The sequence below is a fragment of the Rosistilla carotiformis genome (genome assembly GCF_007753095.1).
In the GTDB taxonomy this organism is placed as follows: domain Bacteria; phylum Planctomycetota; class Planctomycetia; order Pirellulales; family Pirellulaceae; genus Rosistilla; species Rosistilla carotiformis.
This window is the reverse complement of sequence record NZ_CP036348.1, coordinates 1,903,160-2,825,905: the sequence shown is the minus strand read 5'-3', so window position 1 is coordinate 2,825,905 and position 922,746 is coordinate 1,903,160. Positions and strand designations below refer to the sequence as shown.

664 protein-coding genes, 4 tRNA genes and 1 riboswitch (2 of these 669 only partly in view) are annotated in these 922,746 nt (G+C 57.4%); of the genes, 313 read left to right on the top strand and 355 right to left on the bottom strand.

Going from position 1 to position 922,746, the window contains the following annotated elements:
- The 5 genes from Poly24_RS10405 to Poly24_RS10385 form a co-directional block, all read left to right on the top strand.
- Nucleotides 1-1,225 carry the 3' portion of a glucose-1-phosphate adenylyltransferase gene (locus Poly24_RS10405; RefSeq protein WP_145094320.1) on the top strand. The gene continues 68 nt to the left of window position 1, outside the view, so 1,225 of the gene's 1,293 nt are visible here — the last part of the coding sequence; the start codon falls outside the window, past its left edge; its stop codon occupies nt 1,223-1,225.
- Nucleotides 1,226-1,238: 13 nt separating this feature from the next.
- The gene (locus Poly24_RS10400; RefSeq protein WP_145094317.1) at nt 1,239-2,798 is read left to right on the top strand and encodes an AMP-binding protein; all 1,560 of its coding nucleotides are present in this window, start codon (nt 1,239-1,241) and stop codon (nt 2,796-2,798) included.
- A gap of 12 nt (nt 2,799-2,810) precedes the next feature.
- On the top strand, nt 2,811-4,448 hold the full coding sequence (locus Poly24_RS10395; protein ID WP_145094314.1) for a DUF6798 domain-containing protein: 1,638 nt from the start codon (nt 2,811-2,813) through the stop codon (nt 4,446-4,448).
- A gap of 116 nt (nt 4,449-4,564) precedes the next feature.
- Nucleotides 4,565-5,698, top strand: coding sequence for a hypothetical protein (locus Poly24_RS10390; protein ID WP_197452477.1), 1,134 nt, complete (start codon nt 4,565-4,567; stop codon nt 5,696-5,698).
- 341 nt (nt 5,699-6,039) lie between these two features.
- Nucleotides 6,040-8,250 (top strand): bifunctional SulP family inorganic anion transporter/carbonic anhydrase, encoded by a 2,211-nt coding sequence (locus Poly24_RS10385; RefSeq protein ID WP_231753566.1) that lies wholly within the window; start codon nt 6,040-6,042, stop codon nt 8,248-8,250.
- 517 nt (nt 8,251-8,767) lie between these two features.
- On the opposite strand, the gene Poly24_RS10380 is transcribed toward Poly24_RS10385, so the two are convergent.
- Both Poly24_RS10380 and Poly24_RS10375 read right to left on the bottom strand, forming a co-directional pair.
- On the bottom strand, nt 8,768-10,141 hold the full coding sequence (locus Poly24_RS10380) for a glycerate kinase type-2 family protein (protein ID WP_145094308.1): 1,374 nt from the start codon (nt 10,139-10,141) through the stop codon (nt 8,768-8,770).
- 339 nt (nt 10,142-10,480) lie between these two features.
- The gene (locus Poly24_RS10375; protein ID WP_145094305.1) at nt 10,481-11,755 is read right to left on the bottom strand and encodes a putative sensor domain DACNV-containing protein; all 1,275 of its coding nucleotides are present in this window, start codon (nt 11,753-11,755) and stop codon (nt 10,481-10,483) included.
- A 557-nt stretch (nt 11,756-12,312) separates the two neighbouring features.
- On the opposite strand from Poly24_RS10375, the gene Poly24_RS10370 reads away from it, so the two are divergent.
- Together Poly24_RS10370 and Poly24_RS10365 are read left to right on the top strand one after the other, a co-directional pair.
- Nucleotides 12,313-13,053 carry a c-type cytochrome gene (locus Poly24_RS10370; protein ID WP_315852235.1) on the top strand — a complete coding sequence of 247 codons (741 nt, stop codon included), beginning with the start codon at nt 12,313-12,315 and terminating at the stop codon, nt 13,051-13,053.
- Entirely contained in the window at nt 13,037-13,636 is a 600-nt protein-coding gene (locus Poly24_RS10365) for a DUF3124 domain-containing protein (protein WP_145094302.1), read from the top strand. Before Poly24_RS10370 ends, Poly24_RS10365 begins: the two co-directional genes overlap by 17 nt.
- 91 nt (nt 13,637-13,727) lie before the next feature.
- Here the strand turns inward: Poly24_RS10365 and Poly24_RS10360 are convergent, their stop codons facing one another.
- The 7 genes from Poly24_RS10360 to Poly24_RS10330 all read right to left on the bottom strand — a co-directional run bounded on the left by Poly24_RS10360 (nt 13,728) and on the right by Poly24_RS10330 (nt 22,297).
- Nucleotides 13,728-14,408 (bottom strand): hypothetical protein, encoded by a 681-nt coding sequence (locus Poly24_RS10360; protein ID WP_145094300.1) that lies wholly within the window; start codon nt 14,406-14,408, stop codon nt 13,728-13,730.
- Between the two features lie 59 nt (nt 14,409-14,467).
- Nucleotides 14,468-16,072, bottom strand: coding sequence for a prenyltransferase/squalene oxidase repeat-containing protein (locus Poly24_RS10355; RefSeq protein WP_231753565.1), 1,605 nt, complete (start codon nt 16,070-16,072; stop codon nt 14,468-14,470).
- Nucleotides 16,073-16,416: 344 nt separating this feature from the next.
- Complete coding sequence (locus tag Poly24_RS10350; RefSeq protein WP_145094297.1) at nt 16,417-17,247, bottom strand: hypothetical protein; 831 nt, start codon at nt 17,245-17,247, stop codon at nt 16,417-16,419.
- 195 nt (nt 17,248-17,442) lie between these two features.
- Nucleotides 17,443-18,609 carry a phosphorylase family protein gene (locus Poly24_RS10345; RefSeq protein WP_145094294.1) on the bottom strand — a complete coding sequence of 389 codons (1,167 nt, stop codon included), beginning with the start codon at nt 18,607-18,609 and terminating at the stop codon, nt 17,443-17,445.
- Nucleotides 18,610-18,674: 65 nt separating this feature from the next.
- The gene (hemQ, locus tag Poly24_RS10340; protein WP_197452476.1) at nt 18,675-19,535 is read right to left on the bottom strand and encodes a hydrogen peroxide-dependent heme synthase; all 861 of its coding nucleotides are present in this window, start codon (nt 19,533-19,535) and stop codon (nt 18,675-18,677) included.
- A gap of 155 nt (nt 19,536-19,690) precedes the next feature.
- Nucleotides 19,691-20,776, bottom strand: coding sequence for a hypothetical protein (locus tag Poly24_RS10335; protein ID WP_145094291.1), 1,086 nt, complete (start codon nt 20,774-20,776; stop codon nt 19,691-19,693).
- 15 nt (nt 20,777-20,791) lie between these two features.
- Nucleotides 20,792-22,297: a hypothetical protein gene (locus tag Poly24_RS10330; RefSeq protein WP_145094287.1), complete on the bottom strand. Its 1,506-nt coding sequence runs from the start codon at nt 22,295-22,297 to the stop codon at nt 20,792-20,794.
- A gap of 35 nt (nt 22,298-22,332) precedes the next feature.
- Between Poly24_RS10330 and Poly24_RS10325 the strand changes: the two genes are divergently transcribed.
- Both Poly24_RS10325 and Poly24_RS10320 read left to right on the top strand, forming a co-directional pair.
- Nucleotides 22,333-22,926: a hypothetical protein gene (locus Poly24_RS10325; RefSeq protein ID WP_145094284.1), complete on the top strand. Its 594-nt coding sequence runs from the start codon at nt 22,333-22,335 to the stop codon at nt 22,924-22,926.
- A 248-nt stretch (nt 22,927-23,174) separates the two neighbouring features.
- The gene (locus Poly24_RS10320; protein ID WP_145094281.1) at nt 23,175-23,666 is read left to right on the top strand and encodes a hypothetical protein; all 492 of its coding nucleotides are present in this window, start codon (nt 23,175-23,177) and stop codon (nt 23,664-23,666) included.
- A gap of 68 nt (nt 23,667-23,734) precedes the next feature.
- On the opposite strand, the gene Poly24_RS10315 is transcribed toward Poly24_RS10320, so the two are convergent.
- Together Poly24_RS10315 and Poly24_RS10310 are read right to left on the bottom strand one after the other, a co-directional pair.
- The gene (locus Poly24_RS10315; RefSeq protein ID WP_145094278.1) at nt 23,735-26,344 is read right to left on the bottom strand and encodes a hypothetical protein; all 2,610 of its coding nucleotides are present in this window, start codon (nt 26,342-26,344) and stop codon (nt 23,735-23,737) included.
- A gap of 131 nt (nt 26,345-26,475) precedes the next feature.
- Nucleotides 26,476-27,777 (bottom strand): cytochrome c, encoded by a 1,302-nt coding sequence (locus Poly24_RS10310; protein WP_197452475.1) that lies wholly within the window; start codon nt 27,775-27,777, stop codon nt 26,476-26,478.
- A gap of 374 nt (nt 27,778-28,151) precedes the next feature.
- On the opposite strand from Poly24_RS10310, the gene Poly24_RS10305 reads away from it, so the two are divergent.
- Together Poly24_RS10305 and pncA are read left to right on the top strand one after the other, a co-directional pair.
- Nucleotides 28,152-29,627, top strand: coding sequence for a nicotinate phosphoribosyltransferase (locus tag Poly24_RS10305; protein ID WP_145094273.1), 1,476 nt, complete (start codon nt 28,152-28,154; stop codon nt 29,625-29,627).
- Complete coding sequence (pncA, locus tag Poly24_RS10300; protein ID WP_145094269.1) at nt 29,624-30,241, top strand: bifunctional nicotinamidase/pyrazinamidase; 618 nt, start codon at nt 29,624-29,626, stop codon at nt 30,239-30,241. Before Poly24_RS10305 ends, pncA begins: the two co-directional genes overlap by 4 nt.
- Nucleotides 30,242-30,507: 266 nt before the next feature.
- Here the strand turns inward: pncA and Poly24_RS10295 are convergent, their stop codons facing one another.
- A complete protein-coding gene (locus tag Poly24_RS10295; protein WP_391556915.1) occupies nt 30,508-33,036 on the bottom strand; it encodes a right-handed parallel beta-helix repeat-containing protein in 2,529 nt (842 codons plus the stop codon).
- A 419-nt stretch (nt 33,037-33,455) separates the two neighbouring features.
- Between Poly24_RS10295 and Poly24_RS27720 the strand changes: the two genes are divergently transcribed.
- The 3 genes from Poly24_RS27720 to Poly24_RS10280 all read left to right on the top strand — a co-directional run bounded on the left by Poly24_RS27720 (nt 33,456) and on the right by Poly24_RS10280 (nt 37,389).
- Nucleotides 33,456-34,556 (top strand): bifunctional transcriptional activator/DNA repair enzyme AdaA, encoded by a 1,101-nt coding sequence (locus Poly24_RS27720; RefSeq protein WP_197452474.1) that lies wholly within the window; start codon nt 33,456-33,458, stop codon nt 34,554-34,556.
- 186 nt (nt 34,557-34,742) lie between these two features.
- The gene (locus tag Poly24_RS10285; protein WP_145094262.1) at nt 34,743-35,714 is read left to right on the top strand and encodes a mechanosensitive ion channel family protein; all 972 of its coding nucleotides are present in this window, start codon (nt 34,743-34,745) and stop codon (nt 35,712-35,714) included.
- Nucleotides 35,715-35,922: 208 nt separating this feature from the next.
- Nucleotides 35,923-37,389: a sulfatase gene (locus Poly24_RS10280; protein ID WP_231753625.1), complete on the top strand. Its 1,467-nt coding sequence runs from the start codon at nt 35,923-35,925 to the stop codon at nt 37,387-37,389.
- A gap of 60 nt (nt 37,390-37,449) precedes the next feature.
- Here the strand turns inward: Poly24_RS10280 and Poly24_RS10275 are convergent, their stop codons facing one another.
- Nucleotides 37,450-40,356, bottom strand: a complete 2,907-nt coding sequence (locus Poly24_RS10275) for a coiled-coil domain-containing protein (protein WP_145094259.1) — start codon at nt 40,354-40,356, stop codon at nt 37,450-37,452.
- 544 nt (nt 40,357-40,900) lie between these two features.
- Between Poly24_RS10275 and Poly24_RS10270 the strand changes: the two genes are divergently transcribed.
- Nucleotides 40,901-41,263: a hypothetical protein gene (locus tag Poly24_RS10270; RefSeq protein WP_231753564.1), complete on the top strand. Its 363-nt coding sequence runs from the start codon at nt 40,901-40,903 to the stop codon at nt 41,261-41,263.
- A gap of 129 nt (nt 41,264-41,392) precedes the next feature.
- Here Poly24_RS10270 and Poly24_RS10265 read toward each other — a convergent pair whose 3' ends face one another.
- Nucleotides 41,393-43,426, bottom strand: coding sequence for a dipeptidyl-peptidase 3 family protein (locus Poly24_RS10265; RefSeq protein ID WP_145094256.1), 2,034 nt, complete (start codon nt 43,424-43,426; stop codon nt 41,393-41,395).
- Between the two features lie 427 nt (nt 43,427-43,853).
- On the opposite strand from Poly24_RS10265, the gene Poly24_RS10260 reads away from it, so the two are divergent.
- The 8 genes from Poly24_RS10260 (at nt 43,854) to Poly24_RS10225 (ending at nt 55,264) form a co-directional block, all read left to right on the top strand.
- On the top strand, nt 43,854-45,575 hold the full coding sequence (locus Poly24_RS10260) for an ATP-binding cassette domain-containing protein (RefSeq protein ID WP_197452473.1): 1,722 nt from the start codon (nt 43,854-43,856) through the stop codon (nt 45,573-45,575).
- A 78-nt stretch (nt 45,576-45,653) separates the two neighbouring features.
- Nucleotides 45,654-47,354 carry a DUF4070 domain-containing protein gene (locus Poly24_RS10255; protein WP_145094250.1) on the top strand — a complete coding sequence of 567 codons (1,701 nt, stop codon included), beginning with the start codon at nt 45,654-45,656 and terminating at the stop codon, nt 47,352-47,354.
- Between the two features lie 23 nt (nt 47,355-47,377).
- Complete coding sequence (locus tag Poly24_RS10250; RefSeq protein WP_145094247.1) at nt 47,378-49,702, top strand: S9 family peptidase; 2,325 nt, start codon at nt 47,378-47,380, stop codon at nt 49,700-49,702.
- 74 nt (nt 49,703-49,776) lie between these two features.
- A complete protein-coding gene (locus Poly24_RS10245; protein ID WP_145094244.1) occupies nt 49,777-50,586 on the top strand; it encodes a lysophospholipid acyltransferase family protein in 810 nt (269 codons plus the stop codon).
- Nucleotides 50,583-51,719, top strand: a complete 1,137-nt coding sequence (locus Poly24_RS10240) for a glycosyltransferase (protein WP_145094241.1) — start codon at nt 50,583-50,585, stop codon at nt 51,717-51,719. The genes Poly24_RS10245 and Poly24_RS10240 overlap by 4 nt, the downstream gene beginning before the upstream one ends.
- Before the next feature lie 75 nt (nt 51,720-51,794).
- Nucleotides 51,795-52,634: a UbiA family prenyltransferase gene (locus tag Poly24_RS10235; protein WP_197452472.1), complete on the top strand. Its 840-nt coding sequence runs from the start codon at nt 51,795-51,797 to the stop codon at nt 52,632-52,634.
- Between the two features lie 243 nt (nt 52,635-52,877).
- Nucleotides 52,878-53,105: riboswitch (cobalamin riboswitch) on the top strand.
- A 278-nt stretch (nt 53,106-53,383) separates the two neighbouring features.
- Nucleotides 53,384-54,334, top strand: coding sequence for a DUF1559 family PulG-like putative transporter (locus tag Poly24_RS10230; RefSeq protein ID WP_197452471.1), 951 nt, complete (start codon nt 53,384-53,386; stop codon nt 54,332-54,334).
- Between the two features lie 96 nt (nt 54,335-54,430).
- The gene (locus Poly24_RS10225) at nt 54,431-55,264 is read left to right on the top strand and encodes a DUF4465 domain-containing protein (protein WP_197452470.1); all 834 of its coding nucleotides are present in this window, start codon (nt 54,431-54,433) and stop codon (nt 55,262-55,264) included.
- Nucleotides 55,265-55,287: 23 nt separating this feature from the next.
- On the opposite strand, the gene Poly24_RS10220 is transcribed toward Poly24_RS10225, so the two are convergent.
- Together Poly24_RS10220 and Poly24_RS10215 are read right to left on the bottom strand one after the other, a co-directional pair.
- Nucleotides 55,288-55,977, bottom strand: coding sequence for a 3-keto-disaccharide hydrolase (locus tag Poly24_RS10220; RefSeq protein WP_145094235.1), 690 nt, complete (start codon nt 55,975-55,977; stop codon nt 55,288-55,290).
- A gap of 122 nt (nt 55,978-56,099) precedes the next feature.
- A complete protein-coding gene (locus tag Poly24_RS10215) occupies nt 56,100-57,107 on the bottom strand; it encodes a hypothetical protein (protein ID WP_145094232.1) in 1,008 nt (335 codons plus the stop codon).
- A gap of 296 nt (nt 57,108-57,403) precedes the next feature.
- Here Poly24_RS10215 and Poly24_RS10210 point away from each other — a divergent pair, with 296 nt between their 5' ends.
- From Poly24_RS10210 to Poly24_RS10200, 3 genes are read left to right on the top strand one after another with little or no spacing between them, the layout of a single operon-like run.
- Nucleotides 57,404-58,486, top strand: a complete 1,083-nt coding sequence (locus tag Poly24_RS10210) for a KpsF/GutQ family sugar-phosphate isomerase (protein ID WP_145094229.1) — start codon at nt 57,404-57,406, stop codon at nt 58,484-58,486.
- A gap of 12 nt (nt 58,487-58,498) precedes the next feature.
- Nucleotides 58,499-59,017 carry a KdsC family phosphatase gene (locus Poly24_RS10205; RefSeq protein WP_145102750.1) on the top strand — a complete coding sequence of 173 codons (519 nt, stop codon included), beginning with the start codon at nt 58,499-58,501 and terminating at the stop codon, nt 59,015-59,017.
- 7 nt (nt 59,018-59,024) lie between these two features.
- The gene (locus Poly24_RS10200) at nt 59,025-62,114 is read left to right on the top strand and encodes a hypothetical protein (RefSeq protein ID WP_145094226.1); all 3,090 of its coding nucleotides are present in this window, start codon (nt 59,025-59,027) and stop codon (nt 62,112-62,114) included.
- Nucleotides 62,115-62,152: 38 nt separating this feature from the next.
- Here the strand turns inward: Poly24_RS10200 and Poly24_RS10195 are convergent, their stop codons facing one another.
- From Poly24_RS10195 to Poly24_RS26995, 5 genes are all read right to left on the bottom strand, one after another.
- On the bottom strand, nt 62,153-62,821 hold the full coding sequence (locus Poly24_RS10195) for a hypothetical protein (RefSeq protein WP_231753563.1): 669 nt from the start codon (nt 62,819-62,821) through the stop codon (nt 62,153-62,155).
- 167 nt (nt 62,822-62,988) lie between these two features.
- Nucleotides 62,989-63,552 carry an orotate phosphoribosyltransferase gene (gene pyrE / locus Poly24_RS10190; protein WP_145094223.1) on the bottom strand — a complete coding sequence of 188 codons (564 nt, stop codon included), beginning with the start codon at nt 63,550-63,552 and terminating at the stop codon, nt 62,989-62,991.
- 240 nt (nt 63,553-63,792) lie between these two features.
- Complete coding sequence (locus Poly24_RS10185) at nt 63,793-64,581, bottom strand: DUF5077 domain-containing protein (RefSeq protein ID WP_145094221.1); 789 nt, start codon at nt 64,579-64,581, stop codon at nt 63,793-63,795.
- 191 nt (nt 64,582-64,772) lie between these two features.
- Nucleotides 64,773-65,000: an FmdB family zinc ribbon protein gene (locus Poly24_RS10180; protein ID WP_145094218.1), complete on the bottom strand. Its 228-nt coding sequence runs from the start codon at nt 64,998-65,000 to the stop codon at nt 64,773-64,775.
- Nucleotides 65,001-65,094: 94 nt separating this feature from the next.
- The gene (locus Poly24_RS26995) at nt 65,095-65,256 is read right to left on the bottom strand and encodes a hypothetical protein (protein WP_197452469.1); all 162 of its coding nucleotides are present in this window, start codon (nt 65,254-65,256) and stop codon (nt 65,095-65,097) included.
- Nucleotides 65,257-65,404: 148 nt separating this feature from the next.
- Here Poly24_RS26995 and Poly24_RS10175 point away from each other — a divergent pair, with 148 nt between their 5' ends.
- Entirely contained in the window at nt 65,405-65,797 is a 393-nt protein-coding gene (locus Poly24_RS10175) for a RidA family protein (RefSeq protein ID WP_145094215.1), read from the top strand.
- Nucleotides 65,798-65,831: 34 nt separating this feature from the next.
- Here the strand turns inward: Poly24_RS10175 and Poly24_RS10170 are convergent, their stop codons facing one another.
- Complete coding sequence (locus Poly24_RS10170; protein WP_145094212.1) at nt 65,832-66,425, bottom strand: HdeD family acid-resistance protein; 594 nt, start codon at nt 66,423-66,425, stop codon at nt 65,832-65,834.
- Between the two features lie 632 nt (nt 66,426-67,057).
- On the opposite strand from Poly24_RS10170, the gene Poly24_RS10165 reads away from it, so the two are divergent.
- The gene (locus Poly24_RS10165; protein ID WP_145094209.1) at nt 67,058-68,374 is read left to right on the top strand and encodes a Na+/H+ antiporter NhaA; all 1,317 of its coding nucleotides are present in this window, start codon (nt 67,058-67,060) and stop codon (nt 68,372-68,374) included.
- A 118-nt stretch (nt 68,375-68,492) separates the two neighbouring features.
- On the opposite strand, the gene gnd is transcribed toward Poly24_RS10165, so the two are convergent.
- The 4 genes from gnd to Poly24_RS10145 form a co-directional block, all read right to left on the bottom strand.
- On the bottom strand, nt 68,493-69,968 hold the full coding sequence (gene gnd, locus Poly24_RS10160) for a decarboxylating NADP(+)-dependent phosphogluconate dehydrogenase (RefSeq protein ID WP_145094207.1): 1,476 nt from the start codon (nt 69,966-69,968) through the stop codon (nt 68,493-68,495).
- Between the two features lie 150 nt (nt 69,969-70,118).
- Entirely contained in the window at nt 70,119-71,099 is a 981-nt protein-coding gene (glpQ, locus tag Poly24_RS10155) for a glycerophosphodiester phosphodiesterase (protein ID WP_145094204.1), read from the bottom strand.
- Between the two features lie 30 nt (nt 71,100-71,129).
- A complete protein-coding gene (locus tag Poly24_RS10150; RefSeq protein ID WP_145094200.1) occupies nt 71,130-71,561 on the bottom strand; it encodes a SufE family protein in 432 nt (143 codons plus the stop codon).
- Between the two features lie 5 nt (nt 71,562-71,566).
- Nucleotides 71,567-72,127 carry a thioredoxin family protein gene (locus Poly24_RS10145; RefSeq protein ID WP_145094197.1) on the bottom strand — a complete coding sequence of 187 codons (561 nt, stop codon included), beginning with the start codon at nt 72,125-72,127 and terminating at the stop codon, nt 71,567-71,569.
- Nucleotides 72,128-72,395: 268 nt separating this feature from the next.
- On the opposite strand from Poly24_RS10145, the gene sucC reads away from it, so the two are divergent.
- Together sucC and sucD are read left to right on the top strand one after the other, a co-directional pair.
- Entirely contained in the window at nt 72,396-73,583 is a 1,188-nt protein-coding gene (gene sucC / locus Poly24_RS10140) for an ADP-forming succinate--CoA ligase subunit beta (RefSeq protein WP_145094195.1), read from the top strand.
- An 82-nt stretch (nt 73,584-73,665) separates the two neighbouring features.
- On the top strand, nt 73,666-74,547 hold the full coding sequence (gene sucD / locus Poly24_RS10135) for a succinate--CoA ligase subunit alpha (RefSeq protein WP_145094192.1): 882 nt from the start codon (nt 73,666-73,668) through the stop codon (nt 74,545-74,547).
- A gap of 113 nt (nt 74,548-74,660) precedes the next feature.
- Here the strand turns inward: sucD and Poly24_RS10130 are convergent, their stop codons facing one another.
- From Poly24_RS10130 to Poly24_RS10100, 8 genes are all read right to left on the bottom strand, one after another.
- Nucleotides 74,661-75,314: a phosphoribosylanthranilate isomerase gene (locus tag Poly24_RS10130; RefSeq protein WP_197452468.1), complete on the bottom strand. Its 654-nt coding sequence runs from the start codon at nt 75,312-75,314 to the stop codon at nt 74,661-74,663.
- Nucleotides 75,315-75,358: 44 nt separating this feature from the next.
- Complete coding sequence (locus Poly24_RS10125; protein WP_145094186.1) at nt 75,359-76,447, bottom strand: lactonase family protein; 1,089 nt, start codon at nt 76,445-76,447, stop codon at nt 75,359-75,361.
- Nucleotides 76,448-76,657: 210 nt separating this feature from the next.
- On the bottom strand, nt 76,658-77,065 hold the full coding sequence (locus tag Poly24_RS10120) for a bifunctional nuclease family protein (protein ID WP_145094183.1): 408 nt from the start codon (nt 77,063-77,065) through the stop codon (nt 76,658-76,660).
- A gap of 116 nt (nt 77,066-77,181) precedes the next feature.
- Complete coding sequence (locus Poly24_RS10115; RefSeq protein ID WP_145094180.1) at nt 77,182-78,855, bottom strand: ATP-binding protein; 1,674 nt, start codon at nt 78,853-78,855, stop codon at nt 77,182-77,184.
- A 177-nt stretch (nt 78,856-79,032) separates the two neighbouring features.
- Entirely contained in the window at nt 79,033-80,358 is a 1,326-nt protein-coding gene (locus Poly24_RS10110) for an MJ0042-type zinc finger domain-containing protein (RefSeq protein ID WP_145094177.1), read from the bottom strand.
- A gap of 156 nt (nt 80,359-80,514) precedes the next feature.
- Nucleotides 80,515-82,827 (bottom strand): efflux RND transporter permease subunit, encoded by a 2,313-nt coding sequence (locus Poly24_RS10105; protein ID WP_145094174.1) that lies wholly within the window; start codon nt 82,825-82,827, stop codon nt 80,515-80,517.
- Nucleotides 82,828-82,856: 29 nt separating this feature from the next.
- Nucleotides 82,857-83,018 (bottom strand): hypothetical protein, encoded by a 162-nt coding sequence (locus Poly24_RS26990; RefSeq protein WP_197452467.1) that lies wholly within the window; start codon nt 83,016-83,018, stop codon nt 82,857-82,859.
- 287 nt (nt 83,019-83,305) lie between these two features.
- Nucleotides 83,306-84,766, bottom strand: coding sequence for a sialate O-acetylesterase (locus Poly24_RS10100; protein ID WP_197452466.1), 1,461 nt, complete (start codon nt 84,764-84,766; stop codon nt 83,306-83,308).
- A 339-nt stretch (nt 84,767-85,105) separates the two neighbouring features.
- Here Poly24_RS10100 and Poly24_RS10095 point away from each other — a divergent pair, with 339 nt between their 5' ends.
- Nucleotides 85,106-87,034 carry a family 16 glycoside hydrolase gene (locus Poly24_RS10095; protein ID WP_145094168.1) on the top strand — a complete coding sequence of 643 codons (1,929 nt, stop codon included), beginning with the start codon at nt 85,106-85,108 and terminating at the stop codon, nt 87,032-87,034.
- 152 nt (nt 87,035-87,186) lie between these two features.
- On the opposite strand, the gene Poly24_RS10090 is transcribed toward Poly24_RS10095, so the two are convergent.
- The 6 genes from Poly24_RS10090 to Poly24_RS10065 form a co-directional block, all read right to left on the bottom strand.
- On the bottom strand, nt 87,187-88,032 hold the full coding sequence (locus tag Poly24_RS10090) for a YciI family protein (protein WP_145094165.1): 846 nt from the start codon (nt 88,030-88,032) through the stop codon (nt 87,187-87,189).
- 371 nt (nt 88,033-88,403) lie between these two features.
- The gene (locus tag Poly24_RS10085; RefSeq protein ID WP_145094162.1) at nt 88,404-88,877 is read right to left on the bottom strand and encodes a DUF1579 domain-containing protein; all 474 of its coding nucleotides are present in this window, start codon (nt 88,875-88,877) and stop codon (nt 88,404-88,406) included.
- A 167-nt stretch (nt 88,878-89,044) separates the two neighbouring features.
- Nucleotides 89,045-92,467 carry a WD40 repeat domain-containing serine/threonine protein kinase gene (locus tag Poly24_RS10080; protein WP_145094159.1) on the bottom strand — a complete coding sequence of 1,141 codons (3,423 nt, stop codon included), beginning with the start codon at nt 92,465-92,467 and terminating at the stop codon, nt 89,045-89,047.
- A gap of 410 nt (nt 92,468-92,877) precedes the next feature.
- A complete protein-coding gene (locus Poly24_RS10075; protein WP_145094156.1) occupies nt 92,878-93,939 on the bottom strand; it encodes a hypothetical protein in 1,062 nt (353 codons plus the stop codon).
- Between the two features lie 198 nt (nt 93,940-94,137).
- A complete protein-coding gene (locus Poly24_RS10070) occupies nt 94,138-96,942 on the bottom strand; it encodes a serine/threonine-protein kinase (RefSeq protein WP_145094153.1) in 2,805 nt (934 codons plus the stop codon).
- Nucleotides 96,939-97,568, bottom strand: coding sequence for a sigma-70 family RNA polymerase sigma factor (locus Poly24_RS10065; protein ID WP_145094150.1), 630 nt, complete (start codon nt 97,566-97,568; stop codon nt 96,939-96,941). Before Poly24_RS10065 ends, Poly24_RS10070 begins: the two co-directional genes overlap by 4 nt.
- 242 nt (nt 97,569-97,810) lie before the next feature.
- On the opposite strand from Poly24_RS10065, the gene Poly24_RS10060 reads away from it, so the two are divergent.
- Complete coding sequence (locus tag Poly24_RS10060) at nt 97,811-98,728, top strand: cobalamin-binding protein (RefSeq protein WP_145094147.1); 918 nt, start codon at nt 97,811-97,813, stop codon at nt 98,726-98,728.
- 63 nt (nt 98,729-98,791) lie between these two features.
- Here the strand turns inward: Poly24_RS10060 and Poly24_RS10055 are convergent, their stop codons facing one another.
- The 3 genes from Poly24_RS10055 to Poly24_RS10045 form a co-directional block, all read right to left on the bottom strand.
- Nucleotides 98,792-100,132 carry an alpha/beta hydrolase family protein gene (locus tag Poly24_RS10055; RefSeq protein WP_145094144.1) on the bottom strand — a complete coding sequence of 447 codons (1,341 nt, stop codon included), beginning with the start codon at nt 100,130-100,132 and terminating at the stop codon, nt 98,792-98,794.
- Between the two features lie 192 nt (nt 100,133-100,324).
- Complete coding sequence (locus Poly24_RS10050; RefSeq protein ID WP_197452464.1) at nt 100,325-102,868, bottom strand: arylsulfatase; 2,544 nt, start codon at nt 102,866-102,868, stop codon at nt 100,325-100,327.
- A gap of 456 nt (nt 102,869-103,324) precedes the next feature.
- On the bottom strand, nt 103,325-104,449 hold the full coding sequence (locus tag Poly24_RS10045) for an Lpg1974 family pore-forming outer membrane protein (RefSeq protein ID WP_145094141.1): 1,125 nt from the start codon (nt 104,447-104,449) through the stop codon (nt 103,325-103,327).
- Nucleotides 104,450-104,875: 426 nt separating this feature from the next.
- Between Poly24_RS10045 and Poly24_RS10040 the strand changes: the two genes are divergently transcribed.
- A complete protein-coding gene (locus Poly24_RS10040; RefSeq protein WP_145094138.1) occupies nt 104,876-106,015 on the top strand; it encodes a DUF1559 family PulG-like putative transporter in 1,140 nt (379 codons plus the stop codon).
- A 222-nt stretch (nt 106,016-106,237) separates the two neighbouring features.
- Here the strand turns inward: Poly24_RS10040 and Poly24_RS10035 are convergent, their stop codons facing one another.
- Nucleotides 106,238-107,335, bottom strand: a complete 1,098-nt coding sequence (locus Poly24_RS10035) for a GTP-binding protein (RefSeq protein ID WP_231753562.1) — start codon at nt 107,333-107,335, stop codon at nt 106,238-106,240.
- 128 nt (nt 107,336-107,463) lie between these two features.
- Nucleotides 107,464-107,793 carry an ArsR/SmtB family transcription factor gene (locus Poly24_RS10030; protein WP_145094133.1) on the bottom strand — a complete coding sequence of 110 codons (330 nt, stop codon included), beginning with the start codon at nt 107,791-107,793 and terminating at the stop codon, nt 107,464-107,466.
- A 392-nt stretch (nt 107,794-108,185) separates the two neighbouring features.
- Between Poly24_RS10030 and Poly24_RS10025 the strand changes: the two genes are divergently transcribed.
- On the top strand, nt 108,186-108,644 hold the full coding sequence (locus tag Poly24_RS10025) for a ferritin-like domain-containing protein (RefSeq protein ID WP_145094130.1): 459 nt from the start codon (nt 108,186-108,188) through the stop codon (nt 108,642-108,644).
- 37 nt (nt 108,645-108,681) lie between these two features.
- On the opposite strand, the gene Poly24_RS10020 is transcribed toward Poly24_RS10025, so the two are convergent.
- A complete protein-coding gene (locus Poly24_RS10020) occupies nt 108,682-108,981 on the bottom strand; it encodes a hypothetical protein (RefSeq protein ID WP_145094128.1) in 300 nt (99 codons plus the stop codon).
- A 169-nt stretch (nt 108,982-109,150) separates the two neighbouring features.
- Nucleotides 109,151-110,692: a 3-keto-disaccharide hydrolase gene (locus Poly24_RS10015; protein ID WP_145094125.1), complete on the bottom strand. Its 1,542-nt coding sequence runs from the start codon at nt 110,690-110,692 to the stop codon at nt 109,151-109,153.
- A 242-nt stretch (nt 110,693-110,934) separates the two neighbouring features.
- On the opposite strand from Poly24_RS10015, the gene Poly24_RS10010 reads away from it, so the two are divergent.
- Nucleotides 110,935-113,229: an AMP-binding protein gene (locus Poly24_RS10010; protein ID WP_145094122.1), complete on the top strand. Its 2,295-nt coding sequence runs from the start codon at nt 110,935-110,937 to the stop codon at nt 113,227-113,229.
- A gap of 97 nt (nt 113,230-113,326) precedes the next feature.
- Here the strand turns inward: Poly24_RS10010 and Poly24_RS10005 are convergent, their stop codons facing one another.
- Nucleotides 113,327-113,911 carry a carboxypeptidase-like regulatory domain-containing protein gene (locus Poly24_RS10005; protein ID WP_145094119.1) on the bottom strand — a complete coding sequence of 195 codons (585 nt, stop codon included), beginning with the start codon at nt 113,909-113,911 and terminating at the stop codon, nt 113,327-113,329.
- 404 nt (nt 113,912-114,315) lie between these two features.
- Between Poly24_RS10005 and Poly24_RS10000 the strand changes: the two genes are divergently transcribed.
- From Poly24_RS10000 to Poly24_RS09945, 12 genes are all read left to right on the top strand, one after another.
- On the top strand, nt 114,316-119,013 hold the full coding sequence (locus Poly24_RS10000; protein ID WP_145094116.1) for an outer membrane protein assembly factor BamB family protein: 4,698 nt from the start codon (nt 114,316-114,318) through the stop codon (nt 119,011-119,013).
- Between the two features lie 284 nt (nt 119,014-119,297).
- A complete protein-coding gene (locus Poly24_RS09995; RefSeq protein WP_145094113.1) occupies nt 119,298-120,353 on the top strand; it encodes an AAA family ATPase in 1,056 nt (351 codons plus the stop codon).
- Nucleotides 120,322-121,227 carry a DUF58 domain-containing protein gene (locus Poly24_RS09990; RefSeq protein WP_231753561.1) on the top strand — a complete coding sequence of 302 codons (906 nt, stop codon included), beginning with the start codon at nt 120,322-120,324 and terminating at the stop codon, nt 121,225-121,227. Before Poly24_RS09995 ends, Poly24_RS09990 begins: the two co-directional genes overlap by 32 nt.
- A gap of 128 nt (nt 121,228-121,355) precedes the next feature.
- Nucleotides 121,356-123,668 (top strand): BatA domain-containing protein, encoded by a 2,313-nt coding sequence (locus Poly24_RS09985; RefSeq protein ID WP_145094110.1) that lies wholly within the window; start codon nt 121,356-121,358, stop codon nt 123,666-123,668.
- Nucleotides 123,665-126,415, top strand: coding sequence for a vWA domain-containing protein (locus tag Poly24_RS09980; RefSeq protein ID WP_145094107.1), 2,751 nt, complete (start codon nt 123,665-123,667; stop codon nt 126,413-126,415). The genes Poly24_RS09985 and Poly24_RS09980 overlap by 4 nt, the downstream gene beginning before the upstream one ends.
- A gap of 74 nt (nt 126,416-126,489) precedes the next feature.
- Complete coding sequence (locus tag Poly24_RS09975) at nt 126,490-128,832, top strand: polyketide synthase (protein ID WP_145094104.1); 2,343 nt, start codon at nt 126,490-126,492, stop codon at nt 128,830-128,832.
- An 85-nt stretch (nt 128,833-128,917) separates the two neighbouring features.
- Nucleotides 128,918-130,819, top strand: a complete 1,902-nt coding sequence (locus Poly24_RS09970) for a hypothetical protein (RefSeq protein ID WP_231753560.1) — start codon at nt 128,918-128,920, stop codon at nt 130,817-130,819.
- A 12-nt stretch (nt 130,820-130,831) separates the two neighbouring features.
- Complete coding sequence (locus Poly24_RS09965; RefSeq protein ID WP_145094101.1) at nt 130,832-131,026, top strand: hypothetical protein; 195 nt, start codon at nt 130,832-130,834, stop codon at nt 131,024-131,026.
- 38 nt (nt 131,027-131,064) lie between these two features.
- Complete coding sequence (locus Poly24_RS09960) at nt 131,065-132,105, top strand: hypothetical protein (RefSeq protein WP_145094098.1); 1,041 nt, start codon at nt 131,065-131,067, stop codon at nt 132,103-132,105.
- 119 nt (nt 132,106-132,224) lie between these two features.
- Nucleotides 132,225-132,587 carry a DUF2752 domain-containing protein gene (locus tag Poly24_RS09955; RefSeq protein WP_145094095.1) on the top strand — a complete coding sequence of 121 codons (363 nt, stop codon included), beginning with the start codon at nt 132,225-132,227 and terminating at the stop codon, nt 132,585-132,587.
- A 47-nt stretch (nt 132,588-132,634) separates the two neighbouring features.
- Entirely contained in the window at nt 132,635-133,288 is a 654-nt protein-coding gene (locus tag Poly24_RS09950) for a hypothetical protein (RefSeq protein ID WP_145094092.1), read from the top strand.
- Nucleotides 133,289-133,428: 140 nt separating this feature from the next.
- On the top strand, nt 133,429-134,121 hold the full coding sequence (locus Poly24_RS09945; RefSeq protein WP_231753559.1) for a zinc metallopeptidase: 693 nt from the start codon (nt 133,429-133,431) through the stop codon (nt 134,119-134,121).
- A gap of 79 nt (nt 134,122-134,200) precedes the next feature.
- Here Poly24_RS09945 and Poly24_RS09940 read toward each other — a convergent pair whose 3' ends face one another.
- From Poly24_RS09940 to Poly24_RS09915, 6 genes are all read right to left on the bottom strand, one after another.
- Nucleotides 134,201-135,358 carry a GTPase gene (locus Poly24_RS09940; RefSeq protein ID WP_145094089.1) on the bottom strand — a complete coding sequence of 386 codons (1,158 nt, stop codon included), beginning with the start codon at nt 135,356-135,358 and terminating at the stop codon, nt 134,201-134,203.
- Nucleotides 135,355-136,149 carry a type III pantothenate kinase gene (locus tag Poly24_RS09935; RefSeq protein WP_197452463.1) on the bottom strand — a complete coding sequence of 265 codons (795 nt, stop codon included), beginning with the start codon at nt 136,147-136,149 and terminating at the stop codon, nt 135,355-135,357. Before Poly24_RS09935 ends, Poly24_RS09940 begins: the two co-directional genes overlap by 4 nt.
- The gene (gene obgE / locus Poly24_RS09930; protein ID WP_145094083.1) at nt 136,146-137,279 is read right to left on the bottom strand and encodes a GTPase ObgE; all 1,134 of its coding nucleotides are present in this window, start codon (nt 137,277-137,279) and stop codon (nt 136,146-136,148) included. Before obgE ends, Poly24_RS09935 begins: the two co-directional genes overlap by 4 nt.
- 153 nt (nt 137,280-137,432) lie before the next feature.
- Nucleotides 137,433-137,681, bottom strand: a complete 249-nt coding sequence (gene rpmA, locus Poly24_RS09925; RefSeq protein ID WP_145094080.1) for a 50S ribosomal protein L27 — start codon at nt 137,679-137,681, stop codon at nt 137,433-137,435.
- A 90-nt stretch (nt 137,682-137,771) separates the two neighbouring features.
- Entirely contained in the window at nt 137,772-138,752 is a 981-nt protein-coding gene (locus Poly24_RS09920; RefSeq protein ID WP_145094077.1) for a hypothetical protein, read from the bottom strand.
- Nucleotides 138,753-139,074: 322 nt separating this feature from the next.
- Nucleotides 139,075-140,058, bottom strand: a complete 984-nt coding sequence (locus tag Poly24_RS09915) for a hypothetical protein (protein ID WP_145094074.1) — start codon at nt 140,056-140,058, stop codon at nt 139,075-139,077.
- Between the two features lie 316 nt (nt 140,059-140,374).
- Here Poly24_RS09915 and Poly24_RS09910 point away from each other — a divergent pair, with 316 nt between their 5' ends.
- Nucleotides 140,375-146,716, top strand: a complete 6,342-nt coding sequence (locus Poly24_RS09910; RefSeq protein WP_145094071.1) for a hypothetical protein — start codon at nt 140,375-140,377, stop codon at nt 146,714-146,716.
- Between the two features lie 114 nt (nt 146,717-146,830).
- Nucleotides 146,831-147,937, top strand: coding sequence for a hypothetical protein (locus tag Poly24_RS09905; RefSeq protein WP_145094068.1), 1,107 nt, complete (start codon nt 146,831-146,833; stop codon nt 147,935-147,937).
- A 142-nt stretch (nt 147,938-148,079) separates the two neighbouring features.
- On the opposite strand, the gene Poly24_RS09900 is transcribed toward Poly24_RS09905, so the two are convergent.
- Nucleotides 148,080-149,399, bottom strand: coding sequence for an ATP-dependent 6-phosphofructokinase (locus tag Poly24_RS09900; protein ID WP_145094065.1), 1,320 nt, complete (start codon nt 149,397-149,399; stop codon nt 148,080-148,082).
- Nucleotides 149,400-149,972: 573 nt separating this feature from the next.
- Between Poly24_RS09900 and Poly24_RS09895 the strand changes: the two genes are divergently transcribed.
- The 7 genes from Poly24_RS09895 (at nt 149,973) to Poly24_RS09865 (ending at nt 157,388) form a co-directional block, all read left to right on the top strand.
- Nucleotides 149,973-150,587 (top strand): hypothetical protein, encoded by a 615-nt coding sequence (locus Poly24_RS09895; RefSeq protein ID WP_231753558.1) that lies wholly within the window; start codon nt 149,973-149,975, stop codon nt 150,585-150,587.
- A 416-nt stretch (nt 150,588-151,003) separates the two neighbouring features.
- Complete coding sequence (locus Poly24_RS09890; RefSeq protein ID WP_145094059.1) at nt 151,004-152,029, top strand: DUF1559 family PulG-like putative transporter; 1,026 nt, start codon at nt 151,004-151,006, stop codon at nt 152,027-152,029.
- A gap of 61 nt (nt 152,030-152,090) precedes the next feature.
- Entirely contained in the window at nt 152,091-152,897 is an 807-nt protein-coding gene (locus tag Poly24_RS09885; RefSeq protein WP_145094056.1) for a DUF4198 domain-containing protein, read from the top strand.
- Nucleotides 152,898-152,991: 94 nt separating this feature from the next.
- Nucleotides 152,992-154,320 (top strand): outer membrane protein assembly factor BamB family protein, encoded by a 1,329-nt coding sequence (locus Poly24_RS09880; protein WP_145094053.1) that lies wholly within the window; start codon nt 152,992-152,994, stop codon nt 154,318-154,320.
- A 182-nt stretch (nt 154,321-154,502) separates the two neighbouring features.
- Nucleotides 154,503-155,378 (top strand): polysaccharide deacetylase family protein, encoded by an 876-nt coding sequence (locus Poly24_RS09875; protein ID WP_197452462.1) that lies wholly within the window; start codon nt 154,503-154,505, stop codon nt 155,376-155,378.
- 57 nt (nt 155,379-155,435) lie between these two features.
- Nucleotides 155,436-156,662 carry a glycosyltransferase gene (locus tag Poly24_RS09870; RefSeq protein ID WP_231753557.1) on the top strand — a complete coding sequence of 409 codons (1,227 nt, stop codon included), beginning with the start codon at nt 155,436-155,438 and terminating at the stop codon, nt 156,660-156,662.
- A gap of 120 nt (nt 156,663-156,782) precedes the next feature.
- Entirely contained in the window at nt 156,783-157,388 is a 606-nt protein-coding gene (locus Poly24_RS09865; RefSeq protein ID WP_145094045.1) for a lysophospholipid acyltransferase family protein, read from the top strand.
- A 75-nt stretch (nt 157,389-157,463) separates the two neighbouring features.
- Here Poly24_RS09865 and Poly24_RS09860 read toward each other — a convergent pair whose 3' ends face one another.
- Complete coding sequence (locus Poly24_RS09860) at nt 157,464-158,600, bottom strand: hypothetical protein (RefSeq protein ID WP_145094042.1); 1,137 nt, start codon at nt 158,598-158,600, stop codon at nt 157,464-157,466.
- 192 nt (nt 158,601-158,792) lie between these two features.
- Here Poly24_RS09860 and Poly24_RS09855 point away from each other — a divergent pair, with 192 nt between their 5' ends.
- The 5 genes from Poly24_RS09855 (at nt 158,793) to pepF (ending at nt 167,137) form a co-directional block, all read left to right on the top strand.
- On the top strand, nt 158,793-159,752 hold the full coding sequence (locus Poly24_RS09855) for a hypothetical protein (protein WP_145094039.1): 960 nt from the start codon (nt 158,793-158,795) through the stop codon (nt 159,750-159,752).
- A gap of 167 nt (nt 159,753-159,919) precedes the next feature.
- Entirely contained in the window at nt 159,920-160,888 is a 969-nt protein-coding gene (locus Poly24_RS09850) for a UDP-glucuronic acid decarboxylase family protein (protein ID WP_145094036.1), read from the top strand.
- Between the two features lie 114 nt (nt 160,889-161,002).
- A complete protein-coding gene (fba, locus tag Poly24_RS09845; protein ID WP_145094034.1) occupies nt 161,003-162,013 on the top strand; it encodes a class II fructose-bisphosphate aldolase in 1,011 nt (336 codons plus the stop codon).
- Nucleotides 162,014-162,606: 593 nt separating this feature from the next.
- On the top strand, nt 162,607-165,123 hold the full coding sequence (locus Poly24_RS09840) for a DNA gyrase subunit B (protein WP_145094031.1): 2,517 nt from the start codon (nt 162,607-162,609) through the stop codon (nt 165,121-165,123).
- Nucleotides 165,124-165,337: 214 nt separating this feature from the next.
- On the top strand, nt 165,338-167,137 hold the full coding sequence (gene pepF / locus Poly24_RS09835) for an oligoendopeptidase F (RefSeq protein ID WP_145094028.1): 1,800 nt from the start codon (nt 165,338-165,340) through the stop codon (nt 167,135-167,137).
- Between the two features lie 457 nt (nt 167,138-167,594).
- Here the strand turns inward: pepF and Poly24_RS09830 are convergent, their stop codons facing one another.
- Nucleotides 167,595-168,383, bottom strand: a complete 789-nt coding sequence (locus tag Poly24_RS09830) for a PhzF family phenazine biosynthesis protein (RefSeq protein ID WP_145094025.1) — start codon at nt 168,381-168,383, stop codon at nt 167,595-167,597.
- 352 nt (nt 168,384-168,735) lie between these two features.
- Here Poly24_RS09830 and ald point away from each other — a divergent pair, with 352 nt between their 5' ends.
- The gene (gene ald / locus Poly24_RS09825) at nt 168,736-169,842 is read left to right on the top strand and encodes an alanine dehydrogenase (protein WP_145094022.1); all 1,107 of its coding nucleotides are present in this window, start codon (nt 168,736-168,738) and stop codon (nt 169,840-169,842) included.
- 21 nt (nt 169,843-169,863) lie between these two features.
- On the opposite strand, the gene Poly24_RS09820 is transcribed toward ald, so the two are convergent.
- Together Poly24_RS09820 and Poly24_RS09815 are read right to left on the bottom strand one after the other, a co-directional pair.
- Nucleotides 169,864-170,793: a CBS domain-containing protein gene (locus Poly24_RS09820; protein ID WP_145094019.1), complete on the bottom strand. Its 930-nt coding sequence runs from the start codon at nt 170,791-170,793 to the stop codon at nt 169,864-169,866.
- 283 nt (nt 170,794-171,076) lie between these two features.
- Nucleotides 171,077-172,051 carry a D-2-hydroxyacid dehydrogenase gene (locus Poly24_RS09815; RefSeq protein WP_231753556.1) on the bottom strand — a complete coding sequence of 325 codons (975 nt, stop codon included), beginning with the start codon at nt 172,049-172,051 and terminating at the stop codon, nt 171,077-171,079.
- Between the two features lie 173 nt (nt 172,052-172,224).
- Here Poly24_RS09815 and Poly24_RS09810 point away from each other — a divergent pair, with 173 nt between their 5' ends.
- Complete coding sequence (locus tag Poly24_RS09810) at nt 172,225-173,307, top strand: TIGR00266 family protein (RefSeq protein WP_197452461.1); 1,083 nt, start codon at nt 172,225-172,227, stop codon at nt 173,305-173,307.
- Nucleotides 173,308-173,695: 388 nt separating this feature from the next.
- Nucleotides 173,696-174,538, top strand: a complete 843-nt coding sequence (locus Poly24_RS09805; RefSeq protein ID WP_145094013.1) for a GIY-YIG nuclease family protein — start codon at nt 173,696-173,698, stop codon at nt 174,536-174,538.
- Nucleotides 174,539-174,594: 56 nt separating this feature from the next.
- Here the strand turns inward: Poly24_RS09805 and Poly24_RS09800 are convergent, their stop codons facing one another.
- Complete coding sequence (locus tag Poly24_RS09800) at nt 174,595-175,125, bottom strand: hypothetical protein (protein ID WP_145094010.1); 531 nt, start codon at nt 175,123-175,125, stop codon at nt 174,595-174,597.
- Between the two features lie 538 nt (nt 175,126-175,663).
- Here Poly24_RS09800 and Poly24_RS09795 point away from each other — a divergent pair.
- The gene (locus tag Poly24_RS09795; protein ID WP_145094007.1) at nt 175,664-176,473 is read left to right on the top strand and encodes a ParA family protein; all 810 of its coding nucleotides are present in this window, start codon (nt 175,664-175,666) and stop codon (nt 176,471-176,473) included.
- A 143-nt stretch (nt 176,474-176,616) separates the two neighbouring features.
- Here Poly24_RS09795 and Poly24_RS09790 read toward each other — a convergent pair whose 3' ends face one another.
- A complete protein-coding gene (locus Poly24_RS09790) occupies nt 176,617-177,411 on the bottom strand; it encodes a 3-keto-disaccharide hydrolase (protein ID WP_145094004.1) in 795 nt (264 codons plus the stop codon).
- A gap of 106 nt (nt 177,412-177,517) precedes the next feature.
- On the opposite strand from Poly24_RS09790, the gene Poly24_RS09785 reads away from it, so the two are divergent.
- The 3 genes from Poly24_RS09785 to Poly24_RS09775 all read left to right on the top strand — a co-directional run bounded on the left by Poly24_RS09785 (nt 177,518) and on the right by Poly24_RS09775 (nt 179,313).
- Nucleotides 177,518-178,207 (top strand): DUF2293 domain-containing protein, encoded by a 690-nt coding sequence (locus Poly24_RS09785; RefSeq protein WP_231753555.1) that lies wholly within the window; start codon nt 177,518-177,520, stop codon nt 178,205-178,207.
- Nucleotides 178,208-178,687: 480 nt separating this feature from the next.
- Nucleotides 178,688-178,987 (top strand): hypothetical protein, encoded by a 300-nt coding sequence (locus Poly24_RS09780; RefSeq protein WP_145094001.1) that lies wholly within the window; start codon nt 178,688-178,690, stop codon nt 178,985-178,987.
- Between the two features lie 131 nt (nt 178,988-179,118).
- On the top strand, nt 179,119-179,313 hold the full coding sequence (locus Poly24_RS09775) for a hypothetical protein (RefSeq protein ID WP_145093998.1): 195 nt from the start codon (nt 179,119-179,121) through the stop codon (nt 179,311-179,313).
- Nucleotides 179,314-179,543: 230 nt separating this feature from the next.
- Here the strand turns inward: Poly24_RS09775 and acnA are convergent, their stop codons facing one another.
- The gene (gene acnA, locus Poly24_RS09770) at nt 179,544-182,249 is read right to left on the bottom strand and encodes an aconitate hydratase AcnA (protein ID WP_145093995.1); all 2,706 of its coding nucleotides are present in this window, start codon (nt 182,247-182,249) and stop codon (nt 179,544-179,546) included.
- Between the two features lie 334 nt (nt 182,250-182,583).
- Between acnA and Poly24_RS09765 the strand changes: the two genes are divergently transcribed.
- A complete protein-coding gene (locus Poly24_RS09765; RefSeq protein ID WP_145093992.1) occupies nt 182,584-183,447 on the top strand; it encodes a hypothetical protein in 864 nt (287 codons plus the stop codon).
- A 625-nt stretch (nt 183,448-184,072) separates the two neighbouring features.
- Here the strand turns inward: Poly24_RS09765 and acs are convergent.
- Complete coding sequence (gene acs, locus Poly24_RS09755; protein WP_145093986.1) at nt 184,073-186,037, bottom strand: acetate--CoA ligase; 1,965 nt, start codon at nt 186,035-186,037, stop codon at nt 184,073-184,075.
- A 276-nt stretch (nt 186,038-186,313) separates the two neighbouring features.
- On the opposite strand from acs, the gene Poly24_RS09750 reads away from it, so the two are divergent.
- Nucleotides 186,314-188,752: an ammonia-forming cytochrome c nitrite reductase subunit c552 gene (locus tag Poly24_RS09750; RefSeq protein WP_145093983.1), complete on the top strand. Its 2,439-nt coding sequence runs from the start codon at nt 186,314-186,316 to the stop codon at nt 188,750-188,752.
- Between the two features lie 393 nt (nt 188,753-189,145).
- On the opposite strand, the gene Poly24_RS09745 is transcribed toward Poly24_RS09750, so the two are convergent.
- The 6 genes from Poly24_RS09745 to Poly24_RS09720 form a co-directional block, all read right to left on the bottom strand.
- Nucleotides 189,146-191,038 (bottom strand): DUF4340 domain-containing protein, encoded by a 1,893-nt coding sequence (locus Poly24_RS09745; RefSeq protein ID WP_145093980.1) that lies wholly within the window; start codon nt 191,036-191,038, stop codon nt 189,146-189,148.
- A gap of 51 nt (nt 191,039-191,089) precedes the next feature.
- A complete protein-coding gene (locus tag Poly24_RS09740; protein ID WP_145093977.1) occupies nt 191,090-193,993 on the bottom strand; it encodes a Gldg family protein in 2,904 nt (967 codons plus the stop codon).
- A gap of 105 nt (nt 193,994-194,098) precedes the next feature.
- Complete coding sequence (locus tag Poly24_RS09735; RefSeq protein WP_145093974.1) at nt 194,099-194,842, bottom strand: ABC transporter ATP-binding protein; 744 nt, start codon at nt 194,840-194,842, stop codon at nt 194,099-194,101.
- Between the two features lie 668 nt (nt 194,843-195,510).
- Nucleotides 195,511-197,631, bottom strand: coding sequence for a hypothetical protein (locus Poly24_RS09730; protein ID WP_145093971.1), 2,121 nt, complete (start codon nt 197,629-197,631; stop codon nt 195,511-195,513).
- Between the two features lie 390 nt (nt 197,632-198,021).
- Nucleotides 198,022-200,997 carry a PVC-type heme-binding CxxCH protein gene (locus tag Poly24_RS09725; protein WP_145093967.1) on the bottom strand — a complete coding sequence of 992 codons (2,976 nt, stop codon included), beginning with the start codon at nt 200,995-200,997 and terminating at the stop codon, nt 198,022-198,024.
- Nucleotides 200,998-201,052: 55 nt separating this feature from the next.
- Nucleotides 201,053-201,550, bottom strand: coding sequence for a hypothetical protein (locus tag Poly24_RS09720; protein WP_145093964.1), 498 nt, complete (start codon nt 201,548-201,550; stop codon nt 201,053-201,055).
- Between the two features lie 462 nt (nt 201,551-202,012).
- Between Poly24_RS09720 and Poly24_RS09715 the strand changes: the two genes are divergently transcribed.
- The 4 genes from Poly24_RS09715 to Poly24_RS09700 all read left to right on the top strand — a co-directional run bounded on the left by Poly24_RS09715 (nt 202,013) and on the right by Poly24_RS09700 (nt 206,383).
- Nucleotides 202,013-202,999 carry an HD-GYP domain-containing protein gene (locus tag Poly24_RS09715; protein WP_231753554.1) on the top strand — a complete coding sequence of 329 codons (987 nt, stop codon included), beginning with the start codon at nt 202,013-202,015 and terminating at the stop codon, nt 202,997-202,999.
- On the top strand, nt 202,960-203,403 hold the full coding sequence (locus tag Poly24_RS09710; protein WP_145093958.1) for a hypothetical protein: 444 nt from the start codon (nt 202,960-202,962) through the stop codon (nt 203,401-203,403). Before Poly24_RS09715 ends, Poly24_RS09710 begins: the two co-directional genes overlap by 40 nt.
- Before the next feature lie 218 nt (nt 203,404-203,621).
- Complete coding sequence (locus Poly24_RS09705; protein ID WP_145093955.1) at nt 203,622-204,797, top strand: GTPase family protein; 1,176 nt, start codon at nt 203,622-203,624, stop codon at nt 204,795-204,797.
- Nucleotides 204,794-206,383, top strand: a complete 1,590-nt coding sequence (locus Poly24_RS09700) for a GTPase family protein (RefSeq protein ID WP_145093952.1) — start codon at nt 204,794-204,796, stop codon at nt 206,381-206,383. The genes Poly24_RS09705 and Poly24_RS09700 overlap by 4 nt, the downstream gene beginning before the upstream one ends.
- A gap of 51 nt (nt 206,384-206,434) precedes the next feature.
- Here the strand turns inward: Poly24_RS09700 and Poly24_RS09695 are convergent, their stop codons facing one another.
- Nucleotides 206,435-208,435, bottom strand: a complete 2,001-nt coding sequence (locus Poly24_RS09695) for a DNA methyltransferase (RefSeq protein ID WP_145093949.1) — start codon at nt 208,433-208,435, stop codon at nt 206,435-206,437.
- 290 nt (nt 208,436-208,725) lie between these two features.
- Between Poly24_RS09695 and Poly24_RS09690 the strand changes: the two genes are divergently transcribed.
- The 3 genes from Poly24_RS09690 (at nt 208,726) to Poly24_RS09680 (ending at nt 213,291) form a co-directional block, all read left to right on the top strand.
- Nucleotides 208,726-209,034 carry a hypothetical protein gene (locus Poly24_RS09690; RefSeq protein ID WP_145093946.1) on the top strand — a complete coding sequence of 103 codons (309 nt, stop codon included), beginning with the start codon at nt 208,726-208,728 and terminating at the stop codon, nt 209,032-209,034.
- An 802-nt stretch (nt 209,035-209,836) separates the two neighbouring features.
- Nucleotides 209,837-210,943, top strand: a complete 1,107-nt coding sequence (locus tag Poly24_RS09685; protein WP_145093943.1) for a glycosyltransferase family 4 protein — start codon at nt 209,837-209,839, stop codon at nt 210,941-210,943.
- 152 nt (nt 210,944-211,095) lie between these two features.
- Complete coding sequence (locus Poly24_RS09680) at nt 211,096-213,291, top strand: amylo-alpha-1,6-glucosidase (protein WP_145093940.1); 2,196 nt, start codon at nt 211,096-211,098, stop codon at nt 213,289-213,291.
- Between the two features lie 82 nt (nt 213,292-213,373).
- On the opposite strand, the gene Poly24_RS09675 is transcribed toward Poly24_RS09680, so the two are convergent.
- From Poly24_RS09675 to efp, 4 genes are all read right to left on the bottom strand, one after another.
- Nucleotides 213,374-214,699 carry a L,D-transpeptidase family protein gene (locus Poly24_RS09675; protein WP_145093937.1) on the bottom strand — a complete coding sequence of 442 codons (1,326 nt, stop codon included), beginning with the start codon at nt 214,697-214,699 and terminating at the stop codon, nt 213,374-213,376.
- A 162-nt stretch (nt 214,700-214,861) separates the two neighbouring features.
- Nucleotides 214,862-215,872, bottom strand: a complete 1,011-nt coding sequence (locus tag Poly24_RS09670) for a DNA polymerase III subunit (protein ID WP_145093934.1) — start codon at nt 215,870-215,872, stop codon at nt 214,862-214,864.
- Nucleotides 215,873-215,916: 44 nt separating this feature from the next.
- On the bottom strand, nt 215,917-216,531 hold the full coding sequence (tmk, locus tag Poly24_RS09665; protein WP_145093931.1) for a dTMP kinase: 615 nt from the start codon (nt 216,529-216,531) through the stop codon (nt 215,917-215,919).
- 107 nt (nt 216,532-216,638) lie between these two features.
- Complete coding sequence (gene efp / locus Poly24_RS09660) at nt 216,639-217,208, bottom strand: elongation factor P (protein ID WP_145093928.1); 570 nt, start codon at nt 217,206-217,208, stop codon at nt 216,639-216,641.
- 123 nt (nt 217,209-217,331) lie between these two features.
- Here efp and epmB point away from each other — a divergent pair, with 123 nt between their 5' ends.
- Complete coding sequence (gene epmB / locus Poly24_RS09655; RefSeq protein ID WP_145093925.1) at nt 217,332-218,363, top strand: EF-P beta-lysylation protein EpmB; 1,032 nt, start codon at nt 217,332-217,334, stop codon at nt 218,361-218,363.
- A 58-nt stretch (nt 218,364-218,421) separates the two neighbouring features.
- On the opposite strand, the gene typA is transcribed toward epmB, so the two are convergent.
- Entirely contained in the window at nt 218,422-220,242 is a 1,821-nt protein-coding gene (gene typA / locus Poly24_RS09650) for a translational GTPase TypA (RefSeq protein ID WP_145093922.1), read from the bottom strand.
- A 544-nt stretch (nt 220,243-220,786) separates the two neighbouring features.
- On the opposite strand from typA, the gene greA reads away from it, so the two are divergent.
- From greA to Poly24_RS09635, 3 genes are read left to right on the top strand one after another with little or no spacing between them, the layout of a single operon-like run.
- Nucleotides 220,787-221,266: a transcription elongation factor GreA gene (greA, locus tag Poly24_RS09645; RefSeq protein WP_145093918.1), complete on the top strand. Its 480-nt coding sequence runs from the start codon at nt 220,787-220,789 to the stop codon at nt 221,264-221,266.
- Nucleotides 221,250-221,957 carry a hypothetical protein gene (locus Poly24_RS09640; RefSeq protein WP_145093915.1) on the top strand — a complete coding sequence of 236 codons (708 nt, stop codon included), beginning with the start codon at nt 221,250-221,252 and terminating at the stop codon, nt 221,955-221,957. Before greA ends, Poly24_RS09640 begins: the two co-directional genes overlap by 17 nt.
- An 8-nt stretch (nt 221,958-221,965) precedes the next feature.
- On the top strand, nt 221,966-223,480 hold the full coding sequence (locus tag Poly24_RS09635; RefSeq protein WP_145093912.1) for a serine/threonine-protein kinase: 1,515 nt from the start codon (nt 221,966-221,968) through the stop codon (nt 223,478-223,480).
- 43 nt (nt 223,481-223,523) lie between these two features.
- On the opposite strand, the gene Poly24_RS09630 is transcribed toward Poly24_RS09635, so the two are convergent.
- The 7 genes from Poly24_RS09630 to Poly24_RS09600 form a co-directional block, all read right to left on the bottom strand.
- Nucleotides 223,524-223,955, bottom strand: a complete 432-nt coding sequence (locus Poly24_RS09630) for a hypothetical protein (RefSeq protein ID WP_145093909.1) — start codon at nt 223,953-223,955, stop codon at nt 223,524-223,526.
- A 153-nt stretch (nt 223,956-224,108) separates the two neighbouring features.
- A complete protein-coding gene (locus Poly24_RS09625; protein WP_145093906.1) occupies nt 224,109-224,396 on the bottom strand; it encodes a hypothetical protein in 288 nt (95 codons plus the stop codon).
- A 246-nt stretch (nt 224,397-224,642) separates the two neighbouring features.
- On the bottom strand, nt 224,643-224,948 hold the full coding sequence (locus tag Poly24_RS09620) for a hypothetical protein (protein WP_145093903.1): 306 nt from the start codon (nt 224,946-224,948) through the stop codon (nt 224,643-224,645).
- A 297-nt stretch (nt 224,949-225,245) separates the two neighbouring features.
- On the bottom strand, nt 225,246-226,709 hold the full coding sequence (locus Poly24_RS09615; protein WP_145093900.1) for a DUF1501 domain-containing protein: 1,464 nt from the start codon (nt 226,707-226,709) through the stop codon (nt 225,246-225,248).
- A gap of 226 nt (nt 226,710-226,935) precedes the next feature.
- Nucleotides 226,936-228,561 (bottom strand): sigma-70 family RNA polymerase sigma factor, encoded by a 1,626-nt coding sequence (locus tag Poly24_RS09610; protein ID WP_145093897.1) that lies wholly within the window; start codon nt 228,559-228,561, stop codon nt 226,936-226,938.
- A 321-nt stretch (nt 228,562-228,882) separates the two neighbouring features.
- Nucleotides 228,883-229,227, bottom strand: a complete 345-nt coding sequence (locus tag Poly24_RS09605; RefSeq protein ID WP_145093893.1) for a phosphoribosyltransferase — start codon at nt 229,225-229,227, stop codon at nt 228,883-228,885.
- A 109-nt stretch (nt 229,228-229,336) separates the two neighbouring features.
- Nucleotides 229,337-230,599: a 3-hydroxyacyl-CoA dehydrogenase family protein gene (locus Poly24_RS09600; protein WP_145093890.1), complete on the bottom strand. Its 1,263-nt coding sequence runs from the start codon at nt 230,597-230,599 to the stop codon at nt 229,337-229,339.
- 137 nt (nt 230,600-230,736) lie between these two features.
- Between Poly24_RS09600 and Poly24_RS09595 the strand changes: the two genes are divergently transcribed.
- From Poly24_RS09595 to Poly24_RS09585, 3 genes are all read left to right on the top strand, one after another.
- Nucleotides 230,737-231,762: an acyl-CoA desaturase gene (locus Poly24_RS09595; protein ID WP_145093887.1), complete on the top strand. Its 1,026-nt coding sequence runs from the start codon at nt 230,737-230,739 to the stop codon at nt 231,760-231,762.
- Between the two features lie 231 nt (nt 231,763-231,993).
- On the top strand, nt 231,994-233,256 hold the full coding sequence (locus Poly24_RS09590) for a beta-ketoacyl-[acyl-carrier-protein] synthase family protein (RefSeq protein WP_145093884.1): 1,263 nt from the start codon (nt 231,994-231,996) through the stop codon (nt 233,254-233,256).
- A 191-nt stretch (nt 233,257-233,447) separates the two neighbouring features.
- On the top strand, nt 233,448-233,633 hold the full coding sequence (locus Poly24_RS09585; RefSeq protein WP_231753553.1) for a hypothetical protein: 186 nt from the start codon (nt 233,448-233,450) through the stop codon (nt 233,631-233,633).
- 148 nt (nt 233,634-233,781) lie between these two features.
- Here the strand turns inward: Poly24_RS09585 and Poly24_RS09580 are convergent, their stop codons facing one another.
- Both Poly24_RS09580 and Poly24_RS09575 read right to left on the bottom strand, forming a co-directional pair.
- On the bottom strand, nt 233,782-234,990 hold the full coding sequence (locus Poly24_RS09580; RefSeq protein ID WP_145093881.1) for a hypothetical protein: 1,209 nt from the start codon (nt 234,988-234,990) through the stop codon (nt 233,782-233,784).
- Nucleotides 234,991-235,367: 377 nt separating this feature from the next.
- Entirely contained in the window at nt 235,368-236,525 is a 1,158-nt protein-coding gene (locus Poly24_RS09575) for a 3-dehydroquinate synthase (protein WP_145093878.1), read from the bottom strand.
- 208 nt (nt 236,526-236,733) lie between these two features.
- Here Poly24_RS09575 and Poly24_RS09570 point away from each other — a divergent pair, with 208 nt between their 5' ends.
- Complete coding sequence (locus Poly24_RS09570; protein WP_145093875.1) at nt 236,734-237,327, top strand: thioredoxin family protein; 594 nt, start codon at nt 236,734-236,736, stop codon at nt 237,325-237,327.
- A gap of 104 nt (nt 237,328-237,431) precedes the next feature.
- Nucleotides 237,432-238,307 carry a deoxyribonuclease IV gene (locus Poly24_RS09565; RefSeq protein WP_231753552.1) on the top strand — a complete coding sequence of 292 codons (876 nt, stop codon included), beginning with the start codon at nt 237,432-237,434 and terminating at the stop codon, nt 238,305-238,307.
- A 223-nt stretch (nt 238,308-238,530) separates the two neighbouring features.
- Here the strand turns inward: Poly24_RS09565 and Poly24_RS09560 are convergent, their stop codons facing one another.
- Nucleotides 238,531-239,514 (bottom strand): AAA family ATPase, encoded by a 984-nt coding sequence (locus tag Poly24_RS09560; protein ID WP_145093872.1) that lies wholly within the window; start codon nt 239,512-239,514, stop codon nt 238,531-238,533.
- Nucleotides 239,515-239,931: 417 nt separating this feature from the next.
- On the opposite strand from Poly24_RS09560, the gene Poly24_RS09555 reads away from it, so the two are divergent.
- Nucleotides 239,932-242,889: a CHAT domain-containing protein gene (locus Poly24_RS09555; RefSeq protein ID WP_145093869.1), complete on the top strand. Its 2,958-nt coding sequence runs from the start codon at nt 239,932-239,934 to the stop codon at nt 242,887-242,889.
- Nucleotides 242,890-242,931: 42 nt separating this feature from the next.
- Here the strand turns inward: Poly24_RS09555 and aqpZ are convergent, their stop codons facing one another.
- The 5 genes from aqpZ to Poly24_RS09530 all read right to left on the bottom strand — a co-directional run bounded on the left by aqpZ (nt 242,932) and on the right by Poly24_RS09530 (nt 261,239).
- A complete protein-coding gene (gene aqpZ, locus Poly24_RS09550; RefSeq protein ID WP_145093866.1) occupies nt 242,932-243,678 on the bottom strand; it encodes an aquaporin Z in 747 nt (248 codons plus the stop codon).
- Between the two features lie 211 nt (nt 243,679-243,889).
- Nucleotides 243,890-248,821, bottom strand: a complete 4,932-nt coding sequence (locus Poly24_RS09545; RefSeq protein WP_145093863.1) for an Ig-like domain-containing protein — start codon at nt 248,819-248,821, stop codon at nt 243,890-243,892.
- A 497-nt stretch (nt 248,822-249,318) separates the two neighbouring features.
- Complete coding sequence (locus Poly24_RS09540; protein WP_231753551.1) at nt 249,319-250,824, bottom strand: BBP7 family outer membrane beta-barrel protein; 1,506 nt, start codon at nt 250,822-250,824, stop codon at nt 249,319-249,321.
- Between the two features lie 690 nt (nt 250,825-251,514).
- Nucleotides 251,515-253,962, bottom strand: a complete 2,448-nt coding sequence (locus Poly24_RS09535; protein ID WP_145093857.1) for a sensor domain-containing diguanylate cyclase/phosphohydrolase — start codon at nt 253,960-253,962, stop codon at nt 251,515-251,517.
- Nucleotides 253,959-261,239 (bottom strand): DUF4347 domain-containing protein, encoded by a 7,281-nt coding sequence (locus Poly24_RS09530; protein ID WP_197452459.1) that lies wholly within the window; start codon nt 261,237-261,239, stop codon nt 253,959-253,961. The genes Poly24_RS09535 and Poly24_RS09530 overlap by 4 nt, the downstream gene beginning before the upstream one ends.
- Nucleotides 261,240-261,797: 558 nt before the next feature.
- On the opposite strand from Poly24_RS09530, the gene Poly24_RS09525 reads away from it, so the two are divergent.
- The 4 genes from Poly24_RS09525 (at nt 261,798) to Poly24_RS09510 (ending at nt 268,061) form a co-directional block, all read left to right on the top strand.
- Entirely contained in the window at nt 261,798-263,432 is a 1,635-nt protein-coding gene (locus Poly24_RS09525; RefSeq protein ID WP_197452458.1) for a TolC family protein, read from the top strand.
- 176 nt (nt 263,433-263,608) lie between these two features.
- On the top strand, nt 263,609-264,514 hold the full coding sequence (locus tag Poly24_RS09520) for an efflux RND transporter periplasmic adaptor subunit (RefSeq protein WP_145093848.1): 906 nt from the start codon (nt 263,609-263,611) through the stop codon (nt 264,512-264,514).
- A 12-nt stretch (nt 264,515-264,526) separates the two neighbouring features.
- Nucleotides 264,527-265,945 (top strand): efflux RND transporter periplasmic adaptor subunit, encoded by a 1,419-nt coding sequence (locus tag Poly24_RS09515; RefSeq protein WP_145093845.1) that lies wholly within the window; start codon nt 264,527-264,529, stop codon nt 265,943-265,945.
- A gap of 1 nt (nt 265,946) precedes the next feature.
- On the top strand, nt 265,947-268,061 hold the full coding sequence (locus Poly24_RS09510) for a biotin/lipoyl-binding protein (protein ID WP_197452457.1): 2,115 nt from the start codon (nt 265,947-265,949) through the stop codon (nt 268,059-268,061).
- A gap of 35 nt (nt 268,062-268,096) precedes the next feature.
- Here Poly24_RS09510 and Poly24_RS09505 read toward each other — a convergent pair whose 3' ends face one another.
- On the bottom strand, nt 268,097-269,158 hold the full coding sequence (locus Poly24_RS09505; protein WP_197452456.1) for a calcium/sodium antiporter: 1,062 nt from the start codon (nt 269,156-269,158) through the stop codon (nt 268,097-268,099).
- Nucleotides 269,159-269,232: 74 nt separating this feature from the next.
- Complete coding sequence (locus Poly24_RS09500) at nt 269,233-270,381, bottom strand: S1C family serine protease (RefSeq protein ID WP_145093838.1); 1,149 nt, start codon at nt 270,379-270,381, stop codon at nt 269,233-269,235.
- A gap of 439 nt (nt 270,382-270,820) precedes the next feature.
- Here Poly24_RS09500 and Poly24_RS09495 point away from each other — a divergent pair, with 439 nt between their 5' ends.
- From Poly24_RS09495 to Poly24_RS09475, 5 genes are all read left to right on the top strand, one after another.
- On the top strand, nt 270,821-272,821 hold the full coding sequence (locus tag Poly24_RS09495) for an ABC transporter ATP-binding protein (RefSeq protein ID WP_145093835.1): 2,001 nt from the start codon (nt 270,821-270,823) through the stop codon (nt 272,819-272,821).
- Between the two features lie 172 nt (nt 272,822-272,993).
- Nucleotides 272,994-275,183: a sulfatase-like hydrolase/transferase gene (locus Poly24_RS09490; RefSeq protein WP_145093831.1), complete on the top strand. Its 2,190-nt coding sequence runs from the start codon at nt 272,994-272,996 to the stop codon at nt 275,181-275,183.
- Nucleotides 275,184-275,415: 232 nt separating this feature from the next.
- Nucleotides 275,416-276,174, top strand: coding sequence for an ABC transporter ATP-binding protein (locus tag Poly24_RS09485; RefSeq protein WP_145093828.1), 759 nt, complete (start codon nt 275,416-275,418; stop codon nt 276,172-276,174).
- A complete protein-coding gene (locus Poly24_RS09480; RefSeq protein WP_145093825.1) occupies nt 276,171-278,414 on the top strand; it encodes an ABC transporter permease subunit/CPBP intramembrane protease in 2,244 nt (747 codons plus the stop codon). Before Poly24_RS09485 ends, Poly24_RS09480 begins: the two co-directional genes overlap by 4 nt.
- 186 nt (nt 278,415-278,600) lie before the next feature.
- Nucleotides 278,601-278,909: a hypothetical protein gene (locus Poly24_RS09475; RefSeq protein ID WP_145093821.1), complete on the top strand. Its 309-nt coding sequence runs from the start codon at nt 278,601-278,603 to the stop codon at nt 278,907-278,909.
- Between the two features lie 84 nt (nt 278,910-278,993).
- On the opposite strand, the gene Poly24_RS09470 is transcribed toward Poly24_RS09475, so the two are convergent.
- From Poly24_RS09470 to Poly24_RS09455, 4 genes are read right to left on the bottom strand one after another with little or no spacing between them, the layout of a single operon-like run.
- Nucleotides 278,994-279,962: a GDP-L-fucose synthase family protein gene (locus Poly24_RS09470; RefSeq protein WP_145093818.1), complete on the bottom strand. Its 969-nt coding sequence runs from the start codon at nt 279,960-279,962 to the stop codon at nt 278,994-278,996.
- The gene (locus Poly24_RS09465) at nt 279,959-281,242 is read right to left on the bottom strand and encodes a glycosyltransferase family 4 protein (RefSeq protein ID WP_145093815.1); all 1,284 of its coding nucleotides are present in this window, start codon (nt 281,240-281,242) and stop codon (nt 279,959-279,961) included. The genes Poly24_RS09470 and Poly24_RS09465 overlap by 4 nt, the downstream gene beginning before the upstream one ends.
- Nucleotides 281,239-281,970 (bottom strand): YdcF family protein, encoded by a 732-nt coding sequence (locus tag Poly24_RS09460; RefSeq protein ID WP_145093811.1) that lies wholly within the window; start codon nt 281,968-281,970, stop codon nt 281,239-281,241. Before Poly24_RS09460 ends, Poly24_RS09465 begins: the two co-directional genes overlap by 4 nt.
- A complete protein-coding gene (locus Poly24_RS09455; protein WP_145093808.1) occupies nt 281,970-282,701 on the bottom strand; it encodes a hypothetical protein in 732 nt (243 codons plus the stop codon). The genes Poly24_RS09460 and Poly24_RS09455 overlap by 1 nt, the downstream gene beginning before the upstream one ends.
- Nucleotides 282,702-282,948: 247 nt before the next feature.
- Here Poly24_RS09455 and Poly24_RS09450 point away from each other — a divergent pair, with 247 nt between their 5' ends.
- The 5 genes from Poly24_RS09450 to Poly24_RS09430 all read left to right on the top strand — a co-directional run bounded on the left by Poly24_RS09450 (nt 282,949) and on the right by Poly24_RS09430 (nt 287,507).
- Nucleotides 282,949-283,734, top strand: coding sequence for an SDR family NAD(P)-dependent oxidoreductase (locus tag Poly24_RS09450; protein WP_145093805.1), 786 nt, complete (start codon nt 282,949-282,951; stop codon nt 283,732-283,734).
- Nucleotides 283,735-283,931: 197 nt separating this feature from the next.
- Nucleotides 283,932-284,621, top strand: a complete 690-nt coding sequence (locus Poly24_RS09445; protein WP_145093802.1) for a class I SAM-dependent methyltransferase — start codon at nt 283,932-283,934, stop codon at nt 284,619-284,621.
- Entirely contained in the window at nt 284,618-285,412 is a 795-nt protein-coding gene (locus tag Poly24_RS09440; RefSeq protein ID WP_145093799.1) for a thymidylate synthase, read from the top strand. The genes Poly24_RS09445 and Poly24_RS09440 overlap by 4 nt, the downstream gene beginning before the upstream one ends.
- Nucleotides 285,413-285,461: 49 nt before the next feature.
- Nucleotides 285,462-286,346, top strand: coding sequence for a phytanoyl-CoA dioxygenase family protein (locus tag Poly24_RS09435; RefSeq protein ID WP_145093796.1), 885 nt, complete (start codon nt 285,462-285,464; stop codon nt 286,344-286,346).
- A gap of 210 nt (nt 286,347-286,556) precedes the next feature.
- Complete coding sequence (locus Poly24_RS09430; RefSeq protein ID WP_231753550.1) at nt 286,557-287,507, top strand: hypothetical protein; 951 nt, start codon at nt 286,557-286,559, stop codon at nt 287,505-287,507.
- A 16-nt stretch (nt 287,508-287,523) separates the two neighbouring features.
- On the opposite strand, the gene Poly24_RS09425 is transcribed toward Poly24_RS09430, so the two are convergent.
- Complete coding sequence (locus Poly24_RS09425; protein WP_145093793.1) at nt 287,524-288,048, bottom strand: gamma carbonic anhydrase family protein; 525 nt, start codon at nt 288,046-288,048, stop codon at nt 287,524-287,526.
- Nucleotides 288,049-288,267: 219 nt separating this feature from the next.
- Here Poly24_RS09425 and Poly24_RS09420 point away from each other — a divergent pair, with 219 nt between their 5' ends.
- Nucleotides 288,268-289,908, top strand: a complete 1,641-nt coding sequence (locus Poly24_RS09420) for an alpha/beta hydrolase (protein ID WP_145093790.1) — start codon at nt 288,268-288,270, stop codon at nt 289,906-289,908.
- A gap of 34 nt (nt 289,909-289,942) precedes the next feature.
- Here Poly24_RS09420 and Poly24_RS09415 read toward each other — a convergent pair whose 3' ends face one another.
- From Poly24_RS09415 to Poly24_RS09390, 6 genes are all read right to left on the bottom strand, one after another.
- Complete coding sequence (locus tag Poly24_RS09415) at nt 289,943-290,506, bottom strand: elongation factor P (protein ID WP_145093786.1); 564 nt, start codon at nt 290,504-290,506, stop codon at nt 289,943-289,945.
- 81 nt (nt 290,507-290,587) lie between these two features.
- Entirely contained in the window at nt 290,588-290,830 is a 243-nt protein-coding gene (locus Poly24_RS09410) for a hypothetical protein (RefSeq protein ID WP_145093783.1), read from the bottom strand.
- Nucleotides 290,831-290,918: 88 nt separating this feature from the next.
- On the bottom strand, nt 290,919-291,734 hold the full coding sequence (gene proC, locus Poly24_RS09405; RefSeq protein WP_145093780.1) for a pyrroline-5-carboxylate reductase: 816 nt from the start codon (nt 291,732-291,734) through the stop codon (nt 290,919-290,921).
- Nucleotides 291,735-291,843: 109 nt separating this feature from the next.
- Nucleotides 291,844-294,009, bottom strand: coding sequence for a LamG-like jellyroll fold domain-containing protein (locus tag Poly24_RS09400; RefSeq protein ID WP_145093777.1), 2,166 nt, complete (start codon nt 294,007-294,009; stop codon nt 291,844-291,846).
- Between the two features lie 371 nt (nt 294,010-294,380).
- Nucleotides 294,381-296,408 (bottom strand): putative bifunctional diguanylate cyclase/phosphodiesterase, encoded by a 2,028-nt coding sequence (locus Poly24_RS09395; protein ID WP_145093776.1) that lies wholly within the window; start codon nt 296,406-296,408, stop codon nt 294,381-294,383.
- 2 nt (nt 296,409-296,410) lie between these two features.
- The gene (locus tag Poly24_RS09390; RefSeq protein ID WP_197452455.1) at nt 296,411-298,321 is read right to left on the bottom strand and encodes a CHASE4 domain-containing protein; all 1,911 of its coding nucleotides are present in this window, start codon (nt 298,319-298,321) and stop codon (nt 296,411-296,413) included.
- A gap of 297 nt (nt 298,322-298,618) precedes the next feature.
- On the opposite strand from Poly24_RS09390, the gene rlmN reads away from it, so the two are divergent.
- Nucleotides 298,619-299,716, top strand: a complete 1,098-nt coding sequence (rlmN, locus tag Poly24_RS09385) for a 23S rRNA (adenine(2503)-C(2))-methyltransferase RlmN (RefSeq protein ID WP_231753549.1) — start codon at nt 298,619-298,621, stop codon at nt 299,714-299,716.
- 29 nt (nt 299,717-299,745) lie between these two features.
- Here the strand turns inward: rlmN and Poly24_RS09380 are convergent, their stop codons facing one another.
- The gene (locus Poly24_RS09380) at nt 299,746-300,228 is read right to left on the bottom strand and encodes a CinA family protein (protein ID WP_145093771.1); all 483 of its coding nucleotides are present in this window, start codon (nt 300,226-300,228) and stop codon (nt 299,746-299,748) included.
- A 169-nt stretch (nt 300,229-300,397) separates the two neighbouring features.
- On the opposite strand from Poly24_RS09380, the gene Poly24_RS09375 reads away from it, so the two are divergent.
- Nucleotides 300,398-300,655, top strand: coding sequence for a DUF4404 family protein (locus Poly24_RS09375; RefSeq protein WP_145093769.1), 258 nt, complete (start codon nt 300,398-300,400; stop codon nt 300,653-300,655).
- A gap of 60 nt (nt 300,656-300,715) precedes the next feature.
- Here Poly24_RS09375 and Poly24_RS09370 read toward each other — a convergent pair whose 3' ends face one another.
- Complete coding sequence (locus Poly24_RS09370; RefSeq protein WP_145093767.1) at nt 300,716-302,092, bottom strand: hypothetical protein; 1,377 nt, start codon at nt 302,090-302,092, stop codon at nt 300,716-300,718.
- A 4-nt stretch (nt 302,093-302,096) separates the two neighbouring features.
- Nucleotides 302,097-302,825 (bottom strand): penicillin-binding protein activator LpoB, encoded by a 729-nt coding sequence (locus Poly24_RS09365; protein ID WP_145093764.1) that lies wholly within the window; start codon nt 302,823-302,825, stop codon nt 302,097-302,099.
- 297 nt (nt 302,826-303,122) lie between these two features.
- Here Poly24_RS09365 and Poly24_RS26985 point away from each other — a divergent pair, with 297 nt between their 5' ends.
- The 4 genes from Poly24_RS26985 to Poly24_RS09345 all read left to right on the top strand — a co-directional run bounded on the left by Poly24_RS26985 (nt 303,123) and on the right by Poly24_RS09345 (nt 308,397).
- Nucleotides 303,123-303,506, top strand: coding sequence for a hypothetical protein (locus tag Poly24_RS26985; protein WP_197452454.1), 384 nt, complete (start codon nt 303,123-303,125; stop codon nt 303,504-303,506).
- A gap of 161 nt (nt 303,507-303,667) precedes the next feature.
- Nucleotides 303,668-307,138, top strand: a complete 3,471-nt coding sequence (gene ileS, locus Poly24_RS09355; RefSeq protein WP_145093761.1) for an isoleucine--tRNA ligase — start codon at nt 303,668-303,670, stop codon at nt 307,136-307,138.
- A 162-nt stretch (nt 307,139-307,300) separates the two neighbouring features.
- The gene (gene purN / locus Poly24_RS09350; protein ID WP_145093758.1) at nt 307,301-307,933 is read left to right on the top strand and encodes a phosphoribosylglycinamide formyltransferase; all 633 of its coding nucleotides are present in this window, start codon (nt 307,301-307,303) and stop codon (nt 307,931-307,933) included.
- Entirely contained in the window at nt 307,930-308,397 is a 468-nt protein-coding gene (locus Poly24_RS09345) for a hypothetical protein (RefSeq protein WP_145093755.1), read from the top strand. Before purN ends, Poly24_RS09345 begins: the two co-directional genes overlap by 4 nt.
- On the opposite strand, the gene coaD is transcribed toward Poly24_RS09345, so the two are convergent.
- From coaD to Poly24_RS09320, 5 genes are all read right to left on the bottom strand, one after another.
- Nucleotides 308,360-308,854: a pantetheine-phosphate adenylyltransferase gene (gene coaD, locus Poly24_RS09340; protein WP_145093752.1), complete on the bottom strand. Its 495-nt coding sequence runs from the start codon at nt 308,852-308,854 to the stop codon at nt 308,360-308,362. The genes Poly24_RS09345 and coaD overlap by 38 nt on opposite strands.
- 141 nt (nt 308,855-308,995) lie before the next feature.
- Complete coding sequence (locus Poly24_RS09335) at nt 308,996-309,643, bottom strand: sensor histidine kinase (RefSeq protein ID WP_145093749.1); 648 nt, start codon at nt 309,641-309,643, stop codon at nt 308,996-308,998.
- A gap of 78 nt (nt 309,644-309,721) precedes the next feature.
- Complete coding sequence (locus Poly24_RS09330; protein WP_231753548.1) at nt 309,722-310,270, bottom strand: STAS domain-containing protein; 549 nt, start codon at nt 310,268-310,270, stop codon at nt 309,722-309,724.
- A gap of 7 nt (nt 310,271-310,277) precedes the next feature.
- Nucleotides 310,278-311,309 (bottom strand): aldose epimerase family protein, encoded by a 1,032-nt coding sequence (locus Poly24_RS09325; RefSeq protein WP_145093746.1) that lies wholly within the window; start codon nt 311,307-311,309, stop codon nt 310,278-310,280.
- Nucleotides 311,310-311,420: 111 nt separating this feature from the next.
- Nucleotides 311,421-311,936, bottom strand: coding sequence for a MarR family winged helix-turn-helix transcriptional regulator (locus Poly24_RS09320; protein ID WP_231753547.1), 516 nt, complete (start codon nt 311,934-311,936; stop codon nt 311,421-311,423).
- 363 nt (nt 311,937-312,299) lie between these two features.
- Between Poly24_RS09320 and Poly24_RS09315 the strand changes: the two genes are divergently transcribed.
- From Poly24_RS09315 to Poly24_RS09290, 6 genes are all read left to right on the top strand, one after another.
- The gene (locus Poly24_RS09315; protein ID WP_197452452.1) at nt 312,300-312,764 is read left to right on the top strand and encodes a hypothetical protein; all 465 of its coding nucleotides are present in this window, start codon (nt 312,300-312,302) and stop codon (nt 312,762-312,764) included.
- On the top strand, nt 312,749-314,236 hold the full coding sequence (locus Poly24_RS09310; RefSeq protein ID WP_145093740.1) for a sodium:solute symporter family transporter: 1,488 nt from the start codon (nt 312,749-312,751) through the stop codon (nt 314,234-314,236). The genes Poly24_RS09315 and Poly24_RS09310 overlap by 16 nt, the downstream gene beginning before the upstream one ends.
- Nucleotides 314,237-314,367: 131 nt before the next feature.
- Nucleotides 314,368-315,444, top strand: a complete 1,077-nt coding sequence (locus tag Poly24_RS09305) for an aspartate/ornithine carbamoyltransferase family protein (RefSeq protein ID WP_145093737.1) — start codon at nt 314,368-314,370, stop codon at nt 315,442-315,444.
- Between the two features lie 85 nt (nt 315,445-315,529).
- Complete coding sequence (asnB, locus tag Poly24_RS09300) at nt 315,530-317,449, top strand: asparagine synthase (glutamine-hydrolyzing) (RefSeq protein WP_145093734.1); 1,920 nt, start codon at nt 315,530-315,532, stop codon at nt 317,447-317,449.
- Between the two features lie 61 nt (nt 317,450-317,510).
- Nucleotides 317,511-318,749 (top strand): Zn-dependent hydrolase, encoded by a 1,239-nt coding sequence (locus tag Poly24_RS09295; protein WP_145102715.1) that lies wholly within the window; start codon nt 317,511-317,513, stop codon nt 318,747-318,749.
- Nucleotides 318,750-318,799: 50 nt separating this feature from the next.
- A complete protein-coding gene (locus Poly24_RS09290) occupies nt 318,800-319,543 on the top strand; it encodes a cysteine hydrolase family protein (RefSeq protein ID WP_145093731.1) in 744 nt (247 codons plus the stop codon).
- 67 nt (nt 319,544-319,610) lie between these two features.
- Here Poly24_RS09290 and Poly24_RS09285 read toward each other — a convergent pair whose 3' ends face one another.
- The 3 genes from Poly24_RS09285 to Poly24_RS09275 all read right to left on the bottom strand — a co-directional run bounded on the left by Poly24_RS09285 (nt 319,611) and on the right by Poly24_RS09275 (nt 321,210).
- Nucleotides 319,611-320,180 carry an antibiotic biosynthesis monooxygenase gene (locus tag Poly24_RS09285; RefSeq protein ID WP_145093728.1) on the bottom strand — a complete coding sequence of 190 codons (570 nt, stop codon included), beginning with the start codon at nt 320,178-320,180 and terminating at the stop codon, nt 319,611-319,613.
- Between the two features lie 131 nt (nt 320,181-320,311).
- Nucleotides 320,312-320,509 carry a DNA gyrase inhibitor YacG gene (locus tag Poly24_RS09280; RefSeq protein WP_145093724.1) on the bottom strand — a complete coding sequence of 66 codons (198 nt, stop codon included), beginning with the start codon at nt 320,507-320,509 and terminating at the stop codon, nt 320,312-320,314.
- On the bottom strand, nt 320,506-321,210 hold the full coding sequence (locus Poly24_RS09275) for a hypothetical protein (protein ID WP_145093721.1): 705 nt from the start codon (nt 321,208-321,210) through the stop codon (nt 320,506-320,508). The genes Poly24_RS09280 and Poly24_RS09275 overlap by 4 nt, the downstream gene beginning before the upstream one ends.
- Nucleotides 321,211-321,400: 190 nt before the next feature.
- Here Poly24_RS09275 and tsaE point away from each other — a divergent pair, with 190 nt between their 5' ends.
- Nucleotides 321,401-321,853 (top strand): tRNA (adenosine(37)-N6)-threonylcarbamoyltransferase complex ATPase subunit type 1 TsaE, encoded by a 453-nt coding sequence (tsaE, locus tag Poly24_RS09270; protein WP_197452451.1) that lies wholly within the window; start codon nt 321,401-321,403, stop codon nt 321,851-321,853.
- Between the two features lie 29 nt (nt 321,854-321,882).
- Here the strand turns inward: tsaE and Poly24_RS09265 are convergent, their stop codons facing one another.
- Nucleotides 321,883-323,148, bottom strand: a complete 1,266-nt coding sequence (locus tag Poly24_RS09265; RefSeq protein WP_145093715.1) for a PQQ-binding-like beta-propeller repeat protein — start codon at nt 323,146-323,148, stop codon at nt 321,883-321,885.
- 190 nt (nt 323,149-323,338) lie between these two features.
- On the opposite strand from Poly24_RS09265, the gene ispG reads away from it, so the two are divergent.
- The 10 genes from ispG (at nt 323,339) to Poly24_RS09220 (ending at nt 332,986) form a co-directional block, all read left to right on the top strand.
- Nucleotides 323,339-324,481, top strand: a complete 1,143-nt coding sequence (ispG, locus tag Poly24_RS09260) for a (E)-4-hydroxy-3-methylbut-2-enyl-diphosphate synthase (protein ID WP_145093712.1) — start codon at nt 323,339-323,341, stop codon at nt 324,479-324,481.
- A gap of 66 nt (nt 324,482-324,547) precedes the next feature.
- Complete coding sequence (locus Poly24_RS09255; RefSeq protein ID WP_197452450.1) at nt 324,548-325,219, top strand: GDSL-type esterase/lipase family protein; 672 nt, start codon at nt 324,548-324,550, stop codon at nt 325,217-325,219.
- 111 nt (nt 325,220-325,330) lie between these two features.
- Nucleotides 325,331-325,495, top strand: coding sequence for a hypothetical protein (locus Poly24_RS26980; protein WP_197452449.1), 165 nt, complete (start codon nt 325,331-325,333; stop codon nt 325,493-325,495).
- Between the two features lie 92 nt (nt 325,496-325,587).
- The gene (locus Poly24_RS09250; protein WP_197452448.1) at nt 325,588-326,697 is read left to right on the top strand and encodes a hypothetical protein; all 1,110 of its coding nucleotides are present in this window, start codon (nt 325,588-325,590) and stop codon (nt 326,695-326,697) included.
- 172 nt (nt 326,698-326,869) lie between these two features.
- Complete coding sequence (locus tag Poly24_RS09245) at nt 326,870-327,190, top strand: hypothetical protein (RefSeq protein WP_145093708.1); 321 nt, start codon at nt 326,870-326,872, stop codon at nt 327,188-327,190.
- Nucleotides 327,187-329,409 carry a hypothetical protein gene (locus Poly24_RS09240; protein ID WP_145093705.1) on the top strand — a complete coding sequence of 741 codons (2,223 nt, stop codon included), beginning with the start codon at nt 327,187-327,189 and terminating at the stop codon, nt 329,407-329,409. Before Poly24_RS09245 ends, Poly24_RS09240 begins: the two co-directional genes overlap by 4 nt.
- A complete protein-coding gene (locus Poly24_RS09235) occupies nt 329,406-330,356 on the top strand; it encodes an ABC transporter ATP-binding protein (protein ID WP_231753545.1) in 951 nt (316 codons plus the stop codon). Before Poly24_RS09240 ends, Poly24_RS09235 begins: the two co-directional genes overlap by 4 nt.
- Nucleotides 330,353-331,975, top strand: coding sequence for a hypothetical protein (locus Poly24_RS09230; RefSeq protein ID WP_145093702.1), 1,623 nt, complete (start codon nt 330,353-330,355; stop codon nt 331,973-331,975). The genes Poly24_RS09235 and Poly24_RS09230 overlap by 4 nt, the downstream gene beginning before the upstream one ends.
- A gap of 55 nt (nt 331,976-332,030) precedes the next feature.
- Nucleotides 332,031-332,594: an RNA polymerase sigma factor gene (locus Poly24_RS09225; RefSeq protein ID WP_145093699.1), complete on the top strand. Its 564-nt coding sequence runs from the start codon at nt 332,031-332,033 to the stop codon at nt 332,592-332,594.
- Nucleotides 332,591-332,986, top strand: a complete 396-nt coding sequence (locus tag Poly24_RS09220) for a hypothetical protein (protein WP_145093696.1) — start codon at nt 332,591-332,593, stop codon at nt 332,984-332,986. The genes Poly24_RS09225 and Poly24_RS09220 overlap by 4 nt, the downstream gene beginning before the upstream one ends.
- Nucleotides 332,987-333,146: 160 nt before the next feature.
- Here Poly24_RS09220 and Poly24_RS09215 read toward each other — a convergent pair whose 3' ends face one another.
- The 4 genes from Poly24_RS09215 to Poly24_RS09200 all read right to left on the bottom strand — a co-directional run bounded on the left by Poly24_RS09215 (nt 333,147) and on the right by Poly24_RS09200 (nt 338,411).
- A complete protein-coding gene (locus Poly24_RS09215; RefSeq protein WP_145093693.1) occupies nt 333,147-335,036 on the bottom strand; it encodes a c-type cytochrome in 1,890 nt (629 codons plus the stop codon).
- Between the two features lie 140 nt (nt 335,037-335,176).
- Nucleotides 335,177-336,247: a hypothetical protein gene (locus tag Poly24_RS09210; RefSeq protein ID WP_197452447.1), complete on the bottom strand. Its 1,071-nt coding sequence runs from the start codon at nt 336,245-336,247 to the stop codon at nt 335,177-335,179.
- A gap of 68 nt (nt 336,248-336,315) precedes the next feature.
- The gene (locus Poly24_RS09205) at nt 336,316-336,966 is read right to left on the bottom strand and encodes a peroxiredoxin-like family protein (RefSeq protein WP_145093690.1); all 651 of its coding nucleotides are present in this window, start codon (nt 336,964-336,966) and stop codon (nt 336,316-336,318) included.
- Nucleotides 336,967-337,439: 473 nt separating this feature from the next.
- On the bottom strand, nt 337,440-338,411 hold the full coding sequence (locus Poly24_RS09200) for a TIGR01212 family radical SAM protein (RefSeq protein ID WP_145093687.1): 972 nt from the start codon (nt 338,409-338,411) through the stop codon (nt 337,440-337,442).
- Nucleotides 338,412-338,562: 151 nt separating this feature from the next.
- Here Poly24_RS09200 and Poly24_RS09195 point away from each other — a divergent pair, with 151 nt between their 5' ends.
- From Poly24_RS09195 to Poly24_RS09165, 8 genes are all read left to right on the top strand, one after another.
- Complete coding sequence (locus Poly24_RS09195; RefSeq protein WP_145093684.1) at nt 338,563-339,018, top strand: FHA domain-containing protein; 456 nt, start codon at nt 338,563-338,565, stop codon at nt 339,016-339,018.
- A 16-nt stretch (nt 339,019-339,034) separates the two neighbouring features.
- Nucleotides 339,035-339,343 (top strand): Dabb family protein, encoded by a 309-nt coding sequence (locus Poly24_RS09190; RefSeq protein ID WP_145093681.1) that lies wholly within the window; start codon nt 339,035-339,037, stop codon nt 339,341-339,343.
- Between the two features lie 71 nt (nt 339,344-339,414).
- Nucleotides 339,415-340,251, top strand: coding sequence for a 3-deoxy-8-phosphooctulonate synthase (kdsA, locus tag Poly24_RS09185; protein WP_145093678.1), 837 nt, complete (start codon nt 339,415-339,417; stop codon nt 340,249-340,251).
- Nucleotides 340,252-340,257: 6 nt separating this feature from the next.
- Nucleotides 340,258-342,003 carry a tetratricopeptide repeat protein gene (locus Poly24_RS26975; RefSeq protein WP_197452446.1) on the top strand — a complete coding sequence of 582 codons (1,746 nt, stop codon included), beginning with the start codon at nt 340,258-340,260 and terminating at the stop codon, nt 342,001-342,003.
- A 55-nt stretch (nt 342,004-342,058) separates the two neighbouring features.
- Nucleotides 342,059-344,281 carry an NfeD family protein gene (locus tag Poly24_RS09180; RefSeq protein ID WP_197452445.1) on the top strand — a complete coding sequence of 741 codons (2,223 nt, stop codon included), beginning with the start codon at nt 342,059-342,061 and terminating at the stop codon, nt 344,279-344,281.
- A gap of 162 nt (nt 344,282-344,443) precedes the next feature.
- Entirely contained in the window at nt 344,444-345,235 is a 792-nt protein-coding gene (locus Poly24_RS09175; RefSeq protein ID WP_145093672.1) for an inositol monophosphatase family protein, read from the top strand.
- A 343-nt stretch (nt 345,236-345,578) separates the two neighbouring features.
- The gene (locus tag Poly24_RS09170) at nt 345,579-348,749 is read left to right on the top strand and encodes a hypothetical protein (RefSeq protein ID WP_145093669.1); all 3,171 of its coding nucleotides are present in this window, start codon (nt 345,579-345,581) and stop codon (nt 348,747-348,749) included.
- Nucleotides 348,746-355,216 (top strand): hypothetical protein, encoded by a 6,471-nt coding sequence (locus Poly24_RS09165; RefSeq protein WP_145093666.1) that lies wholly within the window; start codon nt 348,746-348,748, stop codon nt 355,214-355,216. The genes Poly24_RS09170 and Poly24_RS09165 overlap by 4 nt, the downstream gene beginning before the upstream one ends.
- A gap of 31 nt (nt 355,217-355,247) precedes the next feature.
- On the opposite strand, the gene Poly24_RS09160 is transcribed toward Poly24_RS09165, so the two are convergent.
- Both Poly24_RS09160 and Poly24_RS09155 read right to left on the bottom strand, forming a co-directional pair.
- Nucleotides 355,248-355,778 (bottom strand): adenine phosphoribosyltransferase, encoded by a 531-nt coding sequence (locus tag Poly24_RS09160; RefSeq protein ID WP_145093663.1) that lies wholly within the window; start codon nt 355,776-355,778, stop codon nt 355,248-355,250.
- A gap of 54 nt (nt 355,779-355,832) precedes the next feature.
- Nucleotides 355,833-356,252, bottom strand: coding sequence for a hypothetical protein (locus tag Poly24_RS09155; RefSeq protein ID WP_145093660.1), 420 nt, complete (start codon nt 356,250-356,252; stop codon nt 355,833-355,835).
- A gap of 317 nt (nt 356,253-356,569) precedes the next feature.
- On the opposite strand from Poly24_RS09155, the gene Poly24_RS09150 reads away from it, so the two are divergent.
- The 6 genes from Poly24_RS09150 to pheT all read left to right on the top strand — a co-directional run bounded on the left by Poly24_RS09150 (nt 356,570) and on the right by pheT (nt 364,493).
- Nucleotides 356,570-358,789 (top strand): multiheme c-type cytochrome, encoded by a 2,220-nt coding sequence (locus Poly24_RS09150; protein ID WP_231753544.1) that lies wholly within the window; start codon nt 356,570-356,572, stop codon nt 358,787-358,789.
- A gap of 38 nt (nt 358,790-358,827) precedes the next feature.
- Nucleotides 358,828-360,549, top strand: a complete 1,722-nt coding sequence (locus tag Poly24_RS09145) for a hypothetical protein (protein WP_145093657.1) — start codon at nt 358,828-358,830, stop codon at nt 360,547-360,549.
- A 101-nt stretch (nt 360,550-360,650) separates the two neighbouring features.
- The gene (gene rpmI / locus Poly24_RS09140; RefSeq protein ID WP_145093654.1) at nt 360,651-360,854 is read left to right on the top strand and encodes a 50S ribosomal protein L35; all 204 of its coding nucleotides are present in this window, start codon (nt 360,651-360,653) and stop codon (nt 360,852-360,854) included.
- 124 nt (nt 360,855-360,978) lie between these two features.
- Nucleotides 360,979-361,332 carry a 50S ribosomal protein L20 gene (rplT, locus tag Poly24_RS09135; RefSeq protein ID WP_145093651.1) on the top strand — a complete coding sequence of 118 codons (354 nt, stop codon included), beginning with the start codon at nt 360,979-360,981 and terminating at the stop codon, nt 361,330-361,332.
- 63 nt (nt 361,333-361,395) lie between these two features.
- The gene (gene pheS, locus Poly24_RS09130; protein ID WP_145093648.1) at nt 361,396-362,427 is read left to right on the top strand and encodes a phenylalanine--tRNA ligase subunit alpha; all 1,032 of its coding nucleotides are present in this window, start codon (nt 361,396-361,398) and stop codon (nt 362,425-362,427) included.
- Between the two features lie 44 nt (nt 362,428-362,471).
- Nucleotides 362,472-364,493 carry a phenylalanine--tRNA ligase subunit beta gene (gene pheT / locus Poly24_RS09125; RefSeq protein WP_145093645.1) on the top strand — a complete coding sequence of 674 codons (2,022 nt, stop codon included), beginning with the start codon at nt 362,472-362,474 and terminating at the stop codon, nt 364,491-364,493.
- 743 nt (nt 364,494-365,236) lie between these two features.
- Here pheT and tnpA read toward each other — a convergent pair.
- The 3 genes from tnpA to Poly24_RS09110 all read right to left on the bottom strand — a co-directional run bounded on the left by tnpA (nt 365,237) and on the right by Poly24_RS09110 (nt 367,576).
- Nucleotides 365,237-365,692, bottom strand: a complete 456-nt coding sequence (gene tnpA, locus Poly24_RS09120) for an IS200/IS605 family transposase (RefSeq protein WP_145093642.1) — start codon at nt 365,690-365,692, stop codon at nt 365,237-365,239.
- A gap of 568 nt (nt 365,693-366,260) precedes the next feature.
- Nucleotides 366,261-367,247, bottom strand: a complete 987-nt coding sequence (locus Poly24_RS09115; RefSeq protein WP_197452444.1) for a diacylglycerol/lipid kinase family protein — start codon at nt 367,245-367,247, stop codon at nt 366,261-366,263.
- A gap of 254 nt (nt 367,248-367,501) precedes the next feature.
- A tRNA-Pro gene (locus Poly24_RS09110) sits at nt 367,502-367,576 on the bottom strand.
- Nucleotides 367,577-368,038: 462 nt separating this feature from the next.
- On the opposite strand from Poly24_RS09110, the gene Poly24_RS09105 reads away from it, so the two are divergent.
- The 3 genes from Poly24_RS09105 (at nt 368,039) to Poly24_RS09095 (ending at nt 371,893) form a co-directional block, all read left to right on the top strand.
- Nucleotides 368,039-370,297, top strand: coding sequence for an FAD-dependent oxidoreductase (locus tag Poly24_RS09105; RefSeq protein WP_145093636.1), 2,259 nt, complete (start codon nt 368,039-368,041; stop codon nt 370,295-370,297).
- Nucleotides 370,294-371,277, top strand: coding sequence for an EF-P lysine aminoacylase EpmA (epmA, locus tag Poly24_RS09100; protein ID WP_145093633.1), 984 nt, complete (start codon nt 370,294-370,296; stop codon nt 371,275-371,277). The genes Poly24_RS09105 and epmA overlap by 4 nt, the downstream gene beginning before the upstream one ends.
- Before the next feature lie 352 nt (nt 371,278-371,629).
- Nucleotides 371,630-371,893, top strand: coding sequence for a carbon storage regulator (locus Poly24_RS09095; protein WP_145093630.1), 264 nt, complete (start codon nt 371,630-371,632; stop codon nt 371,891-371,893).
- Between the two features lie 90 nt (nt 371,894-371,983).
- On the opposite strand, the gene surE is transcribed toward Poly24_RS09095, so the two are convergent.
- Both surE and Poly24_RS09085 read right to left on the bottom strand, forming a co-directional pair.
- On the bottom strand, nt 371,984-372,694 hold the full coding sequence (gene surE, locus Poly24_RS09090) for a 5'/3'-nucleotidase SurE (RefSeq protein WP_197452443.1): 711 nt from the start codon (nt 372,692-372,694) through the stop codon (nt 371,984-371,986).
- 101 nt (nt 372,695-372,795) lie between these two features.
- Entirely contained in the window at nt 372,796-373,911 is a 1,116-nt protein-coding gene (locus Poly24_RS09085; RefSeq protein ID WP_145093623.1) for a DegT/DnrJ/EryC1/StrS family aminotransferase, read from the bottom strand.
- A gap of 228 nt (nt 373,912-374,139) precedes the next feature.
- On the opposite strand from Poly24_RS09085, the gene yajC reads away from it, so the two are divergent.
- From yajC to Poly24_RS09070, 3 genes are all read left to right on the top strand, one after another.
- The gene (yajC, locus tag Poly24_RS09080; protein WP_231753623.1) at nt 374,140-374,505 is read left to right on the top strand and encodes a preprotein translocase subunit YajC; all 366 of its coding nucleotides are present in this window, start codon (nt 374,140-374,142) and stop codon (nt 374,503-374,505) included.
- A gap of 72 nt (nt 374,506-374,577) precedes the next feature.
- Nucleotides 374,578-377,748, top strand: a complete 3,171-nt coding sequence (secD, locus tag Poly24_RS09075) for a protein translocase subunit SecD (RefSeq protein ID WP_145093617.1) — start codon at nt 374,578-374,580, stop codon at nt 377,746-377,748.
- Between the two features lie 392 nt (nt 377,749-378,140).
- Complete coding sequence (locus Poly24_RS09070) at nt 378,141-379,466, top strand: SMI1/KNR4 family protein (protein ID WP_145093614.1); 1,326 nt, start codon at nt 378,141-378,143, stop codon at nt 379,464-379,466.
- 41 nt (nt 379,467-379,507) lie between these two features.
- Here Poly24_RS09070 and Poly24_RS09065 read toward each other — a convergent pair whose 3' ends face one another.
- Nucleotides 379,508-380,404 carry an AAA family ATPase gene (locus Poly24_RS09065; protein ID WP_145102707.1) on the bottom strand — a complete coding sequence of 299 codons (897 nt, stop codon included), beginning with the start codon at nt 380,402-380,404 and terminating at the stop codon, nt 379,508-379,510.
- A gap of 205 nt (nt 380,405-380,609) precedes the next feature.
- Here Poly24_RS09065 and bshB1 point away from each other — a divergent pair, with 205 nt between their 5' ends.
- A complete protein-coding gene (gene bshB1, locus Poly24_RS09060; RefSeq protein ID WP_145093611.1) occupies nt 380,610-381,317 on the top strand; it encodes a bacillithiol biosynthesis deacetylase BshB1 in 708 nt (235 codons plus the stop codon).
- 35 nt (nt 381,318-381,352) lie between these two features.
- Here the strand turns inward: bshB1 and Poly24_RS09055 are convergent, their stop codons facing one another.
- A complete protein-coding gene (locus Poly24_RS09055) occupies nt 381,353-382,687 on the bottom strand; it encodes an outer membrane protein assembly factor BamB family protein (RefSeq protein ID WP_145093608.1) in 1,335 nt (444 codons plus the stop codon).
- A 323-nt stretch (nt 382,688-383,010) separates the two neighbouring features.
- Between Poly24_RS09055 and Poly24_RS09050 the strand changes: the two genes are divergently transcribed.
- Together Poly24_RS09050 and Poly24_RS09045 are read left to right on the top strand one after the other, a co-directional pair.
- The gene (locus Poly24_RS09050; protein ID WP_145093605.1) at nt 383,011-383,565 is read left to right on the top strand and encodes a cysteine hydrolase family protein; all 555 of its coding nucleotides are present in this window, start codon (nt 383,011-383,013) and stop codon (nt 383,563-383,565) included.
- A gap of 246 nt (nt 383,566-383,811) precedes the next feature.
- Nucleotides 383,812-384,774: an NAD(P)/FAD-dependent oxidoreductase gene (locus Poly24_RS09045; protein WP_145093602.1), complete on the top strand. Its 963-nt coding sequence runs from the start codon at nt 383,812-383,814 to the stop codon at nt 384,772-384,774.
- Nucleotides 384,775-384,789: 15 nt separating this feature from the next.
- Here Poly24_RS09045 and Poly24_RS09040 read toward each other — a convergent pair whose 3' ends face one another.
- Nucleotides 384,790-386,301 carry a carboxypeptidase M32 gene (locus Poly24_RS09040; protein WP_145093599.1) on the bottom strand — a complete coding sequence of 504 codons (1,512 nt, stop codon included), beginning with the start codon at nt 386,299-386,301 and terminating at the stop codon, nt 384,790-384,792.
- Between the two features lie 245 nt (nt 386,302-386,546).
- Here Poly24_RS09040 and Poly24_RS09035 point away from each other — a divergent pair, with 245 nt between their 5' ends.
- A complete protein-coding gene (locus Poly24_RS09035) occupies nt 386,547-387,935 on the top strand; it encodes an arylsulfatase (RefSeq protein WP_145093596.1) in 1,389 nt (462 codons plus the stop codon).
- Nucleotide 387,936: 1 nt separating this feature from the next.
- On the opposite strand, the gene Poly24_RS09030 is transcribed toward Poly24_RS09035, so the two are convergent.
- Complete coding sequence (locus tag Poly24_RS09030; protein WP_145093593.1) at nt 387,937-388,839, bottom strand: leucine-rich repeat domain-containing protein; 903 nt, start codon at nt 388,837-388,839, stop codon at nt 387,937-387,939.
- A 641-nt stretch (nt 388,840-389,480) separates the two neighbouring features.
- Between Poly24_RS09030 and Poly24_RS09025 the strand changes: the two genes are divergently transcribed.
- The 4 genes from Poly24_RS09025 to Poly24_RS09010 all read left to right on the top strand — a co-directional run bounded on the left by Poly24_RS09025 (nt 389,481) and on the right by Poly24_RS09010 (nt 394,602).
- Nucleotides 389,481-389,900, top strand: a complete 420-nt coding sequence (locus Poly24_RS09025; protein WP_145093590.1) for a GntR family transcriptional regulator — start codon at nt 389,481-389,483, stop codon at nt 389,898-389,900.
- 63 nt (nt 389,901-389,963) lie between these two features.
- On the top strand, nt 389,964-390,899 hold the full coding sequence (locus Poly24_RS09020) for an ABC transporter ATP-binding protein (protein WP_145093587.1): 936 nt from the start codon (nt 389,964-389,966) through the stop codon (nt 390,897-390,899).
- A complete protein-coding gene (locus Poly24_RS09015; RefSeq protein ID WP_145093584.1) occupies nt 390,896-393,241 on the top strand; it encodes a hypothetical protein in 2,346 nt (781 codons plus the stop codon). Before Poly24_RS09020 ends, Poly24_RS09015 begins: the two co-directional genes overlap by 4 nt.
- Before the next feature lie 5 nt (nt 393,242-393,246).
- The gene (locus tag Poly24_RS09010) at nt 393,247-394,602 is read left to right on the top strand and encodes a hypothetical protein (RefSeq protein ID WP_197452441.1); all 1,356 of its coding nucleotides are present in this window, start codon (nt 393,247-393,249) and stop codon (nt 394,600-394,602) included.
- Nucleotides 394,603-394,669: 67 nt separating this feature from the next.
- Here Poly24_RS09010 and Poly24_RS09005 read toward each other — a convergent pair whose 3' ends face one another.
- From Poly24_RS09005 to truB, 3 genes are all read right to left on the bottom strand, one after another.
- Nucleotides 394,670-395,812 (bottom strand): SGNH/GDSL hydrolase family protein, encoded by a 1,143-nt coding sequence (locus Poly24_RS09005; RefSeq protein WP_145093578.1) that lies wholly within the window; start codon nt 395,810-395,812, stop codon nt 394,670-394,672.
- A gap of 255 nt (nt 395,813-396,067) precedes the next feature.
- Nucleotides 396,068-396,727 (bottom strand): hypothetical protein, encoded by a 660-nt coding sequence (locus Poly24_RS09000; protein WP_231753543.1) that lies wholly within the window; start codon nt 396,725-396,727, stop codon nt 396,068-396,070.
- Between the two features lie 141 nt (nt 396,728-396,868).
- Entirely contained in the window at nt 396,869-397,756 is an 888-nt protein-coding gene (gene truB, locus Poly24_RS08995; RefSeq protein WP_197452440.1) for a tRNA pseudouridine(55) synthase TruB, read from the bottom strand.
- A gap of 152 nt (nt 397,757-397,908) precedes the next feature.
- Here truB and hemL point away from each other — a divergent pair, with 152 nt between their 5' ends.
- Nucleotides 397,909-399,234 (top strand): glutamate-1-semialdehyde 2,1-aminomutase, encoded by a 1,326-nt coding sequence (gene hemL, locus Poly24_RS08990; protein ID WP_145093572.1) that lies wholly within the window; start codon nt 397,909-397,911, stop codon nt 399,232-399,234.
- Here the strand turns inward: hemL and Poly24_RS08985 are convergent.
- The 5 genes from Poly24_RS08985 to Poly24_RS08965 form a co-directional block, all read right to left on the bottom strand.
- Nucleotides 399,231-399,977 (bottom strand): class I SAM-dependent methyltransferase, encoded by a 747-nt coding sequence (locus tag Poly24_RS08985; protein ID WP_145093569.1) that lies wholly within the window; start codon nt 399,975-399,977, stop codon nt 399,231-399,233. The two genes, hemL and Poly24_RS08985, sit on opposite strands and share 4 nt — an antisense overlap.
- A 63-nt stretch (nt 399,978-400,040) precedes the next feature.
- Nucleotides 400,041-400,448, bottom strand: coding sequence for a Minf_1886 family protein (locus Poly24_RS08980; RefSeq protein ID WP_145093566.1), 408 nt, complete (start codon nt 400,446-400,448; stop codon nt 400,041-400,043).
- Complete coding sequence (locus Poly24_RS08975; RefSeq protein WP_197452439.1) at nt 400,445-401,386, bottom strand: PSP1 domain-containing protein; 942 nt, start codon at nt 401,384-401,386, stop codon at nt 400,445-400,447. The genes Poly24_RS08980 and Poly24_RS08975 overlap by 4 nt, the downstream gene beginning before the upstream one ends.
- 64 nt (nt 401,387-401,450) lie before the next feature.
- On the bottom strand, nt 401,451-402,896 hold the full coding sequence (locus Poly24_RS26970; protein WP_197452438.1) for a WD40 repeat domain-containing protein: 1,446 nt from the start codon (nt 402,894-402,896) through the stop codon (nt 401,451-401,453).
- A gap of 202 nt (nt 402,897-403,098) precedes the next feature.
- Nucleotides 403,099-404,187 (bottom strand): prenyltransferase/squalene oxidase repeat-containing protein, encoded by a 1,089-nt coding sequence (locus tag Poly24_RS08965; protein WP_145093563.1) that lies wholly within the window; start codon nt 404,185-404,187, stop codon nt 403,099-403,101.
- A 199-nt stretch (nt 404,188-404,386) separates the two neighbouring features.
- Here Poly24_RS08965 and Poly24_RS08960 point away from each other — a divergent pair, with 199 nt between their 5' ends.
- Nucleotides 404,387-404,788 (top strand): hypothetical protein, encoded by a 402-nt coding sequence (locus tag Poly24_RS08960; RefSeq protein WP_145093560.1) that lies wholly within the window; start codon nt 404,387-404,389, stop codon nt 404,786-404,788.
- An 89-nt stretch (nt 404,789-404,877) separates the two neighbouring features.
- On the opposite strand, the gene Poly24_RS08955 is transcribed toward Poly24_RS08960, so the two are convergent.
- From Poly24_RS08955 to Poly24_RS08945, 3 genes are all read right to left on the bottom strand, one after another.
- Nucleotides 404,878-405,570: a HEAT repeat domain-containing protein gene (locus Poly24_RS08955; RefSeq protein WP_145093557.1), complete on the bottom strand. Its 693-nt coding sequence runs from the start codon at nt 405,568-405,570 to the stop codon at nt 404,878-404,880.
- Nucleotides 405,571-405,652: 82 nt separating this feature from the next.
- On the bottom strand, nt 405,653-406,846 hold the full coding sequence (locus tag Poly24_RS08950) for a DUF481 domain-containing protein (RefSeq protein ID WP_197452437.1): 1,194 nt from the start codon (nt 406,844-406,846) through the stop codon (nt 405,653-405,655).
- A gap of 282 nt (nt 406,847-407,128) precedes the next feature.
- The gene (locus Poly24_RS08945) at nt 407,129-408,418 is read right to left on the bottom strand and encodes an Nramp family divalent metal transporter (RefSeq protein WP_145093550.1); all 1,290 of its coding nucleotides are present in this window, start codon (nt 408,416-408,418) and stop codon (nt 407,129-407,131) included.
- Nucleotides 408,419-408,831: 413 nt separating this feature from the next.
- Between Poly24_RS08945 and Poly24_RS08940 the strand changes: the two genes are divergently transcribed.
- Entirely contained in the window at nt 408,832-409,587 is a 756-nt protein-coding gene (locus Poly24_RS08940) for a carboxylesterase family protein (protein ID WP_145093547.1), read from the top strand.
- Nucleotides 409,588-409,642: 55 nt separating this feature from the next.
- On the opposite strand, the gene Poly24_RS08935 is transcribed toward Poly24_RS08940, so the two are convergent.
- The 6 genes from Poly24_RS08935 to Poly24_RS08910 form a co-directional block, all read right to left on the bottom strand.
- The gene (locus Poly24_RS08935) at nt 409,643-411,457 is read right to left on the bottom strand and encodes a hybrid sensor histidine kinase/response regulator (protein WP_145093544.1); all 1,815 of its coding nucleotides are present in this window, start codon (nt 411,455-411,457) and stop codon (nt 409,643-409,645) included.
- Nucleotides 411,458-411,549: 92 nt separating this feature from the next.
- Complete coding sequence (locus Poly24_RS08930; RefSeq protein ID WP_197452436.1) at nt 411,550-414,948, bottom strand: PAS domain S-box protein; 3,399 nt, start codon at nt 414,946-414,948, stop codon at nt 411,550-411,552.
- Nucleotides 414,945-415,877, bottom strand: coding sequence for a cytochrome-c peroxidase (locus tag Poly24_RS08925; protein WP_197452435.1), 933 nt, complete (start codon nt 415,875-415,877; stop codon nt 414,945-414,947). The genes Poly24_RS08930 and Poly24_RS08925 overlap by 4 nt, the downstream gene beginning before the upstream one ends.
- 595 nt (nt 415,878-416,472) lie before the next feature.
- Nucleotides 416,473-417,387, bottom strand: coding sequence for a UDP-2,3-diacylglucosamine diphosphatase (locus Poly24_RS08920; RefSeq protein WP_145093535.1), 915 nt, complete (start codon nt 417,385-417,387; stop codon nt 416,473-416,475).
- 13 nt (nt 417,388-417,400) lie between these two features.
- Entirely contained in the window at nt 417,401-418,234 is an 834-nt protein-coding gene (locus tag Poly24_RS08915; protein WP_145093532.1) for a class I SAM-dependent methyltransferase, read from the bottom strand.
- Between the two features lie 30 nt (nt 418,235-418,264).
- Complete coding sequence (locus Poly24_RS08910) at nt 418,265-419,452, bottom strand: DUF3419 family protein (protein WP_145093529.1); 1,188 nt, start codon at nt 419,450-419,452, stop codon at nt 418,265-418,267.
- A 230-nt stretch (nt 419,453-419,682) separates the two neighbouring features.
- On the opposite strand from Poly24_RS08910, the gene Poly24_RS08905 reads away from it, so the two are divergent.
- Complete coding sequence (locus Poly24_RS08905) at nt 419,683-420,189, top strand: hypothetical protein (RefSeq protein WP_145093526.1); 507 nt, start codon at nt 419,683-419,685, stop codon at nt 420,187-420,189.
- On the opposite strand, the gene Poly24_RS08900 is transcribed toward Poly24_RS08905, so the two are convergent.
- The 9 genes from Poly24_RS08900 to Poly24_RS08860 all read right to left on the bottom strand — a co-directional run bounded on the left by Poly24_RS08900 (nt 420,183) and on the right by Poly24_RS08860 (nt 430,037).
- A complete protein-coding gene (locus Poly24_RS08900) occupies nt 420,183-420,920 on the bottom strand; it encodes a (5-formylfuran-3-yl)methyl phosphate synthase (protein ID WP_231753542.1) in 738 nt (245 codons plus the stop codon). The genes Poly24_RS08905 and Poly24_RS08900 overlap by 7 nt on opposite strands.
- A gap of 102 nt (nt 420,921-421,022) precedes the next feature.
- The gene (locus tag Poly24_RS08895; protein ID WP_145093520.1) at nt 421,023-422,186 is read right to left on the bottom strand and encodes a TIGR03364 family FAD-dependent oxidoreductase; all 1,164 of its coding nucleotides are present in this window, start codon (nt 422,184-422,186) and stop codon (nt 421,023-421,025) included.
- A 6-nt stretch (nt 422,187-422,192) separates the two neighbouring features.
- Complete coding sequence (locus tag Poly24_RS08890) at nt 422,193-422,849, bottom strand: histidine phosphatase family protein (protein WP_145093516.1); 657 nt, start codon at nt 422,847-422,849, stop codon at nt 422,193-422,195.
- Nucleotides 422,850-422,852: 3 nt separating this feature from the next.
- Entirely contained in the window at nt 422,853-423,164 is a 312-nt protein-coding gene (locus tag Poly24_RS08885) for a hypothetical protein (RefSeq protein ID WP_145093512.1), read from the bottom strand.
- Nucleotides 423,165-423,336: 172 nt separating this feature from the next.
- The gene (locus tag Poly24_RS08880; RefSeq protein WP_197452434.1) at nt 423,337-424,368 is read right to left on the bottom strand and encodes a DUF6807 domain-containing protein; all 1,032 of its coding nucleotides are present in this window, start codon (nt 424,366-424,368) and stop codon (nt 423,337-423,339) included.
- Nucleotides 424,369-424,532: 164 nt separating this feature from the next.
- Nucleotides 424,533-424,733 (bottom strand): cbb3-type cytochrome oxidase assembly protein CcoS, encoded by a 201-nt coding sequence (gene ccoS, locus Poly24_RS08875; RefSeq protein WP_145093505.1) that lies wholly within the window; start codon nt 424,731-424,733, stop codon nt 424,533-424,535.
- Nucleotides 424,730-427,354 (bottom strand): heavy metal translocating P-type ATPase, encoded by a 2,625-nt coding sequence (locus Poly24_RS08870; RefSeq protein WP_231753541.1) that lies wholly within the window; start codon nt 427,352-427,354, stop codon nt 424,730-424,732. Before Poly24_RS08870 ends, ccoS begins: the two co-directional genes overlap by 4 nt.
- 47 nt (nt 427,355-427,401) lie before the next feature.
- Nucleotides 427,402-428,859, bottom strand: coding sequence for an anthranilate synthase component I family protein (locus Poly24_RS08865; RefSeq protein ID WP_145093499.1), 1,458 nt, complete (start codon nt 428,857-428,859; stop codon nt 427,402-427,404).
- A 56-nt stretch (nt 428,860-428,915) separates the two neighbouring features.
- Nucleotides 428,916-430,037: a 3-oxoacyl-ACP synthase III gene (locus Poly24_RS08860; protein WP_145093496.1), complete on the bottom strand. Its 1,122-nt coding sequence runs from the start codon at nt 430,035-430,037 to the stop codon at nt 428,916-428,918.
- 705 nt (nt 430,038-430,742) lie between these two features.
- Between Poly24_RS08860 and Poly24_RS08855 the strand changes: the two genes are divergently transcribed.
- A complete protein-coding gene (locus Poly24_RS08855) occupies nt 430,743-431,495 on the top strand; it encodes a gamma-glutamyl-gamma-aminobutyrate hydrolase family protein (protein WP_145093493.1) in 753 nt (250 codons plus the stop codon).
- A 290-nt stretch (nt 431,496-431,785) separates the two neighbouring features.
- The gene (locus Poly24_RS08850; protein WP_145093490.1) at nt 431,786-432,613 is read left to right on the top strand and encodes a phytanoyl-CoA dioxygenase family protein; all 828 of its coding nucleotides are present in this window, start codon (nt 431,786-431,788) and stop codon (nt 432,611-432,613) included.
- Between the two features lie 603 nt (nt 432,614-433,216).
- Here Poly24_RS08850 and der read toward each other — a convergent pair.
- A complete protein-coding gene (gene der, locus Poly24_RS08845) occupies nt 433,217-434,578 on the bottom strand; it encodes a ribosome biogenesis GTPase Der (protein WP_145093485.1) in 1,362 nt (453 codons plus the stop codon).
- Nucleotides 434,579-434,778: 200 nt separating this feature from the next.
- On the opposite strand from der, the gene Poly24_RS08840 reads away from it, so the two are divergent.
- Nucleotides 434,779-435,795: a hypothetical protein gene (locus Poly24_RS08840; RefSeq protein WP_145093481.1), complete on the top strand. Its 1,017-nt coding sequence runs from the start codon at nt 434,779-434,781 to the stop codon at nt 435,793-435,795.
- Here the strand turns inward: Poly24_RS08840 and Poly24_RS08835 are convergent.
- Nucleotides 435,780-437,009 carry a DUF1015 domain-containing protein gene (locus Poly24_RS08835; RefSeq protein ID WP_145093477.1) on the bottom strand — a complete coding sequence of 410 codons (1,230 nt, stop codon included), beginning with the start codon at nt 437,007-437,009 and terminating at the stop codon, nt 435,780-435,782. The genes Poly24_RS08840 and Poly24_RS08835 overlap by 16 nt on opposite strands.
- Before the next feature lie 352 nt (nt 437,010-437,361).
- Between Poly24_RS08835 and Poly24_RS08830 the strand changes: the two genes are divergently transcribed.
- Nucleotides 437,362-437,598, top strand: coding sequence for a hypothetical protein (locus Poly24_RS08830; protein WP_145093474.1), 237 nt, complete (start codon nt 437,362-437,364; stop codon nt 437,596-437,598).
- A gap of 134 nt (nt 437,599-437,732) precedes the next feature.
- Here Poly24_RS08830 and Poly24_RS08825 read toward each other — a convergent pair whose 3' ends face one another.
- Entirely contained in the window at nt 437,733-438,203 is a 471-nt protein-coding gene (locus tag Poly24_RS08825; RefSeq protein ID WP_145093471.1) for a TadE/TadG family type IV pilus assembly protein, read from the bottom strand.
- Nucleotides 438,204-438,259: 56 nt separating this feature from the next.
- The gene (locus Poly24_RS08820; RefSeq protein WP_197452433.1) at nt 438,260-438,703 is read right to left on the bottom strand and encodes a TadE family protein; all 444 of its coding nucleotides are present in this window, start codon (nt 438,701-438,703) and stop codon (nt 438,260-438,262) included.
- Nucleotides 438,704-439,040: 337 nt separating this feature from the next.
- On the opposite strand from Poly24_RS08820, the gene Poly24_RS08815 reads away from it, so the two are divergent.
- The 3 genes from Poly24_RS08815 to Poly24_RS08805 all read left to right on the top strand — a co-directional run bounded on the left by Poly24_RS08815 (nt 439,041) and on the right by Poly24_RS08805 (nt 442,423).
- Nucleotides 439,041-439,661: a hypothetical protein gene (locus Poly24_RS08815; RefSeq protein WP_145093466.1), complete on the top strand. Its 621-nt coding sequence runs from the start codon at nt 439,041-439,043 to the stop codon at nt 439,659-439,661.
- A gap of 222 nt (nt 439,662-439,883) precedes the next feature.
- Complete coding sequence (locus Poly24_RS08810; protein WP_145093463.1) at nt 439,884-440,453, top strand: glutathione S-transferase family protein; 570 nt, start codon at nt 439,884-439,886, stop codon at nt 440,451-440,453.
- Nucleotides 440,450-442,423 carry a sodium:solute symporter family transporter gene (locus Poly24_RS08805; RefSeq protein WP_145093460.1) on the top strand — a complete coding sequence of 658 codons (1,974 nt, stop codon included), beginning with the start codon at nt 440,450-440,452 and terminating at the stop codon, nt 442,421-442,423. Before Poly24_RS08810 ends, Poly24_RS08805 begins: the two co-directional genes overlap by 4 nt.
- A 168-nt stretch (nt 442,424-442,591) precedes the next feature.
- On the opposite strand, the gene Poly24_RS08800 is transcribed toward Poly24_RS08805, so the two are convergent.
- Nucleotides 442,592-444,865 (bottom strand): TolC family protein, encoded by a 2,274-nt coding sequence (locus Poly24_RS08800; RefSeq protein WP_145093457.1) that lies wholly within the window; start codon nt 444,863-444,865, stop codon nt 442,592-442,594.
- Nucleotides 444,866-445,266: 401 nt separating this feature from the next.
- Here Poly24_RS08800 and Poly24_RS08795 point away from each other — a divergent pair, with 401 nt between their 5' ends.
- The 7 genes from Poly24_RS08795 to Poly24_RS08765 all read left to right on the top strand — a co-directional run bounded on the left by Poly24_RS08795 (nt 445,267) and on the right by Poly24_RS08765 (nt 459,464).
- Complete coding sequence (locus Poly24_RS08795) at nt 445,267-446,559, top strand: hypothetical protein (RefSeq protein WP_145093454.1); 1,293 nt, start codon at nt 445,267-445,269, stop codon at nt 446,557-446,559.
- Between the two features lie 480 nt (nt 446,560-447,039).
- The gene (locus tag Poly24_RS08790) at nt 447,040-450,786 is read left to right on the top strand and encodes a family 16 glycoside hydrolase (RefSeq protein ID WP_145093451.1); all 3,747 of its coding nucleotides are present in this window, start codon (nt 447,040-447,042) and stop codon (nt 450,784-450,786) included.
- Between the two features lie 53 nt (nt 450,787-450,839).
- Nucleotides 450,840-452,444, top strand: coding sequence for an NPCBM/NEW2 domain-containing protein (locus tag Poly24_RS08785; RefSeq protein WP_145093448.1), 1,605 nt, complete (start codon nt 450,840-450,842; stop codon nt 452,442-452,444).
- 107 nt (nt 452,445-452,551) lie between these two features.
- A complete protein-coding gene (locus Poly24_RS08780; RefSeq protein ID WP_197452432.1) occupies nt 452,552-455,698 on the top strand; it encodes a protein kinase domain-containing protein in 3,147 nt (1,048 codons plus the stop codon).
- 26 nt (nt 455,699-455,724) lie between these two features.
- Complete coding sequence (locus tag Poly24_RS08775) at nt 455,725-456,558, top strand: FHA domain-containing protein (protein WP_145093442.1); 834 nt, start codon at nt 455,725-455,727, stop codon at nt 456,556-456,558.
- Nucleotides 456,555-458,861 carry an FHA domain-containing protein gene (locus Poly24_RS08770; protein WP_145093439.1) on the top strand — a complete coding sequence of 769 codons (2,307 nt, stop codon included), beginning with the start codon at nt 456,555-456,557 and terminating at the stop codon, nt 458,859-458,861. Before Poly24_RS08775 ends, Poly24_RS08770 begins: the two co-directional genes overlap by 4 nt.
- Before the next feature lie 180 nt (nt 458,862-459,041).
- Entirely contained in the window at nt 459,042-459,464 is a 423-nt protein-coding gene (locus Poly24_RS08765) for an ASCH domain-containing protein (protein ID WP_231753540.1), read from the top strand.
- Nucleotides 459,465-459,614: 150 nt separating this feature from the next.
- Here the strand turns inward: Poly24_RS08765 and Poly24_RS08760 are convergent, their stop codons facing one another.
- The 4 genes from Poly24_RS08760 to rsmG all read right to left on the bottom strand — a co-directional run bounded on the left by Poly24_RS08760 (nt 459,615) and on the right by rsmG (nt 465,345).
- Nucleotides 459,615-461,183, bottom strand: a complete 1,569-nt coding sequence (locus Poly24_RS08760) for a BBP7 family outer membrane beta-barrel protein (RefSeq protein WP_145093433.1) — start codon at nt 461,181-461,183, stop codon at nt 459,615-459,617.
- Nucleotides 461,184-461,487: 304 nt separating this feature from the next.
- Complete coding sequence (cysN, locus tag Poly24_RS08755; RefSeq protein WP_145093430.1) at nt 461,488-463,437, bottom strand: sulfate adenylyltransferase subunit CysN; 1,950 nt, start codon at nt 463,435-463,437, stop codon at nt 461,488-461,490.
- A gap of 141 nt (nt 463,438-463,578) precedes the next feature.
- Nucleotides 463,579-464,490, bottom strand: a complete 912-nt coding sequence (gene cysD / locus Poly24_RS08750; protein WP_145093427.1) for a sulfate adenylyltransferase subunit CysD — start codon at nt 464,488-464,490, stop codon at nt 463,579-463,581.
- A gap of 195 nt (nt 464,491-464,685) precedes the next feature.
- Nucleotides 464,686-465,345 (bottom strand): 16S rRNA (guanine(527)-N(7))-methyltransferase RsmG, encoded by a 660-nt coding sequence (gene rsmG / locus Poly24_RS08745; RefSeq protein WP_145093424.1) that lies wholly within the window; start codon nt 465,343-465,345, stop codon nt 464,686-464,688.
- Nucleotides 465,346-465,575: 230 nt separating this feature from the next.
- Between rsmG and tsaD the strand changes: the two genes are divergently transcribed.
- A complete protein-coding gene (gene tsaD, locus Poly24_RS08740; protein ID WP_145093421.1) occupies nt 465,576-466,598 on the top strand; it encodes a tRNA (adenosine(37)-N6)-threonylcarbamoyltransferase complex transferase subunit TsaD in 1,023 nt (340 codons plus the stop codon).
- Between the two features lie 26 nt (nt 466,599-466,624).
- On the opposite strand, the gene Poly24_RS08735 is transcribed toward tsaD, so the two are convergent.
- On the bottom strand, nt 466,625-467,242 hold the full coding sequence (locus Poly24_RS08735) for an OmpH family outer membrane protein (RefSeq protein WP_197452431.1): 618 nt from the start codon (nt 467,240-467,242) through the stop codon (nt 466,625-466,627).
- Nucleotides 467,243-467,641: 399 nt separating this feature from the next.
- On the opposite strand from Poly24_RS08735, the gene Poly24_RS08730 reads away from it, so the two are divergent.
- From Poly24_RS08730 to Poly24_RS08720, 3 genes are all read left to right on the top strand, one after another.
- On the top strand, nt 467,642-468,808 hold the full coding sequence (locus Poly24_RS08730; protein WP_145093415.1) for a cysteine desulfurase family protein: 1,167 nt from the start codon (nt 467,642-467,644) through the stop codon (nt 468,806-468,808).
- Nucleotides 468,809-469,946: 1,138 nt separating this feature from the next.
- The gene (gene rho / locus Poly24_RS08725) at nt 469,947-471,278 is read left to right on the top strand and encodes a transcription termination factor Rho (RefSeq protein WP_145093412.1); all 1,332 of its coding nucleotides are present in this window, start codon (nt 469,947-469,949) and stop codon (nt 471,276-471,278) included.
- Nucleotides 471,279-471,361: 83 nt separating this feature from the next.
- Nucleotides 471,362-471,444 (top strand) — tRNA-Ser (locus tag Poly24_RS08720).
- Between the two features lie 154 nt (nt 471,445-471,598).
- Here the strand turns inward: Poly24_RS08720 and Poly24_RS08715 are convergent.
- Entirely contained in the window at nt 471,599-472,807 is a 1,209-nt protein-coding gene (locus Poly24_RS08715) for a tyrosine-type recombinase/integrase (RefSeq protein ID WP_197452430.1), read from the bottom strand.
- A 443-nt stretch (nt 472,808-473,250) separates the two neighbouring features.
- Nucleotides 473,251-474,195, bottom strand: coding sequence for a hypothetical protein (locus Poly24_RS08710; protein WP_145093406.1), 945 nt, complete (start codon nt 474,193-474,195; stop codon nt 473,251-473,253).
- A 1,259-nt stretch (nt 474,196-475,454) separates the two neighbouring features.
- On the opposite strand from Poly24_RS08710, the gene Poly24_RS08705 reads away from it, so the two are divergent.
- The 6 genes from Poly24_RS08705 to Poly24_RS26955 all read left to right on the top strand — a co-directional run bounded on the left by Poly24_RS08705 (nt 475,455) and on the right by Poly24_RS26955 (nt 487,023).
- Nucleotides 475,455-478,805: a DrmE family protein gene (locus Poly24_RS08705; RefSeq protein ID WP_145093403.1), complete on the top strand. Its 3,351-nt coding sequence runs from the start codon at nt 475,455-475,457 to the stop codon at nt 478,803-478,805.
- Nucleotides 478,793-480,580 carry a nuclease-related domain-containing DEAD/DEAH box helicase gene (locus Poly24_RS08700; RefSeq protein WP_145093400.1) on the top strand — a complete coding sequence of 596 codons (1,788 nt, stop codon included), beginning with the start codon at nt 478,793-478,795 and terminating at the stop codon, nt 480,578-480,580. The genes Poly24_RS08705 and Poly24_RS08700 overlap by 13 nt, the downstream gene beginning before the upstream one ends.
- A 26-nt stretch (nt 480,581-480,606) precedes the next feature.
- Nucleotides 480,607-483,993 carry a helicase-related protein gene (locus Poly24_RS08695; protein ID WP_197452429.1) on the top strand — a complete coding sequence of 1,129 codons (3,387 nt, stop codon included), beginning with the start codon at nt 480,607-480,609 and terminating at the stop codon, nt 483,991-483,993.
- Between the two features lie 12 nt (nt 483,994-484,005).
- Nucleotides 484,006-485,862: a DUF1998 domain-containing protein gene (drmB, locus tag Poly24_RS27355; RefSeq protein WP_145093393.1), complete on the top strand. Its 1,857-nt coding sequence runs from the start codon at nt 484,006-484,008 to the stop codon at nt 485,860-485,862.
- Between the two features lie 81 nt (nt 485,863-485,943).
- Entirely contained in the window at nt 485,944-486,516 is a 573-nt protein-coding gene (locus tag Poly24_RS27845; RefSeq protein ID WP_391556907.1) for a hypothetical protein, read from the top strand.
- A 33-nt stretch (nt 486,517-486,549) separates the two neighbouring features.
- Nucleotides 486,550-487,023, top strand: coding sequence for a restriction endonuclease (locus Poly24_RS26955; protein ID WP_261343106.1), 474 nt, complete (start codon nt 486,550-486,552; stop codon nt 487,021-487,023).
- On the opposite strand, the gene Poly24_RS08680 is transcribed toward Poly24_RS26955, so the two are convergent.
- Nucleotides 486,988-488,001, bottom strand: a complete 1,014-nt coding sequence (locus Poly24_RS08680; RefSeq protein ID WP_145093390.1) for a DNA cytosine methyltransferase — start codon at nt 487,999-488,001, stop codon at nt 486,988-486,990. The genes Poly24_RS26955 and Poly24_RS08680 overlap by 36 nt on opposite strands.
- Nucleotides 488,002-488,218: 217 nt before the next feature.
- Between Poly24_RS08680 and Poly24_RS08675 the strand changes: the two genes are divergently transcribed.
- The gene (locus tag Poly24_RS08675) at nt 488,219-488,617 is read left to right on the top strand and encodes a hypothetical protein (protein ID WP_231753539.1); all 399 of its coding nucleotides are present in this window, start codon (nt 488,219-488,221) and stop codon (nt 488,615-488,617) included.
- 309 nt (nt 488,618-488,926) lie between these two features.
- On the opposite strand, the gene Poly24_RS08670 is transcribed toward Poly24_RS08675, so the two are convergent.
- Entirely contained in the window at nt 488,927-490,453 is a 1,527-nt protein-coding gene (locus Poly24_RS08670; protein ID WP_231753538.1) for a transposase, read from the bottom strand.
- Nucleotides 490,454-490,964: 511 nt separating this feature from the next.
- A complete protein-coding gene (locus Poly24_RS08665; RefSeq protein WP_145093381.1) occupies nt 490,965-491,297 on the bottom strand; it encodes a four-helix bundle copper-binding protein in 333 nt (110 codons plus the stop codon).
- Nucleotides 491,298-491,413: 116 nt separating this feature from the next.
- Here Poly24_RS08665 and Poly24_RS08660 point away from each other — a divergent pair, with 116 nt between their 5' ends.
- From Poly24_RS08660 to Poly24_RS08625, 7 genes are all read left to right on the top strand, one after another.
- Nucleotides 491,414-493,861: a heavy metal translocating P-type ATPase gene (locus tag Poly24_RS08660; RefSeq protein ID WP_145093378.1), complete on the top strand. Its 2,448-nt coding sequence runs from the start codon at nt 491,414-491,416 to the stop codon at nt 493,859-493,861.
- 206 nt (nt 493,862-494,067) lie between these two features.
- Entirely contained in the window at nt 494,068-495,522 is a 1,455-nt protein-coding gene (locus Poly24_RS08655; RefSeq protein WP_231753537.1) for a TolC family protein, read from the top strand.
- 103 nt (nt 495,523-495,625) lie between these two features.
- Nucleotides 495,626-497,143 carry a multicopper oxidase domain-containing protein gene (locus Poly24_RS08650; protein ID WP_145093375.1) on the top strand — a complete coding sequence of 506 codons (1,518 nt, stop codon included), beginning with the start codon at nt 495,626-495,628 and terminating at the stop codon, nt 497,141-497,143.
- 74 nt (nt 497,144-497,217) lie between these two features.
- Complete coding sequence (locus Poly24_RS08645) at nt 497,218-497,496, top strand: metal-sensitive transcriptional regulator (RefSeq protein ID WP_145093372.1); 279 nt, start codon at nt 497,218-497,220, stop codon at nt 497,494-497,496.
- Nucleotides 497,497-497,541: 45 nt separating this feature from the next.
- Nucleotides 497,542-498,540, top strand: coding sequence for a potassium channel family protein (locus Poly24_RS08640; RefSeq protein WP_231753536.1), 999 nt, complete (start codon nt 497,542-497,544; stop codon nt 498,538-498,540).
- 108 nt (nt 498,541-498,648) lie between these two features.
- Complete coding sequence (locus Poly24_RS08635; protein WP_231753535.1) at nt 498,649-499,029, top strand: hypothetical protein; 381 nt, start codon at nt 498,649-498,651, stop codon at nt 499,027-499,029.
- A gap of 606 nt (nt 499,030-499,635) precedes the next feature.
- Complete coding sequence (locus tag Poly24_RS08625) at nt 499,636-501,084, top strand: PP2C family protein-serine/threonine phosphatase (RefSeq protein ID WP_145093366.1); 1,449 nt, start codon at nt 499,636-499,638, stop codon at nt 501,082-501,084.
- Here Poly24_RS08625 and Poly24_RS08620 read toward each other — a convergent pair.
- The 5 genes from Poly24_RS08620 to Poly24_RS08600 all read right to left on the bottom strand — a co-directional run bounded on the left by Poly24_RS08620 (nt 501,076) and on the right by Poly24_RS08600 (nt 509,131).
- Entirely contained in the window at nt 501,076-501,531 is a 456-nt protein-coding gene (locus tag Poly24_RS08620) for a GNAT family N-acetyltransferase (protein ID WP_231753534.1), read from the bottom strand. The two genes, Poly24_RS08625 and Poly24_RS08620, sit on opposite strands and share 9 nt — an antisense overlap.
- A 235-nt stretch (nt 501,532-501,766) precedes the next feature.
- Nucleotides 501,767-502,042, bottom strand: a complete 276-nt coding sequence (locus Poly24_RS08615; protein WP_145093360.1) for a hypothetical protein — start codon at nt 502,040-502,042, stop codon at nt 501,767-501,769.
- A 134-nt stretch (nt 502,043-502,176) separates the two neighbouring features.
- Complete coding sequence (locus Poly24_RS27350) at nt 502,177-503,556, bottom strand: hypothetical protein (RefSeq protein WP_231753533.1); 1,380 nt, start codon at nt 503,554-503,556, stop codon at nt 502,177-502,179.
- A gap of 113 nt (nt 503,557-503,669) precedes the next feature.
- Nucleotides 503,670-507,185, bottom strand: coding sequence for an efflux RND transporter permease subunit (locus tag Poly24_RS08605; protein WP_145093357.1), 3,516 nt, complete (start codon nt 507,183-507,185; stop codon nt 503,670-503,672).
- Between the two features lie 11 nt (nt 507,186-507,196).
- Nucleotides 507,197-509,131: an efflux RND transporter periplasmic adaptor subunit gene (locus tag Poly24_RS08600; protein WP_197452573.1), complete on the bottom strand. Its 1,935-nt coding sequence runs from the start codon at nt 509,129-509,131 to the stop codon at nt 507,197-507,199.
- A 1,268-nt stretch (nt 509,132-510,399) separates the two neighbouring features.
- Here Poly24_RS08600 and Poly24_RS08590 point away from each other — a divergent pair.
- On the top strand, nt 510,400-511,920 hold the full coding sequence (locus Poly24_RS08590; protein ID WP_315852234.1) for a TolC family protein: 1,521 nt from the start codon (nt 510,400-510,402) through the stop codon (nt 511,918-511,920).
- 239 nt (nt 511,921-512,159) lie between these two features.
- On the opposite strand, the gene Poly24_RS08585 is transcribed toward Poly24_RS08590, so the two are convergent.
- Together Poly24_RS08585 and Poly24_RS08580 are read right to left on the bottom strand one after the other, a co-directional pair.
- Nucleotides 512,160-515,918: a HEAT repeat domain-containing protein gene (locus tag Poly24_RS08585; RefSeq protein ID WP_145093348.1), complete on the bottom strand. Its 3,759-nt coding sequence runs from the start codon at nt 515,916-515,918 to the stop codon at nt 512,160-512,162.
- Nucleotides 515,919-516,724: 806 nt separating this feature from the next.
- Complete coding sequence (locus tag Poly24_RS08580; protein ID WP_145093345.1) at nt 516,725-517,282, bottom strand: RNA polymerase sigma factor; 558 nt, start codon at nt 517,280-517,282, stop codon at nt 516,725-516,727.
- A 213-nt stretch (nt 517,283-517,495) separates the two neighbouring features.
- Here Poly24_RS08580 and Poly24_RS08575 point away from each other — a divergent pair, with 213 nt between their 5' ends.
- Nucleotides 517,496-517,972, top strand: coding sequence for a DUF305 domain-containing protein (locus Poly24_RS08575; protein WP_145093342.1), 477 nt, complete (start codon nt 517,496-517,498; stop codon nt 517,970-517,972).
- A 14-nt stretch (nt 517,973-517,986) separates the two neighbouring features.
- Here the strand turns inward: Poly24_RS08575 and Poly24_RS08570 are convergent, their stop codons facing one another.
- The 15 genes from Poly24_RS08570 to Poly24_RS08500 all read right to left on the bottom strand — a co-directional run bounded on the left by Poly24_RS08570 (nt 517,987) and on the right by Poly24_RS08500 (nt 536,259).
- Nucleotides 517,987-520,461, bottom strand: a complete 2,475-nt coding sequence (locus tag Poly24_RS08570) for a heavy metal translocating P-type ATPase (protein ID WP_145102695.1) — start codon at nt 520,459-520,461, stop codon at nt 517,987-517,989.
- The gene (locus Poly24_RS08565) at nt 520,442-521,938 is read right to left on the bottom strand and encodes a trypsin-like peptidase domain-containing protein (RefSeq protein WP_145093339.1); all 1,497 of its coding nucleotides are present in this window, start codon (nt 521,936-521,938) and stop codon (nt 520,442-520,444) included. The genes Poly24_RS08570 and Poly24_RS08565 overlap by 20 nt, the downstream gene beginning before the upstream one ends.
- Nucleotides 521,939-521,976: 38 nt before the next feature.
- Nucleotides 521,977-522,210: a BON domain-containing protein gene (locus Poly24_RS08560; protein ID WP_145093336.1), complete on the bottom strand. Its 234-nt coding sequence runs from the start codon at nt 522,208-522,210 to the stop codon at nt 521,977-521,979.
- Nucleotides 522,207-522,968: a methyltransferase family protein gene (locus tag Poly24_RS08555; RefSeq protein WP_145093333.1), complete on the bottom strand. Its 762-nt coding sequence runs from the start codon at nt 522,966-522,968 to the stop codon at nt 522,207-522,209. Before Poly24_RS08555 ends, Poly24_RS08560 begins: the two co-directional genes overlap by 4 nt.
- Nucleotides 522,969-523,166: 198 nt before the next feature.
- Nucleotides 523,167-523,850: an ABC transporter ATP-binding protein gene (locus Poly24_RS08550; protein WP_145093330.1), complete on the bottom strand. Its 684-nt coding sequence runs from the start codon at nt 523,848-523,850 to the stop codon at nt 523,167-523,169.
- Between the two features lie 57 nt (nt 523,851-523,907).
- Nucleotides 523,908-525,134: an ABC transporter permease gene (locus Poly24_RS08545; protein WP_145093327.1), complete on the bottom strand. Its 1,227-nt coding sequence runs from the start codon at nt 525,132-525,134 to the stop codon at nt 523,908-523,910.
- A 116-nt stretch (nt 525,135-525,250) separates the two neighbouring features.
- Nucleotides 525,251-526,033, bottom strand: coding sequence for a hypothetical protein (locus Poly24_RS08540; RefSeq protein ID WP_145093324.1), 783 nt, complete (start codon nt 526,031-526,033; stop codon nt 525,251-525,253).
- Nucleotides 526,034-526,172: 139 nt separating this feature from the next.
- On the bottom strand, nt 526,173-526,703 hold the full coding sequence (locus tag Poly24_RS08535; RefSeq protein WP_145093321.1) for a hypothetical protein: 531 nt from the start codon (nt 526,701-526,703) through the stop codon (nt 526,173-526,175).
- A 57-nt stretch (nt 526,704-526,760) separates the two neighbouring features.
- Nucleotides 526,761-527,423, bottom strand: a complete 663-nt coding sequence (locus Poly24_RS08530) for a hypothetical protein (RefSeq protein WP_145093318.1) — start codon at nt 527,421-527,423, stop codon at nt 526,761-526,763.
- A gap of 41 nt (nt 527,424-527,464) precedes the next feature.
- Nucleotides 527,465-530,716: an efflux RND transporter permease subunit gene (locus Poly24_RS08525; protein ID WP_145093314.1), complete on the bottom strand. Its 3,252-nt coding sequence runs from the start codon at nt 530,714-530,716 to the stop codon at nt 527,465-527,467.
- Between the two features lie 11 nt (nt 530,717-530,727).
- Nucleotides 530,728-532,215 (bottom strand): efflux RND transporter periplasmic adaptor subunit, encoded by a 1,488-nt coding sequence (locus Poly24_RS08520; protein ID WP_231753530.1) that lies wholly within the window; start codon nt 532,213-532,215, stop codon nt 530,728-530,730.
- Between the two features lie 247 nt (nt 532,216-532,462).
- A complete protein-coding gene (locus Poly24_RS08515) occupies nt 532,463-532,963 on the bottom strand; it encodes a hypothetical protein (protein WP_145093311.1) in 501 nt (166 codons plus the stop codon).
- Between the two features lie 369 nt (nt 532,964-533,332).
- Entirely contained in the window at nt 533,333-533,662 is a 330-nt protein-coding gene (locus Poly24_RS26950; protein WP_197452425.1) for a hypothetical protein, read from the bottom strand.
- A gap of 104 nt (nt 533,663-533,766) precedes the next feature.
- Complete coding sequence (locus tag Poly24_RS08505) at nt 533,767-535,623, bottom strand: serine/threonine protein kinase (RefSeq protein ID WP_145093304.1); 1,857 nt, start codon at nt 535,621-535,623, stop codon at nt 533,767-533,769.
- A 6-nt stretch (nt 535,624-535,629) separates the two neighbouring features.
- A complete protein-coding gene (locus tag Poly24_RS08500; RefSeq protein WP_231753529.1) occupies nt 535,630-536,259 on the bottom strand; it encodes an RNA polymerase sigma factor in 630 nt (209 codons plus the stop codon).
- Between the two features lie 161 nt (nt 536,260-536,420).
- Here Poly24_RS08500 and Poly24_RS08495 point away from each other — a divergent pair, with 161 nt between their 5' ends.
- The 3 genes from Poly24_RS08495 (at nt 536,421) to Poly24_RS08485 (ending at nt 543,006) form a co-directional block, all read left to right on the top strand.
- Nucleotides 536,421-537,260 (top strand): hypothetical protein, encoded by an 840-nt coding sequence (locus Poly24_RS08495; protein WP_145093301.1) that lies wholly within the window; start codon nt 536,421-536,423, stop codon nt 537,258-537,260.
- Between the two features lie 72 nt (nt 537,261-537,332).
- Nucleotides 537,333-539,396, top strand: coding sequence for a caspase family protein (locus tag Poly24_RS08490; RefSeq protein WP_197452424.1), 2,064 nt, complete (start codon nt 537,333-537,335; stop codon nt 539,394-539,396).
- Nucleotides 539,397-539,565: 169 nt separating this feature from the next.
- Nucleotides 539,566-543,006, top strand: coding sequence for a caspase family protein (locus Poly24_RS08485; protein ID WP_145093295.1), 3,441 nt, complete (start codon nt 539,566-539,568; stop codon nt 543,004-543,006).
- A gap of 27 nt (nt 543,007-543,033) precedes the next feature.
- Here Poly24_RS08485 and Poly24_RS08480 read toward each other — a convergent pair whose 3' ends face one another.
- Both Poly24_RS08480 and Poly24_RS08475 read right to left on the bottom strand, forming a co-directional pair.
- Nucleotides 543,034-544,503 carry a TolC family protein gene (locus Poly24_RS08480; RefSeq protein ID WP_231753528.1) on the bottom strand — a complete coding sequence of 490 codons (1,470 nt, stop codon included), beginning with the start codon at nt 544,501-544,503 and terminating at the stop codon, nt 543,034-543,036.
- Between the two features lie 385 nt (nt 544,504-544,888).
- Nucleotides 544,889-545,452, bottom strand: a complete 564-nt coding sequence (locus Poly24_RS08475) for a hypothetical protein (RefSeq protein ID WP_145093290.1) — start codon at nt 545,450-545,452, stop codon at nt 544,889-544,891.
- 294 nt (nt 545,453-545,746) lie between these two features.
- Between Poly24_RS08475 and Poly24_RS08470 the strand changes: the two genes are divergently transcribed.
- The gene (locus Poly24_RS08470; protein WP_145093287.1) at nt 545,747-546,112 is read left to right on the top strand and encodes a hypothetical protein; all 366 of its coding nucleotides are present in this window, start codon (nt 545,747-545,749) and stop codon (nt 546,110-546,112) included.
- A 170-nt stretch (nt 546,113-546,282) separates the two neighbouring features.
- Entirely contained in the window at nt 546,283-546,948 is a 666-nt protein-coding gene (locus tag Poly24_RS27345) for a hypothetical protein (protein ID WP_231753527.1), read from the top strand.
- 9 nt (nt 546,949-546,957) lie between these two features.
- Here Poly24_RS27345 and Poly24_RS08460 read toward each other — a convergent pair whose 3' ends face one another.
- The 10 genes from Poly24_RS08460 to Poly24_RS08415 all read right to left on the bottom strand — a co-directional run bounded on the left by Poly24_RS08460 (nt 546,958) and on the right by Poly24_RS08415 (nt 562,736).
- The gene (locus Poly24_RS08460; RefSeq protein ID WP_231753526.1) at nt 546,958-547,518 is read right to left on the bottom strand and encodes a sterol desaturase family protein; all 561 of its coding nucleotides are present in this window, start codon (nt 547,516-547,518) and stop codon (nt 546,958-546,960) included.
- A 324-nt stretch (nt 547,519-547,842) separates the two neighbouring features.
- The gene (locus Poly24_RS08455; protein ID WP_145093281.1) at nt 547,843-548,175 is read right to left on the bottom strand and encodes a DUF3147 family protein; all 333 of its coding nucleotides are present in this window, start codon (nt 548,173-548,175) and stop codon (nt 547,843-547,845) included.
- A gap of 95 nt (nt 548,176-548,270) precedes the next feature.
- The gene (locus Poly24_RS27340) at nt 548,271-549,182 is read right to left on the bottom strand and encodes a hypothetical protein (RefSeq protein ID WP_231753525.1); all 912 of its coding nucleotides are present in this window, start codon (nt 549,180-549,182) and stop codon (nt 548,271-548,273) included.
- 69 nt (nt 549,183-549,251) lie between these two features.
- Complete coding sequence (locus tag Poly24_RS08445) at nt 549,252-552,728, bottom strand: efflux RND transporter permease subunit (RefSeq protein ID WP_145093278.1); 3,477 nt, start codon at nt 552,726-552,728, stop codon at nt 549,252-549,254.
- Between the two features lie 12 nt (nt 552,729-552,740).
- Nucleotides 552,741-554,165, bottom strand: coding sequence for an efflux RND transporter periplasmic adaptor subunit (locus Poly24_RS08440; RefSeq protein WP_145093275.1), 1,425 nt, complete (start codon nt 554,163-554,165; stop codon nt 552,741-552,743).
- A 350-nt stretch (nt 554,166-554,515) separates the two neighbouring features.
- The gene (locus Poly24_RS26945) at nt 554,516-554,680 is read right to left on the bottom strand and encodes a hypothetical protein (RefSeq protein WP_197452423.1); all 165 of its coding nucleotides are present in this window, start codon (nt 554,678-554,680) and stop codon (nt 554,516-554,518) included.
- Nucleotides 554,681-554,882: 202 nt separating this feature from the next.
- Nucleotides 554,883-555,470: a glycosyltransferase family protein gene (locus Poly24_RS26940; RefSeq protein WP_197452422.1), complete on the bottom strand. Its 588-nt coding sequence runs from the start codon at nt 555,468-555,470 to the stop codon at nt 554,883-554,885.
- A gap of 9 nt (nt 555,471-555,479) precedes the next feature.
- A complete protein-coding gene (locus Poly24_RS08425) occupies nt 555,480-559,457 on the bottom strand; it encodes an efflux RND transporter permease subunit (RefSeq protein WP_145093269.1) in 3,978 nt (1,325 codons plus the stop codon).
- Nucleotides 559,458-559,472: 15 nt separating this feature from the next.
- Nucleotides 559,473-561,800 (bottom strand): efflux RND transporter periplasmic adaptor subunit, encoded by a 2,328-nt coding sequence (locus tag Poly24_RS08420; RefSeq protein ID WP_145093266.1) that lies wholly within the window; start codon nt 561,798-561,800, stop codon nt 559,473-559,475.
- A 9-nt stretch (nt 561,801-561,809) separates the two neighbouring features.
- Nucleotides 561,810-562,736 (bottom strand): zf-HC2 domain-containing protein, encoded by a 927-nt coding sequence (locus Poly24_RS08415; RefSeq protein ID WP_145093263.1) that lies wholly within the window; start codon nt 562,734-562,736, stop codon nt 561,810-561,812.
- A 185-nt stretch (nt 562,737-562,921) separates the two neighbouring features.
- On the opposite strand from Poly24_RS08415, the gene Poly24_RS08410 reads away from it, so the two are divergent.
- From Poly24_RS08410 to Poly24_RS27335, 3 genes are all read left to right on the top strand, one after another.
- Nucleotides 562,922-563,317, top strand: coding sequence for a hypothetical protein (locus Poly24_RS08410; RefSeq protein WP_145093260.1), 396 nt, complete (start codon nt 562,922-562,924; stop codon nt 563,315-563,317).
- Between the two features lie 33 nt (nt 563,318-563,350).
- Nucleotides 563,351-564,022: a class I SAM-dependent methyltransferase gene (locus Poly24_RS08405; protein ID WP_145093257.1), complete on the top strand. Its 672-nt coding sequence runs from the start codon at nt 563,351-563,353 to the stop codon at nt 564,020-564,022.
- Between the two features lie 93 nt (nt 564,023-564,115).
- Entirely contained in the window at nt 564,116-564,964 is an 849-nt protein-coding gene (locus Poly24_RS27335) for a hypothetical protein (RefSeq protein ID WP_231753524.1), read from the top strand.
- Between the two features lie 313 nt (nt 564,965-565,277).
- On the opposite strand, the gene Poly24_RS08395 is transcribed toward Poly24_RS27335, so the two are convergent.
- Entirely contained in the window at nt 565,278-566,075 is a 798-nt protein-coding gene (locus tag Poly24_RS08395; protein ID WP_145093253.1) for a hypothetical protein, read from the bottom strand.
- 711 nt (nt 566,076-566,786) lie between these two features.
- Between Poly24_RS08395 and Poly24_RS26935 the strand changes: the two genes are divergently transcribed.
- Nucleotides 566,787-567,395, top strand: a complete 609-nt coding sequence (locus Poly24_RS26935; protein WP_197452421.1) for a GIY-YIG nuclease family protein — start codon at nt 566,787-566,789, stop codon at nt 567,393-567,395.
- Between the two features lie 30 nt (nt 567,396-567,425).
- On the opposite strand, the gene Poly24_RS08385 is transcribed toward Poly24_RS26935, so the two are convergent.
- The 5 genes from Poly24_RS08385 to Poly24_RS08365 form a co-directional block, all read right to left on the bottom strand.
- The gene (locus Poly24_RS08385; protein WP_145093247.1) at nt 567,426-568,685 is read right to left on the bottom strand and encodes a TIGR02679 family protein; all 1,260 of its coding nucleotides are present in this window, start codon (nt 568,683-568,685) and stop codon (nt 567,426-567,428) included.
- Nucleotides 568,682-572,539, bottom strand: coding sequence for a TIGR02680 family protein (locus tag Poly24_RS08380; protein ID WP_261343114.1), 3,858 nt, complete (start codon nt 572,537-572,539; stop codon nt 568,682-568,684). Before Poly24_RS08380 ends, Poly24_RS08385 begins: the two co-directional genes overlap by 4 nt.
- 7 nt (nt 572,540-572,546) lie before the next feature.
- Nucleotides 572,547-573,929, bottom strand: coding sequence for an IS4 family transposase (locus Poly24_RS08375; protein ID WP_145093241.1), 1,383 nt, complete (start codon nt 573,927-573,929; stop codon nt 572,547-572,549).
- Nucleotides 573,930-574,393: 464 nt separating this feature from the next.
- Nucleotides 574,394-575,683: a TIGR02678 family protein gene (locus Poly24_RS08370; RefSeq protein ID WP_145093238.1), complete on the bottom strand. Its 1,290-nt coding sequence runs from the start codon at nt 575,681-575,683 to the stop codon at nt 574,394-574,396.
- Nucleotides 575,676-577,235 carry a TIGR02677 family protein gene (locus tag Poly24_RS08365; RefSeq protein WP_145093235.1) on the bottom strand — a complete coding sequence of 520 codons (1,560 nt, stop codon included), beginning with the start codon at nt 577,233-577,235 and terminating at the stop codon, nt 575,676-575,678. The genes Poly24_RS08370 and Poly24_RS08365 overlap by 8 nt, the downstream gene beginning before the upstream one ends.
- Nucleotides 577,236-577,591: 356 nt before the next feature.
- Between Poly24_RS08365 and Poly24_RS08360 the strand changes: the two genes are divergently transcribed.
- A complete protein-coding gene (locus tag Poly24_RS08360) occupies nt 577,592-580,993 on the top strand; it encodes an NERD domain-containing protein (RefSeq protein ID WP_145093232.1) in 3,402 nt (1,133 codons plus the stop codon).
- 192 nt (nt 580,994-581,185) lie between these two features.
- Here Poly24_RS08360 and Poly24_RS26925 read toward each other — a convergent pair whose 3' ends face one another.
- From Poly24_RS26925 to Poly24_RS08350, 3 genes are read right to left on the bottom strand one after another with little or no spacing between them, the layout of a single operon-like run.
- Nucleotides 581,186-581,323, bottom strand: a complete 138-nt coding sequence (locus tag Poly24_RS26925) for a hypothetical protein (protein ID WP_197452418.1) — start codon at nt 581,321-581,323, stop codon at nt 581,186-581,188.
- Between the two features lie 9 nt (nt 581,324-581,332).
- Nucleotides 581,333-582,115: a ThiF family adenylyltransferase gene (locus Poly24_RS08355; RefSeq protein ID WP_231753523.1), complete on the bottom strand. Its 783-nt coding sequence runs from the start codon at nt 582,113-582,115 to the stop codon at nt 581,333-581,335.
- A complete protein-coding gene (locus tag Poly24_RS08350; RefSeq protein WP_231753522.1) occupies nt 582,052-582,729 on the bottom strand; it encodes a hypothetical protein in 678 nt (225 codons plus the stop codon). The genes Poly24_RS08355 and Poly24_RS08350 overlap by 64 nt, the downstream gene beginning before the upstream one ends.
- Before the next feature lie 298 nt (nt 582,730-583,027).
- Between Poly24_RS08350 and Poly24_RS26920 the strand changes: the two genes are divergently transcribed.
- Nucleotides 583,028-583,357 (top strand): hypothetical protein, encoded by a 330-nt coding sequence (locus Poly24_RS26920; protein WP_197452417.1) that lies wholly within the window; start codon nt 583,028-583,030, stop codon nt 583,355-583,357.
- Between the two features lie 367 nt (nt 583,358-583,724).
- Here the strand turns inward: Poly24_RS26920 and Poly24_RS08340 are convergent, their stop codons facing one another.
- The 11 genes from Poly24_RS08340 to Poly24_RS27835 form a co-directional block, all read right to left on the bottom strand.
- Nucleotides 583,725-583,946 carry a MoaD/ThiS family protein gene (locus Poly24_RS08340; protein WP_145093226.1) on the bottom strand — a complete coding sequence of 74 codons (222 nt, stop codon included), beginning with the start codon at nt 583,944-583,946 and terminating at the stop codon, nt 583,725-583,727.
- A 137-nt stretch (nt 583,947-584,083) separates the two neighbouring features.
- Entirely contained in the window at nt 584,084-584,302 is a 219-nt protein-coding gene (locus tag Poly24_RS08335; RefSeq protein WP_145093223.1) for a hypothetical protein, read from the bottom strand.
- A 354-nt stretch (nt 584,303-584,656) separates the two neighbouring features.
- Nucleotides 584,657-585,601, bottom strand: coding sequence for a hypothetical protein (locus Poly24_RS08325; protein ID WP_145093218.1), 945 nt, complete (start codon nt 585,599-585,601; stop codon nt 584,657-584,659).
- Nucleotides 585,602-585,652: 51 nt separating this feature from the next.
- Nucleotides 585,653-587,146: an AAA family ATPase gene (locus tag Poly24_RS08320; RefSeq protein ID WP_145093215.1), complete on the bottom strand. Its 1,494-nt coding sequence runs from the start codon at nt 587,144-587,146 to the stop codon at nt 585,653-585,655.
- Nucleotides 587,147-587,171: 25 nt separating this feature from the next.
- Nucleotides 587,172-587,384 carry a hypothetical protein gene (locus tag Poly24_RS08315; RefSeq protein ID WP_145093212.1) on the bottom strand — a complete coding sequence of 71 codons (213 nt, stop codon included), beginning with the start codon at nt 587,382-587,384 and terminating at the stop codon, nt 587,172-587,174.
- A complete protein-coding gene (locus Poly24_RS08310; protein WP_145093208.1) occupies nt 587,381-587,575 on the bottom strand; it encodes a DUF2997 domain-containing protein in 195 nt (64 codons plus the stop codon). The genes Poly24_RS08315 and Poly24_RS08310 overlap by 4 nt, the downstream gene beginning before the upstream one ends.
- Nucleotides 587,572-587,940: a DUF1257 domain-containing protein gene (locus tag Poly24_RS27840; protein WP_145093205.1), complete on the bottom strand. Its 369-nt coding sequence runs from the start codon at nt 587,938-587,940 to the stop codon at nt 587,572-587,574. Before Poly24_RS27840 ends, Poly24_RS08310 begins: the two co-directional genes overlap by 4 nt.
- A gap of 31 nt (nt 587,941-587,971) precedes the next feature.
- The gene (locus Poly24_RS08300; protein ID WP_145093202.1) at nt 587,972-588,541 is read right to left on the bottom strand and encodes a hypothetical protein; all 570 of its coding nucleotides are present in this window, start codon (nt 588,539-588,541) and stop codon (nt 587,972-587,974) included.
- 506 nt (nt 588,542-589,047) lie between these two features.
- Nucleotides 589,048-590,982 carry a recombinase family protein gene (locus Poly24_RS08295; RefSeq protein WP_145093199.1) on the bottom strand — a complete coding sequence of 645 codons (1,935 nt, stop codon included), beginning with the start codon at nt 590,980-590,982 and terminating at the stop codon, nt 589,048-589,050.
- 676 nt (nt 590,983-591,658) lie between these two features.
- Nucleotides 591,659-592,273 (bottom strand): hypothetical protein, encoded by a 615-nt coding sequence (locus Poly24_RS08290; protein WP_145093196.1) that lies wholly within the window; start codon nt 592,271-592,273, stop codon nt 591,659-591,661.
- The gene (locus Poly24_RS27835; protein ID WP_391556914.1) at nt 592,252-592,497 is read right to left on the bottom strand and encodes a helix-turn-helix domain-containing protein; all 246 of its coding nucleotides are present in this window, start codon (nt 592,495-592,497) and stop codon (nt 592,252-592,254) included. The genes Poly24_RS08290 and Poly24_RS27835 overlap by 22 nt, the downstream gene beginning before the upstream one ends.
- 402 nt (nt 592,498-592,899) lie before the next feature.
- Here Poly24_RS27835 and Poly24_RS08280 point away from each other — a divergent pair, with 402 nt between their 5' ends.
- The 8 genes from Poly24_RS08280 to Poly24_RS08250 all read left to right on the top strand — a co-directional run bounded on the left by Poly24_RS08280 (nt 592,900) and on the right by Poly24_RS08250 (nt 599,743).
- On the top strand, nt 592,900-593,385 hold the full coding sequence (locus tag Poly24_RS08280; RefSeq protein ID WP_145093190.1) for a hypothetical protein: 486 nt from the start codon (nt 592,900-592,902) through the stop codon (nt 593,383-593,385).
- A 111-nt stretch (nt 593,386-593,496) separates the two neighbouring features.
- Nucleotides 593,497-594,111, top strand: a complete 615-nt coding sequence (locus Poly24_RS08275) for a hypothetical protein (RefSeq protein ID WP_145093187.1) — start codon at nt 593,497-593,499, stop codon at nt 594,109-594,111.
- A 109-nt stretch (nt 594,112-594,220) separates the two neighbouring features.
- Entirely contained in the window at nt 594,221-595,276 is a 1,056-nt protein-coding gene (locus tag Poly24_RS08270) for a hypothetical protein (protein WP_145093184.1), read from the top strand.
- Between the two features lie 123 nt (nt 595,277-595,399).
- A complete protein-coding gene (locus tag Poly24_RS08265) occupies nt 595,400-596,269 on the top strand; it encodes an HNH endonuclease (protein WP_145093181.1) in 870 nt (289 codons plus the stop codon).
- Between the two features lie 639 nt (nt 596,270-596,908).
- A complete protein-coding gene (locus Poly24_RS26915) occupies nt 596,909-597,967 on the top strand; it encodes a hypothetical protein (RefSeq protein ID WP_197452416.1) in 1,059 nt (352 codons plus the stop codon).
- 110 nt (nt 597,968-598,077) lie between these two features.
- A complete protein-coding gene (locus tag Poly24_RS26910; protein ID WP_197452415.1) occupies nt 598,078-598,437 on the top strand; it encodes a hypothetical protein in 360 nt (119 codons plus the stop codon).
- Between the two features lie 12 nt (nt 598,438-598,449).
- Complete coding sequence (locus Poly24_RS08255) at nt 598,450-598,893, top strand: hypothetical protein (RefSeq protein WP_145093175.1); 444 nt, start codon at nt 598,450-598,452, stop codon at nt 598,891-598,893.
- Nucleotides 598,894-599,008: 115 nt separating this feature from the next.
- A complete protein-coding gene (locus Poly24_RS08250; RefSeq protein WP_145093172.1) occupies nt 599,009-599,743 on the top strand; it encodes a hypothetical protein in 735 nt (244 codons plus the stop codon).
- 101 nt (nt 599,744-599,844) lie between these two features.
- On the opposite strand, the gene Poly24_RS08245 is transcribed toward Poly24_RS08250, so the two are convergent.
- The 8 genes from Poly24_RS08245 to Poly24_RS08210 all read right to left on the bottom strand — a co-directional run bounded on the left by Poly24_RS08245 (nt 599,845) and on the right by Poly24_RS08210 (nt 606,546).
- Nucleotides 599,845-600,165, bottom strand: coding sequence for a hypothetical protein (locus Poly24_RS08245; protein ID WP_145093169.1), 321 nt, complete (start codon nt 600,163-600,165; stop codon nt 599,845-599,847).
- Between the two features lie 38 nt (nt 600,166-600,203).
- Complete coding sequence (locus Poly24_RS08240; RefSeq protein WP_145093166.1) at nt 600,204-600,689, bottom strand: hypothetical protein; 486 nt, start codon at nt 600,687-600,689, stop codon at nt 600,204-600,206.
- Between the two features lie 16 nt (nt 600,690-600,705).
- The gene (locus tag Poly24_RS08235) at nt 600,706-601,245 is read right to left on the bottom strand and encodes a helix-turn-helix domain-containing protein (RefSeq protein ID WP_145093163.1); all 540 of its coding nucleotides are present in this window, start codon (nt 601,243-601,245) and stop codon (nt 600,706-600,708) included.
- A 328-nt stretch (nt 601,246-601,573) separates the two neighbouring features.
- Nucleotides 601,574-601,741 (bottom strand): carbon storage regulator, encoded by a 168-nt coding sequence (locus tag Poly24_RS27830; RefSeq protein ID WP_197452414.1) that lies wholly within the window; start codon nt 601,739-601,741, stop codon nt 601,574-601,576.
- A gap of 39 nt (nt 601,742-601,780) precedes the next feature.
- On the bottom strand, nt 601,781-602,092 hold the full coding sequence (locus tag Poly24_RS08225) for a hypothetical protein (RefSeq protein WP_145093160.1): 312 nt from the start codon (nt 602,090-602,092) through the stop codon (nt 601,781-601,783).
- A 22-nt stretch (nt 602,093-602,114) separates the two neighbouring features.
- On the bottom strand, nt 602,115-603,677 hold the full coding sequence (locus tag Poly24_RS08220) for an arylsulfatase (protein WP_145093157.1): 1,563 nt from the start codon (nt 603,675-603,677) through the stop codon (nt 602,115-602,117).
- Nucleotides 603,678-603,935: 258 nt separating this feature from the next.
- Nucleotides 603,936-605,381, bottom strand: a complete 1,446-nt coding sequence (locus Poly24_RS08215; RefSeq protein WP_145093154.1) for a Gfo/Idh/MocA family protein — start codon at nt 605,379-605,381, stop codon at nt 603,936-603,938.
- Nucleotides 605,382-605,445: 64 nt separating this feature from the next.
- A complete protein-coding gene (locus Poly24_RS08210; protein ID WP_145102671.1) occupies nt 605,446-606,546 on the bottom strand; it encodes a dihydrodipicolinate synthase family protein in 1,101 nt (366 codons plus the stop codon).
- Nucleotides 606,547-606,889: 343 nt separating this feature from the next.
- Here Poly24_RS08210 and Poly24_RS08205 point away from each other — a divergent pair, with 343 nt between their 5' ends.
- Nucleotides 606,890-608,026: a cellulase family glycosylhydrolase gene (locus tag Poly24_RS08205; protein ID WP_145102669.1), complete on the top strand. Its 1,137-nt coding sequence runs from the start codon at nt 606,890-606,892 to the stop codon at nt 608,024-608,026.
- Between the two features lie 127 nt (nt 608,027-608,153).
- On the opposite strand, the gene Poly24_RS08200 is transcribed toward Poly24_RS08205, so the two are convergent.
- The 5 genes from Poly24_RS08200 to arsB form a co-directional block, all read right to left on the bottom strand.
- Entirely contained in the window at nt 608,154-610,022 is a 1,869-nt protein-coding gene (locus Poly24_RS08200) for a hypothetical protein (RefSeq protein ID WP_231753520.1), read from the bottom strand.
- Nucleotides 610,019-610,918, bottom strand: a complete 900-nt coding sequence (locus tag Poly24_RS08195; protein WP_197452413.1) for a hypothetical protein — start codon at nt 610,916-610,918, stop codon at nt 610,019-610,021. Before Poly24_RS08195 ends, Poly24_RS08200 begins: the two co-directional genes overlap by 4 nt.
- Before the next feature lie 137 nt (nt 610,919-611,055).
- Entirely contained in the window at nt 611,056-612,630 is a 1,575-nt protein-coding gene (locus Poly24_RS08190) for an FAD-dependent oxidoreductase (protein ID WP_145093151.1), read from the bottom strand.
- Between the two features lie 80 nt (nt 612,631-612,710).
- Entirely contained in the window at nt 612,711-612,959 is a 249-nt protein-coding gene (locus Poly24_RS08185) for a hypothetical protein (RefSeq protein ID WP_145093147.1), read from the bottom strand.
- Nucleotides 612,956-614,221: an ACR3 family arsenite efflux transporter gene (arsB, locus tag Poly24_RS08180; RefSeq protein WP_145093144.1), complete on the bottom strand. Its 1,266-nt coding sequence runs from the start codon at nt 614,219-614,221 to the stop codon at nt 612,956-612,958. Before arsB ends, Poly24_RS08185 begins: the two co-directional genes overlap by 4 nt.
- A 618-nt stretch (nt 614,222-614,839) precedes the next feature.
- On the opposite strand from arsB, the gene Poly24_RS08175 reads away from it, so the two are divergent.
- The 5 genes from Poly24_RS08175 to Poly24_RS08155 all read left to right on the top strand — a co-directional run bounded on the left by Poly24_RS08175 (nt 614,840) and on the right by Poly24_RS08155 (nt 625,030).
- Nucleotides 614,840-615,667: a hypothetical protein gene (locus Poly24_RS08175; protein ID WP_145093139.1), complete on the top strand. Its 828-nt coding sequence runs from the start codon at nt 614,840-614,842 to the stop codon at nt 615,665-615,667.
- 60 nt (nt 615,668-615,727) lie between these two features.
- Nucleotides 615,728-616,945 carry an ABC transporter permease gene (locus Poly24_RS08170; RefSeq protein WP_145093136.1) on the top strand — a complete coding sequence of 406 codons (1,218 nt, stop codon included), beginning with the start codon at nt 615,728-615,730 and terminating at the stop codon, nt 616,943-616,945.
- A 3-nt stretch (nt 616,946-616,948) separates the two neighbouring features.
- Complete coding sequence (locus tag Poly24_RS08165; protein ID WP_145093133.1) at nt 616,949-617,644, top strand: ABC transporter ATP-binding protein; 696 nt, start codon at nt 616,949-616,951, stop codon at nt 617,642-617,644.
- Between the two features lie 119 nt (nt 617,645-617,763).
- Nucleotides 617,764-618,168, top strand: coding sequence for an ArsR/SmtB family transcription factor (locus tag Poly24_RS08160; protein WP_231753519.1), 405 nt, complete (start codon nt 617,764-617,766; stop codon nt 618,166-618,168).
- Between the two features lie 439 nt (nt 618,169-618,607).
- On the top strand, nt 618,608-625,030 hold the full coding sequence (locus Poly24_RS08155; RefSeq protein WP_145093130.1) for a PAS domain S-box protein: 6,423 nt from the start codon (nt 618,608-618,610) through the stop codon (nt 625,028-625,030).
- Nucleotides 625,031-625,116: 86 nt separating this feature from the next.
- On the opposite strand, the gene Poly24_RS08150 is transcribed toward Poly24_RS08155, so the two are convergent.
- The 3 genes from Poly24_RS08150 to Poly24_RS08140 all read right to left on the bottom strand — a co-directional run bounded on the left by Poly24_RS08150 (nt 625,117) and on the right by Poly24_RS08140 (nt 629,597).
- The gene (locus tag Poly24_RS08150) at nt 625,117-626,700 is read right to left on the bottom strand and encodes an arylsulfatase (RefSeq protein WP_145093127.1); all 1,584 of its coding nucleotides are present in this window, start codon (nt 626,698-626,700) and stop codon (nt 625,117-625,119) included.
- Nucleotides 626,701-627,032: 332 nt separating this feature from the next.
- Entirely contained in the window at nt 627,033-627,383 is a 351-nt protein-coding gene (locus Poly24_RS08145) for a DMT family protein (protein WP_145093124.1), read from the bottom strand.
- A 126-nt stretch (nt 627,384-627,509) separates the two neighbouring features.
- A complete protein-coding gene (locus Poly24_RS08140) occupies nt 627,510-629,597 on the bottom strand; it encodes a catalase (RefSeq protein ID WP_145093121.1) in 2,088 nt (695 codons plus the stop codon).
- 234 nt (nt 629,598-629,831) lie between these two features.
- Between Poly24_RS08140 and Poly24_RS08135 the strand changes: the two genes are divergently transcribed.
- On the top strand, nt 629,832-630,725 hold the full coding sequence (locus Poly24_RS08135) for an SDR family oxidoreductase (protein WP_145093118.1): 894 nt from the start codon (nt 629,832-629,834) through the stop codon (nt 630,723-630,725).
- 183 nt (nt 630,726-630,908) lie between these two features.
- Here Poly24_RS08135 and Poly24_RS08130 read toward each other — a convergent pair whose 3' ends face one another.
- Nucleotides 630,909-631,430 carry a hypothetical protein gene (locus Poly24_RS08130; RefSeq protein ID WP_145093116.1) on the bottom strand — a complete coding sequence of 174 codons (522 nt, stop codon included), beginning with the start codon at nt 631,428-631,430 and terminating at the stop codon, nt 630,909-630,911.
- A gap of 447 nt (nt 631,431-631,877) precedes the next feature.
- Here Poly24_RS08130 and Poly24_RS08125 point away from each other — a divergent pair, with 447 nt between their 5' ends.
- Both Poly24_RS08125 and Poly24_RS08120 read left to right on the top strand, forming a co-directional pair.
- Nucleotides 631,878-632,330, top strand: a complete 453-nt coding sequence (locus Poly24_RS08125) for a hypothetical protein (RefSeq protein ID WP_145093114.1) — start codon at nt 631,878-631,880, stop codon at nt 632,328-632,330.
- Between the two features lie 295 nt (nt 632,331-632,625).
- Nucleotides 632,626-633,234: a class I SAM-dependent methyltransferase gene (locus tag Poly24_RS08120; RefSeq protein WP_145093112.1), complete on the top strand. Its 609-nt coding sequence runs from the start codon at nt 632,626-632,628 to the stop codon at nt 633,232-633,234.
- A gap of 222 nt (nt 633,235-633,456) precedes the next feature.
- Here the strand turns inward: Poly24_RS08120 and Poly24_RS08115 are convergent, their stop codons facing one another.
- Nucleotides 633,457-633,792: a hypothetical protein gene (locus Poly24_RS08115; protein ID WP_145093109.1), complete on the bottom strand. Its 336-nt coding sequence runs from the start codon at nt 633,790-633,792 to the stop codon at nt 633,457-633,459.
- Nucleotides 633,793-633,992: 200 nt separating this feature from the next.
- On the opposite strand from Poly24_RS08115, the gene Poly24_RS08110 reads away from it, so the two are divergent.
- Nucleotides 633,993-635,396 carry a DUF1501 domain-containing protein gene (locus Poly24_RS08110; RefSeq protein WP_197452412.1) on the top strand — a complete coding sequence of 468 codons (1,404 nt, stop codon included), beginning with the start codon at nt 633,993-633,995 and terminating at the stop codon, nt 635,394-635,396.
- A gap of 74 nt (nt 635,397-635,470) precedes the next feature.
- Here the strand turns inward: Poly24_RS08110 and Poly24_RS08105 are convergent, their stop codons facing one another.
- Nucleotides 635,471-636,793, bottom strand: coding sequence for a metal ABC transporter permease (locus Poly24_RS08105; RefSeq protein WP_145093103.1), 1,323 nt, complete (start codon nt 636,791-636,793; stop codon nt 635,471-635,473).
- A gap of 323 nt (nt 636,794-637,116) precedes the next feature.
- Between Poly24_RS08105 and Poly24_RS08100 the strand changes: the two genes are divergently transcribed.
- From Poly24_RS08100 to Poly24_RS08090, 3 genes are all read left to right on the top strand, one after another.
- Entirely contained in the window at nt 637,117-641,058 is a 3,942-nt protein-coding gene (locus tag Poly24_RS08100) for a cadherin domain-containing protein (RefSeq protein WP_145093100.1), read from the top strand.
- Between the two features lie 233 nt (nt 641,059-641,291).
- Complete coding sequence (gene hisF, locus Poly24_RS08095) at nt 641,292-642,077, top strand: imidazole glycerol phosphate synthase subunit HisF (RefSeq protein ID WP_145093097.1); 786 nt, start codon at nt 641,292-641,294, stop codon at nt 642,075-642,077.
- Nucleotides 642,078-642,170: 93 nt separating this feature from the next.
- Nucleotides 642,171-643,358 (top strand): type IV pilus twitching motility protein PilT, encoded by a 1,188-nt coding sequence (locus tag Poly24_RS08090; protein WP_231753619.1) that lies wholly within the window; start codon nt 642,171-642,173, stop codon nt 643,356-643,358.
- 225 nt (nt 643,359-643,583) lie between these two features.
- Here Poly24_RS08090 and Poly24_RS08085 read toward each other — a convergent pair whose 3' ends face one another.
- Both Poly24_RS08085 and Poly24_RS08080 read right to left on the bottom strand, forming a co-directional pair.
- Nucleotides 643,584-644,516, bottom strand: coding sequence for an N-acetylglucosamine-6-phosphate deacetylase (locus Poly24_RS08085; RefSeq protein ID WP_145093093.1), 933 nt, complete (start codon nt 644,514-644,516; stop codon nt 643,584-643,586).
- Nucleotides 644,513-645,280 carry a glucosamine-6-phosphate deaminase gene (locus Poly24_RS08080; protein WP_145093090.1) on the bottom strand — a complete coding sequence of 256 codons (768 nt, stop codon included), beginning with the start codon at nt 645,278-645,280 and terminating at the stop codon, nt 644,513-644,515. Before Poly24_RS08080 ends, Poly24_RS08085 begins: the two co-directional genes overlap by 4 nt.
- 345 nt (nt 645,281-645,625) lie before the next feature.
- Here Poly24_RS08080 and Poly24_RS08075 point away from each other — a divergent pair, with 345 nt between their 5' ends.
- The gene (locus Poly24_RS08075; RefSeq protein WP_145093087.1) at nt 645,626-645,874 is read left to right on the top strand and encodes a response regulator; all 249 of its coding nucleotides are present in this window, start codon (nt 645,626-645,628) and stop codon (nt 645,872-645,874) included.
- Between the two features lie 139 nt (nt 645,875-646,013).
- On the opposite strand, the gene upp is transcribed toward Poly24_RS08075, so the two are convergent.
- From upp to Poly24_RS08055, 4 genes are all read right to left on the bottom strand, one after another.
- A complete protein-coding gene (gene upp / locus Poly24_RS08070; RefSeq protein WP_145093084.1) occupies nt 646,014-646,643 on the bottom strand; it encodes a uracil phosphoribosyltransferase in 630 nt (209 codons plus the stop codon).
- 83 nt (nt 646,644-646,726) lie between these two features.
- A complete protein-coding gene (gene zwf / locus Poly24_RS08065) occupies nt 646,727-648,175 on the bottom strand; it encodes a glucose-6-phosphate dehydrogenase (RefSeq protein ID WP_145093081.1) in 1,449 nt (482 codons plus the stop codon).
- A 159-nt stretch (nt 648,176-648,334) separates the two neighbouring features.
- Nucleotides 648,335-649,264 (bottom strand): peptidylprolyl isomerase, encoded by a 930-nt coding sequence (locus tag Poly24_RS08060; RefSeq protein ID WP_145093078.1) that lies wholly within the window; start codon nt 649,262-649,264, stop codon nt 648,335-648,337.
- Entirely contained in the window at nt 649,261-650,757 is a 1,497-nt protein-coding gene (locus Poly24_RS08055; protein ID WP_145093075.1) for a hypothetical protein, read from the bottom strand. The genes Poly24_RS08060 and Poly24_RS08055 overlap by 4 nt, the downstream gene beginning before the upstream one ends.
- 73 nt (nt 650,758-650,830) lie before the next feature.
- On the opposite strand from Poly24_RS08055, the gene Poly24_RS08050 reads away from it, so the two are divergent.
- The gene (locus Poly24_RS08050) at nt 650,831-651,916 is read left to right on the top strand and encodes a DUF1570 domain-containing protein (protein WP_145093070.1); all 1,086 of its coding nucleotides are present in this window, start codon (nt 650,831-650,833) and stop codon (nt 651,914-651,916) included.
- Here Poly24_RS08050 and ettA read toward each other — a convergent pair.
- The 3 genes from ettA to Poly24_RS08035 all read right to left on the bottom strand — a co-directional run bounded on the left by ettA (nt 651,913) and on the right by Poly24_RS08035 (nt 654,619).
- Complete coding sequence (gene ettA / locus Poly24_RS08045; RefSeq protein ID WP_145093067.1) at nt 651,913-653,583, bottom strand: energy-dependent translational throttle protein EttA; 1,671 nt, start codon at nt 653,581-653,583, stop codon at nt 651,913-651,915. The two genes, Poly24_RS08050 and ettA, sit on opposite strands and share 4 nt — an antisense overlap.
- A 112-nt stretch (nt 653,584-653,695) precedes the next feature.
- Nucleotides 653,696-653,998 carry a polyhydroxyalkanoic acid system family protein gene (locus Poly24_RS08040; protein ID WP_145093063.1) on the bottom strand — a complete coding sequence of 101 codons (303 nt, stop codon included), beginning with the start codon at nt 653,996-653,998 and terminating at the stop codon, nt 653,696-653,698.
- A gap of 54 nt (nt 653,999-654,052) precedes the next feature.
- Nucleotides 654,053-654,619, bottom strand: a complete 567-nt coding sequence (locus tag Poly24_RS08035) for an isochorismatase family protein (RefSeq protein ID WP_197452411.1) — start codon at nt 654,617-654,619, stop codon at nt 654,053-654,055.
- Nucleotides 654,620-654,938: 319 nt separating this feature from the next.
- On the opposite strand from Poly24_RS08035, the gene Poly24_RS08030 reads away from it, so the two are divergent.
- On the top strand, nt 654,939-656,051 hold the full coding sequence (locus Poly24_RS08030; RefSeq protein WP_145093056.1) for a glycosyltransferase: 1,113 nt from the start codon (nt 654,939-654,941) through the stop codon (nt 656,049-656,051).
- A gap of 810 nt (nt 656,052-656,861) precedes the next feature.
- Entirely contained in the window at nt 656,862-657,806 is a 945-nt protein-coding gene (gene rsmH, locus Poly24_RS08025; RefSeq protein WP_145093052.1) for a 16S rRNA (cytosine(1402)-N(4))-methyltransferase RsmH, read from the top strand.
- 206 nt (nt 657,807-658,012) lie between these two features.
- Here the strand turns inward: rsmH and Poly24_RS08020 are convergent, their stop codons facing one another.
- The 3 genes from Poly24_RS08020 to Poly24_RS08010 form a co-directional block, all read right to left on the bottom strand.
- A complete protein-coding gene (locus Poly24_RS08020; RefSeq protein WP_197452410.1) occupies nt 658,013-660,241 on the bottom strand; it encodes a serine/threonine-protein kinase in 2,229 nt (742 codons plus the stop codon).
- Between the two features lie 68 nt (nt 660,242-660,309).
- Nucleotides 660,310-660,876, bottom strand: a complete 567-nt coding sequence (locus tag Poly24_RS08015; protein WP_145093043.1) for an ECF-type sigma factor — start codon at nt 660,874-660,876, stop codon at nt 660,310-660,312.
- 374 nt (nt 660,877-661,250) lie between these two features.
- Nucleotides 661,251-664,694 carry a pyruvate carboxylase gene (locus Poly24_RS08010; RefSeq protein ID WP_145093039.1) on the bottom strand — a complete coding sequence of 1,148 codons (3,444 nt, stop codon included), beginning with the start codon at nt 664,692-664,694 and terminating at the stop codon, nt 661,251-661,253.
- A 189-nt stretch (nt 664,695-664,883) separates the two neighbouring features.
- Here Poly24_RS08010 and Poly24_RS08005 point away from each other — a divergent pair, with 189 nt between their 5' ends.
- Both Poly24_RS08005 and Poly24_RS08000 read left to right on the top strand, forming a co-directional pair.
- Nucleotides 664,884-666,827, top strand: a complete 1,944-nt coding sequence (locus tag Poly24_RS08005; RefSeq protein ID WP_145093036.1) for a S1C family serine protease — start codon at nt 664,884-664,886, stop codon at nt 666,825-666,827.
- A 249-nt stretch (nt 666,828-667,076) separates the two neighbouring features.
- Nucleotides 667,077-667,820: a hypothetical protein gene (locus Poly24_RS08000; protein WP_145093031.1), complete on the top strand. Its 744-nt coding sequence runs from the start codon at nt 667,077-667,079 to the stop codon at nt 667,818-667,820.
- 82 nt (nt 667,821-667,902) lie between these two features.
- On the opposite strand, the gene Poly24_RS07995 is transcribed toward Poly24_RS08000, so the two are convergent.
- The 3 genes from Poly24_RS07995 to panB all read right to left on the bottom strand — a co-directional run bounded on the left by Poly24_RS07995 (nt 667,903) and on the right by panB (nt 670,238).
- Entirely contained in the window at nt 667,903-668,541 is a 639-nt protein-coding gene (locus Poly24_RS07995) for a hypothetical protein (protein WP_145093028.1), read from the bottom strand.
- 140 nt (nt 668,542-668,681) lie between these two features.
- On the bottom strand, nt 668,682-669,401 hold the full coding sequence (locus Poly24_RS07990; RefSeq protein ID WP_145093025.1) for an FkbM family methyltransferase: 720 nt from the start codon (nt 669,399-669,401) through the stop codon (nt 668,682-668,684).
- Between the two features lie 39 nt (nt 669,402-669,440).
- Nucleotides 669,441-670,238, bottom strand: a complete 798-nt coding sequence (gene panB, locus Poly24_RS07985) for a 3-methyl-2-oxobutanoate hydroxymethyltransferase (RefSeq protein ID WP_261343105.1) — start codon at nt 670,236-670,238, stop codon at nt 669,441-669,443.
- 276 nt (nt 670,239-670,514) lie between these two features.
- On the opposite strand from panB, the gene Poly24_RS07980 reads away from it, so the two are divergent.
- Together Poly24_RS07980 and Poly24_RS07975 are read left to right on the top strand one after the other, a co-directional pair.
- The gene (locus Poly24_RS07980) at nt 670,515-672,149 is read left to right on the top strand and encodes a tetratricopeptide repeat protein (protein ID WP_145093017.1); all 1,635 of its coding nucleotides are present in this window, start codon (nt 670,515-670,517) and stop codon (nt 672,147-672,149) included.
- 39 nt (nt 672,150-672,188) lie between these two features.
- Nucleotides 672,189-673,487, top strand: coding sequence for a polysaccharide biosynthesis/export family protein (locus tag Poly24_RS07975; RefSeq protein ID WP_197452409.1), 1,299 nt, complete (start codon nt 672,189-672,191; stop codon nt 673,485-673,487).
- A 3-nt stretch (nt 673,488-673,490) separates the two neighbouring features.
- Here Poly24_RS07975 and Poly24_RS07970 read toward each other — a convergent pair whose 3' ends face one another.
- Entirely contained in the window at nt 673,491-674,150 is a 660-nt protein-coding gene (locus tag Poly24_RS07970) for a metallophosphoesterase family protein (RefSeq protein WP_231753517.1), read from the bottom strand.
- A gap of 341 nt (nt 674,151-674,491) precedes the next feature.
- Between Poly24_RS07970 and Poly24_RS07965 the strand changes: the two genes are divergently transcribed.
- From Poly24_RS07965 to Poly24_RS07950, 4 genes are all read left to right on the top strand, one after another.
- Entirely contained in the window at nt 674,492-676,624 is a 2,133-nt protein-coding gene (locus Poly24_RS07965) for a vWA domain-containing protein (protein WP_145093008.1), read from the top strand.
- A gap of 29 nt (nt 676,625-676,653) precedes the next feature.
- A complete protein-coding gene (locus Poly24_RS07960) occupies nt 676,654-677,028 on the top strand; it encodes a nucleotide pyrophosphohydrolase (protein ID WP_231753516.1) in 375 nt (124 codons plus the stop codon).
- A gap of 178 nt (nt 677,029-677,206) precedes the next feature.
- Entirely contained in the window at nt 677,207-679,990 is a 2,784-nt protein-coding gene (locus Poly24_RS07955) for a hypothetical protein (protein WP_145093003.1), read from the top strand.
- A gap of 171 nt (nt 679,991-680,161) precedes the next feature.
- Nucleotides 680,162-680,743: a hypothetical protein gene (locus tag Poly24_RS07950; protein WP_145093000.1), complete on the top strand. Its 582-nt coding sequence runs from the start codon at nt 680,162-680,164 to the stop codon at nt 680,741-680,743.
- A gap of 20 nt (nt 680,744-680,763) precedes the next feature.
- Here Poly24_RS07950 and Poly24_RS07945 read toward each other — a convergent pair whose 3' ends face one another.
- The 3 genes from Poly24_RS07945 to Poly24_RS07935 form a co-directional block, all read right to left on the bottom strand.
- Nucleotides 680,764-681,243 carry a DUF1569 domain-containing protein gene (locus Poly24_RS07945; protein ID WP_231753515.1) on the bottom strand — a complete coding sequence of 160 codons (480 nt, stop codon included), beginning with the start codon at nt 681,241-681,243 and terminating at the stop codon, nt 680,764-680,766.
- An 18-nt stretch (nt 681,244-681,261) separates the two neighbouring features.
- The gene (gene flgK, locus Poly24_RS07940) at nt 681,262-682,956 is read right to left on the bottom strand and encodes a flagellar hook-associated protein FlgK (RefSeq protein WP_145092997.1); all 1,695 of its coding nucleotides are present in this window, start codon (nt 682,954-682,956) and stop codon (nt 681,262-681,264) included.
- A 145-nt stretch (nt 682,957-683,101) separates the two neighbouring features.
- A complete protein-coding gene (locus tag Poly24_RS07935) occupies nt 683,102-683,584 on the bottom strand; it encodes a hypothetical protein (RefSeq protein ID WP_145092994.1) in 483 nt (160 codons plus the stop codon).
- A 276-nt stretch (nt 683,585-683,860) separates the two neighbouring features.
- Here Poly24_RS07935 and Poly24_RS07930 point away from each other — a divergent pair, with 276 nt between their 5' ends.
- Both Poly24_RS07930 and Poly24_RS07925 read left to right on the top strand, forming a co-directional pair.
- Complete coding sequence (locus Poly24_RS07930; RefSeq protein WP_145092991.1) at nt 683,861-684,832, top strand: AAA family ATPase; 972 nt, start codon at nt 683,861-683,863, stop codon at nt 684,830-684,832.
- Nucleotides 684,829-686,190, top strand: coding sequence for a DUF58 domain-containing protein (locus Poly24_RS07925; protein WP_145092988.1), 1,362 nt, complete (start codon nt 684,829-684,831; stop codon nt 686,188-686,190). The genes Poly24_RS07930 and Poly24_RS07925 overlap by 4 nt, the downstream gene beginning before the upstream one ends.
- A 17-nt stretch (nt 686,191-686,207) precedes the next feature.
- Here the strand turns inward: Poly24_RS07925 and Poly24_RS07920 are convergent, their stop codons facing one another.
- Nucleotides 686,208-687,482: an OmpP1/FadL family transporter gene (locus Poly24_RS07920; RefSeq protein WP_145092985.1), complete on the bottom strand. Its 1,275-nt coding sequence runs from the start codon at nt 687,480-687,482 to the stop codon at nt 686,208-686,210.
- A 231-nt stretch (nt 687,483-687,713) separates the two neighbouring features.
- Nucleotides 687,714-689,114: an SAM-dependent methyltransferase gene (locus Poly24_RS07915; RefSeq protein ID WP_145092982.1), complete on the bottom strand. Its 1,401-nt coding sequence runs from the start codon at nt 689,112-689,114 to the stop codon at nt 687,714-687,716.
- A gap of 523 nt (nt 689,115-689,637) precedes the next feature.
- Here Poly24_RS07915 and Poly24_RS07910 point away from each other — a divergent pair.
- Both Poly24_RS07910 and Poly24_RS07905 read left to right on the top strand, forming a co-directional pair.
- Entirely contained in the window at nt 689,638-695,628 is a 5,991-nt protein-coding gene (locus Poly24_RS07910) for an ATP-binding protein (protein WP_145092979.1), read from the top strand.
- Between the two features lie 183 nt (nt 695,629-695,811).
- Complete coding sequence (locus tag Poly24_RS07905) at nt 695,812-696,351, top strand: methylated-DNA--[protein]-cysteine S-methyltransferase (RefSeq protein ID WP_197452408.1); 540 nt, start codon at nt 695,812-695,814, stop codon at nt 696,349-696,351.
- Nucleotides 696,352-696,409: 58 nt separating this feature from the next.
- Here Poly24_RS07905 and Poly24_RS07900 read toward each other — a convergent pair whose 3' ends face one another.
- On the bottom strand, nt 696,410-696,634 hold the full coding sequence (locus Poly24_RS07900) for a hypothetical protein (protein WP_145092972.1): 225 nt from the start codon (nt 696,632-696,634) through the stop codon (nt 696,410-696,412).
- Nucleotides 696,635-696,982: 348 nt separating this feature from the next.
- On the opposite strand from Poly24_RS07900, the gene Poly24_RS07895 reads away from it, so the two are divergent.
- The 3 genes from Poly24_RS07895 to Poly24_RS07885 all read left to right on the top strand — a co-directional run bounded on the left by Poly24_RS07895 (nt 696,983) and on the right by Poly24_RS07885 (nt 700,370).
- Nucleotides 696,983-697,201, top strand: coding sequence for a small basic protein (locus tag Poly24_RS07895; protein ID WP_145092969.1), 219 nt, complete (start codon nt 696,983-696,985; stop codon nt 697,199-697,201).
- A gap of 165 nt (nt 697,202-697,366) precedes the next feature.
- Nucleotides 697,367-699,460, top strand: coding sequence for an excinuclease ABC subunit UvrB (gene uvrB / locus Poly24_RS07890; RefSeq protein WP_145092966.1), 2,094 nt, complete (start codon nt 697,367-697,369; stop codon nt 699,458-699,460).
- A 211-nt stretch (nt 699,461-699,671) separates the two neighbouring features.
- Nucleotides 699,672-700,370, top strand: a complete 699-nt coding sequence (locus Poly24_RS07885; RefSeq protein ID WP_145092963.1) for a pirin family protein — start codon at nt 699,672-699,674, stop codon at nt 700,368-700,370.
- Nucleotides 700,371-700,433: 63 nt separating this feature from the next.
- On the opposite strand, the gene Poly24_RS07880 is transcribed toward Poly24_RS07885, so the two are convergent.
- Nucleotides 700,434-701,150, bottom strand: a complete 717-nt coding sequence (locus Poly24_RS07880) for a ZIP family metal transporter (protein ID WP_145092960.1) — start codon at nt 701,148-701,150, stop codon at nt 700,434-700,436.
- A gap of 588 nt (nt 701,151-701,738) precedes the next feature.
- On the opposite strand from Poly24_RS07880, the gene Poly24_RS07875 reads away from it, so the two are divergent.
- The 4 genes from Poly24_RS07875 (at nt 701,739) to Poly24_RS07860 (ending at nt 704,479) form a co-directional block, all read left to right on the top strand.
- Entirely contained in the window at nt 701,739-702,473 is a 735-nt protein-coding gene (locus Poly24_RS07875; protein WP_197452407.1) for a metallophosphoesterase family protein, read from the top strand.
- Nucleotides 702,470-703,183, top strand: a complete 714-nt coding sequence (locus Poly24_RS07870) for an HTH domain-containing protein (protein ID WP_197452406.1) — start codon at nt 702,470-702,472, stop codon at nt 703,181-703,183. The genes Poly24_RS07875 and Poly24_RS07870 overlap by 4 nt, the downstream gene beginning before the upstream one ends.
- 80 nt (nt 703,184-703,263) lie before the next feature.
- Nucleotides 703,264-703,641: a hypothetical protein gene (locus Poly24_RS07865; protein WP_145092950.1), complete on the top strand. Its 378-nt coding sequence runs from the start codon at nt 703,264-703,266 to the stop codon at nt 703,639-703,641.
- Nucleotides 703,642-703,675: 34 nt separating this feature from the next.
- Nucleotides 703,676-704,479 carry a PGN_0703 family putative restriction endonuclease gene (locus Poly24_RS07860; RefSeq protein WP_145092947.1) on the top strand — a complete coding sequence of 268 codons (804 nt, stop codon included), beginning with the start codon at nt 703,676-703,678 and terminating at the stop codon, nt 704,477-704,479.
- Between the two features lie 13 nt (nt 704,480-704,492).
- Here Poly24_RS07860 and Poly24_RS07855 read toward each other — a convergent pair whose 3' ends face one another.
- The gene (locus Poly24_RS07855; protein WP_145092944.1) at nt 704,493-704,897 is read right to left on the bottom strand and encodes a hypothetical protein; all 405 of its coding nucleotides are present in this window, start codon (nt 704,895-704,897) and stop codon (nt 704,493-704,495) included.
- Nucleotides 704,898-705,065: 168 nt separating this feature from the next.
- Between Poly24_RS07855 and Poly24_RS07850 the strand changes: the two genes are divergently transcribed.
- Entirely contained in the window at nt 705,066-705,395 is a 330-nt protein-coding gene (locus Poly24_RS07850; protein ID WP_145092941.1) for an efflux RND transporter permease subunit, read from the top strand.
- 170 nt (nt 705,396-705,565) lie between these two features.
- Here the strand turns inward: Poly24_RS07850 and Poly24_RS07845 are convergent, their stop codons facing one another.
- The gene (locus Poly24_RS07845; protein WP_145092937.1) at nt 705,566-706,216 is read right to left on the bottom strand and encodes an IPTL-CTERM sorting domain-containing protein; all 651 of its coding nucleotides are present in this window, start codon (nt 706,214-706,216) and stop codon (nt 705,566-705,568) included.
- Nucleotides 706,217-706,684: 468 nt separating this feature from the next.
- Here Poly24_RS07845 and Poly24_RS07840 point away from each other — a divergent pair, with 468 nt between their 5' ends.
- On the top strand, nt 706,685-707,116 hold the full coding sequence (locus tag Poly24_RS07840; protein ID WP_145092934.1) for a Fur family transcriptional regulator: 432 nt from the start codon (nt 706,685-706,687) through the stop codon (nt 707,114-707,116).
- Between the two features lie 892 nt (nt 707,117-708,008).
- Here the strand turns inward: Poly24_RS07840 and Poly24_RS07835 are convergent.
- Nucleotides 708,009-708,725, bottom strand: coding sequence for a ThuA domain-containing protein (locus Poly24_RS07835; RefSeq protein WP_197452405.1), 717 nt, complete (start codon nt 708,723-708,725; stop codon nt 708,009-708,011).
- A gap of 198 nt (nt 708,726-708,923) precedes the next feature.
- On the opposite strand from Poly24_RS07835, the gene Poly24_RS07830 reads away from it, so the two are divergent.
- From Poly24_RS07830 to Poly24_RS07815, 3 genes are all read left to right on the top strand, one after another.
- Nucleotides 708,924-709,394 carry an FxsA family protein gene (locus Poly24_RS07830; protein ID WP_145092927.1) on the top strand — a complete coding sequence of 157 codons (471 nt, stop codon included), beginning with the start codon at nt 708,924-708,926 and terminating at the stop codon, nt 709,392-709,394.
- A 973-nt stretch (nt 709,395-710,367) separates the two neighbouring features.
- Entirely contained in the window at nt 710,368-711,111 is a 744-nt protein-coding gene (locus Poly24_RS07820; RefSeq protein ID WP_145092919.1) for a tetratricopeptide repeat protein, read from the top strand.
- Between the two features lie 256 nt (nt 711,112-711,367).
- Entirely contained in the window at nt 711,368-712,585 is a 1,218-nt protein-coding gene (locus Poly24_RS07815; RefSeq protein ID WP_197452404.1) for a HEAT repeat domain-containing protein, read from the top strand.
- 261 nt (nt 712,586-712,846) lie between these two features.
- Here Poly24_RS07815 and Poly24_RS07810 read toward each other — a convergent pair whose 3' ends face one another.
- The 4 genes from Poly24_RS07810 to Poly24_RS07795 all read right to left on the bottom strand — a co-directional run bounded on the left by Poly24_RS07810 (nt 712,847) and on the right by Poly24_RS07795 (nt 716,291).
- Complete coding sequence (locus Poly24_RS07810; protein ID WP_145092909.1) at nt 712,847-713,584, bottom strand: outer membrane protein; 738 nt, start codon at nt 713,582-713,584, stop codon at nt 712,847-712,849.
- A gap of 613 nt (nt 713,585-714,197) precedes the next feature.
- A tRNA-Cys gene (locus Poly24_RS07805) sits at nt 714,198-714,269 on the bottom strand.
- A gap of 130 nt (nt 714,270-714,399) precedes the next feature.
- Nucleotides 714,400-715,038 carry a TerB family tellurite resistance protein gene (locus Poly24_RS07800; protein ID WP_197452402.1) on the bottom strand — a complete coding sequence of 213 codons (639 nt, stop codon included), beginning with the start codon at nt 715,036-715,038 and terminating at the stop codon, nt 714,400-714,402.
- A 77-nt stretch (nt 715,039-715,115) separates the two neighbouring features.
- Nucleotides 715,116-716,291 (bottom strand): 3-keto-disaccharide hydrolase, encoded by a 1,176-nt coding sequence (locus Poly24_RS07795; RefSeq protein WP_145092903.1) that lies wholly within the window; start codon nt 716,289-716,291, stop codon nt 715,116-715,118.
- A 525-nt stretch (nt 716,292-716,816) separates the two neighbouring features.
- Between Poly24_RS07795 and Poly24_RS07790 the strand changes: the two genes are divergently transcribed.
- Together Poly24_RS07790 and pepT are read left to right on the top strand one after the other, a co-directional pair.
- Entirely contained in the window at nt 716,817-718,262 is a 1,446-nt protein-coding gene (locus Poly24_RS07790; RefSeq protein ID WP_145092900.1) for a Gfo/Idh/MocA family protein, read from the top strand.
- 137 nt (nt 718,263-718,399) lie between these two features.
- On the top strand, nt 718,400-719,644 hold the full coding sequence (gene pepT, locus Poly24_RS07785) for a peptidase T (RefSeq protein ID WP_145092897.1): 1,245 nt from the start codon (nt 718,400-718,402) through the stop codon (nt 719,642-719,644).
- 1,141 nt (nt 719,645-720,785) lie between these two features.
- Here the strand turns inward: pepT and Poly24_RS07780 are convergent.
- Nucleotides 720,786-721,151: a GxxExxY protein gene (locus Poly24_RS07780; protein WP_145092894.1), complete on the bottom strand. Its 366-nt coding sequence runs from the start codon at nt 721,149-721,151 to the stop codon at nt 720,786-720,788.
- Nucleotides 721,152-721,477: 326 nt separating this feature from the next.
- Between Poly24_RS07780 and Poly24_RS07775 the strand changes: the two genes are divergently transcribed.
- The 14 genes from Poly24_RS07775 to Poly24_RS07710 all read left to right on the top strand — a co-directional run bounded on the left by Poly24_RS07775 (nt 721,478) and on the right by Poly24_RS07710 (nt 748,003).
- A complete protein-coding gene (locus Poly24_RS07775; protein ID WP_231753514.1) occupies nt 721,478-723,961 on the top strand; it encodes a M1 family metallopeptidase in 2,484 nt (827 codons plus the stop codon).
- Nucleotides 723,958-724,482 (top strand): DUF6702 family protein, encoded by a 525-nt coding sequence (locus Poly24_RS07770; RefSeq protein ID WP_145092890.1) that lies wholly within the window; start codon nt 723,958-723,960, stop codon nt 724,480-724,482. Before Poly24_RS07775 ends, Poly24_RS07770 begins: the two co-directional genes overlap by 4 nt.
- A 627-nt stretch (nt 724,483-725,109) precedes the next feature.
- Entirely contained in the window at nt 725,110-726,525 is a 1,416-nt protein-coding gene (locus Poly24_RS07765; protein ID WP_231753513.1) for a DEAD/DEAH box helicase, read from the top strand.
- A complete protein-coding gene (gene ribD / locus Poly24_RS07760; RefSeq protein ID WP_145092884.1) occupies nt 726,522-727,637 on the top strand; it encodes a bifunctional diaminohydroxyphosphoribosylaminopyrimidine deaminase/5-amino-6-(5-phosphoribosylamino)uracil reductase RibD in 1,116 nt (371 codons plus the stop codon). Before Poly24_RS07765 ends, ribD begins: the two co-directional genes overlap by 4 nt.
- A gap of 574 nt (nt 727,638-728,211) precedes the next feature.
- On the top strand, nt 728,212-729,966 hold the full coding sequence (locus Poly24_RS07755) for a GspE/PulE family protein (protein WP_145092881.1): 1,755 nt from the start codon (nt 728,212-728,214) through the stop codon (nt 729,964-729,966).
- A 635-nt stretch (nt 729,967-730,601) separates the two neighbouring features.
- Nucleotides 730,602-731,708 carry a type IV pilus twitching motility protein PilT gene (locus Poly24_RS07750; RefSeq protein ID WP_145092878.1) on the top strand — a complete coding sequence of 369 codons (1,107 nt, stop codon included), beginning with the start codon at nt 730,602-730,604 and terminating at the stop codon, nt 731,706-731,708.
- Between the two features lie 61 nt (nt 731,709-731,769).
- Complete coding sequence (locus Poly24_RS07745; protein ID WP_145092875.1) at nt 731,770-733,482, top strand: GspE/PulE family protein; 1,713 nt, start codon at nt 731,770-731,772, stop codon at nt 733,480-733,482.
- A 101-nt stretch (nt 733,483-733,583) separates the two neighbouring features.
- Nucleotides 733,584-735,023: a type II secretion system F family protein gene (locus Poly24_RS07740; RefSeq protein WP_145092872.1), complete on the top strand. Its 1,440-nt coding sequence runs from the start codon at nt 733,584-733,586 to the stop codon at nt 735,021-735,023.
- A 390-nt stretch (nt 735,024-735,413) separates the two neighbouring features.
- On the top strand, nt 735,414-736,523 hold the full coding sequence (locus tag Poly24_RS07735) for a prepilin-type N-terminal cleavage/methylation domain-containing protein (protein WP_197452400.1): 1,110 nt from the start codon (nt 735,414-735,416) through the stop codon (nt 736,521-736,523).
- A 4-nt stretch (nt 736,524-736,527) separates the two neighbouring features.
- Nucleotides 736,528-737,670 (top strand): type II secretion system protein, encoded by a 1,143-nt coding sequence (locus Poly24_RS07730; RefSeq protein WP_145092866.1) that lies wholly within the window; start codon nt 736,528-736,530, stop codon nt 737,668-737,670.
- Between the two features lie 3 nt (nt 737,671-737,673).
- Nucleotides 737,674-738,948: a prepilin-type N-terminal cleavage/methylation domain-containing protein gene (locus Poly24_RS07725; RefSeq protein ID WP_145092863.1), complete on the top strand. Its 1,275-nt coding sequence runs from the start codon at nt 737,674-737,676 to the stop codon at nt 738,946-738,948.
- Nucleotides 738,949-738,963: 15 nt separating this feature from the next.
- Complete coding sequence (locus tag Poly24_RS07720; RefSeq protein ID WP_145092860.1) at nt 738,964-740,190, top strand: type IV pilus modification PilV family protein; 1,227 nt, start codon at nt 738,964-738,966, stop codon at nt 740,188-740,190.
- A 59-nt stretch (nt 740,191-740,249) separates the two neighbouring features.
- Nucleotides 740,250-746,024, top strand: a complete 5,775-nt coding sequence (locus tag Poly24_RS07715; protein WP_145092858.1) for a hypothetical protein — start codon at nt 740,250-740,252, stop codon at nt 746,022-746,024.
- A gap of 5 nt (nt 746,025-746,029) precedes the next feature.
- Complete coding sequence (locus tag Poly24_RS07710; RefSeq protein WP_145092855.1) at nt 746,030-748,003, top strand: PulJ/GspJ family protein; 1,974 nt, start codon at nt 746,030-746,032, stop codon at nt 748,001-748,003.
- Nucleotides 748,004-748,218: 215 nt separating this feature from the next.
- Here the strand turns inward: Poly24_RS07710 and Poly24_RS07705 are convergent, their stop codons facing one another.
- A complete protein-coding gene (locus Poly24_RS07705; RefSeq protein ID WP_145092852.1) occupies nt 748,219-749,403 on the bottom strand; it encodes a Gfo/Idh/MocA family protein in 1,185 nt (394 codons plus the stop codon).
- Nucleotides 749,404-750,053: 650 nt separating this feature from the next.
- Nucleotides 750,054-751,826, bottom strand: a complete 1,773-nt coding sequence (locus Poly24_RS07700) for a 30S ribosomal protein S1 (protein ID WP_145092849.1) — start codon at nt 751,824-751,826, stop codon at nt 750,054-750,056.
- Nucleotides 751,827-752,185: 359 nt separating this feature from the next.
- On the opposite strand from Poly24_RS07700, the gene rpiB reads away from it, so the two are divergent.
- The gene (rpiB, locus tag Poly24_RS07695) at nt 752,186-752,659 is read left to right on the top strand and encodes a ribose 5-phosphate isomerase B (RefSeq protein ID WP_145092846.1); all 474 of its coding nucleotides are present in this window, start codon (nt 752,186-752,188) and stop codon (nt 752,657-752,659) included.
- Nucleotides 752,660-752,865: 206 nt separating this feature from the next.
- Here the strand turns inward: rpiB and Poly24_RS07690 are convergent, their stop codons facing one another.
- From Poly24_RS07690 to mqnB, 3 genes are all read right to left on the bottom strand, one after another.
- Nucleotides 752,866-754,527: a putative manganese-dependent inorganic diphosphatase gene (locus Poly24_RS07690; protein WP_145092843.1), complete on the bottom strand. Its 1,662-nt coding sequence runs from the start codon at nt 754,525-754,527 to the stop codon at nt 752,866-752,868.
- Between the two features lie 160 nt (nt 754,528-754,687).
- Entirely contained in the window at nt 754,688-755,530 is an 843-nt protein-coding gene (locus tag Poly24_RS07685) for a menaquinone biosynthesis family protein (RefSeq protein ID WP_145092840.1), read from the bottom strand.
- Nucleotides 755,527-756,228, bottom strand: coding sequence for a futalosine hydrolase (gene mqnB / locus Poly24_RS07680; protein ID WP_197452399.1), 702 nt, complete (start codon nt 756,226-756,228; stop codon nt 755,527-755,529). The genes Poly24_RS07685 and mqnB overlap by 4 nt, the downstream gene beginning before the upstream one ends.
- Nucleotides 756,229-756,520: 292 nt before the next feature.
- Here mqnB and Poly24_RS07675 point away from each other — a divergent pair, with 292 nt between their 5' ends.
- On the top strand, nt 756,521-756,985 hold the full coding sequence (locus Poly24_RS07675; protein WP_145092834.1) for a DUF2203 family protein: 465 nt from the start codon (nt 756,521-756,523) through the stop codon (nt 756,983-756,985).
- Nucleotides 756,986-757,218: 233 nt separating this feature from the next.
- On the opposite strand, the gene nqrF is transcribed toward Poly24_RS07675, so the two are convergent.
- The 7 genes from nqrF to Poly24_RS27320 all read right to left on the bottom strand — a co-directional run bounded on the left by nqrF (nt 757,219) and on the right by Poly24_RS27320 (nt 764,521).
- Complete coding sequence (nqrF, locus tag Poly24_RS07670) at nt 757,219-758,439, bottom strand: NADH:ubiquinone reductase (Na(+)-transporting) subunit F (protein ID WP_145092829.1); 1,221 nt, start codon at nt 758,437-758,439, stop codon at nt 757,219-757,221.
- A 90-nt stretch (nt 758,440-758,529) separates the two neighbouring features.
- Nucleotides 758,530-759,129 carry an NADH:ubiquinone reductase (Na(+)-transporting) subunit E gene (nqrE, locus tag Poly24_RS07665; RefSeq protein ID WP_391556912.1) on the bottom strand — a complete coding sequence of 200 codons (600 nt, stop codon included), beginning with the start codon at nt 759,127-759,129 and terminating at the stop codon, nt 758,530-758,532.
- A 16-nt stretch (nt 759,130-759,145) separates the two neighbouring features.
- Nucleotides 759,146-759,772, bottom strand: coding sequence for an NADH:ubiquinone reductase (Na(+)-transporting) subunit D (locus tag Poly24_RS07660; protein ID WP_145092823.1), 627 nt, complete (start codon nt 759,770-759,772; stop codon nt 759,146-759,148).
- Nucleotides 759,773-760,576 (bottom strand): Na(+)-translocating NADH-quinone reductase subunit C, encoded by an 804-nt coding sequence (locus Poly24_RS07655; protein ID WP_231753512.1) that lies wholly within the window; start codon nt 760,574-760,576, stop codon nt 759,773-759,775.
- Between the two features lie 4 nt (nt 760,577-760,580).
- Entirely contained in the window at nt 760,581-761,939 is a 1,359-nt protein-coding gene (locus Poly24_RS07650) for an NADH:ubiquinone reductase (Na(+)-transporting) subunit B (protein ID WP_145092817.1), read from the bottom strand.
- 143 nt (nt 761,940-762,082) lie between these two features.
- Nucleotides 762,083-763,420, bottom strand: a complete 1,338-nt coding sequence (locus Poly24_RS07645) for a Na(+)-translocating NADH-quinone reductase subunit A (RefSeq protein WP_145092814.1) — start codon at nt 763,418-763,420, stop codon at nt 762,083-762,085.
- Between the two features lie 561 nt (nt 763,421-763,981).
- Nucleotides 763,982-764,521: a DUF2617 family protein gene (locus tag Poly24_RS27320; RefSeq protein WP_145119612.1), complete on the bottom strand. Its 540-nt coding sequence runs from the start codon at nt 764,519-764,521 to the stop codon at nt 763,982-763,984.
- A gap of 301 nt (nt 764,522-764,822) precedes the next feature.
- Between Poly24_RS27320 and Poly24_RS07635 the strand changes: the two genes are divergently transcribed.
- Nucleotides 764,823-765,404, top strand: a complete 582-nt coding sequence (locus tag Poly24_RS07635; RefSeq protein WP_145092808.1) for an anthranilate synthase component II — start codon at nt 764,823-764,825, stop codon at nt 765,402-765,404.
- A 76-nt stretch (nt 765,405-765,480) separates the two neighbouring features.
- On the opposite strand, the gene Poly24_RS07630 is transcribed toward Poly24_RS07635, so the two are convergent.
- A complete protein-coding gene (locus Poly24_RS07630) occupies nt 765,481-766,950 on the bottom strand; it encodes a sulfatase (protein ID WP_145092805.1) in 1,470 nt (489 codons plus the stop codon).
- 204 nt (nt 766,951-767,154) lie between these two features.
- Here Poly24_RS07630 and Poly24_RS07625 point away from each other — a divergent pair, with 204 nt between their 5' ends.
- The gene (locus Poly24_RS07625; RefSeq protein WP_145092802.1) at nt 767,155-770,112 is read left to right on the top strand and encodes a PSD1 and planctomycete cytochrome C domain-containing protein; all 2,958 of its coding nucleotides are present in this window, start codon (nt 767,155-767,157) and stop codon (nt 770,110-770,112) included.
- 112 nt (nt 770,113-770,224) lie between these two features.
- Here the strand turns inward: Poly24_RS07625 and mutM are convergent, their stop codons facing one another.
- Complete coding sequence (gene mutM, locus Poly24_RS07620) at nt 770,225-771,094, bottom strand: bifunctional DNA-formamidopyrimidine glycosylase/DNA-(apurinic or apyrimidinic site) lyase (RefSeq protein WP_145092799.1); 870 nt, start codon at nt 771,092-771,094, stop codon at nt 770,225-770,227.
- Nucleotides 771,095-771,324: 230 nt separating this feature from the next.
- Between mutM and trpB the strand changes: the two genes are divergently transcribed.
- Together trpB and trpA are read left to right on the top strand one after the other, a co-directional pair.
- On the top strand, nt 771,325-772,551 hold the full coding sequence (trpB, locus tag Poly24_RS07615; RefSeq protein ID WP_145092796.1) for a tryptophan synthase subunit beta: 1,227 nt from the start codon (nt 771,325-771,327) through the stop codon (nt 772,549-772,551).
- 123 nt (nt 772,552-772,674) lie between these two features.
- Entirely contained in the window at nt 772,675-773,484 is an 810-nt protein-coding gene (trpA, locus tag Poly24_RS07610) for a tryptophan synthase subunit alpha (RefSeq protein ID WP_145092791.1), read from the top strand.
- 491 nt (nt 773,485-773,975) lie between these two features.
- On the opposite strand, the gene Poly24_RS07605 is transcribed toward trpA, so the two are convergent.
- The 4 genes from Poly24_RS07605 to Poly24_RS07590 all read right to left on the bottom strand — a co-directional run bounded on the left by Poly24_RS07605 (nt 773,976) and on the right by Poly24_RS07590 (nt 778,768).
- On the bottom strand, nt 773,976-774,839 hold the full coding sequence (locus Poly24_RS07605; protein WP_145092787.1) for an ABC transporter permease: 864 nt from the start codon (nt 774,837-774,839) through the stop codon (nt 773,976-773,978).
- 81 nt (nt 774,840-774,920) lie between these two features.
- Nucleotides 774,921-775,898 carry a c-type cytochrome domain-containing protein gene (locus Poly24_RS07600; RefSeq protein ID WP_145092784.1) on the bottom strand — a complete coding sequence of 326 codons (978 nt, stop codon included), beginning with the start codon at nt 775,896-775,898 and terminating at the stop codon, nt 774,921-774,923.
- Between the two features lie 316 nt (nt 775,899-776,214).
- On the bottom strand, nt 776,215-777,009 hold the full coding sequence (locus Poly24_RS07595; protein WP_145092781.1) for a DUF1559 domain-containing protein: 795 nt from the start codon (nt 777,007-777,009) through the stop codon (nt 776,215-776,217).
- Between the two features lie 157 nt (nt 777,010-777,166).
- The gene (locus Poly24_RS07590; protein ID WP_145102656.1) at nt 777,167-778,768 is read right to left on the bottom strand and encodes a glycine--tRNA ligase; all 1,602 of its coding nucleotides are present in this window, start codon (nt 778,766-778,768) and stop codon (nt 777,167-777,169) included.
- 241 nt (nt 778,769-779,009) lie between these two features.
- Here Poly24_RS07590 and Poly24_RS07585 point away from each other — a divergent pair, with 241 nt between their 5' ends.
- The gene (locus tag Poly24_RS07585) at nt 779,010-780,455 is read left to right on the top strand and encodes a TIGR00341 family protein (RefSeq protein WP_145092777.1); all 1,446 of its coding nucleotides are present in this window, start codon (nt 779,010-779,012) and stop codon (nt 780,453-780,455) included.
- 145 nt (nt 780,456-780,600) lie between these two features.
- Here Poly24_RS07585 and Poly24_RS07580 read toward each other — a convergent pair whose 3' ends face one another.
- The 6 genes from Poly24_RS07580 to Poly24_RS07555 form a co-directional block, all read right to left on the bottom strand.
- Entirely contained in the window at nt 780,601-781,230 is a 630-nt protein-coding gene (locus Poly24_RS07580) for a hypothetical protein (protein WP_145092774.1), read from the bottom strand.
- Between the two features lie 240 nt (nt 781,231-781,470).
- Nucleotides 781,471-783,348 (bottom strand): phosphatase PAP2 family protein, encoded by a 1,878-nt coding sequence (locus tag Poly24_RS07575; protein ID WP_197452398.1) that lies wholly within the window; start codon nt 783,346-783,348, stop codon nt 781,471-781,473.
- A gap of 55 nt (nt 783,349-783,403) precedes the next feature.
- Nucleotides 783,404-794,122: an RHS repeat-associated core domain-containing protein gene (locus tag Poly24_RS07570; protein WP_145092769.1), complete on the bottom strand. Its 10,719-nt coding sequence runs from the start codon at nt 794,120-794,122 to the stop codon at nt 783,404-783,406.
- Between the two features lie 209 nt (nt 794,123-794,331).
- Complete coding sequence (locus tag Poly24_RS07565; protein WP_145092766.1) at nt 794,332-795,159, bottom strand: ExeA family protein; 828 nt, start codon at nt 795,157-795,159, stop codon at nt 794,332-794,334.
- A 64-nt stretch (nt 795,160-795,223) separates the two neighbouring features.
- Entirely contained in the window at nt 795,224-796,504 is a 1,281-nt protein-coding gene (locus Poly24_RS07560; protein WP_145092764.1) for an AAA family ATPase, read from the bottom strand.
- 22 nt (nt 796,505-796,526) lie between these two features.
- Nucleotides 796,527-798,098 carry a hypothetical protein gene (locus Poly24_RS07555; protein WP_145092761.1) on the bottom strand — a complete coding sequence of 524 codons (1,572 nt, stop codon included), beginning with the start codon at nt 798,096-798,098 and terminating at the stop codon, nt 796,527-796,529.
- Nucleotides 798,099-798,485: 387 nt separating this feature from the next.
- Between Poly24_RS07555 and metH the strand changes: the two genes are divergently transcribed.
- Nucleotides 798,486-802,178, top strand: coding sequence for a methionine synthase (gene metH / locus Poly24_RS07550; protein ID WP_145092758.1), 3,693 nt, complete (start codon nt 798,486-798,488; stop codon nt 802,176-802,178).
- 135 nt (nt 802,179-802,313) lie between these two features.
- Here metH and metG read toward each other — a convergent pair whose 3' ends face one another.
- The 9 genes from metG to Poly24_RS07505 form a co-directional block, all read right to left on the bottom strand.
- On the bottom strand, nt 802,314-804,359 hold the full coding sequence (metG, locus tag Poly24_RS07545; RefSeq protein ID WP_145092755.1) for a methionine--tRNA ligase: 2,046 nt from the start codon (nt 804,357-804,359) through the stop codon (nt 802,314-802,316).
- A 168-nt stretch (nt 804,360-804,527) separates the two neighbouring features.
- A complete protein-coding gene (locus tag Poly24_RS07540; protein WP_145092752.1) occupies nt 804,528-805,391 on the bottom strand; it encodes a hypothetical protein in 864 nt (287 codons plus the stop codon).
- 131 nt (nt 805,392-805,522) lie between these two features.
- The gene (locus Poly24_RS07535; RefSeq protein WP_145092749.1) at nt 805,523-806,245 is read right to left on the bottom strand and encodes a hypothetical protein; all 723 of its coding nucleotides are present in this window, start codon (nt 806,243-806,245) and stop codon (nt 805,523-805,525) included.
- On the bottom strand, nt 806,242-806,769 hold the full coding sequence (locus Poly24_RS07530) for an RNA polymerase sigma factor (protein ID WP_231753618.1): 528 nt from the start codon (nt 806,767-806,769) through the stop codon (nt 806,242-806,244). Before Poly24_RS07530 ends, Poly24_RS07535 begins: the two co-directional genes overlap by 4 nt.
- A 143-nt stretch (nt 806,770-806,912) precedes the next feature.
- Nucleotides 806,913-808,118, bottom strand: a complete 1,206-nt coding sequence (locus tag Poly24_RS07525; protein ID WP_145092744.1) for a nucleoside monophosphate kinase — start codon at nt 808,116-808,118, stop codon at nt 806,913-806,915.
- Between the two features lie 64 nt (nt 808,119-808,182).
- The gene (locus Poly24_RS07520; RefSeq protein WP_145092740.1) at nt 808,183-809,613 is read right to left on the bottom strand and encodes an oxidoreductase; all 1,431 of its coding nucleotides are present in this window, start codon (nt 809,611-809,613) and stop codon (nt 808,183-808,185) included.
- Nucleotides 809,610-810,569: a dihydrodipicolinate synthase family protein gene (locus Poly24_RS07515; RefSeq protein ID WP_145092737.1), complete on the bottom strand. Its 960-nt coding sequence runs from the start codon at nt 810,567-810,569 to the stop codon at nt 809,610-809,612. Before Poly24_RS07515 ends, Poly24_RS07520 begins: the two co-directional genes overlap by 4 nt.
- Before the next feature lie 262 nt (nt 810,570-810,831).
- On the bottom strand, nt 810,832-811,653 hold the full coding sequence (gene larE, locus Poly24_RS07510; protein WP_231753511.1) for an ATP-dependent sacrificial sulfur transferase LarE: 822 nt from the start codon (nt 811,651-811,653) through the stop codon (nt 810,832-810,834).
- Nucleotides 811,640-812,524, bottom strand: coding sequence for a class I SAM-dependent methyltransferase (locus tag Poly24_RS07505; protein ID WP_145092734.1), 885 nt, complete (start codon nt 812,522-812,524; stop codon nt 811,640-811,642). Before Poly24_RS07505 ends, larE begins: the two co-directional genes overlap by 14 nt.
- A 368-nt stretch (nt 812,525-812,892) precedes the next feature.
- Between Poly24_RS07505 and Poly24_RS26905 the strand changes: the two genes are divergently transcribed.
- From Poly24_RS26905 to Poly24_RS07495, 3 genes are all read left to right on the top strand, one after another.
- A complete protein-coding gene (locus Poly24_RS26905) occupies nt 812,893-813,048 on the top strand; it encodes a hypothetical protein (RefSeq protein ID WP_197452397.1) in 156 nt (51 codons plus the stop codon).
- Between the two features lie 109 nt (nt 813,049-813,157).
- Complete coding sequence (locus tag Poly24_RS07500) at nt 813,158-814,840, top strand: proteasome accessory factor PafA2 family protein (protein ID WP_197452396.1); 1,683 nt, start codon at nt 813,158-813,160, stop codon at nt 814,838-814,840.
- A gap of 310 nt (nt 814,841-815,150) precedes the next feature.
- A complete protein-coding gene (locus Poly24_RS07495) occupies nt 815,151-816,122 on the top strand; it encodes an Lpg1974 family pore-forming outer membrane protein (RefSeq protein ID WP_145092726.1) in 972 nt (323 codons plus the stop codon).
- Between the two features lie 554 nt (nt 816,123-816,676).
- Here Poly24_RS07495 and Poly24_RS07490 read toward each other — a convergent pair.
- Nucleotides 816,677-819,211 (bottom strand): protein kinase domain-containing protein, encoded by a 2,535-nt coding sequence (locus tag Poly24_RS07490; RefSeq protein WP_197452394.1) that lies wholly within the window; start codon nt 819,209-819,211, stop codon nt 816,677-816,679.
- A 337-nt stretch (nt 819,212-819,548) separates the two neighbouring features.
- Here Poly24_RS07490 and Poly24_RS07485 point away from each other — a divergent pair, with 337 nt between their 5' ends.
- Entirely contained in the window at nt 819,549-821,240 is a 1,692-nt protein-coding gene (locus tag Poly24_RS07485; protein WP_145092719.1) for a hypothetical protein, read from the top strand.
- Between the two features lie 190 nt (nt 821,241-821,430).
- On the opposite strand, the gene Poly24_RS07480 is transcribed toward Poly24_RS07485, so the two are convergent.
- The gene (locus Poly24_RS07480) at nt 821,431-824,925 is read right to left on the bottom strand and encodes a PVC-type heme-binding CxxCH protein (RefSeq protein ID WP_145092716.1); all 3,495 of its coding nucleotides are present in this window, start codon (nt 824,923-824,925) and stop codon (nt 821,431-821,433) included.
- A 344-nt stretch (nt 824,926-825,269) separates the two neighbouring features.
- Between Poly24_RS07480 and Poly24_RS07475 the strand changes: the two genes are divergently transcribed.
- A complete protein-coding gene (locus Poly24_RS07475; RefSeq protein ID WP_145092713.1) occupies nt 825,270-825,542 on the top strand; it encodes a hypothetical protein in 273 nt (90 codons plus the stop codon).
- A 93-nt stretch (nt 825,543-825,635) separates the two neighbouring features.
- On the opposite strand, the gene Poly24_RS07470 is transcribed toward Poly24_RS07475, so the two are convergent.
- Both Poly24_RS07470 and Poly24_RS07465 read right to left on the bottom strand, forming a co-directional pair.
- Complete coding sequence (locus Poly24_RS07470; protein ID WP_145092709.1) at nt 825,636-826,841, bottom strand: thioredoxin family protein; 1,206 nt, start codon at nt 826,839-826,841, stop codon at nt 825,636-825,638.
- 264 nt (nt 826,842-827,105) lie between these two features.
- Nucleotides 827,106-827,194 (bottom strand) — tRNA-Ser (locus tag Poly24_RS07465).
- A 371-nt stretch (nt 827,195-827,565) separates the two neighbouring features.
- On the opposite strand from Poly24_RS07465, the gene Poly24_RS07460 reads away from it, so the two are divergent.
- Nucleotides 827,566-828,252 carry a hypothetical protein gene (locus tag Poly24_RS07460; RefSeq protein WP_145092706.1) on the top strand — a complete coding sequence of 229 codons (687 nt, stop codon included), beginning with the start codon at nt 827,566-827,568 and terminating at the stop codon, nt 828,250-828,252.
- On the opposite strand, the gene carA is transcribed toward Poly24_RS07460, so the two are convergent.
- Together carA and Poly24_RS07450 are read right to left on the bottom strand one after the other, a co-directional pair.
- Nucleotides 828,234-829,364, bottom strand: a complete 1,131-nt coding sequence (carA, locus tag Poly24_RS07455) for a glutamine-hydrolyzing carbamoyl-phosphate synthase small subunit (protein ID WP_145092703.1) — start codon at nt 829,362-829,364, stop codon at nt 828,234-828,236. The two genes, Poly24_RS07460 and carA, sit on opposite strands and share 19 nt — an antisense overlap.
- 95 nt (nt 829,365-829,459) lie before the next feature.
- Nucleotides 829,460-829,735 carry a hypothetical protein gene (locus Poly24_RS07450; RefSeq protein WP_145092700.1) on the bottom strand — a complete coding sequence of 92 codons (276 nt, stop codon included), beginning with the start codon at nt 829,733-829,735 and terminating at the stop codon, nt 829,460-829,462.
- Nucleotides 829,736-830,014: 279 nt separating this feature from the next.
- On the opposite strand from Poly24_RS07450, the gene Poly24_RS07445 reads away from it, so the two are divergent.
- Nucleotides 830,015-830,620 carry a 5-formyltetrahydrofolate cyclo-ligase gene (locus Poly24_RS07445; protein WP_145092697.1) on the top strand — a complete coding sequence of 202 codons (606 nt, stop codon included), beginning with the start codon at nt 830,015-830,017 and terminating at the stop codon, nt 830,618-830,620.
- Between the two features lie 151 nt (nt 830,621-830,771).
- On the opposite strand, the gene Poly24_RS07440 is transcribed toward Poly24_RS07445, so the two are convergent.
- On the bottom strand, nt 830,772-831,299 hold the full coding sequence (locus Poly24_RS07440; RefSeq protein ID WP_145092694.1) for a DUF2062 domain-containing protein: 528 nt from the start codon (nt 831,297-831,299) through the stop codon (nt 830,772-830,774).
- Between the two features lie 322 nt (nt 831,300-831,621).
- Between Poly24_RS07440 and Poly24_RS07435 the strand changes: the two genes are divergently transcribed.
- The gene (locus tag Poly24_RS07435) at nt 831,622-832,179 is read left to right on the top strand and encodes a hypothetical protein (protein ID WP_145092690.1); all 558 of its coding nucleotides are present in this window, start codon (nt 831,622-831,624) and stop codon (nt 832,177-832,179) included.
- 90 nt (nt 832,180-832,269) lie between these two features.
- Here the strand turns inward: Poly24_RS07435 and Poly24_RS07430 are convergent, their stop codons facing one another.
- From Poly24_RS07430 to Poly24_RS07395, 8 genes are all read right to left on the bottom strand, one after another.
- Nucleotides 832,270-833,364, bottom strand: a complete 1,095-nt coding sequence (locus Poly24_RS07430) for an ATP-binding protein (RefSeq protein ID WP_145092687.1) — start codon at nt 833,362-833,364, stop codon at nt 832,270-832,272.
- Nucleotides 833,365-833,554: 190 nt separating this feature from the next.
- Complete coding sequence (locus tag Poly24_RS07425) at nt 833,555-834,448, bottom strand: DUF1559 domain-containing protein (RefSeq protein WP_145092684.1); 894 nt, start codon at nt 834,446-834,448, stop codon at nt 833,555-833,557.
- A gap of 94 nt (nt 834,449-834,542) precedes the next feature.
- Nucleotides 834,543-834,929, bottom strand: a complete 387-nt coding sequence (locus tag Poly24_RS07420) for a hypothetical protein (protein WP_145092680.1) — start codon at nt 834,927-834,929, stop codon at nt 834,543-834,545.
- Nucleotides 834,926-835,525, bottom strand: a complete 600-nt coding sequence (locus Poly24_RS07415; RefSeq protein ID WP_145092677.1) for a PulJ/GspJ family protein — start codon at nt 835,523-835,525, stop codon at nt 834,926-834,928. Before Poly24_RS07415 ends, Poly24_RS07420 begins: the two co-directional genes overlap by 4 nt.
- Nucleotides 835,518-835,877 (bottom strand): PB1 domain-containing protein, encoded by a 360-nt coding sequence (locus Poly24_RS07410; protein ID WP_145092674.1) that lies wholly within the window; start codon nt 835,875-835,877, stop codon nt 835,518-835,520. The genes Poly24_RS07415 and Poly24_RS07410 overlap by 8 nt, the downstream gene beginning before the upstream one ends.
- A 140-nt stretch (nt 835,878-836,017) precedes the next feature.
- Nucleotides 836,018-837,181, bottom strand: a complete 1,164-nt coding sequence (locus Poly24_RS07405) for a type II secretion system F family protein (RefSeq protein WP_145092671.1) — start codon at nt 837,179-837,181, stop codon at nt 836,018-836,020.
- Nucleotides 837,182-837,260: 79 nt separating this feature from the next.
- Nucleotides 837,261-838,259, bottom strand: a complete 999-nt coding sequence (locus Poly24_RS07400) for a type II secretion system F family protein (protein WP_145092668.1) — start codon at nt 838,257-838,259, stop codon at nt 837,261-837,263.
- A 4-nt stretch (nt 838,260-838,263) separates the two neighbouring features.
- On the bottom strand, nt 838,264-839,307 hold the full coding sequence (locus Poly24_RS07395) for a type II secretion system F family protein (protein ID WP_145092665.1): 1,044 nt from the start codon (nt 839,305-839,307) through the stop codon (nt 838,264-838,266).
- A 243-nt stretch (nt 839,308-839,550) separates the two neighbouring features.
- Between Poly24_RS07395 and Poly24_RS07390 the strand changes: the two genes are divergently transcribed.
- Nucleotides 839,551-841,236, top strand: a complete 1,686-nt coding sequence (locus Poly24_RS07390; protein WP_145092662.1) for a cation:proton antiporter domain-containing protein — start codon at nt 839,551-839,553, stop codon at nt 841,234-841,236.
- A 275-nt stretch (nt 841,237-841,511) separates the two neighbouring features.
- Entirely contained in the window at nt 841,512-842,495 is a 984-nt protein-coding gene (locus Poly24_RS26900; RefSeq protein WP_197452392.1) for a hypothetical protein, read from the top strand.
- Between the two features lie 370 nt (nt 842,496-842,865).
- On the opposite strand, the gene Poly24_RS07380 is transcribed toward Poly24_RS26900, so the two are convergent.
- The 10 genes from Poly24_RS07380 to Poly24_RS07335 are packed head-to-tail and all read right to left on the bottom strand — an operon-like array spanning nt 842,866 to nt 850,394.
- On the bottom strand, nt 842,866-844,575 hold the full coding sequence (locus Poly24_RS07380) for a Na(+)/H(+) antiporter subunit D (protein WP_145092657.1): 1,710 nt from the start codon (nt 844,573-844,575) through the stop codon (nt 842,866-842,868).
- On the bottom strand, nt 844,559-844,837 hold the full coding sequence (locus Poly24_RS07375; protein WP_231753508.1) for a hypothetical protein: 279 nt from the start codon (nt 844,835-844,837) through the stop codon (nt 844,559-844,561). The genes Poly24_RS07380 and Poly24_RS07375 overlap by 17 nt, the downstream gene beginning before the upstream one ends.
- Nucleotides 844,834-846,327, bottom strand: a complete 1,494-nt coding sequence (locus Poly24_RS07370; RefSeq protein WP_145092654.1) for a proton-conducting transporter transmembrane domain-containing protein — start codon at nt 846,325-846,327, stop codon at nt 844,834-844,836. The genes Poly24_RS07375 and Poly24_RS07370 overlap by 4 nt, the downstream gene beginning before the upstream one ends.
- A complete protein-coding gene (locus tag Poly24_RS07365; protein WP_231753507.1) occupies nt 846,327-847,808 on the bottom strand; it encodes a monovalent cation/H+ antiporter subunit D family protein in 1,482 nt (493 codons plus the stop codon). The genes Poly24_RS07370 and Poly24_RS07365 overlap by 1 nt, the downstream gene beginning before the upstream one ends.
- Nucleotides 847,805-848,308, bottom strand: coding sequence for a sodium:proton antiporter (locus Poly24_RS07360; RefSeq protein WP_145102648.1), 504 nt, complete (start codon nt 848,306-848,308; stop codon nt 847,805-847,807). Before Poly24_RS07360 ends, Poly24_RS07365 begins: the two co-directional genes overlap by 4 nt.
- A 2-nt stretch (nt 848,309-848,310) precedes the next feature.
- The gene (locus Poly24_RS07355; protein ID WP_145092651.1) at nt 848,311-848,748 is read right to left on the bottom strand and encodes a Na(+)/H(+) antiporter subunit B; all 438 of its coding nucleotides are present in this window, start codon (nt 848,746-848,748) and stop codon (nt 848,311-848,313) included.
- Entirely contained in the window at nt 848,745-849,296 is a 552-nt protein-coding gene (locus Poly24_RS07350; RefSeq protein ID WP_145092648.1) for a DUF4040 domain-containing protein, read from the bottom strand. The genes Poly24_RS07355 and Poly24_RS07350 overlap by 4 nt, the downstream gene beginning before the upstream one ends.
- Nucleotides 849,293-849,628: a monovalent cation/H(+) antiporter subunit G gene (gene mnhG / locus Poly24_RS07345; protein ID WP_145092645.1), complete on the bottom strand. Its 336-nt coding sequence runs from the start codon at nt 849,626-849,628 to the stop codon at nt 849,293-849,295. The genes Poly24_RS07350 and mnhG overlap by 4 nt, the downstream gene beginning before the upstream one ends.
- Entirely contained in the window at nt 849,625-849,906 is a 282-nt protein-coding gene (locus Poly24_RS07340) for a monovalent cation/H+ antiporter complex subunit F (RefSeq protein WP_145092641.1), read from the bottom strand. Before Poly24_RS07340 ends, mnhG begins: the two co-directional genes overlap by 4 nt.
- Nucleotides 849,907-849,911: 5 nt before the next feature.
- Nucleotides 849,912-850,394 carry a Na+/H+ antiporter subunit E gene (locus Poly24_RS07335; RefSeq protein ID WP_145092638.1) on the bottom strand — a complete coding sequence of 161 codons (483 nt, stop codon included), beginning with the start codon at nt 850,392-850,394 and terminating at the stop codon, nt 849,912-849,914.
- Between the two features lie 377 nt (nt 850,395-850,771).
- On the opposite strand from Poly24_RS07335, the gene Poly24_RS07330 reads away from it, so the two are divergent.
- A complete protein-coding gene (locus Poly24_RS07330) occupies nt 850,772-852,451 on the top strand; it encodes a hypothetical protein (RefSeq protein WP_145092635.1) in 1,680 nt (559 codons plus the stop codon).
- A 1,074-nt stretch (nt 852,452-853,525) separates the two neighbouring features.
- Here the strand turns inward: Poly24_RS07330 and Poly24_RS07325 are convergent.
- Complete coding sequence (locus Poly24_RS07325) at nt 853,526-855,637, bottom strand: sulfatase family protein (RefSeq protein WP_197452391.1); 2,112 nt, start codon at nt 855,635-855,637, stop codon at nt 853,526-853,528.
- A 301-nt stretch (nt 855,638-855,938) separates the two neighbouring features.
- Here Poly24_RS07325 and Poly24_RS07320 point away from each other — a divergent pair, with 301 nt between their 5' ends.
- Nucleotides 855,939-857,258 (top strand): hypothetical protein, encoded by a 1,320-nt coding sequence (locus Poly24_RS07320; protein ID WP_145092629.1) that lies wholly within the window; start codon nt 855,939-855,941, stop codon nt 857,256-857,258.
- Between the two features lie 1,060 nt (nt 857,259-858,318).
- On the opposite strand, the gene lptB is transcribed toward Poly24_RS07320, so the two are convergent.
- From lptB to ilvB, 3 genes are all read right to left on the bottom strand, one after another.
- Entirely contained in the window at nt 858,319-859,179 is an 861-nt protein-coding gene (lptB, locus tag Poly24_RS07315; RefSeq protein ID WP_145092626.1) for an LPS export ABC transporter ATP-binding protein, read from the bottom strand.
- 65 nt (nt 859,180-859,244) lie between these two features.
- Nucleotides 859,245-861,104, bottom strand: coding sequence for a signal peptidase I (gene lepB, locus Poly24_RS07310; RefSeq protein ID WP_145092623.1), 1,860 nt, complete (start codon nt 861,102-861,104; stop codon nt 859,245-859,247).
- A gap of 218 nt (nt 861,105-861,322) precedes the next feature.
- Complete coding sequence (gene ilvB / locus Poly24_RS07305) at nt 861,323-863,098, bottom strand: biosynthetic-type acetolactate synthase large subunit (RefSeq protein WP_145092620.1); 1,776 nt, start codon at nt 863,096-863,098, stop codon at nt 861,323-861,325.
- Between the two features lie 265 nt (nt 863,099-863,363).
- Between ilvB and Poly24_RS07300 the strand changes: the two genes are divergently transcribed.
- Entirely contained in the window at nt 863,364-863,744 is a 381-nt protein-coding gene (locus Poly24_RS07300; RefSeq protein ID WP_231753505.1) for a fluoride efflux transporter FluC, read from the top strand.
- Nucleotides 863,745-863,805: 61 nt separating this feature from the next.
- A complete protein-coding gene (locus Poly24_RS07295) occupies nt 863,806-866,748 on the top strand; it encodes a YCF48-related protein (RefSeq protein ID WP_145092614.1) in 2,943 nt (980 codons plus the stop codon).
- An 86-nt stretch (nt 866,749-866,834) separates the two neighbouring features.
- On the opposite strand, the gene Poly24_RS07290 is transcribed toward Poly24_RS07295, so the two are convergent.
- Nucleotides 866,835-869,825: a secretin N-terminal domain-containing protein gene (locus tag Poly24_RS07290; protein WP_145092611.1), complete on the bottom strand. Its 2,991-nt coding sequence runs from the start codon at nt 869,823-869,825 to the stop codon at nt 866,835-866,837.
- A gap of 124 nt (nt 869,826-869,949) precedes the next feature.
- Nucleotides 869,950-871,026: a coiled-coil domain-containing protein gene (locus Poly24_RS07285; RefSeq protein WP_145092608.1), complete on the bottom strand. Its 1,077-nt coding sequence runs from the start codon at nt 871,024-871,026 to the stop codon at nt 869,950-869,952.
- 263 nt (nt 871,027-871,289) lie between these two features.
- Here Poly24_RS07285 and Poly24_RS07280 point away from each other — a divergent pair, with 263 nt between their 5' ends.
- The 4 genes from Poly24_RS07280 to Poly24_RS07265 all read left to right on the top strand — a co-directional run bounded on the left by Poly24_RS07280 (nt 871,290) and on the right by Poly24_RS07265 (nt 874,378).
- Nucleotides 871,290-872,138 carry a Spy/CpxP family protein refolding chaperone gene (locus tag Poly24_RS07280; protein WP_145092603.1) on the top strand — a complete coding sequence of 283 codons (849 nt, stop codon included), beginning with the start codon at nt 871,290-871,292 and terminating at the stop codon, nt 872,136-872,138.
- A gap of 258 nt (nt 872,139-872,396) precedes the next feature.
- On the top strand, nt 872,397-873,017 hold the full coding sequence (locus Poly24_RS07275) for a ClpP family protease (RefSeq protein WP_145092600.1): 621 nt from the start codon (nt 872,397-872,399) through the stop codon (nt 873,015-873,017).
- Nucleotides 873,018-873,086: 69 nt separating this feature from the next.
- Nucleotides 873,087-873,680: an ATP-dependent Clp endopeptidase proteolytic subunit ClpP gene (gene clpP / locus Poly24_RS07270; protein WP_145092596.1), complete on the top strand. Its 594-nt coding sequence runs from the start codon at nt 873,087-873,089 to the stop codon at nt 873,678-873,680.
- 110 nt (nt 873,681-873,790) lie between these two features.
- Complete coding sequence (locus tag Poly24_RS07265) at nt 873,791-874,378, top strand: cytochrome c oxidase subunit 3 (protein WP_145092593.1); 588 nt, start codon at nt 873,791-873,793, stop codon at nt 874,376-874,378.
- Between the two features lie 52 nt (nt 874,379-874,430).
- Here the strand turns inward: Poly24_RS07265 and Poly24_RS07260 are convergent, their stop codons facing one another.
- The 3 genes from Poly24_RS07260 to Poly24_RS07250 all read right to left on the bottom strand — a co-directional run bounded on the left by Poly24_RS07260 (nt 874,431) and on the right by Poly24_RS07250 (nt 877,580).
- Complete coding sequence (locus Poly24_RS07260) at nt 874,431-875,558, bottom strand: patatin-like phospholipase family protein (RefSeq protein ID WP_145092591.1); 1,128 nt, start codon at nt 875,556-875,558, stop codon at nt 874,431-874,433.
- Between the two features lie 189 nt (nt 875,559-875,747).
- Nucleotides 875,748-876,566 (bottom strand): hypothetical protein, encoded by an 819-nt coding sequence (locus Poly24_RS07255; protein WP_145092589.1) that lies wholly within the window; start codon nt 876,564-876,566, stop codon nt 875,748-875,750.
- A gap of 159 nt (nt 876,567-876,725) precedes the next feature.
- Complete coding sequence (locus Poly24_RS07250; protein WP_145092585.1) at nt 876,726-877,580, bottom strand: hypothetical protein; 855 nt, start codon at nt 877,578-877,580, stop codon at nt 876,726-876,728.
- A gap of 308 nt (nt 877,581-877,888) precedes the next feature.
- Between Poly24_RS07250 and Poly24_RS07245 the strand changes: the two genes are divergently transcribed.
- Nucleotides 877,889-878,386, top strand: coding sequence for a hypothetical protein (locus Poly24_RS07245; protein WP_145092582.1), 498 nt, complete (start codon nt 877,889-877,891; stop codon nt 878,384-878,386).
- A 94-nt stretch (nt 878,387-878,480) separates the two neighbouring features.
- Here the strand turns inward: Poly24_RS07245 and Poly24_RS27825 are convergent, their stop codons facing one another.
- Nucleotides 878,481-878,666 (bottom strand): GxxExxY protein, encoded by a 186-nt coding sequence (locus Poly24_RS27825; RefSeq protein ID WP_145092579.1) that lies wholly within the window; start codon nt 878,664-878,666, stop codon nt 878,481-878,483.
- A 339-nt stretch (nt 878,667-879,005) separates the two neighbouring features.
- Nucleotides 879,006-879,302: a hypothetical protein gene (locus Poly24_RS07235; RefSeq protein WP_145092575.1), complete on the bottom strand. Its 297-nt coding sequence runs from the start codon at nt 879,300-879,302 to the stop codon at nt 879,006-879,008.
- A 511-nt stretch (nt 879,303-879,813) separates the two neighbouring features.
- Between Poly24_RS07235 and Poly24_RS07230 the strand changes: the two genes are divergently transcribed.
- From Poly24_RS07230 to Poly24_RS07200, 7 genes are all read left to right on the top strand, one after another.
- A complete protein-coding gene (locus tag Poly24_RS07230) occupies nt 879,814-881,346 on the top strand; it encodes a sulfatase (RefSeq protein WP_145092572.1) in 1,533 nt (510 codons plus the stop codon).
- Nucleotides 881,347-881,390: 44 nt separating this feature from the next.
- Nucleotides 881,391-886,202, top strand: coding sequence for a tetratricopeptide repeat protein (locus Poly24_RS07225; RefSeq protein ID WP_145092569.1), 4,812 nt, complete (start codon nt 881,391-881,393; stop codon nt 886,200-886,202).
- Between the two features lie 169 nt (nt 886,203-886,371).
- Nucleotides 886,372-887,688 carry an MFS transporter gene (locus Poly24_RS07220; RefSeq protein WP_145092566.1) on the top strand — a complete coding sequence of 439 codons (1,317 nt, stop codon included), beginning with the start codon at nt 886,372-886,374 and terminating at the stop codon, nt 887,686-887,688.
- A 22-nt stretch (nt 887,689-887,710) separates the two neighbouring features.
- On the top strand, nt 887,711-888,634 hold the full coding sequence (locus Poly24_RS07215) for a D-hexose-6-phosphate mutarotase (protein ID WP_197452390.1): 924 nt from the start codon (nt 887,711-887,713) through the stop codon (nt 888,632-888,634).
- Between the two features lie 47 nt (nt 888,635-888,681).
- Nucleotides 888,682-889,392 (top strand): 3-keto-disaccharide hydrolase, encoded by a 711-nt coding sequence (locus Poly24_RS07210; RefSeq protein WP_145092560.1) that lies wholly within the window; start codon nt 888,682-888,684, stop codon nt 889,390-889,392.
- Between the two features lie 2 nt (nt 889,393-889,394).
- Nucleotides 889,395-889,871 carry a tRNA adenosine(34) deaminase TadA gene (gene tadA / locus Poly24_RS07205; RefSeq protein ID WP_145092557.1) on the top strand — a complete coding sequence of 159 codons (477 nt, stop codon included), beginning with the start codon at nt 889,395-889,397 and terminating at the stop codon, nt 889,869-889,871.
- A 9-nt stretch (nt 889,872-889,880) separates the two neighbouring features.
- Nucleotides 889,881-890,903, top strand: coding sequence for a succinylglutamate desuccinylase/aspartoacylase family protein (locus Poly24_RS07200; protein ID WP_231753504.1), 1,023 nt, complete (start codon nt 889,881-889,883; stop codon nt 890,901-890,903).
- 86 nt (nt 890,904-890,989) lie between these two features.
- On the opposite strand, the gene Poly24_RS07195 is transcribed toward Poly24_RS07200, so the two are convergent.
- The gene (locus Poly24_RS07195) at nt 890,990-892,585 is read right to left on the bottom strand and encodes an MFS transporter (RefSeq protein ID WP_145092554.1); all 1,596 of its coding nucleotides are present in this window, start codon (nt 892,583-892,585) and stop codon (nt 890,990-890,992) included.
- Between the two features lie 336 nt (nt 892,586-892,921).
- On the opposite strand from Poly24_RS07195, the gene Poly24_RS07190 reads away from it, so the two are divergent.
- The 4 genes from Poly24_RS07190 to Poly24_RS07175 all read left to right on the top strand — a co-directional run bounded on the left by Poly24_RS07190 (nt 892,922) and on the right by Poly24_RS07175 (nt 897,836).
- The gene (locus tag Poly24_RS07190; RefSeq protein ID WP_145092552.1) at nt 892,922-893,428 is read left to right on the top strand and encodes a glutathione peroxidase; all 507 of its coding nucleotides are present in this window, start codon (nt 892,922-892,924) and stop codon (nt 893,426-893,428) included.
- Between the two features lie 283 nt (nt 893,429-893,711).
- Complete coding sequence (locus Poly24_RS07185) at nt 893,712-894,602, top strand: hypothetical protein (RefSeq protein ID WP_145092549.1); 891 nt, start codon at nt 893,712-893,714, stop codon at nt 894,600-894,602.
- Nucleotides 894,603-894,858: 256 nt separating this feature from the next.
- Nucleotides 894,859-897,186 carry an ExeA family protein gene (locus Poly24_RS07180; RefSeq protein ID WP_145092546.1) on the top strand — a complete coding sequence of 776 codons (2,328 nt, stop codon included), beginning with the start codon at nt 894,859-894,861 and terminating at the stop codon, nt 897,184-897,186.
- Nucleotides 897,187-897,194: 8 nt separating this feature from the next.
- Entirely contained in the window at nt 897,195-897,836 is a 642-nt protein-coding gene (locus tag Poly24_RS07175) for a hypothetical protein (RefSeq protein ID WP_145092543.1), read from the top strand.
- Between the two features lie 112 nt (nt 897,837-897,948).
- Here the strand turns inward: Poly24_RS07175 and Poly24_RS07170 are convergent, their stop codons facing one another.
- Nucleotides 897,949-899,055, bottom strand: a complete 1,107-nt coding sequence (locus tag Poly24_RS07170) for a polysaccharide deacetylase family protein (RefSeq protein ID WP_145092540.1) — start codon at nt 899,053-899,055, stop codon at nt 897,949-897,951.
- Nucleotides 899,056-899,678: 623 nt separating this feature from the next.
- Between Poly24_RS07170 and Poly24_RS07165 the strand changes: the two genes are divergently transcribed.
- The gene (locus Poly24_RS07165) at nt 899,679-901,424 is read left to right on the top strand and encodes a hypothetical protein (RefSeq protein ID WP_145092537.1); all 1,746 of its coding nucleotides are present in this window, start codon (nt 899,679-899,681) and stop codon (nt 901,422-901,424) included.
- Nucleotides 901,425-901,456: 32 nt separating this feature from the next.
- Here the strand turns inward: Poly24_RS07165 and Poly24_RS07160 are convergent, their stop codons facing one another.
- Nucleotides 901,457-903,910 carry a PVC-type heme-binding CxxCH protein gene (locus tag Poly24_RS07160; RefSeq protein ID WP_197452389.1) on the bottom strand — a complete coding sequence of 818 codons (2,454 nt, stop codon included), beginning with the start codon at nt 903,908-903,910 and terminating at the stop codon, nt 901,457-901,459.
- A gap of 395 nt (nt 903,911-904,305) precedes the next feature.
- Here Poly24_RS07160 and Poly24_RS27925 point away from each other — a divergent pair, with 395 nt between their 5' ends.
- The 4 genes from Poly24_RS27925 to queG all read left to right on the top strand — a co-directional run bounded on the left by Poly24_RS27925 (nt 904,306) and on the right by queG (nt 908,010).
- Complete coding sequence (locus Poly24_RS27925) at nt 904,306-904,668, top strand: cold-shock protein (protein WP_449314249.1); 363 nt, start codon at nt 904,306-904,308, stop codon at nt 904,666-904,668.
- 265 nt (nt 904,669-904,933) lie between these two features.
- Entirely contained in the window at nt 904,934-906,088 is a 1,155-nt protein-coding gene (gene eboE / locus Poly24_RS07150; protein ID WP_231753503.1) for a metabolite traffic protein EboE, read from the top strand.
- A complete protein-coding gene (locus tag Poly24_RS07145) occupies nt 906,039-906,830 on the top strand; it encodes a pyridoxine 5'-phosphate synthase (protein WP_145092531.1) in 792 nt (263 codons plus the stop codon). Before eboE ends, Poly24_RS07145 begins: the two co-directional genes overlap by 50 nt.
- 13 nt (nt 906,831-906,843) lie before the next feature.
- Nucleotides 906,844-908,010: a tRNA epoxyqueuosine(34) reductase QueG gene (queG, locus tag Poly24_RS07140; protein WP_145092528.1), complete on the top strand. Its 1,167-nt coding sequence runs from the start codon at nt 906,844-906,846 to the stop codon at nt 908,008-908,010.
- A gap of 42 nt (nt 908,011-908,052) precedes the next feature.
- Here queG and cmk read toward each other — a convergent pair whose 3' ends face one another.
- From cmk to Poly24_RS07105, 8 genes are all read right to left on the bottom strand, one after another.
- Complete coding sequence (gene cmk / locus Poly24_RS07135) at nt 908,053-908,712, bottom strand: (d)CMP kinase (protein WP_145092525.1); 660 nt, start codon at nt 908,710-908,712, stop codon at nt 908,053-908,055.
- A gap of 27 nt (nt 908,713-908,739) precedes the next feature.
- Complete coding sequence (locus Poly24_RS07130; protein ID WP_145092523.1) at nt 908,740-911,061, bottom strand: transglutaminase TgpA family protein; 2,322 nt, start codon at nt 911,059-911,061, stop codon at nt 908,740-908,742.
- The gene (locus Poly24_RS07125) at nt 911,051-912,235 is read right to left on the bottom strand and encodes a DUF58 domain-containing protein (RefSeq protein WP_145092520.1); all 1,185 of its coding nucleotides are present in this window, start codon (nt 912,233-912,235) and stop codon (nt 911,051-911,053) included. Before Poly24_RS07125 ends, Poly24_RS07130 begins: the two co-directional genes overlap by 11 nt.
- Nucleotides 912,236-912,445: 210 nt before the next feature.
- Nucleotides 912,446-914,482, bottom strand: coding sequence for a YgiQ family radical SAM protein (locus tag Poly24_RS07120; protein WP_145092517.1), 2,037 nt, complete (start codon nt 914,480-914,482; stop codon nt 912,446-912,448).
- Nucleotides 914,483-914,680: 198 nt separating this feature from the next.
- Nucleotides 914,681-915,415, bottom strand: a complete 735-nt coding sequence (locus tag Poly24_RS07115; protein WP_145092513.1) for a PIG-L family deacetylase — start codon at nt 915,413-915,415, stop codon at nt 914,681-914,683.
- Nucleotides 915,416-915,520: 105 nt separating this feature from the next.
- Complete coding sequence (locus tag Poly24_RS07110; RefSeq protein ID WP_145092510.1) at nt 915,521-916,222, bottom strand: hypothetical protein; 702 nt, start codon at nt 916,220-916,222, stop codon at nt 915,521-915,523.
- A gap of 130 nt (nt 916,223-916,352) precedes the next feature.
- Complete coding sequence (locus Poly24_RS26895; RefSeq protein WP_197452388.1) at nt 916,353-916,523, bottom strand: hypothetical protein; 171 nt, start codon at nt 916,521-916,523, stop codon at nt 916,353-916,355.
- A gap of 46 nt (nt 916,524-916,569) precedes the next feature.
- Nucleotides 916,570-918,147: an ABC transporter permease gene (locus Poly24_RS07105; protein ID WP_145092506.1), complete on the bottom strand. Its 1,578-nt coding sequence runs from the start codon at nt 918,145-918,147 to the stop codon at nt 916,570-916,572.
- A gap of 636 nt (nt 918,148-918,783) precedes the next feature.
- On the opposite strand from Poly24_RS07105, the gene rplM reads away from it, so the two are divergent.
- The 3 genes from rplM to Poly24_RS07090 all read left to right on the top strand — a co-directional run.
- On the top strand, nt 918,784-919,245 hold the full coding sequence (gene rplM / locus Poly24_RS07100) for a 50S ribosomal protein L13 (RefSeq protein WP_145092503.1): 462 nt from the start codon (nt 918,784-918,786) through the stop codon (nt 919,243-919,245).
- Nucleotides 919,246-919,329: 84 nt separating this feature from the next.
- Nucleotides 919,330-919,743: a 30S ribosomal protein S9 gene (gene rpsI / locus Poly24_RS07095; protein ID WP_145092500.1), complete on the top strand. Its 414-nt coding sequence runs from the start codon at nt 919,330-919,332 to the stop codon at nt 919,741-919,743.
- A 321-nt stretch (nt 919,744-920,064) separates the two neighbouring features.
- On the top strand, nt 920,065-922,746 hold the 5' portion of the coding sequence (locus Poly24_RS07090; protein ID WP_145092497.1) for a hypothetical protein. 180 nt of this gene lie beyond the right edge of the window; the window shows 2,682 of its 2,862 coding nt (coding positions 1-2,682); its start codon is at nt 920,065-920,067; the stop codon falls past the right edge of the window.

Here is a 922,746-nt window from a genome sequence, read left to right as displayed (position 1 = left end):
TCGTGCGAAACCCGCCGTTCCCTTGGCCGCGAAGTACCGCCTGATCGATATCCCGATCAGCAACTGTATCAGCAGTGGTGTTAACAAGATTTACTGTCTGACACAGTTCCTGTCGGTCAGTCTGCACCGGCACCTCCGACAAACCTATTCGTTCGACCACTTTAACGGTGGCTTCGTCGAACTGTTGGCTGCACAACAAACCGAAAGTTCCGGTACCGATTGGTACGAAGGAACCGCCGACGCGGTCCGCAAGAACCTCAGCTATATCGAACAGGACTTTGTCGAGCATGTGCTGATCCTGTCGGGCGATCAATTGTATCGCATGGACTATGGCGACATGATGAAGACGCACATCGAATCGGGGGCCGATGTGACGATCGCCGGAATTCCCGTTTCGCGAGACGATGCCCACGCGTTGGGAATCATGCGAGTCAACGATGCGGGTCGCGTCGTCGGTTTTTTGGAGAAGCCGCAGACGCCTGAAGAGATCGACATGGTCAAAATGGATCCGGCGTGGCTCGACAGCCAAGGCGTTCCCAGCCACGGTCGCGACTGTGTCGCCAGCATGGGCTTGTACATCTTCAATCGCGATACGCTTGTCGATTTCCTGCAAAAAACGCAGTACCAGGATTTTGGCCGGGAAGTCTTTCCCGCCGCCATCCGATCGCGAAAAGTGCAATTGCACTTGTTCGATGGCTATTGGGAAGACATCGGAACGATCAAGGCTTTCTATGAATGCAATCTGAGTTTGGCGCAGCACAACCCTCCTTACAACTTCAACGATTCGGAATCGCCGGTCTACAGCCGACCACGCTTCCTGCCACCGACGTTGATGGAAGGGGCTCAGGTCACGGGCAGCCTGATCGCCGACGGTTGTCGGATCGAAAAGGGCGCTGTGATCGAAAACAGTGTCATTGGTTTGCGTTGTATCATCGGTGAAGGGGTGGTCATTAAAGACAGCATCCTGATGGGAGCCGATGATTACGAGACCTCCGCCCGCCAACAAACCGCTGCGTCGCAAGGCAAGCCGCCAGTCGGTATTGGCGCCGGGAGCGTCGTTCAAGGTGCGATCCTGGACAAAAATTGTCGCGTCGGCAAAAACGTGCGGATCGTCAACGATTCGAAGATCCAAGAAAGCGACACGCACGAAGAGTGCCCGATCCGTGACGGGATTCCGATCGTTTGTAAAAACGCGTCGCTACCCGACGGTTGGAAGCTATCGTAAAGAGCCCGCGTCGATGTCTTTGATTGAGCAACTGTTAGCCAATGCTGTCCAACACGGCGACGCTTTGGCTTGGATCGATCCGCTCGATCGTCACACGGCCCAATCGTTCAATTGGTCCGACATCGGTTCGCAAACCCTCCAGGCCGCCGAACGTTTGGCGGCCAAGGGCGTCTCGCCCGGACATCATGTCGCGATCGTCTGCGACAACAGTCGCCAATTGGCGGTCCTGCTGGGAGCACTGCGGTTGGTCGGATTTTTCCGTGACCAGGCTCAACCGCCGCAAAGCGCCGTCGATATCGTCATCGATGTGCGATTGCCCGATTCCCACGTCGCGGCGTTGATCCAGCACTGCGACGCACAGTTTCTGCTGCTTGGCGCGGGGCATCGCGATCGCCCTCTCGCGCTCCCTAACGGTTGCCAAGCGTTGGCCATCGATGCGATTTGTTCCGCGGCGGCCGCGCTCCCCGAGGACAGCACCCGTTTGCAACGGGCAGTGAACTGGGCATCAGGTTTGGAGCCGACGCAGCCCGAAGCGATCATGTATACGTCGGGAACCACCGCCGATCCCAAAGGCGTCGTCTTAACGCACGGCAACCTTGCCTCCAACGCCGCGGGAAAACTGGCCGCCGTGCCGCAAACGCCCGATGATCGGCGGCTGACGTTGCTGCCGATCTCCCATGCCTACGCGCGAACGTGCGACCTGGGGACATGGATTCTCAGCCGCAGTGTCCTGGCGGCCGCCAGCGGATACGAAGGACTGCTGCAATCGGCGATCGCCGTCAGACCAACCCTCATAAACCTTGTTCCCCATCTCGCCGAAAAGATCGCCCATCAGGCGCGGTCCGCCGCAAGCCCGCAGCAAGGACTGGCCAGCTTGGGACTCGATCGGCTGCGGATGTTGGGTTGTGGTGGCGCCGCGATGCCCTCCGCGACTTTCAAAGACTTTACCGATTGGGGCATCACCGTGATTCAGGGTTATGGGTTGACCGAATCCTCCCCCGTGATCTGCTCCGCCACTCCCCAAGACGCTGCCCCCGGCGTGGTCGGTCGGCCGGTCGCAGGCGTGGAAATCAAGCTCGATCCTCAGGGACAAATCCTTTGCCGCGGTACGGGCCTCGCAAAAACCTATTACAAGCAAGATGCGGCAATGGCCGCGCGGATGGTCGATGGCTGGCTGCAAACCGGCGACCTGGGGCACCTCGACGACAACGGATGTTTGCAGGTGCTAGGTCGGATCGACGACATGATCGTGCTGAGCACCGGCCGCAAAGTGATGCCGGCGGCGATCGAAACGCGGATCTGCCAGATGCCGGGGATCACCCACGCCCTGGTCTCCGGACAGGATCAACCGGTCCTCACCGCGTGGATCGCCACCGAAGGCGCCCCAATAACCGCCGCCGACACGGAACGCTGGCAAGCAAAAATCGCCGACCAGTTGAACGATCTGCCGGCGCACGCGATCCCTAGGATCGTGCGTGGCATCGAGGTTCCGCTGGCCGTTGAATCGGGAACGTTGACCGCCAAGGGAACCGTTCGTCGTCGCTTGCTGATCTCTCAGTTGGAACACGCGTAACCCAAAATTTCGATGGAGCCTGTCATCTCAACCACCGCCACCGATCCGCCGACCGGCGCGCACGTCGCACCACGTCTCTCGATGACGCGGCAGCTGTGGGAGGTGTCGTTGTTGATGTTGTTATTTTTTGTCCACGCCGGCGATCCGCCGCCGGGAATCAACGAAGCGCATTATCTGACCAAAGCGAAAAACTATTGGGATCCCACTTGGTGCGCCGGGGATATGTTTGTCACGTCGGGGAAAGCCCACGTCGTGTTCTATTTGACGATCGGTTGGCTGACCAAGTTCACTTCGTTGTCCGCCACGGCTTGGATCGGCCGCATCCTCGGTTGGGCGATGATCGCGTGGGCGCTTCAACGGCTCTCCTGGGCAATCGCTCCGCTGCGATACGCCAGCCTGTTGGTTGGCTTGGTTTGGATCGTGGGCGTCGAACAAGCGGACCTGGCGGGCGAGTGGGTGATCGGCGGGATCGAAGCCAAAGTCTTTGCGTATGGTTTTGTGCTGCTGGCGATGGAGTCGATGGTCCGTCAGCGATGGTGGGCGGTCTGGCCTTTGCTAGGTGCCGCTAGCGCGTTCCACGTCTTGGTGGGGGGCTGGTCGGTTGTCGCGGCGATGATCGCCTTGCTGGCAACAACGCGAGAGTGGACGCTTGCCGAAGTCAAACGTCAAGCGATTCCGTTGGTGATCGGCGGCGCGATTGCAATGTTCGGCGTGGCGCCGGGGATGGCGACGATGCAAGGAGTCGACCCGGCCGATGCCCGGCAGGCAGCTTCGATTTATACGTATCAACGGATCTCGCATCATCTCTATCCAGCCAGCTTTGCTCCGCGGCGCTACATCGGCCATCTGTTGCTGATCGCGGTCACGGTAGGATTGGCTTGGCCGTTGCGACGTCGCGAATCGCTGCGTCCGGTGCTATGGTTCACGGTCGGTGCGGTCTCGATCGCGGCGATGGGAATGTTGGTGGCAATGCTGCCCGCGGTCGCACCCGACTTGGCCGCCAGTTTGCTGCGGTATTATTGGTTTCGGCTAACCGATGCGATCGTGCCGCTGACCACGGGCTTGTGCTTGGCCGCTTCCTTGACAGCGACGCAGGTCTCGCGATCTGCCGGCTTACGCGTCGGCTTCGCCGCGACCGTTTGCGTGCTGGTGTTCAGCAGTATGTTTCTGGTTCGTCAGCGCGCGGTGATGCCCGATGCCTGCCGTCAGTCGTTGATCAGTTTTGATGTGAACCGGCCGCCAGAGTATCAATTGCGGGTCTATTCCGATTGGCGCCAAGTGTGTGATTGGGTCCGCGACAACACGCCGCCAGAGGCCGTTTTCCTAAGCCCTCGCCATCAGCAGACCTTCAAATGGTTTGCCCAACGGGCCGAAGTGGTGAACTGGAAGGATGTCCCTCAAGACGCGCCCAGCTTGATCGAATGGAAACGTCGAATGGCGGAGATCTTCCCGCGACGGTTGGGTGGGGTGCGGGTAACGATTCGCTACGACCAGCTGCGACAATTCCGCGAAGAATATAAGACGGAATATCTGATCGTCGATCGGCGGATCAGTCCGGGGAATCTGCCGCTGGTGATGATTTACCCAACGGGGAACGAACAGAACGAGACGTACCGCGTTTACAGATTACCAGAATTGGACGGTTCCTAGCGTTCGACTGTCGGCCCGGTCGAACGGGAGCCTTCGCGGGCGTTGCCGATCTGCTACACTGCCAGCGAAACCCTGCCCTTTCCCGCCTCTTTACCCCGCCTTGGGAGAATCCTGCTTTGCACCGTTTGATCCTTACCCCCGCTTGCTTGTTCACGCTTGCCCTTTGTGGTTGCAACTCCCAAACTGCATCAAAGCCCACCGACGCCGAACCGAAGTCTGCGACCAGCGCCCCCGCAGCGACGAAGCCCGCCCCGACGGTCAGCGACGATGCCGAAGCGGTTGCGGCGATCATGAACGTTACCGAAAAGGTCCGCCGCGATGGCGATGGGTTGATTATCGAAGTCGATTATCGCGGCACGTCGGTCTCCGACGCCGATCTGGCTCCGCTGACCAAACTGCCTCGCCTGCGTTCGGTGCTTCTGTTGGGAACGCCGATCACCGCAGAAGCTTTGCCGACACTGGCACAGATCGAATCGTTGGAGAACCTGGATCTCCGCGATACCGCGGTCGACGATGCCAGTTTGGAACACTTGGTTGGACATAAACGACTCAAAGCGCTGCGACTGTCGGGCAAGAGCGGCGATTGTTCGGTCGGCGACGACGGGATGGCTCACGTCGCTCAGATTCCGAACCTAAAGGTCCTGGCACTCGACTTCTTGTGGGTCAGCGAAGATGGGCTCGACGCGTTGGCGCCGCTGCAGCAACTGCAGGAGATCTACCTCGCCGAAACGACGATCGGCAACGAAGCGATCGCCAAACTGGCTCAATTCCCTCAGCTGAAGAAGGTCCGTTTGGCTCGCAACCAAATCGATGCCTCGGGATTGGCCGACATGCCCAAGCTGACCAATCTGGAAGAACTCGACCTCAGCGAATGTTCGCAGATCTTGGACGACGCGATGCCGCCACTGGGGCAATTGACGAAGCTCAAGAAGCTGAACCTGTGGCGTGTGAACCTGACCGACGCGGGGATCGAACCGCTCAATACGCTTGTAAACATGGAATGGTTGAATCTGGACAACACGCGTTTGACCGACGCGGGAATGCCCTATCTGAGCGGGATGACGAAGCTGTTGTTCCTGCATCTCGGTTCGACTTTGATCACCGATGAGGGACTGGAACCACTGAAGAATCTCAAGTCGCTCGAAGACTTGAAGGTCACTCGGACCGCGGTCACTCAGGAGGGCGTCGACGCGCTCAAGCCCTCGCTTCCCAACACCGATATCCAGCTGCGATATCTGGGCGGCGAATAAGCCGCAGGCGCTGGGGCTTCCCCAACCGCAAGACGCTGTCTCGCGGTTGCTTGGACGCATGGGGCGTTGGCCCACGCGGTTAAACAATTGAAGGGGGCGGTATCCGCGCGGCGATCAGCGGGCGCGGAGAGCATGCAGGCGCTATTCCTGTCCGCACCTTTTCACGTTCCCAGCCTGTGCGTTTCGCCGCGGGGACAAACGGAAAGATCCGCCGTGGCAATTCCGGCGGCAACAGGAATCGATGCAACGCTAACGGACAGATAATGGAATCCACGACGGACGATACACGCGAACCCACATCACCGGCAAATAACTCTCAGCCAAACAACGTGTTTCGAGATTTGTCAGCATCTTTGGTCGTTTTTCTTGTCGCTTTGCCGTTGTGTCTCGGCATCGCCTTGGCCTCCGGAGCGCCGCTATTTTCTGGAATTGTCGCCGGTGTCGTTGGCGGAATTGTGGTTGGCGCCCTGAGCGGTTCGCATACCAGCGTGAGCGGTCCTGCGGCAGGCCTAACCGCCGTGGTCGCTGCGCAGATTGCAAACCTGGGAGCGTTTGATGCGTTGCTGCTTGCTGTCGTTATCGGCGGAGTGATTCAGATCGGGCTTGGCATCGCCAAAGCGGGAGCGTTATCGGCCTTTTTTCCGTCGAGTGTCATCAAGGGACTGTTGGCCGCGATTGGAGTGATCCTGATTCTCAAGCAGCTTCCTCACTTGCTCGGCCACGACAATGATCCCGAAGGTGAAATGTCGTTCTCGCAGCCAGACCACGAAAATACGTTTTCTGAGATCGCAACGATCTTCCAGGGCGAGATACACTACGGTGCGGCCGTCGTCGGGTTCGCATCACTTGCGTTGCTGGTGCTTTGGGCACGACTGAAAGTGCTCAAAAATTCAGGCATTCCAGCTCCGCTTGTGGTCGTGCTGGCCGGGGTGGCGATCCAGTTCATGTTGTCGCGGTTTGGCGAGGGATGGTCGATCGACACAAGTCACTTGGTGCAGATTCCGATTGCCAAAAGTCTCGCGGAGTTTGGCAGTTTCCTGACCTTCCCCGACTTTTCTCAGTGGACGAATCCAGCGGTCTACGTCGCCGGTGTGACGATTGCCATGGTCGCCTCATTGGAAACGCTGCTCAATCTCGAAGCAGCGGACAAACTGGACCCCCGTCGCCGCAATTCTCCCGGCAGCCGAGAGTTGTGGGCGCAAGGTGTAGGGAATATGGTTGCCGGATTCATCGGTGGAATCCCGGTGACCTCGGTTGTTGTCCGCAGTTCGGTCAACATCAACGCGGGGGCGACGTCCAAACTCTCTGCAATCCTTCACGGTGTTTTGTTGCTGGTTTGTGTGGGACTGTTTCCCGTCTACCTCAACATGGTTCCGTTGGCGGCGTTGGCAGCCATCTTGATCTACACCGGATCGAAATTGGCTAGCCTCAAGTTGTTCCGTGACATGTGGAAACAGGGACGATATCAGTTTGCCCCGTTCGTCATCACCGTTGTCGCAATCATCTTCAGCGATTTGCTGATTGGAATTCTGATTGGGTTGGCCGTCAGTGTCCTATTTATTCTGAACAGCAATTTGCGACGTCCGATTCGTCGCGTCGTGGAGCCGCACATCGACGGCGACGTGGTGCATGTCGAATTGGCGAATCAAGTGAGTTTTCTGAATCGTGCGGCACTGGACACGATGTTTAATCAAGCGAAGCCCGGGTCGAAGATGCTGCTGGACGCGTCGGAGTCCGACTACATCGATCCCGATGTTTTGAGTTTGATCCGAGAATTCAAAGAGGAAACAGGTCCGACCCGCGGCGTGAGTGTCCGATTGCGAGGTTTTCGAGACAAGTACGCTCTGCCGGATGAAACCCAATTTGCCGACTTTTCAACCGGAGCGGTCCAAGATCGCCTGACTCCGAAACAAGTGCTCGACATCCTTGCCGAAGGCAATAAACGGTTTCATACCGATCGTCGAATTTCGCGTGGCTACGGTCGGCCAATCGACACAACCGCCGGTACTCAAAGCCCGCTTGCCGCCGTGCTCAACTGTATCGATTCACGCGTTCCAGCCGAACTGGTCTTCGATCTTGGCGTCTGCGACATCTTCAGCGTGCGTGTGGCCGGCAATGTCATCGGCACCAATTCACTGGGCAGTCTCGAGTACGCGGTGACCGTAGCTGGTGCCAAACTGATTCTCGTCATGGGGCACACCCGCTGTGGCGCCGTCGCGTCGTCGGTGAACTTCTTGGAAGCGTCCCAAGACTCCGAACACGATAACGGCCGTCCGCATTTGCATGCGATCGTCTCTGAAATCCAAGAGTCGGTGGAAGGTGATGAATGTCGCGGCGTCGCGACGATGCCACCGGAAGTTATGGATGATTTTGTCGATCGGATTGCCGAGAAGAACGTCGAGCGTACGGTTCGCGAAATCTTGACTCGCAGCCACGCGATCCGCAGCGCAGTCGATGCCGGCGATCTACTCGTCGTCGGCGCGATGTACGATGTAAAAACGGGGGTCGTTTCCTTTTTGACCGCCGACACGGTCTCGACCAGCTCCACGTAGGAACCGTAAACCGTCAGACATCACTTAGCGTTTGTCCCGAACCAACGGACCGCTTGGTCGTAGGATGGCGGCCAGTACGGCAAGAAAAGAGAGTGGTCAAGATGAGGCCCAAGTCGTTTAAACTCATGCGGACTCCAAGAAACCCGCACCAAAATCGTCTTGCCACAACAGGTTACGCCTACCTACGTGCCATTCAGCCCTGCCCCCCTGTGCCTTAGTGCCTCCGTGAGAGGCCTCGTACTGGGACCCGAAAAACTCTCACGGAGGCACGGAGATTAGACGGAATGGGAACAGCCGCGAAGGTACAACGGTGTCGGGACCAATGCTGTGTGCTTTTACTAGCACGAAGCGCAAGTTTTGATGTTGCGCGTTGATGGGGTTGCTAGTGAGAATTGGTATTGCAGAAAGAGGTGAGACATCCTGAGTTTGTGAGTTACACCCTCCGCGAGGCGTTGCCCACGTGGTTAAACGCGTGTGTGGGCGAGGGCCACACTGTTGGGGGGAAGGTGTCACGGTGTTACTTGGCGATCGTGACGACGCGGACGTCGCAGACGTTGGTGTTGGTTGGGCCGGTGAGGATCAGCCCGCCGCAAGCCTCGAAGAAGGTGTAGGCGTCGTTGCGGCGCAAAAAGTCTTGCCAGTCGAGTTGTTGGTCTTCGGCGCGACTCCAGACCTCGGCGTTAAAAAACGCGCCGGCGGCATCGGTTGGACCATCTTCGCCATCGGTCCCGCCGGAGAGGATCGTCAACCGAGAGCGTTCATCGGTTGTCAGATCCCCATGTTCGATCAGCCAACCGAGCGCAGCCAATACCAATTGTTGGTTGCGTCCGCCGCGGCCGCGTTCGGATTGAGGAGCCAGTTGGACGACAGGTTCGCCGCCGGATATCAGACAATCGGGACCGGGCTGCCGCAACATCGAAAGGGCCATTTTGGCCAAGTGCACTCCGACATGTTCAGCTTGTCCTTCGCTTTGTCTGGCCGACTGCATCGCGTGTGAATATCCAAGCTGTTCGGCCCGCACGCCTGCCGCGTCAACGGCCGCCGCATTGTTTCCGATCACGTGTAGATGAGGAATGCACTCTCCGCCAGCGGGCTCCGCGGATGACGCTGTCGACAGCACCCGGTAGATCGATGCGGGCAATTCCTGCTGCGGATCAAATTGTTGCAGCACCGCCAAAGCGTCGGCGGCGGTCGACGAATCGGCAACGGTGGGGCCCGAGGCGATCGTATCCAATGGATCGCCTAAGACATCGCTGATCACCAACGTAACAAGATTCGCCGCTTTGCAGGTGCTCAGCAGGCGGCCGCCTTTGACGTCGCTGAGTTGTTTGCGGACGGTGTTCAATTGTTCGATGTTGGCTCCGGCGCCGCTGAGCCACCGCGTGACGGCAATCTTTTCATCGAGCGTGATGCCGGCGCGCGGCGCGGTCAACAGCGCCGATCCGCCGCCGGAAATCAGCGCGATACATAGATCGTTCGGCTCCAAATCGGCGACGATCTGCAAAATCTCGGCGGTCCCTACGGCGGCCGCCTGCGTCGGCTCGTTGACTCCCGCTGGTCGAGCGACATGGGCGTGGATCGATTGCAACGGTCGCTGCGTGCCGTCGGGGATGTTGACCCAGCCGTGCAGTTGCTTGCTTTGGCAAAGCTGCTCGCCCAGAGCCGCCTCCAATCCCGCCGCCATCGCCGCGGCCGCTTTGCCACCTCCCACGACGGCAATCCGTCCAATACCGGCCAGGTCGAACGGTTCGTCTTCGAACATCAGCTGTTGCCCGTCGACGCAAACGGTTTCGGCGACCAGCCGATCGGCGAGCACTGCATCGACACCCGCTTGCCAAATCTGGTACGCCTGGCCGGCGGAAGTTTTCCATGAATCCGAAACTGTCGTCATCAAAATCCTCTGAAATCGCGTCTGCTGTTTCGTCCCGGCTGCTGATCGCAAGCTATCGATTGGCAATGGTATCGGATCGAGAGCTACGCGTGCTGCGTCGCGGTCGCCTGCCCCGATAGATAGGCCAGTTTTTTTGTCGACTCCATCGCCACCGGCTGGATCGCACGGCCTGCCAATGCCAATGCGACGCGTCGCTTCGGGGACGCTTGGAATCGCCCCGCCGAATTCGCACGCGTGATTGCGTGAATACGAGTACGAGCAAAAGTAAAAGTACCGTCGCAATGCGACCGAGCACGACTGAAAGCTTGCGAGCAGGGAACGAAGTCGCGGAGTCGTCGCTTACGGCAGGTAGGGCCAGTAGGTGAGTTTATCTTTGTGGTGGGCGACGAAGCGGACGTCGCCATCCTGCGAGACGACGACCGCAATGGTTTCGCGCAGCCCGCTGACCAAACGGTAAGCCGATCGATGCCGCGTGCCCGACGAATCGGCGGGTTCGGGAACGGCGTTGATCGCCTCGAGATCAAACGCGCGATGAATGCTGGTGACATGCGAATCACCAAGAATTTCAGCACCAAAGCCGATCAAACGGAAGCTGCGATCGACGACCAATGATCCATCGGCACTCATCAAATCGGCCAGAAAGTGCCCAAATTCGATCAACGCCGCATCCAGTTCGGCAAGTTCGCCATGCCGCATTTGCAGGTAGTGTTCCCACGTCACCTCTTTGATTCCGCGGGCTTCACCAAGTCGCCGCCCCTGTTGCATCAGGTTGACGATCAAACGCCGGAATCGCAACGTCGAATCATCGCCTTCGAAACGAACGCGAAAGCGGAACCAGCGATCGATCAACGGGCTGGTGTCCAAACCGTTGGGCAGGAAGACCAGCATCCCGCCGTGGCCACGGGTGCGCACCAAATGCAGCACGCGGCGGACGATGCTTTGCGCGATGTCTTTGACAAACGTATCGCACATTCGGGTTGTCGAGTCGTCGGGCTCCAGCTGCGCCAGTTCTTCGATCAACGAGGTGCGGACGAGCCGGAATTGATGTGACAGCCAGCTGGATCGGAACGGATCGAAGCCATCGGTCAGCAGTTTGCCGCCGGACGATTCCAGGATCCGATTGTAGCCGGCGGCGACAATCAAATGACCGGGTCCCACACAATGAATCACCGGGCGTACAGGGAGCCAGAATTCGCCCGCGCGCTCCCCTTCGACACGATTGACCCAATCGGTTCCCGTGATCACCATCCCCCAGATCGATAGCGTCCCCTCGACGTCAAAATCGACAGCAAGCAGCGCGCGGTAATACCCCGCAGCGGCGGCCAACTTGCGCAATTGATGGGGCGTAAAATCGCGAGGCTCGGTGAACCGTAGCACATGCAACTGGCTGGCACCGCTGGAAAGCTGATCGACAAAATCACTCGGCGGCCCGACGATCAATCGACAACGAACGCCGTTCCCCTCTTCACGCAACAGACTCGCCTGATACATCGTGTCGATCAACCGTATCACGGCATCGGAACAGGGGAGCGCGTCGGCTGGCAGTTCCTTTGCCGCCCAGCGCTTCTCCAATGCCGCAGCGATATCAACCGGATAAGACGCAATCGAAGTCATCAGTTCCTCAGATCCTTGGGTGGGGGCACCGACGCGGCATGGTGGCTTGGCAGGTCGGTTCGGCGATCCATCGAGTTTCATCGTAACAAACGCCAGTTGTCCTTCAGCAGGGGGCTTGAACAGGTCGGCCGCTATTTTTGGTCGGCACTCACCTCGCGAGGCAACGTGATAGCATGCATCGTTTATCTCCGGGCATGCGGTTGCCGTTGGGTTGATGTTTGTCTTGAATGAACCCCCACGGCGGGCAAGGGTTTCGTCGCCGACGGGCTTGGTGCGTCGGTGCCCTCGCCGTGTCGAAGGTTGCATCTCCGTCTGCCTAGGCTATTGCAACGCCCGCGCAAGCATCAAAATAGAAGGAAGCGTGTTGCGACGCGGAAGCGTGCCACTGTGGGCGGAGGCTACGGACGAAACAAAATACTTTGCGGAATAAGGAAAATCGAACGATGCGATGCTTGGGTTGGATGGTGGTTGTCTTGGTCGGAGTCTCAATACTCGAGAGGATCGAGGCGGACGATTCGAATGCGTCACAAAAGGAACAGAGAGCTCCCCAAACGCTCGTGCCACAACGTTTACCCGCAGGCGAATTGGGACGCGTGATCGAACTGGGCCGCGACATCGTTCGCAACACAAGCACACATCCGTTGTCGAAGCCCTACGTGGGCAACGCACTGAATTGCACGTCGTGCCATTTGGAGGATGGACAACATCCACGGGCGGCTACCTTTCGGGGAATTGCCACTGCCTATCCGGCCTGGTCTCCGCGAGAGCAACGGGTCGTGACGCTGCAGGATCGGGCATTAAATTGTTTTATGCGGAGCCAAAATGGAACGCGGCCGCCGGTAGGCAGCGAGGTCGCCGTGGCGGTGACCGCTTATATCACGTGGCTGTCGACCGACCTACCAATCCGACAAAATCCAGACAAGCCGTTGGGCCCGTGGCATGTTCCCGGATTAGACGGGACGGATGTGCAACCGAGTGTTTCGCGCGGGGCCGCCTTGTATGCCGAAAATTGTGCTGCGTGTCATGCAGACAACGGGCTCGGGACCGATGACGGGCCTCCGGTTTGGGGCGATAAGTCGTACAATGATGGGGCGGGGTTGAGTCGCGTGCCCAAACTGGCGTCATGGTTAAAAGTCGCGATGCCACCAGATGACACTCATCTGTCGACCGCCGAAGCGTTTGACATCGCGGCGTTCATCAACAGCCATGACCGTCCCCACTTCAAATTGAGCGAACATCTGCCTGCCGCAACGATGCGAGGCGAGTACAACGGAGTTAGCGATGAAGGAAATGAGTGACAAAGCGGCCGGCAAAATGGTCCGGCAAATCAAGCTGATCGTCTTCCTGACCGTCGTGCTACCGATCGTTGCGCTCGCGTTTTTTGTCGAGTGGCGTTTTTCAGCGATCAAAGACGATCTGCACTTCCGCGAACCAGGCGTACGCGATGCCGCTCGGATGGATCTGGATTCGCTACCTTGGTCGCCGATTCAGGGGCAAACCCTTTATATCCCCGCCTATTCCCACATTTTTCAACAGGGAGGCCAGCCCCGTTTGTTGACCGTCACGTTAAGCGTTCGGAACACCGATCAGGCCAACGAGATCGTGATTACGTCGGTGCGGTATTACGACACCGCAGGAAAGGAATTGCGATCGATGGTGGAAAAGCCGCTGCGGTTGGGTCCGTTGGCGTCGACGGAGTTTGTGATCGAACAGAAAGACAAATCGGGCGGAAGCGGAGCGAGTTTCATCTTGGAATGGAAAGCGGGCAAACCGGTCACGCATCCGGTGGTCGAGAGTGTGATGATCGACACCAACAACGCCCAAGGCATCTCGTTTGTTCGTCCCTCCAGCGTGTTGGAAGAGACGCGGCCGGAATCTTGATCAAGCTGTGGCTTTGCGACTCCATCGCGAAGTCTTCTATAAGATTCCTTGGCGCGATCCCGGAATCCCTTCCAGCCGATTTGCCTTAACGCTAGTTCTTGAGAAATCGGGACGAAGTCGCAGTGCCACTTCTTGTGCCATGGTCGGTGATCCGATCCAGTTCCTTGTAGCGAATTTCAACTAACGCAACGATGTTGCGGTAAATGGAATCGACATGTTCCTGCGCGGTGCGATTAACCTCCGCCGCCACAGCGGATGTGTAGGTCGGTTGATCGATCTGAGTAACCACGGGCGGATCTTCCACTTGAGATTTGAAGATCGTTTGGAGTCGAGGATCGCTGGAGATCGCAACGTGATCGAGTTCGTGCAGCACCAATCGATCGCTCCAAAACGTTGCCGCGGCGGGAGCTTCTCGAAACCAGACGGTGTGTTGGCAGGTCAGGCCTTCGCCGCGCAAGCGGATCTTCGCCTCCACGGTCGGCCGTCGACTGCGGTTTCGCAACCGACTTTGATGATCAAACTTGTAAGCCAATTTGAACACCGTGATGCCATCCAAACGTCTTCCCGTGTCTGTGGGCATCGACGCCGGGCGCAGCTTACTTCCGTAGACGAACCGCACGTTCGCTCGGTCGAGCAGTTCGATGATTTCTGCGGGAGGTGGTGGCAGTTCGGAAAGCGGGATGATCCCCGATTCCCCCTGCGCGCTGCATGTTCCGACGCAAACCAAGGCGGTCCACGCGACGCAAACGAGGCGATGCATCCGATCCAACATGAGCGTTCCAGAAGTGAGAAGAGAGTAGGAGCGGTAAACGCTTGGGACTTGCACCCATCTTACCAAACATTCGCCTGGTCGGAGGCGTACAGCGGCATGTGTCGGTAATAGACTTCGAGGTTGTATAACGCAAAACAGGTGGTGTAGAGACGGCCGCCCAGACGTCCCCAGGCATCGCGTTGCGGAGACCAGCTGCCACGTTCGGGCCCTTGCTTGTCTTGCATCGCCGGCACAGCGACACGCAGCTTTGCGTTCCAATCGTCCCACAGCGGGCCGCCATAATGATGCATCGCTTGGGTTGCGTAATACCAGTAATAAACATCGGGTTGGCCCGGATCGATCGGATAATTCGCCTCCAGCGTGATCAGGCCGCGCGACATCGCCGGATGATTCCGTTGCCAACCGAGGTATTGTCGGCAGAGTAGACCGACGGCGGTCATCGTTGGCGACGATCGTTCCCCCTGCATGTAGGCATACCCTTCGTCGTATCCACCGCCGACCGTATCGAGGAACTTGCCGACGCGAAGCAAAACGTCTGGATTCACCTCCAGTCCCGCCGTCTGGCCACTTTTAAGTCCCATCAAAAACCAACCGGTCACCGAGGTATCCGAATCGGTCCGCGGTTGGTACCGCCAACCGCCGGCGGGCGATTGCGAGTTGTCGGCGAAATCGCACGAGGCTTGCGCGTACGGACGCAGCCAGGAATCCTTGGTCATCGCGTAGAGTTCGCACAGGGCGATCATCGCTTGCGCCTGAGCGTACATCTTTTCGTGCGCGTTGGCGCGGTGAGCCATGAATCCGTTGCGGTCCTGTTGCTTGACCAACCACCGGACTGCGCGGAGGAGTTCTTTTTCATAAGGGCCACTCAGATGCGTGCTCCCCGCTCCCATGAATGCGATCATCGCCATCGCTGTCGCAGCGGTTTCGTTTTCGCTGAAACTGCCCGTCGTATAAGGACCGCGCATGCTCCAGTTTCCGGCATCCAATTGCTGGCGTTTGAGCCACGCCAATCCGAGTGCGACGGCATTTTCGGTCACTTCGGTGCCGCCGTATTTCTTCAGCAGTTCGGCTTTCAGCGGTCCGCTGCGTCCTGCAAACATCGCGGGATGAGCCGCGCGGATCGGCGTGGTGAGATCGGCCGACGGCGTCGTTTTCGCGATCAGTTGGTCCAACATGGGGGAGCTCGCGACCATCGTGAACGACTCGACAGTCGGCTGTTCAACTTGCAGCGAGCGGAGATCGAACTCGGGTTCGTGTTGAACCTCCGCGACCGCTTCGATGGGCAATTCCAGCGGCTCGATCGGCTCGATGAAAAATTCAGCCAGCTCCGCTTGCGGTTCCCATTCCCCTTGCCGCAACGTCAGCACGGTGCGATCGACCCCACGGGCGGCTAGCGTGATAAAAGCCAACGCCAACAGCAAGCTCAAGTGAAGCACCATGCTGATCACCCAAGGAGGCGCATTTTCCGGTCGCCAATCGATCTTGCGCCAATCGAATTTCCGCAGGTCGCCGATCTTATCGAACAGCCGACGGAAGACCGAAGACGGCACCGCGGCGTCGGCTGCCGACGCGCTCGGTTCAGTCCGCCAGCGATCGCGCGGCGGTGGAACGACGCTTGTCGGAATTCCCACGGCCGGGAAGGAAGGACGCAGTGGCGCTGACATTAGTTTTCCCTTCGGCTTTCATCGCCTTGCATCGGTCTGGGCATCGACTCTCTAACTTACAAGTGCGATTTTCTCCGAGGAATGTCACTTCCAACGCGTGCAATTTTAGTATGCCGAGCGAAAAAACAGCGAATCGAACCAAAACCGCCCCCGGATTCGACAAGGTTTTTCTCACCGCAGCGCCTGATTGGGATACGCTCTGCCCCTTCGCCCCTTCACGCGGCTACGGATGGACGGCCTTGCGGGTGGACGCATGCCCAACGCAAAATGCCCGCGATTGGAACAACCGCGGGCATTGGCGAGGTAAATCAATTCTCCACCGCGAGGGCGGCGGCCAGCGGAGGCTATTCCGCTGGCGGACGGCGAGGACGTTCGCCCCCTTCGGTTGGCTTTTCTCCGTCGGGACGGCGGCGGCCTTCACCGCCACCTTGGCGACCGCGACGCTCTGCCATTTTCATCAGTTCCTCTTTGCTCAAAGCATCGTCGCCATCGACATCGGCGCGACTCAGCATCGCCCGCATCCGTTCTGGCAACTCGTCGCCGCTCAGTTTTCCGTCGCCATCTTTGTCCAGCTTCATGATCCGTTCAATAAACTGTCCTGGATTCCCGCCACGGCGATCGCCCTCCCCATCGGGACGATCTGGCCTTCCTTCCCCATCGGGACGTCGCGGACGTCCTTCTCCATCGGGACGATCGCGTCCCTCACGCATCTCTGGGCGATCGCCAGGACCGCGAGGTCCGTTGGGGCGACCTTCTCCATCACGCATTTCAGGACGGTCGCCAGGACCTCGGGGGCCTTCGGGGCGGCCGGGACCACCGGGACCGCGATCGCCACGTGGCGCGGGCATCATTTCTTGAAATGACAACACGCCGTCGTTGTCGCCATCGAGCGATTTGAGCGCTTTGGCAGCCTGTTCGATCTCGGTCGCATCCAACTGGCCATCACCGTTGCTATCGAGCGCTTCCAGGATGGGGATCGGAGGCAGACGTGGCGCCCCATCGCGAGGCCCTCTGTCTCGTGGGCCACCCTCGCGAGGTCCGCCCTCGCGGGGTCCACCCTCACGGGGACGCGGACGATCGCCGTCGCCTGGACCATCCTGAGCAAGGGCGATGCCAGCGGAAACACCTACAGAGACCAATAGCGCCGCGGTGACGGCGAAATGACGGTAACGCATGTTTTTGACTCGGGGCTGAATTTCAAGAAGAGATCTTTCGAGTACCGAGAAGGTTTCAGGCGATCAAAAATCGCCCCATCCTCAGTACGATGAATATAACCCCAGAGGGAGGCGAACGTTTCGCAAGAATTTATGCGATTGATTTTGCGGTTCCCGCCGACACATACCGTTCATTGCACGATTTGCAGTGGGGGCCTACGATTCCGGGCCGCCCAGCAGCGGTTCATCCATCGCCCGGATGTCGCTGTTCGGAAATCCACAGGGGAATTCCTGTTTGGCCAGTTCGATCGCAGCGACAGCAACCGCCAGATGCTGACTCTTGGTCTTCTTGTAGAACTCGAGCGCTTCGGCGGCCAGTTTGGGTTTGCCGTGCAGCGGTTTATCGGAAACGCACAGCAGGGTCGCCGAGGGGATGCGGTATCGGAAGCCGTTGGCGGCGACGGTCGCCGATTCCATGTCAACGGCGATGCTGCGGCTCGCCCGCAGATCGGCCAACGTCCCTCGCAACGTCAGTTCCCAGTTGCGATCGATCGTCGTGTAGACGACGCCAAATCGGTAGGGAAGCTGGCGTTCGCCGAGAACGCGGGCCAGGTTGCGATTCAAGACAAAATTCGGCGTCAGCGGGACCGACGTGGGCAGCGTTTGATCAAGCAAGCGATCGGCCCGCATGTATCCTGACCCCAGCACAAAATCGCCAATCTCTTGGTGATTCCGCACTCCCGCGCAATGTCCAACCATCAGCATCGCATCGGGACGCAGCACGGCGATGTGATCGGTCAGGTTCTTGGCATTGCTGGGGCCGACGCCGATGTTAATGATCGTAAAGCCATCGTTGTTGAGCGTTCGTTGATGCAGCGCCGGCATCTGCACATCGGGCCGCTGAGGGCGGATGCAATCCGGATAGGCTTCGATAAATGCATTCATATGCATTTGATAATTGGTCAACAGCACATAGCGTTGAAAGTCTTCGACCTGAGTGCCGGTGTAATGTTCCAGCCGTTGGATCGACAGTTCCGCCCGCTCGGGGCCAAACAGGAAGACCTTCTTCCGCGTGTGATCAAAGTCGCTCTCGTCGATCAATTGCAGCAGCTTGGGAGCATTTAAATCGACTCTCGCCCGCGACGGTGCGACATGCAGATGGGCCCCGCGCGCAGCCAGCTTGGTCAGTTCGCGGCGAAGATACCAACGAAAGGCCGAGGGCCGCGCGATCGAACCAGAGATCGTTGGGTTGTGCTTCGACCAGCTGCGGACGACGGTGATCTTCGAATAGACACCCGATGCGTAGTGCCGCTCCATCAACGCGCACGCCGCTTCGATCTGGCTCTCCAGATCGGATTGCGACGAGCCGGGCAAAATTTGCATGGTCTCTGACACGTCAAACCTCCAGTGCTCACAACCTCCGATCGATGCCCGCCCGAACGCCTCGGTTAATCCGTGATCCGGCAGTGGTCGAGGATCTCTTGCCCGGTCGCGCTATAGCCGACGTAAAACGGACCAAATTCGCCGTATTTGGCGCTCGCTTGATCGAATCGCATTCGGTAAACGATCTCTTTGAGATGTTCGGGATTGCGGCCCCAAAGCGTGACCATCCATTCCCAGTCGTCCAGTCCGACGCCAACGGTGATCAATTGCGACACGCGGCCGGCGAACGCCATCCCGCTCTGGGCATGTTCGGCCATCAGCGTCTGCCGCAGCGACGACGACTCCATGAACCAATTCGCTCCCGGCACGCGGGATTTGTTCATCGGATAGAAACAGGCGGCGGGCCAATCGGGGATATCGGGGGACAGCCGCTGTTGGTTCATCATCGGCAAGCGACGTTCATACGCGGCCACCTTGGCGGCCAGTTCGGGCGAATCGGGCATGTTCCCTTCGCGAATCAATTTCTCGCGATACTGCGGAACCGTGGGGACGTATTCGGAGATTTCGCTCATCGAAACAAACGACCAAGTCGCTTCCACAGCCGCTCCCAACGGGCCCGACACGACCGCTTGATGCACTGCGTCGATCTTGAGCGGATCGGCGTCCATCATCATCAAGGCGAAGTCGGCTTTGTGACCGCTGATGATATAGCGCTGCAGCTTCGCGGGCCGGGTCGCTTCCCCCGGATCGACAGCCGCCAGGAATTGACGCATGCCGTCGCGCAGCCGCCGCTTTGAGAGACCCGCCAAAATATCGCGCCGAAAACGATACATGAAGTGCGAACAATGCAGTCCTTCGGATGGCGTGCGGCTTGGTTCGGGCAGGCTTTGCGAGGCGGCGTGGGGACGTCCAGCGGGTTGGTTCATGAGCTTCGTCTAAGGGTGGATTGGAAAGGCGTGGCGGGCGGGAACGCCGTTGCCGGCAGCCCGCGATTCTACCGCCGAGTATACCGGGCAGGGCGGTTTGCGGCAAAGCGTCTGAAAGCCCACACAGCGCCAGACGAATCTGCCACCGTGGCCGATCATTCCACCAGCATGGCGTCTGTCCGCTTGGCCAGCGCGGGATCGATGCAGGCCAACATGCTCGGTCTCAATTGGGAATAGTGCGCCACCCCCAGGCCATGAACGTAGGTCAACGCTTCGTTCAACAAGGCATCGATGATCGGCGATATCAGCTGCGTCGTCGTTGTCGCGGCAGCCGCTGCATGCGCAACCGCCGACGCATGGGCAAAGCTGGCATGAGCGTCACCAGCGGCGGGCGGCAGGTCTGCCGCTGGCCAATTATGTAAGACCAAGTAGTCGATGCTGACGGCCGACGCCCCGAGCGCCAACAGTTTCACCAGGTCCAGCGGCGACGTGGTCGGTGCGGAAACCCAGAGTGCGATCCCGGCGGCTTCGCTGGCGTCGATCATCCGCCGGCAGACAGCGGTTTGCGCGGCGATCAGGTTGCCGACGCTAGGGGATGTCGGATCGAGATCGAACCGCAGGACGATGCCATCGGGGCGAGCAGCCAGCAGGTTGGGAAGGTCCTGTTGCAAATGGAATGGGCTGATCGCGACGAAGATCGCCGCCTGGGGCGCGAGCGCCCTCAGTTGTTCGATTTTGCGTCCCAGTTTGTCCGGGCTGGCGACATCAGCGGGCCAACGCGATCCCGTGATGACGGTCGAATCGGGCAGCGAATCGGCGCGGTGATCCCATCGTCGCAATTGGTCCATCGTATAGACGCTGCCATCGCCGACCTCGCTGTTTAAACGCAAATCGACAAACGCGGCTCGCGACAGATCGTCGATCGTGACGCCATAGCGTTCGGGACGGTAGGGGCACATCACCAGGTCGGCCGGTCGATCCTCGTCGACATCCAGATCCAATAGACTGGTCACCACCGAGGTTGCCGTCAGTTCCCGCGCTAGCGCTGCACAGGTCGTGGAGGGCAGCAACGACCATGGCAGGTCGTAGGCGAACAATGGACAGCGGAGGGGAATTGGAGCGCCGTGAGCGCGACGCACTTCCGATGCTGGCACCACGCGGTCGCTGGTCGATCGCGGCCCGGTCGGTGGCGGGGCGAGATGCAAATCGCCCAGCAGGGAGCGGTTGGTGTCCAGATGCATCGTTCGAACGTCCTGTTACAGTTTGCTGAGAATCTGTGCCGCTTTCGCTTCGTAAAGCGCCTGCCAAGCCGGAGCCAACACGCAATCGCTGTCCTCTTGCGCATTCCCCACGTTCCGCAATTGGTCGGCGGTGGGGGCGTAATAAATGTAGCCGTTGGTGTACCCGGCGACAAAGGTGTGCTGGTGCGGCGAGGCTTTTTTGATGTTCTTGCCAATCTGGACCGTCAATTCACCGGGAAACGTCGTCAACACAAAATCGCCGACGCGCAGCCCGACCAGTTCGACATCGATCATCCGCTTGCCGCCGTCGACCAAGTCGGCCTGATGCTTTCGCAGCAAGCGCATGTTCGTGTTGACGCGCGTGATCTGTTCCATCGTGTGGATGTTGTCGATGTAGCGGGCCATGTTCTTGCGGTTTTCGATGTCCAAATGGCGTAGATCGCTGCGACCGAGCGCTTTGTCGTGCAGATAGCGATGCGAATAGTAGGAGGGAAATTCTTCGGACAGCCGATACTTCACAACCAATGGCAAAAAGGTCTTCAAGTTCAGACTGGTACCGGTCAGCGAATTGACCAATTTGTCCCGTTCGGCTTCCATTTCGATGATCCGCTGTGCCAGATCGGCGCGCGGCAGCGGCAGCGTTTCGTTGACAACGCGCAGCGCGGCGCCAGGCTTCGTTTCGATCTTGCGAGCCGCCTGCAACGTGCTCAGCCCCAGCAAATTGCCCAACGTCTGCGCATGCCGCGGATGATCGACATCTTTGTAGTCGACCGGATTGATGTCGCCGGCACAGCCTTGGACAAATAACGCAACCGTTCCGTCGCTCATGTTTTGTTCGATCACATCCGACGCATAGCCGGTCATGTCGGCAGTGTTCGCGCCGCCGGGGACACCCTGAATCGGATGGCAGGCAAAGTTGTAGACGATCGCCAACACCTCCCCTTCGAGCGTGTCGACTCGCAACACGCCGATCTGCGGATCGATCGGACCGACCGCGGCAACCGCTTCATCGGGGGGCAGCGAATAGGCGTGGCGGACATCGATCTGTCGGCCATCGGCCAACTGCAGTCGACGGTTTTCCATGATCCGATCCTCGTGGCCGACGCCAACGCCGACTTGCACCGGGACCATCTTGGCGGCAGCTTGCGAAATCGCCTGGATCGTCAATTCGTCGACGTCGGTCCGGACAACGCTGTGGCAGTGACTGGCGTTGATCATCACGTTGGCTGGCGAAATGCCAAGCGTCTTCTCGACCTGGCTTCGAACCTTGCCGAGGTATTCGTTGTCGATCCGCCCGATTTCGCCGATCGCCACCGCATCGACGGAGACGATTGCCGTGGTGGTCGTCCCATCGCTGATCACCAACGCCCGCACATACGACCGATCGTTTACCGGTCCGGCCTGCATGTCGGTAATGTCGACTTTGGCCACTCCCGCGGTTAGCGGTGCCGCAGCCAAGGGGAGCACGAAAACGAGGGTCAGGAAACCAAGGAGACTAGTAAAAGCAAGCTGTCGCAACATGCGGAGGGCCTTGAACGTTTAGGAGGGATGGCGAGGTGGGAGATTTGATAAGTTTGGCCGATCGCTCGTCCGTTGTCGAGCAATTTTTGATCCGCCGGAGAGAGCCAACCAGCGATAACGCGTCGAGCCAACGTTTGAATCAAGGGAGGAACCCGAACGAAATCTGTGCTTTGTTGCCAGAAGAGTTGAGCGGACGGCTTCGCCACAAAGCCCAATCCGATGCAGACGGGTTGGGCGACCGGGTGGTTTACAGCGGATGTCGCCAGGCCCGCCGGGAACCGTTAAGGCTTGATGGCGGGGACCTTAAAGATTTTCGCACATCCGGGGCATTTGACCGCTTTGCCGGCGCTGGCGGCGGAAATCTGCAGAACCTTTTCACATCCTGGACATCGGATCTTGATCTTCTCCTTGCTCCCGGCGAACGCTTTGGCGGCGGACTGCTGGATCTCTTCCAGATCCGCTTCGTAGGGAACACTGACCGTTTCTTGACAGCTTGGGCAACGGACTCGTTTTCCCGCTTGTTTAAGCGTTACTTGCAACTGATTTTTACAAGTGCGGCATTGAATTGCGATCGACATCGATACAGCCTCTTACACAAAATTCCCTCGCCGTGGCGGCTAGTTTCCTAAGTTCAAAGGGTGAACCAAAGCGTACCCTGGAACGAAACGAGTTCATCGGCGGCGCTACCGAACGGCGTCAACGCCCCATTTGGCGGATGACCGGAATGGGATAAAACCATGAATACCCTGAAGTTACCAAGCAGCTGCGATTTGCGATAGTGAATGCGAACGACCGACGATCTCCGCATCGTGAACGTTTTCCCGACGCACCGCAGCGACACGCCCCAATCCTCTTCCGCAACGAAACGACAAGCTCAATGGACACTCAACTTTTGATCGACACCCTGTCTCGGGTGATCCATGTCGCCACGGCGATCACGTTGGTCGGTGGCAGCGCGTTCATGTTGCTGGTTTTGATGCCAGCGGCCCAAAACCTATCCGACGAACAACACGATCGTTTGCGCACCGCGTTGACGGCGCGATGGAAGCGGTTCGTCCACGTCGGCGTCACGCTGTTCCTAATCAGCGGAATCTACAATTACTACCGGGCCATCCCCTCCCACAAAGGGGATGCGTTGTACCACGCGTTGTTGGGAACCAAGATGCTGATCGCGCTGGTGATCTTTTTTATCGCCGCCGCGCTGGTCGGACGATCCACCGGTTTGGAAGCGATCCGTCGCAAACGAACCCTGTGGTTGAAAGTGCTGCTGGTCGCGGCGCTGATCGTCGTGACGATCTCCGGCTTTTTGAAAGTTCGCGGTCCGCAACCGCCCGCCGAGGACCGTGTCCCGGCAACACAAACCTCTTGATTTTTTGAGCTAGAAATCTCGCTCCGCCGTGGCGTTGGGTGCGGGTCGCACGCTGCGAGCCCCCCTTCCTATCTCGTCGCCCGCTGCACATCGACTTCGATGTCGACCAGAAGTCGGTTGTCGACGACGTCGACCGAAGCTTGCAGCCCACGGAACCACCGCATCACCGCGGCAGTCGGCGGCGTTTCGACTTCGGACGCGGTCGAGCACCAGTGTCCGTCGCCGCGACAGCGAAATTCACCTCGCAAAGGACACTGTAACGCCGCACCAAGCAATTCCTCCGCAAACAAAGGCGTCGTTTCGCGATCGATTCCCAGTTGTTCGGTCAGCCGCGAAAGCAGGTCACAACCGGCTTGCGATTTACGTCGCTCGGCATCCAAAAGCGTGTCGCTAACCCACTGGCCCAGCTGCGTCTGCGACAGATCCTCAATCTTCAGGTGGGCCCGCCGGGTCGGTTGCTTGTCCAGCACCGCGAGGTCGGGAATGCTCTCCACCAAGACTTCGCGATCGAACGACAGCAAACTGACACGTTCCGACTGGTACCGGTACGCGCCACCGACCAGCCGCGTCATGTTCGGGCCGACCGGACTTCCCCGCCCCAACCCCAACGGCAAGCGGTCGATCAAACCGGGATCAGGCCAAGCGGCCAAATAACCGCGGAGCGTCGAGATCGCAAAGATCCGGTCGATCGGGGATTCGAATTTCGCCAACGCCGCCGGGTAGCAATCCTTCAATCCACCGAACAAATAGTGCGGTGGAATCGATCCGTTTAATTTGTCGCTATGAATGTTGGCGTGGAACGAAATCAAATCGGTCTTCGAAAACTGGACGCCGATATCGGTTGGGGGTCCCAGCTGGTCGACGATCCATGCTTGTTTGCCAAGCATCGCCGGAACGACATCCACCGCGATCGTCAACCGCTCGCGGTCGGGCGATTGCGGATCGGCCGCCGAACGATCGATCTGGATGAAGACGGGTTCCAGCAATCCCGGTTGCGCGGTTCGCATGCGATCGATCTGGTCCTGCCAAATGCGTTCGGCCGACGTGATCTTGTCGATCGCAACATCGTCGATCGGCAGCAACGTCTGACGTCCGCCGCGGCGAGAATCCAGCACTCCGTCGTCGGTCAGAATCAATCCGCTGCGATCGACGCGATGGCCAAATCCACCGGGAAGATAGCCGGCAGCGATCAGGTCGTCGGCCATTACCAGCGACTGGCCTTCGTTGGATGCCGCGGCGCGGGCGGCGACCAGCACCGCCATCTCGGCAGCGGCACGACAGCGTCGCTGAAGTTCGATCTGAAAATGGGGCGTGTAGAGCGTGCTCAGAAAGCGTCGCGGAAGAAACAACGTGATCGCCGGCTTCTCGCCATGGGGGTACTTTTCGCGAAAATGTTGAAATTCAGCAGTCGCCGCCAGGGGTGTTCGCGCCTTCCGCGCGGCGATGAACCGCGCGGCCAGATGTTCGCTGCTGGTCAAGAACATCCAATCGCCATTGGCCACCCAAAACGAACGGACACGATTGTCGGGAGTCGATAGCAGCGAGACCTCAATCCCTTCGATCGTTTTGGTTTCTAGCGTGCAATCGGGAAACTGAGCGACGGTCGCTTGGCGGTCTTGTCCCAAAAACGTCGAGAGTAAAAACGCGTTTTTGGCCTGCATCAAGACGCCAATCGAAGGCCCATCGTCGAGCAAGAAATCGTTCCCAACCAGTGCCACGTCACCGATCAAGGCATCGCCAAAGAGATCGGCCAATTGCGTGTACCGGACGTTTAATAGCTCTTCGATCCGCTGGCTACCGCGGCGATCCAGGATCGGCCGACCAACCATGTTCTTAACATCGCCATCGTGTTCTTGTGCCAGCTTTTGAAACCACAAAAAATTGGCAAAGCTACCAAAACGCAGATAAAAGCACTCCGGCGGAACCATCCTCGCGATCGGTTCGATTCCCTCCGGCACCGCGTCGTCGTCCATCGGTGCGATCTCCGCGACTTCGACAGCTGCGGGCAAGGTGTCGAACGGTTCGGACACTTCATGCGGTTCACCTCGCAAAACGTCCGCCAGTGCGATCCGCTGCAGTCCGCTGGAATCGGCCATCATTTCGATTGCCACCGGAGGTTTTTCCAACCGCATCCGCGACAGCGCTGCGGGGCGGGGCAGGTCCAACCGACGGGCGAGATACGACAACAGGTAGGCGTCGACGACAGGAAGCATTGGCGCCCCGGCGATCTCTGATTCGGCCTGCGCCTGATAGGACTGCCACCAACCTTGCAGCGCCGCCTGGTGGTCATCGGCGGCTGCCGCGACGGGCACGATGGGAATCGTGGCGACGGCGGGTCCTGAAATCTGCAAATCGAACGGGCGATCACCTTGGAACAAGAACCAAATTTCGTAACCCGTCACCTGTTGGCGTTCATCGGCGGTGACCGCCGCTTTGACGACTTGTCCCAACCGCTCCAGGATCTTGCCGCGCCCAAATTTCAGTTCCCGCGGTGCGGGATCCAAACGCATGGGGTCGCGAACGGTAACGGTCAACGGTTCGGCGGCTGGATAAAACAGCCGCCCTTGAGGTGACGAGACGCGAACGCGGGAGAGTCCTTCGACCGGTTCGGGCCACTGGGCCCGAACGAAACCGACACCAAACGGTTCCCCGTGAATCGCAACGACTTCTTGTCCCAACGCGACGGGGCCCTCAAGCAGGATTGCGAGGCAAGTCAGAACACAAAATGACAACTTGCAATGGCGCATCGCGTTCAATATTCCAGGGTTCTGTCGGAAGGAGCGTTTGCCGTTTCGAGAAGACGGCGCGTTTATTGAATCGTCATCGCGGGCGTTTCACGCAGCGAGCGAACAAAGTTGACAAGGTCCCAGATTTGATTCGTTTCAAGCGTCGCCGATGGCATGGGCGTTCCATCGATGCCCGCCGAGATGCGGAGGTAGAGACGCTCGGGTTCGGGACCGCCACGGAACAATCCTTCGCGGAAATCACGCGGCACGATCAACCGAGGTGGCAAAACGCCGCGGGCGATCAATGGAATTTGAGCCGCTTCATCGGTTGGGTCGATGCCATGCTGCAGCGTCCAGTCTTTAGTCCAATCGTCGTAGTCTTTGTTCTTACCGTCTCCCCAACCCTTGGGGCCGTGGCATTTGGCACACGCGGCACGCTCGGTCACAAACAGGGCTCGACCTCGTTCGATCGATTGCTTCAGCGGCGAATCATCGGCCGACTGCGCGGCAGCCACCACTTCATCGATCGTCTCGGGAACGGGGACCTCTTCAGGTTCGGGAACTTCGATCACCGCATCTTCCGCGTCCAACCAACCTTCCACGGCACCAAACGTGATGTCGGTGATGAACTCCCACTGCTCAACAAACAGCTCGTACTCTTCTCTCTTGGCTTCGTCGGTGATCGTTTCCGGATCGAAGTCATCTTTGTATTGCTGAAGGTACTTGTTGACCATCTGGTTGTCGAACAACGTCTCCCCCGCCGCAAAATCGATCACTTCCGCCTCTTGCAGCATCGCCCGTTCGACTTCGCCACGCCAGGTCAGATACATCACGTAATCGATCAACGCTTCGACCTGCTCTGGCTCGGCGTTCAATTCCGGAATCGCTTTCATCGCGGTTCCATCGATCCCGTGGGTGATCGAATAGTGCAGGTCCTCGCGGACCGGTTTCGATCCGCGGCGAGTGCTTTTGAATTTGAATTTCCCCATCCGATAGTCGCGAGGATAGGGGTCCAACAACGCCGCCGTGGTTCCACGACCGTTGCCCGTGATTCCGTGACAGGTCGAACAATGTTGGCGATACAGGCCGCGTCCCTCTTCGCTAGGCGACCCCGAGGCAGCGACCAGGTTCTCCATAGTGACCAGCGTTCCGAGATCGGGATCTTCGAGAAGGAAGTCGGGAAGTTTCGGATCGTCGGGAGTTCCAAACAGTCGCGTCAATGCGATTTGAGTTTCCGCCAGCGCTTGATCCATCGGTTCTTCGACCGACATCGACACCAACTTGGCGTAAACCATGTTGGGTTCGAATTCCGCAACATAGGGCTTCTCGCAGCCTACAAGAGCCGCCAAACCGATCAGCATCGTTGAAAGGTGAATCGTTTTCATGATCATCCTGTGGGGGGAGTCGTCTTTTTTTTATTGTATCGCTTGCGCTGCCGCGTCGTCTTGGGGGCCACGCTCGTTTCCGGGCGAATCAAGTTTCCAATGGAGCCTGGGGAACCGCATCGGCACGCCGCCCCCCGCTTCCCTGTACCTTAACATCTCCGGCAAATCCCGTCATCAATGGCCTGCGTTTTGCGCACGGCGACTGCGATTTGCTTTCGGGCAGGAACCTTGCGTCAAACCATGCGATGGATCGGTTCGGCGACCGTCACGCTCCATCCTTCGAGGGGCTATAATAGTCGCCTGAGCGTGGGGCCAGCACGCTCTGGGGGCACGTCGCTGGCTGCAAACGTTCTGTCGGGGAATAGGGGAACGCAATGAATCTGCTGCAGCAGTTGTATCGTCCGTCGTTGGCGATGCTGACCGATTTGTATCAATTGACGATGGCCTACGGTTATTGGAAACATGGCTTGGCCGAGCGCGAGGCGGCGTTCCATCTTTTCTTTCGCAACCATCCGTTCGATGGCGGCTATTCGATCGCTTGTGGACTGCAAACGGCGATCGAATACTTGGAAAACTTCCGCTTCGAGGCCGCCGACCTCGCCTACCTGGGCGCGTTGCGAGGTGCCGATGCCGAGCCATTGTTCGACGATGGCTTTCTGGAGTATTTGGGGGACTTAAAGTTTGACTGCGACATCGACGCGGTTCCCGAAGGGACCGTCGTTTATCCCCACGAACCGTTGCTCCGAGTGCGCGGCCCGATCCTGCTGGGCCAGTTGCTCGAGACGCCGCTACTGAACATCCTCAATTTCCAGACCTTGGTCGCGACCAAAGCCGCCCGAGTCTGCCAAGCTGCTGCCGGCGATCGAGTGATTGAATATGGGCTGCGACGCGCCCAAGGGATCGATGGCGCGCTGTCGGCGTCCCGAGCCGCTTGCATCGGCGGTTGTTCGGGCACATCGAACGTTCTGGCCGCTCAATTATTCGACCTTCCCGTCTTCGGCACGCACGCCCACAGCTGGGTGATGACGTTTCCAACCGAGCGCGAGGCGTTTGACATGTACGCCAGCGCGATGCCCAACAACAGCCTGTTCCTTGTCGACACTTACGATACGTTGGACGGTGTGCGGACAGCGGTTGAGACCGGCCGAACGCTGCGTGCAGCGGGGCACGAGATGCTGGGCATACGACTCGATTCGGGCGACTTGGCTTGGCTCAGTATCGAAGCCCGGAAGCTCCTCGACTCGAGCGGTTTCCCGGACGCTCGGATCGTCGCCAGCAACGATCTCGACGAACATTTGATCGTCAGCCTCAAGCAGCAAGGCGCCCGCATCGATACCTGGGGTGTTGGCACCAAGTTGGTGACGGCGTTTGATCAACCGGCGCTGGGAGGCGTCTATAAGCTGGGTGCGATACGTGATTCCGATGGCACCTGGCAATACCGGCTGAAGCTGTCCGAGCAAACGATTAAGGTGAGCAATCCGGGGATCTTACAAGTCCGGCGTTTCGAAAATGAATCGGAGCATCGTGGAGACATGATCTACAACGAAGCTGCCGAGATCGATTTCGGCCAGGGTGCAACGATGGTCGATCCCGCCGATCCCAATCGTCGCAAGCGGTTTGATTCGAGCGTCGCCTCCTCCGACCTGTTGGTTCCCATCTTTCGCGATGGCGCGAAGATCTATGAAGCTCCGAAATTGGAAACGATCCGGCAACGAGTCCAACAAGAACTTCAGAAGACCCCGGCGGCGAGTAAACGATTTGAGAACCCGCATTCCTATCCGGTGGGACTCGAGTTGTCGCTACATGAACGAAAAACGTCGATGATCCAAACAGCCCGGGGGCAGGCATGAATGCGTTAATTTTGGTTGACCTGCAAAACGATTTCTTGCCCGGTGGAGCACTTGGGGTCCCTCGTGGCAACGAGGTGCTGCCGCTGGCGAACCGCTTGCAACCGTTCTTCCCGTTGGTCGTCGCGACGCAGGATTGGCATCCCGCAGACCATTCCAGTTTCGCCAGCCAATACGCAAACCATCGGGTCGGTGATACGATCGATATCGACGGCATCGCGCAAGTCCTGTGGCCAGACCACTGCGTGCAAAATAGCGAGGGGGCGGAACTGGCATCCTTGTTGAAAACGCATTCGATCGCGAAGGTCTTCAGCAAAGGGACCGACCGCAGATTGGACAGCTACAGCGGGTTCTTTGACAACGGCGGCGTGCATGCCACCGGTCTAGGCGATTATCTGAAGCAGAACAAAGTGACCGACACCTACATCCTTGGACTGGCCACCGATTATTGTGTTCGCGCCACCGCGTTGGATTCCCGTCGATTAGGATTCCGCACCTGGTTGATCGAAGACGCCTGTCGCGGTGTCGATTTGCAGCCGGGCGATTGCGCGGCGGCGATCGCAGAGATGGAACATGCCGGGGTACAACGCGTGACCAGCGACCAGTGGCTGGCGTAGCAAGCGAAGACCGCCCGAAGCATCGCGTCGGATCCGGAGCGGCCGAAAGCCAGACCCCCAGTAGCAAGCCTCATAGGGCCGTAGGGTCGGCAATTTGCATAGCCCAGGCCAACGGGCGGGGCGCCGCGGCAGCCGGCCGCAAATCGACGCGAGTCCAGGGCCGAAGGCTCGGCGATTTGCATAGCTCGATCAAATTGCCGAGCCGTCGACCCTGGGAATCCCCATTGGCGCGGGGAACACATATCCCCGGCCCTGCGACGCGGCGTTTATTGCGCCAATTCGAGATCGTCGATGTAGACGACGGCGTCGTCCTTGGCTTGGCTGACGAAGCCGACCCAGTCGAGGTTTTGCCACCCCGGACTGGTCGTTGTCAGGTCGCGGAACGTTTGCGGTTCTTGTCCCGGAACGGTTATTCGCAGATGCCAATGCCCCGCCTCTTGCCCCAGCTGCGCTGCGACTTCGATTCGGATCCATTCATCGACGGGCAATTTAACCGAGACACCATCCTTCGCTCTTAACACGCCTTTTTCGATCCACAGGCTTGGGCCGATCTGAAACGGATTGGCAGCGTCGCGCCATTCGTGTTGGAAGACAGCCCCTTCACCCAGCCGGATCATAAACCGGCAACGCGTCGTCCCACTGCTGTGCTTTGGTGCCAAAGACATCATCGGATAATAGGCGTGCGGTTGATCGGGAGTGTCGGTGAACCGGAGTGCTTTGCTGCCGCGAAAGGCGAAGTCGACATCGACGACTTCGATCCCGCCTCGCTCTTTGTCGGCGCTCACCCTCGCTCCCACCGGCAGCTCGCCCGATTCAAAGTCCTCGCGGACCGAATAAGCGGGTGGCTCGGGCGCCCTCAACATCTCGGGCATCGGCAGCGATGCGGCTTTTTCCTTCCATGCCGGTTCGCCGTAAACACCGGCTGCCGAAACATCGAATGGCTTAAAACCGATCTTGTCGGCTGCGGAGGTGTCGATGAATCGGAAATCATCGTGCTTGGGATCGACAAATCGCGGATCGGCAATCACCGACTCGCCACTCTTGTCCGCTTTGCTGATGTCGACCTCCGCACCTCCACGCCAATAAAGGTTCCGCCCGACCTTCACACCGTCGTCGCCCCAGTGGCCGTGGAACAGTTCTTCGCTGTCGAACAGGACGATGTTCTGTTCGTACGTGAACGACACATGGTCTTCGACGCGGCTACGCCGCACTTGGTATTCGCGTCCGTAGGCGAAGATGTTGTTACGGATGATGTTATCGCGACCGTAATGCTGGTGGTAACCGCCCGATTTGGTTCGGTAGACCAAGTTGTTTTCCAGCAGGATGTCGGTGCTTCCTTCATCATTGTACAAGCCCCAGCCGCCGTAGCCCCACGAATCGATGTCGTGGATTCGGTTGCCGCGAAGGACCGTTCCGGGAGCGGGGCCCAGCGTGTAGATCCCTCCCATATCGCTCAGCCAACCCTGGCCGATGTGATGGATATGGTTGTCTTCGATGCGATTTCGCGACGCCAGGCTTTCGGAATATCCCCAACGCCAGCCGACGGAGATGCCAGTGTAAAACAGATCGGCGATCTCGTTGTGCGTGATTTGATTGTCGCCACTCTGACCGATCCAAATCCCCACGGCACAGGGGAACATGTGACCGGCGTGATTGACGATACTGTTGTCGACAACGATATGGCTGGTTCGTTCCGCAGCCTCCTTGGCGATTCGGGTTTCGCCGATCCGCACGCCACCGGCACCCAGGTCGTGGATCCAACATCGCTCGACGCGGCTATCGCGACAACCCTTGCGGAACCAAAGACCGTACTGGCCGGTGTGGCCAATTTCGCAATCGGCCAAGACGATGCCTTGGGCTCCGTCGATCTGCACCGCCGCTTCGATCGGCGACGCGGCTTGCGAAGGCTCAAATCCTTGGGGCGGCGTGATCAGCCCACTGTGACGAAACGCCAATCCGTGGAACTCGAGATTCTTCACCGACTTGTCGCTCGCCGCATCGCCACGGATCACAACCAGCTTTTCGCTGACCGGCGCGATGCACTCGATCGTGTCCATCGATTCCCCTTCGCGGGGGCGGTAGCTGAGCAGACCATCGGGGGCGAGGAACCATTCGCCCGGCTCGTCCATCGCTTCGCGGTAGTTCTCTAAGATGTAGCCGGTGTTCAGGGTCAGCGGATTGTGCGACTTCATCCCTCGTCCAACGCTGACCAAGCGTCCCGCGTCGGCATCCGCCGATTCGAGGAACCGCCGCGTGGTGTCCCATTTATGGAAGGCCAGGAATTGCACGTTCTGGATCTGTTCGGGGCTGAGTCCCTGCAAGCTGGCGACGTCTTCGGGGCGGACGGTGAAGGTCTGCCGCGCACGACGCGCGTTTTCGATCAGCGTCTCTTGGCCGCGCAACATGTAGTGGAAAAAGTGATCCGGTTCGCGGGCGCGCGTCGCGTGGTTACCGTTGATCCAGAGTTGATCAAAACGCCAATCGGGAGGCAGTTGAGTCGACCAGACGCCCGATTCGGTGGCGGTCCATGGCATTGTGATGACGCGGCCGCCGGAGATCACCGGGGCAGCTCCTTCCGCGGCTTGGTAGACCACGTTGCCGTCTTTCGCTTCGAATACGATCGGTTCGCTGATTTCATAGCGTCCGTCGGCGACGATCACTCGAAACGTTTCGTCCGGTGCGGCCGCGCGTCGCTGGCGAATCTCGTCGCGAGCTTCGGTCAGCGAGTGCAGCGGACCGGCGGGCGCGACATGCAGCGTCGTTTCCGCGGCGTCGCAAACAATCGCCGCGCCGATCAGGATCGCGATCGCCACGGCAGGTCGGTGGGCAGATCGCACGCCTATCGATTCAAGGGAAAACTTTTTAGGGATCGCTCGCGCGCGCTTTAAAAACATTGTGGGGAACTTTCAAACAGGGGTGAGTATCGAGTTGGGGGACCGCACAAGTTAGGCGGATCGTTGATTAAGTTCAACGGGATAGCGACGTGGCCGTTTGCTGGCACAACCTGCAGCTGCCGGGAAGGCTGACAATAAACGGGGTGACTGTCGAGCTAGCGTTTGCGGCAACGCAACAAACCAATTGCTTGTCGCTTTCGCGGTTGTGATCGCCGCGCGACGTGGTAACGTCATTTTAAGTCAGCCACCCAATGATTGGAGGGCTTTCGGAATTGAATGCTCCTAAACCTGCCAGGTTTCACGAGGAAAGCGAATTTCGCATGAAGAGAGTTGCCCCAAACGAGCTGCCTTCGTTGCCAAGCCGCGAGACGATGTATGCCGCTCTGGTCGCCAAGGACTCTCGTTTCGAGGGGGTGTTTCTGGCGGGGATTCGCACGACGGGGATCTTCTGTCGCCCGTCGTGTACGGCGCGGAAACCGAAGCCGGAGAATGTCGAGTACTTTCGCGATGCCCAGTCGGCGCTGGCTCACGGTTTTCGAGCGTGCAAAATCTGCCGCCCGTTGGCGGCGCTGGGAGCTTCGCCCGATTGGTTGCAGCCGTTGATCGATGAATTAGAAAGCGACCCGAATCTCCGTTTGCGAAGCGAAGACTTGCGATGCCGGGGACTCGATCCGGTTCGCGTTCGCCGTTGGTTTCAAAAGACCCACGGGATGACCTTTACGGCGTATCAGCGGATGCGTCGGATCAATCAGTCGTTCGGACAGATTCGCGATCGACAATCGGTGACCGAGGTCGCGCTACAGAGCGGATACGAATCGCTGAGCGGATTTGGCGACGGATTTAAGCGGGCGATCGGCGCGGCGCCGGCCAAAAGCGACGGCCGACAAGTGATTGCGATCTCGCGGCTGCTGACACCTTTGGGCCCGATGTTGGCGGGTGGATCGGACGCGGGGATCTGTCTGCTGGAGTTCGCCGATCGGCCGATGTTGGAAACGCAGTTGGATCGGCTGCGTCAGCGATGTCGGGCGACGCTGCTGCCCGGCCCAAGTCCGCTGTTTGCAACGCTACAGTCCCAGCTGCAAGAATACTTCGCCGGTCGACGGACTCGATTTGAGATCCCTTTGGACACCGCCGGGACTCCGTTCCAACAAAGGGTTTGGGAAGCGTTGCGGCAGATACCATTTGGCGAGACGCGCTCGTATGCTCAGCAAGCCACCGCGATCGGCAAACCGACAGCGGTCCGCGCGGTGGCACGGGCCAACGGCGATAACCGGATCGCGATCCTGATCCCCTGTCACCGAGTGATCGGCGCCGACGGAACGCTGACCGGATACGGCGGCGGACTGTGGCGGAAACAGCGGCTGTTGGAAATCGAGCGTCAGCCCTCGTGGACTTCAACGCTAACAAACGGAGCCGATTGACCAACAAGTCATACAAACTCACCCCTGATTTGCTGGCGGATGCCCTGGAATGTCAGGGGAAGATTCTGTATGTATTTGGTTCGGGCAATGCAGGGTTCAATGGCACCCAACGGGCATCATCTTTGATCCCATCGCCCGCGTCCGCGAGGGGCGTTCTATTTGAAAGCAATTAAAGGGAGTATCTCGATGCAAAACGAAGAGCCAGGAAATGCGGGGGAAGCCGCGGCCAATGGGGTGAACGAAAACTTAGAAGTGCTCAAGGAAGAAGCGAGCAACGCCTTTAGCAATGCCATGCAAGGGGATTTCTCGGGGCTGATCGAGATGTCGATGATCTATCTGCCAAAGGCCGTGTTGGTCGTTTTAGGTGTGATTGTCGCCTATTTTGTTGCGAAATTTGTCTCGCGGATCGCCGGTACGCCGGTCCGACGCCGAGTCGACGAAACGCTCGGTCGCTTTGTATCGAAGGTGGTTTTTTATGCGATCATGGTCTGCGTGTTGTTGGGAGTTGCGGGGTCGGTTGGCATCAATGTCACCAGCTTTGCAGCGATCTTGGGTGCCGCAGGCTTTGCGATCGGGTTGGCCTTCCAAGGGACGCTGGGGAACTTTGCCTCGGGGATCCTTTTGCTGGTCTTCCGTCCCTTCAAAGTTGGCGATGTGATCTCGGCAGCTGGGATCGTCGCCAAGGTGAATGAGATCGATCTCTTCACGACGACTTTCGACACGCCTGACAATCGCCGGATCATCGTTCCCAACAGCCAGATCGCCGGTGGCACGATCGAGAACATCACGTTTCACAAAGAGCGACGCGTCGACGTCTCGGTCGGCACCGAATATTCGGCCAGCCTGGACCTGACCCGCGAGACGCTTGCCAAAGCTGCCGAATCGCTCAGCGACAAGATGCTCACCGGCGAAGGCCGCGGATACCAGATCGTCTTGGGCGAACTGGGGGACAGCGCGGTCGCTTGGACCGTCCGCTTCTGGACTCGCGCCGAAGACTTCTGGGGTGTCAAAGAAGCTTTGACTCGAGCTGTTAAAAACGGTCTCGACGAAGCGGGCATCGGGATTCCGTTCCCTCAATTGGATGTCAATTTGACGGGGGCCCCAGCTGATACCGAAGGCTCTGGCGACGGCAAGATCAAGCCGCGTCTGCGCCAGTAGTCGTCGCACAAACGAAAACTGTCCGCCCGCATCGACCGATGCGGGCGGATGGATCGCCCGTCAGGGCGTTCACACGACGGCAAATGCTTGCACGCTGCAGCGCGATCGACTTGAATAGGGCAGTCAAAAACACTCCCTATTGGTCGAAAGGTCTCCCCCCGTGCTCCTACCCCATTTTTCTGCGCTACCGCGAGGGCGGTTTCTGTTCTTGGCGATCGCTGGTCTGATCGCGGTTCAGGCAACACGCAGCGACGCGGCCGATGCCCGTCCCAACGTGTTGTTCATCATCTCCGACGATCTGAACAACTCGCTCGGTTGTTACGGCCATCCGATCGTTAAATCGCCCAACATCGATCGACTGGCCGCTCGCGGCGTTCGGTTCGATCGCGCCTATTGCCAGTATCCGCTGTGTGGCCCGAGCCGCAATTCGATGCTGACCGGTCTATATCCCAACAGCACCGGGATCCACGCCAACAGCCTAATCTTTCGCCAAACCATTCCGCAGCACCACAGCCTCTCGCAAGCCTTCCGCTTGGATGGATATTTCGCGGGCCGGATCGGAAAACTGTATCACTACAACGTTCCCAAAAGTGTTGGGACCAACGGTCACGATGACCCCGGATCGTGGGAGCTGGAACTGAACCCTGCCGGATGCGATCGGCTGGAAGAGGAACCGGAGATCTTCTCGTTGCGGAAGGGGAGTTTTGGCGGCACGCTCAGCTGGCTCGCATCGTCGCATCCCGACGAAGATCATACCGATGCGATGTTGGCCGAGGATGCCCAGTGGGTGCTGGAGCGGTGTGCCAAGCGTCGCGATCGCCCGTTTTTCTTGGCCGTTGGTTTCTACCGACCGCACACGCCCTACGTCGCGCCCAAGAAGTATTTCGAGCCGTACCCGTTGGATCAAATGCCGGTCGTTCAAGGTTGGGAAGAAGATCAGAAGGACATCCCAAAGCTGGGATTGGGGAGCCATAAGAAAGATCACGAACTGTTGACCGACGACCTGCGGCGGCAAGCGATCCAAGCCTATTACGCCAGCATCTCGTTCATGGATGCTCAAGTCGGCCGGCTGTTGGATTCGCTCGACGAACTGGGACTATCGGACAACACGATCGTCGTCTTCACGAGCGACCATGGCTACCACATGGGCGAACATGGGTTGTGGCAGAAGATGAGTCTGTTCGAGGAGAGCGCTCGTGTGCCGTTGATCATCGCGGGCCCCGGAGTGGCCAAGCCGGGTTCGGTGGCCGAGTCGCCCGTTGGGCTGATCGATTTGTATCCGACGCTGACCAAAGCGTGCGCCGTTCCGAGTCCGGAAAACCTGCAAGGGCAGAACCTGCAACCGATGTTGGCCGATCCTTCGGCAATGGGCCGCGGATGGACAATCAGCCAAGTCAAACGTGGCGGCAAACCGCCGGTCTTTGGTTACACGATCCGCACGCCCGATTGGCGTTATACGCAGTGGGGCGATGGGGGAGCCAAGGGGGAAGAGCTGTACGATCATCGCAGCGATCCGCAAGAGCTGACGAATCTTGCAGGGGATTCGGCTCATACCGCGACCATCGCTGACCTCAAGCAAAAGATCGACCAAGCGATCGGGCAAACGTTCCCCGAGTCGGGCGAAATCCCCAGCGTCCGAAACGCGGTCTGGGCCCCCAATCTCACCGATCCTTAACGAACCGCCACTGCGTTGGCATCCCCAGTGCCGAGCGTCATCCGCCGGCACAGGAAGCCGTTAGGCCGCTTCGTCTCTTTGCTTGAAGGGGATGACGTCGGGGGCATCGTTCGCATCGACCACCTCGCTGATTTCGACGGCGCCTCGACTGCGACGCAGTTCCCGAATGGTTTCGGCCCGTTCGGACAGTCGGGTTTGCAAGTCAATGATCCGACGCTCTGCTTCGGCGTTGGCGTCCAGGCTGGCGTTGTAGTCTTCGGTCACGTCACGTAAGTGTCCCGTCGTATCTTCCAGCTGTTTGCGAAGCGATTGGACTTGAGGGTGCAACTGGGAAAACTCGGCAATCTTGGTTTGCAACTCCTGGACGCGGTTCGATTGCCGCTCCAGCAGCTTCGCCGTTTCCAGATGTTCCTCCACCGCTTGGGTCAGCTGTTGCTTGGTCTGTGTTTGCAACTGCTTCAACGGTTCGATCTGCTGAACCTGTCCCAACAATTCCTTGTGTTCTGACTTCAGTTGTTTAACAGTGCTTTGAAGTTCAGTGTTACGACCTTCGGCAGCTTCCAGCGTTTTGGTCATTTCGGCCAACCGCGGTCGCAGTTTCTCCAACGCCGCGAGATCATTCGTCAATTGCGCGATTTGCGAACGCAGCGTCTTGGTCTCCGACTGCAACGATTCGGCGTCGGCGGTCAACGTGTCGCGACTGGCTTGCAGATCTTCCATCGTTTCCAATTGACTCTTCAGGCTGCGTTCCTGTTCGTTCAGTTTCTTCTGCAGGCTGGCGTTGGTCTCGTTCGCCGACTGTAGCTTCAACGTCGCGTCGTCGCGTTGATGTTCCAATTCGGTCAGCATCGCCGCCTTGACCGCGAGTTGTTCCAATTCGGTCGACGTGGCTTCGACCTGCTTCTTCAGTTGCTTGTTGGAATCGGTTAATCCGTTCAGTTTGGCCAACACCGCCGCGCGTTCGGTCGTGACTTCATCAAGTTCCTGCTTCAATTGATCGATCGATTGATCGCGAGCGATCAACTTCTCATCCACTTCCGCCAACGATGCCTCCAGACCATTCGCCCGGTCCATCGCGTTGTCGCGTTGACCGACCAACTGCTTGATGTGGGCGGACTGTTGTTCCACCGTCGCCTGCAATTCGTCCGCAGCCTGAAGATCGGTCTGCAAATCATCGCAATGCTGTTGCAATTCTTGCCGCTGCAACTTCAGTGTTTCGAGTTCGGATTTCAGACCATCACGGTCGACTTGCACCTTGTGAATTTCTTGATGCAGATTTTCCAAGGCTTCGTCTCGGACCTTCAACTGGTCGACGAGCTTTTCGGATTTGGTTTCGCTTTCGCTGACCAAACCTTGCAACGCTTGGCACTGTTCGCTCAGCCGCTTGATCGTGTTGGTTGCCGCATCCTGTTTCGATCGTGATTGGTTGTTGACCGCTTCCAGTTCGGCTGCCAGATCGTCGATTCGTTTTTCAAAATCGGCAGTCGCGTCGGCCAGCGCCGATTTTCCTTGCTCGCCATACTGCTGCGTCAAACGCTTGATTTCCTGTTGATGCTTCGTGGCCGCTTCGGTCACCGCCGCTTCGTGTTCACGCGTTAATCGCGTCTTCAATTCTTCCAGCTGCTGCTTGAGCGTGGTCGCTTCGCTTTCGCTGCCGGCGGCACGCTGCATCCATTCGTCGCGTAAGGCTTCGACTTCCTGTTGATGCTTTTCCTTGGCTTGCGTCAGTACGGTTTCCTGTTCACGCGTCAGACGCAGCTTCTGATCTTCTAACTGTTTCTTCAGCGTAGCAGCCTCGCTTTCGCTGCCAGCGGCACGCTGCATCAGTTGGTCGCGTAATGTTGCGATCTCTTGTTGATGCTTGGCTGCCGTTTCGGTCAGTGTGGTTTCGTGCTCGCGAGTCAAACGCGTCTTCAAGGCTTCCAGTTGTTGTTTGAGCGTGGCGGCTTTGCTCTCGCTGCCCGCAGCTTGCTTCGACCATTCGTCCCGCAATGCGTCCAATTCCTGCTGATGCTTGGCTGCCGTTTCGGTCAGCGCGGCTTCGTGGTCGCGAGTCAAACGCGTTTGCAGGTCAGCCAGCTGCTGTTGGAACGTCGTCGCGTTGGTTTCCGCGGCGGTTGCCTGCTGGGCAATCTGGTTTTGCAATGCTTCGACTTCTTGGCGATGTTTCGCCGTGACAGCGTTCAACTTCGCTTGCTGTTGTTCGTTCCATCGTTCGCTTAGCGTTGCGATCTCCGACGCATGGGATTTCTCCGCCACGTCGCGCTGCGTTTCCACATCGGCCAGTTGGCGTTTGACAGCCGCGATCTCCTGGTCGTGCTGAGCGGCGATCTCGCCGAGCGATTGTTCGCGTTGCAGACGGAGCTGTTCGAGTTCGGCATCCAATTGCTGATTTTCGCTTTGCAAGCTCGTGACTTGTTGTCGCGATTGATCAAGCAAGCGTTGCAACGATTCCCGTTTGTCGGTGGTCTGTTTCAGTTCGTTCTGTCGAACTTCGTGATCGTGTCGCATTTGGTCCAGCTGTTGACGCAGCGAATCCAGTTCGCTGTCGAGCCGCTTGGCATCCGCTTCTGCATTCGATTTGGCCAGCTGTGCATCAGCCAACTCTTTCATCAAGCGATCGCGCTCGGCTGCTTCTCGGGATGCCTGCTCCACCGCCTCATGCGTTTGCTGGCTTAATAGCGTTTGCTGCGCGGTGGCTTCCTTCGCCTGGATCTCTAGCTCTCGCTGGATCCGAGTAAGTTCTTTGTTTTGGTCACGAATCCCCTCCCACTGGGCGCGGGATTCCTTCCAATCGCGATCTTGTTGTGCATGTTGGCGTTTGCGTTGCCGCGTGATCGCGCGAAGCTTCCGGTATCGGGCCTCGATGTGCAGCATCCGCGCCTCCTCTTCGGATCGATCGCGATACCAAATCAGGTGGCCGATGCCCATTCCCACAAGAATGAAGAGGACGATTGAGATGACCATGAATGACTCCGGACCGATTTCACCGATGTGACGATTGGATTGCTGAACCGCGTGGCTGCTGCTTCTAACAAATCGTCCGAAACGGTAGTAGACGAATTGTCACTGCAAGCAATTCGAAAGTCGCAGCGCACGACTTTAACGGTTTTGCCTTTTATCACGCTTCGGCTACCTGGGGGTACTAGCTTGAGCTTTGCGCGGGGAATCGGTGGGAATCCCGCAGGCTGTCATCAATCCAACACAAGGTGTCATCGATTCGACGACATTCGCCGATCGTAGCGACAACCGTTCCACGGAGTGAGAAATTCGGTTAGCCAGCAAATCCCGGGCTCCACGCTATCGCGTGCCGCTTTGGTAGCGCGCGCTGCAAAACTTGGCACGCTGCTTGCGTCATCTAGTACACAACGTGAAGACGCCCCGAGTTTGGGGAGTCGCGAGTTTTTCAAAGTGATCAAAACGCGGCCCGAAGCGATTTGAAACACCTCTGCATGGGTAATGCAGAAAAGATTCAACGAGCGGACGCGGAAAAGTTCTAGGGAGGTAACTGATGATGTTACGTGCAATTCGATGGTTCGGAATTCCATGCCTCTGTTTGGCAGCGGTCGCATTCGCCGACACCCCCAAAGCCCAAGCGCAGGGAGGAGGATTTAGCATCCAATTTGGGACGCCTAGTTATGGTTATGGCGGCTACAGCCGCAGCTATCGACCTTCGTATGGTTACGGTTACGGTTCGCCAAGCTATGGCTACAACCGACACCAGTCGTATTATCGTGGTTACAGCGGACATCATCCGCATCGCCCACATTACGACTACCACGGGCCAAGGGTCGTACCACACGGTAACCACTACCACTATGTTCCCGGCCACTATGATCTCCACCGTGGTCATCGCGGACACCATCGCCACTAGTAGGCGTAGACAAGCGTTGACCGTTCTGAGTTCAGATTGCTGGGCAACCGGTCAGTCGCACTTACTCTAGCATCGTCGGGGCAGCGATGCTTTGCATTTTCTTTTCTATCAGCTGCCGAGGCGGAGCGGTCATTTGACGCGTCCCGACCACCGCAGCATCTGCGCTTCCATGTCCTGCGGATAATCGATCGCCACGTCGATCGGCGTCCCTTGCGGATCGCTCACCAGCGTCAATTGGGGCATCACGAAACCTGTATAGGCCGGCTGGTCCAACGCTTCGTAGCGCTGCAATACCTCATCGCGTAGTTTCGTATTGATCTTGATCGCATAGTCTTCCATTAATCGCTCCGCCGCAGCCCGATCCCCTTCGCTCTTGATCCGCTGCACCTCTTTCAACAACCGCCCCACGCCATCGTGCCAGCCGTCGACGTCGATCACTTGGTAATAGGTTTTGCCATCCTTTTCGATCACATCGATCGCCGCGGTGTTCGCCGCTAACCAATGCACGATCATCTGCCGGTTCCGCATGTGATCCTCTTCGATCGTCGTGCTGGTAGGCAATCGCCGCAACTGAGTCATCGCGTTGCGCGTGTATTCCTCATACGCAGTCCGTTGAATTTCACGCAGATCCTCGGCGTTATCGACAAGTCCCAGTTCGACGAGTTTTGGATTGCCGATGAAGTAGAGAGCAACCAGATCGGCGCGGCCCTCTTCCAACGCGGAATAATATTCTTTGATCGCGATCGACGGATCGACTTTCAAGGAATCGGCGTTGCGTCCCGAGGCGTGGCCGATCACCTCGTGCATGTTCACCTCCAACGCCAACGTCAGACTCTTCCATTTCGCGCTGCGTCGGTACTCTTCTTCATTTAAACAGAACTCCGCTCGCGCGCTCTTGGAACTCGCCCGCTCATAGGCTTCGACCACGTTGCTCAACGAGACCGATTTACTGCCGTACTGCTCGCGAATATCGCCCGCGTTGGGCAGGTTGATGCCGATAGGCGTGACCGGTCCCGAATCGCCGGTCTCGATCACCACCTGGATCGCTTTGGCCGAAATCCCTTTCACTTCCGGTTTGCGAAACCGCGGATCAAACGGCATCTGATCTTCGAACCACTGAGCGTTTTCCGAGAACGCGGTGATCATCGCCATCTTGGCCGGATCGTTAAAATAGACGACCGATTCCCACGAACCCTTCTGTCCGCGAGCATCCATATAGACTTCGATGAAGCCGTTGATGGTGTCGACCGGAGAGTCTTTGTCGTCGACCCAGGCGATGTTGTATTCGCGAAAGTCGACAGCTTCGCCGGTGTGGTAATAGTGAATCAGCAGCCCCAGCGCACGGGCCATCTTGGGCGTGGCGTAGGGAATCGCAGCTTCCAAATGTTTGCAGACCTCGGTCAGCTCGGGCGCGTACATTCCGCCGGGGATCACGTGGTCGAAGCCCGCTCGATAAACCTGCTCCTCCAGCGTCCCATCGGCCTTTTTAACCAACCGCGAATTCAACGGGTACTTTTCTTCAAACCCCTCCAGGTCGCTGCTGACCACGCCGTCGTACAAATTATTCGCACTCGCGGTCAGAATGTCCTCGCCGTCCTCTGGCGACTTCTGCGTCACAAACGCATCGAACTTCGGATCGAACAGCACCGCCTGGAGACTCGACAGCAGCCCCGCGAGATCCTGCCCCTCGGCAAGCGGAATGTCGGCCCCGTTGTCGACGGCGGTTTGAACCGCTGCGGTAAAGGCCTCGGGCGAACAGCGGAGGATATTTTTCTGCGACGTCAGCGCACTGTGCGGGCCGTTGTTAACCCAAAACAATTTTGCGTAGCGACGGATTTCGGCAAGGACCTCGGGATCGATACCGTCGGCATGCGTCAGCGTCTCTTCGATCAGATCGCGCAACAGCAACGAATGTTTGTACTTTTGGTCGATGAAGATATCGCGGCCGGCGATCGAGGCTTGGGTCAGATGGTAGATCAGCAGTTTGTCGTTCAGTGGCAACTGCTCGAATCCATCGACATACAGCTGCGCGATCGCGACATCATCGACGCGGTCCAACAAGTACTTTCGCGTCTCCGGATCGTTCGCTTGCGGCGACTCGTCCGCAGCGGCCAGCGTGGCACTCAGTAGACATCCAATCAGCGGCAGCCAAATTCGATTCATCGGGGGTCATTCCTTTGCACGGGTTTCGAAACAAGATGCGGCCATTGTAGCGAAGCGAAGGCTGGTTGCGGTTCCAACCAATCGGCAATCAATAACCGCGTTTGACATCCCTTAGCACGCCAAAACCGTATCGCCCCCTTGCGGTGCATGTTGCTTTCAGAAGCACCAGACATCGGTTTGCAACGGGGCCGGTGAAAACACTCCCTGCCGCTGGGTTTCGGCGGACTGCCGATGACCGCAGGGCCTGGTTTGCGGTTATAATAGCGGCTGGCTTATGGCTGAAACCTTTGCCGATATCATCTTGTCCATTTTCTTCCGTTGCTGAGTGTCAGGTTATCACATGCCATCGAGCGCGTTTTCGCGAGCACGCCAAGTGCCCAGCGGTTCATCGTCCCTCATCGGAAATTTTTGTGCGATTCTCTCGGGGTTGCTGATTCCGTTGGGGTTTCTGGTTGCCGGAATCGCAACCGTCTTACTGCAGGATCGCGGGCTGCACGCTTCACCGGTTGTCTTGGGCCGTTATCTGTCGGTGCCGTTGCCCGAATGGCTGTTGAAAATGGAGCCGCTGCATCAATTGATCTTGATCGGCAGCGTTGGCGTCGCGATCGCGCTGACCCAAGCGCTGTTGTTGTCAATCTTCTACCGGATCGTCTTCCTCCGCGCCGACAGCGTCGTCGCCCAACTGCACCGCGACACGTTGACCCGCTGTATCGAACACGCTTCGACCGAAGGGGTCACCGCCCAACGCCGCCGCGCCGAACACTTGATCCTCAACTCGCTCCCCGAACTGCGGTGCGGACTGATCGCTTGGTATCGCACCACGCCCCGCCGCGTCGTGATCCTGATCGGCTGTATCCTGTTGGCCGGACTCGTCGATGTCTGGTTGGCTCTTTTGGCAGTCGTCAGCTGGTTGCTGGTCTGGAAATTTTATCGCTGGCTCGAAGGCATGGATGAACCCGAGGGGAGCCAATGGGAACTGCCGCGGTCGCGCGAACGGCTGGTCGAGATGGTTCAAGAGGGACCGATGCTGGCTCGGCTGCAGACCGGCGAAGAGTTTAACCTGCTGTACAACGCTCAACTGCAACAGTTGATGGATCTGCAAGCGGTCCGCGACAAGACGACGATCCGCCGCGTTCCGGTTCTTTTATTGGCCGCTACGCTGGCGATCGGCCTGCTCTTTTTCGCCCTTGGCGTCAACCTGCTCGACCCGACATCGGGGCTCACGTTGCCAGCGGCGATCGTTTTGGCGCTCAGCCTGTTTGGCGCCGGAATGGCAGCGGCTAGCCTCGCCAAGACGCAACATTTGATGCAAGTCGCCGCCGATTCTGCAGCGACCGTCTTTTCGTTTCTCGATCAACCGACGCGAGCCGGCGCCAGCGAGCGACTGGGAATCGGCGGACTCAACGACGCGATCGAACTCTCGCACGTCACGCTGCATGACGGCCAACAGCAGGTGTTGGCGAACGATATCTCGCTGCGGCTGGAACCAGGCAGCTTGGTCGCCTTGATGGGATCCGACGTCGCCGCGCTCCGCGCGATTGTCGAACTGCTGCTCGGATTTGGCCGCCCCGCCTCGGGCAAAGCGACACTCGACGGGATGGCGATCGCCGACATCCATCCCAGCGCCCTGGGCAAACAAGTCGTTTGGGTCGGCAGCGATGGCCCGATCTGGACCGGTTCGATCGAAGAGAATTTGCGAGCCAACACCGACGGAGTGACCACCGCCGACCTAGCCGATGTGACTCGGAAAGTTGGCATCTACGAAAAGATCCAACAACTCGAAGAGGGCTTCTCGGCAGAGATCTCGCCGGGCGATTCGCGGTTGGAAGCTAGCGGCCGCTATCAAGTCGCCGTCGCTCGGGCGCTGCTGGCCAAGCCGGCGGTCGTGATCGTGGAAGAACTCTCCGCCAGCCAGACCGATCTGCCCGAAGATCCCTGCCTCGATGCGCTGCAGGAGCTTGTCAAAACGGGAACGTTGGTCGTGATCCTTCCGCATCGACTGCGAACGCTGCGAGCTGCCGAACGCGTGGTCCTTCTCAGCAATGGGCAGATCGCTGGCGAAGGGCGGCACGAGGAACTGCTCACTAGCAGCGACTTGTACCGTCACTTGAACTATCAACTGTTCAACCCGTACCGCGATTTAAAATAGCGAATTCCGATCCGATCGCCAGTCGCTTGCCCTACAATAGTTTGTGTGTTGTTCAAACTCGTGTCGGGGGGAGTCGAGATGGCTACGATTGCGATCGTCAATCCGCTGTTTGAAGTGTCGTATTGGGGAATGGAACACGCTCAAGCGATCATGGGAACGCGAGCGAACATGCCGGTCGCCAGCCTGCCGCTACTGGCGGCGCTGACGCCCGAAGAGCACGACGTCACGCTGATCGATGAAAATGTCGAACCGCTCGACTTCGATCGACTCGCTCAATTCGATATCGTCGGCGTCACGGGGATGAGCGTCCAGCGGTTCCGGATGGACGAGATCATCCAGGAACTAAAATCCCGCGGCGTCTTTGTCGCTCTCGGCGGCCCCTGGGTGACGGTCGAAGAGGATTACTTCCACGGCCTACCCGATGTGATCTTTGTCGGCGAAGCGGAAACGACCTGGCCCCAGTTTCTCGAAGAATGGAAAACGGGAGACCACCAAAAACGCTACGAACAGGCCGATCGGACCGACATGACGACGGTTCCCACCCCGCGGCACGATCTGCTGAAAAACAAACACTACATGTTTGGCAGCCTGCAATTCTCTCGTGGCTGTCCGTTCCAGTGCGAGTTCTGCGACATCATCGTCACCTTCGGCCGCAAGCCGCGGATCAAGCTCGCCTCGCAGATCATTAACGAATTGGAGTGCCTGCGCAGCGAAGGAATGCGGATCGCGTTTATTGTCGACGACAATCTGATCGGGAATAAGCGTGGCATCAAACCGGTGCTGGAAGAGGTCGCCCAGTGGCAGGAGCGAAACGGGTACCCGCTGGCTTTTATGACCGAAGCTTCGTTGGACCTCTGCGAAGACGAAGAGTTGATGGAATTGATGGCCCGCTGCAACATCCAAGCTGTCTTCATCGGAATCGAAAGCCCCAACGAGGAATCGCTCAAGGAGACGAAGAAGTTTCAAAACGTCCGCGAGCGAGGCGGCACGCTGCTGGAAAAGATCCACCAGATTCAAGACTTCGGAATCGAAGTCTGGTGCGGGCTGATCGTCGGATTCGACAACGACAAGCCCGACATCTTTGCGATGCAGACGAAGTTCTTGAAAGAGTCGCGGATCGCGTTGGCGATGGTCGGGCTGTTGCATGCGATTCCCAAGACGCCACTGCACGCCAGGCTACGGCAGGAGGGACGGTTGGATCTGAACGACGACCAGCCTTTTGGGACCAATGTGATCCCAAAACAGATGTCACGCGAAACGCTCCGCGCCGGATACATGAAGACGATGTTCGACGCGTATACGCCCGACGTTTACTTTGACCGCTTGGACCAACTGTACATCCAAGACCGATTCCGGCTAAGAGCTTTCGAAACCGAAGCGTTCCGCAAACGGCCCCTGATGCGCCTGCGTCACGCCACGTTTTATACAGTCGGCTTTGGCGTCCTGTTTTGGAAATTGATGCGTGGGACTCCCGATCGGGAGCTCCGCAAAATCTATCGCCAGCGGATCTTCAACCTTGTCAGGCATCGTTTCACCAACCCTTCGGTCTGTTTCTATTACCTCACCAAGTGTGCGATGCACTACCATCAACACAAGATGACCCAACAGATGATCGAACATCCGGACACCTTCGTTTCGACGATCGGAAAGTCGATGCGCACCCGTCGCGAAGCTACAATAGAGCAGCAGGCTCCGCTGCCGGTTTTGAGGAACGATCCTCCGCATACTGCATCCGCCGCTGAATGTCCGCCGCACGCGTCCCGATCCCACTCACGTTGACTCCCCCACCGCGACCGACACCTATGACTTCACGTTTTGCCTACCTCGGCCTGTTGGCTGCTCTTTGTCTCCACGTCGCAGTGGCATCCGCCAAGTCGCCCGACGCTGCCAAACCGGCGTTGCTGAGCGTCGATCAGATCTATGGTTCCAGCGAGTTTTCATCCCGTTCGTTTTCAGGCGACTGGCTCCCCGAAGGGCATCGCTACACCAAGCGGTTGCCGACCTCCGACGGATCATCCGACAAAGGGATCGTCGCGATCGATGCCAGTGACAAGCATCGCGATGTCTTGGTCCCTGCCGGCAGCCTGATTCCCGCGGGACAGACGAAGCCGTTGGACGTCGCATCGTTCTCCTTCTCCGCAGACCAATCGCGCGTGCTGATCTTCACCAACACTCGACGCGTTTGGCGACGCCACACCCGTGGCGATTATTGGGTGCTGGACCGATCGGCGCGAACCCTGAAGAAGCTCGGCGGCGATCGTCCCGAATCGACGTTGATGTTTGCCAAATTCTCTCCCGACGGCCAGAGTGTCGCTTGGGTCCACGAGCGGAATATCTATGTCGAAAGCTTGCTGACGGGCGAGATCCGGCAGGTGACGAAGACCGCCTCGGACAAGATCATCAACGGAACAGCCGACTGGGTCAACGAAGAGGAACTGGGGATTCGCGACGGGTTCCGTTGGAGTCCCGATGGATCGCGGATTGCGTATTGGCAATTCGATACTACCGGCGTGCCGACGATGACGATGATCAACAACACGCGGCAGATGTATCCTCAAACGATCACCTTCCCCTATCCGAAAACCGGCCAACAGAACTCCGCTTGCCGCGTTGGCGTCGTCGATATCAAAACCGCCGAAACGAAGTGGATCGAATTGGGCGATCCTCGCCAACACTACATCGCGCGGATCATGTGGGCTCCGCGTCGCGAACGTCGTGGCGATCGGGAGCCGGTCGACCGCGTCGCACCTCCGGTTGTCGACACCGCATCACCCGACGACCTGGTATTGCAAGAATTCAATCGATTGCAAAACGAAAACCGAGTGATCGTTTGGGATGTGGATTCGAATCGCATGCGAACGGCGCTGACCGAAACCGACGCCGCCTGGGTCGATGTGCACGACGAGATGTTCTGGCTCGACGATGCCACGCGTTTCACCTGGATCAGCGAACGCGACGGATGGCGACGCGTCTACCTAGCCTCCCGCGACGGCCAAGCGCTGGTGCCGATCACGCCCGAAGGAATCGATGCGATCGAGTTGCTGGGGATCGACGAGGCACAGGGGCTCGCTTATGTGATCGCCTCGCCGGAGAACGCCACCCAGCGGTACTTGTACACCGCGTCGCTGACCGGCAACCAATGGAAGCGGTTGACGCCAGCGGATCAACCGGGAACGCATCGCTACCAACTGTCGGCCGATCGCAAGTTCGCCTTCCACACCTATGCGACACTCAACACGCCACCGCAGACCGATCTGATTTCGCTGCCCGATCACCAGCGGATCGAAATGTTGGAATCGAACGATGCGCTGCGGAAGAAACTGGCCAAACGGAAACTGCCCAAGGCGGAACTGTTCCGCGTAGCGATCGAGGACGGCGTCGAATTCGATGCGTGGTGCATCAACCCGCCCGATCACAAGCCGCGAAAAAGGTATCCGCTGTTGATCTATGTCTATGGCGAACCGGCGGGGACCACGGTCCACGATCGCTGGGGCGGATCGAGTTTCCTGTGGCATCAGATGTTGGCACAGCAAGGCTACGTCGTGATCAGCATCGACAATCGCGGGACGCCTCAGCCGCGAGGACGCGATTGGCGTAAGAGCATCTATCGCAAGATCGGCATCAACGCGCCGCAGGACCAAGCCGCGTCGGTCCGGCAGATCTTGAAGGATCGCAAGGATATCGATCCCGATCGCGTTGGCATCTGGGGTTGGAGCGGTGGCGGTTCGATGTCGCTGTGCGCGATCTTCAAATTCCCCGACCTCTACAAAACAGCCATCGCGATCGCTCCGGTTCCCAACCACCGCTATTACGACACGATCTATCAAGAGCGTTACATGGGATTGCCCAGCGACAATGTCGATGGTTACCAGGAGGGTTCGCCGATCACGCACGCCCACAAACTGGAGGGCAATCTGTTGTTGATCCATGGCACCGGCGACGACAACTGCCACTATGCGACCAGCGAGATGTTGATCAACGAATTGATTCGGCACAACAAACCGTTCGACATGTGGGCCTACCCGAACCGCTCGCACAGCATCTCCGAAGGGAAAAATACGACTCGGCATTTGCGAGCGTTGATGACGCGGTACTTGAACGACAAACTTCCGGCGGGCGGACGATAACGCTCGATGGAGTTTCAACCGACGTCGACGCTCGACTTGTTTTTTACAGGCGGCCGACCTAACCTGGGCTCCGCATGAGCGAGACGCCCACAAACCCGCCGGTTCCCGAAATCAGCCGCTTCCTGTTGCGCGGCTTTCGTCGCTACAGTCGGCGGATGATTCGTAAGCAGTTCCACGCGGTGGCGATGCTGCGCGAAGGCCTTGCTGCTGTCCGTGGCATCGCGCCGAATCAACCGTTGATCGTTTACGGAAACCATCCCGGATGGTGGGATCCGTTGGCCGCACACCTCGTTTGCGAAACCTGTTTTCCCGATCGCGACTTCTTCGCTCCGATCGATGCGGCGGCGCTGCAGCGTTACCGGATCCTCGCTCGCTTGGGCTTTTACCCGCTGGAAATGGGAACCGCCACGGGTGCTGCAAGCTTTCTTCGCTGCAGTCGTGCGATCTTGGATCGTCCCGCCGCTTCGCTCTGGTTGACTCCCGAAGGCCGCTTCTGCGACCCTCGCGATCGCTCCGCCGAACTGATGCCCGGCCTGGCCCATTTGTGCAGCCGATTCGAACGAGGCGCGATCGTCCCGTTGGCGATCGAGTACCCGTTTTGGGAGGAACGACTTCCCGAAATGCTTGTGGCTCTCGGCGATCCGATCGACGTCGCCGCGCATCGCGACATGAACAAGTCGGACTGGAGAGGACTGTTGACGCAGCGGCTTCGAGGGACGCAAGATCAGCTCGCCCGCGTGGCGATCGATCGCGATACCAAAGCCCTGGAGATCGTCCTTCGCGGCGGGCGTGGTAGCGGAGCGGGCTACGACATGGCGCGGCGAGTCCGTTCGCTGTTCAGCGGCACGCGGTACCAAGCATCTCATGGCGGAAAACTACAGTGATCGCGATCGTCTTGGCTAGCCTCTGTTTGCTGTTAACCGGTATTCCCGCCGCAATGATCGCTTGGAATCTTTGCTGTTTCCGCCGCTTGCCGACGCAGGTCGACGATCGTCCAACGCCGGTCAGCGTGTTGATCCCGGCGCGAGACGAAGCCGCGGGGATCGCGGCGACCTTGGAACATCTGTTGGCCAGCGAGGGCGTCGAGTTGGAGGTCGTTGTCCTGGACGACGATTCCCAAGACGCGACCGCAGCGATTGTTGCGGAGATCGCCGATAAGGACTCGCGACTGCGGATCGCCCATGGCAGCAAGCTGCCACGCGAATGGAACGGCAAGCAGTTTGCCTGTTGGCAGCTATCGAAGCTGGCTCGCCACGATCGTTGGTTGTTTTTGGATGCCGATGTCCACGTCGAACCCGACGCGATCGCTAGGCTCTCGCACTGCATGGACCGCCGCGCGGGCCAGGCGCAACCGCTAGCCCTTTTAAGCGGCTTCCCGCATCAGGAAACCGTCGGCTGGATCGAAACGGCGATCGTGCCGCTGATGCATTTTGTCCTGCTGGGATTCCTGCCGATCTGGCGAATGCAGCGCGTCACCGATCCCTCCTACGCCGCGGGCTGCGGGCAGATCTTCATGACCGACCGCCAAGCGTATGAATTGGCGGGCGGTCACGCCGCGATCGCTCGATCGCGGCACGATGGGATCAAATTGCCGAGAGCGTATCGGCAGGCGGAGTTGATGACCGACGTGATCGATGGGACTGATCTGGCGAGCGTTCGGATGTACCGCAGCGGGGCGGAGGTGTTTGATGGCGTGATCAAAAACGCCGACGAAGCGCTCGCCCGCCCGGCGTTGATCGTCCCTGTGACGCTCTTCTGCTTGGCACCGCTTGCCGCGGCGATCGCTATGATCGGGTTTACGATCGCGGGAGCATGGATTGCCAGTGCGATCGCGGCGTTTGCTTTTTGTATCGCAACGCTGTCGCGAGTCGCTTCGGTCCGACGGTTTCGCCAGCCACTATCGTCGGCTTGGCTGCATCCCTTTGCGTTGGTGCTGTTTGCCGGGCTGCAATGGATCGCGTTGTGGCGGCACAGCCGCGGTCGCCGAGTTGCGTGGCGCGGCCGCATTGAATCATAGTTTCGTTGTTTTCCTGTGGCGATGCCGGTTGGTAGATTGTCGTCGACATCGTCTTACCGCAAGCGAACCCAAGACATGCTGGAAACCATCAAAATCGCTCGGCCTGGATTCTGGCCAACGCATGTCTGGTTCTACCTGCTTCCGTTTGCGGGGCGTGACATGTTCGGATCGACTCCGTTTTGGCTCGGCTGCTTTTACGTCAGCTTTCCTCTTGGCTTGCTGTTGTATGGTTGGAACGACCTGGGCGACTACGTTAGCGATCGCTGCAATCCGCGAAAGGACAGCTGGCTGTTTGGCGGGCGTCCCGACGAAGCGATGCGGCAACGGTTGCCATGGATCATCGCCGCGGTGCAGGTCCCGTTTCTGATCGCATTTGTGATCATCGGCGGCTGGTGGATGCTGCTCTGGTTCGCCGCGGTGCTACTGACCAACGCGACCTACAACACGCTCGGCTTCAAGCGCCTGCCGGTCTTGGATCTACTGAATCAGATCGGCTACCTATTGATCTTTCTCCTGGGCAGTTGGCTCTGTGGCGTACCTCAGTTGAATGCGGCGACGATGGTCTTCAGCGCGTTGTTTGCGATGCAGAGTCATCTGTTTGGCCAGTTGATGGATATCGAAGAGGACCGCATCGCCGAGCGTCATAACACCGCGATCACGCTCGGCGCGGTCCCGTCGAAGTGGTTGTTGGTCGGGATCATGCTGGTCGAGGTCGCGATCTCGTGGACCTACTTCCAATCGCCGATCGTCGCGGGATTCATGTTCGCCGGCGCGATCTTCTTCAGTCTCGATGCACTCGCCGGCCCCAAACAATACCCGCCCCTGTTCACCAAGCTCTTTTTCGTCGCCTGGAACCTAATCGTGATCGCCACCATGCACTTCGTCTGGCGCTACGGCGTCTTCCTCGTCGATTGATCCAGCACAACGAACGCCCCCAGAATCGATCGAACCACGCCCCAATTGCTCCTTCCGTTTATCAACGGCATACCAAAATTTGCATGGTTTGGCGAAGCGTGTGGTTTCGAAATCTGAAACGAAACCGCCAAACGGCAGCGACGCATATTGGCATCCCACACATCCCCAAACGGCGGAATCCCGCCGAAGGCTTGGCCGTCGCTTCAGCCAAAAGAGGCGGTTGACGCTGGAAATCGCGGTACTATCATGTGACTCGTTCGTGGTGACTTGCGGTGCTTCTGCACTGCGAGCGAACAGGGAACTCCGGTGAAAAACCGGGACGGTCCAGCCGCTGTGAACTGCTTCGAGTGCCAACGCATTCGATTCGATGCTCCTTCTACCGAAGTGCCATTGCTTGGAATTCCAGGCGAGAAGGCTGTGAGTATTCGAAAGGCAGTGAGTCAGAAGACCTACCACGCGCAAGACGATTGAGTGCCTTCTTGGATTGAGGCGGTCGTTGCAATGTGTTCTGTCCCCAATTGCTCGTGCAATCACGGCCGTTTCGTCGTTTGCGCCGCGTGGTGTCGTCATAACACATTGATTTGTTTCATCGTTTGTCGATACGTTCCCGCCTCTCCTTAGCCGCTGCGCGCTCACACTTTCTGAAAATCGAATACGGTTCTCAGTAGACAGGGAAGCTGCGCGCCGAGGTTTCGTGGCGAAGCGTGTTTCGACGCAGCAGCGAAGGGATCGGGACAGAGATGCCCAGCGTGAAGGAACCACCAATTGCATCGCCGTGCACCAATCGGTGCCGGTTGGATTGCCAAGCGATTTGCAGCGGATGCGGCCGCACGAAAGATGAAATCACCGGTTGGTCAGCCGCCTCGCCGGCGGAGCAACTGACAATCGTTCGGCTCGCGAAATTGCGTCAGCCCAAATTCCAAGCGGCCGGATTCACCTTGATCGAATTGCTTGTTGTGATCGCGATCATCGGAATCTTGGTCGCCCTGCTGTTGCCGGCCGTTCAAGCAGCTCGCGAAGCCGCTCGCAAGATGAGCTGCAAGAACAACTTGCGTCAGCAGGGAATCGCGTTGCACAACTACCACGACGTGCATCAAACGCTGCCAACCGGATGTATCGAGTGGCGGTCGTGGGGCGCACCGCCAACGCAGCGACAATTCGCTTGGTCGGCGATGCTGTTGCCCTTCTTGGAACAACAAAACGTCCATGCCCAAATCGATTGGTCGCTGCCGTACGACGCTCCTGAAAATCTGCCCGCCGCGTCGACGCGGCTGAGCGTCTACGAATGCCCCACGGCGATCGAGCGTCCCGCGACGCGGGGCAGGTCCGATTACGGCGGCATCTACGGCGAGCGGATGGTCGATCGCGATCCGGAAGATGGCCTCTTCTTGTACGAGCGGTCGGTGCGGTTTCGCGACATCCGCGATGGGCTCACGCAAACGCTCGCAGTCGCCGAAGACGTCGGCGGCCCGGACAGCGAATGGATCAATGGCCGCAACGTCTTTGTGCAGGCCTACGGAATCAACGATCCCGACGCCTGGATCGGCGACAACGAGATCCGCAGTCTGCATAGCGGAGGGGCAACCGTGCTGTTTGCCGATGGCCGAACGATCTTGATGGCCGAAACGATCGATAAACAGCTGCTTGGAAAACTGATCACTCGCGGCAAGGGCGAAGTGGTCGACTCCAGCGCCTACTGATTTTTAACCCTCGATGGAATGCTTGGCTGCCGACTTGCGACGCAGCTCGCGATTCCATCGACCACTGAATTCCACAACTCTGACGAAACCACAACAATGAAAATTCAACTGCTTGCCTTGATGATCTCGCTCGCTTCGGCGGCACCTTCTTTTGCCGACATCGTAATCGATTTCGATGAACTGTCCGGATACACCGACTCCACTGCCGACGGTAGCTATTTGAACGGCTACGGTTTTGGAGCCGCTACCGGCAGCTGGACTTCCGGTGGCGCGACTTTCGGGACAAACCAATGGGGGCCGGGATGGAGTTACTCCAACGTTGACAACACGACCATGGCGGACTACACCAACCAGTTCGCAGCGTATCCAGGAACTGGTGTTGGCGGCATGGGCAATTACGTGATCGGGACGACGTTTTCCCCAAACGGCGCCTACTTCAACCTGTCGGCCAATCTGCAAGCGAAGTCGATCGCCGTCGCCAATTCAACCTATGCCGCTCTTTCGATGCTCAACGGCGATGGTTTTGCCAAGCCGCACGGCGGAGATACCGGAAGCGACCCCGATTACTTCCGCGTCACCTTCACCGGCTTTGAACAAGCCGATGTCGGCGGAGCGAGTACCGGAAGCGTCGAGTTCTACTTGAGCGATTTCCGATTTAGCGACGACTCGTTGGACTACATCGTCGAGGACTGGCAGACCGTCGATCTGACGGGATTGGGCGACGCGCGTTCGATCGGGATCACGTTGGACGGCAGCGACGTCGGCAGTTACGGACTCAACACGCCCGCTTACGTGGCGATCGACAATCTTGCCGTCACCGCAGCCGTTCCCGAACCGGGAAGCATGGCGATGCTGTCGGTTGCCTTGGTCGCCGGCGGAATCGCCCGGCGACGTCGCAGCAAACGACAGCAGAAAATGAAAACCAGCTGACCTCAGCCGGGACGCTCCGTCGGCTAGCTCTGCGGCTTCAGTTCCTTGATCCGCAGATTGCGGAAGCGGTAGGTCTGCCCTTTTTCGCCGTGGTGTTGAATCGCGATGAAGCCACTCGCATCGGTGTCGTCTTCGATCTCGGTCGTGACGACGCCGTTGACCTCGATCTTCAGCGAGTCGCCTTGGCAAGTGATTCGGTACTTGTTCCAGCCGTTGCGGTCCAACGCGCCGGCGACTTCGGGCTTTTTAAAGTAGGCTTGCGATTCCTCGGCATGCTCCAAGAACTTTGCTTCTTTGGTGCGGCCCTTGATGCTCGGCCAGATCCATCCGCGGCGACTCTCGTCATACAGACCGCCCGACCAGCGGCGATCCGATCCATCGCATTCGGCTTGGTAACCGTAGACCTTGTTCTTTTCGGAGTGACAGCGGAACATGAAGCCCGAATTCGCTTGCCCCTCGGGGATCATCACCTCGCCTTCGAAAACAAAATCGCCGTATTTCTTGTCGGTGACCAGGAAAAATTTCTTCGACGCTGTCAGATGGATCTCGCCGTCGACGACGTTGACTTCGCCCCATTCATACGGATTGTTCCAGCCGCTGGTGTCTTCGCCGTTAAAGAGGTCGGTCCATTGATCGTCATCCTGTCCGATCGCCGCGCCGGAGATCAGGAAGGCCGAGAGCAGCAGGGCTGCGATGTTGGTCGTTGCTTGCATGCGAATCGTGTTTCTCTAAGAGTTGATAAAAAAGGAGCGTGCCGTGCGCACGCGCTCGTAGGGGTGAGTTGCTTATTGTAGTCGCCCAGTCAACGTTTGTAGGGATCCGTCCACTCTAACGCTCAAGTTGTCTCGGCGATCGCTTCGTCGCTACGATCCCCGCGAGGGGACAAACGCACAAATTGCAGTCCCATTCTCCGTAGCACCCACAGGCTCAACATACACCCGACAACTTGGGACACCGCCAAGACGAGTCGAGGCACAAGTTCAGCTCCCACCGCGACCGGGAAGGGATTGCTGGAGATCATTTGATAGATCGCTAGATTGACGACCATAAGCGCCGCATAGACGCAAACGCCCAGAACCAATCGGATCCAAACGCGACGCTCCCGCATCCAAATCAAAAACAGGATCGTCCCCCACAGCACCGCCGCGCTAAGCACGGTCGTGACCAGGACGACCAGTAGCGTGGGGGCGACCGCCGCGCTCGTTCCCAGTTGCAGCGATTGATAGACCCGGTTGAGTGGTCGAGCGATCGCCATCACGACGGCGACCAAGCCGATCCATCCGAACAGTTCGGCGATCGTGATCGGCTGTTTTACAGGCAGTTGGGGGAGTCCCGCGTCGACAAGACAATATCCCGTGATCCGCCGGAGCAGGACAAAACCGCCGATCGCCAGGATGAATCGCATCAGGTCCCATCCCACCTGCAGCACCGCGATCTGCGAATATTGGAACTCTAAAAATTCGCGGACATTATAGAGTTGAAGCAGCGTCGGCACCTCGCAGGCGATCAAGCCTAGCAACAGATATCCGATCACGGGCCAGCCTTGCCGCCCCAGCACCGGATACCGCCACGCGATCCAAATCGGCACGATCAGATAGTAGAAGAACTGTATGCCGCTCAGAAAATAGCTCAGCAGGCCGATCCACACGTTCTGGATCGTGTATTCGTTGACCAATTGGCTGCCAAAGCTGAGAGCGGCCAAGCTGGCCGGACCAACGGTTGCTAGCAACAACACAAATCGTTCGGCGCTCCGTTGTCGATCGACCGACTCCGATTCCGCCCGATCGTCGCTGAGGCGCGTTGGTTGAGGTGAATCGTCAGCGGGCGTTTCGTCTGCGGTCATCGTTTTCTCGTCACGGCAATCGGAAGTTCATTTGTCGACAAACGGAAACCGGCTGCCGCGAGCATCGATTGTAAGTGATTTGGTTCTCCGCCTGCGATTGCAATGCATGCAATTGGTTCTAATCTTCCACCACTCGCCCGAAACGCTAGCGTTCGACCGCGACGCCGGAAGCCGTTGGATTTGCAAGCATTATTTATGCCCGGTTCGCGTTGTGGCGAACGGATCAAATGAATAGACTCCGCTTCGTATGTCGATAGACAAACGTTAGACCATTCGACTCCGATCAAGGATGATCCATGAGTGCCCAACCAATCCCCAAGCCTGCGGGCGATTGCGCGAACGATTCGCTAGCCGCCGCGACGCCGATCGAACAATTGCGATTCGCTCGCAATGTGATCCGTGTCGAGGGACAACACCTGACCCGATTGGCGGCTGAGATCGACCAAAGGATTGTCGCCGCTGCAAATCAATTGCTCGCCTGCAAAGGTTCGGTGATCATCTCGGGAATCGGCAAAGCGGGAATCATCGGGCAGAAGCTGTCGGCGACGCTATCGAGCACCGGCACGCGGTCACACTTCCTGCATTCAGCCGAAGCGGTTCACGGCGACTTGGGCAAGGTCCAAGCTGACGACGTGGTCGTGCTGCTTTCGCACAGCGGCAAGACCGAAGAGGTCGTCCGCCTGCTGCCCGCCCTGTCGGCTCAATCGCAGTCGTTGATCGCAATCACCGCCTCGGCCAACAGTCCTCTCGGGCAAGGCGTCGACCTCGTGATCGAGATCGGTTCGACGCAGGAGGTCTGCACACTGGGACTCGCACCATCGACAAGCACCACGGCGATGCTGGCGGTCTGCGATGCATTGGCACTGCTGACCAGCGAACTCCGCGGATTCACCTCCAGCGATTTCGCTCGCTACCATCCCGGCGGCAGCCTCGGACAAAAACTCTCTTCCGTCGACGACGTGATGCGACCGGTTGGGCAATGCCGGATCGCATCGGACAGCACTTCGGTCCGCGACGTGTTGGTGATGAACAGCAAATCGGGAAGACGATCCGGCGCGGTGATGCTGACCGATCAAGAGGGACGCCTGTCGGGAATCTTTACCGACAGCGATTTGGCTCGTCTGTTGGAACGCCGTCGCGAGCGAGCGTTGGACGGGCCGATTGTCGAAGTGATGTCGAGCCAGGTGACGCGCGTCCGCAGCGGTTCGTTGCTCGCCGACGCGATTCAAATCCTCGCCCAGCGAAGGATCAGCGAACTGCCAGTCACCGATGCAAATCAACGACCCGTTGGTCTGATCGACATCACCGACATCGTCAGTTTGTTGCCTAACGACGAACCGAATCCGCCTCAGATCCTGCCCATGCGTCCCCAGGTTTGAACAACATTGAGTATGAAATCGGATAGCGAAATCGCAGCTCCCATTAAGTTGATCCTGTCGGATGTCGACGGCGTGTTGACCAATGGGCAGATCATCTACGACGCGGCGGGCTTCGAAACGAAAGCCTTCCATGTCCGCGATGGCTTGGGGATCAAGCTGTGGCAGCGAGCGGGGTTCTCGTTTGGGATCATCACCGCACGGAACAGCGAGATCGTTACGCGTCGCGCCGAGGAACTGGGGATCACCGGCCTGCGGCAAGGCTGCCAACAGAAGTGGGACGCAGCCGTCGAACTGATGCAGGAGGCGGGATGTGGCCCCGAGCAGACGGCTTACATTGGCGACGACCTGCCCGATCTGGCGGTCATGACACGTGTCGCTTTACCGGTTTGTGTTTCCGACGCGGCCAGCGATGTACGCAAGGCGGCGACCTGGATCACTAAGCTGCCCGGCGGAACGGGAGCCGTCCGCGAAATGATCGAACGCTTGCTGCACGCTAAATCAAAATGGGATTCGCTGGTCGTTCAGCGTTAGGATCGGGATGCCCACTTCACCGTTGGATTTTATCAAAGCGCTTGTGGTCTGCTTGTTGGCAGCCTGGGGCTACGATTATGCAATCGCGCCAGCGTTGGTGGGGCAAAAGCAGCTTGCCGAGATCCCGATCCGCGCGCCATCGGACGTCGGCGATTCGAAGATCGCTGAATATTTCAAACCGGGATCGTGGCAGCGAGAATCGCCCAAGCAGATCGAGACCGAGATCGGTGTGCTGTTATTCAAAGACTGGCAACGGTTGAGCGATAATCGCTGGAAGCTGTCTCCCGTCACGCTGTTGCTGCGCAGCGAAGATTCGGGGGAGGAAACGCCTAGCGGCGAAGTCAACATGCGTCGTCCGATCTTGTTGGAAGCCCCCGGTGGCGCGGAAATCGAATTCGCCGAATCACTATCGGTGATCGATGGTAGCACGCCGCCGGTTCAGGGAGGCCATCTGATCGGCAACGTGCAGATCATCGGTCCGGCCACCAAAAGCGACGGCAGCGATCGGTTGCAGATCAATGCCAGCGACGTCCGTATCAATGGCAAGAAGATCTGGACGACGGCACCGGTCCGCGTGCAGGTTGGCAACGCCGTCGCCGAAGGCCGCGACTTGACGATCGCATTAGCTGGCGGCGGCAAAATTCCGACTCAGCGTTCCGATTCACCGCTGGCGGTGCTGAACGAACTGACGTTGATCTATCTGGATCGACTGCATGTCCCGTTGGAACAGGGAACCCTCTGGCCAGCGCTGCCCGAAGTCTTGGCCGCGCGTCCGCCGGGATCGATCCCGCCATCGGGCGTTGGCGGCAGTCTAGACGTTCGCTGCGGCGGCGCGATGAGGTTCGATTTCGCCACCTACACGTTGTCGCTAAGCAATCAAGTCACGATCGAACATCGCGGTCCCGGCCTGCCGGTCGATGTGATCCGGTGTCCCAATTTGGCGATCGAGCTGGAAGATCCGTTTGGCAACTCGGTCGCCAAACCGTCTCCCGATCGGATGATCCGTCGCGTTCGCGCCTTTGGTGGCCCAGTCACCTTCGACGCGCCGACGTTGATGACGCGCGTCTCCGCCGAATTGATCGACGCCGATTTCCGCAGCGGAGTGATTCGAATCGCCAGTTCGCGCGGGATCGATATCGCCCATCGCGCGATGCAGTTGGTGCTGACCGATTTTGAATACCGCTTCACTCCCGGCGCTCCGACCGACTTGATCCAATTAAAAGCCGCGGGCGAGGGACGCTTGATCGCTCACGACCCAACGATGCCCTTTCGATCTTTCGGATGGCAGGATCAGCTGCGGATCACGCCCCAGACCGAACCGAATAAGTATCAGTTGTGGATGCTGCAAGCGTCGGCGATCCTGCCCGACGATGGCCGGATCCGCACCGACAGCCTCGGCTTAGGCTTCACGCTTTTGCCCGAAACGCCTGAGTCCAAGCAAGGTGATGACGACGCACCGCTGAAGGGACGATTCCGTCCCGAGAGTCTGGTCGCCAAGGGGAACGTGCTGTTCGACACGCGCGAGATCTACGCCAAGACCGAACAGCTGGATCTGTTCATCGAACAAGTCACCGCCGATTCGCCGCCCGAGCAACAACTGCGGCTGAATCGCGCTTCGGGAGAGACGCTGAAACTGTGGACCAAGGAACCCGAATCGTCGGTCGCCGCGACGGGAGGTTTGGGCGCAGGCTTTGGTCAGCCCGCCGCCGCCAGCCAGCCACGGCCTCATATCAGCGGTCGCACGTTGTCGGCGAACATTTTGACCGACGGCAAGAACGCTGTCGCGCATGAGTTTTCGATCAACGAAGACGTCCGCATCGAACACGTTCTCGAGTCGCAGCAAGGCCCGTTGCCGGTCGTCTTGACCGGACGCGAATTGATTTTTGTCGACGGCGCCGAAGGGCGGATCGTCCAGGTTTCCGGCTTTCCAGCACAGATCGAGATCGCCGACGGCTACTTCCGCGGCCCGATGGTCCAATTGCGAATGGGCGACAATTCGCTGTTCATGGACCGCGCCGGCGAATTCCAGATGCCGACCTCGGTTCTGTCAGCCGCGGGTGAATCGAACTTCCGCTGGGTCGCGCCGCCGCGCTGCACTTGGGAAGGTCAGATGCAATTCAACGGCCGCACCGCTCAGTTGATGCGTGGCGTCAAGATGACCGGAGCGGTGACGACGCTGGACGAACCGACGCGTTGGGACCTGCACGTCGGTTGCGATTTGTTGGAAGTCAGCTTGGCACAGCGGATCAACTTCACAGCCCCCGACGCTTCGAAGCAAGCCGATGTCGAAAGGATCTCGTTTCGCGGGATCGATGCAAACAGCAATGGAGTCTTGCTGTCGGCGGTCCAACGCGATCTTCGCGGCAATCTGATGGGAAGCCACCAATTGCAATTGCCCACCCTCGACGTGACCCCAGCCCAATCGCAGCTGTTGGGAAGCGGACCGGGTTGGTACCACATGTGGAGCAAGCCGGAAGTGACCGACTCCGGCCCACTGGCAACGCTCTCGAAAACCGGCGGCTGGCTGGCCGCTCACCTGGTCTACCAGGAGAAAATCGAAGGCAACTTCGCCAACAAGGTGTTGCGATTTGTCCGGGGTGTCCGCGTCGCAACCTCTCCGGTCGCCAACGAGGAGCAACGGATCGACGCGCGTCAGATCGTCGAAGCTCAGGACGGGCAAGCCGTCTTGGACTGCGACCAGTTGGAGTTTTCGCAAACGCCGTCGGCACATCAGTTTAATTTACGTGGCCAGTCGTTTGGGCAATGGGAAGCCAAAGCGATGTCGAACGTTGCGTTCCAGGGTCGCAACGAGAAGGGCTTGTTCCGCGGGACCGCCGACCGAATGGGCTACATCGCCGACAAAGACCTGTTCGTAATCGAAGGTGTTCGCAACCGCCCGGTCGAATTGCAGCGGCAATACGCCAACGGCCAATCGGGCGGATCGTTCCAGGCCGAGATTTTGAAGTTCAAACCGCGAACGCTGGAAATCATCGATCTGCAGATTCAGAACTTGAACCTCGGCGACCTACAGCAAGGCTTCGGCGTTCCACCTCAGCCTCAAACCGCGACACCGAATCCCCAGCCGCCAAGATTTTAAACCGCCGGATCAATACGCCGGCAGGCCGAGACGATACGCTAGGCGGCGCGATAGAGGATCGCATTGCCTCGTTTTCCGCAGGCGTCGACGGCACCGGTCTTACGCAAACAGTAGGCGATCTGTTGAGCGGTTCCGCGGCCACATTCGATATGCCCCGCAAGGTCGGAGGTGTCGAAGGGATGCGGAAGTTGATCGCTGCCAATCAACCGCAGAAGATCCTTCGTCGTGCGGAATTCATGCGTCGATTCGATGCTTTCGAGCACGTAGTCCTTCGTTTTGTAGTCTTTCCCGTAGCGGCGACGCTTGCGGCGATCCGGCGGCAGACGCCAATGTTGGACGTTGACCATCGGGACTTCGATCGTAAGCCGCGGATGGGGAAAGAGCCTCGTAAAATACATCAGTTCAGCAAAGACATCGATCAACGCACCGCGTTTGGGACTGAGCCGTCGGCCCAGCACCGGACCATCGGCGGTTGCCTGCCTTACGATGCGGGTGCGGAAGACGATCGGCTTCACCACGCGGACATCGTGTCGCCGTAGCAGTGACTGAATCTTGGGCCGGATCGAGCTCAATGAGGCGAACTGAATCTCGATCAGTTCATCGCCCCGAATCGCATCGATCCGATAACTCCCCAACCGCACCTCGGTATCCGCTTCCGAAGCGGCATACATTCCTTTGAGCGATCGGTGCAGCGATGTCTCCATCATTCCATCCTTGGATTGAGTCTTGCGACCATACCAGCACGACGCGCGAGCGAGAGAAACCCTGTCGGCCAGACAAACCAATCACTCGTTTGCGCTTCGTGCTCGTAAGCTTCCGTACGGGTAACTGATCCGGGGCTTCACGGCGATCGGGGCGCTCGTCTCGCGAGCGTTTATTCGGGTTCGATTCCGAAGTCGCGGATGGTCAACAGCGTTTCGAGCTTCAAGCCACGCTCGGCAAACTTTGCTTCCCCCCCCGCCAAGCGATCAATGATCCCCAGCACACCAAGGACGTTCAAACCGAAGGCCTCAGCAGCGTCGACAGCCAACAGCGCGCTGCCGCCGCTGGTGATCACATCTTCAACGATATAAACACTTTGTCCTGCCGCGACGGGGCCTTCGACCTGACGCCCAGCGCCGTGCCCCTTTGGCTCCTTGCGAACCATAAACCCACGCAGCGGCAGCCCTTTCTGCCCCGCCAGTGTGACGATCGACGCGGTGATTGGATCGGCACCAATCGCCATTCCACCGACTGCCGAGATCTGGTTCACGCGGTCACCCAACATCGCCAGCATGCCCGCAGCGATCTGATTGGCCCCTTGGGGATGCAGCGTGATTTGCCGGCAATCGAGGTAATAAGAAGCAGTTTTCCCACTGGCCAACGTGAAGGTTCCGGTTTGCAGGGCAAATTCACTGACGAGTGCTTTGAGGGCTTCGCGGTCGTAATCAGCTGACATGGGTTCGTTTTAATAGATGGATAGGATACGGGTTCGGGACGCGCGTCGCGGTGGAGTTCCGCGCTGGCATAGCAGCTTAATGCCATCGGCGAACCGGTACCACGCCAAAATTGCTTGTGAAGGCCGATTTGCCGTGCCGATTGCATGGCCTCGGCAGCTCGCGAGCCGGGGCGACATGGATTCGGTGGCGAACTCGCGTCGCTCGCACGGTTCTCGGCGTTTGTCCGCAGGCGTCCCCGCCTACGGGACCGGAATCAAGCGGATTTGGCGGATATCGCAGACTGCCCCTTTGACTTTTTCAATCGCGCGAACGTCCAGCGAATAGTCGCCGGGAGACTCGACACGCAGCGTGCCGACGTTGCGCGGTTTAAAGTTCTGAAAGTGACCGGTGTCTTCGACGGTGAACTGGCACGTTTGCCCAGCCAGTTCGATCGCGACAGTGCTGCCGCCATGCCCCTTGCCACAGCCCTGCAACACCTCCACCTGAAACTCCATCGGGCGGGCGATCTGCACCTGCCACTGAGCCCAGTCTTTCGCATTGGCCCAGTATCCGATCGTGTTTTTGTGGGACTGCGGTTCGTATCGCAATAACACGCCATGCGTGACGGCATGATGTGCCGGCAGCGTGATCGACCCATCTTCGGACTGCGACACTCGATGCGGTTGCTTGGCCCAAAGCACCGGTTCGATCGTTTCAAAAACCACGACACGCCCCTGAGGATCGACATCCTTGGGAAATCCGATGTCCCAGGTTTCCGGCTCGGGGCGGAAGGTCAGCTTCGTCTGCTCAGGCGATTCGCCTTCAAAGTGCAAGCTTTTCATCTGGTTGTTCAGCCGCGGGAACGAGATCTTGCGATCCTTGGGCAACGACTCCACGTGCAATTCCAACGAACTCGGCTTCCAAACGATCTTGCCCCACGACTCCTTTGTCGTGGAGGGCGTGCCCGTCGAGTCATCGGCCAGCCCGACGCTACACGCCATGATCAGAATGCCCGCCGTCGTCATGCAGCTGCGTAAAAGTGCCATCATCAGTTCGCTCGTTTGCCTGGGAAGAGAATCGTCGAGTCCTGCAAAATGCTACTCACCCAGACCGTGCGACGCAAACTGCCCACGGGGAAATCGAACCGGAGGCCCGGAGCCCCTCCAGCCGGTTCCGCTCGCCGACACCCCAACGGGGCCGCGACGAATCGCCAAGCCCCCGCCTCGCCGACGAAGCCAGTTTACATTTGACATCCGCCGCCACAGCAGCGCGGCATTCCACACGCTTCACCGGAGCTTGCCACGGGCAATTGTCCGCCACCACCGGTCGAAGGGGACGCGGGGACGCTCATCAGTTTGTCCAACTTGCTTCCACCACAGTCGGGACATTCGGGCTGCTCGTCGAACCGACGCAGCAGAACTTCGACGGCGTGTCCGCAGCTTTCACATTGATATTCGTAGATCGGCATGGTTCAAAAACTGGTTGGTAATGTGGGTTGAGGAAATCGAAACAACCGAAACACTTTCGTCACGGCAATTTTAATCAAAAAACGGAAATGCGTGCTACGACAGCAAGCTGTCCTTTTCGCGCCGCGGTGGCAATGCAACGCCCCATCCGGTGGATGGGAAATCAGCCAGCGTCGCCGCCGCAAGGTACCCGACAGTAACTTGAGGCGGACATGTCAACGGACTGCCATGGCCGACGACGTTTATCGCTTTCAACATGGCACGACAGACCAGCCAGAGAACGACGCCCGCGGTCGAGAATGCAAAGGCTGATGGCGTCGGGCGTGGTAGCAGATACTCTCGATTTCACTATGCTGTGACGGCACGTATCGCCCCCCTCCAAAAACCTCGCCCCCAAGGAACTCCCATGAAACCATTCCAGGCAATCCACAATCCCGACGTGCCTATCAGTCACCTGCCGTTCAGCCCGGCGGTTCGAGTTGGACAATTCGTCTTTGTCTCTGGGCAGGCGTCGGTCGATGAGACCGGCAAACTGGTTCCCGATTCATTCGCTGGCGAAATGCGACGTAGCATGGAGAACATCCGCAAGGTCCTCGCCGGCGCGGGACTGACGCTCGGCGACGTCGTGCAAACACGCAATTACGTGGGCGCCCAAGAGGACCTCGCGGAGTTCAATCAGATCTACGCTGAATACTTTGAGAAGCCGTATCCAGCGCGGACCACATTGATGGGCTGCTTGGGGACGCTACTGAAATTCGAAATTGACGTCGTGGCTGTCGCGCCCACCGAAGCGTCGTAAAAGAAGCCTGTTCCGATTGCCAAGCCTCAGCTGATCAGAGGCTCTTGAGTTTGCGGAATTGGAAGCTGCAATAGATCGCGACGAGGCCAAACAAAATGGCAAAGCCGCCACTGATTCGGATCAGCAAACTGGCAGTGAACAGCGGGGCCATCGCGAGAACGACGCCAAACAAGATCGAAAACACACCGTCTAGGATCATCCATCCCTCTCCCTCGATCGCTTTGCGTTCGCGAATCGCGACGACAATCTCCAGGATCCCGCTGAAGATCGAACCCGCGGCGATCAACAACACAACCGTCAGCGCCGCAACGGCGCCAATCAACGCCGGATGCCCGGCAGCAAAGGCTCCAGCGACAATCGCCAACACGCCACGCAGCACGGTCCAGCCACGCGACTGGGTCCAACCTGCAAGCGCCGCGACAATTGCCAAGACACCATCGGCGATCAAGAAGCAACCGATCATAAACGCCCAGGCCAGCAAGGTCAGACCGGGATTCACCAATGCGTAAATCCCCAGCACGATCAACAGGATGCCGCGGATGAGCAGCACCCACCAGTTGGCTCCGATTGCGTTGAGGATCGGATTGTCGTTGCGGATGGGGGCCGGTTGATCGCTGGTTGTGGACATCGTTGGATGTTGCCTTTCGCTTACGTCACATGCGCCGATGGAACAACCATTGGACACGTTGTAACGTTTTCTGATTTTGAATATCGATGGGGGCGGTCACGCGATTGCGCCGCTTCGCCGTCAAGCCATGGTGCCCGAACAGACCACATCCGACGCCACCACAGCCCCTTAACAAGACACCTCAGAACGATGCCGTCACGAGAACCGTGCATCCCACCGGACCTGCGTCGCGACCGTTTTGCCGCCCCAAGCTGATAGATTAACGGATCGCGGGTAGCTCGGGCACGGGGGTGCCGAATAGCTCACCAAACACCATCGCTGCGACATGGATTTTACGAAAGCATTACTGAACGGGATTGCTAACGGCTGCAGGAACGCGCGACACCGATCTTTATTGAGTCCAAACCCTGTTAAAATCGCTATAATAGGCGCGCGATTTGCGGCAGGCGTTGTCGCCAACGAGAACACCACGCCATCGCTCAGGTCGCCGAATCCAAGCCTCGATTGCGTGGTGCTCTCCAGCTCCCATTCACGGCATACCCGAAGGTTAATTTGTATTTAAGGTTCCGCAACCTATGCTTCCCTCAGGGCAATTCTCATCTCATTACTCTCCACACGGTTAGGGCTACCCGATGGAATCTTCTCGATCCAATAGCGCCAAACGAATCGATCTAAGTTTTTTCTTTGAAAACTCGCTGTTTCTAGTCCTTGGCGCGGCGATCGCGCTGATATGGGCCAATGTCGCCAACAGCTACGCTTCGGACGGCTACAACGCATTTGTACACTGGGACATCGCCCACTTTTTGGGCTTCGGCCACGGAGATGCTCACGGCGGCGAAGCGGGCGGGCATCACGGCTTCACGATCCATTTCTTGGTAAACGACATTTTGATGGCGATGTTCTTTGCCATCGCCGCGAAGGAAGTTTGGGAAGCGTTACTGCCGGGCGGACCGCTGTCGAATCTTCGCAAAGCGGCCACGCCACTGTTGGCAACGCTCGGTGGCGTCGCCGGTCCCGCACTGATCTATTTGGCCGGCACCACGTTGCTGGGGCGCAACGACACGCTCGGCGCAGGCTGGGCTGTTCCTTGTGCAACCGACATCGCATTCAGCCTGCTGGTCGCTCGAATGATCTTCGGCGGTGGACACGCAGCGATCTCGTTTCTGTTGTTGTTAGCGATTGCCGACGACGCGATTGGCCTGATGATTCTGGCAGTCTTTTATCCATCGGCCGAAACGAATTTCGCCTGGCTTGGATTCACCGTCGCCGCCATTGCTTCGGGGATGGCGATGAACCGCGCCGGTGTCCGTAACTTCTGGTGGTACCTGGCGATTCCTGGTGTCCTCAGCTGGGTCTCGTTCTACATGGCTGGCATCCACGCCGCGTTGGGATTGGTTCCCATCATCCCCACCTTGCCTCATGCGAAGACCGACCTTGGCTTCTTTGCCAAAGGCGAAGACGCGCGGACCGATACTTTGAACGCCTTTGAACACTGGTGGAAGCATCCGGTCGAACTGATCTTGGGCATGTTTGCCTTGGTCAACGCGGGAGTCGTCTTCAGTAGCGTCGGAACCGGCACGGGCCTCGTTCTGCTGGGACTGTTTGTCGGCAAGCCGCTTGGTATCGGCCTGATGACTCTGCTGGCCGTTCGATCGTTCAAGCTGGAGATGCCCGAAGGAATGAACATGCGACATGTCATCGTCCTGGGCTGCATCGCCAGCCTCGGATTCACCGTCGCGTTGTTCGTCTCGACGGCAGCCTTCCCAACGCCCGGACCGATTCAAGATTCGGTCAAGATGGGTGCGTTGATGAGCTTCCTGGCTCCGGTAACTGCCTTTGCGATGGCGTGGGTATTGGGGATTCGCCCGGCCTGCTTCGGAGAGCGAAAACGAGCCGCAGCAACGCGAGCTCACAAGCAACCGAAGGCTCACAAGCAACACGCCCTATAAAAAAACGACCGGTCAATAAAACGGTCGCTTGGCAACGATCCGGCGCCGCGTGGCGGCACCGAATGAATGATAGAAGCGACGGCGCGAGAGTGCCGTCGCTTTTTTTGTACCGCCAGAACTAGCTGGTCGGTTGCTTGCGAAGGTCCAACCACTCGGTGTGGAAGACGCCATCTTTGTCGGTTCGCTTGTAGGTGTGAGCACCGAAGTAATCACGTTGAGCTTGCAGCAGGTTCGCTGGCAAGCGGTCGCGGCGGTAGCTGTCGTAATAAGCCAACGCGGTGCTGAACGCAGGAACCGGAACGCCCAACTGAGTTGCTGCCATGACGACGGCACGGAAATGAGGCTGAGCGGTTGCCATCGCATCCTTGAAATAAGGATACAGCATCAGGTTTTCCAGGTTCGGTTGATCGTCGAACGCTTCCTTGATGCGATCGAGGAACTGGGCGCGGATGATGCAACCGCCACGCCACAGCAGGGCGCATTGGCCGTAATCGAGATCCCAATCGTGCTCTTGCGATGCGGCTTGCAGCTGGACGAAGCCTTGGGCGTAGCTGACGATCTTCGATGCATACAGACCTTGGCGAACCATCTCGATGAAGGTCGCTCGGTCCCCCGCCAATTCGGCAACCGCCGCGGCCAGCTTCGGGTTGTCTCCTTCAGCCGGTCCGGGAAGGATGCTGCTTGCGCGAACGCGAGCTTCCTTTTGAGCCGAGATGCCGCGAGCGAAGACTGCCGATGTGACCAGGGTGCTTGGCACGCCCAGATCCAACGCCAATTGGCTCATCCATTTACCGGTCCCCTTGGCGCCAGCGACGTCCAAGATGCGATCGACCAAGTGGTCGCTGGTGTCGCCATCTTTGACGCTGAAGATGTCGCGAGTGATCTCGATCAAGTAGCTTTGCAGTTCGCCCTTGTTCCATTCGTCGAAGACGTCGTAAAGCTCGTCGTTGGTCAACCCACCGACGTCTTTCAGCAATTGATACGCTTCGCAGATCAGCTGCATGTCGCCGTATTCGATCCCGTTGTGGACCATCTTCACGTAGTGGCCGGCACCGCGTGGGCCAACCCAATCGCAACAAGGGATATCGTTGTTCGGTCCGACCTTCGCCGAGATCGCTTGGAACATTTCCTTGACCATCGGCCAAGCATCTTTCGAACCGCCTGGCATCAGGCTTGGGCCCTTCAGAGCGCCTTCTTCACCACCAGAAACACCGGTGCCGATGAAGTGGAAGCCCTTGGCCTCGACTTCTTTGGTGCGGCGTTCGGTATCGGCGTAGTGGGTGTTTCCACCGTCGATGATGATGTCGCCCGGTTCCAGATACGGGGTCAATTGTTCGATGATCGCGTCGACCGCTGGGCCCGCTTTGACCAACATCATCAACTTGCGCGGGCGAGCGCACGACTTCACAAATTCTTCGATCGAGTGGCAACCGACGAAGTTCTTGCCAGCGGCGCGGCCTTCGATCAGGGCATCGACCTTGTCGGTCGTTCGGTTGTAGACGGCAACCTTGTAACCGCGGCTCTCTACATTCAGGGCCAGGTTCTCGCCCATAACAGCTAGGCCGATCAGCCCGAAATCGCAATCACCACTCATTTTTTGTGCATCCCAATGGATTATTTATTGAAGCAGCCCGAGGCCCCCCAGCAGGCACTCAAACATATTAAAACGCTTGCTATACGCGAGCGAATGATAGCCGACGACCCGATTTCCATCAATATGCCAGCGATCCTGGGCCGCCCCGGGCTACGTGGCTTGGAATAAACGATCTCGCGTCGCGACGGTCACGTCGGGAAAATCGCTGAAGACCCCGTCGGCATCGGCTTCGAACAACGCGATCTCGATCAACCGCTCGAAGCTGTCGACATATTCGGGCAGCGCATCGGCTCGCAATGTCCACGGATGGACCTTCAAACCACAGCGATGAGCCAATTCGACCAACGGCGTGCACCGATACCCTTGGCGACTGGCATGGGGAACGACGACAACGTTCATCGAAGGACCGATCGCATCGGCGTATTGAGCGATCGTCTGCAGGTCGGTCTCCGCCGCGGCGAGGTCGTAGTCCGCGGTGGTTCGCCCCCAGTCGTCGTCTTCCAGCAACTGCACCAACCGCATTTGGCAGTCGAGTTCGTCGCGCATCCGACGGTTTTCCGCCGCATCAAAACACTGGACGTAGACGTTGTCCGATCGATCGCTGTAGCCGTATTGGTTCAGCACCGCCAACGTGATCCGGCTGATGTCTTTCCCCTGCTGGCGATGCCAAGCCGGCCGTTTGATCTCCGTATAGATCCCAACGTCGCGACCGGTGCTGTCGTTGAGCCCCTGGATCAGCTCCAACTCTTCGGCCAGCGTTGCGATCCGAAACTGCGACAGCCCCTTCGGGAACCGGTTGGGAAAGATGGCTTGGCCGGTCGACGGATCGAAGCGTTCGCAAACCGACAACGACTTCAATTCGTCGAGCGTCAGATCGATCGCATAAAAACGCCCATCGTCGCGGGCTCGGTCGGGAAATCGCTGACGGACGTCGGTTACGGTATCTAGGTGGACGTCGTGCAAAACCAGCGGCACGTCGTCTTTGCTGAGGACGACGTCCTGTTCCAGAAAGTCGGAACCGACAGCGTAAGCGAACGCCTTGGCCGGCAATGTGTGCTCGGGCAGATAGCCCGATGCGCCGCGGTGAGCGATCACAATCTTTGCGTGTTCGATCGGCGATCCGTTACCCATCGTGAGAGCCTTCCTTGCCAGCGAGGTCAACTACAACGCGGCTTCCGCCAGTTCGCGAACGCGGCGAACCATCGACCGCAGCCCATTGCTGCGCGATCGGGTCAGATGCCCCTGCAGATCCAATTCGGTGAACAGCCCATCGATGTCGATCGCCAGGATCTCCTTCGCCGACTTGCCACTCAACAACGCGACGATGATCGCGATCAGCCCGCGCGTGATCACCGCGTCGCTATCGGCTTCGAAGTCGACGATCGGCGAATCGTCCGCCGATTCGCCGGGGCGTTGGCTGGCAACCAACCAAACGTTGCTGACACAACCCTGCACGCGATTCGGTTCGACGCGATGTTCCGCCGCCATTTGCGGCAGCCCATCAGCGAACTCGATGATGTATTCGAGCCGTTCGTCGTAGTCGTTGATCTCTTGAAATTCTTCCCGCAGTTCGTCGGGGGTAATCGTTTGCATCGGGTTCAATCTCCATGCTTCTCGCGAAGCCGAGCCGAGGTTCGCAACATCAGCTGGGTCCGTTCAAATTCATTTATCCATTCTTGGATCACCGCCGCCTGAACCGGATCGTCCGCGGTGACGATCCCCGATCCACAAGCCGCGCCGGCCAATTGGTCCGCCATCTGACGATATCGTGCCAGCGTGCGGTCGCCGTAGTGACCGACAAAAAAGTCCTCTTCGCTGAAGAATGCAACTTGCGGGACGCGAGCGGCACCGCAGATCGACATGATTCCCTTCAGCTCTTCGCTGGCATCGCGATCGATATAGCGAACGGTGATCTTCTCGCTGGCCTGTTCGATCCGTCGCAGGATCGGGCACTGTTGCACGCAATCGCCACACCAAGCTCCCGCGAAACAGAGGACTCGCATCTCGCGAACAAACCCGCCGATCAACGCGGTTTGCGCGTTGGACAGTTCACACACATCGTAGACAGCCGCCCACTTGCGCCGATCGAGATCCGATCCGTGTTGGGCCAGAAAGTCGTCGTAGGGAAGACCTTGGTGGAAGTAGCTCGCGGGGATCATCTTTTATTTTAGTTTCCATAGGGCATGCAGGGCAGTCGCCGCAGCGACGATTTCAGTCCAATGTTGCGAGTCTGTGCGACACTGACAACCTGTGTCATTCGAATTGCCTCCCTTGAGTCGCCCTCAGGGTGACCGCAGAGCGGATTGCCGGGCGCGAACCTGAAGAAATCAGAACCCGCCCCGCCCGGACGCCTTTAAGGGGAAAGCATCGGGTCCTATAATCCGTCCCAGCGTGCGGTCGTCCTGTTTCCTGTAAGGCCTCCATCTAATGAAAATCCACGAATATCAAGCGAAAGAACTGTTTCGAGCCGCTGGCGTCCCCGTGCTGCAAGGCATGGTCGCCCGCAATGCGGACGAAGCCAAAGACGCATACAACAAGCTGGGCGGCGCGATTGCGGTTGTCAAAGCTCAGATCCATGCCGGCGGTCGCGGCAAGGGTACGGTTACCGAAAAGCCGGAACAACACGGTGTTGAATTGGTCAAATCGGCCGACGACGCAGCACGCGTTGCCGAGAACCTGTTGGGCAACCACCTGGTCACGATCCAAACCGGTCCCGAAGGCCAACGCGTCAACCAAGTCTTCGTCGAATCGGGCTGCAACATCGCTCGCGAATTGTACCTCGGCATCGTCCTGGACCGCGCCGCCTCGCTGCCCGTTTTGATGGTCAGTACCGAAGGTGGTATGGAGATCGAAAAGGTCGCCGAAGAGACCCCCGAAAAGATCTTGAAGGAACACTTTGATCCGCACGTTGGATTGGAGAGCTACCAGGTCCGCAAGCTGTGCAAGGCGATGGGCATCAGCGGGAAAGCCGCCCGTTCGGCCGACCTGTTCATGAAAAAGATCTGCCAGCTTTACGTCGATCTCGATTGTGCCCTGCTGGAAGTCAACCCGTTGGTAATCACCGGCGACGACGAGATGATCGCATTGGACGCGAAGGTGACCTTCGACGACAACGCGATGTTCCGCCACAAAGACATCGCCGAACTACGCGACGATGCCGAAGAGGAACCGAGCGAATTGCGCGCTGCCGCGTCGGGGCTGAGCTTTGTCAAGCTCGATGGCAACATCGCTTGCTTGGTCAACGGAGCCGGACTGGCGATGTCGACGATGGACATCATCAAGCATCACGGTGGCGAACCCGCAAACTTCTTGGACGTTGGTGGCGGAGCGAACAAAGCCCAAGTGACCGAAGCGTTCCGAATTCTGTTGGCCGATCCCCACGTCAAAGCGGTACTGGTCAACATCTTCGGCGGCATCGCCCGTTGCACGACGATTGCCGATGCGTTGATCGCGGCCAGCAAAGAGGTCGGATTCAACGTGCCTTTGGTCGTTCGATTGGAAGGGACCGAAGTCGAAGAAGGTCGACGGATGCTCGAAGAAAGCGATGTCGAAATCATCAATGCCGTCGGCCTGACCGATGCTGCAAAGAAGGTTGTCGAGGCGGCAGGCGTCTAAAGTTGACGACTGTTTTGATTTGAATCGTTTACAACTCACAACAAATCGTTGACCTACACGATTTACGGGATTCGGAATAACAATGTCCATTTTGATTGACAAAAACACGCGCGTCATTTGCCAAGGCATCACTGGCGGCGCGGGAACCTTCCACACCAAAGGTTGCAAAGAATACGGCACCCAGATGGTCGGCGGTGTAACGCCGGGCAAATCGGGCCAAGACGTCGACGGCGTCCCCGTTTTCGACACGGTTGGTGAAGCTGTTGAAAAAACGGGTGCCAACGCAACGATGATCTTCGTTCCGCCGCCGTTTGCGGCCGACGCGATCCTCGAAGCGATCGACGCGGGAATCGAAGTCATCGCGGCGATCACCGAAGGCATTCCAGTGCTCGACATGGTCCGCGTCTTCAAGGCGGCCAAGGCGAGCGGTTCGGTCCTGATCGGCCCCAACTGCCCCGGTCTGATCACTCCTGGCCAGTGCAAGATCGGCATCATGCCCGGTTACATTCACCAACCAGGCAACATCGGCATCATGAGCCGCAGCGGTACGTTGACCTACGAAGCGGTTTGGCAAACGACCAACTTGGGTCTCGGCCAAAGCACCTGCGTCGGTCTCGGTGGCGATCCGATCGTCGGCACGTCGTTCATCGACCTGCTGGCTCGCTTCCAGGAAGATCCGCAGACCGAAGCGATCTTGATGATGGGCGAAATCGGTGGCTCGGCGGAAGAAGAAGCCGCGGCGTTTGTTAAAGAGAACGTCACCAAGCCAGTTGCCGCCTTCATCGCCGGTCGCACCGCACCTCCCGGAAAACGGATGGGGCACGCCGGTGCGATCATCACCGGTGGCAAGGGAACCGCGACCGAGAAGGTTGCCGCTTTAGAAGACGCCGGAATCGTTGTCGCTGCTTCGCCAGCCGACATGGGTGCGGCAGTTGTCGAAGCGATGAAACGCCACGGCAAATAGAGCCTTTGTTCGAACAAGCGACGCGGCCAAAGTGCCGCGCTGCGTTGCTAGAACAGCTAATGTAAAAACGATCGACGGGCGGATGGCAACATCCGCCTGTTTTCGTTTGTTCCTTAAGCCCAAGCTGCTTTTGCGTTGTCGACAAACGCCGCGATCTTTGCCGGGTCTTTCTGGCCCGGAGCACTCTCGGTTCCGCTGGCGACATCGACTGCTGCGGCACCACTGCGACGAATCGCATCACCGACGTTATCGGGATTCAGTCCGCCGGCCAGGATCCAGTCGTTAAGAGACGTCTGAGCAGCCCAGCGTCCGATGCCGTCCCAGTCGAGCCGTTGGCCGGAGCCACCAAATTGTGGACCGCCATCGGCATCCAACAGGATCCGGGCTCCGATATCCGCCCACGGCAAGACGATCGCGTCGATCGTCGCGGCCGTCAGCTCCGTCGTCGGCAATCGAACCGCTCGGATCACCGAAAGGCCAGCGGCGATCAGATCGCTGCCGGTTTGAAGCGTCTCGTCGCCGTGCAGTTGCACCCAGTCGAGCTTCACCGCCGCGGCGATCTCTCGGACCCGATCGACTGGTTCATTGACGAACACGCCGGCGCTTTGCAGCGTCGGCGCGACACCAACCAGTTGCGCAGCGGCTTCGGGCTGCAGATAGCGAACGCTGGGAGGATAGAAGTTCAGTCCGATGCAATCGGCGCCGGCGGCTTCTGCCGCGCGAACGTCTTCGGCCGCGCGGACGCCACAAATCTTGATACGGAACACGTCTTCATTCTCCCTGTCGCTGGCAACGGTAGGCCGGCGAGGTGTTACGGCTTGCTGAACAGCACGCAGATTGGAGTTGGAACCATCGCGCTGTGCTGCGTGAAGGTCAGTTCGCCTGTCTCCTGATCGATCGAAAAGACCGCCGCGGTGTTGCTGTCGCGGCCGGCGGCGATCAACCACTTGCCGGTTGGATCGACATTAAAGTTGCGGGGCCAGCTGCCGCGAATCGCTTCCTCTTCGATCAACGTCAACTTTCCATCCTCCGGGTCGACCGAATAGGCAGTGATCGTGTCGTGCCCGCGATTGGCGGAGTAAACAAACTTGCCCGATGGGTGCACGCGAATCTCCGATCCGCTGCTGTGATTCTCTTTCGTTTTCGATTCTTCGGTGACCGTTGGAATCGTTTGAATCGCCGTCATCGTTCCCGCTTCGGGATCGTAATCGAAGACCGTGACCGACAGTGCCAACTCATTCAGGACGTAGACACGCTTGCCATCGGGATGGAACTTCATGTGGCGTGGACCGCCGCCGGCAGGAACGCTGCCAAAACCGTGGTCGTTCAGTTTCAGTTCGTCCAAGTCGAGTTCGTAGATCACCACCTTGTCGAGTCCCAAATCGGGAACCATCACAAATCGGTTGTCGGGCGATGTGCCAACCCAGTGGGCGTGTGGTTTGTCTTGGCGATTGCCAACAACGCCCGAACCGCCGGAGTGCTTTTTCAGATCGCTGCGTTGCAAGATCTCGCCATCTTCGGCCAGTTCAAACATCGCTGTCGATCCGCCGCCGTATTGGGCTGAAAAGAGTGCCTTGCCGGTTTGATCGACCGACAGATGGGCCGCGCCGCCGTCGCCAATCGCAGCCGCGTTGATCAACTTCAACTTCTCGCCATCGGCACCCGATTCGATCGACAACGCCGTCAACAGCGGCTCGCCGTCGATCGTGCCGGTGCAATAGAGCACCTTGCCGTTGGGATGGAGCGCCAAGAAACCGGGGCTTCCGATTCCAAAGGCCAGCTCCGGCGTCGTCAGCTTCCCCGTCTCGGTGTTAAACGAGGCGTGGTAGATGCCTTTGCTCAGACCGTCTTTCGGGGTCGTCGTACCGAACCAAACATCCAACGTCTCGGCGGTTCCCATCGATGGCAATCCAATTATCAAAGCAAGGGTCAGAAGTCGGAAAACACTGTGCATCAGCTGAGGTCTCCAGGAGTAAAGGTAGGGTGAGTCTTGGTAGGCAAGGGATCGAGCGGTTTGCAGCTTGCAACGATCCCATCCGAACCACGCCGCGACGCGACGCGTTAAGCGGTTATGAATGCCGGAGGCGGGGGGAGCTTACAAAGACGCGAACTACGATTTGATCGCGTCGTCGAGAACTTCTTCGGCCACGTAGATCGGCAGCGGCGGGCTGAAGGTCACCGCGACGGCGATCGCGTCGGAGGGACGCGAATCGATCTCGATGATCTCTCCATCTTTCTTCAACCGCAGATGGGCGAAATAGGTATGCTCTCGAAGTCCGCTGATCACGACGCTGTCGACCTCGGCCCCCAGCGCTTCGGCAACATTGACGACCAAATCATGGGTCAACGGGCGAGGTGGTTTGTAGTCTTCCTTCACCCGTCGGTCGATATTCGTCGCTTCGAAGATGCCGATCAAAATCGGAAACTGACGATCCCCGTCGACCTCTTGAAGGTAGATCACTTGGTTGTCGCTGATCTCGCTGATGATGATCCGAGCCAGTTGCATCTGGACAGGCATGACGTGTCTCGATGGAGAGAGGAAGGAAGAAATACGCAGGCCGCTATTATAGCCGTTTCGCCGATCGACGACCGCTCCAGATCGACGGAAAGTTGCCCCGCACTGGCGGTTCCGAACTAGATCATCGTTTCGGGAGCCGAATCGACTGCGGGCAGGTGCAAGCGGAACTTGGTGCCGCTGCCCCGCTGGCTTTCCAGCAAGATTTCGCCGCCATGTTCCTGCATGATCTTTTGGCTGACCGGCAAACCGAGCCCGGTCCCGCGAGCCCCTTTTTTCGATTCAAACAGGGAGAAGATTTTTTCGATGTCGGCGGGGTCGATCCCCGGTCCGTTGTCGGCGATATCGATGTAAAAGCCATCGCCGGCGACGTAGCTGGTTGAAATTCGAACGCTTGGCTGGCGTTCCCGTTCTTCGCTGTCGGAACCGTCGACGGCATCGATCGCATTGGTCACGATGTTCAACACCGCGCGATGCATCGCGTCGGCGTCGAAGCAGGCTGTCGGAAGCGATTGGTCCAGCTGGACTTCCAGGTGGCAATCGGCTTCGTCGGCGCGAACCTGCATCAGTTCGACGACGTCGGCGACGGTGGCGTTCAGATCCCCTTCGACCAGTTCCGGCTCCCGTTCCTTGCTGAACGTGAGCATGTCGAGCACGAGGTTGGAGATCTTGTCTTGGTTCTTGTCGACCATCGCCCAGCCCTTGCGGACCGCTTCGTTATCGTTGCGATCCAAACCTGTCTCGATCAGGTAGCTGCCGCCTCGAATCCCCTGCAAGATGTTCTTGATGTGATGCGACAGCGTCGCGATCGTCTGCCCCATCGCCGCCAAACGTTCGCTCTGCAACAGCGACGAATAATAGAAGGTGTCTTCGATCGCTAGCGCCGCCTGATGCCCGATGGCGGTCATCAGTTTCAGATGCTCATCGACAAACCGTCCCTGTTCGTCGGCGTCGACAAACCGCCCCGGGGGCGTGAAGGTATCGACGTACATTGCGCCAACGACGTCGTAACGTCCTTGCAACGGAACGCAGATCGCTTCGCGGATGCCCATTCGGACGATCGATTGCCCGCTGTCCCAACGCCCATCATCTTTGGCGTCGCGTGTTCGCACCCCTTCGTTTTTTTCGATCACGTAATCGAGGATCGTGCGGCTGATCGCAATCCGGTCTTTGATCGGCCCCTCGCTGCGATCGCAGCGTGCGGCGGGGCGAAGTTCTTTGGTTTCGGGATCCGAGAGCATGATGCAGCCGCGATCGGCGGCGACCCAATCGAACACCAGACGCAAGATCCGATCCAACAGCTGTGGAATCTCTAACGTCCGACCGACGGCGAGCGCCGTGTGGTACATCACCTCCACGCGCGCATCGATCTTCACCTGCGACGACTCCATCTCGGCGTCGTTGTCGACGACGCGTGAGAGCGAGGAAACGATCTGCGATCCTTCCATCTGACGCGATTGTTGGATGATGTCGACGCCGTGTTGGCCCTCCATCGTCGTCGGTTCACCGTTTCCGGTGAAGATCATCATCGTCCCACCCACTTGCAGTCGATCGCCACTTTTTAGAATGCAGCGGTTGATCGGACTGCCATTGACCGACGTCCCGTTGCTGCTGCCCAGATCCATCACCTCGAAGAACTCCCCTTCGGTGAAAACCTGCGCGTGCTGTCGGGAGACCTCCGAATCGATCAGCTGGATGTCGTTGCTGATATCGCGGCCAATCGTGTACCGCGCGTTGTCCAGCGCGTAGTGCTTGCCTTGGTCTCGCCCACGAATTACGAACAACGAAGCCATGCTTGTGAGAACATCCAGAAACGGTCGGTGACAATAAAACGAGACGCGGCAACTCTACCAAGAATGTGAGCCCGCCTTTCCACCACAATGGCAAGGAACTGGCCGACGAGTCGACCGCGGCGATTATAACCGACGTGGTGCCGCTTGAATACTTTGCTTCAGCCTGTGCAAACCGCTTTACCGTGTGGCCCAGCTCTTGTCGTTCCCTTCGGTGATGATCTCTCCCAGCTGTTTGTCCGTTAGCCCGTGCAGGACCATGAACGCCTGCGTTTGACTCTCGTTGACTTGTCCCAGCAAGCGATCAACGGCATCACGCGCATGGACTCCCGGCAGCGGCGCACGCGTCGTATTGGCTCCCGCATATCGGCGGTACTCCAAATAAATCTTATAGCGTCGGGCTTCGTCACCGGTCAGCGGTTGTGTTGCGGCAGCCGTCACAGGCGGGGAGCGGGGCGACGCCTTCGCCAGATCGGTGTCAGCGGCTGCCGAGGTGCTGTCGACGGTTCCAGCCGAAAGTGTCAGCGAGGCGAAGAACGCTTCAGCTCGCTTGGCATTTGCTGGCTGAACCGACGCCACCACCATTCGATCGGGAAGCACAAAGACTTCCAGCAGTGGATCCATTTGTTCACCATCACGTGCCAGCAAGATCCGTTTCCCCGCGACTCCGCTGCGGCGGACATCGACGCGTTCCTCTGCCGTGGCGCCCGAATATCGATAGAGATTGCGGAGCCACATGTCGCGACGGATTTCGGTTCCCGCGGCGACGGGCATTTCGGTTAGCCAGAACTTTGCTCCACTGTCGGGATCGGTTCCATCGACACGCAACACCAGCTGGCCTTGAATTGGCGACGCCACTTCACGAACGGTTGCCGTCGATGGCATCCGCACCGTCACGCCGCGTGCTCCCTGCGCTTCCCAACTGGGAGGCAACGGATCGGCCTCCGCCAGCGTCTGCTGCTCGGCGATCGCAGCGGCCGACAACTCCGCATTGGCCGCAGCCTTGGCAGCCTGATTTTCAGCGACCGCTGCGTCGACCGACCGCGTGTAGGCAAGATAGCCGATGCCGGTCATTCCGACCAACGCGACCATCATGAACGCACCCGCAACGATTACCGCGATCAGCCAATTGGGCCTACCAGCAGACGCCGCGGGTGTCGCGGATTCGTCATGTTGCTTCCGCTGCGGCTGAAACGAGGATGCAGCGGAAAACCCGCTGGAAGCGGCGGTGTAGGGCGTCGATGCTGAAAACGGATCGTCAGCATCCGCTGTATCGAAGCTGCCAAACGGCTCATCGCTCGCCGCGGTCACAGGCTGGCGCGGCGGCGGAGCGCTGGCTGGCGCAGACGCTGGGCTGGCGATCGGGGCGGCCTCCGCCGCACGCGGGCGGGCCGGGATCGCAAGCACCTTTTTGCATTGGCTGCAGCGGACTTTCGATCCGGCAGCTGTCGCTGGAACTCGCAACGCAGCCTGACAGCCAGGACAGCGAACTTGCAGAACGCTCATTATTCATCGAGATCCAATAGTGTTTCAAAGTGGTAACGGCGCCGACGCCAGTCGATTGTACCGTCTCGGCAGCGGCACCGCGGCAGAAGAATCCGCAACTTAATCAACTTCGAATCCCACCGCACGGGGACTTGCGTGCCTGCGGGATGTTTACCGCTACCGCTTGCGTCCGGGGAACATCGTCAGCAAGGCGGGCAGGAAGATCAGGTCGGCAAACAATGCGGACGTGATCGTCAGAATACCCATCGTGGCAAAGATTTGGTGATCACGTGTGTCGCTCGACAGCGCGGTGACGAACCCGGCGACCAAGACGATCGTCGTAATGATCAATGCCGTCCCTACGGCAACAAACGAGCGACGAATCGCTTCGGCTTTGTCGTCGGTCTTCTTGCGTTCTTCATTGTACCGGGTCAGGAAATGGATCGTGTCGTCGACGGCGATCCCCAGACAGACAGTGAAGGCACAGACACTGACGATCTCCAGCGATTGCCCGGCAAAGACCAATAGCGTTCCGGTTGCGGCCAACGGAAAGACGTTGGGAACAATCGAAATCAATCCGATCCGCAACGATCGATAGACGATCGAAAGGACGATGAAAATGATCACGATCGCCGTTCCCAAACTGAGCGCTAAATCGACCACGATTTGATAGAGATTATGCCACCGCCAAACCGCATCCCCAGCCAACTTAAGCGTGAAGTAAGGGTGCTGCGCGGCGATCGCTTGCAGTTTCTCGTCGACGCGTTCAAAGACCGGGCCGTATTTGGCAATCCCCAAATCCTGGACGCGGAACATCGCCATCGCCGTCCCATGTTCAGGCGTGAAGAAGGCGCGCTTCAGCGGCGGCGGCAGCAGTTCGATCAGGCTGACTCGATCGGCCGCATCCCCTTCGCCCGGCATCGCGGCCACCAAGGTGGCGATCGAAATCGGGAAACCGATCAGCGGTTCGGCCTGCAACGCCGCATCGACCTGCTGCATCACTTGCAACACTTCGGGAGAGTCCGACGGCACCGCATCGGTCCATTCGATCTCCACTTTCGCCGTTTCTAGCCCACCAAAATCGTGGTCCATCGCCTGCAGCGCTTCCAGCTCTTCGCCCGTGCTTGGTAGCGCACTGTTCCGCCGTTCGTCCGGCCTCAACAGACTGCTAATTCCGACCATCACCGCCAGTCCCAACATGCCGCCGATCGCAAACCGGCGATGGTTACGGATCACAGCGTCGATGATCCATTGGGCGCGGCCAAAGTTGCGGTCGACCCAACCACGGCTATGCCCCGATTGCACGCGCAGTCCCAGGGGCGTCATACACAACAAAGGGATCACGGTGACAACGGCGATAAAAGTGACGACCACCCCCAACACGCAACACCATCCAAATTCCTGAACGATACGGTGATGCGCGAGGCTCAGCGAGCCAAACCCGATCGCTGTGGTCAGCGAGGTCAACCCACACGCCAGTCCAACTTCCGAAAGTGCCCGCCGTGTCGCTGCCCGTGGCGGCATTCCCGCGGCGCGGTTGGCGCGGATCTGAACCATCATGTGAACACCGTCGGTAAAGCCAACAAGACTTATCAAGATTGGCAGGACGACATGATTGAACGGATTGTCTTGCAAATCAAAATAATTCAGCAACCCGAGCGTCCAATAGACTCCCAGTCCCGGTGCAAGGGCCACGATCAAAACCGCGATCACTCCGCGAAACAAGATGATCGCCATGATCATTGTGAACACGTTGGCAATGATTTGATACGTGCGTTCGTCGGACCGATTTCGTTTCCTCAGCGAAAGTTCCAACGGCACGCGGCCGGTCATTTGGAACGTCAGGTCGCTGCCTTGGATCTCACTGGCGGCTTGCTGCGCCGCCTCGCGGATCGCCGTCGTGCAGTCCTCATCGTTGCGAACAAACAACCAATCGATGTTCACGTTAATCAACGTCGAACGGGCATCTCCCGACAACAAGAAGCCGCCAATCATCGGATTGCCTAAGGCCTTGGTCTTGGCGGCGTCAAATCGGGAAGCCGAAGCTGTCGAATTTGGAAAAACGGGTTCGCGAAGACCGAAAATGTTCAGAGGTGGCGCACGATCCATCCAGTGCACGCTATCGACCTGAGGCAAGGCTTCAAGCCGATCAACCACATGCCGCAGCGCCGCAGCGGAGGCAGGGGTGAAGAGGTCTTGGGAATGGACCAGCAAAACCAAATCGAATCCCGCCAGTTGCGCAATCCGAACTTCGGGCGTCGCACGTTGCTTGCGACTGGCCGCTTCGGAGGTGGTCGAATGATCGACCGCTTTCTCCGCTGCGGGTGAAACCAACATTGTCGGATCGACGTAGCCGATGGTCGCTATCCCTGTGATCAACACGATCACCGCCGCAACGATCCAAGCGTGATCCACCAAACGACCGAAGCCACCGCTTGGGACTTCCGCATTCGATTGCCGGTCGTTGAAATCTAACGTGGGGTTTGGCATGCGGCGAAAAGGGTACGATCGTCCAGGAATCAGTCTTGGACGGCTTCGATCGGTTCGTCGTGGGAGGCATCGTCATCATCCGACACCGACGTTTCGTCATCTTCTGGATCGGTGTCGTAGACAACCGGTGGGGCATCCTTGGCAGCGATGCGGCGAGCCCGTTTGGCATCCGCCTTCATCTTTTTGTCCATTTCACGTTGACGCTTGGCGAAGGTGTTTTGATTTTTGGCGATGCTCGCTCTCCCGTTTGTGTGACCTGCGTCCCATGCGTTGACAAGAACGTCAACGTGGCCATGTGCTCGCGTTTCCCACCCCTTGCATTGGTTAGCAAGTCGCGGAAACGCGCAGACGCGCGTTGTCGAGAGTATATACTGTCGACAACCACCCCCGTAACCGGGCTCAGGCGGTTGGCTAGGCCAAAGGGCCGCCATCGAGTCCGGTCGCAAGGATTCTCCGACCGAGCGAATCGCCGCGATTCCTACCAGGCGTCGGTGCGGAACGGCGAGGCTGGCAAGCCTTCTTTGTTATAAAGGTTTGCTCCCTCTGGGTTCATCGAATAGGCGTACCGGACCGCGACGGGTTCCGCGACCGCCGCCGATTTGACGACCACGCTATCGCCGTCGATCGTAGCATCGGCCCAATGCCATTGCTTATCGGCGCCAGCAATGGCAAAACGCTCCAGCTTGCCCTGCTTGACCTCTTCAGTCGGTTGCAGCCCTTCCTTTTTACCGACGATCAAACCACCGCCGACGTAATCGAAGCTCAAGCGGATCGAAGCCCCTTCGATTTCTTGGCTCTTGAACAACGGCCCCGCAGGCACGATCTGCTGCTTTTCGTAGGTTTGATGGAGCGCCCACTGAGCCAGCCGATCTCCGACGTCCTGCTTATTTCGCGGGTGAATATCGCCAGCTTCCCCGATGTCGATGATCACCGCCATTCCGGTGTGGTCGATATCGAGTGCCTTGGTCTGCGCTTCACGCAGCTTCGCCCAACCGTCGCCTCCCGCCGGATCCTCCGTCGGCTGCTTGAAGTTGGCCAACTGGACCCAGTAGAACCCGAGGTTGGGATTAAACAGTTCGCGCCAACTGGAAACCAATGCTTGGGTTTTGTGATAATACGATTCCCCTTCGCCGCCATTGGATTCCCCCTGGTACCAGATCGCGCCTCGCATCGCAAAAGGTGCCAACGGATGGACCATCGCGTTGTAGATTGCCGACGGCGAACTCCCCCCCACCTTCGTCTCCGCGGTATACGCATCGACTTGGTCGGCGATCGCTTTCAATTCAGGAACGTGATGAAACCCCGCTGGGGAGATCCAAGGTTCAATCCGTGTGCCGCCCCAGTTGGTGCCGACCAAGCCAATGGGAACCTTCAGATCGTTTTGCAAACGTCGGCCGAAGAAATACCCCACCGCTGAAAAGCCGCCTACCGTGTTCGGTTTGCAAACTTGCCAAACGCCAGGACACGTTTCTTTGGCAACCGGCGACGTGGTGTGTCCGGGAACATTAAACAACCGGATTTCCGGATGGTCCGCGGCAGCGGTCTCCTGAGCTCCGTTCGTCGCCCCCTTAACGGCCCATTCCATGTTGGATTGGCCCGAACAGATCCAAACTTCACCGATCAGGACGTCTTTGACCTCCAGGGTGTTGCTGCCGGCGACGACCAATTTTTGGCCTTCAGCATTCGCTTGCAACGGTTCCAATTGAACCTTCCAACGACCGTTGTCGTCGGCCGTCGCCTGCTGAGTTTGTTCGCCGAACGTGACGCGAATTTGTTCGCCAGGTTCTGCCCAGCCCCAGACCGGAATGGGCATCTGTTGTTGCAAGACCATCGAATCACTGAAGATCGATGCGAGCTTGACTTCAGCGTGCAACGTCGTTGCCACGCAGGCAAACACCAGCGCGGCGGTAAACACAAACATTCGGTAGCGGTAGAGCATCGGGGAACCTATTGTCCTGGAGGGGGTTGTGACTGGGGTAGCGATCGCAAATGCAATCGCTGAATCCGCCATGGTCCCCAAACAGGGGAAGCGGCAGTGGCCGCCAATATAGCCCTTGCTGCGCGGTGCTGCGACAAATCCAAGAAGAATCGTTTGGGCAAGCCGACGGGATCCCATACGTATCGCGGGATCATTCCCCAGATGAGCGTGGCGTTGGCGAAGCGGCGGTAGCTTCGATCGACGCGATCCTCCATAATCTTGGGGAATGCTGGAGCGCGGCGCGCGGTTGGCGTGCGTATGAATTCCGACTCCAGGCCCTTCACGATTCCCTCCTTTACCATGAAAAAGCCCATGATTGTGACCGCTCGTTTTTTAATCGCTCCGCTGACAGTGCTTTGCCTGTTGTCTGGACGTCTGTCTGCGGAGGTGCCGTTAAACCAATTGACGGATTCAGAAAGTCGCAGCGGCTGGAAACTGCTGTTCGACGGCAAGACGTTTGATGGTTGGCGGAACTACAAAAAAGAAGGTGTCTCCGATGGCTGGAAGATCATCGACGGCGCGATGGTCCGCGAGGACAAAGGTGCGGGCGACATCATCACCGATAAGAAATACAAAGCCTTTGAGCTTTCGTTGGAATACAACATCAGCCCCGCCGGAAACAGTGGCCTGATGTTCCATGTGACCGAAGAGAACGATCGGCCATGGAAAAGTGGTCCCGAGATCCAAGTTCAGGACAATGTCGACGGACACGATCCGCAGAAGGCAGGCTGGTTGTATCAACTGTACAAGCCGCAACCGCCACGCTGGGCTGCCAACCAAGATGAAAACATCGATGCCACACGCCCCGCGGGACAGTGGAACCAATTGTATGTGCGGATCGCCGCCGACAATTGTGAAGTCGTCATGAATGGCGTCCGTTACTACACATTCAAACTTGGCAGCGAAGACTGGAAAAAACAGGTTGCTGCCAGCAAGTTTGCGGCGTACGACACATTCGGAACGGCAGGAACCGGCCACATTTGCCTGCAAGATCACAACGATCTGGTTTCCTACCGAAACGTCAAAATTCGCGAACTGGGCGAAAATGGTTCTGTCCCCCAACCGATCGACGGAACCTTGGAATTGAAGTCGACTCTGGCTTTCCCCGAATTGAAGTGGGAGGACTGGAATGCAGTCGACGAAGCGGGCAACCTGCGTCCGTTGCGGATCGTCGAACTGGCCGACGCGGGTGACGGCAGCGGCCGGTTGTTTGCGATTTCTCAACAGGGCGGGGTTTGGATTTTCGAGAATCGCGCAGACGTCAAAGAAGCCACGTTGTTCTTCGATCGTCGCGGCAAGGTGAAGGATTGGAAGAGCCGCGGCGCTAACGAAGAAGGACTGCTGGGACTCGCCCCCCACCCCGACTTCAAGAACAACGGCCACGTCTACATCTATTACACCCATCCCACCGAAAAGAAGTCGGTGATCTCGCGGATCACGGTTTCGGAAGACAATCCCAACCGAGCCGATCCCGATTCGGAAACGGTGATCATGGAGATCGATCAACCATTCCAAAACCACAATGGCGGTAGCATGGAATTCGGTCCTGACGGCTTCCTCTACATTGGATTGGGAGACGGGGGTGACCGCAACGATCCTTATGCCGCGGGACAAGATCTGGCCAAATTGCTGGGCAAGATCTTGCGGATCGACGTCGACAAAACCGATGGCGATCGCAAGTATGGGATTCCCACGGACAATCCGTTTGTCCATCACAAAGGTGCCCAAGGTGAGATCTATGCGTATGGCCTACGGAACCCGTGGCGGATCGCTTTCGACTCCAAGACCGGCGATCTGTGGTGCGGCGATGTCGGCCAAGAATTGTGGGAAGAGGTCGATCTGATCACCAAGGGAGGCAACTATGGCTGGAGCATGCGGGAAGGATCTTATCCGTTTGGTAACACCGCCGTTGAATCTCCCAATCCACCGATCGGCCCGGTCTGGGAATACGACCATCGCATCGGACGTTCGATCACCGGGGGACGCGTCTATCGCAGCGACCGTTTGCCAGAACTTAGTGGTAAATACCTGTATGCCGACTATGTAACCGGATGCGTGTGGGCGTTGGATTACGATCACGAGGCGGGTCGCGTACGGAAGAACTTGCAGATCTTCGGCGGCGATGTTCCCGTGTTGGCCTTTGGCGAAGATGCAGCGGGAGAGGTCTATTACCTAACCCAAAGCGCACGCGGCGAATGCATCTACCGCTTTGATGCGGCCGGTAAATAAGATTCCTGCGTCACCCGCGTTGCACGACGGGATGTGGAATCGCCGAAAAGCTCAACGGAGCCATCGCCATAACCTTGGCGATGGCTCCGTTTTTTTTGACACATCCCTACCCACAAATTTTCGTTCACGAGGACGCCGTGCCGATGGCGGTTCTAGCTGCATTCACCGGGAACCATCACCATCCAACCGAGTCCAAATTTGTCGGTCACCATTCCGTAACGCGGCGACCAAAAGGTTTTTGTCAGCGGCATATCGACAGTTCCCGATTCAGCGAGCGCATTGAATGCGAGATCGCAAGCCTCTTCGGTCGGCACCGAAAGCGACAACCGCAGACCATCAAACTTCACGACGCCCCCGCATCCATCGGACGCCATCAAGTTCATCTTCCCCACGCGGAACGACGCATGCATGATCTTGTTCTCAAAACCGGCCTGCAGCATCCCGTCGGGAACGGGATCGGGGCTCTCGTTGAACCGCAACTTCATCTCGATCTTGGCGCCAAGCGCGGTCTCGTAAAAGGCCAACGCTTCTTCGCAGCGACCGCCAAAAAACAGATAGGGCTGAACCACCGCCTCCTGCAACGCCATTGTCCGTTTCAGTGAATCTTCTTGAGCCCGAACCGTTCCGTCGGGATCATGCTCGGCGAAGTCATCCATTTCGTATAGCGGGCGAATGTCGACGTCCGATTCTTCGATCATCGGATTGGGACAGCGTTTAACCCAATCGATAGCTTCCTGCATCGAAGCCACCTCCCACAACCAATAGCCCGCAATCAATTCTTTGGTCTCGGCAAACGGACCATCGGTCACTGTTCGATCTTTGCCGCTGAAGTGAACCCGCACCGCATCCGAACTCGGCCGCAATCCCTCCCCCGCTCTCATCACTCCGGCGCTTACCAATTGCTCATTGAACTTCCCCATCTCCGTCAGTAATTCCTGACTAGGCAGGATCCCCGCTTCCGAACTTTTTGTCGCTTTGACAATAACCATAACCTTCATCGATCAACTCCTCGCGTGTTTTACCCTTTGGGGATGTAGCCAGTTTCCAACATTAGTCGAGTGGCCTTACCGGTAATCGACAACAAGCCAAAACTTTTTCATCGCTCCGAAAGTCGCCGACGTCAAACCTCGTTGGCTCAAACGGTCCGCGAAGCCTGCCGGATCTCAGCGTGTCAACACCGACGGGACAATCCATGCGTCCGCATTGTCCTTCGTCGATCACGAACGATTTGAAGACCTTCGCATCAACAGACAACACGTCCCCGTCTTGATCGGCGATACAGCGATGGCGGTGACGAAAGCAATCGCAAGCGAATCGAGGTGTCCCGGCGAGGAAAACCGACAGCCTGATGTCCGCGCCATCGGCGTCGTCAGATGCGGCGGTGAGGCGCTTCTAAGAACTTTACCCATTCCCCGGCTTCGCTCTGCAATTCGCTCGTAAAGAGCCAGTTGTCGGCATCGAGGATCTCGATCGTATCGCGATACTTGCACGTTCCGGTACCGTCGAATTTTGGGCCGATGCTTTGCAAGGGCAAACGTTTCCCCGAATCGTCGAGGTCGCCTTGGTAGAGCCACAGGTTGGACATCATCGACCCAATAAAGCTACCGATATACCGGCTTTGTTTCACATCGAAACCAAGCGTCATGATCGACGACCATGGCTGACCGTCCTCGGACACTCCGCTGCTTTCGCTAATCAACCACATGCCTTCCAACGACCGACAGACCATCTTCCCCTCGGTCGCCGACTTGGTCCCGTCGGGCATTTCGCATTGATGCTCGAAAGTCCAATTGCCGACCAGTTGATCGAGCCAATGATGTTCTTGATGTGGTTTGGCAAACATAAAATGCGCTCTCTATAAATCACAAGGGGAATGGGGGGACGAATGACTCTGCGTCCGTGGTCTGCCGATGAATGATCGATTCAACCAATAATCGATTGAGAACGCCATCGATCGACCGGATTGCGCACCGTTTTCCCCAAAAATTTCGTCGCCCCCGGTCCCGCAAATCAGCCATCGATTCGCATGATCTGTAAGCCGCGTTGGGGGCATCCGGGGGTATCGGACTGATGATAGCTCCAAACCCTGCCGTCGTCCGAAACTCCGATATCTGAAATGCCCCCCTGCTCATCCGCAACCCGAACGGTCCCAACAAACTGCAAGTCCTCGACATTCCAGATCGCTATCGATCCATCGCTCCCTCCGGTCAACAGACTCTTTCGATCGGGGGTCAGCGCGATGCAACGGGGTTCTAACCCTGAAACACTCGGTTGTTGCGAATCCCAACGATCGCTGGCAGCGATCAAACGGCCATCCCAATCGTAGCTGCGAATCCGACTATCTTGCGATGCGATGTACACCAGCTTTCTAGGAAGATCATTGCAAATCCCACCTGCGGCACCGGTGTTCACGCGATCGAAAACCTTCGTCTCCCGCGAGGCGCAGTTGAAGCTACTGACAAACTCCCCAAACAATAGAATTCTATTGTCACCAAGCAGCGTGGCGAACCGGTTGGCCACCGGGAACTCTTGCTGATCCACCTTAACCCCGTACGCGCTGCCATCCAGTCCAGTGGTTGAGACCATATCAAATCGGATCAGCCAATTTCCCCCACGCGTGAGTGCAAAGAGCTGATCACCGCTGGCGTTGAAGCCCACGCTGACGACCTGGGGCGTGTTGCCCTCGTGAGGAGGCGACGGATGCTTCATATTCAAGTTGGATGAATCGCGTGCGACCAGATAGGTGTTGCCATGGTGATCACCGAACGCCAACCACTCGCCATCGGGAGAAATTTCCATGGAAAGAACGCGGCAATTAGGGATATCCGCAACGGCCTCGATCACCTTGAACGAGGTGGTATCGATACGTTGTATTCTTCCAATGGATTCATTCGCGATGAATGCCTGACGCCCATCCACCGCAAGCACGGCATGCAGCGTTTTACCTTTCACGATTTGCGGTGAATCGGGCACGGGATCGAGGGAACTGATCGCTACCGATCCGTCCTCACCACCGCTGATGATGCATCCGTGATTATCGATTGCAACTTGGGAGACCTCTCCGTTGTGAAGGATTTGCAAAGAGGAGTGTTCCCAGAATGGAAGCTCCGACTCCTCATCGGCAGCCGGCCCCGCTTTGCTTGGATCGGACAGATCCCAGCCGACGATTCCGCCATTCCGCATCCCGGCAACGATTCGTTGCCCATCGGGCGAAATCGCGACAGCCTCGGCAATGCCATACGATTGTCGTAAATCAACCGCACTCAGATCCTCCGACTCGAGATCAAATCGCCGCAAAAAGGTCTCGTGACCAAACGCCAAGACCAACCAGCGTCTGTCGTAGGAGATTGCCATCGATTCGATCTGATAATCTGTCTGCACAACGACATCAGGCTTCTGAGCATGCAGGCTTGCCAAGATTGGTGTTTGATGATCTTGAAGCGTCAGCAGCCGTGTCGAATCGGGAAAAAATGCGATGAGTTCGTTGCGACGCTGAGACTCAACCGTTTCGATGACCGAGCCGGTGGCGAGCTCATAGATCGGGATCGGTTCATACCGGCAACCTACCGCAAGCCATTTTCCATCGTGGGAAAACGCAAGCGATTCGACCGTCGTGGGAAGGTCGACGATTGCTTGTGGCGGTTCATCTTCGCCCAGCGATATAAAGTGAACCTCGTTCAGGTTATCTAACCAATTCGGGTCGGTAGCGACCTGCCGCCCCACGGCGAGCGTGTTTTCGTCGGGCGAAATTGCCAGCGCAAACACTCGGGTCCCCGGGACCGGGGCGATCTCGCGCAGAACCTCTCCAGATGACAACTCCAGGATACGAATCGTCCCATCGATATCCGCAACCGCTGCGGCCTCTTGGTTGGGAAGCAGCACGATCTCGCTGATCGTTGACCGATGCGCTGCACACCGATGCCATCCGTGAAGTGCTCTCGATCTCAACAGTTTCAGGTCGAACCCGATCGGGACCACATCCTTTGCGTACTCTTCGATTCGCGCTGCGATATTTAATGCTTTGGCGCGATCATTTTTTGCCCACGCCGAATAGGCTTGCCGAAGATCGGATAGATACGCTGTTTTCACGGCGGCGGTGCGGTTCGCTTCGGCCTCGGTCTGATGCGCACTGGCATCGCGTTCGGCGGCGATCGCTCGACGTTCGCTCAATTGAACATCGGTCAACGCCACCTGCAGCGAGCTGCGTTCGGCAGCCAACCTGCGGTTGCTGTGGGCCAGAGCGAACAGGCTGGCGGCGATCAATGCCGCAATCACGGCCAGCAAGCTGGCTTCGAAGGGAGAGCGTTTGACGGCACGCCACGTTCGTTCCGAAAACGATTGCGGTCGGGCTTTGACCATTCGCCCTTGTTGCCAACGGATCAAATCGTCTTTCAGTGCGGTCGCCGACGCGTATCGAAGTTTGGGATCCTTGGCAAGGCATTGCATGCAGATCGCATCGAGATCGCGTGGGATCGTGCTGACGAGTTTACGTGGCGGTTGAGGTCGACGGGCACAAATGGATTTGACTAGTTGCAAGCCATCCTGCCCGCGGTGTGGCAATTTTCCGGTCAGCAAGCGATACATCACCACGCCGATCGAAAAGATGTCGCAGGCTTCCCCGTGCGATTGTTCGTTGTCGAGCACTTGTTCAGGGGACATGTACAGCAAGGTACCGATCAGCCGGACGGGCGATTCCAAGTCGGCGTTGTCCAACAAGTCGCGGACCAAGCCAAAGTCGGTCAAGCGAGGTGTCCAGGTAGTGGAACCTGTGGACGACGTGGTGGCGTCCAGCAAGATGTTACCGGGTTTGATGTCGCGATGGACCAAACCACGTTCATGGACATGCACGATCGCATCGACCAAACGGACCAGAAGGTCGCAAACCTGTTCGTGGGGCACGGGCCCGGGATGCTCCTTCAACCATCTTTCCAGCGTCGGTCCCTGACAAAATTCGGAGACCAAGTAGACCGATTGTTCATCTTGAAAGACTTCATATAACGGAACCAGGCACGGATGGCTCAAACGCGCCGCGGCCCGGGCCTCCAGCAAACGATCGTCTTCGCTGACGGCCGTTTTCTCGACACGCCGACGGATCGATTTCATCGCAACAATCCGCCGTAAAAAATCGTCTTCCGCTTTGTAAACGGTTCCGAATCCTCCGGCGCCGATGATTCCCAAGATGGTGAACCGCCCAATTCGCTCGGGCGGATCCAATTCAATCTCTTCTTCGGACGAATCCATCGTTTGCGTCGACGACGCGTTGACGGTCCGTTCGAACAATCGAACGACCGCCGCCAAGCGTGGATCGCTGGGGGCGATGCTGTCCGCCATCGCGAAGGTGCCGCTTTCAAGAAGTTCTTGGTAGAAAGATTCGGCCCGACTGGGAAGATCAAGCGATGGATCTTCGGGGGGCAGGTCGCAGCTAGCACTCATGAAAAGAAGACTTCAACGAAGGGGAGCAAGCAAATGTTATCGTGCCAGCAAGCAAAAAGGTCCTGTTCTCGGCAGCTGCTCAACGATCGGTCGCATCCGCAATTCCCGTCCCAATGACTTAGTATAACGTCGCGGAAACGTGCCATCGTTACCCTGGACACCAACCCAGTAAAACGAGGACGGCTTGCATTCTCTACAGAAACGATCACAAATCATACCCGGGACACATAGCTTAGGTAGCAGAGCGATCCAATTCAAGTGACATCCCACGCATTCCGGACATCAAGAAAGCAGCCACGAGAGGGGCAGCAGGCAAAGGAGCTGACGTTTTGCCGTCGTGAAAGATGGGCAGGCCTCCGGCCAGGCCTGGGCGTTGTCACGCCTTCGGAAGTGTCACAATCGAGTCCGGGCTAGGATCGCCGATCGCAATCCCCGCCAGATCGTTCCGCGATTCGATTCCTACGCCGCAAAGGTCGACCTTGGGTATTGGCGACGCGTTCCCATTGGCGCTGCCTATCGGGGGCTGTCGATCGAATCGAAAACAGGATCGAAACCATACCGACCAGCCCCAGTTTCAGATTTCCACGCAACGAATCGTTTGCGTTTGGAGGAACGATCGCCCCCGGCATGTCGGAGGCTGCGCAGCAGTCGGCATGACCTGTCGGTCGCAAGCTATCGCGATTGGAGGATGGCGTCGTGGCCCCGTTAAGCGACAACCGGTCGCGAGCCGCGTCGGCCGTATCGACCATCTTGGTCGCCAACCGAAGCGCACGCTCCGCCGCTTGAATGGCTTGGGCTTCGTGCTGCCGCGTGGCATCGTCTTTCAGGACGGCTGCGGAAGCGGATTCCAACCCTACCGCGAAGACGGTGGGTCGCGGCGCCGTGTCTGCAACTTCCGGCGTTGTGACCATTTCGTCCAATTCCGCCAACTCCAACAGCGGGAAGGAAACGTAGGTCTCCTGCGTCGCATCGCGTGCCAGCGGTTCGGTTTTCAACGACGGTCCCAGGGGCTTACCCGCGGCGGACAACGTACTGAAGTAGTGGTACGTTCCGGCACGCCCGGACGCTGCCTGCGCATTCGAGCTCGACCCGATCGGAATTCGCGTTTCCAGCAAGAGGCTTGGAGCCGCATAGATTGAAAAGAGAGAGCGATCCTGGATTCGATCGTCGGCGAACGGGGCGAGCCGCGAAAGGGAATCTTCGCTAGCCGTAAACGCTGCACGGTCGGGGTGGGTTTCGATCATTGCCTCACTTTCGTCCGACCGTTCTTCTTCGTGCTTCGGATCGTCACAGCCCCCCAGCGACGGGTCGATTTTCGAATCTCCGTCGGTTGTTTCGTGAGTCCCATCGCCCCAATCGCAATCCTCCGACCAGACAATGTCCTTCGCGTCCGACGGATCCGCGTCGAAAACGCCGACGTCTTCAGGCTTCGGCAGCGAGCTTTCGATCCAGGCCTCCTGGGAACGATTCAAAACAGTCCGATTCACTTCAACAGACACGTCGCTGATCGGCGTCGTGCCCGAATCCAACATGGTATCACATACACTCACCAAGCCCGTTAGCAAGGAACGCGATTCGAGACGTTCGATTCCTTGCATCGCACGGCTCCGCCGAGGCATGACACGGCTGCGATGAGTCGTTCTCCGAGAGGCCATCCACCACACTCCTTCCTAGTTTCCGCCGCCGAAATGTTCATCGCGCGCATCAGCCAGCGCGCGCGTTTCCGGGGCTCGCGATTCCTTCAACTGACTCAAAATTCGATCGAGCAGTTCGCGATGTTTTTCTAAATGATTTCGATATCCCTGATGAAAAGGGGCCTGCTTTACCGCCTGGGCCTGCAGTTCGAGGGCTTCGGTTAAATAGTCGATCGCCTCTGCGGAACGGCCACTTTGCTGGTCGACCGTACCCAAATTATGCAGCACTCCCGCCAGACGGCTCAAGGGCTCCGGCGTGGAAGCACATCGATCGGTTTGAGAGCGCAAAAGTGTCTCGGCCGCCTTGAAGGCCGTCACGGCCGCTGCGCGTTCGGAGGCCGATTGCGTTGAGGAACCATCGGTGCGCCGTCCGTTCCAAATCAACTGACCAAGGTTGTTTTGAGCGACCGCTAACTGCTCTGTACTGATTCGGTCCATCGGATCCGCTTCCACAGCATCCGTCAGCCGAACGATCACCGCTTGAACAAGCGTCCGTCCCTCATCCCAATGACCGCGCCGCCCCAAGACGGAAGCCAGATTGTTTTGCGATACCGCCAACTGCATTGCAATCGATTGAGCAGGCTTTCCGCGGCCCGAATCTAGAGGCAACGCCTTCATCGACGCCCCTGCGGCAGACATCGTCTTCAAATCGGTGATGTTCGCGCGCAACAGCGTCTCGGATTGTTCCAGGTCTTGATCCATGTTGGTGGCGACCAGAGAGTTGCGGCATTCGATCAATTGTTGTTGCAGCGCAAAATCTCCGCGAGCATTCCCCAACGCTGCGGTCAGCCGCCTTTGAACTTGCCGCAACCGTTCGACAGCCTGTTCGACATCGGCAATCTTCCACAGCAGCAGCGCGAAATTGTTTTGCGTCATCGCCCATTCGCGGAGGATTCGCGGCGGTAACGCATGGGCTTGAATCAGCGGTTCCTGCAAATGGATCGCCCTTTGGTAGTTGCAGACCGCTTCGGGAACGCGGCCTTGTTCGGCTTGCAATGCTGCGAGATTGTTTAAACAAATCGCGAAATCCGCCTGATCCTCGTCGCTCCACGTCAAATGGTCGCGAAGTTTTTCGTACGACGCGATCGATGCTTGGTATTTTTCTTCCGCCGCAACGAAATCCCCCAGCTCCCGATACGTCGCTGCCAGACGGAACTGTACCTTGGCCAGCTGAGCATGAAATTCGGGTTGGTGATCGGCGTATGCCAAAAAGTCCAGGTAGTAGCGTTCGGCTTCATGAAGCACTTCGATTCGGATCGGTTCCCCGCCAGGCAGACTGGCCAACCGCTGGGACATCAGCCCGCCAAACCGATCGACAAGGGCGTGGGCTTGATCCAGGTGCAGATGGGCGCGGGCCGTCGCTTCATCTTTCAGCCGACTCTGCTGTGAGATCAACAGGGTCGCCGTGCTCAGCCCGGCAATCGACAGTATCAACAAACAGAAGACCGCCGCCACGAACCGCTGCCGCCGGACAGCCCATCGGAACGCCAGCTCGACGCGTGTGGGGCGGCGTGCCAACGTCGGCTTCCCCTCCAAGAACCGGCGCAGGTCTTCCGCCATCTCCCCCGCGGTGGCGTAACGATCATCCTTCCGCTTGGCGATCGCTTTGAGCACGATCGTTTCGAGATCGAGCGCGACGGCGGGATTCATTCGTCGCAGCGGTATAGGACCGCAATACTGGATCGCATGAAACAACGTTTCGCGATCTTGGTTTTCAAACGCGGGACGCTTGGTCAGCAACTCATATAACGTGATCCCGAGCGAATAGATGTCGGTGCGGTGATCGATCTCCTGCTGTCGCCCGGCGATCTGTTCGGGACTCATATACCTGGCCGTTCCCATCACCTTCCCTTCGGCGGTCAGGTTGCCCAGCCCACGGACGCGCGCCAATCCAAAGTCGGCAACCCAAACCTTGCCTCCCGAATCAACTAACAAATTCGAAGGCTTCACGTCGCGGTGGACGACTCCCTGTTGATGCGCGAAATCGAGGGCATCGGCGACGCAGATCATCAACTCCACCGTCCGGCGGATCTCGTCGGGGCCACAGCCCGTGTTGCCCACCTGCGTGCGATCGCCGGCCCCCGCTTGAGTCGACCGGTCGGCAAAAGGAACCGGTTGTTGCCATCGAACCGCTGCCGCACCGCGTGGGTTGCCGCCGAGCAACGGGGCGTCGAGTGTCGTTTGGTTGTGTGGATTGTCGTCGCGACCGGATGCATCGACGCTGCGGGAGTTCGCGGGATGCGAGCCCGACGGCGCGTCGAAGACCTGTTCCAACGATTGGCCGTCGATCAATTGCATACTGTAATAATGGACGCCCCGTTCGCAGCCGACAGCAAAAACCGGAACGATATGGGGATGATGTAGCGAAGCCGCCGCTTGGGCTTCATTGCGGAAACGGGCAACCTGCTGGCTGTCCAACACCGCTGCGAAAGGGAGGACTTTCAAAGCCACATTGCGTCGCAGTGACAACTGAGTCGCTTCGTAGACGACTCCCATCCCTCCCCGACCGATCTCGCGCCCCAAACGATAATCGCCTAGCGTTGCCCCATCGATCGCAACCTCTTCGGGCGTGTGTGACGCACCGGGTTCGACATCGCGCGTCGCACGGCACAAGGCCCGCAAACTTTCCAGATGCATCCCCCACGAACCATTCAGCTCAGGGTGGTCGGCCAGCAAACGCTCGGCTCCCGTTTCGTCCCCTTGCTCCAAGCGGCACGCGTAATCATCCAGCAGCTGTGCGATTTGCAGGTGTTGCCCATCGGTCCGTTCTTGCGTTTTCATGCCTGCGATTCCATTGCTACGCGAAGTTGCTCGATCGCGCGGAGCCACAACATTCGCACCGCGCCGGTCGACCGCTCCATCCGCTGGGCCACGTCGCCAAAGGGAAGTCCTTCTAAGTGCCTCAAGACGATCACCGTTCGATAGTCGGCGGGCAGCTGTTCTAAGGCCGCCGCCAGTTCGGAGAGCGATTCCCGATGATCCGCTTCCGACGCCGGAGACCGCTGTGGGTCGGCAGCCAATCGCGCGAGTCGATGGTGCGATCGGTCGACCGATGCCGACAGATTCCCCACCACCTGTTCGGCACGGACGCTCCGTTTGGCCGCCACCAGATGCGTTTCCACCGCCTCGGCGATATTGTGAACCAACACCTGACGCAGCCAACCGGTGAACTCATCGATCTGCTGACCTCGGAAACCAGCAAAATCGCGATGCGCCTCCAGCAGCGTTTCCTGAACGATGTCCGACGGACTGACGCGGTGCTGAATGCGACGATCTAAATGGAGCCGTGAAAGTACATTCAAATAGCCCGAATAGCTAGCAAGCAGACGGTCGAGGCTTGCGCGATCGCCATCGGCGGCGCAGCGAATCAGCTCGTTTGCGGTGTCGGACGTGATTTGATCTGCCATCGGCGCTCTCCCTCTTTTCCCCTGGCGGGATGCAGGCGGATTTGTCACGCGAAAAATTATAGAAGTTTCCGAAAACGATACAATTCGCCCAATCAACCGCTGTTGGAATGGAACGCCCCCGGCAGCGGAAACTGCCAGTCCTCGGTATGCTGGCAATTCGAGCGGCAACCTATCTGCCGACTCGGGCACCGGAAATCGCTCCGGCCAACGTGTCTCTCCAACAACGGCTTCCTCAATCTGCCATGCGCATCGTTTCCCTGCTGCCCAGCGCGACGGAGATCATTTGTGGGCTCGGGCTGCGCGACCAATTGGTCGGTGTCACGCACGAGTGCGACGATCCCGCCGACGTGCTCCAGTTGCCCAAGGTCACACGAACATTGATCCCCGCCGACGCGAGCAGCAACCAGATCGACGCCTTGGTCCGTGAACGCTTGAAGACGGAACACGCGCTCTATTCGCTGGACATGCCAGTCTTCGAATCGTTGGCCCCCGACCTGATCGTCACGCAAACACTGTGCGATGTGTGCGCGGTCTCACAGCGCGAAGTTAGCGACGCAGCCTGCGCATTGCCCAACGCAGCGCGAGTGCTGAATCTCGAACCGACTCGCCTTGCCGACGTCTTGGCCAGCATTGGACAGGTCGCCGAAGCGGCTGGATGCGTCTCCCAAGGCGAACGCTATTTGGAATCGTTGCAGCGGCGGATCGATGCGGTCGCCCGCCGCAGCGAATCGATATCCCACCGTCCCCGCGTGATGCTGCTGGAATGGATCGATCCGCCCTTTAGCGCCGGACACTGGAATCCCGAACTGGTTGCGATCGCCGGCGGTGAGGAAGTCGTTGGCGTCGCCGGAGAACGTTCGGTGACCACGCCGTGGGAATCGATCCTCGCCGCCGATCCCGAGGTGATGATCATCGCGTGCTGCGGATTCGATGTCCCCCGCGCGGCACAGGACCTACCGATCCTGAGATCCTACGACGGCTGGGATCGCTTGCGTTGCGTTCGGAACAACCGCGTCTACATGGTCGACGGATCGGCCTACTTCAGTCGCCCGGGGCCGCGACTTGTCGACAGCCTCGAAATCCTCGCCCACGCCTTACATCCCACCACGCACCCGTTGCCCGCCGGCCTTCCCGCCCCCGTTACCGTCGACGTCCGGTGACGAGCAATGGTCCCCGGCTCAAGCGAGCGAACATCGCAAGCTCACGTTTCTCGGGCCGGATGACTACGGAGAGACCAATCCCGCGGTGTTCTTCGCGCGCACCCGGTAGGGGTTCTTCTGCCCTGGCTCCAATTTGTCGACGGTCCATCGCATCCTCGCCAACGGAACGGCGGGCGTGTCGCTGTACTGCAGCCCTTGGAACAGCGGCCGGCCAAAGGGATTCTTGGGCTTATCGGGAACGGTCGCCACGGTCTTGCCGTCGCGTTCGATGATGAACTGGGCGATGCCGCTTTCCAGATCGGCAGCGGCTTGCCAAGTCAATTCGTCGCCGACGAGCTGGACGTTCGTTGGCGCCGGCGGCGGCGTCACGTCGGCCACATTGGAATCGGTGACAAATTGTTTCCACGCCGTTGCGACCGCTTCGTTGGGCAGCCAGATCGACGTGGCGAGATCGCCCTCGTATTGGCCCGCAGGAACCGCTGCGGTGAAAGCGGCTTCCTCGACAGGAAGCGGTGCCAGCATAGCCGACTGTTGTGGCATCGGCCGGATCGGCTGGCCGTCCTCTTCGGGCAAGCGTTGGCTCAGACAGGCGTCCATCCAAGGGATCGCCAGGTAGCGTGAGTTGCCACATTCGTGGCTGGTCAACGGATCGATCGCAATGCCGAGCAAGGCACCACGGCCCCGCATCGTTCTAAAAAAGGTTTCGTTGCTGGGCCAGACGCCTTTGAAACGGCTCTCTTTGTCGGTGTAGCCTTCTTTGGTTCCGAAGTTACACATCGTGGGAACCGTCAGCGCCGCTTCGGGCAATGTGTGCGGTTGAATGTTGCGGCCTTCGACCGCTTCGAACAACGGAACCCCCGATCGCAGCCAAGCCGCCGCGACGCGGTCGGGATGCAACATCAACATCCCACCAGCCCAATGCCCACCGCCGCTGTGCCCCCACAGCGCCCAGGGAACTTCGGCAAGTTCCGGATGCCCCGACTGTTTCCCCAGGTCGACCAAGGCCTTTTGAAACGCACGATCCGATCCGTTGCGTGGATCACACCACATCTGACAATCGGTGCCTGCGGGCTGTTCGTACGCAGGGGACAACAACGCACACTGATGCTTCTGCGCGAGCGCTTGCCAATGCAAATCGAACGCCCCGGTCTGCCCCGATTTGCACGAACCCTCGCCACAACCGTGCTGGTGGACGATCACCCCGCGCAGCGTCGGAACACCTGGAGGCGTCCACACGGTGTAGGCAACCGGATAGATTAGCTCGCCCGGCTGCGATGAGGCAGCGTAACGAACGCGAAAGTAGGGAGCAGCGACAGCCGGAGGATTGTCGTAGGGTGCGTTCTGGGCGAACGCGACAAGTTCCATTGCGGCAAGAACAAGGACGAGCGGGGCGAGGCATTTCATGAGGATCGACTCGGGGCTACGGGGCGAGCAAACGATACACGGAAACCGTGCTGCGGGGAGAAACCGTTCTCCGCCGCCCCGTAGTTTAATCAACCCGCCGAGCGCAGGTGAACGGTCCCGTCGAAGCCACCGCAGATTGTAGGCCAGCCACTGTTCCGGCCTACAATCGTTTTGATGCTTCGGCGGCGTCGACTATTCGCTGGCCTTGTTGTTCCGCTCGGCTGCTTCGAGCTTGCGGACGTCTTCGGGACTCAACTGGGGCCGGTTCAATTTCAACGTCAGCTTGTTGAGCGTTCCGGTGAACGCAAACGGCGTTTGATAGTCGCGGTCATCGACAGGTGTGCCGGTATCCGATCCGATATCAAACGTTTCGTCCCATTGCAAAATCAATGGGATCGTATGAGGCAGCGTCTCGGTAGCGACTTCTTTGCCGTCGACTTTAAGAACACCAGTGCCGCTTTGGCCGATGCCGCTGAGGCTATTGAACGCCAAGGTGCCCATCCCCGTTCCGTCGTACGTGAACTCAAACTCCAACACGTGTTTCCCAGGAGCGAGCGCGTCGGGTCCTTCCCAACGTTGGCGTTTCAGATCGACGAGGTTCCACAGAAAGACCGGCTTGCCTTTAAGCAGGTAGAAGCCATAGCCACCGAATCGTCCGCCCGAGGTCAGCAGCATCCCTTCGGCACCGTTTTCAGGCACTTCGATGTCGGCGGTGATCGAATACGAACAATTGATCAGTACCGGTGAATCGCCTTGTGGAACGCCCGTCATCGGCCGCGTGTAGGTGAATTCGGACCGTCCGGCGGTGATGTTCGGTCGCGGCGCGACCAACCGGGTCGCCACGGTGGCGTCCAACGGAAGCACTTGGTACTTGCGAGCTTCCGACAGGAACAAAGCCTTCATCTGTTCAAGCTTTTCGGGATGCTCGGCGGCGATATCGTTGCTCTGCGTCCAGTCTTTGGTCAGGTCAAATAGTTCCCAGGTGACATTGTTGACGGGATCTTGATTGACCGCGCCAACGATCTCCCATGGTGGACGGACGACCTTCGTGCTGGCCATCCAACCCTCATGATAGATCGCGTGATCTCCCATCATTTCGAAGTACTGCGTCTTGTGTGTCGAGGGTGCGTTGGCGTTGGATTCGTCGAACGTGTAGGCGAAGCTGACGCCTTCGATCGGCTTCTGTGGAATGCCATCGACTTCTTCGGGAGCCGCGATGCCGGCCGTTTCCAGAATCGTCGGGACGACATCGATCACATGATGGAACTGGTGCCGAATCCCACCTGCATCTTTGATCTTCGCCGGCCACGAAACGCACATGCCCTGGCGTACGCCGCCCAGATGCGAAGCAACCTGCTTGGTCCAACTGTAAGGCGTGCAGAACGACCACGACCATGGAACGGCCATATGATTGTAGGTCTGATCGGATCCCCAAACGTCGTAGAATTCTTTCAGTTGGACATCGACAGGAACGTTGACGCCGTTAAACGATGCCACTTCGTTCGGTGTTCCAAGCAGCGTCCCTTCGACACTACCGCCGTTGTCGCCACTGATGTAGATGATCAGCGTGTCGTCCAGTTTCCCCATATCTTCGACGGCTTGAATGACGCGGCCAATTTCGTGGTCGGTGTAGGCCAGATAGGCGGCGTAGACTTCGACTTGGCGAATGAACAGCTTCTTCTCGTCAGCGGTCAATTCGTCCCAATGCTTCAACAGATCATCGGGCCATGGCGTTAGTTTGGCATCCGCCGGGATCACTCCCAATTTCTTTTGGTTGGCGAAAATCGTTTTGCGAAGTTCGTTCCAGCCTTCGTCAAAAAGATGCATGTCGCTGATCTTCTTGATCCACTCGGGCGTCGCGTGATGGGGTGCGTGCGTGCCGCCGGGGACGTAATAACAGAAGAACGGTTTGGTCGGATCGATCTGATTCAGTTGGTTCAGTTTCGCGATCGCGTCGTCCGCTTGCGCGGTCGTCAGGTTCCACTCGGGATTATCGACATAAGGATAGATGGGAGTTGTTTGACGGTATAGGTTCGGTTGCCATTGGCTCGTATCGCCACCGACGAACCCGTAGAAATAGTCGAATCCCATGCCGATCGGCCATTGGTCAAACGGGCCGACTTGGCTCGCTTCAAACGTAGGCACATTGTGATCTTTGCCGAACCATGACGTGCTGTAACCGTTGTCTTTGAGGATTCGGCCGATCGTGGCTTTGTCCTTTTCAATGATGCTGTTGTACCCAGGGAAACCCGTCGATTGCTCGGAGATCACACCGAAGCCAGCGGAGTGATGGTTGCGGCCGGTGATCAACGCAGCCCGCGTTGGCGAGCAGAGCGATGTCGAATGGAACTGCGTATAACGCAGGCCCGCTTTGCCGATTCGATCCAACGCGGGCGTTGGGATGACGCCGCCAAAGGTGCTTGGTGCGCCGAAGCCGACGTCGTCGGTCATGATCAACAACACGTTGGGAGCGTCTTTGGGAGGCACGATCCGCGGTGCCCACCACGCCTTCGACTGGGCCGCGTTGTCTTTGATCTTTCCGCCAAACTTCTCCGCCGGAGCGGGCAATTGTTTGCCGTCGATCGTAGTGGTCGCCGCGGGAGAACCAAGTTCACCGATGACTTGTGGGACAAATGCGGATTCCTCCTGAGACCAACCGGGCGTAGCCGCAATCACTGCGACCGCCAACACATAAAACATTCGACGAGAGAGCGAATAGGGGCAACAGTATCTCATGGCGACGACTTCCTACCTAGTTCGGGGGGGCAAAATATCCGCCGGATTGTAGCCAACTTCCCAACCAAAGTCTTCCAGTTTCTCCGCAACTTCATATTGCCATGCGAGCTGACGTAACGCTGACGACAGCTGCCGAGGATTGTAGCGTCCCCCTATCGAGACGCTCTCGCCATATTGCGCGAGGGCGAGGTGAAATTCCTCGTTGCGATTTCATTGGGGTGCGATTCGCCTGGGAGCGCCGACGTGCGGTCGGTCGAGCAATCGCAAGCGGATGCCAAGAAGGTGGCAGTAGAGGGAGTCAGCGGTGACGGTTTGCTGATCGCTTCACGCTATTGGAAGGCCGCTGGCACCTCGGACTTTTTGATAAGCAAGCAAGTTGGCGCGGTGCACTTGCGGTTGTCGCCGCCGCCATCGGGACACAATGGCGGCGACGTCTTCGAGGGACGAGAGTTCGAGTTAGAACCGGAACTCGAGCTGAGACGTCAGTCCGACGAACGCTATCGATTCGTCGACATCGAGATAGCTTCCGCTGCGAACCGCGTCGACATAGGACCGCGTGCTTAATGCGTTGTACCAGCATGTGGCGGTGTAGCCGGCGGTAGCGCGGATGCAGCCCGAGTCGCTTTGCCATCCGACGCCGAGGCCCGCTTCGAGGACGGGCGTGATGCGGAAGTCTTCGTATTGATTGGCAACAACGCCGCCGCCGCCAAGCTGATTCGATTGACGATAACTTCCCGACCACTCGCCGCCTAAGAACGACGCGACGCCTTTGGTGTAGCACAACATGCCGGTCTTGCAGCTGCGGCGTTCGGCGTCGATCCCCATCAGCAAACCAAATCCGTTGAAGTCGATATCGGTGTCGACGGTCACCAAGCCGGTCGCCACCGAGATGTCTTGTTGCGACTGCAAGCCCTGCTCCATCTGTCCATACCGGAAACCGCCCGACCAATTGAAAATCGTCGTGTCGGTGCAAAACAGCTTGTGTCGATAGACGCCATCGATCTGGTCAAAGCTCATGCTCGACGACGCACTCGATTGCAAACTGTTGCCGCCCGTGGTGAAGGTACTGGGGTGGATGATTTGAGAGTTCAGGACGTTAGTGCCGTTGCGAGCAATCGAGCTTTGCGAATCGCCTTCCCAGTGGGTGTAACTGACAACCAAGCTGGTCGTGTAGGTGTTGGCCAGCGAGACTCCAACACGAAAGCCGGCGGAGAAGTCGACAGCGGTCGTCCCCACCGGGCCGGTTGGAAAGGCGTTGGCAGTGGTGTCATTTTGTTCGATCGCGTAAACCGTGTCGGTGCCGCCCGGTCGCAAAAACAAGAATTCGCCAAACACTCCCGTGCGATGGGACCACCATGGTGGCGTGCACGCGGCATCGGGAATAATGCTATCGCAACCGCCGGTTTGACAGATGTCACAGCTGTCGCAATTGCCATCCCCGCAGATCGAATGGTACCCGACCTGCTGGAAAACGCCTGCGTCGTCGGTTGCTTCAATCGCACTGACGATGGGTTCGACGCCCCCCTGACCAATAAACGTTTCAAAGGATTCTTGAGCATCGGCGACGTTCCACGTCAGCATACAGCCCATTGCTATTGCTAGCCCGTTTAACAGGTTCCGTGTCCCCATCGCTCTGCTTCCTTAACGTGTCGATTTGAAACGCCGAGCTCCACCCCCCGCCGGGGCTTGTTGACTGTTAGGCGTTCCAGCAAACGAAATGATCCGAGTTATTGCTACAATCCATCGACCCGGAGCAGGCAGCACCAGCAGAATCGAAGGCAAAGGCGGCAAGAATGCCGTAGACTGCCCATTTTGCATTCCATTGGTGGGGAATGCCGTTGGGACGACGTAAACCCTGAAAATCATGCGGGTTACGTTCCCGTTTACCGCTCGAAAATTTAACGTTTGTTTGCTGGACTTTGATTCACCATTGTGAGACAATTCCCGTACCAGGGACTGAAAAAAACACACCCCAAATTCTTATCTTGATATCAGAGGAGTGGAGAGATGGTGCAGCGTCAACGGTTAGGTTTTACATTGGTCGAGCTGCTGGTGGTGATTGCCATCATCGGAATCTTGATGGGGCTGCTTGTCCCCGCGGTCCAGCGAGCTCGGGAAACCGCTCGTAAGACGCAATGCGCGAACAACATCCGCAACCTCGGACTCGCAGCAATTCAATACGAAATGCGCAAGGGTCAGTTTCCTGGGTACATGCAACACTACGGCGACTACGATGCCGTCACCACCGATCCGCTGATTAACGGCGTCACGCCTTCGGCGCACGCCAAGTTTGGTACCTGGGCAGTTGCCTTGTTGGCCGACTTGGACAACCAACCGGTTTACGAATTCTGGACCGTCAATAAGTATTCGTTGCTCTCGACTGACTCCGCGTTTGCGTCGGCCGATGGATACGACGGACGGAAGATTCCCAACATGGAAATCTTCCAATGCCCTAGCGATGTTTCAAATTCCACCGAGGAATTTGGTATGAACAGCTACATCAGCAACAACGGCACTTTCTACAACGCTTTTCCTGGTGGTACAGCACCGTCGTCTCCATCGACGGTTGATGTCAGCAGTCCAGCAAATGGTGTTTTCAATCTCCGTACCTTGCCAGGGGATGCGGCTGGTGTTGATCCGGCGACTGTCACGCAGTGGGCGGATGGGATTACAGTGCAGGGGCCGAAGGTTCGCATGGAAAATATCCGAGATTCGAAAGCGCAAACCATGCTGTTTTCAGAAAGTGTTCAAGCGCGGCAATGGTATTGGGTCAGCTCGACTCCAGCAGCTCACCTTGTACCAGGGGGCGTTGGCAGCATGAGTGCTCAAGCAGTGGAAGCGAGCACAGGTTCGTTGTGGTGGTTTGCTGATCCACAGAATCGTTCAGGCGCCGCGACTCCAACCGAGCCAATGAAAATCAACGGCGGCGATATTTACACGGAAACGCTTGCGTCGGGTACTTTGCAAGAGCGTGCTCGTCCTAGCTCCTATCACACCGGCGGTGCAAATGCTGCATTCGCTGACGGTGGCATGCGGTTCATCAATGATGAAATCGATTACCGCGTCTACCAAGCGTTGCTGACCCCTTACGGCAAGGGATCCGGCGTGCCGTTCAACGAATACGTGCTTTCGGACGACGATCTATAGTCGATAACTGACTGCCAATCGAGAAATCAGAACGAACTACCCAGGTGTCGCAGCCTGGGTTTTTTATTTCCCCGGAAGGTTTCCGCATCGACCTTTGACGCGGCCCTAGTGGCTCTGGATTGCCAATTAAGCCCCGAAGTGGCACAAGCGCTCATCCAAAGGCACGCTCAAACCAACGCGAACGATAAGGCTGTCGCGACCGCACAAACGGACGCTCTCAAGCTATCGCTGCACACGATGGGTGGGCGTGGGGCGCCCGGGACGGAAGCTTTCCGACAGCGGCACGTCGAACGTTGCAGCGAAGCATTTCGCCGTCGCAGCGACCGCTTCGTTGACCAGAGAGCTTAGCTGCTCCGGAGCCAGCCGAACGCGGGCGTTGATGATCGCCGTGGCCTTGGGAACGTGGACTTCACTGGAGACCGACAACACGGTCGCCGAATCGCTATCGATCAGATTGGCGACGCTGACGCTGTCGTTGCCGCTACAGAGCACCTTTAAATGCCCCGGTTCGGCACCGACCTTTGCCAAGCTTTGCCGCAGGTGCTCGACGAGTTCAACGGCAACCCGATCCAACGGCATCGGCGAGGGGCTTTCCAAGACGGCGGTGGCATTCAGCCAGCCAAGCTCCGCTTCGCCATCGGCGTAGACGTCGTAATCGACTTCCATGGTCGTGTCGCGCGGCGAGGCGAGCTGTTGAAACGCTTCGTACAACGCGTCCAGGTTCTCGCCCGTCTTGGCTGAGATGCAAATCACTTGACGCCCCGGATACTGTTCGTCGACGCGAGCCTTCAGCTCTTCGACTTCCCCGTCGCTCAGTTCATCGATCCGGTTCAGCAGGATGATCTCCGATTCTTCCAACTGCTTGCGGAAGATGTATTCCGCCTTTTCCGAGAACCCACCGCCGGAACCCGAAAGGATCTTTAGACCGTGCTTCGGTTTTAAGATCACCGCATAGGGGCTGTGAACGAATTTTTCCCCCAACCGCTCCATCATCGGAATCGCAATCGTGGCAATCAGATCGGTGCAGCTGCCCACTGGTTCGGCAAGGATCACGTCGGGGCGACGACGCGATTCGAATTCGTCCATCGCGTCGGTCAGCCCGTCGAAGTTGCAGCAGAAGCAGGAACCGGCGACCTCGTTGACTTCAAAGCCCTGGCTCTTCAGCAGCTCTGTATCGACCAGCCCGGCGGCTTGGTCGTTGGTCACGATGCAAACGTGTTTGCCATCGGCTTGGAAGCGTTGGGCAAGCTTCTGGATCAGCGTTGTCTTGCCAGCGCCAAGGAAGCCGCCAATCATGATGAAGCGGATAGGAGATGTCATCGTGGGAACCTCAACGGATACAGGGCGCATTCGAGCGTGCCATAGGCGAACGCTTGAAAGAAGGGGGCGGAAACCGAACGTGTGTAAACACCGACATTCTCACGAACGTCAGAATGTTTGTCAATCATTCAGTCTCCTGATGCAGGGCCCATATCCAACTTGCAGCAACCGAAGTCCAACGCGCCGCGCCGCGTTTTCGCCTGCCCGCCCAGAACACCTTGGTTCAGTGAGTAATAGATAAACTTCCCCTCGCGCTGCGTGGTAACAAGGTTTGCGTGGTAGAGTACGCGCAGATGGTGCGAAACGGTCCCGACCTCTTGGTCGAGCGCCAACGCGAGGTCGGAAACGCTCAACGGCCCCGCCTGCAACGCGCGGACGATTTGCAACCGCAGCGAATCCGCGATCGCCTTGAGGTAAACAGCACAACGGTCTTCATCGGAGGGATTTGAATTTGCCACAGATCGGTTCCTGCGTGAGTGAGTGCATTGCCGCCTGGCAATTTATCAGAATATCCGTTCCGCGTTGAGGACGCGAAGTCACAATACCCCGGCGGTTTGTGGTGTTAGTCTACAGCCGGCCTCTGGTCCGATCGGCGCTCTCGAGGATGCTTTGGCGGGGGAGCCTTTTGAAGGCAATTATTGAGTCTTTCCGAAGCGTCCGCCGGAAAGTTTCATCCGCCCAACCGACACTCGATCGTGGGCAACTGAGACTCACTTTCAAGACCACGAATTATATCGAAAAACCAGCGGATTACGCCATTTTCTGGTCTTCTGCTTGGCCTGTAATCTCGATAGGCTTCAAGTGTACCCCAACGATTACAGACGACTTCCAGCTCTAAAGGAAACTCATCATGGCAAGCCAAGAACTAATCACTCAACTGAACGAAATTCTCAAGCACGAATGGACCGGCGTCGCGCAATACTCGCAGGCCGGATTCATCATTGAAGGTGTCTGGCGCGAAGTTTACGCCGACCGTTTTCTCGGCGACGCGAAGGAATCGTTTGGCCACGCCCAACTCGTCGGCGACAAGATTGTCGCATTGGGTGGCGTGCCCGTTGCAACGCGCAACGAGATCCGACAATCGCGCGACCTGCAAGAGGTTCTGCAATTCAGCCTGGAATTCGAAGCCAAGGCGGTAGAAATGTACGAAAAAGCCTTGGAACTCGCAGAAGGAAATCGCCCCTTGGTGATCTTCCTGGAAGATATCCTCAAGGACGAACAAGAGGGTGTGGACGAATACACCAAGCTGCTGCGTAATTCGTCAGCTGCCGGTGCCGCTGCAACCCACTCCGCCAAGAAGTCGGGCTAAGCGACCTGGGCTCGCCGGAATTGAACGGCGGCGAAAGTTAGCCGACGCGGCTGGCTGCGGCTTCGCTGAAACTGAGTACCGCTGGTGACGCTCCACCGCTCCGGCAGGGGCGTTGAAGCTTGCGAGCGGTATTGCTGGTCAGAGCCATCTTTAAACCGGGCAATTGCTCCGGCTCGATGGCAATGCAGCTCTGCGTGAACCAGCCCACATCTTGAGAAAACGTTTCTTGACGCAGCACCAAGCGGTCTGCGTCGCCATCGCATCGTTGAATTGCAACGACCAAGCGGTGGCGTTCGTCGTCGGTCGGGAAAACGTTTAAGAGGGTTTCGTTACTCAAGGGAATCGCCAATAGGGATCTGTTGATAACCGGTCTCAATATCACCATGGTATCCAGACAATCCCTGCCGTCAACGAGCGCTCGACTCGCGACAGGAATTATTTTGGAAATCATGTGAAAAGTCTCTCCGCCGCGGCCGCGATCGCGCCGGTCGCAAGGAATCTCGCGATCAATAGGGGAGTTCGCGGAGGTAGATGTTCTTGAAGAACAGCTCGCTGCCGTGGTGTTGCAGTTCGATCTGGTCCGCTCGGGCGAGCGGTTGCTTGCGGGTCTTGTCCCAGTAATTTTCAAGCACCACGCGATCGACGATCTGCTTTTTGTTCAGCCAGATGCTGACCTTTTCTCCCACCATGCGAATGAAAAACGTGTTCCACTGCCCCGGCGGGTTGTCGGCCAATGTGGTCGGCGCGTTTCGCCAACGCTGGTTGTTCCAAAGTCCTCCCGAACCGAGATTGCGGCCGTTGCGGTAGGCGGCGACCCAGGCGAGGGCGTCGGCGGGGGGCAATTCGCCCGGTTTGACGCGTGGATCCCAGGGGTCCCAGATTTGAACTTGCGGCGTGCCGCGCAGATACAGCCCCGAATCGGCTCCGGGGGGAATCTTCCAATCGATGTACATTTCAAAGTCGCCGTAGTCTTTGTCGGTACACAGGCTTTGCCCCTTGCCGTCATAGGTCAGCACGCCATCGACGACGCTCCAGTGCGCCTGCATGACCTCGTCGGCAGCCGCTTGGGCCGCTTCGAGTTCCTTGCCCGCTAACGCTCGGCGGCGGTTGGCGTTGCCATCGGCGAGCCCCTTCCAGCCGCTGAGGTCTTGGCCGTTGAACAGGCTGACAAAACCGGGGGGCGGTGTGTTGTCGGCTTTCGATTGGGCGACAGGGGGCGAGACGCTGTAGTCGGCGATCTTCAGGTTCCGGAATTCGACATGGTCGTTGTGCCCGGACAACACCAGGTGCCCTTTGCGTCGATCTTTGCCGGGGTGCGCTTTGCCATCGATCGGCATCTGGTCGTCCAGGAAGACGTCGACGATCACCGCGCCGTTGAGGATCACGATGACGTGGTCTTCGATCGCGACAATCGTCTGCGTGTTCCATTGGCCAACCGGTTTCAGGTACCCTGTTTTTGCGGGGAAGATGCCGTAGACCGAACCATGGACCTGCCACGGCTTCAGTTTGTTGATTCGCTGCGTTTTCCCATTGGCCAGTTCGATCTGGGCGTTGTATTTGTCCCCGTCGTGATCGAGGATTTGAATCTCCATGCCATCGGTCGAAGGGTGTCCATCGGCGGGAACGCGAATCCCGATTCCATTGTTGCCGCTCGGTTCCAATTTGAAATCGAACTGGAAGGCAAAGTCGCCATACTCCTTCTCGGTGAGCAGCAGCTTGGCGCCTTTCTGACAGACCAGCAGGCCATCCTGAGCAACGTAGCCCTCGGTGTCTCCCTGCCAGCCGGTGAGGTCTTTGCCGTTAAATAGATCCGTCCAGGTCGCCGCATCGGTAAACCGGGCAGCGACCGCTTGGGCCGCCGTCAAGTTCGGGTCGGGCTTCGCCTCTTTTGCGAGCGCCGAACCGGCGACCAGGCTGACAAAGAGCCAAGCGAACGGCCACCGCTTCAAGCCGGCCAGCTTGCCAAGCCTTGAAGGCTCGGAGGGCGAAGTCGATGGGAAGTCTGGGGAGATGGAGCGCGAGACGCCGGGGATGCGGAACCTGTTCATGGCAGCAGATCTTGGGCAGCGGGGTGGGCAAATAGTTCAGGTAGGAGAGAGCGGAGCGAAGACTCCGCCGGAGAGCAAGTATAGCAAGTTCTCTCTAAAGTACCGAAACCCGCTCCCAAAAAGAGGCTCTCTCGTTACAGCGAAAAACTCGTCTCCTTCTGGAGCCGATTTGTCTATAAACTGGGGAATAGGTCCCCATCATTCATCCATTGTTCTCGAACTCGTTCCCAACACGGTCCAAGATGTTGCTTCAAATATTGCTGGCCATTGTCCTGTCGGTCATCGCTCTTCACGCGCTGTTGGTGTTGGCGATTTTCATGCAATGGGAATGGTTTGTCCGGCTTTACTTTCGCGGCTTGTTCGCCTGTCTTTATCGCAAGCGGGTTGTCGGACTCGAGAACCTGCCCGCCGAAGGAGGCTATCTGTTGTGCTCGAATCACGTCTCGTGGCTCGACGGATCGTTGATGTTGTGGTTCATCCCACGGCCGGTACATTTCATCGTCGACGCGAGCAACTTCCGCGGCAAGTTCATGTTTGCGTTGGGGAAGGTGTTTGGTTCGATCATGATGACCAGCAGCCCCAAATCGATCGCCCGGGCGCTGAAGGCGGGGCGCGACGGACTGAACCAAGGCAAGGTGATCGGCCTGTTTCCCGAAGGGGGAATTTCACGCAACGGACAACTGCAAGCCTTCCGTCCCGGGATGGAGAAGATCCTCAAAGGGACCGAAGCCCCGATCGTGCCCGTTTATTTGGATGGCATGTGGGGAAGCATCTTCAGCAATTCGGGCGGCCGATTTTTGCGGAAGATGCCGCAACTGACGCGTCGCACGTTGACACTTTATATCGGTAAACCGCTGCCTACGCAGACGCCCGTCGCCACGGTCCGCGAGAAGGTGCAGCAATTGAACGCGGAAGCTTCCAAGCAAAATGGCACGCGAACCCCTGTCTTAACGCGCCGATTGATCCGTTCGTTGCGCAGCAGTGGCCGTGGCATTAAGTCGGCCGATTCGACGGGAACGGAACTCAGCGGCAAGACGTTGCTGGTGCGGATCTTGGCGCTCCGTAAAATGTTGCGTCGCGAAATTTTGGCCGACAACGAAGTCAATGTTGGGATCTTGCTTCCACCCAGCGTGCCCGCCGTCGCCGTCAACTTTGCAATGGCGATCGATCGGCGCGTCGGCGTGAATTTAAACTACACGGTCTCATCGGACGTGATGAACAAGTGCATTCACACCGCCGGGATCAAGCATGTCTTAACAAGTCGCCGATTCATGGAAAAGTTCGACTTCAACCTCGATGCAGAAATGGTTTACCTGGAGGACATCAAGGACCGTGTCGGATGGATGGACAAACTTTCAGGCATCCTAGGCGGCTTTGTGTTTCCGGCGCGGCTCACCGAATGGCTACTGGGTTTGCAGAACGTCCAAGGGGACGACATCCTGACCGTCATCTTCACATCCGGTTCCACCGGAACGCCCAAGGGAGTGATGTTGACGTATGCCAATATTGGCCACAACGTCGACGCGATCGACAGCGTGGTTCGGTTGAAGAAGGACGACACCGTGCTGGGTGTGCTTCCGTTCTTCCATTCCTTTGGATATGCGATCACGCTGTGGGGCGTCAACGCATTGCCCGCAACGGGGGCGTACCACTTCAACCCGCTGGATGCCAAGCAAGTCGGCAAATTGGCGGAGAAATACAAGGCGACTGTCATGCTGGGGACGCCGACATTCCTGCGTGGTTACCTGCGACGGATCGAACCCGAGCAATTCAAGACGCTGGACGTCGTCGTCGTGGGAGCCGAGAAGATGCCGATCGCCTTGGCCGACCAGTTCGAGAAACGCTTCGGCGTCCGTCCGGTGGAGGGTTACGGTGCAACCGAATTGAGCCCGCTGGTCTCGGTCAACGTGCCGCCGTCGCGGAGCGTTGAGAAATTCCAAATCGATTGTCGCGAGTGTTCTGTCGGGCGCCCCGTTAACGGCGTAGCGGCAAAGGTTGTCTCGCCGGACGATGGAGAAGACCTACCGGCCGACACCGACGGCCTATTGATGATCAGTGGGGCGAACGTCATGAAAGGCTACATGGGGCGTGACGATCTCACATGCGAAGCGATTCGCGACGGTTGGTACGCCACGGGAGATGTTGCCAAAATTGATAAAGAGGGCTTCATCCACATCACCGGGCGTGTTAGCCGATTTTCAAAAATCGGTGGCGAAATGGTCCCTCACATCCAAGTCGAAGAGGAATTGGCCAAGGCGCTTTGTGAAGGAGATGAGGACGACCAAATTCGTGTGATGGTGACCGCGGTCCCCGATTCGAAGAAGGGTGAACGGCTGGTTGTTTTACACCTGACCACCGACAAGGATCCCGACGATTTGCGAAAGCAGCTGGCAGCAGCAGGACTGCCGAACATATACATCCCTTCGCGAGACAGCTTTGTTGAGGTCTCCGAGATTCCATTACTGGGGACGGGAAAACTCGATTTGAAGGCAGCTCAAGACCTCGCGCTCGAATTGACAACGGCCGTGGCTCGCTAGTTCGTTCGGCTTGGCCAACTAATAAACGCAAAGAGCCGACTCGATTACCGAGTCGGCTCCAATATGATTTGCTCGACCATCTGCGAACGCAATGCGATCAGCTAGCGTCGTCATCGTCATCGAGAGCCAACGGGATGGCGATTGCTGCGGCGATCACGACAGCCCAAGTCAATGGGTTGGTCGCAACACGCTTCAGCAGACCAAAGCGATTGCCGCTGCATTGGTCGCAACCGGGGCAGCTGGGCCCCGCTGCACAGCACTGACCACGCGAAATGCCAGCTTGATCGATCACCTGAACAACACCGTCAACCGAGTCGGCGGGGGCGTTGTCGGCATGCACACGGATGGTTTGCACGCCAGCGTAGCTAGCAACTTGGTAAACGCCGGGGGTGGCGGTTGCCAATTCGTAGCGACCGTCGGCTGCGGTGTTCAGCTCAGCAACAATTTTGCCCTGCTGTCCAACGACCACAGGTGCTCCAGCAACTGGATTGCCGTTTTGGTCAACAATCGCGCCTCGCAGCGCTCCGGTTTTGGCCAAACGGACATTTTTGATGCTTTGGCTTACTTGGATGCCATCCACAATCTGGGTCGAACGTGCCGCCGCCAAGGCGGGATGAGGCACGATCATTGCTGCACAGGTCACGATCGTGACAACAGCCTTTAGGAGTTTTGTAATTCGCATTGGACTCACTGCTCTTTTTTGAATCGTAGGTCGGACAACCACGCTGTTTGCACGATCCACAAAAGAAACTTTGACCGATCCATCGGTCAAGAATTTCGGTGCAGTGCAAACAATGGATTTCAAATCGGTTTAAGCGTTTTCATAGTGCTCTACGCCCCCCTAGAGATCGACCCAGTCACAAAAGGGGTTTGAACGAAACTTCCAGATTTAGGAGGTCCGGTGGCGAATCCAACTTGTTGGGGGAGGGCTGGTACCGGTTATATCGATTGGCGAACTCGCGGATTCGCTCGCATTCCTTCGCAATCCTGATACGCTACAATTTGTCGTATGATGATGTTGCGGCTGGGCCACCAGCTGATTATTTGTGCCCATGCGATGCGCGCTTTGCAATGGATTTCTGAAATATGCTTCAAGCTTTGCTGCCCTTCCAAGCATCCCAAGCCCTCTGGGGCCCGCGGGCCTGGTCGATCCTCTTGCTCGCGCCGCTCTTGCTAGCGTTCCCTCATTTCGCGGATGACGCAGCGGCCCAGTTTGGCGTCCGCGATGGTCAAGCATCGATCGGTGGTCAATTCATCGAACCCGATCGGTCATTGCGACAAGAGATGTCCGACGCGCGCGAAGCGATCGACGAAACGCGCTATGGCGATGCGATCATCATTTTGGGCGAACTGCTGTCCCGAAAGTCGGATCCTGGGATCAGTGAGATGCAGGGGCAGGACTTCTTCTTTGAAACCGAACAACCCACGCTCGCCGGCAGCAGCCTGTTGCGCGAGGCGGAAAACTTGTTGGGACAATTGCCCAGCAAGGGGATGGAAATTTACGACCTGCGTTACGGCAGCCGTGCTGCCGCAGAACTTAAAGAGGCCGTCGAAGATCACGATTGGCAGGGGATCGCCAAGGTTTCTCGTGAATACCTGCACACCGATGCTGGACTTCAAGCGACATTGCTGTTGGGGTATCACGATCTAGTGCAAGGCCGACCGCTTGCCGCTGCGTTGATGTGGGACCGCGTGTACCGCTACGAACGTTTGCGAAACAAACTTGGCGCCAACCTCATCGTTGCCCTGGCGGGCAGCTGGTACCAGGCGGGGAACACCGACCGGGCCGTCGATGTTTTGGTCTCGTTGAACAGCCTGTCCGCTCAAAGGGTCCCGTTAGATGGCCGCGAAGTCGATCTGCCCAAATCGGCAGGGGATGCCTCTGTGCTTACCGATTGGCTTTCGAAACACTTTCCAAAAACGACACCAAGCCTAGACGACCATCCGCTCAACCAACCCCTTGCCGGTGGCAATGCCGCCCGCAATGGATACCGCGGCAGCGAATTGCCGATGCGTAACGAACGCTGGATGAAGCAGACAACGTGGAGCGTTCGGCAACAGGAATTCCTGGAGAGCTTCCAAGCGGCCCGCGAGGCATCGGGGACGTTCCCGATCCCCACCTGGCAACCGATCGTCGTCGACAACACCGTCCTCGCCAAGACGACCGAAGGAATGGTCGCGATCGATTTTGAATCGGGCAAATATGTCTGGGAGTATCCTTGGTTCTCCGACACCCTTGACGGCACCGCGATCCCAACCGACGAGATCCCCGACGATGAACAGCGTCATCGTCTGCTGGTCCAACGGGTTTGGAACGATTTGCCGTTTGGCCGCGTCAGCAGCGACGGGACCCGCGCGTTCATGCTGATGGATCTGGGGGAGGTCCGACCGGCCACCTTTAATCAGTTCGGCGGCATGGGCATTCAGGGGATTCAGAGATCGACCGGCGGCACCAACACGCTGGTTGCCTTGGATATCGCCACCGAAGGCAAGTTGGTGTGGACGATTGGCGGCGAATATTCGGCCGAACCACAATTGGACGATACGTTCTTCCTAGGTCCACCGCTACCGATCGACGACCAGTTGTACGTGATCGGTGAACAGAAAGCCGACCTGTTCCTGTTCTGTTTGGATTCGGCGAGCGGTGCGTTGCAGTGGCGGCAGCATTTGGTTGCTGTCGAAACGGGCACGATCGAAGACGACCCCATCCGTCGCATTGGCGGCGCCGTTCCGGCCTACGCCGATGGCACGCTTGTCTGCCCAACCGGGCATGGCGCGATCGTCGCGATCGACCTCGCGACTCGAACTTTCCGCTGGGGCTTCCGCTACCCGCGCACCGACATGATGAACCAGATGTCGCGTTCATTTGGAGGCCGTGGCAACCGGGACAGCAGTTCCTACCTAGCGCGTTGGAACGACGGAACTCCTCTGATTTCCCAAGGCCGCGTGCTTGTGACGCCAATCGAAGGAGACCGCTTATATGCGCTGGACCTCCAGACGGGCAAACCCGCTTGGGCGACGATCCCTCGCGAGGATTGGCACTACCTGGCCGGGGTCGCCGACGGTACGGCGATCCTAGTAGGCAACGACACGATCCGGGGTCTCGATGTGACCACCGGCAACCGCCGTTGGGATTATGAGGCTCCGTTGACCCGAGGGGAATCGATTGTCGGCCGCGGTGCTTTCGGACCGGGACAATTTATGTTCCCGACCAGCGGGAATCGCTTGGTGTCGATCGGCACCCTCGATGGACGCGAGCGCAGCAGCCAGGAGGTGCACTATCCATTGGGAAACCTGGTTTCGGTGCGGGGTCAATTGTTATCTCAATCGGCCACTCATATCGCGATGGCGCGCGGTCGCAAAAGTGCGGCGGAGAGCGTGGCCAGCGCGTTGCTCGTTGATCCCAACAATGTTTGGGCAACGATCTGTAAAGGCGAATTGCTGCTGGAGGAAGGGAACCGCGACGAAGCGTTGCAATGGCTGCGCCGCGTTCCCGCCGACGCGCCCGAATATGAGGAGGCCCGTGTATTGATCGTCGAAGCGATGGTCAGCGCGTTGCGGAGCGATTTTGCCGCCAACGTCGAACTGTTAGACGAACTCGAACGGGTTGCCGAACTTCCTCAAGAACGCGCCGAAGTCCTGCGATTGAAGGCGACAGGGTTGCTGGAATCGGGAGATTTTGTGGCCGCAGCGCAAGCGTTGCTCGACTTGTCGGCCCCCGAAGTGAATTTCATGGGCGTTCAAGTCTTCGACACCGCGCAGCGAATCGAACTGTCCGACGGTCGGACGGCCAACCTGGATGGCTGGATCGGAGCCCGCGTCGATGAAGTGGTGCAACGGGCCGATTCCGATGCGCTCGCCAAGATTAATGAACTGGTGGCCGCCCGACTGCAGAACCTTTCTTCCGTGACCGGGCCACGGGGACAACAATTGCAACGGCACTTCGGTCACTTCGAAGCGTGTGACCCCATCCTGTTGGCGGTCGCCGATCGATTCCGAAAAGAGGGTTCGTATTTGGCCGCCGAACGCTTGCTACGTGGAGCGATCGCGGCAGCCGATTCGGATGCACGGCGCGATCGCTGGCTGGCGACGCTGGCCGGATTGTATTTGAACGTTCAATGGGAAACCGACGCGTTGGCGACCTTTGCTGAGATCAAAGCTCCCGAAGCGATCACCTTGGACGACAACTGGGGACGCGACCAACTGAAGCAACTGATTCGTTTGGCAGCGGAAAACCAAAACGCCGGCTTGGCGTTGGCCGATTGGCCTAAACATGCCAACGCGCAACCGATGCAATTCCCCAACGAGATGGGGAGCGGAGCGGACCTGTTGGACGTGATGCAGCGCGATGGTTTGGCCTTTGCAAACTGGAAAGTGCTGGCCAGCGAAAGCACTGACAGCCTGCAAATGCAAACGCCTCAAGGGACGTTGGGCCCCATGTATCGGTTGGAAACCGAGAACAATGGGCGGAATGGGCCCGAAGAAGTTTACATCGATCACGGCATGATGATCGTCGTGTTGCCGTCGGCGGTGATCGGGATCGATCTGTTCCAAGCGATGCAAAACCCGAACGACATGGAGGTTTGGCGTCGCGTGTGGCGATCGGGCAGCGGCAACAATGACATCCAAACCCGCCGCGCGCCAAACGTTTGGGGCCAGCTGCGGCAGCGTCATTTTAACGCTCAAAACCAACCGGCGCTGCGAACCAGTTCGATTCAAGGCGGAAGATTCATGATGCTGCAGGCGCGAACGTTGTCGGCTGTCGATGTGTTGACGGGCAAGGATCGCTGGCGGGCGACGCTGGACGTCGACGATGGGTATCTTGCGGCGAGCGATTCGATCGTCTCGGTCGTCAGTCCGTCGACACGCCAAGTCTTCCGTTTCCGTTCCAGCGACGGCCAGCCGCTGGAAACCGAATCGTGGATTGAACCCGGCGAACAAATATGGGCGACCAACGAGTCGCGTCTACTCACTTACACCGAAGCGCCCGCGGGGACCGACGGCCCCGCGTCGCTGAAGCTGCGACTCTGGGATGCGACCACCGGCAAGCCGTTGATCGAAACGCAAACACTTCCTGCAGGGACAAAAGGGCAGGTGGTCGAGAATCGGTTTGTTGTCACCCTGCAGCCCGAAGGGGATCTTCAGATATGGGATCTGAAGGCAGGAAAGGCTTTGGAAAGTTCGTCGCTTCCTCCCGGAGGACCACTGCTGAATGTCCAAGCGATGTTGTGGGAGGATCGCTTGATTGTGCTCCCCAACGTGGAATTGCCTGAAGACAAAGAAATGCGATTCAGCCGCAGCGCCAAGGACCAACAGCATGTCGAAGTTGCAGGCCCGGCGATGGCGTTTGACCTCGCCACAGGCAAACCGCTCTGGGAGGCTCCTTTTCAAATGGAAGCCTTTGGCGTGACCCTGGGGCAGCCCGTCGGTGGCCCTTTGATGTTTCTGTCGCGACGCCAACGACCGACCCGCTCCGGCGATGGGATCCCATCCTGGAACATTACATTGCAGGCGATCGATGTCCGCGACGGACGTCTGGTCCACGAATCCAAAGGTCTTGTGGCGCGGACCGTGCCAATGGAAGTGGTCACTCATGTGAGTATCAATCCGACCGATTGGCAATACATTGTGGCGATCGATCGCAACCAATTGAGTATCAAAATGCAAGATGAGCCACCACCCAAATCGGTCGACGGTGCGATCCAAGTTGTCCCCGACCCAAAGGACGGCGCACGCGTTGAGCGGCGACGTGAACCGTTTGGTTTGTTCCAGCCAGTCGAATAGTTCCGCGGATCGTGCTATGTTGATTGGGCAAGTTTGGGGTAAGCTTGTTCCAACGGTTTCCATGGGCTGCCCCAGGGAACGATTGGTTTTGGAATCGGGATTGTCTCAACGACGTGTCGATCGAAATCCAACCCGTCCGTTGAAGACGAATAATCCCTGCATCAACCTCCCCATGCCTGGGTAGGTTGCGATGCGTAAAAGTTTTGCAAACGTTAGATCGATGAATGTCGCAACCGGCAATCGCTGGTTATGGCTTTTTACTTAATAGACTCGAAAGGATCTGGATGAGCACACAGGCGCCTCCTGAGTTCACCGAAGAAGACGCGCAACGATTGCACGACGCTCGCAATCGTGTTCGCGATCAGCTTGGCAAGGTGATCGTCGGCCAGCAAAACGTGATCGATCAATTGATGATCAGCCTGTTCAGCCGCGGGCATTGCATGCTCGAAGGCGTCCCCGGATTGGCCAAGACGTTGATGATCAGCACGCTTGCGAAGTGCTTGGATCTGTCGTTCAACCGGATCCAGTTCACCCCCGATCTGATGCCGGCCGACGTGACCGGAACCGAGATCATCGAGGAGGACCGGGCGTCGGGGCACCGCCAGATGCGATTCATGCCGGGTCCGCTGTTCGCCAACTTGGTGCTCGCCGACGAGATCAACCGAACGCCGCCCAAAACCCAGGCTGCGTTGTTGGAAGCGATGCAGGAACGGCAGGTGACCGTCAGCGGACAACGCCATCCGATGGCCGATCCGTTTTTCGTTCTGGCCACACAAAACCCGATCGAACAAGAAGGAACCTATCCGCTGCCCGAAGCGCAACAGGACCGGTTCATGTTTAAGGTCTACGTCGAGTACCCGAACTTCGATGAAGAGTTTGAAGTAGCACGAAGAACCACCGGCGCCAGTGTGAGCGAAGTCGAACCGGTGCTAAAAGCCGAAGAGATCGTTCGGTTGCAACAACTGGTACGCCAAGTTCCCGTCAGCGACCACGTTGTCCGTTACGCTTTGTCGATCGTTCGCCAGACCCGCGTGGGCAGCGAAGGAGTCCCTGACTTTGTTAACGATCTCGTCGGATGGGGTGCGGGACCGCGTGCGGTTCAAAACTTGATTCTAGGCGGCAAGGCACGCGCGCTTCTTGAAGGTCGCTTCCACGTCCAGCCATCGGATATCCAAGCGCTCGCTCCAGCGGTGCTGCGACATCGGATGGTTGTCAACTTCGCCGCGGAAAGCGAAGGGGTTACAAGCGACGATGTGGTCGCTCGGATCTTGGCTGTTACTCCAGAAAACGAAGACGAGCTGTCACGCGATGCCCGATTCAAAAAGATTTTTGCGTCCTGAAGCCGCTCGTCGCGTCGCCCGTCTGGAACTCAAGGCACGACGCGTCGTCGAAGGGTTTCTGTCGGGAATGCACCGCAGCCCCTACTTCGGACAATCGATCGAATTCCTTCAGCACCGGCAGTACGTCGCCGGTGATGACATCCGCCACATCGATTGGAAGGTGTGGGGGCGGCAGGATCGTCTGCACATCAAGCAATACGAAGAGGAAACCAATTTCCGGATGCACTTGTTGGTCGATTCATCGGCCAGCATGCATTACGGCAGCGGCAGTGAAAATAAGTTTGAATACGCCGCTTCGATCGCCGCCTGCCTGGCGTTCTTGGCGAATCGTCAACAGGATGCGACCGGCCTGGTCACCTTCGACGATAAGATCCGCCGCAACCTAGCCCCAAGGACCAGCCGGTATCAATTGGCGCGGATCCTCGACGCGCTCGACGGCGCATCGCAAAACAGCACCACCGATTTGTTTGCAATCGCTCGTGAAGTGGCCGAATCGGTCCCTCGCCGCGGCGTGATTGTGTTGATCAGCGACCTGTTGGGGGTCGGAGAGTCCTTAGTGAAAGCGCTCAGCCTGTTGCGGAAACGGGGCCACGACGTGATCGTCTTCCAAACGCTTCACGATGAGGAACTTGAGTTTCCGTTTTCGGGGGCGACGCGGTTCGAAGGACTCGAAAGCGAACAGTTCCTCAATTGCAATCCCCGCGCCCTCCGCGAAGGCTACCTGGAAGCCATGAACGCTTTCCTGGACAATACCCGTCGGACATGCGCTCGACTGAGCATCGAATATGAACTGGTCCGCACCAACCAACCGTTGGATGCGGTGTTGGCCAAGTTCCTCAGCGCTCGGGCCAACATGCCCACTTTAAAAGGATGATCGTTCACGACCGCACATCCGAACATGTGCACGCAAACCGCTATCCCTCCGCTATGAACCCCGATGACTTGGGTCGACGACGTTCGTGGCTCGGTTTTTCCCACATCGCCCCTTAACGCTCATTCCTTATGCAGTTCCTGTTCCCCACGTTAACGATCGGCTTTGCGTTGCTGGCGGTACCGTTCCTGGTCCATCTGATCAACGTCTTGCGCCAACGACGTCGGCAATGGGCGGCGATGGATTTTCTACTGGCCAGTTATCGCAAACAGCGTAAATGGATCTGGTTGCGTCAGTTGCTGTTGTTGCTGATGCGAACCGCCGTTGTTGCGGTGTTGGTGGCGATGTTGGCTGGTTGGGCGGGACGCGCTGGATGGCTGGACGCCCTAGGTGGGCAAACCAACCATCACATCGTGCTGTTGGACGACAGCCTTTCGATGTCGGACCAAAGCGGTGGCGGATCGGCGTATCGCCGTGCCTTGAGCGCCTTGGAATCGCTCGGCAAACGGCTCGCGACCGCCGACGGCACGCATCAATTGACCGTGATCCGAACCAGCCGCGCGCAATTGGTTGTCGGGGCGGGGTCCAAAGCGGGAGATGCCGCGGCGGATCTCAGCGCCCAAACCGTCGGTGCCGAAAACCGTGCCCTGGATCGGTTGATGGCAACGGCTCCCAGTTCACTCGCCGGCGGGATGGAACAAGCGGTCGAATTGGCCGCCGGTTTGGCCGAAGCGACGTCGTCGGACCGTACCGTGTTGTACGTGCTGAGCGATCTTAGGCAGCACGACTGGGAAAGTCCCGAGCGGATCAACGCCAGCCTACAAGAGCTCAGCAAGTCGGGGACCGAGATCCGAATGGTCGATTGTGCCTCGGTTCCGGCAGCGAACCTAGCGATCACCCAACTGCAACCTGTCGAAGACGTTTGGGTTGCCGGAGTGCCGGTGATGGTCGAAGCGAAGGTTCGCAATTACGGCACCGAAATCGCAACCAATGTGACGCTGGACGCCAAGCTGATTCGTTACGGTCGGGAGGTCGGGACACCGCGCACCGACCAACTGTATTCGGGACCGACCGCCGCCCTGCCGGCAATGGTCTTTGAGAAGATCGAGCCGGGAAAAGAAGCGACCAAACGATTTCAAGTCTATGTCGCCGAACCTGGCACGCATGGGCTAACCATTTCGATTCCCGAGGACATTTTGACGGCCGACAATTCACGCAGCTGCACGCTGCCGTTGATCGACCAACAAAAAGTGCTGATCGTCGATGGCGATGTCGAAGGACGTGGCGCCTACTTTGTCGCCAGCGTCTTGAATCCCGGCGGCCAGGTTCGCACTGGGGCGATTCCGGAAGTTCGACCGGTCAGCTTTTTGAATTCCGTCCGCAGCGATGAACTAGCGCAGTACCGAGTGGTGTACCTTCTAAACTTGCCGCGGATCGAAGACTCTGTGGCGCGCGTCTTGAACGATTACGTGAACGATGGTGGCGGTTTAGCGCTCTTTTTGGGTGATGCCACCGATCGTGAAAACTATAACCGCTTGATCGCCAAGTATCCCGGACTGTTACCCGGAACGCTGAACGCCGCCAAAGACTTGCCCTTGCCCAGCGACAGCGAAACGCCCGACCTGTTGCCCGACAATTCGCATCCGATCGTTGAACCATTGGCCGCTGCCGGGGAAGGCGCGTTTGGATTGGTCCGCGTCCTGCGGTCATTGTCTTTGGAAACCGATCGCGACCTTGCGTTGGGTGTCCGGACGGTGATTCGACGCCGCGATGATGCACCCTTTGTTGTCGAACATCGACTGGGGCGTGGCCGTATCGTGACCGCCCTGACCGATCTGGGAAACACGTGGACCAACTGGACTGGCGACCCGACGTTTGTCGTTTTTCTATTGCGAACCAATGCATTTCTGTGGTCGACCGCCAACCCTGCGACTTCGCGACTGGTGAGTCAACCGTTGACGATGGTGATGGGGAACGAATCCTATGGCCGCAGTGTCGACTTAATCGGCGCCGCGACCGCGCCGCCGCGATTGTCGATTCAACTGCAAGCCGAACCCGACGCGGAGAATCAAGATTTGGAAGTCGAAGTCTCACCATCGGCCGCGGCGATCGACCGCTCGGTCGACGTCACGACGCTGCTGCAACCGGGAATCTTCGAATGGTGGCTGACGCGTTTAGACGGTTCGCGAGAAGTTCGCCCCGTGGCATCGGTAATCCCCGACGGCGAAGGAGATTTGCGTCGCGCGGTTCGGTCGGAAATCGACCGGGCGCTGCGGCCCACAATGGTCACGTTTTTTGATGCCGGACAAATGGCCAGCGCCAGCGAATCCGAAAGTGGTGGTCGAACGGGGATCCTCTTGGCACTGCTGGCGGCGATGATGGTCGGCGAGCAGGTGCTCGGGTACTTCGGCAGCTACCATCCACCATTGAGGGCCAAGGCATGAACGAGGCCACAAGCGAAAACGCAAAAGAACAGATTGTCTACCAGTTCGAGCGATTGATCTCGCTGACTGGATGGTGGACGTGGGCGGCAATCGTTGTCGGCAGCATCGCGTTGTTGTTTGCAATTGCAAAGCTGTACCGCCGCGACACTGCCGAATTGCCGCGAGCCACAGGACTGGCGCTGCTGATCCTGCGTTTGTCCGCGATCGTCGCTCTCATGTTCTTCTTCTTGAACTTCGAACGCCGCGCCCAACAACAGGTCACACGACCATCGGAAGCGGTTGTCTTGATTGACACCAGTCAAAGCATGTCGCTGCCCGCCGACCAACGCCCCGAATCGCAAGCTCGAATCGCTGCGGTTGCGAATCTGTTGCAAGACACGCCTTGGCTGGAATCGGTGGCGGCGGAACATCGGGTATCCGTCTATGGGTTCGACGATTCGACGGAGATCCGCGAACTGGCATCGATTTCAAAACGAGAATCGATTGCGACCGATTCCAACGAGGTGTCCGCGGGAGAAACGACGAAAGCCACGCCGCCGACGCGGTCAGGATTCGTTCGGCTCGCGTTGGTCGGGGCGGTTGTGTTGGGCTTCGGGCTGTTGACGCTGTTGGTTTCCGCATTGGCGCCGATGTTCCATTGGCGTTGGGCCAGCGGACTAATCCTTGCCAGCACGATCTGCTTGCTGTTGGGAACGGTTTTGCTGACATCGGTCTGGAGCGTTGAGACGTCGCTCTCGTTCCGACAGTTGTTGGGCTTTGCGGCGCCGCCGATCGCGGAGGCCGAAACGACCGAAGAAACGCAAAACGACGAGTCGCAAGAAGCGAAAGACTGGCGAAATACGTTGATCGCGGCCGGATCGAGCAGCCGGATCGGGGATGCGGTTCGAGGGGTGCTTGGTCGCCACGATCCGTCGACGTTGGCCGGTATCTTGTTGATGACTGATGGACAAAACAACGCGGGGATCCCGATCGATGACGCCGCGGCGTTTGCCGCCCGCGACGGCGTGCCCGTCTATCCGATCGGTTTTGGATCGCCCAAGCCACCGGTGAACGTCCGAATTGTCGACCTGGATCTGCCGAGAAGGGTTTACCCCGGCGATAAGTTCGCGCTTTCGGTGGTCCTGCAAGCCAGTGGCATGATGGGCAAAAAGGTCGATCTGGAAATCCTCGAAGGCCCCGATAGTGAAACACCCCCTAGCGAGATCATTGAATCGAAGACGATTTTGTTGGACGCAGATGGCAAGTTGACGGGGATCCGATTCGATCTCGACCCGCCGTCGATCGGCGCTCGCAAAATCGCCGTTCGGATTCGTGGAGCTGCAGGGGACCAAAGCCCCGAAGACAACCAACGCGACGCGCGGTACGAAGTGGTCGCGCGGAAAGTCCGCGTGCTGTTGATCGCCGGTGGCCCCACCCGCGAGTATCGGTTTGTTCGCAATCTGCTGCACCGTGATCGCGAGGTGTCGGTGGATGTGTTGTTACAAACTGGCCAGGAGGGGATGAGCCAGGAGGCGAGCGAAATCCTGACCGAATTGCCTTCGTCGGCTGAACAATTGTTTGAATACGATGCGATCGTCGCATTTGATCCCGATTGGATGGCGTTCGAACCGGCGCAGATTGAACTCTTAGATCGATGGTTATCGGACATGTCTGGCGGGTTAATTCTGGTCGCTGGACCAGTCCATTTGCCAGAATGGAGCCGGCTGCGAGGCGACGTGCGAGCCACGACGATCAAAGGCTTTTTCCCGGTCAGCTTGGCCGGCCGTGGCCCGTTGATCGACAACGGACGCGTTGGTGGCACGACACCCTGGCCCTTGAAGTTCACTGCCGATGGCCAGCGCACCGAGTTCCTGTCGTTGACCGACAACCCCGCCGATAGCGCCAGCGTTTGGGAAGAGTTCAGCGGGGTCTACGATTTCGTGGGGGTTAAAGACGCGAAACCAGGGGCCAAGGTGTTGGCCTATTTCTCCGATCCGACGAGCTCGGTCGACCAAAGGTTTCCCATCTACTTGGCCTCCCAGTTCTACGGCTCTGGCCGCGTCTTCTTTCAAGGCAGCGGCGAGATGTGGCGACTGCGCGCCGTTAGTGACGCCTACTTTGAAACCTACTACACCAAACTGATCCGTTGGGCGACCGAGGGCCGGTTGTTGCGAGATTCGACCCGCGGTGTCTTGTTGGTCGACAAACCGCGGGCGATGGTCGGCGAAACGATTGCCGTTCGCGCGGTCCTGACCGATGCACAATATCGGCCTTTGACCGAACCTCGCGTCACCGCCGAACTGGTCTCCCCCTCGGGTGCGAAGCAGGAAGTCGTCCTGCGACCGTTGGAAGGCCAGCCACGGCCGGGGACGTACGGTGGGCAATTTGTCGCCCGCCAGTCGGGCAGTTTCGAATTGCAGTTGCTGCTGGGAGACGCCTTGGACGAACAGATGTTACGCCAACCGGTGCAGATCCTGTTGCCGACACTGGAATTGGAAAGACCGCAGCGCGGCGATGAACCTTTGATGTCGCTGGCCTCCGCGACCGGCGGGCTGTTCGCCGAAGGGTCGGGTAGCGAAGGGCCGCAATCGGCGACGCGCAATCCCCTGGATCTCGTCGATGCAATCGAACCGCGACCGCAGACGACGATCTTGCCAGGGACGCCCGATCGCGATTTCCATCGCCGCCGCAATGCCAGTCTGCTGTGGCTGATCGGTGGCGCACTGACGTTGGAATGGCTGCTGCGGAGACTCAATCGTTTGGCGTAGCCTCCACCCAGCGGTGCGGTGACGCCGCCGCAACCTCCCTGTAAAACGGAACGAACAACGTAATTAACCGCCCCATGCCTGAACCAAATCACTCATCATCGATTCATCCTCAATTGCAGGCCGTCTTAACGCGGTTGCGATCGATGGTGCGAAAGTACATTGTCGCCGACTTTGTGCTGACGGCGTTGGTCGCCATCGGTGCCGCCTTCTGGGGCGGACTGTTGTTGGATTACGGCCCGATCCTGCTGGGCGGATTGGAGATGCCGCGTTCGGCGCGGATCTTGTTGTTGGTTGCGTTATTCGTTGTTCTGGTCGTGTTGGCGATCCGTTTGTTGGGCGAACGCCTGTCGGCCGAACTGCCCGATGAGAGCCTCGCGTTGTTGTTGGAACGGCAGCATCCAGAACTGGGCGAACGCTTGATGACCAGCGTCCAATTGGCCCACGCCGAATCGAATCTCGACGCACATTCACGACCGCTGTATGAACACGTTCGCCGCGAAGCCGCTCAGTTGAGCGATGGGTTGGACATTCGCCGCGTTTTCCAATGGAAGCCGTTGATTCACAAAGCGATCGCGGCGGGGCTGATGCTACTGGCGGTGATGGTGTTTGTCGTGGTAACCCCGTCGATCGCTTCGCACGCAATCTCGCGGTTGTTGACGTTGAGTGATGATCCCTGGCCGCGGAAGGCCAAATTGGAGATGGTGGGTGTCGAAGTTCCGATCGTCTCGTTTGCCGATCCCGATAGTTCGGCGCCGCCGGAAGTGAAACTGCTGACGTTTGAAGATCGCAGCCTGCGGTTGGCCCGCGGCGGTTCGGCAACCTTGCGCGTTCGCGCGATCGCCGAAGACCGCGTGGTTCCGGAATTATGTACCGTGCATTATGAAACCGCTTCGGGACAGCGCGGCCAAGCGAATATGCGACGTGTGGGCGGACAGCGGAACGGGTACCAAGAGTTTTCGCTCGACGGTCCGCCGTTGGATGGCCTGGCCGAAGACGTTCGATTTACGGTCCGCGGGCTGGACGACCGGCTCAGTGATTTCCGAGTCCGGGTTGTCGACCCGCCCGCCATTGCGCAGCTAGAGATCCAGTGCCGGTATCCAGAATACCTCCGCGATCCGCAAAACACCTCGGACGCTGCCGACCTGATCGTCAACTACGCGCCCGGCCTCCGGATTCGCGAAGGCTCCGACCTGAAAGTGGTCGGGTACAGCAGCAAGCCGCTCTCTCGGGTCGATGTGATGTTGCGATCGGCCGATGGCGACGGCAAAGTGGAATCGGCCAAGGTGGCCTCCGACGGAATGTCGTTCGCACTTTCGCTGCCCCGTTTTTCCGAAGACCAAACGCTACTACTGTTGCCAGTGGATCGATTGGAGATCAGCGCCGGCGCACCGTTTCGGTTCTTCCTGGGAGTCGTGAATGATCAACCGCCTGAGATTTCGCTGAATCTCGTGGGCATCGGTTCGGCGATCACGCCGGTCGCAAAGATTCCGTTTATGGGAACGGTCAAAGACGACTACGAACTCAGCCGCACCGAGATCGCGTTGGCCGCGGCAAATCAACAAAACGTGCAACCGGTACTTCGCGACGTTCAACCACAGCGCGATGGATCGTTCGAAGGTCAAGTCGATCTGCGAGCGTTGGTGGCCGACGACGTGATGAAATCGATGGCGCCCGGTGAACGATTGAATCTATTTGCCGAAGCGACCGATCGCTACAGCCTAGCCGACCGGCACGTCACGCAAAGCGATCTTTACGGGCTGGATGTTGTATCGCCCGAAGAGTTGTTGGGACGTCTGGAACGTCGTGAATTGGGTTTGCGGGCACGGTTGGAGCAATCGATCGATGAAATCCGCCAACTACGCGATGTTTTAAAAACGATCTCCAGCGACGATTGGCAGGCGCCCGAATCGGCCACCGCCATGGTGCAAGATGGCGACGAAGAATCGTTGCGAGCTGAACAACTGCGTGTTTTGCGAATCCAACAATCGTCGTTACAAGCCAATAAAACGGGCGAAGAATTGACGGGAATTGCCGCTTCCCTAGGCGATATCATTCTCGAGATGGAGAACAACCGCGTCGATTCGGTCGATCGCCGGCAGCGGATCACGAGCCAAGTGCGGCAACCGCTGGAAGCTGTTGTTGGCGGCGAATTGAAATCGTTGCGAGCGTTGATCGAAGAACTAAGTCGGGTTGCCCGCGATCCCGCATCGGGACCGGAAGTTGCTGGCCAAGCTGTCGAAGCGGCCGAAGAAGTTCTGTTGCGATTGACGGCAATCCTTGACAGCATGTTAGACTTGGAGAGCTACAATGAGATCCTGGATATCGTCCGCGACCTGATCGATCGGCAAAACCGCTTGATCGATGATACCAAGGATGAACAGAAACGCCGGGTGTTGGACCTATTTAAACCGCAATAGGCGAAACGTCGGCAAACCACCGACGCTGGCGACGTCGAACAATTGAACCGCGGTCACCTGTTCCAGTTTGCGGGATCAAAGAACCATGAAACCATCTTCTCTGCAAATATTGACCTGTGTTGCGGTCGTCTCGCTGTTCCTTTTGGGATTTGCCCCGGTTGAGGGCGTCGCTCAAACGCCCGCCTCTGGCGAACCGGCGCTCGCTGGTCCCGACATCCAGCAGCGGCAAACACAAGTCGCCGAGAACTACAAGCGCTTGGAAGAGCTGCTGATCCGATTGGCCGATGTCGAAGCAAGCACTCATCCCGAACGGGCGGCTCTGCTGCGGCGAGCGGCTCGGCAATCGAGCGAAACCTTTGTGCTCAAGCAGCTCGAAGAAGCCTCCCAAGCTTTGGACCGCAAACAATTTCAACTGGCGATTGAAAATCAATCCTCCGCCAGCCAGAACCTCGCCGGGCTGTTGAAGCTACTTTTGACCGAAGATCGCCAGGAACGGATTCGCGAAGAGAAGGATCGCATCAAACGGATCAAACAGGATATCGAACGTCGCTTGCGTCAGCAGACCGCCACGCGCGCCCGAACTGAAAACGGCGTCGATACGGAGGAACTCAAGGATGAACAGGGAGAGATCGCAGAGAAGACCAAAGCGTTGAGCGAAGAGCTGAGCGGCGAAGAAGAAGGCTCCGATACGTCGCAGGAGTCGCAGTCCGACCAGCAATCGCAAGAAGGAGAGTCGGGCCAGTCGAAGGATTCCGATCAACAATCGATGCCCAGCGAAGGGGAAGGGGCTCAAGAATCATCGGGAACCCCGAAGCCTTCCGACGAACAGAAGCCCTCGGGAGACCCTAAGTCGGACGATCCAAAGCCAGCCGGCGAGGAAAAAGAATCCTCTGGCGACGACAAAAAGCCGACCGACGATTCGAATTCCAAAGACGGATCCAAGCCTTCGGACGGCAAGCCATCGGAGCAATCCAAGGAATCTGCTGGCGAGCCAAAATCCGACGCGGAGTCCAAACCGGGGGGCGATCAGAAGCCTTCGGAGTCTGGCAAACCTCAACAGGGTCAGCCGCAACAAGGCCAACCTCCACAGGGACAACAGGGTCAAGATTCCGAACAACAGCCGCCACCGGACGAACAACAAGACCAACCTCAGACGCCACAAGACTCCGCAGCACAGCGTCTGGACCAGGCGCAACAGAAGATGCGTGAAGCCGAACAGCAACTCGACGACGCCAAACGCGAAGGGGCTGTGGAAAAGCAACGCGAAGCGGAGCAGTTGCTGCGGCAAGCGATCGAAGACCTCGACCGAATCCTGCGTCAGTTGCGCGAAGAGGAAAAGGAACGCGAATTGGCCAGGCTGGAAGCACGGTTCCGGAAAATGGCCGAGATGCAAACCGAGGTCTACGAACGGACAAAGGAGCTTGATGAGATTCCGGCAGACGTCCGCGATCGGTCGGTCGACATCCGCGCCGGCAACTTGGCTTTCGAAGAGAAGAAGATCATTTTGGAAGCCGATCGGGCGCTGTTGGTGTTGAAGGAAGAAGGTTCCAGCGTGGCCTTTCCCGAGGTGGTCCAACAAATGCGCGGCGACATGCAGCGGGTCAGCGAACGTTTGACCGAATCGAAGATCGGTCCGATCACTCAGGGCCTTGAAGAGGACATCCTGGCGGCGATCGAAGAGATGATCGCGGCGTTGCAACAAGCCCAACGAGAGCAGGAAGAAAAGAAGGATAAACCCAAACCACCAGGACAACCGCAACAGGGTCAGCCTGGCGAATCGCCTCTGGTCCAGCCGATTGCGGAACTGAAATTGATTCGCACCTTGGAAACACGGATCAAAACGACTACCGAACGTTACGCCAAGATGCTGCCCGACGGCACCTCACAATTGCCCGAGGAATTGGGGGAATTGGTCGACGAACTGTCGCAACGTCAATTGAGGTTGTACCGGGTGACCCGTGACATCGTCCTGAAAAAGAATCGTTAAACGAATGGCACCGTGATCGCACGCATCGTGGGTCTATTGGTTGGTGCTCAGCCCTTGAACGATTTCAGCGACGAAGGAATCGGCGGACGACTCGACTCCAGTGTTTATGTCCGTACCATGGAACTGTTAAACCCAACCGATGGGGATCGTACGCCAAGACGTCTGCCGCTTGCTGGCGACTTGGTGATCCGGCTTGTGCTATGCTGAAATGTTCTGCCGCTGAACTCTCACAAATGGATCGCCCGATGAAACGCGCTGCTGCCCACGTTGCCATTCTGTTGGTTGTCTGGACGTTTTCATCCTCCCTGCGGTCACATGCCGCGGACGATTCGCTGCAGCAGGAAGCCCAATGGGCGTTGGCCGACGATGCACGGATCGCCGAAACGATGCGATCGGGCTTGACCGAACAGGGGCTCGATCCGGCCAAACTGGCCGCCGCGCTCGCTTCGCTCGGGGAGATGATGCAAGCGAACGAAGCCGATCGGTTGGATATGTTTATGGAAGCGAGCGTCGCCGCGCTGCCAAAACTGGCCGATAAATTGCAACAGATCGAACGATCCCCCGGTGCGATCGGCGACGATCCCTTCATCGCATTTGCCCCGTCGGTGCGCGACCAAGCGCGGCTGTGGGCGGGTCGGGCGCTGGTCCGCGTGCGGTTGTTCGACGAGGCCTTGCCATTGATGCAATCGCTGGACCCCATCGATGTCGTCGCCCCCGCGGAATTGCTGTTCTATCGCGGAGCGTGCTATCACGCGCTGCTGAAGAAGGACGAAGCGATCGAAGATCTTACGGCGTTATTGCAACGTAAAGAACAGATTCCTCAACGGTTCACACGGACCGCGGAATTGATGCTGGCCGACATCGAACCGCTCAAAGAAGACTCGCTCGACGAGATCGCACGACTGATGAACGATGTCTCCCGTCGTTTGGACCTGGGCCGTTCGGGTGATCCGGTTGTGGAACGCGAGCAACAAATCATCGATAAATTGGACAAGATGATTGAGAAGATGGAGGAGCAGCAAAAACAACAACAGCAGCAAATGCAGCAAGCTCAAAGCGGCAGCCAAGGGGGTTCGCAGTCCAAAGCGATGGAGGATAGCCAAATCGCGGGCGGCAGCGGCCCTGGGGACATCGATCGCAAGAAATTGGGCGATCGCGATGGTTGGGGCAATCTTCCGCCAGCCCAGCGACAAGAGGCGTTGCAAAAGATCAGCCAGGATCTGCCGACGCATTACCGCGAAGCGATCGAAGCCTACTTCCGAAAATTGGCGACCGAGAAGCGGTGACTAGCGAAGCCGAACGTTCGGCGAACGTCTCTTGCGTCGAGACGTCTCAAACCGCTAAGGTCGCCACAGCAAGAAGGCTTTTCGGCTGGCGAGGTCGAACGATAGCGATAGGACTGGCGATGTGTTTGTTCGCAATGCTGGCAACCGCCGCTTGGTTGCGTCCCGCTGCGGCGGGACTTGGAACTCACCACCAGCTCGGATTGCCTCCTTGTTCGTTTCGTGTGTTGTTGGGAATGCGTTGCCCAGCCTGTGGTATGACGACATCGTGGTCGCACTACGTGCGTGGGCAATGGGTTTCCAGCCTCCGCGTGAATCCTGGCGGATTCATGTTGGCGGTGCTAGCCACTGTCGTTGGCGTGGGGGCCGCCCGCGTCGGATACAGCGGCCGGCAAGTCGATCCACAGCAGACCTGGTGGATTGCAATCAGTTTGATCGGTGCGCTATCCGTTGCCCTGGTCGACTGGATTATCCGGCTCGTTTGAGCGGTACAGAATCAATTTTGGAAGTCGCATTGGCGAAGGGAATCCCCATGAGACCTCGTTTCACGCAGCTGATCGGTTGCGTTTTATTGGCGTTGGTAATCTTTGCTCAACTCGGCTGCACCAGCGCTCTGACGTCGATCATGTACGCCGTCGGTGCGGACCTTGAACCGGCCGAATACAAAGATCTCGCTCGCACCAAAACCGCGGTCGTCGTGATCACCGATGGCAGCCAGTACAGCGACGACATCACCTCGCGGACGCTCACCCGCAAAGTGAGCGAATACCTGGAGATCGAAGTCGACGGGATCAAATTGATCGCTGAAGAAGAGATCGACAGCTGGAAAGACATCAACGGCTGGGAACAGGTCGACTTCATCGCCCTGGGCAAAGGGATCAAGGCCGACAAAGTGCTGGGGATCGAGCTGACGGGCTTGAAACTGCGCGAAGGGCAAACACTTTATCGCGGCCGAGCCAATGTGACGACCACGGTTTACGATGTAAAAAGTGGGCGAAAAGAATTTCGCCGCAGCCTGGACGATTTCACCTTCCCCGTACACACCGGCAAGTATGCCTCGGAAACGACCGAAGCCAAGTTCCGTCGCGATTTTCTGGACGTCCTTTCGCGTCGCGTCGCGCGTTATTTCCACCGCTACGATCCTCGCGACAGCGTCGCCTTGGACGCCGTGATTGTGAATCTTTAGATCGGGCTGGCGTCGCCTGGCCCCTTGCTCGGTGGGAAGCCACGTGGTTTGGGTGAATTGGCACGCAAGTTGCATTTAGCAAGGGAACCGTTGACGTCGCCGTGCCATCGTGGCAGGCTTCCGTTCGCGATTTCATATCCTTGGCAGTTACCGAAATGTACTTCGATCCGATTTGGTTTTTGTTTGTCATCCCGCCGATGCTGTTGGCAATGTTTGCCCAGTGGCGGGTCAAAAGCGCCTACCATGAAATGAGCCAGATGCCGGCCCGGATGACCGGCTTCCAAGCCGCCCGCGCGATGCTCGATTCGGCCGGATTGACACAAATTGGCATCGAACAGACGCCGGGAGAGTTGTCCGATCACTACGATCCTCGCGCCAAGGTGTTGCGTTTGAGCAGCAACGTCTATAGCGGCAATTCGATGGCCGCCGTCGGCATCGCTTGCCACGAAGCAGGGCACGCGATGCAAGACGCCATGCATTATGCACCGCTGGTGATCCGTAACGCGGCAGTTCCTGCGGCCAAAATCGGTTCGGGGCTCGGCGGCACGGTCGCCATGGTCGGATTGGCGTTTGGTTTGCAACCGCTGGTTTGGGTGGGAGTGATCGCATTTGCTGCGGTCGCGTTTTTCCAAGTCATCAACTTGCCCGTCGAATTTGACGCCAGCAACCGCGCCAAACATCAGTTGGTCGCTCAGGGAATCATCGCCGAACGGGATCTGCCCTTCGTCTCCAAGGTTCTCAACGCTGCGGCGTTGACCTACGTCGCTGCCACGCTGCAAGCACTGATGACGCTGGCCTACTTCCTGTTCCGGGCGCTTGGCGACCGTCGCTAGGCCTGGGCAGCTGAGTTCGCTTCGCTGGCCACATGAGTCAGCGAAGCCGTAGACGCTCCCGCTCCTCAGCGTTGAATGCTTATCCTTGCAGCAAACGCTGCAAGGGAACGATTGCGGACGCCATGTCGCCTGATGCGATTGCAGTTCGAGCCTCATGCAGGCAATCAATCTGCCGCTCAGTAATGGGTACAGCCATTCCAGGTGTCGGAGGCAGCGGGATCAGTCGCTGCAAGAGCGCTGTGATCAGGTCGTCGATACCCGCCTGCGACACCGTGCTGGTAAAGACCCTTTCCTCGGAATACAGCATCGCCTTGGGATCGATCAAGTCGGCTTTGTTCCAGACTCGGATGGGATCCGATACCAGCTTGGCAATCTCGTCATGTTGAATTGTCCAACCGATCGACGCATCGACGACCACCAAGACCGCGTCGGCCGACTGAACTTCGCGACGAGCCGACTGAACTCCCTCCCGCTCGATCGCTTCATCGGTCTCGTGGATCCCCGCGGTATCGCGCAACTCGATCGTCCAGCCGCCAAGCGTTGTGCTGGCAGATAACACGTCGCGGGTGGTCCCAGGTTGATCGTAGGCGATCGCGCGATCGTAACCGAGCAACCGGTTCAACAGACTGCTTTTGCCGACGTTCGGCGGTCCAGCGATCACGACGCGAAATGGTTGGCGAACGCCGCGCCCGAGCGAGGATCGATCGATCAGGTCTTGAATCGCTTGGCCCGGTTCTTGAACGTTCCCCGATTGAAGTTGTTCGATCGCCGCTTGCGTTGCGGTCGCCAAGGCGCCGCGGATTTGATCCAACACGATCCCCGCAGTTGTTGATGTCTGCGTCGCGGCCAAAGCGACCTGACATTCGCTGCTTAAATAGCTATCCGACCGTCCCTGAAGCCATTGTTCACCGCGGATCCGCTCCGCTCCCGACGCGACGAGGTCGCCGACGATTGCTTCGACCGCCGCGCGGCCGCCATGGCAATGGATTTCGAGCTCCGTTTCGCTTGTCGCACAGACGACGATCGATTCACCGATCTCGCCGTCGGGCTCCCGGCTCCAGATGCCGTAACGGATGCGATCGATCGGCAACTGATTGCTTCCCGCGTTGGGACGGAAGAATGTACCAACCACCTCGCTGGCCCTTGCGCCACACAGGGCGATCGTTGCGATCGCGCCACGGCCGATCGCTGTCAGTACGCAGGTACGCAGCAGGGGATCGTTTGCCGAAGCGTTCATGGCGAATGGGGGGCGGAAAGTTCGATGCCGTAGAGTCCACGCAGCGGCATATCGGCGACGATCCGGTGAGAACTGCGAATCGCCGGGGACAACCGCTTCGCATCACCACCGGTTAAGAAAATTTGTGACACGTCGCACTGGGTTTGGAAAGATTCGATCAAGCGATCGATCGCCCCGACAATGCCCGATACAACGCCCAGTTCCATCGCGGCTTGCGTATCACGGCCCGGCGATTCCATGTTCGCGAGGTCGTCGGGAGGCTCCAATCGCGGCAGCTTGTCGGTCGCTTCGTGGAGCGCTCGAAACTGTAGTCCCAGACCAGGCAAAATAGCGCCGCCGCGGAAGACGCCTGCGGCCGAAACAAGATCGACGGTGATCGTCGTGCCGGCGTCGATCACGATCGCCGAACGTTCGCTCGCCAGATCAAAGCCGCTTTTGGCGGCCAGCAATCGATCGATGCCGACGCGATGTGGCATCCGGACGTCGGTTTCGATCCCCACATCGGCGCGATCGATGACACGCACCTGATCCGTTGGCCGGTGCTGTTGGATCCAAGTTGTTAATCGATCGCACCCCACCGAATTAACGCTTGCGATCAACCACTGAACCGAGCCGCTCGATTCCGGGAAAGATCCCGCCAGCGCCGCCATCTGCGATTGCCAATCGGTCCCCGTTAACGAGACCCGGACAATGCACAGGTCGACATCGTGCTGCGTATTTTGCGGCGGAGTGTGTGCGATTTTGATCGAGGAATTGCCAACGTCCACGGCGATGCGAAACCGTTGGCTCACGGAGATTCTTCCTCGTGAACATAGTCCTGCGCCTGAACCTCATTGGAAAGCTTCGACGTTGGCCCCGCCAAGTGCGGTGGAAGACGTTTCGGTTTGGGGCTTTCGTCGGCCGTCGGCGCGACACCGGAAACCGGTTCGGTCGGACGCTTGAGAAGTTCGGCGACAATCGCTTCCAACAGATCTTTGAGCCCCTCGCCCGTCATCGCGCTGATGCGATGGATGCGTTGGTCGACGACCTCGGCCATCCGTTGGCAGACCTCATCGGCCGATGGGAGTTCACATTTGGTGACGGCGACGATCTCCGGACGCTCGCTCAACTGGCTCGTGTATTCGGTCAGTTCGTGGCGGATCGACTTGTAATTCTCGATCGGATCGGTCGCGTCGGCCGGTTCGGGCTCGACCAGATGGACAAGAATTCCGGCCCGTTCAACGTGCCGCAAGAACTCGTGCCCCAGACCAACTCCCTCGTGAGCCCCTTCGATCAAACCGGGGATATCTGCCAGGATAAACGATCGATCGCGATCGACTTTCACCTGCCCAAGATTAGGATGTTTCGTCGTGAACGGATAATTGGCGATCTCTGGCCGTGCATGGCTCAACCGACTCAACAGCGTGCTTTTTCCGGCGTTGGGCATACCGATCAAACCGACGTCGGCGATCGATTTCAGTTCCAGGATCAGATTGCGCACCTCCCCCGGTTCCCCCAACGAACGCTCACGCGGCGCTTGGTTGGTGGCCGTCTTAAACGCCGTGTTTCCCTTTCCGGCTCGACCGCCTCGCGCCACCACAACGGTGTCGTCGATGTTGATCATGTCCTTAATGACAAAGCCCTGCTGGGCATCGATGACCGTCGTGCCTGGAGGCACGTACAGGACCAGATCATCACCATGTCGGCCCGTTCGCTTGGCACCGGAGCCATGGTATCCGCGTTCGGCTTTCCAGAACTTGCGGCCCGCGAAATCGTTCAGGCTGTTCACGCCGTCGCGTGCGACCAGGATCACGCTGCCGCCACCGCCACCATCCCCACCGTCGGGACCGCCGCGGGGGACGAACTTCTCTTTGCGGAAGCTCATGCAACCATCGCCGCCTTTGCCGCCGGTTACTTCGATTTCAACGCGATCAACGAACATAGTGAGAGGCCTAATGATGGCGCCGAGAACTCTTGCCCGCCGCACGAACATGGAACAATTGGAAGAATACCAATGCAAAACGGCTGTCCCGCGATAGACGCGATACAGCCGTTGATCGTTTTAACTTAAATCGGATGCGTGAAACGCGGTCGACTAGGCAGCGTCAACAACGTTGACACGGCGACCTTCACGGTCGAATTTGATCACGCCGTCGATCAACGCAAACAGCGTGTAGTCGTTGCCCATGCCAACGCCACGTCCTGGATGCACCTTGGTGCCAACTTGACGGATGATGATGTTGCCAGGAGTGACCTTTTCACCACCAAACTTCTTGACTCCGCGACGTTGTGCGTTGCTATCGCGACCGTTACGGCTGGAGCCTTGTCCCTTTTTATGCGCCATTGTGGGGCTTCCTGTATCTTTGCTTGCGGACCAATCTGCGACGCAGACAAGCCCAGGTGGTTTGGGATTTTGTGAATTGAAGAGGGGAATTTACCTGAAAAGCCACTGATAATCAAGCCGTTCGGTAAGTCCATATTGCTTCAATATGTAGCTTTGTTCGGTCGGATCCTCGTAAGCGGGGACACCGAACCTGATTTCATCGGCCAGTTGACGCACACTGTCGCCAGGCCGATAGAAATTTAATTGCAAAATTTTTCGCAAAACCTTCTCTTCGCCGTTCGATTGGGCGGTTCGGAAAGCATTTGTCAAACCGTGAACGTAGACGGAGAAAAAGTCGGTTGAAGGATCGACGTCTTCCCAAGTCGCCACGCCCCAAACGCCAGGAGCATCCGGATCGGTGGTTCGCGGAATGTTTAACGTTCCAATTTCCACGGTGTTATGCAATTTCGAACGGATCTGTTCGCGCCGTGCGATCGGTTCGCGAGCGGTTGGCAACACTCGATCGATGTATTCTTTCCCCTTGGCGTGATTCGAAAGGACCAGCATCGGGAAACAGCGGCGTTGCTTGTAGGCGATCGCTTCGATATCGGGGTAGGTCTTGTTGCCAAAATCGTCGACAACTTCCTTCGATCGCAGGTCGCCACCACGGTAGCGGACGCGGAAGACCATGTACCAGATCAGCTTGCGTTTCATCACGCCGGTGGCCTGCGGAATGTCGACATAAATCTGTCGCATCGGTTTGAAAGCAAATTCAAACCCATGGATTTCGCGGCGCAACGTGACTTGCTTTGCTTTTTCGATCAGGGTTCGGCTGCGCGAGTTGAAAAAAGGCTGCCCCTCGGGGAAATCGGGAGCCTTCCAATCGATTTGCGGATTGTTGGCGAGGAATTCTTGCAGCGGAAGCGGACCAGAAAACGTCTCGTCAGGCTCCGGCGGGGGCTCGATCACGCGAACGATTCCCGGAGCGAAACGGGCCGCGTCGTCGATCGCTGCGGGGGCTTGAGCCAATGAAGCGGCGACGCCCACGAAGAGACTGGCGGTCAGGACAATGAAAGTGCACAGTTGATTCATGGAAGCCCAAGAAAACTTGACAAGCGAAGAGGGAGACCGCCGTTGAGTGGATTTTGCTACTGATGAATCCTAATTGCCACGACGGTCAAAGCCAAATCGTAAGCCACATTCTCGCCCGAATTCGGCTCAAAAGCAACGATTCTTCCGAGTTTCACGACTGGGAAACCAGAACCGGTATGACAAAACCGCCGCGTTGGGTCGTACCCAAGCGGCGGTTGGCCGTTCTTTTTACCGTGAGTTGCCCCACGATTGGGGCAGCCTCTGTTCGCTCAAACCGACATCCGAACGACTTTCGTTCCGACGTCACCGTCATCTATTACTGCTATTGATTCCTTCGGTCTTTCCCGCGATCCCCGTCGCGATGCTTCTTCTTTCCGTTTCCCTTCCCTTTCCCCTTCTTTGAGCCGTCGCGTTTTCCATCCTTCGATTTCGCCGAAACCTTTTTATCTTTGCCGCCACGATGCTTGGCTGATTTCTCGTGCCGCTTCGACTTGTCTTTCCCCTTCTTCAAACCCTTTTCCCCCTGATGACGCGTCCCCGTCGCTTCGCAATCACGATCTCGACGGTGGTGCCTTGATTCCATCGCGCCGGGTCCCTGTTCACTACGCGCCACGCGATACGAACGATGCCACGGCGCGGCTTCTCCACGCTTCATCTTGTGGTGACGCGATTCCAACGCGTCGCGCCCCCGGCCGTCACGCGGCCCACGACGTTCGCCATCAAAGCGATCTCGCCGCGATTCATCGCCACCTTTCATGTCGCGACCACGCGACTCCACCGAACCAGGACCTCGGCCGTCACGCGGCCCACGACGTTCGCCATTAAAGCGATCTCGCCGCGATTCATCGCCACCTTTCATGTCACGACCACGCGACTCCATCGACCCCGGACCCCGGCCGTCACGCGGCCCACGACGTTCACCATCAAAGCGATCTCGCCGCGATTCATCGCCACCTTTCATGCCACGACCACGCGACTCCATCGCACCCGGACCTCGGTCCCCACGCGGCCCACGACGTTCGCCATCAAAGCGATCTCGCCGCGATTCATCGCCACCTTTCATGTCACGACCACGCGACTCCATCGAACCCGGACCTCGGTCCCCACGCGGCCCACGACGTTCGCCTTCAAAACCATGCATCGGCGTTTCACGATCTCCGCTCGGTCGACGGTGCTCGCCAGTAGGGCGACGCGGAGGCGCGTCGTCGCCACGCTCTCGATCTTCGTCCTGCGCGAAGACTGCGGACGTTGTTGCGATCGCGATCGCCGTTCCGAACAGAGTTGCCTTTAATAGATCACGAAGCATGCTTATGGACCTCCAATGTGAAGCGGGCAGCGGAGCCCGAACCGACATCGGCCCGGCGTGCTGCTGTTGATTTAGAGAACGGATGAGTTGATGCTTCTTAAACCCACACGGCGCTCCAAGGTCTCGGAGAAATCCCTTAGCCCCCCGCAAATTTGGCACATTTATCCGCTCGTCTTCTTTTTTGGGAACCGGCCCCCCAAGCTTGCGTCTGTCTTGATGTAAACTGGACCGGATGCCATCGATCTGGAACGCGAGGCGGCGAACCTTGGCTGTCCCGTGGTTGTCAACCACTTCTTCTCTTCTGAAAGACACGTTCATGTCACTTCACGTCGTTGAACAATGGGTGCTGCTGATCGGATTGTTCATTGGAATGGTTTCGATCCCCCATCGAACGGCGCGGGCTGCCGAGATCGGATCGATCGAGCGTTACGCATTGGCACTCGACCGCCAACGATTTTTGCAGGACCTGATCCCCGGTTCGGCAGACTATTACTACTTCCATGTCTTACACCATCAAACGATGGGGCAGCCCGAATTGGCGGCGGCCTACCTTGCCGACTGGTCCGCCGACAACGTTTTCAAGCAAGACCCGCGGCTGCTGGGGATGCAGCATCGACAGCATCTGCTCGAATTTGAAGCGACTCCCGATCGGACGCTCGAATACCTGCGGCGTCACCTGAACGTCGACCTCGACCACCAACCCCCTCGCGTCCGCGGCCAACGGCAATTGCCTGCAACCTTAAATAGGGCGTTGATCGATGGCGATGAACTGTTGCTCGAAGCTGCCAAGCGCCGCGAGACGCTCACACCCGCGGGGCTGCGAAGGTTGGTGCAGATCTGGACTGAAGTGGAGCAACCCGAAGACGTCGTCTCCCCCAAGACCTTGCGTTGGTTGTTGGAACGTCTCGACCAACCGGGGCTCCCCGGAATCGTCGATCTTGTGGTCGCCGAACTGCAACAGCGGCGTCCACAAGACCGGATGTTTGGCGATCTTCCGGTGCACGACGTCCTCACGCTGGATGAATTGCGACAAGTCCGCCAGCAGGTCAAAGAAGTCGCCAGCGACGATGAACTTGTTTCCGCGATCCTGCTGCGATTGCGTCCGTCGGCCGACAGCGATCCGAGCCAACAACCTGAGGTCTACCAAGACTATCTACAGCGTGCCGAAGAGTTTGTCCGGACGCTGCCCGATGCTTACAACAGCCTGAAGGCGTCGGTTCTGTATCATCGCCTTGCCGCCGATCTACAGAATGAACAGTTCCAGAAGCAGCGGTTTCTCGACTACCTGGCGCTGCCGCGGCAAAGTCCGATCGTTTTGCCGAAACTGATCGAACGCAGCCTCGGCGGCGCGATCGCGGAACTGGACCACGACTACCGGTCGCAAGCGATGCTGCCACCGATCGGCGACGACCAACCGCTGGTCCGTGCTTATCTGGAACACTTTCTCCGCGATGCCGCTTCGCCCGATGCCTTCGCCCAATACCTGCGCCCTGAATATCTTCGCAGTCTGTTTGCCGAAACGAAGCTGCTGGCCGGGATCGAGCCGCGCGACCAATGGTTTGCCCTGTTGACGGCGGAAGAACAGAAGGCGTTGCAAGAGCGAGTCGAAGTCACGTTGGCGGCGACCAATTCGCAGTACCAATCGGTCGCTGAACCGGCAGCGTTGCATGTCGATATCAAAAACGTCGACGAGTTGATGATCCGCATCTATCGGATCAACACCGAAGCCTATTGCCGCGCAGGACGCAAACCGCTGAGCACGGCGATCGATCTCGATGGACTGGTCGCCAACCACAGTCGATCGCTGAAGTACGACTTGCCCGCTTTGCGGCGTCATCGCCAGCGGATCGAACTGCCCGAGATTCAGGGGCGTGGTGTCTGGGTTGTCGATCTGTTGGGAGGCGGGCGGCGATCGCGTGCCCTGATCCGCCGTGGCGACCTGCGATTTGCAGAGACCATCGGCGCGGCGGGGCATCGCTTCCAAGTCCTCCGCGAGGATGGAAAACCTGCATCGCAAGCGCGGCTGCAAATTGGAACGCAGGAATTTACGGCGGATGAATCGGGCACGATCATCGTTCCCTTCGCCGCAGAGACCACCACGCGCGATGCGATTTTGATCGACGACGCGATTGCGATGCCGATCAAGTTCCGCCACCGCGACGATAGCTACAAATTGGAAGCGGGCTTCCACACCCATCGGCAACAATTGCAACCGGGCAAGTTGGCCGAGATCTTGATCCGCCCGCGACTGTGGGTCGCCGATCGGCCGATCGATCCCAAGCTCGTCGAAGACATCGAAGTTCAAGTGACCGCGACCGATCTCGATGGCGTCGTCACCACCAAACGGTATCGGGAGCTCGAGTTCGCTCTCGACCGGGAACTCGAAATCCAATTCCGCGTCCCACGGCGGACGGTAGAGATCACCGCGAGCGTCAGTGGCCGAGTGCCCAGTCGCAGCGGAGGGGAGCGAGTCGACGTTTCGACGATCAAGTCGTGGAAGATCAACGAAACGGAGAAGACCGACGCGATCGCCGACCTGTTTTTGGCGCGACACGACGGCGGTTGGTCCATCGAAGCCCGCGGCCGCAGCGGCGAACCCTTGGTCGGCCAAGCGGTCCGGTTGAGCCTTCGCCATCGCTACCGCAACAACAACGTCGATGTGACGTTGCAAACCGATGAAACCGGGACGCTGCATCTGGGGCCGCTGTCGGGCATCGATTCGCTGGCCGCCGTCTCCAGCGGCTTGCCCTCGCGCAATTGGTCGCTGCGTGAATCGGGATCGCATTGGCCCGCAGAGATCCACGCCTTGGCGGAGACCGAGATCGCGATTCCTGCGAGCGATCTCGAGGGGGACGCCGATCGATTCCGAATCTGGGAGGAACGGGCTGGCCAACCGTACGCCAGCGTCGACGAAGCGTTATCGGTTCGCGATGGTGCGGTGCGACTGAAATCGCTGCTGGCAGGTGATTATCGGTTGGTCGACAACGATCAGAACCGTTCGCTTGCGATCCGCGTCACCGCGGGCGTTGCCGCCGGCGATTATTTGATGGGCCCGACGCGCGAACTGGAACGCCGACCGCCGCTCAGTACATCGATCGCCAAAGCGGCTGTCGAAGGGGACGCCTTTGTCGTTCAGCTGGCCGGTGCCAATCCGCTCTCGCGCGTCCATCTGTTTGGCGGCCGCTACCTTCCCGGCGAATCGCCCGCTGCGGCCCTCGGCTTGGACGATTATTCGCCTCGAATCAAACCGCGAGTGATCGCGGCCAGCGGTTTTGTCAGCGACCGACGGTTGGACGAGGAGTACCAATATGTGTTGCGGCGTCGCAATGCGACCAAATACCCGGGCAATCTGTTGCCCCAGCCCTCGCTGATCCTCAATCCGTGGGAAACCGACACCACCGAAAACGCTCGCCAAGATGCGATGGCTGGCGATGTGATGGAGAGTCGCGCCGCGGCCGCACCGCCGATGGCCGCCGATTCGATGCACCGCAATGAGCCCTTTGGACACCCGCTTTCGCTCTCCGCCAGCTGGGACTTTCTGCCGACGCAGGGAATCGTGCTGACAAACTTGGAAGTTGACGCCAACGGGCGTCTATCGATTCCGTTGAACGCGTTGGGCGATGCCTCGCTGATCCGCGTCGTCGTCAGCGACCCGATCGCGATCGTGCAACAGACCGTCACGCGCGACCTTCCGCAACTGCAACCGAACGACCTCCGTTTGCGAACGATCTTGGATCCGGCAAAACGGCTGTCACAGACCCGCGCCGTCTTGATCGCTTCGCAAGCGAATCCCTTGGATCTCAGCGAACTGGGAGCCGCACGGATGCAGATCTATTCCACCATCGGCGATCTGTATCGGTTGTACAGCAGCGTCGTCGAAGACGAACGATGGATCGAGTTCGAACCGCTGTCGCGATGGCATGAACTGAGCAATGAAGAGCGTTTGGATCTCTACGGACGCTTGGCGTGCCACGAGCTGCATCTGTTCCTGTATCACAAGGATCGCCCCTTCTTCGATGCCGTCGTGCTTCCCTATCTGAAGAACAAGCTGGAGAAGACGTTTGTCGATCGCTGGCTGTTGGAAGAGGATCTGTCGGCTTACACCCAGTTGTGGAAATATGAGCAGTTAAACGCTGCTGAAAAAGCGTTGCTGGCGATGCGGCTCGATTCGGCTCGAGCCGCGGTCGTGCGCGAGTTCGCCAATCGGATCGCACTTCAAGACGAAGACCTCGACGCGGTCCGCAGCCGGATCGATGCGGCGCTGCTGGGACTGGAACTGGACGACCAGGGGGGCGCTGTGATGTTCGGATTTGGAGGGGGCATGGGGGGCATGGGCGATGCATTCGCCGACGGCGTGGTCTCCGAATCGCTCTCCGCAATGCCCGAAATGGAAGCCGATGAAAAAGCGGGGTCCGCAGTCCGCCAATTGATGCGACGCAAGAAGCGTTCAGTGGAAGCACAGCTATCCAAAGACGAAGCTTCCGACATGAGCCTGTTCTATGGGGAGAGCGACCTGCAGCGCGTTGCCGGTCGCGGCTTTTTCCGGCCGCTGCCCGCCACGCGTCAGTGGGCCGAAAGCCAATACGATCGGATCCGACGGATCGAACAAACACCCGACCTCGTACCGGTCGGTCGGTTCTGGCAGCATCTTGCGGAGCACGATCGGACGCAACCTTTTGTCAGCAGCGAACTGCTGGTCCCCACCGAAACGCGGACCGCCGCGTTGATCGCCCTTGCGACGACGGGACTCCCTTTCGCCAGCGACGCCGATCTGCCCACCGGAGAGGACCAGCCGCAGTTCGCGCCGGCACATCCCGTGGCGGTCGTGACCGAACAATTGCGCGAAGTGCGTCCTCTGGATGGGGATTCGCCGGTGCTGGTCGGCCAACGTTTTGAAGCCGACAGCGAGCGAGACGATGAGAAACCGACAGCGTTCGCGCCGGAGGAGTTTTTGGTTGGGCAGCCCTATCTCGGCCAGATCGTCTTGACCAACCCGACTCCTACGATCCAGCGGATCGATGTCCTGTGGCAGATCCCCGCCGGCGCGATGCCGCTGGGGGGCGGCCGCGAGACCGACAGCCGGCAACTGGAATTGGAACCGTTTGCCACGCAGACGCTCGAGTACCAGTTCTACTTCCCATCGGCTGGCCAGTTCAAACATTATCCGGCCAGCGTTTCCGCCGACGGCATGGCGCTCGCCTCGGGCGACCCGCGCACCTTTGGCGTCGTCGACCATCCGACGCAGATCGATGAAGAGACGTGGGAATACATCGCGCTGCGTGGCGACGCCGCGAAGATCGCCAACTTTTTGAAGACCGCCAACCTGCGGAAGCTCGATTGGACACACGTCGCCCCCCGTTTGCGCGACCGCGCGATCTACGACGTCGTGCTTCGCGCGATGACCGAATTCCAGGTTTGGGATGAAACCGTTTGGGGATACGCGGTGTATCACAAGGATGCACCGCGGATCACCGAACTGATTTCCAACGACAACGAATTTGTCGCCGCTTGCGGTCCGGTGTTGCGGTCGAATCTGCTGACGATCGATCCTGTCGACCGCGATCTGTACGAGCACTTGGAATACGCGCCGTTGGTCCGGTCGCGAATCCATCCGCTTCGCGATCAGCCGGAGATCATGAACGATCGACTGCTGCAGCAGTATCGGCATCTGATGACCGTCTTGTCGCATCAACAAAAGCCTTCGACCGAGCAACAGCTTGCGCTTTGTTATTACCTGTTGATTCAGAACCGGATCGAAGAAGCGATCCAGCGGTTTGAAGCGGTTGCTCGCGACGAAGCGACGCCGCAGTTGCAATACGATTACCTGGACGCCTACTTGGCACTGTTCGCTCAGGATTACAGGCGGGCTGCAGCGATTGCCGACAACTACCAAGGCTTCCCGATCCCACGCTGGCGTCAGCGGTTTACCGAGCTGAGCAACCAATTGGAGCAGCGGCGGGTGCTGATGTCGGGAGCGGAAATCGCGGGGGCGGAGCGTCCCGTCGACGCGCTGCCGACCGCCGACGCTGCCGACCTCTCGGTTTGGGGACGCGACAACGCGCAGAGTCAATCGGCGGCCAACGAGCCGAAGATCGAATTGGCTTTGCGGCAAGATACCGTTCTGATCCGGCACCAGAACATTCGGCAAGCGGAGATCCGTTTCTATTCGATGGATCTCGAACTGTTGTTCAGCAAGACGCCGTTCATCCAGAACGACGTCAGCCAATTGGCAATGATCGCCGCCAATGCGAGCGAACCGCTGACGCTGCAAGCGGCCAGCGGGACGCTCGAATATCGGTTGTCGCCCGAACTGGTGAAACAGACGCTGCTGGTCGAAGTCTCCGGACAGGGCGTGCGGCAAACGATCTTCTACTACGGCGGGAATCTCACGACTTACGTAGCCGAAGCGTTTGGGCAGGTTCAGGTGCTGCAGGCCGGCAACCGCAGCCCGATCAGCGGTGCGTATGTGAAGGTGTATGCGAAACACCGCGACGGCCAAATCCGGTTTTATAAAGATGGCTACACCGACCTGCGCGGCCGTTTCGATTACACATCGCTCAGCACACCAGAACTCGCGACAACCGAGAAGTTTGCAATCCTGGTCGTCGCGGAAGACGTCGGCGCGACGCTGCATGAAGTCGCCCCACCGGCTCGTTAGCCTCGGCCCTACCGGAACGGAAGTGCTCAAGACAGGCGACGTTACCTAGACCCCATTCGGCGTGATATACTCGCGGGGTCAAATCTCCCCACCTCGTTACAAGGAATCTGTCGGATGTCGATTCGCAATGGTCGGTTTGGTGTCATGCTCGCCGCGCTGCTGGCAATCTCACTTGGTTCGGCGACAAGCTACGCCGCCAGTGGACTTTCTCCTGGCCCCGTTGAACTGCAATCGTTGGGCCCAATGACGTTCGCCACTTCCGGCGTTCTGATCATTGGCGATCCGAAGGCTGCAGCCGTTTACGCGATCGCAACCGAGGACAAACAGGTCGATGGCGATCTGCAAAACTCGCTGCCCAAAGATCTGCGCGGCCAGTTAGCCGCAGCGATCGGCGCCGAAGCCGACGCGCTCGAAATTGGTGACATGGCGGTCAATCCAGAGACCGGCAACGTGACCTTTTCGGTGAAAGCAAACAATCGCTGTGGCTTGGTTCGCATGAATCGCGACGGCCAGTTTCAGAAGATCAACTTGGACAAGATCGATCACGGCCGCAAGCAGCTGCCCAACCCGCCGGCCGACAAGATCAGTGGCGAGGGGCGACGCAAACGCAACCTCCGCGACCAATCGATCACCGACGTCGCCTACTTCGATGGCAAGGTGATCGTCTCGGGGCTGTCGGCTGGCGATTCCCCTTCGGCAGTGGTTGAGTTCCCGTTCCCATTCGCCGACAACACGATCGTCTCCAACGTCGAGATCTTCCACGCCGCGCATGGCCGCGTCGAAGATGCAGCGATCCAAACCTTTGTTCCGCTGAACATCGATGGGGAACCGTCGCTGCTGGCCGGATTCACTTGCACGCCATTGGTTAACTTCCCGATCGGCAAGTTGGATGGCGGTGAAAAAGTTCGTGGCAAGACGGTCGCTGAACTCGGCAATCGCAATCGCCCAATCGATATGATCGTCTATGAGAAGGAAGGCGTCACGCACTTGCTGCTCAGCAACACTGCACGCGGCGTGATGAAGGTCAGCACCGAAAAGATCGACGACGGCCCCGGCCTGACCGAACCGGTTCGTGGCGGCGGGACGGCTGGCCAACCTTTTGAAAAGATCGAATCGCTTGTTGATGTCACTCAAATGGACAAGCTGAGCGATACGCAAGGCATCGCGCTGATCGGCAAGCCGGGCGACGCACCTCAGTTGAAGATCTTCGATCTTCCTTAACACGCGTCGTTCACATCACGCGGTGCCAGATCCAAAAGATCGATTGGGGCTGGCGTGAGAACCCAAGGACTTCGTAGTCCACCGGCACATGAAAGCTCCGTCGTCAGCGTTTGTCGACGGAGCGTTTTTTGTTTTGCAGGTCCTATTCAAAACGCGGCGGCTGGCCGGTCGATTCCAAGACCGTCATCCAAAGATCCCCGTTGGGATCGACGCAGTTTCGCTGGCGAATCGCCAAGCTCATCGGGACGTTGACGAATTTGGTGTGCCAGCGGCTGACAACCATCCGCGTGCGGCCGCTCATCGCAGCATGCACCGCGTTGTGTGCTAGACGCGAGCAGAAGACGCTGTCGTAGGGATTCGCCGGCACGCTACGGATGACATAGCTGGGGTCGATGTATTTAAGATTCAGCTCTTTTCCTTGGGATGTGAAGTGGCTTTCGATCTGCTGTTTCAGCCAAACTCCCACATCGCCCAGCCGACTGTTTCCCGAGGCATCGGTCTTGCCGGACGACTGCATCAGATGTTGGCCAGCGCCTTCGGCGACAACGATCACGGCGTGTCCCGCGTCGTCGAGGCGTCGTTTGAGACAGGCGAGCAGACCATGCGCTCCCTCTAACGAAAACGGCACTTCGGGAATCAAAACGAAATTCGCGTCGTTCACCGCCAACGAGGCATAACAAGCGATGAAGCCGCTGTGCCGCCCCATCAACTTCACCAACCCCACTCCGTTGGGCGCGCCGCAAGCTTCGACATGCGCGGCGCGAATCGCTTCGGTCCCCTGACTGAGCGCCGTCTGGAAACCGAAACTCTGGTCGGCAAACATGATGTCGTTGTCGATCGTTTTGGGAATCCCGATCACCCCGATCTTGCGATCCCGTTTGGCAATCTCATCGGCGATCGCCATGGAGCCCCGAATCGTGCCGTCGCCCCCAATCACAAACAGGATGTCGATCTCCAATTTTTCGAGATAATCGACGATCTCTTCGGGACGTTGATCCCCTCGGGAAGATCCCAGAATCGTGCCGCCATGCTCGTGGATATCGGCGACACAGTGAGGCGTCAGTTCAACAGTGGGACGATTACAGCGTTCGACCAATCCTTGATATCCGTTGCTGAATCCGAGTACTTGAGCGATCCCGTAGCGGCAGGTCAATTCATTGGTCAACGAGCGAATGACATTATTGAGTCCAGGGCACAAGCCACCACAAGTGACGATACCGGCGCGGGTGTGCGGTGGATTGAAGAAGATCTTTCGCCGCGCGCCGGCCGGTTCGAGTCCAAACAGTTCGCTGGTTGTCTCTCGCAAGTGCGCGACCGACGAAGCGGTGTTCTCAGCCAGAATTCGGTCGGACTCTTCGACGTAGTTGACCGAATGTTGCCGGTAATCGAGCAGTGGCAAGAGGGGCGAGTCGAATCGACATTCGCCCAATCGTTCGACATGAAAATCATCTTTGCAATACATCTGTGCCTTTCATGCGGTATGTCCCCAGGCAGTCCGTCCCCCCAGTCTGTTGGCCGGAGGATAGGAACATCCAAACCGATTCGCCAACAAAGATCAAGCACAAGATTTCAGCGGTGCTGAATCGTCCTTTTATTCGCATCAACGGGGCTCCACCCACCGTTGCAAATCGGCTGCAGAATTTCATCTTGTCTTCGCTCGCCCACCACGATGCGAGCTGAGTCGAGCGCAAGCCCCATGTCCGGACCAGTGCTCGCAAACGAAGGTGTCTTCGCGCTCAGCTTCTCCTAGTCCATGTTGGATTCTCTGCACTCCGTTCACAAACTTCGGAAGGGACCTCCCACGAGCTCGCTTTGCGGTCGCGTGGCACGCTGTCCGTGAGCCTGAACTTCGCAACGCAACGGTTGCTTTCGGAGCGATCCGGCACAGTGTGAAGGGAGAGGGTGGGCCGGTGGATGCGGCATCATACCGCGGCCCTTTCACGAAGCTGGTGATTTACGAACCGGCCTGCCTTGATTAGGATCGGAAGCGTGAGGAGCGAGCTGACTTGGCACGCCTTAGTAGATTGAAGCTATCTTGGATTTCATTCATCCAATTCGATCGACGACAACCCGACGTGGCATCTGCCTGACGTTGCTGGTTGTGTTGGCGTGTGGCATAATCGGTTTGCCCACCTACGCTCCGATTTCCGAGAAAACCGGGCGATTCCCTTGCGAAGCTTGCCCCTGCGGCTGCTCTTCTGCGGAATTCTGCTGGGATAAGTGCTGCTGCCACAGCGATGTGGAGAAGCTGCAATGGGCGGCGGAAAACGACGTCCTGCCTCCCGCTTTCTTGATCGCTCGCGTTCAAAGAGCTTCAAAAGAAGCGGTTGCTGCCAACGACGCTCCCGCTAAAAAGTCGTGCTGCTGCTGTTCGACGAGTGGTTCCCAGTGCGAGACGACGCAGGCGGCTGCGGACGAACCGACGGCGGATACGGCAAATGTCGAGTCTCCTAAAATGCGGATCGTCCGCTTGGAGGATGCCGCACGATGTCGCGGTATCGATAGCTTCTGGAACGTCCTTTCGAGCGTCGTTGTCGAGATCGTTCCAGCGACGCTGGCGCTTCCCACGCCGCCGCTATTGTTCTGGACGTCGCTCGACGATCAGTTCGCCCATCCTCTGAAATTTGCTCCCGCGCAGCCCTACCCGTAGGCGCGTTCTTCTTTGCCGAAGAAATCCTCGGATGCTCCGTTGCGCCGTTCCTGCCGTCCAACGCCCGGGAGGTTCGGGTCTTGAGTGAATGAAATCAGTGTGGCTGCGCGGTTCCTTGGCGAACCGGACGTAAACGCCTGCTGGCTGATTCATCCCTTCAAATCACGGATCGCCCCCCGCGCCGTCGCTGCAGCGTTTGCAGCGGGGGAGCTTCCAGATCGTTTCATCGGTTTCTTGATTCCGTCGGAATTCCATCCCAGGGACCGTTGTGCGCTGCTTGGCACCGATCAAGTCGCCACGCGTGCCGAGATGCTGGATCCGACGTCTGTCCTCCGTCGCTTGCCGCGCGCCGAAATGCGATCGCGCCGTGGCTATCGATCCACCCAATCTCCATAGACAAAAGACTTTCCATACTCATGAAATCAAACTCCCCCTTCACCTCACCTGCCAAACGTCCTCGCGCCGGCTTCACGCTGGTCGAGCTGTTGGTTGTGATCGCGATCATTGGCATCCTCGTTGGGCTGCTGTTGCCGGCGGTTCAGGCCGCTCGCGAGGCTGCGCGGCGGATGTCGTGCAGCAACAACATGAAACAGATCGGGCTGGCGCTGCACATGCACCACGACACGCTGCAGCGGTTTCCGTCGCAGCGAGACCAAGCCAAAGCACCGGTTCCACCTTCGGAACAATCGTTCTACCGCTGGGGACCGTTGGCACTGCTGACTCCCTATTTAGAGCAATCGGCGATTTATCAAGCGATCGATTTGCAGCAGCCGCTGTTGATCTATTCGGTGGGACCACCCCCGAGCGTCGTCACGCACCCCGACTTGGGCGCCGCTGTCGCGACGCAGGTCTCGACTTTCTTGTGCCCTAGCGATGTCCATGAACGGATCAGCGACGAATGGGGCGCGACCAACTACCACGCCAATAACGGGACGGCTCAAGATGGCGGTCTGTACGTCCATTGCGACGGCCTGTTTTACATCGATTCGCAAAAACGATTCCGAGATATCCTTGATGGGACTTCGCATACCGCCGCCTTCAGCGAGACGTTGATTGGTTCGGGACGTCCCGACAGCACCCGAGGCGTCGCCAACAACAGCCCCGAAGGTTTGCTCGCCTCCGTCTGGAATGCATCGGCGGCAACGATCGACGATTCTTGGTGCTTGAACGACTCGAGTCCCGTGATCTTTCGTCGCGGCGAAAAGTGGGCCGACGGATCGGTCAACGATACCGGCTATCATCATTTCCGAGGGCCCAACGCTCTGGAGAACGATTGCTATTCACGATACGCCGCGAGCAAGAGCGCTCGCAGCCGTCACCCCGGCGGCGTCACGCTGCTGCTAGCCGATGGTTCGGTGCGATTTGTCGCCGAATCGATCGACCGGTACACCTGGCAACTGATCGGCTCGATCGCCGACAACCAAGTGATTCCCGAGTATTAATGGGCTATCGCGATATCAGATCTAGAATCAAACCAAACCAAACTTCTGGGATTAAAAAACGATGAATCGAAAACTGACCTACTTGCTGACAAGCCTCTTCGCATTGGCTCAACTAACAGCCTCGGCCCACGACATCTGGACGCAAACCAACGTTCCGGTCGTGCCACCGGGCGAAATCGTACACGTCGATCTCTGCTTGGGAAATCACGGCAACCACCACCGCGACTTTAAGCTCGCCGGCCTCGTTTCGCTCGACTGGGTCTCGGCCGATCATCAATTGCCCGACGGCACCCGCGTCGATCTACGCGACCAAATGACATCGACAGCGATGGCGGAAAAGGAAGGTTACTGGACTCAACCTCTGTTAGCAGAAGCCCCCGGCGTCCACTGCATCTCCGTACAACTGGATCGTGTCATGCAGCACGGCAAGAGCGTGCGAGGTGTTCGCACGGCGAAGAGTTACGTGCTTGTCAGCCAATCGATCGACGATGCGAAGGTCGTTGGCCACGCGCACGAAAAGCCGCTCGGCATGCCGTTTGAGGTCGTGCTGCAAACGTGCCCGTTCACCGAAACGGCCGTTGGTCAGCCAGTAACGGTGCAGGTTCTGCATCAAGGCAAACCGAAGGGAGATGTCGTCGTCAGCTTCATCCCTCAAGGTGCCGAACTGCGGGGCGAATTCGATCCCGAATTCCAGTTCCGCACCGACAGCGACGGGCTGGCCACGTTTGTCCCCAAGGCGGGCAATCGGTATCTGATCGTCGCTCACTATACAGCGGACGACGAGAAAACCGACGAATACGAGTTCACAAGTTATGCCGCAACGGTCACGCTGCACGTTCCCGTCCGAGGACCGTTGGCAACTCAATAGGTTTGCAGGTCAGAAAATCAACCAGCGGACCGATCGCGAATCGCGGCCGTCCGCTGGTCCCTCGCCCCGACTTTGATCATTGAAAGGTAAAAGCATGTTTTGGTTCCTGACAATTTTTATCGCCATGGCAAATGGCGAACCCGTGCGGTGGCCCGCATTTCTTGGTGCGGGGGCCCAGACCAGCGCAACCCAATCGCTTCCGCAGGAATGGACCGCGACCGAGAACATCGCCTGGCGCGCGACGCTGCCGGGACACGGACAATCGAGTCCGGTCGTCTGGGGCCAACGGGTCTTTGTCACCGGTGTCGAAGGTCCCAACAAAGAGACCTACCACACGGTGTGCGTCGATTTGAAAAGTGGCGAAGAATTGTGGAGGCGGAGCATCGAAAACTCGGCTCCTGTTGCTAACAGTTACTACGTCAGCCGTGCCGCTCCAACGCCGGTGGTTGATCAGGACCGATTGATCGTTTTTTTTGAGAGTGGCGATTGCGTCGCCTATTCGCACGCTGGCGAAGTGCTTTGGAAGCGGTCGCTGGTGGATGAACTCGGTGATTTTGAAGCGGAGTTTGGGATCGGGGCTTCCCCCTGCCAAACCGCGTCGAAGATGTTCGTCTTGATCGAACACGACGGTCCCAGCGGGCTGTTGGCGATCGACAAGGCGACCGGGAAAACGGAATGGAAAGTCGACCGGGAGTCTCGCCGCAGCTGGAGTTCACCGGCGGTGATCCATGTCGACGGTGCGACGCAAATCGTCGTCAGTTCCGCTGGCAGCGTCGATGGTTATGATCCCGAATCAGGCGATGTGTTGTGGTCGTTCACCGATGTCGGTGGGAACACCGGTACGTCGCCGATCGATTATGGAAACGGACGCGTTCTGATCGGCGCGTCCCCCGGTCGCAATGGCGAAAACGCCGGCTCGGCGGCCGATTCGAATTGTCTGTTGCAGATCGCTCGGCAAGACGACGGCTGGACCGTGGAACGCAAATGGATTGCCGAAGACGCTGTCCCGAGCTGGGCTTCGCCGATCGTTCACCAAGGTTTGGCGTATTGGATCAATCGCGCCGGCGTCATCTATTGCTTCGATGCACAGACGGGCGAATCGATCTATTCCAAACGGACCAAGCAGTCGTGTTGGGCGACGCCGGTCGGGATCGGCGACCGGATCTATCTGTTTGGCCAACATGGGATCGTCTCAGTCATCGCCGCGGGGCGGGAGTTCAAGGTGTTGGCGGAAAACGAATCGTGGAACGACGAGACCCTGCCAGCCGAACCGCTGTTGGCCGAAGAGGAATCTCCCGAACGCCGCCGCGGCGTGGCGATGTTCAGCAAGCCGACACTTTACGGAGCGGCGGTCGTTGAGAATTCGATCGTGCTGCGCGTCGGCAATTGTCTGATCTGCGTCCGCGCGGCCGATGGCGGCTGACCGCCGATCGGATCGACAACGCTAATCTCGGCACAGAGCAAACGATCGTTGTAATCCGTAGCGATCGTTGTCGGATCGGCGGTCAGGTGGTCACGAGCGACCGGTTTGATTTGCCAGCGGCGTCGGAAGACGTATCCATTGGGAATATGTCCTGTTCCCTAGATACACGCGCTGTCGCTTCCATGTCCAATTTCCGTCAACTTGCAATCGACCTCCGCCGCGTCGTTTCAACCCCTTGCCGACAGCTTCAGCTACGTCGCCTGGGTGCGAAGGGCCAAGCACCGATCTCGGTGCTGTTCTATCACCGCGTCGCCGACGAACATCCCAACGACTGGACGATTCCCTGCGATCTGTTCCAGGAGCAGATGGAATGGATTCGCGAGCGGTTTGAAGTGATCGACATGCAGGAGGTGCAGCGACGCATCCGCCGGCAAGACAGTCGACGCCCCGCGGTCCACATTACGTTCGACGACGGGTATGCGGAGAACTGCCGGTTTGCGTTGCCCTATCTGATTCGCAACAAGATTCCCTGCACCTACTTCGTTTCGTACGGCAACTGTGTCACGGGAGATCCGTTCCCACACGATGTCGCCGCCGGCTGCCCGTTGCCAGTCAATTCGTTGGATGAATTGAAATCGCTCGCCGGCACGTGCGTCGAGATCGGGTACCACACGCGGACGCATTGCGATTGCGGAGAACTGATCACCGCCGACGCGTTCCGCGACGAAATCACCGACGGTGCCGCGGAGATGCGGGCTGCTTTGGATATGCCGCTGCGATACTTTGCGTTTCCTTACGGGCTGCCCGACAACATTCCGATCGCTGGCATCCAAGCGGCTTATGCCGCTGGATTCCAAGGTTTTTGCAGCGCTTACGGTGCGTACAACCTGCCCGGCCAAGATGCCTTTCACATCCGCCGCATCCACGGCGATGCCGAGATGTCCCGATTCAAAAACTGGCTATCGTTCGACGCTCGCAAGCTGCACCAGCGACCCGAGATCCGGTACTGGTTGCCGCCGGCAAGCAACTGGGAACAAACCAAAGAACTCGTCGGCTGATCCGTTTCGCAAAACGCTCCGACCTCAAACCTTTCGCATTTCGTTGATGGAACCCAAATGATGATCCGTCTGTTTCGACGCCAACTGCCGCGCAATCGCCGCGGCCCGCTGAAAACCATGTTTGTGATCACCAGCATGCCGGTCGGCGGTGCGGAAACGCTGTTGGTCAACATGATCGATCGCTTCGATCGCAATCGAATCGTTCCCGAGGTCTGTTGTCTCAAAGAACCGGGGCCATTGGGCGAAGCGATTCGCGACCGTGTCGAGGTGCACAGCCATCTGTTGGCGTCGAAGTTCGACCCGCGGACGCTGCCGCGTTTGATCTCGCTGTTCCGCCGCCAAAAGATCGACGCCGTCGTGACCGTTGGTGCTGGGGACAAAATGTTTTGGGGAAGGTTGGCCGCCTGGTTTGCCGGTGTCCCCGTGATCGCCAGCGCGTTGCATTCGACCGGCTGGCCCGATGGAGTCGGACGTTTGAACCGTCTTCTGACACCGATCACATCGGCTTTCATCGGAGTCGCGGCATCGCATGCCGACTACTTGCGCAATCAGGAAGGTTTTCCCGACGCCAAGGTTTTTGCGATTCGCAATGGCGTCGATGTCCAGCGTTTCTCTCCCGATCCCGATGCAGCGCTCGCGGTCCGGGAAGAGCTGCAGATTCCTGGCGACGCACCGCTGGGAATCATCGTCGCCGCCCTGCGTCCGGAAAAGAATCACGCGATGTATGTCGACGTCGCCCGACGCGTGAGCCAGCAGATTCCTGGCTCACATTGGTTGATCGTTGGCGACGGTCCCGAGCGTCCGGCGATCGAAGCGGCTTGCAGCGAAGCGGGCGTCAGCGATCGAGTTCATCTGTTGGGAACACGTCATGACACGCCGCGGTTACTGGCGGCGAGCAACCTGTTTTTGCTGTGCAGTCACAACGAAGCGAGTCCGGTTTCGATCCTCGAAGCGTTGGCGTGCCAGACGCCGGTTTTGAGCACCAATGTCGGATCGGTCAAGGAATCGGTGCGGCAAGGCGAGACGGGATTTCTTGTTCCGCCCGGCGATGCCGCCGCGATGGCGCAGCACGCGGTAGAGCTGTTGCAGACGCCCCGGCTAGCCGAGCGGCTGGGGGAAGCGGGACGCGAGCTTGTCGTCGGGACCGGTTCGTTGGAAGCGATGGTCGACGGATACGAAAGCCTGATTCAGGAGCAATACGACGCCCAAGTCCATTCGCCGCGATCGATTTGGCCCCAATGGGAACCACTGGCTGGCCTGGGCTCGCGGCGGGCCAGAGGATAGAATGCGGGGCGGAAGACCGCAGTCCCCCAGGGTCCTCTGTTGGAGGACTGCCAGCTCGCATTTCATCTCCCTGGGGGAACCGCTGAGGACAGCAGTTCTTCTCGCAAATTGTTCGCCTCGATGCAACTCACGAGTCACGCGATTGTTCTGTTGGCCAAAATGTTCAGCGGATTTACCGTCCGCTGGGTCGATTGCCAGCCGGAAACATGTCAGCGCGTGTATTTTGCGAATCACACCAGCCATCTGGACGCTGCCGTTTTATGGAGCGCTCTGCCGCGTGAGATTCGCGCGCTGACGCGCCCCGTTGCGGCCAAAGATTATTGGGACAGCAGCCGATTCCGCCGACACATCGCCGAATCGTTTAACGCTTTGCTGATCGATCGCAAAGAGATCAAGGTGCATCAAAGTCCGGTGCAGATCATGATCCGCGAGATGGGAGACGTCTACAGTTTGATCGTCTTTCCCGAAGGAAGCCGCAGCAGCGGGGACGAGATGGGAACGTTCAAGAGCGGGCTGTATTATCTGAGTAAGAAACGCCCCGACCTCGAATTGGTTCCCGTTTACATCGACAACGTCAACCGTATCCTGCCTCGCGGCGAATTTCTTCCGGTGCCACTGCTCAGCTGCATCACGATCGGGGCCCCGATGTGGCTCGAAGCGGGTGAACCGAAACACGATTTCCTGGCCCGCGCGCGGGACGCCGTTCGCGCGTTAAAAGACAAATAGTGCTATCGGTTGCGAGATTTGCAATCGCCGCGAAACACACGGTTGCCTCATCCACGGCGTCTCCGTCGATCGTCGCTACGCCGGATCCGTCGGCAGGTCGAGATCGGGCAACGGTTTGGCTGGCGGCTGTGGAGGCTCCCAAACCTCTTCGATGTCCTGATGATTGGCGTCGCGCCGCAGCAACAGATAGATCCCGGCGGAGAAGGCCCAAAACAGATTGAAGGCGATCGCTGTAGGCACGTGCTGGGCGATCGTTTGCACAGCAATCGGCAAATGGCTGTCGGCGGCCGCGGTCAGTCCAAACGCAGTGCTTGCCAAAGCGAGGCCGCTGGAAAAAATACCGCTCAAAAGATTGGCGATCACAATCGACAAAAGCCAGACCATCACAACATAGGCCGTAAATCGGAAGGGGCGTTGGATGATGTACTCAAACCCGCGGCTCGCCGCATCGAAGCCGTCGGCGTACGGTTCGACGACCACCGAACTCCACATCAGCGGAAACGAGATCAGCGATCCGAACATCAAAATGCCCGCAAGGATCAGGACGGGCAATCCTAACAGACCGCCGATCGTGGCGAGGATCGTTCCCACGGCAGGGATTCGGTCGACGAAGCCCAACAGCAGGAAGTAGGTCAGACAGAAAAGCATAAAGCCGAGCGTTAGCGCGAGTCCGGACAAAAAGCTTGGCGAACGTTTCACGACCAGCTTGAGGGAATCGGGCGTCGACATCCGCTCACGTCCGGCAACGTTCAGCGCCGCCGCACGGATGACAAAACCAGCGGGTAAAATCCAAACGGCAAACAGCCAAAACTGCTGCAGCAGGCGAAGCCCCACGACCAACGGGTCGTGTTGTTCGACCGCCAACTGGCGAAGCGGGCTGGTCAGATAGAGATGGACACCGGCGACCGATGGGCCGCGGACTTGCGAAAGTTCCGCCGGCAGCAGGTTCACGCTCCCGGTTAGAGGAACGCGAACAGGGATCGCCGCGCAATCGGGAAACGCTTCGTAGTTCCGTTGCTCGATCGTGCGTTCCAGGGCAAACGCCCCCCAAGATCCCGCGAACAAGGCTGCCAGCGCAAGGATCAAAGCCACAATCGACGTCGCCGATTGCAGACACTGCGCCAGGACCAACCAAGGCATCGCATCGCGCCAGTTCCGAAGCCGTTTCAGAAATCCTGGTTCGCTAAATTCATTTGATAAAATATCGGGCATCACATGCTCCAAAGGGAATCGCGACAGGGAATCTACCCGTTTTACCAACGTTTCGCAGCGCCACGGATCCATTGAAATTGGATATAATGCCAGACCGACCCAATTTCACGATTGCCTGGCATGGCCAACGGCGGCGACCTGTGCCATGATTTGCTGTCACAAGAACGCCCCGCATGATGCAGGAAAACTGTTGTGGCTTTGATTCGCCCATTCCAAAATAGTGATACGAACCGGCTGGCGGTTGCTTGGCGCGAGCATTGGCAGACGGTAGGTCCGATCGTTACAACGACCGCCGCGCAGTTGGAACAGGCGATTCTCGATAAGCCCTTTTTCGAGTTCGACCACATGCTGGTGATCGAAGAAGCGGGCCAACTTGTCGGATTTTCGCATCTGCAAACCGACCCCAGCGACGACCCTCCCGTCCGGGCTCGGATCGCCAGCTTTTGCATTGGACAATGTGAAGACCGGCATGCGTCGGGAACCGCGTTGCTGCAAGCGTCGATCGATCTCTCCGCGGCGGGCGGAATCCGAGACTTTGAAGTTGGCACGGTCCTGGGCGACCTGTCGGGCTTGGTCGGTTTGGAACCCTACTCGGGCGTGATTGGAATCCCCGACAGTGATCACTTGATGGTCGACCTGTTGACCACCGCCGGCTTCCTACCGCGCACGCCGATGATCGCGATGGAGTTGGATCTGACAACGTTCCGGGCGCCTGTCGATCGCGAATTATTACTGCTGCGGCGGATGGCAACGATCGACGAACGCCCGCTGCAACTGCCGACCGAGTGGCGTGCCGCGTGCGCTCATTCGCACTTCGACATCACCGAATTTGTCGTCTCCAACCGGACGGGCCAAGAACTGGCTTCGGCAACGTATTATTTGGCCGATCGCGACGCCCTGGTGATGGATCGCGGGCTTCTGTATCTGGCCAGCTTCATGAGCCTGACCGGGAATCCGTTGGACGTCGACCTCGCGGCGGAGGTGCGTTACGCGGTTGCCGGTTCGCTACCATCGATGGTTCAACGCCGTTTTCACACCGTGCGGGCGATCATCAATTCGGAAAAACCATCGTCCCCGGCGAGAGTCGATTTCCTAACCCGACTCGGGTTTCACCACGTGGCCGCCGGATCGGCGTACCATCGCACGCTTTAGTTCGACTGTCGTTAGCCCAACGTGCGTGGATTCCACGGGGACGACAGCCTGTACATGGGCTGATTTCGGAATACACTTAGCAATCCACGGCATGCCTGGTTGGCCGGTTATGTCTTCCCGGCATCCAAGGCCGGTTCGTCTTCATCTCCCAGCAGTAGAGCAACAAGATGCAACGTATTCTCGTCACCGGTGGTGCCGGCTTCCTTGGTTCGTTCATGTGTGAACGTTTGGTTGCCGAGGGGCACGACGTAATCTGTTTGGACAATTTTTTCACCAGTCAAAAGACCAATGTCGCCCACCTGCTGGGGAAACCAAACTTCGAACTGATCCGCCACGACATCACGTTGCCGATTTTCTTGGAGGTCGACCAGGTCTACAACATGGGCTGTCCGGCGGCTCCCGGGCACTACCAATACAACCCGATCAAAACGATGAAGACTTCCGTGATGGGAGCGATCAACATGCTGGGCTTGGCCAAACGCTGTGGCGCCCGAATTTTGCAAGCCAGCACCAGCGAGGTCTATGGCGATCCTGAAGAGCATCCGCAGACCGAATCGTATCGCGGCAACGTCAACCCGATCGGACCGCGTGCTTGTTACGACGAAGGCAAACGAGCGGCTGAGACGCTGTTCATGGATTACCATCGGATGAACAAAGTCGATGTCCGGATCGTGCGGATCTTCAACACCTATGGGCCGCGAATGCATCCTTATGATGGCCGCGTGGTCTCGAACTTCATCCGTCAAGCGTTGCAGAACGAAGACATCACGATCTTTGGCGACGGCCAACAGACCCGGTCGTTCTGCTTCCGCGACGACCTGGTCGACGCGATCATTCGGATGATGAACAACACCGACGGTTTTGTTGGGCCGGTGAACATCGGTAATCAAGGGGAATTCACGATCCGTGAATTGGCAGAACTCGTGATCGAATTGACCGGATCGAAATCGAAGCTGATCCAACAACCGTTGCCTGCCGATGATCCGACGCGCCGCAAACCCGACATCACGTTGGCCACAAAGCATCTGGGCTGGACCCCCACGACACCGCTTCGCGATGGCTTGGCGAAGACCATCGATTGGTTCCAATCGATCGACCTGAACGACTACCGGCCACCGACGCCAAACTACGTCTAAACGTCGGTGGCGGCACCCTTGCGTCGCAGCGATCCAACGGGATAATGCGGAGGATGAAACGAGCAGGTTGACTCGTCTTCCTTATTAAACCAATCTGAAACCGAGGATTTCCCGATGCCTCTCGTACCTCTTCGCGTCGTCCTGGATCATGCCGCCGAAAACAATTACGGCGTTGCAGCGTTCAATGTGAACAACATGGAACAGATTCAATCGATCATGGAAGCTGCTAACGAAACCGATTCGCCGGTTATCGTGCAAGCCTCTCGTGGCGCTCGCGCCTACTCGCAAGACAACTACCTGCGTCACCTGATGTTGGCTGCGGCTGAACTGTATCCGCACCTGCCAATCGTGATGCACCAAGATCACGGCAACAGCGTTGAGACGTGCATGAGCGCGATCGCAAACGGCTTCACCAGCGTGATGATGGACGGTTCGTTGGAAGAGGACGGCAAGACCCCCGCTTCTTATGAATACAACGTTAAGGTAACCGCCGAAGTCGTCAAACAGGCGCACGCCAAGGGCGTTTCGGTCGAAGGCGAACTCGGTTGCCTGGGATCGCTTGAGAGTGGCGAAGGCGAACAAGAAGACGGCCACGGTGCTGTCGGCGAATTGACCCACGATCAATTGTTGACCGACCCCGAAGAAGCCGAACGCTTCGTCGCTGAAACCAACGTCGATGCATTGGCTGTTGCGATCGGAACCAGCCACGGTGCTTACAAGTTCTCTCGCAAGCCCGATGGTGAAGTGTTGGCGATGAGCCGCATCGAAGAGATCCACCGTCGCCTGCCCAACACGCACTTGGTCATGCACGGCAGCAGCAGCGTCCCGCAAGAACTGCAAGACATCATCAACGCCTTTGGCGGCAAGATGAAGCAGACCTACGGCGTGCCTGTCGAAGAGATCCAACGCGGTATCAAGAGCGGTGTTCGCAAGATCAACGTCGACACCGACAACCGGATGGCAATCACCGGAGCGATCCGCAAAGTATTGCAAGAAGACCCATCGGCCTTCGATCCTCGCGCCTACCTGAAGCCATCGCGTGAGGCAATGAAAGAAGTTTGCGTAGCGCGAATGGTCGCTTTCGGCCAAGCCGGCAACGGATCGAAGCTTGGCAAGACCCTGTAAGCAAAAGGGCCATCGCAAGCCGCGTTGGGACAATCTTACCCCGCGGCGATCGTGATCCTCACGTTTCGGTGAAGCGGCTGGGCCGAACACCGAAACGAAGGAACCGATATCTGAACACCCACCGGAATGAATATAAGAGGGCGAGGCTGAGCCCGGAGGCTCAGCCCCGCCCGCACGGGGGTGAGAAAGCCGAATGCGAAGGACCGAGAAACGGCCACTCGCTGAATACCTGAAACCTATCTTCCACCTCGACTTGGGGTCGGAGGAATTCATTTTTTCAGGTTGCCGTGTCGGAATTTGCAGCGTTCCACCAACGGACTTTAACGGCTAGACGGCTTGTGCCACATCGCTCCGTCCCCGCGACGAAGCCAACCAGTGGTGACGTTTCCGCACTCCACCTCGCCGTCCTTCTTGGATGAAATCTTCAGGCTTTAGATGGGGCAATTTGCATTGTCACCATTTAGCCCCCGAATTCGACCTGATTCGCGTCGGAAAGGGACTCTCGGAGGGTTAGTGGCATCGTCATCGAGACGCGATTCTGATAGAATTCTGCCCTGTTATCGTTCTCTTTTCGGTCCCAACGCAGGAATTCAATGAGCGACGCCGCCCCGGAATCCGACGCAGCTTCACAACCCGTTCGACGCGAAGCCAATGCCGACTACAATTCGGCCGATCTGACGCACTTGTCGGATTTGGAGCACGTCCGCGAGCGGCCCAGTATGTACATCGGTGACACCACGGGGCGCGGCCTGCACCATTTGGTCTACGAAGTCGTCGACAATTCGATCGACGAAGTGATGGCCGGATTCGCGAAGCTTGTCTTGGTGACGGTCCACAACGATGGCTCGGTCACGGTGGAAGACGATGGCCGCGGTATCCCCGTCGCACGCCACGATCAATTGTCGGAAGAACTCGACCGAGAAGTCAGCACCCTCGAGGGGGTGATGACCGTCCTGAAATTCGGCGGCAAGTTCAAAGAAGGTGCCTACCAAACATCCGGCGGTTTGCACGGTGTGGGGGTCACGGTCGTGAACTTCCTGTCGCAGTGGTGCGAGGTGGAGGTTCATCGCGAAGGGATGACCTGGACTCAGAACTACGAGCGTGGCATCCCCCAAGGGCCCGTCCAAAAGGGACACGAGACAAAGAAGACGGGCACCAAGACGACGTTCAAACCCGATTCGCACATTTTTCAAACGACAAAGTTTAACTTCGATACGTTGAACAAACGCTTGCAAGAGCTGGCGTTCTTGAACAGCGGTGTGCGGATCAAATTCCTGGACGAACGCAACGGCGAAGAAGCGGACTTCTGTTACGAACGCGGTATCGTCGAATTTGTCGAACACTTGAACCGTGCCAGCGATGCCTTGCATCCCGAAGTGATGTCCTTCACCGGCCATCGCGACGATGTGGAATACGAAATCGCACTCCAATACTCGACCGAATTCACCGAAAACGTCCAGTCGTATGTGAACAACATCCATACGATTGAAGGCGGCACGCACGTCTCGGGCTTCCGCAGCGCGCTGACCCGAACACTGAATAACTACGGCAAAAAGGAAGGTCTCTTCAAAGGCATCGCGCCGACCGGAGACGATTTCCGCGAAGGTCTAACCGCCGTGATCAGCGTTCGTGTTTTGCATCCGCAATTCGAAGGCCAGACCAAAACGAAGCTGGGCAACAGCGAAGTCGAAGGGATCATCACCAACGGCATCGGCGAAAATCTAACGAAGTATTTGGAAGAGAATCCGAAGGTCGCCAAGACGATCGTCCGCAAGGGCTTGCTGGCCGCCGAAGCCCGCGAAGCGGCTCGCAAAGCGAAGGACTTGCTGAGAAAACGTAAAGATGCCCTCGGCGGCGGCGGCTTGCCCGGCAAGCTCCGCGACTGCATCAGCAAGAACATGGAAGAATGCGAGATCTACCTGGTGGAAGGTGATTCGGCCGGTGGATCGGCCGAAGGCGGGCGGATGCGTGACTTCCAAGCGATCCTGCCGCTTCGCGGTAAGATCATCAATGCCTACAAGAGTCGCGAAGACAAGGTGTTGGCGAACGAAGAAGTTCAGAGCATGATCCAGGCCTTCGGCACCGGCATCGGCGCCGACCAAGATCTGACCAAACGCCGCTACAACAAAATCGTCATCATGACCGATGCCGACGTGGATGGATCGCACATCCGTACCTTGTTGTTGTGTTTCTTTTATCGCCAGATGTACCAATTGGTTGCCAGCGGACACGTCTACTTGGCTCAACCGCCGCTGTTCCGCGTCGTCAAAGGGAAGCATCGCGAATACGTCCAGACCGATGAAGAAATGAAGCGTCAGCTGCTCGACCGCGGTCTTGCCGAAGGGGTTCTTGAAACCGAAGACGGCCGTCGCGTCGAAGGTGCCGAGATGCGGACGCTTTGCGAGACCTTGGCTGAATGCGAAGAGTCGATTGTCGCCTTGGAACGCCGTGGTATTAGCCTGCGAGCCCACTCGTTGCGGATGGACCCCGTGACAGGACGCTTGCCTCCGCTGCACTTGTTTATCGGTGGCGAGGAGCATTGGTTCCAGGACCAAACCGAGATGAGCGCGTTTATGGAAGCCAACAACGTCACGTTGGATGCGCCCGAAGAAATCGAAATTCCTTCGGTGAACGCAACGGGCGACGAGGTACCAGCGGCCGCTGCCGAAAACAAGCCGACCTTCGGACGACTTGTCGAATTGCACGAAGTCCGCACGATCAATTCCGCCCTGAAAGAGATCGCCCCGCTGAACTTCGGTATCGAAGACCTGATCCCGCAGGAACGAACCGGAGCGACCGAACCGCGGTTCAAACTGGTCCGCGATGAGAACGTCCGCGGCTTGGAAGACCTCCGCACACTGTTGGCCGAAGTTCGGGCCGCGGGTGAAAAAGGATTGACGCTGACACGCTTTAAAGGTCTGGGCGAAATGAACGCCGAAGAGCTTCGCGAAACGACGCTCGATCCGGCGAACCGAACGCTGATCAAGGTGAACCTAACAGATGCCGGTGCAGCCGATGAGATGTTCCGCCTGCTGATGGGCGACAAAGTCGAACCGCGTCGCGAGTTCATCGAAAAGCACGCCCTCGACGTCCGCAATCTGGACGTCTAGATCTTCGGCTTTGCCGCGGTTGGAACCAACGCACGCCTGCACCGATGCTTGTCGGCGCAGGCGGTTTGGCCTCTTGCTTTCAACCGATTCGTGGCGGTCCCTGCGGATTTGCCCTCCCCACAAACGCCCTCGCCGTTTCGCGAGCCGGGCGTTTTCGTAGAATGACGATCGCAAGTTCACTCGATTTCACCACGTACAACGGATTTCCAAACTGATGAGCGTTGAGATGCTTCCCAATCGTGACCAAGTTGCAACCGAAGACACCTGGGATTTGCAGCGTTTATACGCCGATGATGCGAGCTGGGAAGTCGATTTCAAGCGGTTCGACGCACGGATGCCCGAATACGAATCGCATCGTGGACGCTTGGCAGAATCCGCGGCCGTGCTGGCGGAAGTGCTGCGTTTCGATAGCGAGATGGACCGGCTGGCCGAACGTCTGGGAACCTACGCTTTTCTAAAGACGACCGAAGACCAAACCAACGGCCAGTATCAAGCGATGCAGGCCCGCTTCCAGAACTTGGCCGTCCGTGCCAGCCAAGCCTCCAGCTGGATGCGGCCTGAATTGCTGGCGATTCCCGACGATCGGATTCAAGAGTTCATCGCTTCGGAAGAGCTGGCACCCTTCCGTCGCCAACTGGAACAAACGCTCCGCTACAAACCACACACATTGTCCGATGGCGAAGAGCGACTGTTGGCGATGCAAGGCGAAATGGCTGGCGCTGCGGGGAACGCGTTCCGCCAACTGCACGACGCCGATCTCAAGTTTGGCACGATCACGGATCACACCGGTCGCGAGCTGGAACTTTCCAACGCCACCTTCGGACAGTTGATGGTCAGTCCTGACCGCAGCGTTCGCAAGCAAGCTTTTGAACAATATTATGAGCAGTTCGAAGGACACAAACACGCCCTCGCCGCGACGCTGGTCGGCAGCATCCACCGCGACGTTTACTACGCTCGGGCTCGAAATTACGACAGCGCGCTGACCAGTTCGCTCTTCCCCGACAACGTCCCGCAAACGGTCTACGACAACCTGATCACCGCCGTTCGCGAATCGCTCCCGAGCGTCCATCGCTACTTCGACGTCCGCCGTCGCAAGATGGGACTCGATGACATCCATCAATACGACACCTACGTACCGGTCCTCGATTCGATCAAGAAGCATCACACCTGGGACCAAGCGGTCGAGGTGGTTCTCGAATCGTTGAAGCCGCTGGGCGACGAATACTGCACGACCTTAGGCAAGGGACTCCGCGGACGATGGAGCGATCGTTATCCCAACCGTGGCAAGCAGAGCGGTGCGTTCAGCTGTGGCAGCTACGACGGCGATCCCTACATCATGATGAACTACAAAGAGGAAGTGCTGAACGATGTCTTCACGCTGACTCACGAAGCCGGGCACTCGATGCACAGCTGGTATTCGTCAAAACATCAGCCATACGAATATTACAACTACACGATCTTCGTCGCCGAAGTCGCCAGCACGTTCAACGAACAATTATTGACCGAACACCTGTTGTCGATCGCCGACAGCGATCAAGAGCGTGCTTACCTGATCAACCAAGAGATCGACAGCATCCGCGCCACGATCGTGCGGCAGACGATGTTTGCCGAGTTCGAAAAGAAGACTCACGAGATGGCCGAAGCGGGCGAACCGTTGACGGTGCAAACGTTCAAGGAAGTCTATCGCGGATTGTTGAACGACTACTTCGGTCCCGACTTTGCGATCGATGAACAACTGGAACTCGAGTGCTTCCGGATCCCTCACTTTTACCGCGCGTTTTACGTCTACAAGTACGCGACCGGATTAAGCGCCGCGATCGCCCTGTCGCAGCGCGTGCTGAGCGGCGGCGCGAGCGAGCTGAACGATTACTTGAGCTTCCTGAAAGGAGGCTGCAGCCAAGACCCGTTGGATCTGCTGAAGTCCGCCGGTGTCGATATGACCCAACCGAGCCCGGTCGCCACCGCGTTGCAGCGGTTCAATTCGCTAGTCGATCAACTCGACGAGCTGCTGTAACCGAGCGCCGCACGCGCTGGAGTCAAGGCTTCAGCCGACCAGACGCAAATATCAAGCGCGCGCTGGAGTCGAGGCTTCAGCCGACCAAGCGCAAATTTCAAGCGCGCGCTGGAATCAAGGCTTCAGCCGACCAAGCGAAAATATCAAGCGCGCGCTGGAGTCGAGGCTTCAGACGACCAAGCGCAAATATCAAGCGCACGTTGGAGTCGAGGCTTCAGCCGACCAATCGCAAATATCAAGCGCACGCTGGAGTCAAGGCTTCAGCCGACCAAGCGCAAATTTCAAGCGCACGCTGGAGTCGAGGCTTCAGCCGACCAAGCGCAAATTTCAAGCGCAAATTTCAAGCGCACATTGGAATCAAGGCTTCAGCCGACCAGACGTTCTTCTACCCGTGCGCGTATTCGGCTGAAGCCTGCGACTCCAGCGCAGGGCGTTGCCGCCACGGTTAAACGATTCATCAAACCAACTCGCCTCGCAAAACGGTCACCGCAGCGCCCGAGAGCAGGATCCGGTCGCCCGCGATCTGCGTTTTCACGACGCCACCGCGCGACGAGGCTTGGTAGCCGAGCATCTCCGTCTTCCCAAGCTGCGGTCCCCAATAGGGCGCAAGACAACAGTGCGCCGATCCGGTCACGGGATCTTCGTCGATGCCGACGGCGGGACCGAAGAAACGTGAGACAAAATCGAATTCAGGCGATTCGCTGCGGCAGGTCACGATGACGCCTCGCGTGGCGATCTTTGCCAATCGGCTGAAATCGGGCTGCAGCGCACGCAGCGTCGCTTCGGATTCGATCACGACCAAGCTGTCGAACTTCGTCTTGCCCACAAAGACCGGATCGACTTGTAGTGCGTCGATCAAACCGGCTGGCGGATCGCATGCGTGAGCTCGCGTGGCGGGGAAATCGAGCTGGATCAACGCCCCGCGACGCGTTGCCGTCAGCTGTCCGCTGCGCGTTTGAAAACGAAGCGTTTCGTTTGTAGAGATCCCTGCTTCGGTCCAGAGTGCGTGCGCGGCGGCCAAAGTGGCGTGGCCACACAGATCGACTTCGACCTCCGGCGTGAACCAACGCAACTCGTAACCGACGTCGATCGGTCGGACAAACGCCGTTTCCGAAAGGTTCATCTCCGACGCAACATCCTGCATCCAATCCACCTCGTGCTGCGCTTCCAATAAGCAAACCGCAGCAGGGTTTCCGGCAAACGGCCGATCGGTAAACGCATCGATTTGAAGGATTCGGATCGACATGCCAACGGGTCCCTAAAGATTGAGTTGCCTGTTTATAAAACGAATACGATCGGTACCGCCGTGGGTCTCGCCGATCGTTGACGCGCGTGATCGATCGTCAAAAGGCAACCACACCCCAACCGTCCTGTTGACGCTGTAGACAAGTCGCCGAGATCGAAGGTTCGCATACCATCGAATTTCGATTGACGGGGCCGGCAGCGACGCGTGCCGATTCACGCTTCAATGGATATGATGATAACAAAGCAAGTCCAGTGCGACTCGCAGAACGCGAAGCGGATGTTTGTTGTCGGGGCTTACCTTCGACCGCATGGCCCCGCATCCGATGTGCAAACCATTGACGAAGGAATGACAAATGATTGTTGGAGTGCCTGCGGAGACCAAGTCGGATGAATATCGTGTGTCGATGCTGCCGGTCGGCGTCGAAGAGCTCACTCGACGCGGACACACCGTGGTCATGCAGGCCGGCGCCGGGCTGGGATCGGGGCTGTTCGACCATGACTACTTAAAAGCGGGTGCCGAACTTGTCGCGACGGCCAAAGAGGTCTTCGATCGGGCGGATCTAATCATCAAAGTCAAAGAGCCGCTGGAACCGGAATGGCCGCTGATTCGCGAGGGGCAAACGCTGTTCACTTACTTCCACTTTGCTGCCAGTCAAACGTTGACCGAAGCGATGATCCAAGCCGGGGCCAACTGCCTCGCCTACGAAACGCTTCGCGATCAGAACGGCCGCTTGTCGCTTCTGACGCCGATGAGCGAAGTGGCGGGACGGATGAGCGTCCAAGAGGGAGCGAAGTATTTGGAGAAGCCACAGATGGGACGCGGCATCTTGTTGGGAGGCGTTCCCGGAGTCGCTCCGGCACACATCACTGTCTTGGGTGGCGGGATTGTTGGAGCCAATGCCGCTCGGATCGCGGCAGGTTTTCAAGCCGATGTGGCGATCTTGGATGTCAGCTTGGATCGCTTGCGATATCTCGACGACGTGATGCCCGCCAACGTGAACGTCTTGTTCAGCGATCGGCATACGATTCAGGAGCAGCTGAAGCGAGCGGATCTCGTGATCGGAGCGGTCTTGATTCCCGGCGCTAAAGCGCCGCATCTGGTTCACGCCGAAGACCTGCGGATCATGAAACCGGGCAGCGTGATCATCGACGTCGCCGTCGATCAGGGCGGTTGCGTCGAAACCAGTCGACCGACGACGCACAAGGAACCAACCTTTATCGTCGACGAAGTCGTCCACTACTGCGTAACCAACATGCCAGGAGCGGTGGGGCGCACGAGCACCTTTGCGTTGTGCAACGCCACACTGCCATGGGTCCTGGCGTTAGCAGACAAAGGAACCGAGGCGGCGGTTCGCGAGATCGAACCGATCCGCCACGCAGCCAACATCCTCGGCGGTGCGGTCACGAACCTAGCGGTCGCCAGCACGTTCGATCTGGCCTATACCAATCTTCATGGATGATCCAACCGATCCGATGGGTCGCTATCCAAAACGGGGAAACTCCCCTCCCAGTGCGCTCAGATAAAGCGAGGTGCCATGTGGTTCGGCAGGGACCTGCTTTGTTTCATCCATGACAGCCTGCAGTACATCGCGGCGGCTGATCTGGCCCACCAAGCGTCCATTTTCAACGACGGGCAATCGCCGGTAGGGGGTGCTGAGAAACAACCCCAAGATCGACAGCAAGTCCAAATCGGGGCCGATCGTATTGGCCGTTTTGTCAGCGAACGAGAGGACGTTGTAGTCGACATCACGCATGGGGTCGGGATGGGGATGGTCCGACAGTTGCCCAATCCATCGAGCGATCTTCGGTTGCTTGATCACGTCGCGGCGCGACACCTGTCCCACAACCTGTCCTCCACGCAGCACCGGCAAGCGGCGGAAATCGGTCTTCACAAACGTCTCGACGATCTGCGTCAACGGCGTCGATTCCTCAACGACCCGGCCGCGGTCGCGATCGGCAAAGCGGCCGATCTGAGTCGATGGCAAGTTATCGAAGACCGATTGAATCAGCACGCTGACACTCGTCTTCTCCGAAAAGATTCCGACGAACTGTTCGTTGCGATTGAGAACGGGAGCCCCTGAAACACGGTGGGATAACAATTGTTCGATTCCATCGAAGACATCGTCCTCTTCGTGCAGCGTCAGCAAGCGAGTCGCCATCGCATCGCTGGCAACCAGCGGCGTTAACGCCGACGGATCACAAAGCGAGGGACAGTCTTGCACGATCCGCAAACAACACTTCTCCGAAAACATTCCCAGATAGGTTCCGTCCGCTTCAACGATCGGTAGCCCCGACACGCAGCGGCGAACCAACATCGCGACGGCTTCGGAAAAATGCACCGAAGGGCCAACCGTGGTCAGCCGAGTTTGCATCACCTCTTTAGCACAAGTGGTTTTGGGCACGAGAAACATAGCGTCAAACTCCTCTGCGAAGACAAGAAACCCCAACCACGAACGTAGCGAAGATGGCGAGAGCCGGTCAAACAAAAAAGAGGGTGTTTGTCGAGGATTGCTTGTGATACTTATCGCAAGACTTCGCCAGCTGAGCAGGGCAGGCCCAAACGCTGGAGTCGCGGCGTCAGCCGATCGATCCTTGCCGCACCAGGCCCGCTGAGAAAACACTCGCCACGGTCGGCGAGAGCCTCGACTCCAGCACGCGCCGCGATTTAGCAGTGGCAAAACGATGCGGCTCGGCTTATCCGTGCCAGACGACTTCGGGGCTCGGGAAACCGAGCTGCTTGTCGACGGTGTTGTACAGCGACTTGCCGGCTTGGAAGCGGCGTAGGTTCTCGCAAACCATAACCGTTGTGTCGTCGACACGCCAGCGGCTTTGCGCACCGACATGGGGCGTGATGATTACGTTCTCACGATCCCACAACGGACTCTCGTCAGGCAGCGGTTCGACTTCCGTTACGTCGACGCCCGCACCGCGCAAGTGACCACTGTCCAAGGCGTCGACCAACGCCGATTCGACGACAACTTGTCCGCGGGCAACGTTGATGAAGTAACTGCCCGGCCGCATTTTGGCGAAACGATCGGCATCGAACATCCCGCGAGTTTGTGCGTTTAATGGCAGTGCCAAGATCGCGATATCGACCTCGGCCAACATCTCGTCGACCGCATCGGCTGGCAACAAACGATCAACTTCTGCAGGTGGGTCGAACGAAAAATAGTCGGTCGCAACGATCGAGACATCAAACGGTTTCAAGACCTTCGCGATCCGTCGACCGTTTCCACCAAGACCGACGATTCCGATCTTTTTTTGACGAAGATCGTCGGTCGGCAAACGAATGAATTCGTGACGTGCATTGGCTCGCGTAAAACGGCCTTGGCTTCGCAGTAAATCCAGCAGCAAGGTCATCGTTTGTTCGGCAACTTGTGGAGCGAACAAACCGCTGGCACTACTGACCACGATCTCCGAATCGATCACTCCCGGAACCAAACAATGATCCAGCCCCGCCGCCGACGACTGAATCCAACGCAATCGATTCGCCTTCAGCACACGCTCCCAATCGACAGGCACCTTAGCGTGCCCGATGAAGATGTCGGCGGTTGGCAGCAGTTCGTCGATCCGTTCCTGCCCGGCGTCAACGACTTCGCAATCGGGAGCGGCAGCTTGAATCTGTGCGATATGATGCGGTTCGACGGGATAACACAATACGATGCGCACGAGAGACGTTCCTGTTTTCCGAGAGCTTTTCAATGACCTTGGCCAGACAGGCTGTCCGACCGCCTGGCGCGTTGTAAACTGCGGACAGATCATACCATCGCGACGAAAACGTGACGATATCCTGCGTTGCGACTTTCGATTTCCTCGTTTTCCTCCGTGCAAGGAGCCCACCGATGAGCAACCTGAACGTTCGCTGCCCGCAATGTGGCAAACAATATACCGCTCCACCCAACCTGGCCGGACGCACCATCCGCTGCAAAGCCTGCGGGGCGTCGTTTGCGATTCCCATCGAGGAAGATTTGATCAGTGCCGAGATCATCGACGTCCCGTTTGAAACGCATCCCCCCGCGACCGGAGCGCTCTCGGTTCCGCCGCTGCCATCGCAAAGCGGCGGCAATGCGTCGGGCATGCCGGGCGGTGGGCACCAATCGACTTCATACGCCGGGACCAGCAGCCCTGTCTATGCCGACGAGATCGACTACGAAATCTTTGGCACCGAATCGCAGTACGTGGAGATCACTCTGGATCCTGGTGAGACCGTGATCGCGGAAGCTGGAGCGATGATGTACATGGATCAAGGGATCGAAATGCAAACCGTTTTCGGCGATCCTTCACAATCGGGGGGCGGTTTTTGGGCGAAAGCAATGAGCGCCGGAAAGCGAGCGTTGACGGGCGAGTCGCTGTTCATGACAACCTTCACCCACCGCGGACACGGCCGCGCGAAGGTTGCCTTCGGATCGCCTTATCCGGGCCGAATGCTTCCGCTGCATCTGGACGAGTTGGGAGGGGAGATCATCTTGCAAAAAGATGCTTTCCTGTGTGGTGCCAAGGGGATCAAAGTCGACATCGCGTTCCAGAAAAAGATTGGCGTCGGTCTGTTCGGCGGCGAGGGCTTCATCATGCAACGCTTGCGTGGCGACGGGATCGCGATCGCACACGCTGGCGGCACGATGCTGCACCGCGTGTTGGCTCCCAACGAACAAGTGAGGATGGATACCGGTTGCCTGATGGGACTCGGCCCCAGCGTCCGCTACGACGTGCAGATGGTCGGCGGCATCAAGAACACGATCTTCGGTGGCGAGGGATTGTTCCTGGCGACCCTGACCGGGCCGGGGCCGGTCTGGATGCAATCGTTGCCCTTCTCCCGATTGGCGGGCCGCGTGATCGCGTGCGCCCCTGGCGTTGGAAGCACCAGCAAGGGCGAAGGCTCTCTGTTGGGGGGACTCGGAGATATGTTGATGGGCGATAACAACTGACCTCCCAGACAACAAAGTGTCGCCGTTTCCTAATGATACGGCGGGGCAGATAGGGTGCAAGTACCGCTGCCGACGCTGTTTCGCGGCGTGCTGTCGATACAAATTCAGCAACGCGACCGCTCCGCTTGCATGGCAACGCGTTGGTGGAAGGTCGCTAGGACAAAAAAAAGAATTGAGAAACGGTTCCTGTCGCCAACGTTTTATCTGGCTATCCAAGCAGGTTTTCGCATTCCTCTTGACGCTCCGCCACGAACATCCCCACAAAGCATTCGGTTCCTCGACGGCCAATGACGCGATATAGGTAGAACCATGACGAACGTGTAGCACCAAGGATGCTGGCGAACGGCTGTTTGGCTTGCCGCCGCCTCCTTTGACCGGAGATGCAACCGTGCGAAACCTGACTGCCTCGCTGCTGCTGTTCTGCCTACCAGCCATCGCCGTCGCACAGACGCCGTCGGAACTATCGACGATCGTCATCGATGCGTTTGCCAAGTCGAGCGACGGATGGAGTAGTGACGAAGTGCTTCTGGACGACGCGCGGCGCGCGCGGTTCTTGGCCGCGGTTCGCACGCATCGGCCGGATGCCGATGAAACGACATGCAATCTCATGTTGCTGAAGCTGCGTAAGTCGGGCAAATTGACCGTCAAAGCGACTCGGCGTGGCAAGCCAGCCGACGACCGTGTACTGCCAATTGCGGAGATCGCGGCGCGGACCATCATGGAGAAGTTCGACATCGCGACCGACACCATGATCGCCGATCCAATGTTGAGGCAGGCTTTTGATGCCGCAGCCCTAACGGTCGACTCCGACGTATCGTTGTACGACGTTCGCAAAGCCGCCTTTCAATTGAGGAAGTCGCGACGGCTGAAACCAGAGCTCGTCTTGCGTGTCGCCGACTGGGAAAAAGAGGTCGTCGTCAAACCGTTAGCGGAGGTCCGCGCTGACCTGAAAGTCGTACCGACACTGCCGGGCGTCTATCTGTTCCGCGACCAAACCGGATACATCTACATCGGCGAAGCGGCAAACCTGCGCGTTCGGTTGACGCAGCACCTCACCGATTCCGATCGCCGCAGCTTAGCTGACTACATCCAGCAGACCGCCGTTGAGGGACTGTCGATCGAATGGCACGCATTTCCGAAGACCTCCCCAGCCAGACAAGTTGCGGTGCGGAGAGCTTATGAAAGCGAACTGATCCGCAGCCGCAATCCGCGACTGAACGTGCGTCCCTAACGCTGCAGCGAAAGTAATTCGATCCTATAACCAAGTTCCGAATGGCCAAGGAAATGCTATCGCGTCTGCGATGTCGGCGTCACCAGTTGGGGCAGTGTTTGCGGCAGTTGACTGGTCTGAGCGTCGGGACTGGGGCGAAGCCCTTTAAACAGTTCGTCCGGTGGCGTCAGCCCGCCGCGATGTCTGACGGGGACCGAATCGTGGACCCCAACCGCCGCTTGGCCCAAGGAGGTTTTAGCGTGGCCAAGACGTTGTTCGAGACCGTCGACCGTGCGGGCCAAGCCAAGCATCGTTGGAGATTGGCTGCGCGTCGCTTGCTCGCTGATCTGTTGCTGCAGCATCGCGAGCTGTTCTTTGACGTAGTCGACTTCCGACGCGGCATCGGAGGTCTGCTGGTTCGCCGCTTCGATTGCATCGACGTCGAATTCAAGCCCAGCGACCGATGAAATCCCGGCCCGTTCTAAGATGCTGTGAAACGATGTCGGCGCGACCAACAACAACACGATCGCTCCCACGATAGCGACTTCTCGGACCGCCGCGCATCCATCGCGCAGCTCGGCCCACATTCCATTTTTTTCTTTCGACATCGGTCTCACCTCTTGCTCGGATTTTCCGCAGCGAGATGTATTCGATCCCCGACATCTCTGCGGTTTCACAACCGATTGAGATTTTCGTCAAATGAAACCGTTCGCGTCCAGATCGCTTTTTCTGAAGCCCCGCTAGCAACCCTGGAGCGTCCGCCAAGCAAACTTCACCTTCTCCAAACGCCGCTTGAAAGGGAGGGGGAAGCGAGGTCATTATTTGTACGCCGAAAACCACGGCGACAAAAGAACCTGAAGACCGGACAACCTGGTTCGTTGGGCGGGTGGAGTGCTTCGTCGCAATCGACCGGCTTCACCCTCGTAAAGCGAAGTTTGCGGTGGCGGCAGAGAACCGACTGCGTGAGGGAGCGGATGCGTAGTGTTTTAACGTTCCCTTCGTGGGGGCACTTCGCCGTTACGATCTCATCGGGAATACTTGCAACTGCAGCACCTTTTAACTGCTCTGGCTTGGAAACCGGAAACGCTGTTATAAGTGGTGGCAACAGTCAATCGGTCTACACCGCTCACGGAGGAGTCGTCGGATATGCGTACGATCGCAATCATTAATCAGAAAGGTGGCGTCGGCAAGACAACCACCGCGGTCAATCTGTCCGCTGCGTTGGCCGAAGCGGGGAATCGCGTTTGCGTCGTCGACCTCGACCCGCAAGCGCATGCGTCGCTGCACCTGGGGATTTCGGTCCTCGATGGCAAGCCCAGCACCTATGAAGTCCTGTGTGGTGAAATCAGCCTGGGGCATGCCCGGCAATGGGTCAGCCCCAACCTGGCCGTTGTTCCAGCGCACTTGGATCTGGCCGCTGCGGAAATGGAATTGGCGGGCGAAGTGGGCCGCGAGATGATTTTGCGCGACAAGGTCGCCGAAGATGACGAATCATTTGATTACATGATCCTCGATTGCCCGCCATCGTTGGGCGTGTTGACGCTGAACGCCTTGGTCGCTGTCGAAGAGGTCTTCCTGCCGCTGCAGCCTCACTTCCTGGCGTTGCACGGTTTGAGCAAGCTGCTGCGAACCGTCGAGATCGTTTCGATGCGATTGAACGAATCATTGCGGATGAGTGGCGTGGTGCTGTGCATGTACGATTCGACCACGCGATTGGCTGCGGAAGTTTCCAGCGACGTCGAACAGTTCTTTAACACTTCCCAAGGAGGACGCCACATCCTCGATGGCGCCAAATTCTTCGACACACGGATTCGTCGAAATATTCGATTGGCCGAAGCTCCCAGTTTTGGGCAATCGATCTTGGAATACGCATCGACATCCAACGGCGCCGAAGACTATCGATCGTTGGCAGGCGAAGTCCAAGCTCAGATCGCTCGCGTCGCCGCCGCAGCGTAACACATGCGATGGGGGCCTAGCCCGTCACGCTCCACCGAAATGCAAATCGCCCCGCGAGGCTTCCGGCAAACGATGCCGGAAACCGCAAGGGGCGAATTTTCGTTGAGACGCTCTCGTCGCAATCCGCGACTCCGATCCGTCGGTTACTTTTCGATCGGTTTCTCGTTCCCTTTACCGTCCTTCAAGAACGGTTCGCGAACTTGTTCGCCTTCGGCTGGTTGCAGTTCGCGAACCCAGATGTTGCGAAACCGCACGGGATTGCCATGGTCCTGCAAACGTAGCGGCAAGCGATCGGCATGTTGCTTGTATTGCGGCGGACGATGGTAGGGCGTGTCTCCTTGGAGTTCGAAGTGGTTTTGTACGACCACGCCGTTGTGAATCGCGGTGATGTAGGCGGGGGATTTCAACGATCCATCTTCGTTAAAGCGTGGCGCGGTCCAGATCACGTCGTACACGTTCCATTGGCCGGGAGCGCGCATCGCGTTGACTTGTGGTGGTGTCTGTTTGTAGATCGCGCCGGCCTGGCCGTCGTGGTAAGTTTCGTTTTCGAACGAATCGAGGATCTGCAGTTCATAGGTGTTCATGAAGAACAGCCCGCTGTTGCCACGCCCCTGACCGCTGCCGCTGGCCGGCGTCGGCGCGGACCATTCGATGTGCAACTGGCAATCGCCAAACGCTTCTTTAGTTCGGATGTCCCCTTTTCCCGAGACCGCCGCGCCATCGACAATCTTCCAATTGTCGGTCCCTTTCCACGCTGACAGATCGGTGCCGTCGAACAGCACGACGGCGTCCGAAGGAGGTTGGTTATTTTCGCCCGGTGTGACGACTGCGGGAGCCTTCCATTGGATACCGTTCAGGTATTCGTCAGCCGATGCCAGCGGCGCCACCAGCGCGGCCAGTGTGGCGGTGCAAAGCAGGGTTTGATTCATTCGTTTCATTTGGGTTATCCTTCGGGGATTCAAGTTGAGGGTACAGGGTGCCAATGCCGTCGTGGGCATCTCGAAGTGGGTTGAGGTCCACCAAGATAAACACCCCAACCACGTCGTGCTAGGAAAGATTGCCAAGATGTTTAGCCCCGGCCCCACTCCCAATACCGTTCGCACGCCCGATGGCACCGTCATGTCGGCACCGGCCGACTGGCGGTTGCTGCCACCGGGCGATCCTGGGCTCACACGACGCGTCAAAGCGGCCGGTGTTCACTGGGTGGTTCAGGAGAAAAAGGGACGTAAGATGTTCTCCCGTGGCGTCTGGGCTCCGGCCGCGACGATCGATCGGATCCAGCAAGATCTCGATGCGGAACGGTCGACCGATGCGTATGCCAAACGGCAGGCCGCCAGCGCCAAGCGGCGTGAAAAGGTGCAGTCCGAATACGTCGACGATTTCTTGGGGGCCGTCGTCCGTTTTTTGAACTTCCACAGCAGCCACGCAGCCCTGGCGGATCAGTTGGCCAAAGCGGTCACCGAACATGCCACGCCGGTCGGCAGCGGCACCGTCGCACGGACCAAGCGCATTCCGGTCGAACAGCGCGCCCAAGCCGCAGTGATCGCATGGATGCGGCACCAAACGACCGCTTACGATTCGATGAAGATCCCTCGCGAGAAAGGAAAGCGTCGCGAGGTCCGGCGGATGCTGGCGGCGCGTTCGAATGAACTGCTAGCCCAATACCGTCGCGGCGATCCGCCATCGATACATTGCCCCTTGCGGAAATCACTTTCGCAGAGTTCGGCCGGGTAAGACGGCGGGCGGTTCCGGAGCTGCATGGACACTGCCCCCGTTCCGGTTCGATTGCGGATCGATTGCCAAACTCTCGCTCGCTGAGAGTCTGAGGAGTGCAAGTTCATGCATTGGAGCAAATGTCGCGTTGCGCGATCATTCACGGTTCTGTCGAGTTTTGGTCGAACGGCGACGGCCATGCAGAGAAGACGATTCGCGTCAGCCTATATCGCGTCGGGCCGGGCGATTTTCGATCGGGTCGGCTGAGCGGTTTTCGACCATAGCGCGCGTCATGGACCGACACCGCACATCCATTGGCAAGTGCGACCTCGCCAAAATGCGGGGCGTCTGGTGTCACTTCCAGCCGGTTCATGTTTCGTGACCAAGCGACACCCCTTTCGAAACTTTGGCATGAAAGATGCTTGGGACTGGACAGAGGTCTACAGTCCTTTTGTTGGGCGCTCGTCGTCGATATCCCGCGTGGTCAAGGTTGCCATCCACATGCCAATGGAAATCCATCTCGTCAATACATTGTGTGAACCCGAGCTATCCAAATACCTGCACACTCGGATCATGGGGGCGATTGGTTCCCTGCAGCATCAGCTCGATTACATCGAGGTGGAGTTGCGTGACGATCCGGCGACCAAGTCGGGCCCGCGCGTTTGCGACATCGACATGAAGCTGTTTCCGCGCGGTTGGATCTACGTCAACGCACGCAGCGACGACTTTCGCAACGCGATCGATTTAGCGGTCCAACGTGCTCACGCGGTTGTTCAAAAGACGATCGCCATGGACGACTAAGTCGAAGAACTCTTGATTGCGACGTGCACCCATGGTTGACCAATTCCCACCGCTACGATAACAAACAGCTACATATCGATAGTGGCAGCGGATGATTGCCGCACAACTGAATCACGAGGGAGAAGAATAAAGTGACGATCACGCGAGTTGGCAGCAATGGAGCCTACGCCGATGGCTGGAGCAAGGCGTTTGGAAGCGGAAAGGCTGCACCAAGCAAAGCGACTAAAAAAGTAGCGACAGCGAAGAAGGCGACCAAGAAGGTTGCAACGAAGAAAGCAACCGCTTCGAAGGCCGTCAAAAAGACGACCAAGAAAAAGAAGGCGTAACGACGACTTCAAATACTCCGCCAGCGCTTCACGCGGCGGACGGCGGTGTGGGCAAGCCAAGGTGGCTCGCTTCGCTGCCGAAAAAGAGATTCGCATGACCGCCGTCGCTTGCCAATCGCAAGTTGCGGCGGTTTTGCTTTTTGTGCCTCAACGTTCGTCACTCGCGCAACGCGATTCGACATCGGCGCCGCTCCAGCGGAGCGACGCGTGTTCACGAGATCCGTTTGGATCTACGCCTGTGCCAAGCTTCGCAGAACCGTTGGCAAGATCCCTTCGTTGCGATAGTAAACCATCTCAACGGGCGTATCGATGCGGACCAAGCATTCGAATTCGGTGACCTTCCCATCGGCAGCGGTTGCCGTGACGGTGACGGTCGATCGTGGTTGCAGGTCGTTGGAGAGGCCCTGGATGTCGTAGACCTCTTCACCGGTCAGCCCCAGCGATTGCCAGTCGTTTCCTGCGGCCATCTGTAACGGCAACACGCCCATGCCGACCAAGTTGCTGCGGTGGATCCGTTCGTAACTGGTCGCGATGACCGCTTTGACGCCCAACAGCAGCGTTCCCTTGGCAGCCCAGTCGCGGCTGCTGCCGGTGCCATATTCGGCTCCCGCGATCACGATCAATGGAGTTCCTTGCTGTTGGTACTTCATCGATGCGTCGTAGATCGACATCGTTTCGCCATCGGGCAGGAAGCGGGTCACGCCCCCTTCGGTTCCCGGTGCGACTTGATTTCGGATCCGGATGTTGGCGAACGTGCCGCGAACCATCACGCGGTCGTTGCCGCGGCGGCTACCGAAGCTGTTGAACTCTTTGGGACCAACGCCATGTTCTTGCAAGAATCGACCTGCGGGTCCGTCCTTGGCGATCGCACCGGCTGGCGAGATGTGGTCGGTGGTGACCGAATCGTTCAGCAACGCCAAAACTCGGGCGCCACGAATCGGTTGGATATCGGGAACGTCCGCGGTCACCGACGACAAGAACGGCGGTTCTTGAATGTAGGTGCTGTCGTCGGACCATTGGTAGATGTCGCCACCGGAAACCTCGATCGCGTTCCAGCGCTGGTTCCCCGTCATCGCTTGCGCGTATTGCGTGGTGAACATTTCGGGCTGGACCGCTTCGTCGATCACTTGACGAACCTCGTCCGACGATGGCCAAATGTCCTTCAAGAAGACCGGCTGGCCGTCTTTGCCAGTTCCCAATGGCTCGGTAGCCATATCGATATCGGTCGTTCCGGCCAAAGCAAACGCGACAACCAACGGAGGGCTGGCCAGGTAGTTTGCCTTGGTGTGCGGATTGACGCGACCTTCGAAGTTGCGATTGCCGCTGAGCACGCTCGAAGCGACCAAATCGGCTTCCACGATCGCCGCCGAGACCGCTTCGGGCAGCGGACCGCTGTTACCGATGCAGGTCGTGCATCCGTAACCGACGGTTTGGAAGCCCAGTGCGTCCAGGCTTTCACTGACACCGGCCTTGTCCAAATAATCGGTGACGACTCGCGAGCCTGGGGCAAGGCTGGTTTTGACAAACGGCTTGACCGTCAGGCCCGCTTCAACCGCTCGCTTTGCCAACAGGCCTGCGCCCAACATCACCGATGGGTTGCTGGTGTTGGTGCAGCTGGTGATCGCGGCGATCACGACCGATCCGTGCGTGATTTCCGACGAGTGTCCGTTGTCCTTGACCGTGGCGGTGTTCTTCAGCTTGGCCGTGTCCAATCCAAAGCCCTTGGCGCCAACGGGGGCAGTCAAGGAGCTGTTGAAGTCACGCTTCATGTCGGCCAGGCGAACGCGGTCTTGCGGACGCTTGGGGCCGGCAAGGGCCGGTTCAATCGTCGACAGATCCAGACTCAAGCGTTTGGTGTACTGGCACTTGTCCGAATCATTGCGCCACAGCCCTTGTTCCTTGCAGTAACGCTCGACCAGTTGGACTTGAGGTTCGGGACGTCCCGTGCGGCGAAGATAATTCAGTGTTTCAGCATCGACGGGGAAGAAGCCCATCGTGGCGCCGTATTCGGGAGCCATGTTGGCCAACGTGGCGCGATCGGCCAGTGTCATCGCCTGCATGCCTTCGCCAAAGTACTCAACGAACTTGCCAACCACGCCTTCGGCACGCAACACTTCGGTCACGCGAAGCACGAGGTCGGTTGCGGTCGCTCCCGGTGGCAACGCCCCGGTCAATTCCATGCCGATCACTTCGGGCATCAACATGTACAGTGGCTGTCCCAACATCGACGCTTCCGCTTCGATGCCGCCGACGCCCCAGCCCAACACGCCCAAGCCGTTGATCATTGTGGTGTGACTGTCGGTGCCGACCAACGTATCGGGAATCGCGATCGGTCCCTGTGCGTCTTCACGCAACCAGACGACGTTGGCCAGATATTCCAGGTTCACCTGATGCACGATGCCGACGTTGGGGGGCACGACGCGGAAGTTGTCGAATGCTTGTTGGCCCCAACGCAGGAATTCGTAGCGTTCGCCATTGCGTTGGAATTCCATATCGACGTTTTGCTGCAACGATTGAGCGCTGCCGAAATAATCGACTTGCACGCTGTGATCGATCACCAGGTCGACGGGGATCAATGGATTGATGCGTTTGGGATCGCCGCCCAAGCGGCCCATGGCCGATCGCATCGCCGCCAGGTCGACAACCGCCGGAACGCCAGTGAAGTCTTGCAGCACCACGCGGGCGGGCTTGAAGGGGATCTCTTCAGCAGCCGGAGCGGCGGCATTCCACGCGGCAAGATTTTTGACGTCTTGTTCGGTCACGCTGAATCCGTCGCAGCCGCGAAGGACGGCTTCCAGAAGGATTCGGATCGAATACGGAAGTTTGCTGACATCGCCCAAGCCAGCGTCTTCCAGTCGGCTGATGCGATAGATGCCGGCGGTTCCGTTGCCAGTGTCAAACGTGTCACGCGCGTTAAATGGATCGGTTTTCGTCACGGAGGTAACCTAATCGAGTGTCTTAATAAACGAGCCAAAAATGGAATCAACACGACTCGAAACCGCGAACGGTTTAAAGCAGCACCCTTCCGCCTTAAATGGACGTGTTAGTGTCATTCCCAACCAGGAGGAGTATAGCGTTTTGCGATTTGTCTGTCTGCTAGGGCAGACCGCTGCGAAGTTCACAATAGTCAATCTGGGAAGGGTTTTTGCAATTTTCCGATTCTGCGGCTCGATCGGATTGTTCTGTTGCCGCAGGCTCTGCCGTTCCGATCGATTACTCCAACGACCCGATCGACGACCGATCAGCCTGCCTCGATGGAGCGACGAAGCGATGAGACCTCAAATGTTGTGTGCCCACGGAAAAGCCAAAGCCTCTTTTAGCGCTGTCGCGATCGTCGCCATGCTGGTCGGTTCCAGTGTCGCGTGCGGTACCGCCGCGGCCCAATCTTCCCATGGCGACGTGCAGCAGTGCTCTTGTTCCCTGCTGACCGGGTTGTGGAACGGGTATCGTGGAAGCGGAAAAAACAGCTGCGATGACTGTGACGCCGGTTGCGAACCGGTTTGCGGCTGTGAAGCACCGACCTGCGGATGCGATCAACCTAGCTGCGGCATCGAACAGCCCGCCTGTGGTTGCGAAGCAACATGCGACGGCGGTTGTGACGGTGGCTGCAGCTCCAAGAAGGGCTGCGGATTATTGTCGGGCAGCTCCGGTTTGATGTCCAAGTTCAAATCCAAACTGACCACGATGTTGCGTCCGACCCCGAGCGATTGCAACTGCTGCAGCAAGAATACGCCCTGTCAGCACGCTTGCGGGTGTGGCAAGAAACCGCAGGCTCACAGTAACGCAAACAGCTACCGACACAGTGAGCCTCAGCCGATGTTTGTGCCACCGGCGCCGATGATCGTCGAACCGATCGATTCCAACATGAATATGGAAACCATGCCGCATCGCCACTTGGAAGAATCCGCGCTGCCAGCTCCGAAAGCCGACATGACCAACGATCCTTTCCGGGACGATTCGGTCCGCGTACGACGCACCGCGGTACCACAGAAGCACGCTCCCGTGAGTCATGTGGAGTCCACGACGACACGCAATTCATCGTCGCAATCACTTCGCCCGGCAGTCTATGAACAAGCCGCTTCGGGAGATCGTTGGACCGCACCGCTGCATATCGCGTCGATGAAGCGCAAGTAAGCCACATCGATGGCTATTGGAACACGCTGCCGCCATCCGAAGGCAGCAAGCGCCCAAGCAAACGGATTCCGGTGCTTGAAATGGTGAGCTGCCGCGCATTGGCGGGTCGGTCTCCGCGAGCGACACCCGGGCAACGGACCTCTAGGCCATGGCGCCGGTTTCTTCGCGAAAGAATCTTCGATCCGAGGGGTGCCACAACGGTAATCCCTTTTGGACACGTCCTTGAAGCACGTGAAGCTTTTCCGGACTGCCAGGGAGCGCTCCGGTCGGTTCGTATTGCTCTTTGTCGCATGGCACCGGCTCAAATGCCCAGTCGCCCTCTTGGACAGCTTCAAGAATGGAACGTCTCATTTCGCGAATCTCCGCAACCATTATGTCGTACCACGGTGAACAATCAAACGTCCTCCTCACTCGACAGTCGCATGGATTGCTTGCGGTTTCCCGATTCAATCGGCTCGCCATCCTTAGCTGAGCTATCTGCGTTCGCCTCTGTCGCCACAAGTATCGAACGATCCGCGACCGAAGTCAAGCAAATCGCAACGAGGCTTCGCGTCCGCCGAGCCATCGCGCCACGCGATGCGTGGTCCGCGATTGTCCTCGTCCGGAGAAACGACGATCGCCGCGATCAGCTCTCGTCGTTCTCACGAAGCTTTGCGATGACCGCGTAATCTTCCAGCGTGCTGGTGTCGCCGGCGGTTTCAATTCCGGCCGCAATGTCACGTAACAGACGACGCATGATCTTGCCGCTGCGGGTTTTGGGAACCGACGCGGCGAAGCGGATTTCGTCGGGTTGTGCCAACGCGCCGATCTCTTTGCGAACATGCATCCGCAATTCCTGACGCAGTTCGTCGGTCGGTTCGCCCGATTTGAGCGTCACGAACGCGGCGATTCCTTGACCCTTGATTTCATCAGGCCGTCCGACCACAGCGGCCTCCGCGACCGCGGGGTGGCTGACCAAAGCACTCTCTACTTCGATCGTGCTCAAGCGATGCCCGGATACATTGATGACATCGTCGATACGCCCCATGATCCAATAATATCCGTCGGGGTCGCGGCGGGCATTGTCCCCTGTCAAGTACTTGTTAGGAAACTTGCTCCAGTACTGCTCGACATACCGTTCCTCATCGCCCCAGATGCCACGCAACATGCCTGGCCAAGGCTGAGCGATGCACAACATGCCTCCTTGATCGACGTCCAATTCTTCGCCCGCTTCGTCGACCACAACCGACACCACACCAGGCAACGGCCGAGTGCAGCTGCCCGGCTTGGTCGCCGTCACCCCCGGCAATGGACTCATCATGATTCCGCCGGTTTCGGTCTGCCACCACGTGTCGACAATTGGGCAACGCTTGCCACCAATCTTTTCGTGGTACCACATCCAGGCTTCGGGGTTGATCCCTTCGCCCACCGATCCCAACAACCGCAAGCTGCTGAGGTCGTGTTTTTCGACGTGTTCGTCGCCCCACTTAATGAAAGCTCGGATCGCTGTCGGCGCGGTATATAGGATGGTGACTTTGTACTTCTCGATCAATTCCCAGAAGCGATCTTCGGCCGGATGGTTAGGGGCGCCCTCGTACATCATGCATGTCGCACCGGCCGCCAACGGACCGTAGACGAGATAGCTGTGGCCGGTGATCCAACCGCAATCCGCGGTGCACCAATAGACATCGCTGTCGCGATGGTCGAAGACCCATTCGAAGGTCCGTTTGGCCCACAGCGTGTAACCGGCGGTGGTGTGGCGAATCCCCTTGGGCTTGCCGGTGCTGCCGCTTGTGTACAGGATGAACAGCGAGGTTTCGCTATCCAGCGGCACGGCGGGAAAATCTTCGGGCTGGTCGGCGACCAGATCGTGCCACCAGATGTCCCGTCCTTCGGTCATCGGCGTCGCTTGATCTTCGATCCGCTGCAGCACGACACATTTTTCGATCGTGGGGGATTTGGCCAACGCTTCGTCGACGGTTTCTTTCAACGGCAAAACCTTGCCGCGGCGATACAGCCCATTGGCCGTCAACTGAACCTTCGCTTGAGCGTCGTTGTTGCGATCGGCGATCGCTTCGGCGCTGAAGCCGGCGAAGACGACCGAGTGCACTGCGCCGATCCGGGCACAGCCAAGCATTGCGATCACCAGTTCGGGAGTCATCGGCATGTAGATGCTAACGACGTCCCCCTGCTGGACTCCGATCGATTGCAATCCGGCGGCGAACTTGGCGACTTCTGCTTGCAGTTGGGCATAGGTTAACGTCCGCGCGTCGCCCGGCTCCCCTTCCCAGATCAACGCCGCTTTGTCACCGCGGCCGGCCGCGACATGACGGTCGACGCAGTTGTAGCAGGCGTTGGTTTTTCCGCCGACAAACCACTTCGCGTTGGGGCTGTTCCAATCCAGCACTTGCGAGTACGGTTCGAACCAATGCAGGTGCTCTTTCGCTTCGGCATCCCAAAATGCATCGGGGTCGTTTTTAGCCGCTTCGTAAAGCGCTTCGTATTGGGCTTGAGATTGGATTACAGCTTGCTGTGTGAATTCCGACGGCGGCGGGAACAGCCGGGATTCGGATAAGACGTGGTCGAGGTTACCACCGGCGGATTCTGACATGCGTATTCTCTGAGCGACGAAACGGTAGGATTTAGGTGAGTGCAGGTGACGATTCTAAATTGACAGCAACTCGACTGTCAACGAACAGAGCGAATTGAGCCCCACGTTATCGCCGCTACGGGTGCCGGTCTGCCCAAACCGACCCGAATATCCCGCAGCTTTTGTCACCGACTTGGTGCTTCTCGCCGATTGCGGCTAAACTTGAGGCTCCCATCCCCAACCGTTCCCAGCCCCGCTGCGATGAATCAACGACCGTCCCCTTGCCGAGTGCTCTGAGTGAATCGCATCGAAGAACCCTCCGTCTCCAGGCCCCAAGCTTCCAAGATCATCAAACGCCGCGGGCTGCTTGTCGCTGCGGGGCTGTTTACATTGGCTGCCGGAGGGTTGTTTGCTGACTATTGGTCGGCAGTCCCTCGCGATGCCAAGGCCAGCTATGTAGGCCGTGACGCTTGCATCCAGTGCCATCAAAAAGAGGCGGAGCTGTTCGCCGGTTCGCACCATGATCTGGCGATGGATCTTGCGACCGACCAGTCGGTGATCGGCGATTTCAGTGGCGTGGAGTTGACGCACTATGGGATCACCAGCCGGATGTATCGCGATGGCGATCGGTTCATGATCCACACCGAAGGCCCCGACGGGAAGCTGGACGATTTCGAGATTAAATACGTCTTTGGAGTCGATCCGCTGCAGCAGTACCTGGTGGAATTCGATCGTTCCGCCGGGATGGCAGACAATGAGGTGGGGCGTTTGCAAGTGCTGCGCGTCAGCTGGGATACCCATGCGAAAAAGTGGTTTCACCTGGATCCGCCGGATGTCCAAGAAAAACTTGCTCCTGACGACGACCTTCACTGGACGGGAATCGCGCAGCGTTGGAACACGATGTGCGCCGAATGCCATTCGACCAACCTAAGGAAGAATTTTGATCCCTCGACGGCGCGCTACCACACGACTTGGTCGGAGATCGATGTCAGCTGTGAAGCTTGCCACGGGCCGGGCAGCTTGCACGTGGAATTGGCAAACAGCAAGTCGCTGTTCTGGGATCGGCACCACGGTATGGGGCTGGCCGAATTGAAAGGCGTCGATGCAATTCCCCAGATCGAAGCGTGCGCGCCGTGCCACAGTCGTCGTCGCGTTTTAAAATCGGGATTCCAACCGGGGCAACGATTTTGTGACTTCTACGAACCCGAATTGCTGCAGGAATCGACCTACCACGCCAACGGGGAGATCTTAGACGAGGTCTACGTCTACGGTTCGTTCATCCAAAGCAAGATGTACCACAAGGGGATTCGTTGCAGCGATTGCCACGACCCGCATTCGCTGAAACTGAAACAACCCGGCAACGCGACCTGCACCTCGTGCCACGCGCATCCGGCGGGCAAGTACGACACGCCATCGCATCACCGGCACGAACCCGGCACGGCAGGGGCTTCGTGCGTCGAATGCCACATGCCCGAAACGACCTACATGGCGGTCGATCCGCGTCGCGATCACAGCATCCGAATTCCCCGCCCCGATCTGTCGGTCGCGCTGGGGACTCCAAACGCCTGCACCGGTTGCCATGTGGAGTTGGAACAGGAGAAGCAGCCCGAAGAGATTCGCAAACGGTTGCCCAAGTTTGCTGAGTTCGTCGCGTCGAGCGAGCATCTGCCCGACGATTCGTATTCAAAATTGACCGAATATGCGAAGTGGTTGGAACAAGCTCGCGACGGCGACACAAAAATTAAGGCGGTACTGCACGAGATCGATCAGTGGTGCGATGAGGCTTGCGATCGCTGGTACGGCGAGCAACGCAAACGCCCCGATCACTTCGCTACGGCATTACATGCAGCGCGGACACAGCAGCCCGACGCGCTGGCGCAGCTCGCCTCGGTCGCACTCGCCAAAGAGGGAGTACCCGATTTGGCGCGGGCGACTGCGATCGAAGAACTGCGGCGAGCCGGAGGCGGTGGCGATGCGATCCGCGTGGCCCGCGAAGCACTCCAAGACACCAACCCGATCGTTCGCGTCGCAGCGCTGCGAATGTTCGAAGGTCGCGATCCGAATCAAATTCGCCGAACCGTCGTTCCGTTCCTGAGCGATGATTCGCGGCTGGTCCGCAGCGAAGCTGGACGCATCTTGACAACGATCCCCGCTGACGATCTCTCGCCTGGGCAACGTGAACAGCTGAGGGGGGCGTTGGAGGAGTATCACGAGGCGTTGATGGAGACGTCCGATCGCGGGAGCGCGCATCTTGTCTGGGCCGTGGTGCTTGAAAACCAAGGTCGCTTCGACGAAGCGATCGAGGCTTATGAAACAGCGATTCGCGTGCAGCCTGGAGCGGTGGGGCCGCGCAGTAATCTGGCGGCGTTATTAGAGTCGTTGGCGCAATCGGGACGTCTGCCGCCAGCGGAATCCAACGAGATTCAGACGCGAGTCGCTCGATTGCGTGCCGATGAGTTGCCGTTGCTTCAACGCGATGCGAATCTCGCTCCCGACAACGGCCCGCTTCAGTATCGACTTGGCCTCGCGTTGTACCTCCAAGGCGATGCCGAAGCCGGACTGGAACGAATCCAAAAAGCTGTCGAGTTGGAACCCGAGAACGAGCAGTTTTTGTTGGCCTTGGTGCTATTGCTGCAAAAGTTGGAACGCATCGATGAAGCCAGAGCGGCTTGTGAGCGACTGATCCAGCGATCTCCCAACAACCCGCAGTACCAAAACCTGATACGTCAGTTGTAGTTGCGTGTGAGAAGCGACAGCGAGAGGTGTACCGCGATCGCAGAGGGGATTGGTGGAGAACAAATAGCGCTGCGTCTTTGCGTTTCAAACGCAATACCGTTCAACGAAGGAGCCTCGGACCGTCGCAATCATTAGCGGCGGGATGTAGTGGACGAGGTTACGAGTCCCAGCGATTTGGTCTGATGCATGCAAAAGGACTCTCAGCCTCGTCCACGACGCTTCGTTGAACGGTATTGGATTTGAACCGACACCGCTCGGCACGAAGCGTGAAGCGGAGCAACTGACCGTGACCGCATGCGTTTTAAGAACGTCGACTCCGAAAACGAAAACAGCACGGTCCTGGCGAACCGTGCTGCGAGTTGTTCCTAGGGAGCCGGTCGGCTCCTACTGCGATCAATTGCCTGGTGGAGCGGGCGTTGTCTGGATCGGTTCTTTCTGTTTGATCAGATTGTCACGCGACAGATGGATCTTGCGGTACTCGCTTTCAGGGACCACATAGTACCAGTCCGCGAAGCGTTCGTTGAGGCTGCGGACCTTCTTGCGTGCTTCTTCCAATTGGTCGTTCCGCTCGTCCAACTTGCGTTGATTCGCTTTCCGGATCGACTCCTGAGCGACCTCCAGTTCCTCCTGCTTCTCCTCCGCTGTCAGTTCCGACTTCGCAGGCTTAGCCGCTTCTTCGGCCGCTGGCTTCTCATCGGTTTCGGTCGCTGGCTTGGCAGCCTCGGCTGCGGCCTGGTCGTCCTCTTCGTCTTGCAACAAAAGCGTTGGTTCCGCTTCATCGGAAGCATCGTCGCTGGGCGCTTCACAACCATCCACCTCTTCGTCCGTAGCCTCTTCAGAGGCATCATCCGCAGCCGGTTCAGTATCCGAATCGGCCGCAGGCTTGGACTCTTCTTTCGGCTCTTCCGTCGCCGGCTTGTCAGCCTCGTCGGCCTTTGTGTCCGCTGGAGCGGCGTCGTCCTTCGGCTCCGTTGCGGTGGGCTTATCGGTTTCGGCCGGCTTCGGTTGTTCGGCGGGTTGATCGGTCTTAGGGGCTTGAGCCGCTTCGACTTCCGGATGCAATTGCTCCCACGTTTCGGGAACGGTTTGCAATTCGGGTTCCGGGAAGGTCGCTTCATTGACCCGCGCGGTGACCAACAGGTAACGGTTCACCCCGGTCACGTTGTCCTCTTCGCCCGCTTCGGTCTCTTCTTCGGAGTCCATGCTCTGCTGATCGATTTCACCGAAGCGGAGCAGATACTCGACGCCGTTCTTCAATGTTGCGATCAGTTCGCCGTTGGCAGCGAACACTTCGCCTTTGCCATCTTCGGTCGGTTGCGGGTAGAAGCCGCGAGTGATCAGCGAACGGACCGCATCGTCGTTCTTCATGAATCCCGAATCCGCTTTCAGATCCCCCGAGAGTCCATCGGGTTTGCGACGAACGTCGACGATCTTCAGGTCATCCAAGGCGCTGCGAAGTTCGCCAAGCTTGGTGCCATCGAGTTCTTGGTCGTCGGCCAGCGTCTGCGCGACCGGCTTCCCCTTTTCGTAGACATCCAACTTATCCAGTTGCCAGGTGTCGTCTTCGGTGAGGACGACGTCGGCGTCAAAGTTTGGTTGCATGCTGGCACCTTGCAAGGTGCGAACGATCGAGTAGTCGCGAATGCCAATTTTCTGGATATCGAACGAACTCAAATCCAAAAGGTTGTCTTCGATCCATGCATCGAATTTAGTCGTCAACGGCTTGTCATCGAACTTCACGACGTAGGTAACATCTTGAGTCGGGATGCGAACGAAGCGTTGGTCTTCGGAGTCTTTGACCATGCTGCCGATGATCAGATTGACCAGGACTTCCCCTTGATCATTTTCAAACTGCACCAACCGGCCGACCCCCTCATCGCCGACTTTCAACGAGCTGGCGTTGGGTTCTAGGACACCGAACTTCTCGTGATCGTCTTTGACTTCGCTGGCCACATCCAAAATTTCGAGGTTCAAGAACGCGGTGGCAGCATCGCGAATCTGTTCGGTCGCATCGGCCGGATAACCGTCGTGCGATGGAATCGACCATTGGTTCGTTTTCGCGTCGCGTGTGACCTCGAAGGAACTCAGCTGGCCCAGTTCCTCGTCGAAGCGATCGATCTTAAGCATCGACACGTCCAACACATCGTTGAAGTTTTCGAAGATCGGTTTACCGACCAACGCGGCCAGATCGGTCTCGGTCGAACGAGGCCACGCAACGATTGCCGCCATCGCGACCACAACCGATGCGACTAACCAAAAGACGCCTGTCTTTCCACTTTCAGTCACGTTTCTATTCTCCGCAAATCTGTCTTGTTATCGGTGTGTTTGAAGTCGGGATTATCGCAGCCGGCTTTTGGAAATATTCTCTCGTTCGCGCAAGCGACGCGACGCAAAGACGATCACGCCAATCAAAAGCGGCGGGATGCACGGCAGCGTCACCGCGGCAGCTTTGACGCGATTCTGTCGCGCCCGAACCGTCAGGTCGGCGTTGCGGCGTTCCTTTTGGATCTGGCTGTCACGTTCGCGTTCAAGCTTCTCGCGACTGACGGTTAACATCCGTTCCAGCTGCTGTTGCTTCATCATGAATCGGGTTTGAATCGCTTGGAACGCACCGAGATCGATCTTGCCGTCTTGGTTGTTCTTTTTCGCGTCGTCCAATTCCTTCTGCAGCTTCTGCAGTTCTTCGGTGTTCTTTTCTTCGATCTCGCGAACCTTTTCCTTAAACGCCAGATCGAATTCCGCTCCCGCAGCGCTCTCTTTTTCGCGGGCTTCGTTCTCGACCTCTTCAATCCACTGCAGCGTGCTGAAACGCGGTTCGTGCTTGCGGACGTCGATGAACAGATCCTCGTTGGCCAACCAATCGACGATGTTCAAGACGAAGGTCACGTTTTGAACACGGAGATCGACTTCGGCGAACAATTCGGGCTGGGCCCGGATCGCCAAAAACTCTTGGATCAGCAAATCGGTGTCGGCCACGTAGACCGCTTTGATCGTTTCTTCCCCTTCGTGAGCATCGGCACCCTCTTCCGGCTTGGCGTCGGCGTCGTCCGATGTCTCTTCTTTGGCAGCCGACTTGGTGGAACCTTCAATGGCCATCGCAATCGTTTGAATGCCTTTGAAGTCGCCTTGTTCGGCCCGCAACGCATTGGGGTCGCGCAGGCTAGGTTGCAGTTTCGCCAACGGAATCAGCCCCGTCGCCATACCCGTTTGAACAAGTGGCGTGTGCTTCAGCACAGAATCCTTTTTCGCGTTGACGGCCCCCGCGTAGATGAACAAGATTTCGCGAAGCCCCGCCGTAATCGGGTTGGCTTCCGAAAGCGCGTCTTCCGCTCCAGGAGCCTCTTCTTTGGCGAACAACCATTGGTCGTCCAGCCCCAGCGCGGCCATCTTCGGATAGGGGTTGTATTGTTGCCAAACGATATCGGGCGAGAACAAGGCCGTCATGCCTGGCATGCCGGGGGATTCGATCTCCAAGACATCCCACAGCTTGCGGATGTCTCCCTTTGGCACTGGGCCACCTTGCTGTCCAAACATGCCGCCTGGAGACTGCTTGGGTTCGCCCGTTCCGGGGATCCCGCGGATCGTCATCGGATCTTCGAAGATCGCCATCGGGATGCCCGCTTTGACCCCTTCGACCAATCGATCGAATTGATCGGGAGCCAGAGAAGAGGGTTGAACCGCGACAACCGCATCAAACCGTTGGGGGTCCAATGGCGACGACAGGTCGACCTCGTCGACTTGGTATTGTTTCTCCAATTCCACGACCAAAGGATGCTTTTCGATTCGCCGTGGCGATCCGCCCGCCATCGAAAAACCACCCATCATGTTGGCGTCGGTATTCACGATTCCCAAGCGTTTCCGGGTGCTTTGCGAAACGGTTTTGATCGATCGAACCAATTCGTATTCGACGGGAATGCCGTAATCGAAGAAGGGGACCACGACTTTCTCCAAGCCGCTGCGGAATGCCGCTCCCAACAGGATGTCTTGGTTCTCCATCGATCCTTGAGATCGCACAAAACGTGGAACCGGTTCGATTCCAAAGCGTTCCGAAGCGAGGGCCGCTTCGTCGCTAAACAGTTCCAAGTCTTGATACAGGTTGACGTCGATCGTCTTGCCACGCTTGGCCGCTTCGGCGCGGAACTCTTTAAGGACGCTGACCAATTCGTACCGCGTGCGGGCATACTGTTCAGGGATGTCGGTCGAGATAAACGCATCGACCACGATCGGTCGATCCGCGTCGAGGTTCTTGATCAATTCAATCGTCGCCGGCGCCAACGAACTGACGTTCCCTTCGGTCGTGTCGAGTCGTTGGTCCCAGTTGCGAAGCAAGACCACCGCACCACCGGTCAGCACAATCAAGGCGAGTGCGCGGGCTGCATAGTGCCAAAACATCGTGTTGCCATCCTTGCTGCCCGACCAGTGCCGGCGGCCGATCAGGACCATGCATAGATAGATTCCGATCAACGCCACCAAGGCGAAATAGACCGACGATGAAAGACTGATTACGCCGCGACCAAAATCGTCGAATTGGGCGCTGAGGCCCGAACCGCTGACAATTCGTTGGAACCAACCGGAGGGAATGATCACATCGGCCATCGATGCAAATGCCAACGGTGCGTTGAACAGGGCTCCCAAGATGAAGCCGACCGTCAAGTTGCCGGTGAGGAACGACGCGACCATACCGATCGCAATCATCGTCAGACCGACGAACCAATATCCCAGGTAGGTCGTGAAGAACAGCCCCGTATCGAGATTGCCGTAGCTGAGCACGGCCAGGGTGATGAAATTCGAAAGCTGTGAGAAGATCAGCGATGCGGTGAAGATCGCCGACGCCGCGAGATACTTTCCGATCACGATGTCGAAGTCATCCGCGGGGAGCGTGAGCAGCAATTCGTCGGTACCTTGGCGTTTCTCTTCCGCCCAGATGCTCATCGTGATCGCCGGAATGAAGAACAGCATGATCAGCGGAAGGTAGCGATTCAATTGGTCCAACGTAGCCAAGTTGTCGTTAAAGAATTCGTATGGCCAGAAGGCGGCCAGCGAAGTCAAAAAGACAAAGATGCACAGGAACACATATCCGGTTGGGTTGCTGAAATAACCGAAGAAGTTCCGACGCAGGACCGCAAACGCAGCCCGTTTGGTGCGTGCCAGGAGACTGATCAGAACAAACAGCACGCCGACGAAGATCAGGTCGATCAGGAGCAGTTTGATCAGGGCCAAAAGGAGAGTTGCTAGATCCATTCTTCTACACTATTTCAATTGCGAGAACTGGTGATTTGATTTCAACGGCAGGTTCGCGATCCCCTACCGGAATCGCGATTCAGATGGAAACAAAGTGCGGCCGAATCAGCTGATGCTTTCGCCGTGGGTCAGTTTGTGGAAGGCTTCGTCCAATTGCCCCTTATGCCCCAGGTCGTCGACGGTTCCGTCGTACACCTTGCGTCCCTCGTTGATCAAAACGACACGCGTCGCCATCGCTTCGACCTCTTGTAAAATGTGCGTGCTCAGCAGAATCGTTTTGGTTTCGGCCAACTTGGCCATCGTGGCACGCACGCCGCGAATCTGGTTGGGATCCAGGCCGGCGGTAGGTTCGTCCAAGATCAGCACGTCGGGATCGTGTAACAATGCCTGAGCCATGCCCACACGTTGCTTAAAACCTTTGGAAAGCTTGCTGGTCGCTTTGTGCATGACGGTCGAAAGGTCGCAGATTTCGACAACCCGTTCGACATGTTGTTTGCGTTCGCGGAGTCCCATGCCACGGGCATCGGCGAAAAATTCCAGCAGACTCGCGGGAGTCATTTCGGGGTACAGCGGGCCATTTTCGGGCAGATAGCCCAACCGCTTGCTGCCTTCGATGCGATCCGAAAGCATATTATGTCCGGCGATCCGCGCTTCCCCTTCGGAAGCCGCGATGTAGCCGGTCAACATCTTCATGGTCGTGCTTTTGCCGGCACCGTTGGGCCCCAAAAATGCGACCAATTCCCCTTCGTTGACCGTGAAACTGATGTCCCGTGCCGCCGCAAACGGACCGTAGAACTTGCTCAGTCCCACCGCCTCGATCATCGGTCGCTTTCCGTTCGATTCGCTCATGTCTTTCGTTGTCTTTATCTTCAGAGGTCAAAAGGGCTTCCAAGGGCAGGTGTCGCCGTTGAACGTCTCTTCGCTGGGCCCAATCGGTCAGTTCATTCGGGGTGGACCACGATCTTGTCAACGCTCGGACGCCTGTGAACCGTCGCCTGTCGGCAGCCGAAATCGCTTGATTCTAAAAGCAAGCGAAAGGCTTCCGAGGCAAACAACACCCGATTTATCGTTTGTTTCATCTTCCAATTTCGTTGGCTTGAAACGGATCCGTCGATAACAATCGTTGCCCAAACCTTGGCTCAGAGGTAGGTCGGCCGCCCCGCGTTCTCCAAGGTGCGTCGCAGAGCACTCGCAAAACGCCCGCCCCTTGGGCCCAATCCGCCACAGCGCAGCTAATATAGCCGTAATCCCCGCCCACTCAACGGGCTGTCGGTAGGGGCAGTGGGTGTTAGGTGCGGTCAAGCCTAGGAAAACGACTTCCGTTTGACCACTTCCTACGCAGCTTGGGGCGATGCGGTTCGAGAAAAGAACCGAAAAGAAAACCGGCCTCATGGGACCGGTCGAAGCGATGGAAACCAAGCGGGCGAGGGGCGTCGCGAATCCGATCAGGCAGAAGGATTGCAGCCATCCTCCCGCCTTATCCGCTGCGAAAAACAGCCCCGCGGTTGGCTTCTTGCCTAGCGATACGTGCGGCCGGCAGGTTGCGCCAGCTGGGTGTCGTTCGCCCAAGGACGCGCGTCGCCGTAGACGCGGCGATGGTAGACGGCCAAGGCCCGCAGGACGTGTCCTTTAGGCCCCGGTTGCCATTCGTGCGTGCGGTATCGGCTGAAGGCATTCGTCAAAAACTGGACGCTGCGAACAAACCGTGGATCTTGCAGTTCGTCCTGGTCGGCGGTGAAGATCAGCCATTCCAGGATGTGCCCGGTGGTCTGAATCTTGCGATCGATTTCGCGATTGTCCTGCGGTCCTTCGAACCAATTAGTGCTGAACGAACCGTCGCGATTCTGCAGCGACCATGCGTAGCTGACAAAGTCTTTAATGAACGCATCGGCTCGCAACCATTGCCCTTCGATCGGCAGACCTTCCATGCGACGTTGTCGCAGGGCGTAGCTGAGTCCCATCAAACGATGGGTTCCGCCGCATGCGGCACCGACGATTGGCTGGGCCAATTCTTCGGCCAACAAGGTTTCAAAACTCCAGACGCTGCCGTCGGAAGCCCGCCATCGCGTATCGGTTGGCAGGTAGTGTGACAGTCCGATCAACGAAAACGTCAGCTCCTGGCCGCGGCGGCAATCCGCCATTTCAGCGCGGATTAGATCTTCGATCGTAAACCGAGTGCGGCCATCGGTGATCGGGTACGTCGCTTCCACGTTGACCTGAGCCAGCATCGCCAACAACTGGGCTTGGTGTCCTTGCAGTCCAGGACCTTGGCGAACATAGATTCGGCCACTCTTGGTGGTCGTGATCAAACGTTGCCCGCGACATGGCCGGTTGCTGCATAGCCAAGCGATCGAATTTTGAAGGCTTCGGCCCGCTTGCACATTGGCATCGGCCCCAAACGGTAGCATCAGGTGGAACGTACCCCAGGGACTGCGTTGAGCCACGTTTTCAGGGCGACGGTGGTAATCGGTCAGAACCCGAGCGATGTGGGGCTGCAGCGATTGGACCTCGCGGCTGACGACCAAGGAACGGCGTCGCTCTGGGGCTTGGGAGACGTCGGTTGAGGACGAAGCGGTCCCCTCGTCTTGAACCTCGTGATCGCTAGGCGATCGGGCCACGTCGTGCTCCTCTTGAGCGGCCGATCGGCCCGGGAAGCTGCGGATCGCAGCCCGCAATTTTTCCAGCGATTCGGCATCGATGTCGCCATCGGTGTTCTCTTCCTGCGGAACCGGTTGCAGTTCACTGGGTTCCACGATGTCTTCGGTGGGTTCGTTCGAATCGAGCGGCTTCACAGGAACCAGTGCGTGGATCTCCAGCTTCTCAAGTTCACGAGGCCCTCCCGATCGCACGGTTTCGGTTTCCGTGGACTGATGCGAACTGGAGTGCTGTTCGGTCACCGAATGTGTCGACTCTCGACGGGCGATGCGCGTGCGACGCGAACTCTCGGTGGTCGCTTCCAACGTCTGGGTCGTTTCCGACCGCTGGTTCAGCATGCTGGGCAACGGCGCTGGCGCCGGATCATCTTGTGTCGGACGGACAAGGATCGCTTCGGGAGCCGCTTCGTTCCGTTCGACGGGTTCCGGCGCGCGGAGCTTCGAAGGAGCTTCGGACACGCGTTCCATGCTCGGCGGTGTTTGTCCCCCCGAGGTGTGGGAGCGGGTCGATTCGGTGATGGTTTCGGTAGTCGTTTCCAAGGTCGACAGATCGTTCGATCGATCTGCGACGTGGATCCGCTGTGTCGATTCAGTCGACTTGGTCGTCGATCGGCGATCGATCGTCGGAGTCGTCCACGGGGTGAAACGCTGGGACGTGGTGGTCCGGAGGGAGTGGCTGCCCCGCGGGACCCAAGTTCCCTGCTTGGGGGTCGTGGTTTGATTGTCGGCAGCGGTCCAATCCGACGCCGCTTTGGTCGCGGGCGGTTCCAATGGCAACGGGGAAGCGTCGCGGGCGACCGTGCGTCGCGAGGATTCGAATTGCGATGGGGACGGCGCATCGTCCGACGCGGAAATCGCTTGCACGGGCAGGAACGTTGGATTGACGCCCGATGGCCGCAGGGGCAATGGTTCGTCGCCAACGGCGATGCTAAACAATCCTCCCCAGGTGATCGATGTGCCGATCGCCAAAGAGTGGAGCAGCATGGTGCGCGTGCGTCGTCGGTTGCGGTTTGTCATCATGAAATCACGGCCTGCCAATGTCGTCAGAACATCCATCGACGCGTCGACCTGGAACGGTCGTGCTGATCGATACGATGGTATTGACTATCGGAACGCCAACGGTCGCAGTTCAGTACGACTTGGAATTCCGTTGACAGGGGTGTCGGTTAGCCAATGCAAGCGATCTAGAAACACCAGGCGAACCAGTCGAAGTGGGCAACCTGCTGGTGCCGCGTTAAGCTTTAACGCCAATCGCATCCCAAAGTTGCAAAATCTGTGACGTTTCGATCAAGATCGGCCCTGCCAAACGCGACGCATTTTCAGTCGAGCCCCGGCCGCTGCCCCCCAGATCAGGAACGAACACCATCGGTCGCCCTAATGGGAGCCCGTGGCGTGGTGCTGCTGCAAATAACCAATGAGGTCGCGGATATCGGCCTCCGACATCGGGTCTAACAATCCGCTGGGCATGATCGATACGGGCGATTCGGTTTGCAGATCGATATCGTCACGCAGGATCACGCTGCGGTCGTTGACCGTCCGAATCGTGATCGATTGATCGTCGGAGGATTCCACCAATCCGGTGATCACCCGGCCATCGATCAATTGCAGCACCTGCATCCGATAATCTTTGGCGACCGCCGCGCTGGGATCGACGATGTTTTCCAGCAAATAATCGAGGTTGCTGCGTTGGGCACCGGTGATGTCCGGCCCGATGTCCCCTCCGCTGCCGAAGAATTTGTGGCACGTGGCGCAATTCTTGGTGAACAGTTCGCGACCGTGCGCTGTGTCGGCGGTGGCGATCAATTCGGCAGTCAGCCACTTTTTGTAGCCACCAATCTGCTTTTGCCGATCCTCCCCGGCCGGACGTGCTTTGCCCCACAAGCGGTCCAGATCCGCAGAGACTTGTTGGTCGTTCAGCGATCGCAATTGCCGCACCGTAAACGCCGTGAGATCTTTGGCCGCGATCTGGTTGTCGTCGATTGCCATCATTAGTTGGCGGGCCCACTGCGGCCGCGACGCTAGCGTCTGCAAGACATCCTGTTGTTCGATCGGTTCCCATTTCGAGTAGGCCGCAATCAACTGAGACGCCGTCGTTTCGTTGGCGTATCGGGCCAATCCACGGACTGCGGCGCGACGGACGTCAGGATCGTCGATCAAGGAGAGCAGATCGGCATCCAGACCGACAGCACCCCGTGCGACTAAGGCGTCGATCGCTTGGTTGCGATCAACTGCCGCAGACTGCCGATCGACAGCGACGCGGCGCAATCGCGAGATCGCGCCGGGATCGTTTAAGGCGAGTGCGACGCGCGTCGCCAGCGAGCGTACCTCGGCGCTGTCGCTCGCTTGAAAGGCTTTGTAGGCGTCAGCCCAAGTCGCCGGCAACGCGACCTTGCGACCGCTGAGCCCTTCTAACAATCCATCCAGAATGTTTGCGGTGATCGCATCGTCGCGTCGACTGTCCGAACCGCGATCGATCAGCAACGGGATGCCCTGGTCCGCCAGTGGCGACGACGCGATCCGGCGGGCGATGTTCATCCGCAGGCGTGGAATTTGAGCGTTCCGTGCAAGTCGAGCGTAGCGGGGCAGATCGTCGTCGATCAAAGGTTCGGTTGCATACCACAACATCAGTGGCAGATTTTGGTCGTCGGCATCTTCGCCGCGCTGCGCCAACGCTTCGACCAAATCCCAACGCGCCGCCAGCGGCATCCGCTGCAGCGCGCTGGTGATCGACAACCGGACCAGTGGCGAATCGCCGGTTGTGGCGCGATCGAGCATCATCGCCATCGCGGCGGCGGACGGTTGCCGATCTTCGCACAACTGCGTGATCGCCCACGACCGGATCGCTTCCTCGGGATCGTCGATCAATTCGGTCAACCATTCGTCCGACGCACCACCGGTAACATGCAGCGCCCAGAGTGCCCGCAACCGCTTCGGCGCCGCGGTTTGCGAACGAAACATCTGATGCAAATCGCGATGGACCTTCCGCATGTCCGCGCCGCTGGCAGCCCGTTCCTGCAATCGTCGTCGGGCATGGCGGACGTGCCAGTCGTTGTCGTGCAACTGAGCTGCCACGCATTGGTCGTCGGAATAACGGCTCAGATCGACGCGTGGGATCGACTCCTGCTTGTACGTGATCCGAAAGATTCGGCCGGTTTGACGCTGCGTGTTCCGCACGCTATGGCATTCGCCAGTGTCGCTCCAATCGCTGACATAGATCTCACCCGCGGCGCCATACGCCAACGTGACTCCCATAAACCAAGGGTCTTGCGAACGCATCAGGTCGGGGCCGTGGGAGGCGATGTAGCCCGATCCGCTGCGTCGCGGGATGTCGTTGTTAATCCGGCGGCCATGCAGGTTGTTGGTCATCAACGTGTTACGGTAGGGTTCGGGCAGCGCATCGCCCAAATAGATGATCGTGCCACAATGGGCGTGACCGCCGCCGGCGGCATCTTCGTCGGCCGATCCGATCCCGCGGCGAACATCGCTGATTCCCACATAATGCAAATGGTCGGCGATCGTATCGATCCGTTGATATGCGTGTTGGCTGGATTTTCGACCGCGCCACGGTTCGTAGTGCGCTCCTTGGATCACTTGGAACAGGTGCGGATTGACACAGTTGCAGATGAAGGCATGCCCCAAGTCGTTCCAATCGATCCCCCATGGATTGGTCGTACCATCGGCATACGCTTCCCAGCGATGCTGCACCGGATGGTATCGGTAGACGCCACCGTCGAACCGTTGGCGATCGGCTTCGGCGGTTCCGGGGCGCCCGATCATCGACCAATTGGTTCGCCCGTGGGTACCGTACAACCAACCGTCGGGTCCCCAGGCGAAACCGTTCGCTAAATTGTGAGCGTTGGCATGGTTGCCAAACCCATCGAGGATCACCTGCGGCGGCCCATCGGGGATGTCGTCGGCGTTACGATCGGGGATGAAGAGCATCGAGGGCGGGGACATCACCCAAACGCCGCCGAACCCGACTTCGATCCCGGTGACATAATTGAGTCCTTCGTAAAAGAGGGTTCGCCGATCGTGACGGCCATCTCCATTACTGTCTTCAAGGATCACGATCCTGTCACTTTTTCCTGTACCGTGAACCGGATAGGCGTAAGCTTCGGCGACCCACAGTCGATTGCGGTCATCGATGCAAAAACCGATCGGTTGCTGTACCGCAGGTTCACCAGCAAACAATTGCACTTGGAAGTCGGGAGGAACTTGCATGCTGCTCGCCGCTTGGTCGGCTGGCAGCGGTTGGTCGGATTCTTGCCCCTGAGACGGTGCCGGGCATGCAAGTGTGCAACCGAAAAGAACACCAACGAATAGCGTAGGGAAAGGATGCTTTATGGACATGGATTGTCTTGAGAAAAAGTTGCGAAGCCGAAAAGCAGCAAAACGGAGGTCGCGGTCAGATCGCCACCGATTGGATCCTTTGCGAACGTTCGGCGAACAGCTGCGTAAGATCGTTCACCGCATCGTTCAATCTGCCAATCGTTTCAAGGCTCGACGTATCGTGTTTGGGCAAGGCTGTCGCAATCTCACCGATCGAAATGCTTGTCATTATTAAAGAAGACTCGATCGCATCGATTTCGCTTAGCAAGCGATCGCTGCATTCTCGCGAATCGAAAAACGGCGCGTCGCAGTTCGATTGAATCGTTTGCAGCAATTGGTCGATCCGCGATTTCAGGCGCTCGCCAGCGGCGAGGCAGTTGAGAATTCCTTGATCGACTTGCCGCGCCAAATGTCGGTCGACAATACGCTTCGATGCGACCAGCAAGTCGCAGAGCTTATCGCGGACCCGTCGATCGCTTTCGCGTCGATGCAGCGTCTCCCTGTAGCCTTGGAAGCAGGGGATCTGCTGTGCAACAACGCTCGGTGTGCGGATGGGATCGGTGTCGTGATTCATTTCACTTTGTCGCGGCCATCTGTTGCGGAAACAAAATTGCGATGGTCCCTCTTAAACTACGTCCTGCCAACATAACGTATTTCGTTGTCGCCTGCCCCACCCAGGGAAAATCGGGATACAACGCGATCGCAACGGTCCATCCGGAGCATGCATCCACCTAGAACCGATGGGGAACATTTGCCACCCATAGGAAAGCTTTGACAACGGCCGTGGGCGTGCTAGGTTTGAGAGTCGAAGTTTCGTCGAAGCCACTTTGGTAGTGATTCGATCGCGGCGATTTAATCATTGGCCACGTCGTGCCTAGGCGTGTTGTCGCGCGTTTTCAACGTTTGGCAACTCGTTGAGGAAAATCGAGATGATCAACCACGCTGTCCTCAATTCGTCTTCGTCACACGTGATTCGACCTGTGCGTATTTTGCAATTCCATCGGTTGCTCCTACGATCCACGTTAGGGCGCCCCTCATGTCGGCAACTGTTCAGGATTCCAGCGTAATGGACGACCTCGTTTCTAGTTTTATTCCAATCAGTGTATCGACGTTGGTTCCTTCGTCGGTTGTTGGAATCGAGCTGTTTCAGGAGGAACAAGATGATCGGCGCTACGTGCTGTACCGAGGGAGTGATTATCCGCTGGAACAGATCGATCTGGTGAAACTGCGCAGCCGCGGCGTCAACAAGCTCTATATCCGCAAGAACGAACAGGCGTCGTATCAAAGTTATCTACGTGAGATGATCGACAATCCGGGGGCGAACGTTCCCGTCTCCGCACGCGCCGGGGCTTTAAACGAAGTCGTCCGTGATTTGTTGGGATCGGCGTTTAGATCGGGTGATCCAAATGCTTCGGTCTCCACGGCGACCTACCTGGGCGAACAGACCGCCGACATCGTCTGCAGCGATCAATTCGCCAGCATCGATCTGTTCCGTGTCCTTCACCACGATTACGCCACGTTCACACATTCGGCCAACGTTGCGTTTTACGCGGGCATGTTGGCAGCGGAAATCGGCTTCAGCCAGGAGGACGTTGCCCAAATCGCATCGGGCGGCTTAGTCCATGATCTGGGCAAACTGCAGATACCCGACAAGATCTTATGCAAGCCAGGGCGACTGACCGAACTCGAATTTCGCGAGATCAAGATGCATCCGGTAACCGGATTTCGACAATTGGTCCACCGCGAAGACTTGACCGAAGGCCAATTGATGATGGTTTATCAGCACCACGAACGTGTCGACGGTGGAGGCTATCCCGTCGGTATCTCGGGCGATGAAATCCATCCGTGGGCCAAGATCTGCGCCGTGGTCGACGTCTTTGAGGCGTTGACTAGCAACCGTCCCTATCGAACGCCGATGCCGAAACGCCGCGCGATCGAAGTACTGGAACATGAACGCGATGGATACGAACAGGAATTTTTGGAATGCTGGAAGAAAATTACAAACAAGCTTTGGCAAAGCTGATTGAAAACGCCGTTTGGGATATCGAATTGACCGAAGGTCACGAAGCGTTCTTTGGTGACAATGGCGCAATGTCACCTTGCGCTTTCGAAACCAGGGCTTCACCGCGGATGCGAGCCCGCGGTCGGGGTATCTTGTTTTTCGAAGAAACGTTACACGCATTCCCACGATCGCCAGCCCCGCTGGGAATCTATACGATGGATTTCTCCAAGATGGGAATCGGCTTTGTCGCGTCGCGCCAATTTTTCCCAGAGGAGATCGTGCGGATCGTGTTGCCGACTTTTTGGGCGCGGCTGAGGATCACGCGATGTCAACGCAACAACCCTCAACGCTACGATTCCGGTGGCGTTCTGATCTCTTGGCACGAACCGAGTGCCGATGCGTTTGAAACGCTTGTGGTCTCCTGATTTGTTCCTTCGGCTCGCATTGGACCTGCAGCGTTGCGGTCGGTAGATCGCTGCGATCGCCCGTTTTGCCGGCAATTCCTCCGCGAACGGGCGTTGCGTGGGGTGCTGGCGGTCGCCACAACTGTCACAATTGTCGGTGGAAGTTCCGCTGGCCGATCCGAGGTCGCGGAGCTGTTTACAATCACCTTCGGTTCGACCATGGATTCCCCCAAAATTCGATGAGCTCAGTTTGGCAGCGTTGGCGGAACAAGATCCCGCAATCCGATAGTGAATACCAGCAACAGATCGATCCGCTGCGGGCCGCCGCCCCAATCCCCGTGCTGTGGTTGTTTGGTAAGACCGGCAGCGGCAAGAGCTCGGTGATCCATTCGTTGACCGGCGCCGAACAGGCGACGATCGGCGAGGGCTTTCGTCCCGAGACCAAGTCGTCGCGGCGGTTTGATTTTCCCGATCCGGTCGATCCTCTGCTGACCTTCTTGGATACGCGTGGTTTGGGCGAAGCGGCTTACGATCCCGTGGGCGACATCGCAAAATACAGCGAATCGACTCAGTTGATGATCGTGACCGTCCGGGTCGCCGACCAGGCGTTGGCCGATGTTCTCGAACCGCTCCGCCGGATTCGCAAATCGGCGCCCCAGCGTCCCGTGCTCCTGTTGCTGACCTGCCTGCACGAAGCGACCGGCGCGATCGATCTTTCCGAAGGCATCGATCCGTTTGCCACCGAACATCCCGACGGCGAATCGCCCCCGCCGATCCCCGACGCGCTGCAAACCTTAATCGATCGCAAGACCGAACAGTTTGCCGGGCTCTACGACCAGATGATCCCCGTCGATCTGACGCGGCTGGAAGATGGATTCGCCGATCCCGATTTTGGTGGACCGCGGCTTCGGCAAGCGATCCTGCAATACCTGCCGCATGCCTACCGCCAAGCGCTGTTGTCGTTGGGAACGGAGGATCGCGGCCATCGCAGCAAGCGTCAGCGACGGGCCCGTTGGCAGGTGCTGGCGTCGAGCAGCTTGGCCGCCACAGCCGGCGCGGTCCCGGTTCCGTGGGTCGATATTCCGGTCGTGCTGGCGATCCAGTCCCATCTGGCGCTCCGGCTGGGGAAGATCTATGAACAGGAATTGACGGCGTCGCACTGGGCCGCACTCAGCAGCGCCGCCGGTTCGCGAATCGCCACGCGGATGGCGCTCCGCGAGGTATTGAAATTGATCCCCTGGGTCGGGATGGCCGCCGGCGCCGCCAGCGCGTTTTCGTTTACGTATGCGTTGGGGATGTCGTGGGATTGGTACTTCGCCAACCTGCGCGATGGTCGCACGCCCAGCACCGACCAATTGCGTGAGATCTTTGCGGACGAATTGCAACGCGGTCACGAACTCTGGACGGCCAAATGAAGTATCTGCGTTTGCTGCGTCCGCGCGCCATCGTGCTCTTCGTGCTGTGGCTTCTCCCCGTGGCGACCTATCTCGTTGTCGGCACGCTGGCGGTTTATCGCGCCGGTTGGTTGGGGTGGCTCGCATGGGTGCTGCCCGTGATGGGAGCTGTCGCGTGGATCGTCGGCTGGTTGTGGAAGCCGCGGCGGCTGTCCGAATCGGCGACCGGCGCACCGTTGACCGCTCCCGAATTCTGGACGCCTCAAGATACGGCGGCGATCGCCGTGGTCGAACAGTTCCGCCGCGAATTGCCGGAGATGAACCGTTCGAATATCGCCGATACCCATCGCTACCTGTCCGATGCCCAAGCGATGGCCAAGCGTCTGGCAGGGCATTATCACCAAGGCGGCTCCGCGAGCGAATTGAATCGGCTGACGCTGGTCGAAGTGCTGGCGGTCGTGCATCTAGCGGTCGAGGACATGGAAGCTTGGGTGTTGGAGAACGTGCCGTTGAGCAACGTTGCGACGGTCGGGCAATTGCAGACACTGCCGGGGCTGGCCCGCGTCGTCGAAGTCGGTCGGCACCTCGGCTATTGGACCTCGGCGATCGTCAACCCGGCCAAACTGCTGACCTACCCGCTGTGGCGTCAGGCGGGCCAGATCGGTCTGGATTTGCAAGACGAACTGATCGGTGTCTTCTACCAAGCCTATCTGCGTCGGGTCGGATATTATCTGATCGAAATGTACAGCGGCCGGTTGAAGGGGGGCTCGCGACGCTACCGCCAACAATTTGGGACGCTGGCATCGGCGATGCACCACAGCGGCGGCAATGTCCAGGCGTTCCAACAGCTCGAAAACGTCAGCACCACGATCGCGGTGATCGGGCAAGTCAAAGCGGGCAAGTCGAGTTTGATCAATGCGCTGATGCAAGATCATGTCGCCGCCACCAGCGTCCTGCCCGAGACGCGTGCGGTCGCCCGGTTCGAATATAAATTGCCCGGCGTGAACAATTCGATCACGCTGTTGGACACCCCCGGTTACAGCGAAGCCGATTTCGATCGGCAGCAGGCCAAAGAGATCCGAACGGCGTCCGAAGCGGCCGATATCGTGCTGTTGGTGATGGCGGCGAATTCCGCCGCGCGACGCAGCGATGTGCAAGCGATCTCGGAATTGACCAAACACTATCGCAGCAAGCCGCATCTCAAACCGCCGACGATCATCGCCGTGCTGACACATGTCGATCGCTTGCGTCCCGTCCGCGAATGGGAACCTCCCTACGACTGGACGACGCCCACCTGTTTGAAAGAGGAATCGATGGCCCAAGCGGTCGCTTATTGTCGCGAACTGTTTGGCGACGCGATCGCCCAGACCGTTTGCGTCTATACCGGGGACCAGCATCCCAACGAGACGAGCGTCGCCGACAACTTGGTCCCCGCGTTGATCGGCAACCTGGACCACGGACATGCCGCCGCGATCCTGAAGGCGTTTTACAAACAGCTCAGCGCCAATCGGCTCGACCAGCTCCGCGGGCAATTCACCAGCCTATTGAAGTCGGTCGGCCGCACCCTGTTCGATTCGGCCGTCGGCGATCGACAGCCCAAACCGTAATCGGGGCGCGCCGCAAACCTCTCCGATGCGCTCAGGATCAAGCGGCAAGCATTAAAACAGAAACAGCTCAGGTTGCCGCACTTTGGGTGGCGTATCGACCGGCTTGGGACTTTCGGTCGCCACGGGCTCGGTTTCCAACGGCTTCGATTCGGCTGGGGGTTCAATTTCCGGCCGTTTTTCGCTTTGCGCGGCCTTGGGTGGAACTCGCTTCGCAGCCCCCTTCTTCTTCGTTTGCCCCTTCTTCTTCGTTTGCCGTTTCTTCGTCGGCTTCGCTTCCGCGGGCGTCGTCTCGGCGGCCACTTTTTTCTTCGTCGTCACCTTAGCGACCGCCGACTTTTTCACCGTCCGTTTCTTGACCGCAGCTTTTTTGGGAGCGGACGTTTTCACAGGCTTTGCCTCGGCCGCAACCTTCTTCGTCGTCCGCTTCTTTACCGCAACCTTCTTCACAGCCCCCTTCTTAGTCGGTGGCGTTTCGGGCGCAGCCGCGTTCGACTTCTTCACCGCAGCGGTCGCCGTTTTCGTCGCTCGCTTCTTTACGGCAGCCTTTTTGGTCGGAACCGACTTTGGCGCGGGCGTCTTCTTCCTCTTTGCAGCGGCCGACTTTTTCGCTCCCCGCTTCGTCGCCGTTGCTTTTGCGATCGGCTCGGTCGGCGTCACTGCGGTCGATGCGACCGCTTTCTTCGCCTTTGCCTTCACCGCAGCGGACTTCTTCACCACGGCAGGCTTCTTAACGGCAACCTTCTTCTTCGAAGGGCTCTTCTTCGCTGAACGCTTCTTGGTCGCGGGCGGTTCTGTCGGCGCTCCCTTGGCGGCGACCTTTTTCGTCTTCACCTTCTTGGTGGCCGACTTGGGAACTACGGCTTTCTTCGCTTTCGCGCCGGTCGAATTGGTCGCTTTCACAGCCTCCGCCGCGGCCTGCTTTGTTGCAGCTTTCTTCGCAGGAGTCTTTTTGGCCAGCTTTTGAGCGGCTTTCTTCTTTGCCGCGGCCGACTTCTTCTTGGATGCCGCCGCCGATTTCACCTTCGGCTTTCCATTGGTCAGCGGTTGGCCATTGGCTGCGCCGCGATGGCGTTTGCCATTAGCGGTGTTGGGAACACTGGTCAGCGGGTTTTCGACACCGCTCAACGGATCGCCAATCTGCGTCTCGTCGAGCCGTTGCGCGATCCGAGCGGCATATTCCTCGGACAGCTCCGCCCCCAACCACTGCCGCCCCAGCTTCTTGGCGACGACCAGCGTGGTGCCGCTACCGGCAAACGGATCCAAAACCGTATCGCCTGGGTTGGAGCAGGCGCGGACGATTCGACCCAACAGCTGTTCGGGCATCTGGCAGCCGTGGAAACCTTGTCGTTCCTTAAAGGTTCCCGCGACGCGAGGGAAGTACCACGTATCGCCATCGCTCTGAAAGCCCTCGGGGAGATCCTGAGGTCTCAATACCCAAGTGTTGTCGGGCAGACGCCCCTTCGGATTGGCGCGGCCATCGCCATAGACCAACTGCCGCGCCGACGGAACGCGGATCGCCGGATCGTCTGAATTAAAGGTGAACGATTTGGGATCTTTGACGAAGTGGAACAGATGGGTGTGCGAGCGGCTGAAACCGTTTTTGCAGTTCACGCCAAAGGTGTAATACCAGATCACCCAGCTGCGGCAGACGAAGCCGAGTTCGCGGGTCGCGCGGACCTTCAGTTCCGCAGCGTATTCGTCGCCGATCGCCAACCAAAAGGTGCCGTTGGGGCGAAGCGCACGATGCACCCCCGCCATCCATTGTTGGCACCAATCGAGATAATCGGCATCGTCTTGGCGATCGTCGTAAACGTCGTATTGGTAACCGATATTAAACGGCGGATCAGCGAAACAGAGGTCGATCGTCCCCGCTTCGATCTCCGCCAGCTTCTCGACACAATCGCCTTGATGCAATTGATTTATTTCCAGTGCCACAGAGTCTCCCTGGTTTGCACGTTTTTGATTGATTTGTTGAGGTTTCGTGGTCTTCCGAGCGGGGGCGATGATCGACTCGCCGCCGGGATACACTCGTTCCGCAGCACGTTGGTTCATCGTAACGGATCGCTTGGGGGCATCAACAGCGTGCCAAAAGGCAGGTCGGTGCGGTCGGATCCCGGCCCCACGCCCCTCCGTTGGGGAGGGTCCGGTATCGCGGGTCTCGACATGCCAGTCCGGTTTTGCGTGGAATGACGCCACAGAACAATCGAGTCATTGTATTTGCTAGCGTCGGCCGATGAATACAAAGTGACGGTTGAAATCGCGTTTTAATATCTCCCTTCCATGAGCGCGTCGCAGGTCGTCACCCCTTCCTTCCATCCCAGCGAAACCGCTAAGGAGGCGTCATGGCCCACAAAGACACATTTCGAATCGTAACACGTGCCAGCGATGGCAATTTACAAATCCGCGACTTCCCCAACGCCGATCCGATTTTGCACATGCATTCTCAGATCGGGATCGACGACTGCAGCACCGATCTGGGACTTCGCGGGATGCCCGTTTTCCGCGGCCTGGTTGGCCCGATTCCCGAAGGGAAGAACGTGGTCCGTTACGAATCGCCGGAAGTCTTTGAGTCGTTGACGAAGGAATGGGGAGCGGAGAAGAAGAAACGCCGCACCCGCCTGCGAACCGCCGCGCCGACACCGGCCAAATAGGTTCCCCTTTAGTGCACCACACCTTGTAGTATTTCGTTTGTACTTCAACGCGGTTTGGAACTTCCACCGTGCTAGGCCAGCATCGTTCTGCCACGTCGAAGTACAATTGCCTCCGACGGCATACCACCCTCCCATAGCAATATGTCGTCGTCGAGCGAAAAGAGACCGCCGAGTTCACTCGGCGGTCTCTTTTTTTGCGCGCTCTCTCCCCCCACCACGGCGAAGCGATTCTTGGGCGCAAGCACCTCTTGCCGGCCGGTTTCTTGCCACCCCATCGATGCGGTTTTGCAGCCACTCGATGCAACTTGCGGATTTCTACTCTCCGCCACTGGTAATCACCTTCGCTCGCCGCGTCGTTCGATCTGAACGGACCGAACCTCTCACACCAACCGACGACGGTTGGTTATGCGGTGCCCCTTCCAGCGAGGCACCGTTGCGTTCCTCCACAGGAAGCGAGCGTCCTCGTTTCTCGAGTGCAGGTGCAAGTTCTTGTATATGAAGGCGGCCGATTTCCGTATAATGAGGCCACACGCCGCATCCAGGACAGACGGTCCCATCTCGCGACGACAAACCGATGCGAACCCCGTTCAGACGTGTCGCTGCTGTGGACCGGTACGTCGGGTGATCGCCATCGATTGGAAACGCGATGTTTTGGCACGCCGGTTGCAAACTGCGGTTGCGATCTAATTTTCGGTTGTTTGACGTGAGCCGAGAAGGTGGTGCTGATCGAATACCGGTCATCGTCCCTTTTCCGCTGGTCGCTAAACGAGCTTTCCAAGGACGCTGATAACGGAACCCAACAATGAGAATTGCTCAGGTCGCTCCACTGATTGAAACCGTCCCGCCGAAAACCTATGGCGGTATCGAGCGGGTCGTCCATTACTTGACGGAAGAACTGGTTCGGCAGGGGCATGATGTGACGTTGTTCGCCAGCGGCGACTCGCGGACCACTGCCGATCATGTCGCCGTCGTCCGAGAATCGCTGCGCTGCAGTCGGGTGCCTCAAGATCCCATCCTCTGGCACCAACGGCAATTGAATCAGGTGCTGCGGATGGCGGATAAATTCGACATCATCCATTTCCACACCGGATTCAGCCACTTCCACTCGATGCAATATCTGAGCACACCTCATGTCACGACGTTGCACGGCCGGCTCGACCTGCCCGAATTCCAATCGGTCTTGGAGGAATTCCCTGACATTCCCGTCGTTTCGATCAGCAATTCCCAACGGCATCCGATCCGGATCGCAAACTGGGTCGACACGGTTTACAACGGCACCCCGGGGGAGAACTACATGTATCAGCCGGTCCCCGAACCCAATGAATACTTTGCGTTTTTGGGACGTTTCTCACCCGAGAAGGGTCCCGAACGAGCGATCGAAATCGCAAAGCGGTTGGGCATCAAACTGAAGATGGCGGCGAAGATCGATAAGGTCGACGCGCATTATTTCGCCGAACGGATTCAACCGCTGTTGGATGATCCGTTGATCGAATACATCGGAGAGGTCGACGAGAATGGCAAGAACCAGTTGCTGGGAGGTGCCAAGGCGTTGTTGTTCCCGATCGATTGGCCCGAACCGTTTGGGCTGGTGATGACCGAATCGATGGCCTGTGGGACGCCGGTGATCGCGTTCCGCAACGGCAGCGTCGACGAAGTGATGAAGGAGGGGGTCAGTGGCTACATCGTCGAAAGCGTCGATGAAGCGGTGGCTGCCGCGGCGAACATCGACAAGATCAGCCGCCGCCGATGTCGGCTCTATTTCCAAGAGCGATTTGACGTCGAACCGATGACCCGAGGTTATCTTGCTGTCTATGAAAAACTGCTCGCTCCGCAAGCAACGATTCCCATCGCATCGCGGCCGGGAATCGTCAATCCAGGCGATCAACCGTTGACGATGGAGACGGCCTAGCCCATGCGGCGTCCGCTGGGATGAGAGACGTCCAGGAATTTACGGGGGGGTTCGCTCGGCAACCAGCGCGTGCAAACGTGTTCATCGGTTCCTGGACTCTCTCTGTGAGATGATTCAATGGTTTTCTAACGGCACTGCAATGCGAGATCACGATGAATACACCTCTGCCAGGGAAAGTTGAAAACGGGACGACCGATTGGGACGTTCAAGCCCAAACCAATCGCGCTCCGGCCGACATTCAAGTTCTCAAACAAGGAGACACGTTTGCGATCTTCGACCGATTGGGCGAAGTGGGAACGGCGGGGGAATCGGAACAGGGGCTGTACCATCTCGGCACGCGCTTCCTCTCGAATTGGGAACTGTTGATCAACAACAAGCGTCCGCTGTTGCTGAATTCGACGATGAAAGAGGACAACAGTTCGCTGGTCGTCCAGATGACCACACCGGAACTTCCTCAAATCGGGCACGTGCTGCCGCAGGGAACGCTGCATGTCTTCCGCAGCATGCTGCTCGACGGCGGCGGATTCTACGAACATCTGCGACTGAAGAATTATTCTCGCTGTCCGATCGAACTGACCATCGAGTATCGCTTCGATGCCGATTTCCGCGACATCTTTGAAGTGCGTGGGGAACGCCGCGAGAAGCGGGGCGAATTGCTGCCCCCCGAGATCGTCGACTCGATCGTCAAGCTGGCGTATCGCGGGCTGGATGATCAACAGCGGCACGTCAGCCTCGCGTTCGAAGGGGAGATCGAATCGATCGACCGCCACCGCTGCATCCTTCGCGTGCGACTTGACGGCGGCGGCGAGACAACGCTGCACGCGATGGCGGAATGCCGGACCGAAAGACCGGGACATGTGAAGAAACCCGAAACGCCCCCTCGCAATCACGCCGAAGCGGTCGCGGGTTGGACGTCGCGAATCCGCGAAACGGAATCCGAACGGACCGAGATTTTTACGTCCAATGAAGAGTTCAACGGTTGGTTGAATCGCAGCAATGCCGACCTGGACATGTTGATCTCCGACACGATTTACGGACGATATCCGTATGCCGGGGTCCCTTGGTTCGCGACGCCGTTTGGCCGCGACGGGATCATCACCGCGTTGGAGACGCTGTGGGTGCGACCCAAGCTGTCGCGCGGGGTGCTGAGTTTTTTAGCGGCGACTCAGGCGACAGAGGTCGATCCGCTGGTCGAATCCGAACCGGGAAAAATCGTGCACGAGATGCGCGATGGGGAGATGGCGACGCTGGGCGAAGTGCCCTTCAAACGCTACTACGGCACCGTCGATGCGACTCCATTGTTCGTCGTGCTCGCCGGCCAATACTTCCGCCGCTCCGGCGACCGCGGATTCATCGAATTCATCTGGCCCAACATCCGCCGCGCGATCGCATGGATCGACGATTATGGAGATGTTGACGGGGACGGCTTCGTCGAATACCAATCGCACAACGATCGCGGCCTCACCCACCAGTGTTGGAAAGACAGCAACGATTCGATTTTTCACAGCGATGGCCGCGCAGCCGGGGGCGCGATCGCAGCCAGCGAGGTGCAGGGATATGTCTACCAGGCGAAGCTGCTGGCGGCAGAGCTTGCCGAAGTCATGGACGACGATGCTTGGGCGGGCGAACTTCGCCAACAAGCGGATGAATTGAAACTCAAGTTCAACGAAGCGTTCTGGGTCCATTCGCTTGGTACCTACGCGATCGCGTTGGACGGCGACAAGCAACCTTGCGAAGTGCGGAACAGCAATGCGGGGCACTTGTTGTACAGCGGCATCGTCGACGAAACTCACGCGACTTCGGTCGCCGCCACCTTGCTCGATCCGCGGACATTCAACGGTTGGGGCATTCGCACGATCAGCGACGGCGAGGTGCGATTTAATCCGATGTCTTATCACAACGGATCGGTCTGGCCGCACGATACCGCGATCTGCGCTGCCGGCCTGGCGCGGTATGGTTTCCGCGAGGAATGCGCTCGCGTGACCACGGGCCTGTTCGACGCTTCGCTATTCAACGACCTGCATCGACTGCCCGAATTGTTTTGTGGCTTCGATCGAATGCCCGGTCATGCACCGACCTTGTATCCGGTCGCCTGTTCGCCCCAAGCGTGGGCGACTGGGGCGGTCTTCCTGCTGCTGCAAAGCATGCTCGGTCTCGAGTTTTCGCCGACGAAACCACAGATCCGGTTCGAGAACCCGCGCTTGCCCGACTTTCTGAATTGGGTGCGGATCCAAAATTTGCGGGTTGGCGAAGGGGTGGTCGATCTCGCATTCCACCGCCACCGGCGCGACGTCGGCATGAACGTCGAACGCAAGGAAGGAGACGTGCAGATCGTCGTCATCGGCTGACGGGGACGCATGGCATGCGTCGTCAGGCATCCTGTCCGAACGCAGCCGCGCTAGCCGCCTGACGTTATTTTCTCGCCAGCGGTTAGCGGCGAATCGTCACCGATGAGCCTTCCGATAGGATGCCGTAAACATCGCGTGCGTCGGCAGTATTCATCTGAATGCAACCCAATCCACTGACACCCGGCTGCATGCTAGGGCTGCCGTGAATGCTCAAACGATCGCCCAAGTCGATCCAGAAGTCCCCATACGGATTCCGCGGATCACCGGCGGCAAAGGTCGTGCCGTCCATGCCGTAGTAGGCACGCGCCTTCTGCTTGGCTTGGATTGCAAAAGTGCCTTCGGTCGGCGCGGGGCTGGTCCCCGTTTTTACAGTAAACGATCCGGCAAACAGATCGCCCAAGAACAGTGCCAATTGCGACTTGGAAAGGTTAACCTCGGCTCGAAACGGCCCGGTAAAGACTTTTAATTCGGTTCCGGGAACGAGCGACGCAGGATCGGAAATGCCGTTGATGTTCGCTAACACCTGCACCGGCACGCGACGAGCTGCCGCGATCGCTTGCAGTGTATCGCCGGGTTGAACGCGGTAGGCCGATTCGACCAGGTGGCGTTGTGAGTAGACGACTTCACCGGCCAACGCATTCAAGCGAGGCATCAGTTGCGCGGTTTGTTCCGCAGTCAGATCGGGGCTGCCATAAAACAGACTCAACGTAAACAAAGCTTCACGCAACTCTCCCGCCGCGACTTGGCGATCGGCAGTTTGAATCGCGTTATCGATACCCGCAGCGGAATCGCTGCTAGGCGTTTCGGCTGCCGGTGCATCCGCGGGCGGCGAAGCCGGCCCCGATGGCATCTGGAAGCCGGATCCGGAATCCGAGAGCGAGGCCTCGGCAGGTTGAGGGGTTTCCTCGGGTTGGGCTTCTTCGCTAGCGGTTCCACCGGGACCGCTCAACGACAACCCAGCCATGGGAGTTTCGGGATATGATTGCTGTGGATCGGCGACGACCGCGGGGCCTTCATCGGTTGGCTTGGGAAGTGCCAACGTCATCAAAGGTGCCGCCGAAGGGTCGTCTTTTTGGGACTCGGATTCATCGGAACCAAAATTCAGTGGCGGCAGCCCGCTGAGCGCGTCGGAATTTGTCGACGTATTGTCCGATTCGGGTACCGAAGACAGCGAGGCGACGACACCATCTTGCGTGGCGCTGATCGTTCCACCGAACGAATCGCCAAACGGCGGGACTTCGATCTCAGGGACATCGATCGCGCCATCATCGATCTGCAATCCATCCTGTTCGACTAATGCCTGCAATTCATCAGGCATCATCACCGGAGGCGTGTTGATAGCAACATAAGCCCCGTACAAGACGACAAGCAATAATATGGTTACGACGGCAGTTTTTATCGTTTGCACGTGCGTCCTCCCTGACACCCGGCAATGGTTTAAAAATCACGGACACGGTACGCAGCGTCCAGCAAGAACGTTAGACAATTCCTAAAGTTTGCGTCCAGTGCAAAATTGCCAGTAAATCAAATGCATTCACTTTTCCCGCAACATTCGCCGCCAAGTTTGCGGTTAGATCAGCGGTTTTCCGCGTTGCAGATCCCAAGACCAACTTTCGACCAAGGTCTGCTGGTTCGCATTGCGATCGACTTGGTTGATCGCTTCGACACAACGATCCATCCGATACAGAATCCGTTCCATCGCCGGATCCGACGCTTGCTGCGTTTGGCAGGTCTGAAGCATTTGCGTTCGGTAGAATTCGATCACGGTGCGGAAGACCTGTCGCATCCGCCCACGGCGATCGGTTGCGTCTTGCCCGGCAGCGTTCACATAGTCTGAAACGAGGCTGGCCAGTTCGATCGCGTTGATCGGGTGGGGCTGCAACGTTTCCGCCAACGCAGTGCGGAATTGCTGCGATTCTTCGTTCAAGATCTCGGCGGCTTGGGAGAGGTCGCCGCCGGCGAGTTGCAGCGCCTGTTCAATCGCCGCCTCATCGGCTTCGATCTCGCTACGCTGCAGCAGCTGTTTGGCTTCGGCGGGCTCTAGTTCGGCGAACCGAATCGCTTGAGCGCGGCTGCGAATCGTGGGCAGTTGCCGCTGCAAGCTGGTTCCGATCAAGATCACGATCGAACCCACAGGGGGCTCTTCGAGCGTCTTCAGCAGGCAATTGGCCCCCTCTTGGTTCAAGTGGTCGGCGTCGTCGAGGATTGCAATCTTGCGGCGTCCGTAATAGGAACGCAAACGGATGTCGTGACACAGCCCTTCTTGCATTCGCGATTCTCGGGGCCCGACTAATTTTTCCACCGGGATCACCGATTTGTCGGCCGGCTTTTCGACTCGCAAAAGATCGGGGTGCGTTTTCGCGTCGACTTGAATGCACGATTCACAGTGACCGCAGGGCTGCATTTGATCGGGAGGATTGTTAACGCACAGTAGCGTTTTAGCCAGCAAGGTCGCAAAGGTTTGTTTGCCGATCGCAGCGGGGCCGACAAACAAAAACGTGCTTCCCAGCCGCCCGTTGCGGAGCGCCGTGGCGAACCATTCCTTCTGTTGCGCGTGACCGATGTAGTCGTCCCATTGCATGACAGCAGCCTTCGACGTGATTTGAGCTTCTCGGACTGGCGAATTCAAAGGACTTGCTGGCCTACCGTGGCGGCGACCGCCTGGCGAATCGCCTCCCAAACGGCATCGATCTCCTGCCCCGCGTCGATCACCGCGGTCGCGCCTTGGCAGCGTGGCAGTTGTTTCAGGAACGCTTGCCGGACCTGTTCCATATATTCGACGCCGCGTCGTTCCACGCGGTCGGCGGGGCCGCGACGCCGCAGCGCCGCGGTTTCGGCAGGCAGATCCAACAGGATCGTCAGGTCTGGCGCGATCCCCGCGGTTGCGATCTGTCCCAGTTCCCACAGCTGATCGGGCTCTGTCTCGCCACCGACACTTTGGTAGACAACATTTGCTAACAAGTATCGGTCCGAGACCACCGTCTTACCGGCCGTGATCGCAGGCCGAATCCTGGCTTCCACCAACTGCGCTCGGGCGGCCATGTACAGCAACGCTTCGCAGCGACGGTGCATTTCCAAATCGCTGTCCAACAACAGCCCGCGGATCGCTTCCCCCGCTGGGGTGCTGCCCGGGTCACGGACAAATTCGACGTCCGTTCCCGCCGCGCGCAACCCGGCGCACAAACGCTCCAATTGAGTCGTTTTGCCCGCACCATCAATGCCATCGATCGACAAGAACATGAGACGTGAAGGCCTTTGGAATCGGGAAGCGTAGGGGAAGCGTCAACGAAAACGTTCGCTGCGATCCCAAGGTATCGCAGTGCCAAGTTGACGCGAGGGCGAATAACTTAGTTGTTGACGCGTTCGACGTACGCGCCGGTTCGTGTATCAATTTTGATCACGTTACCCTCTTTGATAAAACCAGGGACCGTGATTTCGGCACCTGTTTCTACCTTGGCTGGTTTGGTGACATTGGTCGCCGTGTCTCCCTTGGCTCCCGGTTGGCATTCGATGATTTCCATCTCGACATGGTTCGGAGGACTCATCACGATCGGGTTGCCGTTATAAAGCGTCAGCGTGCAGGAGATACCATCTTTGAGGTACTTCCACGCATCGTCAACTTGTTCGGCGGTCAGTTCGTATTGATCGAAAGTCTTGCTGTCCATGAAGACAAATCCATCGCCTTGGCGATAGAGGAACTGGGTGTCGATTTCTTCGACATCGGCCGACTCCAGCGAATCGCCCCCTTTATAGGTACGGTCAAGCGACGTGCCACGAACAAGATTTCGCAGCCGGCATTTATACATGGCGTTCCCCTTGCCGGGCTTGACGAACGTCATCTCGGTCATCAGGTAGGGTTCGCCATCGATCTGAACCTTGAGGCCCCTACGGAAATCGCTTGTGTTGTACGTTGCCACTGGTCCTAAACTCCCAAATTGATTTGAATACAGGCCGGCATGCCTCGCCTCCGAACCCGTCGCCCAGTTCCCACGCGGGAGCTTCAAGCCCCACCGCACCAAGTTTCTAAGAGAACTGTCTAAATGAAGGTTCCGATTCTAGCGAATCCGACAAATCCTGTCCGCGCCCGGTCGGAGAGTTCTGCGCACTGGCAGTTTCAGCTGAAAAATGCCATCCGTTCGGGGCAAGAACTGGTCGAATTGCTGGGTCTACAAGGCGCGATCGCTCCTTCCTCTCAAGCCGCCACCGACTTTCCGGTCTTCGTAACGCGTGAGTTCCTGTCGCGGATTCGTCCCGGCGATCCGCGCGACCCGCTCCTGCGGCAGGTCTTTCCGGCGGCCAGCGAAACCGAGGCGGTGGAGGGGTTTAGCGGCGATCCGCTGCAGGAGGCGAACTTCACACGCTGTGGCGGGTTGATCCATAAGTACGCCGGTCGTGTTCTGCTGGTAACGACCGGGGCGTGCGCGATCCATTGTCGCTATTGTTTCCGCCGACATTTCCCTTACTCCGAAGTCCCCCACTCGATCGACCAGTGGCGGCCGGCGCTCGATGAAATTGCCGCTGACGAATCGATCGAAGAAGTCTTGCTCAGCGGCGGCGATCCGTTGATGCTGACCGATCCGGTCTTGGCTCGTTTGATCGATGCCCTGGAATCGATTCCGCATCTGCGGCGGTTGCGGATCCACAGCCGATTGCCGATCGTGCTGCCGTCGCGGGTCAACGATGCTCTGGTCACGATGCTGACCGCTTCGCGGCTAACCGTGTGGATGGTCGTGCATTCGAATCACGCCAACGAACTGGACGACGAGGTCGGGCAAGGACTGGGGCGTTTGATCGATCGCGGCATCCCGGTGATGAACCAGGCGGTGCTGTTGCGCGGCGTCAACGACGACCTCGACGCGCTGACCGATCTCTGCCGGCGGCTGATCGATCTCCGCGTGACCCCTTATTACCTGCACAAGCTGGATCAGGTCGCCGGGGCAGCTCACTTTGACGTCTCAAAAGAACGAGGTTGCGAGCTGATCGAAGGATTGCGAACGAGGTTGCCCGGATACGCGGTCCCGCGATTTGTGATCGAACAGCCCGATCAACCCTCCAAGACCGCAATCGTCTAAACCGGCCAACCGGTTCGCTCTGCCCGCGATCGGGCAGAGTCTTCCAAATCGGATCGCGTTACGCGTTGGACCCCGAACGGCTGATGCGGCGGCGATCGGATTCCCGCAGAACCGCTTTTCGCAGCCGGATGCTCAACGGGGTGATCTCGACAAGTTCATCGTCTTCGATGAACTCAAGCGCTGCTTCGAGGAACAGCTCACGCGCCGGCTTGAGGACGACGTTGTCATCACTTCCCGAGGCCCGCATGTTCGTCAACTTCTTCTCGCGGGTTGGGTTGACGGTCATGTCGTTGTCGCGCACGTTTTCGCCAACGATCATCCCCTCGTAAATTTCATCGCCGGGGCGGACGAACAATTCGCTGCGGTCTTGCAGCGTAAACAGCGAAAACGGAACTGCTTTGCCGCTGGTCATCGAGACCAACACGCCGTTGCTGCGCGTCGGCACTTCGCCTTCGACGGGACGGTAGCTGTCGAAGCGATGGTGAATGATCGCGGTCCCTTGGGTGGCGTTGAGCAACCGGGTTCGCAAGCCGATCAGACCGCGAGCGGGAATGTTGAAACGCAGCAATTGGTAGCTGCCGCGCGGCGAAATGTCTTCCAACAATCCGCGGCGGTGGCCGACCAATTCCATCACGGGCCCCATCCGTTCTTCGGGGACTTCGACGTTCAGGATTTCGTAGGGTTCATGCTTCTTGCCGTCGATCTCTTGGAAGACCACGCGCGGCTTGCCGACACTCAATTCATAACCTTCGCGGCGCATCGTTTCGATCAAAACCGACAGGTGCAGGACACCGCGGCCACGCACTGCGTAAGCTTCGGTTCCTTCGATCGGTGCGACGCGGAGGGCGACGTTTCGTTCGAGTTCTTTTTCCAGACGCGTCTTCAATTGGCGCGTGGTGACGTATTTGCCTTCGCGGCCAACCATCGGGGATGAATTGATGCTGAAGACCATCTCCAACGTGGGTTCATCGACTTTCAGTCGAGCCAAAGGCATCGGATGGTCGGGATGGCAGATCGTGTCGCCGATCTCGACGTCGTCCAGACCAACGATCGCGACGACTTCACCGGCCGAGGCCTTTTGGACTTCGACTCGTCCCAATTTGTCAAAGATATACAGGCCGCCGATCTTGCGGCGTGCGATTCGGTCGCGCGATTGATGCACGGCGACGGTTTGTTCGGCCGACATCGTTCCCGATGTGATCCGGCCGATCGCAATTCGGCCGACGTATTCGGACCAATCGAGGGTCGTTACCAACATTTGCAGCGGTGCATCGACTTCGACATCGGGGCCGGGAAGATCGTCGACCAAACGATCCAGCAGCGGTGTCATGTCGGTCCCCGGCTTGGTCGGGTCGTCGGTGGCGTAGCCTTCTTTGCTGGAAGCGAAGACGTACGAAGCGTCGTCGAGGAAATGTTCGCCGCCAAGTTCCGCCAGCAATTCGAGGGCTTCGTCGAGCACCTCCATCGAACGGGCATCGGGGCGATCGATCTTGTTGATAACAACGATCGGCTTGACTCCCGCTTCCAACGCCTTCTCCAACACGAAACGTGTTTGAGGCATAGGGCCTTCGGCGGCGTCGACCAACACCAACGCACCGTCGGCCATCCGGACGACGCGTTCGACCTCGCCACCAAAGTCGGCGTGGCCCGGGGTATCGATGACGTTGATTTTCACGCCGCGATAGGGAATCGCGATATTCTTCGAAAGGATCGTGATTCCACGCTCCTTTTCGAGATCGTTGGAATCGAGGATTCGTTCCCCGCGGAGATCGGATTCACGTTGTTCGCTGCTTTGCCGCAGCAAGCAATCGACGAGCGTCGTTTTACCATGATCAACGTGGGCAATAATAACGACGTTGCGTAGATCATTTCGACGCATAGGACAGGCTGCTTTCCAGAAAGGTTGGTTCGCCGCGAATGGATCGCCGGCAAGTATTCGCTGCTTCGCAAACCGAGTTTGGTGACGACATCACAACGAATCCCTGGAAAGAATTGTGCATATCCCTTCGACGCTGACTAGGCCATATTGAATGTTTGGCACAGGAATTGCCATCAATCCCCCTTCTCTTGGGTGGCGAATTGCGGACTACGCACCCAACGGTTTGCGTTGCGGTTTTGCTGGTTTCCCATTTTTTTATGGCCGCGTTGTCGTCGATCGGTCGTTCGCCAGGCCGTCGGGTCGGCAGAGCTTACATCCCGGACAACCGGACAACGGGGGATAACCGAACTGCCATGCCCCGCCACTGGCGTTATATACTGCTTTGCCAAGACTCTCCATTCCGATCGGGTTGCACAATAGATGCAAAACCTTGAAAATGTGTTCAAACGACAGTTTCCGTCTATCGAGCGGTCGACTTCTTGACTCAAGAATCGATCGCTTTAATTTTGAATGAACTCACTTAAAGCAGGAAGGAACAGGTGCCATGAGTGGATCGGTACCAATGACCCGCGAAGGTTATAATCGATTGAAAGCGGAGGTCGCCCATTTGGAAGGGGTGCTGATGCCCGACATCACCGAGAAATTGGCGGCGGCGCGCGAAGAGGGAGATCTGAAGGAGAATGCCGAATACCACGCCCAACGTGAGAATCAGGGGCTGTTGCAGGCGAAGATTAACGAACTGAAAAGCAAGATCGCTCGAGCGGACATCGTGGATGTTTCTCAGCTGCCCAAAGACGAAGTCGTGTTCGGCTGCAAAGTGACGGTGAAGGATCTGAAATACCAAGACGAAGAGGAGTTTACCCTGGTCGGAATGGGGGATGACGACTTGGACGCTGGCAAGATCCTGGTGACCAGTCCGATCGGGCAGGGGCTGTTGGGTAAGAAGGTCGGTCAGGTTGCGGAGATCGACGTCCCCGCGGGAATTCAAAAATTTGAAGTCGTGAAGATTGAACACCCAGAATAAAACCGATCCGGCAACCGCTGCTGAGAAAAATCCCGAGCCGTCGGGTTGCGCCGCCTGGGCCCCTGCGCTGATCGCGGGGGGCGCGTTGTTGGCGATGCTGTTTTTTATCAGCTGTGCCGGGGGCACGTATTATCTTTTCCAGCAACGCGGTGAATTTGCGTTGCGGACGATCGATGGCACGTTGATCCCGTTGATCGAACAATCGCGTCTGGAACCGGACGACAAGGCGACCACGATCGCGGAGTTGCGGCGTTTTATCCGACGCGGCCAATCGGGAGATCTGGAAGATTGGCAGATCGCCGGCGTGATGCAGCGTCTGGTCCGCTCGCCGATCCTCAGTTGGGGCGATCTGCAATATGTCGATTCGGTTATCGCACAGCGCGAATCGTTTTCCGACGAAGAGAAAGCTGCCGGCCATCGCGATCTCTCGCGATTGCAGCGAGGGGCGGAATTGGACAAAGTCATCCAGCTGGACATGACTGATATTTTTGAACCGATCTCCACCAAAGCGAATCATGAATCGGGGTATTCGTTGGACCAAGAGTTCTCCGATGAAGGCTTGCGAGAGTTCCTGGTGCGCGTTCGCTTGGTCGCCCACCGGGCGGAGGTTCCCGAAAAGCAGTACGATGTAAAACTGGTTTCGATTGTCAAAAGACAGATCGAAGCCGGGGTCGAATCGGGCATGAAGTAACTTCGATAATGACCGACACTCCCAACACTCCATCTGGCGACGCGCTCACCGCTCACGATATCGGCAACGATCTGACCGGTTGCCAATTGGGCGATCTGCAAATTCTGCGACGGCTGGGTCGCGGTGGCATGGCGGATGTCTACCTGGCCAAGCAGGTCTCGCTGGAACGCCAGGTCGCCGTAAAGATTCTGCGGGCATCGTTGGCCAACGACAACAGCTACGTCGAACGCTTTCGCCGCGAGGCCCGCGCGGCGGCCAAGTTGTCGCATCCCAACATTGTTCAAGTCTATGACGTCGGCCGGTCCGATGGCCGCTATTTCATCAGCCAAGAATTTGTCGATGGTCGCAATTTGCGGGAGCAGATCGATCGCGAAGGGCCATTGTCGCTACAGCGTGCTTTGGATGTGATGGTGGGGGTCGCCGCCGCGCTCGACGCCGCTTCAGAACAAGGCATCACGCACCGTGATATCAAGCCTGAAAACATCATGCTCAGCAACAAAGGGGATGTGAAAGTCGCCGACTTTGGGCTGGCGCGGATTGCCAACCCCGGCTTCCAGAGCGATTTGACGCAGGTTGGATTGACGCTGGGCACACCACTGTACATGAGTCCCGAACAGGTGCAGGGGAAACCTGTCGATGTGCGGAGCGATTTATATTCCTTGGGCGTGACGATGTTTCATGTCATGACCGGAAGGCCGCCGTTTGAAGGGGAGACCCCGTTGGCGATCGCGGTGCGGCACCTGCACGAAGTGCCGCCGCGGATCAGCGCCCTGCGGATGGACGATCATATTCCCCCTTGGATCGAAGAAGTGGTTGCGCGTTTGATGGCCAAAGCGCCCAAAGCACGCTTTGATACGCCGGCGCGACTGGTCGAATACCTTCAGAAGAAGATCGTTGAATCGGGTGGGCAGGAAACGCTTGGAACGCTGCCGGTTCGGCTGGCAGCGACCAATACGTTGCAGAGCGTGATGTCGGCGGAGCCTTCCCCGAACACGGGACGTTTGCTGTGGACGGCCGCACTGCTATTGCCGCTGTTGGGGCTGGCCGCGGGGGTCGTATCGGCGCGGCATCGAGCCGATGTTGCCGAGTTGTTGAGTACTGAAGCAGCGACGGTCGAGCCGCAGGATACGGTTCAGCGACAATTCTTCGAGGCGATGCGGATTAACACTCCCGTCGCATGGCAAGCGGTTTGGGGCAGTTTTCCCCCGGCCGACAGCACTGAAAATAAGATCTATGCCGCCAAAGCACGCATCCAACTGGCGCGGCTATACGATCACCAAGGCTTGCCCGAAAGTGTCGAACGGCTCGCCCGGCAGGTGATGAACGATCCCGACCTGCCGCCCCATCTGACAGCGATCGCAATGGCCCAGTGCGAAAACAGCTTGCGAGGAATGAACAAGCACGACGAAGCAGCGCTGTTGGGCGATTCGCTGAATCGAAAATGGAAAGAGCTGTCTGTCGAAGGGCAAAGTCTGTTTCGGCTGGCTGTCCCGCGAGGCGTCTTGGATCGGCTGGATCTCTAATTGCGTCGCGGCGGCTGCGGCGTGTCCCTGAGGCAACCAGTGGTTACGGTGTCTCTTTTTTGAGTTCCGTCCGCTTCGACTGGGAGGTCCGTGTGGCCCGCGTCAGCTCCAGATAATTTTCGTCCATAAACTCCGTAATCGTGCCGTCGATCGTCCAGTGGCTGTCGGCGTGGTCGCGACGCAATGAGCGGACGATCCGTTGTAGGGCCAGGTTTTCGTGGATGCGATACGTGCGTTGGTCGCTGCCAACAAACGCCCATCGGTTCCCTACCGGTACCACTTCGCCAACCGATTCGGTTAGCTTCGATCCTTCCCGTCGCAACGCTCCGCTCTTGTTATCCTCGAATTGCGCCCCCAGTCCCGCCGAGGTGGGAATTCCGAAAACGAACAGCGCGGTGAACATTACGCTGATGACCGCTCGCGGTTCATAAGGGGAGACGCGGAACAGCAGGATCACGATTGGCAACAGGAACATAGGGGAAGGACTCCGATGATCAATCGCCCGCCAACGACGGTTGGGGGGATTGCGCTCGGTGGTTCGATCCGTCGAAGTCACGTGAGGCGGTAGGTGTGGTTTGGTGTGCAGCCAATCCTTGCTGCGGCGTGCGGTCAGGGGCGGGGCGTGGGCTCAGTGGCGACGGAGCGAAAAACTGTGCAACGAGATTACGATTCCACTGACAACCATTGCGGCGCCGATCCAGCGCGGCGGGCGGACGCGTTTCGTCGGATTGGGATGTACCTGCATCACAAACGACGAAAATGGATCGTTGCTGGCCACGGGCGTGTTTCGCATCACGCGATCCAACGCCTTGGTGCAGCGTTCGTTGAGCACAAACGAATCAACTAGACGAAACTGAATTCCAAACAAGATCAGCAGGATGCCGATCAAAAAATAGTGGTTTCGTGTGAACTTCATCGTTGGACAAACCTCATGGCGGCGACCGTGCCAAAGCAGCGAGGGTGAGGCCAGGCGGGACAACCGGCATCAACCACGCGATACGCATTAGCCGCAAATCGCTGGGGACGGGAGAGGGGGGCTTGTAACGCGAGATGCACGCTAGCAAATCGCTCCTAGAAGAAGCATCGGCCAAAAGAGAGGGCGTTCACGAGCCGGTCGTAAAGAGTAGCGGTTGAACCGCTGGTAGCGAACGCAGCGAACGGGTTACTGTCGATGCCCCAAGACACCACCAAAAATCGATCCGACTCGCTGCTGAAGGCTCTGCGTTGGCGTGGCGGGCATCAGTTCCGAGCGCTGGGCTTGAAGCATCGCTTGGGTTAGTTGCGGCCGCTGCCGCCAATCCGTCATGCTGAATTCGCGGATATCGGCATACGTGCCGCCGAGACCGACTTCGGTCTTGCGGACCAGGTGGGTTCCGGCATCGGAGCGGACGACGTGGTAATTCATGGCGGTATAGAGTGTTCCGGCACCTACCGCGACACCTAGCAGAAATGATCCAGCGCGTCCCATCGATTCCATCCTCCAAACAGCGAACTCCGCCCAAAACATCCATTTCGTGCGGCACCGAAGTGCTTTCAGCACTTCGGCTCATCAACGCTGCCACGTTAAGTCCATCGAGATATACAACAAGAAGCGTTTCGCTAGCAAGTGAGATTCCCTTGCTTTGCGAACCGGCCAAGCGAAGTATTCGCAGATGTCCCGCGGCGGGCAAGGTCTCAGTCGCGTTTCCGTCCGGCCTGGCGACACGCCGCGCGTCAAATTGCCAGCAGCTTCCGCTAGCAATCTTGGAGCGAAACCTTCGCCACGCTAAATCAATTCGGAGATTGGGCGTCCGTTTTCTTGGACGGCAAAGTGCGGTCGGCCGCGCGTATCCTCATAGGTCACGTTTTGAGGGACTTCCATGTGGTGATAGATCGTGGCCGCCAAGTCTCCCGGCGTTACCGGGCGGTTCTTGATCTGGCCGCCATCTTTTTCGGTCGCGCCGATGATTTGACCGTGTCGCATTCCGCCACCTGCTAAGCACATCGACATCACTTGAGGCCAATGGTCGCGTCCATCGGTGCTGCCCTGAGTTCCCATGTTGGGCGTGCGGCCGAATTCACCCATCGCGATCACCATCACGTCGTCCAACATGCCCCGCTCGTCGAGGTCGGAAACTAGTGTAGTGATCAGTCGGTCGAACAGAGGCAGCAACGGCTTCAAGCCTCGTTCGATCCCACCGTAGGGCGGGATGTTATCGCCGTGGTTATCCCAGGTTCCCGAGGAGGGATGGTAGCTGAGATCGATCGTCACAAACGAGACTCCCGATTCGACCAGTCGGCGAGCCATCAGTGCCTGCTGGCACCACAGATGGTTTCCGTAGCGATCGCGCGTCGCCTGGGATTCCTGTTGCAGGTCAAACGCTTGTTGGACATGAGTGCCCGTCAAGGTTTGGATGGCTTGCTGTTGGAATTGGTCCATCGTTTGAACGGCTGGCGAATGGTCCAGGTTTCGGCGAACCTGGTCCAACTGTCGCAGCAGTTGTTGCCGTTGTTCGATCCGTTGGAAGCTCAAGTCCTTGGCGAAATTGAACATCGACGCGTCGGAAATTCGTCCGCTGTCCTTGCCGACGACATCATAGATTGGCAGCTTCGCCGCATCGTTGCCTTGGAACGGATCGAACGCATGTCCAAGATAGCCCGCGTGGCCGACGTGCCCGGCGGCTTTTTGGAAAGCGACGTAGGCCGGCATGTTGGCTTGGTTGGGGCCGCGTTCCTTCGCGACGATCGAGGCGATCGATGGGTAATTGGCTCCCACTCGATTTGTTCGCGGGGCGGCGTCGCGGTTTCCTGTTTGCATCACCATGTTCGGTTCATGGCTGCTGTTGCGGCAATCGACCGAGCGAATGATCGTGAATTTGTCCAGCATCGCCGCTTGCCGCGGCAGGTGCTCGCAGATGAATTCGCCGGGGATGGCGGTGCTGATCGGCGAAAAGGGGCCACGGTTGTTAAGTGGCCGATCGGGCTTCATGTCCCACGTGTCGATGTGGCTGGGACCACCGGTCATCCACAACAGGATCACCGACTTGTTAGATGAGATCCCGCGCCCGGCCTGTGATGCTGCGGCTCGCTGTTGGAGCAATGTAGGGAGCGAAAGACCAGCGATCCCGGCGGCGCTTGCCTTTACGAAGTTGCGACGGCTGGCCAGGCAAAGGCCTTCGTGCGTGGTGCCGCCAAACGATTCGAATGCGTGTCGCGCATGAGCCGAGCCACAAATGCCTTGGTTATGCATCTGTTCAATTCCTCGTCAATTAGGGTGAACCGCCTTCTGTTCGTTTCCGAAGCAGAATTGTAGCCGATTCAGCCCTTTGTTCCTAACGAGATAACGCGGTTTGTGGCGATCGCCGCGTGTTTCTGTCCGGCACGATCCAGCGTTCGCGTGAACGCTGGATCACCGTCGCGATGGGATCGGCTCGCGACGGCATGATCATGTCCCCAAGGTCGGCGAGAGTGGTGCGTTACACCTCGCTTTTCAGGAACCCCTCCAAGTGGTCGGCGCGGTTGGGGCTTTGCAATTTTCTGACAGCTTTTGCTTCGATTTGTCGAACGCGTTCGCGAGTTACCTTAAAGATCCGCCCAACTTCTTCGAGAGTGTAGCTGTAGCCATCGACTAGGCCGTAACGCAGTTTGATGATCTCGCGTTCGCGATAGGTCAACGTCTTCAGCAGGTCTTCGATCTTCTGACGCAGGATTCCGTTGCTGGCACATCGGACCGGGTTGTCGCTCTCGTTGTCCTCGATGAATTCACCGAAGCTGCTGTCTTCCCCTTCGCCGACGGGGCGGTCGAGGCTGACGGGATGGCGGCCGATGTCCATCACACGGCGGACCTCTTCGACGGGGATCTCGGTCTCCAGTGCGATCTCTTCCATCGTCGGTTCGCGACGCAATTCTTGCAGCATCCGCTTTTGAACTTGTCGCAGTTTACTGAGCACATCGATCATGTGGACCGGGATCCGGATCGTCCGTGCTTGGTCGGCGATGGCACGCGTGATCGCTTGCCGGATCCACCACGTCGCGTACGTGCTGAACTTAAATCCGCGTCGGTATTCGTACTTGTCAACCGCACGCATCAAGCCGGTGTTTCCCTCTTGGATCAAGTCGAGGAAACTGAGCCCACGGTTGCGGTACTTCTTGGCGATCGAAACGACCAGTCGCAGGTTGCCGCTGGACAGCTCGCGTTTCACTTTTTCGTAGGCTTCGAAATGTTTGCGGAACTTGGCGACACGATTTCGCAGCGAAGTTGGGCTCTCTTGAGTGACGCGAATCAGTTCGCGCAATTCCTGACGCAGGTCGGCGTCCTCGTCACGCGACAACGCGTCGTTGCCCAGTTGGGTCATGCGTTGCTTGATGTAATCCATCCGCGACGAGAAATTTTCCAGCTGTTTCATCAGCGGGGTAACTCGGCGGCTGCGAAGGCTCAGTTCCTCAACCAGTTGCAGGCACTTACGGCGTCGGCGGATGAAGCTGCATCGCGCGGTGGCACGATCTTCGTCGCTGCTGCTCTTCCGCACGATCACATCGAAATCTTGTTTGTTTTGGTCCATCAAGATGCCAACGGTTCGCAAATTGTGCGGCATCCGAGCACTCACCTGCTCCTTGGTCAATCGCTCGGTCAGCGAGACCTTGATGGTGCGGTCGAAGGGCAGTTTGCCTTCGTGAACGTTGCGAAGCGTTTCCACGGTGGCTCGCAAAGCAAAGTCAGATTCCAAGATCGCACGACGAAACTGGCGACGGGTGACTTCGATCTTTTTGGCCAACGCGATCTCTTCGTCGCGGGTCAGCAACGGGATCTCTGCCATCTGGCTCAGATACATCCGAATCGGATCGTCGCTGGCTTTGGGCAGTTCGGAAGAGGGGACAAACGCATCGACTTCCGAAAGTTTTCCCTTGGCTAACAATCCGCCAGCTAACGATTCGTCGACCAGTTCAATTCCTTGGTCTTCGATAGCCAGCAATAGGTTGTCGAGTTTTTCTGGACTTGCATCCTCGTCGGGAAGATAGTTATTGACCTCTTCGTAAGTCAGATAACCCTGGGACTTTCCCTTTGCGATCAGATCAACGAGTTCCTTCTCCATCACTTCCATGACAAACCTCCGTTTTTGTCACCGACGCCCTGTATTCGGGATTAGGATGTCGGCCCCTTGCGGGATTGAATTGAGTTGTGACCTGTGCGGATAAGTTCACAACGGTCGGGTCGCACTTCCTTGGCGAACTCAAGTGCAACATTCTACGCATATCTCTCTTGCAGACTAGACATGATTCAACCTAAACCGATTCCTTTTTCGCAAAAATACTAACTTTCGCTCAATGCTCGCAAATCCATCTACCGGGCGTCAAAACCACGTGCTGTTAGCTAGCATTTGTGATCTGTCGGTGTCCAGGCAACGGGAATGGCCGACGGAGATCTAGAGTTCGGGAAACAATTGCGATAGGCCGCGATCGAGTTGGCCGCGTGTTAGGACGAGGTCGAACCCGGCTTCGCGAGCTGCATCCAATCGGCCGGTTTGAACATGAGGTCCGAATGCGATCAGCTTTGCCGTGGGTGTCTGTTGATGGATGTGTTCGGAGATCGCTTCAACCGTGCTGCCTGTGGTGGCGAGGTCGACGATCACGACGCGTAAGTCGTCTTTGAGTGTCACCTTTTCGACTGATTTTCCCATCGACATTTCGTAACCCGCTTCGGTGGCGGCTGATTTAATCCGACTGGCAAAAAAGAGGTCGGTCGACAGCAGTAACGCATGAGGCATCATCGGGGTTCCGTTTCGGTTTTGTTGAGGAGTCGCAGGCAACGATGCTTGCGAAAATTGAAGAAGCGGGTCGAGACGCCGAAATCTGTCGACGTGCTCGGTTGGCATGCGGTCACGATGAGGCGGCGGTATGCGGTTGCTGGGTATCACCCAACCGACAAAGTTGCTGCAACGCATCGGTCGTCGAGCTGGTCGCTTGCAGTGCAGCAAGCAGTTCCGGTGGCGCGGTGAAGCGACGACCAAGCGTCGATAATTGCGACAGTTCTTCCAGGCATTGTGCATTGCCGAACGCATCGAATCGATGGATAAACCCGTTCGCATCGCGGAACCCGAGCCCACCGCGGAACGCTCGTTCAATGGAATCCAGGTCGCCGACAACGCGTTCGAGCAGGATACAGGCGGCTTCGATCAGCATTGGGAAAAACAGCCGCACCGCGACTTGGGCGTCCGATCTCGCCACCGTTTCGCGAGTGTAGCGTTCCACCAACATCTGGGCTGTCGGCCCCAGCGTTGCCGATCTTTGATCCGCTTTGTAAACGTAAAACCCTTCGCCGCCGGCGCGTCCGGGCAGTTTCGCCTTGACCATTGCTGGGGTGAGCGGCGACGGTTCAATACGACTGGGAAATGCTTGCCAAATCGCTCGCCCTGCATGGAATCCTGTCTCCATCCCAATCCAGTCCATCAGCTCCAACGGAGACATTGGCATGCCGTTCTCCGTTGCCACGCGCTGGATCTGTTCGGCGGGCGTTCCGCTGCAAAGCAGTTGAACCGATTCATTAAGATAGGGCACCAACATCCGATTGACGACGAAGCCGGGCGCGTCGCGTACGATCAAGTGCTGTTTGCCCAATGCGGCGGCGTAGCGTTTGGCGATCGCCACGGTCGCCTCGGAGGTTGCGTCGCCGGTGATGATCTCGATCAGCGGCCGTTGGTCGACCGGCATGAAGAAATGTAGGCCGCAACACCGTCCCTGCGAAAGAACTCGTTGTGTCACATCGGCCAAAGGAATTGTCGACGTGTTGGTTGCCAGGATCGCATCGTCGCCGGACAACTGTTCAGCCAACGCCAGAACTTGCTGCTTGGGTTCTCGGCGTTCGACGATCGATTCGATCACAATCGATTGTCGTGGCGTCGCACCACGCTGCGAGCCATTGGGGAGCAATTCGGTTGCCCAGCAGGCGTCGCCCCATCGTTTCGGAGGGCACTCCGCTGCGTGGGACTGCGATGCGAGTGCATCGACGGCGGCGGCAAGCTGTTGCGGGTTGGAATCGATCAAGCGGATCGCAAGTCCATGCTGCAAATGGTCGCTAGCGATCGCGCGGCCAACAATCCCAGCGCCGATTAAAGAAATGTCCCAAGCCGATTGGTCGTTCAAAAGTATCGATCCTTCCAAGATTTAACTTCTCGACAACGCGGACAAACCCCTCGTTGGGCTGGAGCCCTGTCGCCGCGTAACGTATATGTTAGATTCAAGCGAGCGATCTCTTCACACGCCCCAACACAAGGTCTTCTATGAGTCCCTCTTCCGTCGTGACCGATAGGCCGCAAGCCCGTGCCGTAGTCCAGGAGGAGTCCAACTTAACAAAGTCGACGGAGTTGGAGTATCCAAGCGGCGTCGATCTGAAGGATGTGCAGTGGGGCTACACCATTTCGTTTTTGGTCATTCATGCCGGCGCGCTACTGGCGCTGCTTCCGTGGTTTTTTTCGTGGTCCGGCGTGATCGCGTTTGCTGTGGGAACGGTGGTCTTCGGGCAATTGGGGATTCCCATCTGTTACCACCGGTTGTTGACGCACCGCAGTTTTAAGACTCCGAAATGGTTCGAACGCACGCTGGTTACGTTTGCGATGTGCAGCGCTCAAGAAACACCGGCGCGTTGGGTCGCTTGGCACCGCATCCACCACCAGCACAGCGACCACCGCGAGGACATGCACAGCCCGTTGGTGAACTTTCTCTGGGCGCACGTCAATTGGTTGGTCTACCGCAACCACAGCGTGCAGAATTTTTCGCTGTATCAGAAGTACGCCCGCGACATCCTCAGCGATCGCTTTTACATGTGGTTGGAGAAAATCCCTTACCCGATGACGGTCTTCTATCTCGGGCACGCAGTCCTCTATTTAGCAATCGCGGCTGGTGCTTCGGTCGCTTGCCTAGGAGCGAATCAACAAGCGTTGCAGTTGACGGCTAGCCTGTTCGTTTGGGGGGTACTACTGCGTACCGTTTGGGTCTGGCACATTACCTGGAGTGTCAATTCACTGTCACACATGTTTGGGTACCGCAATTATCCAACGACCGATGACAGCCGCAACAACTGGTTTGTGTCGCTAATTACCGGCGGCGAGGGATGGCACAACAACCACCACGCCGATCAAGCATCGGCATCGGTACAGCACCGTTGGTGGGAACTGGACCCGAATTACTACGTAATCCGGCTGTTTGGGCTGTTTGGGTTGGCGACGAACATTGTCCCGCCGGCGCACCAGCGTCGCAGGGGAAGCGTCGCAGCCGCCGCAAGCGATCGTGGCGATCTGGGAAGCTGATTTCCCAGGGCGGAACGCTGAATTAAATTCGTGGCGTATCGTGGCGACGCCCTTGCAACGGCTTGTCACCACGCGCCAGCAAAGGTCATACTATTGCAGCGACGTTGTCGCAGGCGATTGCAAGGGGCGGCAGTTGGCGGCGAATCGCCACAGTCATCGATCGTATTGTCAGCGCCAGCTAGTCGCTATTGCCGTCCGTATCCAAGCCGAATCCTACGACACGTAACACTGATGGTTCTTCGCAAAGACGTTGTTATCACCGGAATCGGAGTTGTCTCACCGATCGGCACGGGGGTCGATCGGTTTTGGTCGAGCTTGATCGAGGGGCGCAGCGGGATTCGCAATCTAACCCACGTTACGGCGGATATGCTGCCGTATACGTACGGCGGTCAATTAACCGATTTTGATCCCAAAGCGTACGTGCGCCCACGTAAAACACTCAAGGTGATGAGCCGCGAATTGCAAACGGCCTTCTCCGCCTGTGTGATGGCAACGCAGCAAAGCGGCTTTGATGTCGCGGGAACTCCCAAGGAACGGATCGCCACGGTCTTCGGTTCAGAGATGCTATACGGCGAACCCGAAGAGATACAGCCGACGGTGGCTCGCAGTAGTCCCGAAGGGCGGTTTCAGCCCGAACTGTGGGGTCCATCGGCGATGAAAGAGATCTTTCCGCTGTGGATGTTGAAATACTTGCCCAACATGGCGGCCTGTCACTATGGAATTGCGATCGGTGCGTTGGGGCCGAACAACACCATCGTAATGGGGGATACCTCTGGATTGTCGGCGGTCGCGGAATCGATCAGCGTCATCCAGCGCGGCGCCGCTGATGTGGTCGTCACCTGTTCCACCGGAACGCGGATCAGTCTGACACGTTTGCTGTATCAAGGTAGCGTCCCCTACGGTTCGCTACGCGATCCGGTTGGTTCCAGCTGTCGTCCGTTTTCATCGGATCGCGATGGATTGATCGGTGGGGAAGGGGCTGCGGCGGTGATCTTAGAATCGCGTGAGCATGCGGAGCGCCGCGGCGCAAAACCACTCGTCAGCATCGGCGGATATTCCTGTAATTACGGAGCACCCGCAGCGGGACGGCGCGGGTCGCCCGAGGCGCTTTCGCTAGCGATCGGCAGCGCGATCGAGCGCGCCGGTGCCACTCCGGAGGAGATCGGGATCGCCGTCAGCCACGCGATGGGGGATCCGATGCTCGATCAGATCGACGCGCAGGTCCATCAATCGATCGTTCCCCAAGCGATCGTCACGGCTCCCAAAGGGGCAATGGGGCACCTGGGGGCTGGGTGTGGCGTGATGGAGATGAGCATCGCCGCGCTGGCGTTGCAACACGGTATCGTTCCCCCGACGGTCAATGCCGAATCAAAAGATCCGCAGTATGGGATCGATCTTGCCGCAGCGCCGCGGCCAACGAATGCTTCCCTGGCAGTGCAATCGAATCACAGCGCCACGGGCAACGCAATCGCGGTTGTGCTGCGGAAGGAATAGACTTTGCGGCCGCGGTGTCGCGAAGAATTGACACCAAAAATCTATTGCCGCATTATTCGACTTGGCGCAAAAATTCACTGGCCTAAAATGGTTTCTTGTCGCCAGCAGGTGCCTATCGATTTGATCGCAGGCACTCTGTTGCTCTTAAGCGTGTGTGAGCATCGGCGTTAAAACCATAAAGAGGGAGGTGTGTGTTGCTATCTGAGTCGTCTGTTGAAGCAAGTGTCCGTCGATTACTGAACGATGGCGGACAGAATGAAGAGACTTATGATCGCGTTGAGGAAATGCTGGACGAACTGCGTCCTGAAAGTCCTTTGCGTCATCGTTTGTCGCAAGAATTGGATGAATTGCGTGCCTTGGCTGCCAGCAGCAAATAATTGCCATCCGTAGCAAACGCGTCTCCCCACAACGTCGCGATACCGCTGTTTGTTCGATCCAGCGGCTGCCATCAAACGAAATCAGGGCGTCTACCATCGGTCGATGATAGACGCCCTGAATCTTTTCCCGCCAGTCGTCGACGTTCGACTAGCGATTGATTGTGATACCGAAGGTGTATCCGACAAGCCATACGTTTTGATCGCTCACCGCACTTGTGCCTTCCAACTTCGTTGTGTTGCCTCCGCGAACTTCGCCTCGCAACACGCCTTGGGCGTAGTCGATCAATTGCAGACCGCCTCGCAGGTGGATGTCGCGAGTCAATTGAAGCGAGGTTTCCGCACGGAGATCGAAGCCAAACACAAACTCGGTGCCGTGCTTGTAAACCGTGGTGTGTCGCGAATCGTCAAACGCGATCTCGCCGTCGATCTCACCTTGCAATTGGATGTCATAGAAGGTGTCGGTTGTTCGGTTGGTGTACGAGCTGTTTTGGAAGTTTTGCATCGCAAACGCTCGCAGGTCCAACGAGTGGGTGAACCGATTGTGGAACTTGATGTAGCGGAATCCAATTTGACCGCCGTACATTTCGTTTTCGTTTCGGTCGATCTGTTGGTTAAACGATTCCTGAATCAGTTCGGCAAAGGAAAGATCGGCTTGCTGAACCAGTGCGGGCTGCACATCGTAAGCGTCGTTTTCGGTGTGGTCGCGAATTTTCACGTATTTCAAACCGACCATCGGTTCCAACAGGCCGCCCTTGCGGTACGACTCCAGTCGCCACGTTCGGTTCAATTCGAAGCCCTTCATCTCGATCACGTTTAAGCTGTCTTTGACCTCATAAACGCGTTCCAGGTACTCGTGGTCGTCCCGGTCGCGACGTGGCAACAACTGGCCATACTCGTCGAACACATCGGGCGTTTCAGCACTTGGAAGCTGAGGGTCTTCCGTGTTGATCACATTCGCACGGTATTGGACGTCGATGTCGAAAACATTGGGCCCGGTGAGGCTCCAATAGGTCATCGCCCAACCGCGATCGTCGTCACCCATGTAACCGAAGTCGAGGCGGTTTGCCCACCCGAAATCTCCCTGAGTGTAGGAGTCTTCCGTATCGGAACGGTTGACCATGATGTAGCCCCGGTCAAACGTTCCATACCAACCGTGGTTAGCGCGGTGTTTGGGGCTGAGTTCCTCGATGTCCGCGTTGTACGCAGTCTCGAACCAACGAAAGTCGGTATCGAGTTCCAAGATCCCGTCGGGTTCCCCCCACGTGCCAGGTGGTTGCTCCTGAGCTCCGACCTGATGTCCTCCGATCACCGTTGCAATAACGGTGACCAAGAAAGCGGCGAGTTTACGTACTGGCATGTCTCTGTCCACTTGTAATGTATGCACGCGGTGCATTTCAATCCGCACGGCAGCGTCTAAAGCTGCTGTTTCCAATTTGACGCCCCAAGCTGATGCGCCGTCGTATAACGCAAAAGTTCTGGTTGTGCGGGTAGTATCGGTTGGGATCGTGACGAAAATCCAACGAGAATGACGTCACTAACGTCAAAATCGGCAAAACCTAGCATCCGACGGTCGCTAGCACTCTTTATTCCCCACCGTCAGCACGACGTTGCCACCCGACACAGAGAATCACGCAACCCAAAAGGCAATGGCCTTTTGTTCACGTCACAAGCGGGCGTTGATTGTGGGAGGATGCAGCGGCAGGGAGCCAGAACAGCTCCGGCCTGACAGGCGATCTACTGTGCGAGGTGCCGGGTCGCTGCGATCGCATCGCGCATCGCGGCAAAGTCGATCTCGTGCACATCGACGGGGCTACCGATCGCGTCGATCAAAGTGATCGTCAAACGCCCGCCCAGATGCTGGCGAAACTCTTCCAAGCCCTGCAACAAAGCGTCCTCATCGCGGAGCGCCGCGTGATGGATCGGAAGACCAAGGCGTTGCAAACAATCGAGGACCCGGTCGCAATCCGCTTGCGGAAGCCCTAAGACGCGGGCCGAATAGAGGCAATCGATGGCTAGCCCGATCGACACCGCTTCGCCATGTCGAAGCTGATAATTGGTCAACGATTCGAGCCGATGGGCCGACCAGTGTCCGAAATCCAACGGTCGGGCTTCGAGCGTCTCAAACGGATCACCGCCTCGTGTGATGTGATCCAGATGCATTTGCACGCTGGCGCGAATCGCGCCGGCAGCGGCCTGCGGATCGCGTTGACAAATCTTCTCCGCATCGCGGCAGACCTGTTCAAACGCCGTGGTTTGCTTCAATAACGAGACCTTCACAACTTCGCTGAATCCACACCGATAATCGCGATCGGGAAGCGTTTCTAAGATCTTCGCATCGTTGATCACGCCCCACGGAACGGCAAACGTTCCTTTCCAGTTCTTCTTGCCAAACCAATTCACCGCGTTTTTTACGCCGACTCCCGAATCGGCTTGCGCAAGCGTTGTCGTCGGAATGCGGATCAATCGAATACCGCGATGGGCGATCGACGCGGCATATCCGACGGCGTCCAAAACCGCCCCGCCCCCGATCACGATGACGTAGCTGCGTCGATCCAAGTCGTGGTCGTTAAAATTCCGCAGCAGATTGTCGATGATGGCCGGATCGTTTTTGCTGGCTTCTCCCCCCGCGATTACCTGTGGAGGTTGGGTCAGCAGGACATGATCGTTCGCCGCGTTCAGTGTGTTGACGATCCGGTGGCCAATTCCCGGATTGGCATCGGCAACGTGCTGGTCCAGCCAGATCTGCGCTCGTGCTGGCATGTCCCCCGAGGGTTCCAGCAGATCGGTCAGCACTTGCGAATCGTCACCAAAGACGTCCGCAGTAAAACGCAGCCGTTGAACCAAGGGCAACGAAAATGAAATATCAATCGAATCCGAAGACTTCATCAGCATGGCAGAAGAGGTGCGGCAGCGGGTGGGGGGTGTTCGCAAACGGGGAGATCGAGGATTTGCTTCGACCATGGGTCTTATTGTACGTCAAAACAACGCGTAATGCTGCGCTGTCATCCAAGGCACTTGATTGCATTTGGCGGGTGGGGGATAACCAGTCGACGAAATCCAATGCTCCGTCCACAAACCCCTACGACAGGATTTGAACGCTATGGTCCGCACCGCAAGCACGATGTTGCCGCTGGGCACTCCGGCACCTTCGTTTTCGCTGCCCGATACCGAAGGCAAGCTGGTTTCGACTAGCGACTTTGCCAACTCCCGAGCGCTGTTGGTGATTTTTTTGTGCAACCACTGTCCGTATGTAAAACACGTCGCGCCCGAACTGGCTCGTTTGACGGCTGAATACGCCGCCAAAGGCGTTGCGACGGTCGGAATCAGCAGCAACGACGTCGAAAATTACCCCGACGATTCGCCCGAGAAAATGATCGAGGAAAAGGCGGCCCAAGGCTATGCCTTCCCATACCTCTACGATGCCGACCAGTCGGTGGCCAAGGCGTACCGCGCCGCCTGCACTCCCGATTTTTTCGTGTTCGATGGGCAACAGAAATTGGCTTACCGCGGCCAACTGGATGACAGTCGCCCCAAAAGCGATATCCCGCTGTCGGGCAGCGACCTTCGCGATGCGCTGGACGCGGTTCTGTCGAGCGCCGCGGCTCCGGAGCCGCAGAAACCGAGTATCGGTTGCAATATCAAGTGGAAGGCTGGAAACGAGCCTGATTATTTTAATTCGTCTGGCATCATCTGATTTCGGCCCCCATCGGTCCGCCGAATCCGACCCCGCGGCACGACGTTGCCGCCGGGGTTTCGTTCGCTTCTGTTTCATGTTCTTCAAGAGTAGATATTCCATCGATGCCAAAAGCACCTTCGTTGCGTCTGGGCGCTCACATGTCGATCGCCGGTGGGCTGGAAAAGGCGGTCCAACGGGCGCGCGATGCAACCTGCGACGTCGTCCAGATATTCACCAAAAACAACAACCAATGGGCCGCCAAACCGCTGACCGATGCGATGGTGCAGGCTTGGCGGTCGGCATTAACCGAATACGCGATCGGGGCGCCGATCGCGCACGCCTCGTATTTGATTAACCTCGCCTCGCCGAATCCCGAATTATTTCGGAAGTCGATTGAGGCGCTGATTGTCGAATGGCAGCGGGCCGAACAATTGCAACTGGAAGGATTGGTCGTTCACCCTGGCGCGTTTACCGACAGCAGCGAAGAAGAGGGCTTGGCGAAGATTGTCGAAGCGGTTCGTGAAATCATCGACCGCGTGCAACCACAGCATTGCCGCTTGTTGCTCGAGAACACCGCAGGGCAAGGTTCGTGCCTGGGGCACGCAATCGTGCACTTGGGAACAATGTTTCGCGGGGTCGGTAACACCGAAAACCTTGGTGTATGTTTTGACACCTGCCACGCATTCGCGGCCGGGTATGACCTGACGACCGACGCCGGGTATGCGGCAATGCAGTCGGAGATCAACAGTGAGTTGCCTTCCGATGCGATCCGCGCAGTGCATATCAACGATAGCAAGAAGGGGTGTGGGTCGCGGGTCGATCGGCATGACCATATCGGTCAGGGGATGATCACGTTGGATGGTTTCCGTCGCGTGCTCAGCGATCCGATCTTCAACGTTTGCCCGATGTATCTCGAGACTCCCAAGGGAGTCGATACCGAGACAGGCGAGGACTGCGACACTAACAACCTCAACACCCTGCGCAGTCTTTTGGGGTGACTTGCATGTCCAAATGTGGCTTCGGAAAACCACACGTTTGCGGAAGGTTTCCGCCAACTATGAGCTTCTTTGGATAATCGGTTGATTCAGATGCGTCGATGTCCCGAAAAAACTAATAACGAGTCCGCGGCTCGTTAACGACAGGGGCAGCGGCACTGTTTGGTGGAAACCGAACAGTGCCGCGTTTTTTTTGCGCCTTGGTCTTTTCTGGCGTGGGTCAAAATTACATACCCAAGTCTTCTTCGTCGACTTCGTCTTCATCGTCGCGATCCGGGTGCAACGGATCATTGGGATCAAAAAAGAAGTCGGCCAACCCCATCGGAACCGAATTGCCACCGAGTGTACGCTGTTTGCGTTCGGCCAACGATTCGAGGTCGAGTGCGTCGGGACCTAAGCAATTTTGCAGCGCTTCGTGCCAAGCTTGATCGCGACTGAGGGGATGGGCGCGATCTTGGGAGAGTCGCTTCAGCGCGTAGCGCAACATATTGATACCATCGCGAGGCGAGAAATCGAGTTTCAGCTGATGCGAGCGCTGTAAGAAGTCGACAGTCAGGGCGAGCATCTCCGCTTCGGCAAACGGCAGATGATATTGCAGGATCGCCATCTCGTCTTGTGGATCGGGAAAGCCCACCTCAAGGGTTGGCTGCAATCGGCTGAGGATGTAATCGGGAATCTCGAAGGTCGATTCGTCTTGGTTCATCGTGACCGCAGCACGAAAATTCTCATTTGCACTGATCGTAATCCCCGCCACGATCGATTCGACGTAGCGGCGTTGGTCGAACAGCGGCGCCAGGCTAGCCCAGGACTTTTCGTTCATCCGGTTGCCTTCGTCTAAAATGCAAACGCCCCCGCACAACATCGCGGTTACCAACGGCGAAGCGTGGTAGGAGATGTGTCCGTTCTGGGCGAGCACGGGCGTGACCAGCAGATCCTCGGGGCGCGTATCGGCGGTGCATTGATAGATATAGATCGGCAGTTCGCGATGCTGGGCACCGGCGATCGCCAACTGGGTCTTTCCGACACCGGGAGGTCCCACGAGTCGTGGGGTCAGCGGTAGGTCGGTTGGATCGACCGTCAACCAACATGCCAATAATTGCGTCAGGATTTCGCCTTGTCCGATCCATTGGCTGGTCGCCTGGTGTGGCGCGGACAGCTTCAGGCGTACTCCGTCAATTTCGACAAAGCCTTTGTCGGCTTCAGCATTCATGATCAAATCCAAGGTCAGACGGGGGTGATTGCGGAATCGAGACGCAGGCTTCGAATCGCGCCGCAGAGCGTGTGATCGCGATGCCCAATCATGGTTTGCCTGGGGCGACAACCGGGCCGCGGCAAGCAGTCCAGCATTGCATTCTATGGTATCGCTTGTCGCGGCGCGTCGAAAGTAGTCGCAGGACGCGCGGTCGTCGCCCGCCAATTTTCGCATGCACCGTCTCACCACACGTTGGAGACAGTAAAGCAGCTCGCGACGTGTGTTGAGACGCAACGACACCGAGACATTAAATTGCTTTCACCTGGGCCTGCGGCGAGGAAGCTTTTTGACAAGATGTATCATTACGAGGTAGGTTTGAGGGCAGGCGGCTTGCGTAAGGGGCGCCATTGCGCGCAGTTTCCAAGGAACTTCTCGATGACGACGAACGGACGACGCTGGATTCCTGCACTGTGTTGTGCCCTGGTGATGTGGATGCTGGCCCCTGCGATGGCGCAAAACGCGGCACGGACCTACCCATCGCAACAGTATTACGTCGGCTTGGCGATGCTTCGTGAAGGGGCGTTGCCCGACGCTGTCGAATTGTTCGAGGAAGCCGTTCGCGCCGGCCGTACCGATCCTACGGGCAAATGGATCGATTCGATTCCCGCTTACGCGATGTTAGGGGAATGCAATTACCAACTGGGAAATCTTCCCGCCGCACACCAAAACTTTGATGCCGCAATCGGTTTGATGTTACGCCATGGCCGTTGGCTTGAATCGGTGCAATGGCCGCCGTCGTTGGCGGGGGTGAAAGCGAACATCGGCGTCGGATCGTGGGCCGTCAGCGGAAGACGCAGCACGCTTGCCAACATTCCCGACACCATGCAGATCATGACTGGAAGCCAGGATGTGTTGGGGCAGATCCAACGTGGCGGAACGCTCCAGACGGCGCAGTTAATGAAAGTGGATGTGGCCGAGATCGTCCGCGCGTTGGCTTGGGCCGTCTATCGTCGCAGCCAAGTTCTCGGCGGGCTTTCGATCGATGATCCGCTGAACGAGGAATTGCTGACATCGTTGGCTCGCACCAAATTGCCACCGGGTCCAGGGCAAGCGTGGGTCGATCTCGTGCGGGCGATCGCGCTGATCGCCGACAACCAACCGCAACAGGCCGTCGGGCTGGTCGATCGCGCTGTCATGTTACCGGGCAATTATGATCATCCACTGACGTCGATCGGGCTGTTGGTGGGGGCGAATTTGTTGATGATTTCAGGCCAGCCGCAAGCGACGACTCAGTACATCGAAGCCGCTATTTCGGGAGCCACGTACGGACAATATGAGATCGCCGCCGAAGCGATGCGAATCGCAGTGGGTCCACTAGCCAGCCAAGGCTCGGGCGTTTTGACGGCGCGGGCCAATGCGGCGGCCCTGCAATTAGGACGCAAGTCGCGGCTGATGGCGGCAACCTGTTACTTGGTGGGGGCTGAATCGGCGGCAAATTCGGGGCAGCCGCAAGACGCGCAGCGGAGCCTGGCCGATGCGAGATCGATCCTTGCGCGTCGCAACACGGTTTTGCCACGGTTGGAAGCCTACGCCAACTATTGCGTCGCCCTGACAGCGTTTCAAACCGGTGACACCAAAGCCGCTGCGGTCGCGCTCGATAAAGTGATGGCTTTTGCCTTGAACGGTGCGACGCCAACGTGCCCCCACACCTATCAGCTGGCGATCGTGCAATCCGCCATGTCCGGCGGAGGGATTGGCGGTCGTACGGCCGACGATCTGTTGACCGCGTTGGCCCAGGGGCCATCGCTGGGGCAATGGTATCTCGACCCCGTCAATGCGCTTTCGGCGACGCGTCCCAATCAGGCGGTCGACCAATTGCGATTTTCTGGTTTGATTCAACGTCAAAAATTTGAAGAAGCATTGCAGGTGGCCGACGAGGTGTTGGGGAACCGCTTTCGCAGCCAATTGCCGTTGTCGGGGCGGATGTTGGACGTGCGTTGGTTGGTTGCCGGCCCCGAGGACCAATTGTCTACCGCGGCACTCGCGGTGCGCGCGAAGCCACCGGCTATGCTCAAGTCGATTGCGGGTGTGGCGTCGGTGATGGCCGATGCGCAAACGGCGCTTGCGGCGCTTCCCTTTGAAGCCGCCGACCCGCCCCAAGCGGCTCAGCTGCAAGCGAATTGGACCGATCTCGCCACCGCAGCGGATCGGGTGGAAACGCTGGTGGGACAAGCGGCGATCCAACGGATGAACGTTCCGCGGGTGTTCCCGCCGGCAATCGGTGACAAAAGCATGTGGCCCCAATTGTCCGCAGGCAATGCGGTGTTGACGTTCTGCCCGGCCGGTGCGGACCTGATCGGTTTGCTTTACAGCAATGGCAAGGTAACGGCTTGGCAAGTCGAACGTCCGGCAAGCGTGCTGCCCCAGATCTCTCAGTGGATCAAAGCCTTGGGGGTTATCCGACGTCGCGGTGGCGCGGCGCAACTTTCCCAGCCCGACCAATGGCAACCGATCGCACAAGCGCTGCGTCGCCAGCTCTTCCCCGGCCTCGATACCAAGACCTTGGCCTCCATTCAACGGATGGTGATCGTGCCCTACGGACCGCTTTGGTACCTTCCATTCGAATTGCTTCCGGTGGGCGAGGCGGCAGGATCGACGCTTGGCGATGTGATCTCGATCAGCTATGCGCCAACGCCTGGCCTGGCTCTCCATCCCCCGGCGCTTTCGACGAACAAGATATCGACCGGAGCGATTGTCGGTAGGTTCCTGGCCCCTGCCGATGTCGAACTCAACGATCAACTTTCCCAAGATTTGGTCGACGCGGTTCCCGAGACCCAACGCTTGCCGGGACAGGCAAAACTGCCGGGGGCGTTGCTTGCGCCACGATTTGGGCGGGTTTGGGTCGCGGCGCCGGTGAAGCCTCAGGCCAAGGCCCCGCTGCTGGTAAGTCCGTTTGCGTACGATCAAGGAAAGCCCGGCGGCGATCTTAGCAGCTGGCTGCGATTCCCTTGGGGCGGTCCAGGAGAGCTGTTGCTTCCGGGTTTTCAATCCAATATCAGCACCGCAGGAGGTGCGCCCGATGGAGACGATCTGTTTTTGATGGCCTGTGGGTTACAGGCTGCGGGAGCAAAGCAGGTGCTTCTGTCGCGCTGGGCCGTTGGCGGTCGCAGCACGGCGGCACTGTTGCGGGAGTATCTTGGCGAGGTGGAATTTTCGAGTCCGTTGGATAGCTGGAAGCGCAGCATGGTCCTGCTGCGGAACCAGGAACTCGACCCCAGTGGCGAACCCTTGTTGAACGATGGCGACGCCAAAGCGGGCCCCGCCAGCGGAGCGAATCCGCTGTTCTGGTCAGGCTATCTTTTCATCGGGGCCGATATCGAACGTCTGCCCTGATCAAACGGCATGGTTATCGATGCCAGCAGCGTAGGGCGGGCGTTACGCCGATTCGGGTTCTGCTTTACCGATACATTGATAGACCAGTGCGCCGAGCACGCCGCCGGCGATCGGTGCCAGCCAGAAAAACCACAATTGGGTCAACGGCATGCCGCCAACAAACAGCGCCGGACCGGTGCTGCGAGCGGGATTGACCGACAGATTGGTGACGGGAATACCAATCAGATGGATCAGGGTCAGGCCCAGGCCGATCGCGATTGGGGCAAAGCCAGCTGGGGCGCGCTTGTCGGTTGCTCCCATGATGATCAGCAAGAAGAATGCGGTCAGCACGATCTCGGCAACCAAGCAGGCGAGCATCGAATACCCGCCGGGCGAGATTGCCCCAAATCCATTGGTCGCAAAGGCGCCCGCGTCGGCGTTGTTGACCGCGAAGCCTTCTTTGCCCGAGGCGATCATGTACAGCGTTCCCGCTCCAGCGATCGCGCCGAGAACCTGAGCGATCACATAGGGCACGAGATCGGAAACCTTCGACCGCCCCCCAACCGTTAACCCCACGGTCACTGCGGGGTTCAGGTGACAACCCGAGATGTGACCGATCGTGTAGGCCATCGTCAAGACGGTCAACCCGAAGGCCAACGAGACACCAACCAGACCGATCCCGATGTTGATCGGCGTGTCCGCTTCGGGCGTGATGACTTTGGCGGCCAGAACCGCACTTCCGCATCCGCCGAACACCAACCAAAACGTTCCGAAGAACTCCGCAGCCGAACGAGTACCAATTCCTGCCATCTCAAACTCGCAAATTAGGGGCAAATACTAAGAACGGCGATACCCATGATCGCTCGTGGAAGAAAGTATATCGATCGCCTCGTTGGTCGGATACCGCCATTTGTAGTGCCGCGCACGAAACAAGGCGTTCTCTTGCGAGAACGCCTTGTTCGAAATTCGGTCGTGGAATACCAACCGCTTGCGCGATTGTGGTCCGTTTCAAGCCGGGGTCTTAGAGGCCCCATTCCTGAGTGATGTCGTCGACGAATTGATCGATCGCATCCTCTTCGTCGTCGCTGTCAGTCGATGCCAACCAGCCTAACGATGCAGCGTCTGAAGACGTCGTGGAATCGAACTGCGACGTTTTTTCAACGGCCAATTCGGCGAACACTTGATCGTTGGCAGGAGCCTCCGATTCAGCGGTAACGCTGGCGGCGATGCTTGGTGCTTCGCCACTGGCAAACAATCCAGCTTGGTTGTTCAAGGCGTTGATCACCATCAGAGCATCGATGGGAGATACAAATTGATCGCCGTTAACATCCACAAACCGTCGGTTGGCGTTCGCCGATTCGCCTTCGGCCATCAGCTGGCTGGAGCCGTTGAGATTCAATTGATTGATCACGCTCAACGCATCGATCGGCGAAACGGTCCCGTCGTTGTTGACGTCATATCGATTGACCGGGTTTTGGTATTCCGGGCCGATGGTTGTCGTCGCCGCAGAGATCGTGATCGATTTACGGTCGTATCGGATCTGGTCGATCGGCACGACCTTTGGATCCGCTTCGAACAGCAACGTGTCTTGAGCTGGCGAGATGTCCGCGGGGTCACCGACAAAGGTTGCGATACCCGTTGCCGTCGCAACAAATTGGATCGCCATCAAATCGCGTAGTTGCGAACCCAACGGGGCTCCCGAGCCATCGGTGTTGGTGAATTGTGTCGCACCGACCTCGTTGATGATGCCAACGGTCCCCGCCGTGCCTCTTTGCACGTTGGTGTAGAACTCTCCGAATTCAATGTTGAAATCCAACGCACTGGTTTGCGTCGTCGAGCGTGGTGATACGGCCAACGTACTTGCGCTGTACAGGATGTCCTGGTAGGCCGAGAAGACACCGGTGTCGAGTGTAACACCGGTGCGTAGGTCATCGACATTGACTTGCAGCGTCAAGGTATCACCAACGCGAACGGTTCGGATTTGGTTGCCCGCCGCATCGAGGATTGCATTTCCCGAGGCGTCGAATAGTGTAAATGGCAAATCGACGGTGTCGTTGGCATTCAATTGCGCGTCGGTGCCGACAAACACGGTGATCGTCGCTGTGCTGCGGAATCCATCGGGCGAAAGGATCGTGTAGGTAAATTGATCGACGCCCGTGAACGCGGTTCGCGGCGTGTACAGGATCGTATTTCCCGAAACGCGAGCACTACCGTTGGCGGGAGTACCGATGGCGGCGATCGACGACGCCCCGGCGGCGCCTTGGATGTCGTTGCCTAGCACAAGCATCGGGAACTCAATCGCTCCCTGGCTCACGCGATAGGAATCGTCCACCGCTGTCGGGATCGGAAGCCCGGCGGGGATGATGTTCAGCGTTTGCTTGCCAAACAGTTGACGGTTGACGGGGACTTCCTGACCTGGATCGTTCAGGAAGACCACGTCGTTGGTGATCGCTTCATCGGCAGGGTCGGTTTGGAAGACCGCGGTTCCCGCCCCGATCGCTCGCATCGTCAGCGTGAACAATTCCGCCGGGCCCGAATGGAATTGCTGATTCCCAATCGAAGCCTGCGACGCCCCGACTTCGTCGATCATGTTGGGCGTCAGTGCGTTGCCGGTTTTCAGCTGTTGAAACAGGGGCCCATAGGTGATGTCAAACGAAGAGGTATTGCCGGGAGCCGTTGGTGCGACCGTCGTTACGATATTGCTATACAACAAATCGATGTAGGCCGCCCCCAAACCTTGTTCCAAGATGGACGCCGAGGCGCGAATATCGTCGACCCAAACTTGGACCTTAAAGGTATCGCCGACGTTGATCGAACTGGTGGGGTTGCCGTTAGCGTCCAGCGTTCGGACGCTGTATTCGACTTGATTGGCCAGCGAATTCGGATTGATCTGAACCGTCACGGTCGCCGTATCCGAGAAGCCCGAGCTATCGCGAACGGTATAGGTGAACTGTTCAGTACCCGAGAACCCTGGAGCGGGGAGATACGACAATGTTTGCGACGCGAAATTAACGGTGCCGCCAAAGTTTGTGGGTCCCACGTCAACGATTTGCAAGCCGCCTAGGTTGCTGGGTGAATCGTTGGCCAGCACTGCCAGGGTCGTCGCCGCACTTGCGTTCAAAGGCACTTGATAAAGGTCGTCGACCGCGATGGGAGCGTTGTTCAGCAAGACAATATTCACTGTCACGGTCGTCGTGGCTTGCAGCCCCGAATCGGTAATGACGGTGTATTCAAAAGTGTCTTCGCCAGTGAAACCGCTGCGTGGGGTGTAAATTACCGATTGCCCACCACTGCCGATGTTCAACGTCCCGGTGGTTCCGGCAAGCGGGTCGACACTGACCACGCGAATTGAACTGTCGAACTTCGAATCGTTCTCCAGTACCCGAAGATTCGCGTTCAACGAATTCCGCGGGATCGTGAAATCTGCAAAGACCGGATTCGTCAGGTCGTCATAGCGGTCCGGCTGAGCCAAGGAGGTCGTGGCTTGGACCGTGAAAACGTAATCTTCGACTTCGCCCGCTGTTGAGAAACCAGTGGTTCCAAGGTTCAATTCGGGTCCGTAGCGGAAGCGGGCATATTTAGGGCCGTCGGTCGTCCCGGCGGGGACCGCGATTTCGGTGGTTAAGGTCTGTGCACCGTTAAACAAGGTGCGATTGCTGAAGACCTTCTCGCTGGCACTGAACACGCCATCGCCGTTGAAGTCGATCCAGCCTTGCAAATAAGCCGTTTGACCGATGTTGCGGGCGGTGATGGAAAAGTCCGCGGTCGCACCGGGAGCAAGTGGCGAAACGATCACGATGCCGTCTTCGTCATCGCTACCATTGTTGTCGTCGCCATCGGCATCGGTCGACGGGATGCCGTCCGCTTCGATGTCGGTCAACGATCCCAAGCCAAGGGTGCTGCTGAATCCGTGGCTCGCACCGTTGGAGGCCAACAACGTTGAATACGGAGCGGGAAGATCACCAAAATCACGAGCGGCTTGATTTCCGAAGTTCAGGTTCGTATTCGGAATCAGTTGGGTGCCGTCGTACGTGACAATATGTTCCCCGGAGGCAGGGAAGATTTGGCGGAAGCCAGGTTCGACCACTTCGCGAACGGTATAGGTGCCTGGGCCAGGGAACTGAAGGCTGTAGGTACCGTCGGCGGCTGTGATGGCCTGAGGCTCAAACAGGTCGATTCGATCGTCGCCATCGGTGTCGATATAAATGTAGACACCCCCAATACCCGGCTCTCCAGCATCTCGAACACCGTTGCCGTTGGTGTCATTCCACTTGACGCCCGTGATGTCCGCAAGAACCTGTTTAAATCCAAAATTGGGACCCGTGGCAGTTCCGTTCACCGTGGTCACGACCACGGAAGTTGCCGTGGTGGCGGAGTAATTACTGGGAACTTGAGCGATGATCGGGAACGTACCTGCGACTGCACCCAGCGAATAAGTGCCGCTGGTGCCGGTGACCGCACGGGGTTCACCTGGATCGAGAACGCCGTCACTATCGAGATCGCCAAAGACCGTGACTCCCGCCAACCCGATATCTGAAGTGCTGCGGCCGTCACCATTGGCGTCGTTGAAGACAAACCCGCTGATCGATCCGCCCGCGGTGCCGGTTGCCAAACTGTAGGCTAGCGTGTTGATCGAATCTTGGATGCCGAGCGTATCGAGTTCACCCGTGTCATAGGTATCGGTGCCGAAATCGGTGTCGAGATCGTCTACGGTTCCAAAGATGCCGTCGGGACCGACGCCAAGACGCCCCGGAAGGTCTCCCCCGGTATCGATCATCTGATCGCTGGCGTTAGCGTTGTTGGTATGGCGGAGACCGAAGAAGTGCCCTGCTTCGTGGGTAGCGGTAAGGCCGATCGCTTTTCCAAGCATGTCGACGGTCGAAACGCTGATCGAATGGGGGACGGCAAAGACGTCGCCGACATTCGTCAAGCCAAAGAACTCTTCAGCAAAGATAAACGCCGTCTCTTCGGTATCAAAGTTTCCGACGTCCAAGCTCGGTGCGATACCAAAAGCTCCGACGATGTTCAGGTCGGCACCGGCTCCGGTCATCATCAAGCGACTGACGTTCGGCAAGCCCCAAGGGTCTTCGTGGTCGCGGCTGTTTAAAATTTGCAGCTTGTATTGGCCTGGGACTCCGGTCGCATCGTAATCGCCGTTGGTACCAAACGTCGCCACGTCGCCGAAGTTCTCTTCCATCTCCGCAACGATCACATCGATCAAGCGGTCTTCGTTGGTCACTTCGAAACCGAGATCATAGAGCGATTCGGCCAGCGAGGGCAGGCGAACCGAACCGAACTGGGTTTCGTCGATATCGTTCAGGTCGACAAAGCCGCCATCGAAATCGAGGAACAGGATCTGGTGCGTGCCGATCGGTTCGGCTTCCAACGGCGAACGCAGCGTTTGGAATTCCAGTTGATAAGAACCAACCGGAGTGATATTCGGGTTGGCGCCGGAGTTACCGGTGCCGACGCGGAAACTGTAGGTTCCCGACGATGGAATCACGTAGTTGAAGTAAACGTCACCGCCAGTCAAAACAGGAGACGAAGCGGGGACCAGACGTTGTCCGCCGAGATACAGGTCTCCGGTGGAATTGTTGCCACGCATTTCAGTCGACGAAGTGCCGTTGGCGTTGACTTTGCCTAAGCTGATATCGATATCGTTGAAGGAGGTGTTGGTGCCTCCCACCGTGACACGTGTGCTAAACACGTCCCCGGCCGATAAATCGAACTTATAATAGTCAGCCGATCCGCCGTCGAATGTTCCCGTGACGGTCACCTCGGGCGTCCGACCAGTGGCGGTTCCCAACGTCAGAACCTGCGCCTCACGAACAAAATTGTTCGGCTCCAATTCGGATACGATCACGGGTGCGAGCAACCGCCGATCTTCCAACGATTCACATTGGATTAGCCGCCGACGCAGTTGATTGCGATTCTTCACCGAACGTCGTCGCATTGCCTGACTCCAGAAAGCCTTTTTTGTCTTCACGGACAAAACCTCGAGCGTATCAAACGTATTTGTTTACAGATGCTGACCAGACAGCATGGTTGGCCAACAACCAAAGTTCTTCAAAATCACGGATCGCGGATCCGATGGGCATCGAAACCGGAAGGTTTCATGTGATCGACAAGACGATTTGCATTCGCGTTGATTTCGATGAGCCGGGAACCTGATTCTAATTCGGGCCAATCGACTGTCAACAAAACGCATGGTTTACGACGCGAGGCGGATCGCGTTAGTTCCGGTCGATTCGAATTTTAGGATTTCATGCCCGCACGATTTTCCAATTTTGCTGATATTCACTTCGATTTCCGCCCCCATCCGCTTGCCCACGATGGTTCCACGATGTCGGCAGAGAAGCCACCTAACAAAAAAACGCCCAGGGATTTCCTGGGCGTTTATCGTTATTGTAAGTCGGTTTGTCGCGGCACGCGGCCGATTTGAAGGACTTTTTACCAGAGGTATTCCAGGCCGACCGAAAAGCCGTGCATCGTGATCGAATCGTCGATGTTGATCGATACGTCGCGAGGAACTGCGGGGTTGGAGAACAGCTGTGACGCTTGCGAGGTGTTGATGTTTCCCGCCCCCAAGGCCAGGCCGTCGACGCCGATGAACCAGTAGGCCGCGGTGAACGTCCACGAGTAGCTGAGGCGATAGGCGAGCCGGGCTTGCAGTTCGCTCATCAACGCCGTGGTCGAATCGGAAGCCGTTTCCCACAGCTGGCTGACGCCGAGGTTGTTAATCGAATTGGAGCGAATCGCCGTGTCCTGTTCCGCTCGGTTGCCAAAGATTCCACCCTTCCAGCCGACGCCGAGGTTGATTCCTGGATGCACGTTCCACCAAAGATCACCACCCAATTGAGCACCGACCAGAGCGTTCCGCGTTTGCGTCGCACTGCTAAAGAAGTCGGGTTGGGTCATCGCGGCGGCCGAATCGATCGCATCGCGTGCCTCGTAGTTGAAGACTTCGTCGACATCAAAGTATCGGAAACCCAGCAACCACGATCCTTGGAAGCGACAGTACGGCCCCACCCACCGCCGGCGATAATTCACTTCGCCACTGTGGATGTCCGACTTGTTTACCAGCGATTGGATTGCCGATTGGTCGGTATCGTCGAAGCCGCCCGAAGGTGCGGTGCCAAAGTTGCTAAAGGCGGAGTACAGCGTGTTGGTCGGATCGACATAGGAGGCCGACTGCGAAAAGTGCTGCGAACCGAAGTAGGTCGCTTCGATGTTGCCACCGGCACCAAACATCATGCTGGCGGTCAAGCGAAACCCGGGTGCAAGTTCATTAAAGGAAGCGCTGTCGGTTCCCAACACGATATTTGCGTCGACCACACCGGTCGTAGGATTGGCCACGCCTTGGCCAAAGCTGGTTAAAGCTTGGTTGGTCGACGACCCATTCATCGACAAGAACATGACTTCCGCTTGGAAATCGTACCATCTTTGGGCACATAATCCCGCTTCGGTATAGGGCGCCAAGATTCCCAAGCAACCCAACAGGCTGCCGGCATTGTTGGGGGCTTGGCAGACACTACATCCCGATCCGCGGCAGAATAAGCACAGGTTTTGCAAGCCATTGAGGGCCCCGCCCTGGCAAATTTGCCCGATCAGACCGCCAGGTCCGCCGCCGCACCCACACCCACCGCAGCAGCCGCCAGAGCAGCCACCGCCACCGGAGCAGCCGCAATAGCCGTCGCAACCGGAATCACACGCTCCGCCACCGGCGAGGTTACAGAAGCCCACCTGAGCGACAGCACCAGGGGGCTGTTGGCCTGTGGGTTGGTACATTGCCTGTGAAACCCCAGGCGACATGTTTTCGGGGACCATAAAACTGGTCTGCGAAACCATCGGGGGATACCCTTGCATCGATGGCATCTGTGCCTCAGCCTTTGTGGTCAGCAGTGCCCACATGAGACCTAAACACAACCCTGTTGTCGTCAACGCTTGAATTTGCATCGCGTGATTCTCCGCAGCTTCCAGGCTGCATGCCTCGTCCGGGATTCCGGGGGTGCAAAGGATCACATGACACAATACGAAATCGCATTGTGTTGAACGCACCCCCCGTTCTCATTGCAGCCCCACAGCCGGTCGTTCCGAATCGGATCGACGGAACAACGCGCCGTTGCATTCGTTGGGACCACTTCCACCGGACTTATCGGCACAATTGGCCTTGCGTATTCGCATATTCCGGTCGCTACGCTCAGGAAAAGTTGAACGATTCCACCGACGCTAGCAACCAACCGGGGTGCGCAACGAGACCGTTCGGCTACCACACAGATAACCGAGCGCGTTGACAAGAGAAACGGCACGCTGAGAAAGCGTGAGCGGTGCCGATTTGTTCAGAAGGGCTTCAGCCCATGCAAACCAAGAGTTCTACTTCTTGCGATGGCGGATTTTCGCGCGCATACGCCGTTTCTTTCGACCTACTTTGCGACGACCCTTACCTGTTTTCTTCGTTCCCAATTCTTGGCTCCAACAAAACGGAATGCGGACATATTTTCTAAACGGACCGTTAATGTAACCGGAAACGCCCCGTAGGCAAAGGGAACTGTTCCCGCCCCCCAACGAAAACCCTTGCGAAGTCGATCCAGTCGCAACTGCCAACCGGCGTGATCGCTGCGATCGGCCCGCCCACGTCCGTCAAAATCAAACCTTGCCAGCCGCCACGGGGGGCGATGGCACGTCGAGCTCCCGGCCATCGAATTGGTTCCTAGCGATATTCGATCGCATCGCACGGCACACTGTCAGCAGTTCGAACGATTGTTCGACCAATTGCTGCAGCTGCTGATCTTCGTTGACAATCTGGATCGCATGGTTGGCTGCTCGGGCCAACGATGCGACGTTAGAATGTTCGGCGGTCAGCCGCAGTCGTTCGGCCAGGGCGACAAACGTTTTTCGATCGCCCGCATCGGCTGCGTCGATCAGACATTCCACCTGCTCGCCAATCGATAGGACCAATTCGTTGGACATCGTTTCCTTCGCCCGGGTCGAAAGCACTGCGCCGCGAGCGGCGATCAATTCGACAAAGATCTCGACCAATTGAGGATCGAACTGAGTTCCCGCGCAGCGCCGAAGTTCGGCGACCGCGTCCTCGATCGCCATTCCCTTACGGTAGGGACGATCGGACGTCATCGCGTCAAACGAATCGACGATCGTTAAGATCCGCGCGCCCACGGGAATCGCTTCACCCACGGGATCGTTAGGATTGCCTCCGCTACCATCAAAGCGAACATGATGAAAGCGAACGATATCGGTCAGACGGGGATGCTTAAACGATTTGTTAATGATTTCGACGCCAATCCGATCGTGCTTCTCCATCTGCAGCCACTCCTCTTTCGTGAGCGGACCGGGCTTCAACAAGATCGCGTCGGGGACACCAATTTTCCCGATGTCGTGCAGCAACGCAGCGATTTCGACAACGTAGACCTCACGCGGTCCAAGCACGCGTTGCGCCAACATGGCAGCGTGGTTGGAAACGCGGATCGAATGCTGGGCCGTCTGGTTGTCGCGGTATGACATCGCCGACAACAGCGCCGAGACAGCTGGGAAAGGAATCGCGGGTGGAGGGGCGGTCTGAGGATGCGTTCGACTGATTTGCGATTCGTCGACGACAAGCTGCTTGGGCACCGTGTCGAATCGGACGACCTGGTTGCGGCCATTGCGTTTGGCGACATAAAGGCATTTGTCCGCCTGATCCAACAGCCCTTGAGGGTCGTCGGCCCCACACTCAACCCCGGACAAGCCAATGCTCGCGGTAATCGAAAATTTGGAGAACTGCAGTTCGCTGACCCGACGCCGGACCTGTTCTCCGATCCTTTCGGCTTCTTGCAACGTGACTCCCGGCAACAACAGACTGAACTCTTCACCACCATAACGACAAACGACATCGTTATCACGGGCGATAGAATTCAATAACGCGCCGGTTTGCCGCAACACTTCATCCCCCGCGCTATGTCCGTAGTTGTCATTGATCGACTTAAAAAAGTCGATGTCGACCATCACCGCGCACAACGGAGCGTCCGTTGTTTTTGCTTGGGTCCAATGTTTGTCGAACAACTCGAAAAACGTGCGACGATTGAGACATCCGGTCAACGGATCGCGCGTGGCAAGATAGCGCAGTTCCTTATTTTGGTTACTGATCTCTTGTTTGGATCGATGCAGGTCTTCCAGGGCGGCCGCCAATTGAGCGCGTTTGCGTTCCAACGGGGTGACATCGGCGAAGGCGGCCATCAAGCCTTGATAGTTCCCCGCGTCGTCGGTCACCCGCGTGACGTTGACGGAAAAGATCGCCGTGACATGTCCTGCAGGATCGAGCAATTTGGTCGTTACGCCCCGTAGTTCGGTTTTCTCGCGAGCCGCTTTCCAGAGCGCCGCGAGTCCCCCTTCACTCTCTTCGGTCGATTCAAAGGGAAGATTGGAAAACTTCGCGCCCAACAACGCGTCGACCGGACGTTGCAAGTGTTTGGCGAACGCGTCGTTTGCCAACACAATTCGATCTTCGTGATCCAACAAAACCACGCCTTCGGCAAAGCTGTCCAACGTTTGGCGAACACGATTGGGGACTACTCGTTTTGGATCCAAGAAACGCAGGATTCGGTTAAAATGAAAGTGGCAAACGATGGCTAACAACGGTGTAACCAAGGCTAACAGCTTTAACAACGAACTGCTGGTGTAGCGATTGATCCCCGCGTACAGCGGCGTGAATTGAATTTCCAATTCGCCCCAGCGACCGTTGTTGGCATCGATCGAAACGACGTAGCAACCATCTTCGCGATTGGTGACCCCGCGCGACCAATGCACTTGGTGCCCACCGGTTTGCGCAACCAGCGTCATGTTGTTGTATCGGAGTCCTGTCGAAACCACATCGTCATGCCGTTGACCGAACAGCTCCATTTGCATTTGCGCTTGTTCGGTCTCCCCCTTGCTGACCAAAAACGTGACGCTGGTCGCCAACGCTTCGCAGAGATCGAGACGGCTTTGTGCTCGCAGTTTGCGTTCGTCGGGAAGCAATTCTGTCAGGCTGGCAACCATGATCGCCGAGACGCACAACAGCACGATGCTCGCTGTCAGCTTAGTTTTTGTACTGAGTTTCATTCTGTCGCCTCTTGGGGCCGCTGGGCGTTTTGGTGGATAATTCCTGCAACCGATAAGTCCTCGTCGTCTTTGCTGACCAGGCCGTCGCGGACGATAAAGATCGGGTCGAAGCGTGCCCAAGCGGGAACCGCAGCGCGGACGAACCCGATCAACGCAGTCGAATTCAACACCCAGACCGCGATCCCTACACTGGCTCCGGCAAACAGACAACTTGCCGTTCCTGAGACGAGATGAAGCGACGCGGGATCTTCGTATTGGTCCGCAAATCGATCCAACGCCCCCTTCAAGAGTGTCACGTCAAAATCAAAGGTCTCATAAATTCCAAACGTCACCGACTCCGTCGTGCCCAAGCGATCCCATCGCGGAGGTGCGATGGTCATCGAAATACGGTTGGCAGGTAGGAGGTTGGGGTGGAATACAGAGCGGGATTCCGAATCGACGTCCTCCCCGTCCAGCAGCGAGATTTGTAATTCGGGAATTCCCGTTCGTCGTCCGAACGAAGGTTCGGCGTGGTCCAATTCGTCGACAATCGGTGGAGCGAGGAGCTTCTTCAAGTCCTCCTGCTCGCTGTCGTCATCATCGTTGCGTTCGACAGGAACTTCGGAAGCGACGGACGTTGTTCCCCCGGTCCCTCCCCCCGAGCCTCCATCCGATGGAAGCACTGACGTGTTGGTCGTGGTCGGCACCCCTTCAATCACGTCAGTCAATTCGATTTCTATCGTTTGAGTCGAGGTGCTGAGATCCGACCCCGTCGCCAGGACACGAACCGTATGCCGGGCGCTTACTTCAAAATCGAGCACCGCGCCGTCGGCAACTCGGATCTCACCGGTCGTCTCGTCGATCGTGAATCGCCCCTCTGCATCGTCGATCAATGAAAAGAGGACGGCGTTATCGGTGGCATCGTTGTCGACTGCGGTCACCTTAATTCCGACCAACGTTCCTGCGACGGCATTCTCCAAGACGCTATCGACGGTCGTATCGAGATCGACAATGGGGCCAACGCCGAATTCATTGGCATCGGCGACCGCGATGACCAAAGTCTGCGTTTGGAACGAACCGTCACTGCTGGTCGCGCGAATGGTGATGCTGCGGTGGACACCATCACTCTCGCGGTCGATCGGTCCGGCAACCCGAACAATTCCCGTGATGCTGTCGATTGCAAAACGGCCGCCGTCGTTATCATCCAATGCGTAGTGGATCGTATCCTGTGCGTCGCCATCGCTGGCGATTGCGGTGAATCCGACCGCGGTACCGATCGCTGCATTCTCAGAAACACCGTCGATCGTTACGTCGCCATCGAAGATTGTCGACGTCGTGTGATCGTTGACAGGAACGACGGCAATCGCAAATCGACCCGCTGCCGGCATCGCTCCGTCGGCTCCATCGTCAGCCAACGTGAACTCAAAGGCATCTGTCGTCGTTTCGCTGTTATCGTGCCTGTAGCGTAAGCGACCCGCGTTGATGTCGGCTTGCGTGAACGTGTCGTTCCGCTGCAAGTCGCCTCTGCCGATCAATGACAAGGTTCCATGGCCGGTCGCATTGGTCAACGTATAAACCAATCCGGAATCGTCGTTGTCGGCATCGCTGCCCGAGAGCATCGCGTTGGTAATCGCGGTGTCCGTTGCCCCTTCGAGCACGGTTGCGCCGGTGTTCACAGCGATCTGGGGTGCGTCGTTGACGGCAGTGAGATCGACGTCGAACGTTCCCAAGTGAATCGTTCCGCCACCGCCGATCCCGACGTTTCCATTGTCGGTGACGTCGATGCGAATTGCGTCGGCGGCAACCCCAAAGTTTTCGGGAGCACCGAGGTACTGGACTTGCCCGGGATCGTCAAGGTAAGCATTCAAGGCGTGGAGCGTTCCGGTAAGCGTCATCGAATCGCCTCCGCTGCCGAACGCGACGACTCCGCCTCCCGATCCGGCCCACAGCGTCCCGGCGGATCGTGTCGATAGGGTTAAGGTGAGATCGTTAGAGCCCGCATCGACGTCGGACAATTCGAGGCCTTGGAGGTCCACATCCACGGCCTGGTTCTCCCAGGCGTTGACGGTTTCCGGTACCGTCCCCAGATTCTTGGGATCGTCATTAACCGCGGTGACTTCGATGTCGAGGGTATGCGATTCGGTGACCGGAGTCTGCGTGGCAGCCCAGGCAAAAATGTTAGCTACGAGAATGTCATTGGTGGTCGCAACAGCGCCGCCACCGGTCATCCCCGCTCGGAAGATCCCTTCGTCACCTGTAAACAGGATCCATCCGTCTCCATGCTGTCGGACCACGATCGTGGGTTCGCCCGTGACCGAATCGATCGCTAAAACTTGGTCGCCGACTTCGAGATCAGAACTGGAAAAGTAGCCGATCGCACCGGTTGCCTGAATAGGGCTGCCGACGCTTCCCACTTTGCCAAACGGGCCATCGATGATCGGATGCGAGGCGTCGGCGACATTCCATGTGCTGCTGCCCCAGCCGACAACGGCGAGTCCGAAATGGAACGAGACGCGATCGTAAGCCATCGAGTCGCTGTTGACGATAAAGATTCCGCCGGCCTGGACCCAGGTATCCACGGCCGCCATCTCCTCGGGAGTCCAGTTGGCATCGGGAACGTAGCCATTGAACAAGACATCTCCTTGAGCCAAGTAGTCGGCGTCGATCATCGCCGATGCGGGAACGACCGTGACCGCGCTGGGAACGGTTCCTGCAGAACCAAAGTTCGCGGCGTTCGCAAGGAGTTCGTCGGTTGGAAGCAGGTAGCCACCATCAAGCGTGAAGCCATTGGGCTCTCCGGCGAGCACCTGCAACGAGGCTGGAGGAGAGATCACGTTGAAGTCAAACGAAGCGTATAGCGTCCCATTACCATCGGCGGCGGGCATGAACTCCAACAGTCCGGCGGCAAGTTCCGCTTGGGTGATCCGCTGTCCCACGATCGCAGGAACGCCCGCAAGTGTCAGCGACCCCGCGGCGGGCAAACGCGTTATTTCAATCGTCGCTTGGGCATGATGGGCGAGATGGGTGTGGTCGAAATCGCTGATGCTAAATCGATGCGTTCCATCTTCCGAAACAGTCACTCCCGTCTCATCAAATGCAACCAGAGTCACCGTGACCGTGCTGGTCGCACTAACTTGGACGCCTCCGTCGGCAACTCCATCGCCATCGTCAAACGCAAACGCGACGGTCCGTTCCCCCAAGAGAGTCGAACTCGATCGGAAGCGGAACGATTGCAATATCGCTTCGACATCGCGACCGCTGGCGTTCCCGTTAAATGTTAACGTCTGACCGCTCGTTGAAGTGCTCGACAATGTGGCCACCGCGATTCCGTCAACCTCGACCACCGAACCGTTGGTGATCCCCGCCGAAAGTGAGACCGTCCCACCGGTATCGATGTCGAGAAGGTCGGCCGCGTCGAATCCCGTTCCCTGGACCAATAACGTGGCGCCGCTGTAATCCGTCGGCGCGTCGGCATCGACAAGGCGGACGGTTCCGAATCGATCGAACTGCGTGGCGCTGCCGTCGTTGCTGGCCACGACGGTGACACCTTCCAAGCCGATGATCTCGGGCCGGTCGTTAACATCTCGAACTTCGATGGTAAAGACTTCGGTTTGATACGACCCGTCCGCTGATGTCGCGCGCACGACGACGTCGTGCGACGTGGCCGCTTCGAAATTCAAGAGGCTGCCGTCGGCAACACGGACCACGCCAGTGACCGCATCGATCGCAAACCGTCCTCCGGCGTTGTCATTTAATGAATACGTGATCGCGGACCGGGTCGCGTCTGCATCGATCGCGCTAGCGGTCACGCCGACCCACGTTCCGTTCGCTGCGTTTTCATAGATCGCGTTCGTGGCCAGGTCGCTGTCGGTGATTGGACCGACAGAAAATTCGTCAACATCGTTGATTGCGATGCTGTACGTTTCCGTCGTGAACGATCCGTCGCTGGATGTGGTACGGACGATGATGGTTTGCAATGGATCATCGACCTCGCGGTCGATGGCGGCCGCTACGCGTACGATACCGCTGACCGCATCGATGCTGAAGCGTCCCGCCGCATCGTCATCCAAACGGTACGTAACCTGGTCCCCGATGTCGGCATCGGTCGCCCGCGCAGTGATCCCGACCTGCGTTCCCACATTCGCCCCTTCGTCGACCATCGCAGCGGTTGCGTCGATGTCGGCAATCGCGGAGATCGGGTGGGCGTCCAATGGAGTGATTGTCCAATCAAAGTTGGCTGCGATGCTGCTGCCAACGCCATCGTCGACAGTAAACGCCAAGCGATCGGCAATCGTTTCGCTGCCGTCGTGGTCATATAGAATCAACCCCGCATCGATATCCGCTTGCGTGAAGGTTTCGCCAACGGACAGGACCAACCCGCCGCGCGTCAGCACGCCATGACTCACGTTGGTCTCGATCGTATAAACCAAGTCCGCGGGTGCGTGATCGAGATCGGTTGTTTTCAGTAGTGCGGCCCCCAGCACATTTCCCGTCGAACCTTCGACAATCGTGTCGCCGGCGTTGGTGATCAATGTTTGTTCATCGTTGATCGCCGAAACCACGAGCCGACGCGTGCCGACGTTGGAGTCCACTTCGCCATCGTTCACGTGGAAGGTGATCGTTCGCGCAGACGCGGTGGGATCGTCATGGGTGTTTTCATAGCGGATGCTACGCAGCGCCGTCTCGTAATTGGCGAGCGTCTCGGATCCGGTCAACGTGAGTGTCCCGGTCGCCGCATCCCAATCGCCGCGGATCGCACCGCTGTCGACAAAGACCAGCCGGTCCTGATCGCTGGCGTACCCGATGCTGAAATGAATCACTGCCGATTCGATCGTGGTGTTATCTGCATCGGTGATCGCGAGCGTGTTGCTGAGCTGCGTGGCAGGATCGTTTTCGCGGAAGGTGATGTTCGCCGATTCGACCGACGTCACCATGGGAGCATCGTTGACGGGCGTCAAGGTGATCGTCGAGGCGATCTCGAAGACACCATCGTCATCGCCGCCATCGGCGTTACCGCCATCGTCCTGAATGTATTCAAGCGATACGATCCGCGATCCGCCACGTGGATCTTCGCTGCGATTTTGATAGAGCAACCCGTCGAGTAATTGCTCCGCGTCGCCAACGTCAAAACCTCCCGTTTTCTTCACCACAACGTGGGCTATCGCTCCCGCGACACTGACCTGAAGGTCGTAGCCACCGATGAGTGTGGTCGTCGCGTAGCCATCGGTCAGGGTGATGCTTTGGCCATCGAGATAGATGATTTCGTCAGCGCCATTTTGCACCCCTTCGACACTCAATGTTAAAGTCTTCACCGCGTTGCCCGCTTCGATCAAATCGATAACGGTCGCGGCAAAAACACCGACCGGCGGTCCGTTTTCCACATACGTGGGATTCACGGGCGTCGCGCTCGCCATCGGCGCTTCGTTGAGATCGTTCACACCTATCGTTAGCAATTCGTCGTAGAAGAGTCCCTCCGAGTCGGTCACACGCACTTCCACGCGATAGGTCGACTGGGATTCAAAATCCAAGCGTCCCGCCGTTAAGATCAATTGGTCGCCACCGGCGATCGAGAACTTCGCTTGATCGAGCCCACCGATGATTGAATAGGTTGCAGTGTCGCCCGCGTTCAGATCGCTTGCTGTCATGGTTGCGACGGCGTAGCCACCGCTTGTATCGATGTTCTCGTTGACCGTTGCTCCGTTGGGAGCGATATCGGTGGGTGCAAAACTAGGACGATAAAACGCAATCGCGTCGACACTCTCGGCGGCGGAGTCCAGGTTCATGTCGCTGCCATCAAAGAACATCGCCGCCGTCGCCACGCCATTATTGGCGCCAGAGACCATCGTCGTCTTGGTCACGTCTAGAACAAAGATATCGTTGCGCGTTGTCGCCAAACCATTCTGCCCCACCGCGCCATCACCATCGGTCGTTAACAGAATCTGGCCAGCGGTGAGATCAAAGCCACCGACTTGCGTATCGGATTCGATCAGTTCGATTCCGAACAAAGAACTTCCAATCGCAATGTTCGTATCGGTGACGTCCAATAGAACGGCTTCGGTTCCAACGGTATGGGCCCCTTCCCCGACATCCTCGGTTTGGAACAGCTTGATCTGTTTTTTGGAAAGCGAAGAGACAAACAGAAAATCACCGGCGTTCACGGTGTAGTCGCCAATCCGTGTATCGCGTTCGATCAAAGTGAGTGCTTGCAGCGGACCGCTGGGTAGATTGTCCAATACGATCGTAAAGGTGCCGGTGCTGTAGTCGCCAGCCGTTGTCGGTGAGAACAGGACGACATCACTCTCGTTGACATGCACCGAATTCAGGCTCGTCAGCGTCACAGACGTCTCGCTGGAAAACAGCAGGTCTCCCGCTTTCAGATCGATCCCGGCAAACGTCGATCCTCCCAATGTCTGGCTGTGGTTGACGACATGCAGCGCATCCAACGTCGCCTTTAGATCGCTGAAAGCATTCAGATTCAATTGAATATTGACCGATCCCGATGTCGACGGACCGAATTGGACCCCCGGATCGACGATCTCCATCACGTTGCTTTCGTCAAGGAACAAATGGCCGTCAAAGCCCGAGATGTTGTCGTCGTCTTTTGTCGAAAGCCAGATCGACGCACTCCCCGGCGTGCCCATTTCCAAGCTGTGTTGCCACTGAGCCTGCGCTGCCGCCGAAACCACGACCTTCGCTTCGATCCCTCCGACATGGTATTCCAAGTCCCAGTCGCCCCCGCGTTGGCTGCCACCGGTGACATCTTCGCTGGCCGCTACATCGCAATCGCACAGCGCGGCGATCGATGCCAGTAGATCTTGGCCGGCGACGCTGCTTGCCAAGTCGCAACCATAGATCAACACGTCGGCATCGACATCCAATGCACTCGCCCAGCCGGCGATCTGGCCGGCGTAGGCCTGGAGCGCCTGGGCATCCAGTCGCGTTTCCCCCAGTTGAACCCCAGATCCGTCGCCGTGACTGAGTATATGGATCGCGTCGATTCCCGAGCGGCGGTTGAGTGCGGCGGTGATTTGATCGATCCCGTCTTCGCCACCATCCAACATCACGACTTCCAGTTCGCGATCGGCATCGTCGCCCGCCAGCAGATCGGACAACAACGTATCGATATCGTCGACGGCCGCGTCGATAAAGACGATCTCTTTGCGGACCGCGGGGTCGACCGACACGTCGGCCAATGTGGAAACGTCAAACGTTACAACGTCGTTAGACGCATCCAAGGGATCGGCGTTTTCGATAACAAACGCGGCACCGTCTGCGTCGACAGGTTCCATAGAATCCATCGCAGAATCGCCTTGGGGGGCGGAAGCTTCCACCATCGGCACGGCGCTATATAGGATGCGATCTTCCAATCGCATCACATCGATCACTGGGTTCGGCGTCGGATCCGTCGCTACCCGCGACTGCGTGCGAAGACGGCCATCCAGGCGGCCAAGAAGTTTTCTAAACAAGTCATATGCCCCGGTTAACTTAGCGTGCTTGCGCTGCCATCGCGCACGCGTCGCCGTGAAAACTTAGCCCGCAGTATCGCGTGACGTAGACCCGCGCTAGCGATCGCTACACGTTTTCTTTGGGATCTTGAAGTCCCGCCATGCAGGGGTTGCGTCTGTCGCGAATGATCGAGGAATTGCGATTGTTTTGAATGTCACATTTGCCTCAGCTGGGGAGGGTGAGCCGACGATATAGACAAAACCTGATCGTCTTTGATTCAAGAATTGCCGCCCGTCATGACACCTGTTCACCATGCGAAACTACATGTTGTTGTAGTGACACTCACGATCATCGTGAGTGTCTCTAGGTGTGCTAGCGCGCAGGTAAGCGCTCCCGCGACACGATTGTTGTTGCCCCGCTTGAACGCGACTTCCGTGGCTACGGCGCGGCAACCGATCACGGCGCGGACCTCGCAGATGTTAGCCGCCTGGGCATCGGACGCTGTCGAGGTTTCGGGAAGCCTTGAGCCGTCAACGCTCCCGGCCGACGTGGGACCGATCGAATGGTGGATCCCGGGAACCGCCCGGCCGCTGCGGAGCGCTCCGGCCGCACTGCCGATCGATCTGATGACGTTGTTCGAATGGACGGTTCAACATTCAGCCCGTGTCCAAGCGGTGGCGCAAGCGCCGTGGATCAGCGGCACGCAGATCGAACAAGCTCGCGGCGTATTCGACCCGCGAATCTATAGCGACAGCGACTACAACAGTTCCAGCGATCCGGTCGAAAACATCCTGACCACCGGTGGCCCGCCGCGATTGGAAGATCAATTGCTGGGAACGGAAGTTGGCGTCCGTGGTCAAACCTCGTCCGGCGGCAGCTATGGGATCGGCCAAGGCCTGGGACATAAGAACAGTAATTCCACGTTCTTCTTGCCCAACAACCAAGGCTCCGCTGGCTTGTTTGCCAATTGGAGCCAACCGTTGTTGCAGGGTCGCAGCATCGACGCCAATCGAAGTTTGATCCTGACAGCCCAATTCGACACCGCGGCGGCGCAGGCCAAATATACCGACGCGATCTTGACCCAATTGTTTGACGTCGCCAACGGCTATTGGTCCTTATATGTCGAACGTGCCAACCTATTGCTGCGGCAACGGCATCTGGAACGCGCCCAACGGATCGCGGTCCAGTTGGAACACCGACAATCGCTCGATGCGGTCCGCAGCCAGGTGTTGCGAGCCCAGGCGGCGGTGGCCAACCGTCGCGCAGAATTGTCGCTGGCCGAAGCCAACATTAAGAACGAGGAATCGCGGTTGCGAGCCCTGGTCAACGCGCCTGCTTTTAGCGACCAAGGGCACGCGGAACTGCTTCCCGTCCAGCCCGCGGTGATCTCTCCGATCGATTTTGATATCGAAAGCGAAGTGGCGCTGGCGATCAACCGGCGTCCGGAGATCCTCGAATTGCATGAGTTGGTCAATGCAACGCAGGTCCGTTTGAATTTGGCGCAAGATCAAACCCGCCCACAATTGAATCTCGTCCTGCAAGGACAGCTGGCCGGGCGACAGGGCGCGTCGGACATTGTCGGTGCCTGGTCGAATCAATTTACCGAGGGACGCCCGGGCGTGGGAGGCGGCCTGCAGTATCAGTTGCCCTATCGCAATCGGACCGCCCACGGCCAAGTTCGCCAACGGCAATATGAGCTAACCCAATTGACGATGTTGATCCGCGAAAAGTCGGCCAACATTCGCGCCGAGGTGGAGATCGCCGTCCGAAATCTCCGCGCATCGCACGCCGCCGCGATCAGCCGTCGCGAATCGTTGGCCGCCGTGCACGCCGAACTCGCCTACCTCGAAGACCGCTGGCAATTACTGGGGAATGATCCGCGATTGGGGCAACTGCAGCTGGACGATCTGCTCAATGGGCAAGACCGTTTACTGCGCGAAGAACAAGCACTTTTGCAATCGATCACCCAGTACAACCGCAGCTTGATCGAAGTCCAACGCGCCACCGGCGCGCTCGTCTACTTCTCGGACGCCGTTGCAAACTAGAGGTCTCGGGACGTTCGCTACATTCGGCAAGGTTTTCACGCCACGCCGGAATGCTTTCGCCCGTTTTGTTTGAACCGATCAAATTCTTGCGGATTTGGACTGTACGTTTCCCTGGCGAACAAAGCCCTTCGGTTTTGCGCTGTTAACGTTCCAACATTCCTATCCCAGATCGCGCGATGACCCACCGATCTCTCCAATTCCTGCTCGCTGTCGTGACGTTGGCGAGTCTTCCTTGCCAAGCTTGCGTTGCGCAGGCCGGTTCTCCCGCCGCTGTCAGCGATTACGAATACAATCCGATCGAAGGCTTTAGCCAGCCGTTCCGCACGGCGCGAGTGGCGACTTCGGTTTCGGGAATCGTCGAAGCGCTAGCGGTCGCCGAAGGGAGTGAGGTCCGCGAGAACGATTGCCTTGTCGAACTCGACTCCAGCGTCCATGAGGAACTGCTGGCAATTAGCCGGACGGCGATGCAAGCCCGCGGTGAATTGGCGACCGCTCAAGCCGAACTGACAGCCCGCCGTTCACGGCTCGAACGCATTGAATCACTGGCGGCGCGTCAGCACGCCACGCCGGTCGAATTGTTGCAGGCTCGTGAACAGGTGGCCTTGGCCGAAGCCAATGTCTTGTCGACTCAAGAGAAGCAACTGCAACGGACCGCCGAGTTTAAAAAGCTGACCGCCGAAGCGAATCAGTTCTGCATCACCGCTCCCTTTGATGGCGTGATCGTGCGTTTCCTCAAAGAAGAGGGAGAATACGTGGGTGCTGTCGATCCGGAGGTCTGTGTGCTGGCTCAGTTGAACGTGTTGTCGGTCAACTTTTTGGTTCCCCGCGATCGCCGCGACGAATTTGAACTGGGAGGCCAGGCGACGATCCTGTTTCTCGATTCGAAACGTCGAGCCAGCGGAGCGATCTGCTTTGTCTCGCCGTTTCCCGATGGCGAAACCAATATGTTCAACGTCAAGGTCCGTGTCGACAATGTCGATCGAACGCTGAACGCTGGCTCGCGATGCCATCTGTTAAGTCTCGATGGGAATCCCAACGATCTCGGCGCCCCGCAGCCGCAACTGACCATGCAATTGAAATAGGTGGGGCCAATCGTGCTACTCGATTCCCCTCTCGCCGGCTCGGTCGTGACACCGTCGCTACCAGCATTTGTAAGTGCCGCGGCACCGATCGATTCCGCGGTGCCCGAGTCGACGCCAACGCAGGGCTGCAGCGGATCCGCATCGGTGCGATCGATGACCGCGCTGATCCAGCGATTGTTTTCCCGCTACGACGCGATCAGCCTGACGCATTGGACGCGGACCTCGACAGGTCAATTGACAGGCAATTCGTTGCACGGTGCCAGCAGCGCCGAGGTCCGCAAGAAAGCTGCCTCGGTGGCGCTTCAGTCGCTTGCCACGGCGGAAACACAATCCCAGATCCTCACCGCTGGCGGCCAACAGTTTTTAGTTGCCGCCTCGCTCCCATCGATACCTGGCGAAGCGATCTCCGTCCTCTTTCGTTGTGAGAACTGCGGTAACGCGGCCCAGTGGTTTGAGTCCCGCACGCGTGAAGTAGAGCTGGCCGCAGCGCATTTGGCGATCATCACGCGGTTGGAAACGGCAGCCGTCGATCGAGGCGACGTCACCGCAGCGGATCCGAGCGAACATCGCGATGTCCCATCGCCGCCGACCCTACCGCTGCGAACGCGTTTGCTTCGCGCCGTGGCTGACAAAAAACAAGACGCGCGGTGGATCGTCGGTATCTGTGCCGCAACACTCCTGATCGGAGCGATCCCCTGGCAACACTCGATTCGTTGCAACGTGATTTGCGAACCGGCAGAGCGCCGATTTGTGGTCGCGCCGTTCGATGGAAGGCTGCTGAAGTCGCTTGTGGGACCGGGAGATCAGGTCGCACCACAACAAGTCCTGGCGACGCTCGACGGTGGCGAACTGCGGACACAGATCGCCAGCCTGCAAGCCAAGCTTGATCAAGCGGTCCAACGCCGTTCCGCCGCACTTTCCAGCGGCGACGGTTCCAAATCGCAACTGGAACGGTTGGAAGTGCAACATCTGCGCAGCGAAATTGCTCTGTTGACATCGCGACAAAACCATCTTGAGATTCGATCACCGATTGCCGGCATTGTGATCAGTGGTGATCTGAAGCGAGCCGAAGGGATTCCGTTGCAGGTCGGTGAAAACCTGTACGAGATCGCTCCCTTAAATCGCTTGGTTGCCGAAATCGCGATCCCCGAATCGGATGTCTCCAACGTGCAAATCGGCATGCCGACGACGATTCGGTTGGATGCTGTCGCCGGGACGTCGCATCAAACCAGCCTGACACAGATCCATCCTCGTGCGGAGATCCGCGACAACGAAAGCGTCTTCGTCGCCGAAGCTGCGATCGACAATCACGATCTCGCGCTGCGACCGGGCATGCATGGCACGGCCAGCATCGCTGCGGGGCAACGATCGATCGCGTGGCTTCTGTTTCATCGTCCCTACGACGCCTTGCGCGGTTGGATCGGATGGTGAAATGACTGCAGTGAACGCACCAGAACGGACGATCGAACTGCCACCGAAGCTCTGTTTACGCGACGATCTCTTGTTGCATCCGCGCGGCGACGCCCCGTCGCGATGCGTCCTCGAAGACCCTCGCAACCAGAGTTTCTTTCGACTTGGTCCGCAAGAACAAACCTTCGTCCGCTGGCTGGCCGACGGTGCTTCTCCGGAAGAGGCTTGGCGAGCGATGCAACCCAATGCAGCGGATGGCCGCGCGGCAAACTGGCCGCGTGAATCGGCGGCAGCGCTTTGCCAATGGCTGACGAAAAACGGATTAACCGCGGAGGCCGCCCGATCGCCTGTTCCCTCGTCGCCCGACAAAGCGTTGCCGGCGCGATGGTTATCGATGTTGGGGCACTGCTATTTCTGGAAGATCTCGCTGTGCGATCCCGATCGTCTCCTGACAGCTTGGGTCCCCCGGGCGCGTTGGCTGTTCGCGTGGCAAACATTGTTGATTGGCGTCGCGGTCCTGATGGTCTCGACAGCGATGATGGTTGGTCAATGGAGCGACTTTTTTGCATGTTATGAAAACTTGCTGACGCCGTGGCGAGGGCTCTGGCTGGCGATTGCTTGGATCGGCTTGAAAGCGGTCCACGAAACGGCGCATGCAGGAACCTGCAAACGTTACGGCGGATCGGTTCGTGATGCGGGGTTGGCGTGGATCCTGTTGATGCCGATCGCTTATGTCGACGTCTCCTCTGCTTGGCGTTTCAAATCGCGTTGGCAGCGGTTGCACGTAACCCTCGCTGGCGTCGGCATCGAACTGTTCGTCGCCGGTCTGTCGCTATTGGTGTGGAACTTCACGGACCATTTGCCGCTGCAGCAAGCAGCAGCTGATGTCTTCCTGTTGGCTTCGGTCAGTTCGCTACTGTTTAACCTGAACCCGCTGTTGAAGTTTGATGGCTACTTTGCCTTGGCGGACATCACTGGTGTCGACAACCTATCCAGCTACGGTCAATCGTACGCCCGGTATTGGGGCGCTCGGTACGTGTTGGGACTCGACCGAACAATGCCGCCGATGCCCACGGGGGATCCCCGTTGGGTCAAAGGTTATGGCCTTGCCGCTGCGATCTACCGCGTCTTCACCGTTGCGGGGATGTTACTGACCGCGGCTGCAATTTTTCATGGCGCAGGGATTTTGATCGCAGCTGCCGGCGCGGTCTCTTTTGCCCTAATCCCGTTGTGGCGGCTGGCACACGACTTGATCGAACTGTATCGTCGCGGCGAATTGTTTGCCGCACGGCTTGCGTTTCGGTTGGTCGGTCTGGCAGCGCTCGCCACGCTGTTGCTGTTTCTTGTTCCCACCGAACTGCGTGGGACAACACCCGCCATCGTGCAGTATGATCCGCCGGCAGTCGTCCGCGCGCCGTTGGCCGGATTTGTCGACCGGGTGCATGTCCAGGATGGCGACGCCGTCGTGGCCGGGCAACCGATCCTCACACTTCGCAACGATGAACTGCGACACCAGTTGGCCGCGCTGATCAAAGAGCGTTCGCAGGTCGAACAGGAGGTGCGTGGGGCGCGATGGAACAGCGATCTTTCTTCGCTGGGGGATGCGCAATCGCGGCTGATTGGATTGCAGCAGCAGACGCAGCAGAAACAACAGGAGGTCGACAGCTTGGTCGTTCGCGCCCCCGGGGATGGCCGCATCGTTGCGCGACGTTTGCGGACACTGTTGGGCTGTTACGTTCAGGCGGGGGACGAGATTGGGGCCGTGGGATTCGAGGAACGCAAGCGGCTGAAGATTTCGCTGAGCCAACGCGAGGCAGGACTCAGCGAAGATTGGAGCCGGGCCGCGGTGACGGTGATCGTTTCTCGACAGCCCAGCTGGAACGCGTTTGTCTCGCACGCCGAATCGCGAGCCTCCGACACGGTTCCCGACGACGCGTTACTCGCAAGCAACGGCGGCAGATTATCAGTGATCCAAGACGACGATCGGATTCGATTGTGTGAGCCGCGTTTGAACGCGTATGTCTCGCTGACCGAGGAGCAAAGCCTTCGGTTGCGTTGTGGTCAACGCGCTTCGGTGCGACTCGGCTGTCAACGGTTGACGTTAGGCCGCGCGATCTGGGACTACTTCAGCGGTTGAAGCACGGAAATAACAGCCGCCGACCGGCGCGAGGCTTACCGCATCACAAAGCTAAAGCCAAGGTAGGCGAAATAGAACCCGACCAACAGAAATCCTGCCCAGCGTGGCAATTGATCTCCTTTGGCGAACATGATCGCGATCCGAAACGTGATCAGCACCGCAAGCATCGCTGGAAATTGGACACGGAAAAATTCGGGGGCAGCCGTCAACCCCACCGGCGTAACCGCCGCGGCAGCTCCCGCGACAAACAGCACGTTCAAGATGTCGGCACCGATCACGTTGCCGATCGCCAGTTCACCACGTCCTTTTAAGCTGGCGGTGATCGCGATCGTCAATTCCGGCAGCGAAGTGCCGAAGGCGACCAACGTCGCTGCGATCACTCCTTCGGGAACATTCAACCTCGCCGCCGTTTCAATTGCCGCAGAGATCAAGATCTCCGACGAAACGACGACAAAAAAGGTAGCCACGAGCAGCATGAAGACCATCGCGACGGTCGACTTTGATTCCTCGGCATCCTCCGCGTCCTCAGCCGGTTCGTCGCTGATCCCTTTCGATTTGGCGACTCGAATCGACCACATCACATAGACGCCCAAGAGGGCCAGGAACAGAAAGCCGCCCCACTGTGGCAACAGCCCACCCTGGGTCATCATCGTATCCAGCCGAGTCCACGGGACACACATCGCGATCAACAGTAGCCCGGCACCAAATTGAACCATCCCCTGGCGATTGACCAACCAACGGTCCAACGGAATCGGCGCGATCAGGCATGCGATTCCGAGGATCAACCCGGTATCGCAGATGATCGATCCGACGGCATTTCCCAACGCCAAACCGGGCGTGCCGCCAACCGCCGCCATCACGCTGACAACCGCTTCGGGAGTCGTCGTGCCGAGACTGACAATCGTGGCTCCCACGATCACGCGTGGCATGCCCAGCTTCAGCGACAGTTCGGTCGCTTCGTCGACCAACACGTCGGCCGATTTCCCCAGCATCAAGACCCCCACGACCAACCCCAACGCGATCAGAATCCAGGGAGCGCCGTGCAACCACGTGACGAGATCAAACGCAAAAAAATGTTCAAAGAAGGCTTCGAGCACGATAGGGATCGCTAGGGTTTGAGTGTGGCTTGGGGGAGAGACAGCGAGGCAGGTTTCGAGACCGACCGAAGATTCTACAACGCGGCTTCGAGGGTGACGGTCAGTTCCAACCGCTCGCCTTTGCGAAACACCGTCAACTTTTGCGTCGATCCAATCGGTTCCCGCTCGATCGCTTCTTGTAAGTCGCGTGGCTTAACGATTGCTTGGCCGTTAAATTCCAGGATCACATCATACGGTTCAACGCCCGCTTTGGCTGCGGCATGGTTCTTGGTCACCGCGACGACCAAAATCCCCGTTTTCATCGGCAGTTCCAACTGGCGGGCGATCCGAGGATTCAGCATCGCCAAAGACAATCCGATCGAAGCCCGGCGGACTTCGCCATACTCCGCCAATTCGCGTGCGATCCAATTAGCTTGGTTGATCGGCACTGCAAATCCGATTCCTTGATAGCCCCCGCTGCGGGTAGCAATTGCCGTACTGATCCCGACCACTTGGCCATCGAGGTTAATCAGTGGGCCGCCTGAATTGCCGGGATTGATTGCCGCATCGGTCTGCAGCAGTCGCCCGCGCCGAATCGCGTCCAGCCGTCGGCCAATCGCGCTGATGATCCCCGCGCTGACGGTCGCGTCCAAGCGGAAAGGGCTACCGATCGCCAACACCCATTCCCCGATTTGCAAGTCTTTGGAATTCCCCAGTTGCGCTGGAACAAGAGTTTCGTCGGTTTCGATTTGAATGATAGCGATGTCGCTGGCGGGATCCCCCAGCACCTTCGTGGCGGTCACTTCGAGGCCGTCATGCAGACGAACGATCACGCGTCGCGCATCGCGAATGACATGATTGTTGCTGATGATTAAACCTTCGGCCGTTAGGATCACTCCCGATCCCAAGCCGGTCGCCGGTAACATCTCTTTCGTGTGCGGAATTTCGTCGAGTTCAGAAAAGCCTTCGTCCTCCTCAGGCGATTCGATATTAAATTCGTCCTCCTCGGACGATTCGATCGGCAACCCCTGTTCGTCGACGTTCTGTCCATAAGAAATCACCGTGACGACCGACGCAGTTGCCAGTTTTGCCGCACTTTGGAACGCTCGCGACAACGCCCGAGGGCCCGTGTCGACCTGGGCGTGCGTGCTAGCAAACGGAAAGCAAATGATAGCTGCTGCCAGAGAAGGACGCAGCCAATTCAGAATGCCAATCGGTTCGGAAATTTTGGGCGTGAGCATCATACGTTTGTCCAGCTGTCACCAGGGAATCGATCGTTGACGGTAGCCGCCTATCTTAAACCGGTGGGGGCGAATCTGCATGGGGGCACGATGGCATTCAGGGGGCGCCCCTCGCAAAGACGACGGCGCCAACGCGCGGGCTACAAAAGCACGGCTGACAATCATTTTGGGGGCTCGATGGATCCGGCCGGCGTGCGCTGCGGCCATGGGAAGGTTCGGCTTAGGGCGGTCCAACGGACCGCCGAGCAACCTTCAAGATTCCTCGGGGGCCCCGATCGCTACAAGCCCCACAATCGTTCCGGCAGACAAAACTGCCATCGCTAGCAAAAACGTTGCGACTGAAGATTTCCCTTGCGTCAAACGATAAGCATTCCTACGATTGCGTCCGTTGCGTCATTGGATTCCTGTTTTTTCTCTCGCGATCAAGGACGGTCGCTTATCCATGCGAAATTTTTGCCGCATCCTGCGGATCTCATTTCGGCAACGTTTGGCGATCGCTGGCGTTGTCCTATCGTCGGCCTTTGTCGCTTTGTTGTGGGGTTTGAACATCGGAACGTTGTATCCGATGATCGAAATCGTCTTCGAGGGGGATGGTGTCTCCAGCTACGTCGAGAAAGAACAGGCCAAGCTCGTCACCGAGATCAGCCAGATTCAGGCCGACCTTCAGCAACTCGCTGATGAACGCGGGCTAGCGACGACCGATGAAGAACGCACTCGGATCGATAGTGTGATCCTATGGAACGAATCGAAGCTTGCCGTTGAAAACCGCAAGTCCGAGGCGCTGGCTTGGGCTGCTCCTTTAGCCGCGAAGTATTTGCCGAACCGGCCGTTTCAAGTGTTGGTCATGTTGATCGTGGTGCTGATGGTGGGCACGGCGATCAAGTTAGTTGCCCTGACGGCCAACTTGATGTTGGTCCAGGAGGTCTCTGAACGCACCTGCATGGACGTACGGAACATGCTGTTTCGCCAATCGTTGCGTTTGGATTTAAACAGCTTTGGCGACAACGGCTCCAGCGGTTTGACCGCGCGATTGACCAATGACGTTGGAAACTTAGCCACGGGGATCAACGTCCTGTTTGGACGCACGATTCGGGAGCCGATGAAGATGATCGTTTGTGTCGCGGGTGCGGCGATTGTCTGCTGGCGGTTGTTGCTCTTGATCATGGTCATCGCCCCGGTGATGGGTTGGGTGATCTCGATGCTCAGCAAATCGATCCGCCGCGCGAGCCGCCGCGTGATGGAGGAGATGACCCAGATGTACAGCGTGCTGACCGAAGCGTTCGCGGGCATCAAAGTGGTGAAAGCCTATAACACGCAAGGTTTTGAACGGGCCCGTTTCGCCCGCTCCGCTCAACTTTGTTACAGCAAGTCGATGAAGGCCTCTTGGTATCATTCGTTGACGCGTCCGGCGACCGAAATGTTGGGGATGGCGATGATCGCATTGGCGATTATCGCTGGCGGATATTTGGTTCTCAACCAAAAGACCCACTTGCTGGGAATTCGCATGACCTATACCGAATTAGGTTTCGCGGAGGTCCTGCTGTTTTTCGCCTTCTTGATCGGAACGACCGACCCGGCTCGGAAATTGACCGACGTATGGAGCGTCCTACAACGTGGGATCGCGGCGGCCGACCGGATCTATGAAATTCTGGATCAACCGATTCGTGTCGTCGATCCCGCACAGCCGGTGACGCTGCAAGGACGCCATCAAAAGATTGCCTTCAACGACATCAAGTTCTCTTATCCATCGGGACCGCTGACGCTAAATGGCTTGAATTTGGAGATCCACCAAGGTGAAAACATCGCCATCGTGGGACCGAACGGTTCGGGTAAAAGCACGCTGATCAATCTGTTGTGCCGGTTCTACGATCCACAGGGCGGCAGCGTCACAATTGACGACGTGCCGGTCAGTCAGCTGCGGCTTCGCGATCTGCGACGCCGGATCGGCTTGGTTACTCAACGCACATTCCTGTTCGAAGACACGATTCTTAACAACATTCGCTACGGATCTCCTGGTGCCACCGAACAGCAGGTGATCGAGGCTGCCGAGCGTGCCCATGCTGACGAGTTCATCATGAGCAAGATGCCCGACGGCTATCAGACGCTGTTGGGCTGCGGAAGCATGCACCTTAGCGGTGGACAGATGCAGCGGATTGCTTTGGCTCGGGCAATTTTGCGAGATCCTGAGATTTTGATCCTCGACGAAGCGACAAGCCAGATCGACTTGGAAAGCGAAGCCTTGATCCACGACGTATTGGCTGATTTCTTGAAAGATCGTACCGGGATCATGATCACCCACCGTCCCACGACTTTGGAACTGGCCGATCGAATCGCGATCATTGAACAGGGGGAACTGTCGGAAATCGGCACCCATCATCAATTGATCGGGAATAACGCCTTCTACAGCAGTTTGGTCGGTAACGAAATCAGCAAAGCCGCATAGTCTCCTTCGCTGTGCCTTCTGGCTGCGGCAACGCGCATCGGCAGCAAACTTCAGTTAAACTCGATTCACTCTTTCGGTCCCGGCCGACGCAGTGGGCGTCGCCATCGAGCGATTTCGTTCGTTGGATCGATGGAGTCCCCCACTCCCAACGAATCGAAGCTGACGGACTGCCATGAAAAACTTGCTGCTACTGGCTGCGCTAACGCTGCTCTCCCTGAGTCGACTCGGCGCCGCCGATCCTCCCAATATCGTCTTCTTCTTCGCTGACGACCAAACCAGCAGTTCGATCGGCTGCTACGGAAACGAAGTCGCGCAAACTCCGAACATCGACGCGCTGGCGGCTCGTGGGACGCGCTTTGAAAACGCGTTTGTTAGTCATTCGATCTGCTGGGTCAGCCGAACAACGGTGCTGACCGGACTGACAGGCCGCAGCTATGGCACCGCCGCAAACCCTGAACTGGCCCGTCCCGACGCGGTCGAAACACTCTATTCCGACATCCTGCGATCCAACGGGTACCGCACGGGATTCTATGGAAAATGGCATGCCAAGATGCCGGCTGGATTTCGCAACGCGGATCACTTCGACGAATTTGAAGCGATCTCAAGGAATCCTTATTACAAGCCACAGCCCGACGGCAGTCTTCGCCATGAGACCGACCTGATTGTCGATCGCGGAATCGAATTCATCAAGAACCAACCGGCTGGCAAACCGTTTGCATTGAACCTCTGGTTCAATGCATGTCACGCCGAGGATAGCGATCGCCGGCCGGGGATTGGTGCCTTTCCGTGGCCACAATCGGTCGACGGCAAATTTGACGACACAGTGCTCGCGCCGCCACGCTTGAACGACCCCGCGATCTTCGACGCGTTACCCGATTTTTTACGAACGACGATCAACCGAGAACGCTTCTTCTGGCGTTGGAATACCGACGCGAAGTACCAAACGAATATCCGCGCCTACTATCGGATGGCCAGCGGAATCGATCACGCGGTCGGGCGTTTCATGGCTGAATTGGAAGCTGCCGGCTTGGCCGACAACACGATCATCGTGTACACCGCCGACAACGGCTACCACATGGGCAATCGAGGACTCGCCGGAAAATGGTCGCACTTTGAGGAATCGCTTCGCGTTCCGTTGATCGTTGCCGATCCGCGTGTCGCGGAACCACGACGCGGTCAGGTAAGCGACGCGATCGCGTTGAACCTGGACCTGCCAGCGACCTTCCTTGATTGGGCTGGAGTGGAAATTCCGAAGCGTTATCAGGGCCACAGTTTGCAACCGATCGTTGCCGATCAACCGCCCGCGAACTGGCGAACCGAGAGTTTTCACGAACACTTCGCTGTCCGCAATCGCATCCCCGCGTTTGAAGGCGTCCGCAACGCCGACTTCAAGTACGTCCGCTACTTCGATCACCACAACCATGAATTTTTGCACGATCTTCAAACCGATCCCGACGAACTCACGAATCTTGCGAACGATCCCAAGCACGCCGAAACGTTAGCCGCGATGCGAGCCCGCACGACCGCACGTGTCGCGGAACTTGGCGGACCGTTGGATCCGTTGAAAGCCCCGTTCGTGGCGTCGACGGTTCCCTATCCTGAAGCGTCCGCAGCGGTGGGGGCACGTGTTGACAGCGAGGGCTTCGTCCACGTGTTTGACGGCAAAACGCTGCGTCATTGGTCGGGCGATCCCAAATATTGGTCGGTGAAGGAGGGGGCGCTGACGGGTGTCACCGATGGCTCGCTGAAGATGAACCGCTTCCTGACTTGGGAGGATTCGACGATCCGCAACTTCGACCTGCGGGTGAAAGTTAAAGTCACCGCCGGAGGCAACAGTGGCATTCAATACCGCGGCACCTCGCGCCCCGATCTCGGGCTGGATATCGTGACCGGATACCAGTGCGACGTGGTCGCCAACGTACCGAAGTACAACGGCATGCTGTACGAAGAACGGGGCCGACGAATTTTATCGCATACTGGCGAACAGGTGGTCATCGCCCCCGATGGGCAACCTTGGATCGTCGGCACGATGCCGGTCAAAGAATTCGCGGCCGATCAGTGGCACGATTATCGCGTTCTGGTCCGTGGCAATCATCACGAACATTGGATCGACGGTCACCAAACCGCCGACCTGATCGATCTCGATGAAAATGGCCGCGCATTGGAAGGAGTGCTTGCAGTTCAGGTGCATGTCGGACCGGCGATGAAGATCCAATACAAGGATTTCAAGATTAAGCACTTGCCCGATGACTTACCGTTGCAGACTGCGGAGACCGTCAAGATTCCCGAAGATGCGCAAGGCGTCCGCCCACAAGGACGTCTGCCCAAGGATTGGAAACCGCCGGTCTATGGCGATCGCTGATTCGCAGCTCTGTTTTCCATTGGCAAACCACGGCGACGTGTGCCAATGGCTGCCAAGTCGTGTGAGGCTGAAACCCGGCCAGCAGGTCTGGTTTCAGCCCCCCCTCAGCCCGTTTGTAAAAAATTGCTCAAATTGGGTGGGGGCGATTTCCGCGGCTGCCTTCGATAGTCTAAAATCGCGGCACCCTCGCCTGGAAGCGAGCGACCTCATCTCAAAATATGATCGACGCGATTTGATTTCAGCAAATCATTTAACGAAGCGTTTTAACAACGGCAACCAACAGGTGACCGCCGTCGAGGATCTCTCCTTCGATGTGCAACCGGGGCACGTTTTTGGATTGCTGGGGCCCAACGGGGCCGGCAAGACGACGACGCTGCGTATGGTCTTAGGCCTGATCGAACCCACCTCCGGCGACGCGCAAATCCATGGCTTTCAGGTCAGTCGCGACGCGGACGAAGTCAAACGACGGATCGGTTTCGTTTCGGCAAGCGTGGGCGTTTACCCTTGGCTAACACCGCGCGAAGTGCTGCATTTTGTCGGCGAACTGTACGGAGTGCGTCACCAGGTTGCGAGCCAGCGGATCGAGAAACTCTCCGAATTATTGGGCCTCCGCGAAATCCTCGATCGTCGGTGCGCTGTCCTTAGCACGGGCCAACAGCAACGCATGAACCTGGCCCGCGCGCTCGTGCACGATCCACCAGTGATGTTGATGGATGAACCGACGCGGGGATTGGACATCGTGGGCAGCCAGGTCGTCTTCGACTACATCGTCCATCTGCGGAGCGTCGGCAAAGCGGTGATTGTTTGCACGCACCGCTTGGACGAAGCCGAGCGGTTTTGCGATTCATTCGGCCTGTTGAACCACGGCAAGTTGTGCCAACACGGCAGCTTGCAAGACCTGCAATCGCGAACCGGCCGAACAACTTTAACTCAAATGTTTGTGGATCTTCTGGCGGCTGATTCCACGCAGCCCATGGAGCAGACGACGTGAATTTGCCAGCCGACGACGATCGCGAACGCGACACCCCTCGCGAGTCCGCGGAAGGTGCTGTGGAGAACGAACTCCGTTCCCGTCCCATGTCGATCCGGACCTCCCGTCTGGCTCAAAAAGAGCTTCGCGAAATTCTGCGCGACCGCCGCACGATCATGACGCTGATCTTGATGCCGTTGTTGGTCTATCCCTTGTTGGGTGTCACGGTTCAAAAATTCTTGCTCAACAGCCTGAAGCAGCAACAAACAACCGTGTATGACATCGGCGTTGCTAACGAACCCGACGGTCATTTTTTGTTGAACCTGTTGCATCAAGGCAAGCTGCTGCTGGATGAACAACAGCCTAAGTCCGAAAAAACGAATCGGTCCGATCCGATTGAGTCGCTGATGGGGGGCAATGGCGACGAGCCGGTCGATCTGAACATCATCCAACCCTTTGAACCGTCTGGCACGCGGGAGCAATTGCAGCGTTTGATCGCGGATCAGATTTTGCAGGTCGGTGTATTGGTTCAGTGGAGCGGTGCCGAGGCCGACCCACGCAAGCAGGCGCGTTTCGAATTGATCTACGACAAACGACTTGCCTCCGCGCGATCGGCTCGCGACGAATTAGTTCGCCGATTACAAGCGGTCAATGACACCTGGACACGTCAGGTGTTGCAACAAGCGAAGATTGCCGACGACATCCCCGCACCGTATACCGAACACTACATCGTCTCCAAGACGCAATCGTTTTCGATGGTCACGTTTGTCCCGTTGATGTTGGTCTTGATGACGATCACCGGTGCCGTTTATCCCGCGATCGATCTGACGGCGGGGGAACGGGAACGGGGAACGATGGAGATTTTGATCGCTGCGCCCGTTCCGCGCATCTCACTGCTGATCGGAAAATTTGTCGCGGTCTTAGTTGTCGCCATGCTGACCGCGGTCGTCAATTTGATCGCGATGTTGATCACGGTTTATACGCTGGGGATCGACGGGATGATCTTTGGCGACGGTGGCGTTTCGGTTGTTGTGGTCTTGCAAATCCTGATGTTATTGCTTGTCTTCGCCGCCTTTTTTTCAGCGATGATGCTGGGGCTGACGAGCTTCGCCCGGTCGTTTAAAGAGGCTCAAGCGTATCTGATTCCGCTGATGCTTGTCGCCCTGGCGCCAGGGATGTTGAGCTTGATGCCGGAATTGAAATTAAACGCGACACTGGCGCTCGTTCCGCTGGTTAATATCGTCTTGGCGGGACGCGATCTGCTGCAAGGGACGTTGGTACCGGCGATGTTCGCGATCACGTTGATCTCGACGTCTTTGTATGGACTGCTGGCATTGACACTCGCGGCGCGGGTGTTTGGAACCGATTCAATCCTCTACGGCAGCGATGGTTCATGGGCCGATCTGTTCCGCCGTCCGACAACACCTCGTTCGGCACCGTCGATGCCTGCGGCGATGTTCTGTTTGGCGGTGCTGTTCCCCTGTTTCATCGTGATCGGCGGGATGTCGTCGCGGATCGAAGGATCGATGAGTGCCAAACTGGTCGCCAACGCAATGGTTACGGTGTTGTTGTTTGTAGGTTTGCCGTGGCTATTTGCTCGATTCAATCACGTCCGGATGACAGCGGCTTTCTTTTTGAAAGTGCCTCGCTGGCCAGCGTTCCTCGCCGCCGTGCTGCTGGGCTGTTCGGTCTGGACGATGGCGTATGAGCTGGAGATCCTGACGCTTTCGGCCGACCGCATCGAACTGCTGAAAAAGATCTTTGAAGCGATGAAATTTGATTTCGCCGCTATCCCATGGCCGGTCAAGTTGTTGACGCTTGCCGCGGTGCCAGCGATCTGTGAGGAGTTTTTCTTTCGTGGTTTCCTGCTCAGCGGATTCCTCCGCAACGGCAAGCCCTGGGTCGCCATCGTCGCCACCGCCGGGCTCTTTGGACTGTTTCACGTGATCGTCCGCGATTCGTTGCTCTTCGAGCGTTTCTTGCCAAGTTCGCTGATGGGGTTGGTGTTGGGATTCGTTTGTTATCGGACCGGGAGTCTCTATCCTGGAATCGTGCTGCATGCGTTGCACAACGGAATCTTGGTTTCGATGAGCCATTTTGAGAAGAAGCTTCTTGAACTTGGCATCGGTGTCGAATCGCAGAGCCATCTGCCGTTGTTGGTGATGGGAGCGGCGGTTCTGATGATCGTTGCCGGGGCAGCAACTTTAGCCCGGTCTCCGTCGCGCCGCGTTGCGGTCGACCCGCAGCCAGCGGCGGGATAGGTTGAGGATTCCGCGTCCGCCGCTCTGGCCCGACGCTACCTACCCCCAAGCCCCCAGATTGGCGATACACTTGAAGCGTCTGCGTGCTACAATTGCGACCAGCAACGGTATCAGTTAGTGCACCGTGGAATGCGAGGCGAGGCTTTATTGACCTCAGCTTTCGCTGTCTTTCCCAATATTTTAAGCATGATTCGTCATCAAACGATTAAATCAAAATGGTGTCGTCGCTGTCGCGACATGACGCCCCACGAGGTGTACGAAATCATCCCTCCGTGGTTGTTTTGGTCGGCGTTGGTGGCCTCCTTGGGAATCGCCTATCCAATGCTGATGTCGATTCAACATCGATCGACGAATCAATGCACGCACTGCGACGCCCGCAACAACGGACGCTACTTCGCCAAGAAACGGCATAAGCGACCCTCCGATTCGCAAAATAGCGAAACTCACCGGCGAACCAAACGGCGGCGGCGGCGCGTCGTCTCCAGCGAGAGCTAGCGTGCGCCAACAAGTTCGCTCAGCTTGCTGCCAGTTGTCGCGAACGACGGATCGTGGGGCACCTTCATTTCGGATCGACGTCCGCTAAGCTTGCCGCATCGTGCTTTCGGCACACTCTTTTAAGAAGCTCGTATAGGTTTGCCGAAGCCCTTGATCGAGTTCAACTTGGTGCCGCCATCCAAGCTTATGAATTCGCGTGACGTCGGTCACCTTGCGAGGTGTCCCATCGGGTTTCGTAGGATCGGTTTTGATTTCGCCTTCAAACCCAACCACCGCGGCGATTTTTTTTGCCAACTCAAGAATCGTTAAATCTTCCCCGGTGCCAACGTTGACCCAGTCGGGCGGTTCGACGGCGGTGATTAGATGCATCACAGCGGCTGCAAGATCATCGACATATAAAAACTCGCGACGCGGCGAACCGCTTCCCCAGATCGTCACGCTGTCGGTACCCTCCTCTTTCGCTTCGTGAAACCGACGAAGCAGTGCCGGCAAGACGTGACTGTTTTCGGGGTGATAGTTGTCGCCGGGTCCATATAGGTTGGTCGGCATCGCGGAATGAAACATCACGCCGTATTGCTGACGGTAGTACTGACACAGCTTCAAGCCGGCGATCTTTGCGATCGCATAGGCTTCGTTGGTCGATTCCAGAGGTCCCGACAAAAGCGCCGATTCCACCAGCGGTTGCGCCGCGTCGCGAGGGTAGATACAGGTGCTTCCCAGAAACAACAACCGTCGGACACCGTGCCGATATGCCGATTCGATGCAGTTGACTGCGATCTTCAAATTGTCGGACATGAACTGGACAGGGTATTGGCTGTTCGCAAAAATGCCGCCCACCTTTGCCGCGGCAACAACGACCGCATCGGGACGGTTCTCGGCATAGTACGCGTCAACAGCTTCCGCATCGCAGAGGTCCACGACTTCGCGTCCAGCGGTCAGCAGTTCGATCGAGGGATCGGTCGCGACGTTTCGACAGATCGCGTCCCCCACCATGCCTCGGTGGCCTGCGACAAACAGTCGATGGATCGGCGGATTCGTGGAGTTTGCGTTCATTGCGATTCCAAATGCGTGGCAATAGTCGAGGGCGTTGGATGATCGAAGTTCGCGAATTGACATACCGAATTCAGCACATCGGCGAATTGCTGACAGGCTATTTTACGATCGTATCGGGTCTGTGCCAGAGTACGTGCGTTTTGTCCACTGGCTGCCAATTCGTCGGGATGTTCGACGCACCAGCGAACGTAGTCAACGATCTGTGCCACGTCGCCCGGCGGAACCGCGCAACCGATGCGATGGGAACGAATCTCGCGGGCGATGGAAAAGGTTTCCGGGGCGATCGCCAGCACCGGAGTTCCCGAGGCGAGGATGCCGTACAGTTTGCTGGGGGCCAAGCACCCACGAATATTGGCATCCATCGAAACGACGTGTAAATCGGCTGCGGTCAAGCTCTCCGTCAGACGTTCGATCGGTTGATATTCGATGAACCGAACGTGTTGAGCCCCACGTTCGGCTGCATAACGTTGCAGCGCGGCTTTCCGAGCGCCGTCGCCGACCAGCGCGACCACCGCATGGTCGGGCCAGTTGGGATGACACGCCGCATTGATCAAGACTTCTAACCGTTGGCTCATCCCCATATTGCCCGAGTGCATCACGACAAAGCGGTCGTCCAAATCGTGGGCAACGCGAAACGGATTGGCTGCTGCCAGCGGCCGAATCGCTTCGGTGTCGACCCAGTTGGGAACGATCGAGAACTTTTCTCGCGGCAATCCCCAGCCGACCAAGCGATCGCGCATGTCGTCGTCGAGCACCACGATCCGGTCGGCTTGGCGATAGGCGGCCAGCAGTCGTTGCCGGATCTGCCGAGTGATTGTCCCCTCTTTGATCACGCCCAACCCGATCGCGATATCGGGATAGACGTCTTGCGTGTAGACGATAAATTTTGCCCCCATCTTCCGTGCGATCGGAGCAGCCACGATTGGCAGAAAAAAGGGATCGGATTCGCTGACGATCACATCAAAGGCTTTCGACGCCGCGCCGCGGCGGCCCCAACGGCGGGCTTGCCAAGTGAAGGACAGGAGGTTGATCAAGCGACCAATCTTCGACCGTTTGGGCAACGTCGTGTGAGGCAGTCGATCGATCGTGACGCCGTCGCGTTTCTGCTGACCGCGTCGAACAAACGCCTCACCGCTAAGGTTCTTGTTCGGTTGGCCCGCCACGACGGTGATGTCCCATTCGGGCGACAGCGAACCACACAACTGTTCCAACAATTGCCCCGTCGCTTCGATGTCGGGCCAGTAGCAGCGATTCAGAAATGCGATGCGGGGACGACTCATGCGAGGTCTGCGGCCTGAGATTGTGGGGTAAGAACGTATCGCCGACGACGCATCAGCAGCAGCACGACCATCACGATAGCCGCTAGAACGATCGCGACCGCCGTCACGCGTTGCATCGTCGTAGAATACTTCACGATGTAATAAACCAATTTCAGATATTCGGCCAGGATCATTTCCAGCCCTTGCGGAGATTCCCACCAAGTGTCCCACAAAAACGCGTCTGACGGAGTCCCCACGAAACAGAACTGGTCCAGCTTGTCGCCGTAGAGGTTGGCTGCCGCCCAACGCGCCCGCCGCGTGTGGAAACGGTTTGTCACGATCGCGATGGTTGCTTCGGGTTCGTTGTCAAAGATCGAATCGATCAACTGCAAATCGCTGTACGTCGTGCGACTCTCCCCGTCCAGGAACAACATTCGATCGTCAGCGATACCGCGTTTTTGCAAGATCCGCTGCGTCACCACATGCGTCGGCAGACTCAGCCCTTCATCGACAGCACTGGAGTCCGGGTTGCGAAGGATCGCCGTTTTGGCGGCGAGACCTTCGCGCAAGATCACCACGGCGGCAAAGGTTCGCGTTTCCGGGCCGCCGGGCAATACAACGACATAGTCGGCCGGGAAGTGGGGATCGGTCGCATCCAAGACGTTGGCGAATTCGCGCAATAGGTAAGCGTGGCTGGCCCAAAGCAGTCCAATCAACAGTAGCAGCAGTAAACCAACGCGGCGGACCATTAAGAGGCTCCCACTGGCGAGAGTTCGGTCGGTGGCAGCGGCTCCGATTCGGTCGGTTTTAGATCAACGCCCAACGATTGCAACCGCTGGCGAAACGCCTCTTCGTATTCCTGTGGACTTAGGTCGTCCGCGATGGGAATGCCCTCCGGAGACAACCAACCCCAAAATCGTCCAATCGCTTTTCCATAAAAAGCCTTCCAACCGGTCGTGGACCGCCACCATCGATCGACGGGATATTCGATCGGCTGCAGCGGCTTGATCTTCACACGGCCCGCCACTTCCACACTCAGTTCGCCGTCGATTTGACGTCGTAATCCGCCACTCGACAACGCATCGGACAACATGCAGACGACGGCCTCAGGATTCCGATCCAACCAGTCACCAAGAAACTGAATGCGTTCGCGACGATCGCGCGCTCGTCCCGAAACGCGAATCCATTGGTCGGGCTCCGCTCCCAGGTCGGCCAGCAGCCGGGGCAACAGGTCGTCAGAGGCGGGGACGGCACCGCATTGAACCGATCGCGGGGCCCAGACTTCAGGTAGCAGGATCACGATTCCGTCGTGCGACATCTCCATCGCGGTTTCCAACATACGGTCGCCCCCCATCATATAAACATGCGTGGTGGCGACGTCATCGATGAGATCGTTGCTTAGGAATCCACGGGTGACCGCCGACAACAGAGGCTCGTGAAGCAAACCCGCCGAGACCAATGTGATGACCGCGAAAATCAACCATTTTCGTCGTCCCGGCAAATCAAAACCCTTTCAATTGTGTACGCTGTGCGGTGCCACGTAATGACAACGCGGCAGAAGTCGGCAAAAAACGCAACCGCCCTCGCGACAGCCGTCATGGCGTTCGGACTTTTTCCGCTTCAAACGCCTGCGGTTTGCGATTGCTCATCCTAATTACTACCTCTCGCAACGCCAATCGCCAAACCGGTACCGCGGGAAATCCCCGCTTCAACAAGGAATTGATGTGATGGTTCGATGGCGTCCGGCGGATGCGACCACAATCGTGACGGGAGCGTCCAGCGGAATCGGCAGGGAACTCGCCGCGCAACTGGCCCGTCGTGGAGCCACCATTGTCGCGGTGGCTCGCCGAGCCGAGCGGCTACAACAGTTACAAGCGGATGCCGCAGCCGCCCCTGGCGCAATCATTCCGATGGCGGGGGATCTTACCGACCCGACGTTTCGCCAGCAGATCATCGATCGAGTTCAATCGATTTCGCCGCGCCTAGATCTATTGGTCAACAACGCGGGGATCGGGGGGATCGGTCCGTTTGCCGAGGCAACACCGCAGCGTTTGCGGCAGATCATGGAAGTCAATTTCTTCGCCCCCGTGGAACTGACTCGTCTCGCATTGCCGATGCTCCGCGTCGCCAGCCACCCGGTGATTTGCAATATCAGTAGCGTCCTGGGGCATCGTGGTGTGCCGGGAAAAAGTGAATATTGTGCCAGCAAATTTGCGATCCACGGGTGGAGCGACGCGCTGCGCGCCGAACTGGCTTCGTCCGCCATCCAGGTCACGCTGGTCAGCCCCAGCACGACAGCGAGCGAATTTTTTGACGTCGCAATCGAAACCGAATCGGCTCAATCGCAACACCGCCGCAGCGCGATGAGCCCCGCCTCAGTGGCTCGGCAAGCGATTCGGGCCATCGAAAAACGCCGCGACGAAATTGTGCTCAGCCCCGGCGGCAAGCTGCTGGTCTACCTCGACCGCTGCTGTCCCTGGCTCGCCAATCGCTTGATCGCTCGATTCGGGTGACCGGTCCGCAACACCCGCCGGAGGCAGCGCGCGGGTTCCCATCCCACGCGTTTCCTCGCACCGCCGACCGCCACGGTGCGGCTGACGAATCGCCGCGGCATCTGATATCATGATCGGCGGACGACCGACGTCGCGGTTTGAATCCGTCCTCAATACTCCCTAAGAAAAGCCCTCCAAACCTGCCTTCCAGAAAATCCATGCTGCCACGCACGCTCGAACCCGAATCGATGGACGACCCGGCCGAAGCGGCCAGCTACGACGACATGAACCATTCGTCGGTCAACCTTCGATTTGTCGACGATCTGTTGGCGGGGGGATCGATCGGCAATGACATCTTGGATCTGGGGACCGGCACGGCACAGATTCCGATTCTGTTATGCGAACGGATGCCTGAAATTCGGATCATGGCACTCGACGCGGCCGCCAGCATGTTGGAACTGGCGATCTACAACATCGAGATCGCCAGCGCCGTCGAACGCATCCAGTTGATGCAGGGTGACGCCAAAGCGATGGATGATTTTGAAGACGAGATGTTCGATTGCGTGATGTGCAACAGCCTGATCCATCATCTGCCCGAGCCGCAGCCGACGTTTGCCGAGATCTTTCGATTGACAGCGATTGACGGACGGATTTTTGTCCGTGATCTCTGCCGCCCCGAATCGGCGGATGCGGTGGAAGCCTTGGTTGCACAATATGCCGGCGGCGAATCGGAAGTTGCTCAACAATTGTTTCGCCAATCGCTGCACGCCGCACTGACATTGAACGAAGTTAAACAGATGGTTGTCGCCGCCGGACTGCCCGCCGATGCGGTGCGGATGACGAGCGACCGGCATTGGACGTTGGACGTTCGTAAGACAGCCGCTCCCCCGGAAGAGACTGCATCGTGAAGACCTATCTCGATTTGCTGAACCAAATCATCGAACACGGCACCGATCGTCCCGACCGTACGGGAACCGGCACGCGCAGCCAATTCGGAGCGCAGATGCGGTTTGACCTGTCGGCCGGCTTTCCGTTGTTGACGACCAAACGACTGCATCTACGGTCCATCTTGTACGAATTGTTGTGGTTTTTGCGTGGCGATACCAACATCGCCTGGCTCAAAGAGCATGGCGTTTCGATCTGGGACGAATGGGCCGACGAAAACGGCGATCTGGGACCGGTCTATGGCCATCAATGGCGCAGCTGGCCAACACCCGACGGCGGAACCATTGATCAGATTGCGGAAGTCGAATCGCAGATCCGCAACAATCCCAACTCGCGTCGCTTGATCGTTTCGGCTTGGAACGTCGCCGAAGTTAACCACATGGCGCTGCCACCGTGCCATTGCCTGTTTCAATTTTACGTCGCCGACGGCCGGCTCAGCTGTCAATTATATCAACGCAGCGCCGACTTCTTCCTTGGCGTTCCCTTCAACATCGCCAGCTATGCGCTGCTGACGATGATGATGGCCCGAGTGACCGGGTTGCAAGTTGGCGACTTTGTCCACACCCTGGGCGATGTGCACCTGTATCACAATCATTTTGAGCAGGCGCGGTTGCAATTAAGCCGTGAGCCGCGACCGCTGCCAACGATGCAGATCAGCGGTCAGCAGATAAGTCTGCTCGACTTTAAATTTGAAGACTTCGAATTGATCGGTTACGATCCGCATCCGCACATCAAGGCAGCCGTGGCGGTTTAACGCTTTGTGATCGATTCTCCCTCCCGTCATTCAAACCCTTGGGCACAACATGGCGACCGATTATTCGACTTGTCACGAACCGACAAGCGATCGATTCCCACGACTTACGTCGGCGATCGGGCAGGCCGATTTCCGGTTAACCGACGAACAGATCGCTCACTATCACGAGTTCGGTTATCTAGCGGGTGTCCGAATTCTCGACGACGCGCAGATCGAACTTTTGCGCAGCGAACTGGCGGAACTGACGCAGCCCGATCACGAAGGCCGCGAACTGTGGTATGAATACAACAGCAATGAATCGGCCGATCCCGATTTGGTGTTGTTCCACGCTTTGGGAGCTTGGCGAACGCGGCCCGGTTTTCACGATATGTTGTGGAATCCTGCGTTTACGGTCGCGGCCAGTCAATTGCTCGATGGAGCGGTTCGATTCTGGCACGATCAGCTCTTTTGCAAGCCCGCAAATCATGGCGGCGTTGTCGCCTGGCATCAAGATTATTCGTACTGGACGCGCACCCAACCCATGGCGCATTTGACCTGTTGGATTGGTTTGGATGATGCCACCGCCGACAACGGTTGCTTGCAGTATGTACCCGGCAGCCATCGCTGGCCGCTGTTGCCGATCACCGGATTGGCGGGCGACATGCAGGCGATCGCGGAAGTGCTCAGCGAAGGACAGATGCAGCAGTTGCAAAATCCCACGGCGATAGAACTGAAGGCCGGAGAGTGCGCGTTCCATCATCCTTTGATGGTGCATGGATCGTTTGCCAACCGAACCGACCGCCCTCGTCGCGCGGTGGTCTTAAATGTGGTTCGCGACGGCGTCTGTTCGGCGGATGACAAACCGCTGCTGGACGGAACCGATCCGGTCGCCGCGGGGCAACCGCTCGCAGGCCGCTTCTTCCCGCTGTTGTACGACGGTGGGAATGCGAGCTGATTTTTGTCGAAGCCTTGGCGGTACGTTCGTGTTCGCTGCGTTGAATATTACGAAACTCAAGCGAGCTTTCGCGTGAGCCAATGCCCTGCGTTCGCTTTACGTTCCCCTTGTCACGGCCTATCTTTAAAGTACAGGCGATGTGCGACTGCGGAATCGACGCAGTTGGCTGCTTTGGGCCTGATCGCACCTGACTATCGGAGGAAGAAGGAAATGCACGCGTTGCAATCTTGGTTCAAGACCATGCTGTTGGCCATGGGGCTGATCGTTATGGCGCTGGTTGGGGCGGTTAGTGCGTTTGCACAGTCGGCAGTCGCTCCGATCGAAACCACGGAAGCGGAAAAGGGAGCCACCGCGAAAAAGGCGACCAGCGAGTACCTGCGAATCACCAAGCTGGACAATGGTCGTCCCGATGCGATGGAGACCTCAATCGTTCGTTTTGAGGGCCTTCCGGGCAGTAAATACGCCGGTCGAATCGTTGATCTGATTGGCGTCGTGCACATTGGACAAAAGGAATATTACGAACAATTGAACCAGCGATTCGCCGATTACGATCGAGTGCTCTACGAATTGGTCGCGCCCGAAGGGACAACGGTCAGCAAAGAGCAAGCGGGCGAAGTCCGTGGACCGTTGGGAGCGATGCAGTTGGGAATGAAGGACATTTTGAATCTCGACTTCCAGCTGGAGCATATCGACTACCACGCGAAGAACTTCCGTCACGCCGACATGAGTCCCGAAGAGTTTGCCGCCGACATGGCCGACCGGGGCGATAGCATCATGAAAATGGTCTTTCGGATGTTGGGCTCGGGCATGGCGACTCAAGCCGCCGCCGAACCGGCCGCTTCGGATACCGCGCTGTTGTTCGCGTTGTTCGCTCCCGATCGATCCCGCCGCATGAAACAGATCATGGCGGCTCAATTCGAGGACATGGAGATCGCCACCGCCGCGATGGCCGATGCCACCGGCAAGAGCACGATCATCACCGAACGCAACGCCAAGGCAATGAGTGTGTTGGCCGATGAGCTTCAACAGGGAAGCCAAAAGGTCGCCGTCTTTTATGGTGCCGGCCACTTGCCAGACATGGCCGATCGGTTGCGGAACGAATTCCAAATGAAGAAGACCCAAACCGAATGGTTTCAAGCGTGGGATCTGCAAAAGAATTGAAGCCCTGCCTGGGAAACTAATCCAGCCGAACGAGGTTCTCGCGATAGTCGCGGCCTCGCTTCACGTAGCGTTCGGCCGTCGTCGCTAAGTTCTCGATCTCTTCGGCGGTCAATTCGCGGACCCAGCGAGCGGGTGCTCCAAGGATCAGCGAGTTCTCTGGAAACGTTTTGCCTTCGGTGATCAAAGCGCCCGCGCCAACCAATGAATTGCGTCCGATCACGGCGCGGTTGAGCACGATCGCCTGCATTCCGATTAGCGCGCCGTCGCCGATCGTGCATCCGTGCAATGTCGCTTGGTGTCCGATCGTGACTCCTTCGCCCACGGTCAACGGACAGCCGGGATCGGTGTGCATCACGGTTCCATCCTGAACGCTGCTTCGCGCTCCGATGTCGATCAATTCGATATCGCCACGCAACACAGCGCCGGGCCAAACGGTCGCCTCGGCGCCAATCGCAACCCGACCGATCAACGTCGCCTCCTGAGCAACAAAACAGTCGGGGGCCAGGGTGGGGATGCGGTCGCCAAGTCGATAGATCGCCATGATAGGAAGGTTCCCAAAGCTGAAAGTTCGTGATGAAGCGTCGATGTGTTGGCGATTGTACAGTAGCCGCTCAGAACGGGGACCAGTGCAAAGCGGGCGCGTCGCGATAGCAAAAAGAACGGTGCCCCACTGAATTTGCCGTCGACCTCTCCCTCGCTAGGTTGCTATACGGGAGTGACACCGTCTTGCATCCGATTCGCTCCCAGGGAACTTCTTCCGATGTTGCTCACTCACAACTTCCCGCAGACCACCGGGCCCCGAGCGCTCACCCTCGCGCTGCTTGGATTGATTGCGATCGCCAGCGGATGCTCCGACCGCGTGGCGGAGGAGTCGACGCTGCGGTACGAAAACTACGAGAATCAACCGGCGTCATCGTCCCCTCCGCCCGCGTTGGCCGAAGCGCAACCTGCCCCCCCACAGCCATCGATGGCATCAAAGCAACCGAAGTTCGCGCCAGCCGAGTCGCCGGCGATGCCGATGCCACCACAAGCAACGCTGCCTCAAGCGATGCCCGCTCCCGGTCCAGCCCCCAAAGCGGCCAACGCAACCGTCGCCCCGCCCCAAGCTTTGGAATACTCCGTCGCTGCGGAGCCGACCGCTCACGAACCGAACGCTCACCTTCAGCGTCTGCCCGCGGGCGCGGAGCATGATGCCGAAGCGGGCTTTGCGACCGTGGAGGTCTTCTATGCGACCGATCGCATGCGGACCGAAGTCCCTTTGTCGTCGTACCAGCTCAGTGGGCAAAAATCTGCATTTATGATGTTCGCGGGATTCGCGATCGTGCTGGCGCTCTACGGGATGATGAAATGGATCACTGGAAGCCCGCGGGTCGGAATTGCCGCGATGGTCGCTTCATGTTTTGTTGGTGTCTTGGCCAGCGGATGGATCGCGTTGGGGCAAGCGAATATCGAAAAGCATGGCGTCACCTACAATGGGGATCGCGGGACGTTGGTTCGCGGGATTTGCGAGGTCACCGTTCCCGACACGCATCAGCGTGGGATGGTCGAACGCCCCAGCCTGTTGCGATTTGAACTGCGCGAAGATCAGACGCAGCACATGGTTTTGACAAGCGCCACCGAGCTAGCAGCGGCTGATTTTCAACAGCGTCTTGCCGATCGTGTTGCCAGCGCCCCCGAGGGAGATCTGTTGGTCTTCATTCACGGCTACAACGTCGACTTCGAATCGGCCGTCCAAAGGACCGCACAGATCGCTGTCGATCTTCCCTTTGAAGGCGTTCCGGTCTGTTACAGTTGGCCTAGCCAAGCGTCGTTGGTGGGTTACACCGTCGACGAGAACAACTCCGAATGGACGATCGCACACCTGAAAGAATTCCTGCTGGAATTGGTTCACCAAAGCGGTGCCAAGAGCGTGAATGTCGTAGCCCATAGCATGGGCAATCGTCCCATGACCGCAGTGATGCAGCAGATCGGTTGGGAGATGGAAGCGGAGACCACGCCGTTTGATCGGATCGTGTTAGCCGCCCCCGATGTCGATGCCGATCGATTCCGTCGCGACCTAGCACCGTCGCTGTTGAAGGTCGCCAACCAAGTCACACTGTATGCGTCCAGCGACGACCAGGCGTTGATCGCCAGCAAGAAGGTCCACGGGCATCCGCGGGCCGGAGAGAGTGGCGATCAAATCGTTGTGGTGCCCGGAATCGAAACGATCGACGTCAGCGGTATCGATCTGAGCCTGCTGGGACACAGCTACTATGGCGACAACGAAACGATGCTTCGCGATCTTTACGAACTCGTTCGCCAACGCCTCCCCGCCACACAACGCGCGATGCTGATCGCTCGGCAGGCGGGAGACCTAATGTATTGGCAACTGGCCCAACAGGAAAATTCACTGGTACGTTGACACGTGCCGGCAACCGCTGCGAACCGACATCTTTCTAAGCTCTCGACAAGAAATCGCCCGTTCGAGAGTCGACCTTGATCCGTTCGCCTTCCTTGATGTATTCGGGCACTTGAACCACCAAGCCGGTCTCCAACGTGGCCGGTTTGTTGCGCGACGTCGCCGAATTGCCTTTGACGGCCGGATCGCACTGCGTGATGTTCATTTCGATCGACGACGGCAGATCCAATCCCACGCACGCATCGTTGTAGATCAGAGCGCGGATTCCTTCGAGCCCTTCGGCCAAATACAACAATTGCTCGCCAACGTCTTCCAAATCCATGGCGTATTGATTGTAGTTCTCCGTATCCATGAGGTGGATCTGTTCGGAGTCACGGTACATCACCTGGACTTCGCGTTTGTGGAAGTCAGCCATATCGAGTGAGTCGGTTCCCTTAAGGGTCAAGTCGACCTTTTGGCGGGTAACGAGATTGCGGCCGCGAAACTTGTAAAGCGTTGCCGCACCACGCGCCGACGGCGACTGCACCTGAACAGCGAGCATCAACAAAGGGTCGCCATTGTGAACGACCACCGTACCGGTTTTGATTTCTTTTGCCTGCATGGGCTGCTTATTCAGTTGAAAGAGGGTCTTGGGACGAGAGTGTCGATCGCGAGCGGAAGGGCTGCGCGATCGGGGGGCCATCTACCAGGGGCTATCTTCTTCGCCGGGGTCGACTCCGTCGCGGGAACCGTTGATCGATTCGAGCACGCTGTCGCGTTCGGCTCGCGAAGCCCAGACCGATTCGTCCAATTCCAAGCGGACTTCGTATTGACCTTCGCGGGTGCAGTCCTCTTCGCCACAAAAGTGCGGCGTGTCAGCGACCCACATGATCCGATACAACGGAACGTGCTTGTCGTCGATCAAAATGGTGATCGAATTATTCATGGCTTTAACACTCCCAAAACATGAATATCGCGTAACCCCGTGGGGTTCAGCAAGACGCCATCATCGGTTGCGCGAGAAAAATTTGAACTCAGTTTTTGCCGAGCTCTTCGCTCCGCCGCGTGGCGGTTTCGACAGCGGAAATCATTGTGTTTCGCAACCCTCCCCGCTCCAATGCGGCGATTCCGGCGATCGTTGTCCCACCGGGACTTGCCACGGCGTCTTTCAGTTCTCCCGGATGCGTACCGGTCTGCTGGACTAACTTGGCGGTCCCCAGCACCGTCTGGGTCGCCAGCTGCATCGACAGCTCGCGAGGCAAGCCGGACAAGACGCCTCCGTCGGCCAGAGCTTCGATGATCATGCAGACAAACGCCGGGCCGCTGCCGCTGAGTCCCGTGACCGCGTCCATCGCTTTATCGTCCACGCGAAAGGCCTTGCCGACCGACGACAGCATCCCATCGACAAAAGCTGCGTCTTCGCTGCTGACATCGTCGCCACAGCAGTAGGCGCTGGCGCCGGCTCCGACCAGCGAAGGTGTATTAGGCATCACGCGGATGACGCGGCTACTGCCGAACTGACGGACCAACGCGTCCAACGGAATCCCCGCAGCGACCGAAATCAGCAGCGATTTGCGGGCGGTACGTTTCAATTCGCTGACAGCCGCCAAAACGACTCTCGGCTTGATCGCCAACAGGACGACATCGGCCCCTTCGACAGCTGACTTGCTGTCCGGCGTGACGGTCGCCTGAGGGACGTTCTGTTTCCACCAAGCCTGCGAAACGGGATTATGGTCCCCCACCGTTACCCGGTCCGCCGTCGTGAAACCTGCATCGATCATTCCTTGGACCAACGCCCGCCCCATCTTGCCGCCACCAATCAATGCCAGTTGCGGTTTGGTATTTTCCATGGATCGTGATCTTTTAAGAGAGTGCAAGTAGGTCGCGGACCGGTACATTCCAGGACGCGCCTATAGCGTACCGGTTCATCGGCAACCGACTCAACACCCCTTGATCCAGCTACTCGATCGGTTCAACCAACAGCGTTTCGAGCTGCGACTGGTCGAGCGCCCGATCAAAGATCGCAACCTCGTCGATTCGGCCTTCGAAATTCGAATCGTCGTCGCTGCGCCCGCCGATGAAGAGTTCGCCCACTTGAGAAACTCCCGTCGCCGAAGCGGTGGTTTCGATCTCAGGCTGCTTCGATCCGTTCAAATAGACCTGCACCTTGTCGCCGCTGCGAGTCATCACGACATGATTCCAGCTCCAACGCTCAAGCGTCGTCTGCCCCGTCACCGGCGGGTTGTTGCCGTTGACGAAGATCAACTTGCCCGGTGTGGTTGCCGTGCCGCCGATTCCAAGATGGTCCCCAACCGGGCTTGCTTGATAGGGGCGATCGCGAGAAACGAACCACCCGGTGGTCTCGCGACCATCATTGGGCATCCCATTCCAAATCCACATCGCCACGCTGTAATCCGATTGTCCGATCGGCAGACGTGTTTGTAATCGTCCGCCAGCCAAGTGGATCGCGCGGTTAATCTCATCCGCTTCGCAAACCCCCGGCTGGGCGGGCCCTTCGAGAAACAACGCATAGCCGGGCGAGACGCTGGCGTCGCGGTGATGCTTCGAACTGTCGATCGCGATCGATCCGCCCATCTGATCCAGTCGGTAAAAAGCATAGGGATCCGCAGCCTGGATCGCCTGGGTCCGCTTCCCCACGCTTTGCACAAACGGACGTCGCGGCTTGCCAGCTAATTGTTCCAATAACTGCAGATTCGCCTCGGCAATCTTCGGCTCCGCCTGAACCTCCAATCCGGCCGATCGCGCAGCCCAGGTGTTGTAGCCGCCCAAGTGATGCTGTTCGGGCGGCGGAATGTAACCGTCGCCACCGTTGGCCAATTCGATAACCATCTGTTTGGCGAATGGACTTTGCAGTTTCAACTTCAACCCGGTCAACGCGTATGTCTCGTTAGGCGTCGTCGAAATCCCGATATCACCGATCCGGATCCCTTGAACCACCACGTCGGTCGATTGCAGTTCGTGCAAGATCACCTGTTCACGGGCATACACCTGTTCGATGTTCTTAGGCAATTCGCCCTCCATCGATTCGACGATCTGTTGAGCCCATTGCAAGCGTTGGGCATCGGGAAGACGGTACATCAGCGGCAAGCGGGCTTCGGCCATCGCGATCGAATCGACCGGATGATGCTCAATTTTCTCGAACGCGCCGTAGATAAGGTCCAACAATTCGGTGGTGTAGGTTTCCAGCGTCGGGTTGTAGTTCCCATCGGGCCCGGCGGTGTAATCGCGTCGCCAGATGTCACCACTGCAACCGTGCGACAACATCGCTACCATCGATGGTGTCGCCGTGTCTTGTGGTTTGGAGTTGTCCGGATTGGCCGGCTGTTGCGATTGCGTGACACGATCTTGGAACGCATTGCACAGCAGTCCAAAGTAGTCGGCACTGATTTGAGAATCGCCAAAATAGTGCATTGAAAAGTTTGCTAACACCGCGATCGGTTCTCCTTCAGGAGAAGCAAACGAGATCATCGAGACCTCAGGATCTTCGGGCCCCGATGGTCCGGTGACGTTCTCGGGAACGCGAGCGGAGTGCATGTTGGCGCGGACCGTGGGGTTGCCGAAAGGATCGTCGTCGACGCGGTCGGGACGACGAATCCAGCGACGCAACGCGGTGAATTTATCGGCGTTCACGGTGGTCCAGCCGACATGCGCGGGGGCGAGCTTGGCTTCCGCCGTGGCAATCGCTTCGGCTAACTTTTCCCGCAGATAGGGAACGTAGCGTGGATCGGCGTCGGTTCCCAAAGCTCCCATCGCCGATGGCGCCGTATGGGTGTGGGTGGCGGAGATCAGCATGTGATCGGGCTTGATCTTCGTTCGTTGGGCGGCCAACGCTTTGGCATCGTCCAATAGGAAAAGAGGCATCATGCAGCTGTCGACGACCACGATCGCGAGCCGCTGTTTGCCATCATCGACGACAATCGCGCGGGCGTTGATCGGCGTTTTAACTTGATCGACCGTTCGCGACAAAATCCCACCGTTGACAATTACCGGCATGTCGGGGGGAGTCACATCGACGACGACGGCACCCACACGAAGTTCCGCCGCAACCGGTGGGGCCAACAGTAGCGTACAAAGGGCAAGCGCGAACACAGAAAGTGGTCTCATGGGATTCCCGAAGCGTCGGAGGGGGAGGGGAGGGCAAAAGGTAGGAGAACTGTGGGCCCGTTTTACCCATGCGATGCGGCCAATGCAACCAATTTTCCGCAAGGCAGTCCACGATGTGGGTGCGATGAGCAGCGGCGCGAAGCGTGGGACGCGCGTTCGGATTGCGAAGTCAGCGTTCCGGTGATGTCTTCGGCGGACTTAATGCTTGCCGAATGGACGTTAACGTGGATGCTAAAGAGATTCATTCGCCGCAAGTGGGCGGGGTTCGCCGGGTGGGATCGGGCGGTCGTGGAAGCGCCGCCGATCTTTGGGCCGCATCCCACGACGAAATCTTTCCTGCAAAAGGCGTTCGGCAATCGCTAACGCCCGTTCTAACAGGGTTCCAGATCGGGGAAGTCCGCCGGGCGGGGTGGAACGGGCAGCGTCGTTGTTCGCGATTGAGCGATCTGTTCCAAACGATCCATCAACGCGATCACTTCGTCGAGCGTCTTCGGTTCGGAAAAATAGTACCCCTGCCCAAGGTCGCACTCCAGATCGCGAAGCCGTCCCAGTTGACGCTGCGTCTCGATCCCTTCGGCGATCACGGTCACACCCAAATTGTGCGCCAGTGTAATGATCGCATGGATAATCGATTCATAATCGACATTCGATTCCATGGTGGACACAAACGACCTGTCGATCTTCAGCACATCGATCGGGAACCGATGCAGGCAGCTGAGCGACGAGTGCCCGGTGCCAAAGTCGTCCATGTGCAATTCGACACCCAAGTTGCGAATTTCATGCAAGCGATCGACGATATGTTCGGGGTTCTGCATGATCAACGACTCGGTGATTTCCAGATTGATCAGTTTTCCCGGAAGGTCAAAACTCTTGAGGATTTTACCCAGCATCACCACGAAACCAGGATCGATGATCTGCCGTTTGGAAACGTTCACGCTGACCGAGATCGGACGTCGTCCATGGCCGGGGTTCAACCGCTTCACCGTCCGGCATGCCTCTTCGAGAACCCATCGGCCAATCGGCACGATCAATCCGGTCTCTTCGGCGACGGGAATGAATTCGGCCGGACTGATTAATCCGTTTTCGGGATGGTGCCAACGCAACAACGATTCGACTCCCGTAACCGTGCCATCTTTCACGTTAAAGATGGGTTGGTAGACCATCCTCAACGCGTTGTCTTGCAGCACGGTTCGAAGCGACGCTTCCATCTCCAATTGTTTGAGCACCGACGAATGCATGTTCCGGTCAAAGACCGCCAGGCAGCGTTTGCCGGAGAATTTAGCGCGATACATCGCCAGGTCGGCGTTCCGCATCAGGTCTTCGGGCGTGGCGACGTCGGAGTTCGCAAACGCGATCCCCAAACTGGTTCCGACGCTCAGTTCTTGATTTGTCAACACGTAGGAATTGATCAGATCGTCGCGAATGGTTTCGGCGAACCGAATCGCCAACGCTTCGGTTTCGACATTGGCCAGAAAAACAACAAATTCATCCCCACCCAAGCGAGCGACGAGGCTGTGCGGTGTGTTCGAATCTCGACCGATCCCCACGGCGGCGTCACCACACATCGAACGCAACGTGTCTTGTAAACGTTTTGCAATCTGGACCAATAATTCATCACCTACGATATGCCCCAGGCTATCGTTGATCAGTTTGAAATTGTCCAAATCCAAAAAGATTAGCGCATCGCACTTGTCGCTGTTGATCTCGCGTCGGCGAAATTGTTCCGCCAAGACGTTCTTCAAATAGTTGCGGTTGGGCAACTTGGTCAAATGGTCGTGTGTCGCCGCGTGCTGCAGTTCGCTTTCAGCGGTCTTCCGTTGGCCGATCTCTTCCTGCAGCTTATCGTTGGCGTTTTGCAGTTGTTGCAGCCTCAATTGGCTGGCCACACTGCTGCGCTGCTTTTGCGTCATCGCCATCGCCAATTGCAAAACCTCTTCGCTGGCGAATGGTTTTTTCACAAACAGCAGATTGTCGCGATGCCCCAACCGTTCAATGATTTGTGGCCAGGAGTAGTCCGAGAACGCGGTGCAGATAATCACCTGCAGCGACGGATCGACCTGCCACAATCGGACGATGGTTTCCAGGCCATCGATTCCCGGCGGCATCCGCATGTCGACAAAAGCCACTTCAAACGGCTTGCCCTGGGCGAGTGCTGCGGTTGTTAACTCAACGGCTTGCAAGCCTTGCATGGCATGGGTCAATTCAAACGTCATCAACGCCTGTTGGTTGGCAGATGAAGATCCCGATGGCCCATCGCCAAACAGTTCGGCTTCCAGGTCATCCAGGTCCGAATCGTTGTGGTCGTTGCGCAGCAACACGGTTCGATAGGCATCGTGAATCGATTGCTGATCGTCGACAAGTAAGATTCGTCCCGGTCGGTTTGCATGATCGTGGCTCATGTTTACACCGCCTCTGAAACAGAGTTATTCGGCAGTGACAGAATGAAAGATGATCCCAACCCAACCCCTTGGCTTTGAACCGTGAGTGAGCCTTTCATCTGCCGGGCGGCATTGGCACAATAATGAAGGCCGTGGCCATGCCCAAGTGGTTTGGTGGTGAAGCCGCTGGAGAATATTTTCTCAAGGTTCTCCGATGAGATCCCACAGCCATGGTCGACAACTTCAATACACAGTTCCTGGGTATCCGAAAGCGTCACCTCGATCAGAATCTCTCGGTTTTTGGCGTCGTAGTCTTTGATCGCGTCCTTGGCGTTGGCGATCAGATTGACCAACACCTGAATCACCTTGCCCCGATCCAACCGAACCTCGGGTAGATTCTCACATTGCACCTTAACCTTCACGTCGTGGCCGTCCAGCGAAGCCTGCAGCATGCCGATCGCATCGCTGATCAATTTCTTCGGTCGAACCGATTCAATCACTTGCGCTCCGGTGGCCAGCTTTTGTTGGGCCTCCAGGATTTGACCCGCATGCTGAAGGTTGGCCGACATCGACTGCAGTTGTTCCAAAATTTCCAGATGTTCGATTTCCAAGTGGTCGGTCACCTGGCAGATGTAGTTGGGCAGTTTTTGGCCACGTGGGTCGGATACCAAAAAATCATTCATCTGGTGCTCATGGGCTCGCAACAGATCCACCGACTTTTTCAGCCCCAACAGCTTCGATCGCTCCAGCCGATTCGACATCGAACTGGACAAGACGTTGACGTTGGTCATCACATTGCCCACGTTGTGAAGCACGCCCGTTGCGACGTCCGACATCCCGGCGCGACGCGACAGTTCGATCAGGCGGCTTTGCGTGTCGGCAAGGTTGTCGACCATTCCATTGAAGTGGCGGGCAAGGTTGCCGAATTCATCCGAGCGACGGACGTTCACGCGAACGCTCAAGTCGCCGGTCTCGCCGATATGGCTCGCCCGGTCCGATAGATGGGTCAACGGCGAGATCACAATGTTTTGCAGCAGCACCAACAGGATCGTCAGGACAACAAAGGCGGCGACCAATAGTGATCCCAAGGCATAACGCATCGCGACGCGGCCGGTTTGCGAGATGTTTCGATAGACCATCGCGTGCGTTCGCAGGATGGGTTGACCCGAGATATCCAACAGCATCGATTCGACCGCCAGACGTTCTTCATCGATCTCCGTGATAGAGACCGGGACATCGCGTTGCTTGGAATCGGACACCGCGGCGTTCTTGGCCGGTCGTTCTTCGCCCGTCAGTGGCTTCACGGTGAACGCGACGGAAATTTGATCAGCGATCGATTTCACGACCTTCGCGTCCAGGAACCGCCCCATGATTAATGTACCGTGTCGCGGAGAAAGCCCGCCGGTCCGAAGAATCGGCCGCGCAGCGACTTGGATCGGGCCGTATTCGGTCATCAACAAACCGCCGATCGCAGCATCCTTCGGCGCTACCGAAGCATCGCCACGTTTTAACAACGGATGCGTCAATGGCCAGTTGGCGGTCGGAAAAATGGACGAATCGAGCGATTTGCTGGAGCCCTCTTTCCGAAAGCTGCGGTGGACCACTTTGCCTTCGTTATCGATCACGGCCAACAGATTCAGATTGGTATCCTGAAACATCGAATCGACGTACTCTTCGGCCCCCAGCTGGCGCTTTGGGTCGACCACGAACTGATGCAGGTCGTCCCACGAGGCGCAATCGTGAACAAAAAAGTCCAAGTGCTCGATGTCGCGTTCGATGGCCTGATGGCAGCGCTGCAGGTTTTGCGTCGCTTCGCGCTGCTCCAGCGAGACAAACTGCGGAAAGACCACTAATTGCTGAATCGCCGCGTCGATCACGACGTACAGCGAAAAGACAGCGATCAGGGTTAGCAGGATTTTTAAACGCAGGTTCATAATGGAAGTTGCTCGACTCGCGGACGACTTGCGACGTTGTTGTTTATTTCCATGCACGGGAGGCGATTTGCGGCTGATCGCTTTGACCCTCCGAAGACTAGGCTTCATTCCGGTGCCTGCCGTTGGCTTTCAGAGCAATTTGGCGGCTTTCAAAAGTCCGGCTTCGAGGCGCGTCGTTGTAATCCGAACCAGCCGCGCAACCCGCCCCCACCTGCGGTACGCCGTTTGCGTCTTTTGAGGCGTTCTGCTTTAATCGATCGGCTTGAAGAAACCTTCACAATGGCCGACTTTTTACCAATGACTGATACCCCGCGCGATCTCGAAACCTCTCCCCCGCAACGCCGCAGCCTGCTGGACTTGCATCGCGACGAATTGGTCAGCTGGTTGGCCGAGCAGGGCCAGCCGAAGTTTCGTGCGGCCCAAATCCTTCGCTGGGTCTATCAACAACGGGCGATGTCGTTTGGCGAGATGACCGATCTGCCGGCAAAGCTGCGGCAGCGGATGTCCGAAGACTTTGATCTGTTCACCGCCGACGTCGAAATCGAACAGGTCTCCCACGACGGCACCGAAAAACTATTGCTTCGTCTCCGCGATGGGGGGGAAATCGAATGCGTTCTGCTGCGCGACGGACCGCGTCGGTCGATCTGCGTCAGCAGCCAGGTCGGCTGTGCGATGGGGTGCGTCTTTTGCGCCAGTGGGCTCGATGGTGTGAAACGCAATTTGACCCGCGGCGAGATCATGGAACAGATGCTGCGATTGCAGCGGCGTCTCCCCGCCGACGAACGACTCAGCCACATCGTGATGATGGGGATGGGGGAACCGCTAGCGAATCTCGACAACGTCCTGGCCACACTGGACATCGCCCGCGACGCCGATGGTTTAGGAATCAGTCCCCGCCGGATCACGATCAGCACCGTCGGGTTGCCGCCAGCGATCGATCGGTTGGCACGGCACGGCGTTCCCTACAACCTCGCCGTCAGCCTACATGCCCCCAACGACGAATTGCGAAACCGCTTGGTGCCCGTCAACGTGAAGGTCGGAATCGACAAGATCCTGACAGCTGCCGACCGTTATTTTTCGATCAGCGGCCGCCGATTGACGTACGAATATGTGCTGCTGGGTGGCGTAAACGATTCGATGCAACAAGCGCATGAACTCGTCCGCCTGCTGCGCGGCCGATCGGCCTTACTGAACGTGATTCCCTACAACCCCGTTGCCGGTCTTCCCTACAAAACCCCCAGCACCGGGGCGATCACCCAGTTCCGTGAAGCGTTGGAACAAGGGGGCGTGAACGTGCAATTCCGGACTCGCAAGGGGAGCGACATCGATGCCGCCTGCGGTCAATTGCGCCGCAATCGCGGCATGCTTGACGAATCCCAACTGCCGCTGGCCTGAACCGCGTGCACGATCCGTCGGTGCCCGCGTTACAGTCGCTTCAACAGATCGGCCAACAGACAATCGACAGCTTCCCGCTGGCGATCGGTTCGCGTGGCGGTTTTCAGTTGATGCCGGGACGTTTCGATTTCCAGCGAGCCATCGCTGCGGCGTCGGGCGATCGAGACGAAGACGATGCCGTCGAGTTCTGGCGGCGCGTCGGGCCCCAGATGTCCAGTAATCGCTGCAGCCAGATCGGCATCGCCCGTCTTACCAAGCACTCCGGCCGCCATCTGTTCGGTCACCGGTGGGCTGACCGCGGTGAAACGAAGTAAGTCCGCTTCGTCGACACCCAACCAAACCCGCTTCATCGATTCGCGATAGGTCACCACCGAACCACACAACCAACGGGAAATGCCCGGAATCGAAGCCAGCGTCGCAGCGACTAACCCCGCCGTGCAGCTCTCGGCAAACACGATCTTGGTTTGTTGTTCGGTCAGACGGTCGGCAACGCGCTGTGCGAGTGGGATCATGCATGTCATAATAACGGACCGGTGACTCGGTCGAAACCGCTTTGCCTTCCACGATTGCGAATCGCGTGGGTGACGACAGATTGACTTGCTGTGTGGCGTGATGGTCGTCCCTGGCGTAAACTAACCGCTTCCCCTTTCCCCTAAAGAATTGTCGATTGAGAGACGCCCGATGCCCGAGGATCAACTAGGTCAAGAGCTGGAACGCTTGCACGCGATGCTGGCCGCGCAAGAGGAACTGACCGACGAGCAACGCGAGAAATTGCAGCAATTGGCCGACGACATCGAAGCGGCATTGGGCAAGTCCGATGCTCCGACCGATTTCGGTGACCAGATCGATGAATTGATTCGAGATTTCGAGGTGAACCATCCCACGGTGACCGATTTGTTGCGGCGGATCGTCGATGGCCTGGCAAATCTTGGAATTTAATCCGTCCCCGTCGCGGTAACCGCTCGACCGTCGAGAGGTCCGTTTTCCGAGGAACAACGTCTACCGGGCCGCCGCGGCGATGACGCGGTCGCTTGGCGCCGTGGCCAAGATGTAGGTGTTGCGGCCATCTTCGATTTCGACGCTTCGGATCATCGGATCCAAATGCAACGGGCTGCCGCGACCAAACGCTTGCATTTGGATCGCGTGCGTTCCCACGGGCAGTTCGGCGCGGAGGACTTGGATCTCGCGAGGCAGCAGACTCCAACATCGCGTATCGGTCTTTTCAGTCGCCTCCCACGCGCTGCCAGCCAGATCGACGACCAATTGCAACATCGGGTCCTGGATTCCGAAAGCGTCTTTCCCCGCGGCGACCGCCGATTTCTTGACGATCCGCCGCGCCACCGCCCGGACCAGCAAATCGGTCTTCTCCGCTTCGTACTGCTGCACCGCCATCTGGCCGACGTTGGTGATCGACTGTGTCAGCCCCAGCGTTTGACCGTCAGCCATCACGAACACGGTATCGATTGCCGTTTCGGGAATCGCCACGGCAGGGATCTCGATCGGAGCCATTGTCGGCGGGACGCTGTACTTACCGATTGCCGAAACGATCCGATCGGCGACCAGCAACACATCGCTGGTGACCGGTGCCCGCTGAGCGACCCGTTGCGGCCCCTGGCCGACCAGAGCAAAGAGATACACGACGCCATGCCCCGGTTGGCAATGGACACCGCTTTCGGCACGGGCGATGTCGATCTCCGCCGGAGCGAAGCTGGGCTGGATCTCCGAGACCAAACGATACGCCCGCGAAGCATCGTCGTAATCGCGGTAGTTCATCTCGCGAAGCACGCCGCGCATGTAAGGGGCTAAGGCCAACGGTTGATAATGCTTGTCGGCGTCCAGCATGCCGGCATCGATCGCCGCCTGCTGCAACTCCATCTGCTTGCTTTGCGCCTGCAACGCGTACGCTTCGGCATCGACCGCGTCGGACATCATGCTCGAAAGCGCCAGCATCGCCCGAATCATCACCTGTTCATAACCCCAGCCGCGGTATTGACGCGCGGTATCGTCGGTGATGTAGCTGATCGTTCCGGCGACCGGATCGGCCGCCTGGTTTTCGTCCAGCCTGGCACGGGCTTCCAGCAGCAATTGCTCGGCGTCGTCGGTCTCTCCGGCGGCCAAGTGGACCATCGCTAAATCGAGCGTTGAGACGACCGATGCCTTCCGATCCGACTCTTTGATCTTCTCGAGTGTCGCTTGCGAATCGTCGAACGCGCCGTGGTAGAACTGGTTGCGAGCCGTCGTCAGCGGCATCCCACCACGACATCCCGTCGGCAGACAGCACAGCAGTGCCAGCCCCCCCAAACACCAGCGATGCAGCATCGCCATCGGCCTGCCCAATTGGGGCCGGCGGTGAATGTCGCTCTTCACAGCGGCCACGCGATCAACCATCGCCCTGTTGGAAGACTCCGTATTGCCACCACTTGCCACCACGCGAATTGTGATAGCCCTTGCGGATGGTCGCCGATTCCTTGAAGTATTCGCCGGTGTGGATGTTAGTGATCTCCAGCGACAGCAGATAATCGCGCTGTGTCGACTTGTTCCGCTCGGTCGTTCCCGACGTGATCGTTGCGTACATTAAGAAATCGATCGGCGAACCCTGGCGCCCCAGTGTTCCGGCAAAGACATCGCGATTGGTCGGCAGGAACAACGAATCGGGGCGCAGCCGTGTTTCGCGAAGCGCCGCTTCGACCATCCGGCGGCTCACCAATTGGAACGAATCGTGCCCAGAGACCTGCGAATCGATCCGCTCGTACAACTGGTCCTTGAAGTCGCCGATCTCTTCGGAACTCTTGTTCTCGATCCCGACAAAGCAGACGGTCGCGGGGCGCGTTCCCACCAAAGGCAATTGGTGGCTGGCGGGCATCATCACCCCTGGGGGGATCTCCTCGGGGCCCACGGGTTGGATCGCTTCGGCCCCCGGCAAACATCGGCTCATCAACTTGCCGACCGATTCGTCGACCAACGGATTCCAGACCGCGGCGCCGGCCTGATGGCTGCCAACCAGGTCGATGTCGTCCCCTTTGAGGATATGGGCATAATTGTGGCTGCGGCAACCGCTTGATGCGGCAGTCGCTGCGGCGGTCAGGCACAGAAAAGTTCGGCGATCCATCGCGCGGGCTCCATTGCTAGCTAATTGCAGGCGAATCGTTCCCCTGGGGGGGCAGCGGCAAGCGCTGCACCGATTGGCTGCTGAATATATAGGGTCCTACAGGCATGATCGGTCATCGATCAAGCTCGGCTTTCGGATTCTGGCCTTCGCAGTCCCAAATTTGGCCAAAACCCGCAGATCTAAACTGTAAACTGGCATGAAGTTGCGTTGACAAACCAACCAGGTTGACGAAACTTTGATATCTTCTTGAACCCAATTGCACCCAATCCCCCAATCGCGTACCGGAACCGCCACCCTATGCTCGCCTCGCTAGCTGCCCCGATCGTACCGGAAACCTTCATCTCGCCTCTGCTGCCAGGAATGCCGGCCTCCCCCGGTTGGATTGGCGACGGCTCGCAAGCGGAGCTTTCGAACTTCGACGACGATGATGACGACAGCGACGACGATGATGACGACGACGAAGAAGAGGACGATGAATTCGCCGACGATGATTTCGGCGACGACCTCGATGGCGACGACCTGGACGACTTCGAAGATATCGACGACGATGATTTCGATGACGACTTCGACGACGATTTCGAAGAAGAACTCGAAGACGATTACGAATTGGATCTCAACGATGATCTCTCTACCGGCAACGACAAAGACGATGCCGATGGCGATTTCGAAGACATCGACTAAAGCAACGCTCGGCCGCCGCTGCCCCAGCGGTGCGCTTCGATGATCGATCGATCCCCGCTGAGTGGTTGCGGGGATTAAACGGCGGTTGGGATCCCCACGGCGGCATGTCCCAACCGAGCCGACGCACAACAAATTCTTCGCCAGAGCACGCGACTAAACTCATGTTTAAAGCAGTTTCCACGGACGTAAACTTCCCCGCGCAAGAACAACAGATCTTGGAATTCTGGGACCAGAACCAGATCTATGAGGAATCGCTGAAGCTGCGCAAGGACGCCCCGGCGTTTGTCTTCTACGAAGGTCCGCCAACCGCCAACGGGATGCCGCACCCTGGCCACTGCTTGACCCGCGCGATCAAGGATCTGTTCCCGCGATACCGCACGATGCGAGGTTATCTTTGCGAACGCAAAGCGGGCTGGGATACGCACGGGCTGCCGGTCGAAGTCGAAGTCGGCAAGGAACTGGGGATCCACAGCAAGGAACAGATCGAAGCGTACGGCGTCGAACCGTTCATCCAGAAATGCCAACAGAGCGTTTGGCGTTACATGCAGGAATGGGAACAACTGACCCGCCGGCTCGGCTTTTGGGTCGACCTGCAGAAGGCGTACGTCACCTACCACCAGAGCTACGTCGAAAGCGTTTGGTGGAGCCTGAAGAACTTCTTCGATCGCGGCCTGCTGTACAAAGGGCACAAGATCGTTTGGTGGTGGTCGCAAGGGGGAACCGCGCTGTCGGCGGGCGAAGTCGGCCAGGGATATCGCCAAGTTGCCGACCCCAGCGTTTACGTTCGCTTCCCTTTGGTCGACGATCCCAACACCAGCCTGCTGGTTTGGACGACGACTCCTTGGACGCTGCCGAGCAACATGTTTGCCGCGGTCCATCCGGAGCTGGAATACACGTTGGTCAAAGACGCCGATTCGGACCAACAGTTCTACGTCGCGAGCGCATTGGTCGAGACGATCGCTGATAAGGCGAAGCTGACGTTGGAAGTGGTCTCGACCTGCAAGGGGACCGATCTGATCGGCCGGCGCTACACGCCGCCATTCGATATCTATTCGAAGGAGCTCGCCGACGCCGAGGGAACGCTGGCCGATGGCTCGGGGAAACAGCACCTGTATTGGCGCGTGGTCGCTGCCGATTTCGTGACGACCGACAGCGGAACCGGCTTGGTCCACCAAGCCCCTGCGTTTGGTGAAGTCGATTACGACGTGTTGGCTCAACAGCAATCTCGCTTCGCCGACGGCCAAGCTCCCGAACTGCTCTACTGCGTCGGCCCCGACGGCAAGTTCACCGCCGCCTTCCCCGAATTCGAAGGCCAGTGGGTCAAGGATGCCGACAAAGCGATCAGCCGCGAACTGAAAGACCGCGGCCTGCTGCTGCACCAAGAACAGTACCTGCATGATTATCCGTTCTGTTGGCGAGCCGATCAGGATCCGTTGATCCAGTACCCACGCGAGAGCTGGTTCGTGCGGACGACCGAGTTCAAGGACGCGATGCTGGCCAACAACCAAAAGATCAACTGGTTGCCGGGCCATATCAAAGAGGGACGGTTCGGTAACTTCCTCGAATCGAACGTCGATTGGGCGTTGTCGCGTGAGCGCTACTGGGGAACGCCGCTGCCGATCTGGGTCTGCGATGAGACCGGCCAGATGGAAGCGATCGGCTGCTACGACGAACTGCTCGCCAAGCCAGGCATCACGGGGACCGAAGTCTGGGCCGAAGCGAAAGCGAAGAACCCTGAATTGGTCGACGATCTCCGCGTCCACAAACCGTATATCGATGAGGTCTCCTACGACTCGCCGTTTGCCGCCGGATCGCGGATGCGACGCGTGACCGAAGTCATCGACTGTTGGTACGACAGCGGTGCGATGCCGTTTGCCCAGTGGGGATACCCGCACCAAAACGCCGACGAGTTTAAGTCGCAGTTCCCAGCCGACTTCATCAGCGAAGCGTTGGACCAAACCCGCGGTTGGTTCTACAGCCAACTGGCGATTAGCACGCTGTTGAACGCGGATGATCCGAAGCATCCCGTCGATTACCCGCATCCGTTCAAGAACTGCATCGTGCTGGGGCTGATGCTGGCCGAGTGGTACGAAGACAAGAAAGATCCCAGCAAGCGATACCTTTCCGAAGACGAAGCCCGCCAAGCGTGCGGCGACAAAGGCTTCAACAAGAAGACGGGCAAGATGTCGAAACAGCTGCGGAATTACCGCAGCCCTAACGAGATCTTCGACCAGTACGGCGCCGACGCGCTGCGGTGGTACTTCTTCGCCAACCAAGCGCCTTGGAATTCGATCATCTACAGCGAGCGGACGATCAAGGAATCGATCCCCGAGTTCCTGCTGCGACTGTGGAACGTCTTCAGTTTCTTCAGCATCTATGCCGAGATCGACGGGTTCGATCCGACCGCGGGCATCGCTTCGGTCGACCAATTGTCGCCAGCCGAACTCGCTTCGGCCAAGGGATACCGCCCCGTTGCCGAGCGAGCGGAGATCGATCGTTGGATCCTTTCGGAACTGCATCGCAACGTGGCGATCGTCGTCGATCGGATGGATGCCTACGACAACTACGCGGCCTGCCAAGCGATCAACGAACTTGTCGATGGACTGAGCAACTGGTTCGTCCGCCGCAGCCGCGATCGTTTCTGGGCCGCCGACAAACAAGACCAGAACAAACTGGACGCCTACTGGACACTATACGAAGTGTTGTTGGAAGTCTCCAAAGTGATCGCGCCGTTTGTGCCATTCCTGGCCGAAACGCTGTGGCAGAACCTGACGGCCCCCTTCGCCGAATCGGAAGCTTCGGCTTCGGTCGGGACGCCGCGCAAGAGCGTCCATCTGTGCGATTACCCCGCCGCCACCGAAGGCTACATCGACGAAACGCTTTCGCAGCGGATGAGTCTGCTGCGCGAGATCGCTTCGCTGGGCCGTTCGGCTCGCGCCAACGCAAAGCTGAAGGTTCGCCAACCGCTGGCATGCGTCGAAGTGGTCCTGGCGGACAACTCGCACCAAGCGTGGTTGGAAATGCACGACGCCTTGCTGCGTGAAGAACTGAACGTCAAAAAGGTCGAATACACGACCGAAGCGGACAAATACGTCACCTACAACGTCCAGCCGAACTTCAAACGCCTGGGCCCACGCGTCGGCAAACTGATCCCGCAAGTCAAGCAATTGCTGGGCAAAGCCGATGGCGGTGAAATGATGGCTCAAATGCAGGCCGATGGCAAAGTGACAATCGAAGTTGGCGGCACTGCGATCGATCTGGACAGCGATGACATTCAAATCAGCCTGACAGCGCGCGACGGATGGACCGCAGCTCAAGGACGCGGCTGTGTCGTCGTCTTGTCGACCGACCTGACGCCGGAACTGGTTCGCGAGGGAATGGCTCGCGACTTGGTACGTTTTGTTCAAGAACGCCGCAAGGGAATGGACCTGCAGTTCACCGATCGCATCCGCGTTGGCGTCGAGACCGACAGCGACGATGTCCGCCAAGCGATTCAAGAGAACAACGCCTTCATTTGCGAAGAGACGCTGGCCGAAGATCTGGCCCTCGCCTCGCTGCCGGAAACCGAATCGGTCGCCGCGACACTCGGCGATTTTGAAGTCCAGTTCTACGTCACCCTGGCCGGGAAATAGGACAAGCAGACCGGCGGCGCGGCTGTAGACACGTTGCTCCCAAAGCCAAGCGTTCTCAAGCCCGGAGGGCGACACAAGATTTGCCGGTGGTGTAAGCCACCGGCAAACAGACCAGCTCACTTTGCCATCCCACAACTCCTTCTTTCACCCAACCAACTTTCCATGTCACTTCCAATCGCTGTTTTCATTTCTGGTGGCGGAACGACGTTGCGCAACCTGATTGCCTGGCAACAGCGAGGCCAGTTGGATGTCGACTTTCGGTTGGTGATCAGTAGCGCCGCAAACGCCAAGGGGCTCGAGTTCGCTGCCGGGGAATCGATCCCGCAGCAGGTGATCGTCAAAAGCAAATTTGCCGACGACCAGGCTTATAGCGAAGCGATGTTCCAACCCTGCCGCGATGCTGGCGTGAAGCTTGTTGTGATGGCGGGCTTCCTGAAACACGTTCTGATCCCCGCCGATTTTGAAAACCGCGTCGTCAATATCCACCCGAGTCTGATCCCGTCGTTTTGCGGAGCGGGGATGTATGGGACGCGGGTTCATCAGGCGGTTCTCGATTTTGGCGCCAAGCTGAGCGGCTGCACCGTCCATTTTGTGGACAACGATTTCGATCACGGACCGATCATCGCGCAGCACGCCTGCGAAGTCCGCGGCGACGACACCGCGGCATCGCTTGCAGCGCGTGTCTTTGAGCGCGAATGCGACGCCTTGCCACGTGTGGTTCAAGCGATCGCCGAAGGCCGCGTTTCGGTCACCGGTCGCCGCGTTCACACTCAACCCACAGAGAGTTCATCGTGAGACCTGGCCCTCGCTTAAGTGGCCCCAAGACGACACTGTTGTTGTACGGGTTAATCTTCATCACAATCACCACCGTCATTGGGACCACGGTTTGGATGGGGCGTGCATCGGATCAGCCGCTGCCTGTCAAGGCAGAGCTCGATCAACGCATGGTCGACGTTCCCGATGGCAGCGGAGCGACCCTGACCGACGTGATCGTGCTGACCAATCTCAGCGAACACGAATTGCCGAAAATCGATATCTCGATCAATTCGCAATACTTCCTTTACCGCGATTCGCCCCTGGGACCGCACGAGGAATTGGTGCTGCCTCAGTCGATCTTCTCGACCAAAAGCAGCCTCCGCTTCAACCCAGACAACTACCCGATTCAAACGATCACCGTGACGGGGCGGTTACCCAGCGGATCGCGCGGTGTCTACGAAGTCTCTATCGGAGACGCAGCTTCTCACGCAACTGAGGAATGATCGCGGCGGGGACAAACTTCGCCAATCGCGAGTCGTCGTCGCTGAGCGCGGCGATCTGCTTGAGCAGCGAACTGCTGATGTGAGCGTATTCCTCGTCGGCCATTAAAAAGACGGTTTCGATCGAATCGTCCAACTGGCGGTTGGCCATCATCATCGTAAACTCGCCGGCGATATCGGTCAGCGGACGGATCCCGCGCACCATCGCCGCGGCGTTGCTGTTGCGAACAAAATCAACCGCCAACCCGTCGAAGGTCTCGATTCGAAGATTGGGAATATCGCGAGTCACCTCGGCGATCAACTCGATCCGTTCCTGGCTTTCAAACAGCGACCGCTTCTCCGCGTTGATGCCGATCCCGATGATCAATTCGTCAAACAACCGCGTGGCACGACGGATGATATGCAGGTGGCCAAGGGTCACGGGATCGAAGGAGCCCGTGTAAACACCGATTCGTTTCATGCGAGCGGTTTCGTAGAGGAGAGGGGAGGGCGGATGGAGCCCCAGAAGCCTGCGGCGAAGTAACCATTGCTGTCAATGGCGAGCGGACGCCGCTAGCCGAATCCATTTTAATTAAAACGCAGCCAACTTGCGACGCACGTTTCATCGGGGCAGGGAAACTTCGACAACCGTTCCGCTGCCGGGTTTCGACGAGATCGTCGCCGAACCATCCAACAGTGCAGCCCGCTCATGGATTCCTTTGAGTCCGTAGCGGTCGACCCCCACCTCGGCTTTATTGAAACCGATTCCGTTATCCTGGATCGAAACGATCAGATTGCTGTCGACAAATTTCGCGTCGACTTGAATGGTTTCGGCCTTTGCGTGCCGCAGTGCATTGCCGACCGACTCTTGGACGATCCGGAAGACGCCGCGTTGCATGGCGTCACTGATGCTACGCGTGGCAGGTTCGAGATGGAATTCGATCGCGGTTTGACCGCCCGCCCCCGCGATATTTGCCCATTGCGCAATCGCAACATGCCAGTCCGATTCGTCCAGTTCCGGCGGACGCAGTCCCGCCATCAACCGGCGTCCTTCGAGCACTGCACGGGAAAGCAGCGTGCATAGATACTGCAACTGTTCCGCCGTAGGAGCTTTGCCATCCATGCTCCTCGCCTGCAGCGATTCGGCCTGCATCTTCGCCCCCACCACCCACTGCATCAATCCGTCGTGCAGTTCGTGGGCCATCCAGGTCCGTTCCAGCTCGGCTAGTTCGGTCGCGGATTGTTGGGTCGGATCTTTTGGATTGTCCATCACGCTCGCAGTTGCTCTCTAGCGATTACAGCTGCAAGATTTGAGTCCTCGTTGGGAGACTTTCAATCTGGCCAGCTGTTAACCGAACCAGCTCTTCTTGCCGAAACTAGCGATTGCCTTGTCTTCAGCAGGTTTGATGTCGAACACTTTGTTCAATTTAGTAATTTTAAAGACTTCCATGACGTTCGGCGATACCTCACAGAACTTCATCTCAACGCCCGCCGCCTTGCATGACTTGCTCAGCGTGACCAGCTTGCTGATCATCGCCGACGACATGAAGGAGACGCCGCGGAAGTTCAGCAGCAGCTTTTTGTGGATCGCTTGAGGAACCGCGCTCTGAAGTTCTCCGCCGACCTGTTCGATGCGTTGGCTGTCCAGAATCTTTCCATCGGAAAAATAGACAACCACGACTTCTTCTTTGACTTCGATTGTGGTAGCTGCCATAGCTCCTGCTTTCAATTGATCGGAGAACGAGGAAGGAGATCGCGCCGCTGCCGTGGCAGGGGGTAGATCGTGATCTGCGACAAGATTACCACGCCGCCAAAGACGCTGCAATCGACCCCGTCGCAGCGGTATGCCGATTCCCACAGATATGCCAAACTCCGTCCTGCGCGGCACATCGGCCATTGCAAGACTAGGCCAAACCAAACCGATGGACTGTCGTTTCGCGGAACGTCTCGCCAGGATTCAACCGCGTCGATGCAAATGCCGGCTGATTCGCGGCATCCGGAGGATGTTGGGTTTCAAAACAGAACGCTTCGTGCTGCCCAAAGCCTCCAGCGTCGGCCTGGCCACTCAAATGATTGCCGGTATACAGCTGCATGCACGGCTGGGTGGTCAGGACTTCCATCGTGCGACCGCTGGAGGGATCAACGGCCAGCGCCGCCGACCGCAACTGTCCCGGCGTGCCGCGCACGACGTAACAATGATCGTAGCCTTTGGTCTCGGGCAACTGATCGATCCGATCGCCGATCGCTTGCGGTTCTCGGAAGTCCAACACGCTACCAGCCACATCGATCTGGCGACCGGTCGGGATAAGGTCGTCATTGACCTCCAACGATTGATCGGCTTGGATCGTCACGATGTGTGTTCGCGCGGTCCCCGAACCGGCCAGGTTCCAGTAGGCGTGATTGGTCAGATTGAGATGGGTCGGCGCGTCGGTCTGTGCGGTAAAGGCATACGCCAATTCGTTGTCGTCATTCCAAGTGAATTCGACCGTCGTGTCGAGCTTTCCTGGATAGCCTTCATCACCGTCGGGACTGACCAACCGCATCCGCACTCCCACATGGGATGGCGTCTGGATCGGTTCGGCGGTCCACATCAACGCGTCGAAGGCGACCAAGCCGCCATGCAAATGATGAGCCCCCAGATTCTTGGCGACCTGGTATTGGCGTCCATCGATCGAAAACTGGCCGTTGGCGATACGATTGCAAACTCGACCAACGGTCGACCCGAAATACGGATGCCTCTGCAGATAACCTTCCAGTGACGAAAAGCCGAGATTCACGTTGGCAAGCTTGCCTTCACGATCGGGGACGTTGACGCTGACGATCGTCGCGCCGCGATCGATCAATTCCACCGAATTGCCGTGATCGTTCGTCAATTTAAATCGCGTCACCGGCTGGCCGTCAGTTGTCATGCCAAACGGAAATTGTTCAATCTTCATGTCTCTTGTCTTTAACTTGTGGCCGTGGCGGATCGTTCGAAGTTGGACGCGCCGATAACGCAGCAACTTACCAATTGCCGCCCCGGTTTGCCACTCGTTGTACGGCCCGGTTCACGCTTTCGCCGCAGGCCCCGACAAATCGTCGTGGGCGGTCGGAATGTCGCCCGAGGTCAGGTGGGGCGAGGCGTCGATCTGATCGGCATCCATCAACGACGCCACGCGCTGCAGTGTCGAGAGGATCTGCAACCGTTCCCAATCTTCAAGCGTCGAAAGTGCACCACGAAAACGGTCTTGAAGCAGCGACGGCGAACCGCTCAGAAATTCAATGCCCGCGTCGGTCGCTTGAACATGGACCGAACGCCGGTCCGAAACGCTGGGTTGACGTTGTATCAAGCCACGACGCTCCAATCGTTGCAAGATTCCTGTAATCGTTGCTTGGCTCAAATGCACCGCCCGCGAGAGTGACGTCGGCGACACCGGTCCCAAACGTTTGATCTCTTGAAGTACGGCCAGTTGCGGGCCTGTCATTCCATGCCCATTAACAAGCTGGCGCGAGTGGAGATCGACCGCGCGGATGATCTGCCGAATCGCGGCCACAATTTGATCTTCGTTCGAAAGCTCAGGCACCTTAGTCATCATTCCTATCGTTCACGGGGCGCCATCGGTCCCTCGGAATCGCCCCCTTCGAATACGGTATTCCGGCGACGTCGGCAGCTCCGACAACCCTCTTCGCTTGGTGTCAATTGGCCGCGGCAATTGCAATGAGGCACGATTGTGACTCCTGCCGCCACCGTTCGCAACACAACGGAGCTAACCTGCGGACATTACTTTCAGCTCAAAGCATTTTCTGCTACGATGGATCGCGCCGCCAGTAGTGGCATTGCTTTCATTCGATGATGAGACACATTCCATTCGCCTGATCACCGCGAACTCATCATTCGTGTGCTTACAGCACGAACTAGATAATGCCACCACAATGAGGACGGTTGCTTGCGATTGGCTGCTGTTGCCCTAGCGTTTCTCTTCTACATTTCCTTCGCTGCTGCCGCGGAAGATCCGCTGCGATTTTCGGAAACCGAATTCACGGAAATCCAAGAAGGATATCTGACGCTGCGATGGAACGAGATCGCCGACGCGGCGGAGTACCAGGTGGTCGACGACGCGGAGGTCTCCCGTTACAAGGGCTTGTTCCCCGAAGCGTTCGTTTCCGGGCTAGCCAATGGAGACTACCGTTTTCATGTCCGCGCCTTCGATCGCGACGGCAACCTCTTGGCTCAGTCGACGATTCCCGCGGAGGTCCACGTTCAACATTGGTCGCTGTCGTTTTCGTTGATGTTGATGGGATGTGGATTCATCGTCTTCTTAGTAATCATTGGATTGATCGTCGTCGGAACGTGGCAGACGAGGCAGACGGGACCTCGACGCGAAGGGAGTGAAGCATGTTCGATGGATTGATTTTTGCCAACACAATCCTCAGCCCCAATGCCGGCTACGCGTTGCTGATCATCTTTGGTGTGGTCTGGGTTGCTCTAGGCGTCTGGTGGGGCCGACAAGCGAAATCGTACGACGGGTTTGCCGTCGCCGGCCGTAACGTCGGACTCGCCCTGGGAACGGCGACCGCTGTGGCGACGTGGATCACGTCGAACACGACGATGCTCGCACCACAGTTCGCGCTGCAGCTGGGTGTCTGGGGCGCGTTGACCTATTCGACTGCCAGTTTTGGATTGTTCGCCTTTGCGCCGATGAGTGGCCGGATTCGGCAACTGATGCCTCACGGTTATACCGCCGTCGAATTTGTACGCCGTCGCTATGGACAACTCGGGGCGATCCCGTTCCTGGTCATCTCGCTGTTCTATGCGATGACGTGGTTGATCTCGATGGCGATGGCGGGCGGTAAGCTGTTGAATGTTTTGTCGGGCATTCCCTACGAAGTGGGCATGACGGCGGTGCTTGGGGTCTGCGTCCTCTACACGCTCTTCGGCGGGATGTATGCGGTGATTGGAACCGATTTCATTCAAAGCCTCATTATTCTGGTTGGGCTTGTGGTCGTCGCCGTCGCGGTGCTGTTGCACGTCGACGTTGCCGATGTCCATAGCAACCTGGAAGTCCAGCGGCCGATGCTGTTGTCGGTCCTTTTTCCCGCTGCGATGATGGCCGTGTTCAACAACATGTTATTCGGGTTCGGTGAGATCTTTCACAGCAATGTTTGGTGGAGCCGAGCGTTTGCGATGCGTGAGGGGGTTGGCCCGAAGGCTTACGCACTGGGCGGCCTGTTGTGGTTGCCGGTGCCGATTGTCGCGGGCTTCTTGGGACTGGCTGCCCCGGCGCTGGGGATTGGGATCAGCCAACCTGATATCGCCGGTCCGTTGGTGGCGGCGACGCTGCTGGGAACCGGCGGTGCGCTGTTTGTGTTTGTGATCGTCTTCTGTTCATTGGCTTCGAGTATCGACAGCCTATTGGCCGCGACCAGCGACCTGATGGTGAACGATATCTTCGAACGCGCCGCCGGAAACCCACTCTCCGACGCGACCAAACGCAGACTGTCGGTGCTTAGCATTCTAATTCTGGGGCTGATCGCCTGGGCCGTTGCGTGGGCCAATATCGGCACGCTAGCAACCGTCCTCTTTTTTGCCGGTCCGATGGTCGGCAGCTGTATCTGGCCAATCGTTGGCGGACTCTATTTCCGCCGACCTAGTCCGTGGGCTGCAGGAGCGGCGATGGTGGTCGGGAGCAGCGTCGGTCTGGTTGCCTACTTTACTATCGGCTGGTTCGTCGCATCATTGATTGGTGCGACGGCATCGGGAATCGTTTTCGCGTTGCTGACGTGGCTGCTTCCCGATCGTTTCGAATTTGACCAGTTGTCGCAACCCGTGGCACCACCGGGTGAGTCGCCATTGGTGGCGGCGGTGGAAGGGAAGATTGTATGATATTTTCGGTCTGGTTCTTAAAAGTCATCGTTTACGGTGGCCTGCTGTTATGTGCTGCTGGGGCAGTGCTGTTAATTGTGTTCCTGGTTTGTGACTCACTGAAAAAACGCATCTGGTAGGACATCGATTCGATGAATGCAGAACAACAACGATCGCTTGCGTTGCAAGCCAACGCGAGGAATTCCAAAGGGCGGTTGCTTGATCCTCAACAACTGTTGGATCGGACCGACGGGAAAGTCGACCGCGATGCGCTCGAAGCGCTTGCGGGACAATCCATCTTAAACCCCCGTCAGTTCGACCGCCGCACGGTAGTTGCGATCGCGCAACTCGCGGCGTTGTTGGAGTCGCGGAACGTCGAGATGGAAAAGCCGTTGGACGGCAAGATCGCGATCACGGCGTTTTTCGAAGCGAGCACCCGCACGCGACTCTCCTTCGAAAGCGCTCTGCTGCGACTCGACGGCAAAGTCCTGTCGGTCCCCGATGGGCAAGTGACCGGAATCGCCAAGGGGGAATCGCTGGCGGACATCGGCGAGATGTTCAACACCTACGGCGATATCGTGATCATGCGGCATCCCGATACCAATTCGCTCGAAGAGATCCAGAAGAACCTGCAGCGTCCGTTGATCAACGCCGGCAATGGCAGCGGGCATCACCCGACTCAAGCGTTGATCGATTGGTACGCGCTGCTGAAATGGCGTCCGGAACTGTGCAGTCCCGATTGTCCTCCCGAGCGGAGGATCCACTTGGGAATCATCGGCACGCCCGGATCGATGCGAGCGGTAAAAAGCTTCCTGCGGTTGTCGTTGATGTTCGCTGGCGCGGTTTCCAAGATCACGCTGGTCTCGGAAATGGCCGATCCAGTCGGGCTCGATTTGACCGAACCGATCGAACAATCACCGATTCCGATCGAAGTTACCAACGATGTGCAGAAAGTTCTGACCGAACTGGATGTCGTTTATGTCAATTCGATCGCCTTCCTCGGCGACAGCTATCGAAACCTCGATGGCCGCTACAAATTGGAACTCGCCAGCGATCTGAAGCCGGAGGCGGTGGTGATGCATCCATTGGCCCGCAACGATGAACTCTCCGAAGACCTCGACGACACCGATCACAACCTCTACTTCGCCCAAGCGGCCGGTGCGGTCTTCGTCCGCCAAGCGCTGCTGGTCTCGGTGCTCCAGCGACTCAATCGAATCAGCGATCTTTAGCACCGCCGGAACGTGCGCGCGACCCTCGGCGTCGCGCCACCGCTGAAACCCACTTCGACACGAACTGTACAAAGCGAACTCAATCATGTGTGGAATCACCGGATTCTGGAACCCATCGCGAACCAGCGAACGTCAATTGCGAACGGCGCTCGACCAAATGCTCGACGTCTTGGATCACCGCGGTCCCGATGATCGCGGCAGCCGGCTGTACGTGGAACAAGGGCTCGCCCTGGGACACACTCGGCTATCGATCGTCGGTTTGGATCACGGCCATCAACCGATCGAATCGCGCGATGGCGACCTGGCGGTCACGGTCAACGGCGAACTGTACGGCTACAAAACGCTGCGAACTCAGTTGGCGTGTGAGACGCTGACGACCAGTGGCAAGAGCGACAGTGCGATCACGCTGCCGCTGTACCGCAAATACGGCCTCAGCTTTGTCGAACATCTGCGCGGCGAATTCGCCGTCGTACTTTACGATCACCGCGAAAAACGGCTGATCCTGATCCGCGACCGGTTTGGCGTCAAACCGCTCTACTACTCCGTCAACGACAACGGAATCGCTTGGGGATCGGAGGTCAAATCGATCCTCAAACATCCCGACATCCAGCCGCGGATGTGCCCCAAAGCGGTCATCCATCAGATGATGCAGGTGATGGTGCCGGGCTCGACAGCGTTCGAAGGGGTCCAGGCGTTGCAGCCGGGGCACATGTTGATCGTCCAAGAGCGCGATGGTCGCTTGGAAACCTCGCTGAAGCGGTGGTGGGACCTGGAATTCCCCGAATCGCACGTCGAAAACGCCGATCCGGCAGAATACGTGCAAGGCGTTCAAGATCGCTTGATCGACGCGGTCGCGACGCGGTTGGAAGCCGACGTGCCGGTTGGTTGTTATCTGTCGGGCGGGATCGACAGTTGTTCGATTCTCGGGTTGGCGACGACGCTGCAACAATCGCCGATCAAAGCTTTTACGATCGCGTTCGACAGCGACGAATACGACGAATCGAACATCGCCAAACTGATGGCCGAGCGTACCGGGGCGGAGCAAGAGTTGCTGCTGCTGACCGAAAAGGAACTCTACGGTCCTGCCTTCGAACGAGCCACGTGGCACGCCGAACGAACCTTCTACAACACCCTGGCGGTTGCCAAGTGGCACATGAGCCGCCGCGTGCGCGCTTGCAATTACAAAGCGGTGATCACGGGCGAAGGGTCCGACGAACTCTTTGGCGGCTACCCATTCTTCAAACGCGATTGGCTCGGGCGTGAGGACGACGCGGGGATCTTTGCCGGTGCGATCCTGGCCGAAGAAGACCTCCAACACACGGCTTGGAACGATCTGTGCGGCTTCACGCCTTCGTGGATCCAACCCTGGATGATGACGCTGGCCCGCGTGCGGCCACTGTTATCGTCGTCGATGCAAGATCTGATGCAGCAGTACGATCCGGTGGCCGAAGTCGCCGGAGCGATCGATCCGAATCAGGTCCGCGGCCGGCATCGCTTGGACGTCTCGCAATACACCTGGTGCAAGACGATGCTCGAAGGGCAGATCTTGACTTGGGGTGGCGACCGAATGGACATGGCCAACAGCATGGAAGCTCGCCCGGCGTTCCTGGATCACCACATCGCCGAATACGCGGTCACGATTCCGCCCGACGTGCGGATCCGCGATGGAATCGAAAAGTGGGTGTTGCGAGAAGCGATGGTCAACGTCTTGCCACGCGAACTGTACGAGCGAAAGAAGTTCGCCTTCATGGCTCCGCCAGCCCATACGTCGCCGGTGATTCGAGCCGCGCTGCAAGACATGATCGATCATTGGTTGACGGACAGTCGGATCGCGGCCTTGGGCGTCTTCGACACGCAAAAGTTGCGTGATTTCATCGACCAAGCGTGGAAGGAGACCGATCATACGATCGCTCGCCGCAACGACATCATCATGAATCATGCGTTGCAGTTGCACATCCTGCACGGCCAATACATCGAAGGCATGCCGTTGCCCGCTGTCGATTGATTCATTCAGTGCGGCAGCTTGATTTGCCGGCAACGTTATTCAAATAGGAACCATGATGGAAATCCGCGTCGACCTCGAACGCATCAAACGAGACATCCTGACGCTTGCCAAGATCGGCCGCCGCGAATCCGATCGCGGGATCTATCGGATGGCGTTCACCGACGCCGATATCCAGGGCAAACAGTGGCTAACACAACAGATCGAACAAGCGGATCTGGTCGCGTCGACCGACGGAGCGATGAATATCTCGGGAGAGCTTCCCGGAACCAGTGACGCCCCGCGTGTGCTGGTCGGTTCGCACATCGACACCGTGCCGTGCGCCGGTGCACTGGACGGAACGCTTGGCGTCGTGGTCGGTTTGGAGTGTCTGCGGACGCTGCGAGAAAACGGTTTCCAACCCGAGCGGACGCTCGAATTGATCGCGTTCAGCGACGAAGAGGGCCGTTTTGGTGGGATGTTTGGTTCGCAAGCCGTCTGTGGCCAACTGAACCCTCAATCGTTGGAAACGACGACCGACATGAACGGCGTGCTGTTGCGCGAAGAACTGGCGCGGCACGGCCACGATGCGTTGGCGGCCTTGGACGCGGCGCGGGTCCCCGAATCGATCGCCGCCTATATCGAACTGCACATCGAACAGGGACCGGTCTTGGATCGAACCAAGAAGGCGGTGGGAGTGGTCGACGAGATCACCGGCCTGTTCACCTGGGCGGTCACACTGCGCGGCGAAGCGAATCATGCCGGGACGACACCGATGGAGATGCGAAACGACGCCTTCATGGGCTTGGCCGATTTTGCACATGAAATCCCACGGATCTTGGAAGAGAACGGCAGCGAACGCAGTCGCACGACGATCGGCAAAGTGCAGATCCTGCCGGGGGCTACCAATACGGTCCCCGGTCTGGTCGAATTCTCGTTGGACGTACGCGATACCAGCGAAGTGGTACTCGAGGAACTCGGAGCCGCCTTCCGCAAAGCGCTCTCGGCAATCGCTCGCCGCCGCAATCTGATGTTTGAGTTTGCGCAGAAGAGTTATCTGCGGCCGGTCGCTTGCCATGACGCAATCGTCCAGCTTCTGATGAACCAAGCCAGCGAACTGGGCCTAGATCACCTGAGGATGCCCAGCGGAGCCGCGCACGATGCCCAGATTATGGGAAGCATGGTCCCGGTCGGGATGATCTTTGTGCCCAGCAAAAACGGGCAGAGTCATTCGCCTGCCGAATGGACCGCCTGGTCAGACATCGAAGCGGGAGCAAACTTGATGTTACAAACCTTGGTGCAGCTGAGTTCCGCCACCAACTGAAAACTCTTATTCCCAACCCGTTCAAAAACCGCTCCCAGGAAAAGTTGCCGATGACCGATAACGAACACGTCGATCCGCTCAAAGAGGTCTATCACGAATCCTTTGTCGAGAACCCCGCCCATCGAGAGTTTTTGGTCGAGGGGCGGACAGCGCTGTTGTGTATCGATCTGCAATACCTCGATGCCGCTCCGGGGCACGGCGTTTTTAAAGATGCGATGAACAGCGGAGTGCCTAAGGCGGCGCAGGAATATTACTTCGATCGTCTGCAGCAGACCGTGTTGCCGAACGTTCGCGGTCTCCAAGATCGTTTCCGCGGCCACGGTTTAGAGGTCATTCACACGCGGATTCAAGCCCTCACCCACGATGGCCGCGACCGTAGCAAAGGACACCGGCGGCTTGGATTGTTGGCGGCCCCAGGATCGCGTGAAGCCGATTTCCTGGAGATCGTCGGGCCCGACGAATCTCGCGATGAGATCGTGATCAACAAGACAGCCAGCGGCGTCTTTTCGTCGACCAACCTGCACTATGTGCTAAAAAACATGGGGATCGAATCGCTGTTTGTCGTCGGTGTCTACACGAATGAATGTGTGGAAACAACCGTTCGCGACGCCTGCGATCTTGGATACCTGGTGACCGTCGTCGAAGACTGCTGTGCCACAGTGACGCCCGAACTGCACGAAGCTTCGTTGGCAACGCTCCGCGATCGCTACTGTCGGATTTTAACGTTCGCCGAGGCAGCAAGTATGCTCGAACCGTTAATCCCTGCGCCTTCGAAAGTCGGCAACTCTCATTAGGCGATCGACCGAACGCATACCTTTCGGGGCCATCGCTCAGCGAGCGTCGACCGCTGCGACAGCCCGTTCAATGCTTGTGCAACCACGGTCGCATCCATTTCGTTAAACATGGCATCACAAACCAAGTTAACGTGATCACGATCGCCAACGAGACCACGGCGGAGACGGCGACCGGATGCAACAGCGTCAAACGGGGACCAAGCAGGTGCGACCAAAGTAACGCGGTCGGGAAGACACCACACCATGTAACCGCCGCCATTTTCCAGCGTGGTAGCGCGGCGGCTCCAGTGCCTCGAAAGAACGCTTCGAGACCATGCAAGGGTCGGATCACCGGTTCCCCCTCCACCAGTTCCGCCGTATCGATCTTGTACTGTTTGAACATGTCCGAGCTGTAAAACTCGCGGCTGTGCGCCTCGCTTTGGAACGATCGCAGGATGCCGAACTCGCGGCTGCCGCTACCGGGCGCGGGGCGAATCAGGTGGACTCCGGTCGTACCTCGATAATCGAGTGAGCGTTGGACGAACCGAATCAACACCTCTTCAAATTCCGCCTCCCTGCCTTCACGCACGTTCAATGTGATCGCACAGTGAACTCCCGCTTCAGCTGCGGAGTGTTTTTTTACAGCGCCCAGATTCATCCTTGACCGTTCCTACGTCGTTGTTTTTCAAGGCGCCCCGCCCGATCTCGCCGGATTCCATGCTTTTCAAAAGCGCTGTAAAACATCGGCCGAATGGAGCATCGCAGCAACCGTCTCCAGGCTGCCAGCGATCACTCTTCGTTGCGATATTCCACCGGCACGTCGCCGGGGTCCCCTTCGTGCGGCAAGCCGTGTTCTTCGTCCAACCAGCGGCCGAGGTCGACCAATTGGCAGCGTTCGCAGCAGAACGGTGGCGTCTCGGTTTCGTCCATCACAAACCGGGTTTGGCAGGTGGGACAGCTGACCCATTGGGGCGTTTCAGGTGTCATTGCGGGAATCCTCCAAGCGCGTGCAGTAGGGACTGGATGTCTTCGTGAACGCGCGACGTCGCACGAACGACCATCACGCGGTGCATGCCATAATAATGAACGGCTCCCGGCCCGCCTTGAGCGCTCCAAAAATCGGGAGATACCGTCCGCGTGATCAGTTCGATCAACAGGAATCCATTATCGGGACCGGGAGCAAATCCGCCACCGGGCAGACGCGTTTGCGGCGCGTCGGACGAACCTTCGTTGGGCGAATCCCCTGCCGCCGTGGAAAGCGTTTCTGGCACCAAGTCCTTCCCCGCCGCAGCCCGCTCGTCCAGCAACCGCTCCAATTTTTCCAGCTGCTGATCGAAGCCGGCCGGTTTTTCGATCTCGTCTCTTTTTAAAGCAACTTGGATGTCGTAACGCACGTCCAACAGCCGTCGGCGGGCTCGCGCGGCCAGCCCTTGCAGGACTTCGCTGGTCGAATAGCGGTCGTCGCTTCGCATCGCCGCACACATTTCGCACAGCTCGATCACCGCCGCCGAATGCGCCGCCGTCGCGCGAGTTGTCGCTTCGCGTTTGAGGGCACCACGCAGTTCGAGCGTCCATTTCGACAGGTTGGGGCCCGCGTCGGGATGCTCGCCGCCAGAGGCTAGCGACGCCCAGGCCGCCACGACAATTGCTAGTGCAGCGTTGCATCGGCGCGATTTAACGGTAATCATTAGGTTTCAATCCTTTCCTCGATGCCCCTTTCCATCCTACCGGATCCGTCCCCTCCTGGGACGTTGCCGCTATTGTTTGCCAGTGGCCGCCTCGAAGTTTTTTGCTCCCATTCCAAACGCTTCCCAGTCAAACATTCAGACTACCCGCGGAGTCTCTTCCTCTCCGATGCACAACCATCAACTATGTCGAATGTCGATCCACTCGCTGGACGACACCGATCGTCTGGGACGAATGCTCGCCCAGCGGTTGCCCGACCGCGCCACGATCGGCTTGGTCGGGACCTTGGGTGCCGGCAAGACGAGGTTGGTGCAAAGCGTCGCCGCCGCGATCGGCGTCCCCGAGGGAACGGCGACCAGCCCGACGTTTACGCTGATCCAGCCCTACCACGCGGCGAACAAAAAGATCTATCACGTCGATGCCTACCGCGTGAACGATCTCGACGAGTTCCTGGAACTGGGGATCGAAGAGTTGATGGAGGAACCAGGCGCTTGGGTCTTCGTCGAATGGGGCGATCGGGTCGCCGATGTTTTTCCAGACGAGACACTGTGGTTACGGATCGAAGTCGCCAGCCCGACGCAGCGCGAGGTGACCTTCTTCGGCGATCCGGCGGTTTGGGAGTCGCTGTTTTTCAACAGCCTCTAATTCCCAAAGCTTCGCCTCTCAAGAAGCTTCTATTTTAAAGCGACACAGACGACGCTGCCGCTGGCGGTGCGACAGTAGATCAATCCATTGGCCAGCACCGGCACGGTCCAACACCTGCCGTCGAGCACCTTCATTTCGGTCAGCGGTTCAAAACCTGAGGTCGATGCGGGGCCGATCAACAACTCTCCGTCAGTCGTGAGCACGATCAAGTGCTCGCGCGTCGCAGCGATCGCTCCGGGGCGAATCGAATCGTCAGCCCAATGGACTTCGCCGCTTGCCCAGTCGATGCATTTGAGCGTTGGTTCCGCCTCCAGATCGCCGTCGACACCATACAGCGCGTCGCCGATCCGGACGCAGCCATTCATCTGATTTTGCATCAGCTTGTGTTTCCAGACGATCTCGGGTTTGTCATCGGTCAATCGCAGCAGCGCACATCCGCGGTTGTATCCCGAACAAAGGAAGACGTGCCCGTCGTGAACGATCGGATCGGCCGCGTTGCAACCAAAACTGGTCAGCCACCGCTGTTGCCAGATCGCTTCTCCGGTCGCCACATCGACGGCCGAAAAGCTGCGTCCCGAAGGGAACATCGCTTGCGTCTTGCCCTGCCAGTCGAAAATCACGGGCGACGCGTATCCCGCCTCTTTGTCCCCCGATTGCCAAACCAATTTGCCGTCGTCAAGGTCGACCGCAACGCCCGCTTCGCCGACGGTCAGCAGCAACCGATCGCCAAACACTTGCGGCGATCCGCCAAACCCCCAGCCGGGGATTCGGATGTTCGTAGCGTCGACGATCTGTTGCTGCCAGACGACTTTGCCGGTCGCCAAGTCCAAGCAGAAGAGATCTCCCTGCCGCGCCAAAACGTAGACTCTTCCTTCGTGGACCGTCGGCGTCGACGTGGGGCCCCCTTCGAAATCGCGATTGTCCAACGGTGCATCATAAGAATGCCGCCACTTCAACTTTCCCGACTCGGCGTCGAAGCAGAATAGGGTGTCGACCGATTCGGAATTGCCGATTGTCAGCGCGTTCCCATCGGCGACGACAAAGGTCGAAAACCCCGTCCCCACCTCGCCGCGCCAACGCACTTGCAGCCCGTCAGCGGCCAGCTTTTCCGCGGGCAATGATTCGTGGGAAACGCCGTCGCGGTGAGGCCCTCGCCACGCGGGCCAATCATCTGCTGCTGCGTCGACCAGACACAATGGCACCCACAGCAGCGATGCCAGCAACAAGCGAGGGACACGTCGACCGCCGGCCAGGAAACCGGAGCGTTGGTTCGTTTTAGAAAAGCAAATTTTCATCGATGGCGTTGGGGAGGCTGCGGGAATCGGATGGGCCAGGATTTTCAGTCGGAGGGCTGTGAAGATCGTCAGACCATGATAATCGCTGCCGCTAGCCCGACTGCCCGAGAATCGGATATCGATTAGAATGGTTGGCGGCTGCCCCCGCGGCGGCGATTCATTTCAGCATATCAGAACAGGTTGATTTTTTGTGACTATTCAACGCAATCCAACCCGCCGCGTGCAAATCGGCAGCGTCGTTGTGGGCGACGGCAACCGGATCGCTGTTCAAAGCATGACGGCCACGAAAACGCAGAACGTCGAAGCGACCGCCGCTCAGGCAAACGCATTGCACGCCGCCGGAGCGGATGTGGTGCGAATCGCCGTCGATAGCGAAAAAGATGTCGCCGCGTTGGCGGAGATCCGCAAGTTGACCCAAGCGAATTTGGCCGTCGATCTGCAGGAGAACTTCCGCCTGGCCGAGCTGGTCGCCCCCCATGTCGACAAGATCCGCTACAACCCAGGGCATCTCTACCACCACCAAAAGGATAAGCCTTGGCAGGAGAAGGTGGAGTTCATCATCAATCAGGCCAAACGCCACGATTGTGCGATTCGGATCGGTGTCAATTGTGGCAGCGTCGACCCGGAGAAGGCGAACAAATACGATCCCGAGGATTCGATCACGCCGATGCTCGAGAGCGCCTGGGAGCATTGCGAATTCGTCGATTCGTTGGGCTTCGATCGCTACGTCGTTTCGCTCAAGGACAGCGATCCCGATAAGGTCGTCGAGGTGAATCGGCGGTTTGCGGAAAAACGCCCCGACGTGCCGCTGCATCTGGGAGTGACCGAAGCGGGAATGCCGCCCGACGGAATCATCAAGACGCGGATCGCGTTTGAACAATTGATCGGCCACGGGATCGGCGACACCGTTCGCGTTTCGTTGACAGTCCCCAACGATCGCAAGCAAGAAGAGATCGAAGCGGGCCGCGGGATCGTCGACGACATCGCGTCGGGACGCGTCCGCAGCGTCGTCGTCTTCGATCGCAATTCGTTGAACATCATCAGCTGTCCCAGCTGCTCGCGTGTCGAAAACGAAGCCTTCGTCGATCTGGCCGCCAAGGTCAAAGAGATGACCGCCTACGCCAAAGAACATGCAATCACGATCGCCGTGATGGGCTGCCGCGTGAACGGGCCGGGCGAGACCGACGACGCCGATCTTGGGCTTTGGTGCGGTCCGAATCACGTCAATCTGAAACGGGGCCCCGAAGCTTTGGGAGCTTACAAATACGATGAGATCCTGCCGGTCTTGAAGCAGGAACTCGACCAATTAATTGCGGCACACCACGCCGGCTGAGACTATACTCGGGCTCTTTCAAATCCCCTGCATCATTGAACCCCAGCTGCCCTCGGAGTCTTTCACGTGATCCTCAGTCCTCGCCGAATCGTTGCCCTGGCCATTCTCTTTGTCGCCGCTGGAGTTAGCATTTCCGAGGCGCAACAAAAAGCGAGCCGCTGGGAAAAGACGATCGCTGGATTTGAAGCGGCCGACGCCAAAAATCCGCCTCAACCCGGTGGAATCGTCTTCACCGGCAGCTCCAGTGTGCGGATGTGGGACTTGAAGAAAAGCTTCCCCGACCTGCAGCTGGTCAACCGCGGCTTTGGTGGTTCGGAGATCGCCGATTCGACCGAATTTGCTCCCCGTTTCCTGATCCCTCACAAGCCGCGACAGATCATTTTGTACGCTGGCGACAACGATATCGCCAAAGGGAAAGACGCCGCGGCGGTGATCGAAGACTTCCAACAATTCGTCAACACGATTTCGACGGCGTTGCCGGAGACCAAGATCGCTTTTTTGGCGATCAAGCCGAGCATCAGCCGGTGGAAGTTGTGGCCGACGATGAAGGCGGCCAACGAAGGGATCGCGGCGATCTGCGAGGCCAATCCGAAGCTGGATTTCATTGACATTTCGCCCGACATGTTCGGCGACGATGGAAAGCCCGATCCGGCGTTGTTCGCCAAGGATGGATTGCACATGACTCCGGCGGGATACGAGCGTTGGACCGCTAGAGTCCGAAAAACACTTGGCTGGTAAGCGATTCTACGCTTTACTGCTGCAGGGCCTCTTCGGCGATTACGCTCGGCAGCACCACCACCCTCCCAGTCCGGTTTCTCCATCGGGGTCCGCCCTCGCCGGCGCGATCCGATGCGACCGGGAACTGCCGCCGCGATCCCCGGCCTGCCCGCCGCCCAGGTGTCCGACGACAAGGTTTCACTCACTGGAACAACCATCGTCGGCGAAGTGAAATTTGCCGCGATGCGGTCGAAGAAGCTGATCTCGCTGGTTCCCGCGAGGCTTCGATTTTCCTAGCCTGATGGTGCGGTTGCCGATCGGCTTGAAGAGGTTCCCACGCGACCCAGCAACACGTTAACGACATCCAAACAGGAAGAGCAGAATCAGGTATGGAAAACGCGATCCCAACCAACCAGGACATCGAAACAAGCAGCACCGATACGTCTGCCGAAGCGAGTACCACCGATCAGATGAGTGCAACGGCGACCGAAGTGGTTTCCAGCGACACCGCAAGCGATTCGAGCAGCAGCGACGCCGTGATCTCCAGCGATGTTGCAGCCTCCAGCGAAATGGAAATCTCCGGCGATGATGATTCCAACGTTGCCGTTGTCGCGATGAACGAATCGGATGCGAGCGATGAAGATGTCACCGAGGCAGCTTCGGATGCCGCGGAGGATGATCAGGCGGGGGAACCGGACGTCATCGCGATCTCCAGTTTCGAAGAACTCGATTCGGCGAGCGAGCCGTTTGTTGGGCGTTGGCAAAACCTGATCAGCACGACCAACTGGGAAAAGGGACGGATCATCCATGAGTGGCGCGAGGCGTTGATCGAATCGGATGCTCCCGCGACGGAATACTCCGACGAAGCGTGGGCGAAGCGCGTCGGCGGCGTCACCAGCCCGCACGTCGGTCGTCTGCGACGCGTTCACGAAACGTTTGGTTCGTCATACGAAACCTATCCCGGTCTGTACTGGAGCCACTTCCTGGCGGCTCTCGATTGGGACGACGCTCCGATGTGGCTCGAAGGGGCGATGCGAAGCGGTTGGTCCGTCTCGGGGATGCGTGAACAGCGTTGGCAATCGATGGGAGCCGTCGACCAGGACCGCCCGCAAGCCGAAGACATCGTCACCGCCGATCCCGACGAAGATGTCGTCCTGCCCGCTCAAGGTGGCAGCAACACAAAGTTCGATGACGAATCGGGCGATATCTCGGCCGGACCGGCTCCCGAAGGTCCCGACTTTGGCGACGAGGACGAACAGGATCTGGGCGGCAAGCCGCTGCCGACCGCTGAGTTCGAAAAGGGGGACGACATCGAAGCCGCTCCCGTCGCTCAGCCGTTCGCCGGCCTGCCCGAACTGCCACCGGACATGTCCGAAGCGCTTGAGATGTTCAAACTGGCGATCCTGCGTCACAAGGCCGCCCAGTGGGGCGACGTCTCGCAAGAGACGGTGTTGAAGGTGATCAGCGGCTTGCAAGCTCTGGCAACAAACGAAGTTTAGTCGCCGCCGCGATCGAGCGATCGAAATCAATGGCAGACCACCGCGTCTGTCGGTTGGACAGGACAAGGCAGACGACGCGTCTGCCTCACGGTTCCCTGCGAGCATGTTTCAGCAGAACACGCTACACTAGACGCTTCTTTTCGAATCGATCCACGCATCGATAGCGTCTGCCATGTCCAACATCTCATCGGAACCCCATGCATCGTCCGAGCGAGCGATGCCACAGTGGTCGCTGCGTTTTTTAATGCTTCTGGTCACGCTGTGCGCGATGCTGATGTGGGTCTTTCGCGCCGCGATCCTCGAAAACGTTTTCTGGGCTCAATGTGTCGCGGTGGTCTTGGCGACGGCGATCGGTTGTTTTGCGATGTACGCGTTGGCCTTTGCGCTGGCGTCACTGTTTGCATCGATGACCGGATCGATCTTGCAACCGACCCGTTCGCGGTTGCAGCCGCCGGTCGTTGATCAACGCGATGCCGCGGAGGAGCCACAGTGATCCGATGCGTCTGTTTCTATTGGCTGCTTGGGGCGACTGCGATCATTGGCAGCGGTCCGTCGTTTGGCCAGGATGGTGCCGGTTTGGTCCATATCGGCGCGCTGTCGACGTTGCCGCGACAACGCAGCGTGGGGATGACGATTGCGACTCCCAAGCTGGCTGCCAACGGATACCAACCGCTGTATTTGCGTTTGTTCCCAAAAACGCCAACGTTCCCCGCCGACCGAACCTTTGATGTCGTCTTGTCGCCACGCGGCAACGATACCACGCAACTCGATTTCGATTTCCATGTTCGCTGCACCGTTCCGCAGGATTCGACGGGGGAGCGGTTTGTCGTCTACGTTCCTTATTATGTTCCTTGGAGCCAGCTGACGGTCCAGTTGATCGAATCGGGGGAGCCGGTCGAGAAGGGACGAGGGACGTTTTCGATCGATAGATTGGAGACGCGTTACGCGGAACAGCACACGTCGGTTGGCATCCTGCATCCATCCCGCAACGTTGCAAACGCAAAAGCAGCAATGGCAGCAGCGCCGTCGGCGCGATACCCCGACGTGCGCTCGCTGGTCACGCTGCTTGGCGATGGTCCACTCGACGAATCGACCGACAAGAAAAATCTTAGCGACACGGAGTTGCGAGACCTTGCGACACGAGTCCAGTCGGCTTGGGTTCAGTTCCGTGCGATCGACAGCGATCCGCACACGATGTACCGATCTTGGTTGGGGTATTCGCAGTTGGACGCGATCATCGTCCAGGCATCGACGCTCCAGGAGATCGCGCGTCATGCGGAGCCTTTTAAGGCGTTGACCGATTGGATTGCCGCCGGTGGGAATCTATGGATCTACGACGCCCAAGGTTTTGAATTTCCCATCGGTAGCGTGCAATTGAAACCGGTGGCGGCGGGAAAAGTCGCCGACGCGTCGGCTGTCCGACGATCGCTCGATCTGAACGCGGCCAACGATACGACCCCGTTGGAGTTGGAACATTGGGGCGAAGTGACAAAACAGTCTCAGAATTGGGAATGGCAGCAGCTTGGCGTGGAACTGTCGCTGCGGAAAGAGGTCTTCGAAGCGATGGAGAAGGAGAAGCATCCCGCCGCGGCGATTCAATCGCCATCCGAACTGAGCGCGATGTTGAGGACGACGCGCATGGGGCTGGGGACGATCACTGCGATCGACGATCCCTATCCCTTTCCCGGTTCGTTTCAGTTGTGGCAGACGGTTCGCGATCTCTACGGTCCGAAACAACTTGTTTGGACGCAGCGCAACGGAATCGATGTGCGTCGCGGCGACGATCATTATTGGAAGTGGTTGATCGAAGCGGTGGGCGGGCCGCCGGTGAAGTTGTTCTTCGCTCTGAACACCCTGTTTGTGATCGTGATTGGGCCGGTCGGCTACCTGTTTTTCCGCAGGCACGCGCGGCTTCACTTGCTCCTCTTTTTCGCTCCCGCCTTGGCGTTGTTGTTGACGTTGGGATTGTTCGCTTACGCATTGCTGGCCGACGGATGGCAGACGCGCGTCCGCGCACGGCAACTGACCTGGCAGGATACCGATGCCGGCTATTGCGTTTCGCAAAACCGGCAGACCTATTTTTCTTCGTTTGGTCGCGCCGATGGCATTCAATTGCCGGATCAGACGGCGCTCTTTCCGATCCGCAACACCGCGGTTCAGAACCGCTATCGCCCTCCCAGCAACCAGAGCTCGCGGCGCGCGATCGATGCTTCGGAGACCGACTACCGCTACACGGGACAGTTTTTGCCGGCACGGACTCAGGTGCAATACATGACGCTGCAACCGCAAGCGGTCCCGCCAAAAATCGGCTTCGATCGGTCGGACGATTCGTTGTTGGTCCGCAATCAATCGGCGCACCCGCTGGCGTGCGTTATCGCTGCCGACGCGAAGGGGCAGTTGTGGGTTGCACGCGACGTACCAGCGGGTGAAGCGGCCACGATGAATCGATCGCAAAGCACCTCGCCCAACACGTTGATCGACGTCGCCCCATTGCGGATCGATTCGCCGGTCCCCGTTCTTCATAACGATGGTTACAGCAATCATTCGACCAACGCGGAGCTCACGTCATTGGAACAGCAGTTAAATCAATGGCTCGGTTCGCTGCCGAACGATCATTTTTTGGCGACGACGCAGTTGCAGAGTGATGCGTTGGGCGTCAGCGACGCTCGGACCGAGGGAAGCGTCCACGTGATCATGGGAGAGCTGCCATGACCACCGGATACGACGGACCGATGATCGAAATCCGCGACCTCTGCCGCAGCTTTGGCGATACGCAAGCGGTCGACCATGTTTCGTTTGAGGTCCCCCGCGGCAGCGTGTTCGGCTACATCGGCCCCAACGGAGCCGGGAAGACGACCAGCATGCGAATCCTCGCGACGCTCGAACTGCCCACCTCCGGCGACGCCTTGGTCGAAGGACTTTCCAGCGTGAACGATCCCGATCGGGTGCGCGGTCGGTTGGGATTCATGCCCGACAGCTTTGGCACCTACGGCGATACGAACTGCATCGAATACCTCGACTTCTTCGCCCGTTCTTATGGTTTGGTCGGTCGCGATCGTACGCGGCGGTTGCGTTGGGTGATGGAATTTACGGGGCTGCGTCCGCTGGCGACCAAGCCGATGCGGGGACTCAGCAAAGGGATGCGCCAGCGACTTTGCCTGGGACGCGCCTTGATCCACGATCCGGCTGTCTTGGTGTTGGACGAACCGGCGGCGGGGCTGGATCCGCGAGCCCGCATCGAATTACGTCAGATCATTCGGGCGCTGGCAGCCGATGGCAAGACGATCCTGATCAGCAGCCATATCCTGACCGAACTGGCGGAGATGTGCGACCGGATCGGGATCATCGAGCGAGGCAAATTGTTGGCGACTGGAAGCGTCGATGACATTCGTCGCACGCTGCAACCGACGCGTGACCTTTTGGTTCGCGTCGCGTCGGACGACGCCCGAGCACTCGAGATGCTGCAGTCCGATTCGCGAGCGAACAACGTTCGCCAGGTCGATGGCGCGATTCGGTTTTCGATCGCGGGGGACGAGGCGGATCAGGTGGCGATTTTGCATGCGATGTGCGACGCGAGGTTGGAGGTTTTGGAATACACGCCGCAGCACAATTCCTTGGAAGACGTGTTCCTTCAAGTGACCAAGGGGCAGGTGCAATGAACGAACCAATCACCGCGGAACTGGTCGCTGAGGACCTTCCAACGACCGAACCGGTCGAATCCGACGACGCTTACCATCGCTACGTCTGCGACGTCGATCGCACCGGATTTTGGGGTACGATCGATCGTTGGAGCGATCGCGCGGCCCGGTGGCTGAATCCGATCTTGATCAAAGAAGCGCGGCAGTCGCTGAAGAGTCGTCAGTTCAGCGGAACGTTTTTCTTGCTGCTGATTGCCTCGCTGTTTTGGATGACCGTGGGGGTCGTCACGCTCGCCCCGGATATCTATTACGTGCCGTCGGGTGTCTACATGATGACCGGCTACTATTTCCTGTTAGCGATTCCGATGCTGGCGATGGTCCCTTTAGCTGCTCACCGTTCCTTGGCGGCCGAACTGGATGAGGGAACGTTTGAGATGCTGGCGATCACAAAGCTCTCGGCGCTGCGGATCGTGACCGGGAAGCTGGGAAGTGCACTGCTGCAAATGCTTGTCTATTTTGCGGTGCTGGTCCCCTGCTTCGCCTTCTGTTACCTGTTGCGAGGTGTCGACCTGCCGATGATCGCGACAACGATTGTGGTCGTCTTCACAGTTTCGGTCTTATTGACGACCTGGGGACTGCTGTTGTCGACGGTCGCGGAAACCCGAGCGACCCAGATGTTGACGCTGCTGATGCTGTTGGCGACGATCTTTCTTGCCGAGATCTTTACGGCGATCTTCGTGTTAAGCGCTGTCTATTCTCAGGAATTGATCTGGGATCTCGAAGCGTTGTTGTTCACCGCACTCTTCGGTCTGGTTGCGGTTTCGTGCATGGTGCTGTTTGTCAAAGCGGCGGCGTCGCGGATCGCTCCGGTCACCGAAAACCGATCCACGCCGCTGCGTTGGATTATGTTTGCGCAACAATTGATCTGGATCGGCAGCATCGCCACGTTGGCTCTTTGGTCCAACGACGACGATGTGCTGATGTTCGGCTGTCTCATGTTGGGCGGCTATTGGCTGTTGATGGGAACGTTGATGTTGGGAGAGTCGGTCGATTTGAGTCCCCGCGTGCTTCGCACATTGCCCGAAACGACCTTGGGCCGAATGTTTCTGCTGTGGATGATCCCCGGCCCCGGCACCGGATACATGTTTGCGTTGACCACGGCGGCGACGGGGATCTTGTCGTTGGGAATGTGCAGCCTTTTGGTGGCCCGATCGATTCAACCGCTGGTCTTTGCGCTGTTGATGATCGGATACCTGCTGATGTATTTGTCTGCCGTCCGCTTGATTATGCTGGTTCTATCGCGGCGATTTGGGCATTCGATGGGGCTCGCGCTTGCCGCGATGTGCAGTCTGTTGGTGCTGGGAATCGTGGTCCCGTCGGTCTTCATGGCGATCGTGACCGGTTCGCCGTCGTCGTTCTATGGCGTTCAGGAAACGACCAATTGGATGTGGACGATCTTCCGCGTTTTCGACGATCAGAAATTGGATGAAGCTGTCGTGGCCGCGACTTTGGTTGTCGGAGGCGCCTTGGCGATGATCAATCTGTTCCTGTTGTTCCGCGAGTTTTCGTTCCGCCATGTCGCGACACCAACGCGCGTGAGTGAAGACGAAGCGGCCTCGGCGATATTAGACAATGGGTGAGACTTTTAAAGATTTTTAGACAAATCTTCCCGGTTCGCGCATCGAGCATGGCAGTATGAGTGACATCGACCCCATTTCCGAGCAGGTTCGCGAATGTGCTGACCGCATCGCTGAAAGCGGTGCTGCGGCGCTCTCGGGGCTCTACGATTTGACCTCCAGCCGGTTGGTTCGGTTTGCCACAACGATCACTCGCAACCAACACGATGCCGAAGATGCGGTGCAGTCGGCGCTCGTCAAAGTGGCCGACAACCCGCGGACGCTTCGCCGCGCCGAACGTCCCTGGCCTTACCTGTTGCAGATGGTTCGCAACGAGTCGTTGCTGATTTTGCGACGCAAGAAACGCTGGCGGTTCGCAACGGGGATCCTGGATCTGTTGACTCGATGTCCGGTCGATGAATTGGAACAGGAGGAGACGTATCGGCTGGTTTGGACGGCGATGCGCCGTTTGCCACCGAAACAAAGCGAAGTCGTTGCCCTGAAAATTTGGGAGAACTTTACTTTTGCACAGATCGGCGAGGTCTTGATGATCTCGCCGGCGACCGCAGCAAGTCGATACCGCTATGGAATCGCCAAGCTGGAGATCGAGTTGCGGGGTGACGAAGTGGAGGAGCGGCGATGATGGGCGACCACGATTTTGTCGACGCCGATCCTGGCGATCCGCCTGCGATCGAAGCGATCATCCGATCTGCCGGCGAGTACGTTGTCGTCTCGGACGATCTCCGACCTCGCACGATCGAAGCGGCGATGGATCGGCAGGGGCTCGCTGCGACGCGCCGCCGCGTCCGCTGGGCTGCGTTGGGAGCGGCGTTGTTTCTGGCGGTGTCGATCCCGTGGATCCGTTCGTACGATGGCGGCGGGCTGCATTCGGTTTCCCCCACGACGGCGGAGATTCATCAAGCCGCGTTGCGGTACGCAGCGGAAGCAAACATCTCGCCCGATTGGGCGCTGCAAAAAGTGCTCGACGACCTCCGCCGTTCGCAAGCCGAGCGACTGGGCCAATCGATGCGATAGCCGCTAAATAACGCTTCGCATCCCATTGCCCCCGACGCAATAGCTACCGGCAACGTCCTCGCTACCGCTCGGTTACACCCTCTCGCGGCGAAGCCATGGGAGGGCCCAAAAACGAACGTTTCGTAAGCTTTTCGGAGGGGCATTCCATTTCGATCGTTGCCTATGGCTTCGCCGCTTCGGCCGATTCGAGGTAGGACATCAGTTCGTAGATCTCGTCTTGAGTGAAGCGATCCATCAGCGCCTTGGGCATCATCGACTGCGATGATTTGTTCATGATGTCGATGTCGTCGCGATCGATCACCGTCGGCTCTTTCGATTCGGGATTGGCCAACAGCGAGATCGTCTTCTTGTCCTCTTCGACGACGATTCCCGAGATCGCTTTGCCATCGAGGGTCAGGACGACGTGGACGACATATTTGGGGTCGATCTTGTGCGAAGGATCGAGGATCTCCTGCAAGACGCCCAACCGGTCTCCCTTCCAACGCGCGACGACGTCGGTCAGGTCGGGACCGACCGCCCCCCCTTCGCCTTGCATCTTGTGGCACTGTGCACAGCTGGCTTCGGTGAAGATTCGCTTGCCGATCTCTGGGGACCGACCGCGGAGTGCGAGGTCGAGATCCTGCTTAAAATCATCGACCGTCCAACTCTTGATAAACGCCCGATCGTTGCCGATCGGATCCTTCGGTTCGACGGGATTCTTCAGCCACAGATCGAGATCTTCGACCACGACCATCACGCCGTACATCCGCATCCAGTGACGAGGAAAAGTGCAGACATAAGGATATTCCCCCGGCTGCTCCGGCGCGGTGAAGGTCAGCGCCTCGCGCTGGTGCGCTCCGACCATCGATGTCGAATGCAGCACTTTGTCGCTGTCGGGAACGTGCATTTTTCCGGACGGCCCGGGAGTCGAATCCATGGCCGAACCAAGCTCCGCAACCTCTTTCAAGTCGCCCGGCGTGGTGATCACCAGGTTGTGCGGCATCAGGTCTTCGTTGACCAAAACGACCTGCACCTCGCTCCCCGCTTGAACGACGAAATAGGGAACGTCGTATCGCATCTCCTCTTCCACCGCGTGGATCTGGACGACGCGGACGGCGATTTCACTGAGTCGCTTGCGGACGTCGCGCGCCTGGTCGACCGGCATCAGGCCGATCAATTGATCGACCAATTGCATCGCGTTCAAAAAAGCGGGCTTGGTCCGATCGGCGGCGGGGGTTGCTTCGGCCAGCTGCATCAGCTTGGCGACGACTTGTTGAGCGATCGAGGGATCGCGGTCGTCAGCGGGGACCTTTAATAGCGTCGAGACCGCTTCGGCGACCAGCGGCTTTTCGGCGATCGTTTTTGCAACGCGGCGAAACGTGTCGGCTTGGTCGGCCGGAATGCTGCGGAGCGCACCGATCGCAGCGCGACGCATTTGCTTCTCATTTGATTGCTCAAACAGTTCGATCACATGCGCTCGCTGCGACGATCGCAGCTTAGGTTTGGGTAGCAGCGAAATCGAATCTAAATAGTCGAGCTTGCTGTTCGAGCTGGCGGTTGCCAGTTCCCATGCCTGATCCGATTGATCTCCCGCGATCAGACCGGCGTATCCGACGGCGCGAAGCATCGCCGAATCGGAAGCGACCGCGTCGATCAAGGCTTGCTTTTGAGCCGCCAGGTCTGCGGTCGACTGAGCCAGCAGCATCGCGGCCAACTGGCGGCCGACTTCTTTCTCTTCGGAATCGCTTTCATCGAGCCCCGAGATCGCAGCGAGCAGTTCGGTCGCCGGGCTGGTACCGTTGAGCACCGCCAATCCTTCGGCGGCTTGTTGGCGGTCCTGTCGAGACAGGCCACCGCGAGTCAGGATCGTGGCGAAGACAGGTTTGTATTTGGGATCGTCGGTGGCGCGAGGGACCATCACCAATTGCTCGTTGGAGAGCCGATTGAGTTGGAACATCACCACCCGCTCGCTCTTATCGAGGAAGAGCCGAGGCGGCTTGGGATCGGCTGCCGTCGCGGTCGATGTAAGGACAAACAGGACGATGCCGAGAGTCAGCGCGTGAAGCTTCATACGTGTGAATCGATTGAAAGGAACGATTGGGAGCGACCAGAAACGTTACGGGCTCCCGAATCGCCTGAGTGTAGCAAATTGTGTCGCAGCGGCCACCACAAGGCGAGACGACCGACCGGGACCGACGCGGCTTCCGTTGGCTATTTGCCTATCGTGGTTCGCATCAGGACGAGATTGTCATGCACCAGACTGGATGACCAGATGAATTTTGCGTCGGCATCGGGCGCGTCGAACAGGTCGGTGAAGTTGGTGTAGGCCGGCTTGTTGTTGACCCCGACGAAGTCGTTGGTGAAGGTGACGGCGTTGGGCCAATGATGATCCTTGAAATCGGCGGCAGCCCAATTTTGCGGGATCGGCCAATGAGCGGCGAACCAAGTTGTCCCATCCTCAACATCTTCGGTGCTGCATTTGGAACTGTCTCGGTGGCTGCCGTCGACGACGAGGCAGTCGGGCGACTTCAGCGGTGCGACATAAAACGTCTGAGCCTTCCAGGGCTCGTCGGTGATGGAAACCGTTTCGCCAGCTGCGTTCTTGATGACGGCGACCAAACCGGCATCCCCTTGATGGAAGGGAGCCCCGCGGAATTGTTCAAAGCCGAGCCCGAGTCGCTCCTCCCAATCGACCCCCATCACGCCAATCGTAACCGGCCGCTGGGCTTTGAAGCGAATCACATTGCTGTTGAACGGCGTCATCGGAACGGGGTCGACCGCCAGCAGTTTGCCATTGACGTAAAACTCAAAATAGTTGTCCCCAAAAACATAGGCGGTGAAGACTTCGTCTCCTCCAGCGTCGATCACGGGTATCTGATTCACGTCGACATCGGCCAGTCCTGCAGGCGTCACTTTGTTGGCCTCGTTGTAGAGATCGAACGCTTTGGGGGCGAACTGAAAATGGGTCCTTGCGGGAACCGTCCACTGGCGACCGTCTGTCGATTTGATCTTGGCGATTTTTGCCGTTCGCGGGTTGGCTCCTGTCCATTCAAACAGAGTGACGACATCACTTTGCGATTCGCCCTGAGTGAACGAAGGCTGTTCGGAGACTGGCTGCTTTTGCGAAACCGTGATGAAGTCGGGTGTCGCCCCATTGCCGACCTTGGGACTTTTGCTGTCGTCGATCCCGGCGCCGGAGGATGGCGTTTGCGCCATCGTAGTCGAAGTCGCCGCGGCCAAAATTGCGAACGCAACGAGTAGAGAAAGGTTTGATTTGAGCATCGTAAATTTCCTTGAGGTACCTGTCTTTAGGTTGTTAGATTCGACCGCCCCATCTTGCCCATTGAAATTCATGAGAGCTCCTGCAGCGCCGCCAGGACGTCATCGGGTTCCGCACGTTTGCGATAGTCAACATCGACGAACCGCCAAGCCACCTTTCCATCGCGGTTCAGCACAAAGGTTGCCGGGATGGGCAACACGCTGCCGTTGCCGCCGTTAATCTCTGCCAGATCAAGCTTGCGATCGTTCCGCATGTGATCCAGGATCAGATCGGGGACCTGCCAAGCGACACCGTACTGAGCTGCGACGCGAGCGTCCTGGTCGGAAAGAACAGGGAACTCCAACGCCACTTGTTCGGCATGCGTCATCGATTGATCGGGCAATTGCGGACTGATCGCAACCAGTTCGGCTCCGACCGAATGAATGTCCGCCAACCGCTGCTGCATCGCTCGCAATTGCAGATTGCAATACGGACACCAGCTTCCGCGATAGAACGTCACGACGACCGGGCCCTTCGACAGCAAGCCGGACAACGAGACCGTTTCCCCTTGCGGATTGGGAAGCTCAAAGTCGGGAGCCGGCTGTCCGGTTTCGATCGCCAGGGAACCCGATTGGAATGCTTCGGCAGACGACAGAATCTCATCGACTTGCTTTGCGAACGCTGGATTGTTCTTCCGTGTGTTCGCAAACTTTGCCTCGGTTTGTGCTCGAAGGCTGGACATCCTGTTTCTCCTGAAGGGGCGGGGGCTATCGATTTTGTGTTTTGAGCTTCAACGCGTCGTCGTTCGGCCAGCCCAACATCGATCGTTGCTTTTGTCGGGAAGTAGCCCTCCCCCCGCAGACGGCTCTACTGCAATTCCGCCAGCAGGGCGAGCGTTTGCGTGCAGCGTGCTTCTTTATTATTCAGTCTACCAACGCGTCCAGTGCTTGCCGGAACCGTCGCGATTGACCGATCGGCGAACACCAGACAGGGAGGCGGATCGCCAGCAGCACGCAAACTTTGCAGCGCGCAGCACCCGAGCACCGGAAGATCGTATCGACGCCCCCATCAACGCAAGCTAGCCGCGGGATGGGGCATTGGTGCGCGGCACGTCGACGCTCACCTCTCCTGCGCCGCGCCGGCTTCTTACTTCCGAGACGCAATCGCAAGGTTGTTGCGTCCCACGTTCAATGACGCCGTGACGGATGGAATTTACTAGGGCGACGCCACGTAGCGACTGCCTTGCCGCGTGCCACGCTGCTTGAATTCCTGCTCGATCGCATGTCGCAGACTCGACTTCTGCAAGCACCATTCCGGAGCGATCAGGTAGGCCGGCGGGGCTTCGCCGCTGACCCGTTCGATGATCATCGTTTCGGGCAGGCGTTCGATGAAATCGACGACTGTTTGGACGTATTCGTCCCGGGGCATCAATTCCACCTCCCCCGCAGCGACTTCATCCCCCAGACGCGTATTTTTGACGGCGTAGAGGTTATGGATTTTGACGGCGTCGAGGTTCAGCCGGGCGACTTCGACGGCGGTCTCCATCATGTCGGCGTGCGATTCGCGTGGGATACCCAGGATCACATGACCGCTGATCTCGAACCCGCGGCCGCGGCTTCGCTCGACCGCATCGATCATCGAGTCGTGGTAGTGGGCGCGGTTCATCCAATCGAGACTCTCCGCATGGATCGTCTGCATGCCGTATTCGACCGAGACGTACCGCTGCTGAGCCAATTCGCTGATCAGATCCAACACATCCTCGCCAACGCAGTCGGGACGGGTGCCGATCGCCAGGCCGACCACTTCCGGATGCGACAGCGATTCCTCGTACAACGCGCGCAGATGGTCGACGTCGGCGTAGGTGTTCGTAGCGGGCTGGAAGTAGGCGATGAAACCCTTGATGTTGGTGTATCGCCGCTTTAGGGCTTCGATCCCGCGATCGATCTGTTCACGAATCTCGTACCGCCGCGTCCGCCGGCTGGGACTGAACGAAGGGTTGTTGCAGAAATTGCAGCCCCCTTTGGCAAGCGTTCCGTCGGCGTTGGGGCAAGTGAAACCGGCGTTGATGCTGACCCGTTGAACGCGACCGCCGAAGCGATTCCGCAAATAGGCGCTATAAGGGAAATAGAACGCACCATCGAGCCGCCAATCGAAGTGATCGTGCCCCGGCGGAATTGAGGATTGCATGTTTGAGAGCTATTATAGTTAGGTGAAGTGACAATAAATGGAGCGCTAAGGGACTTTGAAAAAGGCTACCATTTTTCAGCAACCTGAGTGTAAGGTCCACTATTACTCAGCGCATAGATAGCGCCAACGGCGTGGGCAGGCAAGGGAACCGATGGACGATATTGGCAAAGTTAAACGTTACGGGATGCTCGAACCCTCCAGCGGCGGCGATCCGGTGCCGTTGTTAAAGGAGCGATTGACGGTCGGACGCCGCGATTCGTGCGACATCTGTTTGAAGTTCGCAAATATTTCGGGGCAGCATTGTCGGCTGACGCTCGAGAATGGATACTGGTTCGCTCGCGATATGGACAGCCGCAACGGCACCAAGGTCAACGGCAGCCGGATCTTGCGCAAACGACTCGATCCCGGATCGGTGATCTCGTTTGCCAAGCACGAATACACCATCGAATACAACCCGCAGGACCTGGGGGCGTTTGGCCCACCACCGCCGGACGAAGACCAATTGTCCGACGTTCTGCGACGTTCGTTGATGGACCGCGCCGGCATGAACCGCCGCAGCGAGTCGAATCGCTTCAAGAACGAACAGCACGACGACCTCGATTTTTAATTAGGAATCCGCACCGATGAAGTTTGCACATTGTGTTTTTTTTACGCTGAACGATAAGTCCGATGTGCAATGCGAATCGTTGATCGCCGCGGGATTAAAGTATCTCAAGCCCCACGATGGCATCGTCAGCTATTCGATGGGGCGTCGCGAACCGGAGATGCAACGCCCGGTCAACGACCAGGAGTTCGATGTTTGTTTGGCGATCGTGTTTGCCGACCGCGCAGCGCACGATGCCTACCAAGTGTCCGACCCGCACAACGAATTCATCGCCGAACAAAAAGAGAACTGGAAACAGGTTCGCGTCTTCGATTCCAACGTCGCTTAGACGGCTGCGGCAAGCAGGAATCCGGCGCCCGCCAAGCGGGGGCGATCCAATCGAAAAGGGACTGAGAAACGATGCATCAGGATGGCATAACCCCGGCAAAAATCGGCAATTACACGTGTGGCCCCGGCAATCCATTGCTGTTGATTGCCGGCCCGTGCGTTCTGGAGACGCGCGACGCCGCGATCGAGATCGGTTTGCGGTTGCGCGATATCAGCCAAGAGCACGGTGCCTCGATCGTCTTTAAAGCTTCGTTTGATAAGGCGAACCGGACCAGCTTGAGCAGCTACCGCGGGCCGGGGCTCGAAGCGGGCCTCGAGATTTTGCAAGCCGTTGGCGAGGCGACTGGCCTGCCAGTGACCACCGATATCCATGTGCCGGAACAAGCCGAGGCGGCCGGGCGGGTTTGCGATCTGCTACAAATCCCCGCGTTTCTCGCACGTCAGACCGATCTGTTGGTCGCGGCAGCCGAAACGGGCAAGGCGATCAACGTGAAGAAGGGGCAATTTATGGCTCCCGGCGACATGCGATACGTCGTCGAAAAGCTGCGGGAGAGCGGATCCGAAAACATCCTGCTGTGCGAGCGGGGAACGTTTTTCGGTTACGGACGCCTTGTCAACGACATGCGTTCGATTCCGGAGATGCATGCGTTGGGCGTCCCTGTCGTTTTTGACGCAACGCACAGCGTCCAACAGCCGGGTGGTTTAGGTGGCGCAACGGGTGGGAATCGCGCGATGGTTGAACCTTTAGCTCGGGCTGCCGTAGCAATAGGAACCGACGCGTTATTCTTTGAAACCCACCCCGACCCCGATAAATCACCGAGCGATGGTCCGAACATGGTTCCGCTGGATCAGTTTTCGGGATTGGTGGGCCGGATGCTTGCAATCCGCCGGGGTCTTGAGGCCCTATAAAATCGAATGATGATCTGGATCACAAACTCTCGTTACCGCATTGGCTTGGTCTACCTTTTGATCGCTGCCAATGCGGCTCTTGTCGGCTGCAACAACGAAGCGGAGATCGTCCGCCAAGCGCGGCGCAAACAAAAGCAGCAGCTGGCGAACGAAGCGGCCACCGTCGACCACTTGAACGAGGCGGCTGGCTATATCAGCCGGATGGTCGAACTCGATCCGCAAGCGGCGACGCGCCAGATCAATTACCATCTGAACGCTTGGTTGGAAGCTTCGCCGCCGAAGGTCGATCGCCAGCTCTCCCCGTTGGCTGCGCAGCGGAAGCAGTTGTTTCCCGACGAATTCGACGCGGTGCGTCCCGATTCGGACACCTTCCTGCCAGGCGACATCGCTTATTTTCGCCGCTGTTATCTGCTCAGCCGAATTGCCAATTGGGCGGGCGACCGACCACTACACGACCCGCTGCTGGCGGCTTGGTTCGCCGACGCAGACTCGGGACTCGACGCCAAACAAGTGCAAACGCTTGAGAAGGCCTCTCGACTGTTCGATTGGACGCTTCGCAACATTCAATTGCAGCCGATGCAATTTCCCGCCAACCCGCCCCGCGTCGGGCCCAATGAATTGCCCGCCGGGTTAATTGTCGATGGCCCCGGCTATCGGCAAACGCTGGAAGAATGTTTGTGGCGGGGCACCGGCGATGGCTTGCAGCGATCGCGTGTCTTCATGGCGTTGTGCCAACAAGCGGGAATCGATTGCTGCATGTTGGCGATCAAGCAACCCGATCGCGAGAATGTCGTGCCGTGGTTGGTCGGCGTCCGCAGTGAACAGCAGATCTTTCTTTTCGACGCGATGCTTGGAACGTATGTCCCCGGACCGGGACAACAAGGAATCGCGACCTTGGCGGATGCTAAATCCGATCCGTCGGTTTTGCGGCGGATGAAAATTGCGGGACTTTTTGACTATCCGGTCGATCCGTCTTGGTTGAAGAAGGTCGTCGCTTTCGTCGACGTTCCCAGCGAGGCGTTTTGTTGGCGGATGCAGGCCTTGCAGCGGGGGCTGACCGGCGACGCGCGGATGCGGTTGAGTTACGATCCAGAGACCTTTGAATCGTTGAAGGCGCTCGATTCGATCGATGATGTGGAAGCATGGTCGATCGATGCGTTGGCACGGCGTTATCAGTTTGCCATGCAGCGCGCGATGGCCGACGATCTGAAGGTCCTCATCGACCAACAGATGCGTTGGGGAATGTTGGCACCCAATTTCCCGCTTGCCAAGGCGCGCTGGAATCATCTGACCGGTGCCTTTGATGGCGGCGAACAGGACGGAGCGCGGATTCAGTACATGAACCTGCGGATCCCGGATACCGACATCGAAAACCTACCCTACGACGTGAACCTGCAAGTGCAACTGAACGCTCGCCGCCAACCCGGCCAGCCTCAGGAAGCGTACGACCAGCAGTTGCGAATCATCCAGGCTCAATATCGCCAAGCCAAACAGGCGGCAACGTTTTGGTTGGCTTTGATCCAGTTCGAAGACTCGCGCTACGAAAACGCAGCGACCTGGCAGCAGAAACGCGTCTTGGGCCGCGACATCCAGTCCCCTTGGGCGTCATCGGCTCGTTACAATGTGGCACGCGCGCTGGAGCATCTCGATCGTGATAAAGAAGCGATCGAATACTACAAGACACAACGAGATCCTCAAGAACATGGAAACCGTATTCGCGCTCGATTGCTGTCGCGCGAAGCGGATGAATGACACGATAATGACGATCGGGTCGCCTATAATCAAAGCTGGAAAAGGAGGATTATCCATGATGTTCCAGCAGTCCGCGCAACGAATCATTCGATGGGTTGCGGTGCCGACGAAAGCTTGGTGTGACGCATTTTTGCGTCTGCGGCGAGTTGCGATTTCGTTGTTGCTTGTTGCGTTTTTCCTCGTCGCAAACGTATTCAGCCAGGATGCGCAGCCCGGCGTGGTGGTCAACGTCGGGTTGCCGATCGACGACGCCGCCCAGCGACAGGTGGAATCGGCGATCAATACGCTTCGCCTGGCGGCCACACCGCAAACCGGACGCCAAACCATTGTCTTGCAGTTTGGCAATCCAGGGGATCCGGCTAGCGGAGCCGACACCGCATTCGAGCGTGGATTGCAGCTGGCCCGTTTCTTGACCAGCGAATCGGCAACCGATGTAAAGACCGTGGCCTATGTGGCTGGCGATGTTCAAGGGCATGCGGTATTGCCTGTGCTCGCATGCGATCAGATCGTCGTGGCGCCGGGAGCCCGATTGGGCGCGGCCGGAATCGATCAAGCCGCTGTCGATCCAGTCGTTCAATTGGCCTATGAATCGATTGCGGAACGACGGCGAACGATTCCGATCGGCGCGGTTCGAGCCATGCTGAATGCCGATTTGGAGCTGGCGCGGATCAGCCAGGTCGATGGTGGCGATCTATTCCTTTCGGGAGCGGAACTGACAGCGCTCCGCGATCAAGGAAAGGTCTGGAAAGAGGAACAACTTGCGCCCCAGGGTGAACTGGCAAACTTTGTCGGTTCGCAGATGAGGACCTATCGTTGGGCAACGCACGAAGTCCGCGATCTGGATGAACTGGCCACCGCGCTCGGATTGTCGCAATTGATCGAACCGCAATCGCTGTCCACAGAAAAATCACATGCCGTGCTGGCGGAGATCAACGGACCGATCAACCGACGCCGCATGCGTCGGGTCCACAACAACCTCGCTGACGCGATTGCGCGGCACGACTTGAATTACGTACTGCTGCATCTCAACAGTCCCGGAGGGGATTTGAACGAATCGCTGCAGTTGGGCGCGACGATTGCCAGTTTTCCAAGGCAGGGAATTCGAACGGCCGCGTTTGTCGACACGCAAGCGATCGGCGATGCCGCCTTGGTCGTGTTGGCGGCCCAGCAGGTCTACATGTCTCCAGATGCCTTCCTCGGAGGGCCGGGAGCCGCTTCGATTGACGCCGCGGCGTTGGATGATCTTGGCGAGGCGATCGACCAGATCGCACGTTCGACAGGCCGCAGTCCCGCGCTCTTGCGAGGACTGTTGGATCGAGATTTGAACGTCTTCGAATACCGGGACGCCCGCAGCGGTCGTGTTGCCTATTTTTCCACAGCGGAACATGCCGCCCGCGACGACGCACCACGCTGGACGCGGCAGGGAGAGGTTTCCCTGGCCGATGGAATCGCGGCCGAACAGGCGCTGCAGCTGGGGTTGATCTCGGGAATCGAATCCGATCTATCCAACGTTTGCCAGACCGTTGGACTCGATGAAATTCCCCAACGATTGGACGAACGGCGGATCGTGAATTTTGTTGAGAACCTAGGCCGTCAGGTTTGGTTGCCTCGCGTGCTGTTGTTTGTGGGATTCTTCATGTTGTCGGTCGAGATGGGCGCACCGGGGATCGGATTCCCCGGGTTCCTCGCACTGGTCAGCCTGATGCTGTTCTTTTGGATCCAAGCCGCTGGCGGAACCGCGGAATGGTTGGAGATCTTTTTGTTTGTCGGAGGCGTGGTCTGTCTGGCGGCAGAGGTGTTGCTGTTTCCCGGCTTTGGTGTGTTTGGCGTCGGCGGTTTGGTAATGCTGGTGGCCAGCCTGATCCTTGTCAGCCAAACCTTTGTGGTGCCAAACAATGCGTATCAATACAACCAATTGACCGGCAACTTGATCGGCGTGTTAGCGGCGATCGGCGGGATGTTGGGGGGCGGCCTGGCGCTTCGTTGGATGCTGCCTCAGCTACCCTTCTTCCGCCATCTAATGATGGTCGAAGACGAAGAGGAGAAGCAGATTCGGGCCGAAAACGAAGCGATCGTGCATTGGGATCATTTGCAGGGCCAGCGAGGAATAACGACGACACCGTTGGTCCCCTCGGGAAAAGCGCGGTTCGGCGAGGAATGGATCGCTGTGGTCAGCGATGGGCCAATGATCGATGCCCAGCGACCGGTGATCGTAAAACAGGTCTACGGGAATCGCGTCGTCGTCGAAGAGCTGTTCGACGAGGGAGCCGGCCCATAGGCTGCTGCCGGCCTACCAACCCGAGCAACCGATTTCTGAATCTGGCGCAAATTGGGGGGCTTGGCGGGTGGTCCTCTTACGGGATATCCCTTATCAAACAGGGAAGCTTACCGGTGGGGATCGCTTCCAATTATCGAACCGACGGCATGGAGCAACGTGGGTATGAACGACAACTATTTGAAAGTGGCACGTCTGGCAGCGGCTGCCGGCGCCGAGGTGCTGCTTTCCTATCAAGGACGGTTTTCGGTCCGCGAAAAGGCACCGCGCGATCTGGTCACCGAAGCGGATGTCGCGGCGCAGCAAGCGATCCAAAAGATCCTGCTCTCTAATTTTCCCGACCACGGATTTGTCGGCGAGGAGGAGGGGCATGACCAGGTCTCCGCCGAGATGTTGGCCGATCCGAAACACCCGCCGATCTGGATTGTCGATCCGTTGGATGGGACCGTCAATTACGTCCATCAATTGCAGAGCTTTGCGGTTTCGATCGCGATGTACCACGCCGGTGAACTGCAGATCGGGATCGTCCACGATCCGGTAACGAGAGAGATTTTCTGGGCCCAGCGCGGCGCAGGGGCGTTTCTGAACGATTGCCCGATTCAATGCAGCCAGACCGATCGCTTGGACCAAGCGCTGCTGGCGTGCAGTTTTTCAGCAGGCACGCAGCACGATTCGGCTGAATTAGGCCGTTTTGCCGCTGCCTTGGACGGAGCGCAGTCCGTTCGGCGACTGGGATCGGCGGCGTTGAACCTATGTTATGTCGCGGCCGGTCGACTCGATGGATACTGGGCGACCTGCGTCAAACCGTGGGATGTCGCTGCGGGAGCGTTGATCGTAACCGAGGCGGGGGGGCAGATCCGTGCCCTCTCGGGCGACCGCTTTGATCCCTGGAACCCGCGATTCGCGGCAACCGCCACCGAACCACTGAACGATCAGCTCCTTCGCTGCATTGCCTAACCCCCTCTGGCTGCGGTGATGGTCTTCGCAAGGCTTTCCGGTCTTGAGGATTATTTGGAGAAAATCAGTCCGTTTTGCAGCTGAAATCGCTAGATTACCCAATCCGATTAGTCGCAAGCTTTTTACTGGACGGCGAATGGCTTAAAATGGTGAAAGCTTTTCTGCGTTATACCGTGCCTGAACCGAAATGACACGTTCCCATCGATATGAAGCGACATGTGCCATTTCGGACCGCGTGATGTATAACCGTTTCCTCTCTTCCGATGGGTTTCGAGTGCGATTCAGGTCTGCAAATCGATTCGATTTCGCCCGAGTGTGGTGCACCTGGATCGTCTGTGCGCTGGTGTGTCTCGCGGTTCTCCCCTGCAATGCGCAAACACCCCCTCCGCTGAAGTTCCCCGATGGCATCGACGACCTGATCACACCTCAGGATGGATTGCCACCAGCGATCTATATGCTCGACGAAGGGACCCGGGTCTTCATCCCGATCACTCCCTATCGCGAGTTTGAGCGTCGCAACCAGGTTGTCGGCAGCACGCCCACGGGCCGGGCTCCCTTTACGTTTGATTCGATCGAAATTACCGGCGAGGCCAACGGCGGTCGCGCTGAATTGGACGTCGTGATGCGGATCGATCTCGATGCCAGCCTCAAGGGGGAGGTTGAAATCCCGCTGCAGATGAAGAACTTCCATCGCTTGAGTCCTTTCCAGGTCGATGGCCTTAGCGATTTCCGCGGAATGACCGATCCCAAGTTGGGCAGCCAAACCCTCCTGGGAACGCCGACAAAGCAACGGATCGTGGTGCAAGCGAAGTTTTCGGTCCGCGTGAATCAAACCGATGCCCGCCACAACATCGACTTTCGTTTGCCGATTGCCGCAACGACGATCAATTTAACCGTCGACCAGGAGCGCCCGTTTGCGGTCGTCACCGGGGCGACCAGCGAAGAGATCGTTCGGGCGCCGCAACCTGTCGACAAAGGGAAGAGCTTGATCCAACTGGAGGCCGCCGGCGGAGACTTCACGATGGCATGGGGGGCTTCCCAAGAGAAGGCTCCCGAAACCCAATCGCTGGAGGTTGAAGGGGACTGGAAAATCGATTGGCAGGATCCACAACAAACGCCCCAGATCGAGGTCACCTACAAAGTCCGTAATCTATCGGGCAACATCCAACCGTTTGAGATGCGGATTCCATCGCAATTTTCGATCTCGCCCCTTTCGTTTTCCGATGTCGCGATCAGCCCGATGGGAGACGATACGTACCGGATCACCCCGGCGCTATCCGAAACGCCGCGACTGACGTTTCAAATTCAGGTCGACGTTCCCGGTGCGGACTACCGAACCGAATCGCCGTTGCCGCTGGTGGGAATGTCGATCGCAGGAAGCGTGCGCGAAACCGGCACGATCAAAATTCAAACAACTCGCGATCATCGACTGCGTTGGTTGGAAGGCAATTTTGTGCGGCCGTTGATCTCCGCATCGAACAGCGAAGGGGACGGCCGCGCTTATGATTTCCGTTACGATCGCGGCGACTTTACGTTGCCGATTTGGTTGGCGGTCAAAGCCAGTGGGATGCGAATGCAGGTCGACTATGAAACCTCGATCGGCCCCGAATCGGTGAACCTGGATGTGTTGGTGAACGTGGCCGGATCGGGCACCACAGGACAGAGCTTGACGCTCGACTTCAAGCAGTGGGAACTGCAACGCATCAACGATCAATTGCTGGTCGATTTGGACATCGCGGGAGTCGAACCGGCGGCCGAAACGGTGCAGATCGAAGTCGATGAATTGATCGAAAACCTGAATCCAATTTCAGGTCAGCGCCGCCAATTGAAGCTGCAGTTCATTCGCGCACTTTCGGGCAGCGAGGGGAAAGTCACGTTCGACATCCCTACGATCAATCGGCCCGCCAAGCGACGCAGCGATGTGATCTATACACCGGGCCAAGTGCGCGTGCTGGAGAAAGAAAACGTCACCATCGCTTTTAATCCCGCCAACAGCAACGGCTTGGAGCAATTGGTCGACGGAACGTCGACCGGTGCACGCGTCTATCAATTGCTGTCGACCTTTGGCAAAGCGCGATTGACGCATACCGTCGCCCGCCGCAAGACCCAGGTCCGCACTGCCGTGGCCGCCGAACTAGCGATCAATGGCGATCAGTGTTTCTTCAGCCAACGGCTGGCGATCGAATTCACCGAAGGCACGCTCGCTTCGTTGCAATTGACTTCGCCGCGCGACGATTTGAAAAATTGTTCGGGCACGATCGATGGCAACCCCGTGTTCTTGAAGCGTGAAAGCGACACGACCTATCAAGTTCGCTTCGATCCTTTGCCGCCAGGCAGTTATGTATTGGAACTGACGCAACCTTTTGCGTTTCCCAGCCAGGTCGACGAGGATGTCGCCACAGTCGACCTGCCGCTCAGCCTGCCCTTGGAATTGGCTTCCGGTGGCGAATTCGAAATGCCATTGAATGTCGTTGCGGAGGCTTGGTCGCGCGATGAACAAGAGAGTTCCGATAAACAGCCGGGCGCGATCCTGGTCATTCCCGGTCTGACCCCGACGATTCAATTGGTCCGGCAACGCCAACGCGACGAGGCTTCGCTGTACGTCGACCGGTTGTGGATCCAATCGATGATAGGCAGCAGCGTGCGGCGGGAAAAAATTGTCGCCCGCGTTCAAGGATTTGCTTCGCATTTAGAATTGGAAAGCCAGCAATGGAATGAAGACATCCAAGTCCGCGCGATCGTCGATGGCGTCGATCTACGCGACTTTGTGCATCAGGGAAATCGTCTGCTAATTCCACTGCCACAGGGCCGGGACAGCGCGATGGTGGAGGTCTGGATTTGGGATCGCAATCAGGCAACGCCGGGAATCGTGGATGAAATCACCCCGCACGTCAAATTGAACGCCCCCTACGGGGAGTGCTATTGGCAACTGGTGCTTCCTTCCGGACAGCATTTGGTTTATGCAAGTTCCGAGGCGGGACGGGCGATGCAATGGCAGTGGCGGGGACTGTTCCTAGCCCGCCGACCGATCCTGTCGACGGCTGAATTGGAGCGACAATTCGAGATTAGCACGTCGGAGACCTTGCCGCCGTCGAATATCTACCTGTTCACGCCCGTGGATTTAAATACGTTGCGGGCGACCGCAGCGCCTCGAAGTTCGATCTGGTTGTTTGTCGGGGGGATCACGCTGATCCTGTCGACGGCGATTGTCTACATCCGTCGCTTGCGAACTCCCTTCACGTTCTTGGTGCTTGGGTTTGTTTTGATCGGAATGGCGGTAACGTTTCCCGATCTGGCGGTGATCTTCGGCCAAGTGAGTTTGTTGGCGTTGCTGTTGACGGTCGTTTTGTTGGCCATCCGATCGGCCATCGCCGGTTGGCCTCAAGCCAGCGTGTTCGAAAGTACGCGGCCCCGCGAGGGTTCGACGCGCAGCGTTCCCAACCCCGTGGTTGTCGGATCGACCCAAAGCCTCGATCCGCGACGCATTGGGCCTTCCGTCGAGGCGCACTCATGATCGCCGCGTTTTGCGTCCCACCGCGGTTGCTACAAGCGACGCTAGTCGGCATCGCGCTGGTGACTTTCGCCGCAAGCCTTGCGAGTGCCCAGGAACCGTTGCCCCCCGACGATCCAACGCGCGTCAAATACCGTCAGATCTTCATCCCCAAACGGGATGAAACCAAACTGATACCGCCCGACTACGAACCGATCTCAAGGAGTGAACTGAAGCGTGCATTGAGCAATCTGCAAGGTTCGTCCGACGACAAAACGGTGGTTCCCGAACTGGTCCAATTGCAGCTGATGGCGCGTTATTCCGAGAATGCGTTGCAATCGATAGGAACTTCTTTTCTTGAATTCCAATATCAAGATGATGCACCGGGGAAGGTCAGTTTAAGTCCTTTGAATCTAGCGGTGTTGCCAACGGCATCGTTTGCCGGATCGACGACGGCGCGGCTGAGCACGTCGTTGGACGGCCAAGCCACAGCACGGGTCAGTGGCGATGAACGGATCGAATTTGCATGGAGTCTGCAGGGGCAATCGATCGCTGCCGGCACTCGATTCTCGATGCGGTTGCCAGCGACCGGGACAGGCAAGGTTTATCTTGCGCTTCCCAAAGGCTTTGAGATTGAAACGCAAGCCGGCGCGATCCAACCCGTCGATTCTGCGTCCTCCGTTCGAGACAACCTCCTGCTACGCGACGATGAAGACTTTTTTTTGTTGGAACTAGGCGGCAGCAACCTGATCGAATTTTCGATCGTTAAGACAACGTCGTCTCCGGTCTTGAGCGAAGTCGTGATGCGGGAGGCGTTTGGGAAATATCAGATCCGCGAGGACAGCGTCGGCTGGGATTTTACGTTTGATTTCACTTGGCCACGGGAGAACGGTCCGTTAACGTTGCAATTGCCCAACGGTAGCGCCCCGACGTCTCTAATCGTCGATTCGATGGCACGTCCTTACGAAACGACGACCGACAACGGGCAAACGTTGATCTCTTTAAATCCAAGCGACTGGACCGACGTAACGTCGTCGATCGATCACCGTTTGCAAATCGTCGGTCTTTCAGCGCCACTCAAGTCGGGCTGGGTCACGCTCCCCAAGATCAGTTGGCGGAACAGCCAAGTGGTGATGTCGGGGAGTGGATCGATGTTGCGATTGGACCTTTCGTACCCGATCGAATTGATCGATGTCGACACGTCGACACGGTGGACCATCGAAAATTCATCGCGCACCGATGTCGAAGAGAGCTACCAGTTTTCGGGAGCCTCCTGGGACGCGCCGTTGCAATTGTTCTTACAGCGCGACGATTCTCAAGCGACGGCAACCAATGCGTTGCGAATGAACATCGGAAGCGATTCGTTGCAAGCGACCTGGGATAGTTTTGTCGAATACAAGGTTGCCATGCTGCCTGCCGAAGATGATCAAGAACCCGCGCTGCGGTTGCCGACGATCGGACCGATCTCGCTGGAAATCGAAGACGGTTGGGAGATCACCAGCGCTGTCGTGGTATCGAGCGGACGGGAGGTCGAGCGCGTCGGGGGCAAAATCGATCGGTTGACAATCTGGCCCGAACCGGACGAAGTCAACGGCAAGGTATTCCATGTCCGTGTGAAAGGACGCCGGCCGCTGCCTCCGCAGGATCGAGTCAGCATCCCGCCGATCTTCTTTGTTCGCTGGGAAACGATCCCGACCAGCGAGTATGTGATGTTGAGCGCTTCATCGCGGATCCAATTCCGTAGCAACCAGGGACTGCAGCAGAACCGGATTTCAAATAAGCAATTGCCAACGATCGTCGCCGAATTGTTTGGGGATCCCAACACGGCGCAGTGTTATTTGGCAATCGATTCGACCCGCATGCCATCGATTGAATTCGATCGCCCCGCGTCGCGATTTGATGCTCGCGTCGATGTTTCGGCAACATTTCACGATGGCCGAATCACCGAACAATTTACGATTGGGATCGAAAACGTCTCGGGCAAGTTAGAAGACTTGGTGGTCCGATTTCCCGAATCCCGGCAGGAACCGATCCGGTGGTCGGTCGCCGACACCGCACGCAACCACGATGATGCCACAGGGCGTAAATCGATATTGGCCAAGCGACAGTCGACCGAAGATGGTGCGGAGGTCTGGCAGTTGCGGGCGCATGATCGCTTCGACGACGGAACCGTGATCGTGGGAACGCGCGAGATCGGCGAAGCGGAACTGCGGATCGATTTGCCGAGCATTCCGCTGGCGTTTAATCAGCGTGGGATCGTTCGCACCGACCGGTCTGTCGAAGTGGTTTCGGTCAGCCCCAATATCGTGCGAATCCCAGAGCCCAAGCGGATACAAACCGAAGTCCCCCTGCCGGTGCTGCGCTACGATCCGACCGTGGACGGCCAAGTGACCGTTCAGGCGCGGAAAAACAAAGCATCACTACCGATCATCCAACAGCAACAGATCACCGTTGTCGCCGATGCATCGGGGGCCGAACGCATTTTTGTCGAGATCAATCCTGATTCCTCTGGGTTGATTATCGTCCAACACGAACCGGCGTTGCGATTGGAACGGGCGATCGGTGAACAATCCGAATTGCCGACCGAAGCGGTCCGTGTCTCCGAATCGGCAGTGACCTGCAAGTTGGCAACCCAGAGATCGCTGCTATTGGTGTTTACGGTCAATCGCGCCGCTCAAGTTTGGGGACGTGTTTGGCAACCGCCACGCGTGCAGTGCCAGAACGCGGTCCTGCAATCGAGCCTACGATTGTTGTTGGGCCCCGACAGTGTCGACATTCACCGCGACGTGTGGCGGCGAGACAACCAATTTCCGCAGGACGAACCGCCGGCCTACGTTATCGAATCGGTCTCGGTTCCACTGACCTCCGCAGCCGCATCGCTGGAGGCGCGATCGCCAATGATTTTGCTGCGCAGCGAAACGATGACCGGCTTGCAATTTGGGGCCGCCATCCTGCTGGTGGCGTTTGGATGGGCGACCGCACAGTGGCGAATCTTTGGAATCTTGGGATCGGCGTTTTTGCTGATTTGCCTGCTCGGCGTGCTGGCCGACTGGCAGATCAATTGGATGTTACTGCCATTACTACCCTATGCCATCGGTGCGTTGATCGCATCGCTTTTGGAATGCCGTTCGGTCGCGCGGATCGAAGAGGACGCAGCGGGGGAAACCGGTAGCCGATCTTTGGTGATGCGCGTCTTGATCGGTTGGGCCCTTATTGTTTGCTGGGCAGTCGCCGCCAACGCGCAAACCCCACCGATAACGCATTCGCTGTTGATCCCCACCGACGACGGAGGCGCCCCGAGTGACAAGGTCTATATACCGCCGACGCTCTACCAGCAACTGCTGCAACGCGAATCGAAGGCCTTTCAACTCTCCAACGCCCACGTCTCCTCGGCCCGCTACATCGTCGACATTCGCTCCAACGCATTTGTTGCCGAACGCGACGCGGCCCGAGTTCAGGCAACTATCGGAATCGAAAACCCTGAACTGGCCAACTCGGTGGTGCTGGCGATCCGGCAGCAGCCATTCCGCCAAGCGATTCGCCGCATCGACCTGTTAGTGGCAGGAGACGTGATCGCGATCCGCCGCCCCGCGCTGGGTGACGACAAGATCATTTTGCAGTTGAACGGCCAACCCAGTGCGACGGTTCGATTTTCGTTGTCGGTACCAACGCAGATCGACGAAGCGACCGGACGACGTGAATTGCTGCTGGAGATTCCACCGGTCTTAAACTCTCAATTGGCTGTGATGTACGACGATGAGGTCCGGGACGTCGAAGCCGTGTCGAGCCTTGGTGTCGTCGTCGCCAATGCGGCGACCCAGTCACTGTCCGCGGATTTAGGGCCGGTAGAAAACCTGCAGGTCGTGTGGCGGAAACAGAACGCGGCCCCGACGGTGCCCTTGGTCAACACCCGCCGCTGCTGGTACCTGCATCTAACGCCCCAGCAGGTGGCTCGCGAGGTGCAACTGGATTTTGTTCAACCCGCCGATGGATCGACGGTCGATCGTGTCGAATTGAATTTCGACACAACTTCGATTCCCGTCGTCACGTCGGCTGGATGGCGACTGGAGGCGTCGCGGCTGTTGGAGGGGGAACGAACGGCATTAACGTTTGTGTCCACCGGAGACACAAACGAAGGCCTGCGATTGCTGTGGTCCAGTTCCCGCGACGGCGAACTGTCACAAACGATCCGCTTGGTTGACATCCGATCGGCGGCGACCGAGGAACATAGCCCCGAAGTCTTGGTGGCGATCGCGGCACCGGCCAATTGGACGATTGAAGATCCGTTCGAATCGCTGGCCACGGTGGTCGATGCCAATGCGTTTTTATCGCATTGGCCGACGCGAACCGGTCCGTTGAGCAAGGTGTTCCGCAGCGAATATAAAGGACCGATCCCCTTCCGATTGCGGAAGAACGATGTCCGACACGCGCTTGCCGACGATTTGCATCAGATCAACTTCGAAACCGATCGGCTGGATATCAATTACAAGGTTTCAGTCCAGGACTACGCGACCGCGGGTGAAAGCATCCGCTTGCGTGTTCCTAAGAACTTGCAAATCGAGAGTTCGATTCTGCAGGGAGAATCCGTCCCTCACAAACGCCTGCCATTTGACGACCACGACGAAATTGTGATCCGTTGGCGAGCGAATCCCGATCCGTTTGTCGAGTTATATGTCAAGGCATCGGTGGCGGTCAAACTAGACGTTCCGCTAAGCGTACCGCGAATCTTCCCGAGCCAATTTACGCTGACCAGCAGCGAATATCAGTGGAGTCGCGTTTCGGACGTCGCGTTGGAATGGTTGAAACAAGAAGCGTTTGAAGACTTGCGGTTCGATGTGACGGGGGTGGAACAACTGCATGCGCAAATGTTTCCCGTGACTCGCTGGAACCTAGACGTTCAATGGCTTTCCGAACCCGTGTTGCCTGGGGAATTTCGGTTGCAAAAAGTCACGCCGCGAATCGAATCCGAATCGGTTACGGTCGTCAGCTGGAAAGACCGCGCCTGGTCGGCCAAGGCCTATTTCGATATCCATGTTCAACAGGGCAACATCGATTACTTTTCGTTTGAAGTCCCCGCCAGCTGGTTCGGCGAAGTTTCTATCGACGACGACCTGCCCTGGATTGCCATGCCTTCGGTGAATCGCGATTCGAAGATCATCCTTGTCTTACCGTCGCGGCAGGCTGCCAATCGCTATCGGATCACAATCCGCGGCGGGCCAAGGGCCACGGCCAGCGAAAGCGTCACGGTTCCCACCGTCCGTATTTTGGAAACGGGCAAACATCGACACTTCTTTGCCGTCCCTCGCCGATTGACCAATGAAGCGATCGCGTGGAAAGTCACGTCGGCCAATGAGATCACGCTGCGAACACCGTTGGCAAGGGCATCGGGAGTTCCCGATGACCACGTGACCTACGAAGCCAACCCCAACTTTTCGGCCAGTCTAAATCCGGTGCTGGACCTAACGATCGAACCTTTGGTCTCGTTGGCCTCGTTTGAATACTTCGAAACCGCAATCGCCGCCCACGTTCGCTGCAAGTGGGATTTTGTTCCCGCCGGCCGCGATCTGTTGTCGGTGCAGATTCCTGAGGAATACAAAGTCGTCGCCGCGCGGATCAACGATATGGAGGCCGATCTTCATCGTCGTCCTGCGGGCGTCCTCGATGTGCAACTGCTGTACAGCCAGTTGCCCCAACAGATCGAATTATTGGTGGAGGTACCGCGAAGATCCGATCCGAAGTTCGCGGAATTGCGGATGCCCAAAGTTGTGGGAGTACCGGTAAAAGAAACGTGGTTCGTGGTTCAGGCAACCGCCGGCGGTGGGGCATTCCAGCGAACTCCTCAAGAAACGGTGGCACCGTCTGGATGGGACGTCGTGACCGCGCAAGAACGGCTACAGGCTCAAGCCGAATCAATCATCACCTGTTTGGACAACGCCACCGAATCGTTACAAGAACGAACCTCGTACGAATTGGTCCATTGGTTGACCCCCTGGCTGAACCGTTTCGAAGACGCGGTGGAAAGCTTGGCGACCTACGGTACGGCGGTCGAGCCGACGATTGAAGATTTAAGAACGCGGATGGATCAGTTGGTCGAACAAGCGGGAGTGGAAACGTTGGTCCGCCAGGCGTTGGAACCTGCGGCAAAGATCGCTTACTCTCCCGAACAGGAAGGAGGCGTCTATCACGCCGAGGGCCAACAAGACCAGATCCTCATCACTTTCCACGCCGCTGAGGACTTCAACCAATTCGCTCCACTGGCCCAAGCGGCCGCGATTTGGAGCGGCCTGTTTTTGCTGCTTGCCGCGATAACGTACGGTTTGCGAGTCCGTGATCCATCGCTTGGCAACTTGATTTGGATTGCAATGTTGGGGCTGGGAGTCTACACCTTTTGCCCCCGTCCCTGGGCGAATGTGTTATTGGTCGTCTTGGCCGGGATAGCTATTTTAGCGGTGCTGATGATCTTCCGCCGTGGCCGCGTGGTGAGCGTCTAACGGGCTCCACCACGAAGCAAGTGGGCGGCGATTATTCGTAGGTTAACAGCGAGTGCAGTGGATATTTTTTTAACCGCTGTTCACCGCCAAGGCCCTTCAGGTTGATCACGAACGCACAGCCCACAATCTCCGCGTCACACTTTTCCAACAACTGGCAACAAGCGTCCACGGTTCCACCGGTGGCCAGCAGATCGTCTAACACCAGCACCCGTTGCATCGGTGCAACCCCATCGACATGCATCTGAACCGTGTCGGTTCCATATTCGAGTTCGTAGGTCAGCGAATGGGACGCAAAGGGAAGCTTGCCAGGCTTGCGAATTGGCACAAACGCCGCATTCAACCGGATCGCCAATGGCGCTGCGAAAATAAATCCTCGGGCTTCGGCAGCGGCGACGACCTCAATGTTTTGCCCTTCAAAAGGAGCGGCCAAGCGATCGATCACCGCCGACATTGCGGCAGGGCTTTTTAGCAGCGGAGTGATGTCGCGAAACAAGATCCCTGGTTTTGGGAAATCGGGGACGTCGCGGATGTAGTCGCGGAGGTCGATCGAAGCGTCGGTCATGCGGATTTCCTGGTGGAGGGACGCGAAACAGAGGACGCTCAATTTATCAGGTTGTCAAGAATTCAGAAACTGCCGAACCGACATCCCTAGATGACGTAGCCCGTCGCGTAGAAAGGACCGAACCCAAGGCGCGGTTCCAAGGTCGTCGCCAATTCCGGGCAGGCAGATCATCGCGACGATCAGCAGAAGCATGCCGCCGAGTGCGATTCCAGAAACACTCGACCCGGCATCTTTGGGCACACTGCTCCAAAACACCCAACTCCGTTTGACGCCCTCTTGAGGCGTCGCATCCTTTCCGCGGCTCACGCCAATCTTGGCGTCTCCATTGGCTTCGGTGCACATCCATTGTGGGTGGACCTGCGTTCGTTCATCGAGCAACGTCAACATCCATTCGTAGTCGCCGCGGACTCGCTGAACGAAACGCTTCTCAACGCGCAGCGTGAAGCCTTCGATCGATGTGTCTTGCACGGTCACCGGAATCCGTCTCCGTCCTACCTTTAACGAACCCGTGGCACGCTTCCCGTTTACCGGGCATCGAAAAAACGAAACATTGTTGGTGGGAACACTCATGCAGTTCGCTCAGGCAAGATTCGCGGGGCGGTATCTAAACCCTAGTTCCGTTTTGACGACAACGATCGCCCCAATAACCTTTGATAGCAGTTCTTGTTTAACTTTGTGGCAAGCTTTGACGGTCGGGAAAGACACTCGGATTGTTCTCAGCAATTTCGATTTGATGGTCGGAATAGTCGATCCAACAAAGGAATACATATCTAAACAAAGGAACGGCTGGGATGAATGTAATCGATCGACGAGTCTTTTCGACCTTCTGGGTCGTAGCATCGTTCGTCGCAAGCAGCTTCGGTCAAAGTCCACCGCAGCCGGGAAACCCGCCGCCGCGCAGTTCCGGAATTGGATTGACCAGTGAAGATGTGGTGCCCGAGATTCCAGGAGAGATCCTCAGCCAATTGCCCCCTGGTTGCACGGCAACATGGAACGGTCAGTCCCCGTCAGCTCAATTGTTGATGCCACAGATGTCGCCCCCCGCTAGCAATGCCCCCGCCCCGGTCGATCCGTACACGGCGGCAGCGAATTCCGTGGGCAACCGCAGCCACATGATCCATGGAAGCTACCGATACGAAGCGGCAAGCGTTCCCGATAATTCGATCCGCGCCCAATTGGCCGCCGCGCATCGAATGGCTCAATTGGAAAAGGACGACCCGCTATCGCTAGCCCCAAGCGACGATCCTCTTTCACTCGGCGGAGGAGATGATCCACTGGGCGGTTTGGGTCCACGAAATCGCCGATCGCGCGGCGGCGGTGATAGCGCCGCGCCTGCCACAAAGGCGCCCAAGACTCCCGACCCGCACGAGGCCTTGTGGGCCGAAGACTGCTATCCCTCGGCGGCAACCTGCGCCAAATGCCATCCAAAACACTACGAAGACTGGCGAGCGAGCAGCCACGCCTATGCGGGAATCTCGCCGATGTTCCAGGTCTTCGAACAGACGATCAGCGAATTGTCCCAGGGGACGGTCGGTTACTTCTGCGTCCGCTGCCACATGCCCGTTGCGACGCAGATGAAAACGGTCGAGCGATCGACGACGATCCTCGACGCACCGGTCGTGATTCGCGAGGGGATCACCTGCATCGCCTGCCATCGCGTCAACGAGATGTACAACAAAGTCAACGGAGCTCGTCGGATCGAACCGGGCGATATCCACGCCCCGGTCTATGGAAACGTCGGTGGTTCGGGCGTCGCTCAAGCGATTGCAGAAAAGGATAAGCACAAGCTGAAACTGAGTCCCGACGACAAGGGACCCGGCCAGGCGATGCACCTGGAGGGACGCTTCTTCGAACCGCTCTCACGCAGCGAGTTCTGCATGCCATGCCACCAGGTGGCGGTCCATCCGGGGATCGCGTTGGAGGTCGTTTGGAACCAATACCGCAACTCACCCGCCTGGAAAAACGGCGTTTCGTGTCAGGATTGCCACATGGGGCACACCCCTGGCAAAGCTTACGGATACGCTTGCGAACCGATTGCTGAACTGGCGGGCAAGCCGTTTGGTCCCCCGCGGAAATTCTCCAATCACAATTTCTGGGGCCCCAATTATTCGATCGCCCACCCCGGCGTCTTCCCTCACAATCCCAAGGCCGACCGCTGGTCGCCTCGCGAATGGTTATCGTTCGATTGGCGCGCCGGTTGGGGAACCGAGGAGTTCGAACGCAGTATCCGAGGCGTTCAAGGAATGCATTTCCCGCCGCCGTGGGACGATGCCGACGACCGCCGCGACGCGCGGAAGATCATCGATGCCAACTTGAAACGCGCCGTGCAGAAACGAGATTCCGGCATCGCGACGCTCTCGGCTGCGGTGCGGTTGGATGGACCTCACTTGAAGACGCAACCACGCGTCAACAAACCGTTGCGATTCAAAATCCATGTCCACAACGGAAGCGATGGGCACAACTTGCCGACCGCGTCGTTGGGAGCCCAGCCGCAACAATGGCTTAACGTTTCGTTGATCGATCCCTTTGGAAGGATCGTCTGGGAATCGGGCTACTTGGACAGCAACGGCGACCTTGCGGAGCTGATGAGCGAAGATGTGGTTAACGGGAAGATACGCCCGGACCTTCAGTTGTTCAACTTGCAGACCAAGTTTTTGATCACGAACGTCAAAGGCCCCGATCGCGAATTCCCGCTGCCGGTCAATGTCGACGTCGACCAAATACCTTTCCTGCGTCCGGGGAACGTTCCGTTTTCGGTCCTCAACCACCCGCCGTTCATTCGCATGGAAGCCCACTCGATTCCACCCGACGGTGTCAAAACCGCAAGCTATCGAATCCCTGCCGACGCGTTCCGTCAACCGGGAACCTACCGGATCTCGGCCCGCTTCCGCGCTCGCTTGGAACCGCCCTACTTCATGCGGTTGTGCAAATCGACCCCCGAAATGATCCGTCGGATGAACGAACAGATCATGGACATCGCTCCGCAAACGACGGAAATTTTCGTTCGCTAACCATGTTCAATTTACTTCCCCTATCGAACCGAGCAGCCATGCATGCCTCAGCGATCCCAATCGTCAGCCGCCCCGCTGCGATGATCTTCGCCAGCCTGCTGATCGTTGCATCGCTGCTGGCGACAACCGCTCGCGGCCAGTATGCGACCGCCAGCAGCGGCGTGCAGCTTGGGGTGCCGGTGATCCGCGATCAAGCGGCCGACGCAACTCCGACGCGTCTGCCCGCTCCGTCGGCGGCTCCTGCCGCTGCAGCCACGCCCGCGACCCTGGCTGCCTCGCGGCAACCTGCGCAACCGGCGACCTCTCGCAGCAGCGAACCGATGCCCGGTCGGCTCGCTTCGGCAGTCGAGTCCAGCACGCTCGATGGGGGCAGCATCTACGCGCCTCAATTGGTTCCGTGGGCGGGCGATTTTTCGCCGACGCCACTTCCCGATGCGGCCTTCACCTACGATGCGGCCGAATCGCGACGTCCCTACGATGGCAAGAGCCCGGTTCCGGTTCAGCGTCCGCTGATCGAATGGGGGCTGCCGTTTTTCCTCAACGGCATGATCCCTCCCAGCCAAACCTTCCTCGGGGAGACGAACCTCGTTCAACAACACTTCTACATGTATGGCGATTACCGCATCGGATACGGTGGAGGCCGAAACGCTGGCGGCGATTTTCACAACATGGCCACTCAGTTCCGGCTCGACTTCGACTGGGGAATCACCTCGACCGAACGCTTCCACGCCTTCATGCAGCCGTTCAACCGCAACGGCAATTTAACGGGCATCAACTTCGTCAACGACGACTTCGAACTACAAGATGCGTTTAACGTCGACTTTATCACCGCCTTCTTCGAAGGCGACCTGGGCGCGATCACCGGCGGACTAACCGATACCTGGTATCCGTTCGATCTTCCCTTCACCGCTGGCCTGATCCCGCTGCTGTACCAAAACGGCATCTGGATGGACGATGCCGTTGCGGGAGCGGCATTTGCGTTGCCTTCGAAGAACAGCAAATTCCTACGATGGTCCAACTTCGACGCAACATTTTTTGCCGCCGTCGACCAGATCAACAGCGATGCCTTCCCCGGTGACAAAAACGCGGCGCATCTGTTCGGCACCGCCTGGTTTATCGAAGCCTATGAAGGCTATATCGAATCGGGCTACGCCTACGTTGATGACCGCACGAACAGCGATCGCAGCTACCACAACGTGACACTCAGTTTTGCGAGGCGGTATTTCTGGCGATTGGCGAACACCGTCCGCGTGATCGGCAATTTCGGACAGGACCTGCCGCGTGAACAGCGGACTGCCGATGGAGCTCTGGTGCTGATCGAAAACGCTTGGGTCTCGCGAGATGCCCTTCGATTTGTACCGTACCTGAACGCATTCGCTGGCTTTGGCCGCCCTCAATCGGTCGCCCGCGCGGCGGCGGCCGGTGGCGTGCTAAGAAATACCGGCATCAACTTTGAAACCGATGGGATTAACGGCTTTCCGACGCTCGACGCCACGGCGAACAATACGTATGGCGGTGCGGTCGGCATCAATATGCTGGGCCCCGCCTTTGATCACCAATGGGTTGTCGAAGCGGCCTACGTCGGAGTGATGAATAATGCGGACGATCGCAAGGCGGCCGGCGAGGAGCTTGCGTTTGGAACGCGGTACCAAATACCGATCAGCCACCGGACACTGATCCGTCTGGATGGGATGTGGGCTTGGCGTGACAACGCTAGCGATTTGACTGGTGGACGGATCGAGTATCGTTGGAAGTTCTAATTGGGGCTTTTGAAGAAGCTTTGTTATCGCTATAGTACGCGATTCATTCTGACCGAAGATTGCAACTGTTGCATAATCCATAATTTGAAAGGCTCCCGAAAATGCCCAAAATGAAGACCCACAAAGGCACGAAGAAGCGCTTTCGTCTTTCGGCCACAGGCAAAGCGATGCACCGCAAGAGCGGCACTAGCCACTTGCAAGCCCGCATGTCGCAAAAACGCAAGCGAAATTTGCGTGGAACCGGCGCGATGGACGTTTGCATGGAAAAGACGATCCACGCGGCACTCAACGGCAACAGCTACTAATCGCAGCTGACCGTCGCACAGTCCGCAGAACGAAAAGAATCCCATTCACCAAGCAGCCGGGCAGAAACAGTCTCGCCGATAGAGCGGGGCGGCCCGAGGTTGCCAAACACGCTAGGAAAGATCAATGCGTACGACTAAAGGTGCAGCTCGCACCCAAGCTAAAAAACGTTTATTTAAACGCGCCAAAGGTTTTGTCGGTGGCCGCGGAACCCTGTTGCGCAGCGTCAAAGAGACTTTGCTGCGAAGCGGTGCGTACGCCTACCGCGACCGTCGCGTCAAGAAACGTGAATTCCGTCGTCTGTGGATCACCCGTATCACTGCCGCTTGTCAACAACGCGACATGCGATACAGCCAGTTCATCCATGGCCTGAAAAAGGCCGACATCCAACTCGATCGCAAGCAACTGTCGGAATTGGCAATTCACGATCCGCAAGCCTTCGACGCGATCGTAGAACAGGCCAAAGCCGCGATCGCCTGATCGCCGCTGATTCCCCGCAGCCCGGGCGATTCCGGGCAGCCGCGAAAGTAATTTCTTGGACCTATGGCACTCGCAGACTTCATTCGATCGCTCGACGATCTTGAATCCCAAGCGGTCGCGGCGTTTCGCGAAGCGACCGATAACGACGGACTCGAAGAAGTTCGAATCCGTTTTCTCGGTGCCAAAAACGGCCAGTTGAAATCGGTCCAGCAGCAGATGAGTTCGGTCGATGGACCGGACAAAAAAGCGGCTGGCATGCGACTCAACGCGGCCAAGGGGAACATCCAAGCATCGTTCGAACAAGCTGTCGAACAGCTTTCTCAGCGGGCCCAGAAATCGGGCCCCGCTCCCGACCCAACGCTCCCCGGCAATCCTGTCCGCTTGGGACACGTTCACCCCGTCACTCAGACGATCGAACACCTCAAAGAGATCATGGGGCGGATGGGCTTTGAAGTCGTCGAAGGTCCCGAAGTCGAGGACCCTTGGCACAACTTCGTCGCTCTGAACATTCCCGAGGATCACCCCGCTCGCGATCCGCTGGATAACTTCTACCTGGCCACGGCAGAACGCAATGGCAGCGGCAAGACGTACGCCGAAGGGGACCGGTTGCTGCGCAGCCAAACCAGCACGGTTCAGATACGCGTGATGGAAAACCGCCAGCCGCCGATCCGCGTGATCTCGCTGGGCCGCGTCTACCGTCCCGACGAAGCCGACGCCACGCACTATCCGATGTTCCATCAAATGGAAGGTCTGTTGATCGATCGCGGCGTCACGATGGCCAACCTGAAGACCGTACTGAACATGTTCGCCACCAGCTATCTGGGCGAAGAGGTGAAGGTCCGCTTCCGGCCGTCGTTTTTCCCGTTCACCGAACCGAGCGTCGAAGTCGATTACTGGTGGAACGGCTCCTGGATCGAATTTGGCGGCGCCGGCATGGTCGACCCCGCCGTTCTCACCGCAGTCGGTTATGACCCCGAAGAGGTCACCGGATTTGCATTTGGCCTGGGCGTCGAACGCCTCTGCATGCGACGCCATGCGGTCACCGATATCCGCGATCTTTTCAGCGGCGACATTCGGTTCCTCAGCCAGTTCTGATCGGCGTTTTCACCGACTGATCCAACACACGAAGAGTTGCCCCGATGCTTGTATCTTGGAATTGGCTTCGCCGTTACGTCGATCTTCCGATGACCGAACCCGAACTCTCCGAACGCTTGAGCATGACGGGGCTGAATCACGAGGGGACCGACGTCGTCGATGGCGAAACGGTCATCGACCTGGAAGTCACCAGCAACCGCGGCGATTGCCTGGGACACATCGGTGTCGCCCGCGAGATCTCGGTGCTGTACGAATTACCGCTCTGCAAGCCGCAGCCCGAACCGGCTGAAGGGTCTGGAAAAGCGAGTGATTCGATTCGCGTCACCAACGTTTTTTCCGACGCCTGCCCGCGCTATACAGCTCGCGTGATCCGCGGCGTCAAAGTTGGCCCTAGCCCCGATTGGCTGGTCGACGCACTGCGTGCTGTCGGCATCGGCAGTGTCAACAATGTCGTCGACATCACCAATTTTGTCCTGATGGAATGCGGCCAACCGCTGCACGCGTTTGACCTCGCCAAGCTGGCTGGCGATGAGATCGTCGTCCGCCCGGCTCGGCCCGAGGAAGAGATCGAAGCGATCGATCACAAAACGTACACGTTGGATCCGGAGATGTGTGTGATTGCCGATCGCGATCGCGCCGTTGCAGTCGCGGGAGTGATGGGTGGCGCGTCGTCCGAAGTCACCGAGTCGACGACCAATCTGTTGATCGAATCGGCCGTCTTCACGCCGCTCAGCGTCCGCCGGACCGCTCGCAAGTTGAAACTGCACAGTCCGTCGTCGTTCCGTTTTGAGCGGCGCGTCGATCCGCAAGGCGTCGATTGGGCCAGTCGTCGTTGCTGCGAATTGATCCTCGAAATCGCTGGCGGAACGCTGGAGCAGGGTGTTGTCGATACGGAACCACAACTCCCCGCACCGACCAACGTCTGCCTGCGGCTAGCGCAAGTCGAACGCGTCCTGGGCGTCAAAGTCCCCGACGACGAGATCCGCAAGATCCTCACCGCGCTGGGCTGCGATGAGCAGACTGCGGATGTCGACAAGATCCACACCTGCCCGCCGTCGTGGCGGCACGACCTGACGCGCGAGATCGATCTGATCGAAGAGATCGCGCGGATCTACGGCTACGAAAAAATTCCCGACGACAGCCCGATCCCGGTCGCCCCCAGCCAGAAGCGTCCGTTTGACGAAGCGGTCTCCAAGATCCGCGACGTCCTTGTCGGATCGGGAATCAGCGAAGCGATGACACCTAGCGTCGTTCCAGCTGACACCGATGAACTCGTCAGCCCCTGGACCGATCGCCAGCCGCTGACAACAGAAACGGCACTTTTAAAGGGAGCCAAGACGCTCCGCCGCAGCATCCTGCCAAGCTTGCTGGACAGCCGGCACGCTAACCAAGCTGCCTCCGGCGCCGATGCGGAACTGTTCGAAGTCGCTCACATCTACGTTCCGCCAGCGGAAGTCGACGGCTTACCCGAAGAGCAGTACTGCGTCGCCGGCGTTTCGGGGCAGGACTTCTATCAAGTCAAAGGGATCGTCGAGACGCTGTTGCGACGACTGGGAATCGCCGCGGTTCCCGACGTTCGCCAAGTCGAAGTACACGGGCTCGATAAAGCCTGGTCGATCGAACTGACGATCGCAGGCGAATTGATCGGATACGTCGGTCAGCTGTGCCCAGCGGTCCAGAAGAGCTTGAAGCTCGAAAAAACAACGACCTGTTTCGAACTGAACCTCGACGCGATGCTCGCCGCGGCGCACCTGGTCCCTCAGTTCCGCAGCGTCAGCCCCTTCCCATCGGTCTCACGCGACCTGAACCTTGTCGTCGACGAAGCGATCCGCTGGGTCGATCTGGCCGCCAGCGTCCGGGCCGCCGTCGGCCCCGTTTTAGCCGACCTCAAGTATGTCGAAACCTACCGCGATCCAGCAAAAGATGGCGAAGGGAAGAAGCGGATCCTGATGAGCATCGATCTGCAAAGCCCCGACAGCACGCTAACCAATGCTCAAGCCGACGCAATGCGAGGCGACGTCGTCGACCGCTGCAACGCCGATCACGGCGCCGTCCTGTTGGGCTAAGCCACATCTTCCGGCCCGATCTATTCCCAGGGCCCAAAGGCTAGCCGACTTACGCCGTCAGGGCCGAAGGCCCAATAAGAATCCCCAGGGCCGAAGGCTCGACAATTTGCATAGCCCAGGCCAACGGCCTGGGTAATCGGGCCGCAGCGTAAATCGGTTAGGGCCGAAGGCCCGGCAACGTGTCCGAGGGCCGAAGGCTCGGCAATTTGCATAGCCCAGGCCAACGGCCTGGGTAACCGGACCGCGGCGCAAAACGGTTAGGGCTGAAGGCCCGACAACTGGGAAGAGGCGGACAAACCACCGGACCTTCGGTCCTCGACTCGGGGGGAATTCGTGTGGGGCGCCTGGCCCCCAGGCCGATGGCCTGGGCGATGCAAATTGCCGGACCTTTGGTCCTCGACTCGCGGGAATTCGTGTGGGGCGTCTGGCTCCCAGGCCGATGGCCTGGGCTATGCAAATTGCCGGACCTTTGGTCCTCGACTCGCGGGAATTCGTGTTCGACGCCTGCCCACCCAGGCCGTTGGCCTGGGCTATGCAAATTGCCGGACCTTCGGTCCTCGACTCGCGGGAATTCGCGTCGGACGCCTGCCCATCCAGGCCGATGGCCTGGGCTATGCAAATCGCCGGACCTTCGGTCCTCGACTCGCGGGAATTCGTGTTCGACGCCTGCCCACCCGAGGCCGTTGGCCTGGGCTATGCAAATTGCCGAACCTTCGGTCCTACAGAAATCGCTTTCTGGAGCGTTAATCCCACACGTAACGCTCGTCGATTTCAATTTCATGTCGCTTGCAAATGGCTCTGAACTCATCTCTGAATCCCAACCGTTGGTGGTGTTGCTCCTGATTCCGAATGTACGCATCGACCACTCCCCGCTGGGAATGACTGACCGAAAACGCGCCATATCCAGCTTGCCACGAGAAACGGGACGAGCAGTTTTTGGCTGTTTTCGCCCATTGTGAGGTTTCGGTTTTGATGTGTTCGACCAAATTTGCGATGGTGACGGTTCTCGCCAGGCCAACCAACAGGTGAACATGATCAAAATGCCCACCAACCGATGCACTGAAGCACTTCGCCTCCTTCACTCGATATGCCAACATGCAGAACATTTCGTCGCGAACCGCATCATCTTGCAGGAACGGACGACGCTCTTTGGTGGAGAAAACGATGTGGAGCCAGACCTGAGCAAGCGACTGCGACATAGCGACAATCCTCCAACAATGGATTCACAGACACGAAGATGCCGGAGCGTGAAGCCAAATCGCCTCTATACTCCCAAACATTTCGCGTACGTTGGGGCACCGTCCCGGCAATTTGTTCTCCAAGGGCCGAAGGCTCGGCGATTTGCATAGCCCAGGCCAACGGCCTGGGTAACCGGACCGCGGCGCAAATCGGTTAGGGCTGAAGGCCCGACAAGGTGCCCCTGGGCCGAAGGCTCGACAATTTGCATAGCCCAGGCCAACGGCCTGGGTGATCGGGCCGCAGCGCAAAACGGTTAGGGCTGAAGGCCAGGCAGTTGGGAAGAGGCGGGCAAACCACCGAACCTTCGGTCCTCGACTCGGGGGGGGAATTCGTGTGGGACGCCTGGCTCCCAGGCCGATGGCCTGGGCTATGTAAATCGCCGAACCTTTGGTCCTCAGCTCGGGGGAATTCGCGTGGGACGCCTGCCCACCCAGGCCGATGGCCTGGGCTATGCAAACTGCCGAACCTTCGGTCCTCTACTCGGGTGGATTCGCGGCGGGCGGCCGAAACCTGCGCCGTTGGCCTTTGCTACGTTAGCTGCCGGGCTGATGGTTCTCGGCTGGGCTGGGCGTTTGTTGGGTGATGGCCGCCGGTGTCGGTTTTAAATTCGACGGGGCAATTCTGAGGCAGCAGCATCGTGACTCGCGATGGCTGGATTGCGATCTCGACGGGGAGGTTTCCGGCGTAGTCGCCGTCGAGCTGGTAGGGGATCGTGGCGCCCGGATCGGTCGGTTCGATCGTAAAACGTCGGCTGCGGCCGATGACGGTTCCGTCCAGTTTGTGATGCGACCGCCGGAAGATATGCGCCAGATAGTGTAAGCCGCGGCAGACCGATCCCTTGTCGAACGTGACCGAATCGAGCCAGCCGTCGGTCCCGTCGGCCCAGGCTGCGATTGGCAGCCCAACAGCGTAACGGGGCACATTAAAAACGAACGCCCATCGCGCCGGCTTCGGCGGTTCGTCGCTTTCGCGATCGATCAGTCGCAGCGACGGAAAGTGGTAACCAATCATCGATCGCAGCACAGGGGCGAGGTAGCTGAGCTTCCAGATGTGACCGCTGCGCGTTGTGTGCAGCCGCCGGACCACCTCTGCGTCAAAGCCGCAACTGCACATGATCAGGAATAACCGTTCGTCGGCGAGTGCCGCATCCATCACGACGGTCCGCTGCCGCATCATCGTGTCGACAGCATCCTCGACGCTGGGGCGATGCCCCAGGTAGCGAGCCATCAAATTTTCGGTCCCAAGCGGCAGCGGCATCACGGGCGATTCGGCGGGCAGTCGCGATACAACAAGCGATAACGTTCCGTCTCCCCCCGCAGCAACCACCCCCTTCAATCGCCCCGCGGCGGTCAATGACTTCGCATCGGCGGCCAATTGGTCGATGCTCGAAGTGCTCCGCACCTCCAGCCCGCGGTCGGTGAGCGCATGAGCCAGCTTCGGGACCAGGTCGCGCCGCTGCCCCGAACCCGCTTTAGGGCTGGTGCAGATCAATACGACTTCAGGCGACTCGTTCATCCCGGTCGACCACCGCTGGGAAGGAATTGAGAAATGGGTTCGGGCACTTGCTTGCGGCCATCGAAGTGTGCCGCAAACGCTCATTCTAAAGAGCCTGCGGAATCGCAAAACCCACGAACAAAAAGAGGGCTTCACTTTCCCAATCAAGATTTTCGCAGCAATCCGCCGCCAAAACGACATCTGCTGCGGCAAATTGGCACCGAACGCGCACGAAAAAAGCCTGGAGACCACAAGGATCTCCAGGCTTTAAAAGGTCGGGGCGAAAGGATTCGAACCTTCGACCCCCTGGTCCCAAACCAGGTGCGCTAGCCAGACTGCGCCACGCCCCGCGACCAGGCGATATATTACCGATCTTGGCTCTCGGAGGAAAGCCGGGATTGGCATCGATTCGGTTAGATTTTTTAGAATCGTCGCAAATCAAAGTCCGATTCTAGCGACTTTGCTAGCCGATTCTCGAACACGCATTAGATGGACAATCGCCGCTCAGCCAAGGTTCGGCCGCGCCGGGCAACGCGATGAAGCACCCGGTGGTGTTCGCTACGCTCCTACCACCGGCTACCTTCTAAGATCCCTGCGGGATCCGTTGACATCGACGACCCTGAAAGGATCCCTGTCCATTGTCCGCTACGCAGGATGTGTGGCACTAAACGGGCAATCGCGAGCGAATCTCGCCAGACGCGATGGGATCGATTAGAATCGGAAGCGATTCAAGGAGCGACCGACTGCCCTTATCGAGCCTTACGGCGTTCCGCCCCCACAACCTTTCCTCTGCAACCCCGTCGAATCCAATCATGCGAATCGCAGCCCTTATACTTTTGACGACCTTCCCGGTCTTCTCGTCGGCAGCCGAACTGTTTGTCGAAGCGGAAAGCTTCCAAAACCAAGGGGGCTGGAAACTGGACACTCAGTTCATCCAAGAAATGGGCTCACCGTATCTGCTGGCGCACGGCATCGGCACGCCGGTCGATGATGCCACGACAGAGGTGACGGTTGCCGAAGCGGGCACCTACCACGTGTTTGTTCGCACCAAAGATTGGGTCGCCCGCTGGAATGCTCCCGGCACTCCGGGCCGCTTCCAATTGGCGATCGACGGGAAGAAACTGGCGACCGAGTTTGGCACCCAAGGGGCCGATTGGGCTTGGCAATCGGGCGGCACCGTCGACTTGCCCGCCGGCAAAACCGAGCTGCGATTGATCGATCAGACCGGCTTCGATGGCCGCTGCGACGCGATCTACCTCACCACCGACAAGTCCAACGCGCCGCCAAACGACTCCGAAGTGCTGTCGAAGTGGCGACGCGAGCAGCTGGGAATTGCAGACGAACCGGCCGAACGCGTTGGATACGACTTGGTCGTTGTCGGCGGTGGTTACTCGGGATTGGGAGCGGCGATTTCAGGAGCCCGCATGGGTTGCAAAGTCGCTCTGATCCAGGATCGCGGCGTCTTGGGAGGGAACGGTTCGAGCGAAGTCCGCGTCTGGGCGATGGGCAATATCCGCCGCGGCCGCTACCCGCGGATCGGCGAGATCATCGAAGAGATCAGCGATCACGCAACCAAATCGCCTGGCAAGAAAGAAGAGTTTGTCGACGAACTGAAAGAACAGGTCGTCCGCGCGGAAGAGAACATCGATCTCTTCTTGAACCATCGCGCCTTCGCTGTCGAAACCGAAGGGGACCGAATCGTGTCGGTCGATGCCTTTGATACTCGCAACGGTGCGGTCAGCCGATTCAAAGGGATGCTGTTCGCCGATTGCACCGGTCACGCTTGGATCGGTGCCTGGGCCGGCGCCGATCTCGAGATGACTCCCGAGGGTCGGATGGGGATGAGCAACATGTGGGCCTGGGACGAACGAGCCGAACCGGCGGAGTTCCCCGAAACTCCTTGGGCGCTGCCGCTGAAGATGGCCGATTTCCCCTACCCCCGCGACCACCATGGGCAATGGTTTTGGGAGAGCGGTTTCGATAAGGATCCGCTGGGGGATGCTGAGGGAATCCGCGACTGGAATCTGCGCGCCGTCTACGGTGCCTTTAACGCGATGAAAAATGGCGATGGCGCCGAAAAACACAAGACTGCTTTCCTGACCTGGGTCGCCTACATCGGCGGGCCGCGGGAGAGCCGGCGGCTGATCGGCGACGTGTTGCTGAACGAAGAGGACATCGTTTCGAAGCGAGATTTCCCCGACGGAACCGTTCCGAGCACTTGGTCGATCGATCTGCACTATCCGAAGAAACAATACGCAGAAAAGTTCCCCGACAACCCGTTCATCTCGATCGCCGTGCATGGCAAGGGAGTCGACCGGATGTACGGATATCCGATTCCCTACCGCTGCTTCTATTCGCGAAACATCAGCAACCTGTTCATGGCGGGGCGTTGCGCCAGCGTGACGCACGAAGCGTTGGGAACCGTTCGTGTGATGAAGACCTGCGGAATGATGGGTGAAGTGGTTGGCAAGGCGGCTGCGATTTGCGTCGAACGCCAATGCTTGCCTCGCGGCGTCTACACCGACTACCTGGACCAATTGACCGAGATGCTGGAACTGCCCGGCAAGGCGTACCGCAAGCAGGTCGGTGGCGAAACGATTATCCCCGACGACGCGCTGCCGTTGGCCGGCCCGGCGGGTCTCTTTGAGGGACTCGATCCGGCAAAAATGAAGGGGCTCGTCATCGACGACGAAAAGGCGAAGGTCTCCGGCCCGTGGGTCAAAGGCCAAGGTCTCAAGGGCTACGTCGGTTACGGATACCGCTATGCATCGCCGGGGAGCGGCGCGACGATGACCTTCGAAGCGGCGGCTCCGGAAGCAGGCAGCTATGACATCCGCGTCCTCTATGGACCGCACCCCAACCGCGGCACCACCGTCCCCGTTTCGCTGGAGGCAGGCGGCGAGACGATCTCGCGGCGCGTCGACATGCGAGGCGAACCAACCGCCGAATCGAAGTCCGAAACGTTTGCTGACGTTTCGCTGGAAAAGGGAGCCAAGGTGCGAGTCACGATCAGCAGCGATGGGGCTGGCGGTAACGTGCACGCCGACGCGATTCAGTTGATCGCCAAGTGATCGAGCCTCCTTTTCAATCGACCGCTGCGATCGAGACGCTTCGCCAGCGGGCAGCGATCCTGCGGTCGATCCGCGGCTTTTTTGACGACGCTGGATTTTTTGAAGTCCAGACGCCGACGCTTTCGTCCGAAACGATGGTCGATCTGCATATCGATCCGGTTCCGGTCGCTCGCGACGCGCTGCAGTTGTCGCTGCCCCATGCGCACGACGACCTGTATCTGCAAAGCTCGCCCGAATTTGCGATGAAGCGACTGCTGGCCTGCGGTGCCGATGCGATCTACCAGATCTGCCCCGCTTTTCGAGCGGGAGAACGGGGGACGAACCACAATCCAGAGTTCACGATGCTGGAGTGGTATCGCATGGGGGACCGCTTCGAAGAGGGAATCGAACTGCTGGCGCAACTCGTCGACCGCGTGACCGATCGCCCCGCGTGCCAACAGATGACCTACCAGGCGGCGTTCAAGGACTTTGCTCAATTCGATCCCTTAACCGCGACGCTGCCTCAGCTTCGCGACGCGGCCGCGCGGCTCGGGATCGACTTGACCGGCTTGGACTTCAAACACGTCGACGACTGGTTGAATCTGATCTTCGACCACGCCGTCGTTCCGAATCTGGGGCGTGGCCAGCCGACGATCCTGACCCATTACCCCAGCTCCCAAGCGGCTCTGGCGTTGATCTGCCGCGACGATCCGCGGACAGCGAAGCGGTTTGAACTGTTTATCGACGGGATCGAGCTAGCCAATGGCTACGGCGAACTGCTGGATGCCGAGGAACTGCTGCGTCGCTGCGACGAAAACAACAGGGCGCGGATGGAAATGGGCAAACCGGGCCTGCCGATGCCCCGGCAGCTCTACCGGGCCATGCAGCACGGCATCTCCACTTGCTCTGGATGCGCCCTCGGCGTCGACCGCTTCGTCGCGGTCCTGCTGGGCAAGCGGGAGCTTTCTGAAACGCTGACCTTCCCGATCGACAGAGCCTAGTCCAGAGACAGGCGATCGGCTCGTGACCTAAGTTGTCACACCTCGATGCGATGATACTTGTGTCGAGGGGGGAAGCAAACAACGCGACTCAACACCGACAAATTCTCAGGCTGAGAAATGTGTCTCAGATTGAGATAAAAGTTCCTTTTGTCGCTTTGCCGACTCCAAGGTGGCCTCTCGGTTTTCGGGAGGCTGTGGATGAGCAAAAAGGCTGAAAAAACGTTTTTTCTTGTAAATGCGCACGCAAAATCATGAGAGACGTACTGTCGGCATAGCGATTGCAGAAGGTGTTCAGCGAATCAGCACGGCTGGTTCCAGTATTCGAATCCCATGGAATGGAGGCATCACGAAGATGTTAGTTTTAAGTCGAAAAGAAGGCGAGCGTTTGGTCATCGGTGACAACATCACAATCACCATCAATCGGATCTCGGGGAATCGAGTGACGATCGGTGTCGATGCACCTCGCGAAGTTCGCATCGTACGTGGTGAGCTGACGGTATTCGAAGAAGAGCCGAAATCCGAAGCGGAATCTTTGGGCTCGTGTGCAATGCCCGCACTGGACTTGGTTCACTCGGGACGCAATCGAGTTTCTGTATTCGCCAAGGAAGAACGCTAACCCGGCAGGCCAACGCTGCCGGGCGTGCCGCGGACTGCGGCGACGCAACAACGTGCCCGGCAGCAGCATCGATCGTGAGACACGCAAGTGTCAGAGCGGGGTTGATGCGAGGTCGACTGGTCGCTTGTCGAGCAAACTGATCGATATTCGACCACCAAAGCAGACGTCGATGTCTTCGTTGGGTGTTCTTGGACGCCCGTGATAGTCGGCTTCGAATTGATAGCCTACGGTAGTTTGTCGGTAGCTGAATGGGAGTGCTTTGCCGTCGGTTGGACAGCAACATATCCCGGGAATCGTTTCGGCGTCAGTCGCTGGGAGGTTTATGTTCCACAACGCAACTTCTTTACTGGATCTTCCGATCGCAAATTGAATCGCCTCGCAGGCGAACCTTGCCGATCGGTCCCAATCGTCGTCGATCCCCTTTCGCCGTACCTGCGAGACGGCGATCCCGCGTTGGCCGCGGAGATACGCTTCGCGAGCTGCAGCGACCGTTCCCGACATCCAAATGTCGGCGCCCAGGTTGCCGCCGTGGTTAATTCCCGAAATCACAAGTGCCGCATCTCGCGCAAGTTCGCGCAACCCAATCCGCACACAGTCCGCTGGCGATCCGTTTACCGAGTACTCCGCGTCGGCATATTGCTTGACGGCGAGAGGCCGGTTTGTCGTCACTCGATGACCGCACTCGCTTTGTTCGGTTTCCGGAGCGACCACGACAACGTCCATCGACGAGCGAAGCGCTGCCTTGAGGGCTTGGATCCCCGCCGCGTGGATGCTGTCGTCATTCGTTAACAGTACTTTCAAACTACCTAACTCCCTTTTCTTATCGCATGTGTGCTCAAGCAAACTGCGGCTCGCAGGCGACCGATGGCCAGGACGCGACACTCTGAAGGCTCCCGAACGCTTTACCCGTCGACAGTGACTCCAATCGCGTTTTCGATCGCTAGCAACCGTTCGGCGACGCAGTCGATCACCTCGGCATTGGCCAACAGGACGCGGTGATCCATGACGACCGATCGTTCGCCGCAAATTCCGCTTTCACGAAGCTCTCCAAGTGTCCGATAACGGCGCCGGGCGCGACGCAGGAATCCGTTGAACCCTGGCCCCAATGGGATTCCGGCCGCGAGCCCCGCTGCGATCACCGCCTCGCGATCGACGGCCGGAGGCAAAAACCAAGCGACTTTGAAATAGGTGGTTTCAGCCTCACCGGGTGTCTCTTCCGCGAACCGCCACAACCGACTAGGCCGCAGTCGATCCTTCAGCCTTCCCACCGCTACACGCCGCTGCGCATTCCACGCTGGCAAGGTCGACAGTTGAGGAAGCAGCGCGGCCGCTTGCAGTCCGCACAGCGGGGCGACAGGGCTGGGCCTCTCAGCCGCCAACGTCGCGCGTTGGGCGATCCGATCGTCGGACATCAGCATCGCGCCGCCGGATCCGCTGGTCATCAACTTGGAACCGCCAAAGCTAAGGATGCCGACATCTCCCCACGATCCGGCGGGGCGCCCCGCAAGACTTGCTCCGTGGACTTGGCAGGCGTCTTCGATCAACGCGATTCGGTGCGTGTCAGCAATCGCTCGCAACCTCTCGGCGTCAAACAGGTTACCGTATAGATGAGACGCCAAGATGGCCGACGTGGAATCGTTGATCGCATTCTCCACTTGGTCGACATCGATCACCCAGCGTCCCGGTTGCGTATCGACAATCACCGGTTTGCCGCCAACCGATTCGATCGCTCGGATATTTCCGGGGTAATCGTATCCGGCCAGAATGACTTCCGATTCCGGGCGAACTTGGACAGCTTGGAGTGCCAATTCGATCGCGGCGGTTCCGCTGCCACAAAGCCGAACGTGCTCGACCTGAAAGGCCGAAGCCAGTTGGCTGGCCAGCAACTTGGCTGCCTGCGCTGTGTAACTCCCCCAGTCTCCAGATTGGACCACATCGCGGATCGAATCGGCGATCGCTGCGGTGGCCGGTGGCCAATTGGGCAACGGCAAAGAATCGGTGCTAGCGACGTGTGGCATAAGGAATTGTGGGCTTGTTAGCGTGTTCGTAAGGTCTTATTATGCCCCGATTAAGGATCGGTCGATCGGTCGTTGGTTCGTGATGTCGCCCCGATCGGGCGTATTCAAGGAGCAACGGTGGGGCGTGCCGAACCACGTCGCTCGACCGGATATCTTGGTCGGACATCGACCTAGCATCCATCAGGTGGAAGGACTCCGGAAGTGCTGGAGAGTCATTTTTTGACATTTGTGGTCCCGATTGGGAATCGATTTGCATTGCTTGCGCAGGAGCCTGTCCCCGTGGACGGGCCGCCGTGGCAGCAAATCCTTTTTAATCCGATCGGTATGATCACGATTTTGGTTGTCCTTTTTTATGTGATGGTACTCCTGCCCGAGCGTCGCAATCGCAATGAACTCACCAAGCGTCTGGCGGCACTGAAAAAGAACGACCGCGTGGTCACCGTGGGCGGAATTCATGGGACGATCGTAAACATTACCGATTCGGACCAAGTGGTGATTCGCGTCGACGAGAACAACAATACGCGACTGCATGTCAATCGCAGCGCGGTCTCGCGAGTGATTTCCGAAGACGACGACAAAAATGTCAAACCGTAATTAGCCGTAGTGATTATCGCCGGGCGAACCGCAGACCGTTCGCTAATCCCAACCAAACAAGAAATCGATTCGATGTTGGATCTAAACGTGATTGAAACTCTTTTAGCACAAGCCGAACCCGGCAAGTTAGGCACGCAGATCGGTATCATTGCGATCATGTTGGCCGTATTGATTGTTCCCTTCCTGGTGGGAGCGTTTTTGGCCAAGAGCTTTCGGATGCCCAATTACGGCACTCGAATCGGCGTCGTCTTGTTCGCAATGACCGCTGCCGCAGCGACGATTACGTTTGGGCAACTGAAATACGGCGTCGATCTGAAGGGCGGAACGATCCTGGTTTACGAGATCGATCCGACCGCCGGCGGGGGCGAGAGCGAAGATCCTTCCTCACGCGTGACGGCTGAAGAGTTGGTCGGTGCGTTGACCGAACGGATCAACCCCAGCGGTACCCAAGAGATCGTGATTCGCCCTTACGGCGACCGACAAATCGAAATCATCGTTCCAAACGTCGAAGAATCGGGCGTGAACGAAATCAAAGACAAAGTTCAAACCGCCGGTATGCTGCGATTTGCCATCGTGGCAAATGAACGCGATCACTTGGGTTTGATTGAAACCGTACGTGCCACCGGCCCAACCTTGGACGACGTGGTTAAAGATGACGCTGGAGAGGTAATCGGTCGTTGGGTGAAGGTCGATCGCGAGAACGAAGAGGTTTTGGGCGGTCTGCGTCCGTTGCGAGTCGACGTTTCGGGTGACATCATTCGCGATTCGCGCACCGGAACGCTGTTGTCGCCTCAAGGACTTCAGGGAGAAAACGGACTCGTCAAATGGCTCAGCGCCAACGGAATCGAAGACATCGATGTCCTGATGCGTATCGAAAAAGAGTTCGACATCACAGGTGAAGATTTGGCGATCGTCGCCAGCGATCATGATGGCCAGGGAAATCCCGCCGTTCGCTTCACTTTGAATGCTGCAGGTAAGCAACGCTTTTACGTTTTGACACTGAACAACGCACCCGATGGTTCCTTCCTGCGACGCTTGGGAATCGTCTTGGACGACAAATTGCTGTCCGCTCCCGTCATCCGATCGCCGATCAACGGCGACGGACAGATCACCGGCAACTTCTCGCGTGCGGAAGTTGAATTCCTGGTCGGCATTTTGCGTGCGGGACGTTTGCCTGCGGCGCTCAGCAAACAACCAATCAGCGAAAACCAAATCGGATCGACTCTAGGTGACGATACGATCGACAAGGGAGTCATGTCGATTGGAACGGCCTTCGTTTTGGTGCTGGCGTTCATCGCGATCTACTATCGCTTTTCGGGTCTCGTTGCCTGCGTCGCGTTGCTTTTGAATCTGGCGATGATTTTGGCCATGATGATTTTGATCAACCAACCTGCAACCCTGCCCGGTTTGGCAGGCCTTGTATTGACCGTGGGTATGTCGGTCGACGCAAACGTCTTGATCTTCGAACGTATCCGCGAGGAATTGAAACGCGGAGCTGCTCCGCGAATGGCCATTCGCAACGGATTCGGCCGGGCGACAACGACGATTGTCGACGCGAACTTGACCACATTGATCACCGCGATCGTTCTGTACGCAATCGGAACCGACCAGATTCGCGGCTTTGCCGTCGCCCTGATCTTGGGCATTCTGTTCAGTATGTTCACGGCAATCTACGTTTCACGAACGTTCTTCGATATCGCCGAACGTTGGGGCAAAGCCAACCTAACGATGTCCGATTTCATCACCTCGATTCGTGGTGCCCTCACCGGCAACGATGACTTTGATTTCATCGGCAAGCGTGCTCCGGCATTCGTACTTTCGGGCATCCTTTTGATCGCCGGGATCATTGCCCTTGCCTATCGTGGCAGCTCGATTTTCGACATCGATTTCGCAGGCGGAACCTCGGTTACGTTCTGGCTACAAGAAGAGGCCGAAGCGGACGACGTGCGGAAGATCGTCGAAGCAAGTCTCAACACCGACCCCGAGTCGAAGGTTCAATTTTCGCTGAACCGCGTCGACATGGCGGGAATGAAAAACCGCGTCTTTGCGATCTACACCTCGGTGGAAGATGTCGACGATCTGAAGCATCGGATCCGCGACGGTTTCGAATCCGCCGAAGGCCTTGGCTTGGTCACCTTTGAAACCGCCATCACGGAAGGCGATGCCGAGCCGGCACCGGCTGCCGAGCAGACCGGACAAATCCGGCGCAATCAGCAACCGTTGATTCGCACGGTCGCCTATCGCCCGCAAGACGAAGCCGAAACCAAAGAAGACGCTGCCGCGGCTACAGATAACGAAGCTGCCGAGACTCCAGCGGAAAAAAGCGAGCAAACGTCGATCTCTGCCGCAGAAGACCGGCCCAAGGTGGAATCGACATCGCGAACGATCTCGCTGGGAGTTGCCGGCGGAGACCAAAATGATGCCAAGATCAACCACGATGCGTTGGTCGCCGCAGTCATCAAAGCAGCTGCAGCGACCGAGGTTCCGTTGCAAGAAGAAGGGATCCGTGTCGTTCCGCAAGGCTCCGGAAGCGAAGACTGGACCAACGAGTCCAAAATGGGCTTCGCTCAATGGAAAATTGATTTGGACCTTCCCGAAGCTCAATCCCTTACCGTACTCAACGGTCTGAAATCTGAACTCGACGCCGGACCGGTTTGGTTGTCATCGAGCAAGGTGGGTAGCCGGGTGGCCGGAGACATGACCCGTCGTGCGATCGCGGCCATGTTGGCCAGCTTGGTCTTCATCGTGGGATATATCTGGTTCCGATTCCAACGTGTTGCCTTTGGTTTAGCTGCCGTGGTCGCTTTGGTGCACGACGTCTTGATCACCTTGGGTGCAATCGCCGTCAGCTTCTGGGCTGCTCGCTATCTCGGCTTCCTGCTGGTCGATGAATTCCGCATCAGCCTCGCAGTTGTCGCTGCGTTGTTGACGATCATCGGTTATTCGTTGAACGATACGATCGTGGTCTTCGACCGAATTCGCGAAGTCCGGGGAAAGAGTCCCAAGCTGACTGCGGACATGGTCAACACCAGCATTAACCAAACGCTCAGCCGTACGTTGTTGACATCGTTGACGACCCTGATCGTGGTTGTCCTGCTGTACGCCTTCGGCGGTGAAGGCATCCACAGCTTTGCCTTCGCCCTAACCATCGGCGTGATTGTCGGAACGTACAGTTCGATCTTCATCGCGTCGCCAACGTTGCTGTGGTTATTCAATCGAACCGAAGCGGCCCCGACTCGCTAGTTCGCTTAGCCAACGCAGCGTGGACACCCACGGGTCCACTAACATCGATACGGCTCGGAAAGCGGCGTTAAAGCCTTTTCCGGGCCGTTAGCGATTGCGGATTTCACCATGTGGACCAGGCCAAATGGGCTTCTGATTTTCCAAATGGCAGCGGTGGGGGCCTTCGTCACGGTGGTGCATCCCCCCGAGACGCATGGGGAGGCAGGTTTTGGGGCATTTATTCGCCTTTAATCACTTGACGCGTGTTGCTTTTTTCACGCCAATTTCACAGCGTCTCTGGTCGTAGTGATTGCTTTCATGTTAGATTTATAGGGCTCCGGTAACACACCATCGGGAGCTTCGTATCTCGGTGTTGCCTTACGGTTCGTTATCAATTGAACTGCAAACTCTCTTTGACGCACTCTACTACCCTGACAAACGAGCCGAATCATTGGTGTTGCGCGCTGCGTGATCGCTATCGGTTTGCGCTACCGACCGATCTGTTGGACTGGTTTGGACGCGAAGTGTGGTTGCGGGAACTCGGGGGGGAGTTTGACCAACCGGTTTCCCCAACCGAATTGCTGGCCGAGACTCCCGATTTCATTTGGCCAGGCTTCATGCTCCCCGATTCGCTGCCATTGGTAGGGAACCGATATGGCGATTGGCTCTGCTTGCGTGTCGGTGCCGACGACACCATCTCCGAAGTGATCCATTGGTATCACGGTGGCGGAGACTGGATGCCGTGGGGCAAATCGCTCGCCGAAGCGATAGCGTTCGACAGTCTCCGCAGTCGGCTGCCGGGACGTTGGCAATACTATGCCAACATTGCCGCTCAGTTTGATCGGCAAGAAGGACCGGGAACAATTCCCGGTTGGGCGGCGGAGCATTTGCCGTGCCCCGTCGGTCAATGGTTGCTGGATCCGTCCGGCGATAGCAATGAGATTCCGGGCTTGGCGGAATTGTTAATCCAGCACGACGTTGCGACAACGGCGGTGCATGGTGAATGTGCATTGGCGGCATTGGATAGTTTGCTGCGGCAGAGACTCGAACCATGGGTTGCGCGTGAGTTAGGAATCCAATGGGACCAGGACGCGGTTCGTTGGCTGTTCGACAATGAATTGCTGCCACCAAGCGTTTGCGAGCGTTTGGCGAAAGAGTTTGATTGTGAGTGCGGTGACTTATGCGGTCAAGATTGGGAAGCGGCCCGCGTGCACGCGGCAGCAGTCGCCGCCCGACGAAGCGATTTAGGCTGGGCCAATGACCTGCTGGGCTGGACGGCCGAGCGAGCGAAGGATCCGAAAGCGGCAATCACTGCGTATCGCCAGGCCTTGCTCTGTTCCTCGTTCGCGGACCAATCGATTCGCTTCCGAACACATTGGTTCCGTGAAGCGGAGGGCAAATTCGCAGCGGCTCGCCTGCAAGACCTCAGCGCGCACTGGGACGCCAACCTACGAGACGATCCTTACTTGCGGCTGTTCCTAGAAAGCAAAGAACAAGGCCTGCGAAGTCGCGTCACGAACCATTGGATGCGGTTGGGAGAGCAGGCCGCCAGCGATGGTCGCTGGGCGGATTCCTACGACGCCTACTACCGGGCCGGATGGGACATGGGTTGCGACGACTTGCATGTCTACGAAGAACTGCTGCAAAAACTGGCCAACGCGGCGACCCGCAGTGGCCAGCGTTCGCGGGCCGAATTGGCGAAAACGCATTTAGCATGCCTGGGAAATCGGATGCGATAGACGATTTTCATCCGCTGCGGTCCGCAGAGGACCGAAGCCCATCAAACCGGCACGGTCACGCGCTGTACGATCTCATGGACGACCTGTTCGGCCCGCGAGCGATCCCCCGTCATGAAACTGTCTTTCAGGACGACGCGATGGGAGAGCACGGGGACGGCCAGCGATTTGATGTCGTCCGGGACGACGTAGTCGCGCTCCATGCAAACCGCCCGAGCCTGGCAGCCACGGAAATAGCTGAGCGCCGCCCGGGTGCTCACGCCCACTTGCAAATCCTCGCTCTGCCGCGTCGCATCGACAACGGCCAATAGGTAAGAGATCAACGAGTCTTCGAAACGGACCTTGCGAACCGCCTCTTGGCTCTCCAAAACCTCGTGGCAGCTGACCACCGGCGACAACTGGTCGACAGGTTCCCCATTGCAATGCGAACGCAACACGTCGCGTTCGACATCGGGCTGGGGGTACCCGACGCTGGTGCGCAGAAGAAACCGATCGAGTTGGCTTTCGGGTAACCGATAGGTTCCTTCGAACTCGATTGGATTCTGTGTCGCGACGACCGTAAACGGTTTCGGTAGGGCGCGGGTGGTGCCGTCGATCGACACTTGGCCTTCGCTCATCGCTTCCAACAACGCGCTTTGCGTCCGCGGTGGAGCCCGATTGATCTCATCGGCCAGCACGACGTTGGCGAAAACCGGCCCCTGATTGAATTCAAACTCGTGAAGGTCGGAACGGTAGAGATTGCTGCCCAGGATGTCGCTGGGCAGCAGGTCGGGCGTAAACTGGACACGCGTAAATACGCCGTCGAGGCTGCGGGCGAGTGCTTTGGCAGCCAGCGTCTTCCCCACGCCGGGTACATCGTCCAACAAAACATGTTCACCCGCCAACACCGCAATCAACAGCGAACGGACCACCTCGGGCTTACCGAGAACGACCTTCTCCATGTTCTCTTGCAAACGTTTGGCAGTCGAAAAAGCGACGTCGATCATCCACACCTGCTTGCGAATCGCGTTTGAATATGACAGTTTCCTGATGAGTGGTTGTCTATGCTAAACGCACGCTCGCGATGATTCCAGGCGGCAGCTTCGTTTGGCATCAAGTTTCCCGACAAGATCCCGATTCCGCCTCCATTAAGAAAGGAAAACCCCGATGATCGAAAACCCTCCGCAACTTGATGCCTTGGTGATCGCACCGCACCCCGACGACGCGGAACTTGGGATGGGCGGGGCGATCGTGAAGATGTTGTCCGAGGGCTTGAAGGTGGGTGTGTTGGACTTAACCTCGGGCGAACCTACACCCTTCGGATCGCCCGAAATACGGCGTGAGGAAACCGCGGCTGCGACGCAGGCCCTCGACCTTACGTGGCGTTACAACGCGGGACTTCCAAATCGTTCGCTCGAACCAACCCTGGCGGCTCGCGAACTGATCGCCGGGATCTTTCGCTTGACCAGACCCCGTTGGCTGTTCGCGCCCTACTGGGAAGACGCCCACCCCGACCACATTGCGGCGACGGCGCTTGTCGAAGCGGCACGTTTTTGGTCCAAACTCAGCAAGACCGAGATGCCGGGCGACCCGTATCATCCCGAACGGATCTATTACTACTACTGCGTCCACCTTAAGCTCACCCCCCAGCCCGATTTCATCCTCGACATCTCCGATCAATGGGAGACCAAGTTGAAATCGATCGAAGCGTATCAGAGTCAGTTTGTGGTCGGCCGCAGTGCAGAACCGCCCACATTTGTCGACCGCTTGCGCGACGAAGCCGCGTATTGGGGCAAGGCGATTGGATGCCGTTATGGCGAACCGTTTGCCAGTCGCGAACCGATCGCGTTGCGTTCGCTGCGTGAGCTGTTCTGATGCGGGACTCCGCTTCACTGCGACTTTCCCGACGCCTATTCGGCGATCCGATACAGGGCAGTATCGGATCGAATTAGCAGGTAATCGTCGAGCGCTGCGGGAGAGGCCATCAATTGCCCGTCCAGTTGATTTTCCGACAAAAGCGTAAACTCGCGGCCTGGCTTGAAGACCGTGACTTTGCCTTCGTGGCTGCACAAATAGATCTTCCCGGCGGCCAGGATGGGCGATGCCGAATACTTGCCGCCCACGCGCTCCTTCCAAACCAGTTCGCCACTGGCCGCGTCGAAGCAGCTGGCGATCCCATCGTCGCTGACCACGTACAATTCGTGCCCCAACAGTAACGGGGACGGCTTGGCCGGAATCCCTTTCTTCTCGATCCAAGCGACATGGGTATCGGTCACGTCGCCGCTGCCGTCAACACGAACCGCCCACAACTGAGGCTTACCGTAGCCGGTCGAGATATAAACCGTACCGTCGCCGTAGACGGGACGCGGGACAACAGAAAATCCCTTGCCGTGACGGAGCTTCCAAATCTCGCTACCATCGACGGGATCGTAAGCGACCAACCATTGCGGTCCCATGCAGATGACTTGCTCGCGTCCTGCCGCATCGACGATCGCAATCGGCGTATCGTACGACTTCTTCTGTTCGCCCGAAGCCGCGTCCAACGGCGGGCGCTCGGTTCGCCACAGCGATTCGCCGGTCGCTTTATCGAGCGCCGTGACGTACTGCTGATCCATTCCGTCGCAGATCAAAATCAACGCATTTTTAAAAATAAATGGAGAACTGCCCGGTCCGACACCGTGCTCCAACGGCAAGGTCTTCCGCCAAACTTCGACCCCCTTTTTTCGATCGACACAAATGGTGCCGAACGTTCCGAAATGACAATAGATGTTATCGCCATCGATCACGGGTGTCGGTGATGCATAACTGTTAATCGTGTGGATCGGATCGGGTTGGTCCAAGCGTACCAGATCGATCTCCAACACCTGCGATCCAGTGGCTAGATCGACGGCGATCAATTGCAACGTGATCGCCTTGGCCAGTCGAAACTCACCAAATCGGCGAGGATTTTCGACCAATCGCTCCAAGGTCGCCAGCCGCTCTTCTTCACTGGCCTCCTCCTCGATCGCCGTGGTCATCCAAACCTTCCCATCGGCAACCACTGGGGAAGACCAGCCCTTGCCGGCGATGGGCGTTTTCCAAACCACGTTTTCCGTCTCGCTCCACCGCGTCGGCGCCTGGCTCACGTTGGCGATCCCGTCACCGTGGGAGCCACGAAATTGTGACCACTGCTCAGCACCAAACGTTGCGGTTGTCAGCGCGATCGCCAGGACGATCAGGCAGCGACAGAAGGGATCGATGTTCATGGAGAATTTGCGTCGGATAGGCGTTGCGGAAGGAAACAATCGGTCGCCAGATTATACTCAACTCGCCAGGCGGTTGCCGCACGGCAGCCGATGGAACTGGAAGGTAAACTTTTTCTTGGTATCGGCTGGCTTTCGACGACAAGGGTTCCTCCGGCGTGGTCCTTCCGACGAAGCGACGACCGATTGATCCCGCTTGCAAACCGGCAGTTTCCTTCCAATGAAGGAGTGGAACTTGCCAGGGGCATGCTAAAGGGTCATCATGAGCGAAATGGATTGGTTTGCTTGGCGGTCCCTATTTGGAATTATGCGTGAACGATAGCCCTATGAATCAGCACACTGCATTGATTGTCGTCGACCTACAAAACGACTACTTCCCCGCGGGAAAGTGGGAACTCGACTCCGTCGAGTCGGCTTCGGCGAACGCCGCACGTCTGCTGGATACCTTCCGTAAACGCAATCAACTTGTGGTCCATGTCCGTCACGAATTTCCCACCGACGATGCCCCCTTTTTTGTTCCCGGATCCCAGGGGGCGGAACACCATACATCGGTTCAACCTGCCGACGGTGAACCGGTCGTGGTCAAGCATCAAATCAATAGCTTTCGCGATACCGATCTGAAGGCGATTCTCGACGATGCGGGGATTAAAAGAGTGGTTATCGTTGGAGCGATGAGCCACATGTGTATCGATGCGGTCACGCGTGCGGCAAATGATTTTGGTTACCAATGCACCGTGGCTCACGACGCCTGCGCAACGTTGGCATTAGAATTTCTGGGCAAAGAAGTTCCATCGGATCAGGTGCATGCCGCATTCATGGCCGCGCTGGCATTCGGTTATGCACAGGTCATTTCCACCAACGAAGTCTTGGAAAGTTTGTAATTCGAAACGGCCGAGGCTGTCGCAGCAATGCTTCCAACGACGGGTGAGACCGCGTCGCAGTATCCAACATTCTCTGTCGCGTGATGCGCGGGCTGACGACCTGCCGCGTGCGCGACTTGTCAACAAAAGGGCGCTCTCGGCCGATGTGTCGGCGCAGAGGGGAGAGCGTTCTCACGGCGCGTTAAGACAGCGACTCCATTTTTTGAGTGGCTGGGGTTTGATTTCCGCTGATCCGAAAGGAAGCTTGTGTCTCGAAAAATTGCTGTCGTCGGACAAGGACTGATGGGGCTGACATCCGCCGCGAAGTTGCTCGATCAAGGCTTCGAGGTCACTGTTTTTTCGAAGGAACCGTTCGAAGAGACGACGTCGATGTCGGCCGGGGCGTATTGGTGGCCCCATCGCGCGTATCCGCTTGAAAGAGTTCATGCGTGGGCAAAAATCACCTACGACGAATACTCGCAAGCGCGATCAGAGCCCGAATCGGGAATCCATTTCGAGCAACACTTGCGGTTCTGTATCGATCCCGACGACAGTGCTCAAGTGTTGCAGTATGTCGAGCAGTGGCAACGCGTCGACGGGGCGGAGTACGGGATCGCATGTCCCGAAGCCTTTCTTGTCACTTTACCGGTCATCGACGTGCCGATCTTTATGAGGAATCTTAAACGTCGTGTTGAAGCCCAAGGTGTCACGACGGTGATCCAATCGCTAGCCTCCGTGTCCACGCTGTTTCCTGAATTCGATCTTGTCGTCAACTGTACCGGTGTCGGTGCGCGCGATTTCGTCGGCGACTCTCAGGTGTTTCCAATTCGTGGACAGGTCGTGCGGGTTAAACGTCCCGAAGGGCTCGAGCGGTCGACTCGCATCTACCAAAAAGAAGATAAGTTCACGTTGGTACTGCCCCGCACCAACGACGTGATTCTCGGCGGGACCGCTCAAGATGACGACTGGGACCGAAGTGTCCGAGCTGACGAATCGAAGGCGATCGTGGAGCGTTGTGCTGCGATTGTTCCCGAGATTCGCGACGCCGAAATCCTCGGCGCGACCGTCGGACTTCGGCCCGGCCGCGATCAGGTCCGGCTGGAATTGGACCTCAGCGAACCCAACCGGCCGGTGGTTCACAATTACGGACATGGCGGCGGTGGCTACACCATCGCATGGGGATGCGCCGACGAAGTCGCAATGCTTGCCCGCGACTACTTCGCCCGATAGCCACACGACACAAGCTCAAAGGTTGTACAACGCGCCGAACTTCTGTTTCAGGTAACCGACCAACGGTTGGGAGGAGAGCGGTTTTCCGGTCGCTCGTTGGACCAGTTCGTTGGGCGAGTAAACGCATCCGTGGCGATGGATGTTTTCATTCAGCCAAGTTCGCAGCGGGCTAAACTCTCCCTTGGCGAACATCGCGTCGAGGTCGCCGAGCGCTTCGCCCGCGGCGTCGAACAATTGGGCGGCGATCAGATTGCCTAGCGTGTAGGTTGGGAAATATCCGAGCAGACCTGCGCTCCAGTGAACGTCTTGCAGCACGCCATCGGCGTTATTCGGCGGCGTGATCCCCAGGTATTCCTGATACTTCTGATTCCAAGCCTCGGGCAGATCCTTCGGTTTCAGGTCGCCGGAGATCAAGGCCTGCTCCAGTTCAAAGCGGATGATGATGTGCAGGTTGTAAGTCACTTCGTCCGCTTCGACGCGGATCAAGCTCGGCTCGACCGTGTTGACGGCGAAGTGGAAGGCGTTGACGTCGACATCCGACAACGCTTCGGGAAACGTCCGCTGCAGTTCACCATAGAAGTGCTGGCAGAAAGGCAGGCTGCGTCCGACCATGTTCTCCCACATCCGCGATTGCGATTCGTGGATTCCCAGCGAGACGTACGTTCCCGGCGGCAAACCGAATTGGTCACCACGCAGTCCCTGGTCGTAGATCCCGTGTCCCGCTTCGTGTAGCGTTCCGTACAGTGCCCCCGGAAACCAATGCGCGTCGTAACGCGTGAGGATTCGGCAATCGCTTGGTCCCAGGCTGGTGCAGAACGGATGCGAAGTCTCGTCCAGTCGACCTCGGGTGAAATCGAAACCAACAGCCTCGGCAACCTGTTTGCAAAACGCACGCTGTGCGTCGACGGGAAAGTTTCGTCGCAGCAGATCGGTGTTGGGTTGAGTCTTCGAGTCGCGGATCGCCGCGACTAACGGAACCAATTCGCTGCGCAGATCGCGAAAGACTTCGGTCAATTGTTCCGACTTGGCGTCTTCTTCGTATTCATCCAACAGCGCGTCGTAAAGGTTGCCGCCGTCGGCCAATCGCTCGGCCGATTCGATCTTGAGGCGAATGATCTCTTCCAAGGCGGGCAAGAACGCTGCGAAGTCGTCCGCTTTGCGCGCATCTTCCCATCGCTGCTGCCCGACCACGGTGGCTCGCGAAAGCCCTTCGACCAGATCCTGCGGCAATTTGCACGCCCGCTCAAAATCGCGACCGATGCGATGGATCGTCGCCCCTGCGTCGCTGTGTCGATCGCCCGCCAGTTCACTCTGCTGCAATTCCGCAATCCAATCTCCCATCTGCGGATCGGTGCGGCGACGATGCGCCATCCCGGCCAGATAGGTCACCTGATCGGCGCGGTAGGCGCGGCCACCGGTCGGCATGTACGTTCGCTCATCCCATTCCAGGGTGTAGCTGATCGATTCGAGCAGTGCGGTTTCACGTGTGAATTTCGCAAGTTGATCAAAGGTTTCGTTGCCATTCATTCGGAAGGGACTCGTTGGACAAGAGGCTCGAAAATCAGTTTGGAAAACATCCGGCGCCGTTGGCGGACCGATGCGCAAGTCTAAAACGTCGCCCGCTGGCTGGCAATCGAGCTGCGAGCCGTCGCCTCGACAACTATGCTAGACTGGGCAATCCTGACGTCGTCGCCTGCTATCGTTCAATGTCGGTTCGCGGCGACGGTCGCTATCGAAAATATTCAAATCCCCCAACAATTCTCTTCGTGCTCATGAAAACTCGCCCCCTTTCTTTGCTGCTTTCATTTTTGGTCGTTGCGTTTGGGACGCTCACCGCCGACGCCGCCGACGCTCCGCCCAACATCGTCTACATTTTGTTGGACGATGCGGGCTACGGCGATCTGTCATGTTATGGGCAGCAAAAATTCAAGACGCCCAATATCGATCGCCTGGCGGCTGAGGGGATGAAGTTCACACAGCACTATTCGGGCAGCACGGTCTGCGCTCCGACACGCTGCTCGCTGATGACAGGCCTTCACACCGGGCACGCTTATGTCCGTGGGAATCGCGAGATCAAACCGGAGGGACAGGCGCCGATGCCGGCCGATATCGTGACGATCCCACGGTTGTTGAGCGATGCGGGCTACCAAACCGGCGCGTTCGGAAAGTGGGGACTCGGCGGGCCGGGATCGGCGAGCGACCCGGCCGAACATTTTGATCTGTTTTTCGGCTACAACTGCCAGCGGGAAGCACACAACTACTACCCCGACCATCTCTGGAAGAATCGCCAACGCGTTCCCTTGGACGGCAAGACCTATACCGCCACGATGATCGGCGATGAAGGACTCGACTTCATTCGCGAGAACAAAGACCAGCCCTTCTTTGCGTTTTTCCCTGTCGCGATTCCGCACGCTGCGATGCATGCGCCGGAGTCCTATATCGCTCCATTCCGCGAGAAGTTTCCAGAGTTTGAAAACAAGATCGGCAAGTATGCCGGTCCCGAAGTGAAAAATCCAATCGCTGCGTTTGCTGGCATGATGACGCTGGTCGACGAACAAGTCGGACAGATCATCGCGCTGTTGAAAGAACTCAATCTGGACGAGCGGACGATCGTGATGCTCAGCAGCGACAACGGTCCGCATCGCGAAGGCGGTCACGATCCCGACTTCTTCGACAGCAACGGACCGTTCCGCGGATACAAACGCGACCTGTACGAAGGGGGCATCCGAGCGCCGCTGATCGCGCGTTGGCCCGGCAAGATCTCGCCCGGTTCAACCTCCGATCTCGTCTCCGCCCACTGGGATATGTTGCCAACCTTTTGCGAGCTTGCCGGAGCCAAAACTCCCAACGGGAGCGATGGTATTTCGCTGGTTCCCACGCTGTTAGGCGATGACGATAAACAACAACCTCACGAATTCATGTACTGGGAATTTCATGAGCGTGGCGGAAAGCGAGCGGTTCGTTTTGGCGACTGGAAAGCGGTCCAGTTGAACCTGAACAAGAAACAGCGAGGCGAGATCGAGCTTTATCATCTACCTAGCGATCGCGGCGAACAGAAGAACGTCGCCGCTGAGCATCCCGAACTCGTGGCCAAAGCGAAAGCGATCATGTTGTCGGCGCACCAGCCATCGGAGCATTGGAAGTTCAAAGATGATAAATAGTTTACTTTAGATACAGCTCGAGCTTCTTGCGTTGATCGTCGGTCAACGGCTCAAAGCCGATCTGCACCCCTGGCAAAACAGACTTCAGCGCTTCGATGTCAGCTTCCGAAAGGTAGGTCCGATCGATCTTTAGTTGCTTCAGGCGAGGCAGTTTCGCCAACTGTCGCAGCGCTGGCAGATGGAAATCGGCTTCACCAATCTCCAGCGTTTCGAGCGTCTGGATTGTCGCCAATGTTTCCAACGCTGCATCGCTCAAGCTCAGCGGCGCATCGCCTCGCTGCGGCAATCGCTGCCCTAGCTTCAGCGTCGTCAAACGGGGCAGCTTAGCGATCTCCGCATTGCTCGCTTCGGTCCGGTAGGTATGCCAGGTTCGCAGCTGACGCAGGTTGGTCAGCGTAGCGATGGCGCGGAAACCGTCATCTCCCATCGACATCCCCGCCACGGTCAGGCTCTCCAGGTCGGGCAGTTCGGTCCAAGCGGAAAACCCTTCTCCCGTGAAGCCATCCTTTCGAAACGAAAGATGAAAGAAGCTAACACGCTTGAGTCCTTTCAACTCGGCAAGCTTGCGCAGTCCCGCGTCGCTCAACTGTGCGCCGTCGAGCGACAGCGACTCCAATTCTTGCAGCCCCACCAAAAATCCAACGGTCTCATCGTTCAGTCCCTTCGCGCCGCCGTAGGCAGTCAACTTTTTCAAGTGAGTCAGGCTGCCGATCTCCCGCCATTGCTCGCGTCCTAATCGCTTGCTGTCACGAAACGATAGTTCCACGACGCTGTCAGCTTTGAGCCCAACAGTCGCTCCCAAAGCTTCAAGCCGACGCGCAGTGGCCGCTTCGGTTTCGGCATGCAATTGAGCGGAAGGAGCAACCGAAATAGCGACAAACATCGCCAAGCAATAGAGTTTCATCGTCCGCCTTTTCATTGGCGCACCTCGAGGGGAAGGGATGGTGAAGCAAGTTACCAGAGCATGTAAACGGCTGTGTCCAGGCAATATCGCCAGCACGTACAAACGGCGTGCCGTTGCAGGGAGTCGGGCGCAATCGGATACCGCACAGCGAAAGATTCACTTGTGCTGATCCATCAACCGCAGCGACAGACCTCCCAAGTATAGACGCGGGGCCCAAAGCCGTTTGAAGCACTGCTACCCCAATGCTACGCATATTGGTCGGCGAGATTCCTGGTTCGTGGAGCCTGGCAAGTTGTCACGAGGATGTGACAAAGCACCATGGATTAAATCGGATCCCGTCGGGCTTGCCATGGATCCTTGTGCTCCGACATTCGATGGCCCCCTGCGAGGCTCGACGCGCAAGTGCCGTTGCATGAATTGCCGAATGCCTTGGGTTGGTGCGCCCGGACGAAGAGCAACAGGGGATTGCAAAGATCGATCCTTTCCACACCGCCTGTCATCAGTCTCGTTTCGGAGGTATTGCGATGAATCAATACGACGCACATGCAACGGGTCCAAATATTTTGCTTGACATCTTCTCGCATATCGCTGTACTATGTGAACGGTACACCAACACAGTGGTAAGGCGATCGAGGAATCCGATGTTAATAACCGTCGAACCGGCATCAGGCGAAGCGATCTACGCTCAGATCGTTCGTCAGATCAAATTTGCCATCGCCGACCAGACGTTGCGGCCGGGGCAGTTGCTGCCCAGTGTTCGCCAACTGAGTCAGCAGGTCACGGTGAATCCGAATACCGTGGCGCGGGCATATCAGCAGTTGCAAGCCGATGGGATCATCGAGACGCTGCGCGGCCAAGGAGTTGTCGTCTGCAAAGGAGCCCTGCAAGCCTGCCGCAAGCAACGCAAGCAGATCGTGGCGCAACGGATCGAAGGGGTGCTGACCGAAGCGTTGCACGGCGGCCTTAGCGTTCAAGAGATCGATCAGATCGTTCAGCAGAAATTGAAATCGCTCGATGGCAACGTGGCCACGATCGGCTCGTCGAGCGATGCAGTTCCTTAATCCGCCGAGCGTCACCGTCTTTAACCGGCATGCATTTTCTTGTCCTCCAATCCAGTGACTGCCATGAATCCAGTGATAGAGACCCAGCGATTAACGATGCGTTTTCGCGGTTGCGATGCGTTGACCGATGTGAATTTGCGTGTTGAACCGGGGACCGTGTTTGCCCTGCTTGGCGAAAACGGAGCGGGCAAGACGACGATGATCCGGATCTTGGCCGGTTATCAAAAGCCGACCTCGGGATCTGCCACGGTCTGCGGCGTCGACCCGGGTAGCGACCCGCTGGGCGTCCGACGCCAGATCGGCTACGTCTCCGATGCGCCCGCTCTTTACGACTGGATGACGGTCGCAGAGATCGGTTGGTTCGCCGCGTCATTCTACGACGTTCCTTTCCTCGATCCCTATCTTGAATCGGTGCGGCGATACGGTTTGCCGGAGGATCGCAAGATCAAACATCTCAGCAAGGGGCAACGAGCCAAAGTGGCGTTATCGTTGTCACTGGCTCATGCGCCGCAGTTGCTGATCTTGGACGAACCGACTTCGGGACTCGACCCGATGGTCCGCCGCGAGTTTCTAGAAAGCATGATCGATCTGGCCGCCACGGGACGGACCGTCTTTCTTTCAAGCCATCAGATCTCGGAAGTCGAACGCGTCGCCGACACGATAGCGATCGTGCATCAGGGACGCTTGCGATTGTGCAAACCATTGGCTGAACTGAAGGACTCCGTCACCGAGATTGTCGTTGCGTTGGACGATCCGCTGGTCGGACTGCCGGCCCTGCCAAGCCCTGCCGAACTATTGACCGAAGAAAGCTTCGGCCGCCAACGTCGGATGGTCGTGCAAGACCTGCCCGCCTCCGCTTTGCCACTGCTGCGCGAGGCGACCGGAGTGTTGGACGTGCAGCAGCGTCAGCTGACTTTGGAGGAGATATTTATCGCTGCGACGAAAGGATCATTGGGTCCGATCGCCGACCACGCTGTAACTCGGGAGGAGGTGCTATGAGTGCGATTGCATCGCCGCTGCGCTCAACGCAAGTGCGGGCGTTGATCTGGAAGGAAACTCGCCAATTGTGGCCGCTGGTCGGCGTGCTATTGGCGATGGGAGTGACGCTTGAAATCTTGTGGAGCCTGATGCCGATCGGCGTCCATTCTCAACAGTTTTTTGCATCGGTGATTCCGATTCTGCTACCGGCACTCTATTGCGTCGGCGCTCCGTCGGTGCTCGTTAGCCAGGAGCATGAACTGCGGACGATCGACTGGCTGATCTCGCTACCGTTAGAACCGCGGAGGTTGATTGGTGCCAAGTTGGGCGTTGCGTTGGGCGGACTAGTCGCAATGTGGATCGTTTGCGGAATTATCCTGTTGTGCCAGTCGAAGTTCACGGGAGTTGCGAGCTGGAATTGGTTGCCGACAGGCGTGGTTTCGCACCCCTCCAATCCACTTGGCGATGGCTTGTTCGTGCTCTTGCATTCGTTGTTTGTGCTGCTGTGCGCTTTTTATACAACGTGGAGAATCCGCAATCCGTTGGTCAGCCTGATCGCGGTCCTGCCGCTGGCGATGCTACCCACCATGATCACATTGCTGGTATACGAGCTCTACGAGCGGACCACCGGCCGTGGCTTTGTCCACCCGGCAGCCGCCACCGTTTGGTCGCACGGTGTTTTGGCAACTGCATGTTTGGGGCTCTATTGGCTCGGTCGTGCCGCCGCGCTCGCGGCGCTGCACCCTCAACAATCGGCGATTGCAAAGAACCAAAATTCTTCACTGGCGAAATCTTCGGTTCGCAGTGGCGCTCGCAGTCTCGCCCCCTTTCGGTTTTCGATTTCCACGGTCTGCTGGCAAATGATTCATCAGAACCGTTGGGGATTTGCCGCGATCGCCAGCCTGATCACTACCGGGGCGATCTGTATGCTGCTGGTGACAGGCCACCAATCGCCGCCGAACCGCTGGGATTTAAGCGCAGGCATGATCGCCGGCCCGTTGGGCGTTGCCTGGCTCGGCGTGTACGTTTTTTCTGGAGACGGAACGCCACAAAAACTGAGGTTCTTGGCCGACCGTGGCGTCTCGCCCACTGTCGTCTGGTTGGGGCGACATCTGATCGGCATCGCGGTACTGTCGACGATTGCGGCGACCTGTCTGCTTCAGCATCACCCCGCCGATCCCCACTCAATGCACTTCGTGCTTTCGCTGGCATTCATCGCACTATTGCTGGCAAGTATCTATTCCGCAGCCCAATGGACCGCGCAAATATGCCAGTTGATGGCCGTTTCGTTTGTGCTTGCGCCGCCATTGGCGGGAGCGTTTGTTTTTTGGCTCGGCTATTCCGCCGGCAATCTTGCGGCACCGTTGTGGATTGTGTTGTTAATGATCGGGCTGCCGATGCTGGCCACGTGGATATCGATGCGAGATTACATGGACAGTCGCCGCAGCTGGTTTCGCTGGTCGATCGCCGGGCTGACGCTGCTGCTAATTATTGGACTGCCATGCCTACCGCTGGCCGCTCGCTACTGGAGCCTGCCGGGATTGGATCGACAGCAGGTGGTTCAGTGGAGTCAGGAAGCGGAGCGTATCGCTCGAGCGACTCCGGTTGCGACAGGGATCGTCGTCGATGCAACCGCTGTGGACACTGTCGATATCGAACAGCCCGGCTTGCTCGATCCCCATTGGATGAACGATGCCATGGGGAAAGCCAATCTCCAATGGCTGGCGGTGCAGAGTCGTCCCGACGACGAGGCCACGATCGGACAGCTGGAACAATGGATGGAAGCGCTATCGATCGCAGCCCATCGGCTGCGATTGAATCCACGATTGGTCAGTGCTCAGCAGGCCGACGGGATCGAAATCTGGTTGGCACGCGTGGTCGATAGCCCCGTGCTTCGCGAGCACCGAGACCGGCCACTTATCGCGAGTGTTCAGAAGCGTTTGGATGACGACGACTTCCGAAATCATTCGCGACGGCAAGCCGTCTTGTCGACCTGGCACGCCACGACCCGCGCAGCGGCAACCTTCGATCCAGGATTCGCATCGGAAGAATTCAAGATGATCGCCTGGAACCATATGTATTCGGACATCGCTCGTTTGATGCTGACACGACGGCGAATCGACGCCGTTTGCTCCGCGTTGATCGAGATGATCGATGCGGGAAGCCGCGGGGAGTCGACCGAGCCGATGCGTCGCCAGCTGCATCGCTTGGTGATTGGCAACTCGCTTGATTTCCGCAACGGCCCCTACTCGGAACGTTTTCGCGCTCCGTCACAAAATCACTCGATCTCGCTGTCGATCGACAACAGTTTGTTGAACTACCCCGGCTCGCAGTGGTACGCCGGATGGGAGCAAAGCCAATGAATACCATGGATCGTCGATCATCGTTTCCTTTCGAGCTGGGATATCTGATGCTGGCCAGCCTGCCTCTGATCGGCGTCATCGCGATCCTCGGCGGCGATCATTTGCGTCAGCGATCCGCTGCGGCCGCGCTGCAGCAGCGCACCGAGGACGCGCTTCGCGCGGGGATTCCCATCGACAATGATTCGATGAGCGAAGTGTTTGCCCGCACGACTTCCAATGCCAACACCGCTGCGTGGCAAGAGCTCCAATCCGCAGCGATCGCTATCCAAAACGATCGTCCGCTACGCGACGAACCCTCCGAATCGACGCCCGAAATTTCTCCGGAAGAGATCGAACGGATGCAGCGTGCCGCGCCGGTCATCGAAGCAATCGATCGGTTGACGCGCGACCCGAGGCCGATTTGGCAAAGTATCGTGTTTAACGGTTTCCAAACCCCCTTGGAATCGTTACAGGATTCGAGAATCCTCTCCCAACTGTTGCACGATGAGTTTCGAGTCGCGATGGCGCAACAGGAACCGCAGCGAGCACTCGATGCGCTACGATTGACGCAAGCGGTGGCGCTATCGCTGCGGGAAGAGTTCTGCATCGTGACCGATCTGGTCAACATCGCCCATCGCAAGCAGCATCAAGCGATGGTCCACGAGTCCTTGGCAGCAGGGTTCTGGACCGCCCCCGAATCACTCGATGCGATCGCCAACCAGGTGGCGTGGGACGACGATCCGCAACAGCGGTGGGAGGATGCGTTGCGCGGCGAGCGGGCGTTTGTGATGCAAGCGTTAAACACGCAAAACGAGGATAGCGTCGATATGCAACTCACTCCAACGCTAAAAGCATTTCCGTTTGGAATCGCCCCGACCCAACGCCAAGCATGCAGAACGCTCTACAATCGCTTGATCGCGTTGACCGGAGCGGGCACGGCGGCGCATTCCAGCAGCGCCCAAGCGGTGTGGACCACGGCTTTGATGGGCAGCAATCGAGGCGTCGCTTGGTCGGCGATCCCATTCGCCAACACCGGCCCCGTGTTGAAAACTTTCTCTCCCGCAGCCCATCAGTTTGCAAACGCCTTGGCTCGCGAACAACAAGAACGACACTGGACGCTGTTCGGTGTTGCGATCAAACGTTTTCAATTGCAGAAGGGACGCTGGCCGCTGGGACTGGATGAATTGAGCGGTCTGGAGATGCTGAAATCAGCGGGCATCGATTTTAATAGCGAACCGATGGGCTACGAAGTGGCCGCCGACGGCGACGTGGCGTATCTGTGGATTACCCCACCCGATTCCATCGAACATTCAAAAACGCGTCCTGTGGAGTCAGATCAGCAACCGGGCGTAATCAAAAATTACACATTGGAAGTTCGCTAGAGAATCCCAAGGCACCGCCCTGGGAATCGAATGCGGTCTACCACGCCGAAGTCAGATCGGAGAGTGTTTACTGGGGATCAACCAAGAGCGCTGATAGGACTTGAGCGTAGACGCGATGTCCGAAATCGTTGGGATGGTTGACTCCGTTGCCGGTCAGGTCGGCGTCTTTTTTGCGTTTGAAAAACTCTTCCCAAACGCTGGTCATGTCGGCAAGTGCAACTCCGGTTTCGCAGAGCGATGCCAGGGCGTCGCGGTATTTGGGAAAGACGTCGTGGTTCAATCGGATCCAGTCGCGATTGCCAAGCATCGTGGCGATCAAAATGAATTCGGCATCGGGCAACTTGTCGCGCGTCTTGGCAATCATCTCGGCTGTGTTCTTGCCGTAATTTTCCACGGAGATGCCGGCCGAGTCATTCATCCCAAACGCGATGATCACAAGATCGGGCTTGTGCGACGCTACCTCGTCAATCATCGACACGCCCCACGGCGTCGCTTTGCCGCCGATCGAAAGATTGGTCAAGGTGATGTTGGCCGAATAGTGTGCCTTCAGATGCTGCAGCAACAGATCTTGGTAGGCGGGTTGAAACGGAGCGCCGCCGCCCCAGCCCGATGCGTTGCAACCGGTCGAGATGCTGTCCCCTAGCAATACGATCGACAACGGCTTTTCATCGCGCAGCTTTCCGATCGTGGTCGGCAGCGCGGCCGGATCGAACTTTGGCGTCGCCGCGGGCCAGTTCTTCTCCGATGTTTTGTAGGTCACCAGCGTTTGCATCTTGTGATATTCCAGCTTGGCACCAAACAGGATCTCGCCGTTGCCGTCGCGATGCGTCAATTGATGCCGCTGCGATTTCGCTGGCCGACGCAGTTCCTCGGGGAGCGTCGTGACGATCTGCGATCCCGCGGGAACAACGATCTCGCGCGTGCCGGGGTCGAAGCGATAATCGGCCCCCTCGCGATAGGTGATCTCGCCCGATGAACTCTTCACCGATTCGATCTCCGCGATCGGAAACAGCAGCGAACCGAGAGCTTCTCCCGTTTTCGCGTCGCGAAGAAACAGCACCGATTCCCCTTCGATTCGCTCGCCCGCCCAGAACGGTTGCAGCGCCGCAGGGTGATACTTCCACGATGCATTTTCCTCGGCCGGCGCATTTTGCGTAGGCCACGCAATGCAAACGAACAACAGAACGATATTGAATAACTTAATTTTCATCGGAGCTTTAAATAAGTTGAAGGAACCGAAGACTTCGCGTTGTCAGTAGAGTCACGGAAGAAGGAGGCTTGGGTGGGTGCGAGGGAGAGTACTTCAGGCCAGCGCCGGAGCCTCAAAGCGTCCGATCGGTACCGAACGCGTCCATCCGATTTTAACGGACGCGTTTGTTGAATCAAACTCGTTGCGCGGCGTGGAGAAATCAATGCTTCCTTCGTTCGCCGACGTATTTGACCGGACGCACCGGAAAAAGTGCGTTTACTTCGACTGCGACTCGACCGAAGTCGTGCCTCGGATGACGACATCGTCCCACAGCCCCAAATCGTCGAAGGACCCCAGACCAATCTGTCCCCATGTGAACTCACGGTTGTGGGTCACCATTTGTGGTTTGTCCATGTCGTCGAAGTAGATTTCGATTGTGCCATCGGCAACTCGGCGGACGACTTTCACTTGATGCCAGGTTTCATCTTTCCAAGGAGTTCCTGCGTTGGTCGATTCACTGATCGCGACCCGCGGGGCATCGTTGACGATAAAAATTTGATTAGCGTGCGGATCGGTTTTCTGGCCCAAATGAACGTAATAGAAATTGGCGGGATCTTGATATCCAAAGATGACACACATATCACGATGTCCACGCGAGGTTTGTAGTGTTTGCACCCGCGCGGTCAGTTCAAAGTCACCGACAACGAGATCCTTGAGCAAGGAAATGCTGTGCGGACTGCGATGGGGCGGTGCGTAATCGCTCTTGCCCAACAGCTTGTAGGCATGGGAACCATCGGGCAGTTTGGCAAGTTCCCACTTCGCCGGATCGGTCGGCTGCCAGCGTTCGACGCCTTGTTCAAAGTCATCTTCGTAAACAACGGGCAACTCTTCGGCGTGGGTCGGTTGGAGGGGAAGCCCTCCAACACAGAGAGTCACGGTGATCGTCCATAGGGTCTGACATTTCCAATGGCTTAAAATCATCAAAAGATTTCCGTAGGGGGTGCGTGAAGTGGTTGGGGTGCGACCGCCAGGAAGTCAAAACATCGTCCCGATCCGCCGGCCGGAGAATTGACGATTCTAGTCCATCGATTCGGGAAAAACACGCTTCGGGCCTAAACCACCATCGCGCGAATACAGGATCCCGCGCAATCGCCCCGCCTGATCCAGCGCGGCGATCTCTTGCGGATCGTTGATACATCCGGGCCCCGACCAGCGAAACGGAATCATTCGGCCATTGATGATCTCGGTCACTTCCGCGTCGTCCAGGACGAGCTGCGGCATGTGCATGATGCCCCGCGCCGCAGGCTGCAGTGCAGCCCGGGCGGCTTCGGGAGTGAGCCGATCGATCGAGATCGAATCCTCGACCGTGAACGGTCCGATCGCCGTTCGGACCAATGATGTCATGATCGCTTCGGTTCCCAAGCCCTGAGCCAAGTCGCGGCCGATGCTGCGGACATAGGTTCCCGAACCACAATCGATCTCCAGTTCCAGTTCTGGAAATTCGTAGCGCAGCATGGTGATCTGATGGATCTGCACCGGTCGTTCAGGCAGGCTTTGGAGGTCACCGTGGCGGGCCATCTTATAGGACCGCTTTCCGTCGACTTTGATCGCCGAATAGGCGGGTGGCCGCTGCATGACTTGTCCCCGCATCGCATCGCAGGCCTGTTCCAGTTGGAGCCGTGTGGGTGCGGGCAAGTGAGGGTGTTCGGTGACTTCGGTTTCGGAGTCGTCCGACGGACTCGACTTGCCGAACGCGAACTTCGCGACGTAGCGTTTAGGCAGCAGATGCAGGTAGGGAACCAACCGAGAAGCGCTGCCAATCGGAACCAAAAGAACACCGCGAGCCAATGGGTCAAGCGTCCCGGCATGGCCAGCTTTGTTCGGCCGCACGGCGCGATAGACACGATTCACTGCCGCCCGCGACGTGATCCCTTGAGGTTTGTGAACGTTCAAAATTCCGAACATGAATCTATGCTTACCGCAGTCAAAGAGATTGGCGTGACGACGCCTGAACATCGATCTTGAATTCGTTTAAGATGGAGCCTCGACAAGCGTCCGGCTTGTCCCGTTTTCTTCGGCGTGAATTCCAGCCACCGAGCCTCCCTCACAGCAAAACCATGTCAGAACCTCAAGCAAAAGCCGTCACCGCCGTAGGCCCGAACAGTGTAGCCGCCTTTGAGCGCGCGTGTCAGTTGATGCCCGGCGGTGTCAACAGTCCGGCCCGCGCATTTGGGGCAGTCGGCGGATCGCCTTTGTTCATCGAATCCGCCAACGGCCCCTACCTGTACGATATCGATGGCCGTCGCTATCTGGACTACATCGGCTCCTGGGGACCAATGATTCTGGGGCATCAGAATCCCGCTGTCGTGGCGGCGGTTCAAGCGGCGGTTTTGCGAGGCACCAGTTACGGCGCGCCGACCGAAGCGGAATCGGAACTGGCCGAAAGAATCATCGAAGCGGTTCCAAGCATCGATAAAGTTCGCTTGGTCAATTCGGGAACGGAAGCGACGATGAGTGCGATCCGCGTTGCTCGGGGTTACACCGGTCGCGAGAAGATCGTGAAGTTCGCAGGCAATTACCATGGCCACGTCGACAGCCTGTTGGTCTCTGCCGGAAGCGCCGCGGCGACTCTGGGCGTTCCCGATTCGCCGGGAGTCACCAAGGGTGCTGGTGGCGATACGATCGTCTTGCCGCACAACGATTTGGCCGCCGTGGAAGCGGCCTTTGCCGCCCATCCCGGGCAGATCGCCGCCGTGATTTTGGAACCGGTCGTCGGCAACATGGGATGCGTGCCGCCGAACGATGGTTTTCTGCAAGGCCTTCGCGACCTGACCGCTCGTGACGGGGTCGTGTTGATTTTTGATGAAGTCATGACAGGGTTTCGTGTCGCGTTTGGCGGCGCACAAGAACGCTATGGCGTAACGCCTGACATGACAACGTTGGGAAAGATCGTCGGTGGCGGGATGCCGTTGGGCGCTTATGGCGGCCGCCGCGAGATCATGGATCAAGTTTTGCCCGCAGGAAAAGTGTTCCAGGCCGGCACCCTCAGCGGTAACCCGGTTGCCGTGGCTGCAGGTAACGCCACGCTGAAGCGTTTGAAGGATCAGCCGCCGTATGCCTACTTGGAACAAATCGGGACGCGTTTGGCAAACGGATTCCGCGACGCAGCCACCGTTGTCGGGTTACCGCATCAAGTGCAGCAGGTTGGCAGCATGTTGACGTTGTTCTTCAACGATGCCCCGGTCACCAATTGGGAACAATCCGACCGCAATGACCGGCAGCGCTACGCAGCATTTTTCTGGGGACTGATCACCCGCGGGGTCTATCCGCCGTGCAGTCAATTCGAAGCGATGTTCCTTTCGGAAACGCACACCGAAGCCATGATCGATGAAACGATCGCGGCGGCCAAAGAAGTGTTAGCAGAGATCGCCGCAACCGCTTAGCGATTCGGATCGACGCGATTCGCCTTGGTCCATCGCGTCGCTTCGATTTCTGGTAACGAAGAATCGCTGCGGGCGAAGAACATCAAATGCTGCCATGGCAAGTCGTTGAACTCGCGGACCAACTTGAGGTCGTTGGCGGCATACTCACGCAGGATTTGCGTTTTGGACATTTTGTGCAAGCGTTTGATTGGTACCGTTGGATCTTCCATGCGGTATTCCAGCAATGCGATTAGTCCGGTATCGGTCAATGCATTGCGAATCGAACGTAGCATCGGTTCGGGATGCGAAAACTCGTGATAGACATCGACCAGCAAAACCAGGTCGACCTCACCTTTGGGAAGATTGGGATCGTCGATATCGCCCAGGATCGGGACCACATTGCCGTGCCCCTCTTGTTCAGCTCGAGCCCGAAGGAGTGTTAGCATCTCGGGCTGGATGTCGACCGCAAGCACCTTGCCCGTGGGGCCAATTTGTTGGGCCAATTTGAGCGTGTAGTATCCGTTGCCGCAGCCCAGATCACACGCCGTGATGCCTTCGCGCAACTGCAATTGCTGCATCACCAGATCGGTGTTTTCTTCCTTGTTGCGATCTTGACGGATCAACCACGGCGCCCCGTGATATGACATCGTTTGCGCGATGACGCGACCTAGGTACTGGGTCGCCTGGTCGGACGGTTGCTGCCCGGGTGCCACCGCAGCGGTGAACATCAGCGATGCGAGGAGGAGCCCACGGACGTTGGCCATAACGTTCACCTGCAAGCGTTGCGGTTGATTGGAAATCGATGTCCCGGCGCTCCGAAATGTCGGTTACACGCGCGCTTTAGACAGCGATTCAAATTCGGGTTGAAAAGCCGTCTCAAACGCAAAGACATCGTCGAAATCTTCTCGCCGGTCGGAATCACTTTTCCGCATCTGTTCGATGCGAATCAAGTTGTAAACAATTTCGCCCAGGTCGCTGGTCGTGAAGATGCCCCAATCGTTGAGCACCAACTTGGCCAGGAAGCCGTATTGTTCGAGGGCGTAACGTCGGCAGGCTTCACACAATTGTTGCCCTGTCAGATGCCGGCTCTCTTCATCACTAAAAGCCGGATCGTCGCTGACTCGCAAAACATCGTGGGCGTACGACAGCGACTCGCGAACAAATTGATACGCTTCAAATTTGAAGCGTTGGTCATGTTCCAGTAAATCGGCAAAGGCGCGTATTCCAGTGTTCATAGATTCTCTTCTCCCCCCGCATCGGAAGGCGTATCAAGCTTTTTGGACTTCTGCTTCTTCTTGCTCTTAGACGTCGTTCGATTGTCGTTTGTCGCGTTCTTCTTGACAACCGACAGCACATCGGAAAGGTCGATCAATACTCGGCGATTGTCCTCGGTCTGCACCAACAATTGTTGGGCTAAAATCTCTTGGAAGATCACCGTCGCTTTTCCGTCGCGGGTGAGCACCTGGGCTCCCGGCGGCGGCAACTCACGCTGCAGTTCTTCGTAGGTATCAAATTCGTATCGCAGGCAACACTTCAGTCGCCCGCAGCGTCCCGAAATTTTTGAAGGATCGAGCGTCGCTTTCTGCAACTTGGCCATCCGCATCGAAACCGGAGGCATTGCCGAAAGGTGGGTATTACAGCAAACCGGTTTGCCACAGTCACCGTAATCCGCCAGCAATTTGGCTTCGTCGCGGACTCCGATCTGTCGCATTTCGACGCGCGTCTGAAACTCCGCCGCAAGGTCGCGCACCAGTTGCCGAAAGTCGACTCGTTTGTCGGCCAAATAATAGACAACGACCCGCTCACCGCCAAAAAGATGTTCGATGTCGACAAGTTTCATATCCAGCCGGAGTCGCTGGATATGGCGTTTGCAAGCGTCGAACTCTTGGCGGCTTTGATCGGAAATGTGGCTAAGATCGTTGACATCGTCACCGCTGACCGAACGCAATATCTGACCGCCGGGGGGATCGGCCATATGCGACAGCGTGTGCTCTGTCGCTTCGACCAACACTTCGCCGGTCTCCATGCCGCGGTCGGTCCGCACGATCACTTTTTCGCCGTAATGGAAGCTTGATTTCGAAGTCGCCACGTGCAAGGTGCGCAACGAACCGCATCGCACCACGTATTTCATGGGAGACGACTTGGTTTCGTCGGTAGGGGGCGCAGTGGACATGGAATGTGAACTCAAGCAAGCGTTGTCAGATCATCGATGAACAGCCGGCCAGCAAACGCTGGCTCTACTTTTTAAGCTCCGCGATATCGGGGGCGACATAGCCCGATTTCCAGGAAGGAACGAAGCTAGCGACCATATGCTTGCGCGTCGCAGCCAGCAATTTGCCATCCGCGAAGACGACCGACCAGATCCCGCTGGGGACTTTGCCGATCATGTCGAAGTTGTTTCCATCGCTTGTATACATCGTACCATCCATCGATCCAATCGCTATCTGGGTTGTTCCCGGATTGCGGTCGATCGCTGTGATCCAATCGGAAGCCTGTCCTAATAATGTCGGTTCGCCAGCACCGTCGACATCCAACCGTCGTAACTGTCGGTCGGTGCCGCCAGCGAAGATTTGTTTGTTGTCCGCAGAGAAGCGGACTGCCCAAATCGGAGCTTCACCACACGCTACTTTTTTCACGGATTCCAGTCCTGCAAACTTCAAGACATGGACGGAGCCGGCACCATCACCCGCTGCCAAAAGTTGGCCATCATCCGAAAAGGCGACCGCATAAATCTGCTGGCCATCCAGTTCGACACTTTGGGTGACTTCCCCTTTTGCGATGTCATAAACGAAGACCTTCCCCGCTTCATTGGCCGCTACGAGAACGTTGCCGTCGGGTGCAAACGCCAACGCGCGGGTCCATCGTTCGAAGACCGCTTCTTTCATCGTCCGCTGCTGGCCTTCAAAATGATAAACGGCGAGGTTGCCCTTGTAATCTGTGCTAGCAACCGCTGAACCGTCGGGTGAGACCGCCACCGCCCAGACACTCGTCGGGTGCGAATAGAGCGTTTCACTGGCCGAAGGATTTGCACTGGCGACACTGACAACACTCGACTCACGCAACAACAGTCCATCGGCGACACCGGCACAAACTCGCCCCGAATGCGCCGACAACGAAGTTACCCAGCGATGCGGCCAAGAGGTGACCGCATCGGAATTGTCGTCCGCCGGTTTCGCATCCGCCGGTTTCGCATCAGCCGGTTTCGCATCAGCCGGTTTCGCATCAGCCGGTTTCGCATCAGCCGGTTTCGCATCAGCCGGTTTCGCATCAGCCGGTTTCGCATCAGCCGGTTTCGCATCAGCCGGTTTTGCATCAGCCGGTTTTGCATCAGCCGGTTTCGCATCAGCCGGTTTCGCATCAGCCGGTTTCGCATCCGCTGGTTTCGCGTCAGCCGGTTTTGCGTCAGCTGGTTTTGCGTCAGCTGGTTTTGCGTCAGCTGGTTTTGCGTCAGCTGGTTTCGCGTCAGCTGGTTTCGCATCCGCCGGTTTCGCATCCGCCGGTTTCGCATCAGCCGGTTTCGCATCCGCCGGTTTGGTGTCGGCAACGGGAGTGGCCGGGACGTCGGCGGCTTTTTCGGATACTGCGGGTTTCGGTTCTTCATCCACCGCCATCAGCGGCGTTACAACGACGAACAAAACGAAAAGCGAGAAGCTAGCGCATCGGACGCCACGGACAGATTTCATGGGTGGGGAAAACACAGGCAGGGAACCTCCAAAGTTGTCAATCAAGTTTCGCATCGATCCGACATGAGGGAGCCAGTACAGGACGCGACCAACAAAATATCGCGTCGGCGCACTGGCGGAAGAGGATGGATCAAGGATGGTGGGCGGGATTTCTTAGTTTTTGCATTTCGGGAATAGCAGCTTCAGTGATTCGCAAAACGATCTATTTGCAGTAGCTGAGCGCCATCAAGGCATACGCGGTGACCAGATTACGATCGCCTTCGAGCCAGCGGTTGTTCTCGCGGTTCACCCAGGCACCATCTTCCAGCTGCAACGAGACAAGCGTGGCGGCCAATTCCGAGCGCCAGTCATGTTCCATTCCCGATGCATCGGTGACAGTCTTCAATTCGGTGGCATCGAGCGCTTTGGCAAAGGTGTGGTAATAATAGTAGAGTCCCGCGTCTCCCATGCCTGGATTCTGCTTCAGCGAATAGGTTTTGCTGATAAAGTCCATCGCCGCTTTGACGCGTTGATCGTCTTTTTCGAGACCAGCAAAGATCATGCTTTTCAGCCCCGCGTAGGTCATCGATCCATAGCTGCGAAGGCCACCGTCGGGCGTTTGCCCTGCTTGGCTCTGGCCCCCGGCGGCGGATGTGTAATAGAAGCCGCCATCGCCTACTTTCGCAGCATGCGGCGTATCGTTGTGCTCGGATTCCAGGTTTTGGCAGCGAGAAACGAATTTCAGCGCCTTTTGGATCGCAGGATCCTCTTCGCCAGCTCCCAAGCTACGCAGCGCGTCCATGAAGAACGTGGTGTTCGAGAGATCCGGGCGAGCATGTTTTCCGTACCCCGAACCACCGTAGGCTGGATCGGACGATTCGATCCCTTCCCCTTCATCCCACTGGATTCCGCGCAGGAAGGCCTCAGCCCTCTTCAAGCGTTCGTCGTATCGATGATCGCGATTGGCCAACGTTAGCGCCTGGATGGCGATGCTGGTTTCATAGTTACGATACAGCGAATCGTTGACATAGATTCCGCCGTCCTGTTGGAAGTGCTGTTCCAGATACTTCAGCGACTTTTGGACCGAAGGCGATGACAACGCTGCCGGTTGATTCTGCAAAATCGCTGCGACGCACAAACTCGTCACTCCCGTTCCCGCTTGTGGACTGTAGGCACCATTGTCGGTCGCCGCGCTACGGGTCAGGAATTCGATCCCCCGCGCAACCGCTGCATCCCGATCCTGTTGCCGATCAGCCGCCAGGCTCGGGAGCGTTAAGACGGCAGCAAAACAGCATAACAACGATCGTAGCATGAGTATTTCCTGGCATTCGGGTTTGTCGGGAGCTCGGTTCAATCAACTCTGGCGATTGTCCGATGCTTCATTCTAGCAGCAATTTCTGTGAAAGTTAATCAATCGACCACAGATCGGAGGTTTGCCGGACCTCCCGCGCCCTCCTGGCGGGCAGCCAATCCCTGTGTCAATCCAACGCAAAACGGGGGCCGAGAAGACGATGTGCACTCAACCCGAACCGCAGCCGCTGGGGCAATCCCATCGCATCGACACCGCCCATCCCGAATTCCGCCTATCGCGACGGCCCATTGTGGCGGTGCCCGAAACCGTCGGTGGTGAAGACGACGCGCCGGTGCCTCATCCCTTAGAAGCTTTGCTGCCCAATCACCTGCGAGAATTGATCGACAAGCTGCAGGACTGGGGGACGACGCTCGATCGCCGCGAAGCGGAGCTCAACGCACGGATGGCAATGTTTGAGCACCGCCAAAGGACCAATCGGATGCGTGAACAATCCAAGACGGTTGCGATCAACGAATTGGAGCGGTCGGTGGAACGGCATCATCAGGCAATGCACGATGACCTCAGGCGAATGGCCGTGGGAAACATCCAAGTGCCGCGTTGAAGCGGCGAGCGATCGCGATCGTAATCGGCCGTGAGGTCGCCGAGCGATGGTCCCGATCGGCGGATGGTGAGACAGTCTGAATGCTGCCGTTAGAAAAGGTCGCGCATCTGACGCGTCAGACTCTTCTTTTCCTCATCGACTTCTTTGCCATCCAGATAGGCAACCCAGACTTGCGGATCTTCTCCCAGATTTTTGCCGGTGCATTCTCCCAACGATTCAACCGAAGCAACTCGGACTGCGGGGTTTCGCGATCGCAAGCTTGCCTTCAACGCCTGAGCCGCTTCGGGCGAGCGATGTTTGCCCACCGCCGCAATGGCTGCCATCTGAACGTCTTCGTTCGATTCGCTGCCGATGGTTTCGCCTAACAACTGGGTTGAACGGGCTTCGTCGCGTGTCGCCAAGACATCGCAGACGGCCATCCGAACCTTGATGCTTTCGTCGGACAATTGCTTTTCGCACAGATCGATCACGCGCTGGCTACGGCAGCCTTCCAATGCGCGAATCGCAAGGGTGCGCATCTCTGGATTCTTGTCGTTCTCCAGAAGCGCTTCGACATGCTTCAGCCAATACTCTTGGTCCGCGTCCGACAGGCTCGGCATCGACGTCACCAGACGCTGCAATTCCTCACGGCGCTGCACATCGGTGGGGCCGAGTTTTTGATCTTCGGCCCATTGCGATCGATAAACGGGGTTGATCGTTTTTAAGGCAAACAGCGGCCCATCGTGGCAACCCGCTAGCAAAGCGCAGGTTGTCAGAATTGCCAAAGGGGTCAATCTGTGCATTCATTAGCTCCTGAATTTCACCGCGTGTACCATATCTGCCGGCCGCGTATCCAGGTCAATCGGAATCGGCTTACCACTAGCATTAGAACTTGTACAGCAGAGTTGCGGTGTAATCGATATCTTGTGGTTCAAGGCCCAAAGGAGTGCTGTCATATCGGTTGGTCGCTGCCAATTTCAGACTGAAGTTTTCCGCGTCATCCAAGAGAATTTCCCATCCAGCATCGGTCACGACGCGGTAGTCGGAAAAATCTGCGAAGGCAGGAAAGTAATCGGCTTTGACATAGATCTTATTTCGTTTGTTGACCTGTTGTTTTAGATCCAGGCCAAACAGCATTTCCGGTTTCCAATCGGGATCGACCGATCCGATCTCCTGCGACGCACCAGCACCGACCCGGGTGACAAAAGTGACGTCGTCGGATTTTGCCAGGAAGTACGAGAGACCCGCGTTGACGTTCACCCGCGCATCAAACGCCTTGAACTCGTCGTATTCCAGGCCACTCTTGAGGAACGTCGAAAAGTCGGAACTGGCGATCGCGCGATCCAAGTCGAAATTCGCTCGGGCGTTGTTCTGCGTGTCCACGCCGCCGCTGCTGGTTTTGCGGTAGTTCAAATTCACGCCCAGATTGTAGAGATCGCTTTTGCGGGCCAAATTGGCACCGGCGGCGTAGCTGAGCGAGTTGGTATTTCCCTCGGACCCGTTCAAACCAAATTCAACGCTGCTATCCCAGCCATCGCGAGGAATCCAGACCCACGGATAGTGATACCAGCTGTATTCCTTCTCCATCGCGTCCATCTGGTCGGGTAGCGGTGTCAACATCGACATGTCCGTGGCAGAACTTGTTGTGTCGGGGTCGGGAACCGGCAGCGATTCTTGGCTTGCTCCCGAACCCACCACGCCACCGTCTTGATAGCTTGCCGGATCACTCATCGGTACCGGCGGCACGTAATTCTGAGCTGGTGCGGTCAGGTACTGATTCTGGGCGTACGTCGCGTTTTCGTTGGCCGTTTGGTAATACGACGATTGAACCTGCGGGTCGTACGACGGATTGACGGTCGCTGGCATCGAGTATGAACCGCCCGCAGGAGCGGTTTGCTCGAGCGAAGGATACGAAACACTTTGCCCACCGACGGGGGGAAGATAGGTTGGCGTGCTGCTGCCGTACGCTCCCGGTTGGTAACCGGTTCCCGGCAACGACTGGATCGATGTTTGCGCGAATGAACGGCTGAACCCGGTCGTCAGCAGAATCAGCGCGATGAGAATAATTCGAATTAGCATGGGAGAAGACATCTCTCTGAACTCCGGAAGATTTGTTCACCTGTGATCTATGTTCGGAGGCTATAACAAACCGAGTTAACCGGAACAAAGAGCATTCTCGGAAACAGCCGGAAATTCTTTAAATAACCCCCAATCCGCGTCAGCGCAACGGGCCAAGATTCACCGCCGCAGGGATCCTGCAGGCGGGCGGTGGATACGAACCTGTACACGCTCGTTCGATCTGCGGCGATCCCCGATGGCATGCAAGCAAATGCCTAGCCAGGGCGATTCCAGAAGCACAAGCTATTGATCTTCTGCATCCGCCGTGGCAGCTGCCGGAGCATAGCTCTCCAGCTTTTTGGGGAGATCCGAGAAGGCAGTCTTGCCGGCCATTGCAAGCAATAGCCCCAAGCCGATGAGGCCAAAAACGATCGTAACGGGTCGATTCACGTGGTCGCCCATCACATCGCGCGAACTGGTCAACCACAGCAAAACACCCGCGATCAACGGGGCAGCGACCACGGTCACCGCTTGCGCGGCAATGATCGTCGGGGTGCGATCAAAATCGAAGATTAGCACTGCCACCCCCACCGCCATGCCCAACAGCAACGACGCCGCTGTCAGCAGCCGAGGCACAAGATCGGTAGGCCGGCTGCCGAGGTTCAGTCCGTCGGCCGCCATAAAACCGCCGATCATGGCGTTCACCAAAAACGAGGAATAGGCCGCGGAGAAGAGCCCAAAGCAGAAGATGACTTTGGCGGCCGGCCCAAACGTCGCCTCCAGTGCGACCGCGACATCGACAGGACTGTTCAGGGTGATGTCTTCGCGTCCTGACAACCCTGCCGCAGCGGTCGACATCAACATCACGGTGATCAGAAACATGATGATCGATCCAATTCGGGCGTCGACCATCCCGCTCTTCACTTCATCGATCCCCCAGCCTTTCTGCCTGACGAGATAGGCTTGGTAGAAAGCGGCGGCGCTGATGAAAGTGGTACCGATCAAGCCTAAGACGGGCAACAGATCCCCCGACTTGCCAAGCGAAGGTGTGACCAAGCCCTTGCCCATTGCAACCAGATCGGGCCGCAGACTGATCAGATTGATTGCAAACGAGATCAGCATCAGGCCCACGAACGCCATCATCACGCGTTCCAGCATTTTGTACATGTCTTTGAAGACAAACAGAAACGCGATCGCCAGTAGATTGAAGACGACCACCATCACGGCCACTAGTTCTTTGGAATCGATGAACGCTTCGAACGTCGCCGCAACACCAATGTTGTTTCCCGATTGAAACGCCGTGGCGATGAAGAACACGCTGAGGCCAACCAGAACCGACAACCAGCGTCCCGCTTTGGCGGCGATCAAATCGCACGGTGCAGCCGATCCGACAGCCCCCAATTTTGCCCCAAGCGTCATGTACAGCATCATGAAGGCAACCGATACCACCACGACCCACAACATTCCATATTGCTCGGACGCGCCAACCTTCGAACTGGTCACCAAACTGCCCGGTCCAATGACAACGCAGGCGGTGATCAATCCGGGGCCAATGCGACGGTACCAAGGCAGATTTGAGGGCGGATTGTTCATCGGCAGCTCTTTTCGAATGGAGGTGGGAATAGAAGGGTGGGATTAGGGCGGGGGCTTCAGTGTGAGCGAAACCCGATTCCTCTGCAACGGTCGGATTTATCCGCAGCTAGGTTTCGGGGCAATTCTTCGCGTTCCCCTCCTCTGTTGACGTTGCGAGGCCGGACAGATCGCCGACCGAGAGGGTGGTTGCAATCCCCGTCGATCGCAAGGCAATGGCCGATGATCAGCCGACACGCCTGTTGCGACGGCGCCGACGAACGTTCGCCGGACAAGATTGACGTCACCCACCGGGGCAACGAAAATGCAACCAATCGAATTTGCCAACGTCCCTGGCGACGTAAAGACACGACCAAGGAACCCCCATGCCACATCTCGCTTTTTTCCTTCTTCTCCTGCTCACTTGCACTCCTATCATGGCGGATGAACCCTTCGAAATTCGTAGCATTCCGCGCTCCGCGGGGGATGACAAACAACAACCGCTTGCGTATCGCTTGGTTTCACCGGCAAAGATCGAACCCGGCACGAAGTATCCGCTGGTGCTGTTCTTGCACGGCGCAGGGGAGCGTGGCGAGGACAATGCCCGGCAATTAAAGTACTTCCCCGAACAGATGGCGAAGGACGCCCAACGCGAAAAATATCCCTGCTTTGTGCTTGCCGCCCAGTGTCCAGCCGGAAAGCAATGGGTGAACGTTCCCTGGGGCGACCGCGTTTCGTCGCGGTTGCCGGCTGAGCCGTCGGAGCCGATGCAGGGGGTGATTTCCATGTTGCGGCAGACACTCGACGAACAACCGGTCGACCGATCACGCGTTTATCTGACGGGGCTCTCGATGGGCCGATACGGATCATGGGACCTGGCGTCGCGTTATCCCGAATGGTTCGCCGCGGCGATCATCGTTTGCGGTGGTGGCGACGAACAACAGGCCGCGCGGCTGACAGGGCTTCCGATTCGGGTATTCCACGGGGGCGCCGATACCGTCGTTCCGACCGAGCGTTCGCGTTCGATGGTCCAAGCCATTCAGGACGCGGGGGGCTCCCAGATCGAATATTTCGAATTGCCAGGCGTCGGACACAACAGCTGGACGCACGCCTATTCCGACGCGGCGGGTGCCATCGATTGGATGTTCACTCAAGTTCGCCAACCGATCTCAAATCAGCCTGCAGGAAATTGATCCGCGTGGCAGCCGACCGCGTTGGACAAGCAACCCGCGTCGTGCGAGGCGGAACTCACGAAACGCCAGCACCCGCAACGAGTGCCTCGGAGATGACGGATTCATGGGAATTCGCCATCGCGGAGGTGGGCAGGTCGACAACAAATGTCGTGCCGACACCTTCCTCGACATCAAACGAGAGCTTGCCGGCATGCCGTTGGACGACCACGGTATGCGCGATCGCAAGTCCTTGACCGGTTCCCTTGCCCACTTCCTTGGTGGTGAAAAACGGATCAAACACACGTCCTCGAATACTTTCCGGGATGCCCCCTCCGTTGTCGGAAATCTCGACTTTGACAAATCCTTGATGCTGCGACGATCGGATGTGGATATTGCCAAGTCCGTTGCTGCCCCCTGCGGTGACGTCGGAAATCGCATGGGCCGCGTTGACGATCAAATTAAGGAAGACCTGATTCAATTCGCCAGGATAGCCCAGCACCGGTTCGATACTGGGATCGAGATCCGTCTCGATTTTTGCGACGTATTTCCATTCGTTAGTCGAAACGGCTATCGTGGTTTCCAACGCCCGATTGATATCGACCGCCGAGGCTTCTTCACCTCCGGGATGCGACAATTCCTTCATCGCACGGATGATTCGGGAAACGTGTTCGACACCGTCGATCGAATCGGCAAGGGCTTGAGGGATTTGCGTGTAGAGTTTTTTTAAGCTCAACGTGTTTGCTTGCTCCCGCAACTCGGCGACGAGATTGCAGTCGACACTTGAATGGTCCGCTTGCTCCAACAGATCACACGACGACTGCAAATATCCGATCAATTTGTCGAACTTGCTATTCAGATAGGCCAGGTTGTCTCCCAAATACTGCATCGGCGTGTTGATCTCGTGCGCAACCCCAGCCGCCAACTGGCCCACCGATTCGAGCCGTTGCGCGTTTTGCAACTGCTGTTCCAAGACACGATGTTCGGTCACATCGGTGCCGAGAATCAATGTGCCATATCGAATCCCCGCCTCCACGACCGGATAGCTGGAAAACGAAATCACGCGCAGCACGCCGTGAGGATCGGGAAAGCTGGTTTCAAGCTGCATCGACGTCTCGTGATTTTGATTGTGAAGCAAATGGTCCACCAAACCGGGTGTCTCCCATTGGATCGGTAGCGCTTCGAGCGGTGTTCCCATCGCGTCCTCCGCGCGAATTCCAAAAATCGCGACCGCGTTTTCATTCCAACGCTGAACGATTCCGTGAACGTCGGTCCCCACCATCATCGAATCAATCGCCGCCAACAATTGTTCCGATTCCTTTCGCGCTTCGCGCAGATGGCGTGTCCGTTCGGTTACGGTGCGTTCCAACGATTCGCGTTTCGTCGACGCGGCATCGATCAGTCGCCGTTTTTCGATCAGCGCCACAACGATCTGTAGGACTTCGGCATTGTCGAACGGCTTTTTTAAGATCAGCAAACGATCCGAAAGTCCCAGCCGTTTGGAGATATCCGACCAGGTGTTATCGGAATAGGCACTGCAAATGACAACCTGCAAATTGGGATCGGCCTTCCACAGATTTTCGATCGTCGTCAATCCGTCCCAACCGGGCGGCATCCGCATATCGCAAAACGCCAAGGTGTAGGGACGTCCCGCGGCGTGGGCGTCGCGCACCTTGCGATAGCCTTCTTCGCCTTGATGGGCGGAATCCAGTTGCACGTCGAGCTTGTCGGAGACCTGCGGTGTCGGCTCTTCCTCGCCAAAAAAAGCGGAGGCGGCATCCAACAGGTCGCGTTTGTCACCTGCGGAGATGAGAATTTTGTGAAAGTCGTCGTGGATCGCGGGGTTGTCGTCGATGACAAGGATTCGTGGTTTGGATTGGACGCTGGTGTTCATGGGAATTCCTGGAATGGGATCTGCGGACGAAATGCTACATGGATGCTGTTGGCTGCGGCTTCTCGACCCAATGGGGCTGCGCCGCTTCGCGGTTACGGGATGCCCGGTAGCGGCAAGGCAGTAATTTCGGAGGTTTGCAAAATTGAAACGGGCGTTCGAGCAAACGTCGATTCGAAGTACCCAACGCCGGAAGTCTCCTTCCGATCTTGAAGTGGCAGCTTTAGAGTAAACGTCGCGCCTCGACCTTCACCGTCGCTATGGACCGACATGCAACCTCCCATTTCACGCGCCGAATTGGCGCATGAATGGAGTCCAAATCCGTGTCCGGTCGTCTTGGTTGTGAAACCGTGTTGGAAGATATTTTTTAGATTTTCGGCCGAGATCCCGATGCCGTTGTCCTGCACTTCCAGACGCACATGTTCGCCTTCGGTCCGGGCGGTCAAGCGAATGACCTTCTCGCTGGCATCCGCTTTGTCGACAGCTTGTTTTGCGTTTTTGATCAGGTTGATCAAGATCTGCAGAACTTCGTGTCTACGGACTTGGATATTGGGTACGGCATCGAATTCACGGACCAGGTCGACACCATGGCGGACCAAGCTGGCGTCATTGATTTTGATGGCGTCTTCGAACATTTCGATGGGGTCGACCGATTCGGTCATGCCACTCTTTCGGGCGAACGATTGCTGCATCGACACGATCTCCTTGATGTGTTCCACGCTTTTGGCCAACGCTTGGATCTCTTCGTTTTGGGCGTCGCGTTCGTTCTGAAAGCTCGTCGCCAATTGTTTCAAGAGTGCGGGGAAGTGTTTGCCACGCTTGTCATTGGTCAGAAAGTTTCCGAGGTCCGCTTCATTTTCCGCGATCACATTGGCGGCTTTGGACAGATGCTCCACCGGGCTGGCCTGAATTCGATCGCGGATCAAATTCGTTGAGACGTTAACGCTATTGAGAACGTTTCCGACGTTGTGCAACACGCCGGTTGCAACCTCCGCCATCCCCGCCTGCCGGGCAGCGTTTTGCAGTTCGCCTGCCAATTGGTCGCGTTCCCGTTCGGCCAGTTTGCGTGCGGTGATATCCCGCGCAAAACAGCAAGCGTATTGGATTCCGCCAAAGTCGCTGTAGTTGATCGTGACTTCCACGGGGAAAGTGCTGCCATCGATTTTGCGGTGTTTGCTTTCCAACACCATCGCTTTACGTTGTTTCAGTTGGCTCCAGAAGTCGGGCCATTTTTCCGCTGGAACCCCAGGGTCGATATCGGAGACGACGAGCTTCAACAAATCTTCGCGAGCGTACCCCAGTCGTTTGCAGCTAACTTCATTGGCGTCGATGATCCGTCCGACGCTCTCGCATACAAACATCGCATCCTGCGCAAAATCGAGCCCCTCGCGGAGCATCCGTTGGTTGAGGTCTCGCTTCCATTGTTGGGTGATATCGAGAACGGTAATCACCGCCCCCTGTTGTCCGTCCGACGCCAACGGTATGGCATTGATCGAGACCAGCACATCTTTGTCCTTTCGCCGGACCAACAGTTCTTCATTGCGAACCTGTTCCCCTTGCAATGCTCGTATCATCGGCAATTGAATCAAGGGGATAGGATCGTAGGTGATCGGGTCGACGATCTCGACCGCCTCCAATTGTTCCAACAGTGACTCGGACTTGAGCCAATGTTCTCCAAAGATTTCCTCGGCCGCCGGATTAAAGCTGACGATATCCCCTTGATGATTGACCGACACAATCCCCGCGGCAACGCTCTCGAGAACCGCGTCGAGCGTCTGTTTTTGTGTTTGTAAAGTTTGAGTCACGGCGGTGAGTCGGGCCTCGGACTCCTTGCGGTCGGTGATCTCGCTATCGACGGCGACGTAGCGAACAAGTGCGCCATTCTCGTTGTGAATCGGACGGGCCCCGATCGCCACCCAATAGGGTTCGCCCGATTTACGATAATGAAGGATCTCTGCGTCGAAGCCTTGCTTTTTTAAGATTCGTTCCTGGATCTGCGCGATCGCCGAAGGATCGGTCTTCTCACCGTAAAGGATGTTTCCGGGAACTTTGCCTTTGACGTCCTCAAACGAATACCCGGAGACTCGTCTGAATCCATCGTTGACCCATTCGATACATCCGTGGGCGTCCGTGATCACCACCGAGTTGTCGGTATATTTGGCGACTAATGAAAGGAGTTCCAGATGTTCGGACGTTTCCAAAAGTTTGCGCTGCGCTGCAACACGGTCGGTGATATCCAAATGTGTCACCACTGCGACCCCTGCTTGATGGTCGCGAAGCGGGGTGACGTTCACTTGGTACCAGAATTTGTCGGTTGGGGATTCGCATTCGTATTCCGAGACATGCTGGCCATCGTGTCCTGCGATGACCGCTTCGATCGCGTCGGCAAACTGTTTCGCGCCGTCATCCTGCCCGTCCTGCACTCGACGGCGACACTCCTGCAGATAATTGCTGCCGATCCCCAGTCGATGCGAGTTCTGGTTCTGTGAAAATTCTCCCCAAGAGGCATTGGTCTCGACGATCCGGCCGGTCGAATCCAGGACGCAGATCGGCGCATCGATCGCATCGAGAACTCCTTGGAAGAAATCCTTCGATCGTTGCAAGTCCGCGGTTTGGTCGTCGCCTCGTTGTTCCAATGCCTTATTGATGACATTCAGCTCGTGGGCGTTCTTCCACAGAGCCATCGCTTGGGTAGCGCAGTAGCCCAGCAACACCATGATCGCAACGATCATCCCGGCGTGGTAGCGATTCTGCGTACTCCATTGCCGCTGATAGATCTTGATCGCATCGTCCATCACCGCCAGCGTTGCCGGACGAACCGGAATGGCCACCAGCCGCGAAACGGTCTCGTCCAACGCGTGCCGAAGCTCGATAAGTTTCGTACCATGGCGGATGGTCCAGTCGATCTTCGGATAGGGCGCGTCCCCATTCGTAGCCATCCATTCGCTTTTGAGCTTCGCAAGGGTGTCGCTAAACACTTTGCGATCGGTCGATTTCCCCGACACGCTGAATCGGTATCCCGAAGACTCTAAGTCGGCGAGTACAAGCTTGAGGTTCGCCGGTAGCGTCGGGCTTTGTTTGGCCAATTCGACATTTCGCAGCAACGCGGCAATCGAATTGCGGACAATCGCGTGGGTCGCTTTGAATTCATGTGACAGCACCAACTTGTCTTGAACCAACGACTCCACATTGTCGATCCGTCGGTGCAATTCAGGCGTCAACAACCGCGGGGCTGCGAGCTTGCCGAGCCCATTGGAAACGGTGCTATGGAGCGACTGTTCATAATACGTCAGTTGATCATAGTCTTGACGGATCCCCAACCGCAGCGAGAGCACCGCCGAATCGAGATCGACGTTGTGTTGCATCGTAACCCGCGTCGCGGTTGCCAGCCTCGCATAGTCTCCGCTGACCCGGTCGATCGAACGGAGGTAGAGTCCCATGATCGCAAGAAGCGTCAAGGTGAGGAATAACAAGTGGGAGAGTCGTCGATTCATTCCCATTCCTTCTTGATTTGGCCGGTGAGGCTTATCAGAAACGCTTCGATAAGAGCGATTTCGGTTTCGTCCAAATCGGTTCCCAGTTGATGTTCCGCCATGATGGCGATCGCCTCACGAAGTGTCTTTGTTTTGCCGTGGTGGAAGTACGGTGCGGTCAATGCGATGTTCCGCAGCGTCGGCACTTTGAATCGGTGGAGATCCGATTTCCGCTTGGTAACGTTGAAACGTCCTTTGTTCGTGAGCGCGTTGGCTTCTTCACCACAAAAATAGTCTTCCATCACCCCAAACTTTTGGAACATGTTTCCTCCGACGGCGCTGCCTTGATGGCAGGAGATGCAGCCGAGGTTCTTAAACAACTGATAGCCGTCGGCCGCGTCGTCGCTGATCGCCGAAGGGTCTCCCAGAAGATACCGGTCAAACGGGGAATGCAGCGTGAGCAACGATTTTTCAAAGGTCGCGATCGCATCAACGATCGTCGCTTCCGTAAAACCGCGAGGATATTTTTTCACAAACGCACGTTGAAACGCTTTGTCTCGTTTCAACTTGGTAATCACATCAGGCCAATTCGTCGCCATTTCGATTGGATTGTGGACCGGTCCGGACACCTGTTGTTCCAAACTTGCAACGCGGCCATCCCAAAACTGGGCCAGCGACAAACTGCAATTGAAAACCGTTGGTGTGTTCAAAGGCCCCCGCTGGTTCTTGTAGCCAATCGCAGTCTCTAATCCGTCGCTTCCTCCTTGGGCGAAGTCGTGGCACGACGCGCAGGAAATCGAATTGTCGGCCGACAATCGCTTGTCATGGAACAGACGTCGCCCCAGTTCCACCTTCCCCGCGGGGAGGTTTCGATTTTCAAGCAGTGGCGTTATCGGCTCGGTAGAAATCGACGACATGACCGCGCGAACCGGCAACGGAACCGTGTTCATTAGCCGGGCGGTTTCTTGCGAATTACAGCCGCCCAGCGTACAGAGAACGACAATCCACCGACTGCAATAAGCGATGGGAAGGTCCCCATGCCCCCGAACGCCCGGCGTCGCAAAGTGCGCGCGCACCGACGCGTCCATCGCGACGGGAGTCGGCTGAGATAGACGCCGATTCGCGACTCTCGACGTGGTGTTCGGATTCATTCGGTTGCCCCAGTGGTTAACACTCCCGAGGGCAATCGTGGTGTGGTGAAGTCAACGAAGTGACGTCAATAGCCGCGCGAATCCCAACGCCGGCAGAGATGCGTCTCCGTCGTCAATCAGGTATTCAATATGCCCCATATGAACTGTAGTTAAACTTTAGCACGAATTTTCACACACAGAGCAAAGCTTGGCATTTAATAGAAAGGCGGAGTGCGAGGAACGATCGAAGACGCAGACAGCACCACATGTGGAACGGACAATCGAAGTGTTCAAATGAACAGAGAGCTTCGCCGCTCACCATCGCATTCCACTGGGCAACACGGGTTACCCGCTTTGTGATTTCCAGCGAAGCCCGATCCGGATCTTGCTTCCGATCCGTAGCTTCGCGCGATCGCTATCCCTTACGGGGAGAGCTTTCTGTTGGTTGAGTGTCGTCCACCCTGCTAGGAACATTCGGTCGGATCGATTCTCCCAACCGACGCTTTAAGCGGTGGAAGATCGGGCGGCGTCGGCGCTGCCCCGAAAGTTCGTTGGCGCGAATCACCTGCAATCGACCATCGGGCCACTCGACCATCGCGGTGCAATGTTCGATCCAATCGCCAGTGTTGCAATACAGGATGCCATCGATCGATCGCATCTCCGGGTTGTGTATGTGACCGCAGACAACGCCGTCACACGCGTTTCGCCGCGCGTAATCACGCACTTTGTCATGAAAGCCACTTTTGCGTTGGACGATTTTTTTGACGCCCACTTTCAAACGTCGACTCAAAGGAACGGGACGAGCGCCCAGTAAACGCAAGATCCAATTGAGCCCACGATCGGTCGCCAACAGGATTTCATAGGCGGTTGAGCCCAATTCCGAAAGCCACCGGAACTTCTTTTCGACCACATCAAATTGGTCGCCATGCAATACGGCCAACCGACGCCCATCGGCGCACTGGTGAACAAACGAATCACGGATCTCGAGCAATCGATAATCCTCGGCGAAACCACGTAGAAACGTATCGTGATTTCCCGGAGTGTAGTGGATCGAAGTTCCCGAGACGCCGAAGTCGAACAAACGTGCAAGCAAGCGTGTATAGTCTGCCGTCCAACGAAAACGGCGACTGAGGCGGCGGTCATCGAACAGATCGCCAACGAGATAGATGTGCTGAGGAAGACAGCGATCCAACAGGTCCAACAGCGGGCCGACTTGACTAAATCGACTCCCCAAATGAACGTCGGAGATAAACAGCGTCCGCACATCCGATAGATCCCATGGGCCCGCATCGCTATCGGTAGCGTTCAGTGCGGCATTTTCGTCGATCATCGTCAACTCCTTTTTAGGGACACAGTTCAGCCGAACAATGGTTGGTCTCACAGACCGCCCCCTTGAGGGCGTTTTGCTGCCTTGTCTGTGATGAACCCCCCTCCGTGAACTGAGTTTTCACGGGGAGCGGTTTCTTACCGACAAACCGGTAATACGGAACCGTCAGCAAGGGGACAAAGGGGAGCCCGCCGCGATCCTCGTGCAGTTCGGAGGATTCGCATTTTGATTCCAGGTAGGGCAGATGATCGGGTGACAGAAAGACATTGTCCTTCGCGAACCAAGTCGGCCAAAACGAACGTGTTAGGGGACCGTGGCGTCGGTGGGATTCTGCCGGATATTTCCGAGAGACGTAGAAGTCGACAACGCCTATCGTTCCCCCAGGTTTTAAAATCCGCAGCGCGTTTTCAACGGCAGCAAACCAGTCGGGAATCATCGTCAATGAATAACTGAACGTGACGATGTCGACCGGTGCGTCGGGCGTGAATGTGGTCACGTCACGACAATGGGTGACGACATTCCGCCAACCACGATCGGCGATCCGTCGATCGGCAACCTGCAACAGCGAAGCCGACAGGTCGACGATCTCCAAGCGTTCTAGGCGGTTCAATTTGTCGGCGATGTTTTCGACATTGGCGCCCGTGCCGCCACCAAAATCGACCCATCGCCCTCCCTCAGGAATTTCGATCGATTGCCACAACGGTTCGCGTCCATGCAGCAAACGCCTACGAAATACGTCGTAATTGTCTGCTTGTTTGCCATAGAAGTTCTCAAGCCGTTGCTGATGCGTGTTACCACGAATGGGCAACGCCAATTGCAACAACGTCTTTAGGTCTCTGAAAAATGTCACGCGTGGACTCCGAAATTCGTTGCCGAAACCTTAGCCAGCCAGATGGCCGATAAAAAACGAACCGTAGGTTCCAACCCGATCTTGTTGATGCAGCCGCGCCGCCAAATCGGATTGCATCGACATCAGTTCGGGAACTCGCACCTTCGAGCCGCGATGATTCACTTGGATGTCGTTGAGATAATCGGTTCGCAATCCGCCGCTACGCCAAATCAAACGCGCTTCGGGACAAGCCTTGTCGGCGATATGTTGCCACTCGTCAACCAATGCCGCTTGGCGATGTTCACTCATCCAATCCATATGGTCTAACAAGATGAAGCGACTGGGGCGCACCGAGGTGTTGCTCAAGAAATCGGTCAAGGTTGTCGTATGCACGTTCACACGATCGACCAAACCGCCACGCAAGCGGTCCAGATTTTCTGGCTTCAAATATTCGGGGCAACAGTTGGGACGATATTGCCCCGACAGATAGACGCGCCAGAAATAGTTGTCGGATAAGGGCAACCGAGCAAACACGTGGTTCAGCGAATGTTCGATGAATCCAGCGATCCCACCCCCAAAGTCGCGTTCGACCTGTCGGCGTTGAGCGCGCGGCACGCCCAACATCGAAAGCGTTGAATCCCGTCCCATCGCCATCCGCACCGGCCGCTTCCAAATTTGTGGAAAGACATGAGAATGATATTCTTCGCGCTGTTGCTCCAAAGTCTCCGCGTTTAGCATGCGATCGACACCCGCCCGCGCCTTGGCGACGCGATCGATATACTTATTGATCATCCAAGCAAACGCGCCGGAGGAGCCGCGAAAGTAGAACGAACGATTGGGATTCGCAAAGAAGTTGATGTATCGATCCCAGTAGCCTCTGGCGAAGCCGGAGAGGTCGGCCCGCAGAGCGTCTTGATAGGCATCGACCACCGTTGGCAGGTACCCCCGACCGAACATCGAAAAGACTTCGTCGTTGGGCAACCGGCGAATCGCTGCCAGCTTCAGCTCTAACAAAGCGTTTTGCCGTGGGTTCATATCGACAGCGTGGACCGACCGGACGTCGCACAACGCGTAATCGAGTGCATTACATCCGGCGGACGTGATCATCACGACATCATCGCTTGGGCCAAGATCCAACGCCTCGCGATCCAATCGAGGATCCTCCCAGCAGGTGTTGTAGATAAGCTGGTTTCGATGCACCAAATTGAACATCTGCTCGCTAATCCAGCGTCCGATCATGATCACGTTCCTTAACTCTCAATGTAGGAAATGCTAGTGACGTAGATCGGCATCGTGCGCGATCGATCGACCGCTGCAAACCGTTAAACACCCGCTTCGCGGAAAATTAAACGAACGCTCTCGGCAACTCAATGTTTGCCCCGTCGGACACGCATTGTCATTCATTTTCACAGGTGAAGATTTCGTGAATGCCGATGGACGGTCGCCCGAGACTTGGCACAATCATCGACATGAAAGCAATCACAGAAATTGTCGGCGTCTCTACGATTGGGATCACGTGCCTGCTGGGGTCGATCACCTTGGCGAGTGCGATCTATTTGATCGTGAAAGTTCGTCGCTTGCCCGCGATGGCAGCCTTCGTTCCCGTCGCGGCAGCTCCCGCCGTGCTTGGACTATTTCAAACAGCGGTCAGTTTTGTCCGCGAACTGAGCCTATGCTTGGAGTCAGGTTCCAACGACATGAACCTCGTGCTGCTGTTAGCGCTCTGCTGTGTGCCCACCCTCTTTGGACTGTTAGCCAGCCTTCCGGCTTATCTGGTGATTAGCATCGGGCTGTTTGTACAGACGCTGAAGATTCCACAAGCGACGGCAAGCCCCGCGGTCGGCAGCGGCAAGCCACGTTCGAGTTCCAAGTGGCCGATTTCGGCGCGCAGTGCAGCGAAGAACGATCGTCGCGAAGCGATCGCTGAGAGTGGCTCCTACCTAACGCTCGACCCACCCGAAGACATCGATTACTGATCGAACAAGCCCGCTGCCGACGGAAACGCTCGACACCAAAAATCGATCTTTTCAGGATCGATCGCGGTCCGGCGTCCCGCTTCGCAGACAGCTCCGCGAATACCGAACAGATCGGGTTGCAACGCGCGCAGCGGCGCGACATCCCCCAGCGCTAGCGAACCAGCCAACACCGTGCGGACTCCGTGGACGCGACAGCGCCCGATTAGATCTTTTAAACGCGCGGCCGATATCCAATCCAACAACCGCCGGCCATCCTTGCTTGCCGTGTCGATCAGCAGCCACGGAGTCCGGGATTCGATCGCCAGGTCGGCAATCGTCTCCGCGGGCAAGCACTGCGCTTCGACATGATCGGCGTACGCAACTGCGACACTTGTCACCGCGTCGGGCAACGCTGATCGAAACTGCTGCATAGCGTCCCGCATCGTCGACACACTGGAAATTCCGGCGGGACCTGCTTTAGCAAACTGAAATCCGGCGGGTAATTGAAAATCATCCCACCGCAATTCTTTTAATTCGCCACAAGCGGCACTGAATCCCAGTCCGCGAGTCTTCAGTTGCGAAACCTGTTCGAGCACCCCGTCGTCGCACCGCCCCAATGCTCCCGCGCTGGGGTTCTTGAAATCGATGATCGCCAACGGGAATCGGCACGCCAGCCGCGCTTCGGCGATCGAACGGACACTGATCAGCAGCGGTACCGTGTCGGCATCGTCGGGCGAATCGCTAGCGATCATATCCTGCCCCCCAAGGGGCTCGTTTGTGTCGGCAAACAATCGAAACTCATTTCGTGAATCGAGGTGACTCCAGCCCGACAAGGCCACCCCGGGGTGACAGGCTCAGTTTTCATTGCTACCGATGAGGCGGTCTCCAGCGATCGATTGCCAGAAGCGGTCGGCGATTCCAAACGACATCGTCATGCCGGCTCCGCCAGGAGCAACACAGACATGAACGCGTTCCCTGGCTTCGACTTCGAACATCGCGTGCTGCGGGTGTTTGGCATAAAAGCCATGCCATCGTCGCTCGATCGTCCAGTCAGGCAAGACAAACTGCCGTCGCAGTTCGCGGAGGATCCATTCGTCGATTTCGGCCCGATCAAAGACGCTTATTTCGGTGTCATATTCGTGGGAATCCCCCAGGACCACCTGCCCCAATTCGTTTTGCGATGCCATCACATGGATGCCGAAGCGATCCAGTTCCGGTGTCTCGTCGCGAACGCGCTGCCGCAATGCCGCGAGCGATGGGCAGCCTTCAAAGGAACGGTAGTGACGCAGCGTGAGTCCACTGGCCAGATGCGGTCCGATTCGCCAGCCATTGGCCTGAGGCACCGTTCGCATCATCTGCAACTTGCAAATCTTTAACGGCGTCCCGGCGAAGACCTCGGGCAGCAAGGTTTGGAAATCGACCCCGCTGCAGACCACCACGCGCTCCGATTGCCAATGCCTGCCGTCACTGGCACGTAGCGTTCCATCAGGCAGCTCGCAAATCGTCGTCTCGAATTCACAATCGACGCCGTAACGCTGGTGCAGCCATTGGGGAATCGCGGCAATCGCGGCCGGCGGGTTGACGCACAACTCGGATTCGCTGTGCATCGATCCCAACAAACCATCGGGATTCGCCGCCGGCGTCCGCTGCAAGGTTTCACGTGCGCTCAGCATCCGAACATTGATCTCGCCATCGCGATGCTGTTCGACAAACTCTTCGAGGACCGCCAATTCATCGGCGCGGTGCGCCAAATGGAGCGATCCGCACGTGCTGGCCCAAATCCTCGACTGCTTGGCAAGTTCCAACCAAAGTTCTCGCGAACGCATGGCGACGCGGTGCAATTCCCCCGCTGGCTGCCCAATCGGCCAAACCATTCCGAAGTTGCGGATCGATGCCCCCGTAGCGACTGGAGAGCGTTCGACAAGCAACACTTTCATGCCACGCGAGGCTGCCATCCAGGCGTGCGCAAGCCCCACGATCCCCGCCCCAACGATGGCGACATCATATGTTTTGGCCATCGGCGGTCAACTCATCTGATCGTTGGTTAGGTGCGTGATCGAATTCAGGATATCCAATCGCCATCCAGCTTCGGAAAACGTGAACTTCGTTAAGCCCGTGTTCAACATCGGGCCGATGTGCCGTTGGGTAAACTCCTGCCCCAGAATATGTCGTAGCAAACAAACCTTGAAATCGGCATGGATCACTGCGACGACCACCTTCTGCGTGGCAGCAAACTGTTCAACGATTTGAGCCAACATCTGTTGGCCACGCTGCATCGCTTGGTCGTCGGTTTCATATGGACGGCAGCCCCACCAACCTTCGGCCCCAATGGAATCCTCGATCGTGACTCCAGGGAATTCAGCCAGTATCGCATCCCGATTCATCCCCGGCGCTCCCTGTTCCTGGCCCGGGATGTGGCCACGATAACAGCCTCCGACCTCGTGCAAATCGCGCCACACATTCACCGGCGCCTGCAACGCTTCGGCCAAATAACGCGTTGTCTGAAGTGTCCGCAGGAATCCGCTGGTGACTAAGTAGTCGACCTTCTGAGTGGTCAACGATCGCGCCAGCGCCGCGGCTTGCTGGTGTCCCAGTTCGGTGATTTCGGGATCCTCGACACGCTCCGCTTCGGGTTTGCTGTTATTCGCGCTTTGGGCATGGCGAATCAGATAGAGCTGCATGAATCAGGCTTTCGTCGAATCGACGCGATGCGAATCGATCGGTGTTGGGGAATGGGAAGACTCGCCGCGGCGATCACGGCCAACCAGATCGATCAAAGTCCACTGCAGGATCAACAGCAGCACGGGGCCCACGAACAACGCGAATTGTGACAGGCTGCGGTTACGCATCCATTCAGGACCATCTTCGGCGATCGCGAAATAAACCGCTGCCACAACGCCGCCGTTCAGGATCAGCAACAGGCAACCAAAGACAGCACTGGCAAGAGCGAAACCGCACGTGCCCAGGTTGCCGCGAAGTTTTGCCGATCGTCTCACTGAAGCTCCACTGTGGTTGAATCGTCCGTCGCGTTCATCGGTTGCAACCCAACGGCGTTACAAGCCGTGAGGCACGACCTCCTTTTATGCCGCCGCAGCGGTCTGTGCAAGCCGACCAACCGGCAATGCACAGGTTCTTCATCATTCCGATCCATCCGCCGATTCTCAATCATCAAGGGATGCGACGGGTCTCGAATTGCCGATGATTTCGCTGGCCCTTGATGATCTCAAACCCTTGACTCGCCGCGAATTCGGTGTGGACCTTCTGGGAAGCTTGTTGATCGTAAGGGCCCGAGTGGATAAACAACAGATACCGCAGGCGAAGCGGCTTCGCTGTCGTGATCTCCAACGCTTCGTGCATCCCAAACGAAGCCCCCATCCAACCGTCGGCACGGACATGCCAATGCGTTGGGTAGCGTGGATTATCGGGATGGTCGAAGTAGGTGATCCCTTCGATTTGTGTCGTCCGTTGCGAACCGCTGCCGACGGCCACCGGTCCACTGTAATCGACCCACCGCGCCGGTTTGCCGAAAATCTCGGGCTCCCCCACGCCTCCTTCGCTGCTGGACAATTGTCCGCCGCCGAAATGGGTCGAAAGTGTCTTGGCGACACGGACGGCGAGGAATCCAAAATTGGTCTTCCCCAGTTGGACCGCGTCGCGATCTTCGCCTGGCCGGAATTCCGCTTGCAGTTCCAACGCGTACTGTCCCGCCGTCCCCGGGATCAGCGCAGCGACCAAATCGTGCTGCATTAATTCGTTCCCTTCAGGATCCAACCAACCGCAGGTCGACGACATGATCGCGTGGTCGTCGCCATCTTCGTAAGCGTACCAATCTTTTTGACGGATCGACGTTCCCTTGCCATCGGCCCAGAACGTGAAGCCGTCGACATCGTTGAAGGCAAACCAAACGCTCCGGTGGTGATCGTGGTTCGCGGCTCCCGGATGCCCCATCCGCGTCAACGACGTTCCCGATGGACCCAATAACGGATAGAAGAACGGACGCGGATATTTGGCGTCGTAGTGCCAGCGCGTGCGTTGCACGCCATCGATTTGAAAGTCGACCTGATGATCGGGCAACGGTATCAGCTCGCACCGTTCCAGCTGAAATGGCTTCGACGCCGCCGGTTCATCTGCCGACAACGGCCACGCGGCGACTAACAGCAACAGGAACCAAGGGGCATATCGAACTCGGGTGTCGCGCATGGCAAGCTCTCGGCGGTGGGACGTTACGTGCGGGTTGGCGGCGGTTGCCATCTTCCCACGCCTCTCGCCATGCCGCAACTCGCAGCCTCGCAGTTCACGCGGGGCCGCTCCGATTTTAGCGGATCGGCGATTTTGAAAAACAAATCCTCACGCGCTCGCCGCGTTCAGGCATCGGGATTCGAACGACGATCGGAATCGGCATCCATCGCAGGCTTGGATCGCGTGTCGCGGTCGTCGATCAAGATCCTTACCGCCGGGGTTTCCAAGTCGTCGTATTGTCCGCCGCGGATGCAGTACACGCAGGCGATCATCCCAGCCGCTCCCAGGGCCAGCGCCAGCGGCAAGGCGACAAACAACACGCTCATTTTGTCCTCTCGGGTTCATCTCGTTCGCGGAAACTGCGCGAAGCGAGCGTCAACGACAACACGCTCACACTGCTCAACGGCATCAACACCGCAGCGACCAGCGGGCTGATCCGGCCGGCCATCGCCAGGCCGACAGCGATCACGTTGTATCCTAGCGAAACGGCGAAGGTGATGTGAATCAGCCGAGCGGTTCGGCGGGCGCCGCGGACCAGTTCGACAACGCTTCCCAGTCTACCCGATGCGATGAAAATTGGCGCCGCTTGCAAACTAACTTCCGCTCCGCCGCGGACCGCAATCCCGACATCCGCCGCGGCCAAAGCTGCCGCGTCGTTGGCTCCATCGCCGATCATCACCTGCAATCCCGGGGCTGGTTCGGGGAGATGACGTTCCGCCGAGCCAGGTTCGGCCGGGCTGTGATGCGACACAATGTCCAGTTTGTTTTCGGGAGAAAGCCCGCCGATCGCCAGCGATTGCGGCACGCCCACGCGATCGGCAACGCTGCGGACGACGCCGGGATGGTCTCCCGAAAGGATGCCGACTCGCCATCCGGCCCGCTTCAGTTCCGCAATCGCCACGTCGGCACCAGCTCTCAACGGATCGTCGGTCCCCAGCACGGTGATCGCGATCGCGTCGCGAGCGACCACGATCGCCGTGGTCCCTTGAGCGGTCAACCGCTCGGCTGCCTGCGACAATTTAGCCGGGATTTCGATCCCCTGGGACTGAATGAATTTCAGACTTCCGGCCGCGATCGCGGTACCGCGATGTTCCCCCAAGACGCCGCCGATCGCAATCTGCGTTCGCGCGGTTGCTTCACTTGACGCATCGACTTCGTCGGTCGAGTTGTCTTCGCCAGTTGCCGCCACCCCTTCGAAGTCGTCGGGAAGATCGGCGGCGGCCAGGATCGCATCGGCGATCGGATGGCAGACATCGCGTTCGATCGCCGCGGCGCTCGCCAAGCCGTCGCGATCACCGATGACTTCGACGACGCGCGATCGCCCCTCGGTCAGCGTTCCCGTTTTGTCGAACCAGATCGTCCCGGTTCCGGCCAGCTGTTGCAGCGAGCTGCCGTCGCGGATCAATATCTTCCGGCGAGCGGCTCGGCCCAGCGAGACCGCGATCGCCAGCGGCGTTGCCAGCGCCAAGGCGCAGGGACAGGCGACGATCAACAGCGCCGTGGCATTGGCCGCTCCCTGTTGCCAGTTGTCGCGAGCACTGAGCGCAAACGCGACGAGCGCCAACGTGGTGACGACGATCACAAAGATCCCGCCGATCCGATCGGCCAATTGAACGATCGGCGTCTTGCGGGCTGCGGCGGCTTCGACAGCTTGCATCACCCGCCCGATCCGGCTCGCATCGCCGCTCGCCTCGACGCAGACATCGATCGACCGCGTGACGTTCACCGTGCCGGCAAGGACCGTCTCCCCCACCGCGGCGCGAATCGGCTGGCTCTCCCCCGTCAGCAACGACCTGTCGATCGTCGTCTCTCCGGCGATGATCTCTCCGTCGGCTGGAAAGCTTTCGCCCGCGGCGACGCGAATCCGGTCGCCCGCTTGCAAGTTGTCGGCCAGCACCGCCTGCGTCTGGCCATCGTCCAGGATCCGGCTGGCGTGGCGCGGCGTGATCCGCAGCAGTAGATCGACCGAGCGCGCGGCGCGATGCTGCTGGCGGAACTGAATCCAACGGCCGATCAACAAAAAGAAGACCAGCACGGCCAGCGAGTCGAAGTAGACGTCGCCGCGGCCGGTGATCGCGTTGATCAGCCCGGCGACCGAACCGACCGAGAGGCCTAACGCGACCGGTAGATCCATGTGTGGTGTGCGGGTTCGCAGCGACGCGAGCGCGCCGCGGAAGAAGGTTCGGCCAGGCACCGCGACCGCCAGCAGGCCCAATCCCGTTCCGATCGTTCTCAAAAACATGCGGTGATCGGCGGCGACGCCCGAGGCTTCCCCGGCGTACAGACCGATTGCAATCCACATCGCGTTGGCGGCACAGAAGCCGGCGATCGCGATCTGGATCAGCAGTCGCCGGTTTTCGCGAGCGAAGTGATCGTCGAGCTGTTTGGTGAGCGGAGCGACTTGGTAGCCCAAGCGGTCCATCGTGCGAGCGATCTCACTCAACGGAACCCGCTGCGGATCGAAGACGATGCGGATCGTATGATCGCTCATTTTGACGCGGGCCAATTGCCAGCCGTCGATCCGCGCCGCCGCGTTTTCGATCAACCAAGCACATGCGCCGCAGTGCAGTCCGTGGAGCGCTAGATCGGTCGAAAGCAGACCGCCCGATTGCGACTTCGGTGCCGAATCGCCTAAGAATTCCGGCTGGTCGAAGACGTCGTATCGCGACCGTTGGCCGGGGACGCCTTGAGCCGCGGCGGAGGTCATCTGATCGCGGAGGGCGTAGAAATCGGAGAGGCCCCAACCGTTGATCAGGTCGTACGCGCCGTGGCAACCGTTGCAGCAGAAGATCCGCTGCGGATCGGCATCGGCGCGGACTCGCGTCGGCAGTCCACAATGGACGCAGGGAAGTTCGACGATCGCCGGACACGCGGCTTCGTCGGCGCTGGCGGCCGAATCGGCTGGCGATTCAGCTGCGCTGGAATCAGAGAACGCTTTGGTATTCAACGCCTTTTCCTTATCCTCTTCCCGGTCGCTTCTTATTTCACCGTTCATTAAAGGACCGCTCGCAACATGCCTTCGGCCTTGTCCCACGTCTCCTGTTCCTCTTGCTCCGGTTTGCTGCGCGATGTGATCCCGCCGCCGACGGGCATCTGCAGCCAGCCGTCGCGGCAGGTGACGGTGCGGATCAAGATGTTCAAGTCGCCGCGGCCGCCGGTCGAAAGGTAGCCGAGCGATCCGCAATAGGGACCGCGGGCTGTCGGTTCCAGTTCGGCGATGATCTGCATCGCGCGGACCTTCGGAGCTCCGGTGATCGATCCGCCGGGAAAGCTGGCTCTCAACAGATCGACCACGTCGACATCGTCTCGCAGCCTGCCGTGGACGCGCGAGACCAAGTGCTGGACGCATTCATATTGTTCCAGTTCGCAGAGCCCCGCGACGTCGATCGAATCGTCGTTGCAGACCCGCGACAGATCGTTTCGCATCAGATCGACGATCATCACGTTTTCGGCGCGATCCTTGAGACTGGACAGCAGTTGCGCACCAAGTTGTTGATCGACCGCGGCGTCGCCGGTCCGCGGGCAGGTTCCCTTGATCGGTCGAGTCTCGACGAAGCGGTCGTCGATTTGCAGGAACCGCTCCGGCGAAGCGCTGACAACTTGCCAATCACCGCCGTCAAAATAGCCGGCAAATGGAGCGGCGTTTCGCGATCGCATCCGCAGGTAAGCGGCAACCGCTCCGTGCTGGTCGGGGTACAACAATCGCTGGGCGAGGTTGACTTGAAAGGCATCGCCGCGGCGGATGTAGTCGATCACGTCGCCGACTGCGGTGCGAAATTCACCGGGGGCGAAGTTGCTGGTCAGCGAAGGGTCGATCGGCGTGCGGAACTGCGGCGCGAGCGCGTCGTGCGCCCGCGGAGCGGATCGGGGCGGTCGCGGCATCGCCGTCGGCGTGCATCCCAGCCACCATTGGATCTGTTGCATCCGTCGCGCGGCGGCGATGCGTCGCCGATCGGGATCGGTCTCGGGCCAACCTTGGCTGATGATCCAGCCGCAGTTCTGTTGGTGATCGACCGCGATCGTCCAATCGTAAAGGCCCAGGCAGAGCGGTGGTGTCGGAAGGTCGTTGAACCGCGGTGCGGGGATCGGTTCGAGCAAGCGGCCCAGTTCGTAGCCCAGGACGCCGGCGAGGCCTCCTTGGAAGGGAGGCAGTCCCGGCGCGGCAGATTGGCTGAGCAAGGGGATGAATTTTTGCAGCTTGGCCAGCGGATCGTCGTCGTCGTCGGTGGCCGATACGATTTCGATCGGATCGGCGGTGAGGAACGAATACCGGCCCAGATCGGGCATCGGTTTGGCGCTGTCCAACCAGAGGCAATGGGGCAGATGGCACAGCCGCAGGAAGACCTCGCGGAGATCGGTTTGCGGCGGCAGTGGTGCGATCAACGGGCAATCCCCCGCCGACGTGAAGTCGGGCGTGGCGGGGTGCAGGTCGGCGGGCGTGGGGATCACCATCTACAGCAAGTCGGTAGGGAGAACCAGCGACGCGGGCGTTCGCTGGCGGTGGGAAATCAAGCTTCGACAGCAGTCAACGATTCTTGCCCCATCACGGGTTCAACCGCTGGCAAATTGCCAGCGACCCGCGTCTCCTGCCACTTGCACCCCAGCATCACACAATTGATTCCCGAACCAATGCCGAGCAGCCCGATTCGTTGGTCGGGTTGAACATGTTGGTATTGGCCCGCCGCGGCCAGCGCCAGCGGCAACGCGACCGAACCGGTGTTGCCCAACCATGGGAAGACGGCGGTGTCATTTTCCGGGGGCAGACTCAGCGTTTCCAACATCAGCGCGCGATGGCGTCCGCCCACTTGATGGCAGATCGTACGATCGATGTCGGCGCGATCCCATTTGGCATCGGCAAGCAGTTTCTCGAACCCGGCGGCTCCGGCGGCAACTCCGGCGGCCAAAAGGCGTTCGGAATCGGTATCCATCAACGGCGCCATGTTCGCGCCAGCTGAATCGGTGTCGCTGCGGCAGAGGTTATGTCCGTCGGTGGCGGCGTGCGAAACGGCGTGTTCCAGCCGCGAGCCCCCTTGGCTAATCCGGCGGTGGGTCAGCAGCACGGCACAGCTGCCCGAACCGATCGTCAGCGAAGCGAAAGCCGGTTTGACCGTCTTGCGCGTGATCGATTCATCGGTGTTCAGATTGTTGATCGTCGCTTCCAACAGCGGACGGCTGTTCTCGGTCCCGACGACGATTCCGGCTTCGATCGCTCCCTGTTCGATCAGGGTCGCGATTTGCACGATCCCGTTGAGCAGACCGAGGCAGGCGTTGGAGACGTCATAGACCCAGCAATTTGGCGAAAGGCCAGCGCCGTGATGGACGCGCGACGCCGTGGCGGGTTCTAGAAAGTCGCGGCAGACGCTGGCGTGGATCAGGCATCCGACGCGGGCGGGATCGATTCCGGCGGCGGAGATCGCCGACTTGCAGCTCTCGATACTCGGACCGCTGGGCAACGTGCCGGCGGGCCAAACGCGGCGCTGGGCGATCGAACTCATCAATTCCAGGCGGCCTTCGGGCAGACGCAGCCGGCTGTAGAGCGGTTCCAAGCGGCGTTCGATCTCGTCGCTAGTCCAAACTTCTTCGGGCAAATGGACTCCCAGCGATTCGATGCAGACGTTTTCAAATTGCAATGGAAGCCTCGTCGTGCGGGTGGTTGCGGCGGATTCAGGCCCGGGGCGAACGGAATCGGTCCCGGAAAAAGCTGGTCTCACGCTGAAATGGACGTGTCTTTGGGACGCTCAAACGAAGCGCACGGCGACAGATCCGTCCGTGAAGGAATCTAAGATACCGCATATGGCAGGCGTTGGTAAAGCTGCGAAACGGTCAGGAGCCAGGGGGCGACAAAACGCCCGAACGGCTCTGCGGACCAGGTAAACAATGCTAGCAAGGGTTTGCTAGCACAACGGGTAGTAGCAGCAAATGGGACCGGGCGTCAAATGTAGAAACTGCTTGCCATTGCGAAAATGCCCGATACAGTTCCTCCCGTCAGATGACGTGTCGCCCGTGACACGTCGCAAGACCCTTCGCCCTATCCAGAGATGGAACTTTCGATTCGCGATTGAGACACCGGCCGCAAACGCGGCGACACGGTTGGACCCACAACCGTCGATGTGATGATCAGACGATCGATTGGAAAGAGGGTAGCGAAAATATTCGGATGACGCCGAATGTCGCTGCCCGACGCCGATCGACCGACGCTAGCGGCAAATGCTGCTGAAGACCCAGACTATTTAAATCATCACCGTCGCTGCAAGAGCAAGCTGCAAGCAATTGCGAAAAACGTTTTGGAAGACGCGAAGAAATTCATTAACGTTCACTCTGGAGAGGATTTTCAGATGACGTCTACTCGACCACTTATCGGCATCAACACCGACTTCCGCCCCGCACAACAACGCACTCCAGCCTACATCTACTTGGCTGCTGGTTACTACGAAAACATTCAAGCCGCTGGCGGCATTCCGGTTATCCTGCCACCTAGCGACGACGTCGATGCCATTCATGCTGCGATGGATCGCCTGGATGGATTTGTCTTGATCGGTGGTCAAGATTTGGACCCACGCAACGACGGCTATATGTTGCACCACAGCATGAAACTGATGCATTCGAATCGCGAGACCTTCGATCGGATCGTCGTCAACGAAATCACCGAACGCCGGATGCCTGTGTTGGGAATCGGAGCGGGGATGCAGTTGTTGAACATTGTTCAAGGTGGCAACTTGTTCTACGACATCGCTGAAGACCTACCGAACGCGGTTCCCCACCGCGATCACCAAGACCCACTGCACCGCCACAGCTTGGTCGTCGAATCGGATTCGTTGGTTGGCCGCGTTTATGGCGACGGTGAGATCCGTGTTGCCAGCCGCCATCACATGGCGATCGACGAAGTTGCCCCTGGCTTCCGCGTGACCGCTCGCTGCCCCGATGGCGTGATCGAAGCGATCGAGAGCGAGATGATGGATTGGTTCGCCATCGGCACCCAATTCCATCCCGAATGCGAAGCCGCATCGGCACTGGACATTCGAATTTTTGAAGAGTTTGTCGATGGCGTGAAAGAACGTCAGACGGGCGACCTGCGATTGGTTGCTTAATAAGGTAAGGACGTCGGGAGATTTTTCACCCGATAACAGAATTTGCCCACCGGATAAGGATTATCCGGCTGGTCACCATGGTTGGCGCGCTTGGCGTGCCACGCGGCAAGGATGCTGCGTCATGGTGGACCGGGCGACTGCGAAGAGATTGATTTAGACATCGGCTGACCTCAGGGGCATGGATGCTTTGCTGGGTTGCCGTTTGTCCGATTGACACGCAGCGGATCGAACGCGGTACGATGATGGACTAGACGACCGCTCGATCCTTTTCTGTTGAAGGGCCTCTCCACGTGAAGAACTTCAGTATCGTACCGACCGACGACGAACTCGCTTCGGTACCACGCGACTTGCGTTTCTACCGCGTCAACAACGACGCCCCGACGGTTTTAACCGGCGACCAGATCGACCGCTTTAATCGCGATGGCTACGTCGCGCCGCTGCCGATCTATAGCGATTCGGAGATCTCCGGCATTCGCAGCTACTTCGACGACCTGTTGGCTCGCGTCACCGCGGCGGGGGGCAACAGTTATTCGATCAGTTCGGCCCACCTGAAATACGGTCCGGTCTACGACATCCTGAAGGATCCGCGGATCGTCGATTGTGTCAGCGATCTGTTGGGCGAAAACGTGATCGGTTGGGGATCACACTTCTTCTGCAAGATGCCACACGACGGCAAATCGGTCGCCTGGCATCAAGACGCCAGTTACTGGCCGCTGTCTCCATCGAAAGCGGTCACCGTTTGGTTGGCGATCGACGACGCGGACGAAGAGAATGCCTGCATGCGGTTTATCGCCGGTTCGCACCACGTCGGCCACCTGACTTATCGCCCCAGCGATTCGGCGGAGCACAACGTGCTGAATCAGACGATCGACAACCCGGAGCAATACGGTTCGGTCGTCTACAATCCGCTGCCGGCTGGTAGCGCATCGATCCACAGCGATCTGCTGCTGCACGGTTCCAAGGCGAACGATTCGGATCGCCGCCGCTGCGCCCTGACACTCCGCTACTGCAGCGCCGACGTTCATGCAGCTCTCGACTGGAACCAAAAGGGAGTCCAAGTCCGCGGAACCGATCCGTCGGGCCACTGGTCGAACCTCGCGCGTCCGGCGGAGAGCTGATCGAACTGGTTGCGTTCGCGAATGCGAGAAGCCTGTCCCGATGAAGCGTCTCTCGTGTCGTCGCGTTGCGACTCGCGAGATTGCGGGCGCGAAGATTCCTGGGACTCCCGTCCTGGCAGTTATACGTAAGTCATTGTGAGTTGTCGCGACCGAACGCTTGCCAGGCCAGCGAGAAGTCTTTCGTTCGTCGCAGGCCGTTCCACATCGCATTCATCCGAGTCCGGGCCGCAGGCTCGGCCATTTGCATAGCCCAGGCCATCGGCCTGGGTTCTAGTGGCGATGATTGACATGGTTGGGCTGTAGGCCCCGTCGATTGTCACCACCTACCCCGGGGCGTTGCCCCTTCGCCCGTTGTGAAATGAAACCGGGCGCCGTCGGTTGATACCCAGCCCTGCAGGCTGGGCTATGCAAATTGCTGGACCTTCGGCCCACGCCAGGCCTGTGAGGAATGTTCCTGTCCCTTTCGCCGTTGTCGGCGACTTGCGTATAAGTGACAGGACTCCCGTCCCAGGCTTTTGCATGCCGTCGCTTTGCGACTCGTGCAACTTGGGGCTTCTTCTAAGACTGCCTCGCCTTGTTCCGTGGCGGACTTCGAGGAAAACGCTAAGAGACGCTTTCGTTTTCCTGGTCGACCTCAGGCGGGCCGATTGGGTCGCGTTGTTCGCGTTTTTGCAGGTACATCTTGATTGGGACTTCCGAAAACGGCAGGTTGTCGCGCAAGACGCTCAGCAGGAAACGGCGGTAGTCGGGAGCAAAGCCCTTGGGGTCGTTGCACATCAGCACGATCGTCGGCGGTTCGGTCGAGACCTGGGTCGCGTAATAGATCTTCGGTCGACGGTTTTGGAACATCGGCGGTTCTTGGTGCTCGATCGCCGCTTGCACGATTCGGTTCAGCCTTCCGGTGCTGGTCCGCTCGCGAGCCTGTTTGAATAGCATTTGCGAATGGTTCAGCAGGGCCTTGATGTTTTTGCCGGTCTGCCCGGTGATAAACGCGATCGGTGCGTATTGCATCGTGGGGAATTGCGACCGCAGGTATTTGACCCAGCGTTCGGTTGGCATCTCGTCGTGGTAGAGGTCCCACTTGTTGACGACAAAGACGCACGGTTTGTATTCGTCGGCGATGTAGCCGACCAATTGCTTGTCGACCTTGCTGATCTTTTCGCTGGCGTCGAAGAACATCAACGTCACATCGGCCCGGCGGATGCTGCGTTGAGCCCGGTGCATGCCGTAATAATCGAGGTCGGTCCGGACGCTGCGGCGGCGGCGCAGACCGGGAGTATCGATCGCGGTGAATTGATGGCCATCGAGTTCGAAGTTGACGTCGACGCTGTCGCGGGTCGTGCCGGCAACCTCGCTGACGATCATTCGTTTGGCTTGCGCCAGCGAATTGACGAACGTGCTTTTGCCGACGTTACGGCGGCCGACGATCGCAAATTTCATGTGCGCGTCGACAGCCCGATCGCTGCTTGGCGGCAAGCGATCGACGATCAATTGCATCAGTTCGTCGCGGTGCCGCTTCTGTTCGGCGCTGACACAAATCAAATGCCCTCGCCCCAGCTTGTGGAACTCCTCGGCCGAGATGTCCAAATTGTCGTGGTCAGCTTTGTTGGCCAACAGGACGATCGGGCGGTCGACGCTACGGAGCCGTTCGGCGACCAGAGAGTCCAGCGGCATCAGCCCGGTGCGGATATCGACGACAAACAGAATCACGTCGGCCATGGCGATCGCGACTTCGATCTGAGCTTCGACATCGGCCGTCAGGTCGTCCGAATCGACGACTCCCATCCCGCCGGTATCGATCAATTCGAAGAAGTTTCCTTCGTGTTCGATCAGCGTCGTCATGCGATCCCGCGTCACCCCTTCGTAATCGTCGACGATGGCGATACGGCGGCCGGCTAGCCAGTTGAAAATACTGCTCTTGCCGACGTTGGGACGTCCGACAATCGCGACTTTGGGCATCGACATGGGTGATAGCTAACGAGGGGAGACGCAAGAAAAAACGATACAACCTTTTAGAATCCGCTGCCGATGTCGATCAATCAATCCCAAATCGCGTTGGCGGTGGGCGAATGCGTGAAAATTGGCCCCTGGTTCGGCTATATTTGACGTCCTGCCCGTTCTCATCCTCGATCACTCGGTCATCAGCCCCCAAAAGGGAGTTTTTTTTGGCTGCTCCACGCTCCGCACGTTTCTGCTGTTCCCTGGCGTTTGTCGCCGCCATCGCGTTGTTTTCCCCCGGCCATTGGGCGTCCGCGGCCGATGCGATCTGGTACCTTCCGCCGGCGGCCAGTTCGGTCGGCCAGACCGGTTGGTTGCCCCAGCCGCTGCGAAAATTGAGCGGCACGATCGAGTCGTTCCAACAGGGCAAATTGCAGATCGTCGTCGCCGATCGCTCGTCGGCCGAAGGGCTCGCCCGGCGGGAGTTGGACGACGACCGGATCGTTTGGATTCAGGTCGATTGGTCGGGGGAGGGAGCCGAGGTCCAGCAGGCCTTTGAAGACTTCAACAACCGGCAGTTCGCAGCCTGTTTGAAACCGATGGGTGAATATGTCAAACGAGCCAAGCCGCGATGGCGTCAATTGATCGCTTACGGTTACCTGATGCATGCCGCCGCGGCTGTCGATAAGCATTCGGCGGCATTGGCGATCGCCGCAGGATTCCACGCCGCGGCGCCACCATCGTGTTTGTACAGTCTGCTGCCGATCGCGTGGTCTCGTCCGCCGATCAACGCTGCCCGCGACCAAGCGGCGGTGGCGGGGCTTCAGCACGCCGACCCCGCGGTTCGCGTGATCGCGGCCAGTTGGCTGCTGACGGGAACGAATCGGCAGCGAGCCGATGCTGTCTTGGCGCGGGCCAGCAATGATCCCACCGATCCGCTGTTGGCGCGACTGGCCGATGCGATCCGCTGGCGAACCGCCGCCGGGCCGGAGGTCGCTGCGTCGCTTGCGACTTGGGAGCGAAAGGTCGACCAGTTGCCGATCGGGGTGCAAGCGGGACCGATGACCGCGATCGCCGATCGATTGCAAGCGAGCGGTCGCGGAGAGGAAGCACTCGCGTGGTGGCTGAGCGTCGCCGAGCTGGGGAAACAGCCCGGCGATCTTGCCTACGAAGCAGCTGCCAAGGCGCGGCAGCTGATGGAAACGATGGCCGAACAGGCCGCGGCGGATCAGTCCAACAAGTGAACCAACAGTCCGCTGCGAAGCTTCGGTTCGAACCAAGTGCTCTTCGGAGGCATGATCTCATCGGCGTCCGAAACGCCCATCAACTGCTCGATCGACGTCGGGTACATCGAGATCGCACAGGCCCACGCGCCCGAATCGACGCGAGTTTCCAAAGCCTTGGTGCCGCGGATGCCGCCGACAAAATCGATTCGCGGATCGGTGCGGACGTCTTCGATACCGAAGATCGGTTGCAGGACGCGTTGTTCCAGCAGCGCCACGTCGAGCGAATCGATCGGATGGTTGTGATCGATCGAATCGGCGGGCAGTGTCAATCGGTACCACGATCCGCCCAGGTAGAAGCAGAACGAACCGGCGGTAGGCGGCACGGGATCGGTGATCGGTTCAAACGTGCCCAACTGCCCCAGTTTCTCGCGGACCTGTTCGACCGATTGGCCGTTGAGGTCTTTGAGGACGCGGTTGTACGACAAGATGTTCAATTGGCTGGCGGGGAACAGAACCGTCAGGAACCAATTGTATTCTTCGTCGCCGGTGTGGTTGGGGTTGTTGTCGCGGCGTTCGGCTCCGGCTCGCCAAGCACTGGCGGCGCGGTGATGTCCGTCGGCGACATAGAACTTAGGAACGGCGGACAATGCGGAAACGTAATCGGCCGCATTGTCGATCTTCCAGACGGTGTGTTGAACGCCATCGGCCGCGGTGAAGTCATACAGCGGCGCGTCGGTGATCGCGGTTTCGACCATCGCGTTGGTCTTGCTGTCGTCGCGGTAGGTCAAGAAGACCGGACCGGTGTGAGCGCCCAAGGTGAGGACGTGACGCGTGCGGTCGTCCTCTTTTGCTTTGCGTGTTTTTTCGTGCTTTAAGATTAGGTTATTTTCGTAATCTTCGACGTGGCAGCAGCAGACGACGCCGACTTGGCTGTTGCCATTCATGACCTGGCGGTACAGGAAGATCGCGTCCCCTTCGTCCTGTTGCAGGACGTTATCGCGGAGAAAACGCTGCAGGTTGTCGGATGCTTTGGCGTAGATCGCGTCGTCGTAGGGATTCGTATCGGCCGGCAGATCGATGTCGGGACGAACGATGTGCAGGAACGAATCGGGATTTCCAGCGGCCAATTCAACCGCTTCGTCGCGGTCGCACACGTCGTAGGGGACCGAGGCGACTTTAGCTGCGTTGTCGGCTTGGGGACGCAACGCGCGGAAGGCTTTAATTCGTGGCATCGTGTTGGACTTCTTTAAAAGGAAGATTCAGTCGGTGAGGGGCGGATTCCTGGTCCGATGCTGCGGCGGCTGTTGGACACGAGCCGGCCAGGAGGCAATCCGAATGCGCAGAAGGGGGGCATCGCGGAATTGCCCGGCGTTTGTCGGACGCTCGGAAAAGGCGAAGCCTAGCCGACTTTCCGCGGCGAACAAAGCCCCGGCGATAGCAAACCGCTGTGCAGAAAGGATCGGGAAATGGTCAAGTTGTGCGGGTTGTCGGACCGATAACGATTCTAACGCGTAATTTGTGCGAGCCAAGACTTTGGCGGAACCCCGTTGGTGTCTACCGCCGAAACTTCCAAGAGATTCAACGATGCCTCGAAAGAACCCATCCCACTTGCTCGAACTGGTTGGTTGCCTGTCGCTGGCGGCCATGATCTTGGTCGGTTCGACTGGCTGCCAAGTTAGTGTCGCCGGGCAAACCCTGCCAAGTGCCTACTACCTGGACGACGATGTGCAATACTTCCCATCGGGTCCGGAATTTAAGCTACCGCGTGAAGCGGCGGCATTGCGAGCAGCTCGAGCCGAAGAGAAGCTTCGCGGCCAATAGTCCCGGAAGGACGGATCGACAGCGAACGCCAATATCGAAGGCGTTCGTTGACATTCGATACCGTCACGCGGACTTCGACGCATGAGATTGCGTCAGCGGAATAAATTCGCTGCCGCCACTGCCTTGCGCTACGATTAGGTGCCGTCAAAGAAGAAGTCGTAACGTTCGGCTTTGACGTTGGAAGTGGCCACGCATTTGTGGTTGGCAATAAACAGCGGTGCGAAAAACGCATTCTTGTTGTACTGCACCTCGACCTTGACGGCGATCTTCTCGGTCGCCGACGACAGCGCCTGGCCATCGTTCACCGTCACGGTGACTCCCTTGGCACCGATCGCGTCCAACAAGCCCTTGGCCGTGTCGATAGCATCTTGAGCCGTTGCCCCCGAAACCATCGCGGCACGTGCCCCATAGTAGGCACTATTCTGGGCGGTATTGCGAATCAGATTCAGCCGAGAGAATTCGATGCAGGTGAAAAGCACCAAGAACAGCGTGTTCGCGACGACTGCGAATTCGACCATCGCCGCTCCACGACGATCCTGCCAACGACGATTGCCAAAGCGGCGTCTGCGGCGGTCGGTCGGAATGGTTGGATGTGATCGATTCATGAAAGCAAAGCCCGTCTATTTATAAATGGCGAACGAACGACTCGCGCGTCTCCGCGTCAATCGAGGTTGGCGTACTCTTTCCGCATCCAAACAAACGACTCGATATTCCCACTGGTAAACAACTTTGCCGGCGATAGAACGTTCCCGCTGGCCGGGACGCGAACCCGGACCCGGCAATGCTCCAAGGTCTCCGCGGAATTAAATCCACCACTGGTGGGGCTGTTGGTCCTTTGGATCTGCACGACGTCGGAATTGCTGTATTGAATCCCGCGTTCATTCAAAATTTCTTTCACCCGAGCGGTCGCCAACTCATTGGTTCCACCACGGGCGATTCCAACGCGTGCCCCTTCATAAGCCGCGATTGACAGCGATTCTTTTAAGAACATCACCGAGCAAACGTCGATTGTGGCGACGGTCAACGTGATCAGCACGGGAAGGCAGATCGCCATCTCCACGACCGCGGCGCCTTGTCGGTTCGATTTTCTCAGTTTGGTTGTCACGGCTGGAGGTCCAAATAAATCCATCGGGAGCGCTGACGGAAAATACAACTCCCTCATTGCGAACCTTAGTTTTCAATTCGAATCGCGAACGTCGATTTCACTGCAAGATCGGGCCGCCACAACGGAGGTCGGTTCCGATTGAGACGGTTCTTCGAATCAAACGCGAAGAACGCCCTCACAGGCAAAGCAAAGCGAGCCCTCACTACGGGTGGAAAGATCGCCACAATATATTTGGATGTTTTTTCTCGGTTTTACAAACTCACCAATTGCATTGAGGTGCCAGGAGCCCCCATAATCACGCGATAATGGCACCGTACACTTCAAGGGGGGACAGATTATGAGCGTTGAGACATCCAACAGCATGGAACCGAAGAAAGCATCGCGAACTCGCAGCTACATTCTTTACGGTGTATTGGGAGTGCTGATCGTTGCGATTGCTTATGACTACAAAGTGGCACGGGTGGGCGTCGAGAAGGCCTACAACGATTTGGTCGTCCTGAATATTGACGTCAACGCCGACCCTGACAACAAAGTCACCCCCGAATTGGTTGCCCAAACCCTTGGCAAGAATCCGTCAAAAACGTTCGACGACATGAACGACTTGGTGGAGGTTTACAGCTGGCGCGGCGGTCTGTTCTTTAAGACTCACAAGCTCTATGTCGCCTACCGACGCACTCCGTTGGGGACGCTGATGTCGCGAACCTCCAAGTTCAATTACGACGCGCATGCCGAAGTCTATGAAGAGGTGTATGCCCAAGCGGAACGCTATGCCAAAGCGGTTGCCGAACACCGCCGAAGGATCGAATCCGATCCAGACTATGTGTATCCAGAACCGGGCATGGAAGAACCGCGCGAACCAACCCCACCTCAAGAACTTCCAAACGAGCAAGTGTTGGCAACTCCGGTCGCGAGTGCCCAAGTGCTAGCGACGCCCACCAAGCTGGCGTTGAACGAATAGTTGCTGTCGGGCAACGCTCCCCCCTCCACTTTGCCTTAGCGGTTGATTCTTCCGCACTTCTTTCCCGCTGCAATCTTGCAACGTTCGTTCACTGCCACGGCGGCGCAGTGAACGACGCTTCGGCGGAAGCGAAAAAATCTGCTCCTCTGCGCGAACTTCGGGTTTAACTTATTGCCAAAGCGCCCCCCGAGAGGTTGAATGGTGCAAGGGTGCTAGCAACCGATGCCTCGGTATTGTTCTGCACCGCATCCTGCCCCCGATCTGATCGAACGACGCTCGTCGCAACGCACGTGGTTTAACCCAAAGGCTGGCTTTGCCGCCCAAGCTTTTCTGTTAGAGGCCCTGCAGTCGATCGATCGGCTTTGGTCAGCCCACCTTGCGTTGTCGCCTCCGCCCTTCCTTCCCGGCGACACGCTCACCCATCCTTCGACCGCAATTGAGGTGAACGTGAATTCCAGTGAGCGATCTACGGATCTCCAGGACAGTCCGGTTCAATACGACACGTCGTATCTGAACTCGTTGCGAGAATTGAAGTTTGTCGGCTGCATCGGCCTGACCGCTTTGGCTTGGACGCTGATCTACAGCGGATGGAAAGGTTATTCCGGCGACTCCGAGACGGTGGCAGTCACCCTGGGAATGCCCTCTTGGATTTTTTGGGGGATCACGATTCCCTGGTGCGCCACCTCGTTGGCGACGTTGTTCTTCGCGCTGTTCGTCCTGCGTGAAGATGACGACGACTTGCTGGAGCAGGAACCGCAAATGCAAACCAACAGCTCGGAGGATGCGTCGTGAACCTTTCCGCATTGCAAGTCTTCGCGGTCACCGAAACCGGCACACCGATTGCCGCCCTGGTGACATTCATCCTCTATTCGGTAGCGGTCGTTCTGTTGGCCGTTGCCAGCCAGGTCGTTCTGCAGAAACGAGCGTTCTTGCAGGAATATTTCCTGGGCAGCCGCAATCTTGGCTGGATCGCCTTTACGTTGACGTTTGCCGCCACCAGCGCATCGGCCGGTTCGTTTGGTGGCTTCCCAGCGAAAATTTACAACCACGGTTGGGTGTTGGGGTTGTGGATCGCTGGCTACATGGCGGTCCCCTTGGTCTCGCTAGGCCTGTTGGGAAAACGACTGAACCGGATCTCCAAAGAAACGGGATCGATCACGATGCCCGAAATGATTGGGCTCCGTTTTCCCGGTTATGCGGTTCGCGGTCTGGCGACGGCGATGATCGTGGTGTTGATGAGTATCTATCTCGTCCCTCAGTTCAAAATGGCGGGCGTGATCCTGCAGTCGCTGCTGCATGATTTTGTCTTCTGGCAAACCGCCGCCGGATATGTCCAGCAACTCACCAGCGACATCCCAATCCTGCAAGCCGATGACCCGGGTTACCTGTTGGGATTGTTTGTCTTCTCGTCGATGGTAATTGTCTACACGTCGCTCGGTGGATTTCGGGCGGTCGTTTGGACCGATGTGCTGCAAGGCATCGTGATGCTGTTTGGCGTGTTGGGCTTGTTGATTCTGGTCCTCTCACAGGTGGGAGGGCTGACGAAAGCAACCCAAACGTTGTCAAAGATGGAGCCACCGCACCTGGGGATGGTTCAATTTACCGCGTCGTCTGCGAGCGATTCCGCGACGCGGGTGCCGATGGATACCTGGTTCGAAGTCGCACCCGACCGCCTGTTTCGCACCAACGCAGCAGCCTACATCGATTCCGAAACGGGGCGTTCCGCGGCGATCAAGACCGTCGAAATCGTGGGGGTCGACGAAAAACAGCGGATCCGCCAGGACCTGCTGAAGGGATCGGTGCCGCCGCTACCCGCGGGACTAACCGTCGAATTGGACGACTTCCACCCCTATGCGTATGGCGCGGGAAAGCCGGGCGTTTATACCACAGCACCGGGGCCGAGCGCGCGATCGAGCGCGGGTTTCATGCCTCTGTCGCTAGCCTTTTCGTTCTTCCTGTTTTGGTCGATCGGTGGATCAGGACAGCCGAGCAATATGGTTCGACAGATGAGTTTTGATCGCGTGCGGACGTTGAAGCGATCGATGATTTTCTTGACCTTCTACTTCGGCGCGATCTATTTCCCCCTGGTCTTGATCTTTGTCTGTGGCCGCGTCTTGGTACCGGGCTTGGACCAAGATCCCGATCGGATCATGGCCGCGCTCTCGCTGACAGCGGCTTCGGCGGCCGATGTGCCCTGGCTGGCGGGCCTGCTGATCGCCGCTCCGTTTGCTGCCGCGATGTCGACCGTCGATAGCTTCATGCTAATGATCTCGTCATCGTTGGTCCGCGATATTTATCAACCGATGGTCAAGGGGGATGTTTCGGATCGGACCGTCAAGATGCTCAGCTACGGTTGCACCTTTTCGGTCGGCACGATCGTGATGTTGGTTGCGATCAGCCCTCCCAAGTTCCTCCAGGACCTTGTCGTCTTCACCTCCGGTGGACTCTCCTCTTCGTTTTTGATCCCCGTCTTCCTGGGCGTCTATTGGCCACGCTTCAATTCGTTTGGCGCAGTTTGCGGGATGCTGTCCGGCTTCTTCACGTTCATGTCGATGTATGGCATCGGGTACCTGATGTATGGAAGTCTTCGCGCGTTCGAACCACTGTCGTTTGATCCGATGATCGTCGGCGTGTTGGGATCGGTGATCGGCGCCGTCGTCGGGTGCCTGATAACTCCTCCGCCGCCGCGAAGCATCGTTCAGGCTTTCTTTGGTGCCAAGCAGCCGACCGCGATTGCCGCCGATGGAGTCGACGCGGGCTAAGCACCCGCCGTGGAAACGAAAAAAGCCCGGCGCGATTGCGCCGGGCTCCACAGATCCAAGACCTGTGGTCTCCACCCCCATGGAAATTGTGATGTCGCCAGTGGTTTTTGAAGGCCCGCGAGTGAGGATGTTCTCGCGGGCCGGTACCAGCCTGGACGACTCGTTCGATCAAGATCGATAAGGATTCGACGTGGTGCCACCGGTTGTCTGGTAGCTAGCCGGTGCGATTGACGATCGTGGTTTGGAATCCATCGCCGACGTCGTGGGACGTGGGCTCGGTGCCGCGTTGTTACTCAACGGTGGGTTGATGCTGTCGAATTCGGCTTCACCCGGCAGCACTTCCATCGGCATCGATTCCTCGTAATAAATCTCGCCACCTTCGTTCCCCATGACCGTCTCGTGATCCATCATCACGTTGCTGACGTTCTTCTTCACAGGGCCTTGGCGGACAACGCCTGGACGTGTGTAGCCGTAGTTCAGGAAGTAGCTAGCGTCGCGTTCACGAGCACGTTCCAACGCATCCCAATACGCCTTGTCGTTCCATGGCCCTTCGTTGAGGCAGATGTTGTTGTAATCCAGCAGGGTGCCCTTGAGGTAATGGACGTAAGCGATCGATTTGTTGTATTCGCACAGTGAGCGGTAGTATTCGATTTGAGCCAAGGCCCGACGTTGTTGACTTTGCAGGACGACGTTGACCTGCGATTTGCCACCTTCGTATTCCGCCAACCGAGCGCGAACTTCGCGTTCTGCGGCAGCCCAGCGTTGGAAGCTGTTGTGGATCAGGTCGTAGTGAACTCGCAGCTTTCCAACCGCGTCGCTCAATTGATGCACCATCGCCAATTCCTTCTCCTGCAAGAACGCTTCGTCGCGTCGCAGTTGCAGTTGGGCATTGCGGACACGAGCCTTCTCGCGACGCGATCCAATCGCTGGTGGTGTGAACTCCAATCGTGCTCCGATCTCGGTGTGATCGCCTTCGGTAAAATCAGCCAGGGCAGAGTTCGGAAAATCGTTGCCTGGAATGTTTCCACCGTCGCGGCTCGATGGCCCCAGGGTGTCGCCGACGCCGACCCAACGGGCCGAGAACGAAACGTTCAGGTCGGGAAGCATCTGGTTCTTGGCGATCAAGCATTCGAGTTCACGTTGTTTGATGCGGATCTTCTGTGCACGCAATTCAGGACTGCGGTAGAGGGCTTCGGCAGTCAATTCATGCCAGTCGAACTTGACGGCAGCCAGCGACGGTTCGTCGATCGGGCGTGCCAGGCGTCCATCGGTCGAGGCGATCCCCATCAAGTTGCGGAGTTCGCGTTCGCGGCCGTAGACACCAAACGGGTCGTTACCGGGAAGGTTGGTTCCCGCCAAGGCGATCGTCAATTGAGCGCTGAAGGCGAAGAACTGTTCTTCGGCTTGAGCGACGTCTTGAGCCGTTCCCGAACCACTTTCCAAGTTCAATTGTGCGAAGCGAGCGGTCGCTTGAGCACTATCGCGGGCGATCTGTGTTGTTTCGACATTGCGATAGGCACAATAAAGTTCCCAGTAAGCGTTCTCGACGTCAGCAACCAAGTTGCGGACCAGCGATTCAAATTCGGTCAACGAACTGTCTTCATTTAAACTGGCCAGGACCACGGGGATCCGGTTAACCATCGTGCCTCGGTTTCGCATCAAAGGATGTTGGACCTGGGCTTCCAGTACGACGGTGTAGTCGCTGGGAACCAGACGGCCAAGGTTGCCAGTGATTCCGGCTGGAATGTTATTGCGTGAATAGATGATCTGTTCGCGAAGGGTCGCGACGCCACCGGTGGCTGTCCGCTTGGACAATGCCAACTGTTGCGTGCTGTCCCAACCGCGGAACTGCTGAGGATTAAAGACGTTGTTGGCTCCGACGTTTCGAGGCCGATCGGTCGTGTCGTAGCTCAAGAAGCCGCTCATTTGAGCGTCAAATTCAGCCAACGCGTCTTCCACGCCGCCAACCTGTGTCGATCGGATCGCACCACGAGGCAGCGTGCGGTTGCCGTTGCTATCAACGGTCAAAGGCAGCGACTGGGTGGTCGATGATTGAATCGCAGGATCGAAGGACGAGCCCAACCCGTCAGGCGAACCGCTCAGAATCTGAGCCGCCGTGTTCTGACGTTGTTGCGCGGTACCCGATACCGTGCGAAGGATCTTGCTGTTGTTCAGTGCGATCGAAACGCACTCTTCCAACGTCACATCCCAGAACTCGTATTCGTGATTGTCGACCGTCAGCGGGGCCTTGGCTTGCAAGACGTCCTCTAAGCTGGGCAGTTCGACATCCGGATACTCGATCGCGGTGGCGGTGTCCAAGTAGTGCGAAAGATCGCCGTCCTCGTGCAGGTAGAACGGTTGTGTCGGAGTACGACAACCCGTTGCCATGACGATCAGCGCGATCTGCAGATAGACTGCGTATTGATAAAATTTGCGATACATCCGTCTCGGTTTCCTCTGATGGGTCACGCCCCAGCTCCACTAACTGGTTGACGCAACAATCCCTGGAAACCCCCCTCGACACCCCGACCCCAAAGCTGGGCGTACTCGTGTCGCTACAATCCTTATCGTCAGCCCAACCGTTAAACTTTGACACTTCACGCCAGAATCGAAGATTTTCTTTTCAATTCGACTCATGCCAGGCAAAACGCTCGTTTCTTGAATCCAATCGCATCCGCTAGCAATCCCCAGCATCCGTCTCTCCTTGGCAATCCTCCCCCATTCACGGGGGCCACGCGGGGCAATTGGCGCTCGGTCGATCGGTTGTCATGCTGAATGGCGGCGACCGGCGTCCGCACGCCCCTGGTTCGTTCCCTTGTCACAACCGCAGGCAGACTTTATCGATGTCCTCTTCCGATTGGCCGCAGCTCCGCTGGAAACTGACGACGCTGTTGGGAGTCCTATTTTGGATCGGATGCCTGGTGGCGATCGCGATCGCCGCGCGAAGTCGCGCCGCCGAAGCGTCCCGCGTAACCGAAATCGCGACGCACCTCTTTCGTCGCAGTGAATCCTTTCCGATTCAATTGCCCAACGGACCGCTGCGGCATGGCGACGCCGTATTTGCTGTCGACGCGAGTGGCCAGTGGAGTCAGGTCGGCCATGCAACCTCCAGCGCCGAATCAGACCCCCAGCCGACGGCGGTCATCCAGTGGTACGGCCCGCAGCCGGCATCGCATTACGAATTCATCTATTGTCGCAATCGCGGCACCCTAGCCGAAGCGGTGGAGATCTTGCTGCCGTCCGATCGCCGAACGGCCATTTTAAATAGGATCGCCGCAGCGCAACGGCTGCACGGCCCCGAACTGACCGAAGCGTTCAAACCGGTGATCGAACAGACGCTGCGGGAAAGCGTCCCCGTGATCGAACAAGCGCTTGTTCAAGCGGTTCGCGCCCACCAAGCGGAGATCGATGCGATCGGCAAACGTTTCGAAGCGGAATTGATCAACGACCGCGTTGTACCGCTGGTCCGCAGTGAATTGCTACCAATCGTCCGAGCCCATGGCGAACCGGTGGCCACCGAGATCGGCCAAGAGATCTGGGACCGTGCGTCGCTGTTTCGGTTTGGTTGGCGGATCATGTACGACAAATCGCCGCTCCCGCAACGCGACCTCAGCCAACGCGAATGGGAGCGTTTTATGGAACAGGAGGCGATTCCAGTCTTTGAATCGCACGTCGACGCCATTGTCACTGCCGTGAAGGACATTTTGCGAGACGTCGTTAAAAACGAAGCGGTTCGCAAAGAGGTCACCCTGGTTTTGCAAGAGGTCGCCAGCGACGCGCAATTGCAGGCATTGGCCGGTTCGATCGTTCGCGACGCAATCGTGGAGAATCAAGCGTTACGGCAGGTCTGGTCTCGAAACTGGAGCACCGATCGAGCGCAAGCGGCGATGCAATTGGCCAACGAACGGCTGGAACCGTTGGTCCGCGAGATCGGCGACGAGATCTTTGGGACACCAGAGACGGGGATCAGTCCCGAATTTGCCCGAGTCTTGCGGAACCAAATCCTCAACAAAGACCGCCGCTGGATCGAAGCCGCGGTTTTGCCCGCGCCGCGCGATAAAGACCAGCCGGCAGTCGCCAAGACCGACGGTCAATCGCACGTCTATCCACTGCTCTTCTTCGCCCAGGAAACCTGATCTGCCGAACAGCCGGATAAGTGCAAAACAATTCCGTCCGCGAAGCCACGTAACGTGATCTCAACTTGGATGCGGGGTGACCTGAACTCAAAGCCAAGCGAGTCGTAATCGCCGGACACGAGTTCTGGCTAACTTTTTGATGTAATCCTACGTTGCGTTCGACATGCACCAACTTTAGCTCACGCAGGTTTTCGCCAAACGCTAGTGCCCCTGCAGTGAATAGCGAGACGCCGTGTGACGCGAAAACCAGAGATCCCAAGGTGCGTGTAGCGCAGCTCACTACAGCTGGCGCCCCTTAGAGCCGGTCACTTCGTCGACGGCGAGAGAATCTCGAGAAACGCCAAGAATTGACCGCAAACACACCATTTTTCCATGACCCGAGACACGAATCAATTGTCTTCCAGATTTAGCAGTCACCTATGGTTCGCCGCCCACGCTTACGCTAACATGGGATAACACAAATCAACCACAGGAGGGCCAATGTCGGGTAACTCTCCAAGCCAACGTTCTCGTTCCCAAGCAGCAATCGTCAACGAAGCGTTGCTGAACGAGTTCGTCAATGGGCGGCTTGATTCGGCGACGGAGCTGCGCGTTGCTGCGATGATTGAGTGCAATCCAGCACTCCAGGCTCATATTGTAACGATAGCCGGAGCTGGATTTCTAAAGCGTGTAGAAGCCGCCAAGACTGCAGCCCCCTGCGCAACTCAAGGTGATCCCTGCGTTGGCGAAAAACGCGTGTCCAAATCGTATTCAAACGCCCCACCAGCCGGCCTGCCAATCGAACTAGCTCAGTGCACAGACTACCAGATTTTCAAGGAACTTGGTCGTGGCGGTATGGGGGTTGTTTATCTGGCCAAATATGTGCCGATGGATCGGGTTGAAGTATTAAAAGTTCTCAGCGAACAATTGGTCAAGAAGGACGTCGCCAAACAGCGTTTTCGCAACGAAATGCGTGCCATCGGAAAACTGAATCATCCGGCGATTGCAACCGCGTACCAGCAGGTTCCTCTGCCAACGCAGCTCGTCTTTTCGATGGAATATGTTCCGGGCATCGATCTGCATCGGTTCATTCGCAAGTACCATCCCGTCCCGATCCCTGTCGCGTGTGCATTAGCCTTTCAGATCGCTGAAGCATTGCAACATGCGAATTCGAAACAGACAGTTCACCGCGACATCAAGCCTTCGAACGTGATGGTGTTTAAGGAAGACGGAAACCTACGCATCAAGATCCTCGACTTCGGTCTTGCCAAAGCGAGCAGCGAACGCGATTCCGAAGGGTTGACCGTCGATGGCACGATGTTGGGAACGCCCGAATACATGGCCCCCGAGCAAGCGTTGAATGCCGCCGGCGCGGACATCCGCGCGGACATCTACAGTCTTGGCTGCACGCTGTATCACTTGCTGATGGGCAAACCTCCTTTCGTAGGAAACTTCCAGAGCATCCTGATGTCGCACGCCCAGCAGGAGGCTGAGTACATCAGCTTTACTCGACTTGATGTACCTGTAGAGCTCTCCGAAATCATCGCCACGATGATGGCCAAGAATCCGTCGAAACGATACGCAACGCCAAACCAAGTTGCCGAAGCACTGAAGCCGTTCGCTGGCAAAGCCAGCATCAAATCCCAGACGCGGTTAGAGCCCGCGAAGATTGACACCCACTTTGATTTTGCCTCGCCCAGTCGCGATACGTCGACCGAACAACCAGCCTCCACGATAGACCCCGTACTCGCAACGGCGGGAAATTCACAGCGAAGTGTGGCCGCCAGCATTTCCGATCTAAAGGTTGTAGATCGACGCTTCACCAAGTCGATTCCGTCAGCCAAACGCCATCGAAGCGCGGCAGGGAGATTCAAGCCGCCACCCAAATTAGGAATCGCGATCGGTGGAAGCTTTCTAGCGGCATTGCTCGCGACTGTGTTTATGTTTCGAACTGGCGAAGGCACAATCGTAATAGAAAACGCGCCCGAAGATTCAGAGGTATTAGTCGATCAAGAATCGATACGGCTCAGTTGGAACAAAGGCAAAGACGTTGCCACCGTCCGCGTGAAACCAGGCACCCGTCATGTCGAAGTGCGTTCTGGCGGAAACCGTATCGCGGGCGAAACGGTTTCCATTGAGAGTAATGAAAACAAACTAATTGTTGTATCATTGACGAATGACATCGAGCCCGAATCCCACGCCTCCTTGAAAACGACGCCTTCACCAGCTCCGGTCCCCATCGATAGTAGCCCCTCCGTAGAAGGGATCATCAACGGTGACTTTTCCGATGGCTTGAACGGCTGGACCCTTGAAGGGGGCGCGACTGGGTTCCGCAATTTCACTCACGATGGGCAGCCAGGACTAACGACATTTGGAACCCAAAAGGACCACAACAAAGGCCGAATGTTCCAGACCTTCCGTGTTCCGATGTATGCCGAGGCGTTATCATTTAACGTCCATGGCGGAAGAAACCAGGACACCCTTTGGATCGCTCTTTTACACAACCAAGTTTCCGTGAATCGCGTTACCGGAAAAAACTCAACCCAGGGGTTCGATGTTGAGTGGGACCTGTCCTCGCTACGCGGTGAGAACGTGACGCTTGAAATCGTTGACAAAAGCAATGCTATCTATGGTTTCATAGGGATTTGCTGGATCAAGATCATCCCTGACATCCAGTTGAAAGCGGCACGTCAGGATGCCGCTGCTACAGGTTCAGCGTTGTTTAACGGCGTCGATTTAACAGGCTGGAAAGGAGACGAGAGATTCTGGTCGGTGGAATCAGGCTGCATCGTTGGAAGATGCAGTGCTGACACCCTCACACAAAACAGAATCTATTTGTTCTCCGACGTTCAAACTAGTGGAGATTTTGAACTAGCCTTCGACTGCAAGGTTTCAAGCGGCGGGAACTCTGGCGTAATCTACCGAGCAATACAAACGGACCAGAATCCGATAGCGCTCGGTTACCAAATCGATGTCAACCTCCAGCGAAAAGCATCCGGAAGCAACTATGAAGCCGAAGGACGTGGGATCCTTGCCAGCGTTGCAAACAAGGTCGTAATCAATCCTGACGGCAACGCACGGATTGAGAAAACGCGACAGGATGCTGAGGCCCTTTCACAGGTTGTTAAACCGGACGCTTGGAATCACTATCGAGTCGTCGCTAAGGGCCGTACGATGACGCACTGGATTAATGGATGGCTAATGAGTCAAGTGACCGATGAGGACTTGACGAACTTCCGCTCCAAGGGATCGATAGGCCTTCAGTTGCATGGATGGGTACCAATGGAGGTTAGGTTTAAGGACATCATCTTGCAAACCAAACCAGACGGTTTTGTTTCACTGTTTGACGGTTCCGACACCGACGCGTGGCAGGAACTTGGACCGTTCGAATTTAGAGACGGATTGCTTATTGGAAATGGAAAACGCGGAAACGCCATTTCAAGAAAGGAATATGGAGACTTTGAACTAGTCGCGGATTGGAAAATCGGAACTGGAGCGAACAGTGGCATCTATTATCGAGAGCCCGCAACGCGTCTAGTTAAATTTGGAAACGAGTATGCTATTAGTGACGACATCTTCGATGGCATGGAAGTTCCCGAGGACAAGAAAACTGGAAGCCTGTACGGTGTCGTACCAGCATCGACCGACCTTAAAACACGCGTGGGCCAATGGAACACTTCTCGCATCGTTTGCCGACGGTCGGAGGTGCAGCATTGGCTCAACGGCAGGCCAACCGCCTTCTATTCGACGGAAGGCGAACAGTGGTTAAAGCTACTGGAATCCAACAGATTATCCGAAGCGCAGAAGCAACAGATCGGAATCCGCAACCAAGGTCATATTTTGTTGCAATCCAATTCAGGTGAGATTGCATTCCGCGACGTAAGGATCCGGGAATTAAAACATGAGCCCGCTGAACTCATCGACCTGGAGGAAGGCTCCATATTGCACGGAACTAGATCTTATATTGAAGGCTTCTGGGAGGGCAAAACGGTTTCCTATAGCCTTCACATCAACAAACGTTCGGGCAAAACGTTCGAAGGGTACAAATACGATCAGCGTGAAAGAACCAACATGGCAACCGTCGAAGGACTGATTGAAGGGAATACGATTCAATGGACGGAGACGAACGGAACAACCGTATATGAGGCTAGTGGCGTTTTCATCGACGGTGTCATTACGTTTGCTTTTACTGGGAACTTCAGTGGCAGGCCTGGAACACAAGGGGTCGGCAAGATTGCATGGCCTTAGTTGAATGTTTATATCCACACGCATCGCAAGACCGCCGGTCGACGAGATGAAGTTTGATCGCTTTGGAAAAAAATCGACAGGAGCATCGTATTTTGGGTCCCATCAATTCACGAACTGCAGCGAAGTGGCATGCACAACATCTCGCACTATGTTTCATTGTGAGCGTTTGCGTTGGAGAAGGGAAAGCTCAACCTCCCCAACAGTGGGTAAATCTGCTGGAATGGTCCGAGAACGCCGACTGGGCGTCGCGAGGTCGCAATTACAACGAACGACTCGAAAGCCAGCCTTCGCGTAACGGCGTAACGATAAGGCCGGTACAGTGGAATTACTATCCGCTGCCGGCAATTGTCGACGGCGATTATGAGATGGAAGTCGAATGGACGCGCGAAACTGGAACCGAATCAGTCCACATAGGCTTTCCAGTCGGTTCGCACACCATGGATCTGGTTTTCAGTGCTTTCACCGGACGGTATGGAGGAGTGGCAAGCATTGATGGCAAGGGATATACGGAGAACGCAACGAGAAAATCCCCGTCTGCAGTACGCAATGGTTACCGCAATCGCACCACCATCAATGTCGCGACCAAAGCCGATGAGGCGACGTTTCGCATCGACCACAACGGCGAGGAAAATTACATCCAGTGGCGGGGGAAGCTCAATTCACTGGAAGGTCGGTTCGACATGATGCGTCATCCCTGGATTGGAGCTTGGGACAGTCGTACGGTATTTCACAAGGTTCGCATCAAAATGAAGACAGGCATCGTGACACCCGACTTCATCACGGTCGCTGACAAGAACCAAGACCTCCACTCGGGTTTCGTTCGCTTAGTCGGCGAAACCGCCGGACTACCGAAGGTTGGTTGGGGAAATTTTTTTGTCAACCAAGCGTTCAAAGTGGGTGGGCATGTTGCAGAACGTCGTGTGCCTCGTGTCGCAGAAAAGTTTCGCTTTTGCGATGACTACTACACCGTTCATGCTCCCTCGCGAGTGAAGTGTGCAATTCCGAGGTCGATGAAGAGTTTCTCTGTCATTGGGGTGAACCAAGGCTTGCGATCCTCCAAATTTTCCGTCGTTGTTGATGGTGTCGCGCTCTACGATTCCGGCATGACGGGTTTAGACATCATCAAATTGGATCTTCCCGCAAATTCAAAGATTCTTGAACTTGCAGTCGATCCGCTTGGCGATCACATTTACGACCACACCTATTGGTGCTACCCTCGCTTCCATCGTTTCTCAGCGGATCGCATCACGGAGGACAAGCTCGATTCGCCTTCAAGAAAATTGAATATCTTCTCTGCGGAAGTTGGGGCGAACAGGATCACCTACAACAAGTCCATCTGGGCGCCCCCAATTCACTATCGCGACGCGCCAATTTGCGACGAGTATTTGTTTGCTCATGCGCCCTCCACGGTGACCTATGCGGTCCCCGACGGCATGACGCGGTTCACGGCTGTCGGATACAACGTCGTCAGTTGTTCCGTGCGTTATGAAGTGTGGGCCGATGGAAAACCACTGCTCCAGACTCCGCAAGCGGGCGTTGTTCCAATCGACGTGCAACTGCCATCTGGCACAAAATCCATCGAATTAAAGGTTAACGACATGGGTAACTCCAAAGACGACCAAAGTTTCTGGTGCTACCCGCGATTGTATGCGAAATAGCTGCAACCGGCCGTTCAAAGACGGAAGTTTGCGGATTTCGCAACAGCGTTGTCATGCACGCCACCTTTCCATCGGATCGGAATTTTATATTACTCTGGAACGAACTGATGGTCTCTCCGAAGCTACCGCGAATCGACGACGCACTGCTGAAACAGTTTGCCGAAGGGCGGCTTGATTCGGAAATAGAAAGCTGGCTGGCGCTGGCGATTGAAAAGTCGCTAGAACTTCAAGCTCGCGTTGCGGCGATTTCGAGTAACCGATTTCTAGAAAAGGTAAAGCAGGCAGCGGTTGCCAGCCGCGCAGCAGGCTCGGATGCAAGTTTCGATCAGAAGACCGCGGAGTCGATCGAGGCGGTGCAGCCTGATGGGATTCCTCAAGAACTGCTTGATTCGCGGGATTACCAGGTGCTAAAGGAACTTGGTCGCGGCGGGATGGGGGTTGTTTACCTTGCCAAGTATGTGCCGATGGATCGGGTTGAAGTACTGAAGGTTCTCAGCGAGCAATTGGTCAAGAAGGGTTCCGCTAAACAACGCTTTCGTAACGAAATGCGTGCCATCGGAAAACTGAATCATCCGGCGATTGCAACCGCGTACCAGCAGGTTCCTCTGCCAACGCAGCTCGTCTTTTCGATGGAGTATGTTCCAGGAATCGATCTGCATCGGTTCATTCGCAAGTACCATCCCGTTCCGATTCCTGTCGCCTGTGCGCTAGCCTTTCAGATTGCTGGAGCTTTGCAACATGCGAATTCGAAACAGACAGTTCACCGCGACATCAAGCCTTCGAACGTGATGGTGTTTAAGGAAGACGGAAACCTACGCATCAAGATCCTCGACTTCGGTCTTGCCAAAGCGAGCAGCGAACGCGATTCCGAAGGGTTGACCGTCGACGGCACGATGTTAGGAACGCCCGAATACATGGCCCCCGAGCAAGCGTTGAATGCGGCCAAGGCGGACATCCGCGCGGACATCTACAGTCTTGGATGCACGCTGTATCACTTGCTGATGGGCAAGCCTCCTTTCGCCGGGACGTTTCAGAGCATTCTGATGGCGCATGCCCAGCAGGAAGCCGACTACATCAGCTTCTCAAGGCTTGACGTTCCTGTCGAGCTCTCCGAGATCATCGCCAAGATGATGGCCAAGAATCCGTCGGAACGCTATGCGACGCCAAAGCAAGTTGCCGAAGCACTGAAGCCGTTCGCCGGCAAAGCCAGCGTCAAATCCCATATTCAATTGGATCCCGCCAAGATCGACACCCACTTTGATCTTGCCTTGCCCAGTCGCGAAACGTCGATCGAACAACCATCACCTACTATAGCACCAGTGCTCGCTCCGGCGGGAACTCCACAGCGAAGTGTGGCCGCCAGTATCGCAGACCTAAAAGTTGAAGATCGCCGCTTCACCAAGTCGATTCTGGCAGCCAACCGACCTCGAAACGCTGCAGGGCGTTTCAAGCTGCCGCCCAGATTAGCAATCGCGATCGGAGGCAGCTTTCTAGCGATCTTGCTCGCCGGAGTACTCATGCTTCGGACTGGCGAAGGCACGCTTGTGATCGAAAACCTGCCCGCAGATGCAGAAGTCTTCGTCGATCAAGAATCGATTCGGCTCCGCTGGAACGAAGGCAAAGAAACCGCCACAGTCCGCGTGAAACCGGGCACCCGCCATGTCGAAGTGCGTTCCGGAGGAGCACGCATTGCTGGTGAAACCGTTACGATCGACCGAGGCGACAAGATAATGATCTCTGTTTCGGTTGCACCCGCAGTACACATAGCGGCCAAGGAAGCTCCGGCGACGAAATCGAATGCTGACTCTCAAGTCCCAGGCACATCCTCAGGGACGGTATTAGCCAAGTTCGATGATCTTTTTAGTCCAGGGGGCTCTTGGATAAATGTCGATGAGTCGTTGACCACATCGTTGACGATCCTGTCTCGGAATGGCGAATCGTTCCGAGCTTTGGTTTCGGCTGGCCAGGGTTTGCGGCGTGAAGTCCATGGAAAGATTGCAGGCAACGAAATTAGTTGGCTTGCAAAAGACGTTCACGTGATCGTTGGTAAGGCGGGCGGAGATAATACGGGGACAATATCACAGGATGGTGCTGGTCCAAGAATTGATTTTCGTTGGTCCGGACCCGGTGCTGCGTCAGGAACCTTCACCCTTAGGCCAGACACTCAGTTAGTGCCACCAAGTGATGCAATTTTGTTTCACGGCTCTCGATACAAGCTATTCCCGGAAAAGTTGAGTTGGCATGACGCAAGAAACCGTTGTTCGCTGATGGGAGGCAACCTTGCCGTTATAAGTTCACGGGCAGAAAATGACTTCATCTTCGGTATGGCGAGAACGGCAGGACTAGACTCTGTTTGGCTAGGCGCAAGCGATGAGCACAAAGAAGGCGACTGGAATTGGATCACCGGCGATTCGTTGCGTTATCGAAATTGGGGAACCCACCAGCCCAACAACTTAGGATCAGGTGAAGACTTCATGCTCCTAATTGTTAACTACCCGTCGGGGCCAAGTTTGGAAAGTCGTTGGGTCGATCAGCCAAATGAGTCTTTGCAAAAACAAAATCCGGGCTACATATGCCAATGGTTTGGCAGCCAACCTCAAGAGGTGAACGCTGCCGGATTCAAGACGGATGCAGTAACAAAACATGCCGACGTTGCCCCGATTCAGCCCAAGCCAGACGGATTTGTATCGCTGTTTGATGGTACCGATACGAGTGCTTGGCAATCGCTCGGCCCCTTCAAAGTTCGCGAGGGAACTTTGGTGGCAAATGATGAAAAGGGATTTGCGATTTCGAAGGATGAATATGAAAACTTTGAACTGATTGCCGAATGGAAAATTGGCCCGGGCGCAAACAGCGGAATCTACTATCGGGAAATAAGCACGCGGACGTCTGCGGGGACTGAATATCAAATTATTGATGAGTCGGGATTCGCAGATGCCATGAAGCCCGAATTAACGACAGGGGCAATTCGGCGTGTGGCGGCGCCGGAGTCGCCCCATAACACCTCACTCGGGGTGTGGCATAGCACTCGGATAGTTTGTAGCGGGCCGAAGGCGGAGCATTGGCTCGACGGAAAAAAATTGCTCGAGTACGATACCTCGACTTCAGAGTGGCAGAGATTGCTTTCGGATTCCAACGTCCAAGGGCAGATGGAGATCAAATTCCTAAAGCGCGGACACATTCTACTGCAAGCACGCGGTGGCGAAATCGCTTTCCGGGCGATCCGTATCAAACAGCTCCCGCTTTTGAATTAGTCAAGATCCAACAGTCGATAGGCAGCATGAACGACGACGTCCCACCCCCAACGCAACTTGAGTCTGACGAAGAAGTGCAGCGTGTGCAGGCCGAACTTCGTCACCAGGCTCAAGGATCTGGCAAGAAACGCAGTTCCGACGACGAAAAATTGTTCCGTCCCACGGCGCGTCCGCCTGTTGTGATGTTGGTCGTTTGTGATGATGGCAAGGATTCGGGCGAATTGATTCGGATTCGCAGCGACCGATTCACGATCGGTCGCACCGAAGGGGATTTGCAGATATCGCATGACGAAATGATTTCGTCGCGGCACGTGGCGCTGCACCGTCAATCGGTCGCAGGCCAGGTTCGCTTGTGCGCGACCGATCTACAAAGTCGCAATGGATTGTTTGTTCGCGTCACCAAAGCACCATTGATGCACCAAGCGGAAGTGCTGATTGGCGGTGGCCACTATAAAATGGACATCGTGCGGGACGATGTGCCGGAAACGGTGGCCTTGGCGGGGCCCGAGGAATTATTGCCGGCATCGACCAAGGCGTTGGAGGGGCAACATGTACCGGGAGCCGTGATCCTTTCGGAGATCATTGCCGGCCGTGCCGAGACGCGGACGATGCTTGATCGGTCGCGGTATGTGATCGGTCGCGGCGAACATTGTGAAATCCAGCGTCCCCGCGATCCCTACACCCGCACCGTGCATGCCGTGTTGTCGCGCAGCGAGCGTGGCACCTGGGTGATCGAAGGCGCAAACACGATTAACGGAATTTGGCTTCGCGTGCCTCAAATCGTCGTGAACGTCGGCAAGTCTTGCGAGTTTCGTATCGGCGAGCAACGCTTCCGCTTGAAATTCGGAAGTCGATCATGAGGTTGCATATCCAACACGAAGATGGATCGGTGCAAGTCTTCGATTTTCGAGAGCAGAACGTTTGTTTAGGGAGAGCTAAAGAGTGCGAAGTGCAGTTCGACAGCGCACGTTACCCCAAGGTCTCGTCGATCCACGCAGAACTGAAGTTCGATGACGATGGCTGGCGATTGATTCATCACAGTCGATCGAACCAGACACTGATCAACGGAGCGCCGGTCGAATCGATGCAGCGGGTAAAGAGTGGCGATACGATTCGATTGGGCTACACCGGACCGATGATTCAAGTCGTCAGCTTTTCGGAATCCGACTCGACGCCAGCCGGAACGCTTTTAGCTGCACAAGTCCCCAAAATTCTTCAACAGCTTCACCCGTTGGAGACCTTCGACGCTGCTGAGGGAGGGCTAATCGGGCGCAATCCCGAAGTGGCAGTTTTCTGCCTCGACCACCCTCACGTGTCGCGGGCTCATGCGCAATTGGCTCGTTCAGGGCAACAGATTTGGATCGAAGATGTTGGAAGTGCCAACGGGACCTTCGTGAATGGGAAACAGATCGCGTCGAGATGCCTGTTGAACGATGGCGACGTGATCGACATTGGCCCGTTTTCGCTGGAACTACGTGCCCAGCGGTTCGTCAGTCGCTCTCGTAAAAACAATGTTCAATTGGTGGCCGAGCGAGTGGGGCTTGAGATTCGTGGAGGCGGTCGCAGCGAACCCTTACGCTTACTGAACAACATCGACTTGGTACTCAATCCAGGCGAATTCGCATGTATCGTGGGCCCCAGCGGGTCGGGAAAATCGACGCTATTGCGTCTGTTGAGCGGTCGTGGCGAACCGACCGCAGGCCGTACGTATGTAAACGGACGCGATCTGCACCAAAATTTTGGAGCGATCAAAACGGATCTCTGTGTGATCCCCCAGGCGTTAACACTGCATGAAACACTGACCGTCGAACAGACACTACTATTTACAGCAGCGTTGCGGTTGCCACCGGACCTGCAGCAGAGCGAGCTAAAACAAGCGGTCAATGCAATCCTGCAAACCGTAGGCTTAGAGACACGTCGCGATGTTCGGATATCGCAACTCAGCGGCGGGCAACTCAAACGCGTCGGACTCGGCACCGAACTCATTTCTGACCCCAGCTTGCTGTTTCTCGATGAAGTGACATCGGGATTGGACGAACAGGCCGACCAGGAGATGATGCAGTTGTTCGAGCGCCTCGCGGCCAGCGGGAAGACGCTGGTCTGTGTCACACACAACCTGGCGCATGTCAGCGATCACTGCGATTTGATTCTTGTTCTGACAGTAGGTGGGCACTTGGCGTTTTTTGGTTCTCCGGCCGAAGCGATCGAGTATTTCAAGGTGAGCCGGTTGGCGGACATCTATCCGGCGCTCGGGAAACGAAAAGCCGAAGCGTGGGAATCGCGGTTCTTGACCAGCCAATATTTTCGTCGCTATGTCGTTGACCGCAAACCGGCATTACAAAAACGAGACTCCGAATTACGCACCGGACAATATACCTACCGCGCATCGGTATCGATTGGGTTGCGTCAGTTTGCGACCATCTTTCGACGCACCGCTGCAATTTGGCGCGCGGACCTTCCCGCGGTTGCGACGTTGATCGGACAGCCGTTATTGGTCGGCCTGCTGCTGTGTTTAGTCTTTGGTCAGTTTGCGGATCTAAGCGAAAAACTGGTCCCCGAGCGGTTGGCAACTACGCGCAACCTGCTGTTTCTGCTTAGCGTGAGTTGCTTTTGGCTAGGATGTAATTCGAGTGTCAAGGAATTAGTCCAGGAGCGGATGATCTATCATCGCGAACGCAATTTCAATCTGAATCTCGAAGCGTACCTGGGGGCGAAGGTCTTGTTCTTTGCGGGGCTGTCATTTGCCCAATCTGTTTTACTGGGCGCAATCACACTCGCTTGGTTTGATCCCCCCGGCGACAATCTCGCGATGCTCGGCACCCTTTGCTTGCTATCGGTTACCGGATCCTTATTGGGGCAGGCGATCTCGGCATCCGCTAAATCCGAAGAGACCGCAATTGCGATCGTGCCCGTCGTTGTGATTCCACAAATTATCTTGGGTGGCGTTGTGGCCTCACTTTCCGTGTTGCCACTCTGGATCGCCAAGGCGACGACAACGGTGTTCTGGGGACAGAAGGCTGTCGAGGGCTGTCTTCAAACGTCGGAAAGGATTGCTTCGGATTTCGAACCCGCTCAATTCACGACGTATGTCGTAATTTTTGTGCATGCGATGGTCTTTCTGACCATCGCATGGATCGGAACGCGTCGCGCAACAACCGGCTGATTCCGTAGCGTTGGTCGACCGTCCGTCGCCAAGTGAAGACGGGACGGAGCATACCTGTGGGTGCTTAGGCTTTGCCCGATAGCGGGAACTGAGCAATCCCATCTCCACGACCTTCAATGGACGTCGTCTGATCTACCCCGCCCCTTCAGGGTAGCGGCCTGGATTCGGCGTATTGGTATTGTGGATCCGCAAGCGAAATCACGAGTGCATGTATGCATGCATAGAAAACTGAAAGCGCTGAGCCTCCGGCAACCGTGGACGAAGACGATTTTCCGAGACGATAAGCCAGAGGGGTATCGGTCCAATCCAACCAAGATACGCGGGAGCATCTATACCTACGCCGCCAAAGGGAGACTGGATGCAACCGACGCGGAAATTGAGAAACTGATCGGTAAGCCGTGGAGCGAACTCGATAAAGGACTTGCCATCGGCACCGTCGAGATCGTCGATTGCACGGCATCGGACGATCTGTTCAAGTGGCACCTATCGAAAGCCATCTGTCGAAGAATCACGGAAGCCGTTCAACCATTCGTAGCCCGCTTGGTTTCACTCATCTTGCAACCCTTCATCTTGCAACCCTTGACGCTGAAGAGTTTCGCGTAAAAGCCGTGGTGCGCGGTATTCCATACAGAAGGCGGTAAGATTGAACTATCCTGCGATCGAAGCGATTTCGGATTGTGATTTCGATCCTGCGAGCATTTCACGTTGGCGCCATCAGCAATTGCGCGAAGGATAGAGTTCCCCTAATGGCAACTAGAACCGGAAGTCGGCACCAAAATTGGCACCGTGGGCCCAGAAATCGGTCTCGCGGAATTCAAATTCCGGACGCAGGACCGATGTGACCAGCGGCATTTGTTCTGGCGGGAACAGGTTCGGGTTCAGATCGGTATCGATCTGGTCTCCGGCCCGCACAACGTTGCTCAGATAGAACAACGAATATCCGACGCGAAGGGTGACGTAGGGAGTCACGCGAGCGCCGAGATTGAAGGTCAGCTGAGGCAGGACGGCCAATTCGTTCCGTTTATGTTCGCCGATGTTCGTCCGCTGGGCCAACACGCCGCCGGGGAAGCGTTCCAGAAAACCGGCCTCGACGATGTCGCTGTAGCCATCGATCTGGACGGTTTGTTTGTTGTTACCCGCGGCGACTTTGGCGACCAGTTCGGTCGTAAATCGATTCCAGCGGCCGTGATAAGCCATGCCCAGCTCGATGCCGTTGAATTCGTTTTTCGTTTGGAAGCTCTCCCGAATCTGGAACGATCCCGGATTGGCAACGTCCAGACTGCGCAGGTCTTCAGAAAACGAGAGGCTGTCTCGCAGGTTGGCATATCGATATCCAAACAAGACGTCGAACCGACCGATCTGCATGCTCAGCGGACTGTTGATCGCGATCACGTCGCAGGGCCCCGGCGTTGGGCAAGTCGCCCCGCGACCGTAGAGTCCAAACGAGCTCAGCTTCGATTCCGCATCGACGCTGATCCGGCCGGAGACGAGGTTTTCGTAGGAGATCAATTGAGCGGTTTCGCGACCGTTGATTAGATCGAAGAACGGCCGGCCGATGATGTTGGTCGGCGCGACTTGATCGTCCGATGCGGCCGAAAAGGATTCGTTGCGGTCGAAGATCTTTAAGTAATCCCCTTCCAGTTGCCATCGCAAGTTGGGATCCAAGGCAAAGCCGGCGGTGATTCGATAACCACTCTGCCAACCGTCGTTGAGTTCTTGCTGGCCAAACAGCACCGTCGTTCCGGTGCCGCCCAAAAAGGCGGCTTCGTTTTGCGGCGTCCCCGAAGGGCTGGAGGTGACCAGGGCGGGAGTGCGCATCCCTTCGGCGGACCAATATAAATAGTCGGGGTTGACCCAAAAGCGGCCGGTGCGGCGGAAGGGTAACCAGGTGCTAAACGTTCCGCCAAAGTTGGTGATCTGATTTCGAAACGCCGTCGGCAGGATGGCATACGGATCCTGGTCGCCATTGGCCGCCAATCGCGCATCGGCAATCCGCTCCGCCGCTTCGTTCTCTTGCAGTTCGTCTTCGAAATTTCGGTCCGCCAAATCTCGATTGTCCGATGGACTCGACGCTTCACTGGGGATCACGATCTGAGAATCGGCCAGCGAGGGGACTTGGATCCGCGACGGCTTTTTGTACGCGGGCTTCGGTGGGAGCGAAGCGACATCGACGCGATCGGTTTGCGATTGGCTCGACGTCTCGGCACCGTTGGATTCGGGAAAGCGAAAACGCCACGACGGACCGGCTGTCTCTTGTCCAACGACAAGCGACGCAGCGGGGACGCAGCATAAAGCGATCAGAATAACAACGCGAGCGAACAACGGATGACTCCCAACGATTCCGAAGAAAATCGAGCGAATTGCTCAAGTTTCCTGGAAGCGACGGGATCATCCGATATTTCGAACCCAGGGGTCAATACACATCCAGCCTGCTAGCGGCCTGTTTATGTAGGACTTTTCGGGAATTTTGGCTCGTATACTGCGCGGCCGATCGATCGGCCGCGGATTCAACCATCGCGTGGCAGCAGATGCCAGCATTTGAAGAGAGGCTGAAATTGTAACAGCCAGCCCCGAGGGCCTCGATGATCGAGGCCTTTGCATCAGATGTTCGGATACCGCAGGAGTGTTAGCGGATGAAGCCGCGTTGCTTCAGCAGATCGATCACCGCGTCGACGCAGGCATCGATACTTTGCGTATCGGTGTTCAGCGTCAGGTCGGCAGCTTCGGGAGCTTCATAAGGAGCGCTGACGCCTGGGAAATCCTGCAGCTTGCCCGCATCGGCGTCGGCGTATTGTCCGGTGGTGTCGCGCGAACGACAGACGTCGATCGGTGCGTCAACGTGGATCGTCAAGAAGCGTTCCTTGCCGATCACGCTGGCCACCTTGTCGCGGACCGAAGCGTTGGGGGCGACAAACGATGCGATGCAGATCAGCCCCGAATCGTTCACAAGGTGAGCCGAGTAGGCGGCGCGGCGAAGGTTTTCGCTGCGATCTTCGAAGCTGTATCCGAGGTCTTTGCTCAATCCGCGACGAACCTGTTGGCCATCGAGGACCGAGACCGAACGGCCCGAATCGAACAGTCGACGTTCGACGGCGCGAGCGATCGTCGTTTTGCCGCTGCATGTCAGGCCGGTCAGCAAGACCGTCGCCGGCTTTTGGCCGTAACGGGCTTCGCGTTCCTCGGAGCTGACTTGGCTCAACTGGCCGCTGCTATCCTCTTCGCCCGTCGATTCAGCGAGGTCTTCTTCCCAGATCGCTTGGCTCTTACCGCTGGAGCTGCGGTCGAGGATCATGCCCGCGGCAACGGTTTCGTTGGTCAAGCGATCGATCAGGATCAAGGCACCGGTCGCTCGGTTGTTGCGATAGGCGTCGAAGCAGATCGATTCGTTCAGCGACAATCGGCAGCGGCCGATTTCGTTCAGGTTCAACTGCGGCGAAAGCGTTCGGTGGACGGTGTTCACATCGATTTGATAACGCAGCGTTTCGATCGCTCCGGTGACCGATTGCGTCGCGTGTTTAACGACGTACGTCTTGCCGGGGACCATCGGGCTGGCGCTCATCCAAACCAGAATCGCTTCGATCGCGTCGGCGGATTGCGGCACGTTCCCCGGACGGACGATCATGTCGCCGCGGCTGCAATCGACTTCGTCGGCCAAGGTCAGTGTGACCGATTGCGATGCAAACGCCTCTTCCAAGTTGCCGTCATGGGTCACAATCTCCTTGACCTTCGTCGTCTTGCGACTTGGCATGATCATGACCTCATCCCCTTGGCGGATGATGCCCGACGCGATCGTGCCGCAGAAGCCGCGGAAGTCGAGGTTGGGGCGATTGACCCATTGCACGGGGAAGCGGAAATCCTGCAGGTTGCGGTCCGATCCGATGTAGACCGACTCCAGGAAATTCATCAGCGTGCTGCCGCGATACCACGGCGTGTTCGGGCTCGGTTCGACGACGTTGTCGCCGTTGAGAGCCGACAGCGGGATGAAGTGCAGATCGGGCAGGTCCAAGCGGACGGCAAACGATTTGTAATCGGCGCAGATCTCGTTGTATTTCTCTTCGCTGAAATCGACCAGATCCATCTTGTTGATCGCGACGACAACGTGCCGGATTCCCAGCAGCGAAACGATAAAGCTGTGCCGTTTGGTCTGCGTCATCACGCCGTGGCGGGCGTCGATCAGGATCACCGCCAGGTCGGCCGAACTGGCACCGGTCGCCATGTTCCGAGTGTATTGTTCGTGGCCGGGAGTGTCGGCGATGATGAACTTCCGCCGCGCGGTGCTGAAGTAGCGGTAGGCGACGTCGATCGTGATCCCCTGCTCCCGCTCCTCCTTCAAACCGTCGGTCGCCAGGGCCGGATCAAACTCTCCGCCGGCAGCACCTTGGGTTTTCGAATCGGCTTCCATCTTGGCCAATTCGTCTTCGTAGAGCATCTTCGAATCGAACAACAGCCGCCCGATCAGCGTGCTTTTGCCATCGTCGACGCTACCGCAGGTGATGAAACGGAGCAGTTGCTTCTGCTCGTGCTGCTTCAAGTAGGCGTTGATGTCTGTCGAAATGAGGTCTGATTGGTGCGACATGTCAGTTTTTTAAGGGCTTGGTGCGCCGTCAGGATCGATCGATGGCGAAATGGACGACGGAATGAAGTCTCAATGATTAAACAACGGATACAGAGTTCGAATCACGGCGGACGCCCTGCGTTGTGGCGACCGCCGAAACGATTAGAAGTATCCGCGTTCCTTTTTCTTCTGCATGCCTGCCCCCCCCTCATCCTTATCGATCAGGCGGCCTTGGCGTTCGCTGGTGCGAGTTAGCAACATTTCTTGGATGATCTCGGGCAGCGTCGTCGCTTCGGATTCGACAGCGCCGGTCAACGGGTAACAGCCCAAGGTGCGGAAGCGGACCATCTTCTCCATCGGCTTTTCGCCCGGACGCAGTTGGACTCGTTCGTCGTCCAACATGACCAGCACGCCATCGCGCTCGACCACCTGGCGGACCGCCGATTTGTACAGCGGAACGATCGGGATGTTTTCCAGGTGGATGTATTGCCAAACATCCAGCTCGGTCCAATTGCTCAACGGGAAGACGCGGATGCTCTCCCCTTTGTTGACCTTGGTGTTGTAGAGGTTCCACAGCTCGGGACGCTGGTTTTTCGGGTCCCAGCGATGCCGGCGATCGCGGAACGAAAAGACTCGCTCTTTCGCTCGGCTCTTCTCTTCGTCGCGACGCGCTCCACCAAACGCGGCGTCGAAACCGTGTTTGTCCAACGCCTGCTTGAGGCCGTCGGTCTTCATCACTTCGGTGTGCTTTTCGCTGTCATCCAACGGATGGATGCCCAGCTCACGTCCCTCTTCATTGATATGGACGATCAATTCCAGCCCCAGTTCATCGCGAACGTAGGTGTCGCGGAATTCGATCATCTCGCGGAATTTCCACGTCGTATCGACATGCATCAGCGGGAACGGCGGCTTGGCGGGATAAAACGCCTTCAGTGCCAACTGCACCATGACCGCCGAATCTTTGCCGATCGAATAGAGCATCACGGGGTTCTGAAACTCCGAAACCACTTCGCGGATGATGTGGATACTCTCGGCTTCGAGCTGTTTTAGATGCGTTAAGTTGTAATCAGTCATGGATTTTTGTTAGCTTTTGTCCGGCACCGGGAACAGAAGTTGAGGGCGTTGGTTCGCCCGAGTAGATCGAGCCCCGGGGCAAAAACGGGGACCGATGGATGGCCGACGCGAGCGTTTCCGCGTTGGCCAGACGAAGTATAAACGACTTCGTCGTACACGTTTAGCCCAGGCGTCGCCGGGCTGGAGCGTGGGAAATTACTTGCGAACCACGGGGACGCCGTGCTTCCAAATCTGCAGGATCACCCCTTCGTTTTCGGTCTCCGGCATTTGATAGCTGGCGACCTTTCGCAATTGCAAGCCTTTCATCACGCCGTGATGACGTGCTTCGTTCCGCTCTTCGACCCACTTGGGACCTTTGACCGCAAGCACTTGGCCGATCGAAGCCCAATGCGGCTCCAACCATGTGCACAGTTTACGAAGCGAGCCGACGGCGCGGACGACGATCGTGTCGAATCGCAGATCGTGCAACAGATCCTCGGCGCGGGCCGCGTAAACGGTGATCGGCAGGTTCAGTTCGGAAACGATGTCGTTGAGGACTTGGGCTTTCTTGCCGACCGATTCGGCCAGCGAGACCTGCAGGTCGGGGCGGACGATCGACAGCGGAATCCCGGGGACGCCACCGCCCGAACCGAGGTCGAGGACTTCGTGGTCGTCGGGGATGATGTTGGCCAGTTGGGTGACGTCGAGCATGTCGCGCGTCCCAAACAGCTGCCACGTCGTGTGCCGCGTCAGATTGACCTTCTCGTTCCATTCCCACATCAAACGGGCATAGTCTTGCAATCCCTCGAGTTGATCGTCGGGCAGGCTGATCTTTTCTTGAGCGAGTGCCTGCAGGAATTCGGGTTCAACGGTCATTCAATCTCTTTGTCTTGTTGTCTTTTGGTTGGTCTTCTGTAAACCAGATCGCGCGTCGGGTAAGCTGGTCGATCGCCTTGTTCGCGGATCGTTCGCGGCAGGAGCTGCGATCGTTGGGCTGCACCGTGGCGGCCTTCACACGCCGCGGCAACGGTTCTCAAGCACCTTGGTTTCCATCGGTCTTTGAGTCGCCGATATCGTAATGAAAGTCGCTCGGGCCTTAAGCTGCAATGATTATATTGACAATCGAATCAACGTGCGATGAGACTGCCGCTGCCGTGATCGCTTCGGGCCCCCAGGTTTTGGGGGCCGCCGTCGCCACTCAGACCGAATTACACGCCCGGTTCCAAGGCGTTGTCCCCGAGGTCGCCGCTCGCGCTCACGTCCAACGCATCCTGCCGGTGATCGACGAAGCGATCCGACAAGCCGACATCGATCCGGCCGATCTCGACGCGATCGCCGTCGCAAACACCCCCGGTTTGGCGGGTTCGTTGATGGTGGGGCTGACCGCCGCCAAAACCTTGGCCGTTGCTTGGAACAAGCCGCTGGTGGCGGTGAACCATCTGCAGGCCCATATCTACGCCTGCCAAATGTCCGATCCCGGCGAGATCTATCCCTGTGTGGGACTGATCGTCAGCGGCGGGCATACCAGCCTGTACGCTTGCCACAGCGCGACCGAACTGGACTATCTGGGGGGAACGATCGACGACGCCGCGGGCGAAGCGTTCGACAAAGTCGGGGCGATGCTCGGATTGCCCTTCCCCGGCGGGCCATCGGTCTCCCGCGCGGCAGCGGCTGGAAATCCGAAGGCGCACGATTTCCCTCGCTCTCTGGTTGGCGAGGATCATCTGAATTTCAGTTTCAGCGGTTTGAAGACCGCCGTTCGCTACTGTTTAGTCGGTCCGGGGAAGCAGGATTTTTCGCAGCTGGACCTGTCCGAGCAGCAATTGGCCGATCTGTGCGCCAGTTTTGAACAGGCTGTCGTCGACTGTTTGGTCGCCAAGAGTCGCCAAGCGATTCGGCAAACCGGTTTTTCCAAGCTGTGTGTTGGTGGCGGCGTCGCGGCCAACGGGCGACTTCGCGCCGCCCTGGCCGAAGCGGCTGATCGAGACGGATTTGGGCTGGTGATTGCCCCGCCGGACCTGTGCACCGACAACGCGGTGATGGGAGCGGTGGCGCTGGAACAGATCGAGCGCCACGGATACGACAGCCTCGACGTCGACATCCACCCCGGCCTGCAACGGGGCTACTGAGTCCGTCCTCACGCGAGACGGCGGGATTAGCGTAGGGTGCTGGCGACAGGAGCGGCCGCGATCTCGGTTTTGTCTAGCGCCGCCAACACGATCTGGGTCAGATCGATCGTGTCGGCGCGATAGACGACGTTTTTCATCACGCTTCGCAAGACGGTGTCGGGCTTTTCGAGATCCATCGCTTCGCTGTCATATCGCAGCACCAGGTCGATGTTGTTGTATTGTGCGACCTGTGAAATGATTCGGTGCATCTTTTGGTAGCCATCGAAATACAATCCCGCTTCGGCGTCGGCGAGACTCTTACGACGACGGAACACCTCAAGCTTCAACTGCGATTCAAGTTCCGCTAGCTTTTCTTCTTGCCTTGCATACTCGAGCGACCCCGGCTTGAAGGCTTTGATCGCCTTGGCTTCATTGAGCAGTTCCTGCTGCTTTGCTTTTCCGAAGTTCTGAAGTTCCGCCATTTGCTGTTCGATCGCCGCAACTTCAGCTTTGATGCATTCAGCGTTTTTGAAGATATAGGCGACGTCGATGATCGCGAACTTTCCGGGTGGTGGGGAATCTTGGGCAGTGCAGTGGTGCATTGCTGAAGTGCCCAACGAGAGCACCCCAAAGACCATCGAAGTAATAAATAGTGGTGTCCGCACGGTTGCGCTCCTTGCATCGCATGCAAAAAATGGCATCTGTCGATGCTTCGAATCCTGAAGCATTGGGATTGCTTAAGATCTACCGGATCGATTCGATCGCGTGATCCAAGCCGAAAGAGTGCCCGCCCTTCTCATGAGCTGGAGCCGACAAGAGGGCACAAATCGTGCCAAAGCCTTGATCCGACGTGGCTGCGATGTAATTAAGAAGGCAAACCTGCTGAAATTGGCGGTCGCTGCGGGCCAGTGTGCCCTAACAATTTAAGATGATTGGCTGTTGCAGTTTTTACAAAGGCACGAAATTATTACACGCATGAGCCTGCCCTTGGGCTTCAGTTACCCGCCGGGGTGTTCGGTGTGACCGCCGGCCCTCACCACCACGTTGTCCAGCACGCAATCCACATGCCCGACGAACTCATTTACCTCGACAATCATTCGACGACTCGATGCGATCCGCGAGTTGCTGACGCGATGCTGCCATTCCTGCTGGATTCGTACGGGAATCCGCACAGCAGCACGCATGCTGCCGGACATGCCGCGGCCGCAGCGATCGACGAGGCGTTGCGACAGATTGCGGAACATCTGGGAGGAGCCAAGGAGGAATGGATCATCACCAGCGGGGCGACCGAAAGCACGAATTTGGCGTTGCTGGGGCATTGCCTGCATCCACGAAATCGAAAACGCCACATTGTGACCGCGGTTACCGAACACCCGGCCGTTCTCGATCCGATCGAAATGCTGCGCCGCGAAGGGTTTCGGGTGACGGTCTTGGGGGTCGACGCCAACGGGCAGATCGACGAGGGACAATTTGCCGACACGTTGACCGACGACACGGGGATCGTCTCGTTAATGCTTGCCAACAACGAAATCGGCAGCCTGCATCCGTTGAAGCCCCTAATCGAAATCGCGCACCAGCGCGACATCCCCGTCCATACCGACGCCACACAAGCGGTTGGACGGGTCGCCATCGACGTTGCCGACTTGAAGGTTGATCTTCTGAGCTGTTCGGCTCACAAGTTCTACGGTCCCAAGGGAGTCGGTTTGCTGTACTGCCGCCGCCAGGGTCGGTTGACGCGGATCCAGCCTCGATTGTTCGGCGGAGGTCAGCAGCGCCGCGTACGTCCCGGGACGATGAACCCGGCAGCGATTGCCGGCATGGCAACCGCTTTACATTTGTGCACCGAAGGACTGTCCGCCGAAAACCAACGCATCGCGACGCTACGCCAACGCCTATGGGAGGGTCTCGTTCAAAGGATTCCCGGCCTGGAAATCAACGGCCCTGCGTTGGATTCACAATCGCGTGTGGCGGGGAATCTAAACGTGATGTTCCCTGGGGTGGAAGGGGAAGCGTTGATGCTCGCCTCTCCGCAGCTCGCCGTATCAAGTGGCTCGGCGTGCAACAGCCTCGACGCCGTGGCGAGCCATGTTTTACTGGGGATTGGGCGGAGCGAGCCGCAGGCGCGGTCCAGCCTGCGCATCGGAATCGGTCGTTTCAACACAGTCGACGAGATCGATCGGGCGATTACCATGCTGGCCGACGCCTATGAACAGATGCGACGATTCGGATGACCACTCGCTGCTGGTGTCGGCAACAGCTCCCGAGAGAGAACACCTGAGGCCAGGTAGGGGGACCCGTTAAGTACAAACGGATGTACCTGGGATTACGAGGCCCTAATTTTGCGATTATAGAACGGTTTCGCGCCAAAATTTACGCGGTTTATTACAGCCGATCTCTTATAGCGGCCGTCACCGTGTTTGTCCCTAGACGTTCTACGCAAAGGTACTGACGACAATCTGGCGGTTCGCATTGCAACACGGCACCTCATCCCTCTCGATCATTTAAGTGGCGGACTCATGCGAAACAAGCTTTCTACTTCGAAAACCGATGAAACGTATCCGTTCATTGTGGAGCTCGCCAACGGTCAGACAATTAAGGCGCACGCCGGGCCGTCGGGGTTGCCAATCATTCTGAGCAGCGCCCTGCCTGCGGATTTGCCTGCATTTACGGAACAATGCCCACCCAGCGAGGGACACTTCTCGAGCCATTGGGACGCAGCCAAGATGGAACATGCCGATCTTCAGAAATGCCGGTAGGTCCCCTTCTGGATTGCGCGACTGGCGTTAATCCCATAAAAACCACACCGTGTTGGTGCCGCGGACTTGACATCGCGAAAAGTGGCGATAACATTCAAGCAGTGAATAAGACATTGGTCTTAACAGGGCAGGGCGATCTATTGTAGGTTGCCATATGTCCGCCTCTAGGTAACACAGAACTCCTGATTTTCGTGTTCCTGGGTATGGCGTCACCTTTGTGTGCTGCCCAACTCGAATCCGCATCCACGGTCGATTCGGTTGCATTCCCGGGCTGTATTTGGAATCCTTAGGGATCATGGCATTAGGCCATTTCTGCAGGGATCCCCAGAGCATGGTTTACATGTGCTTTCGGGCTGCACGATCGAGTACAACGGTTAGGTCAGGGTTCTACGAGTCTGCTTCTTTGGGAAATGGTTTGGAAGACCACTCCGGCTGCAGTTAACGTACGCTCGATTATGGGCATCACCAGTCCGTCGCTCTGGTATCCCTCTAACACATGACCTCTGTTTTGCAACTAACGGATTTGCGGCGAAATCTCTTACACCAGCACTCGCAGTCCGATGCGCCACCTCTCGGTGAAACATGGGCTCCGGTTGGCTATCTTGGGTGACTCATGGCTAAAAAGAAACGATCCTACCGCGGACGAGGCGGCAGCGGAAACGAAAGCAATTCCAACGGGAATGGCGGTGGTAACGGCAACGGCGGAAAAAGCCGAGTTGGCCGACGCCGACGCCGCCCCTCCGACGGCAACAACAACGTCAATGGCAATCGTCAGCCCGATGGCGATTTGCCGCCAGTCGATGATGACGCGCCGCTGGTCGAAGGAGTGGGACTGCTGGAAATGCACCCCAATGGATATGGTTTCCTGCGAAGCCCTGGAACCAGCTTTACTCGCGACCGCTCGGACCCCTTTGTTCCCGGCACGATGATCGAAAAGTTCGGTTTGCGTGAAGGGGTGATGATCCGAGGCATGGTCCAACCGGGCCGGCGGCATCAAGGGCCACGGATTCGAGAAATCCTCGACGTCGACGGAATCAGCCCCGACGATTATGCCGAAGTGAAACATTTCGATTCGCTGACCGCAATCAATCCTGAACAGTGGTTGCGGCTGGAAATGGGCAAGAAGCCGCTAACCAACCGCGTGATCGACCTGCTTGCCCCGCTGGGCAAAGGCCAACGCTCGCTGATCGTTGCCCCTCCGCGATCGGGAAAAACCGTGATGCTGCAGGACATCAGCAGCGGCATCGCCCAGAATCACCCCGACGTCAAGCTGATCGTTCTGTTGATCGACGAGCGTCCCGAGGAAGTCACCGACATGAAGCGACATGTCGTCGGCGGCGAAGTCATCGCCAGCAGCTTGGACATGGACGTTGATTCCCACGTCCGACTCAGCCAACTGGTGATTGAACGCTGCAAACGATTGGCTGAAATGGGACAGGATGTCTTCCTGCTGCTCGATTCGATCACTCGATTGGCCCGCGCGTTTAACAAGTGGGTTGGGCAGACCGGTCGTGGCCGGGCCACAATGACTGGCGGTTTGGACGTCAAGGCGATGGACATCCCGAAGAAGTTGTTCGCCACCGCGCGTGCCTTCCAAGAAGGCGGCTCGTTGACGATCGTCGGCACCGCGTTGGTTGACACCAACAGCCGAATGGATGAAGCGATCTTCCAGGAGTTTAAGGGCACCGGCAACATGGAAGTTGTTCTCGATCGCCGCTTGGCCGATCGCCGCGTTTGGCCGTCGATCGACATCTCGCAATCGGGAACCCGCCGCGAAGAACTGCTGCACGACGAGGAGACCTACGAAGCGGTCACCATGCTGCGTCGCACACTCTCGGAAATGCACCACGTCGACGCGATGGAACAGCTGACCAAACAGCTGGGACGATTCGAGACAAACGCCGACTTTATCAAGCTAATTAGTGGTGCAAAGCTGACAGGTTAGCAAACCCCTCTTTACAGAACGCGGCAATCCAGCGAAGCTCTTGCCGCGGCGTTGTCTGTTCCCATACAAACAACGCACAGCCTGGAGGATAAGCGAATTGGTGAGCGGCCTCATTGGAACTGAGGTACCCCGTAAGGGGCTGCGGGTTCGAGTCCCGTGTCCTCCGCCTTCACAAAAAGACCTCGTAAAACGTAGTGTTTTACGGGGTCTTTATCTTTGGCACACCCGTGTGTGCCACAAGTGTGCCAAAAGGAGAGTTCTTACCCGACAGGATCGCTCGCAAAGCGCAGCGACTGAATGCCGAATCGGTTACAAAACTTCTAAACGCCGGAACGCCCGACGCTACTTCCAATCAACTTCAACTGGTCCATCTTACGACGTGATTCTTCATCACTGAGGTGATAGTAATGACGAACCATCTCGCTGTCGGCATGGCCAAGCCAATTCATCACGATTCGCTCGGGAATCGCATTGTTCGCGCAAGTACTACAAAAGTAGTGACGGAAGCTGTGAAGCCGACCATTTTCAAAACTTCGTTCACCGGGGTACGCTTTGGGAAACCTGGGGGTCAGTGGTTCGATGACTTCACGCACCAGGATGTTCCGAACGGTATCTGGCTTGAGCTGGCCGCCACGCGGTCCAAGAAACACCCGATTGCTTTGACGTGGTAACGATTGAAGCACGCCTAGGAAACTTTGATGAATTGGAATGTGCCGAGTCCTGCTACTCTTCGTCGACCGACGCTCGTTGCCGCTGTCGGCGAATCCGCTTTCATCAGCAATCGTTAACGCCCTGTCGTCGAAGCGAACGTCCGACCATTTGAGTGAAGCCAGTTCGCTGATCCGAAGACCGGTACAGGACAACCCGATGATCACGCCCTGGAGCCACGTGAGTTCATCGTTCTCACCGCAGTATTGGATCATTGCCGCAACTTCCGCGTCGGTGTAGCAGTAAGCCCGTTGGCAATCAGCTTTCCGCAGTTTTAACTTTAAAGGCTCACGCGACAAATGCCCTTCGGTGCATAGCCATTTGAAAGCGGTCTTGATCGTGTTGAGTTCACCGAACACGGTCTTGTAAGCGTACTCTAGCTCCGTCAGGTGTTCGGCGTAGTCGCCAAGCGTTTTCTCAGTAACCTGATTCCAATGCACGATCCGTCTGGTCTTCAGGAAGGCTTCCAATTTGTCCAAGATCGACTTGTAGCGTTTTTGGGTGTTCTCCTTGGTTCCACCCACCAGCCTGGGCCGCGAAGTGTGATCGTCAAAAAGCTTCCGGCCCGCTTTGATCGACAGGTGCCGAGGTCCGGCTGATGAGGTGGAGCGCGGTACCAGCCCAAGATTCTCGGCCTGGACGCGATCAAGATGATGAAGGTTAGCAAGTGCATCGTGCTTGTCTTTCGTGCCGAGCGACGTCCGCTGACTTCCAGCACCATTCGAGCGGCCATCGGCATACCAGACTCCGTTTCTCCTTTGGTAAATAGGCCAGCGAAAGAACTGGCATTGAAACTGTTCAAGATGATTTTTTTTGGGCATGATTGCCTCCATTTGTTGGGGAACGCCAGTCGTTCATCCACGCCGGTCGTTTGCCAGCGAGGCTCTTGCCTCGGGCTGCTGTACCGATTGGAGATTGCTGCGAGTCGCGACATTCGCCATCCTGGGTTAGCGAGCTGGACGAAAAGAGCTCGCTCTCGGGAATCCAAATTCGACTGTTCTTCCCAGCCTTCTGGATTTTCGTAAGCTGACCGCGACTGAGATAGCGATGAACCGTCGCCAGTGAGATCCCGGCGCGTTTGGCAAACTCGTTCGGCGACAAGCAGCCTTGTGGGCGGTTTGATTGACTTGCGAATGACATGAATCAGAACGTTCTGATCAGGTGGCCACTGATGCCGTGGCTGATAGCAGAAACAAACGCTTGCCTCCGCCTTCTTCCCAGAGCCAAATAAGCCGAATGCTATTTTGAAGACAGGCTTGAAGAGCTAGGTTTCATGGGTTTCGCGGAACTCCACAATCGCTGGCAGGGCTGTCTCTTCGACCTCGAGATCCTCGAGAATCTCCTGATCTGAGCAGCCCTTGGCGATCAACTTCGATATGCGTAACAGCATCTGTTGGACGTCCTGCGGGGCTTGCTGGGCAGCCAGCTCTTCAACCACTCCGGGATTTCCCTGTTGGTTTCGACCGCCTGAGACGGTCGTGTCATCTACCGGTCGACGAGAATTAGCGCGAAGGGCACGGCGTCCGGAAGCCTGTGCGACCGTTTCGCCTAACAGTCGAGAAAGCTGGGTTACGCCCATCACTTCCACCCAATTCTCGACAGAAAACTCATGTCCGGTCACGAGCTTGAATCCGCTCCGATACCAATTTCTTGCCGAGGTTTTTGACTGTCCAAGTTCTTTAACGACATCTTTCATGCTGCGTACAGCATCACGATGATACTTTCCCTCCGACCAACCTTCTCGGAGGTCCCAAGCTCGCAGATAGTCCTCGTATTTTTTTTCACTTACACGACTATTGGGGAGTTTGAGACGCTCCCGCCATTGGTCGCGAAGATTTTTCAGATCGGAATTAAATTCCTCGGCTGGTGCGGCAGGATTGAGTTGGTAAAGCGGTATATTGGCGAGCAAATCGAGGTCAGGACATTCGGCGGAGTTCAGAAGTGAAAGCGATTCGAATCGATTTCTCGAATCGGTGTTGTCCGCCGCACGAGAAAAATGTTCCGAAAGCAGTCGGAGAGTCTCCGGCTGAAGATTTGCCGCCAGCAGCAATTTTGCCATTAATCGCAAGCTCACAGGACGTGCCGCTCGCTTGAGCCACAAGAAATTTGTTTCTGCATCTACTAGGGAGTCGAATTCGAGGGCGGGATTCACTGGAATACCATTAACACCCAGGAGTTCGCCGACCTCGGAGAATACGGGGGTAGACAAGAACTCCTGCTCGAAAGAATTTGGAGCAGACGCTTTCAGAGTTTGGAGCGTTTCCCACAGCCAAATGTAGAGCGGGTGACGTCGTAGGACTTCCCACTTGTACTTAACTGAAAGGCTGTCGAGATGTGTGGGGTCGAGTATTAATTTGTAGTCGATGTTCAGCTTACTTTTTCCGGTAACGTTTGCGCGTGCGAATTCACGATTCGACGAATTTGCGGCTATTTCGGGCTATTGAAGGGTGAAAGTTCCAGTAGGATGCGCCACTTTTTTCATTCACTCAAGAACAAAACTTACGACAACGCCTCTTCACCTCGCCGCGGTCGCCGGCGGGGTTTTGCTTCAGATTGACAGCCCGACCTACAGAGAACGGAAGAGCAGCTTAGCCCGGGAGAGACGGGCAACCAAGGAAATACACGCCTCAACTGGCGTCAGGCGTCCTATTTGTCGAGCAAAAAGTGGAAGTTGTGGCGACCGTCGATAGCTAACTCTTTCCCTATCTATTATGACGCAAGAAAGCTCTTAATTTAGCTTTTTCTAGACGTCGAATATTCAGTTTATGGCCTATTTTGCAGGGTACTGGCAACATAGAATCGAGGTTTGGCACCATACGGCTGAAATCCCTCTAGAGTGACGGTTCCATCGAATATTGGTGCAGATCGAGCGTCTCCAAGACCGTATTGTCCCACAAAGTTGCCTGAAAGCCGCTAAACCAGCCTGAATTCGATGATAACGAGGGTAACGATTCGCACGCGCTCGCATCTGCGGGCGCTGACGATTCGTTGATCGAGTTGTCACTCGGTTTGAAGTCGTTAACTGGCTTGTCGCTGCTTCGAGTCTGTTATGGGGAGCCTTTTCGGACAGTAGTGGAACACTGCTGGTCGAAACTTAACGCGAAAGGCCGATGCAAATGCATCGGCCTTTTTGCGTTGATGCCCGCAATTTGCGGCACTTTCGATCGCTGCCGGGCCAATGATTCCGCTCTCGCCATGTCGTCGGTGAGGTCCGGGAAAGCATCTTTCCCGCAAGCGATCCCGAGACCAACAACAGAAACTCTCGAACTCTCTGAGTTAACATTCACGGCCCAGTTAACGCGATCGGTACCGGAGAGAGAGACTTCGAGACGTCCTGGACATTGACCAGGTTGATCGGTTGCGTCTTGCGTTCCAGTTGCTGCACCGCGCACAAATGTTCTCTAGAATGATGGCCGGCAGAACCACGTGCGTAACTGGTTTGGGTATGAAACCTGGGGCTGAGAACTTTTGGCGAGTCATCTCTCTTTCGCAGACCGAGAGAATCTGCTTGAAACGATCCGCAGCCTGAGCGGCGAGGAACTTGACGTCATTGTCCTGTTAAGGAGGACCGGCGAATGGGCACTCGTGCTTGATCCGGAGTTTGGTTTTGAACAAGCGCTGCTGCGGAATCTGACTCAGTTAGCGAACTACCTTCGACTTCATCATGCGTCCGAAGATATTGCGTCCATTGCACGCGGGGCCATTCAGTTTGTGGTTACCAACCATGGCCGACCAACGGCTGGCGAGGATCAGTCCGAAGCAGAGTACCGCGAAGCGACTAAATTCCATGCTCTTGGCCAAGCGTTTATCGCGAGCTACGCCGTCCATGAAATCGCCGTACGGTTGGAAGAACCAGTAGCGTATCATCCGCCCGCCATCACCGCCGAAGAGCAGGCTCGTGCGGAGGATATTTTCGAGAAGCTATCGTCGTTAAGTGGATGCGACGATGAACTCACTGAGCGGGTGATCGAGAACCTTGATGTGATACAGCATCTTGCCGATTGTGGTTTCCTGAAACGCCTTGCGGCGAACGCAAAGACACTGATTGACGTTTTGCATGATGCAAGTCGCTCGAATGATGACAAAGTTTGCGCACGAGGTGCCCTCCGATATTTCGTTGAGGATGATGACGCGATCAATGACGGCCTTGGGTTGATCGGCTACCTCGATGATCTGTTCATCTTACAGACGGCTGTGGACCTTGTAAGTCCGCTGCGTGAACCACTCATCGAACTTCTGGATCACGTGGTCGGTGTTTGGCCGTTCTTGAACATGCTGACGCTCGACGACGGGTCTGGGCCGCGAGCTGCATCGGAGTTTACGATCCTAAATTCTGCGTTGTCGTGTCGCAATCTTCGAGACACGAAGACTCTGAACACGATGTTGATTGCGCCCGAGACTGGACCGATCGCAATTCTTATTGGGTTTGTCTCAACGCTTGGGTTAGCGCACGAGGCAGGGCTTCGGCAGTTGACTGAGAGTTCATTCAATCCAGGACAAAAGGTATTAGTTGACTATTCGGCTGTGGCGGTTTTTGAGGGCATCGACAATCTGCCTGATGGACGTCGCATGTTCAAACTGCGGAAGGACCGAACCGAGCGAGGCCAGAAAAACCTCGGCTCGATTACCTACTGGCCTATTTCGGATTTGTACCGATTGGTTCCGGTTGACTCGACACGAGTTGCAAGAGGTGAGGTTGGGTGGAAAGCACGGAACACTGAAACCGCAATTTGCGGCCTCGATTTTCTGTTCAACGGTCCGAATAAGGCAGACGTTCATGCCATCAAGAAAAAGGTCGTCGTGGTGATGCCCACCACGCTTGCTGCCGAGTTTTGCAAATCAACGCTCCTGTACGGGCAACCGATCAAAGACGTGATCCCCATTGGTCAGATATCTTCCGATGGAGAAGAGGCAGAGCAATGGTCGACGCGTTTTGGCACGCAACCACCGGTGCTTCTTTTTGCATCGGACCTCGATGTCGCGTGCAGCTTCGCACAGGAGAACCCTGATGAAATTGAGCTGATTGTCGTCGATGTTGCGGGTCGAAATCGTGAGAAGCACGCCGGCATCAAATTACTCAATCGACTGAAGGTTCCGTGCTTGATGATCGCAACCGAGCGAATAGCGAACGAGACGGAATCGGATCAGCACAATGATTTAAGTGTGTGGGAGTGGGGCGCGGAAGATTTGAAAGCGTTGGTCTGGCCAGAACGAAAGCTTGCCGCCAACGCAGGCGAGATTGCGAAATTTGAGCATCGCGTTCGAGCGACTTCATCAGCGAAGCCGATCATTGAGATCGTCTCGTCCCCGATCGTTGGCGTGACGTTCAGCGCTTTCGCGACAGTCCGGCGGTTGGCGAAACGTCGCGGACCAGACGGTCTTCCCGAACTTGAAGAAATTGTCGCGCAGGCTTTTTATGCGATTACCCGTTTGATGCGATGTGCGACCAAATTGCAGGATGAGTCGCAGTCCGTCCTCGAAGTCTTGGGGCGAGTGACCAAGATTGAGTCATTGGTTGCGTCATCCAACTACCTCTCGGAAGACGAGCGAAACGCGGCGGTGGAAGTTGCGGAACGAATTCGGGATCTGCTTAATAGCTTGCGTGAGTGCAATCCGAAGAGCGAAGCAATGCAGAAAGTTCTCTCGCAATTCCCCAAGGCTGACGTTCTATGCGCGGACGCGAGATTGGTTCCTGAACTCGAAACTGCATTCACCGGAAAGCCGAACCGCGTGCATGCGTCGGCAGCGGCAGGTGAATCGTTCGGGAATGGCTTGATTGTGACGGGTTGGTTCAAACAAAGCCGGATGGCGTCCGTGCTATCGCCGCCAATTGCCGATCCGATCGTCTTATTGTTGTATGACGTTGAACGGAAGTGGCACAAACAGTTTTCCGAACAACGTCAGAAGATGCGAGGTGAGCGAACGAGACTTCGTGGGCGTAATGCAATTTTCCCGTCAATGACGGGCTGGAAGAATCCACGTCCGCCTGCGGAAGTCCGGCAAGTCGAAGTACCTGAAGTCGATGCCATCGAAGAGGTCCAGGACGATATCGACGAAGGCTTCCGTCAGCGTATCTACGATCAAGTGGGTTCGGGACATTCGGAGGCTGATGCCAAAGCACGGCTGCTCATATTTGCCGGCGGTGTCTACGGCTTGTTCACGGATAAGTACAAACTGAATGTCGTGACACACCTCCTCGCCGGCACGCACGATGATGACGACGGGAAGGCGATGGTGAAGCTGGTGGGAGCGAAGGACGTGGCGGTCGGCGACAAGGTCGTTTTTCGCCCTAAAAGTAGAGACTTGATTCGTGAAGTCGCCGATGAGTTGCTTGATCCGGGTGAACGGGAGCTTTCAGGGCTTTGGCGAATCGCGTTGCGGACTTATATCGACGAGCACTCGCTCAGTGACGAAGTGGTCTGCCAGAAACTTCAAACTGCGGGCTGTAAGACGCAACTGCAAGCGATCAGCAATTGGATTCACGATGATGATGTGATTGCACCGCAGAAGTATCAAACCGATGTGCCGGCGATTGCGAGTGTGACTGGAAATGAGGAGCTTTCGCGGAAAACCGACGCGGTCATCGCAGCGATCAAGAATGTGCGAAGCGCGCACCAGCAAAAGGCACCGCGCCTCATCGCAAAGCGGATTCGCAAGAAGGCCGCGTCGGTGGTTCGTCAAGAGCAAGCCGATGAGGCCGTGGTTCAGCTTGGCGACGATCTTGTTTTGCTGAGAGTCTCGGAGACGGCGTCGAAGTTGATGCCGGTCAAATACACTGCGGCCAATCGACTGATTGAGGGCGACACATGGCACGAATGATTCCGCCGAAGATTCATCCCGAGGTCAAAAGCGCCGCTGAACGCAGGGTGTTCGATTGGATTCGAGATGCACAGGGAACGGAGGACTGGATTTGTCTTCACTCGTTGGGGTTGAGTGAACACGAATCGAAACGTCGTGCAGAGATTGACTTTCTGCTGCTAACTCGAATTGGCGTCTTTGTTCTTGAAGTCAAAGGTGGTCGTGTCGCGCGTGAGAACGGGGTTTGGAAGTTCACCAACCGCTACGGCAAAACGGATACGAAATCTGAAGGACCGTTTGATCAAGCAAGCGGTGCGATGTTCGGCCTCGAAAAACGTGTTCGCGAGAAGTTCGATTCAGGTGATCGCCGGCAACATCGTTTGCTCTACGGATTCGGAGTCATCACTCCTGATTGCCCGCTTGCCGACATGCTTGGCACGGAAGCCGACCGACGCCAGCTCTACGATCGCGACAGTTTCAAGACCGCGAATCAGTCGATCAAGACTTTCATCGAGGAGTTGGCTCAGTACTGGCGGGAACGGAGTTCGCTTGGCGACAATCCCGGCCGCTACGCTCCCACGGAAAAAGACCTCGAACTGCTGTCGGCGTTTCTGCGAGGCGACTTTGACCGCGTCCCCTCGATGGGAGCGATCGCCGACGCCGCCACTCACCAAATGCACGCCCTGGAGTCGGAGCAGTATCAAGTTCTGGATGCACTGGAGAAATACCCGAACCCACGATTGATCGTGCAGGGCGGTGCCGGCACGGGCAAAACGTTGCTCGCGGCCGAGATCTCGCGACGGGAGGCCAACACAACGGATGGCGACGTTCTGTTGCTCTGCTTCAATCGAGTTCTTGCAGGCGTTCTGCGAAAGAATGTGACTTCGCGTGGACGCGGAACCGTTGTCGTTAACTCGATCCATGCGGTGCTTCACGCTTTGATCGAAGGTTCCGAGGTTGAGGCTGAGTTTGAGGCTTCCAAGGCCGGATTGGATCATGCTGAAATATTCAATCGACTCATGCCGGAGTTCGCGTTGCACGCTCTGATGACGAAAAATTGCCCGCAGTACAAATCGCTCGTGATTGATGAAGCACAGGACATGCTCTCTCGCCCGATGCTGGATGTTTTGGATGCCCTGGTCGTCGGCGGTTTGAAAAACGGTCGTTGGTGGTTCTTTTGCGACCGAAATAATCAGGCATCCGTCTTCGGAGTTTACGAAGACGAAGCTCTGTTTCTACTGATTCCGATTGGTGTCGCGGTTCTTCTGCCAACGAACCGACGAAACACGATTCAAATCGCAACCGAAACTGAAATCAAAACGCTGCCGCAATTTCCGCCGGCAGCCACCGTTGACGGGATTCCAGTTAAGACAGACTGGTACAAGAAACCGGCTGATCAACGCCAGCTTCTCAGCACGACGTTGAAGAAGCTGCTGAACGAGGAAATATCGCCGCATCAAATTTCTGTTTTGTCCTGTCGCAAAGCCGAAGATTCCTGCGCCAGTCAGTTTCGCGATTTTCAATTAGCGACCATCGACGAAGGCAACGCGTGGAAAGTTGGTTCAAAATTATTGAACCAAGTCACCGCTTGCAGTGTCTCATCGTTCAAAGGACTCGAGAACGATTTCATCATCTTGACGGATGTGGACGAATTGTCTCCCGACTGGTGGCGTGGCGTTGTGTACGTGGGAATGTCGCGGGCGAGGATTGGGTTGTACGTTTTTATCAACCAAAAGTTGGAGCCTCTTTGCGATGAGCGACAACGCGACTGGTTGCGAAAGCAAGTCACGGAATGAATTGGGAACATAGGTAAAACATGGCAATGTCAGACGAAGAAACGTTCCGTGACGAACTAATTCAAGCCTTGGAGCGTGAGCTGGTCGGGCCAGGCTTGCCTCCACACGACTATGAGGCCAATCCAAACCAACGTTACGTTGAACGATTAGAAGAATCGCCGACGCAGCGTTACTCCGCTGGCGTGTTGTTTCCGCAACAGCAAGTCATCAACGAACATGATGACCAAGGCGATACTGAAGATGCGGACGAGGCGAGCGGGAGTGGTGAAGAAATTCCAACTGAACCGTTGGAAGGCGATCCAGGCTCCGAGCCTCGCCGCGATGGTGGCTCGGGCGATTCACTTACGGACGCATACGATCAAACCGTTCGGCTTGCCAATGAGTTTTATCCGTCAGCGATTGGATTGTCGTGTCTTTGTGATGGCGACGCCGGCGACCTAGTCATCCGTGTTTCAGCCGCTCGCTATGAGTCAGGGACGGTTCCGTACGTCGCGGAAACAGAAAATGGTCCGCAGACGCGTGAACGTCAGGAATGGCGACGGATACAAATCGAGATCCCCGATCAAACTCTGTCGGTGCCAGCATCTTCTCAGCAAGCACCCTGGGAGCGCAATCTCGTTGAATCGCTGATAGTAAAGGGAATGTTCCGGCACCGGGGTGATGGCAGCGTCCTTCTCACTCTGTCGCTATTGAACGACCATCAAAGCGGACGTGACAGCCGTATCCGTGCAGCGGATTGTTTCTTTCAGGTATCCGTCAGCATTCAGTCTGCTGGCGGGAAACCGGTCTTCCGTGAATACAAGGTTCTTCCCGACCGCGATCCCAGCAAGATCGCTGATCCGGATGTCCAAGAAGAGGCTGCACTCGAATTGCTCTATCGCAAACGAAAAGCGTTTGCGGTCGGGCATGGTTGCTCCGTTGACTGGGGCGAGGAAACGGATAGCAAGGTCGCGTCGCTCGCAACGGTGACGGTTCCGCGAGTGAAAGTTCCGCCGGTCGAGCCACGCAGCACCGACGGTGACGAGCTGAACATGTACATCCTCTCAGGGGCCGATGGAACGGTGCCGCCATCGAAGATTCCATCGACGCTTCAGCCGTTGGTGACCGACTACGAGACTTGGATCAGGGAACAAGAGGCCAACGTTGCCAGTTTGCCAAGTCGCTTGAAGGCTCCAGCCACAGAAAACCTGAAGCACTGCCGGACCTGCCTTGGGAGAATTCGTGACGGGATCAAGCTGCTGGAAAACGATCCAGTCATGTTGGAAGCGTTCATGCTGGCCAACAGAGCGATCTTGATGCAACAGCATCATTCGCGCCGATCCAAACGATCCAAGGATGTTGGCATGGTGCCATTGCCGGCCAGCTACAAGCCAACCACCCCCTACGAAGGACGATGGCGAACGTTCCAGCTTGCCTTCATTCTGATGAACCTGTCCTCATTAAAGACAAACGATGATGGCACCGAACATCCGGAGCGTGACCTTGTCGATTTGATCTGGTTTCCCACAGGCGGTGGCAAGACAGAAGCCTACCTTGGCCTCGCGGCTACCGACATTTTCTTGCGACGTTTGATTCGACCAGACAACGCAGGGTGTACCGTGCTGATGCGTTACACCCTTCGATTGTTGACGGCTCAGCAGTTTCAGCGTGCCAGCTCGATGATTTGCGCGTGCGAGCTTATCCGCCGCAGTCGTTCAAAGGATCTGGGCGAACAAGCGATCACAATCGGTCTATGGGTCGGAGGTTCTTTGACGCCGCTCTATCGCGAGCCAGCAGTCAAATCGCTGAATAGTCTGGCAAAGCCAAATAGCCAGGAAGCGAATGAATTTCAAATGCTCAAGTGCCCGTGGTGCGGGACGGCGATGGATGATCCTGATGCACTTGGATATCAAGCTCATGGAAAGCCAAAGACAGTGATCTTTGTCTGTCCGGAAACGCAGTGCGAATTTTCAACCCCGAAGAAGCGTTTGCCGGTCATCGTCATCGACGACGATGTTTATGAAATACCGCCAACACTAATCATTGGGACGGTCGACAAGTTCGCCATGTTAGCTTGGCGTGAAATGTCGGGAAGAATCTTCGGCATCGGAACTCCCGGCGATAACGATCCACCAGACCTGATCATCCAAGACGAGCTTCACTTGATTTCAGGTCCACTCGGGTCGGTGGTCGGGCTCTACGAGTCGGCAATTGATCTGCTGTGCTCGTGGAAAGGCCGCAAACCAAAGATTGTTGCTTCGACGGCGACGATCCGTCGAGCATGGCATCAATGCCGAGCGTTGTACGACCGCCCCACATCGCAATTTCCTCCGCAAGGGCTCGATATTTCGGACTCATTCTTCGCCAAGGAGAACTGTGATACGCCGGGCCGCTTGTACTTGGGCGTCTTCGCAACGGCCGCGCCGTCGTTTGTGACTGCGATGGTGCGAACGCTTGGCGGGCTCTTCCACGCCTGCAAGGCACTGCGACTGCCAGAGGGCGTTCCCGAGTCGACTCGCGATCCGTATTGGACGGCGTTGCAATACTTCAGCAGTCTGCGGGAACTCGGCCATGCGGCCACGCTGATCGAAGCCGACATTCCCGAGTACATGTGGTCAATTACAACGCGAACAGCAACACCCAAAGAACTGCACCGCAGCCTTGGAACGCCGGTTGAACTAACCAGCCGTCGAACCGCCGACGAAATCCCAGCGATCTTAGAGCGTCTGGAAAAGCGTTATCCCCGTGAATCAGATGACTGGAAAGACAGGCCGCTTGATACGCTTCTGGCGACCAACATGATTTCGGTTGGTGTCGACGTTGATCGACTCGGGCTGATGCTCGTCGTGGGCCAACCAAAAACGACTTCCGAGTACATCCAAGCAAGTAGCCGTGTAGGGCGTTCTCAGAAATCGCCGGGATTGGTCGTTGCCATGTACAACCCAGGAAAGCCGCGAGACCGATCCCACTACGAACACTTCCGCGCTTACCACGAAGCGTTTTACAAACATGTCGAGCCAACAAGCGTTACTCCGTTTTCTCTGCCCGTGATGGAGCGAGCATTGCATGGCGTTCTGGTAGTTCTGGTGCGGCACTTGGTTGGGCTTTCAAAGCCTGATCAATTCGATCCGTCGTCAACAACGCTGCAAGATTTGATTGACCAAATCGAACTACGTTGCTCAGTGGTCGATCCTGAGCACGCCGCCAGCCTGAAGTCGAAACTGAAAGTGCTGGTGTCGAAATGGTCTAGCGTCCAACCATCTGAGTGGGGCGGGTTCGGCAAACCTCCAGAACTTCGCCCGCTTATGTATCCCGCCGGCAGCGAACCATTGCCAGCGTGGGCAGGTTCGGCTTGGGCCACGCCGAGCTCAATGCGGAACGTCGATGTTGAATGTCGGGCAGAAGTGATTGCAAGTTACGAAAACGACGAATAGGAATCAAACAACATGGCAAGAAAAACAATTCGTCGCTCGCAAGCGGTTGTTCCGTTTGGTGTCGGTGCAATCTTCGATCTTCCCGGTCAAAGTCTAATGAGCGCTGGGCTGGATGTCTGGCCCGACAAGCCGAAATGTCCGATCAATGATGATCGCTTGGCGAGACGTCTCGGCGTTACGTTCTTTCGCGCGCCTCCGCCAGCGCCGGGTGAGGGATACGCCGGAGCGTTGCTTCCGTTCGTTCGTTTCCCGTTATGGCACTTTTGTCCGCGCTGCCGTTCACTCGAGCGAAGCAAATGGAACGAAACGGCGGCTCCTCGATGCGCCAGCGATCTGGGCAGTCGGTTCAAATCGAAGCCGGGCGAGAAGAAACAGCCATCATGCTCGGCATTGCCCGAGAAGAAACGATACCGAATGGTTGCGGTTCGCTTCATCACGGCTTGTCCAAACGGTCACATTGACGATTTCCCATGGGAGCTTTGGGCACATCGGAAGTCCGGAGAAAACCTGTCGGACGTTCGAGTCTGCAATCGACCGCAGCTTCGGTTGAACTACGGACGTTTCTCTGGGTTGGGAGGACTAAAGGTTGTCTGCGAAACCTGTGAGTCTTCGCGAACGATGAGTGGTTCGGCTGGTCCGAATTCACTCGAAGGACTCATTTGCAGTCGGAACCGACCGTGGCTTGGTCCCCACGGCACTGATGAGGAATGTGACGCCACGCCTCGGATGCTACAACGTGGTGCAACGAATCTGTATTTTCCAAAGGTTGCCAGCGCTATCCTGATACCACCGTTCAGCGACCCACTTCGCGCGATCATTGACCAACCGCACTATTGGCAAGTCCTTGCCGGTAATCCGCAACCGGACAATACTCCAGATCGTCAGACGGTAACGAACATCGCAACGATCCTTCAATGCGATCCGGATCGGTTGTTTGAAGTAACCCAAGAGAAGATGAAGGGATTAGAACCGAGCGGAGACGCTCAAAGCGAAGAAGAGTTCCGCCACTCGGAGTACACCGCGCTTTCCGAAGCTTCCGGCGATGATGAAAGTGAGTTCGTGACCGTCCCGCAGAAACTGAACGAGTACGAACCGTTCTTGCGAAACATACTCGACCGAATCGTCCTTGTTGAGAAGCTTGCGGAGACACGTGCGCTAACAGGATTCTCCAGAATCGACCCGCCGCCGTACCGCGAGTTTGATACGCACGACCAAGATAAATTGAGCCTCCAGCGGCGTAACTGGCTGCCTGCAATGCGTGTATATGGCGAAGGTTTGTTCTTCCGTTTTAACAAATCAGTGATCGACACCTGGATAACCTCTGCCGTTGAACAGCGGGTCCAGTCCATGATCGACGGTCACCATCAAATGTGCGAAAAGCTCCAGCGAACTCCGAGACAATTGCCGCCTCGGTTCTTCCTGCTTCACACCCTCGCCCATATTTTAATTCGGCGACTCAGTTTCGAGTGCGGCTATGGTAGCTCGTCTTTGCGAGAGCGACTTTACTGCTGGGATGAACCCGGAAAGGAGATGTCAGGGATCCTGATCTACACCGCCGCGGGCGACTCTGAAGGAACGATGGGAGGCTTGGTGCAACAAGGCAAGCCCGGCCGTCTTGAAGCATTGTTTCGCGGTGCGATTCAAGACGCTCGCTGGTGTTCGTCCGACCCGCTATGCATCGAAAGCAGCGGCCAAGGTATCGACTCGTTGAACCGCGCAGCTTGCCACGCCTGTGCCCTGTTGCCGGAGACAAGTTGCGAGGAGGGCAATCGTTATCTGGATCGAGGTGTACTGGTCGGGACGCCGAACGATCCGGGGCTTGGCTTCTTCGCTGACCTTGTGTCATCCGCGGCTGCCCCCAATGCATGAACTTGCGATGAATGATCTTGTTGTCGATGCTGTCTACGAAGGCGGGCGGCAAGGAAATGCAGGAAATTTCCGCTCAACCCAATGCTAGGAGTGAGCAACCAGGGCGGGTTTCGCTATCTCGGACGAAGAGATGCACCACACTTGATCGTACTGACCTCGAGCTTCAATGATCGGGATTGGCCAGATCACCTAGATCGCGAAACGGGACTGCTTCGATATTTTGAAGACAACAAGCAGCCAGGACGTTTGCTCCACGTGGAGTGCCCACGCTTCGGAAACGAGCTATTGCGGAACGCATTCAATGCTTGTCACTCCAATTGTCGTGAGGCAGTTCCTCCGTTTTTTCTATTCAGAAATGCGGGGACATTTCGCGAAGTCCAGTTTCTAGGACTTGCTGTGCCTGGGGCAATCAACTTGAGCAGTTCGGAGGATCTAGTTGCGGTGTGGAAGTCTTCCGACGGTGACAGGTTTCAAAACTACAAAGCGACTTTCACTATTCTAGATTCGCCTGAGATAAAGCGGTCTTGGATTAATGACATCAAGAGCGGAAACCCGTTCACTTTAAATGCACCCACCGCGTGGCGACACTGGCGAGAAGATGGAATCCTATCACCGTTGCTAGCGGAGCCAACAGTTGAGCATCGAAGCAAGTAGCAGCAACTCCCAAAAGATTCTGACGCACGGCTAATGGTTCAGTGCATACGGGATCATTTTTCCAGCTGGCCCGTTGGATTTGAGCAGCGTGCTTCCCAACTGACTCGCATGATGGACTCGAATTTTGTTTCGTATGATCTAACACGACCTAGCCGAGACGGAGGACGTGATGCAATTGGTGAGTACAGAGTTGGCACTGAAGCCTCTTCCATACTCATCGACTTTGCTCTTGAAGCAAAGTGCTATGCCGAGGTTAACTCCATCGGGGGCCGCGAAATATCGCGTCTGATTTCAAGACTGCGTCACCGACAATTCGGAGTCCTGGTAACAACCTCCTTTGTAAATTCGCAGGCCTACAAAGAGGTCAAGGAAGACAAACACCCGATCCTGGTAATTGCCGCATCAGACATCGTTGAAATTCTGAAACGCTCTGAGCTCAATACACCTCAATTAGTGGTGGATTGGCTGCAGTCAAACTTCCCGGCCCCGGAGAATAGCAGTCTTTGATTCAGCTTCTCTAGGTGTGGTAAGAGTTTTAACTACGGCCGCCATTACACGAGGGCAAACTGCGTTTCCAATCAGTTTGATCTTCTCGCGGCGAGTCGACTTGGGAAGTTGATGCTCAGTGGGAAAACCCATGGCCGCTGCCAGTTCCGTTGGCTGTAGCATTCGCATCTCATGGCCGAATTTGGTCGGTCGAACATAGGCAAACCGATCGAGTGTCGTAACCGTTCGCAGCGGTCGATCCAGGCGTTGGTAGCCGCCAGCGCCATCGCTGCCGTAGTACACCATAATGAATGGCGTGTTGTCGCCAAGTGATTCGATGGCACGCTCGGCGCGTTCAAGCGTAGCCAACGCTCGCTCAGGCGTTCGCACTTCACTGAGTGGCCAAGGTGATGAATTGGACTCGCCGCGACCAAGGATACTCGACACCGTTTTCTTGGTTTCGTTCTTTTGATCCGGCAAAGACGGCTCTTGTTCCCGATCGCAAACGACGAACAAACGGCGGCGTGAGGTGGGCGTCGAGAAGTAGCGTGCATCGAGGACGCCACTATTGATGTGATAGCCAAGCGATTGGAGCTTTGATTTCCATTCATCGAACCGTGCCCACCGCTGCATCTGAAGCACGTTTTCAACGACGATCCATCGAGGATGAAGCACTTTTGCAAAACGAATGACTTCAAACGCAGTGCCACGGCTCTTTTCGCAGCCCGGCTTCTTTCCCTTCGCGACGCTATGCGCGGTGCATTCTGGGGACGCCAAGAGAAGGTCGATCTTGCCGACGTCGTCCATCAATCGCTGTGGCTTCAGCGAACTGGCCTTCATTCGATAAGTTTGCGCACACGGAAAATTGACAGCGTACGCATCAGTTGCCATACCCCACATATCGAGCCCAGCGACCGGCGTTGCGCCCGCCATCGCAGCCCCGCGTGAACTACCGCCCACCCCACAGAACAAATCGCAAGTTCGTATCTCTTGTTGCATCCAATTGCTTCCATGAATTACCGGCCGGATATCAATATCTCATACAGATTCACAGTCGACTAGGTCAACATTGACCGGCACCGACGGCAATTGCAGTTTGCCGCTTTTCCCACGTTTTCCGCTGTTTGAGCCAATTGGGGGCCGTTGCGATCTGGCGAATGTCTCTTTCACGTAGGTGGGGACTCGAATAAGCGACAGGTTCAAGTTCAAGCAAATCTTGCTGGATGTCGAAGACGACGGACCGTACGTGTTCCCACCGTTGCCCGAAACCGAGCCTCCGGTCTGGCTCGACGACTATCCGCCCGGCACACCCGATCCTGGCCCACGACCGCCCTGGTGGCCCGACGATGCGATCTGGCCGCCGCAACCAGAAACGCCAGTCGTTATCGAGGTTCCGCCGTCACCACACATTTGGCCGCGACTGCCACCCGACCATCCGTATCATTTGCCGCCGGGGCACTCGTATCCCGACAGTCTTCCGCCCGGCCATCCCGGCGGAGCCTACCCCGCGATGCCCGACTATCCGGTCGTGCATCCTAGTGACTGGGGCGAAGACTGGCCCAGCTATCCCGGCATCCTAGACGACTGGCCGCCAACCTACGAAGACAACGAGTAGTCTTCAGCAACAATTGAAATCACGATACGGCTGCATTGGATATTCTAAGGCAGCCGTTCTTCGTATCCTAATTTACCAGTCGTGTCTGTCGTTGCCTTTCTTATTCTGGTTGGACTGTTCAAGGCTTGTTGCATTCAGGAGGTATTGTCGAAAGTTGATGGGGCGGCAAAAAGGTAATCTCGAGTGGTATGAAGAATTTTCGATCAGCAGCTTTTTTCACGCGATTGCCGACCTTCTCGATGCGTAGCTGGGCCCAGGGAGACGTGACGCCGATGCATTGCTGGCAGATGCCCGCGCAGAGCACCTGCTTTACCCAACTGCCGAGCGGTAGGCGGCAACGCGGCGGATGTTCAGCCCGAGCGCGCACAGGGTTGCCACATAGGTGATGTTGAGCATCTTTCGGACTCGCAATCGAATCATTCCCATCTGGTACTTGAGCCGTGACATGGTTGCCTCAACTCCAACACACCATCGATAACGATCGCGGAACTCGTCGCCTCTTTCCTTCATTCTGCGTAGTCGAAGGCGCACACGATCGTGTGTGTATTGGTAGCGAACTGAACTACGTCCTACCGATGATGCTGGACACCGATCCTTGTGAGGACAACTTTCACATGTTTCCGCCATGAAAATGACTTGAAGACGAATGCCAGCGACGCTCGTCTCTGCAGGCCGCTGTCCGGCAGGACACCGTGTAATGCGTCCTTCGTCATCGACGTCAAAGTCTTCAAGCGTGAACTTGCCTTGCAACTTTCCTTTAGGCGTTTGCGCCGGAGCAACGATTTCAACATCGCGACCATTTCCGTTTTCGATGCACTCAGTCGATCCATAGTGCGAGTCGGCAAGAAGTTCCTGCGGCTTGATGCCACGCTGCTCAGTGTCATCGAATGCAGGAGTCAGTGCGTCTTTGTCGTGCATCGTTAACGGGTCCACAGCCACATGGGTGATCAGATCAGGTTTTGGAGTGATTGAAGTATCTGGCTCCTCGGAATCTTCCTCGTCATACGTTTCCATGATCTGTACGAGATAGCCCGTGCCGCGATGTTTGTTGTAGCGAGCATCGGGATCAGCCGGATTGATCACGCCATCACATCCCGTTTTACTCGGTGGCCGCACAGTGACGGGTGCTTCACCTGAGCTAGAGACCTCACACTGCTCGTGAAAAATTTTCCGTAGCAACTGGTAGCTCTCTAAAGTCGAGCATTCCGTTTCTTGAAAGAACTCAACGAGTTTAAAGACATTTCCGGCGGCTTCCGATATCCGCTTTCTTGACTCACTGGGCCGTGTGTCGCCAAAGCAAACGTCGCCTGTTCGCGTTACATATTTGCGAATGATTTCTGGATCGACCAACGAATATTGTTCCGGATGCTTTCGTTTGAGCTCCCGCAGAAACTTGCAAGTTGCCTCAACTAATATTTCCGGCCTAGTTAATCCACCAATGGCCGATCGTACTGCGGTCGAGTCAAGACGTTGCTTGCTTGTGTCGATACCGATCTCCTTGATGAGTTTGTCTGTCAGCGTGCGGAAAAGAACTTGATCAAGGCCAGCGTCGAGCACCATCTTGCGATAGTTGCGGAGCGTTCGCTCGCAGATGTAGGCATCGGAATTGTGCCTGATATCCAACGCGTAATGCCAAGCGATATTCAACGCGATTGCTTCAGTGGTTTGCTGGTCGGTGAAATCATGGAGTTGCTGAAGAATCAACGCACCGATCGCGACATAGATATCCTTCGTCGGACGCCCATAATCATCGCGAAACCCGGTCGCAAGATCGCGGACAGGAAGCTGCTCCAACAAACAGTCACGAAAAACGCCGGCCCAACTCCGATCAAGCAAACGTCTTCGCTTGGGCCCCAGATATTCCCATGGATCGAACAGGTCACCGGTATGATGGTCGCGTTGAGTTACGCATGAAGCAAACTTAGCGGAACCCCAAGTTTACGCAACTCCAAACGCTCGACTTTTTGCCGCCCCATCAACATTTGACAATTGCACTAACTGTTTATGGTATGGTGAGGCGGCAAAAAGCTGGCATTTTATGCGGGCAACGAATTTCAAAGAGTAGAATGCAGAAAAATACCACGCAGTTAAATAGACGCAGCAAGAAAAACATTCCCGGAGCGGCCTGAAACGCTGGGATTTTGCTATTGCGTGATCTGCGCAAAACCCGCAAGTCCGGCCCGTGAACGGTTACCATGCTGGATAACCAGGTCGTTCATCCCGGCGATCCAGGCATCTTGGATGATCGCTCATCGAGCGATGAGGGCGACGAATAGCGATACGCTACCAAGGCAACAAACAAAACGGTGGAGTCGACGTTTTGCGTTCCAGGTCCCACAGTTCGGTGTTACGCCATCATCGCTGAACAGCTTTCTTGGCACTTGTGGCAGCACTCGACGCACTTCTCCATGCTGCCGATCTTGTCACAACTGTCTGCACATGCTTTGCAGATCTCGGCGCAGGCTCGGCAATACAACGCGTGGTGATCGCTATTGCGGCTCATGAAGTCGACGCAGGCTGCACAAGCGGCGATGCAGTCGAGCATTAGTTTGACGTGCGTTTGCTCGACGTGGTCGCCGCCTTCGGATAGGCAGTGGCTGGTCAGCATGTCAGCACAGGTCGTTTGGCACTCTTGGCAGTTTTGAAGGCACTCTTTCATGGATGCGGTTGCGGTACTCATTCGTTTCTCCTTTAGAAATGGTTGTGCGACCCCGTTGCCGCTGCCTTAGCGGTATGCAACTTGCATACCACTATGGGGTATATTGGAGAATGACTTTTTGACAGCCTGGAGAAATCATGGACCACGCCGAGAAACACAAGACATCGCTGCCCGTTGCCGATGCGTCGACGCAGATCGACCCGGTTTGTGGGATGACCGTTCCGGCAGATAGTCCACGATCGGCCGAGTATAACGGCGAGAATTACGTTTTTTGCAGCGATGGATGCTTGAAAAAATTCCAAGATGATCCTGCTGGAGTGCTGGCAAAGCGATCACAGAAAGAGGCATCGAGCGGTTCGTATTGTTGCGGTGGAGACACAGCGGTACAGATCGGGGAAACCTCGAACAAGTCTTCGTGCTGCAGTGGTCACTCATCGACCAAGGCGAGCGATTCCCCGGCGGACCCGGATGCTATCTACACATGCCCGATGCACCCTGAAATCGAGCAGGTTGGGCCTGGCGATTGCCCAATTTGTGGGATGGACTTGGAGCCGAAGGTCGTCGCATTGGATGACGAGGGTGAAGATAAACAATACGCCGACATGAAACTTCGCTTTTGGGTGGGCGTTGCGTTGTCGGTGCCATTGCTCGTGATCGCGATGGGGCCGATGGTGGGTTTGCGGGTCGCGGATTGGATGAGTCAAAACGTCTTTGGCTGGTTGCAGTTGGCTCTTGCGACGCCGGTTGTATTCTGGTGCGGATGGCCCTTGTTGGTTCGCGGAGCCAAGTCGTTTCGCACGATGAACTTGAACATGTTCTCGTTGATCGCCGTGGGAACGTTGGCAGCGTATCTGTTCAGTTTGGTCGTCGTGTTGCTTCCTGGTGTGATCCCAGAGGCGTTTTTCGAGAACGGAGTTCCACCTCTGTATTTTGAAGCGTCGGCGGTGATCATCACGTTGGTGTTGCTTGGGCAAGTGTTGGAACTGCGAGCACGACAGCAGACGGGCGGAGCGATTCGCGAACTCATGAAGCTTGCCCCCGATACGGCACACCGAATCACAGACGATGGCGAGGAAGACGTCTCGCTCGATTCGGTCCACAAGGGCGATCGGCTGCGAGTTCGTCCTGGTGAGAAAGTTCCGGTCGATGGGAATGTTCTCAGCGGTTCGAGCAGCGTTGACGAGTCGATGTTGACGGGCGAGCCGATGCCGGTGAAGAAGGTGGAAGGTGACGAAATCACGGGCGGAACGTTGAACCAGACCGGTGCGCTCGTCATGGAGGCCGGCGGTGTTGGCGGGGACACGGTTCTGAACCGCATCGTGCAAATGGTTGCCGACGCACAGCGGAGTCGCGCCCCGATTCAGAAACTGGTCGATGTGGTGGCTCGTTACTTTGTGCCGGCGGTGATCGTTTGTTCGATTCTCGCGTTCATCGGCTGGGCGGTGTTTGGTCCGGAGCCGCAACTGGCTCATGCGTTCGTAGCGGCCGTTGCCGTGTTGATCATTGCTTGTCCGTGTGCGTTGGGGCTGGCAACGCCCATGTCGGTGATGGTCGGCGTTGGCCGCGGTGCCAAGGAAGGCGTATTAATTAAGAACGCAGAAGTCCTCGAAGTCATGGAGAAGGTTGACACGATTGTCGTCGACAAGACGGGCACGCTGACCCAGGGACGACCGGAAGTGACAGGCGTCGAAACGTTCGGTGACTGGAATGAGAACGATGTGTTGACGTTGGCTGCGGCGGTCGAATCGCAGAGCGAACATCCGTTGGCTCAGGCGGTCGTTCGCCGAGTGAAGGCGAATGAGTTCCAGGTTGTGGAGGCGAGGGAATTCAACAGTATCACCGGTGGTGGCGTTCGCGCTCGCGTCGATGATCATGATGTTTTGATCGGCAAAGCTGACTTGTTGGACGAACAAGGCATCGAGGGCGTCGATGCGGGGCGAGACAAAGCGGGATCGCATCAGGCCGAGGGTGCGACGGTTGTGTTCGTGGCGATCGACAACAAGTTGGTGGCAATTCTCGCGATCACTGACCCGATCAAGGAGAGCACGCCGGCAGCGCTAAAGACATTGCATGAACTGGGGTTGAAAGTCGTGATGTTGACCGGTGATGCCGAACCGACTGCGAAAGCCGTCGCGACAAAGCTGGGCATCGACGAGTTTCATGCTGGCGTTTCGCCAGAGGAAAAGCATGACTTCGTTCGCATGTTGAAGAAGGAAGGCAAGACAGTTGCGATGTGTGGCGATGGGATCAACGACGCTCCGGCACTCGCCGAAGCGAACGTTGGCATCGCGATGGGCACGGGGACAGGCGTTGCGATTGAATCCGCTGGTGTCACACTCGTCGGCGGCGATCTGCGCGGTGTCGCTGCGGCGGCGAACTTGAGCCGCAAAACGATGAGCAACATTCGTCAGAACCTGTTCTTCGCTTTCATTTACAACGCACTGGGAATCCCGGTCGCTGCTGGGTTGCTGTATCCGATCTTCGGCGTGTTGCTCAGCCCCATGATTGCAGCGGCAGCGATGAGTTTTAGCAGTGTGTCGGTGATTGCGAATGCGTTGAGATTGCGGGCAGCCAAGCTCACGTGATTATTGCAGCGGCATTCGTCAAGAATCTCGGCCAGCGTCATCGTAAGGTCTGGACGCCTTCGGCACCAAGTAAATCTTGCCTAATCGTTACAAGTGGAAAGAAATCCAATTGCACGACGACTCCGACCATTCGTTTCTATACCCTGCATGGGTATGTTGCCGAAAGTTCGAGTACAGCTCGGTATCATTCCAAGGATTCGGAATCAATGAAACGAAGACTACTTCACTTGTTGATCGCATTGACAGCGACAACGACTTATCAATCGGCAGTTGCTCAGGACGCCTCGATGGGGCAGATGATGAGCATGGATCGGTCGATGACACAGTCACTTGGCGGTGTCGACGATCAAGTTCTTCCCGAGAGCGACTTGCCGCCTTTGCCGGACATGCCAAGTGGGTTTGCTGATTTCGACACGGCGTATGACTACACGGATAACGCAACTGTCGAGATTCATACGCTCGAAACCGTCCTGGCCCTAGCGGCAGGAAACAATCCAACCATCCAGCAAGCGAGATTGCACGTGTCGGCGGAAACGTCCAAGGCGTTGCAGGCAGGACTGTATCCCAACCCTGTCTTGATGTACGTCGGCGAGAAGATTGGTAGCGACGGAAGTGCGGGGGAGTTTCAGGGTTTCGAGGTTTCTCAGCGTTTCGTAACTGCTGGCAAGCTTCAACTGAGTCGATTGAAATACCGACAACGCGCGCATGTTTCCGAACACCTCGCCATTGCGCAGACGTATCGGGTCACGAACGCCGTCGAAGTTCAGTTCATTGAGGCATTGGCGGCTTCTATGCGACTCGAACTCCAGCGAGAGATTGAGAAGACGGCTGAAGACGGTGCCGTGACGACTCGCGAACAGTACAACCAGGGCCAAGCCAATTTGACGGCGGTTCGACGCGCCAACGTCATGCTGCAGAAACAGCGTTTGGAACGCATGGCGACTGAAAATGAGTATCGCGACGCGCTGCGGCGACTGTCCGCCATCGTCGGCGTACCGCTTTCCATTGGCCCAACCGAGGGTGAGTTGCGTCCGAGCAATGCATTGGAGTCATTCGACAGTGTGCTCTCTCGTTTGATTTTGGAGAGTCCCGAAGTGTTGGCCGTACGGGCAAAATTGCGTGTGGACCAAACCACGGTCCGTCGCGAGCAGGTCGAGTGGATTCCAGACATCACGATCCAGGGTGGGCCGGGTTACAACTTCAGCAATGGCGACGACGTTTACAACGCGGGCGTTCAAATCGAGTTACCGATCTACGATCGAAACCAGGGAACGATTCGTCAGGCTTGCCAAGACTTGCGACGACAGCAATTCGAAATTCAGAGAATTGAATTGCATCTGAAAGAGCGTCTGGCATCAGCCTATCGAACCTATGCCACCGCTTTGCAACACGCCACGGAGTACGATCGAGTGGTGATTCCCGAACTGAGGGCGGCTTATCGACAGTTGCTTGTCAGCTACAAAGACAACCGAATTGCTTGGCCGGATGTGTTGGAAGGTCAACGCGACTACTTTCAAGCCAGAATGGAACAGATTGATCAGTTCAAGCACGTTCGGCAACAGGAAACGATGATCAACGGTTTCCTACTAGATGGCGGTTTGATGGCCGCAGAAGGCCCGGTTCCACCGGGGCACATTGATGCGGTCGCGAAACCGAGGTAGGAGCGGGGGAGTCTGGGAGTGGGAGAGTCAAGGAGACTTTTGGAAGCCCATCTCCGACAGTCACATGAAACATCTATAGACCACTTGTACGAGAAATCCACGAATGTCAAACACTGAAGACCGCCGACGCTTCTTGACCGCCGGATCGCTGGCCGCCGCGACGGGAGTCGTTGGGAATTTGCTTGGAAGGAACGTCCAGGCCCAGGAACCGATGCCAATGGACATGAAAGGAATGTCTTCGCACCAGCATGGCGAGCACGCAACGCCCCAGATGCCGGCCGACTCAGAAGTGCAAGCGGAATACGATGGGTATTCGCGATTCAAGCCGTCACGCGGCAACGATCCCAACAGCGACTATTACCTTGGCAAGATGATGCCGGGTTTCCGGCCGGCGTCTGATGGACCGGCTCCTTTTGAAGCTCCTGACTTGGACAAGCTCCCCTACAAAATGGTTGGCGGAGTGAAGGAGTTTCAACTTGTCCCAATGGCGGTTAAGCGAGAGTTTCTACCCGGCTATGAGATGAACGTGTACGGTTACAACGGCAGCATGCCGGGGCCTACAATCGAAGTCACCCAGGGAGATCGAGTTCGGTTTGTTGTTACCAACGAACTACCCGAAGACACGTATGTGCATTGGCACGGTTTGGAACTTCCGGTTCAGTGGGATGGTGCGTCGGAGCTTTGCCAAGAACCGATCAAGCCAGGCGAAACTTTCGTCTACGAGTTTGACGTCCACGAAGAAGGCACCTTTTTTTACCATTCGCATGTGCCGATGCAGGAAGCGTTTGGAATGGTGGGCTGGTTCATTGTCCATCCCAAGAAGGTATTTGATCCGCCGGTGGACCGTGACTTCGGTTTGATCTTTCAGAACTTCTTCATCGACAGCTCGCAAAATATCGCCGACAGTTGGAAGATGGATTGGAACTGGCACACGATCAACGGTCGCAGCGGTCCCTATACAACTCCGCTCGTTGTGAAACACGGTGAACGTGTGCGAGTTCGGATCATGAATTTTGCACCGATGCAACATCATCCGATCCACCTTCACGGTCACACATTTTGGCTAACCGGTCGCGAAGGTGCCCGCACCCCGCATTCCGCTTGGATTCCTCGCAACACCGAACTGGTAGGCATTGCACAGGCGACCGACTTTGAATTCATCGCGAACAATCCTGGCGACTGGATGTTCCATTGCCACATGGTTCATCACATGATGAACCACATGACCGAGCAAGTCGGGCCACGGATGCGAAGGAACACCTCGGTGGACGATTACCTCGCCAACCTAGATTCCAGACCCGCTGTTGATTCGACTCGCCAAGACCCTGGTTTTGGTACACCCGGCTACCCGCAAGAGATGAAGGGCATGAACATGTCCGATGCGATGATGCAGAAGATCGGCTCGCGTCGCGAGATGATGGGCATGCGTCCAATGGCCGAAATGGCGGTGATGGGTCTGATGACAACACTGCGAGTGATGCCCGAGGATTTGTACCACAAGGTGATGGAAACCGACGACCTTGTAGAACCGGGCGAGGTCTTTACCGAGATCGTGAAGCGATTCGGAGACATCTCCAAGTACAATTCCGGCAAGAAGATGATGCCCGGAATGAAGATGTAGCGGACTAACCGCGGAGACGTTTAGACGGTAAAATCGGTGATCCTGCGAAATCTGCCTATCCAAAGTCCCCACGAATGCTCTCAGACGACGAGAAAAAGAAGCTCAACAATCGACTCCGGCGTGTCATCGGACAGGTCGACGCGGTGGGTCGTATGATCGAGGATGAAGAATTCTGCGTCGATATCCTGATGCAGTTGTCCGCTGCAACGGGAGCGCTCAACAAAGTCGGCCAGATCGTCTTGGAGCAGCATATCCAAACATGCGTTAGCGAGGCGATCAAGAGTGGCAGTGCCAAGGACCGTGACGAGAAGATCGAAGAGCTGATGAAGGTCTTTCGGAAGTACGGCGAGTAAAATATTAACGTGATGAATTGGTTTTTGACTGCTGGCGGGTTTCTGATGACTTGCCTTGGAGTCTGGGAAACCTTCATGGCAGTTCTGCATCCACGTGCGACTGTTGGTCCGATCACGGCAGGCATCAATCGTGGTTTTCACTATCTAGTCCGAACGCGAATATTCTCGCATCCGCGAGTTCTGGTTCACTGCGGACCGGCGTTGATCGTGACGCAGGTGTTGTGTTGGGCGACGCTGCTGTTGATTGGCATCAGCCTGATCGTGTGGCCTCAACTCGGCACGGGCATTACGGCTACCGGATCGACACCGACGGATACGGGTTTTGCGAGCGCGGTGTACTACGCTGGCTTCACGATCACCACATTGGGTGTGGGCGACTTGGTGCCGCGAACGCCAGCGATGCAGTTCTTGACAATCACCGCTGCCGGCTTGGGGTTCAGCTTCTTTACGCTCGTTCTCGCCTATGTCATTTCGGTCTATTCAACCCTGGCCCGTCGCAACCAGTTTGCCAACGAAATTGAGTATCGCACCGGACGAACGGGCGACAGCCTTGGCTATTTGCGAGCGTATCTGACCGAGAGCGATCCTTCGTTGGTCAACCAAGACCTATACACGATGTCGTCGAACATGGCGGACTTGTTGGAGTCGCATCATTTCTATCCGGTCCTGCATTACTTTCGATTCAGCGAACCGCGGTATGCGATGAGCCGAATGCTGCGATTCTGTTTGGAGGTTTCTTCAATGATGCGAGCGGCGCGGCAGGTCGATACTGCCAAGCCCGCCGCCAGTGCCGAGGCTGTCGATCGGCTTTGGCACGCTAGCATGCAGATGCTGGAGGAGACCAAACGGCATTTCGTGATCTGTCACTCGACGCATGACGTTCCCGACCCACGGTTGGCGATCGAGATTTCGCGGTCAATCGGCGACTCTGACGACTTATTGGACAAGCTAAAAGCCGCCTTTGTCGATCAGCAATCCGAGTGGCTTCACGACCTGAACGCGCTTGCCGTTTGCACCAGAAGCGAACCCCTAAAAGAATCCTGAAATCTTTTCGCGAAGTCGTGAAGAAACGTCGGGGCCGTGCATCCAAAGAGCATCAAAGAAGAGATTCCCTCAGTGGGAGTCCTTTAAAAGCTCTTGGAACTGTCCGCCATGAACCGTCGTCACACCAACCCTGCCGTTCGATTGTTTGCTGCTTTTGCAGTGATCGCGGTGCTGTTGACGTCCTCGCCAGCCGCTCGGGCAGGATCACACGACGCGAAGCCTTGCCCTCATGCGTGCTGCCAATCGCAGCCGGTCGGGCACAGTTGCTGTGACGGCGAAACGTCGAACGAATGCGCTGCGATGGCTTCGTGTGAGACCAAAGTCTGGTTGCCGCCGCGAACTTCTGGCGACGATCCGTCGCATCGCGGCTTGGAACGCAGCGACTTCTTGCGGATCAGTTGGAAGACCGAATCGGTCGCTCTTGGTCGGCCGGATTCTTTTGCCTGTCTCAACTCTCTGATTGATTGGCACGTTCGTCTTCAGATTTAGCGGTTGGCTCTGCTTCGACCTGCGAAGCCAGACCCAATTCAAAAAACGAAGATGTTTCTGTTTCCCAATCGGTGCATGTCGATGTCGGCTGCGCCATCAATCCTGGAGTTTCCAAAATGTTAGCGACTGTATTCTCTGCTGTTCTGTTCGCCGTTTCCTTCGTCCCCGCTGGCAATGTTGACACTGCCGCCTCGGCTGGGCCGACGTGTTGTGCCAAGCACGCATACTGCTGCACCGTCCAAGCGGCGTGCTGCGGCAAGCAAGCTGAAACGACAGCAACCACTGACGAAGTGGCGAACGCGACTTCCCAACCCACGTGCTGTGCCAAGCGTGCCTATTGCTGCTCGGTGAACGCACGATGCTGTGGGAAGCACGCTGGAACGAACACTGCAACCAGCGACGTCGTCAGCGCGGCCGGTCAACCGACCTGCTGTGCGAAGCGAGCGTACTGCTGCAGCGTTGGTGCTGCCTGCTGCGGAAATGGATCGGCAAATGCAACAGAAGTCGAGCCTGCTGAACTCAGCTAATCGCTTCTGATTCCGTTCGATCCCACATCAGCCGGGCGAGCCTGAACACTCGCCCGGCTTCTCTGTTTAAGGTGCCATCATGGACACATTCAAACACCGATGGCATCAATTGCCGATTAGCCGGCAACTGCTTGTCCTCGTCAATGCGATTCTCTTTGGGTTTGTCGTTCTGTTTCTTGTCGTTGACTACCGCGTGAGGATGGATCGGCATTTGAACGAGAAGCAGATCGCGTTGACCGAAGAAGCTAAAACGATGTACGAGTCACTGTTGGTCGCTGAACCCCACGGCGTCGAGGCGATTCAAAATCTGGTTGACAACGTCTGCGCTCGAATGAATACCGACGATTCGCCCGGTCACCATATTGCTGCGGATTGGCGAGGGCTTCCGTACCAGGCTGTCTCGCATGGGCATGCTTCCGACGAAATGCTCCTGGCAATGCGGTCGGCAGCTGATTCAACCGTCGCCAGATCAAACGCCACCGGCGCGCTCGTTGTCGGGTCTTTCACTGGACCAGCGGGCACTGTTTACATATCCGAGAAACGTTCAGCAGTCGTGGGCGCAACACGCCGCTCGCTGTTGATCCAGATGTTCGGAGTCTTATTGCTGGGAGGGATTACCGCCTTCGTGGTCAGCGCGGTATTGCGGCAATTGATCGCCAAACCGATCCAAGGCTTTGTTTCGGCGCTGGGGAGTGTTGCCGCCGGAGACCTAAGCGTGATTGCACGTACGAGAAGCTGTCGAGAACTGAGTTATCTCGCCGATCAAATCAATTCGATGACTGAGGCACTGGACCACGCTCAGCGCGACCATCGCGTTCACATGGAAAAGGCACGCCAGATTCAACAGAACTTACGACCGACGGTGAATGGCTTGGTTGGAATCGACGTCGCCGAATTGTTCGAGCCGGCCGACGATGTTGGCGGTGACTACTACGACGTGATTCCATTGTCCGATGGACAGTATCTACTCTGCGTCGCGGACGTATCGGGACACGGCGTGCCGGCCGCGATGGCGGCGACGTTATTGAAGGCGTTTGTGTCGGAAGCGGCAAAGAAATCGTCCAGCCCTGCCCAAATCCTGACAGATGTCAACGAGCGTTACTGCGAGTACGTGATGATGGGACACTTTGCGACCATGACGCTACTGGTCGTTGACCCGAAAAGGAGACAACTGACCTACGCCAATGCTGGTCATGAACTGCCGTTCTTGCAGATTGGAAGCGAGACGCCAGTGCGATTGAACGTGGGTGACTTGATCTTGGGCGTCGAGGACGATACCCACTACAGCGAAGAAACAATCCAGCTCGGCGATGCGTCGCGTTTAGTCATTGTTAGCGACGGAGTGACCGAGGCGTTCGACCCTAGTGAGGAGCAATACGGCACCGATCGAATCGAGCAGTTGATGAACACGGTCAAACGCTGCAACGCTCGCGAACTGGTTGATGCGTTTGAATCGTCCATCGAAACATTTCGCAAGGGTCGCAAGGCGTTCGATGACACAACGCTATTGGTGGCTCAGTTAACTTGAATGGGCTGCGGTATCGTCGCCGACATACCTTCCGATTGTGAATCCAATATCGTTTGGAAGCGTCGGGTAGGTTGCTCGACTGAGCGGCCCGATACGAAAGAACGACGCTTGACCAACTTTACGAAACTGCATGCGCTGAACGGCCTTCAAAGCGTTCTGGTTGGAACCCTCAGTTGTTAGTACTAACGTATGCATTCCATTATCTTGCAACTGGTCAGCCATCTGGCTCAAGATCGCCGCATATAGTCGCCGTCCTCGGTAGGCAGGAAGAACCAAGACTTGGAATACGAAAGCGGCTTCGTCGACGAGTTGGATTGGCAGACCAGTTTCGGGCTTGCCGTCGTGGTTCATTTCACCAGTTATGTTTCCAAAGGCGACCCAAGCGAATCCGGCGAGTGAATCGGCTTGGAAGGCTGCGAAGCATTTTGCTGCGCCGGCGTCCAGCATTTCCAAATCCCGTTCTGGGATCGCGTAATCCAGTTCGGATGCGTGTTCGCGTAGACGCTTGGATGAACACGAACAGATGTCGTATTCGCTCGGCGTTGGCGTTCGCGGCATCTTGTCGATCGGCGACTGATAGAAATGACAGACATTTGCAATCGCAAAACGCCGGACCACTCGATACGCCAACCAACGTGTCGAGCGTGTGGATTGAGTCTTCATGGCAGAACTTGTTCCCGCGTTAGTGGCAGCAGCTTCCGCCGCCCGATGAGGGGAGAGAGGAAACTGAAGTGGGAGCGGTTGAGAACGAGTTTGCTGCGGGCGGTTGGTCGTCAGTGTCGAAATCAATCGCCGTGTCGTATTGAATGTTGGCGGCAGCTTGCTCGGCATATTGCTGAGCGGTCATTGCCGGTTCGTCTTTTCGATTGCCCAGCCAGGGCAGCGATTGGCATCCGGCGGAAAGTGAGAGGTTCAAAGCGAGCGCAGCGGTAGCGCAGTATTTCCATAGCGATTTCATGACGACTTCCTTGTCGTGAGTTGAAAACAAAAAGGCAGGGACGGCGTGGTGACGTCATCACTTGCGTGAATCAGCCGCGACACCGCCCCCGCGTGTGTCAGAAAGAGAGCGAGCAATTCTCGCTCCCGAGTTGATTAACGAATCGTTGGAGCGTCGACTCCTTGTGACTTCAGAACAGCTAGCCACTTTTGCGGTTCTGCTGCGATCTTCTTCGCGCATCCGGGGCAGCAGATGTAGATCGCTTTGCCCGCTGCGTTGACTTTGTATGGCCCGCCCATCGCATCAAGCGGTTCGTCCATCACGGGGCATTTCTTCTGGGCAGCGATAAATGGAACATCGGCAGAAACTACTTTGAAAATGCCGTCGCGTACTTGCTCGGTTCCGGCGGGGACGGACGCTTGATCGCCGTTCCCATAAACCATGGCGAGGTACTTCGCTGGTTCAGCTTGAATCTTCTTGATGCAGCCTTTGCAGCAAAGATAGATCGGTTTGTCGCCAACCATCACCTTGATTGGTGTGCCCATGCCACCGAGAGGCTCATCCATCACTGGGCAAACCTTTTGAGCCGCAATGGCCGCTGCGTCGGCTTGTGTTGATGTTGAGACAGTAATCTTTGCCGCAGTCGTGACAGCGGGCTGGCCACTGTTTTGCGGACCGTTGCCATAAACCATGGCGAGGTACTTCGCTGGTTCAGCTTGAATCTTTTTGATGCAGCCTTTGCAGCACAGATAGATCGGCTTGTCACCAACCATCACCTTGATCGGTGTGCCCATGCCACCGAGAGGCTCATCCATCACGGGACAGACCTTTTGGGCGGCAATCGCAGCAGCGTCGGCTTGTGTCGCTGTGGTGACCGTTATTTGCGGGCGACCGGCAGCATATTTAGCCGGGTCTGACTTGACCGCGTTCACGCAGCCGGCACAACAAACGTAGAGTTTCTGTCCGTTCACATCGACTGCCACGGGATCGCCCATACTGCCGAGCGGCTTTCCGCTGACGGGACAGATTTTTTGTCGTGCGATCGCCGCGGCTGCCAGCTGTTGCTCGCTGGCCGGAACGGTGGCGACTTCGTTGAACGAGATTGTGCTGGCCACAATACCGACCAATTGCACATCGACGTCAATCTGTCGACCAGCGATTTGCGACAAGTTCACAGGAGCGGTCAACGCTCCTTTGCCATCGGGCAACAAGTCGTAGCGATAGCGTTTCGCATTGCCTTCGACTCGTACGGAGACGGCACCGCGTCCCTGGTCGACCGACACCGGCTGACCAGCGCGGTCGTAGACGAACATTTGCAGCCCGCCTTGTGAAACAATCGTTTCGATTTGCAGGTTGCCGGTTTGTTTCAAACTGCCGCCATGCGGCCCCGCTTGCGTCGCTTCACGAGCCTGCGTCATGCCGGGCATCGCGTGGTTGTGACCAGTGTGATTGTGCTGTGATTGAATTGTTTGCCCAAACACGCCCGATGTGGACATCGCGAGTGAGAAAGCGGTGATGATGAGTGTTCGTTTCATGGGAGAACTCCGTTGTGAAAGTTAGGACACCGTCCGTTGGGTCCGTCGATCTTGGTGAGGTTGTGTGTTTGGATGCCTGAGTCGTAAATTTCTTCACGGTCAAACGAAAAGTTTTATGCCGCTTTCATGAGTTCCTCCTCCGGCATCGCTTCGATGCCTTCCCAAAGCTCATCTTGAAATCCGAAACGCATTTTCAATTCCAGGTAGCCGCAATAGAGCGTCGGCACGATGAACGAAGTGAACGGTTCGGCTAACATGCCACCGAACACGGGAATCGCCATCGCTCGGGCAACGTCAGCTCCACGGCCCGTCGCGATCAACACTGGAATCAACGCGGCAAGCGTCGTAACCGTGGTCATCATGCAAGGTCGAATGCGTTTGAGTCCCGCTTCGTAAACCACATTGCGAATGTCTTCGACCGATTCGATTTTGCGTTTCTTGAGAAGTTGATGGATGTAGGTCGCCATCACCACGCCATCGTCGACCGCGAGACCGAACAAAGCGATGAAACCAACCCAAACTGCCGTGTTGAGTTCCACGCCCATCGTTGCAACTGCGATCATGCCGCCAGCGAAGGCGACTGGGATACCGGAGAACACGGCTAACGAAATCGAGAGGTTTCGGAACTCCATGTAAAGCAACATCAGATTGATGCAGATCACCATCGGAATGATCCACATCAAGCGTCGATTGGCTTCGATTTGGTTACGGAAGCTGCCGACGGCTTCGAGGGAATAGCCGGCTGGCAATGACAACCGATTCGGGTCGGACGGAGGCAGCGACTGAGCCTCGCGGAGTTGTTCCTCGATCGCGGAGACCGATTCTAAATCTCCCTTGCTTCCATTGGTCATGAAGGAAACGTGAGCGACGAGTCGACCGTTTTCGCTGTTGATTGCACCCGGCCCCCAAGTCGTTTCCAGCGTTGCGAGTTCTTCCAATGGCACGACGGCCCCCGACTGCGTGACGACGGGCAAGCGTTTCAAACCGTCGATCTGTTCACGAAGGTCGCGGTTGTACCGCAGTCGCACGGGATAACGCTCTCGTCCTTCGACCGTCTTGATCAGATTCATCCCGCCGAGTGCCGTTTCGATGACTTGATTCACCGTCGACGAATTCATTCCGTAACGCGAAGCCGCCTCACGATCTACTGTGAACTCGACGTAGGGTTTGCCAAGCACGATGTCGGGATTGACCGTGCCGGCGTTGATCAGCGGTGACTTCTTCAATTCAGCCGAAACATTCATCGCCGCGTCAGCCAATTCGTCAAGCTGGTTTCCGTAAACTCGGATCGCCATCGGTGCCTTGATGCCGGACTGCAACATCACCACGCGGCCCTCGATCGGTTGTAACGCCGAAGCAGGCGTGACACCCGGCAATGTGGCGACGCGGTTGATTTCGTCCCACACGTCGCGCGCGGTGACGCCTTCTCGCCACTCGCTTTCGGGTTTGAGCATCACATAGGTTTCGACCATCGCGGCCGGCGCGGGGTCGAGTGCCGATTCGACGCGACCGATCTTGCCAAGCACATCTTTGACTTCGGGAATCTGGCCGATCAAAACATCTTGCGTCTGCAACACTTGCATCGCTTGCGAGAAACTGGCTGCCGGGTACAGCGTCGGCATGTAGAACCAGCTTCCTTCGTCGAGCGCGATCCAGTCGTCGCTCTGCAACCCCGTAAAAACATGCTTGGCATCGACGTAGCCGGGGAAGTCATTCAGATCGGCACCGAACAGGTTCGCGAACTTTTCGACCGGACGGAGCACGGTTGGCATTCCGACGTAGGCACCCACGCCGATGATCAACAGCATCAACGGAAACGAAAGCGCAACCGCTTTGTGGTTCAGGGCGTATCGCAATCGGGCTGCGTAAATCCAGCGAACGAAGCGACTAGACGGGATTTCTTCGATTGGCCGAATCCGCTCTCGCAGCAATTGCCAACCGGCAATGAACCCAATCGTGGCCGCGATCACGGTCACAATCCAAGTGTCCAAGCCGAATCGCTCTGCGAGTCGTGACCCCCACAGGAAATGGGACGCGGCACCGAGCAATCCGGAGAGCGACAGCGCGGCGACCAGCGCGGTCGATTTTCGACGCACGCTGCTCCGCAACATCAATCGACACAAGGCGGGCACAATCGTGACGGCCGCGATCATCGCTGCAGCAATCGCAAAGGTCTTGGTGTAAGCCAGCGGAGAAAACAGCTTGTAATCGCGACCGGTCAAAAAGAAGACCGGCAAGAAACTGACAATGGTTGTCGCCACGGCGGTCACGACGGCCGGTGCGACTTCGACCGTTGCTTCGTAGACGACTTCCGTTCGAGGCTGTTTGATCCGAGCCTCGTCGCTGCCAGACTCCCATTCCGAAAGATGCTGGTAGATGTTCTCCGAAACAATGATCGCCATGTCGACCATCGTGCCGATCGCGATCGCAATTCCCGCCAGCGACATGATGTTCGCACCGACGCCGACCACACGCATCGCAATGAACGACATCAGCACTGCTGCCGGCAAACAGATCGCGACAACGAAACTGCTGCGGATGTGCAATAGAAACAAGAGGATGATGATCGCCGTGATGATGATCTCGTCGCGTAACGCGTGCGTCAGCGTCGCCATCGTCTCGTCGATCAGTCCGCTGCGATCGTAGACGCCATGAATGGTCACACCTTGTAGCGACCGCGTTATCGCGGCGATCTTGGCTTTCACGCGGTCGATAACGACTCGAGGATTCTCGCCGTATCGCATCACGACCACGCCGCCGACCGCTTCGGCTCCGTTGTAGTCCAGCGCACCGCGACGAAAGTCAGGGCCAATCTGCACGTTGCTAATATCGCGAACGCGTACCGGCACGCCGTCACGCTGCATGATGACAGTGTCCTCGATGTCCTCAACCGCTTTGTCCTTGTCGCCATCGCTGCCAAGGAATCCCTTGCTGCGGACGATGAATTCCATGCCCGTCGTTTCGACCGTTTTGGCACCGACATCCATGTTCGATCCCTTGATCGCCATCGCCAACTTATCGAGCGATACGTTGTGAAAGCGAAGCTTGTCGGGGTCCACTTCGATCTGATACTGGCGAACGTAACCGCCGATCGATGCGACCTCGCTGACCCCTTCGACCGCTTGCAATTCGTATTTCACAACAAAGTCTTGCAGGCTGCGAAGTTCCGCCAGTCCCATGCCTTCGTCAGGTGGCTGCAGCGTATAGTAATAAACCTGCCCCAATCCGGTCGCATCTGGACCAAGTTGTGGCACGACCCCATCGGGTAACTGTGACGCCGCACTGCCGAGCTGCTCGGAAACTCGACTGCGTGCCCAATAGAAGTCGATCTCATCCTTGAATGTGACCTGCACGAAGCTGTAGCCGAACATGCTCTTGCCACGCACCGACTCGGCACCGGGAACAGCGAGCAACGAAACGCTCAGCGGATAGGTGACCTGGTCTTCGATGTCCTTTGGTGAGCGACCCGGCCAAGGCGTCAACACGATGACTTGGTTTTCGCCAATGTTAGGAATCGCGTCGATCGGAATCGACTTGAAACTGATCCAGCCAGCGACGCTTAGACCAATGGTCAGCAAGATCACCAGCCAAGGTTCTTTAACACAAAAGCGAATAATTAGATTTAGCATGGTTCGTCTCCTTACTGCACCGTGCGAGCGATCGAGGGGATTTCGTTAAACGGCATCGCCATATCACGAACAACTTCCCCGCACGTCAGCATTTCGCTGCCCCAATACGGGTTCTGCAAATCGCCGCCGGGCTGCATCCAGTCGCCACCGCCGCCAGGAACCATCGGACAGTAATAGTGCGTCAACTTCACAGCCGTCTTCGGCCCGCGAGCCACCGTGGCCGCTCGCAACATCGCGTGGCTGACGCCGCGATAGGCCTCGCGAGCGGTTTCTAACGAACCAACCATCCGCGCGGCGGCACGACGAGCGGTCGTAAACCGGCGTTGAGCTTCGTCAGGAACGCCGGCCGACATCTCCAGTTCCTGGAGACCCTCGATTAGCGTGTTCAAGGCAACCGGGGGCGGCGATTGGTCGGCCGCCATCGCACATTGGATTTCAAAGTAGGCGTCGTAGGTTCGATCGAAAGTCTTGCCCGCGTCACTGGCCAGCATGACGGGACTTGTGTTGGGTAGCTCCAGCGGTCCCGGTGAGTAGCTCGGTGCCATCGTTGGGTCCATCAACGATGGGTTTCCCGCGAGTTGCATTTGCGAGTCGATCAGGAAGTTGCCGCCCGTCGCGACCGTTTCACCAGCCGCCAGCCCTTCGACGATTACCGCTTCTTGCCGATTCATCGGGCCAACGGTCACTCGGCGGATCTCAAAACGCCCCGGTTCGGTTTCGACGTAGATCACGCTGTTTTCGCCGGCCAGAAGCACGGCATCTCGCGGCACGGTAACGACTTGCTGCATTGGTAAAGGTTCTGATGCGAACCCGAGCTGCGACGTCGGCACCAAATCCATATCGCAAAGCGGACACCTACCCGGTTCGTCGCGGATGACCTGCGGGTGCATCGGGCTGATGTATTTGTTCGCCAACGCCGGATCGTAAACTTGGTCCATTGGGATTGCTGGCACGGTGACCCGAGCAGTCGCGTAGTCGCCTGGTCGCAGTTTGCCGTCGAAGTTCATGATCTCGACACGGACGCGTACCGTTCGAGTCTTCGGGTTCACGGTGGGGTCAATGAAAGCGACGCGTCCCGTGAATACTTCGCCCGGCATCGACTGTATTTCCGCTTCGACTTGTTGGCCGAAACGAACAGCCGATGCGTCGTCGGGAAACAGATCAAGCATCAGCCAAACACTGCTCAGGTCGGCTACCCGGTAAAGCTTGTGACCCGTCTTCACGTAGTCGCCTTCGACGGCTGACTTCTCGATCACCGTTCCACTCTGCGGTGACTTGATACGGATACGCGACATTGGTTTACCCGACTTCCCCAACTGGTCGATCTGACTTTCCGTCATCCCCAGTTCAGTCAAATTCTCCCGCGCCATCTTGTTCAGATCGCCGCCAGAGATTTGAAAGCGTCCGATTTTGCCGTCGCTGTTCATGCTGGTGATGAACTCGGTTTGTGCGGTGTAAAGCTGCGGACTGTAGATCAACGCCAGGTCGTCGCCTTCATTGACTTTCACACCGGCGTAGTTCGCGTACATCTTTTCCAAGCGGCCGTCGATGTACGCACTGATGGTCGATAGTTGGCTTTCGTCGAAATCAATCGATCCAATGGTGCGGATCGTTCGATTGACTTCGCCCATCTTCGACATTGCCGTTTGAATACCGACCAACCGCCGAGCGGATGCTTCGATAGTGACCGAGATACCATCGCCGCCACCGCCGCCGGTCGCTTCGACCAGTTCCATCGCACAGACGGGGCAGCGACCTGGTTCGGTGGACGGTGGCGTGCACATCATCGGGCAGATGTATCGCTTGTCTTCGCCACCAACGGCTTCGGACACGGCTGCATCTTTGCCGCCGGAGAAACCATCAGCGGTCAACCACTGCGTTCGCTGTGCGACACCGAGCAGGAAAAACACGAGACCGGCGACGACAACGACAGTTGCGGCCTGCACGCCAGTGCGCAACAGCCATGTCGAAGCAGAGGGGGAGTCTGGGAGTTCAGGAGACTGGGAGCCCATGGGCGCAACGTCTCCCTGACTCCCCCGCACCCCATCTCCCGAACTCCCCGTCTTCTCATCTCCCATACTTCCCTCCGCCACATTCGTGACGTCGGGTTCCGGTTCTTCGGTTCGTTTATCTTCTTCCTGATTCATGTCAGTTCTCAATGCGTTCTACGGCACACGACGGTTCCAGCCACAATCGCCAATCGGTACGGCGATCGATCCGCGATCTGCTATGCAGCGCCGATCGCAAACCAATCACTCACTTGGCGGATATGCCCGGTGGTTCTGCTTGCTGTGGTGACGCGAAATGGATCGCGCAGGGATGCAACTCGGAAGGCCTCCGGCAGGATGAGCGCGCAGCATCGATCACTGGAAAGCCAAGTTGGTGGTAAAGAACTGCGAGCGCGCAGTTCCCTCAAAGAGGCGGCGCTAAATGCGCCAGATGCAGAGAATCCGCTGCGAGAAGTGTGGAGCCAGACTACCGATCGGCAATCGTAAGTTCCCATGCTCGGACAGGAGCGAAAGACCCGATTCGGTTTGGGTGTGATCTAAATAGGCAATCACCACCAAGTCTCGCTCTTGTGAAACAGGCGACCGCTGAGGCGCAGGTGCTATCGGCTCCGAACGCACCCCGCACCGGCAGGAAGATAACGAAGGTTGTCCGTCTACCAATTCTTCGCCATCGCCCGGCGACAGCTTGCCAACCGAACCTTCGGAATCGTCGACGCGCTGCTTTTTTTCAGATGTCTTGTCACAGCATCCGCCCGGCTTGGGCTTGATTTGGCTGCAGCAACCGCAAAAGCCACCATCGGCCTCGACTTCACATATATTGCAAGCGTTGCATCGCGACTGTGCGTTACAGCACGCTCCTTGAGCACATCCGGCGTGCGCAATCGCAATCGGCTGAATCACCATTGCAGCGATCAGGCAGAGATTAACGACGGTGCGAATTATGGGGGAGTTGCTCAATGTGACCTTCCGAAAAAGATACCCATGCCAGGTATATCAAATGTATCGCAAAATCGGCTGCATTGTTCAAGGGGAAACAGTCGGTTAGGCAAACTTTGACTGCGTTCAGTATAGCTCATCAGGATATTCACGCCATGGATCGGCAAATTCCACAGCCCACGACGAAACTCGCGAAACGTCTGCTTTTGGCAGCATTGATCGCTTCATCGGCGTCTGGCTGCGCTTCGCAGCGGGACGTTAGCGTCTCGATGGCACCTCCGCAAGTCGCTCCGACCAACTCGGTCGCAATCCGCGCGGTCGACTGGCAGCAAGTCCTCAGCGAACCAGAAACAGGGACCATTCGACCCGTCGGCTACAATGATGGCGTCGTCTTCGCAGCCCCTACCCTCATCGCGCAAGCCCCCGCGGAAGCTGGCGAGCGCAGCACCGGAAAAGCGCTGCAGCTCGACCCGCCTAAGGAAGATGGTGAGTTGGGAGATGGGAGTGAAGGAGACAAGGAAGCCGTAGGCAAAGAAAACGGTAATGAAGCGGCCCCTGAGAAAAAGGAAGCCAACTCCCCTTCTCCCAGCTTCCCCCCTGCTTCAGTCGACTACTACATCAGCACGGCACTCGCGCGTCACCCTAAGTTGCTTGCTGCGCGACAGCGCGTCGCCGCTGCGACCTATGTAATACCACAAGCCAAAGCCTTACCCGACCCGACGTTCAACAACACTTTCTGGCCGATCCAAGATCAAGCCCTGGAGACCGCTGCAGGGCGGGTCGGTCACCAGATGTCGGTCAACCAGATGGTTCCGTTCCCGAAAAAGCTGCAAACCAAAGCTGTCATCGCCAGTCGTGAAGTTCAGATCGCGCAAGCGGAGGTCGATCTGATCGCGCGTGAGATCACGGAATCGGTTCGGCTCGCCTATTACGAAGTCTGGTTTGCAGGTCGAGCGATCGCGATCATCGAAGAGACGAAAGACCTCGTCGCCGATCTGACCGATGTGGCAGAGGCGAGGTATCGCAGCGGCGGATCCCAACAAGATGTCCTGCGTGCCCAACTCGAGACCGATCGCCTCGACGAACAATTGATCTCGCTTCGCAAACAAAAACAGATCGCTCAAGCGGATCTCGCCACGCTGTTACAACAGCCTGTTGGACTCGTCCCCGAAACGACTGACAGGCTCGACATTGCCGACACGCCCCAGCAGATCGAATCGCTGATCTCGCTGGCCGAACAGTGCAATCCGAAACTGCGTGGCCTGGCTTGGGAGATCCAACGCGATCGAGAAAAGCAACGTCTGGCCTGTTTGCAGAAGTACCCCGACTTTACCGTTGGCGTGAATTGGGGATTGATCAGCGACAGCAGCAGCGTGCTCAGTCCCGTTGCCAACGGCCACGACAACATCAGTTTCAATTTAGGCACGACGCTTCCTATTTGGCGCGATAAGATCGACGCTGGGATCCGCGAAGCGTCGCATCGCACCAGCAGCACAACCCGCCGTCTGGAAGCCGAACGGGATGAGCTTTACGGCAAGATCCGTCGCTTGATCGCCCAAGCGGATGCGTTGAGCGAACAACGCGACATCTACGAAGACCGTATCATTCCTCGCACCGAGGACACCTTGAAACTGTCGATCGCCGACTACCGAGGTAAACGCACGGACTTCTTCACGCTGATCGAAACCTACCGCGAACTGTTGATGTTCGAGACCCAACTCGCCCGCATCGACGCCACACTGGCCGGTACGATCGCCCAGTTGGACCGGACAGTCGGCTGCCCGCATTGAATTGGCGGGGGCAATACAGGCGTCACTCCCCACGCTCTTCGACTACCTTTACCGGTCTTACGTGTTTGCCGCGACGGAGGGCAACGCAGTGACCCTCGTTCTTTGCTGGCTCTCCGGAGTCCCAATCGGCTGCAACCGAAGATGGTTGAGTACACGGAAGGTAATCAGGGCAGCTTGCGCCGTACTGTCCACGCCAATATCCTCAGCGACCACTTCCGTTCGACGGGACGGCGAAAGGGTTAGTCATTGTCTTTCCATTTTCCATGAAGAGACTTCATTTCGTCTTCCAGCTTCTTGGTCCGTTTCTTCAGCTCTTTGGAAACGTACTTGCCGACGACGAAAGGATGACCACGAACTGCGTTTAAGAAGCCGATCGGGTCGCCAGTAGCAACGGCGACGCCTGGATCAGCTAATCGGATGATGCAGTCAAGTGTTCCCCAGACTTGGCATGAATCAATGGAGCATAACTTCAAAAGTAGCTTGCGTGCTTCCTTTTCCCGTTGCCGCTTTCGTATCGCCGACTGTGCCTCGGAACAGACTCCCCATTTAGGATCGCCATACGCAATTTGTCTTAAGGCATCTTCGGCAACGGCACTGGAAAGAAATCCGGCCATAAACGCAGCAGCACGCCTGGTCATCCAGCTCTCGTCGCGCAAGAGTTCGGTAATCACCTGATTGACCAAGGAAATCTCAGCAACACCTCGTAGTGCTCGTGCGATATCGCAGCATAGGAGTTTATCGTTCGATTCACTGGCAGCACGACAAAGTGAAAGCACGGCACGCTCAGGGTCAAGCTCAAGCAAAACACGGGGGATAATCTCTCGATCACGGCGATCGGTGGTTAGCGTTTCCAACCCAATTTCAAATGCAGCGTCTGGCGCAATCTTGCCGAGTGATCGCAATGCTTGTGCTCGTGAGCCACCGTAGTGCATCCCGCTATCTGGCTGCAGAGTCTTCTCCCACAGTAGCTTCTGATCGGACTCTTGGCTTGGATCAAGTAGTGCAACCGTATCGTTCATGTGACTGCCTCCGGTTTCCAAAATCCTATCAACATGGGATCGGGCGGATGTGCGAGTCGACTCGTCAGCTGCTAAGTAAGCAAGAATACGCTGATCCATGTCGTCATGTTTTCCATCCGTCGGAAGCATTTCTAGGTACGTTTCATTTGGCGTCGAACAGCCGGAAAGAGCTTTCAGTACCGCAAACTTGTAATGTCCGGATCGGTATTGCTCTACAAAACGTTTCAACGTTCGACTGCAGTCGCTGGGTAGATCCTCAAGCGCAAGCAAACAATAGTTCACCAACTCGCAATCTGTGTCACATGCCAACAATGCGTTCTCAACTACTTCTCGGAGGTCTTGTCTGCCACTCTGACCGATAGCCAGGATAGCATGCCCGTAACGTTTGTTACTTGAGTGCTTCAGCAATGCGATTGCAGGAGCAAGCTCCTCATCATTCATTTCACGCTGCCCGTCACGAAGATCGCCGATATCTGGCGAAACGCTAAGACCCCACGTAAGGATGCCGTTGACGACCCCAGCGTTCTCGCCCAGAGCCGCGAGACTGTCGATAGCTCGCATTTGAACCAAGTTGATACTCGAAGACCCTGAATCCCACATGTCATCGCTGACTGCCGCAGCTACAAGCAGGTCTCGTGTTTCCGCGCTCGGACGCATTACTGCGAGCTCACATCCTTCCATCCTCAATTGCTGATGATCCGCTCGAATGAGTGAGTTTGTTAGTTTTGTAAAACCATCGCCTGCAATACGCTTCAGCAATTCTCTCGAGTGTTCAAATTCGTGATCGACCCAACCTGAAATCTTTTCGATCCGAGACGTGGCGAACGCTTCTAAGTGCTCCTCCAAGCTACGCCCCTGCCTTGATCTTAAACCTGACAGGACATTCTCCCCGTGAAGTGCTTCGATCAAACGCAATGGATATCTTGGGTGTTGCTGTTTTGAATCGTCGCCAGCTGTGAGATGTCGCTCCAAAACGTCATTTAGCCAATCGAGCAATTTCTCGACCAAATTCGGAGTGAGGCGGTCGCCGTGGTTTGCAATTAAATCGAAATAGTGCTCTGGATCGACTCTACCTGCAACCAACGATTCAACTGCAACACACGTCGCGACCCGATCAAACGCGATTAGTGCGGTCCCGATTGCACCAGCCGCGCCCCAGAGTTGGCTCGACGCGACGCGTGGCAATATCTGGATTCCTCGGGCCGGATCACGAAACGAAAGTCCTTGCGCAGACACCATCCCAACTAACTCATGTTCAGACGAGGCCCACTCCTCGAGTCGTGGATACTCTCCCGAGTCACAAAAGCAGACAATGCAAGCCGTCAAACACCGACGCTTTTCAGGTGAAATCGAAGCAATTAGGTGATTCTTCGTCTCCTCCCAGACTCTTTTGGGACCGAGGCCAGGCATGTTTGCCAACGTAAAAACCAACGAAGTAAAACATGGATCACTTGTATCACCATTTTGTAGTTGTTGCTTTAGCCAAGTGAGGTTTTCCGCCGCAACGGCAGCAAACGCCATTGAAGCCCTATCCCTGCGAACAAAATGCCCGCTGCTTTTCTCATCGTCCACAATACAGCGTCGATACTCTTCCCAGACTCGCTCCACATCTACCGAGCGGGGGAAGGAAACCGCTAATCGCAATCCAAGTTCCGAAAGAGCTTCAGTACCGTCCGCAACGCACTCCCTCGCCACGGTTGATAAGCGTTCGATATTGTCACGGCCGATGATCCTGAGTGCATCAGCTGACCGGTCAACAACTCCACTGTGTTCTAGGTTCTCAATCGAGCGAACCCGATCCAACAGAAGCGGAATTGCGCGTTCTCCAAGGCTAGCCAGCAGATGCGTATACAACGACGCATCCTCGTACCCCCAACCCTCCGAAGTTTCCAATGCAGCAACAAGTTTCCAGAGCGATTTACGTTTCTCATTTGGAAGATCTGATGCCAGTAGCAGCCATAGCACATCCATCGGGACATAGCCGAGTTGCAACCGTCTGGAATCCGGAACACGCTGACACTTCACCATAGCGTCGACTAGGCGTTCGAGCGACAACACGCCCGATACAAACTGAGCCGTAAGGTGTTTTGCAAACGCCCAGCACAGAAAACGTTGATGCCAAATCGCAACACGGCCATCGCCAACATCGTGCAACAAACCACGGTTGATGAGTTTCTCAATCAAATCGGGTGTAAAACCAGCCTCCAGGACCGTTTCTGTTAGCCATGGATATGGTTTCGTTTCGTCACCGATAGTTCCCGCGATTTTGCGAATCAAGCCAACCTCAACTGGATTGGTTAGTCGAAGCCAGGAAGCCTCCATCAGATCGTATTCATTGCGTGGCCTAAACTGATGCTGATCGTCAACAACGTCCGCATAAAGCTTGGCGAGAATTGGGCGACGAATAAGCTCTCGGACATCGGGAGCAATATTCACCCATGACCGTTTTCGCCGCTCAAGGTACGAACGAAGTTCCGAGTGGTCGAAGTCTCGAATCGTTTCAATCGGGAGTCCTGCGTTGAACGCCAAATCTCGAGCGATTTCGACGCTCGTTGACATTACAAATGAGATACCCCAACGATCCCAATCTAGTTGGATCAGCCGCTCAGCTTCTCGGTGAGAACGTACACCGTCAATACAAAAAACAGCCCAAGGACTATTGATATTGGGAGTTGACTCTTGGCGTTTGAAGGCAATTCGCTCGATGGTGAGTTGCGCGTCAACTTCTAAACCGTAGTCGCAGATTTCCTGTGCTGCATACTCCAGTGGTTCACGCTTGCCGCGCGACGCTGGTATCCATACAACCAGCGAGTCGCTTTTGAGTGCGTCGATTGCTGTCCTTGCGAGTCGCCACGTTTTGCCCTGACCACTTGTACCCGAGACAATTGTTGCAACTCGGTCAATACTGAAACTTGGCCGAACATCAAGTCCAGAATTGTACTGTTCCTTCTTCAGCTGCTCATGCAAACGATTGCTCATTCGCTGCTGTAGTCTAGGCCAGTCGCGAAAAACTCGAGTGATTTTTACGTCAGATGGATTTTTCCGTGCGTGAACCCACAGCCCCATTCCAAGCGCTACAAGAACCCAACCGCTTATGAATACAGCGATGTCAACCTTCGCCGCTAGTCGCGTGTCAATCCCAAACCTAGTCTCGACCACTTGATAGATGAAGGGTAGCCACCACGGCGACGCGATCAGTGAGACGCCTGCGACCAGGAGAAACTTTGGGATGCGAGTAATTGGATCTCCCCAAACTAAACTGAGTACGTCGAAAGCGAAATCGAGATACTTGTTTCCGTACCTTGTCATAAAACACCCTGAATAATAGACAAACAGCCAAAGGAAATGGAAACATCGAACATCAATCGCTTGACGTTTTTAGCTTGACAAGCACCTCGCGACGACCTGTTCAATAAAACGCAAGCGATTGATCATACACGTGTTAAGCGGGCGTTGACAACTTGTCGCAAAGGCGGTCGTCATCGCTGGCACGATTGTCAGGATGTCTCGATATCTGGCTCTTTAGTAGAGCTGGAAAAGGTGCTGTTGGAGGACTTACGTTCGAGCAATCAAGTAAGCAGCTCGGTTAGTTAGTATTTTGATTTCTCTCGTCGCCAACGCCGAACGAAGTTGTATCTCACTTATACAATCACACGCATTTTCCACTCGATGAAGCTACGCGTCCTTCAGGTACCGCTCGTGACTTGGAGACAAGGTCGGCTGATGTAAATGACGAATGTCGTTAGCTCTCGATTCGTCGCGCTCGTTTGAAGTAACGGATTAGCTCATCCCTTTACATCACCAGCAAACAACCGCCGCAACTCCCGCCGCGCCCGGTTCAATCGCGAACCGACCGTGCCTTCGGGGATGCCGAGTGTGTTTGCGATCTCTTGGTACGACAACCCGCTCTCTTCTTTGAGCGTGAAGATGGCTCGCAGTTCGGGATCGAGTTGATCCATGGCCTGGCGGAGCATCGCGACTCGCTCGTCATGCACGAGGTGGTCGGTTGCCTGCATCGCTGGCTCAACGATCAACTGCTTCGTCCGGCGATGCTTCTCGCGTCGCAGATGCTGCAAAGCCTCGTTGGTTGCCAGTCGATACAACCACGTCTCGAACTTCGATTCGCCGCTGAACTGATCGAGCTTCATGAACGCTCGGACGAAAGTCTGCTGCGTTAAGTCGTCGGCGTCCTGTTGACCGACCATCCGCACCATTAAGCGGAAGACGCGATCCGCAGTGGCCTCGTAAATCTGGTGGAGCGCAGCGCGATCGCCGCCGGCACCGGCCCTGACCGTTGCGTCGTCGATTGGCTCTCTGTCATTACACTCACTGCGGTGCTCCATTTGTCAGATTGTACCAATACCCGAGGGGGGTACTAGCGGACTTTGCGTTTGGCGTGCCCTGGCGATTTCCGACCAATGCGGTCGCGCATCACACAGTCCGTCGCGTCTTCCCATTGGATTTTGAGATTTCTCCTGGCATTCGGATACCTCGGCACCGTATTTGCAAATTTGTGTTTTGCGTACTCGAATCACAAACAGAACAAGGAAAACGACATGTCCAACTACCGACTCTTTGGAGCGATGATCGCAACTTCGACCGCCGTCATGCTGTTGTTGATGTATCTGAACACCTACGCGATCGACCACGTCTACTGGAGTGAGACTCGTTTCTACATGGCACTCGTCATGGGCGCGACGATGGCGATGATTATGTTGTCGTTCATGCTCGGCATGTATAAGAATATGAAGACCAACGTGGCCATTTTCGCTACCAGTGTCGCCGTTTTTGCTGGGTCGCTGTACCTCGTACGCAGCCAAGAGACCGTTGAAGATGTCTCGTGGATGAAAGCCATGATTCCACACCACTCGATCGCCATCCTGACCAGCGAACGAGCCGAGATCACCGACCCTCGAGTGCGTGAACTGGCCGACCAAATCATCGAAACGCAAAAGAAGGAAATTGCGGAGATGAAACGACTGATTGCGGACCTGGAAGACGAAGAAACGAATGCATTGGCATTGGAACATTGACTCGCGAATGACCTCTATTGTTTGTAAGCCAATAGTCGCAATGCGTTGAAGACGACGACGAGCGTACTGCCTTCGTGCAATGCAACTGCGGGGCCAATGTTGAGACCGAGGATCGTGGCGGGGACGAGGAACGCGACCATGCCGAGACTCATCCAGAGGTTTTGACGGATGATGCGGCGGGTGGCTCGGCTCAGGCCGATGGCGAGTGGGAGGTGATCGAGGTTGTCGGCCATTAGGGCAACGTCGGCGGTTTCGAGTGCGACGTCGCTTCCGGCCGCTCCCATGGCGATGCCGACGGACGCGGATGCCATCGCGGGAGCGTCGTTGACTCCGTCGCCTACCATCGCGACGCCGCCTTCGCTTTGCAGCTTTTTGATTTCGGCGACTTTGTCGTCGGGCATCAGGTCGCCCCATGCTTCGTCGAGTCCGACTTCCTTGGCGACCGCGTCGGCGACTTGTTGGTTGTCGCCGGAAATCATAATCATCCGTTGGATGCCAAGTTCACGCAGTTTTGCAATCGTTCGTTTGGATGCCTCGCGTGGTGTGTCCATCAGTCCGATGACGCCGAGGTAACGGTCGCCGCGACGTACGATCATGGTGGTGCGTCCATTCTGTTCGAGCGACTCGACGATTGAACGCACGCTATCGGGAAGCGGTGGAGCATCGACCTCTGTGAATAGGTCGTCTTTGCCAATGTGAACCAAGTCGCCTTCGACGGTCGCCTGAATCCCTCGTCCGGTGATGCTTTTCAGATCGGTCGCTTCTGGAATGTCTCCCTGACTCCCGCTCTCCCCTTCTCCCAACTTCTTCTTCCCATCGCGGACGACGGCTTTGGCGAGCGGGTGTTTGCTGAGGTCTTCAACGGCTATGGCGAATCGCAAGAGTTCTGATTCGTCGACGCCATCCGCCGTGCGAACGTCGGTGACTTTGGGTTCGCCTTCGGTCAGTGTTCCCGTTTTGTCGAATGCGATCGCGTCGATACTTCCAAGACTCTCCAGTGGCCCGCCGCCTTTGACAAGGATTCCGCCGCGAGCTGCTCGAGCGACTCCGCTCAGAACTGCGCTGGGTGTTGCGATCGCGAGGGCACAGGGGCTTGCTGCGACCAAGACAGCCATCGCTCGATAAAATGAATCGCTGAAACTTTCGTCGATGACCAACGGTGCAAACATCAAAAGCACAACGCCAATGATGACGGACGGAACAAAGTAGCGTTCAAACTTCTTCGTGAATTTTTGTGTCGGCGAAACTCGCGTTTCTGCTTCGCTGACCATCGTGACGACGCGGGCGAGCGTGTTTTCCGCAGCCGTTTTCGTGACCTGGATTTCGATGGAGCCGGATTGATTGATGGTGCCAGCGAAGGCACGATATTCAGCGGAAAGTGATTCAGGGTCCGCCGCTGCGGCGTCAACATCGTCGACTGGGCGTTTATCGACGGGAACGCTTTCGCCCGTGATTGGTGCTTGGTTGACGCTGGATTCCCCAGCGATCACGAGGCCATCGGCGGGAACTCGTTCATCGGGCTTGATGACGACGATATCTCCAACGACCAACTCTTCAACCGGAACTTCCGTTTCGGTGCCATCCCGTCGCACGCGAGCCGTTCGTGGTGCGAGTTCGGACAAGGCTTCGATGGCACGCTTGGCTTTGCCCATTGCGTAGCCTTCCAGAGCGTGGCCGATGCTGAACAGGAACAGCAAGAGCGCTCCTTCGGCCCAGGCACCGAGTGACGCTGCACCGGCCGCGGCGACGATCATCAAGAAGTCGATCTCGAATTTGCCAGCTCGGATCTTTTCAATCGCTTCGGTGACCGTGTAGTAACCGCCAAACATATAGGCTGCAACGTAACAACCCAGCGAAATCCATTCGTTAAGATCTGCAAACGTTTCGATCAGCCATCCGACCAACAAGAACACGCCGCAGAGAATTGCGAAGATCAGTTCTGATTTGGGGCCGAAGATGCCGCCGTGAGCATGATCGTGTCCCGAGTGGTCGTGGTCGGATTCGTGACCTTCATCGTCGTGGTCATGCCCAGCGTGGTCGTCGCCAACCTCTATTGTTTCGCCGGTCCATTCGCTCAGAGCACCCGCGATCGCAGAATCGTCGATGATCTGTTTATCGTACTCGACGCGAACAGCTCCATCGGGTGAGACAACTGCCTCGAGAACTCCATCCATGCGTCCCAGTCGCGACTCGATCGCTGAGGCACGGCGGGCGTGGGTTGAACGCGACTTACTGAGCCAGTGACCGTATCGCTGATCTAATTCGACACCGGCACGTTTTGCCAGTTCTCGCACTTCACCAGTCGAAACCACATTCGGATCGTAGTGAACGCAGATCTGCCCAGGCGTGTCGTCCTCCGACTGAATTGCATGTGCCGCGTCGATGCCCATCTTTGCAGTGAGTAGGGCCGCCAAGCGATTGACACAGGAATCGCCTGAGGCGGTTACCGTTGGCAGAAGCAATTTCAGTTCAATTTTTTCCTTTTCCATCATTCTCTTTCCGGCTCGTGTGAAGCATGACAAGATGCTTTCCCTGGTTTGATTGAAGGAGCAAGAGAACCGGTTTTTCGCGGTCCAGCTTGTTTGTCACTTCGCGATATTCGTCAACGTCATGGATGGTCGTATCGTTGACACGAGCAATTGCCATGCCAGCGGCGACTCCCTCACGATACGCATCACTACCGAACACCACTTGTGTGATCAAAGCACCGTGTGCGTCGCCAGGAAGCTCCAATTCGTTAATTAAGGACGTGTTTAGACTTGAAAGCCCCAGGCCGAGCGACGAATCCAAATACTCGAACGGTCCGTTGGGTGACATCTCTGATTGAATCGGTCCAACTTCCCGAGGTGGTTGTTGCATCCGCATTTCAATCTCGACGACCTTGTGTTCGCGAAGCACTGACATGATATGGCTCTTACCCGGTTCGGTGTCGGCAGTCAAAGTGGCTGGATCAAACGACTGGTTGATCGGCTTGCCATCAAACTTCGTTATTACGTCACCTTCACGCAGCCCCGCATGATTGGCCGGTGAGTTTCTCTGGACATCCTTGACATACAGACCAGCGTTCACAGAGGAATCAATCAGCGATGCCATTTCGGGAGTCAACGGTTGCGTCTGAAATCCAAAATATCCACGTTCGACGTAGCCCTTGGTTTGCAGTTGCTCGGCGATATCCCTGGCGGTGTTAATCGGTGTTGCCAAGCCGATGCCCTGAAACTCGCCGGAAGTCGTCAATGCTCCTTCGATAATTCCGATCACTTCACCTCGCAGGTTCAACAACGCACCTCCCGAGCTGCCTGGGTTTGTCGCCGCGTCATTCTGAATCAACGGGTGCGGCGAGCTTGCGACCCAGCGCTGCGTCGAACTGATGATCCCGGCACTGACACTGCGTTGCAGGTCGTAGGGGGATGCAAGTGAGACGACCCAATCGCCGACCGAGAGATCATCTGAGTCGGCCAGCTTAGCTTCCGGCAGGTTCTCAGCACTTTCGAGCTTGATGATTGCGATATCGGATTGCGGATCACAGATCACGGCTTCGGCGTGGAGTTTCCGACCATCGGCGGTTCGCACGAAAACGGCATCGGCATTTTCAACCACATGGCTGCATGTCAGAACACAACCGCGACGGTCGATGATGACGCCTGATCCTTGGTCGTCAGCCGAATGGCTGTTGGATGACGCCGCGTGCTGGTGGTTGGGCGAGTGAAATGGCTGCGGCAACTTTGCTTCTTTACGCCATCGCATCGGAGCCGTCATGCGTGGGCCGCGAAGTGCGTAGACCGTCACAATCGAAGGTGAAACGTCATCAGCAACCTGACGGACCACACTCGACAGGCTGTTTGCTGACAGGATCTCCGTCGCTCGGTCGCGTGCTTTAGGTTCTACCGCTACCAGAGTTGACATCGCCAGTGATGCTGACAATCCGAACACTGCAAGACTCACAAGCTTGCTGAAATGATTCCGCATGATGATGCAACTCCGTTACGTTTGTGTGGTTTCCGTACTCAGTCGTTTTCGATCTTGATCTCAATGCTGAACTGTTGAACGCCCGGTGTTGTTCGAGCGATTGCGACAATCAACGCGCGGTCATTGATATTGCTAACCGTGCCGGTCATCTCGACGTGCCCGGCTTTGATGCTTGAAACGCAGACGTTGTCGAAGCCAAATTTGTGAACGATTCGCTCCACCTTTGCGTGCAACGTTTCTTGCGAGCCGTTTTGATTCTTGCCATCGGTCATTTTGCTGCCGCGTACAGAATTCGTTCATATTTCAACCAGCGTCGCAGTTGACGCTTCATCACGCGGGCGACCGCGTACAACACAACACCCGATGCCAACAGGGCGTACCACGAGCTCTCAATCGCGACGCTACCTTCGGTTGCATGGTGCATGACAAATTCCAATGCCGGAAATGCGAACGCGATCACGGCGACTGCCGCAGACTCAGCACGGATGACTTTCGGGAAGTCCATGGGAACCGCAGCCTTCTTCCATTGACGCAATCGCGGAAGAAAAGCTGGCGTTTGAGTTGACCAAGCCATGAAGTCACGACCAAACTTACGCCGCAGGAACGCTTCCTCGGCAAACATGATGCGTTCGTAGTACAACGCGAACGCCATGATGTAGATCACGACCAGCCACGGTGCCAACGAGTGCATCACGATCCCAAGTGCAATCAGGAAATTGCCCAAGTACAACGGATGCCTCACGACCGAGTAGAAACCGGTTGTGTTTAGCAACTCGGCGACTTGCGATTTCGTGTTTCGACCGGAGGTGCCGTCAGCCGCGTGACCGATCACGTGGCAACGGATAGCCAGCCCTAGCAGTGATATGCAAAGACTCAGCAGACTCCACGCAAAATGTAGATTCGGGTGCGATTCGATAACCGGATAACGCATCGCAGCGACTAAAATCAAAGGCAAGAATACGAAGGGCAGATAGCTCCGCCAGCGGAACAGCCATGATCCCGAACGGACAAATTCTTCCCTGAGGGGCATTGCGTTTAACCTTGCGTTTCTTGTAGTCGACAGTGTTGTGTACAAAACGGTTCCCGGTGCGTCGGCTGGTGAGTGACGCGGTCCGGGAACCTAGCTGGCGGCTGAGTGGCAGCCGGCAGTTTTCGAGTTGGGAACTGGAAGTCAGGGAAAGGTGAGAACTCTTCTTGTCTCCCAACTCCCCTTCTCCCCATCTTCTTCTTAAGCGGCTTTTGCCATCGAAACCTCATGGGTAACTCCGGCGACGAGTCGAATGGTGCGGTGCGCAAACGCGGCGGTGTCGGCGTCGTGGGTGACCATGACGATCGTGCGTCCGTCTTGGTGAAATTCATTCAGATAACTCATCACCTGCTGACGGTTTTCTGAATCGAGGTTTCCGGTCGGTTCGTCGGCCAGGATGATTTGCGGGTCGTTTGCGAGTGTCCGCGCCAATGCGACTCGTTGTTGCTGTCCTTGGCTCATTTCTGACGGTCGGTGATCAGTTCGATCGGACAAGCCGACGCGGTCGAGCATCTCCATCGCACGATCTTCTTGTTGCTTGGCAGTTTTGCCGGACAACATCAGTGGGATTTGCACGTTCTCGCGAGCGGTCAGCCAAGAGATCAAATTAAACGACTGAAAGACGAATCCGATCTTTCGGCCTCGCAACGCCGTGCGTTCTTCCACTGACAGGTCATACAACGATTCGCCATCGAGCATCACGTCGCCAGTTGACGGTGCGAGCATTCCACCGAGGACGGACAACAACGTGGTCTTGCCACTGCCGCTGGGGCCAACGATTGCAATGAAGTCGTTGTCTGGAATCGTCAGGTCGGCGTTGTCGAGTGCCGTGACGATCTGGCCTCGGCGTTCGTAGGTCTGGGTAACAGATTTGAGTTGATACATGAGTCGTTCCATTGAGGATTGTTGATTGCAGATTTGAGATTGAAACGGATTCGATCCCTATTCGTTGAAAACGAGACACGGATCGAGACCAGCGGCGCGGCGCGCGGGCAGGAGGCTGGCGACCACCGCAACGATCGTGGCGGATGCCATCCCAACCCCCAACAGCATCGGCATCGGACTGACGTGAATGCCCAGCAACTGTGGTCCCAGTACTGCCGCGACGATGGTGCCGACGACGAAGCCCGCTGCTCCACCGGCGAGTCCTAAGACAGCGGCTTTACCAAGGAACATTTGGGTCACGAAGTTGCGACTGGCTCCAATTGCCATCAGCGTTCCGATTTCTTTGCGTCGCTCGGTCACGTTGGCGTACATCACACTGGCAATGCTCGCTCCACCGACCAACAGCAGGATCGACAGAAAGACCCAAGACAAACGCGACATCAATCCGTTGACGGCAATTTGAGTTTGAACCACTTGCGCGATCGTGACGATCCGCGTCTCGGGCAGTTCAGCGGAGAGGCTGGTAATCAGGCTGCCAGCCGCATCTTCGCAACACGCCATGATTTCGATCACGTTGACGACTGGGCCTGCACCGGACAATTCTTGAACGCTGTGCAAGTGAGCGAACATGCGGCCGTCGTCAATCGTTCCGGTCGCTGGCAATACCGTCAGGACGGTGAAATCCTCGCCGAACAACTGCAACGTATCGCCAACTTTCGCACCGAGTTGTCCCGCCAGGTCGCGACCGAGAATGACATCTCGATCGCCCAAGTCTTGAACGGTTCGGGTAGTAGCCAGCGAGTTCGGGTCATCGTTTCCCGCACCGGTGTCGGCGGCGGTGGCACAACAACCGCGATCGCTCCCAACCGCGTTGCCCAACATTCCAAGTCCCTGCCATGCTGCTTTGGCTTGGAACTCACTGCGTGGCAAAATTCCGGCGAGAGTCACAGGGATCGAATCAACAGAGGCTTCGACGCACAACTTAGGAGCCAGATTTTCGACACCGGCCAACCGTGCCAGAGCGAGTCGGGTGACGTATTCCTCGGGCATCGTATGCCCGTGCATGTCGGCTCCGTAGTAGTCCTGCAACGTCACACTTGGCGGTAATACCAAAACGTTAGCACCGAGCGATTCCATATCACCGGCAATCTTCCGTTCAGAGAACACGGTGATGTTCTGAATCGCTACCAATGCGGTGACGCCAAGCGTGACCGCCAACAGGCTGGTCAACATCGGTGTTGGACGTTGCCAAAGTTCTTTCCAGATCAAATGTCGAAGCTTCATAGAATCCATTCCTTGAATTGCAGATTGTTGAATTGAGTTTGAGGATTTTGAGATGAGCGATGAGAGATGGGAGCAACGTGTCTCCTTCTCCCACCTCCCCCTCTCTCGGACCGTTCCTAGCGTCGTGACGGTTGCGAAGCCTCAGCCGATTTGTGATGTTTGCAGTTTTCGTCGTCACAGCACTTGCCTGCGGCGGCGAGCTTTTGTGCCAAATCGTCAAGACTTACGTTGGCATTGAAAATCCCGACCATCACGCCCGGCGGTGCCATGAAGGCGACTACAGGAGCCGGTTGATCGGTTTTGACGCGAAGCTGTTGCAGGAACTTGGCTTCGGCAGGATTATTTGCGATCACCGTGACTACTTCGGTCCGATTTTCATAAAGCTTGTCGGCTTGAAACTGTCGAACGCCCATCGGGATCGAAGCGCCAGCACTCGGTTGAGCACACAGCAAAACCAGCTTGCGATCTTGCAACGCCTTCAGGCACTGAGCCTGACCAGTCGACACGATTGCAGCGGTAAGTTGCTGGGACGTTGCCTTTTGTGGGAACACGCTACATACCGCCCCGTTGGGAGCCAACACGGCAGTCGCAGGCATCGGCATTCGGGTCGCATCGTAATGTTTAACCAAGGCCTGTTCGGCAGCATCACCAATTTGTACAGGCACGATCACCGCATCTTGCCGATTGGCCAGAGTTGTTTGCAACGTGCCGTGCATGGCTTGCGTCGGGGCATCGTTCCCGCGATAGAACATCACGAAGGCAAACTGGTTATTGGCCGACGCAGCTTGTATCGCTTGCTCGGCAGGACTCGCCGCGCGAGCCGTTTGTGCCATTGCGAAGCAAGCGGTTGCCAGAGTCATTGTCAGTGCGATTGTCGTTTGATTGAAAATCCGTTTCATCGTAGTCATTCCTTTAGTAGATGGAAATTTGAGATTGAAGATTGTAGATTTGAAATTCGAGAGTGCGGATTGAAAAAAGACCAAAGCAGATTGGAGAGTGATGCTTTTCAATCTCCAATCTGCAATCATCCATCTTCAATCACTCGTGGTCGTGATCTTCGTGGTCATGGTCGTGCGCGATCGTTCCTCGGAACGATTTTCCGTTGATCGTCAGGACGAGTTTCGGATCGGCTCCTTCTTCATCTAGGTGCTCGCCGAGTTCCGCGTCTGTCGAAACAAAACGCGACGACTTGCCTTGTGGGTCATTTGCATCAGGCGAAGCGGCCAGCTTGAACTGCTCCGGCTTGCCGTCATGTTTGACATTGATCGTAATCTCGGTCGATTCGATCGGAATTTGCTCAGTCGCGGCTGCGTTGAGCACATAAATTGTTACCGAACCAGTGTCTTCGTCGTGAACGAGTTCGGCGTGGTATTCCTCGTTGCCCAATTCGATCAATCCGCCATGATGCGGTCCTTCGCTGGGGTGTGCGTGTTCGTCATGGTCGTCATGCGTATCGACGGTTGCCGGAGGTGCCGCTGTTTCAACAGTCGTACCGGATTCCTTGCAGCCGACGAAGCCGAAGGTTGCCGATGCCAGGATGAGTGTGAATAGTTTGCTTGAAAGTTTCATTGGTTTTTCCATTGGAGTTGGTTGATTGAAGATGGGAGAGTGAAATCTGGATAATGTTTAGTGACTGTGCTTCACCTCGAAGCCCGTTTTTGCGAGCCACTGTTCCCACGTTGTGGCAACTTGATGTGATCCGACTTCGATGTGTTTCCATTGCGGACAGCGGAAACTCAGGTCGGCGTGGCCGGAATGCTGTGAGCTTTTCAGCTCGCACCCGAGTCCCTTCAACATCGCGGTCAGTTCCGCGAGCTGTTCTCGGTTTTCAATGTGTATGGTCTTCCATTCGGTGATGCGATAGTTGACCTCTTCGACTTGGCCAGCCGCGTGACTGTGTCCGGCGTGATCGTGTGCCGCATGGTCGTGGCCTTCATGCCCAGCATGATCGTCGCCGCCGTGATCCGCCGCGCGACCGTGCAGTGTCTCGAATCCTGCTTTCTTGAGCCAAGTTTCCCATTGGTGAGCCAGCTTGTCGTCGGCAACTTTCATGCTTTTCCATTTTGGTGAACGATAAACCACATCGGTGTGTCCGCCGTGATTGTCGATCTTGGCTTCACAGCACAGTTTCTGTACGGCAGCAAGGTGCTGTTGCGCCTTGGCTGAATCGTCGAAGTGCATCTCTTTCCACTCGGGCAAGCAGAATGCGATCGACTCTTCGGCACTGGCAATACTGCCAACCGATGCGAGTGCGACGAAGCACAGCAGTCTTGATATTCTTTTCAACATAAAACTTTCCTTTTTGGAAAATGATCCGTTCGCTTCCTGTCTTAGGTTGCGGGTTCGGAAAGGGGTTGGGAGGTCTCTGTCGTCCTTGACCGAGAGTGGTTGATTTGTTGGTGAAATTCCTCTTCTTCGGACTCTTCAAACAGAGGAATGTCGGTTTTCGATTCGTTAACAACACGTTCAGCCGACTTCAGCCCGATCAGCCAGAACAACGCTGGGTGGACAAAGAAGTCGAGGAGCGTCGAGCTGATCAGTCCGCCGAGAATCACGGTCGCAACCGGATACAGGATTTCCTTGCCTGGCTCACCGGCTGCCATGACCAGCGGCACCAAGCCGATGCCGGACGTCAGAGCCGTCATTAACACGGGGGCGAGTCGCTCCAGGCCCGCGCGAACGATCATTTCTTTTGACCAGTCCTCACCTTCGTGCTGCACCAAGTGCAAATAGTGGTTGATCAGCAAGATTCCGTTTCGCGATGCGATCCCGGCCAGTGAAATGAACCCAACCATCGCAGCGACGGTCAGCGTTTGGCCTGTGACGACCAACGCGATCACCGATCCGATGAACGCCATTGGCAGGGCCATCATCACTTGCAGCGAGAGGTTAACGCTGCGGAACATCGTGTACAGCACCAAGAACACGCCGACCAACGAGACAGCGAACAGGACGCCGATGACTCGCGATGCGGATTGCTGGCTTTCAAATTGTCCGCTGTACTGAACGAAGTACCCCGGCGGCAGCGACTCGACGATGGGTTGGACCTTCTTCTGAATGTCTTGCACCACATCGACGACGCCACGCTCGGAAACGTTGCATTGCAACACGATTCGACGACGAACGTCTTCGCGATTGATTGTGTTCGGGCCGCCTGATTCGTAAATGTTCGCGACCGATTCCAAAGGCAATTTGCCACCGTCGGCAAGGTCAATCGTCAACCGCTTGAGCGTTTGCATGTTCTCGCGGTAACCCTCATCGAGACGCAGCATCAAATCGAATGTGCGTTGGCCGATCAGGATTTCGGAAACGACTTGTCCGTTGAGAGCCGTTTCGATGAACTCGTTTACTTCGACGGCACTGAGTCCGTACAGCAACAGCTTGTCTCGGTCGAGTTCGATCCGTAGTTGCGGAATGATTACCTGCGGTTCGACCAGCACATCCTTGGTTCCGGGCACCGCTTTCATCGCCGCTTCCATCTCGCTCGCCTTACGTCTAAGCAGGTCGAGATCGTCACCGTAAATCTTGATGCCGATTTGCGCCTTCACACCAGAGATCATGTGCGAAATCAAGTGAGCGATTGGTTGCTCGACCGCCGTGACGATGCCGGGAATATCCGCCATCGCTTCGCGGATTTCTTCAAGCTGTTCTTCGCGGGAACGCGGCGACTCGGGATCGAGTTCCAAGATGAACTCGCTCATGTTCACGCCCTCGGCGTGTTCGTCTAACTCGGCGCGTCCTGTACGTCGAATGAATCCTTCGATGTCTTCAATCTCTCGCAATCGAGTTTCGACGCGGCTAGAAATGTCGTTGGAGGTAGCCAGTGACGTGCCGGGCGGCAACACAACGTTGAGTTGCACGGCACCTTCATTGAATGGCGGTAGGAAGTCGCGTTCGAGACTCATCAAGAACATCCCGGACAAAACGACTAGCACCGCTGTGACGGCTAAATTGAATCGCGGAACCGTCAGGCTGAAGCGGATGACTTTGTCACCAATCCACTTGATGCCTCGCAGGACGAATCCGTCTTTCTCGTGCCCCTTGAGCTTTTGGCTACCGAGCAACCAATAAGACAGCACGGGTGTGACGGTCAGCGACACAAGTAACGATGAGAGTATCGAAACGATGTAGGCAACACCCAGCGGAGCGAACAGACGTCCTTCCATGCCCGACAGAGCGAACAGCGGCAGGAACACGAGGATGACAATCATCGTGCCAAACACAATCGAATTGCGAATCTCGATACTGGCACGGAAAACGACCAACAACGGATGCTTGGGGTTATCGCTCGCTCGGTTCTCTTTGAGTCGCCGATAGATGTTCTCGACATCCACGATCGCATCATCGACTAGTTCGCCGATGGCAACGGCCAAACCACCCAGCGTCATCGTGTTGATCGACAAATCGAATATCGAAAACACGATCGCGGTCATTACCAGCGATAATGGAATCGCGGTCAGAGTGATGAATGTTGTGCGGACGTTCATCAGGAACAGGAACAAGATAATGACGACCAAGATGCCGCCGTCACGAAGTGCCTCGGCAACGTTTTCAATGGCACGGTCGATGAATGACTTTTGTGTGTAGAGCGGTTCGATGCGGAGGTCACCCGGCAAAGAAGGCCGCAACTCATCAATTGCCGCCATCACATCGTCGGTCACTCGCCGCGTGTCGGCTCCCGGTTGCTTGTTGATCGTAAGAATGACCGCAGGGCCACCGCTGTAATTCCTGTCCTCATCGCGCACCCAGGCTGAACTGTCGCCGCGTTTGACTTGCGCACCTTCGACGACGCGAGCGATCTGGCCCAGCGAAATGGGGCGGCCTTCCTTCATCGTGACGACGACCTTTTGCAGGTCTTCAATGCTCTGAACACGGCCCAGACCGCGAACTAGCAATTCGTTCGGGCCTTGTTCATCCAAGTAGCCGCCCGTGGCGTTGTCATTGCTGTTCTGAACGGCTTGCTTAACCTCGTGTAACGCAATTCCGAATCGCAACATCGCATCGGGGTCGACCAACACTTGAAACTGCTTGCGTCCGCCGCCCATCGTGAAGACTTGCGAAACGCCAGGGATGGTCAGCAATCGCTGCCGCACGACCCAATCGCCGAGCGTTCGCAGTTCAAGCGGTTCGGTTGCACCGTCGTCGCTCCACATTCCCAACATTAGGATTTGACCCATGATGGAAGAGATCGGTGCGAGCGTTGGCTTCACGCCCTGCGGCATCCGTTCTTGAACGAGTTGCAGTCGCTCATTGACGATTTGACGGTCGTTGTAAATGTCCGTGTTCCAATCGAACTCGACATAGACGACCGAGATACCAACGCCCGATGAACTTCGGACCGCTTGAACGCCGTTCGCGCCATTGACCGCCGTTTCAATCGGAAACGTAATCAGTGTCTCAACTTCCTCCGGTGCCAAGCCCGGTGCCTCGGTCATGATGACCACGCGAGGCCGGTTCAGGTCGGGGAAGACGTCGATCGGAGCCTGCATCGCCTGCCAAGTCCCGAATCCCACCAGGAACAAGGCAACGGCGATGACAAGCATGCGTTGCTTCAACGCAAAACGAATGATTGAATTAAGCATGATGTGGCTCCTTAGTGGTTGTGGCCTGCGTGTGGATCAACTCCACCGCCAGACTTGTTTTTGAGAGCCATTTGCATTTGATGAGCGCCACGCATGGCGATGACATCACCGGGGAACAGCGAACCGTCATTGTCGATCACGGCGGAATACTGATCGCGATACTTCACATGAACCGGCACGCGGTCGAAGTGACTGCCGTTCTGCTGGAACACGAAAGTTTCCGCTCCTTCGCTCGCCACCGCCTCGACAGGAACCACGATTTGTTCCGGCATTTCTTGGACTGGTACTCGCAACTGCATCCGTTGACCGGGGACGTAACGCCATTCGACGTAGCGATTGCCGTCGGCGCGATGATCCTTGGCGACTTGGTTTGGGAGGCGAACGTAGAAGTTCAATGTTCGCGAGGTGGCATCGACTTGGTTGGCCAGATACGCGATTTCCAAGCTTTCGATCACGCGGGATTCGGACCCCGGTTGTTCTATGATCGCATCGACTTGCCAACCGTTTTGTGAGGCACCTCGAAGCTGTCGGATGTCTTGCTCAAACGCGAGACCTTCGATGAACAACTCGTCATAGTCGGTTAGGATGCAGAGCGTTTCGCCCGCATTGACGGATTGTCCTTTGTGAACGGACAAATCTTGCAGGATCAACGGGCCAGTGTGCTGGGGCTTGTCTTCCAGAACGAAACTCGCTTGGACTACATGCTGGCTCAATCGCAACTCGGCTTCACCGTGACTGTCCACACTCGGTGTGAAGACCTGTAGCTCACGCAGCAGCCGTCGCTCGCGTTCGATTTGATTCACTTGGTCGTCTGACAGTCCATGCAGACGCAATGCTTCACGCTGAGCACCGAGATTGGCGTTCAGCTTGTCACGGGAGTATTGCCGCTCCAACAAGACCTTGCCCGCGATCGCACCACTTCGGGTGACTTGCTCCAGGCGAGCGATCTCTCGATTCTCGACATCCAATTCGCCGAGAGTGCGGACGAAATCGGTTTGTGCGTTGACGAGGTCTTCGTGCGTCAAACGAATTTGAAGCAGCAGGCTTCCCGGCTCGACCGCTTCGCCTTGCACCGCGTGAACATGCGTGACGACGCCGGTCATCGGCGTGGCAACTTGGACTCGTGAACGACCAGGACGTTCGACGACGACGGCGGGCACCGTGATGGATCGGCGGAAGGTTTCCAGCTTGATCGGGCGAATCGTTTCGTCGGACAATCCAATGTTTCGGATCGCCTGCTTTGACAATTCCAACGAAGTCGCCTCGTCGTGCCCAGCATGAGCTGCGTGATCGTGACCGGCATGAGGATCAGCCTCGCCAGCCGCCTCACCCTCGTGCGATTCGCCGCCACCATTGCGGAACGAAACAGCGGTTCGATCGACCCACGCCTTCGTGGCCGGGAACCAATGCTGCCAGGTAAAACCACCGACGATCACAACGATCAGCGTGGCGACTAACCAAACCCACTTCATGGGCACTTTGGGCGTTCGGATTTTCATGGTAACGATACCAACGGAACAACTGCCGGAGAAACCGATCCACGATTCGGATACGTGTGGATCAGAGAAACGTCAACGCGAAGAAGCGTCCGGGGCAGATGAACGGCGAATGCCAGCAGCACAAATCAGTGCTAGCGGAACTCGCCAAAAGTGTTGGAGCTGATGCCCGAGGATCGAAAGTCTTGACGACTTCCGCTACGGCATAGAGGCACGCACACTCTCATCCAAACACGGACGAGAGCGGACCTTACAGACGCCAGACTTGAGTCTTGAGGCGGAGGGGCGATTGAACGCAGTGCGGATCGGGTGGCGATCCGTACTCCGTCCGTTGTGCGAGCAATTCTTGCGACGACAACGACAAGCAATACGTCAGCAAGGGTGACCAATCGACGGTTAACATCAACGAAATGTCGTTGTCTCGTTGATCAGCAACGACGTTGCAATCGGCTTCGTCGCAAGATTCATGCGGTCCATGTGATCCCGAACAAGGCGACTGCGAACAAGGCTGATCGGAACCAACTTCATTCGCTTCGTCATCAAAATGCGAAGCCTTGTGACCTTCGTGGGCATGTTCATCGTGATCGTGGTCAGCATCATTGAGACCAACCACGTGCGGAACATCCACCATCACCTGGTCAACATCTTGACTGTGCGTGTGTCCCGCGTGAGCGTGATGCACGCAACAACCCAGCAGTGCGTGAAGCACTACGGCGGTCAAAGTCGAGTAGGTGAGGAGCTTGTGAAACATGGTCGCTTTGAAAAATGCCCCGACGATCGGCACAATAGGACGAATCGTCGCAGTATTACTATCGAATTTTGATTGATCGGTCTACAGTAAAACTACGCAGGAAGGGCAAAGCACAGGCTGTGCCAATCGCGAATTTGCGGCGATTTATTGGGAAAAGTCGCGCAAACAGCTCTCAACAAATCTGGAGATTGTCGTCAACCTGAACGCGACAGTGTCGCATCTTGCGACAGCCTGTTCGTTACGTTGAGTCCACTAACGTACAGGAAACTGCTTGGCGGAGTGGTAGAGCAGTGCTGATGGCGGATTGAGTATCCAAACCACAAAGCGCCACCGGAGCATTCCGGTGGCCAGCTTTTCCCGCAGGCAAGATCAGTGCCAGTGTCCGGTGCGGTGAATGTCGTAGTGACCGGGTTGGTAGTGAAAGTGATTTCCATGACGTTGGAACGACGGAGCGTGGTAATCGAGGTGCGTGGTATCGTGGAAACGCGGTTGATACCACTGGATGTCGTGCGATAGGTGATGTCCCGGCACATGGAAAGAAGGTTGCGACGGATACACATGACCGCCGTGATGGCTTCCATGGTGGCCGCCACCGTGAATCACATGACCGTGCCCAGCCTGAGCTTCACCGCCAAAACCGAGGGTGAATGCGGCTGCCAAGGCGACGACGGGCAGCACTTTTTTGGTGATCGACAACATGATTGTAACCTTTTCTCTGCGGGAGACTTTGTGAATGGGCTTCATTAAGCCCGACAACAAAGACAATGCGAAAGCGAGTTCGCAGCGGAAAGGATATTCAAAATTTATTCTGCGATATGTGAGAAAGCGACGATTTCCACGTGTTTTCCCTGCGATTGAAGTTCCTTCGTGACCGCTCGCAAGTGTTTCTGAACGACCGCATCGGGTGATTCCAATTCCGTACTTTGCCCAAACGCTCGATCGTCCTGTTCAACTCGTAGTTGTCCATCGACGAGGCGAAACACGGTGGCGTTCCCCAAGCCTGGCCAGTTTTTCGGTTGACCCAACATCACCTGAACATCTCGCGCCGAAAGCGGGCTCGCCGATTCGATCCATACCACCGCCTCGCTACCAGCCGGGCCAACCAATGGAACCGCTCTCTCTGAGTCCGATGGGAAATGCACCCAGCGGGATTCGCCTAGCGGTGCAAATTCGGCAAGCCGGTTCGTTTCGCCGTCGCTACCGATTAACCAAAGTTCGCCATGGTGATGCGCGCGCAGCGGTGCATTGACCTGAATCTGCTCGCCCGATTGAACGGGCACCCGATTGACCAACTCGAAAGCACGTTCCTCCGCCCAGACCTTGATGTCCAAATTGCCGAAACGCTCAACCGCCTCGATCGACGGCAAACTCAAGAGCGGCTGCGCGGTATGCGTTTCACTCTGCTGGCTTGGCCACGCCAACCATCCGACGCACAACAACGCGATCAAAGGAATTGCGAACAAGGCGATACGGCGGCCATCCTTTCTGCGAGTGCGTGCCAACCAACCGTCGAGCGAATCGGCGAATCGTTGTGCGGATTCGATGCGTTCGCTCGGTCGCAATTGCATTGCTCGATCGCAAGCTTTCTGTAAAGCCAGAGGTGCTCCCGAGTCTCGAAGGGCCTGTCGGTCCCAGTCGCCACTGGCCACCGCATCAATGATCTCGCCCGACGTCTTGGATGCGTAAGGATGGCGGCCAACTAAACCAAAATACAACAAACCACCGAGCGAAAACACGTCGTTGGCAGGTCCACGCGATCGCGAAGCATCGTCGGATTGACCGTTTGATTCTTCTGAGTCCGCGAACAATTCGGGAGCCATGAAAGCAAGCGTGCCACCGGCATGGGCATCGCGAAGAATGGAATCCGCATCCCAGCCGTCGGTAGAATGGTCGACAGCCATCCCAAAGTCGATCAGCTTGGGTTGCCCTTGCGAATCAAATAGAACATTGGTCGGCTTGACGTCGCAATGAACGATGCCTTGATCGTGCAGCTTGCCGAGCGTGCGCGATATTTCAGCAACGAACTCAATCAACTGTTGCGTGGTTAGAGAATTCTGCTCGACGCGTTTTTGCAGCGTCGTGCCGCGAACGAGTTCCGAAACGATGAACGGCCGGTCATCCCAAATTCCGGCGTCGATCACCCGAGCAATACCGGGATCGTTCACCGTCACCAAAAGACGACCCTCATCGAGAATCCGTCCGGCTTTCTCCGATTGATGTTTGCTGACCTTCAGTGCCAACTCGCAACGTAGCTGCGGATGCACGACTCGAAAAACTTCCGCCTGCGCCCCTTCGCCTATCTGTTCCAGCACCGTGTAGTCGCCGATGCAGTGACCTGCCGGACGATGGGATGATTCGGTCGAATCGTTTGGCGGGGGCGCTATCGACGTGTCATCCCATCGAGACAGTTCGGTGTCGACTTTGATTTGACGAACAATGTCAGTTTCGAGACTCGGATGCCTTTTTCGCAAGACGTCCACGACGTTCGAGTCGCCAGCGGAAGTGCGGGTCAGATATTCCAAATAGAGCAAATCGACTTGCTGCCCATGATCGAGCGTGTCGTGATGAGATGCCAACAGCGATTCGATGCGTGCAGTGATGTCGCTCGCTGGCACCGAGTCGACTTGATCGAGCAGTTGTTGAAAATCGTTGTTAGTCATGCTGGTTCATTCTGTGCTCGTCAGTCGGTTCTTCACGAGCTGCAATGCGGTTTGTAATCGTTTGCGAAGTGTGTCCGGCTTGGTTCCACGATCCCGAGCCACCTCTTTCCACGTTCGCCCTTCGAGTCGCTGGACGACCGCTTCCCAATCATCCGTTCCGACGATGGAGCGCACTTCCATCATCAACTCGGATTCCGCCGCCGCAGAATCGGTCGCGCCGTCGGCCCCGGCGAGCTGTCCCAGTTGAAAACTGGAATCCTCCTCGACGAAGTTTGCTTTTCGTTTCTGTGCTGATTGCTCTCGCTTCAGTTCGTTGACGCGATGTTTGGCAAGCGTGAACAAATAGGCCCGCAGTTCGTCCTCGGTGGCCAAATTCAAATCGCCAGTACCAGTACGTTTGAAGAACCGCCGAAAGACAGACTGCTCTACATCAATGGAATCGTGCAGCCGCCGAAGAACAGAATCTCGCATTCGGAAACGAATAAATCGTCGAATCTCGGTTCCGTAACTTTCCATGATCTGGCTCAAGGCGTCTGAATTGCTCTGTGACAGCAACGCAAGCAAATCGGAAAGTTTGTCCCGCGACTGGTTTTCTCTCGACGAGGACGGCGCGATTTCAATGCTTTGCTTGCTCATTGATGATTCTCTCGCTCGTCAATGCGTGTCTGCCAATACACCTTTGTGAAATTTTCGGATTCCTTTCCGCTTGGTAGGGCTAACGACATTGATGGTGAGTGTGAAGTGATTGACCGCCGCACCCAGATTTGTCTGCCCACCGAACGATTGTACCCCAGCCAATGGTGGCGTACAATCACCAGGCGGAGGGCCGCCTCGAAGATGACGCCAACTTCGAGGCAAGCGGTCGTATTTCACAACAGGATATTCCCTTTCTCGACGGATCGCCCACTCCCATTTTGCCAGCACAGTATGAGGTAATGACAATGCACAAACTCCTTTCCCTTTCCACGGTCGCGGTCTTGATCGCGACAACTGCAATTGCCCAAGACAGGACCCCTGACGAGGCAAAGGTCGTCGAACTCAAGTCGGAATCGGTCAAGCAAGCAAAATTCGTTGACTTTGGTAGCGAACTTGGCGTTTCACTTAGCGCGATCAATGATCTGGGTGCAAAGATTGACGCGGCACGATTAGCCGCCCAACCGATTGACTTGCTGCTGGCAGCAAAGTTGTTATCGGCTGCTGAATCGCTGTCGGAAAAACAAGCGTCTTTGACATCGTCGCAGTTACAAGAAGAAGCAGTGGAACTTGCAGAACAACGCGGCAATCCGACTGAAATCGCAACAGCGGCAAAGCTCATCGGTGGCGACCTGGGCGATAAATTGATGAAAGCGGCCAAGGCGGCGGCACACAAGATGCCCAAAGAAGGCGACGCAACGAAAGACCTCGATGGAACGCTCGTAGTTGACAATCGGCACAACCACGATGAAGTACACGTGTATGTGAATGGTCGTGAAATGGGACACGTCGAAGGCCACGGCTATCGCCAGTTTCATGTTCACGGTGCTCATTACCTGGACGCTCGGGATCACGAGGGGCATCGTTGGCATAATCACATCGAAGGCCATCATCACTACTGGGTGTTTCGGCTGAATCCGCCCCATCCCCACCACCCTTGGTAGGTCACGGTCAATCAACAGATGCCACGACTGGGCTTTCCTAAGCCCAGTCGTGGGAAGCGAAAAGGTATTGCAATGATTCGACTCGTTCTTATCTCATGCGTTCTGTGGATCGCAATCTCTCAGCAAGCAAACGCCGCGCGGCATGCTCTGTTGATTGGATGCTCCGACTACAAAACACAGGGTGATTTACACGGCAGCGGAGTCGATGTTGCCTTACTCAATGAAACATTGGCGACACCTCGGTTTGGTTTTGGGCCAGACAATTTGACTGTTCTCAGTGATGCCGATCCCACGACTAAGCCGCCCACCTACGACAACATTCACGCGGCATTTGAGACGGTCGTCGCAGCAGACTGGGCGGCGGACACCGATTCGGATGTCTTGTTGATTTACATGTCTGGTCACGGTGGGCAACGCTCATGCGAGACCGAGAATGACGGGATGGACGAGTTTTTCATGCCTGTCGATGAAACAGATGTCATACTCGACGACCAGATTGGAGACTGGTTGTCAGAACTAGACCGCAAAGGCATCCATACTTGGATCATTTTTGATAGTTGTTTTTCCGGAACAATGACTCGCGGCGTTAATCCAAACGAGACGGTGCGAGGTATCGCTCCGGCAAGCGAAAAGTTGCGCAAACCAATCTTGCCTAAAAGCAACAAAGACGTGGGCTGGGAATTGCCCATGTCCGGTGACGATGGACGATCCAATGTCGTGGCTTTCTATGCCTGCCAAGCCTACGAGCAGGCCATCGAAGACAGGACATTGGATAAATCCGATGGCGAGCCGGTACCACACGGACTATTCACCTATTGTCTGCTTCAGTGTTTGGAACAGCATCGTGCGGATCGAGATGCCAAGCTGTCATACGAAGAACTGCGTCGAGGTATCATCGAGCGATACCGAGCCCTTGGAAGAACTTGGCCGACTCCTTTCTGTGAAGGCAATTTAACTCAAGAAGTCCTTGGCTTTGAAAGATGGCCTCAGGCCGCCGCGCTGCGTGTGGAAAACATTGATGGAAACGTGTCGGTCGCTGGTGGTCAGCTAGCAGGTTTAACACCCAACGCGATCTTGGCCGTGTACGTGCCGAAAGATCGCAAGCAAGAATCGCCCATCGGTTACCTCAAGGTGACGCAAGTCACTGCAACCACGGGAGAGGTCGAAAGCGTGTCCTATGCCGACATCGGCGAGCCCGTCCAATTGAGTCGATTTCCCAACAATGCGACATGCCGTGTCGTCAGTCAAGAGATCGGCGAGTTGAGAGTTGCTTTAACGCTGCACGATTTGCGCGGAAATAGAGATGATTCATTTTTATCTGTACTGCGCGAAAAGGCATCTGATCCTTTAAGCATTTTTCGCGTCAATCCCACGAATGGCACTCAGGGTTGGAGTCTTTTCATAGACGATACGGAACGACTGTTGGTTCCGAACAGCGTTGCTTTGACAATCGGCGACAGGATGCCAACCGCAAAGGAACTTCAACGGGAGCCGAGCGTACGCTATCCGTCGACGCTCGCGATTCGTGAACTCGCCGATGCCGTCGAGCGAGACCTACGTCGTGTTTACAGTTGTCAAAACCTTCAGCGTCTCGCGGCAGCCTACGGGCCAAGTGGCTCCACAACGCACGACATAAAACTGAAGGTGACAAAGGTAAACGGAGACACGTCCTCTGATGAGATCAGGGCAGGAGATGTATTACGTGTCGAAGTCGTTAATGAAGGAGCGTATGACGCTTCGTTTGCAGTGTTCTTTATCAGCTCACGATATCGAATTACCAGCCAAATGTCTGACTCCATCAAACCGGCGCAAGGAGTCACCCGTCCAACAACGCTTCCACTGTTTGAAATGACGATCAATGAAAGGATGTGGGGTCAGAATGGATTGGTCCTGGTCGGGATTCCTCATGAGGGAAGAGTTAAGCATCAGTTAAATTATTCAGGTCTCGATCAACAGAAGCTTGGCGATCCGGTAGACAAAAAGCGAGGGTTTACTCCCGTAACGCCCTTTGAACAGCAACTCTTCCAAGCGACGTTTGGGAATGAAAAATTTCGTACCGGTGGAGCCAATCAAGAGCCTCAGATGTCAATCATCTCGTGGATGGTTTCGGAGAACGCACCCGCAGAACTCCCGTAGTCGTTGAAGTCTGGCAGCTGCGAGGAATAGACCGAAAGGAATGGTCAGAAAGGTGCGTGTTTTTGCGATGCTGCGTGAAGGAAAGGTTTGCGGACGCGAATCGCAACCAGTACGCTAGAGGGATGCTCAACTACTTGGCAGGAAAAAAGTATTTTCAAGGTGTTTAGAAATGTCTCGGGCCATTGTTACTGACGCGTCAGATCGACTGAACCGTCGATTTTCATATGACCGATTCGGTGGTCTTTCGAGGCTTTTCATTGCCATCTCTTTCTGCCTGACGGTCTCGATCGCTTCGGGTGACCGTTCCAATGCGGACGACGAGTTATTTAGCACGAAGAGCCTGCGAGGCGGCAAGAACTGGGCAATTTTGATCGGCGTGAACTACACCGCTCGGCAGGATGAGCTTCGTGATGGCGGTGACGAGCGTAGTCGCGAAGCGCTTCCAGCCCTGTCGAATGCGGCCAACGACGCATTGTCGATCGCAAATATTCTCACTAACTATTACGAATACGACGCGGATCACGTGATCGTCTTAACCGACGACAAAGGAACAGCCGCAGAGCAGCTCCCGACGAAATCAAACATCGCCCGTGAATTATTGCGGGTCAGCAAAGAAGCCGGTGAGGAAGACACTGTATTTTTCTTTTTCGCGGGGCATGGGATCAAACTAGAGTCGCAGTCGACAAGCGGGAATAATGTCGCCATGCTCGCGCTGGATGTCGAGTTGCAGGAAGGTGATCCGATAGGAAACATGTTCGGGCTTCCCTTTGGGTTGATGGACGATCTGGGAAGAATTAAGGCGAAACAAAAGTTACTTGTTCTCGACTGTTGTCACTCCGGTGAGATTTTCAATCAACACCGTTCTTCCACTGCGTTTCAACCTACTAGTGAAGAGAGTGGACGTGAGGACAAAAGCCTACTAGCCGCACCCGCGTTCCAAGCGATGGCGTCGTGTCGTGCTAGTCAGCTTGCGTCGGACGGGCGCGACGGCAACTCGAAATTTACCTCGGCATTCTTACACGGTCTGCGTCGGTTGCCTGCTCAGAATCAAAAGTCGCCGGTAACGGCCCACGCTCTGCTCCGTCACCTGAAAGGGTATTTTGATGAAAGCCAACGCCCCGATCTCCGCAGTCTGGTGGACCAATCGGGAAAGGAAGGCGAGTTCGCGTTCAAACCGCGTCGTGAAGCGGAGTTCAAGAAATTTCTTGTCGAAGAGCTGGAAGAAGCCTACTTGCGTGGCATGGTTGTCAGCCGCCAGGGAAGTTGGTGGTTTGAGGAATGCCCGTGGTTCATCCCGAGTATTCGAGCTGAGATGGTCCAGGTTTATGACAGCCAACAGGTGGTGTCGCGCGGTACTAAAATAGCGGACCTTCTTGACGCCGAGAGCCTTCGAGAGGCCGCTGATCTTGCCCTACGAGAATGGAAGGATGGTGAGAGCGAAGTTGCTAAGCTTCGACGCAAGCACGGGCTATTGCTGTTGGACGCCGATAGTGGCAAGAAATTGCGTGAAGCCCTTGCCGAGATTGAAGCGGACCTCGATCCATTGCTCCCAAAGGAAAAATTGACGGAAGTTTCCAGGGGGAAGGTCGAATCGGTCTCACCTACCAGTAGCATTGACAAGACGTTGAAAGCTGCCGACGTTCACTTGCTCGCTGTCGTCAAACACTCGCTTGGCAATGATGAGGCCGAAAAAATCTATAAGCAAGCGCTGCGAATGTACGCGATTGAGATGCAACCGAACAAGTCCGAACCGCTGACGCAGTCGATCAATAATGAACAAGTGGTATTCAATTACTCGCGAAAAATTTTAATTGCGTTGTGCCGAGTCGATTTCGCTCAGTACCTCCAGGGCGAGGCGAAACAGCAAAAGCTTGCTGCCGAGCAGTACCAACAGGCTCGCCGTGACATCAAACAAATAACTTTTGACGGCAAGCAGAAGGGGTACGCGGACTTCTTTCTGACGTTTGCATTATGTGGAGAGGCTGACGCATGGATTGGCATCAATCGTTGGAAACAAGCGAATGCCTTACTTGATCAAGCGAAAACACTCGCCGAAACAAAGCATGATGGCGTCCTGTCTCCCGTGGCTGGGCATTTCCTCGAAGCGCACGTTTATCGCCGCGATGCGTGGTGCAAGATGATGCAGTGGAAAATCAAAGATGCCATGTGTTCGTTCCGAAAATCGAACGAAATTCTTGTCGCACGCATGAGTGAGGATGGACCCGACTTCGATTCCAATGACGAAAACTCGTGTACTCTCTCCGTCGCAAACGAACTTCCCGCCGGATGGAAAGACTCAACAGACTACTCCTCAAAAGTGGCGTACCTGCACAATCTCCACGGAATCGCGATGGGATTGCGGTTCCAAGGTGACACAGAAAAGGCTGCGGATGAGTATCGTCAACTCACTCGTCACGTCGAGACTGCCTTTAGTCAATTCAGGAGCGATTCTGCCGATGCTGGGATCGAGACTCAGTTCGTTGTTCGCACGATCAATACTCAAGAGCGTCTGGGGGATTGCAACCTCTTTGGTAACCCTGAGGTTCGTGACCTGAAGGAAGCCCTTGATGACTATCGCCGGGCCATGATGCGAGTTCACCTGCTGCGAGATTCGGCACGTGACCGTACGAAAGCGGCACTGCTGTACAAGCAAGCGTTGGCATTAAGCCTTCCGTCGCCGTTCACCGATCACGAGCTTGCCATGCAAATGTGCCATGTTGCGGATGAAATCTATCTCTCAAGTGAGGGAAAGACCGGCGGACTATTCGATGCCTTAGGGACGCTCACTACACTTTGCGTGCAAGCATGCGAGGAGACCACAGAGTCGAAGACCGCGTCAGCGCGATCTACGAGTGCTCAGGATAAATTGCGAGACTGTATTTTGGCATATCGTGACAAGGTCGGAACAACACCGCATCGCGATCAACTTGAATTGTGTCTGTTTGCTTCCGATATACTTCTCAAATACGCGGGCCAGCGAAATAAATATCAGACGCTCGCTGATGCCGATTTGCTGCTCAGTTTTTGTCGAATCGCACTGGAGTCCTACCAGGGGTCTGATGATTCCGATTCGCCAGAACGACAAGAGGTTTCCGATGCAGTCAAGTATCTGAGGCCCTATTTCGATACCGCAATGCAAGCGAAAATGGGACTGGGTGATTCTCAAGTCAAGGAAATGCTACAGATTCAGGCGGAGGCAACATTGGGAACGCTGGACCTTAAAGAAAAAGGCGTTCGCCCGATCCTTGCAATTTATGTGCTTGACGATAAACCTTATTTGTTGGTGGATATCCCGCATAGTCTAAGCCGCTGTGTGCCATTGGCCGAATCGTACTACCACGTCGAAATGGTGCGCAATGCATCATATTCTGAAACGAAGCTACCACTTCCAGACGAAATTTGTGATGCGCTGTCAATCTGGAAAAAGCAAAACTCGACAGCAAATAACCCTCTGGGACCAAAATGCCGCTGGTGCGATGCTGTTCGAGGCTTCGACGCTCGATACGCTGCAACAAAAAAAGTTATTGACTCAACAACCGGCGAAGAGAAAGTTGTAGTCGAAACGGCGTCTAGTTCGAGCACCTTTCCATTCGAGCTACACCGGCCGTAGGCTAAAACCGCGTTGTCTGACGAGTCATCACTGTTGACTCAGCGTTAGGCCGCGAAGGCTATCATCGCCGCTGTTGTCAACGACCGCATCCAACGCTCCGGTCAGAACGAAGCCATCAACTCGTGCGCGGGCTTGAGCGAGTTGCTGCTGCGAAACGATGTACTGCAAGTTCGTGTCAAAGTAAGTTCGGCGGGCCACCAGGACTTGAACAAAGCTTGTCTCGCCCGTTTTGTAGGCAAGCTCGGCGAGCTTCAAACCGTCTTCTGAGTTGGGCAGGATGTCCCTGGAATACTGCTCGACGGCGACCAGTGATGAATCGTAGTCTCGCGACACCTGGGCCAAGCGTGCCTTGATCGAGTTTTCGATTCGTTCGAGTTCGCGTGACGCACGCACATACTCGGCGCGGGCCGACGAGATGTTGCCTTGGTTTTTGTTGAAGACGGGGATCGGTGCTCCGACTTGAAAGTTAATCATGCCGTTGTCCGTTCCGTTGTCATAACCAGAGGCGAGCTGCAAATCTAAGTTTGGAATCGGCTGAGCCTGTTGGCGGCAAAGATTGGCTCTGGCTTGATTGATTCGTGCCTGCGCCGACTGCACTTCGGGACTGGATGCAATCATCGTGGATGCAACGATCGACCAGTCCAAGGTGGTTTCCGTGTTGGGCAGTGTCCCTTCAAGTGGCACGGGCATCATGTCAGGGTTGCCAGCCAAGGCGGCCATCTCTCGCCACGCGGCGTCGAAACGAATCTGGGCTTGCCGGAGGGCCAAGTCAATCTCGTTCTTTTGAACCTTTGCTTGGACGATTTCCAGTTGCGAGCCTTCTTGTGCCTCTTTGCGTTGCTCGGCTATATCGACTCCCTTGTCAGCGACCGATTGGAAATCGCGGATCAAATTCACTCGTTGCTGTGCCGCCAAAGCATCGTAGAACGTGATACGAATGTCAGTCGCAATGCGATATTTCTGGGCTTCGAGCTGCATGAGTTGAGCACGCAAGGCTTCATTGAGCACGGCGCGGTTCAATGCCAATTTATCGCCGGTAATGATTGTTTGTGAGATGAACACCGAGTGCTGATCGGTACCTTGGTCGGCGAGCTGGACAGCGCTGTAGCCGAGTACAGGGTTGGCACGCAGCCCGACTTGGCATTTGAAACCCGCGGCTTTTTGCGTTGTCGCGACCAATTCAGCGATGGTCGGATTGTTCGCCAAAGCCATCGACTCGATCGCTTCGAGCGTCAACCCGGCGGGCTGTTCGCTGAGGTAGTACTCATTGCTGGCTGAAAATGGCACAACGGCGACTTCGCTGAGCGACTGTTCGGGCGAATCCAGCGCCATAATGGCTCGCAAGGAACCGGCGGACTCCTTATCGGAATCATCCTCTTCCGTTGCAACGGGTTTGTCGTCATCCGACTTGTCGTTGTACGCGACCGTGATCACAGGTGCCGCAACGATGGCCGTCGCCGGTGTTGAGGCGACGTTCGCTTCACTCGATTGAAGCATTGTGGGATTGCGAGCTGATGTCGCAACGTGATTGCCAATGCTCTGGCAACCAGCCGTGAAACTCATCGCTGCGCTCATTGTCAATGTCATACTCAAAGCCGCATGCAACCGTCGACGCCGCGATTGACGAGTACGATTGCTGGTCGGTTGTGTTGTGATCACCGCGTTTTCCTCCGTGAAAAAATAGACCAGCCGCTGTTTTCCATCGGTTTGGTACAAGCGAAACATCGAATCGAATCGCTGTAGTCCGTCTCATCCCACCTGATCCGAGTCCGGTGGTAACGGTTGTGCGGAAGAAGCCCGCAGAAGATGCTAAAACTCAGCCATCAAGCGTCGGATTCCATTCCGACGGAGGCAATTGGTTGCTGACGCTTCTCGGCCGATCTCAGTGGTGACCGTAATGAATATTCGTGGTCGTATGAGGAACCGCGTCAATGTGCGTCGTGGTGTGGGGAACGGCGTGCAAGTGATTGCCATGCCGTTGGTAGTCGATATGCGTTTGCGTGTGGGGAACGTAATCCGTGTGAGTTTGCGTGTGGAGGTGGCCGCTGGACTGATAGCTGGGACGGTACGAATGGTACGGTTGAACGTATCCGCTTTGCTGAATGCCATTTTGATAGATCACCCGCCCCTGTTGCGGATAGGTCTGACCCTGAATGTATTGTCCTTGAATTACTGGACGGGACGAGCGATAGGGTTGGTTGTAAATCGGTTGGTTGCCGTAGGGCGAGACGTGGTCGTAATGCGTCGTCGTGTGTGGTACGCGATCAACGTGAGTCGTCGTGTGAGGCACCGCATCGACGTGATTGCCATGCTGGACGTAATCAGTGTGTGTCGTCGTGTGCGGCACATTGTGGTGATGCGTGGTGGTGTGTGGCACGACCCACTGGGCTTGAGCGGTAGTCGCCAACGCCATGACGGCAACGGCTGCTGAGAGAAGAATCTTCATCGAACCAAACTCCTTGCGGGGGGATTTTTGCGGGGCAATAACAATCCGTCGGATTATTCACATCACCCACAAGGTTAATCGTATCCATCCACGCGAGGGGTGGCAACTAAGTAAATTTACCGATCGAGTCTCGCTTTGTCATCAGAATGGAGTCACTGAGAAGTCATTTCGATGACATAGGATTGGTGAAGCCTCATGAATCAATGGTTTTTCGGTTTGGCACACGCAATGCGTTAGAAGCTTAGCCAGCGGCACTTGCCGCGAACCTCCCCTCGAATGTCAGGACTGAACCTTATGAATCGTGCCTTCGCAATTGCCGCTCTCGCAGCAGGATTGTTCGCCTTTGCCGGAAATACCGGTGCCACCGCTAGCGACTACTTTCATGGTGGTCATGGCGGACACCACGCCTACTCCGGGGGCCATCACGGTGGCGGTCACCATGGCGGCTACGCTCAAGCACCCGTTCAAACCTATGGCAATTACGGCTATTCATCGAACTACGGCGGTTATGGATACGGCCAAACGTACCAACCGAGCTATCAACCTCAATACCAGCAACAGTACTCTCCTACCTACCGATCACAACCCTATCGCCAACGCGGTGGATTGCACCTTGATATCGGACGCGTCCATGTTCTAGGTGCTGGCGGCCATCACTAATCAAGCGTTGTTCGCTTGCGAATGTTACCGACCGTTCTGAATCGACTGGACGGGCGAGCAAGTCTCGTCCGTCCATCTTGTCTCTGTGCAAAACTTACAACGAAATGGAAAACATGCCGAAACACGCCGTCGTTGCGCTCGCCGCATTCGCTTTCGCTTCCTTTTCGCAAATGCAACCAGCAACTGCTCAGCACTGGCATGGATATGGTCATGGAGCTCATCACCATACCGACCACGGACATTTTTACGGGCACTACCAGGGCGGTCAACACTATGCGCACGACTCGTACCACTACCAAGACAACCATCACGGTCACGCCCCGATCGCTCTCGGATACGTCGACATGCCGCTGAACCAATATCACAGCAACAACAGCGTGTACTGCCCCGACGATGTCGGTTGCCCGTTGCAGTACAACCAGCCCGCACTAGGTGGATTGTCCCAACAGATTCCACCCCATCAGGATGCACCCTACCTCGACGCACCCCGTCAGTATGAAATTCCAAACGGCGCGACGGGTTCCTATAATGACCACGGCCACCATGCCAACGATGGCCATGATCATGGCGACCATTCACACGATGGGCACTCACACGGCCCAGTGAATCCGAGTCTCCAAAACCCCGCCGTCACTTTCGGCACGCCCGATCGTCAGCCGATGACTGCACCAACGCTTCCCAACCGCAATGCAGTTCCCGAGCTTCCACGCTACGAAGCTCCTCGCGACCGTCCAGCACAGCCAAGCAGTCCACCCACAAACAACGGTCCAATCAGAATGGACGGACCACCACCGAGCCTAACAACTCTCGATAGTTCATCCGTTAAAGTTGGCTGAAAATGTGGACTACTGGTTCTGTTTGCTGTTTGACCGAAACGGCAATTGCAACATTCCTGGTAGGCGTTCGGTTTGGTGTTCATCGCGAAGTTCCTTGACTCCAATCAACATGTGTTCGTGGCCATCTTTTGGCTGCGCCACATAGGTCCGAAATAGATAGTCCCACCAGGGAAGATTAAAACCGAAGTTGCTGTTCGTTTCGCGTCGGATGATCGAATGATGCACACGGTGCATGTCCGGTGTGACAACCAAAAAACGCAAAACACGATCGAGCCACAGCGGAATCGAGACATTGCTGTGATTGAACATCGACGTCGCATTGAGCATCACTTCAAAGGCAACGACCACGACAGCCGCTGGTCCCAGCACAATGACGACGCCCAACTTGATCAAGGCAGAAAAAAGAATTTCAAAGGTGTGAAACCGCAGTCCCGTCGTCACGTCAAAATCCATGTCGGCATGGTGGACCATGTGCAATCGCCAAAGCCAAGGGACCGCATGGAACAACACATGTTGACCATAAATCGCGAGGTCCAAGACAAGAATACCAATCGCAACCTCAAGCCACATTGGCCAATCCACGATGTTCAACAATCCCCAGCCCTGTGTCTGTGCATAAACTGCAGCACCCACGGCCGTCATCGGCACCAAGAGCCGAACCAGAAGTCCATTCAAGACGACCAGGCCAATGTTGCTACTCCACCGCCAAGGTCGTTTTAGTGACAGTTTGCGACGCGGCGCAAGCCACTCCCAAGCCGCCATCGTAAACAGCACAAGGAAAAAGCAGGTTAGGCGAACGAAAATTTCGGATTGACCTTTCAGACTTGAGACTCCCTACAATATCTCGGATTCTTGGCACTGGTCCGCGTCATATGCGAATTCCAATGCCACTGATTATGGGCCGAATCGGAACCAGGCCCCTATGGTTACCGACGCCAGTAGGACGCCGATTGCAAAGCTGGGCCAAAACGAAAGTCCTGTTTTTGCTGACAAGGCAAACGGAGCGAAGAACGGTAGCCCGAGTGGAACAAGCACAAGCGTCGAGCGAGCCAGAGCCGCTATCGAGTTCATGTCTTGTTCCTTATTCCACGTCATAATGAACGCCAGGATGCTGATGATCGGCAGTGTCAACAACAACGCGCCAACTCTCGGCATCCGTCCAGCGATCTCGGCAACCGCTACGATCACGACTGCCGAGATCAACGCTTTGACTATCATCCAAACCATGACGTTCACACTTTTTCGTTTCAAAACTTTGACTGTACCTTCGACCCTGTTATCTTCGGGGCAAAGGTCTCACATGTAGGTTCGCTCCGTCCCGATTATTCAACGGTCACAGGAACGTCAAACGTTGCTGGATCAGCACCTACTGGGACAATACGGAAGCGAAGGATGACTTTGCTGACGCCGCTGGGAATCGCAAGGGCACCTTGTGCGTAGTGTGCCGGTTCCTCGTCCGTGGTTGGCTCATAGACAGTCGCGACTTCCTTCGCCACAACCGTTTGACCATCGGCGCTTACCAAAGCGTTGAAGACTTTGGCATCATCGACAGGCTTTCCGTTGCGGACGATGGAGACAGCCGGCTCGACTTCTTCACCAGCGTGCAGATGCTTTCCGTGGTGCCCAAGCTGAATCGTCAACCCTGCATGTTCGCGTGGCTCGCCTTCCCAAATCAATGCATCATCGGCTCCGTGCGAATGTCCGTGGCCGTGATCGCCATGTGCTTCCTCTTTGAAGTCACCGGAGTACGGCGTACCGTCGATGACTCCAGCAATCGTACCAGCATATTCCTGAACGACCGCCAACTTCTCGTGGGTGCCGACAAAACGTGACGCTTTTCCTGCTGGATCGCTGTCCAGAGGTGCCGCAGTGAGCGAAACCTGCATCACGGGATCACTGATACTCAAGTCGATGGACTCGGCGTCGATCGGAACCGGCGACTTCTCGTCGGAACCAAGGATATAGACCGTGCCCTCTTGCTTGTCGTGATCGACGGTGAATTCGACGTGGAACTTGCCACCACCCCAGTCGACGACGGTGCCGTCATGCGGACCTGCAGCGTGCCCACCGTGTGCGGCGTGTACAGTACCATCGTCGTGGACGTGTCCGCCATCGTCACTCGTCGCAGCGGCGGGCGAAGTGGCTGCGGGAGTCGTATCAGTTTTCTGTTTGCATCCAGTGAATCCGAGGAGTCCACAGAACACGAGTGAACAAGTTGTGATCGAGATTTTCATAGTAAGTTTCCTTGTAGTTTTCATAAACGGTTTCTAACGCTGACGTGGTCGCCGATGCGATCGTGTTGACTAATTCATTCCAAACTCGTCCTCCTCTGTTTCAAGCTTTGCAAGTCGAGCGGCGTCCTTTCCAGAAAACGTCCAGAAGAGCCCAGGGTGAATGAGGAATTCACAGAAGGTCGATGTCGTCAGTCCGCCGAGGATGACAGTGGCAACTGGATACAAAATCTCACGGCCTGGTTCTTGACCACCGAGCACGAGCGGAATCAGTCCGATGCCAGCGGTTAACGCCGTCATCAAAACCGGTGCGAGTCGCTCCAGGCTGCCTCGCATCACCATCTCCTGCGTAAACTCTTCGCCTTCCTCCTTCATTAGGTGGAAGTAGTGAGTGACCAACAAAATGCCGTTGCGAACCGCGATGCCGCCTAGTGAGATGAATCCGACGAGACTCGCAACGGTGAGACTTTGCTGAGTGATGACAAGTGCCATCACTCCTCCGATGAACGCAGTAGGGAGCGCGTTTAGGATCTGCAGCACGATCCGAATCGACGGAAACAAAACCAAGAGCACAATGAACATGCCGATCACCGAAACACCGGCAAGCACGATGATGAGCTGCGTCGCACGCTGCTGGCTCTCGAACTGCCCTCCATATTCAATGAAATAGCCTGCCGGCATTTCGACCTGGTTGCCAATACGACTCTTAATGTCGTTCACGGCACCGGCCAAGTCGCGGCCTTCGGTATTGCAGCGAATGACAATCCGCCGTCGTGCGTTCTCACGTAAAATCGAATTCGGCCCAGTGCCGACGCCCACATCCGCGACCTCACGCAGTTCGATCTGTCCCCGATCGGGTTGCCCCTCACGGTCAGGCAGGTCGATGCGTAGCCGATCCAGATTCGCGTAATCGGTGCGATACTCCTCCTCCAGTCGCACGAGCAAATCGAATCGACGTTGGCCTTCTAGGACTTGCGAGACGACTTCACCCTGCAACGCTGTTTGCAAAACGTCCGCGACGTATTCGCGAGTCAGTCCATGCAACGCTAGGTCGTCGGCGCGAAGATCAATGTGCAGTTCGGCTGTCTCTTGAATCGGCTCAACGACCGGCGGCGTGATTCCTGGTACGTCTTGGATCGTTCCTTTGACCTGTTCGGCAACTCGCTGCAGAACATCCAAGTCGTCGCCGTGAATCTTGATCGCAATCTGAGCGTAAACGCCCGAGATCATATGACTAATCAAGTGGGCCAGAGGCTGTTCGACCTCAATGTCCACTCCGGGTGCTTCGTCGCTGATTTTCTCCCGGAGTCTCGCGAGGATTTCTTCTCGCTCCGTCGGTGATTCGGGATTCATGCTGAGGATGTATTCGCCGAAGTTAACCGGCGACGCATGCTCGTCCATTTCTGCTCGACCGGTTCGACGAACGAAGTGCAAAATCTCGCCATCCGGATTTTCCTCCGTCTTTTGCATCGACTGAAAGACGGAATCAATCGCCCCTGAAACTTTGTTAGAAGCATCCAACGACGATCCAGGAGGCAAGGTCACGTTCACTTGAATGCTGCCTTCATCGAAGGGCGGCAAAAAGTTTCGACCCAGCATCGACATTTGCCATGCGGCCAAGGCAACGGCGAGCCAGGTCAAGATAAGCAGCGTTCGCGGCAACGCCATACTGAGACGGATCAGATGAGTCATCATCGCTTTCAGTCCATGCAATAAGAACCCGTCGCCCTCGTGTTGGGTTGCACGCGAATTTGGCAGAAGATAGTAGGAAAGTACCGGTGTGACGGTCATCGACACAACGAAGGACGACAAGATTGACACGATGTAGGCGAAGCCCAGCGGCGTGAACAACCGACCTTCGACACCCGACAGTGCGAACAGCGGCATGAAGGAAAGGATCACGACCGCGGTTCCAAACACGATCGAGCTACGAATCTCTTTACTCGCCTCGAAAGTAACAACGATTGACGACTTCTGTTCGTCGGCCGGTAACAGGTTGTTCAGCTTGAGTCGACGAAAGATGTTTTCGACATCAACGATCGCGTCGTCGACGAGTTCGCCCATTGCAACGGCGATGCCACCGAGCGTCATGACGTTGATGGACAGCTCTGTTCCACTGATCCAACCCATCATGCGGAATGTAAGCGTTGTCAGAACGAGCGAAAGCGGGATCGCGGTGAGCGTAATGAACGTCGTGCGAAAGTTCAGCAGGAACAGAAACAGCACGATGATGACGAGCACCGCGCCGATGACGAGTGCCTCGGCAACATTGAAGATACCTCGGTCGATAAAGTTTCTGAGTCGAAACAGTTCTGAGTTGACGATGACGTCCGCTGGCAACGATGCCTCGACCTCGACAAATGCCTCTGCGACCGCATCACTCAGATCGCGTGTATCAACGTGAGGTTGCTTGACCGTCGTGAACACGATTCCTGGGCGACCGTCGACGCTTCCATCACCACGCTTGAATTGCGGCCCTTCGGTGACGCGAGCGACTTGCCCCAATAAGACAGCTCGTTTGGGATGGTTTCCTACGGGAACTTTCTTCAAGTCTTCGATCACGACCCGTGATTCCGGTCCCAAGCGACCAAGAATACGAATTGGTCGCTCGGTCTCACCGGTGACCGCAAAGCCGCCGCTCGTGTTGATGTTGCTGGCTCGAAGCGCCTGTTCAACCTCTTGAACCGTGACGTCGTATTCGAGTAACGCGGTCGGGTCAATCAGGATTTGGTACTGCTTGCGATCTCCGCCGAGCATGAACACTTCCGCGACACCGGTGACTTTCAACAGTCGTGGTCGAATGATCCAGTCCGCGACAGTCCGCAGTTCAAGTTGTTGTTTGGCTTCGCTAAAGAAATATCCGTCGTGTGACTTGCCGTTGATTTTGATCTCGGCAGTTCCGACGGGGACTTGGGAAGTCTGCGGATCCGCATTGGGATCATCATCCCACTGAATTTCCTGTGGCTGAACTTTCTTCCAAGTCGAAAAGTCATGCCGATCGCCTGGCGTCCAAACAATGATCTGAAACTTCTCGCTTTCGCCAATGACCATTTCGGCCATCATGTCGGTGTTGCCGAGCTGTGCGAGCCGTCCGCCGCTGGGACCGTTTTGCCGGTAAATTCCCGCGACAATGATCTGCCCCATGATCGAAGACGGTGGCGTCATCTGCGGACGAATTCCATCCGGCAAGACACCCTCCAACGTGGACAGTCTTTCTTGGACAGTTTGACGAGCAGCGCGAATTTCCGTCGACCAATCGAACTCGATGTAGATTACGTTCAAGCCCGCCGTCGATTGACTGCGAACCGCCTGGACGCCATTAGCACCCATCAGCGCAATCTCGATCGGCTGCGTCACCAGCGTCTCGACCTCTTCGGTCGCGAGTCCGGGAGCTTCGGTAATGATGACAACACGAGGGCGGTCGAGGTCGGGAAAGACGTCGATCGACATCTGAGTAGCCAGGAACGATCCGTAGACCAGCAGAAATAGGCTGACAACGACGACCAGCATGCGGTAACGGAGCGAAAACTTGATGATTGCATCGAGCATGGACGTATTTCCTTAGTGTGCCGCGTGAGTGGTGCCGTCGGCGTGAACATGCACACCGGGTTCTTTTCCGCTGGCCGACTGTGACTTCAGTACTCGATTGAGCGAGGCGGCTGAGTTTTGCGCTAGGTAGGCTCCGGCTGTGATGTTGCCATCGTTGGCGATCACAACCGAGCGTCGATCCTCGTGCACAACATGAACGGGAATCTGCTTGAACAAATCGCCGTTTTGCCGGAACACGTATGCCTCAGGCCCCTCTCGCACGACCGCCTCGGCGGGCAACACGAACACGTCATCGAACTTTTCCACCGGGACATGGATGCGAGCGCGTTGACCAGGCCGAAAACGCCAAACGAGAAATACCCGACCTTTGTCGCCATAGGATCGCGATTGGTTTGTTAGTGGGACAAAGAAGTCAAACGTCCGGCTGTTGGTGTCGATGGAGTTCGATAGATGACGAACGTTAAACGTCTGCTTTAGTTCAGGCCAACTGCCTGTTGCATCCTCGGCAAATTCAATTTCGATGGGACGTTTTTCTTGGGCGGCTTGTTCCAAGTACGTCGCCTCTCGCTTGAAGGCGTGACCGACGACGTACAGCATCTGGTGGTTCGATAAGTTGGCGAGCAACTGGCCCGCTTGAACCTGTTGCCCAAGTTCAACAGCCAACTCTTGAACCTCGTACGCGATCGGTTGGTCCTGTGCCAATTCGTTGACAAAATTGACCTGCTGAATTTCCTGAGGTGCCGGACGATTTGCGAACGCGTCGAAATCTCGCACGGGCGGAGCGACGACCTCGACGGTTGAAACGAACGTCCCGGATTCAATCTGTTGCACTTGCCCAGGCGTCAAACCTCGTGTCAACAACTCCTGGCGAGAGGCTTGGATCAACGTGTTTTGGCGACTAATTTCGCTCTGCAACTCGATCATCTTGGAACGCGAAACCGCACCTGTGTTGACCGCTCCAGACAACCGGTCGATCTCGGCTTGAACGATTGCGGTTTCCTGCCGAGCCTTAAACAACTGAGTCTGTGTGGCTTGCAAGTACTCGCTGAATAGACGCAGCGAGAACAGAGGCTCGCCTGGTCGCATCGTGTCGCCAGGGAACGCATGGATCGCAGTCACCACGCCCACAGCGGGCGACGTGACGCCACGATCGGATAGGCCCGGTCGGTCGTCGACTTCTCCAGGAATCACAACGGTCCGCCAGTACGATTGAGGCCGCGCGGCCTTGGCTACCAGCGACAGATTCTTTCGAGCCTGTTCGCTGATTTCGAGGATGGTCTGCTTTTCGGCAGACTCTCCCGACGCATCGTCCTCCGACGCGGCAGTTGTTTCCTGCTGCGGAAACAACTGCTTGCGGAACGTCCACCCCGCAAACAATACGGCGACCACAATCGCTGGACCCACCAGCGATTTGGCAATCGAAACCAAACGATTCATCTAAACATTCCCTATAGAGAAAACCACGCAACGACCTGGGCGCAGCACCGAAACAAGCGCGCAGGCGCACGCAATGGAGGAGCCTCAAATTGAAATTCACGTTGAGAAGATCACCGATGCAGAAACACAGCGTCTAGAACGCCGAGAATCGGTGACGCGTGTCCGCTACAGCCGTAGAGAGGCTGTCAGAAGGTAGATTGGCAAGCCGCCATAACGCCGCGCAGAAACGTTCCTGGGGGCACCCATCGGCACATGGGGACGAGCGGATTCAATCGAGAGGCAAGCATCAACGCTAACAGCATCGGTGCTCGGAGCAGCAGCACTTCGCCCAACGGCGATGTTCGCAGCTGCTAGATAGACCGCATCCGAATCATGCTGATGGGGAAGCGACAAAGCAAAGCCAGTTGCCGAGCAAGCAAGATCATCGACTCCTGTTTCATCATGGTCATGATGATGGTCACCATCGTCGTGATGAGAATGCCCACCACCGAGATGCACATGAGGACGATTTGCATGGTCGCTCGGTTTACCTACCCCGCTGCCCGCATGCGAATGAGGCAGAGATTGCCCCAACACAAACAGTGGTATCAGCAGGAGGGAAAGAATGCGAGCTAGCAAAGTGTTCTCGTTGAAGTTTGAATCAATGGAGGATCATACGGATGCAGGGTATCACCTGTCAAGTTCACGTCCTACGCCAATCGCTACGCGAGGACACTTCTATTTGTTCAGCGGCAATGCGGCAAACCAATCGAAAGTATGATCATGCCCCTCTATTCCGACCACGGAGTGACGCGCCGGTAAGCTTCCGAGCCCGGCGTGTCGAAACCGTGTGAGGATGTCATTGTTTTCCAACGGATCAGTCGTCAAATCGGCGTCCCAGCCGAGCATCAAGTAGCCGCTGGATTGAAGTGACCGGTGGCATGCGGCGACCATGTCACGGGCTGCCTCGGGTGTGTCGACGCCGAAACCCAGCAGACCGTTGACGTGAATCATGTCGAAGCGCACCCCGCGAAAGACTTGATCGACTTGGCACATGTCTCCCGTGCGATGCAGTTGCCCGTTGCCGAAGCGTGCTGCTGCGGGGTCAAAGTCGATTGTCCAAACCGCCGTCATCTCTCGGTCAAATACTTCGTGATACCGGCGTGTGTAGCGTCGGGTGCCGGCCAGCAACACGTTGGCGGGTTTCATTCTCGCCATTGCCGGTAACATCTCTCGGCGTAGGTAAACACGATCGGGCAGCGACTGAACTTGCCAGTTGAATTTAATTGCCGAGACGATGGACTTGGTTTTCGTGATCATTGTCATGATGTCGCTCTAAGCGTCCTCCGCGAATCGTTCGTCTTTGATGCCGAGCTTCAATTTCCATTCCATTGCACTGCAATAAAGCACAGGCACCACCAGCATCGTCATGATCTCGATCGTCATGCCGCCAAAACTGGGGATGGCCATCGGCACCATGATGTCGCTGCCGCGGCCGGTGGAGGTCAGGACGGGTATCAGCGCGAGCAGTGTGGTTGCCGTGGTCATCAAACATGGGCGAACGCGTCGCATTCCGGCGGTCACGGTGGCTTCGCGAGCGTGCTGGGCATTCTCGATGTTGTCCTTGCGGAAGCTCTCGTCAAGGTACGACGCGATCACGACGCCGTCGTCGCTGGCGATTCCGAACAAGGCCAAGAAGCCGACCCAGACGGCAACGCTTAGGTTGATTGTTTTGACTTGAAACAGTTCTCGCATGTTGGTGCCGAGCAGACTGAAGTCGAGGAACCACTCGGTGCCGTACAACCACAGCATGATGAAACCGCCCGCCCACGCAATTAGGATGCCGCTAAATACAAGCGACGTCGTGATGGCGGACTTGAATTGCAGGTACAGAATCAAAAAGATAATCCCGAGTGCCAGCGGCAACACAATTGCCAGCGTCTTCTGCGATCGGATTTGGTTTTCGTAGTTGCCTGCGAATGTGAATGTCACTCCGGCTGGCAGCGTGAACTCGCCCGACTCGATCTTCGCTTGCAGGAACGCCTGAGCGTCCTCGACGACGTCGACTTCTGCTTCGCCGGCCTTCTTGTCGAACAGCACGTATCCAAGCAAGAACGTGTCTTCGCTCTTGATGACCTGCGGGCCGCGCGTGTAGCGAATGTCGGCGAGTTGCCCGAGCGGAATCTGTGGTCCCATAGGCGTTGGGACAAGGATTCGTTCGAGCGATTCCAGGTCGTCTCGCAACTCGCGAGCGTATCGCACTCGAACGGGGAATCGTTCGCGGCCTTCGACGGTCGTCGTGATCTGTCGGCCTCCGATCGCGACTTCGATCACGTCCTGAACGCTGCGAATGTGCAGCCCGTATCGTTTGATCGCATCACGGTCGATGTCGATTTCTAAGTACGGCTTACCGACGATGCGATCGGCGATCACTGCGGATGCTTGGACGGTTGGAACTTGTTTCAGTAGCGATTCCAATTCCAACGCAACTCGCTCGATCGTTTCCAGGTCCGGGCCTTTGACCTTCATTCCCATCGGAGCACGCATACCGCTTTGCAGCATCACGATCCGAGCGGCGATCGGTTGCAGTTTCGGGGCGGACGTCGTGCCTGGAATCTGGGCCGCCGTCGTGATGGCTTGCCAGATGTCATCGGGTGTGCGTATTTCGTCTCGCCATTGCCGGAATGGTCGACCGGTGGGATCAAGGATCAGCTCACCGTCTTCGTCGCGGACATACTCGTTTGCTTCCGTGTCATAGCGGAAGTTCAGCCGGTGACCGTCTTCGTCGGTTTTGTATTCAGACTTGTAGGTGATGTAGGTTTCGATCATCGACACCGGTGCCGGATCAAGCGGAGTGTCGGCACGACCGATCTTGCCGACGACCGATTCGACTTCGGGGATCGAGACAAGCAATTGGTTCTGCAACTGCAACACGTCCATCGCTTCACCGATCGAAGCGTGCGGCATCGTCGTTGGCATGTAGAGGAACGAGCCCTCGTCGAGCGGCGGCATGAACTCTTTGCCCAGTCCCGGCAGGACGTTCGTTGCTGCTTGCCACGGTCGTGAATTTCGGATGGACGCTTCGGATACGCCAACCAGCGAAAACGTCTTGGGAACGATGCCGAACACTTTGTCAAAACCGAGCCACGCCGATCCGCCGAACAGCAAGATCGCTGTGGGTAGTGTCAGAAACGCGAGCTTGTGATTCAGGCACCAACGCAGGATTGGTTCGTAGAGGAATCGCTGAAAGACGGTAAAGAACCCAAGGATGCCGCCGATCAATCCGCCGACGAACAACAAGTTCAGCAGCAAACCCTTCTGCGGCCCGAGCGGCAACCACTCCTGCGTCAGCAGCACACCCACGACCAACGCGGCAACGGCACTGGCCCCGTAAGGTCCATATCGCTGGAACCGTTCGGGGATGCGTTCTTCCCACAACTTGTAGGCGGACAATCCGATCAAGATTGCTCCCACCCACCAAGTCAACAGCATCGACGCGGCGATGCCCAGAATCAGCAAGGCAAACCAAGCTCCCCTGCGCAGGCTCTTTGATTCGATTCGGCCGCCCATCAAAATGTGAGCCGCCGGCGGAATGATGGTCAACGCGACAATCACTGACGCGGCTAATGCAAACGTCTTGGTGAACGCCAACGGACGAAACAGTTTCCCTTCCGCACCAATCATCGTGAAAACGGGCAAGAAGCTGACAACGGTCGTCGTCACGGCTGTCAGTACCGCACCGGCGACTTCGTGAGCCGCTTTGAAAATCACCGTCAGCTTGTCATCTTCTGGCGCAGCCTCATCCAAGTATTTGAGAATGTTCTCTGTGAGAATGATCCCCATGTCGACCATCGTGCCGATCGCGATCGCGATACCCGACAGTGCAACGATGTTGGCATCGACCCCGAAAGTTTTCATCGCGATGAAGCACATCAGCACCGCGAGCGGCAACAGAGCACTGATCAGAAACGAACTACGCAAGTGAACAACCATCACCAAGATCACGATGATGGTGACCAAGATTTCTTCGACGAGTGCCGTGTTCAGCGTTCCAAGCGTTTCGTAGATCAATCCGGTTCGATCGTAGAACGGCACGACGGCGACTTGGCTGGTCGTGATCCACGCGGGCCATTTGTCCTGCGACATGCCGCGAAGATGCTTCACCCAAGCGTCGCTGCTGGTCGTTGCTCCGGTGATGGATTCAAGACCGTTGCGATCCGCGTACAGGTCAACTTCGTCGGCGGTCGTTTTCTGGTAGTCGACCAACACCTTCGTCGGCAGGCCGGGCGATACCTCTTGGATTCGCTGTTTGATGTTTTTGATAGCCGCCAGCGGGTTGTATCCGTAACGCACCACCGCTACACCGCCGACGGCCTCCGCGCCGGCCTTGTCCAACGCACCACGCCGAAGTGCCGGCCCGAGCGATACGTTGGCCACGTCGGCGACCGTGATCGGGACGTTGTCCGTTACCTTCACGACCGTCTTTTCGATGTCTTCTATATTCTCGATGAAGCCAAGACCGCGGATCACGTATTCGGCTTTGTTTAGCTCGATCGTTCGAGCACCCACGTCCACATTCGTCATGCGAATCGACTCGAACACGCCTGCCAACGTCACGCCGGCGGCCCGCATCGCATCGGGATCGACGTCAATTTGGTACTCCTGAACGAAGCCGCCAATCGACGCCACTTCACTGATGCCTTCAGCCGACGTCAACGAATAGCGAACGTAGTAATCCTGGATCGTTCGCAACTCACGCAAATCCCAACCGCCGGTCGGGTTGCCATCGGGATCGCGGCCTTCGAGCGTGTAGAGATAGATCTGCCCAAGTGCGGTAGCGTCTGGCCCCAGTGTCGGTTGCACACTATCGGGCAACGTGCCGGCGGGAAGACTGTTCAGCTTTTCCAGCACACGAGTTCGCGACCAATAGAAGTCAGCGTCTTCGCCGAAGATGATGTAGATCGACGAGAACCCGAACATCGAGTAGCTGCGGATCGTCTTGACCTCGGGGATGCCCAGCAACGCGACCGTCAACGGATAACCGATCTGGTCCTCGACGTCTTGCGGGCTGCGGCCCATCCATTGCGTGAACACAATTTGCTGATTTTCGCCGATGTCTGGAATCGCATCGACGGGAACCGGATCGCGGGGAAGATCGCCAACGCTCCAATCGAACGGAGCGACCATGACGCCCCAAGTCAGCGTCGCGAGGACCAACAGCAACACAACCAGCTTGTTGGTTAGGCAGAACCAAATCAGCCGACCAAGGATGGAGCGTTTAGCAGTTTCAATTGAATCATCGTTGTTAATCATGTTGCGTTGTTTGGCCTACAGCTTTTCGACTTTGTCGGCACACTTCAGCATCGACGCGCCGTAGTACGGATTGCGAACCGCGTCGTCGGATTGAAGCCACGACGCACCGCGGCCCTCGAAGGCCATCGGACAATGAAGCTCGTAAAGTGATTGGTCGGTCGGCAGTCCGAACATTCGCTCGAGACTCAACATCTGCTCGGACAGTAAAGCGAACCCGCTACGCAAAGCGGCGAGATTGTTCGCCTCCTGCAATCTTGCAATGATCTCGGACAAGTCGCGTTTCTCTTTACTCCACACTTCGACCGCTTTGGCTTCGGAGACGATCGGCAGCAAGCCCGCCAATCGCTGATGCAACGGCTCAACCGCTCGCTTCGCGGCTTCCAGATCGTCTGTCGCGAGTGCTTGACTAAGTTGCAAGTAGGGAGCGACAAAACCACTGAGTTGCCGGGCGACTTCAGGCGGAGCATCCATGTTCGCCATCGCCGGCATCTGCATTTCGTCGTGTGACATCGGCAACGGGAACTGAGCCTTCATCTGATCAATGTGCTGCCGAGTTAACGCGAAGACCCGATCGGCTTCACGCATGGAATTGATTTCATGGCCTTCAGTGACATCGTTCCGCAATAGCATCGCGACCTCGAACCACTGCGGTCGCATTTGTGGGCCGATCAAGTCCGCCGGCACTGCCTCGACAGCTTTACTGAGTTCGTCATAGCCTTCGCGAATCTCTGCGAGGTTCGCAGCTTCAACCCTTTCTTGAATCGTTTTGTATTGCTCAACAATACCCTGCATCGCATCACGTACCGCTGGCACCAAGTTCATCGGACTCGCGTCCATCGTCACCCCTTGGTCTGCTTTTGGCATTTCCATGCCGCCGTGGTTGTGGCCTCCTCCGCCGCCACCTTGCGGTGTCATCATCGAGGGCTTCGCAGAAATCTGGAGCGCACTATCGAGTTTGAAGTTGCCGTTGGTCACGACCAAGTCGCCTTCTTCGAGCCCCGACTTCACTAGGTAGAAGTCGCCGGCGCGCGGACCGATCACAATCTCGCGACCTTCGTAAGTCGGCTTGTCGGCGTCGGGAATCTGGACGTACACAATCGCTCGCGTTCCCGTCAGCAACACAGCCTTCACCGGCACGATCAAAGGTTTTGCGGCACTCGTTGGCTCCGCTGTGACGTAGCCAAGCGACTCGGCTCGCACCAACGGCATGCCGCAAATGTCACAATCGCCCGGTTGGTCTTTTATGATTTCCGGGTGCATCGGGCTGATCCACTTTCCCGCCAGCGAAGCGTTGAGCACTCGACCGCCCGCCGCGATGTCACTCTGCACGATTGCTCGCACGAACATTTCCGGTTTTAAGCGACCATCATCGTTCGGTACGTTGACTCGTACCTTCACCGTCCGAGTGTCTTCGTTTAGCACCGGGTCAATGAACGCGATTCGGCCGCGGAACAATTCGCCGGGATAAGCTTCTGTTGTGAACTCTACGTCCTGCCCGTACCGCAACCAAGCCAAGTCGGATTCGTAAGCATCCATCTGAACCCATAAGACCTTCAGGTCTGCGACAGTGTAGATGCGGTCGCCGGTTTGAACGCGGTCGCCTTCTTGCTTGTTCTTTGCAACCACGACACCGCCGACGGGCGAGTAGATCGTGACCGTTTCGGAAGACTTGCCGCGTTGTTCGATGGTTTGAATCTGCTCCGTTGTCAAACCGAGCAAACGCAGCTTCTCACGCGCGGACTCGGCGAGATCGAGTGGTTCGATGAATCGTGAAGAATTCTGCGGTCGATCACGCTTGGTAACCGCCAACAGTTCTTCTTGTGCGGTGTAGAGTGACTCGCTGTAGATTTGCACCATGTGATCGCCTTTTTTGACTTCGACGCCGGTGAAGTCAACGAACATGCGTTCCAAGCGACCGGGAACCCACGCGGTGATGTGTGCCAGTCGCGTCTCGTCGTAATCGACCTTGCCTACCATGCGAACTTCGGCCGTCACGTATTGCCGACGCACCGGACTTACTTGCACGTTCATCAGACTTTTGATTTCAGGACTGATCGAAACGGTGCGAACTCCGCTCGCCGATTCCCTGACCGGTACCAAGTCCATACCGCAAATTGGACACGCCCCCGGCCCGTCACGACGAATTTGAGGGTGCATCGAGCAAGTCCAAATCGACGGCTTGCTTTGCATTGCCTCCGAGTTTGCCTTTGCGGAACTCGCGGACACTTTCGGCTCATCCGAGCCGCCGCCAAACCAAGAAGCGACGAAGACACCAAGCAGCACAAACGCCACCGCTTGTGCAATCCAGAGTTTCCCGCGGTGTTGTTTGAAGAATTCGTTCATGAGTTCGCTTTAGGATTTGTCCAACCAGGTCACCAGCTTCGTCACTTCGTCTTGGTCTCGAACGCCAACGGCCGTGACGCTTCGTGAACCCTGCTTCCATGTGGCCGCGATACTGGAATCGAGATCGACGAGGCAGCAATCTTTGTCGCCACACATCGCCATGCTCTGGCGGCGATCGCCAAACCAAGCTGTTTCTTCGTCGTCATGTTCAAACAGAACCAGCGTCGAACCGTCACTCCGTTTGCAAACCGCCTTCACGCAGGTGCAGCACGGCATTTTCAAAACGCTGGTCGACGCCAACGAATAGCCTTCGGGCAATCCACTCGAAACGATCGGGCGATATCCTACCAACTTGACCGCTCCGTCGGAGTCGACCGTTTCACCGTCGTACTTGGTAAGCAGCATCTGTTCCGCTCCGTCCGGATCGCTGGGCAGCTTTTGCAAATAGTCATCCATCACGCCAGCGAACTCAGCCATGTGTTCGGCCGACATTGCTTCTTTGCCATCGTGCTGATGACCATGGCTGCCGTGCATCGCCATCGATCCCCCGCCAGCCATGTCAGGGTTGTTGTCCCCGCCAAACCATAGCGCCGCCCCCAACATCACCAAGGCCGAAGCCGCCATCGACACTAGGCCGCCCCCGTAAGGTGACGCGCGAACCCAAGTCGCAAAAGTCGCAAACCGCCGGGACAACGTCTCCGGTTCGGCTGCGGTGGGCAGTTCGCGTTCGATTCGCTCCCACAGATCAGAGGGATTTGCCGGGATGGGCGTTTGAGCGAAATCCGAGCCGATTGACTCAAACGAACTCAGCTCAACCGCACACAATTCGCATGACTCAACGTGTTCCGCTACCGTTGTCGCCTGTCCAGCGGCAAGCTCGCCGTCGTAATAGGCCGACAGGTATGGCTGCACCGTTTTGCAATCGTTAGTTGACATACCCCACTCATTCTATTGGAAGACGGTTCTGCTGATGTTTTTGATGCCCGGAATACGTGTTTCTTCACGCATTTTAGCGGATTAGCAGAAATCTTTCCGAACCGCGTGAAGAAAACGACCGCCCAGGTATCCAAATGCACGTTAATCGAAAAATTCGCCCTCCTCATCCGCGAAGACAAGCTCCCATGCGACTCACGAAATTCATCCCATTGCTACCTAGCGGGTTGCTCATTCTCGGTATTTACGGCTGCAACTCGCCCGAACCCGATCCCAAAATGCCCCCCGCGACTCCCGCCAGCGACACGACAGAGGACCACGCCAACCATGACCATGGGGACCACGCCACCGTCGACGCCGATTCGCCGATGGCCAAGATGATGCCCGGTTTGAAAGAGCTTTCGCCGGAAGACTACAAGTCCGCGATGGCACAACACGTGTGCCCGGTCAGCGGCGAGATGCTGGGCACGATGGGAGCCCCCGAAAAGGTCGATGTGAACGGCAAGTCAGTGTGGATTTGCTGCGACGGTTGCAATGACAAATTGCTTGCCAATCCCGAGAAGTACCTTGCGAAGTTGAAGTAACGGGCACCGATAGAGTCGACAACGAAAGCACCCATGGCCACGACTGAATTTTTGAAACGAGTATTCTCCACGCGACCGACAAGCACTATTCAAAGTGCTTTGAGTGTCTACGACGACTACTTGTTCGATAAACGCTATCAACTTGACACTCGATCCGAGGTCGCCATCAACGACCTGGACATCAGCCAGGAAGACAAGCAGCATGCTGACAAATACAAACCGACACGGGCTCGATACTTTCGCAAGATCATGGAGAAAGTCGTTCTCCCTCGCGATGGAGTGTTCGTCGATGTTGGATGCGGTAAGGGCCGAATTCTTTTGCTCGCTGCGGAGCAGGGATTCGACCAAGTCGTTGGTTTAGAAATCTCGCCTGCCTTGTGTCAGATCGCAGAGCGAAACGTTGAGACATTCAAAGAAGCGAGGCCCAAAACGGGTTCGATTAAAGTCGTCTGCACCAACATCCTCGACTACCAGATGGATGGAAGCGAAACCGTATTGTTTCTGTATTCACCGTTCGGCTATTCGGTAACAGAGCGATTTCTCGAGATGGTGCGAAAGTCGCTCAAGGATCACCCACGAGACCTATGTCTTATCATCGACGAATTCCGCTTCCCCGAGTTACTGGCGGGCGATGACTACTTCGAGCAGTCGCTAATTTACAAGTACGGGGCAGCCGTATTTCATGTGTATTCCCACATCAGCTAATGCAAGACTGATTGCCTTTCCCCGACCTTTTCCGATATGGAACTTCCCATGAAATGACGAATCTTTGCAACCGTTTGTACGGCAGCTTTGCTGGTGACACCTCCACCAGTGTTCGCCCAGGAAGCAGCCGCGCCGCACAATCACGCCGGACACGACCACGCTGGCCACAGCCACGCCACCGAGGCAACTGGGCCGCACGGCGGCACCGTGCAATCCGTCGGCGACCGTCGTATTGAAACCGTGATCGCCGACAAAGGCATCATGTTCATGATCCTTGGCAAGAACGACCAACCGATCGCCCCGCCCGACGCGACCGGCACGCTGAAACTGCAAGTGGGTGACAGCGAGAAGGAATACACCTACCAACTCAAAACGCTCAAGAATCCCGCGATTGGAGTCGGCGTCGACCTTTCCAAAGTCGTTGACCAACCGTTGCACATGAACGTCGAGATCACCAACATCGGAAGCCAGCCGCTGGTCTTCCACGCGATGGGCAAACTCGCCAGCGGCAAGCTCTCTGACGAACTCCTCGTCAGCCTTCAGGCCACGTGCCCCGTCAGCGGCCAACCGCTCGGCAGCATGGGCAAGCCGCCCAAGGTCACGATCGGTGACAAGTCACTCTTCGTCTGCTGTGCCGGCTGCACCGACAAGCTTGAAGCAAACGCCGACGCCTACATCAAAAAGTACTACACCGCCGAAGGTGAAAAAGTGCGAGACGGCGTCTACAAATCCACGCTTGCCGACACCGCGTCCATCGCCGCCCAGAAAACCTGTCCGGTGATGGACGAACCACTGGGCGGCATGGGCGTCCCAGGTAAAGTCAACGTCAACGGAAAAGCCGTCTACATCTGCTGCCCCGGCTGCGCCAAGAAGCTAGTCGCCGAACCCGACAAGTACCTCGCTGACCTGAAAGCGAAAGGCATCACCCCGCCCGCGTTTTGAGAAAGGAAGTCACCCGTGTGTTGGATACTTTACCGTTATCCAGTGCGGCGTCGCCCACGAAGGGGCAATTGGCACCCGGACAAGGGCTCCAACGTTCTCAGCAACCGTCTTGGTAAATGGTGCATCCCAGTCGCTCGACCTTCCGTGGTATATATTTTCCCAAGCATCTTCCCGGTAAAGGGTGAGTATCTGCGTGTTAGGCACGTCAAGCTCCCATTCGATCAAATCAATGGATTCGCAATGCCGTTGAAACGTGTTTCGGGACGTGAGGCACCACAGGAATTGCGTCTCACCCTGCAAACGACGGTGCAGTTCATGAATTGCACTTCGATATTGCAGACTTCGGTAGTAGATACTTCTTGACGCGTCGACAATCAGGTTCGGAGCGGTCAACGGGAACGTGCCAGGGTGATGTGTCCAGACTTTCTTGGATTGAGCACTCAAAGTCAATCAATGTTTGAATGTCGCAAACTTCAAGCTGAGGGTGCGCCTGCAGCAAAGCTCGAAGGACAGAACAAGCTCGATAACGCCGCCCTTCGTATTGTGACTGCGCGAGAGGGATCTCTGCCATGGATTCGCAGAGCGTTGATCCGTTCGGCTGAGGTGTTTCCAACATGATCGAACCGTAGCGATCGTTCAGGCAAGTCAACAGCCTTCTTTCATCTCGCCAACTGCGATCAATTGCCCAAAGAAGTACGTGAGTTTCGCACCAAGCCGTCTTTACACCTTTTGGAATCGCTTTTCGGCTAGGATCACCGGACCACTTCGCCCCGTTCAAAATCGGTGCCTTATCCTCGATCATCTTCTCGATCCAGGACTTCTCGCGCGTCTTGGCCCACTTTTCGGCAGTCGCTGAATCGCCAAAATTCGATTGTTCGAGAACGGACATAATCGGAGACCGCCCTTCGTAGCGAAGGTACATGAGCCACACATCTTTGATCGTGAAGCCATGCTCGGCCTCCGGTAGGTGCATGCGTAATCGCTGGTCAAGCTTGTTGGTTCTACCGACGTAGCGTATGACTTCCGGGACAAGCGGGTCGGCTAACGCGTAGATATGTTGCGGGAATGACATTGCGTTTAAGATATCGTCGCGACATTCTTCAAGCGACAACGGCGGGAATAAAATGCACGCGAATTGGCAACGACTCTTGGAAAAGCGGCCGTCCTATCGGATCGACGAGAAAGATCAGCTCTTGGTCATGCGTCAAACTGCCGTCTTGTCGGTGACAGGCGACACGAAATCGCAGTGTACTCGTTTGGTCGCTACACGCGTCGAGTGACGGTGGACCCGACCGCGACCTATCCACTCTGCTTGCTGTTCGGCATTCACTCGCCATCGTTCATCTCGGAAGAAGAACCAGCGATCGGACATCTGCGAACGCGATTCTCAGGCGACACCACTGGATTGGTCGAGCCAGTGCAGCTTTTGGCTGTGCTTTCAACGAACAGTGTGCAGTCCCTTTGGCGTGAACTTAACCGAGCGGTGGTGGGGTGGGGCCAAATTGTTTTGACAGGGAGCGAAGACAATCACGAAGTCTGGTACGACAGCCGGGTCGACAACGTCTTGGATGCTTTTCGCACCGTTTCGGAGCGTCAACCCCCAGACTTCGTTCCGATGCCCGCCCCCGATTCATGCTTGGTTTCAATTTCTCTGGACGACTTGCCAAGCGATCCATTTCCGGGATACGAGGATGTTTCACCAACTCGTCAAGGCAAATGGGCCTACGAGATGAAGAAGCATCTGCGTGCTGGAAGGATCGGGACGCAGACATCTCGAGAGCGAGTGATCTTGCGAAAGGATTTGAGACGCATCGATCCTTCCATGTTCAAGGGCCAACTCGGATCGACGGTTCCCGAGACTGGCTTTTCAATCAAACCCGGTCGGACAAGCCTTCAAGTAGCAGTAGAGTTTGACTCTGGAGTCAGCCTGGACGTCGACATCTATTGGATCGACTTCGTTCGTGAAGACATAGCCGAAGATCTCTCGGCAAAGATCATCGCCAGCTTTCGAGACACGCCATTCGATGCAAACCCGGAATCAGCATCAGGTTGGATACGTGAACTCCCGTTTTTCAATCAAGCCGATCGCAAGATCGTTGGCCACGGCCTCGGCGAAGTGTACGCCTACACTTATCGCAGTGCCGTCGACGAAGCTGTCGCTGGCGAACTTCGCCGCTACCCAATGAAAATTGGCTACACGAGTGGTCTCGACGGAGCCATACAACGTGTCGCATCGCAGTTCCCATCGGCAATCGCACAGGACGCCCAAATTCAATTCATCGGCCGCTGTGACAACGGCCGCGCGACCGAGAACAAGATCCACAAAGCCCTGCGAGGTCGAGGCGGTCGCGTAGAAGAATCGTTGGGCAAGGAATGGTATTGGACAACGGCTGATGAAGTCGCCGAATTGTTCAATGACCTCTCGCGGTAACCGTTTCTATGCTTTTTGGGATCACCAAAGTCAGCCCGCACACAAGTCCTTCAGCAAGTCGTCGATCAAAAATTCCTCTTCGATGGCGATTTTTGACTGATCTATGGATTGGGCGAGTGCGGGGTCCCAAATCGCTGTGGCTTTGGGTGGTCGTAGCAGACGCATGTTTCGATGATTGCAGCGGTGCGTTGCTTTCTGGTGATCGACGGCGTTGAACTGCCATGGAATGAACCCAAACGACTTGTGGATGCGGCTGGCAATTCGCAATCCTCCCCAGTCGAAGTCACCATGATAGGACAATTGATATCCGGCGGTCGTGAGTAGTGACAGCAAGTTGAGGCACGCGAGATTGGGGTTGCCTTCGACACAGACCAGTGGTTTGCACTGTGCGCGGTAGCGGTCGGATGCGGCGGCGATCACGCTCGGATTCTCGCAAACATAAATGAGTCGATCCTTAGATTTACTCTTAGTGCAGAGCGTGAACGATGGTGGGTGCAATCTGAGATGACGGAATGTCAGGCGACAGGGCATACCGCCTGCGTGATGCTGTCGCAGCATTTTGTCAGACAGCGAGTCCCCGACCGCGGGCAAGTTCATCGCTAGCGCACTAACGGATAGCTCGTCGATGACGATCCCCACGGATTCCCACATTCGTCGTCGACCGGATGCACGTCGTGGAATGTCGACCTGTTGCTTGGCTGCGATCAGTCGCAACATCAATCGGCTGAGGATCGTTCCAGCGTCCAGTGCATGAGCATCCCCCAAGCACTCTGCGGCAAATACGGCCAGCGGACGCGAAGTCACAGGCAGTCGCTTCATCAAATCGAACGACTGAGTAAACAGTTCGATCGCGAAAGAGGGTTCACGCTTAGTAACCTTCTTCAACCAACCGGACTGGCGCAAATCGGCGACACACCGAACCATCAAGTCGTCGTCGGCAACTCGCTGATTCGCTTCATCCCAGAGCTTTTCCCATGCCGCCGAATCTGCGTCCCTTTCTTCTCGCACGTTCACGATCGGCCCGGCAGTCGCTTCGACCAGTGCCTGTAGCGAATCGAAGCGGCCGGTGTTGCGAATAATTCCATCAAAATCGGCCAAGTTCACCGAGATGTCAGGGCCGCGCGACGTTGATCCTGTCAACTCTTTGATACGAACTCGTTGGGTTTCTGTCAGTTTCCGGAGCTGACAGACACCTGTGAGCGGTCCGCCGCGTTTCAGTTTCTTAACCAAACGTTCCAGCAAGGGCTTGCAGGCTTCGTCGCGGAGCTCTGCGATCAGCGGGTCCGTCATTGAGGCTCCTCTCCGAACAGGGATGGGCCTTCGTCAGCAGTAGGCTCGTCTCGGGACTTGGCGTCACGCAATTGTTTTCCGTTCCAGATGAAAACTCGGTTGACGACCGCGCCGATGTCAGCGAATCGGTCCAGTTGGCAAATCGCTAGCTGGCGAACGCCGGCGTACATGCCCCACTCGATTTCGCTGGTCATCACCACGTCCAACTTGAACGCGGCAATCAATTCCATGCAACTCTCCCGCATGTCGGGGCTGACTCCCGCGAACGCTTCGTCAAGCAAAATAAATCGCGGTGCGAGCTTGTCCGCCGTTTGATAATAGGCCGCCGCCGCAGCCAATTGCGGCAATGTTAGAGAGATCGCCTTTTCGCCGCCGCTTCCGCTGCCGTAAGTCCGGCGAGTGAGACGTTGCCATGAAGCGTCGGGACCACTGCGTCGATAAATCTCGATACGGTGCCAAAGTCGATAATCCAACGCGGTTCGCAAATGATCGTGCCACGATCCGCTGGCCTCGCTTTCGCGACTTTGGCGGATACATCGTTGCAGAAACTGCTTGATTTGATCTCGTTCATCGGGTGACCAAGTCGCTGATGAAGTCGCCAGCACCTCGCACGCCTCCTCTAGCCCCGGCGGACCATCCGCGTCCCGACTCCACTTGAATCGCATCTGCAAGCCAGTCTTCATCGGACGGCTGGAGACTTCTCGCGTCATCAGGTCCACCAACTCCGATGCCATTCGCATTCCACTGCGCAGGCCCTCGGCGACTTCCCCAAGCAAATACTTCTCAAGCGTTGCCTGCTCCTTTTCATCCAAAATGCGATCGCGATTTTCGATGTCGGCCTTTAACCGCGAGATTGCCAGCGAGGGAGCAAGTCGTTCTCCTTGCATCGTCAGCGTGACCAATTGAAGGCCGTCTCGTATGTGGTCGACTTCCACCGCCAGTCCATCCTGAGAAAGGACCGTTTGTTGAAGTTCTGTCTGTGCCTCGTGTACCTTGTTCTGCGAACGGTGCCACGCCTCGTCATCAACGGAGGTGCCAGAAAGCTGACCATCCGTAAGGCGAGCAAACTTGATTGCCTGGGTCATCGAACAAGGCAATTCAGGAGGCGACGCCGATTCAACGGCAAGCTCAATCAGGCCGTGCGAATGGAGTGACGAGAACCAGTCCGCGCATTCACGTCGACGCTCATCGGTGTCGTTGGATTCGGTTTGCAGCCCTTCCAACTTGCTTTCGGTCACAGCAATCGACTTGTCGAGCGCGGAAATCTCTTTTCCGATCGAGTCAATGGAATCTTCGTGCGTCTTCAAATCACCCCGTTTCCGTTCGAGTCGTTCGATGAATTCACTGGCGTCTTTGCCAACGGCTGCTTCCAACTCACGGACTCGCTGACGTTGTTTTCCCAGCTCAATTTGTAAAGACTCGAACCTCGCACGTGTGTCTATCTGACGCTCGTTCGCCTGTGATAGCGACAGCTCCGCATGCTCGACTTGCGAAGAAGCCGAGACCAGTGACTCGCCTTTCGCTTCCAGGGTCGAAAGTTGTTGCGAATACTCATTCAAACGATCTTGCAGTTCGCCAACACGCGAGGCCCATGCACTCAGTCGAAGGTCGTCCGCATCTGCGTTGCGTCGGGCAACGCGTCTATCGACCTCGCTCGCACGTTCGGCTTCGACTTGCTGAGCTTTTTGAAGCAGGTCCTGGGCCGCGTCCGCCTCGCGCCGCGCATTGTCGACATCGAACGTCGTCTGCACGACATTCTGTCTGCTCGGGAATTTCCCTGCGAATAGCAATCGCTGTTCTTTCTTCTCGCGAACGTCGGCGAGCTTCTCTTGCCATTGAATTTTTGTCTTGTCGTGCTGAACTAGCTCGCTAGCCAGTTCGGCGATTCTGGATTCTCGAAAAGCTTGACGCGTTTCTTCGCCAATAAATTGCGGTCGCGGTTTCGCCCACTGCCCGCGAAGCTGACCGTTTTGCCAACGCCCACCATTGGCCACCCATGTCGCGCCAGCGTCTTCGCCAACGCCGATCACGCTCAACAACCGTTGAATCGTTTGACTCCGAACCTTGCTGACACCTTCGGCGGCTTCCAACACACAACCGAGTTGCCGTGAGTCTTCGAGCGTATGTTCGCGATCACACAGCAACTGCAAGTCCAGAATCTTATCGCCCGCATCAAACACGGTTCCATCGGGAGTGACCCAAGCATCAAGGATTCCAGAATCCTGCAAGGCGGCCTCCCATCCACCTCGCTCCCGATCGGGAACTTCACTGCGAAAATCCACGAGTTGCCAAAACGGAGCACCCGCTAGTTGCTCGCGATGCGAAACGTCATGGTCTTCACGAGTCGGAGGTACAATGGTTTCACCGGATTTCAATCGTAACGTTTCCGCTTCCGCAACTCCGATCGCGACGTCAATTCGCTCAATTTCGGCATGGTACTGTGTCGATTCACGTGCAGCGCGTGCGACCGTTTCCGCTTCAACTCGTCGAAGAATTTCGGCGCAGGGATCGACTGCATCGGCAGTTTCAATCCAAGCGTTCCAGGTATCTGACCAAGACTCGATTGCGGGCAAGAAGTCACGAAGCAAAGTCGCGGACTCGTACCAGTCGAGGATCGCTTGCCAAGTCGTCGCCACAGCGTGTTCGCATTTCTGCTGACTGCTCTCCAGTGCGTCGGAGCGGAGCATCGCATCGGTGGTTAGACGCTGGACATTCTGCCGCGCCGCTTCACGTTCCCGCCGTGCCTGTTCAATTGCATCGTCAAGCTTCTTGAGATGTTTTGCAGACTTTGTGAAGCCCACAGCGGCTTCGCTGAGAGAACGAAGCGATTGCTGGAAACCATCGACGTCCTTTTGTGCAAGGTTCCCGTCCACCATCTCGCGGTGCTGGTTCTGTAGTGCTTCCGGCGCAGCAGCTTTGCGAATACGAGCAGAGTCGCCGGTAAGAATCTTGAATTGGTTTTCCAACCTCGTTTCGCAATTCGTCAGGAACTGCTCCGCGGCATTCTGTTGTGCAATCGCCGCATCTTGATCTCGTTGACCATCGGTCTCTTGCCGGGCTAGCCTGTCAACGGTACGACGTAACTCATCCAGTCGGCGAGCATCACCCATCTCGGGACTTTGTTCAAGTTCGCTGACTGCGGCTCTCGCCGACTCAATGTCGATGCGAGCCTGCTGGCGACGATCACTCAAAGTCTCTAACGAAAGCTTGTCTTGTTCTCTTTTTTCCGCCAGAGCTCTCAAGCTCTTTTGCACAGTCTCGTACCGACTGTTTGCACTCGTCAGTTGCCGGATGGCACGCAGAACACCGCGACGAACGTGATCTCGATAAGGACGCAAAAATCGCTCAACGTCACCGAGCATTTGCCGATCTGCTGCAAGCGACGTACGATAGTGATCCAGGTCGCGAAACGCTTCAGCTGCATCGTCCAACAACGCTTCCTTCAATGGCGGAAGTGCACCGCGAAGAGCAGCCTCAAGCTGGTCAATATCGAGCTTCTTTGCCAACTGTGGCTGTCGCAGTTGGAGCAATAAGTCGACCAGGGGCTCATATCGTTCGCCAAGTCGAAACAGTTTTTCGTCGATCACGCGTCGATAGTCGGTTGCACTTTCGATCACCTGCCCGGTATCACCCAGCACATCCGTTAGTTGACGCTGCGTGAGTGGCACGCCGTCGATCGACTTCAGAGTGAATGACTCATCCACGCGCCGCGGCGTGACGAAAAACCAAGACTTCATCGGCCCGCCACGAACGGCGCGAATCGCCATCCCGATCGTCAGAAAATGATCGTCTTGCTCGTCGACACGCCCGAACTCCAGCCACGTGTAGCCCGTACTACTATGCCTGTCAGTTATACGTAAGTCATGGTGAGTTATCGCAACCGAACGCTTGCCAGGCCAGTGAGAAGTCTTTCATTCGTCGCAAGCCGTTCCACATCGCTTCGGCACCTGGTGGTGCGTCTCCGCGACGATTGTTGTGACCGCCAAGCTGACCGATCATTAAAACCAGTTCGCCCAAACTTGGTGGATCGCTCGGTAGCGGTTCGTCACGGACCGGCTTCCATTCAAACTCATGGAAGACCGCTTCGCAGTTGAGATCAGGACACTGCCGTCCCAACATCGTCAGATACATCAGCCGCCAGGCGACGACCTTGTAGATCATCAACGCGCGACGTTGCCGGGCATTGGTTTCTAGCTGAATCTCTTCGATCCGGCAGCCCGATTTGTAGACTCGGAAATAGGTTTCGATTGGCCAGCGTGTGACATAAATATCGATCACTCGCTGAATCTGATCGATCGTGTCGATCGGCAGACTGCTGAGCAGTTGCCAGTGAACGTCGGTCCCATCACCTGGTCCGTTCACCTCGCGGACCTCCACCACCGACAGTTCCACCTCGGGCAGTTCAGCCTTTCGCGCGTGAGGCGGCTTGATGGACAATCGCTTGGCACGAACGTCCAGCGTCGCTCGGCGAGCGGCCCGCTTGGGTGTGGCAGTCAAGTCGACCTGCAGCCGCATCGAGACCGGAGCGCTGGCGACTTCATCGGCAACCTTTTTGTAAACGCTTGGCCCTGTCGCGACGTCCCGCTCGGGCGTACAACGCGGCTGTTTGGCGCGAATAACGAAGTCAGCCGGACTAGGATGCTGGGCCGCTTCGACAAATATATCGTACAAATCCGATTCACGATCGGCGACGCTGATGACCTGCTTGTCGGGCAACTGACCGGCTAGCTGGCAGGCCTGCCGGTAGCCCTGCAGCCAACGGAAGGACTCTTTCTCCTCGATCGGCAACTGCTTTCGCTGGTCGCTGTTTTGGCCGAGCGTTTCGGGGTTGTGCGAGAACAATTTGACGTCCATCACGCCCAGGCAAAGTCCGGTCTCGCTGAAGGCGATCTGGCTGTGATCATAGAGACCGTAGCGGTACTCTTCATTAAGCACCCCGGAGTCTTCGGTGGGATGTTTGGTGAAGTCCAGTTCGGTGGTGTCTTGGACCAGTAGAACGGAGTCTTGTTGGTCGATTCGCCGCATCGTGGCGTCTCTGTGAGCGTCGAGGATCTTGGCCTCGTCCACTGAATCGTTGTCAAAGAATTCGTAGGCAGCGTGCGTCTCGTTCCATCCCTGCGAGGCAGCGTTGATGCTGGCTTGAGGATTGGCCGCAAGCCGTTCGGCAATTATTTTGCATCGCCGATCGAGTCGTTTGTCACCCAGTTGTAGTGTTTCAAATTCGTTGGCAATTGGCTCCGCCATGGTCTTTACTCCGCGTCTTAGGCTGTACGATGTTGATTACTCAATCTGCCTAAACCGCTGGCGCAAATATCGTGCCAAATTCGCCCCAATTGCCTACGACTTACGTATAACTGACAGACTACTATGCTGATCGTCCATCAGCACATTCCAAACAACTTGGCGAGTCGGATCGCGGTCGGGTTCAACTCGTGTTGGCTTCAACGAACCATCCAGCAGCAACGGTAACGTCATCGCTAGCACGCGACTTTTCCCTGTCCCGTTGCTACCGCGAAGGAGCAGCCGACCATCCGCGAACGGAAATCGCTCGTCCTCGAACAGAAACAAATTCTGTAGTCCGGCGCGGAGTGGTTGCCATCGCTCGCGGATCGGTATCGGCAACTCGCCCTCGAGTATCCGTTGCGTTGCCAACTCGATACGGGCATCCGTAGGCTCTTCGCTGGCTTCGGAAGTCTGCTCAGCCACACTCATTCACCCGCCTCCCACAGACTCGGTTGAACGGGCGGTTCCACCGTCGGGCTTGGCAGCACCACCTCATTGAGTCGATACCGCGCAATCGCCGGGCGTGGTTGCAGACGCTCACCCGAGACTTCGAGCAATCCCAGCGAACACAGATTGTCGACCGCATCCCGCATGATTCGCCGAACACCCTCGGGAGTGTTGCTATCCTTTCGCCAGTGCTTTTCATGAGTCTCGGCGAGCGTCGCAACATGAGCTTCCAATTCAGATATTGAAACGACGCAATCAACGTCTTCGCACTCGCGCAACAAGTTTCCCAGCCATTCTGCAACCAAGAGAGTCGCATGGCCTCGCGTTCCTGTTTCCGGCAATCCGATGTCAGTCCAACCGCCGCCCGGATCAAGTAACGCGACTCCTTCGCCACGTCGCTCGGCAACCATCCCCGTCACGCGGGTTAACTCTCGAATCAGCCGATCGCCTTGGCTGTTGAAGTATTCGTATTCACGCGGAGTCAACTCGTCAAAGTACATGACCGGATCGTCCAGTAGTCGTCGGACCAGTAAGTGTTGCAATTCGCGGTTCTGTGCTTCGGGTACCTCCGGTGTTTCCGCCTCATTTAGCATCTCGATCATCTCGACTGTGTCATTCGCCTCTACCGTCGATGCACCACGAATGGAACAGAGGCAAGTCGCTAGGCACGAACGGTCAACACGATACAAGCAATCACTTTCGCCAGTGACATAATTCTTGTCATCACCATCGGCGCGCACCAGAACGTGCATTCGCTCAAGCCATCGCATCACGGACACTAATTCACGTCGATGTGCCAATGTCTTGGTTTCAAATTCAAAATCTAACTCACGCAGCTGTCCATCAAGTCGAACCGATGTTTCGACCTTGCGAGCGACCTGTTGCAAGGTGGTTTGACGTTGCTCCCCCTCGAGCGTTGCCAGCACCAAGCAAAGCAGTGCATATCGACGTCGTGAAAACTGCGTGCGATCCGAACCGCTTTTGTCCACGACGCCGCGCGTTGAATCGAGCCTTGGGGAAGGGTGTTTTCTCAATCGAGCAATATCGGCCGCGATAATTAGCGTCCAGCCCGGCCAACGCTGGAACCACGGCCTAAGCCAGTCGGCGTTGCGACGAATCATCCGGAACGATTCGGACGTTGGCCCCTCGGCGGGTACCAATGGTTGACTCAACAGAATGCGTATCGCCTCGCGCCGCTCTTCATCTTCAATTTCCCGTTGTCGCCGAGCAAGCCGATCTGCTGCGGTCGATCGTTCACGTTTAGACACGCGTCACCTCCATCCAAGCATCTTGCAAAACGAGTGTCCCATCTTCCGTGTCAATGCGAGCGATATTGATCTTGGAGTCGGCACGATCCAGCTCTTGACCCGAATCCATCTCCAGTCCAATCCGCAAACGTCCATCGCGACTCGTTGCGGTGACACGACTGACATCACCTTTCGGAACAGCCAGTTCAAGCAAACCAAGCAGCATCTTGAACGCTTCTTGATCCAGCCCACCGATCTCCGACAACCGACAGCGTCCCAGTGCGACCAACGTTTCACGCGAGGCTTCGTCACGTCCCGTCTCGCGTCCCAGTCTTCGTTGCAGTTCCGCACGTTCGGCGGAACGATCCGTCACCCGGCGGTTTGCCGCAGCCGAGGGAGCCCGTCCCTTCTCGCGTAATTGCGGTGTCATTTCAATCGGTTCGGCGTCGATCCATCGTGTGTCAGGACGAACACGATTCTGATCGAGACTGTCAATCGTCTTTGGGTCAATCCGCAAATGCCGCGAGGGTGAAAGAGCAAAAGCGGCACGGAACAAACGATGTGACTGCGCTTCATCACGAGCCTGCAAGAAGTTGATCGCCAAAGCACGCAAATCAGCAACACGATCACTTCGTCCAGATTGTCGCTCGTTCATCTGACTTGCTAGCTGCAACAACCGCGGGATCGCCGCGCGAGCAGCCGCTCGCAGTTGGTCCGACTGAGGCGGGCGTCCTTCACGCTGCATGAACCAACCTTGAAGACCTGCCAGCCGTTGACGCCAACGGATCGCCATATCGGAGATTCTACGCTCATGTTGTTGCTCTTCGCCTGCACGCGGCTCACCGACTTCTTCCGTCGCAGCAATCTCGGCAAGCCGCTCGAACTCCCAATCCTGAATTCGGCGAAGTCTCCCAGCGATTTCGTCCGTTCGCAGAATCAGCTCGCTCACGAATTGTTGCAGGTAGTCGATCAATTGTTGCTTGTAGACGAGAAACGCTTCCAAGTCCCCACGGTCCGATTCCGTCTGTTCGTGCAGCCAACGGAAAAACGATTGAGCGCGAGAAGTCAGTTCGTCCGCGTCCTGCGAGATACTTCGCAAGGTCGTCAGCGTCACAACAGGGTCTTTCTCATCTGCGTCACGCAAGTGAATCGCCAATCGCTCAAGCTGCCCCGCACCATCAGCGATACGATCAAGCGCCCGAGCATCCAGCTTAGCCTGTTGCTGCAATCGTTCAGTAAACGTCAGTGTCGATGCATGAGCCGCCTCACCGCTGGCACTCAATTGATACAGCAACCGCTTTCGGTAGTAGTCCGTCAGCGAAGCAACGTCGGCATTGTCCTGATACGACTGTAGATTCCCCCAGCTTTCCAATTGCTGAAGCGCCGACTCGACATCGCTCAGATCCAACGACGTCCCGCGAACCACAAGTTCCGACTGGACTTCCGACGCCCGCAAATGCAAGGCAAACTCTGCCTTCGCTGCCGCAAAGACATCCACAATCGCACGATACACGACCGCACGCTCGGCCGTCAGATAAGAAAAGCAAAGCCAGTCAACCGCCCCATCATCCATCCAACCACGCCCCGCGTTCAATGCACCCGTTAGAGTTCTAGTTCGATCAATGTCTTCCAGGCTCAATTGTACACAGACAGACCGCAGCTTTCTTGACCCTAGCCTTCTACAGTCCGCAGCATTTGACCTTCGTCAGTTTTCCTTAGGCCGAGCTGTGTATGGCCGACCGAATGCACCGATAATCAAGATGGTCATGCGATCGTAAATGATCAGCAATCGTCCTGGATTTCTAAACTGACACTGTATAGTGATGGAAAAAAATCTTAGGGCCGGGCCTTGACGCGGGTGGGTTTGTCGCAACAATCGTTGCCGACGTGTAGTGAGAACTGCCGAGCGCCGTCCGTGTACGGCAAAGTATGAATATCAAAACTGAAATCTTTGTTGGCCACCCGATCGAAATCGAATCGGAGATGGCTTTTCTACGTCAACTTTCGTCAGACCTCGAAGCTGCCGGGCGTCGTGCGGTCATTTTGGCGAACTTCTTTCCGCGTAGCAAACCTGAACCGCAGATCGACTTTCTTGTCGTGCTCGATGGCTTTGTTTGCCATGTCGAGCTGAAATGCGTTTCTTGCCCTATTTTTGGCGGCACCAATGGGGCCTGGCACATACAGATGCCGGATGGGTCAAGACAGCCGCTACAACACGACAATCCTTACGGCCAGTCCACGAAGTGCAAATTCGCGATTAGCGATGAGATGCGTGCTTTCACTGGTCAGGACAAGGCGGCGAAACCGTTCTACAAGCAGATGCAATCAGTCCTTTGCATCTACCCGAAACTCCACCGGAATTCAGTTGTCGTTAGCGACTATAAGGTCAAGACGATCGGTTATCCCGAGCTATTGAAGCTGTTGCTCTCGGGCAACAAGAGTCCAGGCTGGTCATATGAGAAATGGATTGAGTTCGCGATGTATCTCGGACTGGTTCGGCATGATGACCGATCGCCTGAACAGGTCGCCGCTGACGATGATGCGCAAGTGCTTGAAACATATCTCCAGCGTTTCCAAGAATGGAGTAGCATCGACAACCAGCAACATGTCCCAACGTCGCTACGAATTGACGATGAAGAACTGTCGACCGAAAATCTGATTTCCAGAATCGACGACAATCGACACTTTCAGCTCATCGGACCCTCGGGACTTGGCAAGTCAATGCTTCTTCGCGGACTGGGGACAGAGCTTTCGACTAACAAACAGCCGGTCATTTTCGCCTCAGCAGCTAAATATCAAGGAAGACTATCAGACTTGCTGAATCGTAGCGTCTCACATCTGTGCCCGATGCGCGCGATCGAGTTTATCGAATTGGCCCAGCGGCGCGGCGAAACGCCAACGATCCTGGTAGATGGCTTCAACGAGTGTCCAGTCCGGTTGAGAGAGCAATTGCTTGCTGACCTGCAAGCACTGTTTCTTCGGTATGGCACGCAGATTGCGATGAGCGCGCAGCAGAGAATTGAGCTTCCTTCAGCACTGAATGGAGCGGTCATCGAATGTCAGGAATTGACGGACGATCAACGAGTTGCAATTTTGAAACAGCATGCAGGTCGCGCAGTCACGAAACAGGAAATTGAGAATTGCATTGCATTCCGTTCTGGCTACGAACTTTCGATCGCTGCTGAATGCCTTTCACAGCTTGGTGAGTCCTCGACACGGCGTGATTTGTTCAATCGTTTTTTGGAACGACGATTCGATAGCCCGGCGGATGTCATTTGGGCACGGCAGGTCTTTGGCGGACTTGCGGCTCTAATGCAAGCTCAGCTTCGGACGAGTCTTTCCAGTAGTGACTTAACCCATGTATTTGAGATCGCTTCAGAACGCGAGAAAATCCCACCGAGACTGCTAAATGAGATTGTCAGCAGCGGTGTGATTGACTTGGATCAGGGCCAATGCGGATTTCGGCACGAGATGCTACAGAGGTTCTTTGAGTCGGAGGCGATTTGCCGAACAGTCACCAGCTTTGAAGTGCTTAAGGCTGAACTTCGGAAGCCTGTTCATCACGCTCTTATCGAATTCGCAATTGATCGTCAGACGGACGATTCCAACATTCGTGATCTTCTCGGTCTCGCCTGCGAAACGAACGGTCCTTCCGTTCTATCGCGAGCGTTTGACGGAAATCTTGGTGCGTCGGCGAAACAGATCGTGCGCGAGGACGCAGCTAAAATGCTACGCGACGCGGAAGCCGATTTGGTCGAGATTGATTTGAAGATCGAAATTAACAAGTCCGATGGAGAGCGTACGTCGTTGGAGCCAACCGTACTGAACGCTCGGCAATGGTCTTCGTATGAATACGGACTGATGAACTTGGTAGCTGAACGACTGCCGTCAGGATGGTTAATCGTCGATGTCATGCGGCTCGTTGGAATGACACAGTCTCGGGTTAGCGAGTGTTTGCAACTTCGATACCGCTCTGAAGTACTTGCGAAACCAAGTGTCAAGACTGTCCTGTTTTCGCGTCTTTGTGTCCTCGGCGGACGCGGTGACACGTTGCCCATATCAACGATTCTTAGGGCTTCGTGTAATCGCTACTCAAGTTTCGAGGCGGACTTAATACCGGAACCTATTTGTGAAGTTGTGCGCTCACCAACGGAATACTCCGCAGCGGAGCTGTATTTTGCACTTGTTCAATTTCGGTGGAATGTTTCGCAGGTCGAAGATCGGTTGACTGATTTCTTCAGGGTTTGCTGGGAATCCGAGATTTACCATTTGCAGTTGGAAGCCCTCTACCGCGTTGCCTATTGGTGCAATATCGCCGAACCGAACCTTTCTGAGTTAAAGAACTACCTCGGGACAGTCCAGCCATCGCACCCGTTCCTCGGCGCACCATTGATCGAGGCGCTAACCGCGTTTGAACTATTTGAACATCCCACATCGGCATACGATCTCAAGACATCACTGCTTCACGCACTGGAGACGCCCGATGACGAGGAATCTCAAACGATCGCTCATGACATCGTCTCAGGAATGTTCGACACGATTAATGATGAAGCGTGCTACCAAGCCATCGAGTCGCTGTCAGAATCTGAGAGATACGAGGTCTATGTGATGGCCGCGTTGGGAATGCCTGGCTATTCGATGAATGGCGGTTGGTTGCTTGGAAGACTGTTAGAGAATGCGTCCATTGAAGCACTTCCGGCGTTTGAGAAATATGCGCGCACCTTGGATCACGAAGCGATGGGGCCGCAGGATCGCACGGCCTGTTTTATCACAGCACATGCTGGTTCGGCGGCTCTGGTGGACGAGCCATTCTGTCTCGATGACCTTAGCAACGACGATCGACGTGCTTGGCAGAAATATGGTGAGCTCATTTTCTGGCTTTGCAAACCTGACATCTCACCAGATGAACTGAGGGAACGAAGTGAGCCAATTTTGGCTGCACTCTCGACCGAACTTGCGTTCGAGGCTATCGACCCGCTACGAGAGTTCGCCCACGCTTCCAGCATGACCTTCAAGTCAGACCATGGAAGGATTACAAACCGCCTTTTCAAAATGTTCTTGCCAGAGTTCCGCAATCTGCTGGAGTTTGGATTCAAGAATCGAGAGAGTCTTACACGAATCGACAAACGCTGTCCCGATCGACAGACTCCACGAGAACTCACAACCTTCATTGTTCACGCGCTGGGGCGAGTTGGGGACGCGGATTCGGCAACCTTGCTCAGTGAACTGATTGACGATCCCTACCATGGTCGTGATGTGGTCGATTCTGTTCGGCGAATAAATGCGGATGAAGGATTTGAGGCGATTGGATTCCTGCACCGCCATCCGTAGAATTTTTCGACTAGGTTCGCTTGCGATATCGACCTCTGAATTTCTGGACCACGTGAAGATGGCATGTTCGATTCGATTTCAGTTGATGCGATCCAATTCAAGCAACCTGTCTCTAACACCAATCAAACGCTGATAGCTAAAAAAAGGTGAACGCAGTGGCCGCCCCGAAGGGCGGCCACGACGTTCCGGTGATTAGCGGCGGCGGTGGTGATTGCGTTTGCTCCGGTTGCGTCCGACGTTGTAGCCTTTGCGGCTGCCGGTGCGTTTGCCGGTTTTGTAGAACCACCATGCGACAAAGCCGATGACGATCCAAGTTAGCAATTCGTCCATTTGACTTCCTTACGAATACGAGTTGGGGCTGGGGCCTCGGTGAAAGCTTGTGCCCTGTTCGTTTCGTAAGGAAGCGTCTTGGACGGTCCATTCGCCGGATAGCAAATTGACGCTGGTGTCGGCGTCGGTTGGGATGTCGCGGAGCCATCGCGTGAACTGATGGACAATCAATCCCGCTGCGATGCTGGCGGCGTAGACCGTGCTGTGTGACGTGCAAGTTCCTTGCTGGGCGTCGGATGCGGCGAAAAGTGTTGAAGCGTAAAGAGCTTCGGACTTGCTGTCGGTGACCGTTAGGACTCGCAGCACTTCGCCAAGCATCCGGCCATCGGCCCAGAACCCCACACGCGACTTTACCGAACGCCAGATTGCAGATCGAGCGGCGATGGAGTCCACGCAGCAAAACACTGTGTTACCGATCTCTTGGCGTGGTCGAAAACGGTCCTCCACTCGAATGACATCGATCGTTGAATCAATTTCGCCAATGGCTTGCGACGTGGCAAACGTTTTCGCCGATCCAACCTCATGCTTTCGGTAGCCTTGCGTTGTCGTGTTGGACAAGTCGACGTTATCGAAGTCGATCAACTGGATTCGTGGCGTTCCGATCGACGCGAGTTGCAACGCAACTTGACGACCGATCGCGCCAACGCCGATCACCGTTGCGGTGACTTCAGCCAACCGGTCCATCGGGACCAGTTGGCTTTGACGTTCAAAACGATTCTGAGCCGCGTTCAACTGATCGCCCCCAAGAGATTGTCGCTCCAGCGATCGGTTGCCGACGGATTTTGCTCCCACCAATCCGACTCGTCGTAAGTATCAGCGAAGGTGTGACGCGAGGAAAATGGATCGTAAACCGTCACGTTGTCACAGTATTCAATGAACCATGCTTCGTGATCGGCTGCGGGGAATTCGCGATCGAACTCGACGCACGACCGCAGGCGTCGTTCGGTGCCGGGGCCGACGTTGAAGCGGGCTTGCGTGTAGGTGTTACCCTCCTCGGCGATGATGTGCATCACCGCCCAATCGACTCCACCGAAACAACGATCAAACGTTTCTTCATCAGTGCCGCTTGGAGACGGCGACGCACCTGGATGAGTGTGAATCCAGATTCTTGCGAACTGTTCGGGTTGCCGACCGGCGTCAACCTGCTTGTCGAAAAAATCGGCAACGCTGTCGTCGTAGAACTCGACCGAGACAACCGAGCAAACTTGTTCGACAAGCTGAATGTCTTCAACGAGCAACAGATCGCTGGCGCTGGAGATGCCGAATCCTCCGACTTCGGTGGGGCCGATGTCACGCAGGTAGAGCAACTTTGCCATCGCGTAGGGAGTGAACCGCAGGCTTCGGTGGTTCGTTCGTTGATTCATCGTCGTCTTCATTTGCTTCGTTTTGCTTGGTGATGCAATCATCGCAGGTTCCTTCAAAGAGACATGAGGTACAGAAAGATTCGCCACAGTCGTCACACGACTTCAGGCACGTTTGACATGTTTCGTTGCCACAGCTTTCGCAGCTTGAGCTGCAGTCGCTGCAGTAACGATCACAGCAGGATTCGCAGCACGAACTGCAATCCAAGCACAGCTCGGTTTCACAATTGCAGCAGCCAAAGACTTCGCCAGATTCGACGCTGTCGCCACAGGATTCGCAGTTGATGTCGTTCCAGTTTTCAATATGCACGTACGCCGATCCCGCGTTGTAATTGCGGAGCACATGATCGACGATGCAAAAGAAATCGAACAAACGGCCTTCGTCGAGCGCACGTCGGATCGCGTCGGCACCTTCACCCTCACAAAGCGAATCGCCTTGCACGTGCGGGTGCGTGACGGTATCGTTCGCGGCGCAGCAATTGGGGGCTACCGCAACAACATCGAAGGGGGACGAATCCTTGATGTGCTTCCAGTTCAATCGAATCTCGAAGCTGCCGAGTTCAACGGACTCCAGCACAATGCTGGATGTCCGGACCGTCAATTGCTGGTTGGCCCGGTCAATCGACACACCCTCAAATTCGCCACGCAAGCCCTCGATGTCACGAAAGATTGAAGTCGCAGTCGGTTCAATGCGAGTGTTTGCCGTTCTCTTCAATTCTTCGATCGCGTGTTCTGAACGGATTCGCAAAATGTCGAGTGACCCACGAAGTCGGTCAGCTGAGTCTATTGCGGCGGCCTGCCAATTGCGTTCGGAAGCGATGGCAAGTCGTCGCCGCCAACGATTGCACTGTTCGACTGAGTCGTCGAGAGCCGAGAGCTGCGCTGGCGTGCGAACGCCTTGCAAAGCGTGCATGATATCGACTGCCGTTCGGTAGTCTTGTTTGATTTCGTTCTTCATTGATTTGCTCCAAGGGAAGCCGAGTCGGGATGGGTAGCTACTTGCAAAACCAACCACCCCGACCAGACAATGAAAACAAAAATCAGGCGGCACCTTCGATCTTCAGTGGCGTGAACGAAACGCGGTCACCATCGCGAAGCGGTTGGTCAGCGCTCGCGGGTTGGCGATTAACGCGGATCAGATAGCTATCCGCATGGAACGAACCGATGTGTCGTTCGAACATTTGTTGGACGGTTGTCCCATCGGGTGCCTCGACGTTGTGTGCGTATCCACCAGCGTCATTGGAAATCAAAAGTACTTTCATGTTTGACTCTCTTAGGTTTGGGGTTTTGGAAAAACGTTTTGCGTTTCGGAAAGCGAAGCCGCCGCTGTCCACGAACGGGAAAGCGTCGGCGTTTCGCAACAAAGAAGAATGGCTGATTGCGATGGGGTTTCATCGAATTAGCCGATTGCGGCTTCGGGAATGAAGCAACTGTCATCTGGTTCATCTTGAAGGAACTCGAAATCGTCCCAGTCGATGACCCGGCCGCCGTGCACGGGATCGGTCGGGTCATCGAAGGGTTCATTGGGTTCGCTGATCAAAAAGCCGATGCGTTTGATCGCCGAGATGGTTTCGCCGGTGGCGGCTGCCACGGCACGATTGAGGTCGTTCTGGTTCATGGTGAAATTCCTTTCGGAAGGGGGAAACGAAAAAAGCCCCGCCCGGCTGACTTGCGTCAGACGAACGGGGCTTCAGAAAATAGACGTAGCAAAAGAACGGCTATCCGGTGGACCGAATGAGCCAATTCCGATGAAGCCAAGAGACCTCTGCCTCCAAGGCTTCGCTTCGTTTGTCGAACGGACCGAGGATCGGTCCGCCGACTGGTGAGAGATCGGCCGTCCAATGACCGATGAGCGTCGGCTCAACATGCGATCCGCGCTGGATTGATATCCGGCCGACCGAGCGAAGATCGACGCGGTCGTCGAAGACCATTCGAGTTTCCCCGTTGGTGGTCACGACCCATTCAATGGCACTCACCGTGGGCCTCGAATGATGTTTCGGCGCGGGCGATCGGTCATGAGTTCATCGAGACTCGTTTCCACTTCCGTCAGGGAGCGAGCCATTCGATCGCGCATCGACGAACGGTCTCGTAAGTCTTGCGGGTCGACGCCACTGATGATTTGCCGTGCGTTTTCAACCAATTGGTCGAGATCGTCATTGCTGCCAATGCTGAGATGCTGGAATCGCTCGAAAAACTCGTTCAAATTCGAGATTGCCGAATCGCGAAAGACTTTCGGTTTGCCGTCCACCGAACCGGACAATCGCTCGGCCAAATGACCAATTAGCTGCGAGAGTTCTTCGGCGAACGTTTGCTCGGCCAGTTCAACCGCTTCAGCGAATTTCGCCTGCACTCGCTGGCACTCCTGCTCGTAAAGCTCAGGATTCACCGTTCGCAGGTACGCAGGTGGTGTGACGGATGGAAAATCCCACGAAAACGCGAACAGGTCCGAGACTGAAGTGGGATAGTCAGCTGGATCGAACAAGTGCCCAAGTTGCGTGCGGGCTTGATCGACGAGTTCCGCGAAGCAACGGTCGAGCTCGCCAACAGCTTCGCCAAGATCGCCTTGGATGACGATCATGCGATCATCGAATTCCGAAACGTCACCCCGTCGCAGTAACCGGACGCCCGGTTCGATGTACGGCAACGTCATCCCTTTCCACAGGGAACCCGCTTTCGTTTTAATCGCCGAGACGGCACGGAACGACGGATGCGACGTGTCGAACAGACGTTTGGCTGCAGAGAGCGTGCGGATATCGGCGTCGAACGCTCCGGCAGCTTGTTGTTTCTGATCGCGACTGAGACTCTTGCGAGTGCCCGGCCAGCGGATGTGCAATCGCACGGCGGTCGTTTCGGCTTGCAGCCGCGTTCCGTGCGATGAGTGATTCTGGGTCACAGGATCTTCGAGCATGATGCTCATGGATTCTCCTTGGTTAGAGTAGGTTTCACAAATTGAGAGCGTTCAAACGCCTCAATTCTGAGACGGATTGGAACGCGACACCCGCCTTCGTGATTGGGGTTTGGCATCGTGTTGGTAGATCCCCGACTTCTCCGCATCCAAACAACGTCCGCTGGCCCATTGACGCAAACGGTCCACCGATTCGGTTGCCGTTACTGCCACGGGAACCACGTTCTGCCCCGCTTGTGAGAGTGGAATATCAAGCAACGCAGATAACCGGCAACAGGCACGGATTTCTGCGCCGGTCCATTTATCATCAGCCGGACGCTTTTGCTCCGCTTCTAGCCCGAACATGGTGATATATTGGTTCCAAATTCGGTCCTTCTGGTCACGCTGGGGCAGATCCAAAAACACGATTCCGTCAAAACGCTCGGCACGGGAAAGTTCCGGAGGCATCCGCGTGATATCGTTGCAGGTCGCAATCAGATAGACGTTCGAGGTATGGTCGTTCATCCAACTGAGCAACGTGCCCAGCATGCGAGAGGACACACCCGAATCGTTTTGACCCGAGCCCGCCGCCCCGCTCAGAGCCTTCTCGATCTCGTCGATGAATAGAATGCAGGGAGCCATGGCGTCGGCGATTTTCAGCGCGCGCCGAACGTTTTGCTCCGTTTGGCCGACAAGACTCCCCATCAAAGCCCCGACGTCGAGGATCAACGTGGGACGTCCGGTCTCTTTGCCAAGTGCTTTGGCGAATGCCGACTTGCCGGTTCCTGGAACCCCCAACAACAACACGCCGCGAGGGCGTTTCAACGGGTTGTCACGCCCATGTTGAAGCAGCGAGCGTTTGCAAAATGCCTTCAAACTGTCGAGCCCGCCGAGCGATGTGAAGTCGTCGCTACTTTTGTATAGTTGAAGCAGGCCGGACTTTTTGAGCATGCTCGCCTTCAGTTCCCAAACCGATTCCGGCTGGATTACGGAATCACGAACCAGACTCAATCCGAATGCATTTTCAGCCTCCAAACGAGTCAGCCCCATCGCGGCATCCAGCACGGTTTCGAGTCCGTCGGCACCGTGGAGTTCCCCCTCTTCGGTGGCGATGCCCTCGGCGATCTCTTTGAGTTGTTCGCGCGTCGGCAACGGATGGTCGATGACGATGAAAAGTTTCTCCAGTTCCGTCGGGATCTGGACTACCGGCGATAGGATGACAAAGATCGTTCGAGTTGACTTGCCGTTAACGAGCTGGCGCGCCAACGCCTGCATGATTTCGGCGGAACTGAGGAAGCGGTGAAAATTCGTCAATACGACGATCGACGGCGTGTCATCGCCAGCGAATGAACGCATCGAGCGAATTGCGGATAGCGGGTCGGTCGTCCCGTCATCGTCACCGAGCGGACTTCCGTTGATCCGCAGACCCTGGTCGATGTCCCAGTTCACCAGCCGCCAGTCGTTCTCACGACAAAGTTGCTTCATTTCGAGCAACGCATCGTCGTGCTCGTGACTTTCGATCCAAATGCCGGTGAAACAGGCTTTCACCAATTCCTCCAAACGATCGGATAGTTTCATAGATTCTCCTTGTTAAGAATGAAATTCAGGATGCCAGCAGGTCGTTGATCGCCCACATCCAAGACGAGATTTCGCCGTTTGGGTCACGTTCTGCCAGCAGGGTGGACGTCATGTGCTCGACGGCAACCATTTTGAGCCATCGCTTCGCGAGATTCGCCATTCGGCTTTGCGAACGACGGGCTAGCCGCTGCCAGGGCATTTCACCAGGACGCTGGTGATGCAACTCGCGGGCGGTCATCCTTCTTTTTGTGTTTGAGTGTTATTGCTGGACTGAGAGGAATGGAATTCCGTGGTGAGTCGCTCCGAAGCTCGTCTCCCCAGTGCCGTTTCAAGAAACTGACTAGCGACGCGGCACTCGCTACCGACAAAACCGACCGTCTCGATCTTGGTCACGCCACTCGGAGAGATGACGATGTTGATTATTTTCAATTTGCACCTCCAACTTGGACGCTCAGCTTGATCGATCCATTCGCGAGAGTGTGCTCGGTCACCGTGTATCCCTGTTTCCGAGACTCAATGACCGTTTTCTCCACCGCGTATCTTTGGACCAATCTGTCGAGCTCGGATTGTTCACCCCAATGACCTCCGTAGTTGTCGTAGTGAATCACGCCGCTGTCGGTATCGCAGACAACGGGGTAACGCCATCGAGGGAGCTGGACGCAATGTCCAGTTGCCTCGGCGGTGAACAGCTTGATGGTTTGATGCACCGGTGCGTCAAGGCCAAGGCGACGGCACGATGACCGTAATGCCTCTGGATCACGCACCTGTGCCTCAATCGTCACAACGTGTGACATAGATTCTCCTTTGTGGAAATAGTTGAATGAACTAGTTGCGATCGCTTTGACTTGTCGGTCTGTCGCCAATCCGTGGAAGTTCTTCGGACCTGTCGCGATCAGTGCGGTCATGAATCGTGATCAGCTTTGGAGTCGGCGAATTGATTTCTGCGAGCAGAAGTTCGGCAATTGCCATGTTCTCATCCGCCTGGTCACTGCGGCGTAGAACTTGCCAAGCGATTAATAGCGGAACGGTACATGCAAGCATCAAACCAACGGCTTTGATGGCTTCCGCAATCACCGGGGCTCGATTTCTTGAGTTGGCAACATCACGGCGGTCATGTTCCAGCAAGTCTCGTTGCCTCCCGAGTTCAGAACGTTCCGACTGAACATCGCGATGCAGACCGATCATGTCCTCGCGTGCGGCGGCATCGGCTTCGACGAGCCGCTTGGTTCCTTCAGCGATTTGGCGTTGCAACTCCGTGTTGCGAATCTCCTGCTGAGCTTGTCGCTCAAGATTCCTTTCCGCCATTTCGGCAAGTCGTCTGTTTTCGTCGTCCCGACATCCGCCTGCGGCGAGGCTGACGATGGCCACGACCAGGACCGTCTTCAGTTTTGGCATGTTGCCTCCATTGTTCGAGAATTCGATTCAAAATGGCTTGCAGGCCGAGTCGCAGTCGACGCTCTCGGGCCAAGGCGAGCACAGCAACAAGCAGTGCGCCGCTAATAGCCACCATGAACATGTAAGCGATAGGCACCTCCTTTTCCTGGTAAAGAGTTAGATAAATTGAGGATGCTGATTGATTTCTCTGTCTATATATGACGCGTTCTGGGCTTCAATTTGGATCCATCGGCGACGCCCAAACAAGAAGCGGCCATTCATGGAATATGCCACGCATTATCTGGTAATTTCGCTCTTGGTCTTGCTCGCATCTGATTTGGCAGCGATCTCCTCGGCAATTCGCCGAGCCACCAAGCGCAAGATTTTGCGAAGGATCGATCCACGATCCCGTGATGCAGCTTTTGGTCGGTCTTTCATCTTGTTTCCGTGTTAGCGCATGAAAAACCCCGCGGCCAATGACCAGCGGGGCATAAAATATGAAGCGGGTTGGAAGGTTTCCTCGCCTGCTAAAGTGGGTCAAATCGATAGCGAGGATGTAAATGTCGGCGTAGCTTACCTTCCGCTGGCGGGGCCGTCAGAACCTGATATGGATCGTCGAGTCCACGCTGACGTATTTCGCGATAGAGACGCTTTGCACGCTGCACCGCAGGCTGCGTGATTTTGAGACGCTCCGCAATCTCACGTTCGGTCAGCTCAGGTCCGGATTCGCCGTTCAGTTTGCTTTGTCGGGCAACTTCGGCCATAAACTTGACTCGTTGAGGTACTTCAAAGAGGTCGACTGTCCGGTGGTGCTTCATCACATCGACGTCGAGCATCTTCGACAATGGTTCGCCTTCGATCAGAGAAAGCAAGTTAACTGTGAAAGTGGCTCGCAAGCCGACCCTGCCACCATCAATCAATTGAACCGGGAGAACGACAAGGTCTTCGATGAACTGATTCATAAGACGACCAAATTGAGGATCTGGAAGGCTCGATTTGAAAATATCGATAGCCCGTGATCGAATTTCATCGACAGATGGCACCACGATGTTGCTTTGCGACGACTCTTGCAGTGACTGGAGCTCATCCGTTAAGTCAGCCTGGCGACTTTCAAGCCGAACCAAGTCGACCTCTACCGCGCGAGACCTACTGCCGGAGCGAATAAAAGTGAGAACGCTCTCTATTTCCCGCTCGACACGAATTAGATCACGACGTGTTTCTTGAAGACGTCCTCCTGCATTTTCGTTTAACTGTTGAACTTGGTTCTCGACTTCATTCATCAGCACTTCGTCAAATTCTGGAAGCTTTTTAACCAGTTCTATAACCGATTCACAAATCCGCCGAGACGTATCCCGGCCATTGGCACTCGCTCCGTTCCAGCATTTGTATTCGATCGCTCCCTTACACATCAGATTCTGAGATTGGCCATGAGCCCCGTAATACAGAACGCGACCGCAAATTCCGCAGTACATACTCTGACCTGGCCAGACCGTTCGTGAACGGGGCATTCCCTCGCGTTTGTCCTTTGCATGCTGCTTTCCACGACGATACTTGGCATTCTTGCGATCGATCTTGCGCAAAATGCGATCATACCGAGTCGGTTCGATGAACGCTAAATGCTCACATTGCCGCGTCAAGTGATCCTTTTCTGACGCGGTCACCGAACGCCGCTTACCGGTCCGATTGTTTCGCTTTGATACGCGGCGATTCCAACGCCGAAAACCTTTTAAAAGCGTATTATGAGTGATGCGTGAAACCATAGCGGGTGACCAAGTTTCTAGGCGGCACCCAGGCCCCGTTGGGACCCGCTGGTCGTTGAGCCAATCAGCGATTTCAGAATACGAGGCGCCATCGTCAAGCATCTCGAACCAACGGTTGTAAACCTTCTCTGCATCCGGGTCTTTCGAAAGGTCGTTGTCGTTCTTGGCTCCTTCAGCACGAACATAACCGTAGGGCAAGACAACCAAAATCGAGCCTTCCGAGAATCGATTGCGAAAAGTCCGCTTGATTCGATCGGAAGTATCCTGGTTATGCCGCTCGTGGTGCAGCGTGGAAAACATCGCGGACGTCTTCCAATCAGACTTGAACGTATCGACGTGGTCGTTGATGGCGATCAACCTGGTTTCGAAGTCTTCACAGAGTTCGCAAATTCGAAGAGCGTCAAGCCGACGGCAAATTCGCCCAAGGTCTTCAACGACGATCAAATCGGGCCAACCCGTATCGATCAAATCCTCCATCTCGCGGTAAGAGTCGCGGTCGATGACCTCGCCGCTACCGCGGCTTGAAATACTCTTCCAGTCAATCTTGCCATCGAACTGGTCGGTAACGAGGCGTTTCGACTTTGCCCGTTGATCATCGAGGGCTCGTTCGTCTTGGTGCTCGGTACTAATTCGTTCAATGGTTAGCACCTTCAATGTCGATCCGCGTCGCGGTCGAAGGGCCGGGTTTATGTAGTCACTCATCACAGTCTCACTCAATGAGACCCGGCAATCCAATCTTGGCACACTGTGCCATAGAACCTGCCTACGGGTGAGAACACGTGACTACAGCTGACAACAAACGAAAACCGTAAGTCATTGACACAGAACACCTTGCGGCTGCAAGTGCTTGTTTGGCAATCACTTACGGCGAGCAGATTTTAGAATCCCGTGTCCTCCGCTTTTTTAAAAACACCGCCTGAAACATGAAGTTTTAGGCGGTGTTTTTTATTGGCCTCGACCGACTGGGACAAGATCGCGCGTCTTCGAAGCAGAAGCAAGCGTGCCCTGCTTGAATCCGATCCGCTCTCTACCAGGGCTAATCCGTGCCCAGGTACAGGCACTCTCGATAACCCGACGCGCAAACGAGGCTCCGCGTGAATTCCTCGCTTACGCGTCGGGTTACCATCTCCTCAGCCGCTCCCGCTTGAAGAAGTGATCAGCCCCCGGGCCCCGGCCTGACGTTTGGAAAGCATGGGTTTCGTTTGCGGCAATGGGCCGTTGATATCCACGTTCCAACCCGCTCCGTTTACATCGACGTTCCAACCGGGCTGTTGCTGGTGATGCTGGAGCGGCTGTTGGGCATCGCATCCGCTCATCACCGGCACCAACGCGGCGACAAGCAAAAAGCAGAGACAGAACAAATTGCGTTTGGGGTGCATCAGACACTTTCAAAAGCAGGGAATAGGGTAGGCGGTACCGGCGAGAATGTGGTACTGAGCGCGAACCCGTCGTATTGTTTCCAGCGCCGCAGAAACTCGGATCGTTCCACGCGGAGGTAGCGTTCGATGCGGTTGTTGTCGCAGAGGATCGCGTACTCGATTCCGTCCACCGTCGCCCAGCCGCAGAAGTGAACGGCGTGATCCTTGAAGAACCAGATGATCGCACCGCGACGGGTGCGGCTTGCCCAGTCGAGGAATGCGGGATCCGCGGTTGTCGTCGCGTTAAATGGCAGCCCCTCCGCTCGGACGGCTCGCTGCATTGATGTTGCCGATTCGCCCCCCGAATGCGTGGCCCGCCATCGCTCGGCCAACTCTAATTGGTTCTGCCAACGCAGGTGGTAGACAAACGACGCGTGGGCACACGAACCGATGCCGAGGCGATTGGTCCAGTTCCATTCCCGCAGATCGACGGGAAGGTTAGCGACCGGGATCTCCGCCGCCGGCGGTGGCACAGGTTGCGTAGCGGGAACTGGTTCGAGTGCTCCGTTGCATCCGGGCAGACACAACAAAATCAGACAGACGCCAAATCCAGCTACGCGACACGTGCCAAGCATACGAGACATTCCGAGGTGGTAACGCGATAGCCGCATGAGCAACAGCGACGCGGTCGGCAAAATGAATACGAGACGACATCGCTGTATCGAGCCACGGTCCGGTGATCACACGCCACTCGGCGCGAGACTTCCCGATGCGAAAGGCCGATCGACAGCAGCTCGCCGATCTTCTGACGTTGCTCGTCGGAAAGACGCCGATTCAGGCGACGTTTCTTGCCCCCCATGCCCCAAAGCTGGAGCATTCGATGGGCGGTCGATTTACTTACTCCAACTGAAGCAGCTGCAGATTCGATCGACGTTCCCGAAGCGACAAGTTGGCGCAGCGACAGAACAAATTCCGGCATCCGTATCCCCCGATAAGCGATGTTTCAACGCAAAGAATCCTACCCGGTCGATTCGGGGCCGGGGAATTTCCCAGCAGGTCCGAAGCGGGAGGGGCGGCGGGAGAATCGACCCAACGCCATGAAAAAGCTTGTGCTAGTGGGCGGCGGCACCACCAGTGCGCCCAGGAGTTGCAAACGGGGGGGTAACCGGCGAGAATAAGCCCGTAAAACCTATTCTCAACCGGGCCGACCGGTGAGAAACATAGTTCCGCTACTGAAATCTACCTTGAGCGTACAACACAAATGACACTCGACGAAATTCTCAACATCGTGTCAGCATCGCACTCCGACGATTGGCACAAAATGGAAACCCATACGACTCACGGTTGGGAATACGGCACGGATACCGACGGTCCATACTTGAGACCGATCAGTCACCATTACGTAGCTGTATACAAGCCAGACGTTGACATAACGCTCGTTTTTGGTGCAAGCGATGGCGATTCTTTCGATGAACCATGGGTCCAGAACTTTCCCGCCCCCACTGCTACGGCACGTCTTACTTGCGTACGCTATCGCGGCGTCATCGTTGACGAATCACGGTCGGTTCTAGTTGATGGTGGCCGATACTTGCTTCCAATGCCTGAGGTTGATGGCAACGGCGGTTTCTTTGTCAACGCCGATGCGATTCCCAGGGCTCGCTTAATGTTTGATCTTTACGGATCGGGCGGCGTGCATCAAACCTTAGACGAAGCGCTGGAGCGTGCGCAACTCGAAGTGCGCGCGTAGCGTACAAAGGTGCGGAACCATGCCGTGCACACGGAGCACGGCTTGCAGTTTTTTTCAAGTGGACAGTCGTCTCTCCGTGCCCGGTGACGGCTGCCGTTATTTGGGCTACCTATGACTGAAGACCAAGCGATTCCGGGAATGCGATGGTGCAACGCCGTCTACTACAGTCGCCTTGCCCAGTCGCATGTCGCGAACATGGAAACTGCGTTGGCGCGTGACGTCGAATTGCGGAGAGACGGAAACATAACCCGCGAAGAACTGGATGACGCAGGCCCAGAACTTGCAGAGCTTTCCGACGTCATTCACGACTCGGCTGTCTCAGCAATCGTGTTTGCTGGTATGGCCGCCGAGGCCTACATCTACGATTACGCAGCACGTAATCTGGGGCGTTCTTACACAGACAATCACGTTGACAAACTAAAGGCTGAAAGCAAATGGATCGTCATTGTACGACTCGTAACCGGAAACGAATTTCCCAAAGATCGTCAAGCGTTTCAGCTACTCACGGGGCTCATCAAGGCGAGGAATACCCTTGTCCATTCCAAATCGCGCGACGTAAAAGAATCCGACTTGGAACCGGATGCAATTGCAACGCTATATGACGATCTCCATCAAAACGCTCGTGATGGTGTCAAAGCGTTGTTTCTGCTTGGCGACGAAATGGATACCATGCATCCAGAAGAAATGGCAAAAATTCACCTCGGCGTATCCCCACCGCCCAAATAACAACCGGATGAACGCGGAGTGCTCAAACACGCGTTTCTTGTACACATAGTCAACTCTTCGCACCCGGTTATCCGGGACGTTATGTCACAAGAACCACAATAATCACGTCATGTCAGACTTTCTCAATGCGTTAGGTGAAGCCGCGGACGAGCTGCTCCGCAGGATGCTGAATTCACTAAATTGGCGTATGGTTCGTGCATTGGGTGAACTTCAAATCCTGACGAGAGCATCTTTCGCCTTGCTCGTAATTGTACCTGTGTTGGCGGGAACATGGCCGGCCGTCCGCCTTGTCGTGAATCATCATAATCGCGCTGTCAGAGACGCGACGACACTGTTGGAGCGTTCTGAGACTGAGTTCATCGAGACGCTCGACCGCATGAAAGCAGAAATCCCCGAAAATGACCCAAGTGCCGACCCTGCAGACTCTAAGAGAAAGAAGTTGATCGAGAGTCTTGAATCCTCATCCGCCACCTTCTTTGCCCACGTCAATAGTTACGTCGCTGACTATTCGGAGCGGACCCTAAAGACTCCTCTCCTGCCATGGACACTTGCGTCGGCGTTCTTTGCAGCTCTGTTTGTAGTGATGGGGCACATGCTCTACCAATTAGCCGCCCCTGAACAACTGCGAAAGTTGACTTGGGACGAATACGTTCTTTCAAAAAAGGAAGACTATGCAAAGCACCCTTCCTCCGACACGCTTACGACTGCACGCACTGTCCTACGATCTCGACTGGGCCGCAGAGTTGAGGAAAGTGATCGTTACGAGAACTACAGACTACTTCGCCAATTTAGCGACATGCCTGAGGATATTCTGCAGCGGGAGCTTGAGGAGTTGGGCACCGACCGATTGCGTTCACTTCAGGCTTGGCTTAGGTCCGCGGAAGCCGGTGCGGGCAAACCGCATGTTGAAGAACTTACTCGCCAAATACGCACGATGATTGGCGATGCCCCTAGTGAGAGTAGTCACGAGGAAATGTCCGTGGTCGAACGTGCCGCGCGCACTGAGTACTTGCAATACGCAGACCAACGAAGGTTCTTCACGTTGGTCACCACTTTGCTATATGTGTGCGGTATCGTGATCTTGTTATCAATTGTTCGGGTCCAAACGACCGCAGTTGCTAATGCCGCGGGTTGGACCTCTGTATTCGAGGTCTTTTCTCCCTGATCCCAACACCAAAGCCGTGACGTAACACCTCGCTCAACCGGATCGGCGGTTGCGGGCGGAATCTGAAATCAAAGTCGCTAGCCGCCGCCCGGTTAGCTTTCACGTTGTGCCCACAAAACCACCATGCACGTAGATCGGCAGTACATCGAAGCGAAGTACTTTGAAACCTATTACTTCGCCAACGTGATTCGCAACATTCTGCACGATCAGTCTGCGTACATTCGCAACCTCAACGACTTCTACGGCGACGAACGGTATCTCAACTTCCTTGAGCCGTTCCCCAAACATTCAGCGTTTCACTCGTTCATCGAATTCATCGTTGAATCCGTTTTCTTCGAGGATCTCCGCAACATCGATCTCGCTGAACTACGTAACGAAGAAAAGCGATTCGAATGCATGCCAGAAACGATGCGACCGAACAACCACGCACTGCCGGTGAATCGGGCATTGAACTACCACGCTATCGATCATCGATCGTTTGACGAATGGCTCTCGGACAACTCCACGTCTTTCGACGATGCAAATACTGATGATGTCTACGAGTATTTCCAAAATTTGCAGCGTGAAGGGGCGATCGGAAACCTTCTCGAACGCGTGGTCGCGGAGCTGTTTTTCATTCTGTTTTCCAATCGCGGCTTGATGCGCCTGTTCAACGCCATGATGGCTCGCGAGATCGCTTCGTTGACACTGCATGAGATTCCGGACGAATCACGCGACGCATTCAAGCGTGATGGTGTCTTCGCGCGTCGGCATATACCAACTTGGGTTCAAAAGGCAGTCTTCTTTCGTGACCGGGGTCAATGCGTACTCTGCAAGGCTGACATTTCCGGATTGGTTTGCATCGTCAATTCCAAAAACTTCGATCACATTGTTCCGTTGTCCCACGGTGGATTGAATGACGTCAGCAACATTCAGTTGCTTTGCGCGTCGTGCAATAATGACAAACGTGACTATAATACGTCTACTTCCGACGTCTACGAAGCGTGGTACTGAAAAAGCGGGCATAACAACTCGGGCAACCCGGTCGATGGATAACACGGGTTTGTGACATCAAAGTCACCTGGCCGCCGCCGGGTTACCTTGGGCGCAATCTGAATGAAATCGACTCGCCCGGCACGCCATTAGGTGTTTGTTAACGCTACGAATCGTAGTCGGCAGCTCGGCGCCCGTAGGATTTCCGGACGAGACCGGCGAGGGGGCCCCCCCTCAAAAAAGTCCGGAAAAATATCTGCGCTGGCGGTCGGTCTACGCAAACCGGGCCGCGCCACAATCTGACCCTCCCCCGTCAGCAACCCTGCCACATCTTCCACGCGAGGATGATCGCGACTGCTCTTTAAGGCGGCGGCCGTGATCCGCCCGATTCGATAAAGATTGACAAATGCCCCCAAAAGAGCTAACTTCGTGCTCCTGGCGTTCGCTCGTGCAACGCGAAACGGTGAGAACAGGTTGCCCATCCCATTCGCTACGGCATCATCGGGGAGAATATGTCGCTCACGCGACACTTGTTCCCACTGGTTACCCAGAGAGAACAACTCAAATACCCTCATTCTCATACGGTCAAGCGGGTGAGAAACGTAGTTCGCCCAACAAGATAGATTCCACTTAACTACCGCTCTTAACAACAGACGCTTCATGAACGACCTCCCGGGGCAGGTTAATCCACCAAACGCACTGGTAATCCCATGCGATCAAACATCATTCGCCGAATTTATCTCCGGCCTACTGGGCCGGCCTCAAACGATCGAAAAGCGAATTCCTGGAACATTCGATATTGATCGAACGGTCGTTCACGACCTGTTTCATCTGATGCATCAACGGATGACGCAGCAGAATGACGCGAGTCTGATTCAATTTACCGTTCGTGTAATCCACGACGACGGAACGTCAATCCTCCACAACACGCTTGATGACTTCAACAACTACAATGAGGTCCGTCCAGTGTGCTCGAAGGCTGCCGTAATAACGTGGACCTACCTCGTCAAATTCAACAACAAAGATGTTCCCGAGAAGCAAGAGATCTCGGTAAATTTTGACACTCAGCGATTGCCGTTTCGCGTACCTGCTTTGCTTGCGAGATCGTTTTATGACACAAGTATGGTACGGTTCCGAATCAAACACACAGATTGGACTTGGGGCGCCGACATTGAGGGACGCCTGTCCGCTCACCTTGAAAACCTTCTTCTAAAAGAATCTCCCCTCAAATGCTGGCTGCGGACCAATTCAGGTCGTATCGGAACGACCGTTGGTTTCTCAACGGTGCTACTTTCCGTCGCATGTGTGTTCGCCATGATGCGTTGGTTTGCCGCCAAGCAATCCGAGCTGTTATCTAATCCGCGGAATGTTGCGACCGATACTAAGGAAGAATTGTTCTCGCGACTCGAATTAGTCCAAGGTGCCTTGGCACAAGGGGCCTGGTTTCAATTCACGATCTCATCCTTCCTGTTTCTTATCACCAGTGTCGTAATTGGGTTCATCCTTGGAAACTGGGTTGATGATTCGTTGGAAAGCGCGCCGCCGAGCTTTTTGCGACTCACTAATCAGTCCGAGAAACAACGGGATGAAACTCTACGTGTGACGCGAAATAGCTGGAGACGTTTCGGTCTTTCCGTAGTTGGAAGCGTAATACTAGGCATTCTTGCGAATGCTTGTTTTGCTGGGCTTGTCGCGTATTGGCACTCAGCTTCACCGTAAACTTGGGCGAACCATGCGATGAACCGAAGTCGCGGAGACGTCGTTTTTGACAATGGAAAATCAATCGCCGCGACTCGGTTATCGCGGACGTTATCAGGTTTTGAAACACTATGGACAACATCGAATCTGAACTCAAAAAGATTCGCTACCACCTCAAGCTACTTGGGGAAGCGATCGACTACCGTGAACATCCAATCGAATATTTGGTAGTTCACCTAAATTGGTCAGAGGCACAACTCGAATGTGCCCATGACATTTTCGAGGAAGCTCGAAACGCGATTGATGACGGTCGCGGAGTCAACTGGACCCAGTTCCAGCATAAACTTCGCGATGCATTACAAATCGGTTACCAAACCGTTAAATTGATAGTCCTCGCCTTCTACCGCAACCATCAGTGGACGGACGTTTGTAAGCAGTATGCTGAAGCGCACGAATGCTCCGAGTTCCATGAGATCACGCGAAAAGAATAGTGGGACTAGTCAATGGAAAATCTAAACATTGCTGGTGCTATTGCCAGTATTGGTGCCGCAATATTCGCATGTTGGCAGGCATATAGCGCAAAGAACTACCGAGATGAAATCCAAACGCAGCGGACAAAGCAACTTTTGATTGAATTGCTTTCCTTGGGCAATCGCGCTCGGTCGGATTGCCGCAAAATTGGCACGCAGATTTCTGCTCAAGCCCGAGGTGTTGATCGCCAAGCTGTTCTGGATGTACTGCGCGAATTCTCGGAGAAATTTCGAGACAACTTACACCGCTTTAAATCTGACGAAATTTCCAAGACAATTGTCGTTCTCCTTCAACACATCACGAAATACGCATCGACCGAGGAAGAATCAAAGCGACGCGAGACCGCAGATGAGATGTACGATAACGTTTCGTTTTTGATCGCTGACATCACACGTCGGCTGGACTCGAAACTGTGATCGCGAGATAACAAAAAAATGCAACGGAGTCGCGAAGCCGGGCCTAGTCAAATGGATTGTCACTTGTCGCGACGCGGTGACTTTAGACGTTCGCCGCCTAAACAGGAACCTTTCGATGCGCTACGTTTTTGGGCTTGTGGTCGCGTTTCTGGCGGGATGTGGTGGAACGACGCCACGACCTAACGCAGATGCAACACCCACCGCTGAGTCACCAACCGCGCCGAAGCCATCTCAAACCGCTGCACCGCGGTCGAGGCAATCGGATGCACAGCAAATTTTAGCCGACGTTACTTACACGATCATCGACACGAACGTCGTTCCCGGCATCAAACGAAGTCTCGATATCCGGCTGAATCGCAAAGTTTCGGAAGATGTGCTTCAAGCTATCGCAATCGACCTAAAGAACTTCGATTCAAAAACCTACGACCGTACATTCATCGGGTACTATCTACCAGAAATGCAAGTCAATGCGGGCTATTGGGCGACAACTCATTTCAATCCCGATCTTGAAGTGCGGATACTCGGACTCACAGCCGAACAGGAAGAAAACCTTAAACAACAACCGGACGACTCCACTCGCGAAATAATTGGGAGCTGGCTTGATCAACGCCCGTTGGGCAACGGCCGAATCACCATCTTCCAGAAAGACGGTAGCCTATTCATGGAAAACAAGTATAAGGATGGCAGCGCTGGAACAACCGACATTGTAGAAACCCGTTCGCCAAATGGCCGTCGCTTTGATTACAAACCAGATCGCGGTAATGGCGAGTATTATCTGATCAACAGCAAAGGTGAATTGCAACAACTCGATCAAGAAGGTCCCTTCATGACCGCGAAGAAGGTCAACTGAACGACGGCGAACAAAGCGATGCACGGGAGCGGTCGGCGTCGTCGGTTTTGAAATCAGCATCGATCGCGGCCGCCCCGTGATCTTGTCCGTTCGGCCGCCCATTATCGGGCCCCCTCAAAACGCTTCTGCCACCATGGCGGCAACGATGTTGCAAGTTCCGGGTTTGTCGTCAGCCGAAGATAGAGATCGTGGATCGCCAACTGCCGCGATGGCCCCATGCCGATCTGCACACCGCGAAGCAACGGGACCGCGGCCGCGACGATAATGCCGTCCTCAAACTGGGGCATGTCGACGTGTTCCGTTTCGATTGGCCCATACCTATCGACAACCCAACGTTCCACCTCATCCGACGCTTTATTGCGATCCCCAAATGGATCGTGCGATCCCGGATTGCCAATCAAAGATCTTTCTCGATCTGACATTTGCTTAACCTCGAAAGTGGTTGGCTCGATCCCGTAATTCAACTGCACATCTGGCGTTCCTTGTTGGTTTGGGAATTGCGATCTAGCAACTTCCGGTACCGTTCCGGCAGCAGGTCGCAACCGAGTCCAGCAGCGGCTATCCGGTCCGCAGCGACGGCGGCGATGGCCTTCGGGCTCGGTTTTGCGTATCCAAGCGATTCACGATTCGCCGCGTCGCGGTGTACCGTTGCGAGTATCCGCTCTGCAGCGACGTGGTCGCGTGCGTAAGCCGATTCCGGCTTCGGGTCAGGCCAACCATCCTCCGGCGGCAACACAGCGGAGGCGTTGCGACAGCGGCGGTACAGGGCAAACGGTCCATAGGCACCGACGCGGTCGGTGTACACATCGAGCAATCGCGTGGCGTGCTCGACGTCGACGGCTGCCTTCAGGTCAGCTAAAGCTCGACGCCATTCCCGGATACCAGATAACGCGAGGCGCTGGGCTACGTGGTGCCAGGTCGCGGTCTCTTCGATCGGGGAAGGCAAATCAAAATCGCTCCCCTCACTCCCGCTCGTGTTTTGGGGGGGGAGGGGGTAGAGCGGTTCTTTTTCGGTTACTTACGGTTCGTCGGACATATTGTCCGGGGTTCCGGTCAGACTGTCCGGGGTCCGTGTCAGACTGTCCGGGGTTCGCAAAAAAATGTCCGGGGTTGCCAGAGGGGAAAATGTCCGGGGTTGCGGTGGCGTTTGCATTCGATACACGCAGAGAGATTTCGCCCCAATTGATCACCATGAGGGGGCTTCGACCGTGCCTGTGCTCAATCACGATCAACTGTTCTGACTCAAGCAGCCGAATGGCACGGCGAACACTCCGTTCGCTGCAATTGATGTCGGCACCGATCGTCGCGGCCGAAGCCCAACAGCGCCCACTCTTGCCGCAGTAGTCATCAATCGCCCGCAGCACGCTCAGCGCCATGCGCGAGCTGACAAGCGCCGCCGCTTTGCCGTCGCCGACGTCGGCGGACTTGATCGGCAGAGACTTCAGCAACCCCAGCTGGTCGCCGCGCGTGAAATCGATCGTTTGTTGCTTGGCGCCTCGCACCGATCAATCCTCAATCGCACCGAGTTTGCGAAGCTGGTCCTGCCCGTCGGCCTGTTGGCAGTGTTGGACCAGTGGATGTTCCTCGTCGGCAAGCGATGCCAGCTGCGCCCATGAAACGTGACGCCAGCGACGGCGGCGATATCCGCGGATTGAAACACCGTCCGAACTGATCCGCACAATGAGGCGTGATCCTATCCGTCGGACGACCGGTCGAATCAACGTTGCTAACCGGGGCATCCGATGAACTCCGTGTTGCCGTTCGCCAAATCCTCGTTGCCTCACCTGTATTCGAAATGCAGCCTGTCAAAGTTCCCGCAACGATGGTCGCTCATTTCCGTGGCTCCGATCGCTCGTCAAGCAACTCACTTCGCACGATTTCAACTTCACGCGGCGCCTCGAATCCAAGATAGACACGATTTCCGTGGACTCGGACCAATGTCTCACGGATCACTTGCCCGCCAATGCAAATCGATTCGCCAGGGGTTCTGCTCAGCACTAACCTCCGATCTATTTCCTTACGATTGAACAAACAAAATCAATTCGCAAGAACGCGTTGCGCCTTGATGCACCAACGTTCCCCTCGCTCGACCATCGCCTGATTGCCGTCGATGAGGGAAATACCGCGGGCCGAGGCCCATTCTCGGAAACCGTTGATGAGTGAAACGACAACCTCACGGACAACTGAGGTTGCCGCCGGGATCCGATATCCATCGACCGCGGTGCCAAAGGTAAATGAGGGCGCGCGCGGCCAGCCGAGCCTCTGCCAAACCAATGGCGTAAATGAAGTGGTGACCTTCTCGATGCGATGAACGTCACTAGGCTTTGCTGCGCCGGTCACTGAATACAAACACGCATCGAACCGAGCACAGCTAGAAGGACGGCATTTGCCAGCCCGCTGTCTTCTTGCGGTTATGCCACGTCTTATTGACGTCGGGCGAGCGGGTCTGCTTCACGGGAGCGAGCCTAATTTTCGCGTCGGGACCGGCACCACGCGCGATCTGCTCCCAACGATCTTTCATCTCCGCGACGCGTTCGGGAAACTGTTCCGCCAGATCATGCTGTTCCATTCGGTCGGTGGAGAGGTCGTACAGTTCCCAACGGTTCCGATAGAAGCTTACAAGTTTCCAGTCCCCCTGACGCAACGCCCGGCAACCGCCATATTCGAAGAACAATGCGTCGTGCCCTTTTCGCGCCTCGCCTCTCAACAGCGGCAACAACGAGATCCCTTGCAATGGATTGATCTCCGCACGGTCTGGATAGTGCGTCTGTGCGACGTCGATACATGTAACGAGGATGTCGATCAGATGACTCGGCTCGTCGTTCCAAGTGCCAACTTGCTCGATCCTTCCCGGCCAGCTGACGATCAGCGGGCTGGAGATCCCTCCCTCGTGCTGCGTCTGCTTGTAGTGTTTAAATGGCGTATTGCCGACCGTCGCCCAACTGGCGTCGTACAACAGAAACGAATCCGCTTTCCAAGGTGGAATCTCTAACTTGCCGCTCCGTTCAAACGGACACGCTCCATTGTCCGAACAAATCAGGATCAGGGTGTTGTCATATTGGCCGCTCTTCTTCAAATAGGCCACCATCCGGGCGACTTGCCGGTCGACGCAATCGACCATCGCCGCATACACAGCCATCCGAAACGCTTCGAATTGCCGTTGCTTATCGCTCAACGAGTCCCATGCAGGAACGTGCTTTGGAAGCGGAGGCAGCTGTGCGTTTTCCGGAAACATGCCGAGCTGCTTTTGCTTGGCGAACCGCTGTTGCCGCAAAACTTCCCATCCCGCGTCGTAGCGGCCCAGGTATTTTTTGATGTCATCCTTGCGAGCTTGCAGCGGGTAGTGCGGCGCGTTGAAGGCGATGTAATGAAAAAAGGGCTTCCCCGTTTTTGAAGCGTTGTCGAGAAATTGGATGCTGAAATCGACATTGGCGTCGGTCGTATAAAAGTCCTCGCCGAAGTCGTTCCAGGGTTTGCCATTGAGCCGAAATGTTTGGTCGCCAGCAAAGAAGTCGGTGGAGCCGGACAGATGCCCCCAGTACTGCTGGAACCCATAATCGGTAGGCTGGCCGTCGAGGTGCCACTTGCCGGTCATCGAAGTCGCATAGCCAGCGGCACCAAGAACTTGGGCGATCGTGACGCCGCGAGCCATGTCGCTTTCCCCGGCGTAGTGGCTGTATTGCCCGGTCAACAGACTGATCCGCGACGAGTGGCACTTCGCTGTGTTGTAAAACTGGCTGAACCGGATTCCACGTTCGGCGAGCCGATCGATTTGCGGAGTCTCGATCTCACTGCCGTAGGCTCCGAAATCGGCGAAGCCGAGATCATCCACCATAATCAAAAGAATGTTGGGTCGCGGCAACACAGGCGCCGACCAAGCGTCGCTCGACAATCCAAATACCGCAATCGATAGACAGATTAGAAATCGATTCATGAAGTTTCTGCCGAGTTGAAGGTTGAAGGCGCAACGAGCGTCAACAGTTTATCAGTCGACGCGACCGTTCCCAAGCGAATCGAAGACGAGCGCGGGCCCTAACGGAATACCCAACGGGTAAATCCCGCGTCGCTAACCCTTTGGGGAACTGTCACATAAACTGAGTCGCGTTATCGAAACTCTGAAGCCAAGTAGTATACGCGCTCGTTCCGCACGATTCCAAGAAACCAAAGACTCCCCGCAAAGAACTCGCGTGCACTAAACCACGTCTGGCAGCTGGAACGATTCTCGGTAGCTACCGCGAGCCATTTGATTCGCCTCTGCGGCGGCGACAAATTCTTCGGCTTGTGCATCGAACCGAAGCAACGGACCCAGCTGATAAGAATCCTTCGACAGATCAACTCCTCCCGCCTCGACCAGATGCCGTTTCATGTGGTCGAACGATTCACTGGCGATGGGGTGTGCGGCAATTCCTTCGGGCGGACCACTGAACGGCATCGCCTGGCCAAGGCGGTACGAGATGTTGCCTAGATGAGCCAAGACAGCGGTGCGATGTCCATCGAGAACATCCGAAGCGAGTTCCGCTTGGTTTCGACTGCGAACACAATCGATGAAGTTTTGGAAGTGTGCTCGCGAGGGATTCTCCGGCAGCCCGCTCGGCGGCGCGCCCACGATCGCTTCCCCTTGCGTCTTTCCATGCGGATAAAAGTGCCCCTCTCGGATTACTCCATCCGCCGTGTGGAAATCGATGCTCATTTTCAGCGGCTTGTCGAAGTGAAGCCCACGCTGTTGGCAGACAAGGTTGGTTTCACCAAAGTCATACAGTGTTAACTGAGTATTGGGCGTTTCCGCTTGGTCTTTGTAACCGTACCGGCCTCCCAGACTGATCACCGACTGCGGGCTGGCATTTTCCGGCATCGCCCAGCGAGCCATTTCGAATTCGTGGGAGCCCAAGTTTCCGATCTCTCCATTGCCGTAGTCCCACATCCAGTGCCAGCGGTAATGGACAAGGTTCTCCCGAAAGGGACTCATCGGGCCGGGCCCGACCCACAGGTCGTAATCGAGCTCGCGCGGTGGCGGCACCGGAGTCTTGACGCCAATGCTCTTCCGCGGACGGAAGATTTGGATGTTCGCGGTTTGAAGCTTTCCGTATTTCCCCGCTCGAATATCAGCCGTGTATGTCCGCCACTTCGGATCCGAACGCCACTGGGTGCCATGCTGGACGATGCGGTTATACTTTTGCGCCGCCTGCACCATGCGTCGGCCTTCGTAAATGTTGTGGCTGCATGGCTTTTCGACGTAGACATCTTTCCCCGCCTGACACGCCCAAATCGTCATCAGCGCGTGCCAATGATTCGGGGTGGCGATCGAGACGGCGTCGACGGTTGGATCCTCCAGCACCCGGCGGATGTCTTGCACACACTTAGGCTTTTGCCCCGTCTGTCGCTCCAACCTCGCGCTACGCGATGCAAACAACCGACTGTCGGGATCGACGAGATGCGTGACCTCGACATCTTTGATCGCGGCGAACGATCCCATGTGGATCTGCCCGCGACCGTTGATTCCGGCAACCGCAACTCGCACGCGATCGTTGGCACCGAGGACCTGCCCGGACGATTTCGTTCCGGAGATCGTTACCGAAGCCGCAAATCCGCTTGCCGCCGCTCGCTTCAAAAAACTCCGCCGTGAAGGTCGACTCATCATGGATCAATTCGCTTGCAAAGTAGGGTTCGTTGGTCTGAATCCGAGCTGCCGGGTATCCAATCCGTTACGCAGGGTTGTCCAGATCGGGAGTGACCGTTTTCAGATAAGGCCCCAGAGCTGCAAACTTGGCGTCCGCTTCCGCAATCTGAGCTTCACTCATCTTGAATTCCGACAACTTCGGTTCGGCGGGGATCGATTTTTTGGGGCCGTAGTTGCGAGACAGCAGGTTCTTGAAGACGCCACGCTTTTTCCAGATGTACAGATTGGTGCCTCGCAGGCTGCCCGGTTTCAGTTTCACCATTTGCGTGAACTTATCGAACAGATCTTGAAGCGCCGCGGGATCGTCTCCACTTTGTTGCAACTCCCAAAATCGGGTCAAAACGTCTGCATAGACAGCCCGTTCGGTGATTACCCCTTCCGAACCTAGGCGCGATTCCTCCAACCAATGAAATCCGCCTCGCGCGCTGAACACACGCCGCACCGGCGGCATCGCGGCCAGCGAGACTTTCATGCGTGCAAGGACGTTGCCCGCTTCTTCCTTGATATAGCCGAAGTGCGGAAACTCGCGCGCCAGGTCGATCATCAACTCGGGCGTTGGGAGCGGTCCCTTATAAGCAACGCCGCCGGTTGTTTGCAGGATGACAGGTCGGCGGGCGACGGCGGCAAGAGCCTTCCAATATTGCCGCAGATCCTCTTCGGACTTGCCCGAGTCGGGCGGCCGCGAGATGATCGCTTCGGGTTCCAGCTTTTCAGCGTGCTCGGCGAAGGCGAGCATTTCGGCGGTGTCTTTACCCTGGACGCCTAAGCAGAGCGATGCAGGCAGATCGCGCGTGGTCTTGGCCAACACCTCCATCCCCTTCATCTTCTCTTCCGTCGTCAACAGATCGACGCTGTCGCCCGATTGCGGCCAGATCATTCCGGGGCACCCGCCCCACGCCACAAACTTTGCTTCCAGAGCCAAGACGTCGTAATCGACCTCTCCCGATTCGGTGAAGGGAGTCGACAGAATGGGGAAGGGCCCGCGGACCTTGGGATCCGCGACCGCCGCATCGTCTGCCCCCTGCAAAGGACTCACCGACAGGAATGATCCGGCGGCAACACTCGCTCCTCCCGCAGCCGTTGCTTTGATGATCGTCCTTCGTGAAATCGGTTGATCGATATCCATGCTTTCCCTCGTTGCTGCAGAATCAATGTGGGCTCATACGTTAGCATTTCACCTGCGGAGGAGCAAACAGATCCCTTGAGAAACGCAGGTCCAATCGGTGTTTCAAGATCAGGTAGCAACGAGAGCATGTCAGCGAACTCGCCTAAACACAAACACTCAATCACCCTGCATCGCGACGAAGGAATGTTTGAGTCTTGGATCTTGGAACGCTAATATGCGCTGACACGCTGGATCGCCGAATCGCCTCAGTTGTCGCTCGCTCTCATCCTCGTTTTTGGTTCCCCTGAACATGTCCAAGTTCCACATTGCCAACCCGCGTCCGTTGTTTGCATTGCCCGTTCGCATGCTGGTTGCGGACGCCCAAAACAGGATTGTTGTTCTGCTTGGCTTGCTTGCCTTTCTCTTTACAACGCAAGCGACTGCACAGACATTGCAGACCGTTCGTGTTTCCAGCGACAGCACTCACTTTGCAATTGGAGAGCCCGAACAGCGGTTTGTTGTTTGGGGTGTGAACTACGACCACAACAGTCGAGGTGAACTGCTCGATGAGTATTGGATGGAGCGATGGGAGGAAGTTGTCGAAGACTTCTCCGAGATGAAGGCGTTGGGCGCCAATTGTGTCCGCATCCATCTGCAGCTCGGCAAGTTCATGATCGCGGCCGACCAACCCAATGAAGTCGCACTGGATCAGCTGGCGAAACTGTTAAAGCTGGCAGAGGAAACCGGACTCTACCTCGATATCACGGGACTTGCGTGTTATCACAAAGTCAACGTTCCGGATTGGTTCGATCGACTGAGCGAGCAGGACCGGTGGAAGGCACAGGCCTTGTTCTGGAGCGCGATTGCCCGCGTTTGTCGTAACAGTCCGGCCGTGTTTTGTTACGACCTGATGAACGAACCGATCTTGCCAGGCAAAAGAAAATCCGGAGAGCCGGCGGAATCGCAGTGGCTCGGTGGCGAACTGGGAGGTAAGTTTTTCGTCCAGCGACTGGCGCTCGATCTGGCCGGCCGAACGCGGCAGCAAGTCGCCAAAGCGTGGGTCGATCAGATGGTCGATGCGATCCGAGAACACGATGAACATCACATGATCACCGTGGGCGTGATCCCTTGGGTCTTTGTATTCGGAGGCGGCAAACCGTTTTTCTATTCACCCGAAGTAGGCGAGCGGCTCGATTTCGTATCGGTCCATTTCTATCCCGAGAAAGGGAAAGTGGAGGCTGCGATTGCCGCGTTGCGAGCCTACGACATCGGAAAACCACTTGTTGTTGAAGAGATGTTTCCGATGAAGTGCTCGGTCGAGGAGCTCGCGGATTTCGTATCCCAATCCGCGGTGTTCACCGATGGCTGGATCAGTTTCTATTGGGGCCAGACGGCCGAACAGCTAACACAAAAATCGAATCCGACAATCGCCGAAGCCATCACCGCATCCTGGCTGCAGCGTTTCCAAGCAATGGCCAAGCAAATGACGAAGATGAAATAATCGTGTCGCGGAACGCTATCGCACGACCCCGCAAGCATCGCAGTCCGCAGCCTGACATCGGTATCGCCACGACGCCTACGGACATAGTCGGTGGTTGCGCGTCCACGCGCAACCACCGTCTGTCTCGCTACTTCACCTGAACCGATTGAACCGGTCCGCCGACTTGGGCGTCTTTGACCACGATCGTATCGGGTTTGTCCTTGCCAACTTTGACGTGGAAGGCTTTGCCCTTCGGAGCGCCGGGAACAAAGCTTTTACCATTGACGCGGACCGTGTAGAGAACTTCGCCGTTGGCGGCATCAACCAACTGGACGACCGGTGAATCGACGTCAAACGTCAACTCACCCAGCTTCCCCCAGGAGGGCGGATTGTAGTTGTCGAATTGCGAGATCGTCCGCGGCCAGCCGAGATACTGTTTGGCCGACGGATCGGTCACGTCGACATTCCGCGGCCAACACTCCATCGTGATCTCGCGCGTCTTCGTGTTCAGGCGAACAATGCCGAAGCCGGCGGCACGGGTGTTCAGCAGATTTCCGGCGGGCATCTTTTCGGGATTCGCGGCGGCGTAGTTGGTGACCTTGTTGCCGAAGCCGTCCAGTTGGTCTCCGGTGTATTCGGGGCTACCGGGTTCGCGGTTCGCACCCGGTTCCACCGGCTCCCACCAACGCAGATAGAGGTTCGCGATCGAGGGAACACAAAACGACCAGACGGCGTCGCGGTATTCGTCGACGCCATGATGGAAGAGGGTGCCGAGGTGTTGATCGCCGGCATAGTGGAAGGCGAACGCTTTGCGAAGCGATTTCAGGGCCTTGTTGCGGCCGGTTTGTGGCCAGCCGTTGGAGTCCATGTCGGCATGCAGTCGGCCGTTGGCGGCGCCGTGAATGTGAGCTCCGCCGCAGAAGATCGTTTGCGACAGCGCAACTTTCATCTTGGCCTGGTGCCAATCGGCCGCCCACGCATCGAGGAAATCGAGTTGCTGCTGGCCAAGTAGAACCGCGCCGTCGACGTCGACACTGGCCGGATCGTATTCCGGGTTGCGAATGTGGTCGGGACGCGGTCCCTGCTTAGGAACGCGGCCGGCCGGTCCCGATTTGAATTTGCGGTCCTCAAGGATCGCAAAGTCGATGTTGCCCCAGTTCAAGTTGGTGTAATAGACTCCGATCCCTTGACCGATCTTTCGCGGATGGACGGGATCGGGGAAATGGCTGGTCTGAGCTCGTTCGACTTCCTGCACATAGACTCCCGGTTGGCGATAGCCACCGTCGGCATTGCCGCTGAGCGTCGAGATCTTGCCGTTCTCACCCCACAAGTTCGGCTGCCCCACATCGTGATCGTCGGGTAGACAAAGGGTCGGTCGGTCTTTGATGATCTCGCCAAAATCGCGGCCAAACTTCAGCCACGCGGCGTAGTGACGGTTGTGGTCGTAGACTTGATCGCCAGAGAAGAACAAGACGTCGGCGTCGATTCGATTCACGTTGTCGATCAGGTCTTGTCGAGAGATGTCGCCGCCGTGAGCCGGTTGGATCGAGTTGCCGGTAAAGCCAGCGACGACGATCTCATCTTTGTCGATGGGGTTCTTGCGGATGATCCCTTCGTAGGTCGCTTTGGGACCATGCAGCACACGATATTTGCGTTGTTGCGTGTCGTCCCAGTTCTCGACGCGGAACGGCGCCGTCCAGCCCGTTTCGATCACCTTGGTTTGGGCGACTTCGACCCACTTTCCGTCCTTTTCGATTTCCAGACGAACGGTTCGGTCGTCGCTCGATTCCAACGGATACAACTGGGCTGTCAACTTGAGCGTGTCGTCGTGAACGGTGTAAAGCGCAAAACAAATGACTTCGCTACGCTCCACCTCGGGAATCGCTAACAGATTGCGTCGAGGGTTTCTCTTTGCCCCCGGCTGAGCCAGCAGCGGCGTCGCGGCGAGGAGGATCGCCAGAGCTCCGAGCGCAAGTGATTTGTAGAGCATTCGATGGTTGTCGTTTTGCGGCTTCATTCGTTTCCCATGGGTTCGGAGTCAGTCGGCTCTAGTTTATCTAAATTGTCTGTCGAAGGTGGTTGCCCCCACAATAAAAACAGACACAGCGGGATCAAACAGTGTGGTGCCCGCAAGACCGCTTCGTGCAAGTATTGATCGGCGCCCCAGTAGTTGAGTCCCCACGACATGCCGGCAACCGGCCGGGCGATCGCTGTCAAGAATCCCCAGAGGCTGGCGTACAACGCGGCCGGGCGGCGCAGATAGGGAATGCAGATTCCGATGCAGACCACAAAGTCCAGAACTCCTGCGATTCGCAGCATCGTTTGCGCGGTGGGGTATTCGACGCCGAGGATCAGCGTCGTCATGGCATAGAAGTTCCCGGGCGTCGGCCACAGCCCGAGGGCATAACTGCCGTGGCCCGCGAAGGTCAGGATGACGGCGACGATCGCGGTGATCACCGTCGCGCGGTGCCGCACCCCGAGAGCCAACGCCATGACCAACAGGATCGGACTGAGCATCTGCCCGCCGTGTTCGATGAACATCGGCAACTGGTTTTGCGACGCAACGTAAGCGGCGTAGCTGAGCACGACCATCAGGCCGCTGCCCAGAACCAAGCCGCCCATCTGAAGCCATGACTTTGGGCGGACGGTGAGCGTCAAGAGAGTGCAGGCCAGGTAGAGCCACCAGAGTTTCGCGATCCATTGCTGCACGAAACCCTCGTTGATCCCGTCACCAACAAACTCCTCCCACGTCAGTCCCAGACGCGAGGCGAATTCGAAGGTCGCGTCGTGCCACAGCAGCACGCCGTAGGGCGCCTCCCAATAATAATGCACCCAGGTCCAACCGGCGAAGCAAAGAAACGCCCCCAAACGGAGACAGACGGTCGGCAGGTTGGTCGGATTCGGTGGGGTCACGTCGGGCCAAGAATAGCGTTAACAGTTACTGGGGAACTCCTATTCTATTCTGCAGCGAATTGATCCAGCAAGGTAAACGACAAACGCGGCCAGCCCACGTTTGCGTTCAGTGCAAGCGAACATCCGACATCGCTGACTTAATTTGAAACGCCCACTTGTCCCGAGGAGTTCCCACACGATGGGGCGGCATCGTCCTGGAACGCCAGATCGGTCGAACAGACGCCGGTGGAAGGGAGTTCCAGGTGGACGTCTCGAGCCGCCTTGAGATCGCCGGCAAGTTCGGCAACGATCGAACGGACCTGTTCGTAGCCGGTCATCATTAAGAAGGTCGGCGCACGCCCGTAGCTTTTCATCCCCGCCACGTAGAATCCGGTTTCGGGGTGCCGCAGTTCGGCAGCGCCATGAGGCGGCACCGATCCGCAGCTGTGCCGGTTCGGATCGATCAGAGGTCCCAGCGTTTTGGTCGCTTCGGTTGCGGGATCCAGTTCCAGACGCAGTTCTCGCAGCATGGCCAAGTTGGGGCGCGAGCCGGCGGAGACGATGATCTCGTCGACGACGACTTGCGGATTTCCCTGCAGGTCGCTGACCGCAAGACCGTCGCCATGTTGCTCGACCGCTCCGATCGATAGGCCCGTCAACAGCGAGACGCTTCCGTCCTCGACCGCTTGTTTTACTCGAGTTCCGAGAGCGCCACGCTCCGCGATTTCGTCGGCACTTCCCCCGCCCCAAAGCTTGGCCGGGTTGTTGCGCCGCACTGCCCAGGCGACCAAAGTTGTCGGCGATGCTTTCGCCAGTTCGACGAGACTCAACACGTTTCCGGTCGCGGAGTGCCCCGAGCCGACAACGAGGACGCGTTTGCCGGCGTAGCGGTCGCGGTCGATCCCAAGAATGTCGGGCATCCCGTAGCGGATGTTCGCTTGAAACTGTTGCTCGCCGTCGGCCGGAATCCCTCCCGCTCCCATCGGATTGGGATCGTTCAAAGTTCCCGAAGCGTCGATGACAGCGCGGGCATAGAAGCGTTGGGCCCCTGCCGGCGTTTCGGTGACGATCATAAAACTGGCTGCGTTGCGGCGACCGTCTTTCATCCGGTCATGTCCCTCTCGCGACACCGAGACGACTTTGTGATTTAAACGGATATGAGGCGCGATGCCCGAGTGTGCGGCCAACGGATCGAGAAACGTTTCGACAAATTCTGCCGCATAAGGAACGTAAGCTCCCTCGGGCTGCTGCCAGGTCGATTCCGTCTCCAGCAGTCTTTGCCCGGCGGGGTCGATCAGGTAGGACCACGGCGTAAATAACCGCACGTGCCCCCAAGATCGAATGCCGGCGGCGACCTGCGAGCCGGCCTCCAGGATCACAAACTTTTGCCCTCGTTCGACGAGATTTGCCGCGGCGGCAAGTCCAATCGGTCCGGCGCCGATGATCGCCACTGGAAGCGAACTCTCGCATGCCGACGGGACCGCTGGCTTGGGCAGCGGCGCGAGGTTGGATATCGATGTCGGTTCGGCCGCGTCGGCGGTTCCGCAGCACGAAGCGGCAGGTGTTTCGTTCGCGGGCGAGCAGCTGTCGCCATTTAAACCGATCGGGACCGGACCACAGCAACTCGCCCCATCAGCGGCTGGACTGACGGGAGCCGCCGGCTGTGCCGCCGGTCGATAAAGGCTTTCGGTAGCGAGGATAAAGTCACGGCGCGAAGATTGAGGTTGATTCATGATGTGACCTTCGATGATGTGGGTTGGATTCTATGGAGTCGTTACAGCAAGCCGCCAAACGAAACATGCTTTACACACGCTCAATAGTGGCTCGCAACAGCGGTTTCCATCGCGATCGATGCCATCGACAACTGATAACAGGATTCGAACTCAGGACACTTCCGACACGCATCCCATTGCTTGACATCGGTCTCGACGCGGGGCTTGGTCCGGATCATTCCGGACGACGGCTCAGTCCGGATCGAAAAAACTTTGCCCACCGGATCTCCCGAGCCGATATGACGCGGGAAGATGTTTCCATAACATGCTTTATGTTCTGTGTCATTCATCGTTGAACCTCCAATCCTTTTTGCTGTGGCAGTACCTGACGTTCGTCGGTCGTATTGCTGGATGCGTCCCCAAACCAACCTTGGGTCGTCAGGCAGAACTTCACCAACGCAAGCATCAAGGGGACTTCGATCAACACGCCGACAACCGTTGCCAGTGCAGCCCCGGAGGAGAGCCCGTACAACATCGTCGCCGTGGCGATTGCGACTTCGAAGTGATTTGAAGCGCCGATCATGGCGGTCGGTGCCGCGGTTTCGTAATTGAATCCAAGTGCCTTTGAGAGTCCGTATCCGAGTGCGAAGATCAAAATCGTTTGCAGGGTCAACGGAATCGCGATCCAAAGGATCGTCAGCGGGTTCGCGACGATCGTTTCCCCTTTGAAGGAGAACAGCAGGACCAAGGTCGCCAACAGCGCCGTCGTGGTAACGGGGCTCAGGTACCGCAAGAACCGCTCTCGGAACCACACCTCCCCCTTCATCGCGAACAACCACTTCCGCGTGAAATATCCTGTTACCAAGGGGAGCGCGACGTAGACCGCGATCGACAGCAACAACGCCTTCCACGGAACGGGCAACTGGCCGACTCCCAACAGAAAACCTCCCAGCACACCGTACAGCACCAACATCGTCAGCGAATTGATCGCCACCATGATCAGCGTGTGCCCGTCGTTTCCTTTTGCGAGATACCCCCAGACCAAGACCATCGCGGTGCAGGGAGCGATTCCCAACAAAATGCATCCGGCGAGATAGCTGCGCCACAGCGGAACCTGCAGCATCTTCACCCCGTCGACGAGGACAACTTCGCCGGCACCGTAGGTCGCTCCCACTTCGACATCCACGCCCAGCGGCGCTTTGACAAAATCAACCGCATCGGGACCGATCAGTCCAAGGAAAAGGGTTCCCAGGAAAAAGCTAGCGATCGCGTACATCGTGAACGGTTTGATCGCCCAGTTGATCAGAAGCGTCAAGCCAACCGGCTTGATCGCCTTCCCCGCGCGAACCACTTCGCCAAAGTCGATCTTGACCATGATCGGGAACATCATGAAGAACAGACAGATCGCGATCGGTATCGAGACGACCGGAGCGTCCCCGGAATAGATCGCCATCGCGTCGAGCGACTTCGCCACACCGGGGGCGACCTTGCCCAGCACGATTCCCGCGACGATGCACAATCCAACCCAGACCGTGAGGTAGCGCTCAAAGAAGCCGATTCCGCCCCCGGAGGTTGGCGTGACGTTTCCGGGACAACTCGATGTTTCGTCCATTTGCTCTTCTCACTGAGTGCCTAGTTAAAACGCGCATCGCCGATAAACGATTGCCTAACTCAAAAAAAATGCCGTGGGGGGGACTGCTGCGGCACAAAACGCTCGCCACCACATCCAACGCCGTTCATCGGCGATCAACGATTGAAGACTACAGTCTATTCCAGCGGAAGTCAAATGGCCTTGCAGCGCGTGGTTAGCTGAAATCCCGTTCTCCATCGGGAGTGGCGCAGGTAATGGCATACCAGCGCGAAGCGCGAGCGATATTCCTGACACTCGCTTACGCTTCGTGCTAGTAAGGGCCTTCCACTCTGCGAAAGTGCGGAAAGAGGACCACCCGCAAAAAAAATTTTGACTGCGTTCTACCAGAGCGCAAGCAAACGCCTCGCCTCCGGAAAATGCGGGGTGCCGGAATACGCTCCCCCCGCTAGCACGCCATCTGTCACGTTCCCCTGGCCTCGGCTTTTTTCAGATTCTGCTGAACTTCCTATATACCCACAGACGAATATGCCCTAAATATTCGCCCAGGCGGATATGCTTCATGGAACCACAAGCCCCACCGCTATCCCACTCCGTTCGGATCAGAGGGGATTCCGTTTCTCCAACGCGAAGGATTTTCAGATGAAACGCACACAATTGCACGTTCGAACGCTTACCGCTTTGATCCTGGCCGCGCTCGCGCTGACAGTGACCAACTCGGCAACAGCTCAGCAAAACGCCTCGTTAACGAGCGTGGCGGCAGGCCCCGCCGACGCGGCGTTGCACAACGCAGCTCGCGACGGAAAGTATCTGTTCGTCTATTTCTATAAACAGGACGACCAACAGACACAATCGATGCAGGGCGTGTTCGACCAAGCGACCGGACAGATGGCGGATGTCGCCAATGCGATCCGTGTGAATATCACCGATCCAAGCAACGCATCGATCGTGCAAAAGTTTGGTGTCAGCCGCGCTCCGATGCCTCTGTCGCTGGCGATCGCTCCCAACGGTGCCGTCACGCAAGGGCTGCCCGTTTCGTTTAACGAAAAGCAGTTGCAAGAAGCTGTCGTCAGTCCTGGAACCGCTGACTGCATGAAGGCGATGCAGGACCGCAAGTTGGTTTTGGTCTGCGTGAAGGAAAAGATCGACGCCGCCGCTTTCCAAGGTGCACGCGAGTTGACGCAGGACGAACGCTTCGCCGGATCGACTCAGATCGTCAACATCGATCCAGCCGATGCTTCGGAGCATAGCTTTCTTCAGTCGTTGAAGGTCGATACGTCCGCCGGCAACGGAGTCCTGGTTGTCTTGACGCCTGCGGGACAGCCGGTCGCGACGATCGCTGAAACGGCGACGAAAGATCAGATCATCCAACGGTTGACCGCTGCCAGTTCCTCCTGTTGCCCCGACGGCAAATGCGCTCCAGGCCAGCAATGTTGCCCCGGCGGAAATTGCGCTCCCGCCAAGAAGTAGACGTCTCGACGGTACAGTAGAACAACACGTTATCGATTCAGAGTCAATGGAGCCAACGGCATGAACCTTACGAAACTAGTCTGGCGAGAGCTCTTCGAGCGGAAGAGCCAGATGATCACGATCTTTGTTGGAATTTTGTTGGGGATCACCACCGTGATCGCCATCAAAAATATCACCTACTATTCCGAGATGGCTGTGGCGCGGGAGATGGACAGCTTGGGAGCCAACGTGTTGGTTCTCCCCAAGTCGGTCACGCTGCAGGACTACTACTCGGCCGACATGCACAACGAGACGATTCCCGAGGAATACGCGCTGCGACTGACGATGTCGAATCTCGCTGGCGTCGACAACCTGTCGCCCAAGTTGTGCGTGCCTGTCGACTTGGACGGGCGTCAGTTCACGCTGACCGGAATCCTGCCCAAGAGTGAGTTCCAGGCCAAAGCGGCTTGGGGCGGTGCAGGGATCTTTTCGCGACCGATCGGTTGCGGCGCGATCGACGTCGGCATCACTGAAGAGCCCGAGGACAAGAAAACCTTGGTTCGCAATCGCGTGATCGACGATCTGGCGACCGATGAAGCGTTGGTCGGCGCCGATACCGCGTCGGTCCTGGGGATCGAGGAAGGCCAAAAACTCGATTTGATGGGCAAGCAGTTCTCGGTCGTCGCGGTGTTGCCCGAAACGGGAACTGTCGACGATTCGCGGATCTTCGCTCACCTGCACACCGTGCAGGAGATGGCGGGCAAAGAGGCGGTCGTCAGCTGCATCGAGATCGTCGGCTGCTGCAAAGAGATCTCGGCCGGGCTTGTCGACAACGTCAACAAGTTGCTCCCCGAGGCGAAGGTCGTCACGGTGACTCAGGTCGTCGCGACGCAGACCAAAGTCAACGGCATGATGGAGCAGCTGTCGATGATTTTTGTTGCGATCATCGTCGTGATCGGCGGAGCGGGGATTGCGAACTTCATGTTTGCCAACGTCTACGAACGCCGCCGCGAAATCGGCACGCTGATGTCGCTGGGGGCGGAGTCGAATCTGATCCTGCGGATCTTTTTGCTCAAGGCGTTGTTGTTGGGAATTGCTGGCGGCGTGGGTGGATTTTTGATCGGAACCACGCTGGCGGTCACCCTTGGCCCACGCCTGGCGAACGTCCCCGTGCTCCCGATGCCGGTCTTGGCGTTGTGGGCGATCGGAATCTCCGTCGGCACGACGCTGCTGGCCAGCTACTTTCCCGCACGCAATGCGGCTCGACTCGATCCCGTCACATCCTTTCAAGAGGTTTGAACCATGTTATCGATGGAAAATGTAACGAAGACTTACCAGATGCACGGGCAGCGCGTCGTGGCACTGGACGATGCGACGCTCGAGATTCCCGAGGGAGATTTTGTCTCGTTGATCGGGCCCAGCGGCAGCGGCAAAAGCTCGCTGTTGGTGATGCTCGGCGGGATGCTCTCGCCGACGTCGGGGCGCGTGCTGCTGAACGGCGAATCGATGTACGATCTAAATGCCGACGGCCGCGCTCGGATGCGGAAGGCAAACATCGGTTTCGTTTTTCAGACGTTTAATTTGATCCCGTACCTTTCGGCTCAAGAGAACGTCCAGATTCCGCTCTACCTTTCGGGAACCGCCGAATCGGAGCAAGCCGATCGGGCGGCGGAGCTGTTGGCGCGGGTTGGTTTGGGAGATCGATTGCATCACAAACCGACCGAACTGAGTGTCGGACAACAGCAGCGCGTCGCTTTGGCGCGGATGTTGGCCAACGATCCGGCCATCATTTTGGCAGACGAACCGACCGGGAACTTGGATCCCGAGACGACCGAGCAGGTGATTGGTTACTTCGAGGAATTCAATCGCGAGGGGCGGACGATCGTGATGGTGACGCACAGCCCGGCCGCGGCCGAGCGTGCGAAACGCGTCTTGAAGCTCCGCAACGGCAAGATCGTCGACGATCGCGCGTCGTTGCAGGCGGTGGGTGCCGCGTAGTCTGAAAATTACGAGGTTGAACCAGTCGCGTACCCCCCGTTACAATGCTGCGACAAAATGCATCATGGCGATCGGGACTACGCGACTGCCGTTCAATCATTCGGAAGGGCCACTGGGCTATGAGTACCACGACCGACCAACAGCCTCTGAGCGACATGTCGACCGTTCCGCTGGCGGCGATCGGCGAACAGATCAACACGGTTTTTCGGGCGTTTGCTGACAGCACGCGGCTGCGCATCCTGCATCTATTGGTCGACGACGAGATCTGCGTGGGGAACCTTGTCGAGATCCTGCAGCTACCTCAGCCAACCGTCTCGCGACACCTGGCCTATCTGCGGAAAGCGAACCTTGTCGACGTCCGCAAGGATGGGCTCTGGTCGCACTATTCGCTCGCCCCGGCGCAGTCCTGTTTCCAGCAAAAGCTGTACGACTGCCTCGCCGACTGTTTCGACGACGTCCCCGAACTGCAGCAAGACACCCGCCGCGCCAAGCAGCTCAAAGCAGAAGGCGGCTGCTGCGAATAGCTGTGTGCGTTGGAGTAAAGGCTTCAGCCGATCGCGCACACGACGGAAACGAGCGAGCTGGGACTGCACAGTCGGCGACCGGCAAACACGGAAGATTCGGCAACGCGGGAGGCCAGCTATCGGTAAACGCGCGCTCCATCGAACGGCTCGCCCTCTTTTTGTCGATGGATTATAAATGCCAGTGGCCGTAGCGACGCGCGCCCGAAACAATCCCAACCGCATTCCCCGGTACGCGCCTTTGCGTTCGCGGTTGATACAATGAAATACCCGTCGTCAGCAGGTGTTTTAACGGTGGATGGGACACTTGCCTGCCAGCGCCGATAAACCCGCTTGCTCGCGCACCGTCGCTTCCAAGACAGATCCAAAATCGCAATGACGCTCGCCATTTGATTTACCAGAGTCTCCCTGTGCTGCACTTCTTCTCTTTGCGAGCGTTCTAATGAGTGATCGATCGCACTGGACGCCCCTTGTTGTTGGCGTAGGTATCTCCCAAGCGGGGATTCTAGCTTTCGAGGCCTTTCTCGATGGTTTAGGCGATGCCTTCGATATCGCGATCGTGGTCAACCAGGCCGCCGAGGCCAACGGAGTTTGGTTGTCGACGGACCGACTGCGGCGACACACGTCCCTGCCTGTTGTGGAGGTCGTTCAACAGGTGCTGCTCAAACCGGGCTGTCTCTACATTGCCGCACCGGAAGTGGTGCTTGAATTGCGAGGCAATATGCTCGCGATTGCTGATCCCCAACGCCCTCTCAAAGCAACCGATCCGATCGACCACCTCTTCGATTCGATAGCGCAACAGCGGGGCGAATACGGAGTGGGGGGAATCGTCTCGGGTTCTGGCCAGTGGGGGACCATCGGCTTGCAATCGATAGACGATGCCGGTGGGATGACATTCGCATTCGACACGCAATCGGTCAGCGGCGCCATAAAATCCGTAGTCGACGTCGTCATGCCCGCCGCAAAGATCGCTGGAGTGATTCGCAAACACGCGGCTCGCTGGAAACGGATCGCACCTCTTCAACGCGAACAATCCGTTGGCGACCACAAGACGGAGACGGCGCAGTGCGGATCCTGCGACGGCGACGATCATGCACCGCGCGACGGCAAAGCGGAATCGGGATGCCAACGCATCGAACCATGCCAAGTCGATCCAACGTCTCTCTTGGAAAGTACCAATCTTGCCATTCTGTTTCTCGACAACGACTTTCGGATTCGCAGCTTTACACCAGGTGTGACGTCGCTCTACCCGCTGACCACATCGGATATCGGCAACCCCTTGGAGACGGTGACGCACAATGCGATCGAGATGCCTTCGATTCAGGAGGCGGCGTCCCGCGTGGCCAACGGACCTGTCGAAGAGGAAGTGGAAACACAGGATGGGCGTTGGTTCTTGAGACGGGTTCAAACCTATCGCAACACGACGCCGCGCGATGGTGGGTTTGTCGTCACGTTCTACGAAATCACGGAACAACACCGGTTGCGGATGCGACTTGCTGCGGCACACGGAGTGACCAAACTCCTGGCGGATGCGGAATCGTTTGAAACGGTGATCCCAAAAGTTCTTGAAGCGCTACGGGTCTCCTTGTCAGCCGAAGTCTGCTCGCTTTGGAGAATTGATGAACAGGGAAAATTTCTGACGTGCGTCGAGACCGATGTTAACGATAGCTCGTTGCAACCGTTCGTAGAAGTCAGCCGTAACACGCGGCTCGCTTTGGGCGAAGGGTTGCCCGGCCAAGCATGGAATGATCGTGAACCGGTCTGGGTCGAGGACGTTCAAAACACTGCGGGGATCGTTCGATCGGTCGCCGCTCGCGCTTGTGAATTGACCAGCGCGGTGGCGACTCCCATCATCGTGGGCCGCAAGTTCAAAGGCGTCATCGAAATCTTTACAGCTCGGCAGCTCACGCGAGAACCCGAACTGCTGCAGCTACTGGGGGCGGTTGGATACGAAATCGGACAATTTATTCGGCAACGTCGACTCTCGGACACCATCCGCGACGAAGAGGCACGGAAGTCGGCGATTCTCGAATCAGCGATCGACTGCGTGATCACGATGGATACCCACGGACGCATCGTCGACTTCAATCCCGCTGCGGAACGCACGTTTGGGTATGCCGCGTCGGAAGTTGTTGGTCGGGTGCTGTCCGAAGTCGTGATCCCCGAAGCGTTTCGCGAAGCACACGAAAACGGATTGGCGCGCTTCCTTCAGACCGGACAGTCCTCTTTGATGGGGCAACGTGTCGAATTAACAGCGCAACGCGCCGACGGCAGCCTGTTTCCCATCGAATTGGCGATGAGCGTCTCGCTGGGTCGCGATGGCTTACCGTTCTTCACCGGGTATCTAAGGGACATCACGGATCGCAAGCATGCCGAAGCGATCCTCCACGAACGTGCCGAACTCGCCGCGCTGCATGCGTCGTTGGCGGTATCCCTCGCTGGCGAAGCTCCGCTTTGTGAGATCCTCAACACCTGTTGTCAGCGGATCGTCGAAGGGCTCGACGCGGCTTTTGCGCGGGTTTGGTTGCTGAACGAACAGGAACAAGTGCTGTATCTGACGGCCAGCGCCGGAATGTACACGCACTTGGATGGTTCGCATGCTCGCATTCCGATGGGTCAGTGGAAGATAGGACGCATCGCGGCAACCCAAGAACCTTTGCTGAGCAACGACGTCGCGAACGAATCCAACATCAGTGATCCTCAGTGGGCCTCACGGGAAGGCATGGTAGCGTTTGCTGGGCTGCCTTTGGTCGTCGAACATCGCGTCGTGGGAGTCATGGCGTTGTTTGCCAAACACACGCTGGCGAAGGAAGGCTTTGAACAATTAATGCCGATGGCCGATGCGATCGCGCAATGCATCGCTCGCAAGGAATCCGAACAACAGTTGCTAGATCGGGAGCAGCGGTTGAATCTGGCGCTGGGGGCAGGCCGTCTGGGGACATGGCACTGGGATGTCGGGGCTGACCGCGTCACGTGGTCCGATCAACTGTACGAAATCTTTGGCTTTGCCAAGGAAGAGTTCCAAGCAACGCGCGACAGCTTCTTGCAGATTGTTCACATCGACGATCGCGCCTACGTTACGCAGAAGCTCGAGGCTATTTTCACGGGAAATTGCCGCGCCTATGAAATGGATTTCCGAATCACTCGCGGCGACGACCAACGGACGATTTGGACGTCGGGGCGCGGCGTGATTGTTCGGGATGCTTTCAATCACCCCCTGAGTATCACTGCGGTTGCCAGTGACATTACCGACCGCAAGCATTGGGAACTGGAACTGAGCGATCGGGAATCCCACCTGCGTAGCGTGATCGACCATACGCTCTTTTTCATCGGAGTGTTGGACGTCGATGGGACGCTGTTGGAGGCCAATGCGGTGGCGATCCACGCGGGAGGCGTCGACCGAAGCCAAGTCATTGGACGCAAGTTCTGGGATTGCTATTGGTGGAACTTTGGCCAGGAATCCATCGAGAAACTGCAAGACGCCGTACGGCAAGCCGCCACGGGCAAGGTCGTTCGCTACGACGTCGAAGCCCGGATGGCGGGCGATACACGGATGACCATCGACTTCATGATCAGTCCCGTTCGGGCAAGCGACGGATCGATTTCTTATCTCATTCCGTCGGGTGTCGATATCAGCGAACGACGTGCGGTGGAAGCTGCGGTGATCGAGCGGGAGCAGTTCCTGACCCTCGCCCTCGATGCGGGCAAAATGGGATCGTTCAAGTGGGACATTCAGACGCAACGGGTTGAATGGTCCGAGATGGTTTACACCATGTACGGTTGTCGCCCCGACCAGTTTGACGGAACCGTCACCAGTTGCTGGCAGCTGATCCATCCCGAGGATCGAGAATTCGTTAAGGCAGAAGCCGAGAAGGAATTGGCCAGTCCGTCCGACGACCATTTGGTTGAATTCCGCTTGATTCGCCCTCAGGATGGCCGCACGATTTGGGTGGAATCGCGCGGCGTGATTCATCGCGATCCGCACGGGAATCCGCTGCATGTCACCGGGCTGTTGCAAGATATTTCGGCGCGGAAAATCGATGAACTGAGCCTCGCGTTTCTTTCCGATTTGCAGACTCAGTTGATGCCGGTGACGGCAGTTTCAGAGCTGATGGCGGTGTCGACACGCATGATCGCCCAACACCTCGGATTGTCCCGATGCATGTTTGTGGAATTTGATGCCCACGGAGAAACCGCCGACATTCTCTGCGACCATCGCAATGGCGATCAGCCGAGCATGGTGGGCAGACATGCGGTACGAGCCTTCCACGATGAAGCCGAACGGGCCGCGCTGCTCGCAGGCCAACAGGTGCTTTCGAGCGACATCCGCAGCCCGCAGCGAAGCGTTCAACTGACCGACAACTTCCGCGCGTTCAACGTCGCCGCATTTTGTAATTCCGCCTACGTGACCGATCGCGGCGCGATGTTTGTTATCTCTGCTGTGCACGCCGAACAGCACACCTGGCAAACCGATGAACGGCGGTTGCTGCAGGAAGTCGCCGAGCGCGTGGGGCTACGGATTGAACGAGCGCGATCCGAAGAGGAGTTGGCGAATCGGGAGGCGCACCTGCGTCGCGTGATCAACAACCAATTGGGGCTGGTCGGCGTCATCGACCGCAATGGGATCCTTCTGGAGGTCGACGACCGTTCTTTGAAGATCGCACACACGCGACGTGAAGAGGTCGTCGGAAAGCATTTTGCCGAAGCGCCATGGTGGAGTTACGATCCGGCGGTTGCCGCCAAAATGCGTGAAACAATGCAGCGGGCGATGCAGGGGGAGGTCGTGCGTTACGACGTGTCACTGTTTGCCCACGGTGACGAAGGCGTGATGATCGACTTCATGATCGCGCCGGTGACCGATGCCAATGGCGAGGTGGAGTACCTGATTCCTTCGGGCGTTGACATTCGCGATCGCTATCGTGCCCAACAACAACTGATGGACAACGAACGTCGTGTTTCGATGGCACTGCGTGCCGGACGAATGGCCGCTTGGGAATGGACGCCTGAAAAGAGCCATTGGGATCCCCAACTGTTTGAATTGTTAGGCGTTCCGCCGGCGACGTCTCCGTCACCGGAGTATTTTTTCGAATGCGTCCATCCCGACGATCTACCGATGCTGCAAGCAACGTGGAAGCGAGCGACCGATGGTGAGGACGACTACGATGCGGAGTTTCGAATTCGGTTGCCTGACGGAAGCATTCGTTGGCTGGCTGCCGTTGGAACCGTGATTCGCGATCACGACGGAACCGTCGCCGCGATGCATGGATTGAACTGGGATATCACCGAGCAAAAAGAGACGCAGGAGCGGATTCGCGACAGCGAACAACGCTTCCGCAATATGGCCAATGCCGCCCCCGCGATGATTTGGGTGACCGACCCGAATCATCATTGCACCTTCCTGTCGCAACGCTGGAGTGATTACACGGGCCAACCCGCCCTGGAAGGATTGGAGTTTGGATGGCTTGAAACGCTCCATCCCGACGACCAACAGCCGGCGCGTGATGCCTTTCTTGCCGCGGCAGAAAAGTACGAATCCTTCGAATTGGATTTCCGCTTGCGGTGTGCCGATGGAAGCTATCGCTGGGCGATCGACGCCGGCCAGCCAAGATTCGATGAGTCGGGTGGTTTTGTCGGCTACGTCGGCTCCGTGATCGATGCCCACGACCGACACGAAGCGCAAGCCGCATTGCAAGAAGCGCGTGCCGTCGCCGTAGCCGCAAACGAATCGAAGAGTGCGTTTCTTGCCAACATGTCCCACGAAATTCGGACTCCCATGACCGCCATCCTGGGCTATACCGAATTGCTGGCCGATTTAGTGGAGGACGAGGAAGCGAAGCGGCACTTGCAAACCATCCGGCACAATGGCGACTACTTGCTGGACATCATCAATGACATCCTCGACCTGTCGAAGATCGAAGCTGGCAAATTGGATGTGGAGTGTGAACGCTTTGATCCGCATCGATTGATCGAAGATGTCCGCAGTATCATGGAAGTCCGGGCGCAAGAGGAGAAACTGAAATTGACCGTCACGTACGACGGCAAGCTTCCGAAATTGATTAGCTCCGATGCCAAACGTTTGAAGCAAATCTTGATCAATCTGGTTGGCAACGCGATCAAGTTTACGCTGGAAGGACGCGTTGAAATCCGTGTCCGATTTGAGGCCGCGTCGGAAAGGTTGCGTTTCGATGTGATCGATACGGGGATTGGAATTCCAGCCGAACAAATGGACACGCTATTCAAGCCGTTTTACCAAGGGGATGCCAGCGTGACGCGCAATTTTGGCGGAACCGGTTTGGGACTGGCGATCAGCCAGCGGCTTGCCGAAATGCTCGGCGATACCATCTCGGCGCGTAGCACCGTTGGCGTCGGCAGCACGTTTACCGTCCGCGTCGCCACTGGAAAAATTGTCGATTCCGACTTGGTGGACTACGACCCCATCGATCGCGCCCTCGAAACGGGTACGACCGTGGATGCCGATGCGATGCACGCGTTGACGTGTCACGTGTTGATCGTGGACGACCGCCGCGACATTCGATTCTTAAGCCGGCATATCCTGACCCAATCGGGCGCTACGGTGGATGAATGCGAAGACGGCCTCGTGGCGGTCGAATACATCACCCAGTGTTTAACCAATGGGGACAGCCCCGATCTGATCCTGTTGGACATGCAAATGCCAAAGCTCGATGGTTACTCCACCGCGAAAGAGATCCGCGCGCTCGGATACTCTGGACCGATCATCGCGCTAACGGCCGACGCCATGCAAGGTGATATGAACAAGTGCTTGGAAGCGGGCTGCAACGACTACTTGTCAAAGCCGATCGACAGATCGATCATGCTACAGAAGATTGCAGAAATGTTGGCGTAACTGAAATACAGGCTGCCTCTGTCAAGGACAGTTGAGCCGTCGCCAAAGGCAACGTTTCCGTTTCACCACCCCCCAACATCCTCTTGTTATGGTCGTCGAGCCTGCGTGGTAAACTCCTGGTTTTTCGCCTCCCAGAGCGCTATCATCGTCTGTAGAACCGCAGGCTTTCGATCGGCGAGGTCGTTTTGCTCGCCTCGGTCTTTTGCCAGGTCGTACAACTCCCACGCGCCTGCTTTCCCTGCGGCAACGACTTTGAAGTCCCCTTTCCGCAAGCCGCGGTTCCCTTCGTGAGACCACCACAAACATTCACGGTCCAGCGATTGGTCTGAATTCAAAATCGGCAGCAAACTCTTCCCTGGAGGGGGCGGCACCGTGGTGGCATGGCGCGACGCAACGGCTTGGACATTGGCGATTTCAAGGAGCGTCGGCACGATGTCGATGACATGCCCCGGTGTGTGCCGGAAGGTCCCGCCGTCAGCGATGCCTCGCGGCCAATGAACGATCAACGGGGTGGCGATTCCACCTTCGTGAACCCACGTCTTATGACGCCGGAACGGTGTGTTGGAGACGGTGGACCAACCGGGCCCCAAACAGAGATACGAATCGGCCGAACCGGGGGCGGCTTGCGGATCGTGGCCGTCGGCGCGGACCATGATCTCCGCACTGGCACCGTTGTCCGACAGGAACAGGATCAACGTCTCTTCCAACGCGTCCATCGCGCGAATCTGATCCAATACTCGCCCCAATTCCTGATCGATCCGATCGATCATCGCCGCATGGACGGCCATTTTATCCGCCTGAAATTCCTGCTGTCGCTCGGTCAACGCGTCCCAAGCCAACGGACGATTGACTTCGCCCGCCCCGAGCGTTTCCATCGCCTTGGGAAACGGATACGGCGGCCCCACGTCCGGTTCGACTTCCGACAACGCGATCGACGGAAAGCCCAACTGCCGCTGCTTGGAATGACGTTCGCCTCGCACCTGTTCCCAACCGGACCGATAACGATCGCGATACTTGGCGATGTCTTCCGGTAGCGCGTGCAGTGGGAAGTGCGGGGCGGTAAAGGCCAAGTAGTGGAAAAAAGGAGCTTCGGAATGATCCTGGGCGTGCTGTCGGAGACATGCGATGGCATGATCGGCAATCGCCGTCGTTCCGTAATACGATGTTCCCTTGGGAACCGGTGGCAGCTTGGCATCGTCCTCGTAATGCACCAACGGATTAAAAAACCGACCCTGATCGCTCAAGTAATACGAGCGATCGAAGCCGCACGCGATCGGCATCGAATCGATGTGCCACTTCCCCGAGTGATAGGACCGATAGCCAGCCGGCTTCAGCATTTCAGGCAACAGAGGCGCCCATGCGGGTCGCTTACCACGATTCCCACTTGGCACCCCTGGCACTTGATCGCGGCGGATTTGTTGTGCGTAGTACCCGGTCAGCAAAGATCCCCGCGTCGGCCAACATCGCCCGGTATTGTAGAACTGGGTGAAACGTAAGCCCCCCGCGGCCAAGCCGTCGAGATGAGGCGTTGCGATTTCGCTACCGTAACATCCCAGATCGGAATACCCCAAATCGTCGGCCATCACCAGCAAAATATTCGGCTGTGCTGCAGTTGCTAGGGGACCGACGAGCAACCACAGCAGAACACTGATCCAACGCAACGATGACATGACACAATGCCCTGACCGAACACGGGAATACGAATTGAAAGACGAGCGATCTTAGTGTACCTCAACCGCGTGCCGCGTTCGCGGTGATTCGCTTTCCCCGATACCACTTGCGATCGCTTGGTGCAACGAAGCGATCGCACCGACAATCTGCCGCGTCTCCCTTCGGAGGCGGGTTTCCAAATCCGGTGACACCACGTGCCCTCAAACCATCCGTCGATATCGACCATCACCTCTTTGCCAACCGGGCACGTGGAGGACAACAATTTAGGATGCGGTCCCAGGAAGGATGGTGCGGACCTGGCTTCCCACGGCCGTCTGCGTACCGCAAACGATTAGGACGCCGATCGGAAGACAAAGTAGACCGCCGCGAGGATGCAGAGTGCTGCCCACACGTAATCCCATTTCAACGGCTGATGCATGTAGAAGATGGCAAAGGGAACAAACACGCTCAACGTGATCACTTCCTGCAAGATCTTCAACTGGCCTAGGTCCAATCGGGTGTAGCCAAGCCGATTCGCTGGAACTTGAATCAGGTACTCGAAAAACGCGATCCCCCAACTCGCAAGGACCGCGATCATCCAAGGTCGACTCTCAAGATTTTTCAAGTGCGCGTACCAAGCGAACGTCATGAAGACGTTCGACAAAACAAGCAAGCCCGCTGTCTTCCAAAGCACCGGTCCCATGCACGCTTTCTCCGTGGATCACAGGTTGCTGACGCATTCAAAAGGCATGCATCCACAGCCCGTCAGATGAAATTCCAGCGGGAAATCATAGGCGATGCGGTGCGTTTTCCTAGCGGTCGTTTGGATCTAGAACGAACGCACTTGGGGTTCCCGATCCCAGATCCGATGCTGCTTCGCCACGTCCACAAATTTCTGAGGTTTGCCATCGGACAGTTCGACCAAGCCTTCGTCCGCGTCCGTTGCCACGCTCGCGCGTTGGAATAGATCGCTGGCAGTCTCGGTAAATCCGATCACTTTCAGATGAGCAAACGCATCGCGAATGAAATCGACGGCGGCGGCTTCCGAAGAAAGCATCGACGCGTTGGCTTCCGAAGGAGCGATCACGACACAGTCGAATAGACACGACGGGGCCCCGGAGAGAAAATGATCCGGCTTGATCTCGTCGCCATTGCTAGCCTGGATCGTGCCGATCGTGGGTGTGATCACTTCGACGATCGCCTTTTCCGCTTTGGCTTCCTTGAGTAACGCTTTGTACAACTTCGCGTCGACGCCGTCGGTCGTCAGCAGACCGATCTTCTTTCCCGTCAAGCTCTTCGGTGCTTTGGCATACTGGGACAAGGCGGGCGATGGCTCGGGTTGGCCGACCTTGACGGCGGGTTGGATCGAATCGGCTTGCCCTTGCATGCCAAGCGCCACGGCAACTTTGTCGGCAAGACCCTTGTCGACGTTCTGCAAGTGGCCAAGCATCCGAGTGCGAATTTTAGCGTTCTCGCATTTGCCTAACTCAAAGCCGAAGCCGCCGGCGATGTGGCGTTTTTCCGGCTCCGTCATCGACTTGTAGAACAACCGCGCCTGGGTGTAGTGATCGGCAAAACTTTCCGGACGGATCCGCAACTTCGCGCCCGCCTCTTCCGCTGGATGCGATTGAAAACCGTTCCGTGGGTCTTCGCGTAGCGTCCCGTCGTCGAGGGAGTTCGGTTCGTTAGCGACCCGTCCCTGCGGGATATCCATTTGCATGTGTCCATCGCGTTGGAAGTTTGCAAACGGACACTTCGGCTTGTTCACGGGAATCTGGTGAAAGTTGGGACTGCCCAATCGCGACAACTGGGTGTCCAAGTAGGAGAACAATCGTCCTTGCAGCAAAGGATCGTTAGAAAAGTCGATGCCGGGGACAACGTGTGACGGACAGAACGCGACCTGTTCGGTTTCCGAGAAAAAGTTATCGACGTTGCGGTCCAAGACCATCTTGCCCAACGGAGTCAGTGGCACCAGCTCCTCGGGCACTAGCTTGGTCGGGTCGAGCACGTCGAAATCAAATTTACTGGCTTGGTCTTCACTGAAAACCTGCACCGACAACTCCCACTCAGGATATTGCTTCATCGCGATCGCATTGAAAAGATCGCGGCGATGGAAATCGGGATCTGCTCCGCCGATCTTGACCGCTTCGTCCCAGATCAATGAAAACGTCCCAAGCTTTGGACGCCAATGGAATTTGACAAAATTCGACTGGCCCTCGGTGTTGATCATCCGGAAAGTATGAACACCGAAACCTTCCATCATTCGAAACGATCGTGGGATCGCTCGGTCGGACATGATCCACATCAACATGTGCATCGATTCGGGTGTCAGCGAAACGAAGTCCCAAAAGGAATCGTGCGCCGACTGGGCTTGGGGGAATCCACGGTCCGGGGCCGGTTTCACCGCGTGGATCAAGTCGGGGAATTTGATGGCATCTTGGATGAAGAAGACGGGGATGTTGTTACCCACCAGATCGTAGTTCCCCTGGTCGGTGTAAAATTTGACGGAGAACCCGCGAACGTCGCGGGCGGTATCGTGAGACCCTTCACTGCCCGCAACGGTTGAGAAGCGACAGAAGACGGGCGTCTTCACCGATGGGTCTTGCAGGAAGGATGCCTTCGTCAAATGGCCGTGCGATTCATAACATTGAAAGTAGCCGTGGGCTGCGTACCCACGGGCGTGGACAACGCGTTCGGGAATCCGTTCGTGATCGAAGTGGGTGATCTTCTCTCGCAGAATGAAGTCCTCGAGCAATTGCGGACCGCGCGGCCCAACAGCCAGCGTGTTCTGATCATCTGACACCGCAACGCCCTGGTTGGTCGTTAACCGACCATCGCCTTGGCTCGTCTGATGCAGTTCACCTCCGTTGCCGGTGTTCGAATCGGTTGCCGAGGATCGATTAGCTTTTTTTGCCACGTGGGATGCCCTGTGGGTTGAGGGGGAAGGGATGGGTCGGATACGAAATCACTCCGTTGCGTGTAAGCAAACTCCGTTCCATCGCGAATCGAACCCGATTTGGGTACGGGGAACCGAATCGTGTGTTGGGCGATTTTTCATCCAATGCCCTCCCGAGAATCGGGCGCGCAACTTGCTGTTCCGCAAGCCGTTGCTCATACCCACTTTCCGACCCGCTCGTTTTGAGGCGATCCGATGGCAAACAAGTCAAAATCACAAGGCGAATCCAACGATGAGACACAACGACCCGCTCAATCTCAATCGCACCAACCCGGCGACGAGCACCGCATGTCGCCCGAACCGGTCAGCGTTCGCGAGGATTACGTCGGCAGCGACAAGCTGAAGGGGAAAGTGGCGTTGATTACGGGGGGCGACAGTGGAATCGGCCGCAGCGTGGCGATACTATTCGCACACGAGGGGGCGAATGTGGCGATCGTCTACCTCAACGAAGATCAGGATGCCGAGGAAACGAAGCGTCGGGTCGAAAGTGCAGGGGGCAAGTGCCTGTTGATTGCCGGAGATATCGGCGATCAAGCGTTCTGCGAAGCGGCAGTCGCGAAGACCGCGAAGCATTTCGGTCGGTTGGATGTGCTGGTCAACAACGCAGCCGAACAGCATCCTCAAAAAGAACTGTCCGCAATCAAGGAATCGCAACTGATAAAAACATTTCGAACCAACCTTTTTTCCATGTTTTATTGCTGCCAAGCCGCCGTGCCTCATCTCCGCAAACATCGCGGCAGTTCGATCATCAATACGACTTCGGTGACTGCGTACCGGGGCAGCCCCGGTTTATTGGACTACTCCGCGACCAAAGGGGCGAACGTTAGCTTCACGCGCTCGCTCTCCCAAAACCTGGTCGACGACGGAATCCGAGTGAACGCTGTCGCACCCGGTCCCATCTGGACCCCGCTGATCCCAGCAACCTTTCCCGCGGAGAAAGTCGCCAAGTTTGGCAGCGATGCCCCGATGGGGCGTGCCGGACAACCTTTCGAATGTGGTGGATGCTACGTCTTTCTAGCGAGCGACGATGCGTCTTATATGACCGGGCAAGTGCTGCATCCCAATGGCGGCGAGATCATTAATGGATAGGTCTCGTGGACGCTTGTGGCGTGTCGATCACGCATGTTCGATAGTTTTTACGCCAACGGTCACGCTTCGAAAGCTCGCCACAACAACACGTCTAAACGGTGCGTCGATCGCCAGCATCAGGTCTTACCCTGCTGGCGATCGGTACTGCCGAACCACTGAACTATCGTCGGCCAAGTGCCGGCGTTAGCGTGGCTTGTTCGCCCGTGGTTGGACTCGCGTATTGACGCGTGTGTATGCATCCTCCGCTGCCGGACGCGCTTCCTCCCAGCTCATGTGGGCGGCGCCTCCTTCGTTCTCCCAACGCTGGCGGGCAATCGCCTCGCGCGTCGCGAAATCTTCCGTTCCCTCGGATTCATACGCCTCCCAGCCGGCTCGATACGCAGGCTGGTAGTGGTTGTATTCATAGGCTTCCTTCACGTAAGGTCGATTGCGGTATTCGGATTCCCAGTAGGCCGCTTCGACCGTGGGATCGACATTCTCCGCGACTGCCTTGCCGGCATATCCGCCCGCGACTCCTCCCACAATTGCCCCGGCCACCGCACCGACAGGTCCCCCTGCGGCACCAGCCGCGGCGCCGGCAGCGGCACCACCGATCGCCGCACCGACGCCGGTGCCAACCGGATGGGAGCCCGCGGCTCCGGTGATGGGATCTTCGTTGCGCAGTTCTTCGCGGGTTGCCTTCGTCTTTTTGTCCTGGCTTGCCATTGTTCGTATTCCTTATGCTTGGGATTCGGGGGCAAAACGAACCGATCGCATCGACAACACGACCGGTAAAGACTGCCCAAATTGCATGGCATTTGTCGTGCCGGAATTTGGAACTGGCGCGGTACTTGCATCGATTTGTCAACACCGTGAGTCTGCGACGGCTGATGGTAAAGATCCAAATTGTGCTGTTCGGTTTGGAAATTGGACGCGGTGTCCAAGCTTTCAGACTCTGATGCGTGTTTGAACGACCGAGATTTACCGACGGCTGACGCCAAGCATATCGCGACGCGTCAAGATTCCATGGTCGTAAAGAGGATCGCGACATCATAGCGGCAGGTGGTCGACCAACATGCGCGATACGGAATCAGCCTAGTACGCCCATCAACCTACCGTCGCAGCGAACGTACCTGATTTTTATGTTCGCCCCTCCAACAAAAGGAATCTCTCATGTTGCCCGCTACTAACCGCCGTGTCGCCAGCCACACTTGCGACGCAGTCAATCGTCAGATCGCCCAGCAGACCCGCGAACGGATCGCTCACTTTTCAAAGCGATCCCACCAAGAAATTTCCCAGCGGCTCGATGAATTGGATCACGAGTGGGATATCGAACGCGCGTTGGAGTGTAACGCTTCGGCACTCGCCTTCTCGGGCGTCATGATGGCGGCGTCCGTTGATCGTCGCTGGCTGATCCTTCCCGCCGCAGTGACCGCCTTCCTGTTCCAGCACGCCGTCCAAGGCTGGTGTCCGCCACTGCCAATCCTCCGCAGGATGGGCTTCCGTACATCGGCCGAGATCAACGAGGAACGCTATGCGTTGAAGGCCTTGCGCGGTGATTTTGAACAGATCCATCGTGAAAATCCAGCCGCGCCGCAGGCCGCGTTCGCCGCAGCGTCGCAATAACGCGCTCCTGCACCGGCAATTGCTCGACCGCCGATGAGGGCGTCCCGAGCGATTCGGTGTCGAGGGAATGTGGCGGCGGCGAGTGCCCATTGGAAACCGTGACGTCTTGCGCGGCGTGAACGGTCATTGCGCTACCGCCGCCAGCCGCGTGGATCCAATCCTGACATCCCTATGGTCGGTGGTGTGACTCAACATGCTTGACCTGTTTGGCACACAAATCGCGTAGAGGACGTCAAAACGCGAGCCCACCGCGTTGTCGTTCCACCTCCTTGATCTGCTACCCAATCGTGACGCCATGACGAACCCAGTCGCGTGCCTACCACGCCACCCACGTCCCAATTATTGGAAACGCGTGATCGCGGTTTCGCGAGAATGGATGCGGAACCCGGCGCAAGTCGCTTCGGTCGTTCCTAGCTTCCCATTCCTGACCCGACAGATCGCACAGCGCTGTTGCGTTCATCAAGCGCGACGAATCGTCGACTTAGGGCCTGGAACGGGAGGCACGACGCAAAGTCTGCTGGACAATGCGTCACCACATTGTCGAGTGCTCGCGATCGAGAAGACCGCGGGCTTCATCGATCCGCTAAAATCGCTAGGCGACCCCCGACTGACCGTGGCGGAAGATGATGTTGTTGGTTTGGAACGCATTCTCCTAATGCACGAATTCAGTTCTCCCGACCTGATCGTGTCGGGCATCCCATTTTCATCGATCGACGCGGCCAGTGCCTCATCGATCGTCCGGGCGATTCACCGCACGCTGCCGGTGGGTGGAACCTTCATCGCCTACCAATTGCGAAGCCATGTGGCGACGTATGCGAAACCCTATTTCGGTGCACCCACCGTCGAATATGTGTTACTAAACCTACCGCCGCTTCGCGTCTTTACTTGGCAGAAACAGGAATGAGCCTCTCGTAACGCCAAACTGACTTTTGCGCAAAGCTTCACACAGCACCTGGCGCCGGCGACGCCAATTCCCGCCGCCAAAGCAATCGGTAGATTCGTTCGACACGATGTTGGCACTCCACTGAAATGCCACGCGCGTCGGGAGCTGATAGAACTCGCTTTGCGGCAAAACCAATACCAGCACGAAACGCAAGTTCCGATGTTGCACCGATGGCTGCTCTAATCAGGCGCTGCACCGGTATTCCTGAAATAAAAGCTCAGGGTAACGTTTCCTCAGTGTGCGGAGTCCGTGGTTGTTTTTTAGCTGTCGCTGAAGCCGCTGGTGTTCGCGATAGTAGAACGTGATCAACACAACCCCCATCCAGCTCTCGACCGCCGCGAAATCTTTGAAGCTGCACTGGTTCATTCCCAGCGTGCTCTTGAGTTCTTTGAAGCACCACTCGATTCGACCGTGCCGCGTAAGAATCGCAATCAAGAATCGCAGCAGCATGCTTCGGAAGTGAACAGAAACCTGCGTAGTCGGCATAAACGACTTGATTGCGAGGAGGGAATCTTCCATGATTGCCATCGGTGAGTTCCTGGGATTTGTTTGTGTGGTAACTCATAAACTCAGGAGGTCTCACCTCTTTCTGCAACACCATTCTCACTAGCACCCCCATCGACGCGCAACATCAAAACTTGCGCGTCGTGCTGGTATTTTCGAGGTAGTCGCTCGCTTGCGTTTCGAACTGGTATTGCTTCAAATCGTTGGACTCAACCATGCATTCGATCAATCGCCGCGAAAGTATCTTCCGACTGGGAACCTCCCTGGGCAGCATCGCCGCAGCTGCGGTGACTTTCGACGATGCCCGTGGGAACGGCGACGCTGCGGCGCCTCTTGCTCCCAAGGCGGGACATTTTCCGGCGAAGGCAAAGAACTGCATCTTCCTGATGATGGAGGGGGGACCTTCGCACATCGATACCTTCGACCCTAAGCCGGCGCTGAGCAAATTCCACTTGAAGGAATTCACTCGTAAAGGGGAGCAAAAGTCGGCGATGGAGAGCGGCAAACGGTATTACGTCGAGAGTCCATTCCGTTTCAGCAAGCATGGGGAAAGCGGAGCGGATATGGCGGACAACTGGACGCATCTCTCCAAGCTGGCCGATGACTTGTGCTTTTATCGCGGGTGCCAAGTCGACAGCGTGAACCACCCGACGGCAATGTATCAAATGAACTGCGGCAATCGCTTTGGCGGCGATCCCGGACTCGGAGCGTGGGTGACGTATGGGCTGGGCAGCGAAAACCAAAACCTGCCTGGCTTCCTCGTGCTACCCGAAGTGTCGTATCCTCAGGGTGGCGCGGCGAATTGGAGCAACGGATACCTGCCCGCTTTTTATCAGGGGACACCGCTGCGTCCCAAGGGATCGCCGATCCTCGACCTGCAACCGCCGGCTGGAGTCAGCGCCGCGCGGCAGCGGGCGAATCTCGACTTCTTGAACAAACTCAACGCCGACCATGCCGCGAAGCATCCCAGCCACGAGGATCTGAACGCGCGCATCGAAAGCTATGAATTGGCCTTCCGCATGCAGATGGAAGTCCCCGATGCAATCGATCTTTCGGGAGAGGATGCGAAGACGCTGGACGCGTACGGGATCGGTGGCGAGGCGACCGATGCCTTTGGACGCAAGTGCCTGCTGGCTCGCAAGATGGTCGAAAAAGGAGTCCGCTTCGTCCAACTCTACAACGGCACATGGGATAGCCACGACTACATCGAACGGGCCCACGGCAACTTGGTCCGCGGCGTCGACCAACCGATCGCCGCGCTGATCCAGGACTTAAAACAGCGCGGGTTGTTGGAGAGCACATTGATCGTGTGGTGCGGCGAATTCGGTCGGACACCGGACAACGGGGTGCGTGGCGGCGTAGCTTATGGGCGCGACCACAATCCCAACGCGATGACGATTTGGATGGCCGGGGGCGGATGCAATGCCGGACACACAATCGGAGCAACGGACGAACTGGGGATGACTGCCGTCGAAAACGTCCACCATGTCCGCGATTTTCACTGCACCCTGCTGCGACTGCTCGGCTTGGACGACAACAAATTGACTTACTATCACGCCGGGCGTTTTAAACAGCTGAGTCAATTCGGTGGGAAGGTGATCGATGCGTTGATCGCTTGAGCTGCTTCGCCGTGCCAACGATTGGCCGCGGAGACAGAATTCCGACTTCCGCACAATGCGGATCGACTGGTCGGCTAGTGTTCCAGCGGCGGGATCGGGCTTCCGTGGGGATCGGTTTTCGTATCGCGGGTCTCGCGATTCAACTTGTCCCCCATCACCGCATCGGTCACATGTTCCAACGCATCCGCCTTGGCGTGCAGCCGGTCGGTGTCGACTCCCGCTTCATCGACCAGGTATTGTTCCCACAAGCGATGACTGCGGACCAACCACCGCGCTTGGGTTCGGCCTCGCTTGGTCAATCGGTATCCCGCATCGATCGGTTGCACGTTGCCACGCCCCTGATGCATCCGCAACAACAGGGCGGTCGCGAACGGACCGGCCATCAATCGCGGGCCCAACTGGGCTTCCGTCGCCACGACATGGTCGCGATGCTCTTCCATCCGGAACATCACCGCCAACACGTCTTCCGCCAGGATCCGCCAGCTGAGCATCTGCCGCCGGACAGCTTTCACCAACACGCCGTGCCGCGGCCCCAACAGCATCGCCACAACAAACAGCAGCCCCGTGGCAACCGCCATCATTCCCGACGTGCTTGTGCTGCGGAAACCAAACCAACCGGGAACGACCAGCGCCGAAAGATGCCCCAACACGCCCGATGCGATCGCGATTAGACTGCTCAGCAAAATCACCATCGACAGCCGATCGGTCAACATCAGCGCCGCTGCGGGCGGAACGACAAACATCGCGACGACCAAGATGTTGCCCACGCTCTCAAAACTGGCTACGGCGGTGATCGCAACCAATGTCATCAGCGAATAGTGAATCAACGAAGCTCGGAAGCCCAACGCGGTCGCAAGCGACGCGTCGAACGAACTGAGCTTCAACTCTTTATAGAACAGCGCAACAAAGGCGATGTTGATGCACAGCACCACACTCAAGACCGCCACGACGCGTGGGACTTCCAAGCCGCCGAAACGGACAAGATCCAAAGGCGTCAGTTCGATCGCGCCATATAACACGCAGCCCGGATCGAGATCGACGTGATCGGCCGCTTGAACGATCATCACCAGACCGAGCGCAAACAGCGAAGTAAAGACGACCCCCATCGACGCCCCCTCGTCGACTTTGCCAAACCCTCGAATCCATTCACTGAAGAGCGCCGTCAGCACGCCGACGATCACTGCCCCGACAAACATCGCGATGCTGCTGCGATTGCCCGACAGCAGAAAGGCCGCAGCCAGACCGGGAAGGACCGCATGGGTGATCGCATCGCCCAGCATGCTCATCTTGCGAAGGACCAGGAAATTGCCGAGCAAAGCGGCCGAAAGCGCGCACAGACACCCGGCGACGATGATCCAACCGTCCAGTGACCACGTCAGGCTTTGCAATGCGTTCATGGCATCATCTTAAACGATCGCGACGCACCTCGGGAGCGGCGACTGAGGCGTTCGAACAAGTTCAACGACTTGTCGAAGTGCCGACGATCAGCATCGTATCACCGATCAATTCACAAACCATCTGCCGTGCTGCGGTCGTACTTTGGAGTGCTGTCGGGGGGACAGCGTCGATTGATTTGAACGCGCTGGGATTTTGAGCAAAAACAGTAGACTCGGCAAATCGGAACCCTTACCATCATGCCAAGGGCAGCTTAATACACATCTTATCGCTGGCCCGTCATTCATTCTCATCGAGCTTTCCTAAAGAATAGGGTCTTCACATCATGCTCAACACCCGGACCAAACGACGTCGTGGATTACGCTTCGAAGGACTGGAGCGACGCCATTTGTTGGCGGGAGTGATCAGTGAGTATTCGACCGCTGCAACCAATCAATTTTTGGAGCTGCGTGGCGAGCCCAACGCGGTGCTTCCTGCGGGCACCTACGTGACGGTGGTCGAAAGCACGGGAAACGTATTAGGAGGCCGTATCGATACGGTACTCGACCTGTCGGGGCAGCGTTACGGTAGCAATGGCTTTCTCGTGATCGCGCTGTCGGACCATTCGTTTACGATCGATCCAGAAGCCACTGCGTTGGTCAGCGCGACCACTAATCTCGACGGTTTGCCTGCGGGAATCTATCAAGGGGGCGATTTTTCCGTTTTCACCGCTACGGCGTTTTTGATTCAATCGGACATTCCTCCGGTGTCGCAGGATGACATCGATACCAACGCCGATGGGATCATCGATCCCGCGGGGGCGGCGGCTTCATGGACGATCCACGACTCGGTTACCATCGGAACGATTCACGACTACTTTGGCTATGGCCAGACCGTGATTGGGAAGCTTTCAAAACAGTTGTCGCTGCAATCAGATTCGACCTTTGTCGCGATCGACGAGGCCGTGATTGACAGCGTGTATTATGTTGGCCGGTTGGGAGATTCCAGCGGTAGATCCGCCGATGTGTGGGTTGCAGGATTCATTCACGAGGATTTTCGAACGCAAAATTCACTGCGATTTTATGCCGGTGAGCTTTCCGGGTACACGCCGATTCCTACGGTCTTCAGCGGACGGGGGATCGATCACGTGGGAACCTACAATTTTTTCGGCGGTGTCCGGGGAACCGCTTTTAATGACGTCTCCCGTCAACCTCTGCCGGGACTGACGGTGCTGGCTGACACTAACGGAAACGGTGTTCGCGATGTGATTACGACGGTGATCGAACCGGACAATTTTGTCGCCGGGGCCGACATGACCAATGCGATTCCTGGGGTCACGTTAACTGCTGCCCAACGCAATAGTCCGTATCCCGCAGGAACCATTGCCCCACGCACCAATACCGTGGGACTTGCGTCGACTGGCACAAGCGTGTTTTCCAGGCAGGGCCTCTCGTTCTTTGGCGATGAAGGTTTGCGGGTTGAATTCTATCGCGATGCCGATTCGGTTCAAATCGATGCGATCGGGACATCGTCGAACTTTCCGGCCTTGGTTCGAATGGAGGCATTTGATCGCAGCGGCCAATCGCTTGGCGTGGTGCGATCGGAGACGTTGTTGAGGGGGCAGAGGCAGACGCTGAACTTCGTATCCAACCGCGGTGAGATCGCGTTGGTGACGATTACCGAAGACTTTGGCAACGCCCACTACGTGAACTACGATCGTTTGGTCGTCAGCCAGAAGGAAGCGACCGCGACCACGAACGCCTTGGGGCAATACGAGTTCCAATACCTAACGCCTGGTTCCTATCAGATCACCATTCCGAGCGCATCGGGAGTGATCCCCAGGCAGCCCGTCGGTGGTTCCCAGGGAGTGACGATCGACTTCACCGAGCATTTTGATGTCAATTTTCTGTTTGGTGATAACAAGCCCCCGGTGATCGATGTCGCTACGTTAGAAATGGATGTCGACGAAAACGCACCGATCGGGACGGTGATTGGAAGTATTGCCGCGACCGATCCCGACACCGATCAAACCGTGCGGTATCGATTGGTCGATGGGACCGGCCGACGCTATTTCGCGCTCGATCCGTCGAGCGGCGAGATTCGTGTTAGCAACCCTCGCGGGTTGAATTTCGAATTGACCCGGGAATACACCCTGGTGATCGATGCCTCGGACAATTTTCTCCCGAGTGCTTCGGAACGCGCGACCGTCACCGTGGCGATTAACAACGTCAACGATCCGCCGGCATTGGCCGACAACCGATTTACCGTCCCAGAAAATGCTTCCGATGGTTACGTCGTCGGTACGGTCATCGCGAGTGATCAGGATGCGATTAACGAAGCGAGCGACGATCCCGAATCGCCCAATGGAACGATTGGCGAGCAGAGTGGCGAGTTCCGGTTTGCGATCGCAGATTCCATGTACGACGCGATGTTTGCCATCGATCCCGTGACCGGAGAGTTGTCGGTGACCGATGCGGCTACGTTCGACTTCGAAACGATTCGGGAATTCCTTCTGCCGATCGCCGTGACCGACCTCGCTTTGACGCCAACGACCCATACGGGGACCGTGCGAATTCAAGTGCTGGATGTCAACGAACCGCCCCAAATGGATAATGCTTTGATCACCGTCGGTGAAAACGTTAGTCCCGGCATCGTGCTTGCAACCCCCGCAGTGTTTGATCCCGAGGGTTGGGAATCGTTCACACACACGATCATCGCGGGCAGTGGTCAAGCTTTGTTTACGATGGACCAGGACAGTGGAGCGATCCGGTTGGCCGATGGGGCTTCTTTGGACTTCGAAACCCGATCCTCGTACGACCTCGTTGTTCGCACGGTCGAAGTTCCCAACGACCTTGGCCAACCGGCCAACCCGCTGAGTTCCGAGTCGACGCTGTCGATTCAAGTGGGAGATATCGATGAGCCCCCGCTGGTTGAATTCACGGCGACGATGATCGATGAAAACGCACCCGCCGGGACGGTCGTGGCGACCTTGACCGGCATCGATCCCGAAGGCGCTACGCTCACGATCGATCAACGCACTGGAGAGTCAGCGTTTGTGTTCGATGCAAGCACGAATCAATTGAGAGTCGCCGCGGGCGCAACCATTGATTTTGAGAACGATGCATCGCATTCGGTCCTCTTGCGAGTCTCCGACGCTTCCTTTCCACCGAATTTCACCGACGTGTGGATCCCTATCGCCATCGGTAACGTCAACGAACCGCCAGCGATCACAACGCAAAATCTATCGATCTACGAGAATGCCGCGGCCGGGACGCTGGGCGTTCAGGTGGTTGCCACCGATCCGGATGCCAGCGATCGGCTCCGTTTTGAAATCGTTGGAGGGGACGCCGCGGACATTTTTGGAATCGGAGAGGAGACGGGTGTGCTGACGCTGTTGCCCGCCGCAACGCTCGATTTCGAAGCGATCGAAGGGCCCTTATCGCTTGAGGTTCAAGTCACCGATGCTGGCGGGCTTCTCGATTCAAAGACGGTTGAAATCACTGTTCTGAACGTCAACGAATCGCCAGTGATCGAGGAGCCCTTTGCAAATCTACGGCTCTCCGCGGGACGCCATTTTTGCCTTGCCTTCGAAGACGATCTATTCTCCGATCCGGATGCCAACACCGAATTCGAAGTTTCGATTGCGTCCAGCAGCGGCGTTTTGCCCGGTTGGTTGAGTTACGATAGCGCAACGCGCAAGTTGCTGGGCACCCCCAAAGTCACCGATGTTGGAACCACGTCGATCGTCGTAAGGATCAATGATCAAGAGGACTTGCCCTTGGCGGCGTCCGACGCATTCCTCCTTTCGGTCGCCAGTTCCGACGCCGGTGATTTCCACACCTCCAACTGTGGCGCCGCGTGGCAGAACCCGACCAACCGCTTCGACGTCAACAATAGCGGTGAGGTCGCTCCGATCGACGCCGTGATGATCCTCAACTTTCTGAACCGATCCGGGCCCCAGATCGTGCCAGCGGAGGATCCCATTGGACGCTATCTCGATGTCGATGGCGACAATGCGATCTTGCCGATCGATGCGCTGCAGGTGTTGAACTACATAAATTCAACGACGTCGGTTCTGAATCGCGTGGCGGCTCAGGGGGAAGCTGCCGATGCGACCGCCACCGATCTGGCCCTGCTCGATTTGACACAGGTCGCCACCGAACACGCCGCTGCTGCCACGGCCGCTGCCGCCGTGTGGTCGCCCAGTGATGCTTTCGCAGACGACGAAGAAGACGAGGATCCTGCTGAGGCCATCGATTCTTCGCTGCGGGAGATGTTGTTGTCCTAGTGGCAGCCCTGCGCTCTCGTTTGGAATCCTTAGCCGTTCGCCGCGACGAATTGGCAGCGTCGACCACAAGGTAGCCCTCGCGTTTCCCGAGGGCGACGTCGCCGCAGCGGTTCGAGATGCATGCGATCATCAAAGGTGTCCACGTCGGAAGGGGACACCGGCTCGCTTGCCAATCACGCTTGGCGTATGATCGGATACGCATCATTTCATCAAGCGGAGTTGCTCAGAATATCATGCTCGCAAAACGTGTTATCCCCTGCCTGGACGTCAGTTTAGGTCGCGTCGTCAAAGGGACGAATTTTGTCAACCTTCGCGACGCCGGTGATCCGGTCGAAGTCGCAGCGCGGTACGAACGCGAAGGGGCCGACGAATTGGTCTTCTTGGACATCACCGCCAGCCACGAAGAGCGGGACATCATCATCGATGTCGTGCAACGCACCGCCGAGCAGATCTTCATGCCTTTGACCGTTGGCGGCGGAATCCGCACGCTCGACGATATCCGTGCGCTACTGAGCGCCGGGGCCGACAAGGTCTCGATCAATTCTGCTGCCTGCAAAGATCCCGAATTAGTTCGGGCGGCAGCCGATCGATTTGGCAGCCAGTGTATCGTGGTGAACATCGATCCCAAGCGGGTTGTCGTCGATGGGGAGACAAAGTTTGAAGTCTTCATCAATGGCGGCCGCAAACCGACAGGCTTGCAAGCTGTCGCCTGGGCGCAGGAAGTTCAGCGGCTCGGAGCGGGCGAAATCGTGCTGACCAGCATGGACGCCGACGGAACCTGCGACGGATACGACCTCGAAATCACCGCGGCGGTCAGCAACGCGGTTTCGATTCCTGTGGTTGCTAGCGGCGGGGCGGGGAAACCGGAGCACTTGGCCGATGCGATCGAAATTGGCCGCGCCGATGCGGCGTTGGCGGCCAGCATCTTCCACTTCGGTCAGTTTACAATTGAAGAGACCAAACGCGTGATGGCGGACCGGGGGATTCCGGTTCGATTGGGATCGGGTGCTTGCCGATAAAAGAGATCATCCAGACGTGACCGCCGCCGCCCATTGTAGACCTCAAGACGAAAGCAGACGACGATGAAGCCCAAGACAGCTGAAAAGCCCGCGATGCCCGTTCCCGATCCCTCGATCTCTCCCGAGGCGCAGCGCACCGCGATGATGGCGCGTTTGAAGTCGAGCCTACTGCAAGAGAAAAAGGAGCTGCCGGTCGACAAGATCTTCCGGGCTCTGGTCAAACTGGAAGGTTCCGACCTTCACTTGAAAGTGGGCCAGCCGCCGATGGTCCGCGTCGGTGGCGAATTGAAACCGCTCAGCCGTGGTCCCATCGATACCGAGGAGATGGTTGACCTGTTGTTGCCAATGATGGATCAACGCAATCTGATGATCTTCGAACAGGAAGGCGGGGCCGACTTCTCGTACCAATGCGATGTCGACGGTGTTCGTTGGCGATTCCGTATCAACATGCTCAAATCGCTCGGCAACATGGGCCTCGTCGCGCGGCGAATCAGTAATTTCATCCCCGACTTTCGCGGCCTCTTTCTTCCGGCATCGATCGAAAAATTGTGCCACTACGAACAGGGCATGGTGCTGTTGGCGGGAGTCACCGGTTCGGGAAAAAGTACGACGATCGGGTCGATGCTGAACTACATCAACAGCATCTATCGCAAGCACATTCTGACGCTCGAAGACCCGATCGAATTTATCTTCACCGAGGATAAGAGCCTGATCAACCAACGGGAGATCGGCCAAGACGTCCTCGACTTTAGCATCGGGATGAAACACGCGGTGCGTGAAGATCCCGATATCATCCTGGTGGGCGAGCTTCGCGACGAAGAGACCTTTATGACGGCGATTCACGCCGCCGAGACCGGTCACTTGGTCTTCGGTACGATTCACGCGGCCAGTGCATCGACCTGTATCGGACGTATCCTCGACCTCTTCCCCGAATCGTTGCACGGCGCGATTCGATCGGCGATCGCCTTTAACATGAAGGGGATCGTCGCCCAGAAACTGCTTCGCAGCATCAAACCTGGGGTCTCCCGCGTACCGACCTGCGAAGTGATGACCTTCACGCCGATGATCACCAAATTGATCCTCGAAGGGCACGACAGCAAGCTGCCCGATGCGATCCGGATCGGTGCCGAAGACGGCATGCAGGACTTTACGATGAGTCTAAAGAAGTTGATCGACGACGAATTGATCGATCGCCCCACCGCGTTTGCCGTCGCACCCAATAAAGACGCCCTCAAGATGGCGCTCAAGGGAATCGACGTCAAAGCTCCCGGTATCATTTGATCCCGAAAAGGCTGGAGTCGAGCCCTCCGGCGCACACACACCAAGCGCTGGAGTCGAGCCTTTAGGCGAACTCACCAAGCGCTGGAGTCGAGCCTTTAGGCGAACTCACCAAGCGCTGGAGTCGAGCCTTTAGGCGAACTCACCAAGCGCTGGAGTCGAGCCTTTAGGCGACCGAGGTTGCGCGGCGTTCGCCTAAAGGCTCGACTCCAGCACCAAAGCGAACGGCTACGCACAGCCTGTCGCTCGGCGTGGCAGTTCGAACATCGAATACTCCAACTGCTGCTGGCTGATCCCCAACTCATCGCGCAGACGCCGATACATATCGGGCATCTGAGCCGCCGAACCGACGAAGTGCGATCCGTCGGCGGAGGTTGGCGGCATCCCCGCTTCGACGCGGATCCGTTGCCCGGCAAGCATATACACACCCGCTCCTAGACCGGCTGCTGCGATGCAGTCGGTCGTGAAGACGAGATTCTCCGGGGGGATGCAGCGGATGTAGTTCTTCAACGCCACCAACGGGACATGAAACCCGTCAGCGATCATGCAAACGATCAACCGATCGGACATCGACAACACGCGTTGGATGATATTATCGTGCCGATGCATCTGTTGCGGGCAACCGTTGCCAAGATGCGTAAACATACTCAAACCCTGGTCGATCGTCGTGGCCAATTGCTCCACACTGGGATCGCAATGCCCCGCGGCGACAACCACATTCCGATCGACCAACCAACGCGTCAGCTTGCCACCTGGGTCTTGTTCCGGTGCAAGCGTGACCAGACGGATCAGCCCTTCGCCGGCAGCCAATAGTTCTTCCATGAACCGCTGATCAGTCTGCCGCGCGTGCGCCGCCGGATGGGCTCCGATATAGCCGGGCACCGGACTGATGAAAGGGCCTTCGATGTGCAGCCCCGGAATCATCGCCGCCGTTGCCGCCGACAGTTTGCGGAGCGCCACGATTCGTCGCACCCGTGCCAACATCGCTTCGTTGGAATCGGTGATTACAGTCGCCAAGATTCCCGTCACGTTGTCCTGCTGCAACCGTTCAACGGCCGCTTCCAGTAGCGATTCGGTCAACGTTTCATCGTTGAAATCGGCGCCGAAAAAACCGTTGACTTGCAGGTCGAAAAATTTCGGTAGCGATTCGCTATCGGTCATGCCTGAACCTTCTGGGCTTGAGCCTGTGATTCGGCCGACAGCAGCGAAGCGGCCGGTTCGTCGACCAGCAGGGTCGTTTGAGGATGGCGTTGCAAGATCGATGCAGGCGTCTTGGGGCAGACCTCCCCTTCAAACGATCCCTGAACCGCCTTGGCCTTCCGTTCATCCGGAACGCTGCAAACGATCCGCTTCGATTTCAGGATCTGGTTGACCGACATGCTGATCGCGCGCTTGGGAACCGATTCGAGCGAATCGAACCAGCCCTCGCCAACCTGTTGCATCCGGCAAGCTTCATCGAGGTCGACGATCAGGTAGGGATCGTTGGTTTCGAAATCAGCGGGTGGATCGTTGAACGCCAAGTGAGCGTTTTCGCCGATGCCAACCATCGCGACATCGATCGGGGCCGCCGAAACCGCCGCCGCCGCTTCGCTGACGGTCGCTTCGATATCTTGGTCGCCCCGCAGGAAACGGAAGCTGCGAAGGCCGACGCGGTCGACAAATCGCTCTTTCAAGTATTTGCAGAACGATGCAGGATGATCGGGAGAGATCCCTTCGTATTCGTCCAAATGGAAGCCATCGACGACCGACCAATCGATCTCGTCGTGCTGGACCAAGTGCTCCAAAACGGTGAACTGCGAGGCGCCGGTAGCGACCAACAGTCGCGCTTGGCCCGAATTTTTAATTGCGGCGACAAGGTCCGCAGCGGCGATTCGTGCGGCTTCACGCCCCATTAAGTCGGCATTTGCGGCAATTACAAGGTCCATTTTGGTAGCTCCAGGTGGGAATTAAGGGGATTTTAAAAAAAAGAGTCAAGCAATCGTGATCGCACGTCGCGATCGGATTTCGAGGGGGATAGTCACGGTGAACGCCGTAAACCGCTAAATATCCATTGCTTAACCGCACGATAGTAAGCTAAGCTTGGCATCACTTCGCGAGATTAAGGTAAGGTTAATTGCCGCATCGCGGCGTTAAGGTAGGCTAAGTTGCCGCAAATGGGCGATGAGTGGGAACGGTGTGATTTGGAAAACTTGTTTTGTAACGCTCGATCAGGTACACTGCTGGTCTCGTTCGGATCACTCAGATTAGGACTGGGTAATGGAGATGCCAATATGACTCATCGTTTTGTACAGCCTTGTCCAACTTGCGGTCGCAAATTGGAAATCGGCGTCGAGCTACTTGGGCGTGAAATCGCCTGCCAACATTGTCTCGCGGAATTTACCGCAGCAGACCCGACAGCGACACAGTCGATCTTGGATGACGACAGTGCGTTGCTTGCGCGTGTGGAAGAAGTGCTCCAACGCGCTGATCATTTGTTGACAGCAAGCAACAACGCGGATGCTAATCTTACCGCGAACTAATCCCCTCTTGCTACCACCAATTTGCCCGATGCATGCATCGGGTTTTTTTATGTCTTGATCGTTCTTCGATAACGTTGATTGAATCCACGGTATCCAGAAATACCGCCGGACAGACCGCCCACACTGCCGCCTTCAGATTTCATTCCAAGGTATTAAAAATCCGGTCACCCGCGTCCCCCAAGCCGGGAACAATAAACTGCCGCTCATTCAGCGATGGATCGACAGCGCAGACGAAGATCGAGACGTTGGGGAATTCGGCCTGCACGCGGTCCAATCCTGGCTGGGCGGCGATCACGCTTAAGACGCGAATGTCCGGAACGCCCCAGCGGATCAGCCGCTCGACAGCGCTGCGGATCGATCCGCCGGTGGCCAGCATCGGGTCCAAGACCAATCCCACATCGACCGCGCCGCGTTTGGGCAATTTGTCGTAATAGGAGACCGGTTCGGCCGTCTCTTCATTGCGATACATCCCCAAATGCCAGACCTCGGCATCGGGAATCAATTGGTGCAGCGGTTCGACCAACCCAAGGCCCGCTCGCAGAATCGGGACCAGCCCCACGCGAACGGACAACTTTTGCGAAGGGCAATCGGCCAACGGCGTCTTCACCGTGATTGGTTCTGTCGGCAGATCGGCGGTGGCGTAGACACCCAACAACATCGCCAACCGATTGACGGTTGCTCGGAATTCGGCGGGGCTCGTTTTTTCGTCCCGCATCGTGGCCAAATGATGAGCCACCAGAGGATGGCTCAACTGACTCAATCGACCCATCGGCCTAGTCCTCGTCCTAAGTTGTGGAAGAAGCCGCGGCCGATCCTCGTGAACGGCCTCTCGGCGTTTTTGATCGTACCGGTTTAGATTACCGGGCAGACATCAAACCAACTGCGTTTTTGACCCTGCATCCATTCGGTCGACTCGGTCGGTCCCCACAGGCCGGGCTCGTAAACGTGCAGGTCGGGCGCCGCAGCGCTTCCCCACGCGTTGATGATCGGATCGATGATGCTCCACGCCAATTCAACCTCGTCGCTGCGCGCGAACAGGCTTGCGTCGCCGTTGACCGCATCCATCAGTAAGCGTTGGTAGGCATCGGGCATTCCCCCGGGGCCTGCTTCCTGGAACAGGAAGTCGAAGTGGCTGGTGCGGGTCTTCATTTCGGTATCGGGAACCTTCGACTGGAAGTACAGCTGCAACCCTTCGGCCGGCTGCACCTGAATCACCAACTGGTTCGCTTCGGGCGTCCGCGTCTTACCCGACGGGAACAACAGATGGGGAGGCGAACGGAACTGGATCACGATCTGAGTCGTTCGGCAGGACATCGCTTTGCCGCTGCGCAAGTAAAACGGCACGCCCTTCCAACGCCAGTTGTCGATATACAACTTCAACGCAGCGAACGTCGCGGTTTGGCTGCCCGCGGGCACCCCGTCCTCTTGTAAGTACCCTTGGTACTGTCCGCGAAGCGTATTCTTGGCGAAATCGGCCCCGGACATGGGACGCACGCTGTGCAGCACTTTGACTTTTTCATCGCGAACCAAGTTGGCGTCGTATCGCGCGGGCGCCTCCATGGCGGTGATCATCATCAATTGCAGCAAGTGATTCTGAAACATGTCGCGCAAAATACCCGACGTGTCGTAGTAGCCTGCCCGCCGGCCGATCACCACTTCTTCGGCCACCGTGATCTGCACGTGGTCGATGTAGTTGCGGTTCCACAGCGGTTCAAAAATCGTGTTGGCAAACCGCAGCGCGAACAAATTCTGAACGGTTTCTTTCCCCAGATAGTGGTCGATTCGATAGATCTGGTGTTCGTTGAACGATTTGTGAATCGAGCAGTTCAAGGCCTCTGCCGATGCCAGGTCGGTGCCAAACGGCTTCTCGATAATCACCCGCCGCGTGCCAGTGGCCTCGTCCGCCAAGCCCGCTTGGCCCATCAAAGTGATCGCCGATTCATAAAGCCGTGGCGAGGTGGATAGATAATAGACGCGGTCGCACGCCGTACCTTCCAACTCGTTGAGGTAATCGCCCAACGCGACGAAATCATCGGCTTTGGTGATATCGCCGGGACGATAATAAACATGCTGGCAGAACTGCTTCCAATCCTCGGCAGTAAAACTGGCGGGGAGGAATTTTTCAGTCGTTTCGCCGAGCTGGTTGCGCCACTGATCGTCGCTGAAGTCGCTCCGCGAAACGCCGACGATTCGAGTTCCCTCGGGCAATCGTTTCTTCTGGAACAAGCGAAATAACGCGGGAATCAATTTGCGACTGGTCAAGTCGCCCGAGGCACCAAAGATTACGATCGTACTGGCCATGTCGTTGTCTCTCACCATCGCTCGTCCAACGGATTCGTTTCTACGTGGATAAATAAGTGTAGCGGCCTGGGCGGGCATTACGAGTGGTGCAGCGCGGTTGTTTCCACGCGCCACAGATGAGTCGCGAGATCACGCCGCCACAGGCAGCTGGCGGTGGACTCAACGCCCTGGCCGACGCTGCAAACGGTCATCCCGCCAACGGACGTCGCGCAATGTTTGTCCGCGCGCCACCAGATGTTCAAACAAGAAATCGGCCGCGTCGCGACGCAGGCGCCGCTGGTCGGTCAAATCGGCAAAGCGCTGGCCTGTCGTCCGCTTTGCGTGGACGTAAACCAGGTGCAGCCCAAGTCCCGATCGAATGATCGGCAACAACGTGCTGGGCTCTGCCGCCAGCGCCGCTTCGGCAACGACAGCTGGTAAATCGCCATCGGCCCCAATCCAACCGATGTGTCCGTCATCGGCGGCGCTTCCGGCTTGCGAATGCTCCGCTGCTGCATCGGCAAAAGAGATCGCGTCGCTACGAATCCGATCGGCGATCTTTTCCAAAGTCTCCAGCTGCTCCGGATCGCTGATGAAGATCTGCGAGATGTCGACCTGGGTGCCGTTATAAAGATAGGATCGCGTCTCAAAGAACCGCTGCAGATTGGCATCGTTCAAGCGAACGCGCAGGAGATCGTTCCACAGACTCAACCAAGCGACTTCGGACTGCAGCGCGGCGACGTCGGTATGCTGCTGGGCTGCAGCTTGCTCAAGCGTCGTGCCAGTGGCCAGCACCTGCTGCTGCCACGCTTGAATTGCTTGGTCGATGATCGCCGCGCCCGCTTTGCCCGACTGATCTCGCAACGCCGCAAGTGCCAAGTGACGTCGGACCAAGACATGGGCGATCGCCGAGCGCAGCGAAGGATTAGCTTCCAGATCGGTGGCCGTCAAGCCACGTCGATGGATCAGTAAATCGATCTCACTGGAAAGGACTGGGGCTTCGCCAATCCAGGCGATCGCGTCCGCCTCCGATTGGCTTTGGCCCGACGCGGGCAACGTCCAAAGGCAGGCTAGGAGGATCGGCAACCAACGTGAGCGGCGATGGATCATGGCAGCAGGATGTCGTGCAAGGTGAAACGAACTTCGCTGCGGACGATCGACGAAGGGGTTTCATAATGGAATTGAAAGCGAGCCGGCTGGCTCTCCAGATCGAACAGATATCCGATCCCGATTTCGTCGGACGTTTGGCGATAGATCTCGTATCCCAAGTTTTCGATCCGGGTCGGCTGGGCCGGTTTATCGGATCCATCGTCGGGGGTTTCTGCGGGATCGGTATTCGCTGCGGTCACGTAAGCGGGATTATCGAAGACCCAACCACGATGCGATTCAAGCGCACGATCGGCCTGTTTGAATTTCACGTTCACCCGCAGCTCGTGCAGCGAACCGTTGCCGCGAACACTTTCCAATGTGACGGTCACATCGCCGGCATCTTTGGACGGGAAGGTGTCGCTGCCCAGATCGAAATCAAAGTGTTTGATCTTGCCCGGCAGCAGCGCGTCGATCGTTCCCGAAAGCGTATCGATCTTTGCAGGGCGTCCGGCGGGCAATTGAAACGGAATCGATGTCTGCGTCGACGGAATCCCCGCGTTGGGCATCGCTTCAGCCGTCTCGGCCGACGCTTGCAGCTGCAACACATCGCCATTGTCCAGCTTCGCCCCAAACTCTTTCAACGGCAGGGAGAGTCCGATCGGCGTCAGCCGCAGTTCCCACGAGATGTCGATCATCAGGTCGAGTCCGCTGAGCCGCGGGTTATGCAAATCGCGTCGCGCGGTGACGCTGATCGGTTCGATTCGAAAGACGCCGCTGTACGCGGCGGTGTCGCTGCGGCGGGGGCGATCGGGACTGCGAGGGACCAATTTCAAGGATTGTTCGACACCGCCAAAGCGATCGATATCCAAGTCGGCGGCGTCGAGGACTTCATCGACAGCGTTCCAGAAAGGAATCTTGACGGCGTGGATCTTGACCGGCAGCGATGCATTGATCGCTCCGGAAAACTGAACCTTCGTCTGTCGAGTGATCTGGCCCAGCGCGTCGCCAAGGGTCCGCGCGTCGCGGATGGTGATGGGCGTTGCATCGATGGAGGTCGTCGATTCTAGCTGTTCCAACTGGCTGCGAATCCGCCGCAACCGCTGGCGCATCTCGGCCGTGGGGAGATCGTTTTCCCGTGGCAACAGCCCCAGGATGTCGAGCCCCAGATCGATCAATTCGCGTTCGGCGGCTTGCCGTTCGGAGAGTGTTCGCGCATCGAGCGCTGCGATCAAGCGTTCGACTTTCACGGCGCGATCGCGTTCGCTGGCCGCAGGGTCGGTCGGCTGCTGGGCGAGGGCGGCCTCAGCCCCGAACACCGCCAGCAGCAGGAGCGTCGCAAGCCGCTTCGAAATCACGGAGCCCGACGCATCATCGGGGCGGGGCGTTGTAATCGTCATGATCGGCACTGGCTTAAACGAGAGAATCGTAACTTGAAGCGATCGGCCCACGTTGGGCGTGGCCAGTCGGTCCCCAAGGGTTCCGATGGCGTAGGGTTCATCTGCGAGGCAAGTCACCGCCAAGGGGGCCTTTCATCGTAACACGTCGCTCGTTTCCGGTCACAAATCTCGAACCTATTTTGCTTCGGATATGCCAGCTTCTCATCGCACCGTTTTGATTTTCTTGGCGTTTGCGCTATCGTGTTCCTCGGGCCGAGCGAGGCTTTCGGCCAGCGACCGCGATCCCATGCTGGGATTGAACCTGCAAGGTGAAGCGGTACAAGGGATGTCGTTGCTGTGGACTTCTGGTCGCGCTGTCGTGCTGCAACGCGATGGCCGATTGTTCGATTTTGATCCGGCCGATGCGTCGCAGGTGCGGGTCGCTGATACCCGCTTCGACCCCGCCAGCCAAGCGGAAATGCGGAGTCAGCTGTATCGTGAATTCGGCGACCGATACCAGGTCACCGCGACATCACACTATCTTGTGGTGCATCCGACACAGGGTGGGCATTGGCCGGAGGTCTTCGAGAGCTTGCACCGGGCGTTCTTGCAGCACTGCCGCACGCGCACCCTACCGCTGCGCAAGTCGCGGTTTCCGATGGTCGCGATCGTGTTTCCCGACCGCGCCAGCTTTTTGCGGTACGCTCAATCCGATGGGAATCGTCCCGTGGGAGGCAATGTGCTGGGCTACTACTCGCGAAACAGCAATCGCGTCGCGCTGTACGATCACGGCGCGACGTCCGGTGGCGTTTCGGCGACGATGCGCCACGAAGCGGCCCATCAATCGGCGTTCAATTGGGGCATTCATTCCCGCGTGGCGAAACAGCCGCATTGGATTATCGAAGGCTTTGGGACGATGTTCGAAGCCGAGGGGATTCACGATTCGGCGAGCAATCGAACGTTACAAGAACGCGTCAATCGAGAGCTGCTGATCAGTCTCCGCAAACGGTATCCCGATTCGCAATCGCTGGCCGCCGCGATCGACGATTTGGTTCAAGACGACCGAACGTTTGCTAACGATGCCGAATCGGCCTACTCCGTCGCTTGGGCGATGACCTTTTTTCTAGCCGATCGACGCCCCGATGTGATGCGTCAATTGGTGACCCATTACAGTTCGCGTCTCCCCTTTATCACCTACCCGGCGGAGGAGCGGCGGAGCGATTTCGAGCGAGCGATTGGCATCTCGATACCAATGCTCGCTTCACAAATCCAGCAGTTTCTCGGTGACGTCCGCTAAGCGTGGATGCTCTTGTAACGGGTTTTGCGTCCGTCGTCGGATTCACCCATCCGTTCACGGCGTTGCGCTTCATAGGTCTCGAAGTTGCCTTCGCACCAGTGCGCGTATCCGTCCCCTTCGAACGCTAGGATGTGCGTCGCTAGGCGGTCCAAGAACCAACGATCGTGCGACGTCACAACGACGCAGCCGGCAAAGTTCTGGATCGCTTCTTCCAACGCACGCAAGGTATCGACGTCCAGATCGTTTGTCGGTTCATCCAACATCAATACATTGACGCCGCGACGCAGCAGTTTGGCCAAGTGAACGCGGTTGCGTTCACCACCGGACAACTTGCCAACCTTCTTCTCCTGGTCAGGGCCTTTGAAATTGAACCGTGTGACGTAGCTGCGCGAATTCACCGTCCGCCCCCCCAGGTCGATCGTGTCGTGCCCTCCGCTGATCTCTTGGTAGACCGTTGCGTCGTCGTTCAACGAATCGCGACTCTGGTCGACATAGCCGAGATCGACTGTCGGACCGACGCGGAATTCGCCGCTGTCGGGCGTATCCTGACCGGTCAACATTCGGAACAGCGTCGTCTTGCCGACACCATTGGGGCCGATCACGCCCACGATACCACCGGCGGGAAGGTTGAACGAAAGGTCCTTCATCAACACCTTGTCGCCGAAAGCCTTGTTGATGTTCTTCGCTTCGATCACCAGTTCGCCCAAGTGCTTTCCGGGCGGGATCTGGATTTCCAATTCGTCGGGACGCTCTTGGAACTCCTCGGCAACCATCTTGTCGTAGGCCGCGATACGCGCTTTGCTCTTGGACTGTCGCGCCTTGGGACTCATCCGAATCCATTCCAGCTCGCGAGCCAAGGTGCGTTGCCGCGCCTGTTGCTTGCGGCTTTCGCCTTCCATTCGCTTCTCTTTCGCCTGCAACCAAGCGGTGTAGTTGCCTTCGAATGGGAAGCCCTTGCCGCGATCGATTTCCAAAATCCACTGGGCAACGTTGTCCAAGAAGTAGCGATCGTGAGTGACCGCGACGACGGTGCCGGGATATTTGGCCAGGTGTTCTTCCAACCATTGCACCGATTCGGCGTCCAAGTGGTTGGTCGGTTCGTCCAACAGCAGCAGATCGGGTTGGCGGATCAACAGCTGGCACATCGCGACGCGGCGGCGTTCACCACCGGACAGCTTGGTCACGTCGGCATCGCCCGGCGGCAGATTCATCACCTGCATCGACATTTCGACTTGGCGTTCGAGTTCCCACAGGTTGCCGGCGTCGATCTTATCCTGCAGATCGGCCATCTCGTCGCACAACTTCTGCATTTGGTCGGGATCTTCGACCTCGCCCAACAGGGTGCCGATCTCGGTGTAGCGATCCAAGACCGCTTGGCGTTCAGCTACCGCGACGGCCACGTTTTCGGCGACAGTCTTGGTTGGATCCAGATGCGGTTCTTGCGACAGATACCCAGCGGTGTAGCCCGATGCGAGCCGGGCGACACCTTCAAATTCGGTATCCTGGCCGGCCATGATCTTCAACAGCGTACTTTTGCCCGCACCGTTGGGGCCCAAAACGCCGATCTTGGCACCGGGATAGAAGGCCAGCCAAATGTTCTCCAAGACAACCTTCTGGCCGTGCTTTTTGGTTAAGTCTTCGACTTGGTAGATGTGGTGTTTTCCCATTCTCTTCGCTTCAAGTTCGCTGGGCAGAGCCCGATCTGTTTATGATTCAATCTAATAGATGATGCGTCCCGCCAACTGCGGGACGCTTGCCGATCCGGTCGGCGGCGATCGACTAGCTGAGCATCTTCTGCAACGTGTCGACCATCCGTGTCTGCACCATCCCCTTGAACGGCATCGCTGCCAGTGGCAGTTGGCTTTCGACATCGACAACGTCTTCGCTGACCGACAGCAGCGATTTGATCTTGAACCCCATCGCTTCGAACGAAATGGTCAGCGTGTCTTCTTCCCAGACCCGCTGCATGTTCTTGACCTTGTCGCCATAATCGCGCTCCATGCGTTCGGCCATGTAGTCCAACTTCTCCTTGGCTTTTTCTTTGCCCAGGGTATTGGTGACTTGGGAGTTCACTTTCGGCATCTGCTTTAAATCCTGAATGAGATATTTTGGGTTTCGCCACTGCGAACCGGTCGGCTAGCCCTCGCGAACGATGGCACTGATCTGTTTGAAGTTGGGATCGGCAGCGGTCTGGCACCACTCGAATAAAACGCTTTCGGTTGTCACAAGCGTTGCCCCTTCGGATTGCATTCGATCCAGTGCGATCTGATGATCGCGAGCGCCGCGAGCCCCAACGGCATCGGCAACAACGAAGACATCGATTTGCCGCGCCAACAAATCTAACGTCGTTTGCAAAACGCAGATATGGGTCTCGATTCCGACAACAATCCATTGGGACAAGCCGTGCGCGGCGGTAAGCTGAGCAATCGATTCGCAACCCGCGCCACTGAATGCAAGCTTTTCGTCGGGCGTTGGGAACCGTTCGGCGAGGGGCGATGCCAGTGGACCAAGTCCTTGCGGATACTGGACCGTCGCCGTCCGCGGCACGCTGAGCAATTCCGCCGCACGGCACAACCGATCGGTGTTGGCGATGATTTGAGGACTCCCATCGATCCCCGGCAACAGCTTGGTCTGCAGGTCGACGACTAGCAATCCGCTCCCCGTGCGGTCGATCAAGCGGCTGCTTCGAAAGGTAGGATCCATCGGACTCATTAAATGCGGGCACGGATTTGCGGGTCGTTGGAACCATCCTACCGTGCGGCTCATTTTCTTCCAAGCTGCCCGACATTTAACGGCCGTGCCAATCGATGGTCCCCGTCGATCGATCCACGAGGCGGGCCGCCCGACGCGCTGTCGAAGGCTGTCCTAGTGGAATGCCGCCGCGGATCGATCCGTGTCATGCGCTTGATTGCTCCGCGAATCGATTGCTACTAAGCTCAAGACACTTATGAATCGCAGGTCCTTTCCCTTACCGATCGCTGCTCCAGTGAATCCATCGAACTGAATTGAAGAAGGGGGAGGGATGCGGATCGATCTGGTGATTACCGAATTGTTTATTGGCGGCGCCGAACGTCAGTTAACCGAACTGGCGATCGGGCTGGCTGAGCGGGGAGCCCAAGTGCGAGTGATCTCGCTGGATGTGTTGGCCGATTCGCCGCCTCAGGATCAGCTGTTGCGACGTCTGCGAGCTGCCCAGGTCGAAGTTCGCTCGCTCGGCTGCCGTTCGGTATGGGCGTTTCCACAAGCGATCCTGCGGCTGCGACGGCTATTTGCCGAGGATCGCCCCGATCTGGTCCAGACGTTCTTATTCCATGCCAATGTTCTCGGCATCTGGACCGCAGCGCGTGCGGGGATTGCTTTGCGCGTCGGTGGTGTGCGGGTCGCGCAGCCTAACCGAGCCCGTTTGTGGCTGGAACGGCTCGCAACGCGGCGGATGCAGGCGATCGTCTGCGTCAGCCAAGCCGTGGAAGATTTTGCGAGACAGCACTTGGCCAGCCCCCAGACCGCCCTGCTGACGATCCCCAACGGCGTCGATGGCAGCCGGTTTTCACAAGCCGCACCGATCGACTGGGGAACGCTGGGCATCGCGACGGAGGCCGATGTCATTTTGTATGTGGGGCGTCTGCACCCCCAGAAGGGTACGGATTGGCTGATGGAAGCCGCCCCGAGACTGCTGTCTGAAAATCCCCGAGCTGCGTTGGTGATCGTCGGATCCGGGCCGTGGCAAGCGATGGTGGAATCCGAGTTGGCGAAGCTGCCGGCAGGACGCACGGCCTTAATGCCGTTGCAGGCAGAGATCGCCCCGTTGATGGTCGCTGCCAAGGTGTTGGTGCTGCCTAGTCGCTACGAGGGGATGCCGAACGTCGTAATGGAATCGATGGCGGCGAATCTTCCCGTGGTTGCCAGCGATGCAGAGGGGGTTCGCGAGCTGCTAGGGGAAATGATCGAACCACAAATCGTTTCTTTTGGTGATACCGATGCGCTCTGTCGCAAGCTCTCGGCGCTGCTGGCCGAATCGGAACTTCGGTCGGAAGTTGTTGGCAGCAATAAGGTTAGGGCGGACTCGTTGTTCTCGGTTTCCGCCATGGTCGATCGTTATCGGGAACTTTACGAAAGCCTCGCTGCGAATCCCTAAGCGGTGTCGGATCGGGGCTGGGAAAAAATTCCGCGTCCGGAAGTGCTTGTCAGGTAATGACCTAAGTTTGCTAGCACGCCTTCGGTCGCGGTGTTTTCTACTAGGATTTGGTTGACCGCGGGACGGGGATCGGTATTCTGTGGTGGTCACGTATCGCGACGTAAGACCTTCACGGAACCTGTCTTACGCTCGCATTGAAGGGACGAAATCGATTGCAAGATGCGCACATGACCCTGTCAGGCAAGACATCAGAGATTATGCTGTTGGGCGACGCACACCCCAAAGATTGGCGGTGGGCGAAGGCTTTGACGTGGAATCGCGATGAAGCCCGACAAAAAACGGAACAAATAGCGGATGACGCCTTAGAAGGCACGAATAAATCGATGTGATGTCGAGCCGAATTCGGGTCCATGGGGTGCCAATCCGCACCACGATCCTCCTTCCGCGAGGAACGCCTTGCATGGATTCGGACACGCGGTCAGCCAACGGCCACTGGCTGACGGCACGATGCGTCAGGCAATTGGCGATTCGCAGAATCGCCAACGTCTGAAATATTGAAGAAAGAGTCCATGGACTGTAGACAGGATGTGTACAGTCGCGACCGCGCGGTGAACAACTTCGGTTGTCCACCGTGCAAGTCTTGACCTTCCGGGCACATGGACGTGCCCCGGTCAGGCTTGCTTTCATCGCTTTTCTTGCGGACTTTGCTTCCTCACCCTCGTTCGCGTCCCCCTAGCTCGCTCGATGGGATATCATCCCTGAGATGATTCGACGCCTTCTTTCCACGTTTTCGCAGCCCTTTGATTGCTCATGACTGATTCCGATTCCTCCACCAGCATGCACGTGCCGGTTCTCCCGTCGGAAGTCATCGAAGGCCTGGACCTCGCCCCCGGCAAAACGATCATCGACGGTACTTTTGGCGGCGGTGGGCACGCCCGATTGATCGTGCCGCGGATCTCGCCTGGCGGCATGCTGATCGGGATGGATCGCGATCCCCATGCGATTCATCAATACGGGGCCCAGTGGCGTGACGCGTTGCCCGGCCCCGAAATCGCGGGAACACCGTTGCCGCAAATCGAACTGATCAACGACAGCTACCATCGCATCCCGCAAGTGCTACAAGAACGGGGCCTCGATGGGGTCGACGGGATCCTGTTGGATCTAGGTTTATCGAGCGATCAATTGAACGATCCTGCGCGCGGCTTCAGTTACCAAACCAGCGGCGACCTGGACCTTCGCTTCGACCCGACCAGCGGCGAAGCAGCTCGCGATTTGTTGTTGCGTTTGCCCGAGAAAGAGATTGCCGACCTGATCTATCAGTTTGGTGAAGAGCGTTGCAGCCGGCGGATCGCCCGGCGGATTGTCGAACGCCGCAAAGAACGCCGCGCCGTGACCACCGCGGATGAATTGGCAACGCTCGTCCGCAGCTGCGTCCCTCGCAGCAAGAACCATCGAATCGATCCGGCCACTCGCACTTTTCAAGCATTGCGGATCGCTGTCAATCATGAGTTGCGGATCGTTAAACAGGCGTTGGAAGACCTGCCGGGCTGCCTCCGACCGGGCGGGCGGCTCGCCGTGATTAGCTTCCATTCACTCGAAGACCGGATTGTTAAATACGCATTTCGCGAAGCGGATGATCTCGAGATCCTGACTCGCAAGCCCCTTCTGGCTTCCGATCGCGAGAACGCCGAAAACCCGAGGGCCCGTAGCGCGAAGCTGCGGGTCGCGGTTAAAAAAGGTGGAAGCCAAGATTAGTTCTGCGGTCTTTTCCGGGGGGCGGTCGGTTGCAGTTTCCGTTGGCAGCAAGGGGGGGGCACTATCGCCTACCGCCGGTTGGTCGCCTCGATGGTTCTCTGTTCCGCATAGCCAGCGAGCCAATCGTCACTCCCGAACTCTGTGTCGCGATGGAGGTGAAGGCACCGATTTGCAGATAGCGGGAGAGCGGAAATTTGGCGCACCGGCTAGTTGGCAGACGAAGATTTGGGCTGCGAATTCGCACGCCACCAGGCATTCGCTTCCTCTGCTGTCCAGGGGTGCTTGGCGGCGAGTTCTTCCAGCCGAGCGCGAAGCTGAGCGGCGTTGTCGGGGCGATCGTCGGGCGACTTGGCAAGACATCGCATGACGATCGCATCCAACGCCGGAACCGAAATGGTTGCACCGGCTTGACTTGGCGGCAGCGGCATCACGCCCAAGACCTGCTCAAAAATCATCTCGGGATTTGCTGTCGTGAACGGTGGCCGGCCGGTCAACATGAAGTAGCCGACCGCGCCAATTGCGTAGACATCCATTCGTGGGTCGACGGCGGCGGGAGTGCGAACGCGCTCAGGAGACATGAACATCGGCGTTCCGGCCCAGATCGTCTCCCGCGTGCGGAATTCTCTACTGTTGGGGGCAACCGATTTTGCCAAACCGAAATCGAACAGGATGAGCCAATCGGGTTCGTTTCCCCGCCGCGTGATGATGATGTTTTCGGGCTTGATGTCGCGATGGATCAGCCCCGCAGTGTGCGCCTCTTCGATCGATTTGCACAGCTGGATCAAAAAATGCAACACCCGGCTGGTGGGCAACGAACCGCTGCGGAGGATGACCGTGCTGAGGGTCAAACCATCGAGATACTCCATCGCAAAGTAGATCAAACCGTCGTCGGTGCGACCGTAATCGAGGATCCGGATCGTGTGGGGGCTGGTCAACTGGGCCGCCAGTTTAACTTCGCGATCAAATCGCCCAACGTCCACCATGGTCAAGCGGTCGGGCCTTAAGATCTTGACGGCGCTGGCGCGCTTCAGCAGCGAGTGCCGCGCACGATAGACATACCCCATTCCCCCTTCGCCAATCTTCTCGAGTAACTCATAGGCTCCGACCTGTTGCATTTTCGAATCGGTCGAAAATTGGCGGGGGCCAAATAAGCCGATGCCAAACCATGGCAGCGCCGTCAGGCCCAATGGCAGCAGCAGCATCGCGGCAAGACCATACCGCATCTTCCGCGAAAACGCGTAGGCATCGCCGAACGCCATTTCGCTGATGATCCCGAGCTCCAGTTCGGGAATCCAACGCCAGGCTCCAACCACCCATTCGCCGTGAATGTCGCGATAGCCTTCGATATTCGAACCATCTTCGCCAACGGTCACCCGAGCCGCCGCTTCGGTTAGTGGCAACATTTGACGCGGTCGTTCGGAATGGTATCCATTGGCCAGATTGCCCCCCGGATCGACCACACGGACAAATCGATTGGACCCGTCGGATGTGTCGATGATCCCCAGTTCGGCCCAGCGGTTCTGGTACCGCGATCGCATCAGCATGTTTGCGTTGCGATCGATACAAAACGTGTCCGCTGACGTGCCGACGTTTTGTTTTTCAAAAAACGCCTGGAAGTACCGCAACCAATTCGGATCGCGCACGCGAAGCACCGCCTTGGGGCTGGCCCCCGAGGCGTCGATCGGAAACGAGATCCACATCCGTGCCGACGACTCGGAATCGCTGTCCGACGTGCCGGCGGAAGTCGCCGTTGGGAATTGGATCTGAACCGTTCCATTGAGGGCGCGGCCCAGTTCGATCATCGACTCGGGAGGCATGTGTTTGCCAATATCGCCACGGTCCGCCTGCGAACTAGCCAAGGTTACCCCCTGGGGGTTCCACAGCGCGTATTGCACTTCGTCGCCGAATAACGTGGCAGCGCGATCGCGCAGCCGGTCGGGAAGTGGACTGTCTAATAGCTGATCTCGTGTCGGAGAAGGCCCCAATTCGGAATAGTCTTGGGCGATGTTTACGAGATCGGGATCGCGCCCCCAAAGCTTGCCATCGGTCTTCAGCTGCGTCGCCCACTGCTGGACTCCTGCGGTTGCCGATTTGACGTTGGAACGCAATGCGGCTCGTTCAAAATCGATCGAGTAGCGGCGGACACCGCGGTCGATCAACCACGCGACAAACAGGGAGACGAGGCATGTCAGAAGAAAGATCGCAGGGCGTGGCGAGCGGTGTAAACGTGATTTCACCCAACTGGTGACCGACGGTTTATTGGGACGCATCCGCGCCAGCACCGCTGCATCGTTGACAATCGTTTGCGAGGATTGCGGATGAAACGCCGTCTGCCCTTCCCGCGTGGCCGCTTCGGAGTCGTGGTGCTTTAACAAGTCCAGCACGTCGCTGCGAAGTGCCGTATCCTCGCCACAGAGCGAATCGAGTTGAGCCATTTGGCTATCGAGGGGCACGCTTTCTACAGCAAGAAAAATCTCTTTGACGCGTGCGTAGCGCTCCGGCGTCATTCGCGTGCGTCCTCATCGAGCGTGTTCCTAAGCCAAGCGCGGGCCATCGCCCACTCTTTCTCGACCGTGCGAAGTCCCATTTGCAACGCGCCGGCAATTTCTTTCATCGTCATCCCGCCGAAAAAACGCATCTCGACGATCCGGGCTTGCGTGGGATCCAGCCCGGCCAAGGTTTCCAGCAGGTCATCCAACGCCAAGACGTCGGCATCGCGTTCCATTGAAAATGTCGAAACGTCATCCAGTTCGATCCGTGACCATTCGCCACCTCGTTTTTGAGCATGGACACGTCGCGCATGATCGACAAGGATTCGCCGCATCACCCGTGCACCAATCGCAAAGAAATGCGTCTTGCCGGCCCAATCCACGCGACTCTGATCGATCATCCGGAAATAGGCTTCGTGCACCAACGACGTGGCACTCAGCTTGTCGCGGTCGGGTTCGTCACGCAGGTAACTGCCCGCCAAACGAATTAAATCGTCGTAGACGAGCGTGAATAGCCCCTCTGCCTTAGGGTTCCCCTTGGCACGCTGTGACTTCAGAAGCTGGTCGGTTGCATTTTCCATCTGTTCTCGGGGAGACTGTCTTTTTCGAACCCAAGTGTTTTATCTGCGAACTCGCAAACCGAGAAGCCGCGATTGTGAACGCCACAACCAACAATCCATACCTTTGTAAACTCCACCTATTCTACCCGAAATGGAATAATTTCACTATTGCGAACTAACAAAGCGATCAAAAGTTGCCAAATCGGGGCGGCCAAACCGGTCGCAAGGACAATAACGTCTAACGACACCACACTTGTCCACGGAATATCCAGTATTTAATTGTCCTGCCCCGCCTGCCAGCGGGGGCTGCTATCACCCGTATAGGCGTCACAATCCAAAAAAACCGCACCATCAAGGTGGTGTCGGTCGACGCCCCCTGCGGATATCCAGTCGTTTTAACTGTCCAAGATAACCACTAGATCGCCGGTGTCGACCTGACTCCCCGGCTTCACCACCAGCTTCTTAACCAAACCTTTATGGGGGGCGGAAATCGTCGTTTCCATTTTCATCGCTTCCAGCACCAACAGTTTCTGTCCCGCTTGAACCTTGTCCCCCTCGGCAACGGCGACACTGACCACCATCCCCGGCATGTTCGCCGCTATTTGAGCCGAATCGCTGGGGTCGGCTTTGACCGCTTTGGCGTTCTCCGGTTCCAACGCCTTGTCGATCACTTCGATCTCTCGGGGTTGGCCGTTGAGTTCAAAGAAGACCGTGCGGTGCCCATCGGGATGCGGTTGGCCGGTAGCCAAATATTTCACGATCAAACGCTTGCCAGGCTCGATATCGACAGCGATCTCTTCACCGGGTTGTTGCCCATAAAAGAAATTTGGAGTCGGGATATTGCTGACATTTCCATACTCGTCGCGATACTTCGCATAATCGCTAAACACCTTGGGGTACAGCAGCATCGACGCGGCGTAGCGATCGGCATCGCTGCCGACCAGTGATTCGGCCTCCGCCTTGGCAGCCGCAACGTCCGCCGGGGGCATCGATTCGCCGGGGCGGCCGGTCACCTGAGTTTCTCCCTGTAGCACCACATCGATCATCCGCTGCGGGAAGCCACCCGGCGGTTGCCCCATCCGGCCACCAACCAGATCGACGACGGACGCCGGGAAAGCGATCGGTTTGTCCGATTGCAACACATCCGCGGCGGTCAATTCATTGGCGACCATGAATAGCGCCAGATCGCCAACGGCTTTGGAAGTGGGAGTAACCTTGACGATATCCCCTAACAATGTGTTGCACGCGGCATAAGTTTTGCAGACTTCAGCCCATCGATCGCTGAGTCCCAAGGCGCGGGCCTGTTGAAAGAGGTTGGTGTATTGCCCGCCGGGCATCTCATGTTCGTAGAGATCGCCGGTCGCCGGTAGCACCAAGCTTTCGAAAGGCGTGTAAAATTCGCGCGCCGCCTGCCAGTAGGTGGCCAACGACGTCAACGCTTCGGTCGAAAGGGAGCTTTCTCGCGGCGTGTTTCGAAACGCTTCGACCAGCGTGTTCAGATTCACCTGTGACGTTCCCCCCGACAGCGGCGCCAACGCGGCGTCGGCGATCTGCAGTCCCTCATCGGCGGCCGCCAAAATTGAAGCCCCCTGGATCCCGCCGGTATCGTGCGTGTGGAAGTGAATCGGAATTCCCACGTTCTCACGAAGCGCTTTGACCAGCGTCCGCGCGGCCTGTGGCTTCAACAAACCCGCCATATCCTTGATCGCCAGCAGATGCGCCCCCAGCTTTTCCAGTTCCTTGGCTAGGTCGACGTAGTAGTTCAACGAATACTTCGTTCGCTTGGGGTTCTGGATGTCGCCGGTGTAACAGATCGACGCCTCGCAGATTCCCCCAGCATCGATCACCGCGTCCATCGCCACGCGCATGTTCGGCACCCAATTCAATGCGTCGAAAACACGGAAGACATCCATCCCCGCGGCGGCAGCTTCTTTGACGAACAATCGCACGACGTTGTCGGGGTAGTTCGTGTAGCCCACGGCGTTGGAAGCTCGCAACAACATTTGGAACAAGATATTGGGGACCGCCGCCCGCAGATCGACCAAGCGGTTCCAGGGGCATTCGTTCAGGAACCGCATCGACGTGTCGAACGTTGCCCCACCCCACATCTCCAGCGAGAACAATTGCGAAGCCAGGTGCGAATAGGCCGGTGCGATCTGCAGCATGTCAAAGCTGCGGACACGAGTTGCCAACAGCGATTGATGCGCATCGCGCATCGTGGTGTCGGTCAACAGCAAGCTGGATTGATTATTGATCCAATCGACCAGCCCGGAGACTCCACTTTTCAAAAACACATCGCGGGAACCCTCGGGCGGCTTGGCCGCAACCGGTAGCTCGGGAACCGGGGCCGGTGCACGCCGCGTTGCCACGGGCCGATCCAAAACCAGTGGGTTGCCGTTGACAATCGTTTCACCTAGGAACTTTAGCAGCTTGGTGGCTCGGTCGCGGCGGCGCGGCAGTTGAAACAAATCGGGGGTTGTGTCGATCAGTCGCGTCGTTGCGTTGCCCGACAGGAACTTTTCGTTTTTGATCAATCGGGTCAGAAACGGAATGTTCGTCTTCACACCACGGATCCGGAACTCCTGTAAACAGCGTTCCATCCGCGACGCCGATTCGGCCAGAGTGCGACCGCGTGCGGAGACCTTGACCAGCATCGAATCGTAAAACGGATTCACGACAGCGCCACTGAACGCGCTGCCGGCATCCAAGCGAATCCCCAAACCACCGGCGGAGCGGTAGTGGGTGATGCGTCCATAATCGGGCAGGAATTGGTTCTCCGGATCTTCGGTGGTCACACGGCATTGCATCGCAAAGCCGATCGTTTTCAGTTCCTCCTGCGGGGGCAGTGCCAATTCGGGATCGGTCAACGGGAGCCCGCTGGCAACCATGATCTGCGATTTAACAAGATCGATCCCCGTCACCTCTTCGGTCACCGTGTGCTCGACTTGGATCCGCGGATTGACTTCGATGAAGAAGAAGTCGCCCGTGTCGACATCCAATAGGAATTCGACGGTACCCGCGTTTTCATAGCCGACCTGATTTCCGATCGCCAACGCCGCGTCGCACAACGCTTGGCGGGTTTCGGGAGCAAGGTTGGGGGCGGGAGCCAGTTCGACAACCTTTTGATGCCGCCGCTGGACGCTGCAATCTCGTTCGTAGAGATGCAATAGATTTCCGTGCTGATCCCCTAACAGTTGCACTTCGATGTGCCGCGCGCGTTCGACGAAGCGTTCGACAAAGACTTCGTCGCTGCCAAAGGCGGTCAACGATTCGCGTTGGGCTTGCTCGAAACTGGCGGCCAGTTCCTGTTCGCCGCGGACGATGCGCATCCCGCGTCCGCCGCCTCCCTTGGATGCTTTTAACATCACCGGATACCCCACCTTGGCAGCTTGTTCCAGGGCGTCGTCGAGGTCGCGCAAAGCTTCGTTGGTGCCGCCGAGCACGGGAACGCCAACCTGTTGAGCGATTTTGCGGGCGGCAACCTTATCCCCAAGCATTTCCAGCGAATGCACGCTGGGGCCCACAAACGTGATGCCAGCATCTTCCAAGGCCTTCGCAAAATCGGCGCGCTCCGAAAGGAAGCCATATCCGGGGTGGACCGCGTCGATGCCGTGCGTCAAACAGATCTGCACGATCGCCGGAATATCCAAATACGAACGAATCGGCTCGCCCTGCTTGCCGATCTGGTAAGCTTCATCAGCCTTGAAGCGATGGAGCGCGTAGCGATCTTCGTAAGAATAGATGGCGACGGTGCGAATTCCCAATTCGTGGGCACTACGAAAGACGCGGGTGGCGATTTCGCTGCGGTTGGCGGCAAGCAATTTTCGGATTGGACGCATTGGGGATTCGCTGGATTTGGGGGAGCAATACTATTGGTGGTCGGTGGGGGACCGCCTTAAGAGAGCCTTTTTTATAGTGAGCCTTCGCCGCGACGGGGAGGTCCGCGTCAATAAATTTGCCTTCGAACAACACCAACCTGCCGCGGCGCTCTTGGGATTCCCACCGCGGCAATTTAGAATGGGCCTACTATGATGAATCACTTGCGATGCACTCTGAGCGTGATTTTTTTGGCAGCCGTGGCGGCAAACCCGTCGCTGTGCCAAGCCCCTCCGGAACTCGATACGCTTGCCGCGCTCGAAGCGGAAGCGAACCTCCCGTCGATCGAGAAAGAATTTCTCATGCGGATCGACGACTTTCGCGAACTCGAAACGGTCCTGCAACCGGTCGCGCGTAAAGCGATTGCGGCGACCGTCGGCGTTCGCTTGGGCGACGCTTATGCCAGCGGAGTGATCGTCAGCCGCGATGGTTTTGTGTTGACCGCCGCGCACGTCAGCGGTGCCCCCGGACGTTCGGTGCGGTTGACTCTATCGGACGGTCGCACGGTGAAAGGGACAACGCTTGGGCAAAACACCGACGTCGACGGTGCGCTGATTAAGATCGATGGTTCGGGACCGTGGCCCTTCCTGCCGATGGCGGATCCCAGCGTGGTCACGCGTCCGGGCGATTGGTGTTTGGCTACCGGGCACCCTGGCGGATACGATCGCAATCGTCCCGCACCGCTGCGACTGGGGCGAGTGATTTCGGTCAATGGTTACCGCTTGCGAAGCGATTGCCCGATCGAACCTGGCGATTCGGGCGGTCCCTTGGTGGATCTACGAGGCTATGTGATCGGGGTGCACAGCCGGATCTACGACGATGCCACGGGCAACCTGCATGTTCCCATTGTGACCTATCAACGGACCTGGGATCGGTTGAAGCAGAGTCAGGTTTCGGCGCTCGGTCCGGCCAGCAGTTTTTTGGCGCAATTCGATTTCGATCAAGACGGACAACTGACGCTCGCCGAACTGCCCGACGGACCGCGTCGTGACGCCTATCAACGGCTGGGGAAAACCTTCGATTTCGATGTCGAACAACCTCAAGAAATCAGCGAACTGCGAGCGCGGATCGGACTGGATCTTTCCAAACGCAGGAACGTGCAACTCGATCGCCCCGGCCGAATCCTGTTCCGTTCGCCCGGCGAACTGGAAACGCTCAGCGATTACTATTTCACGCGTGGGATGGCGGCATTAAACGTACTGCGTAATGTCACCGAAGACGCCAGCCGATGGACGGTGGATGTGTTGGTCGATGGCCAACAGGTTTCGACTGGGACGATCGTGGGCAGCGACGGTTGGATCGTGACCAAAGCCAGCGAGGTCGAAGCCGGCCGCCGCGGCGCGGCGGACGAACCGCCACGAATCGTCTGTCATCTGTTCGATAGCAAACGCTATGGCGCCAAACTGGTTCAAGTTGACAGGCAGTACGACCTGGCTTGGTTGAAGATCGAAGCGACCGATCTGGCGTCGGTTCAGTGGAGCGGTGACACCTCGCCGCAGGTCGGACACTGGGTGATCAGCACCAGTCGCGGACGAACGCCGCTGTCGGCCGGAGTGGTCAGCGTGCCCGCCCGCGAGATCCGATCGTCCCCTGGATTCATGGGGGTCGGCGGTTCCCCAACACGGACCGATGCGTATGTCGAATCGATCGTTCAAGGGAGTGGTGCGGCCGGTTCGGATCTCCGTCCCGGCGACGTCATCGTGGCGGTCAACGATGTCAAGGTACCCACTTTCGCCGCGCTCTCGACCGAAGTGCGACGTTTTGTTGGTGGGGATGTGATCGCGTTGCGCGTGGTGCGCGAGGGGGAGGAACAAATGATCGCGGTTCGGTTGGGGCATCGGATTGACCCGAAATCGCAGGATGATGCGGCGATGTCGGGACGTTTAAGCGAACGACGCGACGGATTTCCGTTTGCTTTTACGCACGATAGCGTGCTGTTACCCGAAGAATGTGGCGGCCCGTTGATCGATCTCGATGGCAAGGCGGTGGGGATCAACATCGCCCGCTCGCAACGAACCGGGTCGCTCGCATTGTCGGCCGCAACGGTTCAGCGGTTGTTTCAAGCGGTCCAGCAGCGATTCCCTACGCCTTTGTGAGCGATGTGTCCAAGCCACGAGGCAGCTTTCTAAAGAAGGGGTCCGCCCGCGGAGAAAGACGAAAACGTCTGTTTTGCAGGTTTTGCAGGCAATTCTTGTTTGACAATTCAAGGCTCTTGGCGTCAATGGCCTATACAGTGGCCCCCAGGGCATTAACAATTGCTAGAGGCATCGAGCATGCAAAGCGTGTGCCGTCGAGGTCTCTCGATCCTGCCACTTTTCGCATCATCACCGTGAGAGGAGACCTGAATGAGTGGGTACGACGCCTTCAGCGACGACTACTACATGAACATGCATCTGTCCACCGAACTGGACATGCCGCGTGAGCGCGAGTCGGTGATGCACTTTTTCGAACAGATCCAGCGTCGCTACCAATCGATGCAAAATTTCTATGCTCGCGAGAAAAACGAATTCGTTCTCGAAGAGGAGAAGGACGCGGGACAATACAATTGGGCGTCGGTTGAACCGCGGCGGGTCAGTTGCGGTTCGGTGAACCCCAAAAAGCTGGACGACGTCGTGGCGCAACATCGTTCGATCCTTGAGATCGCTCCGTACGCGCTTTCCATCAGTCCGCTGGAATGCGAATCGTTGAGCGTCATGTTCGGGTTCGACTTCACCTTCCGCGGCAACCAAAACGAATTGCTGGCTGAAGCGTTGGGCGTGCTTCCAGCGTTTGAGAAAGCGCTCGAAGTGCCCGGTGCGGCGTTGTTGTCGCACGAACCGTCGATCCAGTTTTCCCTGGACGACCAATGTCGCACGCAGTGTCGGATCGGATTTGAGACCCGCACGACCGCGTACCAGATCCGCACGAACGATTTTTCCGAAGACCAGTTGAGTGTCTATCTAACGGTGCGACGATTCGACAGCCTTAGCGTCGGCGAGAGTTTTGTCGAAGAGTACGACCGTCTGGCCGCTAAAGGCCGCAGCCTTGTCGAAGACTATCTGATCGAAAACGTGCTGCGTCCGCTGCAACAAACGATCGCGTTGCACTAACGCGATCCCTTTGTTATCGATCGACCGGCAGCGTGCCGGTCCTAGAGAATGGATCTGCGGGCGATTTTGAAATGCCCGCGTGCTAGCGGATCACGGGAGCTTCGGTATCCAAAGGCACGCCTGAATCCGCTGCCGGAGCGGTCGCTTGCAAAGTGGTTTGCTGGCCGGCGGGGCTCGCTTGCGGTTGGAACATCGCGGCCAGATCGTTTCCGTTTTCGAAATCGACCACGATTGGAGCGTCTCCGGTCGCTTGGCCGATCACCAATCCGGAGATCTTCCAGGCGCCGGCTTCCTGTTGAACGGCCCACACGACTTCAAACGATTGGGGTTCTCCCGAAGCGGAAGGTTCGGTCCAATTCGAATGGACCAACGCGGCATCCGATTGTCCGGGAACGCTTTCGCTGCGTGTGACGTCAAATTTGGCGTCTGGCGAACCGATCGGTTGCATCACCAATCCGGTGCGACGGAATTCTTCCCGCGCCTTGGTTGTCACCAAGCTCAACGATTCGGTATCCGAACCGCCACGCCGCATGGCGTCGAGGAATTGGCTGACCACGTTGGCGGCCGGAGTCATGTCGACGGCGGCTTTCGGAGCAGGCGCGGTGGCTGGACTCTTGCTAGCATCATTCTCGGCAACCGGCGTGCTGCTGGAGCCGCAACCGACAACCATCGACAAAGCCAACAGGGTCAATCCCAGACCGGTTTGTTTGTTGAAAGTCATAATTTAATTGTTTGTCTGAATCCCAGGGGCGAGCGCTCAGGTGCGCTAAGATTTCGGCAATCGAATTGCCGCCAGAGATGCTTGGTATTCAATTCGATTGGCCGCGGTCAAGCTCGATTCGAACGCCGCCATCGACAGGCTTAGCGCCAGCATAACAACTGGGTCTGGGTCGGCCGTGCGGCAGCTTGCCACTGGGCCAAGTGCGGCGGGAGGGCAAATTCGTAAGCCCGCTGTTGCGCGTCGACCGTGAAACCGGCCGCGTTCAGCTGCTGCGTGATCGCTTCGACCGAGTTCTCCGCAAGCGTGGCCGGAGTCTCGTGGACTTCGACGTAGATCGCTTGGATCTGCGGTAATTGATCCGTGATCTCGCCCAACACCGCTTCCTCGCTTCCTTCGATATCGAGCTTCAGGAAATCGACCTGGCGGTCGCCGATCACCTTCGACAGCTGTCGGCAGGCGACGGTCTGAGTGGTCGAACCGGGGCGTTGGGCCCAACCGGCGTTTAACGAGTTGCCCCGTCCGTCAGCGGTTGCCGCCAGCGCTCCGTAGAACGTCGCCTGCCCCTCGCGATCGCTGACCGCCGCCTCGATGCAGCGCACCCCTGGCAGGTCGTTGACGTCGACATTCCGTTGTAGCGCGGCAAACGCAAACGGATCGGGCTCGAAGCAGACGATCTTGGCTTGCGGCCACCGTCGCTTGCATTCGAGCATCATCACGCCAATGTTAGCGCCGCAGTCAATGAACAGCGCATCGTCGGACGGAGGGGTGAAGAAGGCAGGGAATTCGTCCGCCTCGCGACACATCGACTCCATCGCCTGGAGATCGGTGTAGTGCAGCCGGTAGCCGCGGAATCGGGTCACTCGAGAAATCGGAACACTCCCTTTGTGGCGCGGTGAAGCTTAAAACTGATGCTCGGGGCCAGGATATTCACCGCTTTTGACCTCCTGAGCGTAATCCTGGACGGCTTTGGAGATCACCCCCTGAACGTCGCTGTACTGTTTGACGAACCGCGGAAGATAGCCGTTGGTCAACCCGATCAGGTCGTTGGTGACCAAAACCTGGCCGCTGACTTCGCTCCCGGCACCGATTCCAATCGTGGGAACCTTGATCGCGGCAGTGATCTGGGCGGCGATGTCGGCCGGTACGCATTCGATCAGCACGGCAAACGCTCCCGCGTCGGCAGCCGCTTGGGCGTCGGCGATCAACCGTTCCGCATCGCGTTGCACGCGATAGCCGCCATCGATGTGGATGTTCTGCGGCCGCAGGCCGACATGGGCCATCACGGGAATCCCCGCAGTCACCAAGGCGTCGATCCGGTGGGCCTGTTCGCTGCCCCCTTCCAGTTTGACCGCTCGACAGCGGGTTTCTTTCAAGATCCGCGCCCCCGCGGCAAGGGTGCGGCCCACGTCCAGTTGTCCCTCGGGAAACGGAAGATCGACCACCACCAAAGCTCTGCGCGCCGCACGGCCCACCATTTCGGCGTGGTAGATGATTTGATCTAACGTCACTGGCAGGGTCGTTTCGTGCCCTTGAACGACCATCGCCAAGCTATCGCCAACCAGCAGCACATCGATTCCGGCTTCGTCGAGCACCCGAGCCGTCGGGAAATCGTACGCGGTTAGCATCGCGATCCGCTCTCCCTTGGCTGCCATCTTAGCTAGCGTTTGAGTTGTAACGGGTCTTGTTATTTCCGACATATTCATCCCAGATTACCGCGAGCTGCCAAGACAAGCTCGCCTGTGTTACCTATGTGTCCCGTAGCCACCCAAATGGTGATTCTTGGTAAGTTTTGTGGCCTAGGCAACCTGTTCTCAATGTTCCGGTTGTTCCGCCGGATTCAAATGCAACGGCTATTCGTTGACCTGATTCAATGGTTATACCGGTTGTAGCACACCGATCTGAGTTAGGCACGATGCCGTTACGTATTGTGACGCTAAACCCCGTTTTTCGGTTCGGATCACGAGTGTCAACGGATGAACTCCAAGTTACCTGCCGCCAAGGCTCGCAAAATCACATTGCTGGCAGCATTGCTGACCTCGCAATCGGTGATCGCCGCCGACCGATTGGACGATTGGTCGAGCCCGCGACCCATCAAATATGGGATCAGCGGCGCTTATGAGGGGCGTCATGAGTCTGGGGCGACGCGATCGACCTCGCCGTCGGTCCCGACGCCTCCGTTGCAACCGCCCATCAGCGATCGGACAAGTGGACCGCGTCCCCCGCAGCCGCCCGTCATGAGCGACGCGGTCTCGCCACCGCTTTCGACAACGGGGGGAGGCCTATTCCCCGCCGCCGAACCGATGCGTCCGGAGCACATCGGCCAGCCGCAGCCCTCGGCCAACGCAGTTTACGCCACCGCCAGCGAGCGTTCGCAAAGGCCTCTGGCGACCGTTTCGACTCCACCGGCACCGACGTCGCAGTATGAGCCCAGCGAGTCGACATCGATGCATTTCGCCTCGGTCCAGCCAACACAATCCGTTCTCGCTGCAGATTCGTTGATGACGCATGATCGGCCTTCGCAGTCGGTTCTCGAAGTGGCCGCGTTGCCGGCGAAACCGTTGGACGGATACGTGGCGTTGGATCCTTCGCCACCGTCGTTGCAGCTGCAGCCCGATGTCTCGTCGATCTATCCCGCCTACCAAACTTCGGTCGCGGCCGAGAAACAGCCGATGCTGCCCGTTCCGGTCGTCGAAACCAAAACCGTTTCAAACTGGCAGCTGGGACGTTTGGCATCGCAGAAAATCGAACATGCCGAAGAACTGCTGACGCGTCAGTCCCCGATGACCGCTCGCCAAGAAGCGATCGAAGCGTTGCATCTGATCGCTCAATCGACCGACGAAACGACGCGTAGCAGCGACGGGACCGAAGCGTTGACGCAAGCGTTGACCGCGATTCGCGAAGCCTCCGACTTTCTGGGACGATTTGGAGTTGTCGATGCGACGGCGATGCAGCGGCTGGTCGATTCGCATTCGACCCGCGTTCTCAAACGCTGCGACTTGGAACACGTGACGTCACTGCGGGCGGCGGACGTCTACTACGAATTCGCCCGAGGCCGGTTTGTCGATGCCGTTGCCGGATGGGCCCCCGCGTCGCGCGCATTGACGATTGTCGCCAAGACCGAACCACTGACCTCCGACGTTGGCGACAGCAACCTGTCGGCGGCACAGGTTTGCTGCTTGCGAGCGGCGATCGCGTGCGACCCCGACAACGCGACCGCGGCTAACGAGCTGGGACACGAATTGTTGGCCCTGGGAATGTTCGATGAAGCCCGTTGGGCGTTGGAACACAGCTACGCCAAGCGGCCTTCGACCGCTGCGTTGCAGAACCTTGCGGAACTGCATCGCGTGACCGGCAACATGGAACTGGCCCAAGCATGTGCGACCAATTTGGCGGTCCTGCAGAGCCAACAGCCACGCGTTGCGCAAGTCGTTCAACTGACACCAAGCCAGTTCGCTCAAATGTCGCCGCAAGTGATGACGGCGGATACCGGAGGCGCTTCCGCGGGAGACCCTTCGCAGCGTTCCAATGTTCAAACATCCCAAGTCGCTACGCAGCCCCAAGGGCGCGTGGCCAGTACTTTTGACCGTGTCAAAGGGATCTTTCGCTAGGAATCCTTGATGTCTTGCCTGAAGAATTTGGATGGATCGATGCCACGAACAAGCCTTTCCCGCATTGCGATGATGTGCCTGGTCAGCGTCGGCAGTTTATTGACCCAGACTGCCGACGCCCAGGTGCAGTACGCCCCTGTGGGCTACGAATCCACCGTCGCATCCTCCAACGGAACCGTGCTGGGAGCCCCCCGAGCGATCACCGGTCCGTCTGCGGCGGCTTGCAATTGTGGCCACCTGACGCCACCTTCGGCTTGCCTTGGCGGATGCCAACCGTGCATGAAAGGCTTCGATTGCGCCAACGGGCAATGCAATCCAAAGCTGAAATGGAAGAACATGTATCCCATCGATTTTGGACCCTATGGCCAAGGCGAATACGCCGGGCCATCGCGTCTTTCCCACATGCGAGAATACCGGGTCCGTGTCGGCGACACACTGCAGTTTACTTACGTGCTGTCACGCGACATGATGCGCAGTTCGTACCGGATCGGAATCGGCGACCAATTGCTGATCGAATCGCTCGCGGACGAAGCGGTGCTGACCCGAGGAACCTTTGAACGCGGATTGGAAGTCCAGCCCGACGGCACAATTTCGGTTCGCATCTTGGGCTCGATCCACGCCGCAGGCCTGACGATCGATCAGTTGCGCGATCAATTGGAAGAGAAGTACAAGAAGTACTACAACGAACCCGGAATCGACGTCACCCCTGTCAAGACAAACATCCTGTTGGAAGACATCCGCAACGCGATCGGTGGTGCCAGCGGGCTCAACGAACAGGCGATTGCCCGCGTGGTGACTCCCGATGGACGCGTGGCGCTGCCAAAGATTGGCCCCGTCTGCGTTCAAGGCTTGACGCTGGCAGAGATCAAACAAGAGATCAATCTGCGGTACCGATCGATGGTCGTGGGGTTGGAAGTCGAAGCGGGCTTGCAACAACAAGCGACGCATTTCGTGTCGGTCCTCGGCGAAGTCAACCAACCGGGGCGTTTCGAGATGCAAGGGCCCACAACGGCTTTAACTGCGATCGCTCTCGCACAGGGACATGTCGTCGGAGCCAACCTGCGTCAGGTGGTTGTCTTCCGCCGCGCGGAAGATTGGCGACTTATTTCGACGGTCCTCGATTTGCGAGGCGCGATCCTCGGGAAATCGCCGCTGCCCTCGGACGAAATCTGGCTTCGCGACGGCGATGTTGTCGTCGTCCCCTCGAGCCCGATCCGTCTGTTCGACAACTTCGTTCGGCAGGTCTTTACCGAAGGCATCTACGGAATCGTACCGTTCAGCGGATTCAGCGTGGTCGACGCCGTCAACGGATTTGCTGTCGAGAACCTCGTGAATTAAACGTCAAACGCTACGCAACTGACCCGAACGGTTGGCTTGCCATGTCTGGCGGGTTCGGACGTCCATCGCGGTTAACCAGCCGCCACCGTAGCAGTAGGTGTCCAGACATACCAAGTATCCAAAATCCATGATCTCCCCCTCCTTATGAGCGGTGTGACCGACAAATCCAATTTTGCCGTTCTCATGGGCGGGGGGAAGGCCATCGCGCAGCGAATGCCAACGCAACAGGTCGATCGGTTGATAATCCAGCGGTAGATCGTGTTTATAGGCCGCGTGCGTAAAGAAATAACCGTCGGTTTCGTAGTAGTCGCGCATGCCGGCAAAGAAATCGTGATGCGACGTAGGGATGACCGAGAAATCCCCCGCAAACCCATAGCTATCCAGCGTATCGATCCCACCAAACTGAAGCCAACGCTGCGGGGCGTCGCCCTCGAGCACCCTAAGCATCATTTCCTCGTGATTTCCCAAAATCGCCACGATTTGCGTGCGTTGGGAGGCCTCGATCAACAAATCGATCGCTTGACGCGTCCCCTGTCCGCGGTCGACTACATCCCCCAATACAACGATCGTGTCGTCGGGCTGAGGATCGATCGTCTCGAGCAGTGTTTTTAGGGCGTCGGAACATCCGTGGATGTCCCCAATCGCTATCAATCTCTCTGACATAGCGTCCATGAATGGGCAGTAGGGGAGGGAACAACCTCGAGACCATGGATGCATGATGAGTACAACAACAACCCAGATCCGTTCTAGTCACTAGACGGGTTTCGTGCGTGTTAAATCGCCAACGGTCTCGTTCAATGCAACAAACGATTGATTTATATCCGTTAATCGACGAAAATACAGGTGGTCTCCCCCTGCCGAAACGCGAGATGTGGAAATGCCAGGGTCGATCCGGTATGCTATTGCGTGGCACCGGCGCGGCCCCCCTGGACGCCACCCAAACCGACTCACGCCAAGCCAACGGTTTCGCGCGTTCAATCTAATTCACCGAGGAACTTGATCTTATGTCGATCGACATCAGCCCCTCTACCGTACCCGCCGAAGCCGTTGCAGGACCGCAGTCATCGGCCAATCGTTCCGAGGCGTTGGAGCGTGAACGCCTCGATGCGATCGCAGATCAGGCGGAGTTCGAGGAGGAGGATTACGACGACGAGGATGACGACGATGAAAGCTGGTTCGATGATGAATCGATCGCCTTTGTCGCCAGTTTGATGGCTCACATGGGAATCGTCTTGTTCCTTGCCCTGGCCACGCTGACTCCCCACGTCGACCCCGACGCGATCGTGATCGTGTCGCCGATGCGCGACGTCGCCGAAGACAAGATCCATTCGATCGAAGAGATCGTCGCCAGTGAAGTGCCTCAGGACCAGATCGGTTCGAACAGCGATTCGTTAGAAAGTGCGATCGCCATGGCAACGGCGGAAACGTTCGCTGAAACGGCTCAAATTCCAAGTCCCATGGACATGACGCCGCAGGAACTGGCGACCATCGACCTGAACAACTTCTTCACCGAACCGGTTGCCCCAACACAGGCGATGGTCAACAAGAAGGGAAGCGTTGGGCAAGGACTCAACGGCGCCAAAGGGGCCGTCGACCGCTTGACCTTTGAAATCTTGCAATCGATGGAAGAACGCCCGACGTTGGTCGTCTGGGTGTTCGATCAAAGCGGATCGCTACATCGCCAACGGCAAGAGATCCGCGATCGCTTCGACAAGATCTATGAAGAACTGGGGATCATCGACAGCCAATCCGAAAAGTCGGGCAAGCGAAAGAACGCAAGCGATATTCCGTTGCTGACTTCGATCGTCGGTTTCGGCAAGAACGTGAGCCTGCTGACCGAAGAACCGACCGATGACCTGAAGGTCATCAAGGACACCGTCAACAACATTGAAGTCGATTCCAGTGGCGTCGAACGCGCCTTCTCGGCGGTTTACATGGCGGCCAACGAGTTTAAGAAGTATCGCGTCAAACGAGGCTCCGAAGGGCCGTTGCGGAACGTGATGCTGGTCGTCGTGACCGATGAACGGGGAGACGATCAAGAGGGGCTCGAAACCACGATCGATCTTTGTCGCCGCTACGGCATGCCGGTCTACGTGATCGGATCTCCCGCACCGTTTGGCCGTGAACATTCGCTGGTCAAGTACGTCGATCCCGATCCCAAATACGACCAATCCCCTCAATGGGCTCAAGTTGATGCAGGCCCCGAGAGCGTGATGCCTGAGCGGGTTAAAATCGGGTACACCGGCAATTACCAAGAAGAACCGGTCATCGATTCAGGTTTTGGTCCGTTTGCTTTGACTCGCTTGAGCTACGAAACCGGGGGGATCTATTTCTCGGTCCACCCCAACCGCAATGTGAACAAACGTGTTCGCAAACAAGAGACCGAAGCGTTTTCGTCGCAGATCGACTACTTCTTCGATTCCAACACGATGGCGCGTTATCGCCCCGACTACGTCTCCCCCGAAGAATATGTCCGGCAGGTCCGGGCCAGCGCCCTGCGGACAGCGTTGACCACTGCGGCGAAAGATACGCAGCTGGAAACCCTGCAGGCCCCTAAAACGGAATTCGTTCGCCGCAGCGAAGCTCAGCTGGCGACCGAATTGGGAGACGCTCAAAAAATCGCGGCGGTCATCGAACCCCAATGGGTTCGGATGGCCGAGATCTTGGCTCAAGGGTTGAAGGATCGCGATGAGGAGATGAGCCCTCGCTGGCGTGCCGGATTCGATTTGGCGTATGGCCGCGTGCTGGCACACAAGGTCCGTGCCGAGACCTACAACGCCATGCTGGCCAAAGCCAAGCGTGGGATGCCGTTTGAAAAGGAAAAGAACAACACCTGGGTGCTGCAGGCAGCCGATGAGGTCAGCGTTGGCAGCAAGTGGGAGCGCGAAGCGGAAAAGGCACGTGAACTGCTGCAAGCCGTTGTTTCGGAGCATGCGGGAACCCCCTGGGCTCTGCTCGCTAAAAACGAATTGGAAACCCCCATCGGATGGAAGTGGGTCGAGAAGTATACCGACCTCAATCCTCCCGCGCGTGCTGGCGGCAACAATAACAACAATAACAACATGACCGCCGCGCAAGACGAAAAGAAGCGGATGTTGAAGAAACCCGCCCCCAAACGCCCGCTTCCCAAGCTGTGATCGGACAACCCCAGGAGGCAGGGGCGCCGATGGATCGCCCCATGCAGGATGACCAGACGTCGGTCGCCGATCTAAGGAGGGTGGTCCAACGTTTTGTTGCCGAACGGCAGTGGGAGCGGTTTCATACGCCGAAGAACCTCTCGATGTCATTATCGGTGGAAGTCGCCGAATTGATGGAACACTTCCAATGGCGAACTCCGGAAGAATCCGCAGCCATTGCCCAAGACCCCGAACTGCTCACCGAAGTGGCGCACGAGATGGCCGATGTCGCTTGCTATCTTCTGGCGTTGTCGGCGAGCCTGGGGGTCGATTTGAGCAGTGCGATCGAGCGGAAGATGGTGCTCAATCGTAAGAAATACCCTGCCGATCAGTGCCTCGGCCAGTGGGCTCCCCCCAAGGCGTGATACGCGGAACACCAGCGTTTTCATTGCTATCTGAGCGCGGATTATTCCGCCGGTGCCGATCCGATTGGATTTCGGCGTTGCATCCGTCCGATCGATGATCAGGAAAGGATCGTCGTGATTCGGATCACTCCGGAACGCGCGAATTCAAGGACGATGGCTTTAGCAAGGAGTGCGGGGCATGGGCCCATTACGAAAATTCCGGATCCTCTTTTGGCCAACAGCAGCATCGGCCGCGGTGATCGGATTATTGTGCGTCTTCGAGCGCGAACAGATGGAGCCACAGGAGCCCCCCGTGGTTCGGTCGGCTTCGACCCGTCCGATGCCGCGTCCTTGGACGATCGCCGACGACGAACGTCAACCGGGACCGCGCGTCGCATGGACGGGGCCATCGCTGAGCCGCGAGCCCTTTTCGCGGCAAGAGCTTTCCTATCCGTTTCCCCCTGCGGGCCCGGTCGATTCCGTCGTGCAGCCGCAGAAACCATTGGACATTCCGATCGTCCAAAAGCCGAGCTACGACCATCCGGTTGTGATCGAAACGCTCGATCCGTCGGCCGACCTGGCCGCACCTCCGGCAGCTGCGCTGGCATTCTCGGGGCACCATGCGCCTTCGGTTCTGTTGACCGATCAGGTGGACCAAGGTGTTGTCGAAGCCGCTTTGGATTCGACGCTGTCGAGCGATCCGTTTGACGACATGCCGCTGGCGACCTTGTCGGCTCCGGAAATCAACGTCAAAGATGAATTGGCCGGCCTGCCCGATCCACAAGCCTTCGACGATCCCTTTGCGGGGCTGCATTTCAGCAGCAATCGCATTGATCCCCATCCCCCGGCGGTCGAAACCCCTGCATCGCCAGCTGCGGCTCCTGCCCCTTCGGCGGACGTGGTGACAAGCCCGATGGCTCGCACCCCGGTGACTCAACAACCTAGCGAATGGCCCAAAACTCCCGCCCTGGACGCGCAATTGTCAATTGTCCAGGAGCTTAGCCCGCAAGGGGCCGAGTGGAGCCAACGGGTCCGCGACACGCTGTCGCGGCTACGCGAACAGCCCAAACTGGGGACCGTGGAATCGGGGGAATTGATCGATCAGCTGAACTTCCTGGCCGATCAGGGATACCACATGGTCAACGAAGACGATTTGAGTATCCACCGCAATTGGGTCGCGACCGCCTACGCTGTCGAACGCCGCGCGGACATCTGGCATGCGGTATGGAACAATATGTATGCCGCCGAGATCGGAGATCGGCAACCCCGTCCGGAAGCCAAAGCCAACGTGCTGCAGTTGGTTGCGGAGCTTCGCGAACAAGTCATCCAGACCCGCGATACCGCCGACTGGCAACGCTTTTTGATGCTCGACGAAATCGAATCGGCCAGTCTGGGGAACACGACCGATGCCGAGCGACGTCTGATCGCGCAGCGGTTCTTGTCGCGAGTGGAATACACCGAACTGAGCGAAGCGCAAAGCGAATGGTTGCACAAGTCGGCATGCCGCCAACTTGGCGAAACGATCCGTTCGTGGGCGCATGGTCCCGTCGACTACGTCGCGCTGTTGGACCAAATCGAAGTCCAAGAGACCGATACGCTCGACCGCGACGGCGGTCGCGTGGCGGCGACGATGCAGACGCTGCGATTCGCCAACAATGCCCACGCTTATGCGATTGCCGAAGCGATCAACCGTCACTACCGAAACGCCAACCTGCGGGTTTCGATCTCTGCGGCAATGCTTAACCGCTTGTTGCCCGAAGTGCCCGCAAAGACGCAACCGATCCGCGATCGTGTGCTTGGGGCATCGGTGTTGGGGACGAGCCATGCCACCGCCGAGTTGCAGGTTCATCTGGAGCCTTCGGAGAACGCGTGGCAGATCCGTCTTCGCAGCCTTGGGAAGATCGACACGAAGACATGGAGCCGACAAGGTCCCGCCCAACTGAAACACGTTGGCAATGCAAACTTTGTCGCCGGAGCGTTGATTCGCGTCGATCGCGGCGGCGTCGATATCGAAAGTCCCGATGTGGATGTCGACGCGGACAATCAACTGCGCCGGGTCCGCACGGAATACGATGGCTTTCCTGTCTTGGGACCGTTGGTTCGCGAGTATGTCAAACAGCGTCACGATGAAGCACGCTCCTACGCACAACGCTACAGCGAACGGCGGATGCGGTCGCAGATCGAGACCGAATTGGCCGAATCGTTGCAGAAACAGATCGACGAAGCGGAAAAGACGTTTTCGTCGCGTTTGATTGGTCCCTTGGCTGCGTTGGACCTTTCGCCGACCGTTGTCGATCTGTCGACGACCGAGGACCGTTTGACAGCGCGATACCGCTTGTCGGGCGATTGGCAATTGGCCAGCTTCACACCCCGGCCACGGGCTCCCACCGAATGCATGATGAGTGTCCAGATGCACCAGTCGACACTCAACAACGCCATGGCCCGCTTGGCACCTCAAGGGGAACCGGTATTGGTCGATGCAGCGATCCGCGAAACGTTGCAGGTGTTTGGTTTTGAAGGCCGCAAAGCGACCGAAGAACTGCCCGACAACGTGATGATTCAATTCACCAGCAGCCGTCCGGTGACCGTGGAAATTCACGATGGCCGTTTGGACCTGACGATGCGAATCATCCGACTGGATCAAACCGATGGGATCACGCTGCGGAATTTTATTGTCAAAGCATCGTACATCCCTCACATCGACGGTTTGCGTCCGGCACTGGTCCGCGACGGTCATCTGAACATCAGCGGACCGCGATTGAGCATGGGGGATCGCGTCGCCGTGCGAGCGATCTTCAACAAGGTGCTTTCGCCGAATCGATCGCTGGAATTGACCAGCGAGCAGTTGCGAAGTCATCCTGCGATGGATGGACTGGCGATCACCCAGTTCGAACTTCGCGATGGATGGATCGGATTTGCGATCGGCGACGAAGTCAATTATATGGCCGAAGCGGCACTTTACTCTCAGCCAGCCAAACGCTAACGCGTTGATCTGCTATCATCGGAACGATCCGCGGCAGCCCATCTCGGCTGTCGCGGCGTTTCGTTTGCCCGGCCAACACTGCCCCGCCGCTTGCACGTCGATTGCAGGCGACCGCGAGGCGTGGGACCTGCCCGGCGGCCCCCTTCCTTGTTTCGATGGCTTTGCTGCGCGATGACTTTGATTGAACCGAACACCTCTGCCGAACTGATCGCCGGCGATCCGAACACCCTCGCTCTGGCGCTCCGTTTGGTCTGGCAACAGGACCGATTTGGGCACGCGATCGACGTGTTGCAAGCGGGACAACGATCGCCATTGTTGGAAACCGTTGTCGATCCGGCGCCGACAGCCTGGCCCCGAAACACGCCGTTGCAACAGGCGTCTCTGGAAACGATCGATGGACGATTGGCGATTCTTGGAGTTGGCCTGGCCGGAACCAGCCATTGGAGCTTGAGTCTCGAGACGCTGGCCGGTGAAAGCGTTGGACTGCGGATCGATTGCGCTTGTCGCTGCACGACCGCTCCCGAATCGTTGGGCAGCCAGTACCGCTGGGCCGACGGAATCGATTGCCAAACCGACGCCTTCGCAGGGATCTTGTTTCGTGGAGACCAGGTCTGTGTGCAAGTCGCTCCCGACGACGAAAAGACAGTGATCACCTGCACCGCCGACGAAAAATTGTGCGAGATTCGCCCCGAAAGCCTCCCCAACGAAACGCCTCAAACGATCCGTTGGTGTTACCAGTTCCTGTTGATGTGATCCCGCAAGGGTCGCGCCGTTTAGGCGTCTGGATGGGGGACGAGAAAGCTGAGGTGATGGGCGGCGTGGATCCACATAAATTCCCGCCAATCGTCGGCGGAAAGACCATCCAGTAGCGCATAATCCTCCATCGAACCATTAAACACGCCCGCCCGCGCGATCGTCGCGATGCAATGGTCGATCATCTCATTGTCATCCTGATCGTTGGATGCGGTGGGCTGCAGGAAGGGAAAGGTCGGAGCGCCGCTGAACAGCTTGCGTTTTTTCAACGCATAGGCGAACCCCCATTTGACCAGCGTGCGGCGGGCGATCCACGGTAAACGAAAGCCAAAACCGTCCATTCCCCCCGTCATCGTCGCATCGAGATGTTGGCAGATATGTGTCAGGTTCCAACGCTTCGTCTGGGTGTAGCCCACGGCGCGAAGATGCTGGATGTCGGCAATGACATCCGCGGCGCTGCGCAGGTCGAGCGTGCGACGTTCCAAAATGAGGCCCTTCACTTCACGGGTGTTTGGGGGTTACAGCGAGACCAGCAATTCCAGCATCTCACTGGCGGTGGAGATCACGCGCGAACTGGCTTGGAAGGCGCGCTGCAGGTAGATCATTTTAACCGCTTCTTCGTCGATGTTGACACTCGTCACCGAAAGATAGTCCCCTTCGAGCGCTGAGTGATAGGTCCGCAGACCATCGGTCACGCTTTTTTGAATTGAAGCCCCTTGAGTGATCGTGGTGACCAAGCGTTGGTAGCGGTCGCGAACTGAAATATTTCCCAGTTCCGCCAACGGCTTTTCGAACAGATCGACCAATTGAGTCAGATGATCCGCATCGGTTCCGATGCCCTCGGCGCTGATTGCCAGGTACTCGGGGGAATCGAGCAACCGATCGGAGATTTGCAACGTCGCCGCATCGTTGCCAACGAAGAACGTGTTGATCCCTGCCGCCGCCAGAAAACCGCTGGTATCGCTGCCAAACCCGTACGTGACGCCAGGCGTGGTCGACGTGATCGTTAAACGACCGTCGGGAGTAATGCTCCCCTGCAAACCATCGATCGCACTAATTTGATTGGCGACATCGTTCAACGTCGTGCCTTGGCCGCTGCTGAACAGATCGATGTCGATCCGATGCGTCGAAAGCAATTCGTTGGTCTCACCGAACAACTGCAGATCGAACGACCCGTTTTCAGGCGTGAAGTCGAGTCCCGCTTGATCCAACGAAACACTTGGATTGACGGCGACCTCGGAGGTGAGGTCGGTGTACCCGACCGTTCCTTTGCCCTGGGAATGGACACGGTTGAACGATTCGGCGATTCCGGCAGCAATCGAATCGAGGTCGGTCAAGAACTTCCCGTAGATCCCTTCGCGGGCTTCGGAGATGCCTCCCAGCTTTCCGCCCGTGATAGTCAACGGGGCGTTGGTTTCGACGATCCGAATTTCCGACGCACTGCTAGGGTCTTTACTGACGTTGGTGCTGTAGACATCGCGTGAGATGCCGTCGGTGACCAGAAAGTCGCCTCCGACAAAGACCGCCACCGATCCTGTCGATTGTTCCTGGGTATCGATATTCAGGTAGCCCGACAATTCATTGAGCGCCATTTCACGTTCGTCGCGAAGCCCGGTCGCGTCGCTGCCCAACGTGCGGCCCCCTTCGATATCGACGATCTTGCGATTTAACGACGCGATCTTGGTCGTCAAAATGTTGACCTGTTCGATGTCCGACGCATAGGTCGCATCGGCGGCGTCGGCCAACTGGGTAACCCCTTGTTCCAATCGCCGCACATGGTCGGCCAGTGTTTGCCCTTCGAGCACGACCTGCTGTTTCAACGCGTAATCGCCTGGTTGATTTGCGAGGTCGTGGAGACTTGCGTTAAACGACGAGAGTTGCGTGCTGAGATCGGCGTCTCCCAGTTCGTTGACCAACGCTTCAAGGTGGGTTTGGGCGGAGCCCAACGTATCGTTGGCCGCCAACGCCGACGTGGCGTCTCGCAAACGTTCGGCCAGTGCTTGATCGAGGGCTTGGGTGATTCCGACCGGTCGAACACCGCTGCCGATCAGCAGGTCGCCTTGGCGGTTGGCGAGCCCTGGCGTCTGAACGAGTTCTTGCCGGATGTAGCCGGGGGTGTTGGCGTTGGCGATGTTGTTGCCAACGACCTGTAGCCCCAGTTGGGCCACATTCAGCCCGCTTACCGATTTGTTGATCGCAGAGATTAGCGACATGGCGATAGACTTACATATTGAGAAACGGTGACATGGCGTCGCGGCGCGCGGCGGTCATGGCAGGGTTGAAAACCAGCCCGCGAGCACGGCTCGCCCAAAGGCACTGCAATCGATCGTTTCTCGCGACGCCGCGGCCCGTTGCCGTTCATGCGGCGCGATCCAAGAAGCTGCCGCCAGCCTCGTCATCCGTCTTGTCATAAGTGATCGGTTTGGCCGACACGCCCGACATCAAGCGTAAAAATTCTTCGGTCATATTGCTCAGGTGATATTGGCCGACAAACAACGCAATCGCCTTCTGATGCAGCCCTTGCAGTTCGGTGCTGATCACCGCACAACGCTTGACCATCTCGACAGCACCGGAGTGCTTGACCGTGCTCAGTGCCGCTTGCAGACTGACCGGAGCGGCATCGGCGGCGTCGGGGAATTCGATTAACAACGCCTCCCGCTGAGCCAGCTGTTGTTGCAGCACTCGCAGCAGGCTGCCCAGTTTCGCGCACTGGTTGTGGATCTCTTCGCTGGCGGCTTTGCGGGTCGCTTGTTCCAATCCGACAAGAGTGCCCGCCAAGGCTTCGGACGTCTCATTGAGCTGTTGCAAATAGGTGTCGACGTCGGCCATCCAGTTCAGCATGAAACTAACCTTTCACTTGGGTTGCGTTCCCTCGAAATGCGGGGAACCCTTTGCGTCGCCCGCTTTCGCAACGCAATCGGTTCGGATTCTCTAATCAACCTTTTCGGCACACACACCAAGGCAGGTCCAACGATTCGTACCCGGCAAAGCTGTGGAAGTCGAAGAATTTCCGCGCTAGCAAACATATCGCATTCGACGTCGATCTAGTCCACAATAGGGCTTCGAGCCTGCGTTTCCATTGACCGATGCACCGTTTCTGGGCCCTCCGAATCCACCATGTCTCAACCCACACCGCCCAATGTGACGGAAGTTACCGAGCTTTCCAAACGGATCATCAGCAACGTCGAACTCGCCATCGTCGGAAAACGCAAGCAATTGGTGCTCTCCCTGGTCGCGTGGTTCTCCAGCGGGCACATTCTGTTGGAAGACGTTCCTGGCGTGGCCAAAACGATGCTCGCCCGGGCCCTCGCCAAAAGCGTCGGCTGCAAGTTCAAACGCATCCAGTGCACTCCCGACCTGCTGCCATCGGACATCTCCGGGACGTCGATTTTCAATCAGAAGAGTGGTGAGTTTGAGTTTCGCAAAGGGCCGTTGTTCACCCAGTTGTTTCTCGCCGATGAGATCAACCGCGCCACGCCGCGGACGCAGGCGGCGCTGTTGGAAGCGATGGCCGAATCGCGTGTTACCGTCGACGGGACGACATACCCCCTGGAGCCCCCGTTTCTGGTCGTCGCCACGCAAAATCCCGTCGACCACGAGGGGACCTTTCCGCTGCCCGAAGCGCAACTGGATCGCTTTTTGATGCGGTTTTCACTCGGCTACCCTTCGCTGGAAGAAGAGTTGCGGATGCTCGAATTGCTGCAAGTCCAGCATCCGATCGATACGCTCAAACCGGTCGCCACGGCGCAGCAATTGGTGGCGTGCCAAAACACGGTGCGGCGCGTCCACGTCGACCGGTTGGTCCGCGAATACATATTGCAAATTGTGCATGACACCCGCGATCACGAGGACCTTGCGTTGGGAGCGTCGCCTCGCGCGACCATCGCCTTGTTCCGCTGCGCTCAAGCGATGGCAGCGATCCGCGGCCGCAGCTTTGTGCAGCCCGACGATGTCAAACGGATTGTCGGCCCTGTGATGAACCATCGGATCATCGTCCGTCCGGAAAGCCGATTGCGCAAGATCACGGCCGAAAACGTGATGGAATCGATCCTCGGTGAGATCGCAGTCCCCACGGTCGGCGAAGCATGACCGCCGCGTCCTCCGCCACCGATTCGCGTCGGAATCAACCCGAGGGATCATTCAAATGGATCGCCTTGGGGGCGGCGGTGTTGTTGATCGGAATGCTTTTCGGTTCGTCGCTGTTGCTGTACACCGCCTACAGCGCGATCGCGGTCGTTGCCGTCAGCCGATGGTTGACCAACACTTGGTCCGCCGCGCCGCGGGCGCATCGCGCTAGCGGCCCCTTGGAAGCGGACATCGGCCAAGTCGTGCCGATCGCGATTGAGATCCAAAACACGGGCAAGGTCTTGATTCCGTGGCTGTTGGCTGAAGATCTACTGCCGCGCGACGCGTTGATTCACAAAGTGCCCGCCTTGCAAATCGAAGGGGATCGGATTCGAGTGCTCTCATTGTCCGCGGGGCAGACCGACACGATCCGCTACGAAATCACGTGCAATCGTCGCGGGTATTATCAGATCGGTCCAACGGTCTTGGAAACCGGCGACCTGATGGGACTCAACCGTCGCTATCGGGTTGGCGCGGTGCCGCAATATCTTCTTGTGATGCCCCGCGTGGTGCCGCTGGACGGTTATGATGTACAATCGCGGCGTCCGATCGGCGAGATCCGGATGACGCATCCGTTAATGGACGATCCCACGCGCGTCGTCGGCATTCGCCAATGGCAACCGGGCGATCCGATGCGGCGAGTCCATTGGTCGGCGACCGCGCGGACCGGGGAACTGCACAGCAAGATCTACGAAGCGTCCAGCATCGCCGGTGCGACGTTGGTCGTCGATCTGCATCGCGACACCAATCCTCGGCAACACGAACCGGTCCGCAGCGAATTGGCGATCACGTTGGCCGCGTCGATCAGCAACGCGTTGTATCAGATGAACCAACCTTTCGGATTGGTCTCCAACGGGCGCGATGCCGCCGACCGAATCCGGACCGAAGGATTCATGACCGACTACCGCACCCGCGATGCCGCCACACAACATTTGAAAATGCATGAGGTCGATGCGCATCTGAAACCGGTCTGCATTCCAGCGCAACGCGGCCCGGTTCACTATCGCGACGTGCATCGGATGTTGGCGCGGCTGGAGATCACCGATGGGCTGAGTCTAGCGCAGACGTTCCTGGAAGTGGAATCGCGGTTGTCGCGCGACACGACGCTGATCGTGATCATGCAAAAATGTGACGCTGCGGCGGCGGAAGTGCTGGCCGGATTTAAACGCCGCGGCTGGGCGGTGATAGCGATCATCAACACCTTTGAAATCGATGACTACAGCAAAGCCGCCGGACCGTTGGTTGCCAGCGGAATCGCTGTCATGCAATTACGCGATGAAGCCAGTTTGGCGATGATCTGCCGTGCGCTCGTCGAACGTTAACGCCCAAAGCCCGCTCCCTATTGTCGCATCAGGATACCAAAGCTGAGCACGTTGGCCTGCATTTCGTTGGTCACCGACGATCCGGGCAACGGACCGGCGACGGGATTGACGATCGGACCGGTCCGTGAATTTTCGAAAAAGTGCGAATAGGCCATGTTGAGCGCCAAGGTTTCGTTCAACTGGTACGATCCACCGACACTGAGTGTGTGCTCATAGATCAACGGCGTGGCGACGTTATAGAACGACTCGCTGTCTTGGATCGGATTTTGATTGTAGGAGTAACCGCATCGGATAAAGGTCCGTTCGCCCAGGGCACGCTGGGCACCGATCGCGACGGACATGATGCTGCTCCAATCGAGACCTTTCAGCCGCCCGGTGCTGTCAAATTCGGCCGGATCGCCAAAGCCGTCGGCGTTGGCATAATCGATATAGCGGAGATCCAACGCCAACAACCATTTGTCGAATCCGGCGTAGGCGGTTCCCAACGACACGATCATCGGTAGATCGATATCGGCGCTCATCTGCCGTGGGGCTCCGTTTTCATCCTCTCCATAGAACTCAAACGATTCCATCCAAGAGGGGCTTTTGAAGGACGCACCAAAACGCCACGCGTCGTTGGCGATGTAGTAGGCTCCCAGCTGCAAACCGCCACCCCAGTGATAACGTGACGATCGGCCCGAGGAATACGTCCGGTTGGCGTTGGCCGAATCAAAGACGAACGGTTCGATCCCGACTTGGCCGCTGGTGACGATCGGCCCGCCGCCGATTGAAAATTGATCGGTCACGGCGTACGAGAGGACGGGGGCGATCTGAAGGAACGAGGCCTCCGAACTGACTTGCCCCAAACCGTAGGGCTGAGGCAGCAGGACCGGGTTGGTCAGGCTGGATTGCAGGTTGGTCTTGAAGCCGGCGACGGCGTTGACACTCAAACCGATCGTGACGGGAGAGTTCTCCAGATGGTGCACCCAACCGATATTTGGGATCGGATACGTTCCCGGTTCGGCTTCGGTGGAACCGCTGTAGGGGCTGTACGATGAATCGATGCGATGTTGTGTGAACAACACATCCATTCCGACTTCCAGCTCACCATGTTCCATCCCACTGATCGTGGCAGGGTTCCAATACAGCGCGCCGAGGGCGCTGATCGGCGCGGCCGTCGATGCGCCTCCCATCCCACGATGAACCGGGCCCGCGGATGAAACGATTGCCCCTTGTCCAAAACAAACCCCTGTCGCTGCCAACAACAAGACCAAGCTTTGAGCCAATACAATGCAACGTGAATCGGTTGCCATGATTGCTGCCCCACAAAAATCGACGAGAGAACGAATCCATGTTCCGTTCGGTCTGTGATAGCTTTATCGACCTGTGGGGAAGAGGCCGTTTGTCTTATGCACTGATTGCCATAAATTTGCGGAAGTCCTACTCCGCGGTGCGGGCTCCATCACCGCACAGTTCGCACCACCGTCTTATCTTCCGCAACACAACAAGCGCTTGGTGCGATGGCGGTGGGCCAAGCGACGGCGTTAACGCGGTTTCGTTGGGCGGACGCCAGTCGATACCGCGAACTGGTATTCCGAAAGTAGCGGATCGGTCGACCGAAGATGTTGCCCCGAGGGGGTGGTTTCGGTCGTCGCGAATCCACATTGACGGAGGAGTTCGGCGGGCCGATCACAACCAAAAATAAACCGCTCTCCCAGCTCCTCCATTCCCTCGAGAAACTTAGCGACCGCGGGATGTTGCGACGTTCCATCGACGACGCCTTGGGTGACAAAGTCGCACCAGATGCGACTGTCTCGATGGCCCAACCACTCGCTGGCGGCATTCAGAATCCGACGGTTTTCCGCTTTGCTGAAATACATCGAACAGCCTTCGTAGACCACCACGGTGGGAAGCTGGGGATCGAAGTCCGGATGCTCCAACAACAGACGCGCGACGTCGTCCTGTTTAAAATCGGCACCAACCATCCGACGACGAACGTCAGGGCGATCTTTCATTTGAGAGATCACGCGCGTTCGCTCTTCGAGCATCTCGGGCAGATCCAATTCAAAATAGATGGGCTTCCGATCGCCCGCGAACAAACGGAACGGACGCATATCCAAACCGGCCCCCAAGATCACCACCTGTTGTAGATTTTCGACATCGGTGATCGTTTGATCGATGTGCGCCGTTCGCGCCAACACCATATCTTGCAGCTGTGGCAAGACGCGACAAAGCCGCATCGCCAGCAATTCGCCATGCGGACCCGCCGCTTGCCGTTCGTGTCCGGCGTCCAGACGTAGGTGCTCGTGTTGTGAAGAGGCACGCAAACCGGCGATCATCCGTGCCGACGATTTCAGTTTGTGCTTGTACAACGGTGAGATTTGCGGCTGTTCTTTGGTCGGCCTCAACTGGATTGAAGGCTGCGCAAAGTATTTCATCTCCGCTTCGGCGACCACATCGCCATTGGCAGTGAAGGTTACCGGCAATGTGACCAATACCCGTTTGCCCGCAAAGTAACGTTGCCGAACTTTGTTCACTAACGACTCGGGAACTTCACACACGCCACGCAGATGCCCGGTGCTTGGGATCCGGTATTTAACATCCATCGACGCCAGCCACAGCGATGCGGAATCGTCTTCGTGGCATGGATGCACCCCCACAATAGGCACTGCACGTAATAGAGATGCTAACGCGATCCCGCCGGTGTAGTCGGCGGACAATGAGATCAATGCTGCCTGATGCGTGCCATGTTGATTGGTCGACGCATAACACAGCGGCAACTCGGTGACGCACATCCCTTCACGCACTTCGGTGATCCGCCAATCGATCGACTTTAGGGCCGGCACCGCTTCATGCAACAAACCTGTGACCAACGTGGGATTCATGCGATCTGCATAATCTTGCTGCCAAGAAATCGCCGCATGCCCGACCTGTGAACCGACCATCACCGAACCTCAAATGAAAAGTATGGACAAGAAGCAATCGTTCGAAGCCAACGAGAGACGATTCGCTTCGCGATAGATTCGATGCTAATTAGCAAGCTTCGTGACGCTGGTCCCGCGAAGGAGTTTGCGGCAAATACTATGAGACGTCGTTCCTACCTCATGTGGATGGGAACTACAAAGTTTTTCAAGGCACGTCGGCGCGTTAGAAACGATCGACCAACTCTATAGAGTTCGCGAATCCCAAGCATTTTCTACGAACGCCCAACAGGAAGCAGTACGTTCGCCAGAGACTGCATCTCCGTTAAGGGGGTGGCGTCATCTGGAGGGACAGATAGGGAAACGTGATAGTCAAGTCGAGCGTTCCCATTTTTTTTGGGCTAGCGCCAAGAATAGGGCCTAAACTTCGGCAGCCGGCAACGCCCCTTTGCCATTACGATCCATTTCCTCTAGTGACGGTTTGCCTTGTCGACGCAAGCTGCCACGGTCGTCTCGCATTAGGTCTGCACTGAACGCGGTCAAGTTCATGACACACCCCATTGTTCCTGACGCAACCGTTGCCACCCACGAGAACCGATACCAGGTTCTCGACCGGTTGTCTGATGGATCGATGGTCGATGCCTGCTTTGCTAAGGATTTGCAAACGGGCGAGCGGGTGGTGCTGCGTGAAGTTCCCAAGCGGTTTTTTCGCGAAAGCGGACTGGCGCGGTTCATGAACGAAGTTCGCTTGACCTCGGGAATCTGTTGTGAAACCTATTCCCGCCCCTTGGAATTCGAGCTCGGCGAAGAGCATCTGCGGATTGTCTATCCTCATGTGCCAGGAACGTTACTGTCAGCGCGGATTGGCAACGCGCGATTCACACCGCGCGACACGATGCGGATTGCGCGGGACCTGTTGACCGCGTTGGACGGCATTCACCAGATCGGCTGCATTCAACGGGACATTCGCCCTTCAAAGATTGTCATCCGCCCCGATGGACTGGCCGTTTTATGTGGATACCTGCCACTTCGATCTGCCGACGCATTGGGAGGCAACGACGCGCTGAGCCGCGAATTCGCGTCGTACATGTCTCCCGAACTTTCGGGAGTAATCGATCACGACATCGGCGAAGTCTCCGATCTGTATTCGCTGGGACATGTGCTCAACACCTGTCTGACGGGAGTCCCAGCGTTTGATGGAGAGGTCAACGACATCCTCTATCAACACATGACGTCGGATCCCGCGGCCGAACGCTTTTCGGTCGAGACCCCCGATCTAGTGATCAAGTTCATCGAAAAATTGATCTGCAAAGAACCGCGCGACCGCTACCAATCGGCCCGCGCTGCGTTGTTTGATGTCGATAAAATCCTCTCCTTCATCGAAGCGGGGATTGTCGCGCCGAAGTTCGTGATCGGCACCGCCGATCGGCGAACCGTGTTGATCGAACCGGCATTCGTCGGGCGGCAGGAACAGACCAATGAACTGCGACTGGGGGTTGAAGACGCGATTTGTGGTCGATTCCATAAGATCTTAATGACCAGCGAATCGGGGATGGGAAAGACCCGGATGCTGCATGAGATCTCTAGCGTCGCGGCCAGAAAAGGCTTCCTGATCCTCAACGGAAGATCTTCGCAGCACGCGGCCCAACAGCCGAACGCGTGTTGGTTGCAGATGATCGATCAACTGGCGAAATTTCTCGTCAACGACGCGGAGCTGCGCGAACAGACGATCCGGCGGATGGAGGACTTTCGCGAGGAAGTGATCACCGCGATGCCCGCGATCGCCGATGTGCTCGGTTGGACCGGAACTCGGTTGTCCGGCCCGGATGAACTGGGGCAGGGACGCGTGATCCTGGCGTTTCGAACGTTGCTGTCTGGGCTGGGGACCGCCGATCGTTGCGTGATGTTGACGCTGGATGATTGCCAATGGATCGACGATCAATCGATGCGCGTGTTAACGGAGATCTGTGAAGCCGAGGCGCGCCACCTGTTCCTGCTGGCGGTGATGCGTCCCTATGAGCCATGCCGTCAAGACATGCAGCGTGCGCTGCGCGTTTCTCATCTCACCACGCTGGGACCGTTGAGTCTTCACGCAGTCAAGCAACTCGCCTTATCGATGGCGGGCCCGCTGCCAAGCGTTGCGATCGAAGTCGTGCAGAAGTACGCCGAAGGCAGCCCCTTCATGGCGGCGGCCGTCTTGCGAGGGATGCTGGAATCAAATGTTTTAACGGTCGAAAACGAAGCCTGGGCAATCGATCACGAACGGCTGTCGACATTCCAAGCGGCCGACAATTCCAGCGAGATCTTGGTCGATCGTTTAACGCGGTTGCCCAACAGCTCGCGAAGCCTGTTGAATGCCGCCGCGGTGATCGGTCACGACTTCAGTCTCGATGCCGCAGCGAGTTTGGCAGGGATGGAAATGGCCGATGCGCATGTGGCCTTTAAGTCCGCCCGCGCCCATCGATTGGTTTGGAGTCGTCCCAACAGCAAGTTTTCGTTTGTCCACGACAAGATCCGTGCTGCGGTTTTGAGTGGTATCTCCCAAGAGACTCAACGGGCGATGCATGGACAACTGGGACGCTATTTGGAATCGCACGTTCCCGATCGTGTCTTCGACATCGCTTATCATTTCGACGCCGCGGAGATGCACGTCGAAGCGCTCCCGTACGCGCTCCGCGCTGCGCAGGTCGCGCTGAAAAGCTTCTCGCTGGTCAGCGCCCAAACCCAGCTCTCGATCGCGACCCGCGCGTTGCAACACGCCGATAGCGTCACCCGTCATCAAATCGAAATGATGATGAGTGAGGTTTTGATGCTTCGCGGCGAATACAACGAAACCGAACAATGGTTGGAGGCCGCAGCTCAAAGTGCGGTGGTCGATCAGGACCACGCCCGCGTGGCGATGAAACGGGGGGAATTGCAATTTAAACGGGGCAATAAAGATCAAGCGGTCGACTATTTTGAGGCGTCGCTCAAACAGCTGGGGCAGACCGTCTGCCGCAACAAATTGCAGCTCGCTTGGAACATCGGTATCGAACTGACCCGGCAGATCCGAAATTCTCTGTTCCCTTCGACCTGTGGGCGTCGACGCGGCGAACCGACCGACTCCGAAAAGATGACGTTTGCGTTGTACAGCCAGATCGCCCATGCCTATTGGTACACACGCGACCAATACCACACCCTGTGGGCACATCTACGAGGCATGAACGCGGCGGAACGTTATCCGGCCAATCCGTATCTGGCACAGGCTTATTCCGAACATGCGCCGGCGATGTCCTTGCTGCGTTGGGAAACACGAGGCATCCAGTACGCGAAGCGATCGCTCGAGATGCGCAAGAAACTCGACGACCTTTGGGGACAGGGGCAATCTCGCAACTTCTTCAGCATCTTGCTGTATTCGTTCGCGCGGTTTGAAGACTGTATTGAACAATCGCGTTTGGCGGTCCAGATTTTGGAACGGACCGGAGACTACTGGGAAGTCCATATCGCACGGTACCAGCTTGCGGCGTCGTACTATCGATTGGGCCATTGGGACGAAGCGGTTCGGCTGTCCCAGTTGAACTATCAATCGGCGGTCACCCACGGCGACTACCAAGCGACCGGGAACATCATCGATGTCTGGGCACGGGCGGCCAATGGCGATCTGCCTGCCGAGATCCTGCAAACCGAACTGCAGCGCGATGTGATCGACGCGCAACGCGGCTGCCAAACGCGGCTGGCTTGCGGTGTTCGCGAATACTACTTGGGGCGTTTTTCGGCTGCGGTTGCGATGTTCGAATCCGCGATCGAGATTGCCGAACAGGCGGAGGTCTGCAACACGTATATCAGTCCGTGCTACACCTGGCTGTGTTCGGGGCTGCGAAAACAATTCGAAGCCCAACCGGCAAAATCGATCGCTGTTCAGAAACAAAGAATCCAGCAGCTTGCCAGTGCCGCCAAAAAGGCGCTCGCGTTTGGCAAACGCTTTCCCAACGAACTGCCTCACGCGTTGCGGGAAACCGCCGCGGTCCTGGCGATGGCGGGGCGCAATCGGCAGGCGAAACGCTATTTTCAACGCAGCCTCGATGTCGCGGCGCGACAATCGGCGCAACTTGAACACGCCCAAAGCATGGTGTTGCGTGCAGAATTTGCTGCTGAACTGGGCTGGGAAACGGATCACGAGGCGCTCGCCCACGCGGTCGACCTATTGTCGCGGTTGAAATTTGCCACGGAGAAGGTCGCTGAAGAGGGTTCGCTGTCCCTGTTCGATCGCTTTGATTCGCTGCTGGCTTCGGGCCGCCGGATCGCCACCAGCGTGATGCCGTCGGAGATCTATCGCGAAGTGGGCGTCGCAGCGAAAAAGATCCTTCGCGGCGAACAGGCGTTTGTGATTGTGATCTCCCCCGATGGCGAAGCACCAGTGACCTGTCCTGAAGGGCAAGTCTTCGACACCGACCTGCTGGCCGAAACCCAGCGAAAAATGGCCACCGTCGTCCGCGACGAAGAGAATTGTATCGATCGTGGTTTTGCGACCAAATGCCAAGGATCCTTCTTGTGTAGCCCGATCGAAGTGCAGGGCCAGGTCTCGGCATTCCTCTACATCACCAACAAACGCTTCACCGATCTGTTTGGCAGCGATGAGATTCGCATTGCCGAATACCTGGTTTCCTTTGCCGGTGCGGGCTTGGAACGCGCCGATAGTTTCCAACAACTGCACGATCTGAACCAGAACCTCGAAGCCAAGGTTCAAGACCGGATCATCGCAGTCGTCGAACGTTCGAAGGAACTGGAACGGACCACGAAGCAGTTGCACAAGACGAAGGAAAAGTTCCAACGCGCCAAAGAGGCCGCCGAAAACGCGAACCGCGCCAAAAGCGAATTCTTGGCCCGCATGAGTCATGAGATTCGTACGCCGATCACTGGCATCTTGGGCTTCTCGGAACTGTTGTTACGGGGCATCGTGACTCACGAAGACGATCGCACCTCGCACCTGGAAACCATTCACTCCAACGGCACCCACCTGCTGCAGTTGTTGGACGATATCCTGGACATCTCCAAGATCGAAGCCGACAAGGTGGAGATCGAACGGGTCCCTTGCGCTCCCACGCAATTGATCAATGAGATCGTCCGCTCGCTGCGTTCTAAAGCGATTCAAAAAGAGATCGCGTTGACGTTCCAGATCGATAGCCCCATCCCTGAAACGATCGTCAGCGATCCCACACGGTTCCGACAAATCGTCACCAACCTGGTTGGCAACGCCGTGAAGTTCACCGAGACCGGGGGCGTCACGGTACATTTGAATTCCAAAGGCGATCCGTTGGCGCCGAGCCATCTAGAGGTCTCCGTCGACGATACCGGAGCGGGGATGACCGCCGAACAGATGTCGCGAATCTTCGAACCGTTTGTTCAAGCCGATACGTCGACGACGCGGAAACATGGAGGCACCGGACTTGGTCTGTCGATCGGCAAACGATTGGCAGAGGCATTGGGCGGCTCGCTGAGTATTTCCAGCACACTCAACGTCGGGACGCAATTTACCTTCACGCTACCGATCGAAAATTTGGCCGGCACACGCATGCTCAGCCCCGAAGAAGCGACAGCGTTTGCGAGCCAAACTCGAACGCAGGAGTTCCGCAAAGCCGACGTTTCGGGCACGCGGGTTTTAATCGTCGACGATTGCGAGACCAATCGCAACTTGATGACCTTCCTGCTGCACGACGCGGGCAGCGAAGTCATCACGGCGACCAATGGTCAAGAGGCTGTCGACCTGTTGATCGAACAAGGGCAAGCCGTCGACATCGTGCTGATGGACATGCAGATGCCGATCATGGATGGCTACACCGCCGCCCGCACCCTCCGTGCCCGTGGTTACAACCGCCCGATCGTGGCGCTGACCGCCAACGCAATGGTCGGCGATGAGGCCAAGTGCCGGCAAGCCGGCTGCACCCATTACTTAACCAAACCGATCGATCTCGATGCGTTGTTACAGATCGTGCGCATCGGTGCGAATGCTTCCAACACGGCACTCACCACTGACGTTCCACTTGCAAATCGGGTGACCGATCCTGTTCCCTCAAAGACGCTCATCGTTTCGCCACCCGACAGCGAAGCTGATGAGCGCGTTGCCCAGCAACCGTCCTTCCCAACGCCTTCCCAACGCGACACCCCGATCTTGCCGAACGATTGGCGTTGCGAGTTTGCTTGCTTCCTGATCGATCGAGTCGCCAACGCGCTGCCACGGATGCTCGACGCCTCGGCCGGGAACAACTTCGACGAAATTGCCCGCCAATCCCACTGGATTAAAGGCTCTGGAGATAGCGTCGGACTCGCGCAATTGTCTATGTTGGCAGCATCCTGCGAAACTGCCGTGGACGAACGCAACGCGATGCAGGTGCAAGACACGTTGCAACAAATGCAAAGGTTTGTCGACGACGCCCAACGCGAACGCGCAAGCAAGACAGCCAACGCACCGCGCGTCTTGGAAAACGCCACTTCCCATCGAAGCATTTTTCCATGGCGGCGGACGCGCCACGCGTCTCCCGGAGCAGGACAACCGAGGTAAGCGCGGTTATCGCCCGCCGCGCTGCCAATCGCCGCCATGCGATGGGCACCTTTGCGTCACGTCCACTCGATCCGGTATATTCCATTTTGCATGCGGGTGCGTCTTCGTTCGCACCTGGCCCCGCTTGACTTTGCGGGCGTCTCCCTGGCGTGTGAGCCCTCGCCATCTTGTTGGAACTTTGTGATGTTACCGATCGAATGCACGGGTCTTTGCGAGACACCGTTGGGAATCTTGACCCACCAATGGACCACGGCGGGGCTGTTCCGGATCCGGTTATTCGCCGACCCCTCATCGGCCGGAATCCAAGAGGCGTTGCAGCAGACCGAAGCCAAGCAGGTTCGCCACCGCGCATCGTTTGCCCAGCGGATCGACGCATACTTCAAGGGGCAGCCGACCACCTTCGACGATATCCCGGTCGACGCTTCGGATTGGTCTCCGTTTTTCGCTCAGGTTTATCATGCCTGCCGCAAGGTCCCCGCAGGGCAAATCATCAGCTACAAAGAACTGGCTTGTCGTGCAGGACGCCCCGCGGCATCGCGCGCCGTTGGACAGGCAATGGCTCGCAACCGGATCCCGATTGTGATTCCTTGCCACCGAATCGTGGGCAGCAACGGAAGATTGACAGGTTTTTCAGCCGATGGAGGAATCGAGACCAAACGCTGGTTGTTGGATCGCGAGCGCGGAGACACGCTGTTTCCGAACAGCGTTACGCGCGGGGGCTGAAGCTTGGATCGCCACGCAGCGCCCCTGCGAAATCGAAGGTCCGCACAGGCCGCAAACGTTAGGCGAGAACGTAAGCGGTCACGACCGACATCATCAGCATCGTAAATCCGATCAGCCACCATTTGCGGGTGGGATTCAAACGATGCTCGTTGGCCAACTGGCGGACCACGGCACGGGCGGTTTCGACGTCGGCTCCGGTTTCCTCGCAACAAGCAACGACAGCATCATGCCAATTGCCTTGGTGAAGAAGATGAAGCACAAGATCCTTCTGTGAATCCGTCATAAAAATATCGTGAATCTGTGGTGGGGATACCGATGCTAAGTGCAACCGATCGTTGGGCGGGCAGTCGAGCGGGAGGATGAACAAAAAACAGCGACGCAAACCCTGCAGACGCCATAAAAAGTCCCGGCTCAGAGCACGAAACATCTGGGTATTTTAGGTGGACCAGGGGGCATTCGCTAGGCCCTCCGACAAATTCTCGCGGCCAATCGCCGCGTTGAGGTTGTCTTTTGCTGCCAATCCCCATAGATTATCATCCTATGCGATCTGCGAAGGCTCTGCCCGCGATCGCCTCGATACACCGTAAACTGTTATTTAATAAGCATTTAAGACGTCGGAGTCTGACCTCCCATGACAATGGATAAAAGCCTGAAGGTTCAGGCCGGAGCGATCAAGAGTCGCAATGTTCTGACCCGTGCCGAGCGGATTTCACGGTTGCAAGAACTTGACAAATGGACCGAGGATTCGAACGTCATTGGCATGGCCAAGGTACGAGTTCAAAAGGTTTCGCTGAAGAAAAAGAAGAAGGTCAAGACCGAAGAAACCGCAGCTTCGAAGAAGAAGAAGTAGTCGCTGCGACGTTCACTTCGCCATTGCTTTTGCAAAAAACGGTTCGATCCGATCGAACCGTTTTTTTTCATGCGCCGACCGCTGTACCCAAATGCCCGGCTGGGCAAGTGAAACGTTGTCGGGGAGAATGGAAGGATTCAAAATCGACAACGCGCGGGTATTGCGATGACGACCAAACCACTGGCACCAGCAAACTTCCATCTTGCCAGTCCATTCCCCCCTGCTGGTGACCAGCCGCGGGCGATCCAATCGTTGGTCGCGGGCCTGAATGCCGGCAAACAGCATCAGGTGCTCATGGGTGTCACCGGGTCGGGCAAGACCTATACGATGGCCAATGTCATCGAGCAGATGAAGCGGCCCACATTGGTGCTCAGCCACAACAAGACGCTTGCCGCCCAGCTGTATTCGGAATTCAAAGAGTTCTTTCCGGAAAACGCGGTTCATTATTTCGTCAGCTATTACGACTACTACCAGCCCGAAGCCTACATCCCGCAGCGCGACGTCTATATCGAAAAGGACTCGTCGATCAACGAAGAGATCGACCGTTTGCGACTGGCATCGACAAGCTCGCTGATCAGTCGCCGCGACGTGATCATTGTTGCCAGCGTCTCGAGTATCTACGGGCTCGGTTCGCCACAAGACTACAAAGAGATGGTCGTTCCGTTGAAGGTCGGGGAGTCGTTTGATCGCGACACCCTGCTGCTGCGATTGATCGATATCCAATACAGCCGCAACGATGTGAACTTTGAACGCAGCAAGTTCCGCGTCCGTGGTGACTGCATCGAACTCTGGCCCAGCTACGAAGAGTTTGCATTACGGATCGAGATGTGGGGCGATGAGATCGAACAGATTTCGATGATCCGTCCGGTCTCGGGCGAGATCATCGGCCGCACCGACGAGGTCTACGTTTACCCGGCGAAACACTTTGTGATGCCCGAGGATCGCATCGCCGCTGCGATCGAATCGCTGCAGCAGGAACTGGAAGAACAGCTGGAAAAGATGAAGAGTCAAGGCAAGCTGTTGGAGGCGCAGCGGCTGTCGGCTCGGACTCGCTTCGACCTCGAAATGATGCAAGAGGTAGGGCATTGTCCCGGCATCGAAAATTACAGTCGGCCGCTTTCGGGCAAGCCCCCCGGTGCCACTCCCGATACGCTGTACGACTATTTCCCCAAGGATTTCCTGGTCTTCGTCGACGAATCGCATGTCACCGTCCCGCAGATCCGAGCGATGTTTGCCGGCGACCAAAGCCGCAAGAACACCCTGGTCGAACACGGATTCCGGCTGCCGAGTGCGCTCGACAATCGGCCGTTGAAATTTGAAGAGTGGGAACAAAAGTCGGGGCAAACCGTTTTCGTTTCGGCGACTCCCAGCGATTACGAATTGGATCAAACGCACGGCGAAGTTGTCGAGCAATTGATTCGGCCGACGGGATTGCTGGACCCGTTGGTCGAAGTCTTGCCGGCTCACGGGCAGGTGAATCATCTCGTTGGAGAGATTCGCAAGCGGGCCGAGAAAGACGAACGCGTACTTGTCACTGCGCTCACCAAACGACTGGCCGAAGATCTTTCCAGCTACTTCCAAGAACAAGGCCTCCGCTGTCGCTGGCTGCACAGCGAATTGAATGCCTTCGAACGCGTCGACCTGCTGAAAGAATTGCGGGAAGGAAAGTTTGACGTCCTGGTCGGGGTCAACCTACTCCGCGAAGGGCTCGACCTGCCCGAGGTTTCTTTGGTGGCGATCCTGGATGCCGACAAAGAAGGATTCTTGCGCAGCGAAACCAGCTTGATCCAGACGATCGGCCGCGCGGCTCGTAATGCCAACGCTCAAGTGATCCTATACGCCGACAAGATCACCCGATCGATGCGACTGGCGATCGACGAAACCGCTCGGCGTCGCGAGATTCAAGAAGCGTTCAATCGCGAACACGGGATCACTCCCACGACGGTCAAACGCAATATTGGCTCGAGCATCGACGCGGCCGCCAAGCAGCATCGCGCCACTACCGCGGCAGCCCAAGAGCCTGGCGAAGGGAAGTATGTGACCCTGGAATATATTGCGGAATTGGAAGGCGAGATGATTACGGCCGCCGAAGAGCTGGAATTTGAACGGGCTGCGGCGCTCCGCGATCGCATCGATAGCCTCAAGGGACAGGTCGGCAAACGGCTAGTCGAAGCGCCTGCGGAGGAGGAAAAGTCGGGGCGCGGTCGCCGTAAGAAGGTCGCCGGTCGCCGCAGTGTCCCCCGTCCCAAGAAGGCATAGCCAGCCGCTCCCGTGAGACCGTCCGTTTCACCCGCCAAGTACCGATCTGGTTTAAACGACGCAGCTCTCTTACCTGCGTTGGCTCTTTCGTAATCGCGTTCCGCGCTGCTGGTGCTCACGCGTCCATCGCAGAACGTTGACCAGACGACGGTTTACATGTAAAATATCCACGTGGTGACTGAATGGGGAATCCAAGTAAAGGAGCAACGCAATGATCAAAGTTCGCAAAGCCAACGACCGTGGACACGCAGATCACGGTTGGCTTAATTCGCATCACACGTTTTCGTTCGCGTCCTATCGCGACCCGACTCAGATGGGGTTTCGCGCGTTGCGAGTGATCAACGAGGACCGCGTCGCCGCCGGCCAAGGCTTTGGTACGCATCCCCACCACGACATGGAGATCGTTTCTTACGTTCTGCAGGGAGCGCTGGAACACAAGGATTCGTTAGGCAACGGGGAGGTCTTGCGTCCGGGAGAATTCCAACGGATCAGCGCAGGGACGGGAATCACGCACAGTGAATTTAACCCTTTGGCCGACGAATCCACTCACTTCTACCAGATCTGGTTGCAGCCCGAGAGTTCCGGCATCGACCCTAGCTACGAACAGAAGCGTTTCGACGACAACGAACTATCCAACACGCTGCGTCTGGTGGCGTCACCCGACGCAGCGGACGGTTCGCTTTTGATCCATCAGGACGCTCGGATTTTCCTATCGCAGTTGGACGCAGATCACTCCGTTCAGGCGACCTTTGCAGCGGGCCGACACGGCTGGCTGCAAGTCCTTCGCGGATCGGTCACGCTCAACGGCGAAGCGTTGGAGACCAGCGACGGCGCGGCGATCAGCGACGAATCGACGTTAGTGATCACCGCCACGACCGACGCCGAAATCATGCTCTTCGACCTGGCCTAAGCGGCTCTCGGCGGCAGGCCGCAACGGCTGGAGTTCGAACGGTTCTCAGAAGCCGCTCCCATTTCAGCCGTCGAGCAAGACCTGCCCGACGACTCCCAACAGGAAACCAAACACCGCACCGATCGCCGGCGCACGCTGGCTCTCGCTGCGGGACTGGGGCGCCAGATCTTGAAAGGTCAGGTACAGGATTCCGCTGGCGGCGAAGAGCATGATAAACCCGACGACACTCGGATACTCCGCCAGGTGATGGTACCCGATCCAACCGGCCAGCGGCCCCAACGGAACGCAGGCGGCGAGCATCAAAACCAACTTGCCGCCGCGGACGTTACCGCTCACACTCAACTCGCGGAACGCATTAAACCCCTCGGGCAGGTTTTGCAGTGCGATCAATACCGCCAGCAGCGCTCCGGTGCTTTCGCCATGCGCGAACGCCGCCCCCAGCGCGATCGCCTCGGGAATAAAGTCGGACAGCATCGCGACCAATTGAGCGACCGAACTTTGCGATCGCGCCAACAAGGTCTCCAGCCCCCAAAACACGATCGCCCCGGCGACAAACGCCGCCACGATCCAGCTCAAAGACAACGCCTTCACGCCATCGGGGACTAGCACCAACGCCACCGCCGAGATCAGCACACCGCCGCCAAAGGCGATCACACTGTGCCGGAACTCCTCTTCGAGCCACTGCGGCGAGATCCGCTCGACCATCGCGATCGCGCCACCGATCGGAATCGCCGCTCCCGCCATCGTCGTCAACAACAACACCTGTACCAGTTCGTTCATGTCGTCTCCTCCCAATCTCCTGTTCGCCTGTATCGTCGCCGTTGTCAGCGGAACTGCCAACCTACCGGCCGCTGGAGGCACGTTGCTGCAATCAACAAGCCAAACGCGAACAACGGATATGAAAACGTTCGTCAACCAGCTTGGGGCCGCTGCCCCCGCGACCAACTCCAACCGAGCAACCGGCTGTGTGAAGCGAACGAGTTAACCCCGCTACGGTCTCCGGTTTCTAACAACGGTTTGTGCCGCTGAGAAAAGAGCCGAACGAACACAATTGGGCAGGCGTCAAATGTAACAGGGGGATTCGAAGGGAGCGACGAATGAGGCCGCGAACGCAGGCGGTCGCGATGCTAACGAATGCCTCATTTTCCGACGGCTTCGCCGAAGGAGGATCTTGTCGCGACGTTTTCAGACGCCCCTTTGTCACGGACCCATGTTTGTCATTCCGCGGGTTGGGAGCTGACAAAATGGATTTTTTTATCTTCCGCAGCTGAAACGACTTAGGTCAACAGGAGGCCATTTTGGGGGCGGCGGCCAGCGCATCGCAATGCTTGTTTCGGGTATTAGAGGTAGGCAAACGCAATTTCACGTTTGCTCCACACCGACCTAGGAGCAAGAAAACTGACGAAGACAAGCATTGACACAGACGGTGGTCGCACGATTGCGATCGGCGACATCCATGGGCACGCCGACGCGCTGCGACGGTTGATCGACGAAATACGGCCCAGACGTGGCGACACGATCGTTCCGTTGGGCGATTACGTCAACCGCGGTCCCGATGCGCGCGGCGTGATCGAAGCGTTGATCGAACTCGACAGTTCTTGCCACCTGGTCCCCGTGCTTGGGAATCACGATGAAATGATGCTCGACGCGCGATCCGATCGTTACGCTTTGGATCGTTTTCGCCATGCTGGCGGGCAACAAACGCTCGATTCCTATCGCCCCCAACCGTCGATCATCTCGGCGAAGCTCTCCCTCGTCCCGGACAGCCATTGGGAATTCTTGAACGGCTGCTTGGCGTTCTACGAGACGCAAACCTGTGTCTTCACCCACGCTTGTTATGACCCGTATTTGGCGATGAAAGACCAGCCGGCTAGCCTGTTGCGTTGGACCTCGATCGATGGCGCAGTGCCGGCGCCGCACTGCAGCGGTAAGTTGGTCGTCGTGGGGCACACGCCAAATCGGATCGTCAGAAACTATCGTCATCTCATCTGTATCGATACCGGATGTGGATTCGGCGGTCGGCTAACCGCGCTGGAGCCCGCCACCGGAACGACCTGGTCGGTGGAGCAAAGTGGAACCGCCCAAGATGGAGGCCTTCGATGAACGACAAACCGAAGCCCTTCGATCCGTTGGCAATCAAAACACGCCCCGACCGCGACCGACGCGTGCAGCAAGCCGATCGACTCGCTCGCGTTTTGCGTCTGCTTGCGCTGATTCATTCAGGGAAGAACTACGACGTCAAAGCAATCGCTCGCGAGATCGGTTGTTCGACGCGAACCGTCGCACGCGACCTACAAGTTTTGACGTATGCCGGAGTGCCATGGTACTTCGACAAAGAAACCGCCAGCTACCGTCTGCCGCTGAACTATCGCATCCCCATTCCGATGAACATCCGCGAGTCGGCTATGTCGCGTCAATCCGAAGCTGTTGATCATTACCGAGGCTTTTTCACAGTGGACGATCCGATGACGCTATCGGAGATCGACTTCGTCGCCCGCTGGATTCATGAGAACCACAACTTCAGCGAGTTGCATAAAGAAAGGCCTTGGGCCATGCAATGGAATGCTCGGCTGAACCTTCCGAGCGTTGCGCTCGCCAATTTCCATACGATCTTCATGGCGGCATTCCGCGACTGTCCCGATGCGTTCATTCGCACCGTTTGGCAGTCTCACGTCGACTTTCTAATGGTCCCGTGGAAATCGGAAGCGGCGTTCTTGGCGCGCAACGCGGCGATCTGCAATTGGATGTCCCCGCGGATGCCCAATTCGATCATCGACGTCCCGTCCCAAATCGACAAATACCGGAGTTGTTAATACATCGTGAGCCCTCTGATTTACGCGTAATCGATGACCGTATCCGTTCCGTCTGTCAGCGAATACGTAAGAGTCTGTGAATGAAGTCGATGGGGAAACCGATGCTTAGCGAACGAGATCGAGCAGGCTTAAAACAAGCGATCCAAACCACCGTGCTCCCCGAATACGTTCACAAAATTGGTGAGGTACGGATGAAGTGGGTTGCGGATCGAGCGGGGATTTGGGTCGAGATCGCCGGGGAAGATGCCTATTTCGGGCAAACGATCGAAGCGGCGATGATGACCGCCCAGGAATGCGACTGGATATTCCTCAGCAAACATCCACCGATGCTCGACGACGACTGGACCTGGTTCGACGAGCGAGTCGCCCACGGCGAGTCGTGGCAGGATAGAGTCGTACCGATGAAACGCCAGGAAAGTCGCGAGCGTGTCGCAACGAACTATTGCCCTGGAGAGTGAGTGCAGCAAACAGTTTAATAAGGATCTTTCATCCATGAGTTTGATGTTAAATCGTGCGTATGCGGCATTGTGGAGAGCGTTTGGTGATGAAGGCATCGCTCGCCCCGGCTACGTACAGTCGATACCTGACAACCTTTTACCGGAAATTGAGTTCAGGAAAATCCGAGAAGAACTTGAACAAGGTGCAGGAAATGAGTTGAACGCAAAATTCCTCGCGGTGCATTCTTCAACGGCGTTAGTTGTGAACAGCTTTGGGATTTTCAAGTCAGACCAGTGTTCAACGCAATTTGAATGGAACGGGGACAAGTTTGCGCCACCACAGTTCGAACGGCAATGCAGAACAGGACTAGGTGGAACACCACCTAATATTGATGTTTGGTTTTCGGCTTCGGACGCAGTAGTTGCGATCGAATCGAAACTAACTGAGTACTTCACTCCAAAACAAGCATTCTTCGCTGACAGCTACACTCGCGAAAACCTGCCATATGCCGAAGACTGTTGGTGGACAATTCTAGAGGATTCAAAAGATGCTGGAAAACGCTATTTGGATGTGGCACAACTCGTAAAGCACTATCTAGGTCTTCGTCGGCATATGTGCGACGGAGGAGCCGGGCGAATAGAACTGTTGTATGTTTTTTGGGAGCCAGCAAATGCGAACCAATTGGATTGTTGTGTTCAGCATAGAGAAGAAATTTCTGCGTTGATCGATGCGGTCAGTGGATCCGCTGTTACTTTGGCAGCAATTTCATATAGCGACTTATGGCGAGACTGGGACAGCACACCCGCTTTGAAAACGCATGTCGCCAACCTTCGTGCCAGATATGACGTTGAGATCTAGAGGCGAACATAGTTTATAGAAAATTCCAAAGTGTTTCAGCATCTTCGCCGACCATGTAATGCAGGTCCGTTTCAGCACGCCAGTTCGATAGCTGAAACTTGGAAGCGATGGATTCCAGTCGATCCCGGCTCGTTCCGTTGCCATGCAGAATGACGCTTCGAGAATCTTTCACGTGCCACATCACTCGGCCTCGTGGGACGTCGAAATATTCGCGGGTGCTGGAAAGCGAAAGCTGTTTGGCAGCTTCATGCCAACAGGCGTCGTGGGCGAAGTCGCTGTCGCAGATCCCGCAAACCGCTCTGCCCGGATCAATCGTCTCGGCGAAGACAGCCAAACGACCTCCATGGTCCCACCAAATTCCGATCAGCGGATCGTTGTTCAGCATCGCAGACTCGTGAGGTGGTATTGTTGGTGCCATGGTAATACCAATACCACAAGCCGCTGACCGACGTGGGACATTCCACAGGAAAAAGATTTGCAGATACGTCGCGTGACACTCGATTTGCGAGAGGTTATAGGGAAGGGATGGAGATGTCTCGCAGAGGGCGATGCACGGGTTGGATTCGACAAGAAGCGAGAAGAGCAAATGGACGAAACATCGTGTTGCCCGGGAAATGACGCGTCGATTTCCGGTGGCGGAATCGGGTTCTTTGAACGCTACCTCACGTTCTGGGTTGGTCTGTTGCCATTGACGCCCGAAAGGAGCACGCAAGCGCAAGTCCTGATCCCAACCGCGGTCTCGATCGTCTTCGGCCTCTTCGCATCGACCATCTTGTTGCTGATCGTCGTCCCCTGCCTGTACGTCGTCTTGTGCGATCTCGGCTGGATCCAACCCGATGAACACCCCCGGCGATTGCGAATCAATCGTCCCACGATGGCGCCGGCGCATCTACGACCTAAATCGAATTTCACATAGCCAGACGCGCGACACCAGTTCGCCATCAATGCGGCAACCGTTTGTCGTCCAAGTTTAAACGTTGGAATCGTGCGCTAGAGGAATACTGTTAATCGCCATTCGCTCCGCAATTGGTGACCCTACCAGCAAGACGCGATTTGCGTCGTGCTGGGCAGTTTATTCAGGATCCTTTATGCCGCAACGCTCTCCGATGTTGCCTTGCGCCGTCGGCGTCGTTGATGCCAACCGGCCCCCAGCAATGCAGCACCCAGCAACGTCATGCTCGTCGGTTCGGGAACCGCGGCCGTCGAATTGACGGTGACACTGGTTCCCGAGGAGGTGAAGGCAAAGTCGTTGAAGAGTTCGTCGGAGAAGGACGATCCAGGATCCAACGTGAAATCGAACACGCCCGCCGCGTTCGTGTCGAATTCCAGTCGCGCCAAGAGGTTCGGCGATCCCGCGTTCGGTAGGTTCACGGGCAGCGGGGTGAAAGGCGATCCAGGGTCTTCGCTGAAATCGCCGACCGAAATTTCACTTCCACCGAGACCGGGAATCGTTGCCGGAAACATATTGATTACGTTCGAGCTTCTGCCAGCAAAGACATAGTTCCCGTCCGACAGGAAGCTTTCACTCTGCGGATCCCTAAACGTGAGCCCGGTCCCTCCGGCAATATTCACGCCGGCGAAATAGGAATCCAAGGCATCGGCTGAAGTGCTGTAGATCATCAAATCGATGTAGCCACTGTCGCCGACGTTGTAGCTCGCGGTCGAAGGGGTCATCGTCGACACGATATCGGCACTGGCGGTTCCCGCGCCGCTGCACACCAGCAGCAGTAACGACATCAGATGGAAAGGTCGGCACTGGTCAGCCGCCCATCCCCGTCGACGCGCATGCGTCTGGACGCTCGAATCCGCGGCAAGCGCCGTGAGGGACGCATTACCGGAGATAAAAAAGGAGAAGCCGAGGTGAACTCACTCCACACGGACTTCAGCAAACCTCGAGACGCCCGTGGCGAGGAACAGAGCGCAACGACAACTGAGAGATCCAGCATCGAGGCCCGGTTTGGTCTCCCATATCCCCCCAACAACAGCAGCGCATCACCGACACGTGCGTCGACCGGTACTGCAGTCCCTCCCCTAGCGATCCCCAAGCTTTTGGCGGTCGGGCAGTTGGGCGGACGAAGTGCTTGCGATTGCCGGCCGAAACCTCAGCTTGAAACACGGATTTGCCCTGCTCCCTACACTGTGTAGCACTTGCATCTCAATTGCTATTGGGTAAACTGAACGGTATCTCTTGTCAGGAAACCCTACATGACCAAAAACGACGAATCGCTTGACCTGGTCAAGCAAGCGATTCGCGACGCGGGGCTACGAGCCACGCCGGCGCGAATTGCTACATTGCAATTGCTTCGCGAGTCAAATTCTCCTCTGACCCACGCCACCGTCGCCGAACATCTCGCTACCACCGGTGTCGATAAGGCGACGGCATTCCGCAACTTAAACGACATGGTCGAAGCGGGCTTGTTGCGACGGACCGAAGTCGGAGATCACGTCTGGCGTTTTGAAGCGATCGATGCCGACTCCCAACACGATGCGGGACACCCCCATTTCCTGTGCGTCGATTGCGGGACCGTCTCCTGTTTGGATGAAGTCAAGCTGACCGCAGGCAGTCAGCGCGTCAGCGAACAGGTTGGCGAGGTCACCGAAATTTTGTTGCGCGGCCACTGCAACGATTGCCGCTGATCGGCAGCGGAGCGGCGCCAGCAGAAACCTTCTTCGCCCCCACGCGACAACGGGAATTCTCGCTAGCGCAAAGCTTTCTTCGCGCAAATGTTGCTCCCCTGTGCAATGCATTTGCCCATTTTTCCCCAAAGTTGCATGCCAGCTCCTCTCGCTCGATAACGCGCCCCCCTCCAGTTCCCGCGTCCAAACTTGGGCCCCAGGGCAAAGTGCGGTTTGCGTCGAGGCATGATGGGAACCCCGACTCAAAAGTGAGGCACCGCGACAATTCCTCGCTCTCGCCCCCCGCCCCCATTTCCTGAGACGCTCCCAATGGAAAAATTGCTTTGCCCTGGTCTGCACGACGGACGCAGTTGCAACCATTATGCACAAGCGACACGACAGAGCCTGCACATGTAGCGTCGCGTCACCAGCCCCGACTGGCATGCAAGGCCCGCATTGAAGACCGCTCCATCCCCCCTCCTGACCAACGATCCATTCAGCGATTCGCTACTGGGCGAATACGCCAGATTGTTGCTGGCGGAACGGTCGACATGTCGCTCAGAGACTGATGGTCGCCTTCCGCGTCGTGTGATCTCGTGGTGTGGAATCACTCGCTTGCGCTTTTTGATGTTGCGCCGATGGATGCTTTAATCAGGCGACGCACCGGTATTCCTGGGATAAAAGCTCAGTGTCGTGTTTCCTCAGTGTGCGGAGTCCGTGGTTGCTTTTTAGCCGTCGCTGATGCCACTGATGCTCGCGATAGCGAATGCCTACCAGCAACGCCTCGCGGACGGTGTAACTCACAAACTCAGGATGCCTCACCTCTTTCAGCAATACCAATTCTCACTAGCACCCCCATCAACGCGCAACATCAAAACGTGCGCTTCGTGCTCGTATGCGATCACGGCCAGGACTACTCCGCGTCGGGGGTGGTTGCCCATTGGATGCCTTTGGCTGTCAGGTTCAACCAGACATCGTCTTGCATCGTTTCGTTGTGGTGTCCCAATGTGGTCCCGAAGACGCGAACGCCTTTGTAGGTGTTGGTCCAGACGACCGGTTGATCCGCTTTCTCTTCGTCACTGTACGCCGACGCCAGAACTTGAGTGTTCGGCCACGAGCGTTCGATGATGTACAGCTCGCCGTTGGGAGTCGACCAGGGGCTGGGGGAGCCTTCGAGGATCGGATGCTCCGCTTCGCGAGCGACTACCTTCAGGCTGCGCTTTGCCTTCTCGTGCCGCTTCGACGTCACACCGATCAATCCACGCCACGCGTCTGCGGTGGGAGCGTTGCGATACGAATGCATCGAGCAATGGATGACGACGGCGGGGACGCCCGACCGGACGTGTTCGGCGACGATGCTCTCGACAAATTCGCCATCGGTGACGCCACCAAAGCATTCGTTGTGGATGATCACGTCGAACGATTCCGCCCACTTCGGATTGGTGTAAACGTTGGCCTTCCGGTCGCGTTTTTCATCGTATTGTTCGACGGTCCAATCGATCTTCAGATGCTTGCCCAATCCGGCTTGCAAGATTTTGATTTGGTTTTCGTAATCGTGGCAGCAACCGCCGGTGACTAGCAACGCACGCAGCGGTTCAGCGGCGGTGGCGCGACCCCCGATAACAAGCAAGCACAAGAGAAGAACAGAAGCGATCGAGGACAGACGCATGGGACGCGCTCCGGGGAGGGGATATGATGAACCAACGCAGCGGGTTCGCGCGGACCGACCGAGCGACCTTCACTGTGAATCTCAGGCATCGTAGAGTAATCGAAACCGCCGCGGCATGTTGGCCCCGGCGACCTAAAAATTCGGGGAGGATCCGTTCCGTTGTTTCTCAAATTGCTGCTCGCTTTTACGATCATCCCGCTCGTCGAATTGGCGATGCTGATCCAGCTGTCCAAGGCGACCAGCCTGCTGGTGACCGTCGGGATTGTGATCTTCACCGGGATCGTCGGATCGGCGCTAGCCCGTTGGCAGGGGGCGCTCGCTTGGCAACGCTTTCGCCAGGCGCTGGCCGAAGGACGCATGCCCGCTCCCGAAGTCCAGGACGGGCTGCTGATCTTCTTTGCCGCCGGGATGCTGCTGACTCCCGGGCTGCTGACCGATGCGATGGGTTTTCTGCTGCTGATCCCGCAGACGCGGTTATTGGCTCGGCACTTTCTGGCCGCTCGGATCGGCGGTCGCTTTCAAATTCAAAGCTTCGGTTTCGGCGAAAACGCGCAGCCGACGCAAGCGGATCCCAACACGATCGATGCCGCTGCGGCGTCGGTCCGTAGCGACGAACGGACCGACAGTTGATCTGGATCTGAGTCGCTGAGAAATCGGCGCATGAAAAAACCTCTGCCGCCAAACTTGGCAACAGAGGTTTCGTAGATTGTCGTCCTATTCAAGGACAGCCTTAGTTATCCGCGTGCAAGCCGCACGCAAATTGGGTTCCCATCCCGGCTTGTACAATTCAACTTCAAACGTCCGGTCGACTTAGCGACGGAAGCTTACCATGCGGTAAACGTTTGGAGCACGCAGGTTGCTCGCTTCAGGAGCGGGTGGAGCCGCGTCCGAAGGCGAAGCAGCGTCTGCAGCGGGCTCTGGAGTTGGAGCTGGAGCGGCTGGTGCTGGAGCAGCTTCTTCAACGATTACTGGAGCGCTGTCGACAACAGTACCCGAGCACGATGCACATGCGGGTGCAGCTTCGACGACAACTTCGCCGCCGCAGCTCGAGCATCCGCTTTCAACAACGGGAGCGCCACAGCAGCTAGGAGCTGGTGCTTCGCAGCAAGTTGGTGCTGGTGCTTCGCAGCAGGTTAGTGCTGGTGCTTCGCAACAGCTAACTTCTTCAACCATTTCGCAGCAAGTCGGTGCTGGAGCGCAGCACTTGTTCTTCTTGTGACCCGCTTCAGCGGTTGTGCCGAATGCGATCATCATTGCAACTACAGCAACGCAGCTAACGATAGTACGTTTCATTCCGAAATCTCCAAACAAAGTTTCTGGGTACCCAATACAAACCGCTAAAACCACCGCTCCTGAAACCAGAAGCAAGCGACCTTTTTCCCAAGAGGACCATCCTCGATGCATCGAATGCGCGCGGGGAATCAAGTCGTTTACGGGCTTGATGCGATTTGCAACAATTTTCCTGTCACGTTAAACTAACCAACACTTTGCCGTTGTCAATCTGGGCGGTTTGGCAAAAATCGTACATTTGAACCGTTTTTTGCAATTCATCGATGCAGGCCGCATCAAATTTCGATGCCAACAAAAACGATCGGGATCCCAAATGCTAACGTTTCTGCTGGTTCTTTCGGTGCTGGTGCCAATCCAAACGGTCGGTCATTGGGAGGCGGAGGGCTATCGAGCGCTTCGCAGTGGCGACACCGCTCGCGTGGCGGAAATCGCAAAAATAATCGATGCTCAGCACCCCGGTAGCTTTTCCGCTGCGATGGCCCGTGGCAGCTTGTTGCTTCGCGCCGGATTGGCTCAAGAAGCCTTAGTTGCCTTCGACGAAGCGGCCCAAATCCAGCCCGCTCAGATTCCCTTCATGTGGCAGCGTGGAATCGCCCAATATTATGCAGGCGAATTCGAAGCGGGGCGGAGACAGTTTGTTGTTCACCGGACCGTGAACGCGCACGACGTCGAAAACGCAGTTTGGCATTACATGTGTGTCGCACGGCTCCAGGGCACCGATGCAGCAGTCAACGATTACCTGCCCGCTCCCGGCGATTCCCGGCCTCCGCTGCAAGAGGTGTACGACCTGTTTGCCGGTACCGCATCGATCCAAACCGTGACCGATGCCATCGCGGCATTCCCAGCAGATTCTCCCGCTGCCAAATCGGCTCAGTTTTACGGTTGGCTCTACTTGGGGATGTACCAAGACGCTCAAGGCAATTTAGCCGACGCGGAACGTTGGTTGAAAAAAGCGGTTTCGCTGAACCAAACCCACTACATGGCCGACGTCGCCAACGTCCACCTGCAACAAGTCGTTGCTCGGACGAAAGAAACCGAGAAGCCAGCCGCTCAATAAGACTTGCTTGCCTGTGAGAGGACGTTTCGGATGACACCCGCGGGCTGGATTCCGCTCCCGTTTGTCGAGCCATCCGGTACGTGGGCGAGTGCCGTGGGACCGGTCGAGAAGTCGGCCGCTTTGGCTCATGCGTCGAACCGTCTCAACGTAAATACGGGACGCCCCTGCGTTTACTCATTTCGGTTGCTTCATGCACTGCCAGTCTGCGGTACAATCGCTCGCCGCCAACCTCAATCTTCCAACACCGAGTGCGCTGATGTTATCGATCAAATTTGCGATCCGTTTTTCTTTGGCATGGCTAGGACTTTTCGCTTTGCCTGTGTTTGCCGAAGCCCGTCGATTGGAATTGCACGCCGCCATCGAATCGGGGGCAGTGAGTGTCCGGATCGATTTTCTCGGCGGGGCGATGGGGGATCGCATGAAGCTCTATCTGCGGAAGCAAGCAGCTGGAGATCTGCAACTGACCGTCACCCCCGGAACGCTCTTCTTGCCTCAAGGCGGCGACGTCCAGCGACTGGCGGCCGTAGGTTTGAAGGGAAAACTGACCGCTCAGGGGACCTATCGCCGTACCGCGTCGATCGAATTGAACGACGCCAGCGAGCATGGCTTTCTGGTCCAAGTCGTCTGTATCGACTACCACAAGAATTCTCCGCCGGCCGGACAGTCGTTTGTCATCGCTGCTGTCGATCCACGTTGCCAGCGAATTCTGTCGCTTCGCGGCGATCTTTCGATCTGGGCTTACCAGTCGGCGATCTGGATCGACCGCGCGGGGGTATCACCCAGCAAATTACAAGCGACCTTCCAAGTTCCCAGCACCGACCTGCAAGCCGCCGCGGATCTTTTGAAAGAGTCAGAAGCTGTCGGTGCGGCGTCGCTTGAACAGGTCGATGTGTCGGTTCAGGCGAAGGCAACCGCGCGCGGCATCTTTTCCGCCGATCCCGCCGTCCGGGCGCAGGCACATGCGGAAGTGCAGGCGTTGGACGCAGCGGATCGCGCCAAGCTGGATGTCCTGTTGAAACTGAACGTGTTGCGCGGCGGAAAACTGCCGACCGTGGAGGAGTTGCGCGCCGGTAGCACTTTGGAAAGCCTGATCCCGGCAGGGATCGAGCTGCCCCAACTTGAGATTCCCCAGTCGGTCGACGAGATCATGGCGATGGTCGAAGCCATTCGCCGACAAGCTGCCGACGGACAGGCGGAGCAAAAACTTGCCGATCTCGCCAGTCTCAAGCTTGTGCCCCATTTGGCGGGGCTGAAGGCGCGGCTGCCGCTGTTAAGAATCGCCGCAGCCCGTGCTCTGGCGAACGTAAAAGATCCCGTCGCTGTGGAAGCCTTAATGATCGCGTTGCAAGACGGTGACGCCCGAGTCCGCGCTGCAGCGGTTGCCGGACTGGAGAAACTGACTCAGCAAAACTTTGGCGACGACGCAGACAAATGGACCACGTGGTGGCAAGAAGCCCATGTGTCTTTTAAATAGGTTCGCCTTGCAGTGCGGTAGGCCCGCGCAGCCTGGTCGTGGCGCGGAACGCTATCGCCAATGCCGGGCCAACAACGGTGGCGGAAGCGGACGGACGTTGCACGTCGCCAGCGTCGGATGTTCGTTTCCCAACACAAAAACGAACAAGTGTTTACCGCCTGAATGGGACCGGCGACTGCGTCAACGAAAGACAGGTGCAGCGTTCATGCGAACGCTGCACCGCCATCGATCCAAGATGTTTGGTCAAGTGATCGTTTGCGTCTAGAACTTCAGACGAATGCCCGATTCCCATTCGTTGACGAACAGCTTGTCGCTGAACGGGACTAGAAGGACTGAATCTTGAAGCGTCATGGTTTCGGTTCCGAGGAATCGGTATCCACTGAACAGTTCGACACGGTTGGTCAGGTCGAACGAAATACCAGCCCGCGCTTGATACGCGAAACCGAGTTCGCTCGTTGCACTGACAGTGCCCGCAAGGGTGGCCAAGCTGTTGGCAGACGTTTGAGCAACTCCCAAGCCTGCTCCAGCGTACCCGGTTAGACGCGATGTTACGGGGACATCAATGTAAGCATTGACCATCCAGGTGTCGAGGGACTGACTGCCATCTGCATCGGCTCTAAAAGGGCCGAAGCCGACGGTATCGAAATCGAAATCGAATTTGCTGTATTCGAATTCAACACGACCAAATTTTTCTTGCCAGCCGAGTGCAACGTTGGCATTCAGGCCCGAGTTAAAATCGGCGGAGAATATGCCGTCTTCTACATCGGAAAGAAACGTCCACCCGGACGATACCGAAACATAGAAGGGATTGCATTCGCAATTGCCGCTGGCCATCCGTTGGCCCAGCGTTTCCGCTTTGGCCGAGGTGCAAAATGCGAGCATGGCAATGCAAAGAAAGAGTGTCCGTCTCATCGTGGAAATCCTTTTCTTCAAATAGGAGTTTGTGCCAACGAGCGGAAATTTTCTGGAAGCACTGTGTTGGGGATGCCAGTGATCCATGGAAAACACGCCGCCCAAGAAGTAGCCAAAGTGGTCTACTTGGCACCCTAAGATTCGTCGCCTCTCTCTCGATTCAATCACGAGAAACGAGAAGTAGTCCCTGTGGGTGTGGCGCAGCGCCACAACAACTGGAACAGGTGGAGCGGTCGCGTATAGCAAAACTTGGGTACATTGACGTCAAATGCTCGAACTTGCCTCGATGGGAATGGTGTTCACCTTCGTCCGAACATCCCCGACGCGGGAAATTTGTGGAGGCTCCTGTCACACGGCGAAGCAGCGCGCCGTTTCCAGAAGATTGTGGGTGACCAACCCACTGGTGACTTGTGGGGATGGGAGCGTCCGCCGAATGGGCGGTGACGTCGGCTTGGGACTCCGCGACGTTTGACGTCAACGGTACTTGCGAGTCGACGAGTTCAGCACTCCCCGGTTCCCTTCGACTTGTTGGACGCATTGGGGAAGGAACGAGACGGTCGGGAATGCGTGAAGCGGTCGAGCCGCCGGTGATCTCGCTTGGATGACCGCGTGGCCGCGTTGGGCAACGAGCCGTGTACCCACGAAAAAAGCCCGCAGGAGCTTTCGTTCCTGCGGGCTTCTTAAATGGTATCCTTCTAAGAGGCGCCGGCCGGATTCGAACCGGCGATGGTGGATTTGCAATCCACTGCCTTAGCCACTTGGCCACGGCGCCTTGAGGAGTCGTACGATAGGAGAATCGGCAAATCTGGTCAAGTCGCTTTAACCTAATTTGCCTGCCCAATCAAAAAAACTAACCCAGTCTGCGTTAGCCCTCTGATTGTACCGTACCGGCATGGAGTGAACTATCGGTCGAATTGGTCGGCGATCGCCAGTGCTTCTTCGATCGCGGCCTGAAAATCTTCTTCGCTCAATCCCAGCGTTCGCCGGACCGCCACCAAGGCTTCCAGCTGTTCGGGGGTAAGATCCCCCTCCGCACTTGCTGCCATGAAGATCGCTTTCATCGCCAGGTACTTCTGATCGCGGTCCCATCGCGGCATGACACTGCGCAAGTAGTTATGAGGTTTGTAGCCGACCTGCGTCGCCGCGGCGCACATTCGACCAAGGTCCTCGCGGTCGGTCGGTTCACCAAACAGCATTTCGGCGACATGCCCTAGCGACTTAATCTCCGCTTCGGTGATCTCGCCATCGGCAACAACGGTCAGGACCGCCACGTTCATCACCTCTTGATGGAACTGCTGCTGTTCCAAATGGACGGCGGTCGATGGATCGATCTCCAACACCGCCGGCTCAAACGCTTGCCGGCACTCGTCGCATTCGACGTAATGTTGCACCGCCCCCATCGGAATCGTGGGGATGAAGTAGAGCGTCAGGAACGGCCGGACGCTCTTCAGTCGATACGGTTGCAGCTGCCGACACTGGGGACAGCGAAAATCGCCGCGGTCGCGCGTGCGACGCAAATCGGTTGTCCCAATCAATAGCATCGGCCTTCTCCTTCTATCGAACGATAATGTTGACAACGTCGACCGGACGCGGATCGGCCACCCGAACATCGTCACCGCTAGCGAACGAAGATGTTGGTAAAGTCGACGGGGCCGTCGGGGACCAGCGTCAGTGGCCCCTTGGCGTCGGCGGATCCCGTCGCCGCAAACGGCTCGATCTGTGTGCCGTTAATCGTCAGCGAAACCTTGTCGCCGCGAACCTCTCCTTCGATCCGATTCCACTTGCCAACCTTATCCAGATGAGGCGTCAGCGGCGAATCGTCACCCGCGATCGCTACCGCGGCCGCATCGCCACGCAGACGAATCTGTGGCGAGCCCGAATCCTTGGTCAGTCGGAAGTCGACGACAAATCCATAATCGCCAAAGGCTTCGTCGGAGGCAAGTGGAAGGTTCGTGCCAGCGGCTCCGGTGCAGGAGAGAACCCAGTCGCTCGGCTTCCAATGGCCAGCTGCCTTTTCCGCCGTCTGCTCCGCCGCACCTGCGGGCTGCTGCACGCTCCAACCGGTCAAGTCGATGCCGGTGTACAGACAGCGGTAACCGCGATCGGCGATCGCGATCATGTTGGCTTCGATCGGCGTATCGGGCAGCTCTTTGATCTTCACGTTGCGGTAATGGACGACGCCGCCTTCGGATTCGATGCACAGATAGCCCTTGCGCGGGTTGCAGTCGGTGCCACGGGTGACGACTTTGCCATTGACCGCCAGCGAGATCGTGCCGTCGATCGCTTCGATCCGATAGTGATTCCACTGGGGCGTCGGCAGCGAACGCATTTCCGTCGGAAAAGCGCGACTGCCACCGCGATCGTTGACCGGAGTCATCTTGGCCCCATGGATCGGAAAGATATCGCCATGTGTGGTGAACCAATCGGCTTTGCCGTAGGCGTTCTCGAGGATCTGGACTTCGATCCCGCGATGAAACGGCTGTCCCTTGGCGGTGATATCATCGGCCCAGACAAAGATTCCGGCGTTCCCTTTGGGAACCATGTGCCGCCACTCGACTTCCATGATGAAGTTCTGATACATCCGATCGGTCCGCAGTTCGCCGATCGGTTTCCCGCTGCAGATCAGCATCCCATCTTCGACCGACCAGGTGCGGGGATCGGTGTTGACCAGTTGCCAGCCCGACAGGTCCTTGCCGTTAAACATTGGGACAAAACCGTCGTCCTTCTGTTGCGACCAGAGGTTCGCTGTGGGGGCGAGCAGCAATACGAGAGCGACAATCCAGCTGCGATGCATGTTTCGACTCAAATCAAAGGAAGGGAGATCGGGTTGCCGGCGATCAGGCAGCCGCCAGCTCGAGGTGGGCAGGAGAGCCTCCGATTGTACTTAACCCACCAGCCAGCTACATCCTCACGGCAGATCGCTGTTTCAAGATAGGCATTCTTGGTAACCCGACGCGTCAGCGAGGAATTCACGCGGTGCCCCGCTGACGCGTCGGGTTACCATTTCCTTTGGCGTTCTTGTTCGGAAAGCTCAATTGCCCTTCCCTGGCGACCAGGGCTAATCAGTGTTTGTGCATAGGCAAACTAGCCGCCACGCGTTAGCGTCCGGTTCTCCAGGTAAACCGGACGCTAACGCGTGGCGGCTGATACCTCAAATTGAAACACTGAATTGCCCTGTCCAGGCGACATTCTAGGTGGGCGAAACACACCGAGATTGGTTATTATAGAAACTCGCCAGTGTCCGATAGTGGACCGCCACCGGCGGATAGCTGCTTCTTATCTTCCCTAACGCTCTTTTTTATCAAAAGGACTTTTAGACATGACTCAAGCAACACGACGACAGTTTGTCGCTTCTGGGCTCGCTGCCGGCGCTGTCGCGACGCTCCCCGGTCGCCGCGCGACCGCAGCCCTGGCTAACGACGAAATCAACGTTGGCTTCATCAGCTGTGGCGGACGATCGAACGAATTGATGGGCTACTTCGAAAAAGTCCCCGGGGTCAACATCGCCGGTCTTTGCGATCCCGATCAGGCTCGCTTGAGCCGCACCAGCCGAAGGTTTCCCAAAGCGCAAACTTGGAAAGACCTTCGCGATCTGATCGCCTCGGACAGCATCGACGCGGTCGTCGTCGCCACCTGCAACCACTGGCACTGCCTGGCCACGATTTGGGCGATGGAAGCGGGCAAAGATGTGTACGTCGAAAAGCCGTTGTCGCACAGCCAGTGGGAAGGTCGGCAGACCGTCGCGGCGGCGCGGAAGTACGATCGAATCTGCCAGGTCGGAACGCAGCAGCGTTCGGATCCGATGCAGGCGGAGATTCAAAAGTACTTGCACGACGACAAAGCGTTGGGAGCGATCCAAGCGGTCCGCGTCAACCGCTACGGTCTGCGAGGTTCGATCGGGCGCCGGACAGAGCCGCTGCCGATCGACAAGTCGGTCGCTTATGATCTGTGGCTGGGGCCAGCCCAAGACGAACCGATCTTCCGCAATAATTTGCAGTACGATTGGCACTGGGATTGGAACACCGGATCGGGCGAGATGGGCAACTGGGGTGTCCACGTCCTGGACGATGTTCGCAATAACGTCTTCCAAGACCGGGTCGCGTTGCCGAAGCAAATTCTTGGCGGCGGCGGACGCGTGGTCCTGGACGATGCGGGGCAAACACCCAACGTTCACTTTGCGTATTTCGACACCGGATCGATTCCGGTCGTCATCGGCCTGTCGAATCTTCCTAATGAACCAGGCGTTAAAAAGAGTCCAGAGCATCCGGGACCGGGCAGCGGATACGTCGTCTATTGCGAAGGAGGCCGATTGGAAGGCCAACGCGGCCGCGCTCAAGCGTATGATGCCGATGGGAGAAAGCTTGCCAGCTTCAAGGGATCGGGGGGCAACGTGTTGCATCAAGCGAACTTCATCGATGCGGTGCGCAGCCACGATCGCAGCCTGTTGAAGACCGATGTCGCCGTCGGAAACGACAGCACCGGATGGTGCAATCTGGCCAACATCGCGTTCCGCGCCGGCCGACCGTTCTCGCAGAAAGATGCCGCAGCGGTCGAATTGCCCCAGTGGAATGATTTGATTTGCGAGATGGATCAGCATCTGAAATCGCACGACCTGTCGTTGGACAACAGCGCGATTCAGATGAGCCATCTGTTGACGATCGACGAGAAGACGGAGCAGTTTGTTGGCGACGATGCCGATGCGGCAAACGCCTTCTTGAAACGGAAATACCGCGAAGGGTACGAAGTGCCAACGATCCAAGCGTAGGCTTGGTGTGACATTGGAAAAACGCAAACGGGGCCTCAGGATTATTCTGGGGCCCCGTTTCTTGTATACTCATCGCCTGATTCCGTTTTGATGAGTCCCATGATTTCCCCACCGTTTCCAACCACCCGAATCCGCCGATGATTGTTCCTGTTAACCGCGAGCGTCTGCTGCAACGTTTCCTGCAATATGTTCAGATCGGCACTGCGGCCGACCCGCACAGCGAGACCTATCCCAGCAGTCCGCAGCAGAAGGATTTGAGCCGCGTGTTGGCGGAGCAATTGGTAGAACTGGGCGTAGCCGATGCGCACATGGACGACCACGGTTTGGTCTGGGGAACGGTCCCAGCAAACGTCGCTGGCGCTTCGGCGATCGCACTGAACTCCCATGTCGATACATCGCCCGAAGCTCCCGGCGACGATGTGAAGCCGCAGGTGATCGTTTATCAGGGAGGCGATATTCCGCTGCCCGAAGACAATCAAGTCATCCGCGTCGCCGACTGTCCCGAACTGGCCGATCTGGTCGGCAAGACCTTGATCACCACCGATGGCACGACGCTGTTGGGAGGCGATGACAAAGCGGGCGTGGCGATCATCATGGAATTGGTGGCGACGCTGATCGAAAATCCGCAACTGCCCCACGGTCCGGTCAAGATCTTGTTCAGCTGCGACGAAGAAATCGGACACGGCACCGACAAGATCGACTTGGCTCAATTGGATGCCGTCGCCGCTTACACGTTGGACGGTGGCGGAGCGGGAGATTTGGACGTCGAAACTTTTTCGGCCGATGGGGTGCGGGTCACCTTTACCGGGCGGAACATCCATCCGTCGATCGGCAAAGGGCGGATGGTCAACGCGACGCGCGCGGCGGGCTTCTTTCTGCAGCAGTTGCCCGACGATTCGCTATCTCCCGAATCGACCGATGGCCGCGACGGATTCATCCATCCGTATGAGATCGAAGGTGGCGTCGGCCGGGCGGAATTACGCGTGCTGTTGAGGAGCTTCGATACGGCGGAGCTGACTCAATACGCCGATCGACTGCGGCAAGCGGCAACGGCGACTGAAAAGCAATATCCCGGTCTCGCGGTCCGCGTCGAAGTCAAACCGCAATACCGCAACATGGCCGACGGTTTGCGAGAGAATCCGCGGGTGGCCGATCTGGCGGAGCAGGCGTTCCGAAACCTGGGCCGCCCGGTCCGACGCAGCATCATCCGCGGCGGGACCGATGGTTCGGCGTTGACGGAGAAGGGGCTGCCGACGCCAAACCTCTCCAGCGGTCAGCACGCGATCCATTCGCTACACGAATTCGCATGCCTGGAAGAGATGATCCAGGCGGTCGAGCACCTGCAGGAATTGTTGCGGTTGTGGTCGGAGGTTTCGGCCTGAGTCGCTGCTTGTTCGGATGTACGAAGCGCGTAGCCGTTGTGCCGTCTGCTGGGCCATTTTGAATTGCAGTGGCCATCGGTCCCATTCGATTCGGTATGACGCGATTGCAGTTATTGGTAACGTGCCACAGAGGACTCAGAGGCCACTGAGTTTTTGTCTGGTGATCCTCTGTGTTCTCGGTGACCTCTGTGGCTCACAGTCACGTCGGTGGTGACGGCGTCATTCATGTGCCGCAGAATAAATTCTCGAAGCTTGCCACAGAGGACTCAGAGGCCAATGAGTTTTTGTCTGGTGACCCTCTGTGTTCTCGGTGACCTCTGTGGCTCACAGTCACGTCGGTGGTGACGGCGTCATTCATGTGCCGCAGAATAAATTCTCGAAGCTTGCCACAGAGGACTCAGAGGCCACTGAGTTTTTGTCTGGTGGCCCTCTGTGGCTCACAGTTACGCGGTGGTGACGGCGTCATTCATGTGCGGCAGAATAGATTCTCGAAGCTTGCCACAGAGGACTCAGAGGCCACTGAGCTTTTGTCTGGTGATCCTCTGTGTTCTCGGTGCCCTCTGTGGCTCACAGTGTCACGTCGGCGGTGGCGGCGCAATTCATGGGCGGCAGAATAAATTCTCGAAGCTTGCCACAGAGGACTCAGAGGCGACTGAGTTTTTATCTGGTGATCCTCTGTGTTCTCGGTGACCTCTGTGGCTCACAGTGTCACGTCGGCGGTGGCGGCGCAATTCATGTGCGGCAGAATAAATTCTCGAAGCTTGCCACAGAGGACTCAGAGGCCACTGAGTTTTTGTCTGGTGATCCTCTGTGTTCTCGGTGCCCTCTGTGGCCCACAGTGTCACGTCGGCGGTGGCGGCGTCATTCATGGGCGGCAGAATAAATACTCGAAGCTTGCCACAGAGGACTCAGAGGCCAATGAGTTTTTGTCTGGTGATCCTCTGTGTTCTCGGTGACCTCTGTGGCTCACAGTCACGTCGGCGGTGGCGGCGTCATTCTTGTGCGGCAGAATAAATACTCGAAGCTTGCCACAGAGGACTCAGAGGCCAATGAGTTTTTGTCTGGTGACCGTCTGTGTTCTCGGTGCCCTCTGTGGCTCGATGGCACCTGCGATCGAGGCATATTCCTGGTATGGCAGATTTTACAGAGAAAGTCGCTTTATGCCGTCAACAAGCCTCGCCTGACCGAAATTCATGAGTAGTGCCCGCCTCAATCCAGTGGATTTGAGATAGGACAACGTTTGAGCCGTAGCCACGTCGGGAAGCTTTTGGACCGCTTTCAATTCCACGACCACCTCACCCTCAACCATTAGATCAAGCTTTTGTCCCTTGATGATGTGTCCCTTATACATCACATCGATTTCTTTTTGTCGTTCGCATGCGATGCCACGTATGTGGAGTTCATAACAAAGTGCTTCCTCGTAGATAGACTCCAGTAACCCCGGGCCCAAAACACGATGCACCTCAATCGCGGCCCCAATTATCTTCTCTGTCAGGTCATCGCTCATCGTGCTCTGTGTCCTCTGTGATCTCTGTGGCTAGAACGTATGCGTGCACAAGCCGTTGATTTCGGTAGACGCGATGCGCACGACCTTCCTTTGGAGGTTTGACCTCAGGCTATTTGAGCCTCAGTCGATGCATTGAAGACGCGTTTTGCTGCGGCAAGGCCCGTATCGCGACCGCTAAACCTGCGCTGGTGCCGGCGTGGGTGGACGAAAGAGATAAGCTGGGCGTGTGGGGGATGCTTTCCGTTCCCCGCCCCGTGTTCGTTGTACTATGATTGTACAGACGCTGCTTTGCACCATGCCTTCCCACCTACTTGATGAGACTCTCCATGGTCGTGTTCTTTCGACGATCCTCTCTTCCCATCCTGGCCTTGGCGATTTTGATTGCCCACGCTGCCATCGAACCGGTAGCCAGCCAAGCTCAACCGCGGCCGAACAATAAATACGGTCAGACCGATGATTTTCGGCAGATCGACCAGTGGCTGCCAACGCCCAATAAATACCGCTCCGCATCGGGAATGCCCGGCCCGGAATATTGGCAGCAGCGAGCCGACTACAAGATCGACGTGCGGTTAGACGACCAGAACCAGAAGATCACCGGCAGCGAAACGATCCACTACCACAACCACGCTCCCGAGCCGCTGGGGTTCCTGTGGATCCAATTGGACCAGAACATCTTTGAACCGGGATCCGACGCGATCGCAACCGCGACGGCACCGAATCTCTCCGACCGCGCATCCTTTAATACGATTCGATCGCTCCTTGCACGGGAATCGTTTGAAGGAGGCTTCAAGATCCACGGCGTGACCGATGCCGAGGGCGGACCGCTGAAATACACGATCGTCAAGACGATGATGCGGATCGATCTGCCCACGCCACTGCCGCCTGGCGAATCGACGACCGTCAAAATTCGCTTCGACTACTTGATTAACGACAGCAAACTAATTCACGCCCGGACGGGGTACGAGTTCTTCGAGAAAGATGGCAACTACATCTACGAGATCGCGCACTGGTATCCACGCGTCGCCGCGTTCACCGATTACGAAGGCTGGCAGAACAAACAGTTCTTGGGACGCGGTGAGTTCACGCTGGAGCTAGGCGATTTCGAGGTCCGGATCACCGCTCCAGAAGATCACATCGTCGCGGCGACCGGCGTGTTGCAAAACGGCGAAGAAGTGCTCACCGAAACGCAGCGGGAGCGGCTGGAAAAGGCGAAGACCGCCAAAGAACCTGTCTTCGTCGTCACGCCTGAAGAAGCTTTGAAGAATCAGAAGGATCGCAGCAAGCAGGACAAGACCTGGGTCTACCATGCTGAAAACGTTCGCGATTTCGCATGGGCCAGCAGTCGCAAGTTCATCTGGGACGCTCAAGGTCACGACCAAAACGAGAACCCCGTGATGGCGATGTCGTATTATCCGAACGAAGCCGAACCGTTGTGGAGCAAGTATTCGACACACGCGATCATCCACACGTTGGACGTCTACAGCCGCTACACCTTCGATTACCCCTACCCGATCGCGATCAGTGTCAACGGTCCGGTCTACGGGATGGAGTATCCGATGATCTGTTTCAACGGGCCGCGACCGGAGGAGGATAAGACCTACACCGCCCGGACCAAATACGGATTGATCTCGGTGATCATCCACGAGGTCGGGCACAATTATTTCCCGATGATCGTCAACAGCGACGAACGGCAATGGACCTGGATGGACGAGGGGCTCAATACGTTTTTGCAGTACCTCGCCGAACAGGAATGGGAAGAGGATTACCCGAGCAAGCGAGGGGAGCCGGAGGATATCACCGGTTACATGCGCAGCAGCGGCCAGGTGCCGATCATGACCAACAGCGAATCGATCCTGCAGTTTGGCAGCAACGCCTACGGCAAACCGGCGACGGCGCTGAACATCTTGCGAGAAACGATCCTGGGCCGCGAGCTGTTCGATTTTGCCTTCCGCGAATACGCCCGTCGCTGGAAATTCAAACGCCCCACGCCGGCCGATTTCTTCCGCACGATGGAAGATGCTTCGGGAGTCGACCTGGATTGGTTTTGGAACGGATGGTTTTACAGCACCGACCACGTCGATCTCGCGATCCGCGACGTCAAGCTGTATCAGATCGACAGCTCCGATCCCGATGAAGAGGCCGAACGCAAGCGTCAGGAAAAAGATAAGCGGCGGCCATCGCTGTCGGCTGAGCGGAACGAACCGCTGCAAAAACGGATCGATCTGTTCCCTGGCCTGAAAGACTTTTACAACGACTTCGACGAACTGGAAGTCACCGAGGATTCGCGGAAAGCGTTTCAGAAGTTTGTCGAAAGCCTGAACGCCGAAGAGAAACAACTGATCCGTCGCAAGACGAACTTCTACGTCCTGACCTTTGAAAACGTTGGCGGTCTGGTGATGCCGATCATCGCCGAGATCCGCTACACCGACGGATCGAAACAGATGTTGGAGATTCCGGCGGAGATCTGGCGAACGAACAACAAGACGGTTTCCAAACTGGTGATCACCGACAAGGAACTCGACCGAATCGAGCTCGATCCGCGACACCAGTTGGCCGACACCGATGCGTCGAACAACTTCTATCCGCCGCGGATCGTCCCCAGCCGATTTAAGTTGTACAAGGACAAGAAATCGTCCAACCCGATGCGAAAGGCAAACGAAGCAAAGAAGAAGTCGGACGCTGACAAGGGGAAAGAGTCGAGCGAAGAAGAGGCTGCGGAGAAGAAGCCTGTTGCCAAAGCCGAAACAGCCAAGCCGGCTGCGGCATCGAAGCCCGCACCCCAACCTGCAACTGCGGAGGCGGCCGAATGATCCTTCCTCTATTGTTATCGATGTTGATGCATCCGTTTCACGTCAGTTTGGCGGAAGGGGAATGGAATCCGCAGTCGGGGCGATTCGAAATTGCGATCCGACTGGAGCCTCGCGATTTCCAGCTTGCGTTATCGAAGCACGCTGGCAAACGGATCGACCTGGAAACGACGGATCGCGACCAGTTGCAAGCCGCGATCATGGCCTACGTGAAAGCCAAGTTCACCGCCGTCGACGGCCAGGATCGCCCCGCGCAGTGGCACTGGGTGGGGATGGAGAACGAAACCAAATACGTCTGGGTTTACCTGGAACTGCAACCCGATGCGGCTTCGCGCGAACTGCGGATCAGCCATCGGATGTTGCACGAAATCGCTTCGACGCAGGTCAACACCCTACTGTTGATGGGAGCGAATGAAAAACAGACGCTCCGTTTCACCAAGGCCGATCCGAATCAAACACTTCGCCGCGACGGCCCCCAAGCCAAGTGGGAAATGGTTGTCCCGCAATTGCCAGCCGATAATTAGCGATTGCCTCGGCCGACTGGATTGCAGGCGAGCCGTCGGGGCCCGAGGTCTGCGGAATCCAACCAATGCGAGTTTATGGTCCTTCCCAACCAACCCGTTTACCCAAACCGCCCTTTCCAGCTTGCAGAATCGTTGTTCTTGGTGTACTCTTTTCGCAGACGACCGCTCCCCACGGAGCGTTCGCTCGCTGGCCGCGGAACAAACGAGTAGCGTTGTTCATCTGAATTGAAAACGTTTTCCGGGCCAACAGGATCTGCTGCGATGGGGCTGGATGCTCCTGCAAACCCTGCCAAACGCGTGTCGGCAAATTCGCCGCACTCCGCATACGGTGACCTCCATCGGTTGATGTAAACCGCTCTGGATCGTCGCTCGCGTCCACACTGGACGCAAAATTCTGTGACTTTCTTGTTTGTCCAGAATCGCCGCGCGTGCGGCAAATGCGTTGGCTTGCCCGCCGGTTCCAGAAATGCCGCCCGCGTTCCAAGTTTGTCGCATCGACCGCAACCTTTGCGGTTTCATTCAGACACACCCTTCGCTGCCGAATTTGACGGCGCGAACCCACGGACCGACCGCCTTGCGGCTCCAATGCCCAGCGACTGTTCCGTGACATCCTTGTTAGGAACCACTTTGAAAACTTTCCAAGAACTCGACCTGATCGCTCCTTTGCAACGCGCTTTGGCCGAAGAAAACTACGAAATTCCCACACCGATCCAAGCGCAAACGATCCCTGCGGCACTCGACCAGCGCGACGTGCTGGGATGCGCCCAGACCGGCACCGGCAAGACCGCCGCCTTTGCGCTGCCGATCCTGAACCGTTTGGGTGCCAATCCCGGACAAACGCAGCCCGGACGGCCGCGTGTGCTGGTTCTTGCTCCAACACGCGAACTGGCGATCCAGATCGGGGACAGCTTTGAGACCTACGGCAAGCACCTGAAGCTTCGCCACGCTTTGGTTTACGGCGGCGTCGGTCAGCACAAACAAGTTCGCGACATGCAACGTGGCGTCCACGTTCTCGTGGCAACGCCCGGCCGTTTGTTGGATTTGATGAACCAAGGGCATATCCATTTGGATCGCTTGGAAGTCTTTGTGCTCGACGAAGCCGACCGGATGCTCGACATGGGCTTCCTGCCCGACCTGAAGCGGATCGTCGCCAAACTGCCCGCACGACGCCAATCGCTCTTCTTCTCGGCCACGATGCCGCCGAAGATCGTCGAACTGACCCAGCGTTTGTTGCGCGATCCGGTTAGCGTCAACGTAACTCCTAAGACGACAAGCGTTGAACGCATCGAACAGCGCGTGATCCATGCCGAACGCAACGACAAGCAATCGATGCTGCGTAAGATCCTCTCGGGCGACGATGTCGACCGCGCGATCGTCTTCACGCGGACCAAGCGTGGCGCCAACACGTTGGCGGAAAAACTTGTCAAGAGCGGGATTTCATCGGCTGCGATCCACGGCAACAAATCCCAAGGCGCACGCCAGCGGGCTTTGGATGCCTTCCGTCGTCGCCAGGTCCAAGTATTGGTCGCCACCGACGTGGCCGCACGCGGAATCGATATCGACGGGGTCACACACGTCGTGAATTTTGATCTGCCAACCGAACCAGAATCCTATGTGCATCGCATCGGTCGGACCGGGCGTGCGGGAGCCGAAGGGCTGGCGATCTCGTTCTGCACCGCTGCCGAACGTGGCGAATTGCACGCGATCGAGAAATTGATTGGGCAAAAGCTGCAGGTCAGTGGCGAACAGCCCAAGCCGGTCACGGCCGCCGAGCGTCACGAAATGCGGTCGACCACGCGTCGCCCGGGTGGTTCGCGACGGAATGCCGGTGCGTCCAATGGCACCGCGGCGTCCCAACAACCGCGCTCGGGCAAGCCGCGTGCGAACAAACCACGCTCGAATAAACTGCCCGCCGCTGCCGCTGCCGCAAACGCACCACAAAACGGTGCGTCGGCGACCATCGCTGCAGCAAAAGCTGCCGCGAAGCCAAAGCCTAAGGGCAAACGTCCTCGTCCCGCAAGCATGTGGGCCGAAGTGGTATGACCCAAGCCCCCCCTCCCGACGATCAGCAATGGATGCGTCATGCGCTTGCATTAGCCGCTCAAGGGAAGGGGCGTGTCGAACCCAATCCGATGGTCGGCTGTGTGATCGTTCGCGATCACGTCGCCCTGGCCGAAGGGTTTCATCAAAAGTTCGGCGGTCCGCACGCCGAACGCGAAGCTCTCTCTGCGTTGCCCGCCGGATGTGATCCGGCCGGGGCGACTTGGTATGTGACGCTGGAACCATGTTGCCATACCGGTAAGACGCCGCCATGCAGCGACGCGGTGATCGCCGCCCGCCCGCGGCGCGTGGTCGTGGCCGCGGTCGACCCGTTCCCCGAAGTGGCAGGTCGTGGGATCGCGCAGATCCGGGCCGCCGGGATCGAGGTCGAAGTTGGTGTTTGTGAAGCGGAAGCGAATCGCCTGAACGCTCCGTTCATCAAACGCATCCGTCAGCGACAGCCGTGGGTGATCGCCAAGTGGGCGATGACTTTGGATGGCAAGATTGCGACCCACTGCGGCAACAGCCAGTGGATCAGTGGCGAGGCGAGCCGTCGAAGGGTGCACCAAGTGCGTGGCCAAGTCGATGCGATCGTGACCGGAATCGGCAGTGTTCTAGCCGACGACCCCACGTTGACCGCGCGGCCACCGGGCCCGCGAACTGCCGCCCGCATCGTAATGGATGATCGGGCGCAGGTGCCTCTGGATTCCACACTCATCAAGACCCAGTCGCTTGCCGGGTTGCACGTCATGGTTGGCGCTGCGGCACCGCAAGATCGAATCGACGCGTTGCGGAACACGGGCTGCGGTGTGATCGTCAACGCATCGGGAACCCGTACCGGCGGCGTCGAGCAACTGATGGCGTGGTGCCACGACCAAGGGATGACCAATATTCTGTTGGAAGCGGGCGCGGGAGTCTTGGCCAGCTTTTTTGAAGTCGACGCGATCGACGAGTACCAGATCTTCATCGCTCCCAAGTTGGTTGGCGGCTCGACCGCTCCAGGGCCGCTGGGAGGCGTCGGTCTATCGCAGATCGCCCAATCGCCAAGCCTGGAACCGCTGCAGGTCGAAACGATCGAAGGCGACCTTCTGGTCACCACCCGTCGCGTCCGGTAGCGCTTCGGGCAAACGGTGCGCCGCGTCCTGCGTTGAAACGGCGGGACTGGTTCAAACGCAAAGGCGCTGCGAGCGCAGAGGTATTGCTTGGCAGCAGAACCTGCGCAATTTGGTTTGAAGGCGACGTCTCCTCCGTGCGCTCTGCGCCTCCGAGTGAACCTTTCCGCCGCCGACGCCGCATTTCATTCGGTGGGGGGGGGATTGAGAGAATGGGAACCGCTGGGGCGTGTCCGTTGGCAGGGGCCGTGAAATCGAGCTTACCGGCGGCGGTTGAAAACGCCGATCCTACTTTGGAAAACTGATTTGTGGTGGCGAAAAACCACGCAACCGATCGGGTTCTCCTCTGTACAATAGACCACAGTACACGTTCCGCCTAGCGGCGGGGGAGCGCGTTGACGCCCAGCGATCGGCGAATGCGGCAGCTCCCAGCAACAAGGCCTCGTTGAGGCCACGCGCAAATCAAGCAAAACACAATCGACGGCTTCACACTTGCTGCCCACGAAGCACACTCCGGGCGCTCGTCTTGTGCAAGTGCACCGTCGCTCATCGGATCCGAAACGCTACGAGGGATTTCATGGCTGGCCCAAAACGCAACTTCACCGACCTCCTGCTCCAACGGGGCATCGTCAGCATCGACCAACTCAACGAAGCGTTGCAAATCTCCCGCGATTCGGGGCTGCACATCAGTGAAGCCCTGGACAAACTGGGGTATGCGACGCCGGAGGAATCGACCAAGGCGCTAGCCGACTTTCACAAGCTCGAATACATCAACCTCAGCGAAGTGCGAATCGACGAGACCGTGATCGAATTGGTCCCCGAATCGGTCGCCCGTGAAAACAACGTCCTGCCGATCGGGGGGGATGAGAATGTTCTTAAAGTCCTGATCAGCGACCCCTTCGATCTCGAGACCGTCGAAAAATTGCGGTTCATTCTGAACCGTAAAGTCGAAACGGCGCTCGCCCCGAAGACCTCGATTCAAGAAGCGATCAACCGCTATTACGGTCAGGTCGAAGGTGAATCGGCTGACTCGATGTTGCAGGAATTTACCGATACAGCGATCGACTTCACCGAGACCGAAGAGGATTCGGGGGGGGATGTCGACGAGATCTTCGACGAAGCCAGCCCGCCTGTCGTCAAATTGGTGCACCTGATGATCGCCGAAGCGGTGCAGTTGCGGGCTTCGGACATCCACGTCGAACCGTTTGAAGATCGCGTGCGGATCCGCTACCGGATCGACGGCCGGCTCGTTGAGCGGGATAGCCCCCCCCGCCGGATGCTGATGGCGTTGATGTCCCGCATCAAAATCCTCTCCAAAATCGATATCGCCGAGAAGCGGAAACCGCAGGACGGGCGGATCAAGATCACCGTGGGGGATAAAGAACTCGATTTGCGGGTCAGCATCATCCCCACCAACCACGGGCAATCGGCGGTCATGCGACTGTTGGACCGCGACAACATTAAGGTGGGTATTCGCCAGCTAGGTCTCGCCGAGCGCGACTTCCGCAATTTCCAATCGCTGATCAAACGCCCCAACGGCATCATCCTCGTTACCGGCCCAACGGGGTCGGGAAAGACGACCACCCTGTATGCATCGCTCAACGCGCTGAACCGCCCTGACCGCAAGATCATCACCGCGGAAGACCCGGTCGAATACTACCTGCAGGGGATCAATCAGTGCGAGGTGCGGCACAACATCGGACTCGATTTCGCGCTGATCATTCGGGCCATGTTGCGGCAGGCACCCAACATCATCCTGGTCGGAGAAATGCGTGACAACGAGACCGCTTCGATGGGAATCCAGGCTTCTCTCACTGGACACTTGGTATTCAGTACTCTACACACGAACGATGCGCCCAGTGCTGCGACACGGATGATGGACATGGGTGTACCATCCTATCTGGTGGCAAGCAGTGTGATTGCGGTCCTCGCCCAGCGGCTGGTGCGGACGGTTTGCCCGCGATGTAAGACACGTTACAAGCCGCCAGAGAGCCTGATCCGCGACGCCGGCATCCCGCCGGAATTGGCGAAGAAGGCGGAATTCGTTAAGGGCAAAGGATGCGCCCATTGCCAGCGAAGTGGATACCGTGGCCGGATCGGTATTTACGAACTGATGCTGGTCCGCAGCACGATCCGCGAGATGATGTTCCAGGCCCGCAGTTCGCAGGATATCCGCAAAGCGGCGATCGAAAACGGCATGACCACGCTGTATGCCGACGGAATCCGTAAGATCATGCGTGGAATCACCACGTTTGAAGAGGTTTATCGGGTCGCAAAGAAGACCGAACAGGATCACTTGGCGATCCAGCAGCTGCTTACCGAAGACTTCTAGTCCGCGAAATTGCTAGCGTTTGCGACGACGATCCCCTCGCCGCTCCGGCGACCAGCCGGAGGGTGCGACGGGGGCAGGTTGGCTCGGGCGGAGCGGCGCAGACGCCCATCCAGCTCGCATCGCCAATGGCGACTTAATTCGCATTGGCCTTCTTTTTCGCAACCCCCAGGCGGTTCGGTTTCCGGTTGCAGCGGATTTGCTGCCCAGACGACAGGGGCGGCCTGGCAGCGGACGGAAATTGCGGGGCACGATCCGTCCGATCGCTCCATCGCGATGCCGCCAGCTTGGTTCTTTTAGGGGGATCCTCAGCGTTGGGCTCCGCAGCTCAAAAATCGCAGCTGGGATCCGTTTCTTTGTCTAACCGGTTGCCCGAGGTGATAATACCACCACAGCCGACATGGCTGCTTATCTAATAATCCAACATTCCTTTGGTTGATCCGACATTCGCTTTTAATTGCGATCGCGGGCAATCAGACTCGTTTTATATTCCGGCGATTCCAACGCCGAGACATCGTCAACCGTTCAAATCGAAGATCGTGAAGTTATAGCAGAGCCCCATTTGGGGGCGTCGATTGTTGATGGGTTCACCACTGACGCGTGGACCGATTCGCCACAGCGCGAGGAACTACCTAGGTATGGCAACCGTTCTGATTGATAAGCTGCTGCAGGCAGCGGTAAAGCAAGGTGTCAGCGACATCCACATCGTGGTCAACCAACCTCCCGTTTTTCGACTGCATGGCCGGATGCGGAAACTGGAGACCAAGGTGCTCGAGGCCGAAGACACTGTGGCGTTGATGAAAAGTATCACGCCGGACCGCTGTCAGCGTGAGCTTCAGGAGACCGGTAGCACCGACTTTGGGTTCGCTTTTGGCGACATGGCGCGGTTTCGCGTCTCGGTCTTCAAGCAGCGCGGCTTCATCTCGATGGTGCTGCGGCAGATCCCCAACGACAAATTGACTCCCGAACAACTGGGGCTCTCCGAAGCGATCATCAAACTGGTGCAACGCCCCCGCGGGCTGTTCTTGGTGACCGGGCCGACCGGTAGCGGCAAGAGTACGACACTGGCCAGTCTGATCAATTACCTGAACGAGACCGTCGATCATCACATCATCACGATTGAAGATCCGATCGAGTTCTACCACGAACATATTGAAAGCACGATCAATCAACGCGAAGTCGGCGTCGACGTGCCCAGTTTCTCCGAAGCGATCCGCCGCGCATTGCGGCAGGATCCCGACGTGATCCTGGTCGGCGAGCTTCGCGATCTGGAGACGATCGAAGCGGCGATCAGTGCCGCCGAAACCGGTCACATCGTGTTTGGCACCCTGCACACCAACAGTGCTCAGGGAACCGTCAACCGGATCATCGACGCTTTTCCAGGTAACTTGCAGGACCAGGTCCGCACCCAATTGGCTTCGTCGCTGATCGGTGTGGTCGCCCAGACGCTGTTGCCGAAAATCGGCGGCGGCCGTTGTGCTGCTTACGAGACATTGATCGTCACCCCAGGTATCGCCAACCTGATCCGCGAGAACAAAACCTTCCGGATCAATTCGGCGATCCAAACCGGTGCCAAGTTTGGCATGCAGTTGATGGACGACGCGCTTTACAACCTGTGGGCCGGTGGGCTGGTCACCGTCGAAGACGTGCTCGGCAAATCGCACCGTCCGGACGACTTGGCCAAGCGGATCGTCGAAGCCCGGCGCGAAGGCGGCGGCGAAGACGGCGAGTCCTCGCCTGAATAACACACGAGCAAACGAATAAACAAGTTCCCTTTTCATTCCTCGAACCTCAAGCCGAAGACCTGTGGCTACACGAAAAATCGGACAGATCCTCGTCGACCTTGGCTTCCTCACCGACGAACAGTTGGAGGTGGTGCTGGAGGAGCAGCAACAGCAACCGGGCGCGTTGTTAGGGCGGATCGCGGAAGACATGGGACTGGTCACCGACGAACAGGTGGCCCAGGGCTTGGCCGAGCAGATGAACATGCAGACGGTTCAGCTGCAGGATGTCGAACTGCCGCCGGAAGTGCTGGCGATGGTCACCGAGACGATGGCCCAGCTGTACCGCGTGATCCCCGTCAAATTCGACGGCAGCACGCTGACCGTCGCCACCTGCGATCCGCAAAACCTTTCGATTCAGGATGAACTGCGAACCTTCCTGGGGTACGACATCCGGATGGCCGTCTCGACCGAACGGGACATCATGACCGCGATGACGCGGTACTTCGACAGCGAATCCGAAAGCGTCGAAAAGGTGATCGCGGCGCTCGAGGACGACGACGACTTGAAGGCGGCGATCTCGGCGCTGGAGTCCGACAAGTTCAACATTACCGATGCCGAAGCGTTGGCCGACTCGGCGCCGGTCCGCAAGCTGCTGAACATGGTCCTGCTGTTGGCGATCAAAGACCACGCCAGCGACATCCACTTTGAACCCTTCGAAGATGAATTCCGCATCCGGATCAAAGCCGAAGGGGTCCTTTACGAAATGGTCCCACCGCCGCGCCACTTGGCTTTCGCGATCACCACGCGGATCAAAGTGATGGCGAACCTGGACATCGCCGAACGCCGGATGCCGCAAGACGGCCGGATCGAATTGATGGTCGGTGGCCACCCGGTCGACCTTCGCGTCAGCGTGATGCCAACGATGTTTGGCGAATCGACGGTTATGCGGATCCTCGACCGCTCGGTCGTTTCGTTGAGTCTCGAAAATGTCGGCATGGACGACACCGTGATGGTGCCGTTTCGCAAAGCGATCGAAAAACCCAACGGCATCATCTTGGTCACCGGACCGACGGGTAGCGGCAAGACGACGACGCTCTATTCGGCCCTGTCCGAACTGAACACGATCGACGAAAAATGCATCACGACCGAAGATCCGGTGGAATACGACATCGATGGAATCATCCAGATCCCGATCGACGTTGGATCGGGAGTCACGTTTGCCAGTTGTCTGCGGGCGATCCTACGGCAGGATCCCGACCGGATCCTGGTCGGTGAGATTCGCGATCTGGAGACGGCTGAGATCGCCGTGCAAGCGGCACTGACAGGTCACTTGGTCTTCAGCACCCTGCACACCAACGATTCCCCCAGCACGATCACCCGTATGAAAGACATGGGCGTGCCGACGTTCCTGTTAACCGCCACGGTGGAAGCGATCTTGGCGCAGCGGTTGGTTCGCCGGATCTGCACCCAGTGTCGCGAAGAAGCGCCGGCGTCGCTGGACCTGTTGGCCGAGATCGGGATGTCGGCTCAAGACGTCGCCGAACACAAATTCTACCGCGGCAGCGGCTGCGATAAATGTAACAACACCGGCTACAAGGGCCGGGTGGGGCTGTTCGAATTGATGATCATGAACGATACGATCCGCGAGATGGTGATGGCCAACGCATCGACCGACGAGATTCGCGACGTCGCCGAATCCAACGGCATGACCACGCTCCGCGCCTTCGGCATGGGGCTGGCCTACAAAGGGGTCACGTCGCTGGAAGAAGTCGTTCGCGAAACCGTCGACCACTGACCGGTCGCAACACCACCGCCAGCGGCCTACGACGCCAGGCATTTCCATAGCACGCCACCCGAAACCCAATTACTTCACCCTTCAAACTATAGACCTCCCCTATGCCTATCTATCTATTTGAAGCGATGGACGCCACCGGGCAAGAGATCCGGGACGAGATCGATGCGCAGAACGAAGAAGAGGCGCAAACCACCATTCGCCAGATGGGATACTTCGTCACGAAGATCTCCGTCAAGAAGCAAGCGGCCAAAGCCGCCGCGAAGAAGAAGCGTCGCGGGGGAGGCGGCTTTGGTGGCGCCAAGACCAAACATATCGCGATGTTCACGCGGCAGTTGTCGATCCTGCAGGATTCGGGGCTGCCGATCCTGCGCAGTCTGAAGATCCTTGAAGCGAACGCCAAGCCGGGCAAACTGAAGAACGCCCTGCTGGATACCTGCGAAGAGATCGAGAGCGGTTCGACGATGAGCGAAGCGATGGCCAAGAGTCCGAAGGTCTTCAACCGCTTGTACGTCAACATGATCAAAGCGGGTGAGGCCGGTGGTGCGTTGGAGACGATCCTGCAGCGGTTGGCCGACTTTATGGAACGGGCTGAATCGCTGAAACGAAAAGTCAAAGGTGCGTTGATCTATCCCTGCGTCGTCGTCTTCGTCGCTTGTGCGATCGTGACCTTCATCATGATCAAGATCGTGCCGACGTTCGAACAGATGTTCGAAGAGTTTGATCTGGAGCTGCCCGCGCCGACGCTGTTGTTGATCGCGCTGTCGAACTACATCGTGCGGTACGGGTTCCTGATCGTTGTGATCCCGATCTGTATGTTCATCATCGTGAAATTGATACGCAAGTTTAAACAGGGGCGGATGGGCTTTGACATGTTCATCATCAAAGCCCCGATCTTCGGCGGCCTGTTGGAAAAGAACATTTTGGCCCGGACGACGCGAACGCTGGGAACGTTGGTCTCCAGCGGCGTGCCGATTCTCGAGGCGCTCAACATCACCCGCGAGACCTCCGGCAACGCGATGTTTGAGCGGCTGTTTGCCAAAGTCACCGAATCGATCCGACAGGGCGAAGTGATCAGCAAACCGCTGGCCGAAAACAGCACCCCTGGTTTCCACCCGATGGCTGCCTTCTTCTGGGCGTTTTTGGGCGCGTTTCCAGGGATCATGTTGATGTCGGTCGCGTTGACCGCCAACTACACCAAGCTGGGTGAAAACCCCGAGATGGTCCAGACGCTGCGAAGCATCGCGTTTGGCGGCACAGCCGGCGGATGTACGTTCGCCGTCTTGTGGTACCTGATGAAGATGAAAGAGCGCGTCGTCGACGACCTGGTGGTCAACATGGTCGACGTGGGTGAAGAGACGGGCGAACTGGACACGATGCTCTACAAAGTTGCCGATACCTACGACGAAGAAGTCCGCGTAATGACCGACGGCATGATGGCGTTGATGGAACCGTTGTTGATCGTGTTCCTCGGCCTGGTGGTCGGCTTTATCGTCGTCAGCCTGTTTATGCCCCTCGTCTCGCTGATCAGCAGCCTGGGCTAAGTCGAACGAAGAGAAAACCGAGCCCTCCGACTCCGTCGGGGGCGCCTAGGACAAACGAAATCAAGGTAGCCCTCCGGCCCCGTCGGAGGCTTACCCAAAAGTTGCAAATTCCAAGCCGCCGCGAACCGCTGTTGATTGAACCGACGCGGGAGGGGCGACGGGGCTGATCGCCGGCAGGCGGGAGGGCCCCGTGGAAGTGAAGTCAAAGAAACAGAGAACGGTTTAAGGCATCGGCGAGCGAGCGAAAGCGCGACCGTTGGTGGACTTGGACACAAGCTGTGGACCTAATCGATGGCCCCAACCGCAGCTTGCCAACGACGGACCGTCCCGGAGGCCGAACGAGGAAACCCAGTGATGCAAACGCAACAGGCACAGGCACAGGTAAAACGCATGTCCCATCCCCTCCGCCCCAGAACCAAGCCCCCCCGCACAGCGTTCACGTTGATCGAGCTGTTGGTGGTCATCATCATCATCGGCATTTTGGCGAGCTTGGTGACCGCCGGCGTCGTGTCGGCGCGAAGCCGGATGATTGACAGCGCGTTGAAAGTGGAACTGACGAACGTTGAGCTCGCATTGGAGGCCTATCGAGACAAGTACGGCGACTATCCTCCCGATTTCTCCGATTGGGCCGTCGTGCAGCGACACTATCGAACCGCCTTTCCTAAGATCTCAGCTAAGGACATGGGGTTACTATCCCAAGCGTGTTTTGTCGATCCAACCGATTCCACGACATTCCAGATCAACGGCATCGATCGTGCCGAAGCACTGGTGTTTGCATTGGGCGGTTTCAGTAGCGATCCACGGTTTCCTTTTTCTGGAAGCGGCGGTCCGTTTGTTTATGTTGGGACCGGCAACGTCGACGACTTGGATTCCTATCACTACAACACATCGCGAGACAACCGACTGTTCGAGTTTGACGAGGTTCGCCTAACGATGGGACTGAACGGTGTGTTCGGTTATTCGACCGACGAAGGGCTCTATTGGAATACTTCCACGGCGGCACTGGGTGCAACGGTTGCACCCAACGCCACGCCGGCCGCTCCGTCGGGTGTGACCGCCGACCTTTTCCCCGTCTATCGCCGCAGGAATGACGAAACCTCTTTGCCTTTCGTCTACTTCGATTCGCGAACATACAGTCTTGGTACAACGTCGCGTGCTGTAAACGTCTACCAGCCTACGGCAGGCTCCGTGGGTGTTGCTAAGCCCTACAAGTCACTGCTGGTGAACACCGGCACGACGAGTTCAATTCCTGACGATGGACTGTTTTTTGTCAATCGAGACAGCTTCCAGATCGTCAGTGGTGGGCAGGACGAACACTACGGTGGTGACCCGAGCGCACCAGCGATGGCTTATATCTTCCCTGCCGGTACCGGGTTCAATTTGAATTCCGGATTGGTTGCTGGTGTTGGCAACTACCTCTACACACCCGACCCAACCAATTTCCAGGAAGACAACGTCACGAACTTCTCATCGACGACCCTCGAATCGGATCTGGAGTAGTCCCATGATAGTTCGCCAACAAATCTCCAATATCCGGCCACGACGTGGTTTTACACTTGTTGAGTTATTGGTCGCCATCTCGCTGCTTGGGATTATGGCGACGATGATTGGCATGGCACTTAGCAGTGCTCAAGGCGACGCCCGACGTGCCCGCGCGAAATTGCAAGTCGCCAAGATTCGCGAGATTCTGTTGCATCGCTGGGATGACTACATGGTCATGCAAATGCCTGTATCCATTGGTGGCACGAAGCAAAGACAAGCATCTAGGGAGAGAGCACGCGTCCGTTTAGCATTGTTACGCGATCGCATGCGTATTGAGATGCCTGACCGGATAACCGACTTGGCAAGTCCAGCCCAAACCTGGGTAACCGCCGTTCGGACGGCCCCGGGAACCTATGCAGCCGCAACAGCAGATTCAGTAACAGTCCCCTTGTTCGATATCTACCGAGAACGAGTCGTACAGACGTACGTCGCGTTGGGGAAACTTCCCGCGTCGGCGGTCTATGCCGATGTTTTTCCGGGGGGGATGGACCCTTTGCCGCCATCGACTACCGATGATGACCTGTGGACTCGCGAACATCAGTCGGCTGAGTGTTTGTATCTGATCCTTTCGGCGATGAACTTTGCCGGTCGCCCTGCGCTCGATGCGTTTCGTCCCTCGGAGATCGCCGATACCGATGGCGACAGCATGCCCGAGATCGTCGACCCTTGGGGGACTCCAATCGCCTGGGCGCGTTGGCCAGCTGGTTATTGGGTTGGCATCAGTGAGACCGATCCCGTCACAGACTTTGGTCCAGACGGTTTCGATTTGCTCAATGGAAGCTTGCGTTATCGTGACACTAGCTTTCCCGATCCGTTTAATCTTCAACCACTAGTCGTGTCGGCAGGACCTGATGGTGAGTTCGACACCCGTTTCCTTAACGGAACAGACCCTAATTCTACAGTGGAAATTAGTTATGTCGGCGCACAGTTTCGCATCGTTTTTGGTGGCCTGAACGAGATTGATCCTTATTACGTCAACACAGATTTAGCGGACGCGGACAACGATTACACGAAGGGTGGTTTCGAGGGCGTTGGTTCAAGGGCGGATCTGGATGGCGACGGATACGACGCTGCGGTTGACAACATCATCAGTTCGGAGCTTTAGGCGATGTCTCAGATGCAACAACAAAGACGAAATTTCCGAATCGGCTTTACGCTGGTCGAGCTGTTGATCGTTGTGTCGATCATCACCTTGGTGACAGCGATCGCTTTGCCGACGGTCCGCGACCAGCTTCGCGATCAGAAAGCAACCCGCACCGCGTCGCTGGTTCGTTCTTATCTCGACACCGCGCGAGCGCGTGCCGTGAACACCGGCAAGCCCTACGGAGTCGTGATCAAGCGATCGGGGATCAGCGGATTCGAAAGTGCCCGCAGTATCGAGTTGCGATACTGTCGGTTGGCATCGTCTTACTCGGGCGACGAATCCGATGCCTTTGCACTTATTACGCCTCCGGGTACTTATGATGCCTCGATTCGGATCGTGCAGTTCCCCAATACCGATGGGACGGATCCGGTCTACGGTAACGACGTCATTCGAACGCCGCCTCCTGGTTTTGTTGTCGTTGGCGATACGATTCAGTTCGACGACTCCGACGTCAACTTTCAAATCCGTCAAGTGACATATGATTCATCGACACCGGCCAACCTCGTCAGTCTTCAAGTCGTACCTGTCGATCCATCGGTCGTCTCCGATGTAGCGGTGGGTGCTGGCAGCAGTGCAACACGAGGTTATTCGATCTCTCGATTTCGCGAGACCGCATCGTTGCCGTTGTACTTGCAGACCGGGACGATGATCGACCTCACCTTTTCGGGATATCGTCGCGGCGATGCCTCGGTGAAAGATTACGGCACAGCGTTTGGGAGTCATCAACGTCTGTCGGCATGCCAGTTTTCACCGATGGAAATCGAGCATCGATACGATCTCACTCGCGGTGCAACATCGACTGCAGCGTACGACACGGCGGGGACTTCTCCGGTAGTGGCGTCCGCTCGGACTTATCCGTACGGCGACATCTACATTCTGTTTGCTCCTAACGGAACGGTTTATTCGGTCATCTATGGCGAGTTATATGGGGCTCCAGGCTCGAAAGCTATCCGAATGCAGCATCACTTGGTGAACTCCGATATCTACCTGATGGTCGGGCGAGAAGGGTTAACCGACGTCGCCGACCCGATGTCGCTTAGTTCCAAGGAACAAGCCACAGCCTTTGACCTGCAATCGGTCTGGGTTGTCATCAATGGTGTTTCTGGAGAAGTGACCACTCAGACTCCTAATCCGATCGCCAGCGTGCGAGACAGCGGCCTGCAGGCAGCTGAAAAAACGCCAGCTGAAATGCACAACGGCATTTCAGCCCTGATGCACGTGTCGCGAGAAAAGATCTAATCACGGATAAGCCCTATGTCAAAATCCACTCAGAAACGCAACGGCATTACGCTGATCGAAGTGATGTTCGCAATGGGAGTCATGTTGATTGGCTTGTTGGGAATCGCTTCGGTAATCCCCGTCGCTGCGAACTACGCTCGTCAAACGCTCGAGAACGATATCGGCACGGTCTATGCATCGCATGCTGTTGCATTGATCAATTCGTCGAAGTTCCTCGAACCCAAAGATTTGGTTTTTGTAAACGATGAAACTCCGGGGCTAGGTTCCGATTATTTGCGCAATCGGCCGCGGCGGGAGCCCGGAAATTTCCCCGCAGCCGGTTTTCAGGTTGGGACCACACCATCGTTTTGTATCGACCCATGGTTTTTGAACCATGCACTCTCCTATCGCGATACCAGCGGGAGTGTCAACGGTTTCCACGCGGGCGTGTTTCCGTACTACGATTCCGATTACTCGCCAGCCGTTTCGCCCAACGCTACAGCGATGCCAACGGGCGATCCAAATCAGTTCCCCCGGTTATGGAGAGTTTTTCCCGAGATCATCACAGGCAGCCCAGCACTTTCGCGGCGAATTGGCGGCGCGATCCAAAGCGTGTTTCAGAACGACGACTCGCTCTCAATGGAATTTCCTGACGATCCAACTCTCTACCCACAACAAATCGCGTACACATCTCAGGTTGGTGCTGCGTCGAACATCGCAGTGCGACGGCTGGCCGAGGGGCACTATTCATGGATTGCAACGGTGACGCCATCGAATTCCGTGATTGCCGCCGGTGCGATGAAGTTGTCGGTGGTGATCATTCGCGACCGTGTGTTTGTTCCCCATCCAAGCAACCCGCTGACCTCTACATCGCCGCTGAATTACGCAGTCAGTGCAGATGCCGAATCGAACGCGACCAACGAACGACTTGCGTTGATAACCGGAGCAATCGGCTTTGTTGGAGGTCTGGGCGGATCGGTTACGGTCGAAGCATCGACCGACATGAACGATTCGATCAAGGCGGGACAGTGGGTAATGTTGTCGCAACGCAATTTCAATCCATCTCTACCAGCCGTACACGTTTGGTATGAAGTCAATAACGTATCCGAGCCATCTCCTTCGACAAGTTTCACTGGCGGTTGGAAGCGAACTGTATCGCTGGTCGGTCCCGATTGGCCACAACCTGATATGACGTCAAACGCGACGCACATGACGATCGTCGAAAACGCGATCGCCGTCAAAGAAATCGAAATCACGCTGTAAACTTACAAACTCCTCTCGTCTCCTTTTCTCCGTGTGAACTTTCCGTACAGAGGCATCTCATGACTCGCATCGTACAACCCTCGAAACGTTCAGGAATCATCCTGTTGGTTGTGCTCGGCATGCTGGCGTTGTTCAGCATCCTGGCCATGACGTTCCTGCTGTTTACATCTCAATCGCGGTACGCATCCGAAGCGATCGCACGTAGAGAGTCGAGTTCGTTTGATCCCCAAGTTTTCCGGGAACGAACGATCGAACAAGTGCTCGCGGGAAGTGCTGCCCCCGGCAGCGCGTTCTGGGGACACGACATGTTGGGAGACTACTATGGCTATCGTGGCGCGTTGTCACCAGATAACCCTACGTACCAGATTAGCGGCAACACGGTTCTTCGTTGCTTGGAACCGTCAGCATTTGGGCTTGGCAGTTGGTCGGCTGCACGCCGTGATGCAGTCCGTCCCATGCCTCACTTGGGAAAGAAGTACGTCAGCTTCTCCACTCGCTTGTACCTAGGAGCTCGTTTTGCGCTCGACGATCATTTTAACGGTCGGGTGCTAACTTTTGAGGAAGGCCCGTTAGAGGGTTTGCCGTTGTTGATTGTACGGTACTTTGGCGATCACAGAGGCGTGGCGGGCGCAGGGACGGACGACATCGAAGATGAATACCGGTTGAACGGACGCATTGTTGTCGACGTCGAACCCTACCTCGAGAATCTGATTACCATCGACGATGAAGTCAAGACGCTCTCTAAGTGGCTCGATCTTCCCTCGAGTACCACTCAAAGTCACCCCTCAGTTTTGTTCTACTCCAAAGGCGCCAATCAATTATGGGGAGCCGGTCCCGATTCGCCGTACTATGCTGCGGCTGTTGGATCCGATGACGTGGGTTACAAATTTTACGTCAATGGAACCCGGCTGAACGGCCCTGGCATGGGCTGGATGAGTCGCAGCGGCACGTACAATCTAAACCAGACAGCGAGAAACCTTAACGCAACATTTGGTGCCGATGCCTCGGTCGCCTTGATGGGCAATTACGGCAGTTATCTCACAACGGCAAACGCGCCAAACTTGCTTGGTGATGCTAACGAACCTTTTGACGTCCCCGACTATAACGACTGGTTCTTGGCACACTTTCCGGTCGATGCTCCATCGACCGAATTGCCCGCGCCATCGTTTGTCCGCCCCGCGATCATCAACTATGTGTTGAACTATTACAACACACCATTGAATTCGCTCACAGTACCACAACTACAGACGATTCATCGGATGCTGGTTCAATGCAATCTGCGTCCGCTGCGGCACAACGACGGTGCAGACGATAGGTACGACAGTTTCTCCGGTGGGGCAGCAGCGTTAAACGTCGATATCGATTTCAGCCAATCGGTTGCGACGATCGCCGCGGATATTCAAAGCCTTGCGACTGCGATCGCTACTGGACCCTGGGATGTCGACAACGACGGTGACGGCATCAACGACAGTGTTTGGATCGACGGGGGCTTGCCAACGGCAACGATGCCCGACGGGACGCGTGTAAAACCGATGGTTGCCGTGCGCATCGAAGACCTCGGTGGTCGAATCGACATCAATCATGCTGGACGATACGCGGACGTATCGAAAGTCGTTGAGGGAGCCATTGCCCAGGGACTCTCAGGCGCGTATCCAAGCCCTACTCCTGAAACCCGAACCGTCGGCGACGTTCCATCTGGCTTTGGATACGGGCCTGCCGAAATCCCACTTGGCTACAAAAACGGAACCACGGAAGTCGGAACGCTTCCTAACTCCCGAGTGAGGTTGGCTTGGGACCGGTACGATGACAGTCACGGGACTTTCGTTCCTGGGCAGTCGGGAGTGTCCTCGCAAAACTATCTGTTAGACAACGACCTTACAGGATTCTTTCGCGAAACAGGTCGTCCGACGACGCATTTTGGTGTTTCGCACTACGGTAGTCCCCTGGATGTATGGGGCCGTGGTCGGGTAGCGATCGGAATTTTTGGGCAACCTCTTTTCGATGGTTTCTCGATGACGGTGACGCAACCGTCTTCGGTTTCCGCCGCGTATCCAGTCAACTCTCGCACGTTGGATGAGCGACAAAACGATCCCTACGAGATGGCTTCGCGATACCGAGTCTATTTGGACCTTCCTTATTCCGAAGCCGATTTGGATGTGGTACTGAATCGAGACGAGAGTGCCGCCGATCGCCTCACGTCGATCATCCAAACCGACTTGGCAAGCCGAGCGGATATCGTGCGTCGCGGGTTCACGACCCGCAGCGAGTCGTTGGAACTACCACCAACCACGATGCCGGCTGAATGGCGGAGTTCGGCAACCGAAAACGCTAGCACTTGGTTGACGAATCACTTCTTGCGAATTCTGGAAAAGGGGCATACCCCCTCAGGTTCGCTGAATGAAGAACAGATGCGATTCTGGTCGGTGATTGCTCCCGAGTTGCGATTGGGACAACGACTGAATTTGAACCGTCCGATTGGCAACGGAATCGATACCGATGGCGACGGTGTTGTCGATGACCCGCAAGAGATTCTGGCTGCGATCGAATCGTTTTATCCAGCGATCGATGCGACGTCTGGATCGATTGTCAACACGCAATGGACGACTGGATCTGGCAGCAACATGCCCGCCGACTTGACTCCGGAAGAGATCTCGCGGAACAGTCGCACTCTTCTCGCGCGTCACCTGTACTGCTTGGCGATGTTTGTCACCCGTGATGAAGCGACGGATACGTCCTTTGATTATCGATCGACAACCACTGGACATGCGGCGACCGAAGCCGAATATCGCGCATGGCGCTTGGCCCAGTGGGCGGTGAACGTCGTCGACTTCCGCGACGGCGACAGCATCATGACCGGATTCGAATACGACGTCGATCCGTACGACGGATGGGATGTCGACGGAGATCTAAACACAACCAACGACACAAAACCCGATGGCAGTGCAACGCCACGAGGCGTCGTCTGGGGTATGGAAGCGGCGGAATTGTTGTTGACCGAGTCGCTCAACTTCCACGATCGCCGAGTCAAAGATTCGGAATTTGATTCGGGCGACATGAGTAAGCGTCTGCCCGATCCTACAATGGATGACTGGGGGGACAACGATGATGACGTCGATCAATATCGGATTCCCCAAGGGACAACGATCTTGGAATTGTTTTGTCCGCGATCGCCGCAAAAATTCGACACCAGCTCCGATCCAGCCAACCCGTGGGCTGCTCCAAGCGATCTCTACACAGCTGTCGATACCGATGCCGACTCGGTTCCCGACACGCGTTATTTGAATCTGTCGGCAAAAGCGCCCGACAACAATCCCGTTTGGCGAATTGGAATCACCCCGAACCACAGTTCGGATGCAACCGCGGATAACAATGACCCTCAAGTTAGTCCGGTCACGCGTTTGCAGGATTCTGCAGCCTCAAAAAACGACTTGTTGGCAGCAGCTGATGTGGAACAGTTCATTCCAAAAATCGATGCCACTTCGCACTTCCCATATCGGCAGGATCCTGCGTTCAAGTTCGACCGCGTGATTTGGATGACATCTCAAGACCCGACTGCGGTTACACTTCCCGACGATTCCAAAACCGCTGGTGGCACGCCTAAGGTGTTCTACAGCTTTAACACCGACACGACTTATTCGCCTGACGGGATTCTGTTGGGAGGAGGGCAGTATGCCGTGATCGGTTCTCGAACGTTTACTGCAATCGGAGCTCAAAACGTTCCGACACCTGTAGGCTTAAACTACAGCAGCTATGCGAGTCCCCAATCGATCACGTTGACCCCGACCGCGATTGAAACTAGAGACACCACCGGTGCCATGATCACGCCAACTTACAGTGAACAGATTCGCGACGTGGTGGGAATCATCGCATCGGCGCCAGTTCCTGCGACCTGGGCGAATGCTGCAACGACAGCGCCGGAACGAATTGGAGTCAACATTTCCGAACCCGGTCCATGGGAGACGACCTACTATCCCGAACCCCAATATCGACTGGTAGGTTCGGACAATACGTATCCATTTGACGCATATGTCGATGAAGAAACCCCAACCAACAGCTTGCCCGACCAACCGTTTGACGAGCGATCATGGGCGCCACTCGCGAACGATTTCACGGATGGGCAAAAGACAGGAACTCGGTTGAATTACAAGACCGCGTACCTGCAGCGGTTGGCCGATCCAACCATGCCGTACAACGCGACCACCAACCCTTACCTGACGGTCGATTGGATGCCGTTGGATCTGACCGTTTTCAACGGAGAAGAGAAGAACAAGCAGGAAAACGACCAATCTGGGACACCAGGCTGGATTGATCCTTCGGATCCAAATCCGTATACAACCGCGCCGGATGAACGTTTTGCCTCCCGTTATAAAAACGGAGTCGACTTTTGGCACTACGACTCGAACGGCGATGGGGATATCACTGCCGCAGATTCGGTTTTGAATGAGGGGATGGGGCACAATAACATCTACTCGTACGGGACCCGCGTGCCGGGCACAACGTCTGAAATCGCACTTTCGACATCGAACTTCGCGCACGACATATTGAACAGTGGGCCGCAGGATAATCCTACGGCGGGAACAGCATCGTCAACGCTTGGGTATTTGAACGCATCCTTTGGACCACGTTGGGTTCAAAATCCGGGTAGCCCGTCGAGTCAGCTATTGCGATATGTAGGTGCCCCGGCAACCCGACCGTTTCCATGGATGACGTGGAACAATCGGCCGTTTGCATCGCCGTACGAAATCATGCATGTTCCGATGACCAGTAGTTCTCGGCTAATGCTAAAGTTTTCGACGGCTGCTATGCTCGATTCAATGTATGACACTTATAACCCCGCCGCGACAGCGAACGGATCACCGGAGGGTCCCGAAGTGTATCGTGGAGAGTTCGGCCATTTGTTCAATTACTTAGCGTCGGATCCTGATTTCAGCAACAGTCCCAACTTCGGTCGGATCCTCGAGTGGGTAGGAACCCCCGATCCGTTTGATTATCGGCACGAAATGATTCATCCGGGTAATTACCTTGGTCCGATCCAAAGCGCGGCGCAGACCTGGCCTCCTGAAGTTAATAGTTACACAAATGTGTTTGACTTCCGCGATCTCGTTCCGTTCGAAATCCTGCGTCCGCCATTTAACTGGAAACCGAATGCAGGTCGGGCTGGCAAGATCAACCTGAATACGTTGCAGAGCCGAAGCACGTTTCTCGATCTGATGCAGCCCTATTCGACAACCGCTGAGACTGAAAGTGACGCTCCTGCGTTTTGGAGTTCATACATTGAAAGTCGGCGTGGCTATGCTGTTCCAGCAACGTCTACTGTTTCGGTATCGCCCTATTTGGACGGAACACGCCCGACTCAATTTGCGGGAGCCTTTAAGCCTTCCGGGTTTGCTGGTATTGGGCCGTTGGTGATCAACTATGACGCATCAACTAACACACCATCGTATTCAACGACGATGCAAAACGGTACTCCGTTGAGCACGGGACTTTTGCGTCCAGATCCAGCCTCGGCGACCAAACCGCTGTTTCGTCGCAACGATGACGACACGGTACGCGCCATTTCGAATACGCGCAGCCAATTCCATCGCAATTTGGGCATCACACGATTGCCGAATCTGACCGATTCGAACTCCCAGGTGTTTGCCGTTTGGACAACGATTGGTTTGTTCAACATCGATGCCAATGGTGACCCTGCGGACGAATACGGTGCCGATATTGGCGAGGACCGTCGTTATCGATCGTTCTACATCATCGATCGCACGATTCCTGTTCGCTACGAACCAGGCGACGGGGAATCGGCCAAACGCGCCATTATTCATTCACGAAATTTGGACTGAGCCTGATGTTTGTCAAAGATAGAAAACAGCGGGGTTTTACCCTGGTCGAAATGTTGATCGCGATGACCGTGACCCTGCTGATCATGGCAGGGTTGGCGCAGACATTTAGCGTGATTGGAACGCGGATTCGCGAGACGACGGTTGAGGTCGGCCTGAGCACCAAACTGCGTGGCGTCGCGATGCAGTTGCGGAACGATCTCGAATACCGCACCGTCCAAAACATCTCCTTCGATCGCGGGCAAGAAGACGGCTACTTCGTTTATTACGAAGGGCCCGTTGCCGACGTTACGACTTCGGTGGCTATCGGTCGCGAAGATGTTTCAAAGTGGGGCGATTTCGATGACTACATCGCCTTCACCGCACAAGCTCCTCCCGGCGCCTACTTCACCGGAAGCGTGCCGAAGTTTATCGCCGATGGGACGGGAACCGATATGACACCGGTTACGATCCGGTCCGAGTATGCGGAGATCATCTACTGGATCGGTCCTACCTACAACGAAACCGGCGGAGCGTTTTCGATCGATACGATTCCACCATTGCCCGTTAGTGGAACGTTGCCGACCGCGGTCCCGGTCCCCAATCGACTGCAATTGCATCGTCGAGTGCTACTGATCCGCCCCGATCTTAACAACAACACGATGTCTTGGGGCGAACCCTATCTCCAGCTGCCCGCAGCGTATCAGGCTGGCGCATGGGCCAACAATATTGCAACTGCTGGATGGCTTACGGGGATGGCCAAGATTCATCAAATGTGCGACCTCTCGGTCTCGCGCATAACACAGTCAGCACTTTCGGGTTCAATTGGCTGGGACCAACCACGAACCGAGATTCGCGCGAACTCGTTGAAGGACCTGTCGCGGCCTGAAAATAGGTTTGCGCACGTTCGGATGCCATTGCCGACCACCGGTGTTGCCAAGTCAACTTTGCCGTTGCTGGCGATGGGGAATCCCAGTGCATTGTCCGCACTGCCAACGCCCGCTGCCTCCGGAGTCGCTCGAGCAAACACCAACCCAGCCTGGGCGTTTGGAAGTCCACACCTTCTGCAAGGCTTCTTGCTTCCCGATTTCGCCTTGGGACTCAAACAAGAATATCAGGTCCCACAAACGGCCGCGGATCTAACCAGTCAAACAACAACCTACGGGTACGCGATGCCCGCGGGCTGGGGCGGCGACCGACGTGGCGAAGATGTTGTGTTGGACGACATGCTTGGTTTTGACGTAAAGTTGTTCGATCGCAGCACAGCATTGGTCATGCTGCCGGGAGACGATGGCAATCCAGGAAACAATCAGACCGGAGCCGGTTCATGGCAATTCATGGGTGAAGCCAATAGCGACGACGTCTTGATCACGCCAAACGATCCAGGATATCGGTATTTCTTCGATGCCAATCTCGATTGGGATGGAACCGACGATAGTTCGATCGCTGTCCGGTCGGCGCAGAATCATCCGACAGGTGCAGCCAATAACGATCCGCTGCTGATCTCTCGTGGCGCATTTGTCGACCTGGGCTACGCAACGTTGCGTGGCGGTAATGTGCGGGCTCGGATGGATCCCATGATTCAAACCATGCCGACCAATGTTGGTGTCAATGCTCGCCTTCTCCTCGAGTCGGAGTTCAGTGGAGCTGTGTACGACGACAATACCGGCGCCCTCGACCACATGAGATCACTACGGCTGTCAGGGAAATACGGATACTCGACGGTCACAGGGGGGGCACGTTGGTATCAACCTGTGTTTGACACGTGGTCTGTGGAGTATTCCGAAGGCTTCCCGTTTGAATTTGACACTACGTACAACACGATGGTTTGGCCCATTCCGACAGGCACCGTTCCTAGGGCACCTATCGCGGGTGAACTCGACGCGATGGGAAGTGCAGTTCCGCCTTTTCAATCGCAGCCCGCTGCCATCCAAGTTACGCTGCGAATCGAAGACAAGAGAAGTCGGCAGATTCGACAGTTGACAGTTTCGGAAAATCTGTAGCCCATTAATCGAACAGTAGCTTGGGGTTGGTGTCGATCCGCCGTTTGCTCAGGCACCCGAGGCGATTCAGATCCTGCTACGGATCGAAGATCCGTAGCAGACCTATGTCAAACAGATGACGGTTTCGGAGATTGTTCGCAACTAGCTTGCGCAGCCTTGTGTATTGCTCGGTGGCTTACAAAATGTTCGCTTCCCAGTCTTAGGGCGGAACGGCTTCACAGCTTTGTCAGTGCGTTGTCGCGGTTTTTTAGCGGCAGTTCGACGGCGGCGCCTCCCTGGCGGTGCGATTCAAAAACGCCACAGATCATCTCCACCGTCGTCGCGGCGTTTTGCATGTCGCACAATGGACGACGGTTCTCGTCGACCGCTTCGATCAGATCGCGAACTGCCGTGATGTGATGCGATGAATCGGCGACCGCCTCGGGGTTCGGCTCCGCCACTCCCGCCCCGCCGCTGCTGATCGGCAGCCATTGCCGCGGCGTCTTCGGCGGCCGAAACGGACTCCCTTCGCACAAATAAGCCAACGGCCGACCGTCCATGTGGATCGTGATCGTCCCCTCGCTGCCCAATAACTGGAGGCAAAACGCGGTCCCTGCGGTGCCGTCTTTGGCAACCGAATCGTAGTAGGCGATCGGGCCGGCGGCCGTTTCGTAGCGGGCGTGTAGGGCGTTGCCGGCCAGCGGCCCCAACCCTTCCGCTCCCGGACGTACGTCGGCCGCCGTCACCGGCCTCCCCTCTTGCAGCATCACCGCTGAGCAGCTTTTCGGAGGGCCCGTGAAGTAGTCGACAAGGTTCAGTATGTGGCTGCCCAGCACCCACAAATCCTCTGCACCACCGCGGTGGTCCCCCTTGCCGCGACCGCGTAATTCCAACAGGTTGCCGATCCGGCCCTCGGCGATCAACTGTTGGATCTGCGGCAAGGCGGGGTGGTAGCGATTGCGGTGTGCGACGGCGATCTTGGCGGAATGTTTCGCGCAAGCGGCCAGCAGCGTATCGGCTTCCGCCGGCGTCCGGCAGATCGGTTTTTCGATGTACAGTCCGCGTGCGCCCGCTTCGATCGCTGCCAGCGCCATCGCATGGTGTTGGTCGGCATGGCGAGAGCAGATCGCAACGAATTCGGGCTGCACCTGTTGCAGCATCTTTTCGTAGTCCCCAAACCCTTGTTCGACCTGCAGTTTGGTCAACTCACGCGCCAGCCCCGCTTGATTGGCGTCAGCCACCGCAACGATCTCCGCTTCGGGAATCTGGTGCCAAACCGTATCGAGCCCATGTCCAAAGTCGCCTCTTCCCGTGTGTCCAATCACTGCGACACGCCGTCGGGCGGGGGCGGCGGAGGCAATCGATGACGCGGCAACTGCGGTTGCGGCAGAGACGAAAAAGGTGCGGCGTGAGATACTCATGGGGCGCTTTCAAAAGAGGAAACCGGCGGGTGGTCCTCCGCCGAGTAGGCACCAAGATACCATCCTGCACGGGGGATTCAAATCGCGTGGGGGGCGCGAGGGGGCTAATCTGTGTTTCAATATCAGGTATCAGCCGGTACGCATTCGCGTCCGGTTCCCTTGGGCAACCGGACGCGAATGCGTCTGACAGTTATACACAAGTCACTCTACGCCGAAAGCGTTAAAGTCATTAGCCGGTGGTCGAGCGCAGCGAACACCACCGGATGACGAAAAGCGACGCGATATCCGACCCCGCAGGTGGTCGCAGCCCGACCTGCATAGGATTCTGTGACCGCCTTCGCGGTCAGCGAGGCGATGGATTTAGGAACCGTAGGTGGCGCTTGCGCTTACCTACGGCTAATAGCTTGAATCCCTGCCGGGATATTTGTGGGTAATCCACAGAAGGTCACGAGTCCCCATCATCTTTGGCGAGAGAAGGAGTCGTGCCCTCGTCCACTACCCTGAATTTTAGTGTTGATGCTTCACGAGGCGCATCAAAAAACACCCAGCCGATTCGACTGGGTGTTTCTGTGTCATGCGTTTGGAATCAAGCGATGCTCGAGCCCAAGGGCAGAGCCGAATCCGAAAACCGAAAGTTGAAAGATGAAAAACTATTCGGTTGGGATCAGCGGACCACCGTCGCCCAAGCCGCCCTTCAGCTCTTGGTGCTCGGAGACCTTTTGACGTTCTTCTTCCGCGGCTGCTTCCTCTTGGTCCTCGGCCCATTCAACGCGTTTGCGGCTCAAGCCGATCTTGCGTTCCTCGGTGTCGACACGCAGGATCTTGACCTCGATCTCATCGCCAACCTTGACGACTTCTTCGGGATCTTCGACCTTGTGGTCAGCCAATTCGGAGATGTGCAGCAAACCTTCCAGGCCATCTTCAAGTCCCACAAAGACACCAAAGTTGGTGATCTTGGTGACCTTGCCGTTGATGACTTGGCCGGGTTGGTAACGATCTGGAATGTCGTTGTCCCAAGGATCGCCTTCCATCTGCTTCAGACCCAACGCGATCCGGCGACGACTTTGATCGACGCTCAAGACCTTGCAGTTGATCTCTTGTCCCTTCTCCAAGACTTCGCTCGGGTGGCTGATCTTGCGAGTCCAGGACATGTCCGAAACGTGCAACAAGCCGTCGATGCCTTCTTCGAGTTCGACAAACGCACCGTAGTTGGTGAGGTTGCGGATCTTGCCGGTGACGTCGGCACCCTCGGGGTACTTGTCCATGACAATGTCCCAAGGATTGTCTTGAGTCTGCTTCATGCCAAGGCTCAATTGTTGGCCTTCGACATCGACACCCAAGATCTTGACTTCCACCTGGTCGCCGATCGAAACCAATTCCGATGGATGGTTGACCCGCTTGGTCCAGCTCATTTCGCTGATGTGAACCAGGCCTTCGATACCGGCTTCCAATTTGACGAACGCACCGTAGCTCATCACGTTGACGACTTCGCCCTTGTGGGTCGAACCGACTTCGTAACGCTCGCCGATGCTTTCCCATGGGTTGCGTTCTTTTTGCTTCAGACCCAAAGCGATCTTTTGCTTTTCGCGGTCGATGTGCAACACCTTGACGTCGATCTCTTGATCGATGGCGACCATTTCGCTTGGGTGTTGGATACGTTCCCAGCTCATGTCGGTGATGTGCAACAGACCATCGATTCCGCCCAGGTCGACGAACGCACCGAAGTCGGCGATGTTCTTGACGATACCCTTGCGGATCTGGCCCACTTCCAGTTCTTGCATCAAGTAAGCGCGATCTTCTTCACGCTGCTTCTCGATCAACGAACGGCGGCTGATCACGATGTTGCGGCGGGTGTCGTCGATCTTCAAGACTTCGGCTTGGATCACGCGACCGATGAAATCTCCGATATCGCCAGGGCGACGGATATCGACTTGGCTTCCTGGCAGGAAGACGTTGACGCCGATATCGACCAACAGGCCGCCCTTGATCTTGCGAATCACGGTACCGGTGACCACTTGGTCCTCGGCAACCGATTCCATCATCTTTTCCCACTGGACGATCTTCTCGGCCTTTCGCTTGCTCAGCGAGATCATGCCGTAAGGGTCGTCCGCGCCACCCAGTTCGTCCTCCATCTCTTCGATCAGGACTTGGACGCTGCCCCCCACCACGGGTGGATCTTCGTCGGGGCCCCATTCGTTTAACGGGACCGTTCCTTCGCTCTTGAAGCCGACATCGACCAGGGCCCATTCGTCGTTCAGTTCGACGATCCGGCCGATTACAATTTTGTTGACATCGAAGTCTTGCTGTTCGACCTCAAAGGCCTCCAACAGCATTTCTTCTAGTTCTTCGTCGGGGGCCAGTCCCAACAGTTCATTGGCCAGAGTGTCATCTTCGAGGGAACGGATCAGATTTCGATTAACCATGAAAGACTCAGTTGCCGGGGGTCGGATTCGCGATCGCGGGGCTGGCTTTTGATCGAGCGCCAGGTTTACGAAGCTTCCAGGAGAAGCTATACCGTGCGTGGTTAAAAATGGCATCTTCGCACCTCATCGAAGCGCGACTGGCCATTTCGGGCCGCGTGAAGTAAAAACGCGATTCCCAGCGGGGTTAGAGTGTCTGCAGGCTGCCGCCCATCGACCCATGCGATTGGCGAAAAAAGCAGCGATAGCAACCCGAAAGGCTAACAGAATCACCGAAATGCCACAACGGACGTCAAGCCAGGAAGTGGCATTATTCCAATCTATTTCGCACAAAACCGGAACCAGGATCGCTTCGAACGCTCATGAGTAACGCATCTTCTCTGATTTACGCCATCGGTGGCGATCACGCTGGCTTTCCGCTGAAGTCGGTCGTCACGCAAACGTTGACCGACCAGCATTTGCAGATCGTCGATTGTGGCGCTCACGATGAAACCAGCAGCGACTTTCCCGACTTCGCCCTCGCCGTGGGGGAAGCGATTCGCTCGGGCAAAGCCGATCGTGGGATCTTGGTCTGCGGCAGCGGAGTGGGAGTCAGCGTGGCGGCGAACAAAATCCCAGGCATTCGAGCGGCGTTGTGCCACGATTGCTACTCGGCTCGTCAGGGAGTTGAGCACGACGACATGAACGTGTTGTGCATCGGAGCTCGGATCATCGGCCCCGAGCTAGCAATGGAGTGCATCCGCGCGTTCCTGGGAGCCCGTTACACCCCCTCGGAACGTCACGCCCGCCGATTGGCCAAGTTGTTGGAAATCGAGCAACGGTTCATGAAGTCATAAGCGCTGCTGGGCGTTGACCGTCGCGAATCAAGCCGCCGTAGGTGGCATGCGCAGGGACCTTGTCGATCCGTTTGCAGAACCATTCCTGGAAACGGATCGCCGTTTCCCGATGCTGCAGGTGCGGATGCGTTCGTGCTTTCTGTCCCTGCGGATCGTATCGCTGTGGCATGCGGCGACCGTTAGGCCTCCGCACAACGTGTGGCTGGCTATTCGATCGGTTCGGGGTGGGCGTCGAGCAGGCTGCAGATCAATGGCAGTAATTGTTTCTTGCGACTGACAACATTTTCCAGCTTGTAAAGATTGCGGCCGACGCGCGGGTAATTGATCTCTTCCCAACACGCCGGTTCACTGGACATCAACAACAGGCTACCCGAAGAACTGATGTCGGTTACCAGCAGGGCGGCAAAGTCGAGCCCTTTCTGGGTGGCGAGTTCTTCGAGCGCTTTGCGGATCTCTTTCTGGCGGTCCCAAAACAGGCCAAAGCCGAGTTCTTCGATTTGGGAAATCGAGAACCGGTGTCCCGCTTCGCTGAATTCTTTGCAGTCCTCGGCAACAACTTGTTCGGGGGTGCAGGTCTGTAGCGCCGATCCGATCTCGAAGAAATCGCGCGCAAAGTCGTCGAGGTCGCAGGTGCATAAACTGGCCAGCCAATCGTAAATCTCGCGGTCGATGTCGGTGGTCGTCGGCGACCGCAGTTTGATCGTGTCGGAGATGATCCCCGAGGCCATGCATAGGGCATAAGCGGGGCTCGGTTCGATCCCCGCGGCGCGATACCGCATCGCCACCAAGGTGCAGGTCGATCCAACCGGTTCATTGATAAAACGGATTGGCTGGCTGGACCGCAGACTGCCGCCCAAGCGATGGTGATCGAGGACTTCGACAATGTCGGCGTCGGCAGCGCCATCGACCGCTTGCGCCATCTCGTTGTGATCGACAAGCACCAGTTGTGGCTTCGGCGGATCGATCAAATCCGATTTCGATAGCACACCGCGCAGTTGCTGCGAATCGTCGACGACCGGGAAGATCGACTGTCGCGACCGTTCGACGCTCGCCCGCGCATGGGCGATCGTGTCTTTGTTCGACAGGCTGATGAAGCGATCGGTGATCGCCGAAGCGATCCCGCGCGCACTTTTGATCCGGACCGTGGTGGTGCCGGTATCAAATGGACTGACGAGCACCGAAACATCTTTGGCCTTCGCCAGTTCCAGCAGTCCCGGCGAAAGCGTGTAGCCGCCGGTGACGACCAGACAACGGACACCCCGTTCCAGTGCCGGCAATTGAATCGTCGGCCGATCGCCGCTGACGACCAGCAGTTTCTCGGAAGGAAAGTCTTTGATGTGTTCGATGAAGCCGTGGGCGCTCATCGCGCCCACGCTGACAATAAAATCCTCCCGCATGTCGGCGTTGCTGACATGTTGAAAGTGTCCCTTCAGGCATTCGCAGATCTTGCTGAGACTGGAATTGACCATCCGCGACTGGGCCGGGTCGTCGTCGCCTTGAAAGACCAATTCTAAGAGGTCCAACAAGTTCAAGATCCCCACCAGTTCGCCGCTGCCCGAGAGGACCGGAATCGCCCGCAGCGAATGCTGTTTCAGCCGTTCGTAGACCTCCGAAAAAACTTCGGTATCGCACGCGGTGACGACATCGGTGCGGCAGACATCTTCGACTTCGGGGCGGACATCCATCACGATCCGCGGGGTATCAAGCCCCGCCCGTCGCAACACGAATTCGGTCCGTTTATTGGGCGGACCACAGCAGCAGGCAATTGCATCGGGCCGCGATGTCTTCCTCAACAGGTTCGCATAAGCCAGCGCCGAACAAATCGCATCGGTGTCGGGGTTTTTGTGTCCAAAGACAAATAGACTCATTGAAAGCCGCTGAGGGGTCGCATGGGAGGGAGATCGTGAGACGATGTGCAACGATTTCTGATCGTCCTCGATTCACCGCAACGAAGCAAGGTGTTGGACGAAGTTTTACGGTGGCAATCGCGGTCGATTCGATCGCGCATGGGGCTCGATCGCCCCCCCATCACCACGAACCATCCCATACCTGCAATGGCGGCAGGCCGCAAGGCAAGATTCCGCTTTCCGCCGCGCGCTGCGAAAGCTGGCGGAGCGCGTTGCCGCCAACGGGGCCCAAGTCGACCGTCCAGTCGTTGACGTACAAGTCGACATGCTGCATCAACACGTCGTCGTTGAACTCCTGGGCATATCGTCGCATCGTGGGAATCGCCGCGCCGCGATCGGCCATCGCGTAGCGGAGCGAATCGTGGATCACGCCCTGAACGCGAGCGAGCGTGTCGTCGGACAAGTTGCGCCGCGCGACCAAGCCGCCCAACGGCAAGGGGCATCCCGTTTCCGATTCCCATCGCGTGCCGAGATCCTCCACCAGGCCAAGTCCCTCGTCTTGCCAAGTGAAGCGTCCCTCGTGGATGCAGACGCCAAAGTCGGCTTGGCCGGTGCGTAGCATCGGCATGATCTGCGAAAAGACGACCTGCTCGATCTGCGTCGTTTGGGGGTAAAACAACTGAAACAATAACGTTGCGGTGGTGTGCTGTCCGGGACAAAGCGTCGTTTCGGCGGTCGAGCCGGGGCGGTGCCCTTGGCGGTCCGAAAGCAGCAACGGGCCGACGCCAAACCCGAGTGCGGAACCGCTGGGCAGCACCACCGTCTGTCCGGCCAGCAGCAGCGCGGCGTGGAAGCTGGTTTTGGCGACATCAAAGTCGCCTGCGAACAAGCGATCGTTGAGCTGTTGGATGTCGAGCAGTTCGATTTCAAAATCGAGGCCCCGCCAGTCGACCCGACGCGCCATCAAAGCGTGAAACGTGAAAGTGTCGTTGGGGCAGGTTGATATTCCCAGTCGAATTTTCATCCGCAATGCGTTCCTTGGTTTGAGCGGTCGAGATCGATAACTTGCCGCAACAATTCACCGGCAGCGTTCAGCGCCGCTGCGATCCGCCAGCGCGATTTATCGCGATCCCCGGCCACATTGGAAATACCCCGGATGATCGAGAGCCCCACACGATTTAAATGGCAGGCCATCGCTACACCGAAGCCTTCCATGTCTTCCGCCAGCGCGTCGGGGAAACGCCCGCGGTAAGCCTGCACGTCGGCCGCGTCGGCCGATGCCGAACAGACGCTCACCAGATGCCGGGATGGTTGCGACGGGGGACCGATCACGATCGAATCGCCCGCTTCGGGGGACCATTGGTTCCAACCCAATTCGGCGGCACTTTGATGTCGAATTCCGCTGCCCGCCCCCACCCCGTAGCAACTGACGCGATCAAAGGCACTCGCTTGGCCAACGGACAACTGCGTTCCTACTGCTCCGGCAATTCCAACGAGATAAACACGGCTGGGACGGTGCTGTGCAAGCAAGCTGGCGGTTCGGGCCGCCGCCGCGATCGGTCCAAAACCGCACAATTCAAAGACGATGCCGCTAGGATTTCCCAAGGATTGCCGAATCCCATTTAGCTCCGCCAACGTTGGAACCAGTACCAAGCCGTGGGATGTTGTGGCAAAGTCGGCCGATCGAGGAGCGACTGAAGTGTCAGGGACTGGATCGAGCATTACAATGGAAGGTAGAGGCGATTGGGTTGACCGCAGCGTTGCCGAGGCAAACAATGCCAAGACTCGTCTCGTGATTCGCGAATCGACTCGGCTGGCAGCATTTGCCGAACCAAACGAACATCCGTAACGTTCCATCAGGTTTCGGGCTGGCTGAGTCGAAAATCTCACGGTTTCCTAGGGAACCAATGGGGCTTGCGGATTAGTCTTACATAATAGGTAATGGAGCCGTTGGGAAACCACAGGGCTCTCCACGATTTTCACTTCCGGCTCCCCCCAAGAAATCGTAACCGCCATGACCACCACCGCTGCTGCAACTCGCTGGTTTACCCCAGAAAAGGCCGATAAGACCCTGCCCCTGGTCCGTGCGATCGTGTCGGATATCAAGGAACTGCGTGAGGCGGTACGGTCGCGGCAGTCGCGCGTCGACGAAGTGTTGACATCGCGTCCCGACTCCGGTTCGGGGCCCTATCATGAAGAACTCGAAGCGATGCGGCGCTCTCTGAATGAAGACCGCCGCCAAATCCGCGCTTTCATCAGCGAGCTGACTGCGATTGGTGCGGAAATCGTCGAGGGGGACGACGCCGCTGTCGAATTCCCCGCCTGGGTCGAAGGACATGCCGTTCGGCTGCGTTGGTCGCTGAATCAACCGAAGGTCGCCAGTTGGCGCGAACTGGCCGACCCCGTCACGACGTGTCGCGAAGTCGACAGCTTGCATTTCACCGACGGCCCCGAAGCGGCCGACTATACCGCCCGCTAGCTTTTTGCAGTCCCCTCCGCGAATCGGTCCGCAAGTTGACAGCGCTCTTGCGCGCAGGGCGTGCCGGTTGGCCGTGAAGCCCCCTCTGCGGTAGCGCCACGGTGATGCCGCCGCGAAACGAAAACCCCACTTCGTGCCGACGGTTTACGCCAGCGGCCAAGGGTAAAAAAACAGAACCTCGAATGTCTTCGAGGTTCTGTTGCATTGGATCCATGGTTTGGCAAGTTCGGACTTTAGCCGCCGAAATCGTCGTAAGCGACGTTTTCTTTTTCGACGCCCAGGTCGTCCAACAACTTGAAGACCGCAGCGTTCATCATGGGCGGACCGCAGATGTAGTACTCAATGTCTTCAGGAGCCGGGTGGTCCTTTAGATATTCGTTGTAGAGCACCTGGTGGATGAAGCCGCGGTATCCGGTCCAATTGTCTTCGGGCAACGGTTCGCTAAGGGCGATGTTGAACTTGAAGTTCGGGAACTCTTCTTCGATCTTGCGGAAGTGATCGACATAGAACAATTCGCGATGGCTACGACCACCGTACCAGTAGCTAACTTTGCGGCCGGTCTTCAGGTTGCGGAACAATTCGAACAAGTGACTACGCAACGGAGCCATACCGGCACCACCACCGATGTAGACCATTTCCGATTCGGTGTCCTTGATGAAGAACTCACCATAAGGACCGCTGATCGTCACCTTATCGCCAGGCTTGAGCCCGAAGATATAGCTAGACATCTTACCGGGCGGGGTGTCTTCTGGAGCGCGTGGCGGCGGCGATGCGACGCGCACGTTCAGCATGATGATCCCTTTTTCGCCGGGATAGTTAGCCATCGAGTAGGCGCGAACCACTGGCTCTTCGACGACCGACGTGTAACGCCAGATGTTGAACTTGTCCCAGTCCTCGTGGAACTTGGGTTCAATTTCATAGTCTTTGTAGTGAACCGTGTGAGGTGGGCACTCGATCTGGATGTAACCGCCCGCCTTAAACGCAACGTCTTCCCCTTCGGGCAATTCCAACACCAATTCTTTGATGAAGGTCGCGACGTTGTTGTTGCTGCGGACCGTGCACTCCCATTTCTTGGTCTCGAAGGCTTCGTGTGGCACCTCGACCTTCATGTCTTGCTTAACCGCAACTTGACACGACAGACGTTCGCCACAGGCAGCTTCTTTTTTCGAGATATGGTTGCGTTCGGTGTCGAGGATCTCGCCGCCACCTTCAAGGATCTTCACCTTGCACTGGGCACAGGTACCACCGCCACCGCAGGCGCTGGAAACGAAGATTCCCGCGTCAGCCAACGCGCCCAGCAATTTACCGCCAGCGGGGACGCTGATGTCTTTTTGATCGTTGATGTTGATCTTGACGTCGCCCGAGGGGACCAAGATCTTTTTTGCACCCAGAATCACGCCAACCAGCAGGAAGATGACCCCGGTGAACATCAATACGCCGAAGAAAATGGTCATAGGGAAATTACTCGTTACCAGTGTTTCCAGAATGCATAAATTTGAAAAAGTTAAACGCTACCGCGACGCTTGATGCGTCGCAGTAGATGTTTAGATGCCGCCGAAGGCCATGAAAGCCATCGCCATCAAACCGACGGTGATAAAAGTGATTCCCAAGCCACGAAGCCCCGGGGGGACATCTGAATACTTCATCTTCTCGCGAATTCCTGCAAGCGCGGCGATCGCCAACGCCCATCCAACGCCCGAGCCGAAACCATAGGTAACGCTCTGCGCGAAATCGTATTCGCGTTGGACCATGAACAAGCTACCGCCAAGGATTGCACAGTTCACGGTGATCAACGGCAGGAAGATTCCCAACGCGTTGTACAGCGGTGGAAAGAAGCGATCCAACACCATCTCGAGGATCTGGACCATCGCGGCGATCACGCCGATGTAGCTGATGAAGCCCAAGAATTCCAAGTTCAGCGTCGAATATTCGCTACCAAGAAAGCGTGCCAACGCCCCCTCTTTCAACAGGTAGGTGTAGATCAAGTTGTTGGCGGGAACGGTGATCGATTGGATCACGATCACAGCCAGGCCCAGGCCCACGGCGGTCTTCACATTTTTGGAGATCGCCAAGAAGGTGCACATTCCCAAGAAGAAGGCTAGCGCCAAGTTCTCGATGAAGACAGCCTTCATAAAGATAGTCATCAATGATTCGTTCACGTTAAGCCTCCTCGACTTGTTCGGGCCGTGCGACGCGAATCGCCCAGATCAGGAACCCGATCAGGAAAAACGCACTCGGCGGCAACAACATCAAGTTGTTGGGGTTGTACCAACCACCGTTGCGAGTCAATTCCATGACCTGGTATCCGAACAGCGATCCGTTGCCCAGTAGTTCTCGGAAAAACGCAACGACCATCAGCACCATGCTGTAACCGAGACCGTTGCCGATGCCGTCCAGGAAGCTCATCCCGACGCTATTTTTCATCGCAAAGCCTTCGGCGCGTCCCATCACGATACAGTTCGTGATGATCAGACCAACGAAGACTGACAATTGTTTACTGATATCGAACAGGTAAGCCTTCAGCATTTGGTCGACCAGAATCACCAGCGATGCGATCACGGTCATCTGCACGATGATCCGAATGTTGCTGGGGATATAAGTTCGGATCGAACTGACCGCGGCGTTGCTCATCGCCGTCACGCAGGTCACCGCCAAGCACATCACAAATGCGGTGCTCATCTTGTTGGTGACCGCCAGAGCGGAACAGATTCCCAGGATTTGCAAGGCGATCGGGTTGTTATGGAAAACCGGTCCCAGCAAAACGTCTTTTGATTTTAGAGCAGCCATCTATGACTTCCCTCCCGTTTGCGGAAGTTCCGCTTTGAGTTTCTCGAGATACGGTTTGAACCCATCTTCACTAACCCAGTAGCGAACCAGATTCGTGACGCCACGACTGGTGATCGTCGCACCACTGAGGCCGTCGACCAGGTAGTTGTCGTTCAGCGGCGCGGGGCCCTTGCTGACGCCCAACTCGGGTTGCCCCTCTTCGTTGTAGACTTTCAAGCCTTCCCATTCCGCCTTCCAGGCGGGATTGTCGACTTCACCCCCCAAGCCCGGCGTTTCGCCATGCTCGTAGAACGTGATGCCTTTGACGGTCTGCAGGTCCTTGTCCAAGGCGAGGAAGCCGTAGAGCGTCGACCAAAGTCCGTTGCCGTAGATCGGCAACACGACTTGTGCCAATTGGCCATCAGCCGATTTGACCAGGTAGACCTTGGTGACGGTTTCGCGGCGCCCGAGTCCGATGGGGTAAGCGGTATCGCCGATCGCGGTGCTTTCATCTTTGTCGCGAGCCGCTTTGCGGGGATCAAATGATTTGATCTCCTCAGGGTTCGACTCGACGTATTCTCCCGTTTCGATGTCGACCAACTTGGTCTCGATCTGTTCGAACAACGTTTCGACTTGAGTCTTGGTCAGCTGGCTGGCCGGAATCCCCAACTGCTCCATCGCCATCCCGGTCGCGTCGAGAATGTTCTTCTGGACGTCGAGCGCTTTGTTGATCTCTTGCAGCGGCTTGAGCTTGACGGCGGCGACGCTGACCAAGCTGGAGCAAACCAGACATAGAACCAGGGCGACCAAAACCGTATTGGTCATTGAATCACGAGGTGGCATAACGAGCGACCCTCCGTTTGATGTTGGCTTGGGCAACGTAATAATCGATCAGTGGAGCGAACACGTTGGCGAACAGGATTGCCAGCATGATCCCTTCGGGATAAGCGGGGTTCACGACGCGAACCAGGATCGTCATGAATCCGATCAGCACGCCGTATATCCAGCGTCCGGCGTTAGTCATCGCTGCGGAGACCGGATCGGTCGCCATGAAGACCGCACCGAAGGCAAACCCGCCGACGACCAAGTGCCACATCGGTGGCATCTCGAACATCGCGTATTTGTCGCTGCCGACCGCGTTCATCAAGGCTGCGGTTGCAACCGCACCGACCACGGTGCCGGCCATGATTCGCCACGATCCGATGCCTGCGGCGATCAGGATCGCCGCACCGATCAAACACGCCAAAGCGCTTGTCTCGCCCATCGAACCTTGGATTGTTCCTAAGAAACAGTCCCACCAGGAAAGCGTTTGCGTTCCCCAGGAGGTTTCGATTCCTCCGGCAACCAATTCGCCCGCTGCGTCGAATTCGCCAGTCACGGGCGCCATTCCGGCTCCCGGTACCGCCGACGCCATCGCACCCAGGCTGGTTGCACCGCTGAAGCCGTCGACCGCGGTCCAAACCTTGTCGCCGCTGATCTCACCAGCGTAGGCAAAGTACAGAAACGCACGGGCGGTCAGCGCGGGGTTGAGGAAGTTGCGGCCGGTGCCGCCGAAGACCTCTTTGCCCACGATCACGCCAAAGGCGATCCCGATGGCAACCTGCCACAGCGGAATCGTTGGCGGAAGGGTCAACGGAAACAGCAGGCCGGTGACCAGGAAGCCCTCGTTGATTTCATGGCCGCGAACGACGCAGAACAGGGCTTCGATGTGACCACCGACAAACATGCAGACGATGTAGACGGGCAGGAAGTGCAACGCGCCGAAGACAAAGTTGTCGACAAAGCTGCCTGGGTCGCGCCCCAGTCCGATCGCGGTTTGGATCGTGTAGTGCCAGTCGGTCTTGGCCAGCTTGCGAAGCGGAACCTCGGTCTTGGGGACCAGTTCGTATTCCGCGGGGGTCAAGATTTCGTAGCCCGCCGATTCCATCTTGGCCATCGCCAGATTGGCCTGGTAGCCGGTGTTCCACATCGCAAACAGCGTGCAGGGAATCAAAGCGACCACGACCATGATCATCATCCGTTTCAGGTCGATGTTGTCGCGGACGTGGGTGGAACCTTTGGCAACGTGTCCCGGAGTGTACAGAAACGTATCGGGCGCTTCGTACATCGGATGGAGCATTGCCAGCGGTGAGCCTTTTTTGAACCAAGGCTCGACCTTCTGGTCGAGAAAATCTCGCAGCGCTTTCATGATATAAGGGGCTACGTTAGTGGTGAGTGATGAAGCGACGTGACGCTAGCCGCGAATAATATTTCGAAAGCGACAACCACCTGGGGCTGGGCTTTCGTTTCATTTTGTCTTGCGCCAGCCGAACTCGGCGGCGGCCGACCGTATCAGCCTTCGATTTCGATCGTGGTCAGATTCTCTCGCAAGATCTCACCAAATTCGTATTTGCCTGGGCAGACAAACGTGCAAAGTGCCAGATCTTCTTCTTCAAGCTCCAGAGCGCCCAATTGCTGCGCCTCTTCGGTGTCGCGAACGATCAACGATCGCAGCAACTGAGTCGGCAGGATGTCCAACGGCATCACCCGTTCGTACGACCCGATCGGGACCATTGCCCGTTCGCTGCCGTGGGTGCCGGTGTTCATCGCAAATCGCTTGCCTGGGGTCAGGGCCGAAGCGAACACTCGCGTGATCGAGAACTTTTCGAAGCCAGGCTTTTGCCAGCCCAAGAACTCCCGTTCGTTTCCTTCTTGCAGCACGCTGACCTGGGTGTGGTAACGCCCCAAGAACATGCAAGGTTCGGTTGCGGTGCGACCACCCAAAACCGATCCCGAGACGATTCGCAGGTTGTCCCCTTCGAGTTCGCCGGCCGTCAGTTGAGTCAGATCGGCTCCCAATCGGGTTTCGAGCAAACGCGGCTTGGCAACGCAAGGCCCGGCCAGCGAGATGATCCGCGTCGGATCGAGCTTGCCGGTTTCGAACAAGTGACCGATGGCGATCACGTCCTGATAACCGATGTACCAAACGGTCTTGGTGGGACCGACGGGATCCAAGAAATGGATGTGGGTTCCAGGCAGACCGGCGGGGTGCGGTCCGCTGAAATCGCTGAGCGTGACGCCATCGACGTTCGCACCAGGGATCTCGGCGTCGGGATTTTTGCAGACAAATGTTTTGCCAGAGGTCAGCTTTTTGATCGCGTTGAGCCCGATTGCAAACTGCTCCGCCTTGCCACGCATGACAACCGAAGGATCGGCAGCCAATGGATGCGTGTCGATCGCTTGAACAAAGATCGAATGCGGCTGGCTGCCCGGGAGGGGCACTTTGCCGAAGGGGCGAGTGCGGAACGCCGACCACAAACCGCTAGCGGTCAGGACCTCCGTGATCGCTTCGCCAGTGGCGGTGCTCAGATCGCTTGGCGTTTCGAAGGTTTCGCTGTCGTCCCCTTCGATCTCGATCACCAGCGATTCAAAGCGACGCTTTGCACCACGGTTGAGCTCGACAACCGTTCCCGCAGCGGGAGCGGTGTAGGTGACGCCAGCGGTCTTTTTGTCGGTAAATACGGGCTGGCCTAACTTAACGCGATCTCCGACGTTCACGAGCATTGTCGGCTTCATGCCGATGTAGTCGTCTCCCAACAGGGCAACGCGAGTTACCGCATGGGACGACTCGACAAGCTGCTGGGGCTCGCCGGAGATCGGAACGTTCAAGCCTTTGGTGATTGTGGTCATTCTCGGTCACCGATTCCTCGAGAGAGCGAACCGCCTATGTATATTTATGTTGACGGGAACCTATTGTGAAAAAATTCACAAGCCGTGGGCTAAAGAAAACTCGCAGTCGGAAAGGGTCCACCTCGAGCTTCGATATCCAGGCAACAACGCGAGTATCATAGCGGAACATCATCGCGGCTGTAACGCCAACTGCGGCAAGGAAAGGCTTTCGTCGCTCTCCCTGACTCACGATCGAGCCAGAGCACGCGGGGCGTTGCCAATGATGCGTTCCAAGGGAAACTATTGCACAGTCGCTAGCGGTTGACAACGCCACATTGTCAGTTTCCCAGCGAAGGCGGTTCGACTTTTTTCGAACGCGGGTCCAGGACGCGTTGCAACGGAGGAGAGAACTCCCCCAAAGAAGTTTTAACGGGCAGGAAGTCGCCGGGTTTGCAGACACTCAACGACCACGCGGCGATTATTTTTTGCCACTTTTGGAGAACCGACCGATGGGCCGCGAATGCTCGATCGCTCGCTGGTCGCGGTTGCGTCGGCCGTGGAGGCTCCGGGGCAGGATGGCAATCAGCCGTCGATCGCAAAGGTCGATTCGACTTTGACGATCGCTTGGTCCTCGGGAAATGTGTGGATCGCTTGGATCATCATCGATCGCGCACGGGTTTCGATATTGATATAGCTGACCGCCCCCATTGCGATTCGTCCGTTGGAATCGAAGCGATGCAGCAAGCCCTCGGTCGCGTCGGCGGTCAATTGCTTTTGAATCGTCCAGAACAAATCGGTAGCGACCGGTTCAAGCGTAAAACGCGTGGAATAGGTGACCCCCGATCGACATTCGGCGCGGTCGGTTCGCGAACCGCGGAGCGGGTATTCCATCAACCGACGGCGAGTCGGCAGGAGCTGTTGCGACGACGCTGCGACTTCCGAGATCGTGATCCCGTTGCCGCGCCAGGTGACGACATGTCCGGAGTTGGTGATCGAGATCTCCGCATGGAAGGCATCGCGTTGGATCCGCCGCGACCGATGGAATTCAAACAGTTCGGGATGTAGCGACCGTCCGAATACCTGAAATGTAAGCTCGGCGATCTTGGGGCGGACGGATAACACGTTACATCTTCTCAAACTTGTTGTAGATTTGTAAAAGACGGGTTCGCGCACCGATCGGCCATCGAGCAAAGCGGCAACAAATCTGGCGAACCCGAATGAAATTATACGGTCCCAAGGAAAGATTGCCAAAGACCGTTTAGGCAAGATCGCTGGTTTTGATTTTTTGCAGCTTAGTGGTATTGCAATTCCAGCTTGGCGTTGGTCGGTTAACGTCCACTGACCGCCGGGCGGCTGAACGTCGGCAGAAAAAAATTTACGCGACGCAAGCTTGGTCGCCGGTTCGAAGCACGAAGAAAGCACTATGGTCGTTGTCATCGATAACTATGATTCGTTCACCTACAACTTGGTCCAGCGGTTGGGCGAAATCCAACCGCAGATCGATGTGCAGGTTCGTCGCAACGACCAGATTTCGATCGAGGAACTGGAACAACTGAAGCCCTCGCGGATCCTGATCTCGCCCGGCCCCTGCACCCCGAGCGAGGCGGGCATCAGCGTCGATGTGGTCAAACACTTCGCCGGGCGGATCCCTTTGTTAGGAGTCTGTCTGGGGCATCAATCGATCGGGCAAGCTTTGGGGGGCAAGATCATCCGCGCCCCGGAGCTGATGCACGGCAAAACCGATCAGATCTACCACGATAACGGCGGTCTGTTCGAAGGAATCGAGATGCCGTTTGTCGCCACGCGGTACCACAGCCTAGTGATCGAACCCGATTCGCTTCCCGAGGATCTGATCGTTTCCGCCTGGACCGACACCGGCGGAACGCGGCAGATCATGGGCGTTCGGCATAAGAAATTTCAGCTCGAAGGCTGGCAGTTCCACCCCGAGAGCTTTTTGACCGAACCGGGCATCGCCCTGCTAACCCGCTTCCTCAACTGGACTTAAAACTCGCCCCGGTACCAACACGAAACGCAAGCGAGTGCCCCCCCATCGCTATCGATACGCCTCCGGCGGTTCTCACTCACCTTGCTCTCTTTTTAACCGCTTGCACGTAATCGGGATCGAAATCAGGGTTGAGCGTCCCGGGGATATCGGCCTGCGTTTCGACCTGCCACTTTTTGAGCCGCTTCAACAACTCGGCCGCCTTGTCGGGATGTTGATTGGCGAGATCGGTGCTTTCGCCCAAATCGTTTCGCAGGTTATAGAGCTCGATCGATCCGGTCTCAAAAAACTCCATCAGCTTCCAATCGCCCATCCGGACGACGCTGCAAGGCGTCCCTCGCCAATACATCCGATCGGTGCCGTAGACCGGCTTCACCTGCACTTTTCCATGCAGGTACAACGGATAGTGCCAGTAGATCGCGCGCGGGGCGATCGCCTTGCCCATCATCAGCGGCACGATCGAGACGCCGTCCAACGCCTGGTCGGTCCCCAGCGGCGCCCCCGTCAATTCGGCAAACGTCGGCATGTAATCGACACCCGTCACCGGCGTATCGCAGACGGTTCCCGGCTTGATCGTCCCGGGCCAACTCATGCAAAGCGGCGTGCGAATACCGCCTTCGTAGAATCCCCCCTTGGAGCCTTTTAACGGTACGTTCCAGGTCGCGCCGCCATATCCGCCGTTGTCGGACGTAAAGATCACCAGCGTCTCCTCCTGAATTCCGTTCTCTTGGATCGCTTGCAACAGCCGCCCCACCGATGTATCGACCGCTTCGATCATCGCAGCGTAAACGGGGTTCCAGTTCCGGCTCCACTTTTTCGATTCCAGCTTCTTCTTGTATTTATCGACGACCGCCGCACGGGCGTTGATCGGCGTGTGAACGTCGAAATGGTTCAGGTAGATAAAAAACGGATCGTCTTTGTTTTCAGCGATATATTCGACCGCGGCATCGGTCAGCCACTGGGCGACGTTCTTGTTGCCGTAAAATTTGTGATCCTTCTCCAAGCCAGCCCCCCGACCGTCGACATCGTTCCTGTCGAAGCCGAGCCCGCTGCCTGAACCGAGGTGCCACTTGCCCAGGTGCAACGTTTTGTAGTCGACTTGTTTCAGCAAGCGGGCCAGCGAAAAGACCTCGGGGTCCAAGCTACCAACGGTTGGGATCTTGCCGTCTCCTTTTGGCTTCTGCCTGCTGGGAACCAACAACTTCATGAAACGCTGCTCTCCTTTGGAGACCATTCCGGGAGTCCACATCTTCGTCCGCGGCGTATACATTCCGCTCATGATGCAGGACCGCGAGGGCATGCAGTTCGCAGCACCAGGATATGCATCGGTGAACTCCATCCCCGACCGACAGAGCGCATCGATGTTCGGCGTTTCGTAAAACTCCGCGCCGTTGTAGCCGACGTCCGACCAGCCCAAATCGTCGGCCATGATGAAGACGATATGGGGCTTCCGACCGCGTGCCGCCTGATCCGCATCGGACTGCGGCGTGGAGACGCCCAGAATGATCGCGATGCTGCATGCCCAAATTAATGTCCGTTTGATCATCATCGTTACCCGTCGCTTTCGAAAAGTGATTTCGATGGTCGCCTTCGCCGCCCCAGCCCAATTGTATGGTCGGGGCAGGTAAAATCGATCATAATTCAAACTACTGGTGATTTTCTAATCCAACCAAAAGCAGCCTGCGCGGCGAGGAATATGTCCGGACGATCCGCCCCCCAAACCCGCACACAGCAGAAGCTCGTTATTTCATGGATGGTCGCCCGAACAATCCGATCGCTGGCTTTTATTGCGATCCTCCTCGCGCAGGCAAGCGCTGCGGACAAACCACCTGAAGTTCTTGCCGGCGAAAGTGAAGTCCTCTTTGTCCGCCGAATTGCACCGATGTTTCGCGAGAAGTGTCTCGGCTGCCACGGCCAGGATCCCGAGGCGATCGAAGGCGGAATCGACTTTCGCGCGATCGCTCCATTAATGGCCGGAGGCGATAGTGGCGCAGCGGGCATCTCGCCGGGGAAACCCGAAGCGAGTGCGATCTATTTGGCGGCGGCGCGAGAGGAGGAAACATTCTCTGCGATGCCACCCAAAGAAAGCGAAGCCCTCAGCGATGAACAGCTCCGGTGGCTCGGTCGTTGGATTGAAACGGGAGCCCGCTGGCCTTCGGATGAACGTGCGCTCGCAATCGAAGCGGAATACGCCGACACGTGGTCGGCCGAAGACGGCGTGAAGGTCAAAACATCCGGCGGGCTCGATACCAACTGGACCAACCGGCGATACGATCCGGCGGGACTGTGGGCCTACCAACCGGTCGCAGCCCCGGTGTGGCGAGATAATAACGAGGAAGCCTTTCCGACTGCGAAAGGCGACCAGGTCGATCACTTTATCGACCTGGCGATGCCCGACGGGATCGCCGTCGCACCACGAGCGGACCGCCGGACGCTGATCCGGCGGGCGACCTTCGATCTGACCGGACTACCACCGACGCTCGACGAGATCGCTTGCTTCCTCAGCGACCCAGCGGATGACAAAACCGCCTTTCGCTCGCTCGTCGACCGCTTGCTCGCTTCACCTCATTACGGCGAACGGATGGCCCAACATTGGCTCGACGTGACGCGCTACGCCGACTCGTCCGGCTTCGCTAACGATTACCAGCGGGGCAACGCCTGGCGATACCGCGACTATGTCATTCGATCGTTTAACGAAGACAAACCCTACGATCAATTTATCCGCCAGCAGATCGCGGGGGACGAGATCGAGCCCGACGACCCGGAAAGCGTCGTCGCCGTGGGGTTCCTTCGCATGGGCCCTTGGGAATTGACCGGCATGGAAGTCGCCAAGGTCGCCCGAATGCGATTCCTCGACGACGTGACCAACAGCGTGGGCGAAACGTTTCTCGGCCAGTCGCTGCAGTGCTGTCGTTGCCACGATCACAAGTTCGACCCGATCCCGACGCGGGATTATTACAGTATCCAAGCCGTCTTCGCGACAACACAATTGGCAGAGCGAGCTACGACGTTTTTGGAAACGGAGAACTTAAGCGGTTTTGAAGAGAAGACCTATTTGGATCAACAACACAAACAATACACCCGGACGCAACAAATGCTTGATGATTTGCTGCTGGAGAATGCTGAAAAATGGTACGACGACATCGTCCCCTTTCGCACAGCGAACGATCGCACCGATGATCAGCCCACCGTCGCGGAGCAAAAGGCGACGATGAAGCAGCGATGGAACGATTCGGTTGCCAAGGTAAAACAGAATCGTTCGGGACGCGGTGTTTTTGCTGCAGCTCGCAACTCCTTGTTGTCTGCGGGAGTCGATCCACAGGAAATACCACCGGTCCGCGTCGGCTTCACTCCGCAGCAATTTGGGCTCGAACGCGTCTCTCGCAAAGGCATGCAACGGCTGCAGTGGGAATTTGATCGCTACCAACCTTTTGCCCATTCGGTCTACAACGGGCACACGCCATCGATGACATCCGTCTCCCAACCGCTTCGAATTCCCAAGGATCGCACTCACGGTGAACTGGAGAAATCGGTGATCCACACCGGTGGCGATCCGTTTTCCGAGGGTGAACCTGTCGCGGCGGGGGTGTTGAGCGTGATCGAGGATCAGGTACCTGCAGCGATTCCGCAAACGATCGACGGTCGCCGAACGGCGCTGGCCGATTGGATCGCCGACTCGAAAAATCCGCTCACCACGCGCGTCATTGCCAACCGAATCTGGCAGTGGCATTTTGGTCGTGCGATCGCGGGGAATCCCAATAACTTTGGGTCGACGGGCAAGCGTCCCACGCATCCCGAATTGCTCGATTGGTTAGCCGGTGAACTGGTGGCTGGCGGTTGGTCGATCAAGAACCTGCACCGCAGGATCATGAATTCCGACACCTATTGCCGCAGCACCCAATACACGCCGGCAACGCAAGCAAGTGGAACGCAAGGCGCCCCAACATTGGATCGCGACGCACTCGCCCGCGCGTCCAACGCCTATGCCGTCTACCTGCCACGACGCTTGAGTGCGGAAGAGCTGCGCGATTCGATGCTGCGTGTCAGTGGCGAGTTAAATCCCGCGGTCGGTGGCATTCCCTGTCGACCGATCATCAATGCGGAGGTCGCATTGCAACCGCGTCAGGTGATGGGCACCTTTGCTGCGGCATGGACACCAAATCCCAAGCCACACCAACGCAACCGCCGCTCGATCTACGTTTTAAAACTTCGCGGCTTGGTCACGCCCGAACTCGAAGTCTTTAACGCGCCATCGCCCGACTTTTCCTGCGAGCGACGCGACACATCGACCGTCACGCCGCAGGTGTTTGCGATGTTTAACAGCCGCAACACACACGCCCGCGCGCGGGCGTTGGCAAGCGATACGTTGCAAAGCACCTCCTCCCCGACCGAAGCAATCCGCGTGATCTATCAGCGATTGTTTGGTCGCAAAGCGACAGCGGACGAGATCGAACGATCGGTGAAGCATTGGCAGCGGATCGAATCGATGCTGCCAGGGACCGCGGAACCGGTCGAACCGCCAGCGCACGAAATCGTCCGCGAAGCGGTTGAGGAGAACACGGGCGAGCGTTTCCGTTTTACCGAAACGCGACACGCCATCGACGACTTCCAACCCGATATCGAACCAAGCGAAATGGCTCCAAAGACAAGGGCCTTAGCCGATGTTTGTTTAGTGCTGATGAACAGCAACGAGTTCGTTTATGTGTACTGATGGTCGCCCCATCCCGTTCCGAGCACGAAACGCAAGCGAGTAAATACACACCGTCCAAGCCCCATACCTGGACGACGCGCAAGTGAGTGAATGCACAGTCCTTTACGAGCACCTAGGATCGATAATCGGCCAACGATTCGTGCAGGCCTCGTTTCTGTTGGCACGTGGGGCAATAAAACGTGCTGCGTTGAGCTTGCACGATTCGCGTGATCGGCCCTCGATCGCACCGGTAACACGTTTGATCGGCGCGATCGTAAACCTGGTGTTGGCTCTGGTAATTGCCCGGGTCGTTGAGCGCGTTGCGGTAGGTGCCATCCGAAAGAGTGGATCCCTCGTGCCGGATCGCGGTCTCCAGAATCTGACCGATCGCCGCTTGGATCCGCTGCCACTGCGGGCCGCTCAATTGATCGCACCGCGTGCGCGGGTCGACGCCAGCCAAATGCAAGATCTCCGCGGCGTAGAGGTTACCGATTCCGGCGACCACGCTCTGGTCCAACAGCGCCACCTTGATCGCTCGTCGGCTGGCTCGCAGCGCCTCGCGCAACTGGTCGGCCGAGATCTGCAGCGCGTCGGGCCCCAGTCGCTCGGTGACCAACGCCCGCAATTCCTCGGTCGACAGCAGCCGAACGGTCCCCAGTCCGCGGCGATCCCAAAACAGCAGCTCGCGATGCGTGACGCCTGCCAATTCGATCCTCAGCCGCAGATGTTCGATCCCCGGCGGATCGGCCAGCAGCACCAAGCCGCTCATCCGCGGTTCGATCACGATCGCTTGGCCATCGTCCAAATGGATCACGACTCGTTTTCCCAGTCGATCGATGTCGGTGATCGTTCGGCCGCTGGCTCGCCGGTCCAAATGATCGATCCGCGGCTTGATCGAGATCGGCCGGCAATGGCACGGCGGCCGCTGGACGCTGGAAATCGTGGCTCCCACGATCGGCAGGATACCGCGGCGCATCGTTTCGACTTCGGGCAATTCAGGCATCGCAGGGGTCTCGTGGTAGGGAATTCGCGAATGTTTGGCGAGCTGTGGCTTTGGCGTTCGCCCAACGGCTCACTTTGAAACCCGAACCTTACGCTGTGCCCGGAGCACTCATATAGGTTCGTCGGTCACTTTGCCCCGGCCAAACGCACGCCTCCGGTTGTCGATCATTTGGGCTGACGGGTAGGATAGATGAAAGCTCTCGAAACAATTTTATGCACTGGATAGTCGATATGTCAGGCACCCTGCCCAAGGCACTCAGCCCTCAATCTGTTCCCGATTCGGCGGGCCGTTTTGGTTCGTTTGGCGGTCGTTTTGTTCCCGAAACACTCACCCGAGCATTGGACGAACTTGTCGCGGAATACGACAAAGCGAAAGCGGATCCGTCGTTTCAAGAGGAGCTCGATGGGCTGTGGAAGACATTTGTCGGCCGCCCCTCGCCACTCTACTTTGCTCGGCGGCTGACCGAATCCTGCGGCGGTGCTCAAATCTGGCTCAAACGCGAAGATCTGAACCACACCGGCGCGCATAAGATCAACAACACCCTAGGCCAAGCGCTGCTGACGCTGCGGATGGGCAAGACGCGCGTGATTGCCGAGACCGGTGCCGGCCAGCACGGCGTCGCCACCGCGACCGCGTGCGCTCACTTTGGCTTGCCATGTGTGGTCTACATGGGGGCTGAAGACATTCGCCGCCAGAAGCCGAATGTGTTTGCGATGAAACTGCTTGGGGCGGAGATCCGAGCTGTCGAAAGCGGTTCGCGAACACTCCGCGACGCCGTCAACGAAGCGATGCGCGACTGGATGAGCAGCGTCGAAGACACGCACTACATCATTGGATCGGTGATCGGTCCGCATCCCTTCCCGATGATGGTCCGCGATTTCCAATCGGTGATCGGCCGCGAAGCCCGCGCCCAGAGCCTGGAAGCTTTCGACGGTAAGCTGCCCGATTGCGTGGTCGCGTGCGTCGGCGGTGGCAGCAACGCCGCGGGCATCTTCGCTCCTTTTGTCGCCGACGACGGCGTCCGCTTGGTCGGCGTCGAAGCCGGGGGACGCAGCAGCGAGCCAGGCCAACACGCCTCGCCCCTGACCTTCGGCCGTCCCGGCGTCCTGCACGGCAGTTACAGCTATGTGATGCAGGACGACGACGGCCAAACTTGCGATGTCCATTCGATGTCGGCGGGACTCGACTACCCCGGCGTCGGACCGGAGCACAGCTACTGGAAGGATACCGGCCGAGCGGAATATATCCAGTGCCGCGACGACGAAGCGATGAAGGCGTTCGATATGCTGGCCAAAAGCGAAGGGATTCTGCCGGCGCTAGAGAGCAGTCACGCGATCGCTAAGGCGATGGAAGTGGCGGCTCAGATGGGCCCCGAGCAAAACGTGGTCGTCTGTCTGTCGGGGCGCGGCGACAAGGATGCGATGGAGCTGGCGCGGTTGCGCGGCGAGGAATGGTAACCGGTGCCGGCCGCTGCGGATTCCGCCGCCGGCCGATTTGAATTATACTGCCGCCCCGTTGCCGAAAGCTTTTTCGGCACGGAGACCCATCGTGTGCCGTTTTCCATCTGCTGAAAGTTGTTCATGTCGTTGCTCGACGAAACCTTTGCCAAATTACGATCCGAGGGGCGCAAGGCCCTGCTCCCCTTCATCACGGCCGGGGATCCCGATCTCGATTTCACCGCCGACCTGCTGAAAGACTTTGGTAAGGCGGGCGTTGCGGCGTGTGAAGTCGGCGTCCCCTACAGCGATCCGGTCGCCGACGGGCCCGTGATCCAAGCCTCCTATCAACGGGCGCTCGAGTCGGGCTTTCGATTGCAGCAGCTGTTCGAGATGCGAAAGCGCGTTGCGGCGGAGATCACAATCCCAACGCTGACGATGGCCAGTTACGCGATCATCTACCGCGTGGGGCTGGAACGCTACATCGAACAATCGCAAGAAGCTGGATTCTGCGGCGCGATCGTCCCCGATCTGTTGGTCGAAGAAGCGGCGGAGTTTTCGAAACTGTGTGCCGATCGCGACTTCAACCTGATCCAATTGGTCACTCCCACCACGCCTCGCCAGCGCCAGGTGCGGATCGCCGAATCGTCGTCGGGCTTCTTGTATTTCGTCTCGGTGACCGGGATCACCGGCGAACGAAACGAACTGCCGCCGCAACTGATCGACAACGTCGGATGGTTGCGAGAACAGACCGACGTCCCTGTCTGCATCGGTTTTGGAATCAGCCAGCCCGAACACGTCGCCAAGCTGGGCCCGGTAGCCGACGGTCTGATCGTCGGATCGGCGATCGTGCGTCGGATCGCTCAAGCCAACGCGGAGAACCGCGGCGAAGTCCGAGGCGAGATCGATCGCTACGTCCGCGAGATGCTGGCCGCGATCAACGCCGTCAAATAGAAGATGCGCGAAGCGCTGGAGTCAATGCTGCAGCCGACCACTACGCGCGGCCCGCTGGGCACGCGGTTAAACGCCATACCGTTCAACGAAGCGTAGTGGACGAGTCCTTTTCCATGCATCAGACCAAATCGCTGGGACTCGTAACCTCCTGTTGATTACCCACAAATTTCCCGAAGGGAATCAAGCAATGAGCCGTAGGTAAGCGCAGCGCCACCTACGGTTTCGACGGAACTCGCCACGCTGACCGCGCAGGCGGTCGCAGAATCCCGCGCAGTTGCGCTGCGACCACCTTCGGGGTCGGCCGTTCGCGTCTCGCGTCATTCCGGTGGTATCGCGTTCGCTCAACCACCGGCTAATAGCTGCCACGCCGTCGGCGTGGTTGCGACTTGTGGGTAATCAACAGCTCGTAACCTCGTCCACTACATCACGCCGCTAATTCTTGCGACGGACCGAGGCTCCTTCGTTGAACGCCATTGCGGTTAAACGAGCACTCAGCTGCTGGCGCTGCGGTAGCTGAGCAAGGCTTTGCGGAACACCCAACGGCTGGCGACCAAGCAGACGACGGTCGCAAACAGCATGAATCCGGCCAGCGGCCATTCCCAGGCAGCCCGCGGATCCAACGGCTTGGCAATGATCCGCGCCGGGACGTTCACGACGACCAGCACGGGGATCACAAACGTGAACAGCCCCCACAGGCTCCAGCCCCAACCGTTCTGATAGATCTCCATCGGATAGCGGCTGAAGTTGGTGATGTAGAACCAAAAATTGTAGAGCGTTTGGTTGCGGCCCAGCCAGATGCTTGTCGCCGATAACGAGATCATCAAGCTGTACATGATCGCGACGCCGCAGAGGATGAACAGCGGGTACAAGATGATCATCGTGGCAGTGATCTGCAGCGGAGCGACGGGATCGGTGATCAGGTAGCTGAGCGAAATCGCCGCCAGAACCAGACCGACGGCAAAGTTCGACAGGCTGGACCAGTCGACTTTATGGAACGAGACCAGGAACTGGGTGTCGATCGGTTTGAGCAGGGCGAAATCGAGCCCGCCGGTGCGGATCAATTCGCTGAACTCTTCCGCGTTGGGCATGAAAAAAGCTTGGACCAGGCTGTTGATGAACCAGGTTGTCGCCAGGAACAGGAAAAACTGGTGCTTGTGCCAACCGGTCCCTTCACCAATCGAATTGGTGTACTGGAAGATGATCAAATAGAAGCCGACGTTCATCAACGTCCAGGAGACGCTGCTGATGCACTGGAACAAAAAGTTGGCCCGAAACGTCATGTCGCGGACCAAGCTGTTGCGGGCAAACGTCAGCAGGACGCGTCCGTAGTGCGGGCCTTGGTTAGCTTCAGCCATCGTGCTCTTCCTATCGCTGTCGGGCCCTTCGGATCTCGCAACGCATTCCCCGTTGCGAGGTGGTCCAACCACCGTGAGGTTTTAAGATTCGCCGTCGGTCGAAACCGTTTCGATTTCGATCACCGGCAGTTCCGAATTCGTCCCGGACAGGATCTCGAAGGCTTTGTGATAGAACTCTTCGCCGTAGGTCAGTTCGCCGCCGATGTGACCGACCAGGCCAACCATCCCGGCGCTGATCAACAGACCGATTTGCCAGACCTTTCGTAAACGGAGGTTTTCGTTCATTTCGGCTTTGATCGCGATCAAGGCAAACGCGACCGAGGTGATCGTCACACCGACGCCCGTCCAACGGTGCCGCGAGATCGAAGCCTCCAGCCCCTTGGACCAACTGCCGTATCCCTCTTGGTCCGCAAAGGACCAGCCCATTGCCGACGCGGCGATCGCCGAGAGGGCACCGCACAACAGGCAGGCGAAGGGAATCGGATGGGCGAGTTGTGGCCACTTGTATCCCAGCACGACAAAGATCGCGCCGAAGGTGAGCAGCGCGACGGGGAAGTGGACCGTGGCAGGATGCAGATACCCTTGGAACGCCCAAACGCGACTCGCCAAGCTACTGGGAACCGGGACCGGTTCGACGATGACCACGTCGACGGCGTTCGGATCGGCAAGGACAACCTTCGCGTCTTCGGGCCAATTCGCTCCCTCTTCGATCCACAACCGAAGAATCGCAATCTCCCCAGGGGACATCGGCCCTTCGGATTCCGGCGGCATCAGCATGTCGGGATCTTCAGCGACGATGTAATCGATGTACAGCGAACTCGATTCGTGATCGCCCGCTTCGATATAGTCGGCCATGATCTCCGGATCGTCGACACGGAAATCGTTCTTGGCGTCGTCGGGGCCGTGGCAGGAGAGGCACTTGGTTCGCAAGATCGGCGCGACATCGCGAGCGAAGTCGATCACTTGGCCATCGTCATTTAAAGGGCCCGCGGCAAAGATCGGTTGATTCGAAAGGATCGCCAAGCACAGGACGATCCCAGAGAGTGTCTTGTTTTTCATCGCATGATTTTAGGGTGGGAGAGGGATGGTAGGCGATGGGGAGCGAGGAAAGAGAAGGCTTCCCGTTGCTGCATGTCGACATTGTAAACGATTCTCGACGTTGCGACTAATGACCACTCACCAAACCACCTTTGCAAATGCGATTTTCAACGCTTGAGCGGCCACGCTGTGGGGGCGTTAGGCAGCGTGCGAGCCCCCTCCTGTAAGACATTTGTTAGCGTTTTCCCCACTCAGAACGGGCTGCATGCGACCAAGGGCCCCTACGATAGCACGCTTCCCAGATCGTGCCTCTGCAGCCGAAAGGCCCAGGCCGAGATCAAGGCAAAGTGACCCGCTCATTACCCGCTTTGGTGATCAAGCTTCGACGTATTTCGGCATCGGTTGAATTGGCCAAGAAACGGACGGCCCCGTCGCAGAGGCTCACATGCGTCCCGCCAGGATGATTCGATAGCTGGCGATCCTGCCCCGCAAAGCTTTCAAACGTTGCGAGATCGATATCATGCGGACTCATCCATGGCACGGCATGTTCCGAACCGACTTCGACAAAGAGGATCGTATTGGCGGACCCATCCAATATGTCGCGGAAACGCGTTCCCACTGGCCCCGTCATGGCGCCACTCGGGTCGACCACCGCGACGTATCCGGTGGCCGAATGATCGGTGGCCGAAGGGCATCCGAAGACTTTGATCACCGTGGAAGCGACCTGCTGGTTGGCAGGATCGTCCCACGGTTTGTTCAGATCGATTTGATCGTAGAGGGCTTTCTGTTCCAAGAAGGGAAGGATCAGCGTTCGCCAACTGTGCAGCGGTTGCCCGGCTTCATCGACAGTGAAGGCAGGAGGAAACGCCTGGTACGCATCGTGATAATTATGCATCGCCAGGGCGATCTGCTTGATATTGTTGCTGCACTCGACGCGCCGCGCCGCTTCGCGGGCAGCTTGGACGGCGGGCAACAAAAGACCAGCACAGATACCTAAGCAGGGGAGCGCTCCCAGGCCCACCAAAGCCAACACGATAATCAACACGGTGTTGTTCTTTTTGGCTGGCGGATTCCACTGTTGATAGTGGGGGTCGTTTGGCGGCAGCGATGGATTGGGGGGCTGGTTGCTCATGGTGTCCTCGATACGAAAACAAAATCACAGCAGATCAGGGGCAGCCCCATGCCGCCCCATGCGGGTCTTCGCATTCTACAGGGAAGCGGTGGGGACCGCCTTAGGTAGCTACTGTGATTTGTTCGATCGGGCAAAATGCCCCCGCGTCGGTCACGCTTTAGCTGAGCCGTTCGGTCAGCTCGGCCACCAGGTCTTTGGTCGCCACACGCCATTGTTTCAGCGAATCGCGATCGCGGATCGTGACGGTGTCCTCTTTCAACGAATCTCCGTCGACGGTGATGCAGAAGGGAGTTCCCGCTTCGTCTTGGCGACGGTAACGACGACCGACCGCCGCCTTTTCGTCGTAGAAGGTCGACATCTTCTCTTTCAGCATGCCGTAGATCTCCTTGGCCTTTTCGGGCATTCCGTCCTTTTTCACCAACGGGAAGACAGCCGCTTTGATCGGTGCCAGCCGCGGGTGGAATTTCAGCACGGTGCGGGTTTGCATCTTGCCGTTTTCGTCGGGCTGTTCATCTTCGTTGAACGCTTGGCACAAGAAGGCCAGCGTCGCCCGGTCGGCACCGGCCGAGGGTTCGACGACGTGCGGGATGTACTTTTCGCCCGTCAGATCGTCGCGGTAGCTGAGGTCTTTTCCGCTGCCGCGATGCTTCGGTTGGCCATGCTCGTTCTTTTCGACTTCCATCGGTTTGGTCTTCGGATCCAACTTGCCTTCCATGTGACTGCGGAGGTCGAAGTCGCCGCGGTGGGCGACCCCTTCCAATTCGCCGTATTCTCCTTCGGCCATGAAGGGGAAAGCGTATTCGATATCGGCGGTGCCGACGCTGTAGTGGGCCAGTTCGCTGGCAGCGTGTTCACGCATGATCAACCGGTCGCTCGATAGCCCCATGTCCTTGTACCACTGCAGACGGCGATCGCGCCAGTAGCTGTACCACTTGTGCGATTCGTCGGGGTGACAGAAGAACTCGATCTCCATCTGCTCGAACTCGCGCGAACGGAAGGTGAAGTTCCGCGGCGTGATCTCGTTGCGGAAGCTCTTGCCGATCTGAGCGATCCCCATCGGCAACCGCATCCGGCTGCTGTCGAGAACGTTCTTGAAGTTGACGAAGATGCCTTGCGCGGTTTCGGGACGCAGGAAAGCCGCATCCGCTTCGCCACCGAGTGCCCCGATGGTCGTCTTGAACATCAGGTTGAATTCCCGCGGCTCGGTCAGCGTGCCGAGTTCCTTCGCGTCGGGGCCCAAGACCTTTTCCTGCTCTTGGACGCTGTCAAGCGTTGTGAAATCGCCATCGTACTTCAGCGATTCAGCATCTTTGGGGCGGAGCTTAAAGAACTTCAACGCCCGGCGCTGCACATCGGCTTGCTCTTCGTCGGCTTCCACCGTCGTGGTGACAAAGATCTTCTGATCTTTCGCCTCGACCCAACGACCGCGGACTTGGTCGAAACGATAGCGTTTCCGCGTCTCGCGGCAATCGACCATGTGATCGTGGAACAGATCGTAGTGGCCCGAGCATTTCCAAACCTGCGGATGCATGATGATCGTGCAATCCAAGCCGGTCATTTCATACGTGCTGGGGGCTCCGGGGGGCGTGACCAATTCGTTGTGGCCGCCGACCATGTCGTGCCACCAAGCGGCTTTGACGTTCCGCTTCAGTTCGACGCCAAGCGGACCGTAGTCCCAAAAACCTTGCAGCCCTCCGTAGATTTCACTGGATTGGAACAGGAAACCACGCCGTTTACACAGCGCGACGAGTTTCTCCATTGGCATCATGGCGGCTAGACTCTGGCAATTATGAGGTTTTGAAGAAGGTTGAACGGTTATCGAATGTCCGCAAGTCTACGACGCTTTACAGAAAACAGGTAGACCGGTTGAAAATCTCATCGGCCAGGCCACTTGTTCACCGAAGGAGAATTTGCGTCAATAACGACTCGTGAAGCGATTGGCTGGGCGTTTTAGGGGTATTGGGCCAAGCATCGGGCTCGCGTTACAGGGGAGTTGCTTTGTGTCGCAATTGATTTTGCTTGCCAGTTCCGTCCAACAGCTCGATCGTTGTCTGCCGCTGATGGTGCATTTTGGTTCCAGCCCTGCGTCGACGATCACGATCTGGGTGATCGCCGAAGCGAAGAGTTCGCTGGCGGCCTATGCGGCGCGATGCAGCGAACAATTGGCTGCCGAGAGTCGCGTGCAGTGTGTCACGGAAAACGAGGCCGATCTGCTGCATCGGTTGTCGGAGTGCCGGCAGGTCGATTGGTTTGTGATCCCTTACGCGGGCGAACAGCAGTCTTTTTTCTGCAATCTGTTCGAGCGGTCTCCCTGCCGCACGATGCTGTTGGATCCGGGGGCGGAGTTTTCGGGGGACGTTGGACGGATCGTTCAATTACTCAACGACGAATCGGATTCGATCGGCCGGATCTGTCGCGCCAATCCCGCACCCTCCGAACGTCAATTGTTGTTCGAAGACGTTTCGGTGGTAACTTCAGCCGATAGCGCCCGGCGGCGTGAACTGTTGAGCGGCCGGCTGGAGGAACTCGACTTACAATCGAACGACTTGGTCGTCACGGCAGTTGAGCGAACGACGAAACCCAATGGTGATTTTTCTGTCGCCCGCCTGCTGTTGGATCTGGGGATCCCCGCGACGGTCGTGGTCCTGCGACATCGCATGAGCTGGGTAGAGCATACGTGGTCGTCGATCGAGAAAAAGATCTTCGAATGGTCGCCACCGATGGAGCGGGAGGCACGGATGGAGCTGGCCGAGAACCTGGCTGACAATTCGTCACTGCAGTTCGAATTTGTGGCGATGATGTGCGCCGCGACCTGCCTGGCGGCGTTCGGGTTGGTCCAGAATTCCGCCGCGGTGATCATTGGGGCGATGTTGGTCGCACCGTTGATGACGCCGATCATGGGAGCCGGGCTGGCCCTGGCCTATGGAAACCGTCCGCTGTTTGGCCGCGCTGGGATGACGGTCGGCGTGGGATTCCTGTGCGCGTTGGCGACCAGCTTTTTGTTTGGGTTGTTGGTGCGGATCGTTCAAGGAGCCGAGGTGACGCCCGAGATGTGGGCTCGCAGCAATCCATCGATCCTCGACTTCCTCGTTGGCCTGGTCGGCGGTTCGGCAGCCGCTTACGCCCGAACGCGGTCGCACCTGTCGAGCGCCTTGGCCGGGGCGGCGATCGCCGCGGCGCTGGTCCCGCCGGTGGCAACCGCTGGCTTGCAATTGGCTTTCCTGCCGATCGCCGCGACGCCGACGCGATGCCTGCCCGTAACCGGTCCGCTGCTGTTGTTCATCGCCAACGTGCTGACGATCATGGTCGGATCGTCTTTCATTTTGTGGCTCAGCGGCATCCGTGGCGACCATCGCTTTGGCAAAAAGCAGCGTTGGGCCAACCGCGCCCTGATGCTGCTGCTGATCCTCACCTCGTTAGTTCTGGTCGTGGTGGTCGAGCACTAAGCGCTGGAGTCGAGCCTTTAGGCGACAGCGCTGGAGTCAAGCCTTTAGGCGACAGCGCTGGAGTCGAGCCTTTAGGCGACAGCGCTAGAGTCGCGCCTTTAGGCGACAGCGCTAGAGTCGAGCCTTTAGGCGAAGAACTCAGTATCTATAACTCTGGCGGATCCCAACCTTTCCCAAAATCGTAGGGCGGATATGCTTGCCATCTCTTCAGCGCCAGATCTCGTCCGATCGCCTGCAAGTATTCCACGGCATTGCAATACGGCCATTGGGTCCACTGCGTCACGTAGCCGTGCCGGACGGCATTGTTAAGTACGTAGTTCCAGGTTGCATAGAAGTGCCCTTCGGACTTCATCGCTGTCTCCGCCGCATTGCACCACACTTGCCGACCGCGACAATCTTCCACACGGTTCCAGAGGTATGAGTTGCGACCGTGCAATTGCCCGAGTCTTTTCAACAGGCCTTTCACCGACGGCGTATCGACGAGCGAGTGATAATGATTGGGGAGGATCGTCCATGCGTAGACGTGAGAGCATTGTGTGCCCAGCAGATCGACAAGTTCCTGTTCAAACTCGCTCATTCGCTGCGATGCATACCCAACGATCGGCCGATGCTCAAAACACGCTGCGGTGATCAAATAGCAGGAGGTCGTGTCGCTTTCGATATGAGGTGGGCTATGAGGGGGCCGGCCATACCTCCGTCGCTCGGCCAAAACCTCACGTCGCTGTTCTGGCGACATCTTACGCCACCGATAGATCGTCTCTGGAATTGTGGGCATCGCACAAGGCTCCAGTGGTTTGTGGTCGCCTAAAGGCTCGACTCCAGCGCGGTCGGCTAAAGCCTTGACTCCAGCGCGGCCGCCCGGCGGAACTCTGATTCTAACATGTCGCTTGCGTGGAAACCGCAGGGAATCGGAGGGAACTGCCGATGGGGCGACGTTTGCCTTGGTGCTCGGGTGGAGAGGTCGCCTAAAGGCTCGACTCCAGCGCTGGAGTCGAGCCTTTAGGCGACCGCGTGCTCATCCAGCCAGTGGACGCAGCATCGTCGCAGCGGCTTGCGTGCCGATCGCGCGGCCAGTGTCGAGGCCGGCGGTGTTGTCGAAGTCGAAGTGGATGCCGCCGTAGATTCGGCTCAGCCCCGCTTCTTCGGCTGCTTCGGTAAAGCTGTCGAAGGTCCGCGTGACGATCAGGTTGGGAACCAGCGGACGTTGCCCCGGCGATGCAAACGCATCGGTTTGGCTGGTGAAGCGGACGTTCTCCCCCAACAGCGATGTCAGGACCGCATCGGCGGCGCCCGAAAAGGTGCTGTGGCCGGAGGTGTAGGTCGGGAAGGGTGGACTGGTCAACAGCGGTCGCCAGGCGGCGTCTTGGACCGTCGCGGCGTTTCCATCTTCATCGGCTCTCTGGATCGCATCGATTGGCCGCCACAGATCGTAATGGTACTTGGTGTCCCAGGCGGCGATCCCGGCGTCGGCCATCGCGAGGTTCAGCAAGGACAGCGTACGGGCGGTTTCAAGCAACGGTTGCTGTTGCCCGACCAGGACGTCGGAGGCGATCTGATTCCAGTGTCCCGGTGGCGTAAAGGTTCCGCCACCATCGGCCCAAAAGATCGCGATCTCGGTCTGGTCCGCGGTGCGATCGACGCTGTCGACACCGCCCAGTCGCATGACTTCGTCGACCGATGTGGCATAGATATCGCTGGCAAGCGCTGGCGGTTCCGCAGGACGAAAGGTTGCGACATCGTCGACGACAAACGGCTCGACATCGATCCATTGAGGCAGCAATGGCGGCAGGTAGCCGGGGAACGTTCGCTGCCAATCTCCTGGAGCGTCGCCGTGAGTGTACGCTCGCGTTGCCAGCGAGCCATCGTCGTCGCGGAGGGCAAGCATCTGCAGTCCGACCGATTCGCCAAAGACAAGCCCCGCTGTTTTGTCGGGGCCGTCGGCGATCATGCTCAGCGATTCGTTCCGCGCTGCATTCCAGATCGCCATCGAATCGGCGTCGGGATAAAGTGCCGTCGAAACCGTGTACGCCGCCTCGATCGCAGCAGCTTCAGCGGATGCTCCGGCAGCCAGGGCGCTGGCGATCGGCAGATAGGTTTCGTAGCCTCCCTCGATTGCCGCGATCGCATCGAACATCGCCGTCTGGATCATCGCCAGATTGCGAGCGACGCGCGGCGGTTCGGACGTGACGATACGACCTTCGTAAGGATCGTCGCTTGTCGTCGTCCATTCTCTTACGACGTTCAATGCGGTAGCGTTCCAATTGGTTGCCAGATTGCCGCGACGAATCTGTCGGGTCGTGGTCGTCGATTGCCCCAGTGGATCGATGACCGTGACGGTCAATTCATGGATGCCCGACGATAGGGTTGTCGTGAATTCGAACGCTCCGGTTTGCGCGTCGACCGCCAGAGACTCAAGCACGACGCCGGTTCCATCGGTCAACTGCACCTTTGCTCCGGCAACCGACTGCCCCACCAGTGTCACGTGGTCGCTTAAAATCACACCGTTCCCGTCGGGATCCGAGTCGGGATCGGTTCCGACGGCCAATGCCGGTTCGCTCGCATATCGGTGCTGGGCATTCAGGATCCGCAGTGCATCGATCGGCGTGATCTGCATATCTCCGTTGGTGTCGAGATAAAAAGCATCGGCCGGACGGGCCAGCGGCAACTGGTTTTCAATGCCGCTGTTGATGCGATTCAGAAGGACGACGACATCGGTATTGGTCACCGTACCGCTGTCGTTAACATCCAACGGCAGCACCGGGTTCTGCCAAGCCGAATCCATGCAAAGCCGCGGTTCCAACCGCTGGAGTCGAGGCTTCCGCCGACCACGCTGGAGTCGAGCCTTCAGGCGAAGCGGCACAATTTGAACGCTCGATTGAATTCGAGTCGACACGAACGGAGGCATAGGTGTATTGCTCGGACAGGTGTTCTCGATGTAAGTCAGGTATTCACGGACAGTTTATTGTTCGACCACCGACCATTTGAGGTTTACCAACAATCGTATACGACTGAAACCGGTTTGCGCCAAAGTAAGATCCTGCGCCTATTCCAATGCCGTTTGTCGTCCCGAGTAAATTGCCGTATGAGTCGTATACCAAGCTGCCCGAACCCACGACAACCTCGCCTGCGCTCAAGTTGATGGTCTTGCCTCGTCCCGCAATTTCATTCGGAAAGCTTAAGTGGAATGTCCCAGCTTCAACTTCGAAGGAACCATCAACCAACACCCCCACTCCTAGTGAATACGTTGCAACTGGATATGCGACACCTGTCGACTGGTTCGTCAACGTGCCGCGTTGTATTGCGATGGCACCTAAGGCCGTAAAACTTGTTGAAACACCTACATACGTATACGCCTGAGTTGGAGGACGCGGGATGCGAGAACTTCCATCCTTCGGCAAAGGTGTGGAGTCGTAGGCAAGAAGTGAATAGTCGTAAGTCTTGGATTTATGGCCGCTGGGGTCAATGTTCACAAGAGGTGTATTCGCCACATATCTAGTAAGATTCCCGTCTCCACCAGCAAAACCGATCGGATCCTCGCTAACAAACCTGCCAATCACCGCGTCGTAGAAGCGTGCTCGATAGTAGGAGAGCCCAACCGCCTCATCGAACTCTCGTCCGGTGAACTGATATCGCGTCGTCACACTCGCATCGGACTCCGCAACCAAATTTCCAAACGAATCGTAGCTCAAACGATTCAGCAGACGGCCATCGTCGCCGATCAATTCGCGAGTGGTGCCCAGGTGATCGGTCAAGTACCACTGGCTGCCAGCGGAACCAACAGCCTCTTGCGCCAACACCTGGTCGATTCCCGGGCCATGGAAATACCGAACGGCTAGCGCCGGTGCCTGTGTCGCGATCGATCCATCGGCATCGACAAAGTCCAATAAGACGTCTTCACGGTCGTAGACGAACATCTCGGTCGATTCGCCGCCGGCGGCGTCGCCGTTTTCATCGACGGTGCGTGCAATCCGCCGATCCAACGCGTCGTAGGTGTACGTGACCTCTTGAACGATCACATCGCCCGATGAGAAATCGGTGACGCGGAACAAGCGATTCCGATGATCAAACTCAAACGTTCGATAGTCTCCCGTCGCATCCTCCGTCCGACGAATCATGTTGCCTTCGGCGTCGTACTGGTAGGTGTACGTCCCATCGGAAAGCAATCGGTTCGCGTCGCCGGTTTGGTAGTTCGCGCCGTGGAGGTGGGAATCGAGTCGGTTGCCGTTGGCGTCGTATTCGTAGTTCTCGTTGCCGCGGATGTCGGAAGCTCCACGCGTGGCTCCGGTCAATTGGTCGCGATCATCGTAACTGTAGTTGGTCACGCCGGAGATGTCCCCGATGCGAGTGATGCGACTGGCCGAATCGTAAGCGAAGTCGTAGAAGGCCAGGACGCTATCGGTCGCGTCCGTGTGGACTAGATCGGTCAACCGATTGATTTCGTCGTAGGTGTAACGCGTGTTGGCAACCGACAAGGTGCGAGCGACGTCCGCATAGCGCTCGATCGACTCGTACTGCCCGATTTGGTCGAACGCCATGTCGACCGCTTTTTCCGTTGCCCCGCCCCCCGATTGATCCATCGCGATCGGGCGGTTCAGCGGATCGTAGGCAGTTGTCGTTGTGGCCCCCAAGCCGTCGGTGACGCTCAGCACATTCCCCACATCGTCGTAGGTGTACGTGAGGGAATGTTGCAGCGAAGGCAGCCGATGATTTGGATTCCCCGCGTCGATGGCAGCAAACGCCTGGACGCCTACGTTGGCGCTCAAGAATGCGTCGACTTGCGTGACGCGGTTGCGGGCGTCGTAGGTGTAGTCGTAGCGGCTGAAGTTGTCTTCGATGGAGAGGAGGTTGCCGGGCTTGTCGTAGGTGTAGGTGATGGTCTGCTGGAGTGTAGGCTTTAGCCGATCTTCGGCGGGCGCGTCGCCTAAAGGCTCGACTCCAGCAGCGAACCAATCTTCGGTGACCAAGCGATCGAGTTCATCGTATTGCAGTCGTATCGATCGGCCATTGCGGTCGAGCTTGCGAATCAGATTGTCGACCGGGTCGAAGTGGAAACGGGTGACGGCTCCCAGCGGATCGGTTTCGGCAATCATGCGATCGCGTCCGTCGTAGACGAACTCCGTGCGATTGCCGACCGAGTCGGTGATGGCGATCAAGTTGTTGTCGGTGTCATACGCAAACTCGGTCACGCCGCCATCGGGATCGATCGTGGCGATCCGGCGATTTCGCGCGTCGTAAACGAAACGGGTTGTATTTCCATTGGGATCGGTGATCGATGCGACGTTGCCAAAGCGATCGTACTTGGTTGTTGTTTCGTTCCCCAGTTCGTCGCGAACCGTTGTTGGGCGGTCCATTGGATCGAAAACAACCGTCGTGACGCTATTGGCGGCATCGATCGTTTCGATCGGATTGCCGGCCGCGTCGTAGACAAACCGGCTGACCGGAGATTCCAAGGGTCCCACACCATCGGGATCCGCTTCGATGACCATTGTCAAACGGTTCATCGCGTCGTACTGCATTGTCGTTCGATTGCCGTTTTCATCGACGATGGCGGTTTGATTTCCGCGGTCGTCGTATTCAAACCGCCGCGTCGCTGCGTCGACGGTGCCGACGGCAAAGGTGATGGATATCGGCAGTCCGGCCGCGTTGTAGTCGTAGTCGGTTACCCGGCCCAGAGGATCGGTGATCGTGTCGATCAGCCCGTGAGCGGCGTAGGTGATTGCCGTGACCAGATCGTCGGTCTGTCCATTGATCGCATCGTCGATTTGCCCCACGACCTCTCGAATCGCCGTCGTATTTCCGGTTGCCGGATCAAGGGTATAGAGCGTCTGTCGCCCCAGTTCATCGGTGACCGAGGTCAATTGGTTAAAGGTTGCATCGTACGTCATCCGCCGCGGCGATCCGACCTGAGCTGTTGTGCTGACATCGATCACACTGCTGATTACCCGGTAATCACCGATCGAGACCCCGTCATCGGCCGCGATCTGCAATGAATACGCTCCCGCCCGTTCGAGATCGATCAAATCGATGTCGACGCGTCCGTCGTTGCCATCGGCGAAATTGGTTGTGGAAATCAATTCACTTCCATCGGGGCCCACAACGCGGATACGCAGTGTGAGTGTGTCGGAATCGATGGTTGCGAAAAACGCGCCCGAAGCGTCTGCAATAAACTCGATTTCGTCCACCGCTCCCGCTTCGTCAATCGTCCGGTGACCTAGGTCATCATCACTTGCAATCTGTTCGGAAATGATGCTGAGCAAAGGTTCGGATATTTGGCGTGGGGCACGCTCATCGATGTTGCTGAAAAATTCCAACGTCGGCTGTGGCACCCGTTCGGCAACTGGCGTCGGCGCGGATTCGGCATTCTCCGCTAAGGTTTCCGTGACGGCATCCGCCAGTATTTCGTCGGTGACGACGGCAATCGTTTCCTCGTCCGCTTGACGATCACCCCCATCAGGAGCGCCATTGCGCGTGCCCCGGACGCGATATTCGCCGCTGCTCTGACCGTCGAGGTCGCGGATCAAAATTGTATAGTCGCCCGTCGCCGAAAGCGCAGCGGCGGTGATCGTTCCCGACGTCGCGGTCACTGCCGAATCGATCAAACTGCCGTTGGGCGAATAGAGGACGGCCTGCAAATTCGAAAATCGATTCACCACCTCTTCAAACGCGATCGAAATCGCATCGCCTGCTTGGGCGTTAATTGTAAAGGTATCGATGTCGCCAACATCAAGCGCAGCGACGACCTGTTCAGCGTTCTCAAGTGCCAGAACGTTTGCATCGGATTCCCCGTCGATTACCGTCGCGGTCAATCGGTATTCGCCCCTGTTCACGGCATCGGCGTCGCGAATCAGAATCGTGTAGGTCCCCCCGGTCGCCAGGTCGCGGAAGTCAAGGTTGGCGCCAATGGATGCTGTCGCTTGGTCGATTGGGACGCCTGCCGGATCGAAGACGATTGCTTGCAGGTTGCTGAAATCGTTGACGACCTCGCGGAATGCGAGATACAGGTCGTCGCCCGCGTCGACATCGATCGTGTAGGTATCGACATCGCCGCTGTCGAGCCGCCCGCTTGCGGTGCGTCCGCTGACCAGCGCGACCGCGTCGTCATCGGCTTGGGCATCGATCACCGTGGCCGTCAGGCGGTAGTCGCCAGCGTATTGCCCATCGGCATCCCGGACCAGAATCGTGTAGGTGCCTGCGACTGAAACATCGCTAAATGAAAAGTTGCCGCCAAGTGAAACGGTCGCTTGATCGATCTCGTTGCCCGCCGGATCGTAGATGATCGTTTGCAAATTGCTGAAGTCATTGACGACCTCGCGGAACGCGACAAACAGATCATCCCCGGCGTCGACGACGATGGTGTAGGTGTCGATATCTCCAGATCCCAAGTTCGCATTGACCGTGCGGCCACTGACCAATGCGACCGTGTCAGCATCGGCTTGGGCGTCGACGACTGTGGCCGTCAGGCGGTAATCCCCGGTGTAGCGTGCATCGGCATCGCGAACCATGATCGTGTAAAGACCGGCGGTGGAAACACTGTCCAGCGAAAGGTTGCCTCCTTCCGAAACGGTCGCCCGATCGATCTCGTTGCCCGCCGGATCGAAGACGATCGTTTGCAGGTTGCTGAAATCATTGACGACCTCGCGGAACGCGACATAAAGATCGTCCCCTGCGTCGACGGCAACGGTGTAGGTGTCGATGTCGCCACTTTCCAGGCGTCCGCTTGTGGTGCGTCCGCTGACCAGCGCGACAGCATCGTCGCCGGCGTCCGCATCGATCACCGTGGCCGTCAGGCGGTAGTCGCCGGTGTAGCGTGCATCGACATCGCGAACCAGAATCGTGTAAAGACCTGCGGTGGAAATACTGCTGAAAGTAAAATTATGCCCTATCGAAACGGTCGTCTCGTCGATCGCGTTGCCCGCCGGATCAAAGACGATCGCTTGCAGGTTACTGAAATCATTGACGACCTCGCGGAACGCGATGTATAGATCGTCGCCGGCGTCGACAGCGATGCTGTAGGTGTCGATGTCGCCAACGTCCAAATTTCCATTGACCGTCCGACCGCTGACCAATGCGACGGTATCGTCGTCCGCTTGAGCGTCGAGCACCGTCGCAGTCAACCGGTAGTCGCCCGCGTTCACTCCATCGGCGTCGCGAACCAGAATCGTATAGAGGCCTCCGGCAGCGACCTCATCGAAAGTAAGATTGCCTCCAATAGAAACCGTCGCTCGCTCGATTTCATTGCCGGCCGGATCGAAGACGATCGTTTGCAGGTTGCTGAAACTAAAGCTAACTTCGCGGAACGCGACGTACAAGTCATCGCCGGCGTCGACAGCGATGGTGTAGGTGTCGATGTCGCCAAAGTCCAAATTCCCATTGACCGTACGACCGCTAACCAATGCAGCGGTATCGTCGTCCGTTTGAAGATCGATCACCGTCGCGGTTAACCGGTAATCGCCGAAGTTGGCGAAATCGGCGTCGCGGACCAGGATCGTATAAGTGCCCGCAGTCGCGATGTCGGTCAGCGACAGATGACCTCCTGCCGATACGGTCGCCCGATCGATCTCATCGCCTGCCGGATCGAAGACGATCGTTTGCAGGTTGTTGAAACTGAAGTTGGCTTCGCGGAAAGCGACAAACAGATCGTCACCAGCCTCTAGGGCGATGGTGTAGGTATCGATGTCTCCAGCGCCGAGGTTGGCATTCACCGTGCGGCCGCTGACCAACGCAATGGTGTCGTCATCGGTTTGCGTGTCGATCACCGTCGCCGTTAATCGGTAATCGCCGGTATTGGCTCCATCGGCGTCGCGGACCAAGATCGTATAAATACCCGCGTCGGCGATGTCGGTCAGCAACAGATTTCCACCGGCAGATACGGTGGCTTGATCGATCTCGTTGCCCGCGGGATCGAAGACGATCGTTTGCAGGTTGCTAAAGCTGCTGAGGACTTCGCGGAAGGTGATAAACAGATCGTCGCCGGCATCGACCGCAATGGTGTAGGTATCGATGTCACCGCGAAGATCGATCGAACCACTGATCGTTTCTCCGCTTGCAATTTCTACGGTATCGGCGTCGGGCTGGTCATCGATCACCGTTGCGGTCAGGTAGAATTCCTGCTGACCAAACCGCGCAATGCCTGGGTCGCGGACCAGGATGGTGTAATTGCCCGATTCGGTCAGCGGTCCGCTGCGGTCCAGATCTTCAGCAAAGCGGCCAAAGGTCTGTTGGGCGACGACCGCACCCGAAGGGCTCAGCAAAATCGCTTCTAATGACGACGATGACGTGCGGCTGATCGAGACAAACAGTTCCGATCCGGCGGTAGCATCGATCGTAAACAGGTCGTAGTCCAAAGGGGGCGCGGCAGAGGCACCCTGCGGCAGATCGTTCAGTGTCGCAAACACGGTCTGACCGCTGGTTAAACGCATCGTTGCGGCGGGCCCATCGGTGGATGCCGGTCGGTCCAAAAGGATCAAATTGCCGCGATCGTCGTAGCCAAACCGGGTGCTGAAACCGCGCGTATCGGTCTCGACGGTGATCAAATTGTCATCGTTGCGATCGACGGTGGTCGAAGCGCCCTCGAAATCGATCGATGCGACCGCTTGGCCCAGACGATTCAATCGCGTTTCGGTCACGTTGCCGTTGCTGTCGACCACGCGGGCCACGGGATCGAATTGGATCGCTGCGGGGGGGGGCGACGTCGGGTCCAACGTTGCGGTGACCGATTGCAAGTGCTGAGTCTGCAGCGGTTCGAAAAACATCTCGGTCCCGTCCTTGCGGATCGACCGCTCCACACGCCCATGGAAACCGTAGAACGTCTGCTCGACATTGCCACGTTGATCGATCTCTTGGACCAAGTGGTGCTGGCTGTCGTAGCCAAAATTACGCGACGTGCCATCGGGATCGGTGATGCGAATCAAATTGCCGGCAGCATCGTATTGCAACAGGGTTTGCCGCGCGGCCGGGTCGGTGATCGCATCGACCTTCCCCAGCGCGTTGTAGGTCAACGTGGTTGCCAGACCGACGGGGTCGACGATCTTCGTCAACCGCCCCTCGCCATCGTATTGCAACGAGGTGGCATTTGCGTTGCGATCGGTGACCGACGTCATTCGTCCGGAGGAATCAAAAGCGTACGTTGTCTGGTCGGTTAGCGTCCGCACGAAGCTGCCATCGGCCAGCTTTACTACTTGAGAGAAGTCGCCTGGAGGCGAATCGTATTGTCCCGCGATGTCGGTATTCGAATAACGTATCGTCGTGCCATCCCCGTCGACCAGCAACAGCGAACCGTCGGGGTTTTCGATCAATTGTTGGATGCCGCCCAATTGCCAACCGGCGCCCAGCGGACTGTTGGACGCGTCGACATGTACGATCTCGCCGGATTGCGTAACGGTCGAACCGGTCACGCCGCCATCGGCGAACTGCATCAAACCTTGGGTCAATTGGTATTGATAGATTCCCGATGGCAGACCACGCATATCCCCTTGAATCGCCGCGGTGATATCGCCTCCGTCGTCGGGGAGCGTCCAATAATGTTGCCCCGACAAAACACCTTGGCCGTTGGCGGCGCCGTCGATTTGGCTGGTGAAATCGCCGCGTGAGACCGACAGCGACCCGACCAAACGCTGGTCGTCGCCACCAACCGCGTCGTCGAATCCAAAATGCACGATGGGCCGTGGATCGGCTGTTTCAGAATCGTAGTGCAGGGTCAGACCACGCGAGGTCCCCAACGAGGTGTAGGGGATCAACGAATGCATTTCTAGTAGCGCACCGCTGTGTAATTCAACTTCCGAGTTCGCTTTCACCGTCGCCGTACAATCCTCCGGGCAGCCCGAACCGCGCGACTGCAGTGGTTTGCTGGTGCCGCAACTCGACGGAGGACACGCTTTATCTTGGTTAGCCGGCTGAGCTTCGGGAGCACGCGGCGTTGGTGGCGGTGGCGAGGGGAAATGCCAGCTGCTGTTGCGGACGCCGCCGGAGATCGTTTCGATCCGTTGACCGTCGCTGCTGACTCGCATGTCTCCCACGTCGTCGAACTGCCCCGTCACGGGATTGATCGACCACAGATCCATGTTCGTTCCCGGTGCCCAGCCGGAGCGGTTGGGGAATGTCAATGGAGCGGGGGCCGTAAAGACCATCTCGCCCGGCTGGATCGTCAGGACGATATCGGGTTGCAGACCGGGCGGCAACGCCGCGGGGGTCAACGTCATCGGGACTTCAGTGATGCTCAACGTGCCATCAAACGAAGTCCCCTGCTGGTTCAATAGCGTGCCGGCGATGATCTCCACCGACGTGTCGGGGACCGCCGCTGTCGTGACTGTCGTATCGTTCAGCGGGTCGATGGTTTGGCCGTTGGCCAGATCCAATTTAGGCAGATAGATTGGTCGCCCAATGACGTTGTTGACGCCAACGATTGGAGGGCGATCGAGGACGAGCGGCAGCTTTTCGGCAATGTAAGGGTAGGTGGCTGCGCCCGAATAAAGTTCTCCGCGGATCTTCAGCGTGTCGCTGACTAGCGTTCCGTTACCCAGGTTCAGCGTAAAACGCCCCGACGCGTCGGTTAACACGCTGACCTGTCCAAGATCCACCTGCATCCCAGCGATTGGCGTACCGTCGACGTCGAGAACGGTGCCGCTAACACGCGTGTCGGTGTTGGGATCCGCAACGACATCCAGCACAAACGAACGTCGCGTTTCCGATGCGCCGTCGGAGGCGATGACTTCGAATTCGTAGCGGCCGATTTCGTTCGGCGTCGGCGACAATCGTAGTATGCCTTGCGCATCGATGCCGCCGCTGGGCAATACGGCGGGACCGACCGGTGCCAGCCGGTAGGTGATGCGATCTCCATCGGCATCGCTGGCTCGGAGGTCCATATTCAGCACGCCACCGGGCATCATCGTTTGCGCCGCAATCGCTGGCAACACCGGCGGCTGGTTCGCCGGTCCAATCAGGACCTCGGTTTGTAGCGTCGTGAGCAGCAGGCTTGGGTTTTCGATTTCGATTTCGATTGGAAGCGACCATTGACCTGGGCCGAGACCCGTTTCCGGAATCGCTGGAGTCAGATTGATGTAGGGAACGCCATTGTCATCGGTTCCGCTGGCGTTCGAGATCTCAACGCCGACCGGCACGTTTGGCAGCTTGACCACCGCCGGCCGTCGCGACATCCCCGACGAACTCTCGACCTGGACCGTGGCAACATACTGCCCGGTTTGCGGGTCCAGCCGGTCGCTGAGCAGGTGCACAATGAGTTCGTCGGTTGCAGCGAAGGTTTCTAAATCGATCGCTGGGCCTGGCATCGCAAGACGCGATGCTGAGGTTCGCGGACGTGGCCGTGGGGCACTTTCCTGAGGTGTTTGCACTCGCAAGGCGTTGACGCGCAGCAAGGCTTCGGAGGACGATTGGGCCGCGACGCTTTGGAAGCGGACCAAGGCTTGAGACAGTTGCAATTCCGTCAGATCGATCGACACCCGTGTCCCATCAAACTGAACTAAACCAAGCCGATAATCGGCATCGCCACCAGGATGCAGCGAGAAGATCGTTTCGCCATCGGGCACCGTATCCAGCGCCGATTGCGAAACATTGTTAGGATCGAGGATCGATACCAGCAGCGTGGACGTCGGTTCGCTGAGTTGTTCGATATCGAACTCCAACCGTGGCGAGGTGCCCGAGCCGCGTTGAATCAAATGGTCGGCTTGCACGACAAAGCTATCGCGGCTGCCAAAGACGATCTCGTCGGCACTCTGCGCCACCCAACCCTCGGCTCCCGTCGCTCCGACAACCATGGAGGGAACGATGTTGATGGCACGATCGATCTCGGTCACGTTGCCCGCTTGGTCGCTAAAGCTTACGAGAACCTGTTTCGATCCCGATGAAGGGGTCTCGGTGACCGGCATGTTGAATCGCCCGTCGGCCCCGACGATCAATGGGCGTGTCGCTCCATCGATCGATAGCGTTGCGGAGTCGCTCGGATTGGCATCGATCTGATTTCCTACCACGCGAATCGTGGGACTGACATCCGCATCCTGAGGCAGCGATGGGATCTCGACCGCTGGTGCGGTCCGGTCGACCGTCAGAACGAACGAAAACGCGGCGTGATCATCTAGAAAACCCGTCACGGCGTGGTCGCCGTCGGGCAATGGGCTGCCGAAGATGGAATCGAGTTCCGCGATCGAAAGGCTCGCTCGGTTGTCGGCAAATCGGTCGGTGATATCGACTGGCAGTCCGGTGTCGCCAACCTGCAGAGCGATCCGCGCGTCGCCAGCGGGGCCAATGCTGATTCCCAGATCGATGCGATAATCTTGGGTCAGCAGATCCAGCGTGGCGGTTGGATCCCCTATGGGGCCCGAATCGTTGGGAAGCGTTGCGGCGAGGATTGGCGTGTTGCGGTTTAACGCATTGATTACCCGCAGGGCATCTAAAGCTGTCGCGGCCCCATCCCCTGACACGTCGACAAAGTTGCCAGGCTCCGTCCGTGGATCGACGGCACTCGAACCCGATCGATTGATCGCATTGATGATCCGCAACGCGTCTACCGGTGCAACGACCCCGTCGCGGTTGACGTCCAACACCTGAAGCGGATTTTGTCCGAAGGGAACGGCCGCTAACAGTTGCCGTGTTTCCAGCTGCTCAAGCAGGCAGCGACGCTTTGCCGTTGTGACGGCTCGCCTTGCCGGTCTCATGACCAATTTCCCTCCCCAAAGCCTTGTAATCGAACACGATTGCCGAGTTGCAATCGGCCCGATTCTAATAGACTCCAGTGGGGATTGCGAGCACCTCCATTCGGTGGAGGATCGCGGCGAGTAGCATGGCGAATTCCCCTGTGGAAAGCAGGGGAGACTCCGCTGTCGTTCGACTGAGGTCTCAATTCCAGCGCAGGAAGAGCGCTGGCTTAGGCGGGAATCGAAACGAGTTCGTTATAGACGCCTTCGATGTGGTGTGCGTCGACCTGCGGTTGGTCTTCGGCGTAGGCGACCATCAAACCGAGATCGCACAGGCGGTTGATCCGGCGAGGGATCCCGGAGCTGCGCAGCTGGATCGCTTCGAGGGCTGCCAGGCTGAAGATCTTGTCGATCTCGCCACCAACGGCGGCCAAGCGATGTTGGATGTATCCGGCGGTCTGTTCCATCGACAACCGTTGCAGAACACATTTGACCGACACGCGTCCGTCCAAAGCGCGGTTGCGTTCGATCGTGCTGATCAACGTCGGATGGCCTACCAGAATCAAGGTCCACGCCGATTCGGAGCCTTCGGCGCCGGCGTTGATGTTCAGCAACAGCCGCAGTGTTTCGAGCTGTTGGGAATCGCTGAGCAGATGCGCTTCGTCGACGATCAATACCGCGTGCTTACCGGCGGCAACATTATCCTTTAGAAACGTTTGAATCCGCCCCAACGCGCCACGCATCGATTCGTTATCGTCGCCGGTGCTGCCGGTCCACTGGTCAGCGATGTAGGAGAGCAGTTGTTCGCCCGGCAACGAAGGGAAGACGACTTGGGCAACGGGGCCGAAATCGTCTGAAAGTTGGCGGGCGAAGCTGTCCAACAGGATCGTCTTACCCATCCCACTCTCGCCGCACAGGACCGCCGCACTGCGGCGATTTTCGACGCCGTATCGCAGTTTCAGCAGCGCCGTCTGATGGACTTCCGAAGGATAATAGAACTGTTCGTTGGACCAGTTTTCGAACGGGCGTTCGGTCAGATTCCAGTGGCTTTTATACATTTTGAAAATCCCCGGGCAGTTGATTCAACGTTTCGCGATCGATCTCAGGCGTCGATGCAACAGACTACGCGGCGGCATCCGCGGTGTCAGCGTCGACGTAGTTTTCAATCAGGCCAATGTTATCGATACCGACGGCGCGAATTCGACGCGCGTACGATTCGAGCGTTTCGGGATCGATCCGCCGCATGTCTTCGATCAGGACGACGGCATCGAACAGTTCATCGCTCAGCGGAATCGAGAGACCAAAGCTGGCGTGTTGTAGCGGTCCAAAATCGACAACGATGAAATCGAAGTGCAACTTCAGGCGTTCCAGCAGCGAAGCGGCACAGTGGTCGATCTGCTTGAGCTGCTCTGGCGTTTTTTCCAGCAGCGGCAGGAAGCAGAAATTGTTCGCCAGCGATGTTACCGCCACTTCTTCAATCGATACGTCTTGAGAGATCGCGTCGACCCAGTCGTTGGTCATTTCCAGCTGCAATTTTTCCAGTAACGACGGACTTTCGGCATCGGCATCGACCAATGCCACGCGAAGACCGTTGTTGGCAGCGACTTGGGCAATCGCAATCGCCACCGTCGAGCGACCGGTTTGACGGTTCTGGCTGGAGACGGCCATAGTTTGCAACCCTTCACGACTGGCACGTTCCAATTGCGTACCCATGGCATGCAGATGTTCGGCGACCAAGTTCTTTGCCACTTCCGGCAACAAGAACTCGTCCACTTCCCAGACCGGCGCGAACGCGGGCAGCGCGTCACGAGTCAGGGCAGGTGACGGTTTTGCGATCGTGGGTTCCATCGCCTTCGAGGCTTCCATTTTGGGAGCCAAGTCCAGCGTTTGCAGCTTGGCCGCCCAGGCATCGTAGGCGGTTGTTCCCGGGCGGACATCGATCTTTAGCTTGCTCGCCTCTGCGATCGGTGCGACAGCGGAGGATTCGGGGAGCGTGGGCGCCACCACGGCGGGTGGAGGCGAAGTCGGTTCGGCCGCCACGACTACCGGCTCGCTAACAACGGCGGGTTCCGCCGGAGCTGCGGTTGGGGCAACGGCGATCGGCTCCGATGGCTCAGCCACTGCAGATTCGACGGTCGCCGTCGGAAGATCGATCGTGGGCTCCAACGATTCGTCCGCGACGCTTGGAGCAGCAGGGGCGTCGACAGCAACCTTTGGGTTCGCAGGGCCGGGTTCGAAATGGGGCGCCCCCACGGCTTGCGCCGATTCGTTTCGAAAGGTCTTTCCCGAGGGTTCGTCGATCCAGACAGCAATCGTACCGTTGGTCGATTCGCTGGTGGCACCCGACGTTCCCGTGCGTTTGGCATACGCTTTGCGAAATGCCTGATCGATACTCGTGGTCATAGCTTGGTACTCAAGAACAGGTTCAACGGCTGGGAACGTAGGACTGTTGGCCAGCGTACGGTGGTTGGTTGGGATGGACGTATCCGTTTGCAGCTTGCGGCTGCGTTGGATAGCCAGGCTGTCCGTAATGGTTCTGTGCAGCGGCGTCGTGGGGTGCGTATCCGTTAGGTTGTGGAGCCGGGTTGGGATACTGTGGGGCCGCCGGTTGATTCACATAGCCCTGGCCTGGAATGTATGTCTGAGTAGGCATTTGCGGTTGTTGCAACTGCTGTTGCGCGAACTGTTGCTGCTGTTGTAATGCCAGTTGATGTTGTGCCATTTGCTGTTGAGCTAGCTGCTGTTGTTGAGCTAGCTGCTGTTGTTGAGCTAGCTGCTGTTGTTGAGCTAGCTGCTGTTGTTGAGCTAGCTGCTGTTGTTGAGCCCATTGCTGTTGCTGTTGCTGTTGCTGAGGAGCCAATTCTTGCTGTGGCTGTTGCTGAGGAGCGTAGGGAGGCGCTGCAGCATAAGGTGGATATTGCGGCGGATTCAACGAACTTGGTGCGACAGCAGTGGTTGGGTAATTGAATTGGTTGCCAGGACTAACCGTTTGCCCTGAATGCTCGGGCAGCATCGCAACGTTGGTTGGTTCGTCCGAGTGACCTACAGGCTGAACAAATTGCTGCCAGTCGGTGATCATGTCGGGTGTGCTGGTCGGTTTGTAGACCGGCGATGGCTTTGTCTCGGGCAGCGCAAGGCTGGCAACGCGCGGTTCTTCCGTCGCCGTTGTTTCAAGAGCCGCTTGGCTGTCGGTCGGATCGCTAGCTTCCTCTTCTTCGGTCGCGTCCGGTTCGGTCGCGTCTTGCGGCCCGGTGAGGGCGAGGTTGGGGATCGGGAAGGCCGGCAGTTCGGTCGACGGTTCGTCTTCGATCTCTCCCAAGCTAGGCAGATCGTGTTCGTGCAGCGATTCACCTTCGTCGGAATCGGCCGCATCGCGCTGCGCTGTCTGTACCGGTGGAGAATCGATTGGCGAAGGCTCCAAAGAGGACATCGTGGGCGAGATCACATCGATAACCGCCGCTTGCGAGTCGCTGCTTTGGTCGATGCTGGGGTGGTCGGGTTCAGCCGGTTCCGTTTGCAAAGGATTGGCTTCTGCAACGTGAACCGGTTCGTCCGAGGTTGCTTCTTGAGGATCCTCGGCCAGGTATTGGGCTTGCGATGCCGGCGGCACGTCGCGAGTGGCAATGATCGCCACGGTGGCAACCGCCAGGAACAGCAGGATCAGCACGAGACGCGATCCGACCGTTTCCATCCACGTGGCATCCGCAGGTTCGTTTAACGGAGGCAGCTCCGGCAGTTCGCCATACACATGGCTGGGATCGATCCGTTGGTAGACTGGCTCGGGAGCCGGTGCCGGTTCAGTAGCAGGCGTTGTGGGAGGGGGGGCGTCGGAAAAATCGATGCTTGGTGCAACGCTCGGCGCAGCGTCGACAGGCTCGACCGGTTGCGGGCGATCGTTCAAGTCGGGGATGCGGAATAGCGTTGGCAATCCGCCACCCGTCGGTCGAGACGATGGGCGTGGTCGGTGAACCGTCGGTGGGGTGGACGTTGACGACATCTGGTCATTCCTTGACACGTGGCGTTTTGCCAGCCTGGGGATTTTCTGGCCGCGCTCTGCGAACCTAATCGCCGCACAAGCTCCTCTATGTATCGGTATCGGTACCGGTTACAACGATCTTGAGCGATTTAACGAATAGTCAATCGAGAAAGACAAGGCAAGATCGATCGATTTTGCCGGTTGGCGCGACTCGTCGAATTGTTCTCGTTTGCATGCATTGCCGTAATGACAGAATGCCTCGCGTCCCTCAGACTGTAGGCGTGCATTTTGCCACGGCTGAACCTCCCCCCACAAATGCCGTACAATGCGGCGCCCGATGATGCCGACACAGCGGCGTCCGGCGGATGGGCAAGAACTAAAACTACTCAGAGATAGCAAATACTTTCCATGACCAACCCTATCGATCTACTGCCTCACCTGATTCGAGAACGTATCCTGATCCTCGACGGTGCGATGGGAACAATGATTCAGCGGTTGGGTCTGGACGAAGCGGGGGTGCGTGGCGACCGGTTTGCCGATCACCACAAAGATCTCAAGAACTTCTCCGATATCTTATGCCTGACCCACCCGGAGAAGATCACCGATATCCACCGCGCTTATTATGAAGCGGGAAGCGATATCGTTGAAACCAACTCCTTTGGCGCTTCCCCCGTCGGCATGGTCGAATTCGACCTGCCGTTGGAATTGGTCGACGAGATCAACCACGCCGCCGTTGCATGTGCTCGCAAAGCTGCCGACGAATGGACCGAACGGACGCCGGGCAAGCCGCGGTTTGTCGCCGGTTCGATCGGGCCGACGACGCAGCAGTTGGCGATCAGCACCCAAGTCGATGACCCGGCGTTTCGCAGCACGACCTTCGAAGCGATGGTCGCCAGTTACAAGGCCCAAGTGAAATCGTTGGTCGAAGCGGGAGTCGACATCCTGTTGCCCGAGACGGCGATCGACACGTTGAACCTGAAATCGTGCCTGTTTGCGATCCAAGATTACTTCGACGGCGGTGGACGCCGCGTGCCTGTGATGGTCAGCGGAACGTTCGACAAGGGAGGCCGGACATTTGTTAGTGGCCAGACGGTCGAAGCCTTTGTGACTTCGCTGGCTCACTTTCCTTTGCTATCGGTCGGCATGAACTGTGCCCTCGGCCCCGATGTGATGCGTCCCCACGTCGAAGAGATGTCGCACGCGACAGGGATTCCGGTCAGCTGTCACCCCAACGCGGGGCTGCCCAACGAGATGGGGCAATTCGACCTCGATCCGCCCAAAATGGCGGAGATCGTGGGCGAATACGCCGACAACGGCTGGATCAACATTTTGGGTGGCTGCTGCGGTACGACTCCCGATCACATCCGCGCGATGGCTCAGCGCGTCGAGGGCAAACGGCCCAAGCAGGAACAGACCGGGCCGATCTACACACGACTGTCGGGCCAGTTGCCGATGGTGATGCGTCCCGAAATTCCGTTCACGATGATCGGCGAGCGGACCAATGTGACCGGCAGCAAGAAGTTCGCTCGACTGATCCGAGGCGATCAGTTCGACGAGGCGGTCGAGGTCGCTCGCGAACAGGTTCAAAACGGTGCCACGATCATCGACATCAACTTCGATGATGCCCTGTTGGATGGTGCCGAAGCGATGACGCGGTTCCTGCGTTTGATCTCCGGTGACGACGTCGTGGCGTCGGTGCCCGTGATGATCGACAGCAGCAAATGGGAAGTCATCGAAGCGGGACTGCGGAACACGCAGGGCAAGGCGATCGTCAACTCGATCTCGCTGAAAGATGGCGAAGAGGAGTTCCTGCGTCGGGCGCGATTGGTTCGCCAATATGGTGCCGCCGCGGTCGTGATGGCTTTCGACGAAGAGGGCCAAGCGGCCGATGAAGACAACAAAGTCCGGATCTGCAAACGGGCTTACGATCTGTTAACCACCAAGATCGGTTTCCCACCCGAAGACATCATCTTCGACCCCAACATTTTGACCGTCGCGACGGGGATGGACGAGCACAACAACTATGCCGTCGATTTCGTCAACGCGGTGTCTCGGATCAAGAAGGAATGCCCGGGAGCCAAGACCAGCGGCGGCGTGAGCAACATCAGCTTCAGTTTCCGCGGCAACGACCGCGTCCGCGAAGCGATCCACAGCGCCTTCTTATATAAGGCTGTCAAAGCCGGTTTGGACATGGGGATCGTCAACGCGGGGCAGTTGGAGGTCTACGAAGAGATTCCCAAGGACCTGCTGGAACATGTCGAAGACGTGTTGTGGAACCGCCGCCCCGATGCGACCGACCGCATGCTGGAGTTCGCCGAGACGGTCAAGGGAGATGGCAAGCAGAAGGCGGGCGAAGACCTCGCGTGGCGCGACGCTCCTGTCATCGAACGGATGAAGCATGCGTTGATCAAGGGAATCGATAAGTACATCGTCGAGGATACCGAAGAGGCGCGGCAGCACTTCGATCGCTGCCTGCACGTCATCGAAGGGCCTCTGATGGCCGGTATGTCGGTCGTCGGGGATCTGTTTGGCGAAGGCAAAATGTTCCTGCCGCAGGTCGTCAAAAGTGCTCGGGTGATGAAAAAAGCAGTCGCTTATCTGGAACCATTCATGGAGCAGGAAAAGCGAGAAGCGGGGATCGAGAGCCACGCGGCGCGGGGTACGTTCCTGATCGCTACGGTCAAGGGAGACGTTCACGATATCGGCAAGAACATCGTTGGCGTGGTGTTGCAGTGCAACAACTACAAGGTGATCGACCTTGGCGTGATGGTCTCCAGCGAGACGATTCTTGAAGAGGCGGTCAAGCACAACGTCGACATGATCGGCTTGAGTGGGCTGATCACGCCGAGCTTGGACGAGATGGTCCACGTCGCTCGCGAGATGAAACGAAAGAAGATGACCTTACCGCTGTTGATCGGCGGAGCGACCACGAGTGCCAAGCATACAGCGGTTCGCGTCGCCCCGGCGTACGATGGTTCGGTGTTCCACGTATTGGATGCCAGCCGCAGCGTCAACGTGGTCGAGAAGTTGATCAGCGCCGAGCATCGCGACGCCTACATGGCTGAAAATGTCGAGCTGCAGAAGAAGTTGGTCGCCAGTTACCGCGACCGCCAACAGAAGCTGGTCCCCTACGCCGAAGCGTTGGAAAAGCGTTTCGCCACCGATTGGCAGACGGTACAAATCGATAAGCCCGCGTTTACGGGGACCAAGACGCTTACCGATTTCCCGCTGGAGGAGATCCGCCCGTTTATCGATTGGTCGCCGTTTTTCATGACTTGGGAACTGAAAGGCAAGTTCCCCAAGATCTTCGACGATCCGTCGGTTGGGGCGCAGGCGAAGGAGCTGTACGAAGATGCCAACCGCGTGTTGGACGAAGTGATCGCGGCCGGTTCGCTGCGAGCCAACGCCGTCTACGGCTTCTGGCCAGCCGCCAGCGATGGCGACGACGTGATCCTGTACACCGATGAATCGCGTTCGGCGGAATTGACTCGCTTCCATTTCTTGCGTCAGCAATGGGAACGCAAGGGACAATCGGACTTCCGTTCGTTGGCCGATTACATCGCGCCGATCGATTCGGGACGCGAAGACTACATCGGCGGCTTTGTGGTCACCGGCGGCTTGGGGGCCGAAGCGTTGGCGGCGAAGTACCGGGAGGAACTGGACGATTACAAAGCGATCATGGTTTCAGCGGTTGCCGACCGGTTGGCCGAAGCGTTTGCCGAACTGATGCACCAACGGGCTCGCGAGGATTGGGGCTTCGGCAAAACCGAAGGCCTTTCGACCGAGGAGTTGATCGCCGAGAAGTACCGCGGAATCCGTCCGGCGGCAGGTTATCCCGCCAGCCCCGACCACACCGAGAAGCGAACGCTGTTCGATCTGTTGGACGCCGAGAAGCAGACCGGCGTGGAGCTGACCGAAAGCTACGCGATGACGCCCGGTTCGAGTGTCAGCGGACTCTACTTTGCCCATCCGGAGTCGCGGTATTTTGCTGTCGATCGAGTCACCAAGGACCAGATCGAAGCCTACACGGCACGGAAAGGAAAGCCGTTGTCGGAAGTCGAACGCTGGTTGTCGCCAAACCTGGCGTATGAACCCTCCTGATCTCGAGGGTAAGTCCTCCCCGAAAAGCTCGCTGAAGGCTCGTTTTCCGACCCTCCCGGCTCCGCCGGGCGGGTGAAGCCTCCGTTTGCGGAGAGGTATGCAAAGCGGTGGATTGGGAACTTATTCAGCTCGCAATCAGTGGACGCGTTGGCCAGGGAGAGCTCCTTCGTCGACGCCGAGCACAAAGACTTCGGCGCCGCCGGGACCAGCGGCGGTGACCATCCCTTCGCTGAGTCCAAACCGCATCTTGCGTGGCTTCAAGTTGGCGACCATCACGACCAATCGGCCGACCAGTTGCTCGGGCGTGTAAGCCGCTTTGATGCCCGCGAAGACGCTGCGGGTCTCGTCGCCGCCGAGGCTTAGCGTCAGGTGCAGCAGTTTGTTGGCTTCAGGCACGTGTTCAGCTTTGATCACGCGGGCGACCCGCAGATCGACCTTGGCGAAGTCGTCGATCGTGATCTCGTCGGCCAGCGGTTCGTCCTTCAGCGGTTGATCGCTGTCGTTCCATTGGTTCGCGGCGGGGGCTTCGGATTCGGTTGCGGCGGATTCGTCTTTGCTCTCGTCGATCATTTTTTGCAGGTCCTTAACTTCGATACGTTTTAACATGTGTTTGAACTTCGCCACCGGAGTTCCCAGCAGCGGCGATTGGCTCTGCTGCCAACCGGTGATCGGATCGCCCAACAGTTCGCCACACTTCTCGGCCAGCGATGGCAAGACCGGCGCCAGGTAGACGCACAGCTGGCGGAACAGGTTCAGCCCGACGGTGCAGACGTCGCGCAGTTCGGCTTCCCGCGCGGGATCCTTTTTCATCTCCCACGGCTTGGCGTGTTCGACATACGGATTGGCCCGATCGGCCAATTCCAAGATCAATCGCATCGCCTTGCTGTAGTCGCACGCTTCGTACGCCGCGGCAATCTCGTCTCCCGCATCGGCCGCCCGTTGGAACAGACCGCCGTCGTCGGGATAAGCTTCCGACAGGCCCAGTTGATGCGCGAACTTGGCGACTCGCGACGCAAGGTTGACAACTTTGCCGACCAGATCCGAATTCACCTTCTCAGCAAACTCTTCCAGCCCCAGGTCGAGGTCTTCGACGCGCGAGGTCAGCTTCGATGCGTAGAAGTAACGCAGGTAGGTCGGATCAAAATGTTCCAGGTACTTTTCGGCCGAAACCAACGTCCCGACACTCTTGCTCATCTTATGGCCGTCGACCGTCAAGAAGCCGTGGATGTGAACCTTCGTCGGCAGCGTGAAGCCAGCCGTCTTCAGCATCCCCGGCCAGAAGAGCGTATGGAAATAGGTGATGTCTTTGCCGATGAAGTGATGGATCTCGGTGTTCGGGTTCTGCCACCAATCCTCCAGCTTTTCGCCGTTGGCGTTGCACCATTGCTGGGTGCTGGCGACGTAGCCGATCGGCGCGTCGAACCAGACGTACCAGTAGTTGCCGGGGCTGTCGGGGATCTCGAATCCGAAATAGGGAGCCGGGCGAGAGATGTCCCAGTCGCGAAGGGCATCGCTGAGGAAGTGGCCTAACAAGTAGTTCGCCGTCTCGCTCTGCAACGCTCCCGATTCCTTGACCCACTCGGCCAGGAAGCTGTGCAGTTGTTCCAGTTCGACGAACAGATGGGTCGCTTCGCGCAGCTCCGGTGCCGCGCCGCTGAGCGTGCTGACGGGATCGATCAGATCGGCGGGGCTGTAGGTGTGACCGCAGGCCGAGCAATTATCGCCCGGCTGGTTGGGGGCATTACACTTTGGGCAGGTGCCGCGAACAAATCGATCGGCCAAAAACGTCTGCTCTTGCGGATCGAACAGCTGTTGCACCGGACGCTCGACGATCAGGTTGGCGTCTCGCATCGCTTGCCAGAACCGACCGCACAGCTGACGATTTTCATCGCTGTGGGTGCTGCCGTAATGATCGAATTGGACATCGAAGCCGGCGAAGTCGCGTTGATGCGATTCCTGCATCGCCGCGATCAATTCCTCTTCGCTGCGGCCTTCGCGACGGGCTCGCATCATGATCGCGGTGCCGTGCGTATCGTCGGCACAGACGTAGATGCAGCGGTTGCCGCGGAGCTTCTGGAAACGAGTCCAGATGTCGGTTTGGATGTATTCGACCAAATGCCCGATGTGAATCGGCCCGTTGGCGTACGGCAAGGCGGCGGTGACCAGGATCTGTCGCGTCATTTTAAGTTCAAGTGCAGTTTGCTGGCGAAATGGATGGCGAACAACCATAGAGGCCAGCATTGTAAAGAAAAGCTGCACGACGCGAAGGGCCTGGGGTGAGGTCGCGTGATTTGCGGGGCGATTCCGCTGCAAATCACGCGGTTCCTCGAATTCTTCCCGGCCGTGGACCTACAGTTCAGCCTGCTTCTTCATCGCGGCAACTTCGGTTTCCAGCTTGTCCAGCCGATTCAGGATCCGATCGAGTTTCTCGTGCATCGTCTTTTGCTCGGCTGCCATCGCTTGAGCGGCGGCGGGCAAGCGGACCTGCTGTTGGGCTCGGTTTCGCAGCGTCTGGACCTGTTTTTCGATCCGCTGTTTCGCTTTCATCAGTTCGACAGCGACGTCGGCCGGAATTTCGACGCCCGATTCGATGATCGCTTGTTCGATCGATTTCGCCAGTTCCTGACCGGCGGGAGCGAGTTCCTCGAAGTCGAAGTTGAACTCCTTGCCGTCGGGACCGATCACTTGGATCTCTCCTTCGACGCCGGCATCTGAAGTGATGCTCTTGCCGATCAGCGTGCTGATCGTGACCGGCAACGCGTCGAGTTCCTTCAGGATTCCGTCGTCACCCAGTTGCATGATCTTGCTGAGATTCAAAACGCGGCGACGCTTGATGCCACGACGCGGCGAATCGCCGTCGACCTCTTCCCCCTCCGCCACTTCGACGCCAGGCAGGTCGCTGACATCGACCTGGCCACCGGGACCGACGTGGATCACTTTGCCGAAACTGCGAACGACGATCGTCGTCTCGCCATCCTTCGATTCGACCTTCACATGGGTGCCTGGCTTGCGAGTCTCAGCGTCGGCCGGTTTGGCCGCCGCATCTGCCTCCGCTTCTGCTGGGGCGTCGGCGTCGGGGGCCTCTTCGGTGTCGCTTGCCGCGGGAGCCGGAGGGACAGGAATCGCTGGAGCCGCACCGTCGTCGGCGTTTGCTGTAGGAAGCGATGCCGTAAACAGCAAGGCGGCGATCGTCAAAGAGTACATCGATTTCATTTCAATTCTCCCAAGGAAGTTGGTTAGCAAATTCAATTCGGTAAAACGTGGTCGCGGTCGGTGCGCAGCATCCAACCGGGAGACCACACCGCAAGCGGTGGATCGTTCGAGTTCAGGACGCTGCACCGCAGCTAGGGTTTGACGTAACGCAGGTTCGCGTTGTGTGTCGGTACGGCGTACTGCTCACCGTCGTCGGTGCTGAAGACATAGATCAGCGGCTTCTCTTCGACTTCCCAGCCATCGCTGCGGAGCTTCGATTTGGCTTGGTCGCTGAAGATCGGTTCGCGTTGGGCGCCGCGGAACAGTTCAGCCAACAGGCTTCCCAATTGGCGAGCGGCTTGGTTTTCGGGAGTTTCCGATTCGGGAGGCAGCTCCACAAACCGTGGATCATGTTTGGGGCTGGCCGCAGGAGCGGCGGGGCCGCCGTCCTGCTGCAGCGCGATCTGCGTGTTGCCGCCGGTCTGCGGTGGGGCCTGCGCTGGTGCGATCACCTCGGTCGCTGTCGGTTGCGATTCGGCAAACTCACGGTTCACCGCATCGTCGCGACCGATCGCTCCCAAAAAGTAGCCGCCGACGGCGACCGCTGCGATCGCCGCCGCCATGGCAAACGCCGCACCACGGGACTTCGCCCGCGGCGGGTGCGAAGCGACTTGAGCGGCTGGCGTCGGTTGGCTTTCGGGAAACGAAAACTGAGCCAACGCATCGCTGATCCGGCGGTGTTCAACCAGCGCCAACGCGGCAGCTCGGTAGCGAGTCGGTTCGATTTCGCAGCGAGCCAGAAAATCGTTCTCCTCGGCAACACTCATCTCGCCGGCGGCAAAACGTTCCAAAGTTTGTTCGTGTTCGGGATTCATGACAGATCCTCTTGGTCGATTCCACGCTGGGTCAACATTTGCCGCAAGCGTTTTTTCGCTTGGGCGACTCGGTATTGAACGACATGTTCGGCGACGCCAAGGCGCTGAGCCAATTGCGGGTAGGTCAATTTCTCGACGAACTTCGCCAGCAGCACGCCGCGGACCTCGGGCTCCATTTCGTGCAACACCTGGCGGACCAGATCGCGTCGTTCCTGGTCCATCAACCAGAAGATCGGGTCGTTTGCGGCGGAGCTATCGGGCGACTGATGGGCGTAATCTTTGTTCAATCGATCGCGACGCATCGCCGTGCGGTTGGCCAATGCGGACTGCCGGATGGCGATCTTGCACAACCAAGGAGCGAGCGAACTGTCGTCGCGCGGCCGATGATCACTCTTCGCGATCGCCAGCAGAACCTCCGAATAAACATCCTCGACGGCACTCGCTAGCGTGGTCCGCGCCTGGATCACCCGCAGCAGCCAAGGGCGATGCCGGTCCAGCAGTTCGTGGATCTCGTCGGCGATCATGCTCACGCGGTCTACCAGCAACAAAGGTGTGAAATCGGTCGGTTCACAGCGATTATTGCCGTCGCGGAGGAATCTCAGAAAAGAAACTCAGAAAAAACGAGAGCTTTAAACGCTCGCAAATCGACCGCCCTCGCCAGGAAAGCTTAACCGCGGCGGATCTCCGATCCCTTGAATGAGATCTTGGTGCGGATGATCGTCTTCAAGCGGTTGTGGATCTGCCCGGTCCCCAAATCGATTCGCTCGGGCGTCGCTTGGATATGTTTATCGACGACGGCGTGGTAGCCGCGTTCGGAGAAGATATCGATAAGCATCCACAGCGCCAGCGGATCGGTGAACAGTTCGTCTTCGGAATTGACGATCGCTTGGCCCGAGAGGGCGTGGCGTTCGATGATCGGCATAAATTTCCGATCGATCGTGTCGACGGTGCGAATGAACAACTCGCGGTGTTCCAGTTCGTAAGAATCGAGCCGGCGAACGAGTTCCTGCCGCGCGTGGACGGTGATCTCGCTCGCTAGCGGCAAACCACGCAGCCGATCGTAGGTGCTGGGATCGAGTTCCAGCGAGCTCTGGTACGCCAATTCGCCGATGATGTTCGCTTCGACTTCGGCGATCGGTCCTTCGGCGTTGATGAAGTGGTAGTGATAGATCTCTTTGAGCGACTGCAGCGCGTCCCACGTCATCTCTTTAAAGACGCGGTAGCGACGCTTCGCCTTTTCCGGACTCAGATCGGTCGATCGCAATTCGATTGGGCGGCCGATTCCCGTCTCGGCGACTTCCTGATTGTGCGCTTCGATCTCGCGGCCGCGTTGCAGCTGGCGGCTGATGCTTGTCGCTTCGCTGATGAACAACAGCATCGCGTGGATCGTCGGGCGGCGGAAGTTGACGGCCAGTTCGGTCCCTTGGAATTCGGCGTGCAGTTGCGTGATCTTATCGACCAACAGCTTCAAGCATTCGACTTGAACACGCGTCCGCGGAAAGCCATCCAGGACTGCTCCATCGCGAAAGATCGGTTGCAGCAGTTTCCGCAGCAAGATCCCGATCACTTCGCCATCGCCGACGATTCCCCCCTGATCTTTGATTCGCTGGGCTTCGGGAGTGACCAACAGATCGCTGACGACGATCGGCGGGCAGGTCAGACCGCGAGCGGCCATGATGAACTGCGTTTGCGTTCCCTTGCCCGCCCCCGGCGCACCGCCCAGCAGAATCAGCTCTTTCGGGAACCGCAGGTTCTCGTGGCCGACCTCCTGTTCCAATTCCTTCCACACCGACTTGAAGATGACTTGAGCATCTTTGATTTCCAAGTCGATCGGTTCGTTGACGGGGTGGTCGGATTCGTTATCGGAGTGCATAGGTGTTGATCGCTGATCTGAATTGCACGAGGTGGGTTCGGCCGATCGACAGCGACCGATGGCATCATGCTTTGGTCTGCTGCTTCAAGGCCATGATCTGTTGGCGCTCGGGCATCGCTTTATAAAACGGATCGAGAGGGAAACAACCCGAGATCATACCATTTCGCGGCCCGGTTGTGCATTCACTGAACGTGCGACAAATTTTCTTCCGCGGCATCGTCCGCCCCGCGATCACATCGGCCGGAAGTTCGGGATACGAAAGGACCATTCGCCCCAGTCCGATGAAGTCGGCCATCCCTTGCTGGACGACAGCCTGCCCAACATTCGGCAGCCAATCTTGCAGGTAGGTGTAACCCGATCCGACAAACAGCAGATTCGGATGCGCTCGCTTCAGCATCGCCGTCGCGTTGATCTGACGAGCCACGCCGACCAAGGGATCTTCTGGCGGAGCGTATCCGTCGGAGGGAGGGAAGATCGCTGGCCGCTGGATGTGCGGACAATAATAAGGACTGCCAACGGTCGAACAGACAAGCTGGATCCCCAGTTCTTCCAACAATCGCATCAATCGCGATGGTTCGGTCAAATCGTATCCGACGCCGGTCCCATCGCCACCGAAGGCGCTCCGGTATTCGCCGGTGCGACTCGGCCTGCCCAGCCCCTCGGGGCCCGGTTCAAACGGGATGAAGTCGAAGATGCTGATCCGAGTGCCGATCTGCAAACCTGCCGCTTCGCTGCGGATTCCGTCGACGATCGATCGCAGAAAACGAGTCCGATTCTCGAAGCTGCCACCATATTTTCCGGGGCGATCGTAGCCCGAGAGGAGTTCGTGCCCCAAGTAGCCGTGGCAGTGTTTGACATCGACAAACGCGTATCCGGCCTGCTGAGCGAGCTTGCTGGCGGCGATGAAGTCGTCGACTAAGCGATCGAGGTCGTCGTCGCTCAAAATCGCCGCGTCGCTGTCGACGCCAAACTTCGCGTCGAGCACTGCATGCCGATACGCGACTCGCGGTTCCAGTTGCTTCTTGTCGTTGGGACGGGCGAAGCGGCCGGAGTGGGTCAGCTGCAAACCGACTAACAAATCGTCGACCGTGCCAAAATGCTCGCGATGCGTGTCGACCAACAGCGTCCGCAAGGATTCGATCTCGGCAAGGTTGTCCGAGTTGATCACCAGTTGATTTGGATTGGCGCGGCCGTCGTGTCGGACCGCCACCGCTTCGCCACCCCAGATCAACTTCGCTCCGCTGAGTCCAAAGTTCTTCCAACGACGACGCGTCAGATCGGTCGGCCGCCCGTCGGTCGTGCCGTCCCAACCTTCCATCGGCAGGATCGCAAATCGGTTCCCAATCGTGCCTCCGTTCCAATCGCACGACTGGGCCAACGGCGCCGCGTCGCCACTTTGCATCGCGGCATCCAAGGGGATCTGGATCTCCAGTTCATCGAGCCGCGATTGGAAAGCGTCGAGGGTTTTTAGGCTGTTGATTTTTGGATAGTTCATACGTTGCCTCCCTTGCGCAGCGAGATGCCTAGCTGCCGCGCGACGTCTTCCAGAATCGGCAGGTCGCTGTCGGGACGCTGAGGGCTGCCGGGATAGGTTTTATTGGTCGCGATCCAGCCGCGGAGATGCAGGAACATCGCGGCGGAGTGTTTGTAACCCGGGACCGGTTGGCGGAAGGTCAGGAAGCCCAGATACTGCAGCGCGTCGTTCAGTTCATAAAACGCCGGATCGCCCGCGGCCCAATAGGCATCGCGTTGAGCGAACAGGTCGGGGGCGAACGTGCTGAGTCCCAGCAGATAATCGCTGCCGTACATCACCATGTCGATCGCCAGATCGTTGCCGGTGAAGACTTTGAATTCGGGACGCAGCTGGTCGCGAAGGGCCAAGCGTTCCCATTCCGCCGTGCGGCTGAGCGACGAATGTTTTGCACCGATACACTGCGGCAACAGCATCAATTGGCGATAGACGTCGGTCGAATAGATCTTGCCAAACGGCAGGAAACATTGCCCCAGTTCGAAACCGATAAACTGGTCGCACGCTTGACCGATCTTCTCGTAACTGGCAACGATCTCGGCGTCCCCTTGGTCGGTCAGGCCGTAGGACTGGAAGATCACGGGCGTCGCTCCACGCGCGGTGATTTCGTCGATCCGAGACTTGTAGGCATCGAGAGCCAACGTGCTGCCGGGCGTGTCGCCAACAAAAGCTCCCGCGACAAACGGTCCCGATCCCAGCACCTCGCGCGTCACGTCCAGGACCTGCAGGCGAGTCGCTTCGTCGATCAAGTTGACATAGCCGGTGTCCAAGTTCACGGCGGGAGTCAGCCCCGCGTCGGCGGTCCGCAATACATGCTGACGAAACGCGTCCCAATCGACTTCGTTGTTCTCGAGTAACGGCAACAGAATCGCCGAGATCCCAGTGATCTTGCGTCGCGGACGCAGCAGTGTGGTTGGATCCATGTCTTTACTTTTCTTCGCGTTATGAAGGTCGTCCAGGATAACGCATCGCTCCGAGACGGTCAGTTTAAAGTTTGTCGCCTTTTGCTCCGCAAAAGTGCGTGATGCGTCCGCACTTTCGCGGAGCGAAAGGCGACCAAGCAGTCGATCGACGCCGGTAGGGCGGAGTATAACGCCCGACGTTGCGGCGGGCATTGCAATCTGGGCGAACGGAATTCGCAAATCGGGCAACTGCCAAGCTAGAAGGTTTGGCCGCCGCAGGCGATCAATTGCCGATCGAGACCAATTGATTCAGGTTGCCCGAGCGCAGGCCTTCGATATCGACGGTGATGAACTGGAAGCCGAGCGAGCGGAAGTGTCGGCTCATCCGTTGGCGAAACTCCGGTTGCACCAATTCAGCGATCCGCGCGGCGGGGACTTCGATCCGCGCCAGCTGCCCCGGATGCAATCGGACGCGAAGTTCGGCAAAGCCTTCGTCGCGGAGCCAGTTTTCCGCGCGATCGATCCGTTGCAGCTTGTCGACGGTGACCGGTTCGCCATACGCGATCCGGCTGGCCAAACAGGGACCCGCGGGTAGATCCCAAACCGACAATTCCCAGTGCTTTGCCAGCTGGCGGACCATCGTTTTGGTGATCCCAAGATCGGCCAACGGCGTCTGAACCGCTGCGTCGCGGCCAGCTTGGATTCCCGGCCGGTGATCGCCCAGATCGTCGGCGTTCGTTCCGCTGCAGATCACGCTGTCGCGGTGCTCATCGGCGATCGTCGCCAACGTTTGATAGAGCGTCTGTTTGCAATAGAAGCAACGTTGGCCATCGTTGCGTTGGTAATCGGGACGTTCGGTTTCGTGAGTTGAGATCGTTTGTAGATTGATCCCAATTTCCGCAGCCACCTGCGCCGCCAATTCGCTCTGCCGCTGCGGTACGCTGGGGCTGAGCGCCATCACGGCCAACGCCTTGTCGCCCAAGGCCCGCTGCGCAGCGGCGGCGACCACCGCGCTGTCGACTCCGCCTGAAAAAGCGACGACGACGCGAGGATGCCGCTGCAGTTCATCGATCAAACGTTGGGCGATCGCTTCAGTTTGCATCATCACTTAAGTCCATGGTGGAGGGACTGTCCAAGTGCCAGGTCGCGCGAACGAAATAGCCGGCGTCGAGCGAGCGCCCCGAGCTGTCGGGGATCTTGCAACGCCCTTCCTCGATCTCGAGTCCCGCCGGTTGGTTCTGTCGCAACCAGTCGCTGATATCCGAATCGCAGATCGTATCGGAATGGCCGGTGATCAACATCGCCGCGCGAGGCGTCAGCAGCGACAGACAATCTTCCAACAGCGGCCAGAGGTCGCGTTGGATCCGCCACGAATCGCCTTTGGTTCCGTGACCGTAGGCCGGCGGATCCAGCACGATCACGCTGTGCTTTCGGCCGCGGCGAATCTCGCGAGCGGCAAACCGGCGGGCGTCTTCGACGATGTAGCGAATCGCCGCGTCGCCCAGTTCGCTGCGGCGTGCGTTGTCGCCGGTCCGCGCGACGCTCGGCTTGGATGCATCGATATGGGCGACGCGGAATCCGACGCGAGCAAGAGCCAGCGTGCTGCCGCCGGTATACCCAAACAGATTCATCGCGTCGCGACAGTCGGCTGGCAACCGATCGGCCAAACTCGCCAGCCACTGCCAGTTCGCCGCCTGTTCGGGGAAGAATCCGACATGCCCAAACGGCTTCGGTTCCGCCGCCAACCGGAACGCACCGGTGTCGAGTTCCAGCGACTCGGGCCACTCGTTGAAGATCGTCCAGGACGAACCATCGTAGACGGCATCGGCTTGTTGCCAGGCGTCGGCCTGCGCAGGAGCATCCCATTCCGCCGCGGGACTGGGGCGGTCGAGCTTGTAGCCGTCGATCGATTCGAGTTTGCGACCGTCGCCAAAGTCGATCAGTTGGTAATTCTGCAGCAGGGATTCAGCGGACATAAATAAAAGGAGATCGGATTGCGTGAACAGGAGTGGTGGTTGGAAGATCAGATATGAAGTTGGTGAACCATTGCGTCGCGGAACTCGTCAAGAGTTTCGGGAGGAGCGGATAACCGCCGTGGATCGAAAGTCTTGACGACTTCCGCTACGGCCGAGAACCGGCATCCTCTATAACGAAAAACGCGTTGCGGCGTTGCTCGATGGGGGAGAGCCTGCTGGCAAGTTTTGCCCAGTTCGCCCAACGCCCCACAGTGCGAAATCACTTGATTGTGACCCGCAAATCTTTCTTCTATAATCAAGCGAATGGAGTGGGAACGATTCCGCATCGCCCATTGTATCCGATCACCTATCGATTCAGGAGCGCCCCAGTGAAGACGGAAACCATTCTCGAAGCACCGCAGACCAGCGAAACGTTGCCTCAACCGCAAACCTTGGAACAGATCATCGACCGAGTCGCCGTCGATGCCCAAGATCAACCGCAGCGATATCTGGACGAGGTTGTCGTTCCCGACGGCGGCGAATAAATCGATCGGCGAATCTTTTAGAGGGTGGGGCGGCGATCGATCACCGCCCGACCGAATCATCCCGTCGGGGCGTGCTGTTTGAATTTGCGCACCCCGGCAGGCGAAGCTCTTGAAAACCAACGCTCCAATCTTTCAACGCTTACTGGGGCTGGAGACCGAATACGCGATCCGCTTTCGGCCTTATCAAGACGGGCCGCCCGTCAAACAGATCGAACTCTACCGCTCGCTGTTGGAGAAGTTCCGGGAGCGTTTGCCGACCGCAACCGGTAGCGTCTTGGAAGAGAAGCATTTCACGGCCAACGGCGGCACGATCGGCTTCGAACGCGTTTTGCATTCGGGCGGTTTTGGGCTGATCGAAGCAGCGACGCCAGAGTGTCAGAGTCCTCGCGATGCCTTGGTCTGGCAGCGAGCGCAAGATCGTTTACTCCGCGAATCGGCGTCCAGTTGCCGCGACGATGGGGAATTGGTCCTGATCAAAAACAGTCGTGACAGCCAAGGGAACGCCTACGGCACTCACGAGAACTACGAGATCCAAGTCACCGGCATGCTAGGCCTTGCGTGTTGGCGTGTCGTTTTGTTGTTAGCGGCGACGGTCTGCTTGCTGTTTTGGGTGATCATGATTCCGTTGGTGATCGTCGCCATCCCAGCGTATCTGTTGATCGCAGTGGCGGTCTATCCGTTTGCTATGATGCGAACCGAGAAGGCGCGCCGTGGTGAATTATTCCGCAAGTTCTTCGGCGACGGATTCGACACCTCCGAAGATGCCACGCCGATCCCGCGGTGGGTCGAGCGGGCGCTGAATCGTGTGGCGATGATCTCGCTGAGCCCGATGCTGTTGACGATTATCGTCGCTTCAAGGATCTGTCTGTATCGTCGCCATGTCCGAATGTTGACGCCGTTTTTGGTCAGCCGATCGATCCTTTCGGGGAGCGGTTGGGTTTCCGATCGCGGTGATTTTTTGTTGGCTCAGAAAGCCCCCGTGCTGCGATTTATATTTGGACCGCTGGGAAACCACGCCTATCCTTTGTTCAGCGTCGCCCATCTGATGGATGCTTGCCTGATCGGATGGTTCAATCCGATGGACCTCTTCAGCAACCTCGGGGCGCGCCAACGGATGCAAGTCTGCTTGGGAGACTGCAACATGGCGGAAGAGGCGGAATACCTGAGGCTCGCGACAACCACCTTGATGATCGATGCGATCGAAGCCGGAGCGATCAAAAATCCACCGCGCGTTCGGCGACCGCTGCGCGCATTGCAAGCTGTGGTTCGGGATGAACCGATCGAGCGTGCGATCGCCGTCCACAACGGCCGACCGATGACAGCACTCGACGTCCAGCGATGGTACCAAGCCGCTTGTCGCCGATTTGTGGAAGCCAATCAGAATCGGCCCGATGAAGCGTACGAAGTGCTACAGCGGTGGAGCGATGTGCTGGACGGATTGGCTGGTGATCGCACGATCCTTGTCGGCCGCATCGACTGGGTGACCAAGAGGATGCTGTTGAAACAAGCGGGCCAGAACCTGCCTTTGCCCGCCAACCGCAAGCTGGACATCAAGTACCACGAGTTGTCGGCCGACGGATATTATTCGCTGCTGGAATCGGCGGGTGAGACCGAGCAGATTGTCAGCGAGCAGGAGATTCAGCGGGCGATGCGCCAGCCGCCACCGACGCCGCGGGCGATGCGGCGTGGCAGCTTTATCCGTGAATTCTCCGGCACCGAGACTCCCGTCCACGCCACCTGGAACAGCATCCGCCTGGGCAAAGCCTTCGGCAACCGCCGCGTCCGACTGTGATCTCGGCCGCGTGACGCAAAATTCCCCTCTCGCTATCGCGACGAATCCGAACACTTCTTGCAACGCATGCCGACCGAGCACACGTGCCAACACGCATCGCTAAACCATGCCTCCGCAAGGAATTACCGCCGGGCTGCCGAGTTAGTCCTTGCGGTTTATGTGGGTTCCCCCTCCAGTTGAGGGAGCTTTTCTCAAGTCTTTGACCGTTGGCGGAATAATGGAAGGAATTCGGCAACGAAATACTCGATAGCCATCCCAACGGGAACGCAAAGAACATTCAGACGAATGCTAACGAACGGAATCGATAATCATGCTGAAGTTCCATCGTAAACGATTTCAAGTAGCCGCATGGTTCCTCTTGTCGATGGGGCTCACTTCCATCGCGCAGGGACAATTTGAATGTGATGCCTCAAGTGGTTGTGACGCCGTTGAATGCCGTGCGCCGGCGAGATGGAGCTTTGGTGCCAAGGCTTTGTTTTTGGAGCGAGTCGACGACAACAATCGAATTTTTTGGGGCCCCAACGGCAACTTTGATTCCGACGAATTCGATTTGGGTTTTCAGGCAGGCTACGAACTCTATGGCCGCTACAACCTCGATGCTTGCCATGCGTTGACCGTGCGATGGATGAGTGTCGATCATTGGAGTGAAAGCCATCGTGATCTGATCGGACTGGCAAGTGCTGCAACGCTGAATGCCACCACACCGTTCAGCTTTCCCGACATCACGTCGATCGATGGTGTTCACACGTCCGACTTGCATAGCCTGGAACTCGGCATCAGTCGGCGGTTGACCGAAGCGATCCGATTTACGACGGGTTTCCGATATCTGGAGATCGACGATCGGATCGGCTTTGGTTTTGAATCGGGAGGGACGCCAACAACGATCGATACCGCGGCGCAAAACCGATTGTACGGCGGACAGGTTGGCCTGGAATCGAACCTGTTTCGTAAAGGGAACTGGTCGCTTGACGGCTTCAGTCAGGTCGGTCTTTTCGGCAATGCCGCGAAACAATCGACATTGTACGACACGGGAATCGCTCAGCTTCGCGACACAGGGGACCGTGGGAAGCTTTCTTTCCTGGCAGAACTGGGGCTAAATGCACGCAGAAGTCTGACCAGCCAACTGGATCTTGTGGCGGGCTACCAAGTCATGTGGGTCACATCGGTGGCCGTCGCGTCGGACGAACTTGTGAGTGCGAACTTCTTCGTTCCGCACGGCGTCGACGCCTCCGACAGTGTCTTCTACCACGGAGCAACTGTGGGACTGGAATATCACTATTAACCACCGGTGCAAAACCGATGGATCTTGTCGAGGTCTAAGCCGACATACGAACAGGGTGCCGGTTCTCGGACCGACATCGTTGGCCGGCTGGTTGCCCCCTCATCTCAAAACAACGCTGATAGTTTGAGAATCTGCACGGCTCAATACGCTTCCAAGAAGACGAGGGCCGCAGCATCCGTGATAGTCGTCTGTGGACTTTGCGGCTTGTTCCAGCCGATCTCTGCGGCTGCCAGATGCCTGGATGCGACGGAGTTGGACGAATTGAAATGCGCCGCTTTCGCCGACTTACTGCCTGTCAGGAACGCATCCACCGCGGCGTCGTAAAGTCCGGGGCTCTCGTTTGAGGAGGCGCGTTCTTCGAATGCGCCCGCCGCTGGTACGCAGGAATCTGCCAACGCCGAGGACTTGGTTTAAGCGGTTGATAACAATCGATGACTCGAACGACAATCAATCGGACAACGGCAATCCAGCAGCGTCCGAGGACACGATGATAAAAGCCCGCCGAACAAGCGGCGTGAAGACGCATCGATTAAAAAAGAGAGAGAGATGGCGGTCTAGCGCATCGTTTTTTCGATCCAGGCCCGCCAGATTGGCAAATCGGCTTCGTCGATCATCGGTGTCGGCAGAGGTGGAACCCTTTGGACGTGTCCCGTGTTGGGGTCGTGAACGCCTACTTTCAGCAGGCCGTTGGCATCGACTTCCAGAACGGCTTCCAGCGGGGTGTCGCCATCGTGATCGGGGAGATGAAAGTTTCCTAAAGATCGCCAGGCATCTCCCTGCCATCCCGCCGATTCGATCAACGTTAACGAAGGGTGTTGGCCGGGGTGTGATTGCAGCAAGCGACGCGTCTTCCGCGCGGGGAGCTTGGTCGTCCGTGGTACCACGGGAACGGTGCGCGGTCGTTTTTGTTTGCCATCGCGTACCAAGAGGCCCAGATCGTGCGAAGTGCAGGAGTGAGGGGCTGGGAAGATATGCGTTTGGCCTGGTAATTCGCCCATCACCGCCGACGCAGCTCCCGCGGCCAAAGCAGGGCGATCGACGGCGATAATCGGAACGTGCGCGCCGATTCGTCCCCGCAATACGTCGCTAACTTGAGGCATCCGGGTCAACATGCCAACCGTTAAACAATTGCTCAACTGACCAGCCTCGACTCCTGAATCCTGAATCGCTTGGCCGATCATTCCGTTGAGATGGACCAACAGATCGCTGCACGCGGCTCCAAACGTGGCCCGCTTGAGCGTCACCGTCGCATCGCGACCGTGTAGGCGGAAGTCGAGATCGGCCTGCGGCTTGATCGACAACTGTCGCAGCGCCTTTTCACACGCCAATTGCAAACCGACCGCATCCTTGAGATCTCTGCGCGGATCGAGTCGCAAACGCCGCAAGCAATCGGTGGCCGCCAGATCGACCACTCGTTGCTGCCAGGTCAGCAGCCCAAGATTCCAGTCGCCTACGCTGGATAACAATTGCAATCGCCCCCCCACATGCCGAACGACGGAGATCTCCATCGCAAGTCCCGTTAGCGAAGCGACCAACCAATAACAGACCTCCGAAGGCTTCGGAGGCGGCAGCGCCGCGTGCTCTTCGATCAACTGGCTTTGTGCAGCGGCAAGCGGTCGATCGATCAAGCGAATCGAATCGAATCCAGCAACCTGCGCCGCTTGCATCGTGCTGCGGCGACGAGCTTGGTCGTAACAGGCGGGAACCGTCACCGCCACGACGGCGGGACGTCCTTTCAATTGCCAAGCGTTGCGGGCGGCGTGCCGCATGATCATGCCAATTGCGACTTCGGGTGGACACTGCCGATCGCCGATATGCCGATCCAGTTTAGTCGTCCCTAAATACAGTTGCACGCAGTGGGCCAGCCGTTGCGGGGTTTTGGTCCGCAATTGGATCGCATCGCCGCCGAAGATGGTTTGTTCCTCACGGGTGGTCGCAACGGCGGATTGTAGCAACGGCTGGTCGTTGCTGCCCGCATTGCCCAGCCGTATCGGTTGGCCCGCTTCGGCCATCGCAGCGGCGACATAAAACATCCCTACATCGAGCCCCAACACGCTCGACCGGCCAACCGCGGTGGTCGGTTCGACGCCATCGGTTAAATGGTCGCCGGGAAGCATCCAACGCGAACCGGCTTCGGTCCAATCCGATAACGTCGCGCCAGCCTTCCATTCATCAAGATCTTCCAGCACTTCAGCCAGTGAACTGTAGCGGCCTTCGATTCGTTTGGCCAACATGCGGCGGATCACTTGATCCAAGCGAACATCAACATCCGGTCGCAAGGTAAAGAGATCCGGAATGGGTTCGTCGCGATGGGCCCGTGCCTGATCCAGAATCCCGCCTTGATACAAGGTGCGGCCGGTCAGCAGGAAAAAGAAGGTTGCCCCGAGGCTGTAGATATCGTTACGGCGATCGGGATTCGATGGATCTTCGATCTGCTCGGGAGGCATGTATTCGATCGTGCCAATCAATCGACCTCGCTTACGTTGACTGTCAGGTTCCGAACCAATCGTCGCAAGCCCAAGGTCCAGGACTTTCACGATCCCGTCGGGTGTCAGCATCAGGTTGCTCGGTTTGACATCCCGGTGAACAATTCCCGCGCGATGGGCGTGTTGCAGCCCGGTGGCCGATTGTCGGATCAGATCGACGGCCCTGGAAAGTTCTAATGGCCCCGTTTCGCGAACGGTCTCGGTGAGCGTGCTTCCCTCGACAAATTCCATCGCCAAATAATGCAGATCGCCTTTGTGGCCGGCATCAAACGCGGTCACGATATTGGGATGCATCAGCCGCGCCGCGGCGCGGACTTCGGCATAAAACCGCTCGACCGCTTTGGTATTCCGCATCCGACTTGGAGGGAGCGTCTTCAGCGCGACAGTTCGGTCCATCGGTCGGTGGACGGCATGATAAACCCGCCCCATGCCGCCGGCACCGATCAATCGAGTGAGCGTGTAATCGCCGATTTCGGTCGGCAGCGGCAGATCTTGATCGTCATCGACGACCGAAAAATCCGATTCGCGCGGGTCGTGCGCACTCGCCGCATCAAGATCTTGCGTGACATCGGGGTTCGGTCGTGGAGTGAGATCTTCGGGCATGTTGCCTGTGCAGCGTTCGAACCGGGACAAGAGCGACCATATCGCTTCAAATTTTAAGCGGTTGCAAGGGTCTGACGCTATCTGGCAACACGTGTTCGCCAGCATTGACGCCCTAGATTGCCGCTCGGTCGCTTTATGAAGGTTGTGGCGATCCTAGCTTTTTTTCCAATACCTGAGGCAATAGCGGATATTCGCTTTATTGCGTTTAACCCATTGGACGATGCTGTTGACGTAGCTAGAAGACGGGGGTCTATCGAAGGGCACGTCTGCATCAGATATTGGCTTGGTTGAAAAGGGTGGCACTATGGTTCGGGCGGGCCTCGCAGGTTTAATCGCATTGTTGGTAGGAAATTCGGGGCTGCTGGCACAGGTCGCCCCCAGCGGTCCGATGCAGCAATCGGGGCAGCCCCCCATTGCTTACGTGCTATCGGAACAGGTCACCTGCACTTGCGGGCACGTGAACGAAAATTATGTCGGGGGCCCCAGAGGCTGCAGCGGATGTGGGCAACCGTTGCCCGAACCGCCCACCGGAAATGGTGCGGACATTGCTAGCGTTGCTTACCAGCACACGCACCAATACGCCGATCCATCGTACAGCGAACAACCGCCGGTTTATGGTGAACCGATGCACTATGGAACGCCAGCGGAATGTTGTAACGCAGCGCCCCCCAGCCGATGTGAGTCGTTGCTGAATGCCTTTGGCAATTTGGCTTGCCTGAATACCTGTGGTCCGATGCCAGCACTGAATATTCGCCAAGCGCCCGTGATGATCGGTGGTGGGTTTGGCGGCTCGGGACGGACCAACCTCCGAGGAACTCAGGTGGTTCAAGGACCGACCTTTGTCGCGACCGGAACCGGAACGATCCCCGCAAATCCAGCGAACAGTTCACTGCTGTATGATGTCTTCGGAAGCGTCGCCAATCCCGACTTCGTATCGGTCGGCGTAGGGCAACAGAACGGCAGTGGTCAGTATGTCTTTTCCGTTGAAGAGAGCGTGGGTGGCACCAATTTAGGCTTGCCCGCCAATACCCAATTCTTGGACGCAACAGCGACCGCACAAGTGGCCGGTGGGATCAACAACGGTGACTTATGGAACATCGTCGTCAATGGCGAGCAGACCTTCAATCTCATCGTTCCCGACGCAGCCAACGCGGGGGCGGCGGTTGTCGGTAGATCGAAGATCGCGACGAACAACAGTCCGCTGCCTCGGACACGGATGTTCTTCAACTACGACTACATGAGCGACGTGCCTCTGAATGCATCGGGCGTTGCCGTCAACCGGTTCACACCGGGCTTTGAATATGCGTTTGGCCACAACGATGGCGCCTCGATCGAATTCCGCGTCCCCTACGCTTCGACCCTCTCTTCGGATGTGCTCGTCAGCGGGCAAACCGAATCGAGCGATATCCAAGTAGGCGACCTGTTTTTGGCTTATAAACAAGTCCTGTATCAATCAACCGACGTCGTCGTTTCGGGTGGTGTCTCGTTGACGTTGCCGTCGACTAATGACTTGAAGATTCAATTGGCCGATGGTTCGACCGCCGTGCTGGTTGAAAATCAAGCGGTTCACGTGATGCCATTTTTCGCGAGCATCGCTAACTTGACCGACCGCCTGTTCTATCAAGGCTTCTTCCAAATTGATGTCGACACCACCGGCAACCAGGTGATTACGAATCGCGGACTCGAGAGCCGGATTCGCGATACAACGCGGATGTATACCGACGGGGGGTTGGGATACTTTTTGCGTAAACGCGGCGAGAAGAAGGATGCGATCTTCGATGCGATCATCCCCACCGTGGAACTGCACTTTGAACGCCAGTTGCAACGCAGCAGCACCCTGACCGACGGCCTGTTTGTGTTGGGAACTCCCAACGCCGACTACCAATCGAACCTGAACATGGTCTTCGGCAGCACGTTCGAAGTCTGCCCGAACGAAGCCATTTCGCTGGGCTACGCCGTTCCCATCGGCAACAGTTCCGATCAGATGTTCGACGGCCAGTTGCGAGTCGTTTGGAACCGCTACTTCTAATCAGAGCCAGCGAGCGCGACGCGTCTCCTGAAAACTGCAATGGTTGAAGAAGAGACGCTAGCCCCGATGTTCATTGCGAAACCGTGGCTAGCGTCGATTCGATTTGGCACATCCCCAATGGAGAGCGAAGAGAGCTGAGCAAGTTCAACTCAGCGACCCAGTGTTTCCATCGATCCACCGTGCGTCCTAACTATGGCAACGGCTGAGTCGATCGCAGGTAGGCGAATAGATCGCGCAGCTGTTGATCGCTCAGCTTGGCCAACAGATCTTCGGGCATCAGCGAATTTTTGCTCGCCTGCATCAGATCGATGTTCTCTTTCTCGATCACCGTTCGCTGGCCGTCGGCACCTTTGATCACGACAACTTGATTGTCTTGATCCTCAACAAATCCGTTGAGGGCCCGGCCGTCGAAGGTCAGCACCATCATGTTCTCAAAGCCCTCGCGGATCTCCAAGTTAGGATTCGCCACGTTGACCAACAATTGCCGGACATCGTCGCGCTTGTAGGCGGTCAGATCGGGACCGATCTCCCCTCCCTGCTCGAACAATTGATGGCACTTCCCACAGCTCTCTTTGTACAGCAGCTTGCCGTCATAAGGATTGCCGGTCCCGTGCGACAAGACTTCGCTGATCCGGGTGATTTCAGCCAACATGTTCGCGGTCGACGCGCCAGAGATCTCGCCCCAGGTGCTGCCGATCGCTTCGGAAATCTCCGCGTTTTGATGCAACAACATCTTCCGCAAGATCGCCGTTGGAATCTGATCCTTTTCGATCTGCTTCGACGCGACCGCCGACAACAGCTGTTGCGACCAGATCGCTCGCGAGGCCAAGGTCGACAACGCTACTTCGGTCGCGGCGTCGGAATACTTATTCAATCCGGCGACGATCGTTTCGCCGATCTCCGCAGCATCGTACGACTGCAACGTCGCCAAGACCGCACCGACCAACGCTTCGTCGCTCTCCTGGTTCGCCATTTTCAACAGCACCGGCAGCGCCGCGGGGTTGCGAATATCGCCGAAGATGCGAATCAATTCGATCCGTTTCGCAGCGGGAACCTTTTTGTTGGCGATATCTGCCAACGCCTCTTCGATCGCTTCGGCATTCCCTTGGCGCAGTCGCAGCGCCAGCGAACCACCTCCCGATTTTGCCAACGCATCCAACAATTCGCTTGGCAAGCCGGAGAGCGAACGGCCTTCGAAGGCACTCTCGAATCCAACCAACAGCGTCGCCCTCTGGTCGGCTGCGGGAGCTTGATTCAACAGCGTGGCGCACTTCAGCAGATCGCCTCGCGTTCCCGTCGATGCAAACCGTCGCATCAATCGTTCCAACAGATGCTGTTGAACGATCGGGCGCGTCCAGATCTTGGAATCGTTGAACATCGCCAACACCTGCTGGCCGTCGGCTTCACAATGCGCCTCCAACGCCCACCAAACCAACAGCGGCACATGGATGTCGTCTACGTCTTCATCGTGAGTCAGCAACCCTGCGATCACCGGCAGCGATTGGGCGGCGGGCATTCGACGCGCCGACGCGGCCAATTGGCTGCGAACGCGGACGTCCGATTCGCTTGCCGCCAACGAAGCGAGTTGCTTCGCCAACGCGTCGCTCAGCACCAACCGGTCCCCCAACAAACGAACAGTCCACTCGCGAACCAGCGGTTCGGAATGTCCCAACAACTGCGACGCGGTCGCATCGTCAAATCCGCCCGACAGATTCAGGCCCCAGAGAGCATTCAGCGCGTCCAAGCCTTCGGATTGCTTCAACATCTGATTCAGCAGCGGCAGGGCGGCTGCATCGCGGCGATCGCCCAACAGTCGCAGAGCGGTCTGCCGATGCCACTTGTTAGGATGTTTCAGCAGGTCGACCAATTCAGCCGTCGACAACTTGCTGAGGTCTCCCATCTTGAACGGCTTCGCATCGGGATCCTGCAGCCGATACACACGGCCACTCTCGCGATCGATCCGGCCTTGGTAATGGCTGGCGTGATCGATCCGTTGTTCATACATGTCGACCACGTAAAGCCCGCCGTCGGGGCCGGCTTGAATGTCGACAGGGCGAACCCATTTATCTTCGCTTTCCAAGGCAAAACCAAGGTCGACCGTCTGTACGCTCGATCGATCGGGCTGGACTTCGCTGCGGACGATATGACTCTGCAACGGCCCACATCCAAACAGATTGCCTTGATATTTCGCGGGCAATCCATCCCCTTCGTAGATCACGAAGGTGTGCGTGAAGCGGGCGACTTTTGCGTGCCCCATCGCTTCGAAATAGCCGTAGGTGTAGGGGTTGGAGAGCGATCCGTGCTTGCCAAATCCCTTGCGGTAATAACCGCCTTGGACGTAATGGAAGCCGCGAGTGTCGCCGCCGTTGTGGCCGGAGTAGAGCCGTCCTTGCGAGTCGAATTCGACGCCAAACGAGTTTCCGCCCCCCTCGGCAAAGATCTCGTAGCGAGCCGATTCGGGATGATAACGCCAGACCACTTGGCCCATCGAGTGGATCGGTTCTTCCGCCGATCCCGGCTTGCGAACATGCCCGGTGACGGTGCTTCCCTGAGTCGAATAGAGCCAGCCATCGGGGCCCCAACGCAAGCTGTTGGCGACCGAGTGCGAATCCTCTAAACCAAAACCTTCCAACAGCACCTCGGGATCGCCATCGGGCAGATCGTCGCCATCGGCATCGGGGTAAAACAGAAGGTAAGGCGGGTTGAGCACATAGACGCCACCGCGGCCGATCGCGACCGACGAGGCGAGGTTAAGCCCTTCGATAAACGGCTTGTGTTTGTCGTAGACTCCGTCGCCGTCGGTATCTTCATGGATCGTGATCTTGTCGGCACCGATGAAGTGATGCGGTGGCGGCGGCGGAACCTTGTCGTACACGCTTCGCAAAAACTTGTCGCGGCTGATCATCTTCAGTCCGGCGATCGTCGGATACTGAAGATACTGAATCACCCACATCCGCCCGCGGGCGTCCCACTTGATCGAAAGCGGTTGGCCGATATTCGGTTCACCCACAGCGACATTTAAGGCGAGATCGTCGGGATAGGTCAGTTGCTTGAGCGTGTCGGCGATCGATTGACGCCCTGCGTCGTCATCCAGCTTCTTCAGCGAAGCTTCGACGTCGGCGGCCGATTCCAGTTTTGCGAACCGCGCGGTTTTGGCGATCTCATCGCGCGTCGACAGCTTGCCCCAGCTGAGGTCATCGCCTTCGCGTGTCTCCCAGTCGCCCGCCATCCGAATCGCTTCGTCGTTGCCGAACAACACAGGAGCGGCGACGTTGAACCCGCCGCGTCCCTGGTTCTGGTAAACGCGAACAGCCACGACGTTTGCGGCTCCCGGCGAAACCAGATTCGGTTGGATCGGGAATCGCATCGTCGCTCCCAATCCGCTGCGATATTCCGGCGGCAGCGTACCGACCAGACCGATCGAAGTTCCGTTGAAGAAGACCTCGCGGGCGTCGTCGACGCCTTCGATAAAGAGCGTCAATTCTTGGTCGGCCCACGATTCGGGGACTTCGACGGCACAGCGATACCAAGAATAGGCATCGCGACCACCGGCCGCCTTCTTCCAAATCGCTGGCACCTGTTGGACTTTCCAGGCCGAGGATTCAGCAGCCGGTTGAGCGAGGGCAGGGGGAGTGAGAAACAGAACAGCCAGCAACGGCACGACAAGATGCGGGACAAAACGCATGGCAGTGGCATCACAATTAGAGAGGTGGGACAGGTCAAGCGGTGGGGGGTGACGCCCATTCTAATGCAAACACCCCGCTAGATCAGCGAACGGGTCGAAAAAAAACGGCCTCTCCGTTTTGACCACACCCAAGCGGTGGTCCGCCAATCGTTCGAGTGATTCGTGGCTAGCGCAGAAAACGCCAGGGATGTGGGATGCAAGACTCGGGGCAGGTCAAATCGACGGAGACACCGGACATCTGGTCGCCAAGCAGCGGCGGACATACTATTTTGGGCAAGCAGGGTTCCCCGGCGTTCGTTCGTCCCTGGGGACTGAACACGAGAAACGAGAATCGAGCTGGAAGTATGCCCCGAGACCAGATCTTTGTTGGATCGACAACGATTGTCTTGTCGATTGTCACCTTCGTTGCCGCGTTGGGACTATGGCCTGCGGCGTACGAGCTGACTTTGGCCAAGAAGCTTCGCCAACGGTTTGGCGAGCGTGGGGCCCGTGGTTTCTACCTTGCACTGTCGCTTGTGATGCTCGTGCTAGGAGTGGCGATCCTTTGTGGGGTGCGGCCTTCGTTCGCGATCCCCGAGTCCGACCGCAGCGAACGGTCGGCCGATGTCTCGTCCTAGCCAACCAAGGCCCATCAACGCGGGCCGCTGATTCCGGCGAGATCGCAGACTCTCCCCAAGTGCGGGAGAGTCGTTTGCCAGCCGTATCTTTTGCTAGTGCAGTTGTCGAACTTGGCTGACTGCTTGGTGCATCACGTCCTGTGCTTTGACGCTGTACGATTCGGGCGACTGAAAGAATCGTTTCAGCGAGTCTTCGCTGGTGAAGAAGAACAGCTGGCCTTGATGATGCAGACCAAATTCACGGTTACCTTCGACCTGTTCCTGATTTTCGAAGAACTTCACAACGTCCATCCCGCCGAGGGCTGGGGTGTATTTTTCGGGGTCCGCTAGAAATTTGGCTTGCGATTGGGCACTGCCAAACAGATAAAGCTTGCCCAGATGGATCGCACCAAACTGTTTGTCGCCACTCACCCAACGCGATTCGTCAAGGATTGCAACGGGGCAGTACCCATCCATCGCCAACGGTGGTGTCGCAGGTGGGCTCACGGCCTCGGATGTCGGATCCGCCGCCGGAGCTTTGGGTTGCGGAGCGATCGCAAATTCGTTTGCTGCCATCGTGGCGGCGCCGCCGTCATTTTGTTGGATCGGTTTCGACGGTGGCATCGTGATTGCTGCCGAAACCGGGCTGACCGAAGGCGCTTGCAATGGCGAATGGCTAGGCAATTGGAACTGGCCAGCAGGAGCGTTGGCTGCGAAGTTTCCCGCTGCGGCAGGCGGCATACCAAATCCACCGGCAGCGTTGGCAGCCGTTGGAGGATTTTCCGCAGCAGGCATCGGTTGATGAGCCATCGCAGCGGCCGGCGGCTGTGCCGCAGGTGGTTGCGCGACGACGGGCGTTTGCAATTGCGACGGGCTGGGCGCTTGTTGAGCGATGTTCGCACCGGCGGGGCCGATAGGTCGACCGCCCTTGGCTGCGGCCTCTTGGAGCATCGTGATGTATTGCAACGGCGCTTGAGGGCTGACGTTGTGGGCATGCACCGCACCGGAAGCGTCGACGACGACATCGGTCGGGAATCGGTTGACCTTAAAATACTCCGCGAGCTTCTTATTTTTGCTGGCATTGATCTTTACCGGCACATAGGCCTGGCCGATCACTGCGGCAACGTCGGGGCTTTGGAACGCGCCCGCTTCCAAGCGGTCACACCAGACGCAGTTGTCGCTTTCGAAGTGGACCAACAACAGCTTGCCTTCGGCCTGCGCCTGCTGGTGCGCAACCTTGAGGTCGGCATTCCAAGGAATTTCCGCTCGTAGGCCCGAAGCGATTACTAACAGTGCAGCTAATGATAATGCGATACGCATCGCGATCCCTCGCGTTTCGTCGCCCCGGGCGAATCAGGAACAATCCTGCATGGCAAATTGCGGCGCAATTAACCACTCACTCAAGGCAACATTAGGTGTGGTTCGGCGAAGCACAACACAGCAAATCGCTGTGGAAATTCCGACGCCACTGTGGGTATTCGGCGGTTCGGGTGCTACTTCTTCAGCAAAAAGTATCAATTATGCCGAATGTGCCGCCACATCAAATTTTGCGGCAACGGGCATTTCAAAGAAGTTGGTTAGAAGCGGAGCGGACAGGATTCGAACCTGCGGATCCAGTTGCCCGGATCACCGATTTAGCAAACCGGCGCTTTCGACCACTCAGCCACCGCTCCTGCTAACCAATGCTGGAACTTTGTATCGGTCGATCGCCGTTCCAACAGTGGCGTAATTCTGGCGAATCTACCCATTTCATGCAACCCACCTGCGGCCCTGTTGGCGGTCAAATTTCGTTTTCATTCGACAGAGGCGATTCCTACCGGAGGGCGATGGCAGCAAATCGTTCCCCAAATCCCCCAAATCCCCCAAACCGGACAAGCGGCGCGGCGCGCGGTCGAATCGTGAACTTTTTCCCGCCACCGCTGAAGCTTGACCGGTTTGCTGTTCGATCTGTTCTTATCGCGGGAAGCCCCCAACGTTTCATGGATGAAATGGCAAATCCGAGCCTGTCTCGACTCAGGCATTGCTTCGAATCCTTGGAAAACTTGTGCGATCTCTACTGGCTTCACTATTCGTCTTATCGCTCGGCATCCTCGCCGCTCTGCCGTTTCGTAAAACCAGCCAAGAAACGCTTGAGCCTCCCACGTTGGATCGGTCTCAAGTGGCGTCCTTGATCTCGCCGCTTGAAGAGATCGACGTGGGCGGGTCTGATCTATCGGAATTGCAGCTTTCCGAGATGCCTTATGCCATCGATGGGATCCCATCGCGAGAGGATTCCAGCGGCGAACTTGCTTCTTTCCCAAAGCTCCCGACGACGCGGCGGCCCTTTGCCGAAGCATTGGTTCAGCCGACGCCGTTGCTGCCCGACAGCCCTCCCAGCGACACTCCGGACCGGTTGGACATTGCGAACCGCGCGCAAGACTGGAACATCGACCTACCGCTGAAATACGCGCAACCACAAACCGGCCTGCAGGTCGAAGCGGTCGCCCGACAACCACTACAAACTCCCGCTCAGGCGACCAGCGGTTCGCTCTCGTGGGCCGCTTCGCCGGGCGAGCGTCCGATGAGCGAGAACGGCATGCGAGCCCAGCAAGCGCGATCGCGCAATCCGAGCGAAACGCAACCATCGATCCCACAAGCCGCGTCGGCAGAACCGACGCAGAATTACCAAGCGACGCCTCCGCCGCAACCACGTCCGCGGAAACGGTTCTTTGTTTATGAACCGGCGGGTTGAGGGGTGATCGAGTCTTGGAAACGATCAAAGAGATAGTGGCTGTCGTGAGGGCCCGAAGAGGCCTCGGGATGATATTGAACGCTAAACGCATCGTGTTCACGGTGCCGAACGCCCGCGACGGTATCGTCGTTCAAATTCATATGTGTCACTTCCAAGCAGTCGGGCAGCGACGATTGCTCGATCGCAAAGCCATGATTCTGCGTGGTGATCTCGATCTTCCCCGTGGTTAAATCCAACACCGGTTGGTTGACACCTCGGTGACCGAACTTCAGCTTAAACGCCTTCGCGCCACAAGCCAGCGACAGCAGTTGGTGCCCCAGACAGATCCCGAAGATCGGTTTCTTGCCGACCAATTGGCGGATCGTTTGCTGCGCGTGTTCCAAGGGCTCGGGATCGCCAGGTCCATTGGACAAGAAGATTCCATCGGGTTCCAGCGCCAAGATTTCGTCGGCGCTTGTCGAACCGGGAACGATCGTTACGCGGTTACCACGGGAGTGCAGGTGCCGCGGGATGTTCCATTTCATGCCAAAGTCGAGGCAGACGATATGGGCACCCGAATCGGGCGTTTGCGAATCGGTCCACTGGTCCAATCGAACCGACCAGGTCTCGACCGACTTGGGCATCACTTCGCAGGTCAGATCGCGGCCGACCAAACCGGGCGAAGCCTTCGCTTTAGCGACCAGACTTTCATCGTTCAGATCCGTCGTCGACAGAATGCCTTTCATCGCACCGAGGTCGCGAATCCGGCGGACGAGCGCACGGGTATCGATTTCAGCAATCGCGACGATCCCATGCTTCCGAAGGTATTCGGTGAGGCTACCTTGCGCGCGGTAATTGCTGTAGACGCGGCTCGATTCACGGATCACAAATCCCGACAACCGCGGCACCAGATGTTCGCGGTCGTCGTCGTTGATGCCGTAATTGCCGATCTCCGGGCTGGTCATCGTCACGATCTGTCCGCGATAGCTCGGATCGGTCAAGATTTCTTGATAACCGGTCATCGCGGTGTTGAAGACGACTTCGCCGTCGACTTCGCCGTCGGCGCCGACTGAAATGCCGGTGTAAACGGTGCCATCTTCCAGTGCCAATTTGGCGGGGGCTCGCGTGTTCATAAAGCTTGATAGGGGGTGAGGTTTATGCGGCTGCGTTCTCAATGAAACGTATAGCCTTTTCCGCACTGCGACAAGGTGGCGAGCCGGGTTGCCGATCAGCGAAGCTCTTCAAAGTCGTCCGCGGGATCGCCCAAGTCCATGACCACTTCGGCTTCCTCGGCAAACTCCGCGACTTCCGCATCGTCAACGAATTCCGCCTCTTCCGCCTCGTCGATCGATTCCGCCTCGTCGATCCCCTCCTCCTCGGCTGCCGTCTCTTTGCCGCGACGCGTCGACGGCCCCGCTTCGGCTCGCTTTTCCAGAAGGGCCGCGACCGGAACTGCCAGCACGATCGAAGCGATAAAAGCACACCAACCGTAAAACCACATCATTGCAAATTCGCCAGTACTTCGAAAACGTGAGAAGGGGAAATCGGGGAGGTCGCCCCCGAGCCATCGGCGTACGGATTTCGCGAATGCGTCGAGCGAAAATCGGACCGAAATTCCGTTGGAACGATGTCAATTCTAGTTCAATGCGGCATGGATCGCAATTTTTTCAGATGCCGATTGGGACTTGTCTCGGCCCGCCAAAGGGGCTCCTGTTTCAGATCGAGGCATTTCCTTACAGTGATGCTTCGGTTCCGCGCAATCAAACCTCCAAGGGTTGAGGAAATGGCTCTGCATGACGACGAAATCGCTGAACGCAAGAACGCGATTCGCGCCCAAGCCCATGCCAACCGTCAGGCCCAAGCCGACAAAGACGCGGTCAGCCAACGGATCACCGACCGCTTACATCGGATGCCGCAGTACCAATCCGCCGCGACGGTGATGTATTACGTCGACGTTCGCGATGAAGTCCGCACCCGGCACGCGTTGTCTGCAGCGTTGGCGTCGGAGCAAAGGATCGTCGTCCCATTTTGTGTCGATGGCGAACTGCAGTTGTTCCATCTCGAATCGATGGCGGAACTGGAGACCGGAATGTACAAGATCCTGGAACCGCGAGCCGATCTGCGAGATCGGGCCGCCAAACGCGTTGCGGTTGCCGAGCTGGACCTGGTCGTCGTGCCGGGAGTTGCGTTTGACCGCAGCGGAGGCCGAACCGGGCAAGGCAAAGGCTATTACGACAAACTGCTGGAACATGCGCAGGCCAAAACATCGCTCGTTTCGCTGGCCTTTGAATGCCAAATGTTCCCCGAAATTCCGGTTGCCGCGCACGATATCGCGATGGATTTTGTTGTCACCGAAGCGGCGGTTTATGCTGGCCGCGGTCGATCCTAACCATGCGAGCAACGTTACACAGCCGCGATCGACGTGGCCGCGAGAACAACTGGCCCCGATTTTCGCTGGACAAGATGGCGGACGAGGTGGGGAGTGGCAGATTGACACCGATCGCCCAGGGGCGACAAGATTCGCAAAGCAGGAACGTGTCCTAATCTTGCGGTGGCGTCGCCGCTCCAAAACGTTTCATGCGATAGGTGTAGATCACAGAATACGTGACGCAATAACCGATCACGGCGACCACGCTGGCCACGACCAAGCAACCGATCGTCAGGGGGCCGATGATCTCCCAGATACTGGTCCAATAGAATTCGGTTTTGTTCAGGAAGCCTTTCGGCGGATGCTGCAGGCTGTGCCACCACGCTCGGCCTTTGGGTTCGCTGCCCAGGATCAAGCGACCGACCTGGTAGCAGGGCAAATAAATCGGCACGAAGGTGGCCGGATTGCTGAGCCAAACGATCGGGATTCCGACCACTTTATTGGCTCGTAAGGCCCAGGCCAGCAGCATCACCAGCAGCATCTGCAGCCCGATCGTTGGCGTGAATGTGACAAACAGGCCGATCGCCACGCCGAGTGCCAGCGGATGCGGCGGATCGTCAGCATGCAGGATGTTGTGCATGACATAGCGCCGAATCCGAATCCATATCCGAAAGGATTGTCGTTTCGCGTAACGATGCATGCGAAGGTACCAAGCAGCGGCGGAAGGGGCGGGGGAAGGCTCGATAGTTTGATTCAGCGTTGACACGATGTCGACCCGGCAAATAGTAGCGATTGTGCCAATCAGGTCGCGGATATCGCGAACCGTTTCTGTTGCAAAGCTAAGCGGTTGCAATGACCGATACCTGAGAATACCGCATCGATACCACGCATACCTAAGTCTAATCGTGGGGGATCGATACGAACGCAGAAAACGGATTCTGGGATTCCAAGTTCCCACGACCGTTCCAATAAAAAACGTGCCTGCAGAACCTGAAACTCTCTAGGCTAGGAGCCTTCCCATCATGCAAGCGTCGCGAAAATTCTTGTTGGCAACCATCATCGTTGGTTTGGCCAACACCGCAACCGCTGATTGGGATTCCTTTTGGTATCACAAAAAAGTTGCGATGCATGATTGCAAGATCGACTATTTGCGCAATCAATCCTGGCCACAACCGTTCCTCGAACACGATGCCTATCAAGCGCGCAGCCCGTTTCAAACGATGGCCAACAACGGCTGGCGGTTGCACAATACGCTGAGCCACGAAGTTTTCCGCCCCGACGATTCCGTGCTAACCGCGGTGGGCCGCAACCGCGTCCATTGGATCGCGACCCAAACCCCTCAACACCATCGACATATCTATGTCTTGGAAGCGCCGACTCCCGACGAGACCCAGCGTCGCGTCGCGTCGGTCGAAGAGGCGTTGGGCAGCTTGGTCGTCGCCGGCGCTCCACCTCAGGTGTTCGTGACGGCGAAAGTGCCGACCATGGGCTCGGGCGAATGGAACGCGCAACTCAGCCGCAAGCGTCGCGAACAGATGGTCGCGCCCAAGCTGCAATCGGATAACACCGGTACCAACTAACCGGCGCATGCTGTCAACACAACGCAACAAAAGCTCCAGGTTCGCTTGGGGCTTTTTTCCTGCGCACCGATCGGAGAGGTCGGATCGGAATTACAGATCCAATTCGTCCAGTTCGTCCAGCAGGTTGTCGAGATCGTCCTTCGGTTGATCCGACGCTGCCGATTGACGCTTCGGGATTCCAACTTCTAAGCCAACCGTCGCGCGGCCGGCCAGCAACAGTTGTTCGTCCCGTTCGCGTGCTGCCGTGGCAATCGGATCTTCATCGGCGTCGGGAGCACCAAACAGCTTCGACAGGTCGATCTTCAGGCCTCCCGCTTCCACAGGCGCGCCGGCGATTCCCGGCGACTTGTGCTGCGGGAAGATAATCGCATTCTCGGGGCAAACACGGCTGCAGGCGGGACACCCCTTGCGGCAATTGTCCGGCTGTTCGACAAGGATCGTCTCGACGGTATCCACGCCGTAAACGCCAAACAAACAGAAATCGATGCATTCCATGCAATTGGTGCAGCGGCTGAAATCGATCACCGGGTACCAACGGCGACTGGGCGTTTCGTCGATCTTGGTCACCGCACCGATCCCAAACAGGACCGGTTCGGACGCGCGGCCATTGGTTTGCGGGACCGTTTCCAACGCGTCGTCATCGGCGTCGGAATTCCCCGCTAATCGCAACGACGTCGTGTTGGTCGGTTCCGCGAAACGCGCGGCAGCCGAATCCGAAACGGACCGTGGCAAAGCAGCGATCCGTTGCAGTTCGGTGACGATCCGATCGGCAGCTTCGGTGACGCGGAAATCCAGGCTATAGATGATCCGATTGGGGCGTGGTGCCTGTTCGGCAACGCGCTCCTTCTCCTCGATCTGCGACTCCTCTGCCTGGTCCTCTGGATCATCATCCTCTTCGTCGCGAACCAGCAAAACCTCGCCAACTTGGCCGCGAACACCCCCGCGATCCAAGATCCAGTGCGTCGCGCGTTCGAAAACCCAAGCGAGGATCACCATATCGCCGCGGACCGATCGCAACGTTGCCAGGCTTTCGCCGGTTGCCGTAAGATCGTACAGATGCGGGATCAACAGCACGCTAACCCCGTCGATCGCCGCCGCCTGCTCAGCAACCGCTTGTTCGAGTCCTCGTTTTTCAGGATTGCGACTCTGCCCCTGTGAAATAACAACGGTCAGCGGATTGGACATTCGACTCTTACGAAACGGAATTCGATCGGGCGGAAAATGGTTCGACGGTCGACGCGGACCAGAAATCGTAGGCCGCCGACCGATTTGCCAGTTTAAGCCAAACGGCTCCCGCTTGCACGTCCGGCATCCACGCGTGGCGGGGCAAATCTCCGCAAACCTTTCGGCCGCTCCAGGCCATACCAGGGGCTACTTAGCGAGTTTCCCACCCCGTCAATTCGCCATCGCGTCGGTTTCCATAGCGACGGAATAGTTCGGGATCGATCGCTTGGCTCAAGAACCGCGTCGAACCGTCGGCGAAGGAAAACAACGCGCCACCGGGATGGCTGCTGCCAAAGCCGCCAACATACAAAGGCTCTTCCGACGGATCTGGCTCCGCTTGCTCGGGCAACTGGTACAGTATGTGAAATGCGGCCATGGGCGTTCCCGTGTTCCGCAACGTCGCCCGTGTGCCAGAGGCCCAGCCGAGATCGTTGGCAAACGGTAACGATTCGCCCAAGAGGATTGTCTGGGTGCTGCCATCGGGAATCTGGCTGTAGCGGATGTCGCTGTTGAGGAACAGCAGGCCGTTGTTATCGGCGTCGATCGGGGCTTCGACGTCGTGATGGCATCCGGCGTAATTGCCGCTGACAATTCCTGCCTCGTTATTTCTGCCGCGATAGTTGCCCGGATACGAAGGGCAATGCATCGTGGGAATGGTCTGTTGCCGCGCTTCGCGATTGACCGCTGCGTACGCACCGGCTGCCTGATCGAAGTGGTTGTACAACGCGTTCTGTTCGATAAAGGGCAGGATCTGCACGACCCAGCTGATATGTTCTCCCGATTCGGCGCTGCGGATCGGTCCGTCGGGATTGATCACACCGGCGGGAAGGTGTTCGGTGCTGAATTCATGATGATGCATCGCCAATCCCAATTGCGTGATGTTGTTCATGCATTGGCATCGCCGCGCCGCTTCGCGAGCTGCTTGCACCGCGGGCAATAACAGCCCGACCAAGATGCCGATGATCGCGATCACAACAAGTAGTTCCACGAGGGTGAATCCGCGTCGGCACCGGCCATCGCGATAAATAGATGACGCTTGGTTCATGGGTGTTCTCGGGGTTGAAGGGAATTTCTGAGAAAAGCAAGTTAGATTGAGCATGGGATCGGAGAGCTGTGTGCAGCCGAAACCGGCTGCTCATTTAGGGAAATTGAAACCGCATCGATCGCTGCGTTCGTGCCGCCGCGTCGTCGTGTGGTTGGATGCTTGCAACGACATCGATCTGCCGCGGTGTGGCGTCGCCCGAAATGTCGATCTTCACGACGGCAGTTCCCTCGCCCGGCATCAGGTCGCGAGGCCGCCACGTTTCGCCGCGATAGGCGTCGTCGCGCTGCAACCGCTCCGCAGCGCGCAGTGCTCCGGCATCCAGCAGCAGATCGGTCTGCCGCAGTTGCCGCAATCGTTGCGTCTCGCGTCGTCCGCGCAGTGCGCTGTGCAAGGTGCTTGCTGCCAAAGCGGTTGCGATCAACATGCAGACCAAGACCGCGACGGTGATCGCGCCGCGGCGATTTCGATGCAAACGGTTCATTGGGCGTCGTCTCCTGTCACGGCGGAATCCGCCGACTCGGCTGGGCTTTCTTTGGGCGAAGGCATCCGTTTTCGCAGCAGTCCAGGAACTGCGATGATTTGCCGGTCGGTTCGCGGTGCGACACCATGCAGTTGGGGATCGCTGCGGACGACGATTCCCAATCGCTGGGGCGCGTCGAGCGTCAACAGTTCGATCTGTGATCGATCGTTCAATTCAAACAGCTCGCGGTCTTGCTGTTTGTCGTTGACCTCCGTCTGGCGTTGGATCGTGTGGGTTCCGAACGTATAGACAACGCGGCTGTCGTCGATGGTCAGTTGCAGCGTCTGCGGATCAGATTGTTCGAACCCTTCGCTGCGATGGACGTCTTGGCGAAATTGGCGGTCCAAGCGAACCAACGCTCGGTCTTGATCGGCTCTCGCTTGTCCCAGCTGCGAAAACGTCAGTGATTGGTGGACGATTCCGATCGCCAGCAGCATCAAGACGCTTCCAAACGACATCGCGACAACCAATTCGACCAACGTGAAACCTGTGCAAACGCGAGCTCTGTTTCGGTAGATCGGAGCGGTTTGTTCCGGTAGGCCTGTTGAATTATTCATCGTCGGTCCCCCGGATCCATCCTGTTAGCGAGAGTGGTTGCGAGGGCGTCGGACGCTGCCAGTCGATTGCGACCGTCAGGCGTGTGCCGTCTTCATCGCTCACTTCCGCTGCGGTCAAGCTGGCTTCGGGCAACGCGGCTTGAACAGCAGCCGATGGCTCCAGCAAATCGAGCTCCGCGCCGCGTTGGTCTTCGGGGAGTGCGAGCAAGCGATCCATCTGATTCGAAAGTTCGTCGAGGGCCAGTTGATGATGGCGTGTCTGTTGCCACATCCGTCCGGAGCTCAGCGACATCGGCGCAAACGTACCGATCAATGCGACAAGCAGCGTCGCGGAGACGACAAGCTCGATCATCGAACCGCCGCCGCGTCGACAACCTCGCCGCGGCGGCGAGGAGCAGTCAGCTAATGTGTTGCGGAAACGCATGATCGTCGTAACTCCCAAATCAAGTCTTCGCTTTGCAATCGATAAAACGGTGGCACCCCAAGGTGCGCTCACGCCAACATCAGGATGATTCCGCTGAGGAAGCCAAAAAACGCAAATCCAATCCAAGCCACGATCCCGGCAAGCGCGAGCACGATCGCCGGTTGCAACAGCGACAACAGCAACGCGACACGACCTCCGAACTGGCGCTGATGTCGATCGGCAAGACGATGCATCAACCAGGCACGCGTTCCATTGGATGTCGAACCGGCCAACGCCTGAGACTCATCGCGTTGCAACAGCCCAGCCACCGACAACGCACTCCACGGGTCGGATCCTTGTTCGACTTCGTTCCTGGCGAACAACAGTTTGGCTCGCACGTTGCGGTCGTAGTGATGGCGTGCCAGCGTCGACAACGCACTTCCCAAGGGGCGTCCCGCGGCAACCGCCGGCGACAGCAACCGCAACAGCTCTGCTGATCGCAAACGAACGACCGGACGCAGTAGCCGCGAGGCCCAGACGCGTCGATAAAATCGCCGCATCATGCCGGAGGTGACCAACCGCAGAATGGCAAATCCCAACAGCACCCACAGCAAAAACGTCCCTTCCAAAAACCGACTGACCGCCATCAATGTGCGTATCGCCGTGGAGGGATTCCATTCGAATTCCTCCGCGATATGCATCAATGTCGGAAGGATCCGCAACGCCAAAAAACTGAGCACCAAGAAATACAGCAGCATCATGCCCACCAAATAAAACATGCTGTATCGAGCCGTGGGGGATGCTTCTCCAACATCGTCGACAGGCGTTGCTAGTAGTTGATCAAAAGTCGCCCTAAGCGTTCCCGATTGATGGCCAAAGCGAATGGCGAGGACCATTTCGTCGCTGAGCGCATCGGGGGTCTGTTCCAATGCTTCGACAAGCGACGATCCCGATTGAAGACGGCGTGCGAGTCGCAGCAGACGGCGACGATAGCGACCGTGATGTTCATCGGCCAGATTTGCGACCCATTGGGCAGTCGGAAGTCCTTCGCGGTGTGCGACCGCCAAGATGCGAAGCAGCGAGCGTTGCTTTGCCGCCAACGGTTCGTTGGCGATTCGCGACGACAGCCGCCAACGCTGGTGGGGAAGGTGACCAGTGATTTCCAAGCGACCTGCACTGCGCACGCCCCGAGCCAAGGCGCGGCCCAATCGGTATGCGGTTGGAAAGTTCTGCTGGTTGAATGGAAATTTCATCTGCACACGTACTTGGGGGTTGCATGACCTGATGGAGGACTTGGATAAACAATATTGGGGCACCAACGTTCGGACGACGTTATCCCAACGACGTGACTAGCGAGATCAAAGGCATAAACAGAGCGATCACAACAAAACCGACAACCAACGCGACCGCAACCAACGCCAGCGGGCCAACCAGCCATCGCAACCAATCGATGCGCTGCGCACCGCGTTCGTGATACAGCAGCGACAACTCGCGCAGCAGGTGGATGTTGGGGAGTCCCGCGTCGTTGGGTTGCAGAGCCAGCAACAAGTTGGCGGGGAAATAGGTAGCTTCGCTGCGCTGGTTCAGTGCGCCAGTGGAGTTTTCCGCCGCGGTGGCCAGCGATTCGAGTTCGCGTTTGTACAACGGATGCCCGCAGCCACGTCCGCTGATCCGCAACGCTTCAGGAATTGACGCGCCAACGTTTATCAGTTCCGCAACCGATCCGACCGCTTGCGCCATCGCTTGTACCTTCCGCGTGCTTCCTTTGGGACTCAATATTTGAGAACAGAGCGGACTATCGAGCCACCAGCGGTAGATCGCAAAGCCCAACACGATCATTCCTGCGGCAAGCATCAATTGTCGCAGCGGCGATTGAATCATACGATCGGAGATCGACACGGCGAACCGTGTTGGCAGGGGAAGTTGGAGGTCAAAGTCGCGGTACATCGCCGCAAACGTTGGGACGATCGCCCAGCTCAATCCCAGTCCAACGACTCCCGTCAACGCCAAGATCAAAAACGGATACAACAAACTCGCTCCGCCTCCTTGCTGACGTTGTTGTTGCCTCATCGTTTGAGCGAACAATAAATGGATCCGATGTGGCGTTTCGGCGGGGCTAAACCCGCCGACGATCACTGGCAGCCAAGCGGCAGCTCGCGGATGTTGCAGCCATGCCTGGACGTCGGTTTCGTTTCGCAACAGGTCGATCAACTCTTGAACGTCGCGTTGTCCCCAGCTGTTTGGCATTTCGGCAGCCAATGCGGTCAATGGCGGAATCAGGAGATCGCGTTGTTCCAGCGTCGCTCGGATTTGGTTATGAAATGTTGACATCGATCTACTCCGTTATCTGGGTCGCGATTTTTGACAACAAATCGATGTAGGGAAGCATCAGGCCCAATGCATAGGCGAGCACCAGCAGACCGCCGATGCCCCCGCTCAGAAACATCGGCAACACAACACGCCAGCGACGCGATTGGCTGGTTGCGGCGTCGCTGTAAACCGCAGCAACTTCTCGGAGGACTTGGGAACGCGAATAACTTTCCATCTTTCCGACCAGTGCCCATCGCAGCATCGGCGGTAGTGCGGCGATGGTAGGATCGTCCGGAGGAACTTGTTGGCCGATCTCTTCGGCGGTGCTCAGGTAGACGTTGGCTGTCGCCAATTCGCCTCCCAGGTCCGGACTCTGCAACGGCAGCGGCCCGACGCTGGACAATGCTTTGCCAGTGCTGCAACCGACGTCCAGTAGTGCAGCGACATGGCGAGCATAAGCTGCCGTCTGAAGCGACTTAAAATAGCGTCGCCCGCCGAACAACCATCCAAATCGCGAACGCCCCCGCCGCAGGCTCCACCATCCAGCTGCAAGGATCATGACGACCGGGCACCCTGGCACCCAGATCGGCATCGCGTCGCGGAGCATCGCAATCAGACGCAGACTGCCGCTAACGGGCAACCACAGCTGGGCATACAGATCTTCCAACCGCGGCGCGACGACCAGGCAGAGCGAGATCAGACCAAAATAGACGACCACCAGCAGGATCAACGGACCGACCAAAGCAATTCCCATCTGGCCATGCAGATCGCGCCGCGCGGTTGCCGTTGCCGACAATTGATCGAGAACCTCCGTCGGATGTTCGCACTGCACCCACGTACTGATCGCCGACCGATACGGCTTGGGAAGATCGGGATCACTAGCGATCGCCTGCGCCACATCTCCTTGCCGTTCGATCTGCAGGGCGAGCCGGCGTTGAATCTGATCCAACTGCATCGCCAAGGATTGCGGCGACCCGACAAATCCCAACTCCATTGGCAGCCCCAACCGCTGCAGCGAGAGTAGTTCTTTGTGGAATTCAACGATCTTCGTCAGCGGGTCGTCGGGCATCGCATGGAGCTATCGAAAGAGGAGAACCAGTCGCTTGTCCGATCGTTGATGCGCCGCAAGCGGAGATTTATCTAAACATTCACGAAACGCGAATCGGCGTCGACAAATTGGGGGCGTTGGAGAACGATTTGAAATTCTCAGCTGTCCATTGCCGGACGCCTGAGTTACTATCTGATCTGAAGAAACGTTGACGCATTCGTCGACGCAGGTGGGAACGGACTTCCTGCAAGTCAAAAAGGCTCGATGGCAGACTTTCATCTCCACATCACCGGTACGCTGGGACTATTGCTGGGCGCATGCCTTGCTGCGGGGGTTTTTGCCGACGTGCTGCACCTCCCCAAGGTGACAGCCTACCTCCTTGTGGGGCTGCTTGTCGGCCCTAGTTTGCTGGACTGGGTTCCCCAAGAACACCTTGAGCACTTCGACCCGATGCTGAAATTGGCGATGGCGGTCGTCCTGTTCAACCTTGGCAGCGAGTTCACGTTCACTAAGTTTCGCCGCATCGCCGGGCACTGTTTGGTCCTGTCGGCAGCGGAAATCAGCGCCACATTTGGTTTGGTTTTGGTCGGTCTGATGCTGTTTGGCTGTGGCGGGAGCATGGCGCTGCTGCTGGCCTGTTTGGCGGTCGCGACGGCCCCTGCGACCACAATTTTGGTGCTGAAAGAGTTTCGTTCCGAAGGTCCAGTCACCGAAAGCACCGGATTTCTGGTCGCGATCAACAATTTTGCCTGTATCGTTTTATTTGAATTCGGCTTTCTCGCGATCCAACTGACGCAGGGCCGGTTGGAAACATCGCTTGGAATGCAAGTCGGCAATGTGCTGATGAACATCGCCGGATCGATTGCCTTGGGCGTGCTCGGCGGAGTCGTTGTCAGCTTCGGCTGTGGCCTGTTGAACATCAAACGCTGGTTGGTGCTGTTGGTGGCGACGGCGACCTTTCTGTTAGGCGTCAACGAATCGCTCCAGGTCCCTTATATGTTGACCTTCTTTGTGATGGGAGTGACGGTTGCCAATACGTCCGACTCAAAATCAAAGATTCGGGACGAACTGGATCACCTGTCGGGCCTGCTGGCGGTGTTGTTCTTCGCCGTGCATGGAACCGAACTGGACCTGAACGCCTTCTTTGCAGCGGGAACGTTGGGGGCGGTCTACGTAATCTTTCGGATTGTCGGAAAATACGCCGGTGTTTATATCGCCGCGCGGCTGACGCATCAGTCATTGGAGGTGCGGCATTGGCTGGGCAGTTGCCTGTTCGCCCAAGCGGGAGCCGCCATTGCCCTATCGACGATCGCAGTGGCCCGTAGCCCTGAATTGGGAAAACCGGTCCAAGACATCATCTTGGGTTCGGTCGTGCTGTTCGAAATCATCGGCCCGCTGTTCATTCGCAAATCGTTGCTGGAAACAGGCGAGGTCCCGTTGGCGCAAGCAATCAACCACGCCCCCCGGTCCCCACTGGAACAGGTTCGCAGTGTTGGCGACCGCTTTCGATCGGCGGTTTGGGGAACGGCGACGCCCAACGGGTCCATGAGTGGAGTGAGTGTAAATAAGCTGGTTCGCAAGACGAAAGGGATCCATCAATCGGCTCGCTTTGACGACGTGATCGACCACATCGAACACAGCCACGACAATACGTATCCGGTCGTCGACGATAAGATGAGTGTCGTGGGAGTGATTCGCTACCCGCTTTTGAGTGATGTCATGTTCGATCTCAGTGCGTCACAACTGGTCCGAGCAGAAGATTTGGTCAGTGAAACCAACGTCGTCCTCTATCCCGATGATCCCGCCTCGCGTGCCTTCGAGCTCTTTCAAGCCGAAACCGACGACTGCATTCCGGTCGTCACAAACGCGGCACCGCATGAACTGATGGGAGTCGTTCGTCGCAGCGACATCGTTCATGCACTGATCACGCAACGCCGCAAGAAGAAGTAACCGCGTGATTGCCTTGGGCGTCGTCTTGCATCGCGCCACGTGTTCAGCACCGCCCCAGGTTGGCAGCTGGGCATCCACGTTGGCTGATTCCACGCCTGCGAAATGAATCCGATTTTCCGTCATCGTGGCGGATCGTCGTTCGCTTGGCATCTCGGACGAATTGGCACGCAATCTGCCTATGTAGCCATCATACCGATGGCGCGCGAACGGATCCCGTTTTCTGATCGGATCCGCGGCCCTCCCCCCACGATTCTTTCAGAACGGAGAAACGAACGATGAGACGAACGACATTTTGCACCGCTGCATTGGCTGCAAGTTTATTTGGATTCCAAGCCGCGAAGGCTCAGGATGTTGGCGATGCCGTCGACGGGGCGTTGAATGCGACCGGAGAGGCGGCGGCCGAAGTGGGGCAGGAGATCGGTGAAGCTGCCGAAGCGGCGGTGCCGAATCAGCCAGCGGCCGAAGCGCAGGCGGAGCTGGGCGTCGATACGCCGGCGAATGCAAATGCCGACGCCAACGTTCAGGTCCAAGGCGATTGGCCGACCGCTGCGGATGTGCAGACCGGCACGAACACTCCGCTAGGTGTAGGCGTCGATGAGAACGGCAATCGACCTGCTGGAGTCGATGCCGATGCGGGAATCAATCCCGAAGCCGACCTGCAGTCGCAGCAGACCCGCGATTCGCAGGCATTGCTGCAAGGCGACGCCGAGCTTTTGGAGGACGCTCAAGCCAATATCGAAGTCAATCCAAACGCCCAAGCGAATAACGACGCCAACGACGAGTGGCGTTTCCGTCAACACAACGATCGCTGGTGGTATTGGTTGGGCGATCGTGGCAACGGTCGCTGGGCCTACTGGGATGATGGTCGCTGGTTCGACTACACCAACAACCGCTACTTGAACCCACGTCAGCAAGCGGGACATCACGACGGACATCAACCACGCCATCGCATGGGCTACCGCGGCGATGCCAATAATCAGGGCGAGTTTGATGGTCCCTACTACTTCGACCGCGACGGCCGCCGATACCGCCGCGATGGCGATCGCTACATGGACGATTCGCGTTGGAACGACCGCATTTGGGATGATGGCTACGGTCGTCGAAACCAAGGTTATTGGAACGATCGCAACAACGGACGCCTCGATACGGGAGCTCGCGCTGGAGCAGCGATCGGTGCCGGTGTTGGCGAAGCGATCGGCGGCCGCGCCGGTGGCCAGATCGGAGCTGGAATCGGTGGAGCGATCGGTCGCGATCGTTAATCCGGCTGAGCCCCATCAACAATAGCAAACACATGACGCCCGCTGCACCATTCGCGTGCACGGGCGTTGTTTGTTTAGTGTAAATCCACCCAGGAGCGCGGGGCGATGCCCACGCGGCTAAACGAAGGAGCCTCGGACCGTGGAAAGAATTAGCGGCGGGACGTAGTGGACGAGGTTACGAGTCCCAGCGCTTTGGTCTGATGCAAGAGGACTCGTAGCCTCGTCCACTACGCTTCGTTGAACGTAACGACGGGCGACTCACCCCTTCGTTTAACCGCGTGCCCATCGGGCCGCGCGTTTCTGACGTCGGCAAAACTCAGGGGCCAGCAGCGTGCTCGACTCGATGTATCAGCCGGCAGAAACGGCGATGCTACAGATAATACAGCAGCAAACAAACGGCCAGCAGCAGAGTGGCCCAGAGGGTCATTGTGCTGCTAGACCAGGTTCGGCCCAAGATGCCGCGTTCGTTGAACGTCGATCGAGTGAAGTCCATGATGCCGTGGACGATCACCACCATGTCGCTGCGGAAGGCGTCGTTGACGACATCGTAAACGGTTCGCAAGCCGCGGATGCAGGCGGGCAACAAGCGGCGGTAGATCCAGTCGGTGTCAAGATTCGTCGACCGCTGCTCGGCGGGATACAGCCCCGATTTCATCAACACGACAAAGGCCAGCAGTGCGAACAACAACAACTGCATTTGCGTGACCACGTGCGTCACGGTGTAGGGATGGTAGTCGACAGTGTAGGGGAGCATCCGGTACAGCAGCGGATAAGCGATTCCCAAGCCGACGCAGAAGAAGGCGGCAATCGCCATCGCGGTTAACATGTTCCAAGGCGCCTCTTCCACTCGCTTGCCCGAATCGTGAGAGAAGAAAGCGAAGAAGGGGATCTTGATTCCCGAGTGCTCCATCACGCCAGCCGATGCGATCAGCAGCACGATCCAAACCCAGAACTGATGCTGTTCCGCAGCGGCGGAAATGATCATCGATTTGCTGATAAACCCGCTCAACAACGGGAACCCCGAAATCGCTCCGGCACCAATGATGCAGAAGAGCGTCGTCCAAGGCATCGATTTATGCAGCCCGCCCAACTCGGTAGCCTTCGTCGTGCCAACGCGATACAGCACAGCTCCCATCGACATGAACAGCAGCGATTTGTAGATGATGTGGCAGAACGCGTGAGCCACCGTGCCGTTGATCGCCAGTTCGGTCCCGATCCCAACGCCGACGACCATGAACCCCAATTGGTTGTTCAGACTGTAGGCGAGCACTCGGCGAAGATCGTTTTCGATCACAGCAAATACGATCGGGAAGAGCGTCATCGCGCAACCGATCGGGATCAAAAGATCCAGCCCCGCAAAACCGCGGATCAATGAATATACGGCCAGCTTCGTCGTAAATGCGCTCAGGAAAACCGTCCCCGTCGCTGTCGCTTCGGGATAAGAATCCTGCAACCAGTTGTGAAGCAGCGGGAAGGCGCATTTAATACCTAGCGCCAGCAGGATCAAAGTCGCTGCCAAACCCAACGGTTGCCCTTCGACGACAAAACTGTCGAACGCTAGGCTGCCCGATTGCACGTAGTGGATGATCGCTCCGGACAACAAAAGCACGCCCGAGGCGACTTGAATGATCAGGTAACGCATCCCGCTGCGATACGATCGCTCGCTGTCGCTAGCCCAGATCAGAAAGACGCTCGACAGAGCCGTCAGTTCCCAAAAGACGAACAGCGTGATCAGGTCGCCAGCGCAACAGGCACCGATCGCTCCGCCGGCGTAGACCAACGCGGCGATATGCTGTCGCGGATCGCGGACATGCAGCGCGTAGATCGACGATACGATCGCGGCGATATGGAACACGATCCCAAAGATCCGGCTCAGCGAATCGATCCGAACCATATTCAGCGTCGTGTTGAACAACGCGATGTTGCCATGTTCGCCCGCGGGAGTGAGCAAAAACAGGCCGAGGCTGATCACTGAAAGGGCCAGGACGCCGTAGGCTTGCAGCCGACGAGCGACGAAGGGCAACACCAACGCGCCCAGAATCATGATCAAGCCAGGAGGTAGGTTAGCGATCATAATAATCCTCCTTGCGGCCCACGATCATTCGCAGGATGCGGCCCAGGAAAACGATCACAACAAAGGAGACGAAGCCGAACCAAGCTTGGAATCCAAACGAGGTCTCGATGTCGAAGTGCGGATGCGGATTGGTGTAGAACAGATCGGCGACAACCAACAATCCGCAAACGATCACCAATCCGGCGATCATCGCGTTGATGTTCCGCGGCCGTTCAAACCAGCTGGGCGGATCACTTACTTGTTTGGATTTGTGTTTGGAGGCATTCATTGCGATGAGACCAGCGGCAGCAAGACTTCGTAAATCGAACCGGCGGTGAAAAACAGCACGATGCTAAGCGCCGCGGTCAGGCACAGCGGCACGACGCACATCCACGGAGCCTCTTGAATCCCGGAGGGGGCCGCGTGCGGATCGGCTGTCGTTTCCTGAGGAGCCATGAAGGCGCGGATCGGAATGGGAATCAGATAGGCGATGTTCAACAGCGAGCTGATCATCAGCGCGGCGGTCAGCAAATAGTGCTGCGTTTCGACGGTGCCAACCGCGAGGAACCATTTGCTCCAGACGCCGCCACCAGGAGGCAAGCCGATAATGCTGAGCGATGCGATCAGGAAAGCTGCAAACGTGAAGGGCATCTGCCGCCCCAGCCCCTGCATTTCGCTGATGTTCTTTTTATGCGTCGCCACGTAAATCGCACCGGCACAAAAGAACAAGGTGATCTTGCCGACGGCGTGCATCGCGATGTGCATCCCTCCGCCGATCACGCTGGCGGGCGTCGCCAACGCGGCCCCCAGCGAGATGTACGCCAGTTGGCTGATCGTCGAATAGGCAAGCCGAGCCTTAAGGCTGTCCTTCGTCATCGCGACGAGCGAAGCGGTCACCAGCGTTCCCGCAGCGACATAGGCGAGCCAGATGCTGACGCCTGTCGTTCGCAGCAGATCGATACCGAAGATGAAGACGGCGACTTTAAGGACCGAAAAGACGCCGACTTTCACGACAGCCACCGCGTGCAGTAGAGCACTGACGGGCGTGGGAGCGACCATCGCCGCGGGCAACCAACGGTGAAACGGCATCAAGGCAGCTTTGCCAATTCCAAATGCAAACAGCCCCAGCAAGACGCCTAGTTGTGTTTCGGTGATCTTCCCATCGGCCAACGGCTCGGCCAGGATGCCGCCGAGTCGAAAGTCGAGTGTGCCGGCGATGTTCGACGTCCAAGCGATCGCGAACATGAAGAACGCAACCGAAGTCGAAAGCAGGATCCCCAAGTAGACGCGGCCTCCGTTACGAGCCTCGCGGGTGCCGTGGTGCGTGACCAACGGATAGGTGGAGATCGTCATGATTTCGTAAGCGACGAACAGCGTGAACAGGTTCGCGGAAAAGGCGGCTGCCAACGCTGCAAAGATCGCCGCGGCAAAGCAGGCGAAGAACCGCGTCTGATGCGATTCGTGGTTGCCGCGCATGTAGCCCGCGGCATAAACGGTCGTCAAAATCCAAAGCCCCGACGCGACCAAGGCGAACAGCATCCCCAGCGGTTCAACCGCAAAAGCGATCTCGAACCCAGGGATCATTTCACCGATATGCCACTCGGGACGTCCGCCGGCAAAAACGTGTGATGCCAACAGGCAGGTGATGCCAAACAGCGCGATCGCGATCGTCAGCGAAGCAGCTTCGCGCACGTTCGGCAGCTTGCCAACCAGGAAGACCAGGCCGACGCCGATCAACGGCAATCCCATCGCCAGGATCAGAAGGTTTTCAGGAGTCATCAGGGTGTTCCTCCCAACAAACCGATCGCAGCAAATTGAGCCAAGCCGGCCGAATAGACTGTCCAAACGCCAAAGACCAACGTCGATCCGACAACTAGATAGGTCGGAATCAACATTCGCAGCGGCGGTTCGGTCGCTTGGCCCGCGATCTCCGTCGGTTCGTTAAAGTACAACGTCTCGACGACTCGCCAGATATAAAGCAACGCCAACAGGGAACTCAGCAGCATCAAGATGCCGACCGGCCAAGCTCCCGAATCGATGACCGCCGTCAACAACATCCACTTGCTGACAAAGCCGGCGGTCACGGGGACGCCGATCAAACCGAGGCCGCCGACGGTCCAGGCGAATGCGGTCCAAGGCATCGTCCGCCCGGCGCCCCGCCAGTCGCTCAATTGGCTCGAACCCAACCGCAGCGTAAAGCAACCGACGACCATAAACAGACCACCTTTGATGATCGCATGGTTAAACATGTGGACGATCCCGGCGGACAGTCCTGCTTCGTTGCTGATACTGATCCCCAACAACATGTATCCGACTTGGGCGATACTGGAGAAAGCGAGGATGCGTTTGACATCTTGTTGATAGATCGCAGCGAGGGAGGCGGCGAAGATGCCGACGATCGCCATCATCATCAGCCCCTTGGCCAACGGCAATTCGACAAACGCAAACTGCGGCGAGATGATTCCAAAGACGATGCGAATGAACGTGTAGACCGAGACTTTGGTCGCCGTCGCCGCGATAAAGCAGGTGACGACCGAGGGGGCGTAGGTGTACGCTCCGGGCAGCCAGGTGTGCAGCGGAAAGACCGCCATCTTGATGCACAGCCCGATCGTTAAAAACGCGAACGCCACCAACCCGGTGCGGGTTTGCAAACCAACCGGCAACCGCTGGGCGATGTCGGCCATATTCAACGTGCCCGTCATCTGATAGATCAGCCCGATTCCGATCAGAATAAACGTGGCCCCCACGGTTCCCATGATCAGATATTGCAACGCGGCCAACGGCGCGCGGCGGGTTCGCCCCAGACTGATCAATGCGTACGACGACAGCGACGAGATCTCTAAGAAGACAAAAACATTAAAAAGATCGCCGGTGATGCAGATCCCCAACAATCCGGTCAGGCACAACAGATAGGTTGCATAAAACAGATAGTGCTTCGACGCCGGGATCTCGGCTTCCACACTTGGCGGCGCGTACAACAGCACGACCGCACCGATCGCAGAGACAAACAGCAGCACAAATCCGCTGAGCCCATCGACGACGTATTCGATGCCGTAGGGAGGCGCCCAATTGCCGATGTTGTAGTGAATCGGACCCGATCGAACGACCTCGGCCATCAGACCAACCGACATCGCAAAGACGGCGCAAGCGACGGCGAGAGCCAGTAAATAAACGAGCTTGCGATTTCCAATCAGCACGCACAGCGGTGCTGCAATCAACGGTACCACGATCAGCAGGACCGGCAGGTTTTGAGCGATCACGGCAGCCGATCCATTTCCAAAATCTTCTCCTCATCGATCGTTCCGTAGTCTTCACGGATACGCACGATCAACGACAGCGCCAGTGCGGTCGTGGCGATACCGACCACAATCGCCGTCAGCATCAAAACACTCGGCAAGGGATTGGAGTAGATGATCCCATCGACTTCTCCCGACATCCTCGCTCCCGCTTCGACCACCTCTTCCACACTCTTGCCCGCTGCGTGAGCCACCTCGGCCGCGTGCGTGGCAGCGTGTCCGGCGGCTTCCCCGTCGGCATGCCCATCGTGAGCGTGATTCTGCACGATCCGAGGAGGAACGATCGGCGCGGTACCGCCGTGGATCTTCCCCATCGTGATGTACAACAGGAAGACCGAGGTTTGGAAGATGTTCAGGCCGATGATCGATTTCATCAAATTGCGTCGGGCAATGACCATATAGAACCCGGTCATCATCAAAAAGATGACAACCCAGTAGTTATACAATCCGACGACTTGTTCCATATTCACAGAACGTGTTTCCTTCCCGCAAACGTGTAGAAGATCATCGTCATCACCGCGGTCACCGTGATCCCTACACCAAGCTCCACAACAAAGATCCCCAAGTGTTGGCCATGCGGCAGGATGCCGGGCAACAGGTGGTGGTCGAGGACTTCATAGTCGAGGAACTTTCCGCCCAACAAGATGGTGGTGATCCCCGTCCCCGCGTAGATCAAGACGCCCATGGCCATCATCTTTTCAACCGCCCAAGCCGGAACGACGCGCTGCACCGCTTGCAGTCCGAAGACCAATCCGTAAAGGATCAGCGCAGCAGCCAGGATCACACCAGCTTGGAAGCCGCCGCCGGGGCCAAAGTCGCCGTGGAATTGAACGTAGAAACCAAACAGCAAGATGTAGGGAATCAGTAGTTTGGTGACGACTCGAATGATCGGAAAGGCAATCATTGTGCGGCTGCCTCCCGTTCGGGTTCGTCTTTCTCTTTTCGTAAGATCAGCAGTACCGCGATCCCCGCCGTCAAGACAACGGTCGTTTCACCAAGCGTATCGTAACCGCGATAGCTGGCCAAAACGGCGGTGATCACGTTCGGTAAGCCGTGCATGTCGACTTGCGATTTCTCGACAAACGAAGGACGTGGGTGCAGGTGGATCGGGTCGTTTGGGTCGCCAAAGTGAGGCATATCCAACGTGCCGTAGACCAACGCGCAACCGGTGATCGCGACAACGGTCAACGGCACCAAGGCGGGCTTGCGGCGGCCGGCGTCACTGGGCCCGATCAAGACCAACGTGCTGAGCATCAAGACGGTGGAGATCCCCGCGCCAACAGCCGCTTCGGTGAACGCGACGTCGGGCGCGTCGAGGATCAGCATCCAGCTAGCGCTAAGAAAACTGTAGATCCCCGTGAACATGATCGCTGCCCACAGATCGCGGATCCGCGCGACAGTGACCGCGGTCGCGGCGAGCATGGCGAGAATGGTAAAGACGATTAGATTCATGCTTCCGTTCCCGAGCTTCCATCGCGTGGTGAGGAATCCAACACAGGTTTCAACCCATGTGTGAAAGCGGAACGCGCCAACGCGTGGCACGAACTAGGGCTGGTCACCAATAAGAAAAACAAGATCATCATCAACTTCACGGCGGCGAGACTGAGCCCCACTTGGAAGACCAGCCCCAGCAAGATCGCTCCGGCACCCATCGTGTCGGTGATCCCAGCACCATGCAGCCGCGAGAAGAACTCGGGCAAGCGGACGATCCCGATTCCACCGACGATCGAAAAAAAGGCACCGGTCAACATCAGGATCCAGCTGAGGATATCGAGCGCTATCATAGCTCGGTCCCCTCGCGGCTGAAGCTTCCGTATTCGGTGAATCGCAGCAGGGCGACCATCCCGATGAAGTTCATCAGGCTGTAGAGGAGCGCCAGGTCGAGAAAATCGCCTCGCTCGGTGGCGACATCCACCACCGCAATCAGCAGCACGGTTTTGGTTCCGACCATATTCAGCGCCAGCACGCGGTCGAAAACGGTTGGGCCGAGCATCGCTCGGATCAGAGCCAACGCCATCGTGATCAGGATCGCGATCGATGTTATCAGGAAGATGCCTGTCATGATCGTTACTTCTCCAATGCGCAAACGCGGCGATCCATTTCGCCGGAGAGGTCTTCGGCGGCCCCTTCAAACGACAAAGCGTGGACCAAGATCGAGTTGCCTTCGACGCGAACGGTCACCGTGCCGGGGGTCAGGGTGATCGAGTTGGCGAGGATCACGCGGCCCAGTTCGGTCTGTTGGTTCGCCGAAACGCGGATCATGCTCCGTTGCAGCTGCATTTGGGGGGACATGATGATCCCTGTGACTTCCATGTTCGATTGCACGATCTCTTTGATCAGCCACGGCGCGTAGGAGGTGAACGGTCGCAGGCCCAGGTGAGCCGGCGCCCCTTCCTCGTCGACAATCTTCATCCGCCGCGAGATCGCCACCGAAATCAGACACGATCCAACTCCCAAAGCGATCAGGAAAGGATCGTCAAAGTGCCCCGACCACAACAACCAGGTTGCGAACAAGGCGATGCTGAGAGTGATGATAAACAGGTATTTCACAGTATGCTCTACGCATTCTCGAACGATAGGCAAGATGGAAGCACTATAACCATCGATCAAGTCGACTTGCAGGGGGGCAAACGGCCATTTCATACTCTCGCTCGCCCCCGTTTCGACGCCTCCCCGCCAATGGCAACCGGTCCCGCCCAAAGCCGACGTGGCGGTGTCGAGGTCGCCGCCGCAGGGGCAGCGATCGAACAGCCCCGATCTTCGTCAAAACCGATTGGACCGCGACCCTTTGCTAGCCACTGTCGTCCGATTGCGATTGCTGTTGCAGCGGCTAGAGCTAGATTTCCGAGGCGATACCCTGAACGTGTCCCCCGCGCCGCCTAAGGTTGCGGTTACCCAAACGCCAGTTTCACCAACGCCCAAACAACGTGACGAACTACCAAGGCCTGCCCGATTCGCTGAGTCTGATGCTGATGAGTGTTAGTCTATTGGTGGCGTTTTGGTTCAGCGGCCCGCGCGATTCGGGCGGCGGGCGTGTTGTCGCGGCGATCGATTCGCTCTCCAAACGCCCCTGGATCAGCCTGCTGCTGGTGCTGTCGGTCTCGTTGTTGACGAATCTCGGCCTGACGCTGATTCGGTATCCGTTGCCTCGAATTCACGACGAGTTCAGTTATCTGCTGGCCGCCGACACCTACGCCTCGGGGCGGCTGACCAATCCAACGCATCCGTATTGGAAACACTTCGAGACCTACCACGTCCTCTCGCAGCCCAGCTACATGTCCAAGTATCCGCCAGGCAACGGGATCTTCCTGGCGATAGGGCAGGTGACCACCGGGCATCCGATCGTCGGCAGCTGGCTGGCGTTGGCTCTGGGAATCGCCGCCACCTATTGGGCGTTGCGCGGCTGGCTCCATCGTCGCTGGGCTCTGATTGCCGGACTGTTGCTGGCGATTAACGTCCCGATGCTGATGGCTTGGGGACAAACCTACTGGGGCGGCGGAGTCCAACTGCTCGGCGGTTCGCTGTTGATCGGCGCCCTGCGGCGGATCATCGACCGCAACCGTTGGCCACGCCCGGTCTGGCAATACGCCAGCCTGTTTGCTTGCGGAGCGGTCATTTTGGCGAACAGCCGCCCGCTGGAAGGCTTCTTGCTCTGCGGCGTCGCAGCGGTTGTGTTGCTCCGCTGGATCTGGAAGTCTCCCGCCTCGGATCGTATCAACAACTTGGTTCAGTTGGCTCTGCCGAGCCTGTTGATCGGCGGCATCGGGATCGCGAGCCTGGCGATCAACAACGCGGCGGTCACCGGCCGGGCGACTCAGTTGCCCTACTCGGCTCACTCCAAACAATACACCGCCACCTCGATGGTGATCTGGAACGCATTGCCGCCGGTTCCGGAATACAACCTTCCCGCGATGGGAGCTTTCTACCGCGACTGGTGCCGACAGCGACAACTCGATGCGCAAACGTTCGCCGGGTATACGGCATTGGTAACCAGCAAGCTGCAGCATCTGAGTCACTTCTACACGTTCATGGGCGGTCTGTGCCTGTTGCCTGCGTTAGCGTTGATCCGCCGCGACCGATGGATGGTGTTTGCCGTCGCCGTTGTGCTGGGGCTGTTGGTGATCGAGTTCCAATTCGTCCACTCACGGACCTTCCCGCACTATGTCGCTCCGGTCGCCTGCCTTTTTTATGTCGCGTTGTTCCAATCGCTGCGATGGCTGCACGCCGCCGGACACAGTAATCGGCTGGCCCGCATGGTCCTGCCGACAATCGTTGTCTACAGCCTGTTAGCCTTGATCGCGTATGCAGTCGGCAACGCCACGCGCATCGAATCGCCCAATCGATCCGAGATCGTCGAACTCCTGGAACAAGAGCCGGGCAAACATCTTGTTTTGGTTGAATACTCACCCGATCACAACGTCCATCGCGAGTGGGTCTACAACCGCGCCGACATCGACAACGCTCCCATCGTCTGGGCCCATCGCCTGGGCCCAGAAGCCGACGCGCCGCTACTAAAACATTTCGCCGATCGCAACGTCTGGCTCTGGCAAGCCGACCGCGGCGTCGAAGGTCTGTCGCAAATCGAACTCCCGGCCGACAAACGGTAGCGTACTTGAGCCCGTAGGGCGGCAAACGAACTGCCGGTGGTGTAAGCCACCGGAACTGAGAAGCCCCAAGAAGCTTCAAAGGCCGGAGGCCGACACACTACAAACCTGCCATTGGTTTTGGTTGGGTCCAGCAAGAACTTGTGCCGGCCTCCGGCCTCGTGATTCCGCAATGTTTACTACCGGTGGCTTACACCACCGGCAGGGAATGTGTCGGCCTGCGGCCTGTTGCGCCCTGACTTTGCCCAGAGTCTCCTCGCTCGGTTCACACCGGGACTCCTGAGCCCGGAGGGCGGAACAACAACTGCCGGTGGTGTAAGCCACCGGAATCTAGCAGGCCTAAACAGTTCCAAGGCCGGAGGCCGACACACTACAAACCTGACTACGGTTCTGGCTGTGTTCAACAAGACCTAGTGCCGGCCTCCGGCCTCGTGATTCCGCAATGCTTACTACCGGTGGCTTACACCACCGGCAGAGAATGTACCGGCCTGCGGCCTGTTGCGCGCAGCGTTCACACAGTGTCTGATCACCAGCTTTCCCTTCAGGACTCCTGAGCCCGACGGGCGGAACAACAACTGCCGGTGGTGTAAGCCACCGGAACTGAGAAGCCCCAAGAAGCTTCAAAGGCCGGAGGCCGACACACTACAACCTGCCATTGGTTTTGGTTGGGGACAGCAAGAACTTGTGCCAGCCTCCGGCCTCGTGATTCCGCAATGCTTACTACCGGTGGCTTACACCACCGGCAGAGGATGTGTCGGCCTCCGGCCTGATCCGAGCAGTCTTCACACAGTGTCTGCTAACTAGCTTTCCCTCCAGGACTCCTGAGCCCGGAGGGCGGAACAACAACTGCCGGTGGTGTAAGCCACCGGAACTGAGAAGCCCCAAGAAGCTTCAAAGGCCGGAGGCCGACACACTACAACCTGCCATTGGTTTTGGTTGGGGCCAGCAAGAACTTGTGCCGGCCTCCGGCCTCGTGATTCCGCAATGCTTACTACCGGTGGTTTACACCACCGGCAGGGAATATGCCGGCCTCCGGCAGAGAATGTGTCGGCCTTCGGCCTGACGGGCGCCCCCCTCTCACCCCGCATCATTCAACTTCTGAAGCTGATGGTCCGAGAGGGTTGGCGGTTGGGGCGGGTAGAATTTTTGGTAGTAGGCTGGAAAGCGGTAGTAGGCCAATTGTTGGTCGTACCAACGGGTCAGGACATCGTGCAGGACCGACGCGATGACGGGGTGCTCGCTCGCCACGTCGGTCGATTCCTGCGGGTCATTTTCCAAATCGAACAGTTGAACCGAATGACGCTGGCGATCGATCACCAGCTTCCATCGGCCGGCCCATTGCACGGCATCGCCGAGCGCGGCACCGCTGTTGACGTGATGAAAGATCAGCCGCTGCGACAACGGAGTTCGCTGATCCGACAACAGATCGCGACCTTGCAAGTTGGGATGCGTCGGCCAATCGAGCAGCCCCATCACGGTTGGCAAGACGTCGATATGTTCCAACGGATAATCGTCGGTCGCCGGAGCGATGAGGTTGGGAGCGTGGATCACCGTCGCCACGTGCAGCGCCGGTTCGACCGGCTCGCGGGCGTGCCCCACCGATCCGTTTTCGTGGAACGCTTCCCCGTTTTCACCCAACACAACCAAGATCGTATCGTCCAAAACGCCTTGCTCGCGGAGATGTTCCACCAAGCGGCCAAGCTCTTTGTCGCAGTTGTGGATCGCATTGTAGTAGGCGTTGCGAACCAGCGGCGTCTTCTCCGGCGGATGGTACATAAACGTCACGTCTCGATCCATCCGCGCCGGCTGAAACGGCTCCTCCGTCCCCGGCGGCAACTCATACGGAAAGTGCGAACTCTGCAGGTTCATGCTGATGAAATAGGGTGTCTGACTGGCAAGCTGCTGGTCGATCCATTGCAGCGTGCGGTCCATCGTTTGGTTGTCGTACAGACTGCCGGCGTGGAACGCTCCCACCGCTCGTTCCAACGCAAACCCAGGATCGCGAGCCGATGTGTAGGTCGTCAGGTTGCTGCGAGCCGAATCGAAGAACAGATCTAACGAAGGGACGTTCAGGAATTGATCCATCCCTCCCCACGATTCGTTTTGGCTGGACATGATCGCTGTCGCGTAGCCCGCTTGCTTAAACAGATCGAAAGCCAACGTCTTCGGCCACGGATCGTCGCTGCGATAATAATGATGCCGCTGAGTCCGCAGCGGATAGAGGGACGAAACGATGCAGACGTCGGCATAATCGCTGTGCGTCGATTGCGCGTAGGCTCGATTCCAAGTGAGCCCTTCGGTCGCCAGGCGAGTCAGATTGGGAGCGACCAGTTTGCCCTGGTGCCACAAGCCGACAACGTCCGATCGCAGCGATTCGATGGCGACAAAGATGACCGATGGCCGCGCTGTCTTTTCCGGCACGGTCCAGGTTGCGTCGCGAGCGACCAACGATTTCGCATCGATCGTCGCCTGGATCGGTTCGTGAGCCAACATGTCGTAGCTGGAGGAGGCGAGCGTGACCAGCGGATGCAAGCGGCTGCGAACCGATTCGATCCGCGACGCCGATCGTTGAGCGCTGAGATCGCCAGCGATTGGCATCCAAATCCCCATCAGCACGATTCCGGCAAGAATCCAGCTGGCGCGAAGATCGCGCGGCGAGCGGTCGCGAGACAACGGCGGCGTGTTCCGCAACAACCAGCAAAAAGCCCAGATCACCGCCGGAGCAGCGAGGCTTGCCAAGACGATCGATCGCCGTTCACCCGAGCCCATGTGATCCCAAGTCGAAAGGAGCGGGTTGGCGACGAGGAACAGCAGCGTATCCAAAGTGGCGAAGCGACCGATCTGAGCGTTCAGCCCCCAGCTGCCGATGCTGATCGCAACGATCATCGCCAGCGTGCAGCCGACGGCAACACGGAACAGCCGCGCGGCAAGCGAACCGCCACGGTCCTCAATCCAGTCGGCGGTTCGGGCGAGTCCGTAGATCGCCCAAGCGAGCGTGATCCACATCCAAGCCATCATTGCGATAGTGAATTGCGCCAGCGGCGAGCCTTCAGCCAGGATGCCGCCCGAGTTGGTGATCTGCAGGGCGAGATCGATTCCAAATCCGAGGGAGCAGAGCGTCGCCAGGATTCGCGTCGGGAAGACCGTATCGACGGCGTAGGCCAGTCCGCGAAGCAGTTTCCGTTTCATCGTTGGTCTCAATTGGGTTGGGGCACAAAGCTTGTTTTTGTCATGGAAACCTACAGCGCAGCACGTTGTCTTCTGGCAACATTCGATTGCAACCCCGTCCTGCGACCCGCGACGGGCAGGTGAGTTAAACGGTTGCAGCGATTGTGCTGTTTGCATCATCGCGTCGCTTGGGGAAATCGATGCGGGCAAGCTGCATGCGTTGCAAATTCGCATCATCGATAAAAAGGGTGTCGTAGAGTCGTGCAGCAACTTGCCGATTCTTTCGCGATCTTCGATAGCCTCTTTACCGCACGATCCGATCATGAAAAACCCAATTCGAACGCTGATGTTCGCGATCTCGTTGGCGGTCGTCTGCAGCCATGCGATGGCGACCAACGTCATGTGTCCGGTGCTGCGCGATCGCGAAGCAACCGACGAATACGTGACGACCTATCAAGGGAAAACGGTTCGCTTTTGTTGCAATGAGTGCCGACAGGAGTTCGAGCAAAACGCGGAACTGTACGTCAGCGAAGTGCCTCAATTACAAAACCTCGCCTGGGGCGATCGGCTGCGTGATTTCTTCGACACCAACACGCGATACGTCGCGATCGGTTTACTGCTGACTCTGCTGATCGGCTTGCGAGCCTACGGCTACCAGTCTACGAATCGAATCTGCGACGATCCGCCAACCGAAGCGGCGATCGACGTCGCTGAACAATTTGCTCAACCAGCGTCCCTTCCACCCGAACGCTTGCCATTGCGGCAGCGGATGTTGACCGCCAAGGTCTCCCCGGTGATCCCGTTGGTGATCTTGTGCGGCTACTTGGGATACGAGATCTGGTCGCTGCGCGATCACATCGCATCGACCGCCCTCGCCGAAGAGATCCACTTTGCGACCTTCTACGATTTCGGAACACCTCCGGTCCCCGAACGCCCTGCCGATCTCGAGAACCGTTTGTCGGGATCATATTATCGCGGCAACGACGAGCGCAGCCCGCGGCTGTTCAACGAAGGGAACTACCGTACCGCAACCTTTCATATCCAATTAGTCGACGCGGAAGGGACGCCATTGGTTGTCGGGGACGACATTTCCGATCGCGAGGTCTTTCTGAACCTCGACATCGACCGGCCACCGTTCACTCCTGATTTCCTCTATCTGCCACGGGTGATGGAGACGATGTTCTTGACCCGCAAGAGCGAGATCTTTTTGGGACGCGACAGTCCGGTCGAAGATGCGGTCATGCTGGAAACAGTCGAGCCGATGCAGCGTTGGAACGCACGTTTTTCGCTGGGCAAGATCTCCTGCTGCAGCAAAGAACTGCGCGGCGTCGTCTACGTCTGCGAACAACGCTTCTACAAACCGCACTGGTGGTCCAGCAGCGAACAGGTCGGCGGAGCGCGGATGCATTACGGCGTTCGGTACGATCTGGCGACCGAAGACGGACGGCTGACCGACGCGTCGGACATCTACATGGGAGCACTCTATCGGACACGTAAGTTTCCCAAATGGAAGGTCCCGATGACCGAGTGGTTCTCGCACGAACCGATCCCCGAACTGCCCGGCCCCAACGTCGAAGATAAAGCTCTGCTGGGAATCGACGACCACGAAGCCGATCGCGGCGTGATCGCTGAAACGCTTTAAGCGGTCGCCCGAAGGCACGGCTTCTCAAGCAACATGCTGAGGCAGGCCATTTTAACAACAATGCAATCCACCCGCCCGGCGAAGCTGGGAGGGTCGGAAAACGAGCGTCTAGCAACTTTGCCGGGGAGGGGAATTGCTGAGTCGAGCGACGCGGGTTGACTTGTGAACGGCCCTCCCCGAACTTCGCTGCGCTGGTTCGACCCTCCCATCGCAAACTGCGTTTGCGGGAGGGTGAAGTGCTGTTGCTGGCGACGTTCGAATTTACCCGCCCGGCGAAGCTGGGAAGGGCGGAGAACGAGCGTCTAGCGAGTTTGCCGGGGAGGGGAATTGCTGAGTCGAGCGACGTGGGTTGAAGCGCGGACGGCCCTCCCCGAACTTCGCTGCGCTGGTTCGACCCTCCCATCGCAAACTGCGTTTGCGGGAGGGTGAAGTGCTCGTGCTGGCGACGTTCGAATTTACCCGTCCGGCGAAGCTGGGAGGGTCGGGAAACGAGCGTCTAGCGAGTTTTCCGGGGAGGGGAATGCTGAGTCGAGCGACGCGGGTTGAAGCGCGGACCGCCCTCCCCGAACTTCGCTGCGCTGGTTCGACCCTCCCATCGCAAACTGCGTTTGCGGGAGGGTGAAGTGCTGGTGCTTGCGACGTTCGAATCTACCCGCCCGGCGAAGCGGGGGAGGGTCGGGAAACGAGCGTCTAGCGCGGTTTTCCGGGGAGGGAATTGCTGAGTCGAGCGACGTGGGTTGAAGCGCGGACGGCCCTCCCCGAACCTCGCTGCGCTGGCTCGACCCTCCCATCGCAAACTGCGTTTGCGGGAGGGTGACTTGCTGGTGCTGGCGACGTTCGAATCTACCCGCCTGGCGAAGCTGGGAGGGTCGGGAAACGAGCGTCTAGCGAGGTTTTCCGGGGAGGGGAATGCTGAGTCGAGCGACGCGGGTTGAATCGCGGACCGCCCTCCCCGAACCTCGCTGCGCGGGTTCGACCCTCCCATCGCAAACTGCGTTTACGGGAGGGTGAAGTGCTGAACCGTGGAATTCTATAGCTGCTGCGATCGTAGGCCGCGCGATTAGACGTCGGTGCGGCGGCGCGGGGCGGAGGATTTGAACAGTCCCGAGCTAGCAGCAGGAGCGGCGGCCGCTGGGGCGGGGGAATCGTGTCGTAGGGTTTGGCTGCTTTGCCCGTGCGATTCGGCGGCGTCCAAGTCGCCCAGATATTCGGCTTGCACCTGCGGGTGACGCTTGACGACGTCGGGCGTTCCATCGACCAACACTTGACCTTTGGCGATCACGTAACATCGATCGACGGTACTCAAGATCTCGCGGGCCGCGTGGTCGGTGATCAAGACGGCAATCCCCGAATCACGCAACTGGTGGATCACGCCTTGGATCGATTGCACGGTGATCGGATCGATACCGGCAAACGGTTCGTCCAGTAGGATGATCCGCGGGTTCGATACGAGACAGCGGGCGATCTCCAGGCGGCGGCGTTCGCCACCGCTGAGCTTACCGCCACGCGATTTGCGAATGTGGGTGATGCTGAATTCGGTCAGCAGTTCCTCGCAGCGGGCCTGCCGTTGCTTGCGGTTGTGTCCCAGCAGTTCCAACAGCGCCAGGATGTTCTGTTCGACGGTTAACTTCTTGAAAACGCTGGAGTCCTGCGGCAGATAGCCCATCCCGCCGTCGCGGGCGCGGCGAAACATCGGCCAATCGGTGACCTCTTCGCCGCCCAGGCAGACACGACCTCGATCGGGATCGACCATCCCGCAGATCATCTTAAAACTTGTCGATTTACCGGCACCGTTGGGGCCCAGCAGGCCAACGATCTCCGCTTCGTTGACGTGCAGGTTCACACCGTCGACGACTTTGCGGCGACCATACGTTTTATGAAGATCGATCGCTTCGAGAATCGCTAGTGACATGTTCGGCATCCTTGCCAATGGAGTTTGCGGAGTTCAACGTCGCAGCGCGTCGTCGGGGTTCGACGACGCGGGGATCAATGGATCAATTTCATGCGGCGAAAGTTAGGCGTGAAGGGGACCGGCGTATTCCAGGGGTGAGGCCAGAAGACGAAGACCGCTTTGCCAACCAACAGGTCGCGAGGAACAAAGTGCTTGCCGGTCCAGCCCCGGGCATCGGCACTCTCAGGACTGTTGTCGCCCAAGGGGAAATATTGCCCTTCGTCCATCGTGTATTCTTGCGAACGGCGAGCGGCCCACAGCTTGGTCGTGCCCCAGTCCTCGGGATTGCCCAAGATGCGGCCTACGCTGCGCGGGTCGTTGGCGACGCCGTGATCGCTTGAGTAATCATTAAACGCACTGCCGTAACGCGATTGCTTGGGCAACGCGATGTAGTACTTGTCTCGCAACACGCGAACATGGTTCAGCGTCGCGGCGACGCCAGAAACACCGATCGCCAACGGAGCACCGTCCAATGGATTTTCGGCGGTCCAATAAGGGCGATCCTCTTCCCGCGTTCGATAGCTGCGGCTGTCGTAGGTCGTTGGCCGATCGAAAAGGACCTCGTCGCCATCGATCCACAACCGCAGTTCGTCGTCGTAATTACTGAAGCGGATATCGATCCGATCTCCCGCGCGCGCTGTCGTCTGTCCGACGGGTGACTGCATCGCCGTTGGATCGTCGCTGGCCTGTCCGACTGGCGGATCGAAGGGATGCTGTTTGTCGCCGTCGACGATTTTCAGCGTCGCGTCGCCGGAGGTGAGGTCGATCGTGCAGCGATACTCAACGCCTGCGCGGACCAACATTAGATCGAGAGCACCTTCGCCCGGTTCGGTTTCGATGTCGATTTCCATCAACAGATCGCCGACCCAGTGAGCGCCCATCCGACTGTAGGCTCCCTGTTGGACATCGCCAAACTGCGAAAGACTCTGCCCCGAACGATACGAACTGAGGAACTGACCCTGTTCGTCGTAGACCTTCCAACGCGGCACGGTCAGGTAGCCGTTGTAGGCGTAGAAGTCGGTGATCGGCAGCACGCGGTAGGGCGAGGCGTTATCCAGTTTGATCCCGTTGCGAGCTTTGTCCCACGCATCGGTGCCGGGCCAGTCGTGATAATACCGCAGCCAGCGCGTTTCAGATTGGCCGGCGTCCAGCTTGGCTGTCATCCCGCCGGTGTCGGCTCGCGTCTTCCAAGAGTCCTCCGGTGGCGAAGCCGCTCCCTCGTCCCAGGGTTGCCAACGCAGCGGCCATCGCGCGTCCAACAATTCTTTCGCCTGGTGCGCCGAGTCGTGGACCAGATGGCTCATCGACAACAGCTTGGAGAGTTGTTGCTTGCGAGCGATCTTGAAATCTTGGGATCCATCGGGGCGGATGTAGAGATCCCCGTTAGTGATCCGGACGGTTTCGTTGGGCAGCCCCACGATCCGTTTGATGTAATTTTGTTTGGCGTTGCCAGGATTCTTGAAGACACCGACGTCGAAGCGTTCCGGTTTACCAAACGCATACGAAAACTTGCTGACCAAAATTCGATCGCCCGAGAAGGTCGCGTCGTTTGGGTTCCCCTCTAGATCCAGTGGCGTTTCGGATCGGCAATTGGGACAGATCGTGCCAACAACGACCATGCCGGTGTTGCGGTCGGGCAGCTCGAGACTCGCCCCGGTGCGATAGTTCTCGCCGCAGTGCGGGCAATAGATATCCTTGTGCGTCCCCATCAAAGTCGGGGCCATCGAACCTGTCGGAATCACGAAGGCTTCGGCGACAAACGCGCGGAACAGCAGCGCCAAGATGATCGCCACGACGATCGATTCCACCGTCTCGCGAAACGATTGATTTGGTTTCGCATCGGCGGTCTCGCTGTCGCGAGCCGATCGCTTCTTCTTACTCAATGCTGCATTCATAGTGACTTCCGCTGGATGATCCGTTGGCCGGTAGTGTAACGGAAGTGGCAGTTTAGAGAAACTTGAATTCTCGCGCGGCCTGTGACGTGCTAGCTAACAGGCCGCCGATCCAAGATCGATGCGAAAAAAGGCTGTCGCCCCCAATCATTCGATCGGGGCGACAGCCAAGTTTGGATCCGCCAGCGATGCCTACGCCCGCGGTACTGAATCGCCTGGGCTTATTCCAGGATCATGTCGTCGACGGTGTGCTGCGTCGGGATCATCGGCAACACGTGCTCTTGGTAAGGAACTTCGACATCCAACAGATAAGGACCGTCGTAGTTGATCATTTCCAAGAGGGCTCCTTCGAGGTCGCACTTCTTGCTGACCGTGGCCGCACCGCAGCCGTATCCCTTGGCGATCCCGACGAAATCGGGATAACGCTTCTGAGCGTAGGCGAAGCGATCGACGTTGCTCTTACCGCGAGCTTCTTCGTGATCGATCGGGCCCAAGTAGGTGTGGGCGCGGTTGCGTTCGTTGAAGCGATCCTCCCACTGAACCACCATTCCCAGGTGCTGATTGTTCAGCAACAGGACCTTCACGGGCAGCTTTTCGCAGAAACAGGTCGCCAGTTCCTGGATGTTCATCTGGAAACTGCCGTCGCCATCGATGTCGATCACTAACGCGTCGGGGTTTGCCGCTTGAACTCCCATCGCCGCAGGCAGACCAAAGCCCATCGTTCCCAATCCGCTGCTGCAAGCCCAAGTTCGCGGCTTGTTGAACTGGAAGAACTGAGCCGCCCACATCTGGTGCTGCCCAACGCCCACCGAGACATAGGTGTCGCGGTCTTTGGTCAGGTTCGACAGCGTGCGGATGGCATGCTGTTGCAGAATGCCGTCAAACGATTCGTCGTATTTGAACGGATACTTGGCTTTCAGGGCCTTACAGTCGGCGACCCATTGGCTGATGTCGGTGGGTGCTTCGACGATCTTCAGCAGTTCGTTCAGCGTATCGGCAACGTCCGCGTTGACGGGGATGTGAACCGGTTTGTTCTTGTTCAATTCCGAAGCGTCGATGTCGACGTGAATGATCTTGGCGTGCTTGGCGAATTCGGCCAGTTTGCCGGTCACGCGATCGTCGAAACGAACGCCCAACGCGATCAACAGATCGCAATCGCGAACGGCATAGTTGGCGTAAGCCGATCCGTGCATGCCCAACATGTCCATCGACAGTTCGTCCTGGTTCGGGAACGAACTGAGTCCCATCACGGTCATCGTGGTTGGGATCCCGGTTTTGCGAACCAGTTCGCGCAACTGAGGGCTAGCACCTGCAGCGATGATGCCGCCACCGGCGTAGATCATCGGTCGCTTCGCCATTTTGATCGCCGCAGCGATTTGGCGAACCTTTTCGGGAGCAACCTTTGGCGCTTCGGCAAAATAGCCGGGCAGATTCATTTCCACCTCGTCGGGAACGCTGATCGATGCCATCTGAACATCTTTAGGCATATCGACCAAAACGGGGCCCGGACGGCCGGTCGTCGCGATATGGAACGCCTCTTTCATCACGCGAGGCAGATCTTCCAGGTCGGTGACCAAATAATGATGCTTGGTGATCCCGCGGCAGACTTCGACGATCGGGGTCTCTTGGAAAGCGTCGGTGCCGATCACGCCGGTCGGAACCTGGCCGGTAATTGCAACCATCGGAATGCTGTCGAGTTTTGCATCGGCTAGCGCGGTGACCAAGTTGGTCGCTCCGGGGCCGCTGGTCGCCATCACAACTCCGACGCGGCCGGTGCTGCGGGCGTAACCTTGAGCGGCAAAACCGCCCCCCTGCTCGTGGCGCGGCAGGATTGTGCGAACTTCGGTCCCGAATTTCGTCAGCGATTGATGCATCGGCATGCTGCACCCGCCGGGATAGGCGAACAGGACGTCGACACCATGATCCACCAGCGATTTGACTAGGATATCCGCACCTGTCATCAGCTGTGATTCGGATTTGGTGCTAGCTGTACTCATCTAAAACGTCTCGCTCATTTGGGGGTGTAGTGGTCTGTTCGAACGAACTGGCATTTACACGAAGTCATCAAAACATCGAATCTATGCGACGCGCGGGCATAACGCCTGCTCGGTCAGTTTACACAATGATTCTTGATTTGGAGAGGGCTAATGCCGGTCAATCTCAGCAGGCATTTGACTCGTGCCGACGCGATTCCCTATGCGCCGGTGACTCCGAATGGTCCGAAAGATGGAACGGACAAGCATTCGCCGCGAAGGGTTCGCCATGTTCGCTGACGTTCTTGCCGTCGCCGCCGGCGGCGCCATCGGTTCCTCCTTGCGATTCCTGGTCACACTGGCCGCCACAACCGCCTTAGGACTTGGTGCCGCCGGAACGATCGCCGTTAACGTGCTTGGATGCCTGTTGATCGGCGGCCTGGCCGAAGCGACGATCCTGGGGACCAGCATGCCCGATCGCCTGCAATTGGCGATTCGCGTGGGGCTTTTGGGTGGCCTGACCACTTTTTCCACTTTCGGGTACGAAGCGGTTGTGTTCGCCGAAAAGGACGGCTTGGGTCCCGCCACCGCCTATGTGACCGCGAACCTCGTGCTGGGGATCGGAGCGGTTTGCCTGGGGATATTTGGCATCCGAGCGCTCTACACCTGAGCCATCGCCGGCTCACGATCAAGTTCACTCCAACCACTCGTCAACGATTCGAACACGTTCCATGATTGCAAACGCATCGATTCAACAGACCGCTGTGATTTCGGATCTATCGCTCACGCCACAGCATGCGCAACCGGGCGCCTTGGCCGCTTGGCACGCCCAGCGGCCAAGGCGATTCCGGCGATCGGTCGTTCCAATTTTGGCACTGCTGGTGGCCGTTTTTGCACAACGGCAGCCTCCACACCTGCAGGCGGCCGAGCCTCCAGCGACTGAGAAACGGGAGAGCTTGCGCGACGATGCGTCCTTGCGGAGCATCTGTTTTGTCGATGCCAATCAGGGCTGGGCTGTGGGAGACCGTGGAGTCATCTGGCATACGCCCGACGGAGGCCTTCATTGGTTGGCGCAGGACAGTGGGGTCGGATGCCGGTTGGACTGCGTGCAATTTATCGATCCGCAACAGGGTTGGGCTGCGGGCGGTTGGTACGAGGCCGATACACAGATCAGCCGTGGCGTGTTGTTGCAAACCCAGGACGGCGGCAAAACGTGGAAGCATCTGGAAAACGAACTGCCTCGTATTCGGCAACTGCAATTCACCTCGCGACGGACGGCGATTGCCGCAGGCGACTGGTCGCCGGTCCACTTGGGATCGGTCTTCATCAGCTACGATGCAGGCCGTTCGTGGCAGTCGATTCCGCGATCCGAATCTCAAGCGATCCGGTCGCTCGGCATGGCTGGCGGCGCGATGTTGACGCTCGATCGATCGGGGATTTTATTTCGCAGCGAGCGCCCCGAAGCGCCAGCCGATCCGGTTTTCTCCGATCGCCGAATGCAATGCATCACGGCGACGCCAACCGAACAGTGGCTAGCAGGTCGCGACGGCGCTGTCGCATTTAGCCGCGATGCGGGGCTCAGCTGGCGACCACTGAATCGACAAGCGACAACGGTCGACATCAGCCGCTACGACTTGCGTTGCCTGGCCAGTGGCGGCAGCCAGGTCTGGATGGCAGGCGTTCCCGGCGACAAGATCTTTCGCAAGACAGCTCAAAACGAAATCGTTGCCGTCGGCAGCGGGATCACCGCGCCGATCCACAACCTGCACTTCCTGGACGATCAAAAGGGATGGGCCGCGTGCGGGATGGGAACGATCTTGCACACCGCCGACGGAGGACAGACTTGGCAGACGCAGCGTGGCGGAGCGCGTCGCGCGGCGGCGTTGTTTGTCAGCCGCGAGGCCCGCGAACTGGCTTGGTCGATGATCGTCTCCAACTCGTTGGAGCAAGGCTATCGTTCGATGGGAGTGATCCACGATCGGGGTGGCGAGCGGTTGAACGATCCGTTGGAACATTCGGCTGACGAATTGGCAATGCAGGGGTTCAGCGATGTCGGCGGGTGCGAGGTGCTGGCGATCCGCGAAGATGCCGACCCGCGAGCGTATGCAACCGCTATCGATCAAAGCCTGCAAACAGCGCAGCCCGCAGTGGTCGTGTTGAGCGATGACCTGACCGCCGAACAGCGGACTGCGTGGCTGCGAATTGCCACGGCCACGCCGACCGTCGAGCGCGTCTTTCACGTCCATCGTGGCGAACGAGGCGACGTGGTCGTGCATCCGTCGGCGATCCTGCCCGCGGCGGGAGCCGTTGTTGGCGAAGAGTGGGCCGATGTGCTGTCGGTCATTTCCCCAGGCAAAACCGACGTCGATGTGATGGTCGCCGATCGCTTGTTGGATCGCGAGGCGAGCGTCCAGTCGATCGAATCGTTGCTGCATCGATTGCCAATCGGCGCCGGAGGGCTTTCGCGTCGCCTGCCGCCGCATGGCAGCCGATCGCAATTGGCGGGGCTGCAACCGCGTACACGGCATGCCGAATGGATCCAACATTTGATCGATGCCTGCTCGATCGCCGACGATTCCAAAGGCCTATTTGCTTCGCGATTAAAACAATTGACGAAACAAATCCGGCCTTCGGATCGGCCGCGATTCATGCGTGGGCTGGTCCTGCAATGCCATCGGTACGGCGAACCGTCGCTCTATCGCGAGGCGCTTCGCGAGACAGCAGCGTTGGTTCCCGAGAGCCCCATCGGTCACTGGGCCGATCTGATGTTGGCGGCGATCGATGCCAGCGAGGAATGGACGCGGTTGCCCCAGGGACTCAGCCAAGCTGCAAGCTTCGCCAATCGCGGGCAACGCTCTTCCCCAGTGGCCTATGGATCTCCCTTCGAACAGTCCTCGCCGGTCGTGTTGGCTAGCAGCAGCGACGAGCAGAGCGGAAGGAAGATCCGCGAAACCGAAACTCCCGACCTGATCTGGCGTCAGCATCCGATCCGCCTGTTATCGCAAGCGGGCGTGCTGGGAGAAGCTGCAAGTCCGGCGCTGACCTCTGGCCTGGAACGGTTGTCGACCGCGGCAAGCGCGGGCCCTTGGCAGTCGCTAGCTCGAGAACAATTAGCCGCTCGGCAAGAGAACAAGCAATCCACTGGAGTGCGTGCGGCCTTCAGCACCAACCGCCCTGTCCTCGACGGTCGGCTCGACGAACCGTTTTGGGGACCTGTCGATCCCACGGTTCCCGCCACGCAGCTGCGCGTCGGCTACGATGCCGACTACATTTACATTGCGATTCCCGACGGCTTCCCCGGCAGCGAAAGAACCGAACCGGCATCGCTGCGGCAGCGTGATGCGGATCTCAACGACGTGCAACGGTTGAGTTTGCAGATCGATGTCGACCGCGATCTGTTGACCGCTTACCAATTCGAGATTGATCGCAGCGGCCGCTGTCGCGATACCTGCAACGGATTTGCGCAGTGGCAACCGATGTGGTTTGTCAAAACGACCGATCACGACGGACAATGGAATGCCGAACTGGCGATCCGGCGAAAAGATCTCAGCAGCCTGCCGGTGGCTCCCGGAGATGTCTGGTTTGTGCGGCTAAAAACCTTACAGCCGAACGAAGTCGCCGATTCGCCGATCTCGTGCTCCCCCACCGGATGGCAGGCGTTGGCGTTTGAGTAACGGCATCGCGGCGACGCTCGCCTGGGGCTTACGCCACGAGGCTTTAGGCGCCGGGCACGCCACGGCGATACCGAATTCCCCAACAACTAAGAATCGTCGTTGGATTGTTGCGTGGCGTTTTGCTGAGGCTGCGGTTGCTTCTTGTTCGGCTTCTCCTTGGCCTGTTTGCCTGGCGCATTTGCTTCGGGTTTCTTGTTTCCAGGCCAGGGACGCAGCAGGTCGGTTATCATCTGCATCGACTTGGCATCCATCGGAACGCTTAACGATTGAACAACCACGGTTGTGTCGGGTTTCGCGTTTTGGTCCATGTATTGGATGATCTCTTCGATCGCAGGCAACCATTCCTCTTGCGCCGAGACGATGATCGTGTTGGAAAGCGCATCGACACCAACCGACAGCGCCCCTTCGAACGACGCTTTGACCTTCGTCGGTTTACTGTCCTTGTCGTCATCGCCGCCGCCAAAGATTCGGAAGGTCCGCGACGAACCCGAACTCTGTTTCTCCTTGTCGGCGCCCCCGGAAAACTCTTTGTCTTTGGAGGACAACAGGTCGCGGAAGACATCTTTGACCGTCGCCGCGACGACGTTGGCGTCGGAGTATTCGAGCTTAAAAACTTTTAGGCGACGGGCGCTGATCGATTCTTCCGACGGGGCGCGGTCGTAGATCTCGATCAACTCCGCAATCGTCTCCATCTGCTGCGGCGTGGCATCGCGGACGAGGATCGAATTGGTGTCGATGTCGTAGATAAACCGCACGGGACGACGACTGGCCAGACCGTTGTTCTTCGACTCATCCTTGAAGTCCATGCCCATCCAGGCACGCATCCAATTGTCGCTGCTGTCGCTCGATTTTTCGTCCTCGAAGTACTCGTCCAAGTTCAATTTAACGAGCGACGCCAAGGCGTATTGCAGATAGAAAACACGGTGTTTCTTGGGAGGCGGGGCGAGTCGCTGCATCAACTCTTCCAACGCGTCGAGCGCCTGGGTGTCTTGCGAGCTCAAGATCAAGCGGCCATCGTTGGCGATCGAGATCGTGATCGGCGGCAACGTTTCGTTCCCCGTATTCTTCGCATCGTCAGCGGCCGTTTTCTCGTTACCAGCGGGCGATTGCGCCGCGTTTCCCGTCGATCCTTGCGAAACTTGCGGCCGCATGAAAACAGCGGTCTGCACTCGCGGTCGCTTTGGCACCGCGGTCGTCCTGGCGTCGTCTTGTTCCGCGGAATCCGTAGGCTGATCTTCGTCGGATGGCGACGATTCGGACTCCTCTTCCACGGCGGGCAAATCTCCTTCGACGCGGATCGGATTAGCGGTGGCAGGCCACAATTGCTGCAGCTGGCGAATCAAATCGGCTGTCGATTTCGCTCCCCGAGAATCCTGCACCCGAATCGTATTGGGATTGCCGCTGTCGCCGGGCAACTCGCCCAGCTTGACCAACAAGTTATTGACGGCTTCGAGTTCGGCTTTGTTCGCGAACAGCAGCAGGCGATTGTTTTCGATATCGGCTTCAACACGGAAATCCGAATCGGGCTTATCGTCATCGTCCCCACCACCACCGTAGCGCCGGTAGTAATAGTTGTTGCGATTGGAGTCGTCTTCCTCTTTCTTACCGATCAACAGATTATGGATCGTGACGGCCGCTTGATCGGCGGGCAGTCGCTTCAACCAAATGACTTCGATCTCGCGTCCCGAACCATCCAGTTTGTCGATGATCGCGCTGATCTTTTCGTGATCTCGAACCGTTGCGCTGGCGAAGATCACCTTCGCATCGGCGTCCATCTGCAGCATGGTTCGCGGGTCGAGGTCGCCGATCTCTTTGAGTGCGGTCACGACCGATTCAGGCTTGAGGCTGACCAAGGCGTACCGCCGCATCTCGACAAGGCCATCGGTTTCCCCCGGTTCGCCAGTGACCAGGCTGCCACCAGCCGATCCACTGGGAACATCCAGTTGCTCGATCGTACGTTCGATTTTCACCAGCACGTCGGGAGGAGCGTTGACGAGAACGCTGTTGACCCGTTTGTTCACCGTCACAAACACCTCCGGGGCGCTGTCGCCTCGCAGGAACTTTGTCACGTCTTTCCCCTTTTGCTGCATCTGCATAAACAACTGCAACCGCTGCTGTTCGACTTGCAATTCGTTGGGGCTGCGTCGCGACGAGGGGTCCAAGCCCAGCAGGATCATGACTTGATCGGCGACATAATCGGCGCGGACGTATCGGATATGAAATTCGCGTGGCACCTGATGCGAATCGGCGGCGGCGTGTTCGGCGTTGATCAATCGACTGACGTCGCGGAGGTTGGCGACCGCATCGATCACCAACAGTCGGTTCGACGACACCAGCGGTTGCACCTTGCCGTTGGGACTCAGCAGCGATTTGACATCCGCCGCTAGCGCTTCGGCTTTCAGTTTGGTCGGTAGCGGGAACGTGATCTTGGCGAAATCGTAGGGTGACAGGTCCATCAATTCCGCTTCGTCTTCGACCCGCGGCAACATGCTGGGGTCGAGTTTGTCGATCTTCACGATCGACAGCACCTGCCCGCGCAGCAGCATCGTATAACCGCGATCCAGCAGCAACCGATTGACCAGATCGCGCGCCTCGGTGATCGTATAGCTGCGGTAGGTAATCAAGTTCAGATACCCGCCGGGCATCTGTTGCCAATCGAGGCTGTAGCCGCCGACATCGCTGAGCCATTGCAAGAAGTCGGGCCAAGGCTGGTTCCGGAACCGGAAACGGATCCGCCCGTCGGGATCGGGACGCAGTTCGAATTCCTTCGCATCGGGCGGCTCCGGCGGTTCACCCGGTCGCATCACCACCTCGGGCGGGTTTGCCTCGTCTCCCTTCTTGTCGTCCCCTTCGGACTTTTTGTCGTTGTCCTTTTCTTTGTCTCCCGGCTTGGAGTCCTTCGATGGTTCCGGCCCCGCCTTGGGATCGCCTTGCGGTTTCGAAACCGCAGCCGGTTGACCGCGATTGGCTTGTGTGGCAGGGGCAAATTGGGAGAAGGCAGGTGCCGTCCAGGTCAGACACAACAAAACGATCGTGAAGACACTCGCGAATTGCCTTTCGGAGGTCAGAGATTTCATAAGATTCGGTCCGTGGGATTTTCGGCTGCGGTTGGAGGGAGGCTTCGTCGAGTGAAGAGGGAACCGCCAAGCCGCTGGAAAAGAGGATGTTTCAGCGGCGGAGACTTATCTAACAAAAGCGATTTTATTTCTCGTCACGCTTCTTCTTGGGTTTGCGTTTCTTTTGCGTTGCACGCGCCGACTTCAATTCGTCTTTCGTTTCCGCCAGTTCATGTTCCAACGCCTTTTGCCTCTTCTGCATGTCGCCTGCTTTTTCCATGACCTGATCGAGCTGTTCGCGCAGCATATCCCGCTGCGTTTCCAGTTCCTTCGACCGCAGTTCGCGCATCTGGGCTTGCTGTTCCGCTGCCTCGACCTGCTTCGCCATCGCTTGCAATCGTTGACTGAATTCCTGTTGCGCCTTCGCGGCCTGCGTTTGCGTCGCTTGGGCTTGTTTCAAGTGAACTTTGGCCCGTTCGGCATGTTTGGCCAATTCATCGGACTTACTGACCAATGCGGCCTTGATCTCGTTCATCTGTACAGCAAACGCCTTTTTTGCCGCCTCATGATCTTCCGCTGCCGCTGCGATCTTCTTTTTCATCGCCAACTCGCGAGCATCCATCTCTTTCCGCGTCGAGCCCAGGCCGACCGAGATCTCGTCGACCAGAACCTTCAGTCGCGTGTCGGCCGCTGCGATTTCTTCCGCGTGCGTTTTCCGCATCTCCGCGAGCTTTGCTTCGAGCTGTTGCACGAGGGGAGCGCTCGCGGAGTTTTTCGCGGCACGCTGTTCCGACAATTGCAATTGTTTCGAAAGACGATCGATCTTTTGGTTCGCTTCGTTCAGATCTTGCTGGAATTTTGCGTACTCTTCCCGCAGCGCCGCCTCGCGATCACGCGGCGCGGGCAGCTTGGGGGCGTCCGAATCGGGTGTCACGGTACCGTCGCTGTTTCGCGGCGCCTTGATTTCCAGCACCGATTGGCCCAATGTCGTCGAGGTTTCGCCAGCATCCGCAGCTCGGGCGGCGGCTTTCTCGCAATCGACCGTGCACGGGGGCGACGGCAGGCGTTTGGTGGCATCGGCTTTGACAGGCTTGGGAGGGATCACGGGGCCGACCGAGATAACCCGTTCGCCCTGCGCAAGGGCCTGTGATTGCGCCTGGGCGGTACAGGCAGCCAGTGGCACGAGAAGAAGCGTAGCCAGGGCGCGATAGATCGTAGTCACAGCAGGACTCCCCAGGAGCGGATTCGCGGAAATCGAACGAGTTGGTGGAAAGGAATCGCCCATTTTGAGTTGGTTCGCCGCCCAACGCAAATGAAAACTGGCGTCTGGGACGCCGTTGGGACGAAAGCCAGATTTTTCAAAACTGTGGGAATCGTGCGAAACCCGGCACGACGGGCGTGGTTAAAAGCCTTCGTAAAAACAAACTTTTCAGCTGAGCCGCTTGGCGTCCAGCGTGACCCTTCGTGTGATTGGAGTTCTAGCCCATGTTCGTTCCCTCTCGAAATTCGCTGTTTCTATGCGCAGCCATCGCGCTTGTCGCGACCCCTGTTTTGGCACAACCCGGTGGTGGACGGGGCGGACGTGGTGGCGGCCCCGGTGGCGGAGGAATCGGCAATAGCAAGTACTTGCCGGTCGCGGCCGCTTTGCGTTCCGAAGAAGTTCGCGAAGAGATCGGTTTGGAGGCCGAGCAAGTCGAAGCGTTGAAAAAGATGAACGATCGTGAGAACGGTCGGCGCGGTGGCGAGCGTCCCGATTTCCGCAACATGTCCGAAGAGGAGCGGGGCGAATTCATGGCCAAAATGCAAAAGGAACGCGAAGCCCAGATGGAAGAATCCAACGCGATGGTGGAACAGATCTTGCTGCCGCCGCAACTGGATCGTCTGCGTGAAATCGCCATTCAAATGACAGGGGTCAACGCGCTGTTCACCGATTACGTCACGACCGAATTGAAGATCACCGACGCTCAGAAAAGCAAGCTGACCGAAGCTCAAACCGCTTCGCAAGCGAAGATGCGTGAAAAGATGCAGGAGATGTTTGCCGGTCGCGGTCGCGGTGGCGACGACCAAGCCGGAGAGCGTCCCGATCGCGAAGCGATGCGAGCTCAATTTGAAGAGGTGCGAAAGAGCGTCGAAACCGATCTGTTGGCGGTATTGTCCAGCGAACAGCAAGCCGAATTCGAAAAGCTCAAAGGCGTCAAGTTCGACCTTCCCGAACGCGCATTCGGAGGACGTGGCGGTGAAGCGGGCGGTCGCGGCGACCGTGGAGGACGTGGCGGTGAAGGCGGGGGGCAACGGCGCGGCGGCCGACAACGTCCTGAATCGTCGAACGAATAATTCGATCGTTGGGGGCGTCTGCCCACGACCAGAATTCGCAAGATCCTTGTTTCAGCCCCGCTGAGACAAGGATCTTTTTTGTTGCTGTGCCAACCGGCGAGTAACGGCAGAGTCGCGTGGTCGGTAAATGCAGGCATTTCGAAACAGCAAAGAATCTAATGCGTTTGTGGTGTCGGTGCCGATACCCCACCTTGCCACCGACTGTGAATTAGCAATCATAAAGCAGACGAATTACTGTCCCACTTGCGAAGGCGCCCCATGAATCAAGAGATCTGGAATTCCCATTCCTACCAAAGCGTGCAACGCCAACGTCAGCTGACGCTTGGGGATTTGTTACTGGAAAACCGTATCGTCTTTTTGCAAGGCGAAATTCATACCGGCAACGCAAATGAAGTGGTCATGAAACTGCTTTATCTGCAAAGCGAAAACCGCCGCAAAGATGTTCACTTCTACATCAATTCGCCAGGCGGCGACGTGATCGCAACGCTCGCGATCTACGACACGATGCAGATGCTGTCATGCCCGATTGCAACCTACTGCGTTGGCCAAGCAGCCAGCGGCGGGGCTGTCTTGTTGGTCGGTGGAACCAAGGGGAAGCGTTACGCTTTGCCTCATTCGCGCGTGATGATGCACCAACCCGCCGGTGGCGTGGGTGGTCAGATCAGCGACATCGAAATCCATGCCAACGAGATCTTGCGTTATCGCGATGTGCTCAACGGCATCCTGGCTGAACACACCGGGCAGACCGTGGAAAAGATCGCTCACGATACCGACCGCGATTTCTTCTTGACCGCTCAAGCCGCCAAGGAATACGGAATCGTCGACGACATTTTGACCAAGCCGCCGATGGGTGCCGAAGACGAAGTTGCCAAGGGCTAGCCGTCACGAGTCAGCCGAGTCAGATTTCATTCACCACGCATTCATCCCCGATTCCACAGGTTGCCCACGATGCCACTGATCCCTTACGTCGTCGAGAAGAGCGGTCGCGAAGAGCGAGTCTACGATATCTACAGTCGCTTGCTGAAAGACAGGATCATTTTCCTCGGCTCACAAGTGAACGACGAGATTGCCAATTCGTTGGTCGCGCAGATGCTGTTCCTGCAGTCGGACGATCCCAAGGCGGACATCCATCTGTACATCAATTCGCCCGGCGGCAGCGTTAGCGCTGGCCTGGCGATTTACGACACGATGCAATTCGTCTCCTGCGACGTGGCAACCTACTGCATCGGCCAAGCGGCTTCGATGGGTGCAGTGTTGTTGACCGCCGGTGCCAAGGGAAAACGATTCGCGCTGCCCAACGCACGGATCATGATCCACCAACCGTTGGCCGGAATGCAGGGAACCGCCGAAGAGATCCGAATTCACGCTGAAGAGTTCCGCCGCATCAAGCGGAAGCTGAACGAGATCTTGATCCACCACTGCGGCAAATCGATGGAAGAGATCGAAAAGGACACCGACCGCGACCGATTTATGTCGGCCGATGAAGGGGTCGAATACGGCTTGATCGACAAGGTTGTTGCTTCGGTTGCCGACAAGGTTTAATCTGCGGCCAGCGATACTTTCAACTCGGGTTCCCACAACTGCTTCGACTCGCCGGTGCGCGGCGAGTCGCCAACGTGGTTTTCGGAAACCTTCCTAGAGCTCCGATTCCCATGGCTGCTTCGACGGCGTTGCCCGCAGACAAACGTGCCCAGCAGGGCGGCCTGCTGTTTCTGGCATCCCTGCTGGTCTTTTTTATTGCCGGAATCGTGACGTTTGTCTTGTACGCCAGCTGGCGTGAGACGGCGTTCATCCAGGCCGAGAAGCTGCCGCTGTCGTTTGCCTGGAGCACGTTGTGCTTAGTCTTCGTCAGTGGCTTGCTGCACTGGGCCGTCGCCAGCGTGCGACGCGAGCACTGCCGTCAAGCACTGCTTCTGTTGATTGCGGCGCTCGCCGGATCAGTTGCTTTCTTAGCGATTCAGGGTCTGGCGATGTGGCATGTCGCAGGCGGGTATGCCACCGCGGGGCTCGAAGCGGGCCTGGCCGGCATGATGTTGGTGCTGGCGCTGCTGCACGCGCTGCATGTGATCGGCGGAGTCGCGGCACTGGTGATCGTGACCATCCGATTGTCGCGCGGGCTGTATGATCACGAGCGGCACTGGGGGATCTCGTTCACCGCCCTCTACTGGCACTTCTTAGATCTGGTTTGGATCGTGATGCTGTTCGCGTTCTGGTACACCAGCGGCGGATTTGCCTCGTAATGCATCCGCCCTGCGGAATGCATGTCCTTGCCAGCTGCTCGATTCTGGAAGCTTAGGCGGCGTTGAAGAGCACCCGATTGCGTGGGACATTGCGGAGCGATTCTTTTCCGTAGGTCGACAACATGGCATCGGCGACTTCGAAGCCATGGCGGAACAGCAAACTGAACTCGCCGTGCGTGAGTTGCCGCAGGGTGGTCTCGATTTGCCCGACCCGCCGCACTTCGTCATCGGTCAACGCCGGCTTGCCTTGGACGGGGCTGCGGGCAAACACATTTTTGGTGGCAAGTCCCAGTCGCAAATAGGCTCCCGATCCGGGATGTTGTTTGAAGTGCTCCATCAACATCCTTGCCCGCAGGCTGCGCACTTGGTCGGTCGCAACATCGACCAATCGCAGCGAGGCCTTCAGAAAACCGGGCCGCCACCTCGACTGGCGGGCGTCGCAAGATAACGGTCGCGAAGCGTCGCAGACGATCAAGTAGTCGGTCCCCTCACGAAGCCCTTCGCCGGGTTTAAACAGTGGCTCGACGCCCAAGTTGTCGTAGACGCCGCCATCCCAAAGATGCAGATGCTTGTACTTGGGTGGGATCCCTTGCCAGTCGTCGTCGCGGAACTCTGACCACGCGTATTTTTTGGATCGAATCAACAAAGGGCCGACCAACCCTGGTACCGCGGCCGAAGCTGCCAGTGCGTGTGACAAGCGGAACTCGGGATCGACGACATACTTCGTCCGGTAATCGCCCATCAAATCGCGCTGGAAACGCCAGTTTTTTCCGGTTTGATAACAGGTCGCGTTGATGATCCATCGGGGTGCGATCGGTAAATCGGCCAGAGACCCTTTCAGCCCCCAAGTGCTTTCAAGCACGTCCCCCAGAACCGAAGCGCGGCCCGACGCCAAACGCCACGGAAACATCAACGACTGCGCCACAAACGTCCGCTGCAGATTTCGCATTGTCAAAAGTGACAGACAGCGTGGCACCACGTCGTGCAGGTATTGTTCGCTGCTTGGCCAACAATTGCCCGCGGTGGCGAAGACCAGCCCTGCGGCCAAACTGCCCCCGGAAACGGAGGACACGATTTTCACGTTCCCCAATAAATCCTGCCGCGCAAGACGAGCCAACACCCCCAAGTGAAACACCGTCGCCCGGACACCTCCCCCCGAAAATGCAAGTGCGATTTTCATGAACCAATTGCCATGCTGAGCTGAATGGTGGCGCTACGAGGGCTGCCGAGTGCGGTTGAAATCAATACGATACGTTGGTGCGACGATCGTAAAGTTGGACCGATCCATAAGTCCAGATCAATGCCGCCGTCGAGGCCGCCTGTGCGACGAGAAGGCCGACGCGTGTCGGTGGTTTTGCCGTCGATGTGGCTACAGTTCAAAATACTCTTCGACAGCTTCCCGCAACGTCGAAGGGTGCGAGGGAAGCCCGGTCCAGTCTTGGAATCCGTTGGCAAATCGCTGGACCAAAACATCGACCGCCGAAACGCTGGCGGCTTGACCGACGCTCGGCAGACGCGTTGCGGGGTCGAGAGACAGTTCGACACAGCAGCCCACGTTATGACAAGCTTCAATTTCCAGTTGCTCGATCGGACAAGGAGTTCCGTCGTCGGAATCGGCGCGGATCAAAACGGCGCTGGTTACCAGGGGCTCGGATTCGGCTTCCGCAACGCTTTCTTCAGCGTCGCTGGCCGGCGCCCCCGCTGCAACGGTCGGCTGCAATACCGCGGAGGAGACCAACGTGCACGGTTGCGAATGCGCGGTGAAATAGGCGGCGATACCACGCGCTTGAGGTCCGGTTCCCAAAATCCAAACTTGGTTGAGATCGGGGACCGCCTCGCATGTCAACTGATAGACGGCGCGGCCGAGTTGATTGCTGCCAACCCAGGTTCCCCGCAGCGGTTGTAAAAAGTCGATCCACAGATCGGCAGCACTGCCAGTGGTGAACTGTTCGGCGTGGCCGGATGCTTGTGTTTCGAACGGAGACGCAATCGCGACCCCAGCGAGCCCCAACGCCTTGACGCCACGGACCGCTTCATCAAAGGAATCGGGTTGAACGTTAAAGGATACGAATTTCCAATCCAGGCCCGCTTCCTGAAGCGACCTCTCGAAAGCGAATTGCATCGCATTCCCGGCGACCGGGTAACCGATCACGCACAATGTCGGCTGAATGGCGGGGTGCAATACCATCGCGTCACCGTCCCTTAAAATCAAAATAAAAACCCGGTCGCGGCAATCGTTACCGATGGCCAGCGACCGGGCGATCTTTGCCTTCACACAAAGTTTGTTCTCGGCGGCGGATCGACTTGCCAAACCGCAAGTCGCCGTGCCACCGACGTTCGATCCGGACTAACGCCGGACTTGGCTCACGCGGGTTGCCTGCGACCCACGCACCAAATGTGCTGGGGTTCTGCGAGCATTCGCCTGTGAAGGCTTCGGCTTGGGCAGCGTCTCTGCAGGAGGTTCGACGGCGTGGGGAACATTTTGCTGAGGCAGAATTTGCGGATGCAAACTCGGTCCCTGTTCGTGAATGATTTCGCCGTTGGAGTAACCACCGTGCGAATAGCCGACTTCGACGCTATGGCCTTGGCATCCACAACCGCCACTGGAACCGTAACTGCCGCACGAACCGGCCGAGCATCCGCAGCCGCCTCCGCCACAACTGGTGCCCATGTATCGGAAGCCCCAGATCGAGGCCAATCCGCGTCCACAGGCGGGACCGACAGGCCCACAGCTTCCGCCGTCGCATCCGCCACCGCAACCGCATCCACCGCCACCGACATAGTCGCCGCAGCTATTGCAAGGATCACAGCAAGCCGGTGGACAGCTGGCCCATTCGTCGACATACAAGGTGCCACAGCCGGAATTGCAACCGCCGCAGCCGAAGATGCACGAACCGATCGAGCGGAACAGACCGCAGACAACCGCACAAGGGTTGATGCAGCACGGATCGCATACCGGACCGCCGCAACCACAACCGGGGTCACCGCATCCGCCGTCAAATCCGCAGGCAGGTTCGTAACCGCCATTGAATCCGCAAGTCGGCTCACAGCCGCCGCTGCCACAGCTATCGCAACCTGCGATTTCGCCGCAACCGCCGACATATCCTGGGCCGTACGCTCCATATCCTCCAGGGCCACAAATGCAGCCGGTGGACATGACAATCAGTGAAGCTAGCATCATGCTAGCGATCAAGAATCGCATTGTTTTCGATTCCTATTTGGGTGTGAAGGCTATCTCGTATTAGCATTTGGGAGACACGCTTCCGTTGTGTCGCGAATGCCAACGTCTCTTGACTCAACCTTCGTTATCGTCACCCCTAATCGGGAAACTTGATCAAATCCGCAAAATCGGAACAATCGTCAAAGTCGCCCTGTTTTGCCTGACTGGAAACAGGGTGCCGCGAATCGGAATTTCCAAGGGCCCAATCCTCGCTCGCCCCGCGATGTCCTATCATGCACCCTGTGCGGGGATCCCGCGTTCGCTCGCTCCATTCAATCCGGGAGACGCTGATGGCTCGGGAACCTCAAGACCGCGAAGATTTGCTAGCTGAAGCATCAGGGCTGCCCGTGCGCGGCGCGTTGCGTTTGCCGGACGATTGGGAGGTGGTTGTGGGGTTCCGCGACGATGGATCGGCCAGTTGGTTCTTTGCCGCCGACCCCGTGTTTCAATTCGATCCTCAGTTTCAATTGCGTCGGGCTTATTGTGATGGGATCCGATACGCCGTCGCAGGCGGACAGATCGTCCGTCTCGAACAATTGGCTTCGACCGGACGCATTCACTTGACGAAACATCCGCTTGATCGCCAGCAGTCCGACCAACTCCTGGATCGCTGGAAACAGAACATTCACCAAGTGCGGACCGCCTTCGAAAACAAAACGCACCGCTGGGAAGGGGCCTCGGTTCCAATCGATGCGTTCGAACACAAGGTGATGCAATGGATCTCCGACGTGCCGTCTCCACCTCCGATTGCGAAGGTCTCCCGCTTGCCACGCCGCCGATCGTCGTAGCGCCGGAAGATTGTTTACCGGGAACGGATCCGAACGCAATAAACGGTTGCGGCATGCAGATCCAAGCGAACAAATCGTTTCCACTCCAATTTGCTCAGTTGATCTGAGAACCAATTTGTTTGGTTGAGATCCGCATGTCGTTGCACATTGGCCCATGGTGCGCAGGTCGCATCGCTTTGGTCGCCTTCGATTCCGCGACGATTTCGCCAAAGACCAACAGGTCTGGTGGATACGATTGATAGGTTCCATGCGAACCAGAGCGTCGACGAGCGAAGACCATTCGTTTCCCAAGGCGGAACACGAATCAGCGCTGCGTCTCGCGAAAGGGGGCCCCGAAGGTTTCAACCCACGGACGACCAGTCAGGCGTGACACTTGCCCCGCAAGGAATGAGTGTCAATCCGCGACGCGTTTCGTTCGGAACGCTGAACTGCGTTGAATGCTTTTTATGGGATCCTCCGAACGCTCGATCGATGGCGGATCCGGCGAATGGTACTGCGCAGATTGGCACCAGTTCCGCTGTTCTTTTAAACGCGGGAACCTCGTCAGTGCAAAGCTGATACTAGCGGAGTTTCGCAACTCGGTGGCGGTTCAAATTGCTGAGGAAGGATTCTGTGTCGGTCAACCGAATTCGTGTCCGCAATCGCAGGCCTTTCGCCGGACGTGGGATTCCTTCCCACATTTGGGACACTTTTTCTGGGTCCACGTTGTCGCTTGGGGTTTCGCTTTGGGACTGCTACTGGCTTCGTTCGCTTTGCGTTTCCGTTCGGCTCGAAGCTTCTCGGTGCGTGCCGAATCTGCCTGCAAGACCGCGCACTGCGGATGAATTCCTCCATTGGAATAGGTCCGTTTGCCACAGATCGGACAGACCTTCCCCGATTCTTGAACTCTCCAAGGCGTCGGCTTCTTCTCGCTCATCGCGGCCTTCCTCCAGGCATGCACGCACCCCGGTCGGACATCCACAAGCCTTTCCTTGCTCGCGCAACTCGCAACCTAACTAAAGCACTTAATGGACAAATCCAGCTCGTACCCACAAAGGCAGCGGCCGGTGTTGTCGAAAACGCATGGGAGGAATACCGAAAAACACCCGGCTTCCGTTTAGTTCCTTCTGCGACGCTCGAAACAGTGCGTCGGCGGAAAAGCAACGTAAGAAGAAAGGAACTCCAAAGCAAAGAGCCCATGCGACATTGTTAACTAATGTACAGCAAAACCGGGCAAAAGTCCACGAAGAACTCGGCAGCCGCCGTGGTGGTGGCGTTTTGTACCCTGCATTTGGACCCTGAGGATGACCGCCGGAGAATTCCCCTGGCCAACTTGGAAGCGCACCGCCAGAACAACTATCATGGGGCGCAAGTCTCGGACGACGCGGCGTTCGCCCGCTGTTGGTCCCGCTGGCATCAGTCCTCATCCCCGACGGAGTTGCCCTTTTATGGCTCGCATTCAATTTCCATTCGCATTAACTCTCGCGACCTGTTTGATGTCAGCAGCGATCGCTGTTGGTGGTGACCGGCCCAACGTGTTGTTGATCTGTGTCGACGATTTGAAACCGACCATTGGATGCTACGGCGACCCCGTCGCGGTCACTCCCAACATCGACGCCCTGGCATCGCGAGGCGTTCGTTTTGACGCGGCCTACTGCAACCAAGCTGTCTGTTCGCCCAGCCGCAATTCGTTGATGACAGGACTGCGACCGCAGACGATTGGCGTCTACGATCTGGGAACCCACTTCCGCCACGCAGCGCCCGACGCCATCACGTTCAGCCAGTTCTTCAAACAGCACGGCTATCGAGCGGAGGGACTCGGCAAGATCTACCACACCGGCCACGGCAACCTCGACGACAAGGCTTCCTGGAGTGTCGCGTCTTGGCGTCCCAAGGCGGCTCAATACGTCCAACCGGAGAGCTTGCAGAACCACCGCCCCGATTCGAAGGGCAGAAACCGCGGGCCGGCCACCGAAGCGGCCGATGTCTCCGATGAGACCTACGCCGATGGCAAGATCGCCCGCGAAACAATCGCTCGTTTAACAGCGGCCAGCAAGCGGCAAGACCAACCGTTTTTCCTCGCCGTCGGATTTATTAAGCCCCACCTTCCGTTCGTCGCTCCGCAAAAATACTGGGACCTCTACCAACCCGATGCGTTGCCGATGCCCGAGGTCGTGTCGCCCCCCAAGGGAGCACCAAGTTACGCTCCAAGCAAAGGAGGCGAACTGCGAAGCTACAGCGACATGCATGACAAAAAGGTGATCGATCCGCAGACGACGCGGCACCTGATCCACGGCTACTACGCCGCCACCAGTTACGCCGATGCGCAGATCGGTCGCGTGATCGACAAAGCCCAACAACTCGGACTGCTCGACAACACGATCGTCGTGCTGTGGGGGGACCACGGCTGGCATCTGGGCGATCACGGAATGTGGTGTAAGCACTCCAATTACGAACAGGCGGCGCGGATCCCATTGATCGTTGCCGCACCGAAATCGCAACCGGGACTCGTCAGCAACGCGCTCGTTGAAACGGTCGACATCTACCCCACCGTCGCTCAACTGGCAGGCCTGCCTGAACCGCAAGGGATCGATGGAATCAGCTTTGCCAGCCTAATCAACGAACCGACCGACGCCACGCGCGATCACGTCACCCATGTCTATCCCCGCGGCAGTCGCTTGGGGCGGGCGATCCGCGATTCGCGTTATCGGTTGGTCCAGTGGAAAGCGCCGGGCGGAAAAGATGCAACGGCGGAGCTGGAGTTATACGACTACCAGACCGATCCATTGGAAACAAAAAACGTAGCGTCGGAGAATCCTGAGGTGGTTGCTCGGATGCTGGAACTACTGGCCAAGCAACCCGAAGTGAAACGCCAATGGAAAGCGAAAGGAAAGCCTGGCGCGAATTCCAACGCAAAAGGATCCCCGAAGGCAGCTGGCAAATCGAAGCCAGCCAATCCCAAAGCGAAAGCGGGAACCTAGCCAAACGATTTAGCGACGATTCAGCATTTCAAGGGTAGTAAACGATGTCCGCGGCAAGCCATAGAAACTTGTTGGTTGGTGCCATGGCGGTGCAATTACGGCTGATCGATGTCGGTGACGTCGCCGCCGCGATCGTCCGCTGGACGGAAGACAAGTCGCGTTCGTTAGAAGATTTGCTGCTTGCCGAGAATCGCATCGACGAGCAGACCAAGCAACTGCTGACCTCGCTTGTCGACAAACAGATCCAGCGGCACCACGGTTCGGTAGAAGATGCATTGGGAACGATCTGCCCGCCATCGGAACCCTCGCTGTCGACACTCTGCCAGTCGCTGCGACCGATCGAAGATGCCGACGTCACCGATTCACTGAACTCGATCTCCGATATCGCGACCGAGTCGATCGACCCGTGGGCAACAAATTTTCTTGACACGGTGCCAGATCCGGCCCCCGACGACTCGGCGGCGGCGAGTCACCGAACGCGATATCAAAAGCTGCGTGATCATGCCAAGGGAGGACTTGGCCAGGTCTATGTCGCCCGCGACGAAGAGCTGAATCGACAGGTTGCCTTAAAACAAATTCAGGCGAGGTTCTCCGGCGACCAGGGAGCTCGGCAGCGATTCATTCTCGAAGCCGAGATCACCGGCGGGCTGGAACATCCGGGCGTCGTCCCGGTTTATGGTCTGGGTGTGTACGAGGATGGGCAACCCTATTATGCGATGCGGTTTATCCGTGGGCAGAGCATGGAAGCGGCGATCGCATCGTTTCATCAGCGGTTCTCCAAAACGGGAGCGCCCGCGTGGCGCGATCCCGAGCGGACGTTGGAACTGCGGAAGCTGTTGAGTCGCGTTTTGGATGTCTGCCAAGCGATCGCGTACGCCCATTCTCGCGGCGTGTTGCACCGCGACATCAAACCCGACAACATCATGCTGGGAAAGTATGGTGAAACGTTGGTCGTCGATTGGGGCTTGGCGAAAGTCGCTGGATTAGACGATGTCGAAGCCGAGGCGGTCGATGAACCGCATCTGGCTCCCGCATCGGGAAGCGATTCGGCGCCAACACGCTTTGGCAGCGTGATCGGAACGCCGGGCTACATGAGTCCCGAACAGGCCAGTGGGCAGATCGACGCGATCGGTCCCGCAAGCGACGTCTACTCGTTGGGGGCTTCGCTGTACTGCTTGTTGGTCGGCAAGCCACCGTTTCAATCGCGCGACGCCGACGGCAATCCGCTAACGATCACTCAGTTGTTAGAAAAGGTTCGCAACGGTGAATTCACCGCGCCGCGTCAGATCGATCCTGCGATTCCCAAACCGCTGGCGGCGATCTGCGTTCGCGCGATGGCCAAGGATCCCGAAGATCGTTACGCCAATCCGCTGGAACTGGCCGATGAACTGGAGCGTTGGATGGCCGATGAACCGGTCACCGCGTACCGCGAATCGGGCCTGCAACGACTGCGCCGCTGGGTCAAACGCCACCAGACGCTTGCTGCCGCCAGCGCCGCGATCGTACTGGTTTCCGTGTTGGGATTGAGTTCGTTTTCGGTAGTGCTCGGCAAGAAGAACATCCAACTGGCCGAGCTGGCTGATTCGCTGAGCACCAAGAACCAGCAGCTCGATCAACGCGGCCAGGAGCTCCAGAAATCGAACGAAGAGCTGCGGATCGCCGAAGCGGAGGCGACTGAAAAGGCAGCGATCGCGACGGCGGTCACCGAGTTTTTAAACGACGACTTGTTGGCACAAGCATCGCCAGCCAAGAATCCCGATCCGCAACTGCAAGTCCGCACGCTCTTCGAACAAGCACTCCAGAGCATGCAGGATCGGTTCGCCGACCAACCGCTGGTCAAAGCCAAACTGTTGCACACGATTGGCATCGCGTCGGGCTATCTTGCTCAGTGGAGCGAAAGCGAGGTGGCGTTGACGGAAGCATTGCGTCTGCGGAAAGAATTCTTGGGGCCCCGAGATGTCGAGACGCTAGAGACCCAAGCGGCGTTGGGGGGAGTGGCTGGATCGAGCGGGAAATATGCCAAGGCTCACACCCTGCTGACATCGACTCTACAAACGCAGCTGAGCGAATTAGGGGAAGAGCATCCCGATGTTTTCGAGACGCAGGACAGCTTGGCGGGGTTGTACAGTTTGTTGGGGGAGTTTGACAAAGCCCATCAATTGAACGAACAGTCGATCGCGGGGTACACGAAATCAATCGGCCCCGATGCCGCCGAGACGCTGAACTGTTTGATCACAAAAGTCGGTCTACTTTCGGATGCGGGACGCTTCGCCGATGCATTGCAGCTATCGAGCGACGTGCACACTCGGGCGGCTGCCGCCTTGGGGCCGCTGCACTTCACAACCTACGACGCGCTGCTATCGCGGGCCCAGCAGTTGTATTCGCTCGGCCGCCACGATGAAGCCTCCAACGTCTACACGACTTTTATGGAAGAGTTAGTGGAAACGCAGGGCGAATCGCATCCCTATGTTGCCATCGTGCGAAACGATTTGGCGTTGATCGATTCGGATCATGGAGATCCGGTGCAGGGGCTGGCAACGCTGCGTGACCTTGCGCGCACGTCGATTGAGAAGCTGGGGCCAGCTCACCGAGAATCGATCATGTCGCAGTTCAATGTGGGGACGGCGCTCAATGCGTTGGGGCGATATGAGGAGTCGCTACCGGTCTTTGAAACGGTGCTGCAAGCGGCTAACGAGAGCCTGGGGCCGGTGAGTCCATCGGCTTTGCAGACTCGCCTTCTGCTGGCGGAAGTCCATTGGGAACTCGGCGATCACGATTCGGCGAAGCCATTGTTGGAGGAAGTGATCGCGCTTGCGAAGACTCCGATGCAAGCGGAAGCGAAAGTGGTGCTCGACTCAAAGACGTTGCTGGCAGCGATCTATGGGGCCGCGGAAAGGTACGACGAGGCGCGCGAACTATTGACGGCGGTTCGCGCAGGATACACCAAACTTGGGCTTGGGAAGACAGGTGTCATCGTCTACCCAACGGAGAACCTGATCGATGTCTTGGTCTACAGCGACCGGACCAAGGAATTGGACGAACTGTTGCAGCAGCTGGACGACGATTTTGGTGCCGATTCGGTGATCGCAAATCAATTGAGGCTACGGCTAGCGGAGAATTGGATCGAACGGGGAGAAATCGATCGAGCCGATGTTTCGATCCAACAAGTGACGCAGTGGTTGGCAGGCCGCGAACCGATGGAACGTTCCGATTTTGGGGTGGCTTATTATCTGGGTGGTTTGATGAGCATGCTAAAACGCAGCCAGCAAGCGATCGACGTCTATGAACGCTTGGTCGTCCGACAATCGGAAGTGTTGGGTGCTAATCACGTCGATCGTTTGTTGACACTGCATGATTTGGCTTTTGAATACAGCGAGTTCGGGCAGCACAAGGAGTCGGCGAAGCTGTATTCCGAAGTCGTTCGCCGCCGAACCGAGGTCTATGGTTTGGAGAGCGATCATACGTTGCAGTCGCTGTACAACTTATCGATGGAGCAGTTTGCGCTCGCCGATCATAAGGGGACGATCGAATCGATGAAGCTATTGGTCAAGGCGGCGGAAGCTCGCGGCGAACCGATCGTCAACCGAATGGAATTGCACACAGGGCTCGCCCACGCGTTGATGAAAACAAAGGACTACGCCGCCGCCGTGCCCCATTTCCAGGCCGGCGTCGAGGGGATGATCGAGACCTACGGCGAGGCGGACGATGACACGCTGCTGTTGATGCACCAATTGGCCTATTGCATGGACGCCGCCGCGCAGCCCGAGGAATCGATCGCGATGTATCGTCGCGTCGTCGACGGACGATCCGAGGTGCTGGGCGCAGCTCACGGTCACACGCTGATGTCGCTGGGGAACATGGCTCAGGTCCAAGCGACTGCCGAACTGGAACAGGGAGCCGAGGAATCGATCGCCGACATGCAGCGGCGGATCGAATCGCTGGACGTCGGCGATGTGGTCGCGATCGATGCGAACTATGCGATCGCCGAGACCTATCGGAAGATGAACCGATTGGATGATGCGATCACCTTTTACCGGAAGGTTGCCGACGGACGCCGGACGTCGCTGGGGGAAGAACACGAGCGGACGCTGTTGGCGATGCATCAGGTCGCCTACACCTGCAGCTTGGCAGGGCAATTCGACGACGCGATCGAGATTTACGCCAAGGTTGTCCCGGGGCGCAGCAAGTCGTTGGGGCGAGCGCATCCGCACACGATGTTGTCGCTGAACAACGCGGCCAAAATTGAAATGGGACGCGGCAAACGGGCCGAGGCCGCTGCGCTCTACGAGGATATTTTGAACCGGATCGTCGAGGGCAAAGGGCTTCGACATGTCGATACTTTGATGCCGCGGATGGAGCTAGCGAATTTGAAGTATCAGTTAAAGGAGTACGCGATGGCGACGGAGCTGTATTCGCTTTCGGTCGACGTGATGCGGAAGAGCTTGGCGACGACGCCCAACGATACGACGCGAGAAGGATTCGCCGGCGTGTTGGTGATGTTGGCTGATGCCGAAGCCCACGACGGCCAATTTCTCGCCGCGGGGAGGCACGCTCGCGAGGGACTGGAGATGTTGGAGGTCGTCGCGCCGGAGAACTGGTTGCGTTATCGCAGTCTGAGCGTGATCGGTGGATTGCAGGCTGCCGACGGACAGCATGCCGAAGCGCAAGCAGCGCTGCAGCAGGCCTACGAGGGCTTGGCTGCTAGCGAATTGCCTAGGGCCGGCATTCTGTTGAACCAAGTGCAAATCGAAACGGTCGACCGCTTGCTCGATTCTTATACGCAAACCAATAATGCGGAGCAGGTCGCCAAGTGGAAACAGGTTAAGGAGAGCTTAACCGAGCAGCCGCAGCCATGACCGCGCCGGGCGTGTCGAGGCCGCGCGGATTTGCTGTCAGAAACCAGCGGCGTCCGCAGTGCCTTTGGATTGCGAAGTGGTGTCGGATTCCGACCTTAGCTTGTTGGGCCGTGCTTCGCCGGTCATTGCGGAAGGGGTTTGCGACATTCAACCAAACGAGTTGCTCGCTTTGACAACGTCCATTCACACGCCAGCGTTACGGGTCCCACAAGGATTCTTCTACGGCTACCTGATGGTTCCGGTCGCCTCGTTGGCTCAGATATGTACCGCGCCGGGGCAAACCTTCGCAATTTCTGCATTTATTCCGGCGATCCGCGACTCGTTGCAATTGAGCGAAATCTCGCTCACCTCCGCCTATATGATCGGCACCTTGGTCGCCGCGTTTCCGTTGATGTTGGTCGGCCCGATCGCCGACCGGATCGGCAACCGGGCGACGATCACCGGAATCGTCTTGCTTTTGGCCGGGGCTTGTTTCTTCGCTTCGTTTGTCAATTCCTTTGCGACCTTGCTGCTCGCCTTCTTGGCGCTCCGGTTTCTGGGCCAAGGTTCCTTGTCCTTGCTCAGCAGCAACACCACGTCGATGTGGTTTCGCACCAAGCTGGGCCGCGTTTCGGCGATCATGAGTATCGGCATGGCAGGCGCCTTCGCCGTCATCCCCGGCTGGTTGTTGGCCAGCATCGAGAGCTACGGTTGGCGAGAGACCTATCGCGGCTTGGGGCTGGTCGTGGCGGGGATCATGTTGCCGCTGCTGGCGATTGTCTATCGCAACCGCCCCGAGGACGTCGGCCAACATTTGGATGGCAACCGCCCCGACGAACCGCTCCCTCACGCCGAGGGCTCTCGGGCGACCGGATCCCAGCGGACCGTCGCGATCGAAGAGCGTTCGCTGTCGCTGCGCGATGCGATGCGGCAGCCAACGTTTTGGATCCTGATGACGATCATGTCCGCTTGGGCGATGATCGGCACCGGCCTCGTCTTTTATCTGTTTGCTATTGGCGAAGCTCGCGGGATCGATAAAGACGCCACCGCCGCGGTCTTCAAAACGTTTGCGTTGAGCATGTTGGCGATGCAATTCAGCGGCGGTTTCTTGGCTGATCGGTTTGCGTTACACCATTTGTTGTTCGCCGGAGTGGGACTGTTGAGCTTGGGGACGTTGACATTGTTCTTCGCCCAAACATCGCCTCAGTTGCATCTCTTTGGGCTGTTGTTTGGTGCCGGGCAGGGAATCACCGTAGCGGTCAACGCGACGGTCTGGGTACGTTATTACGGGCGTGCTCATCTGGGAAAGATTCGCGGGACGTCTTGGAGCGCGTCGGTCGCCGGCAGCGGCGCCGGACCGTTTCTGTTGGGCTGGGCCAAGGATCACTCGGGGCACTTCGAGCCCGCGATCATCGCCTTTTTATGTATTCTCATTCCGCTGGTGCTGTTGGCGTTGTGGGTCCGCCCTCCGGCGCGACCCGATGTTTTGGCACCCGCCGCCTCGTGACTTCCTTTCGATTGCAAGACCGATGATTGACGACTTAAATCTGCAATTTGGTATCGATAAAAAAATCGCCTTCACCTTGGGCAACGGCGATCTCCCCAAAGCGATCCTGTTGGCCGAAGACGCAACCGCCGAGATCTATCTGCACGGCGCACATGTCACTTCGTTCCACCGGCATGGCTGGGGCGAGATGTTGTGGATGAGCGACGAATCCAACTTTCGGACCGATCGTCCGATCCGCGGCGGCGTGCCGATCTGCTGGCCATGGTTTGGACAACCACAACCCGAATTGCCTCAGCACGGCTTTGCCCGCACGTCGCAGTGGGAGGTTATCGAGACGAAGACACACGCCGATCCCAGCTTGGAGATCGCGTTGCGTTTGACCGACAGCGAGGCGACGCGGCAGTTGTGGCCGCATCCATTTGAACTGACGATGCGCGTGATCGTCGGTCGCGATCTGACGATGCAATTGAGCTGTCTGAACACCGGCGAGGAACCGCTGGATGCCGAGGCGGCGCTGCACACCTATTTCCACGTACAAGATATCGATGCGGTGCGAGTCGCGGGACTCGACGGCCGACGCTACATCGACAAGCTCGATGCGCTGCAGGTCAAACCGCAGGCGGGGGAACTGTCGATCGATCGCGAGGTCGACCGAATCTACCTGGAAACGCCCGACGCGGTCACGATCCACGACGGAGCCGAGCGACGGATCGAGATCCAAAAATCGGGCAGCCTGTCGACGGTGGTTTGGAATCCGTGGATCGATAAATCGGCGGCGATGGCTGATTTTCCCAACGACGGCTACCGGACGATGGTCTGTGTCGAGACGACCAACGCGGCCGACGACGTCCGCACGATCCAACCGGGCGAAGTCCATACGATCACGCAATCGTGCCGCTGCGAACCGGCAACTGGCCCCGCCGATCCTGCGGAAGCTATATTGTAGGTCCCCATTTTCGATTGCCCCTTGAAACACCTCACGGACTTCCTTCGATGCGATATTCCCCTCTCCGCTCGGTCGCTTCGCTGCCACGACTCGCTCTGTTCGCTTGTATCTTCAGCCTATCGGCCGCGCTGGCGGTTGCCGACGAATCGGCCAGCAGCGGTTGGATCGATCTGAAATTGCAGCGCGATACGGTTTGGGAGCCCTGCAATTTTGGAGGCGATGGCGAGGTCGAGTTCTCCGAAAACCAGGCGGTGCTCGAGATGGGCGACCCGCTGACTGGGATCCGTTTGGTCAAAGAGTTTCCCAAGGATGGCTACGAGATCCAGTTTGAAGCTTCGCGTTTGGAAGGCTTTGACTTTTTTGTCGGTCTGACTTTTCCCGTCGCCGAATCGCACTGCAGCTTGATCCTGGGCGGTTGGTCGGGAGCCGTGATCGGACTCTCGAACATCAACGGCGCCGACGCTTCGAACAACCCCACGACGCGCGAAGGGGATTTTGATAACAATCGTTGGTACCGTGTCCGCGTGCGTGTCGCCGCCGATCGGATTACCGCTTGGGTCGACGACAAGCAATGGGTCGATCAGCCGCGGCAGGGTGTTGAGTTTGGGATCCGGGGCGAGATGGATCCTTCGACGCCGCTGGGGATTGCGACGTATCAATGCAAAGTCGCCTACCGAAAGATTCAATATCGACGGCTGAAGTCCGGCGAGGTAAAACCCTCCCACAAACCACAGCCGACCGAATCGAAGAGCAAGTAGGAATGAACGACCCCGAATTTGATGAGCATTGGATGGGGCGAGCCCTGGAGCTTGCTTATGCCGCCGCAACCGCCGACGAAGTACCGGTCGGCGCGGTGATCCTGAACGAAAAGCGGCAGGTGATCGCCGCCGCGCACAATCAACGCCAACAACTGCACGATCCGACGGCGCATGCGGAGATGATCGCGATCACACAGGCCGCCGAAGCGATCGGCGATTGGCGGCTGGAGGGTTGCACGCTGTATGTGACGCTGGAACCGTGTCCAATGTGTGCCGGTGCGATCTTGCAAGCCCGCGTGCCACGGGTGGTCTACGGGGCCGACGATCCCAAGGCGGGCGCGGTCCGCAGCCTGTATGAATTGCTTTCCGACGATCGATTGAATCACCAATGTGCGGTCACCTCCGGCGTGCTTAGCTCGCGTTGTTCGGGAGCGTTGACCGATTTTTTTGCCGCGAAACGGGCGATGGGGAAGAAGTAGGAAACGAACTTGAGTAACGATTTACCAAAGCTGGACATCGGGCGTTGGGGTGATCAGGTCATCGGGCTGGGGGAAGATGCCGATGTGCATCTGACGATCAGCGAAAGCTACAGCAGTAGCATGATCCAGGTGCCGATCCATGTTCGCCGCGCCAAAACCGAAGGGCCTGTGGTTTTTGTCACCGCCGCGATCCATGGCGATGAACTCAACGGCACCGGTGCGATCCGTGAACTGATCCAAGAGGAATTGGAACTGACACGCGGGTCGTTGATCCTGGTGCCGGTGCTGAACCTGCTGGCTTTCGACCGGCACACCCGCTACACCCCCGATCGCCGCGATCTGAACCGCTCGTTTCCCGGATCGGCTAGCGGCAACATGGCCAGCCGAATGGCGCGGACGCTGTTCGATCAGATCGTTGGCCGCGCCGACTTTGGCATCGACCTGCACACCGCCGCGATCCGCCGCACTAATTATCCCAACGTTCGCGGCGATCTATCCAATCCGGCCGTGCGGCGGATCGCCACCGCGTTTGGTTCGGAGATCGTGCTCAATGGCCAGGGCCCCGGCGGCGCCTTGCGCCGCGAAGCGTGCCAGGTCGGTTGTCCGACGATCATTATGGAAGGGGGGGAGATCTGGAAGGTCGAACCCGATGTCGTCGCCAACGCGGCGCGTGGTGTTCGCAACGTTTTGCGCGATCTGGAAATGTTGGGCGGTCCGCCCGAACAGGCACCCTACCAAGTGATCGTCGAGACTTCGAAATGGGTGCGAGCCGAGAAGGGTGGCTTTTTGCAGTTCCATGTCCAGCCGGGAGAGGTCATCGTCAAAGGCCAACCGGTGGCGACGAACACCAATCTGCTGGGCCGCGAACGCTGCATCCTGGAAGCCCCCTTCGACGCCGTCGTGATCGGGATGACGACGCTTCCCGCGGGCAGCCCCGGCGAACCGGTCTGCCATCTGGGAATGTTGCCCGAGGGCTTCGATCCCGACACACTGCATCAGCTGCGACGCGGGAGTCAGCGTGGGGCGACGTAGCGGTTGCCACACGGTCCCTTCATACAAAAGGGCCGCCGTTTTGCACGGCGGCCCCATCGATCAGACTTTCCATCGACGCTGGGCGTCTAAGCTTCCATTGGCCCTTCGACGCCACCGGTCAACAGTTCCGAATCGTCGATATGGATCGCTTTGTATCCACCGACCGCCTTGAAGCCCAGGATCAACAACAGATACAAAATCGCCATGACCGTCGGTACCGCTGCGGTCAATTGCAGCGCCATCCGTCCACCGGCGAGCGTCGCAGCGCTGACGGGCGCTTTGTCTTCGCTTGCAAACGGTTTGGCCGATTCCCACCAAGCCGCGAGCTTGTTGTAGTTCTCATCGGTCTGACCATCGGCGGCTAACGCTTCGCCCACGGCAGCCAGTTCTTTGCCTTGATCTCCCAAGACACCAACTTTCGCACCATCGAGTCCGTTGATTTTTGGCAGGAACAGGAAGCCTTCGGGCTTTTCAACGGCATAACGTTCGTAGGTGGGTTCGGCGTTGTCGCGAAGATCTTGCGATGCGTAATAGTCCTGCTTGTAACCGATCGCGGGACCACCGATCAGACCTGCTGACAACATGCCTACGCCCCCCATCAACCCGATCGCAACCGCACCTCCCTTGGGAAAGCGTTCCGATCCCACGGCCAACATCGTCGGCCACAGGAAGGTCTTGCCGCAGGCGTAAACCGTTGCGGCCACGACACACATCAACAGCGAGGTCGCGGTGCCCAACAGAGTCAGGCCCAAGGCGCCTAAGATGCTACTGACAAACAGCAGCCCCAGCGGCGAGATCCGATGCACGATCGGACCGGCAACAAATCGCAGCGCGAACATCAGGCTGGATGTGTAAACGAACAGCATTAAGCCTTTTTGCGGATCGTTCATAATCGAACCGGTGATCTTCGAGATCCAAGAGTCGGTTCCCAGTTCCACGTACCCGACCAGGGCGTGCAGCACCAACAGGAAAAAGAACAACGGGGTGACAACCGAAGCCAGCATCTGGCCGGTGGATACGCCCGCTGCGGCCGCTTCCGATTTTGGAAAGCGTTGGCCCAACAGCATTCCGCCGTAGAGGATTACGGGAACCAAGAAGAGCGACATTTGAATCTTCCAATCGACCGCCGCTTTCAGGATCGTGCCGTCGGTATCAACTTTGGCTGCCATGAAGGCCGACGCCAAACCGCCGATCACGAGTCCGGCAGGCCAGCCGGCGTGCAAGATATTCAAGTAGTGTGTTTTTGATTTGGGGAACAGCGTGGCGGTCAATGGATTGACAACCGCTTCGCAAACGCCGTTGCCTACCGCAAAGATGAACATGCCCCAAAACAGACACTGAAACGCCGCGTCTTTGCCACCGGCTTCAAACGCTGCGGGGGCGGCCAATGTGATCACCGCCGAGATGAAGTGCAGAACAAACGCCCCCGTCATCAGCTTTCCATAGCCGATGGCGTCGGCGAAGAGACTGGTCACGATGATCACAACACCGAAACCGGTCAGACCACCGCCGGTGATCGTTCCCAGTTCGGTCATGGTGAAACCAAAGTCTTCGGCCCACTGGACCAGGATGCCGCCGCGGACCGAAAAGCCCACCCCGGCAGCAAGAATCGCCATGAAGCCCGCCCACAAGAGTCGTTTTGCGTTGGGGGCCGCCGCCACTGTGTCCGAATCGTTCGACATGTGTTGAATTCCGTGGAAAGGAGGAATGTTTTTGAAGAAAGCGAGGGTTGTGGTGCAAATGCTGCCATTGTCCAGCCGCCACGTCAAGTTGGCTGCTTGCATTCCCCAGTCGATATATTTACCTAAAATCGTCCGCTGTCTCAGCTCGAAGAATAATTCGCTTTGCGCATCGGCGTTCGAAGCCTGCTATTATGCTTACAGCAACGCATTTGCCAATGAATTTCCGCTGTCTGTGGCGGAGGTTGGCCGTTTCCCACCCGCTCCCCGCTCTGGAGAAAATCCGTGTCGAAAATTTCGCTTTCGCTCCTTTGTGTCAGCTTTTTATTAGGCTTCGCTATGAACTCTGCCAACGCCCACGACCATTTGACCGATTTCAAGATGGAATCGATCGACGGCAAATCGGTCGACCTGGCCCAATACAAGGGGAAGGTCATCCTGGTCGTCAACGTTGCCAGCGCGTGTGGCCTGACCCCACAGTACGAAGGTTTGGAAGCGTTGTACGAAAAGTACAAAGACAAGGGCTTGGTCGTCCTGGGTTTCCCCTGCAACCAATTTGGCAAACAGGAACCGGGCACGTCGGCCGAAATCCAAGCGTTTTGCAAATCGAACTACGACGTCAGTTTCCCGATGTTTGCCAAAGTCGAAGTCAACGGCGAGGAGGCTTGCCCGCTGTACAAGCATTTGACCGCGGTCGACACCAAGCCCAAGGGAGCGGGCAAGGTCTCGTGGAACTTTGAAAAGTTCCTGGTCGATGGCCATGGGCATGTCGTCGGTCGCTATAGCCCGCAGACCGAACCCGATGATGCCGAACTGACCCAACAGATCGAATCGCTGCTGAAATAGGGCGTTCACGAGATACCGCAGCTCCAAAGAGCTTTGCAACTTCGCTAGCATCGCGTCGGTGATCCAATCGCCGGCACGATGCTTTTTTCGTATCTGTCGCGACCCACCGTCACACCGAAACGATCCGCGGCGCGGCGATCCGTTTGGGTGGCCCAAGAAATTTGTTGCGACAATCACCGCGGGACGACCGTCTGGTGTCAAGCCGATCGCGGTTCGCTGCCGATATAAAAGGCACAACCGGTAAATTTTGCGAGCCTGCGACGGACCAACGGGAGTCGACCTGATGACAATTCTGCGGCGAATTCGTCACGCCCTGTTTGCGTCGATCGCTGCCTTTTTGCTCGCAATTCTGTTCGTGCCCACCGAGGAGCCACGAACGGTTTGGTCGATAGCAAATGGCGACACAAACGATTCGCCTCAAGTCGTGATCGCGGCGGGGGTCGCGTCGACCCCGCTCCAATCGCCATCGCGACTTCCTAAATTGCTGACCGCTCGGCTGCGTTGGCGCCTGATGATGACGCAGCACTACGCCGATCAAGACATCGATCGCCAATTCAGCAACGCTGTCGAAGCCGTTGATGAAACGAACGAAACGGCGGCGACCGTTTCCGACGCGGAGATGACACTGACCAGTTATCGTCAGCCGGTCGAAGGCGAAGACGATGCGACGACCGGTTCCGATACGGACACCCCCATTTCCGAAGCCGTCGCGTTGGAGCGTGCCGCCGAAGCAAACGATCTGCTGAGCGGACATCAATTCTGGACGCGGCAACACGATCGCGCATCGGAAGCCTACGACCAACTGCTTTCGTTGGACAAGCCCTCCGTCGTGGCAACTCCCGTGGCCACGCTCCCCGGTCTTCCGACACCACGTGGACTGCTGATTGCCGTCTGCTGCGGCCTGCTTGGCGGATTCACCATGGCTTCGCTCGATGCCATGGCGTATCGGAAGCAACGTCGCGAAGAAGTCGGTGGGGACGAAACGTTGCATCTCCCCGCATCGTGGTTCCATGTCCGCCGCACTCCTCTGCAGCGTCTAGCCCATGGGATGCGAACCGCATGCATCGCCTGGATCGTTGTCGTAGTGCTGATGTTGGTCGCGTCGGCCCGCAAGGAGATGGGGATTCAACGTGTGACGAAGTGGCCGTTGGCGGAACTCGCCGAAATGGTCTAGCCGCCACGACCGGACAGATTCTTCGCCGGGTTGATCTTGCGATGCGGATCGCCCGCGTCCTCCATGCATGCACCGCCTGCTCGGCCCTTGCGTGATCGACAGCCGTTTCGGATGTTGCTGGGGAAAACCCTCACCCCCCCAAATAGCCATTGAGGAATCGACACGATTCCCTTCAGTCGGCTGGCAAGATTTGCCGAACAAACCGATTAGACCGTATGTTCGGATTTTATCTCCGCAATCCAACCAGTAGACGACCATGGCTGATAAGAACGATCTTCCCATTGATTCAAAGTACTATTTCGCTGCTTCTCCATTTCCAGCGACACCGCAAGCGGAATCGTACTGTGGGATCGGTTCGGTCGAAGAGACACGTCGCCGGATCAAACGTTCGATCGAACGAGCCGAAGGGCCCTCGATCGTGATCGGTGGTCCGGGGTTGGGAAAATCGTTGTTGTGCAATCTGATTGCCAACGATTACCGCAGCCTCTACAAAGTCGCCTTGCTCTCCGAAGGGCAGATCGATACCAGTCGCGAACTGTTGCAAGCGATCATGTTCCAATTGAACCTTCCCTACCGCGATCAAGAGGAAGGGGAACTGCGACTGGCGCTGATTGATTTCTTGCGGCCCCGCGAGAACTCGGGCGACCACGGAACGTTGCTGATCGTCGACGAAGCGCAATCGCTTTCGGCCGAATTATTGGAAGAGATTCGCATGATCAGCAGCATCGTCCGCGACGGCAAGCCGCGCGTACGGACGCTTTTGGCGGGAGGGCTTCGCTTGGACGAAAATCTTTCCGATCCACGGCTCGCATCCTTTTCACAACGGATCGCGGCGCGGTGTTATCTGCACGCGTTGTCCGTAGGTGAAACCGCCGACTATATCCGACAACAACTGAAACGCGTCGGTGCCGAACCGACCGATTTGATTCGCGACGATGCGATCTCCAGTGTCCACAGCGCCAGCGACGGGATCCCTCGTCTGATCAACCAACTGATGAACCATGTGCTGTACTTTGCCGAACAGCAAGATGTCGAGATCATCACCGCCGAGATCGTCCAAGACGCCTGGGCCGACCTCCAACAGCTCCCCATGCCGACACGCACCAATCCTAAAAATCCATCCAAGGCATCGACTGTCGACTTTGGACCATTGAGCGACGGCGACGATGCTGCGTCGATCGAATTTGGGGAACTGTCCGATTTCGACGAGAATTTCGACGAAACCTTTGAAGAGGAAACCGCGGAAGACAAACCAGAGCTAGCGGAATCCGAGGTGGATCGGATTGCTTCGGCGGATCTGGAAAGCGACTCGGCCTACCTCGAACCGATCGATCACGATCAAGTGGTCAGTGAAAGCTTTGAGATGCTGGAGGCCTGTGTTCAATTGGTCGCCGAACACGAACGCGACCACTTCGCCTTCGACGCCGGCAGCCCCGCGGAGATCTCGCTGGCGGATGCCTTTGCTCAAGCCTTCGGCGTGGAATCGGTGATCGCCGAAGGACACGAATCGAGCGACTCCGACCGGGAACCGACGTTCGTGCTCGGACAATACGAAGAAGCGGCTAGCGATCAAGCCGACGTAAAGGATGAAACGATCGTCGAGCCCGAGGTCACATCGGACGAGGCCAAGGAAGTCTGCGGTTCTCAGACGACCTCCGCCAGCGAACAGCCGCTGGTTGACGAGGACAGCTCGCAACGTTTCCGCAATTTCCCGGTTGTGCGTCTGTCGACGCATTCGACATGTGCCTCCGGAGGATGTGGAAAGGCGAGCTGTTCGGCCGACAAGATTTCATCGGAATCTCAACCGCTGAATCTGTTGCCTGCCATCTCCGACCAAGACAACGCGACCGACGAATTGCCGTGCGAAAACGACCTGGATGCGGAAACAGTCTGTTTCCGAGAGGAAACCACGGTGACGGGCGATTTGCATATTGCCGAACAGGTTTCGACCGATCTCGAATTGAACAACGTCAGCGACGAACCGGTTACCAGTGAAGCGGCGTATGGCACGATCTCCGACGATCTTTGGAACGTCGGCTTGGATGCACCGACGGATGTGACGATCGAAGACCAAGTTTCCTCGAGCCCGGTTGCGACCAACGGTTCGCCCAAACCCGTCGATCCCTTTGGTGACTTCGAAGACGAAATCGCGCTCGAAATCCATCGTCCCAGCGATGCCGCTTCGCAACCGGTCCGTATCACCGCCGGCGCTCCAGCCCCCGAAACCCAGCCGAGCCCTGTGCTGTGGATGGGCAATGTCGTGGAGGGTAACGATCCCCCGCTGGCCGAAACGGAAGACTTGCTGCGTACCGAAGTGATCTCGATCAACCATGCGGCCATCGACACCACGCCGGGAATTGTTTCCGGACATTTCCAAGGCCTGAAGACACGAGGGCACGCGGCGCACACCAATGCAAAACCGATGGCCGCCCGCGACATCGAAGTTGCGGACGACCGCGATCTATTGATCATCGAAGATGAAGTCCAAGAGGCGGACGGGATCGTACCGCGAGCTGCGGTTCCCGCAGCGACCAAGACGCTTAACGATCTGACCACTTTGTTCAGCCGCATCCGCAAGGGATAAGTCGTCGTATGACCAGCTTGCCGACCAGCCCACAGATTCCTGCATCGATGCGGGTCTCCGCTCGCCTGAAAGCATTGTCCGCCGCGGAAGAACCCGAACCATCGGCGGCCACGGTATGGATTGATCCACCCCACGCCGTCGCGTCGCCCACCGCCACGACCGCGTCGCTGCGAAGCCTCGCCCAATCGATCGTCAACGCGGCTGATCATTCCGCCCAGACGCCGATCCTGGTGCCAGGGGGACGCGTTGTTTTGGATCCACAGCTGTTTGTGGCGCTATCCAGCGAGCTGGTCGATATCGCGCGGCGGCCGATCCGCATCGAAGCGTTCTCCCCCGCCGCAGGCGGCTGGACGACTTACCATCTGCTACGTAGCCATCGTCGAATCGTCAACCAATTGGCCGCCGATGTCCCTTACGATGTTGACGTTGTAGAAATGAATCGAATCAGCCGACCAGCAGGCACCAGCCGGCCGTTGTTCATCGGCCTGGCAACCAGCAACGCGCTGCTGCGTTGGCTGCCCACGGCGTCGTTCTATCGACTTCTGATCCTTGAATCGGGCGGTCGCACGGCGCTGCCCGAAGGAACGCAGGTCTCGGTCGAACGCTTCCAACTGACCGCTGTCCACGGTGGCGCGTCGAACCGCAATTAGACGTAATTCAGGCAAGGCCGCGTTCTTAAAACGCCTCTGCTTCCGAAGCCACGGGGCAAGCCTTTCTATCGCAATGCAATGAACTTCCCGCGGCGGAGCGCCGCCGGCACCCTCATGGCGTCGGGCAATCGCTCGCCGCAAACAATTGCTCCATCGAGACCACTCGGCCACGAGACGCCGCAGGTCCATCGATCGAATCGTCGGTGGGAGAGATCGTCGACTGATCGCGTTGCCGCCACCAAGTTGCGACTTCGTGCGGCAGTGCATGCCAGAGATCGGTTTGTTCGCGGAGGTATTCCAAGAATTGCCGGTAGACGTCTAATCGACTGGCCGTGTCGAGATAATCGGGGTGCGTAATCAACATCGCCATGCCGGCGATCCGCCGCAAATATTCCAGCTTGTCGATCCAGACGCGAGGCGTCGTTTCCCCTAACGCGACCAGCAGCGTGTGATCTTGCGGTAGCGTGTATGGAAGTTCGACAAACTTGCCAGCGATAAATGGCCATGGTGAACCGATCCCACCGGGCATCGCTTGGAAGGGGTCGACATCAAAGCAACTGGCGTCGTAATCGACGTTGAGCCCCTGCAGCCACTGAAGATTGCGATGGACCATCGGGGCGCGAAAGCCTTTGGATCCAAAATCTTCGATCGCTTCGTTGATCCGAAGCTTGCGCCAATCGAAGGTCCGTCGCGATTCAAACAGACGACCATCGTGGTTATAGCCATGCACTCCGATCTCGTGACCGCGGGAACGCAAGTCATCCAATAATCCCGCATCGATCTTGTATTTGTAGGGGACAAAATTCCAAGCCGATCGAAACCCATATTCCTCTTCAAGACTCGCAAGGGCAGGGGCGAGCCGAGCTCCCACACGCGTTTCCACATCGTGGGTCAGCACCATGGCGACTCGAAAACCATCGGGCCAAGGGTGCAGTGTTTTTGTGGATTCGACGTTGGCCTGACAAGCTTGTTGCCAGTCGCGGAGGAACGGTGTTGGCAGGTACCAATCGGCCGGCGTATCGAGCGATCGGTTACGGCCCCTTTGCAGACGCTGTCGCAGTGCGATCGGGATCCAGGGTCGGATGCGATAATAGGCTTTGAACTTCCAACTCAAACGCGCCGCCGCGATGTCGTTCAAAGCGTGCCGGTGCAAAACGCGACCAAGCGGTCCGTCAAATGCAAATCGGAACGGTAGATCAAGCAAGGAGACGTCGTCCATTGGTCGAATCGGGGAGAGAACGTGCGTTCAGTGATCGAGGGAAGTGACAGCCCAGGGGGCGAGAGGCCGCGATGGGTGCGGCGGGTTTCGCACCAGCATAGTCCAAATTGGAGGGCATACGAAAACAAGATGACGGTTTTTCAACGAGGCCCCACAGACCAACCAAACCTATGCATGCAACGCTAGGAATGTGCCGGTATTATCGATTGTGATGGCGATTCAGCAGGTCCAGAGAGGCCGAATATAGCCACCAACGCGATGTCGGTGCTTGGGAGCATTGCGAATCCCGAGAACGGACTTGCATCTTGCCAACGCCCGCGGATAGTCAACATTTTCTCCGACGGTCTTCCCCATTTTTCGTATATCTTTTTCGTTTCAAATCGCATCATCTCGATGTACCGCAGATTACCGAAGGCCCCCAGAACCATTGTCCTTAGGCTGATAACGAACCGTTTATTTTGCTAGCTTTCAATAAAACAACCGCTACGTTTTCGGAGGCTCCCGGCAGCAAACCTTTCCATCTTTACGCATTCCTGTAGATTTCATAAGATTGCGGAAAATGCATTTCATGCACGCGTGGAATGCGTCCTTATTTTAGGTTGATGTTTACAAGGATTGGTGCGATGGGCGGAGCCCCTCTACTTCTCGCGTTGGCTGCGATCACAGTCGATTATGGCTGGCAGCCCGATGATAAAGGTGGGATCGAATACATCATTCAGATCCCTCCGGGACAGCTTGAACAATCCGGTGGTTTTACCAGTCGGATCGACCCGCGCGTTCGCGGGCTTGTGTCTCGCGTCGTCGTTCGCGTAGGCGATGGTCCGTTGCCGCAAGATTTTGGCGACTTGGCCCCCAATAGCGCTCCCGATGAATTGGGGCCGGTTCTTGGTGCGATCCAACAAGTTACCGAAACCCAGGTCTGGGAAGCGAGCGATCCGAGCACTGTCGTGCGCGGTCAAAATGGAGTCCCTAACGGTGGATTCACGCTGCCGGGCCAAATGGGCACCGCGCCGCAAACCGCCCAACAACCCCGAACCACAACCAACCAAGCGGCTCCCAACTCGGTCCGCAACGTGGGCAATGCGATGCCCAGCACCAGCGCCTTCACCGCGGACACGACCAACCGAAACACAGGCACGACGAACAACGCCAATCCCGCCCTGCAAAATTTCCGCAGCGGCACCAACGACCCCTCGCAACAAAACGCCGCTGCCGCGCCAACCAATGACCTCCGCAGCTATAACGACCCACGTGCGTCTCAGGCCGCCGCTACGGGTAGTTCGACCTACCGCGACAGTTCTTGGCAATCCAATGCGAATCAGCCCCGTGCCACTGCGCCGTCGACAGCTCCCTACGGACCGACGCGCGAAGAGATGACCACGGCAACCAACCAGCAGCCCAATCTCTACAACACCAATACCAACAACGCGGCGCAAGGCGCCCCTGCGAACAACAACACATACGACCGCAACAACCCCAACGCCAATCCCGCCTACGCCACCGACAATCGCAATGGTTCACCATTATCGACGTTTGCCAATCCGAATCCCAACACCACAACCAATGAGACCAACGGATACAGCGCGCCAGGGTATGCCAACCAATACGGCAACAATCAGTACACCCAACAGCAACCACAGCCCAACGACACGAACCTGCAAACGGTGAACAGCAACCAACCCGGGTACAATTCGCAACAAGCACCACAAAACGGGTACGCCAACAATCAGAACCTGGGTCCTCTGCGGAACGGTTACGGCACCGGCACCAACGGAAACCAAGGGCAATATCCCAATGGAAACTACTCCGGCGACGGCACGGGGTTTGTTAACAATGGAAACCCAAACAACCTCAACGCCCAGAGTGCCAATCCTGGCTTGGGATATCCGAATCCAAACTACAACTCGGGGCTCGGATACCCGCAGTCACAATTGGGGCTTGGTTCGGCCGCGTATGCGCAAGGGGCATACGGCCAACAGACCGATCCACGGTTGCTGATCGCGGCCAACGGCGGGCTGTTCAACGGATCGATTCGCGACCAATTGGGGAAAACTGAATCGGACGACAAGACCTCCGCGCTGCTATTGGCAGAACGCGAACGGCTGTCGACGAAAACGCTGGAACTCGAACGCGAGAACGACACGCTTGCCAAAGCGAAAGACGCGTTGCTGTACGACAACAACACGTTGATCGCCGAAAGCCGCGTGACCAAAGACCGACTGCAAAGCATGAGTGTCTTTCAGTTCTTTCTGATGATCTCGTTCCTTGCGAACCTTTACTTAGGGGTTCACTTGAGCAAGCTCTACCAACGTTATCGTGATCTCGTCACGACCGTTCGCGCGTCGACAGCGTCGGCACAGCCGAGCTGATTTTTCACTTCGACGATTCCCAACCGGTGAGATCACGGTGTGGGATGCACCAGAAAAGCGATCAGGTCGCGCAGCTCTTCGATACTCATCGTTCCTTCCAACCCCGTCGGCATGATCGATTGCGCGACCGGCAATTGGCTCTCGATATCAGCCAACGGAACTTCGAAGATCAGACCATCGGCCCCCTGTAAACGAAGGCTGTTGCCAACCCCTGCTTTATCCAGCTTGAGCCCCGTCAGCACCTGGCCGTCGATTGTCACGACCCGCCACGGAACATACAGAGGGCCGACTTCTTTGCTCGGATGCAGGATCGATTCGAGCACGCGACGCCGCGTCATGTGGCCGGACAAACTTGTGAGATCGGGCCCCGTCGAAGCGCCGCGGCCCCGATGCGAATGACAATTAACACAGGTTGTGCGAAAGAAAACCCGCCGCCCCGATTCAGGATCCCCTCCGCTGCCAACCAGATCGTTCCAGCGATCAAGATCCTCGCGGTGGGGCAGCGCTGCCGAGTGATCTTGGCGAGTTTGCTTCAGTACGCGTTCCGCTTCGCGGCGGATCACGTCGGGCTGGCGCGGCAGTGCCATTTGATTCAGCACCATACCATGCGGTCCGGCATTACGGGCCAAGCCGGCGATCGCATCGGCGCGGGTTTGCAGGTCGACCGATTCCGTGCTGGCCAGGATTGCCAACTGGGCGAAGTCGTCATCGCCGCCACGGGCGACCAACATCCGGACGCCCTGGACTCCCAGAGATCGATCGTTTGCCTGGACGATCCATTTTGCTAATTGTTCGGCCGTTGGAAGCTTCGATTCACTGGGGAGCATTTCGATTGCCATCGCACGCAGCCCCAACGCAGTGGTGGGATTGGCAGCGAACTCCAAGAGCAGTTTCTCCCGTGCGGGGTCGCGGACGCCACGAGCGGCCGAGCCATTTTCGAGGTAGGCGATTGAAGCAACGACTGCGGAGAACAACCGAGGCGACAGCGAATCTCGCTCCAACAGTTTGCGAATCGCAGGTAAATGATCCTTGCATCGCTGCTCCGTTGCCCAACGCAGCGCCGTGAACGCGACGTCGGGATCGATGTCGGTCAATCCCCACGCGATCAACGCATCGCGTTGTTGGGGGGAGATGCTACCGGGGGCTGTCAATTCTTGCCAACGCCAACCGGTCAACAACGCTTCACGCTGACGCGGCGACCTCAATGCCCCCTGATCGATCGCCGCAAGCTGATTGGATTCTACCAAGCCAACAAGGGCCGCCTGACGAAGGAACACGTCGTCGCTCTCTAAAGCTTTCAGCCTTTCATCCAGTGTCGTCTCGGCGGCATTTTGAATTCGATTGGTTTCGATTTCGGCAGCCGTCAAAACGGGAAACGATTCGGTTGGCGCGGATGCACTGGCCTTCCGGCTCAGACGCCATACTCTCCCTTTGCCGTGCACGGGATAGCTGCGATCCGCCCAATCGGTCACAAAAACCGATCCGTCGGCGGCGGCAGCCATCGCGACGGGACGGAAGCTGGCATCCCCTTGGACAAACACTTCGGCCTCGCTAGACCAAGACGCTCCCCGCGATTGCGGTCGATAACGTTCGATGCGATTGTCGCCCCAACTGGTCACCCACAGCCGATCGCCGTGAGCAATCAGGTCGCAGGGGGCCTCGCCCGTGCCCGCGGCCATCGGAAGGGTGCCTGGCAATTCACCATTCCAGGCTTGCAGCGGATGGGTGCCGGCCCGCCCAAATCGGAATTGGAATCCGTAGTCCGCGCCGCGGACGACATGGATCAGCCGACAAGGCGGCATCGCGTCGGGATCGTTCCCGACAGTCCACAAACGCCCGGAGGGATCGATCGTGATCCCAAACGGATTCCAGAATCCGGTCGCGACGCGTTGCAGATCATGTCCATCGAAGGTGCAGCGAAAGATGTTGCCCCCTTCGCCATCGCCAACTTGCTTCGAACCGTCGACGGCGATCAATTCGTAAGGTTCGCCAAGGTTCTCGCCTTGGCCGACGTACAGCCAACCCGCCGCGTCCATCGTCAACCCCGAGAGTCCGTTGTGCGGGTAGGTGGCGGTTGTTTTCAGAGACAACAAAACCTCGCGTTGATCGGCCACGTGATCGCCATCGCTGTCCCGAATCCGCACCAATTCGCTGCGCGTGGCGACAGCGAACCAACCATCTTCCAGCGGCGCGATCGCCATCGTCGCTTGCCCCTGTTCGTAAAACAGACGCTTGCGATCGGGGATCCCATCACCGTCGCTGTCTTCGATTCGGTAGATCCGATCGGTTTTGGGACCGGCGTATCCTTCGGGTGGAAAATGGGTGTGACATTCGACCACCATCAGATTGCCATCATGGTCGATACAACAACCTGTTGGAGTGACGATTTCGGGCTCCGACAAAACCAACTCGATCTGCCAGTCGGGATCGAGCACCTGCGGCGGTTTGATGGCGAACACCGGCTGGGCGACGCAAAGGAGCAGCAACGCGAAAAACAATCGAAGACCCAATCGAAGGTTGCGGGGGAGCATGGTTGGTCGCCTGTGGGATGGATGGAAAGGGCACCGCGGCGTCAGCGGATTCGCTAGTCTACGTGCTCGAGCGTTGGCTGTCTCGTATTTTTGAATCGGTTCGGGGCCTCATCAGGGCGGCCCCAGATTGCGCGGTGAGATCGGCTTGGTGCGGTGAAGAATGAACCGAATCGATGAATTAGGGACATTGCGATTGACTTTATCACGCAGGTGCTGTTAAGCTGACCGATGAAATTGGTAGCGAACGCAAACTAGATGTTCGCCGATTTGCTTGAAACGACGCTGGCTTTGTCCCTTTACTTTCTTGCTGCGGCCCACACGTTTTGACTTGGCCCTTCGATTGAGTGATCGTGGATAATCCACCCATTCTTCGTCAGCTGAATCATTCTCTTTTAGTTCAGCAAGCTCCCTTTTTTGTTCGTCTTTCGGGACGAATTGTAACTTGGCCTGCACGTGTTGCACGGCGTGCCGGTTGCGTCTATCTACGTTTTCGTGCTACCTGGGAGAATTGCGAAGTGTCGCAAGGAACGATTAAGAAAATTACGGACAAGGGTTTTGGCTTCATCGATGGCGAGCGTGGAGATATCTTCTTCCACCACTCGGCAGTAGTCGAAGGCAGTTTTGAAAGCCTGCGTGAAGGTCAAAATGTTGAATACACTGAAGGTAGCGGCCCCAAGGGACCGCGTGCTGAGAACGTTCGCGCTAGCGAATAATCTCACCCCGCATTAGATGTACAACAGTCGTTCGATCAAACTTGTTTTGGTCGAACGATTTTTTTATGCGCTGTCCGTAGCCCGACCAACAGCGCCTCATCGGCTTCGTTGCGAACGCGACATCCGCTTGCCACGATCCATTCGAAACGACATCCTAATCGGTAGGTAGAATACCGCCGCGCAACGTCTTCTGGGTTTGAATGCCTCGACCCGGAGGAGACCGACGCATGGCGATTGATGATTCGAATGGAAATGGAGTCGCGGCGTGACTAACCAGTGGATGACAGGGTATTGCACCAACGTGCATGCCGGTACCGATATCGCTCAGATCCGCACCAATCTCGACCAAATCGCAGTCGCGGTCCGCGATCGACTGGCATCGCCATCGATGGGTGTTGGACTGTGGATCCCGGCCGAAGCGGCGGCCGAACTGGCGGCCCCCAACGCTTCGGCAGCGTTCGCGGCATGGCTGGCCGATCGCCACCTGGTCCCGTTCACAATCAACGGCTTCCCCTACGGCAATTTCCATCAAGCGGTCGTCAAACACCGTGTCTACCTTCCCACCTGGTGGGAAGACGCACGCCGTGACTACACGCTTCAATTGGTGGAGATCTTGCATCAGATCCTCCCCGCAGGCGTGAACGGTTCGATCAGCACGTTGCCGTTGGGCTGGGGAGAACCGCACCCTAGCACTCAACAAATGCAGCAAGCGGCAGCGAATTTGAAGCAGGTTGCCGCAAGACTCGAAGCGATCGAGCAAGCGTCGGGACGCCGGATCGTGATCGCTATCGAACCCGAACCGGGCTGCGTGATCGATACGACCGACGACATGATTCAGTTTTTCGATCAGTATTTGCCTAGCACGAACCTGCGACGGTACCTGACCGTCTGCCATGACATTTGTCACGCGGCAGTGATGTGCGAGGAGCAATCGGTCGTCTTGCAACGGTACGCCGACGCGGGGATTGGAATCGGCAAGGTGCAGGTTTCCAGTGCGATCGAAGTTCCCTGGCATGCGATGGATGACGACGCGAGGCACGCCGCAATCGAACAATTGACAGGCTTTGCTGAAGACCGCTACCTGCATCAAACGATGGTTGTTTCGAAAACGGGAGACAAGCGTTTGGTGGAGGATCTCCCCGAACTGCTCGGCTCGGGCGAGCCAGCGGATGATCACAGCTGGCGGATTCATTTCCATGTGCCAATCTATTTGGATCGGTTCGGGCAATTGCACGCCACGCGACAGGCGGTGGTCGATTGCATCGTGGCGCTTTCAACAACTCAGGGGCTCGATTTTTCTGGACACTTGGAAGCGGAAACCTACGCATGGGGCGTTCTCCCCAGCGCGCTGAAGGTAGATAATTTGGCCGATGGCATTGCGGAAGAAATGCGTTGGTTGCAAGCACAGATTGGGAGATGAGACGGTCGTGGTAGAATTAGGCGTAAACATCGATCACGTGGCGACCGTGCGACAAGCACGGAGAACCTATGAGCCCGATCCCGTGGCGGCTGCCTACCTGGCGGAACTTGGCGGGGCCGATGGGATCACGTTTCATCTGCGCGAAGACCGCCGGCACATCCAGGATCGCGACGTGCGAATCCTGAAAGAGACGATCTCGGTTCATGTGAACATGGAGTTCGGTTGCGTTCCGGAGATCGTCGATATCGCCTGTGATGTGAAACCCGATTGGGCACTGTTAGTCCCCGAGAGCCGTGAAGAAGTGACGACCGAAGGGGGCCTGAACGTCGCAGGAGATTCGGCGAGGGCCGTTGCCGCAATCAAGCAACTGCACGACGCAGGCATCCCCGTCAGTCTGTTCCTGGATCCCGACCTGCGGCAGATCGAAAGCGCTGCGGCATTAGGCGTCGGCGCGGTGGAACTGCATACCGGTCCCTATGCCTTGGCAAAGGGAGAGGCGGCGGAGCGCGAACTGGAACGTCTGAAGCTCTGCGGGAAAGCGGTGGTCGATGCCGGGATGCGGCTGCACGCCGGGCATGGCCTAACCTACAAGAACGTTCACCCCGTAGCCGCGATCGCCAATGTCCATGAACTGAACATTGGGCATTCGATCATCGCTCGGGCGGTGATGGTCGGAATCCAAAAAGCGGTTGCCGACATGAAACACGAGATCGAAGTCGCCACGCGGGCGACGTCGCGTTGAAACGCATCCTCTGATGTCCGAAGCCAAGGCTGACTTCACCGATCGGCTCAAGTCGGAAGCGACGCGGCTGGGCTTTCATCTGTCGGGCGCTTGCCCGGCGGTGGAACCTGGCGGCTACCATCAACTGCTGGATTGGATCGATTCGGGCAAAGCGGGCGAGATGGACTATCTGGACGCGCGGCGCGACGCGTATCGAGATCCGAAGCATGTGATGCCGGGCGTGCAGAGCTTATTGGTGCTGGGGCTCCCCTACCGGACCGCCGCGCCGGCAGAGACGCAGCCAACGGAGGGCCGTTTCGCGCGGTACGCGTGGGGATCGATCGATTACCACGATCTGGTGCATCAGAAGCTCAAGACACTCAAACGTTGGGTGCTTGCCCAGCGTCCCGACGCCGCGGTGCGGGGTGTCGTCGATACGGCCCCCTTGCTGGAGCGTGAGTTTGCGCAACTCGCCGGCATCGGCTGGACCGGCAAGAACACGCTGCTGATCAATAAGTGGCAGGGGAGCTATTTTTTCCTGGCGGCGTTGCTGGTCGACTTTCCATTGGCTTACGACCGTCCGCACGAAAGCGATCATTGCGGCAAGTGCCGGGCTTGCATAGATGCGTGCCCAACGGCCGCCTTCCCCGAACCGGGCGTTCTCGATGCGACGCGATGCATCAGTTATTTGACGATCGAACATCGATCGCCGATCCCGAGGGAACTTCGCCAGCCGATTGGGAATTGGGTCTTTGGATGCGATGTCTGCCAAGACGTTTGCCCCTGGAACCGTCGGGGCAGCGATGCCGAAGAAGTGGGCTTTCAGCCGCTGGCGACGCAGAACCCCGCCGAATTGATCTCGTTGTTTTCCTTGACCGAGGATGCCTTCCGAGCCCGCTATCGCAAGACGCCGCTGTGGCGAACGCGTCGACGCGGCCTGCTTCGAAACGCTGCGATCGTGCTGGGCAATGCGAGAACTCCCGCGGCGATCAATGCCTTGGCGCAAGGACTTGTGGATCCAGAGCATTTGGTCCGAGGAGCCTCGGCGTGGGCACTGGGACAGATCGCGACCGTGGCCGCGAAGGCGGTACTGCGTGAGCGTCGCATTGACGAATCCGACCGAGAGGTCCTGGCGGAGATCGAAGCGGCCCTGGCCAACGAGCCCACCCGCGAGATGCCGACCGGCGACGCCGACGCCTGATTTCGCCCCACCAAGGATGCGTCGATGCAACAAGGCGTTGGACTACCCGTCACTGGGAAGCTTGGTCCGCACCAACGATTCTAAGTGTGCTACGACTTGCGATTCGTCCATTCCATCGGTGCTGACGGTGATCGCGTCTTCCGCGGCAAACAGCCGGCCGACGTCACGATTCTGATCCTGATCGTCGCGAAGGTTTTGCTCTTCCAACAATTGCTCGATGGCGATCGCTTGTCCGTTGGCCAGCAACTGGCGTTGGCGTCGCCGCGCCCGTTCCTCTGGAGATGCCGTCAAGAAGATCTTGCAGATGGCGTCGGGAAACACTTCGGTCCCCTGGTCGCGTCCTTCGGTCACGTAATCGTTGCGAACAACCAGCGTGCGCTGCTTACGGTTCAGGATTTGACGGACCGAGGCGATGTCGGCAACGTGGCGAATGTTGCGTGTGACCTCGGGCGTGCGAATGGAAATACTGACGTCGCAGCCGTTGGCCCAGACCCGATCGTGTTCCAGCCGAATCTCCAAAGCGGCGGCGAGACTTTCAACTGCAGTGACGTCTTGCAGATCGAGCCCCTGCTGCATCGCGACGTGGGTAACGGTGCGATACATCGCGCCGGTATCGAGGAAGTGGAAGCCGAGCCGTTGCGCTAATTTTCGGGCAACGCTGCTCTTACCCGCTCCCGCAGGGCCGTCAATCGTAATTACCATGATCCGTCGGTTGGTATGGGGGATGCGTTATCGAGGCGTTTGCTGAAGCATCGATTCAATTCGATGCAACGCCTGATCGAGTTCTTGCTGCTGGTCGGCATCGAGGCATTGCGAAGACCCGAAACGCTGTTCGTACAGCCGGGTCACGACGCAATGGAGATCCGCAGCCTGATGATCATCGCAACTTAGCTGGGTTTGGGCAACGCGGGCAAATTCACGCGGTGTCTGGAATCGCTTGCGATACAGGCCAATCCGCGACAGCAGTAAACACATTCGGTCAAAGAAGGCGACTCCGGATGCGGCTGCAGTATCGCCGGTCGCCCTGCGATACGCGAACAACTGCGACGCGCGGTAGGTATTCCGCCACACCAAGACCGCTCCGAGGCAGACGAACACACTGACCACGGTCACCCGCCATGAGAAAAACTCATGGATCGCGATCGAACCCTCCCCTAGTTCCCCTGCTTTGAGCCGCTGGATCCATTGGTCGATCTTCTCCAGATACACCGTGTACGCGGAGATCTCTCCAACGCCTTGGCCCAGGTCTTGCAGAGTCCCCTGCTGCCGACGATTGCTCATATCCAGCACGTAATCGTCCCATAGGATTTGCGCGAAATCCATCATGTGCGACACCCCGCCGGTTGCCAGTTCGTCGGCGACCGCGGGTGTTGCGTCCAGACGCATCCAAACGCCTCCTCCCGGAGCCTGCCCGTAGAGATCGACCTCGGCGGGCAATTGATGCCTTTCGAAATAAGCCTCCACCCAAGCGTGTGCGTGCAATTGGCGAACGATGTAGTACTCGCCATAGTTGTTGTATTCATCGGTTTTGTAGCCAACGATCAAGCGCGCCGGAATGCCTTGGCTGCGAAGCATCAACGCCAGTGCACCCGCGTAGAATTGGCAATGCCCACTCTTTTGAGTCGACACAAAATAATCCATGGGATCGACGTTGGCGGGCCGCTGGTCGCGAAGGTCTAGCGAATACTTGAAGTCAGGATTTTGACCCAAAAACGTTTCGAGTCCCAACGCAATATCGATCGTCTTGCTTGAATTGGTTCGCACGTCCGAAGCGACTCGGTCGGCAGTCTCCACCAAATTGGGGAGACGCTCGCGATCGATTTCCAGCAGCATCTGCCGCTCCCACGCACCGATCGTGTTGGGGTAATGGCGTTCGCTGGTCAGATCGACATACCGCAGCCAGGGCGATTGCAGCCCACGGTGAAACGCATGGGTCAGGAACGAATATTCCAACCGACTGTGTCGCTCTTCACTGCCACTACGTTTGATCAACCAATGACGCGGCCAATGGCGAATCGAATCGTGCGATTCCGATTCGTAATAGGGTGGGATCGCGAAGATCGTTGTCACGCTGGAGGGTTCGATCCGAAGTGTTGCTTCGACCCGGTCATATTTCGACCGGCGGGCGGCGTCCTCTTCAATGTACTCGCGAGGTAGATGTTGATTGCCAACGTAGTCGCGGCGCCGCACCGTTCCCCACGCCCCCACATTGTCGATCGAATTCCAGGTGTACCCATCGAGCACTTGCCCGCGCAGGTAAATGGGTTGCCGCATCGTGTAGGGATGCTCGGTTTCCTTATTTCGCAACTCAAGCCGCATCACTTTTTGCGGGTTCTGCAGCAGCTTTCCCATCTGCTCAAACCGGACGGTGTCGCTGTAGCCTGTCGTCCCCGGGCCAAACGACGAAGTCTGCAGGCCGCTACCGCTGGAACGTGGTAGCGCGTAAAAGAACGACGCCGCAAACGCCAACACCGCGGGCCCTAAAACGAATAGGCCGATCGGTGACACGGAGACCTCCTGCGCGTCGACCGCGCCCGGTTCGGGATCGGGATCGATCCGCCCGCCGCGACTGGGAGTGCTGGTCAAGGACTGTGAAATGTAAGCTTGCAGCTGGACCATCGCGCTGAGCCCAACGATCGAAAAGGGAATCAAAAGCATCCCAAAATAGAGCGCGTCGTTCAGGACGGCGGCCACGATCAGTTCCAGCAGCGCGAAGACGCTCAGCTGTTCAAAAACGCGGCGGCTCTTTTTCTGCAAGTGCAGCACCGCTTGAACCAGCACCAACAGCCGCGCGACCGCAGAAATTTGCCGCTCGTCCACGCCGCTCCAGAATCCTCCAACGCAATAGACACTGGCGATGCCCATCAAGAGATAGGCAATCGAAGGAGGCAGGTAGACGAGCGCCAACCAATCGACAAACACCAACGAGAAGAGCCCAGCCGCCAACGCGATGGTCGCCAAGCTTTCGGTTCCCGAGACCCCGCCCAGCAGACAACCTCCCAAAATGGTCAGGGCGACGAAATGGATCTTCAGCAGCGTTTCAGTCTTCATAGGGCGTCTCCATAAAGATCTGCTCCGACGACGTATCGGCTAAATTAAACCAACGCAGATCCAATCGCCCGGCTACGGACTCGGCAGCGTCTTCGGCAGCGAGTGATGGATGGTTCAGCGGACGCGTGCTCGCGATAATCAGCGGCCAATTGGTATCCGAAACGCCCACCAATTCACGCAGCTTGTCGTGCAGCATTGGTTGCGGGCGGCGAGCCGCCATCGCCAAACTGTTCATCACGCGTCGGCGAAATTCCAGTCCTCGGCTGTTTCGATTGGAGATCACCAAGCCATCGGAGATCGCGAACGCAACCTGCGTTTCTGGATTGCGGAGGACTTCGTTCATCAGCGTCGCAGCGAATCCGATCAACCGTTCCAAACTCTCCTCCGAAGGCGTGTCCTGATACAAATCGACCAACAGGCCGATCTGTTGTCGCTGTTGTTGTTCGAATTGGCGGACTGCCAATTCGCCGATGCGGGCCGTGGTCCGCCAGTGGATCCACCGTCGGCTGTCGCCATTTTGCCAGCCTCGCAAGCCATAGAAATCTCCTTCATTGATGCCCGCGCGGCGTCGGGAAACGACAAGCCCCGGCTGATCTGAAAGCATCCAAGCGCGCCACCCTTTCCGCAATCGACCCAATCGTGGGTAGACGATAAATTCTTCGCGGCGGTCGATCAAACGCGAACCCCGCGTCAAGCCAAACGGAAACTCGGTGCTGATCTTCAGCGGCCCCAATTGATAACGGCCGCGTTGACCGATCCGGCACTGAAAGGTTGCCAGTTGTTCGTCTTGGCCGCCGATGTACGCCAAGCCCGCATGGCCGTTGGCGGTTTCGCGCCGATTCGATTCACAGACGATTCGATCATCAAGCTGCAGGTACCAAGCGGGTAACCATTGCCGAAGATTGTGGATCCGATAGCGGACGGGAAACAGATCGCCCGCAAAAATTTCGATCGGCAATTGCCGCGCCACCGTCAATCCGTAAAGCGTTCCGCGTGAAAAACGCCATTGAATGATCAGCGTCCCAATCAACAGCCCTGCCAAAATCGCAAGCAGATTCAGATCCCGAACGACCGCCCCGACGATCGTAAACAACGCCACGAAGCCAAAGTGATAACCGCTGCGCGTGAAGCGCACTTTGACGCGGTGCAGCCTTTCTCCCGACGTTGCAGTCAAACCGAATCCCCCAAGCCTTCGCCCGAAGCTGTTCCGTGACCAGCCCCTTTTCGCCCAAACGCCTGGACCGACACAAACCCGCTGAACCCGACAATTATCTTCGCTCGACACGGCCGCGGCAACACCTCGGGACGAATCTTCACGGCAAATCCAGGCTCGCCCAGCGGATGCAACTCACACACGTCCCCGATGCCCTCGGTAGCCAAGCGACTACTGAGAACGCTTCGTTTCTTTGCGTTCGGGACGATAGCCCTTGCTGGTCGTATTGCGGCTCTGCTTCTTATTACGCTTCTTCGATTTGTTAGGACTGGGGATCGTATGCACATATTCCCCCTTCACCGCGGCATTGGCCCCTTTGCGACGTTGCACGATCGCTTCGTGGGGCGGCTTGCTGGGGATCAGGCAATCGCAGCCTTCGCCGATCAGATCCTGCCGTCCAGATTCCTGCAACGCACGCCGGACCTCAAAATAGTTCGCGGGCTTGAAGAACTGCATCAGCGCCCGTTGCATCTTGCGATCGCGGAGCTTCCGCGCGGTGAAGACCGGCTTTTTGGTGAATGGATCCAACCCGGTGTAATACATCGTTGTGGCGACATCCAGCGGGGCCGGAATGAAATCCTGTACCTGGTCGGGACGGTATCCATTGCGTTTCAAGAACAACGCTAAATCGATCATCGCGTTGATGTCGCTGCCCGGATGACTGGCGATGTAATACGGAACAAGGTATTGCTTCTTGCCCGCCTTCTTGCTGGACTTGTTGAACTGTTCGGTGAACGCTTCAAAATCGTCCCCCGACGGCTTTCGCATGTAGTTCAACACGTTTGGATCGGAATGCTCGGGAGCGACTTTCAACAACCCACCAACGTGATGCTCGGCTAGTTCCTTAATGTAGGTTGGGCTGAGCCGCGCCAGGTCCATGCGAATCCCGCTTGCGACCAGCACCTTCTTCACGCCGGGTACTTTCCGCGAGTCGCGCATCAATTGGATCAATGGCCCGTGGTCGGTCCCTAGCAATTTACAGACCTTGGGGTGCACGCACGATTGGCGGCGACAGACCGATTCGACTTCCGGACGCGAACATTGCATTTGATACATGTTGGCGGTCGGACCACCGATATCGCTGACGATTCCCTTGAACTTCGGATCGGCCCCTAGTTCATTCAGTTCGCCCAGGATCGATTGTTGGCTACGGGACTGAATCACGCGCCCCTGATGGGCGGTGATTGAACAGAACGTGCATCCACCGAAACAACCACGCATGATCGTGATCGAGTTCTTGATCATTTCAAACGCGGGGATCGGCTGGCGATACGACGGGTGCGGTTTCCGCGTATAGGGCAGACCGTAGATCCGATCCATCGAATCTTGCGTGATCGCCAGCGGTGGTGGGTTCACGACCACGGCTTGATTACCGTGATACTGAATCAATCGCCGCGCATTTAGCGGATTGGTTTCGTTGTGAATAATTCGCGTCGCTTCGGCAAACAAGGTCTTGTCCGACGACACGTCCTCAAAACTCGGCAGGGTGAGCGCGTCTTCGGGAGGCGTTTCGGAAGCTCCCGTCACATAGGCGATCCCACGCATGTCGCGCAGATCCTTCACCGAATCCCCCTTATCCAACCGGCGGGCAATCTCCACGATCGCATCTTCGCCCATACCAAACGCGACGAGATCCGCCTTGGAATCCAACAGGATCGATTTACGGACGTTGTCGCCCCAGTAGTCGTAATGGGCCAAGCGGCGCAGCGAAGCTTCGACGCCGCCAGCGATCACCGGCACGCCTTTGTAAGCCTCCCGAGCGCGATGACAATAAGACAGCGTGGCCCGATCCGGACGCGTGCCGATCCGTCCGCCGGGGCTGTACGCATCGTCGTTGCGAACTTTCCGACCGGCGGTGTAGTGATTGATCATGCTGTCCATGTTCCCCGCGCTGATCGCGTAGAACAGGCGGGGACGACCGAAGCGTCGCCAGTCTTCACAATTCTGCCAATCGGGTTGGCTAACGATGCCGACGCGGAATCCTGCCGCTTCCAGCACGCGCCCTAGAATCGCCATCGCAAAGCTGGGATGGTCGACGTAGGCATCGCCGGTCACAAACACGATATCGATCTCGTCCCACCCACGATCGCGGGCTTCTTGGGCCGTCATCGGCAACGGTCGCTCGGCAACGGTCGAACCACATGACGGGAGACCGGAAAGCAGGTCGGAACGGATCGGAGAACCGTTGATAATTGGCAAAGATTTCATGTTCTCATTATGCGAGGCAGAATGGCCCCCGATAGCCCAAAGATTGAAAATCGTCGAGAGTCGCAGGTTTAAGCAACGCCAACTCCAAGAGATGCCTCCGTCCTCACGCCGGCAATCGACGTATCGCTTAAAATCAGAACGCTCCGGCGGCATCGCCACCGTTTCGGATGTCGTTCCGCGTCCAGAACCGCAATTCGGCTACAAGACAGCTGTCTTTAATAGGTCGTCGACGGCGATCGACTTGGGGGACGCAAAGACCTCCCCAGCTGCCACCCCGGCGGCAAAGCCGGTGATTTGCGCCGCCGCGGCGACGCGCTGCATGATTTGCGGCTTGTGGCCAAATTGCGTTTCGTAGCAAGCAACCGCATCGATCTTCCGCTGCAAGGTACTACTGATATCCACCGTCAAATGCGACAAGCAACCGCTGAGGTGGTCGGGCTCCACTGCCAACCGAAAATAGAGTTGGCGGGCGATCGTGTGGACGGGAAGTCCACCAAAATGGCTATCCCATTTAGTCAAGCGGCTGTAAAAGATGGCCGCATCGGTGATCTGCATCGCTTGCCAATGGTCGGGGGATGCCATGGGGGTCTTATCGCCAAAACCAATCACCAGTTTAGGACGATGCTTTCGGAACTCAGTCGCCAACGCCACGCGAGTTTCAAAACAATCGAACAGCCGACGATTGGGCAGGTCCAGAATGGTTCGCACCTGAACGCCCAGTGCTGCCGCAGCTGCCTGAGCTTCTTTCAATCGCACCTCGGGCCCTGCGGAATTGGGCGTCGGCTCCCCATCGGTCAGATCGATGATCCCCACGCGGTAACCTTGATCGACCAACCGCGCCAACGTCCCGCCACAAGCGATTTCCACATCATCGGGGTGTGCCCCGACAGCGATCACGTCCAGTTCGGGGTACTGCGAAAGATCAGCATTCATCTGCGATTAAGGAGGTTCGAGAGAAGGAAGGATTTTGCGCAATCGATCGACGATGCCGCACGAGCGAATGACGGACCGAGGCTTGCAACGCGAATCAGACGGAGTTCAGCGCGGTCGCCGCGGCAAAGCCGATTGGTTGAGAAACGCGCGAAGATTGTACAGACACGATGGCGCATCGCTCTCGTTGACTTCGGGCGGTGCCATCGAAAAGTAATCGTTGTCGATTCCCAAGACCTGCTTGTAAGCTTCCGCCATCTCGGGTTCTTCGTCGACGATCATGCTGGCCATTTCGAAGTCGCGATCCCACAGAATTCGATCGGCCAACAGTTCAACGACGAGATCCCACTGATCGATCTCATCGCACCAAGGATCGGGGATATCATCGAGGTCTTCGTCGATACTTGAGGATTCTGAATCGCTGCCCGGTGCGTTGTCGCCGTAGGCGGCCAAGACCATCGATCGGATGTCGCAACACGAATCGCCAAAACAATGGCCTGCATCGATTTCCAATTCGATATGCGACTTGACGGTTTCAAAGATCGCCATCACGGTCGCTTCTAACTCAGCGGTCAATTCGGGCATCGCCTGATTGGGGCTCAGCAGTCCGTGGCAGACTTCGTTAAGCAGCGCGATCCGTTGGCAGACCAATTGATCGTCGTACAACTCGACGCCCGATTCGCAAACCACCGCGTCGTTATCGTTGCGAACTTCCCATTCCAACGCATCGATCATCGTCACGCAAGTTTGCACGATCAATGTTGCTTCGGCACCGGACAGCGTCCGGTCGCCAGTGGATGTATGCCACATTGAAACTCGCCTCAAAAACGTTGATGCCCAAAATCCAAATCGAGTCACGAACATCCAGTGTAACAGCGCTAACCCGATTAATCAGTAAGGGGCGGCCGATTGGAATTGCGTTTTGTCAGCGCGTCTGCCGCTAGCTTTTGCGCAGTTCCGTCGCTTCGGCTTCGAGCTTCGCGATTTCGCTTTCCAAGTTGGTGATCTCGTCGGGTTCATCGGCTTGTTGGCGAACGCCTGCCAAGCTTTGCCGCAATTGCGACAACTTCTTATTGATCACATCCAGCCGCTTCTTCGCTTTTTTATCCATGCTTACTCTCTCGGGTATTGGGGGGACGTATTCGCGCCGGACGTGTTCAGAATTCAAGAAACGCCACGACGAAATGGACTAATAATACGAACAATGTAGTCCACAAGACAGTCGCGGTGATCGATTCGCTGACATCCCCTGCGCTTCGCTTGGGACGTATCCCACGGTAATACGCGATCGCCGCAATTCCGATCCCACAAGCGACATTCTTCAGCAGCACCCAAGATACCCCTGCGGCGAACCATGCATCTTCGTTCTGCAGTTGCGCGTAAAAATGGACCTGCCAAAACGAAGCGTTGATCTGAGGATGGTTGATCGCGAAGGTCAGCATGCTAATCCACTGAGCGGTTTGGAATCCAACCCATTCCAACAGCGGCGTACCGATCACGAAGGCAGCCAGGATCGGCACCAAAAGGTACGCCGTGGGGCGAACGCCCAGCGTCTGCAATGCGTCGACCTGGGAACCATAACGTTTCACTCCCACATCCGCCGCGACCGCCGCGCCGCATCGGGCAGCGATCAAAATCGTAGCCATCACGGGAACCAGAATGCGATACAACGCAAACCCGATTGCCGCCAAAAGGTCTTCGATCAGCAGCGGTTTGGTGTAAACCGAAAAAGGCAAATAACGAAAGGTAAAATGGGTGCCAGCGAAACCCACGATCAACCCCGCCATGATCAGATAGATCCAGGCCGACGGACCGGCGACTAGATTCAAGTAGTGCGTCAAGAAACGTAGGCCCCAACGGATCCGCGGCATGCGCGGGATCGCGTCCCATGGCAGACGTATCGCCGTGATGATCGCCGCGCCGGTGGCATCCATAAAATCAACCGCCGCGAGACGCCCGCGTGCTGACAGGGTTTGCGCCAACGTTGGCTCGGTCGTGATGGCCCGTGGTTCGGTCGCGACCGGTTGCATCCGATCGGGAATCGATTTCCAGTCGCCAGGCTCTTCGGCCACCAGTTGCCGACGCTCCGAATCCAGCAGAAGCACATGATCGGCGATCGGCAGCAACGTTTCGTAATCGTGCGTCACGACAATGCTGGTCCGCCCATGCGTTTGTTGCGTGCGTTGGATCAGGGCGGCGACTTGCCGACCACTCGCCGCGTCGAGCCCCGAGGTCGGTTCGTCATACAGGACCACGTCCGGATCGGCTGCCAATGTACGCGCGATCGCCAGCCGTTGCTTCTGCCCGCCACTGAGTGCGGCAACCGGCGTCCGCGTGGGAACTCGCAATTCGTCGAGCCATTGCCGCGCCGATTGCTCGGGCGGCTGCGAGCGATCGCGACGGTGATCGATCGCAAATTGAACGTTCCACAGCGGCGAGAGCTCATCAAACAATGCGAACTGTTGGAAGACGATCCCGACCCGCCGCAGCGGCCGACCTTCGCTGCCGGTGATCGAACCGGACCACTCGATGGCGTCGTCGTGTCGCGGAGTCAGCCCGGCCAGGATCCGCAGCACGACCGACTTCCCCGCGCCGCTTCCACCGACGATGACCGTAATCTTTCCCGCCGGAAGCGTGATGGATGTCGGTTCAAGCAGCGTTCGCGATCCGACTCGCACGTGCAGCTCGTGCAGCTCCAACGCTTCGGAAATCCCACCTTGCTCGCTCGCTTCCATGACTCCTTGCCCTGCCCTCGATGATGACTCGAAATGTTGGGGTTGCTCCGATGCGATTGCTAGCTCCGTCGGATATCGGTTCTTTTGCAAGGGTTCAATGTCGCCTCGCCCCGTTGATTGGGAAGCGACGACATGTCGGCGAGGGTGCCTCCTCATCGATCGCAGGTGGGGCCGAGGTTGAAGCATCCCCGAACCATGCATGCGTGCCTGGATTGGCAGAAAAAGGAGCTCCCATCGGTGGAAAACCACGGGTTTGCGTCGCGGTTGGATTGTAGGCCAACGTTACCGATCGCAACAGTTGCGAGGTGGAGATCAAGGAAAACCAAGCATTCGTTGAGCAAGAACCGCTGGTGCAAGGGGGCAGGTAGCAAATGCAGGTTGTTGCGGTCACAACTGGGGGCCAAAAGGAACTGAAACAAACGGGAAACATTAAGAAAGCCGCTTGTTAAAAAAGTCCGATAGAAGTAAACTCCGTCACTATTACAGCTCGCGAAATCCAGCACCGCGAAGATATGCCCCGAGTTCAGCGCTTGGCAGGCCCTTCCAATGCTTCCATTAAGTGCTGTCCAGATAACAAGTTACGTTTCTATCAGGTGACTCAATTCGGAGTCGTCGCGGATCGAAAGGATTAGAAAAGTGCCCAGTCAGCGTACTTACAATGCAAAGCCCGGCGAAGTCGAAAAATCGTGGTACATCGTCGACGCAACCGATCAAACGCTAGGCCGGTTGGCCAGCGACATCGCCGTTGTCTTGATGGGCAAGCATCGCCCCGAATACACACCTCACATTGACGTCGGCGATTTTGTGATCGTGACCAATGTTGAAGGGATCAAGATGTCCGGCAAGAAAATGGAACAACGCCATTACACTTGGTACACCGGCCATCCAGGTCTGCGTTTGGAAAGCTATCAAGGCCGCCAAGATCGAAAGCCTGAAGATCTGCTGTACCACGCGGTCCGTCGCATGCTGCCGAAGAACAAAATCGCGCGTCATATGCTCAATAAACTGAAGATCTACGCCGGTGCCGAGCATCCGCATCAGGCACAGCAGCCGCAACCATTGGTTGGTGCTGGCAAGATCATCGCGAGCTCCACCTAAGCTGGAATTCTTCCGCTGAAGTTTTTTTATTCCCCCACGGACGCCGCCCACGCGGCAACGCATCATCCCACGAAATACTGAGTTATGGTTGCAGTAAAGAAAGACAAGATCAACGGCGATGCACTTGGAACAGGTCGCCGCAAGTCCTCGATCGCCCGCGTACGTGTGCGTGCTGGCAGCGGCAAGGTGACGATCAATCGCAAACCGCTCGAAGCCTATTTCGTGAACGACCAAGACCGCGAAGCAATCGTCCAGACCCTGGAAAGCTGCTCGGTTCGTGAAGCTGTCGACGTGCTGGTTCGCGTTCATGGCGGCGGCACCACAGGACAAGCCGGCGCGGTTCGCATGGGCTTGGCTCGTGCCTTGGTCAGCTTCAATGAAGAGCATTTCCACACGCTTCGCGATGGCGACTTCCTGACGCGAGATTCGCGTATGAAGGAACGTAAAAAGCCAGGTCTTCGCGGTGCTCGCCGTGGCGTTCAGTTCTCGAAGCGTTAATCGCTCGGCAACTGCAGACAATCCAAACAAGCCCGTCCGTTCGATATTCGAGCGGCGGGCTTTTTTCGTGCGCTTTTGCGTCGTGTGGCGGAGCTAAACCAGGTGTGCCCGATGGATCCGAAAAACCCCCACGACCCATCCAATTGTCCAGCTGCCCCAGCAATCGGAGCGCGATGTCGCTCAAAGCCTTCGCGCGGCGACATGGCATCGGTGTGGGCAAAGCTATGGTTCTGATGTCGAACTCTCGCCGCTTCAAGCTCGTTTGCCGCGGCCAAAGCTTTGCACGCTCGTCTGATCGATGCCTTATTCACATCGGAACCGATGACTTTCAGAAACCTCCCGCCGCGATTTCGCCCGCCTCGCCGAGGTGTGATGTTGGCACTGGAGCGTTTGGAGCATCGCTTTCCCTTCGACGCTGCCGCGCCGCTGTCGGACCTGTGGGAGGAGGAAGCTGCCGAGGTTCACGTGCCGGTCTCCGCCGCGGAGGTGAATGTTCTTGAGGAGGCTGACTTTGCCGCCCCTTGGGTTGGCATGAAGCTGACGCTCGACATCCCCATCGAACGGCTGGACGCCTCCGAAACCACCATCACCGGGATGAGCCCAGGGGACGACTCCAAGGCCGAGGCGGCTGCGCTCGCCGATGGCAGCCACATGTTCGTCTTCGCCGGAAACCTGGAAGGGCAAGACGGGATCTTGGTTCGCCGCACGCGACCCGATGGCTCCCCCAACGGACCGCCAACGCTTGTCGCGGCGTTGGATCCTAACGAATTGCACGCTCCAGACAGCCCCGTCCAGCTGTCGCTGGCCGCCTTCGATGGCACTCGTGCGGTCGTCGCTTGGACCGATTCGACAGGGATTCATCTGCAGCGGATTGACCAAGACGGGGCGGCCACGGGAGCGTCAATCGACATTAACACAACCACGACACCGATCGACTACACCGTGGACTTGATCGGGTTGGAGGCTGGGGGGTGGATGCTTGTTTGGTGGGAAAATGCCAGCACGAACATCCAGTTTCAACGTTTCGATTCCAATGGGAACATCGTTGGAGAATCTTTCTCGATCGCCTCGACAACGCCTTTGGGACACATTGAGGACGTGCGATTGCTGCCCCACGTCACCAACGACTTTGCGATCTCTTGGATCCAATCCACGGCCGATCCGGCCGCTTCGATCGAACAACAGTTCTTGGGGATCTTACAGGTCGACGGAACATGGGCGAGCGCCCCCTTAGACATTTCCGACGCCACCTTTGCACCAACGCTAGAGATCGTCGCTCTGGATGCGGGACGCTGGGTGTTGTTGGGAGAACGGTCTTCGGAATCCGAAACGTATCCCGCAGTGATAGTGATCGATGCAAGCGGCGACTTGATCTCGGAGTATGCGATCAACACCAGCACCCTCGTCGATGAAACGTCGGTTTCACTTATCGGAATCGACGGAGGTGGTTTTGCCGTCGGGTATTTCAGCGGCGATTGGGAGCACCCTGCGACGATGGTGGTCCAGCAATTCAACGACGCCAGTGAGCCGGTGGGTGAACCGATCGTGCTGAACGAAACGCCGCTGCGGGATCCACCGGTCGGTGCAATTGTTGGCTTGGCCGATGGCGGAATCGCGGGATACTGGATCGGCACGGGGATCGATCAAACTTCGCCGGCGGCGCTGTCACGAACCGTGCGAATGGAATCGGTGGGTATCGATGTCGAATTCGCCCCGTGGGTGCCGTTGGAAGATGCGGCGTCGTTGATGATCACCGGCGTGCCCCCCGCGGCGTCGCTCAGCCATGGCGTGCGGATGTCTTCTACGTCGTGGAGCGTTTCCCTGAACGACCTTGCCGCGCTCCGTTTGCTTTCCTTCGAACCGCTTCCCGTCGTCACCCTGAACGCGGACTTATTGGGGACCGACCCTTCACAGCCCCCTATCGCGTCGTGGGCAATCACCACCGGAACCTTGTTCGACGATGTCATTGAAGAATCACACGCCGCCTACGTGGTCGATGGCCGCAGCGGTAACGACACCTTTCTCGTCGCTGGGGTACAGCAGGACTTCGCTCTCTTCGACGACGGATCCAACGCGCCGGCTCGCTTAGTTCACAAGCCGAGCGGCCTGGAGCGGTTGCTGATCGACATCGAGTTCCTCGCCTTTGAAGACTCCTATGTCGAGATCGAGCAATGGAACCCGCTTGCGGACGCGAGTGAAGAGTCGCCCGAACCTGGCACCAACGATTGGGAGCAGGAGTCGTGGACAATGATCGCGCAATCGAACCCTTATGCGGGAGGAAATCGACAAACGGTTGCTGCGCTGCCACACGCTGAAATGGCAAACACCGTCCCCAGCATGGCAAGTGCTCGAGAAGCGATGAATACGATCTTTGCCGAAATGGGAATGACCCAAGGAATGGCGATGCAAGGCGTGATGCAAGGTATGGAGAAATCGGTCCGCGATATGAACGAACCGGCGCGCGTCGCTCAGAATAAAGCAGCGTCCAATGATGCGAAGCCGCGCACTGCCGAAAGCAAAGCAGGGCCGGCCGACAAGGGAAATCCAGAAGATCCCGCTGCGGCAGGGGCGGCGGCCGCACCACGGAACGCGCCTGCGGCGTCAACCGAAAATGGAATCGCCGATCCACTGCCAGTCCCCAACTTGGCACCGCTGCAAACCTTCCACCCGATCCAGCCTCAACCGTTTGCGCAACACACTTTCAACAACCCAGTTGCCGCTGCGCGGTCGTTGTATCGCAGCAGCGGACCGGCCATTGCCCACGTCGACGCGGCTGCGGCGGACACCGGCGCAGCAGCCGCTCCGGAAGCTCCTCCTGCCGCAGCAGTCCCCATGCCATTTACAAGTCCGATCCTCGCGATGCCGACGGCATTCGACAGTGCGCAGCTGTTTGCAAAGATCGACGAAGTCGAGCAAGAAGTAGCGCAAGACGCCGAAGCGATCGAATTGGTCGCGGGATCCGCGGTCGTGCTGGCGACCGGTTTTTCGCTCGCTCAGGTCGCC

Bases quoted from the DNA above. Each gene is read 5' to 3' on its own strand.
- Poly24_RS10400 (WP_145094317.1), top strand. From the start codon at position 1,239: ATGTCTTTGATTGAGCAACTGTTAGCCAATGCTGTCCAACACGGCGAC.
- Poly24_RS10395 (WP_145094314.1), top strand. From the start codon at position 2,811: ATGGAGCCTGTCATCTCAACCACCGCCACCGATCCGCCGACCGGCGCG.
- Poly24_RS10380 (WP_145094308.1), bottom strand. From the start codon at position 10,141: ATGACGACAGTTTCGGATTCATGGAAAACTTCCGCCGGCCAGGCGTAC.
- Poly24_RS10375 (WP_145094305.1), bottom strand. From the start codon at position 11,755: ATGACTTCGATTGCGTCTTATCCGGTTGATATCGCTGCGGCATTGGAG.
- Poly24_RS10365 (WP_145094302.1), top strand. From the start codon at position 13,037: ATGAAGGAAATGAGTGACAAAGCGGCCGGCAAAATGGTCCGGCAAATC.
- Poly24_RS10360 (WP_145094300.1), bottom strand. From the start codon at position 14,408: ATGTTGGATCGGATGCATCGCCTCGTTTGCGTCGCGTGGACCGCCTTG.
- Poly24_RS10355 (WP_231753565.1), bottom strand. From the start codon at position 16,072: ATGTCAGCGCCACTGCGTCCTTCCTTCCCGGCCGTGGGAATTCCGACA.
- Poly24_RS10350 (WP_145094297.1), bottom strand. From the start codon at position 17,247: ATGCGTTACCGTCATTTCGCCGTCACCGCGGCGCTATTGGTCTCTGTA.
- Poly24_RS10345 (WP_145094294.1), bottom strand. From the start codon at position 18,609: ATGCAAATTTTGCCCGGCTCGTCGCAATCCGATCTGGAGAGCCAGATC.
- hemQ (WP_197452476.1), bottom strand. From the start codon at position 19,535: ATGAACCAACCCGCTGGACGTCCCCACGCCGCCTCGCAAAGCCTGCCC.
- Poly24_RS10335 (WP_145094291.1), bottom strand. From the start codon at position 20,776: ATGCATCTGGACACCAACCGCTCCCTGCTGGGCGATTTGCATCTCGCC.
- Poly24_RS10330 (WP_145094287.1), bottom strand. From the start codon at position 22,297: ATGTTGCGACAGCTTGCTTTTACTAGTCTCCTTGGTTTCCTGACCCTC.
- Poly24_RS10320 (WP_145094281.1), top strand. From the start codon at position 23,175: ATGGACACTCAACTTTTGATCGACACCCTGTCTCGGGTGATCCATGTC.
- Poly24_RS10310 (WP_197452475.1), bottom strand. From the start codon at position 27,777: ATGAAAACGATTCACCTTTCAACGATGCTGATCGGTTTGGCGGCTCTT.
- Poly24_RS10305 (WP_145094273.1), top strand. From the start codon at position 28,152: ATGAATCTGCTGCAGCAGTTGTATCGTCCGTCGTTGGCGATGCTGACC.
- pncA (WP_145094269.1), top strand. From the start codon at position 29,624: ATGAATGCGTTAATTTTGGTTGACCTGCAAAACGATTTCTTGCCCGGT.
- Poly24_RS27720 (WP_197452474.1), top strand. From the start codon at position 33,456: ATGAAGAGAGTTGCCCCAAACGAGCTGCCTTCGTTGCCAAGCCGCGAG.
- Poly24_RS10285 (WP_145094262.1), top strand. From the start codon at position 34,743: ATGCAAAACGAAGAGCCAGGAAATGCGGGGGAAGCCGCGGCCAATGGG.
- Poly24_RS10275 (WP_145094259.1), bottom strand. From the start codon at position 40,356: ATGGTCATCTCAATCGTCCTCTTCATTCTTGTGGGAATGGGCATCGGC.
- Poly24_RS10270 (WP_231753564.1), top strand. From the start codon at position 40,901: ATGATGTTACGTGCAATTCGATGGTTCGGAATTCCATGCCTCTGTTTG.
- Poly24_RS10265 (WP_145094256.1), bottom strand. From the start codon at position 43,426: ATGAATCGAATTTGGCTGCCGCTGATTGGATGTCTACTGAGTGCCACG.
- Poly24_RS10255 (WP_145094250.1), top strand. From the start codon at position 45,654: ATGGCTACGATTGCGATCGTCAATCCGCTGTTTGAAGTGTCGTATTGG.
- Poly24_RS10250 (WP_145094247.1), top strand. From the start codon at position 47,378: ATGACTTCACGTTTTGCCTACCTCGGCCTGTTGGCTGCTCTTTGTCTC.
- Poly24_RS10245 (WP_145094244.1), top strand. From the start codon at position 49,777: ATGAGCGAGACGCCCACAAACCCGCCGGTTCCCGAAATCAGCCGCTTC.
- Poly24_RS10235 (WP_197452472.1), top strand. From the start codon at position 51,795: ATGCTGGAAACCATCAAAATCGCTCGGCCTGGATTCTGGCCAACGCAT.
- Poly24_RS10225 (WP_197452470.1), top strand. From the start codon at position 54,431: ATGAAAATTCAACTGCTTGCCTTGATGATCTCGCTCGCTTCGGCGGCA.
- Poly24_RS10220 (WP_145094235.1), bottom strand. From the start codon at position 55,977: ATGCAAGCAACGACCAACATCGCAGCCCTGCTGCTCTCGGCCTTCCTG.
- Poly24_RS10215 (WP_145094232.1), bottom strand. From the start codon at position 57,107: ATGACCGCAGACGAAACGCCCGCTGACGATTCACCTCAACCAACGCGC.
- Poly24_RS10210 (WP_145094229.1), top strand. From the start codon at position 57,404: ATGAGTGCCCAACCAATCCCCAAGCCTGCGGGCGATTGCGCGAACGAT.
- Poly24_RS10205 (WP_145102750.1), top strand. From the start codon at position 58,499: ATGAAATCGGATAGCGAAATCGCAGCTCCCATTAAGTTGATCCTGTCG.
- Poly24_RS10200 (WP_145094226.1), top strand. From the start codon at position 59,025: ATGCCCACTTCACCGTTGGATTTTATCAAAGCGCTTGTGGTCTGCTTG.
- Poly24_RS10195 (WP_231753563.1), bottom strand. From the start codon at position 62,821: ATGATGGAGACATCGCTGCACCGATCGCTCAAAGGAATGTATGCCGCT.
- pyrE (WP_145094223.1), bottom strand. From the start codon at position 63,552: ATGTCAGCTGATTACGACCGCGAAGCCCTCAAAGCACTCGTCAGTGAA.
- Poly24_RS10185 (WP_145094221.1), bottom strand. From the start codon at position 64,581: ATGATGGCACTTTTACGCAGCTGCATGACGACGGCGGGCATTCTGATC.
- Poly24_RS10180 (WP_145094218.1), bottom strand. From the start codon at position 65,000: ATGCCGATCTACGAATATCAATGTGAAAGCTGCGGACACGCCGTCGAA.
- Poly24_RS26995 (WP_197452469.1), bottom strand. From the start codon at position 65,256: ATGTTGAAAGCGATAAACGTCGTCGGCCATGGCAGTCCGTTGACATGT.
- Poly24_RS10175 (WP_145094215.1), top strand. From the start codon at position 65,405: ATGAAACCATTCCAGGCAATCCACAATCCCGACGTGCCTATCAGTCAC.
- Poly24_RS10170 (WP_145094212.1), bottom strand. From the start codon at position 66,425: ATGTCCACAACCAGCGATCAACCGGCCCCCATCCGCAACGACAATCCG.
- Poly24_RS10165 (WP_145094209.1), top strand. From the start codon at position 67,058: ATGGAATCTTCTCGATCCAATAGCGCCAAACGAATCGATCTAAGTTTT.
- gnd (WP_145094207.1), bottom strand. From the start codon at position 69,968: ATGAGTGGTGATTGCGATTTCGGGCTGATCGGCCTAGCTGTTATGGGC.
- glpQ (WP_145094204.1), bottom strand. From the start codon at position 71,099: ATGGGTAACGGATCGCCGATCGAACACGCAAAGATTGTGATCGCTCAC.
- Poly24_RS10150 (WP_145094200.1), bottom strand. From the start codon at position 71,561: ATGCAAACGATTACCCCCGACGAACTGCGGGAAGAATTTCAAGAGATC.
- Poly24_RS10145 (WP_145094197.1), bottom strand. From the start codon at position 72,127: ATGATCCCCGCGAGCTACTTCCACCAAGGTCTTCCCTACGACGACTTT.
- sucC (WP_145094195.1), top strand. From the start codon at position 72,396: ATGAAAATCCACGAATATCAAGCGAAAGAACTGTTTCGAGCCGCTGGC.
- sucD (WP_145094192.1), top strand. From the start codon at position 73,666: ATGTCCATTTTGATTGACAAAAACACGCGCGTCATTTGCCAAGGCATC.
- Poly24_RS10125 (WP_145094186.1), bottom strand. From the start codon at position 76,447: ATGGGAACCGCCGAGACGTTGGATGTTTGGTTCGGTACGACGACCCCG.
- Poly24_RS10120 (WP_145094183.1), bottom strand. From the start codon at position 77,065: ATGCCTGTCCAGATGCAACTGGCTCGGATCATCATCAGCGAGATCAGC.
- Poly24_RS10115 (WP_145094180.1), bottom strand. From the start codon at position 78,855: ATGGCTTCGTTGTTCGTAATTCGTGGGCGAGACCAAGGCAAGCACTAC.
- Poly24_RS10110 (WP_145094177.1), bottom strand. From the start codon at position 80,358: ATGAGCGTTCTGCAAGTTCGCTGTCCTGGCTGTCAGGCTGCGTTGCGA.
- Poly24_RS10105 (WP_145094174.1), bottom strand. From the start codon at position 82,827: ATGCCAAACCCCACGTTAGATTTCAACGACCGGCAATCGAATGCGGAA.
- Poly24_RS26990 (WP_197452467.1), bottom strand. From the start codon at position 83,018: ATGGACAAAAAGATGAAGGCGGATGCCAAACGGGCTCGCCGCATCGCT.
- Poly24_RS10100 (WP_197452466.1), bottom strand. From the start codon at position 84,766: ATGCTCTACCGCTACCGAATGTTTGTGTTTACCGCCGCGCTGGTGTTT.
- Poly24_RS10095 (WP_145094168.1), top strand. From the start codon at position 85,106: ATGAAAAAGCCCATGATTGTGACCGCTCGTTTTTTAATCGCTCCGCTG.
- Poly24_RS10090 (WP_145094165.1), bottom strand. From the start codon at position 88,032: ATGAAGGTTATGGTTATTGTCAAAGCGACAAAAAGTTCGGAAGCGGGG.
- Poly24_RS10085 (WP_145094162.1), bottom strand. From the start codon at position 88,877: ATGTTTGCCAAACCACATCAAGAACATCATTGGCTCGATCAACTGGTC.
- Poly24_RS10080 (WP_145094159.1), bottom strand. From the start codon at position 92,467: ATGAGTGCTAGCTGCGACCTGCCCCCCGAAGATCCATCGCTTGATCTT.
- Poly24_RS10070 (WP_145094153.1), bottom strand. From the start codon at position 96,942: ATGAAAACGCAAGAACGGACCGATGGGCAACACCTGCAAATCGCACAG.
- Poly24_RS10065 (WP_145094150.1), bottom strand. From the start codon at position 97,568: ATGGCAGATCAAATCACGTCCGACACCGCAAACGAGCTGATTCGCTGC.
- Poly24_RS10060 (WP_145094147.1), top strand. From the start codon at position 97,811: ATGCGCATCGTTTCCCTGCTGCCCAGCGCGACGGAGATCATTTGTGGG.
- Poly24_RS10055 (WP_145094144.1), bottom strand. From the start codon at position 100,132: ATGAAATGCCTCGCCCCGCTCGTCCTTGTTCTTGCCGCAATGGAACTT.
- Poly24_RS10050 (WP_197452464.1), bottom strand. From the start codon at position 102,868: ATGAGATACTGTTGCCCCTATTCGCTCTCTCGTCGAATGTTTTATGTG.
- Poly24_RS10045 (WP_145094141.1), bottom strand. From the start codon at position 104,449: ATGCTGACGTGGAACGTCGCCGATGCTCAAGAATCCTTTGAAACGTTT.
- Poly24_RS10040 (WP_145094138.1), top strand. From the start codon at position 104,876: ATGGTGCAGCGTCAACGGTTAGGTTTTACATTGGTCGAGCTGCTGGTG.
- Poly24_RS10035 (WP_231753562.1), bottom strand. From the start codon at position 107,335: ATGACATCTCCTATCCGCTTCATCATGATTGGCGGCTTCCTTGGCGCT.
- Poly24_RS10025 (WP_145094130.1), top strand. From the start codon at position 108,186: ATGGCAAGCCAAGAACTAATCACTCAACTGAACGAAATTCTCAAGCAC.
- Poly24_RS10015 (WP_145094125.1), bottom strand. From the start codon at position 110,692: ATGAACAGGTTCCGCATCCCCGGCGTCTCGCGCTCCATCTCCCCAGAC.
- Poly24_RS10010 (WP_145094122.1), top strand. From the start codon at position 110,935: ATGTTGCTTCAAATATTGCTGGCCATTGTCCTGTCGGTCATCGCTCTT.
- Poly24_RS10005 (WP_145094119.1), bottom strand. From the start codon at position 113,911: ATGCGAATTACAAAACTCCTAAAGGCTGTTGTCACGATCGTGACCTGT.
- Poly24_RS10000 (WP_145094116.1), top strand. From the start codon at position 114,316: ATGCTTCAAGCTTTGCTGCCCTTCCAAGCATCCCAAGCCCTCTGGGGC.
- Poly24_RS09995 (WP_145094113.1), top strand. From the start codon at position 119,298: ATGAGCACACAGGCGCCTCCTGAGTTCACCGAAGAAGACGCGCAACGA.
- Poly24_RS09990 (WP_231753561.1), top strand. From the start codon at position 120,322: ATGCCCGATTCAAAAAGATTTTTGCGTCCTGAAGCCGCTCGTCGCGTC.
- Poly24_RS09985 (WP_145094110.1), top strand. From the start codon at position 121,356: ATGCAGTTCCTGTTCCCCACGTTAACGATCGGCTTTGCGTTGCTGGCG.
- Poly24_RS09980 (WP_145094107.1), top strand. From the start codon at position 123,665: ATGAACGAGGCCACAAGCGAAAACGCAAAAGAACAGATTGTCTACCAG.
- Poly24_RS09975 (WP_145094104.1), top strand. From the start codon at position 126,490: ATGCCTGAACCAAATCACTCATCATCGATTCATCCTCAATTGCAGGCC.
- Poly24_RS09970 (WP_231753560.1), top strand. From the start codon at position 128,918: ATGAAACCATCTTCTCTGCAAATATTGACCTGTGTTGCGGTCGTCTCG.
- Poly24_RS09960 (WP_145094098.1), top strand. From the start codon at position 131,065: ATGAAACGCGCTGCTGCCCACGTTGCCATTCTGTTGGTTGTCTGGACG.
- Poly24_RS09955 (WP_145094095.1), top strand. From the start codon at position 132,225: ATGTGTTTGTTCGCAATGCTGGCAACCGCCGCTTGGTTGCGTCCCGCT.
- Poly24_RS09950 (WP_145094092.1), top strand. From the start codon at position 132,635: ATGAGACCTCGTTTCACGCAGCTGATCGGTTGCGTTTTATTGGCGTTG.
- Poly24_RS09940 (WP_145094089.1), bottom strand. From the start codon at position 135,358: ATGAACGCTTCGGCAAACGATCCCCTGCTGCGTACCTGCGTACTGACA.
- obgE (WP_145094083.1), bottom strand. From the start codon at position 137,279: ATGTTCGTTGATCGCGTTGAAATCGAAGTAACCGGCGGCAAAGGCGGC.
- rpmA (WP_145094080.1), bottom strand. From the start codon at position 137,681: ATGGCGCATAAAAAGGGACAAGGCTCCAGCCGTAACGGTCGCGATAGC.
- Poly24_RS09920 (WP_145094077.1), bottom strand. From the start codon at position 138,752: ATGAATCAACTGTGCACTTTCATTGTCCTGACCGCCAGTCTCTTCGTG.
- Poly24_RS09915 (WP_145094074.1), bottom strand. From the start codon at position 140,058: ATGCTTCGTGATCTATTAAAGGCAACTCTGTTCGGAACGGCGATCGCG.
- Poly24_RS09910 (WP_145094071.1), top strand. From the start codon at position 140,375: ATGTCACTTCACGTCGTTGAACAATGGGTGCTGCTGATCGGATTGTTC.
- Poly24_RS09905 (WP_145094068.1), top strand. From the start codon at position 146,831: ATGTCGATTCGCAATGGTCGGTTTGGTGTCATGCTCGCCGCGCTGCTG.
- Poly24_RS09900 (WP_145094065.1), bottom strand. From the start codon at position 149,399: ATGTATTGCAAAGATGATTTTCATGTCGAACGATTGGGCGAATGTCGA.
- Poly24_RS09890 (WP_145094059.1), top strand. From the start codon at position 151,004: ATGAAATCAAACTCCCCCTTCACCTCACCTGCCAAACGTCCTCGCGCC.
- Poly24_RS09885 (WP_145094056.1), top strand. From the start codon at position 152,091: ATGAATCGAAAACTGACCTACTTGCTGACAAGCCTCTTCGCATTGGCT.
- Poly24_RS09880 (WP_145094053.1), top strand. From the start codon at position 152,992: ATGTTTTGGTTCCTGACAATTTTTATCGCCATGGCAAATGGCGAACCC.
- Poly24_RS09875 (WP_197452462.1), top strand. From the start codon at position 154,503: ATGTCCAATTTCCGTCAACTTGCAATCGACCTCCGCCGCGTCGTTTCA.
- Poly24_RS09870 (WP_231753557.1), top strand. From the start codon at position 155,436: ATGATGATCCGTCTGTTTCGACGCCAACTGCCGCGCAATCGCCGCGGC.
- Poly24_RS09865 (WP_145094045.1), top strand. From the start codon at position 156,783: ATGCAACTCACGAGTCACGCGATTGTTCTGTTGGCCAAAATGTTCAGC.
- Poly24_RS09860 (WP_145094042.1), bottom strand. From the start codon at position 158,600: ATGCCCGATATTTTATCAAATGAATTTAGCGAACCAGGATTTCTGAAA.
- Poly24_RS09850 (WP_145094036.1), top strand. From the start codon at position 159,920: ATGCAACGTATTCTCGTCACCGGTGGTGCCGGCTTCCTTGGTTCGTTC.
- fba (WP_145094034.1), top strand. From the start codon at position 161,003: ATGCCTCTCGTACCTCTTCGCGTCGTCCTGGATCATGCCGCCGAAAAC.
- Poly24_RS09840 (WP_145094031.1), top strand. From the start codon at position 162,607: ATGAGCGACGCCGCCCCGGAATCCGACGCAGCTTCACAACCCGTTCGA.
- pepF (WP_145094028.1), top strand. From the start codon at position 165,338: ATGAGCGTTGAGATGCTTCCCAATCGTGACCAAGTTGCAACCGAAGAC.
- Poly24_RS09830 (WP_145094025.1), bottom strand. From the start codon at position 168,383: ATGTCGATCCGAATCCTTCAAATCGATGCGTTTACCGATCGGCCGTTT.
- ald (WP_145094022.1), top strand. From the start codon at position 168,736: ATGATTGTTGGAGTGCCTGCGGAGACCAAGTCGGATGAATATCGTGTG.
- Poly24_RS09820 (WP_145094019.1), bottom strand. From the start codon at position 170,793: ATGTTTCTCGTGCCCAAAACCACTTGTGCTAAAGAGGTGATGCAAACT.
- Poly24_RS09810 (WP_197452461.1), top strand. From the start codon at position 172,225: ATGAGCAACCTGAACGTTCGCTGCCCGCAATGTGGCAAACAATATACC.
- Poly24_RS09800 (WP_145094010.1), bottom strand. From the start codon at position 175,125: ATGTCGAAAGAAAAAAATGGAATGTGGGCCGAGCTGCGCGATGGATGC.
- Poly24_RS09795 (WP_145094007.1), top strand. From the start codon at position 175,664: ATGCGTACGATCGCAATCATTAATCAGAAAGGTGGCGTCGGCAAGACA.
- Poly24_RS09790 (WP_145094004.1), bottom strand. From the start codon at position 177,411: ATGAAACGAATGAATCAAACCCTGCTTTGCACCGCCACACTGGCCGCG.
- Poly24_RS09780 (WP_145094001.1), top strand. From the start codon at position 178,688: ATGCCAATGGAAATCCATCTCGTCAATACATTGTGTGAACCCGAGCTA.
- Poly24_RS09765 (WP_145093992.1), top strand. From the start codon at position 182,584: ATGAGACCTCAAATGTTGTGTGCCCACGGAAAAGCCAAAGCCTCTTTT.
- acs (WP_145093986.1), bottom strand. From the start codon at position 186,037: ATGTCAGAATCCGCCGGTGGTAACCTCGACCACGTCTTATCCGAATCC.
- Poly24_RS09740 (WP_145093977.1), bottom strand. From the start codon at position 193,993: ATGGATCTAGCAACTCTCCTTTTGGCCCTGATCAAACTGCTCCTGATC.
- Poly24_RS09735 (WP_145093974.1), bottom strand. From the start codon at position 194,842: ATGAGCGAATCGAACGGAAAGCGACCGATGATCGAGGCGGTGGGACTG.
- Poly24_RS09730 (WP_145093971.1), bottom strand. From the start codon at position 197,631: ATGCTGCTCCACTCTTTGGCGATCGGCACATCGATCACCTGGGGAGGA.
- Poly24_RS09725 (WP_145093967.1), bottom strand. From the start codon at position 200,997: ATGTCCATAAAGCATCCTTTCCCTACGCTATTCGTTGGTGTTCTTTTC.
- Poly24_RS09720 (WP_145093964.1), bottom strand. From the start codon at position 201,550: ATGAATCACGACACCGATCCCATCCGCACACCGAGCGTTGTTGCACAG.
- Poly24_RS09715 (WP_231753554.1), top strand. From the start codon at position 202,013: ATGTCGGCAACTGTTCAGGATTCCAGCGTAATGGACGACCTCGTTTCT.
- Poly24_RS09710 (WP_145093958.1), top strand. From the start codon at position 202,960: ATGCTGGAAGAAAATTACAAACAAGCTTTGGCAAAGCTGATTGAAAAC.
- Poly24_RS09705 (WP_145093955.1), top strand. From the start codon at position 203,622: ATGAGCTCAGTTTGGCAGCGTTGGCGGAACAAGATCCCGCAATCCGAT.
- Poly24_RS09700 (WP_145093952.1), top strand. From the start codon at position 204,794: ATGAAGTATCTGCGTTTGCTGCGTCCGCGCGCCATCGTGCTCTTCGTG.
- Poly24_RS09695 (WP_145093949.1), bottom strand. From the start codon at position 208,435: ATGAACCAACGTGCTGCGGAACGAGTGTATCCCGGCGGCGAGTCGATC.
- Poly24_RS09690 (WP_145093946.1), top strand. From the start codon at position 208,726: ATGGCCCACAAAGACACATTTCGAATCGTAACACGTGCCAGCGATGGC.
- Poly24_RS09685 (WP_145093943.1), top strand. From the start codon at position 209,837: ATGAGAATTGCTCAGGTCGCTCCACTGATTGAAACCGTCCCGCCGAAA.
- Poly24_RS09680 (WP_145093940.1), top strand. From the start codon at position 211,096: ATGAATACACCTCTGCCAGGGAAAGTTGAAAACGGGACGACCGATTGG.
- Poly24_RS09670 (WP_145093934.1), bottom strand. From the start codon at position 215,872: ATGCAATGGGACGACTACATCGGTCACGCGCAACAGAAGGAATGGTTC.
- tmk (WP_145093931.1), bottom strand. From the start codon at position 216,531: ATGTTCTTGTCGATCGATGGCATTGATGGTGCGGGCAAAACGACTCAA.
- epmB (WP_145093925.1), top strand. From the start codon at position 217,332: ATGAAGGTTCCGATTCTAGCGAATCCGACAAATCCTGTCCGCGCCCGG.
- typA (WP_145093922.1), bottom strand. From the start codon at position 220,242: ATGCGTCGAAATGATCTACGCAACGTCGTTATTATTGCCCACGTTGAT.
- greA (WP_145093918.1), top strand. From the start codon at position 220,787: ATGAGTGGATCGGTACCAATGACCCGCGAAGGTTATAATCGATTGAAA.
- Poly24_RS09635 (WP_145093912.1), top strand. From the start codon at position 221,966: ATGACCGACACTCCCAACACTCCATCTGGCGACGCGCTCACCGCTCAC.
- Poly24_RS09630 (WP_145093909.1), bottom strand. From the start codon at position 223,955: ATGTTCCTGTTGCCAATCGTGATCCTGCTGTTCCGCGTCTCCCCTTAT.
- Poly24_RS09625 (WP_145093906.1), bottom strand. From the start codon at position 224,396: ATGAAGTTCACACGAAACCACTATTTTTTGATCGGCATCCTGCTGATC.
- Poly24_RS09620 (WP_145093903.1), bottom strand. From the start codon at position 224,948: ATGGGACGCGCTGGATCATTTCTGCTAGGTGTCGCGGTAGGTGCCGGA.
- Poly24_RS09615 (WP_145093900.1), bottom strand. From the start codon at position 226,709: ATGCATAACCAAGGCATTTGTGGCTCGGCTCATGCGCGACACGCATTC.
- Poly24_RS09610 (WP_145093897.1), bottom strand. From the start codon at position 228,561: ATGGAAGTGATGGAGAAGGAACTCGTTGATCTGATCGCAAAGGGAAAG.
- Poly24_RS09605 (WP_145093893.1), bottom strand. From the start codon at position 229,227: ATGATGCCTCATGCGTTACTGCTGTCGACCGACCTCTTTTTTGCCAGT.
- Poly24_RS09595 (WP_145093887.1), top strand. From the start codon at position 230,737: ATGAGTCCCTCTTCCGTCGTGACCGATAGGCCGCAAGCCCGTGCCGTA.
- Poly24_RS09590 (WP_145093884.1), top strand. From the start codon at position 231,994: ATGGTTCTTCGCAAAGACGTTGTTATCACCGGAATCGGAGTTGTCTCA.
- Poly24_RS09580 (WP_145093881.1), bottom strand. From the start codon at position 234,990: ATGCCAGTACGTAAACTCGCCGCTTTCTTGGTCACCGTTATTGCAACG.
- Poly24_RS09575 (WP_145093878.1), bottom strand. From the start codon at position 236,525: ATGCTGATGAAGTCTTCGGATTCGATTGATATTTCATTTTCGTTGCCC.
- Poly24_RS09570 (WP_145093875.1), top strand. From the start codon at position 236,734: ATGGTCCGCACCGCAAGCACGATGTTGCCGCTGGGCACTCCGGCACCT.
- Poly24_RS09565 (WP_231753552.1), top strand. From the start codon at position 237,432: ATGCCAAAAGCACCTTCGTTGCGTCTGGGCGCTCACATGTCGATCGCC.
- Poly24_RS09560 (WP_145093872.1), bottom strand. From the start codon at position 239,514: ATGAATGCTGAAGCCGACAAAGGCTTTGTCGAAATTGACGGAGTACGC.
- Poly24_RS09555 (WP_145093869.1), top strand. From the start codon at position 239,932: ATGACGACGAACGGACGACGCTGGATTCCTGCACTGTGTTGTGCCCTG.
- aqpZ (WP_145093866.1), bottom strand. From the start codon at position 243,678: ATGGCAGGAATTGGTACTCGTTCGGCTGCGGAGTTCTTCGGAACGTTT.
- Poly24_RS09545 (WP_145093863.1), bottom strand. From the start codon at position 248,821: ATGCGACGACGTTCGGTGAAGAATCGCAATCAACTGCGTCGGCGGCTA.
- Poly24_RS09540 (WP_231753551.1), bottom strand. From the start codon at position 250,824: ATGCAAATTCAAGCGTTGACGACAACAGGGTTGTGTTTAGGTCTCATG.
- Poly24_RS09535 (WP_145093857.1), bottom strand. From the start codon at position 253,962: ATGAAACTCAGTACAAAAACTAAGCTGACAGCGAGCATCGTGCTGTTG.
- Poly24_RS09530 (WP_197452459.1), bottom strand. From the start codon at position 261,239: ATGGATTCTATGGAACCTGTCGACGCAGACGGTGCCGCGTTTGTTATC.
- Poly24_RS09520 (WP_145093848.1), top strand. From the start codon at position 263,609: ATGACCCACCGATCTCTCCAATTCCTGCTCGCTGTCGTGACGTTGGCG.
- Poly24_RS09510 (WP_197452457.1), top strand. From the start codon at position 265,947: ATGACTGCAGTGAACGCACCAGAACGGACGATCGAACTGCCACCGAAG.
- Poly24_RS09500 (WP_145093838.1), bottom strand. From the start codon at position 270,381: ATGATGCTCACGCCCAAAATTTCCGAACCGATTGGCATTCTGAATTGG.
- Poly24_RS09495 (WP_145093835.1), top strand. From the start codon at position 270,821: ATGCGAAATTTTTGCCGCATCCTGCGGATCTCATTTCGGCAACGTTTG.
- Poly24_RS09490 (WP_145093831.1), top strand. From the start codon at position 272,994: ATGAAAAACTTGCTGCTACTGGCTGCGCTAACGCTGCTCTCCCTGAGT.
- Poly24_RS09475 (WP_145093821.1), top strand. From the start codon at position 278,601: ATGATTCGTCATCAAACGATTAAATCAAAATGGTGTCGTCGCTGTCGC.
- Poly24_RS09470 (WP_145093818.1), bottom strand. From the start codon at position 279,962: ATGAACGCAAACTCCACGAATCCGCCGATCCATCGACTGTTTGTCGCA.
- Poly24_RS09465 (WP_145093815.1), bottom strand. From the start codon at position 281,242: ATGAGTCGTCCCCGCATCGCATTTCTGAATCGCTGCTACTGGCCCGAC.
- Poly24_RS09460 (WP_145093811.1), bottom strand. From the start codon at position 281,970: ATGGTCCGCCGCGTTGGTTTACTGCTGCTACTGTTGATTGGACTGCTT.
- Poly24_RS09450 (WP_145093805.1), top strand. From the start codon at position 282,949: ATGGTTCGATGGCGTCCGGCGGATGCGACCACAATCGTGACGGGAGCG.
- Poly24_RS09445 (WP_145093802.1), top strand. From the start codon at position 283,932: ATGCTGCCACGCACGCTCGAACCCGAATCGATGGACGACCCGGCCGAA.
- Poly24_RS09435 (WP_145093796.1), top strand. From the start codon at position 285,462: ATGGCGACCGATTATTCGACTTGTCACGAACCGACAAGCGATCGATTC.
- Poly24_RS09430 (WP_231753550.1), top strand. From the start codon at position 286,557: ATGCACGCGTTGCAATCTTGGTTCAAGACCATGCTGTTGGCCATGGGG.
- Poly24_RS09425 (WP_145093793.1), bottom strand. From the start codon at position 288,048: ATGGCGATCTATCGACTTGGCGACCGCATCCCCACCCTGGCCCCCGAC.
- Poly24_RS09420 (WP_145093790.1), top strand. From the start codon at position 288,268: ATGTTGCTCACTCACAACTTCCCGCAGACCACCGGGCCCCGAGCGCTC.
- Poly24_RS09415 (WP_145093786.1), bottom strand. From the start codon at position 290,506: ATGCAGGCAAAAGAAATCAAAACCGGTACGGTGGTCGTTCACAATGGC.
- Poly24_RS09410 (WP_145093783.1), bottom strand. From the start codon at position 290,830: ATGAATAATTCGATCACCATTTTGATCGACGACAAGCACGTTCCGTTG.
- proC (WP_145093780.1), bottom strand. From the start codon at position 291,734: ATGGAAAATACCAAACCGCAACTGGCATTGATTGGTGGCGGCAAGATG.
- Poly24_RS09400 (WP_145093777.1), bottom strand. From the start codon at position 294,009: ATGAGACCACTTTCTGTGTTCGCGCTTGCCCTTTGTACGCTACTGTTG.
- Poly24_RS09395 (WP_145093776.1), bottom strand. From the start codon at position 296,408: ATGAGCCACGATCATGCAAACCGACCGGGACGAATCTTACTTGTCGAC.
- Poly24_RS09390 (WP_197452455.1), bottom strand. From the start codon at position 298,321: ATGAACCTGCGTTTAAAAATCCTGCTAACCCTGATCGCTGTCTTTTCG.
- rlmN (WP_231753549.1), top strand. From the start codon at position 298,619: ATGACTGATACCCCGCGCGATCTCGAAACCTCTCCCCCGCAACGCCGC.
- Poly24_RS09380 (WP_145093771.1), bottom strand. From the start codon at position 300,228: ATGATCCCACTCGCACAGCGCGTTGCCGACCGTCTGACCGAACAACAA.
- Poly24_RS09375 (WP_145093769.1), top strand. From the start codon at position 300,398: ATGCCCGAGGATCAACTAGGTCAAGAGCTGGAACGCTTGCACGCGATG.
- Poly24_RS09365 (WP_145093764.1), bottom strand. From the start codon at position 302,825: ATGGATCGCCGAACTTTTCTGTGCCTGACCGCCGCAGCGACTGCCGCA.
- Poly24_RS26985 (WP_197452454.1), top strand. From the start codon at position 303,123: ATGCTCGCCTCGCTAGCTGCCCCGATCGTACCGGAAACCTTCATCTCG.
- ileS (WP_145093761.1), top strand. From the start codon at position 303,668: ATGTTTAAAGCAGTTTCCACGGACGTAAACTTCCCCGCGCAAGAACAA.
- purN (WP_145093758.1), top strand. From the start codon at position 307,301: ATGTCACTTCCAATCGCTGTTTTCATTTCTGGTGGCGGAACGACGTTG.
- coaD (WP_145093752.1), bottom strand. From the start codon at position 308,854: ATGAAACGAATCGGTGTTTACACGGGCTCCTTCGATCCCGTGACCCTT.
- Poly24_RS09335 (WP_145093749.1), bottom strand. From the start codon at position 309,643: ATGGACAATCCAAAAGATCCGACCCAACAATCCGCGACCGAACTAGCC.
- Poly24_RS09330 (WP_231753548.1), bottom strand. From the start codon at position 310,270: ATGGCCGATGTGCCGCGCAGGACGGAGTTTGGCATATCTGTGGGAATC.
- Poly24_RS09325 (WP_145093746.1), bottom strand. From the start codon at position 311,309: ATGAAGATTGAACAATTTCCGTTTGGCATGACAACTGACGGCCAGCCG.
- Poly24_RS09310 (WP_145093740.1), top strand. From the start codon at position 312,749: ATGTTCGATGGATTGATTTTTGCCAACACAATCCTCAGCCCCAATGCC.
- Poly24_RS09305 (WP_145093737.1), top strand. From the start codon at position 314,368: ATGAATGCAGAACAACAACGATCGCTTGCGTTGCAAGCCAACGCGAGG.
- asnB (WP_145093734.1), top strand. From the start codon at position 315,530: ATGTGTGGAATCACCGGATTCTGGAACCCATCGCGAACCAGCGAACGT.
- Poly24_RS09290 (WP_145093731.1), top strand. From the start codon at position 318,800: ATGACCGATAACGAACACGTCGATCCGCTCAAAGAGGTCTATCACGAA.
- Poly24_RS09285 (WP_145093728.1), bottom strand. From the start codon at position 320,180: ATGAATCTGGGCGCTGTAAAAAAACACTCCGCAGCTGAAGCGGGAGTT.
- Poly24_RS09280 (WP_145093724.1), bottom strand. From the start codon at position 320,509: ATGACACCTGAAACGCCCCAATGGGTCAGCTGTCCCACCTGCCAAACC.
- Poly24_RS09275 (WP_145093721.1), bottom strand. From the start codon at position 321,210: ATGATTACCGTTAAATCGCGCCGATGCAACGCTGCACTAGCAATTGTC.
- tsaE (WP_197452451.1), top strand. From the start codon at position 321,401: ATGTCGATCCACTCGCTGGACGACACCGATCGTCTGGGACGAATGCTC.
- Poly24_RS09265 (WP_145093715.1), bottom strand. From the start codon at position 323,148: ATGAAAATTTGCTTTTCTAAAACGAACCAACGCTCCGGTTTCCTGGCC.
- Poly24_RS26980 (WP_197452449.1), top strand. From the start codon at position 325,331: ATGCGACCGGGAACTGCCGCCGCGATCCCCGGCCTGCCCGCCGCCCAG.
- Poly24_RS09250 (WP_197452448.1), top strand. From the start codon at position 325,588: ATGGAAAACGCGATCCCAACCAACCAGGACATCGAAACAAGCAGCACC.
- Poly24_RS09245 (WP_145093708.1), top strand. From the start codon at position 326,870: ATGTCCAACATCTCATCGGAACCCCATGCATCGTCCGAGCGAGCGATG.
- Poly24_RS09235 (WP_231753545.1), top strand. From the start codon at position 329,406: ATGACCACCGGATACGACGGACCGATGATCGAAATCCGCGACCTCTGC.
- Poly24_RS09230 (WP_145093702.1), top strand. From the start codon at position 330,353: ATGAACGAACCAATCACCGCGGAACTGGTCGCTGAGGACCTTCCAACG.
- Poly24_RS09225 (WP_145093699.1), top strand. From the start codon at position 332,031: ATGAGTGACATCGACCCCATTTCCGAGCAGGTTCGCGAATGTGCTGAC.
- Poly24_RS09220 (WP_145093696.1), top strand. From the start codon at position 332,591: ATGATGGGCGACCACGATTTTGTCGACGCCGATCCTGGCGATCCGCCT.
- Poly24_RS09215 (WP_145093693.1), bottom strand. From the start codon at position 335,036: ATGAAGCTTCACGCGCTGACTCTCGGCATCGTCCTGTTTGTCCTTACA.
- Poly24_RS09210 (WP_197452447.1), bottom strand. From the start codon at position 336,247: ATGCTCAAATCAAACCTTTCTCTACTCGTTGCGTTCGCAATTTTGGCC.
- Poly24_RS09205 (WP_145093690.1), bottom strand. From the start codon at position 336,966: ATGTCCAGCCTTCGAGCACAAACCGAGGCAAAGTTTGCGAACACACGG.
- Poly24_RS09200 (WP_145093687.1), bottom strand. From the start codon at position 338,411: ATGCAATCCTCAATTCCGCCGGGGCACGATCACTTCGATTGGCGGCTC.
- Poly24_RS09195 (WP_145093684.1), top strand. From the start codon at position 338,563: ATGGACGATATTGGCAAAGTTAAACGTTACGGGATGCTCGAACCCTCC.
- Poly24_RS09190 (WP_145093681.1), top strand. From the start codon at position 339,035: ATGAAGTTTGCACATTGTGTTTTTTTTACGCTGAACGATAAGTCCGAT.
- kdsA (WP_145093678.1), top strand. From the start codon at position 339,415: ATGCATCAGGATGGCATAACCCCGGCAAAAATCGGCAATTACACGTGT.
- Poly24_RS26975 (WP_197452446.1), top strand. From the start codon at position 340,258: ATGATGATCTGGATCACAAACTCTCGTTACCGCATTGGCTTGGTCTAC.
- Poly24_RS09180 (WP_197452445.1), top strand. From the start codon at position 342,059: ATGATGTTCCAGCAGTCCGCGCAACGAATCATTCGATGGGTTGCGGTG.
- Poly24_RS09175 (WP_145093672.1), top strand. From the start codon at position 344,444: ATGAACGACAACTATTTGAAAGTGGCACGTCTGGCAGCGGCTGCCGGC.
- Poly24_RS09165 (WP_145093666.1), top strand. From the start codon at position 348,746: ATGATCGCCGCGTTTTGCGTCCCACCGCGGTTGCTACAAGCGACGCTA.
- Poly24_RS09160 (WP_145093663.1), bottom strand. From the start codon at position 355,778: ATGACCGACGCTTCGATCGACCTCCGCGACTACATCCGCGACGTCCCC.
- Poly24_RS09150 (WP_231753544.1), top strand. From the start codon at position 356,570: ATGAATGTAATCGATCGACGAGTCTTTTCGACCTTCTGGGTCGTAGCA.
- Poly24_RS09145 (WP_145093657.1), top strand. From the start codon at position 358,828: ATGCATGCCTCAGCGATCCCAATCGTCAGCCGCCCCGCTGCGATGATC.
- rpmI (WP_145093654.1), top strand. From the start codon at position 360,651: ATGCCCAAAATGAAGACCCACAAAGGCACGAAGAAGCGCTTTCGTCTT.
- rplT (WP_145093651.1), top strand. From the start codon at position 360,979: ATGCGTACGACTAAAGGTGCAGCTCGCACCCAAGCTAAAAAACGTTTA.
- pheS (WP_145093648.1), top strand. From the start codon at position 361,396: ATGGCACTCGCAGACTTCATTCGATCGCTCGACGATCTTGAATCCCAA.
- pheT (WP_145093645.1), top strand. From the start codon at position 362,472: ATGCTTGTATCTTGGAATTGGCTTCGCCGTTACGTCGATCTTCCGATG.
- tnpA (WP_145093642.1), bottom strand. From the start codon at position 365,692: ATGTCGCAGTCGCTTGCTCAGGTCTGGCTCCACATCGTTTTCTCCACC.
- Poly24_RS09115 (WP_197452444.1), bottom strand. From the start codon at position 367,247: ATGAACGAGTCGCCTGAAGTCGTATTGATCTGCACCAGCCCTAAAGCG.
- Poly24_RS09105 (WP_145093636.1), top strand. From the start codon at position 368,039: ATGCGAATCGCAGCCCTTATACTTTTGACGACCTTCCCGGTCTTCTCG.
- Poly24_RS09095 (WP_145093630.1), top strand. From the start codon at position 371,630: ATGTTAGTTTTAAGTCGAAAAGAAGGCGAGCGTTTGGTCATCGGTGAC.
- Poly24_RS09085 (WP_145093623.1), bottom strand. From the start codon at position 373,911: ATGCCACACGTCGCTAGCACCGATTCTTTGCCGTTGCCCAATTGGCCA.
- secD (WP_145093617.1), top strand. From the start codon at position 374,578: ATGTTGGATCTAAACGTGATTGAAACTCTTTTAGCACAAGCCGAACCC.
- Poly24_RS09065 (WP_145102707.1), bottom strand. From the start codon at position 380,404: ATGGAGAAGGTCGTTCTCGGTAAGCCCGAGGTGGTCCGTTCGCTGTTG.
- bshB1 (WP_145093611.1), top strand. From the start codon at position 380,610: ATGATCGAAAACCCTCCGCAACTTGATGCCTTGGTGATCGCACCGCAC.
- Poly24_RS09055 (WP_145093608.1), bottom strand. From the start codon at position 382,687: ATGAACATCGATCCCTTCTGTCGCTGCCTGATCGTCCTGGCGATCGCG.
- Poly24_RS09050 (WP_145093605.1), top strand. From the start codon at position 383,011: ATGAATCAGCACACTGCATTGATTGTCGTCGACCTACAAAACGACTAC.
- Poly24_RS09040 (WP_145093599.1), bottom strand. From the start codon at position 386,301: ATGAATGGCAACGAAACCTTTGATCAACTTGCGAAATTCACACGTGAA.
- Poly24_RS09035 (WP_145093596.1), top strand. From the start codon at position 386,547: ATGAAAACTCGCCCCCTTTCTTTGCTGCTTTCATTTTTGGTCGTTGCG.
- Poly24_RS09030 (WP_145093593.1), bottom strand. From the start codon at position 388,839: ATGAAACTCTATTGCTTGGCGATGTTTGTCGCTATTTCGGTTGCTCCT.
- Poly24_RS09025 (WP_145093590.1), top strand. From the start codon at position 389,481: ATGTTAATAACCGTCGAACCGGCATCAGGCGAAGCGATCTACGCTCAG.
- Poly24_RS09020 (WP_145093587.1), top strand. From the start codon at position 389,964: ATGAATCCAGTGATAGAGACCCAGCGATTAACGATGCGTTTTCGCGGT.
- Poly24_RS09015 (WP_145093584.1), top strand. From the start codon at position 390,896: ATGAGTGCGATTGCATCGCCGCTGCGCTCAACGCAAGTGCGGGCGTTG.
- Poly24_RS09010 (WP_197452441.1), top strand. From the start codon at position 393,247: ATGGATCGTCGATCATCGTTTCCTTTCGAGCTGGGATATCTGATGCTG.
- Poly24_RS09005 (WP_145093578.1), bottom strand. From the start codon at position 395,812: ATGAAAATTAAGTTATTCAATATCGTTCTGTTGTTCGTTTGCATTGCG.
- truB (WP_197452440.1), bottom strand. From the start codon at position 397,756: ATGTTCGGAATTTTGAACGTTCACAAACCTCAAGGGATCACGTCGCGG.
- hemL (WP_145093572.1), top strand. From the start codon at position 397,909: ATGTCAGAACCTCAAGCAAAAGCCGTCACCGCCGTAGGCCCGAACAGT.
- Poly24_RS08985 (WP_145093569.1), bottom strand. From the start codon at position 399,977: ATGGCCAACGTCCGTGGGCTCCTCCTCGCATCGCTGATGTTCACCGCT.
- Poly24_RS08980 (WP_145093566.1), bottom strand. From the start codon at position 400,448: ATGAACACTGGAATACGCGCCTTTGCCGATTTACTGGAACATGACCAA.
- Poly24_RS08975 (WP_197452439.1), bottom strand. From the start codon at position 401,386: ATGTCCACTGCGCCCCCTACCGACGAAACCAAGTCGTCTCCCATGAAA.
- Poly24_RS26970 (WP_197452438.1), bottom strand. From the start codon at position 402,896: ATGAAATCTGTCCGTGGCGTCCGATGCGCTAGCTTCTCGCTTTTCGTT.
- Poly24_RS08965 (WP_145093563.1), bottom strand. From the start codon at position 404,187: ATGCTACGATCGTTGTTATGCTGTTTTGCTGCCGTCTTAACGCTCCCG.
- Poly24_RS08960 (WP_145093560.1), top strand. From the start codon at position 404,387: ATGTGCACTCAACCCGAACCGCAGCCGCTGGGGCAATCCCATCGCATC.
- Poly24_RS08955 (WP_145093557.1), bottom strand. From the start codon at position 405,570: ATGCACAGATTGACCCCTTTGGCAATTCTGACAACCTGCGCTTTGCTA.
- Poly24_RS08950 (WP_197452437.1), bottom strand. From the start codon at position 406,846: ATGCTAATTCGAATTATTCTCATCGCGCTGATTCTGCTGACGACCGGG.
- Poly24_RS08945 (WP_145093550.1), bottom strand. From the start codon at position 408,418: ATGAACAATCCGCCCTCAAATCTGCCTTGGTACCGTCGCATTGGCCCC.
- Poly24_RS08940 (WP_145093547.1), top strand. From the start codon at position 408,832: ATGGCGGATGAACCCTTCGAAATTCGTAGCATTCCGCGCTCCGCGGGG.
- Poly24_RS08935 (WP_145093544.1), bottom strand. From the start codon at position 411,457: ATGAACACCAGCGTCCAATCCAAACCACGAATCCTTGTCATCGACGAC.
- Poly24_RS08930 (WP_197452436.1), bottom strand. From the start codon at position 414,948: ATGAATCGACGACTCTCCCACTTGTTATTCCTCACCTTGACGCTTCTT.
- Poly24_RS08925 (WP_197452435.1), bottom strand. From the start codon at position 415,877: ATGAACACGGTTCCGTTGCCGGTTCGCGCGGTCATGTCGTCGATTTCT.
- Poly24_RS08920 (WP_145093535.1), bottom strand. From the start codon at position 417,387: ATGATCGACGAAAATGCCGCACTGAACGCTACCGATAGCGATGCGGGC.
- Poly24_RS08910 (WP_145093529.1), bottom strand. From the start codon at position 419,452: ATGATCGGACGCTGGATTAGCGAGCAGATGTTCAATTTGGTGCATCGA.
- Poly24_RS08905 (WP_145093526.1), top strand. From the start codon at position 419,683: ATGAAAGCAATCACAGAAATTGTCGGCGTCTCTACGATTGGGATCACG.
- Poly24_RS08900 (WP_231753542.1), bottom strand. From the start codon at position 420,920: ATGATCGCTAGCGATTCGCCCGACGATGCCGACACGGTACCGCTGCTG.
- Poly24_RS08895 (WP_145093520.1), bottom strand. From the start codon at position 422,186: ATGGCCAAAACATATGATGTCGCCATCGTTGGGGCGGGGATCGTGGGG.
- Poly24_RS08890 (WP_145093516.1), bottom strand. From the start codon at position 422,849: ATGCAGCTCTATCTGATTCGCCATGCCCAAAGCGCGAATAACAGCAAA.
- Poly24_RS08880 (WP_197452434.1), bottom strand. From the start codon at position 424,368: ATGCGCGACACCCGAGTTCGATATGCCCCTTGGTTCCTGTTGCTGTTA.
- ccoS (WP_145093505.1), bottom strand. From the start codon at position 424,733: ATGAGCGTGTTGTTTGTCGCCTTGCCGCTGGCGCTGGCCCTGGGAGCG.
- Poly24_RS08865 (WP_145093499.1), bottom strand. From the start codon at position 428,859: ATGGTGATCCCCACGCCCGCCGACCTGCACCCCGCCACGCCCGACTTC.
- Poly24_RS08855 (WP_145093493.1), top strand. From the start codon at position 430,743: ATGACGTCTACTCGACCACTTATCGGCATCAACACCGACTTCCGCCCC.
- der (WP_145093485.1), bottom strand. From the start codon at position 434,578: ATGTCGATGCCCAAAGTCGCGATTGTCGGACGTCCCAACGTCGGCAAG.
- Poly24_RS08835 (WP_145093477.1), bottom strand. From the start codon at position 437,009: ATGCCACGAATTAAAGCCTTCCGCGCGTTGCGTCCCCAAGCCGACAAC.
- Poly24_RS08830 (WP_145093474.1), top strand. From the start codon at position 437,362: ATGCCTCGAAAGAACCCATCCCACTTGCTCGAACTGGTTGGTTGCCTG.
- Poly24_RS08825 (WP_145093471.1), bottom strand. From the start codon at position 438,203: ATGAATCGATCACATCCAACCATTCCGACCGACCGCCGCAGACGCCGC.
- Poly24_RS08815 (WP_145093466.1), top strand. From the start codon at position 439,041: ATGAGCGTTGAGACATCCAACAGCATGGAACCGAAGAAAGCATCGCGA.
- Poly24_RS08810 (WP_145093463.1), top strand. From the start codon at position 439,884: ATGCCTCGGTATTGTTCTGCACCGCATCCTGCCCCCGATCTGATCGAA.
- Poly24_RS08800 (WP_145093457.1), bottom strand. From the start codon at position 444,865: ATGTATCGCAAATTTTATCAATACGCAGTCTATCTGCAGATCGCGCTG.
- Poly24_RS08795 (WP_145093454.1), top strand. From the start codon at position 445,267: ATGTCCTCTTCCGATTGGCCGCAGCTCCGCTGGAAACTGACGACGCTG.
- Poly24_RS08790 (WP_145093451.1), top strand. From the start codon at position 447,040: ATGTCGGGTAACTCTCCAAGCCAACGTTCTCGTTCCCAAGCAGCAATC.
- Poly24_RS08780 (WP_197452432.1), top strand. From the start codon at position 452,552: ATGGTCTCTCCGAAGCTACCGCGAATCGACGACGCACTGCTGAAACAG.
- Poly24_RS08775 (WP_145093442.1), top strand. From the start codon at position 455,725: ATGAACGACGACGTCCCACCCCCAACGCAACTTGAGTCTGACGAAGAA.
- Poly24_RS08770 (WP_145093439.1), top strand. From the start codon at position 456,555: ATGAGGTTGCATATCCAACACGAAGATGGATCGGTGCAAGTCTTCGAT.
- cysN (WP_145093430.1), bottom strand. From the start codon at position 463,437: ATGTCGCACCAATCAGACCTCATTTCGACAGACATCAACGCCTACTTG.
- cysD (WP_145093427.1), bottom strand. From the start codon at position 464,490: ATGACTGATTACAACTTAACGCATCTAAAACAGCTCGAAGCCGAGAGT.
- rsmG (WP_145093424.1), bottom strand. From the start codon at position 465,345: ATGACCGTTGAACCCGAATTCCTGCAGGCACTCGCTCAAGAAAAGATC.
- tsaD (WP_145093421.1), top strand. From the start codon at position 465,576: ATGATTATATTGACAATCGAATCAACGTGCGATGAGACTGCCGCTGCC.
- Poly24_RS08730 (WP_145093415.1), top strand. From the start codon at position 467,642: ATGCCCGACGAACTCATTTACCTCGACAATCATTCGACGACTCGATGC.
- rho (WP_145093412.1), top strand. From the start codon at position 469,947: ATGGCTAAAAAGAAACGATCCTACCGCGGACGAGGCGGCAGCGGAAAC.
- Poly24_RS08715 (WP_197452430.1), bottom strand. From the start codon at position 472,807: ATGCCCAAAAAAAATCATCTTGAACAGTTTCAATGCCAGTTCTTTCGC.
- Poly24_RS08700 (WP_145093400.1), top strand. From the start codon at position 478,793: ATGGCACGAATGATTCCGCCGAAGATTCATCCCGAGGTCAAAAGCGCC.
- Poly24_RS08695 (WP_197452429.1), top strand. From the start codon at position 480,607: ATGTCAGACGAAGAAACGTTCCGTGACGAACTAATTCAAGCCTTGGAG.
- drmB (WP_145093393.1), top strand. From the start codon at position 484,006: ATGGCAAGAAAAACAATTCGTCGCTCGCAAGCGGTTGTTCCGTTTGGT.
- Poly24_RS27845 (WP_391556907.1), top strand. From the start codon at position 485,944: ATGCTAGGAGTGAGCAACCAGGGCGGGTTTCGCTATCTCGGACGAAGA.
- Poly24_RS26955 (WP_261343106.1), top strand. From the start codon at position 486,550: ATGGTTCAGTGCATACGGGATCATTTTTCCAGCTGGCCCGTTGGATTT.
- Poly24_RS08680 (WP_145093390.1), bottom strand. From the start codon at position 488,001: ATGCAACAAGAGATACGAACTTGCGATTTGTTCTGTGGGGTGGGCGGT.
- Poly24_RS08665 (WP_145093381.1), bottom strand. From the start codon at position 491,297: ATGAGTACCGCAACCGCATCCATGAAAGAGTGCCTTCAAAACTGCCAA.
- Poly24_RS08660 (WP_145093378.1), top strand. From the start codon at position 491,414: ATGGACCACGCCGAGAAACACAAGACATCGCTGCCCGTTGCCGATGCG.
- Poly24_RS08655 (WP_231753537.1), top strand. From the start codon at position 494,068: ATGAAACGAAGACTACTTCACTTGTTGATCGCATTGACAGCGACAACG.
- Poly24_RS08650 (WP_145093375.1), top strand. From the start codon at position 495,626: ATGTCAAACACTGAAGACCGCCGACGCTTCTTGACCGCCGGATCGCTG.
- Poly24_RS08645 (WP_145093372.1), top strand. From the start codon at position 497,218: ATGCTCTCAGACGACGAGAAAAAGAAGCTCAACAATCGACTCCGGCGT.
- Poly24_RS08640 (WP_231753536.1), top strand. From the start codon at position 497,542: ATGACTTGCCTTGGAGTCTGGGAAACCTTCATGGCAGTTCTGCATCCA.
- Poly24_RS08635 (WP_231753535.1), top strand. From the start codon at position 498,649: ATGAACCGTCGTCACACCAACCCTGCCGTTCGATTGTTTGCTGCTTTT.
- Poly24_RS08625 (WP_145093366.1), top strand. From the start codon at position 499,636: ATGGACACATTCAAACACCGATGGCATCAATTGCCGATTAGCCGGCAA.
- Poly24_RS08620 (WP_231753534.1), bottom strand. From the start codon at position 501,531: ATGCTGGACGCCGGCGCAGCAAAATGCTTCGCAGCCTTCCAAGCCGAT.
- Poly24_RS08615 (WP_145093360.1), bottom strand. From the start codon at position 502,042: ATGAAATCGCTATGGAAATACTGCGCTACCGCTGCGCTCGCTTTGAAC.
- Poly24_RS27350 (WP_231753533.1), bottom strand. From the start codon at position 503,556: ATGAAACGAACACTCATCATCACCGCTTTCTCACTCGCGATGTCCACA.
- Poly24_RS08605 (WP_145093357.1), bottom strand. From the start codon at position 507,185: ATGCTAAATCTAATTATTCGCTTTTGTGTTAAAGAACCTTGGCTGGTG.
- Poly24_RS08590 (WP_315852234.1), top strand. From the start codon at position 510,400: ATGGCACCTCCGCAAGTCGCTCCGACCAACTCGGTCGCAATCCGCGCG.
- Poly24_RS08585 (WP_145093348.1), bottom strand. From the start codon at position 515,918: ATGAGCAATCGTTTGCATGAGCAGCTGAAGAAGGAACAGTACAATTCT.
- Poly24_RS08580 (WP_145093345.1), bottom strand. From the start codon at position 517,282: ATGGAGCACCGCAGTGAGTGTAATGACAGAGAGCCAATCGACGACGCA.
- Poly24_RS08575 (WP_145093342.1), top strand. From the start codon at position 517,496: ATGTCCAACTACCGACTCTTTGGAGCGATGATCGCAACTTCGACCGCC.
- Poly24_RS08570 (WP_145102695.1), bottom strand. From the start codon at position 520,461: ATGGAAAAGGAAAAAATTGAACTGAAATTGCTTCTGCCAACGGTAACC.
- Poly24_RS08565 (WP_145093339.1), bottom strand. From the start codon at position 521,938: ATGCGGAATCATTTCAGCAAGCTTGTGAGTCTTGCAGTGTTCGGATTG.
- Poly24_RS08560 (WP_145093336.1), bottom strand. From the start codon at position 522,210: ATGACCGATGGCAAGAATCAAAACGGCTCGCAAGAAACGTTGCACGCA.
- Poly24_RS08555 (WP_145093333.1), bottom strand. From the start codon at position 522,968: ATGCCCCTCAGGGAAGAATTTGTCCGTTCGGGATCATGGCTGTTCCGC.
- Poly24_RS08550 (WP_145093330.1), bottom strand. From the start codon at position 523,850: ATGTATCAACTCAAATCTGTTACCCAGACCTACGAACGCCGAGGCCAG.
- Poly24_RS08545 (WP_145093327.1), bottom strand. From the start codon at position 525,134: ATGAAGCTTCGACATTTGATCTGGAAAGAACTTTGGCAACGTCCAACA.
- Poly24_RS08540 (WP_145093324.1), bottom strand. From the start codon at position 526,033: ATGAAACGGATTTTCAATCAAACGACAATCGCACTGACAATGACTCTG.
- Poly24_RS08535 (WP_145093321.1), bottom strand. From the start codon at position 526,703: ATGAAACTTTCAAGCAAACTATTCACACTCATCCTGGCATCGGCAACC.
- Poly24_RS08530 (WP_145093318.1), bottom strand. From the start codon at position 527,423: ATGTTGAAAAGAATATCAAGACTGCTGTGCTTCGTCGCACTCGCATCG.
- Poly24_RS08525 (WP_145093314.1), bottom strand. From the start codon at position 530,716: ATGCTTAATTCAATCATTCGTTTTGCGTTGAAGCAACGCATGCTTGTC.
- Poly24_RS08520 (WP_231753530.1), bottom strand. From the start codon at position 532,215: ATGAAAATCCGAACGCCCAAAGTGCCCATGAAGTGGGTTTGGTTAGTC.
- Poly24_RS08515 (WP_145093311.1), bottom strand. From the start codon at position 532,963: ATGTTTCACAAGCTCCTCACCTACTCGACTTTGACCGCCGTAGTGCTT.
- Poly24_RS26950 (WP_197452425.1), bottom strand. From the start codon at position 533,662: ATGTTGTCGATCACCAAAAAAGTGCTGCCCGTCGTCGCCTTGGCAGCC.
- Poly24_RS08505 (WP_145093304.1), bottom strand. From the start codon at position 535,623: ATGACTAACAACGATTTTCAACAACTGCTCGATCAAGTCGACTCGGTG.
- Poly24_RS08500 (WP_231753529.1), bottom strand. From the start codon at position 536,259: ATGAGCAAGCAAAGCATTGAAATCGCGCCGTCCTCGTCGAGAGAAAAC.
- Poly24_RS08495 (WP_145093301.1), top strand. From the start codon at position 536,421: ATGGTGGCGTACAATCACCAGGCGGAGGGCCGCCTCGAAGATGACGCC.
- Poly24_RS08490 (WP_197452424.1), top strand. From the start codon at position 537,333: ATGATTCGACTCGTTCTTATCTCATGCGTTCTGTGGATCGCAATCTCT.
- Poly24_RS08485 (WP_145093295.1), top strand. From the start codon at position 539,566: ATGTCTCGGGCCATTGTTACTGACGCGTCAGATCGACTGAACCGTCGA.
- Poly24_RS08480 (WP_231753528.1), bottom strand. From the start codon at position 544,503: ATGCTTCAATCGAGTGAAGCGAACGTCGCCTCAACACCGGCGACGGCC.
- Poly24_RS08475 (WP_145093290.1), bottom strand. From the start codon at position 545,452: ATGAAGATTCTTCTCTCAGCAGCCGTTGCCGTCATGGCGTTGGCGACT.
- Poly24_RS08470 (WP_145093287.1), top strand. From the start codon at position 545,747: ATGAATCGTGCCTTCGCAATTGCCGCTCTCGCAGCAGGATTGTTCGCC.
- Poly24_RS27345 (WP_231753527.1), top strand. From the start codon at position 546,283: ATGCAACCAGCAACTGCTCAGCACTGGCATGGATATGGTCATGGAGCT.
- Poly24_RS08460 (WP_231753526.1), bottom strand. From the start codon at position 547,518: ATGTGGCTTGAGGTTGCGATTGGTATTCTTGTCTTGGACCTCGCGATT.
- Poly24_RS08455 (WP_145093281.1), bottom strand. From the start codon at position 548,175: ATGGTTTGGATGATAGTCAAAGCGTTGATCTCGGCAGTCGTGATCGTA.
- Poly24_RS27340 (WP_231753525.1), bottom strand. From the start codon at position 549,182: ATGAAAATCTCGATCACAACTTGTTCACTCGTGTTCTGTGGACTCCTC.
- Poly24_RS08445 (WP_145093278.1), bottom strand. From the start codon at position 552,728: ATGCTCGATGCAATCATCAAGTTTTCGCTCCGTTACCGCATGCTGGTC.
- Poly24_RS08440 (WP_145093275.1), bottom strand. From the start codon at position 554,165: ATGAATCGTTTGGTTTCGATTGCCAAATCGCTGGTGGGTCCAGCGATT.
- Poly24_RS26945 (WP_197452423.1), bottom strand. From the start codon at position 554,680: ATGCAAATCGTCCTCATGTGCATCTCGGTGGTGGGCATTCTCATCACG.
- Poly24_RS26940 (WP_197452422.1), bottom strand. From the start codon at position 555,470: ATGACAATGATCACGAAAACCAAGTCCATCGTCTCGGCAATTAAATTC.
- Poly24_RS08425 (WP_145093269.1), bottom strand. From the start codon at position 559,457: ATGATTAACAACGATGATTCAATTGAAACTGCTAAACGCTCCATCCTT.
- Poly24_RS08420 (WP_145093266.1), bottom strand. From the start codon at position 561,800: ATGAACGAATTCTTCAAACAACACCGCGGGAAACTCTGGATTGCACAA.
- Poly24_RS08415 (WP_145093263.1), bottom strand. From the start codon at position 562,736: ATGTCAACTAACGATTGCAAAACGGTGCAGCCATACCTGTCGGCCTAT.
- Poly24_RS08410 (WP_145093260.1), top strand. From the start codon at position 562,922: ATGCGACTCACGAAATTCATCCCATTGCTACCTAGCGGGTTGCTCATT.
- Poly24_RS08405 (WP_145093257.1), top strand. From the start codon at position 563,351: ATGGCCACGACTGAATTTTTGAAACGAGTATTCTCCACGCGACCGACA.
- Poly24_RS26935 (WP_197452421.1), top strand. From the start codon at position 566,787: ATGTTCAAGGGCCAACTCGGATCGACGGTTCCCGAGACTGGCTTTTCA.
- Poly24_RS08385 (WP_145093247.1), bottom strand. From the start codon at position 568,685: ATGACGGACCCGCTGATCGCAGAGCTCCGCGACGAAGCCTGCAAGCCC.
- Poly24_RS08375 (WP_145093241.1), bottom strand. From the start codon at position 573,929: ATGGCGGAGCCAATTGCCAACGAATTTGAAACACTACAACTGGGTGAC.
- Poly24_RS08365 (WP_145093235.1), bottom strand. From the start codon at position 577,235: ATGGATGATGGGGCGGTTGACTGGCTTTGCTTTTCTTATCTGACGGCC.
- Poly24_RS08360 (WP_145093232.1), top strand. From the start codon at position 577,592: ATGAATATCAAAACTGAAATCTTTGTTGGCCACCCGATCGAAATCGAA.
- Poly24_RS26925 (WP_197452418.1), bottom strand. From the start codon at position 581,323: ATGGACGAATTGCTAACTTGGATCGTCATCGGCTTTGTCGCATGGTGG.
- Poly24_RS08350 (WP_231753522.1), bottom strand. From the start codon at position 582,729: ATGATTGCATCACCAAGCAAAACGAAGCAAATGAAGACGACGATGAAT.
- Poly24_RS26920 (WP_197452417.1), top strand. From the start codon at position 583,028: ATGATCGACGATGCAAAAGAAATCGAACAAACGGCCTTCGTCGAGCGC.
- Poly24_RS08340 (WP_145093226.1), bottom strand. From the start codon at position 583,946: ATGAAAGTACTTTTGATTTCCAATGACGCTGGTGGATACGCACACAAC.
- Poly24_RS08335 (WP_145093223.1), bottom strand. From the start codon at position 584,302: ATGAACCAGAACGACCTCAATCGTGCCGTGGCAGCCGCCACCGGCGAA.
- Poly24_RS08325 (WP_145093218.1), bottom strand. From the start codon at position 585,601: ATGAGCATCATGCTCGAAGATCCTGTGACCCAGAATCACTCATCGCAC.
- Poly24_RS08320 (WP_145093215.1), bottom strand. From the start codon at position 587,146: ATGAAACTATCCGATCGTTTGGAGGAATTGGTGAAAGCCTGTTTCACC.
- Poly24_RS08315 (WP_145093212.1), bottom strand. From the start codon at position 587,384: ATGACCGCCCGCGAGTTGCATCACCAGCGTCCTGGTGAAATGCCCTGG.
- Poly24_RS27840 (WP_145093205.1), bottom strand. From the start codon at position 587,940: ATGTCACACGTTGTGACGATTGAGGCACAGGTGCGTGATCCAGAGGCA.
- Poly24_RS08300 (WP_145093202.1), bottom strand. From the start codon at position 588,541: ATGCCAAAACTGAAGACGGTCCTGGTCGTGGCCATCGTCAGCCTCGCC.
- Poly24_RS08295 (WP_145093199.1), bottom strand. From the start codon at position 590,982: ATGAGTGACTACATAAACCCGGCCCTTCGACCGCGACGCGGATCGACA.
- Poly24_RS08290 (WP_145093196.1), bottom strand. From the start codon at position 592,273: ATGCTTGGCACGTGTCGCGTAGCTGGATTTGGCGTCTGTCTGATTTTG.
- Poly24_RS27835 (WP_391556914.1), bottom strand. From the start codon at position 592,497: ATGGGGGGCAAGAAACGTCGCCTGAATCGGCGTCTTTCCGACGAGCAA.
- Poly24_RS08280 (WP_145093190.1), top strand. From the start codon at position 592,900: ATGACACTCGACGAAATTCTCAACATCGTGTCAGCATCGCACTCCGAC.
- Poly24_RS08275 (WP_145093187.1), top strand. From the start codon at position 593,497: ATGACTGAAGACCAAGCGATTCCGGGAATGCGATGGTGCAACGCCGTC.
- Poly24_RS08270 (WP_145093184.1), top strand. From the start codon at position 594,221: ATGTCAGACTTTCTCAATGCGTTAGGTGAAGCCGCGGACGAGCTGCTC.
- Poly24_RS08265 (WP_145093181.1), top strand. From the start codon at position 595,400: ATGCACGTAGATCGGCAGTACATCGAAGCGAAGTACTTTGAAACCTAT.
- Poly24_RS26915 (WP_197452416.1), top strand. From the start codon at position 596,909: ATGAACGACCTCCCGGGGCAGGTTAATCCACCAAACGCACTGGTAATC.
- Poly24_RS26910 (WP_197452415.1), top strand. From the start codon at position 598,078: ATGGACAACATCGAATCTGAACTCAAAAAGATTCGCTACCACCTCAAG.
- Poly24_RS08255 (WP_145093175.1), top strand. From the start codon at position 598,450: ATGGAAAATCTAAACATTGCTGGTGCTATTGCCAGTATTGGTGCCGCA.
- Poly24_RS08250 (WP_145093172.1), top strand. From the start codon at position 599,009: ATGCGCTACGTTTTTGGGCTTGTGGTCGCGTTTCTGGCGGGATGTGGT.
- Poly24_RS08245 (WP_145093169.1), bottom strand. From the start codon at position 600,165: ATGTCAGATCGAGAAAGATCTTTGATTGGCAATCCGGGATCGCACGAT.
- Poly24_RS08220 (WP_145093157.1), bottom strand. From the start codon at position 603,677: ATGAATCGATTTCTAATCTGTCTATCGATTGCGGTATTTGGATTGTCG.
- Poly24_RS08215 (WP_145093154.1), bottom strand. From the start codon at position 605,381: ATGATGAGTCGACCTTCACGGCGGAGTTTTTTGAAGCGAGCGGCGGCA.
- Poly24_RS08210 (WP_145102671.1), bottom strand. From the start codon at position 606,546: ATGGATATCGATCAACCGATTTCACGAAGGACGATCATCAAAGCAACG.
- Poly24_RS08205 (WP_145102669.1), top strand. From the start codon at position 606,890: ATGCTGGTTGCGGACGCCCAAAACAGGATTGTTGTTCTGCTTGGCTTG.
- Poly24_RS08200 (WP_231753520.1), bottom strand. From the start codon at position 610,022: ATGAAGCCGCAAAACGACAACCATCGAATGCTCTACAAATCACTTGCG.
- Poly24_RS08190 (WP_145093151.1), bottom strand. From the start codon at position 612,630: ATGAATCAACCTCAATCTTCGCGCCGTGACTTTATCCTCGCTACCGAA.
- Poly24_RS08185 (WP_145093147.1), bottom strand. From the start codon at position 612,959: ATGAATGACACAGAACATAAAGCATGTTATGGAAACATCTTCCCGCGT.
- arsB (WP_145093144.1), bottom strand. From the start codon at position 614,221: ATGGACGAAACATCGAGTTGTCCCGGAAACGTCACGCCAACCTCCGGG.
- Poly24_RS08175 (WP_145093139.1), top strand. From the start codon at position 614,840: ATGAAACGCACACAATTGCACGTTCGAACGCTTACCGCTTTGATCCTG.
- Poly24_RS08170 (WP_145093136.1), top strand. From the start codon at position 615,728: ATGAACCTTACGAAACTAGTCTGGCGAGAGCTCTTCGAGCGGAAGAGC.
- Poly24_RS08165 (WP_145093133.1), top strand. From the start codon at position 616,949: ATGTTATCGATGGAAAATGTAACGAAGACTTACCAGATGCACGGGCAG.
- Poly24_RS08160 (WP_231753519.1), top strand. From the start codon at position 617,764: ATGAGTACCACGACCGACCAACAGCCTCTGAGCGACATGTCGACCGTT.
- Poly24_RS08155 (WP_145093130.1), top strand. From the start codon at position 618,608: ATGAGTGATCGATCGCACTGGACGCCCCTTGTTGTTGGCGTAGGTATC.
- Poly24_RS08150 (WP_145093127.1), bottom strand. From the start codon at position 626,700: ATGTCATCGTTGCGTTGGATCAGTGTTCTGCTGTGGTTGCTCGTCGGT.
- Poly24_RS08145 (WP_145093124.1), bottom strand. From the start codon at position 627,383: ATGGGACCGGTGCTTTGGAAGACAGCGGGCTTGCTTGTTTTGTCGAAC.
- Poly24_RS08135 (WP_145093118.1), top strand. From the start codon at position 629,832: ATGGCAAACAAGTCAAAATCACAAGGCGAATCCAACGATGAGACACAA.
- Poly24_RS08130 (WP_145093116.1), bottom strand. From the start codon at position 631,430: ATGGCAAGCCAGGACAAAAAGACGAAGGCAACCCGCGAAGAACTGCGC.
- Poly24_RS08125 (WP_145093114.1), top strand. From the start codon at position 631,878: ATGTTGCCCGCTACTAACCGCCGTGTCGCCAGCCACACTTGCGACGCA.
- Poly24_RS08120 (WP_145093112.1), top strand. From the start codon at position 632,626: ATGACGAACCCAGTCGCGTGCCTACCACGCCACCCACGTCCCAATTAT.
- Poly24_RS08115 (WP_145093109.1), bottom strand. From the start codon at position 633,792: ATGGAAGATTCCCTCCTCGCAATCAAGTCGTTTATGCCGACTACGCAG.
- Poly24_RS08110 (WP_197452412.1), top strand. From the start codon at position 633,993: ATGCATTCGATCAATCGCCGCGAAAGTATCTTCCGACTGGGAACCTCC.
- Poly24_RS08105 (WP_145093103.1), bottom strand. From the start codon at position 636,793: ATGAACGCATTGCAAAGCCTGACGTGGTCACTGGACGGTTGGATCATC.
- Poly24_RS08100 (WP_145093100.1), top strand. From the start codon at position 637,117: ATGCTCAACACCCGGACCAAACGACGTCGTGGATTACGCTTCGAAGGA.
- hisF (WP_145093097.1), top strand. From the start codon at position 641,292: ATGCTCGCAAAACGTGTTATCCCCTGCCTGGACGTCAGTTTAGGTCGC.
- Poly24_RS08090 (WP_231753619.1), top strand. From the start codon at position 642,171: ATGCCCGTTCCCGATCCCTCGATCTCTCCCGAGGCGCAGCGCACCGCG.
- Poly24_RS08085 (WP_145093093.1), bottom strand. From the start codon at position 644,516: ATGACCGATAGCGAATCGCTACCGAAATTTTTCGACCTGCAAGTCAAC.
- Poly24_RS08080 (WP_145093090.1), bottom strand. From the start codon at position 645,280: ATGGACCTTGTAATTGCCGCAAATGCCGACTTAATGGGGCGTGAAGCC.
- Poly24_RS08075 (WP_145093087.1), top strand. From the start codon at position 645,626: ATGACTCATCGTTTTGTACAGCCTTGTCCAACTTGCGGTCGCAAATTG.
- upp (WP_145093084.1), bottom strand. From the start codon at position 646,643: ATGGGTCGATTGAGTCAGTTGAGCCATCCTCTGGTGGCTCATCATTTG.
- zwf (WP_145093081.1), bottom strand. From the start codon at position 648,175: ATGGCCAGTACGATCGTAATCTTTGGTGCCTCGGGCGACTTGACCAGT.
- Poly24_RS08060 (WP_145093078.1), bottom strand. From the start codon at position 649,264: ATGATCCATCGCCGCTCACGTTGGTTGCCGATCCTCCTAGCCTGCCTT.
- Poly24_RS08050 (WP_145093070.1), top strand. From the start codon at position 650,831: ATGCCAGCTTCTCATCGCACCGTTTTGATTTTCTTGGCGTTTGCGCTA.
- ettA (WP_145093067.1), bottom strand. From the start codon at position 653,583: ATGGGAAAACACCACATCTACCAAGTCGAAGACTTAACCAAAAAGCAC.
- Poly24_RS08040 (WP_145093063.1), bottom strand. From the start codon at position 653,998: ATGCCGAAAGTGAACTCCCAAGTCACCAATACCCTGGGCAAAGAAAAA.
- Poly24_RS08035 (WP_197452411.1), bottom strand. From the start codon at position 654,619: ATGGATCCTACCTTTCGAAGCAGCCGCTTGATCGACCGCACGGGGAGC.
- Poly24_RS08030 (WP_145093056.1), top strand. From the start codon at position 654,939: ATGCGGATCGATCTGGTGATTACCGAATTGTTTATTGGCGGCGCCGAA.
- rsmH (WP_145093052.1), top strand. From the start codon at position 656,862: ATGACTGATTCCGATTCCTCCACCAGCATGCACGTGCCGGTTCTCCCG.
- Poly24_RS08020 (WP_197452410.1), bottom strand. From the start codon at position 660,241: ATGGCTCAACTCGATTCGCTCTGTGGCGAGGATACGGCACTTCGCAGC.
- Poly24_RS08015 (WP_145093043.1), bottom strand. From the start codon at position 660,876: ATGGAAAATGCAACCGACCAGCTTCTGAAGTCACAGCGTGCCAAGGGG.
- Poly24_RS08010 (WP_145093039.1), bottom strand. From the start codon at position 664,694: ATGCGTCCAATCCGAAAATTGCTTGCCGCCAACCGCAGCGAAATCGCC.
- Poly24_RS08005 (WP_145093036.1), top strand. From the start codon at position 664,884: ATGATGAATCACTTGCGATGCACTCTGAGCGTGATTTTTTTGGCAGCC.
- Poly24_RS08000 (WP_145093031.1), top strand. From the start codon at position 667,077: ATGAGTGGGTACGACGCCTTCAGCGACGACTACTACATGAACATGCAT.
- Poly24_RS07995 (WP_145093028.1), bottom strand. From the start codon at position 668,541: ATGACTTTCAACAAACAAACCGGTCTGGGATTGACCCTGTTGGCTTTG.
- panB (WP_261343105.1), bottom strand. From the start codon at position 670,238: ATGTCGGAAATAACAAGACCCGTTACAACTCAAACGCTAGCTAAGATG.
- Poly24_RS07980 (WP_145093017.1), top strand. From the start codon at position 670,515: ATGAACTCCAAGTTACCTGCCGCCAAGGCTCGCAAAATCACATTGCTG.
- Poly24_RS07975 (WP_197452409.1), top strand. From the start codon at position 672,189: ATGCCACGAACAAGCCTTTCCCGCATTGCGATGATGTGCCTGGTCAGC.
- Poly24_RS07970 (WP_231753517.1), bottom strand. From the start codon at position 674,150: ATGTCAGAGAGATTGATAGCGATTGGGGACATCCACGGATGTTCCGAC.
- Poly24_RS07965 (WP_145093008.1), top strand. From the start codon at position 674,492: ATGTCGATCGACATCAGCCCCTCTACCGTACCCGCCGAAGCCGTTGCA.
- Poly24_RS07960 (WP_231753516.1), top strand. From the start codon at position 676,654: ATGGATCGCCCCATGCAGGATGACCAGACGTCGGTCGCCGATCTAAGG.
- Poly24_RS07955 (WP_145093003.1), top strand. From the start codon at position 677,207: ATGGGCCCATTACGAAAATTCCGGATCCTCTTTTGGCCAACAGCAGCA.
- Poly24_RS07950 (WP_145093000.1), top strand. From the start codon at position 680,162: ATGACTTTGATTGAACCGAACACCTCTGCCGAACTGATCGCCGGCGAT.
- flgK (WP_145092997.1), bottom strand. From the start codon at position 682,956: ATGTCGCTAATCTCTGCGATCAACAAATCGGTAAGCGGGCTGAATGTG.
- Poly24_RS07935 (WP_145092994.1), bottom strand. From the start codon at position 683,584: ATGCTGAACTGGATGGCCGACGTCGACACCTATTTGCAACAGCTCAAT.
- Poly24_RS07930 (WP_145092991.1), top strand. From the start codon at position 683,861: ATGTCTCAACCCACACCGCCCAATGTGACGGAAGTTACCGAGCTTTCC.
- Poly24_RS07925 (WP_145092988.1), top strand. From the start codon at position 684,829: ATGACCGCCGCGTCCTCCGCCACCGATTCGCGTCGGAATCAACCCGAG.
- Poly24_RS07920 (WP_145092985.1), bottom strand. From the start codon at position 687,482: ATGGCAACCGATTCACGTTGCATTGTATTGGCTCAAAGCTTGGTCTTG.
- Poly24_RS07915 (WP_145092982.1), bottom strand. From the start codon at position 689,114: ATGGTCGGTTCACAGGTCGGGCATGCGGCGATTTCTTGGCAGCAAGAT.
- Poly24_RS07910 (WP_145092979.1), top strand. From the start codon at position 689,638: ATGACACACCCCATTGTTCCTGACGCAACCGTTGCCACCCACGAGAAC.
- Poly24_RS07905 (WP_197452408.1), top strand. From the start codon at position 695,812: ATGTTACCGATCGAATGCACGGGTCTTTGCGAGACACCGTTGGGAATC.
- Poly24_RS07900 (WP_145092972.1), bottom strand. From the start codon at position 696,634: ATGACGGATTCACAGAAGGATCTTGTGCTTCATCTTCTTCACCAAGGC.
- Poly24_RS07895 (WP_145092969.1), top strand. From the start codon at position 696,983: ATGACAATGGATAAAAGCCTGAAGGTTCAGGCCGGAGCGATCAAGAGT.
- uvrB (WP_145092966.1), top strand. From the start codon at position 697,367: ATGACGACCAAACCACTGGCACCAGCAAACTTCCATCTTGCCAGTCCA.
- Poly24_RS07885 (WP_145092963.1), top strand. From the start codon at position 699,672: ATGATCAAAGTTCGCAAAGCCAACGACCGTGGACACGCAGATCACGGT.
- Poly24_RS07880 (WP_145092960.1), bottom strand. From the start codon at position 701,150: ATGAACGAACTGGTACAGGTGTTGTTGTTGACGACGATGGCGGGAGCG.
- Poly24_RS07870 (WP_197452406.1), top strand. From the start codon at position 702,470: ATGAACGACAAACCGAAGCCCTTCGATCCGTTGGCAATCAAAACACGC.
- Poly24_RS07865 (WP_145092950.1), top strand. From the start codon at position 703,264: ATGAAGTCGATGGGGAAACCGATGCTTAGCGAACGAGATCGAGCAGGC.
- Poly24_RS07860 (WP_145092947.1), top strand. From the start codon at position 703,676: ATGAGTTTGATGTTAAATCGTGCGTATGCGGCATTGTGGAGAGCGTTT.
- Poly24_RS07855 (WP_145092944.1), bottom strand. From the start codon at position 704,897: ATGGCACCAACAATACCACCTCACGAGTCTGCGATGCTGAACAACGAT.
- Poly24_RS07850 (WP_145092941.1), top strand. From the start codon at position 705,066: ATGGACGAAACATCGTGTTGCCCGGGAAATGACGCGTCGATTTCCGGT.
- Poly24_RS07845 (WP_145092937.1), bottom strand. From the start codon at position 706,216: ATGTCGTTACTGCTGCTGGTGTGCAGCGGCGCGGGAACCGCCAGTGCC.
- Poly24_RS07840 (WP_145092934.1), top strand. From the start codon at position 706,685: ATGACCAAAAACGACGAATCGCTTGACCTGGTCAAGCAAGCGATTCGC.
- Poly24_RS07820 (WP_145092919.1), top strand. From the start codon at position 710,368: ATGCTAACGTTTCTGCTGGTTCTTTCGGTGCTGGTGCCAATCCAAACG.
- Poly24_RS07815 (WP_197452404.1), top strand. From the start codon at position 711,368: ATGTTATCGATCAAATTTGCGATCCGTTTTTCTTTGGCATGGCTAGGA.
- Poly24_RS07810 (WP_145092909.1), bottom strand. From the start codon at position 713,584: ATGGATCACTGGCATCCCCAACACAGTGCTTCCAGAAAATTTCCGCTC.
- Poly24_RS07800 (WP_197452402.1), bottom strand. From the start codon at position 715,038: ATGCTATTGATTGGGACAACCGATTTGCGTCGCACGCGCGACCGCGGC.
- Poly24_RS07795 (WP_145092903.1), bottom strand. From the start codon at position 716,291: ATGCATCGCAGCTGGATTGTCGCTCTCGTATTGCTGCTCGCCCCCACA.
- Poly24_RS07790 (WP_145092900.1), top strand. From the start codon at position 716,817: ATGACTCAAGCAACACGACGACAGTTTGTCGCTTCTGGGCTCGCTGCC.
- pepT (WP_145092897.1), top strand. From the start codon at position 718,400: ATGATTGTTCCTGTTAACCGCGAGCGTCTGCTGCAACGTTTCCTGCAA.
- Poly24_RS07780 (WP_145092894.1), bottom strand. From the start codon at position 721,151: ATGAGCGATGACCTGACAGAGAAGATAATTGGGGCCGCGATTGAGGTG.
- Poly24_RS07775 (WP_231753514.1), top strand. From the start codon at position 721,478: ATGGTCGTGTTCTTTCGACGATCCTCTCTTCCCATCCTGGCCTTGGCG.
- Poly24_RS07770 (WP_145092890.1), top strand. From the start codon at position 723,958: ATGATCCTTCCTCTATTGTTATCGATGTTGATGCATCCGTTTCACGTC.
- ribD (WP_145092884.1), top strand. From the start codon at position 726,522: ATGACCCAAGCCCCCCCTCCCGACGATCAGCAATGGATGCGTCATGCG.
- Poly24_RS07755 (WP_145092881.1), top strand. From the start codon at position 728,212: ATGGCTGGCCCAAAACGCAACTTCACCGACCTCCTGCTCCAACGGGGC.
- Poly24_RS07750 (WP_145092878.1), top strand. From the start codon at position 730,602: ATGGCAACCGTTCTGATTGATAAGCTGCTGCAGGCAGCGGTAAAGCAA.
- Poly24_RS07740 (WP_145092872.1), top strand. From the start codon at position 733,584: ATGCCTATCTATCTATTTGAAGCGATGGACGCCACCGGGCAAGAGATC.
- Poly24_RS07735 (WP_197452400.1), top strand. From the start codon at position 735,414: ATGTCCCATCCCCTCCGCCCCAGAACCAAGCCCCCCCGCACAGCGTTC.
- Poly24_RS07730 (WP_145092866.1), top strand. From the start codon at position 736,528: ATGATAGTTCGCCAACAAATCTCCAATATCCGGCCACGACGTGGTTTT.
- Poly24_RS07725 (WP_145092863.1), top strand. From the start codon at position 737,674: ATGTCTCAGATGCAACAACAAAGACGAAATTTCCGAATCGGCTTTACG.
- Poly24_RS07720 (WP_145092860.1), top strand. From the start codon at position 738,964: ATGTCAAAATCCACTCAGAAACGCAACGGCATTACGCTGATCGAAGTG.
- Poly24_RS07715 (WP_145092858.1), top strand. From the start codon at position 740,250: ATGACTCGCATCGTACAACCCTCGAAACGTTCAGGAATCATCCTGTTG.
- Poly24_RS07710 (WP_145092855.1), top strand. From the start codon at position 746,030: ATGTTTGTCAAAGATAGAAAACAGCGGGGTTTTACCCTGGTCGAAATG.
- Poly24_RS07705 (WP_145092852.1), bottom strand. From the start codon at position 749,403: ATGAGTATCTCACGCCGCACCTTTTTCGTCTCTGCCGCAACCGCAGTT.
- Poly24_RS07700 (WP_145092849.1), bottom strand. From the start codon at position 751,826: ATGGTTAATCGAAATCTGATCCGTTCCCTCGAAGATGACACTCTGGCC.
- rpiB (WP_145092846.1), top strand. From the start codon at position 752,186: ATGAGTAACGCATCTTCTCTGATTTACGCCATCGGTGGCGATCACGCT.
- Poly24_RS07690 (WP_145092843.1), bottom strand. From the start codon at position 754,527: ATGAGTCTATTTGTCTTTGGACACAAAAACCCCGACACCGATGCGATT.
- Poly24_RS07685 (WP_145092840.1), bottom strand. From the start codon at position 755,530: ATGAAAATTCGACTGGGAATATCAACCTGCCCCAACGACACTTTCACG.
- mqnB (WP_197452399.1), bottom strand. From the start codon at position 756,228: ATGCTCGATCCAGTCCCTGACACTTCAGTCGCTCCTCGATCGGCCGAC.
- Poly24_RS07675 (WP_145092834.1), top strand. From the start codon at position 756,521: ATGACCACCACCGCTGCTGCAACTCGCTGGTTTACCCCAGAAAAGGCC.
- nqrF (WP_145092829.1), bottom strand. From the start codon at position 758,439: ATGACCATTTTCTTCGGCGTATTGATGTTCACCGGGGTCATCTTCCTG.
- nqrE (WP_391556912.1), bottom strand. From the start codon at position 759,129: ATGACTATCTTTATGAAGGCTGTCTTCATCGAGAACTTGGCGCTAGCC.
- Poly24_RS07660 (WP_145092823.1), bottom strand. From the start codon at position 759,772: ATGGCTGCTCTAAAATCAAAAGACGTTTTGCTGGGACCGGTTTTCCAT.
- Poly24_RS07655 (WP_231753512.1), bottom strand. From the start codon at position 760,576: ATGACCAATACGGTTTTGGTCGCCCTGGTTCTATGTCTGGTTTGCTCC.
- Poly24_RS07650 (WP_145092817.1), bottom strand. From the start codon at position 761,939: ATGAAAGCGCTGCGAGATTTTCTCGACCAGAAGGTCGAGCCTTGGTTC.
- Poly24_RS07645 (WP_145092814.1), bottom strand. From the start codon at position 763,420: ATGACCACAATCACCAAAGGCTTGAACGTTCCGATCTCCGGCGAGCCC.
- Poly24_RS07635 (WP_145092808.1), top strand. From the start codon at position 764,823: ATGGTCGTTGTCATCGATAACTATGATTCGTTCACCTACAACTTGGTC.
- Poly24_RS07630 (WP_145092805.1), bottom strand. From the start codon at position 766,950: ATGATGATCAAACGGACATTAATTTGGGCATGCAGCATCGCGATCATT.
- Poly24_RS07625 (WP_145092802.1), top strand. From the start codon at position 767,155: ATGGTCGCCCGAACAATCCGATCGCTGGCTTTTATTGCGATCCTCCTC.
- mutM (WP_145092799.1), bottom strand. From the start codon at position 771,094: ATGCCTGAATTGCCCGAAGTCGAAACGATGCGCCGCGGTATCCTGCCG.
- trpB (WP_145092796.1), top strand. From the start codon at position 771,325: ATGTCAGGCACCCTGCCCAAGGCACTCAGCCCTCAATCTGTTCCCGAT.
- trpA (WP_145092791.1), top strand. From the start codon at position 772,675: ATGTCGTTGCTCGACGAAACCTTTGCCAAATTACGATCCGAGGGGCGC.
- Poly24_RS07605 (WP_145092787.1), bottom strand. From the start codon at position 774,839: ATGGCTGAAGCTAACCAAGGCCCGCACTACGGACGCGTCCTGCTGACG.
- Poly24_RS07600 (WP_145092784.1), bottom strand. From the start codon at position 775,898: ATGAAAAACAAGACACTCTCTGGGATCGTCCTGTGCTTGGCGATCCTT.
- Poly24_RS07595 (WP_145092781.1), bottom strand. From the start codon at position 777,009: ATGAGCAACCAGCCCCCCAATCCATCGCTGCCGCCAAACGACCCCCAC.
- Poly24_RS07590 (WP_145102656.1), bottom strand. From the start codon at position 778,768: ATGGAGAAACTCGTCGCGCTGTGTAAACGGCGTGGTTTCCTGTTCCAA.
- Poly24_RS07580 (WP_145092774.1), bottom strand. From the start codon at position 781,230: ATGCCCACAATTCCAGAGACGATCTATCGGTGGCGTAAGATGTCGCCA.
- Poly24_RS07570 (WP_145092769.1), bottom strand. From the start codon at position 794,122: ATGAGACCGGCAAGGCGAGCCGTCACAACGGCAAAGCGTCGCTGCCTG.
- Poly24_RS07565 (WP_145092766.1), bottom strand. From the start codon at position 795,159: ATGTATAAAAGCCACTGGAATCTGACCGAACGCCCGTTCGAAAACTGG.
- Poly24_RS07560 (WP_145092764.1), bottom strand. From the start codon at position 796,504: ATGACCACGAGTATCGATCAGGCATTTCGCAAAGCGTATGCCAAACGC.
- Poly24_RS07555 (WP_145092761.1), bottom strand. From the start codon at position 798,098: ATGTCGTCAACGTCCACCCCACCGACGGTTCACCGACCACGCCCATCG.
- metH (WP_145092758.1), top strand. From the start codon at position 798,486: ATGACCAACCCTATCGATCTACTGCCTCACCTGATTCGAGAACGTATC.
- metG (WP_145092755.1), bottom strand. From the start codon at position 804,359: ATGACGCGACAGATCCTGGTCACCGCCGCCTTGCCGTACGCCAACGGG.
- Poly24_RS07540 (WP_145092752.1), bottom strand. From the start codon at position 805,391: ATGAAATCGATGTACTCTTTGACGATCGCCGCCTTGCTGTTTACGGCA.
- Poly24_RS07535 (WP_145092749.1), bottom strand. From the start codon at position 806,245: ATGAATCCCGAACACGAACAAACTTTGGAACGTTTTGCCGCCGGCGAG.
- Poly24_RS07530 (WP_231753618.1), bottom strand. From the start codon at position 806,769: ATGATCGCCGACGAGATCCACGAACTGCTGGACCGGCATCGCCCTTGG.
- Poly24_RS07525 (WP_145092744.1), bottom strand. From the start codon at position 808,118: ATGCACTCCGATAACGAATCCGACCACCCCGTCAACGAACCGATCGAC.
- Poly24_RS07520 (WP_145092740.1), bottom strand. From the start codon at position 809,613: ATGAACTATCCAAAAATCAACAGCCTAAAAACCCTCGACGCTTTCCAA.
- Poly24_RS07515 (WP_145092737.1), bottom strand. From the start codon at position 810,569: ATGGATCCAACCACACTGCTGCGTCCGCGACGCAAGATCACTGGGATC.
- larE (WP_231753511.1), bottom strand. From the start codon at position 811,653: ATGATGCAAACTGAAGCGATCGCCCAACGTTTGATCGATGAACTGCAG.
- Poly24_RS07505 (WP_145092734.1), bottom strand. From the start codon at position 812,524: ATGTCCGCTGAATCCCTGCTGCAGAATTACCAACTGATCGACTTTGGC.
- Poly24_RS07495 (WP_145092726.1), top strand. From the start codon at position 815,151: ATGCTGAAGTTCCATCGTAAACGATTTCAAGTAGCCGCATGGTTCCTC.
- Poly24_RS07490 (WP_197452394.1), bottom strand. From the start codon at position 819,211: ATGCCCGAAGATCTCACTCCACGACCGAACCCCGATGTCACGCAAGAT.
- Poly24_RS07480 (WP_145092716.1), bottom strand. From the start codon at position 824,925: ATGCGTTTTGTCCCGCATCTTGTCGTGCCGTTGCTGGCTGTTCTGTTT.
- Poly24_RS07475 (WP_145092713.1), top strand. From the start codon at position 825,270: ATGCCCCGAGACCAGATCTTTGTTGGATCGACAACGATTGTCTTGTCG.
- Poly24_RS07470 (WP_145092709.1), bottom strand. From the start codon at position 826,841: ATGCGTATCGCATTATCATTAGCTGCACTGTTAGTAATCGCTTCGGGC.
- carA (WP_145092703.1), bottom strand. From the start codon at position 829,364: ATGAACACGCGAGCCCCCGCCAAATTGGCACTGGAAGATGGCACCGTT.
- Poly24_RS07450 (WP_145092700.1), bottom strand. From the start codon at position 829,735: ATGATGTGGTTTTACGGTTGGTGTGCTTTTATCGCTTCGATCGTGCTG.
- Poly24_RS07445 (WP_145092697.1), top strand. From the start codon at position 830,015: ATGGCTCTGCATGACGACGAAATCGCTGAACGCAAGAACGCGATTCGC.
- Poly24_RS07440 (WP_145092694.1), bottom strand. From the start codon at position 831,299: ATGCATCGTTACGCGAAACGACAATCCTTTCGGATATGGATTCGGATT.
- Poly24_RS07435 (WP_145092690.1), top strand. From the start codon at position 831,622: ATGCAAGCGTCGCGAAAATTCTTGTTGGCAACCATCATCGTTGGTTTG.
- Poly24_RS07430 (WP_145092687.1), bottom strand. From the start codon at position 833,364: ATGTCCAATCCGCTGACCGTTGTTATTTCACAGGGGCAGAGTCGCAAT.
- Poly24_RS07425 (WP_145092684.1), bottom strand. From the start codon at position 834,448: ATGAACCAAGCGTCATCTATTTATCGCGATGGCCGGTGCCGACGCGGA.
- Poly24_RS07420 (WP_145092680.1), bottom strand. From the start codon at position 834,929: ATGAACCGTTTGCATCGAAATCGCCGCGGCGCGATCACCGTCGCGGTC.
- Poly24_RS07415 (WP_145092677.1), bottom strand. From the start codon at position 835,525: ATGAATAATTCAACAGGCCTACCGGAACAAACCGCTCCGATCTACCGA.
- Poly24_RS07410 (WP_145092674.1), bottom strand. From the start codon at position 835,877: ATGATCGAGCTTGTCGTCTCCGCGACGCTGCTTGTCGCATTGATCGGT.
- Poly24_RS07405 (WP_145092671.1), bottom strand. From the start codon at position 837,181: ATGAAATTTCCATTCAACCAGCAGAACTTTCCAACCGCATACCGATTG.
- Poly24_RS07400 (WP_145092668.1), bottom strand. From the start codon at position 838,259: ATGTCAACATTTCATAACCAAATCCGAGCGACGCTGGAACAACGCGAT.
- Poly24_RS07395 (WP_145092665.1), bottom strand. From the start codon at position 839,307: ATGCCCGACGACCCGCTGACGAAGATCGTTGAATTCCACAAAGAACTA.
- Poly24_RS07390 (WP_145092662.1), top strand. From the start codon at position 839,551: ATGGCAGACTTTCATCTCCACATCACCGGTACGCTGGGACTATTGCTG.
- Poly24_RS26900 (WP_197452392.1), top strand. From the start codon at position 841,512: ATGAGACGAACGACATTTTGCACCGCTGCATTGGCTGCAAGTTTATTT.
- Poly24_RS07375 (WP_231753508.1), bottom strand. From the start codon at position 844,837: ATGAATGCCTCCAAACACAAATCCAAACAAGTAAGTGATCCGCCCAGC.
- Poly24_RS07370 (WP_145092654.1), bottom strand. From the start codon at position 846,327: ATGACTCCTGAAAACCTTCTGATCCTGGCGATGGGATTGCCGTTGATC.
- Poly24_RS07360 (WP_145102648.1), bottom strand. From the start codon at position 848,308: ATGGAACAAGTCGTCGGATTGTATAACTACTGGGTTGTCATCTTTTTG.
- Poly24_RS07355 (WP_145092651.1), bottom strand. From the start codon at position 848,748: ATGATTGCCTTTCCGATCATTCGAGTCGTCACCAAACTACTGATTCCC.
- Poly24_RS07350 (WP_145092648.1), bottom strand. From the start codon at position 849,296: ATGAATCTAATCGTCTTTACCATTCTCGCCATGCTCGCCGCGACCGCG.
- mnhG (WP_145092645.1), bottom strand. From the start codon at position 849,628: ATGATAGCGCTCGATATCCTCAGCTGGATCCTGATGTTGACCGGTGCC.
- Poly24_RS07340 (WP_145092641.1), bottom strand. From the start codon at position 849,906: ATGACAGGCATCTTCCTGATAACATCGATCGCGATCCTGATCACGATG.
- Poly24_RS07325 (WP_197452391.1), bottom strand. From the start codon at position 855,637: ATGAAACGGAAACTGCTTCGCGGACTGGCCTACGCCGTCGATACGGTC.
- Poly24_RS07320 (WP_145092629.1), top strand. From the start codon at position 855,939: ATGAAAAACCCAATTCGAACGCTGATGTTCGCGATCTCGTTGGCGGTC.
- lptB (WP_145092626.1), bottom strand. From the start codon at position 859,179: ATGCCGAACATGTCACTAGCGATTCTCGAAGCGATCGATCTTCATAAA.
- lepB (WP_145092623.1), bottom strand. From the start codon at position 861,104: ATGAATGCAGCATTGAGTAAGAAGAAGCGATCGGCTCGCGACAGCGAG.
- ilvB (WP_145092620.1), bottom strand. From the start codon at position 863,098: ATGAGTACAGCTAGCACCAAATCCGAATCACAGCTGATGACAGGTGCG.
- Poly24_RS07300 (WP_231753505.1), top strand. From the start codon at position 863,364: ATGTTCGCTGACGTTCTTGCCGTCGCCGCCGGCGGCGCCATCGGTTCC.
- Poly24_RS07295 (WP_145092614.1), top strand. From the start codon at position 863,806: ATGATTGCAAACGCATCGATTCAACAGACCGCTGTGATTTCGGATCTA.
- Poly24_RS07290 (WP_145092611.1), bottom strand. From the start codon at position 869,825: ATGAAATCTCTGACCTCCGAAAGGCAATTCGCGAGTGTCTTCACGATC.
- Poly24_RS07280 (WP_145092603.1), top strand. From the start codon at position 871,290: ATGTTCGTTCCCTCTCGAAATTCGCTGTTTCTATGCGCAGCCATCGCG.
- Poly24_RS07275 (WP_145092600.1), top strand. From the start codon at position 872,397: ATGAATCAAGAGATCTGGAATTCCCATTCCTACCAAAGCGTGCAACGC.
- clpP (WP_145092596.1), top strand. From the start codon at position 873,087: ATGCCACTGATCCCTTACGTCGTCGAGAAGAGCGGTCGCGAAGAGCGA.
- Poly24_RS07265 (WP_145092593.1), top strand. From the start codon at position 873,791: ATGGCTGCTTCGACGGCGTTGCCCGCAGACAAACGTGCCCAGCAGGGC.
- Poly24_RS07260 (WP_145092591.1), bottom strand. From the start codon at position 875,558: ATGAAAATCGCACTTGCATTTTCGGGGGGAGGTGTCCGGGCGACGGTG.
- Poly24_RS07255 (WP_145092589.1), bottom strand. From the start codon at position 876,566: ATGGTATTGCACCCCGCCATTCAGCCGACATTGTGCGTGATCGGTTAC.
- Poly24_RS07250 (WP_145092585.1), bottom strand. From the start codon at position 877,580: ATGCGATTCTTGATCGCTAGCATGATGCTAGCTTCACTGATTGTCATG.
- Poly24_RS07245 (WP_145092582.1), top strand. From the start codon at position 877,889: ATGGCTCGGGAACCTCAAGACCGCGAAGATTTGCTAGCTGAAGCATCA.
- Poly24_RS27825 (WP_145092579.1), bottom strand. From the start codon at position 878,666: ATGGTCTTCGCTCGTCGACGCTCTGGTTCGCATGGAACCTATCAATCG.
- Poly24_RS07235 (WP_145092575.1), bottom strand. From the start codon at position 879,302: ATGAGCGAGAAGAAGCCGACGCCTTGGAGAGTTCAAGAATCGGGGAAG.
- Poly24_RS07230 (WP_145092572.1), top strand. From the start codon at position 879,814: ATGGCTCGCATTCAATTTCCATTCGCATTAACTCTCGCGACCTGTTTG.
- Poly24_RS07225 (WP_145092569.1), top strand. From the start codon at position 881,391: ATGTCCGCGGCAAGCCATAGAAACTTGTTGGTTGGTGCCATGGCGGTG.
- Poly24_RS07215 (WP_197452390.1), top strand. From the start codon at position 887,711: ATGATTGACGACTTAAATCTGCAATTTGGTATCGATAAAAAAATCGCC.
- Poly24_RS07210 (WP_145092560.1), top strand. From the start codon at position 888,682: ATGCGATATTCCCCTCTCCGCTCGGTCGCTTCGCTGCCACGACTCGCT.
- tadA (WP_145092557.1), top strand. From the start codon at position 889,395: ATGAACGACCCCGAATTTGATGAGCATTGGATGGGGCGAGCCCTGGAG.
- Poly24_RS07195 (WP_145092554.1), bottom strand. From the start codon at position 892,585: ATGTCGAACGATTCGGACACAGTGGCGGCGGCCCCCAACGCAAAACGA.
- Poly24_RS07190 (WP_145092552.1), top strand. From the start codon at position 892,922: ATGAACTCTGCCAACGCCCACGACCATTTGACCGATTTCAAGATGGAA.
- Poly24_RS07185 (WP_145092549.1), top strand. From the start codon at position 893,712: ATGACAATTCTGCGGCGAATTCGTCACGCCCTGTTTGCGTCGATCGCT.
- Poly24_RS07180 (WP_145092546.1), top strand. From the start codon at position 894,859: ATGGCTGATAAGAACGATCTTCCCATTGATTCAAAGTACTATTTCGCT.
- Poly24_RS07175 (WP_145092543.1), top strand. From the start codon at position 897,195: ATGACCAGCTTGCCGACCAGCCCACAGATTCCTGCATCGATGCGGGTC.
- Poly24_RS07170 (WP_145092540.1), bottom strand. From the start codon at position 899,055: ATGGACGACGTCTCCTTGCTTGATCTACCGTTCCGATTTGCATTTGAC.
- Poly24_RS07165 (WP_145092537.1), top strand. From the start codon at position 899,679: ATGGGCGGAGCCCCTCTACTTCTCGCGTTGGCTGCGATCACAGTCGAT.
- Poly24_RS07145 (WP_145092531.1), top strand. From the start codon at position 906,039: ATGGCATTGCGGAAGAAATGCGTTGGTTGCAAGCACAGATTGGGAGAT.
- queG (WP_145092528.1), top strand. From the start codon at position 906,844: ATGTCCGAAGCCAAGGCTGACTTCACCGATCGGCTCAAGTCGGAAGCG.
- cmk (WP_145092525.1), bottom strand. From the start codon at position 908,712: ATGGTAATTACGATTGACGGCCCTGCGGGAGCGGGTAAGAGCAGCGTT.
- Poly24_RS07130 (WP_145092523.1), bottom strand. From the start codon at position 911,061: ATGAAGACTGAAACGCTGCTGAAGATCCATTTCGTCGCCCTGACCATT.
- Poly24_RS07120 (WP_145092517.1), bottom strand. From the start codon at position 914,482: ATGAAATCTTTGCCAATTATCAACGGTTCTCCGATCCGTTCCGACCTG.
- Poly24_RS07115 (WP_145092513.1), bottom strand. From the start codon at position 915,415: ATGAATGCTGATCTTTCGCAGTACCCCGAACTGGACGTGATCGCTGTC.
- Poly24_RS07110 (WP_145092510.1), bottom strand. From the start codon at position 916,222: ATGTGGCATACATCCACTGGCGACCGGACGCTGTCCGGTGCCGAAGCA.
- Poly24_RS26895 (WP_197452388.1), bottom strand. From the start codon at position 916,523: ATGGATAAAAAAGCGAAGAAGCGGCTGGATGTGATCAATAAGAAGTTG.
- Poly24_RS07105 (WP_145092506.1), bottom strand. From the start codon at position 918,147: ATGGAAGCGAGCGAGCAAGGTGGGATTTCCGAAGCGTTGGAGCTGCAC.
- rpsI (WP_145092500.1), top strand. From the start codon at position 919,330: ATGGTTGCAGTAAAGAAAGACAAGATCAACGGCGATGCACTTGGAACA.